The sequence below is a fragment of the Desulfosarcina ovata subsp. ovata genome, from assembly GCF_009689005.1.
Taxonomy (GTDB): Bacteria; Desulfobacterota; Desulfobacteria; order Desulfobacterales; family Desulfosarcinaceae; genus Desulfosarcina; species Desulfosarcina ovata.
In genome coordinates this window covers 345,441-1,268,186 of record NZ_AP021879.1, presented here as the reverse complement: position 1 = coordinate 1,268,186, position 922,746 = coordinate 345,441, and the positions used below count along the sequence as shown (strand labels likewise).

The window sequence follows — 922,746 nt, the reverse complement described above, 5'->3', positions numbered from 1 at the left end:
CACAATCCCCGGGCCAGACTGCGCGCCTTGTCGATTGCTGCGGCGATCAGGCCGACGATCTTGCCGGCCAACGGCAGGCTGGTAGAGGTCTCCTCGCGCAGGTTTTCAACCAGTACCGTACCCAGCCCCTGGATGCCGATCAGATGGGGGGCCAGGTCGTCGTGCAGGTCCTGGCCGATTCGACGGCGCACCCGGTCGCCGATTTCCATCACCTGGTTTTGGAGTTTTTGGGAATGGGTGACGTCCCGCAGAATGATGACGCTGCCGGCCAGTTTCCCGTGGCGGTCCAGGTAGGTGGCCCCGCTGATGCTGACATCCACCACGGCCCGGTTTCGGGTATAGCGGCGGGTGGGAATCGATGAAATGGTTTCACCGGAGAGCACTGCGGCGATCATGCGGTTGGTCTCCTTCCAGTTCTCGGCAGGGACGAAGTGGTCCATCTTTTTGCCCAGGCATTCATCAAGGGACCAGCCGAAGATGCGTGTAAAGGCCGGGTTGAAATAGGTCACCAGACCGACCGGATCATAGATGACGATCGGATCGGGAGCCGCTTCCATTACCGAACGGTAGCGGGCTTCACTTTCCCGCAGGGCCGCCTCCACACTGCGGCGTCGATCCATCTGTTTTTCGAGGTTGTCGCGATAGCGCTCGATCTCATCGGCAAAACGGTTGTAGTAGGTGGCCAGTTGCCCGATTTCGTCCCGGGAGCCGGAAACCATGCGGGCGGAGAAGTCCCCGACGATCATGCGGTCGAAATGGTGCATCAGTTTTTTCAGCGGATCGGTGATCGAGGCGCCGATCCTGAACGAGATGGGCAGCACCAGCATGAAGGTCATGATTGCCGTGGCGATGATCAGGTTGCGGATGGTGCGTAAGGGGTCGTAGAATTCGTCCAGGTAGCTGGACGAGGCCACAATCCAGTCGTACTCCGGGATGTGGTTGAAAATCACCATCTTCATCCGGGCCCTGGATTCGCCCGGGTTTTTCCAGGGGTAAACGATTTTACCGGATTTTCTCCGCTGCATCTCTTTAAGGTACTTGTCGGGCAGGTCCCTGGCCTCGAACAGATTGACGCCCTGGAGCTTGGGGTGGATCAGAATACGGCCGCTGCCGTCGATCACGAAGGCATAACCGGTCTCACCGAAGCGTGGCTCGAGAACACTTTTTTCAAAATCCCGGACATTGACCAGGCTGTTGAACTCGTTGCGGTAGGTGGAGGCCGAGACGATCCAGTCCCAGGGCGCGAAATAGACCATGTACAGCGCCTTGGGCCTCGCTGCCGTCTCACCGGGGTTCTTCCAGTTGTATTCGATGTAACCGATTTTGCGGGCCAGCTGTTCCCGCACAAAGGCAAAGTCGGCCACATTGGTGCCCAAAAGGGCCGGCTGGGGATGGACCTTGACACGGCCGACACTGTCCATACAGTAGATGTAACCCGAATCGCCGATGGTCTGGGCCAAAAGGACATGGGCCGCCATCTGCCGGGCCTTGGTCGGGATGAGCCTGCCGTTTTGGGTCTGGTCGTAAAAATAGCGGATGATCTCCAGGTTTTTTTCCGCCACGGCGCGTAGGTGATTTTTGATGGAGACCGCCGCGGCGGTTTTTACCATGTTGAGGATGGCCGTGGTGTTGTTATTCAACTCCCTTTCCAGTTCGGCGGTGATTTTGTCGCGTACCACCATGTAAATGAACGCGCTGCCGATGGAGATGGAAAGAATCAGCACGACGCTGTAACTGATCAGCAGCTTGTGTCGGATACGGATTTTGTTCAGCATCAGTATTCCCGTTTGCTCCGGCTTGCTGTATGATTTCGAATCGATGGCATTCAATCCAAGGTAGCAGAGACGATGCAAAAAGAACAGCAGGCAGGGCAGATGCTGGAGGGGGTCCGGGTGTTGGATATCTCCAACCTGATTGCCGGGCCCGGCATTTCGACCATCCTGGCCGATTTCGGCGCCGATGTGATCAAGGTGGAACATCCTGACATCGGTGATTACATACGCAACTGGGGACACCGGAAAAACGGCGTGCCGCTGGCCTGGAAGTCCCACGGTCGCGGCAAGCGCCTGCTGGCGGTCAACATCAGCCGTCCCGAGGGGCAGCAGGTCATCCGCCGGATCGCAGCGGATGTGGATGTCATGATCGAAAGTTTCCGACCCGGCAAACTGGAGTCGTGGGGGCTGGATTATAAGACCCTGGCCCAGGACAATCCCGGGCTGATCCTGATCCGCATCACCGGCTGGGGCCAGACCGGTCCCTACCGCAACCGGCCGGGCTTCGGCACCCTGGCCGAAGCCCTCAGCGGCTTTGCCCATATCACCGGTCAGCCGGCCGGGCCGCCCACGCTGCCCTCATTTGCCCTGGGGGACGGTGCCACATCACTGGTGGGGGCCTATTCGGTGATGATGGCCCTTTACCATCGTGATGTGCATGGCGGCAGCGGCCAGACCATCGACCTGAGTCTTTTCGAATCCATGTTCAGCCTGCTCGGCCCCCAGGCCATTGAGTACGATCAACTGGGCATCATCCAGAATCGCGTGGGCAATCGTTCCCCCCGCGGCGTGCCGCGCAATGCATACGAAACTAAGGACGGGCGCTGGGTGGCGATCTCGGCCTCGGCCAGTGACATGGCCTTCCGGCTTTTCAGGGCCATTGGCCGGGACGACATGGTCGACGACCCGCGTTACGCCACCGCAGCCAGCCGGATAGAGAACGGGGATACAGTGGACGGCATTGTTGCCGACTGGATCCGCCGCCGGCCGTTAGCCGACGTGCTGGCCCGGCTGGAATCCTTTGACGTACCGGTCAGTCCGGTTTACGATATCGGCCAGATCATGCAGGATCCCCAATACCGGGCCCGCCAAAGTATTGTCCAATTGCCCGACGAGGATCTGGGGTCGGTGAAAATGGCCAATATCGTACCCCGCTTTTCGCGCACGCCGGGAACGATCCGCCACACCGGACGAACGGAGATGGGGTATGATACGCAGTCGATTTTGCGATCCATCGGTATGACGGATGGAGAGATCAACGCCTTGAGTGAAAAGGGAACCATTCGCATCGCATCGCGAGGACCAAAGAAATAACCATTACATTGAGGGAGGATAGATAACCATGTCAGTTGAACCCATCGAACACATCAAATGGCTGGGGCATGACGGATTTGAGTTCACTGCCGACGGCGTCGTCCTGGTCATCGATCCGTTTCAGGTGGCCGATGCACCCAAGGCCGACATCATCCTGATTACCCACGTTCACCACGATCATTGCTCGCCGGATGATATTGCCCGCCTGGTCAAGCCCGCCACGGTCATCGTCACCGAAGCGGAGTCGGCCGAAAAGCTGGCCGGCCTCTGCGATGACATCCGGGTGGTCACCCCCGGTGATCGCCTGACGGTCGCCGGCATTCCCATCGAAGTCGTTCCCGCTTACAATACGGACAAAAACTTCCATCCCAAAGCCAAAAGCTGGCTGGGGTTTATCGTCACCATTGACGGGACGCGGATCTATCATGCCGGAGACACGGATCTGATCCCGGAGATGAAGTCTTTGAATGTGGATATCGCGCTTCTGCCCGTTTCCGGCACCTACGTCATGACTGCCGACGAGGCGGCGGCCGCCGCCCGGCTGATCGACCCAAAAACCGTCATTCCCATGCATTACGACGCCATTGTCGGCAGCAAGGCGGATGCCCGGGCATTGGAAGCGGCATTGGGCGATCGCATGAGGGTGGTGATTCTCGAGAAAAGTTGACCTGCCGGGGAGGTTAAAAGCGGAGTTCCGGAAAGGAGCGTCATCCAGGCCGGCGCCCAAAGGTGATTGGGTTATGATGTTAATTTTTCCGTAGCCAGTCAACCGCATGCCCGGCGTCGCGAAATACCTTATAGCGGCTGGGCAGACCGGCTATCTGGGCAAAGGCGACAAAAAGCTTGCCCAGTCCGATATTGATTTGACCGGATCCGACCAGGGCGACCTTTCTGGATGGCTGCCCTAAGGAAATATCCCCCAGGCGGTCAACAAGCCCCTTAATATCTGCAGTGGTCATTTTGATCCGGGTGACGCTGGAAAAATCCCACAACGCCTTATCGGTCAACGGCTCACGGAGGTATTGAATCGCGTGCGTGGCGATCTCGCCGGCCGCCACTTCACCGGAGACCCGAAAGAGCGTGCAGCCTGCTTTGGTTTCGACGGAAATCATGTTCCCGGGGCATTCCTTTGAAGATGTCGCTGCTGGATTGGCAAATTCGATACCTATAATTGTATACGAAAATGGTCCGCAATGTCCAGCATCCGATACCTGAAAAAAACGATGGTCCGCAGCACCATGACCATCCAGATGAGAAAAACCGATCTCCACACCTTTCTGAGCAAGAGTGAAGAAAAATGCGGCTCATGCAAAACTAACTGTCCGCTAACATAATCCTAACAATTTCGGTCTACTTTGCCTTCGATCGAGTTGGTTGGGATTGCCTATTAAACAGGCAGGTTAACAAAAACCTAATCCAATCCTAACCAAAATCTAACAATTGGCAGATAGCCTATGCCCCCATTGAACGGAGGAGAAAGACCCATGAAAAAATTGTTTCGCGTGATCGCAACCGTTGGTGCCGCCCTGACCCTTTGTGCCGCCACCGCTTCGGCCGGCAACCTGGTCATCAAGGGATCCACCACGGTGCTGCCCATTTCGCAGCTTGCCGTCGAAGCCTACATGAAGGCCCATCCGGATGTGAACATTTCCCTTTCCGGCGGCGGTTCCAGCAACGGCATCAAGGCCATCATCGACGGCTCCACCGATATTGCCAACGCGTCCCGCTTTATCAAGAACAAAGAAGTGGCCCTGGCCCAGGAAAAAGGCGTCTATCCGGTGCCTTTCGCCGTTGCCTACGACTCGATCATTCCGATCGTGCATCCGAGCAACAACCTGACCAACATTACCCGTGCACAGCTCAAAGACATTTACATGGGCAAGATCACCAATTTCAAGGATATTGGCGGTCCCGATTTGAAAATCGTGGTCTGCTCCCGCGATACTTCCTCCGGTACTTATGAAACCTGGGAGGGCAAGGTCATGAACAAGGAACGCGTCTCTCCCGCTGCTCAGGTGATGGCCTCCAATGGCGCCATCGTTCAGGCGGTCTCCAACAACAAATACGCCCTCGGCTACATCGGCATCGGTTACGTCAACGACAGCATCCGGCCACTGAAGGTCGATGGGGTCGAAGGCACCAAGGAGAGCACCCTCAACGGCACCTTTCCCATCAGCCGCCCCCTGTTCATGTTTACCAACGGATGGCCCAAGGGCGATACGCTGAACTTCGTCAACTACATGCTGCATCCCGAAAAAGGCCAGAAGCATGTAGAGGCGGCCGGATACGTGCCGCTGTATTAAATCGCTTCCATCGAGCGCTTCCTCTGAGAGCCTGTTTGACAAATCCGTCTAAGGCCCGCTAACGGCGTTGGAAAATGTCTCAAAATGCTCACATATTACCTATATGCTCCGCTTTCGAGCCACTTTCCGCCTTGTTATCGAGCCTGATCCAGACTTCTCAAACAGGCTCTGAAACACAGTCCGCCGGCCCGATTTCCGGTGGACTGTGCACGTGTTGCGATGCGAAAACCCTTCAACCAACCCCATACCCAGCAACAGGCAGGCAACCGATGGCCAACCGCCGCCAGACCACTGAACGATCGATGCAGGCGCTTTTTTTCATTATCGCCACGGCATCCATCAGCATTTTGTTTCTGATCATGCTTTTCCTGTTCAAGGAGGGCTTGCCGATTTTCAAAACCGTCTCGGTAACGGATTTTGTCTTCGGCAAATACTGGTACCCCACCTCGGATCCGGCCGATTTTGGCATTTTCCCCCTGATTGTCGCCTCGGTGGCGGTGACCGCCGTATCCGGGGCGATTGCCGTGCCCCTGGGCGTGATGACGGCCATCTACCTTTCCGAAATTGCCACTCCCCGGGTGGGCGAAATCGTCAAACCGGTGGTCGAGCTTTTGGCGGCCCTGCCGTCAGTGGTAATCGGTTTCTTCGGCATGGTGCTGGTGGCGCCGTTTCTGCAGAGGATTTTTGACATCCCCACCGGTCTGAACCTGTTCAATGCCTCCCTGATGCTGGCCTTCATGTCCATTCCGACCATCTGCAGCATTTCCGAGGATGCCATTCACAGCGTACCGGGTGCGCTGCGTGAGGCGTCGGTGGCCTTGGGGGCCACCGAACTGCAGACCATCGTGCGCGTGGTGGTTCCGGCATCGCTGTCCGGCATCAGCACGGCCATTATCCTGGGGCTTTCCCGGGCCGTCGGGGAAACCATGGTGGTACTCATGGTGGCTGGTGGTGCGGCCATGCTGCCCGGTTCGATTTTCGACCCGGTGCGGCCCATGCCGGCCAGCATTGCCGCCGAGATGGCCGAGGCGCCGGTCGGGGGAGAGCACTACTATGCCCTGTTTGCCACCGGCATCGTTCTTTTCATCTTTACCATGCTGTTCAATATTGTGGCTGACCATATCGCCCACCGCTACTCCCAGGTGGGGGAGGCGTCCCTGTAATGAATTCGCTACTGGTTTCCGATGTGACGCGGAAAAAAACAGCCGGCGACCCGATCGCCGTGCCAAGGATACAGGTCAAACCCATGTCGAGCACCCCACACCCCTTTCCCGGCGTCAGCGCGGCATACGACAAACGGCGAAAGCGGATCCAGAATCTATTTTTCGGCCTTTTCCGGGGGGCGGCGGCCATCAACGGCATCGCCCTTCTGGTGATCATCTATTTCATGGTGGCCAACGGGTGGCGGGCCATCAGTTGGGAATTTCTCACCCAGCCGCCCATGGAGTCGATGACCAAGGGGGGCATCCTGCCCTGTATCGTGGGCACCTTCTGCCTCAGTTTCGGCGCCATCATCGTCGCCCTGCCCATCGGGATCGCTTCGGCCATCTACCTGAAGGAATACGCCCGGCCAGGCAGAACCGTGCGTCTGATCCGCCTGGGGATCAACAATCTGGCCGGCGTTCCCTCGGTGGTGTTCGGTCTTTTCGGGCTGGCCTTTTTCGTGGTAATTCTGAAAATGGGCGTGAGTATCGCCGCCGGTGCCCTGACCCTGGGGGCCATGTCCCTGCCGGTGATTATCGGCTCTACCGAGGAGGCGCTCAAATCCGTTCCCGATACCTACCGCGAGGCCTCACTCGGGCTGGGGGCCACCAAGTGGCAGACCATCTGGCGGGTGGTCCTGCCGTCGGCCATGCCGGGGATTCTTACCGGTGCCATCCTGGGCATCAGCCGGGCGGCCGGCGAAACGGCGCCGATCATGTTTACCGGCGCGGTGTTTTTTACCCCCAAATTGCCCAGCTCCATTTTCAACGAAGTCATGGCGCTGCCCTATCACATCTACGTATTGGCCACGGCCGGCACGGAGATCGAGAAAACCCGTCATCTGCAGTATGGGACCGCCATTGTTCTGATCGCGCTGGTACTGGGAATGAATCTTCTGGCCATCATCTGGCGATCCCGGTTGCGCAAGAACCTGCAATGATCGGCGTTGCCGATACCCATTGCCTTAGGATCGGGGATGAAATTAATTGAACGTAATTGCGCCGGGCTTGTGTTCGTCTTCAAGGCGCATCAAGGGTTGCATACCGGGAGTATGTGGCCGTTGATGCAACGCGGAAGACGGGCGCAAGAACAAGCAATTTCATTTAATTAATAAAATTCCCGATCCTTAACACCGATTCCGGTTAGGATGCATACCATGAACCGTCCTGCACAACAGGAAGAACCGAAGACCACCCGCACGGACATCAAGATGACTGCGGAGAATCTTGATTTTTATTATGGCGACTTCAAGGCCCTGCACGGGGTTTCGATGAATTTCAAATCTTGCGAGGTAACCGCCCTGATCGGTCCCTCGGGATGCGGCAAAAGCACGTTTTTGCGTTGCCTCAACCGGATGAACGACCTGATTCCCATCAGCCGGGTGGAAGGGGCCATCACTCTGGACGGGGAAGATATCTATGCCCCGGATGTGGACGTGGTCATGCTGCGTCGTAAGGTGGGCATGGTTTTTCAGAAGCCCAACCCTTTCCCAAAATCGATTTTCGACAACGTGGCTTACGGGCTTTGGGTGAACGGGGTCAAGGACAAGGCGTTTGTCCAGGAGCGGGTCGAAGAGAGCCTCAAACAGGCGGCCATCTGGGACGAGGTCAAGGACCGGTTGCAGGCAACGGCTCTGGGATTGTCCGGCGGTCAGCAGCAGCGTCTGTGCATTGCCCGGGCCCTGGCGGTAAAACCCGAAGTGGTGCTGATGGACGAGCCGGCCTCCGCCCTGGACCCCATCGCCACCCAGAAGATCGAAGAGCTGATTCATCAGCTCAAGGAGACCTATACGATCATCATCGTCACGCACAACATGCAACAGGCCGCCCGGGTCTCCGACGTAACGGCGTTCTTTTACATGGGCAAGCTGATCGAAGTCGGCGAGACCGACACGATTTTCACCCGGCCGAAAAAGAAACAGACCGAGGACTACATTACTGGCCGTTTCGGTTGATCCCCGGCCCATCCCTTGTGCGGCATGCCGCCTTAGACCCAACGGTCCATAATCGCACCACAAAGGAATTTTGATCGTGAAACACTTTCAAAGAGAACTGGATAAAGTCAAGAAGATGATCCTCTCCCTGGGCGCGCTGGTCGAACAGGGGGTGCACCGGATCAAAGCGGCCATCGAGGAACGCAATGTGGTTCTGGCCAGGGATATCATGCGCTTGGATCACGAAATCGATGAAATGGAGGTGGAGATCGAGGAGGAGTGTCTCAAGATCATTGCCCTGCATCAGCCGGTGGCCGCCGATTTGCGCTTTCTGATTGCGGTGGTCAAAATCAACAACGACCTGGAGCGCATCGGCGACCAGGTGGTCAATATCGCCCAGCGGGTGCAGCAGATCGCCAAACAGCCGGTGGCCCCGTACCAGTTCGATTATTCGGTGATGGCCGAAAAAGCCGAAACCATGCTGCGCATGAGCCTGGACAGCCTGGTCAACCAGGACCTCGACATGGCCATCGAGGTTCTCAAACTGGATGATGAGGTGGACAAACTCAAGAACGAGGCCTATGATCGCATCAAACAGGCCATGGCCGACGGCGCCACCAAAGATATCGGCTACATGATCAACCTGTTGCTTATTTCCCGACATATCGAGCGGCTGGGCGACCATGCGACCAACATTGCCGAAGAAGTGATCTACATGATCGAGGGTGAGATCGTGCGGCACGGAAAACTCGATTGATGGCCGTCGAAGTCCTTGCAACCCCCATCCCATCAAATGGTAATCGAATGAAAAAAGAGAAAATATTGGTGGTGGACGACGAGGAGGACATCCTCGAACTGGTCCGCTACAACCTGGCTCGTGAAGGATATACGGTGGTGTGTGCCGCCTCGGGGGAAGAAGCGCTCCAGGCGGCTGAAGCCGAACCGTTGGACCTGATCATTCTGGATCTGATGCTGCCCGGCATCGATGGCCTCGAAGTGGCCCGGCGGTTCAGGCAGAACTCACGCACCAAGGAGACACCGATCGTCATGCTGACCGCCAAGGGGGAAGAGGCCGATGTGGTCGCCGGCCTTGAACTGGGCGCCGATGATTATGTGACCAAACCCTTTTCACCACGGATTCTGATCGCCCGCATGCGCGCGGTGATCCGGCGGCGCAGCGGGCTTTCCGAGATGAACGGCGATGTGCTGAAGGTTCGGGAACTCGCCATCCATCCGGGGCGTCGCCATGTGACGGCCAACGGTCAGTCGCTGGACCTGACGTACACCGAATTCCAGGTGCTTTTTTTCCTGGCCAAAAGGCCGGGATGGGTGTTTACCCGTACCCAGATCGTGGATGCCGTACGTGGTGACGACTATCCGGTTACCGACCGCAGTGTGGATGTTCAGATCGTGGGCCTGAGAAAGAAACTGGGCCGTTTCGGTCACTATATTGAAACGGTCCGCGGTGTGGGCTACCGGTTCATTGAAAGCTGACATGCGAGCCACCAATATTTTACAAATCCGTCAACCCTATCTTCCCTCAAAACCGATTGACTCCGATGAATAAGAAAAAACGCCTCATCTATCAGCTGTTTCCTTCCTACCTGCTGATCACCCTGGTCTCCTTGTTTGCCGTGAGCTGGTATGCGCTCAGTTTTACGCGTCAGTTTTACCTGGACCGTACCCAGGCGGATTTGGAAGTCAGCGGCCAGATGCTGAAAAAACAGGTGATGCGCCTGCTGCGTCCGTTGGATGCGGCGGCGTTGGACCGGCTCTGCAAGGACGCCGCCGGCGAAACCGTGAAGCGGGTGACCGTTATTCTCCCCGACGGGAATGTGGTGGCAGATTCCGAGGAGTTGCCGGCCAACATGGCCAACCACATGGATCGTGAGGAGATTCGCGACGCCTACCAGGGTACGCTGGGGGTCAGTGTGCGATTCAGCGAGACACTGCAGCAAAAGATGATGTATGTGGCCCTACCGTTGGTGGCCGATGAGAAAATGATCGGTGTCATGCGCACGTCCATTCCGGTGACCGCCATTGATGAACGCATTGGTGTGATCCGCTCTCGTATCGCCATCGGCGCCCTGTTGGTGGCCCTGTTGGCCTCGGGGGTCAGCTGGGCCGTGTCCAAACGCATCACCACTCCCATCGAGCGCATGCGCGAAGGTGCCCGGCGATTTGCCGACGGTGACCTTCTCTATCGCCTGCCGATTCCCCGGACGCGCGAGTTTTCAGCCCTGGCGGAGACCATGAACCGCATGGCCGACCAGCTCCGTCACCGTATGGAGGAGATGACCAACCAACGCAAGAAAACCGAATCGGTGCTGGCCAGCATGCGTGAGGGGGTGATCGCCACTGATCTGGATCAACGGGTGATCAGCATCAACCCGGCGGCGGTGATGATGTTCAATGTGTCCACCGAGAAGGTCAGTGGACGCAGCATTTTGGAGATTATCCGGAACCACGATTTCCAGACGCTGATGGATCAGAGTCTCGGGACAGGGGAAAGCCTTGAATCCGATATTGTCCATCTGCAAAATGGCGAACAGATTTTTAATGTGGCCTGCACCCCGCTAATGGATGCCGTTGGCAAGCGGCTCGGCGGGTTGGTGGTGGTCAATGATGTGACCCAGTTGCGCCGGTTGGAGAACATGCGCCGCGATTTTGCCGCTTCGGTTTCCCATGAGATCAAAACCCCCCTGACGGCCATCAAGGGGTTTGTGGAAACGCTTTCCAGCGGCGATCTGGAGAACCGTGAGGAGACCCGCCGTTTTCTTGATATCATCGAAAAGCACGTCAACCGATTGGCGGCCATCATCGAAGAACTGATGCAACTGTCGCGTATCGAACGGGATGACGAGGTCCAGCAGATCGGCACCGAAAACTGCCGTATCGAGTCGGTGCTCAATACGGCCATCCATCTGTGCCACGAGGCCAGCCAGGAGAAGAGCATTGCCGTGAAGCTCGCCTGCAAGGCGGATCTTTGCGGACTCTTTGATGCGACTCTTCTGGAACAGGCAGCCGTCAATCTGCTGGATAACGCCATCAAATACAGTCCCGAAGACAGCGTCATCCGGATCGAGGCGCTGAAAAACGGGGACCAGATTGAGATCCGATTTATCGATCAGGGACCGGGTATCGCCAAAAAGCATCTTTCCCGACTTTTCGAGCGTTTTTACCGGGTGGACAAGGCCCGCAGCCGCAAACTCGGGGGCACCGGCCTGGGATTGGCCATTGTCAAGCACATCGCCCAGGCCCACGGTGGTAGGGTTACCGTTGAAAGTGAATTGGAAAAAGGCAGTACCTTCACCCTGCACCTACCGGTCAGGAACAAAATTTAATCCCGCATACAATCCCACCAGGCTTGAAAAACATGGTCAAGTATTAGTGCATTATGACGATACTGCAACGTAGAGGCGATAATATGTAATTCAGTGCCGCCTGGCGAGGCATTGGACCAAAATTGATCAGGCCGGATTCCATGGGCTACATTGCAGTCGAAAATTTGAAGCAAGGGATGGTCCTGGACGCCGATGTCCATGACTTGAATACCCGCTTGCTGCTGTCCAAAGGACAGAAAATAGCTCAAAACCATATTCGGATATTAAAAATATGGGGAGTCGCGGGTGTCAGCATCGTCGGAAGCACAGACGAAAAGGCCACCGATCTTCCACCTCTGGATGATGAACAGGTCGCGATGGTAAAAGCGTCCATCGACCTCGTCTACAAGAAAGCCGACCTCAATCACCCAATATTGAAAGAAATTTACAAAAACGCGTTGATCCAGCGAATAAAAGGCACATTCGGGGATAGCCATGCATTATCCTGCCAAATTTTACCGGATGGCCAAACGTTGGGTAAACCTGAAAAACTTAAAAAACAGATTGATCAAACCGATATCAAACTGCCGGATGCACCGACGATCATTTCAGAACTGAACCAGGTCATTGCCGACCCATTGGCAACCTCGAACGATGTCGCTCAAGTTGTTTCCAGGAGCCCCAGCCTGGCCGCCATGCTATTGAAAATTGTCAACTCCGCATATTATGGCTTTCCGTCCAAGATTGACCGCATATCCCGTGCCGTGACCATTATTGGAACGAAAGAAATCAGCGGGTTGGCCCTCGGCATCTGTGTTATGCAGGCGTTTCAGGATATTCCCGATGATGTCATGAACATGGAGGCGTTTATCCGTCATAGCCTGGCTTGTGGTATGGTATCGAGAATACTGGCGGCCCAGAACAATATGGCGCAGACCGAACAGTTGTTTGTTTCGGGATTATTGCACGATGTCGGCAAATTGATTTTATATAAATATTATCCGGAGCATGCAAAAGCCTGCCTGGGAGTGGGTTTTTCTTCCGACACATCCATATTTCAGGCCGAGAAAAAGATCCTTGGATTGAGCCATCCCCAAGTTGCAACGGTGTTACTGAAAAAATGGAACCTTCCCGGTGATTTGACTGCCAACATCGTGCACCACCACGCACCCGGCAGCGCACCCGATCCAAAGACGGCAGGGATCGTCCACGTGGCGGATATCATTGCCCATGGACTCGCTATCGGCAGCAGTGGTGAGCGATCCGTCCCCCATTTTGACTGTTCTGTTCTGGGTCAAGTGGTGAAATCCAAGGAGAGCATCAAAATGGTTTTTCGTCAAATTGTTCATCAATTCGGACCGATGGATGCCATTTTCAGTAATCAATAATCGGAGTTCGTTTTATGGTCACGGGCGAAAAAGCGATGTTGAATGGGGACCCTCAAGAAGACCGCCTTCGGTCTATTCACAATGCCCTTGAATATGCCCTGACGTTGGGTGACTTTCAAGAAGAAGTCAGCCGTGAATGCACACCCGAAGCGATCGCAGGGGAAACGATCAAACGCATCAAGCGCATCATTCGCTTCGATTCCTGTGCCATCTGTCTTGTGGATGAGAAGACGTCCGATTTGCAGATTTGCCAATGTATGCCGGTTGATGAAAAAGCTTTTCTGGAAGCGGAACTGGCGTTTATGATCGATAATGGATTCGTTGCCTGGGCGATCCGTGAACGGCGGGGGATCACGTTGAATTCCAAGGACGGTCAACGTAAAGTCCTGCTCCATGTAATGGCAACCTATGCGCGAATCAGGGGGCTGTTTATCGGGATTTTTCCGTCTCAAATGTCGAATCTTAACACTGCTTCATTGGAAATTGTATCCATTATCCTTCGTAATGCATCCAATGGCATCGAAAGCCTAATCTATTCGTCAATGCTGCGAAAACAGCAGCAGGACCTGGAAGATGAGGTCGAGCGGAAAACCCGTCAACTGCTCCAATATGAAAAACAGCTGTTAACGGCCCAGAATATGGAGGCCATCGCTGCATTGGCTGGGGGAGTCGCTCACCAGTTCAACAATGCGCTTCAAGTATTAACAGGTAAGATTGATCTCATATCCATGTTCGCCGATGGAGACGCCAAGGTCATGACCCACATCGAGCGAACCCGTCCGGTCATTGAACGGATGTCAAGTTTGACCAGTCAACTGCTGGCCTACGCACGCGGAGGCACATTTATCGCCAATCAGGTCATGACCATCAACACTCTGTTCACCGAAATCGTACCGGAAATCAAACGCGCCATCAAAGCGACGGTAGACCTGCAGGTTGACCTAGCTGATGAATCCACCACCGTTAACGTTGATCTGATTCAGATGCGGACGGCCATCCTGGCCATCATCGCCAATGCGGATGAAGCGATTCCTGAAAAAGGGCTCATTCGGATCAGCAGCCGGCTGTTTCCATGGAACGATCTACCGGAAGAGATGAAAAACGAACTCGCACCCGGCGAATATATGTCCATTGCCTTCGAGGATAACGGGTCGGGAATGGATGGCGATACTTTGCGCCGGCTGTTCGAGCCTTTCTATTCAACCAAATTTCAGGGTAGGGGATTAAGCATGGCCGCGGTCTCCGGTATCGTCAAACGCCATAAGGGCTGGATCCATGTTGACTCGCAAACGGGAAAAGGAACCCGCATTCAACTCTATCTGCCCAAGTCTGCCTGACAACATATCCGTCCGTTGCAGGTTTCTTCCTTTGTATCCAAATCCAAATTCAAAAAAATAATATCCTTAAGTGGGGCTGCAAGGTGAGACGCAAGCCGGTTTTGACCTTCACTGCATTGCTTGTTTTCGTTCTTCGAGACTTACGACGGCGGTATCGACGTGTTGTTTTCCGGAACAGGCGGGTTGGTGTCGGCTTTTAATGATGAAGGGATGTTTACTGCAAAAGGGAAATTGGCGGTGCCGACGTGCCCGTTCTGATCGAGGACATAGACAAACAACCGGTATTCACCGGATTTGTTCGGCGCATTGAACATAAATTCCGGGAAATGCCCGTCAACCACATCACCCAGCACACCGGGGAGGGGCTCATGGGCGCCGCCGATGCTGAGTTCGGATGGCTCCTCCATTATTTGCCAGACATAGCGCAAACCGTCATCATCCGGATCGGATGCCGCCACCCGGGCGACAAAGGCTTCGCCGGGATTGAGTCGGACATCCCCGCCGGCCACCTTGTCGTTAACGGTCATGGATGCCACCGCCGGTGCCTGATTGGCCGGCCAGTGTCCGGACCAGTTGAAGTGCATCGCATCCACGGTAGGGCATGAGGCCGCTAGCATCTCACCGCCGGGCAGATTTTCGATAAACATACTGTACCAGGTGGGAGTCCGTTCCTGCTTTTGCCCCCAGAGGAACACATAGGAGCCGATGCAGCGGTCACGGTTGTCTAGGATGTTTTCCCGGTAGCGGTCGATGTGGTACCGGACTTTTTCCGCGCTGGTGGGTTCAATGGGACGTCCCCAGACCGTACGGCGAGCTTCCCAATGGCCGTCTACCCCCCACTCGGTGATGATATAGGGGCCGTTATACGCGGTGCTGTCGATCATCTTGCGAACATCGGAGAGCGCACCATAGGCATTGATGCCGACCGCGTCCAGACTTGGGGCGTGAACGGCGATATTCGCCACCGACAGGTGATCGAAGGCAACGACGCTGATGACGGGGTGATAGGGGTCCTGGCTTTTTATGAGCCGGGCCAACTGCTCGACGAACTGCCAGGCTTCCGGGGTATTGGCCCCCTGCAGGTTGATTTCGTTGCCCAGGGCCCAGATCAACAGCGCCGGATGGTTTTTGTGATTGTTCAAAAGACGTTGGACTTCATCCACTTTGCGTTTTCTGTAGGCACCATCCAGATAGTCCGATCGCTTGTGGGAAAGCCAGATGCCCAACATGACGGTCATTTGCTGGCGATCTGCACGGTCCAGGATTCCGCCGGCATCATGGCTGGCCCAGGTACGGACCGAATTGGCTCCGGATTCGGCCGCCATGGTTAAATATTGCCGACCGCCGATGCCTTTAATGAAATAGGGATGGCCGGCGCGGTACAGCCGGTAACCGTTTTCGTCACGTTGGATGGAAACGGGAATCGGCCCGGAATCGTTTTCCGTTGTGACCGGTGACGCGATTTCCGGCGATGGCACCATCGGGGCGTCCGAGGCGCGGCCCGTACCCGCAACGATATCCGATATCAGCAGGCAAAGGCCGATCATCACAAAAAGACGTTGTTTTTTAGAGGCAAGGCGCTTAAACATGATTTCTGGATCTCCTTGCTCCAGGGAATTTCCTCGGCTTATCGATCATTTCCGCGGCCTCGTGAACGTCTCTCAGCCAACCGAGAGGCTCTGTTATTGATGAGCCATTTTTTACGAATTCGTCACATTGTTGTTATCGTTCCCTGGGCAAAAAAACTTGAGGGCGTTGCAAAGCAATGATGGTGGTTTTGAATCGTTTTGCGGCAAGCGAGGAGGCCGTTTCGGCCAGGTGCACGGATTAATCGGGTTGCGGTCTATGCCCGTTAAGATAGACAGATGGGAAGGGATGTAGCAGGTATGAGGATGTCCACTGTGCTTATCGCTCTGGCCATTGCGATTCTGGCCGTCAGTGTATGGGCCCTGGCCAATCGGCCGGAGCAGGAGCCACCCTGGCCCCCGCGCATTCAGGGGTTCTCTTTTTCACCGCTCCACGAGGGGCAGAGTCCGCTTGAAAAGATCTATCCGGACGAAAGCGACATCGAGTCCGACCTGGCGTTGCTGGAGGGGAAAACTCATGCCATCCGTACCTACACGGTGGAGGATAAGCTGTTCCGGATTCCTGAAATGGCCAAAAAATACCACCTCAATGTGGCCTTCGGCGTATGGATCGACGGAAACCACGAACGCAATCGCAAAGATATGCAGATCTTTCTTGAAACCGCAGCCCGAAGCACCAATATCGTGCGGGCGGTGGTGGGCAACGAGGCGATTCTGCGTGGGGAGTTGACCCCAGAGGAACTCGCCGTGTACCTGGACGAGGCGCGGGCCGCCCTGGATGTCCCCGTGAGTACGGCCGAGCCCTGGCATGTGTGGGTCAAGTACCATGAACTGGCCGAGCACGTCGATTATATCGCGGTGCACATGCTGCCCTACTGGGAGGGTGTCCATATCGACCGGGCCGTGGATTTCGTAGTCGAAAAGATAGACCTGCTCAAAGAACTGTTTCCGGGCAAGCCCATCATCATCGCCGAGGTGGGCTGGCCCAGCAACGGCCGCACCCGACAGTCGGCGGTGGCCTCGCCGGCCAACCAGGCGGTGTTTCTCAGGCGGTTCCTCGATCGCGCCCAGCAGGAAAATTACATCTACTACATCATGGAGGCCTTCGACCAACCCTGGAAACGGGACACCGAAGGTGCCGTGGGCGCCTACTGGGGTGTTTATGACGTGGCCCGCCAGGAAAAGTTTCCTTTCACCCGGCCTATTGTGCCGATTCCCAACTGGACCCGGCTGGCCGGTCTGTCGGTCTTCATCGCCTTGATTACGTTTGCCGTTCTGTTGATTGACAGCCATTCCCTGAGTGACCGGGGGCGGGGGTTTCTTGCCGTGCTGGTGTTTGCCGCCGCTTCAGGGGCGGTGTGGGTGGTCTACGATTATATCCATCAGTATCTGACCGTGGGAACGGTCATTGTGGGGCTGGTGATGATCAGCGGGATGATCGGCGTCATCGTGGTACTGCTGACCGAGGCCCATGAGTGGGCCGAGGCGCGCTGGATCATCCGTTTGCGGCGCTCTTTCCGGCCCGTGACCCTCGACGATGACCAATTGCCCATGGTTTCCATCCATGTGCCGGCCTACAACGAGCCGCCGGAGATGGTGATCGATACCTTAAATGCCCTGGCCACCTTGGATTATCCCCGTTTTGAGGTCCTGGTGGTGGACAACAACACCCGGGATTCCGGGGTATGGAAGCCGGTGGCCGAACATTGCCACAGCCTGGGTGCCCGCTTCCGTTTTTTTCATGTCAACCCGCTGGCGGGGTTTAAGGCCGGCGCGTTGAACTTTGCCCTCTCACGGACCAACGCCGCCGCCCAGATCATTGCCGTGATCGACAGTGATTACCAGGTGGCCCCCAACTGGCTCAGGGATCTGGTGCCCCAGTTCAAGGAACCCAAAGTCGGGATCGTACAGGCACCCCAGGATTACCGGGACGGGGAATTAAATGCTTTCAAATCGATGTGCTATGCCGAATACCGGGGATTCTTCTTTATTGGCATGGTGACCCGCAATGAGCGTAACGCCATCATCCAGCATGGCACCATGACCCTGATCCGGCGGTCGGTCCTGGAATCCATTGATGGCTGGAGTGAGTGGTCCATTACCGAAGATGCCGAGTTGGGGCTGAGGATTTTCGAACACGGTTATGAGGCGGCCTACATTCCCCGTTCCTATGGGCGCGGACTGATGCCCGACACCTTTGCCGACTACAAAAAACAGCGCTACCGCTGGGCTTACGGGGCCGTGCAGATCCTGCGCCGGCATGCCAAGTTCCTGTCCGGCAGCAAAAAAAGCCAACTGCGCAACGGACAGCGCTATCATTTCATTGCCGGCTGGCTTCCCTGGCTGGCCGACGGCGCCAACCTTTTTTTTAATGTGGCCGCCCTGTTGTGGTCCCTGGCCATGATTATCGACCCCCTGCATATTGATCCGCCACTGGTGATCTTCTCGATTTTGCCACTGGCCCTATTTACTTTCAAAATCGGTAAAGTCGTCTACCTTTATCGGACCCGCGTAAATGCAACCCTGGCACAGACCGTAGCGGCCGCGGCCGCGGGGCTGGCACTTTCCCACACCATTGCCAATGCGGTGCTGGCGGGCTTCGTTACCCGTGACAAGCCATTTTACCGAACTCCCAAAATGGCCAAAACAGGCAAACTGTCGCTATTGACACAGTCGCTGATGGTTTCCCTGGAGGAGATTTTCCTGCTTGCCGCCATGCTCAGTGCAGCCACTACGATCGGTCTGCTGCAGAAAATGGACACTCTGGATATGAACCTGTGGGTCATTGTGCTGGTGGTTCAAGCCCTGCCTTACGCCGCCACCCTGCTGGTTGCCCTGGTCAGTGGGTTTCCGTGGATGAGAGGCCGCTTTCTGCATTGGCGGCCGCAGCAGCAGGAGACGATTAAAACCGTTGCCAATAGCGAGGGATAAATTTCGTTAATGCCAACCCGGGATGCGGTGGATGCACGGCGTCATGGCGATCGCAAGTAAAATCAAAAACCGGCCGTTCCTGAACACGCACCATTCCCGAAAGTGGAAAAATGCCAAATGCCAAAGCCCAAATGTCAAATGAAGGATGAAATCGATTTCAAAATAGATAGAATACCACCATTTGACATTTTTCATTTGGTCTTTGACATTCATGGACGCTCTAATTTTAGGAAGAAAAGCAACCCGGAAATCTACATGCGATTGCCCTGTGCACGGCGTGATCGGAGCTTGACATGCCTATCAAAGGGGATTAAATTAAAAGATTGATCGGGCGATTGGTTTCAACTTCAAACAGTCGGCCCGGACAATCTCATCACAGATTCAGAAAGGACAGACAGATGCCGGTTTACGAGTTTCAGTGCAAGTGTGGTCACATCACCGAAGAACTGGTCAGAATGGATACACAGACGATTGAGTGCCCCAAGTGCCACCAACAGGCAAAAAAAATCATTTCTGCCTGCAGCTTTGAATTAAAAGGCGGTGGTTGGTACGCAGACGGGTACGCCTCATCGAAGAAATAACCGGCGTGCCCCGATCACCGTTGGGAAGTCTCGGGGCAGAAACCGCTCTTTTCCCGCCGGACATCGTATACAGTCCTGTCACCACTATTTGAAAACACACCTGACATTCAGGCCCGCTCGTATGCAGGCACCATGGTCCAGAAGTCCTCTTCTTCTGACAACGGCGACCCGTGTTCGGGGTATGGCACGCTTTTCCTATAGTTTTTAAGATAATGTTTTTGGCAAGGCCAGAGGGAGGGAGCCGTATTGTAATACTGCGACGACCGATAACGCAGCCCAAAAACATTATCTTGAATGCTGTATATCCTTGCTCGGCCATATCCGTTTGCCATGAAAGCCATCCACCCAATAACCAGGAGATGCTATGACAAAGGAGCCAAGCCATGGGATCGAAGCGTTGACGGCGTTTGCCCTCAACGCCATTCGCGGTGCCGGACAAATTGCGCTGGAGAGTTTTAGCAAGGGCGGCAGCGCGGCCAAGTTTGACGAAGGCCTGATCACCCGGGCTGAGCTTCAGATCAGTCAACGGTTCAGACAGGGCCTGGATCAATCCTATCCTGATCACCAGATGTTTACCAGTCGGACCCCGGATACACAATACACCCACGACAGCCGCCGATACCTTTGGATTTTTGATCCCATTGACGGTGTGGACAATTACCAGGCTGGAATTCCCATATGGGGCATGTCGCTAGCCCTTTTCGAAAATTTTTGGCCCGTATTCGGTGCGTTTTATATGCCCGCCACCGGCGACCTGTTTTATGCCCAGGCCGGGGGCAAGGCGTACTGGGGAGAACGGGAGATCCGGATGGCTGACGACCGCGCCATCGATGACGAAAGCCTGATGTTCACCTTTTCCAGATTTCACCGTTACTATTTATCCGAGTTTCCAGGAAAGATCAGAAACCTGGGCTGTACCGGTGCACATCTATGCTATGTGGCCATGGGCCGGGCGGATATAGCGGTTACGGCCAACGAAACCTTTCAGGATCTGGCAGCCACCCGAGTGATCGTCGAAGCGGCCGGCGGGCGGATCTTCAAAACCAGCGGTGAAAAATTTTATCTCAACGATTACTTGAACGGTGAACGGATTGAAGAACATCTGCTGGTTACCGCGCCCGGAAACTGCCAGGCACTATTGGATTGTCTGCAAAAACGAAGCTGATGCCTGCGGATCTTAATAAACGCTTAGCCGGTATCTTTTTTATTCACCGCACGCACGTTCTCCGCACGGTAGAGAAACACACAGATGCAAAGACCTGCGGCAAACAGGCCGCAGAATAGCAGAAAGCTATCCGCGCCTCTTTTCCAGGCAAGAAAATAAACAAATGCGATGATGATCAGGAGTTTGGTGTTCATGGGACGAAAGGGTTTCCTTTATTTCCACCAGGGTTTCATTTAGTATCGGCTTTTTTTCCCATGCCTTGACCGGCTTTTTTTAGGCGATTTCTTATCCGCCAATCGCCTAAGCGTAGGAGATTGAACCATGCATAAACCGACCCGTGCGGTGATTGACTATTTTGAACAGATTAACCAGCATCCGCGATGCTCAAAACAGGAGCAGCAGATTTCGCGTTGGCTCACGCAGTGGGGGGGGCAGAGAGGATTGACGGTTTTGTCGGATCGGATCGGCAACCTGATCATTCAGGTGCCGGCCAGCCAGGGCTTCGAAAAGGCCCCCACCATTATTCTACAGGGACATATGGACATGGTTTGCGAAAAAGACGCCGGTTCGGCCCACGATTTTTTTAAGGACCCGATCCGCATGGTTGAAGATGGGCCCTGGTTGACCGCTGTCGAGACCACCCTGGGGGCGGATAATGGAGTCGCCATCGCCATGGCACTGGCCCTGGTGGACAACCCGACCATCGCCCACCCATCCCTGGAACTATTTTTTACGGTGGACGAGGAGACCGGTTTGACCGGTGCCCTCGGGATGGACCCGGGATTGCTTTCAGGGAAAATACTGGTCAACCTGGATTCCGAGGATGAGGGACTGTTCGTCGTCGGATGTGCCGGCGGGCGGGATACCACCATCCGGCGACCCCTGGCGTTTCAGCCGGTTGACCGTGGATACGAGCTGCTTTCAGTCTCTGTCGATGGCCTGCAGGGAGGACACAGCGGTCTCGATATTGCCAAACATCGCGCCAATGCCAACAAGCTGATGGCGCGCCTGCTGGACGCCGCCATGGCGACCGTCCCCCTTCGCATCGTATCAATCAGCGGAGGCACCCGAAAAAATGTGATTCCACGAAACTGCAGGGCGCTTTTGGCCTGTCCCGGTGATCAGGCGGCGATGGTGGCGTCCACGGTCAGCTCGCTTGCCGACACGATCCGGAATGAATATTTGGCAACAGATTCCGGGTTGACCATTCAATTGGATCAACAAGGACCGGCCGCTGAACCATGTCGCGGTATCACTGAAAAAGATTCAGCCCTGCTGGTTGAACTGCTCTTGGCCCTGCCCGACGGGCCCATCGAAATGGATGCCCAACTCCCATTACTGGTGCAGACGTCAGCCAATCTGGCCATGGTGTCCATCGAGGACGAAACGCTGTCGGTCATAACCAGCCAGCGAAGTTCAATCCCGTCCCGGCTGGGTGCCATTTGCCGGACCGTCGAGGCGGCCGGTCGACTTGCCGGTGCCCGGGCCACGACCGATGCGGGGTATCCGTCGTGGCCCATGAACCGTGATTCCGCATTGCTCCAGCGTTGTACCACCCTCTACCGGGAATTGTTTGCCACCGACGCAAGGGTCGAGGTGATTCACGCCGGACTGGAGTGCGGGGTTATTGGTGCTCACTGTCCGGGAATGGATATGATTTCCATGGGGCCGACCATTGAAAATCCCCATTCGCCCTCGGAGCGGCTCTATTTGCCGTCAGTCGAAAAAGTGTGGCGTCTGCTGGTTGCCCTGTTGGAATCCTTCGGTAATAACGGCCAATGAAAAGGCAGGGCATGCTTCGATAGACAGGGATGGTCCGGTATTTTTCCGTGGCGCTATCGGTTTCTGCCGATGCCGCGAACCCGGCCCACCGGCTTGATTGGCTCGACCCGCGCCGTTCCATCCACTGCATCGGTATTCGATTGGCGGCCAGGCTGCCGGTATCCGGTGGTGCGGCACCGGTAAGTGGGTGCTGGACGGGGGGAAGGCGATCCCTCTTCCGGAACTTTGCCGCAGGCCATCTCATCAAGAACCTGTTTGAAACTGCGGCGCTGCCGTTTGGCGTCGGTTTCACCCACCGCACTTGGCCCGGCGTCATCATCCCCGCCGGAAAACGAATTCAATGCGTCGAACAAATGATCCATCCAGGAGCGTTTTCTCTTTTTTTCAGGGGCGACGTGGCCGTTTGGAGATTTCTTTGGTGGCCTACAGGCTGGTTCGGCGTCGGATGTCGGCCCTGTATCGGGTCGATGGGTGGCCAGGTGCTGCCGGATTCGGGCATAGGCGACATTGATTCGCTTGAGCTGTTCCTCGGCCTGGATTTTGGAGGCCGAGCCTTCGGGAAACTGATCCGGATGCCAGCGTCGCACCTGGGCTTTGTAGGCGTGTTTTGCCTGGTCGGCGTCTGACAGGGGGGTAATCCCCAGTATTTTGAAGCTGGTCAGTAAATCCATAATGGTATGTCGGCCAATATTGTCCGCTAAGGCGGTATGCCTTATCTATACTTGACCCCCGCAGAAATTAAAAGACGTCAATTGAAATTTCAGATTTGCATTCATCAACCTTGACCGAAGGTAAAAAAGCCATTATTCAAAGCGAATAACGTGACATTGGTTATAAGGAGTGAGTATGCAAAAACGTCCCATCACGGTTTCTTATATTTTCTTTTATCTCCTTTTTTCCGAAGATGCCTGGCGTATCGCTGCCGGTTTTGTTGGTGCGGTCCTATTGGGACCACTGGTCGCTCAGAGTCGGGAACTGACTCAGGCTGCAGAGGTGGTGGTATGGCTGATGATCATGGTGATCGGTTGGTCGGTGACGGCTTGGCCGGCCAGGAAAATCACCGCGGCACTGCGGCGCGCGGTGAAGCAGGCCTCCAGATGATCAAGTTGACTTTTTTTTAAGAAGCAAATAATTAATTTGCATTCTGAAGCAATAACAGGTAATGTAGGCAAATTCAATTCAATCCCACTGCAATAGAGGGCCGTTTCTTTCTGTAGGAACTCACCATTTGTCAAAATGGCATCCTCCAGTCTGCAACATTGAAAATTTTAAGAAAGGAGGAAGTCGACATGGCTGATGGTATTGTAAAATGGTTTAATGACAGCAAGGGGTACGGTTTTATCGAACAGGAAAATGGTCCTGACGTGTTTGTTCATCATTCAGGGATAAACGCCACGGGATTTAAGAGCCTGAACGAGGGTGACCGGGTGACCTTTGATGTTCAGCAAGGTCCGAAAGGCCCCTCAGCGGTAAACGTTACCGCTGTCTAACCCGCACTACCGCTTAAATAAGGGCATGCCTTCCAGTCCGGGGCATGCCCTTTGCTATTCCCGGAGTGAATCCCGGAGAAGACCATCGTCCATTCGTACCACCTTTTTACGACGCTTCGGTCCCTTCACTCTATTATATAGCATTCAAGATAATGTTTTTGGGCTGCGTTATCGGTCGTCGCAGTATGACAATACGGCTTCCTCCCTCTGGCCTTGCCAAAAACATTATCTTAAACACTATACCCATCGCTCATCCAGAACATCAACCCGCCTCATCTGATTCGAACCCGCTTCTTTTTGGCGCAGCCGGGGACGTTGCGACGGGAGAAAGGCATTTGCGCATGAATATCTATATCGGCAATCTGGCCAACAACATCACGGAAGATCGCTTGAAAGCCCTGTTTGCCGAATTCGGCGAAGTTGAACATGTCAAAGTTATTAAAGACCGATTTTCGGGCACGCCCAAGGGATATGGATTTATTGAAATGCCCAGTAATTCGGAAGCGGATCAGGCCATCAAAGCGTTGAATGGGAACCGCATTGATGGCAACGCGATAAAGGTTAGACCTGCCGATCCGGGCGGCAAACGGAAGAAAAAGCGTTCCTTGCGGCGCAAACGGTATTGATCGTCACCCATGTCCGGATTATCGGCTTTACGATGTTGATCTCAATTTTTTACACGACGATCATTTATTTCCATGCGGTGTCTGATTTCGCATATACTGCCCCAATGCCTCACGAATGGTTTCAGCGGCCAGAAAGGCGCAATGGTGGTCTTCATCGGGGAATCGGCCGATTTTTTCCAGAATGGCCTCACCGCTGATGTCGGCTACCTCCTCGGGGGTTTTTCCCACGGTCATCTCGGCGGCAAAAGAGCCGCACACCGTGCTCGATGCGCAGCCATCTGTCCGGTAGGCGGCGTTACAGACGCGGTCATTCTCAAATTTTAAAAATATTTCCATGGTATCACCGCACTCGCCGGTTACCCGGGCGTGGGCATCGGCATCGGCCAGGGGACCGCAGTAGCGCGGATTGCGCCAGCGCTCGAATCCGGCGTCACCAAACGCCTCACGGGCTTCATCAAAAATCTGTTCCTGCAAATTGTTTACAAAGGTGTCAAAATCCTCAGACATGGTTACCATCCCCCATGACATCATATTTGTGATTGAACGCTTGGGATTGCATTTTCAATCAGGGTTTCTCGACTGCTGAAGTGAATCCCAGAATCTGGTTAAGGTGCGTCATCAGGCGCGTTGCATCCACCTGGCGCGGCTGGGGGGGAAGTTGCATCAATACGCCGAGCCCTTCGCTGGCTTCGTGGTAGTCTTCTTTGGAGAGCGAGCTGACAAGGGCACAGTTGATCATGGGGTTAAGTGCCACCAGCCGTTCGGCAAATTCAAGGCCGGTCATATCGCCTAAGTTTTCATCGGCCACGACGAGATCGGCAGATTTTTCTTTTAACATTTCCAGAGCGTTATCGCCGGTCTGCGCCCAAATGACGCTACCGTTTTGTTTTTCAATGGCAGATGACAGTTCGGCAAAGTTTTGCCGGTTCGGGGTGACAAGCAGAACGTTGATCAATGGTTCCTCCTTTAAGTCAATGAACGGGGTTGCCGGTTTCAGGTGCCGTGCGCAGGCATCCGGGCATTACAAAAGTCGGTGTCAGCGGCTCTCCTTTCGCATATGCACCCAGAACCCGCTCCACCTTTCCAGCGATAAAGGGAATCAACACAATTCCGCCGGCGGCGATAACGGTGGCCGGGACACGGGATACCGCACCGCAAATGAGAACCGGTGCACCCAGTTCCGCAAGGGTTTTTACCAAGTTGGATGGCCGTTCAGGATTGAAAATCACCACTGAGCGGTCAACGATGCAACCCTTTTCGATGCTGACGACCAACAGACGCCGGGATGCATCGAACACCGGAGAGATCCGATCCTCCCAAACGGTAACAGCAACTTTCATTGTCTCCCCCTTGCCAATGAATCCTGGCAAGCCTTGTGCCAGTGTTCAGGGAGAGATTGCTGATGACAAAAACGGCTGAATTTAAGGTTTATTTTTTAATTTCGTCAAGGGATTTCAGTAAAATCCGAATTCCATGCATTGCAAAAGCGCATCTCTATGGTGGCACGGCTGCAACAATCGGAGCAGGCCGCCCTGCCTAGGTAGTGCCCATCCAGAAATGACCAATTTGCCCGATATCGGCGTTGGCCGAAAAATTTTATCCTCGGAATATCAACCATATGCCTGTGGTAAAATTTTTCGGGCGCCTTGATCTCAACCCAATTTGCCTATTTCTGGATGGACACTAGGTAGGCGTCTTCTTCCTTTCTGATCGGGAGCGGCCGTCGATTTCAGGCAGGGGGATACCCAGCTTTTTAATTTTTCGAAAAAGTGTGCTTTTGTGCATTCCCAAGGCTTTGGCTGCGGCCATCCGGTTGTAATCATGGCGTTTCAATGCATTGACAATGGCGATGGCCTCTGTGGTGTTGAGGGTGTGACTCAGCGGGGTCCGTTCATGTGAAGGTGGCAGACCACCGGAAAAATTGCCGGGCAGGTGGCTGACCTGAATCGGGCCGGATGCACACAGAACAAATGCATGTTCGATAATATTTTCGAGTTCACGGATATTACCCGGATAATCGTGGCACATGAGAACCTGCAGGACGTCGGCGTCAACACCGGTTATCGCTTTTCCACGCAGCATGTTCATTTTTTCAATGAAATGCTCGACCAAAAGGGGAATATCCTCCTTGCGATTGCGCAGTGGTGGCAGAACCATTCGAACCACGTTGATGCGGTAAAACAGATCTTGCCGGAATTTTCCGTCGGCGACCAGGTCTGAAAGATTCTTGTTGGTCGCAGCGATCACCCTTACATCCGTTTTAATCTTGCGCACCGAACCCAGGGGGGCAACGGCCTGCTCCTCCAGAACACGGAGCAGTTTGACCTGAAACGCGGGACTGGTCTCGCCAATTTCGTCGAGCAGGATCGTACCCCCTTTGGAAATATCGAAATAGCCGGGTTTGTCTCGGGTGGCATTGGTGAAGGCCCCCGCTTTATAGCCGAAGAGCTCGGATTCAAGCAGACTGTCCGGCAGGGCACTGCAATTGATGGCCACAAAGGGCATCTCCTTGCGGGAACTGGCATTGTGAATGGCCCGGGCCAGAAGCTCCTTTCCTGTGCCGGTCTCTCCCTCAAGAAGGACAGTACTGCCACTTTCCGCCACCATGGGCAAAATGGCCAGGATTTCGTGCATGGCATCGTTGCGGCTGACGATGTCGCCGATTTGAAACCGGCCGTACAGGCGCTTGCGCAACGCTTCCACGACGCTGTGGTCCCGGAACGTTTCCACACCGCCCAGAATTTCGCCACTGCTGCTGATCAGCGGTGCTGTGGAGACACTGATGGGAATCCGCTTTTTTTGGCTGTTAACGATATAGGTGCTGGTGTTGGTCAGTGCTGTGCCGTCCTGCATGGTCCGTTTCAGGGCGCAGTTATCTTCGCACATGTTGGCGCGGAACACCTCCCAGCAGTGTCGGCCGATAGCCTCCTCGCGGCGGATACCGGTAATCTCTTCCGCCGCACGGTTAAAGGACATGATCCGCCAGGCATGATCAACGGTGAACACCCCATCGGAGATGCTCTCCAGAATGATCTCGGTGACGTTGTGCGGTATGGGGTCGGGTTTATGCGTTTTCACCGAATCGGACCCTGTGTCGGTGTTGTCTGTTTAATTTGTCCGACAGCGGTGTTGGGCGGCCGTTGCCGGGCGTTGGGCCAAATGAAACTGTTTCGTGTATATACTCTATTTGGGCGGTAAGTTCCAGTGTGATTCTAAGGGTGGGAGTAATGCCGAAGCGAAATGAAAACGGACGGAAGGTTGCCGCACAGGCGGGGTCACGGTCATTGGGTAACCAATTAAAGCGTTACTTTACCCGCCATAACCGGTGCTGATCGCGCCGCCACTGATCGAAGGCGTCAAGATGAGCCAACAAATCTTTGCACTCCATGCGGAGCATACGGACCTGCCAGATGCTGGTGGGGGTGATGCGTTGGCTGAAAATATGGAAGATACTGCCACGGCCGACCGGATCCAGCCGCTTTAAAAGATCCAGAAGATTTTCGACCGTGGGAAAATAGTCGTCGATATCCACAGGATGGGTCACAATGTCTGCGGCCAGGGTCTTGAGCAGACGATAGGTTCCTGGATGGCTGGTGGCGGTGGCACGGGTTGCCGTCATCGCGTTTTCCCAGCGCGACTCCAGTTCTGTTCGGGTCAGCCTTTCATCCATGGTGTTTGTCGATAATATTGTTGACCTTTGATTTTGAACGGCTGCAGGGACAGGGCTCCGGCAGGCCCCTGCAGCCGTTCTGTATTTACATCGCGGTTTCCGGATGAAACACGTTGACTTCTTTCAGGTCGTCCAGCAGGTACTCGCGTTCATTGGGGCCAAGGACGCCCAGTGAAAGGCAGATCAGGGTCCACAGATGGACCACGCCGTAGCCGGCGCCATAGTGCTCGCTCAGTTCATGGATCTGAGCATGGCAGTTGTGGCAGGCGGCAATACAATAATCCGCCCCGGTGGTCTGGATCTGATTGTCCTTGAGCTGGCCGTATTTGAGCCGTTCTTCCTTGAATCCCGACTGCAGGAACCCGCCGCCCCCGCCGCAACAGAAATTGTTGGATCGGTTCGGATACATGTCGACGAAGTTCTCTTCACCGACCACCGACTTGACCACAAAGCGCAGATCCTCGGCAACGGGGTCTCCGTAGCTCTTGCGGATAATCTGGCAGGGGTCCTGAACGGTGAATTTGATTTTCAAGTCTTTGTTCCAGTCCGAATTTACCTTGAGTCGCCCTTCACGGATCCATTTGGCATAATATTCATAGATGCTTTTAATTTCACAGTTATGCGGAATGTTGAATTTGTTCAGTCCGGCCCGGACTGAGAAGGTTACGTGCCCTCACTCCGTATTAAGATAGGTTTTACACCCCAAAGTATCGGCCTGCTTGACCGACATGCCGGTCGTATGTTTCCAAGCCTCGTCATCCGCCAAGAACATGCAATAATTTTCACCGCCCCAGCCTTTGGAACCGTAGGTCCAGTCCACGCCGGCCAGGTGCAAAATTTTCCACAGGGGCACCATTTCGTCGGGCTCGGTGACCGGTTCACGCGAATTCTGGTTGAGGAAAAACTCGGCACCCTCCTTGTCGATGGGGGCCTGCATTTCGGCAAACTCGGGTTGGGCCTCCTGGTACTCTTCAAGCACATCCTCTACCACGAACTGGAAATCGTCGGGCGAGGTTCCCATGGCGCTGCAGCTGTCGTTGCGCAAGGCCATGTCACAGGATCCCAAAATACCCTTGGGCCGCTCTTCGCGGGGGCGCAACTGCCGGGCGTTATAAACCAATTGCGGGATGTCGATCTGCATTGGGCAGACATAGATACAGCGCTGACACATGGAGCACATCCAAGGCCAGTCCGATTTGGCGATTTCATCATCCATTCCCAGCGCCGCCATGCGCAGGAATTTGCGTGGGTCCATGCCGGCCAGCCCGGTTGCCGGGCATCCTGAGGAACATGCCCCGCAGGTCAGGCAGAGGTTCAGATTGCCTCCTTCCGGAAGGACCTCTTTGACCTTGTCAATGAATGTCTGTTTTTTTTTGCCTCCCAACTGAATGGGGTTTTCAACCATTGATAGCGCCTCCTTTGCGAGTTTGAATGAACAGCGAAAAAAACCGACTGGTTATCAGAAAATGGCAAAACTTAGATGCGAACAGTAACCAAATTTACACCAGCATAATATGTGCCCGATGGGAAAAAGGTGAAAAATTAAAAAATATGAATGTTTTCGATGAGATGAAATCTGTCAGGAGTGTTTGGTGGAATTGTTGTGTCGCGTAATTGCGACGAAGAACAGCTATTCGGGTTTCCCATGTGCGACTCTTGGTTGTTTGTTGGCTGAAAAAATGCGGTTTGTTCTTATTTTTAGGCATTTTGGGGTTGCCAAGCCGGAAAAACTGTTATAATGAGGGCGCCAACGGTGATCTTTCGCGAATTGCGGTGGACCCGTTTCCCCTACGTCAAGTGGTGTTTGCCCTCCTCTTAAAAAGCGTAATGCTGACGTAACATCCTCTGAATGTCAGGTGGATTGCCGACAACTACACTTGTGTTGAACGGCCAGAGATCGGTTGATCGACAAGCCATCGCGGATGTGCCGTCTGCCACGGGGGGAAATAACCAATAACCAACACCTAGAGAAATAAAGATGGACGAGAACAAACGCAAACAAATTGAAGCCAAACTGATGCAGCTTTTTACCCAGACCAGCCAGGAACAGGGTGCTGCTGCTTCATCAGGAAAAGCAAACCAGACCGTTGTCAAGGTCATCCGTCGCCGAAAAGGCAAGCCCGATTTCCAGGTTGCCTAAAGACAGTTATTGAACAGGTTGTCTTACCAACCGTATTTTGACCGCAGATAACTGAGATCGGTCGGCGCCCGCATGCTTCTCCCCACCAGAACGGGCGCTCCATCATCCGCAGTGCAATGCATGCAATCCATAATCAGATTCCTTTAAAAGTTGGGTTCAGCCGAATACTGACAGATTCATTGGAAGTGATGAAACCGTTGCATGGCTGCAGAAACAATGGTACTTGAAGGGTATTTGCGCTGACTTGCCGGCTGGCGTTGCTCTTCTCATGTGGAGAGAATTCATGGCATCCGATACCGGCGGGCCGGAATCCTCCTGATTAATGGATTGGTCGGAAAAACTGTGGCGCCCGAAGCGTTGCTTCGTGGCATCGGTTACAGGTTGGCGTTTTCCGGCAATATCGGTAACCCTGTTTTGAAAGTATTCTGTGTTCATGATGCAACCGGTGATTGCCTGCCACGAATGCGACCTGCTGCAACAGGTGAAACCGTTGCCACCCAAAAGCACGGCACGCTGCGTACGTTGCGGTGCACTGCTTTACGTGCATACCCCTGACACCATTGACCGTTCCCTTGCCTTTGCCATTACCGGATTGGTGTTGATGCTGATCGCCAACATCTATCCTTTTCTGTCACTTGAGTCTCAGGGGGCCACCTTGGAGACGACCCTGATTACCGGGACGCTCATCCTTGCCCGCCAGAGTCCCATCGGATTGGCCTTCCTGGTCCTGCTTACCAGCATGCTGGTCCCCTGCATCCTGATGGGGGCGCTGGTGGTCGTTTTGGGATCGATCAAGTGGGGCCAGCGGCTGCCGGCCTGCCGCCGGATTTTCCGTTTGGCGCTGGCCCTGCGTCCCTGGAGCATGACCGAAGTCTTCATGCTCGGCATTCTTGTTTCGGTGGTTAAGCTGGCCAAGATGGCCACCATTATCCCCGGGACGGCATTGTTTGCTTTTCTTGGTCTGGTTTTCGTTTTGGCCGCCATCAACACGGTTCTTGATCCGCACACCGTATGGGAGAAAATGGTACCATGATGCCATCTGTCCCCGGGAGCGCCCAAACTGCAGCGGCCAAGGGCCTGGTCAACTGTCACAGTTGCGGCCTGCTGGTCCGCCGCGCCTTTCCGGACGGTCAGCGCCTGTACTGCCCACGCTGCCACGCCCGGTTGCACACCCGTAAACCCAACAGCCTTTCCCGAACCTGGGCGCTGGTGATCGCGGCCATGATTTTTTACGTTCCCGCCAATCTGTTGCCGGTGACGGTGACCCGTTATTTGGGCAGCACTCAGGCCGACACGATCATGAGTGGAGTGATTTACTTCATGCAGACCGGTTCCTGGGGGATTGCGGTGATCATCTTTGTGGCCAGTATCGTGGTGCCCATCGCCAAACTGGTGGTATTGAGCGGGCTGATGATCTCGGTGCAGCGGCGTTCAAGCTGGCGGCCACGGGAGCGAGCCCAGCTATACCGTCTCACCGAGGCCATCGGCCGCTGGTCCATGCTGGACGTTTTCGTGGTTACGGTACTGGTTGCGCTGGTGCGTCTGGGTTACCTGAGCACGATCGAGGCGGGACCCGGAGTGGTTTATTTCGCTGCCGTGGTGGTGTTGACCATGATTGCCGCCATGACGTTTGATCCGAGACTGATTTGGGATGCGTTGGAGAAGAAATGACGAATCAATCATCAACTGAATCGGATGCCGGCTTTCCAGATTCAATACCGGAACCCGAGATTCGGCGTGGCAAGTGGTTTTCGATCGTCTGGTTGATTCCCCTGATTGCGATTTTGGTTGGCGGATGGCTGGCTGTCAAGGCCATGCGCGAGAGCGGTCCCACGATTACAATTGTCTTCAAATCGGCCGAAGGGCTGGTTCCCGGCAAAACGGAAATCAAGTACAAGGACGTCACCGTCGGCAAGGTAGAAACGATTCAACTCAGCGAGGATCTATCCCAGGTGCTGGTCACGTCCGTTATGAGCCGTGATGTGTCCTCTTATCTCACCCATGACACCCTGTTCTGGGTCGTGCGGGCAAGGGTGGCCGTCGGGGAAGTGAGCGGAATCAATACCCTCTTTTCGGGCGCCTATATCGGGATGGCGCCTGGCAAGAATGGGAAAGTCGTCTACCGCTTCGAAGGGCAGGAGAAGCCACCGGCGGTTTTCCGGGATACGCCGGGGCAGCAGTTTCACCTGCGGGCGGACCAACTGGGGTCGTTGGATATCGGATCACCGGTATATTATCGCCAGGTCAAGGTCGGGCGGGTTACCAACGTGGATATGGCCCAGGACGGTACCGGCGTTTTGCTGGAGATATTCATCCAGGCGCCGTATCACCATCAGGTCAAGTACAACTCGCGGTTTTACAACGCCAGTGGTCTCAATATGGATATCGGCACCAACGGTGTGCGCATCGATACGCCTTCACTGGCCAGTTTGCTGGTGGGAGGAATCTCCTTTTTCACGGCGGAGGCGGTGAAAACCGTACCGCCGGTGGCAGCAGACCAGGTGTTTACCCTTTATGAGAGCCGCGATGCCGCCATTGCCGCCGCATTCAGTTACCGGGAGTACTATCTGCTCTACTTTGATGAAACCGTTCGCGGGTTGACGGCCGGTGCATCGGTTGAATTTTCCGGAATTAAAATCGGAGAGGTGGTCAGTGTCCGGCTGCTATTCGACCAGGATCATCTGACGTTCCGGATTCCGGTGCTGATTGCCATTGAACCCGATCGTTTTGAGTTCTCCGGTGCTCTGGCCATCCCGGAGTACCGCGTGGTAGAGGAACTGGTGAAAAAAGGATTGCGCGCCCAGCAGCGCACCGGCAATCTGCTTACCGGGCAAAGTTACGTGTGCTTGAATATGTATCCGGACGCCGCTCAACAGGATATACTGACCAGTGATACATATCCCATTTTACCGACCGTTCCCAGTGCGATGGGTGAAATCACCACCACCGCCAGAAGGCTGCTGGATCGCTTCAACCGATTGCCGTTGGAAGCGACCCTGAAAGATATCCGCACGGCAGCCAATCAGGTGACAGAGACGGTCGGGGCGGACAACCTGACGCGTGCTATCGACAATATTGATGAGAGTTTTGCCGAATTTAAAAAAGTGACCGCTGATTTCAACAACGGCACCCTGGCAAAATTAGATGAAATGCTGGATCAGGCGCGGCAGACCTTGGCCAAGGGTGAAACGGCACTTGCCGAGGCCGGCAGTGTGCTGGGTGAAAGCGCGCCCATGGTGGTCAATCTCAATCGCCTGCTGATGGAACTGCAGGATGCCGCCCGGACGGTACAGGCGCTGGCTGATTATCTGGAACGTCATCCTGATGCGATCGTATACGGGAAAGGACTTCAGGAATGATGCGACCATGGCTGTGGCTCACGATTTTTGCCTTTCTGCTGGCGGGGTTGGTTTCCGGCTGCCGTTCCATTACCCCACCGGTGACGTACTACACCCTAAACGCCACCACCTTGCCACCGGCCGAATCCAACGACGGCGCGAAGGCCGACCTGACCGTCGGCATCCGTTCCGTCGGATTGCCCGGTTATGTCAACCGCCAGCAGATGGTTGTCCGCAGTGGAGCCAACCGTCTGTTGATTTCAAGCCTGAACCGTTGGGCCGATTACCCCGATCGGATGGTCCAGCAGACCATTGGTGAGAACCTGCAGTGGCTCATGCCCCATATCCGTATGGTCAACGCGCCTTGGCCGGTAGAAATCAAGCCGGACGTGATTCTGTCGTTTCAGTTTTTGGAACTGATCGGCACCGGAAAACGCCGGGTGTCGCTCACTGCCATCTGGACAATTGCCGGCAGCCCGGACAAAGCAACGGATGCAGCGGTCGTCCAAACCCACCGCACCCACCTGATTGAACCCATCACCGGTTCCGGGTTTGGCGAATTGGCTGCTGCCCACAGCCGGGCCATCGGGACGCTGTGCCGGAAAGTGGCCACTGCGCTTGACGCATACACCCGATCCCGGTAGGCGTTACCACTCCCGCCAGGTCATGACTGGTATCCCGCCAACAAAGATTTGCAGATGGTGTACAGGTTCTGCGGATGGTCGAATCAACAGATGCTATCCGTAATCCTTAACGCCGATGAACCGATAAAAAACTTGACAAAAAGTACCGGTGGGGTAATTAGATTGCACTTTGGATCAGGTGCTCATAAGTAATCTTCATCCGGTGGGTTGGGGTGACGGTTGACGAGCTGAAAAGGGAACCCCGTGAGAACCGGGGACGGGCCCGCCGCTGTAATCGGGGACGAACGCCGCAGCAACGCCACTGACAGCCGGAACTGTCGGGAAGGTGCGGTCGTAGGATGATCCGTGAGTCAGAAGACCTGCCCGATCCAAAATGAGTCGTCAACGCGTGGACAGTGTTTGACGCTCGCCAGATCACCGCGGATAAAAAAGGGACATCCCCGGATCGAATTGTTAATCGGTCCGGGGATTTTTTTTTCTCCGAACCGCCACTACTTTTTCCCCAATTCAGGAGAGCGCAAAGCGATGAGAAGAACTGTGAGTTTAAGCACGTTATAGCAGTAAATATTGCAAACAATCTTCTTGACAATTATGTTCGTAAAGAGAAATATGCGAAGCCATTTCAGGTGCTATAGAAGCTTAATAGGGAACCCCGTGAAATTCGGGGATGGGCCCGCCGCTGTGATCGGGGACGACCGCTGCAAGATTGCCACTGGCTTTAAAGTCGGGAAGGCGCAGCCATTAGGAAGAACCGAAAGTCAGAAGACCTGCCTGGATACCATAAATGTTGCTGCCCCGCCCCGTGGACAAGGGAAGGCAGATCAAATCTGTGGAAAAACCAGGGCATCCCAGATCGTTTGTCAATCAAATGGTTCGGGATTTTTTTTATTCAAGCCACGTTGAAGTTTTTATCCCGAACCAAAAGCTGTCAGAGTGGGAGGATAGATGAAACGCTGCTTGTTTTTTTTAATTTTGGGAGGACTTTTATGGCCCGCATTGGGTTTGGCCGAGGATGGGAGAGAAGCTGATCATAAACTGGATGAAATCGTGGTTACTTCGACGCGAAAGTCAAAGGCGGTTGACACACCTGCAAGTCTTTCCATCATCACGGCAGAGGAACTTGAGGATATGGGGGCCAAAAACATTGTTGAAGCCCTGTCAAAAATTCCCGGGGTTGTTGACAGCAGTTCAAAAAGCCAGTCCGTTGTCATCCGCGGAAACAAAAGCGCCATGGCCGGAGGACCGGTCCTTCTGATGGACGGTGTTCCCTTGAAATTGGGGGATTACCGGTACAGTGAGTTTGATTTTATTCCGGTCAACCAGATCGAACGGATCGAGGTTCTGCGTTCTGCCGGGATTGCTTATGGCCCCGGTGCGGCCAGGGGGGTGATCAATGTGATTACCAAAAAAAGCAAATCCGAGGGGGTTCATGGCGATGTCTCTGCCTCTTATGGTTCATGGGACAGTCATGACGAAAATGTGTCATTGTACGGCATGAAAAATAAGTTCGACTTTCTGGTGGATGCCGAAAATTATCATACGGACGGGTATGAAGAAGAAGAGGAAAACCGGCAGTCCGTGTTGGGACGCCTGGGATACAATCTGTCCGACCAATCCAGGATTGGTCTTCGGGTCAACCATGTGGATTATGATAATCAAACGGCAGAAGGGCTAAAAAAATATCAATGGCAGTTGGACAACTATCGCAGGGAGATCCATTTTCCCAAAAGCGAGACCGATTCGGATCTGCTCTGGCATAATGAAAAAGATGAGAAAAATACAACCGTTGCCTTGGAATTTTCCCATAAGGCCGAAAAAAAATTTTTTGATTCCTCTTTTTCCTGGGCAACCTATGAAAAAGACTTCAGACGGACGTATGCGATTTATGACAGTCCGACGAGCGTTTACTATGAAGACAGCGACCAGGACACATATTCACTGACCATGTCGGGCGGATATCATTTTGATTTCGGTTCGGTCAGCTACACCCCCACCATCGGGATAGATTATGAGGATATCGACAATACTGTCGGACGAATTTATCCCTATTATCCCACAAAAAATACCGACACATACAACTTTGACCTCCAAGAGAAAACCTATGGTGTTTTCTGGGACAACAACCTGCGGTTCAATGAAAAATGGGGGCTGGACGCCGGTATCCGTTTTGACAGGACAGAAGTGGAATTCCAGGACAAGGTACCCAATATTGTAGATGAAGACCGCGATATGTTCAGCTACTCCATTGCCCCGTCCTATCATTTCAATGACCAGGCCATGATTTACGCGTCGGTGGGAAGAAATTACTGGTTTCCAACGCCGCGGTATTATGCTTGGGCCGTTGAAAAAGGCGGATCGTTGAATCCGGTTGAAGACCTTGAGCCCGAAGAAGTCCTGACCTATGAACTGGGGTATAAACATTTGTTCAGCAAGGCATTCAACATCAACGCCACCATTTATTATTCGGAATATAAGGATAAATTCGGATCGGTTTATGACGAAAACGATGATTCCTGCGGCCAGGGGAATATCGGGGATGCCGAGGCAAAAGGGATCGAGATTGAGGCAGACGGCAGGCTGTGCCAATATTTCGGATACCGGGTGGCCGCCACCTACCAGGATATCGAATGGACCTCGGGTACGGCTTTCGTTTACATTCATCCCGATAATACCAGGGACTACACGGCAGACATTTCGGGAAAACAAATCTACTGGGTTCCTGAAATCAGTGGGGTCATCGGGCTAGATTTCTACCCCATGGCCGGGCTTAAGATCAGCATGGATATAAACTATATCGGCGAACGGTATGTGGATTACCTGAACCAGATCGAATATCCGGACAAAACCACCTTTGATGCCAGGGCTTCCTATACCTGGAAAGCATGGAAAGTCTGGGTCCTTGGTAAAAATATTTTTGATGAAGATCTTGAATATGCATCTAATTCATCCGGTAAGCTGAATTCCGACGGCGAACCCAATAACGCCTATTATGTCCAAAACGGCGCTTATGTAGAGGCCGGCATCAGCTATCATTTCTAATTGGAAAGTCATATGATCAAACAATTGTGGATGAGCGGAATTCTGGCCGCCTTCCTGGTGTTCGGCATTAAAATCGGCGTGGGCCTTGGTTCACAGATGAACCACCCCGCTATTTCAAAAAGAAAAAAATGGGCCTTTTTTGCAGGGTCTGTCCTGACCTATCTGCTTTTGTTCCTGGGAATACATTTTCTGGTGACCGGCCTGAATCTGCTGGATTACCTGGACAGATTGGCCAATGTCCTCAAATACGGAATGATTCTGCATTTCATTCTGGCCGCAGGGCTTCTGGCATGGGGCATCCGGCTGCTGATTCAAACACCGGCCAGTCACCAACACGCCCAGCTTAAGGCAGTTCTGCTTTTGATCACCCCCTGCCCGGTATGTGCCACCGTGATTCTGCTTAACCTGACCCTGGCGTTCTCTTTATTTCCCCTGGCCCCGGCTATGACGACGGCTGTTCTTTTCGCCTGTTTCCTCGGCTTTATCCTGATCACTTTGTTGGTCATCACCCTGTTTGCCAACTGGATACAGTCCATGGATACCTTTTTAGGGATCTGTATGGTGCTTGTTTCATTATATTTTGTTTTAACGATCCTTGTGGCCCCCATTTATCCTGAAATTAAAGCCGCTTTTGCCATGGCAGGTTCCAACAACCCCATCGGACACATTCAGGGCAAACCCCTGGTGCTGCTGGCCGGCACGGCTTTTGTTTTCGGCTGTGTCGGTTTTTACCGTTCCTATTTTTCGAAAGCAGATCAACCATGACCATTTTCAATATTTTCCAGACCACCTTGTACACGATTTCAACCGCACTGCTTGTCCCTGTGGTGGCGTTGCTCATTTTGCTTTGTCTGTGGCTATTTATCTATACCGGCGGCTTTTTCGGCGAATGGGTCAAAAGAAAAAAAATGAAACTGGACCGGCCCTTATCCGAATTTTTGGAAAATATCCAGAAAATGGGCAGGCTGCCGGATAATGTTTGCGCAGCTCTGCCGGTACACATCGTAACCTATGCATCAAACCTGGAAAACATACTCAAGCGGTCTTCCTGCCTGAAAGAGGAGCAAATTGAGGACCTGAACCAGAAAAAGGAAAACGCTCTTTTAAAAGGGGTTGACCGGATACGGCTGATTGTCCGCATCGGCCCGAGTTTGGGGCTTATGGGTACCCTGATTCCTATGGGGACCGGTCTTGCAGGCTTGGCTCAGGGAAACATGAGCCAGTTGTCGTCCAGCCTGATTCTGGCCTTTACCACTACGGTGGTGGGCATTTTTCTTGGCATCAGCGCGCATTTTTTTACAGTGATCAAGGAGCAGTGGATGCTTGAAGACATGCGAAGAATCAACCTGATCACCGAAGCCATGGTCAAGGCGTCCGATAAAGGCGGCCCAGCCGGGGAGACCCTATGAAATACGTAAAAAAAAGCCGCCAGGCCACCTTGCTTAAATCCAGGCATGAGGAACCTCTCAACGGTGTGGCCAACCTGTTTGACGTCTCCCTTGTTTTTATCGTGGCCCTGCTGCTGACACTGATGTCCACCTTTCAGGTGCTTGATTTTTTTAACCCGGACAGTGAAATCACGGTCATGAAAAAGGTAAAGGACCAGTGGCAGATCATCACCAAAAAAGGAAAGGACATCAAAGTCAAAAAAGTGACCAACAAACGGGTGGGCGGAGACGAAGGGTTCAAGCTCGGCACGGCCTACCAGCTGAAAAACGGCAGGATCGTCTATATTCCCGAGGAAAAGATCAGTGAAATCGATTAAGGTATTCTGCCTGATGATCACTTTTTGTCTTCTGTTCCCGTTCCCCATTGACTGCAAGGAAAATAAGGTCCGCCTGGTTTTTATTATCAGTTCCAGGGACACCATTGCCACGGCAAAAGCCGTCAAGAAATTGTCCGAAAGGCCGGATATCGGTGAGCACTGCCGCTTTGAACTTTTCACGGACTGGGAGCTTCGTACCGGGAGACTCCATAAGGAGGATATCCGTCCGGGGGACATCATCCTGGCAGACTTCATGAAACGGGAAACCGACCAGTTTCTGGCGTCTATCCCGGGAAAAGGAGAAAATGAGATCCACAGCCTGCGGTGCGGGTATCTTGCCCGGGAACTGGAAAAAAAAGGAATCAAACCGGATATCCGGACCGAGGCCTATTTTCAGCCCCCAACCGCAGAAAACCTAAAAAATCTGATTCTCATGGTTCTGTCGGCCAAGGGAATGGATGTCGCTTACGAAAAGCCCTTTGTGCTGCCGGATGCCGGTATTTTTCATCCGGACATCGAAACCGTGTTCAAGGATTTCGCCGCCTATTTTGACTGGTATAAAAAATCAGGAAAATATAAGGAAAACAGCTTCTGGGTAGGCATCCACACCAACCGCTCATCCGCCGTCAAAGAAAGCGGCAAGCTGGAAGGCCAAATCGTTGCTCCTCTTGAACAAAACGGAATCAACGCCCTGCCCGTGTTCGGCAAACCCCCTTACCATGAGTCCCTGAAATCCTTTTTCCTGGATGACACAGGCCATTCCCGGGTGGACGCGGTGTTAGGGTTCTCATTCCGGTTTTTACGGGGATTTCCCGAAGAAACCGGCCGGATCCTTTCCAGCATGAACGCCCCGATTTTCATTCCCCTGGAGGCCCACAGCATCACCATCGGCCAGTGGAAAAAATCCGATACCGGGATCTCCACCCTGCGTACGGCCTGGCAGGTCTGCATCCCGGAACAGAACGGCGGGATTGAACCCACCCTGGTGGGGGGCAAAACCCCTGCCCGGCTCAAGGGGATGACCGAAGTGATTTACGACCGGGTAGCCCTGCCGGACCAAGTGGCATTTCTCATCAAACGGATCCAGGCCTGGCACAATCTGAAGACAACGCCCAACTCCGAGAAAAGAATTGCCCTGCTTTACTGGAACCATCCGCCCGGGAAACAGAATATCGGCGGCAGCTATATGAACTGCTTTAAGTCCATGTCCGAAATTATCATGGAACTGAAAAACCAGGGGTATGGCATTAAAGGAGATGATTTCTCCGAAGGAACGGTCAAAGAGAGAATCCTGCTTGGGGCCAGGAATGTGGGGTCGTGGGCCCCGGGGGAGCTTGACAGGCTGATTGCCGAAAAATCCGTGATCAAACTACCGGTATTCCAATACAGAAAATGGTTTGACGAACTGCCCCAGGAATTTAAAGACAAAGTAATTGCGCAGTGGGGGCAACCGGAAGCATCCGATATCATGATCAAGGACGGCAATATCATTATCCCAAGAATTGACTTGGGAAATCTCATTGTCATGCCCCAGCCCTCCCGGGGATTCGGAGAAGACGCCCAGAAACTGTACCATGATCCCAAGATCTATCCCCATCATCAGTACATTGCCTTTTACCTGTGGCTGAAAAAAGGATTTCAGGCCGACGCCATTATCAGCTTGGGCAAACACGGTACCCATGAATGGCTTCCGGGCAAGCAGACCGGCCTTGCCTTGACAGACCCGCCGGATGTGCTGATCCAGGATATCCCCAATATTTATCCCTATATTGTGGATAATGTGGGGGAAGGCATCCAGGCCAAACGAAGGGGCCGGGGCGTGATCATCGATCATTTGGTTCCGCCGCTGAAAAAGGGCGGGACCTATATGGAATACAGAAAATTGACCGCCCTGATCGACAGTTTCCATGAGGCTGAGAAAATAGATCCGCTTTTAGCAAAGGAGAAATTCAAGGCAGTCGAGGAGCAGACCAAGGCGCTTGGCATCCACAAGGACCTGGGATTCGATGAAATCAACGATCATGTGGTGGAAGCGGTGGAACACTACATTCTTGAACTGTCCGAAACCCTGATCCCTTACGGACTTCATACCTTTGGCGTCTCCCCGGCCGGCCGGCCCCTTGAAGACCTGAACCAGGCCATGTGTGAGGCCAGCCCTGAAATCGATTCCCTTGAGATGAAATCACGGATTCAGGTATGCGGAAAAAGTGAGATGTCCTCCCTTATCAAGGCACTGGCCGGCGGGTATATTGCGCCGGCCGAAGGAAACGACCCGGTCCGGAACCCGGATGCCGTTCCCACGGGGAAAAATTTTTACGGATTCAACATTGACAAGGTTCCTTCCAAAGAAGCCTGGGCCATGGGCAAAAAACTGGCCGATGAGATGATTCAAACTTACCGGGAAGCGCACGATACCTATCCTGAAAAACTGGGCCTGATCCTCTGGAGCACGGAACTGCAAAGAAACGAAGGGGCAAGTGTTGCCGCTGCATTTTATCTTCTGGGGATTACACCGGTATGGGACAATAAAGACCAGGTAGTGGATATTGCCGTGATTCCCGGGAAAATGCTCAAGCGGCCCAGGATCGATGTACTGGTCCAGTCATCCGGGTTGTTCAGGGACTGCTATGCCAAGCTGATCAAGCTCATGGACCGGGCTGTCCGGATGGCTTCGTCCATGAAAGACGTAGAAAATTTTATAGCTGTCCACAATCAGAAAATCGAAGCCGCCCTGATTGAGAACGGGTATACACCGGAGCAGGCCGCTGATTTAAGCAGGGCCAGGGTCTTTGCACCCATGCCCGGGGCCTATTCCCATGCACTGCAGGAACTGATTCCCAACAGCGGGACATGGGAGGATGATACGGAAATCGCCGACGTGTTTATTCACCATTACTCTTATGCCTATGGGAACAATATCTGGGGCAAACCCCTGAAAAGCGGATATAAAGCCAATCTTGACGATGTAAAGATGACCATGCACACCCTGTCTTCCAACGTGTACAACATGCTGGACAACGATGATGTGTTTGCTTTCTTAGGCGGACTGTCCCTGGCAGTCAAACATCAGACCGGCAGTTTTCCTGAGACCGTGGTGGCCAATATGAAGGACGGAAAATCCGTATCCATTGAGGATCTTCCCAAGGCCATCGGAAAGGCATTGAGGACCCGGTACCTGAATCCTGAATGGATCAAGGGGATGAAACAGGACGGCTATTCCGGGGCCAGGGCCATGGATAAGTTTGTGGAATACCTGTGGGGGTTCCAGGTCACCTCTCCCTGGGCGGTGAGCAATACCCAGTGGGAAGAGATTTACCATGTCTATATCCAGGACAAATACGGACAGGATCTCAAAGCGTTCTTTGACAACAACAACCCCTGGGCCCTGCAATCCATATCGGCCCGTATGCTGGAAGCGGACAGGAAAGCGTATTGGAAAGCTCCTGAAGAGATGAAAAAAGAGATTGCCCGCACCTTTGCCCTCAACGTGATCGAAAAAGGCGTGGCCTGCTGCGAGCATACCTGCAACAATCCCATGTTCCAGAATTATGTGACCAATTTCCTGTCCCTGGCAGGGCTGTTAACCCCCAAACAGATGGACCAGTTTAAAACTACCCTGGCCAAGGCCAGCGGGAAAACCCTGGAAGAACAAATTGCCGACCATCAGCAGGTACGCCGGAATCTGGAGACAACCGTCAAAGAGATTCAAAAAAATGAAGATGTCAAGGCCGCTACCCAAGGGGAAAACATTGAAGGATTTGAGATGGTTGAAGAAAAATTGGACCGGACCAGCGTGGCCTCTTCAGGTTCGGCCTGGCAGGTGATGGCGATTGTCTTCGGCATTCTGTTGCTTCTGTTCGCCGGGTATAAACGGATAACAGTTTGATGCATAGCCGCAAACTGTGGAGCGGCAGCCGAGAACTGGGGCAGAGGATGAAGCGAGGCGCCTTCGATTCGTCTTCTTTACCCCAGGGCGCCATTAACGTGCCTATAACTGCAAATTAGGGAAATAATACAATGAGATGGAGATGGCTTCAGTCATGGGGCCGGACGATAGGATGCCTGATTGCCTCAGGTATTCTCATCCTGGTACCGCTGTCCGCCGAGGGCGCGCAGATAACCATCCTGGAAGTGGACATCAACAGCTACCAGGTTTACCAGGCCGTCAAGCAAGTGGATTTGCCGGCATCCCTCCAGGTCCGTTATTTTACCCTCGCCGATTTGACCGGCGACCCTGCGGCGAAATCATTTATTGCCGATTCGAAGGTGGTGCTCGTCAACGTGATGATGACGCAGTTGGCCGACTACATGGTTGATGAGGGGCTCATGGATGGGCGCATGGTATATGCCCTCAACCGTGCCGGGGATCCCGAGGATCTGACCAAAAAGGGCTTTTGTTTCGATGCGACGATCATGGATTACTATCACCATCGCAGCGTGACTAACCTGATTAACATGGTCCGCCTGGCCGTGAACCGGCATGTGGATGCGTCGGTTTCCTTCAGGCCGCTGGAGAAGGTCCCCGACGTCTGCATCCACCATCCGGACGCGCCCAGGCTGTATGAGAATCTGGCCGCGTTCAATCAGTGGGATGCCGCTCGCCAGGATTATGACTCCAGCCATCCGCGTGTCGGTATCCTCTTCTACGGGACCACCCTGAAGGAGGGGCAGGTGGAGGCCGCCGATGATTTGATCCGGCAGTTGGAGAACGCCGGGTTCAATGTGCTGCCCTGTTTCGGACCGGTGCAGCCGATTTTCGATCGCTACCTCAAACCGGTATCCGGCCAATCACCGGTGGATATGATCCTGGCCTTCAGCATGAAGTTCTCATCCGGCATCAACGATGGTATCCGCTCGGCCCTGGCTGCCCTGAACGTGCCCGTCTTCAATGTGATCCGGCCCTATGCGGAAACCATTGAGGCCTGGCGGAAAAGCGATGTGGGGCTGGGGCCCATGGAAACCGTGTGGGCCGTGGCCACGCCCGAGTTTTCGGGTGCCATCGAACCGACCGTCCTGATCGGCAAGAAGGAGATTGTTGACAAGGAGACCGGTCGGCACCTCTTTGTTTACGAAACCATCCAGGAGACCATCGATTTTCTCATCCCGCGCCTGAATAAATGGGCTGCCCTGCAACGCATGCCCAACGAAAAGAAGAAAGTCGCCATCATCTACTACAACCACAGCCAGGGCAAGCAGAACATCGCCGCCGCCTACCTGAATGTGTTCCGCAGCCTGCAGTTCATCCTGACTCGCATGCAAAAAGAGGGCTACGCCATAAAGAGACCGGATGCGCTCACCGAGGAGAAAATCCAGCAATGGATATTAGATGGTGCCCGCAACGTCGGCTCTTGGGCTCCCGGCGAACTGGACGCCTTGCTGGCTGCCGGTGAGGCGGAAACCATCTCCCTGGCCGAATACCAGACCTGGTTCAACCGGCTGCCCGAGGCGTTCCGCAAGCCGGTGCTCGATCAGTGGGGGCGGGCGGAGGATTGTACGATCATGACCAAGGACGGCCGGCTGGTCTTCCCCATGGTCAAACTGGGCAATGTGGTGCTGCTGCCCGAACCGGCCCGCGGCTGGACCGACGACCCCATGAAACTCTACCATGACACCACCCTCTACCCCCACCACCAGTACATTGCCGCCTACCTGTGGCTGTCGGAGAAGTTCCATGCCGACGCCATGATTCACCTGGGCACCCACGCCACCTATGAGTGGCTGCCCGGCAAGCAGGCCGGACTGGCACCCTGGGACCCGCCCGAGATCATGTCCGGCGTGATTCCCAACCTCTACCCCTACATCGTGGATGACATCGGGGAGGGCATTGAGGCCAAGCGCCGGGGGCGCGGCGTGATTCTCGACCATCTGACACCGCCCATGAAGGAGGCCGACCTGCACCATGAATACCGGCAGATCCACGATCTCTTTCACCAGTATGAGATCGCCCATGCCAACGGCAGTGAGACCGCCGAGGAATACATGCGGCAGATCATGCGCCTGGTGGAGCAGACCGGGATTGCCAAGGATCTTTCCATCACCACCATGGATGATGCGGCCATGGAAAAGATTCACCTTTACCTGCACGAGATCGATACCAACTCGCTGCCCTACGGTCTGCACACTTATGGCAAACCCTACGATACGGATGCGGCCGACGAGACGGTTCGCCTGATCCTGCAGCAGAATCCCACGGCCGATCGCTCCCAGGTGACCCGGGATCTCAGCGACTCAGCAATCCACGAGATGGAAAACCTGATGCGTGGCTTAAGCGGCGAGTATGTCCCCGCCGGCGAGGGCAACGATCCATTGCGTAACCTGGCGGCGATCCCGACGGGGAAGGACTTTTACGGCTTCTCGCCTGCCAAGGTGCCTTCCAAGGCGGCCTGGGAGATCGGCAAGCGGGCCGCCGAGCAGATGATCGCCGAGAAATTGAAGAAGGAGGGCCACTATCCGCAGAAGGTGGGGGTGGTGCTCTGGGCCACGGAAACCACGCGCAACGAAGGGGTCAACGAGAGCACGGTTCTCTACCTGATGGGTATGGAGCCAATCTGGGATGCCACCGAGCGGGTGACCGGCAGTCGGGTAATTCCCGGATCGCAACTGGGCCGGCCGCGCATCGACGTGCTGATCAACCCATCGGGCCTTTACCGGGACATGTTTCCCAACAAGCTGATCTTTCTGGACGAAGCCGTCCAGAAAGCCATGCTTCAGACCGATATCGATAATTTTCTCAGCCGCAATCAAGCCACTATCAAGGAGACGCTGATCGCCTCGGGCATGGATGCGGACGAGGCCGAAGTCCAGTCGCGTTTTCGCATCTTTACCGAAAAGCCCGGCTCCTATGGTAACGGGGTCGCGGAGATGATCGGTGCTTCGGGGTTGTGGGAAGCGGATGATGCCGTCAGCAACGTCTACCTCAACCGCACCCAGTTCGCCGTGGGGCAGGGCCGCTGGGCCGTTCCGGTAAAAAGTGCGTTTACCGAGAATTTGCGCGGGGTGGACATCGCCGTGCACTCGCGCTCCACCAATGTCATCGGCATCATCGATACCGATGACTTCTTTATGTACCTGGGCGGTATGTCCCTGGCGGTGAAAAACGTCAAGGGCGAGGCGCCGGACACCATGGTGACCCTGCACCGCCGCAAGGACGAATTGACCGTCGAGGATGTGACCAAGACCATTGGCCGGGAGATGCGCACGCGTTATCTGAATCCCCAATGGATCGAAGGCATGAAGCGCGACAACTACGGCGGTGCCCGCCAGATGGCCGATTTCGCCGAGAACCTGTGGGGCTGGCAGGTGACCGTGCCGACGGCCGTGGATGCGGCCAAATGGCAGCAGGTGTTTGAGGTCTACGTGGAAGACAAATACGGCGAAGATCTGGAATCCTTCTTCAATGCCCACAACCCCTGGGCCTACCAGTCCATGACCGCGCGCATGCTGGAGGCGGTGAGAAAAGGGTACTGGACTCCCGATGAGGCCGTCAAACAGAAACTGGCTGCCGAGTATGCCCTCAATGTGGTGGAGAAGGGCGTGGCCTGCTGCGATCACACCTGCAACAATCCCATGCTCAACCAGATGGTGGTGAACATCATTTCGCTCCCGGGGGTACTGTCACCGGAAATGGTGGAACAGTTCAAACTGGCCATCGAAAAAATGGCAGCCAAGGATCTGGACCAGCAGACCACCGACCGCCAGGAACTTCTGGAACAGCTCAGCGCGGTTCCGGGTCGTCAGCCTCCTGCCGATGCGCCGGAGGCGCGTAACGCCGAGAAAGATACTGCTCCGGCGGACGCTGCGGCAGACACCGAGTCGGTCGAGGGGTATAAAATGGAAGAGATGAATACCCAGGATCAGACCACTGAACTGACTTCGTCCGGTGTCCAGTGGATGGCCTCGCTGTTTGTCCTGATGGTGCTGGGGCTTTTCTTCTGGGGGCTGCGTCGGCGCAGGCGGGAAGACGAATAGGCTGGGGCGATCGATCGCATTTCCAACAGCTTTTCCAATAGTATTTAAGATAATGTTTTTGGCAAGGCCAGAGGAAGAAATCCGTATTGTAATACTGCGACGACCGATAACGCAGCCTAAAAACATTATCTTGAATGCTAAAGATCAACGTGAGGCCTTATGCTTTATAAAAGTCTGATTCTTGGCGTCCTTTTCAGTATCGGCATTTTTGCCGTTAAAAGCGGCGTGGGCATCGCCTATGTGGTGTGGGGACAAAAGAGGAAAGCCCTCGTTGTTCGTGGCATCACGCTGTTTGCGCTCAGCTATGCCCTGGTTTTCGGCGCGGCGGCAATGATTCTGCCCCGCCTGGATCCGGTCAGCCACCTGCCGGCCGTTCAGGCATTTATTCAGTCCGGAATGATCGTTCATCTGATCATGGCCGGCCTGATGATGGGCTGGGGCATCGCTTTGCTCATACATGGCGACCCATCGCATTCATCGAGCCATGGATGGCTGATACTGGTACTGCCCTGCCCGGTGTGCATCACGGTAATTTTGCTTTCCAGCGGATTCCTGATGGCCTGCTTTCCGGACCATCCGTTGGCGTTGAACGTGTTGCTCTATCTCGTCTTCATGATGATCAGCCTGGCCACCTCCGGCGTGGTTCGCCGCTATGGCCGTCTGTCCGGCATGTCCCCCGATATGTTTCTGGGTGGCGTCATGCTTCTGCTGTCACTCTACTTTATCGTTTCGGTAACGGTCATGCCCCAGTTTGCCGACCTGGACAAGGTGTATCGCATGGCCAGCTACGATGCCGGCCGGCCTCCCCGGGAGATCTTCCAAACGGTGAGTCTTGCCATTTGCACTGCGGCCGCTTTTGCAGCCGGTTTTCTTTTTACCACCCGAAAGACAAGGAGTACGCCATGATTGATCTGGGCGCAATGCTCAAGACCTTTATCTATCTGATCTCCTCCAGCTTGCTTTATCCCGTGCTGTTGCTGCTGGTGGGCTTGACCCTGGTGATCATCGTTTATGGCGGATCGTTTTTTGCCGAGTGGCTGGAGCGGATACGCCTGAAACCCTGCGCTCCGCAGTCGCTTCCACAGCTGCTCAAAAGCGGGCAGCCGTCAACGTCGGTGAGCCACCGGGTGAATCGTTATGTCCGCGCCCTGCAGCAGATCCGACGCCAGGACGGCGATGTTGAGGTCAGTGTCGAGAATCTGCTACAAGAGACGAGCCTGAGACTCTGGAAATCCATGGACCGGTTGCGGATCCTGGTGCGGGCGGCCCCCTCCCTGGGGTTGATCGGAACGCTGATTCCCATGGGAACCGGGCTGGCGGCATTGGGGCAGGGTGACATGACCCGGCTGACCACGGATCTGGTGATCGCTTTCACCACCACCGTGGTGGGGCTGGCCATCGGAACCATAGCCTTTTTTCTTTACACGGTCCGGCGACGCTGGATCGAGGAAGATATCAAAAACATGGAACTGGCCACCGACATGCTGATGCCGGACGAGAAACGGGGTGAATATGAGATACTTAAAACCGCGGCGAACCACTAACCGGGGCCGGGCCTTCGGCGACGCGGCGTTCCGCGATGACGATCCCATGACCGGAGTGGCCAACCTGTTCGACATCGGCCTGGTTTTCATTGTGGGACTGCTGTTGACCCTGTTTAGCGCCTACCGCCTCCAGGATCTTTTCGACCAGACGTCGGAGATGACCATCATGAAACAGAAAGCCTCGGGTGAGATGGAGATCATCACCAAAAAGGGCACGACCATCAAGGCCACCCGGGTGACGCGCGAGGCGGCCAAAGGCAGGGGCAACCGTCTGGGCGTGGCCTACCGCCTGGAGGATGGCTCGATGGTGTATGTGCCGGATGGTGAGCAGTGAATGGTGAGGGGTGATGGAAGAGTAATGGGGCGTTGTCTTCTTCCGGTCGGCGAATGGAATGCTTTGCAATAGAAGTATGTGGAGATGCATGGGATGAAAATTGGACGGTATGGTAAGCGACTGTTGCTGCTGGCCCTGATCGGCTGGCTTTTTCTGAATACGTCGGCGTGGGCGAACCCGATCGATTTGACCGATGATGCCGGCAACGTCATCCATTTGGATAAGGCTCCCCAAAGGATCGTCTCCCTGGTACCCTCGGCAACGGAGATCATTTTCGCCATCGGTGGTGGAGCGCGGGTGGCCGGGATCACCCATCACAGCAGCGCGCTTCGCGGTGCTGCCGACAAGCCTGTCGTGGGTGGGTTTTTCTCTCCGTCACGGCAGCGGATCATGGCCTTGAAGCCCGATCTGATCATCGCCTCGTCCCTGAATGCCAAACGGATTGGCGCACCGGATAACGGCATCCCGGTGCTGGTGCTGAATATCCGCAAGATGGCGGATGCCTTTCGACATATCCGGCTGATGGGTGACATCCTGGGCCGAAAGGCGGAAGCAGGGGCGCTGGTTGAGAAAAACCGCCGTCAGCTGGACCTGATCGCACGGAAAGTGGCCGGTATCCCGCCTGACCGGCGCAAGCGGGTGATGCGCCTGATGGGTGGCGGGCCGATCATGACGCCGGGGAACGATTCGTTCCAGAACGAGATGATCCGCGCCGCCGGCGGGATTGCCCCGGACTTCGGCCAGGCCGGCGGTGTCGTACCGGTCTCCCGTGAACAGTGGACCGATTTCAACCCCCAGGTGCTTTACGGCTGTGGCTGGGATTTGAAGGCCGATGACCCGATTTTCGAGCAGGAAGGCTGGAACCAGGTGGATGCGGTTCGGCAACATCGGATCCACGGATTTCCCTGTGCGCTGACCTGCCGGGCCGGCGTTCATCTTGGCGATTTCGTTGCCTGGCTGGCCTCGCTGATCTATTCGGAGGAGTTCGCCGATGCCAACCATGAGGTCCTGCCCCGTCAGGTGCTCGATCGCCGGCCGGTGGCCATTGACCTTAATTGCGTGGCGTCGGCCGTTGTGGCCATCGACGCCATCCACGACTTTCCCAACAAAAGCCTAATCATCGATTTCAAAAGCCCCCGGCGCATTGTTTCGACGCTGGAGGGAGAGCGGGATGGAATTCTGACCGTGGGCAACCACTACACCCCACCGCCTTGCTGGGCCCTGACCCCCATGACCGGACTGGAGGGGCTGCACCAGGAGCTTTACCCGGTGATCGACAGGGAAAAGGCCAGCACGTCGTTTCTCTTCACCGGTGCCGACATGGACAATCTGTCGATCCAAAAAGAGACTTATCGGGAGATGACCGTTTATGCCCTGGTGACCGCCGGCGTGCGCGGCAATGCCTTGCGCATGTCCCGGGATGTGGGCAACTACTACGAGCCGGGCACCATCAACATGATCGTTCTCACCAACCGGCGTCTGACATCACGGGCCATGACCCGGGCGATCATATCGGCTACCGAGGGCAAGACTGCTGCGTTGCAGGACCTGGACATCCGCAGCAGTTATCTGCCACTGACAGCGGCGGCCACCGGCACGGGGACGGACAACATCATCGTCGTCCAAGGCGATGGTGCGGCTGTGGACAATGCCGGCGGGCATTGCAAGATGGGCGAGTTGATTGCCCGGACCGCTTACGCCGGCGTGCGTGAGGCGATATTCAAACAAAACGGAATTGTCGGCCGGCGCAACATTTTCCAGCGGTTGGTTGACCGCCACTTGAGCGTTTTGCAACTGGTCGGCAAGGCCGAGTGCGACTGTATCGACGAAGACCGGGCCTTTGCCGGACGCGTGGAGCAGGCGTTGCTGGATCCAATGGTCGCCGGTTTTCTCGAGGCGGCCTTGGCCATCAGTGATGGGGCGGAAAGGGAAATGGTTGCCGATCTTAAAGCATACCGGGACTGGTGCCTGGATATGGCCGGGCGCATCGCCGGTCAGCCGGTGGACGCACTGATCACCTTTATTGCCGATGAGAAAATTCCCAACGCCCTGGCCATGGCCCTGAATGCGGTCTTCACCGGTGTTGCCCGTGCTCCGCAACTTCAAGCAAACTAAAGATCGGGAATTCTATTAATTGAACAAAATTGCTTGTTCTTGCGTCCGTCTTCCGCGTTGCATCAACGGCCACATACTCCCGGTATGCAACCGTTGATGCGCCTTGAAGACGAACACAAGCCCGGCGCAATTACGTCCAATTAATTTCATCCCCGATCCTAATCTGTCAGCTGTTGACCGCATAATCAACATCAACCCCTGAACGTGACGGAGTCTATGCATGAATGAAAACACCCCCATTGTAATGGCCGCATTCGGCACCACCTCCCGGGCCATGGAGACCTACAGTTTTATCGACACGGCCGTGAAGGCGGCATTCCCGGGCCATCCGGTCAAATGGGCTTATACGTCGCGGATGGTACGGGCGCACATGAAACAGCGTCATCGGGCCAACATGAAGAATCCCCAGCAGGTCCTGGATGCCCTGGCCGAACAGGGGAATCCGTGGGCCGTGGTGCAGTCCCTGCACCTGATCAGCGGCCATGAGTTTTACCGGCTGGTGGATGACGTTCGCCAATGCGGGGTTCGCACCAGCATGGGATTGCCGTTGCTGACGTCGCCGGAAGATTACCAGCGAACGGCGACCGCGATCCTTGGTGGCGTAGCCGCCGGCAATGGTACGGCAACCGTGCTGATTGGCCATGGTACGGATCACCCGGCCTGGACAGCTTACCCGGCCCTGGGACAAATTCTCAGCTCTTCCGGAAGCAATGTTCATGTGGCCACCATCGAAGGCGAGGCGGATATGGACACAACCGTTGCCGCCGTGCTGCGCTGCGGTGCCAAGCGGGTTCATCTGTTGCCGTTGATGCTGGTGGCCGGCGTGCACCTGCAGGAGGATATCGCCGGTGATGAGGACTCTTGGAGAAGTGCTTTTGAAGCGGCCGGTATAGCGGTCAGTGTGGAAACACAGGGGCTTGGGAAAAATGCGGCGATTATCGATATTTTTATCCGGCATATCCGCGACGCGCTGGCGATTGTTCCGGAGTCCGCATCATTGGCGTAATTCGCATCGACAGGGAATTCCCAACAGTTGGTTTTGGGCGCGAAATAGTTGTATCAAGGCGGGTAACGGTAAAAAAGGGGGGGCGTCCACCCCACTGCAACCAGTCGCAGGGTGGACGCAAAAAAGATAAATTATTGTTTGGCTAATGATGACCGCCCTTGATGATGATGGCCTCTGTTGAAGTCATCTGTCTTAATGATCGAGTAGGTATCAACCCTTTCACCGGTATCTACGCGATAGGCAGAAACGGTAAGGGTAGATCGGTTAACTTCAACGTTGAGATAGGTTGGGGTTTCCAGCTGCTCGTAGGCAGCCAGATAAAGATTGGTATAGCCTTCAATATAAGTGAAGTCGTAGTATTTGCTGCCGCTGGCGGAGTTGGCGGTAAAGTACACGGTTCCTTCCGGATTCAGCACTTTTCCCTCCCCGATATACTGCAGATCCTCCTCGGCCACCTCTCCGATCAGATCCACACATGTCGTTTGTTCCTGACCATCCCTTCCTGTGGATGTATAGCACGCTTTGTCCAAAACATCACCGCCAGAGAGTTGATAGCTTCGGGCATAGAAATGGTCATGCCCTGACAGAACGACATCGATATCATATTGATCGATGACAGGGTACATGCTCGTCCTGAGGTCATTCACATCGTCAACATGACGGGCTGAACTGTAAATCGAATGATGGAAGACCACCACTCTCCATTTTGCCGTGGGATTGGCTTCAATGGCTTGTGCCATGAACTCGTCGTGCGACAGGGCGCTGCTGTTATTGGTATTCAACACCATAAACAGAGTGTCGCCGTAAGTAAACCAGTAGTCGCCGCCGCCGTTGGTATAACCTAAGGGGTCTGTTGAACCGTCGGGAACGATCTCGTTGGAAACGTTGAAATGATATGCGTAGAGCTCGCTCGTGTCATGGTTGCCGATGGCAGGGGCAAAGGGGACCGAAGTGAGCTCTTCCGGGCTGAAAAACCCGTCGTACTGAGAATCCGAAGTGGAACTTTCCACCTGGTCGCCGGCGCTTAAAATGAAGCTGGTGTTTTCAAAGTTGGTCAGGGCTGCCGTTACCGTTTCCACCCAACCCGCAGTGTCACTCTCCTCGTCTCTGCTGGCGCCGATCTGGGGGTCGCCCACAAAGATAAAATTGTAATTGTTTTTGTTTTGAGTGTTGAGTTTGTGGATGTCGCCAATACCGTTCGGCATACATATTGCCGTAACATCTTGTTATTAAAATAAAAAATAGCGCTGGACAAAAAGATCGCTTTGTGTTTTAATCATGGTGGGTACAATTAATTAACCAGGAGGTCTCCATGAGCGAACACATCGACAAAAATGTTTTTCAAACAATTCTATCACCGGTGCTACCATTGATTGAGGTTACTCAAAATAGTCTCCATAATGATTTGGACACTTACAAGCTTTCATTATCATCGTTCACCACAAATTTGCTTTTTGGAATAATAACCAGAATTAAAAGCGTTGGACAAATCGTCACTGAGATCAAAACATCACCAACTGCTAAGGCATTAGGATTGGTCGTCGCATCGAAGTCTATGTATAATGAAGCGTTTAATCGTTATCCCCCAGAAATATTTAAAGATATATTCCATCAGTTGGTAAAAGAATTGGATTTGCATAAAATTCCGGAAATCAGTCATCTTGGAAAAATGCTAATTGTAGATGGTTCGCTTTTTCCGGCCATTTCCAATATGGCATGGGCTTGTTACAAGAAAACCGCTAATGCGATCAAAATGCATTTATCTTTTGAACTCAACCGAATGATTCCAACCGAATTTATCAGTACGGAAGGTAACTTTTCCGAAAAAGAATTTGTTAAGCAAATTCTTCGCGAAGGCATTACATATGTCTGTGATCGAGGCTATATCGCTTTCAATCTGTTCAAGCAGATATCCGACAGCAATGCATTTTTTATTATTCGCGGAAAGTCGAATATGACGTACACTGTAAAAGAGTGTCTCACTGCCACCGTACCGGATACATTCTTGAAATTTTTCAGTGACATCACAGATTCAAATATAATATTCAATAGCGATGAAAACAAAGCAAGTTATCGTATTGTTAGCTTTACGGCTATGGGCGAAAACTACATTTTGATCACAAACAGAAATGATTTGACAACTTACGAAATTATAATGCTTTACGCTTACAGGTGGCAAGTGGAACTTTTTTTTCGCTTCATAAAAAGAACCTTCAAGGGAATTCACTTAATGAGCCAATCTCCTCATGGCGTACAGATACAATTCTACTTGTATATGATTGCTTATCTATTGTTATTATCATTCAAACAAGATACGGAAATAATAAGCAGAGAAAATGAAAAAGATGAGCATGAATCTGAAGAAAATAATAAGAACGAAACCTTGCTAACTTCATCTTCATGCTCCAATTCAAATGCAAAAAGACCATATGTTTGCGGGTTAGTAACTCTTCTTGGAGAAAAATTAAAACAGTTTTATAAAATTGGTCTTCACTGGTTATTAGCAGTAAAAAATAATTTGTTAGAAATATTTGATGTGAATATCGCCAAAGTTATTGCTCAATACTCTTATCAATGACTGTGCCGAACAGTATTGGGATGTCGCTGAAAATCTCGCCATTACCCACGACATAGGTATATTTGGTGTTATTCTTCACATTCGTCATAGTGACTTTACAGGCATAGATTTCGGTGTCATCTTCTTCAGTGTCATCAGTATCCGAGGAAGAACCGCCAGGCTCCCCAGGACCGCTTTCTTCCACAACGACGATCTCATATTCGCCTTGATAATAATTCATACATTTAGAGTGGTTCCCATTTTTTAGCGCGCCCTTATAATAGTTAGCGGGATTCGTGCATTTTCCTCCTTTCAGCCCGCCTTCATTGCAAACTACGAGCTGAGGAATATCGGTCGGTGTGGCGGTAAACCAGGTAAAGTTCAGTTCAGTTTCATTGCTTCCTGGCTGGATTGTAAGGTTGTAGGCCTCATACTCGTCATCCGAAGCGACAACGGCACCGGGAATACTCAGTACAAGGACGGCGAATAAGAGCAGTCCAACTCCCATCAGTTTTTTGTTCATTTGTTTCTCCCCTTTTTCTTTTTGTTGATGTCACTTCAGTATGCGTCTGCATATTGAAACGGGTCTACACGCAGCCGCCTGTGCTGCAAGCACTGTGTTTTTCTAAGATTCTGGCCGTTATGGCCGCCGTCAGAGGGATCGTCAGAACCACGGCCATACTTCCGGACAACGCCTGTGCGATCTCAATGGCAACAAAATTTGAATTGATAAGATGGTTGTATTGAACAGAATAAAAATGAAGGACAATGATAGTTGACAAGGCTGCGCCCGCAAAGGCTAATATCAGTGTATTGGACATGGTGCCGATCATGTCCTTGCCGACATTCATCCCCGCCTTGAAAAGCTTCATGGCACCGAAATCGGGCATATTGGCATGCAGTTCGTTGATGGCCGAAACGATGGAGAGCGCCGTATCCATGACGGCTCCCATAGAAGCGATCAGAATGCCTGCAAACAGAATATTTTCAACCCCCAAGCCTGTTTTCTGCCGGATAAACAGCAGGCTTTCGGCCTCTTCCAGGTTGAAGCCCGAAACATGCACCAACTTGCTGAAGATAAGCAGAATAATCCCGGAAAGGATGACGCCGCTGGCGGTTCCCATAATGGCGCAAAAGGTTTTCTTGCTGATGCCGTTGAGAAAGATCATGTTCGCGGAGGTCACAAGGATCACCAGCCCGATAGCCACCCATACCGGAGAATATCCCCGCATGATGAGCGGCAAAAATATGAGCAGAATGCAAACGAAGGTGTAAATCAGGCTCAAGCACGACATCAGCCCCTTTTTTCCACTGACAACAACCATCGTTAACAGAAAGACAAGTGCGAATAGATAAATATATGGGGCTCTGTCATAGTTATAGACACGGATCTTAAACTTGCCGGAATCCAGTTCATCAACAATGACGGTGAGCTTTTGGCCTTTTTGGGCAACGACACTGTTGTAGGTGCTCAAATAATTGCTTGCGGTCAGCGTCTCTCCCTTGTGCTTCCCTGTGAGCATTTTGATCTCGAGTTTCTGATTCCCCACCATAATGTTGCTGGAATAGGTGCTCTTTTTAAGGGATTCGTCAAGAATCGATAAAATCCTGCATTTTTCATAGGTAATAGTGGCCCCGCCCATACCTTTTGAGTACTTGGTGTAATCCATCCGGCTGATGGAAATGATAATTATAGCCGTAAAAAAAATGAGCGCCGCTGAAACAAGAAAACTAAAGCTTTTAAGACTGCTGGCGACAGATTGGATTTTGGCGGACGTGTTCCTGAACATTTTCGGCATCTTTTACATTATCGCTTCGGCAACATGGCTATCTTTTTTTTAAGACTCTTGGTTTTTCGTCCCCCCGGTCCTGCGGTGTTTGGGCTTATTCGAATTGAGGATATATAGAGGGCTTTTGTTAGCATTTGATGAGCATATGGTATATGTGATTTAAAGCGGATGAATGGCCCATGATAAGCGTAAGCCAGACCCGGGATGACAAACCCCGTCAAAAGGAGATATCTTGAACAATCCTGCAGAAAAAGTAATCGACCACCTGCGGTTAATATCGGTTCGAGCCTTCGAATTAATCCATGACCTTGATGCAAGACGCAGGTTGATTGATCAGTATTTTCGAGTCCACCCGTCAACCTCGGAAATACATGGGCAGTGGCATCCGGTAAAAGCAGCTCATATTTCAATGGAATGGGTTATTGCGGACGGTGCCGATCCCAATCGGCGAATCCTCTATCTTCATGGAGGTTCTTGGATCTCTGGTTCTCTTTCCGCTTACCGGGCCCTTCTGTCACGCATTTCCCAAGCAACAGGGGCCGTGGTCCTTTCCGTCGATTATCGTCTGGCCCCTGAGCATCCGTTCCCATCCGGGTTGGATGATTGCATTCAGGCATATCAGTGGATGCGTGAAAACGGCCCGGATAAAAAATCGCCTGCTTTGACGGCGTTTTTGATGGGGGACTCCGCAGGGGGCAATTTGGCTTTGGCCAGCCTTCTAAAAATCAAAGATTTATCGCTACCTCTACCGACAGCCGTTGTTGCCATTTCCCCGGCAACTGATTTTACCGGTAGAAGTCCTTCGCTGGTTACCCGGGCTTCCGTAGACCCGATCATTAATCCGGCCATCCTGCCCGCACTCATCCCTGTTTACCTGGGTAAGAATACGGAACCCACAAATCCGTACGCATCGCCCCTGTTCGGTAATTATGCCGGGATGCCTCCGCTATTGTTGCAGGTCGGTGATTTTGAAGTTTTACTGGATGATTCAACCCGGCTGGCCAAGCATGCTGCCGGGCAGGGGTGCGATGTAGAAATTGAAATATGGGACGGAATGCCACATGTGTTTCAAGGTTTTGCACCCTTTTTGCCTGAAGCCTCTGAGGCGATAAACAAGATTGGTGAGTTTATCCGCAAGTGCGTAACCTGAGCCCGGTTTATAAGTGTAAACGGATTCCAGATAAATTGTGATAGCTTCTTTATTTATTAGATTCCGCCGAGATGTGGCGGAGGTGATAAAACATCCACCACCACCACCACCACCACCGCTTTCGTTACTTTGCGATGAACTGCCGTTGCCGGTATCGTTGCCCTCCCAATATTCATCCAAGGCCGGTTTAGGCGTTCGATCTGAATAAAATAGACCCCAGGATCCACCGACGGTTCCCTCGTCTTCTATTTTCCAGCCTTCGTCGTACGATTCAAAGATAAAATAGGTTATCTGGTAATCACTAGCCAGACGAATAAATTCGTCTAAAAATCTTTTTTGATTAACTTCGCTTGGTACGGCTTCGCCGACGGTGTCTCCGTCGGTCGGCCAGCCTGTCTCCCCGATAATGACCTCTTTCCCCGGATAGGCATCCTGAATCTGGAGGCACCGGTCAATGACATATTGGGCTGCGGATTCAACCGAAATGCCGTCCCAATAAGGATGGATGTGGACAAGGATGAAATCCACGGCCTCTGCAATCGCTTCATGGCTTAAATAGTTGCCATAGGTCCCGGCCGTCGATACGGGAAGTCCGGTTGCCGCCTTAACCGTTGCCATATAAGCCAGCAGTTCGGCTTCGGTTGCATCCCCGCGCAGCAAGACCTCGCTGCCAACGATCAGACCCACTGTGGTTTGGTAGCCCTGGTCGGCAATCTGAATCAGCCGGGAAATGTTCTGATCATTCGCCGCGGCATCACTGGAAATCCAAGCACCGACGTAGGCATCGAGGCCTTTTGCATCGCAGAGCTCGGGAATTTCAAACAGTACATCGTCATTGCCATAGGTCCGAATTCTGGCGGTCAATCCGGAAAGCATGGACAGATCCTCTTCAATTTCGTCAAGACTCGGAAAGGTGCCCCAGTTGGGGCTATCTCCATCCCGGAAAGGCGAATAACAGATTCCATCAAGCGATTGAGACGCAATGTCATCCGCCATGACGATATCAAAAGACCATAGGGCAACCGATGACAGGGCCATCAAAAAACCGATAGCGAGACGAGCTGCTTTTTTTCGATAAAGTCTGAGGCGTTGATTTGGCTTATGAATGAATGCTTTCTTTCCGGTTCTCATGCGTTGCCCCTTTTTAATGTTTTTAACCCTTGTAACCGTCCGCTCTTTTATTGTACTTTTTTTGCCTATCCGAATATTAAGGAAACGAATGGGTCCGGTTGGCGCCGCGGCAATAGAATTTGGTTGTAGGCTTCTCATGGGTAGCTCCAATGCTGTTATGAGTTATTGTGGTCCTGCCTTCTTTCTATGGTATTAATGGGTTGGATGGATGCCCTTGTGACAGTTTTGGTACTATTTTCTGACGAAAAATTTAAAACTCGGACAATCAAAGCGGGAATACTAAAGGGGCAGGCAATAACATCGAGGTGAGAAAATATGCAGTTTTGCTACAATAACCCAAAAAGATGGTTACCGATTTTTTGCCAGGGAACAGATTGTAAAAGCCTTTATCTTGCAGATCTCATCGCTTTGTTTCAGGAAGGCAGCATCAAGGACGGTGACCGTGAAAAACTGCTGCAATGTCTGATTTGCAATTCAGATTTTGTTTGGAAAAAATGGAAATCCATAGTCAGTATATATTCCGAATATGAAAACCATAACCTTAAAAAGAAATCGAAAGACCTCTTGCAAGACGCGTTGCAAGAATTTTTATTTAATTGCCTTCAAGAAGCTAAAAAAACAGTTATTTGGTTTAAATTCGAAGAAATGAAAAGCCATAAAAATGACGATTTTTTTCGGGTTTTTAATAATCAAATGGGCTATCGATTAAGGGGGCGCAGAATAAAATTCGTCAAGGAACAAGTTGTATCTGTATCTGCTTTCATCGATACGGCAAGTGAACTGGATGTATTAAGCACAGATGAAATAGAAGCTATTGAAGCGCTTCCGAGCGAAGAAAAAAAAGCGCTAAACATCATAAAAATATTAAATAATAAAATTTTAAAAGATTTAAAATTCTATAGCCGAACAGAAGGATATCTATCGAAAAAAAATACTGAATTTGACGATTTCACAAAAGATTTATTGATAAAAATAAAAAATATAAAAGAAATAGAATTAGAAACCCGTGTTCAATTTCTAATTGATGAAATTAAAACGCTTTCGGATAAACAAAGAAAGGCGCGACTCATCTTAGAAATATTAAATGAAATAATTATCAACAATGAACTATCGGCAATTGTTACAGAAAATTTTGATTTTACTAAAGATTTGTCGCCACAAACAGAGGAGTGGAAAAACAAAATCTGGGTAGAGGTATACCTATCATTAAAAGATACTGAAATTGACGATTTCACAAAAGATTTATTGATAAAAATAAAAAATATAAAAGAAATAGGAACCCGCGTTCGATTTCTAATAGAAGAAATTAAAGATCTTTCGGGTGAACAAAGAGAGGCGCGACTCATCTTAGAGCGACTCATCTTAGACATATTAAATGAAAAAATTGTAGAAGATGAAAAAAGCTATATCCGAATAAAGGACAAACTATCGGTAATAGATACTGAATTTTACGGTTTCACCAATGATTTATTGGAAAGACTAAAGAATTCAAAAAAAGAAATAGAATTTAAAATCCGTGTTCGATTCCCATCTGTATCATTTTTTATCGATATGGCAAAAGTCCATGATATATTAAGCGCAAACGAAATAGATGAAATTGCAGGGCTTTCTGGCGAGCAAAGAAAGGCGAACCGTATCGTAATTATATTAAATGAAAAAATTTTAAACGATAAAAATTTTTATATCCGAATAAAAGACAAACTCTCTGTAATAGATACTGAATTTGACGATTTCACAGAAGATTTATTGTTGCAAATGGTACAGTGGGAAAACAAATTTCAAACCTTTTTTCGGCCCTTGAATGAAAGACTTATTCTGGAGATTTTCGACAAATCGGTTATCGGGTTAAAGGACCTTTGGGGAATCGATACGGATGCTAATGGAGAAGGCCTTGATCCAAAGATTCCTGAAGCCTCATCTAAGCTATTTACGATTTTATGCCTACTTGAAGATGGTGCTTTTCTCAAGGAAAACCAAGCCGACGTTGAGGTTGAGATATCATTTTTGCGATGCCTTTTGATCGAATACGGACAGCAGTATCGATTCGGGGAATTTGTGCTTGAATCTATCATGGAAGGAAGCGCAAAAACCGCCCGTGCCAGGAGACAAAAGGCTCGTTTTGCAGATCGGATAAAGCAGGATGTAAAAGACGGCGACATCGACAAAAATCATTTTATTTTTAAAAATTGTCACGGCCACCCTTATGCGGACCTATTATGTACGGATGAAGGGCCGGCCTTCATTGTAAACGGCATTGAGAAGGCACTTTATTTTAAACGCATTGAGTTGACGCAACATGACGTCGAACGATTACGGTAATCAATGATCACGGTCCGATACCAGGATAGTTAAAAGGAGTCATGAATGAACTCAAAACCTATGGATGGTATGAATATGTCTCCTGAAGATTTCGTTCTCAGCGGCAATATCCGGCACAAGGCCATGATCATAGAGGACCTCATAGAAGATGGACTCGATTTTTTGCCGCGGATTGGAGACTGGGTAGCAAAAGTGCTGGTGCTTGAAGTCGAAAAAGAAAACGGGCTGTCGGCAGCACCGGTACTGGGCCCGCATGCCGAGTATTTAATCCGCATCGTAAAAGCCGTTGCAAAAGATGTTCATCGACAGGATGTCAGAGAGATGCTCGGCCGGCTGTATCAAGATAGCATTGAACGCAGCGGCCTTCACTATGCGTTGGAAGGGTGTATGATCGCAGGCATCGATGATGAGCTTGACGATGTTCGACAGTGGGCGCTGGCAAATTTGCAGGCAAAGGGACGAATCGACCCCTCAACGGACATGCAGGCATTTCTGGTCGATATTTTAGCCGGTGATGAGATCCCCTATTATCTCAAGCAGGACACGGCGCTGGTGCTCGGCGCCACGGGTACCGAAAAGGCAAAAATCGCATTGGCGCATCTTGCCGCCAAACTGATTCTCGATCCCGGGAAAAGCCCGTACGATCAAATCGTCAACAACGCGCTTAAAGAGAGTGTGGCGCAGGGGCTCGGCCTGACCGGGGATGAGGGCGTGGTCAGACGGCTGACGGCACTCCAAATTTTTTGCGATGACATGGAGGTAAAAAATGCGGCGCGAAATGCAATAAAGAGAATTCGAATGGCGGCCGAAAAAAACCGGCGGTCTTCGGAACCTGAACAAAAAGCAAGCGCATTGTGTCCTTCGGAAACATCGCGCCGATATATGATCGCAGCGTCCGATTTCAAAAAATCCGGCATCATCATGGCGTTGGACGAGACCGGCAGCTATGAGTTCGAGCTTGATGTTGAACAAGCTCCGGCCCGGATCTTTCTTCACAGCACCACCGAGTCATCCGTCCCACGCCAGTTAAGGATCACGCTGATCACCAATCTTGAAGATACCCCTGAAATAGCGTGCACGTTGCAACGGCGAAAAGACGATCTGGAAATGTATGGTTACCTGGATGTGAAGCTGGCAACCGACTCGGTTAAACGCATAACGGTGGATTCGCATTGAAAATTTATGACTCGATTCAGGCGTGGCAAAGACATCTGCACAGTATCCGCGATTTCATAAACGGCGAAAACATCCGGACCCGATATGAAGCACCGCTCTCACCGATTGCCTTTCCGATTATCGTGGGCGAGGCATACGATCGCTTCGGAGCCATGGCTTTTTTTACCCATGGCGTCGATTGTTCTCTGCAGGACGCCGGAACCTTCAAAATGACCGTCGGTGACCGGAAGACGAAATTTACAAGCTCGAACACGGACATCAACATCCATATTGCTTCTTGTGTGGAAAGACTGCTGGGCCAAGCCTATCCTGTTTCGGAAAAATTTCTTTCATTTGAGATAAATCCGTCTGTTAATTCCGGGATTACCGGGCTCGATCTGGAAAGCCCTCAGTACCGTATCGAGGGGGGGTCGTATAACCTTGCCTTTTTGATGCATGCGCTGCTCGATCCCATCCAGAATGCGCTACCATCGGATATTGCCTTGACGGGCAAGCTCGCGCAAAACGATTGCGGAGATTTTATCATCGACCCTATCGAAGACCTGGAGCAAAAAATATATGCCGTTGCCGCTTACAAAGTTGACAAATTCTTTATCCCGCATGGAAATGTGAAAGAGATCGCAGCATATGAAACACCGGATGGGAAATATGCCATCGATAAAGGTGACGCCCGCCTGGAGATTATACCGGTCAACACACCCGACGAGGTGTTAAAAAAACTTTTTGGTAACAACTGGTTTGAGCTACCGGATTTCAGAAGCGTTTATGATATTAAATACATGCTACAGCAGGAAATATTAAGTTCTAATTTTGTTAGAATCAAAAACATCCTGGGTAAGAGAGATGAACGATATGTTGATATGGGCAACTACGTTAAACTCCAAATAATGGCGGATCAAAAAGAGACAAAAACTCCTTGCCAAACGAATTCTAAAAAAAGTGATGAGGATAACAAAAAACCTGATAAAAAGCGGCAAGAAATAAAAAATCAATCAATACTGCCTTCATCGCTCATCGGCCAGTTTGGGCGCGCGAAAGACGGCAAAAAGGTATTGATTGTCGGTGGGGCGGGATCAGGGAAAAGCACCTTGATTCGAAAACTTCTTCTTCAACTTTGCAATGAAGAATTTAAAAATGCGAAACATCTTATTCCTGTTTACGTTGAGATGGGTCACCTTCTGGAAAAAGATATCAATTTTATTGATACCATTATAAAATCATTTTTAAACCACATGGAGACAGAAAAAGGCCCTACCGATTTTTCTCATCCTTCCGTTTATCTCAATTATTTAAAAAAATATAAACAGTTGGGAAATGCTATTTTCCTGCTGGATGGGTATGATGAATTGTTAGAATCGGATGAAATATTTAAAATCGGTTCCTTACATAATGTAATCATTACATCCCGACATTTAGTTTTCGATTTGGAAGACGCAGCAAAATACGTGGTACAACCGCTTGAGGGCAAAGCCATTAACGCCTTAACATATAACTATTTAAAAAATTATGAAAAACGGAAAAAAATTGACCGATATCTTGAATCCCAGGAGAAGACCGGAATCAAAAACTATTTTAATAATCCTCTTATGTTATCTATAATCGTAGACGTCCTGCAGACCGATAATGTCGATATTCCCCGCGAAAAGATGACCCAAACGCAACTTATAGCCAGCGCCGTTAAAATACTCGTAGAAAAAGCTGAACAAGACCAAGGTCACTATTTTCGCATATGGTGCGGTACTAGGACGATGGAACTCGCGAATGTTTTCTTCAGAAAATTGGCTGAAAAATCTTTCTATAGATCAGCAATATATGAAGAACGTCTTGGAGAAGAACTGGACAAACTGATAGACGGTAAAAAAATACATAAACTTGGCCGCAAGGCCACCAATAAAATCTACCGTGAGCTGATTACAATTTTAACCGCGGGGATCGGAATTATAGAGCCTTCCGGGAATAATGAATACCGGTTTTTTCATCAGATTTTTCATGAATATTTTGTGGCAAAGTATGTAGTAGATGAGATATCTGACAATCCTGTTGATTTTAAAAATTGGATAAATGCGCATAAATTCGATCTACGTTATGAGATGGTTTTTCAGTTTATTGCAGGTCTGCTTGATATATCATTCTTTGAACAAAGACGCCAGGAAAAATGATTAGAAAAAAAATACGTTTGTTTCTAAAAACCATTCTCGAACCGCCAATTGATGAATACGGAGCATACAATTCTATCCTTGCTCTTAAATGTGTTAAAGAAATGGATAACTTTGATGACATTGGAGTATTAGAGAAATATCTTATCCAAGAACTGGAATGCAAATTTGATCTTATCGATCTTATTGATATTTTAGTTTACACGGGAATGTCCAAAACGATAGAAAATATATTGGTTAAAATCGGTGATGATTGCTACCCATCTGGATTAGATAGATTAGATAGAATTGGTCGCCCTAAAAATTTCTTGCGTTGGCTGGAAAGAATTAATGAGAAAGAACGAATCCTAAAAGTAGCCCAAATAAATTTGGATTCAAAAAAATATATAGAAACTTCTAAATTTAAGAAACCCGACATCAATTTTGATGTGAATGTCAGAGAAAAATTAACCAAAGCGTTGGCCTGCGTAGGTTCAAATGGAGCGATAGATGTTCTTGGTGAAGCACTTCGGGATCCAGTTAACAGCGTTAGCAGTTTAGCTGTCGAAGCATTGTACAGAATGGGTTCAGATCGGGCTGTGGATGAACTCGTAAAAGGAATGGATTTTTTTAATTTTAATCGATGTCTTTTCAATGAACCCATCGAGGCATTGAGCAAAATAGGATCTAACAGGGTTGCTCACGCCCTTGTTCGCCATATATTGAATCATAATAAAAAAGGAACAGCAGATAATTCGGGGACACCTTTAAAATCTTTAGACTCTTTAGTGCCGACAAATGACCGGGAGAAGCATTTAAGAAAGCTGCCGCCCGAAACAGATTTCGACAGGGCTGTGGATGTGCTCATCCATGGGTTAATGGAAGGGCGGAGTCTATTCGACAGGTACAGTTCTGATATGGTGCTGAGACTGATTGTCTCAAACACATCCATAGATGTTTTGGTTGAAGCCATAAGAATCGGCAACGGTTCTGTGGCTAAAAAAAGTTCCGCAGCGAGAAATTTATTGATATTTTATGATCAATCATTTCCATCTGTTAGAGAGATCTCAGCAAATGCGTTATGTGCGATCGGTTCTGATAAGGCCTTGGATGCTTTAATTAAGCTTCTGGAGGACAGTGATCCGGAAGTTCGACGTGTTTCAGTTAGAACTTTAGGACGCATGGGATCAGAAAAGCCTCTGGAAGTTTTAATAAAACTATTAATGGATGATGAGGATGATTGGGTTCGGGAAACAGCAGTTGAAGCCCTGGGGGAAATAGGCTCCGTTACATCGGAAGATACACTGATAGGTCTCTTACAAGATGATAGTAATCAAATTAGAGCCGAGGCGGCTACGGCTTTAGGTAAAATAGGCTCAAAAAAATCAGAAAAAACACTGATCAATCTTTTACAAAATGGTGAGGACTGGGTTAGAGGGATAGCGGCTGAAGCGCTGGGGAAAATAGGCTCCAATAAGTCTGAAGATGGCTTAATGAAATTATTGAGGAATAAAAATGAAAAGGTTTGTAGTAACGCAGCTGTAGCACTTTGTAGAATAGGATCAAATAAGGCCGTAGATGCCTTAATAAAATTTTTGGGAGATGGGGATGAACAGGTTTGTAGTAACGCAGCCGTAGCACTTATGAAACTTTTGGATGATAGTGAAGGTTTGGTCAGCTGTGAATTTTACGAGAATATTCACAACATAGAATCCGAAAAGGAAATAAATGCATTGATAAAATGTTTTGTCGAACTTGGCGCAAAAGCTCGTCGTAAATCAGCCAGGATCATAGGCAAAACAGATCCGAAAGTAGCAGTCAATGCCCTAGTAAAGATTATTGAGGAGGATCGTGATGATTTCCGGGTTGATGCGGCAGCTGATGCTTTAGGTATCATCGGCACTGATGATGCGGTTAACGCTCTAATCAAGAAGTTAAAAGATGATGATGCAAATTGCTATCATTGCGCATATTCACTTGGAAAAATTGGTACGGACAAGGCAATCGATGCATTATTCACTTCCTGGAAAATGGCTGTAGGCATTAAAAAGGAAATTTTGACCGATGCATTTATACATATGGGAAACCCTTTAAAGATCATATCTTATTTTAATGATAGAGATTTCAATAACTTTTTTCGAAAATATGCTTTGAAAACAAAGACGCCTTTTTATAAGAAACGGGGGAAATGGTTTTATTTCGATCAAAAACTTCACCAGGAAATAGCAATTTTTCAAACCGACGGTAATCTCGATTAATATACATTTCATCCTTCCTGGGGTTTTCCACACGCGCCACACATCCGATCCAAGCCTTTCACAATCATTTCGAGTCTCCTTCTCTTAAATTATTCAAATCCGCATCACGGCCTGCTGGCGGCATGTCGGCCCAGCGAGTATTCATCCGTTTTTACAAGCAAATAAGCGCAACTTGAATACGTCATTTCCCGCCGGCTGATCAATGGTCGCCCGTGAAATCGCATCAAAAAAAATCGAAGAATGTCACATCAGGAAAATTTCGCCCCATTGATATCACCAAGAAATTTTTTTAGGCCCAAGCTTATCTCCCGGGTCTTTCGCAATTCCTGAAAGCACAGGAGGTCAAAAGATGGCCAAGCCGATCGACACGGACGCCATACTTCAAAAGCCCTGGGGCGACGCCGGACCGTCGGAGGCACTCGACCAGTTGGCGAAACTCGCGGCAACATTCATGTCCGCCGCCGTTAAGCGATCCGCGGATCGATCGTCTTTTCGGATCGAGCAGGACCATCCCGATGCCGGACCGGGCATTGAAGCACTGAACGGACGAATCACCGCGGCCAATGCGCTTGAAATAAAGGTGCGGCTGGTGACCCTTCCAGATGGCATTCGGGTCGGTGACAATTTCGTGAAATGCCTGCTGGAGACATCGAAAGAATTTCAGCTTGCCGACCCCCCTCGTCCTGAGGATTCCGCAAACCGTGAAATCTGGTTCGAATTTCAGGGGAAGGCATCCCCGCTGGGTCCGTCAAGAGAAAGCGCTTTTTTGAAAAGATTGGAAACCCTCAACGACAGGGCCAAAAGACTTCAGGCCGATATCCCGATTGCTGTGCTGGAGCCGGATCTGGATAAAATCTACAAAGATCATCTGGAGTACTTAAATCCGGTTTATCCCTGCGGCGCCGATGAGATCAATGGACTTCCGACAATGACTGACTGGGCGCAAGAAAATTACGATTTGCTGGCAGCGCGCTGCTCCGTGGCCATCGTCAGCCCGGATTCCGTGCTGACGGACTTTGGTTTGGCCATCATGGCCTTTGTTTTTTTAAAAAAAGGCTCCAGTCTCGGCCGGTTTGTTCAAACCCAGCTGACAACGCAACTGTTGCTCGAAATGGCAAACAAGGCACCGGGGATAATCGTTGTTCCGGCAGACAGGCTCACCATGGGGACCAACCCCTACAGTATGGGCCGGGACGTTCAATCCTTATTCTCATCCCTTACGTCCATGGGTAGGACCGTTCTTTTTACAGGTACGTTTAACGAGCTGCGAACCGCCCTCGGCCGCGGCCAGGGGGGCAAATCCGACCCTCTTGAACCTGTCGTGCGACACATTCCCGATATTCCCGTGGAGACTCTGGTGCAATTTGCCGTTCAATCCGAGGCAAGACGTTATGGAGGGCTGTCCCGGTCCGATGAACGAAAACTGGCCAAAGAAATCTCTGACGTTTTGGCAAAAGACCGCCGGTCGGCGCAACATCGACTGCTTCCCAATCTCGTATCCTGGACCATGGCGGAACAATCCAAGGGCCGGGCCATCACTTCGGGTTCTTTAAGGACCTTTTTAGGACGGCTGCAAAAGCCAACCGAAACCCTGGGCGGGCTGGGGTATCGTCCCAAAATCGAAAGGGCGCCGCATGTGCAGCGTCATTTTCTCAAGGTACTCGATGACCCCGGACTGATAGCGTTTTTCAGATCAAGAATTCTGGGTCAAGACAGGGCGCTTGAGCAAATGATCGGAAGACTTCTGGAAATGGTAACCGCCGAGCAGAAGCTATACAGACCGCTCTGCTATCTGGCTCAAGGAACCACCGGTACGGGAAAGTCGGAAAGCGCAAGACTTCTGGCCAGGGCCCTGGGGATTCCTTTGCATACGATCAATGTTGCCAGCATGAAAATCCCGGAAATGGCCAATACCAGACTCTACGGTTCCAGTCCGGGTTTCGTAGGCTCCTATGAATCAGGCATCCTGGAGAAGTTGGCGAAGGAACATCTCGGAGTGGTTGTTGAGGTCATGGACCTGGATCACGCGCCACCGGAACACAGGTCAGGTATTGCCGACGAGTTCCTGCAAGTCCTTGATGACGGGGTGGCTGAATCGGGTTCGGGGACTATATTCTCCTGTGCAAACCTTATTTTTGCGTTTACTTCCAATCTTCCCGAAGGCCGTGACGAAAAGCTCAGACGAAGTATGGGTTTCGGTGAAAGCCCGTCACTCGATCAGATCGAATCCGATGTCCGGAAGGAAGTAAAATCATTGTTTTCTCCGGCATTTCTAGGCCGGGTGGGCGATCCGATTTTATTTGGAGAACTGGACCATGAAACCCTGGCCATCATTTTGGAAAAGGCCGTGGCGACCACAATTCGAACAATAGCGGATCGCCACGGCGAAGCCATCGGACAGGTGGTGCTCGAAAATGGCCTGGGCATGGCGGTTGTATCCTCCAGCCGCCTTGCCCGTGCCGTTCTCGGGGCACGTTCGTTCATGGATCTGGGCCGCTCGTTGGGGGCAAAGGCGTATCGGCAATTCCGCCACTCGGGCCCCGGGCCCGATGGCAACAATCTTATCGTTTCCCGGAACAATACGGGAGAACTGTTAATCGAGATGGACCAATAAGAAAGGAGTTAAGTCATGGGTGAAAATGTATACGACGTCAACAGCGCCGAAGATCTGCGCAAGGCCGGCCCTTCGGATCTCATCGTGCTCAATCCGGCGCCCGGAGCGAATCCGCTTTATCTGCCCAAGAAAACGACTGAGATTTTCGCATACGGCGTTAAAAACAAGGAGTTGATGCATATTTCAGGCCCCACGGGTACGGCAAAGAGTTCATTTTTGGAAGCCATGAACATGGAGGAAAATTTTTTTCCGATTTGCAAATCGCTGGGATTTAACGACCACAAACCGATCAAACTGTATACCGCAGAAATGGTCTGCTTCGAGACTCCGGGAGAGCTTTACCAGCGCCGGGCATTAAAAGACGGCACGACCTATGACGAGCCAAGCATTATCGTCAAGGCACTTAAGGATGCGGAGGCCTATCGGGAAACCCACCATGCGGTTTTATGGATCAAGGAGATGGGCAGGGCCCATGCCCCATCCATCCAGGGCGGGCTGCTGGATTTGATGGTCAAGACCCAGATCCGCCTGCCGGACGGAGCGCACATCGACGCTATGGACGTGGCCTGGGTTTGCGACAGCAACTACCAGGCCGAAAACGATTCGGTCCACACCCTGGTCACCTTTGACGATGCGCTGAAAAGGCGTTTTCGACTCAACATTACCCTCGATTACCTGACGGCCGAACAGGAAGAGCAGGTGCTTTATCATCTGATTCGCAGATGGCGGTTACGGCCGGAACTGAGACCGCTGGTACCGAAAATCGTGCGGATGGGGCAAAAGATCCGCTACCAGAAAATCGAGGGCAACCTGCAAAGCGCCACGGTACCGACCATTTACGGATACGAAGGGCTTTTAAAGATGATGGACGCGCTTCCGCACCTGAGTCTGCGGGACGCCGTGTTTCATACCCTTCTGGGAAATACGAATCTGGACGATTCGAAAACGGCCATGGCAACCTTTAATGAGGTTTTCGGCCTTCAGGCCGAGGCCGAAGATGAGGTCAGCCTTTCAAGGAGTATGTTCTGATGAAAAAGGGCTTGAAAAGAAAGTTCAGGAAAAAGAATTTTCAAAAGACAAGATCCTATCAAGGTGAATATTCGTTTCGCAGCGACCGTACCAAGACGTTCTGGAAGGGCGTTTGTTTGGGCGATGCCTTTAGCGTCAACCATGACGTTCAGCAGCGGCTGCGCGCCCAGCGGATGTTTTATACAACTTGTCATCAGGCGCAGAAATTCGCCGCCGGTATCGCACTGGACGGATTGCCCCATGATTATCGACCGGCGATTCAGCCTCAGTTGGGGCCGTGCTACACCAATTCCCCCGCCAACCTGGCGGTGCGGGCCGCCATTGGTCTCACCGCGTTTTTGGAATTCAAGCACTGGGCCGGAGACCGGCTGCTGACGGTTCATTTAAAGGACTACCTGGAAAACCCGGCCGAGCATGACGACCTATGGGTCGATGCGGCATCCTATAAGCAATTGGCGCAAATCGTTACGGAGAAGGTCCAGACGCGGCTTTTGCTCACGGACTTATCACGCTACAAGGATCTTTCCGCAATCGAAATCTATCGGTTGTTCGGGGCGTCGCAGCAGGATTTACGCTTCGCGTCCGTGCCCGAAATCCTCGAGGCGGTTATTCTATACGGCGACGTGCTCCCCGACTGGAAGGCGTTAAGGTTGCATCCGGTCACCGAAATACTGATTGCCAAAGTGGAAGCGGTCTCGGCAGCCTATCTGCTTCGCCTGCCAACGGCAAAAGCGCACCGGCTAGTCGAATTGGGGAGAAACTGGGTTTTTGGAATCTGCAGGGCCCTGGCACCGCACCTGCCGGTTCCCGACGAGCAGGAAAATGACGCCAAACCATCCGAGACGGCCCGGCTGCATGCAGAAGGTACCGGCTGGCTGCCCCGGTATCGCAAAGAAACAAAACCCCTCGATTTGAAAGGTCGCATCCCGCCCATAGACGAACCCAGGGCGCCCACGCTCTTTGCGCCCAAGAGCGCGATTCAACAGATTCTCGCGGAAGTGGCGTCTCCCTTAAGGACGGCAGCCAGCGGTGCGGCCAAAGACGATGGCAGGGAGCCTTCCGAGGAGGTGAAAAAAGCGCTCGATATCATCAAGCAGTTTAACGAGACGCTCAATTTGTCCAACGGGCAGCGGCAGGGCTGGGAAGACATGCGATCGGAGATCGTCGAGCGCTCGCTGAAAAATTCCTCGTTCGCAAAAGGCCCCATCGAGGGCAACCCCACCGAGGGCCATTGTGTCAACGTGCCCCTGGGGATCGGCCATGACGTCTCGGGCGAAATTTTCGACCGTCCGGTAGAGCTGTCGAGCAACGATTTTCTCTACCGGGAACTCATCCACGAGGCCGAGCCGATCACCCAGTCCTTGAAACGGATCCTGTATACCAATGTGGAGCAGATTGCTCAAACGCAGCGAATTTGCCCCAGCGGAACGCTGGACCCGATGCGCATGGCCATGGGGTTGTTCTCGGAGGCTATATTCAAGCGCTATAGGATCGTCGAAAAACCGGATCGCAGAGGCCGTCCGGTCTTGCTGATCGCCTGTGACGGCTCCGGGTCCCTGAACAGGGATCAGATGGCCATGCTGAAAACGATGACCTGCGCTTGGCTCGACGCCACCGCCAAAAGCCGGATCGAAGTGCTGGCGGGTCTGTATCACAGTGGACAAATTCACAAAAACAAATACGGCCCGTTGGTTCAGTGGATGTATCACCCTCACAAGACCCCCGCCGTCAGCCGGCAGGATGCGGCGCGGGCGCTGGTTTCATTGCCCGATAGCGGCACAGGCTCCCAGTCCGACGCGATCTCACTGGCCTATATGCTGGAGGAAGCCAAAAAAATCGCCAAGGGCAGAGTCGTTTATCTGGTCCTGATGACCGATTGCGTCTGGAACAAATCCCTGCGTACCGAAATGAGCGGCATCGAGGAGGTGTATACCTTTTTCCAGGCCACCTACCAGGAGATGGAAGATAAATTGCACACCACGCTGGTAGCCTTGGGTGTGGAGAAGGAAACCGGCTTTGAAGACCTGCTGGACAAGGTCATCCAATTTTCACACCCGGAACTCAGCGACTATATTGCCGCGGCAGATCGGATTACCCGTTTTGTCGCCGGCTGCATCCGGGAGCAACGACGACACACCGCACCCCGCACGGTGGGATAGGAGGACGGCGATGGGAAAGCAAGCATCCGGCACGCATCGGTCATGGCAAACCGCCATTGGACGAGGAAGATACAATTTCGACGATTTCGGCGAGGACCCGGTATTCGGCCGATGGCATAGGGGCGGTTTCAGGAGCAAAACAAGTAGAATCGACCCTTACGAGGCGGTGAAGCCCCTTATCCGGCATTTAGAAATTTATGACCGGTTGCGGCAAAAGATCGAACGGCAGGGGTTCGTCATCGAAGAGTTGGAAACGCTTATCGCCGTTTTAACCCGAGAATTCCGTCTGGAAGGATATTATGGGAAAGCGAGCGTTGCGCTGACTGACCCGACGGCCGTCCGGTCCGCTTTGTATGACATCGACGATACGCTCCGCCTGCAGGCCCGCGAGCTGCGGTCGGGCATGACCGGCTACTATCTTTGCCGCGTCGTCGATATCTACTACGCCGACTTCAACAGCCTGATTGTGGAGGATCTGTATCGCTCCCCGGGCTATCCCATGCCGGACAAGCGCTTTGTCCGGTTGATGCAAGGCGGCCGGGAGACATCCTTTTTACGGCTGTCTCCCTACAGGTCGCAAATTGAAAAAAGAATCGAAGCCCAACAGGATCCGGAACACCCATGGGAAGCCGAGCCCGACCAGCTTCAGTACGATCTCGGACGGTACGTGCTCAATCCGGCCTGGCATGAAGACCAGTACCCCGGCATGCATGCAGCCGATCATTTTGAGCTGAGAAAATTTCCCCAGGCCATTGAGTTGCTCTATATGGAACTTTCGGGTGAACTCTGTGAGTTAAGAGGTCAACTCGATCCAAAAGAAAATGATATTTTACAGTCAACGGTTTCCCATCCATTTCTTTTTGGCTTTTTAAAAATGCTTGAGGAACTAAACGGCACTGAACTGAACGAACTGCCCAAGGAAGGGTTAATTCATTATATAAACCTGCAGAAGGCGTTTTCCGAGTTTCTTGGCATAGAGATCCCTTGGGGGCGGCACAAAACGAAAATGTCGTTAAACACGTTGTTGCTGAGTAATTTTTCCAGACTTGATCTGGTGGGAAAAGCCCTGAAGAAATCCGAAACCGCATTAGAGGCCAAAAGACAACTCGAAGCCACCGCACAGAAGATTATGCGCATGGCCACACAAAAAGGGTAACATTTATTTTAGGGGAAAAACCATGCTGTTAAGAATAATTAAAACCATATTCCGCTGCTTGATTTGGATGACCATCGCTTTCTCTATAATATTTCCCCTGATTTTTTTCTTTGGTGCCAAACCGTTTGGTATCCTGGAAGCCAAATACGATCTTTTCCGCGGCCGTTATGAAATTCACGGCTACGGGCTTATCCATGGGGAACCGCAATATGCCCCGATTCTAAAAAAATATGGGGTCCGATACAGGCACGTCGCCGGTTGCGTGATCACTGATTTTATCATCGATAGTGTTGCCAGCTACAATTTCGCCATGAAGGATGCCATTGAGCGCAACCTCGGATTGAATCTCGACGAAATATGGATGTCGCTTTACGGCACCAAATGTCACTGGCCTACCTCGGAAGAATTACACACCGCGGAAGAATTCGGCAAGACCTCTTCAAAAAAACCAGTGAATGGTTCGCAAGAATTTCAAACGATCATGCAGACACCGATAATGAGGGCCGCTTTGACCTTTGTGCAAATTTGTTTAACATAAAGCCCGACGGCAAGGGCTTGGCAAACGTGATCAAGCGCATGCCGGCTATTGATAACATGATTCCAAACGCATACAAACAAGACGGTGTCGGCTCGCATCCCTGGATCGTGGACCTGGATAATGACGATCGGCCGGAGGTGATTTTGCTGGTTCGTCCGGCCGAATATGGCGAGCCGCATGCTGACAAAGATTATCGCATTTTTTGGGCTGAATTGACCGCAAGCGGGGAGTTTGCCGGTTATCGTCTTCACCAAACGGACCTGGATGGCTGCGCCGCGTTTGTCGATGTTCTGGGATTTCTGCAAACAAGGGATAAGCACACCCATCTGTTCGTCAATTTTGCCTATGGCGGCACCAGCCCGGCCTGTCCGGTGCTGATTCGGTGTTCTTTAGATCGTTTTCAGAAACCCCTGCTCAAGATGCCGTAGAGCGAAGCCTTGGGGGAACGGATTCGGGTTCATTGAATAATCCCGAGTCAGCGGTCTTCTTGACTTGACCGATCGGGTTCTGCAGGGTATATCACACACTCTATATGGAATCATGCCAACGGGCGCAATGAAGGCGCTTTTCTCGAACCCCCTGTAGTCAATCCAACGCACATCAAAAACAGGCCACGAAGGCTACGGCATATCAATTATCCGCCTTGCGTGGTCTTTTTGTTGTTTCCGTGCATGCGTTTTTAGCTGATGAGAACATGAGGAGAATAAAGTGACCGACGAGCATTGTCATTTTTGGGAAGAGCGCTGGCAATCCATCATCGATGCCTCGCCGCTACGCCGTCGGCGTAAAGGTGGGGCCGGTGCCATGGGACGCTGGGACAAGATGGCTGCCGATTTCGCCCAGCGCACGGCGGACCCGACAGCCGCCGAAAAGCGCCGGCGTACCGTTGCCTGGATGAAGGACAGAGTCGCACTGCCCGATGGTGCGCGGGTGCTGGACATCGGCGCCGGACCGGGTAACTGGTCCCTGCTGCTGGCCGAGGCCGGTGCCCGGGTGACCGCCCTGGAGCCCTCGGGCGCCATGGTCGACATCCTGAAAGGCCGTATGGCGGAGCAGGGCATCACGGGTATTTCAACCGATCAGCGCACCTGGCAGGCGGTGGACCTTGCCCGCGATGGCTGGGAAGGCGCCTTCGATCTGGTGTTCGCCTCCATGACCCCGGGCATCGACGGACCGGCCAACTTGCGTAAGATGATGGCCGCATCAAAGGGCCATTGCTACCTGAGCGCCTTCTCTGGTTTGGGGTGGCATCAATGGTACGGCAAGCTTTGGCGGGAACTGTTCGATGAGGCGCTGGACGGTCATCCCGGCGATATCATTCATCCCTTCAATCTGGTTTACGCCATGGGGTACCGGCCTGAACTGCGCTTCGATTTCTGGCAACGGGAAAACCGCATGCCCCGGGACAAGGCCATTGCAGATTTCACCACGCACCTGGAGGGGTTCACCGATCTTACCGATGCGCTCAGAAACAAGGTGGCCGCGTTTGTCGACCAGCGCTGCGAAAATGGCCATTTTGTCGATGAGCGGCGCGCCTGCCAGGGTATGATGCTGTGGTCGGTCAATCAGAAAATTCAAGACCCGACGGAAGACCTGCAATGAAACCAACCCGGACCGGATGGCGGATCCTGCTCCTGCTCATTTTTTTCATACTCCCGATGGCCTGCGGTGATAAGCCCGAGGAAAAGGCGCCGGTGGCATCGGGGGATGCCAAAACGACCGCGCTTTTTGAAGTGGATGTTCTCCGACTGGCGGGCGGCGATTGGGGCTACCCCACGCCGTTCGCCCATTATCCCCGGGGGCCGGGAGGCTTCAAGATGTGCCTGCTTTTCGACAGCCTCCTGGAACGTGATGAGAAAGGCCTGATTCCCTGGCTGGCCGAAAGTTACCGCATCGCCGATGACGGCTTGACCTATTGGTTTGTCGTGCGCCGGAATGTTCTCTGGCAGGATGGCCGCCCGCTGACCGCGGATGATGTGGCCTTCTCCCTGACCTATGCCAACCGGCATGCGGCCACCTGGTCCTATATTTTCGACACGATCGAATCGGTCACCCTGGAGGGCGAACAAACGGTATGTGTGAAGCTAAAACAACCCCATGCCGCCATGCTCGACAACATCGGCCGGACGCGCATCATCCCGCGGCATATCTGGGAAACCGTGGACCGGCCCAAGGAATTCATCGCACCGGAAGCGGTAGTCGGTTGCGGCCCCTACCGCCTGACCGACTATGATAAGGCCCACGGCACGTATCGCTTCGAGGCTTTCGAAAAGTACTGGGGGCCGCGCCAGCGGGTGGGGGCCATCGAGTACGTTCCCGTGGGTGAGGCAACCCTGGCCTACGAAAAAGGCGAAATCGATCTGACCACGCTCAGTCCGGACGTCATGCCCCGTTTCAAGGACGATCCGACCCATAACATCGTGCGCAGTCCGGCCTTCTGGGGATATCGGCTGCTCATGAACATGGAGGCGGTGGCCGGGTTGCGGGAACGTTCCGTGCGGCAGGCCCTGGCCTATGCCATCGATCGCAAGGAACTGGTCGAGAAGATTGCCCGGGGGGCGGCGGTGCCGGGCCGGATGGGAATTCTGCCGCCAGATCATGTCATGGCGGCCCAGGGGATCCATTTCTATTCGTTCGATCCGCAGCAGGCAGAGCTGCTTCTGGAAGGGGCGGGGTTCCGGCGGCCGGACACGACCGGTCTGCGGCAGACCGGCGACGGTCAGCCCCTGGAATTGACCCTATTGTGCAGCAGCCAGGAGGTGCGCATGGCCGAGTTGCTCCGGCAGCGGCTGGGCGAGGTGGGCATTGGCGTCAAGGTGATCAGTGTGGACGGCAAAACCCGGGATTCCCGGGTGCGGGCCGCCGACTACCAACTGGCGATTCTGGGACACGGCGGCTGGGGCGGCGATCCGGATTACCTGCGCGTGCGCTTTGCCGGTGGTTCCATGGGACCGAACGCGGCGCCCTCCCATTCCGGCCTCGTCGGATACAACGCACCGGTGTTGCTGGATCTGTTAAACCGCCAGCAAACCGAAATCGATCCGGCCCGGCGGCGGCAGTTGATCGGCGATATCCAGCGGGAACTGGCCGAGCAGGTGCCCGAGATACCGCTTTTCTACACCACTGCGTACAGTATCTATCGGCCGGCCAGATATGACGGGTGGATGTTCATGTACGACCACCATAGCCTGCCGCATGGCAAACTTTCTTATCTGACGCGCAGCGGCGTGGCCCTGAAACGATAGAAAACGAAATTCTCCATGACCCTTGGCCACGGCAAACGGTTTCTCGAATACCTGTTCACGGTCTGGGTGATCGTGACGCTCAATTTTGCTCTGCCGCGGACCATGCCCGGCGATCCGTTTTTGTACCTATCCGCCGATGAGGGCGACGAGGTGGCCCGCTTCAGCCAGGCCCAGCAGGATTACTACCAGCGGCAATACGGTCTGGACCGGCCGCTGGCGGTGCAGTACGGCACCTATCTATGTTCCCTGGCCAGGGGCGATATGGGATACTCCATCTATTACAATCAGGATGTCAGCCGGATCCTTTTCCAGCGGCTGCCCTGGACCCTGTTGCTGGTCAGCCTGGCCGTGGGCCTGAGCAGCCTGGCCGGTTGCCTGCTGGGAAGTCTCAGCGCCTATCATCGTGGCCGCTTTGTGGACCGGTGGCTCTTCCCGGCGATCGTCGCCTTTTCCGAGATTCCCGCCTTTCTGCTCGGCCTGGTGCTTCTCTTTACCCTGGCGGCGGGCCTGCAGTGGTTTCCGCTTTCCGGAGCAATGACCCATTTTGCCACTTTTGAGGGCATGATGGGCAAGATCCTGGATATCGCCCGGCATGCCGCCCTGCCGGTGCTGACCCTGACCCTGGTACGTACCGGCGGCATGACGCTATTGGCCCGCAACAGCATGACCACCGTGTTGGCCCGGGATTATGTCCGCACCGCCCGGGCCAAGGGATTGCACCCCCTGCGCATTCTGACGCGCCACACCCTGCGCAATGCCATGCTGCCCATTGTCACGCGTATTTTTCTCAGCCTGGGCGGCCTGGTGGGCGGCGCCATTCTGGTGGAGAACGTCTTTGCCTATCCCGGGTTGGGACGGCTAATGCGGGATGCGGTGCTGGTTCACGATTATCCGATGATTCAAGGTATTTTTCTGTTGGTGACGGTCAGTGTCCTGTCGGCCAATTTCGCAGCCGATCTGGTCTATCGGCGCCTCGATCCGCGGATCCAACACCTGGAGTCCCTGCGCTCATGAACGGCGTGCTGACGGCGACGCGCCGGATTTTCCGCCCAAACCACTCCAGCAACCTGTTGAGCGATGGCGGAAGGATCGGCATGGGCCTGTTGGCCCTGGTCATCCTGATGGCGTTGGGAGCCCCCTGGATCTGCCGGCACTCGCCCCGCGTGCCATCCGGCCCGGCCTTGATCGCACCCTGTTGCAGCCATCCCATGGGAACCGACGAACTGGGCGTGGATCTTTTGGCCCAGGTATGCTTCGGCGCACGAATCAGCCTGCTGGTGGGGGTGGGGACCGCGCTTTTGGCCGGCCTGGGCGGCGGCCTGGTCGGCATTCTGGCCGGCTATCGGGGCGGCTGGCTGGACCGCGTGCTGATGCGCCTGATCGACATTCTGCTGGTGCTCCCGGACCTTCCGGTAATGATTGTGCTGGCCGCGTTTCTCGGGCCGCGCGTGGAGACTATCATCTTCGTGCTGGCTGCCTTTTCCTGGGTGTTCACCGCGCGCATCGTGCGCAGTCGCGTGCTCAGTCTCAAACAGCGGCGCTATGTTCACGCAGCGGAAACCTATGGGGCCGGTGTTTTCTATCTGATGCGGCGTCATTTCCTGCCGGAGATATTTCCCCTGGCTGCAGTGAGCATGATCCGGCTGGCCGGTCGGGCGATCGTTGCCGAGGCGGGCCTTTCCTTTCTCGGCCTGGGCGATCCCACCTCGCGTTCATGGGGCATGATTATTCACCATGCTCTGAGTTTCAAGGGCATCTACTATACCGATTTCTGGAAGTGGTGGCTGGTTTTTCCATGGCTGGCCCTGATGATTGTGGTGACCAGCCTGGCCCTGGTGGGCCGCGATCTCGAAAAGGCCGCCGACCCGCGCATGGAGGGGCACTGATGCTTGACGTCGAAAATCTGTCCATCGTCTACGATCGGGTCCGTCCCCCGGTGCCGGCCGTCACGGGGGTGACATTCCACCTCTCCGCCGGCGACCGCATGGGTCTCATTGGCGAATCCGGGTGCGGCAAGACCAGCCTGGGCCTGTCCATCATGGGGCTGCTCGGTGATGCCGCGGTCAGTGGCAGTATCCGCTTTCAGGGGCATGAGCTGACCTCAATGAAGGCATCGCGCCGCCGGTTGCTGCAGTGGCGCGAGATTGCCATGGTCTTTCAGAACCGTCTGGAAGCGTTCAATCCGGTGATTCCCTTGGGCGAACAGCTGAGTGAGCCGCTTCGTACCCACCTGCGGCTTTCGGCCCGCGCCGCACGGGAGCGGGTCGCCGAACTGCTGACCCTGACCGGCCTTGATCCGGATTGGCAAACCGGATATGCCCACCAGCTCTCCGGCGGCATGCGCCAGCGTGCGCTGATCGCCATGGCGCTGGCCTGTAAGCCGACGCTCTTGATCGTGGATGAGCCGACCACGTCGCTGGATCCCGAGTCCCGGGAAGCCATCGTGCAACTGCTGGATTCCCTGCAGCAGCAGATGGGATTCGCCATGATTTTGATTTCCCACAATTTGCCGGCCATCCGGCGGCTTAGCCGCCAATTGTTCACCCTGTATGCCGGCCGGATGGTTGAAACCGGCATGACCGCCGATGTTTTGCGCAATCCCCAACACCCCTACACCCGCGGGTTGATCAATGCCTCAGCCGATTTTTTCCCCTACAAGGATTTATGGGGCATCGCCGGTGCACCGCCCCGACCCGGGGAGACCGGCGGTTGCCCATTTCAGCCACGTTGCTGCCAATCGTCGGAGGCCTGTGCCCAAAAGCGGCCCGAGCTGGTCCATGTGGGCGTGCAGCGCCAGGTGGCCTGCCACAAGGGCGGTATTCAGACGGTGCTGCAGGCCATGGATCTGAGAAAAACCTATCGCCTGGGGAGTAAACGGATTGACGCGCTTCAAGGCGTCAGCCTGACGGTTCGCCGGGGGGAAGTGGTTGCCCTGGTGGGGGCGTCGGGATCGGGAAAGTCTACCCTGGCCCATATTCTTGTGCAGGTGCTGGCGCCCGATGGCGGCGAGGTGAGATTTTTGGGGCAGCCGGTGAGCGATCATGCGGCCACGGCCCGCATGGGCGGCATGCAGATGGTCTTCCAGGACCCGGGGGAAGCCATCAGCCATCGCTTGACGGTGATCGATGCCGTCCGCGAGCCCTTGGATATCATGGGCTGGGAGGATCGTCGCACGCGGGACGAAAAAGCGGTTGCCGCCTTGTCGGCCATGCAGCTGTCCACCACTCCGGATTTTTTGCACCGCACCTGCCATGCCTTGAGTGGCGGCCAGCGGCAGCGCGTGGCCATCGCACGGGCGCTGGTCAGCGATCCGCAGCTGTTGGTGGCCGATGAGATTACCGCCATGCTGGACCCTTCCACCCAGGCCGTGATTCTGCGGGAGCTCAAGGGCCGCCAGAACGAACGTGGTTTTTCCCTGCTGTTCATCTCCCATGACATCGCATTGGGCCGCAAAATTGCCGACCGGGTATATGTCTTGAATCAAGGGCGTCTGGTCGATCAGGGGGCCGCCTTCGAGGTGTTTGGCCAATCGAATGATGAGAATCGCGTATGGCGCGAACCCAGCGCCTTTCAAGCCGGAAAACGAAGTTAAAAAGGAGAAAATGAGATGCGTAAGACGACCCATTGGCTTTTCATCGTATTGGTTTCGGTAATCGTCGGTTTTAGCGGAAATGGTTTCGGGGCGACATTCGAGAAGACCGTCACCCAGGCCATGGACACCCTCAACGTCACCCAGGGCGATAGCGATCTTTTGGTTATGACCGATGCCCCTTTCGTGATGGTGGACGGCGCCAATGCGCTGCCCTGGCTGGACCGGGCCCAGATGGCGACCGGTTGCACGGTGGGCAAGGGCAATCTGCTTTTCTTCCAGCGGCCCCAGAACCATGCCTTTCGCCTGATGCTGTTCAAAAGGAGCGGCGCGGCAGTGATCGTCAGCCGGGAAGGGACGGGCTGGATTTCCGAATCCGTGGATCTGGGACCGACGGTCATTTCCCAGCCGACGTTCTGGAAGAAGACCGATGATTACCGGGCCGGCCGGGATCTCTTCACCCTGGCGGCCGTAGCCAATGCCTGGGCCAAGGGCGCGCCGTATGATTTCCTGAAAAGCGCCGAGCTTCACAACCACATCTGTCCGGGGCTGACCTCGGGCTACCTCATGGCCCACTATATTCTCAACCATTATCCCCTTTCAAAGGGAGAGCGGTATACCGTGGTGTCCTGTCCGGTGTGGTGCAAGGAAGATGCCTTCCAGGTAATTATGGACTGCACGCCGGGGAAAAGAGGGCTTGTTGTCAAGTCCCTTTCCGAAGAACAGAAGGCCAACATTTCCATTGCCCATCCGGCCGGCATGGTGCTGATCTGGGATGCCAAGAAAAAAAGCGGCAAGGGGGTGGCGCTGAGCTTTGACTTTGCTCCGCTCAAGGACCTGTCTCCCAAAGACACGCCCAAGGCTGCCATGGTATTGGCCGCGCTGGAGCATCTGGACCAGCCGGACCGGTTTGTCTCCACCGCCGCTGAATTCCAACTGGATGAGGCGCTTTACAACGGGATTATCCAAGCCGGCACGAATCCCTATGCCTTGGCCGGCCTGGTTAAGCCATAACACCATTTTACCCCGTCGTTTTCAATGGAAAGGAAGTGCTCGGCGACGGGCCTTAACGAAGCGGATATCCACAGAAGGATATCGATCCGACACAAATGAGAAGGTTTATTACACTGATCCTGTCCAGGCCGCAAGACAACGCAACGAAACAGGGAAGGTTTCCACAGGGTGCCGGAGGCACCTGGTGCGGCATAAACGAATGTTGACTACAAAAGGAGATCTTCATGTTTCGTCAAAAGAGAACTGCAGTGAAAACGGTTGTTGTCTCAATTTCGATGATGTTTCTGTTGATTACCGGATTTGCATTTTCCGCATCGGCCCGGGACTGCTCCACGGACAGTGATTATACCTACTGGAAAACCGTCGGCCGACAGGCTGCCACCAAGGCGGTTAAAATGCTGTCCCGCTCATCCCATCGTTTCAATGGCGCCAAGGGATACATTGCCTTGACCAACGCCGGTTATGCAGAGGTCGACGAACAATCCACCATGGCTGCCTTGGACGGCCTGGTTCAGGTGCTGGGCGTCGGCCGGGGTGACAACAGCCTGGTGGAGATCCACAGTGCTGCGGAAAAGGCGCTCTGGTTTGCCGTCTATCAACCGCGCTCCGGGTATTGCGCTTACCTCGAGGTGGACCCCGATGCGGTGTATGCCGGCTGTTGTGGGAAGCATAAGAAAAGCAGCCAGTTTTTCTCGACCACCGCGTGTGAGAAGATTAACGCCGAGCATTTGTATGCAAATGAGGAGATCTATGCCGAAAAATTCGACGCTGAAATTTTTGGCGGCAATGAGTTCAGGATCGTGACTATTGCCAACGCGGTGGCGGAGGGAGCGCCAGTGTATGCCATCCGCGCCTTCGAATTCCATGACCACTACTGCCCGGGCGTAACTTCCGGAATCATCGAGGCCCTTTATGCAAAGTCCTACTTCTCGAACCCTGGGGGGAGCTATTTTGTGCATACCGTGCAGCCCTGGTGCAAGGAGGATGCATTTCTGAGTATGTTGAACGCCACGCCGGGGAAAAGAGGCTATGCCGTGGCCTATGCCACCGATGCGGATATTGATGGTTGGCCGGAATGGGCCGATGGTGATGGTGTTGGTGATGTTGGTGTCTCCGCCGATACGATTGTCTATTACCAGGATCCGGATAGCGGGGTATGGGACGGAATCGTGCTCGGGTTCGACTGGGCCGATCTTTCGGATACATGCGGGAATTATACGAACAGTACGATCAACAAGCTCTGCATGGATCTGTATTATCTGGAAAAAATGGATGAACCCGAAACGTTTGTCAAGGTTTTGGCAGAGTTTGAATTGAATGGTTCCGTTGTTCCCAAATCCCTCGCCCGACCGGGGGTCGATACGATCAATGTGCTCGAAAGCAATGCAGCGTCCTTCGCAACACCTGAAGAGTAAGGAACCCGATAACTTCAAGCCATAGCGCCAACAGGTGCCCAAGCGATGGGTAATTTAATCGTTTGGGCACCTGAATCATGCGATTAATCGGGGATCTTGGCAATGGTGCGGACTGAGGCAATTCCATCCCAATCGTAATAGGTGTTGGTGGTTATGCCTTTCTCGGTTTCGGTAATGCGTACGAACTCTTCGCCCAAAAACAGGGTGGCGTTGGAATAAACTTTCTCATCGTTGACCTGGCAACTGATGTCCTTGCGCAGCTTGCGGGAGAGAGTGCCATGGAGCGGCATGGAGGCGTACTCAAAAATTTTTTCCAGCGTTGATTTTTGCATGAACAATGTCCTTTCAATCGGTTATGGGTTACAGCCGCCGCACCCGCTGGGACAGGCAGCCGGTTCGATGAGTTGGAACAACAAGGTCCACCACATTCTAAATTCCTTGAGTTGGTCTGCTTCCTCCTCCTCCTGGCAAAGGGTCAGTTGATGGTGAAAGGCTTCGTCAAAGTCGTGGGTCGAGAAGGGGATATTTTCCTCGATGAGAATTTCCTCAACGGCCTGGACGCTTGTCGCGGCGTTCAACCGCGCCCGCAGGCCCTTGTCTGTCATTCCTCGTTTGATAAATTTAAGCGCGTTGCCAATGGTCATGGGGCTCCTTTCCTGGCCGGTGAAAATATTGAGGCACCGGTTAATGATCGGACAGTTATCGTTTCATCAAATACCCAGCAAGGTCCATACCAGGGATTCCATGGCGAGGCCATTTTCCCACGCGACGCTATCGGGTCCCCATGAGCATAAAGGTGCGTTTGGCATAAAGGGGTGTTTTACCGGACTAATCCATGGTGATGTCGGCCAAATGGATGTCGGATGGCAAGGAAGGGGAAAGGGGCATGGATAAAGCCGGTTAAGCCTGGAAGACGAAAATCGATATACAAATATGTAAATGTTGTTCATTTTGTCTTCAAAAATGTAATGCTTCTAATGAAAAAGCGCTGGGTGCTGTCAAGACCATCCGATTGTCTTCCGGTGCTTGCGCATACCGGACACCCAGCGCTACACGCATGGAGAGGATGCGTGGGGAAGGCGCATTGGATTTTGCGGTTTAATCCGTCTGAACGGCGACTTTTTACGAGACCATCAAATGTTGAGTAGGCCAAAACGGGGGGGGATTTCCTGCCCGAAATCCTCCCCCGTTTTTTGGATCAGGGTGCGGCATTAACCGGTATAATACAAAAAGCCCTTCATGCCTCTGCTCGCATGAAGGGCTGCACCCAGCTTACTTGACCCTTTACGGTTGCCATTGACCCAGATCGCCGTGGGCATGGCTGATTTGTTAAGGCAGGTCTTCTGACTCTCGGATCATCCTACTCTCCGCGCCTTCCCGTCTTAACCATATAAGACAGTGGCATTTACGGATTTCGTCCCCGAATACAGCGGCGGGACCGTCCCCGGTTCTAACGGGATTCCCTATTAAGCCTTGCGGCACCTTGCAATCCCTTTTAGCAGAACGTGCATTTATGTCAATGGGTTTTTGGCAGAAAAATAACAGGCTCACGATCATTCTCTATCTTACCCTTGACAATTTCGATCAATTGGAGCAGTAAAATACGATTGTAAGGTGCCAAACGGCTCAATAGGGAATCCCGTGCAAATCGGGAGTGGTCCCGCCGCTGTGATCGGGGACGAAATCCGTTGTTGCCACCGTCCAAAAGAATTTAGGCGATTTCTGTCAAAGAATATCCCATCTTGCTTGTCTTTTTTCCCGTCTTCTGCGTTGGTGCCAAGGCCGAATACGTAAAGTATGCAACCTTGGCTCCGCCTTGAAGACGAAAAAAAATCCGGCACAATATGGGACATTCTTTTCCGCCAATCGCCTAAACGGATGGGAAGGTGCGGAGAGTAGGATGATCCGAAAGCCAGAAGACCTGCCTTGCCGACTGCCGACCAGCTGCGGTGTACAGCGACGGGACGGATTTTCACGGGAGACAACCGCATCTTCCTCGCGGTCATCATCCAAAGCCGATGCAATCAGAATGGGTTGCTTCAATCAACAGACCGGCTTCCAGCAACGGAAAACAAACCGTGACGATCACCCCACTGCCTCACTTTGTCCACTTCTACTCACTCAGCTTCTCGGTAAATCAACGCAAACGCGCTGAATAGGATCTCGGATTCTTTTTAAGGCCCCCGGCTTACTGAAGGGGACCGAGACGGACAACGATCAACATCAATCAGCAAAAGGAGAAGTATCATGTTTCTTCATTGTTTCATCAAGGTTTACCGTACGAAATCCGGGATTGACCGGCATCTGATTGCATACTCTTCACCTAACCTCCCGAACACGTATTCAAACGATCGTGCGACAACATAAATACAAGAAGAGAATCGTCACGTGCATTTGCCCCAGATGCGGGGAGTTTCACCAGGTTTACATGTTGTGGACCGGTCGCGGGATTCCCCGCAAGTTCTGCACATCATGCAAAAATCTGATCGGCTTATATGATAGCGCGGAATTATTTGAAACCGCATTGCATTCTCCGACACGCATGAGTAGAAAAGGGCGGCACTTTGATGATGATTGATGCGTCCAGAAGACGGGTACGGTAACTTATGCCGGATAGCCCATGCATTGTCGTCCAGTGCTGGGATGACGGGGTGACCACGGACGCCCGACTGGCGGATCTGCTGCGCCGGATGGGCATACCGGCCACGTTCAACCTGTGCGCCGGCTTGCACGAAAATCAGCGCCGGTTCGGCTGGATGCACGCGGGACAGGAAGTATGGCGCCTGGGATGGAATGAGATGCGGAGCGTCTATGACGGGTTTACCATCGCCAACCACAGCCTGACCCATGCCAATCTGTGCGAGATGCCCACCGAAGCGGCGCGGCAAGAGATCGCCGTCGGTCGTGAACGGCTGCAGCAGTTTTTCGGTCAGCGGGTCGCCGGATTTGCCTACCCCTTTGGTGCGGTCAACCCGGCGGTGATGGCGCTGGTTCGCAAAGCCGGGCACCTGTATGCCCGTACGGTGGACTCGACAGCAGATGCCTTTTCTCCGGCGGACCCCATGGCATTTCACCCCAGTTGTCATTTTTTGGCACCCGATTTCTGGCAGCGCTACGATGAAGCCAAGCGCTGCGGTGTTTTCTATTTCTGGGGCCACTCCTTTGAACTGGCCGACGAGGCCATGTGGCAGGCGCTGGACGCCGTGTTAGCACGAATCAGTGCGGACCCGGATTCACGCTGGGGCAACCTTCCGGACTTGTTCGACAGATAAAACCCTCACCCATGGGGAAACGAAATTTACTGAGATAAGGCCTCCCACTCCTCATCATGATCGGCGTATTCAATGGCGATTTGACGAAATTCTTCATGATATGTTGAATGCGGCATTGGCTGCGATGCGCATCTGAAAAATATGGCAGCCTGATGGAGTCGGTTGGATTCCATCCAGGAGGGAACCGGATTATGCATGTGGATGCGATGGATTTTTTCCGTCAGGTAACCATTCGAATCTGCGGCAGCTCCGATATCGAAAGCGCACTTTTTCAGGATATTTTTTAATCGGTTTTCTTAACGTCGTCCGGGGTTTCCCGGTCACTTCCGTTCAAGATTTCTCGGAGCTTGCCCGCAAAATCTTTCAGATTGAATGGTTTTTGAATGAAATTGGAGGCCTGGTCTATGGCCCCTTTCCCCGTGATGACATCCGCGGCATAGCCGGACATGAACATGTACTTGGTCCCCGGGCGGATGTCCAGCAGGCGGTCGATCAGTTCACGGCCGTTCATTTCCGGCATAATAACATCGGTGAGAAAGAGATGGATGTCGCCGCTGCATTCCTTGACCATTTGAATAGCTTCGCCCGGTGTGGTTGCGGGCAACACCTCGTACCCCAAACGCGCCAGCATTATCTGGCCCATCTCCATGAGAGAGGGCTCGTCTTCTACAATCAAAATGGTTTCTCCCCGGCCAAGCGGGATGTTTTCATAGTGCTGCGCCTGTTCCGGTACAATTTCATCGGCTGCTTTGGGAAGATAAATGTTGAAAACGGTCCCACTGCCCGGCTCGCTGTAAAATTTAATTCCCCCCCCATTTTGCTTGACGATTCCGTAAATAGTGGCAAGCCCCAGTCCGGTACCCCGGCCCACCTCTTTGGTGGTAAAAAACGGTTCAAACACATGCTTCGCCGTTTCCTTGTCGATGCCGCTGCCGTTGTCCTCGATGGATAGGTGAACGTAATCCCCGGGAGTGCAATCCACATAGGCTTTGATCGCCGTCTCGTCGAAAAAGATCCTGTCGGCCTTAATGGTAATCCGGCCGATATCCGAGATGGCATCCCGGGCGTTGATACAGAGATTGAAGAGTATCTGGTCGAGCTGGGATGGGTCTATCTTGACCGGACATGGCTCATCAGGCGGCAGCCAATTCAGTTCGATGTTTTCTCCGATGAGCCGTCGTAACATATTCAGCATGGCATTTATCGCGACGTTCAGATCGATCAACACCGGTTTTACCCTCTGTTTGCGTGAAAAAATCAAAAGCTGGCGTGTCAGGGCGGCTGAGCGCTGGGCCGCATCTATGATTTGCTCGATATTTCCTCGAAACGGATTATTGTCAGCCAGTTCCTTCAGGGTGAGTTCGGCATATCCCGTGATGATTCCCAGCATATTGTTGAAGTCGTGGGCCAGGCCACCGGCAAGGTTGCCGATGGCCTCCAGTTTCTGTGCCTGGAGCAGTTGCCCTTGAAGTTTTTCCCTTTCGGCCTCCGCCCTTTTCTGTTTCGAGATGTCCCGGAAATCCCAGACCCGTCCGATTTCGTTTTCATTCAATATCATCGGCGCTGAATAGCACGTGAAAACCCGACCATCTTTGAAAAGAAACTCGTATTCATCCTGGGTACGGCTCTGATACAGGCGCTCATCCAGGTTTTGAAAACCCGCAGGATCCACCAGTTGGTCCGAAACAAATTCTCTGAGCGCCTGTTCATCGACATTTCCCTGAAGTTCCCTGGGGATGCGCCACATCCGATAGAGCTGCCGGTTGGCCTGGGTCACGTTCAGGTTTTGATCCACCACCATGATCCCGTCTGGGGTGGCGTCGAACGTGGCCCTGAGCAACTCCAGGCTTTCTTGCTGAATGTTCTCTATCTGTTTGCGTTCGGTGATGTCGAAAAAACTGATGAGCATGCTGTTGCCGATTGCGCCGGCGCTGATGACCATGGTGTGGACCGTTCCGTCCTTGGCTGTCACCTGCCATTCCCCACCATACGCATCGGTTTTTTCTTTCCGTGCCCGGTCGACCTCCGCCTGCCACCCTGACTTGACCCGGCTGCGGTATTTTAGGTCCGGGAAGGCCTTTTCCCACCATACATCCTGGGTTGGCAGGTTACCTATGGTATATCCCAGGGTCATGTGGAACCGTTCGTTGATTCCGACGATGCGATCGCCCGCAACCTCGGCCAGGGGCAAAGGCGCCAGCCGGAAGAGCGCCCGGAACCGACTTTCACTCTGGGCCAGTTCGATCTGGGCCGCCTTGATCTTTTCGATATTGATATCCAGTCCGATGATGCGCGCCGGCTCTCCCTTTTCATTACGTTCGATGGCCCGGCTCTTGGACAGAACCCAGCACCAAGACCCGTCCGCCCGGCGAAGCCGAAATTCGATTTCAGACTGCCCCTTCCCGCCGCCGGCGAGAAATTCTTCAATGGTCCGGATCATCGCAGGATAGTCTTCGGGATGGATGAAATCCGCGGTTTTTTTTAAGGAAACGCGGGCACGTTGCGGCTTCCGACCGAGCATGGTGAACCACTGGTCGCTGAAAGTCACAGTTTGGGTCACCGGGTCCGCCTCCCAGGCTCCGGCCTGGGTCGCCTCCATGGCCTGTTCAGGGGCATGGCTAAGATAACTCAACTTCTGTTCTACCGGAACACTGATTTTGCCGGAAAGGACCAGTACTGCCAAGATGGTCAGGAGCGCAAACAACGCACTGATCATCAGGGTGAAGGTTATATTGTCGTGAGCCAAGGACAGAATCTCTTCCCTGTTCTGGCACACACCGATGGTCCACCCGGTCAGTTCAACCGGCGCCAATCCCGCGATCTTTTTTTTTCCGGCGTAGGTATAGGAAACCGTACCGGCCTGGCGGCTTTCTACCTTGCTGATCAGGGCATCAAGACCGGTCATGTCCCTAATGTGCACCTTCAGGACAATATTTTTATCGGGATGGGCAATCACCAGGCCCTCCGGATCAAGCATGAATGCGTATCCGGTTCTTCCGATCTGAATGGTAGAAATGTAATCGATCAGGTGGTCGACTTTGAGCACGCCCACCACTCCGCCGAGAAAATCGCCTTCCGGCGAGAACATCGGTGCGGATACCCCGAAAACCGACGCCCCGGTCGCCCGGGATCGGACCACAGGGAGAACTCCAGGCCTGCCTTTCTTTGCCTCTTTGAAATATTGTCTGTCGCCGATATAAATGCCTTCACGAGCAATATCGATACCGTCGCAGTAAACAATGCCATCGGCGTTAAAGACCCCAACCCCTTCATAATTCGGTGAAAACATTTGATGGACGACGGATAGATCGCTTCGTATGACCGTTTTGTTTTGAGCTATCATCGCCGCTATGATTTTGGGATCCTTGGCGATTTTTTCCAGAACCTTCAGATCTTTATTCAAGGCGAGTTCGAGCATCCCGGACAGACTCTGGGCGATCTGGACGAACTGCAGTTTGGCGATATCCTCTGATGTGCGTGACGAATTGATGAAGGTCACCGAGCCGATGAAAAAGACGGGAACGAAAAGGATGAGGATGCCGCCGAAAATCATCTTCGCTCGCAACGAGGCTTCTTTTTTCACTCGTGCCTTTCTAAATCGCATTGATTCTCCTAATGATATTGGAAAATGAAAGCGCTTTTCGGCTACTATGGCGCCAGATCTGAGTGAATGAGCGGTGTGAAGGTCGCGGGCCGGATGTCGGGTCTCTTCGTCAGCGGGCAGACGGCAAATATCATTAATGTCAATATACCCTGGAATTTTAATGGGGGCAAAACTTTTTCAATGAAGAAACGTTGAATCTGGAATTGGGACAGGGGCATCCTGATGCTGTTTCAAAGCCCATCCAGGGACCTGGATCCATGGGGCCGGATCGGCGTCCAGTTGACCGACGCCGTCAAGGCCGCCGGCAGAAATGAAGATGGGAACCTGCGACAGAAGGCCGGCCATGCCTTGGAAAAAGCCAGATTGGATCCGATATTTGATAATCGTTGTCCTTTTGAACTCAGTGGGTCCCAACGGCAGCGGGAAAAGCACCATTGCGAAAATTATTCTGGGTGTTGAATTACAAATAAGTCGAAGCCACCGTTTTAAATTCTTTTACGATATAGTAGTTAAAGAGGGTTTGGTTGGATTGACGATAAAAGTCGATCAATATTTCTCTCTGTTCATCCGTAAAAAGATCAAATCCATCTTCTTTGGCTTTAGGGAAATTCTCCTGTAGAAAATTCCGCAACAGCGATCTTTCTTTCTGATTCAAAATCGTATTCCCAAATCTTGTAAGTTCAAGACCTTTTTTTGATAGACTGGGATTTGAAACAGGCAATTTACCTTCATAGACGATGGGAGCCCCCATTATATTCAATAACCTGGTTACGACCTCATTCGGGTTATTATGCAGGGCTTCAAATGGTAGAACATACAAATTATCTCTTCCGAAGTTATTTTTGTAAACATCCAATATCCGCGGCCAACGAAATGCACGGGTATCAATCGTAGAAATAAATTCTTGAAATATAGAATGCTTGCCCTTACTACGATTTCACCAAGTTTACCCTCGGCCAGGAACCGCATGGACTGCCATCTACTTTCAGGTGGCAGTCATAGGCCCGGCAAAGAATCTTCTCATCGATCACCTGGGCGGGTGTCCCGCAGGCGGCGATATGGCCTTTGACCAGCAGCAAGATGCGATCGGCATACATGGCCGCCAGATTGATATCGTGGGAGATCATTAGCACTGTGGTGCCGCGTTTTGTTTTCAGGTCGGCCAGAAGCCCCATGACGCGTACCTGATGGGCCAGATCCAGGGCTGCCGTGGGTTCGTCCAGCAGGATCAGTTCCGGCTGCTGACAGATGGCCCGGGCGATCTGGGCGCGCTGCCGTTCGCCGCCGGAGAGGTGTCTGACCGGACGCTCCGCTAAGTGAGAAAGACCGACGAATTCGATGGCCTGCCTGGCGATGTCAAGATCGGCCTGGCCTTCGATCCCCAGCACGCCCAGATAGGGGGCCCGCCCCATGAGGACCAGTTCCCTCACGGTGAACGGGCAGTCATCGTCGCTGGTTTGGGCCACATAGGCCAGTTGGCGCGACAGCTGCCCCCGTTTGATCTGTGCCAGGGGGCGATCGCCCATGAGAATTTCTCCGTTGGATGGAGATTGCAGGCCGGCCAGGGTCTTGAGCAGGGTCGTTTTCCCCGACCCATTGGGACCGATGACCACAAAGAACGCGCTCCGTTCAACCGCAAAGGTCAGATCCTGCAGTACGGGGATGCCTGAATAGGCGTAGCACAATCCATGGATGTCGATTGCCGGACTCATTGTCTGGATCGCCTCAGGAGAATGATAAACAGCGGAGCACCGATCATGGCCGTGATTACTCCGCCGGGCATCTCTCCTTGGGCGGGCAGGACGCGGGCCAGCAAATCACACACCACCATGTATGCGCCGCCGCCCAAGATGCAGCCGGGTGCCAGGACCCGGTGGTCAGGGCCGACAATCAGCCGCAACAGGTGGGGAATCACCAGGCCGACGAAACCGATCAGGCCGCATTGGCTGACCGTGACGCTGACCATCAGCGAAGTGGTGATCAGCAGCACCAGGGTTACCCGTTTTACGGCAACCCCCATGGAGGTGGCCATGTCGCCGCCCAGCAGCAGCAGGTTCATGCGGTTGGAATGCATGAAGATGATAATGAAACAGGGCAGCAACACCGCCGCCAGCATGGCCACATGCTGGATCTGCGAGGCGGACAGGTCACCCATGAGCCAGAAGATAATGTTATGCAGACGGGCGTCCTGGGTGATCGAGAGCAGAAACATAATTACTGCGGAGCAAAAGGCATTGACCATGACACCGGAGAGCAGCAGGGAATCTTTGACGATAATGGCCCGGCCCGATGAAATCAGGATAATCAGCAGCAAGGTCGCCAGACTGCCGAGAAATGCCATGATTCCGACACCGGGAATGCGGGACAACCCCAGGATGATACCGACGATGGCGCCGATCGCCGCACCCCCCGAAATGCCCAGAATGTAGGGCTCGGCCAGCGGGTTTTTCAGAAGGGCCTGGAAGACGAGGCCGCCCAGGGAGAGTGCGGCCCCCACCAGGGCCGCCAAAAGGACCCGGGGCAGACGGATCCGCCAGATGATGGCCGACTGCATGGTATCCCCATTTCCCTGAAAAAGAGACGACCAGACGGCTTTCAGGCCGCTGCCCGACGAACCCATGGAAATCCCGGCCAGCATGGCGCCCAGGAGAAAAAGGAGCAGAAGCATACAGACCATGGCAATCTTCAGCGGCAGGGAGACGGGTCGGCGGATCATGGCTGCGGCTTCCGGGGGGCGGCTTTGAAAACGTCCGGGTGGATCAGACGGGCCAGCTGTTCCAGGCCCTCCACCAGTCGCGGGGTGGGCCGGTCGAGAACATTGGAATCCACGATGTAGATTCGGTCGTTCATGACGGCCGGTATTGCCTGCCATTGCTGCCAGTCCCGTTTGACCTGTTCGAAAACCGCCTGCCGTGCCATGGAAGTGATGACCATGATCTCCGGCCGCAGGCCGATGACCTCTTCTTTGGAGAAACGGGGGTAGGGGACCGGCCCCTGGGCGAGGTTGACTCCGCCGGCCATGGTGATCAGTTCATGAATGAAGGTGTTGGTTCCCGCCGAGACAATCGGGGCGATGCCGATCTGGAAAAAGACGCCGGGTCGCCGATCGGACGTGGCCACCTGTTGCTGTACCCGATCAATGCGCTGCCTCATTCCGGTGACGATTTGCGTGGCCCGCGGGTGCACATCCAGCACGCGGCCCAGTTCCGACAGGGTTTCCATGACCGATGGCAGATCCCGTGGGTCCACGGCGTAAACCGGAATGCCGATGGATTCGAGTTTGTTGACCACTGAAACGGGATTGCCGTCTTTGATGGCAATACACAGGTCGGGGTCAAGGGCGACAATTCTCTCCACGTCCAGGTGAACATAGGAGCCGACTTTGGGCAGGGTCGCGGCTGCCGCTGGAAAGTCGCTGAACTGGGTTACCCCCACCAGTCGTCCGGACAGATCGAGGGCGAAGAGAATCTCGGTGATACTGGGCGCCAGCGAGACAATCCGCCGGGGGTGATCCGGCAACCGGACCTGGCGCCCCAGTCGGTCGGCCACGGTTCCGGCGGCCGACCAGGACGTCAGCAGCGCCGTCAGCAGCAGTGCACTCAATACGCATTGGCCGAACCGGATCAGCCGTCTATAGTGCTGGAGAGTGGGCCTGCGTGGCCGGTCGGGCGTGTCGGGATGTCGGGGAATGCACGGGTTTGTCATGGATCGTCTCAGATAAAAAAAGCCCCACCTCCGAAACGGAATCAAGGCGGGGCAAGATCTGTCTGCCACTCGGTTGAATCCGCCTTGACCGCGAAGGCGCATTGAATTCCATCATCCGTCAAGGTTTCCTGACTCGTGGATCGTCCTACCGGCCGCCTCTTCCCGCCTGACCGGATCAGGCAGTGAGCTGTTGCGGCTTTCGTCCCCACTCACAGTGGCGGGTCCGCAGCGGATTTGCACCGCTTTCCCTCTGAAAGCGCCCTCCGGGTGGATCCGCCCGAGGGGCAACTGGATGAATCATTTTGTTGTCGCGCTAATAAACCCAATCGCCGGATTGATGTCAATGGGTTTTCCGTGTTTTTCGATTGAGTCGGTCTGATCGTAAAATCGAGATTGTAAAATGGAAATATTATGACCTACATTCTTGATTTCGTGAAGACGCTGCTGGAGGATTTCAAGAAAATCCTTCAGCCCGATGCCGCTTCCATATCGGAAAAGGAATTTGCTAAGATGGCGTGACCACCCTGATGTGTGGCTACACCCTCGAGGATATCGCCAAAAACATCGTGGCCGTCATGCCCGATGCCGACTTGAGCCAGGGCATGCCATCACTGTTGACTTCCTTATTGGAGGAGGGCTTATGCGGGGTTGCCTTACTATGGCGCCCCTTGCGAGAGGTACTGCCGAATATCCACCGCATCGATCTGGTGCGGATCCATGAACCGCTGGGCATAGGTCCGGTAAATCCCTTCCGTCAAAAACAGGTCGAACAGGTCGGCGTCAATGTGCTGCTCGTCACGCATCCGCCGCATGATGCCAAGGGCCTGGCTCAGCGTTTTGGGCTCTTTGTAGGGCCGGTCCGTAGCGGTCAGTGCCTCGAAAATATCGGCAATGGCCATGATCCGTGCGGGAATCGAAATCTGCTCTTTTTTCAGCCCCCGCGGATAGCCCGTACCGATCATGGTTTCGTGGTGCGCACCGGCGTAATCGGCAACATTGGCCAGATAGTCGGGGAAGGGCAGACGATCCAGCATGCGGATGGTTTCGATAATGTGGGCCTGGATTTTGAACCGATCTTCGGTGGTAAGGGTTCCCCTGGGGATGCTCAGGTTGTAGAGTTCTCCCAGATTGGTCTCGTTGGCGGGAATTTGCATGACGATTCCCATGGTTTCTTTTTCCTGAGTGTTCGGCAGGGGCCTGGGGATGACATGCTCCGGCTTGTCGGCCAGAATGGGCTCAATGGCCGGCAATCCGGCGGCCGGATGGCGGCGTTTCAGGGCGCTTTCCTTTTGGGAAATGCCGATGCGGTCGTCCAGGTGACGCACCCACGTTTGTGCGCCAATCTGCTGCAAACGCGCAATGTCTTCGTCGGCCATGGATTCGCCACCCATGTTGCAGTCGGCGACAAAGGCGAAATCCTCCATGATCTGCCGGCGGCTTGCCTGCAGCTGTTCTTCAATCTCCGCTTTATTGCCGTTGCCGGCCAGACGCTGCCGGTAGCTGGTAATTTCCGCATCGCGCAGAAGCACCTCGAAACGCATACGGATTTCATGGATGCGGTTGCAGATGGTTTCCAGTTTGGTGGCCTTATCGACGATGTATTCGGGGGTGGTGACCTTGCCACAATCGTGCAGCCAGGCCGCCACGCGAAATTCCCGCCACTGATCCTGCGTCTGCATGCGAAAATCGGCAAACGGACCGGTTGGGGTCTGGTGCGCCGCCCTGGCCAGCATCTCGGCTACTTCGGGTACCCGTGCACAGTGGTTGCCGGTATAAGGCGATTTTGCATCAATGGCGCCGGCAATCATCTGGATGAAGGCATCGAACAGGGCACGTTGTTCTTCCATCAGATGCTTGTTGTGCAGGGCCACGGCGGCCTGGGCCGTCAGGGCCTCGACGAATCCGACGATCTCCTTGTCAAAGGGGACAATCTTTTTGCCCTGATCATCACGGGCATTGAACAACTGCAGTACACCAAGGGTCACCCCTTCTCTTGTACTCAGAGGAACGGTGAGCAGATTGTGGCAATCCGCTTCGGCACGGTCGATTGACTGCTCATTCATTCGGTTGGCCACAATGGTTTTGGCGGTTGCCGCCACCCAACCGGCCGTCTTGCTGGTATCGCCGGGGGGCGGTGCCGGGGCCGCGGGGTCGCTCACATTGATGCCATTGGGGTGTGCCAGGGGACCGGACGCATTTTCCAGAATTCGAAGTTCGAGCTGATTGGACGCATTGCGCAGGTAGAGGATTCCCCCATCGGTCCGGGACAGTTCCCGTGCCCGTTTGAAAGTATGGCGCAGAAGCTGGTCCATGTTTTTTTCAGCGGTCAGGGAGATGCCACTGTCAACCAGGCTTTTCAATTTTCCCTGCGTGGCGATCAGCGCATCGGTGCGTGTCCGGATGGTACTTTTCATGAGTACGAAGGCCTGAATCAGCGAATGGATTTCCTTGATATTGGAATCGAACGGTGCTGAAGGGGTAAAGTCGAACCGTCGTATTTTCATGGACTCCAGCTCCAGCAGGATCAGGGACCCGGAAATCTTGCGCGAAACAAAAAGGACCACGGGTAAAAAGGCCAGCAGGGTCAGGCCCGAGAAAAAAAATATGCGTTGCTGCATTTGCCGGATATGGCCGGTAAAGTCGGCAACCGGGGCGATGACGGCCAGGACCTGATCGAATTTCAGTTTCGCTTTCAGCCGTGTTGTCCGAACCAGGTACATCGACCCGCCAATTTCCGCTTCCCGGGTACGATCTCCCATTTGATCCGGGTCTGACAGATAGCCGGCCACCACAGACCGGACCAGCGGGTCATCCGACTCAGCGCCGGGGAGAAAGCGCAGCGAATCGTCCCGGCTGGTCTGTACCGCGGATTCATGGGAATGGGCGATCAGCCTTCCCCTCCGGTCGAAGAGGAAAAGCATGCCATTTTCCGATACACGCTGGCGGGCAAGGGATTGGGTGAACCGCTCCAGGGTGATATCGGCTCCGAAAACGCCTTTCCCGCTGCCCAGCCGCTCTGCACAGGTGATGCCGGGCAGTCTGGTTGAGCTGAAAATATAGGGGGCGGTATAGAAGGCCGCATCCTCCAGCTGCGCCCGGGTGTACCATGGCCGACCGCGCGGATCGTAGCCCGGGTCCAGATCGTCGCGCACTCCAATGCGATGGTGATGCGGATCCAAAAAATGCCAACGCTGAATCAATGTTCCGTCGGCGTCAGGTGCGATGATCCGCAGAACGTAGGCGGTTTCCGGCGGTGCTCCAAAATAGCGGCGGAATTCCTCCCGCTTGCCGACGCCGACGACCTGGATAAAACTGCCGTCATCATAACCGACATAGGAGGAGAAAAGATAATCGTTCAGGGTGAGCGCCCTGAGCATCATCGCGATTCCAGGATGAGACAACCCGCTGCCGGTGGGTGCGGTGGCCATTGCGGGCATATGGCTTGCCGAACCGACCAATACGGCAACCGACGCGATGACGCTTTCATAGCGCTGCATGGTTTTGGCGTTGATTTCCGAAAAGAGTCGGTCCGCCATCTGCATTGCCGCGGTTTTGCTTTCATGATGGCTGATTCCCAAAAAAAATCCGCTCAAGGTCAGGACAATCACCACAACCAGCGTGGTGATGCCGATATAAAATGGATATTTTTTTTTGCTGAAGGGCATGGGGACCTCCCGTTGAAACAATAACGTCACGATTCCAATGCGGTTTTGGGGCTGTCCGGTCCGGTGCTTTCCCACAGATCTTGCGGCAAAACGTTTTTTGATCTAGTATATGCCGATGCAGGGGGGAGATGTTCGACGACCATCATCCACCATCTGCGATGGTAATGCAAGCCGCCATGCAGTTTCTTTTTGCCATGATTTCCGTTATGCTGCATACAATCTGCTTGACTTTCCAAAGTGTTTTCAACTATAGGCGCTTTTTTTTGCAACGCCGGAACCGGTGACGCGGGCATGGGTTGCCCGCCTGGCCACCGATGGAAGATCATCGACCCATGGCATTGACGAAAAAACCGTATTTCAACGATTCCGACTCCCGGTTCAAGCTGTTCCACGAACTGATGGCCCGCAAGGTGAGCGACATTCTGCTGGTCTCCACGCCATACGATGCCTGGATCATGGAAGACGACTGTCGCCTGTCCGAGCGGGTCGTTAACGAGTATCGCGGCCTCAACCTGAGCCAGCCGCCGCGCATGACATGGGTGTCGACCGCCGAAGAAGCCCTTGCCGCCCTTGACCGCAAACCCTTTGACATGGTCATCACCATGCCGCGCCTGTCGGATATGGGGGCGGCCGCCCTGGGACACAAAATAAAGAAAAAAGCACCGGACCTGCCGGTGATTCTGCTTTCCCACGACACCATTCCCTCCCCGGAGATGATCGAGCCGGACAATGCGCCGGGTATCGACCGGACCTTTGTCTGGTCAGGGAACACCGATATTCTCGTGGCACTGATTAAAAGTGCCGAGGATCGCATGAATGTGGCCAAGGATACTGCGTCGGCTGGAGTACGGGTGATTCTTTTTGTTGAGGACTCGCCCTATTACCTGTCATCCCTGCTGCCCATTTTATACCGTGAACTGGTCTGCCAGACACAAGCGGTAATGGAGGGCACGCTCAACGAAGAGCACCGCCTGGTCACCATGCGCGCCCGGCCCAAGATATTGGTGGCCGGTAACTACGAGGAGGCATTATCCCTCTATGAAGAGTATGAAGCCTTTGTCCTCGGCGTGATATCCGACGTCCGCTTTTCTCGCAATGGCGTCATGGATGATACTGCCGGTGTGGATTTCCTCAGGCATGTCAGGAAGCAGCGTTTTGGTATCCCCTTGCTGCTGGCCAGTTCGGAACCGGCCAATGCCGCGAAGGCCGCGATGCTTTCGGCAGCATTTGTCGACAAGAATTCAGATACGCTGCACCAGGACGTGCGGCTTTTTTTCAAGGTCTACCTGGGATTTGGCGATTTTGTTTTCCGCATGCCCGACGGAACGGAGATCGGCTGCCGGGCGTCCAACCTCAAGGCGCTGGAACAGCATCTGGCCACCATACCGGAGGCCTCTTTCCGGTATCATTGCAATCGCAATGATTTTTCGCGCTGGCTTTTCGCGCGTACCGAAATGGGCCTGGCGGCACAAGTCCGTCCCATCAACGATGATGATTTTACCGATGTGGAGAGTCATCGCCGCCACCTGATCGAAATCATTGCCGACCGGCGCAAACGACGGCAGAAAGGGATCGTTGCCGATTTTGAAACGGCCGGTGCTGATTTTGACACTGAATTTTTTAAAATTGGAAAAGGGTCTCTGGGCGGAAAGGCCAGGGGGTTGGCCTTCATTACCTCCCTTTTGAGGCAAAACAACGATTTCTCGCAGCGCTATGAAGGTATTGATATTGTCGTGCCACAGACACTGGTCATCACCACGGACGGGTTTGAATCGTTTGTGGAGGACAACCAGCTGCGCTATCTCTCCAAGACAGATCTGCCCGATGAGCAGATAGCCGATATTTTTGTCAACAGCCGTTTCCCCGAATGGATCGAAGCCAAACTGCGCGACTATCTGGCGCAGGTGACCTATCCGCTGGCCATCCGTTCCTCCAGCCTGCTGGAAGACGCCCAGTTCAGGGCCTATGCCGGTCTCTACCGTACTTATATGATCACCAACGACTGTCCGGATCTGGAACGTCGCCTCGATCATCTGATCCAAGCCATCAAACTGGTTTATGCGTCCACCTACTATCAAGGCCCGAAAGCATTCTCAAAGCGGGTGGGGCATCGCACGGAAGAAGAGCAGATGGCGGTGATCATTCAGAAACTGATGGGGTCACGCTATGGCGACAGTTTTTATCCGGCCATCTCCGGTGTTGCCCAGTCCCACAACTACTACCCGTTTGCCCGCATGAAATCCGAAGAGGGGATTGTCACCATTGCCATGGGACTCGGCAAGACCGTTGTGGAAGGCGAAAAAACGCTCCGTTTTTCTCCGTGCCACCCACAGCTGCTGCCCCAGCGTTCCACGGTGGAGGATATTCTTGAAAATGCACAGCGCCATTTCTATGCACTGAAGATGGAGGGCTGCTGCCATTCCCTGGCCGCCAATGATGCGGCCAGCCTGTGGCACCGTGACGTGGCCGATGCCGAAGACGAGTTGCCGCTGCAGCTGCTGGCCAGTACCTATGTGCCGGATGAGCATCGGATCCGGGACACGGTCCACATTCCGGGAATGCGGGTGCTGACGTTTGCCCATATCCTCAAATACAATGAATTTCCGTTGGCGGCCATCATCAAAGATCTGCTCAAACTGGGCGAGCAGGGCATGGGCTGCCCGGTTGAGATGGAATTTTCGGTCAATCTGGCAGCCCAGGGCAGCCTGCCACCGCAGTTCGCCTTTCTGCAGATTCGTCCCATGACGGCCCGCGCTGAGCTGGAACAGGTGAATATCTCCACCGAGGAGATTGAAAACGCGCGCTGTTTTTCTGAAATGGCCCTGGGCAATGCCGTCAAACAGGATATGGCGGATATTATTTTCGTCAAACCGGAGGTGTTTGACCCGGGCAAGACCACCCTGATTGCCCGTGAAATTGCCAAGCTGAACGCCACGCTGGTCAATGAGCAACGCAAATATCTGCTGGTGGGGCCGGGCCGCTGGGGGTCGGCCGACCGGTGGCTGGGAATTCCGGTGAACTGGTCCGATATCTCCGGTGTTGGGGCGATGATTGAAACCGAATCGGACAAACTGGTGGCCGAACCCTCTCAAGGTTCGCACTTTTTTCACAACATAACGACCCTGGGGATCAACTACATTACCGTTTCCAAGGCGTCCGGCGGTCGACTGGACTGGGACTGGCTGGTTTCGCTGCCCAGGCAGAGTGATCTGACCTTTGTCGCCCATCTGCGCCTGGAGACCCCGGTCACCCTCAAAGTTGACGGTCGACGGTCCCGGTGCGTGATTATATAAAAATGGACTCAAACGGGAGGAACGAGCATGATGGATATTTTGCAGTTGGTAAAAGATAAGGATCCCGGCCAGCGGGAGTTTCACCAGGCGGTGATGGAGGTGATGGCCTCGATCCAGCCGGTGATGGACAGGAACCCCGAGTACCGGGCGGCCAAAATCCTGGAGCGTCTGGTGGAGCCCGAGCGGGTGATCCTGTTTCGGGTGCCCTGGGTGGACGACCAGGGACAGATCCAGGTCAACCGCGGCTACCGCATCGAGATGAACAGCGCCATCGGACCCTACAAGGGCGGTTTGCGGTTTCACCCCTCGGTGAACCTGGGTATCCTGAAGTTCCTGGCCTTCGAACAGGTGTTCAAGAACGCCCTGACCACGCTTCCCATGGGCGGCGGCAAGGGGGGCAGCGATTTCGACCCCAAGGGCAAGAGCGACATGGAGGTGATGCGTTTTTGCCAGAGCTTCATGGCCGAACTGTTCCGCCATATCGGTCCGGACACGGACGTGCCGGCCGGCGACATCGGCGTTGGGGCGCGTGAGATCGGCTACCTGTTCGGCATGTACAAGAAACTGAAGAACGAGTTCACCGGCGTGCTCACCGGCAAGAGCCTGAACTGGGGCGGCAGCCTGATCCGTCCTGAGGCCACGGGTTACGGCTCGGTTTACTTTGCCGCCGAGATGCTGGCCACAAAAGGCGAGACGCTGGAGGGCAAGACCTGTCTGGTCTCCGGTTCGGGCAATGTGGCTCAATATACCCTTGAGAAGCTGCTCGACCTTGGGGCCAGGCCGGTGACCTGTTCGGATTCCTCGGGCTATATTTTCGATGAGGCGGGCATCGACCGGGAGAAGCTGGCGTTTATCAAAACCCTGAAAAACGTTCGCCGGGGCCGGGTCAAGGAATACGCCGAGAAGTATCCGTCGGCGGTCTACACGGCAGTGGACCTGGATCAGGATGGCAACCCGCTGTGGGCCCACAAGGCCGACTGCGCCTTTCCGTCGGCGACCCAGAACGAGATCAACGCGCGTGACGCCCAGAAACTCGTTGACGGTGGCGTCATCTCCGTGTGCGAGGGGGCCAACATGCCCACGATGCCTGAGGGGATTGACATCTTCCTTGAACACAAAATTCTCTACGGTCCGGGAAAGGCGGCCAATGCCGGCGGGGTGTCCGTGTCGGGGCTGGAGATGACTCAGAACAGCATGCGCCTTTCCTGGACGCGTGAGGAAGTGGACAACCGGCTGCAAATGATCATGAATAGCATTCACCAGACCTGCCTTGCCTCCGCCGAGCAGTACGGCACGCCGGGAAATTACATGAACGGAGCCAACATCGCCGGCTTCGTCAAGGTGGTCGACGCCATGCTCGATCAAGGGGTGGTGTAGACCGCAGCTTTATTGAGTGGCTGGCAAGACAAGTGCCTGAGCAAACAAAAACGGCATCCTTTTCAGGATGCCGTTTTTGTTGATGCGTCAATCTATTGTTTATACTCTTACCACATTGGCAGCAGCGGGACCACGGTCGGTTTGCTCCACATCGAAGGTCACACGATCTCCTTCCGCGAGGGTTTTGAATCCCTCAGCTTTAATAGAAGAAAAATGAACGAAGATATCGCCCTGACCTCCTTCCTGCTCGATGAAACCAAACCCTTTTTTGTCACTGAACCATTTTACAACACCGTTTGCCATTTTCTGCAGCCTCCTTGAAATAAGTAAACATCCCGGTCTCGAACAGTGGCTGTCGCCATAAAGCGGTAATCACCTCTCGTGTACAAGACCTATCCGACCCAAAATCCGGTTATCACACAATAGATAAACGTATCAATAGAAATCGGTTTCCACGCTACCGATCAAAACGGTTGATGGCCTTTAATTTAAACGTCGTATACCGAGTAAACACCACGGCCGATGCGTTTCATTTTACCTTTTTTACACGCGCGGTGGACAATGTTACTGATCTGCTTCTCGTTAAATCCTGATTTCCCACGCAGGGATTCCACGGTGATTCCTTTTTTAAAACGCTTCATAATGGCCAGTACCTGATCCGTGGGTGTCGATCCGGCGGTTTTCTTTTTGGCAACCCGCGTTCGGGAGGTCTTTTTTGTCGGAGCAGTCGCAGCCGAAGGGCTTTTTTCGAATGCCATGGCCATGCTTTCGGTTTTTTTGGAGAGGTTTTCAAGCTGCTTGGCGACGGTTTTCAAATCTCGGGCTAATTTTTTCATGACCTGAGTCCTCCATGTGTAAAGGGGGTGAAAAGTGCCTTTCCTCCTAAAACGGTATATATATGGAGAAAGAACGAATTGCCGTTCAGTCATTCAAATCACTCAGTCAACCGTTGAACGGCAGTTCGATTGATGTTACTTATTTTGAATTATCCAATTGCCGGTTAATCTACGGCCTGTCGGGCGTTGCTGAACTGAGAATGATCGCGCAGGGGATCATCGATCGGCCGAGGAACATCACATGAGAACAATAACAACAGAAGCAGCAACATGCTATGAGAAAGAGCATAAAGGATCACTTGACAAATGTCAAGCTACCAAAATTTAACCGAAAATTGATTTGTTCGGCTGCTTGTGGCATGGTAAAAAAAAATGACCGGTAAGTGACCGATCCGGTTTTTGTCAAAATTGGTGGAGAGGATTGGACCGAAAGTAAGCGGATGAACGAGGATAAAGACAAGCAGGAGCCGGCTTTCGTCTCACGCCGAACGGGGATTGACCGGCGTTGGATCAAGTCGCCGGGTCACTGGCCGGAACGCCGGCGGGGTGGGGATCGGCGCAGAAAACAGCCGCGATCTTTTCTGCAGCCCCTGGACGGGGATGCAGGGGCGGAGCGAAAGCAGAGGTTGCCGCAAACCAGCGGACCATCGGAACCTTTTCATGCGCCTCAATCGGAGGACTCGCCTGACGGGATTGACGCTGCTACCGGTGAAGGGACCGATCCCGATCTCGAAACAGAGGATGAAAAGTAGATTCAGGTTCCATTGGGCCGTTGCGGAAAGCGTTTGCCCACCGGTTTTCGCCAGTTGGTACTCACTCCGGCCAGGCGAAGTATCCGAATGGCCGTCTGCATGTGGACGTCGATCGTTTTCACGCCATGGGAGTCATCTCCGGGAACGACAGCGATGCCCAGGCGTTTTGCCGCCTTTAGGATCGGAGTGGAGAGATAGGGCTCATCAGCGCCCTTGGTCAGTGGGCGGAGGTTGAAATCCAGGATCAGATCCAGTTTTTTAATCAGTTCTAAATTTCGCATGATTTTTTCCCAGATGGCCGGTTTGACCACTCGGGAACGGTAATCCGGATCGAATATCCGGATAATGTCAAGATGGCCCACCACTTCCGGCTGCAATGCCTGGATCATCTCGTACTGCTGATCGAAATAGCGGGCATACAGGCCATCTAGGCCGCCGCACTGAGTGGCGGCGATGTCGTAATCGGTTTGGCTTGAATCAAAGGGGATGTCATCCACATGGTGGACCGACCCGACCACATAATCGGGCGAATGCGTGGCAATCAACTCCCGGACCAGCGCAATGCTGCCACTGGTCGTCTCGGTTTCAAACCCGACGAAGATGCGGATGGCATCCGCATAGCGCTTCTGAAGCAGCCGGCAGGTACCGATATAATCGGCAAAGCGTTCTTTCAGTGCGCGGGCGTCCAGTCCGGCGGCCCGTTCTTCGGGATAGAGGAATCGGTCCGAGGCCGGCGGCATGTGCTCGGTGATCCCCACCCAAGGGTAGCCTTTCCGGATGTATGTGCGGACGATCGCCTCCAGGGTGTCGCTGGCATGTCCGCAGAACTGGCCGCTGTGACCCCCATGAACCGATACCGGCGTTGGGACAATCATGGCAACAATTCCTTTTGCGGCGCCATTTACGCCTTCCTTTTAAGAAACGCCAGCCGGCGGGGCTCGGGCAGGCGCTCGATGGCATAGCGCAGCATGGTCCGCGGCATCTGCAGACAGTGGGTGTCCAGAAAGGCGGTCAGAGCGCGTTCATCGTGTTTTCCCGCTTCACGCAACATCCATCCGGCCGCTTTGTGAATCAGGTCTTCGCGATCCTGAAGCAATCGTGCTGCCAGTTCCATGGTATCGGCAATCTCACCGGCACGGATGAATTGCCAGGTGGCCACCATGGCAATCCGGCGTTCCCACAAATTTTCCGATTGAACGAGACGATAAAGGACCCCGCGCTTCCGGCGGAGCAGAAATGCCCCCAGGATGGTGTGGGCGGAGCAGTCCACCAGGTCCCAGTTGTTGATCCAGCGGGTGTGCGCCAGATAGAAGTCGACAATGGCCGCCTGTCCATCCGGGTCGGCCTTCTGGAAACGGCCGATCAGCAGGAACAGGGCCAGTTGGCGTGCTTCGTGGACCGGTGAGCAGAGCAGCGATTCTATGGCGGCCATGCTGGCGGGGGCATGTTTTTTGGCCAGTTGGCGCAGCCGGGGAACCTTGATTCCCAGAAACCGGTCGCCTTCGGCATACTCTCCCGGGCCGGTCTTGAAGAACCGCTGCAGTTGCGTGGCCTGGTCCGCACTGGCCATGGCGGTCATCTCGGCAGTGATGGCGGCGGCCGGGTCCTCAGCGTCCGCGATGCTGAAATTCTGCTTCAACAGATTGGTGATGGGCAGAAAGTGGGGCGTGGGCATGGCCGACCAGCGGAACCACTCCCAACATTCACATTTGTGCGGCTCCTTGACTTCCGGGTCGCCCTCGGTGCCCTCGGCAATCACGAACAAGGTCACGTAATGTTTCTGCTCTTTTTCAAAGATATCATTGGTAAACGGTCCCATTCGCAAGCGGCTGATCGAAAGGCCGGTCTCCTCATGCAACTCCCGCCGGGCGCATGCCTCAATGGATTCGCCGTACTCCAGATGACCCCCGGGAAATTGCCATGTTCCCGCACCATGGCTGTTTTTGCGTTTGCCGAGAAGCACGCGGCCGTTTCGGATCACGATGACCCCGACCCCGATGCGGGGGCGTTTAGGCGCTGCATTCATGATGGTTGTCCGATCCGGCTGCGCGGGTCAGGAATATCTCATCTTCCCGACCGTGGCGGTCCGCGAAGCGTCCGGCAAGGCGAAAGATTCTCACAGGGTGTAGAGAATGACCAGGCATCGGGTGACCTCGGCGGAGAGACTTTTCAGCTTGTGCGGGATGGTGGAGTGGAAATGGATCGACTCGCCCTGGGTAAGGGTATGGATTTTGTTTCCCAGGGTAAACTGCAACTTGCCGTCCATGACAAAGATGAACTCTTCCCCGTCGTGTTTGTAGGCCACCGGTTTATGGTCGTGGTGCGGTTCGATGGTGACCATGAACGCCCTCAGGTGATCGTGCTCGGCGCCGGATGTCAACGTCTGGTAAGAGTAGTTGCGGGTCCGGTTGACGTAGGCCTGGGTCCGCTGGTCGCGGATCTGGGCCTTCTCCTCGTTCCGCAGAAACATTCCCGGATCGACACCATAGGCCGTGGAAAGGCGCAGGATAAAGGCCACCGGCGGAGAAATCTCACCCGACTCCACACCGGCAATGAATTCCGGCGTCTGGCCGGTGGCCTCGGCCAGTTGCTCGCCGGACCACCCCTGGGCCTCGCGCAGGGTTTTGATCTTTTCACCAAAACCGCCTTTTGACTGCGGGATCGGAGTGTCCGCACAGACGTCGTCAGCCAGTTGGCGCATGACCGCCTGCCGGACCCGGGCGATCAGCAGTGGCAAAAAGGTGGTGGCATCGGCGATGACGCCGATATCGGCAATGCGAAAAATCGGGGCCGCCGGGTCGCGGTTGATGGCCACAATGGTGCCGGAATCCATGATGCCGGCCGTGTACTGGACGGCACCGGAGGTGCCGATGGAGACGAGCAGTTCAGGCCGTACCGTTTTGCCGGTCTGGCCGATGAGCCGGTCTTCGGCCACCCAGTGGTTGAGCACGGGGGGGCGGGTGGCAGCCACCTGGGCGGCCATGGCCGCAGCCAGCTGACGAAGGCTGCCGAAATTTTCCGACGTACCCAGTCCGGCACCGCCGACGACCACGCTGCGGGCACTTTCCAGGTCTTCTGCGGAAATCGAGGCCCGCTGGCTGGAAAGCTGCCGGATCGCTTCTGTTTTTGTCTGGACATTCAACGGCACATGGGTGGTCTGTCCGGATCGCATCGTATCTTTTTCGCCGGCGGCGCCATGGGGCTGAACCGTGGCAAACCCGGTGCCGTGGCCGGCAACATAGGTGATTTCCGCCATCACTTCGCCGCCCCATGCCGGGCAAAGACCGACAACGGTTCCGTCCGCTCCCGGTATCAGGGCGACGCAGTCGGCCATCAGGCCGGCGCGGGCAGCAGCGGCCGTGCGTGCGGCAAGGTCGCGGCCAAAATCGGTGAGCGGGAACAGGACCAGGCGGGGTGATTTTTCACGGATGACCGGTGTCAGGGCGTCGGCAAACCGCTGAACCATCGGGGCGGCAAATTGTTCATTTTCGAAAAACAGCACTGCATCCGCCCCCCAGGCGAAGGCTTCGCCAGCGATACCGCCTTCGAGCACGGCACAGGTCTCATCGTCAGAAGCGGTCAACAGCGTTTCACCGGCCGCCTTGAGGGCGAAAAAGACCACCCGATCATCGGTCTGCCGGGCTAGCTCGGTGGCCTTCACCAGCACTTTCAGGCTCAGATCCAGCAGCTGGCGGCTGCGCAAATCCCCGAATACCCAGATTTCATTGGTTGTGGTGTCGGTCATGATCGTTATTTACGGTTTCCTTTGCGAAGGTGGTATCACTGTCGATTGATTGGGGTGGAACCGCATGGCGGACTGGCATGGTCAGCCGATCAGTCCCGTTTCCACCAGCTTCCGGACCAGGGCGTCGGCCTGTTCCACCGGCGTTCCTTCAATCCATTGGCAGGCGCGCTGCTTTTTTACCGGTTTCATGGAGAGCACCCGGGTGGGGGAACCGGCATCCCCCACCTGTTTCGGATCGAGGCCGACGTGTTCGATGCCGAGCATCTCGACGGGCATGTCATCGAATGCCGTGGCCAATCCACCCAGGGCGGCATCCCGTGGCAGCGCCGCCGTCGGATGAACGGTCAGGGCTGCGGGCGGGGTCAATGCATAGGTCTCCTGAAATCCGTCGATCTGGCGCGAGACAGTGATCGACCCGCCGGCCAGGTCGACATGGGTGGTCCCGGTCACCATGGGAATCCCCAGGAGCACGGATGTCTGGGGGCCTACCTGTCCCGTGTCGCTGTCCGCCGTGCGCGTGCCAAAAAGAAGCAGGTCGTACGGGGCCAGATGGGTGACCGTGGCGGCCAGGGCGGTGGCGGTGGCCAGGGTGTCGGAACCGGCCAGGGCCGCATCGCAGAGCAGGGCGGCTCGATCGGCGCCCATGGCCATGGCCTCACGCAGGGCGGCTGCGGCCGTGGGGGGCCCCATGGAAATGACGGTGACCGAACCGCCGTGGGTTTCCTTGAGATGCAGGGCAATTTCCAGCGCCGGCCGGTCAAAAGGGTTGAAGGCACATTGGTCAGCCGTGCGGACAATTTTCCCTCTGGGGGCGGCGGTGACCACCGATTTGATGCAGACGATGATGTGCAAGGGCTAACTCCTTTGGCTCAGGCGCCGTCCAGGACGCTTTTGGCGATGACCATGCGATGAATTTCCGAGGTGCCTTCATAAATGCGCGTCACCCGCGCGTCCCGGTAGTACCGTTCCACGGGATAGGATTTGCTGTAACCGTACCCACCGTGGATCTGGACCGCCATGTCGGTTACCCGGCTGGCCGTTTCCGCGGCCAGCAGCTTGGCCATGGCCGACTCCTTGGAAAAAGGAAGCTGTTTGTCTTTGAGGGCCGCGGCCCGGTAGACCATCAGGCGGGCGGCATCCACCTGGGTGGCCATGTCGGCAATCATACTCTGAATCGCCTGGTGCTGGGCGATGGGCACCCCGAACTGATGGCGCTGACGGGCGTAGCGGACCGCCTCCTCGAGGCCGGCCTGGGCGATCCCGACGGCCTGGGCGGCGATGCCCATGCGGCCGGTATCCAGGGCGGCCAGGCCAATCTTAAGGCCCATACCCTCCTTGGCCAGCAGGTTCTGCCGGGGCACCGGGCAGTCGTTGAGGCGGATCGAACAGACCGGGTTGGCGCGCATGCCGCACAGATCCTCAAGATCGCCGGTGACGAAGCCGGGGGTGCCGCGTTCGGCGACCACCACGCTGATCCCCCGGCGTCCGGCCGATGGATCGGTGCGGCAGAAGATCAGGCAGACGTCGGCAACGCCGCCGTTGGTGACGAACACCTTGTTGGCATTGACCAGATACCGGTCGCCATTGGCCAGGGCCGTGGCCTCGATTCCGCTGGCATCGGAACCGGCATTGGGTTCGGTGAGACAGAAAGCGCCGATCTTTTCTCCCCGGGCCAGGGGGGGCACCCAGCGTTCGATCTGGTCCGGGCTGCCAAAGGCCAGGATCGGGAAGACCCCCACGGAGTTGTGAACGGTTACACACAGGCCGATGCTGCCGCTGACCCGGGCGATCTCCTCGATGGTAATGGCATAGCTGACCGAGTCGAGGCCGGCGCCGCCAAGGGATTGGGGGACCTGGATGCCGAAGTAGCCCAGGCGACCCATTTTTTCGATCACCTCCCAAGGAAAACGGGCTTCCTGGTCAATCTGGGCGGCGATCGGGCGCAGTTCCCGATCACAGAAGCGGCGTACCGATTGTCGCACCGCGCGATGCTTTTCTTCCAGCAGCATATCCATAATTCGGACGATCCTGATTGATTGGCTAATGGGTTAAATGACCTGTTGCTGCTATCAGAATTTGGTGAAGGCGTCAATGCTGACGGCGCCGCGAACCGCCAGATTGGAATTGAAGCCACCGGCAAACCATGATACCACCATCAGGACGATTGACGATATTCCCTGACTGATTCAATGAACCATCGATCCATGACAACCGGAAAATATCCCGATGGACCGCGCCCGGCGGTGGGGGCCGTGGTGTTCAAGGGCAATGCCGTACTGCTGGTCAAACGCGGCAAGGCCCCGGCCCATGGGATGTGGGCCATTCCCGGGGGCAGTGTCCAGCTGGGAGAAACCCTCGGACAGGCGGCCGAGCGGGAAATCCTTTTCGGAAAATAGATCCGCGTTTTGTATGGGAGAGGTGATGAATTCTATTTCGGACCAACAGGAAGTGCGCATTCGGCAATGGGCCGAGACGGTTGGTGAGACGTTGACACTCCGGTACACCACCTCCGGTCACGTTCAGGATCAGCCGTTTCGATCCTTTGTCGATCAATTGGCCGGGATTGCCGGTTGTATTCGTCCCAAAAAAGAGAGTGACCTGCCGGTGGAACGGCCCACCTTGTTCGTCGGCCCACACGTGGCCTACCAGGCCCTTCCGCTGGATCGCGAACTGGAACCGTTTCTGGCCGTTCTGGCCAATGGTGCGGCCTTTACGGATCAGATCGGTCCGGACGTACGCGCGCAGCTGGAGAGACTTGGGGTGCCGGCGTTGCTGAAGGTCTATGTCACGCCCCATTGCCCGTTTTGTCCAGCAACCGTCACCACGCTTTTGGGGTTGGCCGGTCTCAACGAAAATGTATGGGTGACCGTCATCGACGGCATGCTCTACCCTGAAGCCGCCGATCAGGACCGCATCAGCTCCGCTCCCACGGTGATTCTGGACGATCAGTTCCGTTGGACCGGATCGGTGGATGCCCTGGAGCTGGTTACCCTGATGCTGGATCGGGATCCAGCCGGTCTGAGTGCCGACGCCCTGCGGGGGATGATCGAGGACGCCGATGCCGACGGAGTGGCGCGCCTGATGTCCGATCACAACCAAATTTTCCCGGCATTTATCGAGTTGCTCATCCACCCGCGCTGGTCGGTGCGACTGGGGGCCATGGTTGTCATTGAGACCCTGGTGGAGATGGCACCGGCATTGGCCGGGCAGGTCGTCGAACCGCTGCTGGCCGCTTTTGCCACTATCGACGATACGGTCAAAGGCGACGTTCTGCATGTGCTGGGTGAAGCGGGCAACCGGGACGCCCTGCCATTTTTATCCCGGGTACTCGAAGTGGAAACGGATGAAGAGATCTGCGATGCCGCCAGCGAAGCCATTGAAAAACTGACCTGATTCCGGTTTGAACGTACCGCCCGCCGGCGGCGCGATCAGTCCCGGGGTGGTTCCGGACGCTGGCCGGTCTCTTTCCAGGCGCGATACCGGTAAAGATCTTTTTCCAGATAATAGAGACAGGCCAGAAAAACGGCTGCATCGTCCAATTGGCCCAGGCCGGGAATGAAATCGCTGATCAGGTCGGTGGGAATCAACAGATAGGCGATGGCCAGGATGAAAACCATGCCCGACAGCGGTGAAACCGAGCGGTAGCGCCCTTTGACGAAATCACCGGTCAGCGATATGAGCAGCCGCAAATCCTCGGCAAGGCGTTTGATCAGGTTCATGTTTGCAGGTGTGGCCATGGGGCACCTTTCGTACTGAGTTTATCGAAAAAATGAGGAGATTGGACCAATGAACACCCAAACGCTGATTTTGACCGTTCTGATTTTTTGGCTGATCATGGGCCTGGCTTCCCTGTCCGCCTATTCCGAAGTCAAACGCACCGGCGGAACCCTGGTGGACGCCATGCGCAACAACGAGACGTTCTTTTTTATTATCAGCCTCGTGATCGGACTGGTGGTGGTGGCGTTAAAACTCGGCGCCAAGATTTAGCGGGCTTCCAAAACGCGTGGCTATTTTCCCTCCGACAGCTTTTTCCGCTGCCCCTCGATCCAGTCTATCCGGCTCCAAAGTCCCTGGAGGATGCGTACCTCTCGCTCACTCAGGCCGCTACGGCCGAACAATCGCCGAAACGATCTTAAAATGTGGTCCGGATTCTGCGGGTCCAGATACTCGGCCTCAAGGAGCGTCCGGCGCATATGCTGGAACATGTTCTCGATGTCGCTGGCCTGTGCCGGAAGCTGATTCTCATTGGCCGTCGGTGCGTTTTGGCTGAATTTTTTGTGCAGTTCATAGAGCACCAGGGCGACGGCGTGAGACAGATTCATGGATGGATAATCATCGTCTGTGGGAATGGTGATGAATGCATGGCACAGATCCAGTTCGCTGTTGTGCAGGCCGCGGTCTTCACGACCGAACACAAAAGCCGTTTGTGCATTGGTCGGTTGGGCCAGGGCTTGTTCGGCGGCGTCCTCCGGCGAAAGAAAATCCTCGCGGTACTTGCCGAAGCGGCGGGTGGTCCCAAAAGCGAGGTGGCAATCGGCCAGGGCCGCGTTCAGCGAAGGGAAAATCGTGGCCTGGTGAAGAATGGCTTCAGCCTTGAGGGCCATTCGCCGGGCATCCAAAGACCGAAACCCATCGCAGGGCGTCACCAGCCGAAGCTCACTGAATCCGAAATTCATCATCGCCCGGCAGACCGACCCCACATTGATCGGCCCCTGGGGCTCGACAAGGACGATACTGATCTGTTCCATTAGGAGCGTTTTCCCTGCATGCGTCTGATGACCGTTTCCGTAAGGGGCACTGCCGGCTGGAAAATGACACAATTGCCAGGCCGGGTCAATCTTGGGCGGCGCGGGTCGGCAAACAGGGTCAAATTCCCTTTCCGGACCGGCGATTTTGCGGTAATGAAACGCTGACATGGATGCAAAACCGTAACCCGCAACGCCCTGACGGCATGAGGACAACCTATGAAAACCGCCAAAGACCACATCATCTTTCCCCTGGATGTTCCCGATCCCGATATCGCCCGTTCCCTGGTGACCCGGCTGGCCGATGACGTGGGGATGTTCAAAATCGGCCTCGAACTGTTTATCCGCTCCGGACCTGAACTGGTTCGCTGGATCGTGCGGGCCGGCAACGCCAAGGTATTTCTGGACCTGAAACTTCACGATATCCCGGCCACTGTCAAACGGGCCATGGCCCAGGTGGCAGACCTGGGAGTCTATTTCGCCACGGTGCATTGTGGCGAGAGCCGGTCCATGCTGAAGGCTGCCGTGGAAGGTGCCGGCGGCAGGGTCAACGTGCTTGGTGTGACGGTCCTGACCAGCGTTTCCGCCGCCGATGTGGCCACTGCCGGTTACCGGGACGATTATTCACAGGACGTTCGCCGGCTGGTGTTGAAAAAGGCGGCCATGGCCATGGATGCGGGCTGCTGCGGCGTGGTTTGTTCCGGTGAGGAGGTCCAGTCGATCAAAACGACCTTCGGACCGGAATTCCAGGCGGTAACGCCCGGCATCCGGATGGCCGACCGTTCGGTCAGCGGGGATGACCAGGCCCGCGTCGTGACACCGGCCATGGCCATTCGCCGTGGGGCGGACTACTTGGTCATCGGCAGGCCCATCCGCGATGCCGCCGATCCGCAGGCTGCAGCAAGGGCCGTTGCCGGAGAGATTCAGGGCGCCTTGGACGCCGCTTCCCCAAAAGGGAGGGACGTCGGATAAATCAAAGGCGGATCGATCGTTGCGGTGCTGCAAGACCGATCCGCCTCTGTTTCCGATCGTGTTTCAGTGTGCCTGGATGATTCGCCACAGCGTAACGGCGATCACTGCGGCGCAGACCAGCAGGACAAAGCGAATTTGCTCAGGGGTGAACCCTTTCATCCGGCCAACCCTTCCGGTTTTCCTGGTGGGCACCGCCTGCCTAATCGTCCCGGTCCAGCCCGAAGGCCGTGTGCAGGACCCGGACGGCCAATTCCGTATATTTTTCCTCAATGATGCAGGAGATGCGAATTTCAGAAGTGCTGATCATGATGATGTTGATGTTTTCACGGGCCAGGGCGTTGAACATCAGCGACGCCACACCAGAATGATTTTTCATGCCCACGCCGATTACCGACACCTTGGCGATGTTGGGGTCGGCAAAGACATCCTCGGCATCAATGGTTGCGGCGACTTTTTTCTCGATTTCCAGGGCCTTGGTGCAATCGGCCTTGGGAACGGTGAAGGTCAGGTCCGTCTGACCGCCGCTACGCGTATTCTGGATGATCATGTCCACCAGAATGCCGGCTTCGGCGATGGGAGAGAATATTTTTGCTGCAACACCCGGCTGATCAGGGACTTTTTTCAAAGTGATCCTTGCCTGATTCAAATCGTGAGTGACCCCCGAAACAACCAGTTGCTCCATCCCGGAATCTTCGTTTACCACCATGGTGCCTTCCTCCTCTGAAAATGATGAGCGGACATGAACGGGGATGTTGTATTTTTTGGCGAAACCGACGGAGCGGATCTGCAGCACCTTGGCGCCCAGACTGGCCATGTTGAGCATCTCGTCATAGGAGATGACCTTGATTTTTCTGGCCTTCGGGCAGATGTTGGGGTCCGCTGTGTAAATTCCATCCACGTCGGTGTAGATCTCGCAGACATCGGCATTCAGCGCCGCCGCGATGGCCACCGCCGAGGTGTCCGAACCGCCGCGACCCAGCGTGGTGATGTTGCCCTTGATGTCCATGCCCTGAAAACCGGCCACAACAACGATTTTTCGGTCTTTCAGAAGGCGTTTGATCCGATCGGTACCGATCTCGAGAATGCGCGCGTTGCCGTATTCACAGTCCGTGACCACCTCGGCCTGGTGTCCCAGCAGGGATTGTGCCTGAACCCCCATACCTTTGAGCATCATGGCCAGAATGGCTGCCGTGGTCTGCTCGCCGGTGGCCAGCAGCACGTCCAGTTCGCGCCGGTCCGGGGCGTCGGTGGCTTCATTGGCCAGGCCGAGCAAGCGGTCGGTGACGCCGGCCATGGCCGAGAGAATCACCACCACGTCATTCCCCTGATGATGGGTTTTCAAAACCCGGTTGGCGACATTGCGGATGCGGGTGATGTCGGCGACCGAGGTGCCGCCGAATTTTTGAACGACGATTGCCATACTTTTTCCACTTTCAGTGCTTTTCGAATGGTTCCACGTATCACAGCGATAGGAAATAAAATCAAATGGGGATGTCTTTTAACAGATCCGCCAGGTCAAGTCCATATGCAATTACTCGGATGGATCGGCTATTGTCACCGGTTGGGGAGAAGAAAAAATCCAAACGCCGGGGCGGATGATCCGATGGATGGAGCCGCTCGGGCCACTCGACGGCAACGATGCCGGGCTGGTCGAAAATCTCGATCAAGCCGATTTCATCCGGATCAACCGGTTCGGACAGGCGATACAGGTCCACATGGCAGAAGAGCAGTCGGCCCGGATATTCGTTGACCAGGGTGTAGGTGGGACTGGTGATGGCGATGCTGTCAGGAACGCCCAGGCCACGGGCAAGCCCCTGGGCAAAGGCGGTTTTGCCGCTGCCCAGGTCACCGTACAGGAAAAGAACCAGCCTTTGGTTCAGCCGCCGACCGATGGTACGGCCCAGTTCGATGGTCTGGTCGGCGGTGTGCGTCTCCACTGTCCGCCGGTTCGGGTCAGACGGCAAGGCGGACGACGTGTTCATTGGTCGTCAGGTCCCATGGGGTAGCACAACGCGTCCGTGAACAGCCAGTCCGGCAGGTCTTCGCCGCTACGCAGCGCCTGCATGGCTGCGGGCACGGCATCAAGTACCTCCGTGGCCAGATAACCCGTGGCGGCCTTGCTGCAGGCCAGTTGGTCGGCCGCTGCGCCGTGCAGGTAGACGCCGGCCTGGGCAGCAGCCGAGACGTTTATCCCCTGGGTGATCAGGCCAGCGATGAGTCCGGTGAGAACATCGCCCATGCCACCCGCCGCCATGCCCGGGTTGCCGGTGGGGTTGATGAAAACATGGCCATCCGGCCGGGCAATGACAGTGGCGGCTCCCTTGAGCACCAGATGGACTCCGTGCTGCCGGGCAAAGTCGCGGGCGTGGGAAACGCGATCCCTTTGAATGTCGGCCGTGGACAGACCGCATAGCCGGGCCATTTCCCCGGGGTGGGGGGTAAGTACCATGGGTGCCTGTTTTTTGCTGAGAACCGACAGATTCCCGGCGATCAGGTTCAGTCCGTCCGCATCGACAATCAGCGGCATCGTGGCGGATTCAATCAGATGGCCAAGCAACCGCCCGGTAGATGGATCCGTTCCCAGGCCAGGCCCCACGGCCAGACATCGTTTGTCGGCCATCAGGCCTTGGACGGTCTGAAACGCGGATTCGTCCAGGGTCCCCTGGACGGTTTGGGCCAGGCCGACGGTCATGGCCTCCGTGACCAGGGTTTCCAGTACCGGGTTGAGCGATTGAGGAACGCCCAGGGTCACCAGGCCGGCCCCGGCACGCATGGCGCCCATGGCGGTCATGGCGGCGGCACCGGTTTTTCCGGGGCTGCCGGCCAGCACCAGAAGATGACCGGTATGGCCCTTATGCGCCGTGGCATCGCGGTGGGGCAGGGCAGGCTTCAAGTCCATGGGGGTGATCAGGTGCTGATGGCAGCCCACCTGGGCGGCCATGTGGGGGGGGATGCCGATTTCGATCACCTTCAGCCGGCCGCTAAGCCGGCGGCCCGGGTAGGTGAGGTGGCCGGCCTTGGCAAATCCGAACGTGGCCGTGGCGGCGGCCTCGATGCAGACGCCGCAGGCCTGGCCGGTGTCGGCATTCAGACCCGAGGCGATATCCACGGCAAAAACCGGACGATGCATCTGATTGATAAATTCAATTGCCGACCGGAAATAGCCGCGAACATCTGAAGACAGTCCCGTTCCCAAAATGGCATCGATCCAGATGGCGATATGATGCATTTGTGATTGGTGGGCCTTGAAAGCGGCGATGTCGGCCATTTCAACCACCGTCACGCCCATGCGGTCGATAAGGGCCAGGTTGGTTGCTGCATCGCCCTGAACCCGGCTGCGCTCGGCCAGCAGAAAGACGGTTACCGGAATGCCTTTCTGATGAAGATAGCGGGCCATGACAAATCCATCGCCGCCGTTGTTTCCGCGTCCTGCGGCAACACCCACACTGCCGGGTTGGCGGTGGAAAAGGGTGTCCAGAAAGAACGCCGTTGCTCCCCGGCCGGCGTTCTCCATGAGAACCCGGCCGGGTATACCGAAAGATTCGATGGTTGCACGATCCATGCGCTGCATTTCATCAGCGGTTACCAGATACATACCCTTGCTCCTTGGGTTAAAGGCCGTTAATCAGATTCCGCATATCCCTGACGGCCCGGTCCATACCGACCAGTACGGCCCGGGAAACGATGCTGTGGCCGATACAGTAGGTATTGATTTCCGTTACGCCGGTAAAGGCCTTAATTGTGGTGATATCGAGACCACGGCCGGCGCTGATGTCCAGTTTGAGCTTTTTGGCCAGCTTGACGGCATCGATGATTTTGGCAAACGCCTGCCTTTGTTTCGTGGCACCGGTTGCTTCGCAGAACGTTTTTGTGCTGATCGCAATACCATTGGCCCCCGCCTGGTGGGCCAGCTTGATCTGCTCCGGCTCGGGGTTGATGAGGATATTGACGGGAATCCCATTGTTTTGCAGCGCACCGATGGTTTCCTCCATGGATTTGCTGTGTACGATCAGGTCAAGGCTTCCGTCGGAAGCGACCTCCTGGCGGCTTTCCGGAACCAGCGTTACCCGCTCCGGACGAACATCCAGGGCGATCCCCACCATTTCCGAGGTGGCCGCCATTTCCAGAATCAGTTGGGTCTGAATCACCCTGCGCAGCAGTCGGACATCCCGGTCCTGGATGGTGCGCCGATCCTCTCTCAGGTGGCAGACAATGCCGTCCGCACCGGCCAGTTCGGCAAGCAGGGCCGCGGCGATGGGATCCGGGGTGGCCGCCTGACTGGCTTCCCGCAACGTGGCGACACGATCAATGTTGACAGCCAGACCGGCCATGCTCATTCCTCCTTTTCAATGAGTTCCATTAACGTTTGGCTCTTTTTTTCCATAATGGCCGCTTCCGCCGCGGAATGGACGTGATCATAGCCGATAAGGTGAAGAATTCCATGGATCAACAGTTCATTGAAGCGGCATAGCATCTCCATGCCTGCGTCCAGGGCTTCGCGGTGAGCCGTATCGGCCGAAATGACCACATCACCGAGAAGCTCAGGGGTAATATCGGCGAACGGGCCCTCCTGCATGGGGAAAGAGATCACGTTGGTCGGGCCTTGATGGTTCAGATAGGTCCGATTGAATTCGGCGATTTGCGGATCATCCACAATCAAAATCGAGAGTTGGGCGTCAGGATAGTCCAAGGCGCTTAAAATGCGCCTGGCTGTCCTCATTATTTTTTGCTCTGGCAGCTTGTGACGGTTTTGCCGGTTTTCGATCCATACTTCCATTTTTCGCCTTTCCCGGGGTGATGGCGCTACTGTCCTGGTATTCGATCCGATGGTGATGGATGCCATTTAGGATTTTATTGAAACTCCTGGCGATCAGATGCAGATCTTTCAGGGTTAGTTCACAATGGTCAAGCTGCCCGTCGGAGAAAATTTTGTTGATCAGATTCTGCACCAGTCCCTGAATCCGTGACGGGGTGGGGTTGTCCAGGGTCCGCGAAGCGGCTTCGACCACGTCGGCCAGCATGACCAGGCCTGCTTCCCGTGTTTGCGGGCGCGGACCCGGATACCTGAAATCGTCGATATTGACCCCATCTTCGCCTTTAACGGACTTGGCCTTTTCGAAAAAATAGCTGATCAAACTGGTTCCATGATGCTGCTGGATCGTATCGATAATCACCTGGCCCAGCTTGTGCTCACGGGCGATCTCGACCCCGTTTTTTACATGCGCAATCAGAATCAAGGCCGACATGGAGGGCGCCAGTTTGTCATGTTTGTTTTTGCCATCTGATTGATTTTCAATAAAATAAAGGGGCTTTTTCAGTTTTCCGATGTCGTGATAGTAGCCGCATACTTTGGCCAGAATGGGATTGGCGCCGATTTCGGTGGCCGCCGCTTCAACCAGGGATCCGACAACGACGCTGTGATGGTAGGTGCCCGGTGCTTCCAGCATCAGGCGGCGCAGGATGGGGCGGTCCAGATTGGCCAGTTCCAGCAGGGTGATATCGGTGGTGTAGCCAAACACCATCTCTACGACCGGTGCCACACCCGTGGTAATGATGCCGGCACCGATTCCACCCAAAAATGCAACCGTGACATCAAAAGGCAGATTGGTCAGGGATGCGCTGCCCAGATAGGCATCCGTGATGACGGCCAACCCGGCATTCAGCATGCCCAGCTTGGCCCCGGCCTTGATGATGATCCGCCGCTCCCGGCAATCCTGAAGCCACCAGGCGGCCATGGTGCAGCTCAGAATATAGTAGATCAGGGCTCCCATCCCGCCTTGCAGCAGCATGGCGGCGCACAGGGCCAGGGCCAGAGCAAAGATCAGCGCGGTTTCGCGTCCCATAAAGAGACAGACGATCATGGCTCCGGCGGCCAGTGGAATCCCGTAGCCGACGGGCGATTCCGGACGGGCCAGCGGAAGGCCGAGGAACCAGGTGTCCGGCAAGGTGTCGGCGATTTTTACCACAACGATAAAAACCACCATGACGCACGCAAGAAAGAGCAGGTCCTTGTTGCCGTAATTGGCCTGCTCCATTCTGTTTTTCAGGCGAACGTGGTACTGAATGATCAATATGGCGGCCAACAGCAACACGGCGCCGGACCCGGCCAAGGGGACCTGGTGGGTGTTGTCCCGTCCCTTCATGGCGTTGAGTTTGCGTAAATGCAAAGGGGTGACCCGGTCACCTTCACGCAGCAGCATTTCGCCCTTTTTAATCATGTAGAGGACCGGTTTGATCTGATTTGCCGCCGATTCCTTGCGGGCTTCCGTTTCGAGACTGTTCAGGGTGATGTTGGGCTGAATCAGGCGCTGGGAAATATCAACGATCAGGTTGAGCAGCGCATAGTTCATTCCTTTCAGGAGCGGATCGGCAAATACCCGTACCATGGTTTTGGCCTGGTCCGGCCCGTAGAACTGTTTCAGATTGAGAACCGGGGTTTCCATCATGGTTTCGACGTTGCGCAGGATGATCCCCTTATCCGTTTCCTTCAACAAAATTTCCTTATTGGCGACAACGCCGTTGGATAACACCTGGGTAGTGATGGTGGTCAGCAGCCTGGGAATTTCTTCGGTGAAACCGTGTTGAGTGAGAATGGAAAACGCCTCGGTCCCGATGTCAACGCCGAGGATGTTCTCGAAAAGACCCTTCTTTGCCTGTACCCGCTCATCAATGGAAACGTGAGGCAGGTCCGGCACCTGTGAGGGGTCAAACATCAGGTCCGTGGACATGGCCGAGGTGCTGCCTTGGGCTTCGGTCTGCAGCTGCTCACTCTCCTGGGCGTAAATTGTTCGAAGCCTCGTGAAAGCGTCGTTGAGGCGCTTTACCGTACCTTTAAGGATTTTTGGATTGAGATCATAGACAGGGGGGATATTCTCCACGGCCTGCCGCCGATGGGCGTCTGTGGCCGCCTCATCTTCAATGAAAAAATTATCGCTTGCCTTGATATCGGATTTGACGACATCGCCGATTTCATATCGATGTTGGTGGATTACCAAGCTCGGGTAGAGACCGACGGCGAACCCGCTGAGAATCAGAATAAGCAGCGCCCACTTGATGTATGGACTGGTAATGAAAAAGTGGGTGATGGTTTTCTTTTTCCGGATATGAATCATGTTCATTTATATCCCATTGCGGTATCGGATCGCCCGCTGTTGGGCGGCAAACGAAACTGACGGCAGGTGGGTTCGGTTGGGTTAGGCGATTTCTGTCAAAGAATATACCCGCCTGCTTGTCTTTTCATCCGTCTTCGGAGTTGGGCGTTTCCACACATAGCCCCACTATGCGTAAAAAAGCCCGCCTTGAATACGAATGAAAATCCTGCGCATCCTGGTATATTCTTATCCGCCAATCGCCTTATTGGTTGTTGCGGTTGGCTTCAAGGATTTCATAGGCATTGATGATATCCTGCACCAACCGGTGACGAACCACATCTTGCCTCGTAAAATGGACAAATCGGATGCCCTCTATGGGCGTTAAAATATCTTTGGCCTCAACAAGTCCCGACGATTTGCCTGCCGGAAGGTCGATCTGTGTAATGTCTCCCGTGACCACGGCCTTGGAATTGAAACCGATCCGGGTCAGAAACATTTTCATCTGTTCCGTGGTCGTATTCTGGGCTTCGTCCAGAATGATGAACGCTTCATTGAGCGTTCTTCCCCGCATGAATGCCAGGGGGGCCACTTCAATCACGCCATTTTGCATCAAGGCCGCGACTTTTTCAAATCGCATCATATCATGCAGGGCATCATACAGCGGCCGCAGATAAGGATCCACTTTTTCGGTCAGGTCACCAGGTAAAAAACCCAGGGATTCGCCCGCCTCCACTGCCGGCCGGGTGAGGATAATGCGATTGACCGTTCCTTTGGAAAGGGCGGCAACCGCCATGGCCATGGCCAGGTATGTTTTTCCTGTGCCGGCGGGACCGATGCCAAAGACGATATCATAATTCCGGATGGCTTCGATGTAACTTTTCTGGCTCTGATTTCGGGGAGTGATGGCCCTTTTTTTGGCAGTAATATAGACCGTGTCCAGAAAGATTTTTTTCAGGTCAGCGGTGTGGTTTTCTCTCAAGATACGCAGTGCGTAGTCAATGTCATTGACATAGACAGGATAGTTTTCCTTCAAAAGGCCATAGAGCTGCTCCAGTACCCGGCGTGAAAGATCCACGGACACCTCATCACCGCTGAGATGAACCGAGTTGCCCCGGGTGTGCGCATGGATTCCCAATAGCTCCGCAAGGTGTTTGAGGTTTCTTTCCTGCTCACCAAATAGATGCCGGGCCAGTTCAATGTCGGAGAAGGTCAGCCGGGTCTGCTTGCTCTGCGGGTCTTGTTCCATTAGAAGGTATTTTCGCCCTTACCATCATTGTGTCGAAATCGTACGATTTTCCAAATGCAGGCATATCCGACTTTTAAGCGGAATGCAAACGTCAAATTGGCGATTGCATGGCTTCTGAAAATGCTTGACGACGTTATGTCGCTTTGTTAACGTTACCTACTCAAAATTTATAAAACATTCTGTAATTATTAACTTTTCTTTTTCTTTCAAGTGGGCTCGGAACAAAATTGGCGGACCACTGATTGACGGATAACCGCCTTTGCCGCCAGCCATTGGCTTGATTCAACCAGGAAACGCTCATGAATCCTTTTGATATCCTGATCATCACCATTTTGGCCTACGGGCTGATTCGCGGAATTTTCAGGGGGTTGGTGAGAGAATTGTCTTCTATCGTCGGCGTTTTGGGAGGATTTTATGCCGCCTATACCTATTATCCTCACGTGGCACGTTTGATCGCCCCCTGGATTTCCGACCGGGTCTATCTTAACATTCTGAGTTATCTGTTGATTTTTTCGGCCGTGGTTATCATTGTCGGGGTCTTGGCGGTGGTGATCAAGTACCTGCTCAACATCGCCTACCTGGGGTGGGTAGACCGTATCAGCGGGGCGCTGTTTGGTGTGTTCAAGGGCGCATTGGTGATTTGCGTGCTATTTATCGTATTGACCGCTTTTCTGCCCAAAGGGGCCCCCCTGCTTAAGCAGGCGACCCTTTCGCCATATGTGGCCACGGTTTCTGAAATCATGGCCAAGGTATTGTCCAAGGATATGAAAGAAAATTTTATCATAAAAATAAAGGAGTTGAAAAAATCTTGGCCAACTCCCTGACCCCTCCGCCTTCGTTAACCCCCATCCATCGTATCGTTGAACTGATTCAAACCCTTATGGGTGAGCAGGGTTGCCCATGGGATAAAAAGCAGACACCGGAAACCATCTCGCGATACCTCATCGAAGAGGTCTATGAACTGGTCGATGCAGTTATTTCAAAAGATGTTTCCGCCATTCGAGAAGAGACCGGAGATGTCCTGTTCCAACTCTTTTTTATGATCCATCTGTTCAATGCAACCGGTGCCTTCAGTATTGAGGACGTTGTCCAAACGAACATAGAAAAGATGGTACGCCGGCATCCCCATGTATTCGGCCATGGGAGTGCTGACACGCCGGAGAAGGTCAGTGAAAACTGGGAGCGGATCAAACGGGAAGAAAAAGGCCCGTCACGGTTTCACTCCGTGCTGGAATCCATCCCCCAGGGAATGCCCGCCATACTGCGGGCGGCGATGGTTTCCGAAAGGGCAGCCAAAACCGGTTTTGATTGGGATGATATTCACGGAGTAATGGCCAAAGCCGTGGAAGAGTGGGAGGAGTTTTCCAAAGAGATCAATGTGGATTCCGATAGCTTTGAAAAGGATAATGCGGCTGTAGAGTTCGGGGATATTCTGTTCACACTGGTCAATGTGGCCCGATTTGCCCATATTCATCCGGAAACGGCCCTGGTCCGTTCGATTCAGAAATTTGAGACGCGTTTCAGATATATGGAGATGGAAGCGGCAAAAACCGGGCGGGATATTAATGACCTCACGTTTCAGGAGATGCATCGCCTCTGGGATGAAGCCAAAGCGAAGGTTGGCTGAGAAATCGGACCGGCCACTGTTCCGTGTCCAAAAAAGACGGAGCCGACGAATTTTCAAACACCCATGGCCGGCCATATGGCCGGCCATGGGTGTTCCAAAGGAACCCCCTTTAATCAGGCGAGTTCATCGATTGGTTTCTGCTCCGGTGGCACACGGTAGATTACATTCCCGTCCTTGTCATATTTTTCGAAGTAAACCCCTTCATCGCCCACATCGTAGGCGCCGGATTTTTCGCTGGCGTCCGACTCGGATTTGGCACTTTCTTCCGTGTTTTCAATAGGCCGCTCCTCAACGACCTTTTCAGTTTTCTCCAGAGCGACATCCTGGCCATCCACAGCCTGATGATTGTCCACACGCGTCGTCATTCTGACGGCTGGTTCGCCAATTGGTTCTAACATGGCAATTCCCCCTTGTTTTCTACAACTGTTTTACGGGTGTTGTCTGCGTCTGCTTTGCCCTTCCTGTAAACCGCTGTCCGGCAGAGCTGTTCTTGTTGTTTATTCAGCGTCACGATTGATGGCTGCTTTGGCCAGTTCATCGAGACGATTCAGCAGCACTTGTGAGTTATCAACATCGATAGAGTGCGTCTCTTTTTGGTTGTTGCCAACAATTGTGTTAAATGTAAATGCTTGTTCCATTTGAAGCTTTTGCCAGTTTTGTTCAGATTGTTGCGGCACCCGCGCCTGCGCTTCCGGATCAAATTCGCTGTCCGGGGAGACCTTGGTGATTTTTTTAAAAACACTGGCAGCTACTTTTTCCATAATGGACTTTTTTTTCCCTTCATCCGAAATTTCGTCCCCGTTTGGTTCGACCTTTTTACCGCCTTGATGTTGAGTGAGCGAGGTGTTGCTACGACTTAACTGCCTTCGGTACTCATTCAATACATTATGGATTTGGTAACTTTGGATCTGCATCTATTTCCCTCCGATGCTTTTATCGGCAGGTCTGGCAGAATCCTTTAGGAAAAAGAGACGATCAATATCGACGGTGGGGTGACTGGTGCTGCGGGGTTATTCAGGATTGGATGCAACTGTTAAAAAATACAATCAAATTAAATTCTTGGGGGATCAGTTCGCTAACGGAACATTCAAACCGGCAATCCATTGTTGCCTGTCAGGGTGGCACCAATGGATTGCCGGTGTCTGACGCTGGGTCAAAGGGAAAGGGATGCGAAAAGGGCATCAGTCGTCAAAATCACCCTCAGGACTTTGGTTGCCTTCAATGGATGTTGCCCGTTGCACGATTTTTTCAGGGGTCCAATTCGACGGGTCCTCGGTTCGCCGGGATTTCGGACCCGGATCGAAACCATTGGTTTCGAGAATGGTTTCGATAGCCAGGTCTGCTGTGTCAGCTGCATTGAATACATTGGCAATCAGGTTGTAAATGAATGATTCAACACGATTTACCATTCTTTCACGAATGGTGCTGGGCAGGCCCAGAAGCTTGTTTTCAAAGGGCAGGTTCAGTTTTTTGTAGTTGCCGCCTTTCCATCCTTTGGTGCTGGCAAAGGCAACCATTTTTTCCCACATGGCCTCGGTAACACCTTCATCTTTCACTTTAATAAAATTTCCGTCTGCATCCAGGGCTGCGTTACCATCATCATTGACTTCAAGCCCCCAGGAAATCATCTGCAGGGCGGTAGCAACATTGGCCTTGGTGGTGTGGGTTTGCTGGGCAATTTCCTTCAGGCGCAGTGAGCTGTTACCGGAAGTGCCGTGCTGGGCACCGGAGACATGGTAGGGAACCAGCGCTTCGTGAATGTCACGGGTCAGATCAACCTGAATACCCTGACCGCTGGCTTCGATGCCGTGTACGGTACCATTGTTCAAGGCGATCCAATTGGGAAATATATCGTGGGCATTGAGTCCCTGGATCAAAAAAAGGGCTTCGGATTGGGTTGAAAGCCCCAGCTTCCCTTTGATCTCTCCAATCTCGGTCTCCAATCCGGACCAGTCGGGAATAAGTGGTTTCAGTTCCAGGTTGGTCAATAGATTTTTATCATCCGGAAGGTGAGAGGCGTCAATAGCAATGGAGGTGATACCTGCCTCAAACATGCTGGGAATTTCAATTTTGGCATCGGGGATATCATTTTCACTTTTAATTCCGTAGTGATCCGCATGCAGGGCGACGGGGATGGTGATTCCCATTTCATTGCAAGCTGCGTCCACAATCCGGGCGATATTCCAGTAGTTCACCGCACAATAGGCATCGGCCCCGCCCTCCGAGCGGGCAATCTCGATAATCAGCGCTGCGTTGGCCCGCTGGGCGGCCTTCAATGCGCCCCGGATAACGAAACTGTTACGACCGTTGGCTGCGATGCAAAGGGCGTTTTTTTTCTTGATCATGGCCAGATCGATAAATTTCCCACTGACCAAAAGTGCCTGGGAATGGGGAAACAATTTTTGGATGTTGGGTGGACGCCCAACGCGAACCGCTTTGGCGAAATCGCCGGATGATGTTGTCATCAGTTTTCTCCTTGCGCTGACTCGCTTGGCGTTGATTGCTGCTTTGTTATTATTTTCTGGTTATAGGCATTGATTTTTTGATTGAAGCGATTGAGTTGTGCTTCATATCGCTCGGTTTTATTGTTAAAGTCTTCGATCCGCTTGTTCAAATCGGTCCGTTCAGCGGCATCCAGCGTCTCATTGTTCGTCTTCTCGATTGTTTTTCTTTCCTCAATCAGTTGCTGATAAAAGCTGTCCAGTTCTGCTTTTTCCTTTTCCAGCGCGTCACGGCTGATTTCGGTGGTATCCATCGTTTTTTCCGTATCCGATGCAAAGGCAGCGTTTACAGGCTTGTTTTCAGGCGTTTGGCTCTCTGCGGAATCCGGTTCGGTTTGGGTGCTTTCGATGGTCTCGGCCGTAGCGCGCTGCGATTCGGGAACCAAACTAAGGTCGTCGGTCCACCGTTTTTGACCGTATTCATCAGTATACTTATAGATTTCAGCAGAGACCGGCAGAGTGATCAAAAGGATAAAAATTACCAATCCCAACGTCATTTGTTTTTGCATGCCAATAGACCTTTGTTCTGTGGTAAGGGCGGAAAGAATCCAGATTGAATGGTAACGATTTGAATGACCAATATAATGTTGATGCCTGCAGGATGTCAAGTTCAAGCGTCGTCTTTGAGGGTGCGGCAACTTTCTAAATTCCTTCCGAACTTCGAAAAAATCATTTCGTGCAACCGGAAAATTCTATCCTGGAAAACGCACCCAATGGAATAACCGCCGGGATGACGGTGTGCGGTTGGGCTTTTGGGTTTGGCTCACAACTAATGTTTGACATTAAAACGAGCTTGTGTAGATTTGGCAGTGCCGTTTTCACAATTGTACGTGTATCGTCACCCCATTAATCAATCCCCACCATCGGGATGTTTGCGGGAAGATTCTATTCATGTATTTTTTTTTCAGAATATGGGTTGTTTTTTTCCTTTTGCTGACGGCTGCCTGCTCCACGAAACCGATTTCATTGCCACTTCCCGGAGCCGATTTGAAATCGCCAGGGCAATCCGTTTTTCAGGATGCCGAGCTTGCTTATGATAAGGGGCTTTATAATGAGGCGCTTGTGGGCTACCAACATTTCCTACATCAATCCTACGGTGACCGGCATACTGACACCGCCCTGTTTAAAATCGGAAGGATATACCGTCGGATGGGGAACGATGAGGACTCTCTGGCTGTGTTCGCACGGTTGACCCATGAATTTCCGCAAAGTGTTCTGGTTCCCGATGCGATGCACGAGACGCTGACCCTTTTGTTTGAACGCGGTCAATTCGATGCGGTGATTTCAATGGGACTTGGTTTTACCCAAAAGGCCGGTACCTCGTCTTTATCCCCCCCCTTTTATATGGTAATTGCGGATGCCTATACGGCATTGGGAGCCCGTCTGAACGCCGCGCGTTTCTATTATCGGGCCTGGAACGTGGCATCCGGCAACGATGAACAGATCGCTTGGAATCAGCTAAAAAAGTCCGTCGAAAAACTCGACACCGATGAAATTCAGCAACTGATTGCCCTTGTGGCTGACCGGCCCGTCATGGGTCTGCTGCTCTATCGGCTCGGTATGGCCTATCTCATGGATGAGAGTTATGATGATGCACGGGATGTGCTTGGCGCCTTTGTCGATCAGTTTCCGGAACACGCCGAACGGCAGGATGCGTTGGACATGCTCCAGTCTCTCGCGTTGCGGTCGCAGTATTCCCCTTATGCCGTTGGCTGTCTGCTGCCGCTTTCCGGCGCTTATTCTTTTTTTGGCCAGCGGGCCTTGGACGGTATCGAATTTGCCGTGAACCAGATGGGAACGGTTGGGGACGGGAGTGGCCTGAGCTTGATTATTAAAGATACCCGCTCGGATCCTGCAGTCGCAGAAAACGCAGTGAAGGCGCTGGATCAAGAGAAAGTCGGAGCGATTCTGGGACCCATGGCCACTTCTGAACGTGCCGCTGCCGCGGCACAGCACAGAGGGATACCGATCGTTGTGTTTACCCAGCGCGACGGTCTGCCGGAAACAGGCGCCTATGTGTTCAGGAATTTTATTACGCCCCAGATGCAGGTGCGTGCGCTGGTCAACGTTGCCGTTGAAAAATTGGGCGTCCGGTGTTTTGCGATCCTTTACCCGGATGAAAAATACGGTCGACGATACATGAACCTTTTTTGGGATGAAGTGCTCCGGCAGGGGGGCATCGTCAACGGCGTCGAAGCCTACGATCCGGCCGGAACCGATTTTGCTCAACCCATTAAAAAACTGGCCGGAATTTTTTACGGCAGCCCTAAAAATCTTTCCGATCATCATTTGAGCCGTTGCCCATTGCGGACATTCGTAAACCGGCAACACCAGGATGAAAAGAATAAGGGTGAGCGTCGCAACGGCAACAAGGATGACCATTATGATCCACTTGTTGATTTTAGTGCGATTTTCATTCCCGATGCACCAAAAAAAGCAAGTATGGTCATTCCCCAGTTGGCCTATCATGACATCCGTGACGTCTATTTGCTAGGCACAAATTTGTGGCACTCTCAGGCGCTTGTGGACGCATCCGGCGATTACATGGAAAATGCATTGATCGTTGATGGTTTTTTTGCTGAAAGTCAGTCTCAGAATGTAAAAGATTTTGTAGCGGCCTTCCAGTCCGCCTTTGAAAGAACGCCGGGGATCATTGAGGCCATCGCCTACGATAGTGCGATGATGATGTTTCAGGCCATGCATCGGGCGGCAACGCCGTCGAGGCGCGATTTGAAGGATGCCTTGCTGCGCCTTCAGGATTTCGAGGGGGTTTCCGGCCGGGCCGGGTTTGCCCCAAACGGTGAGGCCGAGAAAAATCTTGAGTTATTGCGGATCGAGCGAGGACGGTTTGTTCAGCTCCCTTTATCTCCAGCTGCCGAAAACACGCCATCAACGGCTGTTTTGACGCCTTAACCGTCCCTGCCACACATGAATTTATTCCATTTGATCTATAATGGTCTGACTTCCGGTGTCGCCCTGGCACTGCTCCCGTTGATCTGGTTGGCCGGAAAGCGTAATCCCCGGTGCCAGGCCGCGTTGGCACAGCGACTGGGGCATGCGCCGGCGGCCTCCCGGTTTTCGTCCGGCGGATGGCCAAAGATTTGGATACACGCCGTTTCGGTTGGTGAAGTCAAGGTGGCCGATGCCATCATCCGTGCGTTGGATGACGGTGGGAGAAAGGCCGCCATTGTGCTCACCACCACTACCGCCACCGGCCAGCGGTACGCTGCCAGAACCCTTGGGCACCGAGCAACCGTTTGTTTTGCGCCGCTGGATTTATGGAGTGTCACCGGGCGTTTTCTCGCTTTTCATCGTCCGGACCTGCTGGTTTGCATGGAAACCGAAATTTGGCCCAATTGGATTGTCCGAACGCATCGCATCGGCGTTCCCACAGTTTTTCTCAACGGCCGCATCTCCGTGCGGTCGATCCGCTCGTATCTGGCCATCCGGCCGCTGTTCAAACCGGTGCTGGAAAAGGTCGCCGCCTTCAGTATGATCTCCGATGCGGATGCCCGGCGGATCATCGCCTTGGGTGCGCCGGCACAAAAGGTCCTGATCAACGGCAATGTAAAAATGGATGCCCGATGGGCCGACCTGGATGTGGCGGCGGTGATAAAACTGAAGCACCTTTTTGCCGTGGATCCGCAAACTCCGGTATTTGTTGCCGGAAGCGTGCGCGGAGCGGAGATTGACGTGCTGTTGGACGTGTATGGCCGATTGGCCGCCCAGATTCCCGGGTTGGTTTTTATCATCGCCCCCCGGCACATTGAAAAAACATCACTCATCGAATCGCTTGCCCGGGAAAGGAAAATTCACTGCCAGCGGCGAACCCTGCTGGATCAGACCGGGGGACAGCGGCAGGCTCCAGTATTGATTCTTGATACCATTGGCGAGTTGCGTCAGGTTTATGGTCTTGCCTCAGTGGTTTTTTGCGGTGCCAGTCTTGTGTCCCTTGGCGGACAGAATGTGTTCGAGCCGGCCATGTGGGCGAAACCGGTTCTCTACGGTCCGTTCATGGACGATTTTACCGAGGCCAGAAAGGTGCTTGAAGAACACGGCGGCGGAATCTGTGTGAACGATGAATCGGAACTCACCGAGCGCGCCTGCCATCTTTTGAGCCATCCCGAAACGGCCCGGCGGATAGGTCGGCTGGCCAGGCAGGCGGTCCTCTCCAGCCATGGAGCGGCGCACCGCCATGCACAGGTTGTCTTGCGCCAGCTGCTGCCTGATGCATGACGGTCAGGTGTGATCGTTTTTCAGGGGCGGCTGGCCGGTGGATTCCAGCACGGTTGTCCACAGTTTCCCCCTGGGCCTGACCTGCTTGCGTTTGCCTGCCGTTGCCTCCATGGGCAGGTGCACGAAATGGTTGTTCCAGTGTCCGATGACCAGTTTGGTTTTGCCCGCCATTCCGGCATGTACCGCATCCCGTCCCAGAAAACCGCAAAACACGCTGTCATTGGCATTGGCCGGAAGGCTACGGATCATGTAGCTGGGATCGATATACTTGATATTGATGGGAATTTTTTTTGCGGTAAAATGGTCCTTGATGGTGTCCCGTAAAAAAGGACCGATATCGTTGAGTCGGATATTCCCCGATGCATCCCGGCTTTCGTTCACGTCGGTGAAAAATTTCTGTCCGGCCCCCTCGGCGGCCACAATTACCGCGTGGCCCCGGCTGGCCAGTCGTGTCTCCAACGCGGCCATCAACCCCTTGGGCCCGTCAAGATCAAAATCAACCTCAGGAATCAAAACGAAATTGGCGTCCTGCTGGGCCAGGGCGGCCGTCGCGGCAATGAAGCCGGAGTGGCGCCCCATCAGTTTGATGAGTCCTACGCCATTCGGATAGGAGATGGCTTCGTTATGGGCCCCCTGGATCGCCATCCGGGAGACATCCACGGCAGTATCAAAACCAAAGGAACGGGAGACCAGATGGATATCATTGTCGATGGTTTTGGGGATACCCACGACACTGATTTTAAGCCCCCGCTGGGAAATGGTATCGGCAATTTTCGAGGCGGCCATCAGTGTCCCGTCACCACCAACCATGAACAGAATGCCGATATTGTTCACTTCCAGGCAGTCCACGACACGGTCGATATCCTGGGCACCCCGTGAAGATCCAAGGATGGTACCGCCCATGTTATTGATGTCGGAAACCCGTTGGGCGGTCAGGTCCAGGAAGTCGTGGTTGTATTCGGGAATAAACCCTTCCAGTCCGTGGCGCACGCCGTAAATGATCTTGACCCCGTAACGGTAGTGCAGTTCCAATACAATGGCCCGGATGATATCGTTCAACCCGGGACACAGACCGCCGCAGGTGGCGATGGCACACCGTAATTTGGCAGCGTCGAAATAGACTTTGCGTCGGGGGCCGGCCAGTTCGAAAGCCGGCGGTGAGATGCCCTTTGTGATCATGGCTTCGATGTTCGTTCGTTTGATGTTGATCAGAATCCGATCGTCATCGGAAACAAACGAATGGTCGATTCCGCCATGATCTTCCCTTAACATGGGTGACGGAATTTTGGCTTCCCCCAAAGACTGAATGGGGGTCTCTATGGCTTCCATATTCATGATTTCTCCTTGCTGTGGTTCATTCAAGCCGTTCTTTCTTTTCGGGTGCAGTACCGTTGAACTTGAATTCACCTTTTCCGAGAATGTCGTGCAGATGCAGGATGCCAATAACCCGGCGGCTCTGGTCGATTATCGGAAGTATGGTGATTTCGTGTTGTTCCATGATGTTGAGCGCATCAAAAGCCGGGGTATGGGCCGATGCATTGAGGGGTGCCGGTGTCATCACTTCAGGCAGGGATTGGTCAAAGATGCTGTCTCCCCGGGCGATCATGCGGCGCAGATCGCCATCGGTCAAGATGCCCGCCAACTCTCCCGCCGGTTCGACAATGATGATCGCCCCCAGGCCGTGGCGATCCATCTCCGCAACCGCCTCACGCATGGTCGCGCTGCTGGTGGTAATGGGGATCGATTTACCGGAAAGCATGATATCGCTGACCTCACGGGAGAGGCGCTGGCCCAGTGCTCCGCCGGGATGAAACCGTTTAAAATCACTCGATTTAAAGTGATTTTTGTTTATCAGTACAACCGCCAACGCATCTCCCATGGCCAGCAGGGCAGTGGTGCTTGCCGTTGGTGCTAGGCCTAACGGGCAGGCTTCTTTTTCGACACCCACATCAATCACGATATCGCTGTGTTTGGCCAGTGTCGACTCCGGATTGCCGGTCATGGCGATAACGGGGCAACCCAGCTTGCGGATGCTGGGCATCAGGATGTTCAATTCACCGGTTTCCCCACTGTAGGACATGGCCAGAAAGACGTCATCGACACAGACGATTCCCAAATCGCCGTGCATGGCTTCTACCGGATGCAGGAACAGGGCGCGTGTTCCGGTGCTGTTGAGGGTGGCAGCGATTTTACGGCCGATGATGCCGGATTTGCCGATGCCGCTTATGATTAACCGGCCGGAGGCTTGCATGATTGTATCGACCATTTGTTCGAAACGATGGTCGAGGCGACCGATTAGCTTCATAATGCCATCGGCTTCAATTTCGAGCACTTGTCGTGCTTCGTCCAAAAGCATGTTGTCTGAGTCCTTGTTGGGTTGAAAATTTATCTGGAAATTACGGATGGTTTGTGGCAAATAAGAACGGAAGTCATGCGGCTCCTTTAAAAGACAATCAATTGAAGCTCAACAATAGCCCATTTGCCTGAAATGTCAATCGGTCTCGGTGCCAGACCTCGGTAACATGTTATGGCGAACACGCAACCGTACGCCGAAAAGCATTGAGCGGATTGAAACAAAAAACGAATTCTCCACCTGATCTCACCTGATCTCACCTGCTGTCTGCCAATCTGGTTTCAATCTACCCCTGTGAAAAAAATTGAATGACTGGATTTTTTCATGAAGGTTGCTTATACTCATTCAAATGACTGATACACGTATGCGCGGGCTGATCCAAAAAAAGCGGTCGGCCTGCAATCCCCCAGTTGTACGTCTGTCGGTTGAGCGTGCCATTGACGGCTATGATGCTTTCGTTTTATCGGTTTCAAGTTTCATTCATTGTTCCATGACAAAGCGTAATTTGTTGTTTCTCAAAACAAAAGGAGAGGAGTTGTTATGAAAAGTCTATTCGCCAAGTTGATTTTTGCGTTCATGGTTGCCGGTCTGTTAAGCGCCTGTGCCACCTTTCAACCGGTTCCCCCATTCTCACCGGTTGATATCGACGCTGGCGGACATGCCCTGAAAAAGCAAAATGCGGTTTTCATTCTCGATGCGTCCGCTTCCATGGAAGAGGGATCCCCGCAGTACAAAAAGTTCGATCAGGCCAAGGCGCTGCTTGAGAACATGGCAAAGACCATGCCGGCAAACATGCCCGTACAGACAGAAGTGCGTAGTTTCGGGCATGATCCGAAGTTCTCATCAGCCATCACCGAACTCCTTGACGATATGGGTGCCTTCAACCGTAAGGACATGACCACAGCCCTGGCGGGCATCTCCAAGGCCGGGGGGACTAGTCCCATGGAAACGGCCATTGATGCCGCCGGCGAGGACCTTGACGGCGCTTCCGGGAATACGGCGATGATCATTGTCAGTGATGGAAAGAACATGGGATCGGCACCCGTTGCTGCTGCCGCGGCGCTGAAAGAAAAGATGGGCGATTCGCTGTGCATCTATACGGTTCTGGTGGGTGATGACGCGGCAGGCCAGAAACTGATGGATGCGGTTGCCGAGGCTGGCGGATGCGGTTTTGCAACAACGGGCGATGCATTGATGGACGGCGCGGCCATGGCTGGCTTTATTACCAAGGTGTTTATTGGTGATGCCATTGACAGCGATGGCGACGGCGTTGGCGATATGATGGACAAATGCCCGGGGACCCCCGCGGGTGTTAAGGTGGATGCGGCCGGCTGCCCGCTGGACAGCGACAAGGATGGCGTGCCGGATTATTTGGACAAATGCCCGGGAACCCCCGCTGGTACGAAGGTCGACTCCACTGGTTGTCCGATTACCGTTTTGGATTCTTCCAAAGACGAATGGTCTTTCCACGACATTCTTTTCGACGTCAATAAAGCCGTTATCAAACCCGTATCGTTTGGTACCCTTGACGCCATTGTCCAAGCCCTTCAGCAGCGTCCCCGCCTGACCGTGCGGATCGAAGGGCATACGGACATTACTGGATCTCACGCATACAACATGGATCTTTCCAAGCGGCGTGCCAAAGCTGTCGTCGATTACCTCGTCAACAAAGGTATCGCCTCGTCCCGACTCACTTCCGAAGGCTACGGCCCGGATCGTCCCATAGCGGATAACAACACCAAGGAAGGGCGGGCGCTCAACCGGCGTGTTAATTTGGTTAAAACCAACTAAACCTACCGCGATCCTTTAAGTGATCTGAACCGACTGGAATGGATGAGAAGGCGGTTGGCCGCCGGATCATCCATTCCAGTCGTTATTTAATCCGCAGGGAGCCCCAATGATCAACAGCATGGTGAATGAATCCAATGGTACGGCCAGGCTTCGGTTTGTTTGGCTGTCGATGGCTTTTGTTCTGCTCACGGTCAGTTGTCAGACCACTTACTACGCGGTCTGGGAGAAATTGGGGAAGGAGAAGCGGCATCTTCTCAAGGACAATGTGGAAAAAGTTCGTGAGGAACAGGCCGAGGCCTCCGACCAGTTTGCCAGTGTCGTTGAACGCATCAAATCCATGTATGGGTTTGACGGCGGTGACCTGGAGGATGTTTATGCAGAACTGAATCAGGACTATCACACCTGTGAGCAGCGTGCTGAGGCGGTCCGCGATCGCATTGACAATGTCGAACAGATCGCCGAGGACCTTTTCAGCGAGTGGGCTGCCGAAATCGATACCATTGAAAATGTGAAACTGAAAACCAAAAGCCGTACTTCCCTGCTGGACACCCGTGACCGATTCGCCCGTTTGCAGCGATCCATGGCCAAAGCGGAAGCTTCCATGGCACCCGTGCTCAACAACTTGCATGACTATGTTCTCTACCTCAAACACAACCTGAACGCCCAGGCCGTGGGTTCCTTGAAAAGAGAGGTGGCGGACATTGAAACGGAGGTCTCTGCCCTGATCGGTGACATGAACCGATCGATCCGGGAAGCGGAGGCATTTGCTCAAACCATTTGATAAAGGGATCAGAAAATGGAAGCGATTATTGACAAAATTTACCAGTTACTGACGGTTTATGGTTTGAAGGTGATTGCCGCACTGGCCATTTTTATTATCGGGCGCTGGGTGGCCAAGGGTGTGCGGAAACTGATCGAACGGATCATGACCAGGAGCAAGGTCGACTCCACGTTGGTTTCCTTTACCGCCAACCTGGCTTATATCGGCCTGCTGGCATTTATTGTTATTGCCGCTTTGGGGCAACTGGGGATTCAGACCACCTCCTTCATTGCCATTCTCGGTGCCGCCGGTCTGGCCATTGGCCTGGCTTTGCAAGGTTCCCTCTCCAACTTCGCGGCCGGCTTTCTGCTGATTATTTTCAGGCCGTTCAAGGTGGGTGACCTCATTGAAGGCGCCGGGGTGTTTGGTGTGGTGGAGGCCATTCAGATTTTTACCACACAGCTGAAAACGGCCGACAACAAAACGGTTATTGTTCCCAATGCAAAACTCACCGACGATAATATCGTTAACTGGACCGTCAAAGGCACCCGGCGGGTGGATATGGTTTTCGGCATCGGATATGAAGATGATATCGACAAGGCACGCTCCCTGATCGCTGATGCGGTGGCCCAGGACAGCCGCATCCTGAAGGATCCCGAAACCCAGATTGCCGTTTCCGAATTGGCTGACAGCAGCGTCAATTTTGTGGTTCGTCCCTGGGTCAAAGTTGCGGACTACTGGGGCGTCTATTTTGACCTGACCGAGAAAATCAAGAAGTCGTTTGATGCGAACGGGGTATGCATTCCATTTCCCCAGCGGGATGTGCATGTGTACCAGCATGCCTCTGCTGAAGACTAAAAAATGCTTGACAATTTTAATTGGCGTTACTATAAATCTCTGGATTTTTAAAAGGCCGAAGGATCCGTTGTCTTTGGCCTTTTTGTTTGCTTAGATCATATTTGGGAGGTGTTAACGATGAAATGCACAACCATTCGTAAAGGCATGGAATGTGGCTTCATGACAGCCAAGGGTTGCGGATATAAAGGCGGCGTTTGCTATGAGATCGTCGAACAGTGCAAGGGGTGTAACCGAACACTGGAGATCGCTTCTGGCTGGTACTGCTCAGCCTGTCCCGAACCGACGATCAAGTGGAAGAACGGAAATTGTAATTTGGCGACCCATGTTTCCACGAGCATGTCAGAAACGGCGCAGAAGATCAACCCGTTGAAGGCCTCCAAGCGTTCCCGAAAATAGGTTTCTCTGGCCGTACGACAAGTTTTTTTTAACCCCGCCATCTTGATGGATGATGCGGGGTTTTTACGCTGGCGCATCGTTTCGGTGCGGATTTGAAAAGCATCACGGAAACATGCATCTTGCTGATTTTTATAGTGCTTTTCCCTTGACTTTTATCCTCGACAACAAGTAAATAGCCAGCTTATTATTTCTAAAAGGTTTATTTTATGAGGACAGGAGCCCATGAATCCTCTCGCTGAGCAACTCAATCAGACCATCAAAGCTGCCGCCCCCCATGTTTACGATATGCTTTCCGACGTGGGGAAAAGACTCTTTTTCCCTAAAGGCATCCTCAGCCAGAGTGCTGAAGCCAAGGAAAAAGCGTACACCATCAACGCTACCATCGGTATCGCCAAAGAGGGCGGTCGGACCATGCGCTTCGACAGCGTCATGGCTTCCATTCCTACCATCCGGCCCAGCCAGTCCCTGACCTATGCCTCTTCCTTCGGAGTTGCGGCTCTTAGAAATGCGTGGCGTGAAGAGATGGTTGAAAAAAATTCATCCCTGGCTGGAAAACCGGTGAGCCTGCCGGTGGTGACTTGCGGAATTACCCACGGCATCGCCACCTTTGCCGATGTCTGGACCAATGCCGACGATGTAATTATTCTGCCCGAGATGATGTGGGGCAATTACAGCATGATCTTTTCCGTTCGGAGGGGTGCCCGCATCCGTCATTACGAACTGTTTACCGACGGGGGGCGATTCAATCTGGCCGCCTTCGAACAGGCGGTGCGCCAAGAGGCGGCTGACAACCGGAAGATTACCGTGGTTCTCAATTTTCCCCACAACCCGACCGGATATACGCTCAGCGAGACGGAAGCCGACGGCGTTGTCAATATTCTGAAAGACGTTGCGGCATCGGGAACCTTTATTGTGGCGGTTACCGACGATGCCTACTTCGGCCTTTTTTATGAGCCCGAAACCATCAAGGAGTCGATCTTTGCACGCCTGTGTGGCGCGCATCCCGGCATCCTGGCCGTCAAGCTGGATGGTGCCACCAAGGAAAATTATGTATGGGGCCTGCGCGTCGGATTCATCACTTACGGTGGAACGTTTGCCGGCGATCCCGCGGCGCTTTTCGATGCGCTGGAACGGAAAACGGCCGGGTGTATCCGGGGGACCATTTCCAATGCGTCCCATCTGAGCCAGACCATTTTGCTCAACTCCATGCAGGATGAGAAAAACCGGGATGAGCGGCAGGAAAAGTTCAACATCCTCATGGACCGGGCCAGGCGGGTCAAAACCGTCTCCAAGGATCCGAAGTACGCCGCGGCCTGGGATGTCTATCCGTTTAATTCAGGCTACTTCATGTGTATCCGGCTGAAAACCGTGGATGCGGAAACGCTTCGGGTCCATCTGCTCGATCGCTATGGGGTCGGATTGATATCCCTGGGGCGTGCCAATTTGCGGATCGCCTTTTCTTGCATGGAGGCGGCGGATGTCGAAAAACTGTTCGATACGATTTATCAGGGGATCAAAGAACTGGAAAACAGCCAGTAGATGATGGGCCCAACAGACCAGAAAAAGGGAACGGCCGGTCGCATCAAGGCGAAACTATCGCATTTGAGGGTTGCCCAGGCGACCCGTTGGTCGGTTTATTTCATCGCGATCGGTTTGATTGCCGGACTCGGATCGGTCGCCTTTCACTATCTGTGCCAGATCGGGATCCATTATTTTCTGGATATGGCGGCCGGCTATCGGCCGCCGCCACCTGCCGGTGAACATCACCTGTTACCCCTCACCGCAACACCGTTCAACCGCTGGATGCTGCTTTTTCTGCCCGCCATCGGCGGAATCTTCAGCGGTTGGTTGGTTTACACCTTCGCTCCCGAGGCCGAGGGGCACGGAACCGATGCGGCCATTCGGGCCTATCACCACAAAGGCGGCTTTATCCGCAACCGCGTGCCGATCATCAAAACCATCGCCTCTGCCATTACCCTGACCACAGGCGGGTCCGGCGGCCGGGAGGGGCCCATCGCTCAGATCGGTGCGGGGTTCGGCTCTTTTCTGGCAACCACCTTGAAGCTTTCCGACCGTGAGCGGCGCATCATGATGGCTGCCGGAATCGGGGCCGGTGTGGGCAGCATTTTCCGGGCGCCCCTGGCCGGAGCGCTGTTCGCCGCCGAGGTGCTCTACCGGGATCCTGACTTCGAGTCGGAAGTGATTATCCCCGCTGGGATCTCATCGGTGGTGGCCTACTGCGTCTTTTGCCTGGTGTTCGGCTGGGGATCCCTGTTCGATTCACCGCCGTTCAAATTCCGTAATCCGATGGAACTGGGGCCCTACCTGGTCCTGGCGCTGGTGCTGGTGGGCACCGGCGTGTTCTACATCAAGGCATTTTACGGCACGATTCACGTTTTCGAATCCATCCGCAAGATTCCCAACCACATCAAGCCGGCCATTGGGGGCCTGCTTACCGGTATTGTCGGTTTTTTTCTGCCCCACACCCTGGCTTTTGGATACGGTTTTGCTCAGATGGCCATCAACAACGAGTTGACCATCCCCTTTCTGCTCAGCCTGGCCCTGGGCAAGGTGCTGACCACTTCGTTTTCCATCGGTTCGGGGGGCAGCGGCGGGGTCTTTGGGCCATCCATCGTGGTCGGTGGTGCCATGGGGGGGGTCGTGGGACAGATTTTTCATGCTATCATGCCCACCGTGGTGACCCAGCCCGGGGCCTTCGTGGTGGTGGGCATGGCCGGATTTTTCACGGCCGTTTCCAACACTCCCATTTCAACGATCATTTTTGTGAGCGAAATGACCAATTCCTACCACCTGCTGCTGCCCAGCCTGCTGGTCTGTTCCGTTGCCTACACGGCTTCGCGACGGTGGACCATTTTCAACTGCCAGGTCCAGAGCAAGGTGGACTCGCCGGCCCACGCCGGTGATTTTTTTGTGGATATTTTGCAGGCCATTCCGGTTGAAGATCTGATGCCGCTGGTTCAGAAAGTAACCCTGATTCCCCAGGAAATGCCGTTCATGGAATTCAAACGCTATTTCTCCGAAACCAAGCAGCACTATTTTCCGGTGGTGGATGGCGATCAGCGGCTGGTGGGAATCTTTTCGGTAAATGATATCCGCGGCGTTCTTTTCGCACCGGAAATCGAACGCCTGGTGGTGATGAAGGATGTGGGGACGTCGGAGATCATCGTCACCACTCCGGAAGAAGATCTCAATGCCGTCCTTAAAAAATTCACCACCCGCAATATCGACAGTCTGCCGGTGGTCCGTGCCGACGATCATGGCATCCTCTTGGGAATGCTCAACCGGCGCGAGGTGATCGCCTTTTACAATCAAAAGGTGGAAGAGATGAAATCCCGGCGCCGGGCGCGGCTGGCGCAATAGGTTCCGGACCCATTTTTCACGTTCATCAGTAGATGACTTGCATTAAAAACAGGCCTTGGGGCGGTGCCGTGGCACCGGCCCGGGACCGGTCCTTTGATGCGAGGATCCTTTCCACCTGTGCCGGCGCAATTTTCCCCAGACCGACTTCGACCAATGTGCCGACAATGTTTCTCACCATAAAACGCAGAAAACCATTGGCTTCGATATCGAAACGCAGATCGCCCTCTCCGGTGGACGTAAGCTCCGCCCGGGTAACGGTGCGAACGGTGTGCGCCCTGGGACTGCCGCTTCCTTCGAAGGCCTTGAAATCGTGGGTACCCGGAAAAACCGCTGCGGCCTGTTGCATGGCGGCAATGTCCAGCCTTTTGCGGATGTGCCAGACAAACTGCCGCCCGATGGCCAGCGCCAGGGGGCGATTAAGGATGTAGTAACGATAGTGTTTGCGCGTGACGTCGAAGCGTGCATGAAAATCCAGCGGCATTGGATCGCAGGCGAGGATGACCACATCATCGGGTAGCAGGCTGTTGAGACCTTTAAAAAAGGTTCCGGCATTCAGGCTCGATGTGGTTTTGAAGCTGGCCACTTGGCCGCAGGCATGAACACCGGCGTCGGTGCGTCCCGATCCGATGACGACGATCTTCTCGCGGGTCATAATGCCGAGCGCCGATTCAAGGGTCTCTTGAACGGTACGGTCGTTTTTTTGCCGCTGCCAACCGTGAAAGTCTGAACCATCGTATTCGATGGTCAGTCTGAATGTCCGTTGGCCACCTTTTGGGGACATGCGCATCTCCTCAATGCAGGAATATCAGGAGCACGGCGCTCATGGAGAAGAAGGAGAGCAGCGTGGAGAGAACGATGGCGGTAGAGGCGAATTGCGTGTCGCTGTTCAGCTGGGAAGAGAGCACAACGATGGCTGGAGAAGTGGGGAGAGAGAAAAAGAGCATGCCCACCTGAACGGAGAGCGGGGAAGCGCTGACTGCCGTCAGGAACGCATAGCCCACCCACGGCAGGATTGCGAGTTTGATCGTGCAACCCAGAAGCGCCGGATTGAAATGCTCTCTGATGTTTTTCAAGGTCAGGGTGCCGCCGATGGAGAGAAGCGCCAGGGGCAGGGTCACCATGGCGGCCAGGCGCAGGGTGTTGTTCAGGAAAACCGGAAGCACCCCGATGAACCGGGCGTAGGCCATGCCGGCCAGGCAACCGATGATCAGCGGATTCGAAACCAGGGCGCGCAGGGTGATGCGCAGCCGCTCGCGAATGGTAATGGCCCGTCCGGCGAACCAGATCAGGGTGGAGACGGCCAGTACATTGATGAAAGGGATAATGAATCCGATGAGAATTCCGAAACGCGATACCCCGGTTTCGCCCAGCACATTCATGATCACGGCCATGCCGACATAGGTGTTGAAACGGTAACAGCTCTGTGAAAAGGAGCCCGCGGCAAAACGGGATACGCGGAACAGTTTCAGGCAGATGGCACTGATCAGGTAAACCGTGGCAACCGCAGCAATGGCAGCGGTGATCAGGTCGACCGCCCCCCGGTCCACGGAGGGCGAGCCGCCGATCTTCCAGAAAAGCAACATGGGAAAGAAAATATAGTAAACCAGCCGATCGGATGTTTTCAGGAATTTTTCGCCGGTCAGATGCATGTGCCGGAGTGCGGCACCGAGACCGATGAGGGCAAAGACCGGAAAAATGTTGTTGAGGATGATCATGCGTGGCTAAATCCTGTCACAGCGGAAACTGGCCAGTTCCCGTTCCATGGCTTCATCCATCAGGTGGATGAATTGGGCCAGGGGATATTCGGCGCCGCAACCCGTGCAGCGAAACGATACCGACTGTCATGTCCGTTTCAGCTGCAGGGGGTGATGGCAGTGTTCACATATGGGGTTGTCCTGGGGCATGCCATTCTTTCCGTTGATTGGGGCAGGGAGGCGAGTCGTCCCGTCACCTGGCCGGTATGAACTTGAAAGCAAAGGCGTTTTATGCCATCTGGCGGCGGTTTGCAAGTCAAGAGGCGCGTTTCCCCGATTGACAACGGCGGGCAATTGGGCCATGAAGATGCTACCGGTACCCACCGGAACGAACAACCCGCAACAATCGGATTAACGCTAAACAGATAGAGGATGGGGGGATGGTCCCATTGAAGTGTAAAGGTTTTCGGGCCGGTGGTGTTGCCGCCGGTATCAAGAAGAACGGCGATCTCGATCTGGGCCTTCTGGTTTCCGACCGACCGGCCCGGGTGGCGGCGGTCTTTACCAAAAACCGGATTCTGGCCGCACCCGTAAAGTTGAATCGGGAGCGGGTCAAGACCGGCATGGCCCGGGCGGTTATCGCCAATGCCGGCAATGCCAACTGCGCCAACGGTTCCGAGGGAATGGCGGCGGCCATTGCCATGACCGCTGCCGCTGCCCACGCGTTGAACGTGCCTGACGAGCAGGTGCTGGCCGCCTCCACCGGGGTGATCGGCGCGCCGTTTCCCAACCAGAAGGTGGCTGCGGCCGTGCCCGTGCTGGTCGGTGCGCTGGATGAAGACGGCATTTTGGATCTGGCCCGTGCGATCATGACCACGGATACGCGTCCAAAAGCGGGTGTCCGTGAAGCGGTCGTGAATGGCGCGCCGTACCGGATCGTTGCCGTGGCCAAGGGCGCCGGCATGATCCGGCCGGACATGGCCACCATGCTCTGCTTCGCCTGTACCGATGCCGACGTGGCCCTTGATGACCTGCAGGCCGCTCTGAAACGATCCGTGGATCTTTCCTTCAACCGCATCACCATCGATGGAGACACCAGTACCAACGATACGGTGATTTTGATGGCCAACGGCGCATCAGACGTTAAAATTGACACGATCGAGGCAAAGGCGAGCTTTCAGCAGCAGCTGGACGATCTGTTGATGGATCTCGCCCGTCAGATGGTCCGGGACGGCGAGGGGGTCACCAAGGTGGTGGATCTCACCGTGCGCGGAGCCCGTTCAAACGATGATGCCTGGCGCATTGCTGATACGATATCTCATTCTCCGTTGGTGAAAACCGCATTTTTCGGCCAGGACGCCAACTGGGGGCGGATTTTCGCCGCCGCCGGGCGTGCCGGCGTGGAACTGGATCCGGATCGCCTGGATCTCTATTTTGATGACGTTCAGATGACCAAAGGCGGCACGGGATGTGGCGACGAGGCCGAGGCAAAGGCCACCGCCGTGCTCAAACAGCCGGAATTTTCCGTGACCCTCGATCTCAACCTGGGGGAGGGGACGGCCGGCATGCTGACCTGCGACTTCTCCCTGGATTACGTGAAGATCAACGCTGACTACCGCTCCTGAAGGGACATGGGAACCCATTATCATGACACGGGTGCGGCTGCAGAAATTTCTTTCCGAGGCCGGTGCCTGCTCCCGGCGCCAGGGGGAGGGCCATATCCTTGCCGGACGGGTGAGCGTCAACGGCAAGGTGGTCACCACACTCGGCACGCGGATCGATCCGGACAACGATGTGGTGCGTCTCGATGGCTCTGCCGTGACCCGGACGCAGCGGCACATCTATGTGATGCTCAACAAGCCCCAAGGGGTGGTGACCAGCTGCAAACACCGGGGCGAACCGGTGGTTACGGACCTGGTGGACCTTCCGGACCGCCTGTTCCCGGTTGGCCGTCTGGACAAGGGGTCCACGGGCCTGCTGCTGTTGACCAACGACGGGCGGATTCATCACCGCCTCTCGCATCCCTCCTTCGATCACGAAAAAGAGTACGATGTGACGGTGCAGCGGCCCATTGGCGACGATGCCCTGCGGTCCATGGCGGAGGGCGTTTTGCTTGGCGCGAGGGTGACGCGGCCGGCCCGGGTGCGGCGTCTGTCCGCCAAACGGTTCCGTATCGTTCTGATGGAGGGAAGGAACCGCCAGATCCGTCGCATGGTACAAACGCTTGGCAACCGGGTCGTGCGCCTTCACCGGATCCGGGTGGCGGCCCTGAAACTGGGCGGACTCAAGCGGGGTGCCTGGCGGCACCTGGACCCGGGAGAGCGGAAACGGCTGTTAGATCAGCTAAACCTGAGGTAACCATTGATGCATTACGAAGGCCCCATCTATCGGCCGCCCAGCGAGGCGGATTCGCTGCTGGTCCAGGCTACCGTCGGTTGCCCGCACAATCGTTGCACTTTCTGTATGGTCTATAAAGGCGGGCCGCGCTATCGGGTGCGGCCGGTGGCCGATATTGTCCGCGACCTGGACGAGGCGGCCGAACGGTCCGGCGGTGAGGTGAGAACTCTATTTTTCCCGGCGGGCAACACCATCGCCATGCCCACCGATGCGCTGTGCCGGATCTGCCGGCACGCGCGCAAGGTTTTCCCGCACCTGGAACGGATCACCGTTTACGGATCCAGCCAGTACATTCATAAGAAAGGGCTGCACGGATTGCAGCAGCTGGCCGATGCCGGTCTGACCCGTATCCATGTGGGTCTCGAATCCGGCAACGACGCCATTTTAAAGGCCATCCGCAAGGGAACGACCGCGGCCGAGCAGATCGAGGCCGGCCAGTGGACCCTGGCCGCCGGCATCGAACTGAGCCTGTACGTGATCCTGGGAATCGGCGGGGTTGCCGGCAGCGTTTCCCACGCTACCTCGACCGCCGATGTGCTGAGCCGCATCGTTCCCGATTTTATCCGCTTGCGCACCTTCGTGCCCAAGATCCATACTCCGCTGCTGCAGATGGTCGAAAACGGCAGGTTCCAGATGCTGGGCCCCCATGGGGTGCTTCGGGAGGCGGCCTTGCTGATCGGGCATCTCGATGCCGACGCGCAACTGACCAGCGATCACTACACCAACTACATTAATCTTGACGGCCGCCTGCCCGAATGCCGCAATCGGCTGCTGGGCGAGATCGACACAGCCCTCAAGCGGCCGGAACGTGACTTCAGACCGTTTTTCGTGGGCCACCAGTGATCCCCTTCATGCTGCCCGCCTAACCGTATTTCGCTTTCATCCCGGATGGATATACGCTATATTGGCACAAACCGGTTTAGCGCTCAAGAGATGCCGCGGCCTGCCGATAGGATGAAGCAGACCATGCGGTATGTGTGCATACCGCATCCGCACGCCGATCCGAATGCTGCCGAAAAATAGAGACGGTGAAAAAACCGCTACAACGGTGAGGAGATATCAGGAATGTTGACGTTTGAGGGACTATCGGAAAAAAAAGAGAAGATCGCCGTGGTGGGACTGGGCTACGTGGGGCTGCCCCTGGCCGTTCACCTCTCCCGGCATTTTAGCGTGGTGGGGTACGACTACAAGGCCAGCCGCATCGATGAACTCAAGGCCGGCAGGGACCGGACCCTGGAGGTGAGCGATGCGGAAATGGCGACTGCCTCGGTCATCTACACCAACGATCCCGAGACCCTGAGTACGTGCCGTCTGATCATCGTGGCCGTGCCCACGCCCATCGACCAGTACCGCATTCCCGATCTGACGCCCCTGCGCAGTGCATCCGAGATCGCCGGACAGCACCTGGCCAAGGGCAGCTGTGTGGTCTTCGAGTCAACGGTTTATCCTGGGGCGACCGAAGAGGTGTGTGTGCCGATTCTGGAAAAAAACTCCGGCCTGGTTTTCGGCCGGGACTTTACCGCGGGCTACTCTCCGGAGCGGATCAACCCCGGAGACAAGGTGCACACCGTGGACAAGATCCTCAAAATCGTTTCCGGATCGGACGACGCCACGGCCCGCCTGCTGGAAAAGGTCTACGGCAGCGTGGTCAAGGCCGGCATCCATGTGGCACCGAGCCTCAAGGTCGCCGAGGCCGCCAAGGTGATCGAAAACACCCAGCGGGATCTGAACATTGCCCTGATGAACGAGTTGGCCATGATTTTTGACATCATGGGCATAGACACCATGGCGGTGCTGGAGGCGGCCGGCACCAAATGGAACTTTCTGCCCTTCCGACCCGGACTGGTGGGGGGGCATTGTATCGGGGTCGATCCTTACTACCTGACCTTCAAGGCCGAATCCATCGGCTATCATCCCGAGATGATTCTGGCCGGCCGACGCATCAACGACGGCATGGGCAAATACGTGGCCGAACGGGTGGTCAAGCTGATGATTCAGGAAGGCAAGCAGATCAATCACACCCGGGTGGGCGTGCTGGGGATCACCTTCAAGGAGGACGTTCCCGACCTGCGCAACACCCGCGTTACGGATATCATCGCCGAGTTGGAGGATTACGGAATCGAGGTGCTGGTCCATGATCCCCTGGCCGACCCGGAAGAGGCTCAGGCCTACTACGGTGTCGACCTGAAGTTGCTGGACGCTTTGAACGGCGTGGATGCCCTGGTGGTGGCCGTTGCCCACCAGACCTACCGGGAGATGGGCCTGGCCGGCCTGGCCGAACTGTGCGGCAATGGGCGGCCGGTGGTGGTGGATGTCAAAAGCGCCTTTGACCCCCGGGCGGCGGGTGACCACAACATTACCTATTGGCGGCTGTAGCCGCCCGCCGGCTCACCTTCGTGGCGGGAACGCCGGTCAGAGCGCCGGATCAACGCCGTATTCATCAATGGCAGGGAAGCGGCGGTCCAGGGCATTGCATGCGCCAATGAGTGCTTGGGGATGCCGATTCAAATGCCTGAACCGCCGGCGGTTTTTCCTTCCATGGGACCGGATTACGCATAATAGCCCACGAATTCACCGCATCGGCTGTTGAAAAAATCCATGGCTTCTTCAACCGTGTCGAAAATGATCCAGTCCCTCCGCAGGGTCCGGCCGGCCCGTTGCCGGATGCGCTGGATCTCGGTGTTTCCGAAATACTCGAAAAAATCATGGTAGCGGCTGGTCAGTTCGTGTTTGCGCATGATCGTCCTCCTGGTTAAGGGGTTTTTGTTGGTATGGTTGACAGATTAGCACCCGGTTGTGACAGATCCGGTCACACGGCCAGCGATTTTTTTTACAGTGGCTTAAAAAAACAGGAGAACTCGCATCCGCCATGGTCCTTACGGGGACTGCACGGGCAGACGCGGTGATGCGGGGTATCTTGAGAGGATAAAATCAAAAAAAGGGAGGAAATCAATGATGTCGAGAACGCTGATGGTGGTGGCTTTTCTAGGTTGGGTGGTGGTGGTCGGCGGCACGCTTGCCCATGCCGGGACTGAGATCGATCTGCAGGATGGCATGTGGGAAATTACATCCCAGGTCAACATGCAGGGCATGACCGTTCCGCCGGTCACTTTTTCCCAGTGTATCACCAAGGAAAATGCCGTGCCCCAAAGCAGTTCGCCCGGCCAGGAGGACTGCACGATCACGGATATGCAGACGGTTGGTAGCACGGTGTCATGGACGATGCAATGTAATACGCAAGGGGGGGCGATGACCGGCAAGGGCAAAATCACTTACCATGGCGACCGTTTTGATGGCGAGATGAAGACGGAGACCATGGGGATGGTAATGATCACCAAAATGAGCGGAAAACGGACCGGCCCCTGCAAGTAGGCATGGTTAGGGCCAGGATTGCGCCGTTTCTTCAACCTGCCTTTGCTTGACGATTCCAGTGAATAACGCCGGCGCGGCTTGAAAATGGCCGTATCGGCGTTATTTTATATTGTTCCCGCCGTTTTAAGGGCAATTTGACAAACGTTCGGGCACCCGATAAAGTTATACCATATTTTCACCTGATTGAATCATATCCGGTGCGGTCTGTGGGGCGAGACCATTTTTTTCCGTTATAAACATGGCGGAAAAAAGACGAATGCTGTGAAAACGGCCATGGTCAATTTCCTTGCCTTAAGATTTGTTCATGCCTTCTGACTGTTTCGTTTGGGTGTAAAGAAATTTTAACCATGGGACAGACGGACACGCAAAGGGGGATGGCCCTTTCATCCCGGGCCTCTGCTGCGCGTGTACGTTGGCCGTTTACCTGCTGCCCGGGAATTATCTGATAAGGAGAACCGTATGACAGAGCATGTCCATTTTGAAGTCGGTGAAAAGTATGAAAACATGAAAGGCGTTTTTGAAGTGATTGCTATCCATAGGGACTCTATGGATATCCGTTGGGAAGACGGGGAAGAAGTCTCTACACCCATCGCCCTGCAGCAGCGTATCATCGAAAGAATGCGCCATGAGCAGGAACTGGAGGATGCACAAAAAGCTGCCCGTACCAAAAAAGCGAAAGGTGGGGGGGCAAGCGCGGCCAAACCGTTTGAGGGGGTTGTGGATGGTGACTTTTCCGATTCAGTGACCCGCACCACCTGGCGGGGAAGGGGGCAACTGGGGGGATCGCTGGCCCGCCAGATGAAGGGGGGCGAATTCAAATTCAACTCATGGGCGGTCATGCGCAAACCCGAGGTCCATTGGTTGGATATGAAAAGACAAAAACAGTCGGATTTGCCGCTTCAGGCGAAATTCTATGCCCGGCTGGAACCCAAACAGCTTTGCTTCGGGTTTCATCTTCCGCGTAGCGTGGATGCGGCAGTGAGCGATAAAGGCGATTGGCAGGCGTTAATGACGTGGCTGGGTAAAACGGAAAATGAAGATTGGCTGAGAGAGCTTTGTACCTCTTTGCAGCTGGTGGTCTGCGACCTGACGGGAAAGGCTTTTACCGGTACAATAGAAGCCTGTGAGGGTGCATGGAGCCATCATCAAGGTGACGGCGATGCGACGGCCATTGATGGCCTTTGTCATTTTTTGTCGTCTGCAGCGGAAAACAGCCCCGTTGATTTGAGAATCGAAAAACGTCTGGAAAAATCGGCAGCAATTGGAAAGGAAAAGGCGATCGTCACGGAACTGGCCAGTTTGTTCGAGAGTCTCATTCCCTTGTATCGTGCAGTGGCCGCCAGTGAATCCATGTCGGCCTGAGCGGAGACGGATGGCGTGGGTTGAAATGGTTTTTATTGTCACGCAAACGATTACGGTTCAACGAACCCGCCGACTGCACCGGGGTCGCAATCGCGGCTGACGATCCCGGTGCCGCCAAATTTAAACAAAAAAAGTGCCCATTTCCGGGTAGACATTTTACAAAATGGCTTGACCCATACCGCCAGTCGATATATTATCATCAATCATGACGGTACCTTTTTGATTTAAACGTTTCCAACGCCGATCTGTTGTTTCATGCTTGCTGAAATCCTTTAATCCTTCTCGAATTGCACGTTTCTGCACCACCGTCCGGGTTCACCAATCGTCATACTTTGTTCGAAAAACAGGGCGTCGTACGCCAACAGGATCAATTCGTATTACCGGCTAGTCCCATTACCCGATTGATGCCTGAATGGGAAGATGGCCCAAAAAATACTTTGCCCATCAGTGACCGAAGAAACGATCCCCCTAATTCCATTTCCCCTGCTGGATGAAAGGCTTACGGATGGAAATGGATGGGGGCTAACCCCGGAAAGGGTATAGAATGCCACAATTGCGGGAAAAACGAAATTTCGTACGTCATCGGGGAGACGGTCAACTCACGTTACTCCACACCCATGCAAATGCCAGACATATCCAAGGCAGCCTGATTAACTTCAGTGAGCAGGGTATCAGTTTCTTCAGTTATCGGCCGGTCACGCCGGGAACAACGGTGATCGTCCGGGCCTCCGGTGAAAACTACCGCCAATTGCCGCCGGGTGGTCAGTGCCTGCTGAGATCAATGGGTTTTTGTACGGTCAAGTGGTGCCAGGAAACAAAAAGGGAGGGGGTACCCATGCATGAAATGGGTGCCGTCTATGTGATGCCATATTGATGGAGAAGATTCTGGCGCTCTCATTTCTGATTACCATCGGCGTGACCATTTTTATGGAGGGGCTACACAAGCATGTGCCCAAGGCCTATATCTATTTGCCCATGGGCTTTGCCCTGATGGTTGAGATTCTGCAGATGCGCTACGAGCACAACCGGCAGCGGCTGAAAGGCTGATCCGCATGCCGGAGGCGATCACGCTGGTGCTGTCACCCGCCGAGGCGGCGGATTTGGACACGATCCGTCGGTCAGCCAGGCGTAAGCTGGGCCATCCGGTCGCAGCAGACCGGATCGTGTTCACGCGGCGATCCATTGACGCCAGAAAGCGTCCCATCCGGGTCAACCTCGGACTCAGTGTATACGATGACAATGAGCCCATGGATGCGCAGTGTCCCGTATTTCAATACCGGAATGTGGCGACCGCTGAACCAGTGCTCATTGTCGGGGCCGGGCCTGCGGGGTTGTTCGCCGCCCTGCGGCTGCTCGAGTTGGGCCTCAAACCGGTGGTCGTCGAGCGGGGCAAACCGGTGGGTCCGCGTCGCCGGGATGTGGCCGCGCTGAACCGACGCGGTATTCTGGACAGCGACTCCAATTACGCCTTTGGCGAGGGCGGCGCGGGAACCTTCTCCGACGGCAAGCTCTACACCCGATCCAAAAAGCGGGGTGATCATAAACGCGTTCTGCAGCGATTTTACCAGCACGGTGCCGATGCCGCGATCCTTTACGAGGCCCATGCCCACATCGGCTCCAACCGGCTGCCCGGCATTGTGCAGGCCATGCGCGAAACGATCCTCCGACATGGCGGCGAGATCCACTTTCAGCAGGCGGTGGTGGGACTGACCATCATAGGTGGGCGGATCGCTGGAGCTGTTCTTAGGGATGGCGGCCGTCTGGCGGCCCGGGCGGTCATTTTGGCCACCGGTCACAGTGCCCGGGATGTTTACGGCATGCTTTTGCGCCAGGGAATTGCGCTGGAAGCCAAGGCCTTTGCCATGGGCGTGCGCGTGGAACACCCCCAGGAGCTCATTGACCGCATCCAGTACCACGGCCAGCCCCGGGGCGATCATCTGCCGGCCGCCGCCTACCGTCTGGTCCAACAGGTGGACGGCCGCGGGGTATACAGCTTCTGCATGTGTCCCGGCGGGTTTATCGTGCCGGCGTCCACCGAACCCGATCGCCTGGTGGTCAATGGCATGTCTTTCGCCAAACGCAATTCGCCGTTTGCCAATGCCGGTATCGTGGTGGAGATCACCCTGGACGACATTCCCGGGCTGACGTCCGGAGGCCCGCTGGCCGGGCTGGATTACCAGGAGACCCTTGAAAGGCTGGCTTTTCAGAATGGCGGTGGCGGAGTAGTGGCGCCGGCCCAGCGCCTGGCCGATTTTGTTGCCGGCAGGCCCTCCAGCACGCTGCCGAAGTGCTCCTACCCGCCAGGGGTGACGGCCTCACCGCTTTCCGCTTGGCTTCCCGCGCCCATTGGCCGTCGTTTGCAGGCCGGATTCAAAGCTTTTGATCGACGGTTGAAAGGTTTTCTCACCAACGACGCGGTGGTCGTGGGGGTGGAATCGCGAACCTCGTCGCCGGTCAGAATTCCGCGACATCCGCAGACATTGCAGCACATCGACCTGGACGGGCTGTTTCCCTGCGGCGAGGGGGCCGGGTATGCCGGCGGTATCGTTTCCTGCGCCGTGGACGGCGAGCGGGCGGCCGAGGCGGTGGTGAGCTATCTGATCTGAATTCCCACATTTTTTTCGTTTCCTTTTCCTTCGAGATCCTTTAGGATTAAAAACTGTTTGTGAATCGGGCTGCCGATGATGATTGGCGGGATACTTTCCGGATTGAGAGAAACTTGCACGATAAAGATATATTGTGATTAACCCATTTTCCATCCTCTTCCGCTATCTGTTTTTGGAGATGCTGCCGCCTTTTTTTATCAATATGGCTTTTTTCTCCTTCATCTTCCTGATGAAACAGATTCTCGACATCACCGACATGATCGTCAATCACAATGTCGGCATCGGGCCGGTGTGCCTCATGCTGATTTATACCATGCCTTACTTTCTGCAGTATGTCATTCCCATGTCCGTCATGATGGCGGTTCTTCTGGCATTATTGCGGATGTCCAGCGATAACGAGATTATGGCTCTCAAGGCCGGCGGGGTGAGTATCTACCGACTGCTGCCGCCGGTTCTGGCTTTCAGCCTGGTGGGTACCCTGTTGACCGGCTGCATGACCATTGCCGGTGTGCCCATGGGGGCCCATCGGTTCAAAACGCTGCTGTTCGAGGTCGCTACGGCAAACCTGAACGTTAGCTTGAAAGAGCGGACATTTAACGATAGTTTCAAGGATGTGATGATTTACGTTAACCGCATTGAGCCGCAGAGCGGCCATTTGCAGCAGGTGCTCATCGAGGACAGCCGTGCAGGCGGTGCCGCGAATACGGTGGTTGCGCGGACCGGCGAACTCTTTGGCGAACCGGAAAAAATGCTCTACCAGTTGCGGCTGTTCGACGGCATGATCAGCCAGGTGGATCCGGTGAAGCAATCATCGTACACCATCCACTTCAAAACCTACGATATCCGGCTGGATCTCAAAGGTGCCATGTCCGCGGTGAATATCTCGAAAAAACGGATTAATGAAATGATGCTCAAAGAACTGCGGGCCTACTTGCAGCGCCAACAAAAGAAAGGCAGCGGCTACAGGCGGGCACTGATCAAATATCACCGCAAGTTCTCCATCCCATTCGCCTGCCTGGCGATGGGACTTTTGGCTGTACCGCTTGGTATCCAGAACCGCCACTCAAAAAAATCCTTTGGCATCGGCCTTGGCCTGTTCTTTTTCTTATTTTACTACATCCTTTTGTCAGTCGGCACCACCATGGGTGAAAACGGGTACTACCCCCCCGTGGTTGGCATGTGGATGCCCAATGCTGTGCTTGGTGGATTTGCTATCTTTCTACTTTCAAGGGCGACCAGAGAGAAATCGGTTGATTTTTTCTGGTTTGGAACACTGATCAGCGGCGTCGCCCGGCGTTTGGCAAAGCAATGACAATACTTTACCGTTATGTAACCCGTGAAATTTTAAAAAGCTTTTTTATCGTATTGGCGGCAGTGCTTAGCATCTATTTGGCCATTGATTTCATTGAAAAGATCGATAATTTCATGGAGGCTGGCATCCCGGCCATAAGGTGCGTTGTCTATTTACTGTACAAGCTGCCATTCATTTTTGTCCAGATCGCTCCCGTCGGGTTTCTGCTCTCTATTCTCATCGCTTTGGGACTGATGAGCAAAAATCATGAGGTGATTGCCCTGAAAAGCTGCGGAATCGGTAAAATGCGGCTCGTGCAGCCTACTTTTACGTTGGGTGTTCTGTTTTGCGGCCTTATGTTCTTGGTGGCCGAATTCGTTATGCCCCACCTGATGGATAAAGCCAACCGCATCTGGCTTCATGAGGTGCGCAAAAAAAATATTTACGCAACGAAAATGAATGATATCTGGATGCGTTCCGCAAAACAGATTATTCACATTTCAAGGTATGCGCCTCAACAAAAGCGGGTCACAGGGATCACGCTTTTCACTTTCGATGAAGCCTTTCGGCTTGTCCAACGGATTGATGCACGGTCAGGCCGCTTTGCAAATCAACACTGGCGGCTTGATAACGTAATGCAGCAGGATTTTCAGGACGGGGACGATGTACAGCGTGTAACGATGCACAAGCAATGGGTTGCCAACATTGAACTCAACCCGGACGACCTGGCCCAGGCCGCCAAACGATCCGATGAAATGGGGCTGGCTGAACTGGGGCGATATATCGACAAGGTCGAGCAGGAAGGGTATAGTGCAACCCGTTATCGGGTCGACTATCAATGCAAAATTGCAACCCCTTTTGTTTGCATTTTTCTCAGCGTGTTAGGCGCTGCACTTGCTCTGCGCGGCAAGTTGCGCGAGGGGTTGCCGGTGAGTATTACATATGGATTGGGAGTTGCCTTTCTCTACTGGATTTTCAATGGTTTTTGTATATCCTTGGGGTATGCTGAAATGGTTCCCCCGCTGGTGGCTGCCTGGGCTGCCAATCTTATTTTTTTGTGCGTATCTGGGTTTCTGCTTCTCAATGCTCACTGAAAAAGAATCTCGAAAGCGGAAAGATTACACGGTGTCAAACCTTTCGCATGTCGATGTCAGCAGTGCCTGATCAATTTTTGCTTTTACCACCCCCGCCTCTATTTGGCGCATGCACCAGCGGTCTGGTATAGGGCATTTTCTTTTATAACAGGGGCTGCATTCGGGTTTGACCTGTACGACGAGGTGTTCGCTTCCATAAGGGGCAGTTAGCGTTGGATCGGTGGGACCAAAGAGCGAGACATAAGGCGTTTTCACCGCACCGGCCAGGTGGCCGGGACCGGAGTCCGGTCCCACGGCTGTCCGAGCGGCTTTTAGAATGGCAGTTAATTCCAGAAGAGAAGTTTTTCCGACCAGATCGACCAGTTTTGGATGTCTGATTATACGTGTTAACTGTTCGGCTGGTTCGGTTTGGGATCGGTCCCCCAAAAGCACAACCCCTATCTCCCCGGACTCCAGGATACTTTCAACCAGTTGGCGATATCCTTCGAAGACCCAGTCCTTGGAGTCCCACGACGATCCCATCACAACCGCTACAAAGGATTCGGTCAACTGCGCCGAGATATGGGGTCGGACCGCAGCTATATCCAAGGATGAGAATCCGAAATCCAGGGATTTCGGTTCGGGAAGACCCAGATGACGGGTAAACCGAATATAGAGATCGAGCTTAGACAACCCGCCTGGCGAGTAATCGATATGCTCATTGTTCATCAGCCAGTTGAACTCCTTGGCATTGCGTCGGTGAAACCCCACACGGCGCTTGGCTCTGGAGAGAATCGAGAAAAATCCACTTTTAAAGTGGCGCTGCAGGTCCAGGGTGATGTCGAAGTTTTCTTCGGACAGTTCTCTGTAGAGGTCCTTGACGGCGGGAAGTCCTCGGGGCCGATTGAACACGATTAACCGATATATTGCAGGATGAAAGCGAACCACTTCGGCCCATTTGGGTTCGACCAGCCAAGAGATTTTGCTTTTGGGACGGTGATTCTTGATGTGGGAGACTATGCAAAGTCCCCGGGCCACATCCCCTAAAGCTCCCATGAGAATAATGAGAATCGATGGGGCTGACGGCAGGTGTTTACGGTACATGATCGGGTTTCCTTGGTTCCGTTGGTTCGATAATTTTTTCAAATTCTTCTGCCAGTCTGTGATAAAGAGACGCAGGCAGGTCGTGCTTAACGACCGCACGCTGCCAGCGACGCAGATACTTTTCCTTTAACCCACGGCTGCTTTTATACAGTCGGGCTTTGTCGAAATCGATGAAATAAACCCGGCCCTCCGGATTCACCAAAATGTTTCCCGGATGCAAATCCACATGCAGGATGCCGTGAACGATGAGTTTGTTTATCTGGACGCAGACTGTGGTCATCAACCTTCCGGCGCCGATTTCATCTGTGAGACAGAGCTGGGCTAGCGTTTTGTGACCCTCGACGGCCCGCGTGACCAGCCAAGCCTGGTAAAAGAGACGACCCTGGTGCGCATAGGCAATGGGCTCTGGTGCACTGATTCCCAAACTTCTAACTTTTTGAAATAGATCAAATTCCCTTTGGGAACGGGTGGGACCCCATCGGATGTATCTCTTTTTGAGAAAATATCGAATGATTCCGCCGCGGGTATAGTACTTGACGGCTATGTTTCCAATCTGATCCAGGTGTGTAAAGCGGACAGAGCACCTTCCTTCAAGTGCGGACGATGACGGCTGGATCGGTTGACGGAAGAGGCGACCCAAAAGTGCCACCTGCTTGTCGGAAAGCGGGCGCGCTGCGCAGATTGCATAGGCGTCGTCGGTAAGGGCTTTGAACATGCTTATGGACCACAGTGGTTGGTTGAAAATAATGAATCGAAGTTTAGGCCTTATAGGAGAACGGAGCAGGGACTGTCAAGCATGCAGCCACTCGATTGTTTTAGGAAGAAGCCAAGCAAAGGGTGGGAATAAAAAGTCCGGGCCGCTTTGCGGCACTGGTTCAGTTGAATAGGTGATTCAATAATATCAACATATTATGGCAGATCTGAAAAACCCGTCCTATTGAGCACAACTATCTGTTATGAAAGGGTAAATTGGCACGCCCCCATCTAAATTACCTATTGAACTGAACCAGTGCCCGCTCTGCAACCTGGTCGGAAAACCACAATATTCCAGCGGTTTTTTTACACTATTGTCTCAAGGTATCTAATCTATTGGGTTGGCAGCCCAATATTGACACCTGGAAGCCTTTGGGATAATCAGAGTAGCGCTTTTTAAATAGCGGTCTTCAAAACGAAATTCCATTGTGCTGAGACGACCCATTTTTTATAATATTCGTAGGAACACAGCACTTCTTAAGATAGAAGGTGCCATCAATAACCAATTGAAACAAAATAGAATCATTATAACACGATGGGATGTTATGAGCCTTTTAAAAAAAATACTTTCAAGGATTCCCACCAGACATGTGATCTGGGTAGGACGATGCTTGGGAATGCTCGCTTACTTTTTAGATGGGCGGCATCGCAGCATCGTTAACACCAATCTGAAATTTACCAACCCCCTGTGGTCCCGGGGGACGATTCGCCAGCTTGCGGGACAGGTATTCCAGAATTTGGGGGCCACCTTTTTCAGCATATTGCAGATCAGCTGTTTCACCCGACGGCAGATCCTGGATGCTGTCAAGGTTCGTGGTGAAGATAACGTACTAAAGGCCTTTGAAAATTCCGGCGGAGCGATTGTGATCTCAGCCCACCTGGGAAACTGGGAAATGGGGCTCCTGTTTTGCTCCTGCTACATGAAGCAGCCGATGGTCCTGGTGGTCCGGCCCATTGAATTTCGTGTGATCGACCGTTGGCTTAATCGATTCCGGACGCGTTTTGGCAATGTGACGATCAATAAGAAAAACGCCCTGCCTCATCTTAAGCAAGCCTTGCGTCAAGGCTCGGTCGTGGGATTGATGATTGACCAGGAACCCAAGCACAAGGATGGGGTGGATGTCGATTTCATGGGGCGCACGGTCTCAACCACGCCTGCAGTGGCATTGATGGCACGCCGTTATGGCGTACCGGTTTTTCCGACCTACTGCATCAGAGAAAAGAACGGTGACTTGACTTTCGTGATGGAACCGCCTTTGAATCTTCAAAAAACGGCTGATATCAAATCCGACTTGCAAGCTAACACCCAGACGATGACCCATGCCATCGAAAAAGCTGTCCGGGCATATCCCGATCAATGGTTTTGGTGTCACAAACGGTGGAAAAAGTATTATCCCCATTTATACAAGGATCTTTTGGTCCGACAAAAACGCCGTGCAAAAAAACGAGCGATGCGGATGGCCAAACCATAATCGCAAATTCTGAAAAAGCCTCATTTATTTAATGGACAACATGTCTTTTTTCCCGGAGTAGCTTAATGGATCGTTTTGTTCAGGGCAGTGTTGCGTTTTTCCGTCGGATGGAAGATGTGCGACTTCTTGCGGCGGTAATTGCCCTGGTGGTTGTGTTTATCGCCGTGAACAAGCCGAATACGTTTAACAAAGATGGCATCCTTTATTTAGAAGCCGCCGAAGCGTTTGCGGACAAGGGGCTGGATGAAGCAATGTCCGTTTATCGGTGGCCGTTTTATCCCATCGCTATCGCACTGGTTGGTAAACTGACCCATCTGCCTATGGAACTCACCGCGCATGCGTTGAATGCACTCCTGTGTGCTGTTGTTGTTACCTCTTTCATCACCATACTCAAGGAAATGGGGGCCAGCAAAAGTGTTCAGGTTCTGGGATCCATTATCGTTCTCAGCCATCCGCGTCTGCAGCACTATCATCATTACATCAGTCGCGACTATGGTTACTGGGCCTTCTTGCTTTTATCCTTGGTCCAAATGATGCGATATTATCACCAGTTGTATTTTCGTCATGCCCTGGGCTGGGGATTCTTCATCACGATGGCGGCGCTTTTTCGACCGGAAGGTTTTGTGCTCATGTTCTTTTCGCCATTGGTTTTGCTTTTCCGGACGGGCACGGGGGCATGGGGCCGATTGGGTGGTCTGTTGAAGCCATATGGTTTGTTCCTGGTTTTTATTCTGCTGGGGGGGATATGGGAGTTGACCCGTGTTGGGGCCCCCCCCTTCCCGCTGAGTCGTTTTGGTGAATTTTTGAAGCAGTTAACCAACGGTCTGGCAATGGTGAACGAGAACCTGAACGCAAAGGCGGCCATTGCCACTGGACAATTGTTGCCTCCTTATTTGACAAAATTTAGCCGTATCATGATTATCAGCGGACTGGCCGGGATCTTTTTTTATCAATTCATTACCGCGCTTTATCCGCTTCACGTCTTGCTATTGGGTTATGGAATTGGCAAAGCAGTATTCCCGGATGCAGGTGGCAGTAAAAAAGTGATTTATGTCTATGTGTTGTTGTCTCTTGTGATTCCGGCTGTGTATCTATATCAGAAGTTTATCCTGTCCCACCGGTTTTTAATGCCCTCCATTTTGCTGCTTCTTCTCTGGGTGCCTTTCAGCGTTCATCACATTTTCCAACTCTGGCAAAACCGGCCAAAAGGGTTTTCACGAATAAAAATTATCTTCCCGCTAATGGCGGCATGGCTGTTGGTCATGTTTGTTTATATCCTTATTCCACCTCGCGGGCTGGATTCCTACATTCTTGATGCTGGGACCTGGTTAAAAACACATATGCCACCTGATGCAAGCCTGTATACCAATGAAGTGAAACTTGCCTATTATGCCAAGCGAAAATACAAGCAATTCGATGTGCTCGAAAAGAGTAAAAAAGGGTTCTGGGGACCAGGCGATTATATTGCCTTGAAGGTATACCCCAAGGATTACGAAAATGTTAGGTCGCGTTTGGCTGCCGCGAACCTGACACCGATAAAGACAATGAAAAACAAGGAGGGGCGCCGTGTCGTTATTGTAAAAATCGCCAATCCCTAATAAATTTTGAGCCCCCCTCTTTAAAAAATATAAATTTGCTTTTCTTACTTCCAATGGATCATATCAATAAACGCGCGATTATTATCCACGGAAAAAAAATCACCACGCCATTTAATTTGGAGTTAAATGGCAGCGATGCGTTGTTAGAGTGCTTAGAGCTTCTTCGACTCGTTCCCGGAAAGCGTGCTGTCTTGCTTTCCCGGTGGCATGGAAAACTCGTGGTAGCCAAGCTGTTCCTCGCATTTTTCAAAGCCGGGATATATGCAAAAAAGGAAATCGCAGGCAAAAAAATGTTGGACTCGGCCAACATAGCGACTGCCGAAATTGTTTATAGCGGATCGACCATTGAAGGTAGGATAAAAGTTGTCATCTTTGAATATATCCATCCTTCAAAAATGCTTTCTGATGTTTTGCTTTCAGACCAAGATTCGAATCGATACCATGAATATTTAAAGAAACTTGTTAAGTTGATTGCCAGATTTCATGAAGCCGGGATTATTCACAGCGATCTCCATCTTGATAATTTTCTTGTTAAGGAGAAAATCCTGTATGCCATCGACGGTTCTTCGATGAAGAAAGGAAACATGGGATTTCCGCTCGGTACAAAGAAGAGCCTGAGAAATTTGGCGGTTATTTTTGCTCAACTAAATATTCAGGACATGGCTTTGCTAAAGGAACTTGTCGATATTTATTTCTCCGTTCGATTTTTGAAAAGTAAAGAAAGATCGGAAATATTCTTGAAAAAGAGTATTGATAAAAGGCGGAGAATTGTATCTAAGGGTTATTTAAAAAAAAATTATAGGGAATCCACAGAAACAGTTTGTAGAAAATCATTCTCGTCATTTGTGCTTTGCAAAAGGGATCATTATACCAAGTCCATGGAATCATTTTTAGGCAACCCGGACATTGCTTTCGATTCACCTGAAATGATCATGCTTAAGAACGGTAATTCAACAACCGTCGTTCGTTTGACTGTTGATGGTATGGACCTTGTTATAAAACGATACAATGCAAAAAATATTTTTCGCGGTTTCAGACATGCATTTAAAAAAAGTTATGCGGATCGTTCATGGGGTGCGGCTCATTACCTAATAAATAATGGTATCAAAACCGCCCGACCGATCGCAATGAAGGAGATGAGAATTGGGCCTTTTAGAGGAAAATCGTATCTGGTTTGTGAGTACATCGATGGAATAAATGCCTTGGATTATTTTATTGATCCCGCTTTCAAAGATAAGAAAATTATGGCCCAAAAGGTTGTCGGAATATTCAATCAGCTGGAATTATTGAGGGTGAGGCATGGGGATATGAAAGCTACGAATATTTTGATTTATTATAACAATCCATATTTAATAGATCTCGACAGCATGGTTATCTATAAAAACAATGTTCTCTCTAACAGAGCACACCGCAAGGATGTAGACCGATTCATGAGAAACTGGTCGGAGCATCCGAAAATAAAAAAAATGTTTTCTCCTTTGTCATAAAGAATGCTTATGTTCAATAAACAACTTTTGTAGAATAATCAACCGAATATATTTCATCTTCATCACAGATAAAACACCATTTTTTAATTAAATGGTAGAAAAAGGATCTACAATTGACATCAATTTCTGTGGTTATACCGACATATAACTATGGTCATTTTATCCGTCGTGCAATCGATTCAATCCTTAACCAAACGGTATTGCCCGGGGAAACCATTATTGTCGATGATGGTTCTACTGATAATACTGAAAAACTATTATTAGATAACTATCTGCTAACTTGTAATGAGCATATAAAATACCTAAAAAAAGAAAACGGCGGCCCTGCATCTGCCAGAAATTTTGGAATTAAATCTGCTACGGGGGAATATATATTGCTGTTGGATGCCGATGACAGTTTGCAGAAAAATGCTGTTGAACTTCTTACGGATAAAATCAAACAATTTCCTGATATTGACATGATTATCGGAGGTTGTTTTTCTGTTACACCTTCACATCACAAAAAATATCGGCCAGCTCCTATTGTGAAAGAGAGTAGGTTCAATAATTTTAAGGCTCTTTTAAACAATAAATTTCCTATATCCTGTGGTCGGTTCATAGTAAAGAAATCCATATTGGAAAATATTAAATTCCCCGAACATTTGCGTCATAGCGAAGACCTCAGCGTTTTTGCCCACCTAATTGCAAACTGCAATATTATCACTGTTGATGCACCGCTTATTAGCATGTATCATCACGATGATAGCCTGCGTCATAATCATCATTTTGCAAAAGAATCTGGGCTGCTCGCTGTCGATGAAATATTTGATAAAACGATACTACCATCCGAATATTTTAGATTGAAGTCTTCTTTTTATGTACATCGATGCTTATCTATTTTTAGAATGCTTTACAAGTCCAGAAGATATGATGAGGCCAAACATTACTACAAAATGGCTTTAAGGCGATCTTTTTGGGTCTTGTTCAAATGGCGTTATTTATCGAAATATATTCGCATGCAATTCTATGCTATATTAAAGTTGAAAAACCGGTTTATTCGAAAATTTCCTTCTTAAAACTTAATAATATTGAAAGGATAAGGATTTCTGTATTGTTCATTAGGGTTGTTTCAAAATAATCATTAATAGGATGCGATTATGAATGATAACGCAGAACCAAAAGTTTCTATTATTATACCCCACTACAAGACAGAATCCTTGGTTAAATTATGCCTTCGTTCTATTAGGTTCTTTACACAACTGCCTTATGAAGTAGTTGTCATTGATAATGGCTCCGGTGACGATCCGTCTCTTGATTATCTAAGGCAGGTTGATTGGATTAAACTCATTGAACGAACTGGGAATATCAACCCTGCCCCTGACGGTGCTCATAAAGAGGCAATGGATATTGGCATTAGTGAAAGTTCAGCCCCTTATATCCTTTCATTTCATACTGATACTATCCCTGTTCATGAAAAATGGCTGGATTGGCTTCTTGAACAGATAAATACCGATCCTAAAGCATCCGCTGTAGGGACATATAAATTGGAGATTAAATCACCGTGGCAACTCCTTTTTAGAAAAATTGAAAGAGCCTTGATGATTAGGCGAAAACCGGAAGCAGGAACTAAAGATAATCCTTACTACATTCGCAGCCACTGTGCTCTTTATAGGCGGAAGATATTGGAAAAATTAAATTTGCATTTTGTATCCAATGAAACAGCCGGACGCAATATTCATTTTGGTTTAATAAATTCAGGATTTGAAGCCAAGTTGCTCTCAGTAGAAGAAATGTTACGCTATGTCGTGCACTTGAATCACGGAACAATGGTACTTCAACCTGATCTCGGTGCCAGAAAGAAAACCATCCGAAAGGGAAAATCAAGAATCGATACCTTCTTTAAATCGGTCTCTATCAAAAATATTTACCAAGATGAGTCGCTGGACAGGTAGCGCTCTCAATACGAACCGTTTGGCGACAGAAAAAACTTGCTTGCGCCGTTATAGCGGCTGATAAAGGCAGCTTGGAAAAAAATTTGATTTAGAAATCAAATCATTTAGCGTCCATGAAATAGTCTACCTAATGTAAAAATCAAGAATGTTACGGATTCGACGTTTATCTTTACTTAACAATTTGTGGCAGCGACGGTAATCCATATAAAAACGCAAGCGCTGGGTGCGCGACAGGCATTTTCGGGCAATTATATCCAAACAGGCCAGGTCTTTGGTGAACCAGCGGTTCGCCAAGGGGCCGCGCCGAATCTGGCCACTGGGACAGTCGATAAGAAATACCCGGGGGGCCGCGTCCAACGTGACCAGAATATTGCGCCATTTAAGGTCGAGGTGGCCGAAACGGTGCTGGTGCAGTCGGCGTGTGTAGTCTGCAATCTGGTGACTGACATCGGCAACCCAATGCCGATCCGACAGCAATCGGTGGTTGATGGCATACAATTGAGCGAGGTCCGCAGTGCCCTGCAATTCTGCGGTGACCATGGCTCCTTTTTGGAAAATACCGTAGCGGATTGCATGCCCGCAAGCGACCAAGGGAGGGATGGGGATGCCGAGACTTTCAAATAAAAGGAGGTTTTCCCATTCGGCGCGGATACGGCTGCGGCCGATCCAACGCCGCAATTTCTTACCGCCGGCAGAGTAGGTTTTGACGTAAAAAGACCGGTTTTCAACAATAACTTTGGTAACCTTACTAATCGAACTGGAGGTGACGGTTTCGCCCTCGGCAGAACATGTTGTCTCCAGGGATTCGAATGCCTGGGCGGCCGGTGTATTGATAAAGGCAGGATTTACGTACCAGAAACTTGGCAAAACGCGCCCCCTTCTTGGAGTCAGCAGCACTCCCTTCTTATCGTTTCCGTTGGGCCTGGTCTCAGACGAACAATTCCGGATGTTTTCGGCGGAATTCACGATATACCGCCTTTCCCCGACGTTCAACCTGCTTCCAGAACCGTTGCTGGCATTGGAGCGTATCGCGCCATTGCAGGCCGCTATAGACGGACATGAAGCGCAACCGATCCCGTTGGGTCAGCCCGATATCCAAGCTGGAAAAATAGAGTCCGGCAACGTCCTTGACCCGCCAGCGCCTTCTTAAGCGCCGGTTTTGGGTGGCCCGGTGGAGATCGATGAGGAAAAGATTTGCCAATTTCCCATTATCATCCAGCGGTGCACACGCGATATCCAAAAGAAAATGACAGATATACAGATCTCTGTGAATAATACCATTGCCATGCAGCGTTTTGGCTACTTCAGCCACCCGTTGCACCAACGCCCGTTTCAAGGCCGCGGAGGGCGGATTGGATGGCCAATACCGGCAATAATCTTCAAGGCTTGTTGTGGGCTTCAATTCTTCAGTGAGGATGAAAGATTCGATCTTTGCCGGATTGCGGCCTCGTCTGCCGTAGCCTACTACACGCATCGTGGGAATACCGAGTTGGTGAAGCCGCTCCACTGCCCGCCATTCGTTTGCAGCGCTGACAAACGGTCGTCGGAATTTCAACAGACAGGCAACTAACGTTTTCCATCCGATACCGGAAAACACCTTGGCAAAATAGCTTTTACCGGAATGCTCGAAGCGAAATGTGCGCCGTCCTTCTTTCTCCCGGTACACATGACCGTCCATGTTTCGGAGCAACTCATAAATATCTTGATCTTTCCAATCGCTGCGAAAGGGTTCTTCAAGCATCAGCATGGAACCGTCGCCTCAATGAAATCCACCGCACGTGCATGCATGCTGAAAACATCGTGCTCCAGAACATATTTCTGGCCATTTGCCGACCAGTTAGACCGTCGTGTGGATGTCAGCATTTCCGCAAGCGTGCGGTTCAGCGTATTTTGGTTGAATGGAGAAGGAACCAGCCGGCCGGCGCCAGCCTGTTGGATGTAGGAACTGTAGCCGCAAACGTCGGTTGCCAGGACCGGTAACCCGGCTGCCATGGACTCGATCAGAACGATTCCGGCGGTTTCACGATAGGCCGGATGAAGCAAAAGATCTGCGCTGAAAAGAAATCGGGGAACATCATGGCGCCCATTGAAAAAGTGAATTTGGTTGCTAATGCCCAAGCGACGAGCCAGTCTGCCGAAAGGCCGGAAATTGTCCTTGCCTATAATCACCATTACCGCTTTGTCGCGGATCGCGTCCGGAAGCCCGGCAAATGCCCGCATAGCCCGATCAGTCCCCTTGGTCCGAAAACCCGAACCAACCATGAGGACCATATGTGTCTCTTCGGTTATCCCCAGTTCCATTTTTACTTGGCGGCGGATATCTTCAGTGTTGTGAGGCGCCAGGCGGTCTCGTTCAATGCCCGGCGGTAATAGGTGAAAACGTTCTGAAGGGGTCGCGTAGTAGCGCTGATAGGTTGTCCGGTCTTTCTCAACGAGTAAAAGAATACGACTTTGCGAATCAGGTTTAAACACTGCCCGTTCCAATGCAAGATAGTTTCTACAGCGGCCGGTGAAGCGATACCAGAATGGCTTTCCCGCCGCCCATTCGGCAAAACAGCTGTCGCCGGCAAAATAGTAGTCCAAACCGGGCATTTTACTGAAGCCCACAACGGCATCATAGTTTTGGTCCTGCGTATGCCGGAGTACTTCGCTGGCCAGAGCTATCCGTCTGCTATGGTTGCTCAAGGCTCTTGAGGGTATTGCTCGGACGTTCAGACCGGAAGGGATGTCTCCCTGCCAGGAGCGGGTAAATACGTCCACTTGATGGCCTCTTTCCAGACAGATGCCAGCGATTTTAATAAAATCTCGCTGAAGCCCGCCGAACGGGAAGTATTTGATCAAGGCGAAAGCTATTTTCATCTTTGTTTGCTGAACGTGTAAACAACAGTGATGTTGAATTCAAGCAGCGTGCGAATCCAGTAATTCATCACACGCATTCATTACCTGTTCCACGGAAAGCTGCTGCATACAGTTCGCATGGCTGCACTTTTTGAGATAGCAAGGCGCGCAGTCCAAATCGTTTCGACGTACCACGCGGCTCTGATGGTTTTGGGGGCCTACATAATACGGATCGGTCGGGCCGAACAACCCCACTACCGGTATATTTACCGCCGATGCCAGATGCATCACACCCGAATCGATTCCCACAAAGAGGGCGGCCTTGGTTAACAAGGCGCAGAGGGCCCGCAGTCCGATTTTCCCGGATAGATCCAGTGGCAAAAAGGTATCGTCGGATTTTTGTTTTAGCGCCAATTGGATGATGCGAGCGTTTGCCTTTCCGTTTTCGGCCGATCCGACAAGAACCGGTGTAAAACCATGTAGTTCCCAAAGCCGGCCCATCAGCCGGGCAAAGTTTTTTTCGAGCCAAGTTTTGGTCTGCCTTCTTCCGGATGCCCCCGGAGAGATGACCACAAATCGTTGGGGCAGTTCAAGTTCGTGAATGTCCGCATCTGTGGGGATCAGTCCCACGTAATTGTCCTGAAAAATTTGAATATTCAAACGCTTTAGCAGTTTTGCATTGTTGCGCCAGCAGTTGTGGCCTTGGACCGTTTCTTTGATATCCAGACCAAAATCCCAAGGAAAATGGGAAAATCCGACTTTGACATCGGCGTTGCTGAAGGTGGTCATGATCAGGCTTTCTTCGGAGCGAGGCAGACAGAAGAGTAAATCGTACCTTTCGTTGCGCAGGGCTACCAGCAAGCCTTTTTTATCGCTGATTGCATCTGGACGCGGGATAATTTTGTCCACATAAGGGGACCCTTCCAGCAATTCCATCAAGTACGGTTTAACCACCGAGTGGATGACTGCATCGGGAAAATTGGTCCGCAAGGCTTTCAAAAGCGGCATTGAAAAGACCAAGTCCCCGATCTGATTCAGATGTATGACGCAGATTTTCTCAGGATTCATCGGATGCCGTTACAAGAAAAAATTGTCATCCAAAATGGTTTCGATTTCGTCAATACTTTCCACGGAGCGGATGAAATTCTCCAACCACCAGTTGACGTGGTGGTAGAAACAGCCGATATCACAACATTCGGATGCGGCATCAAAGGTGTTGATGGATTCCGACAGCCTTTGTTGGGTTTCCAAGAAGGCTGCTTCAGAACTGTAGCCGGCCTTTGTCCCGATTTTGGCCTTTTCCACGCCGCGGAAAGCAGGGCAGTGAAAGATGCCTGCGGGTGAAAGAACGGTCCTGAAAAATTGCATATGGCACATGTTCGGTTGGTGTTTCAATGCATCGATCCGGTTTTCCAGTAGAGCCCGCAAGTTGACGCTTTCCAGGACCTTGACCGTATCGCCGCCAGCTTTTTTGGCCTCTTCCAAATTGCGTTCAATGATTTGTCGGATGCGGTTTTCAGCCTCCTTTTTAACGCCATGCAACAGGGTCTCCTTTTCCGATTCAGGCAGTCGCAACAGGCACGGTTTGAAAGAGACATAGTCAAAGTCGTATGCGGCCGCCAATTGGACCGCTTCGGCCATCTCGTCGAGATTGGAGGTGAGCGGGTGACCGTTCACCGAGATTCCGTCCCATACAATTACGAAGGAGTAGCCTAAAGATATGGATGGATTGACGCCTTTGAGCCGGGCTGCAGGCTCCAGCACATCTTTCAGGGTTAGCCCGCTTTTCGGCCGATGCATGCTCTCGAACGTATCCTGGCGGGCAGCATCAATCGAAAGCCGCACCCAGTCGTGTTTTTCCAAGATTTCGGCCACCCGGTAAACCCTTTCCAAACAAGATCCGTTGGTGACGATACCAAGTTGTAGCCCCTTCTGTTTGATGAGGGTGACCACTTTTTCAAAATCTTTGTGCAATGTCGGTTCTCCACCTCCGAGGATGATAATGGAGAGAAGGCCTTCGGGAATGAGTGTGTTCAGGATGCCGTCGATCGTATCCAGCGTTAACGCCTCGCCGGAATTTAATATTGCCGCATCCACACAGTGGGGACAAGCAAAATTGCAGGCGGATGTCAAATCCAAATTGATGGAGACTGGCGAAAATAACGGTAGTTCCGTTGGCTCTTGTCCCTCGACCTGCTTGCGCCGATGGTCGATATAGGCCTTGAGCCGTTCGATGACTGAAGCCTGCTTCAATTTGGCCGCAAAATCGTGTTCCCGTTGTTTCAGTTGCTTGGTTTCTTTCATTCACTTGATTCCCAATGGTCGAAAATGCGTTTGATGAGCAAAGTGGTGTCTACGATATGGGTCCGGCCGATTTTTGGCTGCTCCTGTTTTTGGACGGACGCGATAAAGTTCTGGACCGACAGTTCCAGCGGGTCGGCAACTTTGCGGATGGTGTCTTCGTATTGAAAAGATATTTCGTAGGGTTTCAGCGTTACCCGGCGATGAATCGTGCAGTGATTCCAACCAAAGGAGAAGGGCCGAGGCTGCTGCAGGTGCCGATTTAAGCAGATCTTGAAATTGCAATCGGTTGTATGCGCCCGATAGATTCCAAGAATAGTTATCTGTCCTTCCCTTTTCTCGATCCGGAGGTCCCCGATTTCTCCATTTCCAAGTAAATTGTAGATCAGACTCAAGGCATGTGGAACCGAGTCGGGGATCATGTCCTGCCCGTCCACCATGGGGGACAGGGCAATCGAAAAATCGACCGCTGCTTCCGGGCGAATTTGGCCGCAGAATCGTTCGTACACGGGCTGCAGGAAGGGGCATTGGGAGTTCATGGCGATTGTGAGCCGACGGTGTTCGCCATCCTGGAAAATTTTGTCGAGGCAACCCAAGATATCTGGTGTGGCGGGATCAATGAACGGCTTTTCACAGAAAATATGGAGCCCGGCGTCGATGCATGCCTTCAGGTATGGCAAATGGGTATTTGTGGGGGAAGCAATGACTGCGATGTCCGGACATTCCTTATTTGTCAAGGTGTCGATTTTGGTATAGCTGCGGGGGACGCGGCCGTCATGTTCCAGCGCTTCGGCAGCCTTGCGGGCAGATTCATCGGTGGATCCCAAAACAGCAGAAACATTGGCACCGTGTTTCTGGAAGAATTTGCCGATGAAACGACCGATGCCGTTATTGGTTCTACCCGCACCTATGACAGCGACGTTCATGCTTGTTGCACCATTTCACTTAGAATTGCTCGGCCTGCCGGCCGGCGATTTTTTCCTGCTATGCGTAACCCTGAATAAACAGCCTAGATAAGTAAAGGCAATTGGCTGATTATGCAATAGGCATTGATTTAATTTTTTTAAAAAAAAGTAAAATATGGTAGGGGAAACCAAATCTCTTATCATGCTCGAAAGAGGGCAAAGAAGGAATTTTTTTGTATGCAATCAGCCTTTTCCAGACATTTTTGTGGAAAAGGTGAAGTTTGAGCGCATGAAAATCGGAATCCTTGCCCTGAAAATTTATGGCTGTATCGAAAAAAAAAATTGAAAAAATTCGCCACCGCATCAAGGCCGTGATGCAAAACCCGGCACGGTCTCCCCGGTTTTCACTTGAGACATTTCTGCTGGTTCTTTCCATGGTATACGGTGCTGGCATGCGATTGCGTGCACGGTTGTATGAAATTGGTTGGCTACCGTCGCGGACCCTACCCTGCCGTGTCATATCCATCGGCAATATCTGCGTTGGCGGAACCGGAAAAACACCCATGACGATATTCGTGGCCCGGACGATCCGTAATCTGGGGTACCGGGTTGTGGTGGTCAGCCGGGGGTACCATGGTCGCATGGAAACGACGGGCGGTATCGTCAGTGACGGGCAATCTCTGTTGGCAACGGTCGACGATGCCGGCGATGAGCCTTATCTGATGGCCCGGGTTCTGAAAGGGGTTCCGGTGATCGTGGGCAGCCGGCGATACCAAGCCGGTTTGCTGGCCGTCCGGCGTTTCGATCCGGAGGTCATTGTTTTGGACGATGCCTTCCAGCATCTGGCGCTTAAGAGAGACCTTGACCTGGTGCTGCTGGACCACCAGTTGCCATTGGGCAACGGCCGGATGTTACCGCGGGGAACGCTGCGGGAGCCACCGACCGCGCTTCGACGGGCCCATGCCTTGGTTTTTACCCGCAGCCGTGAACATGGTCCCCGGAAACGGTCTATTTTTCCGTGGACCCCGCGCCGGCCGGTTTTTTACACTACCCACACCCCGGTAATCCGGACGGATGGTGCATCGCGGGCGCGGGAGCCTTTTTTGACGCGGGTCACCGATCTTTCTCTCCTGAAGGGAAGAAAGGTGTTCGCCTTTGCCGGACTGGCCGACAACGAGCAGTTTTTTGCAACACTGGAGGCCCATGGCTGCGAGATGATCTGCCGGCGCAGCTTCAATGATCATCACTATTATGGGGACCAGGAGATCGACGCATTGTTAGAAACGGCACAGGCATCGGGTGCGGACAGCGTGGTGACGACGTTGAAAGACTACGTCAAGCTTGCCCATCGTGGTCCCTGGCCGGTTGCTTGGATTGCCGTGGATGTGGAAATCAATTTTCTCGGGAAAGGGGCGGATTTTCGACAGCTTCTCAGGGAGACATTGCGTTTGCCTGAGTAAGCGGAAGCAAGGCATTTCGGTTGATGATCGATCGCCGCTCATTTGAATGCCAGGGCCAGGATCGTGGCGGCCTCGTTATAGATGGTCGGGTCACCGCTGGCCCGGGGGCCGGCCACGTTGAGGGTCTCGATGCGATTCATTTCGATCCAGGAAGAGATCAGGGCGCCTGCCGCCGACGGCTGCTGGCCCATGGCCAGATCGATGTGCAACAATTGCTTGCCATGCTTGAGGACCATTTCGCGGGTATAGTCTGTGCCGCCCGTGGGCGTGCCGCGGGAGATGATCAGGGTGCCGTCCGAATCCTGCACGTTTTTCTCCGTGCGGGCCGCGTACTCGTCCGTGGGCATCTCCTGTAGCTGGTAGTAAGAGGGCAGGGGGCCATCTTCGGCCAGGCGGCCCTTGGGTACCCAGCCACCGTGGGCGATGCCCAGGCGCATGGCCACATCCAGGGCTGCGCGATCAACACCGGTCTGGCCCCCGGAGACGATTTTTTTTAGCATGATTGACCTTCCTTTGTGGACGATTTTATTATCTCAGCATACCCCAAATGGTCACCGGCGGCAAGCGGTGGTCAACCTGCGCTCAGGGCAATCGCAAGTAAAATTAAAAACCGGCCGTTCCTGAACACGCACCATTCCCGAAAGTGGGAAATTGCCAAATGCCAAAGCCCAAATGTCAAATGAAGGATGAAATCGATTTTAAAATAGATAGAATACCACCGTTTGACATTTTTCATTTGGTCTTTGACATTCATGAACGCTCTAATTTTGGCAAGAAAAGCAACCCGGAAATCTACGTGCGATTGCCCTGAACCTGCGCCCGGGACTCTGGCGAACGGGTAGTGTCCAGGCGGGTTTGACGTTTTCATCCGTCCACGCTTGTGCTAAGGGAAAGCCAAAGAAAGCATGGACGCTTTGCCGGCCCATGGACATGGCGGCAGCGTTGCGGGCCGTTTCAACCAAGCATGCGGCGTACATCAGACGCAGCCGACAGAACAAATCCTTACCGGGTGAATGCCTATGAAAACGTTACTGGTCAACGGCGCTGCCGGAACTTCCAAAATTCTCGTCGGCGAGTCCATCGATAACCTGAAGGCATATATCGATGCCGCGCATACGGTCGTCATTACCGACAGCACCGTGGAAGGGCTGTATCGCGGGCGCCTGCCGGACTGCCCGGTGATTACCATTGGCCAGGGAGAGCGGATCAAGACCCTTGAGACCGTCACCGAAATTTACCGCCAGTTGGTGGCTCTGGAAGCCGACCGGTCCACTTTTATTTTAGGCGTGGGGGGGGGGATCGTCTGTGATATCGCCGGATTCGTGGCCTCCACGTATATGCGCGGTACTCGGTTCGGCTTTGTTTCCACTACCTTGCTCAGCCAGGTGGATGCCAGCGTGGGCGGTAAAAACGGCGTTAATTTCAGTGGCTACAAAAACATGGTGGGCACCTTTAACCAGCCCGAATTTGTGATCTGCGACATGGCCCTTCTGAAAAGCCTGCCGCCTCGTGAGGTGCTGTGCGGTTTTGCCGAAATTATCAAACACGGGGCCATTGCCAGTGCCCCGATGGTTGAATTTCTCGAAGCCCACCGTGACGGGGCATTGGACCTGAATTCCGACATCATTGCCCACCTGGTCTACCGGTCGGTGGAGATCAAGGCCGGTGTGGTCTCGCGGGATGAACGGGAACATGGCGAACGGCGTAAGCTGAATTTCGGCCACACGTTCGGCCATGCCCTTGAAAAACTGACCGGCATCCCCCATGGTGAGGCGGTGGGCATCGGCATGGTGCTGGCGGCCAAGCTCTCGGTGGAAAAAGGGTTTCTGCCGCGTGAGGATGCCGCGCGTCTGGAACAGCTCATCGACCGCTTCGGACTGCCGGTGAGCCCGCCCGTTGATCTGGCGGCCATGCTGGGAGCCATGAAGAAGGACAAAAAGCGCGAAGGCAAGCGGATCCATTTCGTGTTTCTGGACGCCATGGGCAGTGCCCGGGTGGAAGAGCTCGGCTTTGACGATCTCTTCCATCTGGCCAGCGCGGCACGCATCGCGTAAGCAGGCCGCCAACCATGCGGTTTCTCTTTTTGGAGGCATTCTGCGGCGGTTCTCACCGGGATTTTGCCGAGGGGCTGGCGGCGCATTCACGGCATGATATTCAGGTCGTTTCCCTGCCGGCCCGTTTCTGGAAATGGCGCATGCGTGGGGCGGCCCTGTATTTCCTGCACACCATTGGGGACCTGTCCGGCGTTGACGGCATTATTACCTCCGGCATGATGAGCCTGGCCGATTTTACCGCTTTGTGCGGTGGCCACCGGCCGCCGGCACTGGTTTACTTCCATGAGAACCAGCTGACCTATCCGGTGGCTCCCGGAGAGCAGGTGGATTTGCAATTCGGTTTTACCGATATTACCACGGCCCTTTCCGCCGACCGGATTCTGTTCAACTCCCGGTTCCACAAGGATCAGTTCTTCGAGGTGTTGCCCGGATTCATCGGGCGAATGCCGGAATTCAAGCCATTTTGGGTCATGGATGCCATTCGCGAGAAGTGTGGCGTGCTGTATCCCGGGTGCCATTTTACCGAAACCGTTGCCGATCCGCCCCCATTACCGCCGGGGCCGCCGTTGATCATCTGGAACCACCGCTGGGAGTTCGATAAAAATCCACACGCGTTTTTCGACGCCCTCGACCAGGTGGCCAGGCAGGGCATCGACTTTCGGCTGGCGATAATGGGGGAGAACTTTGCCGCGGCACCCCGGATTTTCGACGATGCGCGCTCCCGATTTGCCGACCGGATCGTGCAGTTCGGTTATGCTGCCAGTCGCGTCGATTATACCGACTGGCTCCGGCGCGGATTCGTTGTCGTGAGCTGTGCGATTCAGGAGAACTTCGGCATCGCCGTGGTGGAAGCCATGCGCCATGGGTGCCTGCCGTTGCTGCCCCGCCGGCTGGCCTACCCGGAAATTCTTCCCAAGGAGTTCCATGCCGATTTCCTGTACCGCGATGACGACGATCTGGTCTATAAGCTGGCTGCCATGCTGCGCAGCCCCGCGGATGTCATGCAGCACCGGCCGGTGCTTTCTGCCATGATGGCGCGCCACGCCTGGCCGGCGGTCATCGACCGCTACGACCGGGAACTGGAGCGGCTGACGGAAGATGGGTGATGACGATGGACGACTGGAATCGGCAAGGGCTTGAGGGCCTCGGTACGATTCGGTCATATCCCGCTGTCATTGACACCAAGGGCGGATACTTCTATATTAAATAAATCGCGTTACCCTTTTCCACGCCGGTCTGCGGCGTGGTTTTTTTCATTCCAATTCCAAGGAGAAAATAATGTCGAACCAGAAGGAGAGTTATAAGGAAAAGATCGATCGCGCTACGGCTGTATTTCAGACTAACCTGGGAACCTTCGAGGCCGAACTCTATGCTAAGGAGTGCCCGGAAACCGTATGGAATTTCATCAATCTGGCCGAAGGCCGCCAGGAGACTCCTCGCGGCGGCAACTATTACGACGGGCTGGGGTTTCATCGGGTCATCCAGGGGTTCGTTATCCAGGGCGGTTGCCCCTTTGGCAACGGTACCGGCGGACCGGGGTACCAGTTCAAGGATGAATTTCATCCCGATCTCAAACACGATGGTGCTGGTGTGCTTTCCATGGCCAATGCCGGCCCGGGAACCAACGGCAGTCAGTTTTTCGTGACCCTGGACGCTACCCCGCATCTGGACAACCGCCACACCGTTTTTGGCAAGGTGACCAAGGGCCTTGACGTGGTCATGAAAATCGGCAGTGTGGCCACCGGCCCCATGGACAAGCCCAAGGAAGCGGTGATCATGGAGAAGGTGACCATCCAGCGCTGATTTTTTTTTCCGCAACCCTTAACTGCTGCCCATTGCCCATTGCCAGTTTCCGTTAACCGCTGCACCGGTCTGATTGGTGACCGGCAGCGTTAAAGAGAGGTCGTTAATGCTCGAAATCAAAACCATCAACTTGAAACGATCATCGGTGGACACCCTGGTGGTGCCCGTTTGTGAAGATCAGGATGTCCACACCGACCCGACGGTGAAATCGCTGGTCGATGCGGCAAAAAAACTCGAGGAGTTCAGTGGCAAAAAAGGCGACACCGTGACCCTGTTTGGGCCGGCGGACAGCCGGATTGGCCGGGCCGTTTTTTTCGGCCTTGGCAAGGTGGATGGGCTGACGGCCGAATCGTTTCGGGCGATGGCCGGCAAGGCGGTCAAACGTTGCATCGGATCGGGCCTGTCGGCCATGACCATCGCCACGCCGGCCGTTTCGGCCCTGAGCCTGGATGCCGAAACGATCTTTAAGGCACTCATGGAAGGCGCCTGCCTGGGCAACCACATTTTCGACCGCTATAAGAAGGAAAACGAGAAAAAGCCGCTCAAACGCGTGGTTCTTACGGGAACGGCAGCCCAGAAGAAGGCCTACACCGATCTTGCCAAAAAAGTGGCCATTGTCTGTGACGGCGCGATCATGGCCCGGGAATGGGTGACCACGCCCTCCAATGATAAACGGCCCGAGGTGTTTGCAGAAACCATCAAGGCGGTTACCGAACCGGCGGGATTGAAGGTCAGGGTCATGGATGAACGCTGGCTGGAAAAACAGAAGTTCGGTGCCATGCTGGCGGTGGGGCAGGGCAGCACGGCCAAACCACGCCTGGTCACGGCGGATTATCATCCCAAAGGGGCCAAAAAGACCCTGGTGCTGGTCGGTAAGGGGGTGACCTTTGATTCGGGCGGTATCAACCTGAAGCCTGCCAGCGGCCTCGAGACCATGAAAATGGATATGTCCGGTGCCGCCACCGTGGCCGGGACCATGCTGGCGGTTGCCCGGCTCAAACCGGAGATACGGGTGGTGGGGGTGATGCCCCTGGTGGAAAACATGCCCTCGGGCGCCGCTATCCGGCCGGGCGATATCGTTCGTTCCTATACCGGCAAGATGATCGAGATCGGCAATACCGATGCCGAAGGCCGGTTGATTCTTGTGGATGCCATGGCCTGGGCCATTGATCAGTACCAACCCGATAGCCTGATCGACCTGGCCACCTTGACCGGTGCCTGCGTGATTGCCCTGGGAGAAAAAATCGCCGGTGTGTTTTCCAGGGATGCGCAGCTGGCCGAGTCCATCCTCACCTCGGGAGCGGCAACCCACGAACGCTGCTGGCAGCTGCCACTGCCCGACGATTACAAGGATCTGCTTAAAAATGAATTTGCCGACCTGAACAACATGAGCAGCAGCCGTTATGGTGGCGCCATTACCGCCGCCCTGTTTCTTTCCGAATTTGTCGGTGACACCCCCTGGGCCCATATCGATATCGCAGGGCCAGCCTGGATTAAAAAAGGGACCGATTACTGCGGTGCCGGCGGTACCGGTTTCGGGGTACGGCTGCTATGCGATCTGATCGGCAAGATGACGCGCTGATTCCGGTGGGAGTGCAACAACAAGCTACGGCGTCACTTCGGAAAAGTTTTTCTCGAATTGGCAAGAGAAAAAGAAAGCGAGATCGAACAAATGGATGCTCTCTGCCGGGTGCACAATAAAAAAAGCCGTCCGGTTTTTTAGACCAGACGGCTTTTTTACAGTAATGATCTTAATTTTTCTTGAAAATCTTTTTCCGGGATACACCTGCAAATCCGATCAATCCACTACCAAGCAGCAGCATTGTAGCAGGTTCAGGAACGGGGGTAGTTCCAGACACTGAGAAATCGACATCAGAATCAAACGTCAATTGGTACTCTCCAGTGCCGACATAATTATTATCATTATAACCGGATCTGGCTTCGCTTTCAGAAAGGTAATAATCTCCAATTGCCAAAAGATAAGTGCCAGCAGAAAGACTGTCGAACTGCAAATATGAATCATAAACACTAATCGATCCATCATCGGTCCCAACAGAATTTATATAAAAATCCCAGTACGAAACATCGTCGTTATACGCAACTAGTGTCCCGTTAGAATCGTTCTCAAAAAGGTAGATTTGGCTATCAACAATATTATCAAATTCCCACTCATACCAAATAGCATATACATCAATTGATAAAGTTCCATCAGCAGACAAGGTAATTTCCCAATAGTCTACATCAGTTGAAGGGTCGATCTCTCCGTATCCAATTACCGTTGCGCTTGCAGTAGCGGCAAATAATAAGGCAGTTATTCCGATTAACAAAAAAACTATTCTGTTCATAAATATCCCTTCGCGGTTCAAAAAAATAGAAATTGTTTTTTCTATGATCTCCTACAGTCCATTTCTGAGACAGTACCCTCCTTTCATTTTAACAATACTAATTTTAAAGGAGATCAAAACAGTTCAAAATTATTATTAATAATACTGACAGAAGCAAAACTGTTAGTTTGTTATACAACAATCACACCAATGATCCCAAAAAATGTGAAATTTAAGTATTATGGATTAATTACAATGTGTTAATAAACTTGTAGATTAGGTGCTTTGATTAATGCCATCTATAACTATGTAATTTATGTAATACTTTATAAGTAAGACAGGTATTACTGTGGCGGCGTTTTTCAGAAATTGAGCTGGTTGCTATCTGAGTTGAAACTCAAAGATCGGAATGCCAAGGGGGTGGGAAAACAGGAATCGCGTCGCTAACCTGGACCAGAAACATCTTCCGCGGAATCTCCCGGGCCCCGAAACGCATCAGGTGCTCGGTTTTCACCTGGCAGTCGATAAGGGAGAATTTGTGTTTCTTGAGATTTTCGACGAGGGTGACGAAGGCGACCTTGGAGGCGTTGCTGACCCGGCTGAACATGGATTCGCCGAAGAAGATGCGCCCGAGAGCCACGCCGTACAGGCCGCCGGCCAGGCGGTCGTCCTGCCAGGCCTCCACGGAGTGAGCGTACCCCTGCCGGTGGAGTTCGCAATAGGCATCTCTCATCTCATCAGTGATCCAGGTGCCTTCTCCGTAGGCGCGCTTGGTTTCGGCGCAGCCGGTAATTACCGCTTCGAAATCCTGATCGAAGGTGATGTGAAAACTTTTTCTCTTGATCACTTTACGCAGAGAACGAGAAATTCTCAACTCATCCGGATACAGGACCAACCGCGGATCGGGACACCACCACAAGATCGGTTCGCCTTCCGAGTACCAGGGAAAGATACCACTGCGATAGGCCAGCAGCAGGCGCTGAACACTGAGATCTCCGCCAACGGCCAGGAGACCCTCTTTAATGGCCAAATGGGGGGGAGGAAAAGAGAGTCGTTCGGAAAGGGTGAAAACAGGCATGGGGCCTATCGATAGCATTCAAGATAATGTTTTTGGGCTCCGTTATCGGTCATAGCGGTATGGTTTATACCGCTTTCTTCCTCTGACCTTGCCGAAACCATTATCTTAAATGCTATATCAGCTATACTCAAACACCAACTTCTCATCGTCCATATCCAGTTTGACGCGACCGCCCTTTTCCAGCCGGCCAAAGAGGATTTCATCGGCCAGCAGATCCTTGATCTCACTTTGGATAATGCGGGCCAGGGGCCGGGCTCCATACTGGGGATCGTAGCCTTTTTGAGCCAGCCATTTTCTGACGTTGTCCGAGTAGTCCAGGCTGACGCGTTTGGCAGACAGCTGATCGGCAAACTCCTGCATGAATTTGTCGACGATCATGGCCATGATGTCACGATCCAGGGCATTGAAGTTGATGATGCCGTCCAGCCGGTTTCTGAACTCCGGGCTGAACAGTTTCTCGATCGCTTTCCTGCCTTTTCCCGCGGACCCGCTTTTGGGATCGCCGAAACCGATGGTGGCGCTGCTCATCTCACGGGAGCCGGCATTGGATGTCATCATGATGATGACATTACGAAAATCGGCCTTCTTGCCGTTGTTGTCGGTCAGCGTGGCGTGGTCCAGCACCTGGAGCAGAATGTTGAACAGATCTTCATGGGCTTTTTCGATTTCGTCCAGCAGCAGTACGCAATAGGGGTGTTTGCGCACACCGTCAGTAAGCAGGCCGCCCTGATCGAATCCGATATATCCGGGAGGCGCACCGATCAGGCGGGCGACGGCATGCTTTTCCATGTACTCGCTCATGTCGTAGCGCATGAATTCCACATCCAGAAGCCGGGCTACCTGACGGGCCACCTCGGTCTTTCCCACACCGGTGGGGCCGGTGAAAAGAAAGGATCCCACCGGTTTTTCGGGCAGTCCCAGTCCGGCCCGGGCGCGCTTGATGGCGGTCACCAGGGCATTGATGGCGTCGTCCTGGCCATAGACCACCTGGCGCAGGCTTGATCCCAGGTTCTCCAGTTTGGCCTTGTCCGGCGTGGAGACATTGACTGCTGGGATGCGGGCGATTTTGGCGACGATCTTCTCGATGTCCGACGGACGGATCCAGCGACGGTTGGCGGCACCGGAGAGCCGCACGGCTGCGCCGGCCTCATCGATGACATCGATGGCCTTGTCCGGAAGATAGCGATCATTGATGTATTTGGCCGATAGTTCACAGGCCGCCTTGAGGGCCCCGTCGGTATACTCAATCTCGTGGTGGGCTTCGTAACGCGAACGCAGCCCCTTCAGGATTTTAATCGACTCACCGATGGGTGGTTCCAGGATGTCGATTTTTTCAAACCGTCTGGAAAGGGCGCGATCCTTTTCGAAGTGATTCTTATACTCCTCATAGGTGGTCGATCCGATGCAGCGCAGTTCACCGGTGGATAAAAACGGCTTCAGGATATTGCTGGCGTCCATGGATCCGCTGGAGGTGGCACCGGCACCCACGATGGTGTGAATCTCATCAATGAAAAGGATGGCATTTCTTCGTTTCTTCAGTTCGGCAACGACCCCTTTGAGGCGCTGCTCAAAATCGCCTCTGAACTTGGACCCGGCCAGCATGCCGCCCAGATCCAGGGAGTAAATCCTTACATCCTTTAGCAGGTCAGGGACCTCACCTTCCCAGATTTTCTGGGCCAAGCCTTCGGCCATGGCTGTTTTGCCCACCCCGGGATCGCCCACGAAAATGGGGTTGTTTTTGCGGCGCCGGCAAAGCACCTGCATCGTGCGCTCCATTTCCGATTCACGCCCGATCAACGGATCCAGTTTGCCTTCGGCCGCCTGATCGATGAGGTTGATCGTGTACATATCCAGTGGATTGGACTTTTTCTTGGCGTCCTTCTGAAACTCTTCGGGTCCGGCGGGATCGGGCCCGCTGGCCGGCGGTGCCATGGGCAGGTCATGGGAGATCACCTTCAGCACATCCAACCGTGAAATCCCCTCTTCATTGAGGAAATAGACAGCATGGGAATCCTTCTCCATAAAAATCGACGCCAGGATATCGCTGACCGCGACCTCTTTTTTTTCAGCGGAGCGCACATGGTTGACGGCCCGCTGGATGACCCGCTGGAAACCAATGGTCTGTTGCAGGACGTACTCGCTCTCTTCCGGAATCATCTCCATGCCTTCGTTGAAGAATGTCTCCAGGCTGGCCTTGAGGTGGTCAATGTTGCCGCCGCATTTTTCAACAATTTCAAGTCCGGATTGATCGTGCAGGATGGCAAACAGCACATGTTCGACACTGACGTATTCGTGTCGCCGTTTTTTTGCTTCGCGGACCGCAAATCCCAATGTGGCACTGAGTTCCTTACTAATCATATTTTTTATTCCTGTTCCATACTGCAGCGTAACGGAAAGCCGCTCTCACGGGCAAGATTGTGAACCGTGTCAACTTTGGTCTCGGCGATTTCATAAGAAAACACCCCACATACCCCGACACCCCTGCGGTGAACATTCATCATGATCGCCGTCGCTGCTTCAGGCGATTTATTGAACACATACATCAATATTTCAACCACAAATTCCATGGTGGTGTAATCATCATTATGCAACAACACCCGGTAAAGCGGCGGTTCCCGGGTTTCATCCCGGGTCTTGGAGCTGACTTGCTCCTCTGTCTGATATCGGGCCATGGTTAGATTACTTTATGTGAATCTGACAAGCTGACGCTTTCAAATGGGAGGCCGGTAACAGAAGCATTTTTATGACCAAACCTGCTCCCGGCTTGCGTTTTCCCTTTTGTTTACCGTAATCATCTGTGCCTTAATGGCAACAAACAATATACGGACCAAGACCGACGGTACCGATGATTATAATCACCGCCATCACGGGTTGTAAAGTGCGTTTCTGGCCAGGACAAGGTTCATAACGACCGGTCCGATCAGGTCAAAAAGTTTTCAGTGGCGGCTTTCAATCAGATCCATTATCAAATGATTACAGATTATAGCTGTATTTCGACAATTTTAGGGGTCACCGTGCCGTTTTCGATACGAACGATGGCCACGGATACCGGATAGTCGTAGCGCCGGTGGCCGGCACTGCCCGGGTTCAGGTAGACTACGCCATTTTTTTCCACCAGCTCGGGCTGATGGGTATGTCCGCTGACCACCACATGGATGCCGGCGGCCGAGGGTTCAAGATCAAGGCGGCATCGATCATGCAGAATGTAAAAGAATACCCCTTCGATTTCGACCATCTCCTGGGCCGGCAGCGCCTCGGCCCACGATCCGTGGTCCGTGTTTCCCCGTACGGCCACGACAGGGGCGATTCTTTCCAGTCGTTTGAGGACGTCTGCATCACCCACATCGCCGGCATGCAGGAGGCGATCGCATCCGGCGAGCGCTTTTTCAACCTCCGGCCGGACCAGGCCGTGGGTATCGGAAAGGACGCCAATCGTAGTTGTTGCATTGGTTGTGTTCATTGGGTCCTACCTTCCGCAGCACTTTTTATACTTTTTCCCGCTTCCGCACGGGCAGGGATCGTTGCGGCCGACTTTTTCAGATTCCCGTTTGACCGGTTTTTTGGCTGCCGGCGCATCTCCACCACCGGAAAAGATCAGCTTTTGTTCTTTGGGTTTCTGCAGATCTTCAATGTGATCGGGTTCCGCCAACTGGATGCGGAAAAGGATGTTCAGGGTCTCCGACTTGATCCGGTCGATGGTTTCCTGAAACATATCGAAGCCCTCTTTCTTATAGACCAGCAGCGGATTCTGCTGGGCGTAACCGCGCAGCCCGATCCCCTCTTTGAGGTGGTCCATGGAGAGCAGATGATCTTTCCACAGGTTGTCAACGGTCTGGAGCATTACCACCCGCTCGAGCTGCCTGAAATCGGCCTCGCCCAACAGGGCGACCTTCTCTTCGTACAGCTTCTGGGCCTGATCGAAGATCTCTTCGGCCAAGCCATCGGCATTGAGTCCGTCCAAAGTATCTTCATCCAATGACTCCATGCGGAAACTGAACTGCTGGAACACGGCATCGGAAATGGCCGGCCAGTCCCAGTCTTCGGGCAGATCGCGTTCGTCGGCAAACTGGGTGGCGATCTGCTCGGCCGACTCCATCATGATATCCTCGATGGTGGACTTGAGATCCACACCGGTCAATAGATCGCGGCGCTGTTTGTAGATCACCTCGCGCTGCTGGTTCATCACGTCGTCGTATTCGAGAAGATGCTTGCGGATATCGAAGTTGTGCCCTTCCACCTTGGATTGGGCGTTTTCGATGGCCCGGCTGATCAGGTTGTGTTCGATGGGCTCGCCCTCCTCCATGCCCAGTCGCTCCATGATTCCGGTAATGCGTTCCCCGCCGAAGATCCGCAGCAGGTCGTCTTCCAGGGCCAGGTAAAACCGTGACGAGCCCGGATCTCCCTGGCGCCCGGAGCGGCCGCGCAACTGGTTGTCGATCCGCCGGCTCTCGTGGCGCTCGGTGCCCAGGATATGCAGTCCGCCCAGTTCGGTCACCCCCTCGCCAAGGACAATGTCCGTTCCGCGGCCGGCCATGTTGGTGGAGATGGTCACCGCCCCCTTCTGTCCGGCCATGGAGATGATCTCGGCCTCTTTTTCGTGGTTCTTGGCATTGAGCACCTCGTGGGGGACGCCATGTTTTTTCAACTGCTTGGCAAGCTGCTCGGAAATGTCGATGGACACCGTGCCCACCAGCACCGGCTGCCCTTTTTTGTGCAGTTCCGTGATCTCTTCGATGGCCGCATTGAACTTTTCCCGGCGGGTTTTGTAGATCACGTCGGGAAAATCCTTGCGGACCATGGGTTTGTTGGTGGGGATGACCATCACGCTCAGGTTGTAGATTTTTTTGAACTCCGCCGCCTCGGTGTCCGCCGTACCGGTCATGCCCGACAATTTGTCGTACATACGGAAATAGTTCTGGAAGGTGATGGTTGCCAGGGTCTGGTTCTCGTTTTCGATTTTTACGCTTTCCTTGGCTTCCAGGGCCTGGTGCAGGCCTTCGCTGTAACGGCGGCCGGGCATGAGTCGTCCGGTAAATTCGTCGACGATGATCACCTCACCGTCCTTGACGATGTAGTCCACATCACGTTTGAAAAGGGTGTGGGCTTTCAAGGCCTGATTGGTATGGTGGAGCAGTTCGATATTGCCGGGATCGTACAGGTTCTCGACACTCAGCAGCGTTTCGGCGTGGGCCACCCCCTCTTCGGTAAGCGTAGCGCTGCGGGCCTTCTCATCAATTTTATAGTCGGCCTCGGCCTTCAGTTTGGGAATGATGCCGTTGACCTGGTAGTAAAGCTGGGTCGATTTTTCGGCCGGGCCGGAAATGATCAGCGGGGTTCGCGCCTCGTCCACCAGGATACTGTCCACCTCGTCCACAATGGCAAAGTGAAGATCCCGCTGGACCAGGGATTGGGAATCGAACTTCATGTTGTCGCGCAGGTAGTCGAAACCGAACTCGTTGTTGGTGCCATAGGTGATATCCGCACCATAGGATTCCTTGCGCTGCCGGTCGTCCAGGCCGTGCTGGATGGTGCCCACGGTCAGGCCCAGAAACGTGTAGAGTTTTCCCATCCACTCGGTATCGCGCCTGGCCAGGTAGTCGTTGACCGTGATGACGTGCACGCCGCGTTCGGTCAAGGCATTGAGATAGGCGGGTAAGGTCGCTACCAGGGTTTTGCCTTCACCGGTTTTCATCTCGGCGATCTTGCCGCCGTGCAGCACCATGCCGCCGATCAATTGAACGTCGTAATGACGCATGCCCAGCGCTCTCACGGAGGCCTCCCGAACCGTGGCAAAAGCTTCCGGCAGGATATCATCCAGGGTCTCGCCACCCGCCAGCCGTTGTTTCAATTTGGCTGTCTGCCCCTTTAGCCCGTCATCGCTCAGGGACTGCATATCCGGCTCCAGGGCATTGATGGCCTCTACGATGGGCTGCAGCTTTTTCAGCTCACGCTCATTTTGGCTTCCAAAAATCTGGGTTAACCATTTCCCGATCATTATTGTCGTTTCTCCACATTCGTCAGTCTGGATGCACGTTCGGATCGTGCCCAGCCATGGATGACCCATCTGCCTGTTTCCGATCGGTCAATTGTCAGGCTGGCAGCGGTCTGCGGTTGTCGCTGTCATATTGGTGCGCGAGCATCCTAAACCATTTTAGCGGGTCACTCAAGCGCAAAGGCAAATTCATTCAAGGCGTTAGGAATACTAACAAGTAAACCTCACGGAGGGATGGCTTGCCGTGGATGGACGTGAAGGTCAGTTAAGGATATATTTTGCGGGATTGACAGGAACACCGTTGAGTTGAACCTCATAGTGCAGGTGAGGCCCGGTACTGCGTCCGCTACTCCCCATCTGGGCAATGATATCACCGCGTTTGACCCGCTCACCGGATTTTTTCAGTGTCTTGCTCAAATGGGCATAACGGGTGACCATGCCATGGCCATGGTCGATGACGACCATCTTGCCCATACTGCTTTTATTGCCGACAAAAGAGACCACCCCGTCGGCGGTAGCCATGATGGCCGTGCCTTTGCGATTGGCGATATCCATCCCCTTGTGCAGCTCCTTGCGACCGGTAAACGGTGACGTGCGGTAACCGAAGCGTGAGGTCACCCACCCGCTGGTGGGGCGGATGGCCGGCGTCGAGGCCAGCAGATTGTTACGCCCCTCCAGTTTTTTCAGCAACAGGCCAAAGCTGCTTTGCTGGCGGTGTGATGCCGAATCCAACTCGTTGATCTGCGCATGCATGTCACGCATCAAATCCTCGTGCCCCTGGCTCAATTCGAGCTGAGGGTCCAGATCCTCGGGCGTTGCGCCGCCGACACCGAAAAGGTTGTCATCCTCCGCCATGGGATCCAGGTTGGCGATGACGCGGATTTTTTCCTCAAACCGGTTCAAGCGGACCAGGCTTTCCTTGAGGGTGTCGATCTCCCGGGCAAAGGATTGAATCTGCAGCCGCTGCTGGGTGATTTCATTCTGCTGGTCGACCATCCGTTGCGCCATCCGGCCCGTTTCCGCCACCTGTTGACGAAGACCGTGGTAATCCAACAGAACAAATCCCAGAATGGTTACACTGCAGATGGACACGAGCGCCAGAAGGAGAAACATGGAAACGGGAACGGACAGCTGTTTGATCCGGTTCCCGCCGTGACTCAGAATAATGAAGGATATTTTCTTCCCGATAGTCATCGCGCACAGAAAAAGACGCTGAAAATAGGTTGCCAAAGCAGTAAATTCAGTCAGTTACAAGGCAATTGCGTCTAAACGCAGAAAAGCTACCATGATATGTCGGACGTGTCAATACCATGGCAGCTTTTCGGTTTTAACCCCCTATATTGATTCGATAATACTTATCTATCAGGGGAAGTGGGATATCGATTCGACTAGGCGATGCCCAGTTTGAACTTGAGTGACTTCAGGGTGTTGAGCATCAGCATGGTGATGGTCATGGGGCCGACGCCACCGGGAACCGGGGTGATGTAACCGGCGATCTCCTTGGCGGCGTCGAAGTCCACATCGCCTTTGAGGATGGCAATTTTCTTGCCGGTCTTTTCGCTGATTTTTTCGCCGACCCGGTTAACACCGACGTCAATGACACAAGCGCCCGGTTTGATCCACTCCGGCTTCACCAGGTCGGGTACGCCGGCGGCAACGATCAGAATGTCGGCCCGTTTGCAGTGGGCGGCCAGGTCCTTGGTGCGGGTGTGCACGATGGTCACGGTGCTGTTGGCACCGGGGCCTTTCTGGACCATCATGTTGGCGATGGGCTTGCCAACGATGTTGGAGCGACCCACAACAACCACCTCGGCGCCGCTGGTTTCGACACCGGCACGGACGATCATCTCCTGAATACCGAAAGGCGTACACGGCGGGAACTTGACTTCCTTGCCGCCGATCATCAACCGGCCCACGTTGACCGGATGAAAGCCGTCGACATCCTTGTCCGGATCGATGGCATTGAGCACTTTTTTCTCATCAATATGCTTGGGCAGCGGCAACTGGACCAGAATACCGTTGATGCTGTCATCCTTGTTGTATTTGTCGATCAGTGCCAGCAGGTCCTCCTCGGAAATATCCACTGGCTGGCTGTCCTGTACCTCTTTAAAGCCAACGCGATGAGCGGTCTTGATCTTGAGGGTCACGTAGGAAATGGACGCGGGGTTCTCGCCCACGAGGATGGTGACCAGCCCGGGAACCACGCCATGCTTTTCCTTGATCTGGTTAACCTCTGTGGTAATTTCTTCGAGGATCTGCTCGCGGATCTCGGTACCCTTGATAAGCGTTGCTGTCATCTCCTGTCTCCTTTCACATTGATGGTTGCGGTGCGTGTGTTGCGCAGCACTAAGCCTGCGGCGATTGGCAATGGGTGCTGAATGGTGACAACAAATTGTAAAAAATGCGGATTTTCCTCTGCGGGGGCAGATAGTTAAACGTCCTTTGTTTAGTGCAAATCCGCCGGGATGTCAACACACGGATCGGGTTACAATGGAAAAGGAACCGCATCCAGGCCAACGGTTTCGGTCAGACCAACCATCAGGTTCATGTTTTGTACCGCCTGCCCGGCGGCTCCCTTGACCAGGTTGTCGATGGCCGAAAGCAGGATCAGCCGGCCGGTACCCGGATCCACCGCCCAGCCGATATCACAGAAATTGGTTCCCTTGACATTCAAGGTGTCGGGCCAGCGGCCGTCGGGCAACAGTCGCACAAAGGGCCTGCCGGCATAGGCGGCCTCCAGGCAGGACCTCACCTGTGCCGCATCCACCCCAGGCGCAAGCGTCGCATAAATAGAGCTTTGCATGCCGCGGGTCATGGGGACCAGGTGGGGGGTGAAGGTGATCCGAACCGGCTTACCGGCACAGTCGGACAGTTTTTCCTCTATCTCCGGCGTATGGCGGTGGCCGCCCACCTTATAGGGTTTAAAGGACTCGTTGACATGGCAGAAGTGGGTCGTGGCGGTAGCCCCCCGGCCGGCACCGCTGACGCCGGATTTGCAGTCGGCAATGATCGTAGCCGGATCGATCAACCCGGCCTTGACCACGGGCAGGAGCGGCAGCAGCACGCTGGTGGGATAGCAGCCCGGGTTGCCGATCAGGTCCGCACCGGCCACCTGCTGCCCGTACACCTCACACAACCCGTAAACCGCCTGTGGCAATCGGTCGGCGCAGCTGTGGGGCTGGTAGTGGGCCTCGTAGGCCGCCTGATTATGGAAGCGAAAATCGGCGGACAGATCCACCACCCGGAGCCCGGCGTCCAGCAGGGCGGGGGCCATGCCCATGGACGCCTTATGCGGCAGGGCCAGGAAGACCACATCCGCTGCCTTTGAGATCGTTTCGGTATCGTTATCGATGAAATTCAGATCGATAACGGTGCTCAGGGCGGGATAGATGCTGTCAAACGCGTTTCCGGCATATTGACGTGAGGTAATCGCGGTCAACTCAACATCCGGGTGACCGGACAGAATGCGGACCAGTTCGGCCCCGGCGTAACCGTTGGCACCGACGACGGCGGCTCGGATCATTGGTAAGATTCCTTATCTGGGTTCAGGTGAAGGAAATTGGTTATCGCTGAATGGATACGGTTATTCAGGGAGGATTTCAAGTTCGAAGTGCAAAAAAAAGACGGTCGCACGCGTCCCTCGTTTACCACTTATCCCCCCAAATACGCCTTCCTGACTTCCGGATCGTTGATCAACGTTTCCGAGTTTCCCTCCAGTACCAGGTTGCCGTTTTCCAGCACGTAGCCTTTCTGGGAGAATTTCAAGGCCAGCCTGGCGTTCTGCTCCACCAGCAGGATGGCCGTGCCCTCCTGGCGGTTGATCTCCTTCAGGGCCTGGAAGACATTCATCATCAAAAGCGGTGAAAGGCCCATGGAAGGCTCGTCGAGCAGCATCAGCCGGCGACCGCTCATGAAGGCCCGGCCGATGGCCAGCATCTGTTGTTCCCCGCCGCTCATGGTTCCCGAAGGCTGGGACCGGCGCTCTTCCAGCCGGGGAAAGATTTCAAAGACCCGGCGGATGTCCTTTTTGATATTATCGCGGTCCTTGCGGGCGAAGGTGGCCAGTTGCAGGTTCTCCATCACCGTCAGGTTGCCGAACAGGCGCCGGCCTTCGGGCACATGGGTGATGCCCAGCTGGCTGACCACCTTGTCGGCCGGAAGTTTGAGCAGGTCCTGGTCCATGCAGGTCATTACGCTGCCCGCCTCCACCGGCACCATGCGGGAGACCGCCCGCAGGGTCGTGCTTTTGCCGGCTCCGTTGGCGCCGATAATGGTGACGATTTCACCGGCATCAATTTTAAAACTGATTCCATGCAGGGCCTTGATTTTTCCATAGGACACCCGGAGGTTTTCCACATTGAGCAGCATCAGAATTCCACCTCCTGTTCGCCGATGTATGCCTCGATAACCTTGGGATGGTTTTGGACGTCCGCCGGGGTGCCCTCCACGAGCACCCGGCCGAACACCAGGGCCTGAACGTGCTGGCACAGCTCGTGGACCACCTTGAGGCGGTGTTCGATCAGAAAAATGGCCAGGTTGAACCGTTCGTGAGCCTTTCTGACCACCTCGATCATGGCCATCATCTCGTCCGGGGTCATGCCCACGGTGGGCTCGTCCAGAAGCAACACCTTGGGTTCGATGACCATGGCGCGGGCCATCTCCACCCGGCGCTGGGCCCCATAGGGCAGATTGACCACCAGCTGATCGGCGAACTGGTCCACGGCAAACATCTTGAGGTACTCCATGGACAGTTCCGTGGCCTCGCGCTCTTCGCGCCGGCGCCGGGGCGTGTCCAGAAACGCGCCCAGAAGGCCATAGGAAAGCTTTGAGTAGCGAGCCATCTTGATATGCTCGAGCACGGTCATGTGGCGCCACAGCTTCATCTCCTGGAAGGTACGGGCCAGCCCCATGGCAGCGGTCTCGTTGGGTTTCTTGCCGGTGATCTCCTGCCCGTCGAATTGCACGGAGCCTTTTGTGGGCCGGTAGATGCCGGTGATCAGGTTGAAAATTGTGGTTTTGCCGGCACCGTTGGGGCCGATCAGCCCGGTGATCTGGCCGGGATCGAGGCTGAGGTGGTAGTCGGCCACCGCCTGCAGCCCGCCGAAATTGATACTCATGTCGGTAACGTGAAGCAGTGGCATATCAGTCCACCTCCTTGGGCCCGAACACCTGGCGGACATCGAATTCCTTGAACGCGATGAGACCGGTGGGCCGGTAGACCATCACCAGAATGAGCAGCAGCGGAATGACGATCCACTTGAGGATTTCCAGGGGCCGCAGGGCCTCGCCCAGCAGACTGATCGAGACCGCCCCCACAATGGATCCGTAAACCGAATTGAGGCCGCCGAAATAGACCATGGCCAGCACCTCGGCCAGTTTCTGTACGCTGAACATGGCCGGGTTGACGTAGCGCAGCACATGGGCCAGCAGGCCGCCGGCCACGCCGGCCCAGAAGGCGCCGAACAGAAAGGCCGCCATCTTGGTCTTGCGCGTGTCCACGGTCATGGCCTCGGCGGCGGTTTCGTCGTCGCGTACCGCGTTGAGGGCCTTGCCCATGGTGGAGGTGACAAAATTGTTGATCGTCCAGACGCCGAAAGCCACGGTGATAAAAATGACCGGCAAGGTGGCCCAGTTCGGCTGGCCGCCGATTCCGCGGGATCCGCCCAGGGACTGCATGTTCTCGAAGAAACTCTTCACGATGAAGAGAAAAGCCAGGCTGATGATGGCCAGGTAGTCTCCCCGGGTTTTGAACGAAGGAATGGCGACGATCAGGGCGCCCAGGGCGGCCATGATGCCGCCGAAAATCAAGGCCAGCGGAAACGACAGATAGGCGGCACCCACGCTGAAGACCGCATCGCCCAGCACCTTGTCACTGGTAAACAGGCCCACGGTGAAGAGGCTGGTCATGTAGGCGCCAATGGCCATGAAACCCGGGTGGGAGCAGGAGAATTCGCCCATGTATCCGTTGATGATATTCAGGCTCAGGGTAAACAGTACGGCGATCAGGGTCAGTTTGAGGGTGATCAGCCGGTAGTCGCTCACCCCGGCCCAGATGTGCAGCACCGCGTACATCAGGCCCAGCTGGACCAGCGCGGTGACAATCAGCGGAAACCCCTGGAGGAAACGCGCCAGGGCGTTGGCCGGTTTGACCGACAGCCGGCAGACCAGCGTCAGCGGTACCAGGTAGATGACCGTCAGATAAACGAGCGCAGTGGGAATCTGCACGAGGGTGGCCCAGTCAAAGGCATCCCCCTTGATGAGCAGATTGACGACGCCGGCCACCACCTTGAAGATCGTCAGAATGCCGAAGAGCACCGGCATTTTGGGCAGGCCCAGGATGGCGGAGAGCCCGTCACCGGCCATCTGTTCCCAGAGGACGCAGACCAGGAAACCGGCCAGGTAGCCCATGAGCGGCACGGGTTTGAAAAAATGACCGATGCGCAAAAACATGCCTTCGGTCGGATGCAGGGTAGCTGTTTGATCCATGGGAAAACGTCCTTGTCCGCAATTAGAGTCGTAGCTTGGCGCTGTACGCCTGTCCAAACAGCCCGTGGGGCCGGAAAATCAGGATCACCAGAACGATGGAGTAGGCGATCAGATCCCTCAGGTTGGAGCCGATGTTGAGCGAGAAGAGCCGGTTCATGATCTGGATCGCCGGCACGGTCATGATTTCGATGAACCCGAGCATGAACCCGGCGATACAGGCGCCCATGATCGATCCCCGTCCACCCAAAATCGCCGCCACGAATGCTTTCCAGCCGAAGCTGACGCCCATATAGGGATCCAGAACCGGATAGGCCAGGCCGAAAAGGATCCCGGCCGCCGCGGCCAGGGCCGATCCGATGGCAAAGGTCATGGCCGCGATGGTGTTCATGGGCACCCCCACCAGGGGCACGACCACGTAGTCGTAGGCCATGGCGCGCATGGCCATGCCCCACTTGGTGTGCGAGATCAACTGGTGCAGGGCCAGCATCAGGCCGATGGAGACCAGCACGATCATGATCTTCTTGTTGGTCACATAGACCCCGCCGATGTTGTAGGTGACCGATTGAATCAGTTGCGGAAACTTGAGGCGCGACCCGCCGAGAAAGAGAATATTGGACGTCTCCAGAATGATGCCGATCATCAGGCCGGTAATGGCCGCCGAGGCCCGCGGGGCCTCGCGCAGGGGGCGGTACCCGACCCGTTCGACGATGATTCCCACGAAAGCGGTCAGGAACATGGAAATCAGAATGGTCAACACCAGCAGTAGCCAGCCGGGCAGAATGGCCGCCGCACCCGTGCCGAAGAGGGAGAGCAGCCCCAGGGCCACACCCAGGCCGATGTAAGCGCCCACCATGAAGATATCCCCATGGGCGAAGTTGAAGAGCATCAGGATGCTGTACACCATAGAGTACCCCAGGGCGATCAGGGCGTAGAAACTGCCCCACTGCAGGGCATTGATCAGGTTCTGCATCAGAAAGTTAAGGGTCATGGAAAAAGACTCCCATTCGGGTCGTGGGACAACACTTTTTTTCCCGCGACCCCGTAAAAGGAAAGGGAAACAGGCATGCCCGTTCCCTTTTCCGTTTGGCCGGCGGCCCGATTCATGATCGCAACGGACCGCCGGGGTGTCACAATAATGGTTGGCGCGATTGATTTATTTGGGACAGACCGACTTGAAGAATTCAAACTGGCCCGCGTCGTTGATCTTGACCACCACGGCACATTTTTTGGGGTCACCGTCGGCGGTGAAGGTCATGCCGCCGGTAATCCCCGGAAAATTCTGGATGGAAGCCAGGGCATCCTTGACTTTGGTGCGGTCGGCTTTGATGTCGCCCGAAAGGCCGCCGGTGTTTTTGATGGCCTGGATCATCAGTCCCAGGGCGTCCCAGGTGAGGGCGGCGACATCGTCGGGGGTTTTGCCGTAGGTGGCGGTGTACTCGTCGATAAATGCCTTGGTCTCACCTTTTGCGCCGGCCGCAGCGTAGTGGGTCGAGAAGTAGTAGCCCTTGCAGTCATCCCCGCACAGGCCCATCAGATCGCCGCTGCCCCAGCTGTCGGAGCCGAGGATCGGTTTGGTCCAGCCCATCTCCTTGGCTGCGCGAACGATCAGGGGAACTTCGCTGTAATACTGGGGAACGAAGACCACATCGGCGCCGGACATCATGATATTGGTCATTTGGGCGGAGAAGTCCTTGTCGCCGGTGGTAAAACTCTCAAAGGCCACGACCGAACCGGGGCCGTGGATCCCTTCAAACGCTGCCTTGAAGAATTCGGCCAGCCCTTTGGGATAGTCGGCGGCGATATCGTAGATCACGGCCGCCTTTTTTGCGCTGAGTTCATCGGTGGCGAAATTGGCCGACACCGGTCCCTGGAAAGGATCCAGGAAACAGCCGCGAAAGACATAGGGGCGATCCAGGGTGGTGTTGGGGTTGGTGGACCAGGGGCTGATCATGGGCGTGGCATAGTTGTTGGCCACATCGCCGGCCGGCACGGCCTGGCTTGAGGACTGCGGCCCGATAATGCCCAGCACCCCTTCTTCGGTAATCAGTTTGGTACTCACCTTGACGGCGGATTCGGCCTTGTATTCGTTATCATCGAAAATGAACGTTAAGTCGTAGGATTTCCCACCCACCTCGATTTTGGGTTTTTTTTTCAGATACATTTCCGCAGAGTTCTTGGATGAGGCCCCCACGTCGGGATTGTCGCCGGTCAGGGGGATGTTGAATCCGATCTTGATGGTGTCCGCTGCGTCGGCATCGATCGCCGCAAAGGTGAACACCATTGCCGCCGCCAGAAATAACACGAGACCAACTGAAAATTTACGCATAGAACTCCTCCTTTTGTGTGCCGATTGGGTGGGTTGGCTTGGGGGTTGGGCCCCGAAGTGGATTGAGTGACGTGTTAGCACGGGCCCCCTGCTTTTTCAACGCCATTTTCCCATCATGTCATGCGGGAACGCGACAATGGGTGGACGGTGCGTGCAGAGTCACCGCCGGCGGGCATCGGTAACCATTTCCTTTAAAATAGCCAGCACGTTACCGCCCCGTTGCCGGGCAATGCGATGGGCCTCATCCACCAGATGGCGGGCCTGCCGCTCCAATTGCGTGTTGTCCGGAGGGGGGCTGTCGGCTTTGGTGTACTGCCAGGCCAACAGGCGCATGGCCATTTTGATCTGCTGATTTTTCAGGAACCCCATGGGTCACCTCACTGTGGTGATTGACATGGATCAACGACAAAAGCGGAGCAGAAACGCCTCCAACAGGGTGCGTGGGTTCTGTCCAGTGGATTTCATGCGCCGGTCGGTCACGCTCAAATCGACCATGGCGGCCTTGAGGGCCGGCAGCGAAAATCGGCTCGCTTTTTTCAGGGTTTGAAAAACAGGGAACGGGCTTTTGGGGTTTTTCGCCAGCACCAGGTCGCTGGTGGCGGTGCTTTTGCGTTTTTTGCCTTCTGCCGGGGGATTGAGCGTTGCCGCCCATCCGTCGATCAGTGACGCAAAAGCCGCATCATCGGCCTGAACCGCCTTGAACGCGGCCCCTTTGAATTGCGGAAAAGACATCTTGTCGTTCCAGGTGCGTCCCTGGTCGCGTTCGACAAAATCCCTGGCCAGCAGCAGCCGGCGGATCTGGTTGGCCGCCGCGGCCAGCAGTTGCAGGGGATGCATGCCCTCTTCCAGCAGGCTGTGCAGGTAGAAGAGGCTGGCCGACAGATCCTTGTCGGCAATGGCGCTGGTGAATTCGAAGATGGGGTCTTTGCGCGTGCGCTGGAGCACGGCGGTCACGTCGGCATCCGTGATGGTCTGGCGGTCGCCGACAAAATTGATCAGTTTTTCCAGGTTTCCGGAAAGGGTGCGCAGGTCAAACCCGGTCCATTGGATCAGGCGTTGACGGGCATCGCCGGCCATCCGCTTTTCCGCCGGATGGAGGGCCTCGGCGATGGCCGTCTGCATCACCTGGTCCTGGGCCATACGGTCGGCGCGCGTTTCTCCTTTGGGGACCGCACAGTCCACCACCAGGCCGGTTTCGTCGATGGCTTTGAACAACGCCTTGCGGCGATCCACGAAATCGGTGGTGATCACCAGCCGGTGGCCGTCGGGAAACCCTTTCTGCATGGCCGTTTTAAGCAAATCGGCATCATCCTTTTTGTCCGGGATGCGCAGACTGTTTTCACGGCAGTAGTCGATCAGCTGAACCAGCCAGGGTGGCGCCTCGCCGGCCTCATCGTCGACCACTTTCCTGCGGGCGGTGGCGGTTTTTAGGTCGTCGAAAGTCAGCCCGCAAAGGGCCAGGAGGTTCAGAAAAGGCCGCGACGCCTTTTTCATTTCGCCGCTGCGGGCCGCCTGGGTCATCTTCTCGCGCAGTGCCTGCTGGGCCTTGGCCGAGTAAAACAGCCGGGCGTCTTGCAGCACCACCACCTTGCTGCTGGTCAGCAGGGCGTAGGTATTCAGGCTGGAAAGGACACCGGCAAGGTTATCCTCACCACCGTCGAAGCGTTCCAGGGCCATGGTGCGCTGCGCTTCGGGAAGCAGCCGGTCCAGCACCCCGTCAAAGGCCTTTTTGCACAGCATCTCCTCACCGCAGACCAGCGTTACCGCCGGCCACTCGGCAGCCGTGGCCCGGTTCAGGTAATCGGCAAAATCATGGTAGGCGATGGTGGGCATAACTTAGAAACGAACAGCCTGAAGGCTGAAAGATGTTAGGATAAAATCGGTACTGCCGTTTTTCGGCATCTATTCCGGCATCTTCCCCAGCACCACATGGGCGATGAAGATGGTAATCCCGATGGTGATGGCGCTGTCGGCCACGTTGAACGCCGGCCAGTGGTAGGCGCCCACGTAGAGGTCGAGAAAATCGATCACTTCGCCGAACCGCAGACGGTCGATGAGGTTGCCCACGGCACCGCCGAAAATCATGGCCAGGGCCGATGCCAGCCAGGCATGGGTTCTGGGGGTCATGCGGTAGAAGTAGACGATCATCCCCATGGCGATGGCCGAGACCCCGATAAAAAGCAGGTTGCGAAGCCCCGGGCTGCCGGCGGCCATGAAGCCGAAAGCGCCGCCGGGATTGCGGATATGGGTCAGGTCGAAGAATCCGGGGATCACGCGGATGCGGTGATACAACGGCACCCCGCCGAGCACCAGCAGCTTGGTGATCTGATCCAGGATCACCACCAGAGCGGCAGTCATGACGAACGCCCGCGCCCCCAGGGAAGGCAAACGGGGCCGGCCGTCGCTCTGCTTTGTCGAGCGGCCCGACGCGTTACCGGATCGGGCCGCCATTTTTGCGCTGTTATTGTTCATCGAAGGCCCATTAGGCTCCCGTACCGGCAAGGTCGATCTGCGTCAGGGCATCCCTGCAGCGACAGCAGATGGTCGGATGGTCGGCGATGGTGCCCACACTGTCGTCATGGACCCAGCAGCGCTGGCACTTCTCTCCACCGGCCGAGGCCACCTGTACCCAGACGCCTTCGGTCTCCTGGCCCTTGTAGGCACCGGCCAGTTCCGCCTGGACCATCTCAGCCCCGGAAACGATCAGGATGGTGCGCAGGTCGGGTGCAAAGTCGGCCATGACCGTGTAAAGGTCGTCCGAGAGCCCGACGGTGACCGCGGCATCCAGGCTGTGGCCGATCACCTTTTCGGCACGGGCCTTCTCAAGGGCCTTGGTCACTTCGGCGCGCACATTGATCAGGGTCTCCCATTTGGCGGCCAGTGCATCGTCTGTGAGCCCGGCGTCCACCTTGGGAAATTCCACCAGATGGATACTTTCGGCCTTGCCCGGCATGGCCGGCATGTGCTTCCAGATCTCTTCCGCCGTGAACGGCATGATCGGTGCCATGATGCGGGCCATGGCATCCAGGATGGCGTACATGGCCGTCTGGGCGCTGCGCCGCTCCCGGGATGCCGGCGGACTGGTGTAGAGCCGGTCCTTGAGGATATCCAGGTAAAAGGAGGAGAGATCCACGGTACAGTAGTTGTACAGCCGGTGGTAGATCACGTGGAACTCGTAGGTGTCGTAGGCCTTGAGGGCGCGATCGATCAGCCCCTGGAGCTTGTGCAGGGCGAAGCGGTCGATCTCCAGCATCTGATCGACGGGCAGCGCATCGTCCCGGGGGGCAAAATCGCTCAGGTTGCCTAGGATGAACCGGCTGGTGTTGCGGATCCGGCGATAGGCGTCGCTGAGTTGTTTGAGGATGGTGTCGGAGATGCGCACATCGTCACGGTAATCCGAGGCCGACACCCACATGCGCAGGATCTCGGCACCGTACTTGTCGATGACCGCCTTGGGGGCCACCACGTTGCCCAGGGATTTGGACATCTTTTTGCCCTCGGCATCGACCACGAATCCGTGGGTCAGTACGGCCTTGTAAGGCGCTTTGCCGCGGGTGCCAACGGCAGTGAGCAGGGCGCTGTGGAACCAGCCGCGGTGCTGGTCACTGCCCTCCAGGTAGAGATCGGCCGGCCAGCGCAGGTAATCGCGCGCCTCGACAACGGCGGCCTGGCTGACGCCCGAATCGAACCACACGTCCAGGATGTCGTCTTCCTTGGTAAACCCGGTGTGGCCGCAGTGCTTGCACACCGCGCCTTCGGGCATCAGTTCGTGAACATCCTTTTCGAACCACACGTCGGCCCCATGGGCGGCGAACTGATCGTGGATGTGGTTCATGGTCGCCTCGTCCATGTGCACCGTATCGCATTTCTCGCAGATGAAAACGGTGATCGGCACACCCCAGGCGCGTTGGCGGGAGACGCACCAGTCCGGCCGGTTTTCGATCATGCCGAAGATGCGTTCACGGCCCCAATGGGGAATCCACTGCACCTGGTCGATCTCTTCGAGGGCCTTCTTGCGCAGCCCGGTCTTCTCCATGGAGATGAACCACTGGGGCGTGGCCCGGAAAATCACCGGCCGTTTGCAGCGCCAGCAGTGCGGGTAGCTGTGGGCGATGTCGGTCTTGGCCAGCAGCACACCCCTGTCGGCCAGGGTCTGGTTGATGGCGTCATTGGCCTTGAAGACGAACTGGCCGGCGAACAGCTTGACGTCATCGGTGAAGACGCCGTTGTCGTTGACCGGCGAGTAGGCGTCCAGGCCATACTGCAGTCCCACGTCGTAGTCCTCCCGGCCGTGACCGGGGGCGGTGTGAACGCATCCGGTGCCCGCCTCGAGGGTCACGTGATCGCCCAGGATGATCAGCGAATCACGGTCGTAGAAGGGGTGTTGGCAGCGTTTGTTTTCCAGGGCGCCGGCCTTGAATTCGGCCAGGATGCGGTAGTCGGCGAAACCGAAAATTTTCATGCAGTCGTCGACCAGTTCCCGGGCCAGGATCAGCACCTGACCACCGTCGACCTCCACGGCCGCGTAGTCGAAATCGGGATGCAGGGCCACGGCCAGGTTGGCCGGCAGGGTCCAGGGGGTGGTGGTCCAGATCACCACGGCCACGTTCCGCCCGGCCAGCCGGTCATCGATCTGGGCCGGGTCGTCCTTTAGGGCGAACTTGACATAGACCGACGGCGAGGTTTCGTCGTGATATTCGATCTCGGCTTCGGCCAGCGCCGTTTTGCAGCTGCAGCACCAGTGGATCGGCTTCTTGCTGCGAAAAAGGCTGCCGTCCAGGGCGAACTTGCAGCACTCCTTGGCGATGGTCGCCTCGTACGGGTAGTTCATGGTCAGGTAGGGATTGTCCCACTCGCCCATCACGCCCAGGCGCTTGAATTCGTTTCGCTGGATATCGATGAACTTCTCAGCGTAGACCCGGCACTGGCGGCGCACCTGGGCCTGGGTCATCTCCTTTTTCTTGGAACCCAGCTCCTTGTCCACATTGTGCTCGATGGGCAGGCCGTGGCAGTCCCAGCCCGGAACATAGGGGGCGTCGAAGCCGGCCATCTGCCGTGAGCGGATGATGATGTCTTTGAGGATTTTGTTCAGGGCCGTACCGATGTGGATGTGGCCGTTGGCGTATGGCGGGCCATCGTGCAGGATAAACTGGGGCCGGCCCTTGGACATTTCGCGGATGCGCGGGTAAAGCCCTTCGCTTTCCCAGGCGCTCAGCTGGTTGGGTTCTTTTGCGGCCAGGTTGGCTTTCATGGGAAAGCCGGTATTTGGAAGATTCAAGGTCTTCTTGTAATCCATGGATGCCTCCGTAGCGGAATTTTCATGATAAACAGAAACTTCTACTTTGAAACCTGATTGATGTCAAGGCCATAGAATCGTCGGTTTATTGATTTTGCACCTTGAAAACCGGTCGGTTTTGCGCAATTATGAACCCTTTCTTTTTGCCGTTTTGAAACAGAAAGCGAAGTCACTATGGACCTTAAACGGTTAGCGCAGCAAATCCGGTTTGTCCGCGAGGTCGACAAGCTCAAGACCATCGAGCGACAGACCCTGATTACCGACGCCACCCGCCAGGAAAACGATGCCGAGCACTCCTGGCACCTGGCCCTGATGGCCCTGGTGCTGGGTGAATACGCAAGGGACGGGGCCATTGACCTGTTGCATGTGGTGCGTATGGTGCTGATCCACGATCTGGTAGAGATCGATGCCGGTGATACCTATTGTTATGATACGGCCGGTTATGCGGACAAGGCCGAACGCGAAACCGCGGCTGCCGAACGCATCTTCAACCTGTTGCCAGCGGATCAGGCCGATGACTTCAGGGCCCTGTGGGATGAGTTCGAAGCGGCAGACACCCCCGAGGCGCGTTTCGCCAATGCGTTGGACCGCCTGCAACCGCTGATGCACAATGTTTTTACCGACGGAAAAATGTGGCAGCGCCACGGCATCGTCAAATCCCAGGTCGTTGAGCGCAACCAGCGCATTGACGCCGGCGCCCCGGACCTGTGGCGTTTTGCGCGGGAACTGATTGAGAGCGCCGTTGACCGCGGCCACCTGGCCCCCTGATACTATTAGCGTACCAACGGTTCCGCACCGCCTCGTATCCAAGGAGATTCCATGACCTCAACCCCCATCCAGAAAATTCTCATCATCGGCGCCGGACCCATCCGAATCGGACAGACAGGCGCGTATGACGACGCTGCCTGCCGGGCATGCGAGGTGTTCAAGTCGGCCGGCATTCAAACCGTGATGGCCCACTGCGACCCTTCCGCCCTGGCTGCCGATGCCGACATGGCTGATCGCACCTACCTGGTACCGCTTTCCGTAGAGGCTATGACGGAAATCCTTTTAAGAGAAAAACCAACCGCCATTTTTCCCTCTGTCGGTGGAAAGACAGCCTTGCGTCTGGCCGCGGACCTGACCCAATCGGGCTTTTTGAAGGAAAACAACATCGGGCTCTTGGGGGTTACCGAAAACAGCCTGGCACTGGCCCATGACCCGTCGGCGTTTTTTGCCGCGGCAGAGGATCAGGGCCTTTCTGTTCCCCAAGGGGAGATCGCTGACAGCATCGCCGATGCGGCCTCCCTGGCTGAAAAAACCGGTTATCCGGTTTTTGTGCGCTGCATTGAGCCCGACTTGACCGTGCGCAACGGGGTTGCCTTCAACGTGGAAGAGTTGCGTCAGCTGTCATCGAGCGGTCGCCTGCCCTCCGATGCCACCGGCCGGGTACGCATTGAATCGGCCCTTTCGGGCTACCTTGAAGTGGAAGTGGAATTGCTGCGCGACGCGGAAAATGGCGTGCAGATGGTTGCCATGGCCGAAAACCTGGATCCGGTGGGGATTCACAGCGGCGACTCGCTAGCGGTGGTTCCTCCCATGACGATCGATGAACCAACCCGCCACCGGATTGAGGCGGCTGCCGTAAAACTGGCCGAAACCACAGGCGTTACCGGTGCTCTGCATTTGAAATTCGCCGTTTCATCAACTTCCGGCGAGATTCTGGTGATTGCCGTAGACAGCGGCTATTCGCGCATGACCGGTTTTCTGGCCAAGGCCTTTGACCTTCCCCTGGCCGCCATTCACGCCAGACTCAGCCTGGGGATATCCATGGCGCATGCCCTGAACGGCGACAGCCGGCGCATTGCCACAGCCATGACCGGCAGTACCGTGGCGGTCCGTCTGCCGCGCTGGGAGTTTGAGCGCTTCCCCGGAGAGTCCGCCAAACTGGACAGCCGTATGAAATCCACGGGCGCCGTGATGGGGCTGGGCGATACGTTTCTGCAGGCCCTTTCCAGCGCCGAACGCGCCGGCTCCCCGTACCCGTCCAAAGGGAAACCGCTCCCTGACCTGAACGAACTCGATGCCGACATGCTGCTGCACCGGCTGGTATCGCCGTCACCGCAGCGGCTGCCCCTGATCCATGCGGCCCTGAAAAAGGGGGCCGCGGCCGATGCCATTGCCGAAGTCACCGGCATTGCGGTGGGGTGGATCCGGTTGCTGGCCGAGCGCGCTGATCTGGAGCGCGAAGTGACCTCTGCCGGAGTGGGATCCTTTTCATCCGAGATTGCCCAGAGGGCGGCCGGAGGCGGGATTTGTCCGGTGAGACTGGCAAATCTGCTGGGCATCACCGTCGACGAGGCCACCAATCTTTTTGCCCGGGCCAATGTCACCTTTGCGGCCCGACCCACAGCTGCCGGTGAACCGGCCCATATCTGGACCCACACGCCGATCGTGGGCAACCATTCCCACGGCGCACCGCTGGGCAAAAGCGTGCTCGTCGTTGCACCGGCTTCGGGCCGTATCGGCCAGAGCATCGAGCTGGATCACTGCTGCGTTCACGCGGCCAGGGCGCTCAAAGCCGTCGGCCGCAAGGTGGTCATGACCAGCGCCAACCCCGCATCGGCCTGCGGACCGGGAGATGCCGACCGTACCCACGTGGTGCCCCTGACGGTGGCGGACCTCAAGGCGGTCTGCCAAACGGAGATTCCCGACGGGGTGGTTCTGCAGTTCGGCGGTTACAAGGCCATGACCATGGCCGAAGAGCTGAACGCGGTCGGTTTTCCCGTACTGGGCACGGCTCCGGAAAGTACCGCTCTGTGTCAGGACCGCATGCGCTTCAGCAAGCTGTTGACCGATCTGGGCATTCCGCATCGCCAGATCGGCACGGCCAACAGCCCGGATAAAGCCATGGACCTGGCCGAGGCGATCGGATACCCGCTTATGGTCACGGCAAGGACCGATCTCCAGGGCCGGCGTCAGACCCTGATCATGGATGCCCGGATGCTGGAACAGCATGTCATGGAGGTTGAGGTTTCCACCGACCGGCCCCTGCTGTTGGAACAATTTCTGGAGTATGCCATCGAGGTGGAGGCCGACGCCCTTTGCGACGGCCAGGCGGTTTACGTACCCACGGTCATGGAGCACATCGAACTGGCCGGTGTGCACCCGGGTGATGCCGCCGTGGTGGTGCCCCCTTACAGCACACCGCCGCGCCACATCGACACGATCACGGCCATGATCGAGAAAATCGCCCTGCAACTGAATGTCAAGGGATTGCTCAATACCCGCTTTGCCGTCCTAAACGATACGGTCTATTTGCTCGAGGTGCGGCCCTGGGCCTGCCGGACCCTGCCCCTGGTCTCCAAAATCTGCAACGTGCCCATGGCCCAGCGCGCCGTTGAGATCATGCTGGGCATGACCCTGGACGAAATGGACCTGCCGCGCCGGATCCTGCCCCACTACGGCATCCGTGCCTCGGTGTTTCCCTTCGACACCTTCACCGAGACCGATCCCATGCTGGGCCCACGCATGCGCTCCACCGGCCAGGTGATGGCCATGGCCGACGTTTTCGGGATGGCCTACTTCACCTCCCAGGAGGCGGCCGGTCCGGCCCTGCCCCTGGGTGGCAATGTGCTGATCACGGTCACCGATGCGGACAAGCCCAGCATCCTGGAACCGGCGCGGCTGTTCAATGAGATGGGTTTCGGTATCCAGGCCACCCGGGGAACCCACGCCTTCCTGAAAAAGAACGGCATCGAGGCCCAACTGGTCAAGAAGCTCGGATTCGGTCGGCCCGATCTGGTAGACGGCATCAAGACCGGCGACGTCTCGCTGGTGGTCAATACCCCCAGCGGCAGCCAGAGCCAGCAGGACGACGCTTACATCCGCAAAACCGCCATCCGCTACCGGATCCCCGACGTCACCACCCCGGCCGCCGCCCTGGCCGCAGCCAAAGGCATCGCCGCCCGCAAACGGGGGCAGGATGCGTTGTGTACGCTGCAGTCCTATGTGCGGGCGATAAAATAAGACGGACGGATTCGTAAAGATATGCTTTTTGCGAATCCGTCATCCCCAATTCCACAGGGCAACCGCATGTAACTCAGGTTTATCGAAATCGAAATCGGGGTCGGGATCGAAATCGACGATGTATATTGGAATTACGGGTTGACAAAAGGGAGCTATACGGTTCCCGTTTTTCCAGTTTTCCATGGCGCCGATGACCATTGACCGCAAGTCGCTAAGGATCGGGGATGAAATTAATTGACCGTAATTGCGCCGGGCTTGTGTTCGTCTTCAAGGCGCATCAAGGGTTGCATACCGGGAGTATGTGGCCGTTGATGCAACGCGGAAGACGGGCGCAAGAACAAGCAATTTCGTTTAATTAATAAAATTCCCGATCCTAAACATCCAGTCTGTATGTCTACGTCCCACTTCTTTTCGATTTCGATAGCGATTTGGATCATAGAGCGGGATGCTTTTGTTTTAGATAACGCAACAAATTGAAATAACAGAGTTGTTAATTCAAAAAGTGAAATAAGGGCATGAACCGCTAGTTTTTCCTGGACGCGCAGTTACGGCGTTAGAGTTTTATTGAAATTGGTCTGCCCAAGCAGGGATTTTTCGTAACTCTGGTTTTTGATCTGGTGGATCGTTTATCTAATCAATCAATTTGCTTTAGCGTCACCGACAACAATTCCACATCCCCATCAATTTCAACTCAATTATGCCATCAATCATTGTTACCTATTTTACCCAGTGTGAAATCTTTGTTTCACAATGTTGTGAAATTAATTACAGGATTATTCAATCATATAATTAATATAAATTAGCAACTCATCAAAATAATACGGTAATTTGCTAAGGACCATTTGTGCACATTTTGTGCATCTTTATATTATTTCCAAGATAATATTGAACTTAAGGCCAACCTCTTTTAGGGGGCGGAAAGCTACGGATCTAAAGGTGTGTGCTCAATTGTTCATTATTTAGAAACGTACTAGCGGCCAGTGATTTCGGGACTAGATAGCCGAGCTGCCGAGTGTGACATCGTTAAGGTCACATGCGGATCAGTTCGGTTTTTTTGTTTAAAAATAATGTAGTTTTTATTGCACTTATATCTGGAAACACCAAAAAAGCCTTAATAATCATTTTGAGCATGGTTCCAAGCGCTATCTGTTGCCTAAAGAGCTCCCTGCATCTATCGTAAGCGTCTACTCAACCACACCTTGGTTGTTTTGGTGCCTTTCCAGAAATCACGATGGAGAGGGGGTGATACAGTTCTCTGAATTCTGTCTGTGTTTCTCTAACCTATAAACGTAGTAGAAGGCTTTTTTCATTGCAGCCGATTATTTTTTTCGACTCGATTGTAAGACCGTCTAAGCTGAAACCTTAGGGGGTGATATTATGAATTGTTCAATTGCCAGGCTAATTATTGGATCAATGGTTTTACTATTGCTATTAGGGTGTTCAATGAAAAGTGTAACAGCAGAAACTTCGTCTGTCTCCATGGCCACAGACAAGACACGGTACATCCGAGATGAAATTATAAAGATAGTGTTGACAAACAGCCTTGATACTCCTGTTTGGTATATAGGCTATCCTCAGCCCGAATTGGTATTCTGGACCATCGAAAGGGCTAAAGACGGTGGTTGGCTAAAACTGGGGTTTCGTCTGCCACTGATTGAGGATGGTAGAGAGGTTTGCCGATTCGCAATGTATGAGCGACCCATTGGTGCTGTAATGGAACTTAGGTCCAACTCGAACCTTCATTATGAATGGAACCAGAAAATTTGCATGCCCAAGATAGTAAACAATTCAACCGAACCTGAGATGATTGAACGCGGCAGATACAGATTTGTACTGCACTATAGTTTGGATACAGTGAAGTCAGAGAACATCAAGAATGAACCCTGGAAAAGACCGATTGAGTTAGGTGAAATAAAAGTAGTTTATTCCAATGAATTTATTTTGGAGTAATGGTATCAATTCACAACGATTTTAAAAATATTCTCAAAGGGAGGGCGACACAATGAGACGCATATCTTTTGGAATATCATCGTTAGTGCTTATTACCGTATTATCCTTGGCCACTGGATTCCAAGTCGCTCAAGCAACGGTTGTGCCAGGTTGGCCAGCTGGAGCCCCGAACACTTGCAGAAATTCAGATGATTTTTTCCTGAACTTTGAATCTGGAATCGACGAGATCGAAATAGAAAGCACCATCCCCAGTATGCAGTTTACCAATACCGGCGGTCTGAATTGGCAATATGGTGATATTCGGACTGGGAAGTATAACGTTTATCCTTATCAGGATGGGCAGTATGAAACTAACGGCAATTTTTTCGCGTGGCTGGGTCCATCGGGTGACCAAGGGCGAATTGATTTCCTCGGAGGAGGAGCCAGTTATTGTTCCGTTCTTGTCAGCACGTCGTCCGGTGTGACGTTGGATGCTTATGACAGCGATGACTCACTAATAGCCACCAGTGGTTGGGCTGCTAACAACCTTGAAACAGGAACCCTTACTCAATTGACTGTTGAAGCTCCCACAGGACAAACTATTGCTTATGTCATAGTTCATGACACCGGCAACTACTGGCTGATGGATGATCTATGTACAGATGCCAATAAGGCCGTTATCCCTGTGCCCACGAGAGATATCGGAAGCCACAGCGACAGGATTGATGTGATATTCGTACCGGAGGAAGACTATGGAGCTCCAGCAGATATCGACACCTGGTTACCAAATTTTATCCAGGACGTTCAAGATCAGATTGATCAAAGACTGAATGCAGCGGCGCCGGTAACCGGCAATCTCGACAGCTTCAACTTCTACTACACTAGAACGCAGGGAGAGATAACTACCGTTCACAATCTTCCGGCGGACATAACACGCGTTGCCCCATGGGCGGATGCATACGCTATCTTACATATCGCCACGTTCGGTGATTGGACACAGTGGGGCCCACCGACCACGCTGAGCGCTGAAGGGGCAGTAGGCAGGTCATTTATTCATGAAGCAGGCCACGGGTTATTTGGGCTGGCAGATGAATATGATGACGCTCCTGGTTGTCGAACAGCTCGTTTCGAACCAAATCCAAATCCAAATGTTTGGGATGCTGAAGCCGATTGTCGGGCTGATGTAACCAGTGAAGGCTGGGGAGACCCTGATGATTGCTGGCTGTTCTCAACCTGTACTAGTGGTTGGTGGAAATTCACCACTACCCGCTTCATTATGGATGACGGGACTCAATTTGCCAACGGATGGGGACAACCGGCCACAAGAAGGATCCAATGGATCATAGATAATAACCCAGGCACCGCACCGGCAGAAGCAGGATCTTCTGGCGAAACGGACAAATCGATATGGATGAATATTCGGGTATCTGGGGGAGTATTCACGCTTGAGGAAGAAAGTTATGTAGTGGCTGGTCCTCCTAGCAATCGTTCAAACGGTGGCGCATTTAGGGTAAAAGTTTTTTCGAACGGCAACGCACAGCTGGAAGAGTTTGGAATCCACGATCCGAGAATTTTACAAGCTGAAGAGGGGTATGCAGGACCCACATGGCGAGATGAAGCGAATTTTCAATTGGTAGTGCCTTATTTCCCATATTGCGGAAGAGTTGACTTAATTGAACCTGCAACTGGCAACGTTTTGTTATCGGTAGGCATATCCCAATACGCAACAGTCACACCACCCGTGGCTATTTGTCAGGATATCGTCGTTAAGCTGGATGAAAACGGGGAAGCCACTATTACCGCAGGGGATGTTGACAATGGATCCTACGATCCTGAAGGTCGTGGCTTCGAACTTAGCATCGATAAAACATATTTTACCTGTGACGATTTGGGAGCGAATAGCGTCACGCTGACCGTAACAAATGAGGATGGCGCTCCTGCTGCCTGTACTGCCACAGTGACAGTGGTGGATGATATCCCCCCCGAAGTCAGTCTTTCAGTCAGCCCCGACACTTTATGGCCGCCTAACCACAAGATGGTGCCGGTTACAGTGACCGCGGAAACCTTGGACAACTGCGATCCGAACCCGGCTTGTCAAATCGTTCAGGTGCAAAGCAACGAACCCATTGATGGGTTGGGTGACGGTGACACGTCACCGGATTGGCAAATCACCGGCGACTTAAGCGTAGATTTGAGAGCTGAACGTTCCGGCACGGGTACTGGCCGCATTTACACCGTCACTGTCGAGTGCGCAGATAATTCTGGCAATACCACTGAAGCCGACGCCAGTGTAACTGTTCCTCATGAAAAGTAAGAGCGGGTAACTAAAACTGCAGATCGGGCAGTGAGTGGGGTAAACCCTCTCTCTGCCCATACAATCTTATCAATCCTGTCAAATATTGTGATAGACGGAATTATGTAAAATCGTTTTTATATGGGCGAGGGTACAGATAAGTACAGGCTCTCTGTAAGATAATGTTTATTCAAATAGAGTTGTGATATTTGAGCGTATCACCAGCACCATCCGAACCAATAAGATTTTTACAGGGAAAATCGGGGACAGCCATAAAAATATAAGTTTCTCATAATGCAGACCGACAAACGGCGGTAGAGGAACTCATTTTCTCCTTTATCATTCGTAATGATATCGGTAACTGATGACGGTGATGGCGTCTTTTTCGATTTGGTAGATCAGGCGGTGTTCTTTGTTGATGCGGCGAGACCAGCAACCGGCCAACTGGAACCTTAACCGTTCCGGTTTTCCGATGCCTTCTTCTGGGTGTCGCAGGATGTCTTTCAGCAATTCGCGGATACGCTTGACCATTCGCTTGTCTTTATCCAGAAACCATTCAAAATCCTTTCAGGCTTCCTGCGTAAACTGAATCTTCATAAATTCTCGGTGGGGAATGTGACCAATTTACCGCTTTGCGCCTCTTTTAAAGATCTTTCCAGGTGCTCCCGGTTTGCCGGCGATCTCAACAGATAGGCCGTTTCCTCCATGGCCTGATAATCTTCAAGGGAAATCAGAACCGCCTGGTCCTTTGAGCGACTGCTGACGATGACGGCCGATTCCGAGTTTTTGCATACCTCCTGAATCAACGCCTTGAGGTTCTTTCTGGCGTCAGTGTAGGTTACCGCTTTCATGGTCTCTTTCCTCTTTCTTTAATAATCTTGCAAGTTACCATTTTGGGACTGATCCTTCAATGCTGTGCTTCGGAGCCGCTACAGGTATAGCAGAAATCGCCTTAAAACCCATAGATTATCGGCGTCAACAGAATCGTCATCACCGCCACGATCAGCGTCATCACCGATCCGATTTTAACGAAGTCGGTGAATCGATATTCGCCCGGTCCCCACACCATCAGGTTGGTCTGATACCCGGTGGGGGTGATGAAGGCACACGAGGCGGCGATCATCAGGGTGATGGCGAAGGGCATGAAGCTGACCCCCAGTTGGCCGGCGGTGGACAGGGCGATGGGAAACATGAATGCGGCAGCGGCGTTGTTGGTGATCACGTTGGTCATGACGCTGCAGCCGAGAAAGATCACTGCCAGGGCGAGCTGGGGATGGTGACCGCCCATGGCCGCCAAAAGGGCGGCGATCTGACCGGCCAGGCCGCTTTGGGTAACGGCCGATTCCAGGCCGATGGCGCAGGCAATCACCACCAGCGTCCCCCAGTCGATGCTGCGGGCGGCGGTGTGTAAGGGCAGACAGCCGGTCAGGAGCATGGCTCCGCTGGCCAGCAGGCTGGCGTTGAGCATGCTCATCCACCCCAGGGCGACAGCGACGATCATTGCCAAGGTGATCAGGCTAGCTTCCACCGCCCGGTCGGTGCGCTGCAGCTGAAACCCCTTCAGGGCCTTGGTCAGGGCAAAATCCTGATCGATCTGACACTCGTAGAAGAAATTGTCGTTGACTTCCAGCACCGCGTTGTCGCCGGCTTCGATGGTGGTTTCCTCCAATGGGCCGTCGACCGGTTGCCCGTCACGGGAAAGGGCCACGAATTTGTACTGGCAGGTGTTCGCATCCCGGATCAGGTCGGCAATCCGGCGACCCACGGTTTTGCTCTGCCGGGAGACCACGGCTTTAACCAGGTGGTGGGTATGGCGTTCGGTCTGCATGGGATTGAGGGTGAGGTGGGGCACCAGGGCGTTGGTGCGCCAGAGGGTTACCATGCCATCCACGTCGGCCGAAAACGAGATCAGATCCCCGGCGGTCAATTTCTCGTTCATCAGATCGTTGGTGAGAATTCCCGTCCCCCTGCGGATATAGAGTACCTGCACATCTTCACCGGAGACGATACCGGTGTCGTCGAGGGTACGACTGACGATCCGCGATCCTTCGCGGACCTCGAACTCGGCCGTGTAGCGCCGCAGGGTGGCATCGCTTTGGCGGCCGTTTTTCCTGGCCGGCAGGAAGAAACGGCCGACCAGAATCATGAAGACAATGGCCACCAGGGCGATGGGAACCCCCACCAGGGCCGGATCGAACATGCGGATGGCCTGCACGGCGGGCAGTCCGGGACCCTCTCTGCCGATGGCATCCATGACCATGCCGGCGATGACCAGGTTGGTGGATGTGCCGATGACCGTGCACATGCCGCCCAGGATGGATGCAAAACTCATCGGCAGATAAAGCTGCTGGGCGGGCAGGCGGGCTGCCCGGGAGAGATCCCGGATGACCGGAATCATCATGGCCACCAGAGGGGTGTTGTTGAGAAAGGCGCTGCCAAAGGCGATGGGCGGCAGGGTGCGGATCTGGGTGCCGACCACACTCCGGGGCACGCCGATGACCATGTCCATAATCATGGTGATGGCGCCGGTGGCGTACATGCCGGCGGCAACCATGAACAGGACGGCAACGGTGAGCATGCCCGGATTGCTGAATCCCTTGAGCAGCTGGGCTGTGGGGGCCAGTTTGAGGGTCATGGCCACCGCCAGGGCTCCGAGAAAAATGGCCGGTGCCGGGATCTTCGTTTTAATCAGTAGAACGAAAAGGGCCAACAGCAGGGTTAAGGTGAGATACGCATCTGTGGGCATTGGACACCTCCACCGCGGATTCCGCAATTGGTTCTGGGGGAAGGACACCTTCGTGTGGACAGCGTTTAAAATAGAACGCGCTGCAGAGATGTCAATTGGCTCGCCGATTCTTGGCGTTGTGGGGGAACGGACGGCATCGGCGAGTTTCTATCGAAATCGGCATCGAAATCGTCTTTTTGGGCCAAGGTCCACGGTTTTTCGATTTGGATTTCGATTTCGATCCCGACCCAGAATTCGATTTGGATTTAGGATTTGAGCCTATCCACCTCCACAATAAAAAAAAGGCAGGGTCTGCTGAGCCTTGCCTTTTTTATTCCATTTGTCGGTGAGAAAGGGATTTATCGCAATCGCAATCGAAATCGAAATCGTCTTTTTGGACCAAGGTCCACAGTTTTTCGATTTCGATTTCGATCCCGATTGCCGATTTCAATTTTGATTAAAGCCGGGCCGCCTCAGCCCCGACTTTTTCAGCTTTCGTAGGTAACAACATCCTCTTTGACACAGTAACCTCGGCCGCCCAATCGGCTAAGCATTAGGGCAATCCGGTCGATTTCAACCTTTCGTTCCTGGCTTTCTTTGCTGCCAAGTGCCTTGCCAACGACCAGAACATCCTGAATGGCTGCACATTCGAGGGCTGATCCGCGTGCAATTTCGAAATATCGCCTTCGATCTGCTTCCGAAGCCTTGCCGTTGCCCTCGGCAATATTTAGCGGGATCGATTGACTGGCGCGCAGCCACTGGTCTCTTGCAGGGCGATGGATTCCAGTTAGAGCCTCCGCCTTTTCAAAAACCCAAGCCACATATCCTATTGCAAGGCGGTAGACATCCAATTTCTCATGTCCAAGGCTCATGGGTTTTGATTCCGATTTCGATTCCGATTCCGATTTCGATGGCGATTTCGATATAGCGATTCCAACTGAATGGACGAAACGGAAACGATCCAATTACGACCCCATCAATAATTGGCGTCCGCATAATCCACCCACCCGCCGGCGTTGACCAGGTCGGCATCAAAACCGGAGATGGCAAATGGGACGGTCCGGGATGCGCCATCGGCCGAAAAGGTGATCGCGCCCCCCTTGAAATCGGTTTCGGCGGTGGTTTCACGGCCGGCAAAAGTGGTGAACAGTTCGTCGATGGTGTCGGCGGGCAGTTCCACGGCCATCATGCCGCAGTTGAACATGTTCTGGCGGAAGATGCGGGCAAAGCTCTCTCCCACCACCAGGTGGATGCCGTTGACTTCCAGGGCCCAGGGAGCGTGCTCCCGCGAGGATCCGCAGCCGAAGTTGGCCCGGGTGACGACCACGGCCTTGCCTTGGATATCGGTTGCCGGATCGAATCCGTCCAGTTTGAGGTCTTCCAAAAGGTTGGGTGCCAGGGCCTCGCGGGAGATCTCGGTGAGGTATTTGGCGGGAATGATTTCATCGGTATTGATATCCGAGCGGTCCAGAAACAGGACCTTGCCGTTGAATGATTTCATGGGGGTCTCCTTTTCTACCCGTTGAACAGCGGGGAGTTGGCGATACTTCCGGCGATGGCGCTGGCAGCAGCGGTGGCCGGGCTCATCAGATGAACCATGCCCCCTTTGCCCATGCGTCCGTTGAAGTTGCGATTGGTGGTGGACGCGCACACTTCGCCTTCGGCCAGCACGCCGTTGCTCATGCCCAGGCAGGCGCCGCAGGTGGGATTGGTGACGCACACCCCGGCATCCATGAAGGTTTTGATCAGCCCCTCTTCCAGGGCCTGGGCGTAGACCTTGGGGGTGGCCGGAGAAACAATCGCCCGCACGCCGGCATTGACCTGTTTTCCTTCCAGGACCTTGGCGGCCACACGCAGATCGCTGATGCGGCCGTTGGTGCATGAGCCGATGTAGACCTGATCCACGGGGGTGCCGGTCATTTCACTCACCGGTTTGACGTTGTCCGGCTTGTAGCCGTAAGTGACCATGGGTGTCAGGGCGGAGACGTCGTGATCGATGGTGTTGGCGTAGACGGCATCAGCATCGGGCAGGTAGCGCGAAAAGTCGGCCAGGGCCGCCTCGGGCGTGTCGTACTGATCCTTGATGAACGGCCACAGGTAATCCACGGTGACCCGGTCCGGTTCGCAGATGCCGCAGGTGCCGCCGGCTTCGATGGCCATGTTGCACAGGGTCATGCGCGACTCCATGTCCATGGCGGCCACCACGGGACCGGCGAATTCGATTACCTTGTTGGTGGCGCCGCCCACGCCGATACGGCCGATCACCGAGAGGATTACGTCCTTGGCAAAGACGCCCGCGGGCAGGCTGCCGGTAATGTTGATGCGGATGGTTTCGGGCGATTTGAAGGCGCAGACCCCCTTAAGGATGCCCACCTCCAGGTCGGTGGTGCCAACACCGGCGGCAAAGGCACCGAAGGCGCCGTGGGTACAGGTGTGGGAGTCGCCCATGATCACCGTGTAGCCGGGGCGCACGAAGCCTTTTTCCGGAAAGATGGCGTGGCAGACGCCATTGGCGCCGATATCGAAGAAATCCTTGATCGCGTGGCGCCGGGCCCACTCGCGCAGGATTTTTCCCTGCAGGGCGGTTTTGGAGTCCTTGGCCGGTGAGACATGATCGATGACCACCTTGATGCGCGATGCGTCGAAGACGCGATCCTTACCGCGTCGCTCCAGGTCCACGATGGCCGGCGGGGTGGTGATTTCGTGGCAGAAGACGGCGTCCAGGCGGATCACCTGGACGTCCGCGTCAGGCGTGCCGACACGGTGGTCGTCGAATATTTTCTGTGCAATGGTTTTTCCCATGGTTCCTCCGCTTTCAGTCGGTCAGTCAGTGTCGGTTTTGAGAACGGCAAGGAAGGCGGACTGGGGCAGCATCACCTGTCCCACCATTTTCATCCGCTTCTTCCCTTTTTTCTGCTTCTCCAGCAGCTTGCGTTTTCTGGAGATGTCCCCGCCGTAGCACTTGGCGGTGACGTCCTTTCGAAATGCCGATACGGTGGAGCGGCTGATGATTTTGCCGCCGATGGCGCCCTGGATGGCGATCTTGAACATCTGGCGGGGGATCTCGTCCTTGAGCTTGTCACAGGCGATGCGGGCCCGGGCCACGGCGTTGTCCCGATGGGTCAGCATGGAGAGAGCATCCACCCGCTCACCGTTAATCAGAAAATCCAGCTTTACCAGGTCGGTCTGGCGGTAATCGATCAGTTCGTAATCGAAGGAGCCGTAGCCCTGGGTAATGGATTTCAGCCGGTCGTAAAAATCGTAGATCACCTCCGCCAGGGGCAGGTCAAAAATCATTTCCAGGCGGTTGTTGGTCAGGTATTGGTAATTCTTGTTGATTCCCCGGCGCTCCATGCACAGTTTCATCACCGCGCCCATGTATCGGTCCGGGATGATGATGGCCGCTTTGATAAACGGCTCCAGGGCGTGGTCGATCAGCGTGGGGTCGGGGTACAGGGCCGGGTTGTCGATGACCGTCTCCTCGCCGTCGTTCATGATCAGGCGATAGCGTACCGACGGGGCAGTAAGGATCAGGGACAGGTCGTACTCGCGCTCCAGGCGCTCCTGCACCACCTCCAGGTGCAACAGCCCCAGGAACCCACAACGGAAACCGAAGCCCAGGGCGGCGCTGCTGTCTTTTTCGTAGATCAGCGAGGCGTCGTTGAGCTTGAGTTTTTCCATGGCCACGACCAGGTCTTCATAGTCGTCGGACGCCACCGGGTAAATGGACGAGAACACCACCGGCTTGGCTTCCTTGAAGCCGGGCAGGGGATTTTCGCAAGGGGCCCGATCCAGGGTGACCGTATCGCCGCAGCGGGTGTCGCTGACCGTCTTGATTCCGGCGATCATATAACCCACTTCACCGGCAACCAGCTCTTTTTGGGGCACGCGGACAATCTGGAAAAAGCCTACCTCCTCCACTTTATAGGTGGCGTTGTTGGACATGAAGCGGATCCGGTCGCCGGCGCGGATGGTCCCCTCCTTGACGCGGAAATGAACAACGGTGCCCCGGAACGGGTCGTAATGCGAGTCGAAAATCAGTGCCTGCAGGGGGGCTTCGGGGTCACCCTCGGGCGGCGGCAGCTGTTTGACCACCGCTTCCATGATATCTTCGATCCCCAGCCCCTCTTTGGCCGAAGCGAGAATGGCCGATTCCGGATCCAGTCCCAGGTCCTCCTCGATCTGGGCCTTGACCCGCTCGATGTCCGCCGAGGGCAGGTCGATTTTGTTGATCACCGGAATGATTTCGAGATTGTGCTCCAGGGCCAGGTAGAGGTTGGCCAGGGTCTGGGCCTCGACCCCCTGGCTGGCGTCAACAAGCAGCAGAGCCCCTTCGCAGGAGGCCAGGGCGCGGGAGACCTCGTAGGTGAAATCCACATGCCCCGGCGTATCAATCAAATTGAGATGGTAGGCCTTGCCATCTCTGGCTTTGTATGGCAGACAGACAGTCTGGCTCTTGATGGTGATGCCGCGTTCCCGTTCGATCTCCATGGTGTCCAGAATCTGGTCCTTGAAATCTCGGTCGGCGATGATTTTGCTCGACTGGATCAGGCGGTCGGATAGTGTCGACTTGCCATGATCGATGTGGGCAATGATGCTGAAGTTTCGTATGTTTCTCATATTATTGAACGTTTCATTAAAACGGATCGCTTCGTTGGTTGACACCGCTTTTCAACATGGTTATAATCCTTTCGCTTACTAAAAATCTATATTAATATCAAATCGTTTTCGAACGTGTCAACGGGTAAGCGCAAACGATCTGAGATTTAGAATCGGTTTTTATGACAGCACACATTCTCATTGTCGATGACGAACCTTCCATCCGGGAAACGATGCGCGAGTACCTTCGGCTTTCCGGCTACGAGACATCCGTGGCCTCCAGCGCCGAGGAGGCATTGGCCGCCATTACGGCATGTCCCATGGAAGTGGTGATTACCGACATCATGCTGCCCGGCATAGATGGGCTGGCGCTTACCGACCAGATCAAGGCATCCTGGGATGTGGACGTGATTGTCATGACCGGTTACAGCCAGGAATACTCTTACGAGGAGGCGATCAGCAAGGGGGCCAGCGATTTCGTATTCAAGCCGGTGCGTTTCGAGGAGCTTGACTTACGCCTCAAGCGCGTTCTCAGGGAACGGCTGCTCAATCAGGAGCGGTTGCAGATGCTCGATGAACTCAAGAAGCTCTCGATTACCGACGGCCTTACCCAACTCTACAACTCGCGCTATTTTTATTCCCAGCTCAAGGGAGAGATCGAGCGTTTTAACCGATACGGCCACAAACTGAGTCTGCTCCTGCTGGATATCGATAATTTCAAGATTTACAACGACACTTTCGGTCATCTTGAAGGCGACAAGATTCTGGTGCGCATCGGTCAGATCATCCGCGCCTGTTTGCGTAAAATGGACACCGCCTACCGTTACGGGGGGGAGGAGTTTACCATCATTCTTCCGGGAACGCCCGGTGAAGAGGCCAGAACGGTTGCCGAGCGACTGCGTACCGCCGTGGCCTCGGAAACGTTCTCCAGCGCCGGCAACGCCACTGTTCAGATTACCATCAGCGTGGGCGTGACCCAATATTGCCGCGAAGAACCGGTCTCCGGTTTTGTTCAGCGTGCCGACCAGGCCATGTATGAGTCAAAACAGGCCGGCCGTAACCGGGTATCCTGCATTTTCAAACCCCCTGCCGAGTGAGATTGCGTTTATCGCCCTTTACCCGAACCGTGCCGTTCGACGACGGCGGCATCATGACCGTGCAGGAACCGGTTTTTGCCGAAGGACGCGGCATTCGGCGGATCGTTTGTTGTTATGATTGAATATATATTTATTGTTAATCCGACCCAGAACGAGATTGCCAGGCTGACCGAACTCTACCGGCTGGCCGGCTGGTGGAAGGATGCGGCGGACAATCCGTCGGCCGTCGCCGGCATCGTTCAGGGCAGCCACTGTTTTCTGGTGGCCCGCTACGACCAGACCATCATCGGAATGGGACGCGCCATCAGTGACCGTGTCAGTGACGCCTATATCCAGGATGTCACCGTGGATCCGGCATTTCGCCGGCAGGGCATCGGCTCCCGTCTGGTGGCCCGTCTGGTGGCCCGCCTCGAAAGCGATGGCATCGGCTGGATCGGACTGATTGCAGAAAGGAAGACGCATCCATTTTATCGGCCGCTGGGATTTTCCCCCATGGCCGATTCCGTGCCCATGCTTAAAACGTTATGATGAATTTCTCTCAATTAACACCCCCGGATTATGTCAAGTACCGCCATTATTTTGAAAACCAGCGCTATGAGATCTGTGCCTATTCGCTCTCTTCGGCGATTTGCTGGAGCAACCAGGAGTACCAGCCCTTTGGTGCCGAGTATGAAGACGCGTTTATCGTGGCTGCCGAATTCAAGACCCTGAAGCGGAACCGGCACCTGCTGCTGCCCGTCGCTCCACGGCGTGAGGTGCCACCCGATGAACTGGTGCGCGTGGCCAAATTCGCCGGCCACACGGAGTTCTGGTTCGTTCCCGAAGACTACGTAACCCGATTCGGCCAAGCCGAGGTGGCGCACTATTTCGACGTCAAACACCAGGCCGCCTATGACGACTATGTTTATCTGGCCGAGGACCTGGCCGGGTTGAAGGGCAACCGCTATTCAAAGAAACGCAACCTGATCAACCAGTTCAACCGGGATTACGTGGACCGGGGCAGGGTGACCATCGATCCGATTACCGCTGACAATACCGAGGAATGCCTGATTTTTCTCGAGGAGTGGTGCCGGGAGCGGGACTGCGATGCCGATGAGCAGACGGATCTGGCCTGCGAGAAGCAGGCGGCGATCAATACGCTGGTTAACTATGACGCCTTTGACCTCAAGGGCATTCTTTTGCGTATTGACGGGGAGGTCCGTGCTTTCGGCATCTCGGCTCCCTTGACGCCGGACATGGCGACCTTACAGTACGAAAAGGCGCTTGGCAGCATCAAGGGGCTGTATCAGTATTTTGACAACGCCTGCGCCCGCATGCTCTTTAACGGGTATACCTATCTCAACAAGGAGAGCGATATGGGCATTCCCGGGCTGACCAAAGCGAAGAAATCCTATCACCCGCACAAGATGGTGCGGGCGGTAAGATTAATTCTCAAAGATTGACGGATTCCCGGAACGCTTGCTCAGGCGATGGCGTAACAATTGCTCGCCACATCGTAGCGGACGAATCCATATCGTGATGAACTGCCCATGTGGCGGGATACTTCAGAAGGGTTGAGGTTCAACCGCTCGGCGATCTCGCTGGTGGGCAGCGGCTTTTCCTGCAGCAGGGAGACGATCTGACTCATGGTGTATTTCTCGAGGATGATTTCGTCGAAGAGCCGGTCCAGGTCGCCGCTGGCGAAGAACTTCTCATATTCGACCTCCGTGCGGATCGGCACCCTGAGCCGCTCGCGCTCGACGAGCTTGATGAACGGGACGAGTTTTAACGCCGCTTCGAGCTTGAAGGCCAACTCCTGTTTGTCGATCCCCTCGCTGCTGCCCAGGGGCCCCAGCTGCCGGGTGCTTTTGCTGAACTGGTTCATGATTTCGGCAAAGCGGATCCCTTCACCGGCGGAGACCCACTCGAGCCTGAAACGATCGGGGTTGATGCCGATATGCCCCAACAGTTTTTTGCAGATTTTCGACATGACCAGGGCGTCGTAGTTGCCTTCCGGGTTGTAGTGGCAGTCGTTGAGGTGACAACCACCCACAAACACGGCATCGGCGCCGTTCAAAAAGGCCTTCAGGACGAATTTTAGGTCGATCCGGCCCGAGCACATCACCCGGATGACCCGCAGGTAGGGGGGGTATTGAAAGCGGGAAACGCCGCAAAGATCCGCCCCGCCATAACAGCACCAATTGCATAGAAAACCGATGATTCTGGGTCTGAAGGTGCTTCCTGTCGCCATTTTTCTCTTCTCCTTGTTGGAAATCAAATCGATAAGCTGGGCATCGGGGATGGCTGCCAGGCACGGTCGGCCATCCCGGATGCCATTGGTTCGCCGGGTTGGTGATCAGGCGGTGGTTTCAACTGGCATCCGGTTTTCACAAAGCTCGGGAAAGGCCGCATCCAGTTGATACAGAATCTCTTCATCCGTGTAGTGCTTCAGCTGGATCGCCTCCGTGGGACACTTGGCATTGCACAGGCCGTCGCCCTTGCACAGCACCGGGATCACCTTGGCCTTGCGGCCGCGCGGGGTCATCTCGAATTCAATGGCGCCGTAACTGCAGGCCGTAATGCAGGCACCGCAGGAGATGCAGCGTTCCTCGTCCACTTCGCATACCGATCCGGACGCGGTGACCGTATCCTGTGAGAGCAGCACCGCGGCCCGGCCGGCGGCGCCGTAGGCCTGGCTGATGGATTCGGATATGTGTTTGGGATAATGGGCCGTTCCGCAAAGAAATACGCCTTCGGCGGCAAAATCGACCGGCCTCAGCTTGACATGGGCCTCCTGAAAGAAGCCTTCCGGACTCAAGGCCACCTTGAACTGCTTGGATATCTCTTCGATTCCGGCGGAGGGGACGATGGCGGCGGAGAGGGTCAGAAGATCGGCGTCCAGTTCCAGGCCGTGGCCCAGGACCGGATCGGCAACGGTGACCCGCAGCACCTTGCGGCCGTCCTCGGCCTCGGCGGCTTCCACCTGGGGGGCGGTTTCCGGATCGAAGCGGATGAATTTGACCCCTTTATCGGCCGCCATGCGGTAGTAATCCTCGTTGAACCCGTAGGTGCGCATGTCCCTGAACAGGATATGGATATCCATGGCCGGGTTGATCGCCTTCAGCCGGATGGCATTTTTGATCGCATGGGTGCAGCAGATCCGCGAGCAGTAGTTTCGCTCTTCGTTGCGGCAGCCGACACACTGGATCATGACCAGGTTTTCGGCGCCGGCCAGGCGCTCGTCATTGCCGCTGATGCATTCTTCCAGCTCCAGCTGGGTCAGTACGCGGTCATCCTGGCCGTACAGATACTCGGTGGGAGTGTACTCGTCGGCACCGGTGGCGAGAATGGCGGCTCCATGGCGTATGGTTCGCATCCCGGTCTCGGACTTGACCGTGGTGGTGAAATTGCCCACATAACCGGCAACGTCCATAATGGTGGCCGAATGGGCGACATGCACGCGGGGGTGCTGGTAAATTTTCCTGATTGTTTCCTTCAGATGGGCCTGAACATCCATGCCCTCGATGGTGGTCTGAATTCTGCGGGCCATGCCGCCGAGTTCCTTCTCCTTTTCCAGCAGGTGGACCTCGAATCCCTGCTTGGCCAGACTCAGCGCACTGGTCATGCCGGAAATCCCGCCGCCGACCACCACGGCGGTTTTGTCCACCGGCAGATCGAATTCTTTCAGGGGTTCAAGCAGGTGCGTGCGGGACACCGACATGCGGATCAGGTCCTTTGCCTTTTCGGTGGCCTCTTCTTTCTCCTTGGAGTGGACCCAGGAGCAGTGCTCGCGGATATTGGCCATTTCGTAAAAATACTGATTGATGCCGCCTTCGCGCAGGGTGTCGCGGAAGACCGGCTCATGGGTGCGCGGCGTGCAGGCCGCCACGACCACGCGGTTGAGTCCTTTCTCCTTGATCGTGTCGGTGATCTCCTTGGCCGAGTTGGTTGCGCAGGAGAAGAGCTGTTCCTGGGCGTGGACCACCCCGGGCAGGCTCAGGGCATATTCCACGGCCTCGGGCACGTTGACCACGCGGCCGATGTTGGCCCCGCAATGGCACACGAATACGCCGATTTTGGGCTCCTCGCCTGAGACATCCCGTTCCGGTGGATAAACCCGTTCCTTGGAAAGATCGCCGCGCCGCCGGGAGAGGACTTCACCGCACTGGGAACCGGCGCCGCTGGCGCTGAAGACCGCTTCGGGAATATCCATGGGACCCTGAAAGGCGCCGCTGATGAAAATTCCCGGCCGCGAGGTTTCCAGCGGTCGGGTCGGGTCGGTCTTGCAGAACCCGTGTTCATTGAGTTCGATGCCGAACTTCTCGGCCAGGCGACCGTACTCGGCCGGAGGCCGTAACCCGACGGACAGCACCACCATGTCGAACTCTTCCTCTTTTACGCCCTCATCGGTTGTCGAATATCTCAGGGTGACGTTTTGGGTCTCCGGAATTTCCCGTCCGATGGAGACATAGCTGCGCACGAAGCGGATGCCGGGCAGGGCCTCGGCACGCTGGTAGAAACGCTCGAATCCCTTGCTGTAGGAGCGGATGTCGTTGTGGAAAATGGTGCACTCGGCATCGGCGTCATGGTCCTTGGTCAGAATAACCTGCTTCTGGGTGTAGGTGCAGCAGACGCCGGAACAATAGCTGTTGTAGCCCTGGTTCACCCCCCTCGACCCCACACAGTGGACCCAGGCGATCTTGTGGGGGTGTTTCTTGTCGGAGGCGCGCAGGATTTCGCCTTCGTAGGGGCCGGTGGCGCAGAGCAGCCGTTCATAATCGAGGCTGGTGACCACGTTGGCAAACTTGCCGTAGCCGTAGTCGTTGTTGACGGAAGGATCGAAGGGCTCGATGCCCGGGGCCAGGATGATCGTCCCCACATTGACCTGTTGCTGACGGGCGGTCTGGTTGAGGTCGATGGCATCGTTCTTACAGATGCCCATGCAGATTGTGCACTTCTTGCCGTCCAGAAAGATGCATTGCTCGCTGACGTAAGGGGTCAGCGGAATTGCCTGGGCAAAATACATGTGCACCGCTTTATTATCGGATATATCCTGGTTGAAGGGGTCCGATACCAGCACCGGGCAGTACTCCGAACAGCTGGTGCAGCCGGTGCATTTGTCTTCATCGATGTAGCGTGGCCGGGTGGTCAGGGTGACCCTGAAATCGCCGGCTTCGCCCTGCACCTGATCCACCTCGGTCATGGTCAGGATTTCGATGTTGGGATGCCGCTTGCACTCGAGAAATTTGGGCGATTCAATGCACATGGAGCAGTCATTGGTGGGAAAGGTTTTGTCCAGCTGGGCCATCTTGCCGCCAATGGTCGGCGCTTTTTCGACCAGATAGACCCGGTATCCGGCGGTGGCCAGATCGAGAGAGGCCTGGATGCCGCTGATTCCTCCACCGACGACCATCACATCGCCGAAATCGTTGCCCGCAAAATGGGTGGTAAACGTTTCTGCAACGGGTAAATTTTTCACAGCTTCCTGTCCCTTTCACATGGTTTCGTGTCCATCCACAATGGCAAACGGGGAGCTTATGGATGGGCACGCGTTGTGGGTTTCCGATTATCCCTTGATGGTCTCGTAAAGAGTCGCCGTCCAGACGGATTCGTAAAAAGCCCGAGATCAAGGCTTGCGAATCCTGAGGAATGAGGCGTACTGATCGTACTCCGCAGTGACGAAGGATGAAGCGTAACGCCGATATCGGACTTTTTACGAATCCGTCATCCCTTTGTTCTCGCATGCGCGTCCCGCCACTGCGGCGATGGCGCATCAAGGGGCAAGGGAACCTGTCCATGCACCGGTTACGGTGAGAATCACCTTGAACCGGAGTGGTTTGATTGTTTTGGTGGGGAATCGGGACGTGAAAATAGGGCTGTTACGAGCGTATCCATATTGATTCCATCACCATCGGACATCCGTGAACGTGTCACCCGGACACGTTATTGCCGGACCCCTCAGGTAAAACCGATATGACGGAAAAATGATGGCATGAGTGAAGTCGGTGTTATGTGACTATTAAATAGCTCCAATATAGCTTCTTTATAGCTTTACTAACGGTGATTGTATGAAATGTCAATTATAAAATAGTGTGCCGGAAGGGTAACCGCATTTGGATGTATTCTTGTTGATGGTGTGATCAGAAAACCACCGCTCCGATTCAATCAATGCCAAATGGTAAAATCCAAATGCCAATTAAAGGATCCGATCGATTATAAATGGACAGAATACCATCGGGGTACGGCCCGATCGGAAACATTCTAGATATGCTGGATCTTTATTTTGAGCAGCATGTCGCCGCGGGTGCCGTCGGGCCTTGGCCGGCCGACGCCCTTGAGCCGCAGCACCTGACCATCGCCGATGCCCTGAGGCACGATCACATTATAAAGCCGGTTCTGCAGGCCCCAGGGGACGGTGACCAGCTTGCGGGCGCCGACCATGGCCTCGTACTGGGTGATGGTCAGGGCACCGTAGAGATCGGAGGCCGTTTCACCGTGGGTGGGCTTGATCACCTGGAATCGGTGGGACTGCTTTTTGCGGGTGGCGCTTTGCAGACGGCTGGAGAAACCGGTGGCCGGGATGCGGTCAAAGAGCTTGAGGAAAAGGATACCGAAAACGAATCCACCGATGTGCGCCCACCAGGCGATGCCGCCGGCGCTGCCCGAACTGCCAGCCGCATTGAATACTTGCAGCACGAACCAGATGCCGATGAAAAAGAAGGCCGGGATCTCCACGAACCAGGGGATGAAGATGATCGGAATCAGGGTCAGGATGCGGGAGCGGGGATAGAGGATGAAATAGGCGCCCATGACGCCGGCGATGGCTCCGCTGGCCCCGATGGTGGGAACGCGGGAGCCGGCATTGAAGATCAGGTGGGTCATGCCCGAAGCCAGGCCGCAGAGCAGGTAGAAGAAAGCATAGCGCGCCGGACCCAGCCGGTCTTCGACATTGTCGCCGAAGATGTGGAGGAACCACATGTTGCCGATCAGGTGCATGAACCCGCCATGCAGGAACATGAAGGTGAAAAGCGAAATCAGCTTCTGGCCGAGGGAAAAATAGGCGGAAATCTGCGGATCGGTGAATTTTGCCGGCACCAGTCCGTAGAGCAACAGGTAATGATCGCCGCCGCTGCCCTGGGTCAGCTGCAGCAGAAAGAACACGATATTGATGCCGATGATGGTGTTGTTGACCACCGGCACCCGCCGGGACGGGACGGTATCGCGAATGGGAATCATGGCGCGGTGTCCGGTTCGATACGCATGCTCAGGTCCACGGCCACGGCCGAATGGGTCAGGGCGCCGATGGAAATAAGGTCCACCCCGGTGGCGGCAAGTTCCTTCAACCGGTCGCGGGTGACGCCGCCGGAAACCTCCACCGGGGCTTTTTTGTCGATGTGTTTTACCGACCGGCGGATCTGGTCGAGGTCCATGTTATCCAGCATGATGATGTCCGCTCCGGCGGCCAGGGCTTCGTCTACCTCTTCGATGGTGCTGGCCTCCACTTCCACCTTGACCAGGTGGGAGATGGCCCGGCGCGCCTTATCCACCGCGGCGGTGATGCCGCCAGCCACGGCGATGTGGTTGTCCTTGATCAGCACCCCGTCATACAGGCCCATGCGGTGGTTGTGGGCCCCGCCGACGCGAACGGCGTATTTTTCCAGCACGCGCCAGCCCGGCGTGGTCTTACGGGTGTCCACCAGCTTGACACCGCTGCCGGACACGGTCTGCACATACTCGCGGGCCTGGGTGGCGATGCCGGAGAGCCGCTGCAGGAAGTTGAGCGCCGTGCGCTCGCCTTTCAAAAGGGTGTCCAGGCCGCCGGCGACGCGCACCACCGTGCTGCCGGCCGCCACCCGGTCGCCATCGGCGCAAAGGGCTTCGAAAACGATTTGCGGTTCCAGGGCCTTGAAAACTTTTTCCGCCACGGCCAGGCCGGCGAGCACCAACGGCTGTTTGGCAACAATGCGGCCCCGGCCCGGGGTGCCCGGTGCCACCAGGTTGTCGGTGGTGATATCGCCGGGGCCGATATCCTCTTTCAGGGCCAGCTGGATGAATTCCTCGATGGTATGCATGGTCTATTCCATCATCGCCTGGACACGATCGCGGGTCGCCTCCAGGGCATGTTGTTTTTCGAGCATGGCAGCATGCTTTTCGCGAACGCCGGCCACCACCTCGGGGGGTGCTTTTTTGAGAAAATCTTCATTGCCCAGTTTTCGGTTCATACCGGACAGCTCCTTGGAGAGTTTGCCGATCTCTTTGTCCAGGCGCGCCTGCTCCTGGGCAAAGTCGATGATGCCCTCCAGCATCACGAAAACCGTGGCGCCGTCGATCAACACCGTGGCGGCCGCCTTGGGCCGCTGCACGGACGCATCGACACGGATGTCGGACAGGCGGGCCAGGTTCACGATCAGATCCCGATTTTTCTCGACGGCGTCACCGATCTGCGGATCCTCGGGCTGAACCACGGCTTCGAGGGCCGTAGATGGGGCGATGTTCATTTCCCCGCGCACGTTGCGGATGCCGGTAATGGTGGCCATCACGGTTTGCATTTGCGCCTCGGCGTCGGGGTCGTCACCCGGCGTCAGGGTTTCCGGCCAACTGGCCCGCATGATCGATCCCTCGGTGCCGGGCAGCGAGTGCCAGATCTCCTCGGTGACAAAGGGGGCGAAGGGGTGCAGGATCACCAGGGCTTCCCGGAACACACGCCACAGCACCGACAGGGTGGCCGATTTGGCGGCGCCGCCGGCCTCATCGTACAGGGTCGGCTTGATGGCTTCCAGGTACCAGTCGCACAGCTCATGCCAGACAAACTGGTAGACGGCACCGGCGGCTTCGTTGAATTTGTAGGCGTCAAGGGCCTCTTCGGTCTGGCGAGCCACCCGATTGAGGCGCGATAGAATCCAGCGATCCTGCAGGGAGATGTTGGCCGCATCGATGGCATCAAAGCCGCGCTCCAGATGCATGAGCGAGAAGCGGGCCGCGTTCCACAATTTGTTGATGAAGTGGCGGTAGCCCTCGACCCGTTTTTCACTCATCTTCACATCGCGGCCCTGGGCGGCAAAGGCAGCCAGGGTGAAACGGAAGGCGTCGGTGCCGTATTGATCGATGACATTGAGCGGATCGATGACATTGCCCTTGGATTTGCTCATCTTCTTGCCCTCCTCGTCACGCACCAGGGCATGCACGTAAACATCCTTGAAGGGGATTTCGTCCATGAAGTGGATGCCCATCATCATCATGCGCGCCACCCAGAAGAAGAGAATGTCAAACCCGGTGACCAGCACCGAGGTGGGGTAGTAGGTCTTGAGCAGGTCTGTCTGGTCCGGCCAGCCCATGGTGGAGAAGGGCCACAGGGCCGAGCTGAACCAGGTGTCGAGCACGTCGGTCTCCTGGACCAGATCAGTGGAACCGCAATCCGGGCAGACGTCCGGTGCCTCCAGGGCCACGACCATGCGCCGGCATCCCTGGCAGGTCCAGGCCGGAATCTGATGACCCCACCAAATCTGGCGCGAAATGCACCAGTCGCGGATGTTGTACATCCAATCAAAGTAGGTCTTGGTCCACGATTCCGGGATGATGTGGGTCTTGCCCGTTTTCACCGCTTCGATGGCTTTCTCGGCCAGGGGCTTGGCCTTGACGAACCACTGGCGTGAGAGGTTGGGTTCGACCACGGTTTTGCAGCGGTAGCAGTGGCCCACGCTGTGGCGGTGAGGCTCGATACGTTCCAGCAGGCCTTCGGCCTTGAGGGCCTCGACCACGGCCTTGCGGCAGGCGAACCGGTCCATGCTGGCAAACCGGCCGGCCTCCTCGGTCATGCTGCCGTCGTCGGCGATCACTTTGATGCTGGGCAGGTCGTGGCGCTTTCCGATTTCGAAGTCGTTGGGATCGTGGGCCGGGGTCACCTTGAGGGCGCCCGTACCGGTGGACAGATCCACGTAAGTGTCGCGGATGATGGGGATCTCACGGTTCATCAGCGGCAGGGTTACCGTGGTTGCCGTCAGGCCCGCGTAGCGCTCGTCATCCGGGTGAAGGGCCACCGCCGTATCGCCGAGCATGGTTTCCGGCCGGGTAGTGGCCACGGTGAGCCCGCCGGAACCGTCGGCAAAGGGGTAGCGGATGTGGTAGAAGGCGCCGTCGATATCCTCGTGCTCCACTTCCAGGTCGGAGAGGGCCGTGTGGCAGCGGCAGCACCAGTTGATAATATAGTCCCCCTGGTAGATCAGGCCCTCGTCGTAGAGCTGGACAAATACTTTTCTCACCGCCCGGGAGAGGCCCTCGTCCATGGTGAAGCGTTCCCGGTCCCAGTCGCAGGATGCCCCCAGGCGTTTGAGCTGGTTGATGATGGCACTGCCGTACTGCTTGCGCCATTCCCATACCGATTCGATGAACTGCTCGCGGCCCAGCTGATGGCGGTCGGTGCCTTCGGCGGCCAGTTTTTTCTCCACGACGTTCTGGGTGGCGATGCCGGCATGGTCGGTGCCGGGCATCCACAGGACGCTGTCACCTTTCAGGCGCCGGTAGCGGCACATGATATCCTGCATGGTGTTGTTCAGGGCATGACCCATGTGCAGCACACCGGTGACGTTGGGGGGCGGAATGACGATGGAATAGGGCTTCTTGGTGGTGGTTTCGTCGGCGGCGAACAGTTTTTCCTGCTCCCAGTAGGCATACCAGTGTTTTTCAACGTCTTCGGGGGAATAGCTCTTGTCCAGCAATTCACGACTCATGGGGCAACGCTCCTTGTGACAACGGCCCGGTTGCAATGAACCGGGCCGCTAAAAAAAATGGAAAAGGGGATTAATGTTTAATCCCCGTTCAGGTGGTACCAACTGATCGACACTGACGTCGGGCTCAGCCGGATCCGGGGTCATCATCGTTCAGCAGCGACTTCTTTATCGATTCAATTTCCTGACGGATCGTCCTCTCGATGGTTTCGACCAACAGCCGTTCGATTTTTTCTCCGTACACCTTTTCGACCACCCGTTCAAGGGCTGCTTCCAGCTGTGCCTCGGAAAGGGGCGGGGAGGGGGGGACGTCCTCCGATACGGCGCTTACCGGTTCAGCCTCTTCAACGACCGGTGGCGGCGTTTCCGGTTGGGTGGCGGCCTCGGGTGCAGGTGCCGTCATTTCGGGACCGGGCTCCGCATCGGTGGTATCGGGCATGACCTCCTCCGTGAGGCTCCCGGGTTCGGGGCCGTTTTCTTCCGGGGCGGTAAACACGTCGGCCAGTTCGATGACATCGTCGTCCGCGTCCGCCTCGGCAGACTCATCCGGTCCGGTATCCGCAAGATCCACCAGGGGGATGACATCTCCATCCGCCAGATCGGCAGCCTCCGCCGTATTGCCAAGCGGTTCCATTTTATCGGCCAGTTCGATGACATCGTCTTCCGCATCCGCCTCGGCAGACTCATCCGGTCCGGTATCCGCAAGATCCACCAGGGGGATGACATCTTCATCCGCCAGATCGGCAGCCTCCGCCGTTTTTTCAAGCGGCGCCATGATATCGGTCAGTTCAATAACATCGTCGTCCGCATCCGCCGGAGCAATCTGGGTCAGGTCGATGATCTCTTCATCATTCAGGTCGTTTTCAGCCTGCGGATCGGGTTTCTGGTCACCATCCATCGTTTTCCCCCGTTAACCGTGACAGTTTTTTATGAAGTCGCCTGAAATGCGGCTTCCCACGCGTGCCGGTTATAGTGCCTGTAAAAAACAAAATAATAACGAAATGAAGCTATCATACGCTTGAAAAGCTGTCAACGTATTTGGATTCTTAACAAAAAACACAATTTCGCATGTTGCCGGGCCAGTACGGACGGCATCGACCGTTCAACGCAGGCGGTGCCGGCTGCGGTGAACCCGCAGGGCATCCCACGAATAGATGGCCAGGGCCGTCCAGATCAGGCCGAAGGTAATTGCCTGAACCGGGGTGAACGGTTCTCCGAACAGGGTAATGCCGAGAATCAGCATGCCCGTCGGTGCCATGTACTGGATAAACCCCAGTGTGGACAGGGTGATACGCTTGGCACCGAGATTGAACAGCAGAAGTGGTGTGGCCGTCAGGATTCCGGTACCCATCAGCAGCAGGTCGGTATGCAGGCCGGCATGCAAGAAAGCGCCCCCGCCGGTGCGGTGAAGATAAAGGACCCAGATGGCCGCGGGGATGGCCAGCAGCAGGGTCTCGATGGTCAGTCCCACCAGCGCGCCCACGGCTGCCACCTTGCGGACCAGTCCGTAAAATCCGAAAGTGAACGCCAGCGTGAGGGAAACCCAGGGAAACTCACCGTAGCGAACAGTCAGGTGGAGCACCCCCAGGCCGGCCAGGATGACTGCCACCGTCTGGGCCCGCCGCAAGCGTTCACGCAGAAACAGCGTTCCCAGGAAAACGTTGACCAGCGGGTTGATGTAGTATCCCAGGCTGGCCTGGAGCACCCTGCCGTTATTGACCGACCAGATGTAAAGCAACCAGTTGGTGCCCACGAGAATCGATGTGACCAGCAGGATGACGAGGGTGCGGGGGGAGCGGATGGCGCGGGTGAACGCGTGCCACTGTCGTCCGATCCCCACCAGGGGCATGAGAACGACAAAAGACCACAGGACGCGGTGCAGGATGATCTCGAAGGCGCCCACCGCGTGCAGGGCTTTCCAGTAGACCGGGCTAAGTCCCCAGATGAGAAATGCCGTAAATGCCAGAAGGGTGCCGACGGCAGGCTGGTGGTCCGGAGCGGCGGAGGATGGTGTGTTGGTCATCAGAGTGGCTCGATTCGGTCGCTAAAATGTATACAATACGTCTGAACCGCTTTCGGGTCAACAATGATGCTCCCATAAAAAGCAGGAGGGGGTGATGGGCCTCGTGCGGATGGATCCGATAAGCCGGCCGGCCCGCTCACGGATCCGGATAAGCCCCTTTCCTTTTAACGGGATTTCCGTTAAACGCGGTATGGGTGGTACGCTGCCCGGGGGGGGGTAAGGGGCTCCCGGGTGTATTGACGACGTTGAAAAAATGGGCCTTCCGTGAAAGCGTTGGTGGCGTGCCTGAAGGATGGGCCCGGGAAGCGACAGGGATGGTTCGGCATGGGACTGTTTTCCAGTATCCGTTCCAAATTTATCGGCGTTCTGGTTCTGTTCGGTAGCCTGCCCATGCTGATTGTCGGCTACCTGGCTTATGAAAGCGCCTCCCGTGCATTGTTGTCCCAAACCCAGGATCAACTGGGCAATGTCGCCGCAAAAACAGCCCAGCAGATCGATGATTTTTTCAAAAACGCCCGGAAGGACATCACGTTTCTTTCCGACTCGCCGTTTTTGCAGCTCTCTTTTTTGCAGCACGAATTCGGTCAACGCCTGGATGACGTTCAGGGCTTGCTGCATGAATACCTGAAGACGCACAACTATCTCCAGCGCATCCATCTGGTCGATATCAACGGCAGTGCCATCCTGACGGTCCAGGAACCGGAGGCCGGCGATCACCCGATCGATTTCGTAGATCAAGCCTGGTTTGGCAAGACCCTGGAAAAGGGGTTTGCGCGTTTTGATCCGACCGTTGATTCGGGGCGGCTTGTGCCCGGCATCCTCCTGGCCAAGCGGGTTCATGACTTCAAGGTCAGTAAGCGGCCGGTCGGCGTGCTGGTGTTTGAGATCCGCTCCGAGGCGTTTGTCGGGTATGTGCGATCACTCCGCATCGGCGACAATGGCTACGCTTTCCTGATCAATCATGGCGGGGATTTGATTTATCATCCGGATGGTGAACACCTATCCGAAAAAGGGATCCTGGAAAACGGAGACGTCCGCCTGCAGGGGCATGTGGACCGTATCAGAGAGGGGATAACCGGGTTTGGCGAATACCGGTTCATGGGACTGGAGAAGTTTCTGGTATACACGCCCTGCCGGATGCTGGACTGGAGCGTCTGCATCAGCTTAGACCGGTCCGAGCTGCTTTCCGAAATCCTGAAGCTCCGACAGCGGGTGATCACCGTCCTGTTCGTCGTTCTGGGGTTGATGATCCCGGTGGCGTACTTTTTCATCCGGGGCGTCACCCGACCCATCGGACGGCTGATCCAGGGTGCGGCCGCCCTGGGGCGGGGCGACCTGGCGCACAAGATCCCGGTTAACACCAGCGAGGAACTCAGTGCCCTGGCCAATGAATTCAACCGTATGGCCGAGCGGATCAAAATCAGCCACGACCAGCTCACGGAACTGAAAACCTTCAACGAAAATATCCTCAGAAGTGTTTCCAACGGGATTTTGACCGTGGACGACCGGAATTGTCCCACGTCCTTCAACGCCAGTGCCGCCAGCATTTTAAACCTGGAGACGCTGGACGGTGGCGGTTGTGGTCCGTTGGGCAGCGGCGAAGGGTTTTCCAAGGTTCTGGATCTTTTGAAGTGCACCCTTAAGGGGCGCAAAAAAAGGCTGCATCGGCAACTGCTGATGGAAAATGGCGATGATGGTGCCAAATACCTGGAGGTCCACACGACACTCCTGCGCGACCCGGAAAACCGGGTGCTGGGCGCCATTGCCGACATCCGTGACATCACCCATCGAAAGCGTATGGAAGCCCGTATGGTCAGGGTCGACAAACTGGCCTCCCTGGGCGAATTGTCGGCCGGTATGGCCAACGAAATCCGCAACCCCCTGGCCGGCATCAAAACCAGCGTTCAGGTGCTGGCCAACCGCAATCAGGGCGAGCGCGAGACAGCAATTGTAATTATGCGGTTCAGGTTTGTACCAGCATGGCAATTCGATCAGTTCTTCGAAAAATTTAGTTCAGGTTATGATCAAAAAGTGAAACAAAACTGTACGCAATTAGCCAGCCGATGAATTTTTTCATTTTTGGCTCTCTGTATCAGAAATTTTGATCAAACCTATCCATTGGTTAATAAAGGAACTCGTACGGTTTGATGTGAAAATCTGCCAAGGATTTTAACTGGTGTCTACGTATTCGATCTCCAGGCCTCGCATCATAAAAGTTAACATCGCCTCCCAACTGGGAAAATACATATATCGCGTCAAAGCGCGCACATCGTCAAAAAAGGTTTTGCGCGTTGGTAACTCAGCACGAACCAAGCTGTACTTCTCATCCATCAGTTCAAGAACGGTATGGAACAGAAAGGCTGATATGGTTGAACACTTGTCAAGAGAAAAACCTATCCATACCCAAAAAACTTGGGCCAATAATTTTCATCGAGCGTTTGGATAGAGGCGGGGTCTGCAATAACGACGGTAGAGCACTCTGATATTCGCGGGTTGGATACCGCCTGACTAGGCTTCGTCGTGGAGCTGCCTCGGTCTAAAGACGGGAGTTTCGGCCTGAAGGCCTATTCCGATAGCTTTTTCGAGGGTTCTCCAAACCGCGACCGCGCCCCTATCCAAAAGCTCGATGGCTATATTTGTTCTTTGATAAAGCCGATCCTTTCTTGAGCATTTTTAAAATCAATAAGTTCTTTTTCTATTTGCATCATCGATTATAGAGAAGTACTTATCCAGCTTCTTGAGCCGGAGCAACAGTCGCGCTTCTCTCGCCGTCGCTAATTCCCACCCAGCGTGGAAAGTCAGGGCTGTCAAGGCTGCGACCTTAGGGAGCACCCTTTAGGGCTTGGCCTTGATAGGCCTGGGTTTCCACGCTATAACAAATCATCTTTCAGCGGCCACGATTGGAACAGCCCGGGCAATGGCCCAGATGAAACCGGCCAACTCGCGTGCAATCGCGGTGATGACCACGTTATGGTTTTTGCCCTTTGCAATCAACCTGCGGTAGCGGTGGCATAGTCGTAGCTGTGCATTCCAGGCAATATCCAAAACATCGTCCGGCAAGCCTTCCTGGCGTTTACGGATCGCCTTACTTTTCCGGGCCGGCATACGATAGGCCTGAGCCGATTCGATCAACGTCCTGCGGGCATGGGTATTGCCGGTTTTGGTAATGGGGCCTTTTTTGATGGTGCCACCGCTTGAATGCTCCGATGGGATCAGACCCAAATAGGCCATCAGCTGTGCCGGCGTATCGAAACGGCTCAGATCCCCCAGTTCAGCGACGACGGTCACCGCGCTGAGCAAAGAAATCCCCCTGAGCGCTTGCAGAGCCTCGATAACCGGAAGCAGTCGACTGGTTTGGCAACATTGCTCAATCGCTTTTTCGATGCGCTTAACGCGGGCCTCATGGTCTTCCATGGCGTCCAGGTATTCGGTAAGGGCAATATGCTGGGCAGGATGCTGCATTTTCAGCTCCGCCAGCCAATTTAAATGAGCTTTACCCCATTTGCTTTTACCTGGATAACTGATTCCTTGTCGCAATAAAAAGGCATTGATCTGTTGTTTGACTTTGCGGAGCGATATTTGGATGTCTTTTCGTGCACGTACCAGGTCACGAAGCGCTTCATCGGCCTGATCGGGGACATACACCGGCGTCAGTTCTCCGGAACGGTGGAGCGTCGCCAGGTGGGTTGCATCACGGCGATCATTCTTAACCCGATCACCTGTTTTTTTGGGGATCAACGCTGGAGCAACGACAACGCAATCGATCCCCTTGCTTGTTAAATGCCTATAGATCGGATATCCGCACGGACCTGCTTCGTAAACACAATGCAATTCGGCGTTTTGTGAAATCAGTTTTCGCATGACGTTATCAATCTGCCCCAGGTCGTTGCTGATTTTTCCATACACTCGAACGTTTCCGTCACGTCCTTCATCGGCGATAGCAATGGTAATCGAATCTTTGTGGACATCTAAACCAACATACTTTACTATCTTGTTCATGGCCTGCCTCCTTGATTTTGGCTCTGTAGTTAGGTTTTTTACGGACCGCTCACTATAACCCACGTTTTCAAGGTTTGGCAGGCCTTTTTATTGCCGTCTTGGTTAACGTTCAACCATATTGTCTAACAAGTTGTGAAGGTCAGCAATAATGATGAAAGGTGCTTGTTCCCGTGACCGAAGTTGTGTTCAATATTATAGCCTCTGTTTTTCAAAACATTATTATTTTCGTTCTCGACTTTCCAGCGTGCTCGGCCATCTTTGACAATTTGCTTGACGTTGCTCTTTGAAACTTCAAAATTGGTTGCAAATGCGTTTTTGTACACGATTTTTCCATCGGGCAGGGTTGTTGTCAGTTCGCACCAATTAACATCAATGGCGTTTTCACTATCACGTAGCGGCAGTTTGTTGGCAAAGCGATACGTATCGATTTCATGGGTTTTGCCGGTCCAGCGCTTCTCCACCACGGTTTCGATGGTCTGCATGGCGTCCAATTCATCCAGCCACTGGTAAAGGGTTTTATGAGAATCGGGTTTACAGACCAAAATGAAATCAAGTTCTTGATCTAATAGTTTTTTGCAAATCGGTTGTTTACAGTATAGATCATCGCCCAATACAGTGATGCCAAAAGGTTGATACTCCGCCGCATATTGATCGATCCAGCGTTTTGCTGCCGCGTTTTCGCAATCTTGTTTATCATGGCCATCCTGGGGGGTAATAAATTCCGGTTGCAAAGCAATCACCTTATTGTTTTCCGGTGCCACAATCACCGGGGTCACGACTGAATGCGAATAGGTTACGGTTCCATTTTTATGGTGCTTGCGACTACAATTATCACAATGAATTGTATTTGAAGCAAAATACTGCGTTCCGTCAAAGGCAACCAATAAATTGTTGTCGTATGAGCGAAACCCGTCCAGATGACCGGATTTTTCCAATCCGTCGAAAAGATATTTGAACACGGGCGTGACATAAGAGGGATGGACCTCGTCCATTAAACTTTTGATGTGGTTGGTACAGGGAATTTGAGTGAGGCCGAAAAGTGATTGCGCATTGTTTTTGCCTTTTGTTTGCTGCATAGCGGATTGAAAGGCTAAAAAGGATGGGCTTTGGGTAAAAAAAACAGAAAAAGCTCCCAGGGCTGCGTCTTCTATGCTGTAGCTGGTATTAGTGCCGATGCGCCGGTCAGGAAATGCAGAAATAGTTTGGCGAAAAAATTGGATCACTTTGTCAAATGTGAATTCTGCATGTTTCCTTTCAAGTAGGATGCGGTTTTCTTCTTGTTCTGGCAATCGCATGGCCCTGGCTCGCTTTTGGTAAAAGTGGATGAGTATTCACCCTCTTATATCCATTACAAGCTTCTGTGTCCAGAACATTTTGAAATAATAAAGAAAATAAATGCATCGAACTTTGATTGAAAAAAACTTCTGTTTGGGTAGCAAAGAGAGCCATTTCAAAATTACAATTGCTGAGCGCGAGATGATTCTGATTGGCGGCATTATCGATGAAATCGACCGGCTGAATAAGATCGTCACCAAACTCTTGCATTTTTCGCGGCCTTCGCCACCGGTGTTCAAACCCGAAGATCCCATGCTGATCCTTGAAAAGATGCTCGACCTGACCACTGAGAAGGTGCGTGCCAATGGGATTGAGGTCAAGTATGCATGGTCGGGCCGCCCCTGCCGGACCATGGTCGACCGGGAGCAGATCCAGCAGGTATTTTTGAACCTTTTGCTCAACGCCGTCAAGGCGATGCCCCGGGGCGGCCGCCTGGACGTTGAAATGCGCCGCACCCGCGGCATTTTTGAGGCGGGCCTGGGTCCCTCTTTGATCAGCGGCGGCGATTTTGATTTTCAGGACTGGTTTGTCCGTGTTCGCTTCCGGGATACCGGCTGCGGCATCGGTTCCGAAGCCCTACCCAAGGTGTTCGATCCGTTTTTTACCACCGATCCACGGGGTACCGGCCTGGGGCTCTCCATTGCCCACAAACTGATCGAAGAGAACAAGGGGGCGGTTTACATCGAAAGCACACCGGTAAAAGGAACCGATGTGATCGTTGTCCTGCCGGCCGCGGAAGTGTCCTAACCATGCCAACCGCGGCTCTGGAATAAAAAGGAGAGAATATGGCGTATGCCCGAATACTGATCGTGGACGATGAAACCGTACTGAGCCGGTCGCTGCAGATCGACCTGCAGGACGATGGGTTTGCCGTGGATACGGCCGATAGCGGCGAGGCGGCACTGGCCCTGATCGAAACCTCGCGGCCCGATCTGGTTCTCCTGGATCTGCGGCTCCCGGGCATCAACGGCATCCATGTGCTTGAGAAAATCAGAACCTACACGGAGAATCCGGCGGTGATCATCATGACCGCATACGGGGATACGCAGACCACCGTGGAGGCGATCAAGTGCGGGGCGGACGACTTCATCAACAAGCCTTTTGAACTTCGCGAACTCAAACGCTTGATCCACAAGGCCCTCGACGTTCAGAAGGAGAAACGTGAATTCGAGTACCTCAAGTACCAGCAGCGCCGGTTTCGCCGGTTTTCCAATCTGGTGGGCGAAAGCGAGGCCATGCAATCGGTTTTCGAAAAAATTGAGCTGCTGGCCGAGGCCGACGACTGCAACGTACTGATTCTGGGGGAGAGTGGCACCGGAAAAGATCTGGTGGCCAGCGCCATCCATTACAAGAGCCGGCGCAGCAAAAGCCCTTTCGTGGAAATCAACTGCACCGCTTTTCCGGAGTCGCTTTTGGAAAGTGAACTGTTCGGATACGAGAAGGGGGCTTTTACCGACGCCAAGGCCAGGAAGGTCGGGCTCCTGGAGTTGGGGGAGGGCGGCAGCATTTTTTTAGACGAAATCGGTGAAATGGCACTTGCCTCCCAGGCCAAACTGCTCATGTTCCTGGAGAAGAAAAAGTTCAAACGCCTGGGCAGCGGGAAGGATCTGGAGGTGGATGCCCGTATCATTGCCGCCACCAACCGGGATCTCGAAAAGGCCATGCGCGACCGGCGTTTCCGCCAGGATCTGTACTACCGTCTCAATGTCGCCTCGCTGCATTTGCCGCCGCTTCGGCAGCGCAAGTCGGACATCCCCCTGCTGGTGGACTATTTTCTCAAATCGTTCTGCGAGGAGATGGGCAAGGAGGCCATGACGCCATCGGCGAAAGTGATGGACCTTTTTCTTTCATACCCCTGGCACGGCAACGTCAGGGAACTGCGCAACGTCATCGAACGGGCGGTGATTTTCTCCCGCGGCCATGTAATCGAGATTGAACATCTGCCCCAGGAGATGCTCGGCAGCACCGGGAAAACGATCCGCGATTTTTTCAAGGCAACCGATCAGATCGATTCCCTGCCCATCGACGAAGTTCTGGCCGAAGTGGAAAAGGAACTGATAGAAAATGCCCTCAAGGCGTCGGGGGGCAACAAATCGTCAGCGGCGGAGAATCTGGGTATCAGCCGGTTTTCCCTGAAGCGTCGTCTGGATCGCCTGAAACTGGATCGCTGAAATCCGCGGACGCGGACGAAAGGAGCGGGCTGCCAATGGCGCGGCTTGAGAAAACGGTCGCATGGTTGCTGATCGGATCGCTGGTGCTTGCCGGCCAGGCATCGTTTTGCCCGGCATCGGATGAGCCGGTCAGGCCCCGGACCATTGCCATGATCACCTGGCGGGGCGAAACCGATGCCGAAAGGGGTTTTCTCGCCGGTTTGGACCGAAAGACCCGTGCCATTGCCATCCAGGTCCATCATGCCGGCCAATCCGTGGCTCGGCTCGACGAAATTATCGAACAGATCCAGGCCAGCCCGGTGGACCTGATCTATGTTTTCGGCACCACGGCCACCCGGATCGTCCTCTCCCGGGTGAAAACGACACCGGTGGTGTTTAACGTGGTCAGCCTGCCGGTGGCTACCGGAATCATCGCCTCCTGGTCGCATTCGGGCAACAACGCCGTGGGGGTGAGCAATCAGGTGCCCGTTCGGCAGCAGTTGAAGGCGTTCATGAAAACCTGCGAATTCAATCGCCTGGGCATTATTTTCAACCCCGGCGAACAGAATTCCCTGGTTTTGAAACGCCAGGTCGAACATCTCTCCCGCGAGTTCGGGTTCAGCCTGCATGCTTTCCCCATTTCCGAAGGGACCGATATCCCGGTGCGGTTGGCCGGACTGGCGGAGACGGTCGATGCGGTATACATCCCGGCGGATTCGCTGATCAAGAGCCTGGGACGCAAGATCGTCAGCGTTCTCAACGCGCAGAAGATTCCCTCCATGGCTGCCGTTGAAAGCATGGTCCCCGATGACGGCATCCTGCTGGGGTTGGTGCCCAGTTACCATGCGCTGGGCCTGACCGCGGCGGAGAAGGCCAACCACATTCTCGCCGGTGCCGCACCGGACAGCATCGCTTCGGCCACCCTCGATCATTTTCAGTTCTGGATCAATATGAAAACCGCCCAGCGCATCGGCGTCCAGATTCCTCTCTCTACACTGATCATGGCCGATCGCATCGTGCGTTGATTGCGTTTCCGGAAAGGGTACTTCGTGTGTGCCATTTGGCTGCAGAATTGTTTAACCCGTCTATAGCGATTGTCAAAAATATTTTGCGGTTCGGCATTGTTCGGAAAAAATCCAACACCAGTTTGGCTATTCCATGTCTTCAGTTGAGATACTGAATTCGACAACGTCACTTTGCGAAAAGCCGACGGATCTGAAAAGGCTGGTCATCTGTTCATCGTTAAAATTGACAAGGGTAATGAGTCTTTCGGCTTTTCGTTCCTTGCAGGTTTTCATGAAACCTTTAATCAGATTAGATGCGATTCCCTTACGCTGTTGCTCGGGTAGGACCCCTATCAAATTGAGGAATCCCACGTCTTCGATGGTATAGGGATGGGCAATAATACCTCCGATGGCAAAGCCAACGATTTCACCATTGATCTCCGCAACCTTACTCAACCCCATTTCGCCGCCCAGGTACGAGGTTCTGGGGTCTTCATAGGTCAGGACCCGGTCTGTCCCCACGATGCCTTTGTCGACAGCTAAAACACCGGCAAGATCTTCTTCAGTCATATCCCGAATGGTAACTTTTTCATTATCCATGTTTACCTCCTTTTGATGAAGGTTGGCGGTGGGACATCATTGAAAAAGGAACTATCTACAAAATCATATTCCGTAAGGCCAAGAATCGCAGTCGATTATTGTTCGAATTGACACCTCCACCGCTACAAGGTATATCTCAACATCTCAAACCTGCTCCAATAAGCTTTTTTCAGTATAACATTACAAATTTGGTGATATACAGTTAACATTGGATCTGAAGCTAAAGACAGCTGCTCAGAGAATAAAAATTGAAACATTGGAGGTTTAAGATGCAAGTTTACACATATTCGGAAGCCAGGCAAAATCTTGCATTTATGTTAGAGCAAGCTGAAAATACTGGCAAGGTGTTAATTCGAAGAAAAGATGGTCGGACTTTTGCTTTGGTTCCAGAAAGAAATATTTATTCGCTATTAGATATACCTTCGATAAAAGCAAAAATAACGACACAAGAAATTGTGGATATCGTAAGAGAAGGAAGAGAAAGGTAGAACCTTAGCGTTCACTGGACGGCGAGGATCATGCCGCCAGTGAAGCAGACGTTCGCTTCAAATCGTTCAAACATAAAGGGATAGAGGATTTCTTTTATGATGGTAGCAAAAAAGGAATCCGCCCTGAACATGCTAATAAAATAGCAAGAATATTAGATCGATTGAATGGCGCCAATGATATTATAGACATGAATTATCCTGGGTCATATTTACATAAACTAACTGGAAGCCTGAAAGGACAATATTCGGTGAGAGTGTCTGGGAATTGGCGTATCTTTTTTAAATTCATAGATGGTGATGCATATGTCGTTAATTACGACGATTATCACTAAAAGGCGCAATGTCATGAGACGAATGAAACGACAACCAACACATCCTGGATACATCCTTAAATCAGACTATCTTGAGCCCTTGGCGATTTCAGTAACAGAAATGGCTTCAAATTTAAATGTATCCAGAAAAACCTTGTCAAAAATTTTAAACCAAAAGGGGGCTGTTACTCCTGATATGGCCTTGCGGCTTTCAAGAGCTTTTAATACGACTCCTGAATTGTGGCTGAATTTGCAAAAGAATTATGATCTGTGGCAAGCAGAACATTCTTCTAACGACTGGAAGCGTGTCCGTCCACTACCCGAAAAACTGCTTCATTCTAACCTATAAAAAAACGAACAACCAGTTCCACCAGAGCGCAGGGGCCGTGGCATTCCTGAAGTACGACGTCTTTCTAAAGGTTTTTTTCTTTTGGGGGACTTTGCATTCCGCCCTGCGCCTTGTTGAATTGCACGTTCGCGTGCGACACGAAGTCGCACAATTGGCTGATTGGCAGAGCCTTCACGGTGCCTTGACCAATCCCAGCATGCCCCTGCTGGTACCCTAAGAGGCATGCTTGCTGCGCGCTGTGCAGTTGGTATGGAGCCCTTCTGACTACAATTGCTGGAATGCCATTTATGCTTTTGACAGCGGACGCTGGCTTATCTATAATACGCGGCCAATTCATCCGGGAAGCCATCGCACAACCAGCGGCGACTTTCTTTCACCTTGTGTCTGTTGAAGGAGAACTCAACCGGTCATGACCATTTTTAAAGCCATCCCGATCCTATTGGCCTCTTTTTTGTTGGGAAACTGGTTTCTTAAAGAAGCCCGTAAGGCCAAAGCCTTAGGAAAACCCTGGTACGCCCCCTATCTCACCATTCCCGGGATTCTGATCATCATCGTGTTTTTGATTCCCGTTTATCTCCGATTTTTTCATTAGCCAGCGACGAGCCTGTTTTGCCTGACGAACGGATCGAAAAAAAAGAACTGCGAATCACCATCGATCGCACGATCAAAATCAACGCCGTTCCCCCCGTGCTGTTGGAGACCTTGACCAAGCGCTTTCAGATCCTCAATCCCAAATGGCTGGAAAATGAGCGCATGGGGCGCTGGAACCGGGGAACCAAGAAAACACTGCGCTTTTATCGGCGATACGGCAAAAGCGGCATCCGCATTCCCCGGGGATATGCGCGCCAGTTGATCCTGCTGCTCAAACGGGAGGGGCTTGCCTTCCGGATCGATGACCGCAGGCGCTCGCTGCCAGTGGTTGATTTTGATTTCAGCGCAACGCTGAAGCCTTTTCAGACCGAGGCGGTGGACGCGATGCTGAAAAAGGAGTTCGGTACCCTGAGTGCACCGACGGGAAGCGGCAAGACGGTAATGGGGCTCTGGCTGATCGCCCGGCGGAAGCAGCCTGCGGTGGTGGTGGTGCATACCAAGGACCTGGCCTTTCAATGGATTGAACGCATCGAACAATTTCTTGGCATTCCGGCCGACCAGGTGGGCCTGATCGGAGCCGGAAAGAAAAAGATCGGTGAGCGCATTACCGTTGCCCTGGTCCAAACCCTTTACCGCTGTACCGATGACATCGTTCCCCTGGCCGGACACATTGTCGTGGACGAGTGCCACCGGGCGCCCAGCCGGACATTTACCGAAGCGGTGACGGCGTTCGACTGCCGCTACATGCTGGGCCTCTCCGCCACCCCCTGGCGGCGTGACAAGCTTTCCAAACTGATCTTCTGGCACCTGGGCGATGTGCACCACGAAGTGGACAAGGCCCGGCTTGAAAAAAGCGGCCACATCCTCAAGGCCGATGTGGTGTTTCGGCCAACCCCCTTCGAGCCCTATTTTGATCCGGTCAATGAATACACCCGCATGCTTTCCGAACTGACTGCCGATGACACGCGCAACCGGCTGATTGCCGCTGACGTGGAAAAGGAAGTGCGCACCGGAAAAGGAATCTGCCTGGTGCTCTCCGACCGCAAAAAACACTGTGAAATCCTGCAGGGGATTTTGCGTTTCAAGTTCGGCGTGCAGGCCGAACTCTTGACCGGTGATCTCTCCAATGAGGCGCGACGGCTGGTGCTGGACCGGTTGCAAAAAGGTGCGGTCAAGGTGCTGATCGCCACCGGCCAACTGGTCGGGGAAGGATTTGATTGTCCGGACCTGTCGACCCTGTTTATGGCGACCCCCATTCGGTTCAGCGGGCGGGTCATGCAATATCTGGGGCGCATTCTGAGGCCGGCCCAAGGCAAGGCGCGAGCCCGGGTGTACGATTATGTGGACGAACGGGTAGCACCGCTGGCGGCGGCGGCCAGGGCCAGGCAGCGGGTGTATGGTGGCGGCGGTGAAGTGCGGTTCAGCGGTCCCGAGGAGGAATGAGCGGCGGTGAATCTGCCGGGTCGACCGAGCCGCATAGCGTGAAACGGTGGCGATTTACGCGCTCCTTCAGGTTGATGAAACAAGCGTGGGATGCAGGTGCCGTCGGATTCCACAGCGATGAATGCAAAGTGTTTCCTCCGCGACCCCGAAAATAAGGAGGAAAAGTTCGCTGTCGCTCACTGGTTGCTGCCCATTAATGGGCATGCGATCGGACAGCGAAATGGGGATGTTGCCAAACCCTGCAATCCCACGCCTGTTTGCCAAAAGAGCAGTAGAAGCTGAGGGTGAGCGGTCCGGATAGTCAGGTGCGCCTTGCACGAGGAGGTATATTCCAGGCTAAGCCGGATGATTCGTCGTTGTCAAGACGATTTTCCATATCCCACCAACAATTTGGTCATCGATCGGTGATTGGCGGTTTTAATCCGTAGCGGCCGAAACGATGGCGACTTTCTCGATCACCACCGGCGCTTCCGGAACATCACGCATGCCCGAACGGACCGTGGTGGCAACATGCTCGATGGCCTGCACCACATTCATGCCGGCCACCACTTTGCCGAATACACAGTAGCCCCAGCCTTTCCGGTTTTTTGCCCGATGGTCGAGGAAATCGTTATCTTTGACGTTGATAAAAAACTGGGCGCTGGCCGAGTGGGGGTCGGACGTTCTCGCCATGGCGATGCTGCCGGACCGGTTGGAAAGCCCGTTGTCCGCCTCGTTGACCACAGGCGGGCGGGTCGCCTTGCGCTGCATCTGCGCGTCAAACCCACCGCCCTGGATCATGAATCCGGCGATCACCCGGTGAAAAATTGTACCGTCATAAAATCCGGCATTCACGTAGGCCAGAAAATTATCCACGGTTTTCGGGGCCGCGGCCGGGTCCAGTTCAATCACGATGTCCCCCATGCTGGTGGTCATTTTTACGCGTGGCAGGGGCGCTGCGGCAACCAGAGGGGAAGGCAGAAAGATAGACAGGATTATCAGAATGGATAATAAATTTTTCATGTTAGCCTCGCTTTTATAATGTTTGACTTGACGTTTTTATCTCTCTGCCGCTACCATAGTTGAAATACTCGGCGTGGCCGGTCCAGACGCGTGATACCGGCACAGGTCGCCTCACGGACGGCAGTTTCATACTCGGATGGGGACAGGGGCGCGTCCAGCGGTTTCATCCGCCGGGCCGTGCCGCACGGGCGGTATTGGGCCATGACGTTGACATAGGTGTCGCGGGAGACGCGGTCAGCAAGAAAATTCATCACCGCCGATGTCCCGGCCAGCCCGCCGGGAAGCACCAGATGCCGGACCAGCAGCCCCCTCGTGGCCAGCCCGCTCGCCTTGTCGAAGCAAAGGTCACCCACCTGGCGGTGCATTTCCAGGATCGCTTTTCTGGTCACCGCCGGGTAGTCGGGCGCGTTGCAGGTATCCCGGGCAACCCCTTCGTCCCAGAACTTGAAATCGGGCATATAGATGTCTACGATGCCATCGAGCCGTTTCAGGGTGTCGACGCAGTCGTATCCGCCGCTGTTGAAAACCAGGGGCACGATCAGACCACGTTGCGCGGCAATGCCGACGGCACCGATAATCTGCGGCACCACATGGGAGGGGGTCACCAGATTGATGTTGTGACACCCGGCGCCCTGCAACTGGAGCATGATATCGGCCAGTTCGTCATCGGTTACCTCATCGCCCTCACCCAGATGGCTGATCGCGTAGTTCTGGCAGAAGTTGCACAGCAGGTTGCAGTGGCTGAAAAAAATGGTTCCCGATCCGTTTTCCCCCACCAGCGGCGCCTCTTCGCCGAAATGGGCGTTAAACGAGGCGACGCGGGCCAGCTCACCGGTGCGGCAGAACCCCGTTTTTTCCTGCGTGCGATCCACCTTGCAGCGACGCGGACACAGGGTGCATTGTTTCAGGGCGGCACGGGCCAGGCGGGCCTGTTTCTCCAGGGTTCCCCGTTCCAGAGCGCCTATGTATGCGGGGAGCGGAATCGTTGCCATGGTCCCTCCTTCATGCGATCAGCTGCGCAGCATGCGCTCCAGCCCCTTGAGGCTCTTGGCGCGGCCCACCACCACAAGGGTGTCGTCAACCTCGATGCGGGTGTCGGCCTTGGGGTTGAAAATCAGGGTGTCGTCGGCCTTCTTAATGGTCAGGATAATCAGGTCCAGTTGTTGGCGGATACCGGAATTTTTCAACTCCACGTTGAGCAGGCTCGACGTTGATTTCACCCGAATCTCCTCCACCTGGATGTCGGTGCTGTCGTCGGTGAAAGCCAGTTCCAGGAAGCGAATCACCGTTGGTCGCAAGATTGCGTGGGCCATGCGCCTGGCGCCGAGATCATAGGGTGAGATGACCTTGTTGGCTCCGGCGGCATGCAGGGTCCGCTTGGCCGTGTTCTGGATGCAGCGGGCGACGATGAACAGGTTCGGATTGAGCTGTTTGGCAATCAGGGTCAGAAAGACGTTGTCAGCATCCGTGCCAACGACCGTGATCAATCCCCTGGCCTGTTCGATCCCGGCCTTGAGCAGCAGGTTTTCATCGGTGGCCTCGCCAATCAGGTACAACACGCCGTCTTCATCCATGGCCGGTTGGCGTTCGGTTCTTTTTTCAATGACGACCACATCGAGGTAGCGCTCGGTCAGGTAACGGGCGAGTACCCGTCCGATCCGCCCATACCCACAGATAATATAGTGTCCGCTTAGCTTGGCGATCTGTTTGTCCAATTTTCGTCTCCCGAGGATGACACGGATGCGGTCTTCGACCAGGAATTGCACGATGTTGCCGCCCACATACATGAAATAGCCGACGCCCATCAGGATGAGAACAACCGTAAACATACGGCCGGTGGAACTGACCTGATGAACTTCGCCGTACCCCACCGTGGCCAGGGTGATGACGGTCATGTACATGGCGTCGCCGAAGCCCCACCCTTCGATGACCATATAGCCGACCGATCCGGCGCCAAGCAGGACGAAGGATAGCAGAATGGAGATGACCAAATGAGCGTTACGTTCCAATTTGATGGTTCCCATTTGCCAGGGGGTGAGCACCCGCCGTCAGAATCGCTGATCCGGACGCGTGAAAAAGCGCCTGTACATTCCAGCTTGATTTGCCACTGGCTAAGGACTATAAAAAATGGTTTTGTCAGTGTCAACCGACAAGGAGATGCAACTCCTTTTTTTTAAATAAGATTTCACCAATTCAACTGGTTTTCAATTCTTTCCGGCAGACGGAGCCCATGACGCAGCCCCTTCTTGAAATCACCGATGTCCGAAAACAGTACAAATCCCTTTGCGCCGTCGATGGGGTCAGCCTTTCCATTGATCCGGGAACCTGTTTCGGACTTCTGGGGCCCAACGGGGCAGGCAAAACCACCCTGATCGAGATTGTTGAGGATATCATCCGGCCGACTTCCGGAACCGTACGTTACAAAGGGCATCCACGGGGATCTAATTTTCGACAGGAAGTGGGCATCATGTTCCAGCAGACGGCGCTGTTTTCCTACATGACCGTTTTCGAAACGTTGAAGACATTTGCCCGGCTGTACGACCACTGCGACGATATCGACCGGTTGATTCGTCTCTGCTATCTCAACGAGGTGGGTCAGCAACTCAACGACAGAATTTCCGGCGGGCAGAAACAGCGCCTGCTGTTGGCGCTGGCCTTGCTCAACCGTCCTGATTTGATTTTTCTGGATGAACCGTCGACCGGCCTGGATCCCCAGGCGCGGCGCAATATGTGGGATATTATCACGACGATCAAGGCCCAGGGACGCACCATCGTGCTCACGACCCACTATATGGAAGAGGCGGAGAAGCTCTGTGACGATGTCGCCATCATGGACAAAGGCCAGATCATTGCCCGCGGCGAACCCCAGGCGTTGATCAAAACCCATTGCCCCCAGGCTACCGTGACGGTCCCCACATCCGAATTTCCCGAAGGCGGAGATGGCATCGAAGGCTTTATCCGCCAGCACGGCGAGCGGATCGTTATCCGCACCCAGAATGTCAACGGTGTGGTCGGTCAACTGCTGGCCAGAGGCGTGGATATGCGTGTGGTCGACGTTAAAACCCCCAATCTGGAAGATGTTTTTTTAAAACTGACCGGCAGAAGTCTGCGGGAATAATCGGGAGCGGACATGCGATTGAAACGGCTGTGGGCCATTTTTCAAACCAGAAATCTCGAGTATTTCAGGGACCGTGAGGCCTTTGGCTGGAATTTCCTGTTTCCTTTTCTGATAATCATCGGCTTCGGTCTTATTTTTAAAGGCGATTACCGGGCGCAATTCAAGGTGGGGCTTTTTCCGGTCCCGACCGGCGTTTCCGTTGAACAATCCATCGATTTCCTACCGGAATCCTTTGCCACCTTTGCATCTTTATCCTTTGTGGGCTTTGAATCCGGTGAGATCGGGCTGCAGAAACTCAAACACCACAAAATCGATCTGCTGATTCAGGCGCACACCCGGCCGGTACGATACTGGGTGGCCGATTCCTCACCTTCCGGTGCCATTGTCGAGCGCCTGCTCAAAGAAGCCATGGTGCCGGATCAGGCAGCTGATCCCCGGTTTGAAAAAGAGGATATCAAGGGGCTTCAGATCCGTTATGTCGACTGGCTCTTCCCCGGCATCCTGGGCATGAACATGATGTTCAGCGCCCTTTACGGGGTGGGCTGGGTGGTGGTGCGCTACCGCAAGAACGGGGTGCTCAAGCGGCTCAAGGCGACCCCGCTGACCGCTTTCGAATACCTTGCCGCCCAGTTGCTGTCGCGGATTTTTCTGTTGATGGTCACCTTGACGATCGTCTGGGTGGGCTGCGATTTGATTCTCGATTTCAGGGTCTACGGCAGCCTGCTGAACCTTTTCATCGTTTTCCTGGCAGGCTCGAGTTGCATGACCGCCCTGGGATTGGTGATCGCCTGCCGGGGGACCAGCGAGGAGTTCGCCAATGGCATCCTCAACCTGATCAGCTGGCCGATGATGTTCCTTTCCGAGGTGTGGTTTTCCATCGAAGGCGCGCCGGACTGGCTCAGGACCGCCGCCAAAATTTTCCCCCTGACCCACCTGCTCACGGCGGCCCGCAAAATCATGAACGAAGGCCAGGGGCTCATAGCAGTGATGCCGGAGGTGGGCATCCTGTGCGCCATGACCCTGGCGTTTTTGTTGATCGGTGCGGCTTTTTTTTCCTGGAATAAATGAGTTGGGTCAGTTGACCAGACTGTGAATTGGCGATGGAATCAACCCGCCGCGACGCAAGAACCGGTTTTCACCGGCGGCATTGTTCACCGGCATGATAATCGATTCACCCAGCAGCCCCCCGAAAAAGGCGTGCTCACCGGCCTTTTTCCCGGGGACCGGGATCAGCCGGGTGGCGGTGGTCTTCTTGTTGATCATGCCGATGGCCATCTCGTCGGCGATGATCGCCGCCAGGGTCTCCTCGCTGGTGTCGCCGGGGATGGCCACCATGTCCAGCCCCACCGAACAGACACAGGTCATGGCTTCGAGCTTTTCGATGGAAAGATAGCCTTTGGCGGCCGCCTGGGAAATGTTCAGGTCCTCACTGACCGGGATAAAGGCGCCGCTCAGGCCGCCTACCGTTGAACTGGCAAAGGCGCCGCCTTTTTTCACCGCATCGTTCAAAAGCGCCAGGGCCACGGTGCTGCCCGGAACGCCGATGCTGGTCAGTCCCAGGCTCTGGAAAATCTCGCCGACGCTGTCGCCCACATTGGGCGTGGGGGCCAGGGAGAGGTCCACCACACCGAAACGGATGCCTAAGCGCTGGGCCACTTCACGGCCGATGAGTTCACCGATGCGGGTTACCTTGTAGGCGGTACGCTTGACGATCTCGCTGATCTGCCCCAGATTGAGGTCCGGATTGGCGGCCACCGCACGGTCGATGGCTTTTTTGACCACGCCCGGGCCGCTGACCCCCACATTGATCACTGCATCGGCCTCACCGATACCCAGGTAGGCACCGGCCATGAAAGGAATATCCTGGGGGATGTTGGCGAAGACGCACAGTTTGGCGCAGGCCAGCCCGTCGCTGTCGGCGGTGAGACGGGCGGCCTGCTTGATGGTTTTGCCCATCTGCAGCACCGCATCCATGTTGATGCCGGCGCGGGTAGAGGCCACATTGACCGACGCGCAGACCCGCTGGGTAACGGTCAGGGCCTCGGGAATGGCGTCGATCAGCGCGCGGTCGCCGCGGGCCATGCCTTTTTCCACCAGGGCGGAAAAACCGCCGATGAAATCCACACGGGCGGCAGTGGCGGCGTCGTTGAGCGTGCTGGCCACACGCAGCATCCCCTTGGCATCGAAGGGGGCCGCGGCCACGGCAATGGGGCTTACCGATATGCGTTTGTTAACCACCGGGATGCCGTATTTGTCGCCCACCTCGTCGCAGATACGCACCAGATCCCTGGCCGCACCGGTAATGCGGGCGTAAATGTTGTCGGTGAAGCGGCCGATATCATCCGAGGCACAATCCAACAGATTCAGCCCCAGGGTGACGGTGCGGACATCCAGGTTTTCATTTTTGAGCATCTCCACGACGGAGAGGATTTCACTTTCACTGAACATGGTTGATATCCTTAAATAAACCCGTAGGCAACGTCTCCACTTGCGGACCCACATGACGGGTTGCGTAAACGGTACGGCTCAAACGCGGTTGATCGCCTCGAAAATCAGTTTATGCTGGATAGATATGTCCAGATCAAGCGCATTCGCCTTTTCATGCAGTTGCTGGCGCAGGACCTGCTGATCGGCATCAGCGGGAATATCGACCTCATAGATCATGATGTTGGCATTGGGATCGTCGCCGCCCTTGAACACCGCCTGCAGGTTGCTGACATTGACCTGGTGGGCCGCCAGAACGCCTGTGATGGCGGCCACCAGCCCCTTGCGGTCCGGACCTTTGGTGGTGACCACAAACGGTTCGCTGTTGACGCTGGTAACGGTATCGTCCGTGTCCGTGATCCGTTTTTCGTATACGTGCAGGCTCATGGGGGAGAGTCCCTGGTCCAACTGCCGGTGCAAGTCCGCATCCGTCAATGCATCAGAGACGCTGACAATGAAAATACCGGAAAATTCGTTCTGCAGAATGGTCTGACTGACATTTTCAATATTGCAGTCCAACTCGAAAAGAATCCGGGTGACGGCGGCAATGATGCCCGGCCGGTCTTTTCCCAGGACGGATATAATCATTTTTTGCATGTTTGGCTCCTGATCCCATCTTGCCTATCGATATTGGCTCCTTATGGAACAATTGCCATGCGGTGTCAACCGCAGCTCTTACAGCAAAGATTTGAAAAAAGATTGTGCTGTAAAGCGGCGCTATGCTAACCTTCCCGATGCTTGCTAAAACCGCAACCGGTGCCGATTCCATCCCGGTGCTGACCGATCAATCCCATTTTCGCCGTTTCCACGCGGCATGAAACAAGGTGGGCAGGGGAGCTTGTGAAATCGTCACGTATCAGCAATCTGATTCAGGAACATAAAACCCTGTTTATCATTATTATTGTCGGGCTTTTTCTGTTGGAGCTGGAGATTTTCGCCCTGGCGGCCATGAAGTCGGGACGAAAGTCGTGGCTCCAGGTGATTGACCACAACGGCAATGTCATTCATGAAACCAGCGGTAAGAACCTCAGCGAATTCAATAAGTATTACTTTGAAAAAACATTCGGACCGTTTGAAAACTACCAGGTTCGCCTGAAAACCAAAGACGAACCGTTTCCGTTTCGTGCCTGGTTTGTGGCCGCCATCGGCATTCCGGTGGGAGCCATGCTGCTCTTTGGTTTCGTGGTCAAGGCCTATGTGGCCATTTTCCATGGTAGTGAGCTGTCCGGAGATGAATCGAGGCCGGCCTGCGAACCCGGTTATGAAACCCGCCTGGAATCGATTCTCTACAGGATCAGCCGCATGAACATTTTCATCATCGGATTTCTGATCTTTGTCGGGGTAATTTCCTATTGGATCATTCCCAACATGATTACCTACCTCGGGCACACCGGAATCGAAATCGTCATCCGTTTCAAATGGGTGTTTATCGGCCTGGGAGCGGTGGTGGTGGGAATCGGGCTGTGGATCGTCTATCTGCGCTACCTACTGGCCAAAAAAAGCATCGAAAGCCGCACCGAGATCGAGAAGCATCGCCTTTCGCTGGAATATAAGGGCCAGCACGGCGCGCCATTGCAACTGGAATCGCCATCCTCAGAAAACGGCGGCAGCCAGGGGACCCTGGGTTGGGATCAGGGTGACCCGGGGCAGCCATCCCCATCTGCCGATTCCCACTGACGCCAACGCTTTCCGGTTTGCTCTAAAATCAATGGTGAAAAATATCTACAATTTCGATCACGGGAAAAATTCATACTAATCCGCGATGAGCCGATAATGTTTTGGCAAGGCCAGAGGGAGGAAGCTGGACAAACCATACCGCGACGACCGATAACACAGCCTAAAAACATTATCTCGAATGCTAAATGACACAGATCATCACGACCCACAGAAACACGGACTTTGATGCCTTTGCCTCATTGGTGGCTGCCAACCTGATCTATTCCGAAGCGGTGGTCGCTATTCCCAAAAACATCAACCCCAATGTGCGGGCGTTCATCTCCATCCACAAGGACGTTTTCACCCATGTGGACCGCTGGAATATCGAGACCGGCCGGGTCAGTCGTCTGATTGTGGTGGACACCGACGACTGGAGCCGGCTGGGGCCCATCGCCAAACTGCAGGAGCAGCCATCCCTGGAAGTGCTGCTATGGGACCACCACAGCGGTGGCAACATCCAGGCGAGCTGGAAATGCCAGGAACCGGTGGGTGCCACCATTACCCTGCTGGTGCGGCGGCTCAAGGAGCTGCGCAAGCTGATTACCCCCATCCAGGCCACCCTTTTCCTGGCCGGACTTTACGAAGATACCGGCAACCTCTCGTTTCCCTCGACGACCGCCGAAGATGCCTACGCTGCCGGATGGCTGCTGGACCGCAAGGCCGATCTTTCCCTGATCAACAAGTTCCTGCGGCCGGCTTACGGTGAAAAACAGAAAAACGTGCTCTTCGACATGCTGAAGAACACCAACCGGTTGAAAATCAACGGCTACTCGGTCAGCCTCAGCCAGATCACACTAAATGGCCATGTGGGCAACCTGGCCCTGGTGGTGCGCATGTTCCGGGATATCGTCAATGTGGATGCGGCTTTCGGCCTTTTTGTCAGCCAGGAAAAAAACGGCAAACCCAAATGCATGGTCATCGGCCGCAGCGACAACGAAGGACTTGATGTGGGTACATTAATGAAGAGCCTGGGGGGCGGTGGGCATCCCGGTGCCGGCAGTGCCATGCTCAAGGGGGTCAACCCGGAAGCGGCCCAGCAGATGATCATCGATCTTATCGAAGGTAACCAGCAATCCTCGGTACAGATCAGCGACCTCATGTCGTTCCCCGTTTTCAGCGTTCCATCGGACACCTCCATGGACGAGGTGGCCAAAATCCTGCGCCAGCGGGGGTGCACCGGATTGCTGGTGATTGACGAGGGGCAGCTGACAGGAGTGATCTCAAGGCGGGATTTCAGGAAGATCCGCAAGGAGGATCAACTCCAGGCGCCGGTCAAAGCCTTCATGAGCACCAAGGTGATCTCCATCGAGCCGGGGAAAAGTCCCATCCAGGCGGCCAAAATCATGGTGCGCCACGACATCGGCCGGCTTCCCGTGGTGGAGGATGGCCAACTGATCGGCATCATCACCCGTTCCGATGCCATGACCTACTTCTACGATTTGCTTCCCGATTAAGTCCGGATGAAATCTGTTCCGATCGATTGTCACCTGAACCGGTATGTATTGTGGGAGGATGGGGCAGTCATACGGTAAGGATCGGGGATGAAATTAATTGAACGTAATTGCGCCGGGCTTGTGTTCGTCTTCAAGGCGCAGCAAGGGTTGCATACCGGGAGTATGTGGCCGTTGATGCAACGCGGAAGACGGGCGCAAGAACAAGCAATTTCGTTTAATTAATAAAATTCCCGATCCTAAAGGAAAGACGCCAATGAAAATCAATTTTTGGATTATCGTCGGGGGCATGCTACTGATGATCGTGATATTGTCCCCGCATTCCCTGAGTGCCGAACGAGGCTATAACGAACGGGACAAGATGACCGATGAGCGCATCAAGGTCCAAGGTTTTCGGCCGGTGCCGTTCAATGGTTTCACCATCAGTGCCGACGATCCCAAGTGGGATGAACGGGTCTCTTACTTGATGAGCAAGCACAGTGCCTTGCTGGTAGAGATTGCTCCCATGAATGAACCCATCAGCGTCATCATGTTCGTCAGCAGCCCGGCTTCATGTCGTGGCATGCAAGCGGCCTGGGCGTATGATCATTTGACCTTTCCAATGCGATTTTGGACAAATCGCTACTGGGTTTCAAACAAAACATGTGATACCACGGGGTGTCCACGCATCATGTTTAAAGCCACAAAAGGCACTTTGGAAGTAACCATTTTGGACACGCGGCCCTAATCCCTGCCAAATTCAAAGGTTCACGATGAACCGAATTTGCTGCCCAGATAGCAACGCAGCACATAGACCACAAATAAAGGATTACCCCATAAATAGCGCACCATGCCGCGCCGTGGCGCTTCAATGAGCAACCAGAGCCATTCCAAAGAGCAGCGTCGCATCCATTGTGGGCATCGATTGAGTTTTCCGGCCATGAATTTGAATGCACCGCCGCAGATCATAAACAATTTGGCATTTAGTCTCTTGTAGTTGCACAACAGCCACTGTTCCTGAATCGGCATCCCCATGCCAATCCAGATGATGTCCGGCTGGGTGGCGTTGATGGCATCTATGATCCTGTCGTTTTCATGGTTTTGCCTATTAAAATAACCGTGATGGGTGCCCACCACTCGAAGATCCGGTGCAGTTTTATGTAAGCCCTTGGCGGCTTCGGCCGCCAGGCCCTGGGGACCGCCTATTAAAAACAGCCGGTACTTTTTGGCAGCCAAATGGTTGGCCAGCGACCAGGCCCAATCCGCCCAGGTGATCCGTTCGGGAATCCGACGTCCCCAGAGACGTGCGGCCAGCACGATGCTGCCGCCGTCCACATGCACCACATCGGCCTTTCTGAACAATTGGGTCAGCCAATACCGCTTGCGCGCCAAGTTGACGGCATGGGCATTGGCCGAAAGGATGATGCCGGGTCCACCTTCGGCGATAATCGTATCTATGCATTCATGGATTTCCGCCGTTGTGGCCGAGGTGATTTTAATGCTCAGTAGATCCAGTTGTTCCATCGTTCCCCTGCTTTATTTATTTTTAGGTATAGTGTTTAAGATAATGTTTTTGGCAAGGCCAGAGGGAGGAAGCTGTATAAGTCATACCGCGACGACCGATAACGCAGCCCAAAAACATTATCTTGAATACTATAGTGACTTGATGCGTAGAGACTCCTCCTTTAGCTTTCTGCCCATCAGACGACTGAGTTGTTCCTTGCGCAGGTAATGTACCAATGCGCGGTCCTGAAGTTGGGGTTCGCCGCGGCGCCGGGCAATCACGTATCCAAGGATAATGAACAGTCCGGTCAGATAAGGGGGCTCCAGGGACCGATATAGGGCGCGACCAAGCACAAACAGGGGATGGGCGTTGGTGGCCCACATCCCACGGCCATGGCCGATATGGCCTTTCGGCATACCGCCCTTTGAGCCCATCATTCTTAAATGCCGGATGGCAAGTTTACTAAAAGAAGCGGTGGTCCATCCCAGCATGCGAGCTTTGGTGCAGTCCAGGATATCCCAGCCGTAAAGCGAATAGAGGCCGCCGATTTGATCGAAACAAGCTTTACGATACGTTTTACACAGCCCAGGGACATGAAAATCAGGATAGCGCTCCATGATCCATCGTCTTCTGTATTGGGTGTACATCTTCCCGGCAGCAATGCCCAAACGTGAATCGTCTTGGAACAATTTAAAAATTTGTTCAAAATAATCTTCGGGCAGAACGAGATCCGCATCCATCTTAACGATATAGTCCATTTGAGGAGGCACATAATGTAACCCTTCTTTGACTACCTCTGAGACATGGGACCCCAACACGTGGTCACCTTTCCCACTGCGATGGACAACCTTGATAAAGCCTTTTTTCCTGGCCTCCCGATCCAGGATCTCTGCCGTATGATCGGTGGAGCGATCGTTTACGATAACCCATGCGGTGGGAGGAATCGTTTGTGCTGTCAGAGAGGCGATCACCGCGGGTAAAAAATGGGCTTCATTATGTGCCGGCGTAACGATTGCGTAGGTAACGGGCTGCTTAGTCATGCATTCGCTCCTGTTGGAATATGGTGATCAGGTTGCGGGTGTGGCGGTTAATGTCGAATTGCCCTCTGGCCCGCCAATGCCCTTGATTTCCCATATGGCGGATGAGGTTGGGGTTATCGGCCAATTTCTGCAAGCAGGCGATCAGGCGGTCCTGATCATTGCAGGGATAGAGCAGGCCGGTCTCTTCATGAACGACCAACTCGGGGATGCCGGTGATATCCGGTGCCACCACCGCTCGTTTTTTGGCCATGGCTTCGATCAATGTCATGGGGGTGCCCTCGCTAAATGAGGAGAGCACGACCACATGGGCCCAATCCATTTGCTGGGCTACCGCGGTCTCGGTCAACGGACCTAAGAAAGTGACCTGTCGATCTAATTTCAGGGATGTTGCCAGGGCCATCATTTTACTTCGAGTCGGGCCTTCACCAACCAATCGGCATCTAAAAAAGATCTGATTGGCTTTAAGCTGCGCCAGGGCGTTGAGGAGGAGGGCATGATTTTTAATCGGATTAAAGCGTGCCACTGAAAGGATGCGAAGAGGAGGCGGGGAAGCGACTTCGCATACCGAGGACCAGGGAGGGTGGCTCAGATCAATGCCAAGGGGCAGATGGTAAAATCGCTGATCACCCAACTCAGGGAATTCTTTTCTCAAATGCTCGATATGAAAGCGGCAATTGGAAATAATGAAGCGGGCCTGGCCGAGTTTTTGACGAATCAGGGGCTGGGGAATCAGCACATCACTGCCGTGAATGCTAATGCTGTAAGTAATCCCCAGCAAGGTTTTCAGCAAGAGGGCCACTCCGGCGGCACCAAAGGCAAAATGCACGTGCAGGTGATTGATCTTCAATGCCGAGAGTCGTTCGGCGATCACTGCCGCGCCGAACAAACGGGCCAGATTACGCAAGCGTTGTAAATTGAAACCATCATGTAAACGCAGGGCTTGGTGCAGGGCGTTTTTGTAGGCGCCGGGGCGAGTGACAATCAGCTTCAAATTGGCTTTCAATAGCCGTATGGGGCGGATTGGATAAAGATAGAAGGTGTCCGCATACAGATTCATGTCCTGGGGATCGAAATCGCCTAACTTGGGCCGGCGGTTGGCAAACAATGCCACGTTTTGCCTTTGAGCCCTTAGATCGCGCACCTCGCGCTGTAAAAACGTCATGCTCAGAGAGGGAAACGATGAAAAAAAGTATGCCAGGGCAGATGAGGTGCTCATGGGGCCTTTCTTAAATTAACAGGATCGACCAAATAGGCCTGTTTGTAAGCGGTGTAACTGTCGTAGGTTTTATTTTTAAAATAAAACCCACCGGTGGATTCGATGTGACTGTCATGTTCTTCATACCCAACCAAGGAGGCCTCGTCCACATAAAGGACTGCCTTGCTGAAGGCGCCTTGGAATGTGTTTTCCATCACACGTACCTGGCAGCAGCCCTCCATCACCCGAATGCCGTATTCACCATTTTGATTGACAATGATATTGCCGCTGAGGAGTACATTGCGGGGCTTTTCACCATCACCCTGCCCATAGACCGATATGCCGCCACGCTGGTTGTCGCGCAAGAGATTGTTGCGGATCACCAGGTCTTCGCCTTTCATGGGGGCGTCCACCCAAATGGTGATACCAAAGTCCAGGTTGTCTTCAATAACATTGTCCTCAAAACGGTTGCGTTCACCCTCGAGGCGAATGCCGACACCGGCGTTAGCCCGAACGATGTTGCCACCAACCTGATTGTCATTTCCCAGTACATAGATGCCGTGGCCGATATTGGCCGATTCATCCGTTTTGAATGCATTGCCGATGACTTGGTTGCTGAAAACCTGGTTGCTGTGGCCGCCGACATAAATACCGTTGAACCCTTCGGTGCCGCATCGGCGAATCGTATTGCCTTCGATGCAGTTGAAATTTGCCCCATACCCGCCGTTCTGGTGATCATGAATGTGAATGCCGGACCGAAGGGAATTTTCAATGGTCAGGCCCCTAACGATAATATAATCGGCATCGTAAATGATGACACCGTGGCGTAGACCGGTGGCATCGATACGAACCGTTGCGCCGGCCACGGGCTCAACCGTAATCGGTTGATCGGCTGTTCCGGAGCGGGTGACATCCAACATTTCAGCGTATATGCCCTCATGGATGAGCATTCGATCGCCGGGCTGAATTTTGGCAACCGCAGCGACCAGGGTTTTCAATGGTTGGTCAATACTGCCGTCAGCCTCATCATTGCCCATGCTGCTCACGTAATAGGTCTCACCCCATGCGGTTGTCCAAGAGGCCAAGAACAACACAAAGAGCACCATTCCATAAGACCGATATGCCGTAAGGCGGGAGTCTGTTATTTTCCTCATACTGCTGCACCTCCTTGCATGACTATTCCCTGCCATAGCACCTATGGGCTGGAAAAATGAGCCAGAAAATCGATCTCCGGAGCATTGGGGCAATCCAGCTCCACCGATGGTTGCCCACTGGTATCGGCTGGTTGCGCCCTTGCTGGTAACACTCTATCATCTAAATAAATAATGGTATCATGGGGTCGGGGTGAATAAAAGGTAATCCCTGCCAGTTCATTTGCCGAAGGAATCCGTGGCCCTGTCACCGGATCATTAATGGCAATGATCCGGATGACGACCTTCTCACCTTCAGCAACGGCGGACCACCGTAGATGGTGAACCGCCAACCAATAGTTCAACAATACCGATGTGGTTGCCACCCAAATACGGCCTTGATGATAATGGTCTGCCAGGGATTCCAGGGCCTTGGCATCTTCTTCAGGAAAGAGGGGCAAGCTGCCGTCATGAGGCATTCCCAGATGGGTATAGACAATCTGGTAGCCTTGCCGGGCAATCAATTCCCGCAATGCGGTGGAATCCAGGGCGTAACGAAGGGTGTGACGGGTCGGATGACCCCAAACCCCGGACGGATGTCTATTATAGCGCGTAAACTGCAAAAGAGAGTGGTTGTCGCGTAAGGTGGTGGGATAGCAAAGATGCAATACCATCCGCGGATTTCGTTGAGTGGCCGAACGTTCCAGGAGACGCTTGATAAAATTTTTCACTATAGTTTCAAGTTGGTGTCGTCTTTCCATGAAAACAGTCGAGAAGGTTCGTCGGTTGGACAGAGGCAGAGCAACAAGCTCACCCCCCCAGTAAAACTTGATACCGAGATTATCCAAAAGGTCGGCAGTGTAATAGTCACTGCCGGGATCGTCGCCCATAAATTCAGGCCGGGTGCGGACGTAGAGGTTCTGGAAGTTGATGGGGGCACCGTGGTTGCTCCAGACGCTCACCCTGAGACCCCGTGCAGACAAGGTTTCCATGAGGCGTTGCGCCATGGGCCGCAAAAATTCTTCCCTGGGTGGCTGAAAATCAAAGGCTCCCCAAGAGTGAAGGGTGTCAATCAGGCCGCTTTCCAGACAACATCGGATCAATTCGGCGTCCTCGGAAGGTGTACGGCCATCTTCTAAAAAATAGGCCATATGATGCGGTTTGCCGGTGCCGAAAAAGGAGTCTGAAATGGGTAGACCCAAACCGCTTCGGGTCCCATTGAGATACCGATGCACCTGCACAAACGTACTTCGGTCGCAACGGTCGATATCCGAAGCAATGGCCAGGGCCGCCTGAAATGGATAGGGAAAGGGGCGCAGGCTGACTTCGGGTTTCAATACCGGTTGTATTTTTGCCGGATCAATCGGTTGCATACTTCCAAGACTCGCTTTGCGTTGATGTGCCAGGTGAAATTCTTTTCGATAATGTGCCGGGCATTGGCGCCCAGTGCCGACCTCAATTCTCCGTCTTCGATCAGGCGCTGCAGCTGGTTGAGGAATCCCCACTGATCGCCGGCCGGATAGAGGATGCCATTGTACCCATGGGTGATCAATTCGCTGATTTGTCCCTGGTCGGAGGCAATGACGGGCTTTCCCATGGCCATCCCTTCCAGGACCTTCAACGGAGAAAAATAGAACGGTTCGATGGGTGGATACGGCGCCGTGATGATGTCCATGGCCGCCATAAAATCAGGGACTTGTTCGAAAGGCACTTTGCCGATCATCACCGTTGGCACTCCTGGAACATCTGGTAGTCTGAATTGCCGGGTTTGATGCCCTACCAGCAACAAGGCCATCCGATCTTTTTGATCGGGGTTATCCACAGCCCAACGATCGAGGCTGCGAAGCAAAAAGTCAAGGCCATGCCAAGGAGCAAAACTGCCGATAAAACCGATGACGATTTTATCTTCCAGATTGAACCGGGTCCGTACGGCCGATCCGCTGCGAGTGGGAGAAAAAGAGCAGATATCGACACCGTTGGCTACGACTGTCAAACGATTCGGTGCAAGACCATAACGATAGTAATAGTCATTTAAGGGCTGGGACACGACGTTTACACGATCGGCCAAAGCAAATAGCCGAGCTTCAAGCCAACACCAAAAGGTCATGGGTCTGAATCTTTCGCCCGTGGGATGCAAATTGCGCTCCCACATGGGGGCGTTGACCTCCAGAACAATGGGTATCCTTAGCAATCGGCAGAGCCAGACCAAGGAAAGGTAACGGCAGGAGCGCATGATGACCACGTCGGGCTGTTCCCGACGCAATACGATCCACTGTTCACGGACCCGTTTTAAGAGCACGCCACCAATATAGCGTAATTCCCGCAGGGGATCGGCTCCGCCATGCGCTTTGGTTCCCCGGCGTTGCTTAAGCGCGTGGATATTTTCAGCCAGCCGGGGAGTATGAAACACCACCCGGGGATGCAACGCCTCCAGAGCCGCCATGAACTGCCGGGTGTGCACTTCATCCCCTCGACCGGACCGGGTATAGCTGACATATAAGATTTTGTAATCCTGAATCATGGTTTGTGGACTTTTTCAAAGGGTTCCGACAATATCGTTCAAACTCGGCACTGGGCCTGCTTTTCGGCAGCAACCGGCTGCACTGCGGCCATGTCGAATGTCGCTTCGATGTGATGGTCCCGGATTCTAAGGATCGGGAATTTTATTAATTAAAATTAATTTCATCCCCGATTCTAAGCATCATGAAGGGGCCTTTCGTTGCATAATCTTTTTCAGCTCCTTGGTTTTAAAAATACCGCTGGCAATGAGAAAAGGAAAGAACAGCACGACAGCAGCGCCAACCTGGGCTACGACACCCAGCGGCCGTGTGGCTGTCATCGCCGTCATCCACAACAGACCGATCAGGACCAGCCGTAAAAGAAAAGTAAAGGAAAACAGCGGTCCGACCCATCGCCAGACCAAAAAAAAATAAACTACCAGAACGAATCCTTCGGTGGCCACCGTTGCCCAGGCAGCGCCAAGGGCTTCGAATTGCGGCACTACCGCGAGATTCAAACCGATATTCAAAAATGCGCCCAAACCGGTGACCACGGCACTGATGTTCTGGTGATCCGTTGCCCGCAATGTCGTACCGCAAATCGTGTTGGGCATGATGATCGCTGCACTGATGATCAGAACCGCCAACAAAGGACCGGAGGCGCTATAAGCCGAGCCGTAGAGCAGATAGACCAGCTCATCGGCCACATAGGCGGTGACGATGGCCACCGAAATACCAAAGGCAGCGGCTTTTTGTACGAAATGGGCGGTTAGATGTCGCAATTCGGAGCGATCATGGTTGTAAAAAGACGATGCAGCCGGGAAAAGCGCCGTGGTTACCGCCTGAACGATAAACTGGGGGGCTTCCAATAGCCGGTAGGCCGCGTTGTAATGCCCCACGACTTCGGCAGAACTAAAGGCCGTCAAAATCAGGGTGTCGATGTAGTAGTAGATGGTCACAAAGATAGTGACCAGTGCAAAGGGGAACGCCTTGGCAAGCATCTCCGTGGCAAAGCGATCGTCACTTCGTTTTTCAGGCAACTCAATTTTGCGGCGAACTATCATGGCAGCAAGGATGCAGCGCAACACCGCACCCAGAGCAAAGATCCCACACAACAGGCCCACCACCGGATAGAAAAAAAGCAATGCCAGGCCCACCAGGGACATGATTCCGTTACTGGTCGCAATGACCAGGGCGGAATACTGCATTTGTTGACGGGAGTGAAAGACGGCGTAGAATAAAGAAGTAATACTGTCTACGGCGGCGGCGATGCCCAACAGGATCAAGGGCCACCATGTGGCCGTGTGCGTTGCAAGCAACGACCCGCTTATCAGGATAATCGCCAATCCCAGGGGAATTAAAATTGCCTTGAGCCACATGGCCTGAAACAGCAGCGTGGTAAGGCGTTGTTGCTTGCGGCTGAGTTGCTGTACCAGATAGGAAGACAATCCCAAATCCATGGTAATGGCAAAAAGATTCACCGTGGCATAGGCAAAGGAAAAAAGGCCGAAGGTGGCAACGCCCAATTGACGGGCGGCATAAACAAAAAGAACGAACTGCATGGCCCGACTAAATAGACGTCCGGCAATCAAGAACATGCTGTTCTGCAGTATTTTTTTCAAAATAGCGACTGCCACGATACAAACCGACTCCATTGCACGGGTTAAGAATCGGAATCGATCCAGACAACCATCGCCTGGAACATGCCGAACAATACCCAGGTGAATTCGGGAAAAAAGACATATTCATATTCGAATTGATGGTGCAAGCACCAGCCCAGCCAGCCGCTGAAAAAACCGATGGCTGCATAGGATAAATATCTTGAAGGACTGTGGTTCGCCACCCAAAACAAGTAGATGAACATCTGCGCCAGGATGGATAGAAATAGGATCAGGGCGATCACGCCCTGTTCGGCGCCGATGAGCAAAAATTCGTTATGCACCGGTCTGGGGAAGGTATAACTCACGCCGCTGTCGCTGATGTCATAGCGTTTGCTTTCGGCCGTATAGTTGTTCAGTCCGACGCCCAGTAAGGGATTATGAACGATGGTGTTGGCCGCCACCAGGCTCATGGGAACACGCAGGGCGGCTGTGCCGTAATCGTTTTCGAACAGCCGTTTGCGAACCGAGGGGATACCGATCACCAGGGAAAGAAAGATCATGGCAGAGATGGTCCCGACGGCGATCATCGCCAGGGTCCGCTTGCCGATGATGCGGTACAGACACCAGAACAACGTGACCCCGCCGCCGAAAATCAGCCCGAGCCACCCGCCGCGGGAATAGGTCAAAACCATGGCGATGCCCATGATGCCCAGGGTCAGCCAAAGCCATAGGCGCTGGCGCGCGGTGCGTACGCCGAACAACAGGGCGATGTTGAGCTGGAGCAAAAGGTTGAGAAATACAGCCAGTTTGTTGGGGTGCCCGAGGGTGCCGGCAACGCGGCTGACGTATTCGGCACCGGTTCGCATTTCAAAATACGACCGCTCGGCTTCACCGAACATTGTTAACCCGAGTTTGCCGCCGGTGATAAATTGCGAGCTGTGCGGACCATGCCCAGGATGGATATTGCACAAAGGGCTAACCAAAAATTAAGATATGAAAATAGGTTCGGAATTGACTGGACATCATTAAAGATAAATGCGATGTTTTGGTAGATCACTATCTCAAACCCCGAGACGGAGGCTACCAATGAGCAAATACAAAATCGAAGTCATGGTGAACCTGGTTGAATGTGATGAGGAAACGGACGATAAGCCCATTGAACTGGAAGATGGATGTTATCAATACACTGTAAACGCTGATGCCGGTGAAAATATAGACGACTGCGAAATAGCAATTTTAAATACGGCATACCCTGCAATAAGAGCCGCCATAGCACGACACATGGAAAAGGTGTCTAAAAAAAAGTCCTGACTTTCAGTGGGGCTAATCAAATTGAGGTAAATGAAAGCCCATATCTGGTGGATGGCGCCGTGGGGCGTTTTGCGTTTGAAACCCACTTCGCATTTGATGAAAATGGCGTTCGGTTTGACAGTAGTCAATCGATATTTGCCCCATTAGGAACGAATCAGTTTTATTTGACCACGGGCTTTAAGGAACGGGCCATGATTATGGGTAATACGGAAGGATCCTTCCGGAAAACATCAAAATGGCTCAACTTCATACGGCACCAAATAGAAGGCGGTACGCCACATCGCACATTGCATGATCAGACCCAGAAAGAAGGTCGGGAATTGATCGACCATTTAAAGCAAAAGGCCGATGATTTGAATCATGGCAACTTCAGCGCTGACGGATGTTGTATCAACCCAGATATTCCCAGGGGCGGAGAACCGATATCAATTCCCATGGATGAAGTTCACAAGGCCCTTTCTAAAGGATCTTTCGACTATAATCCGATTGAACTGTTGAATAATCCCGTCATTTACGAAGAACCCAGTCAAACGGTCAACATAAGCATAGACGACGTAACCCCCAAAAGGCAGAAGGGTACACGAGAAAGCCCAAAAATCACTGAGCATACGCGAAAATATGTACATGATACCGTATGCCACATTGAACATGGAGGCCCAAAATACGTATTGGCAGCTGATGGCACCAAATCATGCTTGTGGTTGCTAATCGCGTTTCTTTTGTCAAATTTTCTATTCGGCAAACGTCTTCAGATTTTTACCGACGGCCATAAGGCGCTAAATGCTGCCATCGTCAAGCAATTTGGTTGGTACAATAATATGCAGATTGTTCTTGATTGGTTTCATCTATGCAAGAAGTTCAAAGAAGAATTGAGCATGGGGATGAAAGGCAGAAAGTTGAGAAATGAAACGCTTCGCGCGGTTATGCCGTTGTTGTGGCACGGCCTTACAAACAAGGCCATATCATATCTTGAAAACATCCCGGCATCCGAAATCAAGGATGAGAATCATATTCAAAAGCTCATTGACTATTTGGGTCGGAATAAATCCTCGATTCCCAACTATGATATGCGCAAACGGTTAAATCTTCGGAACTCGAGTAATGTGGGTGAAAAGATGAACGACCTCGTCGTTTCAAATCGCCAAAAGAAGAATGGAATGAGTTGGGCGAAGAAAGGCTCTCTCAATCTGGCTATCATCACAACTTTGAAAATCAACGATGAGTATCACAATTGGTTCAGCAATAAGGAAGTAAAATTTAGCTTAGCTGCTTGACCATTTAAGATATCTTCGTCCGCACAGATCGATAAATTGTGCCAGTCCGAGAAACGATTGCACCAGTCCCATGATTAATAACAGTATCAAGATATGCCTGAACCGGCCCAGTCGGTGCAGGTTGTTGGCCACGTATAGAAAGACCAGTAAATTTTTCAACACCTGCCACAACACGGCAATGGCAATGGGGCCGTCAACGGAATTGTGGATCAACCCAGCCAGGCTGATCAGCCAGATAATGAGAAAGGGGATGCTGATCCGCGGAAAAAGCCGAACGGCCGTCAGGCGATCGTTTGCAATCCGAAACAGCCAGATCCCAAGGCCCATAAAGAAAAAAACATCAAACGCGCTGACGGCCAGCCCGTTGATGTCACGTGCGAAGTAGTCCGGGAGAAAATAGAAGTGATAATCGACGCGTATGGGCAAAAAAAAAGGGCACAATAAAAGAAAAACGTTTCCTTTTGCGGTACGATCAGGGTAACCGCCAGAAAAATGATGGCGGCCATCGATAGAACAAACCACTTGGCCTCCATGCCTGAAGTGATGATCAGTGAAAGCGGCACCCATGTGCCTAAAAACAAAACCACGGCCGCGTCGCCGGCCAATGGACGGAGTGCTGGAAAACTGCTTTTCAACGGCTTTTTGCTATACATAATGATATAACCATGCTGGAATCACGTACTTGCGTTTGTTTAAAAAGCTGCCCAAAAGCGTCGCTCCGCTATTGTTCAATTGATTGACGGCGGCACCGACAACTTCCGACCGCGTTCGGCTGGCCTGTACCACAAGGATGGTGCCATCACTGTGGGAGGCGATCATATCGGCCTGGCCGGATTGAAGGACCGGCGCCGTATCGATGATTACAACGTCATAGGCGGCCTTTACCTCCTGAATAAACGCGACAAAGGCATTGGTTGGAAAAACAGGCGCCCGTTTAGCGGTGGTATCACCGGCGGCAATCAATGTCAGACCGGGCAATGATGGGTAATCACAGGCAACATCCTGGAGCGTGGCGGTATTCAGCAGCAATTCCTGGAGCCCGGGACATTGGGCAATGGCGAACATCTGATGGAGAACAGGACGCCGGAAATTGGCATCGACGACAAGAATTTTTTCTTGAGCCATCTCCAAGGCAAAGCTCAATCCCAGGTTAAATGCTACCGTTGAGGTGCCCACCCGTTTCTGGGCACCGGTCAGAGTTAACACTTTTTTTGACTCGCCGGATGTCTGGCTTAGCAGCTTATTGCGAAACGTCCGAAATTTTTCCAATACGTTGCTGAACCCCTCGGGATGTTGCAGCCAAAGTTTCGGTGGATCCCTCTCTTCTGAAAAAACGTCGCATAAGGAACGATTGGTTTTTGGGGTTGTGTTGCGACTGCTGACTTCGTGATTTGTCATTGATCTGTCCTTGCACGTACCTGTTGCACCACCCGTTACGTCAAGTTACCGTTGATTCCAGTTCCGATCCATATTCGGGACCCCGTCGAGTTCGCCAAGGTCGCCAAGCACCGGGAGTTGAAACGCTTTTTCGATATCCTCAGGCCGTTTGATACTGTGATCCAGAAAAAAGGCGGCAAAAGCGCCGCCGATTCCGGCGAAGATGCCGGCGATCAGAGCCATTAAGGTCATAAAGACCTTTTTAGGGTAAATCGGTATCGACGATTCAATGGCCCAATCGGTTACGGAGACATTGGCCACCCGGGATCGTTCACGTTGGGCCTGGATGATGGCATCTTCCCGGATATCCAGATAGAGTTGGTAGTTGCGCTGGCGTTGCTCCACTTCCCATTTCAATCGATTGAGCTGGATTTCATTGAGCGTCAACCGCGTTGATTGCCGCTCGACGTTGGACATTTCCACTTCAATGGTTGTTTTCCGCCGGTTCAGGGCTTCGAGATCAAGGGCGACGCCGTTCAAGACCTGGGTGCGTAACACCCGGATCTGTTTTTCGATGCGGTTGACTTGGTTTTGCGCATCGGTATACTCCACCGATCCCACTGGATACATTAACGCAATGCGCTCTTTTTCGACCAGTAAGGGGATCAACGCTTTTTGCAGGTCAACCAGGATTTCGTGGGTGCGCAATTCTTCCGGAATGGCATCCAACGGCTTACCATGCTTTAAAAAAGGCCGCAATTTGTCCAGAATGGTCTCGGTCTGAGAGATCTGGGCCTTCAGTAAACTGGCCTCCTGACTGAGAGCGCGCATCAAAGTGACATTATTGATTTTTTGCTCGGGAATGTCGATCACCGATTCTTTTTTCTCAAAGTCCTTGAGCGCCTCTTCAGCCTGCCGAAGCATTTGCTTGGCGTTTTCGGTCTGCTGACTGTAAAAATCAACACCGCCACCGGGCCGGTGGACATTGATGTGATAGTCGATATAGGCATTTAAGAACGTATTGATGATTTTTGTGATTTGTTTTGAATCGTCGCCTTTCAGGCTGACATTGATGATGCTGGATATGGGCACGGGTTTGATTTCTATCGCTTTACGCAGCCTTAGAACGGCATTCTCCAAAGTTTTTGAAGAATCTTCACTATGCTTTGAAAAGAGAGCGGCAACGCCGGTGCTTGTTTTTTTATGCAGGTCAAGGGTTTCCACCACCTGACGCAACAGGGCATCGGAACGCATGATATTGATCTCGGAATTGATATCCTGCTCGGAGACGGGCAGCACATCGAAACGTTCCTGGGTATGCAGGCGCTGACTGGAGTCAAAAAGAGGTTTCAGTAAAACGCTGCCGCTGGCCTTATACAGCGGTGTTGTAAAAAGGGAATAGACAATGACCACGGCTGCAATCACAATAACGGTGCTCACAAAAACCTTGGCCTTGTAGAACAGGATGAAAAAGACATCTCTCAGCGAAGTTCGTACCGGTTTGGCCTGATAACTGGGCATAGCCTTTGCCATTTCCATTTCTAATCGAGACGTTAATTCAGGTTGTAGTCCACCGTAAAACGCAACGGGACAATCCGCCACAGAAAATCCGCTGTCAAGGCCGCTCTGGCCATGGCGCTGCGTGGCACATAGATCACATCATATTGTTGAAGCATCGGATCCAGAAGTGAAGCCTCACCTATGATCTGATTCATATACACAATATGGGCATCGGGCTGCCCGTTTTTTCCCCGCCTGACGATAATGACCTGATCGGTTTTGGCCTCCCTGGTCAATCCGCCCGCAGTGGCCAGCAATTGGGTCAGGGTCGTTGGGCCGAGCAGTTCATAGAAGTCGGGTCGTTCGACTTCACCCAAAACATAGATTCGGTTGGAGCGGGCATTGAGTACCACCACGGTGGTGCTCAAGTTGTAGAGAATGTGGGCGTAGCGCCGATGCAATTGTTCCTGCAATTGGTGGGTCGTCAAACCGGCCGCTTTGACATCCCCGATATAGGGTAGCGAAATGACGCCGTCGGGCCTGACCACGGCCAGGCGGGACATGCCTCTTTCTTGATTGTAGATGGCCCGTTTGAGCTCCTCGATTTTGGTATTGAAGGCGATGACTTCCACTGTTACCACCGGCTTGGCCAGGATAGGGGTGTACAGTTCGGAGATTTCTCGGGCCAGATCGGTTGGTTTCTTGTTGCGGGCCTTTACATCACCAATGGGTGGCAGGGTGATATAGCCATCCGGTCTGACGGATAAGGTTTTGCTCATTACCGGGTAGTAATAAAAATCGACCCGCAACGTATCTTCACTGTCGACGCGGTATTCCGGCAGGTCAACATCGGGATCGATGTAGTAAAGGACTTCCAGTTCATCTCCGGCACCGATTAAATAAGCGGCCGGAATGGCGGAGGGAGAAGCAACACTAAGATTCGTCACCCCTTTTCCATATCCACTTGGGCCGCCGCATCCCGCCGCACCCAAGGCCGTCACGATTAAGATCAGCAACCCAAGGATGGCGGTGCCCCACTTTTTGTTTGTCCTGATCGTGTTTCCGACACCAGGCACAACTTCGGGATGTCGGCAAATCATTCGAATTCTTCGATTCATTCGTGGATCCTTATTTCGACTCTGCGGTTATGATCCCAGCTCATTTGATGACCCTGGCCATTTAGGGTCTGAATCTCGCCGCGGCCTTCCACATGCATTCTATTGGCGGACAGCCCCAGGGAATGCAGCGTCTCAAAAACCGCCCGGGCCCTTTCAAGGGATAATTTAAGATTGTAGGGGGCCCAATGGCGTTCGTCGGCGAATCCGACAATTTCCATATGGTAGGCATTATTTTTCATGATATCGTAAAAGGCCCGCAGGGTTTCCTGTGCCGGTGAGGATATGTCACTTTTGTCGGTATTGAAAAAGATGACGGGGGTAAAAATGGGTTCAGGCAGGCACTCGGAAGCCCCACCTTTTGATGAGTCATCCGTCCCTTGCGCCGATACCGTGGCTTGAGATGATTCTGCGGATACCACTGGTGCTGAGGTGTGCAAGGCTAACACCACAATTTTTCTGGGCAACGGCGGTATAGAGAAGACCAATTCCTGGCGAAAGGTCTCGTCTTCCAATGCAACTGCGGTAATCTTCAACTCCCGTTGATGAATTGTTGAATAATCAATCACCAACGGTGTCGTTCCAACGACTTTGCCATCGACACTGATTTCAGTGGGAAAATACGGCGATTCCACATAGATCCCCTGTTCAGAGAATGAATTTCCACCGTTGTGGGCACAGGCCGTTAAAGCGGTAAAAAAGAACAGAATCAAAGTTATTTTATTCATTTTCTCATCTTTAAAAAAATCACATCGATTAATCATGCTTCAGTCGGCACCCATCACTTATCGGTTTCCTTTGGCCGTGGTTGGCGTGTCAATATGCTTCCAAGCAATCGGAAAACCCCTTTTGCCGCCTGAACCACGGAGAGCAGCAGAATTTTAAAATCAAGCAATACCGAACACTCGCGAACATAACGGAAGTCGTTATGGATCCAATCTGCAAAGGCAAGGTTTTGGTGGGACTTGAGCTGCCACAGGCCGATCAGCCCCGGCGGCACCGTAATGCGCTGATCGCGCCAGCGGGGATTATAGCGCATCTCGTCCCAGGAGAGCGGCCGCGGACCGACCAGCGCCATCTCGCCAATCAAGATATTGAAAAACTGCGGCACCTCGTCCAGGTTGGTGGCCCTCAAAAAACGGCCGACGCGGGTCACCCGCGGATCGCCGACGATTTTGAACATGGGGCCATCTACCTGGTTCAGGTGATGAATCTTGCGTTTGACCGCTTCGGCGTTTTGCACCATGGTTCGAAATTTGTACATGTCGAAATCGACACCGTACCATCCGCAGCGCCGTTGATGGAAGAATACCGTTCCCGGTGAATCCAGCTTGATGGCGATGGCGATCAGCAGCATCAAAGGGCTCAGCAGAGTCAATGCCAGCAGCGAAAAAGCGATATCGAAACCTCTTTTCCAGAGCAGGTAGCCGCACCGGTGGATGATCCGGCCTTTTTTGTTGATGCCGGTCTCACCGGGAATGTTGTCCAGAACCGGCGACAGCCGGCCGGTTGCGTCATCGGCCGTGTCGATTTTATCCAGCAAAACACTGTCGCGGAGAATGGCGCCGTTTTCGATCACGGCATTTTCGCCGATGATGCAATTGGTCAGCTGGGCATGGGCGCCGATGCGGGCCCCCGGAAATACCAGGCAGCCGTTTACCACCACATGGCTGCCGATGTCACATCCGTGCCCCACGGCCGAGGGGCCGATCAGTACGGCATCCGTGCCGACACGAATGTCTTTACCAAGAAAGAGCGGCGCAATCATTTTGCCGTTTGGATCGGCGGCATCCGGATCGAACGCTGTGTCGTGTTGCTGGAGAAAGGGAAATTCCGTTCTGCGTAGCAGCACATCGCGATTGGCGGCCATATAGTTGTCCAAGCTGGATATGGTACGCCAGTACCGCATGACTTCGTAAGCCATGGCCGCCGTGCCGGTGTCGTAAAGCAACTGGAAAAGCTGCTCTTTCAGATCGAAAAAGCCTTGGTCGGGAATACGGTCCAGAATCTTGCGTTTGAAAAGATACAGCCCCAGCGGCCTGAAGCGGCTGCGCCGGTTCTGGGAAGGATGATAGCGATGGATCGTTTTAACATTTCCGTGATCATCGCACTGAACCCTTTCGTAACCCCATGGTGGGATCCCCTCGCAGACTGCGGCCACCGTGGCGACGGCGTTCCGCTTACGGTGAAAGTCGATCATCGGCTTCAAATCGGTATCCAAAAACAGATCTGCTCCGAATACCCAGAAATCATCCCCTGAAATATAAGAAGCCACATCTTTCAGACAGCCGCCAGTTCCCCGGGGGGCAGTCTGGGTAATGCAGCGCATCTGAACCCGATAGTCCGGCATGTTCTCCATGAGATGGTCAAATGCAACCTGGCACTCACAGCTGACGCAGATGATGATTTTTTTTACGCCGGCGGCAGCGAGAACCGACACCTGATATTCCAATAACGGACGATCGGCGATGGGCAGCATGAACTTAGGGGTGGCGGCAATGGGCACGGCGTCGATGACCGTGGGGCCGTTGGCGAGCAGGACAGCGGTGGAGGCGATTGAGGGCATCGTTACAGCTTCAACGGGTTTATGGATAAGTGATTGCCCTGTATTTATGCCGTACTCAGGGAAAACAATTCAGCCGCTTATCCGTCATACGACTGTGCATCAGAAACGCTTTATTACGGTTTTGCTTATTCATATCGACCGGTTGTGTCAAAGCTTGACCTTTTTAAAATCGATTTCATCCTTCATTTGACATTTGGGCTTTGGCATTTGGCATTTTTCCACTTTCGGGAATGGTGCGTGTTCAGGAACGGCCGGTTTTTGATTTTACTTGCGATTGCCCTGCCTGAAGGTGTTTAGCGGGTTGCACGCCAGGGCGGGGCAGGGTATAGGAGAACACAGCCATTGCTGCTTAAGGAATATGGTGATCGATCGTTAATCAACAGGAGGGTGGCAGGTGACGGCCCCGGCCGGTTTGCCGGTTACCCATGGAGATCATGATTTCAAGAAAAAGTGCTTACCGTGTGGGCTGGCTCATTGACGGCAGCGGGCAACCGGCCCTTGAAGACCGGGTGATCATTGTTGAGGAGGGGCGGTTCCAGTCGATTCTGGATGTCCGTGCGCCGCTGCCTCCGGACATCGCCGTCGTCGACCTGTCCGATTGTACGGTTTTCCCTGCCCTGGTCGACAGCCATGTGCATCTGGTCATGTCCGGCAGTACCGATCCGGTGGTGCGCAAAACCCAGTTGGAGAGCAGCCATAGCGACCTCGATCAGCGCAGTGTCATTGCAAGGCATCTGGATCAGCATTTGGCCTGTGGCGTGCTGGCGGTTCGTGACGGCGGGGACCAAAATGGCGACAGCCTGAAATACAAGTGCCGCCGGCCATCCACGGTTACGATTGCCGCTCCGGGCCGGGCGCGCAATGCTCCCGGCCGTTATGGCAAACTGATCGGCATTCCGGTGCCCCCTGGAACGAGCCTGGCAGAGAGCCTGTTTTCGGCGGCCCATCAACGGGACCACGTCAAACTGGTCAACTCCGGACTGAACAGCCTTACCCAGTTCGGCGTGGAAACGCCGCCGCAGTTTACTACCGAGGAATTGAAAGCCACGGTTGTTGCGGCTCGTACCCATGGGCTGCCCACTATGGTGCATGCCAACGGTCACCTGCCGGTTCAACTGGCCGTGGAAGCCGGATGTACCAGTATTGAGCACGGCTTTTTCATGGGGCACGAAAACATGCAGCGCATGGCTGACCGGGGCGTCGTGTGGGTGCCGACGGCCGTGACGATGAAGGCCTACCAGGACTACCTGCAAACTCAGGGGCACCGCAGTGATGCTTCCTTTGCCGATGTGTCCCGCAAGAACCTGGAGCACCAACTGGAGCAAATCCGTGCCGCCCGGCAGCTTGGCGTGATCCTGGCCGTGGGCACGGATGCCGGCAGTCCCGGTGTACACCATGGGCTGGCGATGAAAACGGAAATTCAGCTGTTCATTGACGCGGGCCTGAATGTGGAAGAGGCGATTCAATGCGCCACGCTCAACGGCGCGCGACTGATGGGGCTTTCGGATCGGGGTGCCATCGCAACCGGCATGCGGGCCGATTTTCTGACCGTTCGCACGCCTCCCCAGACGGTACCGGAAGCACTCCATCAGCTGGTCTATCGGGTGGTTGGCGGCCGGCCCCTCGACTCCTGCACGGGCGGCAACAATTAAAGCTACAGTGTTTAAGATAATGTTTTTGGCAAGACCAGAGGGAGGAAGCTGTATCAGCCATACCGCGACGACCGATAACGCAGCCCAAAAACATTATCTTAAACACTGATACCCTATTTGATCTGCAATTGCTTTATCCACGCCAGATGCTCTCCTGTATTCTCGCGGGCCTCGCGCAATGCCGGCGTATTCAGGGCGAGAATGTGGATCCCGTCCAGTTGAAGGCTTACATTCCCGTTCAATGCATCCATTTCTTTTTTCAGGCGATTGGGAAAAATCAGGATGTATTTTCGATCGGATTTCAGGGCCTTGAGGTGCTCGACCGCCAGTAGGAGGGCTCCGGCGATATCGGCATCCCCGGCGGCGGATGAGGCAAGGACAGATTCGCGCATCGCCCGGTAGATGGCCCGTTTTTGGGAATTGGCCACCAGTGGCCGTGGGTCAAAGGTCGCTTTTACCATCACATCCTTTTCGCCCCCTCCAGCCGAATCCATCCGTGCCACAGCCAGGCTGTCGCCAGGTTCGAGGGCTCCCAGAAGCGCGGCCACAATGGATTGGGAGGTGGCTAAGTTATCAGGTTGTGTATTGGATGGGCCCATCAGTAGATAAACGGCTCTCGTGGCATGGGGCGGGCTGGTGCATCCAGTTGGTAACAGGATCCACAGAATCAGATTGGTGATACCGACGACAAAGCCTAATCGATGGACTTTTTGCATGCCATCCGCCCTTCCGTCATGGGTACGGTCTGGTTTTTTAAGGTCGGGATCAGATGCGGTCGCCGTCGAAGCCGGGTTTTGTCAGCAATTTTCCTGACGATCAGGGCTTCTGCCCACAAAGCCGGGAAAATGAACAGATCGTAGGTTTTGACAAGGACAGTGGTCAGGAGGCGTCCCACGCTGCCGCCAAGGTGCAGAAGGGTGGCAACAGCACGCAAGAGAAACTCTCCAAGGAGACCGAGAAGAATCCGGGATGTGGCGATAAAGGCCTCTAAGGGGATGGCTGCTGTTGCCAAAATGAACGGCAGAACAAATCCCAGGGCCATCCGGCCAACTGTGGGAAGCGTCTGTGTGACCGCCTGATCCGGGTCCAGGCCGGCCAGACTTTGTTTCAGGATTTCCATATCCATGATCATGCGATCACGAATCAACACCAGCGCGGCGTCGATACCGGCCAGAACGATCAGCGAGGCCAGGAGTGACCAGAAAAACCAGGTGCGTTGACGCTCATCCAAGCCGCCAAGCATGGGAAACAGCCGGGTTATGCACAACGTGTCCATGAGAAAGATTCCAACCACTACCTGAACACCAACCAGAAAAAAGCCGGCCACATCAGCGGTGTTGAAGGACCCAATGTAACTGTTTGCACCAACCATTTCAGACATGGGCAGGGCAATCAAGTTGAAGTTGACGATGACACCGATGGCAAAAATGCCCAGCACCAATGCCGCGGCAAAGAATCGCGTCAGTGCTGAGGCCGAGAGGCTGCGCTCGGATGAATCCGTGTTTGTGCGAATGGCCTCATAATCGGCCATGCAGCGATCGACCCGCTCGGCGCGGCTGCTGAGTACCAACGTGGCTGTTTCGATTCCTTTGAGGCGCTTCTCCGTTTTGCGCCATTGGGGCAGCATGCCGGCGAGGACACGGTGGCGTTGGGAAACCGCTTGGCGATGACCGTTCAAGGCAACGTGATGCTGCTTTTTTAAGGTGCTGTGGATATTCTCGAGGATTGTGGCCGCCATGGGGTCAACCGGAGGCCGGATGCCGGCAATGGCATCGATTACCCGCACCCAGTCTGACAGCCCCTGGGGAATGTCAGCGCTTTTTTGGTAATCGTTCTTTAATTTATCCAGCTGTCCGTTAATGTTGCGTTGCAAAGACGGGACGGTGATCTGGCTTCGTTCAACTGCCGCGCCGATGCGTTCAAATTCACGTTCCACCTGCCGTTCGGCACGGGTTAGATCAGCAGCAAGGCGAATCTGCCGGTTTCTCGCCTTCAGCTGCTTTTCCGCCAATCTGACGGCTGTGGCAGCGATGCGGCCGGACTGATAGATGGAACGTCCCAGGGATGCCATGACCTCCTTAAAAGGATGGCGGGCCAGCAGTAGGGCCGTTAACACCAGCACTATCCATACCAGCACCGATAACAACGGTATGGGAGTGATGTTGAACAACAGGGTTGCATCGATCATGATCGCTCTCCATTTGCATGACAGATCCGGCCACGGTTGGCCAGCGGCGCTATCTGATTCAGCAATTCATGTGCCGTCTGATGCGGTATGGTAAACGCCCCGGGGCCCATTCAGCGGCAGATCCATACAACCTGCTGGAATCATATGCCTCAGTATTTGTTGGAGTTGCCTGTGACTCGGATGTCGTGCTCGAGTGGGCGGCAGCCGCCGCCCACACCATGACAGGGGCACTGCAACCAAACGGATCATCGGCTGTCTATTTTTGTGTACTCCGATTTCTCACGGGGCGCTTTGATCCGTGAGACGATCAGTGAACCAATCCTGGTCCGGCGCCCCCTTGCGGTGATATAAGTATTCTGAGAATGAGGCGTGTCAAAAACAGATTGCATCCCTGGTATGATTGGTGTAATCAACGATCCTTTTTGTCCATCGAGCGGGCTGCTGGCCCGTTTGTACCCATGCCCCTGGCGGCAGTGCTATTTAAAAATGAGTTGAAGGACCTCCCATGACACTGAGCAAACTGGAAATTCAGCAAATGCTGCGTGAGATGAATGTCAAGTTTGATGCGGACGAAACCCATGAAGAATTGAAACAGCGTTTGCAAAAAGAGAATCACAGTTTGTGGCTTAAATCCGTATCCGGCAGCCAGGCGGCTGACGGAAGGGATGGCAGAATTCGGGTTCGAAAGCGAAAACGGTCCGTCGACCCGCCGGAACCGCTGGAAAAACGTTTCCCTGATCGGATCGCAACGGCTGAAAAAGCCGCCCGCTTGCCTGTCCCACCCCGTAATAATACCGGCGCTGCGCTAAGGGCCCGGACAGTTGAAAAACCGCAGCCCGGAAAGCCATGGAAAACCGTGGCCGACGGAACCCAGCCCTTTAACCGCAAAAAGAATGTTTTCAAATCGGTGCTGCGGCGCTGCGGCATGTGCTGCGAAGCCTGCGGCAAACCGGCCGATAAAGCGGACCCGTCAACCGAACTGAGGCCGTTTTATATCGATCCGCTTTCCCAGGGGGGCGAGCACTCCGTTAAAAATATGGTGGCGCTGTGTTCGGCCTGCTGCGAGCGTCTTGAAAATGACCCGTCGCCCAAACTCATCAAGGAGTTGAGGCGAAAAACCCGTTCCAAGCTCTACGACTCCCTGCAGGTGATCCGAAAAACCACTGTGCGCAGCCGGGGCCCTTTTCCCGGTCGCCGGAAATAGTCCCAGCGTCACTTTATCTTGAAGGCTATAGGCGTTTGGTTATCGGGCAATCAGGCTCTGGTAATGGGCCAGGGTTTTGTTCCACCCCCGGATGGTTTCTTCGTCTTCAGACCCCCTGATACCGTTTTTTGCAAAAAAATTGGCCGCATTGTCGTAATTTGCCTTGGAGATGGACTCCTTTAAGCGAATTTCTCCCTGCTTTAACATGCGGTTGCCAATGCCCAGCATCCTTTTCAACATTTTGTTCCGGTCATGCCGGTTTCGTCGGTTCTTGGTCAGATAGACCAGCGCAGTTTGGTATGCGGCGATAAACGGTTCAATGTATCCGGCAAAGAAAACCAGCTTACGATACCCTTCCGAGGAGAGGTTGTACGTGTCCGGCATGGTGGGATGCGGAACCAGAATGGCCATGTCGATAAAGGCTTTCATGGTTTTGCGCACGGTAAAGGCTGGCGGATTTGTCGGATCGGGGTTGAACTCCTCGGAGAAAAGCTCCTGGAGGCGGCGGTAAGTATCGTGCAGGTCTGTAGTCGAAAACTGGAAAGCGTCTTTTTCCAGGATGGCCAGGGAGGTAAAGGCCGCCGGGATGAAATGACAGATACTGATATTTTTGTAATAGTCCAAGGCGTTACGCCGATTTTCAATAATCCGCCAGGCATCCGGCCGGCCTCCTCCCTTGCCCTGCTCGTCGCTGCCCTGAATGAATTTGCGTCCCTGATAATGCTTCAGGGTGGTTTCCAGAGCGCCCTCGTGCCCCTGGGTCAGGGTTTCGGCCAGGGGGGTTTTTTGGGCGTAGAGCAGACTCATGGATGCCTCTACGCGGAAATCCAGCTCCTTGCGCGAGATGATCTCCCTGCCCGATGACAGCAGGGCGCCGGCTACCATGGACTGGGGGGTGACCACCGTCTGCCGGTCGATGGCGTTCATGATATGGGCGCCGATGCTGCGACAAAGACCGTTTTGCTGCTTGGACGAGAGGCTTGCACCAATCAGGTTCTGCTCGGCCAGTACGTCGGCAAGAGCCAGCGGGTGGCCGAAATTGAGATAAACGCTGCCATAGCGCTTTTTCAGGATCGATTTGGCCTTGAGCATCTGGCGGAAGTTCTCCGGTGATTTTTTCCCGCCACTGATTTCATGCAGGTAGGATCCTTCATCGGGAATGCGGTCATAGGCGATAAAGACCGGAACGAAGATCAGGTTCTGGCAGGCGCCTTTGAAAAAGGCGTGCAGCAGGATGGAAAGCATGCCCAACTGGGGCTGGAGCAGTTTGCCGCTGCGGCTGCGGGTGCCTTCGATATAGACGGCGATGTTGAAGCCTTCCTTTAACAACTGGAAGATATAGGCCGAAAAAACCTTGGCATAGAAAACCGCACCTTTGAAACTGCGGCGAACGAAAAACGCACCCACACGGCGGAAGATTGGCGCCATGGGCCAGAAGGATAGGTTTTTGCCGGCGAAGATATGCGGGCAGGGCATATGGTTGTCGTAAAGGGTAAAAGAAAGCAGGATCGAGTCCATATGGCTTTTGTGAGCAGGCATGAAGATGACCGGCCCTTTGCGCGAGACCCGTTTGATGTCCGCCAGCGCATCGGGGTTGGCGGTAACCGATTCGAAAACCACTTTCAAAAAGCGCCCGATGATGCGATGGGCAATATTGATAAACGATGGGCTGTAATGGGCGGCAATTTCGTCAACATATTGTACGGCTTCGCGATGGGCCTCAAAAATTGTGGTCTCCCGACGCTTGGCATGGCTGGTCATGAACTGGCGCAGTTCCTCGCTGGTGAGGATCTCCTGTTTGATCTCCTCTGGCATTTTGATGGTGGGACCGGTAATGCTTTTGCGATGGGCATTGATCTGGCTGAGCAGGTCCCGGCGCAATTTCAGAGCCAGATAAGCGGTACTGCGGCCGCGGTTGTCCGCTGCCTCGAGAAATGCTTTGACATTGACCGGATCGGAGACCTCAATGAAAATTCGTTCCGGTTTGTTGAACAGGGTGGTCAGACGCCTCAGTTTTCCCGGTTTCTGAGGGGAACCAAAAACGATGTCACTCAATGTGGGCCAGGTGGAGGCCGGCCGTTTGCTGAAGAACATCAGATGGGAAATCAAGCAGATGGGTCGCTTCAGGTCACGCTGGATCTTGATCAGGTGACGGATGGGATCGTCCTTGGATTTAATGAAACTGAGGTAAAATTCACGTTTGCCCACCAGCGGCAGATAGGCGGTGGTCCCCCTGGCAATCTCTTCCCGGATAAATCCCTCGCGATACGGATCCCGCATAGAAAAATGGCGCAAAAAGTGGCGGATCTGAGCCCCGGCGATGTGGATCAGTCGTCCAATTGGCTGTAGCATCCTGATTTTACAATCAAAACAGAGTTGCGGAAAAGGAATCCGGGCCTGCATATAACGCGTGTAATAGCATAAAAATTCAAAGTAGCTTCTGTTTTTGGAGACGTAGACGATAACTGCGTCGTCGGGAAGGCCATCGACAGTCGTCCGGATGTCGGGGGCCATGGTGACGCCGGAGAACAGGCGGCGCAGAATGAACATGGTAAAAAAACCGATGCGTTCGGGCAGCCAGCAGGTAAATCGTTTTTCCGCCGGGCCGGTCATGCGCAGGAACAGTCGTTTGAGCATGGATACGGGTTTCATGGTCGAGTTTATACCAGAATTTAAAAAAAAGACCACCGTGGATCCATGGATGAAAAACAGTTTCTTTTGTGAACAGGGATCACATCTATGAGAAGTGGTTTTGTCTCTCTCGGTTATTGGTCGGAATAGGGCTCCAGGGGCAGTGCCAGTGCGGTGTTGTCCCGCACCGCACCAGTCGTGTTCGGATGGGCGCCGTAAAGATAGCGCACCCTGAAATCTGCTGGCAGCCCGGATGCCACTTCGATGCGAATGGTTGTGGCGTCGCGTCGTGTGATTGCGGTGATCGGCAGATGCGTTTCCCCGGAAAGGACCTCGAAGCCGGTAATCCCTTCCGCAGGGGTGACGTCCGTGCCGCCGCGGTGCCGGATGGTGACGTCGATGGCGTGATTGGAGACCTGGGCCACGGACGTAATGATCGGGCCACGGTGGTACTCGGTTTTGCCCAGCAGGTATAAAACCGTTTGCGCTGTGCGAAGCCCCAGCGTGGTGTAGGCTTCGGGCTGCAGATGCTGGCGGCCGCGGTTTTCAAGGTCCATGCTCAAGGCAGCCAGATGGCACTCGTCAATTATGCTCAGAGCATCCATCTGAGCCTGGCGAATCCACTGGCAGGAGCGGTCTTTTCCCGTCGGCCGTCTGACCAGCGGGATCATCAGAAAGGGCAGTTGCGGCCGGGACGAACCGTTGCGGATGTCGATACGGATATGGTCACCGACCAATCGTTCGAGGGCCTTGCGGTATGCTTCGCGGGAGATGGTTCCCCGGGCGGCGTCGGCCTCGCCCTGCATCCAGACCACCGCTTCCACCGATCCGCCGGCGCGGTTGACGCCATTCACAAATCGTCGGTAGATGCCATCCGTTGCCGTATCCAGCCAGAACCCGGTCCCCCAGTCGGCCCTGGCGGTCAGCCCGGTGCCGTTGACCGAGTAATTCAAGAGGCCGATGGGAATTTTCAGGCGCTCGGCCAGGCGGTTGCCCAGCGCCAGGGCGCCGTTGCCCGTTGACGTGGGCCGATGCCAGTGGCCGTCCCGATGGATCATCAGCCGGGGGGATGGCTGATGATCGGTTCCGGTGGCAAACCACTCGTGCATATTGGACTGGCCGATGCATGCCACCAGCATGCCCACCCCCCAGCGGTGCCGACCCTTTTTAACTACCCATGGCGTCAGGGCACTGCGTACCTCCAGCCGGTACCATCCCCCCTGGGGAACATGGGCCAGGATGCCGGTAAAAACACCATTTTGCGGCGCGTCATCCACCACTGTCCAGGGAACACGGACGGACTCATCGTCTGCAGCGAGCACCCGGGCCTCCACCGGGCCTTTGATACCGGTGTAACTGCCGCTGACCACAATGCTGGCCGCGTTGTGCTTGCGCTGAAAGATGCATCCCTCCTCGATGTCGGTCAGGGCCAGTTCCGGCATTGTCTGGGTGGGATGTGCCACGGGCGGCGCGGGCGCGGGTTTGACGACCGGCAGCACCGGCGGGGGTTCAAGATCGGCGATGGGCAGCCCGCTGTAAATATCTCCGATGGTTTTGGCGGGTTCGGGTAACGGTGGCAAGGGGATTGGCTGATCCCCATAAAAACTGATCAGTTCCGCTTTTTGCAGGGTGAACACTCCAGGCTTTTGGCTGGGGGTGATGATCAGGTCAACGCTTTCGTCAAATGGGAGCGGTACCAGCATGAAACCGGTACCTTGGCCGAACTGCTTTTGGATGGGGCCGCTACGGTCAGGCAGCGTTTTTACACTGACCGGTCCATGGTGGCCCGCCGCAAAAGTCAGCTTGGCCATCCGGAAAATACGGGAGGTCGATCCGGTAATCGCTGGTAGGGAAAAGGCCGCCGCATCCCCCGATGCCCTGATTTTGAGTCCGTTATCGGTGATATCCAGGGCGCACAGGCCAACCGGATCGGCCGCCTGCAGGGCGATGGGGCGGGTGACGACCCCCTGCAGCCGGTCTTGCGCTGCCGTATAAAAGGCTTCCAGCTCCAGATGCAACCGTCCCAGCGTTTCCTGGCCGCATTCCAGCAGGATCATCTCACTCTGGTGGGCCAACAGATCCTGTCCGAGGGTGGAGACCTGGGTGGCATCGATGATGGTTGCGGCGCTGAAAGCGCGGGTAAGGGAAGGAAGCAGTCCGATCAGGTAGTCGTCGCCATAGATGGTGGCCACCGGCCCGTCAACGGCAAAAGGACCGGCACGATAACCGGTATGCGCCATGCCTGCATGTTTCTTTCTGCCCAGCAGGAGGCGGTAGAGATCATCGTCACCGGGCGGGCAGGCATCGTTTGTCGCTATATTGGATCTATGACCGGCCAACCGGGCAGCCGTGAGAATCTGTCCGGCGGCCGCCGCAGCCGCCGGACGGCACCACAGGCGGGAGCGCTTGCCGTAGACGGCCTGGCCGCTGAGTTTGGCTTTTTTCAATACCGGCTCGAGCTTGACGAGTCCGTTTATGGGGAAGCGCCGATTGGCCTCCATAAGGCTGCCGTAAAGGGAGGTGCGGTCGGCCCTGGCGGAAACCCCGGTGTATTCCGGATAGATGGCGGCCTTGCCGGGGATCAGGGCCACGAGAAAGCGGCTTTCGGTGGCATTGACGATGGATTCTGTCGCATGGAGCGCCAGGCACAAGCGATGACCGGCCTGCCTGACGGCCTCCGTATTTTCCGGTTCCGCCTGCTTGGTTTCCCAGAACAGCCAGCCGCGACGTCCCACATGGACGGCCTTGATCGAACTGGCTGAAAAGATGTGATAATCCAGCCAATGATTTGCCACCTTCAGCGTTTCGGCCATGGGAAGGGTCTCCCGAAACCATCCCTCGATGGCGCGGTAGTAGTCCCGATCGAACCACAGGCCGGGTTCAGGGCGTGGAAATCCCGGATTCACGGTATTGTCTGAATTGCTCTGCAGGGTACCTGTAATCCACCCTGTGGCCGGCAGGCTCAGCATGGCAACGAAAATGATGACGAAAAATTTTTTCACGGATGCCATTTAAAATCGGTAATAGATAAACGGGTTCTGGCTGCCGGCGGCCATGACGGTGATGCACCAGGGCAAAATGATCATGAACAGGACAACTGCCGCCGCACCAGCCAGAACATGCCGTTTTTCCATCTGATTTTCGGTATCCATGCTGCCGGCGGGCAGGATCAGGGCTGTTGCCGACAGGATCAGGCAAAGCGTGTTTTCAAGGGTCAGGATGTCCAGCAATGCAGGCGGCAGTGGGTTGGCGCTGAATGTGAACATGGCCGTGAAAAAATGTCCGCTCTGGGAGAGGGTATCACAACGAAAAATTACCCAGCCGCAGATCACCACGGTCAGGGTGAACACGCGGCGCAACGCCCGCAGCCGCTCATCGGGGATCCGACGCAGGCCGGTGATGCGTTCGGCAACCAGGAAAAATCCGTGGTAGGCCCCCCAGACCACAAACGTCCAGTTGGCACCGTGCCAGAACCCGCAGAGCAGGAAGACCAGCGTCAGGTTGAAGGCGGTCCTGAAGTGGCCTTTTCGGTTGCCGCCCAGCGGGATGTAAAGGTAATCCCGGAACCAGCGGCTCAGTGAGATGTGCCAGCGACGCCAGAAATCGGTCAGGCTCACCGCACTGTAAGGCCGGTTGAAATTTTCCAGAAAGCGGAACCCGAAAAGCAGTCCGAGACCGATGGCCATGTCCGAATAGGCGGAAAAATCCAGATAGATCTGCAGGGTGTAGGCCAGGGCACCGAGCCAAGCCACCATGGTGTCCAGATCCGCTGCCGGTAAGCTGAAAATCAAATCGGCGAACCGTCCGCAGGTGTCGGCGAGGATCACTTTTTTGCACAACCCCCAGGCAAAGCGCATGGTTCCGGCATGGCACTTGTCCCACGACTCAACGCGGTTTCGGATCTGGTCGTGAATGTCGCGGAAGCGCACGATGGGGCCGGCCACCAGCTGCGGGAAAAGGGCCACGTACATGGCGAAATCGATGACATTGGCAATCGGGCGGCAGCGTCCGCGATAGACATCGATGGTGTAGCTCAGTTTCTGAAACGTAAAAAAAGAGATGCCCACCGGCAGAACCACGGCCTCCCAGCCGGACAGGTCCAGTCCCAGACGGGTCATGGTGGCGGCGGTCTGCGCCACCATGAAATTGGCGTACTTGAACCAGGCCAGCAGCCCCAGGTTGATCCCGAGGGACAATGTCAGCCACAACCGTTTGTGGCCTGTGAAACGTGCCATGAGCCGGCCCATGGCATAGTCGAAAAGGGTGGAGCCGGCCAGAAACAAGATGAAATCCGGAGCACCGAAAAGGTAAAAAAGGTAAGAAAAAATCAGCAGCGTGAGATTGCGCAGCTGCTTCTGCAACAACAGGGCCCTGCCATAGTAGGCAAGAATTACGGCCGGCAGAAATGCAAACAGGAAAAAAAGGCTTGAGAAAACCATATCAGTCGGATTGGCCGTCTACTGGGGGTGTTGCCGGCAGTGGCGCCTGGATCGGGGCCTCGCTCTCCAGCCGGTCCACATTCTGGAAACCGCGGGGTAGTTTCTTTCCCCTACGTCCCCGCTCACCCAGGTACTGGGAAAGATTGCCATGGGTCAGCTTGAAAAACCGCTTACCGGCATGAATCGTCAGCGTGCCCTCGGGTGGCACGAGATGCAGATGAACCAGCAGTTCTTCGCGGTCCCGGGCACGTTTGGCCGGAATCTGGATGATTTTGTTGCCTTTTCCTTTGGCGATGGCGGGCAGCTTGTCCAGGGGAAAGACCAGCATGCGACCCTCGCTGGTGACCGCGGCCAGCAGGTGGCCTTTGATGTCATCCAGCAGCAGCGGTGGCAGGGGGAGGGCCCCCCTGGGCAGGGTCAGTACGGCCTTGCCCTTGGTGTTGCGGGTTACCAGATCTTCGAAACTGGTGATGAACCCGTATCCGGCGTCGCTGGCCATGAGCAATTGCTGGTCGGGCGGAGCCATGATCACGCTGGTGAAGGTCGCCCCGCTGGGCAGCACGAAACGGCCGGTGAGGGGTTCCCCGTATCCCCTGGCCGAAGGCAGGGTGTGGGCGGAGAGGCTGAAGGAGCGACCGGTGGTGTCGAGAAAGACCACCGGCTGGTTGCTCCGGCCGCGGGCGGCATCCAGGTAGCGGTCGCCCGGTCGGTAGGTGGCTTCGCCGGGATCGATGTCGTGGCCCTTGGCCGCACGAACCCATCCGTTGGTTGACAGGATCACCGTCACCGGTTCCACCGGCGCCAGCTGCTCTTCGGTGATCGCCTGGGCCTCCTCCCGTTCCACAATGGCCGTGCGCCGCTCATCCCCGTGGGCCTTGGCATCGGCGCGCAGCTCTTTTTTTATCAGGGTTTTCATGCGGGCCGGCGATCCCAGGGTGGTCTCCAGAAATTGCCGCTCCTTGTTCAGATCCTCTTGCTCACCGCGGATTTTCATCTCCTCCAGGCGGGCCAGGTGGCGCAGCCTGAGCTGCAAGATCGCCTCGGCCTGGGCATCCGAGAGGCTGAAGCGTTCCATCAATACCGGTTTGGGGACGTCTTCGGTACGGATAATGCGGATCACTTCGTCAATATTCAGGTAGGCGATCAGCAACCCATCCAGGATGTGCAGCCGGTCTTTGACCTTGTCAAGACGGTATTGCAAACGATTCCGTACGGTTTCGGTTCGAAACGTGATCCATTCGGTGAGCATCTCGGCAAGATCTTTGACCCCGGGTTTGCGGTCCAGGCCGATCACGTTCAGGTTGATCCGGAAAGTTTTTTCCAACTCGGTGGTGGCGAACAGGTGGGCCATGAGGGCGTCTTTGTCCACCCGGTTGGAGCGGGGCACGATGACGAGGCGAATGGGGTCGTCCTGGTCGGATTCATCCCGCAGGTCGGCCACCATGGGCAGCTTCTTTTTGTTCATCTGGCCGGCGATCTGCTCCAGCACCTTGGCTGGCGAGACTTGGTGGGGCAGGGCGGTGATGACGATATCGCCGTTTTCCTGCTCGAAGGTGGCGCGCATGCGGATCACCCCCTTGCCGGTCCGGTAAATATTGGCGATTTCCGATTTCGGAGTGATGATCTCCGCGCCGCAGGGAAAGTCCGGCCCCTGGATATGCTCGCAAAGGTCGTCGACGGTGGCCTTGGGGGAGTCGATCAGATGGATGCAGGCAGCGACCACTTCACGCAGGTTATGGGGCGGAATGTCCGTGGCCATGCCCACGGCGATGCCGGTGGTGCCGTTGAGCAGGATGTTGGGCAGCCGTGCCGGCAGCACCCGTGGCTCCTTGAGGGTTCCGTCGAAATTGGGCACCCACTGGACCGTGCCCATGGCCACCTCGCTTAAAAGGACGTCGGCATAGGCCGACAGGCGCGCCTCGGTGTAGCGCATGGCGGCAAAGGATTTGGGGTCGTCCGGGGCGCCCCAGTTGCCCTGGCCGTCGACCAGAGGGTAGCGGTAGGAAAACGGCTGGGCCATGAGCACCATGGCTTCGTAACAGGCCGAATCCCCATGGGGATGGAATTTACCCAGCACGTCACCCACGGTGCGGGCGGATTTTTTGTATTTCGCGGCGGCTTTGAGGCCCAGTTCACTCATGGCGTAAACGATGCGCCGCTGAACCGGCTTGAGGCCATCCCCCACGTGGGGCAAGGCGCGGTCCATGATCACGTACATGGCGTAGTCGAGGTAGGCCTGCCGGGTAAACTGCTGCAGGGGCATGCGTTCGCTGCCCTCAATGCGGACGGGTGCATTGGTGCTCATATTTTTATCTACTTTCGACTTCTAATAAAATTCCCGATCCTTAGTGTTGAATGCGGATGGTTCGCGGGCATGGCCCGCTACGGAACACCAACGGGGGTAGAAGCGGGCCATGCCCGCGAAAGCCGATCACCAAAGTTATTTACATGCGATCATCATATTCTATTCAATTTCCGCCAGATCGCCGCTCTCCTCGATCCACTGGCGGCGGTCGGCGGCACGCTTTTTACCCAGCAGCATGTCCATGGTGGCGTAAGTCGCTTCGTCCTCCTCCATGGTCAGTCGCACCAGCCGGCGGGTATCCGGAGCCATGGTGGTTTCGCGCAGCTGCGCCGGGTTCATCTCCCCCAGTCCCTTGAAGCGCTGGACATTGATTTTGGTGTTGGGTTTCTTTTTTTGCATACGCCGCACAATAGCTGTTTTTTCCGCTTCGTCCAGGGCATAGTGAACCTCCCTGGCCATGTCGATACGATAGAGCGGGGGCATGGCCACGAAAACATGGCCGGCTTTCACCAGTGGGGGGAAGTGCTGCAAAAAGAGGGCACAGAGCAGGGTGGCAATGTGCAAACCGTCGGAATCGGCATCGGCGAGGATGCAGATTTTCCCGTAGCGCAGGCCGCTAAGCTGCTGTGCACCGGGGTCCACACCGATGGCCACGGCAATGTCGTGGACCTCCTTGGATCCTAGAATCTGGGTCGAATCCACTTCCCAGGTGTTGAGGATCTTGCCGCGCAGGGGCATGATCGCCTGGGTCTGGCGATCGCGGGCCTGTTTGGCCGACCCGCCGGCGGAATCGCCTTCCACCAGAAACAGTTCGGTCTGGTCGGGGTCCTGGCTGACGCAATCGGCCAGTTTTCCGGGCAGTGCGGGGCCGGCGGTGACTTTCTTGCGTTCAATTTTTTTCCCGGCCCTCAGGCGGTTACGGGCACTCTCCACGGCCATCTCGGCCAGCCGTTCGCCGGCCTCGGTGTGGTGGTTGAGCCAGAGGGCAAAGGCGTCTTTGACAACGCCGTTGACAAAGGCGGCGCACTGCCGCGAGGAGAGACGCTCCTTGGTCTGACCGGAAAACTGGGGCTCAGTCATCTTGGCCGACAGCACGTAAGAACATCGTTCCCAGATGTCGTCCGGGGCCAGCTTGATGCCCCGGGGAATCAGCTTGTGGAACTCGCAGAATTCGCGGATAGCGGCCAGCAGACCGGAACGGAAACCATTGACATGGGTGCCGCCCTGGGCGGTGGGAATCAGGTTGACGTAGCTTTCGGTGACCGACTCGCCGCCTTCGGGCTGCCACACCACGGCCCAGGCAACGGCCTCGCCTTCACCGTCCAGCCGGCCGACAAAGGGTTCCTCCGGGATCAGCTCACTTCCGGCCAGACTGCCGGCCAGGTATTCCTTGAGGCCGTCCTCATAGTACCAGGATTCCTTTTCACCACTGTTTTCATCAAGGAAAGTGACCGTCAGGCCCGGACAGAGCACCGCTTTGGCCCGCAGGGTGTGGCGCAGGCGGCGGGCGGAAAAACGCACCGAGTCGAAATATTTGGCATCCGGCCAGAAGCGGATAAACGTGCCGGTGTTACGCTGCCCCACCGTACCGATGACGGCCAGATCCTGCTGTTTGTGCCCGTCGGCAAACCAGATGAAGTTTTTTTTCCCGTCGCGCTTGATCTCCACTTCCAGTCGCGTTGACAGGGCATTGACCACCGATACCCCGACACCGTGCAGGCCACCGGAAAACTGGTAGTCTTTATCGGAGAATTTGGCTCCGGCATGAAGTTTCAGAAGGATCACCTCCACACCGGAGATGCCCTCCTCCGGGTGGATGTCCGTGGGCATGCCGCGACCGTCATCGGTCACGCTGAGCGAACCATCGGCGTGCAGAGTAACGTCGATGCGTTTGGCAAAGCCGGCGATGGCCTCGTCCACGCTATTGTCGATCACCTCCTGAGCCAGATGGTTGGGCCGTTGGGTGTCGGTATACATACCTGGCCGGCGCCTGACCGGGTCCAGGCCCTTGAGCACCTCCAGCGAGGCGGCATTGTAATCATGTTTGGACAAATCGTTATTGAAAAGCTGATCGGGTTTAATGGGACTGCCTCCGGATAAATCAAGATGGCATTATTGTTTTGACGGATCCATCATTCGTCGGGGTATGGCCGCGCTTGCGAAGCCCTAACGCGTTGGTCCATATGTAAAAGCCGACCATGCCCGCGATTGCCATGTTGACAGGGTCCGATTTTTACACGGTCTCTTTATGATGGATATCGGCTAAAAAATCAATGTGGTTGTCGATCATCAATCGCTTGGGATTCTATGGGACCGGACGTTTTTAGACGGTAAAATTGACCTGATGATAGGGCAAAATTTTCCTCGCCTGAAGTGTATATGGGACCGGCTGGATCGGGTAGCGGCAACAAAAACATTTTGCAGGGCATGGGATGTGTATTTTTTTGTTGGTGTAAATTGTATCTGCAAATGAACCAGATGAATTAAAATATGTATAGAATATAAGTAGTTGTAGATTTTTATGGCGAAACATCGGTAAGGTGTGCGGCTTTATCGTTGAATGTTTCCGTAAAGAATGTAACGATTCGGTTAAACAAATTGCATGAGTTAGCATGATGTTTGCTTAAGTGCTTTTCATCAGGCGTATCGCTTTTTGCCGGAAGTCCTTTGAGCAACAACGAACAGGAGTTTGTTATGGTAACCATTGATCCCGACAAGACCGTTATGAACATCGCGGATTTAAAAAAACGGGAAAATCAGACGGTACACGGGGAAAAAGAGTTTGGTTCGGTTTTTCAGGATGTGATCACGACCAGTGATGCCCAACCGCTTGTTTCGGAATCGGTTTCATCCCTTTCCGAGATTCGTCCAGCCCAGTTCAACGTTCAAACCGAAGCAGCTGAAACAGGAATCGTTGACCATGTTCAGCAATTGCTCGATACTATGGAAATTTATCAGCAACAATTGGGTTCACGATCAACCTCACTAAAAGAAATTGAACCGGTATTGGAAAAGATGGACTCTCAAAATGAGTCCCTTGCTGAAATGGCTGATGCGACTGGCGTTGACGATGATTTGAAAACAATCATCAATCAGTCCCTGACCCTTTCATCGATTGAGATCGCCAGATACAGAAGTGGCCAATATAATGACGAATAGGATAAATCCCGGTCAGAAATTGGCGATATTTTTTGCAAAGTCCGGATCGTTAAACAGCCTTTTGGCGAATTTTAAATATTTTTCGGCAATGGCACGAACGGCCAGTTGCAGCGCATAGGGTTTCACCGGTTTTTCCAGAAGATGATTGACATCCGAAGCCACACACATATTTACGATGTCGTCACTGGCATTTCCGGTGACGATGATGGCGTCGGAGTGAGCTGTGGGGAATTTTTCCTCGATGGTGTCGAGAAAATAGAACCCGCTGGCTCCCCTCAGGAAAACATCGACGACAAAAATGGCTACACCGATATCTCTATCCAAACAATAGGAGATTGCTTTCTCGGAGTCGGTAAACGAAATAACCCGTCCCCATGTATAGAAGCGCTCAATTGTAGCCGAAATCAGATCACATACATCCGGATCGTCATCAACAACGATGACGTCTAAACCATCATTCATTTTTATGCCTCTTCCATTAAAATAATTTATGAACAGTTAAAGACTCATCAATTCTGAACGTCGGCAATGTTGTACTTGGCCATTTTACGATAAACGGTCGTCGCGTTGATGCCCAATAGCTTTGCCGCTTCGACCTTGTTACCGCCAACCTTTCCCAGTGCCTGCAAAATCACTTTTTTCTCGATTTCTCTCAAATTGAAATTTTTATCGGTTGAAAGGTTACCTGGAGCCTGATTGACAATCTCGTTGGGTAGGTCCTCGACATTGAGCGTTTCCCTGACGCCCAGGGCAAAAGCTCTTTGGATGACATTTTCAAGTTGGCGCACATTTCCGGGCCAGTGGTATCCCATGAGTTTGCCCATCGCTGCCGGGCTGACTTTTGGTCCTGAGGCCTGAGAGGTACTGTATTTGGCAATGAAATGGTTGACCAGAAGCGGTATGTCCTCGCGGATGTCCCTTAAGGGCGGCATGGTGATGGATATTACATTCAGCCGGTAATATAGGTCTTCTCTGAATGTTTGTTTCTTTAACGCTTCGTCAAGTTTTTTATTTGTCGCAGCAATGACGCGGACATCGATGTCCGTTTCCCGGGTATCACCAAGGCGCCTTACCTTTTTTTCCTGCAGCACCCGCAGCAGGGTGACTTGAACCGCCTGTGACACTTCTGCTATTTCGTCCAAAAAAATGGTTCCCCCGTCAGCGGCCTGAAAGAGACCGACGGTATCTTTTAATGCGCCGGTAAACGCACCTTTGACATGGCCGAAAAGCTCTCTTTCCAGCAGACTTTCGGCAATGGCGCCACAGTTGACGGGAATAAATGGGCCTTGATGTCGATCGCTGTTGTTGTGAATAATGTTGGCGGTCAGTCCTTTGCCGGTACCACTTTCTCCCTCGATCAGCACAGTTGGACTGCCGGTACTGATTTTATCTATGATTTCATATATATCCTGCATCTTTGGTGACATGCCCACCAGTTCGTCATATTTGTATCGTTCTTTGAGGTGATTGCGAATTCGTTGGTTCTCTTCTTTCAGATCCTGTTTCTCGATGATCCTTTCGATGAGAATCCGAAACCGGTCAAAATTAATCGGTTTTTGAAGAAAGTCGTAACTTCCGAGTTTCATGGCTTCAATGGCAGATTCGATGGTGCCATAGCCGGAAACCACAATCACTTCCGTATCTGGAGAGATGGCTTTGATCCGTTTGAGGAGGTCCATGCCGCTGATCTCGGGCATGATCAAATCGGTAAAAACGACACTGAAATGATGCTCACGAACCATTTCAATCGCCTTGAGTCCGTTTGATTCCGTTGTTACATCGAAACCACTGCGACTCAAAAACTGTTGGACGATGGAGAGAATTTGCTCATCATCATCGACAAAAAGGACTTTGTAATTTTTCATACGGTTGTTTGATGAATCGCTCACGATTGTATACGGCCACTAAACGCAAAACGGGGCGTTTCGAAAAAAAACGGGTCATTCAAATGATGGAAAAAGCAGGTAATTATATTAAAATTCGCACTTTTATATATGTCATAAACTTCAAAAAAAAGTCAAGCAAGAGCTCGGTTGGGGCTGAATATTTTTTGTTAATGGTTTGGCATCAAACCTGCTTTATGCACTTTCCAAAATTTCAGCGGAATCAGACTGCATTGATATTCATCTCCGGCAACACCTTGTTATCGATCTGAACAGACCTCCTGATCCAACAATTGTCACCACAAATGATTTGCCATGAGAGGCATGGCAAATTTGTTCAACCCAAATCCATGGAGGTCTTATGAAAAAGAACCCGACCCAGAAAAAACTTTTTCAAGCGGTGTGTATTGCTCTGCTGATCGTTTTCACCGGCGCATATTGTGCGGTGGCGATGGAACGTATCAACATCAATACCGCCACGACGGAACAATTGATTCAGCTGGATCGCGTGGGCGCCAAATATGCTCAGCGGATTGTTGAATATCGCGACAAAAACGGTCCTTTTGAGAAACCCGAAGATATCATGAATGTCAAGGGGATCGGCATGAAAACTTGGGAAGCCAACAAAGATCGTATTACCGTCTGATTGATGCCAGACTGCCCCGGTGTCTGAAATATTGTAACAGAACCGGGGCAGCCTACAAAATACCAATCGATTCAGCCACATCAATGCCTCCACGGCACCGTAACCCCTTCCAATTTAAGGCTTGACCTTCAGGTCGTTTTATGTTCAATAGCTGAACGCCTGCTTTCCTGAATTCAATCTGCACTGTTTTTCTCCAGGCAGCCCCATCGGTTCCACGCTTTTTCTTAAAAAAATTGTAACCTACCCGGCGGAGCTATACCCAAACGACGTCGAAATGGAAATAAACCGGTTAAAGACACTGTCCATGCTGGAGATGATCGCTGAGGATGAGCCACGCTCCCAGCGAGAATTTTCTGATTCGCTCAATGTTTCGCTCGGATTGGTCAACGCGGTGATCAAGCGATTGGTGAACAAGGGGTATTGCAAGGTCAAAACCCTTTCCAGGAATCGACTCAAGTATATCTTGACACCTGCTGGCGCCACTGAAAAAACGAGACTCGTTTACGAATACATCACCAGCTCTTATCAGTCCTATAAAGCGGCCTGCACACGCCTGCAGAGCGTTTACGACAACCTTGAAGCCGAAGGCATCCGTCGTGTTCTTTTTTATGGCGCCGGGGAGTTCTGTGACATTGCATTCATGGCATTGAACGTCACCCGTCTTGAGATTGTCGGGGTGGTCGATCCGTTAAAGGCGGGAGAACAATATGCCAATCAGATCGTCAAGCCGGTTTCGAAGCTTCCTCATCTCGATTTTGATGTTCTGCTGGTTACCATGCCGGAAGATCCCGAACGTGTGAGAGTGTCGATAGAGAAGATGGGGTTGCCTTCGGATAAAATCCGATTTTTTGATTAATTCGTATTGAACGAGCATATGATCAATCGGAATGAAAAGATGGAAAAACAAAGAACAATTATTGTTACCGGAGGCGCCGGCTTTATCGGCTCCAATTTCGTTCACTTCTGGCTCGAAAAAACAAATCAGACAGTCGTCAATCTTGACAAGCTGACCTATGCCGGAAATCTGGACAACCTGAAGCGATGGGCCAATCATCCCCGGCATATTTTCGTAAACGGAGATATCGCTGATCGGCAAGTCGTTTCAAATCTGCTCAAGGACCATCACCCATGGGCCATCGTCAACTTTGCTGCCGAGAGCCACGTGGACCGGTCCATTTCAGCGCCCGACGATTTTATTCAAACCAACGTGGTGGGCACCTTCAACCTGCTCCGGGAATCCTACGCATATTGGAATGCTTTGGAACCGGACGCAAAAGAAGCTTTTCGTTTTTTGCACGTTTCCACGGACGAAGTATACGGATCGCTCGAAAAAGATGACCCGGCGTTCAGCGAAACCACCCCTTATGCGCCCAACAGTCCCTATTCGGCATCCAAAGCATCTTCCGATCATCTGGTACGCGCCTACCACCACACCTATGGGCTGCCCACCCTGACCACCAACTGCTCCAATAATTACGGGCCTTATCAATTTCCAGAAAAACTGATTCCGCTGGTCATCCACAACGCACTGCAGCGCAAGCCCATTCCGATTTATGGCGACGGCATGAACGTTCGTGACTGGCTTTATGTGGAAGACCATTGCGCAGCCATCGGGGTTGTTCTGGATAGTGGGCGTGTCGGCCAAGTTTATAACATCGGCGGGAACAACGAGATTACCAACCGCGACATCGTCAACACCATCTGTCGCATCCTGGATGATTGGCTGCCAGGGCAAAAGGACTTTACCCATGCATCGCTGATCGAGTTTGTTACTGATCGTCCCGGACACGATCGCCGATATGCCATTGATGCCTCGAAAATTAAAAATGAACTTGGCTGGGATCCCCAGGAGAGCTTTGCAACCGGCATTGCAAGAACCATCCGCTGGTACCTGGACAACGCCGCGTGGGTGGAAAATGTCACCAGCGGGGCCTATCAGAGGTGGGTCAAACTGAACTACGAGGAGAGGGGATGAACCGAAAGGGAATTGTTCTTGCCGGCGGCAGCGGTACGCGCTTGTACCCCATTACCATCGCCATTTCCAAACAACTGCTGCCGATCTACGACAAACCGATGATCTACTATCCGCTGACCACGCTCATGCTGGCCGGGATCAAGGATATCCTGATTATATCGACGCCTCAGGATACCCCCCGGTTTGAGCAGCTGTTGGGCGATGGCGGCCAGTGGGGGATCAATATCAGCTATGCGGTTCAGCCCAGCCCGGATGGACTTGCCCAGGCCTTTATTATAGGCAGTGATTTTATCGGTACCGATCCCAGTGCATTGGTGCTGGGGGACAATATCTTCCACGGGCATGACCTGGCGATAAAACTTGCTACCGCCAATCGGAAAACGGAAATCTCAACGGTTTTTGCCTATCAGGTGACCGACCCACAGCGATACGGTGTGGTGCAGTTTGATAAAAACGGCAAAGTGGTTGGAATCGAAGAAAAGCCAGAACAGCCCAAATCTGATTTTGCCGTTACCGGGCTCTATTTTTATGATGATCAGGTTGTTGAGATTGCGCGCGATATCAAGCCATCGGCCAGAGGAGAACTGGAAATCACCGATGTCAATCGGCGTTACCTGGAGATGGAAAAACTGGAAGTGGCGCTGATGGGACGGGGGTATGCTTGGCTGGATACCGGGACCCACTCATCCCTTCTGGAAGCGTCACGGTTTGTCGAAATCTTAGAGCGACGGCAGGGGCTCAAGGTTGCCTGCCCTGAAGAGATCGCCTGGCGGCTGGGATACATTACCGATGAAAAGCTCGAAACCATCGGTTTTTCCATGGCAAAAAATGGCTATGGTCAGTACCTGCTCAAACTGTTAAGCAAAAAAACGGATTAGAAACTTGACTTAGTCGACGACTTAGTTCATTATATATTCACTAATTATAGTGGCTTTAGACGGTAAGGAAAAAGACATGCTAACAATAAATACCCATGAGGCAAAAACGCAGCTATCGCGTTTATTGGTCCGGGTAAGCAATGGCGAGGAGATCATCATTGCCAAATCTGGCAAAGCGGTTGCAAAGTTAGTCCCGATTAAGCGCCACACGATTAAACGTAAATCCGGTATCGATAAGGGCAAGGGCTGGATCGCCGATGATTTTGACTCCCCACTGCCCGAAGAACTGCAAGCCTATTTTGAATAGTCTGGAGGGTATTCAAATAAAGGTGCGTCATGGCAAGTAAAAGGGGCTATCTGATCGATACGCATTGCTGGCTGTGGTGGCATATTGAACCAAGCAAACTTAGCCGCAAGGTCATCGAGCTCGTCGAGGACGGGAGCACAACCATTTTTTTTTCAGTGGTCAGTGCATGGGAAATTGTCATCAAATATAGGTTGCAAAAGTTGAGACTCCCCTTGAATCCCTACGAATACATCCCAAAGCGTTTGGAGATAAGTTACATGGATGTGCTGCCAGTCCAACTCGAACATACGTTGCAGGTTGAAAACCTGCCGGACCATCATAAGGATCCTTTTGACCGGCTGCTGATTGCCCAAGCAATTTCAGAAAAATTGAACCTTATTTCCAGCGATTGTCAAATGTCATCTTACGATGTTGAGATCGTCTGGTGATCGATTGTTTGCGATGAAAATTATCCGAACCCGTATTCCTGATGTCTTTACCCTTGAACCGAAAGTGTTTGGTGACAATCGCGGCTTTTTTTTTGAAAGCTACAATGAGAAAGTATTTAAATCATTGACTGGCAACGATCCAGCGTTTGTTCAGGACAATCATTCCAAATCAAAAAAAAATGTCTTACGCGGCCTTCACTATCAGATCAGGCAACCCCAGGGGAAACTGGTCCGCGTGATTTGTGGGGATGTATTTGATGTGGCGGTGGACATCCGCCGGTCGTCACCGACTTTCGGGAAATGGGTCGGAGAATATCTCACTGCTGAAAACAAAAAACAATTATGGGTCCCGCCAGGATTCGCCCATGGTTTTCTGGTCCTGAGCGATGTGGCCGAATTTTTGTACAAAACAACTGATTATTACGCTCCTGAATTCGAACGCTGTATCCGCTGGAACGACCCCGACTTGAGCATTCAATGGCCAATCAACGACGCCCCCCTGGTTTCCGAAAAGGATGCAGGCGGGGTTTTATTCAGGGACGCCGAGGTGTTCACATACATTCAAAATTTATAATTCATCATTAAGAATTGGTTTTGGGCGAAGCCCACACAATTTGTTGTCCCTCTCTGTGCGCTCTGCGACTTTGCGAGAGATTATCTCTTCATCTGGAATGCGGGGTGCCAGCTAATAGATGCAGGCATCCAGTATGGACAGCACCTCGGACAGCAATTCATCATTGCCATGCTCGATTCGTTTAGCTCGACGAGCGCGGAAATCAACAGATTTAACCTGCTCAACCATAATAAAACCTGTCAGCTTGCTGTTTCGCGGAATAGCGACATGAAAGGGGAAACCACAATCCGTGTTCGTAACCGGGCAGACTATGGCCAAACCAGTGCTTCGATTAAACAGGTCTTTGCTGACAACCAAGGCCGGGCGACGACCCTTCTGCTCATGACCGGATGGGGGATCAAATGAGATTGCGATGATGTCCCCTTGTTTCGGGACATAAGCAGTCATTTACCAGGCCTCCTTACCCATCGGCTCACCCCAGTTGGCTTCACCGGGCTGGTAATTTTCAGGAATCCGTGCGACAAGATCTTCAAGCCTGTGCTTACCACGAATCTTTTGGGTCGGTGTAACGATCATAATACCGTCTTTGACACGGATATCCACCTCGTCACCAACGCCTAGTTTTGCATCTGCAAGTAGATTCTTAGCAAGGCGAAGGCCTTGGCTATTGCCCCATTTCTGAATTTTTGCAAGCATTTGATCATCTCCTTGTGTATCCGAAGTATATACATCATATGCAAAGCAGTAAAGAGTTGTTTTAAGGCAAGGACAGATATATGTCGAATATCGAAAATAGAATTCCGCTTCAGCGGCAGCAACAATGAGAACCAGTTTTCTTTGTTGTCCCTCTCTGAGGACTCTGCGACTCTGCGAGAGATTATCTTTTCATCAAACGCAGGAAATGAAATAGCATGAACATTCTTATTATCGGCGGAAACGGACAGTTGGGCCAAACGCTTTCCCGGACCGCTCCGGATCATATCGACTTCAAATCACTCGATTTGCCTGAATTCGACATTACGAATTCGGAAAACGTTGCAACGGTGGTTGGTAAAGAAAAACCGGATGTGATCATCAATGCGTCCGCATATACCGCCGTGGATAAGGCGGAGGAAGAGCCCGAACTTGCTTTCGCAGTCAACGCCACCGGTCCGGGAAACCTGGCTGTGGCGGCAAAAAACACCGGCAGCCGCCTGATTCACATATCCACGGATTATGTGTTCGACGGCACGGCCTGCACCCCCTACCAACCCGACGCACCTTGTACTCCGCTTGGCGTGTATGGGCGTACCAAGCGGCAGGGTGAAATCAATGTTCAGGAAGCCCTCGATGATTATGTAATCATCCGGACCTCATGGCTTTACAGCCAGTATGGCAATAATTTCGTTCTGACGATGCTTCGATTAATGCAGGAGCGGGAAGAACTCAAGGTCGTCTGTGACCAGGTCGGGAGTCCCACATGGGCGTCCACCCTGGCCATGGCAATCTGGGCCGTTATAGAAAAACCAAACTTGAACGGTATTTATCATTGGTCGGATGCGGGTGTGGCCAGTTGGTATGATTTTACGGTGGCCATTCAGGAAGAAGCATACCATCTCGGTCTTTTGAACAAGCCAATCCCCATCTCGCCGATAAGAAGCGATGCCTTTCCAACACCTGCCAAACGCCCGTCTTATAGTGTTCTTGATTGCATGCAATCTTGGCATGAATTTGAAGCCAACCCGATGCATTGGCGAACAGCTTTGAAGGAAATGTTATCCTCCATTAGCCGTCGTTAGGATTGGCTTTTAACGAGACGCATGAAAGCATCCGTATCCACGCATTCCCCTTCATTGCAGGCTACAAGACATTGAAAAATGGCTTTTTTCGTTCCACTCTGTGGGCGCTGCGGCTCCGTGTAAGACTGTTTCTCGCAATTTCGCAAGAAATGTCCTTGTGCCAGGTAAAAAACTGCATGATATTTTCCTTGGTATGGGTAAAAAAGAAAGAAGGTTTTTCTCTACGATAACGGATTTGCCACGGCCTTGCACTATTCCTTTTCCGAGGATCGAGGCAAGCACTTGGAGAACCTTGTGTTCAGGCATATTCGTGAGAAAACCGAGGAAATCTATTTTGCCCGCAACGGTTGGGAATGCGACTTTACCGTTTTCCAGGCGGGTCGTCCAGCAACATTGGTCCAGGTCACCCAACATCTGGGTCGTGATAACCTTGACCGGGAACTCAAGGGGCTAACCTCCGGCAAGCAATTCATCGGCAACGCCGATGGACTGCTGTTGGTTGATACCGCTGATCGGGATTTGAACATCCCTGGGTGGATTCAGCTTCGAACCGTCAAACAGTGGTTGCTGGGGTGGGAATGAAGATTGTGAAGGTCGATGAAAAAAAAGATATCCGCTGGATTCAGCGATTGGCGAATTTCCAGAAGGCTTTCGCTCAATTGACCAAGTTCATTGAGAAGGGGCAATTGTCCGAACTCGAAGAGCAAGGCCTCATCAAGGCGTTTGAATATACATTTGAACTGGCCTGGACGACGATGAAGGATTTTCTCGAATATCGCGGGCAAACCGATATCTACGGCTCAAGAGATGCCATACGGAAAGCGTTTCAACTGAATTTGATCGAGGATGGGGAAACCTGGATGGACATGCTTGCCAGCCGAAACCGGACATCGCATACCTATAACCGGGAAACCGCCGAAGAGATATGTGAAGCGATCAAAAAAAATTACTTTGTACTTTTTAAGAAGCTGGAAAAAAAATTAAACCGATTAAAAGCGGAGCCCGATCAAACTTGACTCACATTCAAACCGGGCTCAGCACGGCATGCGTCGATAAGATCATCCGAATATTTGAGCGATATGACGATATTGAAACGGTCGTCCTGTATGGTTCCCGTGCCAAAGGGAATTACAAACTGGGATCCGATATCGATCTGACGTTAAAAGGAAAGGGCCTCAATCTATCCATCCTCAATAAAATCAGTCTTGAACTGGATGATCTGCTGCTGCCTTACACCTTTGACCTTTCTTTATACGACCATATCAAGCAACCGGACTTGATCGATCATATCCAGCGGGTGGGTAAGGTGTTCTATACAAAGGCATGATCCGATTTCAGGCATCTGGATGCCGGACTCCTTGCGATAAAAAGAATTTTGGCGGCACTCTGCCGCGTCAGGTCGACAACGCACTTGCAGCTATTAAAGCAAACATCCCCGTCCCCATGTCCCTCAGCGGATATCTCAGGATAATCGTATGTCGCTGAATGTGTTGTTGAATTCACAATTGCAGAAGGAACTTATTGAAGAGATCTGCTCCACTGTCCACAGTTGTGTGGCGATTTATCGCTTTGGCTCATGGGGCACGGCTGCTCAGAGAAAAGGGAGCGATATAGACATTGCCGTCTTGGCTGCATCGCCGCTTGATCCGGTTGGTCGTTGGGATCTTGCCCAGAAGTTGGCATCAATAGCTGGTCGGGATGTTGACCTGGTCGATTTGCTGAGGGCTTCAACGGTTTTACGTATGCAGGTGGTGGCGTATGGTGAGCGGCTTCATTGTGTTGATGCCGAAGCGGCTGAACGTTTTGAAGATAACGTATTTTCCAGCTATGCCAAGCTCAATGAGGAGCGCCGCTTGATTCTTGAGGATGTGAATAGGCGAGGGAGTGTGTATGACCAGTGATGTTTTACTGAATAAAGTTGCCATCATTGAGCGGTGCCTGTCTCGCATCGAGGAGGAATACCGTGGACACGAGCAGGAGTTGGATAACAACTATACTCGACAGGATTCCATTATTCTCAATTTGCAACGGGCCTGTGAAGCATCGATTGACGCTGCCATGCATCTCGTCCGGGTGCGTAAATTGGGGGTGCCGCAGGAATCCAGAGACGCTTTCGATATGCTTGGCGAAGCTGACCTGTTGAAACCGGTATTGCGTGATCGCCTCAAGTCGATGGTCGGATTCCGCAATGTTGCTGTACACGGCTATCGCAAACTGAACATTGAAATTGTTCGTACCATTGTTGAAACACGCCTTGGTGATTTCCGCGAGTTGGCCAAAGTGGTATTGCAGGAAGGGCATGAGTGACAGCCATTGTGGAAATTGTGCTTCCAGACTGCTCATGTATGTTTGACATAGGCACCGTTTAGACGTACGATATGAAGAATGTGAACTACACCAAGTCCGCTGAAAGACCTGAATATGGACACGATAGCATCCGATAAAAAAGAACGTATCAACCTTCGTCTGAAAAGCAATGCAAAACACCTCATTGAACGTGCAGCGGGTCTCGAGGGGGTGACAATCAGCCATTTCATACTGTCCAGCGCATTGGAACGTGCAGGGAAAACCGTCCGGTCCCATGAAAAAATGATATTAAACGCAAAAAATTCCAAAGCATTTTTGGATGCCCTGGACGCTCCGATCCATTTTAACAGCAGGTTGTCAATAGCGTTGGAAGAACATGACAAACGCGTTGTCAGCAAGTGACGGGTTTACCAAACCTCGTTGTTGAACCGCTCAACACCGTCCATGACAGGTCTGGCTTTTGCTGCAATGTCGAGTCGCTGGATAGGTACTTCAAAAGGCAGGCAAATCAGGATGTCAAACGTCGCATCAGTCGCGTATTTGTAGCGACGCTGCCGGATGAACCAATAAAAGTCGTGGGGTATTACACGCTAAGTTCCTTATCCCTTGAGTTGCAGTACCTACCCGAAAAACTTGCCCGAAAGTTGCCGAACTATTCGGCTCCCGCAGCATTGATCGGCAGGCTGGCGGTCAGCGAACCCTTCCAAGGCCATGGAATCGGCGCCATGCTGCTCGCCGACGCAATCAAGCGAACGTTGTCCGTCAGTGATCAAATTGCAATTTATGCCCTGGTTGCCGATGCTATCGATGATGATGTCGTCCGCTTTTATCAAAAATTCGGATTCATGCGGTTAAGCAACAGCAGCCGAAGACTGTTTTTGCCATTGAAGTCCCTATAATAATCAATGTCATTAGACGATTGGCGGAAAAGAATATACCCGGATGCGCAGGATTTTCATTCGTATTCAAGGCGGGCTTTTTTACGCATAGTGGGGCTATGTGTGGAAAAGCCCAACGCAGAAGACGGATGAAAAGACAAGCAGGCGGGTATATTCTTTGACAGAAATCGCCTAAGTCCAGGTCGCCTGCCCAACACGGTGAGTTGTGTATGACCAGTGATGTTTTACTGAATAAAATTGCCATCATTGAGCGGTGCCTGTCTCGAATCGAGGAGGAATACTGTGGACATGAGCAGGAGCTGGATAGCAACTATACTCGGCAGGATTCCATTATTCTCAATTTGCAACGGGCCTGTGAAGCATCGATTGACGCTGCCATGCATCTTGTCCGGGTGTGTAAATTGGGGGTGCCGCAGGAATCCAGAGACGCTTTCGATATGCTTGGCAAAGATAGCCTGTTGAAACCGCAATATTCCGAGATGAACAACTGGATGCAGACGTTGAATTGATGTGGCAGCAGGAGGTTCAAAAGCGAATCACCGATTCCGGTAACGCCCGTTTCATTCCATGGAAAGAGGCTAAGTCGAGACTGAAAAACCACACAATTTGTTGTTCCTCTCTGTGGGCGCTGAGGCTCCCCGAGAGATTATCTTTTCTTTTACAAGAAAAAATGACATGGACGTCACATCGATATCGTTAAATCATCAACAAGTCATCGATGCCTTGGTTCAAGTGCTTGATAAAGATAAGCGGGTGACCTTCGCCTATCTTTACGGATCTATTGCTATCGAAGGCAGCGGCCATGATGTAGATGTTGCCGTTTATCCAAGAAGCGGGATTGATGACGCATCACTGTGTATCGATCTGAGAATCGAACTGCACAAAAAGATAGGTATCGCTCCAGAATCATTCGACATTCAAAACATTTCCGGGATCATTGAAAAAGGTGACATACTCGCCTTGCTGTATTTGAGAAATGTATTGGAAAAAGGTATGATCCTGGTCAACAAGGAAAAAGTGGTTCACGCGGATTTTCTGGAACGCTACGGCAGGAAGTTTCGGGCCTGTGAAAGCTTGATGAAGGAGTTGCTGACATGAAGATCGACCCGATCCGCATCACCGGTTACCTGACTGAGATCCGGCGTAACAGCACTGCGTTGCAGGAATTAATAGAGAAGAATGAATTGTATCCAGATTCGATTCCTTTAAAAGCGGCAAAATATATTCTGATTGAACTTGCCGAAGCAATTTCCAACACTATTCAGCATATTCTTGCTAAGCAAAAAGGAATTCCAGTTTCTGGATATATCGATACGATTGTCAAAGCACACGATCATGCTTTGATTTCAGAAGATTTGTTTCAAAAGCTAAAACCTTTTTTCGATTTTAGAAACAGCTTGATTCACCGTTACTGGATCATCGATGACCAGAAGCTGATCGAAAACATTAAAAAAGGGAAAAAGGATTTTGATCAATTTATTGATGAAATCGAATCATACACAAATCCAAAGTGATCGGCAGCCGAGTGAAAGCGGAACATATCAAAAACAAAATCATCGCAATGGCACCGGAAATATTTTCAGAATTTAAGGTGCTCTTTGCGTATCTATACGGAAGTGTTGCTTTGGGACAGCACCATCGTTTCAGCGATCTTGATATCGGAGTGTATACCCAGAAACGTTCTCTTTCAGCGTCTCGAAAACTGGAATTGGATCTTTCGTTGGCGATAGACGATAAGCTGGTTAACGCCCTCGAAAGCGATGTCCGGATTATGAATGCGTTGCCGCTTGCCATCGCCGGAGAAATCGTCACCGAAGGCATCCTGATCTACTGCCAGGATGAAGATCAGCGGATTGCATATGAAACGAAAATTCGGATGGCCTACTTTGATTTCTATCCGATGATTCGATCTTACCAAAAGACCTATATGGAACAAATCCAAATGTATTAAAAGAGAAGAAAATAAATGCATTTTTGAATGGACTCATACAATGGTATCTACCGAGAAAATATCCCGTAAATTCATTCAACTCGAAGAATATTTGGAATTGTTGAAGGAGATCGGGCAGCGACCTGCCAACGTCTTTGTCGCCGATAAGATCCTGATTGGCAGTGCGAAATACTATCGACAGGATTGGATTTTAACGAAACGAACGAAAGCATCTCCTTCCACGCATTTCCCTTCATTACAGACTATAAGCCATTGAAAAATGCCTGAACATCATGGAAATACCACAATCAGAAAATCAATACATTGAATTTAAATCCGAAAAAGTATCCGCAAAAAATCTTGCAGAAGAGATTGTTGCTTTCGCCAATGCCGAAGGTGGAGAGATATGGATAGGCGTAGAAGACGACCTTCAAATTACAGGAATATCCCGTTCTTATGAAGAAGATATTATGAACATATGTCGCAGCTCGGTAATCCCGCCTCTGCAGCCGACATACGAGGAGATGGATAGCAAAATAGAAGGAATTAAAATTGCGCGAATTTCTATTCCCAAAGGTGTCGACAGGCCCTATTACACGTCAAAAAACCAATATTATATTCGAGTTGGATCGACAAAGCGCATCGCTTCCAGAGAGGAACTGATTCGACTTTTTCAGGCTTCCGGTCTGTTCCATTATGATCGGATCGAACTCGATGGGACAGGTGTTTCCCATTTGGATTTTTCTGCAATTAGCGATTATTTCTCCAATTATCAGATCAGTTTCGCTACTGAGTCTGACGATGAAAAAATACGATTATTGACTGCCAGCGATGTTTTGGGACCCAACGGGAAATCGACCTTGGGCGGAATATTGGTCTTTGGGATCAGTCCTGAAAAAATATTACCGCAGGCCGGAATCGCTTTCGCTCATTTTTCAGGTAACCATCTGGATGCCGAACTCCTCGATAAAAAGGATTTTGGCGGCAGTCTGCCGCGTCAGGTCGACAACGCACTTGCAGCCATTAAAGCGAACAGGCCTGTCCCCTCGACAATTCAGGGAGCCAAGCGTGTGGAGAGTCCCCATTATCCGGATAAGGTGTTTCGAGAATTATTGGTTAATGCCACGGTACATCGAAATTACAGCGTGGTTGGGTCTCAGATACGAATTTTTATGTTCAATGACCGTATTGAATTTATCAGTCCCGGTCGCCTGCCCAACACGGTGAGTATTGAAAAGCTTTCCGTCGGCACCAGTTTTGCTCGCAATCCGCTATTGGTTCGACTGATGGAAAATCTTGGGTATATGGATAAACTTGGTCGGGGATTGCCAATGGTTTGCCAAGAGGCAAAAAAGCTAAATACGGATGTCATTTTTGAGGATTCCGGAGAAACATTCAGGGTAACGCTACCATTTTTCTGATTATCGAACATCAAATCAAGGTGTTTTGCAAATTGTAAAAGGTTTTGACAATTTGCAATAATAAGGACATTTCATCTGCTGATGTTCCAGATGAATATGGTGCGATTTTTCTAAAAACGAACAACTATAATTGACTTAGTCTACAACTTAGTTTGGCATGCCAAATATATGGTAGGCGTTTATCATTTTAAGGGAATTATATATGTTAACAGTCAATACGCATGAGTATATTCCAAAACGACTTGAGACAAATTATATGAACGTAATACCGGTCTAACTCGAACATGCTTTGTACGTTGAAAAGCTTCCCGACATTCATAAGGATCCTTTTGATAGACTGCTGATCGCTCAAGCGTTGGTTGAGAAGTGTGCTATTATTTCCCATGACAGCCAAATCCGATCATATAATGTCGATGTCGTTTTTTAATTTTAAGAGGAGCACTTTAAATATTATACCCAGACAAAATTTCCTCGATCATCGTTTCGGTCGGAGAAACCGCGCTGGTTCCCATGCTCTGCATGGGAACCTACATTACGCTCCCACGCAGCATGGGAGCGAGGTACACATCTACTGTGGGCCGAAATGATGATCAAGACCCGATTTTTTTATCGGCCTCAAACGTTGGACGGCCTTGGCCGGTAACCAGGCGCTTACCCCCACCCTGGTTTACAGCGGCGCTGAAACCGTGAGTCACAAAGGGGGATAGGGGCTTCAATTGGCGAAACGCCGACCAGATTTTCATCAAACGCGGGAAATAAAATAGCATGAACGTTCTTATTATCGGTGGAAAAGGGCAGTTGGGCCAAACGCTTTCCAGGACCGCTCCGGATCATATTGACGTCAAATCACTCGATTTGCCTGAATTCGACATTACGAATTTGGAAAACGTTGCAGCGGTGTTTGGCGAAGAAAAACCGGATGTGATCATCAACGCGTCTGCATATACCGCTGTGGATAAGGCGGAGGAGGAGCCCGAACTTGCTTTCGCAGTCAACACTACCGGTCCGGAAAACCTGGCTGTGGCGGCAAAAAATACAGGCAGCCGCCTGATTCACATTTCCACGGATTATGTGTTCGATGGCACCGCCTGCACTCCTTACCAACCCGACGCACCTTGTAATCCGCCTGGCGTGTATGGGCGCACCAAGCGCCAAGGCGAAATCAATGTTCAGTCATCCCTCGATGATTATGTAATCATCCGGACCTCGTGGCTTTACAGCCAGTATGGCAATAATTTCGTTCTGACGATGATTCGATTGATGCAGGAGCGGGAGGAACTCAAGGTCGTCTGCGACCAGGTCGGTGGTCCCACATGGGCGTCCACCTTGGCCACGGCAATCTGGGCCGTTATAGAAAAACCAAACTTGAACGGTATTTATCATTGGTCGGATGCGGGTGTGGCCAGTTGGTATGATTTTACGGTGGCCATTCAGGAAGAAGCATACCATCTCGGTCTTTTGAGCAAGACAATTCCCATCTCGCCGATAAGAAGCGATGCCTTTCCAACACCTGCCAAACGCCCGTCTTATAGTGTCCTTGATTGCATACAATCATGGCATGAATTTGAAGCCAAACCGATGCATTGGCGAACAGCTTTGAAGAAAATGTTATCTTCCATTAACCGTTGATAGGATTGGATTTTAACGAAACGAATGAAAGCATCCCTGTTCACGTACTTCCCTTCATTGCAGGCTACAACATTGCCATGCTCGATTCGTTTAGCTCGACGAGCGCGGAAATCAACAGATTTCACCTGCTCAACCATAATAAAACCTGTCAGCTTGCTGTTTCGCGGAATAGCGACATGAAAGGGGAAACCACGATCCGTATTCGTAACCGGGCAGACTATGGCCAAACCAGTGCTTCGATTAAACAGGTCTTTGCTGACAACCAATGCCGGACGACGACCCATCTGCTCATGACCGGATTGGGGATCAAATGAGATCGCGATGATGTCCCCTTGTTTCGGGACATAAGCAGTCATTTACCAGGCCTCCTTACCCATCGGCTCACCCCAGTTGGCTTCACCGGGCTGGTAATTTTCAGGAATACGTGCGACAAGATCTTCAAGCCTGTGCTTACCACGAATCTTTTGGGTCGGTGTGACGATCATAATACCGTCTTTGACACGGATATCCACCTCGTCACCAACGCCCAATTTTGCATCTGCAAGTAGATTCTTAGCAATGCGAAGGCCTTGGCTATTGCCCCATTTCTGAATTTTTGCAAGCATTTAATCACCTCCTATGAGTATTCGAAGTATATACATCATATGCAAAGCAGTAAAGAGTTATTTTAGGGCAAAGACAGATGTGGATAAGGCGGAGGAGGAGCCCGAACTTGCTTTCGCAGTCAACGCCACCGGTCCGGAAAACCTGGCTGTGGCGGCAAAAAATACCGGCAGCCGCCTGATTCACATTTCTACGGATTATATTTTCGATGGCACCGCCTGCACCCCTACCAACCCGACGCACTTTGAAGAATCGAAAAATAAATGAGAAAAGGAGACTGCTCGAAATGAAAGAGTCGCAGCAAGCAACTTTATACGAAGATCTAAATGAGGATGAGATCTCAATTACCGATATCATCAGTAAACTTTGGCATCGTCGCGGTTTGCTGGTGATTATACCGATTATTTTTTTGCTGTTGGCAGTGAGTTTTCTCTTTGCTTCTGCCATTCGGACATCCACTCCAATCGTTTATTTTGTTCAACTTAAGGGAATCGAAAAATCAACCTATCCAAATGGTTCTGAATTTTCCCCGCAGGACCTGTTGCTTCCAGAGGTAGTTACCAGGGCAGCAGAAACACTCGGACTCACAGTTGATGATAAACTCCGTAAGTCGATAAGTGTCGAATTCGGTTCTCCGATTAGTGCCGGTTTGCATAAAAAGTATCAAGGAAAGCTGGCCAATAAAAAATTATCAGCAACCGAAATAGACAGGATAAACGATGAATATAAGCAAAAATTGCAAAGCACATCACAAATGGGTCTCAGAATTACAATTGATCATACTGCCTTGGGGCTGACAGCTGATCAGGGAATTGTTTTGGCTAATGCCCTGCCTATATCCTGGAGTAAGGTTTTTACCGAGAAATACCGGGTGTTTGTAGATACAGACCTGGATAACGTGACGGTTGTATCAGATGAAATGAAAAATCCTTTGAAGACGACTGCTGATATCCTTTCTGCGCGCAAAACGTTACAACGCCTTGCGCGTGGTGTTGATATTTTAAATAAAGACCAGAGGCTAAAGGCGATTACCAGTGAGGCCGGATTAAATGGAGCGGATCTGTCGAGCAGGTTAGGACAGTATGATGAAATTTATTTTCGCCCGATTTTTTCTGAATTGTTTTCCACTCATGACGCATCTTCAGAAAGCTTTTTGATCGAAACACATTTGAAGATCGCGGAGTTGGATCGGAATATCGGCGAATATGATCGTATCCTTATTGATATCAAAGAATTACGTGGTGTCTCTCCTGAGAATATTCAAACTAACGGGCGCACCGAAAACCTGCAATTGACGGATAACTCCTTTAATCAACTTATTGAACTGGCCAACCAGGCGTCATTGTCTGAGTTCCTTCAAACAATGTTTAAAGAACGCCGCAACTTGGTGAGTCAAAAAGCGGCGTTGCAAACTGATCTTGACAGGGCTCAGATAAATTTTAAAATGACGCATCAAGATGAGTTTATCAATAAGGCCAAGACAGAATATGTCTTTTTGATCAAAGAGTATACTTCGTTGCTGACCTCTGCCCGTGAAGCCTGCCGGCAACTCTATGGTGATTTTTTTAAACCATTTGGATCCCCGGAAAAGATAAAAACGAGTTTGCTGCCTCCCAAAGCGGAGATGATTCTTGTATTGTCCGTTGTTCTGGGTATCTTTCTGGCGATGACTGTTGCGCTTGTCTGGCCCAATCGAAGGTAGACACCTCTCAAGTCTTTTTGGGCGATGAAGTATATATAGAGTTGTCCCGATATACCGAAACTTTGAAATAGATTTATTGCGGAGCAGAAAACCATGCACTTTGGGCATGGTCAGAGTTCAACGGCTTTGCCATTTGAACGGCTCACTGCTACCCCAGAGCTGAGAGTTGTCCCCACAACATCAGCCAAAGGAGATAGCAATGAGCCGCTTCAGAAAATTATCACATACCATTTGGCACTGCCAATACCATATTGTATGGGTTCCCAAGTATCGTCATCGCATCTTGACGGGAAATGTTGGCCATGAAGTGGGCAACTGCATCAGGGTATTTTCCCAGCAAAAGGAAATAGAGATCGTGGAGATGAATATCCAACCGGATCATATTCATCTGCTGGCGATGATTCCACCCAAGGTGTCAGTCTCGGACTACTGCGGTATGGTGAAAGGTCGATCAGCGATCAGGGTTTTCAACAAGTTCAAAGAACTGAAGCAACGCCCCTATTGGGGCAATCATTTTTGGACCGAAGGGTATTGCGTGGATACCGTCGGATTAGATTCCGAGATGATTCGTAAGTATGTCAAATACCAAGAGACCCAAGAAAGACGGATGGAACAGAGAAGCCTGTTTTAAATGATCCAAGGGGACAACTCTACATTCCTTGTCCCCTTTGGGGGCAAGGCAAACTTACCCCCTTTTAGGGGTTAACCCAATACCACCCTTTCTAACACTACAGCGCAAGATAGCTGTAGACAATTAAATCAAAAGCATGTATGCTTCCAATTAACAGGGCGATCAATCGAAGCTACGGCGTTGCACATTGTTCGTTCGTCGGCTTGAAAGCGGTTCTTTCCGCTGCCGTGGAGTCGCGTTTTACCGTTAACAACACCATTGCCGCTATGCAAATAGCTCAAAAACAAAATGATATTTTGCCGCCGGTTCCGCCTACGTTCAACACCGATGCAATAGCCGGAACCATAAAGGATTTTGGCCCGGCCAAAGTTGTACCCGTCAGTGGTTCGGACTGGGAACCATTGTGGGATCGATGGGTCCGTCAGCACCACTATTTAGGATATCGGCGGCTTCTGGGACATCGGCTCAAGTACTTGGCTTTTTTAAAAGACCGTCCTGTCGCTGGTTTGTCGTGGAGCGCGCCGGCATTGAAACTGTCCGCAAGAGATCGTTTTATCGGTTGGTCTCCGGAGCAACGAAAACAGCATCTGCACCAACTGGCAGCCAACAGCCGTTTTTTGATCCTGCCCTGGGTTCAGTTACATAATCTGGCATCGCATGTTTTGGCCCTCAATATCGCGCGGTTGCCTGCGGATTGGCTACGCCATTTCAGTCATCGACTCCTGCTTCTGGAAACGTTTGTCGACAACCGCTACTTTGCAGGCACCTGCTATAAAGCCGCCAACTGGCAGCACATTGGGCCTACGCAGGGCAGTACCAAACAAGGCAAAGGATATCGCTATCATGGCAACCCAAAGGAGGTTTACCTTTATGTTTTAGACCCGAACTTCAGACAAATTATCGATTGCCGACAACAGCCCGCCCTTTCGTGTGATCGCCCTTCCACCCAAACCAAAGTGGAGGCGTTGGTCATGCTTTTAGAACATTGTCGATGGCATCCGCAACTTACTGCCGATTTGAATCTCGATCCCTTTGATCTCGAAACGATTGCAAAAGAGCTCGTCGATTTTCATCAATGCTTTCATGATGCTTACGGACGCTCCGAACATCACCGTCTGGGATTAGCCTATTTTTCCGGACTCATGAGCAATGCCGAAGCCAAATCCGTGGAACCGATCGCGCTTGAATTTCTCGATCAAAAATCTGTCCGCTCCCTGCAGATGTTCATGAAGAACGGTCGTTGGGACCATGACACCATGCTGCGAGTTCATCAGGAAATGTTGGCGCCGTTGATCGCCGCCCCCGATGGAATGATTACCGTCGATCCCAGCGATTTTCCCAAAAAAGGCAAAGAATCGGTCGGTGTGGCTCGGCAGTATTGTGGTCCGTTGGGAAAAACAGAGAACTGCCAATCCGGTGTCTTTATTGGCTACTCAAGCGATAAGGGATATGGCCTGCTCAATTGCCAGTTGTATATGCCGGAAAGCTGGTTTTCTCCCGAGCAGGAAAAGCGACGCCGGTTCAACATGGTCCCCGAAGATCTCGTTTTTGAAACCAAGCAGCAGATTGCCTTAAGACTAATCAATGAGATTGTCGCAGCGAAATACTACCCTGCAAAGTGGGTCGGCGCCGATGCCGCCTTTGGCAGTGACATAGAATTTTTAAACGCCTTGCCCAAGGATCTGCTTTACTTTGCCGCAATCAAGTCCAATACCCAGGTTTTCACAAAAAAGCCAAAAGTGGGCATCCCGCCATATAAAGGGCATGGCCGTCATCCCACCAAAGAGAAAGTATTACCAGGTCAACCCAAGCCGAGAACCGTATCCGAAATCGCTAAGTCCGGTCGCCTGTCCTGGAAGACGGTCGTTGTTGCCGAGGGTGCCAAGGGACCCATCATCGCCAAGGTGGCTCGCATTCGCGTTTATATGTCTCGCGACGGATTGCCGGCAGGTGATCAACAATGGCTTTTCTTTCGACAAAACGACGATGGTAAAATCAGATACGCCATTTCCAATGCTCCCAAAAAAATTTCTCGTTCCGAAATGGTGAAAGCTTCTACTATGCGCTGGCCAATTGAACAGTGCTTTCAGGAAGGCAAAAGTCAGGTTGGCATGGATTGCTACGAACACCGTTCCTGGCCCGCCTGGCATCGGCACATGACCTTCGTATTCTTGGCCTTGCACTTTATGCTGCGGATGAGATTGCGCTTTAAAAAAAACTCCGTTGTTGACGGTTCCCTTGGTTCGCAAAATACTATCTGTAGTACTTCCTCTCAGGTCGCTGAGTTCCGAGGGGATGTATGAAATTGTTCAATATCACCTGCGCCGTAATTTGATTGCGTATACGTCACACAGGAAAAAACGGATCATGTTGGCCAACTCTCATAACATCAATGTTTCGCTGTAGTGCTAAGGGTGGATTCTTTATTAATAAGCTACTCATTACTAAAAGGGGCTTTCAATTGCCGAACAATTTAAACGGTAAGCGTGTATTTGTTACTGGTGCATGTGGAACAATAGGGAGTGAACTGGTTCGCCAATTATTGAAACATTACGAGATCGCCGAATTAACAGGAATTGATAATAATGAAAGTGAGCTGTTTTTTTTGGAACAGCGATTTTTGAAGCATAATAACGCTGCATTTTACCTATCGGATATCCGTGATGTGAATAAACTGACTCGTGTTATGCGTGGCGCCGATGTTGTATTTCACACGGCTGCATTAAAGCATGTCATTTTATGTGAAAGATCTCCGTTTGAAGCGGTTCAAACAAACATTAACGGAGTTAAAAACTTGATTGATGCCGCTATTGCAAACAACGTGGAACGCTTTATTTTTACAAGCTCGGACAAAGCCGTTAATCCGACCAATGTGATGGGGACCTCAAAGCTAATGGGCGAACGGATTATTACGGCTGCTAACAGCAATAATAAAGGCCGTACGTCATTGTTCGCTTCCACCCGGTTTGGAAATGTTTTGGGCTCGAGAGGGTCCGTTATCCCCATTTTTAAAAAACAGATTCAAAACGGTGGTCCGGTAACCTTGACGGATAATGACATGACCCGATTTATCATGAGTATTAAGGAAGCTGTCCAGTTGGTTATCGATTCTGCAAGACACATCAAGGGAGGAGAGGTTTTTATTACAAAAATGCCTGTTATACGAATACGGGATCTTGCTGAAGTGATGATCGAGCAATTTGCCCCGCGGTACGGGTATCGTCCTGAGGAAATAAACATAACCATTATAGGTACCAAGCCGGGTGAAAAAATGTATGAAGAACTGATGAACCATGAAGAGACTCGCAGGTCCGTAGAGCTTGAAAAATATTTTGCCGTGGTTCCCGCATTTAAGGGAATCTATCAGGATATTGATTACACATATCCGAATATTGTTTCGACCAGCTTAACCAATCCCTATCATTCAGGTAACGAAACACCACTGACAAAAAAAGAACTTAAAACGTTCTTGGATAAAAATGGTTTGCTGGTGGATGATGACGAATACAAGAAAGATCCTGCGGAACGCTATTGGCCTTAACATTTAATGAGTTGGCCGTCAGATTAAAAGTAGTCATATTAGGAGGATGACGGAATGCACATTTTAATATTAGGTGGTGATGGTTATCTGGGTTGGCCCACGGCCATGTATTTCTCCAATCGTGGGTATGACGTGACTGTTGTTGACAATTACATGCGGAGAAACACCTGTACGGAACTTGATGTGGGAATGCTTTACCCTGTACCAACGCTTATCGAAAGAGCTAAAATTTGGCATGAACTTACAGGAAAAGAAATCAAAGTCGTCATTGGTGATTTGACCCAACCTGAAGTTATGAGGTCTTTTTTTAAAGGCGGTGTAGAGTATTCGTGGGCCATAGAAAACTCCTTTACCGGTATCCCCGATACAATGATTCACTATGCAGAACAACCTTCTGCTCCGTTTTCCCTAATTAATTATAAATATGCCAACCTGACATTGGGCAACAATCTTCTTGTTACCAACAATCTCATGTTTGCTCTTAAGGATTTTGCCCGTGATACACACGTGATTCATGTGGGAACCATGGGGGAGTATGGCACGCCTAATATCGATATCGAAGAAGGGTGGCTTGAAATCGAACATAAAGGAAGAAAAGACAAATTTTTATTTCCTCGTCAGGCCAGTTCTCTTTATCACACAACGAAAATCATGGATACAGACTTGATGTGGTTTGCTGTCCGCATGTGGGACCTTCGGATCACGGATTTAATGCAAGGTCCTGTGTATGGTATGGAGACTGAGGATTCGAAAATTGATGACAGGTTGATGACCTTGTTCAATTACGATGAAATATTCGGAACAATCGTCAACCGCTTCATTACCCAGGCTGTGGTGGGCTATCCACTAACAGTGTACGGTAAAGGAGGTCAGACTCGTGGATATCTGAATATCAACGATACATTGCAGTGTGTTCACATGTCTGAAAAGACACCGCCTAAGAAAGGGGAACTGCGTATATTCAACCAGATTATGGAAACCTTCTCTGTAAACCAACTGGCGGAAATAGCCTGCCGAGTTGGTAAATCTTTGGGTTATGATGTTGAGGTTAAAAGTATTGTAAATCCACGTAGAGAGGCGGAAGAGCACTACTACAATCCGGTATATCAAGGTTTGATCGATATAGGCGTCAATCCCCATTACCTGACTGATGACGTGATGGCCGGTATGTTTAAGGTGGTGGAGAGATACAAGGCGAACATCAGAAAAGATGTAATTTTCAGGGGCATAAAATGGTAAAAAACTGGCTTATCACAGGCGGTTGCGGTTTTATCGGCACAAGCCTGATAAGACAACTGGTTGAGGGCGGGCACAGGATCCGTGTATTGGATAATCTCTCTATCGGATCCCGTGAAGACCTTGCCTCGGTTTGCAGATTTATTGAAGTATCATCCTCGCTCCCAATGCCGAAGTTTACGCAGGATAAAGTCGAGCTGGTTGTCGGTGATATCCTTGATGAGACATTAGCTGTAAAGGTTGCCGTTGGGAGTGATGTTATCGTTCATCTGGCAGCGAATACCGGAGTTGGTCCTTCGGTTGAGAACCCCCGTAAAGATTGTATGATGAATGTGATTGGAACATTCAACTATCTGGAAGCTGCAAGACAAAATAAAGTTGAGCGATTTGTTTTTGCTTCGTCCGGAGCTCCGGCGGGCGAAGTGGAACCGCCGATACATGAGGAACTGGCGCCGCATCCGGTTTCTCCCTATGGTGCCAGTAAACTGGCGGGGGAAGGATACTGTTCGGCTTATTACAAAACCTATGGGACCAAGACTGTAACATTGAGATTCGGAAACGTCTATGGCCCCGGATCAGGCCATAAAACGAGTGTTGTGGCAAAATTTATACGGCAGGCTATGAAAGAAAAGCCTCTTGAGATATATGGGGACGGGAATCAGACTCGAGACTTTATTTTTATTGATGATCTGGTACATGCTATCCGTCTTGCAGTAAAAGCAGAAAATGCCTGTGGAGAGACCTTTCAGATAGCTACAAATAAAGAGACTACGGTTGGAGAGATGGTACAAATTCTCCTTCCGATACTGGAAAAACATGGGATAGATAATATAAATATATACCATAGTGGAAAACGCCAAGGCGATGTAACACGTAATTTTTCCGATACATCAAAAGCTGACGCACTCCTTGGCTGGCGCTGTGAATATGACTTAAAGCAGGGACTTGAAAAAACCGTTCAATGGTTTTTGCGCCAGAATATTTAACCGGTGCTCCACTCTTCCTCTCTGGGAAGCCCGGTTCTAAGAAGAGAAAAATATAAAGTAACAGCACCTCTCCGGTTCCCAACACCATTAGAAACTATAGCAAGCATGTTTAAATTCAACATCAGGAACAGTGAAATAGGCGAAACCATAAAAAGGGCAGCTCTTGCATTTGTTATAAAAGTTATGGGGGCAGGGTTGGCCTTTATTTTTAATTTAATGCTGGCACGTATTATTGGTGCGGATGGTTCCGGGATTTACTTCTTGGCACTGACAATCACTACAATTACCACCGTTTTAGGAAGAATGGGGCTTGATAATTCATTACTGCGTTTTGTTGCCGCCGGCGCGGCTACAAAAGATTGGAGCAGTGTAAAGGGCGTATACAATAAGAGCATTTCTCTTTCATTTCTGGTTTCCCTTCTCGCGGCTTCGATCGTTTTTATATTTGCTGACTTTTTAACAAACAATTTGTTTTCCAAACCGGAATTATTGCAACCACTACGGTTAATGATATTTGCCGCAGTTCCGATGTCATTGCTTCTTTTAAACGCTCAGGCGATCCTAGGCCTGAAGAAAATCAGTGAGTCACAGTTAATAAACAGTGTTGGTGTTCAGACGATAATAATTATCGGTGTAATCACTATAGGTAGAAAGATGGGAATAAACGGGGTCATGTATTCCTATCTCGCCGGAGCCATATTTATAGCTTTTATAAGCCATTTATTATGGAAATATAATACGCCCCAGCTAAAAAATATTACAGGTGAATTCGACACCAGAAAGTTACTTGATAGCTGTCTCCCCCTTTTCTGGGTGAGTTCGATGAATATCATGATGAACTGGACGGGGACGTTTCTTCTCGGGATATGGGGATCAAGTTCAGATGTGGGCATCTTCTCTATTGCAGTAAGAAACGCAATGCTGATAAGTTTTATCTTACATGCAGTTAATGCGGCTTCTTCAGCAAAATATTCAGAGTTGTATCATCTCGGTGATATTTCCGGGTTCGCCTACTACGCAAAAAAAACAACTATAATACTTATTCTGATAAGTACACCCATCTGCCTGTTCTTTGTTATATGCTCAAAATGGATCATGGGCCTGTTTGGAGCTTCATTCATACAGGGATGGGACCTTCTGACAATATTGGCAATTGCCCAGTTTTTAAATGTCGCCGCAGGATCCGTAGGGCCAATATTAATGATGTCAGGTAATGAAGTCGCTGTAAGAAACAGCATTTTTTTCAGTGCGGTATTGAATCTCATATTATGCATGTTGTTAATTCCTGATTATGGGACCTTAGGAGCTGCATGTGCAAACAGCATATCTCTTGTCTCTGCTAACCTTTACTGCATATTTGAGATAAAACGACGCCTTGGATTTTCATTGTATATGTTCACTCCTTCAAAAGAGAGGCAAATATAAATTTGCTTGAGGATAATATAAAAGTACTGAGGGTAATAGGCAAGGTATACAGGCTTATTGTTTTTAAAATGCTGGGCGTTAATATGCCCTCCCTGTGGAATTTTAATGAAAGACCGGTAATCGATTTCGGGGTTAGAATAGCAAAACCGAAAAATATTTTTTGGGGGGGTAAAATACACTTATATCCCTACTGTTATTTAAAATCATGTCCCGGAACCATTCATATTGGGGATAAATCTTCTGTGGGAGAATTCAGTTACATAAATTCAATGGAATCGGTTTGGATCGGAAATAATGTTCTCATCGCGCCTTCATGCCATATAACAGATGCAAACCACGACATATCGGGGGTTTCACCTATAAGTGAAAATAAAAGGATATCGAAACCGGTGATAATTAAGAGCAATAGCTGGATCGGTGCCAATGTTAAGATTCTCTCAGGTGTAACAGTAGGAAAGGGGGCCGTAGTCGGTGCAGGCAGCGTCATAAACAAGGATTTGCCTGATTATAGCATTGCAGTGGGTATTCCCGGTAGAGTAATAGGCTACAGGAAAAATAAAGATATCAACCGTTCATTTTGTGAAATGGTAAAAACGTCTAAATAGGGTAACTTTTTGTGATGTTTATAAATTCGGAAATTACGCCACCGACCATTCTTGTTGGAATGCATAGATCTGGGACCTCAATGATCGCTAGGTTATTGAAGGAAATGGGACTTTTCATCGGCTGGGAACTTGAAAACCATGATGAAGCAGTATTTTTTTTAAAACGGAATGACAAAATATTGAAATCATCCAACGCAGGATGGGATAATCCTTTACCAATAAGAAATTTACTTGAACATAAAAAAATGAGAAAGCGAGTCGCTCTGCAGCTTAGGAAAGATATGGCCTCTATACAGGCTCTCAGTTTTTTGGGCCCCAAAAAATACCTAAAATACAGATCGATCTGCAAACTGGATATTCCTTGGGGCTGGAAAGATCCGAGGAACTCGGTGCTGTTACCCATATGGCTTGACATTTTTCCGGACGCAAAAATAGTAAACGTTTACAGAAACGGAGTGGATTCTGCTGAAAGCCTTTATGTACGGGAGAATCAGCGTATCCGGCAGATACTGGAAGGTAAGGATCCCACGTCGGTTAGAACAGGGAGGCAGTTCTCAATTCTTAAAGATACAGGTCTTCTTCTCTATTCTATTCAGGTAATACGACAGCACCTGAAAAAATTTAGAACCTTGAATAAATATGATCGCTTGAGGGTCCATGCTTGTATAAGCAGAGAAGGAGCCTTTAAAATATGGGAAAAATATATCGAGCTTCTTTCTGCCTTTATTAGAAATAAAAATAATGTATTGAATATAAAATACGAAGGCTTTTTAAATGATCCGGATAGCAACCTTCAAGCATTATCTGTTTTTTGTGGTTTGCAAACTGATTTAGAGACAATAAACAAGCTTGCAGCAACTGTTAGTAAAAATAGAGCTTATGCATTCATAAAGAATGATGAATTGTCACTTTTTTATCACAAAAACAAAGAAACAGAACATATGAAAAACTTGGGTTACGATAATATCTTGTAAAAGAATAAATTTTTTTTTGCCCGTATTGTAAATTAAACTAAAACATGTTTTAATTATTTAGGTGTAGTATTTGATAGAATCAAAAGTAAATTTTACTTATAATTTTCAATTGTTTCTTCTTATTCTAACGGCTCCATTGAGCGTTATTACATTTCATGTAGGTGGAATAGGGGTCACGTTAACTTTATTCCGAATTTCATTTTTAACTGTATTTATAACATCTCTCGTATTTTATTTAAATAAACGAAATAAGTCTATAAATAGAAAAACATTAACAGCTGGTTATTTGATCGGTTTTTTAATTATTTTATATCTAATTTCATTATCACGTAATGACACAAAATACGCTCAACAAGCAAACTTTCGTTTTTTGCAAGTGATATTATTTTTAAGTACTATTCTTTTAACGAATTCACTAATCACTAATAAAGATACATTTCTAAATTGTTTGAGATATATAGTCTATACATCCTTGATAATTTCATTTATTGGTTATCTGTCTCTTCTCGCAAGAATCATTATGAATATCAATATATGGAATTATATTAGTGACTATGAAGGCGCCTCGATCACTTTTTTAAATCAAGATTATAATATTTTTTTAGCTCAGAGAATGGCAGGTACATTTTTTGACAGTAATTTATTCGCATACTATCTGTTATTCCCTTTAATAATTACTGTTTATTACGGGATTTACAGAAAAATTGAAAATCGCATTTTTAGCAGTAAAACATCAATCATAATTGCATGTATTATTTCAACTACAATCATGCTTACCTTATCTCGATCTGGAATTTTTTTAATGTTTTCTATAGGGGCCTTCACTTTACTTAAAGGGAAATTTAAGCTAAAGATAATTTTATTTTTGGCAATTATATATATACCTATTTTCATTTGGATAAATTCCTATGTCGCCCAAGTTTCAGGCAGTAGTGTTGTTCAAACTATTATAGAAAGATTTAAACCAGCAGAATCAAGTATGATCGATAAGGAATTTAATAGAATTATTAGAATGAAATCCGGAATTAATGCTATAAGTTCAAATTGTATATTTGGAGTTGGTCTTGGTAATTTGGGGCACTTTATTCCCTCTGACATCAGAAAGTCGTATATAATAACATCACATTCGTTGTATATTGATATTATGTCGGAAGTTGGTATTCTTGGGTTTATAGTCTATGCTTTATTTATTTTATTTTTAATCATAAATATTTATAGAAAAAGGGTTTTGGGAGCATATAATTTAAACAGTATGCTTAATTTGTTTTTAGTCTCTCTATTGGCTTCCCAAGTCATATATTCGAATTTAATAAATCCTGTTTTTGCTATTTATTTTGGAGTTCTTCTTGCATTTATAAAATTGTTTCCTAATACAAATAAACTTAAGCGTCAGTCTACGGTTGGCCCTCAACACGCGACGCGCGGCTTCTGGCTGCCTTGATGATGCGTTGATTCATATTTTCCGTTCTTACAACATGGCGATCAGCGGAAGATAAAGCTGAAAAGGTGCCCGCTGTTAGTTTAGGAGTACTCGAATGCGAGATCACTCCAGAAGCACTTTTCAGTGCACAACATATTTAACTATTCAAAATTATGACTAATTAATTGCCTATTCAACTGAACCAGTGCCCAAACTTGCTTTCAGGTATTTGGGGAATGATATTCCGCGAAGCTTGCAAGTGACATAAATTGACAGAAGTATCGCATATGACTCCGCTCCCTCAGCCGATACGCTTCCTCCTGATATTTTACGTTTGAGAACACCGATGCGAATCAGATATTCAGCATAGTTATTATGGAAAGGAACGTTCGGATGTTCCACAAAGGTCAAGATCCGCGGTTGCTGTCTTTTAACCTTTTTAATGATCTCTTCGAGAACCGGTCCAGGGTTTGACCATAGCACTAAATCCGCCAGGCGCTTTTTGAGTCGTTCCAGGCGTCGTTGAAATACCAACGCTCCCAACTGATCGCGGTTTTGTTGCAGACGTTCACCATCTCGGATGATGCGCCTGAACTTGAGATAGAACTTCACGATCTCAGTCAGGTGGGGAAAAGCATCGCGAAATTTACGGACCTTGCGCAACAAGTGAGCTATAGTAGTCCAACTAAGGTTTTTATTGGCATACTTTATGCTGTCACCTTGACGATTTGAAACTTCTCCACCATTAATGTTTTTAGTTCATCAGTATGTTCGTCAATATGATTGAGAAATTGAAAAACCTTTGCACGAAATGTTTTGTACTTTTCATAATATCTGTTTCTTACAAGATGCTCTTTGACAAATCGCCAGAAGCGCTCAATAAGGTTTAAGTTTGGTGAATACGGTGGAAGAAATTCCAGCTTGAGTTTTGGATGTTCCATGAGCCATGTTGTTACAATTTCAGCTTTAAAATAGGTTGCATTATCCAAAAACAAGACGATTGCAGGGGAATGCCGGTATGCATTTAGGACGACGTCTAAATATTCTATGACCCGCTCCGCATTGCAGTTTTCTTCCCCGGTTAAATGAACAAACTCGAGCGAATCAGGGTTGTAGGCACCTAGTATATTTAGTCGCTTACGTCCAGTATTTGTTTTCAATATTGGTGGCGCCTTGGGATCTGCCCAGCATAGCCCCGGAATATTTTGATGGACCAAATGCATGCCGTCGCCAAACAAGAAAACCGTTCCAGGTTCGCAAGTACGCTTCATTTCGAAATATTTTTCGATGTTTTTTTTCAATACTGTTCGGCATATATATTGCCATAACATCCTGTTATTAAAATAAAAAATAGCACTGGACAAAAAGATCGCTTTGTGTTTTAATCATGGTGGGTACAATTAATTAATCAGGAGGTCTCCATGAGCGAACACATCGACAAAAATGTTTTTCAAACAATTCTATCACCGGTGCTACCATTGATTGAGGTTAATCAAAATAGTCTCCATAATGATTTGGACACTTACAAGCTTTCATTATCATCGTTCACCACAAATTTGCTTTTTGGAATAATAACCAGAATTAAAAGCGTTGGACAAATCGTCACTGAGATCAAAACATCACCAACTGCTAAGGCATTAGGATTGGTCGTCGCATCGAAGTCTATGTATAATGAAGCGTTTAATCGTTATCCCCCAGAAATATTTAAAGATATATTCCATCAGTTGGTAAAAGAATTGGATTTGCATAAAATTCCGGAAATCAGTCATCTTGGAAAAATGCTAATTGTAGATGGTTCGCTTTTTCCGGCCATTTCCAATATGGCATGGGCTTGTTACAAGAAAACCGCTAATGCGATCAAAATGCATTTATCTTTTGAACTCAACCGAATGATTCCAACCGAATTTATCAGTACGGAAGGTAACTTTTCCGAAAAAGAATTTGTTAAGCAAATTCTTCGCGAAGGCATTACATATGTCTGTGATCGAGGCTATATCGCTTTCAATCTGTTCAAGCAGATATCCGACAGCAATGCATTTTTTATTATTCGCGGAAAGTCGAATATGACGTACACTGTAAAAGAGTGTCTCACTGCCACCGTACCGGATACATTCTTGAAATTTTTCAGTGACATCACAGATTCAAATATAATATTCAATAGCGATGAAAACAAAGCAAGTTATCGTATTGTTAGCTTTACGGCTATGGGCGAAAACTACATTTTGATCACAAACAGAAATGATTTGACAACTTACGAAATTATAATGCTTTACGCTTACAGGTGGCAAGTGGAACTTTTTTTTCGCTTCATAAAAAGAACCTTCAAGGGAATTCACTTAATGAGCCAATCTCCTCATGGCGTACAGATACAATTCTACTTGTATATGATTGCTTATCTATTGTTATTATCATTCAAACAAGATACGGAAATAATAAGCAGAGAAAATGAAAAAGATGAGCATGAATCTGAAGAAAATAATAAGAACGAAACCTTGCTAACTTCATCTTCATGCTCCAATTCAAATGCAAAAAGACCATATGTTTGCGGGTTAGTAACTCTTCTTGGAGAAAAATTAAAACAGTTTTATAAAATTGGTCTTCACTGGTTATTAGCAGTAAAAAATAATTTGTTAGAAATATTTGATGTGAATATCGCCAAAGTTATTGCTCAATACTCTTATCAATGAATGTGCCGAACAGTATTGGTTTTTTTTTGATCCTCTTCGCTGGGTGGGTTGCCAGGTACGACCCTTGGCCGGATAACTTTAAGTCCTCTTTTTTTTATAATTTTCCTTACCGCTTCGTTGCTGTAGGAAACCTGAAAGTTCTTTTTTATATATTCTCTGACTTCCTTGGTTTTCCCTGGGTTCGTTTCTTTTACCCACTTCACGACCTGATCAATCTGCTCGGATCTCAAATAGGATTGTTTGGGTTTGTATTGAAAAGAATTTAAACTGTCGATGCCTTTTGTCGTATATTGCTTATGCCAGTTTTCAATGGTCTTTGGTGATTTTCCTATGATTGATGCAATTACTGGCAGTTCAAAACCCTCAGCCAGCATTAAGAGTGCTATGAATCGGACCTTTAATCGCACATCTGGTTGGTTGTCTCTACGTTCATGTAATTTTGCAATTTCATCATCGTCAAACTGGTATTCTGATAAATTCATGATTAACTCCTCGTATGGGTAGGTGTGTACATCATGAAAGTATCAGGAAACGTTGGTGCTGTCCAGTTATTTGATTTAATAGATATTTTCTAAATGCAAACAAAAAATGTGCCAGAAAAAACCTAAGTTGGAGTACTATAAACAGCTTTGCTGTTCACATATCAAGGATAAATATGCGCCCCAACCATCTACCACCAGGACTCCGAAGAATATTTCCCCGAGCACTCGGCGGACAACTTTTGACCCCCCTTGTTTTGTCGACTGTAAAATAGGCCGTATCCGGGGTGCCAAATACCCATAGCCACCAGTTTTTTCCCCTGACCCGCCAGCCAGTTTCATCGGCGTGCAAAATGGTCCCGTGCTTAATGCCATTTAAAATCTCATCATGCACGTTGTGCATAATCCTGGCCACTTTGATGACATGGCGGCTAAGTCCAGAGGTCGATACGCTTAACTTGTAAAAGGTCTTCAGATATTCCTTTATTTTGGGGTATGGCAGGCATAGGGCTACCCATAGGTAACAGATCAATACCGTCGCATTCAAACCGATATCGGCACCGGGCAAGGCCAAGTCCAATTTGGCGGTTATTACCGCTTGGCAGTCAGCACAATATTTCTTTTGTTGAGTCACCAGTGTCACGATCGTTTCTTCAGGTGGAGCAACGATGTCTTCAACGATTCGTTCATTGGTGCTTTCAAGAGGTGCTTGACCACTTAAATCTTTGCCGCATAAATCACATTTATCAACAGTAGCCGTTTCTTCGCGGTTCGGCGTTTTATTCTTAGGTCGGTTCCCGGCGCCCTTACGGGGTTTGCGTTTGCGGCCCCTTGGCTTTTTTTTCCCTTTATCTTTGCCCGCTTCACTGCCTTTTTCCCATTCAGCTTGCTTTGATGAAGGTTTATTGACCTCTTTGTTCGTGTTCTTTATTTTTTCCTGCTCAAGTTCTCTCTTAAGTTGAGCGTTTTCTTTCTCTAACTGGTTGATTCGATCTTGTGCTTGAAGGTATTTATCTCGCAGTTCGACAATTGCTTTGACCAAAATGACTTTAGGCCATTTGAGAAACATGTCGAAACTTGTTTTAAATATTTCCTTTAAATTCACTTGGCACCTACAAGCTATATTATTATAGCTTGCAGTAGCATACTCTTAATGATTTGTCCTGCATTTTTTAATTTTTTTGAAATTTTTTCTGAATCCAGTCAGAGCTTACAATTTATTTTTTATTTACTTAAATGAATTAGGCTGCAATATAATGTCTAAAGCTATGGATTATATATCAAATACTATTATGGTTTAAATATCATGCGAATAGCTTTTATATTTCCTAATACAAGGCGTAATTCTGGTTGTAGATTTAGAGTATTACAATATTTACCATACCTAAAAGAATGTGGAATTGAATACAAATTGTTTTTTCCACGGACTTATCGGATGGAAGGCCTTAAAGGGATAGAGAGATCGGAATTATTTCTTTTCTTACCTTTGCATTTTTTAAAACTGTTCATATCAATTTTATTTGGAAAATATGATGTTGTTTTTATACAAAGGTATGTCTTTACGGCAGCACTTCCTGTTGAAATCTTCTTTCGGATTTTTCACAGAAAAAAGATAATAATTGATTTTGATGATTTGATCTATTTAAATCACCCCAAATTTTATTCTGTTGTTTTAAAGTCTGTTCATAAAGTAATCGTTGGAAATTCTTTTTTGGCTCAATTTGCAAGGCAATATAATCCAGACGTCTCCATTATTCCAACGCCTGTGGAAACCGGGCAATACCATCCTGTTAAACTGGAAGAGAAAAAGACTTTTACTCTGGGCTGGATCGGCGGCCCCAGCGGGCTTTACTTGTTGGAACCGCTTTACAGTTCTTTTCAAAAGCTGGCTGGAAAAATCGACTATCACTTGGTAATTGTTTCAGATTTCAATAGAGGTACAAAACTGTCTATTCGCGGTGTAAATGTCATAAACCGGCAATGGTCAGAGGAGACCGAACTTACAGATTTAAACAGCTTTGATGTCGGCTTGATGCCTCTCCTTAAGAATGACTATATTTCGAAGGGTAAATGTTCATACAAGGCATTACAATATATGGCTGTTGGAATTCCTGCCCTCATATATGCCGAAGGTAACAATTTGGAGATCGTTAAAGACGGCATTGACGGTTTTTTATATGAAACAGAGGATGAGTTCATTACCAAAGTACTCTCTTTATATAACAACGGCATTTTCTCACAGGAAATGGGGCGTCAGGCCAAGGACAAGATAGAAAAGGAGTATGCAACATCAACGGTATTCAGAGATTTATTTAAGGTCGTTTCTCAATAATACAACCGACAATATTCTAATGCCATGTTCTACTCCTCAACATATTTTACTACCTGTTTTTCAGAATGTAAAAAATGTCAAACAGCTGAGTAACTGGTAAACATCTTTGAACAATTTACGCTGTCATGCCATGAACAGCATGGCCATGTGATTGTGCCAGCTTTGCCACTTGCGTGCATGTTATTCACCAAATACTTTTAAAATAATCCAATTTTAAAAATCAGTTAGAGGTTTCTGGTCTTGGATATGATTTATCAAAAAAACAATGTTTACTGGCATAAATTCAATGCGCTTTCTCGTTATTTCTTGAGCTACACCTTTTCAGGCATAATGCCTTATTACATTGTAAACGAATATCCTAAATCAGGTGGAAGCTGGATTGGCCAAATGCTTGCTGCTGCCTTGGACGTGCCTTTTCCTCGCAATCGTCTTCCAATGTTACGACCGTGTATAATGCATGGACATTTCTTATGGCCTTCAACACTTAAAAATGTAGTAATTGTTTGGCGGGACGGGAGAGATGTGATTGTCTCTCAATATTTCCATTCACTTTTTCAAAATGAAAAGGGGAATAAGATATTAGTTGAGAAAATCTCGGCGGACCTGAAATATGCGGATGTCAAAGATACCCGATCTAATCTACCGTCGTTTATAGAATACATATTTAAAGGCAAGAAATACCCAAAATTCTCATGGTTAGATTTTGCAAAAAAATGGCAGGGGAATTCAGGTGCTGTTCATGTAAAATACGAAGACTTCAGGCATAATTGCTCTACTCAATTGCAGCAATTAGTCGGTGCACTTAAAAATAGACCCTTGTCGAAGGCCAGAGCAGAGAAAATAGAAAAAATATTTTCTTTTGAAAGCCAGTCAGGGAGAGCGCCGGGACAGGAGAATTCCAACAGTTTTATGCGAAAAGGAATTGTCGGGGACTGGAAAAGTCATTTTACAAATGAGAGTAAAGAGATGTTTGACCACTATGCGGGGGATGCTTTAATTTCGCTCGGTTATGAAAAAGACAAATCGTGGGTTAACGGATAGTGACTTGACATTGTTTAGTTCTTTAAGAACCCTGTTTTCTATAGAACTCCAGTGACAACAAAGGACTGAGAAATTGGATACAAGTCAAGCGGGATATCGCACCAAGCAATCGGAATCGACTTTAGCGCCTGTTGAACGATGCTCATGAACTTCTTCCCGATGTTCATCGATTTCCGGCGATTGAACCGAAAAAGATACTCCTCCAGATGGTTCTGAATGAGTTCAAAGTTATTTAGTCTAATATAGATTTATAGGTGCCTGCAAAAGCTGGATAATTAGGCAAAATAAATAAAATTTACAGTATCTTACGGTAAACATAGGAATTCATGATCGGAAATTGTTTCTTCTCACCTTCTCTTACAAGTTTTGCATGGGGATAGTGATACTCAACACCTAAATCGCTAAATTTAGGTGTGTTTATAATATCTGATGAAATAGTATTAGACAATGACAATAGAGAAACAGTTAATACACATATGCAATGTTATTGAAGAAGGCCGTTTTGGAGGCCCTGCACGTCGAATCGTACAAGTAGCCAAGGCCTTGAAACAACATGGTGTTGAGACAATTGTTGTTTACCCGAGATATGACTCTAAGATTTTATCCCAGGAAGTGTTCAAGGCCGATATATCAAGCAATGCTCTTGTGATCACGCGGCTGAGCAAGGAAAAGCAAATCCTCGCCAAGTATATATTTTGTTTTTTTATTGAAATCTATTGTCTCTGGAGATTTTTCAGAAAGAATACTTTTGACTTGATTCATGTTAACGGATCATACCAGTTTAAAGCGGCAATTGCAGCAAGGTTATCCGGGAACCCGGTTGTTTGGCATCTGAATGATACCTATGCGCCATCAATTTTAAAAAAAGTGTTTCATTGTGTCGCTCCTATATGTGCAGACGGATTTATCATAGCCGGGAAAAGAGTGTTTTCTTACTATATCAAAGGGAGGTCACTGGCTGAAAAGCCTGTCCAGGAGGTTCATGCGCCTGTTGATATGACCCTTTTCGATCCTTCCAATTATTCAGAGCATGTAAGAGGGAAAAATGAAGATGTTGTCATTGGAACGGTTTCAAGCGTGAATCCTGCAAAGGGGCTGGAGTATTTTGTCGATACGGCTATTGAGGTGATCAACCGGTGCCCAAATGTAAGATTTCTTATCGCTGGAGCTATTTTAAATAGCCAGAAACAATATTTTGAAATGATTCAGAGAAAACTAAACAACTTTTCCGAGGCCGGAAAAATAACATTTTGCGGCCTTATAGAAGATGTTCCCGAGTTTATTTCAAAGCTTGATATTTGTCTGTTTTCTTCTGTTACCGAGGCCAGTCCCACATCAATATGGGAGGCAATGGCCATGGCCAAACCTATCGTGACGACTGACGTGGGTTCCGTCAATCAACACCTGAAAAACGGCGTATCCGGATTTGTTGTCCCTGTTAGGGATTCAAACGCCCTGGCAAACAGGACACTGGACTTGATAAACCAGCCTGATTTGAGAAAAAAATTCGGTAAAAATGCCAGAAGATATGCTGTCAAATATTTAGGCATTGACGCCGCTGCCCAAAAGCATAAAGAAATTTATAAAATCATTCTTGAAAAGAATATTTAGCTTTTTGAGTTAATAAAGCAATAAGATAACAATCAAATTTATACGAAACTGGTCATAGATACAAGTGGCCTCGACATCACGTTTGATATGGAAAGAATATATGTTTGATAATAAGGTGTTATTAATTACCGGTGGGACAGGTACGTTTGGGAATGCCGTGCTTCGTCGTTTTCTCGATACAAATATCGGCGAAATCAGAATTTTTTCACGAGACGAAAAAAAACAGGATGATATGCGCCATCAATATCCAAACCCAAATCTTCGATTTTACATCGGGAATGTTCGGAACGAAAGCAGCTTAAAAGATGCGCTAAGGGGAGTTGATTTTGTTTTTCACGCTGCAGCACTCAAGCAGGTTCCGTCTTGCGAGTTTTTTCCCGTTGAGGCTTTGAAAACGAACGCAATGGGTACGGAATATATGCTTAGAGCCGCAATGGAAGCTTACGTTAAACGTGTAATTGTATTGAGCACTGATAAGGCTGTTTATCCGATTAATGCCATGGGAATATCAAAAGCCATGATGGAAAAAATTGCTGTCGCCAAATCCAGAGTGGCAAATGGAGATACCGTAATCAGCTGCACACGTTATGGGAATGTCATGGCTAGTCGTGGGTCGGTTATCCCCTTGTTTATCCGGCAAATTCAAAATAGTGAGCCACTAACATTAACCGATCCCAATATGACACGTTTTATGATGACAATTGAAGATGCTGTAGAGCTGGTTATTTATGCGTTTCAGCATGGAAATCCAGGCGACATTTTCGTTCAAAAATCACCTTCATGCACAATCGGTGTTTTGGCTGAAGCTATCAAACGTTTATTAAATGCAGACAATCCAATAAAAGTAATTGGAACACGGCATGGTGAAAAACTTTACGAGACATTGTTAAATAGAGAAGAAATGTCGGTTGCAGAAGATTTAGGAGGATATTATCGTGTCCCAGCTGATAACCGTAATTTGAATTATTCCGTATATTTTGATGAAGGAAGGGAAGAAATCGCTTTGAAACAAGATTATAACTCCCATAATACGGTCCTACTCAATGTTGATGAGATGTGTGATTTGTTATTGAAATTGGAATGTATTAAAAAAGCCATACGTGGTGAAAAAATTGATGACTGATAATAATATTATTCATTAACAGGAGTTCCTATTGAATATTTTAGTAACTGGTGCAAACGGGTTTATCGGAAGAAACCTGATTATTAACCTCAAACGTTTAAATGATTGCGAGATATCAGAGTATGATATTGATTCAAATTATGATGATTTAAAAGCCTTCCTCATTAAAGCTGACGTAATCGTTCATCTTGCTGGTGTAAACCGTCCTGAACGCGATAATGAATTTCGAAAAGGTAATTCCTTGTTTTCTCAGCATATATGTAATATATTATGCGAAATTAAAAGGCAGCCTCTAATCATTTTTGCTTCATCGATCCAAGCTGAACTTGACAACCCGTATGGTATTTCCAAGAGGATTGCAGAGCAGGAATTCTTTAGGCTGAAAGAAAATTACAATGTTCCCGTGGCTGTTTTCAGACTCCCCGGGGTATTTGGTAAATGGTGCCGACCGAACTACAACTCTGTTGTGGCCACTTTCTGTTATAATATTGCGCGAGGCCTCCCAATAACCATTTTTGATCCAAATCATAAGATAGATCTCGTATACATTGACGATGTTATTAGAAGTTTTATTGACGTTATTAATCATGAATATACTGAAACAGGGAATAATTTCTATTCGGTCAAGCCTGTATATAACATTTCCCTTAAGGATTTAGCTGATACGATTCAGTCTTTCCGGGATTCTCGTACTTCCCTAAAGCTTCCAGACTTTAATGATAGAATAGAAAAGTGCCTGTATGCAACTTATTTGTCCTATATGCAGGAAGATGACTTTGCCTATTCATTGGAACAGCGAATCGATCAGCGTGGAGAACTGGCAGAATTGCTTAAATCCGACTTTGCCGGTCAGATATTTGTTTCAAGAACCCGTCCCGGTATTACCCGCGGAGATCATTATCATGATACAAAAGTGGAAAAATTTGCAGTATTAGACGGGGAAGCGGTAATTCGTTTTCGGCAAATTTATACGAATGAAATAATTGAATACCCAGTATCAGGTAAAGATTTTAAAGTGGTTGATATACCTCCTGGATATACACACGCTATAGAAAATATAGGGAATAAAGACCTGATTGTACTTTTTTGGGCTGATGAAATTTTTAATCCTTCCACACCGGACACATTTTTTGAACCTGTTATTAAGGGAAACAAATCATGAAAGTCATGACAGTTATCGGTACAAGGCCCGAAATAATAAGACTTTCTCGAGTAATGGCAGTATTGGACCGAGATATGGACCAAATTTTAGTTCACACCGGTCAAAATTATGATTATGAATTAAATCAGGTTTTTTTCGATGATCTCGAAATTCGAAAGCCGGATTATTTTCTAAATGCCGCCGGACAAACTGCTTGTGAGACCGTTGGACAGGTAATAAATAAAGTCGATAAAGTTATAGAAAAGGAAAAACCAGATGCTCTTTTAGTACTTGGTGATACAAATAGTTGTCTGGCAGCCTATCCAGCTAAACGTCGCAAGGTACCGGTTTTTCATATGGAAGCAGGAAACCGATGTTTCGATCAAAGGGTTCCTGAAGAAATAAACCGAAAAATAGTCGATCACATAAGTGATATTAACATGCCATATAGTACAATATCACGTGAATATCTTCTAAGAGAGGGTATACCTCCTGATCGCATAATAAAGACCGGAAGTCCCATGTATGAAGTTATTCATTATTATATGACCAAAATAAAAGCCTCGGAAATTATTGACCAACTTAGTCTCAAAAAAAATGATTTCATATTGGTCAGCTGTCACAGAGAAGAAAATATTGATTCAGATCTTAATTTTTTTAAATTTGTGAATCTGCTGAATAGGTTGGTTGATAAATACAATCAAAGAATAATTGTCACAACGCATCCACGCACACGCAAGCGGATAGAAGAAAACAATGTTGATCTAAACCATAAGGTCGAGTTGCATAAACCTTTTGGTTTTTCAGACTACGTAAAGCTGGAAACAAGTGCTAATTTTGTGTTGTCAGATAGCGGAACGATTACTGAAGAAGCCTCTATCCTTAATCTGTCCGCTTTGAATATCAGAGAAGCACATGAACGGCCTGAAGGTATGGAGGAGGCGTCTGTGATGATGGTGGGATTAAACATCGATACGATTTTAAGTGCTTTAAGTATTTTGGAATATAGGAAAATTAATGAAGAGGCCTATAATAAAATAGTTGCAGACTATGAAATACTGAATGTTTCAGAAAAGGTTACACGCATCATTTTAAGTTACACCGACTATATAAATAAGGTAATATGGCGAAAATAACATTCTTAAGCTTAGTATTCCCACCTGATAGTGTTTCAACAGCTCAAATAATGGGAGAGTTGGCGATTGAGTTGAAGAAATATGGTCATGACGTAAACGTAATAACAACAACCCCTCATTATAACAGAGACCTGAAAGCAGAGACAAAACAACCAATAAGCAACTTTTTTGGCAAGTTAATACAGAAAAGTGATTATCATGGAATTCCAGTTTATCATATATTGATGCTGAAAAAAGGGCCTAATGTGTTGGTTAGACTCTTGGCATGGTTAAATTTTCATTTTTTAAACACGATTGCCAGCATAAAATTATTAAAGAATCCTGATATGTTAATTGTCCCCTCACCCCCCCTTACAATGGGGATAAATGCCTATTTATTTTCTCTTATTCATAAATGTAATTTTATATACAACGTGCAGGAGATTTATCCTGATTATGCTATCAAGCTAGGCGTGATCAAAAATCAGCCTATTATCGCTATCCTTTATGCACTGGAAAAGTTTGTGTATAAAAAATCAAAGGCCCTGACTGTGATTGCACCGAACATGGCTAAAGTAATTTTAAAAAAGGGTGTGAGTGCTTCTAAAGTGCATCTCATATCAAACTTTGTTGATACCGGTGAATTGTTTCCTCAACCTAAAAAAAATGATTTCAGCAAAAAAAACAATTTAACTGATAAATTCGTTGTCAGTTATGCCGGTAACATGGGTACAGGGCAGGATCTTGAGACTTTTATTGAATGCGCTGATATTTTGCGACAAAATCAAAATATTCATTTTTTGATGTTAGGTGATGGAGTTTTAAGTGGCCGCCTGAAAAATAAAGTAAAAGAATTATCTTTAAATAACTTTACATTTCTTGATTATCAACCGTATTCCTTAATGCCTCAAATATATGCGTCTTCCGATCTTTCGCTCGTTCCTCAATTGAAGGAGATAACCGATGCAGCAATACCATCCAAGGTTTACCGTATTATGGCTTGTGGTCGCACAGTTCTGGCATTAACCAAACCGGAATCAGATCTGGCCAATTTAATTAAAGAAGCTCATTGTGGCTATATTGTTAACGCCGGATCACCCGATGATTTATCTAAAACAATTTTAGCTGCCGAAAAAAATCGTGGCCAAGTAAATAGTATGGGTTTATCAGGCCGTAAATATGTTGAAGAGAGATATTCCCGTGATCACATAGCCGAACAATATCACCATCTCATCCTTTCTTTAACTATAAAATAGAAAATAATAAATGAATAATAACGAAATCCTGATAACCGGGGCCGCAGGGTTTATTGGGTCTGCTTTAGTAGAGAGATTATCCAGTACATATCGGATGATTTGTTTGGATCAGTGCAAACCACCTTTAAAGAACGAAAACAGTGTTTGGGAGAGTATTGATATTACAAACATGGAAGCCATCTCTTTGTTATTTAAAATATACACCCCTGATATTGTTATTCATTGTGCTGGAATTGCCCATCAAAAAGTTGGTTCAGTTGATAAAACTGCGTATATGCACGTCAACAGCGAAGCCACCAAGAAGATAGCATCACTTGCTGCCGTTAATAATAATCTTCACTTCATTTTTTTATCTACAATTTCCGTTTATGGTGAAACAGACTTGATACAGCCTGTTTGTGAGGATTCCAAATATAATCCCTCAAGTGATTATGCTTTAAGCAAGTTGGATGCAGAGTATCGTCTTATAGATTTATATGAAAAAGGATTGATTCATAAACTTACAATTCTACGCCTATCACCCGTATATGACAAAAATTTTCGATTAAATCTGGAAAGACGTATATTCGGACCAAAAAAAATTTTCTATGTTATGTTTGGAAACGGACAGCAGACGATGTCTGCACTTGCAAAGCCTAACATTTTAGATTTTATAGAATATACACTTCAGATACGAGACGATGATCGCAGCCTAGATATAATAAACATGAGTGATGATTGTCCTTACTCCTTTTATGATATTATTCAAGTTTTTAAAAAGAATAAGATTTACAGCTATAAACCTGTAATTCCTATGCCCTTATCTATGGTTTGGTTACTAACTCGTTTAGCAGGAATATTTTTTAGGAAACAAAAATTATGGTTTCACTCGTGCTATTCAAAAGTTGCCAATAGTTTAGTTTTTGATAATACCCGGATGCTGCAAACGGGATTTAAACATAAACACAATTTAAGTTCAGTTCTATCGAACAATAGTTGATCGAAGATTTCAATGATATTATTTTTGCTTCTTATATATATTTTTTTAGGAAGTTTGGGGGCATGGTTAATATTGCGGTATGCAGGCACCATTGATCTCTTAGACCATTCAAATGATAGGAGTTCGCATAAAGGAGTTATTCCAAAAGGTGGTGGAATTGGTATATTGGCTGCAATTGTTATTTCCTCCATATCTGCCAAGATAACTCCTGCTTTTTGGGGAGCGGCAACCGCCCTTTCTTTTATAAGCCTTTTGGGTGATCGAAAAGAGATATCCCCAAAACTTCGCCTGACTGTTCAGTTTATTTCGGCAATCATTTTTTTAGTTTTTTCTCACCAATATACTCATACCTCTTACCCTATACCTGCCATTCTTTTTTTTGTTTTGTTTATTGTCGCTACTACCAACTGGTATAACTTTATGGATGGCATTAACGGTATTGCTGCCATTACAGCTATAGTAGGATTTAGTCTGCTTACATATTATAATCTTGATTCTCATAGTAATAACAAATTAACAATATTGTCGGTAAGTATTATTTTTTCATGCCTTGGTTTTATGCCTTTCAATTTTCCAAAAGCTAAAGTATTTATGGGGGATGTCGGTAGTATTTTGATTGGATTTGTTTTTTCCTCGTTTGTAGTTATGCTTTCTGACAATTTTCTTGATTTTGTATGTCTTACCGGTTTTTTGTTTCCGTTTTATGCAGATGAATTTGTTACAATGGCAATCCGCCTGAAGGACGGAGAAAATTTTTTTAAAGCCCACAGGAGACACTTTTATCAGTTGTTGGCAAATGAGATGAGTATTGAACATTGGAAGGTTTCCATAGGCTATGGATTGTTGCAGTTGATTGTAGGGCTTTCTATATTGTTTACCAGACCTTTCGGTGTTTCTTATGTGATCCTAATACTAAGTTGTTTTTTGGCTGTATTTATCATCGCAAACTATATCATTCGGAAGAAATTGGGCGTGAGATATGAAGAAATAAAAGCCAAAAGTCATAAAAAAATAAGAAATTAGGAATAACAAACAATATGAACAGGTTAGCTTCCAGTAAGAATTTTTATGTGCTGGTCTTGTCGGATATTGTACTGCTTACACTTTCCTATCTTATCGCCTATGCAATCCGGTTCGAAGGGCAAATTGGGATAGAAGAGATAACAATCATTAAACAAACGATATTTCCAATTTTAATTTTTAAGTTGATTGTATTTTATTTTTTCAATCTATATAGGGGGATGTGGCGATACACAAGTATTGTGGATCTTCTGAACGTTACAAAGGCAATATTAATCAGTTCGGCTGTAATCATAATAACACTACTCATGCTCAGTCGATTTGAAGGGTTCTCCCGAAGTGTTTTTGTTATTGATGCAATTTTTTCTTTGATTTTTATTGGTGGAAGTCGTCTGGCCATTAGAATTCTTTTGATCGGTTCAACGGGAACAGTTCAATTGTTAAGAGATGGAAAAAGCAAACAGAAAAGAATATTGATCATCGGCGCTGGTGATGCGGCTGAGAGAATTATCAGAGAAATCAAAGATAATCCATCGCTAAATTATAAAATTGTCGGATTATTGGATGACGATCAAAAGAAAAATGGAATGATTCTCCATGGTGTAAAGATTGTCGGGAAAATAAATGCGTTACCGGAAGTTATCGATACACTGAAGGTTGATGAGATAATAATTGCCATTCACCAAGTAACCGCCGAGGCTATGCGGAAAATCGTCCAGATGTGCGAGAGCACAAATGTTAAATACAGAACATTGCCCAGTTTGAGTGAAATCATCGACGGCAAGGTTAGCATCAAGTCGGTTCGTGATATATCTTACAAGGATCTTCTTGGAAGGCCGGTTGTCGAACTTGAAAATGATAAAATCTCTGAACTGCTAACCGAGAAAGTAATCATAGTCACCGGTGCCGGCGGATCGATTGGATCCGAATTATGCCGGCAGGTCTGCAAGTATAAGCCAGCATTGGTTGTGCTTTTTGATGCAAGCGAGTCGAATCTGTATGCCATTCAGATGGAATTGAAGCATGTTATTACTTATGTAAAGTATCGTGCCGTGCTTGGACGGGTTCAGGACAAAAAATTAGTAGATGCTATACTTAAAAAATACTCACCTGATGTCATTTTTCATGCAGCAGCGTATAAACACGTTCCCCTCGTGGAAAGAAATCCTTGGGAGGGTGTATTCTCAAACATAATCGGTACGAATACAATGGTTGGGGCGGCAATAAAACATAAAGTGAAACGATTCGTTCTTGTTTCGACAGACAAGGCGGTCAGGCCTACCAACATTATGGGGGCCTCAAAACGTGTGGCAGAAAAGATCGTTCAATTCCAAAATTGCGGCGAGACAAAATTCATGGCGGTTCGCTTTGGCAATGTCATCGGAAGCTCTGGATCGGTAATTCCCCTATTTCTTAAACAAATAAGAAAAGGGGGGCCGGTCACCATCACCCATCCGGAAATCACACGTTACTTTATGACCATCGAAGAGGCTGCGCAATTAATTTTACAGGCTTTCACCATGGGGGATAAATGTGAAATCTTCATCCTTGAGATGGGAACGCCTATTAAAATTGTAGACATGGCTCGGGATCTAATCAAGTTGTCTGGGAAAATTCCAGATAAGGAAATAGAAATCAAATTTACAGGCCTTCGTCCAGGTGAAAAGCTATATGAAGAATTGATTACTGAGGGGGAAGGAATTGTCAAAACCGATCATAAAAAAATTCTTGTGTTAAGAAACGGATCGAATGTTTTTGATATCAAATGGTTTGATGAAAAGCTTCAAGAACTCTGCTTACAGGCAGGCAGTCACAATGCCCAAGGGATAAAAAACATCCTAAAAGAAATTGTTCCCGAATATAAGATGTCGGATGATGAAGCTGTCTGTTGATTTCATGATCTATTCAAAGTGAGCTGGCGTTTTGTAGCCAAATGCCACCTATTGCGACGCAGCACGGGTTTGTCGTGACAATGGATTGTTTTTGAAATCATTTTTAATTCGTCTGAAGGACGTCGATCTGGAGCGGCAAAAAATTCCCATGGTTTAAACGAAAACGGATGATGCCAACGTAAATAAACATGCGATTGTCTTCGGAGGAAAAAAAAATCATCGTCGGTGCGGTGCTCAACCTGGATGCAAAGGCACGGATTTATCTGTTCGGATCCAGAGTTGATGACCGGCAAAAGGGTGGGGATATTGACATCCTGATTTTATCCGATTGTCTGACGTTCAAGGACAAGCTGAAAATTAAAGCCAATTTATTCGAAACCATGGAAGATCAAAAAATCGATTTGCTCATTGCAAGGGACGAGAGCGATCCCTTTGTCAAAATCGCCTTGGATACGGGGGTTCGGCTGAATTGAAAAATGTAAAAGCAGCCATGCAGGAAGAATTAAAGGAGTTAAACAACGCTTGTGAAGTGTTGGCATATTCCTATGAAAAGTGTGCCCGGATCGGTGTACAGTCGGGGCTGTCCAATGAAGCGTTGGAAAGCTTCGAGGCACTGACCGGAAGATTCGCCAGGCTCAGTGATATCGTCATCCAAAAAATTTTCAGATATTTCGATGTACTGGAGCTGGAAGCACCCGGAACCGTCCGCGATCGCATCAACCGGGCTGAAAAAAAAGGGCTGATTGATAACGCGGAGGATTTCATTCAAATTCGGTTGCTTCGAAACGAAATTGCCCACGAGTATAAATCCGAAACAATCTACCGAATCTTTGAAAGTGTTTTGGAATTGGCACCGGTGCTGCTGAAAAGCGTTGATCAAATCATTTCCTATTCCAAACGTTACGTCGATTGTAAATAGAGTGAGGAGAAAACGGGCCGCGATGATTGACCGTTTGATCAAAAAGGGCGTACAGATCACCAACCCGGAAAGTGTGCGGATCGGAGACGATGTCGAATTTGATCGTATCAAAGCCAAAGGCGTTGCCATTCACACCGGCTGCAAAATTTTCGGCGAAAAAACCCTGATCTGCGAGGGCGTCCAACTGGGATACGAAGCTCCCGTCACCATCAAAAACTGCTACGTCGGTCCCCATGTCAAACTGAAAGGCGGTTATTTCGAAAACGCCGTTTTTCTGGAAGGTGCCGAGGCCGGTTTTGGTGCCCATGTGCGCGCCGGGACCATTTTTGAGGAGCAGGCCAGCATTGCCCATACCGTCGGTCTGAAACAGACGATCCTCTTTCCCTTCGTCACCCTGGGCAGCCTAATCAATTTCTGCGACTGCTTTATGGCGGGCGGCACCAGCCGGAAAAATCACAGCGAGGTGGGCAGCTCCTACATCCACTTCAACTATACCCCTAACCAGGACAAGGCCACGGCATCGCTGATTGGCGACGTACCGGGTGGCGTCATGCTGAATCAGGCACCCATTTTCCTGGGCGGGCAGGGCGGTCTGGTCGGTCCTTGCCGCATCGCCTATGGCACGGTCATCGCTGCTGGATCGATTTATCGCAAGGATCAGCTCAAACCGGATCGGCTGGTATTCGAAGGCGGGGGCAGGGGCGGGAGCGTGCCTTACACCACCGGTATCTACCGGAGTGTCAAGCGCCAGGCGATGAACAATTTTATCTACCTGGGCAACCTGGTGGCGCTGATGGCCTGGTACAAACATGTCCGCAAACAGTTTGTCGGGAATCGTTTCCCGGATGCACTGTTCCACGGCCTCGTCGATATACTCAAGATGGCTATTTTTGAACGGGTAAGGCGATTTTATGCTTTCTGCGAAAAATTGAAAGCTTCCGCCGGTCTGTATCGCCGTCATGCAGGGGAGGGCGCATCCGCCGCCCTACTGGCTCAAAAAGATGATCTTTATGCCAAACGAAATGAAATCGACAGCGTCATCGAAACGGTTTTGCGTGAAATCGACGAGCAGGGCAGTAACGATTTCATCGCTCTGATCGAACAAAAACGCCTATCGACAAACGGTTCCTATCTTGATGTAATCCTGGATCTCGATGGACGGGAACAGAATATTGGCTCAGCCTGGCTCCAGAGTATTGTCGATCATCTTGTGGATGAAATGCGATCACTTTTTCCGTCACTTGGATAGCGGGGCCGGTACTACTCAATGGGAAAGAATGCTTGACACCGCGATTAGATCGCTTTACTTTCTGGTAAGGCGATTGGCGGAAAAGAATATACCAGGCTGCGCCAGGATTTTCATTCGTATTCAAGGCGGGCTTTTTTACGCATAGTGGGGCTATGTGTGGAAAAGCCCAACGCAGAAGACCGATGAAAAGACAAGCAGGCGGGTATATTCTTTGACAGAAATCGCCTAAGACAAAATGGAGGTCGAGCACATGCCACTTGCCAGAGTCAGCAGCAAATCCCAGATCGTTTTACCGGCAGCAATAAGAAAAAAGCTTCAAATAAAGCCGGGCGACGAATTGGAAATATCCATCCGGGACAATGAAATCGTGATCGTCAAAGCTGCCGTTTCAGCGACCGAGGCCCTCGATGCATGCGGATCGGAAATTTGGCGCGGATACGAAGAGGAACTCAATAAATCCCGGGATCAATGGAATTAAGACCGGAAAGACTTCCGCGTGGCCTAAGGAACAGCCTATAAATAACTTCGTCTATTAAGGTGATATGCTAACATTTTAAATTTATCCAAATATCTATTAAAAATATTGTTTGCGACAATAAACTATTAAAATATGGTGCGTTACAGGACTTTGATTGTTTGACGCTCTGCGGTTTAAATGTTATAGTGTCAACTATATAACAATTTAAAGTTGACACTATAACATTATGAACATTCAAAAATATCAATCAAAAGACCTGGAGCAGTTTTTAATACGTCAAAAAATCAGCACGTTAAAAGAGATTAAGACAGTGCTCGGCACCGATGTCGATATGACGGCTTTTAGAAAACTTAAACAATTGTCGTATCGATCAAGTTACTCACATGGGGGCAGATACTACACCCTGGATAAAGTCGCCAAGTTCGACGACAACGGCCTATGGTGTCACTTGTCTGTATGCTTTTCACAGCATGGCAACCTGCTTTCAACTCTTGAGCACTTGATAGCAGGATCGGAAGCAGGTTTTTTTGCCAAAGAACTTGAAGCGCTGTTGGCCGTTAGTGTTAAGGAATCGCTTTTACGTCTGATAAAAAAAGGCAAAATCGATAGGAAAAAAGTCTCCGGCGTTTACCTGTACTGCGCAGCCGATGCTTCTATGCGCAGGCAACAATTGCTGGCTCGTCGGGTCAAGCTTTCGGATACCGAAGACTTTTCGGACGAAGTCAAAGCAGCGATTATCTTATTCGTCAGCATTCTTGATGAACAGCAGCGGCGACTTTTCGCCGGACTTGAATCGTTAAAACTGGGTCATGGAGGTGATCTGCGCATTGCGGATCTGCTGGGGCTGCATCCTCAAACCGTTGCCAAGGGCCGCCGGGAACTCATTGACCAAGACATTGTTGTCGATCGCACCCGCAAGAAAGGGGCCGGTAGAAAACCTGTGGAAAAAAAACACCGGAAGTGATCGAGGAGATCAGAAATCTTTTGGAATACGACACCGCCGGAGACCCGATCACGGGGAGAAAATGGACCCGTCAAACCCCGGCAAAGATAGCCCGCTTGCTTGAAAGACGTCTCGATATCCGCGTGTCGGCGGCAACCGTTCGGCGACTATTAGACGAGCTCGATTATTCATTGAAGGCCAACAACAAAGCCCTTTCGGCCGGATCGCATCCAGACAGAGACAAGCAGTTCGACATCATCAAGCGCCTTCGGGAAAACTTCAGCGCGACAGGAGATCCGATCATCAGCGTGGACACGAAAAAGAAGGAATTGATCGGCTTGTTCAAAAATAATGGTCGCGTGTGGTGCGACGAAGCCACCAAGGTCAAAGATCACGACTTCCGATCCGAGGCATTGGGTATAGCTTCCCCCTATGGCATCTATGACGTCGGGCTCAACAAAGGTGTGGTGGTGATCGGAAAGTCGGCAGATACACCTGAATTTGCGGTCAACGCCATCACTACTTGGTGGCAGAGTTCTGGCAAGCATCAATATCCAAGGTCCAAACGCGTTCTAATTTTAGCCGACAGCGGCGGAAGCAATGGAGCCAGGCCACGTGCATTTAAAAAGTTTCTTCAGCACCGGCTTGCCGACGGGCATGGTCTTGAAATTTCGGTTTCGCACTATCCGACAGGAGCAAGCAAATGGAACCCGGTGGAGCATCGAATGTTTAGCGAAATCAGTAAAAATTGGGCCGGGATACCTTTAGAAAGTTTTGATATCATGCTCAATTTTATTAATGATACCGATACCGAAACAGGGCTTCAAATCAAGGCATATTTTGACGAGCGAGAATATGCCAAAGGGATAAAAGTCCCAGACAAGGAATTCAAAAGCCTCAATATTTCAAAGAACAAGGAATTGGGCAATTGGAACTATACGATCAAGCCCTCATGTCCAACAGCAAAAGCAGAAGCTATGAGATGGGAAGAACTTTTAAAATGTGAACTTATTTCTGACTGAACCCTAAGTTACGGAATCGATACCGTAACACTGATCTATTTTCTTGAACGTCACCCAACGTTCTACCACCCGGCAAAGAGATTCTTTCAGTTGGTTGAAAGGGGTGAAATATCGGCGATTGTCTCGTCGCTCGTCTTTTCCGAACTCCTCGTCCCGGCTTTTCGTGCGAACGAACAACGGCGTGCGAATACCATTGTTCGGGTGCTAAGCAATTTCCCGAATCTGACGGTTTTGCCCATGACAACACCAATTTCAATTGCAGCCGCACGCTTGCGTGCGCTTCACGGTCTTCGCACACCGGATGCCATACATGCGGCGACGGCTGTGGAAGGCGGTGCAACGGGTATGATAACAAATGACAAGCACTTCCTAAAATTGGTGGAGTCCGATTTCGATGTTTGGCTGTTTAAAAAAGGGGGGCCATAATGGGCAAACTGTTCGGGACCGACGGTATCCGGGGCGTGGCCAATCAATACCCCCTGGACTGTGAAACCGCATTAAAGGCGGGACGGGCCATCGCTGCATTTTTTGGTGATCAAAAAAATAACACCGGACGATTTCTGATCGGACGCGATACGCGCATCTCCGGAAGCATGCTGGCCTCTTCGCTGGCAGCCGGCATCTGCTCCATGGGGGGCTCGGTGTGGCTGGCCGGTGTCATGCCCACCCCCGGTGTGGCCTACCTGACAGCAAACGGCGGGTATGATGCCGGCATCGTGATTTCCGCCTCACACAACCCTTTTGGCGACAACGGCATCAAGCTGTTTCAAGCCGATGGATTCAAACTCTCCGATACGGATGAGCGCGCCATCGAAGCATTGATTCTGGAAAGTGGGGCACTTTGCGAGAAAAGTGCAGCGATCCGCCAAACAGGAACCATCCATGATCTTGAATTGGCCCGGCAACACTACACCCAATTTTTGCGTGGCAAATTTACATCTGACGGTTCATTAATCGGCCTGAAACTGGTCATCGACTGCTCCAACGGGGCGGCAAGTGGCATCGCCACTAAACTTTTCGAAGAACTGGGCGCTGATGTCATCGCTCTTTTTTGTGAGCCGGATGGGACCAACATTAACGATAACTGCGGATCCCAGCATCCGGAGATCCTGGCCCAGCGGGTTGTCGCCGAACATGCGAACCTGGGACTGGCTTTTGATGGCGATGCCGACCGGCTGATCGTGGTCGATGAAAACGGCTATGTGCTTGCCGGGGATCAGATCATGGCCATCTGCGCCCGCTGGATGAAGGGAAGGGGTGCGCTTTCAAATTCGTTAGTGGTGTCGACGGTGATGAGCAACCTGGGTTTCGGTGTGGCTCTGAAAAAGATGGGTATCCGGCATATCAAAGCCGGCGTCGGCGACCGTTATGTTATGGAAGAAATGGTCAAGGCGGGAGCGGTTCTGGGCGGTGAAGACTCCGGGCATCTGATTTTTTTGAATCAACATACCACCGGTGACGGCATGCTGGCGGCATTGAACCTGTTGGCGGTCATCCAATCTTCAAAACAGACCCTATCCGAGTTGGCCACGGTTATGACAACCTTTCCCCAATGTCTGATCAATGTGGACGTCCGCTCCAAACCGCCACTGGATTCGCTTAACCCAGTAGTCCGGGAAATTGAAGCTGCTGAAAAACAGTTGGGGGAGCATGGACGGGTCCTGGTAAGATATTCCGGCACCCAGCCGCAGTGCCGGGTGATGGTCGAGGGGCCCACTCAGGAGGAAACCAGATCTCTGTGCCAAGGCATCGCCGATGTTGTGGCACAGCAGTTGGGATAATCAAAAAAGCATATACTCAAAACTTTGAAATAAAAAAAAGCCCCTGAATCCGGCATTGCCGGATTCAGGGGCTTTTTTTTATTTAGTCGCGATTGCCGCCGAAAATCATCAGCAGATACTGGAACATCAGGATAAAATCCAGATACAGGGTCAGCGCACCGATGATGGCGCCTTTTCTGACCACGGCGGCATCGAGCCCGGCCGGCTGGGAATTGGCCATGGCTTTCAGTTTCTGGGTGTCGTAGGCGGTCAGGCCGGTGAAAACCAGCACACCGATATAGCTGATTACCATCTGCATGCCTGGGCTTTTTAGAAAGATGTTGACCACTGACGCGATAAGAATGCCGATCAGCCCCATGAACATGAAATTACCAAGACCGGTCAGATCCCGCTTGGTGGCCCAGCCGAAGACACTGCAGGCGGCAAAGGTTCCCGCACAGATGAAAAACGTCGAGGCAATGGACGACATGGTGTAGACGAGAAAAATGAATGCCATTGTCGCGCCGTTCAAGGCCGCATAAAACATGAACATTCCGGTTGCCGTGGATGCCTTCATTTTGTGAACACGGCCGGCAAGCATAAAGACCAGAGCGATTTCACCAATAAAGAACAGCCAACGCGCCTGGTAGACAAAACGCAAAATGGGTTCATTGTGGGCCACAAACCACGCCACGCCCCCGGTTAGCGCCAAGCCAATGGCCATCCAGTTGTAAACACTTTGAACAAAGGCGTTGACTCTTACTTGAGCCTGGGTTCCCTGCATTGGAATCGACTGCATCGAAATCCTCCGTATCGTTTTAATTTTAATGGGTTCGATCCATATTTAAGCTATCGGGAATATAACACAGGCTTCTTTATTTTCAAGCGTAAAGCTGATAATAAGCGTTCGGAAAAGATGACATTCGGGATATAATTTAAGCCTTGCCATGAAACCGGAACAGATTTATCAGGAACTCAAAGATCTGGCTGAAAAACTGGGCGTAACGGTTTCCGAACAAAGTTTCCGCAGCACCGGAATCCCGGTGAAAAGCGGATTCTGTATTATTAAAGGAAACATGCACTGCATCATTGATAAAAATATTACGCTTAACAGAAAAACCCGAGTGCTCGCACAAGCGTTGTCCCAACTGCCGCACGAGAATCTTTACATTGTTCCGGCGGTGCGGGAAATGATCAGCAAATATGCAAAAAAGCGGCCGGCCGGAACAGACACGATTTAATTCTCGATTTACTATTTAACATAATATATCTTATCGGACGTTGTAAATATGGTAAACATTTTATCCGAGGCCACGTCAGCACCATTGCGGCACATCCATGAATAACACCACTGATTCTCGGGGCCAGGCACAGCGCCACGTGTTCGAGGTTTCCGAACTGAATCAAAACATTAAGCGAATACTTGAAGATAATTTTCCTTTCATATGGATATCAGGGGAAATATCCAACTTTAGAATCCCATCTTCCGGACACGCTTATTTTACGCTCAAGGATGACCGTTCCCAGATCAGCGGGGTGCTTTTCCGCAACCAGGCAAAGGCGCTGAAGTTCAGGCCCGAAGACGGACTTTCCGTCATCGGGCTGGGGCGGCTCAGCGTCTACGAACCGCGCGGTGCCTATCAGGTTATTTTCGAATACATGGAACCCAAAGGTGTTGGCGCGCTGCAGATCGCCTTTGAACGACTGAAACAAAAATTGGCTGACGAAGGATTGTTCGACGCCAAACACAAACTGGCGTTACCGGTGGTGCCCAAAAAAGTCAGCATCGTGACTTCGCCAACCGGTGCAGCCGTGCGGGATTTTATCCAGGTTGCCCAAAGGCGTTTCGACAATCTGCCACTGGAGGTGGTGCCGGTCAGCGTTCAGGGGGAACGATCGCCGGCTGAAGTGGTCCGGGCCATTCACCTGCTGAACGATTTGGCCACAACCGATGTGATCGTGCTGGCGCGGGGCGGCGGATCCATTGAGGATCTCCGGGCCTTTAACGACGAGGCCGTGGGCCGGGCCATTTTCGCTTCGCACATTCCGGTGGTATCCGCCATTGGGCATGAAACCGATTTTACGATTGCCGATTTTGTTGCCGATCTCAGGGCGCCGACACCATCGGCTGCTGCTGAGATCGTTGTGCCTGCCAAAGCGGAACTCAAAATACAAATTTCAACAATTAAAGAAAAACTTTATCAAACAATAAATAACAAACTTAAAATACTTATTAAACAAATAGACTCGCTAAATGATCGAATTGTTCATCCCAAGCGTCGGCTACAGGACATGCGCATGCGACTCGACGATTATTGTCTGCGGATGGCCGGTTCCATTCGCGAGACCATTCGTCGGCGGAAAGAGCATGCCGAATTCCGTCACGACATGCTGGTCCGCATCAGCCCCCTGTTTGCCGTGCAGGCATTCAGGGAGCGGGTCCATCATTCGGCGGAAGCTTTGATAGTCCATCTGCAGTCCATGTTGGATACGCGAAAATCCGCCATTTCTGCAAACCGTGACATGCTGAACGCCTTGAATCCCATGGCGATCTTGAAACGGGGGTACAGCATTACGCGCACCCTTCCCCAAAAAAAGATCGTCCGCCAGGCAACCGCCGTCAAACTTGATCAGCAATTGGACATCTTGCTGGGCAGCGGCAGTTTGACGGTTACGGTAAAAGAGAAGAAATCAACCGGTTAACCAATCAGGCGGGGCTGCCTGAATAGAGGAAAGGCGGTATCCATGGCGCCAAAAGCAAAACCCAGCTTTGAAAAAGCACTCAATGACCTGGAAAAAATTGTACGGGCATTGGAAAGCGGCGACCTGCCGCTGGAAAAGGCTCTGGAAAAATTTGAAGCCGGCATCAAGCTGTCACGCTATTGCACGGAAACATTGGACGAAGCTGAAAAACGGGTCAATCTCCTGATGGCCGACGCGGACGGCGAAATTGTTGAGAAACCGTTTGATGATCTGGAAAGCTGACAGAAATGGGAACGCGCATTTTCGATCTGAAAAAGTATCTGTCAACGTTGCGGCAGTTGGTGGATGAAGCGTTGCAAGGTTACCTGGAGGACGGTTCGACAAGCACACGGATCGGTCAGGCCATGCATTATTCGGTGATGGCCGGCGGAAAGCGGCTGCGCCCGATCCTGTGTATCGCTGCGGCCGAAACGCTTGGCGGTGATCGGCAGGCGGTATTACCCCTGTCCTGCGCTCTGGAATGCATTCATACCTACTCGCTGATCCATGATGATTTGCCGGCAATGGACAATGATGTTTTGCGGCGCGGGAATCCCACCTGCCATGTCAAATTCGATGAAGCCACCGCCATCTTGGCCGGTGATGCGCTGCTGACTCTGGCCTTCGAAATTCTGGCGGATACGGCCAGCCGCAGCAGTAACGGCGATCCCGTACGCTGGACGACGGTTATCGCCCAGATGGCTGCCGCGGCGGGTTACCGGGGAATGATCGAAGGGCAGATGCGTGACATAGCCTTTGAAGGCATCGCCATCGACACCGACTCGCTGAAAACCCTTCACCGTCTGAAAACAGGCAGAATGATCGAAGTGTCGGTCGCATCGGCCGCCACGGTATGCTGCGCGTCCCAGGATGTCCAACAGGCCCTTCAGACCTACAGCCGGAATATCGGCCTGGCGTTTCAGGTGGCCGACGACATCCTTAATGTCAAGGGTGACCCGCTCCTGCTGGGAAAATCAACCGGTACGGATCAAATGCGCGGGAAAAACACCTATGCAGCGCTCCTCGGGCTTGCCGGGGCGGAACAATTTGCCGACCAGTTGATCAACAAGGCCTTGAATGCGCTTGATATTTTTGATAGTAAGGCTGATTCCCTACGTGCCATCGCACGGTATGTGATCGAACGGAAACGATAAAATCCGGGAGTTGGGACCTTGTCTCCATCCACCATGATTCTCGATACCATTAATTCACCCGATGATCTGAAAAAGCTGAAGCGGGTGGTGCTGCCCGATCTGGCCGAAGAGATCCGCAATACCATTGTCAACGTGGTCTCCGATTCCGGCGGTCACCTGGCGTCCAGTCTGGGTGCCGTCGAACTGGGGATTGCACTGCACTATGTTTTCGATACCCCCCGGGACAAGATCCTCTGGGATGTGGGCCATCAGACATATGCGCACAAACTGCTGACCGGACGCCGTCAACTGTTCCCTACCCTGCGCCGACATGGAGGCCTGTCCGGATTCACCAAACGCAGTGAAAGCCCCTACGATCCTTTTACGACCGGACACAGCAGCACCTCCATCTCAGCCGGTTTGGGGATCGCCTGCGCAAAGCGGCTCAAAGAGGATTCGGCAAAGGTGGTGGCGGTGATCGGCGATGGTTCCATGACGGCCGGTCTGGCTTACGAAGGCCTGAACCAGACCGGAGATACCCATAAGGACAAAGACCTGATCGTCATCCTCAACGACAACGAGATGTCCATTTCCCACAACGTGGGCGCCATCTCTTCACTGCTCAGCCGTACTTTTTCGGCATCCAAGCTTCAGTCGCTGCGTAAGGAGTTCGGCGAATTTTTAAAGTCCCTGCCCCGCATCGGTGAAAATGTTTACCAGTTCGCCAAGCGCAGTGAAGAGTCCTTTAAAACCTTCGTTACCCCGGGAATGCTTTTCGAGGCCTTTAATTTCGAATACTTCGGGCCCATTGATGGCCACAATCTGGATCATTTGATCGATATTTTAAAAAATATCAAAACGATGGATGAGCCGGTACTGCTCCATGTGATTACCAAAAAGGGCAAGGGGTACCGGCAGGCGGAAGATAATCCGGTCTATTTTCATGGGGTCGGTTCCTTTGATGTGGACACGGGGATTTGCCGGAAGAAAACGACCAATGTGCCCACTTACACAGAGGTTTTTGGCAACACCATGGTGGCCCTGGCAGAAACCAATCCGCACATCATCGCGGTGACCGCGGCCATGCCCGAAGGCACCGGTCTGGTGCCTTTTGCCAAGGCCTATCCGGAACGGTTCTTCGACGTCGGCATTGCCGAGCAGCATGGGGTCACTTTTGCTGCCGGCATGGCCACCGAAGGCTTCCGTCCGGTGGTGGCCATCTATTCCACATTTCTGCAGCGGGCTTACGATCAGATCCTTCACGATGTCTGTATCGAACGTCTGCCGGTGGTTTTCGCCCTGGATCGCGGCGGCATCGTCGGTGAGGATGGACCGACCCACCACGGCCTGTTTGACGTCTCTTTTTTGCGCACCATCCCCAACATGGTGGTGATGGCCCCCAGGGATGAAAACGAACTTCGCCACATGCTGGCAACGGCGGTTCAGCACGACGGACCGATTGCCATCCGGTATCCCCGCGGGCGGGGGACCGGTGTGGATCTGGACGACGGCTTCCGGATCTTGCCCATCGGTAAAGGGGAGATCATGGAACATGGAGATGACCTGCTGATTCTGGCCATCGGCAGCAGTGTCGATGAGGCGGTGTGCGCCGCTGCCCTGCTCCGGCAGAACCACCACATCCGGGCAACGGTGGTTAATGCCCGCTTTGTCAAGCCCCTTGACGATGAGCTGATTCTTCCTCTGGCCCGATCCATCCGTAAGATCATTACCGTCGAAGAGAACACCATCCAGGGTGGATTCGGCAGCGCGATCCTGGAATTGATCAGTGACCACGGCATCCAGGATGCAGAGATCAGACGCCTGGGGATTCAAGATTTATTTGTCGAACACGGCCCCCAGGATTTGCTGCGCAGGAAATACAAACTGGATGCCACGGCCATTGTACAGGCCGCCCTTGGTCTGACGGCTGATAGAGAGGCTGCGCTTCACAGTGACCTCCAAAAAGCGAATCGATACGCTACTGGTCGATAGAAAACTCTGCCAGAGCAGAGAGAGGGCCAAAGCGCTGATCATGGCCGGCCGGGTGCAGGTCAACGGGGTGCTTTGCGACAAAGCCGGCGCACAGTTTCCCGTGGCCTGTGAGGTTGCCATCAAAGGCGACGACCTGCCTTATGTCAGCCGTGGCGGGCTCAAACTGGAAGCGGCCCTTCGCGAAACCCACCTGGACTGCGGGGGAATAATCTGCCTCGATGTGGGGGCGTCAACGGGTGGATTTACCGACTGCCTGCTGCAACATGGCGCGGCCCGCGTTTTTGCCGTGGATGTGGGCTATGGTCAACTGGCCTGGTCGCTCAGAAACGATTCACGGGTGGTGGTGATCGAAAGAACCAACATCCGAAAGATCGATCCCGCCTTGATCACGGCTCCCATTGATCTGATCACCATCGATACCTCGTTTATATCGCTGAAGATCGTCGTCCCTGCCATCGTGCCGTTCCTGAAACCCGATGGGTCGATTCTGGCTCTGATCAAGCCTCAGTTCGAAGCCGGTAAGGGAAAGGTCGGCAAAGGCGGTGTGGTCAAAGACCCGGCGCTACACCAGGAGATCATCGATGATCTGCGCTGCTTCTTTTCCGAACGGTCGCTTTACTGCGGTCCGGTTGTGCCCTCCCCTATTCTTGGCCCCAAAGGCAACCAGGAATTTATCATCCTGCTGAAGCGAATGAATTCCGATTTATAATCAGGTTTTATGCTTGATTTTTTTGGGCTTCCAATTTAATAATAGCGGCTTTAACACCACTTCTGCCAGAGGTGCAGAAAATTCCATGGAGAGAGGAGCTTGAGTGGGCCATATGAACGAAACCTTAAGAAATGTTGCACTGGTTGCCCATGGGGGGGCAGGTAAGACATCACTTGCGGAGATCATGATCAACAAGGCCGGCTTGACCACGCGCATCGGCCGTGTGGAAGACGGCAATACGATGATGGATTTTGAACCGGAAGAACTCAAGCGGCAGGCCAGCCTTTCCAGTGGTTTTTTTCAACTGCCTTGGAAAAAGCATACCATCAGCCTGATCGACACCCCTGGTGACCAAAATTTCATCTCCGATGCCAAGCTCTGTATGCAGGCCGCAGAAACCGCTCTCATCGTCGTCGATGCCGTTGATGGCGTCAAGGTCCAGACCGAACAGGTGGCCGAATTTGCATCTGATTACAACCTTCCCTGCGCCATCTTCATCAACAAACTGGATCGGGAGCGGGCCGATTTTACCCGTGCGCTGGAAGACGCGGTGCAGTGCCTTTCTCCCAAGCCGATAATTCTCCAACTGCCCATTGGCGCCGAAGACGAATTCAACGGGATTGTCGATCTGATTGGCATGAAGGCCTACCAATACGATGACAGTGGCAATGCCACGGAAATCGAGATTCCCGCAGACATGCAGGATGCCGTGGAGACCGAACGTGAAACGCTGATCGAAAACGTGGCCGAGGCCGACGACGCGATCATCGAACGTTACCTGGAAGGGGAAACCATCTCCAACCAGGAACTTCGCGACACCCTGAAAAAGGGGATCCTGTCACGTACCTTCGCGCCGGTTCTGTGCGGATCAGCAACCCACAACATCGGCGTGGACCTGCTCATGGATTTCATGGCCACCTGTCTGCCATCCCCCTTGGAGATGCCGCCCAAGCAAGGCGTCAATCCGGCCAACGATGACGCCATCGAACGTGAGCGCGATCCTGAGGCACCCTTTTCCGGATTTGTCTTTAAAACCGTGGCCGATCCCTACGCCGGTCGACTGACCATTTTCAAGGTGATTTCCGGAAAACTGGGCGGTGACGGCAACTTCTACAATTCAACCAAAGAGACACGCGAGCGTTTCAACCAGCTGCTCACCATCGCCGGCAAGGAACAGAAGCCAGCCACCGAAGCCGGACCAGGGTCGATCGTGGCCGTGGCCAAGCTCAAAGAGACGAAAACCGGTGATACGCTATGCGACGAAGGCAATAAGATCCGCTATACCTGTGCCGAGCCCATGCCGACCTTGATTTCATTTGCTCTGGAGTCCAAAGCGACCGGTGACGAGGACAAGATTTATATCTCCCTGACCAAGCTTCTCGAAGAGGACATATCCTTGAAACTCGAGCGCAATGCCGAAACCAAGGAGATCCTGCTTTCCGGTCTGGGACAAGTGCACATTGAAAGCACCATCGAAAAGCTCAAACGCAAGTTCAATGTCGAGGTCCTGTTGAAGACCCCGAAAATTCCCTACCGCGAAACCATCAAGAAAAAAGTCCGCGTTCAGGGCAAACACAAAAAACAGTCCGGTGGACATGGCCAGTACGGGGACTGCTGGATCGTTATGGAGCCCCTTCCCCGGGGTGCCGGTTTTGAATTCGTGGATGCCATCGTGGGTGGCGTGATTCCGAAACAGTATATCCCGGCGGTTGAAAAAGGCATCGTGGAAGCATGCCAGAAGGGACCGCTGATTGGATTCCCCTGTGTCGATTTCCGGGCCACCGTGGATTTCGGCAGTTACCACGCCGTGGATTCGTCGGAAATGGCTTTCAAGGTGGCTGGTTCCCTGGCATATAAAAAAGCCTGTGAGGAGGCCAGCCCGGTGTTGCTCGAACCGGTGATGAAAGTTACCGTGGTCACCCCGGACGAATATATGGGCGATATCATGGGTGACATGAACAGCCGCCGCGGTCGTGTGCTGGGCATGGATTCAGCCGGAAAAAATCAGGTCATTAACGCGGAGGTGCCGCTGGCCGAGTTCCAGACCTACGCACCGGATTTGCGGTCCATGACCGGTGGTCGCGGCATGTACAGCATGGAATTTCTGCGCTACGACGAAGTTCCGGCTCAGATTGCAACCAAAGTAATTGAACAGATCAAGGCCGAGCAGGAAGAGTAACGCGGACGCGTGTCAACCGATCGTTAAATATTCGAAGCTGAAAAAATAGAAAGGCTGCAATCGATCCCGGTTGCAGCCTTTCCTTTTTACCCACTTTTGGATCCCTGCCCCCTATCCGTATCATAACGGGATCCTGGGATCTTCTTGCATCCGGTATCCGCTACCAGGCTTCGGCAAATAGCTCGAAATAGCCCATCGGCCGGACACAGGCAGGGCATTTTTCAGGGGCACCGGCCCCCTTATGGATGTAGCCGCAGTTGCTGCAGCGCCAAACCCGGTCTTTGCTCCTTTTGAATGTCCGACCGGTTTCAAGGTTGTCTGCAAGGGCCAGAAAAGTTTTTTCATGCTGCGCTTCCGCCACTGAAATGGCATCCCAAAAATCAGCGGCCCGGTTAAACCCTTCCTCGCGACCCATTTTTGCGAATCCCGGATACAATTCGGTGTGGACGTGTTTTTCCAGATCGGCTGCAGCAATGAGGTTCTCGTAGGTGGATTTCACCACACCGGTTAAAAAACGGGCGGTGACTTCCAGATCGCCCCCATTAAAGAACTTGAAAAACCGTAAAGCGTGTTCCAGTTCCTGGTCCGAGACCTCCTTAAAAATGTTGGCGATCTGAATAAAGCCGTCTTCTTTCGCTTTGTTGGAGAAAAAGATATACCGCGTCGTTGCCTGTGATTCAAAGGCATAGGAAACTAGTAAATTCTTTGCCGTTTGGCTTTCTCTGAATTTTCCCACTCAGGTAATCTCTCCTCTATGCGGTTATGCTGTTATTTGCCGGTCATCACTCAACGATTTCGATGGCGTCAGCACCGCACTCAGCTGCGGCACGGCGGCAAACCTCCTTGTATTGCTCTGGTATTTCCTCAAACTTGACCGTGGATTTCAACTCATCCTCATTGTATTCGAACACCTCAGGACAAAGATTATTGCAATTCCGGTCTCCCATACACTGCGACGTTACGATGACTTTCATTTGTTGCCTCCTTTTTAGAACAGTTTAATGATTACTAATCGACATCCTGAATTCCTCGTCATACATGGCAGCCATTTGGCCTGAAAACGATTACTCAACCGCGGCTTTTTGCATAACGACTACCGGCAAATGCACCAACCATGCCGTAAAATCCCAACGGCACTGACGTCGAGAGGGTTTTCATGCATCCTTTGGCTCACAATTCTTCGAAAGGCCATGTTCTCAAGCTGTTACGGCAAGTCTGCCTTTGCTATAACTGACGCGTTAACACAAAAGCGTATCATCATGTCGCTTTTGCGATGACCGACACATATGTCTCAATGAGTGTCTCAATGAGTGTCTCAATCGATTGGACACACCTTTTGGCCGCGTTTCAAGCCGCATGACAATTTTAAATCTTAGATAAGATAGCGGTTTGGGTGGTAGGGTGGGAAGTCGATGGCTGTCAGTTGTTTTGCCTCACCCAACTGAATACATCCTGCGTTCAAACAAAATTGTGTTCAGGCGAAAGAACGCGCTATAAACCCAATAACAGGGTCGCCAAGGCGGCAGATAACACGCATCCGGCCATTGCCAGACATTCCACAGCCGCCCTGCAAACGATCTTTAGGAAGCGATGCACATCCCAGCGCCGAAATAAAAGCGCTCGCCGCAGTTGAAAATCGTCCATCAAAGGCAAGGATCGAGTGTATCTGTCCACACAGGAAAGACTATGATTCAATTTTGCCACAGAGGATTGAAATCCCATGACCATCTGCTCGGTTTCATTCATGTCTTCACCTCAACTCTCTGCAGATCCATAAAACCTTTCCGATGATGCGAACGCGATCCATCTCCTCATCGGACAAAAAAATCGGTGCATATTCTTTGTTGTCACTTAAAAGAACGAGTTTTCGTGGATGTTTTTCGATCCGTTTGACCATGATCGTATCCTCGACACCCACGGCATAGATGGAGCCGGCAAAAACGTCTGTCTGGGACTGGTCGATGAGTACGGTATCCCCGTCTTTAATCTCAGGCGCCATGCTGTTGCCAAACACATCCATTAAAACCATGCGGTCTTTGGGCCCCTTGCTTTGCAGCCACGCCGTTTTAAATGAATAATGGTCTTCAATTTGATTTCCCACATCGAAGGATCCGGCACCGGCACAGAGTCGTGCCTGAACCTTCGGCACCGGGAAAAAGTCGCCGCTGACGGCATCGCCGGGTTTAAGCCATTTCGGTCCATGACTGCCTTCCAACCAGTCGGGATTCAACCCATGGCTGCGAAAAAGGGCCAGCAGCCAATTGGCAGGAACGGAATTGTTCTTACGCGCCTGGGTGATGGAAGACCGGTTGACCCGTAAAATGGTAGCCAACTCGGAAAGGTTTTTGATGCCCAAGGCACTGGAGACACGTTCGAAAAATGTCTGAAATTGGTTTTCCATTTTTTCTTCCTTTGGCTGCTTGATTTGTATTTGATCTATACAACTATTAGTTAAGATAATGCAACAAAAATTATTATAAACAAATTTTAGCGGGATTGTAGTTGTAATGAGTGAACTTTAATAACAACGATAGTTTTGTGCGGGGCGCGATGGTCGGTTGCGGCGGACCAGCGATGTCGGCTTTTATCGGTGTTGAGACGGGAAAACGGTTTCAGGTATCCGGCTGCATCAGGGATGGATCAAGCTCAGACTTGGGAAATAGGATATTGACAACCCCAGCCAAAGTATATATCAGTATATATCAAAAGAAAGAAAAGAGAGGTGACGGTTATGGAATCTGTAGCCAAGATTTTCATGAATGGAAGATCCCAGGCGGTTCGGCTGCCAAAAGCGTTTCGATTCGAAGGCTCTGAGGTCAGAATCCGAAAACAGGGGGAGAAAGTCATTCTGGAGCCAATTAAAAAAACAAAGTGGCCGGATGGATTCTGGGACATTTTTACGCCAGACCCCCAGTTTGAAACGCCGGCCCCATTGCCCCCCAAAGACTTCTCCCTGGATTAATCAAACACACATGTATCTATTGGATACCAATATCGTCAGCTATTGGATGCGTGGTGACTCCGCCATCATTCAGAAAATACAAACCTTCAGTCCATCCGATCTATCGCTCTCGACGGTTACGCTGGCCGAAATCTATTATGGTATCGAAAAATCGCCCACCAGGAAAAAAGAACGACAGCTGAAAATCGAGCGCATAAAGTCCCAGTTGGAGATATATCCGTTCAATGAATCGGCTGCGCTTAAATACGGCAGTATCCGGGCATCACTCGAAAAGCAGGGGCAGCCGATCAGTGAAAGAGATCTGCAAATTGCCGCCATCGCGCTTGCCAACAAGTTTTGTGTTGTAACGCACAACGTTAAAGAATTTCGCCGAATTACCGATTTAAAGGTCGAAGACTGGGCGCAGGATTGATCAATTCTGCCCACCCAACCCTCAAACCTACACTCCTCTTTTATTCGGATCCCAAATAAACTTATGCAATTGCAATTGCAGCCGGACATTGAGACGATCAGCCAATATCCACTGGGCCAGCAGATCCGGACGTATTTTCCCGTAAACCGGCGAAAAATGGATTTTACTATTCTTCGGGCAAACCAGCTTGTAAGTTTTTAGAATGTTACGTGCAAATTCATAGTCAGTCTGGTTTCCGATGACAAATTTCAGTTCATCATTTTCTGTTAACCGATTTAAATTTTCCAAATCATTTTTTTCATGCTCACCGCTTGAAGGACATTTGACATCGACGATTCTGGCACATGCAGAGTCAATCTTGTCGATATCAAGGCTTCCGTTGGTCTCCATCAGTACCTGAAAGCCTTTCGCAATCAATGCATGGATTAAATCCGGGGTTTCCGCCTGGATCAGCGGTTCGCCGCCGGTGATTTCAACCAGACGACACCCGTAAGAACGAACCTTGTCTATAATGGTGCTGATGTCATAAGCGCTGCCCTCACTATAGGCATATTGCGTGTCGCAATAGGAGCACCGCAGATTGCATCCGGTTAACCTGACGAAGACACAGGGACGTTCCCGCAAAACTGGACTCCCCCTGGATACTGTGGAAAATTTCGTTAACAATCAGGGACATCTACTCTTCCTAATAGAAGGATCTGGCGCCCGGTGTTTCGCTCACTTTAATTCTTAATAATGGAATATTGAGATGAATGGCTACCACCGGAGTGTACCACACGACCGGTTGAAGGGATAGGAAGGGCATCAAAAGAAAAACCCGCTGATTTCTCAGCGGGTTGTCTTCTTTTTGGTGCCGAAGGGGAGACTCGAACTCCCACTTCTATTTTTAACACACTGTTTTATTTATATTTTTTAACTGTAATTTTGGCGCTAATAACGTATTAATAACGAAATTGTTCGAAGATGCCCTTCCAGGCGGTCGATTTCAGATTTTTTTCAGAAATTTTCATTTTTTTTCCTACCCATTTTCACCGCCAGATTTTCAGCTGACTTCGCAGGGATCAGTCGACCGTTTAAAGGACCACTTTATTAAGGTCACGCGCCATTTTGTAATGCATGTGTCTTGATGCCACCGGGGTCAACTGCCTTGAACGGCGGCGGGATCCTCCGCCAGCAGACAATTTTCAAACTTCGAATTGCATCAATATCAGTTGAGCCCCCCACTTCGTCATCATTCTTTAAAAGTCATCGATTCCATGAAACCATCCTGCTGTCTCTGCCACTAATTTCATATACAAAGTCGGCATCTGCAACGGTCGCGGTAGAGAACGCCCTTTCGGGCGCCCCCCCGCACAGATCCCGGCGTGCGGAACTACCGCACCGGGCTCCTATCTTGGATGTCGTGTGCCACGCTTTTTGAGACTGTCATCCCACGTTTCATGAGATCATTCGGATGACATCCGATATCGCCGCGTTAACCTATATCATATCGTTCATAATCGAGACGCGTTCAAATGAACAAATGATAAAGCTTACCGCGTGGATGACGTTTCGCCAACAACCGGAAAGAACCGACTTACAACAAGAAACCAGTATATCTATCCGCTACACGTCAGCAACGCAGAACCGCAACTCACCCCATGAGCCTCTGTTAACAACGACGATCTTGGTATTGATTGAACGAATTTCAAGTTTTTTTTCAACGAGTTTACCGGTGTAAATCAGGAAGTTTTTAGCGGAAGTGTAGGCGAGCAGGAGCCTGTAAGGGGTGTTGTCGAACAGCAGGTCCAAGCGCACCTGACCGGTGCATTGATCTCTGTCGAGACATTTCTGGCAGCGTTTTTCCGTATCACCGATGGGGTTGACGGCATCCAGAGATCGGCAGACAGGGCGTCGGTTCCGGTAGAGCGTTCGGGCGGCGCCGTAATCAAGGATCCGGCTGTCAAGCGCTGGGATCGGTTTTCTTTTGTTACCCAGATCGATGCCCTGAGGTCTGACGGTGATGTAGCGCGCCATCATACGCTGTACGATGTCACGCAGGATTTCGGCTTGCTGCGGGTTCATGGCATATCCCCTTTCATGTCAGTTCCCAGCGTTGGAGCATGTCGTCGAGAAACAAAGGATCGATGGGGCCGCCGGATTTGTTTTCGGCCAGGATTTTTTTGAACCTGGGGACAACCAGGCCCGGGATACCTCTGGCGCGTTCAAACAGGATATGCAGCCCCTGCTGACAGATGCGCTGCAGATTTTCGGCACCGAAGTGATGTTCGATAAAAGGGGGCAGTTCATCGAATGTCAGACCGGTCAACTCTTCGCGCACCACGATACGCCGCCACAAAGGGGCAATGGCCTGAACTCTGTCCCGCAGCAAAGGCATGCCGATTAAAAGGATGCGTACCGGGCAACTGCCGTCAAGGTCGCTTTCGGCCAGCGCCTTTGCCTCCAGCAGGGTTTCATCGGCCAGTTCGTGTGCTTCGTCGAACCATAACAGCAACTGGTGGGGGTGTTCGCCAAGGGCGGATATCAGGCCTTGGAGCGTTTCGCTGTGAGAGCGTCGGGTGGGCAGTCTCATCCAGGTTGCCAGCACGCGGATCAGGGCGGTTGCACTCAGGTGACGTGCGTGAGAAAAATAGAACACGCGATGCCGGCAGCGGTCTAGGACGGTGTTCAACTGCCGGCACAGCCATGTTTTACCGACACCGGTCTCGCCGGTTAACATCAGATAACGGTCGTTTTCGTTTCGAAAGGCGTTTTCAAGGTTTTCAAGCGCCCGTGCAAAATCGTCAAAGGCAAAGTAGGACGATGGGTTCATAGTGGTTCCTCCTGCGGGTCGGGTTTCTTTATCTGTGCCTTTACAAGCCTTTCCAGGTATTGCAGATAGGCTTTCAGGGCACGGTTGGGTCCAAGGGCGTCAGCGGTTTTGTCGATCGCCCGGCGAAACGGCTGTGCGGGCAACGGGCCGTTTTGTCGATAAAAGGCTTCGATGGCCGCGGCTTCTCGTTGGTCGATGGGAACGGGGCGCTGCAGCAGCCGGCTGAACTCACGAAACACTTCCGGCAAACCGAAGCCGGGCTGGGCATTGGGCCGGCAGCGACCCTGCCAGACATCCAGAAGTTTTTGCAGCTGGCCGGTGCCCCGTTTTTCCTCTGTCTTTTGAAAATCGAAGGGATGCTTTTTGGTGAAGGGTTCAAGCGGGATCTGGTGCGCGTCATCGATGATCAGCAAGGCTTGGTCTGTGTTTACCGGATCATAGCGAAAATGACATTTTTTTCCTGCAAAGCGGGCCGGCACACGGAAAAGGCCGTTGGGTAGATTCACCTGGCCGGTCTTCGGGTGGCTTTTGGCCTGGGCGGCAATTTGAAATGCCTGGGCAAGTTGGTCGGCACCGACGCGCCGTGTTGAGATGCGTCGGGCCAGGGCTTGTTCCGGGGTCATCTTGATTTCACGATGGTGGTGCCGGTTGTAGACCAAAGCGATCGTCGCCTGAAGCAGGGCCTCCAGATGATGGATATCGACCACCTCCTGGTTTGGCAGCTCTTTGACGAACCATTTTTTCAGGGATCGGTGATAAGCCTCGATTTTCCCCTGTGCCTCTGGGTTGCGGGATTTTACCCAGTTTCGATGAACCCCCAAAAAGGCAAGGCCGGTGCGGAAGACTTCGGAGTCATAAGCCGAGGCGCGATCGAACTGCATGCGAAGGGCAATCCCCCACTTGGACGCGGCCAGGCGAAAGACCCTGACGGCGGCTTGGATATTTTCAGCCTGTGCGATAATGGCGGCCAGAATGTAACGGCTAAAATCATCGAGAATCGACAGCACATGGACCCGGATCGTTTGGCTGTTGGTCAACATTACTGAAAACGGGCCTTTGGCGTCCAACTGCCAAATTTCGTGCGGCTGGTCGGTCTCGTACAGGTCCCGCAGTTTTTTGCCTGCTGTCTTTCGGCGTCGCAAAATGCCCATAAACGCCGGGTGTGCGTGAAGATCCCGGCTAAGGGTCGAGCGACTCATGGACAGCTCACCGAACTCCAATTCGAGGTAAATCATCAGCTGGGTCAAAGAACGTCCGGGCTCTTCGTACAAAAGCCCCAGGGCGTAGTTCACCTGTTCACAGCGGTCGGTGCGGGCCATCCCTTTGTCTTTTCTGACCTTGGGCATCAGCCCCAAAAAGCCTTTTTCGCGGTAGTCTTTCAGCCATCGGAACAGTGTGCTTCTGCCGATCGGCCTTTTTTGGGACGAACACGGCCATTGAACAGACTTCCGCGTACGATCGCTAAGAATGTGCCGTTTTTTTGCTTCGGTCAGTTTGTCATCCAAAAGTGGACTGATCATTTCGAACCGCCAGGCGGCGATCTCCCATGAATCGGACATGACAAGGGCTCCTTTGGAAGAATGTGGCCCCATGTTCGCATATTTTTAAAATTGATGTGTTCAGCCGCCGTGCAGCTAATGCCGGTTTTAAAGCCAAGGCCGAACGAATTGCCCCAACTGACGATGAGACAGTTGAGTTCAGCGAAGTTTGGCGGGTTTTCGGACGCGATCAGCGTACTGACAAATTCAAATTGTTTGCAGGCTTCAAGACGTTCCCGGCGCCCCTGGCTGCGGTAACGATCCGGGTTGATCCAAACCGGTTGACCATGCAATGAACACATCTGTGGGTAACGGATTTCCAACTCCGCCTGGATCCGGGTGGCCGGTATTGAAAAGGCCGTTTCCCCCATCGGCCTGCCCAGCCACCAGGCACCCAACCCTTCTGTCCATGCGTGAAGTGTCGCGTGCTCAGGGGTGTGATCACCGTAAAGATGATCCCATACCACTTGGCGCAATGCCATGTCTCCTCGGTTGTATAGGCTTACCGAGAGCTCAATCACCGAAAGTGAGTAAAGTTTGTAGGGAAGAATATCCGCCGGGAGCAACCGGAACCGGCTTTTACATATGGGACATCTGACCAGAACAATCTGGGCCATATCCTTGACCACCGTATCGATCCCCTCGTGATCCTTTTCAAGCTTGTACAAAGTGCGACAAACGGTAGAGTTGGTCAATTCAAGCGATGGCAGTGGCTGCTGGCAAGCGCAATCAACAGAACATTTTGGACAGATCGTCTCTGCCAGATAATCGGCAAGAAGTCCTTGCGAATAAAGGCAAATGTAGGTAGCATTGGTAATTGCTATGGTGATCGGGATGGGTGCCTCCATCTTGGTTGCCGAAGGGGGCAGGCCAATGCCCCCTTCATCCTTATCGACGAATTCTGTAGCCCGCCTCCTAATCGGTTTGTAACTCCCTGTATAATACCCTTTTTCTACGGGTGAACAAATGAACTGGTGCTTCAGTGAAAAATGCTGAGCACCGGATTTTGTTTTTGATAACTCTCTGAATGAAAATTGAAGGGGGCGGACATGCGATTGCCAAGGTATGTGATGGGAGGTTCGGAGTGAGTGAGGTGAGGAGGACTGAGCCGTGATTATTTGTTCTATATTTTTTTCTACAATTGAAAATGAGTCAGTGGGTTAGTGGGCTTTGAGTCTCTGAGTCCGTGAGATGCGAGTCTCTGAGTTCGTGAGCTACGACAATCTTGGGTGTTTGGCGTAAAAGCGCACATTCGGGTATGGATGCTGGACTGTGGGTGATGGAATCCATCGCTTCACGATAGGTTTGAATCGTTCCCAATTCATGCGCCGCTTTTGACCTCGACGCCTCAGCGTTTTAAACCAATAGCGGATAACTTCGGTCCGGAACGTATTCATTGCATACAGATTACCGGAGACTGCGTGGTAGCGGTAATATCCACTTATTACTGTCTGTAGCCATGCGCCAACCTCACCTATCGGATCATGCATTCGGGCACGTATCGCCGCCTTGACTCTGCTCAGGGCTGCCCTCAGCCGCTTCTTCACCGTCTTTCGGTAAATATGGAACCATCCTTTCTTCTTGGTCACTGTGCAGATGTGTGTGAATGAGAGTGATCACGATAATTGATGGATTTTCAATCAAGAAAAATAAAGGTGCGAACAGGAATAAAAAAAAGGGCCGCCGGAGCGGCCCAATCAATTTTTCTATCGTTTAGATTTAAAAAGGGATTTTATCGCGCCCATGGCAATCGGATCTATAGCAAACAGGAGTGCGTATATTTTTTTTATTTTCAAGCATTCGATTCAAAAAATCGAAAGCTGTTTCAAGGAGCAGCCTTTCAATTAGTTCTTCGATTCGTTCAGTCAATTGAGCCTCAAGGGCCATATTTTCGTCATGTTCTATTTTATTGAGAGTTTTCATTTCAGATTTCCTTTCTTTAGTTTTTACGATTTGGTGTACGCGCGTATAATTCAAGGAAAAGTTTTTCATCCAGTTGGGCTATTTCCCTTTGCGCTCCTTCAACCAACAAGTCGTTTGACATGCTGTTGAGCACTCTCAGGTAGCCACCGGCATGCTCGGCAAGAGTTTGCATAAGCTCTTTTGTCATCAAAGCCGGGGCGCCTGCAGATTCGACAGCGTGTCTCAAATAGTCCAAAAGGTCATTTTTGGTGTAGGGTTCAAGCTGTCTTCTGACCTGGATGCGACTTCCCAAGGAAACCAGAGGAAGAGCGCGGAACCTTTCCGGCAGGCGGTTATCACCACACAGGATTGTTGTCAGCAAGCATTCCGAGTCGAAGTTGGCGCTTCCCAGGAGTCTGAGTTCATTAAGGCAGGGGGTTGCCATTTCTTGGGCTTCGTCAACCAGCAGGACGGGCTTTAATAGGGTATTCTTAAAATGTTCATGCCATCGGATGCGTAACGATTTAAAACCGCCATAGCGATTGGCCGGTGAAAGGTTGATCTCAAAAAGATCGCCCATTTCACGATAAAAATCAGTCAGGCTGCTTTGAGGGCGCTCCATAACAGCGACAATCACATCTCCCATAGGCGCCAGGCGATTTACCAGAAGCTGTAGGTTTTTAGATTTCCCCAAGCCGGGTTCACCACATATCAAGGCAAACCCACCCTCTTTGACCAGGTTCTCAATTCTGAAAAAGAAAGAATCAATTGCAGGCGGTCGCCAGAGCGCTTCAGCCGGTATATTCGGTGAGAAAGGATTCCACTTCAGGCCGAAGAGGTTCAATAATGTTTTGTTGTTCATACGTCCTCCTTGGGCAAATACGCCGGTGGCAATCCTGTTACGGCGTATTCTGCCATGTATTTATTCAGTAAAGGGGGAATCGGTTCAAAGACATCTTTCGAGATGTCAACGTTGACAGCGGGGTTGGTCAAACGCCGCCTGCGCCCGTCGGCATTTTTGGACTTGTCTTGCGGGTAAAGCGTAGCAAGTAAATTATCGTTGCGTTTGTCCACCATAAAAATCCGGCTGAGATCCCAGCTCTGGTAACGTACATAAATTTCCTTGATAAAGCGAAAGCGAGAGGGGATTTCAAAGCGGACGCCCTTGACCGTGATGCTTCCGTCACTTTTGCGCTGGATGCGTCTTTCCCGAACTGTGAAGGCCAATTGGATCGCCTGATGATCCGGCGACGGTCGATCTACCGCTTTTACCTGCAATGCTTTCTCGCGGGGAGCCATTCTGATCTCGCGATGTTGGGAACGATTGTATTCCTGTTCGACCCACGCCTGTGTCGCCTGGTTCAGCATCTCAAGGGTCAATGCCTCTACATGTGAAAGCATGGCCAGTAAACGGCCTTCCACCTGCGCCCAGAAGACTTCCTGTTTGCCGTTCTGATAGGGGCTATAAGCAAGGGTGGTATCGTGGTGAACGCCCAGACGAGAGAACCCGTTTTGGGTTTCTCCGGCTAGCATGGCCGAGCCATTATCGCTTAGTGTGCTACGCGGTAAGCCGCGCTTGTGAAAGGCTTGCATCAACCCATGATACAATGTTTCGGCGCTTTCTGAGAGGTACCATTGAGCGTGACAGCATAGACGGGAACAATCATCCAGAATGCCCAAAAGATAGACGCGATGCCAAATTCCGTTCGCATCAACCGCTTTTCGGTGACACTCATGATAATCAAAATGCCACAACGCGTGGACAAAATCAGATTCGTAGCTGCGCACTTCATGTTTTTCGAGCCGTTCGGCAGCTTTTTGGCGTCCTTCGGTGGGGCTTGGACCGGTGGATGGTTTGCGGATCCATCCCCGTTCAAGCATGCGGCGTCTTACGGTAGGGTACGATGGACACTCTCCTAATTCAGGGTGATCCTCGGAGAGCGCTTTGAGGTTGTCGGCATGCAGTTGGAAACTCCAGTGCTGATAACGCCTGTACTGTTTTTCCAGTTCTGCCAGCAATAACGCCGGCATGGCGCGGTTTTCTCCGGCATCGGATCGAACGCGGCGCGTTAAAGCTTCGATCGGATCATCCGTGCCAAGGGCTCGGTAATACCATCTTTCAATTGTTGAAAAGCTGAACTGAACCAACTGATCCGTGGTCGGATGGTGGTAACGCTTAAGCGCCAAATACTCAAGCTCTTCCTTTAATTTCCCCGCGGCCGGCGGACGGCGCCAGATGGGACCGATTACGGTAAAGCGAAATAAGGCCCAGATTCGAGTTGTTTTGTCTTTCATAGGCAGCTCCTTTCATAATTAAAAGTCACCGCCCACTGTAGACAATTCTAAAATCCGCTGCGTAGACCCATTTTCTGCGTGATCCCTTTTCGCCCCTGATAATGTTGAAAAAATTGCCCCTTGCTGAACAACTTCAGGCAATTTGTCAAGCCCGCTTCAGAATCGCCGGCATGGGCAATGAATGCATCCAGTGCGTCGCCAGGCAGACAACTGTTTGAAACCGTTGCGGAGAAGCAGCCGCGCATGCCACGCCAGCAGACACTCGATGGAAAAGCATCACGATAATAGATAACCCAGCGGAAGAAGGTCTTGCGATCGATGCCGAACTGATCAATCAAACGCTTGGTATTTTTGCCTTCAGGGCGGTTTTGACGAATCGTCATGATCAATAATATGACAAGACCCCAATAAACTCGACGCCCCATGAATAAACAGGATGGGGGCAACAGCCGATGCCGGCAATCTCGATTCCCGCAACACAAACTCTTTCGTATGCATAGCTCTTCTGGAAGATCAGGGCCGCCTCGGGGTTTTCGATCATAATAGGCTTTGTGCAACGGACCATCGCAGTCCGGACAACCCATCTCTTGGTATTGCTCAGATAAATTCGTATCGATTTGGTTCAGTAAGAAATAAAAACTGGATTTTTGATGTAGCTCTGATAGCATTCCTCCCACCTTTCTGCGGGCAGGAGGCTTTTTTTACGCTAAATGAGGGGGCTTCCTGTCCGTCCCTCATTTATCTTGCACAAACCATCCATTGTTCCCATCATTTATTTTGATTACTCTCAGAATCCCAGAAAATCGAATGTCTCCGGCTTTCCCCGACCTTCCTTCTTCCTGTTTTGTACAGCAAACCGCCCAAATTCAATCAAGCGTGTCTTTTCAGGGTGAAGGGATAGAGCGAACTTTGCCAACCGTTGTTGCAAGTCCACAATAAAAGTCTCGGCTTCATGGCGGTGCTGGAACCCTATGACAAAATCGTCAGCGTAACGCACTATCATCACATCGCCACTGGCTTTTGTATCCCTCCAGTGGTTAACCCACAGGTCCAAGACATAATGCAAGTAGATATTGGCAAGCAGCGGCGAGATCACGGCCCCTTATGCAAAGAAAGTAATTATGCAAAGTAAGCCATAAAATTCGTCTTAATTCAAGGGTTTCTTTTTGATTTAATAAGCATAATCTCCGCCAATGAGACTGAGCAAAAGCTCAAAAAATCATTATAAGGAGATACTTTTTATGCAAAAGAAACCATTGGAAGAGCTTTTACAGGATTTGGAGCAGGAGCTACTTCGGCTCGGTTACACCGAAGGCTCCATGAAGTTTTACCGCAACCGTTGGAAGAAAATTATTCAGTTCGCTGAAGGGCGGGATGAGATTTTCTATTCCGAGCAACTTGGAATCGACTATGTCGAACACCACTACCAGATCCTTGAAAAGGATTTTGATAAAACCCTATCCCAGAAGGATACGCAAGAACTCCGCATCATCCGTATGATTGGAGACTTCCAACTCCACCACACTGTTCTTAGACGGTACTATAAACATAGGAAACTGCTTACAGATTCCTATTACATAGGTGTCATCAAGGATTTTAAAAGATACTGTGAGCACAAGGATTATTCCAAAGTAACCGTAAATCATTACGTGAAGCAATCGGAGCGTTTCATGGATTATCTTGTTTCCCAGGGAATCCGTGTGCTAAGGCAAAAATAGTGTAACGCTTCCCGTTCTGTTTATTCAGGCCCCGTTTAAAAAATATCCCAAATATATTAATGCGTTAGTGATCATTGGCTGCCTTTAGGACGTTGCAAAATAATGTAACTTTTTCATCGTATTTCAGGCCTTGAAGCATCTTATGCCGCTGCGCGTTAGCGGTTAATAGAGAAACGATGCAATAACAATCGACTTTACGAGAGTTAAAAAAAGTTACGATGTGGGATTTAGATTAACAGGTCTTGGGAGAAAGCTGATTCGCCGCAGAGTGAGGGAAGAGATTGTTTTTTGGAGCCTACATGGGATGAAGATTGGCGAGAAAGTCGACCGCCAGATTTAAATCGACGAAGCTATGGCCCAGTTCTTTGGCCTTGTCGCGGCAATCCGTGCAAATTTCCTTGAATTTTCTCATATCGCCCCTGGTGGCCACATAAATCTGTTCGATGGCTTCAGATTCAAAATCCTTGTATTCCAGGATGAAATCCTCGACTACGATGGGATACAGAATCAAGGTTTTCAATCGGCTGAGGATATCCGGATGCTGGCTGGTCAAATATGTCCTCACCTTTGGCAGTCCGGCCAAAACGATGGGCACGTGCGCGTCCATGATTCGTTTCAGGTAGGGCCAAACCCTTTTTTCGATGTCATTGGCCTCGTCGATGATGATGTAATAATCGGTCAGATTGCGGATCAGCTTCAAATGATGGGGCGTGCGCCGATAAGTGGCCACCGCCTCGTAGTTCAACCCTTGAAGGATGGAGGCCAACATTTCATGCACATTGAAAAGCGACTCCACCCATACGCCTTGAAGTTTTTTGGGTTTGAGCAGTTCGAGGAAACGAGTTTTTCCGACACCATATTCGCCCTCGATCAATACGCTCTGTCCCCGGTAGATCCGGTTGTATACCGCGGATAGATAGGAGACCCGGCGCTTATCGTTTATAAAACTTTGTTTTCGCTGCATGAGGCATACGGGGCCAAAGGGTTGTTTGACAATTGTCTTTCGCAATCCAAAATGAACGCATTGAAAAGCGCCTTGCCGGTGATGGTTTCAGGCTGGCGTAGTTTGATCGCGTAAGCGATATATCGTTTCCGGTGTTGCCGATAGATTGTTTGGGCGGCATCGAGGGTCAAACCCCGAAGATGGATGTCAATCAGTCGTGGCCTGTCCACCGCCATCTTTTTCTCCTGCAGAAAAGCGCTGATCAATTCAACCGCGTTGGGTTCGGTGCCTGCCTTTTTGACCGGCTTTTCGTAAGGTTCCCGGCGCAGCGCTTCACCCAGCAGGATACCGTTTTCCTTATGCTCGAAGATAAACAGCTTGTCGCCAAGATCGGAGATATACACCTTGGTGCTCTTGTGGCGGCTGAAGTGTTGCGCGCCAACGGCCACATAGTAGGTCTGCTTTTTGAAAGTAATGATGCCTTTCGCCCCCACGGTGGCGTTGATCTTGTCATAGCCGTATTTGACGAAATGGCGTACGTCATCCGCACTGAACGTTATCCACTCGTATTGGGCAAGACCGTCGTCAAACTTCTCCTTGGGCACCCAGGCCGATGTTTTACCGTTCACAGAATAATAGTGCTTTTGCTCATTGTGCTGCCGGCGATAGGCTTCGAGTAAACCACTCTGGCGCAGCGTTGCAAGATCGATGTCGAGATAGGTGATGGTAATTTTTCCTTTTTTGCCCTTTTTGTAGATATAGCCCGGTTCTGTCTTAACGATGCGGTCTTCAAAGTGCTTGATGATCCGCATTTCAAAATGATGGATGCTGCGATGGGATGATTCCAGATGTGCTTTGTCCTTGGGCGCATGGATGCGTGAGAAGTTTGGTTGCAGATAAAATCCGCCTGGCAATGAAAATTTGATGTTCAGTTCGTTGATGGGGCGTTTCAGGTTGACAAAACCCTTTGCATTGTCCGGTCTCAGCCGTATCTTTTTTTGCGGAAAGGGGGTGCTCACCAAAAATTTCTCGAACAGGTCCACCGAATTTAGACTGCTTTCGGAAAAATAGGCGTCAAGCACAAGCATGTTGCGCGATCCGGTGTCAAAAAACTCGATCACCTGGGGCTTGGCCCAAACGCCGTCGTCCGATCGAATCTTGAAATAGCGAAACCTGCATCCGTCCATTTGAATCAAATCGAAGACCGGTTCGTCCTTAAAGCAGACGCTGGGATCGTTCTTTTCCTCGAAGTCTGGTTTTTCCAAATAGACCTTGAGGTTGGCTTGCCTGGCAAAACGCCTTAAAGCGCTAAGTGAGATGCTACGTTCGAACTCTTGTTCGAGCCAGGCGTGGTAATTTTTGATGGTTCGTCCATGGCGGGTGATAAATACAAAACGATCGTCCGATGGATCGCTGGAAGCCTTGACCATCTCGATGAAGCGGTTTTGGATTTTTTCGGTCAAGACCCGGCGCCGGCCGCTGCACTTTCTGCCTTCCATGATGCCTTGGCCGGCAAGCAGCAGCGGTTTGGGAATGACGCCGGTCTTACGGTATTGATCCATGTAATATTTTTTGGCCCTGCGTTTGGCGCTGCCGGTTTTGTCCATGATCTTTTTGTGCAGCAAGATCAGGAAACGGTCGTCCATGGGCAGTTGTTCAAAGTCTTTGTCTTTCATTGAGTGCGGCCACGAAAAATGATGGAAAAACAGCTTAAAATGTACAAGAACCGTGAGGGAAGAAAGATGGAGCCCCCTCGCGTTCCTTGGCCAGGGTCGTAGTAGGAGGCTCCTGCCACAATAACCATAAATGGCAGAGCCGATGATACCACCAGATATCCTCAATCACAAATCGTTATTTTCCCTTCTTCACCAGATAGATTTTGAGATAGCAGAGCAGACACGAATCCGCCGTTGCCCTATTGCGGGGGGCCGTTGCACTACGCCAATTATCCACGAAAGCCTCGGGGCGGCCCTTCTGATCTGGATGAGGTGTTTGGCCTTCGATATAGCCTGTGCTGTGGTCGTGAAGGCTGCAGGCGCCGTGTCCTGCCCCCATCGGTTCGGTTTTGGGGGCGCCGGGTATACTGGGCACCGGTGCTTTTTATCGTCGCCGCCCTTCGACAAGAACGAAATCCGGACCGTACCCTGGAGCAAATTAAAGGCCTTTTCGGACCGTGGCGTTCCACCGTCAACCGCTGGAAACACTATTTCCAAGAATTGTTTCCCCAGACCATCAACTACCGGCGTCTGGCCGGGCACCTGATTCCACCGATCCTTTCCAGTCATCTTCCCAAAGCGTTACTGGACCGATTTGAACGTGCCGCCAAAGCCCCCGGGACAGCACTGGTGAACTGCTTGCAAACCCTTGCCCTGGGGCCATGACGGTCTCGATCGCTGAGGCACCAAAAATCAGGTTCTGCTTCACGCAGAAGATCGGCCGATGTCAAAACCGAGGTAATCCGCTACAAGGATCGAACCCTCGATTCGACCCTGTTTGTCTCCATGGGGGAGGCCAGAGGAAGCGAATCGAAAGGAGTGATCCCATGAGCGAGCCTCAATTGCCCATGTGGCAGCGCTGGGCACAGTTTCGATTTTCTGTCATCGGTGAGCTGTTGTCCTGCCCGCCATCAAGAGGGCAGCTGCAACAGGCGATCAGTCAGTTAGCCCAAAAACGTTACCGGCACCCTATCGATCCCAACCGATGGATCAGCTTCGGACCGTCGACCATTGAAAGATGGTATTACAAGGCCAAGGACGCTTCAGACCCGATCGCCGTTTTGGGGCGTAAAATCCGTTCGGGCACGGGTGTCCGGTGGGCGATGCCGGATGCGCTGTTGCAAGAATTGAAAGCCCAGTACGAAACATACCCCCGTTGGAACGTTCAACTGCATTATGACAACCTGAAGGTGACGGCCAAAGAGCAACCCCGCCTGGGAGAGGTGCCCAGTTACAAAACCGTGCTGCGGTGCATGCGCGAAAATGGTTGGCTGAAAACGAATGAACCGGCACAACCCACCGATGGACAACTGATAGCGGCAAAGCGGCGCCAAAACCGTGAGGTCCGCGGTTTCGAAGTGTCCCATGTCCATGGCCTCTGGCACCTGGATTTTCACCAGGCAAAAATTAGAATCCTCGACAATAAAGGCACATGGCACCGTCCCGTGGCGCTGGCCATCATCGACGATCACTCGCGGCTTTGCTGTCATTTGCAATTGTATCTGGCCGAAACGGCGGAGTGCCTGATCCATGGCTTATCCCAGGCATTCATGAAACGAGGATTGCCACGGGCATTGATGACCGATAACGGGGCGGCCATGCTCGCCGAAGAAACCCGCCGGGGCTTGGAACGGTTGGGCATCGGCCATCAAACGACCTTGGCGTATTCGCCCTATCATTATGTGGCGTCCAAATTTATGTGGCGCTTCATAGGAAGAACGCTACCATCAGCTGACATCAAACAGAATTGCACCACATAATTTTCTGTCCCATGATGGGCCTCCGTCTACCCCCTAAAAGGAGGCTATCATGTTTGAAACCTTGTTTACCCGCCCCACTATCTTGGCCCGTTACCGCGAGGGTCCTCTGTTAAAAGCCCGAAAGCTATTCCTCAAGCAATGTGAAAGAAGTGGATATTCACGCAGCATGCTGCAAAAAATTGCCTGGGTGCTATTGTCGATAGCGCACCGTATCGACATCGACCATGGTACAGTGACAACACGTGATATTGAACTGGCCATAGATACTCGAATGCGCTTTAAGCGTTCTTCAGAGCGTGAGCAAAATTCTCAGGGATCTCGACAACTGTTTATCCATATCGCCACAGCGTGGGTGCGTAGTCTCGGATGCTTTGAAGCGCCCCGGGAGGTGGAGCGTCCCTTTACGGCCCAGATTGCCGCTTTCGCTCAGCATTTATACGAGGAAAGAGGGTTGTCACCCGTAACCGTCTCGACTCGTTGTGAGCGTATGGCTTGGTTTTTCGATAGCTTGCCTCCCAACAAAAACTCGCTACACATGATTTCAATCGCTGACTTGGATGCCTTCATTGAGGCAAAAGGGAACACCGGCTGGACACGCTCGTCATTATCCAGTTTGGCCAGCAGTTTACGTAGCTTCTTTCGCTATGCCGAAAGCCAGGGCTGGTGTAATCCGGGGATTGCCACAGCCATTGAATCGCCTCGGCTCTATACTCGAGAAGGGCTTCCTAAAGGGCCAAACTGGGAGGACGTGCAGCGTCTGCTGATCAACAGCCGAGGGGATAGCTCCGTCGATATCCGGGATCATGCCATTTTGATGTTATTGTCTGTTTATGGACTTCGGCGAGGCGAGATTGCACGGCTGCGGTTGGACGACCTTGATTGGGTCAGCGAGCGACTTATTGTATCCCGCCCTAAGCAGCGTCACATCCAAAGTTATCCCTTATTGAATACAGTCGGAGAAGCGGTCCTGCGCTACCTGCGCGAAGTACGTCCAAGCTGTGCGCATCGGAGTCTGTTTCTGACGTTGTCCGCTCCAATTCGCCCCCTTTCCGCTATGAGCATCAGCCCTATTGTACGTATACGTCTGGGCGCTCTCGGAGTAACCTTGCCACATCGCGGAGCCCACTGTTTACGACACGCCTGCGCCGGTCATCTCCTCGATTCAGGCTTTACACTGAAACAAATTGGAGACCATCTCGGTCATCGTAGTGCCAACGCCACACTAAGCTACACTAAAATCGATCTTGCTGGACTGCGTCAGGTGGCCGAACTCGATCTGAGGAGGCTGCTATGAATTTATCGCAAGTCACTTTCCTTTACCTTTCTCACAAGCGCGCCTTGGGGCGTAAGTTTCGAGCCGAAGAGGACATTCTGCGCGCATTCTGCAAAGCGATTGGCGATCGTCCTATCACCGCCATTGAGAGGGAGGTCGTATTAACATTTATAAACGGTAAAGGGCCGATTACTGAGTACTGGACAAAGAAATATCGTGTACTGTCCGGGCTATATCGGTACGCCATAGCTCGCGGTTTGGCAAAGGCCTCTCCGCTGCCTCGTACCATTCCAAAGCCAACTGTTCCTGTTTTTGTGCCATACATTTATTCCCATGAAGAGCTCAAACGCTTGCTCGACACTGTCTCAACCGCCTGTGCAGGCCGTGCATCCATTGAGGAAGATGTTTTTAGGAACTTGCTTCTTCTGCTTTATGGCGCAGGATTACGTCTTAGCGAAGCTCTGGCGCTCACTTTAGGCGCAGTGGATCTAACCCAAGCATACCTCCACGTCCATGAGACAAAATTTTTCAAAAGCCGATTGGTCCCCTTGGGAAAAGATCTAACCACAATCCTTTCAGATTACATTTCCAATCGTCATAAACGCACCACTCAATTGGAAAGCCCTCTCTTCTGCTTCCGCGACGGATCACCGTTGAGCCAATCTGCCGTTCGCAGCACCTTTCGACGACTGCGTTCATACGCGGGCGTCCTGCGTGATGGCGGGAGTCGTCATCAGCCACGGCTTCACGATCTACGCCATACGTCCGCTGTTCATCGGGTCATCGCATGGTATCGTAACGGGGCAGATTTGCAGGAACTGCTGCCCAAGCTTGCAACTTATATGGGGCACGTGGATCTTTCAGCGACACAACGCTATTTGACCATGACTCCGGAACTGCTGCGACTGGCAAGCTTACGATTCGAAAATTATGCCATAGGAGATCAATCATGAATAACACTTCGTTGCTTGGCCCCTGGGTTCGACGCTTTCTGCTTGAATATATAGTAAAAGAGCGCAATCTTACAATAAATACCCGCAGCAGCTACCGGGATATGCTGGTGCTGCTTCTGCCCTACGCAGCGGTGCATCTCAAGAAGCCTGTCGACCGCCTTGCTGTTGTCGACCTGTCAGCGGAATTGATCCGTAAATTCCTCACCAATTTGGAGCAAAACCGCCGCTGTTGTATCGCTACGCGCAATCAACGCCTCAGCGGTCTGCATGCGTTGGCGAGATTTATAGGCGAGAATAGTCCTGAGCACGTCGCGTGGTGCGCACAAATAAGGCTAATTCCGTTCAAGAAGACCACTCAGCCGGGAATAACCTACCTGGAAAAAGAAGAAATGAATGCACTTTTGGCCACGCCAGATCGCCGTACACCTCAGGGTCAACGCGACTATGCCTTGCTGCTTTTTCTCTATAACTCGGGAGCGCGGTCAAGCGAAGCGGCCAAGCTCAGAATCACGGATATTGATTGGCATATCCAATGCGTTAGGCTCATAGGTAAAGGTAACAAGCAACGCACTTGTCCGTTGTGGCCTACTACGATGGAACAACTGCGTTGGGTCGCTGCCAAACGCGATCCGGGACAACGTGTGTTTGTTAACCGCAATGGAAAACCCTATACTCGTTTTGGCATTCACACTATGGTTGAACGGCATGCCTTGAAAGCCGCAGCGAAAGCGCCCTCGCTTGGTACAAAGCGGCTCAGTCCGCATGTGATCCGGCACACCACCGCAACCCATCTTTTACGTGCGGGTGTTGACATCAATACCATCCGCGTCTGGCTGGGCCACGTCTCGCTCAGCACGACCAACATTTACGCAGAAACGGATCTCGAAACTAAAGCGCGAGCCCTGGCTACTTGTTTACCGACCATAAAGGATTCTAAGACGAAACCATGGAGACAACAACCCGACCTGATGGAGTTTTTACGGGGACTGTAGCCGGCAATATTATGTGGTGCCCAAATTGCTTTTAGCAGCGACTAATCCGCGTCTTAAGATCAGGCGCCACATAAATTTGGACGCCACATAATGATATTTATGGGGTCGACCCCATAACTATCAAAACGGCAAGCAAGAGACCTTCTGGGGTCAACTGGAAAGCCGCCTGATGGAACTTTTACGCCCGGTCAAGGATCTGGCGTTATCCTTCGTCAATCAAGCGGCTCAAGCCTGGGTCGAACAGGATTATCATCGCCGGCAACACCGCGAAATCAACACCACTCCATTGCAGCGGATGCTAAACGGAAACAATGTTTGTCGGCCGACACCCGACAGCGAAACACTCCGCCTGGCCTTCACGCGGAGGATCGCAAGAACGCCACGGCGTAGCGATGCAACCGTTGTGGTCGACGGTATCCGCTACGAACTGCCGGTTCGTTTTGCTCACATGAAACCGGTGGTCTTACGGGCACCCGGATGGGACAAAAGTCAGATGACGTTGGTGGACCCGAATACCGACGCGCCTTTGGCACGCCTTTTTCCCCAGGACAAGACCAAAAACGCTTCTGGCAAACGCCGCCTCATCCAACCGGACGAAAATACGACATCGTCAATTCCGTCAATCGACAGACCGCTGCCGGCGCTGCTTCGAAAATTGTTAGCCGATCACGCAGCAACGGGTTTGCCCCCGGCTTATATTCCCAAGGAGGAAATCGAAGAATGAACAATACCGATATCAGAAGCTTGTACGGACTCAAATACAACCCGTTTCTGCCCGATTTGCCACCGGAAGCGTTGTATGCCATCCCAGGCACCGAGTCTTTTGGATTGCGGGTGCGATCCATGGCCGAGAACGGCGGCTTTGCATTGATTACCGGAGAGCCGGGATTGGGGAAAAGCAAGACGCTACAAAAGATTGCCCATCAACTCGAACAGATACCCGACCTGACCGTCGGTGTGATGCAGCGCCCCCAAAGCAAGCTGGGGGACTTTTACCGCGAAATGGGTGAGTTGTTCAATGTCAACCTGTCCCCCTCCAACCGCTATGGCGGCTTCAAGGCCCTGCGGGACCGTTGGGAACGCCATTGCCAGTCGACGTTGCTAAAACCGGTGCTTTTGATTGACGAGGCCCAGCAGGTGTCGACCGAGTGCCTGACCGAACTGCGTATTTTACAGAGCCATCGGTTCGACTCGCAGAGCCTTTTGTTTACTATTCTGTGTGGCGACAACCGGCTGCCCGACAGGTTCCGGTCCGCCGACTTGTTGCCCCTGGGCAGCCGTATCGGACCACGGTTATTGCTCGAACCGCTTTCTCCCGAGCAACTCCAGGATTATTTGTATTTCGCTCTCGAGACGGCCGGGAACCGTCAACTGATGACCGACGAATTGATTCTTACATTGTCCGCTCACGCGGCCAACAATCTGCGGGTGCTCAACCAAATGGCCGCGGAATTGCTCGCCACGGCGGCCCAAGAGAATCTGCCTCGTCTCGATGAGGCTTTGTTTTTTAAGTTGTTCTCACCGCCAATGACGAAATCCCAACATAGGAGAAGAAAATGATCATCGGTTTTTCATAACGGTGAAATACCAGTTGCCCGGTGAAACGGAGGCAGGCTCTGCTGGGGAGCAACCTGTCGAGGGATAGCCGGGTGCAGGAGGCATTGAATGATGCCACTGAGGGGAGCAGCAGACCACACTTGCTGTTCCCCTCGCTTTTTGGGCTTTATTCAAGCCTTTCTGCCCATGCCTTAAAAAACCCAATCAAATCAGATGGCGCGTAGCGCATCCATATCGAACCATATCATATCGAATGATGTCACCATTTGGAGTGGCCGCGTTTCCATCAGTTACCGAGTCCACGCTCACATGACGAATGATTTTCTCTTTCATCACTTTCAGCCAGAATAAGGCCGCTTGTCTGGATGTCGTTTGCCAATCATCGTTTTGCGCCGACCGAATCTGTTCCAGCATGGCCATCACGGCCGTTTTATAGTCTGCGCTGATGATATCGACCACAGACGCATTCTTTTTTTTGACATGCTTGGCCTTTAGGGTTTGATGGGCGTACTTTCTAATATTCTTAGCCGTGAGCGCCATGCCGGATGCGATAAATGCACGCCAGATCTTGCGTTGATCCTCTTTTGTAAAACGCGTTAGAATCCTGGCCTGGTATTCATTCTCCGGAAGGATGCCGTCGCCAATTGGAGACAAATTGTCGATGACATTGGCGGCCTTAATCAGACGATATGCCTGGGATCGGGCCATATCCCACCGGTCCTTGACATAGCCTTCAAACGAATCGAACAGCAAATCTCGAAACAATTGATCGTCTCGAATCTGCTTTAATGCCTTACCGGTTTGGTGAAAATGGTGTTGATTGGCAGCGATGATCTCCTCCAATTGGGTGAGTCGGTTGTTGGCCATCTGTTCACCCGATGCTCATCCGTTTCCCGATATCGCCAAGCAGTTGATTCAATTCCAACCGTTGGTCCGTTAAAGGATCCGGTCTGTTTGGTACAAGGGTTTGCAAATATTTGACACTGTCAACGAATCCAAGGCCTTTCACGGTCATGACCAAATCAATCGGGTTGAAGTTTTTCTCGCAAAGAAAGCACCTGGCGAGATTGGTCTTGGGGTTGGTCGCGGTTTGAAATTCATTGCATAGCGGGCATAGAAAACGAAAAATGCCTTCGATCACTTTAGATGGGATATGAAGCTGTTCTTTGATCAGCCAGTCAACCGGGATCCGATTGCGCAGTTGAAACAGTTCTCCCCCTGTAAACCGTCGTCTCATGATATTGGCCTCCTTATCTGCGTAAAAAATCCTGAAAAAGATTTCATCCATAACCACGGCGTGGAAAATGGCTCACAATTTCACCCGGCCGACCGCAAAAATGGCAGCGGCATCGAAAACCGAGGCGAAAAGGTACCGAAATTTCGATCTGTGGTGGCAACATAACCCGTTTAAAAGGGCTTGTTGAAGTATGATCATCCATGTTTTTTCTACGTGGATCGATTTCACGATGCCGACGACGGTTTTCGGCAAGACGGTGGGCTTTTTTACCTTTATCGGTTTTACGGTAGCGTCGCTGCGCTTTTCGACGGGACTGGAGACGACCGGCGATGCGGCATGCATCGCAACAATAAGCATGCCCACGAAAGCAGCACCGGCACACACAAAAAACGGTGTTGCACCAACGACAGGATATTTGGATCAGCTTTACCATCCGGCCTTGAAAGTGGCCGGAGTTTAAAGTAATTTACTTAATGAACATCCGGCCTTGATACGGAGTTCACCCTGAAAGCCCGGAAGTGATGGTTCCGGGCTTTCTCCTCATTTTCTTGGACCATGACAATACCCACTTTACAACCTACAAAAACTTTTTGGTAAAAACGATTGCCGGCGGGAGCTATTGCGGCGGGGTAGCGTGGTAGGTTTATTGATTTTTGGGGCGGGGTCTCGCTGCGGGATAGTAGAACCAACCGTTACACTTTTGCCGCATAGGCGGGGTAGGCCGTTACACTATTTTTGCCTTAGCATCCGTGATTGTCACGATGTCGAGCTTCCTGTTATCAACGGGTATATACGAACACTGGCCGGTTACACCTATAAGACTGTGGAACAAAACATCTGCTCCATACGTTCTTTTTTAAGGTATTTGCAGGAACAGAACATCCTACAAACGGATCTGGCTTCTAAAACACCAATGATTCAGGCTCGTAAACAGACACGCATCCCATCCGTTTGGACGAAAGAAGAGTTGGATGCACTGATAGGCGCCATTGATCGAGAAAATCCAAAGGGAAAACGGGACTATGCCATTATCCTCCTTGCCTGCGTGTTGGGTCTTAGAGTCACTGATATCAAAAACCTCACTTTTGGTTGTTTCGACTGGGGAACGAAGAAACTGACATTTATCCAATCAAAAACAAGGGAAACAGTAACCCTGCCGATTCCTTCCGAAGTTGGATGGGCTGTCATTGATTATCTGAAATACGGCAGGCCAAAAGTGGATTTGCCTGTTCTTTTTGTAAGGCACGTGGCGCCATTTCTTCCCTTTTCGGAAAATGATCATCTGTATCAGATAATCCGTGATTATATGCGGATTGCACATCTGCCTACTTTGAAGAAGCACCGTGGTATGCACTCTCTTCGTCATACGGCAGCTTCAAGAATGCTTGAGCATGACACACCGCTTGCTGTCATCTCGGATATTCTGGGTCATACGGACACGGACGCTACAGCAGTCTATTTGAAGGTGGGCATCAATAAGCTTAAAGAATGCTGTCTGCATACTCCGGAGGTGGGCTCATGAGAAACTACCCGTTCAGAGGTCCATTTGCAGAGCATATCAAAAACCATGTCGGCTTGAAGCAAGCGGTCGGGTATAAATATGAGGCAGAAACGGCGCATCTATCAAGATTTTCCTCCTTTACCGCTGAAAAATATCCCGAAGCATCGATCCTTTCAAAGGAAATAGTATTGGAGTGGTGCTCAAAAAGGAACTATGAGGCACAGGCCAATCAGTGTGCAAGAGCCTCTATCTTGCGGCAGCTTGCCGTGTATATGGAAAATATTGGAATTGGCGCATACGTCCTCCCAAAAGGATATTACCCGGCGGGACAGCAGTATGTTTCTCACATCTATACGGAAAATGAACTGAAACGATTCTTCCATCAGACGGATCAATGCTGCTACGTCGGTGAATGTCCATATCGCCATCTCATCATGCCGGTATTTTTCCGGCTAGTTTACGCCTGCGGCCTTCGGTCTTCCGAAGCAAGACTTCTGAAGGTCGAAAATGTGGATACGGATGCAGGCATACTGAGCATTCATCATTCAAAAAAAGACAATAGCCGTTTGGTTGCCATGTCAGACGAGCTTACCGGTCGATGCCGGAACTACTCTGAAAATGTGCATAACCTTTCAAAGGGGTCTGATTGGTTTCTAAAGTTTCCCCTTTTTGAAAGCAGCCCGGCGGGGTGAGTACTACTGAAGAATATTAATATTTCCTGTAATAACAGATGGTTAGCAAAATGGCGGTCGCCTGTAACCTATTGAAATCATTACAGATATCGGGACCGATTTTTGGCAATATGATCAAATATTTAGTTAATACAGTATGTTAATGTTGATTGCGAGGCTCGGTTGTGGTATGTTTCTTCTTCCACAAACAAACAACCCAACCGGAGGCCTCGCATGCTTATCCTACACGACATCCTTGAAAAACTCAAAAACGAATTTGCTCAGTCCAGTAAAGGTCAGGAACGGGGAATATGGTTCGTATACACGATCGTGGCGATCATTGTTCCTTTCGCCTCATCGAGGACCTCAAACATTCTACGGTGCTTGAAGACGGTGTTCGGCTTTTCCGGGATCAGTCGTAAAAAGTTCTATACCTTCATGGCATCCCCACGGATTCCATGGCAACGGTTATGGCCCACGCTGTGGAAATTGATTCCGCTGCCAACGACCGGTGGGCGGTTAATGCTGGCTCTGGATGACAGTATCAACGCCAAGACAGGCAAGAAGATTTTCGCCTGCGACAAGGTTTTCGATCATGCTGCCAAGCAAAACCAGTCCAGGTATCCGTGGGCCCAGAACATCGTTGCTGTGGGGTTGTTGAAGATGATCAAGGGACGTTGGGCCTGTCTGCCGCTGAGTTATCGTTTCTACCTCCTGAAGAAAACCATCGAACGAATGAACCGTGACAGCAATGGACCGGAAGTGACATTCAAGAGCAAGCTTGCCATGGCGGTCGACATGATCGGTGAGATTGCCGCGGTGTTTCCCAGAAAACGGATTGTCATCATCACCGACTCATGGTTCGGCAATGGCGGCCTGTGGAAGCCATTGAAAAAACAGTTGGGCATATGGGTGGATATGATTTCCAGGCTTCGATCCAACAGCACAATATTTGAACTGCCGCCACCTCCGACCGGACGACAAGGCCGCCCGCGTAAATATGGCCGCAAGCTGGGGAATGCGGCAGCGTTGGCCGTTCGATTCAAATCGCTGGCAAAAGAATACATCGTCAACCTGTATGGCCGCAACCGGAACATCGTAGCCTATGAACGCGTGGTGATGCTCAAGACCATCCGATGTGCGGTCAAGGTGGTCTGGGTCTATCGTAAGACACAGTGGGTGGCACTTTATTCCACCGACCTGTCCCTTTCGGCTGAGCAGATTATCGAATACTATGGGGCCCGCTGGAAGATCGAAGCCTTATTCAAGGAATTGAAAAACGACATCGGCAGCGCTGACACGCAAAGCCGTCATCCGCAGGCCGTCAGCAACCATCTGCACTTTTGCATGCTGGCGACCACCGTCGCCTGGATTTACGCCAGCCGGGTCGAGAAAACGCCATCTCGCCGGCATGCCGTCGGCGGCCGCCGTCATTTTGCCTTTTCGGATGTCCGCCGATCCGTTACAAAGGCCGCGATGGACAAGGATTTTGGTAGGCTCTTCCCGGTGCCACGCAAATCCGTCTTTAATTCTCTCGTGGACGTACTGCTGCGCATGGCGGCTTGATTGAATTTAGGAAACTTTAGATTGGTTTTTCCCAGGACTTAAAGGAAAGCCAATGACTGTAGGAAATGTTTACCACAATTTCAGGCGATTCCTGTGGAGAGCCGGCATCTCTCATGGCGGAAGAGGAAAAGGTCCGAGAGTACACGATTTTCGTCATACATATGCCTGCCAGTGTCTGAAAAAATGGGTGATGGAAGGGAAAGACATTGCCGCATATCTTCCTGTACTGAAAACATATATGGGACACGATTCCTTTGAGGAAACAACCTATTACCTCAGACTTACAGCTGATATCTTTCCAGATATATCCATCAAACTCGAAGGGTGTTATCCTGATATCATTCCTCGACTGGAGGGTAATGGCTATGAAACCTACTGATTTTGCAACTCACCTTACTGGATTTCTTTCCGTGTATCTGCCTCGACAGAAAAATGCCAGTAACAATACGATAGCATCCTACCGTGATACCTTTAAATTGCTACTCCGTTACTGTCAGGAAGAGAAGGATATACCTGCCGAAAAGCTGAACATGGGCATGCTGACCCATGTAATGATTGCTGATTTTCTCGAATGGCTTGAAAAGAAACGTAAATGTAGCACTGCAACCCGTAACCAAAGGCTTGCAGCCATACATTCCTTTTTCAGGTATGCTCAATACGAGGAACCATCAGGAATCCTTCATTTCCAAAAGGTCATTGCCATACCGGTCAAGAAGGCCTCCAAGCCGTCGGCGCCACATCTGACACCGGAGGCGATGAAATTTTTGCTGTCACAGCCGGATAAAATGACCGTGAAAGGCCGACGAAACCTGTCGCTTTTGAGCTTAAGCGTCATTTTGCGGTTGGATTTTCCATTATTTTCAACACGCGACGCGCGGAGCGCGGCTTCTGGCTGCCTTGATGATGCGTTGATTCATATTTTCCGTTCTTACAACATGGCGATCAGCGGAAGATAAAGATGAAGTGGAAAGTTGAAGTATTTTATCCAGATTTGACATCTTTTGGGACGGTAACCCTTTTTCTTTTCTCCGCGCTTCTTCTTTATCGAGTTGTGCAAAAGCAAGAGGAAGACGATCAATGGATCCGCAAACGGCACTGACATAATCGGGTTGGTTCAGATTGTACACCAGCGCTGCCTCAGCCGGTAATCGTTCAAAATCATGTGTGAGGTTTTTCCGCCCACTCCTGCGTCGTTCGCCATGTTTTATGGTGCCGAAAAAATTTTCTATAATTTCGTTTGTACGACTCACAAGTCGCATTCGAGAAGGGGCGTTCTCCGGTAACGTAATAACGTGGCCCCAAAGGTGTTCGCCATGAACATCGATATGTTTCAAGATGATATCAATGGCATCACGCATATCTTGGGCCGGGCCTCTTTTGGGACGACGTTCTTTGAGCGATGCCGTCCAATCGTAAAATCGTTTCCGCATCAAATCAATGTCTGCCACTGTTTCATTTTCGGGCAGTTTTTTCGCGGTCCGCAGTTGATCCCGCAATTCATCGAATAGCTCAGCACGGCGTTGAAGACGCTTGATGATGTGACGAAAAGGAACTTCACATGCAACTTTGGTCAAAATCCGGCCAAGCCGTTTGAGTGCACCCGTTACTTTTCGATCATCGGATGGGATACGAAGAAACGCATCAATCGCTTTTGATCCGATCATGCAGCGGTTAAAAAAATCGAAATAGGGTCGGTCAAATGGAAAATCCAGCCCGGAGGCGTCGGCATGATAGTCGATCACCCATTGGCTTAGCGCACGGACAACCGCTATCCCATTTTTTCCCGGCGGCAATTGATATGTATGGTCTTCCATCTCTTGCCATGCAATAACCGTTTGCCGAGCATCATCGATCTGTAAACCAATCTTTCCGCCGAACTCGCGAATCAGGCGCTTAATGTCGGCCTGAACCTTGGTTCTGCGAAAAAGGTCGCGAAGGGCACAATGGTCAGAATTTAAAAGATCTTTGCCGATATCCGCCAGAAAATGCTGATGGCAGGCCAAAACAGGGATCTCCAATCCCAATTCGGAAACCAAATCGTTCAGCGCCGGTGTGACCGCTCGCCCTAAATCTCGCATCCCCGCACAAGGCGGGCCGAATCTTTCAACGGTGTCGCGCAGACATGGCAAAATAAGTTCAGCTTTCTCAGTGGCTATCTTCCATGCGCCAAGCACCCATTTTCGCCAACCGGCCATCACAACAAAAAGCGTGCCTCGGCCGTTTTCTCCGCTTGCATCGATGTGCATCGGCCATCCACCGTCATTTTCCAATATTTTTCTTATGCGGTCGGCTTTTGCATAATGAAGCCGTAGAAAATATTGTGAAAACCGCATGGCCAAGTCACTGACTTCACCAGCTGAGATACGAATGCCATAGTCGTCATTGAGCGCTGCCATGATCTCTTCTCGCTGCCGATGTTCAAGCAACCGCTGGCGTCCGACAAAAACCATCAAATCATAGCCGGCATTGCAGTTTGGCATAATAGTTTGCGACACGGATAAAGATCTTTGGGTCACCAAGGTGCCGACGGGATGATGGCATCGGCCGGCACAAACATACACTGTTTCACATACTTCGAATACTCCATGTCGAAGGGTCCTGCCTTCATGGCGGTATGTTTTCTGAACTTTCATTGGGCCATGACAGATTTCACAGCGTCCACGCTCCTCTTTGGCCGAAACAACAACATCGGTCAGTCCGAAAGCCTGTTTACAACAACGGTCATTCAAACGACGCGCCTCATCTCTCAAATCGCTCAGGACGTTTAAGGGAGGCTTGCCGTTTTTTTTTCTGTCGGGATCCCGTGTCGAGTAAAAATCTGTTTGACTTGCTCGACTGTAACCGACATCCCTCGTACGTCCAGGCGCTCAGCAACCAACGTTGGAGACACCCTGATCTTTACGGTTTTAAACGCTTCAATCAGCACGGCGATGGTTAATTCTGCTGATGGTGGTTCAACAACCGGTGCTGTCTTTTGCAAAAGAAAACGGCGCGTATTTAACTGCAGTTGTGCTTTTTCAGGATTTGCATCTGTATATAGAAAGAAACGTTCCAGCCGACGGCGACCGATCTGATTGTTTTTAACCAGCCCATGCAGTGCATTATGCAACGTGTTGGGAATTCTTATTTTCAACAAATTCAGCATTTCTTTGGGCATCATGCCGGCATCTGAAGAATGGACGATTTTGATGATGGTGTTTTTCAGCGTGCCATATTGTGAAAAACCAATCCCCTTATGAAACCACAATCCCCACTCATCAAAAATCGGTACATCCTGAAGCGTATAATAACGACCGGCATCCGTAAAACTCGTTAAATATCCCATGCGTTTGAGTCTTCGAAAAACACTCATTCGCGACGTCGTTTGAAGTAAATGATATAACTGGCCAATATCTGCGATATACTTCTTATTGAAAAAGTTCCGAAGTACTGTCTTGGATTCTTCAGGTGAGAGCATATGGCCTCATGATACAATTATTTGTTTGAATGTAAATTATTCAAATAATCGTATCAATTTAGCTCTCCCATGTCAATCCTCGGGTTTAATAATATCAAATGGTTACATTTTTTAGTGCCGCCATAATCATCGAACAGCGATACAATTATGAATGAATACAACGATATATTTGCTTACATTTCAGTGGGTTAAAAAATCCAACTGCATTCTGACCCTGTAGCTTTTGAGTGTTCTTTATGATTCAGGATGCAGAGTGCAGGAATTAGCCGATCTCAGGGTACGGGATGTTGTAGTGGACAATCCGGCACTGCTTATCCTCACTGGAAAAGGCAATAAGATGCGCAGAGTTCCTCTAATGAAAAATACTCTGACCTTGCTTCAACATTACCTTCAGGAGCATTCCCTTGATAAAGATTGGAAAAAGGACTATCCGCTTTTTGTCAACAAGCATCGTAGCAAACTCACTAAGGAAGGCATTGCCTACATCATCTCTCAGTATGTTGTTTCGGCGAAAAAGATATCTGCAAGCATGCCGGAAAAAGTGACGCCACATATGTTTCGCCACAGCAAAGCAATGCACCTGCTGCAGGCTGGCGTTAGCCTTATCTATATCAGGGATTTTCTCGGACATGAGGATATCAAAACCACCGAAATTTACGCAAAGTGTGATACCGAATTGAAACGTCAGGCCATCGAAAACGCCTATCCAACTCTGGTAGATAGCAATCTTCCCGATTGGAATAAAGACGCTGCATTGTTGGAATGGCTTTCAAATCTGAAGTAGTCGTGATATTATGCAAAGTAAATTCAGTGCATGTGTTGGAAATATTGTACATTAAGCGATTTACTTTGCATAATCGCGAACTTCGCATAAGGCGGGTTATGCAAAGCTTTGCATAAACCACCTTGCGGTGTTCCCACTGTAGTCTTGGCCCATTGCCCCTTCTCCGATACCCCAGCTCGTAGCCATTTGCGCACTAGGCGGAGTACCCGAGGATCGGCTATCCGGTGCTCTACAAAACGCTGCATCCATTTGTGGCCGATGGCGTCGAAAAAGCCCTTGATGTCTGCATCGAGCACCCAATTCACCTTCTTACGGGTCAGTCCGACAAACAGTGCGTCCAGCGCGTCGTGCTGGCCGCGACCAGGCCTGAACCCGTAAGAAAAACCAAGAAAATCTTCCTCGTAGATGGCAGACAGCACCTTTCCTACCGCGTGCTGTACAATCTTGTCTTCCAGAGCCGCGATTCCTATAGGCCTTTTGCGACCGTCTGGTTTGGGAATGTACACGCGCCGGGAGGGCAGTGCACGATAGGTTCCTTCATGCACTCTGCTGTGTAGGCTTGCCAATCTTTGATCCAGATTCTCTCTGTACGCTAACCATGTAACGCCGTCCACGCCGGCAGCGGCCTGTCTCTTCAAGGCAAGATAGCTGTCCTTTAGCTGGGTGACGGTCACATGGTGTAGAAGCGAGGTGAACTGTACATCCTTGTCTTTTCGTGCTGCTTCTCGCACGCGCCGCAACCCGGGCAACATACTTTTCCGGCTCTGGGTCCGGGGCATGGCCGGTTGCACCACGTTTCCCTTGATTGCCCGCCTTTCCTCCACCGTCTCCGCAACCAAGTCTTCCCTGGCATTGTTCGGCGGCCTCTTAGGTACTATGCAGGCATCCGACTTCCCACAGGCGTGCATGACCAGCGTATGGCTTTTGGCCTTCCAGGTCCGTCCATCCCTGCCATCCTGGGAAGGAACCTGTGGGATCTCCCGGTTCCCGTGCATGGAGTTTCCGCACGTGCGCAGGGTCTCCGACGGCGCAGGACCCAGGAGCGGCTCGCGCATACCGCCGCCCTCGGTGTGGCCTTCCGCTTCGCTTAACAGCGTCGGCGTCCTGGATAAATATATTTCGCCGCTCAATGGCTGGCCCGTGCGTACCCCTGTCAACGCTTCGCCTTTAACCTTACGGTCACCGGCGCATGACTCGGGGCCGGTGTGGTGCGCTACTCCTTCACCGTAAGACTCTCTCATTCTCAACTCCATGCCGGTCTCCCGGCGCACTAAACGTCCTATAAACCCCATCTTCACAGATCCGGCGATTCGTGGCAATATGCTCCTCAAAAACAAGAGGAGGCCTCATGCCGGAAGAAATCGATCAGATCAATACTCATCGCAAGCGCAGCTTCTGGGAGCATCATCTTGGGCGGTGGCAACAAAGCGGCCTGAGCCAGCGGGCATATTGCAGGCAGAACGATCTCAAACCCCACCAGTTTTATTACTGGCGACGGCGTATCCTGAAGCCGCGGCCGGATGTTTCGTTTTTACCGGTGACGCTGCCTGCGGATTCGGTTCGACAACGTCACGGCGTCCGCATCCTCATGGCCAATGGGTGTGCTATTGAACTGGAAGGATGGGACCAGCATGCGGAACTGAGGCAGTTGGTCGCCATGGTGGCGGCTTTATGATACTGCCCCGCAAGCCCAAACGGGTCTTTCTGGCAGTAGGCCATACGGACATGCGCAAGTCCATCAACGGGTTGTCCGTTTTGGTTGAACGGGCCATGGACCTCGATCCGTTTGCCGGCGATCTTTTCGTTTTTTGCAACCGGCGCCGCAACATGGTCAAAATTCTTTACTGGGATAAAAACGGTTTCGCCTTATGGCACAAACGGCTTGAGAAGCATCGATTCCACTGGCCCACAACCACGGACGGAGTCGTTTCCCTGAGAACGAAAGAACTGGAATGGCTGCTCGCCGGGTTGGATTTTACGCGTGCTCATGCGCAATTAAGATACCGTTTCGCAAGCTGAAAAAGGCCCTTCAAAAACATAATAAGTATATACAAATTCAATTGGTTATGCTATAAAACGGGCATGTTTTCAGAATCGACCAGCCTGCCCGATGACGCGCAGTCACTCAAGCAGATCATCTCTTCTCAACAGCAGCAGATCGACTATTTGCAGGAGATGGTACGACTGCTGAAAAACGAGCTGTTCGGCCGTAAAAGCGAATCCCTTCCCGCAGTCAATGCCAATCAGTTGCCGTTATTCGAATCGAATGCGCCGGTCGAACCGGTTTCAAATGACGATGACATTGTGGTCCCGGCGCACACCCGCAAAAAGCGCGGTCGTAAACCGCTGCCCGCGGATCTGCCCCGGGTCGAGATTGTCCACGATTTGCCCGAAGCGGAGAAACGCTGCGCATGCGGCGCCGAACTGAGCCGCATCGGTGAAGATACCTGTGAAAAGATCGATTATATTCCTGCCAAGATGCAAGTGATTCGCCACATTCGCCCCAAATACGCCTGTAAACACTGTGAAGGCGTTGAAGACGATGGCCCGACGGTCAGGATCGCGCCGCCGCCGGTACAACTGATCCCCAAGAGCATCGCCACCGAGGGCTTGCTGGCCCACATCGCCGTCTCCAAGTTTGCCGATGCGCTTCCCCTGCACCGCCAGCAAAAGATATTTGGCCGGATGGGTATTGGCCTGTCGCGGGCAACCCTGGCCAACTGGATGATCCAGGCCGCCGGTTGCTGTCAACCGATCATCGAATTGCTTACGCAGGAAGTTCGAAGCGGGCCATTGATCAATGTTGACGAAAGTCCGTTTCAGGTGCTGCGGGAACCGGGCCGAAGCGATACCACAAAATCATATATGTGGGTGTTTTGCGGCGGCCCGTTGGATGCACCGGCAATACTATATCAGTACCACCCCACGCGCAGCGCAAAAGTGGTGCAGGATATGCTCGACGGCTATCTGGGTTATGTTCAAAGCGACGGCTACAGCGGCTATGACCAACTGTCCCGGAAGCCGGGCATTATCCATCTCGGATGCCTGACGCATGCCAGACGCAAATTTATCGAGGTGAACAAGGGGCGTAAAGCGCGCGGCAGACAAAAATCTTGCCGATGAAGCGTTGGATTTTATTGGCGCATTGTACGGCATCGAAAAGGTTGCCCGTGAAAACGACTTGACGGATGAAAAGATCCACGACCTGCGACAGGAGAAGGCCAAGCCGATACTGGACCGGTTCAAAACCTGGTTGGACACCTATCATCCACAAGTTCCCCCAAAGAGCCTTTTGGGCAAAGCGATCCAATACTGCCTGAACCAATGGGATAAATTGGTGGTTTATATCGACGCCGGGTTTCTGAAACCCGACAACAATGTTGCCGAAAACGCCATTCGTCCATTTGTGCTGGGCAGAAAGAACTGGTTGTTTTCGGGAGCCCCAAGGGGAGCGGAGGCCAGCGCAACCTTCTTCAGCCTGATCGAAACCGCCAAGGCCAACGGACTTGAGCCCTATGCCTATCTTCGCTACCTGTTTGCGAAACTGCCCTTTGCCAAGACGACGGACGACTATCGGGCGCTTTTACCGAAAAATATCGACAGGGACGCTCTGGCCGCCATGCGCCACTGATTTTTACTTCTTCCCCTCGATGATCGCTTACCCTGGACTGTTCAAGATGCCCCCCATGTTCTACCCCACCATGCCAGATTTTTTAGGACTTGAGAAGATGGGGTTTATAGGACGCTTACTCTGCAACATCATTGGTGGTGCTGGAAAAACCACAATTGTTTGAACTTGCCCGGTACGTTTCACGAAAATGAACCACATGGATCAGCAGTGTTCTCTAAGTTCATCCTTTCTTCAGCGCATCCATCGTATATCCCAAGTATGAACAGACATCCTGCGTGACGACCAAGTGCTAACGTAGACCCGCATTCAAACGGCGAAATATCCAGAGATCGACCTCCTCCCCGCCGGTTTTAGCCTCGCCGACATGGAAACCAAATTGGTTGCAACAAGGGATTTCCATTATTACCGTACCGACAAGCTGGGCGAAGTCCATAATCAATATGATGCCGTTCTGATCGATTCACCACCCCATCTAAGATAGCCAAAAATACAACTTAATTTAGCATTTATGCATTACATTTTAATAGCAGCTATCTTAACCTATCCATTATTGAAGATTTGTAATGATAAACACCGATTTTCGCATACCCCCATTTCATTACTATTTTTTAGTTTAGCAACAATCCCTTTTTTTGACAATTGGTTGATATTTAAGGCGGTTACAAATTATTTCAAATCAATTTAACCATATTGATGTTATATTTTATGACGTAATAACGACAATAAATATATCATTAAACTTCTCATTATGTTTCATATTGTAAATACGTAAATCTTCCAAATAGCATTTAACATACTTAAAAATATAATAAATTGTGAGTTTTAATTTTCTCGTTTTGACAACAGTAGAGCGGGAAGTAAATGTTTTATGAAAATTTTGATTGACATCTATAACGTCATTTGGAATAACATAAAACATGCGTGATGAAAAATTTTTCATGTATCCCAAATTCGAATGGCAGCGACGATATGAGGCTTTGAGGTCGCTATTTGTTGATCGACTTCCGCACAAGGTTGTCGCGGATAGGTTCGGTTACTCTCCAGGATATATACGGCTGCTAAAGCATCAATTTGTGCATGGGAAAATCGATCTTGCTGAACCGGTTACATTAGGCAAGGTACAAAGAAGACGTGTTTCGGCTGAGACCAGAGGCAAAATAGTCCAATGGCGGAAAATGGGGCTTTCTTCTGGTCAAATCACCGAACTTCTAAGCGATGACGGAGTGGAAATCTCCGTTAGGACTGTCGAGCGGGTCATCGCCGAGGAAGGGTTTCCCAAATTGTCCCGGCGCACGCGTATCAGAACCGGTAAGACGGTCAAAGGCGCAGAAATTCCAGAAAAATCCGAAAGTTTGACCTTATCCGATCTCGATGGCCAGCGTCTAACTTCCGAAACCGCCGGCGTTTTTCTTTTTGCGCCCTTTCTATGTCAGCTTGACCTTGCAGGTATCGTGAATTCTGCCAGACTTCCCGGCAGCAAGGTGATTCCAGCGGTAAACTACTTGCTTTCATTTCTTGGTCTGAAACTGATCGGCACGGAACGATATGCCCACGTCACAGATCATGCCTTTGATCCTGTTCTAGGGCTTTTCGCTGGACTCAACAGATTGCCTAAATGTACGGCCATGTCCACCTACTCATACTCACTTGATAAAGGGCATATCCAGCGGATACAAACGGCATTTATAAAAAATGCCACAAAATTGGGCCTTTACGACGGTCAATTTGTCAATCTTGATTTTCATACAGTACCCCATTTCGGCGATGAATCAGTCCTGGAAAAACATTGGGCCGGGGCGCGGGGCAAACGCATGAAGGGTGCGTTAACCCTTTTTGCCCAAGACAGCAAATCAAAGCTCATCCTTTACACTGATGCCGATATAAAAAGCAGCGAATCGGATAACCAGGTTCTTGAGTTTTTGTCTTTTTGGAAATCAATTAAGCGAGGCGTCAAACCAACACTCGTCTTCGATTCGAAATTTACGTCATACTCCAAGCTTTCCGAACTCAATTCGAATCACGATGTGAAATTTATCACGCTTCGTCGTCGAGGCGGAAAAATGATTCACAATATTGACAAGTTGGAAGGATGGAAAAAAATACACATCCCTCATGAGAAAAGGAAATATCCCAACCCACTGGTACACGAATCGTCCATAACGCTCAGACATTACACCGGAAAATTACGACAAATCATTGTCCGTGGTAATGGCCGCGAGAAGCCCACCTTTCTTATCACCAATGATTTTGACATGTCTTTGGAGTTGTTGATCGGAAACTACGCCAGAAGATGGCGAGTCGAAAATGGCATAGCAGAGGCCGTCAAATTCTTTCACTTGAATGCTCTATCATCGCCCATCCTTACAAAGGTACAATTCGACATCGCTTTGACAATGGTCGCTGACACCCTTTACACCATGCTCGCAAAAAAACTTCGAGGGTTCGAAGATTGCGATGCTCCAAAAATCTATCGGCATTTCGTACGGGGCAAGGGCGATATCACTATTGATGGGCAAACCGTAACCGTCAAATATCCCAAACGCGCCCACAATCCGATCCTTCGTCAGGTGCCTTGGAATAAATTACCGCTACGCTTGCCTGGTGTGAGTGGTACAAAGCTAACCTTAAATTTTGGCTAATGCCTGGGGATGAATGATGTTATATTTCTATGACGTTTAACGCTACGCGAAAATCGGTGATAAACAAAAATCGAAACAGCCATAATAATCACATCTTTGATTGACATGAATAGTCACATTGCGCGGATGGGTTGAAGGTATTTCCTTGATCCCCAACCATCTACAAAAATCAATGCGCCAAGCTGGGACCCCCCCTGAAACGGTTCTCGCCGGAACGGATGGAGGCCTTTGCGTCCCGCCGGTGGGAATATTATCTTTGCAAAATTGAGAGCATTTTCATTAGGCCGAGAGTGCCAGGCCATGCTGTTGATCATGCGCCAAGTCGGCATCTCGGGGAAGACGTATCGGAATCAGAAATAGAAAATTGGAGATATTCGGACAAGAATGTTTTTGCCGACCTTGCCGTTTCGACGGCCTGATGACTGTGGCGGCTCAATTCCACACACACCGGACCGCTGTAGTTGATCTCCTGCAGCGCTTGAAAAACAGATAGGAAATCGACCTCGCCATCTCCGAAGAACAGATGGTTGTGCCGGTCTTTTTTCATGTCCTCGAGGTGGATATTGATGATATCAGCCCTGTATTGCCTGATGCATTCGGCAACACTGATAGGTTCGGTAATCAAGGCGTGGCCCACGTCCAGGGTGAGTTGGAAAACAGAGTTGCCCACTCGAGTTTTTAATCGTTTAAAATCCGTTAGCGTTTCAATGAACATCCCGGGCTCAGGTTCGAATCCCAGAGGCATCCCCTTATCGGATGCATAATTCGACAATTGTCGGCATCCGTCCACCAACCACTTCCATGCAAGATCTTTTTCGACGTTTTCTGGCTTAGCACCGGACCAGAAGGATACCGCCGCGGCATCCAGTTCCACCGCGATATCAACCACCCGTTTCAGGAATTCCATCCGTTGAAAGCGCTTCCCATCACCATCTGACAGAAGCGTGGGTTCGTGCTTCTCCCACGGGTTGAGGAGAAAACGGGCCCCTGTCTCGATGACACATGAAAGTCCAAGATGATCGAGCTGGCGCTTTACATCCCGGAGCTGTTGATCCAAGGATGGGTCCCATGGATCTAACGCCCCATGATCCAGGGTGATGGCCACACAGTCATATTCCAACTGGCCGATAATCGCTATAGCATCGGCCAGCCGATGGTGGGCGAACCCGTTGGTATTGTAGCCCAAGCGAAACATCAGGAGATGAGCACCTGTTCAAGGATCGCGGATACATCGACCATCGGGACGGGTTCGGTCAATTCCATTCGCTCCCCGGCGTCTCCGCCGATCATCAGCATGGCCATCTGGTCTCGATCCCGAGCGGGAAGACCGTGACTGCCTTTGATCAGCGTCGTGTCCGAGAAGATCTTGAACGTTTTCTCGTCAATGAACAGTTCCAGCGGATCGTAGCCCGGCTTGCGGTGAATATCCACATGATCGGCGAAATCCGGGGCTTTCCCGGAATCCAACCACCAATAATAGGCCAACCATCGATCCGGGTCGGCCAGGACGATCAATTCGCCGGACCTCCGATGATTGACATGGGCGCGGTGCTTTCTTTCCCCGTCCCATAAGGCTTGAATGCCCGGTGTGCCTTGCAAGAGAGAGGCAACCGCATCACAATCGTTCTCATCGTGCACATAGACATGGGCGATCTGGTGATCCACCATGGCAAACGCCCGGCTGAATTCAATGTCCAGGTATTCTCGGCCTTGGATTTCCCGGACGGCCAACAGTCCCGCATCCCTGAGAATACGATTGGGTGAAACGGCATCGGAAACGGGCGAGAGGGCGTATTCCGAAACCACGGCCAGCGTCGTGCGATCATCAAGTCCCATATCGCCAAGGGCGTCCCTGAAATTGCCGATCAGCGTATCGGCGATTTTAAGATCTTCGACCACCCGGGAGTCATCGGGACCGTATTTCTGGCAGGAGTAGTCCAGATGGGGCAGATAGACCATCATCAGATGCGGTCGGTGGCGACGCATGGTGGCAACGGCACTGTCGATGATCCAGCGAGAGGCGTTTGGAGATGCAAAAGGTCCCCAGTAATCGAACAAGTTGAACGGCCCGATCTCTTCGACCAGTGATTCATAATACCCGACGGGTTTGGAATAGCACCACTGGATCAGTTCATGCTCGGCGTGCATGGGCTTGGGGGTGACGATGATGTCGGCTTGCCCGTGCAGGGTGTTCTGCCAGAAGAGGACCGCAGTGGTCATGTCCGGCCGCCGCCGCTTGATACGCTCCCACAGCGGCCGGCCCTGAACCAGAAATCGGTGCTGGTCCCAAAAACTCACTTCCATCCGATTCCGGTCATAAAACCCGTTGGCGACGATGCCATGCTGTTCCGGCCAGCTTCCGGTTACGAGGGAAGCCTGGGCCGGCAGGGTCAAGGCAGGAAAGACAGGGTCCACAGGGACTGCCAGACCGTTGCTCATCAGATCCGAAAAGTTGGGCAGTTCCCTCAACAGGTTGAGATATTTTGGGGAAAGCCCCACGACATTGAATACTACCAGATGTTCGGTCACATTTTCTCCTTACGGCCACGGCGGCGAGAATTTTTCAGGTAATGTAAAATTTTTTGGAAATGACGACCGCCGGAATCAACATGGCCCCGACCAGCGCCCCCCATGGCCAGGGACAGACGCCCGCCACCAGGATACCGTCCAAAACGACCAGCGCCATCAGCAGCCATTTGACGGTCCATTGCATGTTACCGGGAGACGGCCGAACGGACAGACGGGCCAGAAGCGCCATCAGCAGGACGGCCCAGAGGCTGCACAAACGCAATCCCAACCGGTTGGGGAGGACGCCGCCAAGCTGCAAGGCACAGTACAGGATCGGAACCAGGGTGAGGGATATGCCGCAAACCACGATCCCCCGGCTGTCATTGCCCTGTGTTTCCGAGCGGCTCAGCGCGGTCACGCCGAAGATATGAACCCCGGACAGCAAGGGAATCGTGAAGCTTGCCACAGATAGCGAGGCGGTGGAAAGTCCCAGAAGAAGATTCAGGTACCGGCAGGCCCCCATGTTTGCGGGCCCCAGCCAGTCATGCTGTTTCATGGCCCCGTCATAAGAGCAGATGGCAACGGCCAGCAGCAGGCCGACCAAAAAACTGGGCCACCCCGCCGATAGGGAAAACAACAGACCGACGCACAGCAATCCAAATCCGATGGAAAACGCCGTACGGCGTTCGATGCGTCCCGAGGGGATCGGTCGTCCAGGCCGCTCCCGGGCATCGATCGTTGCGTCGAAAGCATCGTTGAGGGCCATTCCGGCCGCGTAAAAACAAGAGGAGGCCACGATCAGCAGAAGAAGCGCCGGCATATTCGAAGCGGCTGCCCCGGCAATGAAAAAACCGGCAAGGATATCTGCCTGGGCGGTGAAAATTCCCGGGATCCGCACCAGTTCCAGAAGATCTCTGGGGTTAGGCACAGCCTTCCAATCGGCGTAGGAATCGCCTGGACCGCTTGGCGATTTCCGGGGCCGTTTCCTGATAGGGATAGAGTTCGACAGTGACATATCCATTATACCCGATGGTGTTGATCTGATCGAGGACCTTGGAAATATCGATGCCCCCTTCACCCAGCATGATGTGGCGATGCTCCCGGGTCAGGGGAATATCTTCCAAGTGGAAGTGGCGGATGTAGCCTTGCAGTTCCGCGATCTTGAGGCAGGGGTCCTCGTTGACACAGTAAAAATGGCCCACATCGAAGTTTAGGCCGATTCCATCCGAGCCAAAGCCATGAATCAGCTTGACAAATTCATCCGCCGTCTCGATTAAGAGCCCGGGTTCCGGCTCAATTAAAACGGTGACTCCGCAATTCACAGCGTGGGGGGTCACTTGCGCCAATCCGTCCATGAAAATTTCCATTGCCAGTTCGCGTCTCATCCCATTGACCGGCCCGCCAGGCTCAGTGGAAATAGTAGGAACGCCCAGTTTCTCTGCCAAACGAATGCAGCGAATGGTATATTCGATTCGCTGCCGCCGGAAGTCACGATCCGCTTCGATCCAGGAAGGATGATGGAAGTCTTGCACAGCACACATCATGAAGGCATTCAAATTGGCGATCTCCAAATCCTGTTTGGCCATAAATCGTTTGATATCTGCCACATCGGCCTTGCTGAGATGGTAAGGCCAGGCGTGGGGCGTATCGCACATGATTTCCAAACCGGCATAACCGGCAATAGAGATATGTTCGGCTGCTTCTTGCAGACTGAAGTTCCGAAATGCATTCGAACTGAACGAGAACTGCATGATATGCGCCTCTATTATCGGAATCGTCGTGAGTCGTCTTAAAAAAGCGCAACTGGGCATTGGGCGGTTCCACTGAAAAAAGAAACCGCGGCGAACGAAACTACAGGCGGTTGCTATCGAGCTATGTGACGATCATGTTCAATGCAATCAACGAATAGGCGGTCACCAGAACCGGATCGTTCTCCCACCAGCGTCCGCTGTCATTGATCCAGGAGCCGTCCCCTTTCTGCTTTTCGACCAGTTTTTGGGTCAGCTCTTTTCGCCAGTCGATCCACTGCCCGTTTTCGGCGGTCAAATGATCGACCTGCAGGACCGTCAGCGCTTTGGCCATGGTGTGGTAGTAGTAGAAAAGGCCCTGCTGGCCTAAACCGGGGTTTTCTTCCAGGGTATAATTGTTTTGAATCCAATCATAGGCCGCCGTCACCCGCGGGTCATCCTTTTTGAGATCGGCGTAAATCAGGCTCAGCAATCCGGCATAGGTCATGGACCCGTAGGATCGAAGGGCCACCTTCCCATTGGGGAGCTTCTGTTCACCGGCTTTGCTGTTGCCCGGAAAGTAAACGAAGCCGCCCTTGTTGTCTGGATCGCCGCTGGCCCACGCCTGGTCATTATGGGTGGGAAGATTCTGACACCGTTGGATGAATTTGAGGGCGGCGTCCCAGTCCAGGGACTTCTTTTCGAACCCTTTGAGATCCTCGAAGATTTGAATGTGCTGGTCCGATTCGAGGAACTCGCTCATGCGAAGCGCCTCCAGGGCCAAGTAAGTGTTGGACATATCCGAATGGTCCTTGGTTCCGTAGCCGATCCCGCCGTCGTAGGGGTCGTCGGTCTGGCCTTTCTTGCCGCGGTCTTCCTGCAGGGAGGCCACATAACTGCGGGCTTTAGCGATGATCGGGTAGTAGGCCGGATCACCGGCGGCGATTAACGCCAGCATGCTGATGGCCGTGTTGTAATTCGGGAGTTTTTCTTTGTATATCGACCCGTTTGCCTGGGCATTGCCGACGATAAAATCCAGGCCTTTTTGGATGAAGGCCGGCCGGGGGGCCGATGGGTCAAAGTCCGGCGCGGTGAAGAAAGCATAGAGCACCAGTCCGGTCAGGGCCGGGAAATCGGGATTCGACCAGGACCCATCCGGATTCTGCATCTTTTTCAGGAAGGCGAACCCATTGGTTTGGGTCCGGTCGACCTCCTTGCTCAGCGATATGTCACTGTGGGTGGAAGGCAGCGTTCCGGAGATGGCCGGCAATGGCAAGCCCCAGAAAAAAACGATCAGAAGGCAAGCCATTCCCGTGGTGATCATTTTATTACGGTATCGAATCATCGTGTTTCGTCCTTTCTTTTCCAAATTCAGTTGAGCGAGTCGCATCGCGTAGAAGCGGTCAGCAGATCAATTGAGCGCCTCAAGAAGTCCATCCCGAGATCCCTGTTTGATCTTCTGTTCGGCATAGTCCTGGAGTCGCTGGAACTGGCGGTGGAGGTCATGCTCTTCGACGCCCACCGGCGATTTGAAAAAACAGGCCAAATGCTGCATCAAACCGGACTCCCCCTGCTGTTTGGCAAACAAGCCCAGCCGAATCAGATCCAACACCAGCGGCGCGGCCAGGGCGCTGTCGCAGCCCTGCCAAGTGAACTGGAGGGTCATCCGGGTATTCAAAAAGCCTTCAAAATGGATGAAATCCCAAGCGGTCTTGCGGTCTCCCAAAGAGGGCACATAATCGATGGAAACCTGGGAGTGGGGTCGGTAGCCCAAAATGCGGGCCAGGGCCTTGTCCTTGGAACGAATTTTCGATTCTTTGTTTTCGGCGTGGGCCAGCACGGCACCATCCATGTTTCCGAGAATGTTGTATCCCTGCCAGCTGAGCACATTCAGGTTGCGGCAGGCAAACATGGGGGCCAGGGCGGTTTTCACCAAGGTCTCGCCGGTCTTGCCGTCGCTGCCCATCAGGGGCACACGCTTTTTTTGCGCCAGGTCAACCAACCCTGAAAACATGGCGCACTGTGACGGCGTGAAATTGATATAAACGGCGCCGGCATCGATGGCCGCGTAGGCATAAAGGGTGCTGGCCCGGACCGCCGTGCGGTCATCCGTTTGAATGGCCCGTTCCAGGCCCGCCAGGGACATATCGGCGGCTGGACCATCGATGGGCGGTTCGGTGGAGGCGAGGTTGACCACCACCAGGTTTTCTAAATCGTTGTCAGCCTTGAATCGTTCAATGTCGGACGCCAGACCGGCAATGAGGTCCACAAGACTTCTGCCGTTGAGCATCGACCGATCCGCGGCCAGTTCCTGAATCGCCGAACCGCTGTTGAAAGCGGATCCGGGGAAAATATTTCTGGCGATGGCATCCAGATCATTCTGGATGATCGGAATTTGGGTCGCGTCAAACGGGCCGATGTCGCCGAGGATGCGGCCGATGGCCGCATGGAGATCCATTTTACGGATATCCCACCCGCCAAAGATCAGATCCCCTGGATCCTCGAGGTCCAGTCGCGAAAAGGGATCCATGGCGGTCACCATACCGGTCTGCCCGCACAGCCCGTGTTTCATCGCCGAAACGCCCACCATGGCGGTCGTGGCCAAATGGCCCATCGCGCCTACGATCATGACTCCTGATTTTCCATTCAAAACGGCACCTATGAAGGTTCTCCCGCCAAGGCAAGGTTTCCGCCCAAGCGGTTACGGTTGAAATCAATGGTGAAGAAATAGGGAAAACCCCTGTCGACGTGTCGACCCGGGTTTCTGAAAAGAAACGCACTTTGAAAGGGGAATGGGGCAACCCGTAATTGGGGGCGGGCTGCCCCGGGAACAAAAAGGGGATTATTCTGTTCGCTACAAATTTCAGAGAACTTGATCTACTGCACCTAGTCATTTGCACATATTTCAATAATATTTAGTTGGTTATGGCAATTTCCCATTTTCATTTATCGGAAAATATTGGCGGCATCAGCTTCGTTGCGGTGTCAGGAAATAATTTTTTAAAAATTTATGAAATCGAAAATAATCAATTGGTTATAAACTTTGTATCAGTTTTTTCCTGACACCAAACGGAAAAATCGTGCCAATTCTGATAACAGTTGTAATGGTTGGTGCCACATTATTTTCCCAGAGGTAAAGTGCTCTGAATTTAGAAGCAAAAAGTGGACCAGCTTGATGTTTTGGCTGTAGGATCGCTATCGATCGTGCAGCAGCAATCCGAATATCATACCAACAATTTGTATTCACTTATTTTTTTGGATCTACAGGAAAAATCGAGGGGCCGTCGAGAGGTTGAGCTGGGAACGGGTCACGCTGTTTTCCTCCGGTCAATCTGTACAAAAAATGTCAGTGGCTGTGTAATTTGTATCATATTTGCGGACCATGACCACCGCAGCGATCGAGGAAGACTGCGGCGCCTGCGCGCCTCAAAGGGCATATTCGGCCACCTTCTTTCTCAACGTCGACCGGTTCATGCCGAGCAGCGCCGAAGCCTGCACCTGATTGTTGCCGCAGGCGGCCAGGGCTTGTTGGATCAATGTTTTTTCCACACGGGCCATGATGTCGCCATGCAGTCGGCCGGGCGAAAATCCATCCGGATGGTTCCGGGCGGCAAACCACGCCGCCGCAGCCGCTTCCACGGACAGCGGCACGCTCTGAGGGCCGACCGTCTTTTCCGGGGAATCCATGATCTCCAGGCGGTGGATGCCGATGGTATCTCCCCGGGTGAGGATGGCCGCGCGCTTGATCACGTTTTCCAGCTCCCGGACATTTCCGGGCCAGCTGTGAGCCAACAGCCGGTCCATGGCCGCGGCCGCAATGCCGCTGATGGTCTTGCCCAGCTCCTGATTGGCCTTGGCGATAAAGTGGTCGGTCAAGCGGCCGATGTCCTCCCGCCGCTCGCGAAGCGGCGGAAGTTTGAGGGTAATGAGTTGCAGCCGATAGTAAAGGTCGCTCCGAAACCGGCCGGCCTCCACCTCCCGGGAAAGGTCCTTGTTGGTGGCGGCGATCACCCGGGCCTGAATGGCGATGGCATCCAGTCCGCCCACCCGCACGATTTGACGCTCCTGAAGCACCCGCAGCAATTTGATCTGCAGGGGCAGCTGCAGTTCGCCGATTTCATCCAAAAAAATGGTCCCCTGTTCGGCGAATTCGAACTTGCCGATCTTGCGGTCGGCCGCGCCGGTAAAAGCGCCTTTTTCATGCCCGAACAACTCGGTTTCCAGGAGGTTCTCGGGCATGGCGCCGCAGTTGATGGCCACGAACGGGTGGTCCTTGCGGCGGCTCTTGAAATGGATCGCACGGGCCACCAGTTCCTTGCCCACGCCGCTTTCGCCTTCGATGAGCACCGGAACATCATTGGTGGTCAGCAGGCCGATCATTTTATAGATGTCCTGGATGGACTGGCTTTTGCCGATGATCGTGTTCGAGTCGTCCGGCCCGGTCAGCCGATCGTTTTCCGGGACCTCGATCCGTTCCGCTGTCCGGGTCTGGAGGATGCGATCCACCAGATCACCCACGGCATCCAGATCCATGGGCTTGGTGAGGTAGTCATAGGCGCCCTGCTGCATGGCGGTAATGGCCGTGTCCATGGTGCCGTGGGCGGTCATGACCACCACCTGGGTGTCCGGGGCGGCCGAATGGATATCGCCGATCACCGCCAGGCCGTCGCGACCCGGCAGGCGCACATCCAGAAACACGATGTCCGGCCGTTGGGACCGCACCGTCGTGAGGGCATCTTCCGCCGTGGCAGCCGTCGCGGTGGCATGACCGCGATCCCTTAAAAAGGTCGCCAGGGCGAAACAGATGTTTTCTTCGTCATCAACGATCAGTATCGTCGCCATCGGTAGCGCTCTCGTCGGGTTGAAGGGGCAGCCGCAAGGTGGCCCGCGTAACGCCCGTTGCCAGATTCTCAAGGGTCAGGGTGCCGCCGTGGGCCGCTGCGATCTCACGGCTGGTGGACAACCCCAATCCCAGCCCTTCCGGCTTGGTGGTCACGAACGGATCGAACAACCGATCCCGCTGGTCCTCGGCAATGCCTTCCCCTTGATCGTCCACGCAGATGCAGATCGAATCGCCGGCCAGGCGGGTTCGGAGGGTGGCGACCCCGCCGGCGGGCATACTGTCCATGGCGTTGAGCAGCAGGTTCCAGAGCACCTGCTTGACTTTGTCCGGATCCAGGGTAACCCGGGGGAGGCCGGGTTGGCAATCCTTTTGCAGTTGAATTTTTCGATGGGCCAGCTTGGGCTGGATCAAGGGCAGGAGCTGGTCGACCAGCGGGTTGATCTGCGTCGACACCAGGGCCAGGGCGGTGGGTTTCATGCGGTTGGCCAGGTCCCCGACAATGCGTTCCAGCCGGGTGATCTCTTCCAGGATCGAGCGAATCATGGCCTGGTTTTCCGGTACGTCCTGCAGCCGGTCGCGCAGCAGCTGGCTCAGCATCTTGATGCTGGAAAGGGGGTTTTTGATTTCGTGGGCCATGGCTGCGGTAATCTTACCGGCAGCGGCCAAACGGCTGCTCTGGGCCACCTTGTCCCGGTATTCGCTCAGCCTGCGGCTCATGGTGTTGACCGCTTCCGCCAGGACCCGCAATTCGGCCACCGCCGGCAGGCCCGCCTGGCGTTCGAAGCGGCCATCGGCGATCGCTTCGGTCACCGTGACCAGCTCATCCACCGGGCGGCTCACCGAGCGGGCGATCCAGTACCCCATAATCACGACCAGCAGCACACCGCCGGCGCCGACCAGGACAATCCGGGCGGTAAAGGCGGACAGCAGAGCAGCGGCGTCGCCCATGTCGGCCAGCACCCAGAGCATCGTGGGCTGTTCGCCGGCGGCAGGGTCGGGCATGGTCCGGACGGTGACCAGAAACGGGCGCCGGTCCAGGAAAACCTTCCGCTGCAGCGTTTGCTGGTTGGAAACGGAAATCGTCTCGTAGAGCCGGGCTGGATCGAGCTGCCCCAGTAAGGTTTCCACCGTTTCCGGCACAACCGTGGTGGCCTTGACGCTGCCGTCCCCGGCAAACACGACGATGTCGCTGTCGATGGCGTCCCTGAGCTTTGCCAGATAAACGGGATTGAACACGAACTGGGCATTGGCCAGCACCCGGCTGATGCGTTGGGACTGGGCCTCCAGCCGCCGGTCCATCAACCGGTCGAGGGTGTGCCGGCTGAGCAGCAGGGATACGATCCCCACCACCACGATCAAGCCGACAAAGGGCAGCATGATCCGCAGGTGCAGCCGGTTGAACGCCGTCATCAAACGGCCCAGGCCTCTTGACGGGGAACGGTGGGTTTCTGTTTGAACTTGTCGCTCTGTCCCAGAAAAAAGCAGGGGTTGTTGTAGAACACCGTCTCCACGTTACGGATATCGTGACCCCGCCGGCGCATCTCGAAGATGGCGTCGTGCAGGGTGCCGGGATCCGACGGCCCCCAGTCTCCCGAGGCATCCACCATCATCTTCTCCAGGCCGTAGATCTCGATGGCGTCCACTACCCTCCCGGGGGAATTCTTGGTGATGGGGTAGATGGTCATGGAGGCCCAGAATCCGGCGTCCCGAACCATCTTCAGGGTGTGCTCCTCGCAGTGGTCGAAGCAGACCTTCTCGGGGTCGATTCCACCGTGGCCCGTGAGGTAGTCCACCATCATGCGGGTGCCCTTGAGCTTGTCCTTGAGATGCGGGGTGTGGATCCAGATCAGCACGTCGTGCTTCAGGGCCACCTCCACCTGCTCCTCGAAAACGGTCATCTCGTTGGGGGTGTTCAGGTTCAGGCCGATCTCGCCCACCCCCAAAGCATTGGGTTTTTCCAAAAACTCGGGAATGAAGGCGATCACCTCCCGGGAAAAGGCCACGTCCTCGGCCTCTTTGGGATTCATGCAGATCCAGCAGTAGTGGTCGATGTTGTACTGGGCGGCCCGGGTCGGTTCGAAGGTGGTGATATGGGTGAAGTAGTCGTAAAACGCCTCGGGCGAGGTGCGGTCGTAGCCGGCCCAGAAAGAGGGTTCGCAGCAGGCCACGGTGTGCATGCGGGCCATGCGTTCGTAGTCGGCGGTGGTGCGGGCGATCATGTGGATATGGGGTTCGATGACAAACATGGTTCTTCTCCTTGGATCGGTGTCCTCGAAAAAGGATTGATTGGCTGATATCCGGATGTACCCGAACCGGCTATTTTTCCGGATCAGAAAACAAAAGCTGGAACCGCTCTCCGCGGTAGCCGGCAGTATCCTTGATGATGTCGCAGGCGGCGATCAGCTGCCCGATCCGGGGATCGGCAAAGGCCTTGTCGCCATCCGGCGCCCGCTGGATGCGGTCCAGAATGGAGGCCGTCTCCAGCAGGTGGGAACGGGCGTAAAGAAAGTACATGTCCAGCAGTTCCGGGCCCGTTTTGGGCGACCGGAGTTTGGGGATTGGATGTTGATCGGCCATGGTTCGCTCCTTATTTATATAGTAGAAGAACACAAGGGAACTTTGGTTTGCCTATTTAGCCTGCATGCTAAAATTGTGTCAATAATTCTCCTTAATACAGCTGCAGCACCTAAGAATCGACACAAAATGTAAACAACTGAATCAAAAACATATTCGGATTAAAATAATAAAAACACCAACACGTGGATTCATTCAATCACCACTAAATATTTAAACGATTATTGACTAATTTTATCGAGATATTACTCATATTACTCAAATTCAATCAAATCTGATAATAAAATCGTAATCATTCCTATAACACATTCTTAATTATTTAAAATTGTTACAAGTGTAACCCCACACACACCGCAAGCAGATAGGAAAATTTTTTCTCAACGATATAACTAATTTTTCATATTTTAGAGGTTCAATGATTACTGAACAACACCCATCATTTCTTAAAAGCATTTGATTCTAATGCTTTACAGAGAAAAAAAAACGGTGCCAACGGCCGGCATTAAATTTGCTTTATCTTGCCTGAGATCCACGTGCACAATTAAAATGAACATTCTGTTTGGTTGCTTGCAACTGAAACGGTGCCCTGCGGTACGTCTGCTGAACTCAAGTGACTCCTCACATAGTCCCTATTAGCCAGACACAGATGGCCTTTGGACGGACAGATTTAGTTTGTTGGTATTTAGTGGTGTGCCACACGATGCACGGTGAGATCATGCTCTTTCATAGGCGTACAATTGCAACGCATCGGATTCATTCAACTCACAGCGGAACCAATGAAAGGAGGTGGAAAAAGAATATTGTGTAGAATTTTTCCGGAACCGTGATTTTAACAAATGCTCCAAGGAGGTTATGACTAAATGAAACGAAAATGTTTATTAAGCCTGTCAGCGGTGTTGATAGGGCTATTACTGGCTATGCCCGTTTCGGCTACGATTATGTTTGATGAAGTACTGCTTGGAACTTCTAACCCAACCATCACAGACTCAGACACCGGCCTTGCCGTTTCTTTCTTCGCCGGAGACCCTCTTTATTTGGAAGATGCCTATACCGACGATGGGTGGAGTCCCGGCGATGCTTATCTTGCCAGCGGAATTGGCAGCGACTACGGCTACGACACATTCATCGGCGCCACGGTTGCAGATGCCTTTGAGTTCGAAAGCGTCTCTTTTGATATTCTTGCAGAAAGCTTCTTACCGGATTCAACCACATTGAACGTTGCGGCTGTATCGGGAGGGTCTATCGTCGCCAGTAATTCTCTCACTGTCTACGACGAAAATTACTACAACATCTCCGTCTCCTTTGCCACCGGTTTTGACACCCTTTATATCTGGGATGATCCGGACGATTTGGGGTTCGGTGAGTTTTTCCATATCGACAACTTCTATTTTACTGAATATGACGGGGGTGCGCCCGTTCCCGAACCGGCTACCCTACTTTTACTGGGCACTGGGCTGTGCGGTCTGGTCGCGGCCACGCGGCGTAAAAAAAGGAGTGTTTAATCCGGAAGGAAAAAAAACGAGCTTTGAAAGGGATTAGAGAGGATATTGCCGGATCGGGATCGATTGGGGGATCGGCCCGGCCTGGACAACAAAAGATTCATCGACATGGAAAGGGGATTTTCATGAAAAAGATTTTTCTGTTTTTTGGATTGATAGCAACGCTATGCCTGACCACCAATGCCATGGCTGCTGTCATGGTGCGGGTCCAGCCCAGTGGTGCCACGATTCCATCGGCATACACATTGGTAGGGGAGGAACGCACCCTGTTCGGCAATGCGGAAGGCGCTGTATCGGGCACCTACCAATACATGTGGGACTTCAGCGACGGCACTAGTACCGCCTGGGCCGCAGTGGCCGATCCCCGCTACATCAGCACTACCAAAACCTTCGGCTCATCGGGCCTCAACTGGGCCCGGCTAAGCGTGCGGGATGCGGCCGACAGCACGGATATGGACAGTGCGGTCATCGAAATGCAGACCCTGTCCGTAGACACGCTTAACCGCCAGAAGAACTCTGCCGTGGACCGGGGACTACGGGCTCTATATTTGGCAGAAGAGCCCGGAGCAAACGGAAGTGTCTGGGCAAGTTCGAACTATCCTGTAGCCACGACAAGCATGGCATTGATTGCCTTCGAAAACCACAAACACAACCTTGAGGCCGACGACGATGACATTTACAAAAAATCGGTTCAAGAGGGATTGCGGTGGCTGTTTAATGATGCCTATGAAGTGGAACTTTCCGAACAATCATGTATCGGCGATCCCGAAGGTGTGCCCGGCGATCCGGAATCGGATGATCTGGACACGGATAACGACGGGTACGGTATTGCATTTGGCAGCAGTTGGACAGAGGGCTATGAGGTCGGGCTGGCCCTGCTGGCCATTGCCAATAGTTGTAGCGAAGAGGTAGCTCGGACCACAACGGTAAGTTCTTTCAATGCCTTTGTAAACGGCATGAATATGCATGATGTAGCCATCGATCTCAAAGATTTTCTTGCCTTTGCTCAGTCTGATAGCTCGTCCAGCGGATATCAAGAATATTCTTGTTCGGCATCGGACCTTGGTCCAACCGCTGACGACTTTGGACAATTTTATGGTTGGAGTTATGATGGCGGCAGTACATTTCTTTACCAAGATTACTATGTATACACATATAATTATAATCGGACCGTCGATTGTAGCCAAGTAATGTATCGCATTAACTGGGGCGACGGTACCGAGGACGTCTTTGCCCCCGATTATTGCGATGTAAATTATTTTTACGCCTATGGCTACGGCCCGGAACACACTTATGCGCCAGGCATCTATGATACAGAGGTCAGTTACTCTGATAATGGCGGAGAGTCTTGGTATACGATCTGTGCCGCTCAAATAGAAATTGCGGATCAGGGAGACTGTAACCCCAACGGTGACGGTTGGCGGTACAGTAGAAACTATGGATCGTCAGATAACTCGGTATCCCAATGGCCAGTGCTGGGGTTGGAAGAGGCCGAAACCCGGTGGAACATCCATATTAACCCCAAGGTCAAAGCAAGGTTGCGAGACTGGCTGGCCTACACCCAGGGCGATACCACCGGGGGATTTGGCTATGACTACCCTGGCAGTTGGGAAAACTTCGGCAAAACTGGCGCCGGTTTGGCAATGCTTAAATATACGGGTTATACGCCGACGGACACTAATGTTCAATCTGCTCTGACTTTTTTAGACAACAATTGGAACGTAGCAGGGGATGACGGCAACTTGGGGGCATACTACCATATGTACGCCTTCTATAAAGGAATGAAATATCTAAACCTAAGCGATTTGGCAGGTCGAGATTGGGAAACCCTTTACACCGAATACCTTGTTGGAGATCAAAATGCCAATGATCGCTGGTACGATCACCATACATGGCTGCCGATTCCGGATCCAATGTCCACTGGTGCAGCACTAGCCATGCTGGCACCTGCCGTTGGCGGCCTGCCTCCAGTGGCTGAAGCTGGTGGTCCATACGGGCCGGTCAATGCCGGTCAGGATGTTATGCTCGACGGGTCTGGCTCTTACCACCAGGATCCGGCGCAAAACATCGTTACCTACCAGTGGGATTTCAATGCCGCTGACGGCCTGTGGTGGGAAAGTGCCGGGTCCCCGGGTGCCGGTGAGGGCGCAACCGGGTTGACGGCCAATGTCAACTACCCGGATACCGGCGCGGATGAAACCTATACGGTGACTTTGCGGGTCATTGACGACAGCGACCCGGTGCAGGACGATACGGATACGGCCACCGTCGAAGTGACCAGCGGCAATGTGCCGCCGGTAGCCCAGACCGATGGCCCCTGGGCCGGCCTGCCGGGCGACACCATCGTATTCGACGGCAGCAGTTCTTACGATCCCAACGCCTGTACCGATGCTGGCAACCCCTCCTGCCTGGGTGACAGCATCGTTTCCTTCGAGTGGGATCTGGATGGCGACGGTAACTACAATGAGGCTAACGGTGACGATGGAACGCCGGTCACACCCGGCGATTACAGCGTTGTCCAGAAGCTGTTCCCGAATCCGGTGTCCCAGTCAATCACCTTGAGGGTTACCGACAGCCACGGACTTACGGATCAGACCTCTCCGCAGGTCAACATCGTGTCGATTGCCCTGGTCTATGCTCAGGATTATAATTACTGTTTCCGCGAAGCAATCTCCAGGACCCTTTACCGGTATGGCATTGTGGTGGATTTTTCCAACCTGGGAACTGGCGTTGCCGAGAATGTTGTGGTGACCCTAACCCAGGCGCCCACCAATTTGACCATTCTGAACGACACTGCGGTCTTGGGCAGCATGGCTCCGGGAGACGTGGTAACGACGGCATGCGATCCGGGTGCGATGAGTGCTGAAATCGAAGTTCAACTTAACCGGCGCATCGCTCCCACGGGAGATTGGCGCTGGAAAGCGGAGTTCGACTTCAATGGGCAACACTATATCGTTGACAACCTGCCGGCCCTGGCACCGTAATCGAAAGGGCTAAACGGCCGGATGAAACCAAACGCCGCCGGAAATATCCGGCGGCGTTTCTATGTACCAAGAGGTGAGCATTCCGAGAATTCGGAAAACCAAAGAAACCAGATCGTTTATGCCATTGAAGGGTTCAATTAAATGCTTGCTAATTCATGAAGGGAACCATTTCATTTTCAATAGCGAGTTGCTGACCGTATCTCCCCCCCTTATGGAAAATGGTGCCGACCAGGCTTTTGGTAACGTCGGAGGAAATACCGGGCTGCCGTACCATGGCAAATAACGCGTCCACCACATCCCTGGCCAGCGTGCCGTCGACTTTGGGCAGATAGGAGCTGATGCGAACGACTTCCGTTGGATTGTCGAGGTTGCTTTGCAGTATTTCCAAAAGTACAGGGGACGCTTTCTCACTTCCGGAGCGACCCAGCATCTGCATTAACATGTGCCGCTCCTGATTGTCAGCGACACCCATTGTCAGTGACGCCAACGCATCACCAGCCCAAGGATCCCCATCACGGGCCATTTGAGAGAGACGGTTTGCCAGTTGTACGAATTCCTCGGGAGAGAGGTCGAAAAGAGCTTGGCCACTGTCGACCAGTTCGTATAACTGATCAGGCAGCATGTTCCTGATATCTTCCCTAACGGGTATACTGGTGCCATCAACTTCGGGTAGAGACTGTTCGGGCAAACGGTGTTGAACCTTTTTTGTATACTCAGGCTGCTGGATGGATTCTTTTTTTGAATCTTTGCTTTCCAGCGTCTTATCTTCCTGGGAGGGAAGTGGTTTTGTTGTTACTGTCGATGCTGGTGTCAATTGCCTATCTTCTGGTCCCTTTTCGAAAACAAACAGATAAACAAGGGTAACCAAAGAAACTGCTGAGATTGCAATAAAAAACTTTTTCACGATATTCCTCCAAGCGTTTGAATGATTTTCAATGCGTTGGTATTCAATTGAGATATTAGTTCAACGCCAGCCTGTCAACAACATAAAAGGAGAGGTGAATGAGAACATCCGGACCTTTATTTTCGATTATTACAACAATGATTCTCGCTGTTTTTATGGCAGTTGGTTACCCTTTCGAATGTGTTATGGCTTCAGATGGTGTTAAAAAGGACCAGGTCCAACAAAACGCGCCCAAACCGGCGCCCGGGCGTGATGCCCCCCTGTGGGAAAAAGGCAAGCCACTCAGAATGGATCAAATGCCCCCAATCCGAAAAATGGGAGAAGGCAGGCTGCTCATCGGCAATATCGTCATCGATAAACACATTCCGATGATTACCGTAAGAGGAGAGGTCAATATGGATAAAGGATTGGTTGAATATCTGGCCTGCGGATATCGGGGAAAGCTCCATGAAAGTGTATTGAAGATTGATGCCGAGCCTTTTTATTTGAATATAGCGCTGCTTTTGGTTGGACTGGAACCTGGTGACAGGAAACTGGAAAGTCAGGGTGAAGATTCCATCCCTGAAGGCGACCCTGTTGAAATATCCGTTCAGTGGGTCGACGAAGCCAAGAAACGCCACACTCGCCGTGCGGAAGATCTCATATTTAATCAACAAACCGGCAAATCCATGCAACATACCGATTGGGTATATACCGGCTCGAAAATAGTTAATGGCAGGTTCATGGCACAAATCGAGCATTCTATCGCATCAACCTATCATGACCCGTATGCGCTGCTTGACCACAGACTGCCAACCGGCAGTGATGACCGTCTCTATTTTGTCAACGAAGAAATTGTGCCGCCAAAAGGGACCAAGGTGGTTATGATCATCAAACCTGCAGGCGCTGAACAAAAATAACCTCATGGGATAAATCGTGAAACTCGCCGCCAAACTATTTTTTATTGCCGTCCTTTTGGGCGTCATCTTTGCCGCCTCCTTTGAATTGTGGGGCGCGAAGCTCGAACTGCTGTTCAGCCAGGAGGCCTGCGCCCAATGGTTCGACCAGATCCGGACGTGGGCCTGGCTCGTCGGCATCGGTCTCCTGATCGGCGACATTCTCCTACCGATCCCCGCCACCGGCATCATGGCCGCATTGGGCAGCGTCTACGGGGTATGGATGGGAGGACTGATTGCGGTCGTGGGATCGGCCGGGGCCGGATTCACAGGATACGGCCTGGCCCGGCTGGCCGGAGAGAAAGGCGCCCGTCTGCTGGCCAGCGAAGGGGAATTGATGCGCTTCAAAACCGTATTCGACCGCTGGGGCGGCTGGGGGATCATCGTCAGCCGGATCCTGCCCATCCTGCCGGAAGTGATGACCATCCTGGCCGGCCTGGCGCGCATGGATCTCAGACGATTCAGTGCCGCCCTGTTGCTGGGCACCCTGCCCACCTGTCTGTTGTTCGCTTTTCTCGGGCATGCATCCAAAGGCGATCCGGGATACGGCGTTTTTTTGGCGGTGGTCCTGCCCTTGCTACTGTGGCCCATTTTCCTCTTAATTACAAAAAAACAGCGGGTTGAATCGGGTGATTTGACAAAACCGATCGCGGAAGGAGGCCGCGCCTGCGATTGAGGCGATGGCGGCTTTTAAAAAACGTCGGCTCATGGACCGGTCTTGGTATTACCCCCCTCACCCTGTCCCTCTCCCCAAAGGGGCGAGGGAAGGTTTGCTGCACCCGCCTTTACTCATGAAAGGCATGGGAACGCTTGCACGCCATTTTCTTAACTCAGGGGGCCGGTGAATGCTTACCGCGACCGTTGGTAATGAATGGATAAGTGTTGCTCGCCGCAGCTCCCTCTCCCATCGAGGCGAGAGGGCCGGGGTGAGGGGTGGCAAATAAATCCTTTCAGAAAAAGAGGGTGAATCACATGAAGAAAGAGCCCGTGGTCCGCTACCGCGCCCAAACCGATGAACTTTCCTGCCCCTACGGCAATGTGCAGCGCATCGTCACCGGCGGCGAGAGCGGTATCGCCAACGTGCACGTGGTAAAGGTCACCCAGGGCGACCCCCATCTGCATGACGCCTACGAGGAGGTGTACTATGTCCTGTCGGGCAGCGGTAGGATCGTCATCGGCGGAACCGAATACCGCCTGGATCCCGGGGCAGTGGTTACCATTCCTGCAGGCGTGCCCCACTCCCTGGCATCGGATGATGACACCCCCCTGGAATTCATCATTTTCGGTACGCCTCCCATGGACATGAATGACAAACGTGCAATACCTACCACACCATGATTGTTTATGTGGTTCAGAGAATACCGATAAGCTGTCACTGTTTTAAACAAGAGCTTTGTATTTCAAACCTACCCAAGTTTGTTTTGGTTATCCCACAAAAACGGCTTTCACAAGAATTTGGTATAGCTTGCCAGCCCTCATAAGTATCAAGGAAGACATCGAATTTGCATTTAGCAACTGGATATCATAGGCTTACCTTGGGTACCAACCGTATCGTTGCCTTGCATGTCGTTTCTTCTTTGATGTAGTTTGTCGGCAATGCCATTGTGAAGGATCAATTAAAGTTGAACCCTTACTCGGACTATGCCCCAATTCAGCGAAGGGTCGACCAATGACTGAATCCCTTTTCCGTTCGATGGGTGAAGGCACCCGACTGCGCCTCCGGCGCTTTGCCTGGGTCATGGGTGCTGGCATTTTCGTGGGCGTCGTCTACGGGAGCCTGATCGGCTTCGCCGGCTGGGGCGAGCTGCTGGTTGGTGGCATGATCGGCGCCGTCCACGGGTTTATCATCACTTCCGTAATCGCGCTGATGGAAATATTTGGCGTGCGAACGGCGTGGGGGCAACACATCGAGCAAGCCCCCCTGATCATCACCATTTTGATAAAGGGGGTGGTATACAGCACGGTCATTTTGTGCGTCGAGCTGTTCAGTGTGGGCGAGATGGTGGTGATCGGCGGCGTGGACGATCCCCAGACTACGCGGGCCTTCGCGCCCATGTCGATCATCTTCTCCTTTATCATCATGTTCATCATCATCTTTTTCCTGCAGATCAGCCGCCTGGTAGGTGGCCGCACGCTGCGCAACCTACTGTTGGGCCGTTATCACCAACCGCGCATGGAGGAACGCTTCTTTCTCTTTGTGGATATCGTCGGATCCACGCGCATCGCCGAGGAGATCGGAGAGCTTTCCATTCATCGTTTTCTCAACCGCATCTTTGCCCTGATCGCCGATCCGGTCACCGACCAGCACGGCGAGATCTACCAGTACGTAGGCGACGAGATCGTCATCACCTGGCAGATCGCTCAAGGCCGCCCCGAAGCCCGTCCGTTGGCCTGTTACTTCCAGATCCAGAGCGCACTGGCCGAGGCCTCTCCGTGGTTCGAGGCGACCTTCGGGGTCACCCCGGCCGTGCGCGGCGCCCTGCACGCCGGGCCCGTGGTGCTCGGCGAGGTGGGCGTTTACCGGCGAAGCATCGTGTTCCACGGCGACGTGATGAACGTTACCAGCCGCATCGAGCAGGCCACGAGGGAATTGGATAGCCGCTTTCTCGCATCAGGTACGGCCCTGGACCTTCTTGACGGCCGGGATGCCTATGCCATCCAGGACCGCGGTCGGCGACAATTGCGCGGTCGGCATGCGCCCCTGCAGATCTTTGCGGTGTCATCGAAGAATGGGAATCAAACGACCGATGCGTCGGCCTGACGGCCCTCCTTCGCGAGACCATTTTGTATACTTTGGAAAGAAAAAACCCGATCGGCCCGCTATGCATATAGCTTACAAGGTCTTTAATTTGGGTACAGGATAGATCACAAAAGTTGAATCTATTTGTCATTCCTTGAATTGCAGGTATCTTGCCATAAAATGGAAATTACAAACAATAGCGGTATTTTACATATATGAAATGGAAAGCTGAAATGCCTGCCAAACAGAGTGGACCGCACTTTTGGTCCATCCCTTAAAAACGCTGAACCATTAAGAGCTGAGACCTTCTATCAAAGCGGCGGCATTCAGGCCGATGATCTTGTGGTTATACCCCCCTTCCAGGATGGCGAAACAGCCAGCGTTGTTTTTACGAGCGGAGTTGATCACCATTCGTCCCATGGTGTGGTAGTCTTGGGTGAGTAGCAGTCCACCCCAATCATTGATGTGATGGTCGAAACCCGCTGATATGCCGATGATGTCTGCCGGGTTCGCCTCAATGAAAGTCTCCACCTCTTGGAGATATCTGTCGCGGGTACGGCCTGCTGGATTGGAAATTGACATCCAGCTGCGATGATCCAGAATATTCACATTGCCGTCGCCGTAATGGAGGTCAAAGTCCAGGATGGTGGCGGTTTCGATCAGTCCCTCATCCTTGAGGGTCAGCAACGCCACCGCCATGTTGTTGAAATAGCAAAAACCCCAGCAGCTATCACCAGAGGCATGATGACCGGGTGGCCGAATGGCACCAAAGGTAGGTGCCTCAAGGCCCAGCCGAGCCGCCTGCATGGCCCCGCCTGCTGCAAGTGCGGCAATGTCGTAAAGCCCCTCCTGGCGAACGAATCTGATATGTTCCATCGTATGCGCCAGTGCGATTTGCGCCTCGGTGGCCGGTTCTGCCTCAATCAGTTTTGTGCCTGCCGGAAGCGCATTCATCACCGCCTCAATCCTTCCGGCCACCGCGGCCGGGTCAGATGTGTACACCGGATAAAAGCTGTGACTATAAATGACTTTCAACGATCCACCCGTTCCTTCAATTCCTTCCCCGCCTTGAAAAATGGCAACTTCTTCGGTTTGATCTTCACCTTTTCTCCAGATTTGGGATTACGTCCGGTGTAGGCACCGTATCCCTTCACGAAAAAGCTGCATAGTCCACGGATTTCGACGCGGTCACCATTCGCAAGGGTATCGGCCATTGTTTCAAAGAACAGTTCAACCGCCTTGCGGGCCTCAGCTTTTGAAATTCCGCTGATTTCCTTCAGAGCTTCGATCAGTCCAATCTTATTCATTTGCAAAACCTGCGATTCGATGGTTTCAAATAGCGGCCGCCCCTTTTGCCATCAACTTCCAGCGGCTCCGTCTCCGAACGACTGTCGCCGTTGGCAAAAAAGCCTGCGACTTCTTGGCAATCCCGGATACGATGGTAAGTTCGTGACTCACGGGTAGATCAAGCCATCCTAACGGGCCGGATTAGATGCGTCAACGCGGAATTGCATAAAACGTGGATGCCTGTACTTCATATATATTTGCACAAATGATCTCGGATACGATTCTGCAAGATCATGACAAGGTTCAGCCGTTCAAGTAGATCCTTTGCCAATGCCGTATCGATATCATAATTCCTGAGATATCGTTTTAGATCTTCAAAATGGGCGCTTATTTGATTCAAGCGGGAAAGGGTGTCGTCGGGCAATTCCGACAAATGGCAATGTTGATCCTGATCGCTGTTCATCCCCTGGGCATCCTCGCTGTCATTGTGCCAGTGCAGGTGTTCGAGACGGATCAATTGGCTCATCCGGTCGTCACGGTATCGGGGAAGGTTGGACAATATCCATTGAAACAGGGAGTGTCGTTCCGGCAGAATGCTCGGCCAATGGATAAAGAACCAGTGGATGGATTGTATTCTGTCGATATTCACGGAGAGAGCGTCGGAGATGTCTTGCAGTTGATCGGAACGGTTTTCATCATTCTGATAGAAAAGCAATAGAACACTCGCGGTGTTGCGAACCCAGCCCGGACCCCTGTTGATATGGTCGGATATGACTTGAACCGGAATATTGTTTTTGATTCCATCGAATACATAGAGGGTTTCTTTCTGATCGGGTTCCCATTCGTGGTCATACCGATCAAAATTCCGGACGACGTTTTCGGCATCTTGAAAGGACGGCTCTGTTTGGGGCGGAGTTTCAGTTGACGCCACACGGGGCTTTTGTTTCGATGACCGCCCTGAATCCGCCGGGTTATTTTCCGGGCCGTTTTCGGCCTTGGAATCTTCGCTTAACAGGCGGTGGGTTTTGGTTTTGCTCCAGCCGATCCTTTCGGCGATGTCACGAACGGGAAGATTTTCTTCATCCTTTAGCTTTCTGGCCAGGGCCAATTTCTCGCTCTCTTCCTTTTGCGCCAGGCCCTTTACCACTTTACGCACCCATTGGACGCTGCATCCGACCATGTCGGCGATCTGCCGCTTGTTCCTGACATTGTCCTTGCACCAGGCGTCATGAATGGCCCTTTTGATCTCGCCGGGCTTAAGGGGCTGCGAGGAATCGGAATTGAAACCCACCGAAAGCAGGCGCCACAATTGCGGGGCGGCATCGATAAGATCGCAGGCAATCTCAGTTCGCTTGAGTTTGATGAAGGCGCTGTACCTGTGGAATCCGTCGATAAGAATGTACCTGCCGGATGTGTCTTCGACGATTTTGATGGGGGGAAATTTGGTGCCCTCCCCTATCAGGTCACTGAAGAAATCGATGCGTTTGTCGTCTATCTTTTCCCTTGGATAAATGCTGTCATCTTTGAATATTTCATCGATTCTGATGACTTTTTCTTGGGTTTCAAATTTCATCATCGGCACGGGATCTCTCCTTATGTCCTGAGGCAGCGGTTGGCAGTATTTGCTGCAGATGAAATATCGGATATGGTTACAGCGGGTTGCCTACATGCCTGTGATGCTGATCTCCGGGTCTTCCGGTATCTTGTTGTCGGCACCCTTGGGTTCGAGAAACCGGTGATAATAATCTCTTTCAAAGATTATGCCTGCCAGGCGGTGGATGGTTTTCGGATTGCCGGGATCGATCCAGCCGGCTCGGAACCATCTCTGGATCATCTTTTCCGGCACACCCAATGTGCTGGCCCATTGCGCCCGGTGACGGAGCCATCGTTTGTGGCGTTTGTAAATGCGGGATCGGATTTTGCCGATTTCGGCTTCCAGCTGTTTTTGCGAACCCGGTGAGAGGCTGATGCCGAACAGGCTGGTCAGTTCGGATACGATCTGCCGGATTGTGATGGTGCCGTTATCGATTTTCAGATGCCACAAACGGCTTTCTATCCATTGTTCCATTTTGCCGGTGAGTTTCATTTTCTTTTTTCCGATGCCATGCCGTTAAAATATTGCCGGATTATCATTGCCACCATCGGACGTGTCCGATGGTGCTAATATATTATATAGGGACGTGGGAAAATCGGGCCTTTGAAAAACAGCGGCAGATGATCGAATGATTTATTTGACTGTATTTATTGCATTATTTTCCCGGTATGCGTCGGACAGCCTGGTTTTTCATCGGACATCACGGTTAAGGTCGTCGGACAATGGACGATTTATTGCGGTAAAACACGGATACCGCTCGAGTACTCCTGTTCCAATGTCCGGGTTGAGAATTACACATGAGTTCACCGACTTCGCGGATTCCATTGCATGCGGCTGAACCAATTTCGAGGGCATTTCACGGGAATCTTCCGATTGTTTCATGGGAACATCGGGCCGCTATCATGGGAAAATGCGTATCGGCAACAAATGAAGGGGAAAGCGAGCACCGGAACAGCCCGATCCGTTATGACGGAATCGGTCAGCGCCTCAACATGGTCTTTTGATAGCCACTGCGCGGCCCTCATGCAGCCGCGTCATGGTTTCAATGGGGCGCAATATGATGACATTCTATCCAGCGGAGGGCTTGCAAAAACCGGCAGCCGGACAGCGTACATCCTATGATTGGCTTCAAGGTGTCAGGTTGGTGCGGTTATATCGCCGAAGATTGGCCTGAAGATGCATCTATTTCAGCAATGCGACTGGAAAGCAATGAGATGTTTCGTTGGGCAATCATCTGTCACATCTCTAAAATGGTTTTAATTTCATCCGGTGTGACATTGAGCCGAAGTCTCCAGCGGGCCATTAATTTTCCTTCGTCCGGCAGCATCGGATCAAGCAGGGGATAAGATACCGTGAGTTTTTGCTGCAGCGAATCGATCTCTTCTGGAGCGTTGATATCAAATATCTCCATCAAAACTTATATTTAAATTGCAATACACCTCAATTTACAGAGCGGAATGCATTCAAAATATAACCATTCCCATCCTTGCCTGTCCCGCCAGATAAAATCCCATTGAGCGGAGATTTATATCTTACATTCGGCACCCCTAGCCAGCGCTCTTTGACAATTTTTTCTTCTTGTAAATACAGCCAGATATACTCGTTAACCTATTGAATATAATGACAATATAAAAGTCTAGACATTTCAACTAGTTACTGCTACACTCCCGGGCAGGTTCAAACTCAACCCCGGGAGGATACATGCCGCCGATCAACACCGAGCAGATGGTCATCACCGATGTCAAGCATATGCCGATTGTCAAAGCCTATGCAAAAAAGATTGGACTGGTAGAAACCATTGACCGGATGGTCGACACCCAAATGGAACTGAGCCCCGGTTACGCAGTATTGGGCATGGTCCTGGACACCTTGTCGGGACGAACCCCGCTGTACCGATTGGCCGAGTTCTTCGAGGAAAAGGATACAGAACTGCTTTTGGGGGCGCCCATCGAACCCGAACGATTTTGCGACACCAACCTGGGGCGCTCCATGGATAAGGTTTTCGAAACCGGTACCCAGAAGATCTTCTCTCAACTGGCCCAAAACGCCCTGACCGCTTTCGAAGTCGATCCCCGGCGGCTGCATTTCGACACCACCTCGGTGAGTGTCTTCGGTGATTACGATCTGGTCGATCCGCCGTTTGATATCACCTATGGCTACAGCAAAGACAAGCGTCCCGATCTGAAACAGTTTCTGATATCCATGCTGTGTGTCGACCGCAACATTCCCATTTTAGGCACCACCACCGACGGCAACGCATCGGACAAGACCCTGAACAACGAACTGCTTACCAATATTTCCAAACACATGGCCCGGCATGGCCTGGAGCCGGGGCCTATGTCTATGTGGCCGACTCGGCGTTTGTCACCGAAGACAATCTGAAGAAAGCAGATGACCGCCAGACCTGGTTTCTGACCCGGCTGCCGGCAACGTATAACGAATGCGGTCGCATCATCACCGACGCCGTCGCCAGCGATCGCTGGATCGATATCGGCGCCTTGGCTGAGGAACCGGATCGCCCCAAACGGCCGATCGCCCGTTATCGGGCCTATGATGGCCGTGTCGAACTGTATGGCAAAACGTACCGGGCGATCGTGGTGCATTCCAGTGCCCACGACAAGCGGCGGCACAAGCGCATCGACCGGATGCTGAAGCAGGATCGCAGGCAGCTCGACGCCGACGTAAAGGCAGCCACCGCCACGGCCTACTACTGCCGGGAAGATGCCCTGGCGGCTGGCGAAAAACTGATCCGCAAAGCCACGTCCAGTTACCATCGGCTGCAAATTAGTGTGGAAAAGATCCCCAAGTATGGCCGCGGCAGGCCCACTGTCGGTAAACCCCGAAAGGTCTTGCGTTACGAATATCGGTTAACCGCAGCCGTCCAGGAATCTGCGGAAAAAGTGGATCCATTGAGGCAGGGGGCCGGCTGTTTCGTGCTGTTGACCAACCTGTTGGATCAACAAGCGGATTGGTCTGCCTACGAACTGCTCTCTTTGTATAAAAGCCAGATCGGCATCGAGAAAAACTTCAGCTTCCTGAAAGACCCGGCGATCGTCAACAGCATCTTCCTCAAAAAGGCCGAACGCATTGAGGTGCTGGGTCTGGTACTGCTGATCTCCCTGTTGATCTGGCGTTTAATGGAACGCTCCATGCGCCAGTATGTTGAAACCCATGGCTGCACCCTGCCAGGTTGGGTGCGCCGAAAGACAAAGAAACCGACTGCCTTCATGATGGCAACCAAGTTTGCTTCCATAATGGTCATTACCATAGACCAGCATCGGCAGTTGACCAAGCCGTTGAAACCGTTTCAACGGGAGTATTTGACCGCATTGGGCGTCCCCGAAACCACTTTTACAGTTCCTTAAACGGAAGAAAAAATTGATTCAAATGGTTTACACAAGGGTGCCGAATGTACGTTATATAGCCTCCGGGAAAACAAAAAAGCCCCGATTCCGAAAGGGATGCGGAGCCGGGGCTTTTTTCAATTATGCAGCAATATCGGTATTCGATTCCGTTTCATCATCCGAGTCGACAGCGGCGACCAGATGGTTCAGCACTTGATTTGCCAGGGGCTGCGACATATTGAAGGCTTTCATGAATTTTTCTTCTCTCTTTGCGTCACTCGCATCCCGGCTCCAGTCGAACAGGTAGGCCGCCTGCGGCTGGATATCGAGGCCCAGACCGCTTTTGACCAGTCCCACGGTAAGCTCAGCCTCCAGTTCAACGTCGCTTCGGTTATCATTGCCGTCGGTGTGTCCGAGCATGATGTGGGCATATTCGTGGATCAGGACATCCAGGTCCTCGCCCGTATCGAGTGCACTGTCTACGAATATGGTCTTTTTCCTGGCCATTCCGCCGGCTGAACCGAGATCCTGGTGGGCGATTTCGATACCGCTGTCGGCAACCAAACCGGTCATGGCGGCCGAGAGTTTTACAAGGTTTTCGCCTTGGGCGGAATAGACCTTTTTCTTGGTTTCGTTGCGTTTTTCAAGCATCCGTTCGATCCTTGCCACCCGGTCGCCTCTGGTCTGGGAGTAATCCCACACATAGACCGGTCTGAACAACACGAAAGACGATTCTTCATTTTGGTCCGCATGGTCGATTCGCGCATCCGTCTTTTTTCGGGGCTCGCTTTTTTCGGCCTTTACCGGAATCGGTGCGAATATCAAAATACCTTTCTCGCCTTTTTGAACAAACCGCCGGTATTTGGTTTTCCATGCACAAAAACCTTCGGTCCAAATGGCCTCCCTTTTCTGGGCATGGACCAGAAGAAGGTTGTTGGATGAGTAGTTCCTGCCGAAAAGCATCAGGTTCGCGATGCCATTGAACCAGTTCCGGATCTCGTCGATGTGTTGAAGATCCAGTATGGTTTGCAGGGTTTGCTTCATCTTCTCTTTGTAGTCGATCTTTTTCGCATGTTTTCTGGCTTTTTTTGCTGCCATGGCAGCTCTCCTTTAAAGAGCGGGCATGGCAGATCCCGCAAAGGGGAAAGGTCATGCCTGCTCCCCTGTTGCGGGTTGATGTGGATGTCCGGGCTGTTTTTAGAGTTGATCCAGCAAGCGCCTGGCTTCATTTTTCAGATTGGTCATCATGCCCCTGTCACTGAAACTGTAGTAATTGGTGCTGGCCATATCGACGATCACATGATCGTGCACGATGATATCCAGCAGTTTGGCGACGGCAATGATTTTTTTGGTTATGAGCATGTCATCGGCGGACGGGTCCAGTGTGCCCGAGGGGTGATTGTGTCCGATGATCACCGCCGAAGCGCTGGCCGCGATGGCCGGCTTGAACACCTCCCTCAGGAAGGTCGGCGAGGAAGTGATCGAACCCACGGAGATAACATTGGTACCCACCACCTTGTTTCGAGCATTGAGCATGACGATGATCAGTTGCTCCCGGTCATCCTGACCGCACGAGGAGATGGTTTTGTACACCAGATCAGCACCCAGTACGGCATTTGATATCGTCCCTTCGTATTGAATGGCCTTGTCCCGTATCATCGAGATTCTGTAGGCATAGGTAACGTGATTTTTGACCGGGTCGCTTGCATCTTTCTTTTTCACTGGCTTGCCTCCTTTTTACTTCATGAAAGGAGGGATCTTCCCAATGAGGGGAGATGGCCTCCCTTCATCGGGGTTTGTTTTTTTTGTTAGGGTCGCAGCTTCTGTCGGGACAGGCGATGCGGTTTCAGGGCCTTTGCGGCAACGCACCTTGCATCGGGATTAAAAGGGGGTGTCCCCCATACTGCCGGTTTCCATGGATGCGTTCGGGATCATATGATTTTCCAAAGCGCCGGCATCGGCCTTTTTCGAGTCGAGCATCTCCATGTGCGAGGCGATCACTTCGGTGGTGTAGCGGGTGATGCCGTCCTTTTTCCATGATCGTGTCTGGAACCGACCCTCGATACAGATCTGCCTGCCTTTTTCCAGGTAGCGCTGACAACTTTCGGCCAATTTGCCAAGGGCGACGATGCGGTGCCATTGGGTCTCAAAGCCGTCTCCTTTTCTCTCATTGGTTGCCAGGGAAAAATTGGCGACCGCCAGACCATCCTTAGTGTAACGGATTTCAGGATCGATACCCAGGCGGCCGATATAAATGGCCCTGTTCACACCGAGATTGGCTCCCGATCCCAGTGCGACGACCCGGTATGCGATGATTTCCGTGGAGTGCCTTGATGCGCCGTCTTGTTCCCATGTTCTTTTCCTTGTCTTGCCCTCGACATAGACCAGCCCGCCTTTTTTCAGAAGGGAGCCGCAGATTTCGGCAAGCTTGCCGAAGGCGATGATGCGGTGCCATTCGGTTTGGGAGTTGTCCTTGATTTTTTCTGTCGTTGCCAGATCGAGATTGGTGATGGCAAGATCCTCGGTGGTGTAACGAACCTCGATATCTTTGCCCAGATTTCCGATCAGGATTGCCTTGTTCATGTTTTTCTCCTTTTGTTTGTTGGTTTAGTGCAAAGGCCGGGTCCACTGTTTGGTCTCGCCGTTGAACCGAAAGCCGGAGGCTTTTAAAACCCCGCGGTGCCTGTAGATCACGCCCTTTTCTCCTTCGGCCACCACAAGATGTCCGTCGTCGATTTTGATACCGATTCCGATCTCTTCCAAATAACCGAAATCATCGATCTTGGAGGGATCGGACGATTTCCGGTTGCCGGGGGATGGTTTCCGATTCCTTGGGGCAGGGTTTCCGTTGGTCTTTGCGGACGCTTTGTTTTCGGCTTTTTCGATCTCCCGGCCGTTTGTCAGTGCCGCGTAGAGCTCATCTGCGGAACAGAACTCGCCGCCGCCGAATCCGGCTGAGAAAAGGGCTCGCCCGATCGCCGAGGTCTCGCAGTTTTCAACCGCCGATGTCCGGTTGACAAAGCCGGCGGATCTGACCTCTTCAGCCGTGCCCTTTGCGACGACGACCCCTTCGGGGTTGATGATGGCCGCATTGCACAGCACCGTATCCTCTTTTGGAAACGAGATCTCGGGAACGATTTGCCATCCTGAATCCACCGGGAACTTGTCGCGAAATTTGCGGACGCGTTCGGCCACGGTTTCGTAATGTTTTCCATTACCCTGTTTGTCTTTGATAACGACTGCCATGATGGTCTCCTTTCGGTTTTTCCCAAAGGGAGACAACTTGCCCATAAAGGGAGCGTGTCTCCCTTATGGGATGGTTGTTGTTAAACGGTCGGCCGAAGCTCAAGGCGGCAAAAGTGCGCTAGGGCTCGGCGGTTTGACTGGATTGATTCCGGTTGATGTTCTCAACGGGATGGGATGAATGGGAAGGGTGTCCTATAAAAACAGCCGGCTGACGACACCTTCCAATTGTATGAAATGGTACTATGAAACCGTGAGGACGGTGTATGGTGTGGTTTTTTTGAATTTTTCGAACAGATCCGGATGGGCCGATTTGAACGCCTTGGAATCAAGGGTTTCCTTTTGCCGTTCCGATACCTCGATAAGGGTTTTTCCGGCCCTGCCTGTCCTGAATTGTCCCAAAAACCGCTGGATCCTTGCCTTTGCTTGAAATGACAGCGATTTCCCCTCCCTTTCCAGAAGTTTGGCGTCCATGTACCGATCGACATCCTTCTGAATGGGACTCAGATCCACCACCGTTGAACCGTCCACGAAAAATGCCGGACAATTTTCACGATATTGGCAGTACGAGCAGAGAGCGGACCTGTTGGTTTTCAGGTTTTGGATATCTTTGTTCTGTAATGATTGCCAGATGCGGTCAGCCGAGGCTTCCAGCTCCCTGAATATCAAGGGGTTATGCTTGTATCCGTTAAAAATACGGACGTCACCGGTTTGAAGATCCAGAGCGATTACCGCACCCTTGATTTTCTTTTTGCGGTGATTCAGCGCCAGTAGCCCCATCTGGTAGTAGATCTGTTTTTCCCAACCGTCGTAGGGTTCTTTCGGAATAAACGATACGCTCTTGCATTCAAGAACCCCGATTTCGTTTCTATTGGTGAATGTAAAATCCAGATGGGCTCTTACGTGCGGTTTTTCCGGATGAATCGATTCAAGCTGGGACACGTGGCTGATGTTGCAGTTTTCCAAAGCCTCTTTAACGATGCTTTCAGCGAGATCACCGCGCTTGAACCGGACCAGGGTCTCGAACGATTTTTGCGAAGGGGCCAGTTTTTCAAGACACCCTTTGCGTTCGCACCCAAGATCAGAAGCACCGACATAGGTTGACCGGTCTCCGAGTTCATCCTTGGGCTGCAGAAGACTTTTTTGAATGATTGATTTCAGATCCATGGTTTCCTCCTTGCGTCGTTGATGGACAGAAAGAGAAAACCTTTCCCCGTCAGGAAAAAAAGGGCCTCTCCCTGTCCGGGTTGGTATGATGTTTCTGGTATTCACAAATTCCCGTTTCACCGATAAAACGACTTCCCGAGCAAAAGCTGGCAAACACCGCATATGAGGCACCCAAAATAATCCGGGAAGGAAAATTTCGGATAATCGTTTTATCTGACCGCTGTCGGGCGCCACAAAGGTGTTTTTGTGTGTCCGTTGTCCCGAATAATCGGGCTGCATCAATAGAATTAAAATATTCTATGAGCAAATAAATCGATGAACCCGCCTTTGCCGGCGGGATATGGACCTAGGGTGTCCCGTTTCGAAACTTGTCTGAAATCAGGACAGGACAATGGCTTATATGTTAATAATGAGGAGGTAGTAAAATTCCCCACCTCTTTTCCACAGAATGTTGCTATGTCATTGAAGTTTAAATCATAATAGTCCCGTTTTCTTATTGGCGTTTTTTCAACCCAAAATCATTCCAACCTGATCCAAAGCACAGACAGTGCAAAACCATAACCTCCACCCATCACCACCCAGTCGGATGCGATTGGCGCCGCTTGCGGTATCGCCCAAAAACAAGCGAGCGAGGTCGTCATTCATCGTCCTGACGGCTGCACCCTGGACAAGGACAGCTACGGCAACGACACCTATCCACACCAGGACACCAGGCACTGTGATCCAAAACCATCGCGTAAAATAAAGGCAAGGTGTTGGTCCCCTGTCTTTAAATTTTCATTAATTCAGGTGACCGAAATGAGATCTGTGTCATTTCCTCGTTAGTCCTGTGAAATGTGGTGACGGATTATTGCTCACAGGCTTTTAATCCTGTATCCTTCCATAAAGATGGATCTGCTTGAGACTACTATTATTCACGCCTTTCAAATGGATAAAAATGGCGAGCCATGGGCAAAAAACACCAAAAATTTATTTCGATTTCTGAAGCCTTGAATAAGCTGAAAAATACCCTGGCGATGCAATCTGAATTGAAAAATCAGGAAGAGATCGAACCGATTTTAGCTCGAATCGACGATTTTGAGATGCGAGAGGATGTTAGAAAGGTGCATCCGTTGGATTTTTCTGACCGATATGGGCTGTGGATAAAATCAGATGGCAGCGATAAATTCTACTATGGCACTGATCTGGTGGATTTGTTTTTGAATCGGTTAGGTTCGAAACCGCCGGAAACAATTGCAAAGGTGTATTCCAAAATCGAGTGGGTCAAAGCAAGCATAGCGAAACATCCGGAAACTGGGGTTACCGGGATCTTGATTGAAACCGAAATGGAAAAATTCGAGTGCGTCCAATGCGGACATTGTTGTCTTGAGTTATCAGACGCCTATCAGGCCTCTGTTCCTGATTCTGATGTGTTACGCTGGCAACGCGAAAACCGATATGACATCCTGGAGTGGGTCGATACCTTTGTAGGCCTCAACGATATCTGGATCAGCCCCAAGACCGGCGAACCAGTGAACCGCTGTCCTTGGCTGCGGAAACTTCCCAATAAAGATAAATACATCTGCAGAATTCATGAAACCAAACCCGAACATTGCCGAAATTTCCCGAAATCTAAACGGCATGCGTTAGAGAGTGGCTGCAAAGGATTTACCGCCGAGTAAGTTTAACAAAGCTGGAGTGACTGATTCTGCGGTACCGTGAGGTAATCACCACTTGTAAAGTGTTCACCCCAGCCACAAGATGTTGGGGTGCAGCTTGCATTAACCAAATTTCATAATGGCAAGGTATATCAAGTTCTGGTGGCATCCATTTTTATGGGATAGCCAGAACATAAATACTTGGCTATGAAAATCTATCAACCCCTTGGAGCACACCACAACGTTTTGCAAGATGCGGGGGTGATAGTGCAATGCGAGGTTGAATATGATCTGCTGATAGGCCAGAGGGTGCGGAAAGAAATCTGCCAGAATGGCATCCCTTATATTGGTGCGCAATGGAGCAGCAAGGCAGCGGAACTTGCCTAAACCGAAGGTGAGTATGGTGCTGCAAAATCATCTGTGTGCTGCAGCAATTTTTGATTCGAAAATAAACCTTCACTTGATCAAAAGCCCTTTCCTATAGAGCATTTCTCTATTCAGGCAGAGGGCTGAAATGCCGGTGGCGCTCAACTAGACCAAGGGAGACAGTCCAATCCCAAAAATTGTGGGCATGGCTTTTCTATACAGCCAACGGTGGGTGTAAAAAACCGCCCGATACTCGATAATAAATGCGACCACAATACCGAGAAATGAACTACCACGCAGGAGAGCTGTCGGGGTATCAAAGCAGCTATAACTGTATTTGTCGACTATTCGAAGCAAAGCTTCGGGGAATTAACCCCAAGTGATTAAATGGTATCTGAAATGTGTTCAATATAGGTTTATTAGTTCTCCACCGTAGTAAAATACCCATAGTATAAAGAAGCGATATTGCCGGACGTATCCACAACATTATTAATCTGCAGTCGATACTGGGTATCAGCGTCCAAAAGCACGGAAGGCGTCATGATCGCAATGGTTCGGCTTTCGTCCATCGTTACCTGGCCATTCACGTACTGCCCGGTCGTCTGATTTCTCAATTGCACCGCGGTTTCATCTACCGTGTTGGGGTTCACCGGCTCGCTGAACATTACCGTCACCACTACATTGCGCACCACTCCCGTCGCATCGTCAGAGGGATTGGTACTCACCACCTGCGGGGACACCAGATCCGCACCCGTCTTCGTAGTGAAGTGAATCTCTACAGGTGCCGTCATGAGATTGCCCGCCACGTCCTTTAGGCCGGAAACAACCAAAGTATGATCGGTTAGCGGCGCCAGGGGAACAGTCGGTACAAACTGAATCCGCCGGTTGCCGTCCAGAAGGCTCAGCGTGCCAGAAACCACCGTGTCTCCCTGCTTGAGAACCACCGTGGTTGACGTCACACTGATCGGATCCACCGATTCGCTCATCTGCACCGTGATTCTTGCGTTGATCGCAACCCCTTGATCCCCATCCCCAGGATCCACCGCCAGCAACTCGGGCGGCGTTGTATCCGACTCAAAGGAGGTCGTAAAATTCTGGTAATAATAATATGGATAGGCCTCATCCAGCGGATTGCCGGCCACGTCTTCCACGCCTTCTCTTATGTAAATCCTGTGCTGGGTGCCCACCGCAAACGGTTCGGCAGGGATAAAGTAAAATACACGGTCCGTATACATGGCACGGCTGCCCGCTAAGTACTCGCCGGTTGTATAGTTCCAAACCTGAAACGTATCCTCGTTGATCGACGCAGGATCGATTGCTTCGTTGAATTCGATCACAACGATGCTGTTCACCGCGACGCCGTCTCCTTCTGGAGATGCATCCAATACGACCGGACCTTCTACGTCAGCCTGATCACTTGTTATAAAGGCGCTCGCCATCGAAACATCCATGATATTTCCGGACTGATCCTGAATATCGGAGATTTTTATCGTGTAATTGGTTAATGTCTGCAGATTCTCGGTCGGCCGCAATACGATACCCGTATCACCGAGAACCAATTGAATGGTCGCATCAACCGGCCCATTCAGGTCTTCAATATAGACGTTATTGGTCGTAATAGACTCGGGGCTTACAGGTTCGGAGAAGCGAACCGTGATGGTAGTATTGATCGGTACATCTGTTGCACCTTGGTTCGGAGTGATTTCCACAACCACAGGAGGTGTTAAATCCGAATCGAAATCCAGTTGCACTGGATCACTGGTCCCTCCCGTCGTTATCACGGTTACAGATCCCGGAATGATTCCTTGGGGTATCGTCACCAATAATTGTTGGCCATTATTAAATACGTCTTTGGCAACAACCCGGCCGGCCCCAGGGAAATCGATCTCTGTTTGTCCTTCGACCAATCCGCTACCCACAAGGGTGATATCTTCTCCGGGGACAATTTCAGACCCTGGATCCAATTGGATATCTGAAAGCGTCGGAACCACTTGCAACAGGACGTTGGATTGCGTCGGTACACCATCAGAATGTTTCAGATAAACCGTACCCGTGGAAGCACCTAATGGTAGCGTCACCGAAGCACTCAGCCCGTCGGTAGCAATATTGGTAAGCGGCGACTCTAACGCTGTCGAAGTTCCGTCATCATCAACACCCTGAAACACCACAACCAGATTTTCGTCTATATTTTCGCCTGTTATCGTCAATATCTGACCGGTATTCGCCGAGGGTTCCGCTGTGTTCGCCGGAACACCTTCCGCAGCTGCTGCAACGATCCCGAAGGTTCCGGGAAGTGCAAGCGCACGGCTGACGCCACCATCTGTTTGAACACTTACATGTCCTGACACAAAATCATCCGGCACTATAACGGTCAATGCGTTTCGCACTAAAAGGTCTGGGGTGACCGGTGCAGTGTTTGAGAAGATCACTTCCGTCTCACCGATTCGGAACCCTTCACCGAGCAGTGTTACCGAAGTTCCGGGGCCTAATACTTCACCCGAGTGTATTGAAATACTGGTAAGTTTCGGCACGATCTGAATAAAGGTCTCACCAACAAACGGTTCCCCTCCTGTCGGACGGATCTTCACCGTACCGGTAACAGCGTTCGCAGGCACCACGACGGATGCTTGCGTTCCGTCTGTAGTAACATCGGTGAGGGGTGCCTCTGCTATTGTTAACGTTCCCGCATCATCTGTCGAAGAAAAGACCACGAGCATGGATGTGGAAAGGGTTTCACCGGTTACAGTGACAGACTGCCCCGGATTGGCAGAGGCAATTACCGGATCAATTGCACTTCCTTCAGCGGCGCTGCCAACCACTCCGAAGGTTCCAAGAATTGGGAAACCATTGCTCATTCCGCCATCGGTTACGATAAACAGCTCCCCTGCCGAAGTGCCGTCTGGGATCGTGACCGTCAGCTTCGTGTTTGTGTCAAAAACATCAGATGCGGCAACCAATAGATCATTCGGAAATTCGACGCTTGTACCACCATCGCAGAAACCGCTGCCACCGATGGTGGCGACGACACCGGATTCGATCTGCTCACCGTCCGGTATTGAGAATGAATCAAGGGTTGGAACGATCTGCAGTACTACTTCACCGGGCAAAAGATCCCCGAGACCGGTTTCAAGATGAACGGGGCCAGTGTCTGCCGTAGCAGGAACCATAACCGATCCTTCCAGACCATCAGGCCCCACACCAAAAAGAGGTGCTGTTTCTGTTCCCAGGTTGCCCCCATCATCCCGTGTTGTAAACCGCGCACGCAATGAGTCGTTCAAACCTTTACCGGAAACGACAATGGTCTGACCTGTGTTTGCTGAAGATAGGCTGGGATCCGTCGAGAGCCCGCGTAATGCTGTTGCGTCAATTTCAAAGTTCCATACCGCCATCGTTAGCTGGTCGACACCCTGACGACCGAATCGATCCGTTGCACGGGCGACCAGCGTCAACTCAGTTGCTTCGAGCAGATCCGGCAAAGGTATAGTAAATGTTTGCGACGAGGATGTTTCAGGAGGCGATACGGTGAAATTCTCCATAAAACCGATTTCCGGAACCTCAATGGATAACTCGGCCACACCGGATGAATCCGAGGCCTCGACGACCACGTCTAGTGGAATTCCAGGAAATACCGTTTCCCCGATAGCAGGGGATATGATCGTTGTTACTGGATCAATTTGATCCTGTATTGCGATCTGAATCGTTGCCAGCGCTCCGGCCTGCCCCTTGTTGTCCGTTCCATAGACAGAGAACGTAAGCGTTCCCTCGGATGCCGTTGAAGGGATGTCGAAACTGAAAGATGCCATAGCCGACATGACAGGCGGAGTAATCTCTTGGGTCTGTACTGCTGTCACGGCTCCGCTCACTGTACCTGTTATTTGCGCAACAGCCACGTCGTCCGTTGCTTCCACGGTAAACGAGACGGATGAACCCGGGGAGAAAATTTCATCAGGGTTGGGTGATGCAATGATCACGGAAGGCGGCTCGTCCCCCAGTAGAGAAACGGAAACGGAAGGACTCAGGGCCCCCACGTTGCCTGCCTGGTCCACGGCCCGCGCTGCAACCTGAATTGACCTTTCCGGCATCACCAGTGTGGTGGAGAATTCTCCGGGTGAAGATGGTGTAGCGGATATGGCCGTGAGAACACCGTCCACAAAAAATTCAACGGATTTTACATCAAGGCTGGATGTCAGGGCGATAACAACGATAGACTCGCTTGACCGGGCACCCGAAGGTGCGCTCACGGATGTAATAACAGGAGGAATCGTGTCCACCGTGCCAAACACCGTATGGATCTCATCTTCCAGAAGCAGGACGTTTCCCGCCGGATCTGTTATTCCGGTTACGTCCATCGTATAAACGGCATTTGCTTCCAGAAATACACGGGTGCCAGATTCATCCGTGGGAGTAAATACGACAACCGTATTTCCCAGGGTCAGATCCAGCTGGCCGGTGATAGGCCCCGAAGGTCCCTGGACGAGAACCGATGTCTCGTTCACGCTGGCTGGATTTATAGGTTCGTTGAATGTAATGCGAAAGACGCTATCCTTGGACACTTCGATGGCATTATTTTCCGGGCTGAAGATTACCACGCTCGGTGGAATGTTATCCCTTGTCGTAAATTGCCATACATAGTCTTTTTCGAGAGGAAGCCCCACGAGGTCCCGAAGACCGCCGCTAAGATTGCCCTGTCCATCAATAGTTCCACGGTTGATGATCACCGTGTGCATTGTGTCGCCTTTTAGTTCTGCCAAAGGGAAAAGCGTTACCGATGTTCCGTCCTCAGATACTATAAGATCTACGGGGACCACGTTGGAATCATCGCATAAATTGTTCGGATCATTGGTATCCGCTGTCGTCCCGGATGACTCGAGAAGTCGAAATGTTGGTAGGTTTGAAGAAGTTGCCGACGAGCAGGTTGTCAGGCTGTTAATGTCAAGGGATTCGGAGAAATGAATCACGATGGATGTATCCGTTGGAACGGCACCTTCACCGGGCAATGGCATTACTTCAAGTACAACGGGCGGTTCCACATCCAAAATCATGTTGATTGTCTCAACCGTGGTTCCAGCCGAATCCAATACCACACCTGTTTCGTCAATCCTCCCGGAGAACTTTGCAAGACCTCCACTACTTCCTTCTGCCTCCAGTGAAAATGTCTGATCCAGGGGAATGCCGACAAATTCGAATGTCCCACTCTCATCGGTCAGCATAGCGGCGTTCAAGCTACCAGCGGATATCGCGACGCTGGCGGCTGAAACAGGAGCGCCATCCGTATCGGTTACTATGCCTTGAATTGTTGCCACCTGACTCAAAACCAGTTCTATGTCGGGAAGCAATCTGGTACCGGCCGCTGGAAGGTCTTCTTCAGTTATGGAACGGGTTGCGGATACCACCGTTCCAACCGGAGATACTTGCCTGGCAGAGACCGTGAATGGTGCTCTGGGGATGCCCTCGAATATTGTAACATCGTCTATGACTTCGGTCGGATAAGCACGGCCTCCGAACACTCCTCCACTATCAAGGGTGATCTCAACCGGGTCTTCTACCACTTTACCGGTTACTACGACGCCAACTGATATTGTGCCTTGAAAATTTACATCGGCAGTTACGGTTTGGTCGTTCCATTCCACTTTGCCCTGTGCGACCCCGCCGTCCCCGGGAGTCAATGCCCCGGGTGGCCTCGCCTCGATGGTGAAAGACCCCATGGGCACGGATTCAAATACAAATACGCCGATACTCTCTCCATCTGTTTCAGCCTGGGTGTTTTTCATAATACCGGAAGAAGTCTTCAACGTTACTTCCGCAGCAGAAACAGGCGCACCCGTATCATCGAATACAGAACCAGTGACGCGGCCATTGCCCTCGAGCACGACTTCGCGCTCCACGACCTCTCCCTCAAACCCGATGGAACCCTCGGCCTGCCCCGATAGGCCTTCCAAAGAGACGGCCTTCAGGGTAAAGTCTCCGCTTGGGACACTCTCAAAGGTAACGGTTCCGTCAACGCCTGATGTCTCAACCCGGATATCACCAGATCCGCTTCCAATGCGCAGACGAACCTCGGCACCGGTGACGGGATCGGTTCGGGTTGCATCGACCACCACGCCTTTTACCGTCCCAATGGGCCCCAGTTGCAATTCAGTTACGACATCTTGCCCGTCGTAGGCTATCTGGCCCGCGGCATTTCCCCTGCGGCCCGTTGACGGATCAAAACCTTCCATGGTGAATGGTCCTACGGGTATGCCGACAAACTCAAAATAGCCGTCTTCGTCGGTCACATCAAAGGCCGTGGGCTGGTATTTCACATAAAGTTCCACTTGCGCATTGGGAACCGGTGTAACGCCGTCTGTCTTTACAAAACGCCCGGACACCGTACCGGCGGCCCGGATGGAGACACGAACAACCCGAAGCGCGTCTCGCAACACAACACCGCTCGCACTGCCGCCATACCCCCTCAAATCATCCCGGCCGCCCACATCTACTTCAGGATCCGTGGAGACAAACGCGGATACCATGACGGATCCCTCGGTCAGATCTTGAAAAACCGCTGGGCTCACATCCGTGGGAGCGGTTAAAAACCGCTGACTTGCATCACAGGGGTAAGAGGTGCGGCGCACCGTAACTTCCACGCCTTGAAGCGTCTGACCGGTTGCATCCACCACTTCCACGGCCAGAGAGCCGAGCCCTAGAAGCCGGATGTCCTGAACCGCATCATCGCCTTTTGCGATTTGAAGTTTTGCCTGGCCGGTATGACCAAACCAGGGAGATCCCGGTCTGTCATCCGTCACCTGAACCGTATAGTAGTCCGGAGGCAGTGGGATCGATGAAACATAACACCCGTCACTTGCATCCACGCGAATGCCTTCCGGCTCAGGATTCTGGGTGTCCCGTTCCAGCTCATCCCTGAGCATTTTGGATGTGATAAAGACAGAAAGCGGCAGTGCAATCCCGTCATCGTCGTAAATCGGTTCAATCACCGTGCCGTCGGGGTCAAGCACACATCCGCTCAACGTAGCGGTGTTCTTTTCAAGGATCAGTGTAATATTTTCAACCACGGGATTGCCTTCCGGCAGGTAGCCGGACACGGTCGTGTCCTGGGGGCTGAAGAAGGATGATGCGGTCACGGTAAACGGACCGGGGAACAGACCCTCAAACACAAATCCCTGATCTGGATCGCTAATGGTGGTTCCGGCATTCTTGAATTCCAATATTCCTGCGGCATTTGGCATGCGTGCCTTCAAGGTTACGCCGGCGGCCACTTGAAGACCGGATTCATCCATGACAATACCGGAGACAGCGCCTGTAGGCCGTATCAATGTCAGATCCACAACGTCATGTGAAACAAGTGAGGAAAGGCGGGCGGTCCCGTTTGCCACCGCACTGCCCCGGACGGCAACCAGAGGATATTCTTTACGTGTGAGATTATCAAACCGGTAAGTTCCATCCGCAGCCGTCTGCGTCTTGCGCACCCAGTAAGTTCCCATGGATATAGCAACAACGATCCGTACCTCCTGATTCGGCAGAATCTCGCCACTGGTGTCAAAGACCCGTCCGGTCACAGTGCCCAGCGGTTCAACCACGATATCCATTCCTGTGGATACCTGGCCGGCAGCCAAAATTGTAACGGTTCGAGATCCTTCGGCACCGGTCTCAGGGTTCATCGCCGCCACGGTTCGTTGGCCGACGGGAACCGTTGGAATCAGGTAGTGTCCTTCTGCATCTGCGGTCACAATTTGCGTCCCCCCGGAAACAACAGCACCGGGAACCGCTACAAGGGTTGTCCCATCTCGCTCAAAAACCGTTCCGGAAACAGTTCCCGTGCCCCCCAATATAACCCGTACAAATGCCGGATTTTCAGGGTCGTTGTATAGGGTAACGGAAATGCTGGCTTCTCCGATAAGGCCGGCAGCCGCTTCCATGGCAACGATTCGGTAGCTTTCGACCGGAACGTTTTCAAAGCGGAAGGTACCCGAGGAATCGGTAGTGGAAGCATCGAGAAGATCGTCCCCTTTTGCCAGAATCACACGAAAATCACTTGCCTTGGTGTTGTCTGGAAATAAGACTTCGCCGGTAATCACGCCCTCGGAGAATTGAGAAAACAGAGTCACATCCACCGTAGCGGTTGCGCCGCTGGCTGCAATGGTCCCGGAAACCCGCGAGCTGCCGGCCTCGGCAACGACCTCCATCCCAAATGGGCCTACCGGTATCCCGTTTATACGAAAAAAACCATTCTGGTCTGTTCGCACCCCGTAACGAGAAAAATCGGTCATGCTTTTGACGGATACCGTCGCGTCGGCCACAGGAGTGCCGGTCTCATCGCGGACCGTACCTTCCACCGCGCCCCTGCCCACCAACACGATATCGAGCCGCAACCGTTCCCCGTCATTTCGGACCCGGGTAATCAGGGAACCTTCCTCGCCCGTGACCGGATCCCGGCCTCGAACCCGAAAGGGTCCGCAGGCTTGCTGTTCCACAAAATCGAGCTCATAACCGCCATTTTCATCCGCAGCCTTTTGAGTGAGAATTCTCTCTTCGCAGAGTCCCAGCAAATTCTCCATAGACTTGAAATAGGTGATCTCGGCGTCGGAAACCGGGCTGCCGTCCGCACGCATCACCCTACCGGAAACTTGTGCCCCCGGTCCGATGTCCGGATCCGGCATGATCCATCGGTCGGACACCGGGGCCATCGCCTGCCCGTTGAGATCTTGGACACCGGAGATATTGATTGTCCGCCGGACAAAAGGCCCAATGGGGTCGCGAAGCCCCACGAAGACGATCCTTTCCCCAAACTGGACCATGGTCTTCGTCACGTCGTTTCCGTCCACCAGATCCGGTGACGGTATCATGGGAATGACAACGGGATTGATGCCATAAGCGGACGGATTTTGGGCCGTAAGCGGGTCAATATCCTCGCTAAACAAAACGGCGACTACCCGTCCTGCACTGTCCACCTCGTATCCGGCGTCCTGGACCACACCCAACACGTGGGGGGGATTATCCGGGATGATTGTTTCAGCGTCCGGAGGAATAGTGGTCCCGCTTTGCAAAAGCACCACCGGGGACTCCGATCCGGGACGGATGGTCAGAGGGAGTTCTTCGTTCTCAAGAACGGAAATACCTTGAAATACGACGTGCCGGAGCAGACCGTCACTGGCGGCCACGACGATTCCAAGATCGAAAGTGCCCGACTCGAACGCCTTGAGCGTCCCGGTGTAAGGAGATGCATCAGGATTGGTAATTACGGCGAATTGACCGGTAATGGCATCTGCCTCGTAAAAGCCCAGAAGATCCGCACCCGGGATCTCACGGTTTCCCTCCATGGGATCGAGCGAACCACCCAGATGCCGCTCGTTTCCATCCATGATATCGAGGATAACAGGCACTTCGTACCCGGGAGATTGGATCATTACTGTCACATGAGAGCCGCGGTATTCTTCCGTTCCCGCCCAGTGGCTCTGAAGTCCAAGAAGGTCGGCAATGCCCAGGCCCTCGCACTCCTGTTTGACCACATCGGCAAGGGCGGCGCCCAGCAGTCGTGCCTGCCTGGACTTTCTGTACAGCACGTCCCAACCCTCGTCGTAGGTTCCCTCACCGAGAAAATCGAAGAAGAAATCCTCTAACGTCAATAGCAACCCTTGGGACAGTGGTTCCGCATTCCCGTCCGGTCCGGCCAGATAACTCAGTTCCAGCCGCACCCCGGCCTCGGTCAGCTCAAGGGCGCGTTGGATCACCATATCCGAACCGATGGTGTGAACGTCCGGAGGCAGGCTCCCCCGCGGCGCCGTGGCAATGGAATGGGCCTCCCCCAGAAGCGCAACAGCACGAAAGGTGAGATCATCGCTTCCGGTCGCTTCACGAAGAGCGCTCACGGCAGGGGGCAGCAACAATGTGTCCGGTGAAAGGGGAACCCCTTGTTCACTCACACCGGCTTTGAGATAAAAATGCCGGCCCGTTACGATACCGTCCTCTCCGCTCAACTCCAGCGTGGTAGCAGTCACCTGCCCTGTCCGCAGGGCTTCCAAGGGAAATGTGGCGGTTCCGGACTCACCTGCCGGAATCGTCTCGATCAACTGCACGGCATCTTCCGAATCCATCAGCCGAGCTCCGGAGAGGTTCCTGGGGTCAAGGCTGACCGTCACCAGGTTAGCTGCCACCTGGGAGGTGTTTTGGATATGGACCGTCAGCTCATAGCGCTCTCCGGCACGCACCGTATCCGGGTGGATAAAGGTCAAAGAGAAATCAGGGTCCCGGACCACGACCGCGCCGCTGGTACGGCCGGCCACCTCGACAGGACCACTGGGAAGCCCCATTAGTGTGCCCCGCATTTCGATTTCGATAATATGCCCGCCCTCTCGCACACCTTCGACCAGAAACTCGGTGGTGCCGGACGCCTGCGGAGCGAGTACATCCACATCGTCCTCCGTGCCCGGTTTATCGTCCGCACCCGGGGCAAGAACTGCTTTGATATTTTCTCGCCCGGCATCTGTCTTGGCGATTCGAAGGGGATTGTCATACTCCGGTTCTCCGGGCTCGAACGGCGGGTCCCTCAATATATCCCCTGAAACATTGTCGTCGCCCGACGGCAGAAAAATTTCCGCCTGCACATTCTCCACCACCAGAGGGGTTCCATCCGGGGCCTCATTAGATACGACCAGAAGGACGCTGAAAAACTGATTCAGAAAGGCAATGTTTCCGGGAATCACCAGTATTCCCGGAATAGGCGGAATTTCCTCCTCTGGAAAATCCTCCGTGATCGGCTCTAACATGATGGGTTCAATGGTGAAGTAGGGTAATTTAAAATCTGGAAGTTGCAGAGCACCTCCTAAGCTGGCACCTCCAACAATGATCGGTTTCTCTAATTTCGAGCCTACGGGTACGAGCACTGGCAGCTCGATTTCCAAGACCTCGCTTTCGGTCATCAATCCAAGGGTAAATGAAAAGGCCTTGTAACTGTTCTCATCAAATTCAATGCCCTTCTCCTGAATTTCCTGCAGAGAAAGTGGCCGGGATGTAACGTCCCCTACAAGCAGTTCTTCCAGAACATTGATCGTGACTTCATTGGGAGATGCGGCCAGGGAAACATCGGAATCCACCTCGAGGCGGATGTCTTCGAGAAAATGGGGGCCGGGCTGAGATAATGGCGGCAGTTGAATGGCGCCGCCGGGAGCGGCCTGGATCTCAATGGTACCCGGAAAACTGGGACCGCGAAGTGTTGCGTAGACAACCGCATCGGATGGGAGTGCGTCTATACCAACCACCGATGTGTTCACCTGGGTGGTGATTCCACGCGGAACGGTTAGTTCGCCTGGGGATACTTCGAGGGATAGGCCGTATAAGTGGTATTGGAGTTCGGCTAGGGGTTGGGCGTGTGCCAAAGAGCTCATGCCGGTCAGTACTAAAAGAAGACAGAATATCTTATCTATAATACTCATCTTTTTCAGTACGTTCTCTCGATTTGAAAGCGCTCTCACAATCAGTCCTCCTCTGCCGGTCTAAGTTCCCGAGCGATAACCCCATTCCAAAATGGCCATACATTAGAGAATGGCTTCATTACAAATGCGCTATGAACCTCTCCCGGTGCATCAATACCAAGGCCTCTTACATCAACACTTCTTATTCCGGTTATTCCGGGGAATTCCGTAACTCCGGCCGGAAGAGATAATGACTGAAAGTAATATGAAAGCTCATCCGAAATTCTGCTAAATTCAGTTGTCGGCAATGGAGGAGATTCTGGAAGATCATCCCAGGACCATTGGGGGCCATTCACCTCGATGTCCCTGAGATATGATATATAACCTGCCAATCTGGGATCAGATCCAATTAAGGCAATTAACACATCGTCAATATAATTCTCATGAGTTGCCAAGTCGGGTTTGTTTATTATTTCGTTAACTATCCATCCCCATAAAACAGGATCGGATGAAGAGAAAGTATTAACCATTTCGACCCTATCTGGAACGACACTGAAATAGTTAGCCCATGGGTCGTCGTTAGCCCACCCTCTTTCGTCCGCTTTTGATCGAAGTCCTTTGATCGATGCAGTTTGTAGAAGCAATTGATAACCGGCTACCCCATAACCGTCATAATCTGCATCATAAGAATTTGCCGGAACGGCTGCCTCATGCAAAATGTATTTATCTGCACCTATTCCTGAGACTCTCTTTATGGCACTGCTTACGAGCATATTGCCAAGACTATGGGCCATGATATTCATTTTCTGTTTACTGCCTGCCATGGTCTTAAGGAATTCGCCTACGGACAAGCTTGCCTGCAATGCATTACTCACATTTCTGTTAAAATGAACAACATTATTCAAATCTATTTCATTATCATCAATTTCAATGTTAATTTCAAAAAAGCCCTGTTCATCACCTTCCCATGTAAGACCAATGAAATCCGACCCTTTTTGTTTGATATTCCCAGATTCATCCCTTTCGATCTCAGGATTCGTAACACCAGTCCAATAAAGTCTTTTGAAAACTTCATCAAAAGTCTGAAATGCCCCACATATAGGTACGTTATACCCATGAACAAATACAGTCAGATTAGGCTTATTGAAGTTTATGTCATCGCCAAATGTATATCCATAATCATCATTAGAGCCCTGAGTTCCTGACGGCCAATCCACGTGCTTGCCATCGCATTCTGCACAACTACAAGCTCTGGCATTTGCCATAGTGTATAAATGTCTTAATGGCTTAATATTTATATAGACTTTGTCCTTCGAAACTATTCGATCATTTGAATCCTTCAAGACAAGAGCAAGATAACCTCTACCTGCAAGTCTTCCCTCAAATAAGAAATCAACTCTTCCATTATCATCAAGGTCACTAATTTTTATTTTGTATTTGGATTCTTCCCCATCATTGTAAGATACAAGCACACCTGGATAATGGGCGTCTTTTTGTTTTTCAGCAGCAGTTTTGTCACTCAAGTACTCGAGACCTTTATCCTCTTTCTTGAATATCCTGATAGCTGGAGGCGAAATTTCAGAATCAGGAAACGGTTCCATCCTTAGATAGCATGTATAATCATCCGGCAACCATGAGGAAGAATCTTGACCTAAAAGAATCGGAACAAGACTCATATCGATAGATAGAGTAGCAAAATCTTCAAGGTCTTTTTCGCCATTTACTATATAGTCATCAGAATCCAATGCCATTGAACAATCATCCTTCTTGTCCACATTGACCCAAAAGATAAAGCCAGGATATTCAGTCTCATACTCATCTTCTTTCGCCTCAATCTTGAGGTTGTTATCCGAGTCAACATCAAGATCGATCCCTACAACGGTTAGTATTATAGATTTACATGCCCCACACTCATTTTCACCAAATTGGATACTTATTTTAGTGTCGTCTTTAGACATACTATGGCTTTTTCCAAAAACATAAATTGTCTGAGATCCGGGTGATAAGTTTAGATCAAGTGATTCCAATTCTTCTTCATCTGAAAGATCAGCTTTAAAAATCACTTTACCGACACCACTTTGTTTTATAGTAACATTCGTTCCTTGTGAAATTGTTTCATCGAGACTGATCTCAATTTCGATGTAATCCCGTTCTTGATCTGAAGGATCAGAAATGCCAACAATTCGTTTATCGTCTTTAACACTAATTTTTATATCATTTGGGCCGACACATTCCTCACACGCTGATTTACTTGAAGGCTTAGCAATCACTGCCGGATTACTTCCATTTTTTATCTGAATAATTCTAACTCCAGGCCGATTACCCAAATATACAATTCCGTCTTGGTTTTTATTTCCATTGATCGGAACACCTGAGCCAAGTCCTTCCACTTTGAACGGCATCCCATTACCCGGATTATTCAATTCCCTTGGGTTTTCCGGGTCGTTGAAATCAACAATATGAAACTCACCTCCTCTGCCATGAATGTACGCTAATCCAAGACATGAATCAAAAGACATGTTTCCGTATGTATCCGGCAAATCACTTAATCTCCTCGGGTGAGTTGGATCCGTTACGTCTAATATGGTCAACGTATTATTTGTTTGACCCACAACAAATAATAATGATTTTAGTTCAATGCTACCGGAAGAAGAGATAACCTCGAAGTCGGAAACACCTCCGATTCTACCTACAAAAGTACCAGGCAAAGGAAAAAGACCAAGTGTTCTCTCACCGAATCTTGGGTCACCTGCCTTATCAAGGGTTACCATTCGAACCATATCCTTCTCCAGCACCACTGCAAAACTCTTAAATAAAGCCACATCCAAAAATTCAGTAGTTCCCGAGCAAGGATATCCTTTGCATTCCGAATACGCACTGCTAAGGCATGAACAGTCGGCGTTCGGCCCTCCGTCGCATCGTCCCATCCATTTACCCGGAATATCCAGCCTGCCGAAAATACCTTGGGACACCGGTTTTGGAGTAGCAGTAAATAATTCAAAATTATCCATGAAATTCAGGACACCGATGCCTTGGTCAGTCACTGCGATTTTATTAGTTAGACAGCTGGGATTATGAAAGAGTCCTGAAACACGATTGCTAAGTCCAGCCCCTAAAAATTCTGGATTTTCCGGATCTTTTAGGTCGTAAACAGCTAAATTGGATGGTAGGGGAGAATTGCTCAAGGTTACCGAGTTAAGGCAAAGTGCTACTGATGGACTGACGAGGGCTTCCATCATACTTAATGGTGCTGTTATAGACATAGCATCGCCCACGGCGCTTAATCCATTATACAAATTCTTTAATACGTAACTGTCAGGATACAATGCGCTTAGAATTCCAGCAGTGTCTGTACCAACCCCAATCCAATCAGGATTAAAAGGCCCAAGAATATAATCAGCTGCTAAACCAGTAGGCAAACATCCAGCCAATGCTCCCTGGACAGAATTCTCAACTATTGTAGGTGCGAAAAAGAACTCCGTTTCCGGAAGCTTACTCAACCCGATAAAACGGTTCCCCACATATAAAAGCCCGCAGTCCACAGCAAGACTCACAGGTTTTCCATTCACCTGTTTGGATGAAAATAAATCCGGGTTTGATAGCAATTGACCATCTTCTTTTTTAATCTTGTAGGTATGAATTGCACCAAAATCCTTCATGGTTGACGTATCCGGATGATTGGCGACAACCAAAAAATTCCCGAAGAGAGCTACATCTTCCGTATTTTTCAAATCAATGGTTGCCTTCTGAACCGGCGGAGGAACCTTGTATTCAAGCGTCTCTTCTTCAATGGAATTTCCTTCAGAGTCCTGAATTAACCCTGTAAGAGTAACCGTATATGAAGCCCCCAGGCGGAGATAGCGGTTCGGGGCGATGCGAATGACCGCATTATTATTCTCCTTCAAGATTTCGCATTCCACGAGATTACCCTCCGGATCCTTCAATTGAACGCTATCTTTATTGACCGTGTCTGGATCTAAAGGCTCGGAATAGGTAAGAACGATATCTCCATCAAATGATATCTCGCGGTCCCCGGAACCATCGGGCGATGCATCCGAAGAGCCATCGGAATCCGACGGGGGTGCGGAAGGCGGATCTATGCGAACGGCTGCCTGTCCGGAAATCGGTTGCGGAATCAATGGCTCTCCGGCTTCGGCTTCGACCGCTCGGACGTTGGCTTCGGAAGAACTCGTATTTCCGCTCGCATCCCGTGCGGTCGCCCGGAAAGTCAGCAGCGCATCCGAAAGCGGTGTCATGGTATAGGTGCCGGCCGGTGAGAGAGACACGCTCTTGAAACCGCTTCCCTGATTCACTTCCAGCGCTACAAATGCCACTTCATCATTGTCGTCCGTGACCACCGTCACCGTCAGCGAATCACCTGCGCGGGAGTATCCGCCTTGCAAAGAATCGCCTTGGACGTAGATTTTCACCTTCGGTGGTTCCAGGTCCCCCAGGATATCGATGATCGCACCGGGCAATTTTGCAGGCAGAATAAAAGGCTCTTCAAGGTAGGCCACAACTGTTTCCGGCGGTGCGGGCAGACCTACTACACCCCTGACATCGCGGCGTATGGTCCGTAAGAAATCCGGATCAAAGACTTCCAGTCTGCCTGCTACGACGGCACCTTCTTCATATGGACCGCCGGCGCTGGAATCTGTAACCACGAATTCTCCATCCGCGTCGGTGATGGATACAAATGCAGCAGTTTCCGCTGCATCGGGTATGGATTGCACCACTGCATCGGAAACAGGCTGGCCGTCGATGGAATCGCGCCTGACCTCGCCCGCAAAAAAGGTGAGTTGGCCGTTGACCTTCAAAACCGTCAGGGTTCCAGGGCCTGTTACGCCCTGGAACGGGGGAGAATCCGTTGAGAGAACCAGCTCTCCGCCCTCATTTTTCACGGTTGCCGTATCCAGAATCGCCAATCGCTCAACATCCCGCAGCGGATTTTCAACGGCGGTCAGTCCGGAGATCAGGTCAAGGTCCGCCATAGCGCCTCCGATAGTGACGGTGCGGTCGCGCACAACCAGAAATAGATCTCCTTCCACCGCATCCTGGGGCGGTGGAAGGGAAATCTCCACCGGCCCGATAAATTGCCGAACATCCCCGTCGATTCGTATGCGGTCCACAACATCGAAAAAGGACTCGAATGCGGAAACAAGAGTTGGCTTCGAAGCGATATCCGAAGGCAGGGAAAAGGGGTCCTTATCACGGGACAGACGCAGCTCCGTGGCATCGATTAACGAACCGGCAGGCACGATCATCTGGATTCCATCAGGTCCGGGTACGGTTCCTCCGCGACGCCCCACCATTGTAGAGAGGACTTCTCCGGTAATCGGATCTCGCTGAACAAACGGCCCGGGATCGATGATGATTTCATTTCCATTGCGGTCCTGGACCCGCAAGGTGATTTGGTCGGTTAACTCCGCATAAACGCGTGCATTGAAGCTTCCGTCAGCCGAAACGATTGCAAGGGCAGTAAAACCCGTGGTCTCATTCAGCACGATGACCGTATCGTCAGGATTGACAGAGCCAATGGAGCCTGAAATACTCACAAATCCTTCTTCATCGGGAAAGCCGACCTCTATGGAACCCGGATCGATGGGACCCGGCGGTGTCAGGTCCACTGTCTTGAAACGCTCCACGACAGGCGCCTCGGCCAGCGGGTAATTATCCGTATCCACGATGGCCTGGGAGAGGGTTATCCGGTAAACCGTATCGTCTTCCAATGTTTCGATGGGCCGGAGTTTTGCGATTTCACCCTCCCCGGCAACAACCAGTTTGGTAGCAATGGGGGTAAGGCTGGAACCGTTCTCCTTCTCGAGGGTGAGTGCGTTTGGAAGGGATTGTGCATCTACCGCTTCGGAAAAGTAAACGAGAACCTCGCTGCCGATGGGCACGTCGATATGTTCCACTTCAAGGGGCAGGTGGAAGGCTGTCCTGTTGGCAATTCCCTGGTCTGATAGAGAAGACAGGGTAAAGCGCAGCTCAGAGCCGTCCATGTTCGCCGGGACATCAAAGACAAAGGGACCGATATCCAGCGCCTCATCCGGTGGAAGGCTGTCGATAGTAACGATCTCGGGAAGAACCGCTATGTCTCCGTCGAGCGTGTCAATCCGGAGGGCAAAGGAGATGTTTTCAACGGCAATGGTACCCTCGTTTCGGACAGATAGATACAGTTCGATGCGTTCTCCCCCATCCATCCAGCCATTGCCGTTTCCGCTGCTTTCACCGGTTGTATCGTCGTCCACCAACGGGGCGGGCTTGCCCAGCAGTACGACAGGGCCGGCATAGTTTCCCGCCACCAGCGGGGAACGCACGACAATCCGCTCGACAGATGGTGGGTTCGGATGGATAATGACCTCCGAAAGGGGCACACCGGTTTCGCCTTGAACCCGGGCCTTATCGTGTGTGGACACGGCCTCGGCCACCAGCACGTAGGATCCTGGCTGAGAAACCAGGGAGAACCTGCCGTTTGTATCGGTTACGGAAACAAAGGGCATGGCCTCCACATGGGTTACCAGGCCATCCCTGCGCCCGGCTTCCTCCCGTGCCGTTCCCGAGAAAACCGCAAGCTCCCCGTCATATCGGTAAAAACAGTAAACACCACCTTCTCGCACCCCGGGAAAGACAGTACCATCCGCCTGGGTTACCATGGTGAGGTCATTTCCTTCGATGCGGGCCAACCCGACCAGAACCAGACGCTCACGCCCCTGAACGGTTCGAACTTGTGCTACCACCACTTGCGACCCGGTTGGTACGCGCCATGCGGTATCGCCCAAGGTAAGGGAAAGAGGGACTGCAGCGGTTTGGCCAGCAAGGTCGAGTCCCAGCCCACCGAGATAGGTGAACCCCTCGGGAGTGAGTGCGCCATAGATTTCTTCATCCAATCGCTTCAGATCAACGGGGACATCAACCGTAAACGCCCCTGATGGGACGACCACGCGGCTTCCGTCTTCCGTTTGAAGCCCGCCGCCGTCCGATCCAACCAGACTGCGTGAGACCTGGGAACTTCTATTGAGGCTTACCGTGATCGTTCCTTCCGAGATTTCTCCTAAGGCAAAGGTCTCAGACGGCACCATGGGAAAGCCTGCCGTCAGGGTTTGTCCCTCTGCATCCTCGAGAGCCCGGTATGCAAAGAGATCCTGAGCGTTGTCCATGGGAGATATCCGATCCCCGTCCCTGAGAACGAACAATTCCAGAAAATCTCCGCGTAGGGGTGTGCCGCTTCGAAGCGGTATGTCAGAATGAATCGTAACCAATGCATTGGCCGGTGTGGGATCGTCCGCACGGCCCGCAGGTGGGGTCACAATTCCTGTTGCTTCCGCATCCAGCGGGATTTCAATGGGCTCTCCCGAAGCAAGCGCTTCATTCAATACGACCGCAGAAGGCCCACCTTCCCCTGCGTCAGACAGAAGCAGGGCAAACTGGCCCGGCCTGATCACGGCCTGGAATGTTGCTGGGCCATCAGCCGGTATAACCACGGTCTCCAGCGCAATCCATTGTCTCGTTGCTTCATCGTAATAGGCAAAAACGGCATCTTTTCCTGCGGCAGCCCCGGTCTGATCGGTCACTTCCAAAACGGCGGGTGGATCGAAGACCGCTGGGGAATCGATCTGGACGATCGCCACTGGAGACCATCCGTAAGGAAACGGTACCTGGGGGCCTTGAGGACTGATGACGGTAAAGGTAATCTCCCCGTCCGCATCAAAGGCGCCGGGTTGGATGGTGAGAACATCTCCCGCGAGATTCCGGGCCTCCGCGCCGACCGTGGCAATTACGGGAACGGCTTGACTTACTGGTGTAAGCCTGGCGTCTAACGCCTCCGCGTAGGAATTTTGCGTTGAACCGATCTGCCGGTCGACGACTGTAAAACCGGGCTTGCTTACGCGTACCCAAATCTCGCTCGTCCCGGTCTCAAGAAGGTAGCGTCCCAATTCATCCGTCTGGGTTTGCGTAATCACATCTCCAGTTTCGGATGAAATGGCCGCGACAGAGGCCTCCGATAGGGGGAGGCTTTTTGTATCGTCATAGACTTCACCTATTACGACCCCCGGACCAATTACCTCACCGGCTGTTACGAATACGCTGGTAAACGGCGCGGAAAGAGGATTTCCGGCAACATCGGTAACCCCGGTTGTAAGGGATACATTGATGCTTGTACCGGCGGGTAGCGCAGCTGTCGGGGTAAGCGTCGCGCTCGATGCATCAGATGAAACGATCACTTCGGCGGGCAGGATACTGCCGGACCCGTCGCTAATGAAAATCGCACTGGAACGTAGACTTTCCGGGTTTACCGGTTCTGAGAAAGTCAGGGTAATTGCCGTGGTTGTGGGTACGTCTGGGGTACCATATGGCGGATCGACTGCAATTACAGACAAGGGCGCCGTATCGAGAAAAAGCGTCAGTTGTTTTTTTGTGGTATTTCCCGCTGCATCCTGACAAATAATACTTACCACATTACGGCCGGGTGATAGGGCCTTGTTTGCGGTAAGGTTTCCTTCTTCAACCGTGGCCGGATTACCATCAATGGTTGCCGTCACGTTTGTTGCATCCGAAACAATACCGTAAATCGTGACCAGGGGATTCGTATACAAGCTGCGCTCTGATGGAGAAGTGATGATAAAACTCGGAGGCGTAGTATCGAGAATAACGGAGCTGGTTACAACGACATTTTCATCCGCGTCATTGTGGGCGCTTGCCTCTATCGTGTTCAAACCCTCAACAAGGGGGATTCTTTCTGCTTGAAATGTTGTGCCGACAACATCGGCAACCACATTTTGAACGACGACAAGCGCATTTGTATCGCTTACCGTCCCCTGAACCGTTATCGGAGAAGCATTCGTGATATGTCCTTCCGCCGGGGAGGTAATGGATAGTGCTAATGGGCCCTGGGTACCGGAGGCCACGGCTATGGTGAACGACTGAACAGCCGAGCCACCACTGGAATCGGCGGCCTGGATCTCGACAGTGACGTCGCCAGTCTCTGCAGGCGTCCATGCGATAGCACCGGTGTTTGGATCGATGGTCATGCCCATGGGCGCCTGGACGAAGGTGAAGGTCACCGCGTCGCCGTCGGCATCGGTGGCGGTGGCCGTGTAAGCGTAGGGTTCGCTCTGAGTAGCGTCGGTGATCGGCGAGGATGTAAAGGCCGGTGACCGGTTGGTATCAGTGACCGTAATGGGCACATCCATGGACGCTGTTAGGCCGCCCGCGTCCTCGGCTGTGAAGGTAACGGTATACGTGCCGGCCTGGTCGAAATTCGGGGTCCAAAAAAATGAACCGGTTGACGCATCAAATTCAGCACCGATGGGCAGGTTCTGTCCGTCGAGAGTGATGGTATCCCCCTCATCGGGATCAATAGCAGTCACAAGGAAAGAGAGGGGTTGGCCCTCGGCCACAGCCTGAAGATCTATGGGGGAAAATCCCGGGGCCTGATTTACGACTGGGATTACGCCATATACTGTGACATTGTAAGTGAAGGTTGTCCTGCTGACCATCTTGATGCCGAAGGTGATGCTTGCCGACGGAGCCAGGCCTTCGGCGGGGATCTTTGTGCTTAGGTCGTAATAGTAAGTGTTGTAAGGCACCACGCCGATGCCGCCTTCGGCTTCGGGCATGGAGACGCCGGTTCCGGTAATATGGATCACGGCATGAAAGGGAGCCAAATATGCCTGGTCACCGGTGTTGACCATGGTGATGTCGGCGGTAAAGATGCGCTCCCGGGTACGGCGGTCCAACGTTGTCCGTTCGTTGGCCGATGAGATTTGAAATGAATTTGTGATATCAACGGGATCGGCAGCGTTTGATATGGCGGCCGGCCCAAAAACAGAGATGAGTAAAGCTAACCAAAGGAAAACGAATCGTTTGGCAAGGTTGCGCAGTGTGTTCATCATTTCTTCTACCCTTGATATCAGTTCAATTTTTCTTTTAACTGGGATCAGCATCTCTGATACTGATTAAAACAATCACCGACCACCCGCAGAGCGGGTGGTTTGATTCACTCTCTTTATTCACGGGTATGCCCAGCTTTTACAAAGAACAACAGTAGCATTGATAAAGACTATTGCCGTCCCTATCCATGCCTTCGATTGAAGATCTGAAAAATGCGATTAACCCTTGGAAAGTCTGAGGAAAACCACAAAAAAAGCCCGAATCGACGTATCTATACAAGCATCGATTCGGGCTTTTCGGTACCACCTTTGTGAACCGCAAAGTATCCCCACATTAGTAATAACAAGGCTTCAAATAAACGCCCTAATCGTTTGGCGTTTTTCAACTCACAATACCTTCTCAGCTATTCGCATCCATTTTCAAGAAATCAAGATCTGTACCCCCATGGATGTTAACCGCTATTTATTTACGTAGCGGTTCACGGTGGGTTCCATACCCCTTCAATTAAAGCTTAATCTATTTCAATTATAAAAAAGGTTCAAACTATTTATATGAACTAAGGTGCTTTTTTCTCTTCATCGCCGCGCCCAACCCGGTTAGTCCGGTAAGCATAAGCAACATTGTTCCGGGTTCGGGAACAGGGGCCGGCGATGAATCTAAAACCACATTGACATTTTCTATCTCCACCCAGCTGTCGCCGGTGATAAAATTTCCGTCGTATAGCTCGAAGGTGGGGATGATAAAGTTGTATTCGTTGTCCAAGGTGGCGGTAAAATGATACCAGTCACCCCCCAAGGCACTTGCGGTAATGGAGCCATAGTTGTCGTATGGTCCTAAATATTCTAAACTAAACAATTCATCCCAATCGTCATAAGAAGAAGATTCGAGATCGAACTGACTGAGGCCGTCCACGTAATATACCGTGGCAAAGAAGGCATCCGGCCAAGTAAAATTCGGAACGTCGGCACTCATCTCGCTCCTGAAGTCAAAATTGATGGTGTATGATCCCGGTGTGGCATCGACAGCGGTATAACTATAATCCCACCATGAAGAAGCATCCGAAAGCATAACCGCATGAAGGGGTGTATGAAAGAAAACCAGTAACAATCCGAGGACAATGGTGCGAGTGGCGATTCTAATCATCATTCAACTCCCTATTCCGCAAGAATAAAGGCACGATGGACTCTAAACACACCTCTTCAACCTTGCGATAACATGGTTCTTCGAAAAAGAGTACTCGATACGACCGAATCTTCAATAATAATTTTTAACAGCCAATTGATGTTGCGTACAGGAATGAGAAGATACACAAATTCTTCATCATTCTCTATAGCACGGAAACCATAGAATCATTAGCAGGCTCTGCAATTAACATGCTATAGTTACAGAATAATAGAAATATTCAATCTCAGCAGATAGTTATGGAATTAACAGATAACTTGTAAGGTAGGTGTTGGGAAATGAATGTTACAAAAACTATATAAACAAGAAACAAATTACACAATATGTTTTGACTGTTCTCCATAAAATTTTTATCTGTTTTTTTACGGAATTGATCTGCTTCGAAACCGCTTTGTTGAATTCTTTTTCACCTCCGTCCTCCAAATCATTTACAATTGATTGGTGAGATAGATCCGACATACAACAATGATTGCGTATCTTTTGGTTACTGCTATCTCATTGTAATATATCATAAAAATAATCGAACACTACATCATGTGGTTTGCCTCATACCCAATACCTGCGTTTAAATTCCATGTTTGTTCTGGCTAAAACAGCTTCAATGAATTTATGTTCGATAAGGAACGTAATTCCTGCATCATCTTGGATAAATTACTTTAATCATTGACAGATTTATTCTTCAGAGTTTATTCTTCAAAAAAATTTCCATCCTACCATTCCCAAAAGTAAGATAATCTGGAGTGCTGAACACATGAACAAGCTCGAACTGATCCAGGCATTGAAGGAAGCAGCCAATCTTTCCAAATCTGAAGCTACCGCCATAGTGGACATCTTTTTCAATGAAATGACCAACGCCCTGTCAAACGGCAGCAATTGTAATTATGCGGTTCAGGTTTGTACCAGCATGGCAATTCGATCAGTTCTTCGAAAAATTTAGTTCAGGTTATGATCAAAAAGTGAAACAAAACTGTACGCAATTAGCCAGCCGATGAATTTTTTCATTTTTGGCTCTCTGTATCAGAAATTTTGATCAAACCTATCCATTGGTTAATAAAGGAACTCGTACGGTTTGATGTGAAAATCTGCCAAGGATTTTAACTGGTGTCTACGTATTCGATCTCCAGGCCTCGCATCATAAAAGTTAACATCGCCTCCCAACTGGGAAAATACATATATCGCGTCAAAGCGCGCACATCGTCAAAAAAGGTTTTGCGCGTTGGTAACTCAGCACGAACCAAGCTGTACTTCTCATCCATCAGTTCAAGAACGGTATGGAACAGAAAGGCTAACAAGTTGAAGGTCAGCAATAATGATGAAAGGTGCTTGTTCCCGTGACCGAAGTTGTGTTCAATATTATAGCCTCTGTTTTTCAAAACATTATTATTTTCGTTCTCGACTTTCCAGCGTGCTCGGCCATCTTTGACAATTTGCTTGACGTTGCTCTTTGAAACTTCAAAATTGGTTGCAAATGCGTTTTTGTACACGATTTTTCCATCGGGCAGGGTTGTTGTCAGTTCGCACCAATTAACATCAATGGCGTTTTCACTATCACGTAGCGGCAGTTTGTTGGCAAAGCGATACGTATCGATTTCATGGGTTTTGCCGGTCCAGCGCTTCTCCACCACGGTTTCGATGGTCTGCATGGCGTCCAATTCATCCAGCCACTGGTAAAGGGTTTTATGAGAATCGGGTTTACAGACCAAAATGAAATCAAGTTCTTGATCTAATAGTTTTTTGCAAATCGGTTGTTTACAGTATAGATCATCGCCCAATACAGTGATGCCAAAAGGTTGATACTCCGCCGCATATTGATCGATCCAGCGTTTTGCTGCCGCGTTTTCGCAATCTTGTTTATCATGGCCATCCTGGGGGGTAATAAATTCCGGTTGCAAAGCAATCACCTTATTGTTTTCCGGTGCCACAATCACCGGGGTCACGACTGAATGCGAATAGGTTACGGTTCCATTTTTATGGTGCTTGCGACTACAATTATCACAATGAATTGTATTTGAAGCAAAATACTGCGTTCCGTCAAAGGCAACCAATAAATTGTTGTCGTATGAGCGAAACCCGTCCAGATGACCGGATTTTTCCAATCCGTCGAAAAGATATTTGAACACGGGCGTGACATAAGAGGGATGGACCTCGTCCATTAAACTTTTGATGTGGTTGGTACAGGGAATTTGAGTGAGGCCGAAAAGTGATTGCGCATTGTTTTTGCCTTTTGTTTGCTGCATAGCGGATTGAAAGGCTAAAAAGGATGGGCTTTGGGTAAAAAAAACAGAAAAAGCTCCCAGGGCTGCGTCTTCTATGCTGTAGCTGGTATTAGTGCCGATGCGCCGGTCAGGAAATGCAGAAATAGTTTGGCGAAAAAATTGGATCACTTTGTCAAATGTGAATTCTGCATGTTTCCTTTCAAGTAGGATGCGGTTTTCTTCTTGTTCTGGCAATCGCATGGCCCTGGCTCGCTTTTGGTAAAAGTGGATGAGTATTCACCCTCTTATATCCATTACAAGCTTCTGTGTCCAGAACATTTTGAAATAATAAAGAAAATAAATGCATCGAACTTTGATTGAAAAAAACTTCTGTTTGGGTAGCAAAGAGAGCCATTTCAAAATTACAATTGCTGGTCAAACGGTGACCGGGTTGAAATTCGTGGATTGTGCTCGTTTTTCGTGAAGGATTATGGTGCCTACATCGGGCGGAATCCCAAAACCGGGGAGCGGGTCGAAATCGCCCCGAAGAAGCTGCCTTTCTTCAAACCAGGAAAGGAATTGAAGGAAAGGGTTGATCGCTGAAATCGATGATCTTGCTGCCGTCTGCTATACACCGATGCCTCGAGCGATAGGACATCTGATAACCACCAACCCAACTATGATCAAGGAGGCCGCATGACCAAAGCTGAACTTATCGAGAAAATTGCCAAGGATGCCGACATTCCGAAAGCCACAGCAAAAGCAGCATTTGATTCCGCTCTCGATGGCATCAAGAAAGGACTCAAAAAAAGGAACAGCAAGGTAACCCTGGTGGGATTTGGCACCTTTCGAAACGTTTATCGTAAAACTCGGATGGGCCGTAATCCCCAGACCGGTGAAAAGATCAAGATTAAGGGAAAAAGCGTGGTGACGTTCAAGCCGAGTAAGAACCTTCCATAGCCAGCCGCCATTTTGTCATTCAGTGTGGGCCATGAGTGTGGTCCATTCTGTTTGGCAATCTCTTCATATTTCGATTTCATATCTGTAACATACTGCCATTGTACGCTATTTTTATCATTGGCAAGCTATCTGCTGTTAGGGGTTCTTTGAAGTATCGTAATATAATAACAATACAGAATGCAACCCAGCTGACTACAAGATGTTGTATTTAAACATTTTCACCCATGTTCATTTAGAGACTTAAAAGTTACTTCTATTTTCGGTTTTGTTGTTCCGTATCATATAGTGAAATCGTACGTCCCCTCCATTCAAATTGTGAAAATAAGTATATAATTACATATTTTTTATTTACTAATTTACATAATTTAGGCTCATGATCATTTTCAGTTATAGCACAAACTCTCATAACCCAATGATATTATATTCGATCATAGTTTTTTGATGCCTATTCATTCATTGGGCTCACATTTTGCAGAGACAACTGCGGGGGTAGAGATATCTTTCATAGATCCATTTTCTGATTTGGTCTTTCTGAAGAACGGTGAGTTGTCGTCGTTGCGCAGTTGGACTTCTTTATGCAACTCTCGCCTTTCCTTAGGTGAGAAAAGGGGTGTGCCACATGAAAAAATTTGGTTGTTTTTTCTCTGTGATGGTTTTTATTATATGTTTTTCTGCTGTTCCTGCCCTTTGCGTACCGCTCGATTTATCCGGTTTCATGGGTGATGCGACTGAATCCGGAGGCACAATTTCATTTGTGGATGATAATTTCCAACAATATTATGCGTATTCCAATTCATCTTTTACCGTTGCTGGTGATGCCGGTATTTTGTCATTTAATTACAGCTTGGATTTAGAGCCTGATGACACCTGGGATTACCTGACATTAGAAATCGATTTTTCGCCAGTGATTACGATGTCAACACAAGGTAGTGGGTATCAAGAGTTTGACCTGTCAGCCTATCAAGGGCAAACAATTGATTTGGCCTGGGTACTTTGGTGGGGTGGAGATATGGGGGCTCTTGGATCTTCGGCTACCGTCTCCAATATTGATTTAGCCGCGGCAAATGTTGCTCCTGTGCCCGAACCTGCTACTATTTTGCTGATCGCTACAGGGATGTGTGGGTTGCCCTTCATAAAAAGAAAAAAAAGCTGATTCTTTTAATCCTGAATTTCTGAAAAGCCACGTCAGCGTTTTGCTCCTCTAACCGGTTCCCGAAACGGTGCGCAGGCACGGAAAGCCACGGATCCGTCTCCTCCAAGGAATAGCCGGGTTGCCAGAAGTTCCTAATGAACTTTTTTGTATCCCGGTTTTTTACAGCCGGAACAGGGGGGGGACGATGGGAAAAAGAGGGTTTGTCTGGCTGCGCTTGTTTTTAACCTGCCTCGTTTTATCACTTTTCTTAATCAGCTCTGTCTCATTGGCCGTTGCCAGAACCGATGTAACCAGCTCCATAGTTCTGGTTAAAAGTCGCCTTTTAGGAAACCGGGCCACTGGGATGGCATACTTGGATGTCGGACTCAGAAACATTGGTAGTGAGTCTATCCAGGGGCCGGTCTTAGCTGTGATCGACAGCGTATCGACGGATCAGGTGACAGTTGAGAATGCCGATGGCACAACGGATGATGGAAAGCCATATTACCTTTATGACGGCGAACTGGGTGATGGCAGTTTAGATGTCCAGGAAACGTCATCGACTATACGGTGGTATTTCCACAACCCGAACAATCTGAGATTTTCCTACACCGTCATCCTTCTCGCAGGCCCAGATGATGAAACCCCACCTGCCCTCACCGTTACCAACCCCCTGACTGGCTCTGTAACCAGCAACAGCACTCCGCTGATCACCGTTGAGTATTCAGACGACGGATCTGGGATAGATGTCGGATCTTTTTCAGCCGAAATCGACGGACAGGATGCAACTGCCGGCTTCACGGTTTCTGCATCGGGTGCCGACAGCCAAATTGCATCCCCGCTGGCAGTAGGGACGCATCAGCTGATGGTCAGCATCAGTGACCTGAGCGGAAACGCCTCCAGTCAAACGCTGGATTTCGAGGTTCGGGCCAGTTCACAACCGCTGCGATATCTGTTTTCGATAGCTGATAATGACTGGATTTTTGCTTCACCGGGTGACGGTACTTATGTGGACTACTATCGGCGAAGTGAATTGGGAGTTTCTTCATTCTCCGACCTGACAGGACTTAGCCAGGTTCTGCCGGATGGCGGCGATCTATATTTTGTGCTTAAGGATCAGGTTGGAATCCTGCAGTCAGCTGCCGACGGCAACAACGGCGTCTACCGCAGCAACGCCCAGTTGGGATTGGCCGATACCGATCAGCTTGCCTCACTGCATGTAGGCATCGATGGGGAAAGCATCTTTTCAGTCCAAGACGTTTCCGACCTGCTGCAATCCGAAGGGGCCAACACGAACACCTTTTATATGAGCAATGCCCAACTCGGCTTGAACGAGACGGCCCTGGTAAACTGCCTGCACGTCGGCTATGACGGTACGATCTATCTGTGCAATCCAGATGGTACTATAGTCCTCCGTTCAGTCGGAGACGGCACCAATAGCACATTTCTGACCGATACCGCATTGGGTGCGCCAGGATCGATTTTAAACGCATTTGCAATTTTGCCTGAAACCACTCCACCGCAACTCTCTATCACCCATCCCGTCGATGGTGCTTTTGTCAACACCACCACTCCTAACTTCACCGTGGCCTTCAATGACACGGAATCGGGAATCGCCACCGATTCATTCCAGGCGGCGCTGGATGGTGCTGACGTGTCGGGCTTGTTTACGGTGACTGAATCCGGGGCAAGTTATCAGGTGGCCGCTGGGAATGAACTGTCAGTGGATTCTCATACGCTGAATGTGAGCATACAGGACCGCGTCGGTAACCAAAGCGATGCTACATCCAATTTCAATGTAGGTGTTTTAAGGGCCATTCCTGGGGCTACGCCTACTTCCGGGACTGCGCCGCTGACCGTTCATTTCACCGCCGATGGTGAAGATCCGGCGGGAACCATTCAGCGATTTCGCTGGGATTTTGACGGCAACGGCAGCTACGAGACTTATGACGAAATCGCTCGGGACTACAATCATACCTACAACACACCTGGAACCTATAATGCCACGCTGCATATATGGAGCAGCACGGGCGCGACAACCTCGGCAAGCATTCCCATTACGGTGCAAAACAATCCACCGACGGCAACTGCAGATATCGTTCCTTCCAACGGCGAAGTGCCCCTGACCGCTCAACTGATCGGTTCAGGTAGCGATCCAGACGGCAGTATCGTATTGTATGAATGGGATTTTGAAGGTGACGGTACCTTTGATTGGTCTTCCGCAACCTCTGGGAACACCTCGCATACCTACACAGCTGTCGGCAGCTACCAGGCGGTTTTCCGGGTAACCGACAACGATGGCCAGACGGCCACCGCGTTGGCAGCAACCACGGTGGTCAACACCGGACCTCCGGGATCGCCCACGGCAACGGCTGCAGCGACGCCAACCACTGGCAATGCCCCGCTCAATGTCAACTTTAATGGAACCGCAACAGATCCAAACAATGATGTTGTGCTTTACGAGTGGGATTTTAACAATGATGGAACATTCGACTGGTCTTCGGCCACTTCAGGATCCACCTCCTACACATATACCCAGGCTGGTACCCATGTAGCCAAATTGAGAGTGACCGACAGCACAGGGCTAACCGGAGTCGATCAGATTCCGATTACCGTCAATATCCAAACCAGCCTATCGATCCAAAGCGATACCGTGGGCTTTTTTGACGATATCGGCATGTCCGCCAGTGCAAGCAGTCAGTACAGTTCATCATATGCTCCCAGTCGCGCAATAGACGGAAACACATCAACAAGATGGCAGACACGCCGCTATTACACCCCTTACTATGGGCGAGATACGTGGTTCGAAGTCGCTTTTAACCTTAAGCAGCGACTGAATGGATTTACCGCCAGATGGTACAGCTCTTCTTACCGAATGTCGCGAGTCAGAGTCGATGTTTTTGGTGAGAATGATTCACTTTTGTACTCTCAGGAAATGGATTTAACGACCTCACCCTCGTCTGTTTCCTTGCCTGGCATTGATAATGCGCTCAGGCTGCGGTTGACGGCGTTAACAACAGCCCATACCCAATATGTCATCTTAAATGAGTTTTACGTTGACAGCACAACGATGCCAGATGCCGAATTGATCCCTACTGGGACAAATATTAACAGTTCAATTAGTGCTGATTCTCAAGTTTCCATTCTAGTTAAAAATACGAATGGAGATGTTGTCAGGACCTTGGTAAACAACGAACAACGCAGCCTTGGAGGCTACAGCGACTATTGGGATTGCCGGGATGACTACGGCGCCGTGGTCAATGACGGAGCCTACTACGCAGTGATGCAGTACATCGTTGACGGGCAAGTTAGGACACTTGATTTGACCAACACCACCGGAGGTGGACGCTACAACCCGCCGCGGTCAAACACGGGAGGATCTACATCTAACCCTCTGGTTTTCGAACCCTTCAAGGATGAATTTTTACCGGTTAATTTCACCTTGAGCAGGGCATCGGAAGTCACCCTTTTTGTGGGAATCCTGCGTTATACGGATACACGTATAAAAACCGTGACCAACCGGATGCCAATGCCGGCTGGAGCCCATACCATTTACTGGGATGGAACCGATGACAACGGCAATATTGCCGAACCACCGCCAGGAAACGTTTTTGTTCTTGGAATCTGGGGGTATTACCTGCCGGATAATGCCATGTTTATGACCGGCGGCAAACCGGTTATCACCAATGTTTCTGCCGATCCAAATTATTACAGCCCGTTTAGTGAAAAATGTGACTCCTATGGAAATGGGGAGGGAATTGTCTTGACATATGACCTTTCTGAAGCGGCTGACAATGTAGAGTTGAGGGTATACAGCCTGGAAACGGGGAACCTGCTCAGGACGGCTATCCAAAACAATATTTCCGCAGGAGAAAACACCTTTTTCTGGGACGGTAAAAACAATAACGGCGAATATGTCGATATCGGAGACTATCAGCTTGGACTGATTGCCACGGACCAGCAGGGCAACGCGTCCATGTTGAAATATGCTTTGACTAGGATTGATTACTAAGGGAGGGGAACAATGAAGATGAAAGTTAAAACCTGTTCCACGATCAATATGCGGCTTATTGCAATAGCAGCAATCTCGATGATCATTGTTGCCCTTTTTTCCGGCACAGCTGTTTCCCGAAACTGGGATTGGGATCAGAATCATGATTGTGTGGAAGGTGGAGGTGGTGATGAGGGCTGGGGCAAATATGGATATGATGGGGTATTTCGAGGTGGGTACACATCCAAAGAGTGTTGTGAATTATATTGCAAGGTCTGCCCTGTTTATGCCAATACTGGACGCTATCAAAAAACATATTCCGATTTAACTATTCCCGGAATTGGCCCCACCCTTCAAATTCAAAGAACCTATAATAGCCAAGAATGGTCCTCCAGCCTGTTAGGATACGGCTGGACTTTTAACTTCGGTAGGAAACTTATAATTTCCAGAGATAAGACCGGTGAAAGGCGAATTGGTGTTCTTCTCGATACAGGTGAAAAAAATTATTACCGGGAAGATCTGGATGGAACTCTAACGCGCCTCACAGAATATGGTGCAAATTATGAGCTGATTAAAAGCGGATCAGATACTTATACTATCGGATTTAGCAACGGAACTTGGTATGACATTCGATCTGATGGAAAGATAGAAAAAATTACCGATAAAAACCAGAATGAAATGGTCTTCGAATATAATTCGGTTGGCTGCCTAAGCCGGATAACTAATGCTTCAGGCAATTATATCGATTTCACTATAGGCGCAAACGGTAAAATTGCAAATATCTCAGACAATTTTGGACGCACAATAGCCTATGCCTACGATGAAAATGGCAATTTAGTTTCAGTAACGGACCCGATGGGTCACGCTACTCAGTATGTTTACAATAATAAGAATTATTTGGTTCAAATAATCGATGCTCGAGGAAACACCGTTGAGGCGATTTCTTACGACAACAATCAACCGCCACGGGTTACATCGTTAGTAGAAAAAGGTGAAACTTATACTATTACATATTTCGATGATAGGACAGAAAAACGCGATTCCCAGGGCCATCGTTGGGCTTATTACTATAACGATATCGGTGTGATAGAAAGAATCATAGATCCTCTTAATAATGTCAAAAGAAATCAACTAAACAAAATTACCGCTACAAGTATAGACTGGCAAGAGGATTTAAACGGAAAACGTACAACCTATATTTATGATGATTTTGGCAACATCATTAGCGAGACTGATGCTTTAGGAAATACATGGACGTATACTTATAGAGCTGGAACAGATTTATTAGAGTCAGAGACTAATCCTCTAAATGTTGTTACGCTATACGAATATGATAGTAGAGGTAATCAGACAGCAATGGTCTTGGATAGTGGAGGGGCAAATGAAAGCCGCTGGACTTTCACATACGATGCCAAGGGAAATAGGTTAAGCACAAGTGGCCCTTCAGGGCAGACGACAACATTTACCTATGATAGCAATGGAATGTTACTCCAAGTGACCGATCCATTGGGTGCAATAACCACTTTCAATTACGACACTTTTGGTAATTTGACACAACAGATAGACGCAAATGGAAACATTACAATTTCTACCTATGATCTTAATGGTCGATTATTAAGTGCTACCGATGCTTTAGGATATACGATCTCCCATACCTATGATGAGACAGGAAACAGAGTTTCATCGGTTGACGCATTAGGCAACATTACTAACTTTGCCTATGACATACACGGAAATATTACGCAACAAACCGATGCTATGGGAAATACGACAACGTTTAACTACAACCAACAGGGAAAGCTTATAAAAATTATAGACCCTTTGGGAAACGAGACAGCCTATTCCTACGATGCAATTGGCAACCAATTATCTATGACTGACTCACTGGGCCATGTGACAGCCTATCAGTATGATGCCAAAGGACAATTAATAAGAGAAACAGACCCAAACGGCAATATTACACAATATAATTATGATGCCATCGGTCGTAAGTTGTCCTTTAACGACTCTCAAGGAGGATTAACTTCATTTAGCTACGATGCTATCGGGAATCTAATTGAGTTGACTGATCCGAAGGGAAATATAACCAGTTTCGAATACGACTCACAGGGTCACTTGATACGAAAAATCCGTCCAATGCTTGAGGAGGAGAGCTTTCAGTACGATGTTTCAGGTAGGCTAATCCAGAAAATAGATGCGAAGGGTCAAAGATGCGACTATGTTTATGATATTGCGGATCGTGTTATAGAAATACGTTATTATGCTGATTCAAGTGGCGATAACCTTATCAAGACGGTCATTTTTTCCTATGATAATTATGGCAATCTGTTGAGCTATGACAATGGCAATGTTAATGCCAACTATACATATGATGCGATTAATCGAAAGATAAGCGAAACAATAAATTATGGCAATTTTAGTTTGACTAATCGGTACTCATACAATGGAAATGGATTGTTAATAAACTATACTGGCCCTAATGAAATACCGTACCAATACTCCTACAATGATATTAATCAGATAGTCGCAGTCAGCATACCTGGTTTGGGGGATGTGGTAAAAAGCAGTTTTCAGTGGAACCACCCTCAAAAAATAGTATTTCCAGGAGGGGTGAGTAGACAATTATATTATGATACCATGCAGAGTATTGAAAACATTGTTGCTTACAACCCTTTAAATAACATAATAATGAATTATAGCTATGAATATGATAATGCCAGAAATGTTATAGTAAAAAATACAGAGCATGGTGCATATGGATATAGCTATGATTCTCTATACCATCTTATTCAAAGTAGTAATCCAGATTTAACGTATGATACATTTGCTTATGATCTTGCAGGGAACCGTATTTCTTCTGGAATAGGGAGTAATACTTGGACATACAATGCTAATAATCAACTTACTGCATATGAGGACATTGCCTTTTTTTACGATTCCAACGGTAGTGCAACAATTAAAAATACTTCTGGATCAATAGAGACATTTACATATAATGTCGAAAATCGATTATCGAATTTTGCCAGAGACAACTCAAATATGTCAGTTGAATACAGCTATGATATATTTGGTCGGCGAATATGGAAAGAGGTTGAGGGTATTCGCACCTATTTTCATTACGCTGAACAAGGGCTGGTCGGTGAATATGATTCTTTCGGAAATGAGTTGAAAACCTATGGTTATGCACCAGATAGCAACTGGACTTCTGACCCGTTGTTTATGAAACAAGGAAATGATTACTACTGGTATCAAAATGACCATTTAGGTACGCCACAGATCATGACAAACAGCAATGGAGACTTAGTATGGTCAGCTAAATATAGCTCGTTTGGTTTTGCAATTACTGATGGCAATTCAACCGTTGAGAATAATTTAAGGTTTGGTGGACAATACTTTGATCATGAAACAGGATTGCATTACAATTTTCACAGGTATTATGATCCAAAAATTGGGAGATACTTGAAGGAAGACCCGATTGGCACTGATGGCGGAATTAATGTCTATTCGTATGCCAATTCCAACCCTGTTAACTTTATCGATCCATTCGGATTAATCGCCAAAGCATGCGTCAGACGTTTTGCATTTGGCCCCGTGGCATATTTGTTTCCACCAAGACATTGTTATGTTTCGTTTAGTGATGGATCAACGATTTCTTATGACAATAAAAATGTTGGTCCGGATCCTGCCCCAAATACATGGTTTAAAGCATGTTTTAAGATTAAAGACCAAAAAGGAAAGTGCACTTGTACTGACAAATGCATAAAAGACGCAATGTTTAAATGTGATCCAAGTAAATATAAATTTTTCAGTAATAATTGCTGTGATTGCGTGCGTAGATCTCTAAAATCATGCGGATGTAAGGTCCCATTGGGAATTTCTACCGCGAATTTAGGTTTCTAGCGTAAATTACTATAATAAAAAATTTTGCGACTGAAAATGAATGCTACGTTTTATTCCATAAATCTAACGTTGTTCTTGATTAATTTTTATGTATACTAACAAAATATTTCTAATACACTTAATAATAACGCTAATTTTATCCGTATCGGACGACACTCTAAGTGATGTTAAATCAATGAATCAACACAAATATAAACCTTTTCAAATCCTCATAGTAAGTCGAAATGGTGTTAAACAATGGACCTCTGAATCTAAAAAATTAGAAGATTTAAATTTACAAAAAAATAATGACGAGTTTATAGTTAATCCTAGCTTTTCAAAAACAAGTAATAAAATCATATATGCAAAAAATATAATTGCAGAAAATATAGGATCGATAGTCATTGCAGATAAATTAAATGGCAAGACCAAAACAATATTTTCCGGCAAAGGGATAAGTTCTCCTGTCGTTTCTCGTGACAAAAGAAAGATTGCTTTCTTGTCAAATAGAAATTCAAAAGGCTGTCTCACTCTATTTGTGCTTAACCTGCTTACAATGAAATGCGAAAAATATGACGATAGTTGTGTTTTAGGTGAAGGGTACAATTCAAATTTGTCTTGGCTTCCAAGCAATGATTCTCTGCTATATACTGATACGAATGGCTACATTGTTACATTTGACATTAAAACTCGCCAAAAAAAAAGTATAATTAAAGGTTTTGATCCAACGCTTTCGCCTAACGGAAAAATGATATTATACAAAAAAACAATTAACAAACCCTATTATCCATATATATTCAGTTTTAAAACAAATGAAAGTAAAAAAATTTGTATAAAGAAAGTCATGAATGCCACATGGTCATTGTCTGACCTAAATTTATTGATCGTAAAAAATATTTCAAGCATTTTTAATTGGAACGAGTGGGAAAGAGAAGTTGTTACTTATAATCTCGAAAATGATGATGTTGAAGTACTATTTAGATATGAAGGCTTTGAATACATAAACATTGGTAGAATATATAACGATTAATACCGTTAAATTATAAAAAGTAAATTTTACAGTAATTTAAATGCGTTTTTAGCTAACTATTGATCTGTAAAATTTGGTTTAAGATAGATTATATTAGTTTCTCAATTATTATGGCTATTTTAATGAAAAACAGATCAACACTCCAATATTCATGAAAGGAATTTTGAGATGAATGTTGTATACAAGTCCGTGCAAGAAATCATGATTTCATTTAAGATTATTTTTGGTGTATTTATATTTTTGATGATTCCATTAATTGTATCTGCAAATATCACAGTAGACGCCTATTGCCAACTTTCCATCCAATGCATGCAGCAAGAAGTTATAAATTTTCAGGAATTGATCGCCCTTGTCAATCAATACCAGGATGATCGTGAAACCTTAAACCAGCAAGAAGAGCTTAAAAAAGTCGAATTCGCTCAAGCGAGAGATACTCTTTTTTCTTCGTACGGAATAACAAACACCGAATACGGAACCTACATGGGATATAATAGTCAGGCCGTTATTAAATATTTGGAGGACAACCCTGAAATCAAGCAACAAATCGATGAGCTATCCGCCCAAGCGAACAGCTTGATGGAACAGTATGAGACGCTCAAGGGGGTGGAGGAAGAAATCCCGGCTGAACCGTCAATGGATTAAAAAAACCATCAGTGGCTATTTGAACTTACCTGCGAAGGGCACGAAGAAAAACTACGGTCTTCCTTTCTTCGAGCCCTTTTTGATCTTCGATGAAATGTAACTTTGGAAATTGATGTTGAAACATTCCTTAATCATTATTTGTATCAGCGTCTTAGCTTTTGCGGCAAGTAACCTATTCGCCGACATGGCGTTTGTGGCTAATGTCGATGGTAATTGGGAGCTTTTTAGAGCAACTGATGATGGCCGGAATCCTATACGGATTACCACCACCGTTCACGATGAAAGAGACCCCTGCTGGTTTCCGGATCGCAATAAAATTGCATATTCTGCGAGTGACGGTGGAATTTACGTGGCAAATCTGGATAGCGGCAAAACCAATCTGATTCTTCAACATGACCCCAAAAGACCGCAAATAACACCCAGCGTTTCTCCTGATTCAAAAAAGATTGCCTTCTCTCAGTTCCGGCTTCCCGATGAAAAAGATGATACGGATCTGATGATCCACTATCTGGATTCAGAAAGAACATCACGCCTGCTCGACCAACCGGCAATTCAGATCTGGCCGTCCTGGTCGCCTGATGGTACGCGAATCGCCTATGCCAGTGTGCATTGTTCTGCTGAGTGTGGAAGGATCATCCAAGAGTTGTGGGTGGCCGAATCCCGAGGAAGCTGGTCCCGCCAACTTCTTTTGACTCATGGATTCTGCCAACAGCCGGATTGGTCACCGGACGGTCGCAGAATTGCCTTTTCCTCTGATCATGGCGGAAATTATGATATATGGATCGTGGACTTGGACGATTGGAAGCTGCAACAATTGACCGTTGACAAGGCGTTGGATGTCAAACCGGCCTGGTCTCCGGATGGTAAGGAGATCGCCTTTGTTTCCACGCGAAGCGGTTTGATGGAAATTTGGGTTAAAAATCTGGGGCGTGGAAATTTGCAAAAGTTGAGTCCATTTGGAGATAGGAAGGTTGAATGCAAGGATGTTGCTTGGTGATTTTTCACACACATACAACAATTTCAGACCAAGAATAACATAATTGAACGTCGAAAGTGAAACTATGAAAAAAATTCTTTTTGTATTTGCTCTACTTGCGCTGATCTGCTCATGTGCCACATCACCACAATCGACAACCTCATCGCCGGCATCATCTGCACCTGTTAAACCACCTGATCAACCAGTGATCGTCGATCAAAAGGATTCTGAACCGACCTTTGGCGAACTATTGAGCAATATTTCCGTTTCCAAAACTTCCTTCAATCCTTCTCAAAATGACACCATCTCTGTCTCTTACAACCTTTCCAAGCCGGGCAAAACATCGCTGCGTGTTTATGACGCTGACCTCGGACTGGTCAAAATTATAGATTCGGATGGCTTTTTGGAATCAGGACCTCAATCATTCGCCTGGGATGGGAAAGATCTCGACGGCAGGATCGTTCCTGATGAAGCCTACTTTTTCATCATCTACGTCGAGGGTAAATCCGGGGACAAGGAAGTCTACGATCCGACGCTGTTTTCCGGTGGCGTAGAAAACGACATCACCACCGCACAGGTCGATCCGCAAACCTTCACCATCAACTATATCATGCCAGAGATAGGCCGGGTGATGATCCGCATGGGCATTCAAGGCGGCCCGTTGATGAATCAATTGGTCGACTGGAAACCCAGAGTGAAGGGTGCAATCACCGAGTATTGGGACGGGAAAGACAAAGATCGTCTAATTAACATCTATCAGAACCCAAAATTCAAGATGATTATCACATATTTCACACTGCCTGAAAACTCGGTAATCACTATTGGCAACCGGTCTGTCGACTTTCGAACCTACAAAACGATGGTGGCTGAAAGACCCCAAAAAGACTCACCCCCGCAGTGGCGACAGGGGTTATCGCCGCATTACCCCCTACCAAGAACAATGGACTACTCGCCAAGTGTCTCACTGTCATTTAGCAATTCCAAGGGCCAGGACGAAAACGGGCTGCCGGTCCTTAACGAAAAAACCGTAGTCAAGGTTTCTTTGGATGATAAAGACAAATCGATCTTTCAGAACAGTCAGTTTGAAATCTGTTTTTACCTGAACCAGGATTTCTACGCTGAAGATGAAAGCGGTTACACCCCCTTTAACTGGGTTTGGGACCTCAGCGATGTTGAGGAAGGAGAACACTTGCTGACAGTCAATATTTCCAGTTTCAAAGATCAGATCGGTGTGGTCAGCCGGAAAGTGAAGGTTGTCAAATGAGGTGTCGAACCAGCTGGAAGCTGACGGCTCAGATCGTGCTTGCCTGTGCGCTACTCTGGGGGTGCGCCACAGCGCCCTTTGGTACCAAAACGCCAAGTCCAGCGATGACAGTGGGCAGCCCTGTCTACGACTTCGAGTATGCCGGCCCGACCCAGGCCATTACCCACGAATTCAAATTCACCAATTCTGGAAATGCTTCCGTTTCAGTTACCGGTGTCTCAGTTTGCTGCGGCTGCCAGGCGCAAACCGCCGGGTTGTTGAACACCCCTATCGCGCCAGGCCAAGAAGATGGGATCCTGATCACATGCACGATGCCGCGCTACGAGGGGCCGGTAAAAAAAGTTGTCAGTCTGCATACCGATGCGGAGGGTGGTGAATCGATTCCTCTGACCATCAAAGGAATGATTAAACGGGATCTCGTTGTCACTCCAACCGCATTGTCTTTCGGCACCATAAAAAAAGGAGCGACGGTACAAAAACGATTGCGTGTGCTTGAATTGTCCGGTCAGCAGCTTGACATACCAAAAGTGATGGCAGACCCGGATTTGTATACCATTGAAACGGAACGATTCGATGAATTGAACCACCGCGGGGTTGACTTGACCGTGGCGTTTTCGGCCAATGTCGCCTTAGGGACACTCACCGATGTGATCACCCTGTTCACCAATAACCAGCGAAGATCGAAAATCGATGTGCCTGTTGTTGCCAGGATTGTTGAGTGAAAAGCCTCCTGAAACACATTTTTGTATATGATCACCATGGTTGGGAGGAAATAATGGCAAAGATTGCCCTTAGATGGCTGGTTGTATCGTTGATTCTCATGTGTTCTGCCGCCGTTGGAGCGGCTGCTGAAGTGGTGGTCTACACTTCCGTAGACCAAATCTTTTCCCAGTCAATCCTTCAGGATTACGAAAAACAGACCGGAGTAGAGGTCAAGGCGGTCTACGACGTGGAAGCGGCCAAGACCACCGGCCTGGTCAACCGCTTGATCGCCGAAAAGAACCGGCCGCAATGCGATGTGTTCTGGAACTCAGAGATCGGTAAAACGATTGTCCTGCGCGAAAAGGGTGTGCTGGCACCCTATGCCTCACCGGCTGCTAAGGAAATACCCGCTTTTCTTGTGGACAAAGACAAGTGCTGGACCGGATTTGCCGCCAGGGCGCGAGTCCTGGTTTACAACACCGACATGATTAAAGAGGGCGATCTGCCTGAATCGATCTTTGGACTGACCGAACCCCAATGGCGGGGCAAGGTGGCCATGGCCTACCCGCTCTTCGGTACCACGGCGACTCATACGGCGGCCATGTTCACGACCTTCGGTGAGGAGAAGGCCAAGAACTATCTGCAAGCGCTAAAAGCCAATGAAGTGGTGATTGTGGACGGCAACTCGGTGGTTCGTGATCTGGTGGTGGAAGGTCGGCTGCCCATCGGATTCACCGATACCGACGATGTGAATGTGGCCATCCAGGCAGGCAAGCCGGTCAAGATGCTCTATCCTGACAAAAAAGGTGTGGGCACCCTGCTCATTCCCAACACGGTTGCCTTGATTAAAAATGCACCCCATCCGGAAGAAGGCAAGAAGTTCATTGATTACCTGTTGAGCAAAGAGATCGAAAGCAAACTCTCTTTCAGCGAATCGGCCAACATGCCGGTACGTGACGGAGTCAAGACACCTGACCACGTTCCGGCCTATTCGTCCATCAAGGCCATGGAGGTGGACTACTACCAGGTGGCGGAAACCATGCCCGAAGCGGCCCGTTTCTGCCAGACCGTATTCGTCCGTTAAACGTTGATGGCACCGCCACGACTTTTTACCTGGGCAGTGATTGGCACCTTCGTGGGGATTGCCTTATTACCCTTGCTATACATGGTGCTCACGCCCTTTCTGGGGGGTGATGCACCTGTCCCCCTTGGTGATACGTTCGAGCTTCGGCATCTCACACTGGCCGGCAAGAGTCTGCTGATTTCCTTCGGTACGGCACTGGCAGCGTTGGTGATCGGTGCGGGCCTGGCCTTTCTGATCACCAAAACCGATATGCCGGGGCGCCGTTGGCTGGGTCATGCATTCATCCTTCCCTTGCTTATCCCGCCATACATCCATGCCATCGTCTGGGCTCATTTAAGCCCCTGGTTCCTTTCCAACCTGAAAGTTGATCTGCATAGTATCGTCGGTGTTATGATCGTCCTGACCCTGGCCTATTTTCCTTTCGTGACCCTGACCACCATGGCAGGCTTGAAGTCCATCGACCGAAGCAAGGAGGAGGCAGCCCTGATGGTCCACAAGCCTATCCAGATGCTCGGCCGGGTTACCGTGCCTTTGTGCTTGCCGAACATGCTCAGTGGGGCAGTCTTTGTTTTCGTGTTTGCCATCATTAACGTGGGCGTACCGGACATTCTGCGTGTACGAGTCTATCCGCTGGAAATCTTCATTCAGTTCAGCGCCTTTTTCGACACCTGGAAAGCCACCTTGCTCTCCCTGCCTATGATTTTTCTGACCGTGGCCTTGATTGTGGCCCAACGCTGGACCATGGGGGACCGATCTTATGTGCATCTCGGCGCTGGGGAAAACGCACCTGTTGTGTTTCGGTTGGGACGCACAGGCGGTTTACTCCTGCTGGTCTGTGGGCTTCTTGTCGGGTGTGCCTTTTTTGTCCCCGTCATTACCCTATTGATCAAATCCGGTGGGTTTGATGCCTATACACGGGTGCTGAGCACTTCCGCCAAACCGATTTTTTTGAGCTTTTTCATTGCAGCCGGTGCGGCCGTATTGATAACCTTGCTGGGTGGCAGTTTGGGGTATCTGCAGCAGCGTTTGGCAAAGCCTTCGAGGCGTTTCCTTTCCCTGTTGGTGTTCATTCCCTTTGCCGTTCCGGCCACCACCATGGGAATCGGCTTGATCGGCGTTTGGAATCGCAGTTGCATTGGCTGGATCTACGGCAGCCTGACCATCTTGATCATCGCTCACATGGCCCGTTTCATCCCTTATGCCGCGGCAGTCGCCCATGCCGGTGTTGGTCAGGTGGGCACACGACTGGAGGAGGCGGCATGGTTGTCAGGAGCCGGCTTTTTGTCGGTTCTATCCGCAATTGTGGCCCGTTTGACTCGACGCCATCTGGTAGTAGCGGCCTTCATCGTTTTCATCCTGGCATTCGGCGAACTGGGGACCACCCTGCTGGTCAGTCCCCCCGGGGTTGAAACCGTTCCGGTAAAAATTTACAACCTGATGCATTACGGCGCCGAAGAGATGGTCGCCGCGTTGTGCATTATCATGATGACTATTATTTTCCTTATCTCATCGGCCTTTTTATGGGTACTGAGAAAATAGATACGACAAGTTGACGTCATGATCGAGATAAAACACGTCTACAAAAAGATTCAAGGACAACCTGTGCTGGAAGATGTTTCGCTGAAAATAGATAAACAGCGAATCCTGGCGCTGATCGGGCCGTCCGGATGCGGCAAAACCACGTTGCTGCGCTTGTTGGCCGGTCTGGATAGACCGGATGCAGGCACCATCACCATCAACGGTGTCCGAGTGAGTGATTCAAAGCACTTGACACCGCCTCACCAGCGACGATTGGGAATGATCTTTCAGGACTTGGCCCTTTGGCCGCACATGACGGCGCGCCAGCAATTGGAATACGTCATCCAAAAACAGAAAAAAAGAAATCTTGAACTTACCAAAAAAATCGGAAGACTATTGGATGCCGTCAATCTAAACGGCCATTCTGATCGTTACCCACACCAGCTTTCCGGAGGCGAACAACAGCGGTTGGCAATCGTCAGGTCATTGGCCCAGGAACCCGAATACCTGTTGATGGATGAACCCTTCAGCAACCTCGATCCGATTCTAAAAACAGAGTTGCAGGCATTCATTTCAAGTGTTCAGGCAGAGACCAAGATCGGAATCGTTTATGTAACGCACAATATCAAAGACCTCGAACGCATTACCGATCGGGTAGCGATCATGCAGAAAGGCCGATTGATTCAAGTTGGTGATAAAAGGGAGGTCGTCAAAAGCCCAGTTAATCAGTTCGTGGAGCGAATGCTGCAAGGTTAGGTCATGGACAATTATAAGAACATCGGATTGTTATTACTGCTCATTTTGGTCTGCTTGGGTACTATGGCCATGAATCCTGCTTATGGTCGATGTGAGTCATCCAATGCGGTTTATTCCACCTGGGATATCTTCGAAGTGGATAAGCTGGGCTCCATTTGGCTGATCAAGCGATTCGTTAACCCTAAAGCCCAAATCAAAATCTATCCCAAAGGGGAGGCCATTACGGAAGGCATCCCCTTCGATACGCCGGATGCCAAATTTCGGCGCTACCATAACATATCGACATATGAAATGTTCAGGCGACATTACAAAGTTGAGGACCCGCGCTGTAAGTATATTTCGAGAATCGTACACGACATTGAAATCAATACCTGGGAGAAAAAAGTGATGAGCGAGTCACGCCCCGTGATCAACGCCATTCAAAAAATCATTAGCGAAGCGTCAACATCTGAAGAAATTATCCATAAAGGAATTATTTTTTTCGATAAGCTTTACGCTAATTGATATTAAACCGTGAGACACTGGTTTTTCAGCTACATCCAAATTTTGGACCAGAAGGCACCTACTACATATTGTGCATAGTCCATTTTCAGGAATTGTAAAGAATAGATCTGGAAAGCTGCTATTTTTCGCTCCCTCTGGATTTTCATGTACCTGCTATATCTCTGTCGCGATAACTCGACTTATAACATTATGATTATAATGACTAATATTGAATTCAAAAAATGTCACGGCGCACAAATCATATCATTTGCCGCAGCCTCCATCACCTGCATATGAGATACAGCATTTGGAAACTCATTCAAGCAGGTGCAATCCTGAACAATGGTTTCTCCTGATTCAATTGGGCATGCCTGGTTTGCGCCGCAAGATTTATAAACCACCTGGACGCTATCAACCGAATTCTGATAGTCCCAAGTATTCGCATCGGTACCCGCCTGGGTGTTGGCGGATTGTTTTCGGACCTTGCAGGCCATCTCACAGTCTGAATAGGAGGGGATTTCCGGCAGGCCGGCGCTTTGCGGCGTTGTCGCACCGGTTGCTGGATCATACTCATCATAGGAGATGAGGTTGCCTGTCTTTTCCACCGAACCGGAAACAACGTTTGCGGCATCAATTGGCTCATCCGTAGGAAATACAACACCCGTATCGCAAAGGTATTCTCGCCGGATGCTCCACCACAGATCCGGGCCGGAGGCCAACAGGAAGTTCATGCCGTCTGTCTCGTATGAGATGGCATTGCCGGTTGCCGTCGCAGCAAAGGAAAGCCCGGCATCGCTGTCCGTTACATATACCGGCGGGAAGATCGGGGACAACCCGGATGCATGGCCGTCTTTTACCGTGAGCACACAATTTTTATTTTCGTAGTCGCACAATTGTTCCCGATCCAGGACACAACCGGACAGATCCAACGCACTGCAGGTATCATGGGTTGAAAGGACCAACGTTTCGGGGGATGCAATCGATACCGCATGCAAGATACTGCAGGTTTTTTCCTGCCTGGGATTCAACCGTGCGTCATAGGCCCTGCCGAGCTGGCTGTAGGGGCTCGATGGATCGGCCTGTTGAGCCAGGACCTGTTCGGTGACGGGCAGCGCTCCGCCTTGCGGGTCGTAATATTGCTCGGGGTGTTGCGAGCCGGAAAAATAGATTTGTGCACTGCCCTGATTGATGCCGGCGTCGGATGCGCGTTGGCCGTAGTACCTGATCGATTCCGCATCGGAGGATACCTTTGTAACCACAACGTCCGGATTGCTTTTTTGGATGGTGCCGACAATGCCGCCGCCGAGGTCTTTGAGCATATTGGCCGCATTGGCCCACACCAGATCACCGCCGCAGCCGGCGTTGACACAATAGCAGCCGGCCAGATCGGCGATGCCATCGACTTCACTCAAATAGACGGATGAATCCGGGTTGGCCTGCCACCGATAAAATCGGCAGTTGTACCAGGTGCCGGGAGAGCAGGATATAATGCCGTTGGCACAAACGCCGGACGCAATAACCGGGGACGTGTAGGATGCATCCATGGCATCGTCAAAATCCGTATCCTGTCTGACGGTCAAGGTTCCGATATCGCCGGCCGGTCCCGGCTGGATCAGGACCTCGAGAAACGCATCGGATGATGTCTCTGTCAGCTGCGCTTTAAAATCCCGCGGTCCCGGGTCATCCGGGTCCGCATATGTGGATTGGAAGGTGGTCAACGAGCCGGTGTCCGATGTCATGGGAACCTGAATGCGGCTGTTGATCCGGTCGGCACCGCCGATTTCCGACAAAATGGATCGGGCTGAAGACGTTCCGGCGGAATAGCCCTCATCGTATTCGGCTGCCGATGCATAAACGGCGATCAACAAGGCCAGCATGGTGATGACGATTGGATGCATATCAAGAGTTCCTATTTGGTTTGTTCAGACGATATGAATCTCAGCGGATCATGGCCGCTCTGCCTTTCGAACTCGTACAATGCCCATTGCTCCGGAGAAGTTTTGCCCTGCATGTATCGGATGGAGCGGTACAGTCGTTTTTTCAGATCGCTCATGGAGATGACCCCCGAGGAGATGGGCAGATGATCCCGGCTCCTTTTGTTTACCAGGATAATCGATGGGGTTTGCCCGATGCCGAATTGGGCCGCAAAATTCGGATGGTCCGCCACGTCAACCGATCGCACCGGCCAACGGTACTGATTTTCAAAAAAGGAGAGGATTGAAAGCTGGGCATCGCAAAACCCGCAATCCTTCCGGCTGAACATGATCAAGCCGAACTCGTTCTGCGCCTCAAGAAAGACCTGGTCGTATTCCTTTTCCTGCATATCGGTGAGGGCAACACGTCCCGGAGCGGTGACCGGATAGACATCTTCGGTGGAAAATTGCGGATTTTTCTGTCCCACAAAATTGACCACCGATGCAAAGGCCACCGATTTCCTGCGGGCCACATCCTGAATTTTCAAATATTGCCCAACATTTTTTTCCGTCGGAAATTGAACGGCGGCCTTGGTGACCCGGCTCAAATGCTTCTGAAATTCATCCGGGTGCATGTTCCACAATCGATCATACGAATACTCGGGAATCGTCGGTCCGCGCGTTGTCTCCTCATCCGGCGGCTGCCTCTCTTCGGGAAACGCTTCGTACCAATACCAGCCGCGTTTTTGATCCCTGTAGGATAGGTCGGCCGCAACCGCACAGGCAACTGAAAGCACCATTGCGACGAACCATATGCCCATTTTGATAGTGATAACCGGCCGGATCATTCTCACCTCTTCTTGAACCATGAGCGTTTAAAACAGGGGAATGGCAATTGCCTTGACATCCGCCTTATCCAAAAATCCGATATACCTCGAATCGAAACTGTCCGGACACGAACCGATGGCAAAGAACTTTCCCTGGGGAACGATTCCGTCATACCGGAAATTCTTAACGGGCTCTCCTTTTCTGGAGTGGGTTTTGGCATGGCCGAGGTAATTGTCGCCGCAGTAGTAATATCCATGATCCGTGACTGAAAGATGTTCTCCTTCGTTGCATCCGATCTGCTTGACCACGGTGCAGGGTTTGCAATTGTCCACAATTGTCGAGTATATCGAAATGATGACATGGCGCCCGGTCGTAAGGTCCTTTATTCGGAAACGATCCTTGTAAAAAAAGAAACGGTGCGCCAGCGAACGGGTCTTCGAAAATGCTATATGCCGGGGAACGGCCATACCCACATAGGTCAACACCAAAATTCCGACCCACAGACAGATGAAAAATACGGTTACCTGCTTCGATCCCTGTGGCGGTTTCGCCTGCCCGAACAGTCTATGGCGCAATGATTGTAACATTTTTTGAAAGCACCACATCGGAAGTCAACACAACGCTGTTGGCCGGCTGCTGCCGGATCAGCCCCATCGCCTGCTCGATCTGCTGCTCCAATTGCTTGGGGGTGATTTTCCGGTTCAGATAATCTGCACGCGCCTGCCGCATGAAGCCGGCGGTATCGGCGGCGACAATCCTGACGGCAAACCAATGGTGATAAATTGCCACGGCGGCAGCGGAACTGCAGATGGAAACCATGGCGCAGACAGCTATCAACAACAATCTATTGCGCATAAAAATCCCCTCGAAGTGTCTGCACGGCCTTTTTGATCCGAGGGCTTCCGGTCTCGTCGAATATCCGTTCCAGGGAATATTCCAGGGAGGCGTCGCCATAGACCACAACGGCATCGATTTCTTGAGAAAGATTGCCTTCCAGCGCCATGCTTTGCCGGGCATCGATCATTTTAACGTTTCTGACATACGCAACTGCCGGGACCTGCTGGATGCCGAATTGGCTGAAGAGCAACGGATCGATTTGGATGTTGGCATCATACACATCGCACGGTTTGCCTTCGCTTAGGCGGCAGTTCCTTTCCCTGACCATCAGCTGTTCCAGAAAATCAAGGGTGGGGCGGACAGTTTGCATGCCGCTCACAAATCCCTTTAACACCATCACCACATTCGGATCGTCCAAAGTATCGATATTCTTCACATAGGTTCTCAGGACAGACAGCGGCATGGATGAGGAGATAAAAAGAATCAGTCTTTCTGTGGCCGGCCATCCATCCGGACAGATTTTCCCGTCGGTCGCCGCTGCCGACGGCTGGGAAGAAAACGGCCTGAAAAGCGTATTCTCGATGCGTTCTTTTTCAGCAGCGATCTTGTCTTGAAACGCCTGGGATTGAAACTTCTCAAAAGCCTTTCCGGCGGCGCTTTCCCCCTCCCGGTTGGTTTGTTCGGGCAACGCTATCTGTTCCTGGTATTGTTTCGCCCGGTCGATGGCGCTGTTCACGAGATCCACGGCGCTATCCGTTGCGACTGTCGTTTCCGGCAGACAGATGAACGCGCAAAAAACCATGCTCAGCAGTGCGTTCGACAGTTTCATGGCCTTAATATGCACAACACACCCGCTTTCTGAAGTTGACAAACAAGAAATTATCGCCGCCGGGCACAAAAGGCGGATTTTTCATGGTGCTCCACAAAAGCCCGGTCCGGCCGATGGGCATGCATCCGGAAGCCCTGACCGGCTTGGCCAATTGCAGGCGGTAGTTCCATTTTACCCAGATCGGGGTGGGGACCGCCGCGCAAATGTAGACGCCGGGATCGAGTATAAGCCCCTGTCTGGCCAGTTTGTAGATCATCCGGGCGGCCAGTGCGGCCTGGGACTGAATATAGTTGGATTGATTGATCAGGCCGGCCAGGGGATAAACCGATCCATAGGATCCGATACACCAGAACAGCGCCGGTTGCGGCAATCCCATATTGCTGCTGACACTGTCGGCCACGCATGAGAACTGGGCCACGGTATTGGCGAACAGCAAGGCTTCGGGCTGGATGAAAAACGCCAGTTCATCGTCGTTCCATAACGGATCGAACTCGGTCATATAGGCGATGTCGAACCCGCCCTTTTCCACGCAGGTCAAATCGGTGAGAAGCTCCATGATGGACCATGCGGGAAATATCATGTAGTGGGCCTGGGCAAAGGTATTGGCCGACTCCTGGTTACCGCCCTCTTCGTCGTTAGCCCCGGAGAGCAAGCCGGCAGTGCCCGTCTCACCGTAGATGCTCTGGCCGATGGATGGGAAACAGAACGGGTCCTTGACCGTCTCGATCAGCCGGGCCGGTTCCCAGAAGGAAAGGGAGATCCCGACCCTTTGGAAAACCGGCGGCGGAAAGGGGCAGACGCATATGGGCGTCGACGCCGCATCCGGCGGATCGGCCAATCCGCTGGTCATCCCCGTTCCAATGGACATCCCGGCAATCTTGATGGGGAAAATACATTCCCAGCACACATCGGAGATCGGGTTCATGAAGCTTCCGCCGCATAGTGCGTGGGCCGTGCATGGCATGGTCAAAACAATCAAAAGCAGGCCAATGCATCTATTTCTTCTTTGGTGCAATCGCAATTTCCCTCACCTCCATCTTGCCGCCCTTTTGCCGGATCACCGCAGGCACGGCCTGAAGCTGCAACCGTTTCGCGATGGCGGGCATGACAAAAAACACATGCCGGTCGATCCGGGAGCTGACATCGAGATAGATCCCGTCGGTGATGAGCAGTCTTGTGTTCGGATCGGCGGCATGGCCCGAGCTTTCCAGCCAGTCGACCTGCTCGGGATCACTGGCGTCCACCACGACGATGGTTCTGGGGTAGTCGATGTAATCCAGGGGATTGAACGTGTAGCCTGCCGGATACAGGATGCCGCCTCTGCCGTTGGGGATATCGAAATCGAGGGTGTAGGTCATATCGACCAGGAAAGTCCGGTCAACGCGTGCTCTGGCAAGCCTGGGAAGCCCCTCGGGTCTGTAGTTTCTCAATTTTCTCAGGTTCTCCGGCGACTGCAGGATGCCTTGCCAGTCGATGCCGGCAGCTTTGTTCCGGATTTCGACAAGGGCGTCCAACTCCACGACGGGGTAGGTTTTTCCCATGATGCCAAGATTCCTGATTCCGGCGGTTGCCTGGGAAGCGGCGCATGCGACGATGACTGCGGCGATTGCGATTTTGGCACGCATGCCCATGGCGACGCTTCGATAGGATAATGGTTTGGCTGCCTTCAATTGCCGATCCTGTCATAGAAATCCGTAACGCCCTGCTGCAGGTTCTCTTGGATTTCTGTCTGGGATTTGGTTTCGATATCGCCGTGCCATTCGGACAGATCGATTTGAGAAAAATCCAGCACCTGGAACTCTTCGGGGGTGAGCCCCCTGCAGTCGGGTCTGGACGCTCTTCCCCAGCCATTAAAGGTTGACAGCTGCGCCCGCCCCTGCTCCTGGACGATTCTGGCCAGCTTGCTGTTGAAACAGCAGTACGATTTGGATTCTTCCACACAAATGTCGGTAAACCCCAGGCTGATCTCTTTTGAGCAGTATTGCCCCACATAATGGCACAGGCCATCGCCTTTCAGCCGGGCAAGGGTTATTTCCTTTTCCTTGCACTGCGCCAGGCCGAACAGGTAATCCTCACTCCGGCAGCAATCGTCGAATGCGATGGTGGCACCCCAAGTCCGGCATCTTCGATCCTTGCCGGTGAAAATATAGATCTGCCCCATACAACTGTTTTCGTCGCTGACGGGGCCGTTGTCCTGAATGTCGTCTTCACCCTGGGCCGAACCCAGATTGGTGATGATATCCCATGAAATCGCGCATGACATTTCACTGCAGAACGTTTCTCCATTGAACTGCTTACACGCAAACGCGTTGCCGTACGGGCAGGTTTCTTCGATACAGGTATCGGTGTCTTGGTTGTAGGCGCCGTACGTGCACGCCGGATCGGCGCTGCAGACGTTGTTCCGGATGGTCAGGTTTCCGGGGCAATAGACCGCGCAATTAGCGTTTGAGGAACAATCGCCGCTGCATTCGGCAAGGGTATGATAGATGGCGCCGGACCCGGCGCACCGATACCGGACCGGATGCTCGCATTGGTCGGACACGGCGTTCAGCACACTTTCCCCCGGGCAGACCGCGGCGGTCACCGTTTCCGTGCACGGGATGTTGTCCAGCATGCAAAGATCGCCCTGGGGGGTTGTCACGCATTGCCCGAATTCTCCGGAATCGAGGGCGCCGTTACCGTTGTAGTCATGAAAGCATCCCAAGACGGGCAATAGTCCGTCACCAAACGCGGCGGATATCAGGACGGCCGATGCAATTCCGATGGACAGCAGAATCATGATGGGTTTGCGATTCATGGGGCAGCTTCTCGTTTTCCCTTGGATTGGAATGCCGTGGCAATGGTGCGCTCAATTGGTTTGCCTGTTTTGATAATGGCGGGCCGGTAAAGCCGGGAGCGGTTTACAGACAACGGGGAAAGGAAGGAAGGTAGGTGTTTAGGACCTCAGGAATCGGGATAATAAATGGATACACTCTGGATGGATTGAAGCAGGGAAACACCTTGTTTGCGTTTTTCGATTTCCGAGGGACTCGCCGGTGTAAATGCCGAAATTTTCAACGGCAGGTAAAAACCGGGGTTCATGCAGTCGCCGTTTCCGGATGCAATCTGAAATTTCCGTCCGATGTACCCGGCTCCGATCAGTTTGTCCGGAACGTGTTCCTCCAGGGCCTTTCGAATGGCGTACATCAAGGCTTCCATCTTCTCTTCCGTGGCCATGTGGGCGACGACCTCCATACGGCCGGCCTGCATGGCCAGATGGCAGGCGCACTGCGCCAGTAGACGCGGATAGACATAAACCATGCCGGCATGCGAGAAGGCCTCATATTTTCCCTTTTCCACCACATTGATTCTGGCGGCTACAAGCTGCAGTAGCTGCGAAAGCTCAAGCCAGGAAAGATCGACGGAAGCGTAGCGGGGTTTTTGAGAGGCCCGATCGGGTTTTGTTGGATGACTCGCTGCGGTTTTAAAGAACGACGGAGCGATGGTTGCCTCGCAGCCGTATTTTTTCAGCTCCATTTGTCTGGCTTTATGATCCGCCGTTTTCAGATGGTTCAGCAAAGCGCCGCCCGATGCGGAAGAAAAATGATGGTCCCGCACAGCTGCCAGAATTTCGTCCCGGGACGGGTAGTCGGCCGGCAACATCCCGTCGAGGACATCCCGGGAAGCCATGCAGTGGTCCTTGGCCGCATGGCCTTTCGATTTTCCGGGAATCTTGCCGATATCATGCCCCAACGAGACGATGAGAAGACGCCCCAGCTCCATCTGGAAATCCCTGCCCCCTTTTTTTCGCTGTTCAACGACCATCGAGGCCACATTGAGGCTGTGTTCGCGAAGGGACACATTTTCGTGCAGGATGGCATAGGCATTATGCCGGACGGATTGCCACCGTGACGCTTCCAGATCGGCTGGTTTGTCGGCCGGGCCGTGTTGATGGCCGCGTCCGGCGATGGAAGGGCAATGGCCTTCAGCGTCCAGCAAGGCGAGAAGGTCGACGACCGTATCAAGCGCATCGATCCGCCGGAGCAATTGTGTGTACGGCTCGACATATCCCTTGTAAAACATCCCGATGTCGGGATGCTTCCATTTCAAGCACTGGGAATCATGATCCATGGCGCACGGATGGTTGTCCGATTGGCCCGTCATGCGGGTGTCCATAAACCGATCGATGCGTATGAGTGCATCCTTCTCCTTTCTGGCAAGTTTGAAATGAAACCGGATCAACAGCAGCAATAGACCGGCCAGCCCCAGAGCCATCCATATTTTGTCCCAAAAGGAAAGAGTTGCCAAAAAGCCCATGGCCGAGTCCTAGTTGGCGGCGGTTTTGATATCCGGATAGATCACCTCCAGCACGGGCGGTTTGACGGCAACGGTTTTTCCTTTGTAGGCGCCGGAAAGGCCGAACATGAAAAAGTCCTGCAGTCCGAGGTTCATGGCGTCTTCGGTCAGCACGGCCTGCTCTTCGGTTTCCCGGATCATGATGCCGCCGCCCAGCTGCAGAATCGGGCTGAACCTTTTCACCGTGCCGGAGTACTCGGAGATATAACGGGCCGTCTGGGGGTCGTTGACCCGCATGAAGACTTTGGTGTTGGTGTTGTCCAGGATTTTCCTGGCGTGATCCCGGCCGATCTCGGCATCCAGGTCGGCAACGGATTGGGAAAAGGCGTGGATCCAGATGCCGGCGCCGCCGGCTTTGTTAAACAGGTCGGCGATGTCGAAATAGGCGATGTTGGAGAATTCATCGAGATAGAGGGACAGGAGCGGATCGACGGTTTTTCCCGATGCGAATCTGCGGCCCGCAAAACTTTGCAGCATGGATATCATCACCCGGGCCACGATATGGCTGGTCCGGCGGGTGAGCAGACTCCCCGTCTGAATGACCAGTATGACCCTTTTTCCCTCTTCAAGTCGTTTAATGAACCGGTTGGCGTTGGCCTTGCCGATGATCCGGCCGACGCTCCCCGTGGAAAGGGAGGTCAGCACCGTTCTGAGGGATGAGGATATCTTGGCAAAATAGTCGGCCGGGGATTCGAGCAGCTGTAAGAGGGCCGCCCGAACCTCATCGGCGTCGTTGCCGGTCACATCGCTGAGGCTTTCCTTGAGTTTTTCAAGCCCGGAATAGGAGCATCGCTTTTTAATCTCGTCAAAATTGATGCGGGCCGCATTGGAGCGGCCGATGCGCTGGAATATGATCAAAGAGAGCACGATGACCAGGGTGGTTTCGTAGGCCACGTTGACGAAGAACTCCTCCTTGGCCTTGATCCCGGATACCACATGGGAGACGATCTCTTCGGGCATATAGTAGTAGGCCAGCGGATCGATGCTGGCCGAGCTGTCCGGATAGACGGGGGTGATCAGGCACAGCTCCTCCTGCCGGCCGGCGGCGAATGCGGCCTGCGCAATTTTGGAAAACAGGGCGATATCGCCCTTCGGATCCACCAACATGACGCTGTACCCTTTTTCAATGTCCTGGCAGATCATGGATTCCGCCAGTTTGGTCTTTCCGATGCGCGTGGTCCCGAAGCAGAACAGATGCCCTTTGCGCTCGGCGTCCTTGAGCCAGATGTTCCGGATGCGGTTTCTGGGATCGCCCAGGACAATGCCCTTGCCGATCAGGGTGTGCGTCTTGCGTTTTCTGCCCAATGCCATACCTGCCTTTCAATGCCAGAACAGATCCGCTTTCTTCTGTCTGCTTTTTCGATAAATGGATACCAGCCATATGGAAAAAAACGGCGTCATGGTGGCGATAAAAAACACCAGGAGCGTCCGGTAGGCGGTGGGAACGAGATGGGGGTGCACATTCCAAATGATCCGATAAATGGTTGCGGCAAGCGGCTCCTTTTGGAGCGCCAGGAAGTATGCGGCCTTCCAGGCCAGCTCGGGCGTCAGGTGATTGGAGGCAAAGATCAGCGCGACGAAAATAAGGATCCCTTTGACGGCCAGGGAAAACAGCCGGCCGATCAGCAGGGAATCCACCGCGTTTTTGGACAGGATGCCGATCCGGTATTTGCTTAAAAAGCAGCACAGGCCGCCTGCGATAATGATCGGCGAACAGGTTAAAGACCACAAAAACAGCTTCGATCGTACCAGCGGGAAATAGCGCTCCACCCAATCTTTCAAGCCGTCGTCGGACATGATCGGCAGGGTGAATGCGGTCAGCAGCGCAAAGATGATCCCTTCGATGAAACCGTTTCCAAAGCCCATGTTGAAAAAGTTGAGTTTCCCCCGGATGGTGAGAAAATCGTCCGGTATGTCCTGGCCGGAGCGTTCGATCACGGCGAACTGCTGGATCTGGGATATGGCGTCGATGATGTTGCCGAAGATGGACTGGGTGCTGGACCGGCTCTGGCCTACCGGGACGATGTCGCCGCCGATCCCCGGATTTCCCGTGGTCTCTTTGTTTGCCATGATTCCGAATCCTCATTTTCCAAGGAAGGTGAGCTTTGGGGCGATAAACGGCCAATAGTTCGTGAACCAGGCAACCAGCCAGGGAACGGCTGCCGCCCCGCAGACGGTCAACAGCGCAATCAACAGGTTGCGCATGATCAGGGCATGGATCAGTCCGGCGAAGCAGATGACGGCGCTTGCGAAAAGGACCGCCGAATATTCCGGAAAATACGTCCGGATAACCGATTCATAATACAGACCGGCGATAACGCCCGTGATCAGAATAAAGGCCGCTGCGATTTTGATGATTTGCCTCCCTGCATCGACCCCTGGAACGACGGTGAACGGGGAAAGGCCTATGGCTGCTTTGCCGCGGCGAGTCTCTTTTTCACTTTCCGGATATAGGCCAATCCACGTTTGCGTTTTGCGCGACTCTTGGCATCCGCAACCCCGCAACCGGTATGGTAGCAGGCCACGGCATCCCAATCGTAGCCGTATCGGGCGATGCATTGCTTTAAAATCCAGGCGCCGACCATGGTGCAGTAGCAGGCGTCGAACAACGTCGCATAATGGGCGCCCAGGTGTTTCTTCCAGAAGCTGTTGATCTGCATGTGGCCGATATCCACCGTGCCGGAGGCGGCATTATAATTTACCGCATGAATGTCGCCGTTGCTTTCCACGTCCGAGATCGCTTTCAGCAAAAGGGGCGATATGCCATAGCGAGCGCCGGCTTTTTTAAAACAATAGCCGTGCACATTCGGGGCGAGAGCGGTCAATACGATCAGTGCGGCAGCAACCCTAAGGCCCATCTCTTCAGTCCATGCTCTGCAGAATCTTCTCAACGGCCGTCATATTGGCGCCGTTTACAAACCGGCCGTCATCGAAAATAAATACCGGCACACCGCCGATACCCGCTTTGCCGATCACATTCTTGGCGGCCTTGACCCGTTCTTCTCCCCGTTTGCATCGATGCCTTTCGTCAAAGGGCCGGCTTTTCCACTTATGTTCCGTATACTGATCCAGGGAAAAATCCCGGCATACCGCCTCGATTGATTTATGGTCCCCTTCCTGTCCGTGAACCGAATACAAAACCGCCTTCACCGAAACACCGTAGGTTTCTGCCAATGGAATGATTTTCTCGGCGGCCGTGTTGCAATGACCGCACAAGGGATCGGTGATCAAATAGATCGTCCGGCCGTTGTTTTCCGCGGGCAGATAAACAATGGCAGCGACCGCGTCGAGCCGGGGAATCAGCTTCGCAAAGTTGTCGGCTTTCAGCGCATCGATCCTTTTCCTGGTCACCTGGGTTCTGTGCTTGAGCATTTCGCCGGCGATAATGAAGTCGTTGCCCGCAAACAGCGGTACATATTCGTTGCCGATCTTCAGGACAATCTCGCACAGCGAATCCATATTCTGCTTTGATACGATCTGCCCGGCGGGTATGGGAGAATGCGTCCGCAACCAGTCAAGATCGATATTTCGGCAGGGATCGTTTTCCCGGGCAAAGCCGGTGGCGTGGATGAATGCAATCACCACGGCCACTATCATCATTCTCATTTTCATTTGATTGTCCTTTCTTTTCTAACGGATGGGTATTCAGTCAAATTCCAATGCGGTTTTCATCAGTTTTTCCGTGTCGGAGACTTGCGTGTTTACCGCATCAGAAGCCTCATGGCCGTTGTCCGCAGAATTGAGGCAGCCGGGCGTCGGTTGAATGCCAACCGGTGCCTGCCGCATGTCTTTGGCGGAAAATAGTGCGTGCATCTTTCTGCCGATTTTCGACGCCAGCCAGTTGATTATGGCCATCTGGACAACCAGTGAGCGGTGTCTTGAAGCGATGGCCCGCAACCGGCGCACGATATCCTCATTTGCAAGGGAAAGCCGGAATCGGGTCGGACGGGACGGTTTCTTTTGGCTGGATGGAAAAACGGCCGAGGTAAATCGGTTGCGGCCATTTGCCTGCTCATTGGCAAACCAGGCATCGAGGGCCAGTTCGACAAAAAGCGACCGGTGGCCGGCCGGGATCGCCCGGAGCTGTTTGGCAGTATCGTCGTCTGCAAGGGAGAATTGGAACCGCACCGGCTCAGCCATTTTTGACGCCCTTCAAATATTTGTAAAACCCTCCGGCATTGCTGTATTCCGCATCAACCGGCACCAGCAGAAAGCCCCCTGAGTATTTTCGTTTGAATGTATCGGCCACATAATAGGCGCCGCCGCCGGCAACGATGAGTTTGCGGGTGGTTTTCAATACATCGGAAAGCTTGGACTGGATCTGCCGGTGCAAAAAGTCGGCGTAATCGGAGGTCAGCCGGGCAATGGTTGCGGAAAGATCGATTGGCTTGCCATACTTTGTGGCCCGGCGCTCGACCAATACGTTTTTTATCGTCTGTTCGCCAAGTTCCAGGCCCATCCTTTTCAGCTCAATATCAAGGTCTCTACAGATCCGGCAGATCCCGGCACCCTCAAGCATATTGGACCATTCGGAGCTGGATCTTCCCTTCTGGACACAGAGAATGTCGATGGTATTGAAACCGATGTCCAGGATGAGCAGATCGCTTCCCAGCCATTTTCTGTCCGGCCTGCAATGGTCGTCGAATAGAAAATCCAGCAATATGCCCTGGCCCTGGGCCTGGATCACCAGCCGGCTGATGTCGACCCTGCAGCCCGACACTTCGAAACTGGCCAGCCGCCCGGCCAGTTCATTTTTTTTCTCTTTGTAGTAAGCCAGCGGCAACCCAAGACAGACTTCCGCGGAGGTGCAAACCGATTTTATCGGCAGATGATAATGCCGGGCCGCATGCTCGAATGCCTTGAAAATCAACAGCGGACCGAATTCCATGATGAAATCGATATCCCGTGTGGGCAGTATATTGATGCTGCCGAGGGCATCGTTTCCCAACAAGTATTTCGAATTCCCAAAAACATACTCCACCTGAGCATCGTCCAGTCCCGCAATCGCTTTGTTTTTTACCCGGGCAACTGCGGTCGGGAACTTGAATTTTTCGATATCCGCTTTTTTATTGCCGCCGATCTTTGCCGAGACGACTTTCACGTCACCGAACCCGATATCGATGCCCATTCTGACAACTGGTGTATTTATCATCATCCATCGACCCCATTGCAGCCTTGGTGCAGGTAATTCAAACCATGATCTTTTAAGGACGAGCCCTGTGGTTTGTCCGTATTCTTATAGTGGGAACAGGGTAAAGTCAGGCGGGCGTACTTAATCCATCGTGCTTCTTAAGAATGGTTTGATTGAATCGCCAGTATCTGCTGAACGGCTTTAAGATCCCTGCCAGTCCGGTAAGACAACTCTATTAATGTGTAGGTTATAATACTTTGTCACCAGACTATACCGAACATGGTTTAATGGAAATTGGGACGAAAAGATTATCGTTTTGCATGTAAAGGAGATCCGGAAACCAGGATGGCCTAGATACAGGACGCCATTCAAGAAGGTCTATTACGGAACGGTCAGATATTTCGAAGGTTATCTGATCGGGTATCTGGAAAGGAGAAAGAGGTGAGACTGCGACTCTAATTATGTGCTTATGCTTGATTTGTATGGCAATTTGCTACGTCTAAGTTTAGTTGACCCTATTTGTCTCGAATTATCTGACCCTTCTTCATTCCCACAATAATTGAATCGCATTACAATTACCTTGCTGCAGATTAATCGGTTAATCAACCCATCCAATGGGATCTTTTTTTCAACCGTTCCACCGCGTCGACGAAGCTGCAGTGGGTAACGGCGATGACCAGATCAATTGGATTGAAGTTTTTCTCACAATCAAAACACCGGGCCAGATTGGTTTTGGAGTTTGTTGCTGTGTGAAAGTGACCGCATAAAGGGCAACGAAAACGCAGTTGAGTTTCATCAGGGCGGATATCCATCCGTAACATGTCGACAATCACGGCATCGATGAGGATGCGATTTCTTAAGTTCCGCAAGAGACTTGCTGCGTAATGGTTAGGCATGGTTTCTCCTATGGCAGATTAAATTCACTCATGGTTTCGTTGACCAAGGCGTCATCGATTTTTTTCAGGCTGCGAGACGCGGCATTTATCAGGCAGGCCATGGCGACATTGTTGATTTGGCGGGGGACGCCGCCGGTGTATTCATGAATCAGGTTTTTGGCCTCGCTTTCGAAGGTTTTGGCTGTTCCGCCGGCCTGGATCATGCGGTTGTCGATATAGGCGCCGGATTGCTCTTTCGAAAGTGCATGCAAGGCAAACCGCAGGGCGATTCGCTGAACCAGATCGGCATGCGAGGCACGCTTGAGGACCTCTTTCAGATTATCCTGACCGCACAAGACAATTTTCAACGATACCTCTTCGTCGATGGAGGATATCAACAGACGCAGGTCGGTAAGGGTGTCGGGATCGATCAGATGGGCCTCGTCGACAATTAAAAGGGTGCACTTTTCGTTTTGTTTGACCCGTTCGAGGATCTGCAGCAGCAACCGGTCTTTTCCCATCCTGGGTTTTTCGCCGAGTTTGGTGACCATGAGCCGTAGAAAGGCGTTGGCCCGCAGGGGCGTGAGATGCAGGTAAAGGGGACGATATCGGTTGTGAGGCAACTCATGGATGAAGAGCCTGAGCAGTGAAGATTTGCCAAGTCCGGTCTGGCCGAGGATCAAGGCCAGGGCGCCTTGTTGTTCGAAGAATTTAAGCCGTGCCAGGGCTTGTTCGATCCGGGGATCTCGCTGCAGCCATTCGATGGGCGGTTTTTCTGCAAACGGGTGGGCATTTAAAGCAAAATGGGCTAAAAACATTATCGGTCTCCTTTGATGAGCTGTTTGAGTTCGGCGACAATATACAAAACGCTTGGCTGTCGAGCATTTTCGAAGGCCGTCTTGACCATTTGCCGGTCGATGGTGGCGCATTGATTGTAGACCTTTTTAAGCGCTTCCAGATCGCCGGAACAAAGGTCGGTCAACCCGGCTTTAAACCCTAGAAGTTGAGCTACGGTGCTGGCAAACTGGTGAAAAGGCCACCGGCGGCGTTCGACGATTTTGCGATAGTCGATACCGCCGGTTTTTTCCGCCAGTTCCTGTTTGTGCTGCTGGATTAACAAATTGGTGTAGCTGTGTTCGGGCCTTTTGCGTTGCGGATCAGGGACAGCCGGCAACCCGGTTTGGCGTTGATGCAGCAATCCGGCGCCCAGATACTGCCCGCCCAGGGAATGGATCTGGACCTTGTCCCAGGTGGAAAAAGGATCGAAGCGGACCGCTACCTTGTCTCCGCGGAGTTTGGGATCCACCCGGTAGAAGCGTTTGTTGACTTGAACGTCGGAGAAAGTACGGTTGACGGTACGGGGGACGGCTTGCATGAACGATTCGATCGCGCGGCTCATATCGACCTGACGGATAATGGTCAGCCCCTGTCGATAGCGGTCTTCAGGAGACTGTCCGGTCTCGCTGTGGATGTCTTTGTGATAACCGACAGCCAGCCAGGCGGACAGCGCGCGATTGAGCTGCTCCAGGCTGAGCAAGTCGCCGGCGCGGACCTCGGCCTCGAACTGATGTTGGGCGGTCTGAAAGAAGCGTTCGATCAGGCCACCGGGTGCCGGGTCGCGGGGCGGTCGGTGGAGCAGTCGGGTGTTCAGACGATAACAGGCAGCCTTGAGACCGTTGGCATGATACACCTTGGCATTGTCCAGATACAGTTCGAGCGATGCGCCATGGTTGGACCATGCACGAATCAGCGAATCGATGAGCACATCCAGGTTTTGCCTGAAGTAATAGCGTGCCTCGACAACAAAGCGGCTGTGGCAGTCGATGAAGGCGGACAGGCAGGTGGGCACGACATCGTTTTTCTCGATGACGTAGGGCCCTTCCTCGAAGTCGCCGACCCACAGATCGTTGGTGTGCTCCCGGGTCCATCGTTTGCGGACCTTCATCTTGGAAACGCCCAGTTTGATCCGGGTGGCGCCGGCGGCTTTCAGGTGACGGTAAAGCGTAGCGCGGGGCACACTTGTCGCATATGTGCTTTGCAAAAAGCGGTTGATGGCCTTGTGACTGCGGTAGGGCTGCTCTTTTTTTAGTTCGATGGCCGTTGCGATGATCTCGGGACCGACACCACGGGGTTTTCCCCGATCGCTGCGCTTTTGTCGTTCAAGACCGTCGAATCCGTCTTTCCGGTAACGGTTCAGCTTGCGCCGCAACGTGGACAACGATGGCTTCTTGATGTGCCCGTCAGGAAAACGGATCGGTTCTTGAGCCAGCGTTTTGAGAAACCGGTTCGTCGCTTGCTCGTCGATCTCCCCGAAGATCAGCGGCTTCAGGAGATCGCACCAGAAGATGGCCCATTTTTCTTGTTCTTTGTCCATTGCATCACCCCCTTCGATGGTTCCTGGAGGTGACTCTACCTCAGGTGAACGCGCAGCGTATTGCCAGGTTGGTGAAAACCGACAGCTTGAAGGTGGCATTGAAAAAAGCCTCGACAACGATCAACCGCAGGCAGCCGAGCAGTTGCTTTTTGCGGAACAGACTTTTGAATTTGCCGGCCGCAATCTTCAATTGGGCCAAATCGCGGTATACCCTTGTGGCCGGGTCTTCCTGGCCGATCAGGTTCAATGCCGACTGCGTAGTGTGGACCATTTTTGACAGCGTCGTCACCCACCGGTGCACTGTTGATGGTGCAAGGCTTTTTTCTCCGCCGGGATATCCCGCGACACTGAACTGCTCCATATCCATGACCGCCTGTTGATAGGTGATGGTATCGGATGCAAAATAGTTCCCGGTAAATCCCATGATCGATTGACGGGTATAGTGTTTATGCGGAAGGGCAAAATCTGGATAAAAGGATACCGTTTTCCCGCAGGCCGGGCAGCGAAAACGCACCAGAGGTGCATATTCGGGTTGTACGGTCATGTCGACGACGATCAGGAAACGGCGTTCCCGATAGGCGTGGAGCTTAAAGTAGCAGGCGGCAAGACCGCATTGTGTACAGTCGGGCAAACGATGGGGTTTGATTTGGTTCTTTTCGACGAGCTCCAGATATGCTGTAATGTCCTCACGTGTCGCTGTTGGCGGCATAGGGGTATCCTTTTTTGGCGTTTGGGGGTTGTGGTGACCTTCCCATTTACCAAAGGGGATACCCCATTTCAATTGGCGGGGTAGTCTGGACTATCGTCCTGGATCATAAAACCGAACTGAACTGGCGGGGTATCAAGACCTTGCGGGATAGCTGTGGGGCGGGGTTGCGGGGTCGCTCATTCTTAGACTCTTTACTCCAATTATTCAGAGAGTTAGCAGCAATTCGTTGGTATTGTAGCTGGTGCTCATCATGAACCTGACAGTTTATAGAATCAACCCTTAATGCCCGGATTCAGCACCTGGTTACGCCACTCAAATATTATAAAGTTCGAGAGCTAAAAATATATTGAACATTGCGGTGAATCAAAAATCGGACAAGGCAAAAAAATGAAAAGCAGACTGAAAAATCTTTACAAATACTTGATTGAAAACAGGATACACGAAGTTAAAGAATGGCATGATGCTTATCGTGAGTTTTACGATCAGGTAGGGCAGATCCGTGAACGAATCAAATCCGGTGAAGGCTTGTCCCAAGCTGATGAGGAATTCTTGAGGCAGCTCCTCTATGATAAGAGCAATGGGATTGCTTCCCGTGGCCAATCTGTTCTGAGTTACGATAACTTCCAATCATTCATCAAAAGCGAAGAATTCATATCCTCTCTTGAACAGTTCATACTTACTCCCAAGAGGGAGACTTTCAAAAAGTTTGACGATGCATGGGCTGCCCAAGGCAAATCCAACAATCCCGTTCTTGTCAATCGTGTAGCTGCGGCCTGCACTCTTGAAGTTTCCACGACAGTCGATTCCGGGAAATTCAATCAGGTCTTCAGCTGGTTAACCCGAGAAGGGATCATCACGTCATACCCCGAAAAAGAGGAACAGGACTGGTTCTCAAAGAACCTGTTCTTATTGGAAATCATCAAAAATGAATTCGGTGATGAGCTTAAGGACAAGAAAACAGATGAATTCTACCTGAGCCAGTTTGTCTGGCTGCTGTATGAAAACCTGTTCAATCCATTCAGCCTGAAGAAGCAGATCGTTAAATACGGAGCTCCCGGAACCGGGAAAACTTATCAAGCCCGACAACAGACATCTCTCTTGTTTGATATCTGGAAAGAGGAATTTGCTCCGAAAAGCAGCTTCACCCATGGAAGCCAGATTGAACTGGTACAATTTCATCCGTCTTACAGCTATGAAGATTTCATTGAGGGCTTACGCCCCGTTTTAGATAAAAAGGGAGCTGCCCAGCTGACGCTGCAGAACGGTGTTTTTAAGAAGTTTTGTAGAAATGCCGGGAAATGGGAAGTTGATGTTTCTGGTCTTGGACTCGACAAGAAATGGGGGGCACTCACGATAAAGGATCTTCATCCGCACAAGGAAAGATTAGAAGGCGAACACTGGCAATATATTTTAGACATTACTGATATGTCCAAGCTGGTATCGGATGCTGTGCCACCATTCTTCTTCATTATCGATGAAATAAACAGAGCTGAACTGTCTCGGGTTTTCGGTGAACTCATGTATTGCCTGGAATATCGTGGCGTCGAAGGTAGTGTCAAAACCCAGTATGCCAATCTGAACGACGAGCAGACTGGTATGTTTAAAACCGCTCAAGGTTATCAATTTTTCATTCCGTCAAATATCTATCTGATCGGGACTATGAACACCATCGACCGAAGTGTGGAAAGTTTCGATTTTGCGCTGCGCCGTAGATTCCGCTGGGAAGAAGTGACACCAGATATGGGGCTCCTGAGATACCATCTGAATTCGTTCTGTAAAATATGGGCTCCTCTTGCGGACAATCTCGAACGTCTGAACAACCAGATAGCCGATGAACCCTTGCTGGGACATGATTATCAGATCGGGCATGCTTATTTGATGAATCTGAAATATTCGACCAACCTCACTGTTACGGAAGTAAGAGAACGTGTCTGGGATGACTGCATCCTGCCTTTGTTGCAGGAATACCTACGAGGTACCGGTAAAGAGGCTGAGCTGATCGGTTCCTTCGGTAAGGCATTCGGGGTTTAGGCCGTGTGGCTGTTCGACATCATAAAAGATGGGACTCTGGTCGATAACCAGTCTTATTTTGTCAATGAAGGCGTATTGACCAATAGACGTTTGAGTGAACCGGTCAATCTCAGCTCGAAATCAAAAGGCCAGTGGACATATCCTTATAATGATGAATCCGCCATATGGCATTTCCTGAACTCGGTTTCTCGTGATGTAGAAAAAATACTTAAAGATAATATCGCCGATGCTCTCATCCTTTTCAATGATGAAGATTACGAACACAATACTGATGGTGGGTTCATAGATTTAGCCGGTACTGATGCCAGAAATCTCACCCTCAACACCGGAAACCTGATCGGGTTTGTTAAACGTGGTGATTATTCCCTGAAGATCAGTTCGAGGTTCGGAAATGCCTTCCTTCAGTACATCATAGCAGATGCCGATGGATTCCTTGAACTGGAAGATATTGGCGGCGAGAGTCATACCGATGGCTATGAATGGCTTCTTGCATATCTCTGGAATATCAAATTCAAACGAGCTTATCGGCTAGGGTTGCCCAAGACCTACATAACAAAGAATGATCGAATTTCTCGTGTTCGTGGGACGATTGACGCAATCGCCTACTTCCGGAATACAACGTCTGGGAAATATTTATGCTCCTACCGTGAACACAGCTACGACAGTCCTGCGACATCGCTTTTCATCAATGCTTATGAGACGGTTGAGCGCTATTCTTTCTGCCAACGGACAAGGACTGTCTACAATGCGTTTCTAACAGCGAATCATGGTGTTAAAAGGTCACGCCAGGAAATACTGAAAACCCCATATTTTACCAATCCGTTCTACAACGATTATAATGTCCTGATAGATCTATCGAAGCATGTCATCAGGCAACAAGGTTCTGATTTCGATTCCAAGCATGAATCCAGCGCATTCTTTTTCGATATCTCGATGCTTTTTGAATATTTCATCCGTAAGCTTATAAAAAGGAACGGAGTACGTCTGCTCAGTAAGTTTGAGCAGCGCTATGAAATACCTGCCGGAGCTCTCGGGAGCTACATGCGTAAGCTGGAACCAGACCTTGTTTTTGAGAGCGATGGTGGTCTTTACGTCTTTGATGTGAAGTATAAAGCCTTTGATCCTCGGTTCGGGGTTAAACGTGAAGATCTTTTTCAACTGCATACCTACATAGGCCAGTATGCCAACGGGGCTTTGATAAAAGGGTGTGGCTTTATTTACCCGATATCAGAGGAAAGGTGGAGCTCACTCAATCTTGATAGATCAAAAGGGTTGATATCGGATGCAATCCGACAGCAAGGTAATGATATCCCTTTCCATGTCCTTTTTCTGAAAATCCCTGACAATGCATCACCTGATTTTAACCGGCTTATGAAAGAACAGTGTCGTAACTTCATGGCTACCATTCAATCAAAGATTCTGGCCAAGGAGATGGTAGCTGAATGGGTGTAGGTAACCTTTATAAGACATGAATTGATTCCGAAAACCGTATCGAGCTATCAATAGGACAATCCGGGGGACCATGACCTGATGTTCGATGACATAATATGAAGGTGGGTGCGAATTGCGAATAGATTTTGTTGAAATCAGGAATTTTCGGAGACTGGCTAAGATCAGGATTGATCTTTCAGATAAGACGACACTTTTTGTCGGCGCAAATAACAGCGGGAAGACCACTGCCATTACAGTACTGCGGTATTTCCTGACACATCAGAAAGCCTTTTCCGCCTATGATATCCCTCTCGACCTGTGGCTCCGCATTGAAGAGTTGGGCCGTGCATTCGAGGAGGACCAGGAAGGTGAACTGCCATACAGCTGGCATGATCTCCTGCCATCACTCGATGTCTGGCTCACTGTCTCGGAGGATGAAATCCATCATGTCGCACATCTGATCCCGACCTTGGACTGGACTCCTGATCAAGGGGTAGGTGTCCGGCTGCAACTGGAACCGAAAGACCCAGACGAGCTGCTTCAGTCATACCTCATCACAAAGACAGCGGTGTGCGACACACTGAGTGCGAAAACAGACAGTACTGACGATGGAAAATCCGGCAAGGCTGAGACGGATGATAAGGATAAGAGCGATAAGACCTGCAATGGATTCTCGCTATGGCCGGAAAATCTGATGGATTATCTCAAGAAACGCATAGCTGGCTCACTCACTGTGAATGCGTACCTGCTTGATCCGAGCAAGAAGACCGGACCTAAGAATGGTGTAGCACAGCCACAGAAATTGCCGGATACAGCGGAGCCTCTTGATGACAATCCATTCAAGGGCCTGATCAGGATCGATGAGGTCCCGGCTCATAGGGGCTTGAGCGATTATTCTGGTGGCGGGGATGAGGAACTACAGGAGCAAGGGGATAGAGGGCGGAAACAGCTGCTGACCAGCCAGCTGAGGACATACTATGGCAAGCACCTTGATCCTTTGAAAGCACCGGAACCCTCCGACATAAAGGCTCTTGAAGCGATGCATGAGGCGCAGACAGCTTTCGATGAACGACTGAAGGCCTGCTTCAAAGACCCTTTCTTCGAACTGGAAGGGCTTGGATATCCAGGAGTCGCAAACCCTCGCTTGACGATCTCAACAAATATCAAGCCTGTGGAAGGGCTGAACCATCAATCTGCTGTGCAATATGATCTGACACCAGACCAGGATACAGCGAAGTATCGGCTTCCAGAACAATGCAATGGATTAGGATACCAGAACCTCATCTCGATGGTATTCAGGCTGATCAGCTATCGTGATGGTTGGATGAAGGTCGGGAAGGCTGCACGGGAAGAGGAGGACGGTACCCATCAGGCATCTCCGCCGCCATTGCACTTGGTCCTTATGGAGGAGCCCGAAGCTCATCTGCATGTGCAGGTCCAGCAGGTATTTATCAGGAAGGCCTATGAGGTATTACGCAATCATAAGGCATTGAAGGATAATACCGTCCTGTCAACCCAGCTGGTTGTAAGCACGCATTCCAGTCACATCGCACATGAGGTCGATTTTGCGAATATGCGATATTTCAGGAGGCATCCAGCACGCAAATCGGGACAGACGCCCTGCTCGACTGTTGTCAATCTTTCAGAGGTATTCGGGGAACCGGACGATACGGCAAGGTTCGTCTCCCGCTATCTACAGGCCACACATGCCGACCTTTTCTTCGCAGATGGGGCGATAATAGTGGAGGGAGCTGCGGAAAGGATGCTCATCCCTCATTTCATCCGGAACCATTATCCGGCCCTGCACAGCTGTTACATAACCCTGCTTGAGGTCGGCGGAAGTCATGCACATCGGCTCAAGCCATTCATTGAACACCTGGGACTGAACACCCTCATCATCACTGACATCGATGCTGTTGAAAAGGAGACCCGTTCGAAAGCTACACCGAAAATAGGTAGCGACCTGATTACATCAAACAACGTGCTGAAGAGCTGGCATCCCAAGAGAGAGGGATTTGATGGCCTGGTGGCGCTAACTGAAGACGGCAAAGAGCTTTCCTATGATGATTTCTTCTCTATACGGGTCGCTTATCAGACACCACTGAAGGTCAAGATTGGCGGCAAAAACGTTGACGCCTGCCCATCGACTTTTGAGGATGCGTTGGTTTTCGAGAATATTGACCATTTCAGAAAGGCTACCGGGGGCGGTCTTATAAAGAAATTCAAGAAAGCTATAGAGGACAACGATGATATCGACAGCTTGCAGGAAAGCCTGCTGGCGGCACTCTCAAAAGGCAGCAAAGCTCAATTCGCTCTGGATATGCTTTTTTCACAAGACCCGGCCTCGATCAATGTGCCGACTTATATACATGACGGCCTCAAATGGATAGAAGAGCGGTTGTTGAAGCGGCAGCAGGAGGTCGCATTGCCGAAGAAAGAACAGGCAGATGAAGCAGCAGGTGAATGAAGATGTCGAAGAAAGATGATCTGTTTGACAGCAAGGCCGATGAAGTGATCGCCAAGTGTGTAACTGATGTACCACCGACAAGCTTCTTTCTGTTCGCAGGGGCGGGGTCTGGAAAGACACGGTCACTTGTGGAATGTCTGGAAGTGATCAGAGATAAATCAGGTCCGAAGTTCAGCCTGAATGGCCGGAGGGTCGGGGTCATAACATTCACGAACAAAGCATGTGATGAGATAAGGAGCCGACTGAAATATGACGAGCTCTTCGAAGTATCGACGATACATAGCTTTGCGTGGTCACTAATCAAAAGCCTGAACCATGATATAAAAGGCTGGCTGGAAGAGAACCTGAAAAAAGAGATCGCTGAGTTAGAGGAGAAGGAACGGAAAGGCAGGGCCGGCACACAAGCCTCGAAAGACAGAATCAATGCGATTACATCAAAGAGAGAGCGTATTGCCAATCTCGGCCAGGTCAGGAAGTTCATATACAATCCTGATGGAGATAATCCAGAGCGTAATGCCCTGAACCATGCGGAAGTCATCAAGATAACAGCAAGCTTCCTTACAGAAAGACCTCTGATGCAGAGCCTGCTCGTCAACCGGTTCCCCATCCTGCTAATCGACGAGAGCCAGGATACGAGCAGGGAGCTTATCGAGGCGTTCTTCCTTGTACAGTCAAAGCTCAAGGACCGCTTCGTTCTTGGTATCATCGGGGACATGATGCAGAGGATATACACGGCAGGAAAGATGGATCTCGGTACGAACCTGCCGGAAGATTGGGAAACACCTGCCAAGAGGATGAACCACAGGTCTTGTCATCGGATAATAAAATTAGTCAACCGGATAAGGAAGCCTGTCGATGGGCAGGAGCAGAGGCCTCGGTCTGACAAAGGGGAAGGATATGTACGGTTCTTCATCCTTCCGGCTGATATAGAGGATAAACCTGCGCAGGAGCATGAGTGTTGCAGACTGATGGCAGAGGTGGAAGGTGATGATGGATGGCTCGATCCTGGTACAAATGTCAAGACACTGACCCTTGAACATCGGATGGCGGCAAGACGGCTCGGTTTCCTTGATATGTGGGATGCGCTGAAGGATGTAAATCGTCTTAAGACAGGGCTAAGGGATGGAAGCCTGCCCGGTCTGAGGTTCTTCTCCCATCTCATCCTGCCATTGATAAAGGCCAATGAGAAGAAGGACAGTTTTGCGCTCACCTCGATCGTCCGGAAGAATTCGCCGCTGCTTGAAAAGGACACACTCATATCATGCAAGTCAGGGCAGAAATGCCAGGTGGAAAGCGCAAAGGCAGCGGTTGATTCCCTGGTCGAACTCTGGAAAGATGGGAAATCCCCTACTTTCATGCAGGTCCTTGATTCAGTGTACCAGACCGGATTGTTCAGGATACCCGGAGTGCTCATTCCATTCGCAAAACCTGCTGAAGAAGGCGCAGAGGAATCACAGGAAGAAGATAAGCGAGACAACCTTGTCGCATGGCGGAAATTCCTTGAGACACAGTTCGACCAGATCGAAAGGTACAGCCAATATGTCCAGGGGGAGGCCCGGTATGATACCCATCAAGGCGTCAAGGGGCTGGAATTCCCTCGTGTCTGCGTCGTGATGGATGATTCAGAGTCTGGCGGATTCACGTTTTCATACGAACAACTGTTCGGTGCCAAACAGAGCAAGACAAAACCGAAGCCAGGCAAGGAAACATCAATCGACCGGACAAGACGTCTGTTCTATGTCACATGCAGCCGTGCTGAAGAGAGCCTTGCACTTGTAGCATATACCGAAGATCCTGAAGCTGTGAAAAAGCATGTGCTCGATGAGGGATGGTTCAAAGAGCATGAGGTTGTGGTGATCTCACGTAATGCGGCATAATTATCAATCTGGTCCAAATGGCTGACCGGATATACCAAATATAAATTTTGTGTAGATAAGAATTCTATATGACTTTATACGGGCAACTCTCACCGAAACAAAAAAGGTCTATCAGGAATGATATTGCTCAAATAATATCATTGAAGGGGCTAACCTTTCCAAAAGATATCGATGAGATGAGGGTAAGGTTCTCATCACCAGAGAAATTTTTTTCACCAAGAATCAAGATCAATGGCCGAGATGTTTACCTGACTGATGATGGAGCAAAATCTGCACGGCGGATCTGTAATTTCATAACCCAGACTGAAAAATATAGGAGGCTGCTGACCTACAACGACATATTCCATAAGATTCTGTCTGAGTTTGAACGCTGGATAAATGACAATCTTGTTCCTGATGACAAGGAATTCATAGAACCATTGGGTGAATTGCTTTCAAATGAGATCAAAAAACATACCTTTCTGTGCAGAGTAGATGGGATTTCCCTTAAAGGCATAGACTGCCTCTCTTTGAGATGCTCCACTCCATTGGGACCATAGAGATCAAGAAGTATGATGACTCGATAACTTCGGGATGCACAGATGTAAATGACCTACTCGACACAATAAAAAAGGAATATGCCAACAGCCTGGTTATAATGGGAACAGAAATGGGCAGCAGAGCCGCAGCAAAGGAGCGGTTATATCACAATGCAGAGCTATCGCTTTCTGTATTAAGGCTTTATACCTGCGCACTCTATCGCCAAGCCATCCAAGGAGTCAATATCCGGCTGTTGGACGACTGCTTCACAACCTATAAACCTGTGACTACCTTCGGATGGACAGAACCTGGCAAGAGCCTGAGCTTCACAAAGCATTTCGGTTCCATCCAGAATTTCAAGATAGATCCGAATATACTTAATCATCTTAAAAATGATCTATTCTTCAATAAGATATCTACGCTGATAGGAAAACAGGACCGGAATGAGCTTGAAGAGGCGGTGGTCAAGTCGCTACACTGGATCGGTGAGGCACAGAAGGACAAATCACGATCCTCCGCCTGGATCAAGTTGTGGTCCTGTTTGGAGTGTTTCTTTACTATTGGAAGGAAAAAGATATCAGAACGGAATGCGCGGGGGATTGCCGCAATATTGGTTTTTGGTGGATATAGGCATGAACAGTATGACGACTATAACGGACTCAAGAAAAAGATAAAGGAATATTATGGATTGAGATCAAAAATCGTCCATCGTGCAGAGTATACCCACATCGGGAGCATACAGCTTTCTGAGCTAGCATATATTGTCGCATGGGTGATTATCACAATGGCATCCCTGCTGGATAAGGGGTACCAGACCCTATCAAAGGTTCGGGAGCAGAGTGACAGGCTGGATAGGATAAGTACAAGAAAGGCAGCTGCCGAATCAAACTGACTGGCAACTCAATCTGATTTTTCTATTGCAATGTGTGCGAAAGTGATTCTGCTATCGCTTCACCTAAAATGGTCAGGCCTCATAATATTAACTTTCCCCTACAAGATGGAAGCAGACTGCCGAGCCTGAATCCTCAGAGTAACGTTTCATCACCCATTCCCGGAATTTTTTCTTTCCCTTGATCGTGGCGATCTGCTTGCCGGGGGAGTCGTTTTCCAGATTGTGAATATAATGGATGTATGGTCACTCGGTTTGCCTCTCAGTCTAAAATAGCCTTTAAAAGCGCATCCCGTGCATCAGAGAAGAATTGGATATCGACCTTGGTGGCCATATCATCGGACAAATCGAAAAGTTGCCGTCGGCATGCAACCGGCATCAAAAGGGCGGTAGCACCCTTTTCAATGGCTATCTCAGCAATGGTTACTGAATTGTGGACTGGTTCAATGGAGCCGCCAAGGTTGATTTCACCCACGATGATCAACCCGCCACGGACGCTTTTTTTCAATATTGATGTGCATAGCGCTATCAAAGCGGCAACTCCGACTTTTGCCCCTGTTTTGGCAGCGTCAAAAGCCCGCAACTGAACGGTGAATTCATGATTTCGCGGATTCTTGTCCCCTACGAGGTTCACAGACCGTGAATAGAGGTTTTGTTCCGCGTAACTGATGCTCTCTTTGAACGGGGCAGGTACCGGTTTGTTGAGAACTTTAACCCCTGAGCCGGGTCCTTCATTTGCCTCAATCCTGAAAAGCCCCGCATGCTCATCGATTCCGCCTGGGCTGATCGTCCATACCTGGCCAGGCTCCAATGGATCATCACCAATGCTATTTTCACTCTGCAATTCAGGTGTGGAAACGAATTTTTCGACTCCCTCTTCATTAAAAACGTAGGAAAAATGGGTATTTCGAAACTCGGCCGCCCCGATCCGCTTTTGTTGTTCTTTGACCCGTCTTCGGGCTTCGAGCGCTATCCGCACCGCCCATTCCAAATCTTCATCCGGGATTTCGTCGGTTTGGCCGGGGTACAGCAACTTAATCAACCCGCTTGTGGTCATATTGACTGCGTTGGTGTCCCGGCCACTCAGGGCGCCACCATACAAAACCCGGTTGTGTAGGACCGATACACGACTTTCACGCCGGAGGCGGCTCATACATTCAGACAGAAAGTCTGATACGAGCCCGAAATGATTCGTCAGCAGCTCCTTATTAATCTTTGGCACATCCCAGCCTGGCAGGTAGGCGTGGATGCGGTCCATAAATGCCGTGTCATCACGCATTTCTTGAGGCATCGGGCCAAAAAGGTGCCCGATTCGCTGTTGATGTTCAACGTCAACATCGAAATTGCCGACAAGAACTATACAGCCATCTGCACGGATTGACTCTTTGCCCCGGCTAAACTCCCCGGATTCCATGTATCCCTTCATGATGTTGACGCCGTCTTTCTGATCGAAAGAGATACCTGATACCTCATCGAAACAAACCACGTCATACTGGCAAACAAGGCCCCGTCGGCCATTGGCATTATTGACGAACATTTTCGCCACTGTTGCCTTGCCCCCGGATATCAGATGCGCGTAGGGAGAAACTTGCTGGAACAAATGACTTTTCCCGGTACCCCTTGGCCCAAGTTCAACCATATTGTAGTTGCGTTCAACAAACGGCACCATGCGCAGAAAAAAAGCGTTTTGGGTTCTCTCGGATAGCTTTTCAGTATTAATGCCGATACTGCGCAAAAGAAACTGTTTCCACTCCGCCGTTGTAAACTGCTGGCGAGCCTCCGTGAGGATATCCAAAATATCGTGTTTTGAGAGCTGTATCTCGCGCAACCCCTCTATCCCAAACGGTCGGCCGTTTTTTTCCTGTGCAATAGCGGCGTCATAGCCTAATGTAATTTCGGCATAAAATCCGCCTGTCAGCATCCGCTCATGAGTATTTACCAATGCTCCGCTGATTCGAACATCCTTAATCTGCAGGCTTGGCAATGTTGCAAGATAGGAGTCTGTTTTGGCATCCAGCCTGGCGCTGATCAGATCAATTATTTTAACCGCACCCTTTTCCCTTGCACGGGCTTTAAAAAGCTCCTCCTCTCCGGCCTTTACGGTTCGAGCCCGTAGTTGGCGTTGTACGATTTCAAGACCTTCCTCGATTTCTTCAGGATCGATACTTGCGCAATATCTTCCTAAAAGGAATTCGACGACATACGTCGGGACCGGAAACTGTCGGCTAAAGGTTCTAACGAGGTCCTTGCGTACCAGATATCCATCCAGTACCGAAGCGGCCAGATTATCCAGGTGGTCCATTTCCATTAATCCGTACCTCCGCCAATGATCGTCTTTCCCTGTGAGATCAGTTCGCCTGCTTTATCGATGAGCACAATTGATGCTTCGGTTCCCTCAAGCTCTTCGTTTTCAACGACAACCGAACCGATCCCTTTTTCATTGATGGGTTTCACGGTCATCACCACACTATGTTCAGGACTGCCTGCCTTGATTCGGATATCAAAGAGCAGGTCACTAAATTTGCCGTCCACGGCGATTTTGCACCGGAGTCCCTTCCAAACAATATCGGTGATTTCCACTGACGGTGATTGAGAAACAGATGCTCCGGCGGTTACCATTAATTCCATTGTGAGGCATTCCTGCAGGCTCAGCCCTCCATGGGCATATTCCTCACCGGCTTTATAACAACTGATCCCATTGGCAAGCGCGATGCTCTGGTTCTGATTCCAATACCAAGGGTACAATCTTTCTTCCGTAACGGCTCCCGGCTTGATGACCGCGCAACGCCCCCACTTGTTTTCAACGAGGGCAGCAGGCAATTCGATTTTGGGCAAACCGCCTGGTAGCAGCAGCCAGCCATGATCAGTGACAATCCTTACAGTTTTCCACCCGGCTTTCAGTAGCTGCGCCACTCGCTCTGCTATTTCCGTTAGCAATCCATCGATAAATCTGGACAGTTTCCAGCCCCTATCATGTCCCTCATGATCAATATTGCCAAATTCGCACCAACCGAGTCCAGTACCGTCGCCGGAATCCGATTTCTCCAGTACCGACCAGCCGTTTAAGGCTAAAAGTTTTTTTAAATGATAACCGCCCTTGAGTGACTGCTTTGTTTCCTTTACCATCGGCTCGAAATCTGAATTGGCTTCGCCCCCTTCAATGAATTCCCAAACTGGTGAGACAGCGGGTTTACCTGTGGCGGTAACGCTGGGCAGGGCGCTCCAAGAAATCTCTCCCGATACCGTAAGGCCTTTTCTCGATAGTATCTCGGTAAGTTGTTGAGCCAAATCGTACCGCAAACCATCAACAAACAGGATGCATTCAGCCTTTTCAATGGGTCGCTTTTTGCGGTTCGGTAAAGAAGCACCCGGGTACCCGGATTTTTCAACCACCTCTTGTAAATAGCGCGAAGAGTCTTCAATCCATGGTAAATATACGGATTGAATTGCTGTTGCTATAGCCTGAAAATCATCCTCGGAATCAACGAATGAAAGTGAATGCAGTACGGCGGCATCCGCCTTCCATCCAGTGGTGGCATAGGCGGAGGCCAGATCCTTGGAAGTGCCTGCGGTCAGAGGATTGGACGTAATGTCTGAAAGAATCGAGAGGTGCCTCAAGGCAAGGGCCAAAGGCGATTCACCAAGCTCTACCCATACCAGCTTCCGTCTCTCACGATGAGATTTATCAAGTTCAACAATTAGCTCACGCGCCTTGTGGGGGGGGATGGCGTTCAGGCCCTGTAATGCTCTTCTAAGATCCTTTTCCTGATTTTCGTTCCACTGCGGCCAGCCACCATGTGTCTGCGCATTGGAAAATAATTCCAATGGCATCTTGCATTTCCGAATCTGATTCGGGATATTCGAATAGCGGGCAGGGGCTTCACAAAACCGTTCCCAGACCGCTTTCCAAGGTCCTTCATGGATGGCAAGCTTTTCTGCACCAAACAGGACACCTTCTTCCTGAGGATTAAATCCAAGCTGAGATTTACACACCTCAACAAAAGCAACCCACTCGTTTTCATCTCTTCCCGCCCGGAAGGCATCTCCATTATCAAGCCACTGGAGCAGATCCCGTATCGGATCGCCACCGGTCAAAAGGGTGTTGAAATAGTTTTTGTCCAGTCGCTTACCCTCTAAAAGGCTGGTATCCTCATCCATCAAGCGAGAAAGAGCCAGTTGCATGGCATTTTTTGCGTCGTTGTCCTTGGCCACATCAAGCCCGAGTCCGCCCTGATCTGATTTCAAAAAGGCGAGAATGGTCCAATCCTTGCCGTTGATTTGGGACCAGATAACTCCCCTGTATTGCAGCTCCGCCAATGGTTTCAAGTTGTCAGGGCAGCTTTCAACAGCCCTGAGGTCCTGCCGACTGACACCGGGAAGGTAGAATATGGGAACATCTTTGGCGGTTTGATAGCGAACCTGTCTCTCTTTAACACCCTCATCCGATGCGCCATCCACCTGAAGTGTAATCTCCCCTGCCAATACACAACGAAGCCAAATGGCAGGCCCGGTTCGGGCATTCACATGGTAATCGCCAAGTATGTATAAATTCGGAATTTCAACCTGAAGTCTCGGAATGATGGCTTCCCATTGGCGGTCACGATCTGTCCAGAGCGTACATGCAGGGGCAACCTGGATGTCCGGATTGTAGACGGCAGCAGAACAGATCGATTTCAGGAGATGCTCAACTACTTTCATTACCCAGTAACCTCCCAATATCCATGTTTTCTGCGGCCGATGCGATTCAACAGCCCAGTATGTTGTAGCTTTTCCAAGTAGTGTTCAACAGTTCTCGAGGTAATACCGACCAGATTCACCAATTCCAAAGGTACCGATTCAATCATGCCCCACCTTCACCTTGTGCCAGCGCCTCCAGAAGATCGCCTCGCCTGAAAGTTGCTGCTAAACGCTGTAAAGACACATGCTGATTACCATACAAGCGGGGGATCGCATCGCCAATCATTTGGACAGCTCTTTGATAATAAACCTCATTGTTTTGATCGACTATAGATTTGGCATTGTTGAACTTGCGGTGGTCCAGCTGATAAAGAGAGATTCCAAGGTCGCTGAGTAAAAATCGTCCCATCAGCATTGCCAAAAAACAAGAAGCATAGGCTACAAAATCCGGTGTTCCATCGGGTGGGCGGCGCCGTTTATTTTCAGCAAAGCGAAACAGGAGAGTTGCAATAATCGCCTGCGCTCCGTTGAGATTGTCTGTGAAAATCGTATCGTAGAGTTTTCCAAAATGCTCACGGCCATAGAATTTTGCCTGATGCGGGCGTTCTCTCCAAACAGACAATACCGCTACGGCTGCTATGGCGCTACTAATATCACGAGTCCCCAGAGAGGCTTCGCTTCGGTGCCGGTGATAAACAAACCCTAGATCGTCGATAGCCGTCTCCAAATTTTTCTGTTTGTAGTCGTTTGAGCGCAAATCTCGCAGATCGATCGGGTTCTGGCTGTTGGTAGCAAAAGTTATACTGCGAATAAGATCTGCCGATTCGCTTGGAAGCTGGTATAGACGTATGAGCACAAATGCTTTTTCCATGTTGGCGTCGGCACCGGCGAGTTCAGCGAGTGTTCTCTGGATGGTCTTGCAGGTTTGTCCCCCATTAATGATCTGAAGCCCCTCGGCGCGCACTTGGTAATTTTCGCCTTGAAGTGCATTGTATGTGAACTTTCGGCAGAGTAGTGTAATGCCGTTGTTGTAAAAATAAAAGTTTTCGCGCTCCGCTGCGGCTCTTAAAGTATGATTGATTCCCTGGTTCACTCGGTTACCCTGTAGCCCAAGGAAGCGGCGGACATTTCGCTCCAATAAAAGATCGCCATGCCGGTTGAAAAGCACTTCGATCTCTCGTACAGGTATTTTACCAATGAGGACCCGACAATAATCCAAATCCTCGATTATGGCTTTGCCAGCCAGTCGAAGCGTATCATCAACTTGTTTGGCCGCCTGCAGTAAACGAACAAGTTCATCGTGATTTACATGTTCCCACCCTATCTGGTCGTCAGGCAGTCCGGTGCCCTCAATGAGTTGTTGTGCAGCATCAGACCATTTCAGACCATTGTTACACAATACAACCCGCACGCGGGGTATATATCCATCCCTCACCAGGGAACGAATTTCTTCTATGAGCAAAGTGAGTTGGGGGTTTGTTGTGAAACCGGAATCAGGGTCGAACAGGAATTTTATTGCCTGGATGACTTTTTCCACACCGGACTGAGGGAAGTTCGAATCACCTGTCAACTTTTTCTTGTATTTTCCCTGGAACAATGTCACCACAAACTCGCCGTCTTCGACATCGCCCACATGTAGCGCATCGATACCAAAATCATTTCCCCCTTCGGTAATGCAATCCAAGGCTTCCTCGGCAGGAAGATCTAATACGGTCTTGACCGAGAGAAACACAAAAGCCGTAGAGCGCTGTCTGACCTCATCACCTTTGATGTTCAGCCTTTCCTCGAACTCGGCAGCGAGGTCCTCAGCCAGCTTTCTAACACGTTGATCGATAATGCTGACATTGATACTCATGCGGTTATCTCCTTCTGAGGGGTTTTCACAATTTCTGCAGGTTCATCCCCTCGCAACATTGCAGCCATTTTTTCAGCTTTTTTTACTTTCGATAGATCAATTCTAGCCATTACATGTCCGTCAATGGGTGGGATTGCGGAGAGCAGCAATAAAGCCACTCTTCCTATATGACCAGAAATAGTTTCGAAACCGCCAGTACCCAATCTCGCCATCACATTCCAAGATCTGTTTTCAAGAATCATCTGGCGCATTTTTTTATAAGCTTTTTGATTTAGCCAGTTTTGAGGTGTAACCAAAGCTGTAGTCCCGCCCTTTGTACAGAACTCTAAACATCTCAAAACACAGGCAGCCGAGAGGTCAGCCCTTCCGAGAGGGTAGTAGGTGTCAAGGTGATCCTTGAGAACTTCGTCCTGCTTATCCCGTCCAAGATAGGGGACATTTGTCGCAACAAGGGTGTAGCGGTCTGCCAGTAAATCAGCAGCTTTGGCTATGCCCAATGCGATATTATCAGTTTCGTAACGATCGGCTACAGATTCAAATTCCTCCTCCATAGCGGACGCAAGGGTGCGTTTCAGGTGTGCCATGCCCTTTTTATCCGGAAGAGCGCTTCCCAGAAACCGATGGGGATTTATCAGGCTTCCCAAATAGGGAGCTTTGCCGAAAAGATCATAAAGCTGATCGAAAAAGTATCCCAGGTTTCTGTTTGACCCCTGACCCTCTATTATATTTATCCATTGTTCACGAGTTCCGCCGGTGGCAAGCCCAGTACAGGCGATTTGAGGCGTTGGCATGGAGCGATAGCCAGCAAGCCGCCAGGACGTTAATGCAAGATTGAAGGCAGCTATTTCTGTGCAACGCCGGTCGATCTCCAACCCGTGAAGGTTGTCGCGAAGCACAGCATCCGCTGCTTCTTGATTCGACAAGCCTTCCAAATCCATTCGTATTGGAACAAGCATCGAAAAGGCTGCAACCAAAAAGTGCCCCGAACCACAGCATGGGTCGAGCATTTTAAACTCGGACAGGTTATCTGGCCAGCTTTCGAATGATCCGCCAAGAGGTTTCCAAGGGCCGTCTTTCTGCCTAACAAAGCGCAGGTAATCCAATGATACGCCAGGGATGGCTGCCTTGGACCGTAGTTCATCTTCTGTTCTCGCGTTTTCAAGATCAGCAATCTTAAGGCGTCTGGCGGCAAACCAGGCCCCGAGGGTATTGTCAAGCAGGAAACTGACCATATAAGGTTCAGTGAAAAACTGGGTGACTACAGGCAGGTCACGGGTGCTGATCTTCACTTCAGAAATATTGACGTCATCCTTCTTTTTAGCCTGCCAGAATTGATATACCCAACCGAGAGAATCCGAAGCAGCAAAAACGTCGACCGGCAGATTGGCCACTAAATGCTCAAGCTTTTGTTGTTGCTCCGGTGGTAGCACGAGCTGAAAAACGGGTGAATTCGGCCGGAAGATCTGCGGAAGCATGCGGGCGGTAAAACGGGCGGCAAGCTCCCAGCCGTTGGCAGTTCCTTCAGCGGTTGCCAAGTCTTCGCACTCTTCCAGTGTTACAGCCACCGGATTATCAGGATCGGGATACATGAGAAGGTTGTTTTCGGCCAAAAACCTGGAAAAAAGCATGCGGTGCCAGTGCTCATAGGCAACTTCTTCTATCAACCCATCAAGTGCCAGCCGCCCCTCGGGGTTGCAACCATCACCGAGTTGATGGACATGCGATCGAAGCTTGCGTCGCAATTTGCAATCAGCTTCTGTCAGGTGGGGATAAGCCTCTGATTCTCCCACACCCAATTGCTCAAGTGCAACCATGGCGGCATTTTCAGCGATATCGCGAGCATCCTGTACCGTCTTCTCAAGTGTGGTTCGTAGCGACCTTTTTAAATATAGAATCATGGAATATTTACTTCCTGTTTTTCTGAGCTTCCTGCTTTTCCTTCAGGGTTAAATGGTGGTCATTGATGCGATCTCCCTTGAAAAGGTGATACCAGGGCGCGGAGCTCGCGTCCTTACCCCGGTCTTTCCCCCATTTGATGTTTGGCTTATCCCTGAGTACGCCGGCCCCTTTCTTTTTAACATCGCCAACAGTCATAAACGGTCGAATATTCCGGCGCACCCCATCATTAAGGTCTGGATTCCAACCGATGGGCTGATTTTCAAGAGGTTTCCAGCGGACATAAACATCATGAGGGGCTTCGCCATCTAAAATTAATTCCAGTTTCTTTTTTAAAGATTCTGCAGCTGCAAGTTTTTCGTGGGCACCGTCCACACCGTTTTCTATATCCCGTTTTTGGCGACTAATCCAATCTCCCAGATATGTATAAATTAGTGTTTCCAGCAGCTTAAAATTAAGCTTATGATAATTTATCAAGGCAGCAAAACCATCGCTTAGACCATCCCATATGTGCCAGATAAAAGGACGTTGGTGAAAAAGTCTGCAATGTTGAATAAAAAATTTGTCTCGAATCCATGTTTCCAAACTTTTGCCGGAGTGCTCTGCTTTTGAAAGAAGTTCAGCCCTCATAATTGCCGACCATTTACTTCCATAGGCAGCGGCTAACATTTCTTCCAGTCTATCTACAACTTTCATTTCACCTCGTACTGGTGGAATGCAGACAATGCCGTCACCGTCAGCCTTTGCAGTTAGTAGTTTCGATTCTTCAACTAAAAGCTTCGCTTTATCGGAAAGTCTGATCTTAGGGTTAAACTCCGCAGGCCAGCGATAACCTAACAGGCGAGCTACTGCTACATGTAATGGTTCACCGCTTATAGCAGGATGGCCATGAAAAATCCATTGAGTTGGGTCATCAGAATAGGGTTCAGGGAGACCATTCGGAAATTTCTCTTGCGAAATTTTTTCCCAATAATCATAATTGAATTGGACTTTCGCAAGTGTTGCAGGCGTGACACCAACTTTACTATCAAGCTTCCTTACTTCAGTATAATAGTCATCAGAGGAAAGATAGCACCAAAGAGGCAAAAAATATTCCTTTTTTTTGGGGATAATTACCGCTCCGTTCTGATCAAAAATTTCACCAGAATATAGAGTTACTGGTAATCTATTCATTCTATGAACCAGAACCCCACTTCTCCCGCAGCAATCTAAACCCCTTAGTGCAGAGCCCTTTTGATCCCTCAATTCTTTCCCATCACCGTTCCATCTTAATACTTGATACATTCCTTTAAAGAAATCAGTTTCATCTGCAGTTCGTTGGAACGACACCCAAGGATTATCAATCTTCATAAATTCCCAAAAAAGGAAGGAAAATCTATCATTATCTCCCGTTTGAAGGCCCGTTCTTGACGAAGCATAATACTCAACAAGTTTTCCAGTATTTTCAATATCAAGCATGACCCTGGCATCGGGATTATTTAGCTGATTGGCTTGACCAACGCATTTAATTGGTTCAGTTCGTAAATAGTGAGCCTTTGTTTCACACTGCCTTGATTCTGAAGCATCGATCCCAATAATTTTTGAGTCGTTGTTCGCCTTGCGCTTACTTTTAATAATTAAACTTGTATCAAAGGCCCACCAGTCCATAATTTCAAATGCGGCGAAACCGAGTCTACCAATGATATTCCAAGTACAACGACGAAGTAATTTTTTTCTGAGATTCTTATAACTTGTAAGAAACATCCAATTGTGAGGAATGACAATGGCAATAGTGCCATTGTCATTCGCGTATTCTATGCAACGCTCAAGAAAAACAGTTGAGAGATCATTTTTTGCGTCTTTGTAATTCCTTTCACAATATTTTCTTAGTGTTTCATCTTGTTTATTTCTTGATAGATAAGGAACATTCGTGATGACCAAGTGATATTGTCCGTTTAAAAGTCGTGTAGCCGATGATATTCCTCTTGCTACAACACTCAATTCCTTTTTTTCATCATCTTTGTTCCCAGCGGAAGTATGAGCCAATAACGGTTCTAAATGTTCCCAATCCATATCAAAAAGCGACTCATTTAAAACTTCAGACTTCGGATTTATAAGGCTACCCAATACTGGGGCATTTTTAAACAGCTCATAGGTTTTTTCCATTGTTAATCGAATGTTTGTATTATCGCCTACTAAATTAAGCCATTCCTCTCTTTTTGCACTGATTGACAAGCCAGAACAGGCAACATTCAGCTTTGGAAGAGGTCTGAAGTTAGATGCTCCTAAATAGGTCCAGGCGGAAAGAGCCAAAGAGAATGCAGCCAGTTCAACGCAGCGGCTATCCACTTCTAAACCAATTAAATTATGCTTGAGGACAGAATCGATTGCGTCGTGTGCTGAAAGGTTTTCCAACTCCATTCTCATCGGTACTAACATATGGAAGGCTGCAACGAGGAAATGTCCTGAACCACAGCAGGGGTCTATAATTTTTAGCTCACTTAAATTCTCTGGCCAGCGTTCGAAGGTATCTGTTGCAGGCGACCAAGTACTGTCTTTTTGCCTAATAAAGCGCAGATAGTCCAATGGTACACCTTGGATGGCAACTTTCCTTCGAAGATCTTCTTCAGTTTTGGCATTTCGAAGATCTTCTTCAGATAGTTTGTGTTTCGCCCACCATGCTCCTAATGAGTTGTCGAGTAAGAAGCTGACCATGTAGGGCTCGGTAAAAAGTTGAGTCACTGCATGCAGTTCCCGTGCTCCAATCTTGACCTCGGAGGCGTTGACCTCATCCTTTTTCTTGACCTGCCAGAACTGATAGACCCAGCCGAGACTGTCTGATGCGATGAATACCTCCAAAGCCAGATCGGCAACCAACCGCTCCAGTTTTTGCTGATGCTCCGGCGGCAACTCCAGTTGGAACACCGGGGAGTCCAGCCGGAAAATCTGCGGAAGCATTCGGGCGGCAAAACGGGCGGCCAGTTCCCAGCCGTTAGCAGCGTCTTCATCGGCGGCGAGGTCTTCACACTCTTCGAGGGTGATCGCCACGGGATCATCCGGGTCCGGATACATGAGCAGGTTGTTTTCAGCCAAGAAACGGGCAAAAAGCATACGGTGCCAATGCTCATAGGCCACCTCTTCAATGAGCCTATCGATGCCCTGTTCACCTTTGGCATTGCGTCCATCTCCAAGCTGACGTCCATGTGCGCGAAGCCTGCGACGCAACTTTCGGTCATCATCCGATAGATGGGGATAGGCTTTCGATTCCCCCACGCCAAGCTGCTCAAGCGCCACACGTGCTGCTTCTTCGGCAAAGTCGCGGGCCTCCCTGATCGTTTTTTCCAGATTATTTCTAAGCGATTTTTCAAGGGGCTGCATCAGCATTGGCCTCCTTCACGCGAAACCGGAGCATACCCGTTGTTAGCGTCAAAACAAGCGTTGCAGGTCCCAGGAAAGCCTTCAATCAACCGCCGCCGCATATCGGCATCATCTTCGAAAACAGTCATCCAGATGCTCCAGTACCCTCTCGCTGTTGCGGACCGAATGATTTGCCTTCTCATTTCCGGGGTATCGTTGTTTACAAGGTCACTCTTGGATTCCACAGCGATATCCCATGCTTCCCGCCGGTTGATCCATCGCCGGTCTGAAGCTGCAGGGGCGTTGACGGGCTGTTTGTCCAATCCCGTCAACGTGATTGTATCTTGCGCTTTTTGTTTCAGTGCGGGGTTGCCGTTCAGTCTGTCCGATGGCGAAACCAACCCACCCTCCTCGTATTGCAGAGCGTAGAACGTGTTATCCGTATCCGGCCATAGATACTCATTTAAATCTACGTCTTCCTGGCCCTTGGTAGAGTTGCAGTTGGTACAGGAAAGAAGGAAATTGTCCCAATGCAATTCTTCTTCGGGATTGTGCTTTTTCGGTTTTACATGCTCTACCGCCAGGGACGAATCAAGATGCATCTCGCAATAGGAGCAATACTCGCCAATACGCCCGATGAGGGGGCCACGGGATTTGGAATAATGATTGAAAACAATATCATTTCCCTGGCCGTCTGTGGGGTGGTTGCCGCGAATCACCGGGCGCATTATTCATCCCCCTCAGCCGGAGCATCCCCTAAACCGGCGGCAATTTTCTTCATTTCCAGAAAGGCATGGTAGGCCACATTGTCGCTGAAAGGCGCGGAGAGTGCATCCAGCCGGCCCTTCAATTCCTGTTTCCGGTCGGCATCGGCATCCACTGCCTCTTGTAGCAGACTGTAATATTGTTTCGCGGCCTCATACATATCCTGATAACGTTGGCTTCTTTGAGGTATCGGCAGCCCCATTACGTCTTCGACGATGTCCTCAATGGACCGGTCGCTGAACGGATTGGCAGGGCCGGGAGCGGCGATGCCGTCTGGAGAACCGGCTACCGTCTCAATATCGTGCGATTGGTTGAGGTCGATCACCTCGCCGGCCTCAAGCGATTGCAGGATGAAGGGTGAGTGGGTTGTAGAAACAAATTGCATCGCGGGAAAGGTGGCCTTCAAGTCATGAACAACTCTGCGTTGCCATTTGGGGTGCAAGTGAAGATCAATCTCATCAATCAGCACAATTCCGGTAGTTTCCCGGGCAACGTTCAGCCCATAATGCGGATTAAGCAATGACGCCCTATAGGCGATATCTGCCGCCATGGCCACCATATTACGAAATCCATCACTTAGGCAGTTAAAAGGCATCAACCCCTCACGTTCCAGGTCAATCATGATCTGATCTTCATCGGTATCATGGTAAAAGTCTCTCGCATTCGGAACAATGCCGAGCACCGCCTCTTTCACCGTTTGCAGTGCCGGTATGGTCTTTTTTTTCTGTAATTCGGTATAGGACAGCTTTTTCAGCCATTTCTCAAAAGCTTTCTGATCGGATTTTGGATCAAGACAGAATCGGTAGGCATCCAATTGAGAACCGGGTTTACCCGTTTTGACGGCACGGTGGACATCCCATAATCTTCCTGCGCCATAATACAGAAGTACCGGAAGATTGGGACTTTCTCCCTCGCTGATACGTTTTCTTTGATCAGCGCCTTCTCTGACGAGTTCCTTTGCTTTGCCGCCACGGTCCCCCATATCCCTTCGCCAGGTAATAGGGCGGCCATTGAGCAATCCTTCCGCAGTTAAATAGACTTCCTTTTGGGGTTCAAGAAATACCTGCTCGGCTTTTTTTATGACAACAAGCCGCGCATCATCCTTTTTTATACCACTGCGTCCAATTTGGATTTTAGACCCTTGAAAATAGGTGCTGATCATCGTGGACAACGCATCGAGAATCGTTGTCTTTCCAGTACCATTGTCTCCAATCAATACTGTAAAACGGCTATTGAAATTGAATCGTTCATGATCGTATTTTCGAAAATTGCGGAGAACGACATTGGATATTTTCATCTCGATCCTCCTATTGAACCACGATTGGCCCCTTTGATAAGGCTGATTTTAGTTTGTTCTGTATCTCATGAATCCAGGCTTCAATTTCATCCTCTGTCTTAAGCATTCGTCCTGGCAATTTGATAAATTGAACCTTCGGCTCCATCAACTCCGCTGCGGCGACCAAAACCGCATCGAACCTTGAAGACATGGCCGCTACACGATCACTAAATGCTGAAAGCGATATCCTTTGTAGCGTAGAAACGACCTCTTCGGTGCTGGCCAACTGTACTTCAGGAGCATCTGCCAATGTGAGTTTCTGATTGGATAGCAGGCTGTTCTTTTGCTCCGGGGATAGCTGTTGCCAGTTGGCATCATTTTTCAGCCGCTCCATGCCTTCTGTATGCTTTGCCTGGTATTCAGCATTGAGGCTGTTCAAATTGTCGCGGAGAAGCTGAGTCAGATTGGTTACCAGGGGAGATACAAGGTTCGGCTCCTCCAATAACTGACGCTGTTTCTCAATTGATCCAGCCTGTGAAAGGAATACTTCCGCATCCTGAATGCCTTTGGCATGACCAATCAGGCGCTTCAAAGTGGTCCATTTCGGCCATCTCTTTTCTATTCGGTCCGCAAGATCCGTCCATGCATCAATCGAATTAGTGAGTTCATCACGTTTGTTATAGAGTGCAAGCAATTGTTCGTTTCCAGCCGTGAGACGGATTTCTTCAAGTCCGGATGTGTCAGGTAATTCAGGTTTAGGCGCCTCCCCACCTGCCCGTTCCGCAAACTCTATAAGTTTCTGGAGAAATTGGGGAATGTAGGATAATTCTTCCCCCTGTTTGGAGGACAACCCTGCCTTTTGAAGCAATTTCCGGACCTGAATACGTTGGGCAGTAGTCACGGTGGTGGATTCCACCTTGAACATTGTTTTGCCGATGGCTTTGCGTTCTAATGATTTAAAATCGATGGTTTTCCCATGGTCATCCTGGGCTCTGATCAAACCGGCCACCAAAAGCACCTGCAGAGCACCATCAACGGCGTCTCTTGACCAACCAAAAGGGGATGATTCGAAATGATTGCGGATATCCGTGCCCTTCTTGCCTCCTGCAATAAAGCCGAGAACTGCCTTGCAGACAGGATTCTTTCCAGGCTCCCCATCGTCTCCCACGGCTTTGAGGGCATCCGGGGCTCCCTTACAGGCTTTGTCGTATGCTTTCGACCAACCGGCGTGGTCGGCAACAGGGAATTGCGGGTACAACCGTTTCAACGCGTTGTCAGCTGCATCTAACACAATTTCCTGCAAATCGTTTCCGGCAATCTCATTGCCACCCCCCTGGTATACACGGGCACCTGAGAAAGCCTCATCCAGCAATTCATTGATTTTTCCCTCTGCGGTTTGCCTGGTAGTTTCCATGGCCGCACGGGCTTCCGTACCTTCAGGGGTGTTCGGTACACCTCGTTTATCCAAGGTAGCGCTGGCAGCTTTGTAATCCATAAGGTAGTGGCGAAGATCATCAGCAGAGCGTTTTGGGATAAAGGCATAGACGGTCGGAGATTGATTTCCAGCTTGAAGCGCATCTGCGCGTACCGAATTTTCATCGATGCTCCAGCCATCGCGTATCCAAATACAGACTTTCTTATCGGCATCGGCAGGGAGTTGGGAATTGAAAATAGGATTGAAATCGCGTACCACCTTGGCGTTTCCTTGTGTCAGTGTGAGCTTTTTAACAATGCTGCCGAACTTATGGCGTATCCGGTCATCGCGTTCCGCTTCGACACGATGAGCCTCATTGGCCAGTTGGCTTCTTTGGCTTAAAAATTCATCATTCCATGCAGCGCTCTCTTCGGTCTGGATGCGGTACTCATCCCCGACCTTCATCAACAGTTCGCATTTATCCATTAGGGCAGGAAGCTTTCCCCGTAAGGTACTACTGCCGTCTGGAAGGTTCTGTACCATCAGATCCGCCACAGTATCGATGGTCGCTTTGATACCGATCTCCTCATTGCTGCCGGCCAGTTTGTTGATCAAGAACACCAAACCGCACGCTCTTGCAGTCAAACACTGATCTTCAGATCCATTCATCCAACTCATTGTTTTTTCATGAACTTTACGTGGAAGGATGCGTGTTTGGAGCAATTTGTCTGCGGAATCGAAATAGATGTAGTCGCCTTCGATCACAGTTCCCAAATCCTCATCCAAATTGGTTTGGATGGCTTTATGGATCATACTGAGCTGGTTGCGAAGTTGGCTGTCTGTGCCGGTAGGGTCCAAGACCCGCAAAGTGTTTTCCCAGAAACGGCGCCGGACGGGAAGGATCGGATAGTCTTGAGCGAAATGCTGAACATCGTCTTGGCTATGTCCAATGGTAGTGCCGGAAAGATGCCTGGAGATCTCTCCGATATTTACCTGCATGTCTTGTTCAAGCGGTTTGATGGCTTCCGAGTTCTTTGCAAGGATGACTTTCCGAATAACGGCGTCAACATCAGCATCGGAGAGCTCGACGCGAATCGTAAATCTTCCCTCAAGTTTTTTTAGGTTCGAAGTTCCCGTGACCGCCGTCTGCCCTGTGCCAATGAATAACAATTTGCCACCGAAATTCTTGCAGCATGCCTCAACGGCTTCCTGGACATCCATTGAGCGCTGGCTATCCATTCCGATATATTGCTGGACCTCATCAAGCACGATAACCGTCAAAGGAAATTTCCCATTCTGTACGAGTGCCTGCTTGATAGTCTTCAGCATTTCATCACTACTGATATCCTGGACGTAAGGATATAGGTTGTTAAGCGTCTCCGTGCAGACGGATGGCGATGAAAAAAGCTTGGGTTTGGCATTTACCAGCGCATCGTGAAGCCCTTCGGCCACATAAAAATTATCCAGCTCTTCTTCCCAATCATCCCCCTTTTGCTCGACATGCGTTTTTACATCATCATAAATACCTTCGTTTTTCAGCCACATCACAAACCGGGCAACAGGGTATTGCTCGGGAAGGCCAATGGACTTGAAAATAATTCGTAGCAAGGCCAACCGGACACTGCCACTTGCACCCGAACCCAAGGTGCCTGAAGCGGCATGCAGCCCTCCATAGCGTTTTCCACTGCTGTTAAGCTCTTTGAGTAAATCACCGATATTCTGCGGAAGGGAGGCGATACCACGAGCGGTTGCGCCATCGTCAAAGGTCGTATCGACCCAAAGCGCCCTGAGCATTTTCACCAAGTGGGATTTTCCTGATCCGTAGAAACCACTGATCCAGACCGCCGGTTGCTGGGCTTGCTCGATGTTTTTCAGATACGTTTCAAGAATATGCTCCATACCTTTTTCATATTGACCATCGCATACGAAGGTTTCGAGTTCGTAGCGCAACACTTCCAGGGCCTCACTGGTCATATCGTCATTAACATTTGCTACGCCTTCATTGACCAGTTTTTGAATGGATGGATCTTTGAGATAGATGTCCCTGTTTTTCATTTGCATCCCCTTGATTAAAAAACTTTGTCCGCTGTAATGGGGACGGCCAGATACCCCCAGCCATCATAACTATCCAACAAGCGATAGTTGTTATCTTCATAGCTTCCCGGAAAGAATACCAGCAATCTTCCCGATATCGTTGGTGCTAGTTTTTCCACCACCTCTTTCACTTTTAAGAATCCGAACAGCGCCCCCACACCTTTTATTGCAACCACATAGGAATCGTCCACATGGTTATCACCTAAAAACCGGGCAAATTCTGCGAGGATATAATCAAGATACTTATGATATACAGTGGCAAGCAGGTTCGGTTTTTTGAAATAGCTCTCAGCATATTTTTGACTGCATAGCCATTGTGCAAAGGTATTGGTTAAATCAAAAAGCGCCCAATTGTGGCCACACTGCTTGGTGACAATTTCAAACTCATCTATTCTGGCCCGAAGACGGAGCTCATCGGACTCATTATAAACGCAAAATATGACCCTCTGGGCGGCAGCGGCATCAGACCGCCATGGGATGGCGATATATGTTCCATAGGAAGCGACCAAACGCTTAACTTTGCTCACGGACCCACTCCATTTCCTGTTTAGACAGCAGATTTGGAAACATAACCTCGATTACCGATCCCAGACGCTTCAACACGATCCAACCTTTTCTGGACGCTTCAACGGATAATTCAATCGATTCCTCCAACGAGCAGTCCAACAGTTTTGCGTATTCTGTTTTATAGAGTGATTCACCCCTGAATCCCAATAGATAACCCAACAATACTGCAAAAGAGACTGAGCCTGGCGTCGCTTTGGCTGCTTTGCGGATTTTTTTCACTTTCCCTTGGAGGTGCCCGGATTGTGTCCAACTCGACCTGATATTTTGGGCGGTTGATTTCAGGGTAGCGGGGCTGAAGCGGCCCGTCTCCAGATTATCGATAAAATCCTCAAGGGCTTCCCGAGTCACACTTTGGCCGGTTGCGTAACTTTGAATGAATGGCCCAGTTGATTTTAATATTGAGTCTCTTGCAGTGGCGAAAAGCAGCGCCAAAAGAGGCTGTCCGTCATTGTCACGGCTCCAAAAATAACTGAAACATCTAAATAAAGTGATTTCAGGATCTAATCCATAGAGATGCGCAAGATGGCGTGCCGATATTTTCCGAGTTCTGTCTGAGCGTTTATTAAGGCAGTTATCTTCAGTAATTGCCTTCATATACAGTCTTTTATCAACATCGGGAGCATCCACTGCTGACAACAGCAGCGTTAGTTCCTTCAGCATAATTGTTCTGGCCAGATGGGGGCCTCCTCGGTCTTGGCGAAAGCCAAAACGATTAATCGATTCATTCCTCAACTGGCGCACCTCCGCTCCTGTCCTCACTCGCCCCGCCTTTCCGGACCCATTCATCAACTTCATCTCTCTTAAATTTCCATAGGCGCCCCATCCGGTGCGCGGGCATCTGTTTATCGGTGATCCAACGATAAACGGTGTCCCGTTTGATGCCGAGGTATGTTCCAATTTCTTCAACTGACAACCATCGATCTTCCATAGCCACTCCAAGTGCAAAGGGACGCTTTCAAGCGATAGCGACACCTATAGCGAATAACAACGGATTGTTGGAAAGTCAGGGACATCTGGCGTACAAACCATAGCCAGAGTAACCAGTAGAAACTGGCAATGAATAGACTTAACATGATTTAAATGTCAAACTATTATGGACGATTTCTTGGGATGATATTGAGATTTAAAGTTGTTAGCAGGGCAATGCATCGAAATTCTTTTGTGTTATCACAGGCCCCCTTCATTTATATTAACGTTTTCCCCACTATTTACATAATATTAATGAGGCAGAACAATAAATTATAGCAATTCATGGAGGTTGTGGATGATATGGGTTAGTCTTGAACACTCGAAGTGATGATGCTATGCTTTAAAAAAATTAATGCGCTTAGCCTGGATAGGCGTTTAGAGGATATAAAGACATGGGAACGATACTGACCACTTTGATCGTCATCTACTGTATCGTGGCGGTTTTCATTATGATTGAGAAGAAAAGCCATGCCGAACCGGCCTCCGAGAAGAAAGGGCCGGATCAGGATGACAATACGTGGATCGATTCATACGAAGATGGGCATAAATGGCTGAATTTCGCATCCGGATTATCGGATACCCCATCGTCAGAAATTCCATGCCGCCCTCTGGACAAATAACCCGCATGGTTCATCTAAAGCACGCAATTCATGCATCGGCAGGCTTTCCGCTTTTTCTCGTTGACTGCGGCAAAATCTGCTCCATTAATTGATCAAATTTTTCCTGATGGTGCTCCCTTGCCGCTTGCCCGTCGTGAGCATTTTTTGTCAAACCGATTCGGCCGGACTTATACCCCCGTTTTGTAAGGCCATCGCATTCGTTTCTCAACAATGCATCGGCTTTTTCATAATCCACATACCCGGATTGATCCTCGGACTCCTCGATTGCATGGAGCAACGATGCGCCGATCTGATTGATTTGCTGGCGGTTGGAGTGCGACAGCTCCATTCCGCCGGATAGGCCAAACCCCTTTTTGCCTCCGGGTTTACCGATAGAGGCCCCGAGGCCTCCTCTACCACCAATAGCTTTTATTTCATCAACGCCGATAATATTGCCTACCGTTCGGGCCATGTTGTTGACAAATGCCAGCCGGGTGGCCTCATCGTTCAGGTCATAGAATTTAAGCATGTTGCCATGGGATTTATCGTACAAATTCCGGTAGGCTTCATCGGGCTTGAAGTTCACATTCTGGCTGATGTCTCTGTCGGTGATCTCACCGGTGACCGTATTGTACCGAAAGCTCACGGCACGGCCATTGTCCAGTGTGCCGGAGATATCCTGCATGACCCCTTTGGACCGGATCTCACCGGATACCAGGTTCAGGGTTCCGTTTGCATCTTGAAAGGCCATCGTCTCGCCGTTTTTCAAATGGCGGACATGGGAAGCCACGTCTCTGGTTTCCGACCCCTTGCTGAGTAGAACGTATCCGGTCTTTCCCGTGTCCGGGTCCTTATAGACCACCTGGTATCCATCGGCGGAGTCTTTTTCCACATGCATATTGGATTGAGTAAAGGCCCGGCCCGATTCGCCATGAACGAACAGAGCGGTTTCGCCGTTGGCCGAGCTTTTGATGGAATAAAACCCTTCCCGGGAAAGCCCCAGGTCGCGGGCCTGATCCCTGGTCAGGGCGCCTTTGTGCTCCCGATAATCCTGGCTGGTAATCACCGTTCCTTTGTTAACGGCCACAAAGCCGGTCTTAAGATTGCCGTCGTTGTCCAGATACATATTCATCCGGGCCTTGGCGCCGATGATATCCCTGCCTTGCACATCCACGCCCTGACTTTTCAGAAACTGTCCAAAATGACTGGCCTCTTTTTCGCCCCGGATGGTGGTTTCCAGGCCCCCTTGGGCGCGAAGCTGGGCGCTGCCCATGTCGGTGGCCAGCATGGCTTTGATATTGGATCGGGTTTGCTTGGAAAGATACCCGTCGGAAGCGATCTCCTCCATGGCGGTGCGTTTGAGATGCTTTGCCGCCGCATCGTACAGCTGGGCCGACTGGGTTCGAAAATAGGTGTTGTCGCCCGCGGCAAACAGATGGTCCTGCTTGGCAATGGCTTCAAAGGAACGGGCCCTTCCCAGGGCCTCCCCCACTTCCTGGGGTGTGACCCGGTGCTGTCTCAGGCTGTGCAGCATGCCGGCGGTCTGGCTCTGGCTGTACTGGGCTTCATGGCGCAGGAGCCGGTTGGTGTTGCCGCCAAAGTAGCTGCCGGCCATTTTTTCAACGGTCTCGGCGGTTAAAAACCCCTTGCGGCTGTCGATATCGGCCCGCATGGACTGATAATCGGCCATGGTGCCGTCAAATCCGTCCGTCTGTGCCGACCGGAAGGCTTTTTCCACCCCCAGGGCATTGCCGTATCCGGTTTCCGCCTGAACATGCTTGCCGAAATCGAGCGCTTCCATGGCAGAGATATTGTACCCCTGGGCGATCTTGTTCATGGCAAGGGCGGACGATGCCGTCGAATGCTGCATATAGTCCTGGGTCATCTGGATGGTGTCGTCATTGCTGAGGCCGTGGGCGTTGCCCCATTTCAAGACGGCGTCGGAGTGGGACACCTTTTCCTTGAGATGGGTCAGGTTGGCCGCCGACATCCGGGTGGCGGCAGCGCCGGCATTGGCCATCTGGCCGCCGAAGGCTTTTACCGCGGCATCCTTTGTCCGGTATTCGGTCTGCTTGCCGTATAGGGCCGCCCTTGCCTGGTTGGCCATCCCATAGCTGTTGTGCAGCACCTGGGTGGGAACCGATTCGGTAAGGTTGCTTTTTCTTCCCGCGCTTTTGGACGGATCGATGGCCTCCATGGCGGCACCGGCGCCGGCACTTGCCATCTGGCCGCCCGGTGATGTCAGGGTTCGTGCCCACATGCTGCCGCCGATGCGGGTCAACACGCCGGCAAATATGCTGGCGAACATGATGCTCATGACCTTGTACTGGGCAAAACAGGCATAGGCCTTCATGGCGTCGGACTGGAACAGCAAAAAAGATTTCAGCCCCAGCTGGCCGTCCTTGATCTCGGTCATGATATCAATGGCCTTGTCCATGGCAAATTCATGCAACAGGGCATCGCAAACCCCCCAGGCGATGAAAAAGACAAAGGCCCCCATGATAAAGGAAAGCATCCGGGCATAAAACGGTGTTGCCGCAAGGATCAGGAAAAAGGGCATGATCCCCACAAAGATGGCAAACAACATGGCCTGCATGTGGGGCATCCAATCTCCGGCGGCGATGCCGGCGCCCACCAGGCGGTTGCCCATATTCATGGAACTGGTGACCTTGATGGCGTTGTCCGGGTTGGCCTCCTGAAGGGCACCGTACAGTTCGCTGGCCATTAAATGCTGTCGCATCAATTGGGATGAGGTGACGACCACGCCCAACATCCTGGCGTTGGATAGCAGGTCGGCCGCTTTGGTCCGGCACAGGGTCACCATGTCCGGACCCGCGGCACCGGTAACATTGTGATTATAGCCGGCCCGAAGACACCGCTCGGTCCAGTACTTCTGGTTGGCGGTGCTAACATCGGTCATGGCGGCCAGTTCCGCCTGGATCTGCGACCAGGCGGAAAAACAGGAGCTGGTTGCCCCGGTGGGGTTGGCATTGTCCCTGTAAATCGTAAACACGGCCGGGTTGGAGGCCTGGGAGAAGATGGGGATGAAATCGGTGTTCACGTTAATCTGATCCAGGGTGAGGGTGGTGCCAGGCCGGGATATCTCGAAAAAAAGACAGTCGTTTACATAATTTCTCAAATTGGTGTTCAGGTAGCTTCCGGTGGTGCCGGTGCCGGACATGTCCACCCCTTGGGCAAATGCCTTGGCAAAGATGTTGAAAGTGACGCCGCCGGGGTTGTCGATGAACGAATCGGGACTGCCGCTGGTTTCGATGATGTGGATCAGGCCGTTTTCGATCTTTTTGGCAAGGCCGGCGATAAAGATGACCCCGTCGGGCACGCCGCCGATGGTAATGGACTGATTGTTGGTTTCATCGAAGATGACCAAATCGGATCTTGGCTCGATAAAGGTCTTGAAGATGATCAGTCCGAATATGATGGTGCCGATCCACGACACCCAGGAGGTCGCCCGGGCGCGGCCCTCAAACACCGACCGGCTGATGACAATACAGCCGGCGATGAAGATGCCGATCACGATAAAGGTGAAAAACAGATTGTTGTAGCCGGCATCGCTCATGATCAGGGCCAGCCGCCTGAAGGTATGGGCATAGACATCGAATCCGCCCTGGACGGTGATGACCTGCAGGCTGGCCGGCACCGCGGCAAAGGCGCCGGAAGGGATTACGGCAAACAGGATGATATAGACTATTCTTCTCATCGACGCATGGTTCCTAATCGAGCATATGCAGCATGGCCGCCTGGCCCACCCGCTGCGACAGCATCTGCTTGAAGGTTTCGTCCCGGTCCCGGATGGCCTGGGCGAAATTGATGGTGTTGTTCAACTCTTCCAGCTTGGTCTGGTACACGTTGTAGACGCCGTGCATGAAGGGCACCAGGTCCTTTTTCATCTCTTTCAGGTCCGCCATGACGGGCTCGGCCAGTTCAATCTTGCAATTTCGTTGGCCGCCGCCGGAATCGGTCCCTCTTTTGGCCCGGCTCACCGTATCGGCCACCATGATGGTATTGTCCATCAGGTTGTACAGATCTCCCAGCATGTAATAGGCGTAGAGAATGGCCACGTAATCGGTGTACTTGGAGGCAATCAGCGCCGGCGCGCCGACGGTGCCGTCGATGGATATCTCGGTGATCATGGCCTTGTAGATCGATGAGGGAATAACGTTGAGGAAATTCTCCTCATCGGCGGTCAAGGGCTGCTTGGCCATCACCTTGCCGCCGATGGCGCTGAGGGTGGTGAACACCCAGTTCTTCAGGTTCGGATAGGTGGTGCCGTCGATAACGATATCTCCCGCCGGATTGCAGGTATCGGTCAGTTCATCGCGCAGATAGACGGTCCCGTCGGCGATGGCGTCCAGGATGGTGGCCGGTGCGTTTTGCGGACACCGGTCGATCCGGGTGCTGCTCATGCCATCGGCGCTGATCTTGACATCTCCGATCAGGCCGCGCACCAGGTCGATATAGGCGGCAACATACCCCCGCCGTGCCCCCAGATGGGACAGGACATATCCCTGGGTGAAAAAGATCTGTCTCAATGCCAGGGGACAGCCCGTGACAAGCTGGGATATGTCTCCCACACCGGAAGCGATGGCGGTGTCTTGCACCGAGCTTTCCCGGCCGAAGTTTTTCAGCTCCTGCCAGAGGCTGGATACCCCGGACTGCTGGGCGAACTCGGTCATGGCCTGCGTTTTGTCCTTGGCCTCGATCTTCGGGTTGGCGGCATCCACCAGGGTTGCGGCAATGGCCTGGCCGGCCTTGCAGTCATCGAACTGAAGCTGGTTGAGCCGATCCACGATGGCCATGATGGATTTCATGCTGGTGGCCACTTTTTCGGACAATACGCTCATGGCGATGTCAAAAGCGAATGCCGCGGACGCCGATCCCATGGTGCGCTGGAGTTTATCCACCAGGTAATCGAACTGCATCAGGTCCATGCCGCCCAGAAACAAGTCGATCCCGCCGCATCCGGCCTTGAACTGCGGCTTGTTGACGGTGACCAGATAATCGTTTCCGGTCTGCCAGCGGGCCGAAAAGTTGCCGAAGGAGGTAAACCCGCGTTTCTGGGTCTCGAAGTGGTTGGGGCCGGATACCGATTTTTGCTGCATCCAGTCATCGATCCATCCGGCAAAGGACGGGGGCGCTGTCAGCAGGAGCGACATGCAGGCCGCCATGCGAAGTATAATGGGTTTCATGTTCAAAGCCTTTCGTTGTTTTGCTCCGGACTGTTTTGCGCAAAAGTCAAAACCCGCTTGTGTCGGCATCCTTTTCCAGGGCCATCATTTTCCCGAATGCCTCCGGATAGGAAAGCCCCTTTTGGACCAGCTTTTCAATCATCGCGTTTTCTTCCGCCGCTGAGGTGTACAGATAATAGGAGAACGGGTCCACCAGCAGCCGGGCAATGCCCATGCCCACCGGGCTGTCGATAAAGATCTCCGAGTACCTGGGTTTGGGACTGCGGATGCTTTTGAGCAGTTTCATGACGAAGTCGGAATAGTCGATGAGCTTTTTCGACCGCGCCTTTTCAAAATCCGCCGACTGCAGCAGGAATTTATAGGCCGAGTTGGACAGGATCACCTGGCCCACGTCGCCGAACATGGCAAGGTCCAGCAGCGACTGGGTGATGGTGATGAAACTGCCGCCATATTTTCTGGCGCGCCGGTAGCCTTCCACGATGATCCGGGCCAGAAGGCTGGTCTCGCCGGTATTGCTGCCGTTTCCGGAGAAAAACTGCCAGGCCTCGTCGAATATCACCAGCCGCCGCTGGGACCGGTCGGAAAGGTAGAGGTTTTCGGTGACATAGTTCAGGAGCTGGAGGGTCACCACGTTGAACAGCTCCGTCTGGGATTTGAGCTCCTCGAGTTCCAGCACCACGAAATCGTCATGGGCGATATCCAGGTTGGCCGGTCCGTTGAACCATACCCCCAGATTGCCCAGGGAGGTAAAATTTCTCAGGTTAAAGGCCAGCTGGGCCGACAGGGTCTTGATATCCTTGATGCAGGAGTTGTCCTCGCCGCACTCGAGATCCAGCAGCTCTTCGGATGTTTTGGAGGGCTCTTTCAGGTACTCGTATACCCGGTCGATATCGGCGTCGTTGCCGTGTTCGTGGAAAGAATTCAAGGCGGCGTTTTTAATCAGGGTGATCTCGGTCTCGGTGGGCACCTGCCGGCTGGTGGAATAGATCATCTGGGCGATGATGGCGCTGACCGCCTGGATGCTCTCGTCGATATCGATGATGTTGGTAAAGGGGTTGAGCCGGATGTCGGACTGCTTGGAAAAGTTGACGAACTTGCCGCCGACGATGTTGCACAGCTTTTTATAGCTGCCGCCGATATCGACGATCCGGATCAGCGAACCGGCCGTGTAGTAGTTGTAACAGATCGAATTGGTCAGAAAGCTTTTTCCGGAACCGCTGGTGGCGGTAATCAGGGCGTTGAAATTCTCGGAAACCGGCGCGAACAGGTCAAAACTGATCAACTGGCCCTTGCGGCCCACAAACAGATTGTACGGCGCACAGCCCCCGCTGAAGTCCGCCTGGATGGGCAGGCACCGGGCGGCCACCTTGGGCTGGCAGATAAAATCCCGGTCGATATAGTCCACCGCCCGGTCATGGGTGTACAGGCCAAAGGGCAAGGCGGCCAGCCACATGATTTTCAAAATTCCGCGGTCTTCCTGGATCACGAACCCCCGGGACTGCCAGATGCGTTTGACCCGGGCGGCCGCCTCCCGGGATTGCTGCTCCGAATCGGCAAAATGCCAGAGCATGGGCATGATGCGAACGAAGCTGACCCCCTGCTCGATCTGGCCCGTGGCCCACATGTATTCGTCCTTTTTGCGCTGCAGGGAGGGCGCGAAACTGCCCACGCCCTGCTGCTGGAGCACGAAATTGCACTTGGCGTGCAGCTTGGCGGCCAGGGGGGAGAAGATGACATTGACGGTGAACAGGTACGGCACGTTGATCTGGTTGTTGTCCCCTTGAACGCCCCAGATATCTCCGGTCAGATAATTGAAGGTCAGATCGTCCACCTGGTCCACCATCTTTTTTACGGTCATGCAGCGCAGGTGTTTGTCGCCCAGAAGAATCCGGTCCCATTTGGACCTGACCGGCGTTTCGCTCAGGATGATCTGCCTGTTGATCTCGCGGTTGGTGTCATAGCCGCGGGTTTCGTGTGCGGTGCCGTTGAACACCTTGGAAAGCATGGATATGAGCACGTCCGGTGCGATCAGCCGGGGGGACAGGTAGATGCCCTTCAAGGTTTCATGGACGCTGTCTCTGATGTCCAGGTAGTTAATCCTGTCCTTTTTATCTTTGGGAAGCTTCAGCGCCACGAACAGCCTGAAGTTTCTTACCGGAGTTCCCCGCAGCTTATCGACCCCCTTGGATCCGGATATGAAAAAGTCCGCGGTGTTGCCGGTGGTCTTTTCCGACAATTCGTTGCTCCTGATCTTGATGCGCCGGTATTCATCCATGGCCGGCTTGATATGTGGGTCGGCGTACAGGATGAACTGCAGGACCGTGCCTTCGGGAAACACCGAGTTCAGCAGGCCGCTAAGGATATCGAAGATCTGGTCATCGGCGTGCACCAGGGGCACGCATTCCCATAGGAAACCGATGGATTCGTCCATGTTATGGTAGCACCGGCTTTCAGGATCATAGGCCCTGTAGGGCAAAAACTCGGAAAACTGCGTCCTGAAGGTCATCTTGGAAATATCGTCATGGGTCATGCCGTGGGTGCCGAATATCATTTTTCTCAATCCCATCAATCGTCTCCCGGATTCTCTTCAATGGTGGTGGACAACAGCCAGGCAGGCTCGGTTGCGAAAAAGTAGATGTACCGGAATCCGAACATCTCGTTTTCGTTGCCCGTATAGGACAGCACCAGGACCCTGACCACTTCCGGAGGCACCACAATGGGCGGGTGGTCGTCTGCGATCAGGGCGCGGAGCTTTTCGAATCGTTTTTGCAGATAGATGCGCCTGGCATCGGCGGGCGTTGCCTGCCCGGATTCGTCCGGCATGTCATTTTCCACGGCAGCCGTGCAGTCATCGCATGGGAGATCCGCCGGCGGGTTTTCATCGAGACTCCGGCGATAGGCATCGGGTATGCCGGTGCAGGTGCCTTCATCCACGTCAGGGCATTGAAACGCGTCATCGTACGGGTTGAACACCGATTGGCATGCGCATAAAAGGCAGCCCAGCAAAAGGATGCACAGGGGCATCGTCATTTTTGGCAGCATCGTTTTGTCCTTTTTCCATGATGTTAAGGCCGGCGCCTTCGCTGACGACTAGGGTCACATCCTTGGTGGAGCCGATCTCGATGACCGGCAGGGTCTGTTCGGCCAGTTGCAGGTAAAATTTCTGCAGTTCTTTGGTGGCCGACGATATGCCTTCTCCGAGGCCGGCTTTGGCGATGTTTTCCGCATCCGTGCTGGTAAACGTGGACTGGGTTTGTCCCAGGGCGCTGAGGGTGTTTGTCCGAGTCGAATCGCCCAGGGCCTCTCCCATGCCGCCGATAAACCCGGCCAGGGCCGTGCGGGCGATATGGACCCCCATCTTGGCCACCACCCGGCCCTTGAGCCCCACTTTGCCGTCCTCGTCCACCACAAAGCCTTTGACCTCCTGATCGATGACCGCGTCGCCGTTTTTGGCCACGCACGACAAGGTGGTCAGTCGGATGTGGACCCGCTCGTCGGCCAGGTTGCCGATGCCCGATCCGATGACGAAACACCCTTTCAGGTTGGCCTTGACCTTATTGGGAAGCACGGCCAGGTCCTTTACCCGGAATAGAAGCGGCAGGGGATTGGCCTTGGCGGCGTTGGTCGTGGGCGCGGCCACTCCCGAAAGCAGCGTCGCCGCCATGAAAGAAGGGGGCAAATAGATCTGTTTTTTTTTATTGCCAGCCGTCGTCTTCTCATCCGGCCGGGCCAGATCGACCTGAATCATCTCGATGCCCCCGACAAACCGGGCCGCACCGGCATCCCGGGGCACAGGCGGGGCAATGGTGTTAAAAAGATTTTTCGGGACCCCATCGCCGGCGGCCTTGTTTTCCATGGGCGGCGGTTCGGGTATGGCAATGTCGTTTTCTTTGGGCGTCGGCTCTTTGGGGACCTCTTTTTCCGGGACCGGTACCTGGACAATCTGGGGGTTTTGCTCAAGGGTATACCGGATGGCCTTGATGGCCTTTTTCAGCGCTTCGGTCTCTTTCTTCTGGGCCACCAGAAGCTTTTCGGTCTTGGCATAAAGGGACTTTTCGAGCACGTTTTGATCCATGCGGACCTCTTCGACGGGCGCTTCGGCGCTTTCCTCAACCGGTTCCTGCCGCTTAAGGTAGTAGCCGACGACAAACAGGCTCATCAGTCCGGCAATGATGACGCCGGTGGCGGCCTTTCTTTTGGTGTCCGGATGCAAGGCGGCAAATCTGGCTTTCAGGGTGCCTGCTCTGCCGGGATCTTTGATCTGGTCTGCATTGTTGAATTCTTTCATGAGAAATTGCCTCTACTTGGTGGTCGGCCTGCCGATGCCGATGCGCGGCTCTTGTTCCGATCGTTCAACGATAAACAGGCGGGTTGGCGTTTCTTTCCGGACAATCAGGCCGTCGAGGGTGATGGCCAAAGGATGTTCGGACAACCGGGGCAGCACAAACTGCTTTTCACGGATGCCGTAATGCGCTTCAGCCGCGTTATCGCTTACAAGCAGCGCATACTCCTTGATGCGAAACCCCTCGCCATCGACATCCACCGTCCGGCGTAGGGTGATGTCGAGCCACGCCAGGCCCTCTATCGTCAGGCGGCGGTCAATATCTTCGATGGCGTATGAATCGGGATATTCTCCCGTCCAGGCCTGCTTGACGAGGGTAACGACCTTTTTTTCAAAGTCTTTGCCCTCGAACAGAGACAGGTTCCTTTTGACATCCCCGGTTTTCGAAACCAGCTGGATCCATTGGGCCGGTATCTTTTTGGGGACTCCGATAACGGTGTACACATCGCCGGCGCTTCCGCACACCACGTACAGCTCCACCGGATCCTCGACGGCTTGGGGTTTTACGGACGGATTGTCCCGGTGCATCTGAAGCTTGATAAACGCGTTGCTGCCGTTGATTTTTGCGGTGACGCCCTTTTCAGCGGAGAAGACCACATCCTTGACCGGCCGGTTGCCCATGCAGGTGACCCTGTTGATATCCAGATTGCTCAGATAAACCTGGGTGGAAAGTTCGGGCAGGACCTGGACCATGGATTTGGACAGCACCGTCGCATGGTCGGTGGTCTCGAGTCTGCCGCCCTTTTTTCGGGTGTGTCCGGCGATGTCCGGATAGATATGAACCGATGGACGGGATTTGGGGGCCTTTTGCTGTTTTGCGGCCGTCGTCGGCATGGGCGGGGGTGTTTTCCCGGCCGCCTTTTTCAAAAAGTGGGCGGTGGCAAAGCACTGGGCCGGATCATAATGGACGATGGCCGTATGAACCTTGGCGCCCAGATGCTGGGAAACTTTCTCCCTGATCAAAAAGGCCGCATCCGGATCCGCGGCGCCGGTATGAACCAGCACATATTCACTGTTGTCCATACAGATGCGAAGTTCGTCTTTTTCGATTTCATCGGACAGGCCGGCCATAAGATCATGGACAGCGGCCAGGTTGTCCTGTTTGTCGGCAATCCGGATCCAATACCGGGTCTGCCCGCTCTGCGGACTGGCAACCGCATAAACCGGTGCCAACAGCGCCAGCAGAAACCAGATAAGCCGGGGTTTACTTTTTTTCGATCTCCTGGATGCCATCGACATAGAATCTCCCGTTGATCATTTGATAGTTGAGCATGTAGATTTTTTCCTCGCGCTCGATCTCCTGGCTTCGGGCGGTCTGAATCCGCAGCCCCAGGATTTTGATCTCCTGTTTTTCCTGATTGATGCGAAGGATGTGCGGATAGAACATGCTGGTGATGGCAAGCCGTTTCACATTCTCCTTCATCTCGATCAGTTTGCGGTTCAGGGCCGGATAGTACCCGGGCGAGGTGAGTTTGAGCAGGTCATTGATCTGGTCGTCGTAAATCCTGGGGGTGTAGTTCAGCAGCAGCCCCATGGCATATTTTGAGAACAGCTCGATATATTCCGCGTTCACGCTGCTGCCCCGGATAACAATGCGTTTGTCCACCGCCGGCGGCAGGATGATCACCTTCTGGTACTTTACGGCCTGCAGCGACAGGATCGAGGAGACGACGCATCCGATGCCGATGACGATGATCACGAATTTGAGCAGTCTGTTTTCTGCCTTCAGGTTGTCGAATTTGTTTATGAATTTTTTAATGTGCATGGCCGTCATTCGGAAAAAGTGTTGGCAAAGGAAGTGGGATAATTTTTCAAGCGCTTGATTCCAGAAAAATAGAGCATGTGCATAAGAAAGCTGGACGGATACCTGTTCTTGAGGCTTGAATAGGCAAAGGGTCCCGCAATGCACAATATCCACAAAACACCGTGAAAGATGGAGGCCAGCAGGAAAAACAGGATGATGATGGCCAGCTCGTCGGTTTCGAACCAGAGCACCTGCACGGGTGCGGACAAGTATTGCGGGAACCTTTCTGCCATTTCGCGCTCCTTTAAAAAACCATTCCGAGACTGGTGATCATCGAATCGGCATTGAGCAGCACCGCCCCGCCGAGAATCGCGAGTGCAGCCATGGCGATCTTCTGCTGAATGGCGGCCACGGCCCCGGCCACCATGGCGCCGGCGCCGGCGACAAAACCGATGGGACCGTTCAGGATTCTGTTGACGCCGATGTCATACACATCCCAGGCAAAGTCCGTGGGACCGGTCGGCGCGGTGATGGCCGCCGCCGATGCGGCGCTGCCCAGGACAATGCCCGCCGTGATGATCAGATTCTTTTTTGCGCTGGCCTTTTTCATCGTTTCTGTGAATCGGGACATGAATGGGGACCTCCTTTTCGGGTTGGTTGATTGTAGTTAAAAGACGATTTCCACTCTTCGGTTTTCGGCCGGCCGGGTATCGGAGACATAGCAGCATTCGGGTCTGCCCGCGGCCTGCCGCACCTCGATGCCGTGCTCTTTGAGCCAGGTTGCGACCGTTTGCGCCCGTTCCCGGGCCAATCGTCGGTTGGCTTCAAACGGCCCCGTCGGGCAGGTATATCCGGTTACGCTGACTGCCGGCCGGTTACCGATAATAGTGGCAAGCCGGTAAAGCTTTTGCTTCTGGGATCGCTCAAGTTCGCTGGAACCGAAATCGAAATAGATGACAAAAGTCTTCTTGACGGGACGATCAGGCCTGTTTTGCCGTATGCGGGACGTGGCGGCCTTGGCGGCAGCAGCCGTTGGTGTAATCACATAGGCAGGCCTTTCCATCCCCCTTGCTGGCCCGTATTCATGCTGACGGTTCTTCTGCCCGATGATGTGCGTGGCCGCAGCCGTGTCCCTGGCAAGCGCATGCGAATAAGAAACGGCGGTCGACAAAAACAGAACGATCGACAGGACGGTTTTCATTTTCTCACCTTGTTTGTCCCGGAACCGCAGGGATTTCGTTTCGGGACATTGGTTGGGTTGTGCCTGAATCCGGTCGATGCCCTTTAACCATCGGCCTTTCCGGTCCCTGGGGATGTCCGGGTCGGTCTTCTCCGATGCGCCTAACAATGATGCCGGGAAAATATAGAACCACCTTTTCATGGGTTTGAAATTCTGCTTGAACCGCAGCCGGCATTTTTCATTGGCGACCTCCGGCACATGCATTGATAGGATCTTCCGGATCTGGGCTCCCGAACGGATATCGGAAAGGCCGCGCTGCCGCCTGAGGCGATTGAGCGCGCCTTTTATGATAGATGGCGAGAAGTAGGCACGACCTTTATGGCGGAATGCGTCAAACCCCATGACGCTGATCTGTGAGTGCAGATCCTCCAGGAACATCTCTTTGGAGAACCAATGCGCCTCTTTTTCCTCACCATGGTCCGAATCGCTTCTCATCCTGTTCTCCGGTAAATGCTGCCGCTCCTGATTGCCGGAATGTTGCCTTTGCTTTTCGAAAGCCAGATTGGCCAGCTCTTTTTGCCGGGCAATCCGGTCGGCCTGCATCAGGATGGACAGGATGGGATTGGCAGGTGCGGTTTTGCATGAACCGCCGCCGGCATGGTGAAGTCGAACCGCTTCGATGATCTGTTCTCTGTCTTTTAAATGCCCGATGCGTTGCTGAAGCCACATGGCGCTGTTATAGGAATGGGGCATATGGGCAATCCGTGCGGACGGGTGTTTGCCCACATCGTGGGTCAGAGCCGCGATCAGGAGTTTGCCCACACGCATCTGAAAATCGTTTTCCTTGGCCTTCAACAGATCGACCGCCTCCCGGCTGACATTCAAGGCGTGGTCCATCAAAGCGATGCCCGACAATGCCAGGTATTGTCGGGGGATCTCATCGTCTGCTTGCGATACCGACGGACAGGGCGCCATGGTTTCCAGTTCCATCAACAGGTTCTGGATGGTCTTCAATACCGGTGCTGTTATGGTTTTTTTGAAGGGCCGGATGTATTGGAGCCAGAAATCCCGGACCGCATCGGTTTTCCAGTCCGGTGCCGTTGATGGATGGCCATGATCGGGTTCTTCAAAGAAGGCTTTATCGATGGGTGAATCCTGCCAGAAGGCGCGCGCCAGATCGTCAAGCTCGATTTTTCGGGGAATTTGCTTTCTTTTAAACAGATGGAATTTCATGGGACACCGTCAATTTGTCATTTTTCCATCGGGCCGGTTGGATGGTTCGCTGCCGCTTTTGCCTTGTCCGCCGCCTCGGGTGTCTGTTCGCCAAGGATCTGTGCTAATGCCCGGGGAGTCCGGTACCTTACGTTGGTAACCGCACAGATTTTCGATACGACCGTGTGGAGTTGGACGAGCGCATCGTTGTATTCGTCCAGAAGCGGCAGGGCCTCTTTGGGCGCCAGGGATATCATGATGCGGTTTCTCAACCGCCGGATGCCCTGGTCCGCATAACGGGCCATGTCCGTGAGCGGGTAGGTGTCCGGGGTGTTGTGCAAAATCACCCGGGCGTTTCTCTCTTTGGCAAGCTCCACATAGTCTGTTTTGGTTCGCTGTCTGGTGGGCCGTTTTTCATTTGCGGCCGGTTTTGCTTCTTTTTCTCCCTGGGTATCGGGTGGGGTCTCCTGTTTTGTCATTGTTTCTCTCCTGTCAATGCGTGCCGGTTTTACTGTGGGCCTATGTTCTGTTTAAAGGCGATCGCTTGGTTAGCTGTGGCTTTATATTGAAGGGGCGGTAAAATCAGCCTTGGAATAAAACGATAATGAGAGGAATGATGAATATCGAAGCCATTGATGGCTATGAAGAGCTTGTGGATGCGCTGGGCGTGCTGCCGGAGACGGCCAAAAGAGCGCTGGCATTGTCCATGGAAACCGCGATGCGCAATTTCTATAAGGCCTCCGATTGTCTTGTGGATCTGGATTCAATGACAGCCAATATCGTTTTTCGCATGCCTCAACATAAAAGGGTTATCGAGAAAATGGGCCTTGAATCCGAGGTCCTCGAACATGACATCCTGCCGGTCACCTTTTCATTGGCGTCGTTGCCCGAACCTGTGCAAAAGACAGTCCGTCCGCTTTTCATTCGTATATTGGAAAGGATGAAAGCCGAAGATGAGTATTCGATCTGGAAAAACCAGGTCGGGCAGGTCATCGAAGGCGTGATTCGAAAACGCTATGCCGATTGTGTTCAGGTGGATCTTAACGGCGCAACGGGAACCTTGAAAAGATGCGCCTGGGTTTTTTCCGAAGAATCAATCTATCGGACGGGACGGGTGATGCATTTTTATATTTCATCCGTCAAACACCATCTTTCCGGGATTACGATAGCCCTGTCCAGATCGTCAAAGAAACTGCCGGCCCTGCTGCTCAAATCTCATCTGCCCATGCACCGTTTTGTCTGTTCCCGGCGGTTCATCGGACAAAAGAGCACCATTTACACCGATGCACCTTGCAGGGACAGGGATATTGTCAGGATCAGAGAGAAGGTGCGACTGGAATTAAACGGTGAAATTTTGGAGATGAGATCCTTCCCCTGAACTCCTTTTTCAACATTCCCCCGATTTTGGTTTGACAACTCTGAAAAACCACCGCTATAAAAAATTTAGGCTGATTTCTGATTTTTTCATACAAATCCACCTATTTTTTCGTCAAATTGGTATCAATTACCCATGCCCCAAACTCCTTTATTTCGTGATGGCGGCAACTTATCCGCTTGGCACACAATATGAACCATATCATTGCCATACACCGGAAATAATTGCCGGCATTTTTTCTTCATTCAACCTGCTAAGCAAAAGAAAGGAGGGGGGCGATGACTTTGATTTCCAATGAAAAAATCGCAAGCTTTGAACCCGTTTGGGCACCGTATCACGGATTTTCCCTGTTGTTCGACAGTCCGGGAAACGCTTTGGAACCCATGGGAAATCTGAAAAAGGTAGCCTGTGATGTCTATGGTGACCCCGACCTGTCCCTTTACAGGGCCCTGGCGGAAGCCATGGAAACGATGAGGCCGGCAGTGCTGATGAACACCTGCTTGTTCTGCACGCTTCCCTATGAATCCTATCACGTCACCATTTGGGACGGGATAAACGATGGCAATATCATCGGCGTCACCGCCTCGCACCGCAAGGAGTTGGAAACCTACCTGCAAGGGTTCCCGGAATCGTTTGCAACGGCTGCCAAGGTGACGGAAACGGTCAATGCATCCAAGCTTGCCGCCAAGAACGATTGGAATATCGGTTTTCGATTTGAAAAACTGGCCATCTGGTCCAACAGGGCGCTGGTAGCCCGCTTATCGCCCGCCGACAACGCCTCGGCGGCCGTGTTGGATCGGATGCTCGATGAGAGAAAAAAATTAAACGACAAGGTCGGGGTTTTACTGGATATGAATCTGCATAGGGCATTCAATCCCCATGTTTCTTTGGGATATTTTGCAGACCCCGATCTTGCAGACGTGTGCAGAAAGGATCTTGGTGGGCTAGAGGAAATTTTCACAAAAAAAACCACCGGCCAGTCCATTGCCTTCCATTCGGTTGCACTTTACGGGTTTACGGACATGGCGACCTTTTTCAAATGACGGCACCTGCACGTTGTCAGGCCGGCTTGCGCAATCATTGCGCGACAGCAATGCTCGGGGAAAGGAGACAAAGAAGATGATTGATAGTGCACTGGTCTTGAATTGTCCGTCCACCATGGGTGCATATCAACACCGTCACATAGAGAATATCGAGTGCTGGCTCGATTTTTTCGTCAATGAGGAAAGGATTCATGTGGTTGCCACGCCATCCTCCGAACGCTGGCAGGATTTGGTTCACCTTGAATATGATAAGGAATTGTATGCGTTGTTGCCGGTGTTAAGTTTTGACACCTGCAGCAGATGGCAAGCCGGTCTTTCTGAGGCGCTCACGCTTTATCAACCACGCAGCCATGTGTTTTTGTGGGCAGCCGACTTCTTTTATTCGGATGAGGCCAAAAGGGCTGCGGAAAAAATGCTCGATTACTCCGGTAAAGAAGATCTTGTCGTTGGAACCATTGAAGCGGGCGGTAAAAAAGAGGATATCGACAGGTGCGCAACCCATCCATTCATTGAAATCTGGTTTCCGGAAGAGTTTGAGATCATTCAATCAAAAGGCTTTTCAAAACCACGGTCCGAGTTGTTGCGGTTTTCGGTTCCGTTTCTCGAATATTCCCTTCGCAAGCGCTGGTTCCCCACCGAACAGACCATCCATCTAATTTTTCAATGTCTTTGGAATGACGGGGATTTTGAGGTCGAACCCATTCTTCTTCCCAAAATCGAAGATGACGGTGAAGCCAGGAATCAGCCCAACGTGATCCAACAGGTGGAAAGAATGGAGGTGTGGCTGAAATACATGTGGCGCGAAAGACAATGCGAACTGGACTGCAGTTGGTGGGAAATGGATGAATACAAGAATAAATGCATCCAATCTTTCGAAACGGCCATGCGTGCTTATGACATTTTGGTCGAAGACTGTGCCACTGTAGCTTGATTAAGGAAAGGAGGCGGTACCTTGCAATACGACGCAGCTTCAAAAGATCCCTTAAAACAGTTGATCGGCGCAAGCCGGGTGATCAAGGACGTAAAAGAGATGGTCCAGCTAGTGGCACCCACCGATGCCAGGGTCATGATCACCGGCGAGACCGGCACCGGAAAAACGATGGTCGCCAATATCATCCACGACCTTCACCCTCAGCGTAAAAAACATCACTTTCGAAGAACCAACATCGGCGCCCTTGTGCCGACTCTTGCCCAAAGTCAGCTTTACGGTCATGTGGCGCATGCGTTCACCGGAGCAACCAAGAATAACGATGGCATTGTTCTGGAGTCTGACAACGGCACCCTATTTCTTGATGAGGTCGCGACAGCCCACCCGGCAGTCCAAATCATGCTGTTGAACCTGCTGGAAATACCGGTTGTCAATCCGGTGGGTGGCGGTGTCCAGGACAGGAAAGAGGTGAATATCCGCATTATCTCGGCTACCACCCAATCGCCCCATGAGCTTTTGAACCTTGAATCCTTTCGAACCGAGCTTTTTTTCCGCATCTCGGAATATATCATAGAACTCAAGCCCTTGCGGCGGAGAAAAGAAGATATCAAACTGCTGGCTAACCATTTCATCCGGGAAAACAATTCGGGGATCCGTTGCCCGGCCATGTTGACAGAGGATGGAAAAACATCGAGACGATTTTCGAAAATAAAAGATATCGCACCGGATGCACTTGAATTGCTCGAAAATTACAACTGGCCCGGAAACGTTCGTGAACTTGAACATGTGATCCGTACCGCCATGGTCGAATCACGCAAAGACCACGAAGCAACAACGCTGAAAAAAGAATGGATCCGGTTTTCCAACTACACCCTGGAGCCGGCGGACAGCGCTGCAAATGCAGCCGGAGGCGTCTTTCCTGACAGCCTGAAAAGCAAAGTCCTCTTTTCCTGGGATATCAACAGCGTCAACGCAGAGGGTCACAAAAAGATCGAGCTAAAGCAGCATGTCAACCGTTTCAGGAGCGAAATCTGCAATCATGTCCTGTCCGAAACACATAACAATCAGTCCCGGACGGCAAAAATATTGGGAATCGATACCGGCTCATTGGCAAAATACAGACAATTCGATGCCTCGCAAGAATATAGATACAACGCCAACGACGGCGACCGGATTTGCCGTGTCTATGTCGTGAAGTGAATCGGCAAAAGTGTTTTCGGTTCGCCCATCAGGGATGGCAGGACAATTTTTAATACTGCTATCCCTTGAGGTCATTGCAGCTCAACAGAAAAAATCAGCCCGCCATCGTTTTTTTCCTGCAACGCTTCCGATACAAGCCCGGAATTAAACCCCTTTCACTTCCATAAATTCTCATTTAGCTGCCATTACAAAGCGTTACCACCATGGCACGCATCGTGCGATACCATCGTTATCCGCGCGCTCGTTCTTGTTCGCAGCTACTATCTTCTCAGCAAATGAACCACCTGCTTTTAGCAGTCGCAAATGGATAAGGTCCATTGCCTGTCCATCCATCCAGAGCCGGCGCGGTGTGCTTTTACGATACGTCACCGATTGAGAAGTTCTGCCGGATCGGCAATGCCATCCGGAAATTTACCCTGCCGCCTATTACTATACAGAGAGGGAACCGGTACTCCTGGAGCGTAGACTCAAGAAACCGTCAGGCATCATGGAAAAATTTTTGAAACAGATCGAGCCCATCATCAAATCGAAGATCCGGAAATACCGGCCCTACATCAAAAATTACGAATGGGAAGACCTCATGCAGGAAGGCTACCTGGCGGCGCTAAAAGCGGCGAACCGCTGGAAGATCGATACTGACAAGGCCGGCCTGATCGCCTGGACCTGGATACACATTGACTCGAAATTCAAAGAACTGTCCATGAAATCCAACGGCAGGGAGGTTTACTTCGAGGAACTCAATTTTGAAATAACCCAAGAGGATGTCCATCTGGTTTGGGGGCAATCCCAAAGCTCGCCGGAACAGGATGAGGCCCGGGAAAAGATTGTAGAACTGCTGATAAAATCCATCCCGAAATTCGAATGCTTTCTGGAGCGCGCCCTCGATGAAAACTTGACCGGCACCGCCACGGCAAAGGGCCTGGGGCTTACCAAGCAACGCATATCTCAATTGAAAAATGAGGTCACGAAGGCCGTTAATAGCATTGCGATGTAGTGTCATCGCCAGTCAGGACCGAAAGCCGTTCTATTGCAGTGAAACCATCTTGCCATGAAATCTGTTGGCCCCAGAGAAAACAGCAACAAAAGGATCACTCTGGCACAGACCGATAAGCGAGCAAACCTTGACCCGCCGCCCATCAATGATGTATTCTGCCATGACAACCTCACCAGGAGGGGTGTCCATGCGCGGCGGAATCTACACGAACCAGCATTGTGCACTTTGCGGCGAGCAACTCCGGCATTTCGAGCCCAATGGTATCTGGTGCCCCAACCACCCGCAAATCCATGCGACACGGATGGTGGTCCGATTTGGCAACCTCACCCGCAACTTTTCAGACTACAGGATAGCCTACCGCAGGTTGACCGGATACCGGTACGAAGAGGACCGGGGTACCTTCGATATTCGCGACCATAGGGTTGAAGAACCCCTCGGCTTCGAAAACTTGGTCGCGCGTTTTCTCAAAGCGAAAAAACACCTCAAGGCGATCAAGAAATACGAACAGCGCTTGCGCTTCGGCGTGGATGCCTGGAAGTGTCGGAATGTCAAACAGATTGGCTACGCTGAAATCGAAGACCTCCAAAACGACCTTCTCGACTCCGGCAAATCCCCTTATTACGTCAAGCGAATCATTGACACATACGTCACATTCTGGCGCTGGTTGCTGAAGCGCCGGGAGATCACACAAGACCAGATGCCGGAATTTCCTGAAATCAAGGCAGAACCGAGATTACGCCAGGTGTTGCGGAAGGAGCGCCAGCAAGAGGTTCTCGAAAAAATCTACGAGGACACGTGGGAAAAAAACCCGCGGATCTATATCGCCGTCTCCATTCTGGCCACTTATCCCAAGGTGCGCCCAGGGGAGTTGATACGATGCAAGGAACGCTATTTCGACGCCGAAATGGCAAGGCTCCACATCGAGGATCCGAAGGAGGGGCATCCGAAATACCTGCCACTGGTCGGGTACCACGTGGACCTGTTGAAGGGGCTTCCTAAATCTTTTCCAGAGATGCCGCTTTTCAGGCACGCCGCCGGTAACGGCGCAGCAAAGCCCAGCAGCCCGTTCGGAAGGGATTACCTTGCAAACGTCTGGCGCCGATCCTGTAAGGTCTTGGGAATCAGCAGCGTTTCCCTTTACCCGGGCACCAAACACAGCACTGTCGTCCACTGGCGCAACGAGTGCGGGCGGTCCAAGTCAGAATGTATGGAAGGAACGGGCCATAAAACCAACAAAGCCTTTGAGAGGTATTACGATATCCGCGATGACACGTTGCGGGGTTTGTACGAAGATGGGCTGGGAAAGGTAATCCAAGTGAAGAGAGTGTCAGGGAAGAAATAGCTCTACGACTCTGAGACCGACAAAATTGGAGATGTCAACAGGGGATCGGTGCGTTAATGACGTACCGATCTCCTCGTTTTTGGCATGTATATTGCCCAATAACGCGTTAATAACGCGCCAATTTTCGACAAAAAAATGATAAGATTTTGTTTTTATTATATTTATCTATAAAAAACAAAGATGCCGCCTTATTTGTGCTTTATGCAAATAAAAACGGCATCTTATGGTGATTTTTGTTGGTGCCGAAGGGGAGACTCGAACTCCCACTGGGGAACCCCAACTAGACCCTGAACCTAGCGCGTCTACCAATTCCGCCACTTCGGCACGTTTCAGAATGAATTCAAAAAGGTTGATTTCAAACTGAAGATGCACTAACTATAGTCTTTTGTTTTTCGTGTCAAGCTCATTTTTACAGAAAACTGAAAGATCATGAAAATTATCCAAGACATCAATTCCATCACTGAACCATTTAAATCCGCGGTAATTACAATAGGTAATTTCGACGGTGTTCACATTGGCCACCAGGCCCTGTTCCATGAGGTGATCGAAAGGGCCGACGCCATGGACGGTACTGCCGTGGCCATTACCTTTGACCCCCACCCGATCCGGGTGATCACCAACAACGGCCATCCCCCGCTGATCACACTGAACGAACAGAAAACCGAACTGATCGAAAAAGCCGGCATCGACGTCCTGATCTGCATTCCCTTTACCATGGGATTCGCCGCCCTGTCCGCACGAACCTTTGTTGAGGAGGTACTGATTCGGCGGATCGGTATGAAAGCCATTGTGGTGGGTGAAGACTACACCTTCGGCAACAACCGTGAAGGCAATGTGGAACTTCTCAAACGATTTGGCGAAGAGATGGGCTTTTCCGTGGTCGTTGCCGACTGGATCCAGTCGGTCCGCGAAAAAAATGCCCGGATCAGCAGTACGAGTATCCGCCAGCTGGTCATGGAGGGCGACGTTATCTCCGCCTCGCGCATGCTGGGGCGCAATTACCAGATCCGCGGGACCGTGGCCCACGGCCGTGACCGGGGGGGTAGGCTGTTGGGTATCCCCACCGCCAATATTGTCCTGCAGGATGAGTTGTGTCCCAAACTGGGTGTCTACGCTGTCATTGTCGAATGCGACGGCAAGCGCTATCAGGGGGTGGCCAATATCGGCTTCAGTCCCACCTTCGGCGATCACATATTCACAGTTGAGGTCCATATTCTCGACTTCAATCAGAATATCTACGACCAGCGCATCATGGTCGATTTCGTGCAGCGATTGAGGAATGAGAAAAAATTCTCCGGAATCGACGAACTGATCGAACAGATCCAGCAGGATATTGTTGATGCCCGGAAAATCCTGGCGCTCCATTTCGAGTGAGCTCCCAGCGAATTTTTCATAAAAACACTCGCACGCTATCCAAAAGGTTGAACACCGTGACCGTGTTAGACATACTGACATTTCCAGACAAATTCCTCAAACAGCAGACCGTTCCGGTTGAAAATGTCGACGGAGCTCTGCAGACCATTATCGAAAACATGGCAACAACCATGTACGCCGCCCCGGGGATCGGACTGGCCGCGCCGCAGGTGGGCATTGGACAGAGTTTTCTGGTCTACGACATCGCTACCCGGGAGGATGGCCATGACCTGCAAGTGCTGATCAATCCGCGCATCATCGAGCAGGCGGGAGAGATCATTTCCGAAAACGAAGGCTGCCTGAGCGTGCCCGACTTTCGGGCCAACGTCAAACGGGCGGAACAGATTCTGGTGGAAGGAGTGGACCGCGACGGCAACCCCTTGCGCTTCGAAGCGGCGGGCATGCTGGCCATCGTCATCCAGCACGAGATGGATCATCTGACCGGAACCCTTTTCATTGACCGCATCAGCGCCTTGAAGCGTCAGATGTACAAACGCCGGGTCATGAAAGAAATGAAGCAACGGTGAGCCGCCCATTGACCATTGTCTACATGGGGACTCCTGATTTTGCCGTTCCCCCGATGGCCGCCCTTCACGAAAGAGGCTACCGGATACTGGCCGTGGTGACGCAGCCGGATCGTCCCAAAGGCCGGGGGCGCAAGCTCACTCCACCACCGGTCAAGCAGGCGGCACTCAAATTTGGCTGCTCGGTGCTGCAACCCGAAACGGTCCGCACCGAGGAGTTTCACCGCAAAATGGCCGATCTGGCTCCCGATCTGTACGTCGTGGCCGCTTTCGGCCAGATTTTGCCCCAGTCGCTTCTGGACATCCCCAAGCAGGGCGCAATTAACATCCACGCCTCACTGCTGCCGCGTCACCGTGGGGCGGCGCCCATTCATCGGGCCATTATCGAGGGGGACGCGGAGACCGGCATCACCACTATGATGATGGATAAGGGCATGGACACCGGCGATATTCTGCTCATGGACCGCACGCCCATCGGCCCCACCGAGACCGCCGCCGAACTGCATGACCGTTTGAGCCGCATGGGGGCCGAGACGATCCTGAGAACTTTTGAGATGCTCCGGTCCGGCACCCTGCCCCGTATGCCCCAGGATCATTCCCGGGCCACTTACGCTCCCATGCTCAGAAAAAAAGATGGTCAGGTGGACTGGTCCCAGCCGGCTGAAACGATCGACCGCCTGATCCGGGGCGTGACGCCCTGGCCCGGTGCCTTTACGTTCAGTGACGGCATGCGCCTGAAAATCTTCCGCGCCAGTGTCCTGCACCGTGACATCAGCGTCCCGCCCGGCACGATTCTGGAGTGTATCCCCGGAGAATTGCGCGTGGCCACCGGCAAAGACGCCCTGGCCATCAAGGAGATTCAGGGCGAGTCGGGAAAGCGCCTGCCGATTGACGATTTTCTGTGTGGCTGCCGCCTGCCCGACGGTTCCTGTCTGGGTTGATCCGCAATGACCCATCCTCCCCGTATGCATTCGGGCAGGCCCTCGGCACGCCACTTCCGGCCGGCGCCTGACGCCCGTAGCGCCGCCCTGACGGTGCTCAATCGCCTGGAATCCGGCCGTTCCACCCTGGACGCCATCCTGGAAGCGGAAGATTCCTGTCGCAGGCGGCTTTCCCCCCGCGACCGCGCCCTGTTCAATCAGCTGGTATATGGCGTGCTGCGCTGGCGACTGCGGCTGGACAGCGTGATCGCGGCATACGCCGACCGCTCGATAGAGAAAATGGCCCCCACGGTTCTCAATATTCTGCGGCTGGCCCTTTTCCAGATTCTTTTCATGGATCGCATACCGCCATCAGCAGCGGTCAATACGGCGGTCAACCTGGCCCGGGCCCATAAAGTGGCCCAGGCCGCCGGCTTTATCAACGCCCTGCTGCGCACTGCGCTGCGCGAGCCCGACCGCTTCCGACTGCCCGATGCAGCCGTTTCAACGGTGGACCATCTGGCGGTGGCCACATCCACCCCGCACTGGCTGATGGCGCGCTGGATCGACCGTCTTGGCCTTGAGGCGGCCCGACAACTGGCCGATTCGACCAACGAAATTCCTCCCATTACCATACGCTGCAACCGCCTGAAAAACGACCTACCCGACCTGATCGCCGCCCTTGCCGGTGATGTCGAAAGGCTGGCTCCCATCGAGAGGCTGCCCGGCGCGGTCCACATGGACGGGCTCAAGAAACCGATTTTTCGGATGAAGGCCTTTATCGACGGCCGGTTTGCCGTTCAGGATGCCGCGGCCCAGCTGGTCTCCCTGCTTCTCTCCCCCCAACCGGATGAAACCGTTCTGGATGCCTGCGCCGGACTGGGCGGCAAAACCGGTCACCTGGCACAGCTGATGGACAACCGCGGACGCATCGTGGCCCTGGAGCATGTTGCCGCCAAGCTGGCCCGCCTGGCCGACGAGGCCCGGCGTCTGGGGGCAACAATCATCGAAACCCGCCAGGCAGACCTGAACCGGGCCCTTCCGACGGACGAGCACGCCCTATATGACAGGATTCTCATCGACGCCCCCTGCTCCGGACTGGGTGTATTGCGCCGCAACCCCGATGCCAAATGGGTGGCTCGCAAACAGGATATCCGTCGCTTTGCCGACCGGCAGCATCGGTTTCTCGGGCACCTGGCGCCGCTGCTCAGGGTCGGTGGCGTCATGGTGTTTTCGGTCTGCAGCATGGAACCTGAAGAAAATGAAGCGGTGGTCGATCGTTTTTTGAAAAACCACCCGAATTTTGCTATAGATCATAGAAAATCGGCAGCGGAAACCGTGTTGCGTCCGTTCCTGGACAAACGCGGTTTTCTAAGGACATTTCCCCATCTTCATCACATGGACGGATTTTTCGCAGCCCGGCTGACACGCACCGGCTGACAGGACATCGCCATGCCCGTTTACGAGTATCAGGCTCTCGACACCAAAGGAAAAACCATTACCGGCATTATCGACGCCGATGGTGCCCAGGCCGCCCGGCAGAAGATCCGCGGCATGGGCGGTTTTCCCGTCAGTGTCAAAGAGGTGACCGAAGGCACCAGCGCCAAAGAGAGCCGCATGGATGCCTTGCATGGGCTGTTCAGCCGCGTCAAACCGGCCCAGGTCAGCCTCTGGACCCGCCAACTGGCCACCCTCACCGGCGCCGGTTTCCCACTGGTCTCGGCCCTGACCACCCTGGTTTCCCAGACCAAAACCCAGGGATTCACCAAGGTCGTCGCCCGGATCAAAGACGCCATCGTCGAGGGCAACAGCTTTGCCTCGGCGTTGACACACTTCCCATCGGTGTTTTCTCAGATCTATGTCAACATGGTCCGCGCCGGTGAGACGTCCGGGACCCTGGAGATCGTTCTACAGCGCCTGGCCGACATCATGGAAAAACAGCAGGAGCTGAAATCCCGCATTCAAACCGCTCTGGCCTACCCGATTCTGATGACCGTCATCGGCACCATAGTGCTCTTTTTCCTGATGACCTTCGTGGTGCCCAACATCACCACCATTTTCGAAGACATGAACCAGGCACTGCCTGCACCAACCCGATTTCTGCTTGCTGCCAGCGACCTGTTCAAAAGCTACTGGTGGTTGCTGCTCATCGTGATGGCCGCCGGACTGGTGGCAATGCGCATGTTTCGAAAAACCGAACACGGACTGGTGGTGACCGACCGGTTCCTGCTGCGCCTGCCCGTGGCAGGATCCCTGCTCAGACGAATCGCCGTGGCCCGCTTTGCCCGCACCCTCGCCTCACTGCTCGAAAACGGCGTGACCATGCTGCCGGCATTGGAAATCGTGCGTAACATCACCGGTAATGTTATCATCTCCGATCTGATCGAAAATGCGTCCGCTGAGGTGGAGCGGGGCCAGGGACTGGGGGTATCCCTTGCGACCGATACCGTTTTCCCAGATCTGGCCGTCCAGATGATCCAGGTGGGTGAGCAGAGCGGGGAACTGGAACCCATGCTCTACAAGATTGCCGACGTTTATGAAAACGAAGTTCAGGCATCGATCATGAGCATGATGGCCATGCTGGAACCGGTCATCATTCTGGTCATGGCGGTGGTGGTCCTGTTCATCGTGCTGTCCATCTGCCTGCCGATTTTCGAGATGAACCAGTTGGTGGGATAAGGATGGAAAAACAGTTAAATGCGATTGCCCTGGCGGATCCATACTGTCGCCTTGATTGTTGAGACACATTGGGATAGTATCCATCCCGTTGATTTGAAACACCAACGACAGCACCCGATGACGGAGGAGATATGAAGCGTTCCCTGGCGCCCATGACGGATAACAAGCGCGGTTTCACCCTGATCGAACTGATGGTGGTCATCGTCATTCTCGGCATTCTGGCCGGCCTGATCGTTCCACGCATCATGAGCCGCCCGGAGCAGGCCAAACGACTCAAGGCCCGCATGCAGATCGAAAGCATCGGCACGGCGCTCAAGCTCTATAAACTGGACAACGGCATGTACCCGTCCACCGAACAGGGGTTGCAGGCCCTTGTGGAGCAACCCTCTTCCGGCAATGTCCCCAAAAAGTGGCGCAAGGGGGGCTACCTTGAAAAGGGCAAGGTTCCGAACGATCCCTGGGGAAACGATTTTGTTTACCTGAGCCCGGGCATCCACGACGACTTTGACATTATCTCATACGGCGCCGACGGGGCAGCCGGCGGTGAAGACAACGATGCGGACATCAACAGCTGGGAGAGTGAGTAATCCGCCGGAAGCGATGCCTCAGCACGCCCATGCGTATTGGATTCAGGCCGGGGCCGATTCCGCCCCCGGTATCAACAGGCAACCGCATGCACACGCGTTTCAGGCCCTCCATCTGCCCCATGAACGACCACGCGTTCACCCTCGTCGAAATGGTGGTGGTTACCGCCCTGATCAGTATCATGCTGGTGGTGGCCATACCGCGTCTGGAAACCGGTCTGTTCTCCGACGGCAGCGACGAAACCGCACGCTGGATTATCGCCAATGTTCAGCACCTCAAGGAAAAAGCGGTGATCGATCAGAAGACCTATCTGCTCAATGTCTCTCCCGATACCCGTCAGTTGTGGGTCAGTGCAGCCGATCTGCCCGAAACCGAAACAGCTGCCGCCCGTGAGGACGGATATCGCCTGCCCAGCGGGATGACCGTGGATCATGTGGCGTTTTCCAGCAACGAGCGCGTGTCCAGCGGCACTATCTCCATCGCCTTTTATCCCAAGGGCTATTCGGACCGGGCCATCATCCGCATGCGCGCCGGTGACGGCGAGCGGCTGGCCTTTTCCATCGAACCGTTCCTCTCCCGCATCCAGCTGGTCCGGGGCAGTCAGGCGTGGTAACCGTGCACCGGGGACGTATCTTTATGTCGGCCGCCGTCATTTTGCCTCTCACGATACCCGGGCCGGATGACAAGCGTGCGCCCATGCAAGGCGCGCAAAACGGATTCACCCTCATGGAGGTGATGGTTGCCCTGGCCGTGGTGGCCATTGCCCTGACGGCCGTTTACCGCATGCACAGCCAGACCTTGTTCATGGATCAGCGCGGCCGGTTCGATACCGTGGCGACCCTTCTGGCCCGCCAGAAACTGGCCGAAATCGACACTCAGGACCTTGCCGACCTGACCATCGACGAAGGCGACTTCGGTGACGACTATCCCGGCTACCGCTGGCAGATGGAAAGTGAAACCGTCGTCTCCGATCTGATCCTGGAAGGCGGTCCGACCCTCAAACGGATTACCCTGACCGTCGATTACGGGGACGGTGAAACGACCTTTGCGATCACCACCTACAGGCACCTGTATGAGTAATCCGCGTCCGCAACGATTTTGCAAAAAAGCGCCCAACGGCGGTTTCACCCTGCTGGAAATCATGGTGGCGATCTTTATTTTCGCCGTGGTGATCACCACGGTTTTCGGCTCGTTCCGTGCGGTTTTTTCCAGCACCGATGCCGTTGGCGGTGACGTGGATGTCTTTGCATCGGCCCGGACCTGTCTGTCGCGCATGGCCACCGACCTGGAGGCACTGACCATCAGCGATTACCCGCGCTATGCCAAACCGGAGTTCAACGATCCACCGGATCCCTACCAGCTGCTTGGGGAAACCACCGATATCCGCGGAACCCGTTTCGGCCGGCTGCAGTTTGCCTCCCTGGCCCACCTGGCCTTGCATGGCGATCCGCGCCAGGGGGTGTGCCGGATCGTTTACTATGTGGATCAGCTGGACGACGACTCCCTGGTGCTGCGCCGTGCCGACGATCTTTATCCCTTCCCCGAGTTCGAGGAGAGCGAGGATGACCCCATATTGTGCGCGAATCTTCTCGATCTGAAATTCGAGTACACGGATGCCGAGGACGAAACCAGCGAAAACTGGGACTCGGAATCGGCCGACAATGACTATGCCACACCGCGCGCCATTCAGGTCCATTTGAAGGTCGGCACAGAAACGCGGCCCATCTTGTTCACAACACGGATCCCATTGCATGTTTACCGCAAAGCCAGTGAATAAAGCGCCATCGGTCGGTGTGATCGACAACCAGCGCGGCGTGGCCATCCTCGTGGCCATCGGGGTGGTCGCCGTGCTGCTCAGCGCCGGCCTGGCGCTCAATCAGCGCATCCGCAGTTCGGTCAGCGACGCCATCCGGGTTCGGGACGACCTGGTGCTTTCGGAGATGGCCACCTCCGGGGTCCACGCCGCCATGGTCATGCTGATCAACGACCGCAAGACCAACAACACCGATACCCTGCAGGAGGATTGGGCCAATCCCGAAAAAGTGGCCGAAATGATGGGATTGATGCCTTTTGATGACGGCGAGCTGGACGTGCGCATCGAGGATGAGCGCGGTAAAATTCAGGTCAACGCCCTGGTCAAGTTTCCCGAGGGCCGCCAGTTCGTCGCCAGTCAGCGCAGTTTGTGGGAGCGGCTTCTCGACCGGCTCTTTTCATTATTTGAAGATCCTCCGGACAGTGAGCCCAATATGATCATTAATTCACTCAAGGATTGGATCGATGATGGCGATAATGAAGCCATTACCGGGCTTACCGGCGCGGAGTCCGACTATTATGAAGGTTTGGAACCGCCCTACAGTTGCAAAAACGGACCTTTTGATCATCTGGGCGAAGTGGCTCTGGTGCAGGGGATCCTTCCTGAACTCTATTACGGAGTCGGCGGTGCCGCCGGCCTTTCGGCCATGCTCACCGTTTACGGTGCCACCGCTTCGGGGGAGAGTCAGTTTGCCTTTGACGGCAAAATCAACATATCCACCGCCGACGTGAACGTTTTGGCCGCGCTGCTGCCGTCGGAAGATGATGACCTGGCCCAGGCGCTGGCCGACTACCGGATTGCCATGGCCGACGAGACCTTTGTCAACACCATCACCAGCGCCAATTGGTACAAACAGGTTCCTGGTGCCGGCGGTCTCACCATCGATGCCGATTTGATCACCGTATCGTCGGACCTGTTCCGCATTGTCGCAACGGCCAAGCGCAACCGGCGAACCCACATCCTGAATGTGGTGGTTCAGCGTCAAAAAGCGCAGGGCACGGGCCAATGGGAGTGTAAAACCTTGAATTGGCAGGCAGAATAATGTATATCAAAATCATTCCTGAATCGATTGCAAGCACGGATATACCGTTTTCGGAGCGTCCAATGATGGCAGTCAACGTCGGAGCAGATGATCAATCATGAGCCGCAGGGTCCTCGGTCTGGAAATTCGGGCGTCATCCGTTGGCGCCGTCCTGCTGGAAAGCAGTTTCAAGGGCAGCGTGCTCCAGGCGCAGGCATTCGTTACCCTCGCCGAAACGGACACGGCCGAGGATGATGAGGCGAATCTTCTCAATGCGCTGATCTCCGTAGTGGACACGCTCAACCCCGCCGGAGCCACCTGTGTGCTGGGAATTCCCACCACGATGGTCTCCTTCCGTAATCTCAGCCTGCCATTCAGCGACCTGAAAAAGATCCGTCAGATCCTGCCGTTTGAATTGGAGCCCAGCCTGCCGCTGCCCGTGGACGAACTGCTCTTCGATGTTGAAACGGTCAAACGCGACGGGCAACAGCACGATCTGCTCGCTTTCAGCGTCCAGAAAAACCATATCCAGCGATACCTGGATCTGCTCCAGAAGGTCAACCTGCGGCCGGTGGCCATCATGCCCAGCGCCTATGCCGCCGCCCATTCCATGGCCCTGGACGCATCATCAACCGGTGACTTCGTATTTATCGATACCGGTGACGGCCATCACTCCGCCTATATGGTCTGCAGCGGTCATGTGCGCATGGTCCGTTCCCTGCCCGTGATCCGTGAGGCCACCCAGCTGCTCCGCAATCTGGAGACCACCCTGGAGCGGACCTTTACCGCCACCCGGGACAGCCTGGATATCGATTTCAACCCCACGTCGGTGGTCCTCGGCGGACCGGATGCCGGTTTGCTGCCCCCTGAGGGAAACGACCCGGGAATGCTGGGCCTCCCGGTGCGAAGCCTTTCCGAAGTACGCAGTTTTTCAAGGCTCAAAGGCGAGTTCAACGACCCCGCCTGGCAAACCGGGCAATTGGACGGCGCCCTAGCCCTGGCCCTGGTTGAGACCGAGGGGATGGCCGGAATCAATTTTTCCACTGAGCGCACGTCGGTACAGCATTACTGGAGCGAATACCGGGGGCAGATCATTCTGACCGCCACCCTGCTGCTGCTGACCATCATCGCGGCACTCGGCGCGCAAATGCTCTCGGTAACGGCCAGGCAGCGACAGGTGGCCGCACTGGACAGCCAGATCGAAGCGGTTTTCAGAGAAACGTTTCCCGAGATCACCCGCGTGGTGAATCCGTTGCAGCAGATGCAGATCAAGATCCGCGAGGCCGGTGATGCGGGCCTGGGTCCGGAGATGCCCGGGGCCGGGGTGCGGGTGATCGATATCCTCAACGGTCTGAGCCAGCAGATTCCTGATACGGTGGATGTAAAGGTCAACCGCATGGTCATGGGCGCTGACAACGTGGTACTGTCGGGCAATACCGACACGTTCAACACTGTTGACGATATCAAGATGCGTCTGGAAAAGGCTGACATTTTCAAAAGTGTCATGATCAGTTCGGCAGACCTGGAAAAATCGGGGCAGCGGGTTCGCTTCAAATTGAAACTGGATTTTTAAACCCATGGCCGTCAAACTCAACAAACGTGAAAAAATCAGTGTTGCCGCCGCTGCGGGGTGCCTCGTGGTTTTTGTGCTGCTGCAGTTTCTGGTTTTTCCCCTGCTCGATAAAAACGACCGGATGGGGCGAACCCTTCTTGCCCGGCAGCATGAATTGGAAGAAATCAAGGTTCTCCAGACCGAATATCGCCAGACAGCCGATAAGGCACAACAGATGCAGCGACACCTCAAATCGCGCCAACGGGGCTTCACCCTGTTCTCTTTTCTGGAATCCCTGGCCAGGCAGACCGGCGTAAAGAGCCAGATCGCCTATATGAAGCCATCCAGCACCCTTTTGAAGGATCGTGGTTACCGGATCTCCATGGTGGAGATGAAACTGCAGGACGTGACCATGGGCCAACTTCTGGCCTACCTGCACGGTATTGAAACATCCCGGGATATGATCGCCATCAAACGGCTTTCCGTTTCCAAGGGAGAGCAGAAGGCCGACCTGATCAACACGGTATTTCAGGTCGAAACATTGGAGATGTAACCGCTGACATGCTTTCCATGAAGGCCATTTTCGGCTATCTGGCATATGCCCTCGGGGCAGTGGTGCTTTTTGTTTACCTGCTTTTTCCCGATCAGACGGTCACGGCGTACCTGCAAAGTCGCCTGGCGTCCGTCGATCCGGCTCTGAAAATTACAGCGGCGGACATCCGTCCGACGCTGCCCCCGGGGCTGAAAATGAATGCCGCGGACATCGATAAGGCAGGCCACCGGGTCGTTCACATCGATAAGGCCCGCATCACGCCTGAACTGCGCAGCCTGCTGCAGCCTGACAAACAGTTGCGTTTTGCGGCATCCCTGGCCGATGGCAGCATCATCGGCCGAACGACGATTACGGATCGTACATCATCGGGAGTCCAGAAGATAGACGCTGATCTGGATCGGATCCAATTGGAGAAGATTGATGCCGTCAAACAAATCGAAAGCTTTTCACTGGTTGGAGAATTGAGAGGCCACGTTACATATGACGGGGCTCGTGAACCCGACGGCATGACAAACGGCCGTTTGACCGTGGCAAGGCTTCGGATCAACTTGAAAACCCCTTTTTTTGGAATTGCCGATCTGCTGATGGAAAAAACCGAGGCCGAGTTTTCGATGAACCGGAACAACCTGCGACTCAGTGCCCTGACCTTTGAAGGCCCCATGGCCGAGGGTCGGATCAGCGGAATCATCGAAGTTCGCCATCCCCTTTCAAGCAGCCGTCTGAACCTGACCGGTACGGCCAAACCTATGCCCGAACTGCTGGCCCGGCTTCAGGAATCCCTGGCACCGGATCTCATCAATACCCGAACCCTCGGCACCCGCGGGATTTCATTTCGGATCCGCGGCACCATCGACAACCCCGATCTGTCCATGAGATAGGCGGATGATACCCAAAGCCATATTTATCGCAATCAATCTGATCTGCATCACCGTGTCGTCCTATTTTGTCGTTGACGGCGTCTACGGAAATCTCGCCACACGCCTGACCCGCACACCGCCTTCGCAAGCCGAGCCGGTTTTTCGGGGAGGGAAAAACGATACCGCCGCCGTTCCCCTGTCGGCTTATCAGGCCGTGCTCGACCGGAACCTGTTTGAGACCCGCATACAAAGCGTCTCCCAGCCGTCCGCCGAGAGCACCCAGCCCCTGGAAGAGACCCAACTGAACCTCAAATTGTGGGGCACCGTGTCGGGCGATGTGGACGGTGACTACGCGGTGATCGAAGATGTCAAGGCCCGTGAGCAGAATCTCTACCGCGTCGGTGACGCCATTCAGACCGCAACCGTCAAAGCGATTCACCGGGAAAAAGTGATCCTGTCCGTCAACGGGAAGGATGAGATGCTCCAGATGCAGGAACTGGAAACCGACCGCGCCGCCGCCAGCCCCGGTCGCTTGCCGGGTCGTACCGGATTATCGTCCCCGTCGTCCGGCGCGGTACGGACACAGCGCATTTCCCTGAGGCGCGCTTACATTGACCAGGCCATGACGGACATGGCCTCACTGATGACCCAGGTTCAGATCCAGCCCCACATGGAAAATGGTATGCCCGCCGGCCTGGCGCTTTCCAGCATCAAACCCAACTCCATCTTTCGCCGCATGGGGCTTCGCAATGGCGATGTTATCACCGGCGTGGACGGCCGGGAAATATCGGCGGTGGACGATGCGCTGCGGCTGGTCGACAATCTAAAATCCGCATCCCAGGTCTCCCTGCAGCTCAAACGCCGGGGACGGGAAAAAAACATCGAGTACAGAATCAGATAGCCGGTCAAGGACTCCATGGGACGCCCTTTTGCCGGTGGAAACGGGAAACAGACACATGACCATTCAAACCCAAATGATCCCAAAACCCAAACGAACGTTGGCTGCGTTGGTTGCCGGGATGATATTTTTTCTCTTTGCCACCGGCCTGTCTGCCCAGGAAGCGCCATCTTCCGATGCCGCTTCGCCGAATGGCGCCCGTCGCTTCGTATCCATCGACTTCAACAATGTGGACATCAGTGTCTTCATCAAGTTCATCAGCGAATTGACCGGCAAGAATTTTATTATCGATCAGCGCGTCAAGGGTAAGGTCACGATCATCTCCCCTTCCAAAATTTCCGTTGACGAAGCCTTCAAGGTCTTTGAATCGGTCCTCGAAGTGCATGGGTTTGCCACTGTCGAAACCGGTCAGCTGATCAAGATCATCCCCTCACCGGATGCACGCACCAAAAACATCGAAACCCGTATCCACACCCGGGGTGACCAGGACAATGACCAAGTTGTCACTCAGCTGATCCCACTGCGTTTCGCCGATCCGGACGAGGTCAAACGCCTCTTCACGCCGATGGTCTCCAAGAGCAGCGTGATCCTTTCCTACGCACCGACCAACACCCTGATCGTCACCGACAACTATTCCAATATTGCCCGCTTGATGAAAATATTGAAAACCATCGACATCCCCGGCGTGGGCCGTGAAATCACCATCTTTCCCATCCACAACGCCGATGCCGCCAAACTGGTCAGCCTGCTGGAGACGGTGTTCAAGACCAGTGCCCAGGGTCAGAGCAAAAAAAGAACCGCTGCGTCATCGGACCGCAATGCCGCCTTCGTGGCCGACGAACGCACCAACAGCATCATCACCGTGGCCAGCGAGGATGACACCAACCGGATCCGCAGCCTGGTCGACACCCTGGACCAGGCAACGCCCAAGGGAAAAGAGAAAATCCACGTCTACTACCTGGAGTATGCCGTGGCCGAAGAGATCGTTGCCGTGCTTAAAGACCTGCCCACCGAAGAGCAGAAGAAATCCGAGGGAGGCGCGAGAAAAGCCCCGGTGGTCTCCGAAAATGTAAAGATCACTGCCGACAAAGCCACCAACAGCCTGATCATCACTGCCAGCCGGGATGACTACGACACCCTGCTGGAGATCATCCGCCAGATCGATATTCCCCGGCGCATGGTTTACATCGAGGCGCTGATCATGGAGGTCAACGCTGAGAAGGGCTTTGAGCTGGGTACGGAGTGGGCCGTGGGCGATGACTTTTCAATTGACGGTGACAAGTACGAGGGCGGTTATGGGGGTGGATTCAGCACCGACGACAGTAACCTGAACACAATAAGCAGTGGCGTACTTCCGTCGGGATTTTCACTTGGGATGTTGAGTGATGGCATCTCCATCGGTGATGTGACGTTTCCCGGCATCAGCGCCGTGGTCAACGCCTATAAAAAAGACGACGACGTCAACATTCTTTCCACCCCGCAACTGCTCACCACCGACAATGAAGAAGCCAGCATTACGGTGGGCAAGAATGTGCCCTATCAGACCACGACATCGACCACCGACAACGACACCTACAACTCCTACGAATACCGCGACGTGGGCAAAACCCTCAAGATCACGCCGCAGATCAACAAGGACCGCATGGTGAGGCTGAATCTGTCGCTGGAAGTCTCGTCGCTGGAGGGCACCACCGACTATCGCCCGACCACCCTCAAGCGTACCGTGGAAACCACCGTGATGGTCAATGACGGCAGTACGGTGGTCATCGGCGGGCTGATCGACGACACCTTTTCCCAGACCGAATACAAAGTCCCCTGCCTGGGGGACGTTCCGGGCCTGGGATGGCTTTTCAAAACGCGCGCCAAGGGGAACGAGAAGACCAACCTGTTTATCTTCATCACCCCGAAGGTGATTGAAAACCCGAGGGAGGCCGCCGCCGTTTCCGATGCCAAAAAATCGACCATGGATGAAATGCGCGAACTGAAAATCAAGCTCTATCAGGGTGACGACGATGACCATGCGCCGCCACCTTTGGCGGGAACGCCTCCGTCTGACCCGGAAGTCCGTCCTGTTCCTGATGCCGAACCGCCGGCCGGTCATCTGCAGGAAGAGGAATACCGGCTTCAGGTTCAGTCCGTGGCCGATGAACAATCGGCCCTGGAATCCATGGAAAGGCTGATTCGGATGGGATATCCAGCCCACGTTACCCAAATCGAGCTGGCCAACAAGATCTGGTATCGGGTCCAGATCGGTGGATTTGCAGACCGCATCAGTGCCGAAGAGGCGAGGGATGCCTTGTCTGCCAAAGGCTTTGCCGACACGTTGATCATAAAAAGCAACCCATGAAAAAATCCCTGGAAGAAATCATAAAACAAAAATACGGTGTTTCGGATGAGGATTTCGCCGAGGCGCTTCGTATTCGCAGCGAAAAGGGCGAAGCTCTGGCCGACATTCTGCTGCGCCGCAAGATCATTACCGAGACCCAGCTGCTGGATGCCTTGAGCGAACAGTACGACATCCCCTTCTGGCCCGAACTGCCACTGGAAAGTTTCGGTGAAGATCGCACCTGCAGCGCCCCCATCGGTTTTCTGAAGCGACATGCGATGGTGCCGTTGGTCCTCAAGAATGTACCCTCCGGTGCCCACAGTCCCCTGCCGGAAGAGATGGTCAACATCATCGCGGTCAACGACCCGACCGCATTCCAGCCCCTCGACGATCTGGCGCGCATGATCGGATTTTCGGGTTACAACCTGGTCATCTCCACCAAGAGCGCCATTTTTGCCGCCATCAACCTGCTTTTCGACATGAGCCAGGGGACTGCCGAGCAGCTGGTCCAGAACATGGAAGAAGACGGCAGCACCATCATCAGTGAAATCGAGGATACCGCGGATCTGCTCGAAGATACCAGCGATGCGCCCATCATCAAACTGGTCAACCATATTATTTCTCAATCGGTCAAGGCGCGCGCCAGTGATATTCACATCGAACCTTACCAGGACAGTTTCAAGGTGCGCTATCGGGTGGACGGCATCCTTTACGATCTGCTCACCCCGCCCAAATGGATTCAGGCAGCCCTGATTTCGCGCATCAAGGTCATGGCCAAGCTCAACATCGCCGAAAAGCGACTGCCCCAGGACGGACGCATTGAAGTTAAACTGGGCTCCCAGAGTGTGGATGTGCGGGTTTCCACGCTGCCGACCACCTTTGGTGAACGAGTGGTCATGCGCCTGCTCAACAAGTCCGAAGAGGTGCTCAATCTCCAAGAGGTGGGGCTGCCGCCCGACGATCTCGACCTGATCAACAAACTGGTCCATCTGCCCAACGGCATCATCCTGGTCACCGGCCCCACGGGGAGCGGTAAGACAACGACGCTCTATTCGGTGCTCTCCTCGATCAACAAGCCGGACATCAACATCATCACCATCGAGGATCCGGTGGAATACCAGCTCAAGGGCATCAGCCAGATCCAGGTCAATTCGAAAATCGACCTCACCTTCGCCCGTGGTCTGCGCTCCATTGTCCGGCAGGATCCGGATGTCATCCTGATCGGTGAAATCCGTGACCAGGAAACCGCCGGCATTGCCGTTCAGTCGGCCCTGACCGGCCACCTGGTCTTCTCCACCCTGCACACCAACGACTCGGCCAGCGCCATCACCCGACTGGTGGACATCGGCGTCGAGCCTTTTCTTATCTCCTCTTCGGTGGTCGCCGTTGTTGCCCAGCGACTGGTTCGCGTGTTGTGCGACCACTGCAAGGCGGCGTACACACCGGGCGTGATCCTGGACAGTATCGGTATTTCCCGGGAGCAGTTGAAAAACAACACGCTTTACCAGGCCAGGGGGTGTGAGAAGTGTTTCAACACCGGCTACCGGGGGCGGATCGGTATCTTTGAAATCATGCATCTGGATGAAGGGCTGAAAAACCTGATTCTGAAAACCTACGATGCCACCCAGATCAAGCAGGCGGCCCAGCAGCAGCACATGAAGACATTGCGTCAAAGCGGTATTGAAAAAGTGCTGGCCGGTGCGACGACCATTGAAGAGGTGTTGCGGGTGACCCAGTAGTAACCCCGCAAACTCAAACCGCACCTTGAAGCCCACGGAAACGGAAAATGAAACGACGGTTTTCTGCCATCATTATCGCCATGGTGCTGGTGGGCTGCGCCTCGGCCGGCCCGGCCCGGCCCGTGCTTTCGGAAAATCCGCCGCCTCTGCCGGCGGCAGCCGCACCGATTCTTTTTTTTCAGCGTTTCCTTTCCCGTGCCGACGGGCATCGCTGCCCCATGACGCCATCGTGCTCCAGCTACGCCATGGAATCCATCCGTCGTCACGGGGCTGTGATGGGCTGGATCATGGCCTGTGACCGGTTGATGCGCTGTGGCCGTGACGAGCTGAAGCACCGCCCGGCGGTAAAGACCCGCAACGGATGGCGCTGTAGCGATCCAGTGGCCAACAACGATTTCTGGATGCATTGATCGGAATGAACTTATCCATGAACCTGACACGCTTTCTGTACTTTTCGGCGATTGTGGCCATGATCTTTTCCGGGCCGAGTGCCCCGGCCCACGGCAGCGAGCCCTTGACCATCGACGCCGACGCGCAATACCGCTATGCCCGGTCGCGTTTCGATGCCGGGGCCCATGACGAAGCGATTGCCGAGTTTAGCCGCTTCATCCACTTCTTTCCCTCCGACCGTCGCGTTGTCGAGGCCCAGCATCAAATCGGAATGGCTCACTTCAACGCCGGCCGGTATGCCGCGGCCGCAACGGTTTTCCAGGCCCGTACGCAAGACGTTACCGATTCGCCGTGGAAGCATGAGGCATTTTTTATGCTCAGCCGTTGCCATGCTCGCCAGGGAATGATCGAGCAGGCCATTTTGGACCTGCACAACCTCATTGCCCTGAGCCCCCCGGCGGATGTGGTCGATCGGGCGCACTATGAACTGGGCTGGCTGCATGTGGACCAGGGCCGCTGGCGGCTTGCCGGGGAGGCCTTCGACCGGATCCGGCCGGTCAGTCAGGACCGTTTCGGGGTGCCGGGGCTGGAATCGACGTTGGCAGAGAGTGATCGTATCGCCTTTCGGGATCCGACCACCGCCGGGATGCTCTCCATCGTTCCCGGCGGGGGCCAGTTGTACTGCGGCCGAGCCCAGGACGCCCTCATCGCCTTTTTGCTCAATACCGGTCTGATCTGGGCCGCCTGGGAAGCGTTCGACAACGATCAGGTGGCTCTGGGCGGTGTCATCAGTTTTGTGGAATTCGGTTTTTACGCCGGCAACATTTTTGGTGCCGTCTCCGGTGCGCACAAGTTCAACCGCGACCGGGCAATCGAATTTCGTCAACACATATACCAGCAACAGCGGCCGTTGCTTTCCGTGGCACCGACATCCGGTGGGGCGCGGATCTGCCTGCATGTTGATTTTTAAGCCATGCCTCCACCCACCTCTCGTCTGCATGCATTCGTCCGCAAGGCCGGGCGGATATCAGGGCAATCGCATTTAGAGCCCGGATTAGAAAAATCTGATCGCAGGCATAGCCAGCTCCTACAGAAAACGGTGTAGAACCAAACGATTGGCACGCGTAGGAGTGGACCATGGCCCCAAAAAAACAAAAATCAATCCAAATGCGATCGCCCTGGGGCGGATATCAAGAGATCTGGCTTTTGCTACCAAAAAATGATACCCCCACGGTGTTTATTTATATCGATGTCCGGCTGGTGGAATCCGGAAATGGTGGATGGGCACTGTAACGGGCTGCGACTGGCGAGAAGGAGCGTACCATGAAAGCAATTGCACCGTCGATTCTGTCGGCGGATTTTTCCAGACTGGGGGATGAGATTCGTGCGGTGGAAGCGGCCGGTGCGGACTGGATTCATGTGGATGTCATGGACGGGCGCTATGTGCCCAACATTACCATGGGCCCCCTGGTGGTCGAAGCCGTCAGGCGAACCACGGCCCTGACCGTTGATGTGCATCTGATGATCGAATCGCCGGAACGGTATGTGGCCGATTTTGCCGCGGCCGGAGCCGATACCATCGCCGTTCATCAGGAGGCCTGCACCCACCTGCACCGGACGATCCAGCTGATCCGGGAAAAAGGGGTCCGGCCCGGTGTGGCCCTCAACCCGGCGACTCCTGTGGAATCGCTGAAATGGATTCTGACCGATTTGGATTTCGTCGTGATCATGAGCGTCAACCCCGGTTTCGGCGGCCAGACCTTCATTCCCTCATCCCTGGAAAAGGTGGCCCAGCTCAAAGCCATGATCCAGCAGCAGGAACTCCAAACCCTGATCCAGATCGACGGTGGCGTCAATGTCGACACGATCGCTCGCATTGCCCGGGCCGGGGTGGATGTCTTTGTGGCCGGCAGCGCCATCTTTGGCAGCGACGACTACCGTCAGACCATTACCCGCCTCAAGGCCAACTGGTGAGACTGTGACTCCTGAAAACCATGGAACCTGAATGCGCGCCCGCTTAAAAAAATCACCCGGAAAAGCTTACCTCGCCGCCGGACAGGCAGATCCGGCACTGCAGACTGCTTTTGAACGACAGGTCCTGCGGGGTCTTGCCGCGGAATGGGAAAACGCCCGTTGGCTGGTGCCGGCCGAATTCAGGGAGTCGGTCCGCCGCCCACTTTTCGGCATTCGGGAAATGCCGAACAAGTTGGGCAGCTGGCATGCGGCCAGACGAGAGATTGCCCTGAGCCAGGAACTGGTCAGCCGGCACCGCTGGGATGATGTCAAAGCGGTATTGCTGCACGAAATGGCCCATCAGGTGGCCCACGAAGGTCTCCGGGCCACCGCCGAGACCGACCATGGCGCCGCGTTCCAGAGGGCCTGCGGGTGGCTCAGGGCCGACCCGGCGGCGGCGGCTAATTATCGGCCCTTGAGCGAACGCCTGCGCCAGGGGGACCCCCTGGACACGCGCGACCGCATCGTCGTCAAGGTCAGAAAACTCATGGCCCTGGCCGAGAGCAGCAACGCCAACGAGGCCACGGCCGCCATGCGCAAGGCGTACGAACTGATTGCCCGACACAATCTGGAACTGATCCAAAAGGGCGCTGCGCAGACATATGTGAGCATCTTCATCGGTACGCCATGCCTGCGCCATTTCCGTGAGGCCTATCACCTGGCCCTGCTGCTGCAGGACTTCTATTTTGTCCAGGGCGTATGGATTCAGGCCTGGGTACTGGACAAGGGCAAAATGGGACGCGTGCTGGAGATCAGCGGTACCCGCAAGAACGTCCAGATTGCCGAATATGTGCATGGGGCGGTCAGCCGCTATATCGACTCGGCCTGGACGGATTACCGCCGCCAGAAGGGGCTCAACCGGTATCGCAAAACCGACTTTGCCGTGGGCATTATCGAGGGGTTCAAAAGCACCCTGCATATGGCCGCCCAATGCATTCGCACGAATTTACCCAGTGACCTGCCTGTCGCCACGGCCGACCCGGCCCTGAAGGGATATGTGGACAGGCGCTATCGTCGCGTGCGCGCATTTTCCCGCCAGGGGCCCGGCCATGATCCCCGGGTATTCGCCGATGGGACGGAAACCGGCAAGAAACTGGTCATTGCCAAGGGCATCACCCAAAAAGGATGTGCCGGCGACCTGCGGCTGGAATTCAAACCAACGGCGGGGGAGAATTGACGCTCGTTATTTTGCGCAGGGGGGAATGAGGTGTGACCAAAAACGATAACCGCAGGCGAAAGCCCCCTTTCCACGTGGTCACCATCGGCGGCGGCAGCGGTCAGTATGCGCTTTTGTCCGGTCTGCGCAAAATCGACGACATCCGCATCAGTGCCGTGGTATCCATGATGGACAGCGGCGGCAGCACGGGCCGCTTGCGCGACGAACTGGGCACGCTGCCCCCGGGGGACATCCTGAAATGCATCCTGGCCCTGTCGCCCCACCAGGAGACGGCCCGCTCGATCTTTCAAAAACGTTTCAGCAAGGATCGGCGTCTGAAAGGCCATAACGCCGGAAACATGCTGCTGACCATGCTCTCCCGGTATACGGGCAGTTTTCCTGCCGGCGTTCAGGCCCTGGCCGAAATTCTGGATGTGCGTGGCACGATTTTACCGGTGACCATCGACCGGGCCACCCTGGTAGCTGAACTGAGCGACGGCAGCCGCATCTTCGGCGAGAGCGCCATTGACATGCCCCGCGGACACCAGCGCGAAACCATCCGGGATGTCTATCTGGTCCCCCACCACAGCGATGCCATCACCGTCTATCCGCCGGTGCTGAAAGCCATTGAAAATGCGGACATCATCATTCTCGGGCCGGGGGACCTGTTCACCAGCATCGTCCCCAACCTTATCGTTCCCGGCATGCGCGAAAAATTGATCCAGGTGACCGCGCCCATGTACCATGTGGTCAATATCATGACCAAATACGGGGAGACCAACCATTTTCAGGCCTGTGACTTCATCGCTACAATAGAGGGCTTTACCGGCCGTAAAATTACGGCTGCGATTGTCAATGCCAAGCGCCCGGACGACCGTCTGCTCGACCTTTACCGCAAACAGAAATCCGATTTTGTGGACATCGGCTTTCCCGAAGCCGGATGCGCGATGATTCTGGAGGATCTTCTGGAGACCTCGGGTGATATTATCCGCCACGATTCCACCAAACTGGCCGGAGTGATTCTACGGATTATCGCCGGAATGGAAGTCGTGGATCAGGATTGAATGATGTCATCCCTGAACGGACTCGGCAGACCCACCGTTTTCATTCCAACCGGCCAGAATGGCCCGGGCGAGGATCAGGTCGTCGGGCGTCGTGATTTTGATATTGTCGCGATCGCCGGGAACAACGCGCACCCGCTCACCGGCAAATTCGGCCACAGACGCGTCATCGGTGGCGACAAAGCCTTTGTCGACGGCGATGCGGTGAGCGTTGCGAATCAGCACCAGTGAAAACATCTGGGGGGTCTGGGCGAGCTGGATCGTCCGGCGGTCCAAGGTGCCGACGATCATTCCGTTTCCGCCAACCTGTTTCAGGGTGTCCGTGGCGGGAATGGCCGGGATGCAGGCCCCGGTGGGAGAAACGCCCGCCATCACGGCCCGGATGAGGCGCTGGCGCACAAACGGCCGCACGCCATCATGAATCATGACGATCCCCTCATCGGCTGCCAGGGCCGCCAGACCGTTGGCGACCGATTCCTGACGGGACAGGCCACCTTTGACCAGGCAGACGTCGTGAGCGAGGTCAAGCGGAGCAAGGATGTGACCGCGGCACCAGCCAAGATCATCTTCCGGCACCACCAGCACCAGGGTATCCAGGGTGGTGCAGCGATCAAAGGCTGCCAAGGTATGGGCCAGAATGGGCTGTTCATCCAGCTCAAGGTACTGTTTTCTCACCGTCGCCTGCATGCGCCGTCCGCTTCCCCCGGCAACGATCACGGCGGCAATCATCGCAGGTAGCTCAGCTCCGACGGAAGGGGCACACCTTTTCCCATGGTGTCTTCACCGTAATTGACACCGGCCAGGATTTCGATGTGGTCCAGGGCGCGGGTATCGCCATCGAAAACGACATCGCTGATGTTTTCCTTCTGGATTTTTCCACCGGCCCATTGGATGTCCAGCACGCTGCTGGCATCGAAGCGGTCTTCTCCCACCACCAGTTCCACCTGCCCCCCAAAATGCTGAACAATTTTGGCCACCATCAGGCTGGGCCGGCTGTGAAATCCCAGCTTGACAGGAATGCCGACGGTGATGGTGGATCGTTCGATGTTTTCGTTGAGGATCTCCTTGGCCAGCTTTTTGCCCGTGTGAAGATAGTGGCAGGCGTAATACAGGCCGTAGTTGATGGTCCGATCCAAAAGGACTGTTGGGTCCACCAGGGAGGCCAGTTTCTCCTGGACCCGTTTGTAGGTGTTTTTATAACCGGCATCACACAGATGACGCTCGTAAAAATGGAGCAGACGACCCATCATCTGCAGGAGATGAAATACCACCGAAAAATAACTTCTCAGCGATTTGAGCTTGCGGTCGCCAAAACGGAAACCACCATGGATCACGTAGGTGTCGAAGGACGACTGCAGGTTGTGCACCAGCATCTCGAAACGGCGGATCTCGACTTCGTCCACTTTTCCCGGCACCATGGCGGTCATCTCTTCGTAATTGTAGGGCTCATAAAATCCCATGGGATCGAAGCTTTTGGCGATGGAGAGAAATTCACTGGCGATCTTGACGATATTGCGTTTTTGAACCTCCTTGGCATCGTCGTCAATGTCGTATTTCAGCATTTCTCCAGTCGTGATGCCCGGAAAATCCTCGGCGCCGAAGCCATCGACCGGCATGGCAATGTTCAGCCGGGCCGCCTCGTCAATGATCACCGGCGCCAGGTTGCGCAGGACGTCGTTGAGAAAAATCATGGTCTTGTCACCCTGCTCGCGGAAAGCATCCGTGTCAGGGATGTCGTAGAATACCATTCGATTCAGAATGTGTTTCTGACAATAGGCCCCCAGGCTGAGGTGCCTGACCGTGGCGCACACTTCCCGGTACAGGTACCAGTCCTCGCTGTTTTTGGCACCGTGAAAATCGAGAAAATCTTCCAGCACCTGGGAGGTGCTGATCAGCTTGGAATAGAGCTTTTTGGTGAACACATGTTCCGGCGTATTGGATTTTGAAATGTAGATGCAGCATTTAAGATAGTCCGATGAGAAGATGCGGACTTTTTCGGAAAAGGAAATGTCACAATAGGGATCGTTCACGATGGGCTCCATTCGTCAATCGGGATGAGTCAACTGAGTATGGTTGAATATGGATGGATGCGAAATAGCGGCCGGAGCAGCCCGTAAGCCGAATTCTGTTCCTCCGGCCGGTTACCCGACACCGGAGGCGACGATCATTCCTCTGGGATGCCGGTTGCCCGGCACCTCTAGCGACCTACCCGGGAGCTCGGACGGGCCGCCCTCAAGCACTCCCCTATTTGGTCTTGCACCGGGTGGGGTTTACCTAGCTTCCCCGGTCGCCCGGAGAACTGGTGCGCTCTTACCGCACCGTTTCACCCTTACCCCGCCAGGAAGCGAGGCGGTCTGCTTTCTGTTGCACTTGCCTTCACGTCGCCGTGACTCCACGTTATGGAGCACCCTGCCCTGTGGTGTTCGGACTTTCCTCCAGCCCCGCCAAGGCGGAACCAGCGATCGTCTGTTCTACTCCGACCGCTATTCGATCTCCTTTTCTTTCCAGTAAATAATTCGGTGGCAATGGGGACAGAAACGCAGTTCGTCAAAGCGCAAAAGCTCGTTAAACAACTGCGCGGGAATGTTCATGTGACACCCCGTGCAGATCTCACGCTCCGCTGCCACCACCGCCATGCCACGAACTTTTTTCTTGACCGCATCCAAAACGGCGATACATTTCGGATCAGCGGCCGTCTTCACCTGGACTATTTTTTCATTCAGGTCGGCAACCGTCTGACGGATCTGTTGAATCCGCGTTTCGGCATCCTCTCTTTTTTCCCGGCAGCTGACAAGAAAACTGTCCAGTTGCGCCTGGCTCTCCTTGACCGCGATCTCCTGGGATTCGATGGCATCCAGTTGCTCAATCATACGATCTTCAATGGCGGAGTTCTTTTTCTCGATTTCTTCGATCTCTTTGAGGGTCGACTGGTATTCCTTGTTGGTTTTGACCGCTCCAAGCTTTACGTTGCTTTTCTCCACCATCCCGGCATTGACCTTGAACTCGGCCTCAAGCTCCCGATAGCTCTTTTGAAGGGTCAAGAGACGCTCCTTTTCACCCGCAACCAGAGACTCCCGTTCAACGGCCGCCCGGTCCAGGGCTGCAGCCGCATCCCTGAGGGACTGGATCTGACGGTCTGCCGCGTTTACCTCCAGTTCCAGTGCCTGCAATACAACGAGCGTTTCAATCTGTTCCTGAATGGTCGCCATGCCTGTTTTCCCTTATCTCCGCCGCTTACAGGTATTCAAATGGATCGGTTTCCAGATCGGCCGGAGCAACAGTGGCACTTACCCCGGCGTCGGCAATCGCCGTTTCAATGGCCTTTGCCAGCACATCGACAATCAGCCGTTCGGAAGCAAAGTGCCCCACATCGATCAATGCGATGCCGGCTTGCTGGGCATCCCTGGCCGTATGATAGCCCAAGTCTCCGCTGACGTAGGCCTGGGCACCAGCGGCAACCGCCGCTGCCAGAAGACTGCCCCCACTGCCCGAGCATACCGCGACGCGCCGGATGGCCGGGCTCGCCGACCCCACCACTTTAGCGGTCGTCAAATTCAATGTCGTTTTGAGCCGGGAGGTCAACGCTTCCAGGGACATGGACCGGGAAAGCTCCCCCACCCGCCCCAACCCGGTTTGTGTGTCGTACCGGGAAACGGGATAGAGATCGTAGGCCATGGTTTCGTATGGGTGAACTTTTTCCAGTGCAGAAACCACCCGTTTCTCGTCGGCACGGGCAAGCAGAATCTCAATGCGACTTTCCTCAACCTGGTTCAACGCATCCACTTTGCCAAACGCAGGAGATGTATCCTGGCCGGGCAGAAAGGTACCGACCCCGTCGCAGCGGAAGGAACAGCAGGTGTAGTTGCCCAGATGCCCTGCTTCCATCGCGAAAAGCGTATCCAGTATCTCCTTGACGTGGGTGCCCGGTACGAAGACCACCAGCTTGCAAATGCCGTCTGACGGCCCCCCGGACAGCACGCAAAGGTTCGTTAACCCGACGCGCTCGGCCAGCACATCGTTCACCCCGCCGGCGACACTGTCCAGATTGGTGTGGGCACTGTAGATGGCCAGTTTCCGGCCCAGTGCCATCTGGGCCACCCGTCCGGCAGGGGAATCGGCATCGATGCGTTTGATCGCCTTGAAGAAGAGGGGGTGATGCGTCACCAGAAGATCGACATCGTTTTGGCAGGCCTTTTCGACCACTTCCGGCAATGGATCCAGGGCCGTCCAGATCCGTTTTACCGGCCAGTTCAGGCTGCCGATCTGAAGGCCGACATTGTCCCACGACTCGGCCAGTCGGGAAGGTGCCAGACGTTCGAGAATCGGTAGGATATGGGCGACGGTAGCGGTCATGGTCAACCCTTTTGGCGATAAAAAAATGGTTACCCGCAGGCACAAAAAAGGCGCGGCCGCCGAAACTCGCCACGCCATATCGTCTCTGCCCCGATGCCGGCCATCAAGGCCGCCGGACGTCAGGGAGGGGGGACGAACGGCGCCGGAACGGTTGTTTAGTGGGCCCACCTGGGATCGAACCAGGGACCGACCGGTTATGAGCCGGTGGCTCTGCCAGCTGAGCTATGGGCCCGTATCCAATTGCAACGCTCGTTTACCTACCCCTGTCCCTATCGTTTGTCAAGCAAATGACGGATTTGCATAGGGCTTGATATCCGTTAATTGTCGATAAAACTCTTCAGCTTACGGCTACGGGTGGGATGGCGCAGTTTTCTTAGGGCTTTGGCCTCGATCTGACGGATCCGTTCCCGGGTGACGGTAAAATCCTGCCCCACCTCTTCCAGGGTATGATCGGCCTTTTCACCGATCCCAAAACGCATGCGCAGCACTTTCTCCTCGCGTGGGGTAAGGGTCGCCAGTACCTTACGGGTCTGTTCGGCCAGGTTCATGCTGACTGCCGCTTCGGAAGGCAACATAAATTTTTTGTCTTCGATGAAATCACCCAGATGGCTGTCCTCTTCTTCCCCGATGGGAGTTTCCAGACTGATGGGTTCTCTGGCGATTTTGAGCACCTTACGGACCTTGTCGATGGGGATTTCCATCTTCTCGGCAATCTCTTCGGGGCGCGGTTCGCGGCCGAACTCCTGTACCAGATAGCGCGAGGTACGAATCAGCTTGTTGATGGTCTCGATCATATGTACCGGAATGCGGATCGTTCGGGCCTGGTCGGCTATGGCCCGGGTAATGGCCTGCCGGATCCACCATGTGGCATAGGTGGAAAATTTATACCCGCGGCGGTATTCGAATTTATCCACGGCCTTCATCAAACCGATGTTGCCCTCCTGGATCAGATCAAGGAACTGCAATCCCCGGTTGGTGTATTTTTTGGCGATGCTGACCACCAGTCTGAGGTTGGCCCGGATTAACTCGCTTTTGGCGAACTTGGCCCGCAAGCGGCCTTCATCGACACTGGCCATGACCCGTTTCAAATTGCGGTTGTTGGCTTTGAAATCGTTCTCCTTTTCCACCAGAAGGTCGCTCACCGATCTGAGATGATCGTAAATGCGTCCAAGGGCGGTATCGTCCAGGGAGGATTTTACGCGTGCCCAGGCCAGAAACCCCGATTTCTCCTCGATGTTTTCGCGCAGTTCACGAATGGTGGTCCCCATGGCCTCGGCCGTTGTGGCCACCAGGCGGTTCTGGGCATCGAACCAGTCGATCAGCCGTCTGATATGTACTTCGATGCGGTCGATCACGCCACCTTCCAGCCGCCATCCCTTGAGAAGATCGAAAATCTTGTTGTTGCGCCGCATGATACAGCGCCGGACCCGTCGGGCCTCATCGGGATCCAGCTGTTCGGTGAACATGCGTTCCCGATACTGCTGGTTTTCCTCATCGACTTTGCGGATTTCGGTAATGGTATTCAGGAAGTTGTCGATCTGGACCATTTCGTCCACATACGCGTCCCCCTCATCCACATCGCGCAGGACGTGTTTGGGGCGAAGCGCCCCCTTTTCGATCAGATCGCCGAACTCCAGGATGTATTTAACGCCCAATGAGGTTTCCAGAAGGGCTTTGAGCACATCCTGCTCACCCTCTTCGATTTTCTTGGCAATCTCCACTTCGCCTTCACGGCTGAGCAGGGTCACCATACCCATTTCACGGAGGTACATTTTTACCGGATCGGTAACCGATCCAAAATCCGATACCGAGACCGCCTTGTTCAAGGCCTCTTTTTTTTCAGGCGTGCTGTCCTTACCGGGAATCCCGTCTTCATTTTCGATGATTTCGATGTCCATGTCGTCGAACATCATCAAGGTGTCATCGATCATCTCCGATGACATCATTTCATTGGGCAGGGCCTCGTTGATTTCGTCATAGGTCAATGAGCCCTGTTCCTTGCCTTTCTCAATCAGGGCTTTAAGCGCTTTCTGGTTGCTCTTTTTGCTCAAGGGTTTTGATTTTTCCGATTTTACGTCCTGGACCGCGGCATCACCGGCAGCTTCGACTGGTTTTTGAGCTGTCTTTTTCTCCTCCCGGCTGGATGCTGCTTTGCGCTTATCATCGGATTGTTTGGTCATTCCATTTGCCTCCTGAAACAAAAACAGGATCGATTGCCGTCCACAAGTGGGTCAAGGTATCCTGATTGTCGATTGCTCTGGGTTTTCCGTCAGCGGCGGTGGACAGCCGTTATGGGGATGGGCCGCTTCGCCTTTGCATCGTTTTTCGGGCCTGATGCTGCTTTTTCTGCAACAGTTCGGCCAGTAGATTAATATCACCACTTTTTTCAGCGGCTTCAATCCGTTTTACCAATTCCTTGTCATGGCGCCGAATGCTGCTTTCGAACTGGTTGATCAGATTCGTGCAACCACTGCGATCCCAATGCTCGTCGCTCAAGGCGAGCCGCGCGATCAACGCTTTTTTTTCTGCATCCTCCCAACGGGAGACCAGTCCGGCAACATCGCCGCCCGTTTGGTTATAATACTCGATAATACCGCGTCCGATATCCGCCAGAAGGGGGTCGCTGAAATGATCCAGCAGTCGCCGCTCGCTTATATCGGCAATCATTTCCGGGAACTGAAGCATCATGGTCACCACCTGCCGCTCAAGTCTCCATCCGTTTCCGCGGGCCGGGTGGGCCGGAGTCGCAACGGAAGCACGGTCCGGGCGTCCGCTTGGCCGGCGATCGTTCCTTGCCGGTGAACCGCCAGCCTGGCGGACCTTCTGCAGAATCACCGTTTCGTCCACGCCAATCCGCTCGGCCAGATGTTTGACCTGCAGGGATCGGGCCACCGGATCGGCAACCGCCCGGATGGCCACCCGCAGATCGTTGACGATACGGACTTTTCCGTCAATACTCAGCCCATATTTTTCGACGGCGGATTCGACCATAAAGGCGATCATTCCCATGGCATTTTCTGCGACCTTTCGGAATTCATCGGGGCCGTGGGCCATGAGAAACGAATCCGGGTCATATCCCTCGGGCAACACCAGGATTCGAGCCTCCAGAAGGCCTTTCTGAAAAACCGCCACGCTGCGCTGGGCCGCTTTGATTCCCGCCTGGTCCGAATCGTAAACCAGAATCGCGCGCCCTCCCTCACCGACAAAGCCTTTGAGAATCCGAACATGATCGGCCGTCAGCGATGTGCCCAGGGTGGCCACCGTATTTTCGAATCCGAACTGATGCATGGCCAGACGGTCGAAATAGCCCTCGACCACGTAGATCGTCTCCGTCTCACGGCTTTTCGTGCGGGCACGATCCAGACCGTATAGTGAACGGCTCTTGTTGTATACCGGCGTTTCCGGGCTGTTCAGATATTTGGGCAAAGCATCATCCATTACCCGTCCGCCGAATCCGATGGTCTGGGCCTGGGCGTTGGAAATAGGAAAAACGATCCGGTTGCGAAAACGGTCGTAGTAGCCATCCCCTTTTTTCCGGGGGATAATCAGGCCGGCAGCAAGCGCCGTCTGAACCGGTTTACGACTGGATCGAAATTGGCGCAACAGGTGATCCCAACCATCGAGTGCATACCCCAGGTTAAAGTCCTCGATTGTTTTGCGGGTCATCCCCCTTTTCAACAGGTACTCCATGGCTTCCCGGCCTTTTTCCGAAAAAAGGCAACTGCGGAAAAACGCCATGGCCTCGCCGTTAAGCGTTAGTATCATTTCCCGTTCCGTCAACTTTTTTTTCTCGAATGGAGAAAGTTTACGGCTGGGAAGGTCGATCCCACAACGCCGGGCCAGTGTTCGGGCAGCCTCGGGGAAGGTCAGCCCATCCTGTTTCATCAGGAAACTGAACACATTGCCGCCGGCACCACAGCCAAAACAGTAAAAGATCTGTTTTTCCGGACTGACGGTAAAAGAGGGGGTCTTTTCGGCGTGAAAAGGGCATAGTCCTAAATAGTTGCGTCCCGCCCGACGCAGAGAGACCGATTCCGATATGACTTCCACAATATCACAGGTACTTTTAATCGCTTCAATTTTATCGTCGGGAATGTATGCCGCCAAGAAAAGCCGCCCCCATGGTGATGGATTCGGGTTCAGTCGTATTCCGGTAGGACCCAGACCGTTTCAAATCCAAAAGAGAAGGTCATGGGCCGGATCGATGGTGACAAATTTGCCTGAACAACTGGGCCGCACTTTTGTCTATCGGAACCATAAGGATACCTTTTTTTAAATTTTCTAATCTAAACGGTGGTCGGCAGTTTGTCAAGTTATTGAGGGTGGTTTTATAAAATAAGGATCGAAATAAGCAATCCGCTTTCGTATCGAAATGGGTACAGGGCAAAAAGTGAGCATCCGATCTGTCAACGAAAGCAATCCGCCAACGCGTGTTGCGCCTCAAAGCACGCCCTTGGAGGAACGCACCCCCTGTTGACCCGTATCGATAAATACGGCCTGGTTGAGGGCCCGGCCTAGGGATTTATAGACCGATTCGAGAATGTGGTGCTCATTTTCACCATACCTGACGGTGACGTGAAGGTTCATGCCTCCTCTTACTGAGAATGCCCGCAAAAATTCTTTGGCCAGTCCCCGGTCAAAGGCCCCTTGTGGTTCTATTGCCGGCGGCAGATGACAGACCAGAAAAGGGCGGTTGGAAAGATCGATGGCCACTTCGCCAAGGGTCTCGTCCATGGGGGTCACGGCAAACCCGTAACGGCGAATGCCGGCGCGATCTCCCAAGGCCTTGGATACGGCATCGCCCAGGACCAGACCGACGTCCTCCACGGTGTGATGAAAATCAACATCGAGATCACCTCTGGCCTTAATCTCCAGATCAAAGCGGCCGTGGACGCAAAACAGGGTCAGCATGTGATCGAAGAAACCGATCCCGGTTTGGATTGAGGCGACCCCCTGACCGTCAAGGTTCAGTTTGGCTTCAATCCGGGTTTCTGCGGTTTTCCGTTCAATGCGACACGTCCGGGCCATGGGGCTGTCTCCTTCTGGGACCAGATGGCGTAGGTGAATTTGGGATTTTGCGGTAATCCGGATGACATTTCAAATGACTTTTATTATCCTGAAATTCAAATAAAAGCAAGCGCTTCTAAAATTTCTGATCATAAAAAGAGCTTGCAATTGAAGTGCCCCAATGGATAGATGGCAAGGCTGCGGGCATTCGCGCCGCTGTGCCATTTACAATCGGTATTCACAACGAACCCAACCGAAGGAATCGGACCCGATGAAACGTACAGGCCCCATCACACTGACCGACGCCATCAAAGAGGCGACCGACGATCAGGATAAGATCTGGCTGCCCGAAAAAACCGTGGCCATGGTCAAAGCCAGAATGAAACAACTGGACTTGAATATTCTTGAAAGCACATCCCGCATCGACAACGGCCGGCTTGACATTCCCGTCTTCTTCAGCACCTGCGGTCACGATGCCCGGAAGATCATCGGCACCAGGAAACAGATGGGCAAAGGCGCCACCCCGTCGCAGGCGGAGGCCAGCGCCGTCATGGAACTGGCCGAACGGTTCAGTTTCTTCAGTTTCTATAAAAATGAATCCCATACCCGCCTGGGTACCGTCGAGCAGTTTGGCGATGACGCCATCGGCTTCGACCAGATCGCCAAATCGGTCCATGACGAGTCGGCGGATCTGGACGCGGCCCAAACGATCTTCAAGTCCCTGCCCCTGCGCTGGACCGGTGCCTGGAGTCTGACCCGCGAGCGCGAAGTGCTGATCCCATTGGACTGGTTTTATGCGATCAATGCCTTTAACGGCCCGTCGGCCGGCAATTGCATCCCCGAGGCGCTGAGCCAGGGGATCTGCGAAATCGTGGAGCGCCACGTCTCCTCGGTGATCAGCCGCCAGCGCCTCGCGACCCCGCGGATCGACCCGGATTCGGCTTCGGACCGGTGCGTCCGGGAGATGCTGGACAAATACGCCAAAGCCGGTATTCAGCTCCATATCACCGACTTCAGCCTTGAGATGGGCATTCCATCGGTCGGTGTGCTGGCCGTCGATCCGGCCACGTTTCCAGAAAAAAGCGAAATCGTCTGGACGGCCGGCACCACCCCCAGCCCGGAAAAGGCATTGAGCCGGGCGCTCACCGAAGTGGCCCAGTTGGCCGGTGATTTTAATTCCGGATCCAACTATGTGGCCTCGGGCCTACCCAAGTTCACCCGTCTGGCCGATGCCGATTACGTCATCAACGCCCCCGGTCCGATTCCCCTTTCCGATCTGCCGGATATTTCCCATGATAATATCAGAAGGGAAGTCGAATCGTGTATCCAGGCCCTGGCCCAGCGTGATTTTGAGGTATTGGTCGTAGACACGACCCACCCGCAATTGGCCGTGCCCGCCTTCTACACGATCGTACCCGGCGCCCATTTCCGGGAACGCGCTACAGGTACGAGCGTGGCCATGTTCGCCGCCAAGCTCACCATGGAACGGTTTGCGCCGGACACCGCCATCAAGCGCCTGACCGAGATGGAACAATGCCTTCCGGGCAAATATTTCATTCAGTTCTACCTGGGCAACTGTCATCTGGAACGTAACGACCCGACGCTGGCCCTGAAACATTTTTCCCAGGCCCTTGACCGGTCACCGACCGATCAGGATCGTCCCAGCATCTATTCCTACATGGGTGTCTGCCACAAGGAAATGGGCCAGTACGACCAGGCCCTGGCCGTGCTGGCCCAGGGTGAGGCTCTGGATCCGGAGCGGACCGACATTTACAATCTGATGGGCTTTTGCCATTTCATGAAGAAGGAACACCAGGCGGCCATCGACTGTTTTGAAAAAGTTCTCCGCCTGGATCCCGGATCGGCCATCGATTATGCCAACATCGCCTCCAACTACCGTGAAATGGGACGTAAAGACGAGGCCGTGCGCTACTACCGGATGGCCCTGGAACTGGACCCGGGAATCGAGTTTGCCCGGGACAACCTGGAACGGCTGACCGGTCATCGGCCGGATTAGCGCAGACCGGCCACAAGACCCTTTCTTGCCAGGCCCGCTGCCCACAGCCGCGGGCCATTTTTCGTCCCCGTCCCTTGAAAGCCGGCATGTCCCCCTTACCTTAAAGAAAAATTCAAAGGTTACGTGAACCCAAAGGAGGCCCCCTATGACACAAGCAACACTGAATGTTCCCAATATATCCTGCGGCCATTGCGTCTCGGCCATCGAGTCCGAACTTTCCGAAGCGGAAGGCGTGACCTCTGTGACGGCCGATGCGGCAACCAAAACAGTGACCGTCCAGTGGGACGCCCCGGCGTCCATCGAAGGCGTCCGGGCAATCCTGTCCGAAATCAACTATCCGGCGGAATCATGACCCAAAACACCCTGACCCTGCCCATCACGGGAATGACCTGCGCCAACTGCGCCATGAACATTACCCGCGGGCTGAAAAAACTCTCCGGTGTGGATGAGGCCAACGTCAATTTCGCCACGGAGCAGGCGTCGGTAACCTTCGATCCGAAATCCGTATCGTCGGCCGATCTGATCCGGCAGGTGGAAAAGATCGGCTTCAAGGTTGCCACGGCGCACATCGACTTTGCCGTTACCGGGATGAGCTGCGCCAACTGCGCCATGAATGTGGAGCGCGCACTGGGCAAGAAAGTGCCCGGCGTGGTCGATGCTGCGGTGAATTTTGCTGCGGAGCGCGCCAGTGTGGAATTCCTGCCCGCCATGGTCACGCCGGACGATCTGGCAGCGGCCGTGGAAAAAGCCGGATTCGGCGCCCTGATTCAGCAGCAGGGCGATCCCGCCGATGCCGAGGCCGAGGCCCGACGCGAGGAAATTGCCAATCAGACCCGCAAGTTCATGGTCGGTGCAGGCTTTGCTCTGCCTCTGTTCCTGCTCAGCATGGCCAGGGATTTCGGCCTCATCGGCACATGGAGTCACCAGTTGTGGGTCAACTGGCTGTTCCTGCTGCTGGCCACACCGGTACAGTTTTACACCGGCTGGGATTATTATGTCAGCGGGCTGAAAAGCCTGCGCAACAAAAGCGCCAACATGGACGTGCTGGTAGCCCTGGGATCGTCCACGGCCTATTTCTACTCCCTGGCCGTCCTGCTGCTGTCGTCCGTCGGCGGACACGTCTATTTTGAAACCTCGGCGGTGATTATCACCCTGATCAAGATGGGCAAACTGCTTGAAGCCCGTTCCAAGGGCAAGACGGGGAATGCCATCCGCAAGCTGATGGGACTGCGCCCGAAAACGGCCACGGTGATCCGGGATGATCAAGAACTGGAAATTCCCATTGAACAGGTGCGCAAGGGGGATCGGGTACGGGTTCGTCCCGGCGAACGCATTCCTGTGGACGGCCTGGTCGACCAGGGCGCATCGGCCGTCGATGAATCCATGCTTACCGGAGAGTCCATTCCGGTGGACAAGAAGATGGGTGACACGGTGGCCGCCGGAACGATCAACGGTCAGGGAACGCTGATCTTCACGGCCACCCGGGTGGGCCGTGAAACCGCATTGGCCCAGATCATCCGCTTGGTGCAGGAGGCCCAGGGCAGCAAGGCCCCGATCCAGGCACTGGCCGACCGGGTGGCCGCCGTGTTCGTGCCGGCCATCATTTTGATTGCCGTTCTGGTATTCGCCATCTGGTGGTGGGCCGTCGGCGATTTTGTCACTGCCATGATCCGCATGGTCGCCGTGCTGGTCATCGCCTGCCCCTGCGCCCTGGGCTTGGCCACACCCACCGCCATCATGGCCGGCACCGGCAAAGGCGCCGAGGGAGGCATGCTCTTCAAGAACAGCCGCGCCCTGGAAGGCGCCACCCACCTGACCACCGTGGTACTGGACAAAACCGGCACCATTACGCAAGGCAAGCCCATGGTTATCGACCTGATTCCCAACAGATCCGAAGGGGTGACCGAAGAAGACCTGTTGCGGCTTTCTGCTTCGGTGGAGCAGGGATCCGAGCATCCCCTGGGCCGGGCGGTGATCGAAAAGGCGAAGCTATCGGGGGTAACGCTTTTCTCTGCCGAGGCGTTTGTGGCCCATGGGGGAGACGGGGTCAGCGCCGAGGTGAACGGGAGGGATATCCGGGTCGGTAAACCGGGCTGGTTTGGCGACCAGGTCGGATTGATTTCCGAACAGACGATCGATCGGATATCCGGCCTTCAGGCCCAGGGAAAAACCGTCATGGTGGCTGCCGATGCGAACACCCTTTTGGGCCTGATCGGTGTGGCCGATCAAATCAAGCCCGACTCTCCCCCGGCCGTTGAACGACTGAAGAAGATGGGCCTGGAGACGGTCATGCTCACCGGTGACAACCGGCAGGCAGCCGAGACGATCGGTCGTGAGGCCGGGGTGGATCTGGTGGAAGCCGAGGTGCGGCCGGAGGAGAAGGCGGCCCGTGTCAAGGCGTTGCAGACGGCCGGTAAACGGGTGGCCATGGTGGGCGACGGCATCAACGATGCGCCGGCCCTGGCCCAGGCCGATGTGGGTTTTGCCATCGGCAGCGGCACAGACGTGGCCATTGAAACGGCCGATGTGATTCTGGCGGCCGGCTCTCTCAACGGCGTTCCCCGGTCGATCACCCTCAGTCGGGCCACCATGGCAACGATTCGGCAAAATCTGTTCTGGGCCTTTTTCTACAATGCCGTTCTGATTCCGGTAGCGGCGGGCGCACTCTATCCGTTCGAGACCCTCCCCATGGTGCTGCGCCAGTTGCATCCCATTCTGGCCGCCCTGGCCATGGCCTTTTCCAGCATCTCGGTCGTCTCCAACAGCCTGAGATTGTACCGGACGAAAATCTCTGATCGCTGATCGCGAAAAATACCTGGCGAAGCCAAATGCCAAGGTGAAAAAGACCCATGCCGGAATTCCAGCATGGGTCTTTTTTTTATTTTAAACCGTTGACATTGACATAATCTCTTCCGCCAGAGCGGTGTAGTCCTTTGCACCATAGCTGCTTCGGCGATAAAAAACCACCGGTCTGCCCACATCGGCGCTCTCGGCAATGGTGGCATTGCTGCGAATGGCGGTCTTGAACACAAGGTCGCAGTAACGGTCATCTGTGCTCAACTGTTCCATGACCGTTTTGGCCACCCGTGTGCGCAGGTCCACCAGGGTGGGGACGATGCCACAAATGGTCAGATCCGGATTGATCTCTTCACGCACCGCGTCGATGGTATCAAACAATTCGGCAAGGGCGCCAAAGGCGTAGGGATGGGTTTGACAGGGAACCAGCACTTCCGATGCGCAGGTGAACACATTGACCGTCAACAGGGAGAGGCTGGGCGGTGTATCCAAAAGAATGAAGTCGTACCCGCTTTGAAGCGGGGCCAGGGCCTCCTTCAGCCGGTTTTCGCGGCCTTCGGCATCCACCAGTTCCACTTCGGCGCCGGACAGATCCACATGGGAAGGAATCAGGTGGAGCCCGTCCCAGGCGGTGCGAACAACCGTTTCGGCGGCCGAGCGCCCGTTGTTGTTCATCAGCAGGTCGTATACCGAAGGGGCATCATCGCCGGGTGTAATGCCGAGTCCCTTTGTGGCATTGGCCTGGGGATCCATATCCACCACCAGAACGGATTGGTTGGCCAGGCTCAGGGCGGCTGCCAGATTGATTACGGTTACGGTTTTGCCGACGCCTCCTTTTTCATTTGCCACGGCAATGGCTCTGGCCTTGTGTTGGACCATGGTTCCTCCCTTTTCTTTGCATCCTTGCCAAATCGCCGACAACGCATCCCCCAGGATTGCCGGTCCGGTTCAGGAATCGCTGAAAAATAAGTGATCCGGCGCAACATCTGATCCGCATACGGTCATCAGGCGCTCAACTGCTGCAACTTTGCCTTGATATCACTGATCCGCGTCTTTACCGAACCGGCGGTGGCTTCCATCTGCTCGAGTGACGCCGTGATCTTCTCTTTGTCCAGCTGGGTCTCGCCAATGCGCTGCACCAGTTGTGACAAATCGGCACCATGGTGCTGGAAGCGTTCCAGCATCTGGCGCTGCAGCGCGGCCGCGGCGGCGTCGGCCAGTTTCAGAAGATATTGAAACTTGATATTCTCCTTGTGATCTTTAAGGTGAAACAGAATCGACCGTTCCGTCTCGCGCTTCATCCGTTTGACGGCAGCGTCCATGGCCAGGAAAGGTTCCTGCCGGGCTTTCTCCGCCGGCCGCTTGAACGCCTGCCGCACCAGATTGACCAACTTGTAGAATCCGAGGCGCATCACGGCCTCGGTCTTGATCTGGGCGGAGTAATGCATGGTCGCCGCGGCGGTGGGGCGTGACAGGGCGGCCATTTTACGGATGGCCTCCATCTCGCTTCCAATGCGAAGCGCCGGTGCATCCTCCCGCCGGGTCATTTTGACATCATCCAGGGCACCGGCATACCGGGCCAGGGCATCATCGATCATGCTCCCGTAAGGTCCGGCGATATCGTCCAGATAATCCACAAGATAGCGTTCCTGGGATTGAAGGAAGCGGATCACTTCGGGGTTAACGCTTTCGGCCATGTGTCGGTCGACCACCTGTTTGAATTCCTGGAAAACCAGATACAGGGTCCGGGCGAAGCCGGCGCTTTGCAGGCTGTCCGCATAGCGCTGCATCTCTACCGGATAGCCGTGGACGAAATGGATCAACCGGGCGACGGCACCGTCCCCGTGGGCGTCGAAAAACTGGTCGACCGCCCGTTTCATGTCGTTCTTAACCTGGTGAACCGCGCCGTCCAGGGTGTTCTTTACGGTCAGTTTCAGGCGATCGAGCCGGCCTCTCTGGTCATGCAGGCGATCGGCCAGAGCCTTGGCGCCCCCACTGTCACGGGTCAGCAGGGCGTGCTGGAAACCGATCCAGTTGCTAATTCCGGAGGAAACGATCTCCAGACGCTCCAGATGGTTTTTTAAAAGCAGGGCGCTGCGCTCCCGGCGAATCTTATGATCCAAAAACGCCTGGAAGCGCGCCCACTCGGCTGAGCAGAAATCGACCATGGCGGTTTCGCGGCGCCAATGCGACAAACGGTCCCGATCCCTTGGGGACAGCTGATCTTCGATCTGGTCCATAAGCAGAAACAGGGACGAAAAGGAGAAGATCTCCGGCTCGGGGCAGATCAGGGAGAGATCCGCCTGAATGCGTTTGAGACTTTCATGCAGGCTGTCCAGGGATTCATGCTCGCTCAGATCGCAATTGACCACGAACACCACGCTGTCCATAATCCCCATGTTGCGGATCATCGACAGGAAACGGATATCCGCCTGCCGGACACCGGTACGACTGCTGATGGCATAAACGGTGAGGTGCGCCATGCTCAGATAATCCTGAATCATGGCCATATGCAGTGGGTTGGGCGAATCACTCCCCTGGCAGTCGGCGATTTCCACCCCCTCACCGGGCCCGGGGCGGTCAATCTCAAGCAGGACATCCTTCAGGTAGACGGCCATGGTATCATCGCCAACAAAATCCCGATGCTGACTGAAACGACCATTTTCGAACACAGCGTTGGAGTCATCGTCTCCGATATATGGTTGCACCCGATCGAAGCCGGTAAGGTATGAGGAGAGCAGCACACTTCCGGCGCTGCGCGTGTCGTTGGTGATCAGCTGATCGGCGGCCAGTTCACTCAAGGCCCGTTCGAGGATTCGGCGATCCGGTTCACGGCGCAGATCAAATCCGGCGGATCCCTCATCAGCCCGGTGTTGCGCAGGAAGCAGCAGTGACGCTTGTCCGATGTCTTCATTGACGGCGGCCCAATTTTTCAAGAACAATGTGGCGCGCAGTTTTTCGCTACACCTGACGCGGGTCACAATGGAGGTCACCACGCCGGCGCCCCGCTTGAGAAAATCGCCGCCGAAAAGGGTATTGACAAGAGTGCTTTTCCCGGACTTGATGGCCCCGACAACAGCCACCCGCATCGTCTCTTCGTGCATCTGCCGGGCGATGGTCCGGCAGGTGATTTTCCACCGCGAAAGACCTTCATCACCGGTTTCGGTGATCTTCTCGGCATCGTCAAGAAGGGTTGCCGTATCATCGCTGAGTTGGACAAGCTGGTGCTTGAGTGTTTCGTATAAAGACATGTCGATCGATTCTCATCCCGCGCAGCAGGCCTATTTTGCCGTGACTGGCGATCCTGCGTGCAACGTGGAATCAGGGTTGCAATGGCACGGGAGTCGGTTGCCGGCGCCACAAGGATCGGTATCGGTCCATGCATGGGCGTCCCGTCTGCCCATATCCGGCTCTTACCGTTTAATGCTGAGATTGTCAAAGCCTTCCCGGCAGGCATCCATGATGCCGAAGCATGTCGCCGAACAAACACAATGGCTTGTAAATCTTATGCTTTAATGATATAGAACAGTGCGGAAGGAAAGGAGATGGGCGACGCATAGGCGCTAAATCACCCATAAGGAATAGCAGACATATGTCAGAAAAACATCCGGAATGCCCATTGTACAATCCGTTGAACTGTAAGGAGTACTACAATCCTAAGCTGTGTGCATTCGTCAGAAAAGACAAGATTTGCCTGAAAAAGAAAAAACCCAAACAGAAACCGAAAAAAGACGACACGGAATAAAAGGGTGAAGAATCACCTATTCCAGTTAATTTTTTTCACACTCGCATCCGCCCCGCCACCAAATATCCGACTGCTCCCCATCGCCATCCACGCCCAATTCTTTTTTGGAAAACCGGTCAGGCACGCCCGGCCGTGTCGGAAAGCAGCGCCGGATCGATGCCAATGCCTTTCATGGCCTCCTCCCAGCGTCGTTCCACGCCCGTTTGGAAGGCAATCGTTGCTGAATAAGGGCCGGTGATCCATGAATTGCTACGAATCTCCCCTTCCAGCTGTCCGGGTCCCCATCCGGCGCACCCCAGGGCAATGATATATTCTTGCGGCGGATAGCCGGCGGCAATGGCTTCGAGGATATCGCGGGAGTTGCTCAGCCCCACCTCCTCTGTTATCATCATACCGCCTTCCCAGCCAAACGGCGCCGCGTGGAGAACAAATATTTCATTCATATGAACCGGCCCGCCAATGTGAACGGGAATCCTCTCGGAACCGGCCACGCAACTGATCTGCAGTTCGTCAAAGATCATTTTCGCATTGATCTCCGGATGGATCCGATTGATAACAATTCCCATGGCTCCCCTGGCGTTGTGTTCAGACAGGCATGTCACGGACTGGTAGAAATTAGGATCATTCAAACCTGGCATGGCCATGAGAAACTGCCCTTTCAGCGATTGCCCTCCTTGATCCATCTTTGATTTCTCCTTTTGCTCTGGCGGGTTACCGATATCCCCCAGCTTATCGGGATGGCCTGTTAAAGGCAAGAAAAAGCTTGACTTAAAAGAAACAGACTGTTAGGGATGACCAAAATTAACTGGTATGTGAAATCCATGAATTATCGTCTCGTTCTTCTTAGCATTATTGGTCTCATTCTTATCCTCGTAGTGGGTGTACTTATCCACGACGAGGAGACCGGGGCGATAATGGCCTGAAACAGCCAAAACAGGAAAATATAAAATCCGTTATCCCCCCGAGGCGATAACGGATTTTTTTTTGGACATTTTTCAGAAAGGACAACAAAGGGGATGAAAAGCAACGCAGCCAAACAGGGAATCGAACGGGCACCGCACCGGGCCCTTTTCAAGGCCATCGGGTATACCGACGAAGAAATCAAGCGCCCGCTGATTGGTATCGCCAATGCCGTGAATACCGCCATCCCCGGACATGTTCACCTGAACACCATCGCCGAGGCGGTCAAGGCCGGAATCTATATGGCCGGTGGCACACCGGTGGAATTCGGCACCATCGGCGTATGCGACGGCATTGCCATGAATCACATGGGCATGAAGTATTCCCTGGCCAGCCGCGAACTCATCGCCGACTCCATCGAGGTGATGGCCACGGGTCATGCCTTGGATGCCCTGGTCTTGATTCCCAACTGCGATAAAATCGTTCCCGGCATGCTGATGGCGGCCGCCCGCCTGGATCTGCCGGCAATTTTCGTCAGCGGTGGCCCCATGCTGGCCGGTGAACACCCGGAGATTCCGGGACGCCGCATCGATCTGATTACTATTTTTGAGGCGGTCGGCGCCGTAAAAGCCGGAAAAATGAGTACCGAACAGCTGACCGCTTTCGAAGACGCCGCCTGCCCCACCTGCGGTTCCTGTGCAGGCATGTTCACGGCCAACTCCATGAACTGCCTGACCGAGGTGATCGGCATGGGGCTACCGGGCAACGGCACCATTCCGGCGGTTTACTCCGCCAGGGTACGCCTGGCCAAACAGGCCGGAATGCAGATCATGGATCTTTGGCAGCGGCAGATCACCGCCCGTTCCATCATGACCCCCGATGCGTTTGAAAATGCCCTGACCGTGGACATGGCGTTGGGCTGCTCGACCAATACGGTTCTGCATCTGCCGGCCATCGCCAATGAGGCCGGTGTTTCCCTGGACCTTGCAATGATCAATCAGATCAGTGAAAAGACCCCGCACATCTGTTCCTTGAGCCCTGGTGGGACCCACCACATCCAGGACCTCAACCGGGCCGGTGGCATCCCCGCCGTGATCAAGGAGCTGTCGGACGCCGGACTGATCCATACCGGCTGCATGACCGCGACCGGCAAGAGTGTTGCCGAAAACACAGAAGGGACGACGACCCTCGACCCGGAAGTGATCCGGCCCCTTGACCGCCCTTACCATCGAAAGGGCGGCCTGGCCGTACTCTACGGCAACCTCGCGCCGGACGGTTGTGTGGTCAAGCAGTCGGCGGTGCTCGACGAGATGCTGTGCCACGAGGGCCCGGCGCGGGTATTCGATTCCGAGGATGCCGCCAGCGAAGCCATTATGGAAGGACGCATCAACAAAGGGGATGTCATCGTCGTCCGCTACGAAGGCCCTATGGGCGGGCCGGGCATGCGTGAAATGCTCACCCCCACCTCGGCCATTGCCGGCATGGGCCTGGACGATTCCGTGGCCCTGATTACCGACGGGCGTTTCTCAGGGGGGTCCCGGGGAGCGGCCATCGGCCACATCTCGCCCGAGGCCGCCCAGGGCGGGCCCATCGCCATCGTCAACGAGGGTGACCGGATTGCCATCGATATCCCCGGTAAAACGGTCACCCTGAAGGTGGCCGAGGAGGAGATCGAACGTCGTCTGGGCGCGTGGCAGGCACCGGAACCGAAGATCCAATCCGGTTACATGGCGCGCTATGCCCGGCAGGTCTCCTCGGCCAGCCAGGGAGCGGTGGTGAAATAAGGGGCATCCGGGTAGCCCGCCCAAATCGTCAATCGCAAGACAGCATGATTCATGTGCCACAAGCAAAGGAGCACAAGCAATGAAACTCACCGGAGCGCAGATACTGATGGAGGTCCTGAAGGAAGAAGGCGTGGACTCCATTTTCGGGTTTCCCGGCGGCGCCACCATCGATATTCACGATAACGTCGTAAAAACCGATATGCACCACTACCTGGTGCGCCACGAGCAGGCTGCGGTCCATGCGGCCGACGGGTATGCCCGGGTCTCTGGAAAGGTCGGCGTCTGCATCGTCACCTCCGGACCGGGGGCCACCAATGCCGTCACCGGTATTGCCACCGCCTACATGGATTCCATTCCGCTGGTAATTATCTGCGGCCAGGTACCGACGCACCTGATCGGAAACGACGCCTTCCAAGAGGTCGATATCGTCGGCATCACCCGCCCCTGCACCAAACACAACTACCTGGTCCCCTCGGTCGAAGATCTGCCGCGGATACTCAAGGAGGCGTTTCACATCGCCCGTTCGGGGCGGCCTGGACCGGTGCTGGTGGATATTCCAAAAAACGTACAGCAGGGCGTTACCAACTATAAACCCAATCAGAAGGTGCGCCTCAAATCATACAACCCCACTTACAAGCCCAATGCCAAGCAGTTGCAAAAGGTGGTGGACCTGATCAAATCTTCAAAACGCCCGTTGATTTTCGCCGGCGGCGGAGTACTGCTGTCCAAGGGTGCCGACGAGCTGACCCGACTGGCGCGCAGTACCGAAATTCCAGTGACCATGTCGCTCATGGGGCTGGGCGCCTTTCCGGGCACCGATCCCCTTTCCCTGGGGATGATCGGTATGCACGGCACCTACCGGGCGAACATGAGCAGCGGAGAGTGCGACCTGCTCATCGGCATCGGGGTTCGCTTCGACGATCGGGTCACCGGCAAGACCGACTGTTTTGCGTCCCAGGCCAAAATCGTGCATATCGATATCGACCCGACCTCCATTCGCAAGAATGTCCCGGTCAGCGTGCCGGTAGTGGGAGATTGCAAGAGCTGCCTCGAAATTCTCAACACGCTCCTGGAAGACGAGGACCTCGAAGCGATGAAAGCCCGGCGGCGTCCATGGATGGAGAAAGTCGAGACGTGGAAGCAGCAGTACAAACTGGCCTACGCCCAGGAAGATGAAATCAAGCCGCAGTTTGTGGTGGAAAAGCTTTACGAACTGACCCATGGTGAGGCGATCATCACCACGGAGGTGGGCCAGAACCAGATGTGGACGGCCCAGTACTACCATTTCGACCGTCCCAGGCAATTTGTCACCTCCGGCGGACTGGGCACCATGGGTTTCGGGCTGCCCGCCGCCATCGGTGCGCAGGTGGCCTTTCCCGACGCCCTGGTGGTGGATGTGGCCGGCGACGGCAGCATCCAGATGAACATTCAGGAGATGGCCACGGCCATGCAGTACAAACTGCCGGTCAAGGTGGTCATCCTCAACAACTGCTACCTGGGTATGGTCCGTCAGTGGCAGGAGTTGTTCTACGACAAGCGATACGCCTGTACGGGGCTGGAACACGCGCCTGACTTCGTCAAGCTGGCCGAGGCCTACGGCGCCGTCGGTTTCAAAGCCACCCGTCCGGACGAGGTTGAAGCTGTATTGCGCCAGGGGCTTGAGACGCCCGGCCCGGTGATTATGGATTTCAGGGTATCCAGGGAGGAGTGCGTCTATCCCATGGTCCCGGCCGGCGCCCCGATTACTGAAATGCTGCTGGTGTAACCGCCTTCGCGGCGCTTTACGTTTTGATAAAAGGACGGACAATGACTGAAGAGAAGCATATTTTAACCATGCTGGTGGACAACGAACCCGGGGTGCTTTCGCGCATCGTGGGATTGTTCAGCGGCCGTGGATTCAATATTGAAAGCCTTTGCGTGGCTGAAACCATCGATCCCAAGGTTTCCCGGATAACGATTGTTACCAAAGCCAATGAACCGCTGGTTGAACAGATCGAAAAACAGCTTCGAAAACTCATCAATGTGATCAAGCTGAGGGACCTTACCGGGTCCGGATCGGTTCAGCGGGAAATGGCACTGATCTGTGTGCGGGCCAAACCGGAAAACCGCGACGAAATCCTGCGGATCGTTGATATTTTCAGATGCAAAGTCGTCGATGTCGGGGTGGAGTATTACATCATCGAGGCCACCGGATCGGTTGAGAAAATGAAAGCACTGGTGAACCTGCTCAAGCCCATGGGCATTAAAAAAATTGCCCGCACGGGTACCATCGCCCTGTTCAGGGAACCCCACTGAACCGTCGGCGCCATACCGCTGGGGCATGGCCATCCGACACCGTAACCCCTTTCCGGCAGAGCGTCTCAACCCACCTGCCGGAACAAAAATGATCATTCAAGGAGACATAGATGGCAAATATCGATTTTGGCGGAACCGTTGAAGAGGTGGTCACATCCGAAGAATTTACCCTCCAGCAGGCCCGCGAAGCGTTGGAAAAAGAGGTTGTCGCCGTTTTGGGATACGGCGTTCAGGGGCCGGGCCAGGCACTGAACATGCGTGACAACGGCATCGAGGTAATCATCGGGCAGCGCCAGGGCACCGCTTCCTGGGATAAAGCCGTGGCCGACGGATTCGTTCCCGGAAAAACCCTCTTTCCCGTGGAGGAAGCCGCCCGCAAGGCGACCGTGATCCAGTATCTGCTTTCCGATGCCGGCCAGGTGGCCATGTGGCCGGCGATCAAGGAGTGCCTGAACGAAGGCGATGCGCTTTATTTTTCCCACGGATTCGGAATCGTCTACCGTGAGCAGACCGGCATCGTTCCTCCGGAAAATGTGGATGTGATCCTGGTGGCGCCCAAAGGCTCCGGCACCACCGTGCGCACCAACTTTCTGGACGGCAGCGGCATCAACTCCAGTTTCGCCATCCATCAGGATTTTACCGGCCGTGCCCGCACGCGCACCATCGCCCTGGGCATCGTTATCGGTTCCGGTTACCTGTTTCCGACCACCTTCGAAAAAGAGGTCTACAGCGATCTGACCGGTGAACGCGGCGTACTCATGGGCTGCCTGGCCGGTGTCATGGAAGCCCAATACACCGTTCTGCGCAAAAACGGCCACAGCCCCAGCGAGGCCTTCAACGAAACCGTGGAGGAACTGACCCAAAGCCTGATCCGACTCGTGGCCCAGAACGGTATGGATTGGATGTACGCCAACTGCAGTACCACGGCCCAGCGGGGGGCCCTGGACTGGGCGCCGCGCTTCCGCGACGCCGTGGCACCGGTGTTTGAACAGCTGTACAAAAGCGTGATCACCGGCGAAGAGACCCGACGCACCCTGGATTGCAACAGCGCCCCTGATTACCGCGAGAAATTGAATGAAGAGCTGGCGGTGATCCACAATTCAGAGATGTGGCAGGCCGGCGCGGCGGTACGTGCCCTTCGACCGGAAAACCGGCGCAAATAAGGGGTTCGGGGGCCATTCCCGCCTGCCGGGACGGCCCCCGACGCCACAAATCGCGTCAGGAGAAAGATTAAGCATGCAACCGATCCTTATCTACGACACCACACTGAGAGACGGCACCCAGGGCGAGAACATCACCTTCACCGCAGACGAGAAGCTGAAAATCGCCAAACGTCTGGATGAAATGGGAATCCAGTACATCGAAGGCGGCTGGCCCGGATCCAATCCCCGGGATATGCGCTTTTTCGAACTGGCCAAGCGGGAAACGTTTGCCAATGCCCGGATTACCGCCTTCGGCTCTACCCGCAAGCCGGGTATCCGCGCAGCCGATGATCCCAACCTGAATGCCATCCTTGACAGCGAAACACCGGCCGCAGCCATTTTCGGCAAAACCTGGCCCCTGCATGTCACGGCCGTCATGGAAAACACCCTGACGGAAAACCTGGCCATGATTGCCGACAGTGTGGCGTTTCTGAAAGAGCGTGGACGGGAAGTGATCTACGATGCCGAGCATTTCTTCGACGGGTACAAGGACGATCCGGATTACGCGCTGAAGACGTTGATGGCCGCCTTTGACGCCGGTGCCGACTTTATTGTTTTGTGTGACACCAACGGCGGCACCCTGCCCCATGAACTGGAATCGATCATGCAATCGGTCAGACAGGCGTTGAAACCGCAAACCGGAGGATCGCGTCCGCTGAAGCTGGGCATTCATTCCCACAATGACTGCGGCATGGCTGCGGCCAACTCTATTTCAGCGGTGAATTGCGGTGCGGTGATGGTTCACGGAACCATCAATGGTTATGGCGAGCGCTGCGGCAACGCCGATCTGACGACAATTATTCCGATCCTGTGTGCCAAAATGAACCGGCCCTGTATTCCTGCCGAAAAACTCAGCGGCCTGAAAAGTATCTCCCGCTATGTCAGCGAGACCGCCAACATCGTTCCCATCAACAGTCGTCCGTTTGTGGGCCGCAGTGCCTTCGCGCACAAGGGCGGCATTCACGTCAGTGCCATCATCAAGGAGCCCCGCGCTTACGAGCACATGGATCCTGAACAGGTGGGTAATCAGCGACGGGTCCTGATGTCCGACCTGGCCGGCAAAAGCAATGTGGAGTACAAAGCCAAGGAGATGGGGGTCGACTTGTGTGCCAACGGCTGCGACAGCAAGGCCATTGTTGCCGCCATCAAACAGATGGAAGAGGAAGGCTACCAGTTCGACGTGGCCGACGGATCGTTTCAGATCATGCTGGAAAAATTCACCGAGCAGTTCAAACCCCTCTTCGACCTGGAGTCGTTTCGGGTAACCATTGAAAAAGACAAGGATTTTCCCTGTTCGGCCCACGCCACCATCAAAATCTCGGTGGGCGACAGTCATGAGATCACCGCCGCCGAAGGCCTGGGTCCGGTCAGTGCCCTGGACAATGCCCTGAGAAAAGCCCTGGGCAACTTCTATCCCGATCTGGACACCATGAAACTGGTCGACTTCAAGGTCCGTGTGGTCGACGGTCGCGATGGAACCGAGGCCAAGGTGCGGGTTTTCATCGAGTCCCGCGACCAGGATCAGATCTGGAGTACCATCGGCGTTTCCGAAGATATCATCGAGGCCAGTTGGCAGGCCCTGGCCGACAGCTTTCAGTTCAAACTGGCCAAGGAAGCGGCCCGGAAGAATCAGGAATCGCCGGGTGTGCATGCCGGCAATGAGCAACCGCCGGCTCCTGTATCGTGCAATCTATAAATTCAAACGCATCCGCGGCGGTCGCCAAATCGGCAACCGCCGACTCACCTGCAACCCGATTCGATCAAGGACTCAACATACAATGCAATTTATCAAGGAAGGTACCAACGCCGCGGGATTCGCCAGCATGCATATCCCGCGGCCCATGCTCGGCATTGTCTGACAAACTTTTATGATCGGCAGAATAGGTTGTCAGTAATCAACCACGCAAACAGACATGCCCCATGAAGGAGAAAAGCAATGCCCGAGCGAGTAAAAATATTTGACACCACTTTGCGGGACGGTGAGCAGAGCCCCGGCGCCAGCATGAACACCAATGAGAAGATGCGGCTAGCCGTGCAGTTGGAAAAACTGGGTGTGGACATTATCGAAGCGGGTTTTCCCGCAGCGTCCGAAGGCGACTTTGAAGCGGTTTCGGAAATTGCCAAACGAGTAAAAAACAGTGAAATCGCCGGCCTGGCGCGAACCAGCAAGCAAGACATCGACCTGGCATGGGGCGCCGTCCGGCATGCTGCAAAACCGCGCATCCACACGTTCATCGCGACCTCGGACCTGCACTTGAAATACAAACTCAAAATGAACCGTGAAGAAGTGCTGAACGCGGCCGTTGATGCCGTTAAATACGCCAAATCCCTCACCGACAACGTGGAGTTCTCGGCCGAGGACGGTTCGCGTAGCGACCGCGATTACCTGTGCCAGGTGTTCGGGGCGGCCATCGAGGCCGGCGCCACCACGGTCAACCTGCCCGACACGGTGGGATACGCCATTCCCGACGAGTTTGCCGAACTGGTGAAATACGTGATGGCCAACACGCCCAATATGCACAAGGCGACACTCAGCGTTCACTGCCACAACGACCTGGGACTGGCCACGGCCAATACGATCGCCGCCATCCAGGTCGGTGCCCGGCAGGCCGAGGTGACCATCAACGGCATCGGCGAGCGGGCCGGCAACACCAGCATGGAAGAGGTGGTCATGGCGCTGCAGACGCGCCAGAATCTCATGCCCTTCGAAACCGGCATTCAAACGGCGCACCTATACCCGACCAGCCGCCTGGTGAGCATGATCACCGGTATCATGGTCCAGCCCAATAAGGCCATCGTGGGCGCCAACGCTTTTGCCCACGAGGCCGGCATTCATCAGGACGGGGTATTGAAGAACCCCATGACCTACGAAATCATGAAACCTGAAACCATCGGTCTGAGCCGCAACCAGTTGGTTCTGGGCAAGCATTCCGGCCGCCATGCCCTGCACACCCATCTGAAGGGGCTGGGATACGATCTGTCCGAAGAAGAACTGAAGATCGTCTTCAAGCAGTTCAAGAATTTGGCCGACAAGAAAAAACATGTTATGGACGAGGACCTGGAAGCCCTGGTTACCGAAGGCGTGCTGCGAACGGCGGAAGTCTTCTCCCTGGAATACCTGCATGTGACCTGCGGCACCACCGTCATGCCCATGGCCAGTGTCAAACTGGCCATCAACGGCCGCTCCGTAAAGGGCGCCAACTACGGCAACGGTCCCATTGATTCGGCTTTCAACACGATTGCCCAGTTGACGGGTGCCAGCGCCGAACTGCTGCGCTTCACGGTCAGTGCCCTGACCGGCGGTACCGATGCCCAGGGCGAGGTGACCGTGCGCCTGCGGGAAAACGGCCTGGTAGCCCTGGGCCGCGGTTCCGATCCGGACATCATCACGGCCAGCGCCAAAGCCTATATCAACGGGTTGAATCGGCTGGAATACCTGAAGGCGCATCCGTTGAAGGCGTCGCAGACCTTGTAGTTTCTGGATCATCACGGGAATGAAAAAGGCGGGCATCGTTTGCACGATGTCCGCCTTTTTTTAGACAAACCGTTTCAGGAGGGTTTTGTCTATTTCTTGAATTTCTTCCGGCTGGCTCCGGCCAGGCCGACGAGCCCGGTGCCCAGGAGCAGCATGGTGGCGGGTTCGGGAACGGGGGCCGTTGCGCGGATAAGGTAGTCCTGTTCCCCGCCCAATGTTGCCAGAAACCAATTGTTTGTATAATCATTGGATGGATCAAGGGCAGCATATTCAGCAGCAGCTAAAATATCATATATGTCTTCCACCAAAAGCATATCATCAACGTTTTCGATTACCTCTAAATACCACCAGATGGCCAATTGGGCTAACGTCTTCTGTTCACTCTCCCAATACTCTTCCGCGATCCAAGCAACCACTTTGTTGGTATAATCATCAGAGGCCAGTGTGTATAAAGAGTATTCAATCTTCGGACCCAAATGGGCGGCTTCATCTTCAACGCAGAAGATTTCCACGGGGGTATCACTTCCATTAGCAAACGCTTCGTAATCTGTATAGTAGTTGTGAACAGAATCATCGTCGAGAACAACCTTTTCAGTTTCAGCAGCGTTTACCGAAAGAACCAAGGTCACCGTTCCTAAACATTGGTCAGTAGTGATCGAATTAGCGGACGCAACAACAGGGCATAATAAAAAAATAGATATAAGTACAGCTACGCCTAATTTTCTCATTTGTTCCTCCCAATTTATGAATTTTTATCTTAAAATCGCTCTATTCCTCTATATCAGCGATAGATACAGCAAATTGCACACCAACAATAATAAAAATTCATATTTATCTCTTTGCCAATAAAAAACAAAATGTTGCGCAAGCACAGCGACTTTATTTGGAAAGTTTAACGAAGAGGACTTACCCGATACGGACAGAAAGATGAGGAATAAAAAGGATACTTATTGGGAAAGTATGTAAGATTTTTCACATTCAGGATCGCCGAATTATACTGCCACTGCACGACCGCTTTGAGATTTCAACAGTTTTGGAGAGAAAGGAGAGTCTGATGGGCTTGCATCTATACTGCTTTAGCCCAACACCCCGGTAACCAGGCTGCCAATCAGCTTTTTGACGTCATCAATGCCTTCCTGCCTCAGCCAGGCGGCCATGCCGTAAATGATTTCCATGGTACTCGTGGGATTGACGAAATTGGCCGTACCCACCTGAACCGCCGTGGCGCCGACCATCAGGAACTCCAGCGCATCGGTGGCGTTCATGATACCGCCCACGCCGACGATGGGTATCTTTACTGCCTGGGCCACCTGCCAGACCATGCGCAAGGCAATGGGCTTGATCGCCGGCCCGGAAAGCCCGCCGGTAATGTTGGCCAGTTTCGGTCGTCGGGTGGAAAGATCCACGGCCATGCCGGTGATGGTGTTGATCACCGAGAGGGAATCGGCACCCGCGTCTTCGGCCGCCCGCGCCATCACGGCGATGTCGGTGACATTGGGGGAGAGCTTGACCATCAGGTGTTTGCTGGTTTTCCGGCGAACCGCGGCGACCACCTCGGCAGCGATCCTGGGATCCGAACCGAAAACCACCCCACCCTCCTTCACGTTGGGACAGGAGATGTTGACTTCCACCCCTTTCACGGCTGTTGCCGACTCGAGGCGTTCGGCCAGACGGGCGTATTCATCAATGGTCTTGCCATAGATATTGGCGATAACGGGCGGCCGCAGGCTCTGCAGAAAGGGCAGCTTGTCACGCACAAACGCATCGATTCCCACATTTTCAAGGCCGATGGCGTTGAGCATGCCGCACTCCGTCTCCACAATCCGCGGCGGCGGATTGCCCTTGGCGGGCGTCAGGGAGAGCCCTTTGACAATGATTCCGCCAAGGCGGTTCAGGTCAATGTAGGGCTCGAATTCGCGGGCATAGCCAAAGGTTCCCGAAGCGGTCATGACCGGATTTTCGAGCACGAGGTTGCCGATGTCGACAGTCAGATCGGGTGTGTTCATGGGCGTTAATGGACTTTCTGGTTAGCTGTATCGGGTTCGGTTTTCAATGTGCGCAGATTGGTGTTGATCCGCGCCTTGAAAACTATAGACGAGTCCGGATGTTTGATCAACCCGCAGTTGCGCTAACGCCAGGGTAACCGCATTTGGCAACCTCTATGGAAAACCGTTGTCGCAGGCATGGCCAGCTCTTACAACGCAACCCATTAAACAGCCATATCGTAAGAACGTGTAGGAGCGGTCCTTGGCCGCGAAAAACAGAAAACCGTCCAAATGCGGTTACCCTGGCGCTAACAACCGAATGGGGCTGCTTCCAGCGTCTGCGGTTTTGTGCTAATGATTCAAAATTGCCCCACCTGCCCCACCAAATTGGAAATTTTGCTTTTTCTCTGCCAAAAACTACCGATATGCTGTTGAAGCCAAGGAGAATGATATGCATGTAAACGTTGAATACTGGCACTGGCTGGTGTTCGGAATGATTTTGATCATGGTGGAGATCTTCATCCCCAGCTTCACCATTTTCTGGTTCGGCCTGGGTGCCATCCTGGTTTCCGGTTTGATGCTGATGGCCAAGGGACTGAGCTTTTCCTCGCAACTGTTTGTCTGGGCCATCGCATCCTGTGGCTTTACCTTTCTATGGTTCAAACTAAAGTTTCCCCTTTTTGAAAGCAGCCCGGCGGGGTGAGTACTACTGAAGAATATTAATATTTCCTGTAATAACAGATGGTTAGCAAAATGGCGGTCGCCTGTAACCTATTGAAATCATTACAGATATCGGGACCGATTTTTGGCAATATGATCAAATATTTAGTTAATACAGTATGTTAATGTTGATTGCGAGGCTCGGTTGTGGTATGTTTCTTCTTCCACAAACAAACAACCCAACCGGAGGCCTCGCATGCTTATCCTACACGACATCCTTGAAAAACTCAAAAACGAATTTGCTCAGTCCAGTAAAGGTCAGGAACGGGGAATATGGTTCGTATACACGATCGTGGCGATCATTGTTCCTTTCGCCTCATCGAGGACCTCAAACATTCTACGGTGCTTGAAGACGGTGTTCGGCTTTTCCGGGATCAGTCGTAAAAAGTTCTATACCTTCATGGCATCCCCACGGATTCCATGGCAACGGTTATGGCCCACGCTGTGGAAATTGATTCCGCTGCCAACGACCGGTGGGCGGTTAATGCTGGCTCTGGATGACAGTATCAACGCCAAGACAGGCAAGAAGATTTTCGCCTGCGACAAGGTTTTCGATCATGCTGCCAAGCAAAACCAGTCCAGGTATCCGTGGGCCCAGAACATCGTTGCTGTGGGGTTGTTGAAGATGATCAAGGGACGTTGGGCCTGTCTGCCGCTGAGTTATCGTTTCTACCTCCTGAAGAAAACCATCGAACGAATGAACCGTGACAGCAATGGACCGGAAGTGACATTCAAGAGCAAGCTTGCCATGGCGGTCGACATGATCGGTGAGATTGCCGCGGTGTTTCCCAGAAAACGGATTGTCATCATCACCGACTCATGGTTCGGCAATGGCGGCCTGTGGAAGCCATTGAAAAAACAGTTGGGCATATGGGTGGATATGATTTCCAGGCTTCGATCCAACAGCACAATATTTGAACTGCCGCCACCTCCGACCGGACGACAAGGCCGCCCGCGTAAATATGGCCGCAAGCTGGGGAATGCGGCAGCGTTGGCCGTTCGATTCAAATCGCTGGCAAAAGAATACATCGTCAACCTGTATGGCCGCAACCGGAACATCGTAGCCTATGAACGCGTGGTGATGCTCAAGACCATCCGATGTGCGGTCAAGGTGGTCTGGGTCTATCGTAAGACACAGTGGGTGGCACTTTATTCCACCGACCTGTCCCTTTCGGCTGAGCAGATTATCGAATACTATGGGGCCCGCTGGAAGATCGAAGCCTTATTCAAGGAATTGAAAAACGACATCGGCAGCGCTGACACGCAAAGCCGTCATCCGCAGGCCGTCAGCAACCATCTGCACTTTTGCATGCTGGCGACCACCGTCGCCTGGATTTACGCCAGCCGGGTCGAGAAAACGCCATCTCGCCGGCATGCCGTCGGCGGCCGCCGTCATTTTGCCTTTTCGGATGTCCGCCGATCCGTTACAAAGGCCGCGATGGACAAGGATTTTGGTAGGCTCTTCCCGGTGCCACGCAAATCCGTCTTTAATTCTCTCGTGGACGTACTGCTGCGCATGGCGGCTTGATTGAATTTAGGAAACTTTAGGTTCAAATACATCCGGCCGAAAATGACCGACCGGACAAAAGCCGGGATTTCCCGTGAAGCCGCGATCGGTGAAACCGGCCAGGTGATTCGCCAGCCGGGACAGGGAAGCCGGGGCATGGTCCGTTTTACCACGCCGCTGCTCGGCGCCGAAGAGTGGCCGTTTATTTGCGATACGACGGTCGGCGTGGGCGACCGGGTCAGTGTTGTCGATATTTCCGGCAATACACTGGTGGTCCGGAAGCGATAGCCCGTGCCCATCCGTCGATGGGCATTGAAAAACGATTCTCCGTCAACCAATATCTTATATCATGGAGGAAATATGGAAACCCTGATCATCGCTCTTATCTTTGTCGTGCTTGTCATCGTTACCCTCGTACTGGGGGTCCGCATCGTTCCCCAGGGCAGCAAGCATGTGGTTCAGCGGCTGGGCAAATTTCACAAAACCCTTGGTCCGGGCCTCAACATCATCATCCCGTATATCGATACGGTAGCCCATAAGGTGACCACCAAGGATATTGTTCTGGACATTCCATCCCAGGAGGTGATCACCCGCGACAATGCGGTGATCATTGCCAACGCCGTGGCCTACATCAATATCATCTCGCCGGAAAAAGCCGTTTACGGCGTGGAAAATTACCAGATCGCCATCCAGAATCTGGTGCAGACATCACTGCGCTCCATTGTCGGTGAAATGGACCTTGACGACGCGCTCTCCTCTCGGGATCAGATCAAGGCCAAACTCAAAACCGCCATTTCCGATGATATCGCCGACTGGGGCATTACCATGAAGACCGTTGAAATCCAGGACATCAACCCTTCCCCAACCATGCAGGCGGCCATGGAGGAACAGGCGGCCGCCGAGCGTCAACGGCGGGCAACGGTCACCCGGGCGGATGGGGAAAAGGCCGCCGCCATTCTTGAGGCCGAAGGTCGCCTGGAAGCATCCAAACGGGACGGTCAGGCCAAGGTTGTTCTGGCCGAAGCGAGCCAGCGGGCCATTCAGAAAGTCACCGAAGCCATCGGGGAAAACGAAATCCCGGTCATGTATTTGATCGGTGAAAAATATGTGGAGTCACTCAAAGCCCTGGCCACCTCCCAAAATGCCAAAGTGGTCATGATGCCGGCAGAGATTCCCGCGGCCATTCGTGGGATTCTGGGCGGAAGCAAATAAGGGTCTGGAATGATGATACGCCTTGGCAAACCATCCGCCACCGATCCGGATCCAGTTGAACTAAACAGGACGATCGACGCTGCCCGGAAGCGAATGGATCTCTTCTTGGACAGCATCCAGATTCTCTTTTTCTGTTTGCGCGAATATACCCTGGATATCACCGAAATCGATGCCGAAGCGTTCAAACACGTTTTGCAACGGCTTCAGGCACGCTTTCAGTCAGAGGAAAAAACCCGGACCATCGCCACCCACCTCGAGCGAGATAAAACCAAAATCCTGGATCATATCCAGCGGCAGAAAACATATCTGGCAGAGCGCGAAACCGAATTTAGAGAGATCATCGACCTGATGACGGCGGCCATGACCGGACTGGACGATGGAAACCGCGATTTTTATACCTCCATTCGTTCCCAGGGTGAGCGGTTCGACGCAATCACCCGACTGGACGATATCAAACGCATAAAAAACGAAATGATCCGCGAAGTCGACAAACTGCGGGAAATGGTCAGACAAAAGGAAAACCAGGATCAAAAAGCCTTGGAGGCGCTTTCCAGTCAGGTGGAAGTCCTGAAACAAGAACTCAGTCGCGCCCGGCATTCGGCCAATACCGACGCTTTGACCGGCGTCAACAACCGCAAGGCATTGGACCATTATTTGGCGGGACTGGTCGATCGCAATTGTGTTAGCCGGACGCCCTTCTCCCTGCTGATGATGGATCTGGACGATTTCAAGCAGTTGAACGATACCTATGGTCATACCGTCGGTGACCGGATGCTGCTTGCCTTTGCCGAGAAATGCAAAAGTGTTATCCGAAAAGACGATTTCCTCGGCCGTTACGGCGGAGAAGAGTTCACCCTGGTTCTTCCGGGTGCATCCCTGCGCCATGCCACCAAAAAAGCAAAACAGCTGTGCCAAACCATCGCCGCGGGCAGATACGCCGCCGATGACACGCCGTCCACTGATGTGCTGTCGGTTACCGTCAGCATTGGCGTCGGTTGCTACCGGAAAGGGGATACCGTAACAAGCCTTATCGACCGCACCGACCAATGTCTCTACGAGGCGAAAACCAATGGCAAGAACCGGGTTGTCTCTGAGTAAAAAATTGTTTTTTGTTGATTGCACTGTTATTATTTGACATACGGATTTCCCTCCGATAAATTTCATTGCCATGAAATTATTGGTTCGAATCGTACTCTTTTTTAGTATTTTCAGTATATTTTCAAATTTGGCAGCCGCCCATGACATTACCGTGCTCACTACCATCTGGGCGCCTTATGCATATGAGGAGAACGGCAAGCTTACCGGGTTGAGTACGGAAATTGTCACGGCTGTTTTGGACCGGGCCGGACTTTCAGCGAAATTTTATCTCTACCCGTGGAAACGGGCAATCGTGACAGCCGCGGATCAGAAGGACGTTTTGATCTACCCCCTTATGAGAATCAAAGAGCGGGAAAATAATTTCATATGGGTGGCGCCGGTATTCAATGCCGAAATATCCCTGTACAAACTAAAGAAACGAACAGATATCACCATCACCTCACTGGATGATGCCAGAAAATATACCATCGGGGTTCTCCGGGGCGCGGCAATGCATCAGCACTTGTTATCTCACGGCTTCGTGGACAATCAACAACTCAGGATATTTGGTTCAAATCGGAAAAGTGTCGAACTGCTGTTTAAGGAACGGATTGATCTGATAGCGGATAATCCCATGGTCGTCAGTTATGAAGCCCAAAAAGTGGGGTTCTCCATGACCGAAACGCAAAAGGTGCTTCATTTATTCGAAAACGAAGCTTATATGGCTTTCGGTAAGGGAAGTTCGGAAAAATATGTTGAACGCCTAAAAAAGGCACTCGAGCACCTCAGATCAGAAGGCACAATCGAAACCATCTGTGAAAAATACAGATAGCTTTGCAAAGGTTGTTGATCTATTCCATTCATCGCTTATTTTAACCTCCACAACCGCCATTGAATCGACACGCATACCAAGAGTCCCTGGCTGCCCCGGTTCGGACCATCGCCACAGCGGTTGACAGGACGACGTCATTAAATAGCAACGAAAAGGAGGATCGCATATGCAAAGCACACCCGTCAGAATTGAGAACCTGATGAAAGTCCGTCTGAATATAAAAACCGCCGATGCGGAACACCACGATGTTGTCGGTACACCGTTCACGTTTATCTACGGCGTGGGTTTGGAAGGCATTACACCCTTTGAGAAGGCCCTTTTCGGAAAATCCATTGGCGACCGGATCCACATGGAAATCCCCGCTACGGCGCATTGCGAAACCCTCGGTCACCTGGAACTGCCGATCGGTGAGCAGACCGGCATTCTGGCACCACGCACTCTTGAAATTACCGTTACCGATATTTCACGGCCTGCTGATCGGGAAGTGGTCAAGGCCATGGCCGGCGGCAGCAGTTGCAGTGACTGCGGGTGCGGATGTGGGGCCCATTAGGCATACCAGGCTCTGGCGGAACTGGATCGAAGTGATGTCCGTGCAGCGTTATAAGCTTGATTTGTTTACAGGAAACCCTTATACCTACTTGCGTTTCTGATAAAGCTAATTCACGACACCCATTGCACCGGCCGGCCGGAGACCTTCATGTATCGCGAAAACTATATCACCGCGCTTCGTACCGAACTGCTGGAGATCGTCTCCGAGCAGCTCACGCCGGTGGCCATGCGTTATGGCTACAGCGAAGTTCCCCTCGAGACCAATATCAAATGGCGCCCGCAGGTTCTGGTTCTGGGCAACTATTCCTCGGGAAAGTCCACACTGATCAATGAATTTCTGGGGGTAGAAATCCAGGGCACCGGCCAGGCGCCCACCGATGACTCCTTTACCATTATCACTTTTGATGAAAACGAACCGGCCGACTCTCCGATTCAGGTTACCGATCAGCGCGATGGCAAGTTTCTGCTCAACGATCCTGAATATCCGTTCGAAACCCTAAAAAGACACGGGCTCCGGTTTGCTTCCCATTTCAAACTGAAAAAAGTCAATTCACCCTTTCTGAAGAATCTGGCCATCATCGATACCCCCGGCATGCTCGACAGCATCACCGAACGGGATCGGGGCTACAATTACCAGGATGTCATCGGTGACCTGGCTCAAATAGCCGATCTGGTTCTGGTGCTGTTCGATCCCCACAAGGCCGGAACGGTTCGCGAAGCACACACCAGTCTTCGTGATACCTTGCCGGCCAAAACCTTTGAAGATCGGGTGTTGTACGTTCTCAACCGCATCGATGAATGCGCGTCGATGACGGATCTTCTGCGGGTCTACGGAACCTTGTGCTGGAACCTCTCACAGATTACCGGCCGCAAGGACATCCCCATGATCCACCTGACCTATTCCACCGCAGCGGCACAAAAAAGCGGACGATCCGATGATCCCCAGACGGGTTACCTGCAATACCTGGAAAACCAGCGCGAAGAGTTAAAAAAAGCGGTTCTCCAGGCCCCCTGCCACCGGTTGGACAACCTGGCCTCATTCGTGGAAACCCATGGCGAACGATTATGCCATTTTCTTGAAGGCATGATCAGCTTCCGTAAAAAAATACGCCAATTCCGGGCAAAATCCTTTTTCAGTGCGCTGGCCGGGTCCTTGGTCGGCGGTGCGGCGGCCTGGGTCGCTCTGATCAGCTTCACGCCATTTGGCGGACTCGATCCGGTGCTCCAGATCACCGGTGCCGGGCTGCTCAGTACGTTGCTTTTAATTGGCTGGCTCGCAGTGGTTCAGAAATACCTTTCCGCACGATTTCTAAAAAGATGGCTGCGGCAACTCGACCTGCTGACCCCCCTGCCGAACCAGACCCGCCGGGACAGTTGGGCATCGATCCGTGACCTGCTCTATGTCAATCTGAAAAACAGCGGTGGCAACTATAGTCTGACTCAGGTCGTGGGCGAATACGCAATGGTCAAAGAGATCCATGATAAAGGCTCCCGCGAAATCCGTGAGGCTCTGAAGGAACTCAACGGAATGACGCTTGACGACGATACCGATCCAAACGCCGCGTTTCCATACTGGGCCGCACCGGCAACACCTCCGGGTACCGACATCGAGGATTGATCCCGAACGCCATCGATCATATCTGTGTTGACGCCCCCCAAAAAGGGTGAGTCCGGCCACATATCCGCATTTTCTTGAAATTCCCCAGGTGGTCCACTTGTCTCCCGCCGCTGCCTGCGGTATAGTCTTTTTATTGAGCATATGATTAGGAGGTAATGAATGGTAAAAAAGTCTTGTCTGGGGCCCGAAGCCCTGCTTTTTCCTACCCCGTCCGTTCTCGTCGGCACTGTGGTTGACGGCCGTCCAAACTTCATGACGGCCGCCTGGTGCGGTATCGCTTCATCCAAACCGCCGGCCATTTCCGTCGCCGTTCGCGGGGAACGCCATACCTTAAAAGGGATTTTGGCTAACGGTGAGTTTTCCATTAACGTACCTGCCGCCGGTATGGCGGCTGATGTTGATTTTTGTGGCATCTACTCCGGGCGCAAGGTGGACAAATCAACGGTATTCGAGCTTTTCAACGGCGATCTGGCCAATGCGCCCCTGGTGGCGGACTGTCCGGTCAACCTCGAGTGCCGCCTTCGCCATACACTGAATCTGGGCGCCCACACCCTTGTTGTGGGTGAAGTGATCCAGACCCATGTCACGGAGTCCTGCCTGACCGACGGCAAACCCGATGCGGTCAAAATCGATCCGCTGGTTTACTCACCGGGCAGTGGCTATTATCAACGCCTGGGAGAAATTGTGGGCAAAGCGTTCTCCATCGGCAAAAAGAAAGATAAAGGTGCATAATGAACAACTTCAACCCCGAGCAGGCGCTGAGTGAAACGCGGCGTGAGTTCGGCGAGCATGGTGGGGTAACCCCTTCCATTTCCCGCTCGTCGACGTTCACTGTCATGGATCCGGAGACCATGCCGGAAATTTTTGGCGGTGTTCGGGGTCCTGAAGAAGGCGGCTGCTTTCTTTACAGCCGCCATTTCAATCCCACGGTGGATATCCTGGCCCGCTATCTGTCGGCCATGGAAGATACGGAGTTTGCTGTTTGCACCGCCAGTGGCATGTCCGCCATCTCATGCAGCCTGCTTCAGCTTTGCCGAAGCGGGGATCACATCGTTGCCAGTGACACGATATATGGCGGCACCCATGCGCTGATGGAGGACCTGCTGCCACAACTGGGGATTAGCACCACGTTCGTGGATTCGGCTGACCCGAAAAATTTCGAAACGGCGATTACTCCGAAAACACGGGTCCTGTTTACGGAAACCATGGGCAACCCCACTTTAAAATTCTGTAACATCCCGGGATTGTCCAAACTGGCCAGGCACAGGGGAATCACCTTGGTGGTGGACAATACCTTCACTCCCATGATGATCTCTCCAGCCCGGCTGGGCGCCGATGTGGTGGTCTATTCCATGACCAAATTCATCAACGGTGCCAGCGATCTGGTGGCCGGCGCCATATGCACCACCAAAGCCATGATTCATCAGCTCATGGACCTGCACACCGGACGGGTCATGCTGCTGGGACCGACCATGGATCCGCGGATGGCCTATGACATCATTCAGCGCCTGCCCCATCTGGCCATGCGCATGCGCGAACATTCCCGTCGCGCCCTGGCCATCAGCCGCCGGCTGGAGACCCTGGGCGTGCCGGTCGTTTATCCCGGACTTGAATCCTTTGCTCAGCATCAGCTGGCCACGGACCTGATCAACAAGGGGTTTGGCTACGGCGGCATGTTCACCATCGATTGTGGAACCCGTGAGCGCGCCGACGATCTGCTCGACGGGCTGCAAAACAAAGAGGACTTCGGTTACATCGCCGTCTCCTTGGGCTACTTCGATACGCTGATGTCCTGCTCGGGATCCAGCACCTCATCCGAAATCAGCGAAGCGGACCAGCGCAAAATGGGTCTTTCACCCGGACTGGTCCGTTTTTCCGTGGGATACACGGGCAGCCTTGATCAGCGCATCCAGCAAATTGAACGCGTTGTCCGGGCCGTGGGTCTGGCAAGCAAATAGAAGACTTGGGCTCGGCAGAGCTATTTTATAGTATTTAAGATAATGTTTTTGGCAAGGCCAGAGGGAGGAAGCCGTATTGTAATACTGCGACGATCGATAACGCAGCCCAAAAACATTATCTTGAATGCTATACATTGACACTGCTGCGGGTTTGGTGCCCGCCGGCGGATTCACTGGAATGTAAAAATGAAAAGGAGAAGAAGATGGGAAGTTTTCTGTTCGTACTGAGCAAAGATGACAACGAAGCGTTCACCCGATGCTGCCAGTTCGCTAAAATCGCCCATTCAAAAGGCCACCACGTGGACATGTTCTTTATCGATAGCGGTGTCAGCTGGGCCGATAAAAATCGGGATCTGAACAATAAAACCGTCACCGGTGACTGCCCTGCCGACTACCTGCCCTACCTGGTGGAAAATGAAGTCAAGGTCGGCATCTGCACCCCGTGTGCGAAAAACCGCAACATGGATGAGGCCAATTTCTATTCTAACATGCAACTTGACGGTGGACCGCATCTTATTGATATGGCGGCGGAGGCCAAGGTGTTTAACTTTTAAGGCAGACACAAATCGCCCCACGATTGAAAACACGCATGGGCAAGCCGGGAGGATCACCGATTGTCGGTCCCCCTCCCGGCTTGTCAAATACCCTCACAAGGCGGTTTTTACTCCGACACGCCAGAATTCGGCTGCTTTTTCTTCAGACTTTCAATCACCTTCACTTCAATTGCATTTTGAATTTTCATATCTGAGACGTCATAAGTGACTGTGGCGCGGCAAGGCAGATCAATTAAGCCAAGCACCGGTATCACTTTTCCTTTGGAATTGACCAGTTTTGTTTTTTCCGTAATACGAAACTGACCTTGATCACAGGTAAAATCATCCTCGGTCGTATGGGTGATCGTAACGGTGACCGTTTTTGTCACCCCGGTACCGGCGATCAGCCTCTGCGGGCTTAAGGCCAGCAGCGCGATTGTGAGAAAAAGGCCCACGATTTGGTATCGATTGAATGTTATCTTGTTCTTGCGCATGAAAAGTCCCTTGTTTCATTTGTTGGTTAACATGGGGAACGCTTTAAGAAATCCACCCGGCCCAAGTATTAATCATGGATTCGCAATCCAATTGGTCAGCCCGCTTTTAATGGGCAAGGCCGTTTGGATGTCAATGGTGAGAATTTCACCGGTACTCAACTGCAGGTACGCTTTCGCACCCGTGGTCCCGCCTTCCCTGCCCACATGAATACCGGCGCTCGGAGGCGGAGCGCCAACGCTGTCGCTGGTCAATTTTACATTGACGGAAGAATATGTCTTTCCATCATAGGTAATGGATTCACCAGTCGAATCAAACACATTCGAGGTGTAGGCCGTTCCGGTTTCATAATAGACGCCATAATAACCGGTCGTTCCGCCAAATCCGCAAACATCCGCGTTGGGCACGAAAGTCGGGGTGAGTACGATCCCGCCCAATACCGAGCTTTTGGATACGACCCGCTCGGAAGGATCGGCCGAGACTTCCAATTCCCTCAACCAACCATCCATCCCCCGCACATCGTCAAGCAGCGTGCTGAAACTGGAAGTGGCGAGTGACCCGCCATAGGGAGTTCCGCTGCTGGTAAAAACGTACCCGGCGGTAGTCACCGAATAGTCGGTGGCATCGAAAAGGTCGCTGCTGGTCAGGGATTTTGACGAAGCGAAATTGTGGTAATAGTTCCCATCATAGTCTTCGTTATAAAACGGATCCTTGATGCCGATTATGTATTCCTGGTGCTGCGTGGTCTTGTCCGCCTCTCTCAAGTAACGCCCGGTACCGATGAACACCCAGGCATTGTCGTAATCATCCACACTGAGTGCTGCCGGTGCCGTAAATGGTGCATCCGACGTGTAAAGCGTTGTTGGTGTATACCATGTGGTCGGATCCTCGTCATAGACCGCATCTGGATCTTCCGTAGTTGTATTCCAATCACAGGGATTGCATGGGACGGCCACCTTGTACAGCTTTCCGGTGAACGTCTTCGGGTCTTCACAGGTGGCGCTGGCGCAGTAGGTTTCGCCGAAATAGATGGCATCGACACTGTAATTTAGGTTTTTGTCCAGAGAGACCGGCGAGTTGACGAAGGCGTAATCCTCGCCCAGCTCAAAGAGCCAGTCATCGGTGCCACTGGTAATTGGCTCGCCGGTGGCCAGATCCACGACGAACAACTTCCCTGTTTCGGTGCTCGTGCCATCATAGGTCGTGGGGCCGGATCCGAATACGGCAAACCATGAGTCTCCAACCTTGACGATGGCCGGCGAAGACTGGCTCAGATTGAGCCCGTCGTAACTTCGCTCCCACATGAGCACGGGGCTTCTGGGCTCGGTGATGTCCATGCAGATGTAGGTGGGATTGAAATAGCGGATATCATCGACACCGTCGTCGTCCGTATCGAATTCATTGGTCCAGATCTGCTTGCCCCCCAGGTTGAGGCCGACGATCAGGAACGTACCCCAGTTGTCATCCAAGTCACCATCTGAATAATGTGTATTATCGTCGAGAATCTTGGCATCGAATACCTTGGGTTTCATATCCACATAATAGACATGGGTATAATCCGGATCTGCCAAGAATTTCAGGTGGGGTAATAGGGCATTGGGGATGTAAGCCCACAGTTCCGATCCCAGCGCGGTGCCATCGACCTCGCTATAGGTCTTCGCCGAACTGTCATAAATACCGGAAGTGAATGCGTGCAGCATGCCGTCATTGGCACCCACATAGATCGCCGTCTCCCTTCCTTTGAAATTGTCGTAGTAATCCTGATACGAACTGTCCGAATAGATCGTATGGTAGTTATCCGGCGGTTTGGCCACGCTGACCGGGGTGGAGTGGACGATGTCGCCCAGTTTCCACACATAATTATTATATTCCGAATCGTTATCGCTGGGATCTTCGCGGTATTCGTCACCGGTAAAAAACTGCCCCGTTCGATTGCGCAGGGAAGGCGCACCGTCACTATCGAAATAATCGGTTCCACGAATATATTCGATCAAGGTGTCCACACGTGTGGCATGGTCGCTGCCCAGATAGGCAAATCCATAATCCTCCGACCCGTTGATTACCCCCAGGTAGGGCGTCAGCGCCGTGGCGTTGGCCGTGTCCGTGGTGAAGGCGATCACCTCACCGGCTCCGTCAAAATTGTCGTAGCTGGTTTCGTCCACCACGCCATCGTCATCGTCATCGATATAGGTAAAGATATTACGATCCACGGTATCCGTCATCGCAAGCTGCTTGCCTGCCTCAAAGAGCGGGATGATTTCGCCCAGGTCCGCGGTTTCATAACTGCTCGCTAAATCGATCCCCTCATCCGTGCAATATTCTTCGACAGTGGTATCACAATCATCGGGGTCGTCATAAGTGGGGTGCTCCAGATAACGGATAATCCGTGTTTCATTGGTTTCATCATCAAATTCGTATTCAACGATTTTGTCCAGATTTGTCACGACGTCGGGATCCGTGTCAAGCGTCAGGTCATCATCCGAATCTTCTCTCAGGTTGCCACAGGCATCCACCCAAAGGGACTGCATAAACCCCATCCAGGTAGAATCGACCGGAATGTCATTACCCTTGAGTGTGGTTGCAAATGTGGGTTTGAAGTAGGCCTGAACCAGATTACCTTCACCCTCACTGTTGGTGGCCAGCACGGAGGCAGCGGTTCCCGATGCGGAACGGGCCAATATCCCACGAATAGCTTTGCCAAGGGCAGATTGGAGCTTCGCACCGTCCGAGGCTTCGAAATAGGTATCGGGAAGCCCGTCGCCATCCTCGTCCCATTCCAGTCGGTCCGCTGCGTCGTCAGTGTATAGTCCGTCTGGGGCGTTATCGCTGTCCCGGTCCTTGAATCCCCCGTTCTTGGCCGCCTGCTTGATCAATTCACGGGCGTCCTCGTCCTGACCAAAGGCGTAAACCGCATAAAGGATCACATTCTGGGTGTCTTCAATGTCTGTACGAATGTCGTGGGTACGGGCCCATAGGGCCACGTCCTTGAGGTAGTCTGTCCCGCCTGAAGCGTATTCACACCCGGAATAGGGATATGCCTCGTTACAGTCACCGGAAACTTCAGGCCCGACAAAATCGTTGGCCGCCGCAATGCCGTCGGCATAGTCGCGAACATCGTCGACTCTGGAATCCTTGGTGGAAGCACCATCGGTAATCAGGAGAACAAAATTCTTGGCGCAATACGCCGAACCGTCAAACGGGTCGTCCCCCACCGTTTTGGGGTTATTGTAATAGTTGAGGGATTCGTCGATCGCTTCCTGTTTGAAGTACTTGACTGCCGTGTAATAGGCTTCGGCCAATGGAGTCCAGGTGTCCGCGGCGGTGTTCTGAAAATCGTTGATAAAGTTTTCGGTGACGCCATCGGCAATCGGATTGGAGATCACGCCGCCGTTACCGTTGTTCTGGGCGTCATCGCCGTTGTTGTTGAACCAGAGGTTGCCCCAGCGAGCGGAATTGCCATATCGTTGCAAAACACCCACTGTGGTGAGGCCGTTACCATCCAGATCAGCAAAGTCGTTGGGCTCTTCTTCCGCGATTTTTTCGACCACAATGGAAAAAGTTCCCTGTGAAACATTGGAGCTGTTGTAAACAGTAAAATTCCCACCGTCGACGTAATACGTATAGTCCCCGGCAAACTGTGTTATGCCGCTGGTACCGGTGCCGTCGTACTCTTTTTTATAGGACCTGCTCGATCCGGAATTCTCACCGGTCAGCTTCTGTGTACCGGTCGTGGTGCGCGGGTTGGCAAGCCCGCCCATCAGCACCTTACGGGCCACGTCGATCCGGCGCATGGTGATCCAGTTGAGGAAGTTGCCATCCCAGGGGCCGCTGTCATCCCTCGAAAAAATACTATTGGCGTAGGAGTAGTTTGAATCGGGATCAAAATAGCCGTAATACTCCTTGCAGCCATCGAACACCACATGCAACACAGGGGCATTGCTGGAGCCGGAATCGTATGCCCTTGCATCGCGTTTTCCCGTACCGGTAATTTTAAAGCCGATGGAGGATCCTGCCACCCATCCATTCCGGTCGACGATTGCCTGGATGAGAGAGGTCAGGTCCTCGGTCTGGTAGGTGCTACCCGACGTCCAAGCCTCCACGTCATTCCATTCCACAGTGGTGGAAAGGTATGATCGGGATGAGATATCGATGGTTCCTGTGGTGTAAGTCCCGGCATCGTCGGTGTCTTCAACGCTGATGATCAGATCTGTATCCGCCTGTGGTGTCGAACTGTTAGCATAAGCCGTAAATTCAATGTAGGCTTCGGTGACTACTGCGTTTTTCGGAATCTGTACATTGTAAAAGCGCAATCCAACTACCGACGGGCCATAACCAACGTTGGAAGCATCGACGTAAAAATTTCCCAAGTCCAAATCACTGTCATTATAGTAGGTATTATCACTGGAGTTGTCCGCTTCCTCTTCCGCATCGTCCGAAGACTGATAAACCGACATATCGGCGCTGCCGCAGGCATACCCGTCAGCGCTGGTAAGCGACCCAGCGCTGGTGAACACGCCGTATGCGGGGTAGTTCATACTCCCCGAGTTGTCCATCATGATCATAATGTTGGGAGGAATTTCACTGGACATGAACAGCGGATAGGACGTGTAATCGGCAATGGCCGGCTCGGCGGCAGATGCGGCCGTGAACCCTGCGATGCTAACCATTAATGCCGCCAGGATAGCAACAATAATATTTTTTACGCTATTCATTATAACCCCCCTGCTACGCCAATGACTTTGCGATAAGTGGCCGCCACATTGGACTGGCTGTTCCGCGGCCCGGAACCAACGGAATCCAGTGCGTAGAGAATGCGGACACCGCCGGTCGAGCCCACCCCGATGCCCTCGGCGCCGCTACCGAATTCAACGCCGCCGCCGGCAACGTTCTGCTGCCCGGTACGCTCGATGTCGACTTCAACGGTGTCATCATAGCTCCCGGCGCTGAAACTGATATCCGCATCATCGTCAGAGCTATCGTATCCCATGATTTCATTGAACAGATCGGTTGTATCATCATCATTGGTTGAATCACCATCTGCATCATCAAATAAGCTGAATCCAAAAGAATCAAGTTCCGTAGAGGTTTGTTCCGTGCTCTCATTGATGGTTCTGGAAATCAGCTTAGGAACCACGTAAACCCCGCTGTCCGCATTGGTGAAAGCGATCTTGTGGAGCTGGTCGTTGGTGGCAATCTCGTACTCCACGGTGGTGGTGTTCATGGCCCATATGCCCATAATGGTCAGGGTGACCAGAATCAACAGGGCGGCAATGATCACCGACCCGCTTTCGTCGGACGCCATTCTTTTTATTGAATCGTGCATGGTCTTCTCCTTAAACGATATTGGGTACCCTGTTCTCCAAAACGATAGTACGCGTCTCGCTGCCTACGGTCTTGGTTACTGTAACGGTGACAATCTTGTAGTTGTAAATATCCGTGGTACTATCAGGACTCACTTCTTCGATATTCAAGGAGACCGAAAGTGGTCCATCTTCACCATTTTCGTCGATTTGACCGTTATAGTTATTATCCACCCCATCGGCGTCTTTATTTAATACCCAAAGTGATCCGTTTTCACCGCCCTCGTCAATTTCACCGTCATTGTCATTGTCCATACCATCCACATCCTGAGACAACGAAGATGACGGAGCAAGTTTATTGTAGGCGGTAGTCCCTCCCATCCCCTGAACCAACAGCCGTTCAACCTGACCCAGCGCCCATTCGCTGCTATAGGTAACGCTCTGGGCCCTGGTGTTGCCCTTGGCGGCGTTGAGCTGCATGCTCCAGACGGCCAGGATGCCGATACTGAAAATGGCCATGGCGATCATCACTTCAACAATGCTGAATCCGGCCTGTTCCAATTTTGGGTTTAGGTGTTGTTTGCGTTTTTCCATGGATTGTCTCCTGCCCTGTTGATCACATTCCCATGTTGCGGCACCAGACACTCGTGCTCAACAGCGTGCGCCGGGCGGTGTCGTTTTGTGCGCTAAGAATTGTATCCCCCAATGAATTTTTATACGTGGTCGTATCGGTCTTTTTGTAGGCCATCACGGGATCGTCGGCCCGGGCGACGATGGAGACCTGCACCAGGCGGATCGAAGCCAGATCTTTTTCGGTCAACGTACCGGCGGCCGGATCGACCCGATTCATATCGCTATCAAAGTATACAAAATCAACTGCGTCGATGTTTTCGGCCATCGGCTGTAATGTGCCTGCCGTACCTGTCGCTCGTCCGAGGTCACTTCCGTTTAACGCATATCGGATAACCTCGTTGCCGTCATTACAATCGCCGTTTCCATTAGCATCGATCTCAAATTGAAAGCTGGTGTCGGTGGCCACCAACACCGTCGAGTCGGCCCGCGATGTCGGGTCGTAACCAGCCATCTGGATTTCCGCTTTCATTACGTACATCGCCGCTCTGGCGTTCTGGTGCATATCGACCACACTTTGCTGGGTCAGATGCGAACGCAGCTGGGTCTGGTAGGTCGAAAAGATACCCGCCATCACGATGCTGCTGATTACCAAAGCCACCATGAGTTCGATCAAGGTAAAGCCGTTATTATTTTTCAGGCTCATTCTCATCGCCGTCACCTCTATAATCGACTAGTTAATATGCTATTCTGACCCTGCCGGCCGAACTCACCACTACTTCTCTTTCCTCGCCCGACGTGCTCAAAACCTTCACGGTTAGGCCGAATCCAGTTTTAAGCAGCCCATTGCTGCTAAAGGTCACTTTTTTGATGGAAAGCGCCGTGTAGTCGATGGTCACGCCGCTGGGAAGCTTGCCTATCTTAAAAATTGTCTCGGTGTCGGGATCCGCCTGTCCATTGTCCGCATCATCAATAACGCCATCGTCGTCAGCATCGATTCCACCACCATCATCGATGAAAACGATGAAGTCACCTCCCTGAGTAACAGAGGTATCGAAAGAAACTATGACGTCAGCGTTTTCTTTTGCCGCACCGGATCGCGCCAACTGGAATGCGGAGTAGATGTCCCGGGCGCCTTCCCCAAGCTTCGCCCGGTTTCGCCAGGCAATCATGTTTGGCACAGCGATGGCAGCCACAACGGCAATGATCGCAATCACGGTAAGCACTTCAAAAAGGCTGAAGCCTGAGTTTCCACGCATTTTCTTCTCCCACATTGGATTATCCATGGGTAATCGAATTAATTTAACAAACTATCTACAATAATCGTGCCCCTTTTCTATCTTTGGAAGGTAACGCACTTCTCTTACCCATCACATTTGATTCAATAAGTTATTATTTCAATACCATACTGGTTGTTGGAGAGTTATCTCTATATTCAGGTGGTCAAATGGTAAGCAGTTAATCTTTTTTATACTTAACCTTCCCATTTCCTTCCGAACACCCAAATTAGTAGCAACCTATACCTAAGCTTTTATATTTTATTTAAGTTGGTTAGCTTATGTTTGAATCGGATTTGACACCAATCGATGCTTTTGAAAACGAAACACACAAACCATTAAATTTTTTAATAGTAAAAATGGACAATCCATCCGAGTCATGGATTCAGCCCGCAAACCCTGATGGCACTGTCATCCAGCAACCGCCCCAGTCCCCCATCAGCCGAAGGAACAAATCCCATGGTCTGTTGCCATACGGCATCGTCCTCCATGCAGTAATATACCCGCACCTGAGGGGCCGCTTCCCGTATCCAGTCTGCCATGCGTCGGTACAAGGCGATACGAAGGGGCTTGAAATAGCGCATCTTGTTGTCCAGGCCGGTAATAAATTCCCCGTATGGAATTTTGGATCGGGGAAACCGTTGGGCAATCACCGGTTTCAAGGCCGGCATGAACCGGAACGTCCCCAGGCTGATCCAGACGATATTCTCCGGTGAAATCCGCTGAAAAAGCTGTTTCACCACCTGTCGGTATTCCTCTTCGCATCCCTTATAAATAATCATCGGATCAAAGTGAAACGCCAGCGGGTAACCCCACTGCTGGCATTGGGCGGCCGCGGAAAGACGGGCATCCAGTGAGGCCGTGCGACGCTCTTCGCTTTTCATCACCGTGGGAGTATTCAGGGACCAGGAGACGATGGTTTTGCGCTGGTGATCGAGTTTCTCCAGACGTTGAATATTTACCGTTTTGGTCTTGAGCTCAAGCACCGCCCGCTGTTGCTGGGAAAAGCGGAATACCAGGTGATCGGTCAAATCGGTCCACGATTCCCATATCAGGCTGTCGGAAAACTCACCGGTGCCCACCCGGCTAACCTGCGTTCTGGCGAACAGCGTATCCAAATCCCGGTCAAGATCTTCACGGTTGATGAAAAACTGGAGCATCGGAGGGTGAAAATAGCTTTGCAGAATACAATAGGAGCAATCCATGGTGCAGAAGGAGGCCACATGCAGGATCTGATAGTCGCAACAGGTGTACTCGCGGGTGCCCGGGCACGGTTTCAGGAAGCCTCCCCGGTTGCGGGTTAGGTAAAGCACTGATTTGCCGCGGCTTACCGGATCATCCGCGGCACTGATCCATTGATAGAGCGATATGGGGTCGTCAACCCATTCGGGGGCAAGACCGATATTCGCGACGATCCTACGGGCTTCGGGATGCGTGCGAACATTGGCATCGACAAACAGTTTTTTTATGATCACGGTTTCGTTTTCCTGGAAGATCCTCAAGAATGGTCAATATTTTAGTTGGGCATAGTAGGTTCGTTGGGAGGCCAGGCGTGCATCCTTCTGGGTGAAAATCCCCTTTTCATTGAGCAGTGGAATCATTTTGAGGAATACCTCACCGGTGGCGATGGCATCCCCCAGCGCATCGTGCCGCCGGGTCACGGTGACGCCCAGACGCTGACTGATCGCATCCAGCGTGTGATCACTGTGTGACGGATGAAGGATGGCGGAAAGATGCATGGTATCCAAAACCGGATTGATGAATCGGATACCTGTTTTTTTCTCATTCATTTGCAGCATCAACATATCAAAGGCGGCGTTGTGAGCCACAAGAACGGTATTCTGGACGAAGCGCTGAAAAAAAGGAAGCACTTTTTCAATGGTCGGCTTGCCTTGCAGCATTTTGTCGGTGATGCCGTGGAATTTTATCGATTCCGGTGGCACCCGACGCCGGGGATTGACCAATTGATTGATGGTTTCCGTGTGCAGCAATCGACCGTTCACCACCCGGATGGCGCCGATGGATATGATTTCATCCCCTCCCCTGGGGTCAAGGCCGGTGGTTTCCGTATCGAACACCGTATAAACCAGTTCGCCCAATAGCCGTTTCTCGATCTCCGGTGTCTGACCGGCTTGATGAAAGAGATCGAAATCGTAAAATTCAGGTCGGCCCTTGGGCAGTTGGGGAATTTTGCGGACATCCTCAGGCGGGTTTTCCGATTGAATCATGGGAATAAAAATCCGCAGGCAGGCCTCGCCACTTTTGTCACGATGAGCATGGGGCCATATTTCCGCATGGTTGTGTGCCAGCACCTCTCTTAACGTCAACGGATAGCCTTTGCGTTCGGCGGCCACAGGCAACTCGTTCCAGCGCCGCAGGGTTTCAATCTTCACCGGCGGCCCCTGCCAGATGAGATCCAATTGGACCAAATTGCCGGGAACGGTCAGGCGGATTCGTTTGCACTGCGCCTGGCACTCGGTTTTAAGATGCTCAAGAACAAAAACGATGGCCAGAAGCATGGCGTAACTATCTACCCGGATCATGCAGCGGGCGTCACATTCGGCCACTTCAACGTCAAGATCGGTGATTCCCGCCGCTTCATTTTTCACCGTGGCGATAAAATCCGTAGCCCGGATCGGTGAGCGTGGCCAGCGTGATCGCGGGTAACTGCCCTCCCCCAAACCGCTGCGCGAGAGCCGACTCAGGACCTCGGTCTCATCGGCGATGATGCCGAGAAATGCGTTCTTGCGATCCGTCTCCATTTCGGGAAACTGGATCATCAGATCTACCGTGGAGCGGATGGCCGCTATGGCCGAACGCAGGTTTTTGTCCATGGCTTTAAACTGCCGATCCATCCGCCCGGAGCGTTCAAGTTGCTGGGTGATATCGCTCAGAATCAACGCAAATCCGGCAAACCCCTTGTCTGCATCAAGGATTGGCAGTGTCTCCACACCGATCTGGCGGCGATCGTGGGTCACAACCACAAAATGAGAGGCGACACTTTCACTGTGTTGATCGATTTTCTGGTTGATCTCTTTAAGCGCATATTGAATCAGGTGCTCATCGATCAGCGAATAGATGGAACGTCTTAAACCGATGAAGCCATCTGGCACCGACTGCTGTCCGCTCTCACCGCTTCCATTGGTCGATTCGTCGCTCCTCACCTTGCTCAACACGCGTTTGGCCTGGCGGTTATACAACAAGATCCGTCCTTCCGGATCACAAATCAGCACCCCCTGGGTCAATTCAGCCATGATGGTGGCAAGAATGTTTTTTTCCGCCTCGGTTTCCGCCCTGGCCGAGGCGACGGTCTGATCGATGATGTGCCTGGCGGACTGGTACTGATCGCCCAGCGAATTGACCAAGTCGGACAGCACCCTGATCTCCCGGCTGCCATCGATATTCATCCGGTGGGCGGGATTGACCGTGTTCATGATCCGGGTCTCTTCGATGAGTTGATTCAGGGGAATAATGTAAAACCGGAAAAACCAGTCCAGGGTAAAACCGAATGCCGCGAACAGAAAGACACCGGTACTAAAGAAATACCAGAACTGTTTCTTGAAAATCCAAATCAACAACGCCTGGCCGGCGGGATCGATTTGACGCCAGAAGATGACGGCGAGGATGGCCGTGATGGATGCGGTAAACGCCATGCAGACAACGGCGAAAAGCCAGAATTTATTGTTCAGTCTCATCAGGAGAGCAGATCTTTAACCTGTTTGACAACGTCGGCATTTGAAAACGGCTTGGTGATATAGGCATCCGCGCCCAGTGTATTTCCTTTGGCAATATCGATATCCCGCGTCATTGCAGACAGAAAAATAACCTTGAGGTTCTTTTTCCTGGGGTTATCCTTGAAATGTTGACAGACCTGGAACCCATCGACGGTTGGTAACATCACATCCAAGAGAACCAGATCGGGATCGAATTGATCGATAGCAGTCAGGGCATCCTCTCCAGTATGGACAACCATTACCTCGAACTGGTTCTGCTCCATTAGAAATTTTAATGGTACGGTGATGCTGGGCTCGTCATCCACAATCAGAATCTTTTTGGCCATAATAATCCCTGCCCCCGCTTGAACGGCGTATCAAAAAACTAACTGAAACAATATTGACATTGGAAGGTCAGGACGCAACGCCCCCCAATCGAACCCGGGATGGCGTTATCGGGAGTCTCAATCACGCGCCCCAACGAAAGAGAACAGGCTAACAGGCGTGAAGGCACGGTATGGACGGCATGGTCCAACAGCGGTTGATGGTCACCTATTGAAAATCGGTCGAATCAGGCAGACAATAGCGGTGAAGCGATCAATTCCATGAAAACATAGGTCAGAAAAGTAACCACTGCCAAAATAATGCCGACGACATAGATGCTGTTGACGCGATGCCGATTCCTGTCCTTTTCGTGGTAGTATACCGCCTCACAGCATTTTTCGCACCAGTTTCGATGACGGGTTGCGGTAAATGTGTGACCACAGCGGCAGGTGACGGTTTTGGGGGCAAGTGCCATGGAATCCTTCCCTTGTGTCCTGTTGGTTGAGGCGCCAATGGGTTAGCCATGCGGCAACCCACAGGCGCCCGAATTTATTTATCCCAAATCAAGCGGTTTTTGTGTTCCTGCCGGTCATCCGGCAGAAACACAAAAATCACGTTTTATCCGAACAGCCCCCAGCCAAATGATGCCGTCCAGAGAATGGAAAACGCTACCAGTGCGATCATCCATACATCTTCTTTTTTCATGGGGATACCTCCTTAGTTGGCTCTTACGCCTCTTTGACCACGATATTGGTTTCTTTTTCGGCCCGGTCGATCTGGACCTCGTTGGTGGTTGCCATTTCCGCCTTGAAACAGAGCGCCCACATCATGATGATACCCAATATCCACCAGGTAATCTGCCAGGACCACAGCGGCGTAAACCCGGAAAAGGAGAATGCCTTATTGCCGAGAATACATGCTGGCCCGATGGCGAAAAAGTACCAAATGGGGACACCGATTTTCATCACACTACGCCACTGGCGACCGGATTCGCTGGGCGCATCGATGTCGTCAAGGAAAGTTCTCACCTCGGCTTGCCGTTTCATGGTCTCTTCGTCATCCTTGACCCCCAGTCCACGGCAGATGTAGGCGACGACCAGACCGCTGAAGGTACCCCAGAAGGCACAGTGCATGGAGAGGGGGTTGGGCCAGATTTTATAGGTGAGAAAAACGGCCAGCATGCCGACCAGGACGCCGAGTACCGCACCGACCCGCGGGAACTTGAATCCCCAGATCACGCCCAAGAGCAGAACATACATGACGAAGCCAAACGCCGTTGCCAGTGCGCCGAGGATAACCAGCGCCGCTTTGCTGGTCATGCCGACAACCAGGGCCAGGATGGTCAGCACGGTTGCAAAAACCCGGTTCATCCAGATCTGCTCAGCGTGGCTGGCTTCCTGTTTGCGGATGTAGCGCCAGTAGACGTCACGCAGCAAAATAGAGCCGCCGGTACCGATATATGGCGCCGCCGTTGAATGGATGGCCGCGATGGCGCCCATGAAGACGACGCCCAGCATGAAGGGTGGCAGGAACTCGTTCATCAGGGTCGGCACAACGGTGGCGTTATTTATCCCCTGGAAGGCTGCAATTCCTTTCAGTTCCAGTATCTTAGCGCCCATTCCCTGAAAAGCGGTGAAGAAGAACAGAGCAAAGCCGACCACAAAGGTAGACATGAACGCCTGCTGCCAGGCCAGCGGCTTGGGTGATTTGATGCCGAAGGTCCACATGGTGAACGCCGGTGAGCTCTGAATACCCATCAGGGCAAACATGTAGGTGAGCACCATGACCGCCGTCCAGGCAGATTCACCCGGGGCACCGCCCAGGTAGTCCACCGTATTGATTACCCGGGGCACTTCGAGGAATTTGGCGTCCAGATTGTGGACTGCCGCCGAAAAGCCGGACCATCCGCCGAACTGCGGTGCGGTGATGACAAAGAATCCGAGAATGATGATGCCGCCCACCAGCAACAGGAACTGGATGACGCCGACCCAGGTACTGGCCTTCAGGCCGCCGGTGCAGACGTAGAACCAGACGATGAAGGCCATGAAGATGGCCCCGAAGGTGACCGGCACGCCGGCGATGATATGGAACAGGGCTGCCGAGGCCATCAGCTGGACGGCCGAGTAAAATACCGAATACAGTACGGCGGTCAGAACCACCAGCCAGCGGAGCGCCTCGCTGTTGAAATAGTAGGCGTACATGTCGCCCGGGGTGATGAAGCCATAACGTTTTCCCATCAGCCAGGTCCGTTTCGAGAAGAAGGTCCCGGTGATGGGAATGGTCAGTACATAAAAGGATGCGAACGCGTACGCCAGACCGTCCCGCCAGATCAGTCCGGGATGGCCGATGAAGGTCCACCCGGAAAACGATGCCGCCGTTGCCGCCAGCAGGAAGGCAAAAAATGGGATCGACCGCCCGGCAATGGCGTACCCGGACGATGTCTTTTCCGTGAAGTACCCTTTAAGCCCCCAATAAAAACAGTAGATGATATAAAGCCCCAACATGATATAAACCCACGTGGTTCCGCCCATAACGTTTCCTCCTGTGCCTTTTTGTCAATCCATTGACCGGCCGCCAAAAGATATCGTTATCCCTGAATATTCAGGCCGTTGATCACCTCCTTTCAGGGCCCCTGGTTTGCGGCCGGATCGGCATGAGGATTTCGATCCGGCCGGTTTTCAGTAAATCTATTTCTGGACCATGGCCTTGATCTCTTCGACAATCTCGGGGTTGGCCAGGGTCATCACATTCCCGACGTCCGCCTTGTTGGAAATGGCGCCCAGCACCCGGCGCATGATCTTGCCCGAGCGGGTCTTGGGCATATCCTTGACGATCCACACTTTGCGCGGCTTGGCGATTTTACCGATCTCGTCACAGACGGCGTCGGAGATTCTTTTGGCCATATCGTCGCTGGCCTCGCACCCGGGTTTGAGGGCGATGTAAAGATCGGGCTCCTTGCCTTTGATGTCGTGGGCCACCGGTACGACGGCGGCTTCGGCCACTTCGGGAACCACAAGGGCCGCCGATTCGATCTCCTTGGTTCCCAGGCGATGACCGGAAACATTGATGACGTCGTCAATGCGGCCGAGGATGCGGAAATAGCCGTCTTCGGCCTCCACTGCGGCGTCGCCGGTCAGATATGGCCAATCCCGCCAGTCTTTGCTGCTCGGGTCTTTGCAGTATCGGGCAAAATAGGTATCGACGAAGCGGTCGCGATCACCCCAGATGGTCTGGAACATGCCGGGCCATGGATTCTGGATGCAGATGTTGCCGGCTTTTCCGGCACCCCGGGGAACCACATTGCCCTCGTCATCGTAAATGATCGGATGGATGCCGGGCATTCCCGGACCGGCGCTGCCGGGTTTCATGGGGGTGATGGCCGGCAGGGTACTGCAGAGGAACCCACCGGTTTCGGTCTGCCACCAGGTATCGACGATGATGGCTTCGCCTTTGCCCACTTCCTTGTGGTACCACTTCCACACTTCCGGTTCGATGGGTTCACCAACTGTGGTCATGTGTTTGAAATGGTAGTTGTACTTGGCCGGCTCGTCGGGTCCGATTTTCCTCAGGGCCCGGATGGCCGTTGGCGCGGTGTGGAAGATGTTGACACCCAGATCCTGGGCGATGCGCCAGGACCGTCCGGCATCCGGGTAGGTGGGAACGCCTTCGTAGATAACGGTGGAAGCGCAGTTGGCCAGCGGACCATAGACAATGTAGGAGTGGCCGGTAATCCAGCCGATATCGGCCATGCACCAGTAGACATCTTCGGGATGAATATCCTGAACAAACTTAGAAGTACCGGTAACATAGGCCAGATATCCGCCCGTACCATGCTGGCAGCCTTTGGGTTTCCCGGTGGTGCCGCTGGTGTACATGAGAAAGAGCGGATCCTCGGAATTCATCCGTTCAGGCTCCACTCGGGCGCCGTAGTAGTTTTTCAGCAGATCGTTGACGAAATAGTCGCGGCCGTCGACCATGGGTGTTTTGGCCGAGTACTTACCGGGATAGCGTTGCCAGACCAGCACTTTGTCAACCTTCTGGCCATCTTTCTCGGCATGTTCGACCGCCACATCGGCATTTTGTTTGTGGTCGATGAGCGAACCGCTGCGATAATAGGCATCCATGGTGATCAGGACGTTGCTGCCGGAGTCGATAATTCTATCGGCGCAGGCCGTTCCGCTGAATCCGCCGAATACCTGGGAATGAATCACGCCCAGTCGGGCACAGGCCAGCATGGCAATGGGCAGTTCAGGAACCATGGGCATGTGCAGGGTCACCCGGTCTCCGCGCTTCAGGCCGGCGAAATCCCTGAGCAGGGCGGCAAATTCGTTTACCCGGACGTAGAGTTCCTGGTAGGTAATGTGCTCGTATCGGGCGTCAATGGGTTCCGGGACAAAGTGGATGGCGGTCTTGTTTTTATTATCTTTCAGATGACGATCGATGCAGTTGTAACTGGCGTTGATTTTCCCGCCTTTAAACCATTTGAAACAGGGTGCGTCACTGGTATCCAGAATCGTTTCCCAATATTCATACCAGTCCAAAAGATCTGCATATTCCTTAAAACAGTTGGGAAAATTTTCCAGGCGGAAGCGTTCATAGATGCCTTTGTCGCTCATGTTGGCCTGGGCAATAAATTCCGTGGACGGGTAGTAATAACCTTCTTCCTGCCAGTGAACGGCAATTTGTGCCTCTGATGTTTCGACGACTTCTTTTTCTGCCATGGGTGACTTTCCTCCGATTAAGGTTGTCCGTTCGGTTTAACTGACGTGTTTTGGCTGCTTTGTCGTTCGGCTTTCACCGATCCTTCCGGCACGGTGATCGACGATGCCGTCGCATGGGTGATGCTGATCCCAAAGAAGCCTCCCCTCCCCTTTGTTATCCCCCCTTTCGTTTTTTGTGTTAACCGTTGTTGAATTTACAAAAAGTACGGCACCATTTACGGGTGCGTGATCCTTATTGGCGCATGATCCCTCGGGAAAAGATCTCGAAAGCCGTATCAAAGGTTTCCCTCAGGTAATCTTTTTGATTATCGATGGTTTTTTTGCTGGTCTCCCAGAGAACGATTCCTGAAAAGAGTGACCAGAGGGTGTCGGCAACCGCATTGGGGTGATGGGCCACAAACATTTTCTGGCGGACACCGTCTTCAAAGATTCTGGCCATCACTTGCAGGGAGCTTCGGCTCAGGGACTCAATCTGGTTGAGCAGGTCGGAGGACAGGTTCTTGAGCGTTTCACTGGACTGCATATGGAACATATTAATCAGGATAAGCGGATCGAATTCGTACACGTCGTACATGGCGCTCTTCAGTGCTTTGAGGCGCTGCGCCGCATCGGTTAACGGCTCTGCGTTGACATGCTCCAGTCGAATCATCAGATATTGAAGGATTCGCAAAGAGAGTGAGGCATACAGTTCATCTTTATTTTTAAAATAGAGATAAAGGGTGCCAGGGCTGAGTTCGGCCTCTTTGGCGATATCTTCCATGGTGGCTTTATTGAAGCCGCGGTTGGAAAATACCCGTTTGGCGGCAACCAGGATCTGTTGTCTGCGTCGTTCGCGTTCGCGTTCTCTTCGTTCTTGAATCCCCATATTTTATGAATTCCATTTAGTTCCTAAAAAAGCCTACACTTCATTTTTAAAATTTGTCAAGTAAAATAACTTCAGTAAATATTGTGTTGAATAGAACTTTGAGGTGGCTTTACTTGAGGCCCTCTGGCCCTATGACGGAGTGACTTTCAATCGGGAGCATAAAAATGGGGGAAGCTGCCGACAGCGTTGTGTCCGACTATAAATAAATATGCTGGCAAGGAGTGAACGGGTACCTATTCAGGGAGCAGGTCGGCCGCCTTCAGAATTTTTTCAATTTCCCTTTGAAGGGCTTCAAGCTGTCTTCGGGACTCAACGGTCAGCGTCAAACGGTAGGATTTGCCTTCAAAATCTTTGGGGGGCAGCAGTTGAACCCGCGGATCGAGCTTCAAGGACCGCAGTGCCTGATGATAGCGGTCTTCCACACGGCTGCGTTCAGGATAACGCAGGATTTTCATCCGTTGCCGAACCTGCCGGACCTTTTGCGGTGTTGGCGCTAACGGGTTTTCCATGATCGCACTCACACCGGATTGACGAAGCAGTTGGGAGATTGAAATATCATCCCGGAGGGCAATTTCCCCCATCAGGTCCAGGAGTTCACGTTGTACATTCAGGCCGGTATGGATTTGTCTGAAAAACGAAACCAGGACGGCCGCGGAATCCACGTCGAACCGGCTGATCTGCAAGGCAACCGGAAGGGCGATGCTGCCCTCCAGAATGCCGCGCTGAAGCGGGTCCGGCATACCGGCCACTGGCATGATCCGTTTTCTAGCCTGATCGCTGTCCGGCAAACCAACGGACCGGGCAACGCGCTGCCAATCGGATGAGAGGGTTCGGTCCTGAAGCAGGCGATATGCCCGGGATTGTTCGATAACGTTCAGCGGACGCTGGGAACTGTTGTCGGAAATGGCCAGACAAGCCGTATCCAGGGGCGGATGATCCGCTGGAAGGGCCTGTACCGTGACGTTTTCCCGTCCCAGCGTTGCCAATGCGGCGATGCGCCGGAATCCGCAGACCGGGATATAGCCATCTTGATTGACGATGACGGTGGGCGGTTGTAAAAGGCCGATGGCGCTGACGGACAGCGCCAATTCGGTAAGGTCGTCGTTTGTGGTGATTCTGAACGTATCGTCGGACAAGTCGATTCGATCCAGTGAAACCGGGCTGCGCTTAAAGTCCATGACTGTCGCCGGAGAGCAGCGTCAAGGCCTCAACGTATTTGGCGCGTGTATTGTCGATCACCGTTTGCGGCAGTGTGGGACCGGGAGGCGTCTGGTCCCAGTCCAGCGAAAGCAGGTAGTCGCGCAGGTACTGCTTGTCGAAACTTTGCTGCGCGCCACCCGGGACATAGCTGGCTTTTGGCCAGAAGCGTGAGGAGTCCGGGGTCAGCACTTCGTCGATCAGAATGACCTCATCGTCCACCAGGCCAAACTCGAATTTCGTATCGGCAATCAGGATTCCCTTTTCTTCGGCGATCTGGGCACCCTTTGTATATATGGCAAGGGAAAGATCCTTGAGCTTCCGGGCCAGTGGGGCACCGATCCGGTTGACCATTTCGTCAAAGTCGATGTTGATGTCGTGTTTGCCCAACTCCTCTTTGGTGGAGGGGGTAAAAATCGGTTCGGGCAATCGATCGGATTCAACGAGCCCATCCGGCAGGCGGATACCGCAAACGGACCCGTCTTTACGATAGGATTTCCAACCCGATCCGGTAATGTATCCACGGACCACACACTCAATGGGAAGCGGACGGGCTTTTTTTACCAGAATGCTGCGCCCTGCCAGGTCAGCGGCGTAGGGCCGGCAGGATTCGGGATACCGGGACACATCGGCGGTGATCACATGGTTGTCGATCAGCGACGCCATGATGTCGAACCAGTACAGCGAAATCTGGGTCAATACGGTTCCCTTGTCCGGAATGGGATCGGGCATGATCACGTCAAAAGCTGACATGCGGTCGGTTGCGACCATCAGGTAGGCATCCTTGAGGTCGTACATGTCGCGAACCTTGCCCCGCTGGAGCAAGGTCAAGGTGGGAAAATCAGTCTCACGAACAACTCGGCTCATCGTATTGTTCCTAAACAAATCAATCATCGGTTTCAGAGGGTACTGGACAGCGCATTGAATGCGTCAATATAGCGTCGCAGGATCTCGAGGGCGGCGGCTTCGATGGTTAGAAATTCGATTCCGGCTTGATACTGACCGGTCGGGGTCGCCCGGGAAAAGACCACTTTCCCGCGAATCGGGACCATATCCTCTTTCAGGCCGACGACCACATCTATCTTGTCATCTTGGCTGAACGGAACATGGGTCTCCAACATAATGCCAGATTCGGAAACATTAATCGTCCGCCCCATGCCCTGCAGCAATTCTTTATCGTCTTCATCGAGATGCACATAATTAAGCAGATAGATGGAGTCTACTCTGGAATGTTTTCTTTTCTCGATCATAGTGGATCACCTTTTTCCAACGGGTAAGGGTTGTCGGAGATGGAAACAGCGCGTTCAGTCATCCTGACGGGCGACGGATTCCGTGTCTGCAGATTTGGGCGAGCGTGCGTTGCAAACCATTTCTGTGCTAATGGAGATGCAGGTCGCCAAATTGTCTACGATATTCTTGAATGTTGTTGAAAGCTTGTGGTACTCCCGTTGCAAACCTGCCTTGTCAATCTTGACAATTTTTATATTGTCCGATGCATAGACAGACGCGCCATCCGGCTCGTGCCCCAGATGTAAAAAAGGAATACTGCCAAAAAAATCGCCCTTATACAAATCGCAAAGCGCCACCGGACCATTCGGGGTCTCCCGCGCAATTATCGCCCTCCCCTGCTTGATCATAAACAACTGCTTTTCTTCGTTTTTTCCTTGTCTCACCAGGATCTTTTTGTCTTTGAAGGGGTCATTATTCTCACCAGCCGTGCCCATGTGGTCAGCTATGATCCGATCGGTCAGCTGTTTAATCCGCTTGTCCAGACTGGTCAGGAAAACTTTAAATTCGAGTGGCATCCCGGCATATTCCTGAGACAGTCTCTGGGAATCGAGAACCCCCAACTGGACATTCCCCACCGCAATCGCAGTGGCGGTGCGGATATGTCCCTGCAGCAGAAAAGAGGCCATGCTTCCGATAAAACCGCCGTCACCGATACGAAGAATGGGAACGATTTCGGAGTCCACCGTTTTGACGATATCGACGACCCCTTCCAGAATCACCCACATCCAGCTACCGTGCTTGCCCTCTTCCACGATATGCTCGCCGTCAAAGAAATCTTCCTCGTCAACCACGTACATGTAGTCAACCAGGGGGCCTTTTACAATGGTGGTGGTTCCCAAGGGCCGCTTCAACTCGACGCTTTTATCGCCAGATGCCGTCGACCCGACTTTTTTGGTAACACCGTCGTCAAGGCGCTTGATGCCTTCCAGAATAATCCCCATCCGGCTTTTTGTGATGCATTTGTCGGCAGCAACGGATTCACGAGTGAATTCAAAGGATCCGCTAACCCAACCGAACAGCGCATAAAGGGCATCCAGCCCTTCCATGTTCCCGTTCTGGGCATTAATCGGATTGCCTTCCATGAAATAGACAAACCCGGGGTCGGGGGCATATCGGTTGATCAGACGCAACACCCCCGTACTGCCGCTCGACCCCAAAAGCTGAAGGATATCTCCCAGCGACAGGAAGCTCAAGCTTCCCGATAGCACCATGCTGTCATTCATTGGAAAAAACGGTTCCTACTCCGCCCATTTGAATTCTCTTTGCAAGGACTTAAGGGTTTCCATCAAACACGTCTTCAAGGTAACGCCGACACCGGTTCCCTTTACGGCACTGCCGGAAAAGGACGGAACTTTCAATTGACGGTTCAAATCGCGATCCATCTGTTCGATGCTCATCAGCGGAATGCCCTCGTCAGCGAGATCCCTTTTGTTGTACTGGAGAATTAGCGGAACCTTGAAAATACTTTTTCCGTATTCCTTGAGATTGGTCTGCAGGTCTTTCAGGGAAATCATATTTTTTTCACGCCGTACCTCCAGGGAGTCGGCCACGAAAACGATGCCGTCCACCCCGCGCAGAACCAGCTTGCGTGTCGAACTGTATTTGACCTGACCGGGAACCGTATAGAGTTGCACCCGGATTTCGCAGCCTTTGATTTTTCCTATTCCCATGGGCAGAAAGTCAAAAAACAGGGTCCGGTCCCCTTCGGTGTTGATGGAAACCATCTCCCCGGTGACCTGCTTTTTATAGGATTTGAAAATATGCTCAAGATTTGTGGTTTTGCCACACCGACCTGGCCCGTAATAGACAATTTTGCATTCAATTTCCCTCTTCTTCAGGTTGAATATGGCCATAACCCCTTATCCTTAAATGATAAAATAATAAGTGCGCCGAAAAAACACGAATTGATCCGGTGCCTGGATCCCAGATTGTCTCAAAACCCTGGCACTATGTATTTAAAATTTTCAAATCCAGGCAGAAGTCACCCTGTTTCGGCCCCGACTGGATTTGTGTTTTATTGGCGACCACCGCAGATCCATTGAAGATGGCGATCGGAGAGTAAAACTGAACATCGTCCAGCGTTTCTCCGTCCTTAAGGTCCTCGATCAGTCCCTTGTCCTTTTTGGCCACCATCAGGCTCAACATCTCTCCGGACTGAAAGTTGACATCAAACTCAACCATCTTCCCTTTATGCGGACCGCTGTTAAGTGTAATGCCGATGGAGGTGATGTCCAGAATTTCTTCCTCGGGTTCGGGCATACTGAATTCAATGCCCGTACTGTCGTCATTACGATCTTCTTTTTCACCCACCGGAACAGGCAGGAGGCTGTCAACTCCTTTTTTTTCAAGGATGGGTTGCAGGTAGGCGCGAATGGATTCCAGCTGTGCGGACGAGAAAAGATCCTGTGAAAACCATTGCTGATACTGGGCAACGGCATCATCCAATGATGCCGTTGCCAGTTTGCAGCGAATGATGTTTTTCCCCGCTTCGAGCCGGAATTCTTCATTTTTAAGCAGCGCTTCCAATTCAACCACCGCGCGTTCGAACTGACCGAATTTGGCCAGGGCGACCGCTTTCTCCAGATCATTTTCACCGAAGAGGTTTTTAATCAGGTTCTGTCCTTTTTCGGACAATTCGGGAGAGGATGGACCGGTTTCCACTTTAGCGGTTTTTTGTTCAATGGATTGAATTTTGCCGGCAATGGCCTTGAGCAGGCTCTCTTTATTCTTCAGTTTGTCGATTTTCACGATCATCGCTGATGCTGTCTGGTATTTATCCCTGGCTTCGGTAAACAACCCCTGGGATCGATACAACTCGGCCTCATTGAGCAGGGATTTGATTTGCAAGCTGATATTCATTCACGATCCTATTTTTCACGGACCATCTTTCGTGGCCTTTGCCGTCAGCCTCTCTTGAAAGGGAACCGGCATTCGGTTGTCAGCCATGTCGATCGGTTCAGGTGGCTTGTCATGGCAACAACAGGGAATGATTCTTAATGAACCTAATATTTTGTCATAGTTCGTGTTTTATCCTGTTTGGCCTTTTATTGTCAATATTTGAGAAGTATCTTCTGGTAAAACAAACATATTGACATTGCCGGGGGGTATGTTATCAAGTTTTTTTACTCTTTCAGCCATTCCCAATAATCGGCTTAATAACCCATTACCCCCCAAAAAGGAGCATGTTATGGATAAAAAAGTTACGGTTGTCGGTGCCGGCAATGTCGGTGCCACGGCTGCCCAGCGGCTGGCTGAAAAGGAACTTTGTGATGTGGTGCTCGTCGATATCGTCGAAGGGGTTCCCCAAGGAAAGTCCCTTGATCTGATGGAAGCCGCACCCATTGAAAAACACGATGCCAAAGTGGCCGGCAGTAATACCTATGAGGCCACCGCCGGTTCGGATATTGTCATTATTACCGCCGGAATTCCCCGCAAACCCGGTATGAGCCGCGATGATCTGATCAGTACCAATGCCGGCATTATCAAAAGTGTGACCCAGCAGATCGTCAAGCATTCCCCCAACGCCATCCTGATTATCGTCAGCAACCCGCTGGACGCCATGTGCCATGTGGCCTATGAAGCCTCCGGTTTTCCGAAAAACCGTGTCATGGGCATGGCGGGCGTACTGGATTCAGCCCGCTTCCGTGCGTTTATCGCCATGGAACTGAATGTTTCGATTGAAAACACGCATGCTTTCGTTTTGGGCGGCCATGGCGACACCATGGTCCCCCTGCCCCGCTACTCAACGGTGGCCGGAATTCCCATCACCGAACTGATGTCCAAGGAACGCATTGATGCCCTGGTCGACCGCACCGCCAATGGCGGGGCCGAAATCGTAGGGCTATTGAAGACGGGCAGCGCCTATTACGCCCCGGCATCGGCTGCCGTGGAGATGGCTGAATCCATTTTGAAAGATAAGAAAAAAATCCTGCCCTGCGCGGCGTATCTGCAGGGCGAGTACGGCATCAACGACCTTTATATCGGCGTTCCGGTCAAACTGGGCAAAGACGGAATCGAACAGGTCATCGAAATCACCCTGACCGACGCTGAAAAAGCGGCGCTCGACAAATCCGCCGCTGCCGTTCAGGGCCTCAAAGAGGACCTGGCCAAACTGGCATAGTCAATTCGTCCTATCAGACCAGGGTCTGTTTAATGGCCCTGGCCAGGGAAAGGGTAACGCCAGGCAGTTCACTGAGCTCATCCACAGTGGCTGCCCGGATTTTTTTGATGCTGCCAAAGTGTTTCAAGAGCATGGCCTTGCGTTTGGGACCGACCCCGGGGACACGGTCCAATGCCGAGGTGACCATGGATTGGTTGCGCCGTTTGCGCTGGTAGGTGACCGCAAAGCGATGGGCTTCGTCGCGAATCTGCTGCAGCAGAAGCAGTAACCGGCCATCGTTCCCCATGTTGACGGGGTTGTTCCGATTGGGCAGGTAAATTTTGTCCTCGGTTTCACCTTTCAAGGGATCCTTCTTGGCGATGCCGGCGACCGCAAATCGACCGGCCACGCCCAGTTGTTCCAAAACGCGGACGGCGATATTCAATTGCCCCTTGCCCCCGTCCACCATCAAAAGATCCGGTTCGGGGTTCTTTTCGTTGATCTTGCCGTAACGACGGCCGAGGACTTCGGCCATGCTGGCGTAATCGTCGGGGATGGCCACATCGCGAATGGCATAGCGACGATAGCCGGCCTTATGGGGACGACCGTCGACAAACACCACCATGGCGGATACCGGATTGGTGCCACCCAAATGGGAATTGTCGAAACACTCGATGCGCGACGGCAGGTGCGACATTTGCAGTCGCCGTTGAAGGCCCTCCAGCACCGCTGTTTCCCGGGAGGCCCGCTGCAGTCGCTCACGCAGGGTATTTTCGGCATTGGTGGCGGCCATTTCGAGCAGCCGCCGCTTTTCTCCGCGTCTGGGGGTACGGATACGCACCCGGCGCGCCTTCCACTCCGACAGGGTCTCTTCAAGAACGGCAACGTTTCCCGGCATTTCCGGAACCAATACCTCAATTGGAATCGTGTGCACCGATTGATAATACTGCCCCAGAAACTGTCCGACCAGCTCCCCTTTTTCCGGCGCGGCGTGGGTCAATTCAAAATGCCGGATGCCCTGCAGAAAACCCCGCCGCAGGGTCATCACGGAGACTATCCTGAAATCGCTGTTGCCGCTGATACCGATGACATCCCGGTCGAGGAAATCGGTGGTTACACTGACCTGGCGTTCGAGGGTCTTTTCCAGGGCAAACATGCGATCACGCAGGGCGGCCGCCGCTTCAAAGTTCTCACTGTCAGCAGCCTTGCACATATGCCGACGGACCCGTTTGATCAATTCGGGTGTGCGTCCCTTTAAAAAAAGAACCACCTCCTTGACAATGCCTTTGTACACCTTGGGATCGACGGTCAGACAGCAGGGGGCCAGGCACTGGCCCATCTGGTGATGGAGACACGGACGCGTGCGATGACGCATGGTGCGGTCGCTGCATTTGCGCAGGGGAAAGGTTTTGTTGATCAGCTTGAGGGTCTGGCGCACGGCATGGGCCGAGGAAAAGGGTCCGAAATAGGCGGCACCATCCTTTGGCGTCTTGCGCACGATTTCGATCTTGGGATAAACGGCGGTGACGTCGATGCGGATGGAAGGATAGCGTTTGTCATCCTTGAGCACCACATTAAAGCGTGGCCGATACCGTTTGATCAGGGTGGATTCGAGGATCAGGGCCTCTTTCTCCGATGCCGTCACCACGGTTTCGATATCCGCCACCCGGCTGACCATCAAGGCGGTTTTGGCACTGTGGGTATCCTGGCGCTGAAAATAGGAACTCACCCGTTTTTTCAGGTTGATGGCCTTGCCCACATAAATGATCTTGCCGCCGGCCGCTTTCATCAGGTAGACACCCGGATTTTCAGATATTCCCTGAATTACCGACATGATATGGCGTGAAGAAGCGGATAGTTCCGGCAAGGCGTCCATGGAATCACCAGTCATCGGTTCAGGCTTCAAAGAGCAGCCGTTTTCTCAGCACCTTGATGCGATCGCGAATCTGCGCCGCTTTTTCAAAGGCCAGTTCCTTGGCCGCCGCCTGCATCTGTGTTTCAAGGGCCTCGATGGTTGCTTCGATGGTTTCCATATCTTCAAAATCAACCGGCGCTTCGGCCACCTGAACCTTCTCCTGCTCCGGTTTCGCATAGGCCATGTCGAAAATGTCGGTAATGTTTTTATGAATGGTGCGCGGGGTAATTTGATGGGTCCGGTTGTAGGTTTCCTGAATGCTTCGCCTTCGGTCGGTCTCTTCAATGGCCTGCTGCATGGAGGCGGTCATGCGGTCCGCATAGAGCAGTACGGTGCCATGGGCGTTTCTGGCGGCCCGGCCAAAAGTCTGGATCAACGATCGCGTCGAACGCAGGAATCCCTCCTTGTCGGCATCCAGGATGGCCACCAGGGAAACTTCGGGGATATCCAGCCCCTCGCGGAGGAGGTTAATCCCGATCAGGGCGTCGAATTTTCCCATCCGCAAATCACGGATGATATCCATGCGCTCCATGGTGGTGATGTCCGAATGCAGGTAGCGCACGGAGAGCCCCAGGTCGGTATAGTATTCGGACAGATCCTCGGCCATGCGCTTGGTCAGGGTGGTGACCAGAATCCGCTCTCCGCGTTCCTGCCGCTGGCGGATCTCCTGATAGAGATCGTCCACCTGGTTGCGGGCACTGCGCACATGGATGACCGGGTCGATCAGGCCGGTGGGGCGTACGATCTGCTCGACCACCTGCCCGGCGGCAGCGTCCTTTTCATAATCCGCCGGAGTGGCTGACACATAGACGATCTGATGAACCCGCGCCGACCATTCGTCAAATTTGAGAGGACGGTTGTCCAGGGCCGAAGGTAGGCGGAAACCGTACTTGACCAGGGTCTCCTTACGCGACCGATCGCCTTTGTACATGGCCTGAATCTGGGGAATGGCGATATGGCTCTCATCGACAAAAATGAGAAAGTCCTTGGGAAAATAATCCAGCAGGGTTGGCGGCGGCTGGCCCACTGTGCGGCCGGTCAGGTGCCGGGAATAATTTTCGATTCCGTTGCAATAACCGATCTCCTGAATCATCTCCAGATCGAAGCGAGTCCGCTCTTCGATGCGCTGGGCTTCGATAAGACAATTCTCCTGGCGGAAAAACTCGACCCGTTCCTTCATTTCCTGAACGATCGTGTGGGCGGCCCGCTCAAGGGTTGCCTTGCGGGTCACATAGTGGCTGGCAGGAAAGATGGCCACACTTTCCAATGACCGCTGTGTGGTGCCCGTGAGGGGGTCGAACTCCTGGATGGTTTCGATCTCGTCACCGAAAAAATCGATGCGCACGGCCTTGTCTTCTTCGTAGGCCGGGAATATCTCCACCCGGTCGCCCCGCACCCGGAATACGCCGCGATGAAAATCCATGTCGTTGCGTTGGTAATGAATCGATACCAGCTGGTACAGCAGGCGCTCCCGGGGTAGATCCATACCGGCTGCCAGATCGATGCGCATGGAAAGGTAATCTTCCGGCGCCCCCAGCCCGTAAATGCAGGAAACGCTGGCCACCACGATCACATCGCTGCGCGACAGCACATTGCGCGTGGCCGAGTGGCGCATTTTGTCGATCATCTCGTTGATCGACGAATCCTTCTGAATGTAGGTGTCCGTGGTGGGAAGGTAGGCTTCCGGCTGGTAATAGTCGTAGTAGCTGACAAAATACTCGACGGCATTTTCCGGGAAAATGTGGCGAAATTCGTTAAACAGCTGGGCTGCCAGGGTTTTGTTGGGTGCCAGAATCAGGGCCGGCCGGTTGACCCGGGCGATGATATTGGCCACGGTAAAGGTTTTTCCCGAGCCGGTGACCCCCAAAAGGACCTGGCTTTTAACGCCCTGCATTAGTTTTCGGGACAGGATATCGATGGCCTGGGGCTGATCCCCACAGGGGGTGAAGTCCGATACAAGTTTAAAGGATGACATGACAAAAAGTCGTTATCCAGTTGGAATCAAAATGTATATTGACATTGTTTCAGGTGCCCACTTTCCAATGGGTTCCGTCGGCTTTGTCTTCGAGAACAATCCCGGCCGCCTGCAGTTGATCCCTGATTTCGTCGGCCCGTTTCCAGTCCTTGTTCTTGCGGGCGGCGGTTCGTTCGGCAATCAAGGCATCGATGGCTTCCGGTGAGATGGTCATCTCCTGCAACTGGCTCTGGGTGCGTGTTTCAAAAAACGTCTGCCATGGCTGCTGAAGAATGCCCAGGATGCCGCCCATGCGTTTCAGATCAGAGAAAATCTGCCGGACGTCAGCTTTCGTCGATGTCGCCGCGCCATCCAGCAGGCGGTTGGCCTCCTTGATCAGATTGAAGAGAATCCCGACGCCTTTGGCCGTGTTGAAGTCGTCATCCATGGCCTCGCAGAAGGCCTGCCAGAAAGGGCCGGCGGCAGATTGGGCCACATCGTCAATGCGGATTTGGTGCTCTTCGTCGAACCGCTTGACCAGGGCATAGATTTTGTTCAGCGCCTTTTCCGATTCGTTGAGGTTCTGATCGGAAAAATCGATGGGGCTGCGGTAATGGCTGGAGAGCAGAAACAGACGCACCGTTTCAGGATGGTAGGTTTTCAAGATGTCCTTGATCATTAAAAAATTGTTCAAGGATTTGGACATCTTTTCGTTATTGATGTTGACGAATCCGTTGTGCATCCAGTAGCGGGCAAAGGTTTTGCCGTGAGCGGCCTCCGACTGGGCGATTTCGTTTTCGTGGTGGGGGAAGATCAGGTCTTTCCCGCCGCCATGAATATCGAACGTTTCACCAAGGAAGCGGTTGCTCATGGCCGAACATTCGATATGCCAGCCAGGGCGCCCGTCCCCCCACGGACTGGGCCATGATGGCTCACCCGGTTTGGCCGCCTTCCAGAGCACAAAGTCATAGGGGTTGCGTTTGCTGGCATTGACCTCGATGCGGCTGCCGGCAACCATGTCATCCAGTTTGCGGCCGGAGAGTTTGCCGTAGTCCGCAAAGGCTTCCACGGCGAAAAAGACATCACCGTCGGCAAGATAGGCAACTTTCTTCTCGATCAGGGTGTTGACGATATCAATGATGTCATCAATGTGTTCGGTCACCCGCGGTTCGACATCTGCGCGTATCACGTTCAGGGCATCCATGTCGCGATGGAATTCAGCGATAAACTTCTCAGCCAGTTGGCTGGCCGGCATACCGACCTCGTTGGCCCGTTTTATGATCTTGTCATCCACGTCGGTGAAGTTACGCACATAGGTGACTGCCTGGCCCATGGCCCGTAAGTACCGGACCACCACATCAAAAACCACTACCGACCGGGCGTGACCGACATGGCAGAAGTCGTAAACCGTGGGACCGCAAACGTAAATTTTAACCTGCCCGGCGACTTCCGGCGTGAAGGTTTCTTTTGATTTAGTCAGGGTATTGTAAATTCGCATTGCCATAGAAATTAGATCTCGTTTGACGGGTTATTCGCCGGCTGTCGGCGCTGTTGATTTCAGGAGGACCACGCACATGGCGGCAATACCGGCACCCCTGCCGATCGCACCGAGCCCTTCGGTCGTGGTCGCCTTGATATTGATCCGCTGATGATCCACCGCCATGCTCCCGGCCATGCGCACCGCCATTTTTGTTTTGAAGGCGAAGAGCTTCGGCGCCTCGGCAAAAATGGTGGCATCCATATTGACCAGAGCGAGTCCGCGGCTCTGGATGCGCCGATATACCTCACTGAGCAGGTCGATACTGTACTTATCCCGATACGCCGGATCCGTATCGGGAAAATGCTCACCGATATCGCCCATACCGGCCGCACCCAGAAGGGCGTCACAGGCGGCATGCACCAGAACGTCAGCGTCCGAGTGGCCCAACAGCCCTTTTTCAAAGGGAATCGTTTCCCCGCCCAGAACCAGTTTCCTGCCCGGCACCAAGCGGTGCACATCATATCCCAAACCGATGCGTGTCATGGACAATCATCTCCAACCGTGCTGTCAGAAAATCGAGTTATTAGCACACTTGGATTTAGGCGTAAAGACGCTGCTGGCGCTCACTTAAGCTAACCCGAAATCACCGTATTTGGGGCGGTATGAGTGGAATCCTTTGCTCCATGAACGGAAAAGGCGCTGATCGGCCTACCTTTGCCACGGGTTTCGATGGTGCCGAGCGGTGTTCCATGGAAGCGGTCGGCTACCCGGTGCCAGGTATTCTCGGAAACCAGAATCTGATCGGGCGTTGCCGTATCGCACAGTCGGGATGCCATATTGACGGTATCGCCGATGACCGAATAGCTCATTGTGTGGGAAGATCCAATGTATCCGGCCATGAGACTGCCGGTATTGATGCCAATGCCGACCTTGATTTCAGGCTGACCCATGAGCAGACGCCGGTGGTTGAATTCGACTAGCGCCGCCTGGATATCGATGGCCGCCATCACGGCGCGGCACGGATCATCGGCATGAGCCACCGGAGCCCCCCAGATGACCATCATCGCATCCCCGATGAACTTATCCACGGTGCCTTCATAACGGAACACCACATCGACCAGCACTTCGTAATATTCGTTAAGTAGCCGCAGGACGTCGGCAGCCGGGATGTTTTCACTCAACGTGGTGAAACCGCGGATATCCACAAACAGGACCGTGGCCACCTGATCGATACCTCCCTTCTCCACCCGAAGTTCACCGGAGACCACCCGATCGGCCAGGTCCGGCGAAAGCAGCCGCTGAAACCGTTCTCGGGTAACGGCGTCGCGTTCGAGACGGGCTTCGGCTTTTTTGCGTTCATTGATCGTGTACTGAGCATGGGAACCGAAAATGGCAAACAGACACAAAACGATCACGCGGGCCCAGACTTCATCCAGGTTGACGCCCAGAAGCTGTTCGAACAAATTGTCATAATGGGTAAAAAGGGACAGAAAGGAATCCAGCAGCCAATAGACCAGCGCCAGACAAAATCCGATCAGCATCATATGGTCGGTGAGACGGACAGAAGGTGTTGGTTTTTTCAAAAGGATTTTACTCCGGAGAAAACAAAAGGCGCGTCAGCCTCCGGACAGTGATGCTGCGTATCGTCCGACAGGCGCCTGTAAAATAAAAGCCCAACCGATTTTTTTCAAGAATGAATCCCTGTCGGCAGTCACTTTTCCTGGTCGAACGGGTAATACACCGTCATCCGACAACCATCCTCATCGATGTTTCGACTTGGTCACGAATCTCTAAAATATCCAATAATAAAAAACTGATAAGTCATTTTCGGCCGGTGATTAACTCTTGACAAACGGCTGTCGAATAGGCCAACATCCAAGGGTATCGAGGCGGGTCGAAAAGGGGCTTTTGTTTCTGTCCGTAAGCTACGCCCGATCCCGTTGAACATGCTGTTGAAACGAATTATTGCCCAACCGAATCATCGCACAATTGCTCCGGAGTGTCGGCATTGGCAAAAAAAGACGAGATTTCTTCCACCGAAAAACTCCTGGCGTTAATTCGTGACAAGGACAATGGCCAGACCATCTCTTGTGCCAATCCTATCGAGCCTGCCGCAACGGTGCAACAACCCTTTTTTTTCAGGGGGCTTTCATTCAACAAACCCGTCGGCATTGGTATCGAAATCGGTGTCGACCACATCCGAATTGCCAAAATCAGTCGTATTTCCGACAAATCCTTTAAATTGCTGGATGCTGCCCAGGAGCCCATCGACCCGGATGACAGCGATGACACCGCTCGCCTGGTGGGCAAACTGTCGAGCCTGCTCTCCCGATTTTGTGGCGGACTGAAACGGTATGACATCTGGTGCTGTGTTCGTTCAACCCGTGTCGACACCCGCAGCATCCGGATCCCCAAACTGCCCAAAAAGCAGATTGCCAATGCGGTGTTCTGGACATTTTCAAAAGAGGTCCCCTTCAATGAAAAGGAATTGACGCTCGATTTTAGAATCCTGGGGGATATCAATGAAAACGGAATGATCAAAACACAGGTCATGGCCTACACCATCCCGATTGCCGAGACCGAAACCCTGAAACGGCTTTTCCAACGGGCCGGCTACCCGTTGACCGGCATTACCATCGTTCCCTTTACCATTCAAAATCTGCTTCGGACGGGCATCGTCCACGCGTCTCATGCCGACACCTGCGGATTGTTTATCGGGTGGAACTGGTCGCGCATTACCATTTATGCCAATGGCAATCTTATCCTGTCGCGAAGCATCAAATCCGGCATGCACTCCATGATCGACGCCATTGCCGAACATTACCGCCGCTCAGATTCAAAACCCGATGAACCGCAAGACGATAAAAAGAATGACGGTTTCAATGCCACGGAAACGGAAACCGACCGCTACCATACGATGGCCCGGAACCATTTTGATCGCTTTTTAAAAACCAACCCCCCAAAAGCAGGCGGCGGCCCCCATGGCAACGATCAAACGCCCGATCTGCTGTCGATTTTTTCCCCTGCCCTCGAACGGATGGTCAAACAACTGGAACGGACCATTGCCCACTACGGCATGCATTTCAAACGTCCGGGGGTTGACAAAATTTTCGTCTCTGGAAAAGTGGCGGTTCATCCGAAGATTGTCAAATATTTTGCGTCTCAGCTGGCTGTCCCTGTTGCCTTGCTGGATCCGTTTCCCACGGCCCATCCGTTTACCCGCCAGGCAGATATCCCGGATGATCCGGCAGTCAGGGAAGGATTCATTCCCGCCATCGGTGCCGGGCTCTCGTCCAATGAACTGACGCCCAATTTTCTTTTTACCCACCGCCATCGCCAACGACAGGACCGGGCACGCCAGTTTCGCATCGCCATCTCGGCAGCCAGTCTTGGGGTGCTGCTTTTTCTGCTGGGCGTTTTTATCTGGCAGGAAGAGACGATTGCCGTTAGAACCAACGAAATTGAAAAACTGACGGCCAAACTCAACACATTGAGTCTGCCATTGACCCAGAACCTGGTCATGGCCCTTTATGGGCGGGTTAATCAGAACCGCCACCAGATCAGGCGATTGGGGCAGCGCTATTACCCGTCTGCCATATTGTCCGAAATCAGTCAGCTCACCCCGGCGAATATCCAACTGGAGGCCATTCGGGCCAGTTTGGGTGCCGATCCGTCCCCGTCCAAAACCAAAACCGATCATCAGCATCTGGTGATCGATGGTGTCATTACCGGTGACCCGCTGCAGTTCGATACGGTTCTGGCCACCTATATGCTAATCATGGAGGCCTCGCCGCTGTTCGACCGACCTGTGGTAAAAAGCAAACGACTTCAATCTCTTAAAAAACAGCAGGTGCTCCGTTTTTCAATTCAGTTCGTACTGGCATAATCAACTGCTGAATTCAGCCGAGAGGATGAAACCGATATTCCAATGACCGTTTCCAAAAACCAAAACAGTCCCATTCTGGTCGTCCTCTGCGCTTTTGGCCTGGCTGCGTTCCTGGTGCTGGTGATCTATCCCAACTATCGAACTTTGAAGGAGGTCGACCGGAAGATTACTGCCCTGAACGAAGAAATCGTTTCCCGGCAGACGTTGGTGCCGATTTATGCCAGGCTCATGCAAAAAGCCGGAAATGTCATCTCATCCCATTTAAAAGCCCCTGAACAGAGCAGCCTGGCGCTCGCTGAAACCGCCCGCCTGGCCGAATTGTTCCAGGAGATTGCCGATCCCACCGGAATGACGCTGGAAAGCGTTGTTCCCGACGCCGAGGCGGTTACTCCGCGAGCGGAACGACTTAGGGTTGACGTGGCTTTTGGTGGCAATTTCCTGCCCATGCAGGCCCTGATCGATGCCATTGCCGCCCAACCGTTTGTGGATCGCATCGATGCCATTTCGATAACCAACGAAAACACAAAAAAAAGGATCAGCTTGGCGCTTACGCTGTTTCTGCGTCCATCCGAATCGAACAACAAAGGGGCTTGATCGGCGTTTATGTCCAAACGGGAAAAAATCATTGTCGCGGTCATGATTGTCACCCTTCTTTTGGGCGGTTATGCCCTTTTGTATCCCCGGTCGTCCGAAAACCAGGCGGCCAGCCAACCATCCGCTGCTGCCCCGGCCCTTGACTATGCCAATCAGTTAATCAGCAAACTGGATGATGAAGGGGATTTATCCAAAGCGCGCTATGCGATTCAGCTGGCTGAAAAAAAGTGGGTCAAAGACCCTTTTGCAGACAACGATCTGCTGCTGTCCGATTCGCCCGCGGCCGGATCGAACCCTCAGCCTGCAGAAGGAATCGGGGCGCCCGTTGAACTCAGCTACACGGGTTATGTCGCCGTCGGCACCATGCGCTTGGCAATCATCAACAAAATGGAATACAAAATCGGTGACCGCATTGAACAAACTGCATTTTATGTCCGCCGCATCAAGGCGAACCAGGTTGAAATCGGCCGTCAAGACACTGAAGACCGCGTTGTTCTTAAATTGATGGAGCAGGATGCGATTGCCGGTAACTAGAACTCCAGGGAGCGCCATGTTATCCAAAAACCGTCTTTGTCGGATCGTTTCAGGGCTGGCAACACTGTTGCTCATGGCCACGCTTTGCGGCTGTGCCGGGCAGGAAACGCCGCCCGTCAAGAGCGATTTCGAACGTTGGCAGGCGCGGGCGGAGGAGGCGAAGGGGTATTCGCCGGCTGAACAGCACCGCGTCATCGATATGCCGGAAACCCCCTCTCCGGCGAACCGCCCGCTGCTCTCCCAGGCACAACCGGAACGGCCGCTGCCGGAAAGTCCCGTGACCCTGAAAATTTATCAGACCGATACCGCCGTACTGCTTCGCGCCCTGACTCGATCCGTGGGCATCAGCGCCATTATCAGCGATACGGTCAAGGGAACCAGCAGCCTCAATGTGGAAAACATCCCCTGGAATCAGGTTTTCAATGGTATCGTCAAAACCCACGGTCTCTCCTACACTTGGGAGGGCCAACTGCTGCGCATCGTCACCCTCGAGGACAAGGCCAATCTTCTGAAACAGTTGGAGGCCGACCAGAAGATCCTGTCCAGGCAGCGGGAACTGGCGCTTGCCGAGCCGCTGCTGACCAAGATTATTCATGTGGATTACGCCGATGCCGGCAAGCTGAAAGGCAATCTGGAAAAATTTCTCAGCGCCACAGATGGCGGAAAAATTCTGGGCTCGGTGCTGCTTGACGAACACAACAATGCCCTGATCATCCAGGCCACGCGCAATGATCTCGAGCGCATGATCGCCTTGGTCAGCGAACTGGACCAGCCCACCGCCCAGGTGCTCATCGAGGCCCATATTGTCGAGGCCACCAAAACGGTGGGCCGTGAACTGGGCATCCAGTGGGGCGGCTACTACCATTGGAATAGAGGTAGTGATTCGTACGGGATCGCTCCTAGTGCTGATGCAGCCAGTGATTTGGATACATCAAACATGTGGACGAGTAATTTCCCAGCAGATGTATCGGATTCAGGTTTCTCATTGGGTTTTTTTGCAGACACGGCCAATGCAACGCTGGCAATCCAATTAAGTGCTTTGGAGGAGGAAGACAAACTCAACATCCTCTCCAATCCATCGATCACCACCCTGGACAACCAGACGGCCATCATCGAAAGCGGGGCCGAGATTCCCTTCCAGACCGTCGAGGACAGCAGCACCCAGATCGAGTACAAAAAGGCCGTACTGCGCCTGGAGGTCACCCCCCATGTCATCCAGGGCGATACCCTGAAGCTCTCGATCAAAACCAACAAGGACGAGCCCAGTGACGTCAGTGACAGCAACGGTTATCCGCGGATCAACACCAAAAAAGCCGAAACCACGGTGGTTCTTTACGATGGCCAGACCACGGTCATCGGCGGCCTCAACAAGCAGTCCGATAACGACGGCGAGTCCGGGGTGCCTGGGTTACGCAAAATTCCCGTGCTGGGCTATCTTTTCAAAGGGGAATCCAAAAGCCGTGAAAAAGAGGATCTGCTGATTTTCATTACTCCCCATATTTTAAAAAGACGGCCGGCGGTTCAATAGGTTTTCCACCGGCGGTGGGTTTGGCATAAAAGCGTATGGACTATTTCAGCATCCTCAACCTGGATCGGGAACCGTTCTCCAACACCCCTGATCCGCAGTTCCTGTTCGAGTCCCGGCAGCATGTGTGCTGCCTGCAGAAAATCGAACTGGCCCTGCGGCTCAAACGGGGCCTGAACGTCGTGATCGGTTCCGTTGGAGCGGGTAAGACCACCTTGTGCCGGGCTCTGCTGCAGCAGTTCGCCAGCGATACCACCATCGAATCGCATCTGATTCTGGATCCAGGGTTCGACTCGCCATCGGCTTTCCTGAGGCGCATCGGCCGCATGATCACCGGCCGCCCCCTGCCTGAGCACGATGGTCATGGGGCCAAAGAGCAGATCAAAAACAGCCTGTTTCAAAAAGGCGTCAAGCAGAACAAAACCGTCATCCTAATCGTTGACGAGGGCCAGAAACTCTCCCTGGACTGTCTTGAAATCCTGCGTGAACTGCTCAACTACGAAACCAATACCCAAAAATTGCTGCAGATCGTTGTTTTTGCTCAGGATGAGTTCCAGCAGGCGCTGGCAGCCACAGCCAACCTGGCCGATAGGGTCAACCTGATTCATTTTCTCGGCCCCATGGATTTTGGTGATACGTGCCGGATGATCCGTTTCAGGATCGGTCGGGCCAGCAGCGACGCCCAAGGCCCCAATCTGTTCACCCCCTTGTCCCTGTTCGCCATTTATCGTGCTACCGGAGGGTATCCGCGAAAAATTATCCATCTGTGCCATCAATGCATGCTGGCAATGATCATCCAAAATCGGCGCCGCATCGGCTGGCCGCTGGTGCACGCCTGTGCAAACCGCCTAAAAAATCGTCCACGCCGGCGACGGCGAGTGGCTGCTGTCACTGCCGTGGTTTTTATGATGAGCGTCTGCCTGGTTGCCGCACTCACCCCGGAACTGGCGGTCTCGATCTTTCGCCCTTTCAGGCATTCGGATCGCGCTACGGACCTGTCCGGGGTAACCCACGGTGCGGTGCCGACAGCCGAAACCGCTTCTTCACTTGCCGTTAAAACCCGTTTTGCCATCCTCCCACCGGCGAACGACGGCACCCTTTCTGTGGATGATCCGCCTTTGGACCGATCCATTGCCGGGGGCCCCCTTTTGGCCGGAAAGACCGTGGAAACGCTACCTGAAACCGCTGTTTCCCAGCCACCGACGATGCTCGGCGGCTTGAACGTGAAACCAAAAGACAATCTGACACGAATGATAACGCTTGTTTATGGCAATTTTCACCGGCGTTATCTCGATGCGGTGTTAGCGGCCAACCCGTCCATCGCCAATGCCGATACGATCCGCATGGGATCAACGATTACCTTTCCGGCCATCGCAGCAGAACCTGTTGCGGCTACGGGCGCTTCATATTGGATCAAACTGGACGAGGCCCCATTCCTGGAAAATGCATTTCGACGGATCCAGCAACTGGCGGAGACCGATGCCGCGCCGCCGATCCGTTTGATCATTGACTGCGAACCGATCAAAGGGATGACTTTCGGGATTTACCTCGCCGGGTACTTTGCGGATAGGGAATCGGCCCGTCGACAATTGGCCGGCCTGCCCGCTGACCTTGCCCGGCACGCCGAAATCATTTCCGGTTGGCCGCCCCGGGCTATCTTTTTTTCTGACCCATACGCGGACCATCCGGTACCGGTAACAGCAAAACAATACGGGTGAACCTGTGAAAGCGAAAAAGAAACTCGGCGAAATGCTGGTGGAAGGCGGACTGTTGACCGAGGCACAGCTCGACCAGGCCATTGCCGAGCATCAGCGCAACAATATCAAACTGGGCGAATATCTGGTTCGGGAGGGGATGGTCAGCAGTTCCGACATCGTGAACCTGGTCTCCCGTCAAATGGGGATCGAAAAATACCAGCCCGAAACCTATCCCATCAATGTGCAGCTGGCCAACACGATTCCCCTGGACATGTGCCAGAAGCATCAGCTGGTGCCCATCAAGCGATCCGACCACCTGCTGAAAATTGCCATGACCGATCCCATGGATATCCATGCGCTGGACAGCGTTGAGGTTCATACCAATACGGAAGTTGAGGCGGTGATCTGCACCTACCAGGACCTCAACCTGATGATTTCCAGCCTCTACGGAACCTATAGCGGCATCGGCGGGGTGCTTGACGGCATGAGCGAAATGCAGATCGAAAGCGCCCATGACTCGGATCCGGTCGCCATGAACGAAGATGTGGAGGTTCGTTCGCTTCACGACATGGCCGAGGAGGCACCGGTCATTCGTTTGGTCAACTCAATCCTGTCCCAGGCCGTGCGCGAAGGCGCCAGCGATATCCATATTTCACCGGAAAAGGACTATGTTCAGGTCCGGTTCCGGGTCGATGGTAAGCTGCACGAAGTCCCGGCGCCACCCAAGTCGCTAATTTTATTAATAATATCAAGGGTCAAGATCCTGGCGAATATGGATATTTCCCTTTCGCGGGTTCCCCAGGACGGACGTTTTACCGTTCGCATGGACAATAAGGAGATCAATATCCGGGCGTCGACCATTCCCACCATTTATGGAGAGAATCTGGTGTTGCGCCTTCTGGACACCAGCAGCGGTGTCTATTCGTTGGATCACCTGGGCATGAGTGAGGCCGATATCCGCAAGCTGGAACCCATTATCCACAAACCTTACGGAATGATTCTGAGCACGGGCCCCACGGGAAGCGGCAAAAGCACCACGCTTTATTCGATCCTTAAAAAAATCAATCAGCCGGACATCAATATCATTACCATCGAGGATCCGGTCGAATACCGGGTCAACAAGATCCGCCAGATTCAACTGAACCGCAAGGCCGGGATGACCTTTGCCAGTGGGTTGCGGGCCATCATGCGCCAGGACCCGGATGTGATCATGGTCGGCGAGATCCGGGACTCGGAAACGGCCGGCATCGCCGTGCAGAGTGCGCTCACCGGTCATCGGGTACTGAGTACGGTACATACCAACGATGCCGCCGGTGCCATTACCCGGTTCATTGACATGGGCGTCGAGCCGTTTCTGGTTTCATCGGTGGTGTTGGTCTGCATTGCCCAGCGTCTGGTGCGGAAAGTCTGCCCATATTGCAAAACCGCCTGGAAACCGCCCCGCTCAGCCCTCTCTTACTGGGGGCTGGACAAGGTCCAGGGCGCCAATTTTGTTAAAGGCAAAGGATGTTTCAACTGCATGGACAAGGGATACAAGGGCCGTACCGGTATCTTCGAGATTTTGGCGATCGACGAAATGGTCCAGGATATGATCCTGCGCCGCGTCTCTTCCCAGGATATCATGCGCGCCGCCCGGGATGCCGGCAACCTGCGAACCCTCAAAGACGACGCCATACGCAAGGTGGTTGAAGGGGAAACCACCCTTGATGAAGCCATGTCGGCCGTGATGACCTAAAGAAAAAAAGAGCCCTCCAATACCATGGCCAAATATTACTACCGGGCGATTTCAGAAAACGGCACTCCCATTACCGGGTTGATTGATGCCGATACCGTGGAAAGCGTTGCCAGCATCCTCGTGGGGCGTGGCTACATTCCCCAGAAAATAACCGATGCGGCACGGTCCGGGGTCGGATTCCGGCTGACTCGGCTCAAGGAAAAGCTGGCACCGGTCAGGACGCCGGAACTGATCCTGTTCACCAAGCAGCTCAGAACCCTGATCCGCGCCGGCGTTCCCATGCTCAAACTGCTTCAGGTACTGGAAAATCAAACAGAAAACATAAAGCTGAAAAGTATTATCGTCTCCATTGCCCAGGACATCCGTGAAGGCGGAACTCTGTACGATGGCTTTCGAAAATACCCGGGTGTTTTTTCGTCACTCTACTGCAGCATGCTGCTTGCCGGTGAAACCAGCGGGGCACTGCCTGAGATTCTGGATCGGTTGATTTACATTTTGGACCATGACCATAAAATCCGTTCCGAAATCAGTTCGGCCTTGCAATATCCGATTATTGTGATGGTGGCCCTTTTTGCGGCCTTCGTGATTCTGCTGACCCTGGTGATTCCCCGATTTACCGGAATTTTTTTGAGATCGGGACTGAAACTGCCTCTGCCAACGGTCATCTGTATGAAATTGTACACAGTATTGGCCGCATATTGGCCCCTGTTGCTGTTGCTGGCCCTTGTAACGGTGGTTTTGCTGCAACTCTATCTGAAAACCGATCGTGGCCGGTTCAGGCGTGACAAACTCATATTGCATCTGCCACTGGTGGGCGAACTGGTCCTCAAAGCCGCCATGGCGAGATTTGCCAGCATTTTTTCAATCCTCCAGGCCAGTGGAATCTCTGTTCTCGAAACCATGTCTATTTTGAAAGAAACCATCAACAATTCCGCCCTTGCCAGAGCTTTTGAACGCATTGGCGAACGGCTTGAGGAGGGACGCGGAATTGCCGGACCGCTGGCGGCTTCTCCCTATTTCACCCCGATTATCATCAATATGGTGGCCATTGGCGAAGAGTCCGGCAACCTGGATGAAATGCTCCATGAGGCCGCCGACCATTACGATTCGGAACTGGAATATGCGATGAAACGGATTTCCGATTCGATAGGGCCAATCTTAACGGTGTGCCTGGCCGCCGTTGTGCTGTTCTTTGCACTGGCCATTTATCTTCCCATGTGGGATCTCGTAAAAATGGTTAAATAATGAAAGATATTCGCATTAATATCAGCCTGTATGTGATTATTCCGGTGATTTTTGCCGGCATTGCCATTTTGTCCATCATCGTGACTTACAATACCACCGTATCCTACCTGTCCAAATCGATGGATCCACAGCGGCCGGTTTTTTTGTGGGGCACGCTGCTGATCGCTTTCACCCTGGTCTGTGGCGTCCTCATCGTCAAATTCCTGATTGATCCGGTAAAACAGTTTGTTCGTAAAACCAAAAATCTGGGTGTTGTCAAATCCGCAGCGGCACCCACCGATCCTCCGAAGGCCAACGATGATATGGGGCGCTTCACCCTGTTTTTCGATCAGGTCACCGAAATTTTAAGCAAAGTCGAGGCTCGCCAGCTTTTTCCGGACATTATCGGGCAGAGCAAGACCATGCGGGGTGTCTTCAACCAGATCGTCAAGGTCGCACCCAGGGAATCCACCGTGCTGATTACCGGTGAAACCGGTACGGGAAAGGAATTGATCGCACGCAGCATCCACCAACACAGCAAACGGCAGGATAAACCGTTTATTGCCATTAATTGTGCCGCCATTCCCGAAGGGCTGCTGGAAAGTGAACTGTTCGGCCATGAAAAAGGGGCGTTTACCGGCGCCAACCGCAAAAAACCGGGAAAATTCGAAATGGCCGACGGAGGAACGCTTTTTTTGGATGAAATTGGTGACATGCCGTTGGACACCCAGGCCAAGGTTTTGCGCGCCATCGAAGAAAACGCGGTCCAGCGGGTGGGTGGGCTTCACCCCAAGCCCGTGAATGTCCGCTTTATCACGGCAACCAACCATGATCTTGAAAAAATGGTAGAAGCCGGACGATTTCGTAAGGATCTATTTTACCGGTTGAACGTTTTTTCGATCATGCTGCCCCCACTTAGGCATCGACGCGAAGATATTCCCCTGCTGGCCGAACGGTTTTTACATCAGATGGGCCGGGAGATTGTGATTTCATCGGAGGCCCTGCAAATGCTGATGGCCAATGACTGGCCGGGAAACGTTCGCGAACTGAAAAATGCACTTGAATCAGCAGCCGTTCTGGCTGTGGACGACACCATCTCACCGGCGACACTACCAATTTCCGTAGGCCGCGATAGGAACAGCAGGCATCTTTCCAACGGGCGGGAAGGGCCATTGCTGTCGACAATCGATGAACCAGATGATGGGGCGGACCTGGATACGCGGATTAAAAATTACGAACGCAGGGCGATTGTAAATGCACTGCTCGAAACCGGTGGCGTTCAGATCAAGGCTGCGGCCCATTTGGGCATCAAGGAACGCAGCTTATGGCACCGGATAAAGAAACATTCGATAAACATATCGGATTTCAAGCAATAACAATGGGCTCTGAAACCTACAAAATTTGAAGGAAATACCAACATAATTTGAAGGAGTTGCTTTTTCCAAGAAAATATACTACTTGGGTTACGTTGATGGAATAAAATCGAGAATACCGCTTTTGCCTATCATCTGCGGGTCTTATTGTTTTTACAAATGAGAAATATTTTCTTGGTATTATTATTGCTTTCCACTTTTTATTTTAAATAATGTGGCTACCCCAAACAAGCAGCAGAGGCGACATGATGAATAAGCGAAAAGTCGAAGCGCATCTTAAAAACCAGAAGGGTTTTACCCTGGTCGAGATCATTGCCGTTCTGGTCATTCTGGGTATTCTGGCGGCCGTTGCCATTCCGAAATACTTTGATCTGCAATCGGAGGCGAGGCTCAAGGCGCTTGACGCGGCTCTCGCCGAGGGTGTCGGCCGGGTTAATCAACATTTTGCGAAACAACTGCTTCTCGGAGATACCCCCGGACAAATTGTCTATGATAACATAACGCTGGGTACTAACTTGGGAGATTTTACCTTGAATACGACGTTGTTCGGCAATACGAACATCTACCTGATGGTTACTGGCAACAGCAACACCCTAATGCCTGGCCAAACTAAAGGCAGACTAATCCCCCGGCCTGGGTCACCTTAACCAAAGCTAGCCTTTTTCATCAGGGATGTTGGTCAATTGTCTCCAATTCTTTCCGTAAGGAGTTGGAGATGATGGATAGGATCTGCTCTCGATTCACGGCGTAAAACAGTGCATCGGCAAACATGAATGGAGAATGGTAACTTCGAAGCAAACTATCCCAAGATTGGGAACCCTTTTTTATTGCCAAATCTGCAATAAGACGACAAAGGGCACTGTTATCCCCGGCCTGATAAAAAATATCCAATAAAGCAAGAGCTGCACTGAAGCTATTGGGGCATTCCCGATGATATGCCTGCCAAAAAAACCTCGCTTTTCCAAACGCCCCCTTTAATCGGTACGCTTCACCGTAAACCGCCAGGGCCTCAACGGCATCCGGCTTGGCCCTGCGAGCAAACCGGGCATATACCAGTGCCTTGTCGGGATCGCCCGCCATCAATCGAATATTTCCCATTAATAAAAGGAAATCCGGCTCATCGGGCCATTTTTTTAGGAGGTCATCAAGCGTGGATCGAGCCTTTTCAACGTTTCCATTAAGCAAGTAACTCATGCACAGGGCAAATCCCATCTTTTTGGAATGTGCCGTAATGGACATCGCTTTCTCAAAATAGGTTAACGCCAGTGCAAAATCGTGCTCGACCGTCTCATGGTAGATGCCAAGATTGTGATAGGTTACGCCCTGTTGGGACAGATTGAAATAGCGGTTCAGCTGTTCTGCCCGTTGAAGATACGCCAGCGCCTTATGGTTGAAACCGTGCTGCAACAGTTCAATGCCGTAATTATTCTGCACGATGCTCAGGCGGGGAGACTTTTCAGCGTTGTCCTTCCAGAAAATCAATCCATTGCGGAACAAATGGCTGTACGCGAAGCTGGAGTGGCCAATGGTTGCCAGTACGATCGCCCCGCTGATTACTACAAACAGTTGGAATTTTCGGCTGTAGGAAAAGTAAGCCAAAACGTTGATCAGCAGCAAAGCCGGAATGACAAAAATAAACATGGACGGGATATAGTTGCGGTGCTCATAAATCAGTTCCAGACTGATGAAGGAGCCTTCAATCAGATGGTTGATGAAAAAGAAAACCACGGCAAAAGCGACAAGGGGTTGTTTTTTGGAAAGCCAGAACAAGGCACCGAAAAAAAGCGCACCGATGGTAAGGATTGACGGCAGCGTGGACCAGGGAGACCATAGCGAAGTGGACACCTCGATATCATGCACCAGGGTCATTTCGGAAAGCAGTGGATAGAACAATACCTTGAGATAATAGAGCACCACCCGGGGTTCGGTCAGGATCCGTTCCATGGGGGTAAAGGGACGATTGGCGTATCCCCCGATAAGGTCAAGCGGATTGACATAAAACAGCCCGATCAAAACGACGGCAGCCAGCGCCGGCAATACCCGGCAAGCCGTTTTTTTCAGATTCATTGATTGTGGTCCCTGAATCAGCAGGACCTCAAGAAAAAACAGCGAGAGGGGCAGCATGGCGCTATTCTCTTTGGTTCCCAATGCGCAAAGGCCGCATATTGCGCAAGCGGCCAGGCCGAACGCTTTGCCTTTGAGTGTCGGGGACATTCGAAATCTCAAATAGGCATACATGCTCATAATCGTGAACATCCCCGCCATGGACGCCATGCGCTGCACGATGTACGTCACCGCGCTCACCTGAATCGGATGGATCGCCCAAATAAAAGCGGATAAAAGGGCTATGGGATGCGCCATGCTGCGATAGCGTGCAGCGGGTTTGGTGATTAATAGGGCACGGGTGATAAACAGATAAAGAAATGCCGCGGAGATAAAATGGATGCAGAAATTGACCAGATGGTAGCCGAACACCCGGTTTTTCCCGAAATACCAGTTGATCGCGAAACTCATATAGGCCAGTGGCCTTTTGATGCGTTCGGCGCTACCGGGATCCTGCGGCTGCAGATGGATTGACCGGCTCAGATCTTTGAACGTGAGGCGGCCTATATGGATGTTTTTGTTGCTCAGGATATTGGCCTCATCGTCATAGATCCAGGCCCCTGAAAAACTGGCCGCGTAGACAACAATCAGTCCGATAAAAAGGAGCAGCAGCGCCAGGGCCGTTTGTCCCGTGGTTCGATCAAGGTTCAGATTCAATAGGCTATCGCTATCGGATAATGGTTGTTGCATTGCATTTCCAGTTTGAGGAGAAAATCAGGGATTCAAGCACGGTTGATTTGCTGTTTAATTCGGTCTTAACATCTGATAATCAGGGACTATGCATCGATTTCGGCAATTACGCAACCATGCGGGGGTTTCTGCGCTGGAAGTCATGGTGGTGCTGATTATCATCGGGATTATCAGTGTTCTCCTTATCGGGCGCAGCCGCATGGGAGAGGCAAACCTCTATTCCCAGACCGAGGTGATCAAATCCCACATCCGTTATGCGCAGGCCCGGTCCATGGATACCGATATCCGCTGGGGCATCCGTTGCGACGATTCGGGGAAACAGTACTGGCTGTTTTCAGGCGACGACCCCACCGCCAAAAAACACAAACTACCTGGCGAAGAATCAGATACGGTCGACATCGGCCAATACGGGCTCACCCTGACACCGACCACCTTGTCATTTGACGACAAGGGCCGCCCGTACGTAACTATTAACAATGTCCTGCAAAATGATCTGCAATTGACGTTAACCTCGGATGGGGGCACATCAACGATAATTACCATTACCGGCAACACGGGATTCGTCCCATGAAAAAAAAGCGGGTGACCCATTCCGGCTTTACCCTGATCGAAATTATCGTCACCTTGACGGTTGCCGCGATTCTTTCGGTTATCCTGGTGCAGTTCATGGGAACCAGCATCTCAAGGAGTGTGGCTCCCACGCTCTCCATGCAGGAAGGCATGACCCTGCAGGGCATTTTTGAAAACATGAATGCGGACTACAAACGGCTGTTGCTTGTGGACAGCACCCCCCTGGCCACGTTCAAATCCCGTGTGGAGAGCGGCTATTACGGAAGCTACACGGTCAGCCAGAGTGAATACATTGAGTTTGATACGAGCCAGAGTGAAGTGGCCTGCACGTCCAGTCCGTCGGAATGCCGGGTTTTAAAAGTGGCCATCAGCCTGGGGGACCACAGCCTGGTCGAGCTGTTCACCCGTTGAGGATCGGTCATTTCCATTGAAACCGGATATCCAAATGATCACGCCGCCTACCGGAAAACCGGGCGCCGGCTTTACCCTGCTTGAGGTCATCACGGCACTGGTCGTGGTTGCCATCCTCGCGTCCATCGCCTCCATGGGGGTTGTCGCCGCCCTCAACAGCTATGCCGTGGTTCGGGAAAACACGGCCCTGGCGCAGAAAATTCAACTGGCGGCCGCCCGCATCAACCGGGAACTTCTGGAACTGCGGTCTGTGGATAAGATCGGTTCCGCGCCCACCTATCTGGTCTACCGTGATGCCGATGACGAGCCACGCATGATTGCCGAAATCGATGAAACCATCCGGATCTACGACAACCCCGCCGAGAATATCGATGAGGCCTATCTTGAGAATAACGGCGACATCCTCAGCGACCGGGTGGCATCCCTCTCCTTCAGCTATTTCAAGGGCGACAGCGGCTGGACGATCAGCGATGATCGCCGCGAACTGTCCGCGATTCAGTTTTCCATCGATTTGTACCGTAAGGATGTTGCCGGTGACACCGTGGGCCTGAACACGTTGGTTCACCCCAGAAATAACGACAATTACGGCGGCATCAGCCCGACCAGCCTGGCCAGTGGGCCGCCCACCAGCGAACAATACAGCTGTTTTATCTCCACTGCCCTGCCCGTTTCCACGCGCATCGCCGAAGGATCGAAGGCACATTGGATTGGCCTGTTCACCGGCATCGTTTTCATCATCGGCACAGCGCTCGTACGACGGCACCTCAAGGCCAGCGGCGGGCCGTTCAACCGCGGCAGCACCCTGGTGGGCATGATCATCACCCTCCTGCTGTTCACTGCCTTGGGGGCGGCCATCATCCCCATGATCAGCTCGTCGGAGCTTCAGCGCACCGTCGCCAGCCAATCCGAGCAGGCCTATTACCTGGCCGAATCCGGTCTGCGATACGCGGCCAGCCAGTATCTGGCGGCAGATACCGAAAACGATCGCTTCACGGTGCTAAACACCCTTCACGGAACCAGCTATCAACTGGCCAACGACCAGGGGCAATTCGAGGTCCAGTTCACCCCCTATTACCTGTTGGCGGATGCGGACCAGACCAATATTAGCCAACTGACCACCAAGTTTTTTGGAGAACTGGCCGATGGCTATTCGATCCCGGAAAACGGAACGCTAAGCGTCGACAATAACGAAATTTCCTTTACATCGGAATCGATCAGCGGCAACCAAATTACGTTCACACTTGACTCTGCCTTTATGGGAACGGTGGCCAAGGATACGCCGGTCTATCCGGTGGCCCAGGCCAGTACAACCAGCAGCCAGACGTTTTCCACAGGTGGGGACCTGACCCTCGAAGACGGCAGCGGGGGGATGTTTCCCGAGCGAAATGGTGCGGTGGTGATCAATGACATCACTTACACGTACAGTACCTATGATGACGCAACCGATACCCTGACCGGACTCCGGCGAACCGACGGCACGGATTTCACCAATGTGACGGTCAATGCCGGAGAATCCCTGCGCCTGAAAAAATGCATCCGCGTTACGGCCACCGGTTCGGTGGGCAGCGGTGAAATGGCGGCATCGCGCCAGATCGTCTACCATGTCCAGATTCCCGAAGCCAAGGGGACCCAGCGGGTGACGGTCCATGACCGATTCGACAGCCTGGCCGGGTGGAATGCATCCACGCTGGGGACCCATGACATCGCCCAAAGTGAAGAAAACAATGTGCTCAAGGTTACCGGCCTGACCGACACAGGCGGCTCCGATGAAAGTCTGATCACACTGAATGCCGGCCTGGTGAATTTCGATGCGGACCAGTTCGACGTCCAGGTCAAGGTAGGCTTCGATCCGCAGGTGCCGGATTATTTCACCGCCGGGATCAACTTCCGGCTGACCGATGATGGCAACAATACCTATGGGTTGTCGTTTCAACGCACGACCCCGAAAAACGATCCTTCTGACGGCATCGACGCTGCGCTGAAACCCTTTGAAGAAGATGATAAGGTATTGTCTCTGGTACTCTGGCAATCCAAGTCTGGATCAAAGCAATGGCTGGCCTACAAGAAGATCGCGGACACGGTCACCCTTGGGTCCATTACCCCGCCAATATACTGGAGGCCGATTGTCGACGAAGAAAGAGAATCCGTTGAAATCGTCGATCTTTCCCCGGTTCCGGCCATTCCGTGCGACTACACTGCCCGAAAACTGATCTGGGAGAGCACATGCCAATCGCTTGATATTTTAATCAACAATCTTGTTGTCGCAGAGAATATGGGAAATGGCGAGCTTGATATTACCGATGCCTATTCCACCGGTTCTGAATTCAGCCTCCGTTTACGTATCGGTGGTACAGACATAGCCGATCCTTGTACGGTCAGCCGAATTGACGTTGTCGCCGATTCTTTCAACCTTGATAACGCCACCCTCCTGGTACGCTTCAAGTCCGCCCAATGGCTCAAATTCGAGTACACCCCCACCGTCACCGACATCGTAGCGCCGGGCGACCGCATCGACCAGTCCAGCGGTGAATCCAGTGCATCGGCGACGGTCTACGGCTATCCGCTGATGACCGGCGAGACAACCGGGACGCTGCTGCTGGAGAACGTGGTGGGCACGTTTGAACCCGGCGCCTTTTCGGTGGCCGGCAAGACCGATCTGGCCACGGTTACCAGATATGACGGTAAAACCGCCCATTTCATCAAGGCCTACTACGGCCTGCCGGATGACTGCGGGACCGCCGATGACACTCCCACACAGCTGGATGCGGACAAGCTGGGCAACCCGCTCGATCCGGAATCATTGAACTGGCCGCCGGATGAAGATACAGAAATAAAAGTCGATGACGATCACTTTACTCTGATCGATTGGGATGCGGTCAACAGTGACATCACTACGATTTCCCTTATGGCACTCACCGGCGACGCCCCCAGCATATCGGCATCCGTTTTGACCGACACCTGGAACGTCGTCATCCGCAGCGCCGAAACCGACCTGACCGGCACCGATTCCACCTTCGGCCTGCACGCCTTTGGCGATGGCGCACTCAACGTCTATTTTGACGATTTCGGTTACCAGTCCTTTGTCAACCTGCCGGTAACGGTCAGCCAGCCGCTGCAATACTAAAGCGCCATCAAGCCTTCAATACCATATTATCCCTTGACCCAAACGCATGGCCTCAAGTAGATAGAGGCCTGTTTTTTAAAATTGAAAGCGGCTTTTTTTGGATACCTGGCCGACAACCCGGCATTGCATCAGGAGAAAATAAACGTGGAAACGCATGAGTGGGTGAGAAAAGCGCTCGCGTCCGGCAGGCGTGCCCTGACCGAAACCGAATCGAAAACCATTTTGGGTGGCTATGGTGTGCCCGTCGTAACTGAAACCATTGTCTCCACCGCCGACGAGGCGGTGGCCACGGCCCGGCAAATCGGTTTTCCCGTGGTGATCAAAGGCATCGGCGAGAACCTGCTCCACAAAACCGAAAGCGGCGTGGTGCATCTGAACCTGAACGATGCGGCAGCCGTATCCCGGGCGGCGGGTCAGATTCTCAATACTCTCCCGGAAATTAAAATTCTCGTTCAGCCGCAGGTCGTTGGCCAGCGGGAACTTGTGGCCGGGATTTTCCGTGACCCGCATTTTGGTCCGGCCGTTCTTTTCGGCCTGGGGGGCATCTTTACCGAAGCGCTGTCCGACGTTGTCTTGCGCCTGGCGCCGCTGACCCGCGAGGATGCGCTGGATATGATCGAATCGGTCCGTTCCCGCCGGTTGCTGGATGCTTTTCGCGGAGAGGCGGCTGTCGACCGGGAGTCGCTGGTGGGCACGCTGATGGGGTTGTCGGCCATCGCCACTGATATTCCCGAAATTGCCGAAATCGACATCAACCCGCTTATCGCTGCTGCCGACGGGACGCTCGCGGCCGTGGATGCCCTGATCACCCTGGCGGATCCGGACAATGTCTCCGCCGTATCGCCGCCGGTGCCCCCACCGGCCATCCACGCCTTTTTCCACCCCCGATCGGTGGCGTTCATCGGCGCCTCGTCCCAAATGGGCAAATGGGGGCACACACTGCTCTGCAACACCATCAGTTGCGGTTACCAGGGAGAAATCTACACCGTCAACCCCAAGGGCGGCGTGATTGCCGGGAAACCGGCATTCAAACAGGTGGGCGATATTCCCGGTCCTGTGGACCTGGCGGTGGTAACCGTTCCGGCGGCCGGGGTCATGGATCTGATCCCTCAACTGGAAGCCAAAGGGGTCAGGAACATGCTGCTGGTCACCTCCGGATTCGGCGAAATCGGGAGCGAGGGCAAACGGCTCGAACGGCAACTGGTCGACGCTGCCCGTGACGCGGGTATCCTTGTGCTGGGACCCAATACCATGGGGATCGGCAATCCGCATATCCACTTTTCTTGTATGGCCACCGGGGGCTGCTCAATGGCGGGGACCACTGCGGTTGTATCCCAATCCGGTAATATGGGGGCCCAGCTTTTGGCCTTTGCCGAAAAACAGGGAATCGGCATCCGTGCCTTTTCCGGTTCCGGCAATGAAGCCATGCTGACCATCGAAGATTATATGGAAGGATTCGAAGTGGACCCGTTGACCGAGACAGTGATGCTTTACATCGAAAGCGTCAAGAACGGTCGTCGGTTTTTCGAAAGTGCCCGCCGGGTCAGCCGCAAGAAGCCCATTGTTTTGCTCAAGGGCGGTCAGACCGATGCCGGCCGCCGGGCCGCTGCCAGCCATACCGGCGCCATGGCCTCTGACGTGCGCCTGTTCGATGCCATGTGCCGCCAGGCAGGCATTGTCAAGGTGGATCAGTCCATGGAACTGCTGGATCTTTCGGCAGGCTTCGCGTCACTGCCCCTGATCCGGGGCAACCGCATCGCCATCATGACCCTTGGCGGCGGCTGGGGGGTCATCACCTCCGATATGTGCAACCGATTCAATCTGGAGGTCCCCGAATTGCCGGCAGCACTGATTGCCCGGATCGACAAAATTCTGCCGACGTATTGGAGTCGTACCAATCCCGTCGATCTGGTCGGTGAAAATGACCTCGACATTCCCCTTTCCGTGTTGGAGGCATTGCTGGAGTGGGATGGGTGCGACGGGGTGATCAACTTGGGCATTTTCGGTAGGCGTTTCCTTGTTCGGCGCCTGGCGGATTCGGTGGCCCGTGCGGACGACAGTTATACTCGGAAAATGCTTGAAGAAACCGTCAGGACATCCAGCGATTTTGAGAAACGATACATCCGGGAAATTGTCCGCTTGATGGAGAAATTCCAGAAACCGATTTTCGGTGTCAGTATCTTGACCGAAGAGAACGATTCGACGGTCTACCCGGTCGACGGACATGATTTGAAGGCAATATTTTTTGAAACGCCTGAGCGGGCGGTAAAAACGGCCGCCCGGATGGCCGAGTATCGGCGCTATCTCTCACGCGGTTACTGAAATTTTGGTGAATGGATGCTTTTCTCTCTGGATTCGTCACTTCTGATTGCCGCCGGGGCCAGTTTCGTGGCCGGTGTGCTGGGATATATCATCGCCAGATTCTGGATCAAGCCGATTGTCCGGTACAACATCGCCAAGCGGAAGTTGGACCATCATCTCGGTGTTTACCTGAACATGATAGATGACCTTGCTCAGACCCCAAAAAAACAGGCCGGCATTATTCAGGAAACATTGCGCACGGCCCGCAAACATGGCATGGACCTGGTATCCTGTTACAGCTCGGACCTGCCCTACTGGTACCGATTGCTACTGGAGAGTCGCCAGGAATCACCCACGGAGGCATCCGGTCTGCTCACCAACCTGTCCAAAATGCGCGATCGGCAGCAAATTGAAACCCGTATCGCCGAAGCCCGCAATAAGCTGAATTTGAAATCCGATCATGGAAAAAAAACAACCTGACCATCTTTCCCGACCCATTTTGGCATTGGGTGAAGACCGGCTGCACACGTTCCTTCTGGTCGACGATTCCATCCGTGGGGCGGTGATCGGCGGCAGCCGAATGATCAACCAGATGCGCTGGAACCACGAACTGGGTATCCTGGAAACCCTGGTGCTGGGACACGCCTATCTGGGGGCCTGCCTGATGAGCGCAACGCTCAAGGGCAGGGACCGGTTGCGGTTGCAGGTGGACTGCTCCGGCCCCATCAAGGGGCTGGTGGTGGAAGCCAGTGCAGCCGGCGACATCCGCGGGTTTTTAAAAAATGTACCCATTCCGGTCGAAAAACCCCTCGAAGACAGCAACCTGTCGCCATTTTTCGGTGCCGGCTTTCTCTCGGTAACCCGCATGCTGGAAGATGCCAAACAGCCGTTTACCGGACAGGTGATGATCGCCCACGGCAATCTGGCCAAGGATCTGGCCCACTATTATCTCACCTCCGAGCAGATCCCCACCGCGTTCAGTCTGAGCGTTAAATTCGATCGGCAGGGCCAGGTGACCGCAGCCGGCGGCATGGTGCTTCAGGCCCTGCCCGAAGCCGACGATGCGGTGGTCGGTCAGCTCGAGGATCGGGTGGTGTCCCTGCCCTCCATCGGCACAGCCCTGACCGAAGGAAAAACGCCACAAGAATGGGTTTCCACCCACTTGCGTGCCTTCTCTCCCCGTTTTATCGACCGGCGACCGGTTGGTTTCAACTGCCACTGCAATCGGGATCAGATTCGCAACCTGCTCACCCTGATGCCGGTTGACGAATTGAAAGACATCCAGGAAAAAGGCCCCTTCCCGGTGATCATCCGCTGCCATCACTGCAACACGGCATACGCCTTTGATCGGGAGCAGATCGACCGGATCGTAGCCATGCGCTTTTCCGACTGACCCGACCGGTGCGCCTTGATCCTTAGCCCCGCAGGATTCGCCGCCTGTCCTGTCCGAGGGAGGCTTGCGATCCACCGCGCGTGTAAACAGAACCAAACAAACCGGAAGACCCCCTTGAATGGTTGACCGCATACCCCCCACGCTCATTGTGCCCATTGCCGGGACCACCTTTTTCAAACTGGTGATCAATGTCGCCCGTCGTTTCGCCTACCCTTTTGCTCCGGCCCTGAGCCGCGGGATGGGGGTATCCCTGTCGGCCGTCACATCGCTGATTGCCATCAATCAGGTGACCTCTCTGCTTGGCGCACTGATCGGCCCCCTTTCCGACCGGCTGGGCTATCGACGCATGATGATCGTTGGCATGGCCATGTTGGGCCTGGGAATGCTGGCCGCGGCAATCTTCCCATTTTATGCCGTGGTCCTAACGGCCCTGCTTCTGGCCGGACTGGGCAAAAGCATCCTCGATCCGGCCGCCCAGGCCTGGGCCGGCAGCCGGGTGCCTTACCGGCGACGGGCCATGGTGATCGGTATCATGGAAATTTCCTGGTCGGGCAGCACATTGGTGGGCATTCCCCTGATTGCTGTGCTGATGGAGCGATACGGCTGGCGGTCGCCGTTTCTGCTGATCGGCGTACTGGGCCTTACCGGGATGATCGTACTCTTTTTCATCATCCCGCCGGAACCGCAACAGGGCCGCAAAGCGGCATCCACGAGTCCGTATCTGGGTGTGTATGCCGAACTGTTGACGAACCGGCCCGCTCTGGGGGCCATGGGGTATGCTTTTTTCGTCAGTGCGGCCAACGACAACCTGTTTGTCGTCTACGGCGCCTGGCTGGAGAGAAGCTTCGGGTTGGGGCTGGTGGCTCTGGGTTTGGGAACCAGTCTCATCGGAATGGCCGAATTGGTGGGTGAAGGGCTTACAGCCATGGCCGCCGACCGCATCGGTGTCAAGAGATCGGTTTTTACCGGCGTGAGCCTGTCGATGGCCGGATACTTTCTCCTGCCTTGGCTGGATGCGTCGTTGCCCGCGGCCATGACCGGTCTGGCGCTGCTCTTTTTAACCTTCGAATTTGCTATGGTATCCAGCTTTTCCCTGTGCACCGAACTGCTGCCGGGCTTCCGGGCCACCATGATGGCCGGATTTTATGCCATGGCCGGACTGGGCCGGGCGTTTGGCGCTCTGACCGGCGGGGCCGTGTGGCTGGACGGCGGTATTTTGGCCACCGGCTGTCTGTCCGGGGCGCTGACCCTGATCGCCATCGTCTGTCTGGTGGCCGGGTTGAAAGGATGGCGGCAAACCATCACCTGATCGGGATTCATCTACCGCTGAACATTTTCGGGTTTGACCAGTCGGGCGGCGGCCAAATGTAAGCCGGCGATGGTCTTGGCGTCCTGAATGGTTCCGTCGGCGACCATCCCCAAGGCGTCGCTCAACGCCACCGGGTGAACAAAAAGCAGTTCGTCTTCATCCAGGTTCTGTTCCGCAAGGCTCAACCCGGTGGCCAGATAGAGATAAATGCGTTCATCCGAATAGGCCGGCAGGGGGAGGATTTCAGCCAGCTTTTCGATCTGCCCTGCCGTGTAGCCGGTCTCTTCGGTCAGCTCACGCGCCGCACACGTGTCCACATCCTCACCGGGATCCAGCGTGCCGGCCGGGATCTCCCAGATAAATCCGCCCACGGCATGGCGGTACTGCTTGAGCAGCAGAATGCGTCCGTCATCCAACACCGCTACGATGGCGGCGGCGCCGGGATGGCGGATCACCTCCATATCCATGGTAACACCATTGGGCAGGGTGACGTTCTCCGCATAAAAGTCAAACACGCGCCCCTTTCGGATCAGGGCGGTGTGGTTTACGATGGCTTTGTTCATTTTTTGTCCTGATGATTGTTTTTGATGTGCGCGACCAGTTCGCTAACGGTCTGCCCCCCGGGCGTGGTCGCCTGGGGATTGCTAGCCAGCAGCGCCTCCCAGGCCGCCAGGGCGCCCTTCTCATCCTTGAGGTCGTGAAAAAGAACGATCCCCTTGTTGAATCTTGAAATTTCATGGCCGGGGTCGACCTGCATCGCCCGGTCAAAAGCGTCCACCGCTTTTTGCGGATTGCCCGCCCTGCGGTACATCACCCCCAGATCGGTCCACACATTGGCGTCATGGTCGTTGATCGCCAGGGCCTTTTCGTAGGCTGCAATCGCCTCTTCGGCCAAGCCGAGATCAAAGTACTGGTGGCCCAGTTGAATCCACGCTTCCGGATCATCGGGATGAGTCTGGGCGCGCGCCTTCAGGTCGTCGATAACCTTCTGGCGGGCCTCATTCATGATCGGAGCAGCAATTGCCCCTTGTTGCGGATCGGCAATGCCACCGACCTTATAGATACCAAAGGCCACTCCACTGACAAAACCGACCAGTAGTGAGACCACCACCAACCAGATGACATTTTCCGATTTGATGTATCCGGATATCTTTTTTGAACCCATTTATTTTCTCCTGAGAACGACGGTAACAAACGGTATGGCATAGTTATTTGCAAGCGCATGGAGTTACCATGCCGGCGAGAAGATGTCCATGGCCATGATAATCACCCGGCACAGGATCTGCCATTGGAGAAAAGTGTCACCATTATGGGAGGCGAACGGTTGTGGTGCGGGCGGATGAAGAAGGGCCTACATCTTATCCTCCATTCCGAATTTTTCCCGGTACTCAGGAATTTCGATGATCGGCGGGCGTTCATGCTGCTCGAGGGTGTGGATTTCGGATTCAAGCTGGTCACGGACCAAATGGAATTGGATCATCTCGTTGAAGATATCCTGTTTGAGGTTCATCCGGTCAAGATCCTGCAGCCGCTTGAGGAAAGTCTTGATGATCACAAAGGCCATGCGGCCCAGTGCCTTGGTGTCCTGATTCTTATGGACCCGCCGGTCCAGGTCGACCTGGGCCATCACGTCGAGTCCCCACTTTTCGAAGATATCGATCAGCATGCCGGTCTCCACCCCGTAGCCGATATGGAAGGGAATTTTTTCGAAAATGCTGCGAAATCCGGCATACTCCCCGGAAAGCGGCTGGACGAATTGGGTCAGATCCGGCATGAACAGAGAAAAAAGCGGCCGGGTCACCAGTTCCGTCACCCGGCCACCACCGGTGGGCCGTAATTTGTTGTCCCCAATGGCGATGGGCCGATCGTAAAAAGCCTTGGTAAAACGGATGGTATCCGAGAGCAGCAACGGGCCGATGAGGCCGTAGGCGAACCGGTGGTGAATGTTTTTGATATCCGCATCGATGTAGACGATGATATCGCCCCGGGTGACATAGAGCGCTTTCCACAGGTTTTCCCCCTTTCCCATGAAACGGGAGAGGGCAGGCAGAATGTCATCGGCCTGGTAAACCATCACCTCGTAGGCACGGGCGATCTCGCGGGTCTGGTCCGTCGATCCGGAATCAATGACCACAATCTCATCCAGAAGCGGGTGGCGGATCATCAGCTCCGACTTCATGATCACAATCTCCTTGGCAATAGTCCGCTCTTCGTTGAGCGTGGGCAGGCACAGGGAGATGGACAGGTTTTTGCGCTGTTTGGCCGCCACCAGGCGATCGAGGTCTTTGAATTTACTGTGATGGAAGGTATTGGTTTCGATCCAGGATTTATTCATGGCTGCACATCCCGCTGTCCATGGCCGCCACCAGGGCCGGTATTTGGGCGATCCCCTTGAACAAAGGCTCGATTTCCACCATGGCGCCATCCTGATGAAAATGGTTGCCCCGGGTCAGGCCGAGGGTGATTGCCGGAATCTGTTTCTGCAGGAAGATGGACAGTGCCGTCTCGCTGGGCTCACTGACCGCTTCCACACCCAACCGGTATAAAATACGTGCGGCACATTTGACCAGGGGATGGTTGTAGGCCAGTTGTGTGGCATTGAGGTGGCTGATGATAGACAGCTTCAAATCAACTGCAAAAGATTTGTTGATGCCGTTGACGATATCTTTGATGTCGCCGTACAATTCCCTGACCATCCGGTCGGAATCACTGCGGATTTCAAAACCGATACTGGCATCGAAGGCTTCCTGGCCGTGATTGAACCCGCCGGCAATTTTTCCGATGACGATCTGGGTGCGCGGCTTTTGCGGCAATCTGAGCTTCAGGATCGCGTGGATCACTTCGTGAATGATCAGGATGGCGTTGGGCTGATGGTGGCGGCCCATTTTTTTTTCGGATGCGATGCTGCAGCTGATCTCCCCCCGGATCATGCCATCGGAATAATAGTTCAGCCGACCCAGTTCAACGCTTTCCAGGCAGATCGCGCCTCGAACCGGTGTCGGCCAGGTTTTCAGCAACTGGCGGATACCCTTCAGGTTGCCCGGTCCCAAGGAGTGAACCGGCGCGACCAGAACGATGTCCGACTCAAAGACCATTCCCAGGCGGCGGAAGACTTCCGGTAGCGAGGCCATGACCCCCACGGCAGCGGAATTGTCCGACACCCCCATCCCGCTGATGGCTTTATCGGTCACCGTGTAAAGGGTATCCGAGGTTGTTTCGCAAAAGGTGTCCAGATGGGCCACGATAAAAATAGCGCTTTTGCTGGAGGCCCGGCCACGGATGATCCCGACCGGATTGCCGAAATCGTCGACGGCGCAGTCGTCCACCTGGAAATCGGCCAGCCGTTCGACCAGGCGCTCAGCCCGACGCTGTTCCCGGAAGGTGGGTGCCGGGATCTGGCCGATCAGCACGATATTACTGATAATGATCTCCCGGATGTCGCTGATCTGCTCCACGAAAGCAGGCAACTGGTTCAGGATTTCTTCCATGGCATCCTCATGGTCAATGATTGCCGATGGCCGGGATGAGCTGGCGCAGATCGGTGACGATCAGGTCCGGTGCCAGATCTTTCACGCGGTCATCGGTGGTGCGCATGCGCAGGGAGCGCCGATCGCCGGCAAAAAGGGCCGTGGTAAACCCCGCGGCGTCGGCCGGCAGAATGTCGTTGCGCATGTCATTGCCGACATACAGAACGTCATGGGGGGGGAGGCCCATTTCTTCAAGTATTTTGCCGGCCCGTTCGAACATGATGCCACAGGGTTTTGCATGGCCTTCCCGGTAAGAGAAAAAACAGTACCGGGCATCGAAAGTCAATTTTTCAGGCTGCGGACCAAAAACCCATTCCAGCACAATCGGTGTATAAAACTGGGCGTTGGAAATGATCCCCATGGGAATCCTGGCACGGCGGACGGCGGAAAGCAGTTCGCCGGCACCGGGCATGGGATAGATCGGGTTGACGATCAGTTCATGGGCCAGAGCAAAGGCTTTCAGTGAATCCATGTTGTCGATTCCCAGCACCTCCCGCCAGATCTGCAATATATCCACTTCGGGGGTGTCGACGCCCATCTCCCGGGCCTTGGCGTGGGACGACCGGATGGCTTGCGCCAGCGATAGAGATAACTTTTCCGGCGGCTGCTCAATCCCAAATTGTTTCAAAAGAGCCAAGATGGCCGTTTCCTGTGGCGCGGGGTTCTGATCGATGCCAATCTCACCTGCCCCGCTGATCAGCAGCGTACCATAGACATCGAAAAAAAGGGCTGAAAACGGTCTCAGCTTGTCCAGCACCGGTTCGACGCCCGTTGGAACCGGTGCCATCGGGTGGATATACTGTCTCAAAATCGTTTTCAGGTTATGCACTGGCATTCCATTTAAGCAGTGAAAACCGCTCCAGATCAAAAAACGCGGATAGCAGGGCCGTCTTGTCGATCCGATGGCAGACCGGTTTACTGACGACCAGCCGGTAGATTTCCATGAGCCGTTCGCCGCAGGCATGAATGGCGTAATGCCGGGCCACGGCACGACGGTTGTGAGTGATGATGGCTGCCGGGTTCGACGGGACACCAATTGCCGCCAGCCATGGGTTCAGGGATCTCAGGGTCCGCTTGCATGAAGGATCATGCAGCACTTTTTCAAGAACCTGGCGCTGAAACGGTTCGTTCAGTATGCCGAAATCGACCTGCCCCCGCACGGTCAACCAGTCATAGGCGGTACGGACACCTGTTTTGTCCAAGGGAAATCCGAACGTCATGGCCGCTCGCAAAACAGTCGCCTGCCATTGGTCCGCAAACGTCTCCGCATCGATCCAGGCCAACGGAACATCAAGACGGTCGTAGAGTCCTTCCAGATGAATCCCCTGTTTTTCAAAATCCCTGCAAATGGCTTTCAGTCTACGACCCCACACGAATTTACCGGCGGTCCAGGGTTCGAGATAGGCGAATCCGAATCCCTCGGCAATGCTGGTGGTGATCATCGACTGCGCCGCCCCCACCAAAACGGCAAAATCCGTTTTTTGGCCGGCGGCGAAATCCACGGGCAATGGGTGCCCCTTTGCCCAATCGACCCATTCCCGATACCGGTAAATATCCGCCGGGCTGTTGGGCGGCTGGGTGATGGCGAGCCGAAGCCCATTCTCTAAAAACAGGGAGAGCAGAATCGCCTCTCCGATGTTTTTGCGCCGGATGGCCCTGACCGGGTAAAGAATCAGCTCTTTTTTCCCCTGGCCTGGCGATACGGGCAGGGGCGTAACGGCGTTGGGAAGAAGGTGCAGTCCCTGGGCCTTCAGCCCAGCCTTTATAAGAATATCTGCATCGCGGCGGTTGATCACACCATAATGGCAGTCCGCCGGGTAGCTTTCATCAAAGTAGGCATCGGGACGGCCATCTTCGGCAAAATCATGAATCTGCAGAAAGAACTTGACCCCTAATTGTTGCAGCCGTTTAATGATCCGCAGAAATCGACGGTTTTTGGCCAGCGTTGGATTATGAACATGGATGAGGTCACAGCCTTCCGGCCAGACCTCGCAAATGGCCTGTTGGACCATTTCGGCAACGGCTTCCGGCGGCACGGTATCCATGTCCGGCCGGTCGTACCCCAAGCCAGGGATTTCCACCACCGGGCAGGCCATTCGGGTTCCGGCCCGATCGCCCGTCAGCACAAGGGTTTCACAGCGCCCCTGAAGAGCGGAGACTTGGTTTTTCAGAACGGTGGTCACACCGCCGGTCTTCAGGTGATAGTGAACGAAGGCGATCTTCATGGCGTTTCGGCCGGTCGAGAAAAATCCGCCGTGATGTATTGAACGGGCAGGCTGAACGTCTCAAGTATTGAAAAAATGTTTCCTTTTGTCAACTGCTGCCAACCATCAACAAGGCTGTCCGTCATTTCTGTGGGACGATTCAGCCCTATAACTGTCCAGCCAGACCGTGGCATAGGCGGGCATAACAAGTTGACCGGCCTGCATCGGCTTGCCGCTCAGCCGATCAATCAGCCTGCTTTCGCCATTCTCGCCGGGCAGGGCAACGGTTACGGTATCACCCGAGAAATTGGTCAATGCAGATATGGTCTGGGCCTTACAGCGCCGCCTTACCCCAAAAATCCGTGGATCCAGATCGAGAACCTCCATGTCCGCCTGGGGGTGAAACGCCGGCTGATCCGCGCGGACGCGCAGCATTTTCAGGTAGGGATGAAAAATACGGGCCCGTGGATGGCTCGGATCGGCCAGTTCGCCAAGCACCGCATCCATCTCCAGGTGAGCCCGGTTGATAGATCTCGCCCGCCCGCTCATGCGCACCCCTTCCAGCCAGTTGGGGCTTCCCAATAAACTGTGCACGTAAATCCCGGGCACCCCGGGAAAGGCCAGGGCAACGGCCTGGGATGCCAGAAAGCGGGGAATGTGCAGGGGATCGGTGGATCGTGAAGGATCTTTCAGGGCGCTCAGATAGGTAATATTGAGTTCATAGGGGCTGGTCGACCCGTCGGGATTGGTCTTTTCGGAAACCTTGCCGCCATTTTGGCGGACCCGGTCTGCCAGCCAGCTGATTTCCGATGGCGGCAGAATCCCCTCCAGCGGGCGCACGCCGATGCCGTCATGGGAAGCCGTGAAATTGAAAAATGTCGTACGCACGGAAGGGGTTTTAAGTGTTTTGACCCACTGGCAAAACCGTTTCGCGCTTCCCGTGCACAGGGCGTGGAGCAGCAGCGGTGGCAGGGTAAAGTTGTAAACCATCTGGGCTTCGTCGCTTCCATTGCCGAAATAGCTGACGTTTTCTGCGTGGGGAACGTTGGTTTCCGTAACCAGGGCCACCTCGGGGGCCTGGAGGTCCAGTATCTTTCTAAACAACCGCACCATGTCGTGGGTCTGGGGCAGATGGATGCATGTGGTCCCGATGGTTTTCCACAAGTAGGCGATGGCGTCCAGGCGGATGAGGCGGGCCCCTTTGGAGACGTACAGAAGCAATGTTCGAACCATCATTTCGAGTACATCCAGACTTGCATAGTTCAGATCCACCTGGTCGGGACTGAAGGTGGTCCAGACCGATACCCGGCAGCCGGATCGCTTCTCGAAAACCGTCAACAGCGGTAAGGTCCGGGGCCTGGTGACAGCGGACAGGTCGGTCGCCGGATCGACCTCAATGGCCAGTTGGGCGAACCCTTGACGCTCGGCCAGATAGGATTCAAACCAGTGGCTTCGAGCCGAGACATGGTTGGCCACCAGATCGACCATCAGTTTGAAATCGCGGCCGATGGCCTCGATGTCGGACCAACTGCCCAAATCGGATCGCACCGCCATAAAGTCGGTCACCGAAAAACCGTCGTCAGAAGAAAATGGGAAAAACGGCAGGATATGGATGCCCGATACGGCGCCCTTGAGAGTGTCACAGAAGCTGTGGAGGACCTTCAGCGGACGCTCGGCTGGCCGGCGCAGGGTATCCGCGTAAGTGATCAGGATCGCATCGGCCTGAGTGAATATTGAATCCACGGGCGGGGGCGGCACGTTCCGGGAGCGATCCAAAATGGCGGTCAACCTGGCGAACGCGGCATCGCCTTTGAGAGGCCCGTAAATCCGCTGCAGAATCGATTTCATTTTATCCTCCTTCAGCGTTGACACCCGTCGCGTTTTGATGTCTTCTAAAAAGAGGGACGAAAATTGGCTTCCTTCTCAATCCAATGAGGCGAAAATATGTACATTCCCTTTGACACGGTTCATCATATTGGCTTTATTTCCACCCGCTTTGCCGGAACTGACGGCGTTTCGCTGGAAACGGAGAAATGGGCGCGCGTCTTCGAAAAAGAGAGGTTTAAATGCTTCTATTTTGCCGGTGAGTTGGACCGGGACCCGAGCTGTTCGTTCCTGTCACCCAAAGCCCATTTCATGGAACCGGAAATCAGGACAATCTTCAACACGGCGTTCGGGGTCGACACATACGGGGTGCGTGATCGTGCGTTAACCACCCAAATCCACACCATCAAGGACTTGCTTAAAGATCAATTATACGATTTCATCGCCAAGTTCAATATTGATCTGCTTGTTCCCGAAAATGCCCTGACCATTCCGCTCAATATTCCTCTGGGGCTTGCCATTACCGAACTGATTGCCGAAACCGGATTGCCCTGCATTGCCCACCACCACGATTTTTTCTGGGAACGCCAGCAGTTCAAAGCCAATTCGGTCTGGGACTATCTCAATATGGCGTTTCCACCCCACTTGCCCACCATTCGGCATGTGGTCATCAGCTCTTCCGCCAGCAACCAGCTCTCGCTGAGGACCGGTATTTCATCCACCATTATCCCCAACGTGATGGATTTTGAGAACCCGCCGGCGCCGCCCGATGAGTATACCGATGATGTGCGTCAGGCCCTGGGACTGGCGGCGGATGAAAAACTGATTCTCCAACCCACACGGGTCGTCAAACGCAAAGGTATCGAAAATGCCATCGAACTGGTCAGCCGTCTGGGTATCAAATCCCGTCTGGTGATTTCCCACGCATCCGGTGACGAGGGGCATGATTACGAACAGCGGGTCATCGATTATTCCCGGCGGATGGGGGTTGACACGCTGTTCGTTTCGGACATCATCAACGACCAGCGCGGAACCACTGCGGACGGCCGTAAAATTTACACCCTGAACGACATCTATCATCACGCCGATTTCATTACCTACCCCTCCACCGTCGAGGGGTTTGGCAATGCCTTTCTGGAGGCGGTCTATTTCCGCAAACCGATCATGGTCAATCGCTATTCCATCTATACCTTCGATATCAAGCCCAAAGGCTTTCAGGCAGTTGAAATTGACGGGTATGTGACCGAGGATGCGGTTGCGCAAACCCAGGCGCTGCTGCAAACAGCGTCCATGCGGCAGAAAATGGTGGAGAACAATTACCGCCTTGCGAAACAATTCTATTCTTACAGCGTACTTCACAAAAAGCTGATGAATCTGATGATCTAAGCGCCTTCTGGAACAACTGATCGGTCTGTTGGTATGCAACGATCCGGAGCAACTACTGTTCAAGCTGCAAAACAGCGGCATTGTCTGCCTAGATCGCATTTCCGAAAGGCCGCACCCGGTGATTCGTTGGGCCTTGATACCCACGATTGGTTGACACGCAACGCGCTGACCGGCCGGGTTTGGTGGCCTATCGGTCCGCTTTGAAACTTGCCCAGATCTTTTCCGGCGGGTCGATTTCGAGGGTATCGGTTTTAATGATCAGGGTCTGGGCATCGGCAAGGTAGCCGTCGAGGACTTTTTCCACCTGGCCGATCAAGGCTTCGATCTTCAGGTCCGAGAGGGTGTGGATGATTTTCAGATCGTCGTCCGCCTGCTGATAGAGGTATCCCAGACGGTCACAAGCCACCCGGTAATATCCGATCTTTTGTGTGTAACGACCAATGTAAGCACGCAGTTCGGCCATCAGGATCAGGTCATAAAAGACCCTTGGATTTTCCAGGGCTTCCGATTGACTGTCAATTCCTTTTGCCTGGATTTCCTGATGGATCTCCTCTTCGATCGCTTTTCGCCGGAGGCCCAACCGATCGCGGATGTCAGTCGCATCGGCCTTTCGCTGGGCCATCTGACGGTTCAGCAAGGCGATATCCGCCATGGTCTGGCGTAGTTGTTCGTCCTTGTCGCTGGCCGAAACCATTTGCGGAGCGAAAAACAGGAGCAGTAAAATGACGATGTTGCCGATCCAATGGATGACTACCGGTCGCTTCACGATTTATTTCCTTGTGGATTCATGCCTGCGCTGCAGATCTTCTGAAAAAAAGAGTCGAATACGGGGCGTATCCCAGTTCGGCATGTGTTTGACATTGATCAGTTCGATCTGCTCTCCCCGCCACTCGGACAGGATTGCCACCACTTGGGGAGAAAGTCGTGAAAGTCCGTTCAGGGAAATGATCCTGCCTTTCCACCGGGCCAGGTGGCTGGCGACTTCGGGCGTCAATTCGGTAAGTCCGTTGAGTCCCAGCCAGTCGCCCTCCCACTTGACCAGTTCACGGGCAATATCGGGAGGAAGATCCGTGAGCGCATTGAGGAACAGATCCTTTCCCTTCCATGCTGAAAGACAGCGCGCGGCCTCAATGGACAACATACTCAGCTGGTCATTTCGGGAGAAATCGCCTTCACAGATCGCTTTCCAGATAACTGCGTTGTCGGCCCGGACAGCCGCCGGCGGTTGCTTGTCCGAGGCCGGTTTTACCGGCAGCCGCCGGGAAATATCCTGCCAAAGGGATTCCATGGGGAGCGGGATAACGTCAACAGCATCGATATTGAGCTGGTTGAGGCGCTGGCGGTGGACATCCATAACCTCACCAGACTCCTGAACGAATCCGTCGACATCGATTCCACTCGATTTTTCAGCCATAGAGGCGAGCAGTTCCGCTTTGCGGGTCAGATAAAGCAGTTCTTCACTGTCTCTGGTAAGGGCATTGGCTGGAATTTTCAGTCGACGGATGTATGCATTCCGGCGCTGAATGGCAGAGAGCCCCAAACTGATATGGGCATCCGCCATTGCCGTTTTCAGAGAGATGGTCCTTTTCCCGGACTTGCGGATTGAATCGAGGATCCCGGCGATTTCCGCATCGATTCCGGATTGATAATAGCCCCGCAGTTCTTCTATTTCGACCTGTTTTGCGAGTAGTTCATTGCGCAGTTGGTCAAGGGCTGTAGCGATTGCTTTCAACTGTGCCACCGCAGGCAGTTCTGCCGGTTCCTCCTTTTCGGGTGGGGGGGCGGCCGCCGTCGGGGATGGCGTAGTCGCTTCCACCGAAGCCGATGGTTGCGCAACCAGTGGCTTGGAATCGGTCGGTTCAGATTGGCGATGGGGCCAGAGAACGTATCCAGTCAATGGCAGGATGATCGAAAAAATAACGGCGGCCGCCCAAAACCATTTTTTTCTGTTTCGGGAGATGGGTTTCTTCTCCTGGGGGGCTTGCGTTGCCTTTTTCTCGGGAACTGGAACAGCTGCAGAAGAGGATGGCTTCGCATCCTCATCAACCGGCTGAACCGAGTTGGTTGCCTCATTGGATGGCAGTGCGGGCTGCCCGTCATTTTCATCACCGCTTGATGCGATGGGGGCATCGGCTTCCTTTTTGATGGGTGTGGGCTCTGGCCCCGCTTTGCGTTCGACAGCTTCGGCTGTAACGTCTTGCTTTGTGGTCGCTGATGGACGGCTATTTTTTTTCTTGTCGGCCACTACGGTTGCGTCTGTGACGTCGGGCACTTTAACTTCAGCCGGGTTCACAATCGCTTCAGAGGTTTTTGGTGACTCTTCCTCAACGCCCTCACCGCTTTCAATCTGAGCCATGATACTGTCAAAGGCGGCCTGCTGATCTTCGTCAAGATTATCGGCATCGTCGGCATCTGCGTCTTCGGCCGGCTCATCATCGTCAGAGTCGGCCGCCCGGGCAACCTTTTCCAGTTCGGCGGCAAAATCGTCGTCATTGTCCGGTCCGTCGGGAGTTTCTTCCGGTTTCTTTTCCTCCGGTTCTTTTTCCTCGGCTACGGCATCAGCGCCCTCACCGCTTTCAATCTGGGCCATGATACTGTCAAAGGCGGCCTGCTGATCTTCGTCAAGATCATCGGTTTTGTCGACATCTGCGTCTTCGGCCGGATTATCATCGTCCGGGTCAGCCGCCCGGGCTACTTTTTCCAGTTCGGCGGCAAAATCGTCGTCATTGTCCGGTTCGTCGGGAGTTTCTTCCGGTTTCTTCTCCTCCGGTTCTTTTTCCTCGGCTACGGCATCAGCGCCCTCACCGCTTTCAATCTGAGCCATGATACTGTCAAAGGCCTTCTGCTGATCTTCGTCAAGATCATCGGCCTTGTCTGTATCTGTGTCTTCGGCCGGCTCATCGCCAATTGAATCGATTACCGCTTCGATTTCACGCTGCTCATTTTCGCTCAGTATCGGGTTCCCGTCCGCAGACGAGGAAGCATCATCCGATGGTTTGGCCTCCCCGTCTTCCTCCCCCTCAATCTCTCCCATGATTTTTTTAAATACTTCCAGTTCATCGTCGCTCAAGGTATCCGAGTCATTTTCCTCGTGCATGTTGGTGCTCGCAGGGGTGTTTCCCTCATCGCTGTTACTGGCAGATGAACTGTTCTTTTCAAAAGATTTTTCTGTTTTTTCCTTCATTCGCGGCGACTCGATGTCATCTTCATTATTTTTCCAACGAACCCAATGGACAACACTATTTCCCCATACGGGGATGCAGGATCGGTTTTACGGCTACATTCCAGATATCGACGGGTAGGTTGCAAACTTTATGATTATTGTCGCCACCTTAATATTCAGTGGGACGGTATGTTCCTGGGGTTCGGTAGGGGGAGGCGAATGGGTGCCCAACCATAAATGACCCATTTGTTTATTTATGGATGGGCACAATTTATGATTGGGCGTCGACAGATTAATCGATCAGCTTGCCACTGGATAACATCTGCAGATAGCGCCGGTTGATCGGATCCAGCCCACTGAAATTGTCAGCCGGGTTATCATTGTGGACGGCCATGGCTTTTCGCAGGGTGCCGGCCGTTACCTTGCCCAGTTCGACACCAAACTGGTCAAAGGGGTTGATACCCCAGATGAAGGCTTCATAAACGGTCTTGGCCTCGTAAAAAGCCAATAGCCGGCCGACACTCTCCGGCTCCAGATCCTCTATAACAAGGATCGATGAGGGGCGGTTGCCGGAAAAATACTTGGCCGGATCGTCATTTTCCCGTCCCATGGCCAAAGCGGTGGCCTGGGCAAGCAGATTGGCCCACAACTCCTGCTGATGCCCCACGCCCTTACAGCACCCTTCATCCATCCGGTATTGCGGATTCAGCACGCCGATAAATTCAACGGGAAACGGTTTCCCCTGGTGGGCCAATTGAAAAAAGGAGTGCTGGGCATTGGTGCCGGGTTCACCGAAGATGACTGTTCCGGCGGGCTCAGCCAGAAATCGTCCCGTGGCATCCACGGACTTTCCGTTGCTCTCCATATTCAGTTGCTGCACATGCGGCGCCAGTTTGCTTAAGGGCGAAGCATAAGGGATGATCGCACCCTGCGGGTACCCCAGGAAGCTGGTGTTCCAGACGGTCAGCAGGGCGGCGATGAGCGGCAGGTTTTGCTCGGCCGGAGCATTGATGGCATGTCGATCCATCATTTCGGCCCCTTTGAGAAAACGTTCGAAGCGATCGTAACCTAGGTAGAGACTTAAAGGGACGCCACCCACAGCCGAGGTGACACTGTATCGGCCGCCAATAAAATCAAACATATGAAACGCGGCGATCTCCCGTCCGCCCCCCTGATCACCGGGACTGCCTTTGCTGGTGACCGTCACGATGTGTTTGGCCGGGTCCAGGCCGCAATCGATCATATAGCGGCGAATCAGGTCTTCGTTGGCCATGGTCTCGGCGGTGGTGTAGCTTTTTGATATGATAATCCATAATGTCCGCTGGGGATCGATACGTGTCCAGATCGCGCCAAAATTGTGTATATCCACATTGGCTAAAAAATCCAGTTGGATGTCTCGGTCGGCAAATGCTTCGAGGGCTCTGGCGACAAACTCGGTGCCCAGGTAACTTCCGCCGATACCCACCACGACGACATGCTTGAATTTTTGTCCGTCGCTGCCGTTGACCTCTCCGCTATGAACCGCATTGGTAAACGTCCGTATTTTATCCAGTACGGCCATAAGCTCGGCTCTGGCATCCCGGCCATCCAGCATGATCGGAACATCTGCAAAACTTCGCGCAGCCATATGCAGCACCGCCCGATTTTCAGTGATATTGACTTTCTCGCCGGCGGCCATCCTGGCAAAACGATTCCTTGCGCCGGATGCCTCGGCCAGTTCAAAAAGCAGTTGCATGCCCGCCTTGTCCATCCGCTGACGGGAGTAATCAAAAAAAAGACCACCACCATTGACGCTGAAAGAGGCCAAACGGCTTTCATCGGCAATCAGGTTTTTAAGATGGGTCGAATTGTCAGACATTTTACGGGCCTGAATGACCAGTTGCCCGTGCAATTCATGTTCATCAAAACGATATTCTGCCATACTCGCCTCCTCCTCTGCCCGGCCTTTACTTGCTAATTGGACCGGTACATTGAAGTGGTTCACTAGGTTAATAGAAAAATCGCTGCGGTGGGTAAAACTGAAAGTCAGGTGCGGTTATTTTTTTTCCCCGGATTCCTGAAAGATGGCGTGGGATTCCATGGAGCCGTGGGAACGTGAACAAGAAACACTATTGGCCAACACCGTCCGAATCCGGTCCAGTGGCATGCAGGTATCCATGCAATTGGGGAAAAGGTCACGGTCGAGGCACTCCCGGCAGGGGCTTTTCACCAGGTAACCGATATCAAAATCGAAACGGTGTCTGTATTTGTTTGTCATGGGGAATCAGTAAAAGCTTCCTATTCATCTGCCAATGGCGCCCCTGTTGGTTAAATCAATCCGGATCGCATGCTCTGTGATTATTGTGTAATCTTGATTATCATAACCCGTTGTCCGGTACAAGGCAAATCCGGAACAACGGCAGGGTAACCGCACTTAACTTTCAGTCAATTGGCATTTGGATTTTTAAATTTGGCATTTTAATATCGTTATCGGCACTCCTTACTTTCTTATGGATGATGCCAAATGTCAATTGCTTGAAGCGGTTCTCCTGCCCGGGGCCATCGACCCTCTTGACACGACTACCGGTTTGCCTTTAGATTGCCGACGAATTCCATGCCATCAACACCAACCAAACGGGTAAAAACAGAGATGAACGTTTCTTCGGTACTGAAATCGTATTATCGACGGTCTTTTCTGCTGTCACTTGTTTTTTCGTTGCTTTTATCGGTGGTGGGTGCCTGTTTTCTGTGGCAATACCAGAAGCTGGGAACGTCCATCGACATTCAAGATTACGCTTATGTATTTGTCTTCATCATTTTTTTCGGCGTTCTGCAATGGTTGTTTCAGAAGAACATCCTTGCCCGCCTCGTCTCCACTAAATTGGAACCGGTAACCCGGAAAAAACCTGAAAAATCCGCAGATTCCGCCCCCAAAGAGAGCGAGGCGGATCGCAACAAACGCAAAAGTCATGAAAAACGGCTTTTTGTGCACCTGTTCTCCGTGCTTCAGCGTGAAGGCCGGTTGATGGATTTTTTCCAGGAAGATCTCTCCCTGTATGAAGATGGGCAGATCGGGGCTGCCGTACGTGGCATCCATGAGAATTGTCGGAAAACCGTGGAGCGTTATCTGAAACCCGAACCGGTCATGTCGCAGGCCGAAGGCGAGACTGTTGAAATTGACGCCGGGTTCGACGCCCATGCCATCAAACTGGTGGGCAATGTGGTGGGTGAACCGCCCTTCAAGGGGGTATTGCGACATCGGGGGTGGCAGCTGCGGACATTTGCATTACCCGATCTGTCTGAAGTGGAAAACCCGAATATCATTGCCCCGGCAGAAGTTGAAGTGCAATAACACCGATGACTCGTGAGAAGATCAACGGAAGACGGCTGGTCGGACTTTTTTTACTGGGATTTCTGTTGTTCAATTTTCCCCTGCTCTGCCTTTTCAATCAGCATTCACTAATCATGGGGCTGCCTGCCCTCTATCTTTACCTGTTTGGCGTCTGGGCGCTGCTGATTCTGCTGATGATGGTCATCAGCAGGTCAACGCCTGGCCGACCGATTGCCGATGACCACGACTGAAAGGGATCAAGGGTGCTGGCCACGGAAACGATCATTTTCGTCTCCTTGTGTTACATCGGCGTGTTGTTCGGTATCGCTTATTATGGCGACATGCGCGCCGATGCCGGTCGCAGTATCATCAGCAATCCATATACCTATGCCCTCTCCCTGGCGGTGTATTGCACGGCCTGGACGTTTTACGGCAGCGTTGGCCGCGCGACATCTGCCGGCCCCTCCTTTCTGACCATTTATCTCGGCCCGACCTTGATGACGACCCTGGGCTGGCTGGTTCTGAAAAAAATCATCCGTATATCCAAAACCCATCGAATCACCTCCATTGCCGATTTTATCGGATCCCGCTATGGAAAAAGCATGACCCTCGGCGGTTTGGTGACCGTAATTGCCGTTTTGGGCATCGTTCCTTACATCTCGCTTCAGCTTAAAGCCATATCCACTTCCTTTCTGCTGATTCACCAGTACCCGTCACTGAAACCTTATACCCACCCGGTCAGCATCAGCGTTTTGAGCGACACCACTTTTTATGTCGCCCTCCTGTTGGCGATTTTTGCCACCCTCTTCGGGACCCGCAATCTCGAGGCCGCTGAGCGTCATGAAGGCCTGGTGGCAGCCATTGCCTTTGAATCCATCGTTAAGCTGGTGGCATTTCTGGCGGTGGGGATTTTCATCACCTACTTTATTTTCGACGGATTCAGGGATATCGCCACCAGGGCCATGGCTTTTCCCGAGCTTCGTTTGTTGATGACCCTGCCGGAAAACGTGGGTGCGTTTTCGAGCTGGCTGGCGCACATCTTTCTCTCCATGATGGCGATTGTCTTTCTTCCCCGCCAGTTCCAGGTAATGGTGGTGGAAAACGTCAACGAAACCCATCTGACCAAGGCCATCTGGATGTTCCCCCTCTACCTCCTGGCCATCAACCTCTTTGTTCTGCCCGTCGCCTTTGCCGGGCTTCTGACCTTTGGTGCGTTACAACATGATCCGGACATGTTCGTCCTGGCCCTGCCCATGGCCAACGGCCAGCTATCGCTGGGGCTGCTGGTTTTCATTGGCGGCATGTCGGCGGCCACGGGGATGGTGATCCTGGAAACCGTGGCCCTTTCCACCATGATCTGCAACGATCTGGTCATGCCGGCACTGCTTCATCTGCCGTTTCTGAAACTGGCCCAGCGTAAGGATTTAAGTTCCATTTTGCTCTCCATCCGCCGTCTGAGCATTGTTCTGGTCCTGCTCATGGGGTACGCCTACTTTCACTTTGCCGGAGAATATTACACCCTGGTTTCCATCGGTCTGGTCTCCTTTGCCGCAGTGGCCCAGTTCGCTCCGGCCATGCTGATCGGCATTTTCTGGAAAGGGGGCACAAAAACCGGCGCCCTGTTGGGTCTGGTTGCCGGGTTCTCGGTATGGGCATACACCCTGTTTCTGCCCACGCTGGCCAGTGCCGGATTGATCCCCAAGGACTTTCTGGCCAACGGTCCTTATGGCATTGCCATGCTCAAGCCCTTTGAACTTTTCGGGCTGAATGTATTCGATCGCATTACCCACGCCGTATTCTGGAGTATGCTGGCCAATATCGGATGCTATCTGTCGGGCTCGTTATTCAGCCGACCGTCGGCCATTGAACATACCCAGGCGGCCATGTTCGTGGATGTCTACCGTTATGTGGGCCGGGTGCACGACTCTTCGTTCTGGCGGGGAACCGCCTATCTGCCTGACCTAGTCCTCATGCTGGAGCGGTTTCTGGGACGTGAGCGAACCGAAGCGTCACTGGACAGTTATGCCATGTCCCATGGGATTGATCGGGAGCAGGCCCTGACCCGGGACCCGGGACTGGTCAATCACATTGAACGTATGTTGGCCGGCGCCATCGGTTCGGCCGCGGCGCGGGTAATGGTTGCTTCATTGGTGAAGGAAGAACCCTTGGGGCTCGAAGAGGTGATGGATATCCTGGATGAAACCCGTCAGACAATCATCTATAGTCAGGAACTGGAGCGTACCACGGCGGAACTGCGGGCCGCCAACCAGCGTCTGCAGGAGCTGGATCGAATGAAGGACGACTTCATTTCGACCGTTTCCCATGAATTGCGAACGCCCTTGACCGCTATCCAGTCGCTGGCGGAGATCTTACGCGACTATCCGGAAACACCGCCCGACCGACAACATGAATTCTCCGGAATCATCATCAGCGAAACCCAAAGGCTCACCCGTCTGATCACCCAGGTGCTCGATTTCCAGAAGCTGGAATCCGGTCGCTCCCGCTGGCAGATCACCCGTGTGGATTTAAAGGAGGTTGTGGAAGATGCTGTCAGCGCCACGGGTCAGTTGGTGGCCGACAAAAAAATCGACCTCAGGCTTCACCTGCCCCACGCCTCGCGACCGGTCGACGGAGACCGGGACAAACTGATCCAGGCCCTGATCAATCTGATCTCCAATGCGGTCAAATTCTGCGACCCTGATCAGGGTCGCATCGACATCAGCTTGAAATATGGCGATCAGCAGCTGACTCTGGCGGTCACCGACAATGGGATCGGCATCCGTGAGAGTGACCAAAAACAGATATTTGATAAATTTCAGCAGGTCGTTGATCCGTCGCGCGGCCGGCCGGCCGGCACCGGTCTGGGCCTGGCCATTACCCGCCAGATCATCGAATATCACCATGGTGAGCTGAATGTGAAAAGTGAGCCGGGAAAAGGCGCCACTTTCTATTTCACCCTGCCGCTCGATCGTTCCCCAATCAGTTCTTCACCAAAACGGGACTGACGGGGCGCTAAACGTCACCATTTCCCTTTTCCCCGGTGTCAGGCGCCGTTTTTTCTGGTGGCGACGCCAACCCGTCGGATTTGTTGGCGGTAAGCGATTCCCGGTCCCAGGCACGGGTGTTGTTGAAGGGTTTTTTGCGCTGTTCACAACGGTACTTGCGGCATACCGGACAGTCGTCCTCCTGACAGGGGTCGATGTGGACCAGGACACCGGCATTGCCGTCAAAATGGTCGATCAGCATCTGTTCCAATACCTTGGCATCGGCATGGGCGTCATCGATCTGGTACTGACGGGGAAGAACAAGGTGCAAGTCGATATGCACAAAATTACCGCTGCGCCATGCTCGCAATTGATGAATATCGATCCAGTGTGGATGGCGGTGGGTTATAATCAACTGGGTTATCCTGTCAAGCAGCATCGGATCGGAAGCATCCATCAGGGCCGAGAAGCTCTGTCCCACCAGACGGGTGCCGGTCAGCAGAATATTGACGCCCACCAGACAGGCGATCGATCCGTCCAGCCACATCCACCCCGTCCACTGGACCAGAATCAGACCGGCGACAACGCCCCCGGAGGTATAGACATCGGTAAGGACATGCTTCCCGTCGGCCACCAGGGTCAGGGACTGGACCCGGTTTCCAATCCGTATCAAGATGATACCAAGTCCCAAGTTGGCTGCCGACGCGGCAACCAAAACCAGCAACCCGGCATTCAGATTGGCCAGTGGATGGGGAAACATGAGTTGATCGATACCGGTTTTAAAAATACCGATGGCCGCCAGAATAATCAACGCCCCTTCAAATCCGGCCGAAAAATATTCGATTTTGCCATGGCCATAAGGATGCTCAGGATCGGGGGGCTGGGCGGCCATCCAGATGCTCACCATGGCAAAGGCCGCCGCCACCACATTGATAATGGACTCCAATGCATCGGAAAGAACCGCTGAAGAGTGGGTCAGATGATAGCTGTAAAATTTCGCGGCCATGAGCCCGGTGGCAACAATCAAGGAACTGGTGATGGCCCGCATGCGCCGTTTGAACTGGATGCTGATGAAAGGCTTCGGATCGGATTGGGTTCTCATGGTGAAGTGATTATATGCCCGATATCTAAAAACTTCAACCATCTGTGATCGCTTGGAGTGCCGGCAAATCCGATAAAATTCGTGACACCGGGACGCAAATCAGGTAGGTAATTGCCTGATTCAATTTTCCACACCAATCATCCAAAACGAATGGAGCGCTTTCATGCCAGGACAAGAACAGATTGATTTTACAGTCGATACAAATAACCTCTACCGTGAGGATGCCATCACCGACCTGAAAGTGGCCTCCATTCGACGCATGATTCCGATCACTGCCGACGGAGCGGATGATTCCAGTCGGTCACCGATTTTTTACGGTCATACCCAAATTATGACTCCCCAGGGGGCGCTGCCACTGCAGGCCCGGTTAATGGCCAACAACCTGACGGAAGCCATTGCGGCCTTTCCCCAGGCCATGGAACAGGAAATGGTGCAGGTCATCGAACAGATCAAACGAATGCAGGCCGAAGAGCAACAAAAGAAACAGAACGATTCACGAATTATTGTTCCCGGCCGGTAGGGATCTCACATGCATGTTACGACTTTTTATTGACTCCATACCCCCTTCAGGATGGGACATGGACGAACGGACCGAGGCCGCTGCCTTGCCGCTTGTCCATGCACTCATCCGGGACGGCCAGGTCGATTTTAGCCGTCCGCTTCATGTCCGCATCCACGCGGTGCCCACCGGGAATGCGATACTGATCGAGGGATCACTGGATACCTGCGCCCGCCTGATCTGCAGTCGCTGCCTGGAACCGTTTGAGTTTGAGATGGAGACCGATTTTAGCGCCACCGCGGTTCCAAGCCATTCAATTTCATTGGATTCGGAATCCCGGGAAGAGATCGAATTGCGCGCGGATGACATGGATGTGATCCCCTACACCGGTGAAAGTATCGATCTTGGCGAGGAAATCGCCCAGCAGATGATTATGGCCCTGCCCTTCAAGCCAATCTGTGACGACAATTGCAGGGGATTGTGCAACCAGTGTGGCGTCAACCTCAACAAGGAGACCTGCAGTTGCCGGTCGGGTATGCAAAACAGTCCCTTTGCCGTGCTTAAATCCCTCAACCTGCCCGCTAAAAAGGAGTAGCCATGTCCCTGCGAATGATCGCAAAGGATCTGTACCGACTTCAGCAGGTGGTTGACCGGTTGGATAAAGCCCTTTCAGACTGTCCGCCAAATAGAAGTGACGCGCTCAAATTGAAACTGGCCCAGGCAAAAAATGAACGTGACCAGGTCAAGCGCATCCTTGATGGACAACTGGACCGCTGAACTGACAGCAGAGGCGACCCGTTATGGGCGGTTTGCGAATCTGTCAAGGTTGACAACCTCCGTTTAAACCGGCTATATCCCAGCATCTGTTCCACGGCAAACAATCTCCCATCAAGCGGCATGAGTTAAATTCGGCTAAGGATCGGGGATGAAATTAATTGAACGTAATTGCGCCGGGCTTGTGTTCGTCTTCAAGGCGCATCAACGGTTGCATACTGGGAGTATGTGGCCGTTGATGCAACGCGGAAGACGGGCGCAAGAACAAGCAATTTTGTTCAATTAATAAAATTCCCGATCCTAAGGGCGTTTGGATCGATCTTATGATTAACCTTTACCCTTTCAGGAGACCCCATGGATTTTAAGCGTCATATTGAAACCGCCTGGAATCTGACCCTTGGAAACATTGTATCACTGATCCTGTTAACCCTGGTCTTTGTGGGCATCAGTGCACTGACGCTGGGCATTTTGGCACCGGTAACCCTGGCCGGTTACACCCAAAGCCTGCTTCTGTTGGTTCGTAACGGCCGGGAGCCAAAAATGCAGGATCTTTTCACCCACATGAAGCTGTTTCTTCCTTTGCTCGGATTCGGCGTTGCCGTTTTTGTGCTCAGTTCCATCGGCTTCATGCTTTTCTTTATACCCGGTCTCATTTTCGTCGTTGCGGTGACCTTTTGCTGTATCTACATGCTGCCGCTGATGACCGACCGGAATCTGGGAATCATGGATGCCATCAAAGAGAGTTACGCCATGAGCCGGCAGGGTGAACTGGTGGATCATATAGTTATCGTCATCATTTACCTGGCCATCACGACTATCGGTGGAACGGTTTTTATCGGTGTGCTTTTCACCCAACCGCTGGCCACCCTCTTTCTGCTCTCCACCTATGAGGAACGGACCCGGGTGGCCCCACCCGCCGCCCCGCCGCAGTCCTGATCCTGTCAATCAAGCGGGATTGCCCAGGCGTCGGTCCATCAACCGACGCCTTTTTTACGCCCTTTTCAGATCAGCTTCTCGATTTCCGGTTCAACAGTTTGTGGTAAGCGGCATTAAGCCTTACAAAATGATCCTGATCGCCCCCTTTGTCCGGATGATGCTGCATGGCCAGCTTGCGGTATTGACGGGTCAGCGTGCGGCAGTCCATCTTTTTTAGCATGTCCACGCTCACATCCAAAAGCTTGGCGGATTCGGCCAGACTGATTTGGACACTTTGCGGTGGACGATAAACCCGGTGGCGATTCATGAAGTCACGCAGGTAATCGTGAAACGGATCACGGGTGGGAAAGGCATTGTCAAAATACATCACCGCGTACCGGATCAAATGATATCTGAGCCCGGATTCCGACGGGCATCCTGCCCAAAAGGAGGTGTCGCGGTTCAGCCGGCAGAGGCGATCGACAAAAAAGCGGTCCATCTGCGTCTGGTCAAGGCCTTCTGGATGACTGCGCGCAAATGACTCGCTGAAGCAAACCTGAAGGTCAAAGATCTGATAGGTGTAGCGGGCCAGTTCATGGGGCTTTAGTATCTGTTCCGCGTCAATGAAGTCATATTCGATCTCATCTCTCGATTTCTCTTGGAGACCACGATAAAAATGCCGTGGCATGCATCCCATGCTGCGGCGTTCGATGCGCCCCAGTTTCAGGTAGTGCAGCCGGTAGCGGTCAAAAAGGTGAACCTCAGCACTGGAGCCACATTCGGTCCGGGCGTTGCCATTGCTTGCCCGCCGGTCAAACCCGTCGATGACCCGCCGGATATGCGGATCCAGAAACGGCATGAAAATGGGTTCGAGGTCATCCTGTGAAACAGTGAGGCCTTTGGCGGCAATGCCCTCCTCGACCCGAGAATCAATGTAAAACCCATTGCCGCCGGGGTAGTGAATAAATCGGGCGGGATCCGTTCCCAGATCGAAAAGGTCGCGACTGCGATAGCAATCCCCATCGTCAAAGGAGTGGCGGATCAGAAAGCGGCGGCCATGGCGGTTGTCCATCAGACAGGCAAGATACATGGGTGCGATTCCTCGTCTTCGATTAAATGGTGGGGCATCTGTCTGCTGCGCATCCAAGTTCGAGTACGACGCGCATACGCAACCGTTAACATAACCGCTTTGCCGAAAAAAACAATCGTATGGGGAGTGACAACCACCTTCTCTCGCCTTGACCCGAGCGGAACGGGCAGGTATAAGGGGCTCCCGCTCAGGAACCGGTACGTCCCCTGAAAACAGGTTGGAGCAACAATATTGTCCGTTCCGTCATTGTCCAACGGCCAAGCGTTGGATATTCGTGAAAAAGGGCAACCGATTCAGAAACCCTCAACCCCAGTATAGGTCATTTCGACACCGTGAAATCCGATCCTGCCTCCACCAAAACTGAAATGCCGATCAATCGCTTCAACCTGCCGGGTGTTCTGGCCGTCTCCATCGGCCATTTTATTCACGACATCTATTCGGCTTTTCTGGCACCGCTGCTTCCGCTGCTCATCGAGAAGCTCTCCCTGAGCCTCACCCAGGCCGGGCTGCTTTCGACGGTGATGCAGCTGCCCGCCCTGTTCAACCCCTGGATCGGATCATTGGCCGACCGGATCAGTGTGCGCTGGTTTCTTGTTCTGGCCCCGTCGCTTACCGCCGTTCCCATGAGCCTGATCGGTGTTGCCCCGTCCTTCGGGATGTTGCTGATCCTTATGGTCTTTGCCGGAATCAGTGTCTCCATTTTCCATGTGCCCGCGCCAGTGGTGGTGGCCCGCATGGCCGGCAACCGCAAAGGGATGGGAATGTCCTTTTTCATGGTGGGAGGGGAAGCGGCCCGGGCGGCAGGCCCCATGGCGGCGGTCAGTGCGGTCGCCCTGATGGGGCTGGACGGTTTCTATCCGGTCATGGGCATCAGTTTTATCTGTTCGTTCATCCTGTACCTCAATACGCGGGATCTGCCGGTAACCACCGCATCCAGAACTCCGGTGCCGCTCCTGCAAACCTGGCGCGACATGGCCCCCGTGCTCAAACCGATAACCGGCATCCTGGTCGCCCGGGGCTTCATGCACGGTTGCATGGCCTCTTTTCTGCCGACATTTATCGTGATGCATACCGGCAACCTGTGGCTGGCCGGTGCCGGCCTGACCATTTACGAAATTGCCGGTGTTGTGGGAGTCATGGTGGCCGGAACCCTCAGCGACCGTATGGGGCGGCGGCGCATGTTGACGTTTTCCCTTCTGGGGGCACCCATATCCCTGCTGACATTTGTCTGGGTGGACGGGTGGATCGCCTATGTCATGCTGGTGTTGACCGGTTTCACCCTGCTCTCCACAACACCGGTAATGCTGGCTCTGATTCAGGAGAGTGCCGTGGAAAGCCCCTCGGCGGCCAACGGGCTGTTCATGATGATTTCATTTCTGGCCCGCTCGGCGGTGGTGGTCATCGTGGGCATCGCCGCCGATCTGATCGGTTTGGAAAAGACCTTCGTCATTTTCGCTGTCATCGGTTTCAGTGGGTTGCCTTTTGTCTTCCGGTTGCCCGATGATCGGCAGCTGGCCAGCGGAGCGGACCGGGCCTATAATTCCTTTAAGTCAGAATGAACAATACCGGCCGGTTAGCGATCTGTTTTTGCAGCCGACAAATGGATGGGGAAAGGGTTTTCCATCAGCTGATAACATAATTTCAGGGAAATCTATAAGGGGCAAACGGACAGGACCGGACAGGCCACACCGCGGATGACCCGGTCGGTCGTGGAGCCCAGGAGCATGGTCTCGACCAGGCTGTGGCCCCGCACACCAAGGACGATCAGGTCAATCTGATGGGTGTCGGCATAGGCCTTCAATGCCATGAACGGTTTTCCCGATTCACTGGCAATATGGACCTCGCACCAGTTGTGAGCATCCTCGGGAACCAGTGTTTCCAGACGCTTCTGGGATCCCGCACTGACTGCATCCAGCGTTTCAATTTCCGTGTTGTCCGGCAGCATGGTATCCCGATAGACAAACGGTTCCACCACATGCACCAAGTGGATGGCTGCTTCGAACTCTTGGGCCAGGCTGAATCCATAATCCACCGCATTTTGCGAATCATTGGAAAAATCACAGCCCACCAGGATCTGTTTAAAGCCAAATCCTTTGAATGGCTGCTCTCCACCGCTGGCTTTTTCCGGTGGCGTGACCACCAACAACGGACAGGCGACGGTGCGCAGCAACCGTTCGGTGACCGACCCCAGGAACAACCGCTTGATTCCGGTTCGTCCGTGGGTGGAAACAATGGCCAGATCGGCATGCCTGTCTGCGGCCAGCCGGCAGAGGGTCGTGGATACCGGGCCGGTTTCGACAATCGCCTCCCATGACAAGTCGTTATCGCCCACCAGTCTTTTAATTTGCTCCATGGCGCCGGTTTTCATCTCTTCGATCTGATTGTCCGGATAGACAAAGGCGGCACCATGCATACTGACCATGGGCAGATCGATGACGTGACAGATATAAAGCCGCGCACCAAATTCCTTGGCCATTTCAATGGCCTGGGCCACCGCCAGATTCGAAAAATCGGAAAGATCGGTGGCACAAAGAATGCGTTTGAAATGAATTTTCATGCTTACCCTCCTTTTTCAGGTATCATATTGAGAATATCGCCAGCCGGTGTGGCTGTCAAAGTAAATCCAGTGGAGCCGGTCCGGTCGGTGAACGATACCATTCGATCGCATATCCCGCTGTAAAAATTGGTATTCGTTATTGCGTTAAGTCCGGGAAGCGGGTATGTAATTATGTTTTTGGCCAGTGATCGTTTACCAACAACCCCCAAGGTCATATAACCGCCTTTGGGAAACGCCTTAAGTTGCTTTGTATATGGATCGCACGTCCTTGATTGCCGTGGTCGGGATGGACGGAATTTTTCCGGGCGCCCTGAACCTGGACATATTTTGGCAGAACATCATCGGTGGTGTCGACCAGTCTCGTCCGGCCCCACCGTCACGCTGGATCGCTCCGGTTGAAGATCGCCTCAGATCAACAACCACCCCGGATCGTCCCTACTCCCGCCACGCCTGCCTGATTGATGATTTTCATTTCGAGCCCGATGGGTTTTCTCTTGATCCGGATCTGACGCGACATCTGGATCCGGTTCATCAGCTGACCCTGACGGCCGGAAAGCGGGCGGTAGGCGGATGCCAGACCGGCAAGGTTGATTTCAGCCGGGTCGATACAATTCTGGCCGCCATCGCCCTGCCCACGGATGGAGCGTCCGCTTACTCCCGGCAATTGCTGGGCAGGGCCATTGAGCGGCGGCTGTTTCCTCAGACCACAGCCAAACCGTTCCATTTCTCCCGTGCCGAAACGCTGGCCAGTCGCGTGGACGGCCTGCCGGCGGCTCTACTGGCTGCTGAAATGGGGTTCGGCGGTGACAGCTTCACCCTCGATGCGGCCTGTGCGTCGTCCATTTACGCCGTCAAGCTGGCCTGTGATGCACTGGTTGCCGGACGCACGGACATGGTCGTCACCGGTGGGGTCTCCCGTCCCGAATGCCTCTATACCCAGACCGGCTTCAGTCAGCTCCAGGCCCTGTCCGCATCGGGCCGCTGTGCCCCCTTTGATCACCGGGCGGACGGATTGGTGGTCGGCGAGGGAGTCGGTATTTTGGTGTTGAAGCGCCTGACCGACGCACTGACCCATGGTGACACCATTTTAGGGGTGATCCACGGCATTGGCCTGTCCAATGACATGCGTGGCAACCTGCTGGCACCCGAACGCCAGGGCCAGCTCCGTGCCATGCAGGCGGCCTATGCTGCCGCCGGATGGCAACCATCGGACGTGAACCTGATCGAATGCCACGGCACCGGCACCCGCGCCGGCGACACCACTGAGATAGAAAGCCTGATGGCCCTGTGGAAGGGGCAGTCGGCAACTGCCGGCACCTGCGCCATCGGTTCGGTCAAATCGATGATCGGGCATCTGCTTACCGCTGCCGGCGCTGCCGGGATGATCAAAATCCTTCTGGCCATCAGGCATCGCATGCTGCCGCCCTCGATCCATTTCGAAGCGGCCCCGCCGGACAGCCCGCTGGCCGGCAGTCCGTTCCGGGTGCAGAGCGAAGCAGCCGCCTGGGAAACACCGAAGAACGGAATTCCACGCCGGGCTGCGGTGAGTGCCTTTGGTTTCGGCGGTATCAATGCCCATATTCTTTTCGAGGAATGGCCGGAAAACCGTCAACCGCAGGATCAGGTCAGGGATCAATCCAGCGTGGAGCATGCCCGGATGGCGCCAAAACCACTTGAGCCGGTGGCCATCGTGGGAATGGGGGTGCATGCCGGTTCGCTGGACAGGGTAAGCGCATTCGAAGCAGCCATTTTCAATGGCCTCAGCGCCATCGGCCAGCGACCCGCCGGACGCTGGAAAGGGGCCGATGCGGTCTATGCCGCCGCATTGAACGACTTCGATCCCCATGGGGCGTATCTTGGGCAGGTTGATGTCGGCATCGGCGAGTTCCAGATTCCCCCCAACGAGATCGATGCCATCCTGCCCCAGCAACTTCTGGCCCTGAAAACCGGGGCGGCCGCGTTGGGCGATGCCGGCCTCCCCTTACGCGAATCGCGAACGCGCATGGGGGTGGTGGTTGGAATCAACTTTGATTTCGAATCCACCAATTTCCACCTGCGCTGGCAGCTTTTCTCGGCCCTGCAGCGCTGGCGTACCCAATTTGGGATCGCGATCGACGATCAAGATATGGATTCGTATCTCTCCGCGCTGCGTGACGGGTGCGGCCCGCCCCTGACCGCACCGCGCGTGATGGGCGCTCTGGGTGGTATCGTGGCCAGCCGCATGGCCCGCGAATTCCGCTTCGGTGGTCCCAGTTTTGTGGTTTCCGCCGATACCGCCTCGGGCATCAAGGCCCTCCGGGTGGCTGTCGACCGGCTGCAGCAGGGGGAAGCCGATGCCATGCTGGTGGGGGCTGTGGATCTGTTTGCCGAAGGACGCAGTGTGGTGCGCATGGATTCTGTGCTGCCGCTCTCGCGCAGCAATCGTATCCGACCTTTTGATGCGGATGCCGACGGCACCCTGCCCGGCGACGGCGGTGTGGCCCTGGTGCTCAAACCGCTCTCCCTGGCCCGTGCCCAAAAAGACCGCATCTACGCGGTCATCCGTGGCATTGGCAGCGCCGCTGGAAATAATCCGGCCACCGGCCGGGTTGACGGGAAGGTTTACTCCCGTAGCCTTGAACACTGTTTCGCCAACAGTCCGGTTCGGCCCGAGCAGCTCTCCTATGTGGAGGCCCACGGCGCCGGCCTTCCCGATCAGGACCAGATCGAGCTCAACGCCCTGAGCCGTTTTTTTAACGGCCACGTCGCCGCCGGGCCTGAAAACGCCATCGCCCTTGGCGCCACAAAACCGGTCTGCGGGCATACTGGTGCGGCCGACGGCCTCCTGGCCCTGGCCAAGACCGCCCTTTGCCTGTACCGCCGCACCCTGCCGCCTTTGCCCGGATTTACCCGCCTGCCGGATTCAATCGACCCGGCGATCCCGTTTCATATTCCCCGGCATTGCCAGCCCTGGTATCGGAACCGGGATCAGGGACCGCGGACTGCGATCAGCTGCACCATGACCGTGGACGGCACTTGCAGCCATGTGCTTCTGCAGGAAGAGGAAAGCATCCTTCCGGAAATGCATCGCAGCCATCCCATACCCATGGGCAACGCACTGCCGGGGTTGTTTGTGGTCACCGGAGATGCGCCGAACAAACTGATCGCCGGTCTTTCCGATCTGAACACGCATCTTGAAACCGCCAGCCAGGGGCGCCTTGAAATTGCCGCTGCCCGCTGGCTGGACACCCACCCACCGGACAGCGACCACAAACTGGCCATTGCGCTGATCATCGGTCCTGACGGCAACGGTCCCGAAATCATTGCCCAGGCCCGCCAGGCCGTTGACAACGGAGCATCCGATCCACGCTCAAAAAGGGTCTTTTACCGCAGCCAGCCCATGGGAAAGCAGACCCCCATCGCCATGATCTATCCGGGATCGGGCAACCATTACCTGGAAATGGGCCGCGACCTAGCCCTGCGCTTCCCCGACATCCTGGATGGAATGGATCGCGATACAAAGCGCTTGAAAACCCAGATGCGTCCCTGGCACCTGATGCCATGGGGTCAAGACTGGTCCGCAGGCTGGCAGCAGGAAGCAAATCTTAGGCTCAAGGCCGATATCCTGAACATGATCTTTGCCCAGGTGGTTTACGGTGGTCTGATGACCCGCATCCTCAAACGATTTGCCGTGCCCACCGACGCCCTTATCGGCTACAGCCTGGGAGAATCCGCGGCCCTGTTCGCCCATGATGTGTGGGCCGATCGTGGGGATATGCTGGCCCGCATGCAGGCCACCGATCTTTTTTCCACCCAACTGGCCGGCCCCTGCCGCGCCCTGCGCCAGGCCTGGAAGATACCCGACGAGACCCCGGTGGACTGGCAGGTGGCCGTGGTCAACCGCCCGGCTGACCAGGTCCGTGCCACAATCGACGCCATGGCCAACGTGCGCCTCTTGATCGTCAACTCGCCTGACGAATGCGTGATCGGAGGTCTTCGTCCGGCGATTGAAACGGCCATCGGGGCCCTGGGCTGCCAGGCGATTTTTCTGGATGGCGTGGTGACCGTTCATTGCGATGCGGCCCTTCCCGTGGCCAGGGAGTATCGGGACCTGCATCATTTCCCCACCACACCCCGTTCCGGCCTGTCGGTTTACAGTTGCAGCTGGGCCGCACCCTATGCGGTAACGGCTGACAAAATTGCTGATTCAATAGAAAAACAAGCCGTTGACGGTTTTGACTTCACGCGTACGATTAAGCGGGCCTATGGGGATGGAATTCGTATTTTTGTTGAAGCCGGACCCCGGGCCTCGTGTACGCGCATGATCGACCGTATCCTGGATGGCCAGGATCATCTGGCGGTGGCCGCCAACCACAGCGGTGAAAGCGAAATCGCGGCCCTGCTTCGCTGTCTGGGCCGACTGGTGGTGGAACGTATCCCCCTGGACCTGAACCCCCTTTATGAAGGCATCGTTGAATCCGGGGAGGATCAGATGACACCGGTAAAAAAATCCACGGTAACGGTAAACGTCGGCGGTCAGATGCTCAACCCCAGACTGCCGGCCCCGACAAAACCGCCAAAAAGGAAAATGATGCCTGCCGCGTCGCCTGAATCCGCGGAAGCATCCGAGGTTACCCCTGTTCAGAATCCGGCACCGCCACCACCGGCGTCGGCAGAAGCCCCTTCTCCCGAACAATCAGGCAACCCCTGGACCGCATTGATGGATACCGCCCAGCAAACCATGGCCTCCACGGCCGCTGCCCACGAACAGTTTCTGCAGTTGTCAGAGCAGTTGACGCAAAGTTTTGCCGACGCCTTTGATCTGCAGAATCGATTGTTAGGGATGGGTGCTCGTGTGCAGAACGATAACACCGTCGACCCATCGCCAGCGAGCCCCCGGGTACCGGTTGAGGCAAAGGGCGACAGGCCAGCCACGCCGGATCAATCCGTGGTGGCCTTCGATCGCGACATGTGCATGGAGTTTGCCATCGGCAGCGTGGGCCGTATGCTGGGGCCGGCCTTTGACGTTGTGGATACTCACCGGGTCCGGGTGCGTTTGCCCGACGAGCCGCTGATGCTGGTCGACCGCATCCTCAGCGTGGAGGGCGAGATGCTCTCCATGGGTGCTGGCCGGGTGGTGACCGAGCACGATGTGCGGCCCGGTGCCTGGTATCTGGACGGTGAGCGTGCACCGGTATGCATCAGCGTCGAGGCCGGGCAGGCCGATCTTTTCTTGGGCGCCTATCTGGGCATCGACCACCAGGTCAAAGGCCAGCGCGCTTACCGCCTGCTGGATGCGGTGATCACCTTTCACCGGGGGCTGCCCCGGCCCGGAGATACGATTCGCTACGAGATCGCCATTGACCGTTTCGTGCGCCAGGGCGAAACGTGGATGTTTTTTTTCCGTTTCGAAGGCTATATCGGAAACGACCATCTGATCACCATGCGGGATGGCTGTGCCGGTTTTTTTACCGAGGCCGAGGTGGAAAATTCCGGCGGCATCATCCTCACCGAGCGGGAACGACAACCGACAGCGGGAAAATGTCCGCCGGGCTGGCAATCCCCCGTGCCCATGGAGCGTGAATCCTTTACCGACGCCCAGGTGGAGGCGTTGCGGCGCGGTGATCTGGCCGGCTGTTTCGGCGAGCGCTTTGCCGGCGTCCAACTGGCGCAATCCCTGTGGCTGCCCGACGGCCGCATGCGCCTGATCCACCGCATTATCGATCTGGATCCCGCCGGCGGGCGCTACGGTCTGGGACTGATCCGGGCCGAGGCCGACGTCCATCCGGACGACTGGTTCCTGACCTGCCACTTTGTGGATGACATGGTCATGCCGGGAACGCTCATGTACGAATGCTGTGCCCATGCCCTGCGGGTATTTCTCCAACGCATGGGCTGGATCACGGACAAGCCGGGTGTGTGCTACGAACCGGTCGTCGGCAACGCGGCGCAGCTGAAATGCCGCGGACCGGTAACGCCGAAAACGGCCCACGTGCACTATGAAATCCAGATCAGCGAGATCGGCTATGGACCGGAACCGTATGTGATTGCCGATGCTCACATGTTTGCCGATGGTCGTCCGATCGTCTTTTTCAAAGATATGTCCATGAAAATGACCGGGGTGACCGGCCAGGAGATCGAGGACGCCTGGCGGCAACGGGGTGCGCTTGAGCAAAAAACGCACACGCCGCTTTACGACCGCGCGTCCATCCTCTCCTTTGCCGTGGGCAAGCCATCCGAGGCCTTTGGTGAGCCTTACCGCGTGTTCGACAGCCAGCGCACCATTGCCCGCCTGCCCGGCCCGCCGTACTGTTTCATGGATCGCGTGGTTCGGGTGGAGCCGCCTGCCTGGGAACTCAAGGCGGACGGCTGGGTGACGGCCGAGTATGACATCCCGACGGCCGCGTGGTACTTTGCTGCCGACCGCAGCGGCGTGATGCCTTTTTGCGTGCTGCTGGAAATCGCCCTGCAGCCCTGCGGCTGGCTGGCCGCCTATGCCGGCTCGGCCCTGCACAGTCAGCAGGACCTGAAATTCCGCAACCTGGGCGGAAGCGCCGTCTGGCACCGCCAGGTCACCCCTGACAGCGGCACCCTGACCATGCGTTGCCGCATGACCAAAGTGAGTGAAGCGGCCGAGATGATCATCGAGAATTTCGATTTTGAAGTGCTGGGCGGGGGGCAGCCCGTGTATACTGGCGACACCTATTTCGGCTTTTTTTCGGCCCCGGCCCTGACCCAGCAAAAGGGCCTGGGAATGGCCGATCCATTGGTCAAAACACTGTCCCCTTTTGCCGGCCATGATCAGGAGACCGAACGGCTGCCGGTTGACTTTCCCCTGACACCGGCGGACGCCGAGGGTATGCCGCCGCACATCGACCACCTGGCGCTGCCGGGCAAGGCGCTGTTGATGATCGACCGGATTGATTGCTATCTGCCCGATGGCGGCCATGCGGGCCTGGGGTATATTCGCGGCAGCAAACGGGTCGACCCGGACGAATGGTTTTTTAAGGCCCACTTTTACCAGGATCCGGTCTGCCCCGGATCGCTTGGGCTGGAATCGTTCCTTCAGCTCCTGAAAACATTTGCTATCCGACGATGGCCGGAATTGACCAACAGCCATCGATTTCGTCTGCTGGACGGCAGTCGCCACAGCTGGAGCTATCGCGGCCAGATTATCCCCAAAAACAAAACCGTTGTGGTCGAAGCCAGCGTCACCCAAATCAAGGACGGCCCCGCACCGGTGATTCGCGCCGATGGTCTGCTCTGGGTAGACGGCCTGGCCATTTACAAAATGGAAAACTTCGATTTGGCGCTGGTTCCGGCGACTGGGGCAACAACGTCATGAACATCTCTGGAAAACCGGTCGATCCGCGTGATTATCAGGATCTTTATCCGTTTCAGTCCCGTTTTATCGATCGCGGCGGCCTGCGTTATCACTATGTGGACCAGGGGCAAGGCGACCCGGTGGTCATGGTGCACGGCAACCCCACCTGGTCTTTCTATTTTCGACACATCATCCAGGCCCTGTCGGGAACCCATCGAACCATTGCCCCGGATCACATGGGATGCGGCCTGTCTGACAAGCCCGATGATCGGCAGTACAATTTTTCTCTGGAAAGCCGTGTGGCGGATTTTGGCGCCCTGATGGATCACCTGGGGCTGGACCGGGTGACCCTGATGGTCCACGACTGGGGCGGCATGATTGGCATGGCCTGGGCCGTGGCCCATCCCCAGCGGGTAGCCCGTTTGATTGTCACCAACACAGCCGCTTTTTTCCCGCCGGGCAGCAAAGGCATCCCGCTACGTCTCTGGCTTATCCGCAATTTGAAACACCTGTCGACACCGGCCGTACTGTATGGCAACCTGTTCGCCCGCGGGGCGCTGTATATGGCGCCCCACAAAAGGCTGTCCGCTGATGTCAAACGGGGGCTGCTGGCGCCTTACAACAGCCCGCAGAACCGGCTGGCCACGCTTCGCTTTGTGCAGGACATCCCCCTGCTGCCGGGCGATCCCGGGTTTGACATCGTTGACCGGACCCAGCGGCAATTGTCCGGTCTGCGTCAGAGGCCCATGCTGATTTTGTGGGGACGCCACGATTTTGTTTTTGATCTGGATTACTACCAGGCCTGGTGCCGGCGGTTTCCCGATGCCGAAAACCATCTTTTCGATGACGCCGGTCACTATCTGCTGGAAGATGTGCCCGAACGGATCGCTTCGCTGATCAAGGATTTTCTGGTGCGGCACCCCGTGTGATCCATAGGAAAAGGCAACGCGTAACCATAATTTTAAACCATTTTATTAATTTTATAAACACAACCCATTTAATTAACTATGTATTCAGCAACGGAAAATACCGATCGCCGCGTTGTCAACGTGGCCACCTATCTGCGCAAGATGGCCCGCAGCCAGCCTTATCAACGCGCGGTCGTCTATCCGTATGCCAAGGACCGCCAGGGACGGATCGCCTATACCCACCTCACTTTTCGCCAGCTGGACATCGAATCGGACTGCATGGCCCAGGGACTGGACGGTATCGGCATCAGTCGCGGGGTGCGCACCATTTTGATGGTCAAACCCAGCCTTGATTTTTTCGCCCTGGTTTTCGCCCTGTTTAAAGTCGGCGCCGTTCCGGTGGTGGTCGATCCGGGCATGGGGGTAATGCGGATGCTGGGCTGCCTTAAGGAGAGCCGGGCCCAGGCATTGATCGGCATCCCCCGGGCGCATCTGCTGCGCACATTGGCACCGAAATATTTTACTACCATAACGACCGCCGTCACCGTGGGTCCCCGCTGGTTCTGGAGTGGCCCCACCCTCCGTCAGGTGCGCAAAAAACAGTGGGATCCCTACCCCATGGCCCAGACAACGGCAGATGAGATCGCCGCCATTCTGTTTACCACCGGGAGCACCGGTCCGGCCAAAGGCGTCTTTTACACCCACGGTGTTTTCGATGCCCAAGTCCGCAATATCCGTGATCAGTTCGGCATCGGCCCTGGCGAGATCGATCTGCCCACCTTTCCCCTTTTCGCCCTGTTCGACCCGGCGTTGGGCATGACCGCCATTATACCAGATATGGATCCCACCAAACCGGCCCGGGTCAACCCTGAAAAAATTATCGAGGCCATCGTCAATCACGGTGTGACCAACATGTTTGCCTCACCGGCACTGCTCAATCGGGTAGGCCTTTACGGTACGGATAAAGGTATCAAGCTGCCGCCCCTGAAACGGATCATCACCGCCGGTGCACCGGCCACGCCGGCCAATATCGAACAATTCTCCGGCCTGCTCGTGGAAGACGCCCGGATCCATACCGGCTATGGCGCCACCGAAGCCATGCCGGTCAGCGCCTTTGGCAGTGATGAGATCCTGAATAAAACCCGTAAACTCAGCGAACAGGGGTTCGGCATGTGTGTGGGTCGCCCCATCACCGGTGTGGATGTGCGCATTATCCAGATCAGCGATGGACCGATCGCGATCTGGACCGATGATCTGGTCATGCCGGAGGGAGAAACCGGGGAAATCGTCGTTCGTGGTGAGCAGGTCACGCGCGGCTATTACGAACGCCCCAGGGATGACCGCCTGGCCAAAATCCATGACGGCGACACCGTCTGGCACCGCATGGGCGATCTGGGCTGGATGGACAAAAAGGGCCGCATCTGGTTTTGCGGACGCAAAAGCCACCGGGTGACGACCGAAAAAGGCACCCTTTTCACGATTCCCTGCGAAGCCATTTTCAACAATCATCCCCGGGTGTTCCGCAGTGCCCTGGTCGGCGTCGGCCCCAAGGGACACAAGCATGCCGTGATTTGTATTGAACTGGAATCCGGTGATCGCGGCAAGGATAAAGCGGGATTGAAAACTGAGCTCTTGGAACTGGCCCGGACCAGTCCCATTACCGAGGATATCGATACTATCCTTTTTCACCGTGCGTTTCCGGTGGACATCCGTCACAACTCGAAAATTTTCAGGGAAAAACTTGCCGTCTGGGCGGCAAAACAGTTGAAAATGGAGTCTTCCCAATGAGATCCCCGCAAACCAACACGTCTGCCGGAAACCATCCCGGCAAAAACATCCTGGTTACCGGCGGCGGTGGCTTTTTGGGCAGTGCCATTGTGCGCCTACTGGTCGCCAAAGGACACCGGGTAACCAGCTTTTCTCGCCAGCGCTATCCCCATCTGGATACCCTTGGAGTGAAACAGCTGCGCGGCGATATCGGCAATGCCGGTGCGGTAAAAGATGCGGTTCGCGGTCAGGACGCTGTTTTTCATGTGGCCGCCAAGGCTGGTGTCTGGGGCGCTGCTAAGGAATATTTTCGTATCAATGTAACCGGTACCCGCCATGTGATTACCGGCTGCAGTTCCTGCCGGGTGCCCATGCTGATCTACACCAGCAGCCCCAGCGTGGTGTTTGACGGCGGCGACATGCAGGGAGTGGATGAGTCGGTCCCCTACCCGCCCCGATACCACGCGCCGTATCCGTGGACCAAAGCCAAGGCCGAGCGGGCGGTGCGGGCGGCCGCCGATGAAAATCTTCGGACCATCACCCTGCGCCCCCATCTTATCTGGGGGCCGGGGGACAACCACCTGGTTCCGCGAATCACCGCCCGGGCCGACCGTCTGCGTCAGGTGGGTGATGGTCGTAACCGGGTGGATACCATTTACATTGACAACGCAGCAAAGGCCCACGTTCTGGCCATGGAGGCGCTGGAAAACAATCCGGCGCTGTCCGGTCAGGTCTATTTTATCAGTGATGACGCCCCCATCCGGTTGTGGGATATGATTAACCGCATTCTGGTGGCGGGCGGTAAACCTGCGGTCAAGCGCAGGGTTTCATCCAAAATGGCCTACGTCATGGCAACGCTCTTAGAGTGGGGGTATCGTTTTTTCGGCATCAAAAATGAACCACCCATGACCCGCTTCGTGGCCCGTGAACTGGCCACCGCCCACTGGTTTGATATATCCGCGGCCAAACGGGATTTGGGCTACTCGGCCGACATCTCCATTGACACCGGCATGCAGCGCCTGAAAGCGTGGCTGGCGGAAAGCGCTTTTCCTGCCCAATGAAAAAATGTTGCTACAGCGGACGCGAAGCATGTCCGACAAAATCAAACAAGGAGTCAAATGGTGCAACTGACCGATTTGCTGCCCCTGGAAAAATGGGTTGAACTGGAAAATGAGATCCACGCCCGTTCGGGCCTGGAATCCAATGTTTTCAATACCGACGGAATCCGCATTACCGACAATAAGGTGTGGGTCAACCGCCTCTGCCCGGCAATCAAAGCCACGGACAAGGGTCAGGCGTTTATTTGTGCCGTGGCACACATGAATCTGGCCAATCAGGCCAGGGAAGAGGGCAGGCCGGTTATCGAGGAATGCGATGCCGGGCTAATGAAAATCGTGGTGCCAATTTCTGTGGACGGGCAGTTCATTGGTGCCATCGGGGCCTGCGGCCTGCTTCCCGCCGGCGGTGAGGTGGATAATTTCCTGATCAATAGAATCACCGAAATCGATGAGGAAACCGTTTCCGAACTCTGCGAAGACCTGGCGGTGATCGAAACCAATTCGGCCGAAGAAGTGGCCCAGTTCATTTGGGAAAAAATCGAGGCCATCGTTGCCGAAACATAGTCGACCATAATTGGCGGACGGTAGCCGATCATAATCATTATACCCCCAACGGTGGCGCCACGGGCAATTGCCGGCTGGTGACGCCACTACCTCCCCTTGCCTCAAGAGATTTCGCGGTTCTGCCGATAGTGATCAAAACAGGAAAATTGCCAGAAGCGGGCCGTCAAATGAGTTCCAGAAAAAAAATCATCGCCGCTACCATAATCCTGATCAGCATCGTTTTGGGTGGCACGTTTGGCTATATGCAACTGGAAAGATACACGTTCTTCCAGGGACTCTACATGTCCGTGATCACCATTTCAACGGTCGGATATGGTGAAATCATACCGCTTTCACCCAAGGGGCAGGGATTTTCCATTGCATTGATATTTTCAAGCATTATTGGCCTTGCATTTGCCGGCCGGGCTCTTGGAGAATCACTACTGGAAAATACGTGGAGCGGCCGGGCGGAGAAACGAAAAATGCATCGACGGATTCAGAGCCTCAAAGGGCATCAGATCATTTGCGGTTTTGGCCGGGTTGGCCACGCAGCGGCTTCTCAGTTTGTTGCCGCAAGGTCCGATTTTGTAATTGTGGATCAGGCGCCGGGAGCGGAAGTGGGCGTTGATGGTCAATTGTATCTTGAAGGGGATGCTACCCGGGAACAAATATTGTTGGACGCCGGTATTAAGGAGGCCCGCGGACTGCTGGCGTTATTGGGCTCTGATCCGGAAAACGTTTTTCTGGTGCTGACGGCCCGGGAACTGAACCCCACCCTGCGCATTATCGCCAGAGCCAACGATCCCAATGTGGAAAACAAACTCCTTAAAGCCGGTGCCGACAAGGTGATCTCGCCGTTTACCACAGCCGGCACTCAGATTGCCCATGAAATGCTCCTGGCCACCGGTCAACACGACGATGTGTGCGCTTTCGCTGACGTTGTCCATACCCCCCGCTGGATCTCCCTGGGAACTGACAACCCACTTATCGATACATCCATTTCCCACGCGGCTCACCAACTGGGAGGGGCCGTTCTCGGGTTGCGTCGAGGGAATCGAGACTGCCTTTTACCCGGGGAAAACGAGGTCTTAAAGGATGGCGATGTGCTGCTGGTGATACAAGCGGACCAAGAGCCGGGCAACAAGCCGTCGAAGGAACCTGCGCCAATCCGCAATGTGGTAATCGTCGATGACAATCCGGTTATCGTCAAACTCTACACACGTCTGTTCCAAAAGGCCGGCTTTGTTCCCCACACCGCGGCCAACGGTACTGCCGGCCTTAAGTTGATCCTTCGTCTGCGGCCTGCTGCCGCCGTGATCGATTTTATGTTGCCGGTTTTTTCCGGAATAGAAATCTGTGAGAAAGTGCGTCAAACGCCTGAACTGAACAGGACGCGGCTGATCCTGTTTACTGCAGACGATAATGCAGCAACCCGTCAGCGAGCGCTTTCTGCCGGTGCCGATGCTGTGGTGGTTAAAAGTGCAGATGCTCAAGAAGTAATCAACACAGTGGTTCAAACCATTTCGGAAAATTTACCGCCAGTTGATGAAGGCAATTAAAATAGAATTTAAAATGAAAACAAACCTGATCACCCTGATACTCAGTTCGGCAGTGGCCGTAGCGGTGCTGGTCGCCCGTGAATCATCTTTTCTTACCACCTCCGTGCATGGTCGCTATTATTTTGCAGCCATCATGCTGATCAGCGTCATCCTTGCACTGATCACCCTTTCACGGTTGATCCGGTCCCTGTGGCGACGGCCCGGTGAAGCGGTTAACGGCACCAAAGCAGCGCACATAAAGGAAAAGCGTAGCGAGTATCGCATTCAGTTTGACCATCCACCGCATCCGGTCTTCATCGAGAACAGTGGGGGACCTCAATCGGCACCGGCGTTCACCTGCCCGGTACTGGATGTTTCGGAAACCGGTGTCAGCCTGGGCTACGTGGGTGTGTATTCCCCGGGGCAGACCGTGCAGGGCGAAATTATTTTTGCCAGCGGCCGCAGTACGCCGATCAACGGTGTTGTGGCCCGGCAAACCAATCGGAAAACGGTTCTGCGGCTTCACTGCACCATTGCCCCCCCGCTCCTGATGGCCGAGCAGCGCGAACGGATCGCCTTTCAGAAAGATGACGGGCCCCGACCGGCTGTGAGTCCGTCCCTGAAGGACAATTTGGACGTCAGGCTTCCCAGCCACCAGCCCAAGGGTGTTTGCCGTTTGAAACGACCCTGACCCGATCCGGTCAACAGCACCTTCTTCCCATCCAATCATCTGTTTCCATCCGAACGCAGCCAGAAAGATTTCCCATGGTCCGGTAAAATATCATGCGGGCGATATCTTGTATTCTGTCCGCGAATGGATATATTGCCCATTTAACCAAAAACCGGCGGCTTGCTGCCAATCTCATGAAACGAGCACGCATGTCTTTTTCTACCAACGACAAGATTCGCAATATTGCCATTATTGCTCACGTCGACCACGGCAAAACCACTCTGGTGGATGCCATGTTCCGCCAAAGTGGCCTTTTCCGACAGGGCCAGCAGATGGATGAACGCGTCATGGATCGCATGGACCTGGAGCGTGAACGGGGCATCACCATTGCTGCCAAAAACTGTTCCGTGGTTTACCAGGGGATTAAAATCAACATTGTGGATACACCGGGCCATGCCGATTTCGGCGGTGAGGTCGAGCGCGCCCTTTCCATGGTGGATGGGGCCATCCTGCTGGTGGACGCATCCGAAGGACCGTTGCCGCAAACCCGCTTCGTGCTGCAAAAGGCGCTTCAGGCAAAATTGAAAATCATTGTGGTGATCAATAAGATCGACCGCAAGGATGCCCGTGCGGCGGCGGTACTGGACCAGGTGTATGACCTCCTTATCGATCTGGGCGCCGACGAAGACCAACTGGAATTCCCTTTGTATTACGCCATTGGACGTGATGGGGTGGCCGGCACCGCCCCCGATCGGCTGGCCGATGATCTGCATCTTCTGTTCGACGCCATTCTCGCTGAGGTCCCCCCACCCCGGTTCAAAACCGACGCACCGTTTCAAATGCTCGTCTCCGATCTTGGTTATTCCGATTACCTGGGACGCCTGGCCGTCGGCCGGGTGGTCGGCGGGAAGGCCGAATCCAGACACCGTCTGATCTGCATCGATGCCGACGGCAGCCATCGCCCCCTGAAAGTGACCCGCCTGCAAGTATACGAAGGAATGGACATTACCCCCGTCGAAACGGTAACCGCCGGAGAAATCGCCATCCTCTCCGGGATTGACGAAGTGACCATCGGGGATACCATCTGTACCGATGACGCCCCATTTTCACTGCCTCGGATCACCGTGGATCCGCCGACGGTCTCCATGCTCTTTACCATTAATGACGGACCGCTGTCCGGCAGGGAGGGTCGCTATGTCCAATCCGCCAAAATCCGCGAACGGTTGAAAAAGGAGACGTTGCTCAATGTGGCCATTCAGGTGGAAACGGTTAGTGACCGGGACTCCATACTGGTCAAAGGCCGCGGTGAGTTTCAGCTGGCCATCCTCATCGAGACCATGCGCCGGGAAGATTTTGAATTCTGCGTGGGACGGCCCGAGGTGATTCTAAAAAAAGAAGACGGAGTGGTCAAGGAGCCCATCGAACGGCTTTTCGTGGATTGTGATGAGGCGTTCATGGGGGTGGTAACGGAGAAACTATCCGTGCGCAAAGGCAAGATGATGAACCTTTCCAACACCGGTACCGGACGGGTGCGCATCGAATTTTCGATTCCTTCGCGGGCATTGATCGGATACCGTGACGAATTTCTGACCGACACGCGGGGAACCGGGATCATGAGTTCCTATTTCCTGGGATACGAAACCTACCGGGGGGATTTTCCCAGCCGCTTTACCGGATCCATTGTATCGGACCGGTCAGGCAATGCCGTTCCCTATGCCCTGTACAACCTTGAACCGCGGGGCCGCCTTTTCCTCCAGCCCGGAGATCCGGTTTACGAAGGCATGATCATTGGCGAGCACAACCGCGAATCGGATATCAACGTCAATCCCACAAAAGAGAAAAAGCTCACCAATATGCGTGCATCGGGAAAAGATGAAAACGTCATCCTGGCGCCGATTCGTCCCATGACTCTGGAACAGGCCATCAATTTCATCCGTGACGATGAGCGCGTGGAAGTCACCCCCAAATCGGTCCGCTTGAGAAAAGTAACCTTGGGGGCCAAGGCTCGCTACGTGCAACGGGGATCAAAAAAATAGGACCGCAGCGCTCAACGTGCCCCGCCATGGATCATTGAATCCATCGGGGCACGTTGATACCCGCCTAAAACGGCTCCTGGCCGCCGGAAACAGCAAAAATGTCCGTCACCTGCCGGCAAAGGATATCGAACTGGTCCGGATAGAGGCTTTGGGCGCCGTCACTGAGCGCTTTTTCCGGCTGGTGGTGGACCTCGACCATGAGGCCATGGGCATTGGCCGCCACCGCCGCCCGGGACAACGGCAGCACCTGATCCCGCCGGCCGGCTGCATGACTGGGGTCGACGATGATGGGCAGGTGGCTCTCTTTCCTGACCACCGGCACGGCGGAAAGGTCCAGGGTGTTGCGGCTGTGGTGAACAAAGGTTCGCACGCCGCGCTCGCACAGGATCACCTGATGGTTACCCTGGGCCATGATATATTCGGCGGCCATGAGCCACTCCTCAATGGTGGCGGCCATACCCCGTTTAAGCAGGATCGGTCGGTAGGACTCGCCGGCCCGTTTGAGCAGGCTGAAATTCTGCATGTTGCGGGTTCCGATCTGAAGCACATCAGAATAATGCTCCACCTGATCAAAGGTCGGAAAATCCATCACTTCCGTGACCACCGGCATTCCGGTCCGTTCGCGAACCTTGGCCAGAATCTTGAGTCCCTCCTCACCAAGCCCTTGAAAAGAGTACGGCGATGTACGCGGTTTGAAGGCCCCGCCACGGAACAGGTGTGCGCCGGCCTTTTTCACATATCCGGCGATCGTGATGGCCTGTGTCTCGCTCTCGATGGCACACGGTCCGGCGATGATGGTTAAATGACCATTTCCGATGGTCACCTCGCCCACCTGAATCAATGTGTCGCCTGCCTTGGTTTCACGGCTGACCAGTTTGTAGGGTTTGGTGATGGGCACCGCATCCTTGACGCCGGGCAGACCGATGAACATGGACGCATCCACAGGTCCCCTGTTGTTCAATACGCCAATGGAGACCCGGTCACCGCCCGGAATGGGCCGCGCCGTACATCCTCTTGATTCAATGACCTTGACCACCTGTTCGATTTGCTGCGGTGTAGCGGAAACATCCATGACGACCAGCATTGTTTGCCTCCTTTAAGGGGGTTGGACCTTAAAATGGCGTGGCACTTTTTACGGCCCTATGAAAATAAAAACGGACCGCGGGGCGCTTGCCCGAAGGTCCGTTTGTTTGTTTTTGAAACCGGTTTGGTTTCACGCAAAGGGGATCCAGCAGGCACACCCATTAAGGGAGCACCACCACCAGAACCGAATTTTCCCGTTTGCTGAAACCATCATCTGTAAATCCGTCTTCAATCATTTCCTGTTTTGCATGAACTGTTGTTCATATCATACTCATCCCGGATATTGTCAACTGCTTTTTAGCATGCTACAGACGGGTGGCAAATGAACCCACGCTTGCTTTCTTATTTGTGTTGATGCATATCGAAACACTTGACTTGGGGCTGGCGACGATTATGTTTTGGAAAAATTTTTAAGGAGCCTGAATAATGCCCATTTTCGAGTACCAGTGCAAAGCCTGCTGCCATCAATTTGAACAATTGGTTTTCTCTTCAGACGAAGAAATGCCGGTCTGCCCGGTATGCCAGTGCGCGGATGTCCAGAAGCTGATGTCGGTCGGATCGGTCCGGCCCAATGGAATCCCTACCGGATCGGGGGGGTTCGCCCCACCGGCCTGTAAACCGTCTGCCGGTGGTTGAGGCATCTGATTTTGCATCGTCCGGTCCGGACGAAAAAACGGTGACCGGGCCTGGTATGATGGGTACGGTTTACCTATTCAGATAACCAGTCGACCCCCATGGCTGAGAGTTCCGTTTCCACCAAATTGGCCCACCCCTTGTTGGCCCGGGGATTTGCCGGGCTGGGGTGGCTGATTCGGCCGATACGAATCTCCATATCCACTAGGGCCGCCACTGCCCGCTTTTCTGCGAAGCCGCCAATACCGATCACCCATTGCGGTCGATATATTTCAATGGCCTGCTGCAGTGCGTGATCACAAATGGCGAACAGTCCCTTCTTTTCTGATGCCGGGAGTTTGTCCGGAGTACGATTCCGTCCGCTCTCTTCCATGAACACCAAGGGGCAGTAATTCAGCACAAAAAAACGGCTGAAAAAATTATCGGCTGTCCCGAATCGTTGCCTGGCCCAGCCCCATAGACGCCGGCCGCTGACCTCACTGCGCCTACAGGCAAAGCCCAAAACGGGTCGTTTGGGATGGGGGGCCCGCGGCTGTTCAACCGACGCATGAATGCCCATCCATCCGGTAACCATCTCGACATCGCCAAACGGCACCCCTGTCTGGGCCATACCAAATGGGCCTGGATTCATGCCCACCAGCACCACCGCTTTGGTGGTGCTGCCAAAGCGGCGGAGATAGCGCTCATACCCGTCGCGGGCATAGACCAGCGGGTTGTAAATGTGCGTCACCGGAGCGGAAAACCGCAGGTGACGAAGTGATCCGATCAATTGGTCGGTTAGCTCTGAGATTTTTTTGACCCGGGGAAGATGCCGGGAAGCCGCCACGTTACTGACCCGTTTTGGCCATGGCCTGGGCCTGGGCGGTCATGGCTTGCTGAACTGCGGGGTCCATCATATACTGCATGGTTTTCATCATGCTTGACTGCAATTTCCCGGCCACGGTTTCCATCCGCTTGGCAACACTTTCCAGCTCTTCAGGAAAATCCTTACCCGATTTAAGTTCAGGGAGGGTTTCGTAAACGTTCTGTAATCGCGGTGTCAGCGCAGTCAGTTTTTCGGTGTATGCGGTCATCGCTTTGGCCACATCGTCGGCACTGCCAACATTTTCCATCTCTGCCACATAAGCCTCCATGGCATCTGCATAGTCGCTCAGCACCGCCTCGGCGTCGTCATATTTTCCGCCACAGGATACCAACAGGAAAACGCCAGCGATTGCCATCAGCAGCCAAACCGTCTTTTTCATCAAATTTGAACTCCTTTTTCGATTAGGTGTCAGTACCATTGGGGCAAGATGCCAAGTATCCACTATTAGTGATTAAATCAAATAGAAATAATTTTACCGCAAATGAATTGTAAAGACAATCGATACATGAGCGAGAAGCAAAGACATTTTAATTGACTTTTGCCCTGGATGGTGGCCTATTCTGGCATTCAGGCATCATAATGATCTCCATTACTCAAGTGGACACATGCAGCAGACGCACAGGCCCTGATAATGCCTAAAGCCCAACCCCCATCTTCATCCCCGAAAGTTGCCACGAAAACACTTACTGCCAAGCGGCTGCAGACTGAAAACCGTGCGCTGAAACAAAAAAACGAAATGCTTACGCGCCGGAACCATGAATTGGAGTTAATCTGTCAGTCCTTTCTGTCCATCAATTCCAGTCTTGATTTGGACCGTGTATTGGCCACCATTCTGGAAGTGATCCGGGCCTTGTTTGGCGCTGTCGGCAGTTCCATCTGGCTGAAAGATCCAAAAAGTGGAGAAGTGGTCTGCCAGCAGGCGGCCGGTTTCCAGCGCAATGTCGTCAAGGGTTGGCGCCTGTCCCCCGGAGAAGGCATTGCCGGTTGGGTCAGCTCCTATGGCGAACGGGTGATCCTGCCCGATACCCGGAAGGACATGCGTCATTTTCGTCAAGTGGCCGACACCATGCAGGTGGAACTGCGTTCACTGATCAGCGTCCCCATGCGCGTCAAAGGCGCTGTGATTGGCGCCCTGCAGGTGGTTGACAAACAGGTGGGCCGTTTCGATGAATCCCATGTCGACGTTCTCGAGGCCTTATCCGACGCATCCGCCACGGCAATCGAAAATGCGCAACTGTTTAAGCGAGCCAATCGTGAAATTGCCGAGCGCAAAAGGGCTGAAAAAAAGCTTAAGGCAAGTGAAAAGGAACTTAAAGAAAAGGGCAACGCCCTTGAAGAGGTCAATACGGCGCTGAATGTGCTGCTTAAGAGCAGGGAGGAGGACCAACTCCAGATGGAGGCGGTTATCGTGGCCAATGTCAAGGATCTGGTCAATCCCTTTCTTGAGAAGCTGAGCCGCAGCCAGCTGGACGAAAAGCAGGCGGTTTATGTGGAAATCATTCAGACCAATATCAGCAACATCGTGTCACCGTTCATGCGCCAGATTCCCATGAAATTTTTCGATCTGACCCCCGCAGAAATCCAGATTGCCGACCTGGTTCGCAAAAACAAAACCACCAAAGAAATTGCCGCCCTTTTAAATACGTCAGCAAAAACCATTGAGGCCCACCGCAACCGCCTGCGTAAAAAACTGGGCTTGACCAATCAGCCAATTCAGCTGCGGGATTACCTGATGACACTCGTATAAAATGACTGGTCGGCAGTCAGGCAATCGATCCAGAAAACTTGCAGTGGTTCCGGACGGTCAAGGCGTCGCTGCCGGTCCGATGAGCGCATGGATTTTTTCCATCAACTGATGATTGGAAAACGGTTTGGTAATATAGTCATCGGCGCCCATGGCAAGACCTTTGGCGATGTCGGCATCGCGATTCTTGGCCGTAAGAAAAATAATCCGGATGGTATTCCATTTCGGCTGCTGGCGAATGATCTGATAGATTTCATAGCCATCCAGATCCGGCAGCATGATATCCAGCAGGATCAGTGCCGGATGAAATTCGGCTATCTTTTCGATGGCTTCTTTGCCGCTTTGGGCCAGTTTGGGAATGTAGCCCTCTTTTTCCATCAGATACTGTAGTGGCACCAGGATGCTTAATTCGTCGTCCACGATCAAAATGGTTTTTTGTTGCATGGGTGGGCTCCCGAAAATGAAACGGTTCTTGCAGCCACAAGCGCAAAACACGAAGCACAGGTGATGTCCGATTCCGTCAGGACGGCGATGTAGCCATCAGTATAGTGTATTTCAAAGCCGCTCACAATCGGTTTTGCCTTGCGATACCCGCGGGTCGAGCAACCCGTCCACAAACACCCGGTAATTTTCCAGCCGGGTTGTTTTGCGGATCTTTTTTAATATCCGCCGCCCATCGACAAATTCATCGGCAAAATACCCCCAGAAACCTTTCATGCGGGCCAGGACATGACCGGGACCTGAAAAACGCCGGGTATATCCGTCGATCAGGGCGTCATGAAAATCGGCGAACCGCTGCCAGCGGTTTTCGATTTGCGGACTACCGATCCGGATCGTCTCCGCCAAAAAAGGATTGGCCACAAGTCCCCGCCCCAGCATCCATGTGGAGACGGAGGGGAATCTGTCCGAGAGTGACCGGAGGGTCTCCAGCCGATTGATGTCGCCGTTGTACACCACCGGATGAACCAGTTTTGGCAGACATCGTCCAAATGCCGCCAGATCAACGCTGCCCGTATACATCTGTACCCCGGTACGTGGGTGGATGATGATCCGCTTTACGGGATAACGGTTAAATACCGGAACAAGCGCATTGATTTCATCAGCCGAATAACGCCCCAGACGGGTTTTGATGGAAAGCTGGCCGGCAAAATCACGCAGCACCCGTTCAAGCAGCCGGTCGATCTCGTCAGGAAAAGGGAGCAGCCCGGAACCCCGTTTTTTTTTGGCCACCATGGGATATGGGCAGCCTAAATTCCAGTTGATCTCGCCGTATCCCAGATCGACCAGCGTGTTGGCCAGGCAGAGGAACTCGGCGCTGTTGTTACTGAGAATTTGAGGTACCACCGGCAAATGACTGTTTTCCGCCTGGACCAGGTCCGCCAAATGGGACGGTTTGATGCGTCGCCCTTTGGTTGAGGTGACAAAGGGCGCCACGGCCTCGTCAATGCCGTTGAAATGGCGCGCGAATGCATTTCGGAAAACCACGTCGGTGAAACCGCGCAAGGGGGCAAGAATCAGGTGCATGGTCAGGATCGCCAGGAAACCGGTACGGCCAGACTCAGATAATGATCGTTCTCAGCGAACATCAGACGTTTGGCCACCAGGGATTGGAGAAACCGCTCGATGGTTTCCCGGCCATGCGAAGGAAACGCCTCGACTATTTGGTCGAGGCTGTGGGGGACCTGACAATGACGGTAGATCCCGGCCGAAACGCCGGTGAGGCGGTGTTTGTCCGTAGGCCGATCCGGCCAGTGCTGGTCAATTATCAGGAATTGTCCCCCTTCACGGCTGAGGATCGCCGGTCCCCCACCGGTTTGTTGCTGCAACTGGGCGTATGCCTTAACCCACTGGCGCACTTTGATTTCTACCGGTCGCCACAATCGACGCTGCCGTTGACGGTCGCCTCGATACCCCTGGATCATGAAGCGCATGCCGTCAGCCACCGCAGCTGGAAACAATTTTCTCAAATTGGGGTGATTGAACACGGCCCGGACGTTGAATTGTCTTGCAAAACGGTGGATCGGGCTGTCTAACCCCAACCAGAACCGGACAATTTTAAGGGGACGATACCAAATCACAAAGTCGAGCACACGAAGGGTTTCGCCGACATCCTTTTCGTCACTGGACGGGAAATGCACGATCAGATTGGACAGGTTGATGATTCCGCGTCCCTCGCACTGTTTCATCATGTTCAGGTTGTCAATGGCGCGGGTTCCCTTGTTCATTTTTTTTAGCAGCCGGCTGGACAGGGCTTCGATGCCGACCTGTACCGCATCCACACCCGTCATCCGCATTTTATGGAGCGTGGCCGGCGGCGTCTTGGCCCGCAATTCGGCAAAAATGGAAAGCTCATGACCCAAATTGCCCAAGACATCCATCATTGCCTCCGCCTTTTTGGGAGGCAGGGCGTTGTCGGCAAACGCCAGGGAGAGCACCTGATAGCGCTGCACCAAAAGGTCCACCTCCCTGGCCAGTTGCGTCGGCGATTTCGTCCGATAACCGCGCCATTGCAGATTGAGGTTGCAGAAGGCACAGCCGTTGAAATGCCCGCCACTCTCCTTTTGATTCCACCAGCACCCACGTGATGCCTCGATCGGCAGGGTGGCGAAAAACCGCTCTCCGGGTGGCAGTTGACCTAACCGATTGAAATAGTCGTCATAGTCCGGCACGGGCAGTCGATCCATCCGATCCAACTGGTTGAAAGGCGGCAATGGAGCGTGTGGGTTCCCGGCATGCAAAATGCCCGGGGGAAGCGATGGGGATCGTCCCTTACGGACGGCCTGCAGATGATTCACCAGGCCAGCCATCGGCTTTTCCCCCTCGCCCACGACCACGTAATCGATCTGGGGAAAGACCGGCAGCAGAGAGGATGCCGCCTGGCCTGAAAAAGAAGATCCGCCGACGACCACAGGAAGATCCGGACGGATGGATTTTATCCTTGAAATGAGATAAAGAGAGGCCGTTGTCTGACAAAAAGAGATTGAAAACCCGACCAGATCCAGGGCGTGCCAATCAATTTTCCCCAACCACTGCGCCGACGCTGTTTTGACCGTGCGGACAATATCGGCAAAATCCCTGGGAGCATCGTCGTTCCGTTTGAGCGTACCGCGGTAAAGCGATTCGGCGCGGGAAGCCTGCCTTGGGTAGAGCAGTGCCGAAAAAACCGATTCGGCCCGCCAGACGCGACTGGAGATCGCCTGGTAACGCGCGTATCCCAGCGCCTGGGCCACATCCAGAAAGAGGTGGCTGGCAACGACCTCCAAATGGGGGATCTGTTCGCCAAGATAGGCCTTCAAGGCCCCTACTGGCAGTGACGGCCGGTTGAACAGCGGCCATGGTGCCGACACCAGAAGGATGCGCAATTTTTCATTCTGAACAGCGTTGGTTGCCACGGTCATCAACGGTCCCTTCATATGGGATGAGAAAAATGAATGGTCAACTTCGGAGCATATAGCCTTAATGGTCGGATCGATCAAGGGGACAGCACAGCCAGATCAGGCAATCGTATTTGGATGTATTCTGGTCGGTGGCGTGATCGCAAACCCAGCGCCCTGATTCAATCAATGCCAAATGGTAAAATCCAATGAAGAATCCTATCGATTATAAATTCCAATGCGAAAAAGCGGCCTGACACGGGCATTTTTTTTCTTGAAACCTGGAAGTCGGCTGTATAAACCAGGTGGTCCTTCAAGCTTGACGGATTCGCCATCGCATCGATAGAGGTTATACCGATATGCAGATCAAAATATCCATTCGCTGGGCCCTGATCGCCGGTTTTTTGGGTTTGATATGGGGCACCCATCTGATTACCACGACTTCATCCTACCTTACATCTCAGGAGGTGCTTCGCCAGCACGCCGGAGATATCATGAAAAACATCGCCGAACTGGCCATGGAACAGTCCCAGCGTCATTTGCTGCATGCCCACGGAGCAGCCGCCTTGACCCGGCGGCTGTTGGCTGCCAACGTGGTCAGCAGCCAGGCCAATCAGGTTGCCGGCCTTGAACGTTACCTGTACGACCAGCTTTCGGTGAACCCGCATTTTGCCGGGATTTACGTGGGCACCCCAAATGGCGATTTTTATGATGTCCGTCATTTTGAAGTCCTCGGCAAGGAGGGATTCCGAACCAAAGTGATCCTGAATGCAGACAAGGGGCGACAGGTGCAACTATCCTATCGGGACGCCCGTTTTCGCCTCCAGTCCATGTCCCAGAGCGATTCGGACCCCTATGACCCCCGGTTGCGGCCGTGGTATCAGAAGGCAGTGGCCGAAAACCGCATTGTCTGGACCGATCCATACATTTTTTACACATCCCAGAAACCGGGCATCACCATCGCCGGCCCTTTTTTTGATCCAGACGGCCGTTTGATGGGTGTGGTCGGCGTGGATATTGAAATCGATCAGCTCTCGATTTTCATCGGCAACCTGAAAATCGGCAAGCACGGCAAAGCCTTCATGATTAACCGCAACGCCGATGTGGTGGCCTTTGGTGACCTCGACAAATTGAAGATTGAAGATCAGGCCCAAGCCGGTAGCACGCGTCTGGTAAAAATCCAGGAACTGGACGATCCACACTGTCGTAAAGCCTTTGCCGCTGCCAGGATTGAAACCGACACTGCCGGCATGCTGGTCATGGATACGCCTCGCTTTTCGCGCTTTGAAAACGACGGTCAGACGTATCTGGCCATGTTCACACCGTTTTCAAATTCCCAATGGCCCTGGATCATCGGTGTCTACTTGCCCGAGGCGGATTACCTCGGCGCCATCAAGGCCAATCGCCAGTACAACATTTGGGTCACTATGGTAATCTCCCTGTTTGCCGCCGGTATCGGCTTGCTTCTGGCCCGGGGGGTGATTCGCCCCATCGCCCTACTCGAAAAAAGCTCCCGCAAAATGAAACTGGGCCAGGCCGTGCCACTCCCACCGATCCGTTCCGTGTATACCGAAATCCAGGAGACGGCCAACGCATTTGGAGAGATGAAAACCGCCGTTGAACGCAGCCATAAAAAATATCTGGGCATCTTCAACAACATTCAGGATGTCTATTGGGAATCTTCGCTCAACGGTACCCTGGTCGAAATCAGCCCTTCCATCGCGAAAATATCCCAATACCGGCGTGAGGACTTGATCGGCGCCACCACATTGAAAATATATGCCAATCCCAACCAGAGAAGCGGAATTGTTGACGTCCTCAAGAAGAAGGGGCAGATTCACGACCATGAAGTGGTTTTCAAAGACAAGGATGGCCGCCTGGTTCACTGTGCGCTAAATTCCAGTATTCTGCACACCCGATCGGGGAAACCCTATCGTATCATTGGCTCGCTGCGTGACATCAACGACCGCAAAGCGGCCGAAGAGCAACTGCTCACCTACAAGAAAAAACTGGAGGCGTTGGTTCAGGCCAGGACCATTGAACTGCAGAAAGCCAATGACGGTCTGGTTGGCCAGATCGAACGCCGTCGGGACACCGAAAAACAGCTGCGCGCCAGTGAAGAGAAATACCGGACGATCCTGGAAACCATCGAAGAGGCCTATTTTGAGATGGATCTGCGTGGCACCCTCACCTTTATCAACGATGCCGCCGGACACATCATGGGTTACTCTAGAGAGGAGTTGCTCGGCATGCACTTCAGACACTTTTCCGACCATCGGCCCACACGGGAAATCATGCTGTCCTTTGATCGAATGGTTCGGTCGGGCGAGCCCGTTCGCGTGATCACCTATCCGGTGACCACGAAAAACGGGGAAAGCAAAATTCTGGACCTGAGCGCAGCCCTGATTCACGACACTTCGGGAAAGACGATTGGATTTCGCGGACTGGCCCGTGACATGACGTCCCAAATTATCGCCCAGCGGGAAAAGGAGAAGCTCCAGGGGCAGCTCAATCAAGCGCAACGAATGGAGTCGGTCGGTACCCTGGCCGGGGGCATCGCCCATGATTTTAACAATCTCTTAATGGGCATCATGGGTAACGTCTCTCTCTTGGAAACAAAATTGGACCCGGACCGTTCATTGTCCGAACACTTGAAGGCCATCGAACAGTGTGTGGAAAGCGGGGCCAACCTGACCCGCCAGCTTCTCGGTTATGCCCGTGGAGGCAAATATCGGGTAACACCGGTCAATTTGAACGAAACGATTCAACGTACCGCAGACATGTTCGGGCGCACGAAAAAGGAAGTGCATATTCTCTATGATTTCGATGAAGAGGTCCATCTGGTGGAAGCCGACCAGGGGCAGATCGACCAGGTGCTGCTCAACCTGTATGTCAACGCCTGGCACGCCATGACAACGGACATGACCCTGCAGCTTTCGACAGCCAACGTTGTTCTGGATGCCGGTTTCACGACCCCTTTTGGTGCCAAACCAGGACCGTATGCGGCCATTCGCGTCAAAGACCGGGGAAAAGGGATCGAGCCGGAAATTAGAAAACGTATTTTCGAGCCTTTTTTTACCACCAAAAAGATGGGCCGCGGAACAGGTCTGGGGTTGGCATCCGCCTTTGGCATCATAAAAAACCATGGTGGGATCATTGATGTCCAAAGCCAGGTGAACCAGGGGACAACTTTCACCATCTATCTGCCCGCCGCATTTCCTCTAAAACCGGAAAACGCCCCGTCGTCCGACTCGGTGACCGTTCCCATCGAGCCGGGTTCCGAGACGTTGCTGCTGGTGGACGATGAACCCTATGTTCTGAAGGCGTTGGGTTTTATCTTGCAGGATTTGGGATATGAGGTAATCACCGCCGGTAGTGGCAAGGAGGCCATCGATCTGTTTCAGAAAGAGCAGCACTGCATCGACGGCGTGCTGCTGGATATGATCATGCCCGATCTGAACGGCAGGCAGGTGCTCGATGCATTGAAAGCCATCCGCCCGTCGATAAAAGTCATTCTTTCCAGCGGGTACAGCCTAGATGGCTTGAGTGAAGAAGAACCTAACGCCGCGGGAGACGGTTTTATCCAGAAGCCTTACCAGATTCAGGAGTTGGCAACAATTCTGAACGACGTCCTGCACACGGCTGCGCCGCGGTGATTGCTTATTTCTGGAACTGAAGCAGAGCAGTGGCCGGGCTTACCCACAGTCCCACCCATGCGGAAGACCATCCGCCAGCCTTAGTTGTCACCAGACGGCGTAGCGGGCACCAGGCTGATTTGAAGAGGCATCACATGCACTTGGGTCGACACTTCCCGGGTTCGTCCCAGCTGCCATTTGCCGCAACGCATCCCGTTGGTCATGCGGGAACCGATCTGCGCGACCACACCGTTAATATCGATCACCGGGTGGCGCATGAACACGTTCGGAAGCCCATGGGTCAGATTGCAGGCCAGGCAGCGTCCGGGCCTCTGGATCAGCTGGAATTCAAATTCGATCCGATCCTCCGACTCGCGGCGGTAAGCCAGCCGAATATCGTAAGCCCCCTCATTCACATCGCCAAACAGGGCCTCAAAAAAACGGTCGGCGCGCTGTGGAGAGAAAATTTCATCCAGCACATGTTGCGGAAAAAGCTTTGCGTATGTGGAAACAGACATGCCTGCAGTCCTTGTATGATCGAATTTTTCGGTGGGCGAAAGCATTTCGTTATGCGGCCCCTCTGAAAATGGGATTTGGATGATCGACAAGCGCATGCCGTCTATTAGAACGGCTCGGCCTCCTCTACCACACAAATCGCCCATACGGTCTCGTCATAGCTTTCCCTGAGTCGCTTTTCCGCAGCCTGCCGGGTCTCCACCCGCCATGGCATCGGTAAAGGGCCACTGGGTAAATCCTGAACTTCGTAGCTCCACCCATCGGCGTATTTCTTTAGAACCAGTGATACGGGTGCCTGGGTGTCGCTACGGCCGATGGTTTGAATGCTGACTTTTTTTGCGACCATGGCATGGGTTCCGTCAGATATGGGTGATCAATCAATGGGTGTAAAATCAATGGAGCCGCTTTTGTACACCACCGGACGGTGAAAATCAACCATCCGGCGATTACATCAGCAAACAGTTACGGCAATATTGATCCCTGAAGGTAGGTCCGATCCAATCGCCTGTTGATGACCGGCAGCCTCGAAATGGGCGGTGGCGTAAAACCAAAAGTGGTTTTAAGGAAATGTTCGGTAATCCGGTAGGTCGCGCCCCAGAGCAGCTCTTCCCCCTGATTCCCGTGATGGACAAAACAGGGCATTTCCCGGCCGCTCAGTTGGTCCGCACCGGGGGCGGTTGGTTTGTATGAGATGCGGTAACGGGCATAATTGGCGGGATTGAACAAATTAGGGATTGGAATCCGTACGATCTTTTCGACTTCCCAGTTGGGGGTAAAGCGCTGCTGGCGATTGACCCAGGCGACCATCGGATAGATGGAGCGTTTGAACATCACCAGATCCTGAGCCGGCATGGGACCCAAAAAGGTTACCCCAAAGGGGTTGAGTCGCATCTCCTCGAAACCTTCCCGCAGGGCGGTGGCCAGGAGCAGGGAAAGTTTTGAATAATCTGCGGGGCGGCTGTGGCGCCACCAGCGCATGTGCGGCCAGCGGGCCAGCGGGGTAACCGGTAAACTCAGCCCGTGGGTCAGCAGAAAATCAAAAGGTGGCGAGATCCCCCCACCGGGACAGCACAGGTCTCCTGGCTGACGTACGTGTTGCGAGCGTTTGTTAAGGATAATAAAGGGCTCACCGCCCCGGCTCGCTTTTCCCAACAGGAAAAGCACCGCGGAAATCCGCCGCAGGTCCCCGTTGGTATTGAAATTAAATTTTTCCGGGGGGTGCTGGAAAAGTCGGCTTCGTATCAGACGAAGGAAAGAATCGGTATCGTCGGGCAATGATGGCATGGCAGAATCCATTGGTATACCAGAACTCACTTGATAATCCGGATGCGGTAATTTTCCCGGAAACGTTCCCACAGAAAACGGACAATCACGGCAACGGCATCTTCAGGCGCAAGCGTCCACCGGCCGGACCGCCGTTGGCAATCGGTCAGCAGTTCACTATCACCAGAATAGAGACCAAAATGGCGATTGATATAATCCCCAAGGGTAAAATGCAGGGATACCAACTCACTGGCAACCATATTGGCGATTGTGGTTTTGTCCTTCAGGGACAGTGTTCGTTCAAGGTGATCCAAGGCCGCGTCCAGGGTTCGTGGTGGTACGATCGGCATTGGTATGCGTTCATTTTCGATCATTGATGCAAGCGGCGACGAGATGCCGGTTCCCATCATGGCCAGAAAAAAAGCGGCTTCCAGGATACCGCCCACTTTGGCGCAAAAATCAGCCGATCGCCCATCACCATCCACATGCAGGGTCTTGATCCGTTGTTCGACCACCCACTCGGCGATTTCCCGGGATGCGGTAAAGGCACTGATATGGCCATGGGGCAACGCAACAACAAAATGGGGCTTTCCAAGCCGGTGGGCGGCTTTGCGGATGGCTTCTGCCGCAATCGTGTTTTTCAACCCTGTCGTGAAATAGAGTGAACCATCCGCCGCGTCCACGGCCTTTTCAAGGATCAAGGCGGCCGTGCCGTCAACCAGGGGGGTAAGTGCGAATCTGGCATCAATGGCATCGCTTTCCAGACACCAGCCGCCATGTGCCAGTCCCACTTTGATGGCAATGTCCAGTGCTGCCGCACCGGCACCCGGCTGTCCATCGGCGATAATTTTCTCAATCATTCCTTCTCCTCGGCGTCAGCACCACCGGAGGCGGGCCTGGAGACGTCTGTCGGGGGAGAAATGACCAGGTGCTGCCCGGGATGGATGACATCGCGCAGACCGATGCGGTTCCAGATCAGCAAGGCCGCCAAAGGGACGTCGAACTTTTCGGCGATCCCCGAAAGACTGTCACCTTTGCGGACCATGTAAATGCGCTGGTCGTAAACCTTTTTATCCGCTTCGATCAAACGGGCCAGCCGGTCGTTAAACCCGGCTTTCCCGTTTTCGGGAACATGAAACCGGCGTGTCCCGGCGGCCAGATAATATCCCCTCAACTCCGGATTCAGGTCTTTGATGGTTTTAAAATCCGTTTGGGCGGCCTTGGCGATAAGACGTACGGGCAGATCCCCCATGGCCTGCACCGTTACCACCGAAAAAATCTCCGGCGGGTAATAATCGTTTGCCGACAGGTGAAAACCGTATTTTTCCGGCGCCTCGACGATATGTTTGATGGCCAGGAGACGAAACACAAAACGCTGGGTTTCCAACGGCAGGTAGAGCCGGTAATAGTCACTCGTACCCTGCTCCAGAATCTGGGCCTCCAACCCTTCCTCCCCCATGTTGTAAGCCGCCAGGGAGAGACTCCAGGAGCCAAACCGTTCGTAAAGCGCCTTCAGGTAGTCCAGGGCCGCCTCCGTGCTCCGGTAGAAATTTCTGCGCTCATCGAACCGCGAATTGACCGTCAATCCGTATTTCCTGGCGGTCTGTGGCATCAACTGCCAGACGCCCATGGCCCCTTTGCTCGACCCGGCATGCACCCGCAGGGCACTTTCCACAATGGCCAGATACTTGATGTCATCGGGAAGTCCTTTTTCTTTGAGAACCGTCTCGATGTGGGGGAAGTACCGCCCGGTGCGTTTCAGCCAAAGGATCACCTGAGCGCGGTCCCCCACCGAAAGGAGCTTCTCTTTTTCGTAGCGCTCGACCACCTGCGGGTCCTCCACCGGAACCGGTTCGCCGCAAAGCATGACCGGCGTTTCCAGTAACAGCGCACTCAGCAGTGGCTCCGATTCCTCCTGTGCCGCCACGCCGGCGGATAAAAAAGGCAACCCGATCAGGGTCAGGGCACACAAAATAAAAAGACGATGCATCGTTGTTTTCCCATTCTTCAGGTTTGCACCACCATGATGTGGTAAAACTATTCGGCAAAAAAACAGGTGGCAAGCGGCACATTTCAAATATAATCAGTGTGCACCATTTGCCGCTTGTCAATCCAGGATGGAATTTTTATAGTTTCCCAATTCGTTACCCCCTTGTTCTTTTGCGGAGATTTCCTTTTGAATCCGTCTTGCAAACTGAATCTGCTTTTTCAGGATCGTGTCGGTGTCGTGGCCGATATCTCCAGTCGTCTCGCCGATCGAGCGATGAACATCGTTTCCATGGAGGTGGAACGGAAAAACGAGCTGGCCGATATTTACCTGGAGGTGGATCCGGGTTCTTGTGCCATCTCCAGTCAGGATATCCTGGAAACCCTTTCCGGTCTGGACGGTCTGCAATCCATTCGAGCCATTCAGACCCTGCCCAACGAAAACCGCCAGAACACTTTCCATACGGTACTGGACAACATCAGTGACGGCATCGTTTCCATTGACGAGCACGGCAGAATCACCACCATCAATCAATTGGCCCGCACCATATTAAACTGTGGAGACAAAGATTTGATCGGCCGGCGATTCGATGCCGCGGTGGGTACAGAAACGGCACTGCTGCAATGCCTGGACGGAAAACCGTATACCCGCCTCAGGCGAAGCGTCTCCACAGATAAAGGGAAATTCGAATTTTTCACCAGTGCCCGCCCGATCGTCGATTCCAGCGGCCGAATTATTGGTGCGGTGGAAATCATGAAAGACCTCAAAGCGATCAAGGCCATGGTGGAAGAGGTCGTCCAACCGGAAAAGATATCCTTTGACGCCTTCGTGGGCAACACCGTTTCGGTCAAGCAGGTCATCGCCTTTGCCCGGAAAATCGCTTCCACCGATTCCATCGTATCCATCCGTGGCGAAAGTGGTACCGGCAAGGAACTGTTCGCCCGGGCAATCCATACCGAAAGCATGCGTAGCGGCCCTTTTATCCCCGTCAACTGCGCGGCCATTCCCGACACACTGCTGGAAAGCGAGTTGTTCGGTTATGAAAGCGGTGCCTTTACCGGTGCGGAAAAAAACGGCCGAACCGGTCTGTTCGAACAGGCCAGCGGCGGCACCCTGTTTCTCGATGAGATCGGTGAACTTCCGCCAGGCCCGCAAGCCAAAATCCTGCGTGCCATTCAGGAAAAGCAGATCCGCCGGATCGGGGGGACAAACCAGATCGATGTCGATGCTCGCATCATCACCGCCACCAACCGCAACCTTGAGCAACTGGTGGAAAAGGGGGCATTCCGGCAGGATCTTTACTATCGCATCAACGTTTTGCCCATCCATTTGCCGCCACTGAAAAACCGGCCTGACGATATTCCGATTCTGGCCGAACACTTTCTCTTTCAAATCAACTGCAAACTGGGCGGCGCCCTCCAGCGACTATCTGAAGATGCGATACAGAAACTGGTCCATCACCACTGGCCGGGCAATGTCAGAGAACTGAAAAACGTGATCGAACGGGCCGCCATTTTGTGCGACCAGTCGGTGATCGGTACGGAATCGATTCTTTTCGGATTTGAGTTGGCGGTGCATCCGGCCGCTACCGTCGATGGTATGGCATCCTCTGTCGGCAGCGGCCATCTGTCCCGTCAGCTGGCGGACCTGGAACGACGGATCATCAAAAACGCCCTGGCTTCGGCAAAAAGTATTCGTCAAGCTGCGATCCGGCTGGGAATCTCCCACACCGCCCTGCGTAACAAGATCAGAAAACACGGCCTCTGAAGTTGGGCGGCGGTCACAGGTCACGCCACGGGCCGGAGCGCCTATTGTTCAAGCCCAAGCCAGTGGCAGACCCGTTTTTTCATCTCGGTATGATCCAGTTTATTGCCCGATATTGACATCAGTCCCAATCGTAGCGAAATCCTCTCTTCGTCACCCCATGGCCACCACGCCACATAGAGAACTATCCCGTCGATCGGATCGGTGGTGAACACTTTTTGTCCTGGAATGATACCGAAACCGGCCTGGAAAAAATCGCGAAGGGGCGCCTCGGCCTCATAAATGGTGGAAAAATCCCACTTATTGGCAAACTCCAACGCCAAGGGCAATTCGACCATGATTTCATCTTTGCTGTCAATAACGGTCAAGGCCAGATTGAACTCTTTGTCCCAGCGCCAGGGGCAATTTTGCGGGATATTGAGACTGACACGTCGGCTGATGGTTTTGAATTCGTCCAGATCGGCTGGTGACATGCGTTTCCTTTTCGTTGTGCAAAGGACCAAAATCCAATATGAGGTTCCAACGGGTAACCGGGCGGTGTGGCGTTCACTGCTTTTTCGGCAACTCAAGCATTATCTTGAATGCTATAGACTTTAAGATAATATTTTTGGCAAGGCCAGAGGGAGGAAGCCGTATGGTAATACTGCGACGACCGATAACGCAGTCCAAAAACATTATCTTAAAGTCTGTCTATAAAGCAAAGGGGACGTCATTGACAATAGTCGGTATCAACGAAGCTTTTACTTTGCCAGCAAAAACAGTTGACAGCAAGTACCATTTTATATCAAGTTGCGAACGTTTTGCGATCAACAAAATCCGGATGGTTTTGCCGATCCGGTTTTTCTCTATAGTATTTAAGATAATGTTTTTGGCAAGGCCAGAGGGAGGAAGTCGTATTGTAATACTGCGACGACCGATAACGCAGCCCAAAAACATTATCTTGAATGCTATATAATCAGTTATCAGTGCATCGTTGATTCCAAGTTGGCACCTGAATTTGCAGTTCAACAGTAGCCCAAAAGGAGCATCCATGAATCCCTTTCGCCTGTTCGTCCTGAGCCTGATGTTGTCTTTCCTTGCCTCCCTCGGCATGCTTTCGGCTGCCAATGCGGCAAAATCGATCCATTTGACGTACAGTATTTTCTTTCCGTCTACCCATGGTCAATGTCTGGCTGGAATGGCGTGGGCCGAAGAGATCGAACGCCTTACCGGCGGTAAGGTCAAAATCACCGTTTTTCCGGGAGGCACGCTCACCAAGGCCAATCAATGTTATGATGGTGTGGTCAAGGGGATTTCCGATATCGGCATGTCCTGTTTCGCCTATACCCGCGGACGATTCCTGGTAATGGAAGCGCTGGACCTGCCGTTGGGATATCCAGACGGCATGACCGCCACACGTGTGGCCAATACGTTTTACAACCAGTTCAAACCAAACGAAATGGATGACGTCAAGGTCCTTTATCTTCACGCCCACGGTCCCGGCTTGCTGCATACCCGCAAGCCGGTCAGCACCCTGGCCGATCTGTCCAGTTTGAAAATTCGCTCCACAGGCCTCAGCGCGAAAGTCGTTGAAGCCCTTGGCGGCGTTCCCGTGGCCATGCCCCAGGGCGCCACCTATGAATCCCTTCAGAAAGGCGTGGTTGAAGGAACATTCGGCCCCATCGAGGTTCTCAAGGGCTGGCGCCAGGCCGAAGTGATCAAGTATACCACCGACTGCCATAACGTGGGCTATACCACCGCCATGTTTGTCGTCATGAACCGATCCAAATGGGATTCCCTGGATCCGGAAATTCAGAATATTTTCGACACTACCAGCCGGAAATGGATCGATGTGCATGGAAAACGCTGGGACCAGAATGATCAGGAAGGCCGTGATTATTCGGTCAGCCTGGGCAACGCGGTCCTGCCCCTAAGCAAGGAAGAGAGCCATGCCTGGAAAGAAAAAGTACGCCCCATTATCGATGATTACATCGTTGCTGCAACGGACAAAGGCCTGGATGGTCGCATGTATGTCGAGATGCTGACAAAGGCGGTCGGGGGTCAGAACTGATATCGAGGAAAAAATCGGTGAAGGATGGTTTCGTGAACCGGATTGAACAGGTGGTAGAACGGCTGGCCGCTTTTTTCAATGGCATCGCCATGATCGCCGTGGTGGCGATGATGACACTGACCTGTCTGGATGTGCTGTTGCGCCTTTTCCGTCACCCCATTCCGGGGGCCTACGAAGTGGTGGGCATGCTGGGGGCGATTTTTATCTCCTTCTCCCTGGCGCGGACTTCTGTGGATCAGGGGCATATCGCGGTTGATTTTCTCGTCCAACGGCTCTCCCGCAGACTACGTTATGCGGTTGAAGCCCTCAACGCCGGTATCTGCGCCCTGCTTTTTTCGGTGATCTGCCGCCAATGCATCCTTTTCGCCCGGGACCTGAAGGCCAGCGGGGAAGTCTCCATGACCCTGCAGATGCCGGTTCATCCGTTTGTTTATGGGATCGCCGCGGGATGTGCCATGCTGGCGATCGTCCTTTACGTGAATTGTGCGGTCTGGTCCCTTAAAGCGATAAATCCTGTTACGGCAAGGAATCCTGAGTGCACCTAACCGCAGCCCCGCCCTGCTTGTTGGCAGCCCCGCTGTGACCCACAAAAGGAGCGCATGATGAGCCCCACCATGGCCGGCATTGCCGGCCTCGTTTTGTTGTTCGTCCTGATTTTCACAAAAATGCCCGTCGGTTTTCTGATGGCCCTTCTGGGCGTCAGCGGTTTTGGTTATCTGGTATCCGCTGACGCGGCGCTCAGTCTCGCGGCCAAGGACCTGCTCGATGTTTTCGGATCCTACAACCTGACGGTGATTCCGCTTTTTATCCTCATGGGCCAAATCGCCTTCCATTCCGGGATCAGCAGCCGGCTGTTCAAGGTGGCTTACACCTTCATCGGTCATTGGCCCGGTGGGATGGCCGTTGCCACTCTGGGTGCCTGCACCGGTTTTTCGGCCATCTGCGGTTCCACCAATGCCACGGCGGCAACCATGGCGGCGGTAACCCTGCCGGAAATGAAAAAATATCACTACCACGACAGCCTGGCCACGGGTGTGGTGGCGGCCGGTGGCAGCCTGGGCATCCTCATTCCGCCCAGCGTGGTGTTCATTATTTATGGGATCATGACCGAACAATCCATCGGGGAGCTGTTCATGGCCGGTATTGTTCCGGGGATCCTGCTGACGGTGCTGTTTGTTCTGGCGGTGGTGATCTGGTCCAGCCTGAAACCGGAACTGGCCCCCAGGGGCCCCCGGACCACCCTCAAAGAGAAAATGGCCTCCCTTTCCGGACTCCTGGAAACCCTGCTGCTCTTCGCCATGGTCATGGGCGGACTTTTTTTCGGGATTTTTACGCCGACCGAAGCCGGTGCCATCGGTGCCATGGGTACCCTTATCATCGCCGCTGTCAGGCGCAACATTACCTTTCGGGGGCTTATCCAGGCCCTTTCCGAAACCACACGGATCTCATGCATGGTGCTGGTCATTGTGGCCGGTGCCACAATCTTCGGCCATTTTCTGGCCATTACGCGAATCCCTTTCGACGTGGCCAACTGGGTTACCGGTTTCAACCTGCCCGCCTCTGTCGTGATGGCTTTGATCATTGTCGTCTACCTGCTGGGCGGGTGCTTTATCGATTCCCTGGCCCTTATCATGCTGACCGTTCCTATTTTCTATCCGGTGATCGTTTCCATGGGATTCGATCCCATGTGGTTTGGCGTAATTATTGTTCTGGTCACTCAGATCGGTGTCATTACCCCGCCGGTCGGCGTCAATGTATACGTGGTCAGCGGGGTGGCGCGCACAGTCCCCCTGGAAACCATTTTTAAAGGCGTTATCCCCATGCTGGTGGCCCTGATCCTTGGTGTGGGGATCATGATCCCCTTCCCCCAGATTGCGCTTTTCCTGCCGGGATTGATGAAATAAAAAAGCGTTCGGTTGATCCATCAACCGGTCGCTTTGTATGTGCTCGGTAAAAAACGAATCATCCGTCAAATGATTTGGCGACGCGTCCCGACTCGCCGTTTTCGAAAATCAGTGTCTTGGGTACCCGCTTTTGATCGTATTCGATTTTGCCATGGGAGATACTTCCCGGTTCCAGCACACTGTCCAGGGTTTCGCTGCTGTGGCAGGGGATCCGCTGGCCCGACCGGTCAATCAGCGTGAAATGGTCGGGATGGGTGGTAATAATCTGCTGGCTGATGTTTTTTACCCAGACATATAGTGCGCCGCCGCCCATATCATGCACGGCCATCTCCGCAATGCCGTTACCGGTGTATTGCCGAAGCATTTTATTTCGCTTCTCGCGGGATTTCTCCCAGGCGATGCGTTGTTTTTCCTTTGCGGATAGTCGGGCACGCACATGCCTGGTTTTTGCCTGTCTGGCCATTCGATTATTGTAGTAGGCCACTTTTTTCTGGTAACGGGCATTCTGCGGGTCCAAATCAAGCAATTGGCGGTACAGTTTCAAGTTCAGCGCGGCATTTGCGGCGGGAACCGGTTTTACCGCTTTCTCGAGCGCAATGATTTTTTCTCTTCTCTCAGCCTCCGCCTTTTGCGCGGCAGCGGCGGTCCGCTCCTTTTCAAGCCGGTCCCGCTCGGCCTCCTCGGACAGGCGTTTGCGCTCGTTTTCCTCGCTTGTCCAGCGTGCGCTCGGGTCCTCGCCAACGGCCACGACCCGTCCATTTTCTAATGCCACGGCCGTACAAAGGGCTTCCGTCAATGGCGCACCGGACAATCCGGACGATTGGGTCTGGTAATATACCACTTTGCGCTCATTGCTGATATCATGGCTGAAATCCGGCGGCCCCAACCGTTTCAAAATCGATTCAAGTGTATCCCCGGCTTGGATGGTGTTGAGCCCGTCCACATTTTTCTTGATTTCCAGATGGGCGCATCCCATCAGAATGACGACGATAGCACAAGTCATTACCCCGATTCGCATGGCACGACCCTCCTTCATTTCTCCCGTCGGAGTATTTCTTAAAATTATGTATTGTTCCGTTCAACAATGGGTTGTACAAACTGAATTTCCGAATCCCAGGGAAACAGAATCCAGGTGTCCTGACTCACCTCGGTCATGAAGGTGTCCACCAGTGGACGACCGGCCGGTTTGGCGTAAATCGTGGCGAAATGGGCCTTGGGAACCATTTTGCGAACCAGTCGGGCGGTTTTGCCCGTATCCACCAGATCATCGACCAATAGCCAGCCTGTACCATCACCGGAAGTGGGTTTGAGCACCTGGATTTCTCCCTGATCGCGACCAGCGTAGCTCGCGATACAGATCGTGTCAACCAGTCGGATTTCCAGTTCTCGGGCGATGATGGCGGCCGGGACGAGCCCTCCCCGGGTAATGGCGATGATTCCCTGCCAGGGGCCCATTTCATGCAGACGCCAGGACAGTGCGCGGGCGTCACGGTGCAGCTGTTCCCAAGAGATGGGATAGGTGCGGTGGTAAACATTTTTTGTCGCGTCGGTCATGGTATGGTTCAATTTCCTTTGATGACTCGGTTTTGATCCAAAGGGGTACCCTCCCAGGCGTGAGACATGACCATCAGCAGATCTTCACGGTCCAGTTCTTCGGGATTGTAAAAAATGGAGCCATCGTTCAATGCGTTGTCGGCGATATCCGATAGCCGTTCGATCGGTACCTGGGCACTGCCGTCCGGACCGGTCACTTCCTTGAAACAGCGGGCGTGACGGCCACCGGTTTTCCGGTGCAGCCGCTGGTTCAACTGCCGGATGGCCGCCACCACCTGCCTTTCCCGAAGATGCACCGGTGTCCGGGCCACCACCTGCGCGCCGGCCAGTGGAAAAAGGAGTTCAGCGATCCAGTGAGCGCATTTGTGCATGTTGTATTCCAGCCCATAGGGAAGCAGGATCGCCATACAGGTGCCGTGGGGTACCCCGCAGACAGCGCCGACCGCATGGCCCAGGGTGTGCACCATCCCCACCATGGAATTGGAGAAGGCCATACCGGCCAGGTGGGCGCCCAGGGCCAGGGCCAGGCGACCGTCCGCATTGTCCGGCTGGTCTACCACGGGCAGAAGATTCTGGCCAATCAATTCAATGGCCATCAATGCATGGGCGTCGCTAAGGGGGTTTTTGGCCAGGCAGATATAGGCCTCCACGGCATGGCTCAGGGCATCCATGGCCGTGGCCGCCGTGATTGCCGGCGGCAGGCTCAGGGTCATCCGCGGATCAAGAATCGCCACATCCGGCAGCAAAAACGGTGAATTGAAGATGATTTCCCGTTTCTGCACATGATCTTTGATCATGGTCACCCGCGTCGCTTCGGAGCCGGTTCCGGCGGTGGTGGGGATGGCGATCAGGGGGCGCAGTGGCCGGGTCAGTTTCCCGGCGCCTTCAAAGGCTTTCAGATTATCGCCATTTTCGGAAACGAGGATATTGACCCCTTTGGCCGTGTCCATTACCGATCCCCCGCCCACGGCCAGAATGGCATCACACCGGTTTTCCCGGTAGACGCCGGCCAGATGCCCAACCACCGCCAAATCGGAATCCGGCGGGACCGTATCATCCATGGCCCCGATCTCCACCGCCGGTCCCATGGCGGATTTTAGCACATCCACAATACCGGCTCCGGTAACGCCCTTATCGGTGATGATCATCGGACGCCTGACATTCAGATCGCCAAGCAGTTGCGGGATCTGCTCCAAGACTTGATGACCGGCCGCGGTTCTTACCGGACAGAAAAATTCGTAGTACCCCGGTATCGTCATGCATCAATCCTTGCGGGGTCATCCACCAGACAAATCCCTTTTTGGGCACGAGCAACCATCTGTTTCACGGCATCGTCCTGAAGTGCGGCGCTATCGGTGGACAGTATCCGATTGAGTTGGGCCTCGCTGATTCCGGCATCCGCCAATGAAGTGGGAACCGGCAGGGCCATCTCGGCATTAAGGGATTCGAAAAATTCCCAGATCCGGGCGGTTGCCCGGGCCGCCTTCAATTCATCGGCTGTCAGCGCGTGGACTTCACTGCCGGCAATGGGATCGAGCAGACGGCCAACCGCCTGCGGTTTCACGCTCGCTGCGATTTCGAGCAGATGGGGCAGCAGGGTTGCCATCAGAAAACCTTCGGGAAGTGATGTCGCCGCTTTTAAACGCAGACTCAGGCCGTGGCAAATCCCCGGTTCAGCCGCATAAAACGCAATGCCGGCCGCCACCTGACCGTTGACCAGCCCTTGCAGGCAACGCCGTCGCTCAGCCCCGTTGCTGTGCAGCACCACCGGCAGGTTTTCCACGATCAAGCCAATGGCGGCAATGGCGTAGGCATGGCCGGGCGGTCCGATGGAATCTTCCAGGAAGGCCTCGACAGCATGCACCAGCGCCACCAGCGCAGCATTGACGATCGCGCGTTCATCGGACAGATGCATCATTTCCGGATCGATAAAAACAACCGATGGAACCAGTTCCGCAGAGGCCAGGCGCTGCTTCCCGTCGCTGGCGTAGCCGGTCGCCTCGTCCCCGTTACCGCCCGGTACGGCCACCAGCATCAATGGACGCAGACGGTCACGGTCCCTTTTTCCGTTAAACGGATCCGCCGGTACGACCAGGTTGAGGCATTTGGCCGCATCCACGACGGCTCCGCTGCCCACGGCAACCAGGCTGTCACAGTTCCCGTCACGGAACATTTGGGTGAGAAGCGGAATCAGATCCGCTTCCGGACGATCAGCAAGTCGATCATAGATACCCAGGGTCAGGCCGGACGTCTTGAACGCATTGACCACCTTGGCCAGACGAGGCCGATCGATCTGCTCCGGGCTCGCCAGGATCAACGGTGCCCGGGCACCATGGACGGACAGTTCAAAGGGCAGATGGTCCAAGGCATGACTGCCGCAATTGATTTTAAGGGGAGAGAAAAAAGAAAACGCTTCAGCCAATGCGTCCCCTCCTTGCTGGTAAAGTCACGCTTCCGATCAGGCCTACACCCCCAGAACGGCACGCAAATAAATCAGGATGCGCCCGCCGTATTTGCGAAGAGGCGACCAATTCGGATAGCGCCGAACCGCCAGGCGGGCCAGTGCCTTGGGGAGCAGGAAGGTCTCCACCACGTCCAGTATACGTACGACGCTGCAGGCAATACCAATATCGCCGTCAACGATCAAGCGGTTTCGGGCCACGGCAGTGGTGGTGGCTTCCCGGAATGTGAAGAGCAGCATGGCCGCTTCGATATTCTTGATGGTCAGTTTGACGTCGATGAGGCGGTCGGTGGTGTCACCTCCCCAGTAGCGAATTTTACCCCGCCGGTCCTTGCCCACGATCATGGCCGGGCCGTCCGGCGCGACTCCCAGGGAAAAAGTCAATCCCTCGGGAAGGGCGGCACAGATCTGGCGGACGTCACGGTCCACCCTTGGCCCCGCCTCAACGGCCCGGCCGACAAACCAGAACAACACGCTCAGATAGAGCCGCTTCAGCCGTTTGCCCTTGGGACGGGTCAGTTTGAAATGCGCGATCCGGGAATCGGTGTGGCGTTCCCATTTGGGCTCGATGCCCAGTCGTGAGAGGATTTTCTTCGTCGGGATTCCCAGCAGGTCGTATCCGCGCAACCGGTAGTAGTCGTCCAGCATGGACTGCAGCGGAACCGTGCGGCCTTCGGGATCGTCGCCGCGCGCCTGGGTCAGCATCCGTTGCGGAAGGGTGTCGTCCTTGCGCGAAATGCCATCACCGGTATTCATCAGACGTTCCAGCACATGGATGCGGGCACCGGCGGAAAGAAGCTGCCACTGGTTCAGTTTTTCACCGGTGACCGACCGCCAGAGCGCCGAATAGACACTGACATCGGTGAGTCCGATGGCGAGCCACGGCAGGTACCGCATGATCCAGCGAAGGAGCCAGGCAGGGGTGTATTTCACCACCGGCGGCTCCAGCGTGTAAGCGAAGGCGGTAAACTGGCAGGTGACCAGGGAGTTGACCGCGGCATAGAGGTTTTCGAAAAATCGGACAAATCGGGCCTTGCCGCGGGGAGTATACGGATCGAGCAGGCCAAAGGTCACCTCCAGGGCAAACATGCCCGCAGAGAGGTGGCAGGCACCGCGATTGGCCACGGCATAGGCCAATCCCTGTCCCCACGAGCCCCGGGGATCATAGGCCGGCACTTCCAGTCCCTTGACATGGATGGCAAAATCGCTGCCGCCGTACCTTTCGGCAAGGCACCGGGTGCCATCGGCCATCTGATCGCCCCAGCCGTTACGGTGGGCCATGTCGTCCAGGGCCTGGTGGAGGCCGTCAACACTGCCGAACTTCAGTTCGGTTTGGATCAGCCCCTTTTCACCGGCCTCCATACACCAGGCCAGGACCGCTCCCGCTGAAATGGTATCCAGGCCCAGCAGGCCGCATCGCTCGTTGAGCCGAGCAATGGCATCCGGCTCGAAGATTCCCAGGTTGGGCCCCAGAAGGCCGAGGCTTTCATATTCCGGAACCTGGCAGGTGGTCCCGTCGGGCAGGGTCCCTTTGTGGCCACACATAATCGAGCAGGGTTTGCAAGTCCGCGGGCGACTGTTGTAGCGCTGGCGCATGGTTTCACCGGAGACCTGATCCGCCTGCGGGTGGCTTCCCCGGCTGAAATTGCGTACCGGCAGAATACCGGCGGCGTTACACCACTTGACGTGGCTGGCCGTCCCGAAATGGCGGTAGTCATCGGCTGTCGTTGGGTTCCTGGCAATGTAGGCGGACGCCCGTTTTTTGGCTTTGACAAAACGTTTCGGATCGGCGGGAACGATCTTGCAATGTTTGCCCCGGGCAACGATGGCCTTGAGATTTTTGGCGCCCATCACCGCGCCCACGCCACCACGCCCCACAAACCGGTGACCGGAGGCAACGTTGGCAAATCGCACACCGTTCTCACCGGCCGGTCCGATGGCCAGGACGCCGGCCTTTCCTTCCGGGTTGACCCGCTGCTGGGTGTCTTGGGTATTCAGTCCCCACAAATGGCTGCCGTTCGAGATTCTGGCCCCGTCTTCATCCACTACCACAACCACCGGCGAGGTCGCCTTGCCGGTAATCAGCAGGCCGTCGTAACCGGCGGTTTTGTAAGCCATGCCGAAAGGGCCGCCACAGGAGGCGCTGAGCATGATGCCGGTAAGCGGCGATTTGGTGACCACGCTAAAGCGCCCGCTGCACGGCGCACCCGTGCCCATGAGCACGCCCATCATGAAAGCCAGCCAGTTCTCCTCACCCAGCGGCTCGGCCCCTTGCTGAATCCGCTCGTAGAGCAGTTTCAGCCCAAGGCCCTTACCGCCCAGGTACTGTCTGCGATCGTTCTCGGTCACCTCGAATTCGTCAATCTCCGACGTCGACAGATTGATTTCGATGATGCGATTGCTGGTTCCGACAATGGTGCTCATCGGATAACATCCATCTTCAGCATAGGGAGAGCACTTTTTCGACCAGCTTTTCGATACCGATGGCCACATCCTTAATGCCGGGCCCAAGCATGTAGGCCGGTGTGGTCACCAGCCGGTTGGCTTCATCCACACAGATCTGGTCAACCCGGCATTCCTTGTGCGTGCCGCCCATGGCCTGGATCGCCGCTGCCGTGCCCACATCATTGCCGATGGTGACCTGGGGCGAATGGCTTCCCAGGGCACGGGTCAGGGTGGCCGGGGCAATGCAGATCGCCCCAATGGGTTTGGATTTGGCAACCATCTCATCGAGCAGGCGCTGTACGTCGGGATGAACCGTTGCCTCCGGTCCGTTTACAGCGAAGTCGCTGAGGTTTTTTGCCGCACCGAACCCACCGGGAATGATCAGAGCATCGATATCATCCGCACCAACGGCGGCCACACCCTTGATTTCGCCCCTGGCGATACGCGCCGATTCGACCAGGACATTCCGCGATTCTTCACTGGGCGTCTGGGTCAGGTGATCGATCACATGCAACTGCTCTGCATCCGGTGCCATGCACTGAACCGTCGCACCGGCCCGGTCCAAAAAAAGCAGGGTCAACACCGCTTCATGGATTTCCGAACCGTCGAACACCCCGCAACCGGAAAGCAGCACTCCAACGTTATGGGTCATGTCACAATCCTTTCAACTAAGTACATGTTTATCTAAAACAAAAAAGGGGTTTCCCGTACAAAACCTGATCAATCTGACGATGGGTATGAACATTACAAAAAACATTATCTTAAACACTATAGAAAGCGTGAAGGTGGATGAATTATACGGGCGTGGCTTGAAAAGTCGCTTTGATCATAATAAAGAGGAACAGGCCTGTCAATGGATTGCGTAAAAGCAGGCCAGCCAATGCAAAGGAGAAAAAGGTGACCCCCATTATTTCCAATCGTATCGAGAAAACCAGAGCCGCACTGGCGAAAAACGATTTGGATGGCCTGATGGTTTCCGTTCAGGAAAACCGCTTTTACCTGAGTGGTTTTACCGGTGAGGATACCCAGTTTGACGAATCCGCCGGTGTGCTGATCATCACCCCTACCCGTCTGGTGCTGGCCACGGACAGCCGTTACGACCTGCAGGCCAAAAGCGAAGCCGCCGGGTATGAGGTTGTCATTTATAAAAAAGGCCTTGAGCAGGAACTGCCCGGAATTGCCGATTCGCTGGGCATCCGTCGGATGGGGTTTGAAAGCGCGCGCTTGTCCCACAAGCAGTACGCCGCGTTTGCCAAGGCCCTCAACACCGTGAGTCCGCCGATGGAACTGGTGCCGACGGAAAACCTGATTGAAAATCTGCGCAAAATCAAAAGCGACGATGAGGTGGCGCGCACGGTGAGCGCCCTGCGGTTGGCCGAGAAGGCATTCGTGCAGGTACTGGACGGTCTTCGACCGGGATTGACCGAAAAGCAGGTGGCCTGGTCCATGGAAAAGGCCATGCGCGAAGCCGGTGCCCAGGGCCTATCCTTCCCGGTAATCGTCGCCTCGGGTCCCAACAGCGCCCTGCCCCACGCCATTCCCACGGATCGGCCACTGAGCACCGGTGAGCCGATCCTTTTCGACTGGGGGGCCCGCCTTAACGAATATTGTTCCGACACCACCCGTACCGTGGTCATGGGTCAGCCGGATGACCGGTTCAGAAAAGTGTTCGATACCGTGGTCACCGCCCGTGACAAGGCCACTGCCGCCATCCGTGCCGGCGCCAGCGGCATGGATGTAGACCGGGTCGCCAGGGATTATATCCACAGCAGCGGATTCGTCGACCGATTCGGACACAGTTTGGGGCATGGCACCGGCCTGGCCGTCCATGAATCACCGCGCTTGAGTCCCATCAAGGATGAACGCCTGGAGACCGGCATGATCGTCACCGTGGAACCGGGAATCTACCTGCCCGGATGGGGAGGCATCCGCATGGAAAACCAGGTCGTGGTCGCTGAGGACGGTGCCCGGGTACTCAACGACCCGGCCCCCTTTGATCCGATCCTGAAGATTTAATCCATGGTGGCGGGTGGCGATTACGACCAGCGGGTGGAACAGTACCTGGCCTTTCTGACCGTTGAAAAAGGGCTCAGCAAAAAAACCATTTCCGCATACACGACGGATTTGGTGCGTTTCGGCCGGTTTATTGAGCAGCAACAAATCGCTTCGGTTGGCCGCATCGACACCGCCATGGTTCTGAAATACCTGATCGAGCTTCGCCAAGCTGGGTTGGGTGCCCGTTCCCGGGCCCGGCACCTGGTCAGCCTGCGGGGTTTTTTCAAGTTTCTGACCCAAGAAAAAATCATCGATCAAAATCCGGCCCAGCGGATCGATCTACCCAAGACCGGCCTGCAGCTTCCCGATGTGCTGACGGTGGCCGACGTGGAGGCCCTGTTGAGCGCGCCGGACTCCGCCAAACCCGAGGGGCTGCGCGACACCGCCATGCTCGAGATGCTTTACGGCGCCGGGTTGCGGGTTTCCGAGCTGATCGGGATGGAAATCAACGCCGTCAACCTGGACGCCGGTTTCGTGCGCGTGTTCGGCAAGGGGTCCAGAGAACGGATCGTTCCGGTCGGCCGGGTGGCCCTGGCGGCAATCCGCAACTATCTGGCGCATGCCAGGCCGGTATTGCTCAAAGCGCGAACCTGCAGCGCGCTGTTTGTCACCCGGCGGGGCAGTGCCATGACCCGCCAGGGATTCTGGTATCTGATCGGCCGCTATGGGCGCCAATGCGGGTTAAAGCAAAAGATTACCCCTCACAGCCTAAGGCACTCTTTTGCTACCCATTTACTGGAAGGCGGCGCTGATCTGCGGGCGGTTCAGATGATGCTGGGCCACGCCGATATCGCCACCACCCAGATTTATACACATGTGGCTCAAAGGCAGCTGCTGGCCGCCCATAAAAAATATCATCCACGAGGATAGATCACACCCATGTTGAACGATCAACTGATTCATCTGAAAAGTTGGTTTCACACTTACAGTCACGATTTTCTGACCGGTGACGCGGAGGCGGACGGACCGCATACGCTTAAAATCGACCATACGGCACGGGTCTGTGAAAACATCTGCCATTTGGCCCGGTCCATCGGCATGACCGAGCGGCAGCAGCGCATGGCCGAGGCCGTGGGGCTTTTTCACGATGTGGGCCGTTTTGAGCAATACCAACGATTTGGCACCTTCAATGATCATAAGTCCGTAAACCACGCGGCATTGGGCGTAAAGGTACTGGAAACCGCCAACGTTCTTGACCGGCTGGACGGCGATCGTCGGGCACTGCTCCTGGATGCCATCCGCTTCCACAACGCCCCGGCCCTGCCCGGCAACAAACCGGCGGAAACCACGCTGTTCATGCGCCTGATCCGGGATGCCGACAAGCTGGACATCTGGAAGGTTTTTGCCGACTATTATCGGCACGACCAGGTTCCCGAACCGGCCATCGTCCAGTACCTGGCCGATACCCCGGCTTGCTCGGACGCCATCATCGATGCCATCGGCCAGCACCGCATGGCCAAGTTTCAGCATATGCGGAGCATCAACGATTTTAAATTGCTGCAACTCAGCTGGGTGTTCGACATTCAGTTTATAGAGACCCTGGTTCAGGCGGGAAAGCGTGGTGACCTGCGTGTGATTGCCGATTCACTACCGGATAATGCGGCCGTGCAAGGCGCGGTGTCAGTGGTGATGGCGAAGGTGGCCTCGGCAACCCCATGAACTGGGGGCAAACCGTCTGCCGTCGTCGCCTTTTAGCAGACTGTTCGGGCATCGGCTTGACAGGGGCGCCCAGGTTGGCTAATGAGCGGACCACAGCGTAAAGAATGACGGATTCGTAAGAAGCCCGTTAAAAAATGATTCCCATAGGACGCGCAAATGATCAATTACGGCTGCTGGAAAGCGGAGCGTCAACTGCCGGGGACCGGAAACGCCGCATGGCGTCAGGCCCTTCGTGATCTTTCCAGACCGCTTTTTGTGGTTGACGTCGGCGGCATGCCAGGTGTGGTGCAGGATGGTATCGCCACGCTGTCAGCGCAATCCACCGGTGACCCGGACACCTATCCCTTGTTGGGCTGGTTGCCGGTCTTTTCACCGGCGTCGCTCGGTGACCCGGGCTTCAAAGCCGATCATGGACTCAAATTCGCCTACATCTGCGGTGCCATGGCCAACGGCATCACCTCCACGGCCATGGTGGAGGCTGCCGGACGGGCCGGTATGATCGGTTTTTTCGGTGCCGGCGGACTCTCCATCGACCAAATCGAGGCGGCCATTGACACCCTGCAGGCGCATCTCGGCAATATTCCCCATGGTTTCAACCTGATCCACAGCCCGAACGACATGGCCCTGGAACAGAAAACCGTGGACCTTTACATCGCCAAAGGCGTTCGCCTGGTTTCGGCCTCCGCCTATCTGGACCTGACCACCCCCCTGGTGCAATTTCGCCTGCATGGCATTCATCGTGATGCAGAGGGACGGATTGTCTGCCCCAACCGAATCATTGCCAAGGTTTCCCGCGAAGAGGTGGCCCGCAAGTTTTTTTCGCCACCTGCGGAAAAGCACCTGCAGCGCCTGCTCGAAAACGGCAACATCACCGCTGAACAGGCGGAACTGGCGCGAAAGATCCCCATGGCCCAGGACCTGACTGCCGAAGCCGACTCGGGCGGACACACCGACAATCGCCCGGCGCTTTGTCTTTTCCCCACCCTCACGGCCCTGCGGGATGAAATCGCCGCGCAGCATGCCTTTGATGTCCCTCTCCGGGTCGGGCTTGCCGGTGGCATCGCCACCCCCGAATCGGCAGCTGCGGCCTTTGCCATGGGGGCAGCCTGGATTTTGACCGGTTCGATCAACCAGTCCTGCGTCGAAGCGGACACTTCGCCATTGGTTAAAAAAATGCTGGCCGAAGCCCGTCAGGCCGATATCACCATGGCCCCGGCAGCGGACATGTTCGAGATGGGCGTCAAGGTCCAGGTGCTCAAACGGGGAACCATGTTTTCCATGCGGGGAGCCAAATTATATGAGATCTATCGGACTTACGACCGTTTTGACGAAGTGCCGCAGGACCAGCGCAAACTGGTCGAGGGCTCGTTTTTGAAATGCACGTTTGAACAGGAATGGGCCAACACGCGCACCTTTTTCATGCAGCGCGATCAAAGCCAGGTCGAACGGGCGGAAAAAGATCCCAAGCATCAAATGGCGCTGGTGTTCAGGTCCTATCTGGGGCGGGCCTCCCTGTGGGCCAAGCATGGTGCCGCCGACCGGGCCATCGATTACCAGATCTGGTGCGGACCGGCCATGGGTGCTTTCAATGAGTGGGTCAATGGCAGTTACCTGGAAGCGCCGGAAAAGCGCACCACTGTCGGTGTGGCCATAAACCTGCTTTACGGTGCCGCGGTGATGACCCGCCTGGCCGGTTTAAAAAACCAGGGCATCCGTATCCCGTCGATTTACCGGCTTCTCGATCCTGTCAACGAGGAAGACATTCAACGCTTGACGGTCTCGTAAAAAGCGGCTTGCCTCGTTTTTCCGGGAAATCCCCATGTTCAAGAAGTCTTCATTCAGACGGCTATCCACGCAACCGCTGAACCAACCGGCCGGCGAGGGCGGAAAGGTTGAGCATGTGGACGCCCGGATGCGCATAAAAAGAATTTGTTTCTGCCGCATCCCCATGGATGAGGGTTTCTTCGATTCTCTGGGTCAGATACCGCCGATTTTCCACGGTCTCTTGCTGTACGTCCACAATTTGCTGAACCAGGTATCGAAAACCGATGACTGCCTTCGGGCCACTTTCCGGCAATGCATGAAAAAAGACCCGTATGTAATCCATGGCAGCCCGATACTGCTCCGTCGCCCCTTTGGATCCATTGGTCTTCAGATCTAAAAATCCCCATCTTTTCAGCCATGGGGTTAAATCCTCAATCACCTGCTGGCTTTCGGCAACGCTCAGTTTCAGGTGGGAAAGCAGATGCCCACCCAGAAAAACCTTGAACAAATCCTTGTAAACATACTGGCGCGCATAGCCCGACTGCATGCCACCCAGCGGATCCGGTGGCAGAAACGATCTTGACCAACGCTTCCAGCGGGCCAGGTTGATTTCAAGTTTTTCGGAGATTTCCCGATTGGTATAGTAATGAATCATGGAGATTAGCCTGTCATGTTGTTATATCGATCTAACAAGTAAAATCATCCATGTCAATCTCTTGTAATTTAACGGTCAATGATCTATATTTGGCCCCTGATTCATCATCCGGGTGGCTGCCATGCAACAAAAAACGTTTTGAAAGGGGCGTCCCCCTGCCCAACCCCATTACCCTAACCCGATCTTAATATTTTGAAATGAAAAAAGAAAAAAAGCCTGCGCATCCGTTGATCGCTATTATTGGCATGGGTGGCATGTTTGCCCAATCGGAAAATCTGAAGGCCTATTGGCGGACCCTTGTCAACGGGATTGACTGTATCAGCGATCCGCCGGCCAGCCACGGTCAACTGAACGCCTGCTTCGATCCAGACCCCAAACGGCAGGACCATATCTACTGCAAGCGAGGTGGGTTTCTGCCGACCCTGCCGTTTGACCCGACCGAATTCGGAATCCCCCCGGCGGCCATCGAGGCCACCGACACCTCCCAGTTGTTAGGACTCGTCGGTGCCAAAATGGCCCTTCAGGATGCGGGGTATGGGGACAATCGCGAATTCGATCGACAGGGCACATCGGTCATTCTCGGCGTCACTGGCACCCAGGAACTCGTCATTTCGCTGGGATCGCGGCTGGGACACCCCTTCTGGCGCAGGGCCCTTGACAACAAAGGCCTCAGCGACCAGCAGAAATTCGATATTATCAGTGAAATTTCAGATAGTTACGTCCCCTGGCAGGAAAGCTCCTTTCCCGGACTGCTGGGCAATGTGGTCGCGGGCCGGATCTGCAATCGACTGAACCTTGGCGGCACCAACTGCGTCGTGGATGCGGCTTGCGCCAGCAGCCTCAGCGCCATCCATCTATCCCTGATGGAGCTGCATACCGGCAAAAGCAACATGGCGGTAACCGGCGGTGTCGATACACTCAACGATATTTTCATGCACATGTGTTTTTCCAAAACCGGGGTGCTTTCCCACAGTGGGGATGCACGGCCGTTTTCCAGCCAGGCCGATGGCACCGTGCTTGGCGAGGGGATCGGCATCCTGGTGCTCAAACGCCTCGCCGATGCCGAACGGGATGGAGACCGCATTTACGCCGTGATTCGCGGGATCGGTTCCGCCAGCGACGGAAAATCCCAAAGCATTTACGCCCCCCTGTCCGATGGTCAGGCACGGGCCCTGACGGAGGCGTACCACAATGCCGGCATTGGGCCCGAGACCGTCGATCTCATCGAAGCCCATGGCACCGGCACCCGGGTGGGCGACGGGGTGGAGTTCAGTGCCTTAAGGGACGTGTTCAGCAAAATTTCCAATGGGCATCGCTGTGCCCTGGGATCGGTCAAATCGATGATCGGGCACGCCAAGGCGGCGGCGGGTGCTGCCGGAATGATCAAAGCCACCCTGGCCCTCTACCATAAAGTGATGCCGCCAACACTGAAAGTCGGCACACCTGATCCGAAGCTGGATATCGAGAACAGCCCGTTTTACCTCAACACCACCGCCCGTCCCTGGTTCAAAGCCAACGGCCATCCGCGACGCAGCGGCGTCAGCGCCTTCGGGTTCGGCGGCAGCAACTTTCACGTGGTGCTCGAAGAGTACCAGCCTGAAAAATGCGAAGTCGCCTGGGACGGCTCCGTCGAACTACTGGCTTTTTCCGGCGCCGATCATCGCTCGATTGCCGACCATCTGACCGAGTTTGCCAACCAATTTGCCGATGCCACCGACCCGGTGTGGCCCAGCCGGGCGGCAAGGCGGTTGCGCGCCGATTTCAACCCCGATCACCCGTACCGGCTGGTGCTGGTTGTGGACTGCCGCCAGGACCATAAAACCATTGTGGATCAATTAAAATCGGCCGTGGATACGGTCGGCATTGGTCGTACCGTCCTATCCCCCCCTCAAGGTCTCTATTATGTGGCCGGCGACAGGACTGCCGGAAAACTCGCTTTCCTGTTTCCCGGCCAGGGGAGCCAGTATCCCGATATGGGCAGGGATCTGACCAACCGTTTCCCGGAAGCCATGACGGCTGTCCAGGCAGCCAGCGACGCGTTCGACCACGACCCTCCGCTCTGGGCGATGATCTTTCCGCAGCCGGCCCTTTCCGATGCCCGGCACCAGCAGCAGGCCGACGCCCTGCGCCGCACGGACGTGGCCCAACCGGCCATTGGGGCGATCAGTCTGGCCATGCTGTCCGTTCTGGATACTTTCGGGGTTAAACCGGATGTCACTTGCGGCCACAGTTACGGGGAACTGCCGGCCCTGCACGCCGCGGGATGGATCGACCGGGAAACCCTCTTACGCCTCAGCACACTTCGAGGGCGATTGATGGCCGAGGCCGGCAGTAACAAGGATGCGGGAACCATGCTGGCCGTACGGGCACCCATCAATGCCCTCGAGAAACTGGCGGCAAGCCTTCCCGGTGTGGTCCTGGCCAACCTCAACAGTCCTGAGCAGGGGGTGCTTTCCGGCTCGAAAAAAGCCATTGAAGCAGCAGCAGAAGCCTGTAAGCAAAAAGGCTACAAAAGCATTTTGCTGCCCGTGGCCGCCGCTTTTCACAGCCCCTTGGTCCAGGGGGCCCAGGCGCCGTTTTCTGAAGCGGTGGCAAAAGCCTCGTTTTCACCAACAGCGATACCCGTGTATGCCAACCTGACGGCGTCACCCTACCCTGAGGATCCGTCCCAGGCGGCCGATTTGCTTGGGCGGCAGCTCACCTCGCCGGTCCGTTTCCAACAGACGATTGAAAACCTGTATGCCGCCGGCGTGCGTTCATTCATCGAGGTCGGCCCCAAAGCCGTGCTCTCCGGACTGGTACGTGCAACCCTAAAAACAGACGACATATCGGTCATTGCTCTGGACCGTCTGGCCGGAAAAGATACGGGCATGCTTGACCTTGCCCACACCATCGGACAACTGGCCGCGCTTGGCGGCAAACCGGAACTGACTCGTTGGGAACGCGCGCTTCCTGAACAGCGCCCGCACAAGATGGTCATCCCCTTGTCAGGCGCCAACTACCGATCTTCCCGGCCGTCACCACCAGTATCGCCAGCGCCAAAACCCGCTGACCCGATTGAAACCAAACCGCTCGTTCGGGCGAACGTGGCCCCTGTCCAGGCCCGCTCAAACACCCCCATCAACAGCCCTACTTCAACGAAAAACGCCATGCCACAAAAAACACCCAACGACCATCCGTCCACCACGCCGGCGACCCCTCGTCAGCCCGCCGCCGCCGGAATGGACGACGCCCTGGCCATTGTCCGCAAGGGACTGGAATCGATCCAGTCCCTCCATCAGCAGACCGCTCAGACCCATCAGAAATTTCTCGAGACCCAGGCCCAGGCCGGTCGCACCCTTGAAGCGATGATGAACAGCACGCGCATCTTCGTTGAATCCGCCATGGGAGGGGGAATTCCGGCAACACCGGATCAACCGATGTTTCCTCAAGCCGATCGCCAGCCGGTTGCCGCCTTAACACCGGCTACGCCCAATCCGGCGACGCCAGTACCGCAACAGGCAGCGCCTGCCAGGGCGGTCGCATCACCGGTGGTGTCCAGTCCTCCCGTTGCCGCTTCACCGTCTGGAGAAAAAGAGACTCCCCCTGAAACCGGTGACGGACCTGCAGATGCCATTGCATCCACGCTCATCAAAATCGTTGCTGAACTGACCGGCTATCCCGAAGAGATGCTGGGGCTGGAGATGGATATCGAGGCCGACCTGGGCATCGACTCCATCAAGCGCGTGGAAATCCTTTCGGCCATGGAAGAACGCATGCCCCACCTCCCCCAGGTCACCCCGGACATGGTCGGAACCCTGAAAACCCTCGGACAGATCGGTGACTTTCTGGCCGCCGGAGGGAAATTGGATAAAACGGGCCCGGTGCCGGCGGCGGTGCGAAACGATGCCCTGAATCCGTCTTCTGCAGCTGACGAAGCCGCTATTCAATCCACGCTCATCAAAATCGTTGCTGAACTGACCGGCTATCCCGAAGAGATGCTGGGGCTGGAGATGGATATCGAGGCCGACCTGGGCATCGACTCCATCAAGCGCGTGGAGATCCTTTCGGCCATGGAAGAACGCATGCCCCACCTCCCCCAAGTCACCCCGGACATGGTCGGAACCCTGAAAACCCTCGGACAGATCGGTGACTTTCTGGCCGCCGGAGGGCCATCGGATCAAGCGGGCCCGCCGGCGGCGGTGCGAAACGATACCCTGAATCCGTCTTCTGCAGTTGACGAAGCCGCTATTCAATCCACGCTCATCAAAATCGTTGCCGAGTTGACCGGTTATCCCGAAGAGATGCTGGGGCTGGAGATGGATATCGAGGCCGACCTGGGCATCGACTCCATCAAGCGCGTGGAGATCCTTTCGGCCATGGAAGAGCGCATGCCCCACCTCCCCCAGGTCACCCCGGACATGGTCGGAACCCTGAAAACCCTCGGACAGATCGGTGATTTTCTGGCCGGCACACCTGCCGAATCTGAAACTTCCTGCAAGCCCCCTGAAACGGTCCCGCCGGCCGTATCCAAGGCACCTCCCGCGGAGACGGTCATCTCCCGTCAGATCGTCGATATCGTCAGTGCACCCAAGATGCCGGGACGTCCGTTTAGCATGGATAGCGATCGCACGGTGGTGGTGGTTCATGGCGGCACGGATCTGGCCGCCGCACTGGTCGAACAGTTCCATGGCAAAGGTATCCCGGCACGCGCGATCATGGCCGAAACAGTCACCGGACCGGAACCGTTCGACGAGGCGGGCGGGGTCATCCTCTGCCCGGATGTGCCCCCGGAGGCCGCTTTTATGGCCGCAAAAAACAGCGCCCAGGCACTGCTCTCCGCATCCCAGACAGGCGATGCGCTCTTTGCGGCCATCACCGCCATGGACGGGGCCTTTGGATTTACCGGCAATGCCTTCCCCCGTCCCGAGCAGGGCGCCCTTCCGGGTCTGGCCAAGACAGCCGGATTGGAATGGGAGGCCGTTCACTGCCGGGCCATTGATCTTTCTGCAACAATCGCCGCCGACACCAGCGCCGCCGCCTGTCTGGTGGTCGACGAATTGACGACGCTTTCGGCAACGGACCCCATAGAGATCGGGCTGTGGCAGGACCGCCGGATCACGCTGACGACAGTGCCTGCAGAAATACCCGAAGGATCCATAACCCTGAACAATCAGGATGTCGTGGTGGTCACCGGTGGTGCCCGCGGGGTGACGGCGGCCTGCGCCCTGGCCCTGGCCCGTTCCACAGGTGCCTGCATGGCGCTTGTCGGCCGGTCCGCAGCCCCGGCTCAGATTCCCGACTGGCTCAAGGGCATCGAGGATGAAGCGGGCATGAAAAAGGCCATTTCCGTTCACGGATTTGCCGGATTACGTCCCACCCCCAAGGAACTGGAAACAGCCTACCGCAGTTACGCGGCCAGCCGTGCCATCACGGGCACCCTTGAGGCGATGCAGCAAGCCGGCGTCAAAACGGCCTATTTCAGTGCCGATGTCACCCATCCGGCAAGCCTTCAAAATGCCCTTGATGCGATTCGCAGTCAGATGGGCCCCATCACCGCGATCATCCACGGTGCCGGTGTGCTTCACGACCGTTTGATCGGGGATAAAACCCTGAATCAGTTCCGTGACGTGTACAACACCAAGGTGGCGGGATTACAAAACCTGTTGTCCGCCACAAAAAACGATGATCTCAAGTATCTGACTCTCTTTTCATCGGTCAGTGCCCGTACAGGCAATACCGGCCAGTGTGACTATGCCATGGCCAACGAGGTGCTCAACAAAATGGCCCGCCTGGAAGCCCAGCAGCGCAGCGACTGTCGGGTCACGGCCATCAACTGGGGACCGTGGGATGGCGGGATGGTCACGACGTCGCTGAAAAAAGCCTTTGGCGACATGCAGATTGCCCTGATCCCTGTGGAAACCGGCGCCCGGATGATGGTGGCTGAGATGAAAAATGCCGAAGCCAGTCCCGTGGAAGTGATCATCGGCAGCATGCTGACCACTGAAATGGAAAATACCGAGTTGGCCTCACCGTCGCCGCTGGCACTTTTAGAACGGCGTGAACTGAATATTGAACGCTACCCGGTACTGGCGTCCCATGTCATTGGCGGCCGACCGGTGGTTCCTTTTGCCCTGATCTCCGAGTGGATCGGCCATGGCGCGCTCAAGGAAAACCCTGGGTACGCCCTCCACGGAATCGATGATTTCCGCCTGCTCAGCGGCATTCGCATCGAACAGGGTGATAAACTGGTACGCCTGATGGCCGGCAAAGCCACAAAGAACGGTGATGCCTGGCAGGTTGACGTGGAACTGCGCAACGGTGTGAAAAACGGTAAGGATGTGATCCATTCCAGGGCCAAGGCACTTCTGGTTGACCATTTTCCCGAGGCGCCGACGTTCAGTGGCAACGGTAAAAATGGAAGCCATCCCTACCCTCGTGACCTGAAACAGATTTACGGTGACATCCTGTTCCACGGTGAGCGTCTGCGGGCGATTCAGTCCATCGACGACTATTCCGATCACGGGATGACCGCCCGTCTGGTGGCGGCACCCAAGCCTGAAGCGTGGATGCAAGATCCCATTCACGAGCGCTGGACCGCCGATCCCATGGTGCTGGACGGCGCGTTTCAGATGGCCATTGTGTGGTGTTTCGAGCAGACCGGCAAGGTCTGCCTGCCCAGTTATGCCCGAGCCTACCGCCAGTATCGGTCGGTATTCCCATCTTCCGGGGTCAGTACGGTGATGCAGGTCACCGCCCACCATTCCCGTAAAATGGTGGCCGATTTCACCTTCCTGGACGAGGACAACCAAGTGGTCGCCACCCTGAGCGGTTATGAAGCCACCATCGACCAGGCCCTCATGCATGCCTTTAAGAATAACGGGTTACCATCCGTTATCAACGGAGATCACTCATGATCCAGCTTCCCATTAAAAACCGTTCAGAGACCTACCCCGTTCAGCCGACCAAGCTGATCGCGCTGGGCCTGAACTATCGCGCCCACATTGCTGAAAGCGTTTCGATGAAGGTCAAGGGCTTTACCGACGAGGTTCCGTCCGAGCCCCTGCTTTTCCCCAAAACCCCCAACGTGCTAATCGGGCCTGGCGAATCCATCGTTATCCCGAAATTCTTAAAATCATACGGATTCAGAACCCCGCGTACCGATTACGAGGCGGAACTGGCGCTGATCATTGGCACACGCTGCAAGGATGCCTCGGTGGATCAGGCCCTGGAGCATGTTTTCGGATATACCTGCATGAACGATGTCAGCCAGCGCAATCTCCAAAATGGGGACCGTACCGGCTGGTACCGGGGAAAATCGTTGGATACCTTTGGTCCCATCGGCCCGCAGGTGGTGCTGGCCGAGGATGTGCCCGACCCGCAGAACCTTGATATCCGCTGCCGGCTCAACGGCAAAACCGTGCAGGAAAGCAACACCAGCCAGATGATTTTCACAATTCCCGAAATCATCGCCTTTGTTTCCAAAAATTTCACCCTGATGCCCGGAGACATCATCCTTACCGGCACCCCCGCCGGGGTGGGTCCGCTATCTCAAGGGGATGTTGTGGAAGTGGAAATTGAGGGGATTGGTGTGCTGAGAAACAGTGTTATCGACGAAACCAATTAAGACGGATTCGTAAGAAACCCGATATCGGCGTTACGCGTATCCTTCGTCACTGCGGAGTACGCTCAGTACGCCTCATTCCTCAGGATTCGCAAGCCTTGATCTCGGGCTTCTTACGAATCCGTCGGAAATGCGACTTTTTACGAGTTCATCAAATTAAGCTGGGCGGGAAAACCCCGCCCAGTTTAGCATCACTATAACTCCAGCGGTGTCACCGAGTTGACCATCTGCGCCGTACGCAAGGTTTCGATCACTTCCGCAGGGACCGGCGTATCGGTCTGCAGAAAAATGATATTGTGCTCACCATCCTTATCCTGTCCCACCTGCATGCGGCCGATGTTGATATCGTGATTTCCCAACGTGGTGCCGATACCGCCGATGGCCCCCGGTTGATCCTGGTTGAAGATCAGCAGGATGTGGCCTTCGGGGACCAGTTCCAGGCGAAAATCGTTGATCTTGACCACTTTCAGGTCGCTGCGGCCGATAATCGTACCGGCCACCAGGTTTTCGCCGGCGTCGGTAATCACGCGCAACGTGATCAGATGGGTGTAGTCTTCGGCTTCCGAGGTGGTGGATTCCGTGACCTTGATCCCCATCTCTTTGGCCACAATGGGGGCATTGACGAAATTAACCGCATATTTGACCATCGGAGTGAGCAGCCCCTTCAGGATCGCCGTTGATACCGGTGCCATGTCCATGCCCTTGAAGTCACCGGTATACTCGATGATCACCGCTTTGACCGGGCCGCTGGCCAGTTGCGCCTGCAGGCAACCCATTCGATCGCCCACTTCCATGTAAGGACCGATTTTTTTAAGCAGGTCACCGGCCACCGAAGGAACGTTGACGGCATTGACCACGGTGCCATCGACGATATAGTCGATAATCTGATGGGCCACGGCCACGGCCACATTGGTCTGGGCCTCCCGGGTGGAGGCACCCAGATGGGGAGTACAGATCAAGCGGTCCATTTCCAGTAGCCGGCACTCACCCGGCGGTTCGGTTTCAAACACATCCAGGGCCGCCCCGGCCACCTTCCCCGACTGGATAGCATCCTGAAGGTCGTCCTCATCAACAATACCGCCCCTGGCGCAATTGACGATCATCACACCATCTTTCATCTTATCAAAAGCAGCCTTGTTCAGAAGCCCCGTGGTCTCTTTGAGCTTGGGGACATGAACCGAAATATAGTCCGCCCGGGCATAGAGTTCATCCAAGGAAACACTCTCGAAACCGGATTTTTGAATCTGTTCGGGGGTAACAAAGGGGTCATAAATCACCACCTTCATCCGCAGGCCCTTGGCCCGGTCGGCGACAATGGAACCGATTTTACCGAAACCGACCACGCCCAGGGTTTTGTTGAACACCTCACGGCCCTGCAGTTTCTTCTTGTCCCAGCGTCCTTCCTTCAGCGACAGGGTGCCCTGGGGAATATTGCGGGTCAGAGCCATCATCATGGCGATGGCATGCTCGGCCGTGGTCACGACGTTACCGGTGGGGGTGTTCATCACCACGACGCCCCGTTTGGTGGCAGCGGGGATGTCGACATTGTCCAGTCCGATGCCGGCCCGGCCAACCACTTTCAGTTTTTTTCCGGCCTCAAGGACCGCTTCGGTCACCCTGGTGGCACTGCGAATTACCAGGGCGTCGTATTCACCAATGATCGCTATCAGTTCCTCGGGAGCAAGCCCCGTTTTAACATCAACCTCGATTTCCGCATGATCGCGGAATATCTGAATTCCCGCATCACCGAGGACGTCGCTGACCAGCACCTTGAGCATTTCCTTCTCCTCCTTCCCCTGCAGGTTCGCTGAAATGCGCCACAAAATACAGACGCGTTTTTAAAATTGACGGATTCGTTAAAACGCAAACCGAGTATGTTTCTTTGATTTTGTTTGTAAAGTCAAGCCGGAAGAGAATCCCTTATAAGGATCCAGTCGATTATAAGTGGACGGAATACCACCATTTGGCATTTCTCATTGAACAGATGATATTATTTAATCCCCCGGGCCGCCTTAATCTGATCCCACGCGTCCTGAATTTCACGGAATTTATCCTGAGCAAAACGGGTGAACTCATCGGGCAATCCTTTGGCGGCAATTTTATCCGGATGATACTCCTGAACCCGCTGGCGATAACACCGTTTCACCTGGTCGTCCGAATCGTCCGGATGACACCCCAGCACCGCGTATGCCTTATCGGCCGTTTGCACATATTGGGATTTCAACTGTTCGTATCGCACTTGGCTGAAATTGAAAATCTTCACTGCAGAGAGAATCAAATTTTCTTCGGATGTGGTCATGCTGCCATCGGAAACTGCCACACGCAGCAGAATATCGATCATCACCTCCTGCATCTGGGGCTGATTGTGGAACCGGTTGTGAAACTGGTGGGCAAAATCATCAAATGTTCCCGGCGCGTTCAACGCGGTACGAAAAATATTAACGGCCACATTGCGGCTTTGCGGTGTCAGCCGCAGGTCTCTTTCCATGAAACCTTCAATCGAGTCAATTTCTTCCGGTGACACCTTTCCATCGGTCTGGACCAGTTTGGCCAACATTGAAAAAGCCGCCACAAAAAACGTCAACTGATGTTGTTCGTTCGTCGACAACCGCTGCCGGCCGCTTTTTTCATCAAGTTCCGCACCGCTATCAAAAGCATGACCAAAAGCCGCGCCAAAAATGGCGCCCAACGGTCCGCCAATTGCGAAACCAATGGTTCCGCCAACCAGTTTTCCCATCCATCCCATGGGGATTTTCTCCTGTTTGTTATGATTTCCAGCACCTCTTGCACGAACCAGGTGATTTTCCCGTAGCACAAAATCAGGTGGGTTGCCAACTGCCTGAGTTCGTCGAAATCACTAAAATGGCTTGAACATTCTTGATTGCCTTTGTATTATCAAAAGTTGCATTCATATACGGATTATCCGAATCCCCCACCTTTTGAAAGGTTGCCAATGATGCTGTCCTGGTGGACCAACTTTGAATCGATTGTTGCGCTGCAAGGGTTTATGCTGATGGCGACAGTGTTTTTTTCCACTCTGACAGGGACCCTGATTTTTTTAAACGCCAAAAAAAGCAGCCAGAGTACCACCCAACTGTCGAAGAAATTATCGGATGCGCAGAAACAAATCAAAAGCCTAGAAAAAATGGCTGAGGCCATTCGCAAGGAACTGCTTGAAGCAAAGCAGCATCAGGATATCGATCAACTCAAATTGAAAACCAGCAAGTCATCAGCCGAAGAACTGCGGCAGGCGCTGCTGGATGCCCGCAAACGGCTGGAGATCGCCGAGACCGCCGTCAAGGCCCGTGAGGCAGCTGAAAAAGCGGCATCTTCCGAAGCCACCGAGATGTCTGAAAAAGCGGCACCGGCCGTTGCGACAACGAACGCCAATAAGCTTGTGCAAACACCAGAACCTGAGATCGACCCTTTTGAAAATGAGCCAGAATCAGCCGCCGATGGCGTCACGCTTGATCTGGAACTGGAATTTGAAGCCGGTCTATCGGAAAACCAGCGAGAACATCTCATCGACCTTTTGGATCCAGGTCCCAAGGGCAATCTGGATATCTTTTGTGTGATGGGCAACGAAAACTCCGAACTGACCGCCAAACAGATTGAAGCGGTTCTGGCTGCGGACGGGTGGAAGACCAATGGTGTTGCCAAAAGTGCGTTTGCCAATCCGCACAAAGGGCTTCTTCTGGTGGTGAACAGCAAAGAGACCGCACCCTCCTATGCCTCGTTCCTGCAACGGGTATTTTCAACCATCGGCCTGACGGTATCCGCAAAAATCGATAAAAAATACCGGGAATGGTCACTGTCCGTCATTGTCGGCCTTGTTGATGATTGAGTGTCCTCCTTTCGTTCATCAAGTCCATCAACCGGATTCACAACCTCCCGATCGGCATGCGATTGGGAATATGCCTGGAAACTAAGCCATGACACCAGATCCGACACTTCAGCGAAACGCGCCTGCGTCCCGACCATTATTACCAAAGGTGGCTATTTTATGCGCCATTGCGACCCTGATCTTCGCGCTCTGCTCACTTTTTGCCGGCAACCGGGCATCCACCCTCCACACACAGTCCCTAGAGACGGTCAGGGCCAAAACATCATCGAAAACGGATGCCATCGCTACACTGCAGACCCAGCTGAACGCGGCCGGCACGGAAATCGAAACCCTTCAGAAAAACCTGAATGCCGAGAAAGCCGGTTCTGACGACCTTCGCAAGCAGCTTTCCGCCACCCGCAAGTCACTTGAGCAAACCCAAAAGGAACTGGCCGCCTCAAGGCTGGAGCTTAATCGAATGAAAACGGTGCACACCGACAATCCTGCGTTGCCGGAGGTTTCGCCCACACCACCAGCACCACAGACGCCCTCCACGCCATTGCCGGAACCGGCCACCCCACCGGAGCCTTCCGAACCGGATGTTTCAGCCGCCGAATAAAATTTTGGGCGCCCATCCAGCAGAAATGTCCGGCGTTTCCCCGTCCAGGGATCCTATTTAAGGGATTTCCCGTACCCCCGACTGCTTTTTCCAGATCTGCCCATAAGGAAAAGGGACCCATGAGGAAATCCTCAGGTTTTTCATGCCACAACCGATATTGGGGTAACACGATATCGATGAAGGAGGAAATATTCCATGCAAGGTGACAACCGTGTCTTTCTTGAAAATCTGGAGTGGTTTGACGAAAGTGGCCGTGAACTGGTTCACCGACTTCCTGAAAAAGGTTCCGGAGAAATCAAATGGGGCGCCCAACTCACCGTAAGAGAGAGTCAGGCCGGTGTCTTCTTTTACAAAGGCAGGGCGGTGGAGGCCTTCGGTCCGGGCCGCCACACACTGAAAACCGGTAACATTCCCATCCTCACCAAGATTGCCAGCCTTCCCTGGGGAATGAACAGCCCCTTACGGGCCGAGATGTACCTTGTCAACATGAAGGTGTTCACCAACCTGAAGTGGGGCACCCGGGACCCGGTGGCGTTCAAGGACAGTGAACTGGGGCTGGTCCGGCTAAGGGCCTTCGGGGTTTTCAATCTGCAGGTGGTTCAGCCGGTGCTGTTCATCAACACCATGGTGGGGACCCAGGGCATGTTCACTACCCAAGAGATCGAGGAGTACCTGAATCGGGTAATCGTTTCCCGGTTCAACGATTTCATGGGCGAGACCATCGATTCTATTTTAAACTTGCCGGCCCGGTACGATGAACTTTCCTCCGGCCTGACCGAGCGCCTGCGGGAAGATTTCAAGCATTTCGGATTGGGGCTCACCCACCTCTACACCAATGCCATCACCCCACCGCCGGAGGTGCAGAAAGCCATTGATGACCGCAGCCGCATGGGGGTTTTCGATGACATGAACAAACTCATGCAGATGAAAGCGGCCATGGCCATGGAAAAGGCATCCGAAACCGATGGCGAAGGCGCCATGGGCATGGGGACCAGCCTGGGCCTGATGATGCCGGCCATGTTCGCCCAGTATTTCAACCAGGCGGGAAACCAGTCCCAGGGAGGCCCGCCACCGCCACCGGATACCCAGCAAACCACCTGCGCCGAATGCCAGGCCAGTATCCCCATAACGGCCAAATTCTGTCCCATGTGCGGTCACCAGCAGCTGATTTTCAGCCAGTGTAGCCACTGCGGCAAAAACCTGGCCCCCAACGCCCGGTTCTGTTCCCGTTGCGGTCATCCGGCCGAGGAGAAACCCAGGGCCATCCATTGCCCCAAATGCGGTGCTGAAAACCTTGCCGGTGCACGCTTCTGCAACCAGTGCGGAGAAAAATATTAACCTTACGATTGACCATCAATGCCCGCAATGCGGTGCTCCGGCAACGCTCAGCGAAACGGACCGATTGGTCGAGTGCGCCTATTGCAAGGTCAAATCCTACCTGATGGCGGATCACTTTTTTCGCTATCTGCTGCCCAATCGTGCCCCCCAAGGCAAAGAACTGGTTTATTTCCCCTACTGGCGTTTCAAGGGCATGCTCTTCTCCTGCCTGCCATCTGGCATCCGGGATCGGTTTCTGGATGCCAGTCAGCAGGCCGCTGCTGCCCCCGACTTCCCAATATCGGTGGGCTTGCGCAGCCAGGCCATGGCGCTGAAGTTTGTCAGTCCGGAAACCGAGGGGTGGTTCATCAAACCGACCCTGCCGTTTCGAAATGTCATGCAAACCTTTCTGGACCGCTTCAACGGCAGCATGCGTGGGCCGATTCTCCATCAGGCCCATATCGGCGAGTCCCTGAGCCTGATCTACGCGCCATTTTATGCCGATAAAAACAAAATCATGGACGCAGTGCTCAACCAGCCGGTCTCTACGGAACAGGATGAGCCCATCGACGCCAATCGCTATCCCGGAGGGCCGGCCCGCTGGAAAATCCGGTTCATCCCGACTTTATGCCCCAACTGCGGCTGGGACCTGGTCGGCCGCAGGGACACGCTGGTTCTGCACTGCGCCAATTGCGCATCCATGTGGCAGGCGGGCAAGCAGGGGCTGGCAAAGGTCAATGTGGCCCACATGCCCGCGTCCGACGACGTCGAGATTCTATACCTGCCCTTCTGGCGGATTCGCGCCCATGTATCCGGTATCGAACTTAACAGTTATGCCGATCTGGTTAAAACGGCCAACCTGCCGCGAGTCCCCCAACCGGGTTGGACGCGGATTCCCTTTCATTTCTGGGGACCGGCATTCAAGGTCCGGCCCCAGAGTTTTTTGCGCCTCACCCACCAGGTGACCCTCTCCCAGCCACGCGATACCCTGGTGCCCCGGATTCCCGACGGCGCCATGCATCCGGTCAACCTGCCGGTTTCCGAATCGGCGGAAACCCTGAAACTGAATCTGGCCGGTTTCATCCGACCCCGGAAAATCGTCGAGGAACGCATTGACCAGATTCAGGCCAAGGCCGCACGCTATCTGCTGGTCTACCTGCCTTTCGAGGTGCGCCATCACGACCTGGTCCAGCCTGATTTTAAAATTGCCGTCAACCGCAACCAGTTGGCCCTGGCCGGAAATCTTTAAATAAGTGGTGTCCATCCAGAAATAGGCAAATTTGGTTGAGATCAAGGCGCCCGAAAAATTTTACCACAGGCATATGGTTGATATTCCGAGGATAAAATTTTTCGCGCAACAAAGATATCGGGCAAATTGGTCATTTCTGGATGGGCATTAAATAAAAGCGGTTACCCCATCTTCGCCCAGACGATTTACCCTTGAAAGGGTCCTTTTTTCATGGTTGAATAAACTCAACCATCAACCCCATGCGCACTGAACATCGGCCTTGTGCCGGACGATATCAATTTCAGGCCGAACGGGGCAGATTCTACCGCGCATAACAGCTTTTCCGGTTGGCTCCGTTCATCACAAACCCGTTGTTATCCGTTTCGCCAACGTCCCAAGTTTCACTTTTGCCTGCCGCTGTTGGTTGGCTGCATTTCCATTGACATGGCAGGTGTTGCCACAAACGGCATGCCCGGCAAAACGATGCCACGGCGGGCATCTTTTTCGAACCCCAAAAGGAGCTGAACATGGCCACCCCCTTACCCAATCAAATGTTGCGGCGTTCTTTTGTCAAAACCGTTTTGCGTCGGCTGATCGCCCTGCTCACGGTCATCGGATTGATCTACGGGCTGATCGCCATCGTCTATGCCACAAAAACCATCTTCAAGGTCAAGATGAATTATGCCGTGGTCCTGGAACGTTTCGGCGGGGTTCGCCAGGCCGTGACCGATGTCGGCTGGCATGCCCGGCTGCCCTACTTCACCCGCATTGAGCAGGAAGTCCCGTTGATGAATCAGACCATGCAGTTGGGCGGCACGCCGGCACCCATGCGAATCATCTCCAAAGGCAACGTGGCCCTGTGGACCTCCGGCGTACTGACCTACCGGATCCGTGACCTGCACCGTTGGGCCATCGAAAACCTCAATCCCCTTGATCTGCTGCAGGGAGACTACGATGGCATCGTCAAGGATATCCTCCAGGCCCAGGTGGTGGATCGCCTGATCAGCGACCGCGAAACCATCAAGGAAGCGATCTTCACAGCACTGAAATCCCGCCCCATCAATGTGGGCGGTCCGACCATCGAAAAAAAATACGGTGTCGAAGTGGTCAGTTTCGTTCTCAAGGAGACCCGTTTCGGCGACAAGCTGGCGGCGGCCTCAGAAGAAAAGAAACGCCGGGAATTGATTGCCGAGGCCGAAAACTACGCCGCCGATCAGGAAGCCAGCCGAATCCGCAAACTCTATGCCGCCTATTTGCATGGGATCAGAGACCTCCAGCAGGCCCTCGGCCATGCTGACGGATCATCCGATACGGCCCTGCTCGAATTCCTGACCCAGCAGAAATGGGCCACGGCCTACGAAAAACAACAACAGGGCCAGAACACCGTTGTCATCCAGAATACCCAGGGAAACACGCCGGCAATCGCCCTTCCCGCATTCAATGCCGCCAAGGAACCGGAGGGAGGCAAAGATGGCCAAACGGCTGACTAGAAAAATTACCTACGTCCAACTGCCGGAAAACCGGATTCGTGAAATCAACGAATTGGTTACGGCCTGGCCTCAGGAAACCAAGGCGTTCATGCGTGCCCGCCTGAACCAGTACCGTCCGCCCCGCGGGATTTTCAACACTATCCTGGAAACCGTCCTCTCCTTTTTCATGGATGCGCCGGAAAAGCATTTCAACGTCCTCAAGGATCCCGACATCCTCACCGACTGGCAGAAACGCTTCGAGATTTCCGGCCATACCAATCCCCAGGAGGCGTGGAACAAAATTCTGGAAAAAGAGGTCTCGGCCAGGGACTACCGTTACCTGCTCTCCCTGTTGGAAAAAGAACTGGTCGACGTCCACATTCCGGTGGAACTCCATGAACTGTTTGAAAAAGTTTACCGCGCCCACCTTCGTAAGGAATACGTATCGGATGCCAGCGTGCCCAAAGCCGCCCTGCTGCTTTTTGTGGGTCCCTCGGGCAGCGGAAAAACGTCCACCGTCAACCATGCCATCGAGCGGATCATTTTCGGAAACGATGTCCGGCCCGAAGTCGATCTTCAGCGCAAGAAAGAGGACGCCCTGGCAAATGAGCCCTTTTGGAAAACCATCGAAGAGATCGACCCGACCCTGGCGGTGGAAATCTCCCGGCGCAATAAGGTCCGGTTCTACAAACGCCTTTCACGCATCCCGCTGGTGAAGCTGATCCTGAAAAGAAAGATCGGACAGGGGCTGGCCAAGCTGGAGGAACAGGGCATCTGGGTGGACTATGCCATGGTTACGCCCAACGATTTCCAAACCGCCCTGGCCGGTGAGCCGGGCAACTATTTCAAAAAGGCCCTGGGCGACCCCCGCCGAACCTCCATCCGGCATATCGAGGAGGCCCACAGTGCTTTCGGCAAAGCCACCGGTCGGGATTCCGGCGTTACCCGCCAGCAGCGGACCCTGGTGGACACATCGAATATCGTGCTGGACGAAATCATCAGCGGCAAACGGGACTGCCTGCTCATCGCCACCACCGATCAGCCCGAACGGTTCGATGGGGCGGTTTACCGACGGTTTGTTGAAAAAGGCCGCATCATCAACATCTCCGACTACTGGACCAACCCGGAAAACCTGCGCGAAGTCGTCCGCCTCGAGCTCTTGCGCAACGACATCCTGGTGCTTTCCCGGTATAACGGGGATGTCTGCCAGACGGCCCGTTGCCTCTCGCCCGAGGATGTGTCCAAGACCGTGGACAAATTGTACGCCATCTTCCGGGAGCGGACTCTCAAGGTGATACCCTCCTATGTGCGCAAGCTGATCCACTCGATCATTGAGATCAAGGGCGATTTTTCCGCGGCCTATCTGGACGATTCCATGCTCGTCAGAAATGCCTTCGAGCTGGTGGCACAGAATTCCTACGGCGATCTTTACAAAAAAGTGGTCGGCCGCATGGATCGTGACGTCAAGTGGGAAGCCTATGTGGGTAGCGTCAAGGATGTCTTCTCGGAGATGACCAACAACTGCCTCTACTACAATGTCAGCGAGGAGAAAGGCGTGGTGCTCAACGGCCCGCCGGGAAGCGGCAAGACCTTTCTGGTGCGCACCTGGCTCAGCGAAAACACCGATGTCCACGACATTGCCACCAGCGCCAGCGCCCTTCAGGACCCGTCCAACCCCGTGGATGGCGCGGTGGACAATATGGAAAAGGTCTACGACATCGCCAAAATGATCGCACCGACCGTGGTGTTTTTTGACGAAGGCGATGCCCTGGCGCCCAAACGCAGCGGCACCGGCGGTAACCCGTCGGACAAACTGACCAACAAATTCCTCAACCTCATCGACGGCGAAACGCCCCTGCACAAGGTATTCACCGTGCTCACCACCAACCGGCTGGACATCCTCGACCCCGCCCTGATTCGATCCAAACGCCTCAAAGTGATGGAAATCAAGGGACTCTTGAACAAAGACGACATTACCCGCATCGTTGACAACGCCCTTGAGGGCATTCCCCTGTCCGATGAACTGAATACCGGCCGCATCGTCGAGTCGGCCAAGGGGGTTTGCAACACCCCGGCCGATTATGCCGCCTTTGTGGAAAAAGCCCGCGCACTGAGAAATACGGAGTACGAGGTGATCCAGCGGCTGCGCCAGATCCGCCATGATCCCCTGAAAGCCCGCGAGAATTTCATCAAATTCAACTTTAAAACGCTTCTGGGAATTCTGGAGGCCGTTGATACCGGCAATCAGCTGAAAAGCATGGTACGCAATACGCCGGAGCTGTTCATCGACCATTATGAAACCCTGCTCGGCCTGCTGGAACCGATCGAATCACCAGATGACTATCCGATGGTTCCCAGCCATCTCAAGTCGGCCCGCCATGAAATTTCGGAAAGCCCCACGAAAAAAGGCAAGGTGGTGCTGGACGAATTTCTCGAGGCCGAATTGAGCCAGGAGCCCCAAGTGGGATTTATCATCGGTGTGGGCGCCAATGATGTCACCGGCGTACTGCTGCCCATCGCCACCAGCCTGACCTACAGCCTATCCTCGGAAAAAGTGATGGTCACCGGTGCGGTGTCATCATCCTCGTCGGCCGGCGCGCAGATGGAGATGGCCGTCCAGATGACCCAGCAAAGTGCCCATGAGGCCCTGACCATGGTCAAGAACTACCTTCAGGACATGGACCCAAAAGTCAGCACGGCACGCCTTTTGGGCGAATTCCTGGAAAACTACACCATCCATCACCAGCTCCTTTCGGCGTCATACAATGTGGGCGGCCCCTCTGCCGGGTACGCCCTGGCCATCAACACGCTGTCGGCCCTGATGCACATTCCGGTCTACAACGACTTCGGCATCACCGGCGCCCCGTGGACCAAGGGCGTCAAACGCGGCGAGGTGGGCGGCTCCGTGATCATCGGCGGCCAACGCAAAAAGACCGAAAAGGTACTCATGTATCTGCGCCGCATGTACATGCCGCTGAAAAATTATATGGACTTGGAGCCGGAATTTCTGGTCAACTACTGGAATCAGGACAAGGACATCCTGGGCGTGACCCATTTCGGCGACCTGGTACCGGAGGTGATCTGCCTGGATCCGGAATACGAACAGCAGCTGCAGGAACTCATTTCCGTCCGCATCCGCTACAAACTGGACAAGCACCAGGGCCATCGTCCTGATGAGGCAGTCAAAGAGACAATTCTAAGAAAGAAGGAGATTCTCAAAATCCGGGCGGAAAAGGAGATCAAGAACCGATTGTCTGCCCTCAGGCGTTACCTGAGAAGCCCGGCCAGGGATCCGCATCTCTCCCTGGAGGAAATTTTCCGCCACAGGGAATCGTTGACCGCGAACAGGGTGACCATCCCCCTCAAGCGGCTTTTCATCAAAATCCGTCGGCAAATAGAAAGGATCGGCAATCGCAGGAAGCCAGTCGATGAGTAGCAGAATCCTCCTACCCGAAAACGATAACTGCGGTTGAAGACCCGGATGATACAAATCCGCTTTTCTCTCCTGAGGAATCGCATCCCATAAAAAAGAGTTGACAGCATGATATTTTGTATATTATATGTATATACATTGCATATGCATAATATTTTACCGTTTAACTATGGGCATTAGCCTGGGCAACACGTCAAATGGCCAAGAAAAATAGTAAAAAAGTCAAAAAGGACAGTCAGTTATTGATTCGTATCAATGGTGAGCAGCGTGATCGTTTTGTCTTGCGGTGTGAAGAGCTTGACACCAGCGCCGCCAGGGAAATACGAAAGTTCATCGGACGTTTTTTAAAAGAGCACGAAAGCACTGAACAGTCGTGATCCAATTAATCCCGTGGCCACAAAGGCGCCTTTTGTAACGGGGTGCCGTCCATGGCCGATGCGTGTGGGTTCACACAACCCGATATCAGAAAAGGAGAATAAAAATGGCTAAAGTAAGCAAAAAAGTAAAAGCGATTAAAAAAGAGATGAAAGCCAGAAAAGCCAAGGTCGCCAAACAGCAAGGCAAACTTAAGAACCTGAAAAAAGCACTCAAAAAAGCGGCTTAGGATCGGGAATGAAATGAATTGAACGTAATTGCGCCGGGCTTGTGTTCGTCTTCAAGGCGCATCAACGGTTGCATACCGGGAGTATGTGGCCGTTGATGCAACGCGGAAGACGGGCGCAAGAACAAGCAATTTCGTTTAATTAATAAAATTCCCGATCCTTAATCTGTTTTGTAACAGGTTTGACGAGAATCAACCGCGTTATTTAAAAAGGGGCGTTGCCGGCATCCGGTTAACGCCCCTTTTGCTTTCCAGTTATGCCCTGTACGTCCCAACACAGGGGCATGGCCCATGGGCATATGACAATGCTCAAGACCTTTCGCTGTCGTTCTCCGACCCGGCCACCAGGACCCGATTGATTCCGATGTTGTGGGTTTTGCCAAATGCCATCACCGCCTCGGGCCGATACTCACCGGCGAGGTAGACGTTTAAAAAAGCCGGTGTATCTAACATGTGCAAAATGAAGGCAAGGTGGCCGCTGTAACCGGTATCGTCGAGCCGCTGTAACGCCCGGATGGCCTCGGCCCCCAGATCCATCACCTGGCGACTGAGCAGGGGGTGCTGATCGTGGCTGCAGACCTTGAGCGAGTAAATGCGCCGGCAGGCGAAGGGACGCGCCGCATAAATCATGCAGGCCCGGTTTTTCATCAGAAACGGACAGGCCGAGGCCAGTTTCCGTTCGCGTCGCTTCATGTCTGCCGCCAGTGCCTTTTTTATGGACACCTGACGCTGCCGGGGCATAATGGCAATGCGGTCACGAATCACCAGCCCTTCCAGGGTGGTGATATCGATGCGGCCCGCATCGCTGCAGCAAAATGCGCAGCCTTTGCCGCAGGCCGCTTCGGTCTTGTATGGTGCGGCCGCTTTTTCGAAATCGTCGTAAATCCGTTGCAATTGGTCCTTTTTGGTTTCCATGGCACCTTACGTGTTACGCTGCTGCCGCTCAATTGGCAGACTGATCGTTATGGAACAGCCGGCCCCTTTGTTGTTGGCCGCCCGGACCCGGCCGCCCATGGCCAGGACGAACTTTTTCACCAGCGCCAGGCCGATCCCGGTTCCGCCGGTGGTGCGGGTCAGGTCGTTTTCCACCCGATAGAAGTCATCAAACACACGTCCCAGGGATCGCCGGGGAACCCCCGGACCGGTATCGCTGACGGTCAGTTCAACCGATCCATCCACCGACCTGGCCATAATGGCAATCCGTTTTTCGGGCAGATGACGGCCGAATTTGATGCTGTTTTCCATAAGGTTGATCAGGACCTGAACCAGAACTTCACGATCATAGGCAAACCGCGGCAGATCCTCGGTGTGGATCGTCAGATCGAACCCTTCCCGGGCCAGGCTTTCGGCCATAACGGCCTGAACATCGGTCAGGACATCGCTCAGATCCCCCTCCATAAGCCGGAACTGGCGGGTTTTCTTCTCCAGTCTTGACAACTCCAGAACGTTGTTGATCAATCCGGACAGCCGGGCACTTTCCGAGGAAAGAACCCCCAGGTACGCCTGCTCCCGTTCAGGCGTGGCGGCGATCCCCTGCTCGAGCATTTCGACGTACATGCGGATGTTGGTCAGCGGCGTCTTGAGTTCATGGGTCACCGCAGACACAAAACGCGAACGCCGCTCGGAAAGATCCAGCACCGACCGGGTGCCGTAATAAATACTGACCAGCCCGGCGATCATCACCCCACCCACGATGATCAGCGCCAGGGTCAGGGTCTGCCGTGCCGGCGATACCGGTAACCGCACGCCATGCATGTCGGCAAGCATGAAACCAAAGGGCGCCGGAAAGGCCCTTGCGGCCAGCAAAGCTCCGCCTGCAAAATCCTGCACGTTGTCATCGGGCAAGCGCACGGCGCTGACTCCGCTCGCCCGCAAGCGGATGCGGGTGTAGCGGGCAATGGGCTGCGGATCGTAGTGGCGTGCCAGCAGGTGGTCCAGAAAAGGTTGAACGTCCAAAACAAATCCCTGCCGGTAAATCTGGCCGTCGATCCCGACCCGCCGGAAGACAAACACACGGCCGTTATTGATGGTCACGGCCTGCAGGGGGGCCACTTCCACCTGGAAGCGATCTGTCGCATGGTTCGGTGGCATGGATGACAGGGCCTGCTGCCCCAAGCCCGGGGTTATTCTCTGAGCTGCACCGAACGAAGCGATACCATCGATAGGTTGGGCCGGTGGCGCAGCTGCATCGGAAGCGGTCCGATTGGATCCAATACCGTCAGGGGAGCCGTCGGTCCAGGCAGGGGCCGGCGGAGCCGCCTCCGACTGGACCATCTGCCTGGCCTGGCCCGCAGTAATCTCCTCCACCCTGGTTTTGGTCTGGCCGAGCACGCGTTTGCTTTTCTTGCGCTCAGAGGTATTGAGGTAGCGGTCGGCAAAGGCGGCCTGCTCCTTTTTGGCCACGGTAACCGGCTTTTCGCCTGTCTTTGTTGCTTTTTTGGCCGGCGGGCTGGCCACCCGCCATTTGCGTTGGTTGAAAATGGCGTTGATGGCTTCGAGCTGCCGTACCCGGTCGGCAATCCCGTCCGGCGCATGGGCCGCATCGGCAACCAGGGGCGTCTGAAAGGAACCGTCCGGGTTGTTCTGAAAATAGCCCAGGATAAACGGCTGTTGCGCTTGCCGGGCCAGGGGGGAGATGACCGGTCGCCCCTTTTGGATCATGGTATGGCGATACTCGTCAACAGCGCGGCGCTCTTCCTGCTGAACCAGGTCAGCCATCTCGGCCTCCATATCGTCCAGAAGCCGATCGGCGAAAAACCGTACCTGGGCCTCGGCCTCCCGATCCAGGGCGCCATAGGTGCGCCAGGCCACGAACGCCAGGGGCAGCGTGAGCAGCACGCCAAAGAGGATCATATACCCGCGCAGCCGTTTCACCGATCGGCCTCCAGGCGATAGCCCTGACCACGGACCGTATGGATCAATTCCGCGCCGCCGGTCAGGGTGACGATCTTTTTCCTCAGTTTGAGAATGTGGATATCCACGGTCCGCGTCTCCACCGCCGGGTCGGTGTAATGCCACACATCGGTGAGCAGTTCCGCCTTGGAAACGATGCGATCCTGGTGGCGAAACAGGTAAACGATGATGTCCATCTCCCGCCGCGTCAGGGGTTCACTGCGGTCTCCGGCAAACGCCTGCAGGTTGGCGCCGTCAAAGCGGATGCCACCGATGTGGATCTGCTCGTCGCCCACCGGCTTGCCGCTGCGCCGCAGCACCGCCTCCACCCGCACCATCAGTTCCCGCAAGGAAAAGGGCTTGCTCACATAATCGTCGGCGCCGGCGCCAAAGCCGGTCACCACATCGTCCTCGGAACCCTTGGCCGTAAGAATGATCACCGGCTGGGTCGGCCGCTGCCGGCGGACCTCGCGGCAGATGGCAAAGCCGTCCATCCCGGGCAGCATCACATCTAGGAGCACCAGGTCATACGCGCCGCTCAAGGCCATCCGGCATCCGTCGGTTCCGTCGGCAACCCCATGGGCCGCGTAGCCGTTGAACACCAGCACATCACATAGGCCCCGGGAAATGGCCGGGTCGTCTTCCACCACCAACACCGTGGCTTTTGGCTGCGCCATGCACGCTCCTTTTGTTAGCAAAGTCCGTTCTGTCTTACACCATGACTGCGTCCCGGAAAAGTAAAAGTTATGCAAAAAAAGCGGTCTAACCTTTTGCATTTGTTTGAATTGTATTTTTTCCCGGTTCCCATACAATCCGAGTCATGACCGATCGCGATCAAAAATAATCAACCACCCCATCCCAAAGGAGGCACCGCATGTCCCCCACCAAAAAAAGTCTTTTGACCATTATCGGCCTGATCATCGGTACCACGGCGGCATTGACCGCCATGGCGGCAAGGGAGACCGACACCCCACCAACGCCGACCCAAGGCACAGCCGCCAGTGGCGCCGGCCTTTCGGTTTCCGGAGAAGTGGTTCAGGAAAAGGTGCTCAAGGGGGGTGATGGTCGCGTCACCGTGGCCCTCAGCCTTGCCGCGGACCGCCTTGCCCAGGAGGGGCAATCGCCGGCGCCAGCCGCCGACCTGGTTATCGTCCTGGACCGCAGCGGTTCCATGGATGGCCGGAAACTCGACGACGCGCGCCAGGCAGTGATCCAACTGCTGGACCGGCTCGGTCCCGACGATCGCCTGGCCCTGGTGACCTATTCCGATGGCGTTCAGACGCCCTCTCCCCTGATTCCCATCACGGCCGCCAACCACCGGCAGTTGCGCGCACTGGTCAACACCGTCATGGCTGGCGGCGGAACCAACCTGGGCGGCGGGATGAAGCAGGGCATCCATCTCCTGCTGCAGACACCGGGTGCTGAACGGCAACGCAAGGTGATCCTTATCTCCGACGGGCTGGCCAACCAAGGAATTACCGATCCGACCGCACTGGGGCGCATGGCATCGGCTGCCGTGGAGAACCGGTTTTCCATCAGCACCGTGGGTGTCGGCCTCGACTTCAATGAAATGCTGATGACGGCCATCGCCGACCATGGTGCCGGCAGTTATCATTTTCTGGAGAATCCCCAGGCCTTTGCCAAGGTGTTCGAGGCCGAGCTGTCGGCCAGCCGTCAGGTGGCCGCCGCCGATGTCAAAATCCGCATTCCCCTGGAACCGGGTGTCCAATTGATCGGTGCCGGAGGCTACCCGATCCGTCATGAAAATGGGGCGGCCGTGGTCCACCCCGGCGACCTTCTTTCCGGCCAGCAGCGGACCCTTTTCCTCACCTTTCAAGTCCCCACGACCAGTGAACAGAAAATCAACCTGGGCCGACTCCAGACCGAATATACGGTGGAAGGCCAGCCGCATAAGATCACCCTGCCCCGACCGCTCACGATCGCCTGTGTGGCCGACGAGGCAGCGGTCATGGCCAGCATCAAAAAAGAGACCTGGGCCGATCAGGTGGTCCAGGAGGAGTTCAACCAGCTCAAGGAAGCCGTGGCCGCTGATATCCGCGATGGCAAAAAGGCCCGCGCCGAGCAGCGCATTCAAGCTTACACCACCAAACAGGCCTCCATCAACCGTGTCGTCGGCTCCGGCAAAGTGTCCGAAAACCTGGACAGCGATGTAAGCGCCTTACGCAAAAGCGTTGCCGACACCTTCGCCGGACCGCCGGCGGCCGTTGCCGAGAAAAAGAAACAGGTCTCCAAATCCCTGCAGTACGAAAGCTATCAGAAACGAAGAGACAAAAAATAAAGGAGATTTCCCATGAGCATCATGACCCGCCTGTTGAGGCTTTGCAAAGCCGACGTCCATGGCGTCATGGACCAGCTTGAGGACAAGGGGCTGCTTCTCCGGCAGTACCTGAGAGAGATGGAAGCCAGCCTCGATCATAAGTCCCGGCAACTGGCCGGCCTAACCGAGCGTAAAGAGCGCCTGCAATCACAAATGGCCTGCCACGCCGAGGAGATCCAGAACATCGAGCCGGACCTGAATCTGGCCCTGGAGAAGGCCAAGGACGACATCGCCCGCATGCTGATCCGCCGGCGCCGCACCCTTGAAGCCACCGTGCGACATCTGGACGAACAGTTGGCCACCCTGACCCGCGAGAAAACCGGGCTGAACGAAATCCTGTCTCAGCAGCAGCTTCAGTTCGAAGCCCTCAAAACCAAGGCCGACCGCTATTGCCAACGGTCAGAAGACGGCTGCTTCGAGCAGTCGGCCCGGGATTTTCCCATTGCCGTCTATCCTGCCGAGGCCAGCGATGAAGCCATTGAGCTGGAACTCTTGCGGCGCAAAACGGCCATGCAGAAGGGAGACACCCCATGAAACCACCGGTTCGCACCACCCTGGTATTCGGATTGATCAGCGCACTGGCCGCCATGCCTGCCGTGGGATGGCTGGCCGGTCCCATTGGCGGATCCACGGCGTTTAAGCTCATCGTGTGGCTGGACCTGCTCTTTTACGCCCTGCTGCTGACCCGGTGGGGCGGCCGGCACCCGGCCGCCGTTCTTTTCCCCATGGTTCTGCTGTTGGGGGCGGCCCTTTGGCCCGGTGTGTATACGGGGTTCTTCTTTCTGAGCGTCGGCGTGCTGGCCTGGATCCGCAGCGGGATCTGCTTTGGGTCCACGCCCCTGCGGTCGATAGCGGCCGAAACGATCTGCCTGGCCGGCGGAATCGGGCTGGTGGCCCTTTTCAAACCGTCATCGGCCATGGTCTGGGCCATCTGCATTTGGCTTTTTTTCCTGATCCAGTGCCTCTATTTCTTTATCGTTCCGGCTGCCAAGCGCAGCAAGAAGCAGGAACCGGACGCCGATCCTTTCGAGCAGGCCTGCCGGGATGCTCATCGGATCCTGGCGGAATAGATCGCCTGGGCCTTTTGCAGGGCATCCACATCGTCGATTCCCATGGTCTCGACCTCGTCGTCGACCACATGATAGCTCACCGGCCGGCCGTCCTGAACCATATATTCGATCAGGTCGGTGAAAAAGAACTCCTCGATGTCGGTCAGGCGCCCGTCAACCTCTTTTTGAACGATCTGCGGACGTGACGCCAGAATGGGCAGGTAATGGGCCAGGGACTCACGACGGACCGCATAGATACCCGAATTGCAGACGGTCAGTTCCGCCTGGCGTCCGGCGGGATACTCCCGCCAGTATTTCCACTCGGTGATTTTCCTGACCTGACCGTCGGCAATCTCCAGCACACCGTACTGTTTTTTGTCGGCCGGCGAGAAACCGAGGATCATCAGGTCGTTGGTGGCCAAACCCGCCACCAGGGTCGCGTAGCTCGAACCGTTGACAAACGGAACGTCGCCCATGGTGATCACCACCTGCTCGGCGGGGGCGGCATCCACGAAACCGGCGGCCGCCAGGATGGCACCGCCGGTGCCGTTGAGCACCGGCTGATCGATATAGACGGCACCGGTCTCTGCGGTCAGGCGCACCACATCATCCTTGCGGTGGTTGACGATCAGGGCCTTGGGGCCTTGGGGAAGCTGTTCGAAAAGATGCAGGATGATGGGCTGCCGTCCCTCAAACAGGCTGGCTTCGGGAACCAGCGGCAGGAGGGTTTTGTTACCGTCATATCCTTTCATCCGGCTGCCCCGGCCGGCAGCCATGATGATGGAAGCCACTTTACGGTCATTGTCCGTCTGCGTCATTCTGCCTCGCTTTTAGTTGGCGATAGGGGATTGGATTGATTTTTAATACTTTTTAAACATTTTTCAATCGTCGCCCAACAAAAATTTCTCATTGATCATGCTCCGTAAAGGGACGCCACTCTCAATAACATTTTAACATATTGATTTAATTATTATTATTTTTTTTCAGTCCCCCTCTCTTTTTTCTTGCATTTATGTCGAAAATACATATATTCGCGCCAAACGGCCACCGAAAATATCCGAGCAGCCCCCCGCCAAATACGGGTTTGGGGCAATTCAGAGACAACCATCTTGATAAAGGAAAACAGACGCCATGCACGTCACCATTAAAAAGAACGAACAGCAGATTTCCGTTCCGTCAGCGGCCGCCCAGGAAGGGGATGACGAACCTCCCGACCCCGGCTCTTGCCTGGCGGGAACGCCCGCCCTATCCATCCCCAAACGTGCCGGACGCATTGTCCGGTTTCCCACCCATCGCGCCGGAATTCTCAACCCGGCAGTCAGATCGTTCCGCAAGAAGCATTTTCCCGGCATCACCACCAAACTCTGGAACGACTGGCAGTGGCAGACCAGCCACCGTATCCGCAGCCTGAACCAGTTGGAGAAGATGATCGTGCTCTCTGACGTGGAGCGGGCAGCCTTTGAGCAGTCCGGGACCACCCTGCCGCTGGGAATTACGCCCTATTACATGAGTCTGGTTTCACCGGACAATCCGGATCAGCCCATCCGGCGCACGGTGATTCCAACCATACACGAGACCGTGCATACCACCGGTGAAGCCGACGATCCGCTGGGCGAGGATGCCATGAGCCCGGTGCCGGGCCTGGTGCATCGCTACCCGGACCGTGTGCTCTTGCTCTTGTCTGACTTCTGCTCCACCTATTGCCGTTACTGCACGCGCTCACGGGTGGTCGGCCATGGCGCCATCCACCCCAGCCGTAACCGGCTGGAGCGTGCCTTCGCCTACATCGAGCAGACGCCTGCCGTGAGGGATGTGCTGATCTCCGGCGGTGACCCGCTGATGCTCGGTGAGGAGAAACTCGCCTGGGTACTTTCACGGCTGCGTCAGATCCCCCATGTGGAGATCGTGCGCATCGGAACCAAGGTGCCGGCCGTACTGCCCCAGCGTATCACGGCGCGCCTGGTGCGCATGCTGCGTCAGTTTCACCCGTTGTGGATGAGCCTGCACTTCACCCACCCGGACGAGTGTACGCCCGAGGCCTCGCGCGCCTGCGCCATGCTGGCCGATGCGGGAATCCCCCTGGGTTCCCAGACCGTGCTGCTCAAAGGCGTCAACGACAACCTGGAGACCATGCGCGAGCTCGTGCACAAACTGCTCAAGATGCGCGTGCGCCCCTACTATCTGTATCAGTGCGATCCGATCACCGGTTCCGCCCATTTTCGTACGCCCGTTGAGACCGGCCTTTCGATCATCCGCGGCCTGCGCGGATTCACCAGCGGGTACGCCTTGCCCACCTATGTGATCGACGCTCCCGGCGGTGGCGGCAAGATTCCGCTGATGCCCGACTATGTGGTCGGCCGCGAAGACGATGCCCTGATATTGAGAAATTACGAGAACAAGCACTACCGCTACCCCGAACCCTGCAACCGCTGAATGGGTTGCATGTCCCTTACACCTGTGAGGAGATGGTATCCATGTCCCTGACCATCGGACTGACCTATGACCTGCGCTCGGCCTATCTGGCCGAGGGTTTCACCGAAGAAGCGACCGCCGAATTCGATCGTGACGATACGGTGGCGGCCATCGAATCGACCCTCCAGTCACTGGGCCACCGTACCGAACGCATCGGCCACGGCCGCCAACTGGCTGAGGCCCTGGTGGCCGGCCGGCGCTGGGACCTGGTCTTCAACATCGCCGAAGGCATGTACGGGATCGGCCGGGAAGCCCAGGTGCCGGCGCTTCTGGATATGTACCGGATTCCCTACACCTTTTCGGACCCGCTGGTGATGAGCCTGACCCTGCATAAGGGTATGACCAAACACGTCATCCGCGACGCCGGTGTGCCGACCAGCGAATTTCTGGTGGCCGAAACCGCATCCGATGCCCGTGCGGTCGGCTTCGCAGCGCCCTATTTCGTCAAACCGGTGGCCGAGGGAACCGGCAAGGGGGTCACGCCGGACTCCATCGTGCGCAACCGCAGCGACCTCGAAGCGGTTTGCCTGCGCCTGATCGAGACCTTCCGGCAACCGGTGATCGTCGAGCCCTATCTTCCCGGCCGCGAGTTCACCACCGGCATCGTCGGTACGGGTCCAAACGCCCGGGCGATCGGTACCATCGAGGTGCATCTTCTGGAAACGGCCGAGGCCGGAGTCTATTCCTACGTCAACAAGGAGGAGTGCGAATCGCGCGTTCTTTACCGACTGGTGCGGCCGTCTGACGACCCGGTGGTGGCGGCGGCCGAGTCCGTGGCCCTGGCTGCCTGGCGCGCCCTGGGCTGCCGGGATGCCGGGCGCATCGATCTGCGCTGCAACCACGACGGCCATCCCCAGTTCATCGAGGTAAATCCCTTGGCCGGCATTCATCCGGAACATTCGGACCTGCCGATCATCTGCAACCACCTGGGCATCGCCTACCGCGACCTGATCGGCTGGATCGTCGATTCGGCGGCCACCCGCATCTGACAAAATGCCACGCTGCACGGAGCCGCCTGATGAAAGTCGCCATCGTTCACGATATCGTCGTCGGCAGCGAACGATGACGACGAAAACAGGAGGTGTTTGGTCATGGCGACGCAAAAAAACATGAAGCTTTGGGTCGTGGACGTTGTTTCGTTCGTTGTTCTGTCGCTGCTGGCCAGTACGGTCAATCCTTTGATTAGAATGCTCATCTTATAAAGTAAAACATCACTGTGGTTTTTTACAACCTGTTAAAAAAACTGACAAACTGTTATCTGTCCGAATGGTTCGGTCTATTCAGGATATCTAATTAATTTATAAAGATACAAACAGATAGAATTATGCCTGCCATATTCCATAGGAACTGGCATATCCCTTGCTGCCTTTTGTTAGAAGCATCTTTTGTTCTAAACAAACCCTATCTTTGGAAGCTTCCAAGCATAACGTGGTTGAAACTCGTTCTATTGAGTAGCCCTATCGCACAATGAAGGCGGAAAAACAAATGATCGCCTCCCACCACCCGACCGACAAATTCGACAGGCTGCGCCGCCAGGCGGTGGAACTCATCCGGCAACACAGGCCAGCGGATGTCCCTCCCCCTGACGATATCCTCGAACTGATCCACGAGCTTCAGATCCACCAGGCCGAGCTGGAAATCCAATCAGCAGCAAGCCGCCTATGTTAAAATGGAGCTTAACCGGCTGACCCGTCAGGCAGACACCGACATGAGGCAACAGCTTATGCGACTGGCGGCGTTCACGGGTGACTATATTGAGAAAATGCGCAATCTCGCCTATACACTCAACCCGCCCGCCCTGCATCGCGGCGGCCTGCTGCCGGCTCTCAATGTACTGGCCAAGGATATGCAGACCCAGCATGGGTTGACGGTGGTCCTGCGCAACCAAGCCGGGGCCGAACCGGCATCGTCTGTACTCTCTTCGATTGTGTACCGTTCGATCAGAGAGTTGCTGTTAAATGTGATCAAACATGCCGGTGTGAACGAAGCGCTGGTTGAAGTCCGCAGCCAAGACAATCGAATTCGGATTAGCGTGACAGATAAAGGCAAAGGATTTGATTACCCTGCGATCAGGAACTGCAAGGGCTGTAAACCGGGGTTTGGGCTGTATAGCATCGAGGACCGCATGATGTTTATCGGCGGCACCATGCAGATCACGACCAAACCCGGCAAAGGCAGTAGTATTGTTCTGACGGTGCCCAGAGATATCATCCGATTCAGCCGCCAACCTAAAAAGCCGACCCGGTCTGTCATCGGGAAGCAATCAATTGCGTCTGAACCATTCGGGTTATGAAAGCCTAACCGCCCACGTCGTAATCAGTTCAGCGGCCCAGGCGGAGCTGGCTCTGCGAACGGGGTGTTCAAGGGATTCGTTGAGCTTTTGGAGTTTCTTCTCCGCCTCTTTCTCCCGACTGATGTCCATCAGTACCATACGCCACTGAACCACGGCCTCCCCTTCATCCCGATCGGCCGTGATATAGGCCCGCACCCACATTGGTAGGCCGTTTTTCCCTATCCGGCACTGGACCTGAAAAAGCAGGAAAAAAAACGGTAAAAATCGTTCCCTGGTCCACGTTGCTTTCCACAGCGATCTCGCCGTTGTGTTGCTCCACAATGCCATGGACCACCGCCAACCCGATGCCCGTGCCCTTGCCGAATGGTTTGGTGGTGTAATAGGGATCAAAAATGCGTTCGCGTGTATTGGCGTCCATGCCGCAGCCGGTGTCGGCCACCACCAGCTTGACATATGAGCCGGGTTGCAGACGGGCATGGCGTCCGGCAGCGGCTTTATCGAGAGTGATGTTTCCCACCTTGACGATAATCTGCCCGCCCATGGGCAGCATGGCATCGGCCGCGTTGGTGCAAAGGTTGATTATTATCTGATGGATCTGGGTGCTGTTGCCGAAAATGGGCGCGATATCTGATGCCAGGTGCTCCTGGATCGTGATGTTGGCGGGTAAAATGGACCGAATCAGGGGCAACGTTTCCCGAACCACATCGGCGATGTTCAAAACCGCCTGCCGGATGTCGTCCTTTCGGGCAAAGGTCAGCAATTGGCGAACCACTTCCTTGGCCCGCGTGGCAGCCAATCGGATTCTCTCCAGTTTGTTTTTCAGCGGGCTCTCTTCGGAAATTTTAGCGTTTATCAGCTCGTAGTTGCCAAGGATGATGGCAAGGATGTTATTGAAATCATGGGCTACACCGCCTGCAAGGGTGCCGAGGGTCTCCATCTTTTGGATTTGGTGCAGATTCTCCGCCATCTGTTGTTTTTCTTCTTCAATTTCTTTTTCGCGGCTGATGTCTGTCAGTACCACACGCCACTGGACGGCCACCCCGTTCTCGTCCCGGTCGGCCGTGATATCGGCCCGCGCCCAGAACGGTGGGTCCGATCTGCTTTTCAGTTGCATTTCCAGACGCTGTTTCTCACCGGTTCGAGCGGCGGTGTGGCAAGTGTCCCAAAAGGTATCTTGCCAGCCGGTGGCGATGTAATGGCTCATGGCCGACCCTAATAAAGACGGCTTTGGCGCGCTCAGCAGAATGACGCCGGTCAGGTTGACGCGGGTGATGATACCCAACGGATTGAGGGTGACATAACCGCATGGCGCGAACTCGTAAAGCCGTTCGTATGCTTGGTGTAAGTCGGAAAGTTCCTGTTGCGCCCGCTTGAGCTCTTCGTTTTGAATTTCCAGTTCGACCTGGTGAATTCGAAGTTCGTGGATCAGTTCAAGGAGATCCTCAGGGGAGTGAATATCCTGCTGTTGGTTGCGCTGGATGAGTTTTTCCGCCTGCCGGCGCAGTCTGTCGAATTTGTTGCCCGGGTTGTGAGAAGGATGCATTCGTTCACCGACCTTATGGAATGGTTTCAGCATCCGGCAAGATGCTTTTTATTTCTCTTTGACAAATTGCAATAAAATCCGGTAGGCCTCCTCCTCTCCGTCGTCGGTGCGGATGATCCGTCCGTTGATGAAATACTTATTGGCCCTGTCGGCCTGGGTGATCTCGCTGGCGGTGATGGTGAAATCCCTCTTTTTTTCAGCCGCGTCCATCAGGCGGGTCTTCAAATCGGTTGCGGCCAGCAAACCGTTTTTGATGTCAAGGACGTCAAGGCCGGCGATTTTTTCATCGGGCAGTTTCATCAAATCGGAAAAGGCCGCATTGGCCAAAACGATCCTGCCTTTGGCGTCCAGCACGGCCATGGGTTCTTCGTTCATGTCAAAAATATCGCGCACCAGTTGCCAGGCCTGTTCCAGCTCTGTTTTTGACGTGGTCAGGACCTCCTGGGCCTGCTTTTCCTCATTGATGGTGGTGAAGGTGAGTACGGCGCCGTCGATGCGGTTGTCCGTGGTGCGATAGGGGATGATGCGCATTTTGAACCAGTCCCCACTGTTGGTTTGCACCTCGGCTCTTTGTGGGGCCAGGTTCTTCAGGACCGTTTCCAGGTCGCTGATCATGCCTGCGTAGGTCAGGTTGGTGGCCACATGCTGCAGGGGACGCCCGATGTCGGTCTGGATCAGGTTGATGATGGCGGTCGCCTGGGGAGTGAACCGCTTGACCCGCAGGCTGTTGTCCACGAAAACAGTTGCTATCTCGGTGCTGTTGAGCAGGTTGCGCATATCGTCATGGGCCGCGGACAACTCTTCCACCTTGCTCTGGAGTTCGGCGTTGACCGTCTGCAGCTCCTCGTTGAGCGATTGCAGCTCCTCCTTGGAAGATTCCAACTCCTCGTTGGTGGATTGCAGTTCCTCGTTGGAGGATTGCAGTTCTTCGTTGGTGGATTTGAGTTCCTCGTTGGAAGATTCCAGTTCCTCGATGGTGGTCTGGTGGCTTTCCCGGGTGTTTTGCAGCTCCTGCTCCAGGGCGATGATACGTGCGGCCTCGTGTTTCTGAATGGCCTGGTCACCGCTCTGGGGCCCGGGTACTGGCGGGTTTTCCACGTCCTCGAAAACCACCAGGAAGCGGCCGGCCAGTTCCTTGGGGACATACTGGGGGCTGACATGCAGAGTGATCATTTGTGTGTCGCCATTGGTTTTGACACCGATTCTCTTGCGGATCACGGTTTGATGGGAGGTCCTGGCCGCCCGCAGGGCCGAGGAGAGCTCGATGCGCAGCCCCTGCCGGGCCATGTCCAGGATGTTGTGGGTGGGCGGGCCGCTGGGGGTCTCGAGATATTTGCCGGTGCGGCCCTGAACGTACAAAATATGGCCTCTGGGGTCCACCAAAAGGGCGGTGGGCGCAAACTGGTCGAGAATGGCCTTTTGGGTGAGCAGGGAAAAGTTGACCTTGGGCTCCTCTCCCGGCGCCAGCTTGTTGGTGGCCAGGGCCATGTCGGTGGTGGACGGGCCGCTGGGAAATTCGATCTGCTGGCGCAGCTCCTGGGGCACCTCGACCCGCCGGAAGATCTTCCACTTCTTGTCCATGACGTCGAACAGGTTGGCGAAACTGCCGATGGTTTCGGAAGAACCCAGCATCAGGACGCCGTCGGGGCGCAGGGTATAGTGGAACAGGGGCAGCAGCTTTTTCTGGGCCTCGGTGTCTAGGTAGATCAGCAGATTGCGGCAGCAGAGCAGGTGCAGCCGGGAAAAGGGCGGATCCTTGATCAGGTCCTGGGCCGAGAAAACGGCGAAATCCCGGATCTCCCGACGGATATGAAACGAATCTCCCTCCTTGATGAAAAACCGTTTCAGGCGCTCTTCGCTCACGTCGGCGGCGATGCTGGCCGGGTAGAGGCCGGCCCTGGCTTTGTCGATGGCGAAACCGTCGATATCCGTGCCGAACAATTGCACGCTGATGCGCTTGGGGTTCTTGTCCAGCACCTCCCGGATGATCATGGCCAGGGAGTAGACCTCCTCGCCCGTGGAGCAGCCCGGAACCCAGGCCCGGAAGGTGCCGTCTTCCGGAATTTTATCGAACAGCTCGGGCAGAACCGTATATTTAAGGGCGTCGAAGGACTCCGGGTCGCGGAAAAAATTGGTCACCCCGATGAGCAACTCGCGGAACAGGGCTTCGACTTCCTCGGGATTTTTACGCAGCAGGCTGATGTATTGTTCGTGGCCCTGGATCTGGTTGAGGCCCATGCGGCGGTTGATTCTGCGCAGCAGAGTGTTGAGCTTGTACTGGGAAAAATCGTGTCCGATCTGGGCGCGCAAGATGGCAAAAATTTATACAGCCAGGCCTGCTGGCCGCTCCGGGCAAGGGCGGTTCCCCTGGCCGTAACCGGATGCAGGGAAAAATACTGGCTGAGCCGGCGCGGCATCTCTTCGGGCGGCAGGATGATGTCGGCCATGCCGGTGGCAATGGCGCTGCGGGGCATGCCGTCATAATCGGCCGAGGTCTCCGATTGAACCAGCACCAGCCCGTCGTTGGCCTTGATCTCTTTGATGCCCAGGGTTCCGTCCGTGCCGGTGCCGGACAACACCACGGCCACGGCCCGGGGTCCCTGGTCCTGGGCCAGGGACCTCAAGAACGCATCGATGGGCAATATGGAGTGCCGTTCCACCACATCCAGGAGTTGGATCTTGCCCCGGAAGACACTGATCTCCTTGTCCGGCGGAATCACGTAGATGTGATCGGCCTCAATGCAATGGCCGTCCCGGGCGGTCTCCACCGGCAGGGAAGTCACTTTCTGCAGCAGGCCGGGCATCATGCTGGGCTGCTTGGGGGTCATGTGGACCAGCACGATAAAGGCCATGCCGCAGTTTTCGGGCACGTGGCTGAAAAAGGTTTTCAGGGCCTGCAATCCGCCGGCCGAGGCGCCCAGACCGACGATAGGGAAAAGTGGAGCTGACCTTTTTAAAGGCTTTGCCTTTTTGGTCCGGCTGGCCGGTGCCCTGGCCTTTCCCGGGGAGGATTGCTTGGTGTTCTTTTTATCAATCATCTTATCAATCATCGTGGAACTTTCTTATACTGGCGCTTGCGGATTGTTTTTATTTGTTGTCAGGCGGGGTAGATAATGAACGTTTCAGATCTATCTGCAATGGAGAAATAATAGAAATTCTTATTTTTATCAAGTAGTTTTTAATGAAGGAGGAGGTAAACGCATGCATTGGTATAAATGCTCATGTCTTCTTTAAAAAAGTGCATAATAATGCGAATTGTCAATCAACTTTTGTTCTCTTTTGTTACCCGGACGCTCAGCCGGGGTGTACAAAAGGACTTGCCAATAGAGGCAACCCAAAGACGGCAGCCGGATCGATCGGCTATTTCTCAACAAGCTACTTAATGGAGGAAAAAATGAAGACAAAGATCAGTATGACCAAAATTCTGGCGTTAACCTTGGCATTGGGACTGCTACTCGCCACCGGCGCCATGGCGGCGGACGAGACCATCACCGGTACGGTCGATAAGGACGACAACGGCATAATCGTCATTTGCATAGGCAGTTTTGCCTATCGATGCATTCAAAAGCAGATCATGCCGGATGAACAACGCTGCCGGTATTTATGACTGGTTGTTCACATATCCCTGGGAGATGGCATAACGCACCAGATCGGCGGTGCATTTGAGATTGAGTTTGAATCGGATGTTGGCGTGATGGCGATTTACGGTGCGCACGCTGATGCATAGCTTATCACTGATCTGGCGGTCAGTGTGGCCGTCGACGATCAGTTGGAGCACCTGCCGTTCCCTGGGGGTAAGGGGGGTCTGGGTGGCCTGTGGATCGCCCCGACAAATAGAGAGGATGGCCGATGGGAACTCGTTGGCCAGTTTTTTGGACAGGTAGGTCTGGCCGGAGCGGATGCAGTCGATGGCTTCGATCAGTTCCTCTCCTGAATCCTCCTTGAGCAGGTACCCCTTGGCGCCGGCCTCCAAGGCCATGATGAGGAAGTCCTCGCGCTTGTGCATGCTCAACATGAGTACATGGGTATCGGGATGCTGGGTGAGGATTTCCCGGGCCGCTTCAATGCCCCGCATACCAGGCATGGTGATGTCCAGAATCACCATGTGGGGAGGATTCTTCCGCACCAGTTTGAGCAGCTTGAGGCCATCTCCGGTCTCGCCGATAACCTTGAGCCCATCCACCGCCTCGATCAGGTTACGAACGCCCTCGCGTATCATGGCGTGATCGTCGGCCAGAATGATCGTGTATTCGTCGTTCATGGGGGAGCCTGTCGGCGTACAAGGCACACGAATGGTCAGATGCGTGCCTTTACCGGTTTGATTGTCAATGGAAAAGGTTGCATGGATCAGCCCGTGGATGGCGTTGTTAACGCCGACGCCCGTTGCATGGAAATGACGGAGGTCTCCGAAGACGTTCCGGTACACTTCTGGCAGTGGGTAACAACGCGTTTATCGCCGACTTCAGATAGATCGCGATGGGCCGGCAATGGGATCTAATCGGATCGTTGTTCGAATTTCGCCGGCGCTTTGAATCGTTAGGCGATTTCTGTCAAAGAATATACCCGCCTGCTTGTCTTTTCATCCGTCTTCTACGTTGGGCGTTTCCACACATAGCCCCACTATGCGTAAAAAAGCCCGCCTTGAATACGAATGAAAATCCGGCGCATCCTGGTATATTCTTTTCCGCCAATCGCCTGACCTCAGGCGGCGATGACCGTTTGATAGATATCAATCAAGTTGTCGGTGCTGACATTGATCGAAAAATGCAGGGCCGTCATGGCGATAGCATGCTTCATGGCGAAACGCCGGCTGTCCGACAAAGAGGCAATCCACCCCGATCCTTACATCATCTCCACTTCCGAGGCGGCAACCACACGATCGATTTCGGTTTATGGTCATGCATCCGTTGCCTGATTTTGAAATGCTTTTTTTGCTGTTCACGTGCGTTATCGTTGTTGGGTCGATCGGCCAAGTATATTTTTTCGCACCGGCGCAGAAAGCATCAGGGGGAGCACTCGCCACGACTATTAATATGACATGAAGATGACACATAACAATTGGTAAAACTGCTCAAAGATCGATCAGTGCCAGGTACTCGCTCGAGGCCGAAACAATGTGCGCATAGGTCTGCAGGGTATTTTCAGCTTGTTTCTCGACCGTGATATCGGTGAGGCTGCCGATCAGGGCATGGGGCAGGTCGTTTTCGTTGAAGATGACAACAAAACGGTCCCTCAACCATCGGTATCCATCCTCTTTGATTCACAGGCAATAGACCAGCGCGCCGTCGTGAACCTGATCGGGCCTGAGATGGGTGACGTCGCTGAAATGCTTCAGCACGCGATCACGGTCATCCGGATGGATCCACGCCAGACGTTTCTCATCTCCGATTTGCAGCCATTTGTGGAGAAACATCCAGCTGATTTCTTTCTGGACCGGTGAATGAAATGCTCACACCGACCGCGCTGGGGCAGCTGCGGCCAGTGGGGAATTTCAGGCAGATATTCGGCGATCAGGGAGAGTGCCGTTTGGGTATCCGTAAAAGGCAGACTTCCAATGCCGGTGGCTGCCCCACGGGGCTGAAATGGAGTGCTTAGTGGGTTCTGCAACATAACCGTTTACCCGTTCCTGCCACGCCCCATCATCAACGAACGATTGAATCATAAATAGGAGGACTCAAAAACGATGCCGGCATTTTTAAGCCGCGCATAATCCATATCCAACCGCTGATTGGCAATGTGGCGGATGGTTTTGTCATTGACTTCGCTTTCGTTGATCGAACACAGGGCATAGACCTTGGTAATCTTCTCCGGGTATCCCGGGATCAGTGGCGTCGGGATGAAATCGGCCATGAACAGGCACATGTCTGTTTCAATGGGAATGTCATCCGTTGATTCGGACTGGCTTACTTGTTTCACCAGGTTGCGATAAAGGTTGATTTTGAGCGAAACCTTCCGGCCACCCATCGCCAACCGGATGAAATCCTCCAGGCGCTCATTTTGTCCATTGTCTATGGCTTCAATTGTCATGACGGTTTATCCTTTCCCAAATGGTTTGGTGGTTTGGTACCCCCGGCGGCCGGATGCCCAATGGGACGAAAGGGCCCTTGGCCACATCACAGAATCCGGGGAGGCCGCCCTACTCGATCAATTTGTTCAATTTTTTCTTTCAGCACATTCAAACGGACAGGTATTTGTTGCCAGCTTTTATATAAGATATGAAGATGAGAGATAACAATTGGTAGAAATACTCAAATTTTCAATGCGCCATAGGCATATTTAAGCACAACACCATCAGGGAGACGGGAAGGCGATTTATTGTAAGCCGCTGGTTTAGAGACCTCAGGCCATCCTGAGGAGCGCTGCCGACCGGGCATTGCAACAACAGAAAAATGGGCGAAGCGATCATCGGTGTTGCACTCCCGTTTTGTGAAGTCATACCAATTCCTTGACAAGCAAATCGATCTTTGCGAACGTGTATGCGTCTTACCCGAACATTCAGGACAACCAAACCGGAGAAAAAGCCCCATGGCATTGACCAAACAGGATATTGCGGAACGAATCTGTTCTCAACTTGGCTTTCCCAAAAAACAATCCACGGAAATCACGGAAAACTTGCTTGAGCTTATAAAATCGACCCTATCGGCCGGCGACGATGTCCTGGTCTCCGGCTTCGGCAAGTTTTGTGTAAGAGAAAAAAACGAACGAAAAGGCCGCAACCCCGCCACCGGTAAAGATTTGATGCTGAGGCCAAGGCGGGTGGTAACGTTCAAATGCTCAGGACAGTTAAGAAACAAGGTAAACGGGAAATGAATGCGGTACCTCATCGACGCCAGTTCAGCCGTTACACCGCGGTATTCAGTACCAAATATACCGTCAAAGAGGGAACGTTCCGCGATCTCATTCAAAACATCGGTGCCGGGGGTGCATTTATCAGATCCCGGAGGAAAATCATACAAGGACGAACCATCAACATCCAAATTCCGGTATTTGCCTTCGGAAGACGGCTCAGCATCATGGGCACGGTCGTACGAAGCCATCCGGAGGGTTTCGCCGTGATGTTCAAGGAAGCGATGGAAATGAGGCTGTTAAAGGACGGCCGATTTCCGGCGAATCTTCAGGATGTGACCCAATCCACCATAAAAATAGATAAAAACAGCATTTCTTGACGAAATTTCACGGGCACCAACTCAGCCACTGTCGCCGATTCCCGACAAAAAGGAATTTCAATCCGCGCCCCCGTGCTGCCCTTTAATGGGTGCCCCCCTACCCCCGATAGTCCCGCTTTTTCTTAGGAGTGGGGATGAAATTAATTTACTGCAATTAATAAAATTCCCGATCCTTAGTGAGGATGGCGACGGTCTCGGCGATTTCCGCTGCGCTCACGGACTGGCGCAGGGATTCCATGCGGATCATCACCTCGGCAAACCGTACCCCCTCGGCGGCGCTGATCCACTCCAGCTGGAGCCGCTCGGGCCGGATGCCGCGTTTTTCCATTTTTGCACGAACCTTCTGGATGCGTTTTTCCGTCCAGTGGTTGGCATCGATGTAGTGGCAGTCGCCGATGTGACAGCCGCTGACCAGGATCACCGGTGCGCCCTTTTTGAACGCGTGCCAGATGAACGCGTCGTCCACGCGCCCCGAACACATGGTGCGGATCAGCCTCGCGTTTGGCGGATACTGCAGCCGGGACACCCCGGCATAGTCGGCCCCGGCATAGGAGCACCAGTTGCAGGCAAAGGTGAGAATCTTATCCTCGGGCCGTTCTTCCAGCAGGGCGTCGATCTGGTCTATGATCTGGGGATCGGTAAAATGGTGGGTGACGATGGCACCAAAGGGGCACTCGGCCGCACAGGTGCCGCAGCCGTTGCAGGCGGCAGCGGTGATCCGGGCCGGCTGCTTCGCTTTGACATCCACGCTGATGGCATTATAAGGGCACACTTCGGCACACTTGCCGCAAGCCTTGCACAACTCGGGAACCACTTCGGCGGTGATGGCCTCGGCAGTGATGTGCCCGGCATGCATCAGGCGGATGGCGCGCACCGCGGCGGCCGAGGCCTGGGTGACGCTCTCCTTGATATCCTTGGGGCCTTCGGCGCAGCCGGCGTAGAATACCCCCCGAGTGGCGGCATCCACGGGCTGCAGCTTGGGATGGGCCTCCAGGAAGAATCCGTCCGACGTCAGCTGCAACCCCAGCATCTCCTGCAGGCGCTGGGTGCCGGGGGCCGGTTCCATTCCCACGGCCAGTACCAGCAACTCCAGATCGTAATAATCCAGGCGGCCGGTGGCGGTGTTCTCCACGGCCACCCGCAGGCTGCCATCGGGAAGCGGTTCGACATTGCCCGGCAGGCCGCGAACATAATGCGTGCCCTTACGCCGGCTGCGGGTGAAAAGATCCTCGAAGCCTTTGCCGAAGGCGCGGATGTCAATGTAAAAGACCGTGATCGCCATGTCCGGGTAGTGCTCCTTGAGCACCAGCGTGCTTTTGACCGTATTCATGCAGCAGGTGTTGGAGCAGTATGATTTTCCCCGCCGGGCCGACCGGGACCCTACGCATTGCACGAAACCGACGCTTTTGGGCCGTCGCCGGTCGGTGGGGCGCACCAGTTCCCCCTGGGTGGGGCCACCGGCATTGACCATACGTTCGAATTCCAGGCTGGTAAGCACGTTCTCAAAGCGCGTGTAGCCGTATTCATCCAGTTTGCGCGGATCAAAGGGCGACAGGCCGGTGGCCACCACGATCGTGCCGACCCGCTCGGTAAGGGTCTGATCGGACATGTGGAAGTCGATGCACTTCTTCTCACAGGCCTCCAGGCACTTGGTGCATACCGTGGGATTGTTGCCCAGGCACTCGTGGGGGTTGAGCACGTAGGCCGATGGCACGGCCTGGGGAAAGGGAGAGTAGATCGCCCGGCGCGAGGAAAGCCCCATGTTGAATTCATCCGGCCGGACCACCGGGCACACCGTGGCGCAGTCGCCGCAGGCGGTGCACGCGGTTTCATCCACATAGCGGGCTTTCTTGACGATTCGCACGTCAAAACTGCCCACGTGTCCGTTGACATCCACCACTTCGCTCAAGGTGTGGATGGTGATGCGGGGATGCCGACCGGCATCCGTCATTTTGGGCCCCAGAATTCAGATGGAGCAGTCCATGGTGGGAAAGGTCTTGTCCAACTGGGCCATGACCCCGCCGATGGAGGGCTGCTTTTCTATCATGACCACATCATAGCCGTTGTCGGCCAGGTCCAGTGCCGACTGGATGCCGGCCACGCCGCCGCCGATCACCAGCGCCCGCTGGGTCATGGGCAACCGGGTTTCGCTCAAAGCACTCAGTCGGCGTACCCGCGCCACGGCCATCTTGATCAGGTCCCAGGCCTTGTCCGTGGCCGCCCCCTTGTCGTGCATGTGGACCCAACTGCATTGCTCACGCAGGTTGGCCATCTCCAGCAGGTAGGGGTTGAGCCCGGCGTCTTTCAGCATCTGGCGGAAGGTAGGCTCGTGCAGGCGCGGTGAGCATGAGGCCACCACAATGCGGTTCAAGCCGTGCTCGGCAATGTCGTCCCGGATCTCCCGCTGGCCCGGTTCGCTGCAGGCATAGCCGATGCCCTTGGCCACGGTCACATCGGCCAGACCGGTCGCTCTCTCGGCAATCCCGTCACAATCCACGGTCTGGGCAATGTTCAGACCGCAGTGGCACACATAAACGCCCACGCGCAGGGCATCATGAGCGCTGTCTGCGGAAGGGACCGAAGCTGTCAAGGTCGTTTGCGTCGTCATAGAAATACCTATACATTTCTGATAGTAAAAATCAGTTTCTCAACTCCCTTCCCAATAAATCGTCCGGGCGATGGCGCTGGTCAGATCCATGGTCTCCAGCTGCAGATCCTCGGCCCGCATGGCATCCTCCATGGCGCAGCGCAGGTGGATCTGACACTTGGGGCAGGCAGTGAGGATCACCTCGCTGCCCGTCTGCCGGGCGCTGGTAATCCGTTTGACCTGCAGGGACTTGGAATAGGCATCGCAGCCGGTCCAGGCGCTGTTGCCGCAGCACACGGCGCCACTGCCCGACTCCGGCATTTCGAGCAGCTCGGTGCCGGTCATGCGTGCCAGCAGTTTGCGGGGCAGGTCGGACCGTCCGTCGAAACGGCTCTGGCGGCACGCGTCCTGGAAGGTCACCGTGGCCCCGAGGGGCTTGAATCCCACCGCCCCCTTGTCGATCTCACGCTCCAGAAATTCGTGAATGTGGGTCACGGTCAAAGGCAGCGGGACACCATTTTCCGGATAGTCGTGGGCCAGGGTGTGATAGCACTCCGGGCAGGCGGTAACCAGCTCACCGGCACCGGAATCGGCAAAGGCCCGGGCATTGCGCCGGGCCAGGCGCAGGAAGTTTTCCCGGTCACCGGTCCAGAGCAGATCATGGCCGCAGCAGGTCTCGTTTTCCAGCACCGCCGGCTCCACATCGAAAAAATTGAGCAACCGCAGGCTGTCCTCCAGGATCCGGGCGGTCTGTACGCCGAGAAACCGGTTGAAAAAGATGTCGAAATACGGGGCGCACCCCCCGAAAAAAAGCACCGGAGCGCCAGCCCGGGTGCGGATCTCCGCGGGCAGATCGCGCCAGCGCCGCGGCAACAGGTTCTCGGCGGTCATGGCGCGCATCATGCTCTGGAAAAAACCGCCGTGGGTTGGCGCTTCGACCAGCCGGTGGTGATGGTAATAGGCACGCATGGAGCGGATGAACGCCGGGAAATTGACCGCCGAGGGACAGCGCTCGTAACAGAGCCCACAGGTCAGGCAGGCATTGACCGCCTGGCGTACGTCCGGATCATCGGCCCGGCCGGCGATGATGCGATTGGCGATCTCGCGGGGCGAGTACGGTTTGCCGGCCAGGGCCAGGGAACAGGCCGAGGTGCATTTGCCGCAGTCCTGGCAGGCAAAGACGTCGTGGGCCGCCACAATGGCCTCGGGCGTCAATGCGGCCGGCGCCTCGCCCCTGACCGACGCGTGCGGCAAAATCGGGCTGTGGCCCATTTCATAAATCTGCCGGACAAATGCCTGCAGGCGAGCGAGCAGGACCTGGGGCCGGTCCGGCAAAAAATTGTCCAGTTGCAGACGATCGGCACCGATCCCCATCAGGTCGAGAATCCGGCAGGTTTCGGAGGTGTTGCCGTGGGCACTGCGGGTCCCGCTGCCATAACGGCAGGTGCCGGACTGGCATCCCAGCAGCATTACACCGTCGGCGCCCATCTCGAAGGACCGCAGCAACAGAGCCTTGGTGATCCGGCCACTGCAGGGAATGCGAATCATTTTGATTTCGCTCGGGATGTCCGCGCCCTGATCCTGGAGGTGCTGAAACGCGGCATGGGGTCCCCAGTTGCAGAGAAAGACAATAATTTTATAGTCAGGCATTGTTTCAATTCCTATGGCCTATCACCTATGGTCTATCGCCCATAGCCTAATATGGCCGCTCACCCTACCTTCCTAACTCACCAGCAGTTTCTCCACGGTCTGTTCCAGATACACATGGTCGCGGTAGGGACTGTCGGCCGCATCCGACGGGCAGACGGAGATACAATTGCCGCACCCCTTGCACAGGGCATCGTCCACCTCGGCATAGTACCCGCCAACGGCATTGGGCCTGAAGGCAATAGCCTGGTACGGGCACACCGCCAGGCAGCGGCCACAGCCCCGACACTGGTTTTCCTTGATCTTGACGGAAAAGCCCCGGCTGTGTCGCGGCCCAATAGGCATGGCGGCGGCGGCCAGAACAGCGGCAGCAGCCCCCTTGATCCGCTTGGAAATCGGCACTCCGGACGGATCGGCCAGAAACAGACCGGAGATGGAGGTCATCCCCGGATAAAGGAAGGGGGTGCCATTATCCCTCCCATCCTGGGCGGTGGTGTGCAGAAAGTGATTCGGGTGGCCCTCGTGACGGTGGTAAAACGACAGATCACGCGTCTTTTCCCCCAGAATAATCCCCCCGACGGTAAAGGTCCGATCCATTGATTGCCCGTGGGTGCGGACCTCGAAATTGCCGAGGGTTCCGCTGATGCCGGTCACCCGGGTATCGGCCAGGGCGTAAATATTGGGATGCTGTCGGTTTTGGGGATCGGCACCGATCAGGATGACATCCTGCCCGGCCTCGGCCAGAGTCGTTGCGGCCGTCAGGGCCGCTTCGTTGCCGCCGATCACCGCGGTAGTGAAATTATAGTTGCGGACCGGCGCGGGAAAGGGCAGCAGATGGGCCGAATGGCTGATGGCCCGATCCATGAACCCGGTAAACCGCTCCAGGGCCAGTTCCGGCCGCTGCTTGATCAGTCGCAGCACTTCACCGCGCAAGTTGACGGTCTGCACCATGGCGCGGCTGATACCGGTGCCGTTGAAGAGTCCGACCTTGAGCCGGCTGCGCTGGTCGGTGCAGGCGCTGCAGATGAAATCGAGCGGGCAGCAGACGCACGACGCCAGCACGACCCGCGTCAGGCCCAGTTCCCGAACGGTGGCCAGGATATGGGCGATTCCCTCGGGGGTGCAGGCCGCGTTCACGGCCTCGGCATGGGCAATTTCCGGCCGGTCGTAAAGCCACTGCAGATAGGCGTCCATACCTTCCGACCAACCAAGCGAGTCGTTACAGCGGCAGGCAAATACGCCCATCCGGATGTCCGGGTTCAGCCCCGGATCGGGTGGTACGAAGGCAATGCCGTGTCCTTTGGGGCCGGCGGCGGCGCCTTTGAGCAGTACCAGGGCTTTGGCCGCAGCGGCCTGGCCGCGCAGGATCATGGCAAACACATCGGGTTTGGCGGCCGCCGGACCGTAGGCACGGATCACGTCTTCCCCACGGATCGACGGGATCAGTTCCGGATCGGCGACAATCATCACCCCGACGTTCTCGGTGGTTGACAACACAGGTTCATCGTGCCGGATGGCCTGGACCTCACCGCAGGCACTCACACACTCCAGGCATTCGGCACAGGCCGCGCACTGCAGGCAGCGGGCCGCTTCCAGCTGCACCTGCTTTTCAGCATACCCGCAGGCCACTTCGGCAAAGCTCGCTTGGCGAGCCGCCAGCGGTATTTCCGCCATGGGAGTGCGCTCACAGGTCGGCGTGGCCGGATCGATGGGCACAAAATCCCGCGCCGGAGGACGCGCGGTAGCCACCCTGCCCACACCGCAATCAGCACCCGTCAGGTCGTTGGCGATGATCCCGGCGGCCAGCCGTCCACCGGCCATGGCCTGAACCACCGAACTGGCACCGGAAACCGCATCCCCGGCAGCGTATACTCCCGGCAGGCGGGTTCGTCCGTCACCATCCACCCCCAGATAACCGCCGGGCGTCGATGCGATCGCGGTCAGCCCTTCGGTGTAGGCGCCGGTCTGGCCGATAGCCACAACGGCGCGGTCCACGGCCATCCACTCGGCCGCACCGCCATCGACGACGACCGGCCAGGCAATGCCCTGGGCATCCGCTTCACCCGGCCGGGTGGGCATCAGGGTGAGATCTTTAAGCCGCCCCTCGATACCGTTGAACGCGGTGACCTGTCGGCTGTGAACGATGGGGATTCCCTCGGCCAGGGCCGCCTCGACCTCCTCGGCGTCGGCGGGGATCTTCTCCATGGGGAACCAGGAGATCAGGGTCACCCGGGCCCCCAGGCGGTGCAGTACCCGCGCCAGGTCAAAGGCGGCATTGCCGTCACCGATGACCGCGACCGTTTCATCCAGGGCTTGGATCGTACCGCGGTAAAATTGCCGCAGAAGTGCGAGACAGCCGTCCACCCCATCCAGCGATTCGCCCGTGATCCCGAGCCGCCGGTCGGCCCATGACCCCACAGTGAGAAGTACGGCATCGAAACGGTTCTTCAGATCGGAGAAATCACCGCCCAGGTCGATCGGCTGGCCGGTTTGGATTTCAACCCCCAGCCGCCGGATATAGTCAAGCTCCCGGTCCAGGATCGCTCTGGGCAAGCGGTGGGGGCCGATGCCGTAGCGCAGCAATCCGCCGGCCTGGGATTCTTTTTCAAAAATAGTTACTGCAAAGCCTTGCCGGGCCAGGTCGGCGGCAGCGGCCAATCCGGCCGGTCCCGAGCCGACAACGGCGATTTTTTCCGCCCGGGTGGGAGACGGCACCGATGGCGTGGCATCGTCCGGCTGCGGTTGCCGGGCCTCGACATCGGCCAGGAACCGTTTGATGTCCCGGATGGCCAGGGGTCCATCCACCTCGCCGCGCCGGCAGGCCTCTTCGCAGGGATGGTGGCAGACCCGCCCGCAGATGCCGGGCAGGACGTTGTCGCGCCGGATCAGCGCCAGGGCCTTATCGTAGCGGCCGGCTCTGGCCAGGGCGATATACCCCTGGGCATTGACACCCAACGGGCAACTGTTCTGGCAAAGCGGTTCCCGGCGTTTGTCGATCACCGCCCTTCCCGGCAGCGCCATGCGGCTTTCAAAGGCGATCGGCCGGCATCCCGCTTCGGCTTCTCCGGGACAGACCGCCACGCAGCGGCCGCACAGGGTGCAGCGGCTGGAGTCCACGAAGGTCTGCGTGGTTTCGATTTTGACGGCGAACCCCTGGGGGTTGTGCCGCACACCGGTAACGCTGACCGGCATGATACAGCGAATCCCAGGATTGCGCAGGATACGGATCAGGCCGGGTCGATGGGCAAAATTCAGCGGAATCCCGGATGGCAGGCGATAGGCGTCGTCGGACAGTCGCCGGTTGATATCGGCGTCCGCGTCCACCAGGATGACAGGAATGCCCAGTTCTCCCAGTTTGTTGGTCGCCGCCACGCCCGCGGGGGTGGCACCCACCACCATCACGCTGTGCAGCCGGTTCTTGGGACTTTTCATGCAAAGGCTCCAATCTGGCCGGCCGCCTTCTTGGCACGGGCTTTCAGGCTGGAGCGACCATAGGCCCAGCCCTTCTCAAAGGCCTTCAGGTTTTTCTCTTCGGTCCCCTTGGGAACCGATTCGCGCACTGTCTGCCGCGCCGCCTCCAGGGTAATGGCATCGGTGATGGCGGTAAAAAAACCGACCATGATGATGTTGGCGATCATTTTCAGCCCCATCTCCTCGGCAAACCGTGTACTGGGAACACTGAAGCCACCGGCCCCCGCTTCCGGCGTTACCAGATCCTGATCCACAATCAGGATGCCTTCCGGGATCAGCAGCGCCTTGTATTTCTCATACCCGGCCTGGGACATGGCCACCAGGATGTCGGGATGCTGGATGTAGGGGTAGTTAATCTGTCTGTCGGCGATGGTGACCTGGGCGCTGCAGGCCCCTCCCCGGGATTCGGGCCCGTAGGACTGCACCAGGGTCGATTCCAGCCCGTCACGGATGGCCGCCGCCTTGCCCACAATACGACCGGCCAGGACAACTCCCTGGCCGCCGAATCCGGTGATCACGATTTTCTTTTGCATGTTTTTTTGCCTCACCCATTTCAGCCTACAGCCTACAGCCTATCCACCTATCCACCTAAACCATCCGACACGTCCGGTCGTAATCCTCGATACAGGTCGGCCGCTGTTTGTCCACGAATTCACCCAGGGTCACTCGCTTTTGGAAATCGATATCCAGATCGGTGATATCCGGGTGGTTGGCGATGATGGTACGCTCCTGATAGAGCCGCAACGTATCCATGGCCTTTTCCCGATTGCGGCGGCCGTAATTGATCGGACACGGCCCCAGCACCTCGATGAAAGAGAAGCCCGGCTTGAGCAGGGCCTTTTCAATGGACTGGGTCAGCTCCCGGGTGTGCAGGATGGTCCAGCGGGCAACAAAGGTCGCCCCCGCCGCGAAGGCCAGCAGCGGCAGGTTGAAGGGCGCCTCGGGATTGCCGTTCTGGGTCGTGGTGGTTTTGGCCTGGTGCGGGGTCGTGGCCGCCACCTGGCCACCGGTCATGCCGTAATTCAAATTGTTCAGGCAGATCACGGTCAGGTCCATATTGCGGCGGGCGGCATGGATAAAATGGTTGCCGCCGATGGCGAAGAGATCGCCGTCACCGGAGAAGACCACCACATTGAGTTCGGGATTGCCCAGTTTGAGTCCGGTGGCAAACGGGATCGCCCGGCCGTGGGTGGTGTGGAACGAATCCAGGTTGATGTACCCCGCGGCCCGTCCGGAGCAACCGATGCCCGATACCATACAGGTCTTGGAAAGGTCGATCCCGCTGTTCCGCATGCTCCGCAGGCAGGCCGAAAAGGCCGTGCCGATCCCACACCCCGGGCACCAGATGTGCGGAATACGGTCGGTACGGATCAGATCATCCAGGGGATGCGTGTCAATGTCGAGTGTCTGTTTTTCATGGGCCGTGGCACCTGCCATCAGAACGCCTCCTCGATTTTGGCGATGACCTGTTCCGGCGTGATCACCGTGCCGCCGGCGTGCCCCACCAAATGGCAGGCCGCCCTGGCACCGGCACACCGCTGCACCTCCAGGTGAACCTGCCCCAGGTTGATTTCAACGGTGACAAATCCCCGGACCCGTTCGGACAACTCCCGGATCTGGTTTTCGCAAAACGGCCAGACCGTAATCAGGCGCAACAGGCCCACTTTCATCCCCCTGGCCCGGGCCTGGACCATGGCGGCCCGGCTGGTGCGGGCCGAAATGCCGTAGGAGACCAGCACGATCTCGGCATCGTCCAGCTGCTGGCCCTCGGTCCGGATAATATCCGCACGGTTGTCCAGGATCTTGCGGGTCAGGCGCGCCATCATCTGTTCCTGGGCCTCGACAGCCATGACCGGGTACCCTTTTTCGTCGTGGGTCAGCCCGGTGACGTGCACATGGTAGCCCTGTCCGGCGGCTGGCATGGGCGCCACGCCGTTTTTATCCGGCTTGTAGAGCAGGAAGCGGTCCTTGCGCCCTTTGGGTTTGGGACGCGTGCGCGGCTTGATGGCAGCCGCCTCCGGGATCACCACCTTTTCGCTCATGTGACCGATGACTTCGTCGGTCATGATGAAAACCGGTGTGCGGTAGGTCTCGCTCAGGTCAAACGCCGTGATGGTCAGATAAAAAATTTCCTGGGCCGAGGCCGGGGCCAGGGCGATGATCTCGTAATCGCCGTGGGACCCCCAGCGCACCTGCATCATGTCGGCCTGGCCGGTCATGGTGGGCAGGCCCGTGGAGGGGCCGCCGCGCTGCACATTGACCACCACGCAGGGGGTTTCGGTGACCACGCCCAGTCCGATGTTTTCCATCATCAGGCTGAACCCGGGGCCCGAGGTGGCGGTCATGCTCTTCCGGCCCGACCAGGCGGCCCCCAGAATGGATGCCATGGCTCCGATCTCGTCTTCCATCTGGATGAATGTGCCGCCGACTTCGGGCAGCCGGATGGACATGTGCTCGGCAATCTCGGTTGCCGGCGTGATCGGATAGGCACCGAAGAACCGGCATCCGGCGGCCAGGGCCCCTTCGGCACAGGCCTCGTCACCGGTCATGTAGTACGTTCCGGTTAAAACAGCGGGTCGGTGGTTCATTGAATGTCGTCCCCGTAATCTAAATGGGCGTTGAATCGGAAACCGAATAGATGGCGAATTCGGGGCAAATAATTTCGCAATAGTGGCAATTGACACAGCCTTCCGGATCCGTGACTTCGGGCGGATGATATCCTTTTTTATTGAACCGCTTGGATGAAGCCAAAATATTGCGTGGACAGAATTCGATGCAATAGCCGCATCCCTTGCACCGGTCTTCAATGATATGAACGATGCCTTTGGTGATGTCGATAATCTGGGCATCCAGAGGGGCTCGCCAGAATTCCATGGTCGTGGTCCTTGATTTGCGTACCTGCCGGGCACGGCCGGCACCGCCGTTGTGGAAGATCCGCCGTACTGTTCCATGTCAATCATCAGGTCAGTCAAAAAGAGACATCGAACGGCCCGTGCCCCCGTTGACCATTACGAACAATGGAACACGGACCATTATCCATTTACCTTATCTATTTGGTGCTATCAAGTCGATATTCGGATTCTCTCCGAGACAAAAGGAGAGACCCTCACGGTTTTTAATACGGTGTCTGCATCACGATTTGAAACACGGCAAAAAACAGACATTATAAAAAAATTTCGAGCTGTGCGGACCATGCCCAGGATGGATATTGCACAAAGGGCTCACCAAAAATTAAGATATGAAAATAGGTTCGGAATTGACTGGACATCATTAAAGATAAATGCGATGTTTTGGTAGATCACTATCTCAAACCCCGAGACGGAGGCTACCAATGAGCAAATACAAAATCGAAGTCATGGTGAACCTGGTTGAATGTGATGAGGAAACGGACGATAAGCCCATTGAACTGGAAGATGGATGTTATCAATACACTGTAAACGCTGATGCCGGTGAAAATATAGACGACTGCGAAATAGCAATTTTAAATACGGCATACCCTGCAATAAGAGCCGCCATAGCACGACACATGGAAAAGGTGTCTAAAAAAAAGTCCTGACTTTCAGTGGGGCTAATCAAATTGAGGTAAATGAAAGCCCATATCTGGTGGATGGCGCCGTGGGGCGTTTTGCGTTTGAAACCCACTTCGCATTTGATGAAAATGGCGTTCGGTTTGACAGTAGTCAATCGATATTTGCCCCATTAGGAACGAATCAGTTTTATTTGACCACGGGCTTTAAGGAACGGGCCATGATTATGGGTAATACGGAAGGATCCTTCCGGAAAACATCAAAATGGCTCAACTTCATACGGCACCAAATAGAAGGCGGTACGCCACATCGCACATTGCATGATCAGACCCAGAAAGAAGGTCGGGAATTGATCGACCATTTAAAGCAAAAGGCCGATGATTTGAATCATGGCAACTTCAGCGCTGACGGATGTTGTATCAACCCAGATATTCCCAGGGGCGGAGAACCGATATCAATTCCCATGGATGAAGTTCACAAGGCCCTTTCTAAAGGATCTTTCGACTATAATCCGATTGAACTGTTGAATAATCCCGTCATTTACGAAGAACCCAGTCAAACGGTCAACATAAGCATAGACGACGTAACCCCCAAAAGGCAGAAGGGTACACGAGAAAGCCCAAAAATCACTGAGCATACGCGAAAATATGTACATGATACCGTATGCCACATTGAACATGGAGGCCCAAAATACGTATTGGCAGCTGATGGCACCAAATCATGCTTGTGGTTGCTAATCGCGTTTCTTTTGTCAAATTTTCTATTCGGCAAACGTCTTCAGATTTTTACCGACGGCCATAAGGCGCTAAATGCTGCCATCGTCAAGCAATTTGGTTGGTACAATAATATGCAGATTGTTCTTGATTGGTTTCATCTATGCAAGAAGTTCAAAGAAGAATTGAGCATGGGGATGAAAGGCAGAAAGTTGAGAAATGAAACGCTTCGCGCGGTTATGCCGTTGTTGTGGCACGGCCTTACAAACAAGGCCATATCATATCTTGAAAACATCCCGGCATCCGAAATCAAGGATGAGAATCATATTCAAAAGCTCATTGACTATTTGGGTCGGAATAAATCCTCGATTCCCAACTATGATATGCGCAAACGGTTAAATCTTCGGAACTCAAGTAATGTGGGTGAAAAGATGAACGACCTCGTCGTTTCAAATCGCCAAAAGAAGAACGGAATGAGTTGGGCGAAGAAAGGTTCCCTCAATCTGGCTATTATCACAACTTTGAAAATCAACGATGAATATCACAATTGGTTCAGCAATAAGGAAGTAAAATTTAGCTTAGCTGCTTGACCATTTAAGATATCTTCGTCCGCACAGCTCGAAATGAATGAGTTTCCTTCTGGATACCTGCGCTTTTCTCTGGGTAATCTTGAAAAAGGATCCATTTGACCGCATGTTGGTATGCCAGGCTATTGAACGTTCGTTAACTATCCTGACACCCGACTCCCTCATCCGGCAGTATCCGATCCGCACGCTTTGGTAGACCCGGCGTTGTGGCCAACACAACGCGTAAACGTCCGCCATTCAAGTTTCAATCCACGCCCTCGTGAGGGGAGCGACTTCGTAACCTTCCTGCTGTCCGCCGCCGGCGACCTGATTCAATCCACACTCCCGTGATGGGGGGCCGTAGGGGCGAAAAATTTTTCGCCCGTACAAAAACGCCCTCGTGATGAGGGCCGACAGCCTGGCCCGCACATAAATCATTGTCGTATCAATGTTTCAGTCCACGCCCCCGTGAAGGGAGCGACGTAATTCGGCCGGTCTTAAGGTGATATGGACGTAGTTTCAATCCACGCTCCCGTGAAGGGAGCGACTTAGACCCAGACTGCGTTATAGTCCCGGTAGCGGTTTCAATCCACGCTCCCGTGAAGGGAGCGACGTCCCACTGGCGTTCTGGTGGGTGGACAATATCGTTTCAATCCACGCTCCCGTGAAGGGAGCGACGATTGCCGTCATCAACGGCTTGGACACCATCCGGTTTCAATCCACGCTCCCGTGAAGGGAGCGACACCAGACATCGTCCTTGCCGGTCATAAGATCGTAGTTTCAATCCACGCTCCCGTGAAGGGAGCGACCTCTCAAGCGTCCCGATTGATTCAATCTTGCAGCGTTTCAATCCACGCTCCCGTGAAGGGAGCGACTGGATTCGAGCACAGATACATCATAGCTACCCTGGTTTCAATCCACGCTCCCGTGAAGGGAGCGACCTACATCAAGATCATCCTCGAAGGTAAGAAATCAGTTTCAATCCACGCTCCCGTGAAGTGAGCGACGACCTATAGCACCCGAGATCCGGTGCCTTATGAGGGGTTTCAATCCACGCTCCCGTGAAGGGAGCGACTTTCGCTTATGTTGCTGAATTCCCTGATAAATTTGTTTCAATCCACGCTCCCGTGAAGGGAGCGACTTGGCAAGGGCGAAACGAAATCCAAAGCCAATCAGTTTCAATCCACGCTCCCGTGAAGGGAGCGACTCTCCTTTGTCGGATTGATTGATTGATAACCACTGTTTCAATCCACGCTCCCGTGAAGGGAGCGACGTTTACCGATGTTCTTGTAACCGTTCTCAATCATTGTTTCAATCCACGCTCCCGTGAAGGGAGCGACGTTTCAAGTTTGAAAGAGAGGGATAAAAAAAAATGTTTCAATCCACGCTCCCGTGAAGGGAGCGACTCTCCTTTGTTTTTGCTGTTAGGTTGGCTCATCAGTTTCAATCCACGCTCCCGTGAAGGGAGCGACGATCCTATAAGGGGTTCGCTGTAAAGCGTTCAATGTTTCAATCCACGCTCCCGTGAAGGGAGCGACCCATTCCTGCACCATGGAGACGATGTCTTCTGGGTTTCAATCCACGCTCCCGTGAAGGGAGCGACCGCCTTCCGCGTCCTTAAAAAGCACCGGGTAGGGTTTCAATCCACGCTCCCGTGAAGGGAGCGACGAACATGCTTGACGGGATCAAGAGCGGATTTCCGTTTCAATCCACGCTCCCGTGAAGGGAGCGACGCGGCTCATAATGGCCATCGATTACCAGTCGACTGTTTCAATCCACGCTCCCGTGAAGGGAGCGACCTTACAGGGTCAACAGACCTCAGTGGCGATGTTACGGTTTCAATCCACGCTCCCGTGAAGGGAGCGACTGAGCGCAAACTCTATGCTCGATTTTTCGATGCTGTTTCAATCCACGCTCCCGTGAAGGGAGCGACGCACGTCGATGATTGCTATCTTGCGGTAGGATCGTTTCAATCCACGCTCCCGTGAAGGGAGCGACCCGGGAGATGGGGTTACCGATGCAATCCTACGCGAGTTTCAATCCACGCTCCCGTGAAGGGAGCGACGGGATGGGATTCCACGGCTATCGAAACAATGACCGTTTCAATCCACGCTCCCGTGAAGGGAGCGACACGGCAACCGCAGAGAAAAAGCTCCAGACGCTTGTTTCAATCCACGCTCCCGTGAAGGGAGCGACAGACCCAGTTGGGATCGGGAGGAGCTCACGATTTGTTTCAATCCACGCTCCCGTGAAGGGAGCGACGAGCTGATCGAGTGTGTCTTCAACGCCGTCAAGAGTTTCAATCCACGCTCCCGTGAAGGGAGCGACACGACATCGACGACGTTTTAGACGCCATCGCGGAAGTTTCAATCCACGCTCCCGTGAAGGGAGCGACGCGTATGGGATACGCGGGAGGATTCACAAAAGTTGTTTCAATCCACGCTCCCGTGAAGGGAGCGACTGACGCGTTCATGCAGATAAAAATGGATTATTTGAGTTTCAATCCACGCTCCCGTGAAGGGAGCGACACCATTGGGTGACTTTGCGCGAAGTATCTCAATTCGTTTCAATCCACGCTCCCGTGAAGGGAGCGACGGGACTCTTTACACGGTTGCTGCCGGCAGCCAGGTTTCAATCCACGCTCCCGTGAAGGGAGCGACCTTTGTGACCGTGTTTTCGGTGTTTCCGGTTCTGTTTCAATCCACGCTCCCGTGAAGGGAGCGACGAGTTTTTCCAACGAACTATTCGACGGGCTCAAGTTTCAATCCACGCTCCCGTGAAGGGAGCGACCTGGATCACGGGGCGTGAACACAATGGTTAGGTGGTTTCAATCCACGCTCCCGTGAAGGGAGCGACGGTTGGTGAGGCGCTTGAATCAATAGGTGTATCTCAGTTTCAATCCACGCTCCCGTGAAGGGAGCGACGAATCCCATCAATCGGCCCCATCGGTATTACCGGTTTCAATCCACGCTCCCGTGAAGGGAGCGACCCTCTTTCCATCAGTTCTGGCCGTTTGAAACCCGGTTTCAATCCACGCTCCCGTGAAGGGAGCGACGTTGATTGCAACAGTAGGTCGCGCGTAATGTCTGTTTCAATCCACGCTCCCGTGAAGGGAGCGACCACTCGCGCCACGTCAGATCATCATAGTTGAACTGTTTCAATCCACGCTCCCGTGAAGGGAGCGACAATCTACGTCTACAAATTCTACTGGTCCGGGAATGTTTCAATCCACGCTCCCGTGAAGGGAGCGACTGGTCATTTTTTACACCTCATGCGCTATGATTGAGTTTCAATCCACGCTCCCGTGAAGGGAGCGACGAAGGGGTTGCACCTATTCCAGGTGATCGAGCCAGTTTCAATCCACGCTCCCGTGAAGGGAGCGACGGTTGGTACACATGTGACCGATGCCACGGTACAGGTTTCAATCCACGCTCCCGTGAAGGGAGCGACTCGAACTTGCTCAACTACTTGATGAAATATCTGTGCCGTTTCAATCCACGCTCCCGTGAAGGGAGCGACTGCTGCACTTTAACGTCCTGTTTCTATAGGTACAATCTTGCGGTCATCCGCGATATGACGTTTCAAGGCCGTTAAAGTTCTCACTGAAAAAATCCCTCATTTTTCTATTTGCATTTAAATCAGTCAGATAAACGACAACGCGAACATCCCGGTAAAATCTTGTCCGTTTGGGGTTCGCATCGGGTGTTATTGGAGCTCAAATTGCGTTTACACGATCAAGGGACCTTCCTGGTCGAAGCTTTTCTCCAGGCCCACATGCTCGATGCGATTTTTCCAATTGGCCCCGAGAAAGTAAAACCGGAGGCTATCGGTGCCTGTTTCGATCTGGTCAGTCAGTTTCTGTTTGAGAACCGTCCATTGCGCCGGGTCGACAATGCATTCGAAAACCGAATACTGCACACGCTGACCGTAGTTCTTGCAGATTTTGGCCACCCGCCTCAGACGACCCGGTCCTTCCTCATCAATCGTCGACACGTCATAACTGACAAGCACCATCATAACATTTACCTCCAGACAAAGGGTGGATAGGCATCCAGATCGCCGCGCAGATGACGCGCCAGCAAAAGCGCCTGGGTGCTGAACAGCAGCCCCACGGTAACCTTTTCCTCCAAAAACGGGTGAAAGATCTCATCCTGTTTGCGTTTCTGATAGGTGACCAGCACGGTTTTGCGCAATTCATCGCTCATGGTCACGGCACCGGTTTCCTGGGTTGAGAAATCCTTTTTCGCGGCCTGTCCACGATTGATCAATGACAGGACAAGCCGATCGGCAATGACCGGCCGGAATTCTTCCATCATGTCCAGTGCCAGGCTGGGCCGCCCGGGCCGGTCACGGTGCAGGAAGCCCACAGCCGAATCCAGCCCGACCGACTCAAGTGCGGAACGCACGTCGTGGAGCAACAGGGTATAAACAAAAGAGAGGAGGCAGTTGACCGGATCAAGCGGCGGCCGGCGATTGCGCCCGTTGAAAGAAAATCCATTGGCCTTATTGACGATGAGGTGGTCAAAAGCCCCAAAATACACTCGGGCCGCATCCCCTTCCATGCCCCTCAAGGAATCTAGGGGAACATCCGATCCGGTACTCTTAAGCAACGCTGAAATATGGTTCGCCGCCGAATTAATTCCGGCCGCATCGACCTTGTCGCCGTGATCCCTGACCACCCGCTGCAGCACGGTGCGCGAATTGGCCAGTTTGCCGACAAGAACCCCATGGGCGATCTGAGCTGAAGCGTCCATGTTGTCCGCCCGTCGATACTGCTCCCTCCGTAACAACACATTTCCCGACACCGGCCCCTGGACCCGGGCAAGAAAACGGCCGTGTTCGCTCAAGAAACTGATGGCCACATCCCGATCCGCACAAAATCCCATCAGATAAGGGCTGCACAGCACGCGCCCGAAGCAGACGATCCCATCCAGGGTATGGATGGGAAGCTGAAGCTTCTTCTCACGATCCACGGAAACGACCACCGTCTCCCCTTCCTTATTCAGATAGGCGCCCTGGGTGGTGACAAACAAGGTATTGAGGTGTTTTTTCATTTCCCCTCTCTGATCGATTCGAGATATCGCGAGACACGCTTTTTTCCATCCAGTTTCTCCGGCATGCAATAAGAGATGAAAGAGCAGTTCGGGCAGCGTTTATCGAATACCGGCGGCGGCGTCTTGCGTGCATCGAACATCGCATGAAGCCGTTCCGCCATCTGCATCGTCTCGGTGCGCAGGGCATCATCGAAAGCCACATCCTGTCGACGCCGGGTCTTGCCATAAAACAAGGCTCCATGCTCAATATGACAATCCAGCATCTCCTCCAGGCAGAGTGCCTGGGCGCATAGCTGGATTTTGTCGCAGTTGTCCTTTTTCGGCCGGCCCCGTTTGTATTCCACCGGGAAAGGCTGCCAGATGGTCTTCCCACCCGGCGACTGCTGACGGTGGAATTCGACAACATCGGCCTTACCGATCAGTCCCAGGCGCAACGAACGCAATGCGACAGCCGAGGAAATGCGCACATCGCGGCGCTTTTCACTTTTACCCGTGTCCACCCGCTCATGCATGATGCGCCCCTCGGCGGTAAAGCGGTTCTCCAACCACACCTGCTCAATATGAATCAGGGCGCACTGTCGCTCACAGAAGCAAATATGTTGAAGGGCGGAAAGGGCCAATAGATCTAATTCGGCAAACAAAACTTATATTTCCATTTGATTAACTCATATAATTAGTCTATATTACAAAAATGAGAATTATCCAGTGGCGAAATAAAGCGCTCCGGCAACTACGCAAAATCAAATCAAAGGCCGAGCGTGTCAAAATCACAAATGCCGTTCGCAAACTGGAAGGCTTTCCTGACTGTCAGGATGTAAAAAAGCTCAAGAACCGTGACGACTATCGCCTGCGAGTCGGTCGTTGGCGAATTATTTTTACAGAACAGCTTGAAATCATCCTCATCGAGGAGATTAAAAAACGGAATGAACGCACCTACACTTCATAATGTCCAAGTAATCAGCCGAAATGGAAAACCCGAATACGCTGTTGTACCGTATATGGATTATCTTCGTCTTCTCGAAAAAGCCGAAGACAGCGAGGCCATCATCCCCCATGAAGTCGTCGAGCTTGTCATCGAAAAAGAGTTCAACCTTTTAAAAGCCTGGCGCAAACATCTTGGTCTGACCCAGAAAGAGGTTGCCCGACGCGCCGATATCACCCAGTCGGCCCTGTCTCAGATGGAACGTACAGCAAGCAACAACCGAACGGCCACCCTGGAAAAACTGGCCAAGGCCCTGGGGATTGAAACCAATCAGTTGGTAGACTGAGTTGTTTTCTCTCTGGCCTGTTGTTTCTTACTGGCTTCATCAACCAATTCCATCGATGCTTGCCAGGCTGTTTTGCAGAAATCGGCAAGCGGTTTCATCTGTCTGTACCGCCTTACGCGAGGCGAACAAATCCGCTTCGGCAAAGGCTCGCCCCTGTTCCAGGCATTCATAAACCAGGTCGATGGCCCTGGCATGGCCGACTACTTCCTGATGGTCTTTCAGCGGCTTGCCGGCGATGGTCAACCCCTCTTCCAGCACAAATGCGGTTTCACCTATGGTAAGGGTATTCCCCTCGATGGCCGTGGAGGTATGCGTCCACAAGTTCCTGAGTTGGGCTATCAGGGCTTTTTTGAGGTCGGGGTCTAAGTTTGTCAGAAAGTATAGCATGCCTTTAACTCTTTATATTTGTGCGTTTTACAACATTTCCAAAATTTCAACCTTCTCCGGTGCATTGTCGATGGATACGGTGTAGTCGTCGAACGAGCGAGGTGGACGCTCACCGCAATTTTTCTCCACATTAACGAGGCCAAACAGTTTCTGAGCAGGCGCATTCCCCAATTCGGATTCATGCTTGAAGACGATTAGCTTTTGGGGAGCCATTTCACCACGAGCGGCAGACCTATCATGATCGAACATATTGATGAGTGCTTTCCAGAATAGTTCCAAATCATCTTCGGTAAAACCGGTTTGCTTTGCCAACGGTGCTGATATAAAACCGTGAACTTTGTATAATCCGTAAGGAATGGTAAATTTGCGCCCCATGGTGCGCTCCTTTTCCAAATCTTCTTCTTTGGTCACGGCCATTCGTGTAATGGTGTGTTCTCCGGTAAAGATACGGTCAACACTGCGCCCAAAACCAAATTGCACCGGTCCTCGAACCTGGCCGGCATTTATTTCGGTGCTCATTACAGCTCCGAATGTCCGGATGTCGAAAAAGTTCTGGCACATCCATCCAGTCACTCTTTTAGCGTCCTCTTCTTTTTTAGGGAGCTTTTTTGCCTCGGGCTTCAAATCATATGCTTTATAAGCACGTTCGTGAGCGCGATTGAGCACAGCCTTTTCTTTTACATAGATCTCATAAGGGGGTTGTTCGCCTTTTACCAAACCGACATAATTACGCACTTTTCGTTTAAGACAAACATCGGTCACCAGCCCGTTGCCTGTTTCGGGATCAATGCGTGGTAGATTTCCGGCATCGGGGTCTCCATTGGGGTTGCCGTCCTTGACATCGAACAACAGTATAAATTCATAGCGGTTTTTAATGGCTTCACCCATTAGTATTCTCCTTTATTTCTTCAGTTTTTTTACTGGTAAAAAAATCCTGGCGCTGGTGATAGTACCCAACAGAAAATCGTCCCTGGTCTTCAAGATCGAGAATGGAAGGTATTCCTTTGGCGGGAATATGCCCGAAGACTTCCTGTTTCAGTTGTTCCAACCAGACGATACCCTTACCGGAATTCCTTATTTTTGCCAGATGGTGCACGGAGAGTTCGTCCAACCGTTTGAAAGTAATCAACGGTGAACTAGTCGCGGCGCCGAAATATGTATCGCGGATAGTTTTATTTAGGTTCTGCCGTTTTTTTCCTTCGGGTGTGTGCGCCAGTTCCTGAATCCATTCAAGAACAGCAAAAAGCCGGCCGAGCACGTAACCGATGTTGTCGTAGCTCTTATCCAGTGCCACGGACACCTCCTTATCTTTTAAGTTAGAAGTACGCGACATACGCGTTAGGACGCCTTTTATGATCGAAGCGCGCGCAAAGGTCACTTTCTGTTCCGCTTTGCAGCGGCGTATGGCATTTGCAAACAAGGTGCGCGGGTAGGCGGTTCCGGTAAAAACCGAACGGGCAACCTCGCCACCGAGATTAGGTGGAATGTTATCGGCTTTTCGTTCCGTTGCCGTTGAAACCAATAACTGGAACAAGGATAAAAATTCGGGATCATGGGGCGCGCGAACCATCTCTATATCAAGGAAATGTTCCGCCACACGCTCTTTTATCTTTTTTACATTGCCCTCGCACCAAAAACGAACGGCAATACGAGAGGCATTCGGCGCCAATCCAAGGACGTAAAATGGCAGATCTTCTTCACCAAGCGGGAGACCTGTTTTTACAGCGCTTAGCAGGCCTCTGATTTTATTGTAGCTTACGGCTTCTTCTCCTTTTTTCGGAGCTAAAATGGGATGGAGATCCTTTTCAAAATCACACGGGTCCCTGGCCCAAAAAACAGTGCTGGCATCGCCGACCTGCATTCGCTGATTGGCCGAAGCGAGCAGATAATTCAGGGCGGTGGTGTATGCGAATTCAATGGATGATCCGACCGGAGCATTGAAACCTTGTTTCTTTCCAAAAGAGCGAAATGCATCGAGATTGAAAGAAACAATGTTCGCTCCAGAGGATTGCGCGCCCCAAACCCCTTTAATGGCCGTATGCAGAATAGCAGGAACATTTTTTTTACCGCTAACCGAACAGGCCTGGAGCTCACCTTCGGGCTTCAATTTTTCCGAAATGGCGGCAACTACTTCGGGGTGTTGACAAACCAGCTGTGTATCCCCGGCAAGGGAAAAAGTGATGTTTCCCCCACTCTGTTCCACCTCATCCCAAAGCGTATGTTCAAAAATAGGATTGAACTCGCCGCAGCGTAAAAATGACAGGACAGCCATAGCTCCCCTATCGGAACACCCGCTCAAGGTTTGTTCGACTTTTTCGACAAACGCTTTATGTTGTTCCACCGCTCGGGCTGAACTTTTTTCTATATTTTTGCCTTTTTCAGGCAATGCCCTCCCCAAAACATACGGAACCGTGTCCCAGAGAAGGTTAGCGGCGATACCCGACGAACGCTTGATTCCCTTAGGCACTAGCGATAGTCGCCCTTTGCGCTTCTTTCCGGTACCTTCGCGAAGATCGTGAAAGTTAACGAATTTACCGGCGTCATCAAGCTTAATCAAAAAATCAATTGCCTTGTGTTCAAATCCGAGGGGGGCAACATCTACGCCTGGGTCATCGGCAAGCCGCTGGTAATAAGCTGACAAGGCGTTCAGAATCATGAGCGCACCTCCACATTACGAAGGTCGATTTTGCCGTTGACCATTTTAGCGTTGAAAAATTGGGGCATGGGCTCCTTGCCGGAATAATCGATATCGTGGAGCATCCATCCGAAATCGTGTGTCTTGGCGATGGCTGGTAGATCTGACGCATCTTTTGGTATGAATTCAAAATCAACGGGGAATTCACGACATCCAAAATATGGGCGGTGAAAGCACTGTCCCTGGGATGCCCGGCGGATAAACATCTGTTCGAATTTAACAACATTGTCCTCGGGACCGGCCCTGGCGGTTAATTCAAATTCAGCGTGAATGACATAAGCCACATCGCGAAGAAAAAGTCCTGCCCGCTGTTGACGCTCTTTCTCTATATAAAGTCCAAGAAAGCCGGAACCTTCACGCATCGCGGTCTTGGCATTTCTCGCGGATACCACCGCCCCCACTTCATTACGCCGGACAGATTCCCATTTAATTGGATTCATCACATCAATTTGTAGAATTTTCCAGAAGATGGCCGGTTTCCAGAGGATCGCCTCCAAAATTCCCCGGGCGGCGGAAGGCGTCATCACATCATAGGACACCCGCTCAACTTTCATTTCCGGCCGGGTAAAACAGGCATTTGGACCGCTTACCTTAAGCCTAAATGGACTGCTTTTATTCATTTTATGTCCTTTTTATATGTGTTATTTGTTTAAGCTGAGCTTGGCGAGAGTGTTGATTTGATATAAGTTGTTCAAAGCGAAATTTTTTTAATTCTAAGGTGATCGATTCATTAAATATTTCCGTATTGGTTGCATCATGTGTAACTATTGTTTTCGTTTTTTGAGCTTGGATTAAATTAATAGATAATTCCTGTAACTTGAAAAACATTCTGAAATTGTTTGACATTTTTATTCTCCACAAGATTAAAGGATTGAGATTGGTTAAGCTTATAGTTTCTTAAACAAGAAACTTATTGCCGCAACCTTAGCTTGTCAAGGGCATCCAAAAAAATTAAAGGTTGCGCTATCACCATTTTTGTTTAAATTAACCTCATGCCTTCCCTTTGTGGAAGTGGATTGAAACAAGAAGCTGTAGGCTTATATAAGCAGGGAGGTCCCCCCCCCTGCTTGCCTACTTTCTTAGCATATTAATTCCTCAGGATTGATATTAATACTGCCTTCTGCGATCACACCATATTTCAGATCATAAAAATGAGCATTTAATTGGAAGATTTCTGGAAGTGAAATCAACTCCAAGGCCCCCTCACGTTCTAGCAGTATACGCTCTTTGCATGAAATATTCACAAGATAGCGTTGAAGTTTACGTATAATTTTTCGGTTGAGATGGGGTGCACACTTTAATTCATCTACAAAAAATATAGCTTCCTCGTAAGGCGCAATAACAGGCAACTGCCAATCATCATCAATAAGTCGGAATCGTTCCGCCACTGTGCGGAAATAGAAATCCAAATTACCTCCCAACAACCTAAGAATCTGCTTTTCATCCAAGGCATGATCGCCCAATTGAAAAAAGCGCTGTTTAAAATAGCTTTCAATTGTTTTGGGCAGGAATATTGTTTTTAGTTGATCTGGTTTTAGAAGATATTCCAGGGCAAGTGAAGCCGGAGCCTGCACGTAACCCGGTTGTTTCTCGGGAAGAAAAATAACGGTTTTTCCGTAATTGGGAAGTCTTCCTTCGCGGTTACAGCGACCGGCAGCCTGTGCAATAGAATCGAGACCGGACAGCGCCCGATAGACTACCGGGAAGTCAAGGTCCACACCGGCTTCGACCAATGAGGTACTTACCACATAAAGCGGTTTTGCCTCTGTCTTTAATCTCTTCCGTATATTTTCAATGGTTTGCAAACGATGAGCCGCACACATATTGGTAGATAGATGAAGCGTATATTCTTCCGGTAAAAGCTTGGCCAACGTTCTGCAATCATCTTTCTTATTAACGATGCAAAGAACAGACTGGTTTTCTGCTTGAATCGCACCTACCAGCTCATCATAGCTTACCGGGCGCAAATCGGCGTGGTTTGTCAATTCCACCCGTTTTAAGTTGTCAGTCAATGTTTCGGGGTTGGAGATGATGGGAACCACTTCCGCAGGATCAAACCCCTCCTTGAATTTAAAATCAAACTGTTTTGTTTGGGTCAGAACCGGTTGGGTTGCGGTGCAAAGAACAGGCGTAACGCCATAGTGGCGATAAAGTTCGCGTATCGCAAATACCACCGGACGCAAATAGGAGGGGGGCAGGCATTGGGCCTCATCAAAAATAATAACACTATGGGTAATATTGTGGAGTTTGCGGCAGCGACTGGTTTTGCAAGCAAATAGAGATTCAAAAAACTGTACGGCAGTGGTAACGATAATTGGCGCATCCCAGTTCTCCGATGCCAGCCGACTACGGATGCTCTCTTTAGACTCATCATTGCTAACGACATTGCAATGATGTTCCAAAACAGCGTTTTCAAATCCTGGAATTTTCCGAAACACTTGCGCGGTCTGCTCAATGATGCTGGTATACGGAATCACATAGATGATTCTTCCTTTGGATTGCTTTTTTGCATGCCGCAATGCAAACGCAAGCGAGGAGAGGGTTTTCCCACCACCTGTAGGGACTGTCAATGTGAAAACCGCCGGGTTTAAATCAGCGGACTGGCGACATTGTTCCAGTACTTCAGCCCGAATTCGATTCACATCTGTTGGTTCTGCAGATTGGCACAAATCATCCAAGTGTTTATCTAAGGCTATGAGTAAATCATCCAATGCAGGATACACTTCGGCCCTAAGCGCTGCTTTTTCCGAATTCATAAACGCTTCTGTATCAAGGAAGTCGGCGTCCACGACACAGGAAAACAAGATACGGATAAAAAAGGAGATATCGGCGCCGTCCTTTAACAATTGCGGAAAATCCGGTGACAGCTTGTTTTTTATTTTATCGGGGACGTTCTCCAAAATGGATTCTGATCTTTCAGGATTTCGCATTTTGGGCTCCAGTGCTTTTGCACCGGTTTTATCCGAACTGAAATCCGCCAATCCGGCGTGATGTCCCATAATCAGCCAACAGAAAATGCGCTCCATTCCGTTTGACATGCATTGTTGGGCTAAATGGCCACCGGCCTGTGAATGGATCACCTTGCCGGGCTTGGTTTCAAGATAGCATTCAATGCCGTTAGCATCATACAATTTTTTCTGAAACTCCCTGGAGTACTTTCCTATATCGTGCCAAAGGCCTGCAAGCTCTGCCCAATAATCACTTCCAAATGATGATGCAAACTCTCCTGCTAATCTTGCAACATTACGTAAATGATCTTCGAGAAGCTGCCATTCTTCTGGTGGCTTGTCTTCTAAGCTATGCGCATAGTATTTCGGTTTGCTTTTTTTCATATTGCACCACCTTCCCAACTGATTGACACATCTGAAAGCGGAATCATTTTCTCGCGGCCATGGACCGCTCCTACAAAAAACCGTATGCTGCGCTTACCGGATATCACAACCGGTCGGTCAAAACGCGACCAAGGTCCGAAAAAAATGTTGCATTGATTCTATTGGTTGATTGGTTTCATTGGTTCGATGGGTTCGCCCACGCCTTGAAACGGTTTTCCAACCAACCCAACCAATCAAACAAACAAATCATCGATTTTCCCTTGAAACCACAGACCACTGACATTAGAATCGACGTAGCAATTCATACGACTCTCTGGAGCATGTAATGCAAACGAAATACAAAGTCGTGTTAAATAAAACGGATGAGGGATACAGTGTTCATTGCCCGGGATTGCCCGGATGCTGGTCCCAGGGCGAAACCGAGGCCGAAGCCATCGAAAACATAAAAGATGCGGTCACAGAATACCTCGCTGCCCTATACGAATCCATCAAAAACGCGGATATACGCGAAATTGATGTGGCCATCTGAACATGCCCAAAGTTCCTGGCATCCCCCATTTACATGCCATCAGAGCCTTGGAAAAAGCAGGCTTTGCTGTTGTACGCCAAGGGAAAAAGCACATCGTTATGTCCAATGGACAACGTTTCCTTACCGTTCCACGCAACAATCCCATCAATGCATTCACCATGGGGGTATTGTCAAAGACGCCGGTTTGACGGTTACTGAATTTCGCAAACTGCTCTAAAGGATCCCGATATTTTTTCGATATCGAACGTCTACCGCCAAAATCTGTTGGTTCGGTTTGTTTTCACCTTTCTCCCATGCTCCACATGAGAACATCAATTGGGTGGGCTTCACCTGACCGGATATGGATCCCCACGCAGGAGCGTGGGAACCAAGACTGCTTTCAACTACCGGCCATGTACCATTTCCTTCTCGCGGCTATGGACCGCTCCTACAAAAAACCGTATGCTGCGCTTACCGGATATCACAACCGGTCGGTCAAAATGCAACCAAGGTCCGAACAAAATAAGGAGTCGTCGAGGTAGTGATACCCTCTTTTCGAAGGGTGGTATTCCAGCGGAGCGCCAAACCGGTCGCGCATGGCATCGACGCAGCGCTGGGCGGTTTTGGTTGAGAGTTCGAACCTTCGGGCCAGTTTGGACGCGTTGGGATAGCGTTTGCGGCGGGCCTGGTCGTCGAACCAGAAAATTCTCTCCAGCGTGGCAATGGTTCCCATGGCAGATTCCTTTTGGCCGCTTCAAACGACAAACCGATTGTGCGAGATCGATTTACCTCAACGGGGATTGTGAGAAAAATATGGAACGGGATGGAATGAATCTTTATTAGCCAATGTTTGAAGCAAGATCAAGTAGGAACTACAGGCTCCACAGGGCAATCGCATGTAGCTTGATTTCTTTTTTCGCGGTCATGGACCGCTCCTACAGCTTCCTGTAAATGCGCCAATTCACTGCTTTTGCTGCAGGAGCTGACCTTGCCTGCGACAACGATTCCCGATATTTGGTTTACATGCGATTGCCCTGACAGACTCCAGCCGTGACACAGATCACAGACAACGTATGAACAATAGGCGATGCTGGAGCTATCATTCACCCTGTTCATTGCTCTTAGCGCCCCGCTTTCGTTGCACCCTTCGCCATTACGATTCGATTCCCCCGTGAATTCTGCTGATGCTCACCCGAGAATGCCGACCGTTCTTCGAGAAGGCTGTTGCGACAAACGCGACGTCCACCATCTGTGAAGCCGAATAACCGTATGAGTTGTTGTGTCGTCGACGTGAAATGTCGGGAACCGGGTGTTTTAAATAGAAGTGGTATCCACGTCGGTCGGTGATGCTTCGGGATGCATCGCCGCGAAGCGACGCCCCCTCCCCCAAAATCCCGAAGGAGGCTTTGATGAAGCAACTGAAATCCAAAAAATCGGTAACCCGGAACGGTCTTTTTCGTGTTGTCGGCACAATCAAAACCGCCGATCAGACCGCTCTGCCAGCCGGCGTCGAGCTGTCCGCCTACGCCTTTGATATCCGCGGTCAGCTTCTCGGCCATGGTCCCATCGACGCCAAAGGCAGTTATGACATCACGCTGAATCTATCGAGCCCGGCGGACGTGCAGGTCGTCGTCGGCCCCACGGCAGACCCGCAGGCAGCGAGGCGATCCGATGGGGCGGCGCTGAAATTCAGCGCCCGGCAATGGGAAGAAAAAGACAAAGGGTTTTATCTGCAAGCGGATTTGACCCTGACACCGGGCATCCTCCAAACGCTGTTTCCCTGGCGCATCTGTATTTCCGGGCATGTGCGCAAACGTCTGTCGGAGGAAAGCGACAGCGCCTGTCCGGTTCCGTTCGTCAAGGTGGAGATTTTTGATGTCGACCGCGAGTGGTGCCTGTGGCCGCTCATCAAAAAGTGGTGGTGGCATCTTCTGGACCGGCGGGTTTTCGAGATTCCCGAACTGCTCAGGGATCCCCCGTTTCCACTGGACCCGTTTCCCGGTCCGGATCCTGTCGGTCCTGTTTTCGAAAAAGAGACAGTGGCAGTGGTGCGGCAGACCGTTGCCGGCATGAGCCCGATACCAGAGCCCCCGCAAACCGTTGCCATGCTCGGCCCCCAGCCGGAGCCGCCGGATCAGCCCCAGCTCGCGAAAACGCTGACGGTGGCCCAGGCGGCGTTCGAACGAGTGGGCGAGTTCCGCATGCTCGATGCAACCCTGGCCTCCCGCCTGGACAATCTGACCCTGACTGCCAAGCTGCCGCCATGGGTTCTGCTGCCCCACTGCTTTTACAGCCGGGAACTGATCTGCGACACCATGACGGATGAAACCGGCTACTTCCGATGTTGCTTCGACTGGTGGCCGATGCACTTCAGACGTGGACGGCTGCGCTTCGATCGGCGGCCCGACATCATCCTCAAGATCACCCAGGTGATCGATGGGGTGGAGACGATTCTCTACCTGGATCCATACAGCAGCACCCGCTGGAACACGACTACCGCGCATGTCGATCTGTGGATCGACGATGAGGAAGTTGAATGCGGCAGCGGGGAGTCCCAGGAACGCCCGGAGGGCGCGCAGGCCTTCATCACCAGCATCGGCGACACCGAGGTCTACAAAATCAACCAGACGGACGGGCTCTTTGCCCAGGCCCCCATCAGTAATCTGGCCTTCGGCGGTAGTCTGCTCATCTATGGTCAGTTCGGTGAGGATATCAGTGACGGTTCCCCCATACGCTACTATCGGCTTTCTCAGGCCAAACACGGTAGCCCGGATGAGGATTTCGTACCCCTGACCACCCCGCTGAGCGATACCCGAGTGAACAAGGTGACCAACGTCAGCGAAAGCCATGCCCTGGGACCGATGCCGGTCAACGGCGAACCGGCCCTGTTCGAAGTCCGCAACTTCGACGACTATCTGTGGTATCATCCGGACCGGCTGGGGACCTGGTATTCCTGGCGGACGGAACCCGACACGGGAAAATACGTGCTGCGGCTCGAAGTGTTCGACGAAAATGGGGTGAAGCTGGATTCCACGGATATCGACTATCGCGACGGCACCGTTCCGCCGGGCAGTGTCCTGCCGGCCATGTTGAATCGATGCGATGTGGTGGTCACCCTGGACAACCTGGCGCCGACCGTCGATTTTGATATCCCGGCGGTGATCAATTCGTGCGGAGTAATCCCATGGGAGGCCGTTCCGCCCCTCGATATCGACATCCGGGTTGTTCAGGAAAACGGCCGACTGCGCCGCTGGGGGCTGCAATACACCAAGGGGACGGTCGCCACCGTCCACGGCCTCGACAGCGGCGTATCCAACAACGGCACCCCGGCAAGCGTCACGCAAACGGTTCCCGGCGCCCCCATGCTCACCGGTTTGACCAGCACCTGCGCCTTCGCCCTGAAACTGTGGGCCCGGTCCCACATCACGGACGGGCGGATTACCGGTACCAGCGGTCTCCCACGGACCATTTACTACCGTGAAACCATCAAGGCCATTGTCATCGAAAAATGCGATCCCTGTCCACCCTGCGAATAGGCGTTTAAGGGAATGAAACAAAGATGCAGTTTATAGGCGTGTATCAGATCATTTCCAGCGCACAGGCCATGGACACCCCACCGCCGCCACACAGGGTGGCCAGGCCCAGTTGATTGCCCCGTTTCTGCATGGCGTGCAGCAGGGTGACCATGATCCGGCAGCCGGTGGCGCCCACTGGATGGCCGAGGCCGATGCCAGAACCGTTGACGTTGGTGATCTCTCGGTTGAGCCCCAGCTCGCGCTCGCAACCGATGTACTGGGCGGCAAAGGCCTCGTTGAGCTCAACCAGATCGAAATCGGCGAGTTTCAGGCCGCTGCGCTGCATCAGATCCTTTACCGCCGGTACCGGCGAGAGTCCCATCAGCGCCGGATGGCAGGCCCCCCGGCCCATGGCCCGAATGCGCGCCATGGGCTTCAGGCCCAGGGCCGCAGCCTTTTCGGCCGACATGATCAGCATGGCGGCGGCGCCGTCGTTGATGCCGCTGGCGTTTCCGGCGGTCACCGTTCCGGTTTTGGGAACGAAAGCCGGCGGCAGTTTCTGCAGCTCTTCCATGGTCAGGCCGGGACGGAAGTGCTCGTCCCGGTCGAACATCAGCGGATCCTGCTTGCGTCGCGGCACGGGTACGGGCACGATCTCCTCGGCAAAGGAGCCGTCGTTGTTGGCCCGCTCGGCGCTGTTCTGGCTGCGCAGGGCCACTTCGTCCATCTCCTGGCGGGTGATGCCCAGTTTCTGGGCGATGAATTCGGCCGTGTGCCCCATGATATAAGGTTTACCGAGAAAATGGCTGGCCGGCGCCTTGGACGTATCCATGGGGGCGTTTTCGTCGAGGGGCATAATATAGGAACCGCAGTGCAGGGCGTGGATCATGGCGTCCACGAACACCTGATCCTGCAGGCGGGCTCCCCAGCGGGCGCTGGGCACGACAAACGGTATCCCGGACATGTGCTCCACACCGCCGGCCAGGATCACATCGGCCATTTCCGCCTGAATCATGGCCGTCCCGGAGATCACCGCCTCCATGCCGGAGATGCATACGCGGTTGATCGTTACCGCGGTCACCGAATCGGGGATACCGGCCAGCAGGGCGGCCACCCGAGTGGTATTGAGGCTATCGTGGTGCTCCAGGCAGCAGCCGAAGCGCACATCGTCGATCATGGCGGGGTCGATGCCCGCCCGCTGGATGGCCGCCTTCATCACGATGCTGGCCAAGGTGGCGCCGTTCAGGCTTTTCAGGGTGCCGCCAAAGGCACCGATGGCGGTTCGGCAGGCACTGACGATGACAACATCTTTCATGGGGATCCCCCTGTTGGGTTGAGGTTGGGATATAGTATGGCTTCATCCAGTAGCCTACCAGATCTGAAGCGTCTGTGGTCCCCAAAACGAAAAGCCACCGCCGGTGGTTGCCGGCGGCGGCTGGGAAAAATCGGATATAGTATTCAAGATAATGTTTTTGGGCTGCGTTATCGGTCGTCGCGGTATGACTTATACAGCTTCCTCCCTCTGGCCTTGCCAAAAACATTATCTTAAACACTATAGAACCGTGAAAAGGGCTGGTTAAGCGGACTGTTTCATCTGCTGGAGGTCAATGGCTTTATGCAGGGTTTTGACGGCCAGCTGGATACAGTGGTGCTTTTTTACAGGTATCTCCTGGAGCACCTTGAAAACCGCGCCATCGTTAATGGAGCGGGCATAGTCCAGATCCTTGCCCTTGATCAGGTCCACCACGGCCATGGCCGCGGAGACGGCACCGGCACACCCCATGACCTGGTATTTGGCGTCACTGACCAGCCCATTTTCCATTTTGATGGTGATCCCCATGGTATCGCCACAGCTGCCGGTCATTTCTGAAGAGATGTCCGCATCGGATACCTGGCCCATATGCGGTTTATTGATGTAGTAGTCGATGGCTTTTTCGGAGTAGCCGGATGCTCGGAGCATCTCCCGAACACCCTGAGTGTTATCCGGCACTGCGCTTTGGATCTGAGTCATATCCCGTTCCTTCGTAATCCTTTGGTTTCCAATGAAAGGAGAACGAATAAACCTTTCTGCAACCGGTGTCAAGATGCGGCGAACAAAATCCCGGGGGAACCGCATTTGAACTGCTTCCTATTTTTCGCGGTCAAGGACCGCTCCTACACGTTCTTACGATATGGCTGTTTAATGGGTTGCGTTGTAAGAGCTGGCCATGCCTGCGACAACGGCTTTCCATAGAGGTTGCCAAATGCGGTTACCATGAACAAAATGCCGTCAGGCACTCAGGCGAAGGCGTTCCTTATCCAGAATATGGTTGCCGATACGGGTTACCAGCCGCAGGCCGGCCGAACGATCGTCTTCCCGGACAACTTTGCCGGTCACTTTTACCGGTTGACGACCGGTGAACCGGATCTCTCCGCGTAAAATCCGCGGGCAGCTGAACCCATCGCCGGTTTCAAGGCGCATACCGGTTACACTGAGGTCCAAGATCGGCAGGGTACGGCCCTCAACGGACAATCCGGGGCGCTGGTGAGGGGGATAGACAATCCGCGCCTGCCGCCGTCTTTCGGGGATATGCGATTGAACGGGTGCAAGACTGCTGTTGGTGGCAGGCAACATGTTTTCCCCTCCATCGCCGTTTTGAAGGGAGGCTTCGATCTCCAAAAGGTCGCTGATCAATTTATTCCGGTCGTCGCTGGCACCACTGTCCACATCGGTCCGGATCAATTGGTCGGCCAGCACCGCATCGAGGGAGTCACCGTTAATTTTTCCTCCGGGGCCAAGGGTCAGCATGCCGCCACTGTCACGGGAGATCCTCATCCGCTGGCGGGTTTCCACCAGCCGGTTGGTCAGGGTTTTCAAACGCGCCTTGGCCTGCTCCAGTTGGGACTCGGCGTTGACGGCATCGGCGGCGGCCGCCTCCTCCGACTCCTTGAGCGTGCCCACCTCCTGCTGGGCCTTCTCCGCCTCGGCCATGGCCGCCTTGGCCATCCGCTTGGCCACCGTAACCCGTTCGCGGGCCTTCTCCGCCACGGCCATGGCCTTTTCCACGGCCCGTTTGGACTCGATCTCCAGCAGAAGTGCCCGTATTTTTGCCGATTTGGCCACAACGATGGCGTTGATGCTCTCCTGCCTTACTCGTTCATGCCGCCGGTTGGCCGCATCCACCGCCGCGGTAGCCTGGTCGACCACCTGCTGGGCCTCGGGCAGCGCGGCCTCGGCCTCGTGCAGGCGCCTTGAAATAATCGCCAGCGCCGCCTCCACGGTCTGGATATCCGATTCCGGAAGCACCGGCAGGCTGTCGGAGCCACGTTCCGGAACTTGTTCATCGCTGAAGTCCATGGACTCGTCCAAGTCTTCCAGTTCAGGCAAATCGCTGACGATTTTAAGCATCGGCCTGGAATCCGTTCTCGGCACCTGTACGGATTCCGTTTTCGGCGCCGGCTTGGAATCCGCCGCAAAGTCCCGTTCTGAAATATGGACCAGCGCTTTCTCGTACGCCAGGCTGAGCAGTTCAAGGTCCGCCTGGCGCGACGGGGACACGTCACCGTCCGCATCCTGGTAATATTGCTCGATCAGATTCTGCATGTGGGTAAATGCCTTCTCGGCATCATCAATCGTGGCGTCCGGGGGCAGATCCAACAGTTTGAGGCTTTCGTCCAGTCCCATCTCCTCTTTTCCTTTTGCAATCAACATGGCGCGATCCAACAAAGGTTTTAATAAGAATGCTTGTGGCATGAAGCATATACAAGTTCCATGCCACCCACATGGTATGTTCTCCCCGTCGTCAAATCGACGCGTCGTCCGGATTGCGTTGCCGTGGTGATCCCGCAAGGTGTCAAATCAATGGCGGAACCGGTCAAAATTCAGTCTTCGGCCGCACCGGTCGGAAATCGCCTTCCGGGTAAGACTGGCGGAAAAGGGGGATATACTTTCATTCAGGAGGACATGCTGTGCTTTCCCTATGCGATGGCGCCTTGAGGCCGGCGGTCAAAAATGCCATCAGGATGCGGACCACCGTATCGACATCGCTCTTTGGGGGAAACAGTTCCGAGGACGGCATTGCCGCACCGTGAACGCGCATGGCGTGGCCAAGGGCGCTGGCCACAAAATGAAGCCGCCAGAACAGTTCATTTTTGGGAAGACCGGGAAGGCTTTTTCTCATCAGTGAGAAAAACAGCATAAAACTCGGTTTGAAACTGCGGATAAAAATATTGCGGATGGATTCATCGGATTCGGCCATGACCCGGCCGATGATCAGGAGAAAACGTTGCCCCCCGTCACCCCCGCGGGTCAGGCTGAACGACGGCTCGACGAAGGCGCGCAGCAGTTCGGCCACATCGGGCCGGAGTCCCTGCGCCGTGCACGTTTCCCGGACCGCCTCCAGCCGCTGCACGCGCAGCCGGTGAACCGGCAGCAGGCGACGTTCGATCACCTGCCGGATCAACGCATCTTTGGACCCGAAATGATAATTGACCGCTGCCAGGTTGACTCCCGCCGCACGGGCCAGTCGGCTGATCGAGGTCTGCCTGAATCCGTTGCTGGCAAACAGGGCTTCAGCCACATCGAGGATGCGGGTTTTCGTATCGGACGGTTTGGATGCGTGAGAATCGGTCATGGGCGGACACCGTGATCAGCGGCCTTTGACGTTACCCGGCGATTGCCGATCTCCCCGGCATCCGGCTGGATATTAAGGTTTGCTTGCATGGCCACGGCCTACCGGGCCCCGCCGCCCAGGGCGGCATAAAGCTGTACCTGATTGGTTAGCTTGACCAGGTTCATGGCCACCAGGGCCTGCTGGGCCGTATACAGGGAACGCTGGGCGTCCAGAACCCCCAGGTAGCTGTCGATCCCCTTGGTATACCGCGCATCGGAAAGGCGGTAGGTTTCGGCGGCCGATCGCACCAACGCCTTTTGGGCGCTCAATTGCTGATCCACCGTGCCCTCCACGGCAAGGGCATCGGCGACTTCACGAAAGGCGGTCTGGATGGCCTTCTGGTATTGGGTAATGGCGATTTCCCGTTCCGCCTTGGTCGCGTCCAGGGCGGCCCACAGCCGCGCATCGAAAATCGGCATGCTGACCTGCGGAGCAAACAGCCAGGTATCCTGCCCGGCGGTAAAAAGATTGTGCAGGTCGGCACTGGCCGTTCCAATGGTCGTAGTCAGCGATATGCGCGGAAACAGGGCGGCCCGGGCCGCACCGATATTGGCGTTGGCCGCTTTGAGCAGACGCTCGGCCTGTAGAATATCCGGCCGGTTCAGCAGCACCATGGATGAAAGCCCGGCACCGATGCCCCCCAGGGGGGCGACACTGGCCAGATCCGCCGGCAGGTGCGCTTCGGTCAGCGGCTGGAGCGTGCCGGCAAGCAAGTTTAACGCATTGCGGTCCTGGGCCACCAGGCGGGTGTAGCGGGCAATGTCGACCCGGGCGATATCCACCTGGGTCCGGGCGCGATTGAGGTCCAGTTCGGATCCCAGCCCCACCTCCTGGCGTCGTTTGATCAAATCATGGGCCGACTTCTGGTTCTCAAAGGTGGTTTGCGCCAGCCGTAGGTTCTCCTGGTCGGCGGCCAGAGTCAGATAGGCCCGGGCCACCGAGGCGATGAGCAGGATCCGGGCGCTGCGGCGGGCCTCTTCGGTAGCCAGGTAGCTTTGCAGGGCCTGCTCCTTGAGGCTGCGGATACGCCCGAAGAAATCGATTTCCCAGGAAAGAATGCCCAGGTTCACATCGTACTGCTTGGCCGTATAACTCTCCCCCGAAGAGGAAATATCGGCGGGGATCCGCTTTTTACTGCCGTTGGCCGTGGCATCCAGGGCCGGATAGAGGGCCGAACGTTGAATCCCGTAAATGGCCTGCGCCCGGGCGACATTCAGGGCCGCCAGCCGCAGATCGCGATTGTTGGCCAGGGCCGTTTCGATGACGGCCCTTAGCCGCGCATCGGTATAGAATTCGGGCCACGGCAGGTCGGCGGCGACCGGCTCATCCGTCAGGCTGCCGTCACGGTAAGCCGGCCCGGTCGGCCAGGCATCCGGTACCAGAGTTTCGGGTGGTGTGTATGGCGGTATGACGGCGCAACCGCTGAAAAGGGTCAGGCTGCAAAGCAGAATCAACAGGATTCGATTCATGGGATTATTTCTCCGCAGGGCTCACGGCGGCGGGCTGCACGCGTTCCCGCTTGCGATGCCGGCCGAGCAGCTTGTATATGATCACGTAGAACAGCGGGGCGAACAGGGTCACCAGGAAGGTGGAGGTGACCACGCCGCCCAGCACACCAATGCCGATGGCTTGCTGCGCACCGGCACCGGCACCACTGGCCAGGGCCAGGGGCAGCACGCCGAAACCAAAGGCCAGCGACGTCATCACGATGGGCCTCAAGCGCAGCTTGGCCCCCTCCAGGGTGGCGTCGATCAGCCTCATGCCCTCGTCCACCCGGGCCCGGGCGAACTGTACGATCAGGATGGCGTTCTTGGTGGTCAATCCCAGGATGGTGAGCAGCCCGATCTGAAAGTAGACGTCGTTGGGCAGGTCCATCATCGTCGAGGCGATCACCCCGCCGATGACGCCCAGGGGCAGGGTCATCAGGATCGAGATGGGAATGGGCCAGCTTTCGTACAGGGCCGCCAGGCAGAGAAAGATCACCAGAATCGAAAAGGCGTAAAGCAGCGGTGCCTGGGAGCCGGCCATGCGCTCCTGGTAGGAGAGGCCGGTCCAGTCATAGCCGAAGGCCCGGGGCAGTTTGGCCACCGCCTCCTCCATGGCCTGCATGGCCTCACCGGAACTCTTCCCGTGAACCGCCTCGCCCCAGATATTGATGGACGGAAACCCGTTGAAGCGCTCGAGCTTGGGCGAACCGGAGGTCCAGTGACCCGAGGCGAAAGAGGCAAAGGGGACCATCTCGCCCGACATATTGCGCACGTAAAGTTTTTCCAGATCGCCGGGCAGACGGCGGAAAGGGGCATCGGCCTGGATGTAAACCCGCTTGACCCGGCCGGCCTGGATGAAGTCATTGACGTAGGCACTGCCGAAGGCCGCCGAGATGGTGCGGTGGATCAGGGCAATGGGTACGCCCAGGGCGCCGGCCTTTTCCCAGTCCACGTCGATGCGGTACTGGGGCACATCCTCGAGGCCATTGGGCCGCACCCGGGTCAACCGCGTGTCCTGGCCCGCGATGCCCAGCAGCTGGTTGCGGGCCGCCACCAGCTCGGCATGCCCGGCGCCACCGCGATCGAGCAGTTGGAAATCGAAGCCGTTGGCCTGGCCCAGTTCGATCACCGCCGGCGGTGGAAAGGCGAACACCATGGCGTTCTTGATCTGCGAGAAAGTACCCATGGCCTTTCCGGCCACCGCGTTAACCTTCAGGTCCGGCCGGTTGCGCAGTTCCCAGTCCCTAAGGCGCACGAAGGCCATTCCCACATTCTGACCCCGGCCGGAAAAACTGTAACCCGACACGGTCATCAACGACTCCACTGCCTCGGACTGTTCCTCAAGGAAGTGCGTTTTCACCCGTTCCAAAACCGCCTTGGTCTGCTCCAGGGTCGAGTTGGCCGGCAGCATGGCCTGGACAAAAAGGATTCCCTGATCTTCTTCCGGCAGATACGCCGTGGGCATCTGCCGGAACAGGACCACCATGGCCACCACAATGAGCAGAAACACAAACACGTAACGCAGCCGCCGCCGCAGGGAGTGCTCCACCAGTTTCAGGTACAGGGTCCGTGAGCGGAAAAAAAACCGGTCGAACCAGCGAAAAAATGGACGCATGAAAAAGATGGCATGGTCGGCCGGTTCGTGTCCGGCCGGCACCGGTTTGAGCAGGGAGGCACACAGCACCGGAGTCAGGATCAGGGCCACCAGCACCGAAAGAAGCATGGAGGCGATGATGGTGATGGAAAACTGGCGGTAGATCACGCCCGTGGAACCGGGAAAAAAGGCCATGGGACCGAAAACCGCCGAAAGCACCAGGCCGATGCCGATCAGGGCGCTGGTGATCTGGTCCATGGACTTGGCCGTGGCGTCCAGCGGGGAGAGCCCCTCATCGCTCATGATGCGCTCCACGTTTTCCACCACCACGATGGCGTCATCCACCAGAAGGCCGATAGCCAAAACCATGGCGAACATGGTCAGCATGTTGATGGAGAAGCCGAAAAGGCCCAGCACGGCAAAGGTTCCCAGGATCACCACGGGCACGGCGATGGTTGGAATCAGCGTCGCGCGGATGTTGCCCATAAACAGGTACATCACCAGAAAAACCAAGATAATCGCCTCGAAAAGGGTCTTGAACACCTCCTTGATGGCCACGGCCACGAATGGCGTGGTGTCGTAAGGGTAGACCACCTTCATCCCCTCCGGAAAATAGCGGCTCATTTCGTCGAGTTTTTCCCGGATCGCCCTGGCCGTGGCCAGGGCATTGGCTCCGGCCGACTGACGAATGGCCAACCCGCCGGCGGGCTGGCCGTTGTGGTGAGCCTGAACGTCGTACTGCTCGGTGCCCAGTTCGGTACGCCCCACGTCCCGGACCCGGATCACCGATCCGTCTGGATTGATCCGCAGGGGGATGGCGGCGAACTCGTCCGGTGTCTTGAGCAGGTTCTGGACGATGATGGAGGCGTTGAGCCGCTGCCCCTCAACAGCCGGCGCGCCGCCGAACTGGCCGGCGGAAATCTCGACGTTGTATGCCCGGAGGGCCGTGATCACATCCTGAATGGTCAGGCGGTAGTCGGTGAGACGGTCCGGATCGAGCCAGATCCGCATGGCGTATTGGGAGCCGAAGGTAGTTACCTCCCCCACTCCCGGCACCCGGGCAAGTACTTTTTCCAGGTTGGACTGGGCATAGTCGCGCAGATCGTTGCCGTCCATGCTGCCGTCTTCGGAGACCAAGCCGACGATGAGAAGATAGTTGCGTGTCGATTTGCTCACCGTGACGCCCTGGCTCTGTACCGCCTCGGGCAGGCTGGCCATGGCCAGTTGGAGCTTGTTTTGCACCTTGGCCCAGGCCAGGTCCGGATCGGTACCCGGCGTAAAGGTCAGTTCGATGCGCGAGGCACCGGAGGAGTCACTGGTGGCCGACAGGTAGAGCATGTCGTCGAAACCGGTCATCTTCTGCTCGATGATCTGGGTCACGCTGTTCTCCACCGTTTCCGCCGATGCGCCCGCATAGAAGGATTCGATGGCGATGGAGGGCGGCGCAATGGGCGGATATTGGGATATGGGCAGGTTGTAAATCGCCAGCCCGCCGGCAACCATCATCACAATGGCAATCACCCAGGCGAAAACGGGGCGGGCCAGGAAAAATTTCGATAGCATCGGGCGCCTCCGTCAGTTGGTTGTTCCGGCGGTCGCGGCCGCGGGCGTTGTACCCTTCGTTTCCTCGCCATCGTCATAGGGCACCGCCGCCACCACCGTCCCCGGACGGACCTTCTGGATCCCTTCAACAATCAGGCGATCACCCGCCGCCAGTCCGTCAGACACCAGCCATTGATCGTCGATGGCCCGATCCAGGGTGAGCATGCGCCGTTCCACCGTGTCGCCGGCGCCGGCGACCAGGGCCACGGGATGGCCTTTGGGGTCGCGGGAGATGGATTGCTGGGGAATCAGGATGGCCTTTTCGGCAACCCCCTCCCGCATCACCGCCCGCACGAACATGCCGGGCAGCAGCAACCCGTTGGGGTTGGGAAAAACGACCCGCTGGATTACCGAGCCGGTGGTCGGGTCCACGGTCACATCGCGAAACTGAAGCGTGCCTTCGTGGGCATACGAGGAGCCGTTATCCAGAATCAGGGTAACCGCCTCCATGGTCTTGCCGGTCCCGCGCAGCCGGCCGTTTTTCAGGCTCCGTTTCATGCGCATCAGGTCGGTGGTGGAAAGCGGCACATCCACATAAATGGGATCCAACTGCTGGATGATGGCCAGAGCCACGGGCTGGTAAGCCGTGACGATGGCCCCCTCGGTGACGCTGGAACGGCCGATGCGGCCGGAAATCGGCGCCGTGATGCGGGTATAGGCCAGGTTGATACGTGCCGTCTCCAGTGCGGCTTTCCAGTACTGGACATCGGCCTCGGCCTTTTTGAGGGCAGCGGCGGCGTCATCGTAATCCTGCTGGCTGACCGCTTTTTCGACCAACAGCTCGCGGTAGCGCTCAGCCCTTGAACGGGCCGCCGGCAGGTTGGCTTCCGAGCGGCCCAGAGCGGCCTCGGCATTATTCAGGGCGGCTTGAAACGAGGCCGGGTCGATCTGATAGAGCACATCGCCGGCCTTGACATTGGCCCCTTCCACAAACATCCGCTTCTGGATCAGCCCATTGACCTGGGGCCTGATTTCAGCCACTCGGTAGGCCGATGACCGCCCCGGCAGCTGGGTGGTCAGAAGTACCCGCTGGGGTTGCACGGCGATCACAGAGATCTGCGGCGGAGGAGGCGGGGCGGCGGCCCCTGGGGATTGTTTCTGCTCCTGGCATCCCGCCAGCAACAGGCCGCTTACCACGGCCAGAAGGGTTGTACGCATGGTCACAAGGAACGGCTGCATGGTTTTTCTCCCCACGGGGGTTGATGAACTCGCTGGAATATCGCTTCCCAAGCGACTATCAAATTCAAACGCCTATTTCAATCGTATATTTAAAACACTTTTTTTAATCCAATATTGCAACATTGGGGTTTATTCAGACTTTCGGCACCAGCGCGGCCATGCGCATCACCAGATCGGGCGACATTCCGCTGTGCAAACCGCCGGAAGTTCCCAGAATCAACCCTCCGCTGCGTCCGAAGGCAGCGGTCAGGTCGTTGACGGCCCGGTCCAGCCCAAGGATCCCCCCGTTTGGAACAGCGGGTTCGACGGCGGGGCAAAGCAGCACCGAATCGATGTTTCCCATCAGGCATAACCGGTCGCCGTAAGTTTGACCGATCTTGAAGATGTCCATGCCGGCGGAGGACTCGATACACTGCAGGCCATCGAATCCCGCAGCCACAATGAACGGCAGGAAATGGTTGAGGTTGCCGTCGGAATGGAAAAAAACCGGCAGCCCGACCGCCTTGGCCGCAGCCACCTGCTGTTTCCAGAGCGGCAGGAGGTAACGCTTGCCAAAGGCCGGTGACATGTAGGTACTTTTTTGGTAGGCAATATCGTCGGCAAGGATAATCCCATGGGCCCCATGCCGGGCACCCAGTTCAATGGTCGCGATCACCTGTTTGGAAACGGCGGCCATCTCCCCGGCAATGGCATCGGGCGAAACGGCAATGGCCGTCATGAAGGTGACAAAATCGCTACTGTACATAACCTGTTGGAAGGCGCCGTTGACAATCCAGAAGACAAAGAAATTCTCATCGGCGACCCGGGCGATTTCACCGGCCCGCGCCGCCGGGTCACCATCACCACCGCCGGGCGGCTGCGACTGGAGACAGATCACATCGTGGGACAACAGGCGGGCGCATTCGATAATCAGCCGGGTTTCGGACAATGTCGCCGGCGCCGGAAAATCTCCATTCCAGGCCAGCAGCGACTCCATGAAGGCGCGCTCCATGGTCAGTTCTCCCGTGGGAATCCTGGCTCCGGGCCGGCGCCGGATCACCTGCATGACACGCTGGGCAGCGTCCATCAAATCACCTGTCGACTTTCAGGAAAAGACCTCACCGCTGACCTTCCGGGTCTCAATAGGGCTATGGCGGAGCACTCGGTCGCGATAGGTGTCTGCGCTGGCCGGCGCCAGCCCGCAACCGCGCAAGGTACAGGCAATTCCCTCCATAGTCCGTTGCTCGCTCCGGACCATTGGCAGTTCGCCGGCATCACTGCCGGGCGTAACCAGGCCGGCCACCACGTTGGCACCGGCATTCAGGTGATCGCGCAGATCGGCCATGCCCCCCCAATCCAGTGGTGCCGCGATGAGTAGATCAGGATAAGTAATTCTCAGGAGCGCGATGGCGATGGACGTTCTCAGTGATGATGATGGCGCCTCGTCATGCATGGGCGTTCCAACCAGAGGCACGAAAGTGGTTGCACGGACCTGGCTGGCGCCCAACCGGGCCATGGCCGTAAAAGCGTCCAGCAGATCCCGGGACGTTTCTCCTGCTCCGCAAAGCACACCATCTTCCACAAGCAACCCGTTTTGCCTGGCGGTCATCTTGCTCTGGTAGCGCTGATCGAAATCCTGTCCGACCCGCAGCTGCCCGAAACGCTGCCGGTTGTATGTTTCCTGGTAGCACGCGTACCATACGGCTCCCGCCGCGTGCAGACGTGGCATGACCGCGCCCGGCAGCACGCCCATGGAAATCATCACCGGCAGGCCGGTGTCAGTGGATACCGCTCGCACCATCTCGACCAGCGGGTCGAAACCATGCAGACCGTCATCGAAAAAAAACGGATCTTCACCGCCGGTCAGATTAATCAGGTGTACGCCGGAGGCGGCCAGACACCGTGCCTGATCGACAACCTGAGGCAGAGGTTGACGATAGCGTCTGGCCAGACGATTGGTTTTGCGGAAATAACAGAAACTGCAACGCTGGCGGCAATGGGTGCTGATGTTCAACGTACCGTATAGATAGACACGCGTGCCGAAATGCCGCTCACGCTGACTTCGCGCGGCGGTGAACAGCCGGTTGAGCAATTCCGGTGTCGGGGAGTCCAACAGGCGGATCATGGCGGATGGGGGGATCCCGGCCGTCACGGCTGCCTGGTCAAGCATGGCGTACAGAGCTTCGCGTCCCTGCCTCAATCCCGATCCCGATTGGACACCAGCCCACAGGTCTCTTTTCACAACGTTCTCTACCCGATTACATCATTCGTCTGTTTATAGATCAAAATCCAAATAAGCTCGCACATATTATCGTTCATTTCAAGCGATAACTTAAAATAAATCATCCCGCTAATTGGCTTGACACGCTCCCCCCGGGCTGGTAGACGTCGCCCTGAACAGGGAACCATCATCCAAACAATCCGGTAAGATGATAAATGAAAACACTGCTCATACGCGCCGAGGACAAAAACCGATGGGAACGCCGTGCGCCGCTGGTTCCGGATGATCTGGCCAAAATCGTGACCGCTACCGGTGTCAAGGCGCTGGTGGAACAATCGGAAAAACGCTTTTTCAGCAGAGAGCAGTATACTGCCGCCGGGGCCGAGTCCTGCCAGGGCATGGGAAAAGGCGAAGTGGTTCTGGGGGTCAAGGAGATCCCCATTGAAAAGATCCTTGACCGCAAGACCTATGTGTTCTTCTCTCACACCATCAAGGGGCAGAAAGCCAACATGCCGCTGCTTCGGCGCATCATCGACGGCAGCTGCACCCTGATCGATTATGAGAAGATTACCGACGCGGGTGACCGCCGCCTGATCTATTTCGGACCCTACGCCGGCGATGCCGGTGCGATCGACATCCTGTCGCTCATGGGCGAGCACTGGGCTGCCAAGGGGATCGACACCCCCTTTGCCGCCTTCCGGCGGGCGCACCAGTACGATTCAGTGGCCGATGCCCGGGCGCATCTGACCGAAATCGGACGCCAGATCGGCAAAGATGGCCTTCCCGAGGCCATCTGCCCGTTCAGCGTGGGAATTCTGGGCTACGGCAACGTCTCCAAAGGTGCCCAGCAGATCTTCGACTGCCTGCCCACCGAACGCGTCGAACCGGATGCCGTCGGCGCGCAGCTGCGCCCTGACCGCGCCAACCGTCACACCGTCTACATAACAATCTTCAAGGAGTCCGACCTGGTGCAGCCCAAGGCGCACGGGGCCGGATTTGACCTGGCCGAGTACTACCACCATCCGGAACGCTACGAGAGCCGTTTCGAGCCGTATCTGCCCTTTTTCACCCTGCTGGTCAACGCCGTGTACTGGGAATCGCGCTATCCCCGGTTCGTCACCTGGGCCGGTCTGAAACGCCTGGCCGGGACCCGGACGCCGCCGAAACTGTGCGGCATTGCCGACATCACCTGCGACACCAACGGATCGATCGAGTGCAACGTCAAATCCACCGACAGCGACATGCCCGCCTATCTGGTCGACCCGCTCACCGGCACCACCCGCGACGGCCACCTGGGAGACGGGATCGTGCTCCTGGCCGTGGACAACCTGCCCTGTGAGTTGCCCAACGACTCCTCCACTTTTTTCAGCAACCAGCTCAGACCATTCATCCCCGGCCTGCTGGGCGCGGATTTCAGCAAACCGCTGGAGGAATCCGGGTTACCCGAAGCACTTCAAAAAGCGGTGATCGTCTACAACGGCCGACTGACCCCACGCTTTGCGTACCTTCAGGAACATTTATCGTCTTCTATAATATCTGACTGAGAAACAGCTTGGTCCGGTCATGGGTCGGGTTGGTGAAAAAATGTTCCGGTGTCCCCTCTTCCACGATCGCACCGGCATCCATGAAGATCACCCGGTCGGCCACTTCACGGGCAAACCCCATTTCGTGGGTGACGACCACCATGGTCATGCCCTCGCGGGCCAATGTTTTCATGACGTCCAGCACCTCGCCGATCATCTCCGGATCCAGGGCCGAGGTGGGCTCGTCAAAAAGCATCACCTTAGGTTCCATGGCCAGTGCCCGGGCGATGGCCACGCGCTGCTGCTGGCCGCCGGAAAGCTGGTCGGGAAAAACGTTGATCTTGTCGCTGATGCCCACTTTCTCAAGCAGGGTCATGGCCTTTTGCCTGGCCGCATTGCCCGAGCGTTTGCGCACCACCTTCTGGGCTAAGGTCACATTTTCCAGGACCGTCTTATGGGGAAAGAGGTTGAAGGACTGAAACACCATGCCCACCTCGGCACGCACCTTGTTGATATCGGTACGCCGGTCGAGGACGTCGAGCCCATCGATATAAATGTGGCCGCTGGTCGCATGTTCCAGGCGGTTGAGACAACGCAGGAAAGTACTCTTTCCGGATCCGGAGGGACCGATCACCACCACCACCTCGCCGGCCGCGATATTGGCCGACACATCCACCAGGGCGTTGATCGCATGGGGGGCATAAAAGGTTTTGAATACGTTTTTTGCCTGTATCACGACGTTGCCATCCTCCTCTCGAGATATTGCACGTACATGGAAAGACTGAAGGTCAGCACCAGGTAGAGCAGACCCAACAGGATGTAAACTTCAAACGGCTGCAGGGTGGCCGTGACCGCTTCCCGGGCCGCCTTGGTCAACTCGCGGATGGCGATAATGCCGAGCAGCGAAGAATCCTTGATCAGACTGATAAACTGCCCGGCCAGGGGAGGCAGAATCCGGCGCAGGGCCTGGGGGAGGATGATGTAGCGCATGGACTGGGCGTAATTCATGCCCAGGGAACGGGCGGCCTCGGTCTGTCCGCGGTGAATCGACTGGATGCCGCCCCGCACGATTTCGGAAACATAGGCCCCGGCAAAACAGGCCAGGGAGGCGACGCCGTACCAGAGTGCCGGGATCTGTCCCCAGCCATTGGCGGACAGAAGGTCATTGATCAGGGTTCCCAGAACAAAATACCAAACCAGAATCTGTACCATCAGCGGCGAGCCGCGGATCAGTTCCACATAAACGATGGAGGTCCATCGCAGGGCCGGGTTGTCGGAAATACGCATCAGGCCGCTGATGATACCGATGATCACCCCGACGATCGTGGCCAGGACGCTGATCTTAAGAGTGATCCACAATCCGACGACCAGAAGGCCCGGCTTCCATTTTTTATAACTGGCCAGGGTGTCCCCCGGCGAGATAAAATCCCCCTGGTCGACACGCAATCCCTTGGCCGGCACCTCGTACGTCTCCTCCTCGCCGATTCCCAATACGGTGATGCGGGCCTTACTGCCGTCGATGGCAATGGCAGAGACTTCACCGTCAATGGTCGATGTGATGTCGATGTCGTCCTGGTAGGCAAAGTAGATGGGGGTCCGGTTCCAGCGCCAGACATATTGAATTTTCTGGGTGGCGTAGTAAAAAAGTCCCAGAAAAACCAGCACACCAAGGCAGAAAATCACGACCCATCGGTTGTAGTTCGCCGGCTTTGCGGTGATCCGCTGTTGGGTTGTTTCATTCATGGTCAGGTCTTCTTCCTGCTGGGTGGTAAGGCACATGAAAAAAATAAATGGCTCCGCGTGCCCGATGAAAATCGCTGCGGCCGAAAGGTGTCGCTTCGATCGAACGCCACGGGCCGGTCGTTGATCACCGGCCGGCCCGTGGATGGTTCATGAACATCTGACAAACAGTGCTCGCCTGTCTATTGAAGTTCTTTTTTCCAGTCCGAACTCAAAATCCATTTGTTGTAAACTTTTTCGTAAAAACCGTCCCCCTTGCTCTGGCTGAGGAAATTGTTCAGGAAATTGAGAAAATCCGGGTCGCCCGGGTTGATGGCCCAGGCCAGCGGCTCGTAAGTGAAAGGCTTATCCAGAAACACGGTCCTGCCCTGGCCCTGGCTGGCGTAAAGGATGCCGATGAAGGGCAGGTCGTAGACCAGAGCGTCGGCCTTGCCGTTGATCACTTCCAGACCGGCCTCGGCTTCAGATTCGAACCCCTTGTAAGTGGCCTTGGGGATCATGCGCTTGATCGACTGCTCACCGGTGGTGCCCATACGGGAAGTCAGCGTGTATTTGGGGTCGTTGAGGTCCTTGTAGGATTTGACGGTGCCCGCATGCTTGTTGTTGAGCAGGATGGTCTGGCCGACAACAATGTAGGGATCGGCAAAGGTGACCTTCAGGTTTCTCTCCTGGGTAATGGTCATGCCGCTCATGATGATGTCGAACTTGTCGGTGACCAGGGCCGGGATGATGCCGTCATAGGACGTGTTGACCGGTACGAATTTGACCCCCATGGCCTTGGCCATGCGTTTGGCGAAATCGATGTCGAAACCGATGAAATCACCCTTTTTGTTGGTCATCTCAAAAGGCATGTAACCGGATTCAAAGCCGACCCGCAGCTCGCCGCGCGATAGGATTTTCTGGATATGGGACTTTTTGGCCAGTTCGATGTCTGCGCCGAATGCGGGCCCCAGGCAGAAGGCCAGTGCAGCAAGGATCGCCAACGGGGTAAACAAACCTCTTTTCATAGGTACTCCTCCTCATCTTGGTTAGGAATCAGGCCGCGCCCCTTACGACAGGATCCATTGCCAGTCCTTCAACGCAATGGCTTGCCTGCCTTCCGGAAGCGTGGCCGGCGGCTATGTAAATCCGGTTCATCAATAAGAACATGAAATACTTTTAGCTATTTCTATAATAAGATCCAAACAATGTAAAGCTCAGAATGGCGGGGGAAACCGGCCTATCCTGGCCGGCGGCAAAGCGGTTGAAAGCGATGCGGCACGGGTCACGGCCTTCTCCGATTGGCGTGCCGGCAAGGGCGCACTTCAGGTTGAGACACGTTTCAGCACCGGTTTCGGGGCTGGGACAGACCATGGGCGGTTGTAAGAGCGGGCCATGCCCGCGAAAAACAGGAAATCGATCCAAATGTGGTTACCCTGAGCCTTGACTTGACCGACTGCCGGGGGCTATTACAACAGGCAGACGCGCTATTTCTGAATGGGCACGAATTCGCCAACAATCGCAACCAACCTGACTGGAGGGCCTTGATGCCGGAAAATACCACCGTCCGTCTGGACAAGCTGTTTGACCACCCCGCCGTTATCGACGCCGTGGCGGATGAGAATCTCGAATTGAAAGAGAGAGTGGCTTACCGGCCACCGGTCTGTGAGGTATTCAATCGCACCTGCACAACCCTTCAAACCGAGCCCCAATACCAGTTCGAGATCGACAAGGAGGCGCGTCGGCAGCTCTCCCATATCATCGGCAATACCGTTCAGCGCGTGGCGGGCACCGACGATCCCGACGAGGCCGTCCGGGCCGGTTACACCAAGGCGCGCAATATCGGCATCGTTTTCTCAGGCGGTCCGGCACCCGGCGGCCACAACGTGATTGCCGGCCTTTTCGATGCCGCCAAAAAGGCCAATCCGGCGACCCGTGTTTTCGGTTTTCTCATGGGCCCCGACGGCATCATCGACGCCGATTACATGGAACTGACCGCACCGCTCGTGGACCGGTATCGCAATGTGGGCGGCTTTACCATGATCCGCACGGGCCGTACCAAGATCGACAACCAGAAGAAAATGTCGCTTTCCCGCGAGACCTGCAAACGGCTCGACCTCGATGCCCTGGTGGTGGTGGGCGGTGACGACTCCAACACCAACGCCGCGTTCCTCGCCCAGGAAATGTTTAATGACGATATCCAGGTAATCGGCGTACCCAAAACCATCGATGGCGACATTCAGGTGCGCGATGCCTGCGGTCAGGTGCTGTGCGCCATGTCCTTTGGCTTCCACACCGCCGCGCGGGCCTTCTCCCAGGCCATTGCCAACCTGTGCACCGATTCTTCCTCGGACGTCAAATACTGGCATGTGTGCAAAGTGATGGGCCGGGTGGCCAGTCACCTGGCCCTGGAAGTGGCCTTGCAGACCCACGCCAACATGACCCTCGTCGGTGAGGACCTGGCCGATTACGTGGATTACGACCGCCTGGAAAAAGCCGAGAAAGAGGGGCAGGTGGACTACACGGCCTACGGCATGACCTTGCGTCATCTCTCCCGGGTCATCTGTGACGCGATCATGGATCGTGCCGCGGTGGGGAAAAACTACGGGGTTCTGGTGGTTCCCGAGGGCGTTCTTGAGTTCATCAACGAAATCCAGGTATTCATCATCAAACTCAACACCATCATCGGCAATTACAACAAGGTGCACGACCGCGATTTTCACACCGCCTTTCCCGCCTTGGACGACAAGCTGGAATACCTGCGTCGCCTGGTGCGCGGCATCCGCAAGGACGTCTCCTACAACGTTTGGAATGCCCGCGATGATGAACTGTTCAACGACATCCCCGAGTTCTTCCAGGAAGGCCTGCTCACCGAGCGTGACAGCCACGGGAACTTCCAGTTCTCCCAGGTCGAAACTGAAAAAGTACTGCTCGATCTGGTCAAGGACTATCTGGGCATACTGAAAGAGAAAGGCCGCTACAAGATCGGCATCGAAGAAGGCCAGTATGCCAAGATCATGCAAACGGGCGGGCTTGATCCCGAAATGTACGGACCGATTCTGTTCGACAACTGGAAGCAGGCGCGCTATCTGATGATCAAGAAAATGATCATCTCCAAAAAGACGCTCAAGGCCGCGCTGGTCAAGGATGGTTTTTTAGGTGAGGAGGATGCCATTCCGGCACCCATTGAGAAGATCTATGAGCTGTCCGTGCCCAAGTTCAAAACCCAGACCCATTTTTACGGTTACGATGGCCGCGGCAGTGATCCCACCCGTTTCGACTGCATCTACACCTACAACCTGGGGCGCACCGTTTTCAGCCTGATCGCCAACGGAGCCACCGGACAGATGGCTGCCATCCTCAATCTGGAGCAGGATTTTCACAACTGGCGTCCCATCGGCATTCCCATCGCCCCGCTGATGCACCTGGAAGAGCGTAAGGGCAGACTCGAACTGGTTCTGGAGAAGAGTATTGTGGACGTCAACGCCCCGGCTTTCCGGGTGGTCAAGGCCTTTCGTGAGAAATGGCTGGCCGCCTCCCCTGACGGCGACCACTACCGCCATCCCGGTCCGATCCGTTTCACCGGCACCAGCGAGGAGGATCGCCCCATCACCCTGCTGCTCAACGCGTTGGGCGGGCATATGTGCGCGCCGGAGGAATCGGAATCGGCCTGACGCGTTGGGCTGTTACGACGAAAGGCAAGACACTGGCTGATCAATTTGCACAGCTTGTTGTTCCTCTCTGTGAGCTCTGCGGCTCTGCGAGAGATTGGTTTGTATCAAACGGCGGAGCGCAGCGATCTCATTATCCGCCTGCCCTAACAGCCTATAGCTTGAAACGCAGCGACAAGCAAATCCTTGGGATTATTGAGACGTCTATTTCTTCGCAAGTTTTTTTCTCTCGCCCGCTTCGCTCAAGACGCAAAGACGCAAAGGCAGTTGATTTCCGAATGGGGAATCAAATAACGAGGTCTGGATGAAACACAATTTTGAATTTTTAGTTTTGAATTTTGAATTAAAATCGGATTAGAAACCTTCATTCAAAATTTATAATTCATCATTAAAAATTGGTTTTGGGCGAAGCCCATACAATTTGTTGTTCCTCTCTGTGGACTCTGCGACTCTGCGAGAGATTGGTTTTCATCTGGTTCCCTCGCTCCGCGTGGGAACCCCGATTGACCAGGCACACAAAAATTGCGCTCCCACGCAGAGCATGGGAGCGAGGGGGAACTCACTGAAGCTTCATCGAAAACCGGACAGGATAGGGTCGCAGGCATGGCCAGCTCCTACGAACCAGCCGCTGATGACTGCCGTCCCTCACCCCCTGTCCTCGAACCGGGAATTCCGACTTTTTTTCTCTCGCCCGCTTCGCTCAAGACGCAGAGACGCAAAGGCGGTTGATTTCCGAATGGGGAATCAAATAACGAGGTCTGGATGAAACACAATTTTGAATTTTGAATTAAAATCGAATTAGAAACCTTCATTCAAAATTTATAATTCATCATTAAAAATTGGTTTTGGGCGAAGCCCATACAATTTGTTGTTCCTCTCTGTGGGCTCTGCGACTCTGCGAGAGATTGGTTTGTATCAAACGACGGAGCGCAGCGATCTCATCATCCGCCTGCCCTAACAGCCTATAGCCTGAAACGCAGCGACAAGCAAATCCTTGGGATTATTGAGACGCAATTTCGTCATTCCGGCGAATGCCGGAATCCAGAAGCCTTCCAGATGGAGGCAATTGAGCCAAATCCCAGAACTTGATTAATCCGCGTTACAATGCTACGGTTTAAGTCACATAATTTCTGACCGTTTCAATTGATCCAATAACGTCACCCCATATAAACCGACTATATCGGAATCGGGCCATGAGCACACTTGCATCTGGTCTATCGTTTTCGCTTGTTCATGAAACATTGCGGTTCCGGCTGCGCATGCGCACCCTGGCTGTATTGCCGCCGTACAAGGGTGCCCTGTTGCTCAACGCGTTGGGCGGGCATTTGTGCGCGCCGGGGGAAACGGGACCGGCCTGAGTCGATAATATACAGGGTGCTACAATTAATGAAACATCCGTGAGGTGCTATGCTCTATGGTCGATACGAATTTCGCTGTCGTTTCCAAAGTGATGCACGCCTGCCTCTCTACAAAGGTTCCACTATCCGGGGGGCTTTCGGCCACGCCTTTAAATCCGTGGTATGCATCCTGAAGCACCAAACTTGCGAAACCTGTCTGTTAAAAACCCAATGTATTTACACCAAGGTGTTTGAGACCCCTCTGGCAGATTCTCCACCCGCCGGCATGAGGATCGCAGACGTACCGCACCCCTTTGTGATCCGGCCACCACTTACCACCAGGATGGCTTTCAAGAAGGGAGACATTTTCGTTTTTTCTCTTTTGCTGTTTGGCGATGTGAACCATCAACTTCCCTACTTTTTTATTCGCATCCTTGAACGCATGGGGTATTCGGGTATCGGTAAAAAGATTAATGATCAAATGGGACGCTTTACAATGGAAACGGTGTCCCATAATGGCCGGATTGTCTATTCGCAAGAAGATCAAAAACTGCAGATGGATGAAGACCTGCCCCGACTCACCCTTTCTACCCCGCCGGAGAAAGCGGATTCGGGAAACCGGGTAATGATTCAGTTGAAAACACCGTTGCGACTGAAATTTCAAAACAGACATGCCACCAAGCTTCCTTTTCATATTCTCACAAGAGCTATGCTTCGCCGGGTCTCCACCATATTGAAATCATACAATGGTAGTGAGCCGCCGCTGGATTATCGAGGGCTGACGCAAAGAGCCGAGGTGGTCAGGACGGTTGACAGCACACTTCACTGGAATAATTTGAAGCGCTACTCCAACCGCCAAAAACAGAAAACGCCCCTTGACGGTATGATGGGAACGATCACCTACGAGGGGGCTTTAGGAGAATTTTGGCCGTTGATCGAATTTTGTGAAAAAACCAACGTTGGCGCGAAGACGGCCTTCGGGCTTGGGGAAATAACCGTGGTGAAATTGAATTGAGGTTGGGACCTACAATGTATGGACATGTGTCCTAGGGAGAAATTGAACCGAACTTTTCGGCAAGTTTGCCAGTTTCGCGCATAGCGAAACCGGTGCCTATTATGTATTCAAACACAAACCCTTTCGTCGTTTGGAGGCATAAATGAAAGAACCGCATCAATTCTCCCGCCGTATTCTGTTGGTGATTATCGGAAAAACCCCGCAGATTTTCACCGAGACCCTCTATAAACTCTCGGTGAAAAACACGCCACTGTTTATTCCTACGGAAACCCATATTATCACTACAAAAGAAGGTGCAAGGTCGGCCAACCTGGCTTTATTGGGTGTTGGAAAAAGACACGGAGAGTTTCATCGGTTTTGTGCCGATTTTGGTTTCACGGATATTCGATTTGATTCTGAACACATTCATATCATAGCCGATACCGAAGGTCAGTTTATCGATGACAACCAATCTACGGCCCATAACAAGGTTGCCTCGGATTTCATCACGGACAAAGTACGTGAATTCACTCTCGACGATAACAGCGCCCTGCATCTCTCACTGGCCGGAGGCCGCAAAACTATGTCTTTCTATGCTGGATACGCCCTCAGTCTCTACGGCAGGATGCAGGATCGCCTGTCCCATGTACTGGTCAACGAGCCATTTCAAAACAATCCCGATTTTTTCTATCCCCGACCGAAGCCCAAGCGCATAGAGATAGGCAACACCTATTATTCCACCGATGAAGCACAGATCATCCTGTCCGACATCCCCTATGTCCGCATGCGTTACCAGGTGCCCGAAGGCCTGTTGAATGGAAATGCCGGTTTTCAGGCGACGGTTGACATTATTCAGCGTTTTGCCCAGCCGGAAACCATCGAAATCGATATTGTCCAAAAGAGGCTGATGCTCAACGGTATGGAAGTCCCCATGCCCAATGCCGACCTGGCCTTTTACCTTTGGATGTGTGAACGCAAAAAATCAGGCGAGCCGCCCTTGATCCCCGATGAAGATGCGTTTGTACCTGATTACCTCAAGGTCTACGGTAAAATCGTTTCCGATTGGAGCGGAATGTATGAACGGGCCGAAGAAATTGCAAAGAATAGGGATGTTGACGAACAAAAAAATTGGTTCCAGCAACGAAAATCGAAGGTCAAAAAACGCATCGAGACCGTTTTGGGCGAAAGGGCTGCAAAGCCGTTTTTGATCCAGACAATCGAGCGGGATGGCGAGGCGGCATATGAGGTCGGAGTACCAGCACTGGCGATGAACATTCAAACCGATGAGTAACCCCTATGTCGGAGGAGGTGAAAGGCATGACCTGCTGCTTATACCTATTTGAAGCGCACACAATTCAGCCGTTTATTTTTGATAGTGGCCGTCTGGCGGAAATGGTTGGCGCCAGTGAATTGATTGAAGATTTGTTCGATGAACCTTTGAAAAAGACACTCAAAGAATTGAATATTGATTTCAACGACGACGCTTTCATTCGCAAAGGTGGCGGAGCATGGACACTCAAGTTGGAGTCAATGGATGATGCCATGAAATTGCAAGCTGTCTGGGGCCTTGTCGTAGCGGAAAAAGCGCCGGGCCTGTCCTTCAGCCATACGGTGGCCGAGGGATGCTCCATTTCCGATGCCCTGGAAGATGGCCGGAAAAAACTTCTGAGGATGCGAAACCGTGCCATGCCAAGGTTGCCCGTACCGGGACCGTTGATCAAACGGGCACCCCGGACGGGAAATCCTGCTGTCGAGTGGGCAAACGTGAAGAAGGATCGATATGAATGGATTGACGAGGCAACAAGGGAAAAGAGAAAATTTCGTAAGGGAACCGCTCTGAATCGTAAATTTTTATCCAGAGATACGCTTGAGAAATTTACCTTCCCGTTAAATTTGGATCCAGATGAAAAAGATGCGTTCCCTTTTGATTCGGACAATCATTATGTGGCCATCGTTCACGCCGACGGAAATGGATTGGGACAGGAACTGATCACACTGGGCGAAAAATTAAAAAATGACGGTAAGACTGACAGCAAGGCAATTTTTCGGGAGGTTTCCAACAGCATCAAAAACGCTACGGAAGCTGCTGCAAAAGAAGCACTGTCAAGCGAGGTTAGGAATTCCCGTTCATTTACCACCAGGCGTATTCTCCCATTCCGGCCGCTTGTCCTTGGCGGCGACGATCTTACCGTGATCATTCGTGCCGAATACGCGCTTTCATTCACCCAAACATTTATTGAAGCTTTTGAAAAAGAGACACAATCCGAACTATCCAAAATTGAATCCGATCATGTTCCGAAAGGGCTGACCGCCTGTGCCGGCGTCTGCTTTGTGAAAGTCAACCAACCCTTTTATCTCGGTTACCAATTGGCGGAATCATTGTGCAAACATTCCAAAGACACCGCCCGCCGGATGAGCAAACAAAACGGGGATAAAATCCCCTCGGCCGTTACCTTCCATCGGGTGACGACCAGTTTTACGACCAGCTATGAAGCCATTCAAGATGAAGAGATGAAAGCCGGCGATCATCATCAACTGACCATGGGAGCGTACGGCGTGGGCGCTCACAGCCACGGTTTGCCGCCATTGGCGGATATTATCGAGATGAAATCTCTTTTTCAGAAACCGGTAATGGCCAAGGGGCCGATCCGTAATTTCCTGACCCTTTTGCATGCCGATCCTGTCGAAGCCCGCAAGGCATATCGGAGATGGATTGAGAACATGGAAAAAAATGCGGAACTTCAACCTTGCCTGGAAGATTTTTATACACTTTCCGAAAACATTTTTGGTCACATCTCAAACAAAGACGACCTTCCCTTCCAGAAAATGGATGAAGCCGACAACTATCGGACGTTTATTGGGGACTTAACGCAGCTCATTGCCGTCGAAGGAGAAGCCCATGACCACTAACTACCAATTAGTGCTTGATATCCAAAGCTACTGGCATCCGGGAACCGGGAAAGGGAGTGGCAGTCATGTGGATGCGGTTGTTGAAAAAGATCGTTTCGGCTGCCCATTTGTCTCCGGCCGCATGCTGAAAGGCCTTTTACGGGATGCGGTTTTTCGCGGCGCCCATTGGGGAATCTTCGGAGATATGGCGAAATGTTCCCCGGATCGATTGGTTGAGGCGTTATTCGGGTCAATCGGTTTTATCGACAATCGATCAAGGGATGAGACAATTCCCGGATTAGTCCGCGTCGGGGATGCGCTTTTAAGGCAAGACACCCGCGAATGGCTTGGCCGGGAAGAAAACCAGAAATATCGATCAGCCCTATATACTGACATTTATTCAACGGCGATAGAATTTGGAACCGGCGTGGCGAAAGCGAGAAGCCTCAGAGGGCAGGAGGTGGTTATCCCCCTTACACTGACGTCGGCAATGGAGATAATGCCGCCGGAAGTCTACCTGGGCCAAAGCGGTGAAATAACCGGTTGGGCTTACAAAAACGCCGAACAATGGATCGAACAGGCCTTGCCGCTGATTCGTGCTGTCGGCTCGAATCGAACGCGTGGATTGGGAAGGGTGAAAATAGCACTGAAAAAAGAGGAGGCGTGCCGATGAAACGCTTTCAACTGACATTAGAATTGCTTGAAGATGCGATTTTCAGCGCTCGTGCGGCGACCTTGGGCGGGCATCGATCCCTGGATTACATACCCGGTGCCGTGCTTTATGGCGTTTCCGCATCAAAACTTTATCGTTCATTGGGCAAGGACGCCTTTCTGGCGTTTCATAGTGACAAGGTTCGTTTTGGCAATGGGTATCCGGTGGCACCGAATGGAGAGACCGGGTATCCTATGCCCTTTGCATGGCATGTGGTAAAGGGTAAGACCTTTTTAAAGGAAAGCGATCCAAGGCTGGTGGATGGAACGAAAATCTATTCGGATCTTTTCAAAAAAATCAAGAAAGACAAACAGTCAAAGCAACTTAGGGATGGCTACGTAACCGCCAGCGGGCTCTTCCTGCAACCGCAAACAACCTTTCGAATGAAAACCGCCATCAACCCAATCGATGGTACCGCTGCCGAGGCGCAATTGTTCGGATATGAGGCCATCGAGGCCGGACAGAAGTTTCATGCTTATCTGGATTTCGATGACGACATCGGCGAAGCCCTGATCGACGATGTATGTTCCAGCCTCAAGGGAACGATCCTTATCGGCCGTTCCCGATCTGCACAATACGGTAAAGCCGGATGCAAAATAGGGGGAATGTCCTCCCCTCAACAACCGTCATTTACCGGAAACAGCATGACTTTATTCCTGCTGTCGGATTTATGCCTGGAAGATAGCCATGGAATGCCGGCGCTTTGGCCATCGGCAGAATTGTTCGGCCTCAAATCAGGCAGTTTTAACACCGATAAATCCTTTTTGCGGTTCAGGCATTACAGCCCATACAACACGGCCAGAAGACACCATGACAATGAACGCCATGTTATCCAACAGGGTAGCGTGGTCACCTTTGACCATGTTTCTGATGGCGATGATTTTTCCCACTTTTCATGCGGTATGGGAAGCCATCGAGGCAACGGGCTGGGACAAGTTTTGGTTCAACCCGATTGGCTGTTTAACCCAGGGTCTTCAGCCGAGGCACCCGAGGCATGTTCGCGGGATATTGAAGAACCGAAAAACGATCCGTTGGTTTTATGGCTGAAATCAAGGGTAGAGACGGGCAGTGCAAAACGGGCGGATCAAAAACTGGCGGAAAAAATGAACAAAGAACTTGGAGAAATGTACGGATCGGCCCGGAAGTATTTGTGCGAGCCGGAAGGAACGCTGGTCGGACCGGGGAAAACCCAATGGGGGCTTGTCCTGGATGCCGGCAAACGCTTTTCCAACGATATGGACAGATTTTTTAAGGAACTGGAAAAAATTTGCCGTTCGAAAGAGGATAAAGGGCCAACAGAAGAAGGGCGGGATGCTAAAACACAGGCGGACGAGGCATGGTCGGTTGAAACCGGCAGCGCACCAAATATCACCTTCGGGAAATGGTTGATAGACTATTTTCGACCCGAAAATAAACAGGACATGCGAAATCCCTGTCGTGTCGCAGCAACTTTAGCGCGACTCGCCATCGATACGGCGGCCCTTCAGACAAAAAGGGAATCGGTTCCAAAGCCGGAGGAGAAAAAATGACCCAAATAATGAAATCGCGGTTGGACGCGCATTTTTTCCATATCGCCAGGTTTGTGTTGGAGGCCGATTCCGCTTTTTCAATCGGCAGCGGTTTGAGTGACAGTGCCTTCGACAACCTTGTTGTTCGGGATGCCAATGGCCTGCCCACAATACCGGGGACAACCATCGCCGGTGTTTTACGCCACCTTTACCGGCAAGAATCCGGTGGCAAAGAAGGGGAAAAGGCTGCTGACCAATTGTTCGGCAACATTGAAAAAGAATCCTCTGCAATGTCCAGGGTAACTTTCTCATGGGGGATCATTCACGATGAGGAAGACCGGCCTGTCGAAAAACTGCAACCCAAAATAGAAGGTCTGTTTCTCGATACGCTGATTCAGGACCACCCCTTGTACCGGGATCGTGTCAGGATCAACGAGAAAGGGGTCGCGTCGGATAAGGGAAAGTTTGACGTAACGGTCATCCCCAAGGGGTGCCGTTTTAGCTTTGAGATAACACTTTGGGCCGATCGAAAGGAACCTCCGGAGTGGAATAATTTGTTATCCCTGTTACAAAATCCCATGTTGCGCCTTGGTGGATCGGTTCGTTCCGGCCTGGGCAGGTTCAAATGTATCCGGCTCTATCATGCGGCGTTTAATCTTAAAGATTCCTCTGCCTATGAAAAGTATTGCGATATCGGGATGGGATTGGACGACTATCAGCATCTTGAGGAAAAAACGCCCGCCGAAACCGGCTACCGGGGGCTTCGTTTGACGATCCGTCTTGAGCCGGAGGACTTCTGGCGTTTCGGCCAGGGCAGTTCACCTATTATGAAAAGCGAGCATCCACCCGATGCGCTGCCGCTTGTGGAGCCATTCATTCAGTGGACAGATAATAAGGCATCCATCAATGTTCGACATGTGGCGATACCCGGATCTTCGATAAAAGGCGCCATTCGCCACCGATTCACTTTTCACTATGGACGTCTGCTGATGGACCTGCCCGATGGAGAAAAAAGACAAAAAGTGGACAAGGCGGTCCATGAACTCTTTGGACAGTCTCACGAAACTTCCGAAAAAGGTCACCCTTCAGGGCAAGCCGGGCAAATATGGTTCGATGACGGCTATATTGCCATCGGTAACGACTTCAATCGGTGCGCGGCACATATGAACCACAGCAGCATCGATCGTTTTACCGGTGGCGTAAGAAGCGGTGCGTTGTTCGGGGAAGAGCTGATTTGGAACCAGCCGTTGAAAATTAAGGTGTTTCTGAACTTCAAAGACCTCGATGAGTTGGGCGAAAACACCAAACAGGCACTGGCGTGGACATTGGAAGATCTTGTCAACGGAAGACTCGCATTGGGTGCAGGCAGCGCCAAGGGCCATGGTTTTTTTTCAGGAACGGTTGAATGGTCGGATGGCGGGAAGCGCTTACCCATCATGGCGGAGGAGGCGGCGTAGTGGACATTATCGATGTATATGAAAAAGTCACGGAAAAAAGCAACCTTGCAAGATGCCAGATACGCATCACCTCGAAAACAATTGACGACCATCAAACGCTTTTGGAGGAACTGAATCGGTTTAATGCCGCAGAAGGTTGGCTCTGCTACCAGTCGAAAGTGGTAAAGCTATCGGAAGGAACTTTGCCGGACGACCGGGAAGATAACGTTCTTTTTGGGGAGCTGGCAAAGGAAAATAGAAGCCTGCATATACGCCAACGGAAGGCCGGCTGGCTGATCAGTGAAATCGTTTCATCGCCTGCTAGGGAATCGACGGTTGAAAGGGAACAGTGTATCGCCAAAATCGTATCTTACAGTCTGGATCAAAACGAGTTTGCCGATTATGAGGTCTTCTGGGAAAAAGAGAAACGGGATGCAAACAACGATCATGGATTTAATGGCGAGTATTTTCCCAAAAGCTATCGCTTTGTCGGTTTTAGAAGCGGAAAGGAATCCTCATGAGTCAAGTAATGCATCGGCGACAAGGTGGCCGCTATGGTGGAAACCGATTGGAAAAAATTACCGCGCCCTATAACTTCGTTCCGCTCGCCAGAGAAGTTTTCAAGCCGGATTGGCATGAAACTGTCTGTCAGGATATTCCGTTACCGGACGGATATTGCGGAGCCCTCCAAATGACCATTAAATCTCGCACCCCCATTTTGCCGGGACAAAAAAACAAAGCCAATGGTCGGATTGAACATTTCACACTGCCTGACGGTCGGCTGGCCATTCCTGGCTCCACCCTACGGGGAATGATACGCAATGTGGTGGAGATTGCTTCATTTGGCAAGATGAATCTTGTTCAGGACAGCCGATATGGGGTCCGTGATCTTACGCCAGGCGCAAGATCGATTTACGGTGATAAATTGAGCAAGGTTCACGAGAATAAAAACCCTAATAGTATGGGGCCTTTTGAGCCCCGAACAAAAGCGGGATGGCTTTCCTATAATGTGAAGAAACGTCAATGGGAAATTTCTCCCTGTGAATTTGCCCGGGTGGACAAGAGGGACCTTGCAAAATTGCCGACGAGCGGACAATGGGAAAAACTCGTTGCCGGTTATATTGACAAGTCCGGTAATTCACTTCCGAAAAAACAGTATCCATCCACAATTGACAAATACGAATGGTGGCTGGCGCGATCAACATTGAAAATCCAATTTGACGCCGGGAGTCTTAAAGACCACGGCCCCGGTGCACATGGTACGATAAGAGGAAAACAAAAGTACCTGCGATATAAAAAAGCATCAAATCTGGGGCATGGAAAACAGGCCGGGCATCTGGTGTTCACCGGGCAGCCAGGTCCCAATAAGCACCTCGAATTTATTTTTTTTGGCGGATCATCACCGGCAATCCCTGTAAGCGAAGCGATCTACAAGGGATTCCGCCAGATTTACCAGGATGATCCGAAGTCCATGGCGGGTAAAACTTATGCATATTTAAAGGAAAAGAATTTTGATGGAAAAGGTGTTCCCGTATTTTACCTAGCCCCTTCAAGCGAAATTGAATCCCTTGGATTGGCTCTGATGTACCGTTTGCCCTACGAAAACAGCGTCGGAGAGTTGATTAAAAAGTTTTCATCGGATCATCAGGCCAATTCCTTTGACTTGGCAGAACTGATTTTCGGTACGGTCGATGAAGAAAACGGGGAGAACAGCCTGAAAGGTAGAATCAGTTTTTCTCATGCCCGATCCGAAATCAATCAAGGGGAAAGCGCCACTCAGGCATGTAAAACAATTTTAAATGGTCCCAAGCCGACCTATTACCCGAATTATATTCATCAAAACGAGACGGATGGCGGCCTGAAGGGTAATTTTTACAAAACCTGTATGGATGCCGATGCCCGTATCCGGGGCTGGAAGCGGTACCCGGTTCGGCCGTCTGGTGATGTGCGTGTTCAGAGAACCGAAGCCAACCAAAGCGAAGATGTCATGGTGAATTTAAATCCGGTAACGGATTCGGTCTCATACAAAGGGAAGATGCGGTTTCATAACTTGAAGAAGGAGGAGTTGGGAGCGCTGATTTGGGCGCTGACCTGGGGCGGAGACCCTGCTTTGCGTCATGCAGTGGGCATGGGAAAACCCTTTGGGTTTGGGCAAGTAGCCATTCATATTGATTGGGAACATTCTGACATTATACCCAATCTTCCAGGTGGCGATCCGCCGACCGAGCATGACTGTATGAATGCTTTTACCACCTTGATGGAAAACTGGTTTTCGGGCGTATTGCAAGGGGACTGGTCCTATAGCGAACAGATCGTCCAACTGAAAGCCATGGCCGACCCGAAAAAAGCACCTGGACTACCGGGAGAGCTTAAGCACATGTCATTAAACGGTGGCGGACCCAAAAATGAATTTGTTCTGGCAAAAGGGGCACAGGGGAATAAAAAACTTGTGCTAATGGCTTATGTTGAAGCAGGTCGGGAGCAATCACGAACAGATGTTACGCAGACTGAATCGGATAGCATGCCGACTAAAACACCAGCAGAAAATTGGCTGAAGCAGGCTGTTGAAGAACTATGCGCTCAACACAACACGAAAGAAAAAACAATTCTACTGGGAAAGCTGTTGGCAACAAAGTGGGATGAAATCGACGATACCTCTCTGAAAGCAGATGTTCTGGCACTGATAAAGTCGTGCTGGAAACAATATGGTGGATGGGAAGGGCCGCATTCTGGGAAATCCAAAATAATTGCCTACACCATTTATAACAATAGAGACCGATTATCATGACAATTTAATCAACTTTAAATAAAAATCACTATTTCAGAGGCAGACTATGGGAAAGACAGAATCAATCGATGATGTTGAAGTACTGTCTGATTCGGGAGCCTTGATTGAATTGAAAAAAAGTAGGCGGCAGATTGTTTTTCTTTTAGGAGCGGGTGCATCTGTTTCATCTGGAATTCCAGGAGCAAAACAATTTGTTGTCGAATGGCTGGAACATCATTATCAGGTGCGAACTGCGGATGAGCCTGACCCCCCAGATATTTCACAATGGGCTACAGCTGATAAGTTGGGTATTCCCGATTTTTTCTTTCCCGATGCAGTCCAATGGTATCCAAAGATTTTCGAGTTGCGTTATAAAAAAGATATTGCAGAAGGGTATTTATATTTGGAAGATAAGATGAGAGAAAAAGAGCCTGGACCCGGATATGCTGCACTATCCCAGATTCTGTCAGAAACTGACAACAAAATTGTTATCACTACTAACTTTGATAATCTTGTGGCGGACGCATTGTCAATATACTCAAGAGGGCAGCAGCCATTGGTGATTGGTCACGAATCTCTGGCCGGTTTTTTAGAAAGAAGGTTAAGAGGGTTCTGGCTTCCGAGGCCCTTCATTGCAAAGGTTCATCGCGATTTGATGCTTTCCCCGAAAAACATGCCTAATGAGGTTAACAATCTTTCTGAAGAATGGAAAGAATCATTGAAGACCATTTTTTCAAACTGTACACCTCTTGTTATCGGCTATGGCGGCAATGACGGAAGTCTAATGAACTTTCTCACAGAAGAATTAACAAAGATTAACGGAGGTTTTTACTGGTGCCTTCACAATGATGAAAAACCAAGCAGTCGCGTGAAACAGGTGATGAACCTCCACGGAGGGTATTATATCCGAATTAAAGGATTTGACGAATTTATGATTTCTCTGGCAGTTGCTTTATTAGGCGATCATTTCAGAATCCACAGTCTGGCAAAAGATATTCGTCAACGAACCGAAGAACGGATACAAACCTTCTGGACCCAGTGCAATAGATTAAGATCTGAATACCCGGAGACAATGCCTGAAAGCATGTCTCAGGCATTTGAATATATAGCAGAGAAAGAAGCATATATCACCTGGAGAGAGTTTATAGATGGTTATAATTGCCCTGACGAATTGGAAGCAGTTTATCAGAATGCAATCGACGATCTCGAAGCAACTTGCCAGAAAGCAAAAGAATCTTTTCAGGAACTCTATGAAATTAAATGGGATTACGCTAGGTTTTTAGCTGACCATGACGACTATGAGGAGGCTGAAATACTATTTGATAAGGCATTGAGTGCTGATCCCGACAATAGTCATAACGTTGGGAACTACGCAAAATTCATGCTGATTGATCGAGATGCGCCTAAAGATGCAAAAAATATTTTTGAAAAGGCGGTAGAACTTGATAACGAAGAAGGCCATTTTTTAGCTGAAATGTTGCTTTATCTTTTATTGATTGAAAAACGGTTGAATGATGATAAAAATCATTGGGCTGGAAGATTGAAATTCTTGCTGAGAAAAGGATTTGAACGTTTTCATCTAAACCTTGATCCATTATTCGCATATGCAAAAACCAATTTAAGCTCTTCAGATGCGAGTTTGATATGCCAGATCGGTTGTGCTATTATGAATGAAAATAAGATTGAAAGTTTAGAAGAAAATGAAATTTGGAAATGGATCACCCCTATGTCATGATAGCATCATTATGAAAAATTTGGTGTATTGTTACTACGGCGATTAACTGATTCAAATTTCTACATTCCGGACATCAATTTTTCTAATAGCTAAAATTGTATGAAAAAATGTAACGTATTGAAATAAAAGATGTTTTCGTGTTTTATTTAACTTCCCCATAATGAATTGATTTTATTCTGAAAAAATATGATTTTCACGCTAACTCGAAAAAGCCGGTTTCATGTCCAAAATGGCATAGTCTATCATGCCGATATTATTGTTGTATTTGATTTGGCCAGAGGTTGGATGGTTTCCCTGAACTGAAGGGATTAAGACGTAAAGCTTTGTACCCTTTTGTTGCCGGATCCGGGTTGGATGGTTTCCCTGAACTGAAGGGATTAAGACCAGAACCGCGACCCAGAGCCACCAAGTCGCCTTGGTTGGATGGTTTCCCTGAACTGAAGGGATTAAGACCTGGCAACTTTCTCTTCTGTGTAGAGATAATTTTGGTTGGATGGTTTCCCTGAACTGAAGGGATTAAGACGGTTTTGTCTTCGCCCATATAGCGAATTCTAATGGTTGGATGGTTTCCCTGAACTGAAGGGATTAAGACTAAATTAACTAAGCTTATGTAAAGACTTATGGAGGGTTGGATGGTTTCCCTGAACTGAAGGGATTAAGACAAGGATGTTCTGGTCACAGTATCTGAGAAAGTCGGTTGGATGGTTTCCCTGAACTGAAGGGATTAAGACAAACAGCACCGATGCTTCTCCGTTAAAACCAGGGGTTGGATGGTTTCCCTGAACTGAAGGGATTAAGACGATCATCGGCACGCACACCGTAGAAATCTCTGTAGGTTGGATGGTTTCCCTGAACTGAAGGGATTAAGACTGAAAAAGCTCGCCGTTAGGCTTATACCAACGGGTTGGATGGTTTCCCTGAACTGAAGGGATTAAGACTCAGTTCTTTGATGCGGCTTGTGAGCCGTTTTTGGTTGGATGGTTTCCCTGAACTGAAGGGATTAAGACTATTGGGTTGGGCCCGTTGAAGATCCTTCTCGGGTTGGATGGTTTCCCTGAACTGAAGGGATTAAGACAAACTTCAATTCGGCCGTCGGCAGTTATTCGAGCGGTTGGATGGTTTCCCTGAACTGAAGGGATTAAGACTCAAAGAGATGTCCGATGAAACCGCCACCGTGGGTTGGATGGTTTCCCTGAACTGAAGGGATTAAGACAAAACGTTGGTTACCATTGCCCCAAGAAGTCCCGGGTTGGATGGTTTCCCTGAACTGAAGGGATTAAGACGTTTTTCCGCCGGTTACTTTACCAGATAATCTGGTTGGATGGTTTCCCTGAACTGAAGGGATTAAGACTTCGTACCGGTTACCGGTTTACCACAATCAGGAGGTTGGATGGTTTCCCTGAACTGAAGGGATTAAGACTAACCCATATAGCACTCTCCTTATAAATTTTGGCCGGTTGGATGGTTTCCCTGAACTGAAGGGATTAAGACTATGAAGAGGGAGCCGTGATAAAACTGGCTCCGGGTTGGATGGTTTCCCTGAACTGAAGGGATTAAGACTTTCAAGAGGTTTTCCCCTCCGCAGTTACGGCGGTTGGATGGTTTCCCTGAACTGAAGGGATTAAGACCTAGTAGTATCTCCTGTCAACGAACCGGTATTAGGTTGGATGGTTTCCCTGAACTGAAGGGATTAAGACGTAGGATCTTTGATTTCATTGACATTTCCTTTTGGTTGGATGGTTTCCCTGAACTGAAGGGATTAAGACGGAGAGGAAATCGTCAATCGTTTCGAATCCCGGGTTGGATGGTTTCCCTGAACTGAAGGGATTAAGACTGACATGACCACCCTGATGGGGCAGGTCTACGGGTTGGATGGTTTCCCTGAACTGAAGGGATTAAGACAATCACTTTGGTCTGGGGCGACTCCGGCAAAAGGTTGGATGGTTTCCCTGAACTGAAGGGATTAAGACAAAGCTCCAATGCCTGTACATCGTCGATGCCGTGGTTGGATGGTTTCCCTGAACTGAAGGGATTAAGACTGAACAGACAGATGCACCAGGGAATGCAGGTGGGTTGGATGGTTTCCCTGAACTGAAGGGATTAAGACGTCAGGTTGCTGTTCGCAAGGTCCAGGGTATGGGTTGGATGGTTTCCCTGAACTGAAGGGATTAAGACAAAGACTCCTGCTTCTTTTTTGGCTCAATAAGGGTTGGATGGTTTCCCTGAACTGAAGGGATTAAGACGTCATTTCCTTGTCTGTTATAATTTTTTATTGGGGGTTGGATGGTTTCCCTGAACTGAAGGGATTAAGACCATATCCGATGGCTTGCCAAGATGTTTTCAAGCGGGTTGGATGGTTTCCCTGAACTGAAGGGATTAAGACGTGGATTAACCACTTCTCCGACAACAACGATTGGTTGGATGGTTTCCCTGAACTGAAGGGATTAAGACGTCGGGATCCATCCATATTACTTCGTTCAAGGGTTGGATGGTTTCCCTGAACTGAAGGGATTAAGACTTTTTTACCGATCTCATCAGCAGGCAACTTTTGGTTGGATGGTTTCCCTGAACTGAAGGGATTAAGACATTAGCTCGGATTCCATATGTTCCTATTTCCGGTTGGATGGTTTCCCTGAACCGAAGGGATTAAGACTTCGGAGAACGTCCAGCTTACTTCGGGTCCGGGGTTGGATGGTTTCCCTGAACTGAAGGGATTAAGACTTTATCCGGAAGGGGGGTTAACAAAAATTCCTCCGGTTGTATGGCTTCCCTGAACCGAAGGGATTAAGACCTTCAAGCAGGAACTATGTGTCACAAATTCAGGGGTTGAATGGTAAGACAGGTTTATAGTGAAATGGAAAGATGTCATTCAAATAAAAATACCACCTGGTTCGTCACCCGGCATGCCGGAGCGCAGGAGTGGGCCTTTGATGAAGGCTTGAAAGTCGATCAGGTAGTGGATCATCTTGATACGGACGAGGTGAAGAAGGGTGATATTGTTATTGGCTCCCTGCCGGTGAACATGGTCGCATCATTAAATGAGAAAGGAGTCCGTTATTTCCACCTTATATTGCAGATCCCCAGGGAAATGCGGGGAAAACATCTGTCTGCTGATAGAATGCGCTCTTTTGGGGCTAGAATTGAGGAATATGTTGTCGTAAAACGGACAAAAAAAATAGTGGACAATGACATCAATGAAAACTTCGCACGCTAAAGGACCATCAAAAAAGGCATTTAGACAGCAACATATGAAGGCCGTTTTTTTGCATATGTTCGGCTCGCGTAGTATTTTTTCTTTGTTTCTTGTTTGTGTCACCCTGATCTCTTTGAACTGGTTTGGAGATACCATTTGGGATATTTTATTTGATATAGATACCTTTAAGTCAATAAAAGCCTGGATTGGTTTTTTATTTTTCCCTTTGATTATAGTTAGTTGGTATTGTTACCTAATAAAGACATTTAAAGACACCGGAAATCTTTCCATTCATGAATATTCCCCTTTGCCCGGTTGCAGAGCGTTGATCGTTTTTCTTAGCCCTCCAACCGTGGATATAGCCTTGGTGGATAAGTATCTTTCCTCCTCCGACACAAAAAAGGAATCCGAGAATATCCTTTCAATACGGAGCGAGTTCAAGAGGGGATGGCGCATGCCCCTGGAAGCCATTGCATATCACGTTGAGAAAAATACCCTTGAAACAGTTATCGTCATCCCTTCTGCAGATACCCCTTCCACAGAAAAGAAAGAAGATGGGACCTTCAGAATGGTCGGTAAATTTACACGGCTATTTGAAAAGTCGCATAAATTTGAAGTGTTGAATGCCGGTGAAATACACCAACGGTGGATGGAAGGCGTCAACTACGAAAGTGCCAGGGATTTGCGGGATTGCTTACACGATCTTTACACTTGGCTGCGCCAAAAACAGTATGCCGATGATGACATCATTGTTGATATTACGTCAGGACAAAAAGTATGTGCCAGTGTAGCAAGCGTTATGAGTTTGTCCATCGGAAGACAGGTGCAATATGTAAGCACGCAAGATTACACGGTCCGGGCATACAATATCAGCTATGAGGCCAGCGCATAACCCATATGATTGTTATCCCCTTGATTATAAAGATATTTTAAGCGCCCCACAAACGAATTAGACACCCGCAAGTTTGCCACCCCGCCATCTTTTCTGAAAAAGGCATACATTCTCCTCAAACAACTCAAAGGAGGATGTCATGCATATTTCCTGGTTTTTCAAAAGCAGTTGGATACTTCAGCTTCTGGTGGGGGTCGGCCTTTTTCTCTGTTCTTTTTACATCGAATACAAAATCCTGCAGGCATTCATAGCGCCACCCTCAATGGCGTTCTTTTTGTCCCTTACCCTGGAAATCGGCAAAGTCACCGCAATTGTCTGGCACTACCACATGAGCCATCTCTCCGTTTCGGCCTATCCCGGCTCCGTCCGGCTTATATCGCTGCTTTTCCGTCTGGGACTTGTGTTTCTCTCCCTTATCTGTTCCCAACTGTTTCTGAATGACCGGCTGGATCGCCCCAACCTGAAAAATGTCAAGGCAGTGGAAACAGCAGCCATTGAAAAACGTTTGAATGACGATCTCAAAATCCTGGACGACCAGCACCTCAGCCAAAAAGAAACCATGATCGCTCGCCATCAAGCCGAATATGCGGATCTGAAAGCAGCAACCGACCGGACGATCACCAAGCTGGAAGCCTTGCTCCTGGCGGAAATGGATAATGTTGTGGGCGGTGTTTTCAAAGGCCCCCGTTATGAAGAGTTCAAGCAGCGACTGGACGATGAAAAAATTGCCGGGCAGGCGGCCCTGGAAAAGCTCCAACAGCGGCAGGCCAGGGAGATCGGGCAGTTGTCTTTGAATTCCCGTCGATTGCGTCAGGAAACACTGTCAATGGCGGATAAAAAGCAAAGACAAATTATCGCGGATGACTTTTCCAATGACGAACGGGTCAATGACCCTTATATCGTCGCCCTTTTGAAGGTGACCGAATCGCTGTTCGCCGCAACGCTGGAGCCGTTGCAGTTCGTTTTTCTTTTTTCCCTGCTGATGTCATTTCTCATGGAGGTAGGGATTGTTCTCGCATTTTCCACCATTACCGTATCCATCGCTCCTGTCTTAAAGGCGCAACATGAGTCCGCCCTTGAAGAAGAGGTCCTCATGACACAAATGGGCGGAGAAGCAAGACGTGACGATATGGCCCACAACGCTGCCATGGATAAAATTTCCAAGGCCGGAAAACGGACGATGGAAAAGGCGGAGCAAAGCCTTCACGCGCTTTAATCCGCTCTTTTTCGCAACTTTGCCAAACCGTCCAAATGGCAAGATAGGGTTTATTGTTCGGTTAAACCCGAAACCGAAAGAAAAGGAAGGAGAAGATCGATGACCACACAATACACAGCGGATAGCAGCACGAATCACGTACCAGATGAAGCGGAAGAGCGCGTCAGCGAAAACGAATGCATGGTGCAAAAGGCGGTCAGCAGACACCAGGAGGCCTTCATCCCGACGGTGTTCAATCGCAAGGAACGGAAATTGGTTCGAAATCAATTGATGGCAGAACTGGAACAGGGGTTCGAGCATCGCCGGAAGGCTCTCGATCTTGTTCTGGAAACCCGGTTGCACTCAATCCGCGAGGCGTGCAACCACTTGCTGGTGAGAGGCAAAACCCAGTTGCGCCAGCAGCGAACGGCCTATTTCAGCAGGGTATACGAACAGGTCGCCCAGGATATCGATCAGCTCTCTACCCGGTTTCTGTCCGATATCGATTTGCGTTTTCAAAAACTTGAACAGTACAAAACGGATTATGTCCGCGAACGGGAGAAAAAAAGATTGGAGAAGTCTGTGGATGATTTCCTGGATACGCTGGATCAGTTGATGGACGAATTCCGCCATATTGCTCAGGAAAATGTGGACTATCAGCAGGTTTAACCGTCATAGGAGGCAGCGCCCTTGTACAAAAGGGCGCAACCAATCCCATCATGAAACGAAAACCGATTATTATCGCCTACGATATTACATCGAACAAGCGCCGTCGGAAGCTTTTTCGATGCCTGCGCAGTTGGAAACTGGACGCGCAGTATTCGGTGTTCGAATGCCTGTTGACCGATGACGAAGCCAAAGAGCTGTTTTTGCAATTGACCAACCTGATGGATCTTGAAGAAGATTCGCTGCTGTTTACCCGGCTGGACCCTCATCGTGAAGCAGCGGCGCTGACCCGATGCAAGGAGATCGGCTTCAAGGTGCCGGTCCTTTATGAAGCATAGTTGAGTTTGGGGGGCAGAAAACATGAGCAGACCCGGAAAAAAATGGTATTTGATTGCCTACGACATACGCAACGAAAAACGGCTGCGCCGGCTGCACTACTACCTTAAAAAAAGAGCCGTGGCGTTGCAAAAATCCGTATTTTTACTTCGCGCCAACACGGCACAGTTAAAAGAGGTTGAGGGGCAAATAAAAATTCGGATTGATGACCGTGAAGATGATGTCCGCCGCTATCCGATTTATGGCCCCAATGCCATTTGGGGCGCCGGAATGCAAGCGGCAGCCTTGGAAAGCCTCTACACACGCTCATCCGGGAAATCATCCAAGTCCGGTGGTTTGGAAGGGTTATTCCGCAAAATCTTCAAAAGGAAAAGGCCATGATGCTTGTGATCGACAGACGCGAAAGTATATTGCTCTACAAGGGGGGATGCCTGGTGCTCCAACGCAAAGGCAAAAAAGATCGGCAAATCCCTGTCAAACCGCTTGAGCAGGTGGTGATTTATGGCAATCCCCAAGTTGAGGCGGCGGTGTTGAGGGTGTTGGGTGAAGCGGGTATACCGGTCGCCATCCTTCCGGCCAGGGGAAATCAGCCTCCCGCCTTTTCAGGAGGCGGTCTTGCCGTGCAATTGCCATTGAGAAGGCGACAGCACCGTCTGGCGGAACACCCCGGGCGTTCTCTGAAAATGGCCAAGTGGTTTGTTCAAAATAAAATGAACAGTTACGATTTGGCGCTGGCGACCCTCAGGAAATTGTATCCGGAGAAAGCGGAGGGCCTGGTTGATTTCTGCCGCATGCGCGACCGGACGACCGAAAGTCTCCAATCGGCCCCTTCGCATGCCTCGATCATGGGACTTGAGGGCCAATTGGCCCACGCCTGGTTTTCTCTATTGTCAAAACAGTTGCCGGACAAATGGAAATTCATCGGGCGCAACCGCAGACCGCCCAGAGACCCCGTTAACGCCCTTCTCTCCTTGGGATATACCCTGCTTTTGTCTGAAGTCACCCGATGCGTCCAGTATGCGGGTCTGGATCCCTCCCTTGGGTTTTTACACCGGGATTATCCTGGTCGTGAATCGTGCGCCCTCGATTTTACCGAAGTCTTCCGTTCCGGAGTCGACTGTTTTGTTCTGACCTGGCTTGCGTCGGACCAAATCGATAGCGAAGGTTTCTATTACCGCGAAAAGACAGGATGTCGGTTGAGCAAAACGGCAAGGCCTATATTCTATCAGGCCTGGGCCTACTATCGTGAAGAGTGGCCGAGACCGGGAGGGTTGATCACTGAAAACGCTGAAGTTCACTTCGGCTCTCTTCGGGAATGTGTGAACGGTCACATTGCAAAAGCTCGAAAATATATGAAACAACTGGAGGAACAGAATGAAGGCATCCCTGCTTGATCAGGCGATGGCTCCGGAAACGCTGGATGCGGCATGGCGCAAACTTCGCCGGGAACACACACCATGGTCCATTCATGTCAGCCGTGAACAATTGCAGCAGCACTTGCTGAAGCATATTTTGGAATGTCGTAGCCAAGTGCTGTCCGGTCGTTACAGGCCGCAGCCTCTGCGGCAGTTCCCGTTGCAGAAGCCGGACGGAAAACAGCGGGTGCTGTCGGCGCAATATTTGAAAGACAAGTTTGTTCAGCGTGCGCTCTTGACCGTGTTGGAGCCCAGGAGCGAAGCGATATTTCACGACGATTCTTTCGCCTACCGGCCCGGAAGAAGCGTTGCCATGGCCCTTGCGAAGGTTCGTGAACGCGTTCGCATCGGGCAGGCCTGGCTGGTGGATGCGGACATTTCCAAATTTTTCGATACAATTCCACACCGCCAATTGGTAAAGTTGCTGAAAGGGTTCATCAACGATTCCCAGGCAATGCAGCTGATTGAAAAATGGCTTTCCCAGGGTGCTCACTATCGCAGTCTGTTGCGCAGTCCTCGCGGAATTTCCCAAGGGGCGATTCTTTCGCCCCTTTTTTGCAATCTCTATCTGCATACCTTTGATATGGCGTTGACCAAAGCCAATATTCCGTTTGTCCGTTTCGCGGACGATTTTTTACTTTTCTCAAGAGTGAAAAAAGACGCCATCAAAGCGATGCACTTTGCAAAAGAGGTCCTTGAGGAATTGGGGCTGGAGCTGCACCCTGGAAAAACGCGCATTGTCCGAAGCGGTAAATCGGTTGTCTTTTTAGGCGAACGCCTGCCCGACCCCTGACAAGTCAATATTTGGATTGCTTTTTGTTTTTCGCAGGCATGGCCAGCTCCTACGCGCCAGCCGTTGATGACCACCGGACACTCAACCCAGATCCTCGAACCAGGAATTCCGACCTTTTTTCTCTCGCCCGCTTCGCTCAAGACGCAGAGACGCAAAGGCGGTTGGTTTCCCAACTGGAAGTCAAAAGTCGCCCCTCTCTGTGGGCTCTGCGAGAGATTGTTTTTCCTCTGGTTCCCTCGCTCCGCGTGGGAACCCTGATCGACCAGGCACACAAAACTTGCGCTCCCACGCAGAGCATGGGAGCGAGGCGCTACTCACTGAAGCTCTATCGAAAACCGGATAGGAGAGGATCGCAGGCATGGCCAGCTCCTACGAACCAGCCTCTGATTACTACCGGACACTCAACCCCGATCCTCGAACCGGGAATTTCGACCTTTTTCTCTCGCCCGCTTCGCTCAAGACGCAGAGACGCAAAGGCGGTTGGTTTCCCAACTGGAAGTCAAAAGTCGCCCCTCTCTGTGGGCTCTGCGAGAGATTGTTTTTTATCTGGTTCCCTCGCTCCTGCGTGGGAACCCCGCTCGACCAGGCACACAAAACTTGCGCTCCCACGCAGAGCATGGGAGCGAGGGGGAACTCACTGAAGCTTCATCGAATACCGGACAGCACAGGATCGCAGGCATGGCCAGCTCCTACGAACCAGCAGTTGATACCCAGGCATTGGCGGCTGATGGTAAAATCAATCCATCGCAACTACCCCTAACAGCCTTCAGCCTATGGCCTATAGCCCTGAAGCGAAGCGCCATTCAGAGCCTTCGGGCGATTGAGACGGGAGAGGGCGTGAACGGTGGTTAAGGTTTGTAAAAGAGATAGCGGCCTTCAGAAATATTATGTCAAATAGATTTGTTCTGGAAGCATTCGTTCAATGAAGGCGCTTTTGCGGGTAAATGTCAGTTTTATGCGGCTTCGCGTGGTTTGATTGCTTCAAGATCTGAGCCGATTTCCTGCTTTGCCAAATCCAGTTCGTACGACTGCTGCAGATTGAGCCAGATTTTAGGACCGGTTCCAAACCATTTGCCGAGACGCAAAGCCGTGTCGGCTGTTATGTTCCGTTTGCCTGAAAGTATCTGTGAGATCCTGTTTGCCGGTACGTTGATCTGTCTTGCTAATTCAGCGGCAGAAATACCGATCTCGGATAGCTCATCTGCCAGGATTTCGCCAGGATGTATTGGATTTCGTGCCATGCAATATTTTCCTTCCTTTAGTGGTAATCTACGATTTCAACATTTTCTGGGCCAGTATCGCCCCAATTAAAGCATATTCGCCATTGGTCATTGATGCGGATGCTGTATTGCCCTTTACGATTTCCGCTAAGAGCCTTGAACCTGTTGCTTGGCATCATTTGTAATGCCTCAATGGCATCGGCTGCATCCAGTACCAGCAGTCGTTTTTCGGCCTGCCGTGCAAAGGACTGAAATGCTGGAATCCTTTCACCCTCAAAAAGCAGTTTGGTTTTCTTATCCTTAAAGCTCTTTATCATTAAATTAGACTAATCAATAATACGCTGTACGTCAAGGGTATCACGACTAACCGCTTGATTTTTATTTCGAATAAAGTGCTGCGGTCACAACGACAAGCAGAGCCTTCGGGCGATTGGGATATCTATCTTCGTAAGTTTATTTCTCTCGCCCGCTTCGCTCGAGGGCACAGAGCCGAACACAATTTTGAATTTTTAGTTTTGAATTTTGAATTAAAATCGGATTAGAAACCTTCATTCAAAATTTATAATTCATCATTAAAAATTGGTTTTGGGCGAAGCCCATACAATTTGTTGTTCCTCTCTGTGGACTCTGCGACTCTGCGAGAGATTGGTTTTCATCTGGTTCCCTCGCTCCGCGTGGGAACCCCGCTCGACCAGGCACACAAAAATTGCGCTTCCACGCAGAGCATGGGAGCGAGGCGCTACTCACTGAAGCTCTATCGAAAACCGGATAGGACAGGGTCGCAGGCATGGCCAGCTCCTACGCGCCAGCCGTTGATTACTGCCGGACACTCAACCCCTATCCTCGAACCGGGAATTCCGACCTTTTTCTTTCGCCCGCTTCACTCGAGGGCACAGAGCCGAACACAATTTTGAATTTTTAGTTTTGAATTTTGAATTAAAATCGGATTAGAAACCTTCATTCAAAATTTATAATTCATCATTAAAAATTGGTTTTTGGCGAAGCCCAAACAATTTGTTGTTCCTCTCTGTGGTCTCAGCGGCTCTGCGAGAGATTGGTTTTCCTCTGGTTCCCTCGCTCCGCGTGGGATCACAACGGTGGTGGATACGTCTTTATTTTCTACCACGAGATACCAAAAAATTCTTGCGAAATATAAATATTGTACGGTATTATGTACAAAACTTATCAAGATTGGTGAAGGGGGGCTTTATGCAAAGATTAAAAATCAGTCATGATATCAAACCCTTGTCCGAATTTAGGACTGGTATAGCGAATTTTATTAAACAAGTTCATGATACAAAACGACCAGTTATCATTACTCAGCATGGAAAGGGAGTTGCGGTTTTATTGGATGTTCATGAATATGAAACAATGCAGGAGAAACTCGAACTTCTGTCAGACGTCCAAATATCACTAAACCAACTCGAAAATGGTGAAGGGGTTCTTCATGAAGATGCAAAGCAAAGCATCCTCAGAAGGATTCAAAAATGAAAATAGTTTGGTCTCCGTTAGCCATTGAACGGGCATCAGAAATTGCCGAATATATTGCTCAAGATAAACCATCAGCTGCAGAAAAATGGCTTGACACAATCTTTACCAAGGTAGAGACGCTAAAATCCGCACCCGAAATTGGAAGAGTTGTTCCTGAAATTCGAAATAGTCAATTTCGGGATCTAATTTATGGTAATTACAGAATTATATACCGTATTGAAGAGAAGCAGATATCTATTCTTACGATTCGCCACGGCATGCAGATACTACCGATCGATGAGATTCTGGTATAACTGTAACCGCCGATTTAATTCCCTCCAAAAATTATCTGAGCCCACCCGCCATATTTTGTTGGATTCCCTCAAGTCCTTATACGACAGGGTCGCAGGCATGGCCAGCTCCTACGAACACACCAAAATACAAAAGCCCCTGTCCAGGGAACAGGGGCGAACAATGACGGGTGGGAATTCTTTTTTGGCGATGCAAACGAACCCAGCGCTCAGGTCAACAGGGAGAAGATGAACAAGGGCAAAAGGTTGTAGTTGATTTTGAAAAACGTCAGCCCGGCCACCACGTAAAACGCCTTTTTCAGATGTCTGTCATTGACCCGCTGCCAGATTTTCTCGGCAGTTTTACGGGTGCGGAAACGAATTACGCTTTTGCCATAGCGGATGTTTTTTTCCACCAGATCCGGGTAGTTGTTGATGCTGACCTTGAGTTTGGCACTGTTGGAGCGGATTTTTCCGAGCAGTTTCGATTCTATGCCCACCACCTTGGCCGATCGACACCGGACCGCATCCAGGAACGCCTTGCGGTTCGGTTTACAGTCGGCATAGGTAACCGACGCGCCCATCTGCTGGATACTGTGACCGTCACTGCCACCGGTGATGGCCCGGTTCAGGTTGAATCCCAAAAGAGCGCTTTTGAGATTCCAGCGTTTCAGGTTTTCGGAATTGATGACCTCAACCCCGTCGGCCTGCCGCAGGAACCGATGCAACTGCCCCTCGGTAAAGCTGTGGTTGCAAACGCCGGTAAAGGCGGCTGAGTATGGGTGGGGAAAGATAACGATACCGTTGTATTTTCTGGCCCGTTCAAGCACGGCGGCCACGTTCAGGCGGATCGAAGACATCACCGTGGGGCCCAGATGGGGCTCGATATCGTTGGCGTAAAAGGCCTTGAGATCTTTGATGCGGTAGAAGTAGACCAGGATGTGGGTCCCTTCACTGGCGGTGACTTCTATCCCAGGGATGGTCAACAGATCTTTGCATCGGTCCAGTTTCACGGCCCCGGCAATGGCATTATGATCGGTAATGGCAATACCGATTCCCAATTTACGGGCATGCGCGGCAATTTCCGCAACCGAATCGGCACCATCGGAAAAGCGGGAATGAAAATGGAGATCGACCACGGTGTGGGTACGCGTCAATTTATCCAGGTCCGGAGTTTCGAACTGAATACGGTTGAAATTGTCCATGGATTTTTTTTGTCACCTTGAAGGATTTTATCTATCGTTGTCCAATCTAATCGACCCAGATCCTATGTCAACAGTTAATTTACCGATCGCGCCGGAATCGTCCGGAATCTGTCCCCTGGCGGTTCACCGGAACAACCCCTATCCACCGCTACCGGGTGCCCCGTCCCTGGGCCGTCAGACCCCATTATCGGCCGCCCGAAAAAATTCTTGACCCACGCGGCTGTTTTCTCCGATTTCGGGTCTGACCGGCGGCCACCAAAGGGCCTTGAACTTGCCGGGTCCGGTGCTTATAGTCACAAGCATACAAGCAGGCTGAACATTGACGGATTCGTAAAAAGCCCGATATCGGCGTTACGCGTATCCTTCGTCACTGCGGAGTACGCTAATAAGTACGCCTCATTCCTCAGGATTCGCAAGCCTTGATCTCGGTTTTTTTACGAATCCGTCGGAAATGCGACTTATTACGAGTTTATCAACATTAATTTTTGGACAGGATGGCGGTTCGACCGCTCCTCGAAATCAAAAACCCCCATGGTCCGATAATGAAAGAAAAAAACGAAAAGATACCCGATCCCAAAGAACTGGAAAAAGAACTGGGCGATTTCCTGGCAAAAAAATTCGGCGGCAGCGTGAAGCTGGCCACGCCCATCGTCATGCCCCAGCCCGCCAAAAGCGACGAGGGCGAGACACCGCCGAAAAAAAAGAAAACGCTCCAATTCGATCTCAAGCCCCAGGATTTGGTCACTTATCTGGACCAGTACATTGTCAAGCAGACGGCCGCCAAGGATATCCTGGCTACCAAAATCTGTACTCACTTCAACCGTATCAAGCACGTTCAAAGCGCACCGGACGATTTCAATGACATGGTCGGCGTCATCAAGAACAACGTCCTGATGCTCGGCCCCACGGGCGTGGGCAAAACGTATATGGTGCGCCTGATCGCCAAGAAAATCGGCGTTCCGTTCGTCAAGGGGGACGCCACCAAATTCAGCGAGACGGGATATGTGGGCGGCGATGTGGAAGATCTGGTCCGCGACCTGGTCAGGGAGGCCAACGGCGATATCGAACTGGCCCAATACGGCATTGTCTATATCGACGAGATCGACAAGATCGCCTCCAGCCAGAATCTGATCGGTGCCGATGTGTCCCGCACCGGCGTCCAAAGGGCCCTGCTTAAGCCCATGGAAGAGACCGAAGTGGATCTCAAGGTTCCCCACGACCCGGTATCCATGCTTCAGGAAATCGACCGCTTCAGGAAAACCGGTAAAAAGGAAAATAACAGTGTCAACACCCGGCATATCCTGTTCATCATGAGCGGCGCCTTTTCCGGCCTTGAAAAAATCATTTCAAGGCGTGTGGCCGAGCAGAAAATCGGCTTCGGTGCATCCATTTCCAACCCGTCCCAGGACCAGGAGTTGCTCCCCCGGGTCAAATCCGAGGATCTGGTGCAGTTCGGTTTCGAGTCCGAGTTTGTCGGCCGGCTGCCGGTCCGCACGATCTTCGAGCACCTGACCGAATCGGATCTGTGCGACATTTTGAAAAATCCCAACAATCCCATCATTCTCGGTAAAAAACTCGATTTTGCCGCCTACGGCATCGATGTCAAATTTCAAACCGACGCCCTGGAGGAGTTGGCCCGCCGGGCCTTTGACGAAAATACCGGCGCCCGCGGACTGGTCAGCGCCGTCGAAGGGGCCCTGCTGCCCTTTGAAAAGGCCCTGCCTTCATCAAGCGTCAAGCGGTTTGCCGTTACCCGTGAGGTGATCGATCACCCCCAACGGAACCTCAGCCGGATGCTCTCCCGGCCCGACGATGAAGCGTCCGTCCGGGCCTTCGAACAGCTGGCGGCCGATGAGCGTCAGCGCATCGAAGCGTATCTGATTGAAAACCGCAAGACCTTCAGCGACAAATACGGTATCCAGTTGACCGATTCGCGGGTGACGCTGGTGGCTCAGGCCTATTGCCAAAAGATCACCGACATCGAAAAAGTGCTGAAAAAGGTCAAATCCTATTACGAAGAGACCAAAACCATAGAGCTTTACTTTATCAAAAATCATGGTATTAACATTGTTCTTGAAGAAGAGGCCATTGACGCCATCATCGAAAAATGTTTCCAGACCCAGGGCACGCCGGAAGCGTATTACCAGAACCTGACCGCTGGTTTTGAACATGGCCTCAAGCTGGTCCGCGAAAAAACCGGCCGTTCCCGCTTTTTCATCACCCGTGAGGCTCTTGAAAAGCCGGAAGGATTCATTGCCGACCTGCTCAAACCAACGGAAGCGCTTCCCCAACTGCCCCCTAAACCCGATAACCTGCTGGAAGGCTAAACCCAAATGATCGGAATATCGAAGCTGTACTGCGGAACTGTCGAGCCCTCGGACGCCCTGCGCTACGGACGCCACTCATCCACCCTGCCCTCCCACCTGCTGCAGTTTTCCAAGGACAAGCGGCCCGTGGTGGTGTGGAACGTGACCCGCAAATGCAATCTCAAGTGCGTTCACTGTTACGCCCACGCCACCGAGGAGGCAGTGGCCGACGAACTGTCCACTGAAGAGGGCAAGGCGCTGATCGATGATCTGGCCAGCTTCGGTGCGCCGGTCATGCTTTTTTCCGGCGGCGAGCCGCTCGTCCGCCAGGATCTGCCGGAATTGGCCGACTATGCCGTTCAGCGCGGCATGCGAGCGGTGATCTCCACCAACGGCACGCTGATCACACCTGATCTGGCCCGCACGCTCAAGTCCATCGGTCTTTCCTATGTGGGCATCAGCCTCGACGGCATGCAGGATATCAACGACAAGTTCAGGGGGGTTCCCGGGGCTTACGAAAAAGCCCTTAACGGTATCCGCAACTGCCAGGCGGCCGGCATCAAGGTGGGGCTGCGGTTTACCATCAACCGCTTCAACGTGGACGACATCCCGGCCATTTTCGATCTGCTGGAAGAGATGAACATCCCCCGGGTGTGCTTTTACCATCTGGTCTACGCCGGCCGGGGTTCGAATATGGTCAAGGAAGACCTTAGCCTGGACGGCACCCGCAAGGCGGTGGACCTGATCATCGACCGCACCCAGGCCCTGCACGCCAAAGGCCTTTCCAAGGAGGTCCTCACCGTGGACAACCACGCCGACGGCCCCTATCTCTACCTGCGTCTGCTGAAAGAAAACCCCGAGCGGGCCGGGGAAGTCCTCGAACTGCTTAAAATGAACGAAGGCAATAACTCAGGCCGCGGCATCGGTTGCGTCAGTTGGGATGGAGAGGTCTATGCCGACCAGTTCTGGCGCCATCATAGCTTCGGCAACGTGCGCCAGCGCCCTTTTTCGCAAATCTGGACCGAACCGGAAGATGATCTGCTGCTCAAACTCAAAGATAAAAAGCAGTACGTTACGGGCCGTTGCGCCACCTGCAACTGGCTGGACGTGTGCGGCGGCAATTTCCGGGTGCGTGCCGAGGCGGTCCACGGCGATGTATGGGCGCCGGACCCGGCCTGCTATCTTACCGACGATGAGATTGCCCAGACCATCTGAGGCGATTTCCGTCAATCGCCTCAGATCCTAAGAGAAGGAGCGAGCATGTCCGCAGCGCAGGAACCCCGCGAAGGGGAAATTCATCCGTTCAGCAGCACCATCGCCGAAATGCTGGCCGACTGGATAGAGGGCTGCCTCAACGATCATATCGACTACCCCGAGGACGGGCTGGACGAGGATGATTATATGGCCCAACGCAAATACGCGTTGGATGAAATCGACTTCGAGGAAACCGATGTCGAGGTTTTTGAGAAAGACGACAGCAAGCTCAACGGCCTGCCCGAACGCCTGGCAGGTACCCTGACCCTCAACGAATCAAAATCGGGCCAACCCATTGGAAGCGTAACGGTCAAAATGGAGTTCGCCTACCATCTCGATGACGCGGTGACCCGGCCGGAAAAATAGCCTGCAAAATCATTCCCGAGGATGCATGATGATTTTTATCGATTCCCGCCGGTAGGCGATGTTCAGCGCTTCTCCCATCTCCGTTAACGGGAATTCATGGCTGATCATCGGCGCCAGATCCACTTTTCCGGCAGCCACCAGATCGATGCACGCCTGGAAGTCCAGCCAAGTATAGCAAATGCTGCCGCTAATCCTCAACTCGCGCCTGACAACATCGCCCAAGGCCACCGGCACGGCCTCGTGGAAAATACCGGCCAACGAGAGCCTGCCGTTCTTTTTAAGACTGTTGATGCACGGTTCGACCACCGCGGGAACGCCGGTGGCCTCGATCACCACATCCGCCATCTTTCCCGATGTCAATTCACGAATACGTTCCACCGGATCGTGATCCTGGCCGTTCACCGTAAAATCGGCTCCCAGGCGTTTTGCCAGGCCCAGGCGGTGGGTGTCGCCGGCGGCACCGACCACCAAGATCCTGCCCGCCCCTTCCGCCCGGGCCACCTGCAGGGCAAACAGTCCGATGGGTCCGGGACCGTAGATGACGACAAAATCGGAGCTGGAAATCCGCGCCTTGCGAACCGGCCGGTAGGCCGACGCAAGGGGATCGATCAGGGCACCCTGGTTGAAATGTAGCCCCTCGGGCAGGCGATGGAGGGTCTTTTCCGGAGCGACCACATATTCGGCAAAGGCGCCGTTGACGTGAATGCCGATCTCGTAAATGGCATCACACAGGGATTCGAGCCCCTGGCGGCAATAGCGGCAGGTTCCGCAGTGAACCACCAGCCCGGGAACCACCCGGTCGCCTTCGGCAAACCGGCTGACCGCGTCTCCGGCCCGGACGATCACGCCGGCGAATTCGTGGCCGGGGATCAATGGATAGTCCACCGGCCGGATCCCCTTGAAAATGGGGATATCGGTTCCGCAAATGCCCACCGACTCAACCCGGATCAATACTTCATCCGCCTTGGGTTCCGGGATATCGACATCCCTGAGTATAAAATCGGCTTCTCTATTTTCTTTAACAATGGCCAGCATTGAAAGACCTCATTTATTTCCGTTAATCTGCAACCATTCGCAGTTTTTTTGTTTCTTCATAGTCGACATGGCGCAAACCATTTTCATCAATATCGGTCAGGACGACTTTATATATGCTTTTCGCTGTCTCAATGGAGAGTTGGCCACTATTAACCGTTTTAGCAACCGTCGCCGGATCTCTATTTATCGGATTGCCATACCCACCACCGCCACATGAAAGAAAGTGCATTTTCTCACCTTCTTTACAGACCTCTTGATTGAATGCCGGCAGGTCAACAATTCTGCCATCCTTCAGCTGTTTTTTACTAAGTGTCGGCATTGCGTCATCACCACCATTAACACCACGAGGAGGGAACGTGCTTGCATCTGCAGCGTACATCACGGTCAGATCATGATTGAGAGGGTAAAAAACGCCGGCAACGCCTGGTGCCCCCTCAAATTCACCGAAACCTTGCGAATCTTTCCTGACTTCCCGGGATTCAATGATGAATGGATACATCGATTCGTCAATTTCAACCGAATCCAAGGTAATCAATCCCCCATTTGCCGGTCCGCAATAGGTCAGCCATCCGTCATACCCATAGTTTGCACCCCCTCCGGCGTAACCGACAAAAATCTGGTTAACGTACACCTGACCGTCTTTAAAAGGGTCATGGCCTGAAATCACGGCCATCCCTACGGGAAGATGCGGCCCCCCTTCTGCTTGTCCATATGGTTTTCCCATCTTTGAGAAAACGGAATTGCCTGCTGTGATTAACCGATCGTTGACATTTGTTGTAGCAACAGAAGTTCCTACAGGATATTTCGGTTCGCCAACCACCGATCCTTTTCTCATTAAAACCTTGATGTGTTTTGCACTTCCATGACAATGGGGTATGGAATCATCTAGATTATTGTACACACCGATACGGCAGGAGCCCGTGCAAGTATTCTTCGACAGGTTTAACCCGCCGTCTATACAATCAATATTATCTCGAACATCAACGATTATTTCCCCTTTATCAGAATCCACAAGAAGCTTGAGCTTTATCGGTATCCCATCGTCGGCTACGCCAGGAACCGGGTCATGCTTGATTTCATATGAATATTCTCCTGAGGGTAGTTTCTGTATTTCTGCCTTGATGCGTCTTGATGCATAATCAAACCACTCTTCGACAAAGTCCCTAAGCGTCTGCACCCCATATTTCTGACAAAGTTCTATTGTACGTTTCTCGCCGGTTATGCAGGCACCTATTTGTGCGCGAACATCACCGTGCCATAAATCAGGCACACGGTTTTTCAAACGTCCCATTCGTATGATATCATCTTTTTCTTTATAATTTTCAGCGATTCGGACACATGGATAGTGCATGCCTTCTTCGTAAATTGTCTTTGCATAAGGCAAATAAGTTGAAGGCTGAGGAGCCCCCGTATCGGCGTGATGGGAGAGGGCGACCACCCAGAAAAGGGGTTCATTTTGAAAAAATACGGGCATCGCCAGGATTAGATCGGCATGGTGAGTTGCTCCGGTATAGGGTGAATTGTTAGCAAATATATCACCTGGCTTTATATCACTGAAAAATTTGGTGATGGGCGTTGTCGCCAAGTTCATGGAGCTAACATGAATCGGCAACGCATCTTCGGTGGTAACCAAACGGTGATCATATGTAAGAATAGCACAACTCAAATCCTTGGCATTCTTTATCACTGCCGATCGGCTGGCCTTCATCACAACCAACGTCATTTCACGAACAATGGCTTCAAATCTGCTTTTGAGAACAGACATTAAAAAAGGGTCTATAATATGTTTCTTATCTATATTTTTATCAGACGTGGACTGTACCATTGGAAACTCCTCTTATTTAGTGAACTTCGACAAGCAGATTGCCATGCTGGTCGACCTCTGCATGGTGTCCTGGGCGTAAATATGCGGTGTAGGTTTCCGATTCAATAATGCTGGGATGCGTAATTTTTGCTCCGGATCCGAATGAAGATATTTCGTAAACAGGAAGTGACACCATATTCCCTGATTTCCCTTGATGAACATATACTGGCCTATGTGATTTTGGTACCAGTTCTCCGGCATGGGGTTTCAGGTAAAAGCTTCTCCAATCATCCTGGTTTTTACGTTTTCCAATGGCGCGAACCCGCCAGCGGGTAAATTCGACGAGATCGTCAGGGTTACGAATGCTGTAGATACGTTCATGCATTTCATGAAAGCGATCGACAAGATTTTCTAGATCGTCAGTATTTATGCCCTCTACCGGAGTCTCAAAAGCGACTTCTATTTCCCAGGATTGATATTCATATCTTCCGAAAAAAGCATATTCATATTGTCTCATTTCAGGTTCTACTCTTGCTCCGGCAAGAAAAGCATCCGCTTCTTTATGAAGGAGCGTTAAAAGTTCGTTGACCTGATCATATTTAAAATGTCGATGATCTGTCTGCAAAGCTCGGCTTGTTTCCCAACGGAGATCAGAGATTAACCCTCCAAATGCTGAAAGGCCGGCCATAAAACAGGGTATCATGTACTTTGTGAGACCTAAAATTTCTACCATTTCAGCTATATGGCATGCCGTTCCGCCACCACCACAGACAAAATAACTCTCTCGTGGGTTGATACCTTCCCTTATGGTAATGTCTTCAATAGCGGCGACCATATTGTGATTAGACGTTGTATATATTGCATATGCTGCTTCGATAGTGCTGATATTCAAACGATCAGCAATTTTCTTTATAGCCTGTTCCGCAAGTTCTTTTCTGAGTTTGAACTGGCCTCCAAGAAAGTAGTCAGGATCGATTAATCCGAGAACGACGTTGGCGTCAGTTACTGTTGGCTCTTCATTTCCTTTATCAAAACAGGCCGGACCAGGAACAGCTCCAGCACTTTGCGGCCCCACGATGAGCAACCCCCCATCATCGACCGAGGCCAATGAGCCGCCACCAGCTCCTATGGATCTCACATCAACTTTAGGAATTCCTAAAGAATCGTCATGGATCTTGGAATCCGGCGTAACGATCAATTGATGATCTCGCAGTGCGGAAACATCGAAAGTGGTTCCGCCCATGTCCCCGACAATCACGTCAGGTTCATTGGTAAGGGATAATGCAGCCATTGGTGCAAGCGTCGGGCCGGACATTACACTATAAATTGGCCGTCTGATCATTTCCTGGGTCGGCATCATACCACCAACACAATTCGCCATAAGTAAGTCACCTTGAAATCCGACTTCCTTTAGCTTGCTGACAATTTTTGCGATATATCGACTGATGATGGGGTTTATTGAAGCATCAATAGTTGCGGCGATTATTCGTTTATATTCACTTGGAAGTGGATTGATTTCGTGACTTAAAGTAACATTAATATCAGGCCATTCTTCGTTAATAATTTCACGCACACGAAGCTCGTGTTTAGGGTTGACCACAGACCATAATAGGCCGACTGCAATCGACTCTACCCTGCGACGCTGCAAAGAAAAAATGGCGTTTCGAACATCGGTTTCGTTGAGGTTAACCAATTCATTACCTCTGGCATCAATTCTTCCATCAACTGTGAATGTCAGCCACTCCGGTATATATGGGTCAGGATAGTTCAGCTTCCATTCAAAGGCTCCTTTACGAGGTCCTTCCCTTAAAACGAGGATATGGCGGTGACCGGAATTTAAGATCAATCCAGTTTTTGCAACTTTTCTCTCAACAAGAGCGTTCGTTGAAACCGTTGATCCATGTATTATTAGTTTAATCTGTCTTATGAATTCTATAAAGTTTTGATGGTAACTTTCTGCAGCAACTTTTAAGACGTTTATGAATCCCTCTTCAAAATTTCCCGGAGTTGTTGGTGATTTAAAAATAGATATCCTTCCACTATTTTCGGTTTCGGACACAAGACAATCGGTGAAAGTGCCTCCAATATCAATACAGACCTGATAATTCATATAGAAATCTCCTAATACCTTATGTAATGTGATTATCTTCTATTGCGAAACCGATCAAATCCAAGTATCGAAATAATAAGAACGCCCAAACTGATTTCCTGCATATAACCATCTATTCTGGTCAGGTTCATGCCATTGGATAAAACGTAAACGGTCACGGGGCTATTAGCTGAAGAGAGGCTTAGATCCAACTCACATCAACAGAGATGCCTGCAAAGTAACATTCCAGGCATTCGACTATAAACGGAAATGTGGCTTTATCTCTCAGTCGGCAGGTTTCTTTTACAGACAAGATTCGTTCGACCCAGCGGTTGCCTTTGTCGCTTTGCGTTCCCAGACTACATTTGCGCCATAGCACGCCAAAGCGCAGAGAGCGTTCGGCACGGTTGTTGGTGGGTTCGACGCCATCATGTTCGAGAAAGGTCCACAATGCGTCAATTTCTCGTATTATTTGCCTGGCCAGGCGACCGGCACCGTCGGTGTCGTCTTCAAAAAGGCTGAGGATGAGCAACAAGGAGTTATAAAAACGCTCCCATTTTAAAGGTGGCGGTTTGTTTTTTGAAAATTCGATCAGGGTATTCAAATGTGCCAAGATTAACTTGCCGCCTCGCCTTTCGTTGAGTTTTCTACTCTCGATTAACGCCTTGGCCTTTCGGATCAAATGGGCCAGGCAGGTTTGCCGGCCATGGACCCATTTGCAATAAAGGCGATAACCATCGCTGATCAAGATGCCTTTCCAGTCGGCGATCAGTTCGAGAAAGGCCTGTTTGGATCTTTTCGGATCGATGCGGAAAAAGGCCACCATCGTATTGACCATTACCCAGAGCCATTGCAGATTGTGCTTTTTAAACCAACTGGTTTCATCGATGAAGTTGCACTCACTGCTGCGGGCCACCTGGCCGATACGCTCATAGGTGGAGGCAATGGCCTCGGAAGCGCGGTCGATAACCTTTTGGATCGTGCCGGTGGCGATTTTGATATCAAACACGGAGTGGACCAGTTGCTGCACATTTCTCCGACTCATGGCCTTGATACCACTCAGTTCGGCGATAAACGCACAAAACCGCGGGCCGTAGCCGGTGCTAAACGCCTCCGGAACCTGTGCTTTGACAATCTTGCCGCACCCAGGGCATTGACCTTGGTGCAGAACAAAATGGGTGATGTCCATCTCGATTTCAGGCAATTCGATATGTTGGTGAGTATGAAAGGGTCGCAGATTATCCCAATCCGATGAATGGAGACCGCAACCGCAGCACTCGGGCATCACATTTTGAGTATTGTTGGGCGTTAGCAGCATTTGCCCATGCCCCGGGTGTCCTTTTTGTCCGCCCGGCTTGCGTTCGCCTTTGGGCTTTTCGCGTTTGGGTTTGTTATAGGGCGGATCGGATGAGGGCGGTTTGCTGGAGTTGGTCGAGTTTTGGCGTTTTTGCTTTTCAAGCTTCTCGTTGTTTTTCTCCAGCTTGTCGTTTTGAGTTTTAATCGCCCGCAGCTCATCTTCCAAAGAAACGATGTACTGGCGTACCGGTTCAGCAGTAGCTTGCCAATCGGCATCTGAAATGGGTCTATCGGGCTTCATGAAAAGCACGATAGCATACTAGAAATGGAAAGTCTAGATATTTTTAATTATTTCAATAAGTTATTGATTTTGTATAAAAATATTGAAATTACGAGAGGTTAGCGGAGCGAAAAAAGTGCGCCGGATTGAGCGCCCAATATACCCCGTGAACGCTTACAGGCTCCCAAAACAGGTGCCATCATACTGCCTTCTCCTCCACGAAGACTCATGCCGCCAATAACTGCAGCTGCAATTGTCTGCAAGGTTAATTGACTACCCAAATTGGGTTCTCCAGACCCTGTGCGAGCGGTTAATAATATTGCACCAATTGCAATTAAAAATGAACATAGAATATAAGCAACAATAGAATTAAATTTATAACTTATTCCAGCAATATGTGCTGCTCGCGGATTCGATCCGATTAGATAAAGATTCCTTCCGAAGACCGTATTAAGAAGCAAATATTCTAAGGTAACTATGATTAAAACTGCAATAATAACGGCAATGGGTATTCCTATAATAGAAATCTCGGAAAATAATTTTGGAAATATAGTTGGAAGACCTGTAACCGGGAACCCACCGGTTATAGTTGAGCTTACCGCTAACAATATATTGTAAGTACCCAAGGTAACGATAAATGGGTTAATCTCCAGAATCGCGACACAATAACCATTAAAAAAGCCTATGATACTACCGGCAAGGAGGCCTGCTGCTATCCCCATTGGGATAGAAAATGCGCCTAAGGAAACCATTACCAGAGCCGTAAAGAGACTGACTACGGAGACCGTAGTTCCCAATGACAGGTCAAATCCTCGCACAAGTATAACAATTGACTGAGCACAGGCGAAAATTGCCAGGTAGCTTGTCTGCGACAAAACATTGAGAATATTGGTAGTGGACAGAACCGTGGGTTCCTTCATCGCAAATCCGATTAGTAATAATGCTATTCCCATAAACATAGCAATTTCGAATCGTCGTGAATTATGAATAATTTTATATAGAGCACTATTCATCCTTTACCTCCGAACAAAGCACGTACAAACAAAGCACTTATCCAACGCTCGATGGCAATAGCAAAAATCAAGAAAAATCCTAGCACCATTGTCTGATATTTACTGTCTATATGTGCCAGATTGAGCGTGTTTGAAATGATAGCTAAAAAGAGTGCTCCCAAAGCAACTTTAGGAATGCTGCCTATTCCACCTCGCAATGAAACCCCGCCAATAACCGCGGCTGCAATAGACTCAATTGCAGCATTGCTTCCTATACCTGATTGTCCAGATCCAATTCTAGCAGTGATAATTAATCCGGCCACTGCTGATAAAACACCTGATAGTGTATATATTGTCAGTATAATGGTGGTAGGTTTGATTCCTGACTCATATGCCGCGCGCGGGTTCGACCCAACAGCATATGTGTGACGACCAAAAGGTGTCTTTACCATGATGAACCAAAGTATCAATACGGCCAGCAATGCCACAAAGAATAATATAGGCAAATTTAAAATCCTGCCACGACCAATTTCCACAATAAGTAGTTTAGGCAATCCATATATTGGTGCTCCTTTCGTATATAAATAGACGCTGCCAGAAATTATGGACATCGTGCCCATAGTAATAATAAAAGGTGATACTTTTAGTTGGGATACTAAAGTACCGTTTAACAATCCGGCTAAAGCACCAGCGATAATCCCAGCTCCGACACCACATAAAATATGCAAACCTACCATGCCAGGTACAATGGATTGAATTGAAATCATGGTTGTTGCACTAACAACGGATGCCATAGCCATTATCGAACCAACGGAAAGGTCGAATCCTCCAACAATCATCACCAATCCCTGGCAAAGTGCGGTGAAGGATAACGCTGAAAAATATCGCAATACGTTTGAAATATTGAGACGTGAAAAAAATCTTGGTTCAATAAAAACCATTAGCAAAACAATTAGAAATATAACAAAAGGAAGAAAGAAAAGATCTATACGAACTTTCATTATCCATGATAAAGCTTTATTATTAATATTTAATTTCATTATGTTCCTACTTCATTGCATCTATTTATTTTCCAAAGAAGCAAGACAAAATATTTTCTTCTGATTTATTATTATCCATTAGCTCTGCCACAATCGATCCATTATGCATTGTGTAAATACGATTGCTTAGTTTAATAATCTCTTCAAGATCAGAAGAAATAAGTAAAATACCAGCACCGTGTTCAACCAAACTTTTCATAAGTAAATAGATTTCTGATTTAGCATTGATATCGACACCTACTGTCGGCTCATCAAATATAAACAATTCGATATCTCGAATAAAACCTCGTGCTAACAGGACCTTTTGTCTATTACCGCCCGATAAATTTTCAACGGATGTTTCTAATTTAGACAAATCAACTTTAAGGTGTTCGGCACAAACCATAGAAGAGTTACTCTCATTGTTCAATCTAATAAAACCCCTTTCAACAAAGGCTGCCGAATCGAGAGTAGCCATTGTGATATTCTCTCGAACCGGCCTATTCATGCATAGTCCTTCAGACACCCTATCAGAAGGGAAATAACAGGCTCCGAGACGCATAATACGCCTTGGGGAAAATTGAGTGACCGTTTCCCCATTAATTTCAATTTTTCCCGATTTAATCGGTTCCAATCCAAATACAGCTCTACCGATCCGACCTTTTCCGCATCCTACCAGACCAGCTATCCCTACGATCTCACCGGAATGAACGCTTAAAGAAATGTTGTATCCCCCTCCATTCGAAAAATTCATATCGGAGATTTTAAGTCGCAAACTTCCTGGGCGAATTGAAATGTCAGGAAATAATGATCCAGCCTTCTTTCCTGTCATCATTTCTACTAATGTATTTTCGGTTATTTCTTCGGATTCAATGGTACCGACAGACTCTCCATTCCTAAGTACTGTCACACGATTCGCCAAGGCTCTTATCTCTCGCATTCTATGAGAAATATAAATTATGGCGACACATTTTTGGCGTAAATCTTTGACTAATTGGATGACACGTTTTGCTTCAATATCAGTCAAAGAGGCAGTTGGCTCATCCAATATTAGTACTTTTGCATCAAGCATCAGGGCCTTTGCAATTTCAGCTTGCTGTTTTTGAGCACGGGATAGAGAATTAACAGGAGCAAAAAGAGGCAATTTGACTTTCATATCATTTAGAACTTTATATGCCCGTTGGACCATTACCTTTTTATTAGTGATGCCCCATCGAGTGGGCTCCCTTCCAAGGAAAAGATTATCTAACACACTTAATGAAGGTGCCAGGCTGAATTCTTGGGAGACAGCAGAAATACCTAGAAGTCTGGCAACTTTAGGAGATAAGCAATCGATTTTTTGACCATTAATTTGATACGTACCTGAGTCAGGCGCGAGATTCCCAACGATGATATTAACCAATGTCGACTTTCCAGCTCCATTTTCACCAAAAAGGACATGTATTTCACCCGGGTTCACCTCGAAGTCAACATCGTTTAAAGCTTTTACACCCGGAAATGTTTTCGTTATGTTCTTTAATTTTATCATGAGTCAGGTATTCTTTGGTTATCTTGGCCGTCATTGCAAACTATATCTAACCACACCAAAAATCAGTCTGATAATAATGGTAAAGTAAGCTACCCCGCCGACAGCCGACAGCGGCGGGATAGTTACTAAGGCAAATCCGATTCTATTGTCGTAAGTGACACAGGTAATCAGTGCCAAAGGGGGCTACATTCGAAGCCTATTTCAACTGAAAGCTGCAGGTGCTCGGTTGCTTTGAAAATCACATTTGCTTGCATTTGTGACACTATTCAACGGTATTCAATCCACCGAAAATACCGGCCTATATCCTGGTGGAGCTAAAACAGTCGTCAAATCAATATCCTCTATATTATCCATGGTGGCCATCTGTGGGATAATTTCCATATATGCTGGGATCTTCTTTTTCTCCAAGGCCTTAACAGCCATACTGACCGCTATTCTTCCTTGCATAACGGGAAACTCTGTAGCAAATGCTGTGATTTTATCTTCTTTTAAAAAGTCCACCATTGTTTGATTTTCATAAGATGAAATGATAACCATATCTTTTTCTTTACCCGCTTCCTCCACCGCGCCAATAGCGGCTTCTGCCGCTGGCGCTCCACCCCAAATTGCATTCATCTGTGGGTATGCTTGTAACGAATCTTCTACAAGTATCAATGATTCCGCTACACCAGCCGGGCCGAATTTATCTGCCAAAATGTCCACCGTACTGCCTTCAAGCGCTTCATGGAACCCGTTTAAATACGCCTCGGCCCATCCTGAACCCTGAGGGCCAGGAAATGCGACAACTTTCCCTTTTCTTTCAACAAAAAGCTTGGCTAAATATTCACCTGTCTGTCGGCCTTTGGTAGCATAATCAACAAATATTTTAGAGGTCACTGGCGCTGTTTTTATCGGATTCACAAAACCTATCTGTACCAATCCAGTCTTTGCTGTTTTTTCTATTTTAGCTGCAAGTCCAGACTCCGCGATCGGAGCGATAAGAATTGCATCTGGGTTAGTAGACAAACAATCATCATATTGATTTACTTGCTTTGCCATTTCGCTATAGCCGCCGGCTTGAAGTATCGTCAATTTTACACCCAGACGTTTTGCTTCCTCAACCAGTCCGTAATTGACAGAAACCCAATAGCCATCCTTCATGTGGGGAAGTAACGCATATAATTTCCACGGCTTGCTTGCTTTTTCAGCTGGACTGATATCAACCTTTACGGGCTTGCCGCTATCGAAATTATAAACTTTGAAATTTGACCAAGCCTCCGCTGTAACAGTTGTTAAATTGGTCACCATAAAACTGATCGACAGAATAACAATACAATACACAAAACTTAGTCTTCTCATCTTTCTCTCCTTTGCTTTGCTTTGCTTTGCTTTGCTTTGCTTTGGGTTGTAAATCTGTTGTGTTCACTCCAGCGTTTCTCCCAGACCGGGCGCGTTAATCTTTTTCTTAACCACTCGCTTTTCAGGAAGCAATCAACAGGCAGGCTACCGGAGCCCGATGCAAACCGTCTTCATGCACCCACTGTCATCGTTTCCGGCAGGGTACTGCCGCCGTCAATGACAATCTGGGTCCCGGTAATATAGCTGGCTTCGTCACTGGCAAGAAACGCGGCCAGTTCTCCGATTTCGGCCGGTGTACCCAGACGCCCCAGGGGAACGCCGGCGGCAATGCCCGCAATCACGCGTTGCGGATCGGAAGGATTGGATTCACGGGCCGTATGTTCCACCATGGGGGTAAGAATATATCCCGGGCAGATGGCGTTGACATTAATACCGTATTTCGCCATGTCTCGGGCCAGGGCCTTGGTAAATCCGATAATCGCCGCCTTGGAGGTCGCATAGGCGCTCATCCCTTCATCGACGACCATGGGTCCGGTTACCGAAGACATATTGACAATCTTTCCGTAGCGGCGCGCCTTCATGGATGGCAACACGGCCTTGGTGGCGTTCCAGCCCCCGATGATATTGACGCTGAAATGAAAGTCCCGCAGATTGTCGTCCATTTCTAGAAAATTGGCCAGCCGGGCCACACCGGCATTGTTGCAGAGGATGTCGATCCGCCCGTTGGCCTGGAGGATCGCATCGGTCGCCTCACAACAGGCCTCAAACCGGGTGACATCCACCTTGTATGGTTTTGCCGACAGGCCTTCATCCTGCATGGCCCGGGCCGTGGCAAACACGCTGTCTGACCGGTCCCATAAGGCGACATGGGCGCCGTGCCGGGCCATCACCCGGGCCATGCCCTCGCCGTTGCCCATTGCCGCGCCGGTAACAATGGCCACTTTCCCAGATAATTTTCCCATCGTCTCTCCCGTTTAGGATCGGGGATGAAATTAATTTCATCCCCGATCCTAAGTCGTTTGTCGGACAAGGTTGCGTCCGTCAGCAAAATAGATGTAAACACGGATCGTGTCTGTCAAGAAACAGGATCATCGACCACTTGTGGATGGACGGCAGATAGTACTTTCAAGCCCCCAGGTAAGCCTTTTTAATATCCTTGTTCCTGAGCAGTTCCTCGCCGCTGCCCTGGATGACCATCCTGCCGTTTTCCAGCACGTACCCCCGGTCGCAAAGTGCCAGGGACTGCTTGACGTTCTGCTCGACCAGAAGCACCGGAATCTTCTGCTCACGCACCTTGGGGATGATGTTGAAGACTTCCTTGACCAGAAGGGGCGCCAGGCCCAGGGAAGGCTCGTCGAACATCAGCAGTTTCGGTTTGGCCATCAACCCCCGGGCAATGGCCACCATCTGCTGTTCCCCGCCGCTCATCGTCCGGGCAAGTTGATGCCGTCTTTCGGCAAGCCGGGGGAACAGCTCCAGGACCTCTTGCAGGGTCTGTTTCAGTTCCGGCATGGCCCTGGAGTTGTAGGCGCCGAGCATGAGGTTCTCTTCCACGGTCATGAACGGGAAGAGGCGTCGTCCCTCGGGAATCTGGACGATTCCGGCTTCCACGATCTCGTGCGACGGCCGGTTTTCGATGGCCTGACCGCCAAAGCGGATATGACCGGCAGCCACCGGGTTCTGGCCGGACAAGGTTCTAATCAGCGTGCTCTTGCCGGCACTGTTGGCCCCGATGATCACGACGATTTCATCGTCATCGATGCTGAGGGACAAGTCGTGCAGGACCTGGACCTGCCCGTAAAACACATCGATGTTGTTGATCTCAAGCAGCGACATATTCATCTCCCAAGTAAGCTTCGATGACCTTGGGATCCCTGGCCACCTGGTCGGGCGTCCCTTCGGCGATCTTCTGTCCGTGATGCAGCACCGCGATGCGATCCGAAAGCGACATGATCACCTCCATGACGTGCTCGATGATCAAAATGGCGATCTTCTTCTCTTCCAGCATCCGGTGGACCAGCTCGATGGCCTCCCGGGTCTCGGTGTCATTGAGACCGGCCATCACTTCATCGAGCAAAAGCAGCTTCGGACGGGTCGCCAGCGCCCGGGCGATCTCCAGGCGTTTGCGGTCCGGAATGGTCAGCCCTTTGGCCGGCATATCCTTTTTTGCCAGCATGCCGGTGAAGGCCAGCACGTCGAGAGCCTCCGCTTTTGCCCGGGCCTTCGACTCGCACCGGGAAAAGGCACCGACCATGACGTTGTAAAGCACCGAACGGTTCAAAAATGGCCGCACCACCTGGAACGTTCGTCCGATCCCCTTGAGGCAGATATCCCATGGTTTCAGACCGCTGATTTCCTGGCCCTCGAAGCGGATGGTTCCCTCACTCGGCGTATAGGCACCGGTGATCAGGTTAAAAATGGTCGTCTTTCCGGCGCCATTGGGTCCGATCAGCCCGATGGTCTGCCCCGCCTCAATGGTCAGATCGAACTTGCTGACCGCCATCAGGCCACCAAACGATTTTGATAAGGATTGAATTTCCAACACGCTCATAGGGGTTCCTCGTTATCCGGCGTTAGGGCTTTTGCCGCCCAGTTTGTCGACCAGCATCCAGTACCACTTTTCGAAACTGCCCATCATTCCCTGGGGTTTATAGAGCATGGCAACAACGATGATGGCACCGTACATCATGAGGTGGATGCCCAGAAAGCGGCTTCCCGAAAGATAAATCCGGGAAATTTCACCGATCGGCACCAGGATCATGGCACCGATCACCGGTCCGAGCAGGGTCCCCCGCCCGCCGATAATGGCAATAAATGCGATCTCGAAGGAGAGATTGAGGGCCATGATGCCCTGAGGAAAAATATACAGCACCAACTGGGCGTAAAAGGTGCCCGCAATGGCCGTGAAAAAGGCACTCAGCGAAAGTGCGATTAATTTGCAGCGCGTGACGTTAATGCCCAGTGATTCGGCCGCTTCCTGATCCTCGCCGCCGGCCACCAGATAGTAGCCCAGCTTGGAATTGTTGATTTTATAGGCAATGGTGACAATCAGGATCAGGATGGCCAGGATGATGTAGTAAAAGTAGATTTTTTCACCGAACTGGAAATAAAGGGGTGCATGCCCTTTGAGCGGAACCAGAAGGCCCTGGGTGCCGTTGACCTGGATGCCGAAAATCGACTGAGTGTTCTCCGTGATGATCCTGATGATCTCCACCACGGCGATGGAACTGAGCGCATAGTAGGCGCCATGCAGCTTGAAGGTGGGTATACCGATGACCAGTGCGGCCAGAACGGCCAGCACCCCGCCGACCAGCATGCCGATCCAGGGCGTGATTCCCCAGTTCATGAACAGGAGGGTCGAGGTATAGGCGCCGATGCCGGCAAATGCGGCATGCCCCAAGGGCAGCACCCCGGCGAATCCACCGACAAAATTCCAACTGGCGGTGAGGCAGGCGTACCAGAGCACCAGGATGGACACCTGGATGTAGGTGGTGCTGTCAAGGACCAGGGGGTTGCCGATCAATAGGACCAGCATCAGAATGGGAAGATACCAGTTGGGGCTCTTCAGCCGGGAAAGCCCGACGCCGGGTTCGTCTTTCATGGTTTTAGGACTCCTTCTCCTTTTCACGAGTCTTTCTCGAAGCCGAATATTCCCTGGGGACGCAAAAACAGGGTCAGCAGGAAGATGATATAGATAATCCCCGCCGCCCAGGACATATTCAGATACTCACCGGCAAAGGACTCCACCACACCGACAATAATGCCGCCGAGAAGCGCGCCCGGAACGCTGCCCAGCCCCCCCAGGACAACAATCACAAAATCACGCATGTCATACACATCGCCGGCAAAGGGATGCACATAAAACATCGGAATGATGATGGCACCGGCCACACCGAGGGTGGCGATACCGATGCCGAAGGCCACATTGTAAACCTTGAAGATGTTGATCCCCATCAGTCCGGCGGCTTCGCGGTCCTGGCCCACAGCACGGATCGCCCGCCCCATATTGGTTTTTTTCAGGAAAACGGTTAGCAGGGCCGTGGTCAGGACGCTGAAACAGAACGCATACAACAGCGTCCGGCTGATCATCATATTGCCGATTTCAAACACGGCGCCGCTGTACGGGGTCTGAAGCGAGCGGAAATTCGCACCGAACAGCATCAGGAAAAGATTGTTGACGAAGATCCACAGACCGGCGGTCAGAAGCAGCACGCTGACCGGCTCGCGCACATCCTTTTCGGCTTTGAGACAGGGGGTCACGAAAACCACCTGGGAGACGTAACCGACCGCAAAAGAAAATGGAACAATAAGGATCATCGACAGATAGGGATCCATGCCGAACCCGACACAGACGCCGTAGGCGGCATACATGGCGATCATCAGGTAGGTGCCATGGGCGAAATTGATCACCTTGATCACGCCAAAAATCAGGGTCAAGCCAATGGCGGTCACTCCGTACAACCCACCGGTCAGGACTCCGTTGATGAGAACTTCCAAAAAATATTCCATTGAAGCGCAACCTTTCATCCAAGGGGCCGGGCCTTAAACCCGGCGGGCCGGGCCCCTTTTATGGCAATTCATCCCCGATCCTTACCGCTCCTGCCACGTGGGCGTCGGCCATACGATATTGGCTCCCGGCAGGGCAAGCTCGGAGGGGTAAACCACCACCCGCTTCTGGTTCAGGGTCTGCACAAACACACCCCGGGCGTGTTTATTCTGCCCCTTCTCATCGAACTCGACCCCATAGGGCGTAATAATGCCTTTTTGCCCGGGGATCATTTTGATGTTGGCCAGCACCCGGCGGATATCCTTGGGATTCGTGGTTCCGGCGATCTCAATGGCCTTGGCCAAAACATAGGTGGCGGTATAGCATTTGATACAGTCGTCGCTCATGTCCTCGCCGTAGAGCTTTTTATACTTGGCGTTGGTCTCACGGGCGATGGGCAGGTCAATATCCGGGGAGGTTTCAGCCATGTCGAAGTAGTAATTGGAGGCATCCTTGACGTTCTGGATGAATACCGGATCGGCATGACCGCCGGCAGTGCCCATGTATACCATGGGGTTGATTTTCTGCTGGGCGACGCCCTTGGCCAGCAAAATGGCGTCCGAGGTGTACGAGGCGAACAGCAGGGCATCGGGTTTGTGGCGCTTGATCTTGCGGACCACCGGGTCGAGGGTGGCGGAGTTGGCCGGATAGGCTTCGTCCATGACGACCTCAAACCCGTACTTCTCGGCATATTTTTTCCACAAGGCCGCAGAGGAAACCCCCCAGTCGGAATTTTCATACAGCAGGCCGAGGGTTTTGACCGTTTTCCCGGACAGCTTGCCCATGCGATCAATAAACTCGATCTGTTCCCGGCCGGCAAGGTCGGTGGTAAGGCAAAGCCGAAAGGTGTACTTGAAGCCCCTTTCGGTAATCTCAGGCTTATAGGAGGAGGGAACGATGTAAGGGATTTCGTACTTCTCGGCAACCTGAGTGCTCGGATAGGTAACACTGCTCTGGAACGCTCCCATGATGGTGACCACGTTATCCTGAGTAATCAGGCGTTCGGCCTGGGTCAGCCCGTTTTTGGGATCTCCGCCGCTATCGGCGACGACCAGTTTGATGGTGGCACCGTCAAGGGTGGGTATCCCGCCGCTGGCGTTGATCTCCTCAACCGCCATCTTATGCCCGTTGAGAGAATTGACGCCGATAGGCGCGGCCGGTCCGCTCAAGGGCAGCAGGATGCCGACGTTGATTTCGCCGGTCTGGGCGGAACCGATGGAGAAAGCAGCCATTACCATTGCCGCTGCCAATAATAGTGTTGACGAAAATTTCATAACTTTTTGCATTTGAAAGTGCCTCCATTGGATGTTGAATGATCTTTTTGAACTATGGCTTGATGATTTTATCACCATCGCGGTTCGCCATTTTATGGACGGAAACCGTTCGGCCAAGCGTGCCGGATAAATGAAACTCACGGAAGCGGTTGATCACCTCCTTCCCCATATGCCAGGCCGACCCGGTAGATGGTAGTATTGTCGATTCCCGTGACCACCCGCACATAGCCTTCCAGTTCCCGATCCAGAGCGGCATCGCCGGTGTCCACCAGCAAGGGTTTCCCCTTCAGGCCGAGCAGTTTCTCCGGGGTGCCGACGATGATGATATTTTGCTTGCCCACCGTGCGGATGACTGCCGGGCTGATCTGCTGATTTCCACGCCCGAAGAGATGCCCCTGCCCGCCGATCATCGTCACCACGATTTTTGCCGGTTTTGTTTTCACCAGCTCAACCAGGCGGTCTTCCCCCACATCTTTGGCAATCAGGCGTCGATGCTGAACGACATCCACACCCAAAAGGGTATTGTCTAGTCCCAGCATCTCCATGATGGATCGGGTTGTGGTCCCCGGACCGATAATGAAGTAGCTGTCCGACCGGTCCATGGTGTCAATCACGCATTGGGATATTTGCCGCAGGACGGCCTTTTCGGATCGAATCCCGCCGGTCTTAACGCTCTGGATATGAACTCCGGATTGCGGCACGCAAAGGGTCCCGTATAGCTTGGCCACCACCCGGCCCAACCGGAACGCGTCTTCGTCTATATCCATCACTTCGGCACTGCGGCACCCCATTGCCGGTTTTTCCAGGAATTCCCCTGCCACGTAGCCGGCACTTCTGGGCGTTACGGCAAATACGCCGGAATGAATCTTGACGCCTGCCGGCACCCCGATCACCGGTACCCGTTCCCCGACCGCCTTGCAGATATCGCGGGCAGTACCATCGCCACCGGCAAACATGAGCAGATCGACGCCCATTGACAGCATCTGCCGGGCTGCGGCCTGCGTATCGGCGGCCCTTGTCCGGCCTGCCTGTATCGTGCCGGTGACGGTCGCCGGGATGCCTGCATCATGGCATGCATCGGCGCCCATTTCACCGGCGCAGGCGATCACCCGGATCGTCGTTTTGAGAGAACCGATGGCTTTCAAGGCCTGCGTTGCCCGGCGTGAAGCATCCGGCCGCGCACCGCGTGCCCGGGCACGACGCAACGTCTCTTCGCCATCACTGCCTTTCAGCCCGACCCGACCGCCCATCCCGGCAATCGGATTTACGATAACACCCAATTTGCGCATGCGTTCACGGCTTTCCCCATACCCGGGCCGTTTCAATGTCGTGTGCAGAGGCATTGCGATTATTCGTCGCCTTCATGCGGCACCCGGTTCAGTCCCTTTTTCAGGTATTGTCGCCAGGTAATGGCGATACGATCCGCCTCGTCGATGTACTGGTCCGGAATCTTGTGCACGGTTGAACGATAGGGGGCATTTTTCACAAATTCGGGGTCGTTGTAAGCCTCTTGGGCAATTTTCGCGAGAACCGCCGCATACTCGTCAATATCGGCTTTTGAATAGGATTCACAGGGCTCCAGCGTAAACGGTTCCGGAACCACCCATGGGTGATGACTGGTCCAGTAATGCTGCAGACCGAAATCGGCGATCCGGCGTTTGATGTCTTCCGTGCCCACACCGGTCTCTTCCTTGAGCGTCTCCCAACTGAACCGGACCTGCTCCAGACGTCGCCGGCCTTCCGCATAGTGAACCGTCACGCCCGGAATCCGGCGAACTTCCTTTTCAAGGTAGTTGCTGTTCAGGACCGAACATCTGGCGACCTCGCGCAGCCCCTCTCCCCCCAGTTGCCTGATCCAGGCGTAGGCCTTGAGCGCCACCGGCACGTTCCCGATAAACGACCGTACCCGGCCGATGCTGTGGGGCCGGTCATCGTCCAGGTGATATGTCTTCCCATCGTAAGTTACCCTGGGCACCGGCAGGAACTTCTCCAACGCTTCGGTCACGCCGGCCGCCCCCAGTGCCGGTCCCATACAGCCATGGGGAGCTGAAAATGTCTTGTGCAGGTTGAAGTGGCACAAATCGAACCCGCATTCCCTGGCCCTGGCAATGCCCAGAACAGCGTTGGCATTGGCCTGGTCGTAGGCACACAGGGCGCCGGCATCGTGGGCGGCCTGGACATATTTATCGATATTGAAATTGTAGATCCCGGTGTCTTCCGGGTTGGTGATCAAAAACCCGGCTGTCCGTTCGGACAAAGCGGCCCGCATCGCTTCCAGACTGGGCAGCCCCCGTTCGTCCGGCATCAATGTCACAACCTTGTACCCGGCGGTTGCCGCAGCGGCCGGGTTGGCCGGATGAGAAAAAATGGTTGTAATCACCTCGTCACGCTGAGACTCTCCCCGTGAGGCATGGTAGGCCCGCATGACCGACGCATTGGTAAAGATTGCCTGGGCGCCGCCCCCGGGCTGAAAAGAGAAATGGTCCATCCCGGAAATCGCCTTCAGAAACTGCTCCAGCTGGTAGTATATTTCCAGGATGCCCTGTAGCGTATCTTCATCCTGCAGGGGATGAACCTGGGTGATTCCGGGATGGCGCGACACCACGTGCTCCTGAACTTTGGGGCTGTACTTCATTGTACAGGTCGCCAGGCTGATATCCGGTGTCACGTCCACGCCCAGTGTCTCCTGGGATAAGCGGGTATAGTGCCTCACGATTCGCGGCTGATTGACTTCGGGCAGGGCCGGCGGTGTCTTGCGTCTCAAGTGGGCCGGAATCGTTGAGATTCCATCGCCTGCAACCCTCCGGATCTTCTCTTCGGCCTCAGGCACAAGGACGCCGCGCTCCCCGGGGACGCTGAGCTCAAAAATAAGTTCCTCATCCCAACGCGCTTGGTGGAAATCTCGCAGCCGTCTCTTGTGTCCGACTTGCATGTTGTTCGTACTCCTATCTGCTGAACAATGGTTGACCGGTTCCATAATTGCTTCTAACCGTCTTAAGCCAGGATCGCCGTCAGCGCGTCGACCAGACAATCGATCGACGCCTGTGAAATCACCTCGGTGACACAGAAAAGCGCACTTTCGCCCATCATCCCGAATTCGGAAGAGAGATCCTTGCCACCGAAAATCTGGTGGTCGAGCAATTTGCGATTGATATCGGCGACCCGCTTTCCGGTACCGTCAAAATTAACGATGAATTCTTTGAAAAAAGGGCCGCTCAAACCGAGGCGGACCCCGTTGATCCGGGAAATTCCGGCGGCGGCATACTGCGCTTTCTGCATGATGGTCTGTCCCACCTCGGCCATGCCTTTGGGTCCCATCAGCGCCAGGTAGGCGCCCGCGGTAATGGCCCACAGGGCGTTGGAGGTCCCGGTGAATTCCCTGGCCTTTTCCCGTGAACCAAATGAGGTGCGCTCAAAAAGGATGTTGGCAAACCCATGTTCTCCTGCAACGGAGGTGGGAGTCAGGCCATACATCTTGTCCTTGTATTCCATCACATACCGCATTTCACCGCTGGTGCCGATAAAACCGCTCTGGCCACCGCCGCATTGCATGTGCAAGCCCAGCGGATGATAATCGCCGCAAGTAATTGTCGCCCCATATTGGGCCGGCGGTGCAAGCACCCCCAGGCTGATCGGATCCGTCGAAACAACAAATTCAGATCCATGACGGCGGGCGATCTCTCCGATCGCCTCGACCTGAGGCTCAATGAACCCGAGATAGGATGGATTTTCGACAAACACGGCGGCGGTTTTTTTCGATATCCGCGCGCTGAGGTCCGCCAAATCCATCTGTCCGCTTTCCCTGTCGAATCCTATGGTGCGAATATGGAATTGAGGGCCCTGAATACCGGCCATGTAGTTATCCAACACCCTGCGGGCATCCCTGGAAACAGTCCCCGGAATCAAAATTTCGTTGCGCCCGGTCATCCGGCAGGCCATCCGCAACGACGTGGCCACGGCCTGCAACCCGTCATAAAGAAAGCCGCTGGTCACGTCCACATCGAGCAACTCCGCCAGCAGACTGCAAAACTCGAAAAGCGCCTGCCATTTTCCATGATCGGCATAGAACTCGGCTGCATAGGCGGTGAGAAATTCTCCTCTTCCGCTAACCTCGTCGCAAACGGCAGGAACGAAATGCTGGGCACAACCGGCCCCCAAAAAGTTGATAAAATCCTGGCAGTTTCGATTCCGATTCAACAGGGTTTCAAGATGCCTGCGGATGGAGTACTCATCCCGAATCGGCTCCGGCAGGTCCAGCGGTGCCGTATATTTGAGATGGTCCGGAATCGCTTCAAAAAGGTCCATGATTTCCGTGACCCCAAGGGCATTCATCATCCGTTCCTTGGTCTTGGGGGCTGAGTTCGGGATATACGGATAAACCGTATTATTGCTTCGCATGGCAGTTTCTCTCGCGCCAGTTCAATAGGGTCGCTTTCACCCATAGGCTTCTGAAAAAAAGAAGGGTAAAAATTTCTCTTTGGGTCATTTTCCTATCGTTTGTTTCAATTTCCTTTTATTTCCGCGTTAACGGATCAAAAAAACGCCTTGATTTATATTTAACGTTTAAGCTAATTAAATCCAATCCTGAACAGTGTCAAGACAAAATCCGATGGATTTTTTTAAATTCTTCCTTGTTTGTAGCCAACAAATCGATTTTTTACATTTATGTCGGCCAAATTATCGAGAATAAGCTTGACCCGCATCTATAATTTGAATATTTTTAGAGAGTCAACGCGTATTGTATTGCGAATTCGAGTTTAACGTTTAATCTTTCAGTGGTCGCATCTGAAATGCAGGAATCCAAACCAACGAAAACAACCATCAAGGACATCGCCCAGGCAGCCGGCGTAACCCCGACGACCGTCTCCCTGGCGCTAAACAACCGGCCAGGCGTCAGTAAAAAGACCCGCGAAAAAATCTTCCGGCTTGCGGAAACGCTTAACTACGAACCGAACTTCACCGCCAGAAGCCTGCGGAGCAAAAGAAGCTACACATTGGGCCTCTTCATGAAGAATATTGCCGACCCGTTTTACCCGCAACTGGCCAAAAGTATCAGCGAAACGGCAAACGACTGTGGATATAACGTCATTCTCTGCAATGTGGGTGACGATGTGGATTTAAAAGTCAAGCACCTGAAAATCCTGCGGGGCAAAGGGGTGGACGGTATTATCTTCACAACCATGCTTGACGACGATCCCTATGTCATCCAGCTGATCGAGGAGTCGTTCCCATTTGTAACTGCGGTCCGGCATATCCATATCAATGGCATGAACGATCAAATTGTTTCCGTTACGGTGGATAATTTTTCAGGGGCCTACCAGGCCATCCAGCACCTTTATCGATTAGGCCATGACCGCATCGGAATCATTGCCGGTGATGAGCGGACATCGACCATGGTGGATCGCACGGCTGGGGCCGGCCAGGCACTGCTCGATTGCGGAATCGAGCCTGATGGCAAAATGATCGCAAAATGCAATTACTCCAGAAAATTGGCCATGGCGGCGACGCGTGACTTCCTGGCCATGAAATACCGGCCAAGCGCGTTTTTTGCCGAGGATGACACGATGGCCATCGGGGTACGGGAGGCGGTCCTGAAGGCCGGTCTGCGGATCCCGGAAGATATCGCCCTGGTCGGTTTCGACGATATCGATGTTGCCGGGATTACGGGCATCGAACTGACCACCATCAATCAGCAGATTATTGAAATCGGAAGGCTGAGTGTCAATCTGCTTGTTGACCGGATTGAAAAGAAAAGCGCACCACTGGTCAGTAAAATTGTCCTGCAGCCGGAACTGGTTATCCGGAAGTCATGTGGTTTTCACCTGAAGGGATATCGCACGGATCGAGTACGTGTGAAATGAGGCGCGGCACAGCCAGCCTCAACGGTATCATGGAAATTCGATTGGGAGTGTCCCATCCACACATTCCGTCAAATTCATTCGCTCAACGGATGAGACCGGTTCGTTTTTTCTATCCCAATTCGGCAGGCTTCCCGCAATAGCCATTATTCATCATCTGGTGTGCCAGCACTTTCGCCGCGTCTATGGCAAAATAGGTAATGATCATGTCCGCGCCGGCCCGTTTGATCGAAGTCAGACTCTCCATCATATTGCTGATCTCATCAACCAGCCCGATGGCCGCAGCACCCTTGATCTGGGCGTATTCACCGGAAACCTGGTATCCGGCAACCGGAACGGAAAACGTGTCGCGGGTAATTTTGATGATATCAAGATAGGGCAACGCCGGTTTGACGATTACGATATCAGCACCCTCCTCAATGTCCAGGGCCACTTCGCGGATGGCTTCGCGGGCATTTCCCGGGTCCATCTGGTACCCTCTTCGATCCCCGAAGCTAGGCGCACATTCAGCTGCCTCCCTGAACGGGCCATAGAAGGAAGACGCATATTTGGCGGCATAGGACATGATCGGCTTATTGATGAAACCGTTTTCATCAAGAGCCCGACGAATCGCCGCCACGCGACCGTCCATCATGTCCGATGGGGCAACCATATCTGCACCGGCACGCGCCTGACTGACAGCGGTCTTGGCTAAAAGTTCCAGAGTCGCATCATTGTCGACAGTACAATCTTTCAGCACACCGCAATGCCCGTGATCGGTATATTCACACAGACAGGTGTCGCAAATGACGCAAATTTCCGGCTGCGCCGCCTTGATTTCACGCGCCGCCCGCTGGACCGCTCCGTCATCCGCCCATGCTCTTGATCCGTAAGGGTCCTTGCGAACCGGCAAACCAAACAGAATGATCCCCGGAATACCAACGGAATGGGCTTCCTGGGCCATCTGGGCGGCAACATCGGGACTCACGTGATAACAGCCGGGCATGCTTTTGATTGGCTTTTTGGTACCCGCGTCCGAACCTCCCACGACAAACAGGGGCAGAATAAAATCGTGAGGGGTCAGAGCCGTTTCCCGAACCATGTGCCGGATCGTGGGAGACATGCGCAACCGTCGCGCACGATGAATTGGAAATGCCATTGTTCCTTTTTTCCTTTATTGACGTAATTTGTGCCGCCTGGGAGATGCCGTTTTGTTCATCCGCCTTAAAGCGGCCAGCGGTAAGCATTTGTTTTTGGATCTGTCTGATCGATAGTCACGGATCGCCGGTCTCCTCCCCTTGGCCAAGCCGAACTATAAAGCAACCCATTCGATTTTTGTCAAGACCCTTTGACGGCCGATTTCCAACTCTCCCAATGCCGTCGGCGGTCCTGTATCGCCCCCACCGTTGCATGGGGTTAGGCGATTTCTGTCAAAGAATATACCCGCCAATCGCCTAAAGCCGGTTTTTTCGCCAGGTACATTGACAAATCGCATTTGCGGACCACTATTAAAATGGCTGTCATTTCAAAAAAAAGATCTTCATCCGGCTGGCATGGCATGATAAACAAGGTGAAAACGGACACTGAAGCGCTAAAGTGTTCAAGATAATGTTTTTGGCAAGGCCTTAAGGGAGGAAGCTGTATAATGATTACCGCGACGACCGATAACGCAGCCTAAAAACATTAGGCTTGAATGCTATATCAACAGACAATAGAAAGAATCCAGCATGACGCCACCCAATCATCGGAATCACCCCCACAAAAACGGAAAAAAAGATGGCCACACCCTTCGCCTGGTGGCTTGGGAAACGACCCGCAACTGCAACCTTTCGTGTGTGCATTGCCGAGCGGCGGCCACCAACGGCCCCTATGCCGGAGAGCTCGATACCCGGCAGGCCTTCCAGCTTCTCGATCAAATCGCCGCGGTGGGACAGCCCATCATTATTCTCACCGGGGGGGAACCCCTTCTGCGCAACGATATTTTCGACATTGCCAAATATGGAGACAATCTGGGCCTGCGGATGGTCATGGCGCCCAACGGAACGTTGATCACTCCAGAGGTGGCGCAAAAGATGGCCGATTCAGGCATCCAGCGGATCAGTGCCAGTATCGACGGGGCCAGCAAGGAGTTCCACGATAAATTCCGGGGGGTCGAGGGGGCATTCGACGCCGCCATCCAGGGCATCGAATACGTCAAGGCGGCGGGAATAGAATTTCAGATCAATACCACGGTGACCAAGAGCAACCTCGACCAAATCCCCAGAATCCTCGAACTGGCGGAACGGCTGGGCGCCGCAGCCCATCATATTTTCCTGCTGGTACCCACCGGAAGGGGAAAATACATTGTGGACCAGGCCATCGATGCCCAGGAGTACGAAGCCACACTGAACTGGTTTTACGATCAGCGCGAAAAAACCCCCCTGCAGCTCAAGGCGACCTGTGCGCCCCACTACTACCGCATCCTGCGCCAGCGGGCCAGAGCGGAAGGCAAAACCATCACCTTCGCCACCCATGGGCTCGATGCCGTTACCCGGGGCTGCCTGGCCGGCACCGGATTTTGTTTTATTTCTCATACCGGGATTGTGCAACCGTGCGGGTACACCGATGTCCCCTGCGGCGACATCACCCAAAGCACGTTTGGAGAGGTTTGGAATCATTCGCCGGTCTTCCTGAAGCTCCGTGATTTCAACCAGCTGGAAGGGAAATGCGGGATCTGCGAGTATCACGCCGTCTGTGGCGGTTGCCGGGCAAGGGCTTATGAGGCCACCGGCAACTACATGGCCGAAGAGCCCCTTTGCGCGTATCGGCCGGAAAAGGCGGGGCCGATCTGAAAGGCTGTTTGGGGGAGTTCGTTTAAGCCACAATACCAACTATAGCATTCAAGATAATGTTTTTGGACTACGTTATCGGTCGTCGCGGTATGGCTTTATACAGCTTCCTCCCTTAAGGCCTTGCCAAAAACATTATCTTAAACACTGATATAAAAAGCGCCCTGGCAATCGCGTTGGACGTTCAACCAATGGGCAGGGTATCCTTGAAGGTATCAAAGCAGTTTCGAATGGCCTCGAAGTTTCTCGTAGAGAGATCAAGAAATTGACAGCCGACACCCCGTTTGTTTACATTGACGATTTTTGCCTTTAACAGAACGGCCTGCCTTTCGGTGGGGAACTTAATGGCCATCCGAACCTCCTGCCCCGGTTCAAGGCCGGTTTTATCGGCAACTTCCACAAAGATTCCGTTCAGGCTCAAATCGGTCACAATGAGCCCTTCTTTCAGGTGGCTGAAATGGGCCGTGCAACGGAACTCCAGCCGGGGGTATTGTCGGCGGTCCTGACTGACTTCGATATGCTGGCTGCGGACATCGATCATGGATGGTTCAACTCCTTAAAGTTAACACCGAAACAGCATCAAGATATAACACCCGGGTACCGATTTCAACGGCCCCCCGCCAATTCCTCCCCCGAATCGTCCGGGTCGTCGAGTCGATTTATTAAATCCCTCATAATTTCAAGCTGGTAACTGCTAATCGACTCATACTTGATGCCGACCCCTCCATGTTCCATACGGACAACACGCCCTTTGAGCTTCAGTGCCAGGCGACTCTCTTCCAGGGAAAAACAGAGCGATACCGGCTGCCCGATGGTAAAGGCTTCACATGTTTCCAGATAGACGCCACTGGCACTGATGTCCCTGGCATAACAATTGATGGCGCGATCATCAGTGGCAAGGTCAAGGGTAAAATTACAGTTAATGCGCGGGTATTCACGAAGCATGGCAAATCGCTTTTGCTCATAACTTTTCATGAATTTTAGCAGATCGGCTTCGCTCAGTTGATTGATCAGCAGAAAAAAATGGGCGATGAGCAATTGCCGGTTCTTATTGCCGTCACTGTCCTTGGTGAAAAGACCAGACCCGTCAAAACGTTTATTGTTATCCGCCAAGTCCAGGTCGTTGAACAGATGCAAAAGCGAAATCAGCTGTTGATCGCTCATCTTGTAGATGGCGATGGAGAGGCGGGCCAGGATTTTCTTGCGTTCTGCCTGCCAGTTGGATCCATGCATCGGTCTCGTCTCCAAAATTTTTCACCGGGTTCCGATCAGTCGGATTTCATCTCAGATGAAAACTATAGCATTCAAGATAATGTTTTTGGGCTGCGTTATCGGTCGTCGCAGTATGAATTATACAGCTTCCTCCCTCTGGCCTTGCCAAAAACATTATCTTAAAAACTATATCCACGTCATCTGAAATACACCTGTTCATGAATTCCTATCGACCCACCGTATTCGTATGGCCATCGGCCCCCTTCAAACGAAGGCACCGCTGCCCCGTCTCCCCATGGTACAAGGCTTTTGATAATTTATCGGGCATGGCCAAAAAAAAATCAAGTTTCTTATCATTTGACCGATTAAAAAAAGTAATCAACATTTCCAATGTTATTAAACCAATACCCGAAACCCGGTTGCGTCATTTCATCCCGATAGGCGCAATCAGAAACAGATATCCTCATGGCTCGCCATTCTTAAAGCCAGAAGCGTTGCCATCAAAAAAAGGTACTTAAAATCATAGAAAAAACTTGATCATCAAAAGCAAAAAAGTGTATCTGAGAGGGGTATTGGGAACACTCGACTGGCAAACCGCATTCAAATCGTTTGGCCTGCGGCGTTCGCCAGAACGGATTTTGTTGGCTGCCTGTTCGTTATCATGCTCGCCACGGTTGGGGAAATACCCGATCTGGCATCACCGCTGTGTCGCTGCCGCTATAGCAGACAGCCACGGAAAGATCTGATTGCTGCAAGGAGGAGAAGACATTGTCTTATATCCTGGACCAGGAACAACTAGATGGTTTGGAGGAAGCCTTGACCACCGATCTCATGACGTTGGGGATACAATCGGTTATCCTCATCGACATGGCCGGGAATGTCATTGTCAACCTCGATAACGGCAAGGTTCGCCACGATGTTTACTCGTTGGCGGCATTGGCGGCCGGCAATTTCGGTGCGGTAAGTGCCATGGCGTCCATTATTGGTGAAGAAGAATTTTCGCTTCTTTTCCACAAAGGCAAAAGCGAAAATATCAATTTCACCAAAATTCTGGATGATTTTCTTCTCGTTTCCATATTTGGCAACGACGTATCGTTGGGTTACCTGAGGTTGAAAATTGATGAAGTGATCAAAAAAATCAAGCTCCTGATCGGACAGACACCGTCATCATAATCCAAAAACTGCTTCGATCACGGCAGGCTCATTGAATTCAGCGACAAGCGGAATACAAACATGGCGTTTATCAACACCAAAACCAAAGAAGTCCAGGTCAAGCTTGTTTATGTCGGCCCCGGCAGAGGCGGAAAAACGACCAATCTGGAATATATCTTCAGCCGGATCCGGCACCGTATCCAATCCGACATGGTCAGCATCAAAACTCAGGGGGATCGCACCCTGTTTTTTGATTTTCTGCCATTCGAATTGGGAGCCATCAAAGGATACAACGTCAAGACGCAGCTTTACACAGTGCCCGGACAGGTCAAATACAACGCCACCCGAAAGCTGGTATTGAAGGGCGTGGATGGCATTGTTTTTGTGGCCGATTCCATGGTCGATCGACGCGAAAACAACATCCATTCACTTGAGAATCTGAAAGAGAACCTTCGCTTTTACGACATTGATATTTGCGATTTCCCGTTCATTCTTCAATATAACAAACGGGACCTGGGGGCACAGGGCGTCCCCATCCTTGACTTGGAAACCATGGAGCAGGACCTTAACGCAGAACTCAAGGCGCCCAGTTTTACTGCCAGTGCGGTTACGGGAGAGAATGTCATTGCGACCGTGAAAAGGGCCATCTCAACCACAATGGTGGCTATTCGGGAAAAGCTCTTATAGGAGGGACCAGCGTGGATAAAAAAGCGAATGATACGTTCGCCTTTGATTTGGAAAACCGTCTTGATGATTTTTTCAGTGATGAACTGCCGCCCCAGGAAAATCCAGCGGCGGAACCCGCTGCGGCAAAAGTCTCCGAGCTTCCGTTGGAGGATCTGAAATCGACAATCCTGGCCATCGACTGGGAAATTACCGATGACGCCCTGGATGCATTTATCCACCAGGTCGACAAACTGGCGGATCGCTATTCAGCGGACAAGGTGATCCAATCGCTGCTTAAAATTCTGAAGTCACTGGGCAAGTATATTCGCCAAAAAAAGTCCAATGCCCATCCGGATACCATCAAACGGATTATGGCCGTCTACTCCACGCTTGAAGCCGTGGTGGGCAATGATGACCTGAGTCAGACGGAAAAAAAGCAGTTGCTGCAAGAAGAAGTCAATCAGTTTAAAATGCTCAAGGCAAAAATTGTTGAGCGCAAGCCCGCGTCTAGTGCTGCCCCCCAGGCACCCAAAGCCAATGCCGCCACAGGCATTGAGGCGGTAATTCAAGCCATTGATGACCTGAAGTCCCTGATGGTAACGGAATTAGACGCCATCCGCAAGGAGATCGGTCAGTTGCGTAAAAAATAAAATGATCGACGACTGACGGGCCTAACATTCACCCCACGGCAAAACTTTCTATTGGATTTTTATTCCCGACCGGGTAACCGCTCAGGGATAAAGAATAGTTCCAAGCTCACCAATGCCCGTCATCGACGCCGACCGTGCGAAACGATCCTCCACCAAACCCGTGATATCCGTATGTTTGATCAGGTGGTAACGGGCCATGAGATCGGCAATCTCACGCAACTCTTCCGCCTTGGGAACAAATCGATCATAGATCACGCGCCCCTTGGGAATCGTCAGGGCATACTCGACCAAACCGACATCCTGTTTCCAGTAATCAGCGGCAATTCGGGCCGCATCCAAAGGATGAGCCTTGGCCCACATGCCCGCCCGAGCCGATGTGTGGACCAGCTTTTGGACAGATGACGGATTGGCCGCTATCCAATCTGATTTTACAACCAGCAGGTTGCAAATAAAATTGGGCCACAACGCCTCCGCACGGGCCACTACATCCGCATCGCCGCTTCTCACGGTCTGGGCGGCAAAGGGTTCGCCGACAAAATAGGCGTCCAGCGCGCCGGTTGTCAGGGCTGAAGCCATATCCGGGGGATTCATCTCCACAAGACGGATGCGCCCGCCAAGCCCCTTTTCCTCAAAAGCCTTTAACAGGCACAAGTTGTGTCCGGAGTACCGCATGGGCACGGCAATCGTCCGTCCTGTCAGGTCTTCGATCCGTGTGACTCGAAGTTCTTTTCTGGCCACCAGGGTGCTCTCATGCCGGTTACCGATCAGCACCACTTTAATGTCGACCCCTTGCTGGTGAAGCACAACGGCCAGGGGGGCAATGATAAACGCGGCCTGGATATGATCATTGCGCAGGGCTTCGGCCATTTCGGCAAAAGAAGAGAACTTTACTGCCTCGAAGAAGATATCGGGACTGCTTTGTGAGACATGATCCAGAAGTGGTGCCGCCAAGTTCGTAACCACCGGCATATACCCCATGCGAACCACCCTTCGATCGTCCCCGTGGCAGTTCAATCGATAATGAAAAGCAGTAATAAAAATCAGCCAAGCGAAGAAAAGGATACCGATTTTGACCGGCAGCGGCCATTGACCGAAAACGGGATGGAAATTGGGTTTAAACCGCATAATTAATCCCCAGCATCAAAAACAGTTCACTTCTCAAACGGCCCAGTTCCGGAGATTTTTCAAAATTACGGGGACGCGGGAAATCGAGGATGCGGTCCATGGTCACCGCCGTGGGGCTGGATCCCAGGATGACGATATGATCTCCCATGATCAGGGCATCATCAATGTTATGCGTCACCAGAAGCATCGTCTTCCGGATAAACGCATGCATATTGACAACCTCCTCGCGCATCTTCATGTGGGTAAGAAAATCAAGACCGCTGAATGGCTCATCCATGATCATGATGTCCGGGTTAACGGCCAGTGCCCGGGCAAGTTCGGCGCGCCGCTGCATGCCGCCGGAGAGTTGCCGGGGATAGTGGTGTTCAAAGCCCTCCAACTCGACCATCTCGATAAATTCCGTCACCTGGGCCTGCCGCGAATGGTGGTTTTTTAAATGGCGCAGCCCCAGCCCGACATTTTCGGCCACGGTCATCCAGGGAAACAGACCACTGTGCTGAAAGACGAAAATATGATCGGCAGAAGGCCCCGTCACCGGTTGGCCATTAACCTGAACCACACCGCCACAGGCCGGTTCAAAACCGGCAATAATTCTCAGGAGGGTCGATTTGCCGCAACCCGACGGGCCGAGAAAACAGACCATTTCACCGTTTTCAATTTCAAGATTGATATCCTTGAGAACGGTGATCCGTTCACCTTGACGCACCTGCGGGTCATCGTCACCACGGGGAAAGCGTCTTCGGTTGATGTATGTTTTGCTCAAATTTTGAATCGTAATGCGGCCCACCCTGATTCTCCTCAATGGCTCATTTTATGCCAGCTGACCTCCTCCAGGCGACCCAACTTGCGCATCAGTCGATCCAGTGCCAACCCCACCAGCCCGATAACCACCATCCCATCCATGACATAATCCATGCGCAGAGCATTGCGTGCGTCAAGGATCAGAAATCCCAGCCCGGACTGAACCGCAATCATCTCCGCAGCCACCACCACCAGCCAGGAAATGGTCACGGTCATCCGCAGGGCCGTGATCACCTCGGGAACGATCGCCGGGATGATCAGGCGCGTAACCGTTTCAAACAAAGAGAAATTGAAATTGGCCGCAACATGGAAATAGGTCGGGTTGATCCCATCCACGGCAATGGTGGTGGAAACCACCAAGGGGAAAAAACTGGAGAGGAAAATCAGGAAAATCGCCGGGGGATCGCCAATACCAAACCACAGCATGGCAAGGGGGATCCATGCCAGTGGCGATATTGGCCGCAAAAACTGAATCAGTGGATTGACCAGGGCCCTGAGTCCTTTTGTCATCCCCAAGGCAATACCCAGAGGAATCCCCAGCCCGGCCGCCAGATAAAATCCGATGGTGACCCGGTAAAGACTGGCCACCGTATGCCGGATCAGGGTCCCGTCGGCCACAAGCTCCGCCATGCTGATTAACACGGTCAGCGGCCCCGGAAATACCTGCCGACTCCAGCCGCTGAATCGCGACAAAAGCGCCCAGGCCAGTACCAGGAGCGCAAAACCGGCAAATGGAATCAACCAGGTATACGGCGAGTTGCCTTTTTTATTTCCTTGCAGAACGCCCAAGACAGCGTCTCCTTCCTTCGCGCTGCAATTCAATAACTGTTATAGATCAGATGGATTCCGATTAGGGTCAGCAAAAAGACAAACAGCTCCTTCAGGACCCTTTCGTTAATCGTCTCGGTCACCCGCGGTCCAATCTGGCCGCCAATAAGGACCCCCGGCACCGCCCAGGCCAATATTTTCAAATCCGTCGGTGCCCCCATCAGAAGATGCAAGGCCGAACCGGCCACACAGGTTCCGAAAATCGTGACAATACTGGTTGCCACGGCAACTCGCATACGCAGTTTCAGGCGGCTGCGCATGAGTGGGACCAGCCATTCACCAATACTGACGCTGAGCATTCCGCTGGCAGTGGCCAGGCAGGAGACAACTGCGCCATACTGACGGACATGCTTTAGCGGCACGCGGTCCTGCCCTCGCTCAGCGTATCGCTGGCTTGCCGATACAAACAGAAAAGCCGTGGTCAACGTGAGGATACCCAGCGCCAGCTCCAGGTTTGCCGATGACAAACGCCGGGTTAACAGCGCCCCCAAGGCCAGCCCGGGAAGTGTCAGCAACAGAAGAAAACCGGCCAGGGGGAGATCCGCCGCACCTTTGCGAATAAAGGCCATGCTGCCTGATCCCATGCCCGCCGTCTGTACGAGAAGCGACGTAACCACCGCGGTCTCCGGCGGAAGTTGTAGGAACAGGAGAAAAAACGGCATCCACAGAATCCCCCCGCCAATCCCCACGGCCGACACCAGGGTTGCAATCACGACGCCTGCCGGCAGGGCCAGAACCGCCATTGTGCTCATGGTTGGTCGTCCACCGAATAGAGTTTGAAACACTCAATCGCCTGACTGAGGGTCAGCATTTCAGATTCCAGACGAACCAGTTGCCGCTTCATTGGCTGCACGGCTTCAGGGGTAAAGTCCTCCTTGTCGAAAAGCGCCAACGTGCTGCCCGTCACATGGCCGGCCGAATCGCAAACCGATCGGGAAAGCATGACAATTTCTTGCAAGTTGGTGGCCATGTCATCAATTGCGGCCGACAACTGGGAGAGTTCGTTGCGGGTATCGATACCGGCAGTGCCACTCAGGTCTCCGGTATTGATCGCCTTGGACACCTCGATCAGATGCTGCAGGGGTTCTGTGATGGTTTTGATGAACATGGTCAAAACAATGACGACCACTGCCAGAATGACACCCACCATCATCATGGCCTTGTTGCGGATTCGCACCAGCGGGTCGTAGACGTCATCTTGGGACAACTGGCCGCTGGCATAGCGCTGAAAATTCTGCCCAAGGGCTTTTTTCAAGGCCGATGAATGCGTATCGACGACAAATTCCGCAGCCACCAGAAGCGCTGCAAACCCGATCAGCAGGATATAGATAATCATGGTGCGCTGAAGGGAATACTCACTGCGAAAAGTCATGGCGCAGACACGGCTGCCCGATCGGTAGCGACCAAAATCTCCCGGGCCAGCTGGATGTACTGTTTGGCGGCAGGGCTTTTACGGCTGTAATGGATGGCCGGCATGCTCAAAATCTGGGCTTCCTTGAGTTGCCCATCCATTTCAATCAATGTCTCGAAGGTCTGCCCCTGGTACAGACGCTTGATTTTGGAAAGAATCATCTGCGACACCGATGTATCCCGATCCAGCATGGTCAGCAAGACCCGGGATTCGATGAGCGGGTTGGACTTTTTGCGAATCAGTGCGATGAGCCGCAACACCTGATCCACACCATGGGTGGAGAGATAATCACACTGACAGGGGATCAACACCCGTCTAGCGGCGGTAAGGGCATTCAGGGTTGAGAATTCGATGGACGGCGGCGTATCGATCAAAATAAAATCGAATTCTGCTTCGAGAGTCTCCAGCCGGTCTTTGAGCAGGAACTCAAAATCCCGGGAACCGAAATAGTTCTTGTTGAGCAGTACCATATTGCGCCCGGAAGGAAGCAGCCAGACATTTGGATAGGCGGTGGCGACGATAAATTCATCAAGCGGCCGGCTAACTGCTTTCTGGGCATCATAGAATGTCGGCAACTCCCTTTTGCCCAGGCAGAGGCTCAAATTGGCCTGGGCGTCGAAGTCCACCAGAAGCACTTTTTTCCCATACAGGGCCAGGGAAGCGCCAAGGTTGAGGCAGGTCGTCGTCTTGGCAACCCCTCCCTTGCGGTTGCTGATCGCCATTACCGTGTCGTCGGCTTCAGCCTGACGGACCTTTTCCAGATCGATGAAAGTAATCGCCTGGGTCCGCACCGGCCGGTATGCCGAAAAAAGATGACCGCAGACCGAGCAACGGGCGACGAACGTGGATTTTCGGGTGGCATCGTCATCAAGATGAAAACGGGTTTGGCATTGCTGGCACACGATGATCATGGCGCGGTTCCTATCCTTGGCAAAGCAAAATCAGGCATCGTATCAGGCTCAGGGGGCAAACCCGTTCAGTACGGTGGTTACCAGGTCAGCAGGATCGACCTCCGTATCGGCCAGCCCGGCGTCGGCCACTTGATCGAGGGGACCGGCGACCATGGCGGAGGCCCGTGCCGTGAGAATCACCCGGCCACCGGCGTTGCGTACGGCCTCCAATCCGGCATGGCTGCCTGAATCCGCGCCGGACAGCAAAATCACCGCCAGGCGGTTGCCGAAAATTTTTGCAGCAGACACAAGGAGGCTGTCGACAGACATACCGCCATCTGCGCCGGCCGGCGTCATTGGATCGATAACCATCTGATCGTCAACCCTTTTCACGGCAACGGGGCCCGCCTGTCCGCCAACATAACAATTCCCGATGCGAAGAACGGTTTGGCGATGGATGCATGCCGCGGTAAACCCACAACGCTGGGTTAAATACTGGGCCAACGGTTCGTCAAACAGCGGTGGAAGCCCCTGAAGCGCCACCACCGCGCCGCCCACAGCGGCCATGGCCGGAACCAATTCAGGCAAAAGGCGCATCTGGTCCGGGTGTCCGCCTGGACCGGTAACAACAACGGCCAGCCATTGGCAGGCCGCCTCCGCACCTTGACCGCTTACTATCGTGGGAGATGCAGGCTTGTTTAAACGTAAGATCCTGAAATTATCAACCTTTGCCGTGGCGGCAATCGACAGGCGCTTTACCAGCTTCTTCTGTTGAACCAGAATATCCTGATTTCTCTTCGGCTTTCCAATAAAATCGATTGCGCCCAGTTCCAGAAAATTGAAAATCGTCCTTGCCGATCCATCCCCCGGATTGGACATAATCACCACCGGGCATGGTTTTCGGATCATGATATGCTTGATCGTGCTGGAGCCGTCCATCACCGGCATATTGATGTCCAGCATGACCAGATCGGGAGACAATTCTTCAATCAATTGGATGGCTTCGCGCCCGTTTCCGGCCATACCCACGACCTCTAGCCGATTGCTTGAGGTCAGCATTCCGGAAATAATTTTACGCATCATGGGGGAGTCGTCGACAATCAGCACCCGAGTCTTTCCATCGGGGTTCTCGATCCGTTCGCCGCTGGTACGCCCCGCAGGCTCGGATGGGGCCTCGGGTTCTTTTTCATCCTCCCTTCTAGCCGCCTCCATGATCAGGAACTGATAATTTTGTTTGATGGTTCGTGGTGGATGGTCGGAGACCTCAAAGGATTCAAAACTCCCGGTCTGCCAACCCAAAATCTGATAAAAGGCGTCCTCTCCCGTTATCTCCCCGCAGTCGGCGTGGACAATTTCTCCATCAATAATGAAAATGGTTCCCTGGCGGCCACCTTTGTTTACCCGCATACATAAACTGGAGGCAGACAGGCAGCACATCTGGATCAGGTCGTTGAGCTGGATATTCTTCAACGTCCCGGCAAATCCGCTGTCCGCGTCCACGGGCATATTGGTGAACAAAGGCGTTTTGGTTCCCATATCGTAAGGTGTTAATTCATCTCATGTTACAGCACAGCAGCAGCCAATCGTTTTTCCGTCTCCCGCTCTCTGGCCATGACCACCAGTTCATCCACGTTGAGGATCAACGAAATCTTTCCGTCACCCAAAATGGTGGCGCCGGAAAAGCCGCTGCTTTCCTGCAGGTAGTCCTCCAGCGGCTTAATCACCACTTCCTGACGTCCCAGTAGGGCGTCAACGATCAAACCGGTCTGGCCGGTGGTCGCCTTGACGACAACCACAAACAGCCTCTCCTCGTCGTCACCGGCCGACGGGACCGGTATCTTAAGCAGGTCCGTCAGCCTGACCAGCGGCAAGGGCTCCTCATGCAGGTGCATCATCTGGCTGCCATCCACGGTAAAAATCTCACCGCGGTCAATGCGCAAGGTCTCCTCAACCGCACCCAGGGGAAGAGTAAAGTGGCTGTCGCCACAACGGAGCATCAATGCGGGAATGATCGCCAGTGTCAGAGGGATCTTAATTCGGATACGGGTGCCCACATCCTGGCGGGTATCAATGCTCAGCACGCCGTTGATTTTTTCAAGGCTTTGCTTGACCACATCCATGCCCACCCCGCGCCCGGAAGTGTGCGTAATCTGATCGGCCGTAGAAAAACCGGGCAGCATGATCATGTTGATCAATGCCCGCTGGTCCATCTGCTCCAGTGTCTCACGATCAGCCAATTGTTTTTCAATCGCCTTCTGCCGGATCCGCGACAGGTCGATGCCATTACCATCATCCGTAATTTCGACAATCACATTGCTGCCCTCATGGTACGCATTCAGCAACAATGTGCCTTTTCCCGGTTTGCCTTTACGCTTGCGCTCCTCACAAGGCTCGATTCCATGATCGACAGCATTGCGGATAACATGGATCAGGGGGTCTGCCAGCTGTTCGATGACCATGCGGTCCAGTTCTGTCTCCTCACCCTGGAACTGAAGCTGAACTTTTTTATCCGATGCTTTGATAAGGTCATGAACCAATCGCGGATAGCGATTGAAAAGCCGCGATATGGGCAGCATGCGGACTTTCATGACCTGCTCCTGCAGTTCACCGGTAACCCGCCCGAGCACCGTCGTCGCGTCCATGAGACGCGTGTTCAGGCCGGTCAGCAAGCGATGGTCCCCCTTGTCCATGGGAAAACGCTGACCCAGGTAGTGAACCAGGTCGCGCATCTCCTGAAAAATCTGGGTAAAGGAAGACCGGTTGACGACCAGCTCACCGACCTGGTTCATGAGGTCGTCGACCTTTTGGGCATCCACACGGATACTTTTTCTGACCGTGCTGCGGGCAACGAAACCGTCGGTAGCGGGCGCCTCTTCGGAAACTTCCTGCGCTTGGGGCTCCGAAAAATCATTATCCGTCAGCGCAGGAGCATCGGGAGCCGTGGGTGCCTCGGGCAAGGTGGCCTCTTCCGGTGCCCGGGGCCACAATTCCGCTCCGGCATCTACAGCCGCAGACAAGGACGGCATGTCGGCAGACCGGGAGGATTTCTCGACAGGCGTCGCCTGCTCCGCGCCAAACGCGTCCATGATCCCCAAAGGCGCTGCGTCCGAGTCATCGGTACCGGGCCCCGGCATCGGTTCCGCTTCGTTATTCTCACAGGTGAGGAAATTCAGGCCGATGGGGTCATCATCATCCTGCGCATCCACCGGGTCCGGATCAGCGGCGCCATCGTTGCCCATGGCATCAAACGTTTCATCCAGCGTTTTAGAAAGCAGCTCCTCACGGTCATGTTCATTGATGGCGGGTAGCGCCGCCAGCACATCATCAATATCCGCAGATGACCTTGTTTCCAAGTCTGCATGGGCTTCCGCGGGAAGGGGGTCTTCGCAAGGGAGAGAGCGTGCGCGGGTATCAACGGCGGCCAGCGCATCGGCCTTGGGGAAAAGCTGCCGGATACGCTCAATGCTTTCGGTTACACTCGTTGCCAGCGAAAATCCGTCGCCCGTATTGGCGTTTCCGGGCAATGCCGGAACACACCGTTCCACTGCCAGGCGAAGGTCAGCATACACCGCATTCAGCGCATCGTAGCCCATGTAGTTGGCGGTCGACGCCAAGCGTTCCACCTGGTCCCGCAGGGCTGCCTTGGTTTCGGTGTCCGTTCCACCATCCGCCCACCGATCGGCCGTGGCCACCAGTTCATCTAGGCCCGCCACCAGTTGTTCGATAAAGATGTCAAACAGCTCCGTGTCCGCCTCATCGTCATAAACCGGCGTGGCGTCTTGTTCCACCCCCGGCATGGGGTCTTCCATCATCGCCGAGACCCGTTCCAGCAGATCGTCGATCTGTGCCGTTTCCCGGCCGCCGGTCTCCACCTGCTTCACCAGTTCGTCCATCCGGTCCCGGGCATCGATCAGAAGATCAACCGCCACCTTGTCCACCTCAAGCCGGCCCTCCCGAAAACAATCCAGAAGCGTTTCCAGCCGATGGGTCAGCTCGGCAATCCGCTCGAACCCCAGGTACTCGGACGCCCCTTTGATCGTGTGGATCGACCGAAAAATCGCACCCAGCAATTCGCTGTCCGAAGGCGCGGACTCCAGACGCAGCAGGCACCCCTCCAGATCCTCCAGATGCTCGCGGGACTCATCGGCAAAATCCTTGAGCAGAAGCGGATCCCCGGCCGCAAAGTACAGGGACGATGAAGATGCGTCCCGGGCCGGCGGTGCATCGGTATCGTCCATATCCATTTCTAAGGAAAAATCGAGTTCATCATCAATGGATCCCGTCAGGAAGGTACCTGCGGCCTCATTATTTAATGGAGGCGCCTCAATGGTCCTGTCGGGCATCTCGGCATCACCCGGCCATGCCGAGCGTGCACGGGTGTCGATGGCGGCCAGCGCATCGGCCTTGGGGAAAAGCCTTCGGATACGCTCAATGCTTTGGGTCACACTCGATCCCAGAGAAGATTCGTCGTCCGCATTGGCGTTTCCGGGCAATGCCGGATCACACCGTTCCACTGCCAGACCAAGGTCAGCATACACCGCATTCAGCGCATCGTAGCCCATGTAGTTGGCGGTCGACGCCAAGCGTTCCACCTGGTCCCGCAAGGCTGCCTTGGTTTCGGTGTCCGTTCCACCATCCGCCCACCGACCGGCCGTGGCCACCAGTTCATATAGGCCCGCCACCAGTTGTTCGATAAAGATGTCAAACAGCTCCGTGTCCGCCTCATCTTCATAAACCGGCGTGGCGTCTTGTTCCGCCCCCGGCATGGGGTCTTCCATCATCGCCGAGACCCGTTCCAGCAGATCGCCGATCTGTGCCGTTTCCCGGCCGCCGGTCTCCACCTGCCCCACCAGTTCGTCCATCCGGTCCCGGGCATCGATCAGAAGATCCACCGCCACCTTGTCCACCTCAAGCCGGCCCTCCCGAAAACGGTCCAGAAGATTTTCCAGCCGGTGGGTCAGTTCGGCAATCCGCTCGAACCCCAGATACTCGGAAGCGCCTTTGATCGTGTGGATCGACCGAAAAATCGCACCCAGCAATTCGCTGTCCGAAGGCGAGGACTCCAGACGCAGCAGGCACCCCTCCAGCTCCTCTAAATGCTCGCGGGACTCATCGGCAAAATCCTCAGTCAAGGAATGGTCGGTCATGGAACGCTCCCTCTTCATCTATCGTAACCGTCGATCGATACCGGCCCATCACAACTGGGAAATAAGCTCCAGAATCGCTTCGGTTTTATGCTTGTTAAGGTATCCTTTGGCACCGATCTGCTCGGCTTCATGGCTGAATTTATCCTCATCCAGGTTGGAGAGGATAATGATGCGCGCACCGGCATCCTGTTCCAGGATCATTTTGGCGGCGGCAATACCGTCCATGCCGCGCATGGTAATGTCCATGGTGACGATATCCGGCTTCAATGCCGCGTACTGGGCAATGGCATCGTCACCGCTCTTGGCCTCCCCGACAATGGTGTGTCCGGCAGAGCTGAGTGTCTGCTTGATCATTTTGCGCATAATGGAGGAATCATCCACCACCAAGACCGTTTTTCCCATCTGCCCATCCCTTTCACCCGGACCGCACGGCACCCATGCCATGGTGTCAGCCCGGATCGGCATCGGTTCCCCGCCGGACGGTTTCAATGCCGGCTATGCCTCCAGCGGTAATTTCGCCCGTTTCATCGATTTCAGTTTCTTGATCTCATCCGCCATCAGCACACGATTGAAATCCAGAAGAATCAAGAGTTGCTGATCCAATTTGCAAACCCCTTTGATATATCGGCTTCTCAGGCCGGCCACGACGATGTCGGGCGGTGGTTTGATGCTTGCGGCAGGCACGTTCAACACCTTGGTCACCCGGTCCACCACAAACCCGGTGATTCGACCTTCGACAATGAGGATAATAATCCACAACGCCTGGCCATCGACCTTGGGCTTGACCATCAGCTTAAGCCGTTTGCGCAAATCGATTACCGGGATGATGCTGCCCCGGAGATTGATGACCCCTTCCAGGAAATCCGGTGAATCCGGTATGGCTGTGATGGTGACGTCACGAATAATTTCCTGAACGGTGAGAATATCCACACCGAAGCGTTCCTCGCCGATAACGAAACCAACGAGCTGCCGGTTGGCTCCGCTCTCAACGGGCACTTGTTCAGGCTGCGCAAAACGTTCATTCATTGGCGCGTTCTCCTTTTATTCACACATTTCCTGGCAACGCGAATGGATGGCTTGGGCCATCCTTGCACCGGGAAGTACGGTTGGCAGACCATAGCGTTTGACAGCCGATGCGGTGATGTCGCTGCAAAGGCAGGTGTTCGGATCCTGCAGGATGACACACCCGCCGGCCTCCATGATCCGGCCGCTGCCCCTGACCCCATCGTCACCGATTCCGGAGAGCAATACCCCTGCGGCCCGGTCCTTTAGCGTGCCGGCCATGGATGTCATCAGGTGATCCGTGGCATGTTCCGGATCCATTGACGCGTTTTGCCGCAACCGAATGCTCAAATGCTCCGGACCGTCCTGAAGGGTGACCGTTTCAAAAACGGAAACCAGATAACAAGTCCCGGACCGAATGGCCTGTCCATCCGTGGCACGGCTGACGGTCATGGGGCTGTGGGCGTCAAGATACCGGGCAAACGCCTCCACATGCGTGGGCGTTGCGTACAAAACGGAAAGGTAGGCCGCCGGAAGGGCCGGGTTGAGTTTGGGAATCAGTCCCAGCAGCGCCCCATAACTGCCGTAGGTGCTGCCAATGGCAAACACATGCCGACAGGGTGTCCCGTTAACTGATGGTGACGGGTCGTTTTGTTGGGCCAGCCGAAGGTAACGGATGGTATCGACGCCGGCACGGGCGGCATTTTTTACCCGGCTGACAATCAATTCATGTTGGCTTTTCAAATCCTCCTTCAGCAGACTGGATGGCTTTTGGAGGAAATCAACCGCGCCATACCGCAAGGCTTCAAAAGTCGCTTGGGATCCCTGCCCGGTAAGTGTACTGAACATGACCACCGGCGTGGGGCACTTGATCATAATGTGTTTGATGGTGCTCAGCCCGTCCATCACGGGCATATTGACATCAAGGGTGACCACATCCGGCCTGAGCTGCGGTATCAGCTCAAGCGCCTTCAATCCATTCTCCGCCTCTCCCACGACTTTCAACTGATGATCGGCGGCAAAAATTTCTTTGACAATCTTTCGCAACACCGTTGAATCATCGACAATCAGAATGGAAATCGGCGAACCGGTCTCAGGGGCTTCGCTTTCCCCGGGCACCATTCCGGCAAATGCATTGAGTCCGCCATCCAAAGTCGGCCTGGAAATCATGAGCATTTCGCTGCATTGACGGCAAGCAAATGTATGCCGGCCATCGCTCAAGGCATCTCCGTTCAAATCATTCCGGGCTCCGCACTCTTCACAAAAAATGATCATGAGCCTTCTCTTCTCCGCCGCCGCAAACCAATATGGGACAAGTTAGCCGGCCTTCTCTGCATCAATCCGGAAAATGGCAATCTGCCGGGTCAGCTTCAAGGAAAGCTGCCGCAATTCATCGGTAATGCCCACGACCTCACCAGCACCGGCAGCCGTCTGGGTTGCCTGCTCCGCCGATGCATGGGCGATTTCAACGAGGGTCTTTGAGCGCGTTGCCTGAAGGTCGGTGAGTTTTCTCATCTCCTCACTTCGCTCAACCACGCTGCGCATTTCGGCACCCACATCCTCGGCCCCTTTTTCAGCCTTTTTAACCAGATCGGAAATTGTTTTTGATTTGGCAGTCAGCGCTTCAAGCGCTGTCTGGGCGGCTTGACGACGTTCTCCCTGCCGACCGGCCATCCCCGCAATCTCCTCGGCCAGGGCATTTAGACCCTCCATCAGGCTTGCCACATCCCGCGTCTGCTGGTTCAAGGTTTGGGTCATCTCGGAAATATGATCAATGGCCTCGCGGTTAATCTCCCCCCCCTTGGCGATTTTTTCCAGGGCCTCTTCCGAACGCGCGGTCAACCGGGTTCCCTCCTGGACACGGCTGCTCGACTCCTTGATCAGTTGACCGATCTCTTTGGCCGCTTCGGATGAACGCTGGGCCAATTTGCCGACTTCGTCGGCGACAACGGCAAACCCCTTTCCATGAACACCGGCACGGGCAGCCTCAATGGCGGCGTTGAGTGCCAAAAGGTTGGTCTGTTCGGCAATATCGGTGATGACCGAAATAATATCGGTAATTTTGTCTGACGATTCGGCAATGGCCTGCATACCCAGAACGGTTTCCTTTACCGAACCGGCACCTTCCCGGGCGGCCGCCAAAACCTCCTGGCCATGCTGGGTGGCCCGACCGGCCGCCTGGGTCATCTCCGCCACAATGGTATCGATCTGCCCGACGGCCTGGGTGACCTTTACCACCTGCTCGCCCTGGCGCCCTGCCGTGGCCACAACCATGGCACCGGTTTCCCCCATCACATTCACACGTTCACTGGCGATATTGGCTTCCTGAATCTGTTCCGAAGAGGACTGCCCCATCTGGCGCATACCCTCAATCAGGTTCTCGACCCGCCGGTAGGAGAGGTTGGCGGCGTCCCGCTGGGAGTGGGAAAACTGGGCCACTTCACCGGCGGTCCCGCCCATCTGGGTAACGGTTTCCTGGATGATGCCCATCTGACGTTCTTCCTCGGCGGCACGTTCCCTATTGGCCGTTGCCCGCTTGGACACCTCCGCAGAGAAGCTATCGACTTCCGTCGCAGAAACATCCGCAACCTTCAGGGAATCCCGAAGCTCGACAATCATGTTATTGAATTCCTTGGCCATCATTCCGACCTCATCACCGCTGGTGACCGGCACCTGAAGCGTCAAATCACGGTCGGTGGCGACCTTGTTGACGACGCCGGCAATCTCGACGACCGGGCGAGAGATTCCACCGGAAATCAGATAGACGACGGCCAAGAGCCCCAGCAAAGAAATGTTACCAACGATAAGGGTGGCGTAAAGTACCTGGCGGGGCCGCTCGAGCACCTCATACATGGGAATGTTTACCCCCATGCTCCACTGGTTTTCCGCGTCGCCGATTTGGATGGGAACGAAGATATAATCGGTTCTCTGCCCGGTGACTTTTGATACCGAGAAAAAGTTGGCTTCACGCCCTTCCTTGACGCTGTCGATGACCGTTTGGCTGAACCCGTATGCATTCATGGGCTGGCCGACAATGCTGGAATCGGTTCCATGGACAGCAAGGGTGGCGTCATTGGCGACCAAAAACCCATAGCCACTATTGAAAATTTTTATCTGCTCAACAACGGACGTAAATGAGGCAAGCGGAATGTCGATCCCGACAGCGGCAACGATCTTACCGGCAAAACGGACCGGAACGGACAAGATTGTTTTCAGTTCGGTCGCGTCCCCTCTTTTAAACGAAACCGGGTTGGCAACCACGTCCCGACCGGATTGCAACGCGTCCAGATAGTAATCGCCCTTACCGGCAACCGTATAGTTCTCCAACGGTTCGACGTCGATATCACCGGTCAACCGGTTCCAGTAAGGGATATAGCGCCCGCTGGCATCGTGGCCAAAGGCATCCGAAAAGTCGGAATCCTTGCCGTCAAGGGCATTGGGTTCCCAGCAGGTCCATACGGCGAGGAATCCGGGGTTGTCCTGAAGAACCTGCTTGAGGACGCCATCCATCATATCCCGGGGTGGCACGCCCTGCTGTTTCATTCCCTCGAACGCCTGGGCGATGGTATGGGCCGTATCCATGGCACCGCCCAATTGCGCCTGAATCAGGTTGGCATAGCGATAGGCCGACTCACGCGCTTTGTCGAAGGCTTCTTCCTCGGCGATATTTCTCGCATGGAAACCAATGTAGGCAATGGTCACCGCAAAGGCGATCCAGGCGACCGAACAAATGGAAAGCAACAGTTTTGTTCTCAGCTTAAGGTTACGAAACTTTTGAAACATTGAAATTGCCTCCTGACTGGATTAGGATCGGGGATTTTATTAATTAAACGAAATTGCTTGTTCTTGCGCCCGTCTTCCGCGTTGCATCAACGGCCACATACTCCCGGTATGCAACCCTTGATGCGCCTTGAAGACGAACACAAGCCCGGCGCAATTACGGTCAATTCATTTCATCCCCGATCCTTAGCAAAAATGGACGCCTTCCCCAGCGTCATTCTATTCTTTTGATCCGACGACCTTGGATGAATGTGTTTATTTTACCGGACAAGATTGCTATGAATGCCTCTTCGATAACAATTCGATATGTAGCGAGTTGAATATCGGCAAACCGCGAAAATTCATTAGGATAAAAAGTTTATGGTTTTTACCCAAGCCATTACCAGACGGCCAGGCCCGGACATGGCTGCCGGAATCACCACAGCGGACCTGGGCCTTCCCGACCTTGAAGCGGCGCAGATCCAGTTCGACGCCTATGTAAAAACGCTGAGCGACTGCGGTATGTCGGTCATCGTACTCGATCCCCTCAAGGGGCAGCCGGATGCCCATTTTGTCGAAGACACGGCAGTGATCACCCCCGAGGTGGCCGTAATGACCCATCCGGGGGCGTCGGCACGTCAGGGTGAGGTGGATTCCGTTGAACAGGTCCTGGCCGATTTTCGTAAAACCATCCGTATCCAGGCGCCGGGAACCATTGACGGCGGGGATGTTCTGATGATGGGAAATCATTTTCTGATCGGTCTGTCCGACAGGACCAACCCGGAGGGTGCCCGACAGTTGGGCGAAATTGTGGCCGCCTACGGCTACACGTGGACCACGGTTACCGTGGCGGCCGGTCTGCATTTCAAGTCCAGTGTCAACGCAGTGGGTGAGAAGACGGTACTAACCACCACCACCTTTGCCGACCATCCCGCCCTGGCCGGTTTGCGGCGAATCATCGTTTCAGCAGCAGAAGCGTATGCCGGCAATACCCTGTTGATCAACGGCCATCTGATCATGCCGGCCGGTTTTCCCGACACCCGCCACAAACTGGAATCCCTGCAAATGCCGGTTGTCGAGTTAGACACCAGCGAGTTCAGAAAAATGGACGGTGGCCTGACCTGCCTGTCGCTACGGTTCTGAGCCGATGCCCGAGGGTCAGGAAACCGTTGCGCCCTCCCCTGTCCCGGACCGCTGTGGTGGTTCAGGCATACGGATATCGGAAAACAATCAATTCCGGAGGCGTGAACTTTAAGGTTGGTTTTGTACGCCCTTCCCGCCACTCGCGCGATACATGCGCACGCGCGCCTTTTCTACGGTCACAATCCCCTCGGTGATAGCATGGTCGATGGCCTGCAGGAACGTCTCGATCTGCTCCGGCGAATCGATAATTTCGACAACCACGGGCAAATCTTCGGAGAGGCGCAGAATCTTGGTGGTGTGAATCAGGCTGTTGGCACCGAACCCCTGAATACCCCGCAGCACGGTAGCCCCCGCCATCCCGCGGGACCGGGCCTGGCGGACAATCCATTCGTACAGGGGCATGCGGTCATGTTTGTTGGCTTCGCCGATGAATATCCGCAGCAGTTGGCCGTCCTCTTGAATCATGTTCATATTTCCTCCTATTCAGGATCAGATCAGTCGGGAGAGCATGTGGCCGGCGAGAACGGCCACCAACCCCAAAGCCAGGCTGATGCCCACATTCCCGCAAGAGGAAAGCCATTGCCCGTCTTTGGCCAGGTTGAAGGTTTCCAGACCGAAAGTGGAAAAGGTGGTAAAGCTCCCCAATCCACCAACAAAAAGAAACGCCCGCCATTCCGGGGAAAAAAGCTGCCGGCTCTCCATCAGCCCGCCGCCGATACCGATCAGCAGGCAGCCGACAACGTTGACCGTCAAGGTTCCCACCGGGAAAGCGGATGCCTGGGCCAACTGGTGGACCATACCGGCAACAAGGTACCGGAGGATGGCGCCGACACATCCGCCGGCACCGATGATGACCAATTTCAACATGTTCAACTCCTGTAGAAGAGATAGTTGCCTGGAATCTAGACAAAAGTTGGGCGCACTGCAATGCTTTTCTCTTTTCCTCACAAAGGATCGTTCGATATTTTTAAAGAAATTACGAATTATATTCTTGACAAATGTTATTTGTAAGAATATTTTCTCGATCAAAAGGAAATTGACGAATGATTGACGATATCAGTTTAAATATCCTGAAGATCCTGCAACAAAAGGCCCGCATCCCCAATGTGGAGGTCGCCCGGCAGGTGGGCATGGCGCCATCAGCCGTGCTGGAGCGCATCCGCAAGCTGGAAAAGATGGGGTATATCGATGGCTACGAGGTGCGCCTCAATCCCGAACGTTTCGGCAAGAGCCAGGTCGCCTTCATCCAGGTGCACACCAGCGGAAAGACCGAGGGCCAAGGCTTGGTAAAAACCCTGTCAGGGCTGCCCCAGGTCCAGGAAATTCACTATGTTGCCGGCAAGGACAGTTACCTGTTAAAAGTACGCGAAACCGATACCCAGGCGCTGGGACGCCTGATCAGGGAACGCATCGCCCCGATTAAGGGGGTGACCGGCACAACCACCACCATCGTCATGAATACCTTTAAAGAAACGGCCCGGATCCCCATTGACGATCAGGACCTGATTCGCTGACCCATTATCCGCCCCGGCGGGGCACCCAAAGAGGTATCCAATGATTCAAATCAATGCCCATTACCTGAAGCTCAAAGCATCCTATCTTTTTTCCGAAATCGCCAAACGTGTGGAAGCCTATCAGCAGCAGCACCCGGATGCGCCGGTCATTCGCCTGGGTATCGGCGATGTCACCCGCGCCCTGCCCGATGCCTGCATCCATGCGTTTCACCAAGCCATCGACGAGATGGCCGAGGACCGCAGCTTCCGCGGGTACGGCCCCGAAGAGGGGTATGCATTTTTAAGGGAGGCCATTGCCGAAAACGATTTCAAGGCCCGCGGCGCCGACATCGGTGCCGACGAAATTTTTGTCAGCGACGGGGCCAAGTGCGACACCGGCAACATTCAGGAAATTTTCGACATCAACACCCGGATTGCCATTCCCGACCCAGTCTACCCCGCCTATCTGGATACCAATGTCATGGCCGGCCGCACCGGCGCCTACCATGACGGCCGATACGAAGGCATTGTCTATCTGAACGGCAACGCGGAAAACGGATTCATTCCCGATCTGCCGGCAGAACCGGTGGATCTGATCTATCTCTGCTTCCCCAACAATCCCACCGGCGCCACCATCACCAAAGACCAGCTCAAGCAATGGGTCGATTACGCGGCGGCCAACAAGGCGATCATCCTCTTCGATGCCGCCTACGAAGCCTTTATCCGGGACGACTCACTGCCCCACTCCATCTACGAAATCGACGGCGCCCGTGACGTAGCCATCGAATTTCGCAGTTTCTCCAAAACCGCCGGCTTTACCGGCACCCGCTGCGCTTATACGGTGGTGCCCAAGTCGCTGATGGCCTACACTGCCACGGGTGAGGCCCACTCGGTTCACGGACTGTGGAACCGTCGCCACAGCACCAAATTCAACGGGGTTTCCTACCCGGTTCAACGGGCCGCGGAAGCCGTTTACAGCACTGCCGGGAAAGCCCAGATGCAGGAACTGGTCAATTACTACATGGAAAATGCGGCGCTGATCCGCAAGGAGATGCAGGCCCTGGGCCATACCTTGATCGGGGGGGAGAACTCGCCTTATATTTGGGTGGCGACCGGGGCGGACTCCTGGTCCTTTTTCGACATGCTGCTGGAAAACGCCGGTGTGGTGTGCACGCCCGGCGCCGGCTTCGGCACCTGTGGTGAAGGCTACATCCGCATCAGCGCGTTCAACAGTCATGAAAACGTCACCGCCGCCATGTCCAGAATTCGTCAGGCACTGAAATCGTAAGGAGACACACCATGCCCATGTCAGTCGCATTTGAAAACCGGCTCTATCCCCGTCTGGATGAAATCGTCGCCCATTTCGGTACCCCGTTCCATATTTATGATGAAACCGGAATCCGGGAAACCGGCCAGCAGTTGAAGACCGCTTTTGCCGGCATTCCGGGCTTTCGGGAGTATTTTGCGGTCAAGGCACTGCCCAACCCGGCCGTTCTGGCCATCATGGCCGACATGGGCTTTGGATTCGACTGCAGTTCGGTGGCCGAACTGGATCTGAGCCGCCGGGTGGGGGCACTTGGCGAAGATCTGATGTTCACCTCCAACAACACCACCCGCCAGGAATTCTCCTCTGCCATGGCCGGCGGCGGCAGCATCCTGAACCTGGACGACATCTCACTGATCGACAAATTGCCGGCCATGCCCGAGTTGATCTGTTTTCGCTACAACCCTGGTGAGCGTCGCACCGGAAACGCGATCATCGGCACACCGGTAGAGGCCAAATACGGGGTCAGCCACGATCAACTGGTACGGGCCTATGAGATCGCCCGCGATCGCGGGGCCAAGCGGTTCGGCCTGCACACCATGCTCGCCTCCAACGAACGCGACTGTACTTATATGGTGCAGACCGCGGCCATGCTCCTCGAGCAGGTCGAGCGCTTATCCAGCCACCTGAATATCCGTTTTGAATTCATCAATATCGGCGGCGGTCTGGGAATTCCCTATCAACCCGGCGATGCACCGCTTGATTTAATGCGTATGTCACGGGAAATCACCGCCCTTTTCAAATCCTTTGCAGATCGCAACGGAAGCATGCCGCGTCTTTTTATGGAAAGCGGGCGTTACATGACCGGCCCTCACGGCGTGTTGGTCACCCGCGCCATCAACCGCAAGGAGATCTATCGCACTTATGTCGGCGTGGACGCCTGCATGTCGTCGCTCATGCGCCCGGGCATGTACAACGCCTATCACCACATCACCGTGCCCGGCAAAACAGACCGCTCTACCCAGGTGGTCGATGTGGTCGGCTCCCTTTGCGAAAACAACGACAAATTCGCCATTCAACGCCCACTGCCGGCCATCGCCGAAGAAGACCAGCTGGTCATCCACGATACCGGCGCGCATGGCCATGCCATGGGATTCAACTACAATGGAAAATTACGCCCCAAAGAACTGCTTTTGGGGTCCGACGGCACAATCAGTCTGATCCGCCGGGAAGAACGCCTGGAAGATTATTTTGCCACCCTTTTATTCACACCGGATACACTGGCGCTGGGTCCGGATTCCATTCATACGCGTGATCAGCCGGCCAATTAAGGAACGGGAATTTTATAAATTGACCGTGGGGTGCTGTACGAAACGTGCAGCACCCGTTTTTTTCTTGTACTCGATCTCTTCTCAGGCTATGAAAGAAACCATGGAAGATCGTTGAAAATCGCAAACTTTTTCCAAACCGGGCTAAAGTCACTCCTGGCACTACCGATAATCCCGGTCAAAAGCGTGAGCCAACCGTCTTGCCCATTTTGCCCTGCATTTGATTGATTTTCCATTCTTCGTGATTAAGAACGGCAAGCGAATACAGCCTGGCGCAATTCAGCATGAGGCACCATGCCGGACTGAAAAGGAAAACATCCTTTAGCACCAGCTCGATGCAGTGCCTGTCAGTATCACGGTCATCGTATTTTCTCTTCATGAAACCGTGTCGATAGGAATTTTCACCGTTCCGGTAAAACATCGTTGACTAATTTAAACAGTGCTGATTTATAGGCCCCAGCACAACAAAGGAGACTCCATGGATGATTTTTTGCACAATCTGAGAAGCGGAAAGCTGAAGCAGCCGGACCGGGGGCGTCGAGATTACACGGACTATAAAGGTCCCCAGCGCCGTACCACGGGAAACGACCGCCGGCGAACCGATTATTACGCCAAAGTTACCAACGAGAACTTCGCACTGATCAAAGAAACCCTGGATGTTTTGTCGGAAAACCAAAAGCGTATTGCCGATACGATCACCGCTCAAACCAAAATGGAAGAACGGATTGCCAATGCCATCGAGGCGCTCGTCACGATGATGGGCCGCCAGTGGGACCATGAAGGTCCCCTTCCCCAGGGTGTTGAAACGGTGGGCAGGCCTCCTCAGGGGGATACCGCCGAGCCGCTCCCCGTATCCGCCCCAGCGGCAGCGAAACCCCAGGCCAGTGACACCGATGACAGCGATGCGAATGAGGATGAGCCACCCAGCCTGATAGACATGATTGCAAATATGCGCACCGAAGGCGACAGTTGGGAGAAAATCGCCCGCCATTTTGATAACCAGCAGATTCCCACCGTATCCGGTAAAGGCAAGTGGCGCGGACCTGCGGTAAAAAAATTCTGGGACGCCAATAGCCCCAAATAGATCAACGGCACAATTGCGTTGTCGATCAGTCAAAATAATTTATTGGGGCTGCGTTATCGGTCGAAAACGGTATGGATTACACCGCTTCCTCTCTCCGTTCTTGCCAAGAACTTTATCTTAAAAATTTTCATGAACAGGCGCCTGGATTTTCGGCATGGCCAAGACATGGGTTCCCTGGGGCAGTCCAACGTGTGAGGCGATGACGCTGCATTTGACCTTGAAAAGAAAGAAAATGTTTCTTTTTGCACTGCTCAGGCTCTCGAAGTTGCCCTGCCCTTTGGCAATGATCAAATCTGCGGAATCGAAACGGCGCCGGAAGGTCTCGCTGCAATCGTCCAGTAAGGTGCCCGGCGCATCGGATCCGTTGTCAACGACGGGGACAAGATCATCAAGCCCGGCTTCCGTCGCATCCTCAAGCGTGGCATCGTTGATGACCGGTGCACCGCGCACTGCCACGGTCACCCGTTCGGGGCCCAATTGCTCGATGAGCAGGCGATCAAAGATGATCTCCCCGGCATTGTCGGCAAGGTAAAGGATGTTGTGCGCTTCATGAAGTGCCATCCGGAATGTGGCCAGCGGCCCAACCAGCGGTTCGGTCAAGGCAGTGTCGACGGCACCCTGGATATCGGCGGAGGAGATAGTACTGCTGACCCCCATATCGATTACATTGCCGGCCAGGGCCAGACGCAGCGCCATGATCAAGGAGGCCGGAGCCGCCTCAACCGCTTTTTTAAGATCGGGCATCAGTTCCAGCGCCATGCGATTGCTTTGTGCCTTGATCGCACGGTAAGGATCCCGGTTGCCGGAAATTTTTCTCAATCGCCGGTGGATACGTTGCCCCAAAACCGGCGGCGGCATTCTCAGGTCCATTGCGGCGGTCCACTGGAGTACTTCACGAACGATTTCTTCGTGAACGGATGAATCCGCAGAAACCATCCTGGCTGCATCCAGCGCCTGGCGAACGAAGCAGACAATACAGTCGAGTGTGCTTTCCATTTAAGATCGCCCTCCAGAAGATGACGCTTATCCCGATCGTTGCCACGTTGGGAATCACCTTGCAGTCCTGCAAGCGGCGGCTCCCAGGGCAATCGCATTTGGATGTATTCTGGTCGGTGGCGTGATCGCAAACCCATCGCCCTGATTCAATCAAGGCCAAATGGTAAAATCCAAATGTCATGCTAGCCAGGAGCAACCGTCTCCGGTTGGTAAGCTTTGGGAAGATGGGCCGATCCCTTGACGCAGGGAATTTCGGCCTGGCTTGCGACTTGCGCCATAAGGCCATCCAGATGGTCGCAAAACCCTTCGCCCATGACCCACTCGTTCGACTCTTTGTGAGCGAAGGCACACGTGCAGAAATGAATGGCTTCCGCCCCTTTTGATTTTAATATTTTTGCCTTTTCAACCAACCCGTCGCCCGGACAACGGCAGGTAAAAATACCGGCAATCTCGGCCGCATCATAGCCGGCAAAGCCCTGAACACCCCCTTTCAAACTGGTTAGGCAGCCGGTTAACGGGCAGCGATCTTCATTTTTCTCGCAACGGATCAGGCCAATTTTAGTCATTCGTGCCTCCCTTAGAAAAGTATTGAACGGTCTGGAGCATGCTTTTCGCTACCCGCCTTACAGCACAAGTTATGCCAATCCATAAGGCTGGATTGGTAAGAACCGGTGTTGTCCCTTTTCAATTGTCGCCTGACTCCGACGGCATCAGGTTTGAGTCTTTGCCAACAGAGTCGCATAAAAGAAACGCATTCGTTTTTAGCGTCGCATGGCTGCGATACATCACCCCGATGCTTTCAAGAAAATGGTTTACGCTTTTTCTTCTCCATTCAACTCATGGAACAACGATCTGAATTGAATGGAAACCTTGTGATTGGGCGCATAATTGACCAGAGGGGTGGCCTTTTGGTGAGATTCACGGATGATCACCGAATGCGATAGACGGTTTTCCAGAATAGGCAGCCCTTCCCCGGTTAGCTCTGCCACCAATGCTTTGGGTAGTTTTGCACGCTCCTGAAAGTGATTGACGACGATCCCCTCTACATTCAAGTTTCGATTGTGGTCTTGCTGAACCTCACGAACCCGATCAAGGAGCCGATACAGGGCGCGTCGCGAAAAATCGTCACAATCAAAGGGGATCAGACAGCGGTCGGCGGCGATGAGGGCTGAAAGGGTGTAGAAATTGAAGGCAGGGGGAGTGTCGATATAGACAGCATCGTATTCGCCCAATTGGTCGAGGACATCCTTCAGTTTTCCGATTTTATATCGCGATTCCAGACGCGCCATTAATTCGCCGAGCGTTTCATGAGCAGGCAAAATGGCCAATCGATCGATCGGCGTGGCATGGACATAGGCGTTGGCTTCTTTGGGAAACCAGATAAAATTAAGGGTTTCCTCGTAATAATCAGCCAGTGTCAGCTCAAGCGAATTTGCTTTATCACCGAGCATATATTGCGTTGAGTTCGCCTGAGGATCCAAATCGACCAACAGGGTCCTCTTCCCGGCTGCGGCACTCAGCGCCGCCAGATTACATGCAATCGTCGTTTTGCCAACACCACCTTTCTGGTTGAAAATCACCCTGCGCATAGGCCTTCCCCATGGATTTGGTTGAATTTCGTGTCAGGCTATCTAAAGATACAGACTGGTAATTGATAATATTTCATTATCGCAAACCCGTATATGATACAATCAGATAATGCCGCACCAGGGGGGCACGAATGCGGTATAGGAATCGAATCAATGATGGTCGGTAGGAGAAAATTTTGACGAGAAACGGCTCCAGCTGGCCTTCGGCATCAACGGTTTTGACGCCAATGTAATCTGCACCTTTCCACAGAAGATTTATAGCCGAATGGTGGTAAGGTTCAAATGTTCTGGAAAGCTTCGGGACAAAGTGAACGGCGAATATCCAAGAGGAGGCGATTAGTATGAATCAAGAATTAGGTATAAAAGATAAATCTTAGTGCATTACCTTCCAATTGAAAAAAAGAAACAAGCCCCGCCGACAGGTTCGCAGAATCTGAACATTAAATGGGCATTATCACGGTAATATTGTCCATGTTTGTATATTTCGGGATGTCTTCTCGCATACCGGTCCCACTCGTCCCATGAACGCCAATGGCCGTAATATTCAAATCTGTTTCCTTTATGCTTGTAGTGACCATAATGGCGGCCTCTATCATAAGGGCGTTCTCTGTAACCGCGATAGTCGTGATAATCTCGATGCGCTCTATAGCGTTCAGGTTTACGTTTTGGGTCTTTCCCCCGATTACGATCGTCTCGGCGATCTTCGAAGCGTTGCGGTCCGCGGTCACGGGTGTCCATTCTATAGTTAGGGTCGTCATGCTGGTAGCCAGGTTGCCCCGGAAAGCCTTTACCCGATTCGTTTTTCCGCCCATCGGCCATCGACAAACATGGGGATAAGAAAATGAGTACGATAGCGATTATTGTGATGTTGAGCGTTTTCATCGTTTTTCTCCTTGGGAATCTTGGGCAGGTTAAAGATTAGATTTCTGAAATGGCACTCTCCAGAATTTGTGATTAATCCGATGTTGGCTTGTTTTTTACAATTCTTGTAGACTCTGACACCAAATTCAATGAAAAGTTCAATAGTAATAACAATTGCAAACGCGAACAGAACCGTTGAGGTTCCTACCTTCCTTATTTTTCAATAAATTACTGAAAAAAATCCGATAAACCCGAGGCGCGGTACGTACGTTGTTGCACCGCTTCGGACAGCAGATCCGATGCCGGCCCCACCAACGTGAAATAGCGGCGTGCTCGCGTTACAGCGGTGTAGATCAACTCTCGGGTCAATACCGGCGTCATGGACTCCGGCAGCACCATGGCGGCATGGTCAAATTCAGACCCCTGGGATTTGTGCACCGTCATGGCATACACGGTCTCGACATCGCTTAATCGAGACGGCAATACTTTTTTGAAAGACCCGTCGGCCATGGGAAACACCACTCGTAACGTCACGTGATCGGAGGCGTTTCTCTCCGCAAAAGGCAGAACGATTCCGATATCGCCATTCATCAACCCCAGGGTGTAGTTGTTGCGGGTGATCATTACGGGGCGGCCCGCATACCAACCATCCTGCCGGTTGATGAGGTCTGCGTTGAAAAAAATTTGAGCTACCTTTTGATTCAGCCCCTCCACGCCCCAGGGACCTTTGCGCAATGGGGAGAGCAGTTGAAAACGGCCGAAAGCGTCCAGGATTGCCTGAAGCCAGGCATCTTCGGATGCATGGCTCTGGGGGCCGGATTGAACGTATTGCAGGTAGCCGCGATATCCCCCATGGGAATCGGATGGCACGCCGTCCAGCACCAGACGGGCAAACCCATGTTCATCGGTGGAGGTTACCGCCAACCGGTCAATGTCATCGAAATCCTGCTGCCATACCGCAGCGACCCGGCCCGAATCGCCGGCATTGACCGCGCGGGCCAGCGCACCGATGCCGCTGTTCTGATCGAAGCGGTAGCTTTTGCGCAGGATGGCGATATGCTGATCGAGCGGCGTCCCGCTGCCGGCGTATGGATTCAGGTCGTAGCCGGTATTGTCCGCTATCCATTGAATGGTGGGCTGTTGATAGGCGGCCCGCTCCGCATTGCGGCACAGATCGCCCAGCACGGACCCGGCCTCCACCGATGCAAGCTGGTCTTTATCGCCGATCAAGATCAGGCGCGCAGTTTCGGGCAAAGCCCTTAAAAGGGCCGCCATCATTTCCAGATCGATCATGGAGGCCTCATCCACCACCAAAAGATCGACATGCAGGGGATTTTGCGCGTTATGGACAAAGTGGCGCGTATGGGACCGGCTACCCAGCAACCGGTGCAAGGTGGTGACCTCGGCAGGAATGCTATCCCGCAGCGCTTCCGGCAGCTTTGCCACCGCAGCGCCGATGGACTCGGTCAGCCGGGCCGCGGCTTTGCCGGTAGGTGCGGCCAAAGAGATGCGCAGCGGATTCCCCTGGGCCAGGGCGATGTCCTGCAAGAGCGCCAGGAGCTGAACCACCGTGGTGGTTTTGCCGGTCCCGGGCCCGCCGGATATGACACTGAAGGCACTTTGCGCCGCAATGGCCGCCGCCACGCTTTGCCAGTGCACATCGCTTTTGGCCTGCTCCTCGGCGTTGCGCAAGGGCCCGAACAATTGATCGATCCGACGTGCCAGATCCGTTGGTGCGGCCGGCGGCATCCGAAGGCGTTTTAAAATGCCCTGCGCCACTTCGGTCTCGTACTGCCAGTACCTGCGCAGATAGAGCCGCCCATTGCTGAACACCAGCGGTGTCGTGCCCTCCCCGGTGGATACCAGATCTGAAGCCTGCATACTTTCGGCCCACTTCTTTACCGTCAGTCCCGCCAGCAGGATCTTGGGCGGACGGAGACCGGCCGTTGGCGCGTCCCCTTCCGGCGGCCATGACAACACGCCGTCCGGGTCATCCAAAACCGCCTTCAGATCCAGACAAATGTGCCCTCGGCCCAACTGATAGCTGGCAAGACCGGCGGCGAGCAATAACGGTTCCGGGCTTTCCGGCTGCTGTGCCTGTAGAAATCGAACAAATGCACGATCCAGCGGCGTGGCCCAGCCCTGTTCGACCCAGACGTCAAAAAGGTCCATCAAATTCTCATCCGTGCGCATGCAACGTCTCCTTGCCGGCAAAGTGCTCATCCAACGTCTCGATCAATGCCTGTGAGGGTTTGTCGCTGAAGACGCCTTGTCCGTCGGCACCGACGCCCCTCAGGAACAGATACAGCACACCGCCCATATGGTGCTGGTAGCTGTAATCGGGCAACCGGGCTTTGAGCAGTCGGTGCAGCGCCAGAGTATAGAGCACATATTGCAGATCATAACGGTGTTCCAGCATGGCGGTCGCCATGGCTTCAGCGCGGTAGGCCTGCTGATTCTCCCCCAGATAGTTGGACTTGTAGTCCAACACATAGTAGCGGTCCTGGTGGCAGAACACCAGATCGATAAAGCCTTTGACCATGCCGTTGAGGCGATCCCGGTTCAGCTCGGGGCGTATCGCCCCGGAAAAAACATCGCAGGCGATGGTTTGATCAAGAAATCGTGTGTCCACCCGATGGGCAGCCAGCATAAATTCCAGCTCCGCTTGATAGCCATCGCCGGCAAGGGCACTCATTGCGACCGTCCCCTGCCCATCGGGTAACAAGAGCGGGGTCTGCAATAAATGCTTCAGCCACTTCTGCATCACAGGCGCCCATTTGCCCCAATTGTGGCGCTGGCAATAGACGGCAAGTTGTTCTTCACGCCGGCGGGAATCTTGCGTCAGATTGGCAAACCCCTGATCGGCGGCCCACTCCAGCACGCCATGGAGAAAGGTCCCCGGATCAGGCCCGCGGGGAAATCCATGAATCGACGGGTCGGCACCCATGGCGCCTCGCGCCGTTGCTGCTTCGGCCGCAGCTTCCTGCAACTGTTCTTCGGCCGCCGATTCAGGGGCTGAAGGCGCGCCATCGCCCACGGGCGATGGCGGTGCCGCGGCAGGTTCCAATGGTGCCCGGGCCTTCATCTGGGCGCCGGCCAGCATGCTGCTGTAACTGCTGATCCGCCAGTCGCGGGACACATTGCCGCCGAACCCCAACGCCGGGTCCAATTGTGGGGTTTCATCTTCGAAGCGATAAACGGCATCCGTGGCACCGGGCAGCGGAGACAAGGTAATGGCATTGCAATCGCCTTTCAGTGCCTGCAGCCGTTGCGGCAACTCCCCGGTGAGGATCATCTGCCCGGCCGACAGCAGGTAGCCCAGTCCGGTCTGGTGCAGTTTGGTCTGCTCCCCGTCTTTCTGGGTGACTTTACCCACAACCCCCACGCCCAACCAGCAGGCAAATCGCGCACGGGTCACCGCCACATAGAGCAGGCGCACATCTTCGGCCAGACGCTCGTTGTCGATGGCCTCAATGGCGTCCGGTCCCGGATTGAGCGCCGTCACCAGACGCCCCTGATCATCATGATACCTGGCGACCGACAGGATTCGACGCGTCGGGTCCTGAAAGCTGCAGATAAACGGCAAAAAAACCAAAGGATACTCCAGCCCCTTGGACTTGTGGACCGTTATGACCCGGACCAGATCGTCATCGCTTTCCAGCCGCAGAATCTGCTCCTCCGCGCCGCTGCCGGGTTGCTCGATCTGTTCGGCCAGCCACCGGATCAGGGCGTGCTCGCCATCCAGGTCGGCTGCGGCAGTCTGCAGCATTTCCGCAAGGTGAAGCAAATTGGTGATGGCGCGCTCACCATCGGTCAGGGAGAGCAAACGGGCCGGCACATCAAAATCCCCCAGGAGCATCCGCAGCATGGGCAGTATTCCCTGGCGCTGCCAGACACGCTGATACCGGCGAAATCGCTCCACTTCAGCCTCCCAGGCCAGCTCATCCCGATTGAACTGCTCCAGGCGTGTCAGCGGCAGGTTCAACACCGGTGTCGCCAGTGCGGCTCTTAACAGGCGCTCCTGCTCCGGTTCGGCACAGGCCCTGAGCCAGTACAGCAGAGAGGTGGCTTCATCGCAGGCAAAGACGGAGTCCTTGTCGGAAAGATAAACGCTGCGCACGTGCCGCGCCTCCAACGCGCGGCGAATGGCGCGGGCTTCGTTTTGATTGCGGACCAGAATGGCGATATCCGCCGGCCGCAAGGGCTGCAACGCACCGCCATCGGGTGGCTCGAAGCCGGCTCGGGGGGGCTGCTGCTGCGCCAGATTCAACAAGCGCACAATTTCACTGGCGGCAGACGAGGCCATCTGCCCGATGTAGCCGTCTTCGCCGGTCTTTTTCACCGGTTCGCTTTGGGGAAGCTGCCAGATGTGCAGCCCGTTGAGGGTCTTGCCGTCCACGACAAACTGTCCTTTGCCCCCCTGGGCCTTTACCGGGTGAAACGGGATCTGATCGTTGAATAAAAAGGCCCCCTGGGCGTGCTGCTCCGCAAATGAGAATATCTGGTTGACAGCGTCGATCAGAGCATTGGTGGAGCGGTAGTTTTTCTCCAGGGTGTAATGGCGATTCCCGGTATCCCTGCGCGCTCTCAGGTAGGTATAAATATCCGCGCCGCGAAAGGCATAGATGGCCTGCTTGGGATCACCGATCATCAGCAGGCCGGTGTCGGGCTGATCCAGGTAGACGTTGCTGAAAATGTCGTACTGTACCGGGTCCGTATCCTGAAATTCGTCGATCAACACCACAGGAAACTGGGAGCGGATGATGGTGGCCAATTGCTGACCGCCGGGTGCCTGCAAGGCCTTTTGAAGCATGCTGAGCAGGTCATCAAACCCCATCTGGGCCTGACGGTGCTTGGCCTGCCGGAACCGGCAGCCAATGTCCCGGGCGGCATGGATCAACAGCGCCTCATCCATTACCAGTTCGGCCAGTTGAACGATAAGCCGGTCAAAAGCTGAATAGGCGGCATGTTCGGGGGCGGTCTTATTCTTATTGACCCCTTCCCGCAGCCCCGTCTGCGACAGTTTGCCCAGCACATCCGCATCGGGCAACGGGCCATTCCCGTCCACCCAGGCGGACAATCGATCAATCCAATTTTCCAGGGAAGCCGCTCGGTATTTAACGCCGCTGAGGACTTTCCTGGCCTGTGCGTCGCGCAATGCTGCCACGGCGGCATCGAAATCGTTCTGCCAGCAGAGGCGCGCGGTTTCAATGGCGGCCTGGCGACGGGTCAGGATGTCGAAAGGATCTTCGGGCGATGGCAGCGGCACATTGAGCAGGGGGTGCACCTGATCGAGCAAGGCCTGGGGCGTGTCGCAGTGTATCGATTCCAACAGCTCACCCAGAAGCGCAGCCGGCAGAGGATAGAAGTATTTACGCCAGTAATCGCAAGCCGCCTCTTCCAGCAACGGCTGTTCATTGGTTTCGAGCTCCAGATCAAACAGGCTGCCGCTGTCAAACGCGTGTTGGCGAAGCATGCGCTGGCACCATGAGTGAATGGTGAAGATGGCCGATTCGTCCATCCATTGGGCCGCCTGTTCCAACTGTCTTGCCTTGGCGGGCCACTGGGACGCCGGAAACGCTTCGCGCAAGGAGAGCAGGTAATCATCACCGCTGCCTTGCCTGCGGAAAAAGGCGGCCGCCTCGGTCAGCCGGGAACGGATCCGGTCGCGCAGCTCTTCCGTGGCAGCATTGGTAAAGGTCACCACCAAAATCTCCGGTGGCGTCAACGGCCGGACAAAGCCGTTCTCACCGCCATGCCCCAGCACCAGACGCAGGTACAGGGCCGCAATGGTATAGGTCTTGCCGGTACCGGCACTGGCTTCAATCAATCGATTGCCGTGCAGGGGAAAGGTCAGCGTATTGAGTGGGTAAGCCATGCTTAGTGCTCCTGCACATAAGATTGGACCATGGGCGCATAGAGCGCCTCGGCCAAAACAGTAAAACGGTTATTCTCGGCTTGCCAGATCGCTTCGAAATCAGGGTAGACGCGCTTCAGGTAAGGACTGTAGCCCAGCTCGCCGGAAAAGTTATAGGCATTGCCCTGATAAGCATTGCGGGCGGTGCGGACGGCTTTTTCCGGATCGGCATCCGGCTCGGCCAGCAGATAGGCCAGTGCGGTTTTGGCTGCCACGGGAAGGGGATCCTGCAGACCGGACCACCAGTTGGCGATGATGGTTTGGATCATTTGGCGCGCTGGCTCCCGGTCCAGGGGTGGCAGTCTGACCAGACCATCCGGCGCCACCAGATAGCTGGTCAGGTGAAGGCCCTGGGCGCATCCGGCCAGATGGTGCACCCACGGGGGAATCAGGCTGTCCAGGCGAAAAAATTGGCCCTTTTTGTCCAACGTCGTATGAGGGTAAAAATGCCAGCGGGCATAGCTTTCAGACGGCGATGGGGCAGCGGCCGAGTCGACCTGGTAAAGATCGGTCAGCCAGTCCTGAAGGCTGGTGTCGCCACAATTGTCCAGATCAACGGCCAGATCGATTTCCACTGTTCTGGCCTTATGGGGGAACTGTTCGCGCAAGCGAAGATAGTGGGCCAGCATCTGCTCAACGGGCCGGACCAATTCGGCGGCGGCCCTCTCCCCAAAGCCGTGCATCGGCAGTTCACCGGTCAGGCGCATGTGCTGCACCGCCTGTTCAACGGCGGCCGACCTCTCCTTTGGATCGGCGGCCAGACCGGCCTCCAGCAGTTTAACGCCCAGGCCGAAAGGGGCCAGATGGTCCAGGACAAAGGGCTCCTGATCCAAGGTAGTCACCGGGATATCCTCAAAATGGACATTCAGGCGCTGGTTGAAAAAGCTCTGGACCGGTTTTTTTAAAAAACGGATCAACTGCTCCAGTGTCAAACGGGACTCAAACTGCGGCGGACCCAGCGACTGGACTGTCTGCGGTTCTTTTGCGGTATCAAAAATTTTTCGCCATTCATGGGCATACGTAAAAAGGCCCGGCGCCCTTGCCGGTTGAAAATAGGTTCTGCTGAACGGCTGCAGCGGGTGCTGGCAAGTCAATTGGGCCAGCAACCGGTCCCCGCTTTCCGGGTCCCCGGCCGCCGCCCATCCGGACTCAAGATAGTCCCGCAACTGGCCCACCAGCACCGAGGGCACGCAGGGGCTGTTGTCGCGCACGCTTTTGCCGATGTAGCTGATGTAAAGCTTTTCCCGGGCGGAAAGAAGGGCTTCCAGAAACAGGTAGCGGTCATCTTCGCGGCGGGAGCGATCCCCGGGGCGGTAGTGTCCGGGGGCGGCCATCAAGTCAAAATCAGGGGCCAGACGGCTGCGCGGGTACTCCCCGTCATTCATTCCCAGCAGGCAAACCACTTTAAAGGGAATGGCCCGCATGGGCATCAAGGTACCGAAATTGACCATGCCTGCCAAAAACCGCTGGGAAATGCTGGCATCGGTGAGCGCGCTTAAAATGGCGCTACGTACGACCGGAAGGGTTAACGGACCGTCAAGCTCCGCATCCGTGCAGGCATTCAGCCATTGGTCCAACACCTCTTCCAGGCGTCTCAGGGTAAGCTGGTCCCGGCTGCCGGCCGGACGGAAAAAGTCTTTGGACAGATCCAATATCCGCTGGCACCATTCATCGGCCGTGGCCGGATTGAGCAAAAGTTGCCAGTACTTCTCCAACTGCTCCAGCATGGCGGCCAACGGGCCGACCAGTGTCGCTTCCAAACCGCCGATTTCATCATAGGGGGCAATCTGCCGCCAGGGCACGCTGGTGCCGACCGCATACCCCAGCAGCATGCGGCGCAACCCGAACAGCCATGTGTTTTGCTCCAGCCCGGAAGGCAGGTCGAAGCTCTGACGATGGTCGCTGTTAAGGCCCCACCGGATACCGGCCCCCTCGATCCAGCTGTGCAGTCTGGGCAGATCCGCCTCCGCCAGTGCAAAACGGTCCCGCAAGGCGGGGACTTCCAATAGATCCATGATGTCGCCGACGGTGATGCGCAGATCCGGCAAATGGAGCAATTTTTCAAGCGCCGCCAGTACCGGCAGACTGGCACGTTCCGGTTGGTCTGCGATGGTGAAGGGGATATAGCGCTCATCTTCGGGCGGAAGATTGCCGAATACCGCCTCGATGTGGGGGGCATAGGCACGGATATCCGGCATCATGACAATGATGTCGCGGGGTTTCAGATCAGGAAACTGTTTAAAGCAAGCAAGCAACTGGTCCTGCAGAATTTCCACTTCCCGTTGGCGGCTGTGGGCCAACTGAAAGCTGATGGACCGGTCGTCCGGTGCAACCGATGGTTTTTCCTGGTCGGCCGCCGGCAATGGTTGCAGGTCCAGAATCGCCTGCTGTACCTGCTGCAGCAGATGGCCCGCCTGGTCTGGCGCTACGAAGTCTTGGAACAGATCGATTTCAGCAAAGTTTTGCCGGTAGGCATTAGGACGGTCATATCCATAGAGCAGACCGATATAATCGCGCCCCTGTTTGCCCCAAGCGGCCAGCAATGGATTGACATGCTGATGCAGAAGCTCGGGGTCCAGATCCGCCGGCACATGGGCTTTGCGCCGATGGCGGGAATACTCGATGCGCAACAGCTCCCGGTCCTCGATAATGTCCGCCCAGTAGTGGCGGCAGGGATTATGTACGAACATCAGCACCTGGCAGCAGCGGGACAGGGCCTGCAGGGCCTCCAGGGCCTGTTTGGGCATGGAGCAGATACCAAAAACGATGATGCGGCGCGGCAGGCCGGCAGGACGCGTCGACAAAGCGGCCAGCGTCTGTAAAAAGCGTTGATGCAGCTCGGCCCGGCTGGTACCGCGCTGCGGCTGGCGCATGTCCGCCTGAATCCGGCGCCAGAGCTCAGCCTGCCAAGACTGGCCGGCTGGCAGGGGGGCTACCCGCCCCGTGGCGTTTCGCCACTGATCCTGCCCCATGGCCCAGTCTTCCAGCCAATCGGCGCGGTACACCTGATACTGGTCGTAAAGATCGGCCAGGTAGCAGGCGAGCTGGTAGCGCTTGCGCAGATCGTCATCATCGGCCAGAAACTGCTTTAACGGTGCAAAACCGTCGTCTTCCAGCAGGCACGGAAGCAGTTTCAGCAGTCGCCATGTCAACCGCTCCCGGTCATAGGCCGATTCGTAAGGGGTTTCTTCTTCACCCAGCACCGTGCGGTAGGCGCTCCATAAAAAACGGGCCGGCAGCTGAAAATCGATGGCCGCGCTGATGCCGCAGCCGTCATTGGCAGCCATGGCCAGTTTGAGCCACTGGGCCATGCCGTTGCTCTGGACAAGGAAAATCTCATTTTCCAGCGGCTTCAGCGGGTGGCTGCAAATCCATCGCACCGCCACCTGCCGAAGGTCTTCCAGATGGTTTGAATGGATAATCGAAAGACCGGCCGTCAGTTCCGGCTCACCACTTCCCGCCCCAATGTTCATTAGTGTCTCCTGTATCAGGCCTCGTTTTCAGATGGGGTCACACAACCATATTGTCTTTTAACTCTTTAGACAAAACAGACCGCGCCAACATCCGGTGATTATTTTAACCGATTGACGGAGCGAAGCGATCTCCGCATTTGGCGTTGGATATTCGATGTTCACTGTTCGACTTTCAAAAAACCATTTGCCGATTGAATGCCTTGAGGTGGACCCCAAAGGTTGGGCAGCCGGACGGAGTGAATAAGCTATAAGCAAAAATAAAAATGAAAAGTGTGACAGCGTCATGCCGCCTCAGCAAATGGACGAGGTAATCCGAAGTAAACCTCATCCGGGGTCTTGTCGTCAAGAGAAGAATGGCCTCTGACGAGATTATAGTATTGAATCCACTTGGCCAGCCCCAACCGGAGGGACTTGCCATCCTCGAATGAATGGAGATAAATGAACTGGTGCTTAAGGGTCCACCATAGCCGCTCCACAAAGATGTTGTCATGGCAGCGGCCCCGGCCATCCATGCTGATGGCCACCTGGTTGTCTTTGAGTACCTGTGTAAATGCATTGCTGGTGAACTGGGCGCCTTGGTCCGAGTTGAAGATTTCGGGCGCCTCAAGACGGCTCAGCGCCTCTTCCAGGGCATTGATACAGAAGTCTGTATCCAACGTATTGGAAAGCCGCCAGGATAGAATTTTGCGGCTGTACCAGTCCATGATCGCCACAAGATACATGTATCCATGTTCCATGGGAATGAAGGTTATATCGGTTGCCCACACTTGGTTCGGACGGTCGATGGTCAGCCCCCGGAGCAAGTAGGGATAGACACGGTGCCGGGAATGAGGCCGACTGGTTTTGGGTTTTGGATATACCGCCTCAATTCCCATTAGCCGCATTAGGCGTTGTGTTTTTTTCCGGCTGACGATGATACCCTGGCGCTTTAGTTGACGACGGATCGTTCGACTTCCGGAGGATGGATTTTCAAGGTATAATTCGTCGATTTTCCGCATCAAGTCCAGGTCTTCTTGTTTTACAGGCTTGGGCCGGTAATAGTAGGATGATCGGCTAACTTTCAATATCTCGCATTGCCGGCAAATGCTCAGCGTCTGATCCGTCGGGTCAATTATTGCCTTGCGTTGTTTTGACGTCATCTGCTGAGCTTTCGCGATAAAAAATCGTTTTCCACTTTCAGTTGGCCGATCTGCCTGTAAAGCTCGTCTGTTTGATCTTCTGCCTGCTTTCTGGATTTGTGGTTTTTGTCGAAAATGTCGGCGACACCTTCTAACATCTGCCGTTTCCAACTAGATACCATGGTCGGGTGGATTCCGAACCGACTGGCCAGCTGTGCGGTAGTTTCATCGTTTTGAATAGCCGCCAGAGCGACCTTTGCTTTGAACTGTGGACTGTGTGTCTTGCGTTTGTTACCCATTGTCAGATCCTCCTGATTTTGGTCTGACTTATAGCTTAGCACACTGTCCAGTTTTTGGGGTCCACCGCACCTTGCCGGACCGGTCCGAACCTCTTCGGGTCACTCGGGCATAGCCCGAGGTTTTATCAAGTGCAATAAATATCCGTCTGATTGCAACAAATCAATACGGATAGAGGGGCATTCCCGAACAAATCAAAAACAGACTTTACCCCCTTTTTCTTTCATTTCTATTGGTTGGTGCGCTGTCACGATTAAGCAATTAGGCGATTGGCGGATAAGAATATACCAGGATGCGCAGGATTTTCATTCGTATTCAAGGCGGGTTTTTTTACGCATAGTGGGGCTATGTGTGGAAACGCCCAACGCAGAAGACGGATGAAAAGACAAGCAGGCGGGTATATTCTTTGACAGAAATCGCCTTAGAAGTAGGAAGCGTTCGGGCTGCTGGGGTCGCAGGTTCAAATCCTGCGGCCCCGACCAATAGAAATCAAAGGGGTTACAGAGACAAAAATCTGTAACCCCTTTTGCTTTGATACCCTTAACGGCCAACCATTATGGACAGTGAAAACTACGGGTGGTTTCACAGGGTTTTAATAGTATGGATGTGTTTTATGTAACCACTTTCCTATGGTCAACACCCATTGGTTGACTGCCTGATGGTAGTTAATCAGTTCAGGTGTTGTTTCGTAATATTTTACGAACTCAAAACCGAGCTTATTTAATATTTTGTTAGGCATTTGGTTTAACGCGTAGGGCTCGCAAAACAATTTTTTAAGATTAAACATTTTAAAAAATAAAGTAATAGACGCTTTGATGAATAACGTCCCGTTTCCGTTATACCTTCTTTCCGGATTCCATATATGCAAATGCAAGTATGCTTCGTTACCATAAACGATCTTGTTGATGCTTGAATGGCCAATGGGTGTTCCGTTTATCTCCCATATGATATGACAACTTTGCTTTTGTCTTGACGAACTGTCTATTTCTTTCATCAGGAATCCGTAAAATTCTTCTTTAAATGGAAGCTTCTTATGGTCAATCCCGATATTGAATAAAAATTTAGGATCTGATCTTAAGAAATAGTCTGATATCTTTGGAATATCGGATACCAAGAGTTTTCGGACACTCAATTTTAAAAAACCAGCGTCTTCATTATAGATATGAATACTACTATATGCCGGGTCGTCATGCATAAGAAGTTGGTATATCTATTGCGATAAAAACCATGAGCCCCAAGTGCTAGGCTAAAACCATGAGCGATGGCTCCAGATGTCTTCTTCCAGGCTTTTTTTATCTTCCTGCAACTTCAGATACATGGATGCATTCTGGATGGCCAGGCCGCCCTGATGGGCCAGGGATTCCACCATCACCATGAAATCCGATGGAAATTCCCGCTCTACCTCGCTATATAAACGCATCACGCCGATCACCTGGTCACGGGCCAGGATCGGGGTGACAATCATCGAGACGACACCTTCGGATTTCATCAGTTCCTTGAATTTAATGCGTTCGTCGGTGGTGGAATCGCTGATCACAATGGTCTCGCCCTTCAGGGCGCGTTGGGCGGTTTCCGTCGTGGTGGTTGCGCCCATTTCGAGAAATTCATCGCTGAGGCCATAGCTGGCCACCAGTTTCAGCAAACCGGTCTCTTCGTCCAACAGGCGGATATGCGCCGCCTTCATACCCAATGTTTTGCAGATGTTGGACGTCAGATTGCTGAGTATCAGCTTGATGTCCAGTGACGAGTTGATGTCGGATGCCAGTTCCAGAAACAGCATGGCGTTTTTCTGCATCCGCCGCCGCAGACGGTTGTTCTCGATGGCAATGCCACCCTGATCCGCCAATGCCTGCAAAAATTCAATTTCATCGGATATGAACTGCCGCTGAGATGCCGTGTATAAGCTGAGTACGCCGATGATACGATCTTTTACCCTCACGGGAACGGTCAGAATGGAAGCAATCCCTTCCGCTTTTTTGGCTTCGTGATGCTCCAGACGCGGATCGGAAGTGGCATCCGCGAAGTAAAGATGCCCTTCTTTTTCCAAAGCCGATACAATTTTACGGGCTTTAAGCGGGTTGGCATGCAGGTAGTTGTGTGAGAGCCCGGATTGGGCCGTTGGGACAAAGTAGTCCTCATGCTCATCCGCAAGGAACAAGCAGGCCGCTTTGCCCGCCATGGATTCAATCGCACTATTGACAATCAGGTTGAGCAGGTCCGTTTTCTTTATGGTTGTACCAAATGCTTTGCTAACCTTACAAAACGATTTGAAGTAGTCCATTTCTTTGGTCATTGACAACCTCCCCGAGATGGAATCGATGGCGCGTTATGGTTTGGTGGGTTCTGACGGGGCTTTTGACTTTGCCGGCCTCGGCTTTGCCACGGGTTTTGATTTATTGGCGATGGGCTTTTTCTTTGACGTGTCAGCGTTGACCCCTGTAGCCTTCCGGGGCGCTGCACTCTTCTTGCGAGGAGCTTTCTTCTTAGGGATTTTATCTCTTTCTTTTAGCCAATTGGCAATCTCGGGGGCAAACGCTTCCTGGTATTTGGAACTGACATAGATGCCGATGTGTCCGGTATCCAAACATATATTCTTTTTATCCCCACTTCCCACATGATTGATCAGTGTTTCACACGCCTCCGGGGGAACGAGATGGTCGTATTTCCCGTAAATATTAAGCAGCGGCATCGTCAGCTTTTTCAGATCAACCTGCCTGCCACCAATTTCCAGCTTGTTATTCAGCAGCATGTTTCCCTGGTAGCAGTACTTTACAAATTCGCGAAATACTTCACCCGGAAGATCAGGGCTGTCAAATATCCACTTGTCCATCCGAACAAAGTTCTCGACGAATTGCTGGTTATCCAGATTTTCCATAAATCCAACATACTTGTCTATCATCAGGCGGGCCGGATTGAGCAGCAGAAAACCGAAATTCATTACATCTGCCGGCAGATTTCCAAAGGTGTCGACCACGCGATCGACATCAATATGTTCCATCCAGACGTGCAGCAGCCCTTTTTTGGTATCGAAATTGGTGGGCGTGACCGTGGTGACCAGGTTTTTGATTTTCTCCGGATGCAGGGCAGAGTAAATAACACTGAACGTTCCACCCATACAGATGCCCATAAGATTGATTTTGTCGATCTCATGCTGCCCGCGAATAAAATCGATGACGTTATCCATGTATCCATTGATGTGGTCATCCAATCCAAAAAAGCGGTCTTTCCGGGTGGGATACCCCCAGTCGATCATATACAGATCGATACCGGCATCCAGAAACCGTTCAACCACACTACGTCCCGGCTGAAGATCCAGCATCGTTTCACGGTTGATCAAGGCATATACCACCAGCAAGGGGGTGTGATAGCGGGTTTCGGTTCTGGGCCGGTAATGTTTCAGCTTGACCCGGTCCTCCTGGTAGACCACATCATACGGGGTCTTGGCCAATTCGGTATCAAGTTCTCCTAGAAGTACTTCGGATCCTTTTTTTGCACGAGATTGCACCTTTTCCGATTCTTCTACCAGTTTTGATAGAATCAGGTCCACAGGAATTTTAGATTGCGTCATACACTGCCCTCATAAAAAATGGATTGTGGCGCCTTGGCACTTTTGCTTCGAGAGTTGTGGATACTATTCGCTTGAACGAATCGGCGCACTCGAAAAAGAAATTGCCGGACGAACGAAACAAAAATTGAGAAAAACTATCTGTCAGACTGCTGTTCGAGTCTGCGAAGACGCTTTTTTAATTCATACAATTCACGACCCATTTCATCCACCTCAGTCTTTTTGGCCACCGGGAACGCCATCAGCATATCTTCGAATACCGCGTCTTTGGCTGCAGAGAAGTCTGCAAGCGAATTTATTGTGCGTGCCAATACTTCAACATATTCGGGTGTCTGAAACAGTGTCATGAAATGACCTTCCAGCACCTTTATCCACATCCGGTAATGTGCTTGAATATCCTCGGAAAGCTTTCCTTCCTCGGCCATTTTGGACATTTTTTCTTGCATGACCTGCAACGAGTGATTGAAGGGCAGTCCCAGCATGCGTAAGAATTCAGAGAGGTTTGCCTGAAACAGGTTGAACTTGTCTATTGTTTGACATATCTTTTCCTGGTAGCCACGCAGCAATCCCAGTTGCGGAACCTGTAAAAATTGACGAAACTCTTTTTCGTAAATATCCGTCCACATGCGAAAAATGTTTTCGTCAATGTCCTGGAATTCGTAGGCCTTCACCGAGTCTCCGATCCGGCCGAGGCGCTGAAAAATATTTTGCTGCATTTCAGCGAAACTGCCAACGGAGGTCTGGGCCAGCTTGAGTAATACCTCGGGAAACGCACTGCTCCCTTTAAACAACGCATCAGCAGATTCAGGGGTTGACATGGCTGTGGTGATGGACTGCCAGTTCTTAAGCAGCGCGGCCATACCGGATTGCATTGTGGAAATATTTACATGGCCCTTCTTTTCAGCCGGCGATTGACCCAGGATGGTCTCCCACTGATTCGCCATGTTGCCCCATAGATCGTTGTAGGATTTCATCCATGTGTCGAGCGCCGATGTTATATCAAACGCGCCTTCTGTGTTGTCATTCATTTGTTATCTTTCTTTTCCGGCTTTTGTTGTAACCGATTTGGACGATTTTGTGTTTGCGCCAAGGCTGCTTTTTTTCGTCAGGGCATCATCCAGATCCATGTGGAATCGTACCGGCCCGCGGTATTTGCCGTTTTCAAAGCGCGTATGCAGGGCACAGGCGGAATCCGGCGCGGACCAGGAGGTGGCGATGGCAACATGACCTTTGGGAAACGGTGTCACCTCGGCTTCGATAAAGTCGAGGGGTGCCAGTGCGGTCTCCTTTTCCACAAGATCATCGTGAGTTCCATAGCAGATCAGCCAGGGTATTTTTTTCTCCTTGATGCGATTCAAATCAAGCTTCCCACCGAACAGGCCGAGCGGCAGGCAACCATCTGAGGTGATCGGGGTGTTGTAGGCGATATAACTGATCCGTGTGATTTCCATGGGGAGATCGCTGCGGTCATTCTGCAGCCAGTAGTTTAGTGCGGCAGCAGTTTTGTTGACTTTCTGGGCCCCTGGTTTAGATCGGGCAAACATCAACACGTCACGAAAAAACATCGCGGCGGGGATCTCCTGATCGATGCTTTTGAGTTTATAAACCCATCCCATGAGTTGCCCGTCAGCCACTTCATTTCCATTGGGGAGAATCTTGGTTCCGTATGCCAGGTCATTGAATCGTTTGGGAAGGCGCGACAAAAAATGTGCCAGCCCTTTGCTGCGTGTGCCGTCCATCGGTGAAACACAGGTAATGAAGGCATCCACCAGACCATCCAACCGCCCGCTGAGCAAAGTACACAACGCATTATAGCCGCCCTGGCAATACCCGTTCAGGGTAACCGGTTTTCCGTGGCTTTTTAAAATGGTTTCACAAAAACGTTGGGTGTCCAGGGCATCTTCCTCGCCGGTCATCACTTGCAAGGCCGGTGTGGCGTCGAAGGGTTTCAGGATACGGATATATGTCGGGATCCCCTGGTTTGCGAAGCAATGGGCGTAGCTTCGCTGCTCACCGGGAAGGAATCCGAGGATGTTGGCGCCAAGTACGTAGGGCGGTATGATTAAAACCGGTTTGGCGTCCTGCCGTGTTTCCACATTTGGCAATGATGGTGCGATCCGATACAGCAGGAAGCGATCGGTTTCGTCGACTTTGGCATGCTCACCGCGCTCGAAATGAAACCCATACTCCGGTTCAATGGCGGCAATGGCCTCTGGATAACCGTTGACCACCGAATTCATCAGGTCGGCCTGGCGGGCCGTGAATGTTTTCATCTTGGAAAAATTGAAGTCAAACAATAACTGTTTGGCGGCCTCGGCGAACCCGTCCACCTCATTTTGCAGATAGGCCAACATCATTTGCGTGCTGCCATCCAAACTGCGCGTCATCAGTTCAAGGTTGTTTTCCAGCAACCCCATGTACGCATCCTTGCTGTCCTGTGGATTTTCTTTATACAGCCTGGTGCTTTCAACCCGCTGGAAATAGTTTACGGCCAGAACGTAAGGGATAAAAAAATCGGTGGTGTATTTTGTTATGCCGGCCATATGGGTCTGAAACGCGGATAGCAGGTTCCCCAGGGTGGCAGCACCGTCGCCAATAACTTCGGATAGATCGCCCGTTTTGTTACCTGTCTGTTTTTCATCTGTCATGATACATCACTTTCCGGCGCAACCCTCAACCAGCTGTTGAGCCACGATAAATAAGCTTATAGTTAGCGTATTAAGGCTTAATAATGCTTCACGATTAGGAGTTGTCGTCTGTCTCAAACAATTTCGTTACGATGTCCATGGCATTTCGAATTTGGTTTTCCTGAAATTTGGTCAGCCCTTGTATTCCATCCCATACCTTATCCGCGCCGATTTGTTTGGTAGCCAATAGCAGTTGCAGCTTTTCGATGGTTTTGGTCTGTTCTTCGTTCTTTTTCTTGAGCGTATTATATTTTTCTATAAGTGCATCATGCTCTGTTTTGGGCACTGCTCCCATAGCAATGATGGCATCGGAATAGTTTTTTACAAACAGTTTCTGTATTTCCTGAAACGTATTATTGATATTCTCCTTCGGTTTCTCCGAGACATCAATACCGTATAATTGACAGAACGCCGCCGGCAATGACCATAAGGATTTGCTGTCTTTGTTTACCCAACTCGAAAGTGCCTCCAAGGATTCGCTCCCCTTTGCCGCAGCGATCAGATAATTTCCCCAGGCTTCGAGAAATCTTGCATCCATAAACCGTTTCCTTTTGCTGGATTTTTGGGCTTATCGCGGATCAGTGTGAATTTCCCCCTTGATCAACGTCTTTTGGTTCACACATCAAACAAATCATCGAAAAAGCGGAATAACCCGTGGCAGTTGTGCCGGCCCATTGCTCTTGCATAAAACCTCCTTCATGAAATTGTTCGTTTACTGGTTTGCGGTGATCCTCTTTCAAACAGTTTAACAGCAGACGGGATTTGGAGGCAAAGTCTATTTTTTCATTACTTTTTTGGTTTCTTCTGGCTCGTTCCAGTACCCATTCATCACCGCAAGGCGATTGGCGGATAAGAATATACCAGGATGCGCATGATTTTCATTCGTATTCAAGGCGGGCTTTTTTACACATAGTGGGGCTATGTGTGAAAAAGCGTAGTAAAACGAATGTGGTTTTTCAAATCGAAGTTTTCATCATCAACCCAGTATGAGTAGTCGACATTGAAGGGAACGGGAAAACGCTTCCTGCGCATCGGCAAGCTATTTACCCCTTTGGCAAACCAACAAAAACGCCTTTCCCTTTATCCTTAAATTTGAATTAAGAGATCGAAATATATTTAAAAATTTTATCGAGAATTAAAAAGCGTGCGTGGTGTTATTGGTCTTACATTTATGGTCCTACATATAATGTACTCTTGGTCTTGTCAAGAAATAATTTTTCTGATAGATGGAATTGTAATGATTTTATGAATGCTTAAATTTATCCGCGATTAATTGTTAAGGTGGTACCAGATGGGCTGTTGGCTTGGCGACCTTAAAGTCAGTTTGCAATAGCTTTGATTCAAGATCCGGGGCTTGCGATTTGAAATGCATTTTTTTGAACCGATAAAACAGTCCAGGGCGAGCGAAGAGGTGTTGGCCCAACTTAAAGGCGCCATTCTTCAAGGCGCCTATAAAGAAGGAGACAAACTTCCATCGGAAAGAGAATTGACAAACTTGTTCAATGTCAGCCGAGGAGTCGTGCGGGAAGCCATCCGGGGCCTTCAGGTGAGCGGATACGTTAAAATAAAACAGGGGCCGCTGGGAGGCGCGTTTGTCAAAGAAAATTCCGCGGGTCTGCTGGAGATGGGTGTTTCCGATTTATATTCCTCAAAAAAGCTTTCTATTAATGAGGTGGGCCGTGTTCGTCAATACATTGAACCGGAAATCGCGCGACTGGCTGCGTTGAATGTCACCGATGGATATAGAAAAAAGCTTGAAATTGCATTGGAGCAAGAAAAGCAAGGTTTCGAATCAAACGAAGACCTCATGAATAAACTGACAGCCGTTCATTTCATTCTCGCTGAAATGTCCGGCAATATTATTTTGAAAAACATACTGATCTCATTGATATCCTTAACCCACCAAATTATCAATGAACTTCTGACAGAGAGCCTGCTGACAATTCATCGCATCGGGGAGCATGACGATGTTTTTATGTCGGTTATAACAGGGGACCCCGAAGCGGCCAGAAAATCCATGGCTTTCCACAGCGCTTGTTTTTGCGATGAATTTGTTCAATTGGAAAAGGCAACCGTAGAAAAAGCAACCGCGGCGAATTCAGTTCAGGCATCATCATTTCCATCATCTCCCTGCCCTTTCAATGGACCCGGCAAGAAATAACTTTTTTGATGTCTCATCCCTCCCGAATCAATGCCATCAGTTCCTCGGCGTTCATTTTCCCGCTCATATCGGTACCGTCAAGCAGACTGTCGGCAAGGTCCCGTTTGGCGCGGTGCAGGGCGACGATTTTCTCCTCGATCGTATGCCGGGCGATCAGGCTGTAAACGGTCACCGGCCGGGTTTGGCCGATACGGTGCGCCCGGTCGGCGGCCTGGTCTTCAACGGCCGGATTCCACCAGGGATCCATATGGATGACGTAGTCGGCAGCGGTAAGGTTCAGGCCAACGCCACCGGCCTTGAGGCTGATCAGAAACAGATCTCCGTCGCCATTCTGAAATGACGCCACCCGGCGCTGACGCTCTTTCTGCGGAGTACTTCCGTCCAGATACTGGTAGCGGATCGATTTGCTCTCCACCACCTCGCGGATGATTCCCAGATGCCCGGTAAACTGGCTGAAGACCAGGGCCTTGTGCCCGCCCGCGAGGAGTTCATCGACAATTTCAGCAAAAAAGCCCAGATACGCTGTCAAAATACACTTTTCGTTTGCGGGTGCCTTTTTTCAATTGCTTCAAATCGGCTGCAAATTGGGTGATGGCCTCGGAATTGGCAACGTCTACGGGTTGCCCTTTCCCGATCAACGGTCAGTTTTCCGGGAAGCCAGCAGCCATGCCCCCTGGATGGCCACGCCGATGACAAAAAGAACCATCAGCATGGCCGGATGAACAAAGGTGACCCGGCCCATGCCATCGCCGAGCAAAACGGCGCCCACAATGGACGAAAGCAGGATCAGGGCCCAGTCGAAAACAAGAAAGAGAGCAACTGCGCCGACAATTCCCCCCACAAGGATTATCCACCCGCTGGGATACCGGCCCAGAAGGGCCATCAATTGAAAAGCCAGCGCACTGCCCGCCAGAAACCCGCCCACACCGATGGCGATATGCTGAAAAAACAGGGCCAGCACCGCGCCGATGACACCACCGATCAATCCGACGGACCAGAGCAGCCAGAACGGTTGCGGACCGAAAATCATGGGCGCCGCCTGCAGGCCGGCGGCGAATCCGGCCACAGCGACAAACAGCCAGAATAGCCGGCGTCCCGCTACCAGCAACATCATTCCCATGAGGACAGAGATGATCATCTGTATTATCATTATTTTTATCACCTCCCAAGAATACGAATTTCATACCATTAATCAGAAATATTTCAATAATCCATTGACATGCATCGCGGTTTGGCTTAATAAGCTGTCCAACTTTTCCGCGCCCGTAGCTCAGCTGGATAGAGTGCCGGACTACGAATCCGTAGGTCGCAGGTTCGAATCCTGCCGGGCGCGCCAGCAAACTCAGGGGGTTACAGCAAACAAGCTGTAGCCCCTTTCTAATTTTCCAGGGCCGTGTAAGCGCTGGTGTAAGCAAATTTGATCAATAGGGCAGGTATGGGGAGGCACGCTATCTCAAAAAAGTGGAATTGGGCGGGAATTGATGGGATTTGGCGGGATTTGGTGGGATATTGGACGTGATTCTGGTGCGTTGTGTTTGTACGAGGATTCTTTGGGGATGGTTTGAGGAGGATTTTTAAAAACCAGTGTTGATTTGCATATGACCTCAGAAAAATGGAATTGGGCGGGAATTGGTGGGATTTGGCGGGATTTGGCGGGATTTGGTGGTGATACTGGGGGCTTGTGGATGGCGTGGGGCGGATTCTGGTGTGAAAATCTATGTCGAGAAAATTTAGCCGATTCCGGCCTTGTCCGGGTGTTTTTTGCATTTAAAACGAGAAAATTGAGCCTACAGATTTGCACGCTAAATCAGAAATTTGGCGGCTGGTACTTTTTGCATATAAAATAAGAAAAATCAGATTTCCTTTCACAGCTCCATTCCGCATAGCTACCGAGCTCCCATCTTTAATGGTACTGACTTTCCGGCTGATGATCAGAAACCTACCTACCACAACAATTGACACTCCAACCGATGCAAGCTATATCTCAATAGTTCAGCCCTGTTCCAATTAGAGTCTTTCAGTATAACATCAATGCCGTTTCCTTAAGCCAGCCAAATATAAAATATTGTAAATTAACAATTAGTTATGCTATATATGAGTTGTTTTCTGTCTTAAGAATAATACTTCAACAAAGGAAAAAATTATGCTTGAAAACGAAAAACTTGGCATGGAACCTGACTTTCCATAATTGTGCCACAACTTGTTGATTATATAAAAAATACAATTTTCTCCGAAGGGTTCCGCAACAAAAACAAAGAAAGTCCAAATGATTTTGTTAGAACAAGGCACTTACCGTTTCATGAGCTCATTTTCTTTTTGATGAACATGAATAACCAATCCTACCAAGAAGAGTTGGATCGGTATTTCCAGGTCCTTCATTTCATTGGGAGCTAATTTTTGCGCCAGAATTTCGTATAATCAGTGGAAAGAGGCTAAAAAGTTCTATTTATCAGGAAAGAAAGAGCAAATTGCTAAAATTATTCCCACGCCTCAATCTTTTCGCAAATGCCACCAAATGGGCATTGATAACAAACCGATAAAGGTTCGCTTTATTCGGGTTGAGTTGGAATCTGGTGAAACGAAAATACTCGTTACCTCCCTGAAGGATATGGCAAAGTATCCGCATGAATACTTTTCGGATCTGTACCACCTGCGCTGGCCGGTAGAAGAGGATTATAAGACTTTGAAATATCGCATTCAGATCGAAAACTTCTCCGGCAAGACATACCGTTCCGTTTATCAAGATTTCCATGCTAAAGTTTTTTCAAAGAACTTCACAGCAGTCGTCGCAAGTACGACTAAAAAACAGATTCAAGCTAAATCTGAAAACCTGAAGCATTTACACCAAATAAACTTCACACAGGCATTGGTGAAAATGAAGCATACGATTGTACACGTTTTTCATCAAACCGATAATAAACTTATTGAAATTATTTGTAAACTACGAAAAATATTTATCCAAACGACTGAAAGCGTAAGACCCAATAGAAAATTTCCAAGGAGGCACAGGGTCAAACAACAACGCTTTTTCTATGAATACAAAACGAACCGTTAAGGAAACGGCATTGGGTAGTAACTTACTGTAAATACTGGTCTTGAAAGAATTAATGTCCGAATGGAAAATTATAAATTTTATGTATAATAACAGCATTTTTAACCTTTTATGGGCAACATCCGGACAGGCATGGATATTTCTTCTCCAACAAGGGGTATCTGTAGCGGCTCGGAATAAGATCGGCCCGGACGGAATAACGCACCGCTCTCGGCTCAGATTAAGTGCCACTGGGCTCGGAATAACGGCGTCCGGCTCACATTATTTGCAACTAATGAATGTCCCATTCATTCGCATCGGTTACGGCCAGGTGGGATTACCGAATATGCACGATTGTGTTTAATTGATGTATCTGTATTAATGCTGAAGTTGCGCTTTGGTATTGTTAGCTGTAGATTTTGGCAAGTTGAAAATCGACAGATTAGTCTTGGTAATCTGTCGATTTTAACGTGCCTATTTCTTTGGGATAAACCTTGAGAATCTGTAGGATCAGGCGTTTCTTTAAAATTGGTGGAGGGCGTTTATCACAACATTTTCAATTTCCCTGGTTGATTCTATTTTCGTTCGACTTGAAGTCCATCCATCATAAAGCGTTGGTATTGGTATTTGCCGATTTTGCCAGATTGAAAACCTGCATGGTAGTTCGGTAAGCTGCAGGTTATCAGATGATTATTCCTTTGGCATAAACTCTACAAACCGTCACGGTCGATCAATCTAATGGAGAGCGTTAATCACAACTTTTTAGATTTGACCTGGCGATACCATTTACGGTGGACTTGAAACAATGAAGGTCAGAGTGCGAGCGTACAGGTTCCGTGATATTGTTCTGCGTATAACCCTTACTGATTTTCAGTAACGTCTACCAGCGCAACCTGACCTGCCTGCTAAGCCGTCCTTTTTGGTATCAAAAACATCATTTAAGATAAAAAACATCCCTTTTTTGGCCTAAAGGCTCATCATACCAGTCTCCAGCTTTGTCCGACCACAGTTTTAACACTTAGCACACTGTCCAGTTTTTGGGCCGACCGCATATATCTGTAATCGGGACCAACGTGTTAGCTGTTATTTAGGATTAATTTATTCAACCATTCCAATCTTCTAATTGCATATGGTGCGTAAATAGATATCCCCGTTTGGGATTGTTTATATAGATTCCTAAAATACAAAGATATTGAAAATATATTTACTTTTGGAAAATTTTCATTTTTTGTATTAATAGAAAAAAATGGGTTCTGATCTCCATGTGGGCTCATTGCTCTCCAAAATATTACTAAAGGTTCTACACTTTCTTCCTCTGGAGCTTTCATAGGCGTGAGAACTTTTTTGACAGTATCATTTTTAAAATTTCCATTTTCTTCAGACCATTGGTTTTCCCAATTTATCATTATTCTTTTTTTTAAGTCACTGTTTGAAATATTAATTGGTAAAACTGAGCCTCCAATTGCATGGGCTGACCAGTTTTTAATTTCTGTTTGGTATAAAATGGTACTATTTTTATTTACGACTTTAATCCATCTATCTAATCTTGAACCTTTTTTTGTGCCCTGCGTACAAGGATTGTCATATATTTTTACTGAACTACCTGTCGCTTGGGCACTGGTTCAGTTGAATAGGCAATTAATTAGTCATAATTTTGAATAGTTAAATATGTTGTGCACTGAAAAGTGCTTCTGGAGTGATCTCGCATTCGAGTACTCCTAAACTAACAGCGGGCACCTTTTTGGTCGTAAAGTGAACTCTGAGGAAGTTATGGATAACCCAATAAACGTTCAACACGCGTTGAAGACCGGTTTCTGATTTTGCATATGTGTTTGTTTTTCTTCTATACGCGGAACATTTTCGGCGCATTGCAGCATTGTTGGCTTCAACGTGGTTGGCGTGTGTTTCCTTATCTGTAATATGGTTTGTGGTCTCAGGGTGTTGAGGACATGTTGTCTGGTATTTTGGTCTTTTGCGTCCTTTCTTATGGGATTGGGATCCTTTGTTTTTTACCCTGACGGTGACTCCTTTTTTCAACACTTTTCGAGGACGACCACGCATACCAGTTTGAAAAAGCTCGTGGCATATTTCAAATAGAATTTTTCCATATCGACGTTCACCATCTGTCAGAAGGGTTATGTCTTCAGTTTGGTTGACAAGTTCCGCCAAGGTTTTGATTGCTTTTTCAAAAAGGGACCTGTCCTTTTTACCGCAGCTCATTTCCCAAATGAAACGGCTGGCTCTATCCATGAGGACAATAGTCCATCCGGAAGATTCTTCAGGAGGAACATTTTTTTTGACTTTTGTATAAAATTCATCACCTTCGATGACTGACTGGATGAACGTATGCGCCATTGAATAGATCAATAACGTACTATAAAGATAGGAAAATTTTCTTTCCCAGGCAAGAAGGGTGTTTTTAGCGATCTTAAAGATCCGGCAGGTGGCATTGAGTGACGTTCCCTCAGTTCGGGCGTTTAAGACCTCCCAAATTTTACTGACAGGCTTTCTGATATCTTTCAGGAATGTGTTTTTTGTTTCTGAGAATGAATATTTGCAGTCTTGACAAAGAAACATTTCCCTATCACCGTTAGAAATTGTGCGATATACATAGTCATGTCGGATATTTTCAGACGAACAATTGGGACATTTGCATGTAAATAACAGCATAATCTACTCCTTCTCATCATGGTTGGGGTAGATTACCGTACATTTTTTATCTTCTATTGTCCAGCTATTTTATGTATATTCTGGCACTTACAACACCTATTCAACTGAACCAGTGCCGTCGCTTGGATATAGTGAGCAAAAGAACCTGCTGCAAGATCTTCACCACAGATACCTACTATTGAAGTTGCATGGCCAGAACTTCCTGTAGGTTTTTCATCAAAAAAAGATAGAGTTTCATAAATATCTATTGAAATCGAATCATTCATAAAATACTCCCGTTTTTTGTTTATAATGTTGCGCAACTCTTCTAACCGTTGTTTGTTGAATCTTTCAAACAAATGGATCTAATTCATGGAAAATTTGTCTTTCCAAAACCAATTATTCCTGATAATTAATGTTTGTTTTCATAAAACATATTACTATTTTTGAATTTAAATCATATCGATTTAACCGCAAAAGTTTTCATTAACAATACCTATCTTTTCCAGTCATTTTATGATATTTCATCACGCTTCATTTTATTACAAAATGGAAAAATGAAATATCCAATCTATAGGAAAATTACTACTCAAAAGGGAGCATCTTCATCTTCTGTAAATTCGATAGGAACAACCTTAGCCTGGTCTTGAAAATTAATGATCCCGTTTGCAATTGCATCGCTCATAAGAGACGTGGGTGCTTCAGTGCCAACCATAAACAATTGCTCTTTTGCCCGTGTGATAACTGTATAAAAATTTTTCATTCCTTGATTATCATTGGGATAATTTTCCTCTGATGGATCAAGGATAATTAAATTATCAAACTCGAGGCCTTTTATCTGGCGCATGTTGGTAACAGTTATTCCGGGTGAAAACTCAAATTCCTTGTTATGGCCCAATCGAATCTGAATATTCGGAAGTGCTTTGCTCAACATATCCGCAAAGGGTCTCGCATCTTTTGCATGTCGGCAAATGATGCATGTATGCTGATTTTCTGATGTGAGGCTAAGTTGCTTTAAGATATCAACAATATATTTTATTTTATCTTCTTCACTGCTTAGTACGGTTATTGCTGGCGAAATGCCGTTTCTTCCCCTTGTTGATCGTGCTGATTTTAAGACACTACATGCAAGGTCCATGATAGGCTTTGTAGAACGGTGGGCCACTTCAAGCGTTGAAACGGTTGCGCCTTCAATGCCAAGTTCTTCGGCCAATTTTTCCCAACCCATAAAATCGGCTTCGGGAATGATTTTTTGATTGATATCGCCAACGATTGTAACACCGGCTCGTGTTTTGACGGAGGAGAGCAGCACTGTCATTTCTATAGCACCGAAATCCTGGGCTTCGTCAATGATTAAATGATCGAAAAGGTTGACATTTTCATTGTTTTTATCTGTTAATCCACCATTTTTTAATTCAATGAGGTACAAGATGAGGGATAGGTCATCAAACCCGACAAAAGGACCGGGACGCCGTGGCGAACTGTCTTTTCCCTGAAGGGACTTCTGGTATCGAACCAATGTGTCAATTTCGTTTTCAGATATATGTTTAAGGTGTTTTTTGAGCAGAACCTTGTCGGTAAGAAATTTCAGTAGTTCTTCCTTATACTGGGTCATCCGTTTAACCGCTTGGCTGAAAAGCAGATGAATTTGCTCCAATTCTTCTTTTTCTCGCCCTTGGGCATTATTCCGCTCGATCAACGCTTTTGTTCTTAATCTTATAAGGCGCTGAACGATGGGCTGTTCTGACTGGGTTAGATCGTCAATCCATCTTTGCCCACGGTAAGGGCTGAGTTTCTGCTCCACCCATTTATAAAGCCTTTGGATCTGCCCATTCACAAAAACCTCTATCGCTCTTAGAATACCAATTTGCTTTTTTATGCTTTTCGCTGTCTGCTCGCCTTCAAAAGGATCAATGCAGATCTTGATCTTGCCTTTATATGCTTTTTTTACCTCACTCAATGCCCAGGCATGAAAGGTAAAGAGGTTAGCTGATTCAATTCCCAATGGCTCAAGGAGATTTGATATAAAGCTTTGCAATGCTTTATTGAACATTACGATTAAAATATTTTTTGGGTCAACCGGATGACGGGCAGACTCGGCGTATGTCAGCCATGAAGCGCGATATAAAGCCACTGTTGTTTTCCCGGAACCGGCACTTCCCTGAATGATTAGGGGTTGCAAATGGTTTGCTGTAATTAATTCATACTGATCTTTCGTCAGCATCGACCGGATATCGGGCAACCCTTCTATACTTGTAAAATAAGCAGAGACGTCATCTAAAAACACATAGGTATCATCTTTGATTTCGACTAGGTGATCATTGTCCTTGGTCTGGATGGTTGCCTGGAAAATGGTTCTGTTTCTATCAACGATTTTTGTTTGCTGCAGTACCTCTCCGGATATGGAATGATATCGTTCTTTACGTTGTTTTTCGACCTGCCACTCATCCATATCAAAATAGTCGCCAGGCACCATATTATAAAAACCCTTTGAAAGCGGATTCCTCCAGTCTATGATTTGCAGCTCTGCATTTTTCTTATCTCCGATTTTGTATGACAGCCGACATTCATCTGTCTCAAGAATGAAATGGCCGAACCACGGTCGCTCCGCTGTACAGATAACACAATCTTTTTTAAATTCTTCATTTAATTTTTGCGTGAAATCTAACAGGTCCATAGATCCCCTTTTTTTGTTTTCCAAAAATATTTCCAATCTCATCCGGTGTAATAGATCGGTAGCTCATGCAAAAAAATTAGATAATTTAAATACAACCGATTATGGCAAGGACACTCACCAGAATAACCAATTGGAATTAAGGTAAAAAACCACACCGACATGGTGAATCAACACAATATGCCACGATAGGAGCTACAGTTTTGAATCAGGTGCCTGAGAATAATTAACCTTGGCGAGGTGATCAAGGGGATAAAAGCCGTAGGGCAATTCTCTAATTAACTCTTTTTGCCTTAAAAAAAGCTCTCTTTATCGACGAGGTATGGCGCTCTTAGTAATTATTGGGCAACCATGTACGATAGGGAATAGAAATGCAAGAAAAATTTGGAAAGTCTGGTTATCAATGTTCTATCGCGGACCTGTTTGATGTCAAGAATTGGGATGCACTGGCTTGGGAATATTTTACCAGAAACCCAACTGACACTTTATTTAAAACTGAACTCAGGAGCAGAGTGGCTAACGGGGAGGACTATGCTGATGTTGTTGACGATCTCGTCAAACGTGATCTTGTCGAACGTATCGGCGTTGGGTCAATAAGAATTTTATAAGATAGAAGACTTAGCGGTCTGGGTCATAGATCATGAATCAAATTTTTAAAGGATGGAATGGCGTTGACCCTTTTTCACGGTTAAAAAAGCTATAGATGTAGGAAGGAATAAATCAGTTTTCCTCAAGTGTAAAGCGACGGATGAAAATCCTTATAACTAACATTTATTACAAAAGATTTTATAGGAAGAATATAGTTGTTCATTATACCAAAATAATTTTTAATTATTTTTTAGGTTCATCCGACTAAAGCGTACTTTGAATGGTGAAGCGCCATGATTTTGAGTTTGAAGAATTCATCATCTCTGAAGCCGTATGCTTGCCTTTTCATCGTTTTGATTTTGTTATTGGTTCCTTCCAGAGTCATGACTGGAAAAGAGCTCCAAGAGTACTTTAAAGGTGCTAAGATGCTCGACAGAATTGACCGGGAATTCGATGAATGGTGCAAGAAGACCAAAGTTGAAGACATGCCAAGCGTCGATGAAAAGCTCGCTGCTCAGCTGTAAATCGTAATACGAGGAGAAACTATGGAAATTTACGAGGTAATGGACACCCGTTAAGCTAACAACTTAACGGGAGGTCCAAAAATGAAATATGGTGATGTCTATTATTCTCAGATTTACTATCTCGGAGCTGAATGCTTTGCTAAACATTCTTATCGTTTCCGGATGGAACCTGTTCCTGGCTTCAAAAACTTTAATCGTTGCGGACATGTTTGTCGTCGTATGAAAACCACCTACGAACGTCGTTGGAACCATGCTCATTCCGACTATGTTCGTCCCACCCGTCGTCACCTTCCCCATGTCTGGGATGACATTTGGGTCAATCGTGACGACCGTAGCTGGAAACGTGCTACCAAGCGTCGTTGTCAGTGGGATCGTTAATCAATATGGATGGGTGCGCCGAATGGTTTGAAGGCAGCGGACTGTAGGACTGTAAATCCGTGACACTATAAATGCTGGAGGTTCAAATCCTCCCAGGACTACAATTATTTTAGACCCCTTTGATTTCTGAAAAAGCTTCAACATTGGGAGGTATTCCATAAGTGAATTTAAAAATGGTAATACGCTGTATGATCAATTATTTATCGGCTTCTAAGTTAGCAATTTATCCAACTACGCTGACGTAGCTGCCTCAATGGCCTATAGGCTCTTTGAAGTTTTCTTAGAGATCCATATGAGAGTGAACGACAACGGTGAAAACGAAGACGACGTGATCAAAGATTTGATTTGACGTGGAAAACTCGTCGAAAAGAGATCCAACGGTGTCAAATACTATAGAGAAGTCTTAATTATAGGAGGTAACGATGTTCAAGCTGTGAGCGGCGGTCTGAAGATGCTGTATTTTCGGCGGTTTGAATTTGCTTAACCATGAGTTGGCAATTTTAGCTGCCGGATCTCTGTATAATGAGCATCCGGCAGCCTTTTTACGCGACATTAATCAATCTATTTGCTCTTTCATGCGATAGCTTTTTCCTTGGATAAGAATCGTGTCGGCATGATGAAGCAGTCGATCAAGAATGGCTGAGGTCAGCGTGCTGTCGTTGTTGAAGATTTCCGGCCAGTCCTTGAAGGCACGATTTGATGTGATAACAATCGGTCCCTGCTCGTAGCGCTGGCTGATGACCTGGAATAGCAGATCCGCGCCGGTTTTATCGATGGGCAAAAATCCAAGCTCGTCAAGGATCAGCAACGAGGGGCGGATGTATTTTTTCAACTCCTGTTTCATGCGTCCTGCGGCTTGAGCCGCGGAGAGCGTATTGATCACGTCGATGGCGGTGGCGAACAGGACAGTATATCCCTTAAGGCAGGCCTCGTACCCCAAAGCGGAAGCCAAATGGGTTTTTCCAAGGCCCACGCCACCGAGAAAAATGACATTGGCCGGCACTGGTTCAGTTGAATAGGCAATTAATTAGTCATAATTTTGAATAGTTAAATATGTTGTGCACTGAAAAGTGCTTCTGGAGTGATCTCGCATTCGAGTACTCCTAAACTAACAGCGGGCACCTTTTTGGTCGTAAAGTGAACTCTGAGGAAGTTATGGATAACCCAATAAACGTTCAACACGCGTTGAAGACCGGTTTCTGATTTTGCATATGTGTTTGTTTTTCTTCTATACGCGGAACATTTTCGGCGCATTGCAGCATTGTTGGCTTCAACGTGGTTGGCGTGTGTTTCCTTATCTGTAATATGGTTTGTGGTCTCAGGGTGTTGAGGACATGTTGTCTGGTATTTTGGCCTTTTGCGTCCTTTCTTATGGGCTTGGGATCCTTTGTTTTTTACCCTGACGGTGACTCCCTTTTTCAACACTTTTCGAGGACGACCACGCATGCCAGTTTGAAAAAGCTCGTGGCATATTTCAAATAGAATTTTTCCATATCGACGTTCACCATCTGTCAGAAGGGTTATGTCTTCAGTTTGGTTGACAAGTTCCGCCAGGGTTTTGATTGCTTTTTCAAAAAGGGACCTGTCCTTTTTACCGCAGCTCATTTCCCAAATGAAACGGCTGGCTCTATCCATGAGGACAATAGTCCATCCGGAAGATTCTTCAGCAGGAACATTTTTTTTGACTTTTGTATAAAATTCATCACCTTCAATGACTGACTGGATGAACGTATGCGCCATTGAATAGATAAATAAAGTACTATAAAGATAGGAAAATTTTCTTTCCCAGGCAAGAAGGGTGTTTTTAGCGATTTTAAAGATCCGGCAGGTGGCATTGAGTGACGTTCCCTCAGTTCGGGCGTTTAAGACCTCCCAAATTTTACTGACAGGCTTTCTGATATCTTGCAGGAAGGTGTTTTTTGTTTCTGAGAATGAATATTTGCAGTCTTGACAAAGAAACATTTCCCTATCACCGTTAGAAATTGTGCGATATACATAGTCATGTCGGATATTTTCAGACGAACAATTGGGACATTTGCATGTAAATAACAGCATAATCTACTCCTTCTCATCATGGTTGGGGTAGATTACCGTACATTTTTTATTTTCTATTGTCCAGCTATTTTATGTATATTCTGCCACTTACAACACCTATTCAACTGAACCAGTGCCCTTTTTTGCGCCACAGCAAAAGTTGTTTGGGATGATCCGGGTCTTCGATATCCTCGCGGCGATCATAGCTGCGGATATGGCGGGCAATCAGTTTATTGTCATCGTAAAGGCAAATCCGGTCGGGGTAGGTTTTCAAGGTCAGTTGCCGACCGGCATACTCGGCCGGCACCGAGTAATGGTTGCCATCAACCGGTACGCGGAACTGGCTCGACGCCCGGACCTGACAGACCGTAGCGATGTCGAAGCGGTTTGCCGGCAACGGGTTTAAGCAGGAGCGCTCTTTTTCAAAACGTGCAATGGGCTGTTCATTGGTTTTGCCGTGGGTACGTACGTTCGCCACCGTGTCGAGCCAGTGCCGGGTCGCTGGGTGGATGGCCGAAAAATCGGAGATATCCAATCCGGCCAGAAGGTTCTTTTTTACATAGCCGACACCGTTCTCCACGCGCCCCTTTTCATTTCCCTTGCCCACGTTGCAAGCTGTGATCGTAAAGCCGTAATGGTTTGCAAAGTCCAGGTATTTGGGATTGAACACCGGCGCCTTTCCCACAATGCGCTTGAGCACGGCGCTCTTGAGATTGTCGACCATGATTCGTTGGGGAACCTTGCCGAAAAACTCAAAGGCACTTTGATGGCAGCCCAAAAAATGTTCCATGGTTTGCGAGACGGTGAACTGCACATACATCAAGCGGCTATAGCAAAGCACCATGACAAAAAAGCTGAGCCGTCTTCGGGTATTGCCGACATTGACGGAACCATAGGATCCCCAATCGACCTGGGCGCATTCTCCCGGCGCGAATGATAGCGTGAGAAAGGCGTTTGGTTTGGGCGGCCTTACTTTGCGGACGTAGTCCTTGACGATGGAATATTGGCCGGTAAAGCCCTGTTCCCGGATGCGTTGAAAGATCTGTGTCGCGGTATAGGGATGGGTTTCGAGCAGGCGGACAATATCCCTTTTGAAGGGGTCGAGCTTGCTGGGGCGCGGGGTGCCCTGGCGTGGCTTATACTGGGTTTCATTCAGCCATTTTCGGATGGTTCTGACGTCCATGGACAGTTCACGGGCGATTTGTGGGGCCGTCAATCCGTCGTTTGCGCTCAGATGGTTGATTTTGCAGTAAAGGGCATAATCGATCATGACCGACCCTCCGCGATGCGCTTGAAAATCTGTTCAACCGACTGAAGGCCACCGCTGGTTCTTACCGGCTCGGGGTCGATGGCTAAAACCTGATATAACGGCTTTCGATAGGCAATCAGGCCGATATCAACCAGTTCGCTGCGAACCCGTATGACCTCCGGTTCGTCCATCCCCAGGCGCTGGGCCAGGGTTCGGTCGGAGTAATAGCTCATACCTTTTGCATCGGAGACGGTGACCAGGAACAGATACAATGCCGCCGCTTTGTGAGTGCAGCGATCGATATAGTGTTCACTGACCAGGCGGTGATCGAGCCAACTGAACTGTTTTGGGACTTTTCGGATACGATCGGGGCAAATTGGGTGCTTGGTTACCATGATGGCCTCCTTTATATTGAGGGTTAAGGATATCGTCGCCAAATTGTTGCATACGACGGGCGGCCATTGCGATGTCATCTTGTAACGCATACCCGGTTAATTGAGCGATAATTCCAATTAATACAGAGGATTGGCATGTTAAGAGATCTTGTAACGCATGGTTTGTAAAATCGGTATTATTGTCTGTATTTTCTGCATGTTGTCGATTTAAGGGATCTTGTAACGCATCGACGCAGGTTTTGGGCTTTCGGCGCGAGTATCCTGGATTGGTCTCGCGCCACCGCTGAACCCGTTCGACATTATCCGCCCCGCGGAAGTAATCAACGTTCTCTGGTTTTTGGCACCACCGTTTCTGGCTATCGGCTTTGCTGGCCTTACGGCACGCGGGTCTGCGACAGTACCTTTGACGTTTTCTGTTTCGCGGGTCAGGAACGAATAACCGAT

780 protein-coding genes, 5 tRNA genes, 1 other RNA gene, 10 pseudogenes, 2 CRISPR repeat arrays and 6 riboswitches (1 of these 804 cut by a window edge) are annotated in these 922,746 nt (G+C 52.8%); of the genes and pseudogenes, 394 read left to right on the top strand and 402 right to left on the bottom strand.

Translation table 11 applies throughout. The features are described 5' to 3' along the window. On the bottom strand, nt 1–1,775 hold the 5' portion of the coding sequence (locus GN112_RS05585; protein ID WP_162458794.1) for a cache domain-containing protein. Its footprint begins 472 nt before the window's first position; only the first 1,775 of its 2,247 coding nucleotides appear in the window; its start codon is at nt 1,773–1,775; its stop codon lies off the left edge, out of view. Nucleotides 1,776–1,847: 72 nt separating this feature from the next. Here GN112_RS05585 and GN112_RS05580 point away from each other — a divergent pair, with 72 nt between their 5' ends. Together GN112_RS05580 and GN112_RS05575 are read left to right on the top strand one after the other, a co-directional pair. Then, the gene (locus tag GN112_RS05580; protein WP_155309327.1) at nt 1,848–3,086 is read left to right on the top strand and encodes a CaiB/BaiF CoA transferase family protein; all 1,239 of its coding nucleotides are present in this window, start codon (nt 1,848–1,850) and stop codon (nt 3,084–3,086) included. 28 nt (nt 3,087–3,114) lie between these two features. Then, entirely contained in the window at nt 3,115–3,753 is a 639-nt protein-coding gene (locus tag GN112_RS05575; RefSeq protein WP_155309326.1) for an MBL fold metallo-hydrolase, read from the top strand. A 79-nt stretch (nt 3,754–3,832) separates the two neighbouring features. Here GN112_RS05575 and GN112_RS05570 read toward each other — a convergent pair whose 3' ends face one another. Next, on the bottom strand, nt 3,833–4,357 hold the full coding sequence (locus GN112_RS05570) for a hypothetical protein (RefSeq protein ID WP_155309325.1): 525 nt from the start codon (nt 4,355–4,357) through the stop codon (nt 3,833–3,835). Nucleotides 4,358–4,570: 213 nt separating this feature from the next. Between GN112_RS05570 and GN112_RS05565 the strand changes: the two genes are divergently transcribed. The 9 genes from GN112_RS05565 (at nt 4,571) to GN112_RS05525 (ending at nt 14,573) form a co-directional block, all read left to right on the top strand. Next, nucleotides 4,571–5,389, top strand: coding sequence for a phosphate ABC transporter substrate-binding protein (locus GN112_RS05565; protein WP_155309324.1), 819 nt, complete (start codon nt 4,571–4,573; stop codon nt 5,387–5,389). Nucleotides 5,390–5,658: 269 nt separating this feature from the next. After that, nucleotides 5,659–6,552: a phosphate ABC transporter permease subunit PstC gene (gene pstC / locus GN112_RS05560; RefSeq protein ID WP_155309323.1), complete on the top strand. Its 894-nt coding sequence runs from the start codon at nt 5,659–5,661 to the stop codon at nt 6,550–6,552. Further along, on the top strand, nt 6,552–7,532 hold the full coding sequence (pstA, locus tag GN112_RS05555; RefSeq protein ID WP_231716943.1) for a phosphate ABC transporter permease PstA: 981 nt from the start codon (nt 6,552–6,554) through the stop codon (nt 7,530–7,532). The genes pstC and pstA overlap by 1 nt, the downstream gene beginning before the upstream one ends. Nucleotides 7,533–7,748: 216 nt before the next feature. Continuing rightward, nucleotides 7,749–8,546, top strand: coding sequence for a phosphate ABC transporter ATP-binding protein PstB (gene pstB, locus GN112_RS05550; protein WP_155309322.1), 798 nt, complete (start codon nt 7,749–7,751; stop codon nt 8,544–8,546). A gap of 76 nt (nt 8,547–8,622) precedes the next feature. Beyond that, complete coding sequence (gene phoU / locus GN112_RS05545; RefSeq protein WP_331457512.1) at nt 8,623–9,282, top strand: phosphate signaling complex protein PhoU; 660 nt, start codon at nt 8,623–8,625, stop codon at nt 9,280–9,282. A gap of 47 nt (nt 9,283–9,329) precedes the next feature. Beyond that, complete coding sequence (locus GN112_RS05540; protein WP_155314147.1) at nt 9,330–10,019, top strand: response regulator; 690 nt, start codon at nt 9,330–9,332, stop codon at nt 10,017–10,019. 65 nt (nt 10,020–10,084) lie between these two features. Continuing rightward, nucleotides 10,085–11,869, top strand: a complete 1,785-nt coding sequence (locus GN112_RS05535; RefSeq protein WP_155309321.1) for a sensor histidine kinase — start codon at nt 10,085–10,087, stop codon at nt 11,867–11,869. Between the two features lie 140 nt (nt 11,870–12,009). Next, on the top strand, nt 12,010–13,236 hold the full coding sequence (locus GN112_RS05530) for an HDOD domain-containing protein (RefSeq protein WP_155309320.1): 1,227 nt from the start codon (nt 12,010–12,012) through the stop codon (nt 13,234–13,236). 14 nt (nt 13,237–13,250) lie between these two features. Further along, on the top strand, nt 13,251–14,573 hold the full coding sequence (locus GN112_RS05525; RefSeq protein ID WP_155309319.1) for a sensor histidine kinase: 1,323 nt from the start codon (nt 13,251–13,253) through the stop codon (nt 14,571–14,573). Nucleotides 14,574–14,713: 140 nt separating this feature from the next. On the opposite strand, the gene GN112_RS05520 is transcribed toward GN112_RS05525, so the two are convergent. Beyond that, nucleotides 14,714–16,162, bottom strand: coding sequence for a glycoside hydrolase family 2 TIM barrel-domain containing protein (locus tag GN112_RS05520; protein ID WP_155309318.1), 1,449 nt, complete (start codon nt 16,160–16,162; stop codon nt 14,714–14,716). 303 nt (nt 16,163–16,465) lie between these two features. On the opposite strand from GN112_RS05520, the gene GN112_RS05515 reads away from it, so the two are divergent. From GN112_RS05515 to GN112_RS05505, 3 genes are all read left to right on the top strand, one after another. Next, entirely contained in the window at nt 16,466–19,090 is a 2,625-nt protein-coding gene (locus GN112_RS05515; protein ID WP_231716942.1) for a glycosyltransferase, read from the top strand. A 398-nt stretch (nt 19,091–19,488) separates the two neighbouring features. Further along, nucleotides 19,489–19,671 (top strand): FmdB family zinc ribbon protein, encoded by a 183-nt coding sequence (locus tag GN112_RS35120; protein ID WP_155309316.1) that lies wholly within the window; start codon nt 19,489–19,491, stop codon nt 19,669–19,671. Nucleotides 19,672–20,035: 364 nt separating this feature from the next. Then, nucleotides 20,036–20,836, top strand: coding sequence for an inositol monophosphatase family protein (locus GN112_RS05505; RefSeq protein ID WP_155309315.1), 801 nt, complete (start codon nt 20,036–20,038; stop codon nt 20,834–20,836). Nucleotides 20,837–20,859: 23 nt separating this feature from the next. Here the strand turns inward: GN112_RS05505 and GN112_RS05500 are convergent, their stop codons facing one another. After that, nucleotides 20,860–21,030 carry a hypothetical protein gene (locus GN112_RS05500; protein ID WP_155309314.1) on the bottom strand — a complete coding sequence of 57 codons (171 nt, stop codon included), beginning with the start codon at nt 21,028–21,030 and terminating at the stop codon, nt 20,860–20,862. A gap of 127 nt (nt 21,031–21,157) precedes the next feature. On the opposite strand from GN112_RS05500, the gene GN112_RS05495 reads away from it, so the two are divergent. Then, the gene (locus tag GN112_RS05495) at nt 21,158–22,618 is read left to right on the top strand and encodes an aminoacyl-histidine dipeptidase (RefSeq protein ID WP_155309313.1); all 1,461 of its coding nucleotides are present in this window, start codon (nt 21,158–21,160) and stop codon (nt 22,616–22,618) included. Between the two features lie 53 nt (nt 22,619–22,671). On the opposite strand, the gene GN112_RS05490 is transcribed toward GN112_RS05495, so the two are convergent. Next, a complete protein-coding gene (locus GN112_RS05490; RefSeq protein WP_155309312.1) occupies nt 22,672–23,289 on the bottom strand; it encodes a J domain-containing protein in 618 nt (205 codons plus the stop codon). A 175-nt stretch (nt 23,290–23,464) separates the two neighbouring features. Between GN112_RS05490 and GN112_RS05485 the strand changes: the two genes are divergently transcribed. The 3 genes from GN112_RS05485 (at nt 23,465) to GN112_RS34210 (ending at nt 24,734) form a co-directional block, all read left to right on the top strand. Continuing rightward, nucleotides 23,465–23,719, top strand: coding sequence for a hypothetical protein (locus GN112_RS05485; protein ID WP_155309311.1), 255 nt, complete (start codon nt 23,465–23,467; stop codon nt 23,717–23,719). 188 nt (nt 23,720–23,907) lie between these two features. Beyond that, the gene (locus GN112_RS05480) at nt 23,908–24,108 is read left to right on the top strand and encodes a cold-shock protein (protein ID WP_155309310.1); all 201 of its coding nucleotides are present in this window, start codon (nt 23,908–23,910) and stop codon (nt 24,106–24,108) included. 185 nt (nt 24,109–24,293) lie between these two features. Further along, nucleotides 24,294–24,734, top strand: a complete 441-nt coding sequence (locus GN112_RS34210) for an RNA recognition motif domain-containing protein (RefSeq protein WP_231714077.1) — start codon at nt 24,294–24,296, stop codon at nt 24,732–24,734. 60 nt (nt 24,735–24,794) lie between these two features. Here the strand turns inward: GN112_RS34210 and GN112_RS05470 are convergent, their stop codons facing one another. The 6 genes from GN112_RS05470 to GN112_RS05445 form a co-directional block, all read right to left on the bottom strand. Beyond that, nucleotides 24,795–25,241, bottom strand: coding sequence for an iron-sulfur cluster assembly scaffold protein (locus tag GN112_RS05470; protein WP_155309309.1), 447 nt, complete (start codon nt 25,239–25,241; stop codon nt 24,795–24,797). 58 nt (nt 25,242–25,299) lie between these two features. Then, nucleotides 25,300–25,689: a response regulator transcription factor gene (locus GN112_RS05465; RefSeq protein WP_162458793.1), complete on the bottom strand. Its 390-nt coding sequence runs from the start codon at nt 25,687–25,689 to the stop codon at nt 25,300–25,302. A 16-nt stretch (nt 25,690–25,705) separates the two neighbouring features. Next, complete coding sequence (locus GN112_RS05460; protein WP_155309307.1) at nt 25,706–26,074, bottom strand: NifB/NifX family molybdenum-iron cluster-binding protein; 369 nt, start codon at nt 26,072–26,074, stop codon at nt 25,706–25,708. A 343-nt stretch (nt 26,075–26,417) separates the two neighbouring features. Beyond that, the gene (locus GN112_RS05455; protein WP_155309306.1) at nt 26,418–27,812 is read right to left on the bottom strand and encodes a sigma-54 interaction domain-containing protein; all 1,395 of its coding nucleotides are present in this window, start codon (nt 27,810–27,812) and stop codon (nt 26,418–26,420) included. Nucleotides 27,813–28,038: 226 nt separating this feature from the next. After that, the gene (locus GN112_RS05450) at nt 28,039–28,404 is read right to left on the bottom strand and encodes a hypothetical protein (RefSeq protein WP_155309305.1); all 366 of its coding nucleotides are present in this window, start codon (nt 28,402–28,404) and stop codon (nt 28,039–28,041) included. 85 nt (nt 28,405–28,489) lie between these two features. After that, nucleotides 28,490–29,809 carry a (Fe-S)-binding protein gene (locus GN112_RS05445; protein WP_155309304.1) on the bottom strand — a complete coding sequence of 440 codons (1,320 nt, stop codon included), beginning with the start codon at nt 29,807–29,809 and terminating at the stop codon, nt 28,490–28,492. A gap of 573 nt (nt 29,810–30,382) precedes the next feature. On the opposite strand from GN112_RS05445, the gene GN112_RS05440 reads away from it, so the two are divergent. The 16 genes from GN112_RS05440 (at nt 30,383) to GN112_RS05365 (ending at nt 52,297) form a co-directional block, all read left to right on the top strand. Then, nucleotides 30,383–30,544 carry a hypothetical protein gene (locus tag GN112_RS05440; protein WP_155309303.1) on the top strand — a complete coding sequence of 54 codons (162 nt, stop codon included), beginning with the start codon at nt 30,383–30,385 and terminating at the stop codon, nt 30,542–30,544. A gap of 433 nt (nt 30,545–30,977) precedes the next feature. Then, entirely contained in the window at nt 30,978–31,577 is a 600-nt protein-coding gene (locus tag GN112_RS05435) for a paraquat-inducible protein A (RefSeq protein ID WP_155309302.1), read from the top strand. Beyond that, nucleotides 31,574–32,215, top strand: coding sequence for a paraquat-inducible protein A (locus GN112_RS05430; protein ID WP_231716941.1), 642 nt, complete (start codon nt 31,574–31,576; stop codon nt 32,213–32,215). The genes GN112_RS05435 and GN112_RS05430 overlap by 4 nt, the downstream gene beginning before the upstream one ends. Beyond that, the gene (locus tag GN112_RS05425) at nt 32,212–33,903 is read left to right on the top strand and encodes a PqiB family protein (RefSeq protein ID WP_155309301.1); all 1,692 of its coding nucleotides are present in this window, start codon (nt 32,212–32,214) and stop codon (nt 33,901–33,903) included. Before GN112_RS05430 ends, GN112_RS05425 begins: the two co-directional genes overlap by 4 nt. Then, a complete protein-coding gene (locus GN112_RS05420) occupies nt 33,900–34,526 on the top strand; it encodes a PqiC family protein (protein ID WP_155309300.1) in 627 nt (208 codons plus the stop codon). Before GN112_RS05425 ends, GN112_RS05420 begins: the two co-directional genes overlap by 4 nt. A 183-nt stretch (nt 34,527–34,709) precedes the next feature. Further along, nucleotides 34,710–34,907, top strand: a riboswitch (cobalamin riboswitch). 226 nt (nt 34,908–35,133) lie between these two features. After that, a riboswitch (cobalamin riboswitch) is annotated at nt 35,134–35,315 on the top strand. A gap of 156 nt (nt 35,316–35,471) precedes the next feature. After that, a complete protein-coding gene (locus tag GN112_RS05415; RefSeq protein WP_155309299.1) occupies nt 35,472–37,565 on the top strand; it encodes a TonB-dependent receptor in 2,094 nt (697 codons plus the stop codon). 12 nt (nt 37,566–37,577) lie between these two features. After that, nucleotides 37,578–38,330: a DUF2162 family putative transporter gene (locus tag GN112_RS05410; RefSeq protein ID WP_155309298.1), complete on the top strand. Its 753-nt coding sequence runs from the start codon at nt 37,578–37,580 to the stop codon at nt 38,328–38,330. After that, nucleotides 38,327–38,974, top strand: a complete 648-nt coding sequence (locus GN112_RS05405; protein WP_155309297.1) for a MotA/TolQ/ExbB proton channel family protein — start codon at nt 38,327–38,329, stop codon at nt 38,972–38,974. The genes GN112_RS05410 and GN112_RS05405 overlap by 4 nt, the downstream gene beginning before the upstream one ends. Next, nucleotides 38,971–39,330, top strand: a complete 360-nt coding sequence (locus tag GN112_RS05400) for a DUF2149 domain-containing protein (RefSeq protein WP_155309296.1) — start codon at nt 38,971–38,973, stop codon at nt 39,328–39,330. Before GN112_RS05405 ends, GN112_RS05400 begins: the two co-directional genes overlap by 4 nt. Then, nucleotides 39,317–43,216 carry a cobaltochelatase subunit CobN gene (locus GN112_RS05395; protein WP_155309295.1) on the top strand — a complete coding sequence of 1,300 codons (3,900 nt, stop codon included), beginning with the start codon at nt 39,317–39,319 and terminating at the stop codon, nt 43,214–43,216. Before GN112_RS05400 ends, GN112_RS05395 begins: the two co-directional genes overlap by 14 nt. Nucleotides 43,217–43,347: 131 nt before the next feature. Continuing rightward, nucleotides 43,348–47,298, top strand: a complete 3,951-nt coding sequence (locus GN112_RS05390) for a cobaltochelatase subunit CobN (protein ID WP_155309294.1) — start codon at nt 43,348–43,350, stop codon at nt 47,296–47,298. A 159-nt stretch (nt 47,299–47,457) separates the two neighbouring features. Beyond that, nucleotides 47,458–48,204, top strand: a complete 747-nt coding sequence (locus GN112_RS05385; protein WP_155309293.1) for a DUF2162 domain-containing protein — start codon at nt 47,458–47,460, stop codon at nt 48,202–48,204. Beyond that, the gene (locus GN112_RS05380; protein ID WP_231716940.1) at nt 48,201–48,842 is read left to right on the top strand and encodes a MotA/TolQ/ExbB proton channel family protein; all 642 of its coding nucleotides are present in this window, start codon (nt 48,201–48,203) and stop codon (nt 48,840–48,842) included. The genes GN112_RS05385 and GN112_RS05380 overlap by 4 nt, the downstream gene beginning before the upstream one ends. Further along, the gene (locus GN112_RS05375; RefSeq protein WP_155309292.1) at nt 48,811–49,176 is read left to right on the top strand and encodes a DUF2149 domain-containing protein; all 366 of its coding nucleotides are present in this window, start codon (nt 48,811–48,813) and stop codon (nt 49,174–49,176) included. Before GN112_RS05380 ends, GN112_RS05375 begins: the two co-directional genes overlap by 32 nt. Before the next feature lie 93 nt (nt 49,177–49,269). Next, nucleotides 49,270–51,291, top strand: a complete 2,022-nt coding sequence (locus GN112_RS05370; RefSeq protein WP_162458792.1) for a helical backbone metal receptor — start codon at nt 49,270–49,272, stop codon at nt 51,289–51,291. 220 nt (nt 51,292–51,511) lie between these two features. Next, the gene (locus GN112_RS05365; RefSeq protein ID WP_155309290.1) at nt 51,512–52,297 is read left to right on the top strand and encodes a sirohydrochlorin cobaltochelatase; all 786 of its coding nucleotides are present in this window, start codon (nt 51,512–51,514) and stop codon (nt 52,295–52,297) included. A 131-nt stretch (nt 52,298–52,428) separates the two neighbouring features. Here GN112_RS05365 and GN112_RS05360 read toward each other — a convergent pair whose 3' ends face one another. Continuing rightward, a complete protein-coding gene (locus tag GN112_RS05360) occupies nt 52,429–53,502 on the bottom strand; it encodes a metallophosphoesterase family protein (protein ID WP_155309289.1) in 1,074 nt (357 codons plus the stop codon). 107 nt (nt 53,503–53,609) lie between these two features. Between GN112_RS05360 and GN112_RS05355 the strand changes: the two genes are divergently transcribed. Further along, nucleotides 53,610–54,875, top strand: a complete 1,266-nt coding sequence (locus tag GN112_RS05355; RefSeq protein ID WP_155309288.1) for an IS4 family transposase — start codon at nt 53,610–53,612, stop codon at nt 54,873–54,875. Here GN112_RS05355 and GN112_RS05350 read toward each other — a convergent pair. Continuing rightward, nucleotides 54,850–55,377: a hypothetical protein gene (locus GN112_RS05350; RefSeq protein WP_155309287.1), complete on the bottom strand. Its 528-nt coding sequence runs from the start codon at nt 55,375–55,377 to the stop codon at nt 54,850–54,852. The two genes, GN112_RS05355 and GN112_RS05350, sit on opposite strands and share 26 nt — an antisense overlap. Before the next feature lie 64 nt (nt 55,378–55,441). Beyond that, nucleotides 55,442–56,644 carry a YibE/F family protein gene (locus GN112_RS05345; RefSeq protein ID WP_162458791.1) on the bottom strand — a complete coding sequence of 401 codons (1,203 nt, stop codon included), beginning with the start codon at nt 56,642–56,644 and terminating at the stop codon, nt 55,442–55,444. Nucleotides 56,645–56,876: 232 nt separating this feature from the next. On the opposite strand from GN112_RS05345, the gene GN112_RS34205 reads away from it, so the two are divergent. Beyond that, a complete protein-coding gene (locus GN112_RS34205; RefSeq protein ID WP_155309285.1) occupies nt 56,877–57,794 on the top strand; it encodes an alpha/beta hydrolase in 918 nt (305 codons plus the stop codon). Nucleotides 57,795–57,980: 186 nt separating this feature from the next. Here the strand turns inward: GN112_RS34205 and GN112_RS34200 are convergent. After that, nucleotides 57,981–58,412: pseudogene (locus GN112_RS34200) on the bottom strand (glycosyl hydrolase family 17 protein); the annotation flags it as partial. 828 nt (nt 58,413–59,240) lie between these two features. On the opposite strand from GN112_RS34200, the gene GN112_RS05330 reads away from it, so the two are divergent. The 17 genes from GN112_RS05330 to GN112_RS05250 all read left to right on the top strand — a co-directional run bounded on the left by GN112_RS05330 (nt 59,241) and on the right by GN112_RS05250 (nt 83,572). After that, complete coding sequence (locus tag GN112_RS05330) at nt 59,241–61,244, top strand: hypothetical protein (protein ID WP_155309283.1); 2,004 nt, start codon at nt 59,241–59,243, stop codon at nt 61,242–61,244. A gap of 45 nt (nt 61,245–61,289) precedes the next feature. After that, nucleotides 61,290–62,420 carry a hypothetical protein gene (locus GN112_RS05325; protein ID WP_155309282.1) on the top strand — a complete coding sequence of 377 codons (1,131 nt, stop codon included), beginning with the start codon at nt 61,290–61,292 and terminating at the stop codon, nt 62,418–62,420. Next, nucleotides 62,417–64,579, top strand: coding sequence for an NACHT domain-containing protein (locus GN112_RS05320; protein WP_155309281.1), 2,163 nt, complete (start codon nt 62,417–62,419; stop codon nt 64,577–64,579). The genes GN112_RS05325 and GN112_RS05320 overlap by 4 nt, the downstream gene beginning before the upstream one ends. Beyond that, a complete protein-coding gene (locus GN112_RS05315; protein WP_155309280.1) occupies nt 64,576–66,813 on the top strand; it encodes a HEAT repeat domain-containing protein in 2,238 nt (745 codons plus the stop codon). Before GN112_RS05320 ends, GN112_RS05315 begins: the two co-directional genes overlap by 4 nt. Before the next feature lie 349 nt (nt 66,814–67,162). Then, nucleotides 67,163–69,427 (top strand): AAA family ATPase, encoded by a 2,265-nt coding sequence (locus tag GN112_RS05310; RefSeq protein WP_155309279.1) that lies wholly within the window; start codon nt 67,163–67,165, stop codon nt 69,425–69,427. A gap of 15 nt (nt 69,428–69,442) precedes the next feature. Continuing rightward, complete coding sequence (locus GN112_RS05305) at nt 69,443–70,456, top strand: P-loop NTPase family protein (RefSeq protein WP_155309278.1); 1,014 nt, start codon at nt 69,443–69,445, stop codon at nt 70,454–70,456. Next, nucleotides 70,456–72,615: a hypothetical protein gene (locus tag GN112_RS05300; RefSeq protein WP_155309277.1), complete on the top strand. Its 2,160-nt coding sequence runs from the start codon at nt 70,456–70,458 to the stop codon at nt 72,613–72,615. The genes GN112_RS05305 and GN112_RS05300 overlap by 1 nt, the downstream gene beginning before the upstream one ends. A gap of 10 nt (nt 72,616–72,625) precedes the next feature. Further along, nucleotides 72,626–73,771, top strand: a complete 1,146-nt coding sequence (locus tag GN112_RS05295; protein ID WP_155309276.1) for a hypothetical protein — start codon at nt 72,626–72,628, stop codon at nt 73,769–73,771. A 67-nt stretch (nt 73,772–73,838) separates the two neighbouring features. Next, nucleotides 73,839–74,309, top strand: coding sequence for a hypothetical protein (locus GN112_RS05290; RefSeq protein ID WP_155309275.1), 471 nt, complete (start codon nt 73,839–73,841; stop codon nt 74,307–74,309). A 38-nt stretch (nt 74,310–74,347) separates the two neighbouring features. Continuing rightward, entirely contained in the window at nt 74,348–74,737 is a 390-nt protein-coding gene (locus GN112_RS05285; protein WP_155309274.1) for a hypothetical protein, read from the top strand. A 280-nt stretch (nt 74,738–75,017) separates the two neighbouring features. Then, the gene (locus GN112_RS05280) at nt 75,018–75,911 is read left to right on the top strand and encodes a class I SAM-dependent methyltransferase (RefSeq protein WP_155309273.1); all 894 of its coding nucleotides are present in this window, start codon (nt 75,018–75,020) and stop codon (nt 75,909–75,911) included. Then, nucleotides 75,908–77,554, top strand: coding sequence for an ABC transporter substrate-binding protein (locus GN112_RS05275; protein WP_197743266.1), 1,647 nt, complete (start codon nt 75,908–75,910; stop codon nt 77,552–77,554). Before GN112_RS05280 ends, GN112_RS05275 begins: the two co-directional genes overlap by 4 nt. Nucleotides 77,555–77,569: 15 nt before the next feature. Beyond that, nucleotides 77,570–78,568: an ABC transporter permease gene (locus tag GN112_RS05270; RefSeq protein ID WP_155309272.1), complete on the top strand. Its 999-nt coding sequence runs from the start codon at nt 77,570–77,572 to the stop codon at nt 78,566–78,568. Beyond that, nucleotides 78,565–79,440, top strand: coding sequence for an ABC transporter permease (locus GN112_RS05265; RefSeq protein WP_155309271.1), 876 nt, complete (start codon nt 78,565–78,567; stop codon nt 79,438–79,440). Before GN112_RS05270 ends, GN112_RS05265 begins: the two co-directional genes overlap by 4 nt. Beyond that, the gene (locus tag GN112_RS05260; RefSeq protein WP_155309270.1) at nt 79,440–81,146 is read left to right on the top strand and encodes an oligopeptide/dipeptide ABC transporter ATP-binding protein; all 1,707 of its coding nucleotides are present in this window, start codon (nt 79,440–79,442) and stop codon (nt 81,144–81,146) included. Before GN112_RS05265 ends, GN112_RS05260 begins: the two co-directional genes overlap by 1 nt. Before the next feature lie 15 nt (nt 81,147–81,161). Beyond that, entirely contained in the window at nt 81,162–82,157 is a 996-nt protein-coding gene (locus tag GN112_RS05255) for an FmdE family protein (RefSeq protein ID WP_155309269.1), read from the top strand. Between the two features lie 248 nt (nt 82,158–82,405). Then, entirely contained in the window at nt 82,406–83,572 is a 1,167-nt protein-coding gene (locus tag GN112_RS05250; protein WP_162458790.1) for an FmdE family protein, read from the top strand. 83 nt (nt 83,573–83,655) lie between these two features. On the opposite strand, the gene GN112_RS05245 is transcribed toward GN112_RS05250, so the two are convergent. Beyond that, the gene (locus GN112_RS05245; RefSeq protein WP_155309267.1) at nt 83,656–83,904 is read right to left on the bottom strand and encodes a hypothetical protein; all 249 of its coding nucleotides are present in this window, start codon (nt 83,902–83,904) and stop codon (nt 83,656–83,658) included. A 21-nt stretch (nt 83,905–83,925) separates the two neighbouring features. Then, nucleotides 83,926–84,216, bottom strand: a complete 291-nt coding sequence (locus tag GN112_RS05240; RefSeq protein ID WP_155309266.1) for a Nif11-like leader peptide family natural product precursor — start codon at nt 84,214–84,216, stop codon at nt 83,926–83,928. A gap of 672 nt (nt 84,217–84,888) precedes the next feature. After that, nucleotides 84,889–85,071, bottom strand: a riboswitch (cobalamin riboswitch). A 96-nt stretch (nt 85,072–85,167) separates the two neighbouring features. Next, nucleotides 85,168–85,331: riboswitch (cobalamin riboswitch) on the top strand. 847 nt (nt 85,332–86,178) lie between these two features. Here GN112_RS05240 and GN112_RS05235 point away from each other — a divergent pair. Next, a complete protein-coding gene (locus tag GN112_RS05235) occupies nt 86,179–86,844 on the top strand; it encodes a polysaccharide deacetylase family protein (protein WP_155309265.1) in 666 nt (221 codons plus the stop codon). A 283-nt stretch (nt 86,845–87,127) separates the two neighbouring features. Here the strand turns inward: GN112_RS05235 and GN112_RS05230 are convergent, their stop codons facing one another. Next, on the bottom strand, nt 87,128–90,448 hold the full coding sequence (locus tag GN112_RS05230) for a cache domain-containing protein (protein ID WP_155309264.1): 3,321 nt from the start codon (nt 90,446–90,448) through the stop codon (nt 87,128–87,130). Between the two features lie 222 nt (nt 90,449–90,670). Between GN112_RS05230 and GN112_RS05225 the strand changes: the two genes are divergently transcribed. After that, nucleotides 90,671–90,907, top strand: coding sequence for a hypothetical protein (locus GN112_RS05225; RefSeq protein WP_155309263.1), 237 nt, complete (start codon nt 90,671–90,673; stop codon nt 90,905–90,907). A gap of 1 nt (nt 90,908) precedes the next feature. Here GN112_RS05225 and GN112_RS05220 read toward each other — a convergent pair whose 3' ends face one another. The 6 genes from GN112_RS05220 to GN112_RS05195 all read right to left on the bottom strand — a co-directional run bounded on the left by GN112_RS05220 (nt 90,909) and on the right by GN112_RS05195 (nt 98,111). Next, nucleotides 90,909–91,304: a hypothetical protein gene (locus tag GN112_RS05220; RefSeq protein ID WP_155309262.1), complete on the bottom strand. Its 396-nt coding sequence runs from the start codon at nt 91,302–91,304 to the stop codon at nt 90,909–90,911. Between the two features lie 73 nt (nt 91,305–91,377). Beyond that, nucleotides 91,378–92,160 (bottom strand): ABC transporter ATP-binding protein, encoded by a 783-nt coding sequence (locus tag GN112_RS05215; RefSeq protein ID WP_155309261.1) that lies wholly within the window; start codon nt 92,158–92,160, stop codon nt 91,378–91,380. Continuing rightward, nucleotides 92,157–93,164 carry a FecCD family ABC transporter permease gene (locus tag GN112_RS05210; RefSeq protein WP_197743264.1) on the bottom strand — a complete coding sequence of 336 codons (1,008 nt, stop codon included), beginning with the start codon at nt 93,162–93,164 and terminating at the stop codon, nt 92,157–92,159. The genes GN112_RS05215 and GN112_RS05210 overlap by 4 nt, the downstream gene beginning before the upstream one ends. Next, the gene (locus GN112_RS05205) at nt 93,161–94,153 is read right to left on the bottom strand and encodes an ABC transporter substrate-binding protein (protein ID WP_155309260.1); all 993 of its coding nucleotides are present in this window, start codon (nt 94,151–94,153) and stop codon (nt 93,161–93,163) included. The genes GN112_RS05210 and GN112_RS05205 overlap by 4 nt, the downstream gene beginning before the upstream one ends. Nucleotides 94,154–94,253: 100 nt before the next feature. Then, nucleotides 94,254–94,461, bottom strand: a riboswitch (cobalamin riboswitch). Between the two features lie 348 nt (nt 94,462–94,809). Continuing rightward, entirely contained in the window at nt 94,810–97,818 is a 3,009-nt protein-coding gene (locus GN112_RS05200) for an HD domain-containing phosphohydrolase (RefSeq protein WP_155309259.1), read from the bottom strand. Nucleotides 97,819–97,844: 26 nt separating this feature from the next. After that, the gene (locus GN112_RS05195) at nt 97,845–98,111 is read right to left on the bottom strand and encodes a hypothetical protein (protein ID WP_155309258.1); all 267 of its coding nucleotides are present in this window, start codon (nt 98,109–98,111) and stop codon (nt 97,845–97,847) included. 39 nt (nt 98,112–98,150) lie between these two features. Here GN112_RS05195 and GN112_RS05190 point away from each other — a divergent pair, with 39 nt between their 5' ends. Both GN112_RS05190 and gdhA read left to right on the top strand, forming a co-directional pair. Further along, the gene (locus GN112_RS05190; protein ID WP_155309257.1) at nt 98,151–101,111 is read left to right on the top strand and encodes a DUF5752 family protein; all 2,961 of its coding nucleotides are present in this window, start codon (nt 98,151–98,153) and stop codon (nt 101,109–101,111) included. A 27-nt stretch (nt 101,112–101,138) separates the two neighbouring features. Continuing rightward, entirely contained in the window at nt 101,139–102,488 is a 1,350-nt protein-coding gene (gdhA, locus tag GN112_RS05185; protein ID WP_197743263.1) for an NADP-specific glutamate dehydrogenase, read from the top strand. Between the two features lie 99 nt (nt 102,489–102,587). Here gdhA and GN112_RS05180 read toward each other — a convergent pair whose 3' ends face one another. Together GN112_RS05180 and GN112_RS05175 are read right to left on the bottom strand one after the other, a co-directional pair. Then, entirely contained in the window at nt 102,588–102,791 is a 204-nt protein-coding gene (locus tag GN112_RS05180; protein ID WP_155309256.1) for a cold-shock protein, read from the bottom strand. A gap of 185 nt (nt 102,792–102,976) precedes the next feature. Continuing rightward, nucleotides 102,977–103,324, bottom strand: coding sequence for a hypothetical protein (locus tag GN112_RS05175; protein WP_155309255.1), 348 nt, complete (start codon nt 103,322–103,324; stop codon nt 102,977–102,979). 440 nt (nt 103,325–103,764) lie between these two features. On the opposite strand from GN112_RS05175, the gene GN112_RS05170 reads away from it, so the two are divergent. Continuing rightward, the gene (locus tag GN112_RS05170) at nt 103,765–104,076 is read left to right on the top strand and encodes a hypothetical protein (RefSeq protein ID WP_155309254.1); all 312 of its coding nucleotides are present in this window, start codon (nt 103,765–103,767) and stop codon (nt 104,074–104,076) included. Nucleotides 104,077–104,078: 2 nt separating this feature from the next. Here GN112_RS05170 and GN112_RS05165 read toward each other — a convergent pair whose 3' ends face one another. The 5 genes from GN112_RS05165 to GN112_RS05145 all read right to left on the bottom strand — a co-directional run bounded on the left by GN112_RS05165 (nt 104,079) and on the right by GN112_RS05145 (nt 109,836). Then, a complete protein-coding gene (locus tag GN112_RS05165; protein ID WP_155309253.1) occupies nt 104,079–104,951 on the bottom strand; it encodes a histidinol-phosphatase in 873 nt (290 codons plus the stop codon). Between the two features lie 26 nt (nt 104,952–104,977). Next, a complete protein-coding gene (locus tag GN112_RS33900) occupies nt 104,978–106,102 on the bottom strand; it encodes a DNA alkylation repair protein (RefSeq protein ID WP_155309252.1) in 1,125 nt (374 codons plus the stop codon). 90 nt (nt 106,103–106,192) lie between these two features. Continuing rightward, on the bottom strand, nt 106,193–107,821 hold the full coding sequence (locus GN112_RS05155; protein WP_155309251.1) for an FAD-binding protein: 1,629 nt from the start codon (nt 107,819–107,821) through the stop codon (nt 106,193–106,195). A gap of 81 nt (nt 107,822–107,902) precedes the next feature. Continuing rightward, entirely contained in the window at nt 107,903–108,673 is a 771-nt protein-coding gene (locus GN112_RS05150; RefSeq protein ID WP_155309250.1) for an electron transfer flavoprotein subunit beta/FixA family protein, read from the bottom strand. A gap of 17 nt (nt 108,674–108,690) precedes the next feature. Next, the gene (locus GN112_RS05145; protein ID WP_155309249.1) at nt 108,691–109,836 is read right to left on the bottom strand and encodes an acyl-CoA dehydrogenase family protein; all 1,146 of its coding nucleotides are present in this window, start codon (nt 109,834–109,836) and stop codon (nt 108,691–108,693) included. Nucleotides 109,837–110,025: 189 nt separating this feature from the next. Here GN112_RS05145 and GN112_RS05140 point away from each other — a divergent pair, with 189 nt between their 5' ends. Continuing rightward, nucleotides 110,026–110,217: an NUDIX domain-containing protein gene (locus tag GN112_RS05140; RefSeq protein ID WP_231716939.1), complete on the top strand. Its 192-nt coding sequence runs from the start codon at nt 110,026–110,028 to the stop codon at nt 110,215–110,217. A 25-nt stretch (nt 110,218–110,242) separates the two neighbouring features. Beyond that, complete coding sequence (locus tag GN112_RS05135) at nt 110,243–111,214, top strand: thioredoxin family protein (protein ID WP_162458789.1); 972 nt, start codon at nt 110,243–110,245, stop codon at nt 111,212–111,214. Between the two features lie 35 nt (nt 111,215–111,249). On the opposite strand, the gene GN112_RS05130 is transcribed toward GN112_RS05135, so the two are convergent. Continuing rightward, on the bottom strand, nt 111,250–111,558 hold the full coding sequence (locus GN112_RS05130) for a YkvA family protein (protein ID WP_155309246.1): 309 nt from the start codon (nt 111,556–111,558) through the stop codon (nt 111,250–111,252). A gap of 49 nt (nt 111,559–111,607) precedes the next feature. Between GN112_RS05130 and GN112_RS05125 the strand changes: the two genes are divergently transcribed. Then, entirely contained in the window at nt 111,608–111,808 is a 201-nt protein-coding gene (locus GN112_RS05125; RefSeq protein ID WP_155309245.1) for a hypothetical protein, read from the top strand. Nucleotides 111,809–111,828: 20 nt separating this feature from the next. Here the strand turns inward: GN112_RS05125 and GN112_RS05120 are convergent, their stop codons facing one another. Beyond that, complete coding sequence (locus GN112_RS05120) at nt 111,829–112,569, bottom strand: RNA methyltransferase (protein WP_155309244.1); 741 nt, start codon at nt 112,567–112,569, stop codon at nt 111,829–111,831. Between the two features lie 216 nt (nt 112,570–112,785). Here GN112_RS05120 and pyrF point away from each other — a divergent pair, with 216 nt between their 5' ends. Continuing rightward, nucleotides 112,786–113,538 (top strand): orotidine-5'-phosphate decarboxylase, encoded by a 753-nt coding sequence (gene pyrF / locus GN112_RS05115; RefSeq protein ID WP_155309243.1) that lies wholly within the window; start codon nt 112,786–112,788, stop codon nt 113,536–113,538. A 199-nt stretch (nt 113,539–113,737) separates the two neighbouring features. On the opposite strand, the gene GN112_RS05110 is transcribed toward pyrF, so the two are convergent. The 7 genes from GN112_RS05110 to GN112_RS05080 form a co-directional block, all read right to left on the bottom strand. Beyond that, the gene (locus tag GN112_RS05110) at nt 113,738–114,958 is read right to left on the bottom strand and encodes an aspartate kinase (RefSeq protein WP_155309242.1); all 1,221 of its coding nucleotides are present in this window, start codon (nt 114,956–114,958) and stop codon (nt 113,738–113,740) included. A 61-nt stretch (nt 114,959–115,019) separates the two neighbouring features. Continuing rightward, on the bottom strand, nt 115,020–115,520 hold the full coding sequence (gene tsaE / locus GN112_RS05105; RefSeq protein WP_155309241.1) for a tRNA (adenosine(37)-N6)-threonylcarbamoyltransferase complex ATPase subunit type 1 TsaE: 501 nt from the start codon (nt 115,518–115,520) through the stop codon (nt 115,020–115,022). Next, the gene (locus GN112_RS05100) at nt 115,517–117,133 is read right to left on the bottom strand and encodes an NAD(P)H-hydrate dehydratase (protein WP_155309240.1); all 1,617 of its coding nucleotides are present in this window, start codon (nt 117,131–117,133) and stop codon (nt 115,517–115,519) included. The genes tsaE and GN112_RS05100 overlap by 4 nt, the downstream gene beginning before the upstream one ends. Nucleotides 117,134–117,149: 16 nt before the next feature. Further along, nucleotides 117,150–117,869: a pyridoxine 5'-phosphate synthase gene (locus GN112_RS05095; RefSeq protein ID WP_155309239.1), complete on the bottom strand. Its 720-nt coding sequence runs from the start codon at nt 117,867–117,869 to the stop codon at nt 117,150–117,152. 2 nt (nt 117,870–117,871) lie between these two features. Next, nucleotides 117,872–118,258 carry an rRNA maturation RNase YbeY gene (gene ybeY, locus GN112_RS05090; protein WP_197743261.1) on the bottom strand — a complete coding sequence of 129 codons (387 nt, stop codon included), beginning with the start codon at nt 118,256–118,258 and terminating at the stop codon, nt 117,872–117,874. Next, nucleotides 118,215–120,656: an HD family phosphohydrolase gene (locus GN112_RS05085; protein ID WP_155309237.1), complete on the bottom strand. Its 2,442-nt coding sequence runs from the start codon at nt 120,654–120,656 to the stop codon at nt 118,215–118,217. The genes ybeY and GN112_RS05085 overlap by 44 nt, the downstream gene beginning before the upstream one ends. Nucleotides 120,657–120,891: 235 nt before the next feature. After that, entirely contained in the window at nt 120,892–121,875 is a 984-nt protein-coding gene (locus GN112_RS05080; RefSeq protein ID WP_155309236.1) for a PhoH family protein, read from the bottom strand. Between the two features lie 299 nt (nt 121,876–122,174). Between GN112_RS05080 and GN112_RS05075 the strand changes: the two genes are divergently transcribed. Both GN112_RS05075 and mazG read left to right on the top strand, forming a co-directional pair. After that, on the top strand, nt 122,175–122,699 hold the full coding sequence (locus GN112_RS05075) for a CvpA family protein (RefSeq protein WP_155309235.1): 525 nt from the start codon (nt 122,175–122,177) through the stop codon (nt 122,697–122,699). Next, the gene (gene mazG / locus GN112_RS05070) at nt 122,684–123,502 is read left to right on the top strand and encodes a nucleoside triphosphate pyrophosphohydrolase (RefSeq protein WP_231716938.1); all 819 of its coding nucleotides are present in this window, start codon (nt 122,684–122,686) and stop codon (nt 123,500–123,502) included. Before GN112_RS05075 ends, mazG begins: the two co-directional genes overlap by 16 nt. Nucleotides 123,503–123,615: 113 nt before the next feature. On the opposite strand, the gene GN112_RS05065 is transcribed toward mazG, so the two are convergent. The 4 genes from GN112_RS05065 to GN112_RS05050 all read right to left on the bottom strand — a co-directional run bounded on the left by GN112_RS05065 (nt 123,616) and on the right by GN112_RS05050 (nt 126,512). Next, nucleotides 123,616–123,900 (bottom strand): hypothetical protein, encoded by a 285-nt coding sequence (locus GN112_RS05065; protein ID WP_155309234.1) that lies wholly within the window; start codon nt 123,898–123,900, stop codon nt 123,616–123,618. A gap of 99 nt (nt 123,901–123,999) precedes the next feature. Beyond that, on the bottom strand, nt 124,000–124,416 hold the full coding sequence (locus GN112_RS05060) for a DVU0524 family FlgM-associated protein (protein WP_155309233.1): 417 nt from the start codon (nt 124,414–124,416) through the stop codon (nt 124,000–124,002). Nucleotides 124,417–124,683: 267 nt separating this feature from the next. Then, nucleotides 124,684–125,967: a class II fructose-bisphosphate aldolase gene (locus GN112_RS05055; RefSeq protein WP_155309232.1), complete on the bottom strand. Its 1,284-nt coding sequence runs from the start codon at nt 125,965–125,967 to the stop codon at nt 124,684–124,686. Beyond that, nucleotides 125,967–126,512, bottom strand: a complete 546-nt coding sequence (locus tag GN112_RS05050) for a DUF4124 domain-containing protein (protein ID WP_155309231.1) — start codon at nt 126,510–126,512, stop codon at nt 125,967–125,969. The genes GN112_RS05055 and GN112_RS05050 overlap by 1 nt, the downstream gene beginning before the upstream one ends. A gap of 382 nt (nt 126,513–126,894) precedes the next feature. On the opposite strand from GN112_RS05050, the gene GN112_RS05045 reads away from it, so the two are divergent. Next, nucleotides 126,895–128,916 (top strand): penicillin-binding protein activator, encoded by a 2,022-nt coding sequence (locus GN112_RS05045; protein WP_155309230.1) that lies wholly within the window; start codon nt 126,895–126,897, stop codon nt 128,914–128,916. A 30-nt stretch (nt 128,917–128,946) separates the two neighbouring features. Continuing rightward, nucleotides 128,947–130,239 (top strand): 3-deoxy-D-manno-octulosonic acid transferase, encoded by a 1,293-nt coding sequence (locus GN112_RS05040; RefSeq protein WP_162458788.1) that lies wholly within the window; start codon nt 128,947–128,949, stop codon nt 130,237–130,239. A 3-nt stretch (nt 130,240–130,242) separates the two neighbouring features. Here GN112_RS05040 and GN112_RS05035 read toward each other — a convergent pair whose 3' ends face one another. Together GN112_RS05035 and GN112_RS05030 are read right to left on the bottom strand one after the other, a co-directional pair. Beyond that, the gene (locus GN112_RS05035) at nt 130,243–131,574 is read right to left on the bottom strand and encodes an ATP-dependent 6-phosphofructokinase (protein WP_155309228.1); all 1,332 of its coding nucleotides are present in this window, start codon (nt 131,572–131,574) and stop codon (nt 130,243–130,245) included. A gap of 19 nt (nt 131,575–131,593) precedes the next feature. Then, entirely contained in the window at nt 131,594–132,595 is a 1,002-nt protein-coding gene (locus GN112_RS05030) for a KpsF/GutQ family sugar-phosphate isomerase (RefSeq protein WP_155309227.1), read from the bottom strand. A gap of 537 nt (nt 132,596–133,132) precedes the next feature. On the opposite strand from GN112_RS05030, the gene GN112_RS05025 reads away from it, so the two are divergent. From GN112_RS05025 to GN112_RS05000, 6 genes are all read left to right on the top strand, one after another. After that, nucleotides 133,133–134,383, top strand: coding sequence for an OmpA family protein (locus GN112_RS05025; RefSeq protein WP_155309226.1), 1,251 nt, complete (start codon nt 133,133–133,135; stop codon nt 134,381–134,383). A 106-nt stretch (nt 134,384–134,489) separates the two neighbouring features. After that, nucleotides 134,490–135,164, top strand: coding sequence for a DUF2959 family protein (locus GN112_RS05020; protein WP_155309225.1), 675 nt, complete (start codon nt 134,490–134,492; stop codon nt 135,162–135,164). Nucleotides 135,165–135,179: 15 nt separating this feature from the next. After that, a complete protein-coding gene (locus GN112_RS05015; protein ID WP_155309224.1) occupies nt 135,180–136,001 on the top strand; it encodes a mechanosensitive ion channel family protein in 822 nt (273 codons plus the stop codon). A gap of 117 nt (nt 136,002–136,118) precedes the next feature. Further along, nucleotides 136,119–136,397, top strand: coding sequence for a PxxKW family cysteine-rich protein (locus GN112_RS05010; protein ID WP_155309223.1), 279 nt, complete (start codon nt 136,119–136,121; stop codon nt 136,395–136,397). A 222-nt stretch (nt 136,398–136,619) separates the two neighbouring features. Continuing rightward, the gene (locus GN112_RS05005; RefSeq protein WP_155309222.1) at nt 136,620–137,936 is read left to right on the top strand and encodes an aminotransferase class I/II-fold pyridoxal phosphate-dependent enzyme; all 1,317 of its coding nucleotides are present in this window, start codon (nt 136,620–136,622) and stop codon (nt 137,934–137,936) included. Next, entirely contained in the window at nt 137,937–139,778 is a 1,842-nt protein-coding gene (locus tag GN112_RS05000; RefSeq protein WP_231716937.1) for a chloride channel protein, read from the top strand. Between the two features lie 25 nt (nt 139,779–139,803). Here GN112_RS05000 and truA read toward each other — a convergent pair whose 3' ends face one another. Genes truA through GN112_RS35540 form a run of 3 tightly spaced genes read right to left on the bottom strand, consistent with a single transcriptional unit; the run spans nt 139,804 to nt 141,682 of the window. Then, a complete protein-coding gene (truA, locus tag GN112_RS04995) occupies nt 139,804–140,559 on the bottom strand; it encodes a tRNA pseudouridine(38-40) synthase TruA (protein WP_155309221.1) in 756 nt (251 codons plus the stop codon). A 10-nt stretch (nt 140,560–140,569) separates the two neighbouring features. After that, nucleotides 140,570–141,493 carry an AEC family transporter gene (locus GN112_RS04990; protein ID WP_155309220.1) on the bottom strand — a complete coding sequence of 308 codons (924 nt, stop codon included), beginning with the start codon at nt 141,491–141,493 and terminating at the stop codon, nt 140,570–140,572. Nucleotides 141,494–141,499: 6 nt separating this feature from the next. After that, on the bottom strand, nt 141,500–141,682 hold the full coding sequence (locus GN112_RS35540) for a dual CXXC motif small (seleno)protein (protein ID WP_462477453.1): 183 nt from the start codon (nt 141,680–141,682) through the stop codon (nt 141,500–141,502). A 230-nt stretch (nt 141,683–141,912) separates the two neighbouring features. Here GN112_RS35540 and argJ point away from each other — a divergent pair, with 230 nt between their 5' ends. The 4 genes from argJ (at nt 141,913) to GN112_RS04970 (ending at nt 146,245) form a co-directional block, all read left to right on the top strand. After that, nucleotides 141,913–143,097, top strand: coding sequence for a bifunctional glutamate N-acetyltransferase/amino-acid acetyltransferase ArgJ (gene argJ, locus GN112_RS04985; protein ID WP_197743258.1), 1,185 nt, complete (start codon nt 141,913–141,915; stop codon nt 143,095–143,097). Between the two features lie 22 nt (nt 143,098–143,119). After that, a complete protein-coding gene (locus tag GN112_RS04980; RefSeq protein WP_155309219.1) occupies nt 143,120–143,830 on the top strand; it encodes a pseudouridine synthase in 711 nt (236 codons plus the stop codon). 6 nt (nt 143,831–143,836) lie between these two features. Then, on the top strand, nt 143,837–144,712 hold the full coding sequence (locus GN112_RS04975; RefSeq protein ID WP_155309218.1) for a radical SAM protein: 876 nt from the start codon (nt 143,837–143,839) through the stop codon (nt 144,710–144,712). 222 nt (nt 144,713–144,934) lie between these two features. Beyond that, a complete protein-coding gene (locus tag GN112_RS04970; protein ID WP_155309217.1) occupies nt 144,935–146,245 on the top strand; it encodes a nucleotide sugar dehydrogenase in 1,311 nt (436 codons plus the stop codon). 173 nt (nt 146,246–146,418) lie between these two features. Here GN112_RS04970 and GN112_RS04965 read toward each other — a convergent pair whose 3' ends face one another. Continuing rightward, the gene (locus GN112_RS04965; protein WP_155309216.1) at nt 146,419–146,607 is read right to left on the bottom strand and encodes a hypothetical protein; all 189 of its coding nucleotides are present in this window, start codon (nt 146,605–146,607) and stop codon (nt 146,419–146,421) included. Nucleotides 146,608–146,821: 214 nt separating this feature from the next. On the opposite strand from GN112_RS04965, the gene GN112_RS04960 reads away from it, so the two are divergent. The 7 genes from GN112_RS04960 (at nt 146,822) to lptG (ending at nt 153,594) form a co-directional block, all read left to right on the top strand. Next, entirely contained in the window at nt 146,822–147,241 is a 420-nt protein-coding gene (locus GN112_RS04960) for a DUF3617 domain-containing protein (RefSeq protein WP_155309215.1), read from the top strand. A 459-nt stretch (nt 147,242–147,700) separates the two neighbouring features. After that, entirely contained in the window at nt 147,701–148,603 is a 903-nt protein-coding gene (locus GN112_RS04955) for a hypothetical protein (RefSeq protein ID WP_155309214.1), read from the top strand. 544 nt (nt 148,604–149,147) lie between these two features. Further along, nucleotides 149,148–149,477, top strand: a complete 330-nt coding sequence (locus GN112_RS04950) for a hypothetical protein (protein WP_155309213.1) — start codon at nt 149,148–149,150, stop codon at nt 149,475–149,477. Beyond that, complete coding sequence (locus GN112_RS04945; protein ID WP_231716936.1) at nt 149,477–149,650, top strand: molecular chaperone DnaJ; 174 nt, start codon at nt 149,477–149,479, stop codon at nt 149,648–149,650. The genes GN112_RS04950 and GN112_RS04945 overlap by 1 nt, the downstream gene beginning before the upstream one ends. A 5-nt stretch (nt 149,651–149,655) precedes the next feature. Continuing rightward, nucleotides 149,656–151,209 (top strand): NAD(P)/FAD-dependent oxidoreductase, encoded by a 1,554-nt coding sequence (locus GN112_RS04940; protein ID WP_155309212.1) that lies wholly within the window; start codon nt 149,656–149,658, stop codon nt 151,207–151,209. A 133-nt stretch (nt 151,210–151,342) separates the two neighbouring features. Further along, the gene (lptF, locus tag GN112_RS04935) at nt 151,343–152,521 is read left to right on the top strand and encodes an LPS export ABC transporter permease LptF (RefSeq protein WP_155309211.1); all 1,179 of its coding nucleotides are present in this window, start codon (nt 151,343–151,345) and stop codon (nt 152,519–152,521) included. Beyond that, complete coding sequence (gene lptG / locus GN112_RS04930; protein WP_155309210.1) at nt 152,518–153,594, top strand: LPS export ABC transporter permease LptG; 1,077 nt, start codon at nt 152,518–152,520, stop codon at nt 153,592–153,594. The genes lptF and lptG overlap by 4 nt, the downstream gene beginning before the upstream one ends. Nucleotides 153,595–153,618: 24 nt before the next feature. Here lptG and GN112_RS04925 read toward each other — a convergent pair whose 3' ends face one another. Together GN112_RS04925 and GN112_RS04920 are read right to left on the bottom strand one after the other, a co-directional pair. Next, nucleotides 153,619–154,677 (bottom strand): glycosyltransferase family 9 protein, encoded by a 1,059-nt coding sequence (locus GN112_RS04925; protein ID WP_155309209.1) that lies wholly within the window; start codon nt 154,675–154,677, stop codon nt 153,619–153,621. Then, nucleotides 154,667–155,392, bottom strand: a complete 726-nt coding sequence (locus GN112_RS04920; RefSeq protein WP_155309208.1) for a lipopolysaccharide kinase InaA family protein — start codon at nt 155,390–155,392, stop codon at nt 154,667–154,669. The genes GN112_RS04925 and GN112_RS04920 overlap by 11 nt, the downstream gene beginning before the upstream one ends. Before the next feature lie 583 nt (nt 155,393–155,975). Here GN112_RS04920 and GN112_RS04915 point away from each other — a divergent pair. The 5 genes from GN112_RS04915 (at nt 155,976) to GN112_RS04895 (ending at nt 161,918) form a co-directional block, all read left to right on the top strand. Continuing rightward, complete coding sequence (locus GN112_RS04915) at nt 155,976–156,902, top strand: lysophospholipid acyltransferase family protein (RefSeq protein ID WP_155309207.1); 927 nt, start codon at nt 155,976–155,978, stop codon at nt 156,900–156,902. Between the two features lie 65 nt (nt 156,903–156,967). Further along, the gene (locus GN112_RS04910) at nt 156,968–158,500 is read left to right on the top strand and encodes a hypothetical protein (RefSeq protein WP_155309206.1); all 1,533 of its coding nucleotides are present in this window, start codon (nt 156,968–156,970) and stop codon (nt 158,498–158,500) included. A gap of 35 nt (nt 158,501–158,535) precedes the next feature. After that, nucleotides 158,536–159,987 (top strand): lipopolysaccharide kinase InaA family protein, encoded by a 1,452-nt coding sequence (locus GN112_RS04905; protein ID WP_155309205.1) that lies wholly within the window; start codon nt 158,536–158,538, stop codon nt 159,985–159,987. A 113-nt stretch (nt 159,988–160,100) separates the two neighbouring features. Then, nucleotides 160,101–161,042 (top strand): glycosyltransferase family 2 protein, encoded by a 942-nt coding sequence (locus tag GN112_RS04900; protein WP_155309204.1) that lies wholly within the window; start codon nt 160,101–160,103, stop codon nt 161,040–161,042. An 81-nt stretch (nt 161,043–161,123) separates the two neighbouring features. Beyond that, nucleotides 161,124–161,918 (top strand): glycosyltransferase family 2 protein, encoded by a 795-nt coding sequence (locus GN112_RS04895; RefSeq protein WP_155309203.1) that lies wholly within the window; start codon nt 161,124–161,126, stop codon nt 161,916–161,918. A gap of 123 nt (nt 161,919–162,041) precedes the next feature. Here the strand turns inward: GN112_RS04895 and GN112_RS04890 are convergent, their stop codons facing one another. The 7 genes from GN112_RS04890 to GN112_RS34195 form a co-directional block, all read right to left on the bottom strand. Next, nucleotides 162,042–162,785 (bottom strand): lipopolysaccharide kinase InaA family protein, encoded by a 744-nt coding sequence (locus GN112_RS04890; RefSeq protein WP_197743257.1) that lies wholly within the window; start codon nt 162,783–162,785, stop codon nt 162,042–162,044. A gap of 61 nt (nt 162,786–162,846) precedes the next feature. Beyond that, a complete protein-coding gene (gene rfaP, locus GN112_RS04885; protein WP_155309202.1) occupies nt 162,847–163,665 on the bottom strand; it encodes a lipopolysaccharide core heptose(I) kinase RfaP in 819 nt (272 codons plus the stop codon). Beyond that, a complete protein-coding gene (locus GN112_RS04880; RefSeq protein WP_162458787.1) occupies nt 163,659–164,501 on the bottom strand; it encodes a glycosyltransferase in 843 nt (280 codons plus the stop codon). Before GN112_RS04880 ends, rfaP begins: the two co-directional genes overlap by 7 nt. A gap of 315 nt (nt 164,502–164,816) precedes the next feature. Continuing rightward, nucleotides 164,817–165,764: a glycosyltransferase family 9 protein gene (locus GN112_RS04875; RefSeq protein ID WP_162458786.1), complete on the bottom strand. Its 948-nt coding sequence runs from the start codon at nt 165,762–165,764 to the stop codon at nt 164,817–164,819. Nucleotides 165,765–165,833: 69 nt separating this feature from the next. Beyond that, on the bottom strand, nt 165,834–167,060 hold the full coding sequence (locus GN112_RS04870; protein ID WP_155309199.1) for a radical SAM protein: 1,227 nt from the start codon (nt 167,058–167,060) through the stop codon (nt 165,834–165,836). Continuing rightward, nucleotides 167,057–167,983, bottom strand: coding sequence for a Gfo/Idh/MocA family protein (locus GN112_RS04865; RefSeq protein ID WP_155309198.1), 927 nt, complete (start codon nt 167,981–167,983; stop codon nt 167,057–167,059). Before GN112_RS04865 ends, GN112_RS04870 begins: the two co-directional genes overlap by 4 nt. A 109-nt stretch (nt 167,984–168,092) precedes the next feature. Further along, nucleotides 168,093–168,527, bottom strand: a complete 435-nt coding sequence (locus tag GN112_RS34195; RefSeq protein ID WP_231717273.1) for a hypothetical protein — start codon at nt 168,525–168,527, stop codon at nt 168,093–168,095. Between GN112_RS34195 and lpxK the strand changes: the two genes are divergently transcribed. Beyond that, the gene (lpxK, locus tag GN112_RS04860) at nt 168,415–169,422 is read left to right on the top strand and encodes a tetraacyldisaccharide 4'-kinase (RefSeq protein WP_231717225.1); all 1,008 of its coding nucleotides are present in this window, start codon (nt 168,415–168,417) and stop codon (nt 169,420–169,422) included. The genes GN112_RS34195 and lpxK overlap by 113 nt on opposite strands. Nucleotides 169,423–169,460: 38 nt before the next feature. Here the strand turns inward: lpxK and GN112_RS04855 are convergent, their stop codons facing one another. After that, a complete protein-coding gene (locus GN112_RS04855; RefSeq protein WP_155309196.1) occupies nt 169,461–169,922 on the bottom strand; it encodes a putative molybdenum carrier protein in 462 nt (153 codons plus the stop codon). Nucleotides 169,923–170,441: 519 nt separating this feature from the next. Here GN112_RS04855 and aroB point away from each other — a divergent pair. The 4 genes from aroB to GN112_RS04835 all read left to right on the top strand — a co-directional run bounded on the left by aroB (nt 170,442) and on the right by GN112_RS04835 (nt 174,861). Beyond that, on the top strand, nt 170,442–171,476 hold the full coding sequence (aroB, locus tag GN112_RS04850; protein ID WP_155309195.1) for a 3-dehydroquinate synthase: 1,035 nt from the start codon (nt 170,442–170,444) through the stop codon (nt 171,474–171,476). 14 nt (nt 171,477–171,490) lie between these two features. Continuing rightward, nucleotides 171,491–172,582 (top strand): tRNA-queuosine alpha-mannosyltransferase domain-containing protein, encoded by a 1,092-nt coding sequence (locus GN112_RS04845; protein ID WP_155309194.1) that lies wholly within the window; start codon nt 171,491–171,493, stop codon nt 172,580–172,582. A 172-nt stretch (nt 172,583–172,754) separates the two neighbouring features. Then, nucleotides 172,755–173,279 (top strand): peptidylprolyl isomerase, encoded by a 525-nt coding sequence (locus GN112_RS04840; RefSeq protein ID WP_155309193.1) that lies wholly within the window; start codon nt 172,755–172,757, stop codon nt 173,277–173,279. A 106-nt stretch (nt 173,280–173,385) separates the two neighbouring features. Continuing rightward, complete coding sequence (locus GN112_RS04835; RefSeq protein WP_155309192.1) at nt 173,386–174,861, top strand: leucyl aminopeptidase; 1,476 nt, start codon at nt 173,386–173,388, stop codon at nt 174,859–174,861. A gap of 169 nt (nt 174,862–175,030) precedes the next feature. Here GN112_RS04835 and GN112_RS04830 read toward each other — a convergent pair whose 3' ends face one another. The 18 genes from GN112_RS04830 to ileS form a co-directional block, all read right to left on the bottom strand. Next, nucleotides 175,031–175,624 carry a DVUA0089 family protein gene (locus tag GN112_RS04830; RefSeq protein ID WP_155309191.1) on the bottom strand — a complete coding sequence of 198 codons (594 nt, stop codon included), beginning with the start codon at nt 175,622–175,624 and terminating at the stop codon, nt 175,031–175,033. Between the two features lie 376 nt (nt 175,625–176,000). Then, complete coding sequence (gene aat, locus GN112_RS04825) at nt 176,001–176,681, bottom strand: leucyl/phenylalanyl-tRNA--protein transferase (protein WP_155309190.1); 681 nt, start codon at nt 176,679–176,681, stop codon at nt 176,001–176,003. Between the two features lie 117 nt (nt 176,682–176,798). Further along, entirely contained in the window at nt 176,799–179,039 is a 2,241-nt protein-coding gene (gene clpA, locus GN112_RS04820; protein WP_155309189.1) for an ATP-dependent Clp protease ATP-binding subunit ClpA, read from the bottom strand. Between the two features lie 5 nt (nt 179,040–179,044). Next, nucleotides 179,045–179,353, bottom strand: coding sequence for an ATP-dependent Clp protease adapter ClpS (clpS, locus tag GN112_RS04815; RefSeq protein ID WP_155309188.1), 309 nt, complete (start codon nt 179,351–179,353; stop codon nt 179,045–179,047). A gap of 308 nt (nt 179,354–179,661) precedes the next feature. Then, nucleotides 179,662–180,141 carry a metallophosphoesterase family protein gene (locus tag GN112_RS04810; RefSeq protein ID WP_155309187.1) on the bottom strand — a complete coding sequence of 160 codons (480 nt, stop codon included), beginning with the start codon at nt 180,139–180,141 and terminating at the stop codon, nt 179,662–179,664. Between the two features lie 6 nt (nt 180,142–180,147). Beyond that, nucleotides 180,148–182,676 (bottom strand): preprotein translocase subunit SecA, encoded by a 2,529-nt coding sequence (secA, locus tag GN112_RS04805; protein WP_155314136.1) that lies wholly within the window; start codon nt 182,674–182,676, stop codon nt 180,148–180,150. Between the two features lie 258 nt (nt 182,677–182,934). Beyond that, entirely contained in the window at nt 182,935–183,903 is a 969-nt protein-coding gene (locus GN112_RS04800) for a M23 family metallopeptidase (protein ID WP_155309186.1), read from the bottom strand. A gap of 158 nt (nt 183,904–184,061) precedes the next feature. Then, nucleotides 184,062–184,970 (bottom strand): bifunctional methylenetetrahydrofolate dehydrogenase/methenyltetrahydrofolate cyclohydrolase FolD, encoded by a 909-nt coding sequence (gene folD / locus GN112_RS04795; RefSeq protein WP_155309185.1) that lies wholly within the window; start codon nt 184,968–184,970, stop codon nt 184,062–184,064. Nucleotides 184,971–185,158: 188 nt separating this feature from the next. After that, nucleotides 185,159–186,196: an N-acetyl-gamma-glutamyl-phosphate reductase gene (gene argC / locus GN112_RS04790; protein ID WP_155309184.1), complete on the bottom strand. Its 1,038-nt coding sequence runs from the start codon at nt 186,194–186,196 to the stop codon at nt 185,159–185,161. Between the two features lie 128 nt (nt 186,197–186,324). Beyond that, complete coding sequence (locus tag GN112_RS04785; RefSeq protein ID WP_155309183.1) at nt 186,325–187,041, bottom strand: ABC transporter ATP-binding protein; 717 nt, start codon at nt 187,039–187,041, stop codon at nt 186,325–186,327. Beyond that, complete coding sequence (locus GN112_RS04780; protein WP_155309182.1) at nt 187,041–187,814, bottom strand: ABC transporter ATP-binding protein; 774 nt, start codon at nt 187,812–187,814, stop codon at nt 187,041–187,043. Before GN112_RS04780 ends, GN112_RS04785 begins: the two co-directional genes overlap by 1 nt. A gap of 1 nt (nt 187,815) precedes the next feature. Continuing rightward, nucleotides 187,816–189,159 carry a branched-chain amino acid ABC transporter permease gene (locus GN112_RS04775; protein WP_231716935.1) on the bottom strand — a complete coding sequence of 448 codons (1,344 nt, stop codon included), beginning with the start codon at nt 189,157–189,159 and terminating at the stop codon, nt 187,816–187,818. Between the two features lie 22 nt (nt 189,160–189,181). Beyond that, nucleotides 189,182–190,147 (bottom strand): branched-chain amino acid ABC transporter permease, encoded by a 966-nt coding sequence (locus GN112_RS04770; RefSeq protein WP_155309181.1) that lies wholly within the window; start codon nt 190,145–190,147, stop codon nt 189,182–189,184. Between the two features lie 165 nt (nt 190,148–190,312). After that, on the bottom strand, nt 190,313–191,485 hold the full coding sequence (locus GN112_RS04765) for an ABC transporter substrate-binding protein (RefSeq protein ID WP_155309180.1): 1,173 nt from the start codon (nt 191,483–191,485) through the stop codon (nt 190,313–190,315). A gap of 159 nt (nt 191,486–191,644) precedes the next feature. Beyond that, nucleotides 191,645–191,854, bottom strand: a complete 210-nt coding sequence (locus GN112_RS04760; RefSeq protein ID WP_155309179.1) for a hypothetical protein — start codon at nt 191,852–191,854, stop codon at nt 191,645–191,647. Nucleotides 191,855–191,884: 30 nt separating this feature from the next. Next, nucleotides 191,885–193,318, bottom strand: a complete 1,434-nt coding sequence (holA, locus tag GN112_RS04755) for a DNA polymerase III subunit delta (RefSeq protein ID WP_155309178.1) — start codon at nt 193,316–193,318, stop codon at nt 191,885–191,887. Between the two features lie 69 nt (nt 193,319–193,387). Then, nucleotides 193,388–193,957 carry a signal peptidase II gene (lspA, locus tag GN112_RS04750; RefSeq protein ID WP_231716934.1) on the bottom strand — a complete coding sequence of 190 codons (570 nt, stop codon included), beginning with the start codon at nt 193,955–193,957 and terminating at the stop codon, nt 193,388–193,390. Nucleotides 193,958–193,967: 10 nt separating this feature from the next. Continuing rightward, entirely contained in the window at nt 193,968–196,781 is a 2,814-nt protein-coding gene (gene ileS, locus GN112_RS04745) for an isoleucine--tRNA ligase (RefSeq protein ID WP_155309177.1), read from the bottom strand. A 174-nt stretch (nt 196,782–196,955) separates the two neighbouring features. On the opposite strand from ileS, the gene GN112_RS04740 reads away from it, so the two are divergent. From GN112_RS04740 to GN112_RS04725, 4 genes are all read left to right on the top strand, one after another. Next, nucleotides 196,956–197,549, top strand: coding sequence for an HD domain-containing protein (locus tag GN112_RS04740; RefSeq protein WP_155309176.1), 594 nt, complete (start codon nt 196,956–196,958; stop codon nt 197,547–197,549). Nucleotides 197,550–197,600: 51 nt separating this feature from the next. Then, nucleotides 197,601–200,789, top strand: coding sequence for a carbamoyl-phosphate synthase large subunit (gene carB / locus GN112_RS04735; protein ID WP_155309175.1), 3,189 nt, complete (start codon nt 197,601–197,603; stop codon nt 200,787–200,789). Nucleotides 200,790–201,675: 886 nt separating this feature from the next. Next, a riboswitch (cyclic di-GMP riboswitch) is annotated at nt 201,676–201,802 on the top strand. Nucleotides 201,803–202,232: 430 nt separating this feature from the next. Further along, nucleotides 202,233–202,739, top strand: coding sequence for a hypothetical protein (locus GN112_RS04730; protein ID WP_155309174.1), 507 nt, complete (start codon nt 202,233–202,235; stop codon nt 202,737–202,739). Nucleotides 202,740–202,791: 52 nt separating this feature from the next. After that, nucleotides 202,792–205,032 carry a M64 family metallopeptidase gene (locus GN112_RS04725; protein WP_155309173.1) on the top strand — a complete coding sequence of 747 codons (2,241 nt, stop codon included), beginning with the start codon at nt 202,792–202,794 and terminating at the stop codon, nt 205,030–205,032. Between the two features lie 318 nt (nt 205,033–205,350). Here the strand turns inward: GN112_RS04725 and GN112_RS04720 are convergent. The 7 genes and pseudogenes from GN112_RS04720 to lepA form a co-directional block, all read right to left on the bottom strand. Further along, nucleotides 205,351–205,566 (bottom strand): annotated as a pseudogene (locus GN112_RS04720) (Txe/YoeB family addiction module toxin); the annotation flags it as partial. A gap of 38 nt (nt 205,567–205,604) precedes the next feature. Continuing rightward, nucleotides 205,605–205,862 (bottom strand): type II toxin-antitoxin system Phd/YefM family antitoxin, encoded by a 258-nt coding sequence (locus GN112_RS04715; RefSeq protein WP_155309172.1) that lies wholly within the window; start codon nt 205,860–205,862, stop codon nt 205,605–205,607. A gap of 101 nt (nt 205,863–205,963) precedes the next feature. Further along, complete coding sequence (locus GN112_RS04710) at nt 205,964–207,757, bottom strand: SLC13 family permease (protein WP_155309171.1); 1,794 nt, start codon at nt 207,755–207,757, stop codon at nt 205,964–205,966. Between the two features lie 467 nt (nt 207,758–208,224). Next, on the bottom strand, nt 208,225–208,608 hold the full coding sequence (locus GN112_RS04705; RefSeq protein ID WP_155309170.1) for a four helix bundle protein: 384 nt from the start codon (nt 208,606–208,608) through the stop codon (nt 208,225–208,227). A gap of 104 nt (nt 208,609–208,712) precedes the next feature. After that, complete coding sequence (locus GN112_RS04700; protein ID WP_155309169.1) at nt 208,713–209,237, bottom strand: 3-isopropylmalate dehydratase small subunit; 525 nt, start codon at nt 209,235–209,237, stop codon at nt 208,713–208,715. Between the two features lie 14 nt (nt 209,238–209,251). Continuing rightward, on the bottom strand, nt 209,252–210,538 hold the full coding sequence (locus tag GN112_RS04695) for a 3-isopropylmalate dehydratase large subunit (RefSeq protein WP_155309168.1): 1,287 nt from the start codon (nt 210,536–210,538) through the stop codon (nt 209,252–209,254). A 21-nt stretch (nt 210,539–210,559) separates the two neighbouring features. Then, nucleotides 210,560–212,356 (bottom strand): translation elongation factor 4, encoded by a 1,797-nt coding sequence (gene lepA, locus GN112_RS04690; RefSeq protein WP_155309167.1) that lies wholly within the window; start codon nt 212,354–212,356, stop codon nt 210,560–210,562. A 161-nt stretch (nt 212,357–212,517) separates the two neighbouring features. Here lepA and GN112_RS04685 point away from each other — a divergent pair, with 161 nt between their 5' ends. From GN112_RS04685 to GN112_RS04675, 3 genes are all read left to right on the top strand, one after another. Then, nucleotides 212,518–213,432: a GGDEF domain-containing response regulator gene (locus tag GN112_RS04685; RefSeq protein WP_155309166.1), complete on the top strand. Its 915-nt coding sequence runs from the start codon at nt 212,518–212,520 to the stop codon at nt 213,430–213,432. A gap of 114 nt (nt 213,433–213,546) precedes the next feature. Continuing rightward, nucleotides 213,547–213,960, top strand: a complete 414-nt coding sequence (locus GN112_RS04680) for a GNAT family N-acetyltransferase (RefSeq protein ID WP_155309165.1) — start codon at nt 213,547–213,549, stop codon at nt 213,958–213,960. Further along, nucleotides 213,957–214,874, top strand: coding sequence for a DUF2156 domain-containing protein (locus tag GN112_RS04675; RefSeq protein ID WP_155309164.1), 918 nt, complete (start codon nt 213,957–213,959; stop codon nt 214,872–214,874). Before GN112_RS04680 ends, GN112_RS04675 begins: the two co-directional genes overlap by 4 nt. A gap of 20 nt (nt 214,875–214,894) precedes the next feature. Here the strand turns inward: GN112_RS04675 and GN112_RS04670 are convergent, their stop codons facing one another. The 7 genes from GN112_RS04670 to rarD form a co-directional block, all read right to left on the bottom strand. Continuing rightward, complete coding sequence (locus GN112_RS04670) at nt 214,895–215,662, bottom strand: hydrogenase iron-sulfur subunit (RefSeq protein ID WP_155309163.1); 768 nt, start codon at nt 215,660–215,662, stop codon at nt 214,895–214,897. A gap of 105 nt (nt 215,663–215,767) precedes the next feature. After that, the gene (locus tag GN112_RS04665) at nt 215,768–218,824 is read right to left on the bottom strand and encodes a CoB--CoM heterodisulfide reductase iron-sulfur subunit A family protein (RefSeq protein ID WP_155314133.1); all 3,057 of its coding nucleotides are present in this window, start codon (nt 218,822–218,824) and stop codon (nt 215,768–215,770) included. A gap of 848 nt (nt 218,825–219,672) precedes the next feature. Beyond that, nucleotides 219,673–220,647 carry a rhomboid family intramembrane serine protease gene (locus GN112_RS04660; RefSeq protein WP_155309162.1) on the bottom strand — a complete coding sequence of 325 codons (975 nt, stop codon included), beginning with the start codon at nt 220,645–220,647 and terminating at the stop codon, nt 219,673–219,675. Continuing rightward, nucleotides 220,644–221,483, bottom strand: a complete 840-nt coding sequence (gene nadC / locus GN112_RS04655) for a carboxylating nicotinate-nucleotide diphosphorylase (RefSeq protein WP_155309161.1) — start codon at nt 221,481–221,483, stop codon at nt 220,644–220,646. Before nadC ends, GN112_RS04660 begins: the two co-directional genes overlap by 4 nt. Before the next feature lie 3 nt (nt 221,484–221,486). After that, nucleotides 221,487–224,138, bottom strand: coding sequence for a valine--tRNA ligase (locus tag GN112_RS04650; protein ID WP_155309160.1), 2,652 nt, complete (start codon nt 224,136–224,138; stop codon nt 221,487–221,489). Nucleotides 224,139–224,262: 124 nt separating this feature from the next. Continuing rightward, nucleotides 224,263–225,033 carry a prolipoprotein diacylglyceryl transferase gene (locus GN112_RS04645; RefSeq protein WP_155309159.1) on the bottom strand — a complete coding sequence of 257 codons (771 nt, stop codon included), beginning with the start codon at nt 225,031–225,033 and terminating at the stop codon, nt 224,263–224,265. A gap of 204 nt (nt 225,034–225,237) precedes the next feature. Then, complete coding sequence (gene rarD / locus GN112_RS04640; RefSeq protein ID WP_155309158.1) at nt 225,238–226,158, bottom strand: EamA family transporter RarD; 921 nt, start codon at nt 226,156–226,158, stop codon at nt 225,238–225,240. Between the two features lie 324 nt (nt 226,159–226,482). Here rarD and GN112_RS04635 point away from each other — a divergent pair, with 324 nt between their 5' ends. Further along, the gene (locus tag GN112_RS04635) at nt 226,483–228,225 is read left to right on the top strand and encodes a PAS domain-containing sensor histidine kinase (RefSeq protein WP_155309157.1); all 1,743 of its coding nucleotides are present in this window, start codon (nt 226,483–226,485) and stop codon (nt 228,223–228,225) included. Between the two features lie 813 nt (nt 228,226–229,038). On the opposite strand, the gene GN112_RS04630 is transcribed toward GN112_RS04635, so the two are convergent. Both GN112_RS04630 and GN112_RS04625 read right to left on the bottom strand, forming a co-directional pair. Next, entirely contained in the window at nt 229,039–230,157 is a 1,119-nt protein-coding gene (locus GN112_RS04630; protein WP_155309156.1) for an IS110 family RNA-guided transposase, read from the bottom strand. Between the two features lie 122 nt (nt 230,158–230,279). After that, entirely contained in the window at nt 230,280–231,452 is a 1,173-nt protein-coding gene (locus tag GN112_RS04625) for an ISNCY family transposase (RefSeq protein WP_155309155.1), read from the bottom strand. A gap of 100 nt (nt 231,453–231,552) precedes the next feature. Here GN112_RS04625 and GN112_RS04620 point away from each other — a divergent pair, with 100 nt between their 5' ends. From GN112_RS04620 to GN112_RS04610, 3 genes are read left to right on the top strand one after another with little or no spacing between them, the layout of a single operon-like run. Next, nucleotides 231,553–232,239 (top strand): two-component system sensor histidine kinase NtrB, encoded by a 687-nt coding sequence (locus GN112_RS04620; protein WP_155309154.1) that lies wholly within the window; start codon nt 231,553–231,555, stop codon nt 232,237–232,239. Between the two features lie 38 nt (nt 232,240–232,277). Further along, nucleotides 232,278–233,663: a sigma-54-dependent transcriptional regulator gene (locus GN112_RS04615; protein WP_155309153.1), complete on the top strand. Its 1,386-nt coding sequence runs from the start codon at nt 232,278–232,280 to the stop codon at nt 233,661–233,663. Nucleotides 233,664–233,698: 35 nt separating this feature from the next. Next, entirely contained in the window at nt 233,699–234,667 is a 969-nt protein-coding gene (locus GN112_RS04610; RefSeq protein ID WP_155309152.1) for an ABC transporter substrate-binding protein, read from the top strand. 126 nt (nt 234,668–234,793) lie between these two features. Here GN112_RS04610 and GN112_RS04605 read toward each other — a convergent pair whose 3' ends face one another. After that, entirely contained in the window at nt 234,794–235,246 is a 453-nt protein-coding gene (locus tag GN112_RS04605; RefSeq protein WP_155309151.1) for a GNAT family N-acetyltransferase, read from the bottom strand. A 269-nt stretch (nt 235,247–235,515) separates the two neighbouring features. On the opposite strand from GN112_RS04605, the gene GN112_RS04600 reads away from it, so the two are divergent. From GN112_RS04600 to GN112_RS04580, 5 genes are all read left to right on the top strand, one after another. Next, complete coding sequence (locus GN112_RS04600; protein WP_155309150.1) at nt 235,516–235,734, top strand: type II toxin-antitoxin system Phd/YefM family antitoxin; 219 nt, start codon at nt 235,516–235,518, stop codon at nt 235,732–235,734. A 14-nt stretch (nt 235,735–235,748) separates the two neighbouring features. Then, entirely contained in the window at nt 235,749–236,066 is a 318-nt protein-coding gene (locus tag GN112_RS04595; protein ID WP_155314132.1) for a type II toxin-antitoxin system RelE/ParE family toxin, read from the top strand. Between the two features lie 13 nt (nt 236,067–236,079). Continuing rightward, on the top strand, nt 236,080–236,394 hold the full coding sequence (locus GN112_RS04590; RefSeq protein WP_155309149.1) for a HigA family addiction module antitoxin: 315 nt from the start codon (nt 236,080–236,082) through the stop codon (nt 236,392–236,394). Between the two features lie 409 nt (nt 236,395–236,803). Then, nucleotides 236,804–236,986: a hypothetical protein gene (locus GN112_RS04585; protein WP_155309148.1), complete on the top strand. Its 183-nt coding sequence runs from the start codon at nt 236,804–236,806 to the stop codon at nt 236,984–236,986. A gap of 17 nt (nt 236,987–237,003) precedes the next feature. After that, complete coding sequence (locus GN112_RS04580; RefSeq protein WP_231716932.1) at nt 237,004–238,428, top strand: DEAD/DEAH box helicase; 1,425 nt, start codon at nt 237,004–237,006, stop codon at nt 238,426–238,428. A 417-nt stretch (nt 238,429–238,845) separates the two neighbouring features. Here GN112_RS04580 and GN112_RS04575 read toward each other — a convergent pair whose 3' ends face one another. Genes GN112_RS04575 through GN112_RS04565 form a run of 3 tightly spaced genes read right to left on the bottom strand, consistent with a single transcriptional unit; the run spans nt 238,846 to nt 241,454 of the window. After that, on the bottom strand, nt 238,846–239,430 hold the full coding sequence (locus tag GN112_RS04575; RefSeq protein WP_155309147.1) for a peptidylprolyl isomerase: 585 nt from the start codon (nt 239,428–239,430) through the stop codon (nt 238,846–238,848). A 50-nt stretch (nt 239,431–239,480) separates the two neighbouring features. Next, nucleotides 239,481–240,422 carry a radical SAM protein gene (locus tag GN112_RS04570; RefSeq protein WP_155309146.1) on the bottom strand — a complete coding sequence of 314 codons (942 nt, stop codon included), beginning with the start codon at nt 240,420–240,422 and terminating at the stop codon, nt 239,481–239,483. A gap of 18 nt (nt 240,423–240,440) precedes the next feature. Then, nucleotides 240,441–241,454, bottom strand: a complete 1,014-nt coding sequence (locus GN112_RS04565) for a potassium channel family protein (protein WP_155309145.1) — start codon at nt 241,452–241,454, stop codon at nt 240,441–240,443. A gap of 206 nt (nt 241,455–241,660) precedes the next feature. Between GN112_RS04565 and GN112_RS04560 the strand changes: the two genes are divergently transcribed. Both GN112_RS04560 and GN112_RS04555 read left to right on the top strand, forming a co-directional pair. Then, on the top strand, nt 241,661–242,548 hold the full coding sequence (locus GN112_RS04560) for an ABC transporter ATP-binding protein (RefSeq protein WP_155309144.1): 888 nt from the start codon (nt 241,661–241,663) through the stop codon (nt 242,546–242,548). A gap of 12 nt (nt 242,549–242,560) precedes the next feature. Continuing rightward, a complete protein-coding gene (locus GN112_RS04555; protein WP_155309143.1) occupies nt 242,561–243,616 on the top strand; it encodes an ABC transporter permease in 1,056 nt (351 codons plus the stop codon). Between the two features lie 6 nt (nt 243,617–243,622). Here the strand turns inward: GN112_RS04555 and GN112_RS04550 are convergent, their stop codons facing one another. Both GN112_RS04550 and GN112_RS04545 read right to left on the bottom strand, forming a co-directional pair. Then, nucleotides 243,623–244,996 (bottom strand): PFL family protein, encoded by a 1,374-nt coding sequence (locus tag GN112_RS04550; protein WP_155309142.1) that lies wholly within the window; start codon nt 244,994–244,996, stop codon nt 243,623–243,625. Between the two features lie 78 nt (nt 244,997–245,074). Further along, nucleotides 245,075–245,629: a glycine cleavage system transcriptional repressor gene (locus GN112_RS04545; protein WP_155309141.1), complete on the bottom strand. Its 555-nt coding sequence runs from the start codon at nt 245,627–245,629 to the stop codon at nt 245,075–245,077. 243 nt (nt 245,630–245,872) lie between these two features. Here GN112_RS04545 and GN112_RS04540 point away from each other — a divergent pair, with 243 nt between their 5' ends. From GN112_RS04540 to GN112_RS04530, 3 genes are all read left to right on the top strand, one after another. Then, complete coding sequence (locus GN112_RS04540; RefSeq protein ID WP_176603537.1) at nt 245,873–246,709, top strand: hypothetical protein; 837 nt, start codon at nt 245,873–245,875, stop codon at nt 246,707–246,709. A gap of 185 nt (nt 246,710–246,894) precedes the next feature. After that, a complete protein-coding gene (locus GN112_RS04535) occupies nt 246,895–248,202 on the top strand; it encodes a CBS domain-containing protein (RefSeq protein ID WP_155309140.1) in 1,308 nt (435 codons plus the stop codon). A gap of 253 nt (nt 248,203–248,455) precedes the next feature. Beyond that, complete coding sequence (locus GN112_RS04530; protein ID WP_155309139.1) at nt 248,456–248,926, top strand: hypothetical protein; 471 nt, start codon at nt 248,456–248,458, stop codon at nt 248,924–248,926. A 20-nt stretch (nt 248,927–248,946) separates the two neighbouring features. Here the strand turns inward: GN112_RS04530 and GN112_RS04525 are convergent, their stop codons facing one another. The 8 genes from GN112_RS04525 to GN112_RS04490 all read right to left on the bottom strand — a co-directional run bounded on the left by GN112_RS04525 (nt 248,947) and on the right by GN112_RS04490 (nt 258,045). Continuing rightward, nucleotides 248,947–249,702 (bottom strand): WecB/TagA/CpsF family glycosyltransferase, encoded by a 756-nt coding sequence (locus GN112_RS04525; protein ID WP_155309138.1) that lies wholly within the window; start codon nt 249,700–249,702, stop codon nt 248,947–248,949. A gap of 129 nt (nt 249,703–249,831) precedes the next feature. Beyond that, nucleotides 249,832–250,722, bottom strand: coding sequence for a glycosyltransferase family 2 protein (locus GN112_RS04520; RefSeq protein WP_155309137.1), 891 nt, complete (start codon nt 250,720–250,722; stop codon nt 249,832–249,834). Next, nucleotides 250,715–251,938 carry a glycosyltransferase family 4 protein gene (locus GN112_RS04515; RefSeq protein WP_155309136.1) on the bottom strand — a complete coding sequence of 408 codons (1,224 nt, stop codon included), beginning with the start codon at nt 251,936–251,938 and terminating at the stop codon, nt 250,715–250,717. Before GN112_RS04515 ends, GN112_RS04520 begins: the two co-directional genes overlap by 8 nt. Next, nucleotides 251,935–252,954: a right-handed parallel beta-helix repeat-containing protein gene (locus GN112_RS04510; protein ID WP_162458785.1), complete on the bottom strand. Its 1,020-nt coding sequence runs from the start codon at nt 252,952–252,954 to the stop codon at nt 251,935–251,937. The genes GN112_RS04515 and GN112_RS04510 overlap by 4 nt, the downstream gene beginning before the upstream one ends. Before the next feature lie 158 nt (nt 252,955–253,112). Further along, complete coding sequence (locus tag GN112_RS04505; RefSeq protein WP_155309134.1) at nt 253,113–254,420, bottom strand: hypothetical protein; 1,308 nt, start codon at nt 254,418–254,420, stop codon at nt 253,113–253,115. Continuing rightward, a complete protein-coding gene (locus GN112_RS04500; protein WP_162458784.1) occupies nt 254,381–255,508 on the bottom strand; it encodes a glycosyltransferase family 4 protein in 1,128 nt (375 codons plus the stop codon). Before GN112_RS04500 ends, GN112_RS04505 begins: the two co-directional genes overlap by 40 nt. A 240-nt stretch (nt 255,509–255,748) precedes the next feature. After that, nucleotides 255,749–257,182: a flippase gene (locus GN112_RS04495; protein ID WP_162458783.1), complete on the bottom strand. Its 1,434-nt coding sequence runs from the start codon at nt 257,180–257,182 to the stop codon at nt 255,749–255,751. A gap of 26 nt (nt 257,183–257,208) precedes the next feature. After that, nucleotides 257,209–258,045, bottom strand: a complete 837-nt coding sequence (locus tag GN112_RS04490; RefSeq protein ID WP_155309131.1) for an O-antigen ligase family protein — start codon at nt 258,043–258,045, stop codon at nt 257,209–257,211. 187 nt (nt 258,046–258,232) lie between these two features. Here GN112_RS04490 and GN112_RS04485 point away from each other — a divergent pair, with 187 nt between their 5' ends. Next, nucleotides 258,233–258,457: a hypothetical protein gene (locus tag GN112_RS04485; protein ID WP_155308746.1), complete on the top strand. Its 225-nt coding sequence runs from the start codon at nt 258,233–258,235 to the stop codon at nt 258,455–258,457. Nucleotides 258,458–258,504: 47 nt separating this feature from the next. Beyond that, nucleotides 258,505–259,731: a hypothetical protein gene (locus GN112_RS34190; protein ID WP_231716912.1), complete on the top strand. Its 1,227-nt coding sequence runs from the start codon at nt 258,505–258,507 to the stop codon at nt 259,729–259,731. Here the strand turns inward: GN112_RS34190 and GN112_RS04475 are convergent. The 6 genes from GN112_RS04475 to GN112_RS04450 all read right to left on the bottom strand — a co-directional run bounded on the left by GN112_RS04475 (nt 259,720) and on the right by GN112_RS04450 (nt 266,289). Further along, a complete protein-coding gene (locus GN112_RS04475; protein ID WP_155309130.1) occupies nt 259,720–260,172 on the bottom strand; it encodes a hypothetical protein in 453 nt (150 codons plus the stop codon). The two genes, GN112_RS34190 and GN112_RS04475, sit on opposite strands and share 12 nt — an antisense overlap. Before the next feature lie 204 nt (nt 260,173–260,376). Further along, entirely contained in the window at nt 260,377–261,129 is a 753-nt protein-coding gene (locus GN112_RS04470; RefSeq protein ID WP_155309129.1) for a CpsD/CapB family tyrosine-protein kinase, read from the bottom strand. A gap of 45 nt (nt 261,130–261,174) precedes the next feature. Next, complete coding sequence (locus GN112_RS04465) at nt 261,175–262,629, bottom strand: GumC family protein (RefSeq protein WP_162458782.1); 1,455 nt, start codon at nt 262,627–262,629, stop codon at nt 261,175–261,177. Nucleotides 262,630–262,661: 32 nt separating this feature from the next. After that, nucleotides 262,662–263,726: a polysaccharide biosynthesis/export family protein gene (locus GN112_RS04460; RefSeq protein WP_155309127.1), complete on the bottom strand. Its 1,065-nt coding sequence runs from the start codon at nt 263,724–263,726 to the stop codon at nt 262,662–262,664. Then, complete coding sequence (locus GN112_RS04455) at nt 263,723–264,451, bottom strand: OmpA family protein (protein WP_162458781.1); 729 nt, start codon at nt 264,449–264,451, stop codon at nt 263,723–263,725. The genes GN112_RS04460 and GN112_RS04455 overlap by 4 nt, the downstream gene beginning before the upstream one ends. A 53-nt stretch (nt 264,452–264,504) precedes the next feature. Next, on the bottom strand, nt 264,505–266,289 hold the full coding sequence (locus GN112_RS04450; RefSeq protein ID WP_155309125.1) for a sugar transferase: 1,785 nt from the start codon (nt 266,287–266,289) through the stop codon (nt 264,505–264,507). Nucleotides 266,290–266,723: 434 nt separating this feature from the next. On the opposite strand from GN112_RS04450, the gene GN112_RS04445 reads away from it, so the two are divergent. Further along, nucleotides 266,724–267,941, top strand: a complete 1,218-nt coding sequence (locus tag GN112_RS04445; protein WP_162458780.1) for an amidohydrolase family protein — start codon at nt 266,724–266,726, stop codon at nt 267,939–267,941. A 113-nt stretch (nt 267,942–268,054) separates the two neighbouring features. Here GN112_RS04445 and GN112_RS04440 read toward each other — a convergent pair whose 3' ends face one another. Beyond that, nucleotides 268,055–268,657 carry a VWA domain-containing protein gene (locus tag GN112_RS04440; RefSeq protein WP_155309123.1) on the bottom strand — a complete coding sequence of 201 codons (603 nt, stop codon included), beginning with the start codon at nt 268,655–268,657 and terminating at the stop codon, nt 268,055–268,057. Next, complete coding sequence (locus tag GN112_RS04435) at nt 268,636–270,129, bottom strand: hypothetical protein (protein WP_155309122.1); 1,494 nt, start codon at nt 270,127–270,129, stop codon at nt 268,636–268,638. Before GN112_RS04435 ends, GN112_RS04440 begins: the two co-directional genes overlap by 22 nt. A gap of 505 nt (nt 270,130–270,634) precedes the next feature. Between GN112_RS04435 and GN112_RS04430 the strand changes: the two genes are divergently transcribed. Then, nucleotides 270,635–271,333 (top strand): HNH endonuclease, encoded by a 699-nt coding sequence (locus tag GN112_RS04430; RefSeq protein ID WP_155309121.1) that lies wholly within the window; start codon nt 270,635–270,637, stop codon nt 271,331–271,333. Nucleotides 271,334–271,372: 39 nt separating this feature from the next. Here the strand turns inward: GN112_RS04430 and GN112_RS04425 are convergent, their stop codons facing one another. The 5 genes from GN112_RS04425 to parE form a co-directional block, all read right to left on the bottom strand. After that, nucleotides 271,373–273,985 (bottom strand): 1-acyl-sn-glycerol-3-phosphate acyltransferase, encoded by a 2,613-nt coding sequence (locus GN112_RS04425; protein WP_155309120.1) that lies wholly within the window; start codon nt 273,983–273,985, stop codon nt 271,373–271,375. Between the two features lie 113 nt (nt 273,986–274,098). After that, entirely contained in the window at nt 274,099–276,975 is a 2,877-nt protein-coding gene (locus tag GN112_RS04420) for a sialate O-acetylesterase (protein ID WP_155309119.1), read from the bottom strand. Beyond that, nucleotides 276,976–278,403, bottom strand: a complete 1,428-nt coding sequence (locus tag GN112_RS04415) for an MBOAT family O-acyltransferase (RefSeq protein WP_155309118.1) — start codon at nt 278,401–278,403, stop codon at nt 276,976–276,978. It abuts the gene before it with no gap. Nucleotide 278,404: 1 nt separating this feature from the next. After that, nucleotides 278,405–280,708, bottom strand: coding sequence for a DNA topoisomerase IV subunit A (gene parC / locus GN112_RS04410; RefSeq protein ID WP_155309117.1), 2,304 nt, complete (start codon nt 280,706–280,708; stop codon nt 278,405–278,407). Between the two features lie 159 nt (nt 280,709–280,867). Continuing rightward, nucleotides 280,868–282,760: a DNA topoisomerase IV subunit B gene (gene parE / locus GN112_RS04405; RefSeq protein ID WP_155309116.1), complete on the bottom strand. Its 1,893-nt coding sequence runs from the start codon at nt 282,758–282,760 to the stop codon at nt 280,868–280,870. A gap of 642 nt (nt 282,761–283,402) precedes the next feature. On the opposite strand from parE, the gene GN112_RS04400 reads away from it, so the two are divergent. Further along, on the top strand, nt 283,403–283,867 hold the full coding sequence (locus GN112_RS04400) for a hypothetical protein (protein WP_155309115.1): 465 nt from the start codon (nt 283,403–283,405) through the stop codon (nt 283,865–283,867). Nucleotides 283,868–283,879: 12 nt separating this feature from the next. Here GN112_RS04400 and GN112_RS04395 read toward each other — a convergent pair whose 3' ends face one another. Then, complete coding sequence (locus GN112_RS04395) at nt 283,880–284,329, bottom strand: response regulator (RefSeq protein WP_155309114.1); 450 nt, start codon at nt 284,327–284,329, stop codon at nt 283,880–283,882. Nucleotides 284,330–284,376: 47 nt separating this feature from the next. Then, nucleotides 284,377–285,732, bottom strand: coding sequence for a sigma-54-dependent transcriptional regulator (locus GN112_RS04390; protein ID WP_155309113.1), 1,356 nt, complete (start codon nt 285,730–285,732; stop codon nt 284,377–284,379). A gap of 379 nt (nt 285,733–286,111) precedes the next feature. On the opposite strand from GN112_RS04390, the gene GN112_RS04385 reads away from it, so the two are divergent. The 7 genes from GN112_RS04385 (at nt 286,112) to rfbC (ending at nt 290,558) form a co-directional block, all read left to right on the top strand. Beyond that, nucleotides 286,112–286,396 (top strand): ComEA family DNA-binding protein, encoded by a 285-nt coding sequence (locus GN112_RS04385; RefSeq protein ID WP_155309112.1) that lies wholly within the window; start codon nt 286,112–286,114, stop codon nt 286,394–286,396. A gap of 274 nt (nt 286,397–286,670) precedes the next feature. Further along, entirely contained in the window at nt 286,671–287,252 is a 582-nt protein-coding gene (locus GN112_RS04380; RefSeq protein WP_155309111.1) for a winged helix-turn-helix transcriptional regulator, read from the top strand. Between the two features lie 39 nt (nt 287,253–287,291). Beyond that, on the top strand, nt 287,292–288,371 hold the full coding sequence (rfbB, locus tag GN112_RS04375) for a dTDP-glucose 4,6-dehydratase (protein ID WP_155309110.1): 1,080 nt from the start codon (nt 287,292–287,294) through the stop codon (nt 288,369–288,371). Then, nucleotides 288,368–289,249, top strand: a complete 882-nt coding sequence (rfbA, locus tag GN112_RS04370) for a glucose-1-phosphate thymidylyltransferase RfbA (RefSeq protein WP_155309109.1) — start codon at nt 288,368–288,370, stop codon at nt 289,247–289,249. The genes rfbB and rfbA overlap by 4 nt, the downstream gene beginning before the upstream one ends. Nucleotides 289,250–289,325: 76 nt before the next feature. Continuing rightward, nucleotides 289,326–289,556, top strand: a complete 231-nt coding sequence (locus GN112_RS04365; protein WP_155309108.1) for a type II toxin-antitoxin system Phd/YefM family antitoxin — start codon at nt 289,326–289,328, stop codon at nt 289,554–289,556. Between the two features lie 29 nt (nt 289,557–289,585). Next, on the top strand, nt 289,586–289,984 hold the full coding sequence (locus GN112_RS04360) for a type II toxin-antitoxin system VapC family toxin (protein WP_155309107.1): 399 nt from the start codon (nt 289,586–289,588) through the stop codon (nt 289,982–289,984). A 13-nt stretch (nt 289,985–289,997) separates the two neighbouring features. After that, the gene (gene rfbC, locus GN112_RS04355; RefSeq protein ID WP_155309106.1) at nt 289,998–290,558 is read left to right on the top strand and encodes a dTDP-4-dehydrorhamnose 3,5-epimerase; all 561 of its coding nucleotides are present in this window, start codon (nt 289,998–290,000) and stop codon (nt 290,556–290,558) included. Between the two features lie 111 nt (nt 290,559–290,669). Here rfbC and GN112_RS04350 read toward each other — a convergent pair whose 3' ends face one another. Both GN112_RS04350 and GN112_RS04345 read right to left on the bottom strand, forming a co-directional pair. Next, nucleotides 290,670–291,005, bottom strand: coding sequence for a type II toxin-antitoxin system PemK/MazF family toxin (locus GN112_RS04350; RefSeq protein WP_155309105.1), 336 nt, complete (start codon nt 291,003–291,005; stop codon nt 290,670–290,672). After that, nucleotides 291,006–291,254, bottom strand: coding sequence for an AbrB/MazE/SpoVT family DNA-binding domain-containing protein (locus GN112_RS04345; protein WP_155309104.1), 249 nt, complete (start codon nt 291,252–291,254; stop codon nt 291,006–291,008). A gap of 215 nt (nt 291,255–291,469) precedes the next feature. Here GN112_RS04345 and rfbD (GN112_RS04340) point away from each other — a divergent pair, with 215 nt between their 5' ends. The 14 genes from rfbD (GN112_RS04340) (at nt 291,470) to rfbD (GN112_RS04275) (ending at nt 300,522) form a co-directional block, all read left to right on the top strand. Further along, the gene (gene rfbD, locus GN112_RS04340) at nt 291,470–292,336 is read left to right on the top strand and encodes a dTDP-4-dehydrorhamnose reductase (RefSeq protein WP_155309103.1); all 867 of its coding nucleotides are present in this window, start codon (nt 291,470–291,472) and stop codon (nt 292,334–292,336) included. Nucleotides 292,337–292,630: 294 nt separating this feature from the next. Beyond that, complete coding sequence (locus GN112_RS04335; protein WP_155309102.1) at nt 292,631–292,918, top strand: hypothetical protein; 288 nt, start codon at nt 292,631–292,633, stop codon at nt 292,916–292,918. After that, nucleotides 292,915–293,352: a nucleotidyltransferase substrate binding protein gene (locus tag GN112_RS04330; RefSeq protein ID WP_155309101.1), complete on the top strand. Its 438-nt coding sequence runs from the start codon at nt 292,915–292,917 to the stop codon at nt 293,350–293,352. The genes GN112_RS04335 and GN112_RS04330 overlap by 4 nt, the downstream gene beginning before the upstream one ends. After that, nucleotides 293,349–293,663: a nucleotidyltransferase domain-containing protein gene (locus tag GN112_RS04325; protein WP_231714057.1), complete on the top strand. Its 315-nt coding sequence runs from the start codon at nt 293,349–293,351 to the stop codon at nt 293,661–293,663. Before GN112_RS04330 ends, GN112_RS04325 begins: the two co-directional genes overlap by 4 nt. A gap of 148 nt (nt 293,664–293,811) precedes the next feature. Then, nucleotides 293,812–294,237: a type VII toxin-antitoxin system MntA family adenylyltransferase antitoxin gene (gene mntA / locus GN112_RS34785; RefSeq protein WP_155309100.1), complete on the top strand. Its 426-nt coding sequence runs from the start codon at nt 293,812–293,814 to the stop codon at nt 294,235–294,237. Next, nucleotides 294,227–294,643, top strand: a complete 417-nt coding sequence (hepT, locus tag GN112_RS04315; protein WP_155309099.1) for a type VII toxin-antitoxin system HepT family RNase toxin — start codon at nt 294,227–294,229, stop codon at nt 294,641–294,643. Before mntA (GN112_RS34785) ends, hepT (GN112_RS04315) begins: the two co-directional genes overlap by 11 nt. Nucleotides 294,644–294,757: 114 nt before the next feature. Next, nucleotides 294,758–295,045 carry a type II toxin-antitoxin system TacA family antitoxin gene (locus tag GN112_RS04310; RefSeq protein ID WP_155309098.1) on the top strand — a complete coding sequence of 96 codons (288 nt, stop codon included), beginning with the start codon at nt 294,758–294,760 and terminating at the stop codon, nt 295,043–295,045. Continuing rightward, nucleotides 295,042–295,542, top strand: a complete 501-nt coding sequence (locus tag GN112_RS04305) for a GNAT family N-acetyltransferase (RefSeq protein ID WP_155309097.1) — start codon at nt 295,042–295,044, stop codon at nt 295,540–295,542. Before GN112_RS04310 ends, GN112_RS04305 begins: the two co-directional genes overlap by 4 nt. 209 nt (nt 295,543–295,751) lie before the next feature. Next, nucleotides 295,752–296,051 (top strand): type VII toxin-antitoxin system HepT family RNase toxin, encoded by a 300-nt coding sequence (gene hepT, locus GN112_RS04300; protein WP_155309096.1) that lies wholly within the window; start codon nt 295,752–295,754, stop codon nt 296,049–296,051. Between the two features lie 166 nt (nt 296,052–296,217). Continuing rightward, nucleotides 296,218–296,640, top strand: coding sequence for a nucleotidyltransferase domain-containing protein (locus GN112_RS04295; protein WP_155309095.1), 423 nt, complete (start codon nt 296,218–296,220; stop codon nt 296,638–296,640). Further along, nucleotides 296,637–297,056, top strand: a complete 420-nt coding sequence (locus GN112_RS04290; protein WP_155309094.1) for a DUF86 domain-containing protein — start codon at nt 296,637–296,639, stop codon at nt 297,054–297,056. Before GN112_RS04295 ends, GN112_RS04290 begins: the two co-directional genes overlap by 4 nt. 11 nt (nt 297,057–297,067) lie before the next feature. Further along, nucleotides 297,068–297,493 carry a type VII toxin-antitoxin system MntA family adenylyltransferase antitoxin gene (gene mntA, locus GN112_RS04285; protein ID WP_155309093.1) on the top strand — a complete coding sequence of 142 codons (426 nt, stop codon included), beginning with the start codon at nt 297,068–297,070 and terminating at the stop codon, nt 297,491–297,493. A 272-nt stretch (nt 297,494–297,765) separates the two neighbouring features. After that, nucleotides 297,766–298,893 carry an RNA-binding domain-containing protein gene (locus tag GN112_RS04280; RefSeq protein WP_155309092.1) on the top strand — a complete coding sequence of 376 codons (1,128 nt, stop codon included), beginning with the start codon at nt 297,766–297,768 and terminating at the stop codon, nt 298,891–298,893. Between the two features lie 765 nt (nt 298,894–299,658). Further along, entirely contained in the window at nt 299,659–300,522 is an 864-nt protein-coding gene (gene rfbD, locus GN112_RS04275; protein ID WP_155309091.1) for a dTDP-4-dehydrorhamnose reductase, read from the top strand. On the opposite strand, the gene GN112_RS35110 is transcribed toward rfbD (GN112_RS04275), so the two are convergent. Then, a complete protein-coding gene (locus tag GN112_RS35110; protein ID WP_231717222.1) occupies nt 300,420–300,806 on the bottom strand; it encodes a type II toxin-antitoxin system PemK/MazF family toxin in 387 nt (128 codons plus the stop codon). The two genes, rfbD (GN112_RS04275) and GN112_RS35110, sit on opposite strands and share 103 nt — an antisense overlap. Nucleotides 300,807–300,878: 72 nt before the next feature. After that, entirely contained in the window at nt 300,879–301,127 is a 249-nt protein-coding gene (locus GN112_RS04265; protein ID WP_155309089.1) for an AbrB/MazE/SpoVT family DNA-binding domain-containing protein, read from the bottom strand. A 79-nt stretch (nt 301,128–301,206) separates the two neighbouring features. Between GN112_RS04265 and GN112_RS04260 the strand changes: the two genes are divergently transcribed. The 11 genes from GN112_RS04260 (at nt 301,207) to GN112_RS04210 (ending at nt 313,666) form a co-directional block, all read left to right on the top strand. After that, a complete protein-coding gene (locus tag GN112_RS04260) occupies nt 301,207–301,392 on the top strand; it encodes a sugar nucleotide-binding protein (protein ID WP_231716931.1) in 186 nt (61 codons plus the stop codon). 19 nt (nt 301,393–301,411) lie between these two features. Beyond that, a complete protein-coding gene (locus tag GN112_RS04255) occupies nt 301,412–302,827 on the top strand; it encodes a hypothetical protein (protein WP_155309087.1) in 1,416 nt (471 codons plus the stop codon). Nucleotides 302,828–303,026: 199 nt separating this feature from the next. Further along, nucleotides 303,027–303,458, top strand: a complete 432-nt coding sequence (gene tnpA / locus GN112_RS04250) for an IS200/IS605 family transposase (RefSeq protein ID WP_155309086.1) — start codon at nt 303,027–303,029, stop codon at nt 303,456–303,458. 140 nt (nt 303,459–303,598) lie between these two features. After that, nucleotides 303,599–305,761, top strand: a complete 2,163-nt coding sequence (locus tag GN112_RS04245) for an IS701 family transposase (RefSeq protein WP_155309085.1) — start codon at nt 303,599–303,601, stop codon at nt 305,759–305,761. A gap of 158 nt (nt 305,762–305,919) precedes the next feature. Next, a complete protein-coding gene (locus GN112_RS04240) occupies nt 305,920–306,999 on the top strand; it encodes a polysaccharide biosynthesis protein (RefSeq protein ID WP_231716930.1) in 1,080 nt (359 codons plus the stop codon). Nucleotides 307,000–307,053: 54 nt separating this feature from the next. Beyond that, nucleotides 307,054–308,238, top strand: a complete 1,185-nt coding sequence (locus GN112_RS04235) for an NAD-dependent epimerase/dehydratase family protein (RefSeq protein WP_155309083.1) — start codon at nt 307,054–307,056, stop codon at nt 308,236–308,238. After that, nucleotides 308,232–309,221 (top strand): NAD-dependent epimerase/dehydratase family protein, encoded by a 990-nt coding sequence (locus GN112_RS04230; protein WP_155309082.1) that lies wholly within the window; start codon nt 308,232–308,234, stop codon nt 309,219–309,221. Before GN112_RS04235 ends, GN112_RS04230 begins: the two co-directional genes overlap by 7 nt. A 3-nt stretch (nt 309,222–309,224) precedes the next feature. Further along, nucleotides 309,225–310,646 carry a flippase gene (locus tag GN112_RS04225; RefSeq protein WP_155309081.1) on the top strand — a complete coding sequence of 474 codons (1,422 nt, stop codon included), beginning with the start codon at nt 309,225–309,227 and terminating at the stop codon, nt 310,644–310,646. Between the two features lie 2 nt (nt 310,647–310,648). After that, the gene (locus GN112_RS33530) at nt 310,649–311,251 is read left to right on the top strand and encodes an acyltransferase (RefSeq protein ID WP_197743255.1); all 603 of its coding nucleotides are present in this window, start codon (nt 310,649–310,651) and stop codon (nt 311,249–311,251) included. Between the two features lie 14 nt (nt 311,252–311,265). Continuing rightward, nucleotides 311,266–312,225 (top strand): sulfotransferase, encoded by a 960-nt coding sequence (locus GN112_RS04215; protein WP_231717221.1) that lies wholly within the window; start codon nt 311,266–311,268, stop codon nt 312,223–312,225. Nucleotides 312,226–312,745: 520 nt separating this feature from the next. Further along, a complete protein-coding gene (locus GN112_RS04210; protein WP_155309079.1) occupies nt 312,746–313,666 on the top strand; it encodes an O-antigen ligase family protein in 921 nt (306 codons plus the stop codon). Between the two features lie 168 nt (nt 313,667–313,834). Here GN112_RS04210 and GN112_RS04205 read toward each other — a convergent pair whose 3' ends face one another. Next, nucleotides 313,835–314,308: an IS66 family transposase gene (locus GN112_RS04205; RefSeq protein WP_231717220.1), complete on the bottom strand. Its 474-nt coding sequence runs from the start codon at nt 314,306–314,308 to the stop codon at nt 313,835–313,837. Between the two features lie 44 nt (nt 314,309–314,352). Next, nucleotides 314,353–314,946, bottom strand: coding sequence for an IS630 family transposase (locus tag GN112_RS04200; RefSeq protein ID WP_162458778.1), 594 nt, complete (start codon nt 314,944–314,946; stop codon nt 314,353–314,355). Nucleotides 314,947–315,066: 120 nt separating this feature from the next. Here GN112_RS04200 and GN112_RS04195 point away from each other — a divergent pair, with 120 nt between their 5' ends. After that, nucleotides 315,067–316,332 carry an IS4 family transposase gene (locus tag GN112_RS04195; RefSeq protein ID WP_155308364.1) on the top strand — a complete coding sequence of 422 codons (1,266 nt, stop codon included), beginning with the start codon at nt 315,067–315,069 and terminating at the stop codon, nt 316,330–316,332. On the opposite strand, the gene GN112_RS04190 is transcribed toward GN112_RS04195, so the two are convergent. Together GN112_RS04190 and GN112_RS04185 are read right to left on the bottom strand one after the other, a co-directional pair. After that, the gene (locus GN112_RS04190) at nt 316,326–316,814 is read right to left on the bottom strand and encodes a helix-turn-helix domain-containing protein (protein ID WP_155309076.1); all 489 of its coding nucleotides are present in this window, start codon (nt 316,812–316,814) and stop codon (nt 316,326–316,328) included. The genes GN112_RS04195 and GN112_RS04190 overlap by 7 nt on opposite strands. Before the next feature lie 154 nt (nt 316,815–316,968). Then, complete coding sequence (locus tag GN112_RS04185) at nt 316,969–317,916, bottom strand: IS66 family transposase (protein WP_155309075.1); 948 nt, start codon at nt 317,914–317,916, stop codon at nt 316,969–316,971. A 330-nt stretch (nt 317,917–318,246) separates the two neighbouring features. On the opposite strand from GN112_RS04185, the gene GN112_RS04180 reads away from it, so the two are divergent. The 18 genes from GN112_RS04180 (at nt 318,247) to glmM (ending at nt 336,713) form a co-directional block, all read left to right on the top strand. Next, nucleotides 318,247–319,143 carry a glycosyltransferase gene (locus GN112_RS04180; protein WP_162458777.1) on the top strand — a complete coding sequence of 299 codons (897 nt, stop codon included), beginning with the start codon at nt 318,247–318,249 and terminating at the stop codon, nt 319,141–319,143. A 246-nt stretch (nt 319,144–319,389) separates the two neighbouring features. Then, on the top strand, nt 319,390–320,184 hold the full coding sequence (locus tag GN112_RS04175; RefSeq protein ID WP_231717219.1) for a sulfotransferase domain-containing protein: 795 nt from the start codon (nt 319,390–319,392) through the stop codon (nt 320,182–320,184). A 447-nt stretch (nt 320,185–320,631) separates the two neighbouring features. Next, nucleotides 320,632–321,795, top strand: coding sequence for a glycosyltransferase family 4 protein (locus tag GN112_RS04170; protein WP_155309072.1), 1,164 nt, complete (start codon nt 320,632–320,634; stop codon nt 321,793–321,795). 100 nt (nt 321,796–321,895) lie between these two features. After that, a complete protein-coding gene (locus tag GN112_RS04165) occupies nt 321,896–322,918 on the top strand; it encodes a polysaccharide biosynthesis protein (RefSeq protein ID WP_155309071.1) in 1,023 nt (340 codons plus the stop codon). Between the two features lie 31 nt (nt 322,919–322,949). After that, nucleotides 322,950–324,080: a polysaccharide biosynthesis C-terminal domain-containing protein gene (locus tag GN112_RS04160; protein WP_155309070.1), complete on the top strand. Its 1,131-nt coding sequence runs from the start codon at nt 322,950–322,952 to the stop codon at nt 324,078–324,080. Then, nucleotides 324,077–325,195: a non-hydrolyzing UDP-N-acetylglucosamine 2-epimerase gene (gene wecB / locus GN112_RS04155; RefSeq protein ID WP_197743254.1), complete on the top strand. Its 1,119-nt coding sequence runs from the start codon at nt 324,077–324,079 to the stop codon at nt 325,193–325,195. Before GN112_RS04160 ends, wecB begins: the two co-directional genes overlap by 4 nt. Beyond that, nucleotides 325,183–326,430, top strand: coding sequence for a glycosyltransferase family 4 protein (locus GN112_RS04150; protein ID WP_155309069.1), 1,248 nt, complete (start codon nt 325,183–325,185; stop codon nt 326,428–326,430). The genes wecB and GN112_RS04150 overlap by 13 nt, the downstream gene beginning before the upstream one ends. 10 nt (nt 326,431–326,440) lie before the next feature. Beyond that, complete coding sequence (locus GN112_RS04145) at nt 326,441–327,409, top strand: NAD-dependent epimerase/dehydratase family protein (RefSeq protein WP_155309068.1); 969 nt, start codon at nt 326,441–326,443, stop codon at nt 327,407–327,409. A 12-nt stretch (nt 327,410–327,421) separates the two neighbouring features. Beyond that, nucleotides 327,422–328,432 carry an MraY family glycosyltransferase gene (locus GN112_RS04140; RefSeq protein WP_155309067.1) on the top strand — a complete coding sequence of 337 codons (1,011 nt, stop codon included), beginning with the start codon at nt 327,422–327,424 and terminating at the stop codon, nt 328,430–328,432. A 14-nt stretch (nt 328,433–328,446) separates the two neighbouring features. Further along, the gene (locus tag GN112_RS04135; RefSeq protein ID WP_155309066.1) at nt 328,447–330,321 is read left to right on the top strand and encodes a polysaccharide biosynthesis protein; all 1,875 of its coding nucleotides are present in this window, start codon (nt 328,447–328,449) and stop codon (nt 330,319–330,321) included. Nucleotides 330,322–330,509: 188 nt separating this feature from the next. After that, nucleotides 330,510–330,794, top strand: a complete 285-nt coding sequence (locus GN112_RS04130) for a nucleotidyltransferase domain-containing protein (RefSeq protein ID WP_155309065.1) — start codon at nt 330,510–330,512, stop codon at nt 330,792–330,794. Continuing rightward, nucleotides 330,791–331,240, top strand: coding sequence for a hypothetical protein (locus tag GN112_RS04125; RefSeq protein WP_197743253.1), 450 nt, complete (start codon nt 330,791–330,793; stop codon nt 331,238–331,240). The genes GN112_RS04130 and GN112_RS04125 overlap by 4 nt, the downstream gene beginning before the upstream one ends. 22 nt (nt 331,241–331,262) lie before the next feature. Beyond that, nucleotides 331,263–332,489, top strand: a complete 1,227-nt coding sequence (locus tag GN112_RS04120; protein WP_155309064.1) for a protein GlmU — start codon at nt 331,263–331,265, stop codon at nt 332,487–332,489. A gap of 250 nt (nt 332,490–332,739) precedes the next feature. Continuing rightward, complete coding sequence (locus GN112_RS04115) at nt 332,740–332,967, top strand: AbrB/MazE/SpoVT family DNA-binding domain-containing protein (protein ID WP_155309063.1); 228 nt, start codon at nt 332,740–332,742, stop codon at nt 332,965–332,967. Nucleotides 332,968–333,193: 226 nt separating this feature from the next. After that, nucleotides 333,194–333,931 (top strand): hypothetical protein, encoded by a 738-nt coding sequence (locus GN112_RS04110; protein WP_155309062.1) that lies wholly within the window; start codon nt 333,194–333,196, stop codon nt 333,929–333,931. A 20-nt stretch (nt 333,932–333,951) separates the two neighbouring features. Continuing rightward, a complete protein-coding gene (locus tag GN112_RS04105) occupies nt 333,952–334,932 on the top strand; it encodes an ISAzo13 family transposase (RefSeq protein WP_162458776.1) in 981 nt (326 codons plus the stop codon). A gap of 15 nt (nt 334,933–334,947) precedes the next feature. Continuing rightward, nucleotides 334,948–335,358, top strand: coding sequence for a type II toxin-antitoxin system VapC family toxin (locus GN112_RS04100; RefSeq protein WP_155309060.1), 411 nt, complete (start codon nt 334,948–334,950; stop codon nt 335,356–335,358). After that, a complete protein-coding gene (gene glmM / locus GN112_RS04095) occupies nt 335,358–336,713 on the top strand; it encodes a phosphoglucosamine mutase (protein WP_155309059.1) in 1,356 nt (451 codons plus the stop codon). The genes GN112_RS04100 and glmM overlap by 1 nt, the downstream gene beginning before the upstream one ends. 82 nt (nt 336,714–336,795) lie before the next feature. Here glmM and GN112_RS04090 read toward each other — a convergent pair whose 3' ends face one another. Further along, on the bottom strand, nt 336,796–337,491 hold the full coding sequence (locus tag GN112_RS04090) for a Bax inhibitor-1/YccA family protein (protein WP_155309058.1): 696 nt from the start codon (nt 337,489–337,491) through the stop codon (nt 336,796–336,798). A 148-nt stretch (nt 337,492–337,639) separates the two neighbouring features. On the opposite strand from GN112_RS04090, the gene GN112_RS04085 reads away from it, so the two are divergent. From GN112_RS04085 to fusA, 7 genes are all read left to right on the top strand, one after another. Next, a complete protein-coding gene (locus GN112_RS04085; protein ID WP_155309057.1) occupies nt 337,640–337,933 on the top strand; it encodes a hypothetical protein in 294 nt (97 codons plus the stop codon). 97 nt (nt 337,934–338,030) lie between these two features. Then, a complete protein-coding gene (gene xseA / locus GN112_RS04080) occupies nt 338,031–339,395 on the top strand; it encodes an exodeoxyribonuclease VII large subunit (protein ID WP_155309056.1) in 1,365 nt (454 codons plus the stop codon). A gap of 42 nt (nt 339,396–339,437) precedes the next feature. Continuing rightward, complete coding sequence (gene xseB / locus GN112_RS04075) at nt 339,438–339,677, top strand: exodeoxyribonuclease VII small subunit (RefSeq protein WP_155309055.1); 240 nt, start codon at nt 339,438–339,440, stop codon at nt 339,675–339,677. Between the two features lie 5 nt (nt 339,678–339,682). Beyond that, complete coding sequence (locus GN112_RS04070; RefSeq protein ID WP_155309054.1) at nt 339,683–340,588, top strand: polyprenyl synthetase family protein; 906 nt, start codon at nt 339,683–339,685, stop codon at nt 340,586–340,588. A gap of 33 nt (nt 340,589–340,621) precedes the next feature. Then, nucleotides 340,622–342,559, top strand: a complete 1,938-nt coding sequence (dxs, locus tag GN112_RS04065) for a 1-deoxy-D-xylulose-5-phosphate synthase (protein ID WP_155314126.1) — start codon at nt 340,622–340,624, stop codon at nt 342,557–342,559. Beyond that, nucleotides 342,519–343,268 carry a TlyA family RNA methyltransferase gene (locus tag GN112_RS04060; RefSeq protein ID WP_155309053.1) on the top strand — a complete coding sequence of 250 codons (750 nt, stop codon included), beginning with the start codon at nt 342,519–342,521 and terminating at the stop codon, nt 343,266–343,268. Before dxs ends, GN112_RS04060 begins: the two co-directional genes overlap by 41 nt. Nucleotides 343,269–343,380: 112 nt before the next feature. Beyond that, complete coding sequence (gene fusA, locus GN112_RS04055) at nt 343,381–345,447, top strand: elongation factor G (protein ID WP_155309052.1); 2,067 nt, start codon at nt 343,381–343,383, stop codon at nt 345,445–345,447. A 160-nt stretch (nt 345,448–345,607) separates the two neighbouring features. Here the strand turns inward: fusA and rbr are convergent, their stop codons facing one another. From rbr to GN112_RS04035, 4 genes are all read right to left on the bottom strand, one after another. Beyond that, entirely contained in the window at nt 345,608–346,183 is a 576-nt protein-coding gene (rbr, locus tag GN112_RS04050; protein WP_155309051.1) for a rubrerythrin, read from the bottom strand. A gap of 46 nt (nt 346,184–346,229) precedes the next feature. Beyond that, nucleotides 346,230–346,421 carry a ferredoxin gene (locus GN112_RS04045; RefSeq protein WP_155309050.1) on the bottom strand — a complete coding sequence of 64 codons (192 nt, stop codon included), beginning with the start codon at nt 346,419–346,421 and terminating at the stop codon, nt 346,230–346,232. 517 nt (nt 346,422–346,938) lie between these two features. Next, nucleotides 346,939–347,193, bottom strand: a complete 255-nt coding sequence (locus tag GN112_RS04040) for a hypothetical protein (protein ID WP_155309049.1) — start codon at nt 347,191–347,193, stop codon at nt 346,939–346,941. Nucleotides 347,194–347,197: 4 nt separating this feature from the next. Further along, entirely contained in the window at nt 347,198–347,848 is a 651-nt protein-coding gene (locus GN112_RS04035) for a LexA family transcriptional regulator (RefSeq protein ID WP_155309048.1), read from the bottom strand. 330 nt (nt 347,849–348,178) lie between these two features. Here GN112_RS04035 and GN112_RS04030 point away from each other — a divergent pair, with 330 nt between their 5' ends. Then, nucleotides 348,179–348,409 carry an antitoxin gene (locus GN112_RS04030; RefSeq protein ID WP_155309047.1) on the top strand — a complete coding sequence of 77 codons (231 nt, stop codon included), beginning with the start codon at nt 348,179–348,181 and terminating at the stop codon, nt 348,407–348,409. 19 nt (nt 348,410–348,428) lie between these two features. Further along, on the top strand, nt 348,429–348,821 hold the full coding sequence (locus GN112_RS04025) for a type II toxin-antitoxin system VapC family toxin (RefSeq protein WP_162458775.1): 393 nt from the start codon (nt 348,429–348,431) through the stop codon (nt 348,819–348,821). 27 nt (nt 348,822–348,848) lie between these two features. On the opposite strand, the gene GN112_RS04020 is transcribed toward GN112_RS04025, so the two are convergent. The 11 genes from GN112_RS04020 to GN112_RS03970 all read right to left on the bottom strand — a co-directional run bounded on the left by GN112_RS04020 (nt 348,849) and on the right by GN112_RS03970 (nt 358,464). Beyond that, the gene (locus GN112_RS04020) at nt 348,849–349,445 is read right to left on the bottom strand and encodes a radical SAM protein (protein WP_231716929.1); all 597 of its coding nucleotides are present in this window, start codon (nt 349,443–349,445) and stop codon (nt 348,849–348,851) included. Nucleotides 349,446–349,669: 224 nt separating this feature from the next. Then, nucleotides 349,670–349,750 (bottom strand) — tRNA-OTHER (locus GN112_RS04015). Between the two features lie 676 nt (nt 349,751–350,426). Next, a complete protein-coding gene (locus GN112_RS04010; protein ID WP_155309045.1) occupies nt 350,427–350,885 on the bottom strand; it encodes a hypothetical protein in 459 nt (152 codons plus the stop codon). Nucleotides 350,886–350,898: 13 nt separating this feature from the next. Beyond that, entirely contained in the window at nt 350,899–351,633 is a 735-nt protein-coding gene (locus GN112_RS04005) for an AAA family ATPase (protein ID WP_155309044.1), read from the bottom strand. Further along, nucleotides 351,630–353,192 (bottom strand): DDE-type integrase/transposase/recombinase, encoded by a 1,563-nt coding sequence (locus tag GN112_RS04000; RefSeq protein WP_162458774.1) that lies wholly within the window; start codon nt 353,190–353,192, stop codon nt 351,630–351,632. The genes GN112_RS04005 and GN112_RS04000 overlap by 4 nt, the downstream gene beginning before the upstream one ends. Beyond that, nucleotides 353,150–354,019, bottom strand: a complete 870-nt coding sequence (locus tag GN112_RS03995) for a hypothetical protein (RefSeq protein WP_155309042.1) — start codon at nt 354,017–354,019, stop codon at nt 353,150–353,152. Before GN112_RS03995 ends, GN112_RS04000 begins: the two co-directional genes overlap by 43 nt. Nucleotides 354,020–354,890: 871 nt before the next feature. Continuing rightward, nucleotides 354,891–355,094: a hypothetical protein gene (locus tag GN112_RS03990; protein WP_155309041.1), complete on the bottom strand. Its 204-nt coding sequence runs from the start codon at nt 355,092–355,094 to the stop codon at nt 354,891–354,893. Between the two features lie 16 nt (nt 355,095–355,110). Continuing rightward, nucleotides 355,111–355,935 (bottom strand): ExeA family protein, encoded by an 825-nt coding sequence (locus GN112_RS03985; protein WP_155309040.1) that lies wholly within the window; start codon nt 355,933–355,935, stop codon nt 355,111–355,113. Continuing rightward, the gene (locus tag GN112_RS03980) at nt 355,932–357,368 is read right to left on the bottom strand and encodes a DDE-type integrase/transposase/recombinase (RefSeq protein WP_155309039.1); all 1,437 of its coding nucleotides are present in this window, start codon (nt 357,366–357,368) and stop codon (nt 355,932–355,934) included. Before GN112_RS03980 ends, GN112_RS03985 begins: the two co-directional genes overlap by 4 nt. Before the next feature lie 47 nt (nt 357,369–357,415). Continuing rightward, the gene (locus GN112_RS03975; protein ID WP_155309038.1) at nt 357,416–358,036 is read right to left on the bottom strand and encodes a hypothetical protein; all 621 of its coding nucleotides are present in this window, start codon (nt 358,034–358,036) and stop codon (nt 357,416–357,418) included. A 119-nt stretch (nt 358,037–358,155) separates the two neighbouring features. Beyond that, the gene (locus GN112_RS03970) at nt 358,156–358,464 is read right to left on the bottom strand and encodes a reverse transcriptase domain-containing protein (RefSeq protein ID WP_155309037.1); all 309 of its coding nucleotides are present in this window, start codon (nt 358,462–358,464) and stop codon (nt 358,156–358,158) included. A gap of 145 nt (nt 358,465–358,609) precedes the next feature. On the opposite strand from GN112_RS03970, the gene GN112_RS03965 reads away from it, so the two are divergent. Further along, nucleotides 358,610–359,086, top strand: coding sequence for a hypothetical protein (locus tag GN112_RS03965; RefSeq protein WP_197743252.1), 477 nt, complete (start codon nt 358,610–358,612; stop codon nt 359,084–359,086). A gap of 295 nt (nt 359,087–359,381) precedes the next feature. On the opposite strand, the gene GN112_RS03960 is transcribed toward GN112_RS03965, so the two are convergent. After that, nucleotides 359,382–360,050: an AAA family ATPase gene (locus GN112_RS03960; protein WP_155309036.1), complete on the bottom strand. Its 669-nt coding sequence runs from the start codon at nt 360,048–360,050 to the stop codon at nt 359,382–359,384. Continuing rightward, nucleotides 360,026–361,705, bottom strand: a complete 1,680-nt coding sequence (locus GN112_RS03955) for an integrase (RefSeq protein ID WP_155309035.1) — start codon at nt 361,703–361,705, stop codon at nt 360,026–360,028. The genes GN112_RS03960 and GN112_RS03955 overlap by 25 nt, the downstream gene beginning before the upstream one ends. 312 nt (nt 361,706–362,017) lie before the next feature. On the opposite strand from GN112_RS03955, the gene GN112_RS03950 reads away from it, so the two are divergent. The 7 genes and pseudogenes from GN112_RS03950 to GN112_RS03920 all read left to right on the top strand — a co-directional run bounded on the left by GN112_RS03950 (nt 362,018) and on the right by GN112_RS03920 (nt 368,282). Then, complete coding sequence (locus GN112_RS03950) at nt 362,018–362,410, top strand: hypothetical protein (protein WP_231716928.1); 393 nt, start codon at nt 362,018–362,020, stop codon at nt 362,408–362,410. Nucleotides 362,411–362,571: 161 nt separating this feature from the next. Beyond that, nucleotides 362,572–363,424, top strand: a pseudogene (locus tag GN112_RS03945) (DDE-type integrase/transposase/recombinase); the annotation flags it as partial. Nucleotides 363,425–363,553: 129 nt separating this feature from the next. Then, the gene (locus tag GN112_RS03940; protein WP_155309033.1) at nt 363,554–364,798 is read left to right on the top strand and encodes a tyrosine-type recombinase/integrase; all 1,245 of its coding nucleotides are present in this window, start codon (nt 363,554–363,556) and stop codon (nt 364,796–364,798) included. Then, nucleotides 364,795–365,730, top strand: coding sequence for a tyrosine-type recombinase/integrase (locus tag GN112_RS03935; RefSeq protein ID WP_155309032.1), 936 nt, complete (start codon nt 364,795–364,797; stop codon nt 365,728–365,730). The genes GN112_RS03940 and GN112_RS03935 overlap by 4 nt, the downstream gene beginning before the upstream one ends. Continuing rightward, nucleotides 365,727–366,722, top strand: coding sequence for a tyrosine-type recombinase/integrase (locus GN112_RS03930; protein ID WP_155309031.1), 996 nt, complete (start codon nt 365,727–365,729; stop codon nt 366,720–366,722). The genes GN112_RS03935 and GN112_RS03930 overlap by 4 nt, the downstream gene beginning before the upstream one ends. Nucleotides 366,723–366,840: 118 nt before the next feature. After that, nucleotides 366,841–367,446 (top strand): annotated as a pseudogene (locus GN112_RS03925) (IS481 family transposase); the annotation flags it as partial. Beyond that, complete coding sequence (locus GN112_RS03920) at nt 367,443–368,282, top strand: ExeA family protein (RefSeq protein WP_155309030.1); 840 nt, start codon at nt 367,443–367,445, stop codon at nt 368,280–368,282. The pseudogene GN112_RS03925 and the gene GN112_RS03920, both read left to right, overlap by 4 nt. Before the next feature lie 201 nt (nt 368,283–368,483). Here the strand turns inward: GN112_RS03920 and GN112_RS03915 are convergent, their stop codons facing one another. Next, nucleotides 368,484–369,146, bottom strand: a complete 663-nt coding sequence (locus GN112_RS03915; protein WP_176603536.1) for a plasmid partition family protein — start codon at nt 369,144–369,146, stop codon at nt 368,484–368,486. A 4-nt stretch (nt 369,147–369,150) separates the two neighbouring features. Continuing rightward, nucleotides 369,151–369,516 (bottom strand): hypothetical protein, encoded by a 366-nt coding sequence (locus GN112_RS03910; RefSeq protein WP_197743251.1) that lies wholly within the window; start codon nt 369,514–369,516, stop codon nt 369,151–369,153. 229 nt (nt 369,517–369,745) lie between these two features. On the opposite strand from GN112_RS03910, the gene GN112_RS03905 reads away from it, so the two are divergent. The 6 genes and pseudogenes from GN112_RS03905 to GN112_RS03880 all read left to right on the top strand — a co-directional run bounded on the left by GN112_RS03905 (nt 369,746) and on the right by GN112_RS03880 (nt 374,210). Continuing rightward, nucleotides 369,746–369,976: a hypothetical protein gene (locus GN112_RS03905; protein WP_155309029.1), complete on the top strand. Its 231-nt coding sequence runs from the start codon at nt 369,746–369,748 to the stop codon at nt 369,974–369,976. Between the two features lie 363 nt (nt 369,977–370,339). Then, nucleotides 370,340–371,038: a site-specific integrase gene (locus GN112_RS03900; RefSeq protein ID WP_231716925.1), complete on the top strand. Its 699-nt coding sequence runs from the start codon at nt 370,340–370,342 to the stop codon at nt 371,036–371,038. After that, the gene (locus GN112_RS03895; protein ID WP_231716924.1) at nt 371,035–371,709 is read left to right on the top strand and encodes a tyrosine-type recombinase/integrase; all 675 of its coding nucleotides are present in this window, start codon (nt 371,035–371,037) and stop codon (nt 371,707–371,709) included. Before GN112_RS03900 ends, GN112_RS03895 begins: the two co-directional genes overlap by 4 nt. Nucleotides 371,710–371,922: 213 nt before the next feature. Beyond that, the gene (locus GN112_RS03890; RefSeq protein WP_155308529.1) at nt 371,923–373,254 is read left to right on the top strand and encodes an IS701 family transposase; all 1,332 of its coding nucleotides are present in this window, start codon (nt 371,923–371,925) and stop codon (nt 373,252–373,254) included. 31 nt (nt 373,255–373,285) lie between these two features. Then, nucleotides 373,286–373,633: pseudogene (locus GN112_RS03885) on the top strand (site-specific integrase); the annotation flags it as partial. Next, entirely contained in the window at nt 373,620–374,210 is a 591-nt protein-coding gene (locus GN112_RS03880; protein ID WP_231716922.1) for a tyrosine-type recombinase/integrase, read from the top strand. The pseudogene GN112_RS03885 and the gene GN112_RS03880, both read left to right, overlap by 14 nt. On the opposite strand, the gene GN112_RS03875 is transcribed toward GN112_RS03880, so the two are convergent. Both GN112_RS03875 and GN112_RS03870 read right to left on the bottom strand, forming a co-directional pair. Next, the gene (locus tag GN112_RS03875; protein WP_155309028.1) at nt 374,115–375,983 is read right to left on the bottom strand and encodes a hypothetical protein; all 1,869 of its coding nucleotides are present in this window, start codon (nt 375,981–375,983) and stop codon (nt 374,115–374,117) included. The genes GN112_RS03880 and GN112_RS03875 overlap by 96 nt on opposite strands. A gap of 35 nt (nt 375,984–376,018) precedes the next feature. Then, nucleotides 376,019–376,711 carry a hypothetical protein gene (locus tag GN112_RS03870; protein ID WP_155309027.1) on the bottom strand — a complete coding sequence of 231 codons (693 nt, stop codon included), beginning with the start codon at nt 376,709–376,711 and terminating at the stop codon, nt 376,019–376,021. Between the two features lie 223 nt (nt 376,712–376,934). On the opposite strand from GN112_RS03870, the gene GN112_RS03865 reads away from it, so the two are divergent. Then, nucleotides 376,935–377,495 (top strand): tyrosine-type recombinase/integrase, encoded by a 561-nt coding sequence (locus GN112_RS03865; RefSeq protein ID WP_269434891.1) that lies wholly within the window; start codon nt 376,935–376,937, stop codon nt 377,493–377,495. A gap of 23 nt (nt 377,496–377,518) precedes the next feature. On the opposite strand, the gene GN112_RS03860 is transcribed toward GN112_RS03865, so the two are convergent. After that, a complete protein-coding gene (locus GN112_RS03860) occupies nt 377,519–378,748 on the bottom strand; it encodes a reverse transcriptase domain-containing protein (protein WP_197743249.1) in 1,230 nt (409 codons plus the stop codon). Nucleotides 378,749–378,843: 95 nt separating this feature from the next. Between GN112_RS03860 and tnpA (GN112_RS03855) the strand changes: the two genes are divergently transcribed. The 5 genes and pseudogenes from tnpA (GN112_RS03855) (at nt 378,844) to GN112_RS03835 (ending at nt 383,765) form a co-directional block, all read left to right on the top strand. Further along, the gene (gene tnpA / locus GN112_RS03855; RefSeq protein WP_155309026.1) at nt 378,844–379,170 is read left to right on the top strand and encodes an IS66 family insertion sequence element accessory protein TnpA; all 327 of its coding nucleotides are present in this window, start codon (nt 378,844–378,846) and stop codon (nt 379,168–379,170) included. Beyond that, entirely contained in the window at nt 379,167–379,514 is a 348-nt protein-coding gene (gene tnpB / locus GN112_RS03850; RefSeq protein WP_155309025.1) for an IS66 family insertion sequence element accessory protein TnpB, read from the top strand. The genes tnpA (GN112_RS03855) and tnpB overlap by 4 nt, the downstream gene beginning before the upstream one ends. Before the next feature lie 63 nt (nt 379,515–379,577). Continuing rightward, nucleotides 379,578–381,126: pseudogene (gene tnpC / locus GN112_RS03845) on the top strand (IS66 family transposase). 304 nt (nt 381,127–381,430) lie between these two features. Beyond that, the gene (locus GN112_RS35105) at nt 381,431–381,607 is read left to right on the top strand and encodes a ParA family protein (RefSeq protein WP_155314123.1); all 177 of its coding nucleotides are present in this window, start codon (nt 381,431–381,433) and stop codon (nt 381,605–381,607) included. 436 nt (nt 381,608–382,043) lie between these two features. Then, nucleotides 382,044–383,765, top strand: a complete 1,722-nt coding sequence (locus GN112_RS03835) for a transposase (RefSeq protein ID WP_197743248.1) — start codon at nt 382,044–382,046, stop codon at nt 383,763–383,765. 310 nt (nt 383,766–384,075) lie between these two features. Here GN112_RS03835 and GN112_RS03830 read toward each other — a convergent pair whose 3' ends face one another. From GN112_RS03830 to GN112_RS03785, 10 genes are all read right to left on the bottom strand, one after another. Continuing rightward, a complete protein-coding gene (locus tag GN112_RS03830; RefSeq protein ID WP_155309024.1) occupies nt 384,076–384,960 on the bottom strand; it encodes a sugar phosphate isomerase/epimerase family protein in 885 nt (294 codons plus the stop codon). After that, the gene (locus tag GN112_RS03825) at nt 384,960–386,294 is read right to left on the bottom strand and encodes an alkaline phosphatase family protein (protein WP_155309023.1); all 1,335 of its coding nucleotides are present in this window, start codon (nt 386,292–386,294) and stop codon (nt 384,960–384,962) included. The genes GN112_RS03830 and GN112_RS03825 overlap by 1 nt, the downstream gene beginning before the upstream one ends. A 34-nt stretch (nt 386,295–386,328) precedes the next feature. Further along, on the bottom strand, nt 386,329–387,201 hold the full coding sequence (locus GN112_RS03820) for a UbiA family prenyltransferase (RefSeq protein WP_162458773.1): 873 nt from the start codon (nt 387,199–387,201) through the stop codon (nt 386,329–386,331). Next, on the bottom strand, nt 387,194–388,024 hold the full coding sequence (locus GN112_RS03815) for a sugar phosphate isomerase/epimerase family protein (RefSeq protein WP_155309021.1): 831 nt from the start codon (nt 388,022–388,024) through the stop codon (nt 387,194–387,196). The genes GN112_RS03820 and GN112_RS03815 overlap by 8 nt, the downstream gene beginning before the upstream one ends. A 121-nt stretch (nt 388,025–388,145) precedes the next feature. Then, entirely contained in the window at nt 388,146–389,345 is a 1,200-nt protein-coding gene (locus GN112_RS03810; protein WP_162458772.1) for a prenyltransferase/squalene oxidase repeat-containing protein, read from the bottom strand. Nucleotides 389,346–389,411: 66 nt separating this feature from the next. After that, nucleotides 389,412–390,629: an inositol-3-phosphate synthase gene (locus GN112_RS03805; RefSeq protein ID WP_155309020.1), complete on the bottom strand. Its 1,218-nt coding sequence runs from the start codon at nt 390,627–390,629 to the stop codon at nt 389,412–389,414. A gap of 797 nt (nt 390,630–391,426) precedes the next feature. Beyond that, nucleotides 391,427–392,842 (bottom strand): sigma-54-dependent transcriptional regulator, encoded by a 1,416-nt coding sequence (locus GN112_RS03800; protein WP_155309019.1) that lies wholly within the window; start codon nt 392,840–392,842, stop codon nt 391,427–391,429. Continuing rightward, on the bottom strand, nt 392,820–394,253 hold the full coding sequence (locus GN112_RS03795; protein WP_155309018.1) for a sensor histidine kinase: 1,434 nt from the start codon (nt 394,251–394,253) through the stop codon (nt 392,820–392,822). Before GN112_RS03795 ends, GN112_RS03800 begins: the two co-directional genes overlap by 23 nt. Beyond that, nucleotides 394,253–395,089, bottom strand: a complete 837-nt coding sequence (locus GN112_RS03790; protein WP_155309017.1) for a TatD family hydrolase — start codon at nt 395,087–395,089, stop codon at nt 394,253–394,255. The genes GN112_RS03795 and GN112_RS03790 overlap by 1 nt, the downstream gene beginning before the upstream one ends. A gap of 70 nt (nt 395,090–395,159) precedes the next feature. After that, the gene (locus GN112_RS03785) at nt 395,160–395,420 is read right to left on the bottom strand and encodes a hypothetical protein (RefSeq protein WP_155309016.1); all 261 of its coding nucleotides are present in this window, start codon (nt 395,418–395,420) and stop codon (nt 395,160–395,162) included. Nucleotides 395,421–396,277: 857 nt separating this feature from the next. Between GN112_RS03785 and GN112_RS03780 the strand changes: the two genes are divergently transcribed. Both GN112_RS03780 and GN112_RS03775 read left to right on the top strand, forming a co-directional pair. Continuing rightward, nucleotides 396,278–396,919 carry a PEP-CTERM sorting domain-containing protein gene (locus GN112_RS03780; RefSeq protein WP_155309015.1) on the top strand — a complete coding sequence of 214 codons (642 nt, stop codon included), beginning with the start codon at nt 396,278–396,280 and terminating at the stop codon, nt 396,917–396,919. A gap of 122 nt (nt 396,920–397,041) precedes the next feature. Next, a complete protein-coding gene (locus GN112_RS03775; RefSeq protein WP_155309014.1) occupies nt 397,042–399,900 on the top strand; it encodes a hypothetical protein in 2,859 nt (952 codons plus the stop codon). Nucleotides 399,901–400,048: 148 nt separating this feature from the next. Here GN112_RS03775 and GN112_RS03770 read toward each other — a convergent pair whose 3' ends face one another. After that, on the bottom strand, nt 400,049–400,804 hold the full coding sequence (locus tag GN112_RS03770; RefSeq protein WP_155309013.1) for a hypothetical protein: 756 nt from the start codon (nt 400,802–400,804) through the stop codon (nt 400,049–400,051). Between the two features lie 98 nt (nt 400,805–400,902). Between GN112_RS03770 and GN112_RS03765 the strand changes: the two genes are divergently transcribed. The 3 genes from GN112_RS03765 (at nt 400,903) to GN112_RS03755 (ending at nt 403,077) form a co-directional block, all read left to right on the top strand. Further along, nucleotides 400,903–401,703, top strand: a complete 801-nt coding sequence (locus GN112_RS03765) for a YdjY domain-containing protein (RefSeq protein WP_155309012.1) — start codon at nt 400,903–400,905, stop codon at nt 401,701–401,703. A gap of 16 nt (nt 401,704–401,719) precedes the next feature. Then, nucleotides 401,720–402,415, top strand: coding sequence for a TVP38/TMEM64 family protein (locus GN112_RS03760; protein WP_155309011.1), 696 nt, complete (start codon nt 401,720–401,722; stop codon nt 402,413–402,415). A gap of 296 nt (nt 402,416–402,711) precedes the next feature. After that, nucleotides 402,712–403,077: a cupin domain-containing protein gene (locus GN112_RS03755; RefSeq protein ID WP_155309010.1), complete on the top strand. Its 366-nt coding sequence runs from the start codon at nt 402,712–402,714 to the stop codon at nt 403,075–403,077. A gap of 313 nt (nt 403,078–403,390) precedes the next feature. Here the strand turns inward: GN112_RS03755 and GN112_RS33525 are convergent, their stop codons facing one another. Beyond that, a complete protein-coding gene (locus GN112_RS33525; protein WP_162458771.1) occupies nt 403,391–403,645 on the bottom strand; it encodes a hypothetical protein in 255 nt (84 codons plus the stop codon). Here GN112_RS33525 and GN112_RS03750 point away from each other — a divergent pair. Then, entirely contained in the window at nt 403,622–404,500 is an 879-nt protein-coding gene (locus tag GN112_RS03750) for an adenylate/guanylate cyclase domain-containing protein (RefSeq protein ID WP_162458770.1), read from the top strand. The genes GN112_RS33525 and GN112_RS03750 overlap by 24 nt on opposite strands. Before the next feature lie 270 nt (nt 404,501–404,770). On the opposite strand, the gene GN112_RS03745 is transcribed toward GN112_RS03750, so the two are convergent. The 5 genes from GN112_RS03745 to GN112_RS03725 form a co-directional block, all read right to left on the bottom strand. Further along, nucleotides 404,771–405,514, bottom strand: a complete 744-nt coding sequence (locus GN112_RS03745) for a histone deacetylase family protein (protein WP_155309008.1) — start codon at nt 405,512–405,514, stop codon at nt 404,771–404,773. Further along, nucleotides 405,511–405,786, bottom strand: coding sequence for an HU family DNA-binding protein (locus GN112_RS03740; protein ID WP_155309007.1), 276 nt, complete (start codon nt 405,784–405,786; stop codon nt 405,511–405,513). Before GN112_RS03740 ends, GN112_RS03745 begins: the two co-directional genes overlap by 4 nt. Nucleotides 405,787–406,013: 227 nt before the next feature. Then, nucleotides 406,014–407,348, bottom strand: coding sequence for a hypothetical protein (locus GN112_RS03735; protein ID WP_162458769.1), 1,335 nt, complete (start codon nt 407,346–407,348; stop codon nt 406,014–406,016). An 81-nt stretch (nt 407,349–407,429) separates the two neighbouring features. Next, entirely contained in the window at nt 407,430–407,852 is a 423-nt protein-coding gene (locus GN112_RS03730; protein WP_155309005.1) for a hypothetical protein, read from the bottom strand. Nucleotides 407,853–408,597: 745 nt separating this feature from the next. Further along, nucleotides 408,598–408,771 (bottom strand): hypothetical protein, encoded by a 174-nt coding sequence (locus GN112_RS03725; protein ID WP_155309004.1) that lies wholly within the window; start codon nt 408,769–408,771, stop codon nt 408,598–408,600. 290 nt (nt 408,772–409,061) lie between these two features. On the opposite strand from GN112_RS03725, the pseudogene GN112_RS35535 reads away from it, so the two are divergent. Continuing rightward, nucleotides 409,062–410,725 (top strand): annotated as a pseudogene (locus GN112_RS35535) (IS1634 family transposase). A gap of 120 nt (nt 410,726–410,845) precedes the next feature. Here GN112_RS35535 and GN112_RS03710 read toward each other — a convergent pair. The 5 genes from GN112_RS03710 to GN112_RS03685 all read right to left on the bottom strand — a co-directional run bounded on the left by GN112_RS03710 (nt 410,846) and on the right by GN112_RS03685 (nt 415,114). Continuing rightward, nucleotides 410,846–411,802, bottom strand: a complete 957-nt coding sequence (locus GN112_RS03710; RefSeq protein ID WP_155309001.1) for an ArdC-like ssDNA-binding domain-containing protein — start codon at nt 411,800–411,802, stop codon at nt 410,846–410,848. A 99-nt stretch (nt 411,803–411,901) separates the two neighbouring features. After that, complete coding sequence (locus GN112_RS03705) at nt 411,902–412,426, bottom strand: JAB domain-containing protein (protein WP_155309000.1); 525 nt, start codon at nt 412,424–412,426, stop codon at nt 411,902–411,904. A gap of 159 nt (nt 412,427–412,585) precedes the next feature. Further along, complete coding sequence (locus tag GN112_RS33920; RefSeq protein ID WP_197743247.1) at nt 412,586–413,287, bottom strand: single-stranded DNA-binding protein; 702 nt, start codon at nt 413,285–413,287, stop codon at nt 412,586–412,588. Between the two features lie 24 nt (nt 413,288–413,311). Further along, complete coding sequence (locus tag GN112_RS03690) at nt 413,312–413,950, bottom strand: hypothetical protein (RefSeq protein WP_155308999.1); 639 nt, start codon at nt 413,948–413,950, stop codon at nt 413,312–413,314. Nucleotides 413,951–414,190: 240 nt separating this feature from the next. Next, complete coding sequence (locus GN112_RS03685; RefSeq protein WP_155308998.1) at nt 414,191–415,114, bottom strand: hypothetical protein; 924 nt, start codon at nt 415,112–415,114, stop codon at nt 414,191–414,193. A 570-nt stretch (nt 415,115–415,684) separates the two neighbouring features. Here GN112_RS03685 and GN112_RS35100 point away from each other — a divergent pair. Continuing rightward, nucleotides 415,685–415,939, top strand: a complete 255-nt coding sequence (locus tag GN112_RS35100) for a DUF2188 domain-containing protein (RefSeq protein ID WP_155314120.1) — start codon at nt 415,685–415,687, stop codon at nt 415,937–415,939. Between the two features lie 122 nt (nt 415,940–416,061). After that, nucleotides 416,062–416,775 carry a YkgJ family cysteine cluster protein gene (locus GN112_RS03675; RefSeq protein ID WP_155308997.1) on the top strand — a complete coding sequence of 238 codons (714 nt, stop codon included), beginning with the start codon at nt 416,062–416,064 and terminating at the stop codon, nt 416,773–416,775. Nucleotides 416,776–417,536: 761 nt separating this feature from the next. On the opposite strand, the gene GN112_RS03670 is transcribed toward GN112_RS03675, so the two are convergent. From GN112_RS03670 to GN112_RS03660, 3 genes are all read right to left on the bottom strand, one after another. Next, entirely contained in the window at nt 417,537–428,585 is an 11,049-nt protein-coding gene (locus tag GN112_RS03670) for an Ig-like domain-containing protein (protein ID WP_155308996.1), read from the bottom strand. A gap of 2 nt (nt 428,586–428,587) precedes the next feature. Beyond that, nucleotides 428,588–438,421 (bottom strand): Ig-like domain-containing protein, encoded by a 9,834-nt coding sequence (locus tag GN112_RS03665; RefSeq protein ID WP_162458768.1) that lies wholly within the window; start codon nt 438,419–438,421, stop codon nt 428,588–428,590. 541 nt (nt 438,422–438,962) lie between these two features. Continuing rightward, on the bottom strand, nt 438,963–439,565 hold the full coding sequence (locus tag GN112_RS03660) for a PEP-CTERM sorting domain-containing protein (RefSeq protein ID WP_155308994.1): 603 nt from the start codon (nt 439,563–439,565) through the stop codon (nt 438,963–438,965). Nucleotides 439,566–440,352: 787 nt separating this feature from the next. Between GN112_RS03660 and GN112_RS03655 the strand changes: the two genes are divergently transcribed. Beyond that, on the top strand, nt 440,353–440,538 hold the full coding sequence (locus GN112_RS03655; protein WP_155308993.1) for an HU family DNA-binding protein: 186 nt from the start codon (nt 440,353–440,355) through the stop codon (nt 440,536–440,538). Nucleotides 440,539–440,695: 157 nt separating this feature from the next. On the opposite strand, the gene GN112_RS03650 is transcribed toward GN112_RS03655, so the two are convergent. Beyond that, a complete protein-coding gene (locus GN112_RS03650) occupies nt 440,696–442,057 on the bottom strand; it encodes an ISNCY family transposase (RefSeq protein WP_414736118.1) in 1,362 nt (453 codons plus the stop codon). Nucleotides 442,058–442,234: 177 nt separating this feature from the next. Between GN112_RS03650 and GN112_RS03645 the strand changes: the two are divergent. From GN112_RS03645 to GN112_RS03580, 14 genes and pseudogenes are all read left to right on the top strand, one after another. Further along, nucleotides 442,235–442,399: pseudogene (locus tag GN112_RS03645) on the top strand (HU family DNA-binding protein); the annotation flags it as partial. 93 nt (nt 442,400–442,492) lie between these two features. After that, nucleotides 442,493–442,756, top strand: coding sequence for an HU family DNA-binding protein (locus GN112_RS03640; RefSeq protein ID WP_155308992.1), 264 nt, complete (start codon nt 442,493–442,495; stop codon nt 442,754–442,756). Between the two features lie 619 nt (nt 442,757–443,375). Next, nucleotides 443,376–443,909 carry a PEP-CTERM sorting domain-containing protein gene (locus tag GN112_RS03635; protein ID WP_155308991.1) on the top strand — a complete coding sequence of 178 codons (534 nt, stop codon included), beginning with the start codon at nt 443,376–443,378 and terminating at the stop codon, nt 443,907–443,909. A 184-nt stretch (nt 443,910–444,093) separates the two neighbouring features. Beyond that, nucleotides 444,094–447,900: a PKD domain-containing protein gene (locus GN112_RS03630; protein WP_155308990.1), complete on the top strand. Its 3,807-nt coding sequence runs from the start codon at nt 444,094–444,096 to the stop codon at nt 447,898–447,900. Nucleotides 447,901–447,912: 12 nt separating this feature from the next. After that, nucleotides 447,913–451,779, top strand: a complete 3,867-nt coding sequence (locus tag GN112_RS03625) for an RHS repeat-associated core domain-containing protein (protein WP_155308989.1) — start codon at nt 447,913–447,915, stop codon at nt 451,777–451,779. A gap of 175 nt (nt 451,780–451,954) precedes the next feature. Further along, the gene (locus GN112_RS03620) at nt 451,955–452,788 is read left to right on the top strand and encodes a TolB-like translocation protein (RefSeq protein ID WP_155308988.1); all 834 of its coding nucleotides are present in this window, start codon (nt 451,955–451,957) and stop codon (nt 452,786–452,788) included. Between the two features lie 168 nt (nt 452,789–452,956). Then, nucleotides 452,957–453,430, top strand: a complete 474-nt coding sequence (locus tag GN112_RS03615; RefSeq protein ID WP_155308987.1) for a hypothetical protein — start codon at nt 452,957–452,959, stop codon at nt 453,428–453,430. A gap of 112 nt (nt 453,431–453,542) precedes the next feature. Further along, nucleotides 453,543–454,427: a TolB family protein gene (locus tag GN112_RS03610; RefSeq protein WP_155308986.1), complete on the top strand. Its 885-nt coding sequence runs from the start codon at nt 453,543–453,545 to the stop codon at nt 454,425–454,427. Between the two features lie 43 nt (nt 454,428–454,470). Next, nucleotides 454,471–455,670: a flagellar hook assembly protein FlgD gene (locus tag GN112_RS03605; RefSeq protein ID WP_155308985.1), complete on the top strand. Its 1,200-nt coding sequence runs from the start codon at nt 454,471–454,473 to the stop codon at nt 455,668–455,670. A 35-nt stretch (nt 455,671–455,705) separates the two neighbouring features. Further along, a complete protein-coding gene (locus tag GN112_RS03600) occupies nt 455,706–456,392 on the top strand; it encodes a DUF1573 domain-containing protein (protein ID WP_162458767.1) in 687 nt (228 codons plus the stop codon). Nucleotides 456,393–456,445: 53 nt separating this feature from the next. Continuing rightward, nucleotides 456,446–457,456: an extracellular solute-binding protein gene (locus GN112_RS03595; protein WP_155308983.1), complete on the top strand. Its 1,011-nt coding sequence runs from the start codon at nt 456,446–456,448 to the stop codon at nt 457,454–457,456. 6 nt (nt 457,457–457,462) lie between these two features. Continuing rightward, nucleotides 457,463–458,995 carry an ABC transporter permease gene (locus GN112_RS03590; RefSeq protein WP_155308982.1) on the top strand — a complete coding sequence of 511 codons (1,533 nt, stop codon included), beginning with the start codon at nt 457,463–457,465 and terminating at the stop codon, nt 458,993–458,995. 18 nt (nt 458,996–459,013) lie between these two features. Next, nucleotides 459,014–459,730 carry an ABC transporter ATP-binding protein gene (locus GN112_RS03585; RefSeq protein ID WP_155308981.1) on the top strand — a complete coding sequence of 239 codons (717 nt, stop codon included), beginning with the start codon at nt 459,014–459,016 and terminating at the stop codon, nt 459,728–459,730. A 3-nt stretch (nt 459,731–459,733) separates the two neighbouring features. Further along, complete coding sequence (locus GN112_RS03580) at nt 459,734–460,234, top strand: chromate resistance protein ChrB domain-containing protein (protein WP_155308980.1); 501 nt, start codon at nt 459,734–459,736, stop codon at nt 460,232–460,234. 224 nt (nt 460,235–460,458) lie between these two features. Here GN112_RS03580 and GN112_RS03575 read toward each other — a convergent pair whose 3' ends face one another. From GN112_RS03575 to GN112_RS03485, 19 genes are all read right to left on the bottom strand, one after another. Then, complete coding sequence (locus GN112_RS03575) at nt 460,459–462,111, bottom strand: hypothetical protein (RefSeq protein ID WP_155308979.1); 1,653 nt, start codon at nt 462,109–462,111, stop codon at nt 460,459–460,461. A gap of 11 nt (nt 462,112–462,122) precedes the next feature. Next, nucleotides 462,123–462,974 (bottom strand): conjugal transfer protein TraF, encoded by an 852-nt coding sequence (locus GN112_RS03570; RefSeq protein ID WP_162458766.1) that lies wholly within the window; start codon nt 462,972–462,974, stop codon nt 462,123–462,125. Nucleotides 462,975–463,001: 27 nt separating this feature from the next. Beyond that, nucleotides 463,002–463,541, bottom strand: a complete 540-nt coding sequence (locus GN112_RS03565) for a S26 family signal peptidase (protein WP_231716920.1) — start codon at nt 463,539–463,541, stop codon at nt 463,002–463,004. Continuing rightward, nucleotides 463,519–463,809, bottom strand: a complete 291-nt coding sequence (locus tag GN112_RS03560) for a hypothetical protein (RefSeq protein ID WP_155308976.1) — start codon at nt 463,807–463,809, stop codon at nt 463,519–463,521. Before GN112_RS03560 ends, GN112_RS03565 begins: the two co-directional genes overlap by 23 nt. Next, nucleotides 463,799–464,620 (bottom strand): type-F conjugative transfer system pilin assembly protein TrbC, encoded by an 822-nt coding sequence (locus tag GN112_RS03555; RefSeq protein ID WP_155308975.1) that lies wholly within the window; start codon nt 464,618–464,620, stop codon nt 463,799–463,801. The genes GN112_RS03560 and GN112_RS03555 overlap by 11 nt, the downstream gene beginning before the upstream one ends. Nucleotides 464,621–464,624: 4 nt before the next feature. Beyond that, the gene (locus GN112_RS03550; RefSeq protein WP_162458764.1) at nt 464,625–465,545 is read right to left on the bottom strand and encodes a TraU family protein; all 921 of its coding nucleotides are present in this window, start codon (nt 465,543–465,545) and stop codon (nt 464,625–464,627) included. A gap of 70 nt (nt 465,546–465,615) precedes the next feature. After that, nucleotides 465,616–466,290 (bottom strand): hypothetical protein, encoded by a 675-nt coding sequence (locus tag GN112_RS03545; RefSeq protein ID WP_197743246.1) that lies wholly within the window; start codon nt 466,288–466,290, stop codon nt 465,616–465,618. Then, nucleotides 466,287–467,417, bottom strand: a complete 1,131-nt coding sequence (gene traN / locus GN112_RS03540) for a conjugal transfer protein TraN (protein ID WP_155308973.1) — start codon at nt 467,415–467,417, stop codon at nt 466,287–466,289. The genes GN112_RS03545 and traN overlap by 4 nt, the downstream gene beginning before the upstream one ends. Before the next feature lie 146 nt (nt 467,418–467,563). After that, nucleotides 467,564–468,916 carry an HD domain-containing protein gene (locus GN112_RS03535; RefSeq protein WP_155308972.1) on the bottom strand — a complete coding sequence of 451 codons (1,353 nt, stop codon included), beginning with the start codon at nt 468,914–468,916 and terminating at the stop codon, nt 467,564–467,566. Nucleotides 468,917–468,925: 9 nt separating this feature from the next. Then, complete coding sequence (locus GN112_RS03530; RefSeq protein WP_155308971.1) at nt 468,926–470,266, bottom strand: type IV secretory system conjugative DNA transfer family protein; 1,341 nt, start codon at nt 470,264–470,266, stop codon at nt 468,926–468,928. A 9-nt stretch (nt 470,267–470,275) separates the two neighbouring features. Beyond that, the gene (locus GN112_RS03525; protein WP_155308970.1) at nt 470,276–471,025 is read right to left on the bottom strand and encodes a hypothetical protein; all 750 of its coding nucleotides are present in this window, start codon (nt 471,023–471,025) and stop codon (nt 470,276–470,278) included. A 335-nt stretch (nt 471,026–471,360) separates the two neighbouring features. Beyond that, nucleotides 471,361–471,813 carry a lytic transglycosylase domain-containing protein gene (locus GN112_RS03520; RefSeq protein WP_155308969.1) on the bottom strand — a complete coding sequence of 151 codons (453 nt, stop codon included), beginning with the start codon at nt 471,811–471,813 and terminating at the stop codon, nt 471,361–471,363. A 4-nt stretch (nt 471,814–471,817) separates the two neighbouring features. Further along, entirely contained in the window at nt 471,818–472,567 is a 750-nt protein-coding gene (locus GN112_RS03515) for a thioredoxin domain-containing protein (RefSeq protein WP_155308968.1), read from the bottom strand. A 33-nt stretch (nt 472,568–472,600) separates the two neighbouring features. Then, nucleotides 472,601–473,095: a hypothetical protein gene (locus GN112_RS03510; RefSeq protein ID WP_155308967.1), complete on the bottom strand. Its 495-nt coding sequence runs from the start codon at nt 473,093–473,095 to the stop codon at nt 472,601–472,603. Continuing rightward, complete coding sequence (locus GN112_RS03505; RefSeq protein ID WP_155308966.1) at nt 473,088–474,110, bottom strand: ParM/StbA family protein; 1,023 nt, start codon at nt 474,108–474,110, stop codon at nt 473,088–473,090. Before GN112_RS03505 ends, GN112_RS03510 begins: the two co-directional genes overlap by 8 nt. 578 nt (nt 474,111–474,688) lie before the next feature. After that, complete coding sequence (locus GN112_RS03500; protein WP_155308965.1) at nt 474,689–474,982, bottom strand: CHC2 zinc finger domain-containing protein; 294 nt, start codon at nt 474,980–474,982, stop codon at nt 474,689–474,691. 8 nt (nt 474,983–474,990) lie between these two features. Next, entirely contained in the window at nt 474,991–475,779 is a 789-nt protein-coding gene (locus GN112_RS03495; protein ID WP_162458763.1) for an ExeA family protein, read from the bottom strand. After that, on the bottom strand, nt 475,779–477,335 hold the full coding sequence (locus GN112_RS03490) for a Mu transposase C-terminal domain-containing protein (RefSeq protein ID WP_162458762.1): 1,557 nt from the start codon (nt 477,333–477,335) through the stop codon (nt 475,779–475,781). The genes GN112_RS03495 and GN112_RS03490 overlap by 1 nt, the downstream gene beginning before the upstream one ends. Nucleotides 477,336–477,375: 40 nt before the next feature. Continuing rightward, the gene (locus GN112_RS03485; RefSeq protein ID WP_155308962.1) at nt 477,376–478,044 is read right to left on the bottom strand and encodes a DUF6431 domain-containing protein; all 669 of its coding nucleotides are present in this window, start codon (nt 478,042–478,044) and stop codon (nt 477,376–477,378) included. 387 nt (nt 478,045–478,431) lie between these two features. Here GN112_RS03485 and GN112_RS03480 point away from each other — a divergent pair, with 387 nt between their 5' ends. From GN112_RS03480 to GN112_RS03455, 6 genes are all read left to right on the top strand, one after another. Continuing rightward, nucleotides 478,432–480,075: an McrB family protein gene (locus GN112_RS03480; protein ID WP_155308961.1), complete on the top strand. Its 1,644-nt coding sequence runs from the start codon at nt 478,432–478,434 to the stop codon at nt 480,073–480,075. A 3-nt stretch (nt 480,076–480,078) separates the two neighbouring features. After that, a complete protein-coding gene (locus GN112_RS03475; RefSeq protein ID WP_155308960.1) occupies nt 480,079–481,527 on the top strand; it encodes a 5-methylcytosine restriction system specificity protein McrC in 1,449 nt (482 codons plus the stop codon). A 112-nt stretch (nt 481,528–481,639) separates the two neighbouring features. Next, on the top strand, nt 481,640–483,973 hold the full coding sequence (locus tag GN112_RS03470) for an AAA family ATPase (RefSeq protein WP_155308959.1): 2,334 nt from the start codon (nt 481,640–481,642) through the stop codon (nt 483,971–483,973). A 2-nt stretch (nt 483,974–483,975) separates the two neighbouring features. Then, nucleotides 483,976–485,850, top strand: a complete 1,875-nt coding sequence (locus tag GN112_RS03465) for a UvrD-helicase domain-containing protein (RefSeq protein ID WP_155308958.1) — start codon at nt 483,976–483,978, stop codon at nt 485,848–485,850. Between the two features lie 68 nt (nt 485,851–485,918). Next, the gene (locus tag GN112_RS03460; protein ID WP_155308957.1) at nt 485,919–486,389 is read left to right on the top strand and encodes a hypothetical protein; all 471 of its coding nucleotides are present in this window, start codon (nt 485,919–485,921) and stop codon (nt 486,387–486,389) included. Then, complete coding sequence (locus GN112_RS03455; protein ID WP_155308956.1) at nt 486,365–487,261, top strand: HEPN domain-containing protein; 897 nt, start codon at nt 486,365–486,367, stop codon at nt 487,259–487,261. The genes GN112_RS03460 and GN112_RS03455 overlap by 25 nt, the downstream gene beginning before the upstream one ends. Nucleotides 487,262–487,520: 259 nt before the next feature. Here the strand turns inward: GN112_RS03455 and brxL are convergent, their stop codons facing one another. The 11 genes from brxL to GN112_RS03400 form a co-directional block, all read right to left on the bottom strand. Further along, on the bottom strand, nt 487,521–489,566 hold the full coding sequence (gene brxL / locus GN112_RS03450; RefSeq protein ID WP_155308955.1) for a protease Lon-related BREX system protein BrxL: 2,046 nt from the start codon (nt 489,564–489,566) through the stop codon (nt 487,521–487,523). After that, a complete protein-coding gene (gene pglZ / locus GN112_RS03445; protein WP_155308954.1) occupies nt 489,566–491,956 on the bottom strand; it encodes a BREX-1 system phosphatase PglZ type B in 2,391 nt (796 codons plus the stop codon). Before pglZ ends, brxL begins: the two co-directional genes overlap by 1 nt. A 142-nt stretch (nt 491,957–492,098) precedes the next feature. After that, nucleotides 492,099–493,790 carry an AIPR family protein gene (locus GN112_RS03440; protein ID WP_155308953.1) on the bottom strand — a complete coding sequence of 564 codons (1,692 nt, stop codon included), beginning with the start codon at nt 493,788–493,790 and terminating at the stop codon, nt 492,099–492,101. Beyond that, the gene (locus GN112_RS03435) at nt 493,787–495,688 is read right to left on the bottom strand and encodes an Eco57I restriction-modification methylase domain-containing protein (protein ID WP_155308952.1); all 1,902 of its coding nucleotides are present in this window, start codon (nt 495,686–495,688) and stop codon (nt 493,787–493,789) included. The genes GN112_RS03440 and GN112_RS03435 overlap by 4 nt, the downstream gene beginning before the upstream one ends. A 7-nt stretch (nt 495,689–495,695) precedes the next feature. Next, a complete protein-coding gene (locus GN112_RS03430) occupies nt 495,696–499,049 on the bottom strand; it encodes an Eco57I restriction-modification methylase domain-containing protein (protein WP_231716919.1) in 3,354 nt (1,117 codons plus the stop codon). Further along, nucleotides 499,043–499,750 carry an HNH endonuclease gene (locus GN112_RS03425; RefSeq protein ID WP_155308950.1) on the bottom strand — a complete coding sequence of 236 codons (708 nt, stop codon included), beginning with the start codon at nt 499,748–499,750 and terminating at the stop codon, nt 499,043–499,045. The genes GN112_RS03430 and GN112_RS03425 overlap by 7 nt, the downstream gene beginning before the upstream one ends. Further along, a complete protein-coding gene (locus GN112_RS03420; RefSeq protein WP_155308949.1) occupies nt 499,750–501,084 on the bottom strand; it encodes an AAA family ATPase in 1,335 nt (444 codons plus the stop codon). The genes GN112_RS03425 and GN112_RS03420 overlap by 1 nt, the downstream gene beginning before the upstream one ends. A 10-nt stretch (nt 501,085–501,094) precedes the next feature. Further along, complete coding sequence (gene brxC, locus GN112_RS03415; protein WP_155308948.1) at nt 501,095–504,532, bottom strand: BREX system P-loop protein BrxC; 3,438 nt, start codon at nt 504,530–504,532, stop codon at nt 501,095–501,097. A gap of 14 nt (nt 504,533–504,546) precedes the next feature. Then, entirely contained in the window at nt 504,547–505,098 is a 552-nt protein-coding gene (locus tag GN112_RS03410) for a BREX protein BrxB domain-containing protein (protein ID WP_155308947.1), read from the bottom strand. Then, on the bottom strand, nt 505,085–505,870 hold the full coding sequence (locus GN112_RS03405) for a hypothetical protein (RefSeq protein ID WP_331457508.1): 786 nt from the start codon (nt 505,868–505,870) through the stop codon (nt 505,085–505,087). Before GN112_RS03405 ends, GN112_RS03410 begins: the two co-directional genes overlap by 14 nt. Then, nucleotides 505,860–506,066, bottom strand: a complete 207-nt coding sequence (locus GN112_RS03400) for a helix-turn-helix domain-containing protein (RefSeq protein WP_155308946.1) — start codon at nt 506,064–506,066, stop codon at nt 505,860–505,862. Before GN112_RS03400 ends, GN112_RS03405 begins: the two co-directional genes overlap by 11 nt. A 433-nt stretch (nt 506,067–506,499) precedes the next feature. On the opposite strand from GN112_RS03400, the gene GN112_RS03395 reads away from it, so the two are divergent. Then, nucleotides 506,500–506,727 carry a hypothetical protein gene (locus GN112_RS03395; protein ID WP_155308945.1) on the top strand — a complete coding sequence of 76 codons (228 nt, stop codon included), beginning with the start codon at nt 506,500–506,502 and terminating at the stop codon, nt 506,725–506,727. Nucleotides 506,728–506,755: 28 nt separating this feature from the next. On the opposite strand, the gene GN112_RS03390 is transcribed toward GN112_RS03395, so the two are convergent. From GN112_RS03390 to GN112_RS03340, 11 genes are read right to left on the bottom strand one after another with little or no spacing between them, the layout of a single operon-like run. Then, a complete protein-coding gene (locus GN112_RS03390) occupies nt 506,756–510,424 on the bottom strand; it encodes a conjugal transfer protein TraG N-terminal domain-containing protein (RefSeq protein WP_155308944.1) in 3,669 nt (1,222 codons plus the stop codon). Between the two features lie 13 nt (nt 510,425–510,437). Next, nucleotides 510,438–511,913, bottom strand: coding sequence for a conjugal transfer protein TraH (locus GN112_RS03385; protein WP_162458761.1), 1,476 nt, complete (start codon nt 511,911–511,913; stop codon nt 510,438–510,440). A 46-nt stretch (nt 511,914–511,959) separates the two neighbouring features. Further along, nucleotides 511,960–514,479 (bottom strand): TraC family protein, encoded by a 2,520-nt coding sequence (locus GN112_RS03380; RefSeq protein ID WP_155308942.1) that lies wholly within the window; start codon nt 514,477–514,479, stop codon nt 511,960–511,962. Next, entirely contained in the window at nt 514,479–514,886 is a 408-nt protein-coding gene (locus GN112_RS03375) for a TraV family lipoprotein (protein ID WP_162458760.1), read from the bottom strand. The genes GN112_RS03380 and GN112_RS03375 overlap by 1 nt, the downstream gene beginning before the upstream one ends. Beyond that, entirely contained in the window at nt 514,867–516,201 is a 1,335-nt protein-coding gene (locus GN112_RS03370; protein ID WP_155308940.1) for a TraB/VirB10 family protein, read from the bottom strand. The genes GN112_RS03375 and GN112_RS03370 overlap by 20 nt, the downstream gene beginning before the upstream one ends. A gap of 12 nt (nt 516,202–516,213) precedes the next feature. Beyond that, nucleotides 516,214–517,488 (bottom strand): TraK domain-containing protein, encoded by a 1,275-nt coding sequence (locus GN112_RS03365; RefSeq protein ID WP_162458759.1) that lies wholly within the window; start codon nt 517,486–517,488, stop codon nt 516,214–516,216. Continuing rightward, a complete protein-coding gene (locus GN112_RS03360) occupies nt 517,460–518,020 on the bottom strand; it encodes a TraE/TraK family type IV conjugative transfer system protein (protein WP_162458758.1) in 561 nt (186 codons plus the stop codon). The genes GN112_RS03365 and GN112_RS03360 overlap by 29 nt, the downstream gene beginning before the upstream one ends. Before the next feature lie 5 nt (nt 518,021–518,025). After that, on the bottom strand, nt 518,026–518,292 hold the full coding sequence (gene traL, locus GN112_RS03355) for a type IV conjugative transfer system protein TraL (protein ID WP_155308937.1): 267 nt from the start codon (nt 518,290–518,292) through the stop codon (nt 518,026–518,028). An 11-nt stretch (nt 518,293–518,303) separates the two neighbouring features. Further along, nucleotides 518,304–518,630, bottom strand: a complete 327-nt coding sequence (locus GN112_RS03350; RefSeq protein ID WP_155308936.1) for a hypothetical protein — start codon at nt 518,628–518,630, stop codon at nt 518,304–518,306. A 36-nt stretch (nt 518,631–518,666) separates the two neighbouring features. Beyond that, nucleotides 518,667–520,412, bottom strand: a complete 1,746-nt coding sequence (locus GN112_RS03345) for an OmpA family protein (protein ID WP_155308935.1) — start codon at nt 520,410–520,412, stop codon at nt 518,667–518,669. Between the two features lie 17 nt (nt 520,413–520,429). Continuing rightward, the gene (locus GN112_RS03340) at nt 520,430–520,870 is read right to left on the bottom strand and encodes a hypothetical protein (RefSeq protein ID WP_155308934.1); all 441 of its coding nucleotides are present in this window, start codon (nt 520,868–520,870) and stop codon (nt 520,430–520,432) included. Between the two features lie 134 nt (nt 520,871–521,004). Between GN112_RS03340 and GN112_RS03335 the strand changes: the two genes are divergently transcribed. The 5 genes from GN112_RS03335 (at nt 521,005) to GN112_RS03315 (ending at nt 525,931) form a co-directional block, all read left to right on the top strand. Further along, nucleotides 521,005–521,769: a S1 domain-containing protein gene (locus GN112_RS03335; protein ID WP_155308933.1), complete on the top strand. Its 765-nt coding sequence runs from the start codon at nt 521,005–521,007 to the stop codon at nt 521,767–521,769. Between the two features lie 275 nt (nt 521,770–522,044). Beyond that, complete coding sequence (locus GN112_RS03330; protein ID WP_155308932.1) at nt 522,045–522,809, top strand: hypothetical protein; 765 nt, start codon at nt 522,045–522,047, stop codon at nt 522,807–522,809. Nucleotides 522,810–522,885: 76 nt separating this feature from the next. Beyond that, complete coding sequence (locus GN112_RS03325) at nt 522,886–523,740, top strand: hypothetical protein (RefSeq protein ID WP_155308931.1); 855 nt, start codon at nt 522,886–522,888, stop codon at nt 523,738–523,740. A gap of 21 nt (nt 523,741–523,761) precedes the next feature. Next, nucleotides 523,762–524,937 (top strand): sigma 54-interacting transcriptional regulator, encoded by a 1,176-nt coding sequence (locus GN112_RS03320; RefSeq protein ID WP_155308930.1) that lies wholly within the window; start codon nt 523,762–523,764, stop codon nt 524,935–524,937. A gap of 499 nt (nt 524,938–525,436) precedes the next feature. Next, on the top strand, nt 525,437–525,931 hold the full coding sequence (locus tag GN112_RS03315; RefSeq protein WP_162458757.1) for a sigma-70 RNA polymerase sigma factor region 4 domain-containing protein: 495 nt from the start codon (nt 525,437–525,439) through the stop codon (nt 525,929–525,931). Between the two features lie 30 nt (nt 525,932–525,961). On the opposite strand, the gene GN112_RS34780 is transcribed toward GN112_RS03315, so the two are convergent. Then, on the bottom strand, nt 525,962–526,093 hold the full coding sequence (locus GN112_RS34780; protein WP_269434890.1) for a hypothetical protein: 132 nt from the start codon (nt 526,091–526,093) through the stop codon (nt 525,962–525,964). Between the two features lie 25 nt (nt 526,094–526,118). On the opposite strand from GN112_RS34780, the gene GN112_RS03310 reads away from it, so the two are divergent. Further along, complete coding sequence (locus tag GN112_RS03310; RefSeq protein ID WP_155308928.1) at nt 526,119–527,273, top strand: tyrosine-type recombinase/integrase; 1,155 nt, start codon at nt 526,119–526,121, stop codon at nt 527,271–527,273. Nucleotides 527,274–527,510: 237 nt separating this feature from the next. Here GN112_RS03310 and GN112_RS03305 read toward each other — a convergent pair. Then, nucleotides 527,511–527,597 (bottom strand) — tRNA-Leu (locus tag GN112_RS03305). 105 nt (nt 527,598–527,702) lie between these two features. On the opposite strand from GN112_RS03305, the gene GN112_RS03300 reads away from it, so the two are divergent. The 22 genes from GN112_RS03300 to GN112_RS03195 all read left to right on the top strand — a co-directional run bounded on the left by GN112_RS03300 (nt 527,703) and on the right by GN112_RS03195 (nt 548,776). Beyond that, nucleotides 527,703–528,647, top strand: coding sequence for a bifunctional riboflavin kinase/FAD synthetase (locus GN112_RS03300; protein ID WP_155308927.1), 945 nt, complete (start codon nt 527,703–527,705; stop codon nt 528,645–528,647). A gap of 56 nt (nt 528,648–528,703) precedes the next feature. Next, on the top strand, nt 528,704–529,213 hold the full coding sequence (gene def / locus GN112_RS03295; protein ID WP_155321233.1) for a peptide deformylase: 510 nt from the start codon (nt 528,704–528,706) through the stop codon (nt 529,211–529,213). After that, nucleotides 529,210–530,151 (top strand): methionyl-tRNA formyltransferase, encoded by a 942-nt coding sequence (gene fmt, locus GN112_RS03290; protein WP_231716918.1) that lies wholly within the window; start codon nt 529,210–529,212, stop codon nt 530,149–530,151. Before def ends, fmt begins: the two co-directional genes overlap by 4 nt. Nucleotides 530,152–530,157: 6 nt before the next feature. Beyond that, complete coding sequence (rsmB, locus tag GN112_RS03285) at nt 530,158–531,570, top strand: 16S rRNA (cytosine(967)-C(5))-methyltransferase RsmB (RefSeq protein WP_155308926.1); 1,413 nt, start codon at nt 530,158–530,160, stop codon at nt 531,568–531,570. Nucleotides 531,571–531,582: 12 nt separating this feature from the next. Further along, nucleotides 531,583–532,809, top strand: a complete 1,227-nt coding sequence (gene gspF / locus GN112_RS03280) for a type II secretion system inner membrane protein GspF (protein ID WP_155308925.1) — start codon at nt 531,583–531,585, stop codon at nt 532,807–532,809. Between the two features lie 131 nt (nt 532,810–532,940). Then, nucleotides 532,941–533,396, top strand: a complete 456-nt coding sequence (gene gspG, locus GN112_RS03275; RefSeq protein WP_155308924.1) for a type II secretion system major pseudopilin GspG — start codon at nt 532,941–532,943, stop codon at nt 533,394–533,396. A gap of 86 nt (nt 533,397–533,482) precedes the next feature. Then, entirely contained in the window at nt 533,483–534,007 is a 525-nt protein-coding gene (locus tag GN112_RS03270; protein ID WP_162458756.1) for a pilus assembly FimT family protein, read from the top strand. Between the two features lie 23 nt (nt 534,008–534,030). Further along, the gene (locus GN112_RS03265) at nt 534,031–534,474 is read left to right on the top strand and encodes a type IV pilus modification PilV family protein (protein WP_155308922.1); all 444 of its coding nucleotides are present in this window, start codon (nt 534,031–534,033) and stop codon (nt 534,472–534,474) included. Further along, entirely contained in the window at nt 534,467–535,171 is a 705-nt protein-coding gene (locus tag GN112_RS03260) for a PulJ/GspJ family protein (protein ID WP_155308921.1), read from the top strand. The genes GN112_RS03265 and GN112_RS03260 overlap by 8 nt, the downstream gene beginning before the upstream one ends. Next, nucleotides 535,146–536,249: a type II secretion system minor pseudopilin gene (locus tag GN112_RS03255; RefSeq protein ID WP_155308920.1), complete on the top strand. Its 1,104-nt coding sequence runs from the start codon at nt 535,146–535,148 to the stop codon at nt 536,247–536,249. Before GN112_RS03260 ends, GN112_RS03255 begins: the two co-directional genes overlap by 26 nt. 97 nt (nt 536,250–536,346) lie before the next feature. After that, nucleotides 536,347–537,801 carry a type II secretion system protein GspL gene (gspL, locus tag GN112_RS03250; protein WP_155308919.1) on the top strand — a complete coding sequence of 485 codons (1,455 nt, stop codon included), beginning with the start codon at nt 536,347–536,349 and terminating at the stop codon, nt 537,799–537,801. A gap of 4 nt (nt 537,802–537,805) precedes the next feature. Beyond that, entirely contained in the window at nt 537,806–538,333 is a 528-nt protein-coding gene (gene gspM, locus GN112_RS03245; protein ID WP_155308918.1) for a type II secretion system protein M, read from the top strand. A gap of 8 nt (nt 538,334–538,341) precedes the next feature. Next, nucleotides 538,342–539,211: a type II secretion system protein GspN gene (gene gspN, locus GN112_RS03240; RefSeq protein ID WP_155308917.1), complete on the top strand. Its 870-nt coding sequence runs from the start codon at nt 538,342–538,344 to the stop codon at nt 539,209–539,211. A gap of 4 nt (nt 539,212–539,215) precedes the next feature. Continuing rightward, nucleotides 539,216–540,091: a type II secretion system protein GspC gene (gene gspC / locus GN112_RS03235; protein WP_155308916.1), complete on the top strand. Its 876-nt coding sequence runs from the start codon at nt 539,216–539,218 to the stop codon at nt 540,089–540,091. Between the two features lie 55 nt (nt 540,092–540,146). Then, complete coding sequence (gspD, locus tag GN112_RS03230) at nt 540,147–542,435, top strand: type II secretion system secretin GspD (protein WP_155308915.1); 2,289 nt, start codon at nt 540,147–540,149, stop codon at nt 542,433–542,435. After that, entirely contained in the window at nt 542,432–544,153 is a 1,722-nt protein-coding gene (gspE, locus tag GN112_RS03225; protein ID WP_155308914.1) for a type II secretion system ATPase GspE, read from the top strand. Before gspD ends, gspE begins: the two co-directional genes overlap by 4 nt. A 47-nt stretch (nt 544,154–544,200) precedes the next feature. Beyond that, nucleotides 544,201–544,563: a membrane protein insertion efficiency factor YidD gene (gene yidD / locus GN112_RS03220; RefSeq protein WP_155308913.1), complete on the top strand. Its 363-nt coding sequence runs from the start codon at nt 544,201–544,203 to the stop codon at nt 544,561–544,563. A gap of 17 nt (nt 544,564–544,580) precedes the next feature. Next, nucleotides 544,581–545,513 (top strand): tetratricopeptide repeat protein, encoded by a 933-nt coding sequence (locus tag GN112_RS03215; protein ID WP_162458755.1) that lies wholly within the window; start codon nt 544,581–544,583, stop codon nt 545,511–545,513. Between the two features lie 167 nt (nt 545,514–545,680). Beyond that, on the top strand, nt 545,681–545,836 hold the full coding sequence (locus GN112_RS03210; protein ID WP_155308911.1) for a hypothetical protein: 156 nt from the start codon (nt 545,681–545,683) through the stop codon (nt 545,834–545,836). A gap of 30 nt (nt 545,837–545,866) precedes the next feature. Further along, nucleotides 545,867–546,517, top strand: a complete 651-nt coding sequence (rpe, locus tag GN112_RS03205; protein ID WP_155308910.1) for a ribulose-phosphate 3-epimerase — start codon at nt 545,867–545,869, stop codon at nt 546,515–546,517. A 31-nt stretch (nt 546,518–546,548) separates the two neighbouring features. Continuing rightward, the gene (locus GN112_RS03200; RefSeq protein WP_155308909.1) at nt 546,549–547,733 is read left to right on the top strand and encodes a DUF2786 domain-containing protein; all 1,185 of its coding nucleotides are present in this window, start codon (nt 546,549–546,551) and stop codon (nt 547,731–547,733) included. Nucleotides 547,734–547,765: 32 nt separating this feature from the next. After that, the gene (locus GN112_RS03195; protein ID WP_155308908.1) at nt 547,766–548,776 is read left to right on the top strand and encodes a gluconeogenesis factor YvcK family protein; all 1,011 of its coding nucleotides are present in this window, start codon (nt 547,766–547,768) and stop codon (nt 548,774–548,776) included. Nucleotides 548,777–548,782: 6 nt separating this feature from the next. Here GN112_RS03195 and ispD read toward each other — a convergent pair whose 3' ends face one another. From ispD to hisB, 9 genes are all read right to left on the bottom strand, one after another. Beyond that, nucleotides 548,783–549,502: a 2-C-methyl-D-erythritol 4-phosphate cytidylyltransferase gene (gene ispD, locus GN112_RS03190; protein WP_155308907.1), complete on the bottom strand. Its 720-nt coding sequence runs from the start codon at nt 549,500–549,502 to the stop codon at nt 548,783–548,785. Then, nucleotides 549,499–550,803: an HPr family phosphocarrier protein gene (locus GN112_RS03185; protein ID WP_155308906.1), complete on the bottom strand. Its 1,305-nt coding sequence runs from the start codon at nt 550,801–550,803 to the stop codon at nt 549,499–549,501. Before GN112_RS03185 ends, ispD begins: the two co-directional genes overlap by 4 nt. Before the next feature lie 69 nt (nt 550,804–550,872). Next, an RNA gene (rnpB, locus tag GN112_RS03180) (RNase P RNA component class A) lies at nt 550,873–551,251 on the bottom strand. 5 nt (nt 551,252–551,256) lie between these two features. Continuing rightward, entirely contained in the window at nt 551,257–551,982 is a 726-nt protein-coding gene (locus tag GN112_RS03175; protein WP_155308905.1) for a zinc ribbon domain-containing protein, read from the bottom strand. Nucleotides 551,983–552,007: 25 nt separating this feature from the next. Further along, on the bottom strand, nt 552,008–553,294 hold the full coding sequence (locus GN112_RS03170) for a Nif3-like dinuclear metal center hexameric protein (protein WP_155308904.1): 1,287 nt from the start codon (nt 553,292–553,294) through the stop codon (nt 552,008–552,010). Next, nucleotides 553,286–553,358, bottom strand: a tRNA-Ile gene (locus tag GN112_RS03165). Before GN112_RS03165 ends, GN112_RS03170 begins: the two co-directional genes overlap by 9 nt. Nucleotides 553,359–553,443: 85 nt before the next feature. Further along, the gene (rpoD, locus tag GN112_RS03160) at nt 553,444–555,306 is read right to left on the bottom strand and encodes an RNA polymerase sigma factor RpoD (RefSeq protein WP_155308903.1); all 1,863 of its coding nucleotides are present in this window, start codon (nt 555,304–555,306) and stop codon (nt 553,444–553,446) included. Between the two features lie 109 nt (nt 555,307–555,415). Next, nucleotides 555,416–557,233, bottom strand: a complete 1,818-nt coding sequence (gene dnaG / locus GN112_RS03155) for a DNA primase (RefSeq protein WP_162458754.1) — start codon at nt 557,231–557,233, stop codon at nt 555,416–555,418. A 333-nt stretch (nt 557,234–557,566) separates the two neighbouring features. After that, on the bottom strand, nt 557,567–558,154 hold the full coding sequence (hisB, locus tag GN112_RS03150; protein ID WP_155308901.1) for an imidazoleglycerol-phosphate dehydratase HisB: 588 nt from the start codon (nt 558,152–558,154) through the stop codon (nt 557,567–557,569). 250 nt (nt 558,155–558,404) lie between these two features. Between hisB and GN112_RS03145 the strand changes: the two genes are divergently transcribed. The 3 genes from GN112_RS03145 to GN112_RS03135 all read left to right on the top strand — a co-directional run bounded on the left by GN112_RS03145 (nt 558,405) and on the right by GN112_RS03135 (nt 562,952). Further along, entirely contained in the window at nt 558,405–560,150 is a 1,746-nt protein-coding gene (locus tag GN112_RS03145; protein WP_155308900.1) for a YcaO-like family protein, read from the top strand. A 145-nt stretch (nt 560,151–560,295) separates the two neighbouring features. Beyond that, entirely contained in the window at nt 560,296–560,502 is a 207-nt protein-coding gene (locus tag GN112_RS03140; protein ID WP_155308899.1) for a heavy-metal-associated domain-containing protein, read from the top strand. After that, entirely contained in the window at nt 560,499–562,952 is a 2,454-nt protein-coding gene (locus GN112_RS03135) for a heavy metal translocating P-type ATPase (protein ID WP_155308898.1), read from the top strand. Before GN112_RS03140 ends, GN112_RS03135 begins: the two co-directional genes overlap by 4 nt. Nucleotides 562,953–563,033: 81 nt before the next feature. Here GN112_RS03135 and GN112_RS03130 read toward each other — a convergent pair whose 3' ends face one another. Together GN112_RS03130 and GN112_RS03125 are read right to left on the bottom strand one after the other, a co-directional pair. Then, a complete protein-coding gene (locus GN112_RS03130) occupies nt 563,034–563,825 on the bottom strand; it encodes a ParA family protein (RefSeq protein WP_155308897.1) in 792 nt (263 codons plus the stop codon). Nucleotides 563,826–563,950: 125 nt separating this feature from the next. Further along, nucleotides 563,951–566,197: a dynamin family protein gene (locus GN112_RS03125; RefSeq protein ID WP_155308896.1), complete on the bottom strand. Its 2,247-nt coding sequence runs from the start codon at nt 566,195–566,197 to the stop codon at nt 563,951–563,953. A 341-nt stretch (nt 566,198–566,538) separates the two neighbouring features. Here GN112_RS03125 and GN112_RS33760 point away from each other — a divergent pair, with 341 nt between their 5' ends. Further along, the gene (locus GN112_RS33760) at nt 566,539–566,691 is read left to right on the top strand and encodes a hypothetical protein (protein WP_173179041.1); all 153 of its coding nucleotides are present in this window, start codon (nt 566,539–566,541) and stop codon (nt 566,689–566,691) included. A gap of 116 nt (nt 566,692–566,807) precedes the next feature. Here the strand turns inward: GN112_RS33760 and GN112_RS03120 are convergent, their stop codons facing one another. Then, on the bottom strand, nt 566,808–567,374 hold the full coding sequence (locus GN112_RS03120) for a YqgE/AlgH family protein (protein ID WP_155308895.1): 567 nt from the start codon (nt 567,372–567,374) through the stop codon (nt 566,808–566,810). A gap of 333 nt (nt 567,375–567,707) precedes the next feature. On the opposite strand from GN112_RS03120, the gene ilvD reads away from it, so the two are divergent. The 6 genes from ilvD (at nt 567,708) to GN112_RS03090 (ending at nt 576,347) form a co-directional block, all read left to right on the top strand. Continuing rightward, complete coding sequence (ilvD, locus tag GN112_RS03115) at nt 567,708–569,375, top strand: dihydroxy-acid dehydratase (RefSeq protein ID WP_155308894.1); 1,668 nt, start codon at nt 567,708–567,710, stop codon at nt 569,373–569,375. A 79-nt stretch (nt 569,376–569,454) separates the two neighbouring features. Further along, nucleotides 569,455–571,140 (top strand): biosynthetic-type acetolactate synthase large subunit, encoded by a 1,686-nt coding sequence (ilvB, locus tag GN112_RS03110; protein WP_155308893.1) that lies wholly within the window; start codon nt 569,455–569,457, stop codon nt 571,138–571,140. Nucleotides 571,141–571,181: 41 nt separating this feature from the next. Beyond that, entirely contained in the window at nt 571,182–571,670 is a 489-nt protein-coding gene (gene ilvN, locus GN112_RS03105) for an acetolactate synthase small subunit (RefSeq protein WP_155308892.1), read from the top strand. Between the two features lie 110 nt (nt 571,671–571,780). Further along, nucleotides 571,781–572,833 carry a ketol-acid reductoisomerase gene (gene ilvC, locus GN112_RS03100; protein ID WP_155308891.1) on the top strand — a complete coding sequence of 351 codons (1,053 nt, stop codon included), beginning with the start codon at nt 571,781–571,783 and terminating at the stop codon, nt 572,831–572,833. A 73-nt stretch (nt 572,834–572,906) separates the two neighbouring features. Next, nucleotides 572,907–574,568 carry a citramalate synthase gene (gene cimA / locus GN112_RS03095; protein WP_155308890.1) on the top strand — a complete coding sequence of 554 codons (1,662 nt, stop codon included), beginning with the start codon at nt 572,907–572,909 and terminating at the stop codon, nt 574,566–574,568. A 240-nt stretch (nt 574,569–574,808) separates the two neighbouring features. Continuing rightward, nucleotides 574,809–576,347: a 2-isopropylmalate synthase gene (locus GN112_RS03090; protein ID WP_155308889.1), complete on the top strand. Its 1,539-nt coding sequence runs from the start codon at nt 574,809–574,811 to the stop codon at nt 576,345–576,347. A gap of 89 nt (nt 576,348–576,436) precedes the next feature. On the opposite strand, the gene GN112_RS03085 is transcribed toward GN112_RS03090, so the two are convergent. Both GN112_RS03085 and GN112_RS03080 read right to left on the bottom strand, forming a co-directional pair. After that, nucleotides 576,437–577,075 carry a PEP-CTERM sorting domain-containing protein gene (locus tag GN112_RS03085; protein WP_155308888.1) on the bottom strand — a complete coding sequence of 213 codons (639 nt, stop codon included), beginning with the start codon at nt 577,073–577,075 and terminating at the stop codon, nt 576,437–576,439. A 348-nt stretch (nt 577,076–577,423) separates the two neighbouring features. Beyond that, the gene (locus GN112_RS03080; protein ID WP_155308887.1) at nt 577,424–578,353 is read right to left on the bottom strand and encodes a dihydroorotate dehydrogenase; all 930 of its coding nucleotides are present in this window, start codon (nt 578,351–578,353) and stop codon (nt 577,424–577,426) included. 430 nt (nt 578,354–578,783) lie between these two features. Between GN112_RS03080 and GN112_RS03075 the strand changes: the two genes are divergently transcribed. From GN112_RS03075 to GN112_RS03025, 11 genes are all read left to right on the top strand, one after another. Then, on the top strand, nt 578,784–579,035 hold the full coding sequence (locus GN112_RS03075; protein ID WP_155308886.1) for an NfeD family protein: 252 nt from the start codon (nt 578,784–578,786) through the stop codon (nt 579,033–579,035). 213 nt (nt 579,036–579,248) lie between these two features. Further along, a complete protein-coding gene (locus GN112_RS03070) occupies nt 579,249–580,580 on the top strand; it encodes an IS701 family transposase (RefSeq protein ID WP_155308529.1) in 1,332 nt (443 codons plus the stop codon). Between the two features lie 42 nt (nt 580,581–580,622). Further along, nucleotides 580,623–580,847, top strand: coding sequence for an NfeD family protein (locus GN112_RS03065; RefSeq protein WP_155314114.1), 225 nt, complete (start codon nt 580,623–580,625; stop codon nt 580,845–580,847). A 72-nt stretch (nt 580,848–580,919) separates the two neighbouring features. After that, complete coding sequence (locus tag GN112_RS03060; RefSeq protein ID WP_155308885.1) at nt 580,920–581,771, top strand: SPFH domain-containing protein; 852 nt, start codon at nt 580,920–580,922, stop codon at nt 581,769–581,771. 9 nt (nt 581,772–581,780) lie between these two features. Then, nucleotides 581,781–582,869 carry a diguanylate cyclase gene (locus GN112_RS03055; RefSeq protein WP_155308884.1) on the top strand — a complete coding sequence of 363 codons (1,089 nt, stop codon included), beginning with the start codon at nt 581,781–581,783 and terminating at the stop codon, nt 582,867–582,869. 70 nt (nt 582,870–582,939) lie between these two features. Next, complete coding sequence (locus tag GN112_RS03050; protein ID WP_155308883.1) at nt 582,940–583,680, top strand: substrate-binding periplasmic protein; 741 nt, start codon at nt 582,940–582,942, stop codon at nt 583,678–583,680. A 166-nt stretch (nt 583,681–583,846) separates the two neighbouring features. Beyond that, complete coding sequence (locus GN112_RS03045) at nt 583,847–584,230, top strand: peptidylprolyl isomerase (protein ID WP_155308882.1); 384 nt, start codon at nt 583,847–583,849, stop codon at nt 584,228–584,230. Between the two features lie 147 nt (nt 584,231–584,377). Next, nucleotides 584,378–585,847: a dynamin family protein gene (locus GN112_RS03040; protein ID WP_155308881.1), complete on the top strand. Its 1,470-nt coding sequence runs from the start codon at nt 584,378–584,380 to the stop codon at nt 585,845–585,847. 159 nt (nt 585,848–586,006) lie between these two features. Continuing rightward, nucleotides 586,007–586,579 carry a flavin reductase family protein gene (locus tag GN112_RS03035; RefSeq protein ID WP_155308880.1) on the top strand — a complete coding sequence of 191 codons (573 nt, stop codon included), beginning with the start codon at nt 586,007–586,009 and terminating at the stop codon, nt 586,577–586,579. Next, nucleotides 586,579–587,805 (top strand): aminotransferase class I/II-fold pyridoxal phosphate-dependent enzyme, encoded by a 1,227-nt coding sequence (locus tag GN112_RS03030; protein WP_155308879.1) that lies wholly within the window; start codon nt 586,579–586,581, stop codon nt 587,803–587,805. The genes GN112_RS03035 and GN112_RS03030 overlap by 1 nt, the downstream gene beginning before the upstream one ends. A gap of 203 nt (nt 587,806–588,008) precedes the next feature. After that, nucleotides 588,009–588,359: a DsrE family protein gene (locus tag GN112_RS03025; protein WP_155308878.1), complete on the top strand. Its 351-nt coding sequence runs from the start codon at nt 588,009–588,011 to the stop codon at nt 588,357–588,359. 107 nt (nt 588,360–588,466) lie between these two features. Here GN112_RS03025 and GN112_RS03020 read toward each other — a convergent pair whose 3' ends face one another. From GN112_RS03020 to GN112_RS02930, 19 genes are all read right to left on the bottom strand, one after another. Further along, complete coding sequence (locus GN112_RS03020; protein WP_155308877.1) at nt 588,467–588,832, bottom strand: hypothetical protein; 366 nt, start codon at nt 588,830–588,832, stop codon at nt 588,467–588,469. A gap of 72 nt (nt 588,833–588,904) precedes the next feature. Beyond that, nucleotides 588,905–593,542, bottom strand: coding sequence for a pilus assembly protein (locus tag GN112_RS03015; protein ID WP_155308876.1), 4,638 nt, complete (start codon nt 593,540–593,542; stop codon nt 588,905–588,907). Further along, entirely contained in the window at nt 593,542–594,153 is a 612-nt protein-coding gene (locus GN112_RS03010) for a pilus assembly PilX family protein (protein ID WP_155308875.1), read from the bottom strand. The genes GN112_RS03015 and GN112_RS03010 overlap by 1 nt, the downstream gene beginning before the upstream one ends. Nucleotides 594,154–594,163: 10 nt before the next feature. Continuing rightward, nucleotides 594,164–594,724, bottom strand: a complete 561-nt coding sequence (locus GN112_RS03005) for a prepilin-type N-terminal cleavage/methylation domain-containing protein (protein ID WP_155308874.1) — start codon at nt 594,722–594,724, stop codon at nt 594,164–594,166. A 22-nt stretch (nt 594,725–594,746) separates the two neighbouring features. Next, nucleotides 594,747–595,406, bottom strand: coding sequence for a prepilin-type N-terminal cleavage/methylation domain-containing protein (locus GN112_RS03000; protein ID WP_162458752.1), 660 nt, complete (start codon nt 595,404–595,406; stop codon nt 594,747–594,749). 31 nt (nt 595,407–595,437) lie between these two features. Next, the gene (locus GN112_RS02995) at nt 595,438–595,974 is read right to left on the bottom strand and encodes a pilus assembly FimT family protein (RefSeq protein WP_162458751.1); all 537 of its coding nucleotides are present in this window, start codon (nt 595,972–595,974) and stop codon (nt 595,438–595,440) included. A 380-nt stretch (nt 595,975–596,354) separates the two neighbouring features. After that, nucleotides 596,355–597,452: an SPL family radical SAM protein gene (locus GN112_RS02990; RefSeq protein WP_155308873.1), complete on the bottom strand. Its 1,098-nt coding sequence runs from the start codon at nt 597,450–597,452 to the stop codon at nt 596,355–596,357. Nucleotides 597,453–597,485: 33 nt separating this feature from the next. Beyond that, nucleotides 597,486–599,672 carry a 3'-5' exonuclease gene (locus GN112_RS02985; RefSeq protein ID WP_155308872.1) on the bottom strand — a complete coding sequence of 729 codons (2,187 nt, stop codon included), beginning with the start codon at nt 599,670–599,672 and terminating at the stop codon, nt 597,486–597,488. After that, a complete protein-coding gene (locus GN112_RS02980) occupies nt 599,672–600,037 on the bottom strand; it encodes a response regulator transcription factor (RefSeq protein ID WP_155308871.1) in 366 nt (121 codons plus the stop codon). The genes GN112_RS02985 and GN112_RS02980 overlap by 1 nt, the downstream gene beginning before the upstream one ends. A gap of 224 nt (nt 600,038–600,261) precedes the next feature. Beyond that, nucleotides 600,262–600,489, bottom strand: coding sequence for a hypothetical protein (locus GN112_RS02975; RefSeq protein ID WP_155308870.1), 228 nt, complete (start codon nt 600,487–600,489; stop codon nt 600,262–600,264). Between the two features lie 253 nt (nt 600,490–600,742). Beyond that, nucleotides 600,743–602,545, bottom strand: coding sequence for a sodium:solute symporter family protein (locus GN112_RS02970; RefSeq protein WP_155308869.1), 1,803 nt, complete (start codon nt 602,543–602,545; stop codon nt 600,743–600,745). Nucleotides 602,546–602,701: 156 nt separating this feature from the next. Next, nucleotides 602,702–604,735: an acetate--CoA ligase gene (acs, locus tag GN112_RS02965; protein ID WP_155308868.1), complete on the bottom strand. Its 2,034-nt coding sequence runs from the start codon at nt 604,733–604,735 to the stop codon at nt 602,702–602,704. Nucleotides 604,736–604,967: 232 nt separating this feature from the next. Then, nucleotides 604,968–605,600 carry a TetR/AcrR family transcriptional regulator gene (locus tag GN112_RS02960; protein ID WP_155308867.1) on the bottom strand — a complete coding sequence of 211 codons (633 nt, stop codon included), beginning with the start codon at nt 605,598–605,600 and terminating at the stop codon, nt 604,968–604,970. 233 nt (nt 605,601–605,833) lie between these two features. Next, nucleotides 605,834–606,778, bottom strand: coding sequence for a ParB/RepB/Spo0J family partition protein (locus tag GN112_RS02955; RefSeq protein WP_155308866.1), 945 nt, complete (start codon nt 606,776–606,778; stop codon nt 605,834–605,836). Continuing rightward, nucleotides 606,768–607,664 (bottom strand): phosphoribosylaminoimidazolesuccinocarboxamide synthase, encoded by an 897-nt coding sequence (locus GN112_RS02950; RefSeq protein ID WP_155308865.1) that lies wholly within the window; start codon nt 607,662–607,664, stop codon nt 606,768–606,770. Before GN112_RS02950 ends, GN112_RS02955 begins: the two co-directional genes overlap by 11 nt. A gap of 32 nt (nt 607,665–607,696) precedes the next feature. Continuing rightward, nucleotides 607,697–608,047 (bottom strand): PilZ domain-containing protein, encoded by a 351-nt coding sequence (locus GN112_RS02945; protein ID WP_155308864.1) that lies wholly within the window; start codon nt 608,045–608,047, stop codon nt 607,697–607,699. A 54-nt stretch (nt 608,048–608,101) separates the two neighbouring features. Then, complete coding sequence (locus tag GN112_RS02940; protein WP_155308863.1) at nt 608,102–609,310, bottom strand: cyclic nucleotide-binding domain-containing protein; 1,209 nt, start codon at nt 609,308–609,310, stop codon at nt 608,102–608,104. 15 nt (nt 609,311–609,325) lie between these two features. After that, a complete protein-coding gene (locus GN112_RS02935) occupies nt 609,326–609,940 on the bottom strand; it encodes a GTP-binding protein (protein WP_155308862.1) in 615 nt (204 codons plus the stop codon). Nucleotides 609,941–610,034: 94 nt separating this feature from the next. Further along, nucleotides 610,035–610,946, bottom strand: coding sequence for a hypothetical protein (locus tag GN112_RS02930; protein WP_155308861.1), 912 nt, complete (start codon nt 610,944–610,946; stop codon nt 610,035–610,037). Nucleotides 610,947–611,274: 328 nt separating this feature from the next. Between GN112_RS02930 and mdh the strand changes: the two genes are divergently transcribed. Continuing rightward, nucleotides 611,275–612,207: a malate dehydrogenase gene (gene mdh / locus GN112_RS02925; protein WP_155308860.1), complete on the top strand. Its 933-nt coding sequence runs from the start codon at nt 611,275–611,277 to the stop codon at nt 612,205–612,207. A gap of 13 nt (nt 612,208–612,220) precedes the next feature. On the opposite strand, the gene uvrC is transcribed toward mdh, so the two are convergent. The 5 genes from uvrC to GN112_RS02900 form a co-directional block, all read right to left on the bottom strand. Beyond that, entirely contained in the window at nt 612,221–614,077 is a 1,857-nt protein-coding gene (gene uvrC / locus GN112_RS02920; protein WP_231716917.1) for an excinuclease ABC subunit UvrC, read from the bottom strand. 4 nt (nt 614,078–614,081) lie between these two features. Beyond that, on the bottom strand, nt 614,082–616,076 hold the full coding sequence (gene uvrB, locus GN112_RS02915; RefSeq protein WP_155308859.1) for an excinuclease ABC subunit UvrB: 1,995 nt from the start codon (nt 616,074–616,076) through the stop codon (nt 614,082–614,084). Nucleotides 616,077–616,125: 49 nt separating this feature from the next. Continuing rightward, the gene (cysS, locus tag GN112_RS02910) at nt 616,126–617,559 is read right to left on the bottom strand and encodes a cysteine--tRNA ligase (protein ID WP_155308858.1); all 1,434 of its coding nucleotides are present in this window, start codon (nt 617,557–617,559) and stop codon (nt 616,126–616,128) included. Between the two features lie 24 nt (nt 617,560–617,583). Beyond that, the gene (gene ispF, locus GN112_RS02905) at nt 617,584–618,078 is read right to left on the bottom strand and encodes a 2-C-methyl-D-erythritol 2,4-cyclodiphosphate synthase (protein ID WP_155308857.1); all 495 of its coding nucleotides are present in this window, start codon (nt 618,076–618,078) and stop codon (nt 617,584–617,586) included. An 89-nt stretch (nt 618,079–618,167) separates the two neighbouring features. Next, a complete protein-coding gene (locus tag GN112_RS02900; protein ID WP_155308856.1) occupies nt 618,168–619,118 on the bottom strand; it encodes an adenylate/guanylate cyclase domain-containing protein in 951 nt (316 codons plus the stop codon). Between the two features lie 425 nt (nt 619,119–619,543). Here GN112_RS02900 and pilM point away from each other — a divergent pair, with 425 nt between their 5' ends. The 9 genes from pilM (at nt 619,544) to GN112_RS02855 (ending at nt 630,750) form a co-directional block, all read left to right on the top strand. Continuing rightward, nucleotides 619,544–621,421, top strand: coding sequence for a pilus assembly protein PilM (gene pilM / locus GN112_RS02895; protein WP_162458750.1), 1,878 nt, complete (start codon nt 619,544–619,546; stop codon nt 621,419–621,421). 42 nt (nt 621,422–621,463) lie between these two features. Further along, a complete protein-coding gene (locus tag GN112_RS02890) occupies nt 621,464–622,015 on the top strand; it encodes a hypothetical protein (protein ID WP_155308854.1) in 552 nt (183 codons plus the stop codon). A gap of 60 nt (nt 622,016–622,075) precedes the next feature. Further along, nucleotides 622,076–622,549 (top strand): hypothetical protein, encoded by a 474-nt coding sequence (locus tag GN112_RS02885; RefSeq protein ID WP_155308853.1) that lies wholly within the window; start codon nt 622,076–622,078, stop codon nt 622,547–622,549. Between the two features lie 16 nt (nt 622,550–622,565). Beyond that, complete coding sequence (gene pilQ / locus GN112_RS02880; protein ID WP_162458749.1) at nt 622,566–624,077, top strand: type IV pilus secretin PilQ; 1,512 nt, start codon at nt 622,566–622,568, stop codon at nt 624,075–624,077. Between the two features lie 35 nt (nt 624,078–624,112). Continuing rightward, a complete protein-coding gene (locus GN112_RS02875) occupies nt 624,113–625,792 on the top strand; it encodes an AAA family ATPase (RefSeq protein ID WP_155308851.1) in 1,680 nt (559 codons plus the stop codon). A 4-nt stretch (nt 625,793–625,796) separates the two neighbouring features. After that, nucleotides 625,797–627,506 (top strand): GspE/PulE family protein, encoded by a 1,710-nt coding sequence (locus GN112_RS02870; protein ID WP_155308850.1) that lies wholly within the window; start codon nt 625,797–625,799, stop codon nt 627,504–627,506. Between the two features lie 24 nt (nt 627,507–627,530). Continuing rightward, nucleotides 627,531–628,751, top strand: coding sequence for a type II secretion system F family protein (locus GN112_RS02865; RefSeq protein WP_155308849.1), 1,221 nt, complete (start codon nt 627,531–627,533; stop codon nt 628,749–628,751). Continuing rightward, the gene (locus GN112_RS02860; RefSeq protein WP_155308848.1) at nt 628,751–630,106 is read left to right on the top strand and encodes a sigma-54 interaction domain-containing protein; all 1,356 of its coding nucleotides are present in this window, start codon (nt 628,751–628,753) and stop codon (nt 630,104–630,106) included. Before GN112_RS02865 ends, GN112_RS02860 begins: the two co-directional genes overlap by 1 nt. Nucleotides 630,107–630,348: 242 nt before the next feature. Continuing rightward, a complete protein-coding gene (locus GN112_RS02855) occupies nt 630,349–630,750 on the top strand; it encodes a type IV pilin protein (protein WP_197743244.1) in 402 nt (133 codons plus the stop codon). A 19-nt stretch (nt 630,751–630,769) separates the two neighbouring features. On the opposite strand, the gene GN112_RS02850 is transcribed toward GN112_RS02855, so the two are convergent. Beyond that, nucleotides 630,770–632,896, bottom strand: a complete 2,127-nt coding sequence (locus GN112_RS02850) for a tetratricopeptide repeat protein (protein WP_155308847.1) — start codon at nt 632,894–632,896, stop codon at nt 630,770–630,772. Between the two features lie 88 nt (nt 632,897–632,984). Here GN112_RS02850 and GN112_RS02845 point away from each other — a divergent pair, with 88 nt between their 5' ends. The 7 genes from GN112_RS02845 to GN112_RS02815 all read left to right on the top strand — a co-directional run bounded on the left by GN112_RS02845 (nt 632,985) and on the right by GN112_RS02815 (nt 642,004). Further along, nucleotides 632,985–633,467, top strand: coding sequence for a prepilin-type N-terminal cleavage/methylation domain-containing protein (locus GN112_RS02845; protein ID WP_155308846.1), 483 nt, complete (start codon nt 632,985–632,987; stop codon nt 633,465–633,467). Continuing rightward, the gene (locus tag GN112_RS02840) at nt 633,464–633,877 is read left to right on the top strand and encodes a PulJ/GspJ family protein (RefSeq protein WP_155308845.1); all 414 of its coding nucleotides are present in this window, start codon (nt 633,464–633,466) and stop codon (nt 633,875–633,877) included. Before GN112_RS02845 ends, GN112_RS02840 begins: the two co-directional genes overlap by 4 nt. Before the next feature lie 34 nt (nt 633,878–633,911). Continuing rightward, complete coding sequence (locus tag GN112_RS02835; protein ID WP_155308844.1) at nt 633,912–637,001, top strand: prepilin-type N-terminal cleavage/methylation domain-containing protein; 3,090 nt, start codon at nt 633,912–633,914, stop codon at nt 636,999–637,001. Between the two features lie 144 nt (nt 637,002–637,145). Continuing rightward, nucleotides 637,146–639,323 carry an acetate--CoA ligase family protein gene (locus tag GN112_RS02830; RefSeq protein WP_155308843.1) on the top strand — a complete coding sequence of 726 codons (2,178 nt, stop codon included), beginning with the start codon at nt 637,146–637,148 and terminating at the stop codon, nt 639,321–639,323. Nucleotides 639,324–639,338: 15 nt separating this feature from the next. Then, on the top strand, nt 639,339–639,782 hold the full coding sequence (locus GN112_RS02825) for a hypothetical protein (protein ID WP_155308842.1): 444 nt from the start codon (nt 639,339–639,341) through the stop codon (nt 639,780–639,782). After that, nucleotides 639,763–640,695: an Hsp33 family molecular chaperone HslO gene (locus tag GN112_RS02820; RefSeq protein WP_155308841.1), complete on the top strand. Its 933-nt coding sequence runs from the start codon at nt 639,763–639,765 to the stop codon at nt 640,693–640,695. The genes GN112_RS02825 and GN112_RS02820 overlap by 20 nt, the downstream gene beginning before the upstream one ends. A 118-nt stretch (nt 640,696–640,813) precedes the next feature. Continuing rightward, nucleotides 640,814–642,004 (top strand): MFS transporter, encoded by a 1,191-nt coding sequence (locus tag GN112_RS02815; protein WP_155308840.1) that lies wholly within the window; start codon nt 640,814–640,816, stop codon nt 642,002–642,004. 11 nt (nt 642,005–642,015) lie between these two features. On the opposite strand, the gene GN112_RS02810 is transcribed toward GN112_RS02815, so the two are convergent. The 7 genes from GN112_RS02810 to GN112_RS02785 form a co-directional block, all read right to left on the bottom strand. Next, the gene (locus GN112_RS02810) at nt 642,016–642,567 is read right to left on the bottom strand and encodes an NUDIX hydrolase (RefSeq protein ID WP_155308839.1); all 552 of its coding nucleotides are present in this window, start codon (nt 642,565–642,567) and stop codon (nt 642,016–642,018) included. Continuing rightward, nucleotides 642,564–643,169, bottom strand: a complete 606-nt coding sequence (locus GN112_RS02805) for a tetratricopeptide repeat protein (protein WP_155308838.1) — start codon at nt 643,167–643,169, stop codon at nt 642,564–642,566. The genes GN112_RS02810 and GN112_RS02805 overlap by 4 nt, the downstream gene beginning before the upstream one ends. Nucleotides 643,170–643,355: 186 nt before the next feature. Next, nucleotides 643,356–644,339 (bottom strand): glucosyl-3-phosphoglycerate synthase, encoded by a 984-nt coding sequence (locus tag GN112_RS02800; RefSeq protein WP_155308837.1) that lies wholly within the window; start codon nt 644,337–644,339, stop codon nt 643,356–643,358. Continuing rightward, nucleotides 644,332–645,492 (bottom strand): zinc-binding metallopeptidase family protein, encoded by a 1,161-nt coding sequence (locus GN112_RS02795; RefSeq protein WP_155308836.1) that lies wholly within the window; start codon nt 645,490–645,492, stop codon nt 644,332–644,334. Before GN112_RS02795 ends, GN112_RS02800 begins: the two co-directional genes overlap by 8 nt. A gap of 13 nt (nt 645,493–645,505) precedes the next feature. Further along, a complete protein-coding gene (locus GN112_RS02790) occupies nt 645,506–646,360 on the bottom strand; it encodes an HAD family hydrolase (RefSeq protein ID WP_162458748.1) in 855 nt (284 codons plus the stop codon). After that, entirely contained in the window at nt 646,353–647,756 is a 1,404-nt protein-coding gene (locus GN112_RS33520; protein ID WP_162458747.1) for a glycosyltransferase family protein, read from the bottom strand. The genes GN112_RS02790 and GN112_RS33520 overlap by 8 nt, the downstream gene beginning before the upstream one ends. Nucleotides 647,757–647,861: 105 nt before the next feature. Then, nucleotides 647,862–649,583: a sugar phosphorylase gene (locus GN112_RS02785; RefSeq protein ID WP_155308834.1), complete on the bottom strand. Its 1,722-nt coding sequence runs from the start codon at nt 649,581–649,583 to the stop codon at nt 647,862–647,864. A gap of 96 nt (nt 649,584–649,679) precedes the next feature. Between GN112_RS02785 and GN112_RS33755 the strand changes: the two genes are divergently transcribed. Continuing rightward, entirely contained in the window at nt 649,680–650,945 is a 1,266-nt protein-coding gene (locus tag GN112_RS33755) for a glycosyltransferase family 4 protein (RefSeq protein WP_174247655.1), read from the top strand. 187 nt (nt 650,946–651,132) lie between these two features. Here GN112_RS33755 and GN112_RS02775 read toward each other — a convergent pair whose 3' ends face one another. The 4 genes from GN112_RS02775 to GN112_RS02760 all read right to left on the bottom strand — a co-directional run bounded on the left by GN112_RS02775 (nt 651,133) and on the right by GN112_RS02760 (nt 656,365). Beyond that, on the bottom strand, nt 651,133–651,711 hold the full coding sequence (locus GN112_RS02775) for a hypothetical protein (protein WP_155308833.1): 579 nt from the start codon (nt 651,709–651,711) through the stop codon (nt 651,133–651,135). A gap of 3 nt (nt 651,712–651,714) precedes the next feature. Beyond that, nucleotides 651,715–654,129, bottom strand: coding sequence for a hypothetical protein (locus GN112_RS02770; RefSeq protein WP_155308832.1), 2,415 nt, complete (start codon nt 654,127–654,129; stop codon nt 651,715–651,717). A gap of 271 nt (nt 654,130–654,400) precedes the next feature. Then, nucleotides 654,401–656,029 (bottom strand): glucose-6-phosphate isomerase, encoded by a 1,629-nt coding sequence (gene pgi, locus GN112_RS02765; RefSeq protein ID WP_155308831.1) that lies wholly within the window; start codon nt 656,027–656,029, stop codon nt 654,401–654,403. A 114-nt stretch (nt 656,030–656,143) separates the two neighbouring features. Next, the gene (locus GN112_RS02760) at nt 656,144–656,365 is read right to left on the bottom strand and encodes a hypothetical protein (RefSeq protein ID WP_155308830.1); all 222 of its coding nucleotides are present in this window, start codon (nt 656,363–656,365) and stop codon (nt 656,144–656,146) included. 336 nt (nt 656,366–656,701) lie between these two features. Here GN112_RS02760 and GN112_RS02755 point away from each other — a divergent pair, with 336 nt between their 5' ends. Genes GN112_RS02755 through GN112_RS02745 form a run of 3 tightly spaced genes read left to right on the top strand, consistent with a single transcriptional unit; the run spans nt 656,702 to nt 660,423 of the window. Further along, nucleotides 656,702–657,439, top strand: coding sequence for a DUF2760 domain-containing protein (locus GN112_RS02755; protein WP_231716916.1), 738 nt, complete (start codon nt 656,702–656,704; stop codon nt 657,437–657,439). Between the two features lie 5 nt (nt 657,440–657,444). Beyond that, nucleotides 657,445–657,669 carry a hypothetical protein gene (locus GN112_RS02750; protein ID WP_155308829.1) on the top strand — a complete coding sequence of 75 codons (225 nt, stop codon included), beginning with the start codon at nt 657,445–657,447 and terminating at the stop codon, nt 657,667–657,669. A gap of 12 nt (nt 657,670–657,681) precedes the next feature. Then, nucleotides 657,682–660,423, top strand: coding sequence for a sensor histidine kinase (locus tag GN112_RS02745; RefSeq protein ID WP_231716915.1), 2,742 nt, complete (start codon nt 657,682–657,684; stop codon nt 660,421–660,423). Between the two features lie 7 nt (nt 660,424–660,430). Here GN112_RS02745 and GN112_RS02740 read toward each other — a convergent pair whose 3' ends face one another. Beyond that, nucleotides 660,431–661,504 carry a cation diffusion facilitator family transporter gene (locus tag GN112_RS02740; RefSeq protein WP_162458746.1) on the bottom strand — a complete coding sequence of 358 codons (1,074 nt, stop codon included), beginning with the start codon at nt 661,502–661,504 and terminating at the stop codon, nt 660,431–660,433. Nucleotides 661,505–661,667: 163 nt separating this feature from the next. Between GN112_RS02740 and GN112_RS02735 the strand changes: the two genes are divergently transcribed. The 4 genes from GN112_RS02735 to GN112_RS02720 all read left to right on the top strand — a co-directional run bounded on the left by GN112_RS02735 (nt 661,668) and on the right by GN112_RS02720 (nt 663,713). After that, nucleotides 661,668–662,024, top strand: a complete 357-nt coding sequence (locus GN112_RS02735; RefSeq protein ID WP_155308827.1) for a cytoplasmic protein — start codon at nt 661,668–661,670, stop codon at nt 662,022–662,024. A gap of 58 nt (nt 662,025–662,082) precedes the next feature. After that, the gene (locus GN112_RS02730; RefSeq protein WP_162458745.1) at nt 662,083–662,598 is read left to right on the top strand and encodes a YceD family protein; all 516 of its coding nucleotides are present in this window, start codon (nt 662,083–662,085) and stop codon (nt 662,596–662,598) included. A 2-nt stretch (nt 662,599–662,600) separates the two neighbouring features. Next, a complete protein-coding gene (locus GN112_RS02725; RefSeq protein WP_155308825.1) occupies nt 662,601–662,780 on the top strand; it encodes a hypothetical protein in 180 nt (59 codons plus the stop codon). A gap of 351 nt (nt 662,781–663,131) precedes the next feature. Next, the gene (locus GN112_RS02720; protein ID WP_155308824.1) at nt 663,132–663,713 is read left to right on the top strand and encodes a hypothetical protein; all 582 of its coding nucleotides are present in this window, start codon (nt 663,132–663,134) and stop codon (nt 663,711–663,713) included. 70 nt (nt 663,714–663,783) lie between these two features. On the opposite strand, the gene GN112_RS02715 is transcribed toward GN112_RS02720, so the two are convergent. Beyond that, a complete protein-coding gene (locus GN112_RS02715) occupies nt 663,784–664,782 on the bottom strand; it encodes a J domain-containing protein (protein WP_155308823.1) in 999 nt (332 codons plus the stop codon). A 332-nt stretch (nt 664,783–665,114) separates the two neighbouring features. On the opposite strand from GN112_RS02715, the gene GN112_RS02710 reads away from it, so the two are divergent. After that, on the top strand, nt 665,115–666,341 hold the full coding sequence (locus GN112_RS02710) for an MFS transporter (protein WP_231716914.1): 1,227 nt from the start codon (nt 665,115–665,117) through the stop codon (nt 666,339–666,341). 92 nt (nt 666,342–666,433) lie between these two features. Here the strand turns inward: GN112_RS02710 and GN112_RS02705 are convergent, their stop codons facing one another. Beyond that, nucleotides 666,434–667,339, bottom strand: a complete 906-nt coding sequence (locus GN112_RS02705) for a universal stress protein (protein ID WP_155308822.1) — start codon at nt 667,337–667,339, stop codon at nt 666,434–666,436. Between the two features lie 253 nt (nt 667,340–667,592). On the opposite strand from GN112_RS02705, the gene GN112_RS02700 reads away from it, so the two are divergent. The 8 genes from GN112_RS02700 (at nt 667,593) to typA (ending at nt 683,162) form a co-directional block, all read left to right on the top strand. Then, nucleotides 667,593–674,663, top strand: coding sequence for a beta-ketoacyl synthase N-terminal-like domain-containing protein (locus tag GN112_RS02700; protein ID WP_155308821.1), 7,071 nt, complete (start codon nt 667,593–667,595; stop codon nt 674,661–674,663). Then, entirely contained in the window at nt 674,660–675,571 is a 912-nt protein-coding gene (locus GN112_RS02695; protein WP_155308820.1) for an alpha/beta fold hydrolase, read from the top strand. Before GN112_RS02700 ends, GN112_RS02695 begins: the two co-directional genes overlap by 4 nt. Before the next feature lie 78 nt (nt 675,572–675,649). Continuing rightward, nucleotides 675,650–677,338, top strand: a complete 1,689-nt coding sequence (locus GN112_RS02690) for a fatty acid CoA ligase family protein (RefSeq protein ID WP_155308819.1) — start codon at nt 675,650–675,652, stop codon at nt 677,336–677,338. Further along, nucleotides 677,335–678,378, top strand: a complete 1,044-nt coding sequence (locus GN112_RS02685; protein ID WP_155308818.1) for an NAD-dependent epimerase/dehydratase family protein — start codon at nt 677,335–677,337, stop codon at nt 678,376–678,378. Before GN112_RS02690 ends, GN112_RS02685 begins: the two co-directional genes overlap by 4 nt. 57 nt (nt 678,379–678,435) lie before the next feature. Next, entirely contained in the window at nt 678,436–678,939 is a 504-nt protein-coding gene (locus GN112_RS02680; RefSeq protein WP_155308817.1) for a PocR ligand-binding domain-containing protein, read from the top strand. Between the two features lie 167 nt (nt 678,940–679,106). Continuing rightward, nucleotides 679,107–680,477 (top strand): NAD-binding protein, encoded by a 1,371-nt coding sequence (locus tag GN112_RS02675; RefSeq protein ID WP_155308816.1) that lies wholly within the window; start codon nt 679,107–679,109, stop codon nt 680,475–680,477. Between the two features lie 13 nt (nt 680,478–680,490). After that, nucleotides 680,491–681,147 carry a PilZ domain-containing protein gene (locus GN112_RS02670; RefSeq protein WP_155308815.1) on the top strand — a complete coding sequence of 219 codons (657 nt, stop codon included), beginning with the start codon at nt 680,491–680,493 and terminating at the stop codon, nt 681,145–681,147. 188 nt (nt 681,148–681,335) lie between these two features. Then, a complete protein-coding gene (typA, locus tag GN112_RS02665) occupies nt 681,336–683,162 on the top strand; it encodes a translational GTPase TypA (protein ID WP_155308814.1) in 1,827 nt (608 codons plus the stop codon). 64 nt (nt 683,163–683,226) lie between these two features. On the opposite strand, the gene aroF is transcribed toward typA, so the two are convergent. Next, nucleotides 683,227–684,246: a 3-deoxy-7-phosphoheptulonate synthase gene (gene aroF, locus GN112_RS02660; RefSeq protein WP_155308813.1), complete on the bottom strand. Its 1,020-nt coding sequence runs from the start codon at nt 684,244–684,246 to the stop codon at nt 683,227–683,229. A gap of 425 nt (nt 684,247–684,671) precedes the next feature. On the opposite strand from aroF, the gene GN112_RS02655 reads away from it, so the two are divergent. Then, a complete protein-coding gene (locus GN112_RS02655; protein ID WP_155308812.1) occupies nt 684,672–684,881 on the top strand; it encodes an FmdB family zinc ribbon protein in 210 nt (69 codons plus the stop codon). 73 nt (nt 684,882–684,954) lie between these two features. On the opposite strand, the gene GN112_RS02650 is transcribed toward GN112_RS02655, so the two are convergent. Both GN112_RS02650 and GN112_RS02645 read right to left on the bottom strand, forming a co-directional pair. After that, a complete protein-coding gene (locus GN112_RS02650) occupies nt 684,955–685,647 on the bottom strand; it encodes a uracil-DNA glycosylase family protein (RefSeq protein WP_231716913.1) in 693 nt (230 codons plus the stop codon). Between the two features lie 58 nt (nt 685,648–685,705). Further along, a complete protein-coding gene (locus GN112_RS02645) occupies nt 685,706–686,122 on the bottom strand; it encodes a hypothetical protein (RefSeq protein ID WP_155308810.1) in 417 nt (138 codons plus the stop codon). Between the two features lie 252 nt (nt 686,123–686,374). Here GN112_RS02645 and GN112_RS02640 point away from each other — a divergent pair, with 252 nt between their 5' ends. Next, nucleotides 686,375–687,490, top strand: coding sequence for a GAF domain-containing protein (locus GN112_RS02640; protein WP_155308809.1), 1,116 nt, complete (start codon nt 686,375–686,377; stop codon nt 687,488–687,490). Between the two features lie 57 nt (nt 687,491–687,547). Here GN112_RS02640 and GN112_RS02635 read toward each other — a convergent pair whose 3' ends face one another. The 3 genes from GN112_RS02635 to GN112_RS02625 all read right to left on the bottom strand — a co-directional run bounded on the left by GN112_RS02635 (nt 687,548) and on the right by GN112_RS02625 (nt 690,885). Then, nucleotides 687,548–687,931, bottom strand: coding sequence for a response regulator transcription factor (locus GN112_RS02635; RefSeq protein WP_155308808.1), 384 nt, complete (start codon nt 687,929–687,931; stop codon nt 687,548–687,550). A gap of 111 nt (nt 687,932–688,042) precedes the next feature. Next, nucleotides 688,043–689,011 (bottom strand): tRNA dihydrouridine synthase, encoded by a 969-nt coding sequence (locus GN112_RS02630; protein ID WP_155308807.1) that lies wholly within the window; start codon nt 689,009–689,011, stop codon nt 688,043–688,045. 2 nt (nt 689,012–689,013) lie between these two features. Continuing rightward, nucleotides 689,014–690,885, bottom strand: coding sequence for a RiPP maturation radical SAM C-methyltransferase (locus GN112_RS02625; protein ID WP_162458744.1), 1,872 nt, complete (start codon nt 690,883–690,885; stop codon nt 689,014–689,016). A 335-nt stretch (nt 690,886–691,220) separates the two neighbouring features. Between GN112_RS02625 and GN112_RS02620 the strand changes: the two genes are divergently transcribed. Next, nucleotides 691,221–694,517, top strand: coding sequence for a PAS domain S-box protein (locus GN112_RS02620; protein ID WP_155308805.1), 3,297 nt, complete (start codon nt 691,221–691,223; stop codon nt 694,515–694,517). An 80-nt stretch (nt 694,518–694,597) separates the two neighbouring features. On the opposite strand, the gene GN112_RS02615 is transcribed toward GN112_RS02620, so the two are convergent. The 5 genes from GN112_RS02615 to GN112_RS02595 form a co-directional block, all read right to left on the bottom strand. Continuing rightward, entirely contained in the window at nt 694,598–695,014 is a 417-nt protein-coding gene (locus GN112_RS02615) for a pancreas/duodenum homeobox protein 1 (RefSeq protein ID WP_155308804.1), read from the bottom strand. 104 nt (nt 695,015–695,118) lie between these two features. Further along, the gene (locus tag GN112_RS02610; protein ID WP_155308803.1) at nt 695,119–695,358 is read right to left on the bottom strand and encodes a hypothetical protein; all 240 of its coding nucleotides are present in this window, start codon (nt 695,356–695,358) and stop codon (nt 695,119–695,121) included. Nucleotides 695,359–695,474: 116 nt separating this feature from the next. Continuing rightward, nucleotides 695,475–696,296, bottom strand: a complete 822-nt coding sequence (locus GN112_RS02605) for an NUDIX hydrolase (RefSeq protein ID WP_155308802.1) — start codon at nt 696,294–696,296, stop codon at nt 695,475–695,477. Nucleotides 696,297–696,322: 26 nt separating this feature from the next. Continuing rightward, the gene (locus GN112_RS02600) at nt 696,323–697,135 is read right to left on the bottom strand and encodes a YpsA SLOG family protein (RefSeq protein WP_155308801.1); all 813 of its coding nucleotides are present in this window, start codon (nt 697,133–697,135) and stop codon (nt 696,323–696,325) included. After that, nucleotides 697,132–698,265, bottom strand: coding sequence for a lytic transglycosylase domain-containing protein (locus GN112_RS02595; RefSeq protein WP_155308800.1), 1,134 nt, complete (start codon nt 698,263–698,265; stop codon nt 697,132–697,134). The genes GN112_RS02600 and GN112_RS02595 overlap by 4 nt, the downstream gene beginning before the upstream one ends. Nucleotides 698,266–698,451: 186 nt before the next feature. Here GN112_RS02595 and GN112_RS02590 point away from each other — a divergent pair, with 186 nt between their 5' ends. After that, entirely contained in the window at nt 698,452–700,029 is a 1,578-nt protein-coding gene (locus GN112_RS02590) for a sigma 54-interacting transcriptional regulator (protein WP_197743243.1), read from the top strand. 41 nt (nt 700,030–700,070) lie between these two features. Here GN112_RS02590 and GN112_RS02585 read toward each other — a convergent pair whose 3' ends face one another. Beyond that, a complete protein-coding gene (locus GN112_RS02585; protein WP_155308799.1) occupies nt 700,071–700,499 on the bottom strand; it encodes a hypothetical protein in 429 nt (142 codons plus the stop codon). Between the two features lie 217 nt (nt 700,500–700,716). Next, a complete protein-coding gene (locus tag GN112_RS02580; protein WP_155308798.1) occupies nt 700,717–701,058 on the bottom strand; it encodes a hypothetical protein in 342 nt (113 codons plus the stop codon). On the opposite strand from GN112_RS02580, the gene GN112_RS02575 reads away from it, so the two are divergent. The 3 genes from GN112_RS02575 to GN112_RS02565 are packed head-to-tail and all read left to right on the top strand — an operon-like array spanning nt 701,057 to nt 703,980. Continuing rightward, entirely contained in the window at nt 701,057–702,076 is a 1,020-nt protein-coding gene (locus tag GN112_RS02575; protein WP_155308797.1) for a TRAP transporter substrate-binding protein, read from the top strand. The genes GN112_RS02580 and GN112_RS02575 overlap by 2 nt on opposite strands. A gap of 32 nt (nt 702,077–702,108) precedes the next feature. Beyond that, a complete protein-coding gene (locus GN112_RS02570) occupies nt 702,109–702,621 on the top strand; it encodes a TRAP transporter small permease (protein ID WP_155308796.1) in 513 nt (170 codons plus the stop codon). A gap of 57 nt (nt 702,622–702,678) precedes the next feature. Next, nucleotides 702,679–703,980 carry a TRAP transporter large permease gene (locus GN112_RS02565; RefSeq protein WP_155314105.1) on the top strand — a complete coding sequence of 434 codons (1,302 nt, stop codon included), beginning with the start codon at nt 702,679–702,681 and terminating at the stop codon, nt 703,978–703,980. 58 nt (nt 703,981–704,038) lie between these two features. Here the strand turns inward: GN112_RS02565 and GN112_RS02560 are convergent, their stop codons facing one another. From GN112_RS02560 to elbB, 6 genes are read right to left on the bottom strand one after another with little or no spacing between them, the layout of a single operon-like run. Then, on the bottom strand, nt 704,039–704,998 hold the full coding sequence (locus GN112_RS02560) for a DUF3192 domain-containing protein (protein WP_162458743.1): 960 nt from the start codon (nt 704,996–704,998) through the stop codon (nt 704,039–704,041). Between the two features lie 44 nt (nt 704,999–705,042). Continuing rightward, entirely contained in the window at nt 705,043–705,534 is a 492-nt protein-coding gene (gene gpt / locus GN112_RS02555; protein ID WP_155308794.1) for a xanthine phosphoribosyltransferase, read from the bottom strand. An 8-nt stretch (nt 705,535–705,542) separates the two neighbouring features. Continuing rightward, nucleotides 705,543–706,793: an iron-containing alcohol dehydrogenase gene (locus GN112_RS02550; protein WP_155308793.1), complete on the bottom strand. Its 1,251-nt coding sequence runs from the start codon at nt 706,791–706,793 to the stop codon at nt 705,543–705,545. Next, nucleotides 706,790–707,956 (bottom strand): iron-containing alcohol dehydrogenase, encoded by a 1,167-nt coding sequence (locus tag GN112_RS02545; protein ID WP_155308792.1) that lies wholly within the window; start codon nt 707,954–707,956, stop codon nt 706,790–706,792. The genes GN112_RS02550 and GN112_RS02545 overlap by 4 nt, the downstream gene beginning before the upstream one ends. 42 nt (nt 707,957–707,998) lie before the next feature. After that, the gene (locus GN112_RS02540) at nt 707,999–710,419 is read right to left on the bottom strand and encodes an aldehyde ferredoxin oxidoreductase family protein (RefSeq protein WP_155308791.1); all 2,421 of its coding nucleotides are present in this window, start codon (nt 710,417–710,419) and stop codon (nt 707,999–708,001) included. A 16-nt stretch (nt 710,420–710,435) separates the two neighbouring features. Beyond that, nucleotides 710,436–711,092, bottom strand: coding sequence for an isoprenoid biosynthesis glyoxalase ElbB (gene elbB / locus GN112_RS02535; RefSeq protein WP_155308790.1), 657 nt, complete (start codon nt 711,090–711,092; stop codon nt 710,436–710,438). Nucleotides 711,093–711,337: 245 nt separating this feature from the next. On the opposite strand from elbB, the gene GN112_RS02530 reads away from it, so the two are divergent. The 4 genes from GN112_RS02530 to GN112_RS02515 all read left to right on the top strand — a co-directional run bounded on the left by GN112_RS02530 (nt 711,338) and on the right by GN112_RS02515 (nt 715,939). Continuing rightward, nucleotides 711,338–712,456 carry a M24 family metallopeptidase gene (locus GN112_RS02530; protein ID WP_162458742.1) on the top strand — a complete coding sequence of 373 codons (1,119 nt, stop codon included), beginning with the start codon at nt 711,338–711,340 and terminating at the stop codon, nt 712,454–712,456. 3 nt (nt 712,457–712,459) lie between these two features. Beyond that, entirely contained in the window at nt 712,460–713,365 is a 906-nt protein-coding gene (gene xerD / locus GN112_RS02525; protein WP_155308788.1) for a site-specific tyrosine recombinase XerD, read from the top strand. A 9-nt stretch (nt 713,366–713,374) separates the two neighbouring features. After that, nucleotides 713,375–714,154 (top strand): HD domain-containing protein, encoded by a 780-nt coding sequence (locus GN112_RS02520; protein WP_155308787.1) that lies wholly within the window; start codon nt 713,375–713,377, stop codon nt 714,152–714,154. A 156-nt stretch (nt 714,155–714,310) separates the two neighbouring features. Next, nucleotides 714,311–715,939, top strand: coding sequence for a PfaD family polyunsaturated fatty acid/polyketide biosynthesis protein (locus GN112_RS02515; protein ID WP_155308786.1), 1,629 nt, complete (start codon nt 714,311–714,313; stop codon nt 715,937–715,939). Nucleotides 715,940–716,000: 61 nt separating this feature from the next. Here the strand turns inward: GN112_RS02515 and GN112_RS02510 are convergent, their stop codons facing one another. Then, the gene (locus GN112_RS02510) at nt 716,001–716,573 is read right to left on the bottom strand and encodes a hypothetical protein (protein WP_155308785.1); all 573 of its coding nucleotides are present in this window, start codon (nt 716,571–716,573) and stop codon (nt 716,001–716,003) included. A 197-nt stretch (nt 716,574–716,770) separates the two neighbouring features. On the opposite strand from GN112_RS02510, the gene GN112_RS02505 reads away from it, so the two are divergent. Both GN112_RS02505 and GN112_RS02500 read left to right on the top strand, forming a co-directional pair. Further along, on the top strand, nt 716,771–723,469 hold the full coding sequence (locus GN112_RS02505) for a type I polyketide synthase (RefSeq protein WP_155308784.1): 6,699 nt from the start codon (nt 716,771–716,773) through the stop codon (nt 723,467–723,469). Further along, on the top strand, nt 723,466–724,179 hold the full coding sequence (locus GN112_RS02500) for a fumarylacetoacetate hydrolase family protein (protein ID WP_155308783.1): 714 nt from the start codon (nt 723,466–723,468) through the stop codon (nt 724,177–724,179). The genes GN112_RS02505 and GN112_RS02500 overlap by 4 nt, the downstream gene beginning before the upstream one ends. A 191-nt stretch (nt 724,180–724,370) precedes the next feature. On the opposite strand, the gene serA is transcribed toward GN112_RS02500, so the two are convergent. After that, nucleotides 724,371–725,954 carry a phosphoglycerate dehydrogenase gene (serA, locus tag GN112_RS02495; RefSeq protein WP_155308782.1) on the bottom strand — a complete coding sequence of 528 codons (1,584 nt, stop codon included), beginning with the start codon at nt 725,952–725,954 and terminating at the stop codon, nt 724,371–724,373. Between the two features lie 212 nt (nt 725,955–726,166). After that, nucleotides 726,167–726,922, bottom strand: a complete 756-nt coding sequence (gene djlA / locus GN112_RS02490; RefSeq protein WP_155308781.1) for a co-chaperone DjlA — start codon at nt 726,920–726,922, stop codon at nt 726,167–726,169. A gap of 207 nt (nt 726,923–727,129) precedes the next feature. Between djlA and GN112_RS02485 the strand changes: the two genes are divergently transcribed. The 8 genes from GN112_RS02485 (at nt 727,130) to GN112_RS34775 (ending at nt 736,669) form a co-directional block, all read left to right on the top strand. Further along, on the top strand, nt 727,130–728,020 hold the full coding sequence (locus GN112_RS02485) for a hypothetical protein (RefSeq protein ID WP_155308780.1): 891 nt from the start codon (nt 727,130–727,132) through the stop codon (nt 728,018–728,020). 88 nt (nt 728,021–728,108) lie between these two features. Beyond that, complete coding sequence (locus GN112_RS02480; protein ID WP_155308779.1) at nt 728,109–728,618, top strand: hypothetical protein; 510 nt, start codon at nt 728,109–728,111, stop codon at nt 728,616–728,618. A gap of 195 nt (nt 728,619–728,813) precedes the next feature. Beyond that, nucleotides 728,814–729,956 (top strand): SPFH domain-containing protein, encoded by a 1,143-nt coding sequence (locus tag GN112_RS02475; protein WP_155308778.1) that lies wholly within the window; start codon nt 728,814–728,816, stop codon nt 729,954–729,956. Beyond that, complete coding sequence (locus GN112_RS02470) at nt 729,919–731,184, top strand: hypothetical protein (RefSeq protein WP_155308777.1); 1,266 nt, start codon at nt 729,919–729,921, stop codon at nt 731,182–731,184. Before GN112_RS02475 ends, GN112_RS02470 begins: the two co-directional genes overlap by 38 nt. A gap of 506 nt (nt 731,185–731,690) precedes the next feature. Continuing rightward, nucleotides 731,691–732,653, top strand: a complete 963-nt coding sequence (locus GN112_RS02465; RefSeq protein WP_155308776.1) for an SPFH domain-containing protein — start codon at nt 731,691–731,693, stop codon at nt 732,651–732,653. Continuing rightward, complete coding sequence (locus tag GN112_RS02460; RefSeq protein WP_155308775.1) at nt 732,634–736,068, top strand: AAA family ATPase; 3,435 nt, start codon at nt 732,634–732,636, stop codon at nt 736,066–736,068. Before GN112_RS02465 ends, GN112_RS02460 begins: the two co-directional genes overlap by 20 nt. Before the next feature lie 194 nt (nt 736,069–736,262). Beyond that, nucleotides 736,263–736,442 carry a hypothetical protein gene (locus GN112_RS02455; RefSeq protein WP_155308774.1) on the top strand — a complete coding sequence of 60 codons (180 nt, stop codon included), beginning with the start codon at nt 736,263–736,265 and terminating at the stop codon, nt 736,440–736,442. A 104-nt stretch (nt 736,443–736,546) separates the two neighbouring features. After that, nucleotides 736,547–736,669 carry a hypothetical protein gene (locus GN112_RS34775; protein ID WP_269434889.1) on the top strand — a complete coding sequence of 41 codons (123 nt, stop codon included), beginning with the start codon at nt 736,547–736,549 and terminating at the stop codon, nt 736,667–736,669. A 306-nt stretch (nt 736,670–736,975) separates the two neighbouring features. On the opposite strand, the gene GN112_RS02450 is transcribed toward GN112_RS34775, so the two are convergent. The 3 genes from GN112_RS02450 to GN112_RS02440 are packed head-to-tail and all read right to left on the bottom strand — an operon-like array spanning nt 736,976 to nt 740,235. Next, nucleotides 736,976–737,581, bottom strand: a complete 606-nt coding sequence (locus tag GN112_RS02450; RefSeq protein WP_155308773.1) for a YkgJ family cysteine cluster protein — start codon at nt 737,579–737,581, stop codon at nt 736,976–736,978. Between the two features lie 6 nt (nt 737,582–737,587). Continuing rightward, on the bottom strand, nt 737,588–739,540 hold the full coding sequence (locus GN112_RS02445) for a sensor histidine kinase (RefSeq protein ID WP_155308772.1): 1,953 nt from the start codon (nt 739,538–739,540) through the stop codon (nt 737,588–737,590). Beyond that, the gene (locus GN112_RS02440; RefSeq protein WP_155308771.1) at nt 739,537–740,235 is read right to left on the bottom strand and encodes a response regulator transcription factor; all 699 of its coding nucleotides are present in this window, start codon (nt 740,233–740,235) and stop codon (nt 739,537–739,539) included. The genes GN112_RS02445 and GN112_RS02440 overlap by 4 nt, the downstream gene beginning before the upstream one ends. A gap of 197 nt (nt 740,236–740,432) precedes the next feature. Between GN112_RS02440 and GN112_RS02435 the strand changes: the two genes are divergently transcribed. The 3 genes from GN112_RS02435 to GN112_RS02425 are packed head-to-tail and all read left to right on the top strand — an operon-like array spanning nt 740,433 to nt 742,966. Then, complete coding sequence (locus GN112_RS02435; protein ID WP_155308770.1) at nt 740,433–741,857, top strand: vWA domain-containing protein; 1,425 nt, start codon at nt 740,433–740,435, stop codon at nt 741,855–741,857. Between the two features lie 12 nt (nt 741,858–741,869). Then, on the top strand, nt 741,870–742,430 hold the full coding sequence (locus GN112_RS02430) for a PspA/IM30 family protein (protein WP_155308769.1): 561 nt from the start codon (nt 741,870–741,872) through the stop codon (nt 742,428–742,430). Then, nucleotides 742,427–742,966 carry a hypothetical protein gene (locus GN112_RS02425; RefSeq protein ID WP_155308768.1) on the top strand — a complete coding sequence of 180 codons (540 nt, stop codon included), beginning with the start codon at nt 742,427–742,429 and terminating at the stop codon, nt 742,964–742,966. The genes GN112_RS02430 and GN112_RS02425 overlap by 4 nt, the downstream gene beginning before the upstream one ends. On the opposite strand, the gene GN112_RS02420 is transcribed toward GN112_RS02425, so the two are convergent. Next, nucleotides 742,945–743,763 (bottom strand): NTP transferase domain-containing protein, encoded by an 819-nt coding sequence (locus GN112_RS02420; RefSeq protein WP_155308767.1) that lies wholly within the window; start codon nt 743,761–743,763, stop codon nt 742,945–742,947. The genes GN112_RS02425 and GN112_RS02420 overlap by 22 nt on opposite strands. 313 nt (nt 743,764–744,076) lie before the next feature. Here GN112_RS02420 and GN112_RS02415 point away from each other — a divergent pair, with 313 nt between their 5' ends. From GN112_RS02415 to GN112_RS02400, 4 genes are all read left to right on the top strand, one after another. Beyond that, nucleotides 744,077–745,378, top strand: a complete 1,302-nt coding sequence (locus GN112_RS02415; RefSeq protein WP_155308766.1) for a KamA family radical SAM protein — start codon at nt 744,077–744,079, stop codon at nt 745,376–745,378. A gap of 41 nt (nt 745,379–745,419) precedes the next feature. Next, complete coding sequence (locus tag GN112_RS02410) at nt 745,420–746,406, top strand: D-alanine--D-alanine ligase family protein (RefSeq protein WP_155308765.1); 987 nt, start codon at nt 745,420–745,422, stop codon at nt 746,404–746,406. A gap of 496 nt (nt 746,407–746,902) precedes the next feature. Next, nucleotides 746,903–747,085 carry a hypothetical protein gene (locus GN112_RS02405; protein ID WP_155308764.1) on the top strand — a complete coding sequence of 61 codons (183 nt, stop codon included), beginning with the start codon at nt 746,903–746,905 and terminating at the stop codon, nt 747,083–747,085. A gap of 1 nt (nt 747,086) precedes the next feature. Then, a complete protein-coding gene (locus GN112_RS02400; RefSeq protein WP_155308763.1) occupies nt 747,087–747,710 on the top strand; it encodes a sensor histidine kinase in 624 nt (207 codons plus the stop codon). A 163-nt stretch (nt 747,711–747,873) separates the two neighbouring features. Here GN112_RS02400 and GN112_RS02395 read toward each other — a convergent pair whose 3' ends face one another. From GN112_RS02395 to GN112_RS34170, 4 genes and pseudogenes are all read right to left on the bottom strand, one after another. Then, nucleotides 747,874–749,286 carry a two-component system sensor histidine kinase NtrB gene (locus GN112_RS02395; RefSeq protein WP_155308762.1) on the bottom strand — a complete coding sequence of 471 codons (1,413 nt, stop codon included), beginning with the start codon at nt 749,284–749,286 and terminating at the stop codon, nt 747,874–747,876. A 15-nt stretch (nt 749,287–749,301) separates the two neighbouring features. Further along, the gene (locus GN112_RS02390) at nt 749,302–751,491 is read right to left on the bottom strand and encodes a CheR family methyltransferase (protein WP_197743242.1); all 2,190 of its coding nucleotides are present in this window, start codon (nt 751,489–751,491) and stop codon (nt 749,302–749,304) included. Then, nucleotides 751,492–751,563: pseudogene (locus GN112_RS34175) on the bottom strand (hypothetical protein); the annotation flags it as partial. A gap of 152 nt (nt 751,564–751,715) precedes the next feature. Continuing rightward, a pseudogene (locus tag GN112_RS34170) lies at nt 751,716–752,291 on the bottom strand (chemotaxis protein CheB); the annotation flags it as partial. 356 nt (nt 752,292–752,647) lie between these two features. Here GN112_RS34170 and GN112_RS02385 point away from each other — a divergent pair. After that, nucleotides 752,648–752,860, top strand: coding sequence for a hypothetical protein (locus tag GN112_RS02385; RefSeq protein WP_155308761.1), 213 nt, complete (start codon nt 752,648–752,650; stop codon nt 752,858–752,860). Here the strand turns inward: GN112_RS02385 and GN112_RS02380 are convergent. The 3 genes from GN112_RS02380 to GN112_RS02370 form a co-directional block, all read right to left on the bottom strand. Further along, entirely contained in the window at nt 752,855–753,514 is a 660-nt protein-coding gene (locus GN112_RS02380; RefSeq protein ID WP_155308760.1) for a response regulator, read from the bottom strand. The two genes, GN112_RS02385 and GN112_RS02380, sit on opposite strands and share 6 nt — an antisense overlap. A gap of 810 nt (nt 753,515–754,324) precedes the next feature. Then, on the bottom strand, nt 754,325–754,489 hold the full coding sequence (locus tag GN112_RS02375) for a hypothetical protein (RefSeq protein ID WP_155308759.1): 165 nt from the start codon (nt 754,487–754,489) through the stop codon (nt 754,325–754,327). 24 nt (nt 754,490–754,513) lie between these two features. Further along, the gene (locus tag GN112_RS02370; RefSeq protein WP_155308758.1) at nt 754,514–754,666 is read right to left on the bottom strand and encodes a hypothetical protein; all 153 of its coding nucleotides are present in this window, start codon (nt 754,664–754,666) and stop codon (nt 754,514–754,516) included. Between the two features lie 32 nt (nt 754,667–754,698). Here GN112_RS02370 and GN112_RS02365 point away from each other — a divergent pair, with 32 nt between their 5' ends. Beyond that, a complete protein-coding gene (locus GN112_RS02365; protein ID WP_155308757.1) occupies nt 754,699–754,848 on the top strand; it encodes a hypothetical protein in 150 nt (49 codons plus the stop codon). A 63-nt stretch (nt 754,849–754,911) separates the two neighbouring features. Here the strand turns inward: GN112_RS02365 and GN112_RS02360 are convergent, their stop codons facing one another. Continuing rightward, on the bottom strand, nt 754,912–755,280 hold the full coding sequence (locus GN112_RS02360) for a hypothetical protein (protein ID WP_155308756.1): 369 nt from the start codon (nt 755,278–755,280) through the stop codon (nt 754,912–754,914). A 498-nt stretch (nt 755,281–755,778) separates the two neighbouring features. Here GN112_RS02360 and GN112_RS02355 point away from each other — a divergent pair, with 498 nt between their 5' ends. After that, the gene (locus GN112_RS02355; RefSeq protein ID WP_155308755.1) at nt 755,779–756,063 is read left to right on the top strand and encodes an integration host factor subunit alpha; all 285 of its coding nucleotides are present in this window, start codon (nt 755,779–755,781) and stop codon (nt 756,061–756,063) included. Then, nucleotides 756,024–756,419, top strand: a complete 396-nt coding sequence (locus GN112_RS02350) for a PilZ domain-containing protein (RefSeq protein ID WP_155308754.1) — start codon at nt 756,024–756,026, stop codon at nt 756,417–756,419. The genes GN112_RS02355 and GN112_RS02350 overlap by 40 nt, the downstream gene beginning before the upstream one ends. Nucleotides 756,420–756,573: 154 nt before the next feature. Here GN112_RS02350 and hdrA2 read toward each other — a convergent pair whose 3' ends face one another. The 7 genes from hdrA2 to GN112_RS02315 all read right to left on the bottom strand — a co-directional run bounded on the left by hdrA2 (nt 756,574) and on the right by GN112_RS02315 (nt 766,998). Beyond that, a complete protein-coding gene (hdrA2, locus tag GN112_RS02345) occupies nt 756,574–759,027 on the bottom strand; it encodes a CoB-CoM heterodisulfide reductase HdrA2 (RefSeq protein ID WP_155308753.1) in 2,454 nt (817 codons plus the stop codon). A 39-nt stretch (nt 759,028–759,066) separates the two neighbouring features. After that, nucleotides 759,067–760,656, bottom strand: a complete 1,590-nt coding sequence (locus tag GN112_RS02340; protein ID WP_155308752.1) for a hydrogenase iron-sulfur subunit — start codon at nt 760,654–760,656, stop codon at nt 759,067–759,069. Nucleotides 760,657–760,728: 72 nt separating this feature from the next. After that, entirely contained in the window at nt 760,729–764,085 is a 3,357-nt protein-coding gene (locus tag GN112_RS02335) for an FAD-dependent oxidoreductase (RefSeq protein WP_155308751.1), read from the bottom strand. Beyond that, a complete protein-coding gene (locus GN112_RS02330) occupies nt 764,082–764,657 on the bottom strand; it encodes a 2-oxoacid:acceptor oxidoreductase family protein (protein ID WP_155308750.1) in 576 nt (191 codons plus the stop codon). The genes GN112_RS02335 and GN112_RS02330 overlap by 4 nt, the downstream gene beginning before the upstream one ends. A gap of 55 nt (nt 764,658–764,712) precedes the next feature. After that, the gene (locus GN112_RS02325) at nt 764,713–765,561 is read right to left on the bottom strand and encodes a 2-oxoacid:ferredoxin oxidoreductase subunit beta (RefSeq protein ID WP_155308749.1); all 849 of its coding nucleotides are present in this window, start codon (nt 765,559–765,561) and stop codon (nt 764,713–764,715) included. Beyond that, complete coding sequence (locus tag GN112_RS02320) at nt 765,561–766,712, bottom strand: 2-oxoacid:acceptor oxidoreductase subunit alpha (protein ID WP_155308748.1); 1,152 nt, start codon at nt 766,710–766,712, stop codon at nt 765,561–765,563. The genes GN112_RS02325 and GN112_RS02320 overlap by 1 nt, the downstream gene beginning before the upstream one ends. 19 nt (nt 766,713–766,731) lie before the next feature. Next, on the bottom strand, nt 766,732–766,998 hold the full coding sequence (locus tag GN112_RS02315; RefSeq protein ID WP_155308747.1) for a 4Fe-4S dicluster domain-containing protein: 267 nt from the start codon (nt 766,996–766,998) through the stop codon (nt 766,732–766,734). A 457-nt stretch (nt 766,999–767,455) separates the two neighbouring features. Here GN112_RS02315 and GN112_RS02310 point away from each other — a divergent pair, with 457 nt between their 5' ends. Both GN112_RS02310 and GN112_RS34165 read left to right on the top strand, forming a co-directional pair. Then, the gene (locus GN112_RS02310; protein ID WP_155308746.1) at nt 767,456–767,680 is read left to right on the top strand and encodes a hypothetical protein; all 225 of its coding nucleotides are present in this window, start codon (nt 767,456–767,458) and stop codon (nt 767,678–767,680) included. A 47-nt stretch (nt 767,681–767,727) separates the two neighbouring features. Then, the gene (locus GN112_RS34165) at nt 767,728–768,954 is read left to right on the top strand and encodes a hypothetical protein (RefSeq protein ID WP_231716912.1); all 1,227 of its coding nucleotides are present in this window, start codon (nt 767,728–767,730) and stop codon (nt 768,952–768,954) included. Nucleotides 768,955–769,380: 426 nt separating this feature from the next. Further along, a CRISPR array of direct repeats spans nt 769,381–772,449; the repeat unit is 32 nt; unit sequence GTTTCAATCCACGCTCCCGTGAAGGGAGCGAC. Between the two features lie 207 nt (nt 772,450–772,656). Here GN112_RS34165 and cas2 (GN112_RS02300) read toward each other — a convergent pair. The 3 genes from cas2 (GN112_RS02300) to cas4 are packed head-to-tail and all read right to left on the bottom strand — an operon-like array spanning nt 772,657 to nt 774,625. Further along, a complete protein-coding gene (cas2, locus tag GN112_RS02300) occupies nt 772,657–772,947 on the bottom strand; it encodes a CRISPR-associated endonuclease Cas2 (RefSeq protein ID WP_155308745.1) in 291 nt (96 codons plus the stop codon). Nucleotides 772,948–772,952: 5 nt separating this feature from the next. Beyond that, a complete protein-coding gene (gene cas1c, locus GN112_RS02295; protein ID WP_155308744.1) occupies nt 772,953–773,984 on the bottom strand; it encodes a type I-C CRISPR-associated endonuclease Cas1c in 1,032 nt (343 codons plus the stop codon). Continuing rightward, nucleotides 773,981–774,625: a CRISPR-associated protein Cas4 gene (gene cas4 / locus GN112_RS02290; protein ID WP_155308743.1), complete on the bottom strand. Its 645-nt coding sequence runs from the start codon at nt 774,623–774,625 to the stop codon at nt 773,981–773,983. The genes cas1c and cas4 overlap by 4 nt, the downstream gene beginning before the upstream one ends. Before the next feature lie 50 nt (nt 774,626–774,675). Between cas4 and GN112_RS35095 the strand changes: the two genes are divergently transcribed. Together GN112_RS35095 and GN112_RS02280 are read left to right on the top strand one after the other, a co-directional pair. Next, the gene (locus GN112_RS35095; RefSeq protein WP_155308742.1) at nt 774,676–774,930 is read left to right on the top strand and encodes a type II toxin-antitoxin system RelE family toxin; all 255 of its coding nucleotides are present in this window, start codon (nt 774,676–774,678) and stop codon (nt 774,928–774,930) included. Next, nucleotides 774,908–775,252, top strand: a complete 345-nt coding sequence (locus GN112_RS02280) for a helix-turn-helix domain-containing protein (RefSeq protein WP_155308741.1) — start codon at nt 774,908–774,910, stop codon at nt 775,250–775,252. The genes GN112_RS35095 and GN112_RS02280 overlap by 23 nt, the downstream gene beginning before the upstream one ends. Before the next feature lie 39 nt (nt 775,253–775,291). On the opposite strand, the gene GN112_RS02275 is transcribed toward GN112_RS02280, so the two are convergent. The 5 genes from GN112_RS02275 to cas3 all read right to left on the bottom strand — a co-directional run bounded on the left by GN112_RS02275 (nt 775,292) and on the right by cas3 (nt 781,666). Beyond that, on the bottom strand, nt 775,292–775,639 hold the full coding sequence (locus GN112_RS02275; protein ID WP_197743240.1) for a Fic family protein: 348 nt from the start codon (nt 775,637–775,639) through the stop codon (nt 775,292–775,294). Between the two features lie 27 nt (nt 775,640–775,666). After that, the gene (cas7c, locus tag GN112_RS02270) at nt 775,667–776,527 is read right to left on the bottom strand and encodes a type I-C CRISPR-associated protein Cas7/Csd2 (RefSeq protein WP_155308740.1); all 861 of its coding nucleotides are present in this window, start codon (nt 776,525–776,527) and stop codon (nt 775,667–775,669) included. Continuing rightward, a complete protein-coding gene (cas8c, locus tag GN112_RS02265) occupies nt 776,520–778,295 on the bottom strand; it encodes a type I-C CRISPR-associated protein Cas8c/Csd1 (protein ID WP_155308739.1) in 1,776 nt (591 codons plus the stop codon). Before cas8c ends, cas7c begins: the two co-directional genes overlap by 8 nt. Beyond that, nucleotides 778,292–778,954, bottom strand: coding sequence for a type I-C CRISPR-associated protein Cas5c (gene cas5c, locus GN112_RS02260; protein WP_155308738.1), 663 nt, complete (start codon nt 778,952–778,954; stop codon nt 778,292–778,294). The genes cas8c and cas5c overlap by 4 nt, the downstream gene beginning before the upstream one ends. Nucleotides 778,955–779,413: 459 nt before the next feature. Then, nucleotides 779,414–781,666, bottom strand: a complete 2,253-nt coding sequence (gene cas3 / locus GN112_RS02250) for a CRISPR-associated helicase Cas3' (RefSeq protein WP_155308736.1) — start codon at nt 781,664–781,666, stop codon at nt 779,414–779,416. 325 nt (nt 781,667–781,991) lie between these two features. On the opposite strand from cas3, the gene GN112_RS02245 reads away from it, so the two are divergent. Then, nucleotides 781,992–782,195, top strand: coding sequence for a type II toxin-antitoxin system HicB family antitoxin (locus tag GN112_RS02245; protein ID WP_155308735.1), 204 nt, complete (start codon nt 781,992–781,994; stop codon nt 782,193–782,195). Between the two features lie 2 nt (nt 782,196–782,197). After that, nucleotides 782,198–782,383: a type II toxin-antitoxin system HicA family toxin gene (locus tag GN112_RS02240; RefSeq protein WP_197743239.1), complete on the top strand. Its 186-nt coding sequence runs from the start codon at nt 782,198–782,200 to the stop codon at nt 782,381–782,383. A 272-nt stretch (nt 782,384–782,655) separates the two neighbouring features. Here GN112_RS02240 and GN112_RS02235 read toward each other — a convergent pair whose 3' ends face one another. Continuing rightward, nucleotides 782,656–782,907: a hypothetical protein gene (locus GN112_RS02235; RefSeq protein WP_155308734.1), complete on the bottom strand. Its 252-nt coding sequence runs from the start codon at nt 782,905–782,907 to the stop codon at nt 782,656–782,658. A 676-nt stretch (nt 782,908–783,583) separates the two neighbouring features. Here GN112_RS02235 and GN112_RS02230 point away from each other — a divergent pair. Next, complete coding sequence (locus GN112_RS02230) at nt 783,584–785,710, top strand: hypothetical protein (RefSeq protein ID WP_155308733.1); 2,127 nt, start codon at nt 783,584–783,586, stop codon at nt 785,708–785,710. A 43-nt stretch (nt 785,711–785,753) separates the two neighbouring features. Here the strand turns inward: GN112_RS02230 and GN112_RS02225 are convergent, their stop codons facing one another. From GN112_RS02225 to GN112_RS02185, 9 genes are all read right to left on the bottom strand, one after another. Continuing rightward, the gene (locus GN112_RS02225; protein WP_155308732.1) at nt 785,754–787,004 is read right to left on the bottom strand and encodes a thiolase family protein; all 1,251 of its coding nucleotides are present in this window, start codon (nt 787,002–787,004) and stop codon (nt 785,754–785,756) included. 261 nt (nt 787,005–787,265) lie between these two features. Next, on the bottom strand, nt 787,266–787,700 hold the full coding sequence (locus GN112_RS02220; protein WP_155308731.1) for an iron-sulfur cluster assembly scaffold protein: 435 nt from the start codon (nt 787,698–787,700) through the stop codon (nt 787,266–787,268). A 258-nt stretch (nt 787,701–787,958) separates the two neighbouring features. Further along, nucleotides 787,959–789,380, bottom strand: coding sequence for a PilZ domain-containing protein (locus GN112_RS02215; RefSeq protein WP_155308730.1), 1,422 nt, complete (start codon nt 789,378–789,380; stop codon nt 787,959–787,961). A 238-nt stretch (nt 789,381–789,618) separates the two neighbouring features. Next, complete coding sequence (locus GN112_RS02210) at nt 789,619–790,302, bottom strand: TetR/AcrR family transcriptional regulator (RefSeq protein WP_155308729.1); 684 nt, start codon at nt 790,300–790,302, stop codon at nt 789,619–789,621. 98 nt (nt 790,303–790,400) lie between these two features. Beyond that, nucleotides 790,401–791,810 carry an efflux transporter outer membrane subunit gene (locus tag GN112_RS02205; protein ID WP_155308728.1) on the bottom strand — a complete coding sequence of 470 codons (1,410 nt, stop codon included), beginning with the start codon at nt 791,808–791,810 and terminating at the stop codon, nt 790,401–790,403. A 4-nt stretch (nt 791,811–791,814) separates the two neighbouring features. After that, complete coding sequence (locus GN112_RS02200) at nt 791,815–794,985, bottom strand: efflux RND transporter permease subunit (protein ID WP_155308727.1); 3,171 nt, start codon at nt 794,983–794,985, stop codon at nt 791,815–791,817. A 12-nt stretch (nt 794,986–794,997) separates the two neighbouring features. Further along, nucleotides 794,998–796,203, bottom strand: coding sequence for an efflux RND transporter periplasmic adaptor subunit (locus tag GN112_RS02195; RefSeq protein WP_155308726.1), 1,206 nt, complete (start codon nt 796,201–796,203; stop codon nt 794,998–795,000). Nucleotides 796,204–796,336: 133 nt separating this feature from the next. After that, a complete protein-coding gene (locus GN112_RS02190; protein WP_155308725.1) occupies nt 796,337–797,269 on the bottom strand; it encodes a uroporphyrinogen decarboxylase family protein in 933 nt (310 codons plus the stop codon). An 18-nt stretch (nt 797,270–797,287) separates the two neighbouring features. After that, the gene (locus GN112_RS02185) at nt 797,288–798,424 is read right to left on the bottom strand and encodes a radical SAM protein (protein ID WP_155308724.1); all 1,137 of its coding nucleotides are present in this window, start codon (nt 798,422–798,424) and stop codon (nt 797,288–797,290) included. Between the two features lie 194 nt (nt 798,425–798,618). Between GN112_RS02185 and GN112_RS02180 the strand changes: the two genes are divergently transcribed. Then, complete coding sequence (locus GN112_RS02180) at nt 798,619–799,947, top strand: bifunctional lysine ketoglutarate reductase /saccharopine dehydrogenase family protein (protein WP_155308723.1); 1,329 nt, start codon at nt 798,619–798,621, stop codon at nt 799,945–799,947. On the opposite strand, the gene GN112_RS02175 is transcribed toward GN112_RS02180, so the two are convergent. The 3 genes from GN112_RS02175 to GN112_RS02165 form a co-directional block, all read right to left on the bottom strand. After that, nucleotides 799,931–800,662, bottom strand: coding sequence for an amino acid ABC transporter ATP-binding protein (locus tag GN112_RS02175; protein WP_155308722.1), 732 nt, complete (start codon nt 800,660–800,662; stop codon nt 799,931–799,933). The genes GN112_RS02180 and GN112_RS02175 overlap by 17 nt on opposite strands. Then, nucleotides 800,659–801,669: an amino acid ABC transporter permease gene (locus GN112_RS02170; protein WP_155308721.1), complete on the bottom strand. Its 1,011-nt coding sequence runs from the start codon at nt 801,667–801,669 to the stop codon at nt 800,659–800,661. Before GN112_RS02170 ends, GN112_RS02175 begins: the two co-directional genes overlap by 4 nt. A gap of 179 nt (nt 801,670–801,848) precedes the next feature. Next, nucleotides 801,849–802,673, bottom strand: coding sequence for a transporter substrate-binding domain-containing protein (locus tag GN112_RS02165; RefSeq protein WP_155308720.1), 825 nt, complete (start codon nt 802,671–802,673; stop codon nt 801,849–801,851). Between the two features lie 519 nt (nt 802,674–803,192). Here GN112_RS02165 and GN112_RS02160 point away from each other — a divergent pair. The 19 genes from GN112_RS02160 to GN112_RS02070 all read left to right on the top strand — a co-directional run bounded on the left by GN112_RS02160 (nt 803,193) and on the right by GN112_RS02070 (nt 827,184). Next, complete coding sequence (locus GN112_RS02160) at nt 803,193–805,319, top strand: 6-phosphofructokinase (RefSeq protein WP_155308719.1); 2,127 nt, start codon at nt 803,193–803,195, stop codon at nt 805,317–805,319. A gap of 1,190 nt (nt 805,320–806,509) precedes the next feature. Further along, nucleotides 806,510–806,674, top strand: coding sequence for a hypothetical protein (locus tag GN112_RS02155; RefSeq protein WP_155308718.1), 165 nt, complete (start codon nt 806,510–806,512; stop codon nt 806,672–806,674). A gap of 475 nt (nt 806,675–807,149) precedes the next feature. Further along, nucleotides 807,150–807,668 carry a CRISPR system precrRNA processing endoribonuclease RAMP protein Cas6 gene (cas6, locus tag GN112_RS02150; protein WP_231716911.1) on the top strand — a complete coding sequence of 173 codons (519 nt, stop codon included), beginning with the start codon at nt 807,150–807,152 and terminating at the stop codon, nt 807,666–807,668. A gap of 142 nt (nt 807,669–807,810) precedes the next feature. Further along, nucleotides 807,811–808,938 (top strand): CRISPR-associated ring nuclease Csm6, encoded by a 1,128-nt coding sequence (gene csm6 / locus GN112_RS02145; protein ID WP_155308716.1) that lies wholly within the window; start codon nt 807,811–807,813, stop codon nt 808,936–808,938. Nucleotides 808,939–808,964: 26 nt separating this feature from the next. Beyond that, nucleotides 808,965–810,557, top strand: a complete 1,593-nt coding sequence (locus GN112_RS02140; protein WP_155308715.1) for a Cas10/Cmr2 second palm domain-containing protein — start codon at nt 808,965–808,967, stop codon at nt 810,555–810,557. After that, nucleotides 810,547–811,209, top strand: coding sequence for an RAMP superfamily CRISPR-associated protein (locus GN112_RS02135; protein WP_155308714.1), 663 nt, complete (start codon nt 810,547–810,549; stop codon nt 811,207–811,209). Before GN112_RS02140 ends, GN112_RS02135 begins: the two co-directional genes overlap by 11 nt. Further along, the gene (locus GN112_RS02130) at nt 811,206–812,777 is read left to right on the top strand and encodes a hypothetical protein (RefSeq protein WP_155308713.1); all 1,572 of its coding nucleotides are present in this window, start codon (nt 811,206–811,208) and stop codon (nt 812,775–812,777) included. The genes GN112_RS02135 and GN112_RS02130 overlap by 4 nt, the downstream gene beginning before the upstream one ends. Further along, nucleotides 812,774–814,213, top strand: a complete 1,440-nt coding sequence (locus GN112_RS02125) for an RAMP superfamily CRISPR-associated protein (protein WP_155308712.1) — start codon at nt 812,774–812,776, stop codon at nt 814,211–814,213. Before GN112_RS02130 ends, GN112_RS02125 begins: the two co-directional genes overlap by 4 nt. Further along, entirely contained in the window at nt 814,213–814,713 is a 501-nt protein-coding gene (locus GN112_RS02120; protein WP_155308711.1) for a hypothetical protein, read from the top strand. Before GN112_RS02125 ends, GN112_RS02120 begins: the two co-directional genes overlap by 1 nt. Continuing rightward, entirely contained in the window at nt 814,710–816,980 is a 2,271-nt protein-coding gene (locus GN112_RS02115; protein ID WP_155308710.1) for a TIGR03986 family type III CRISPR-associated RAMP protein, read from the top strand. The genes GN112_RS02120 and GN112_RS02115 overlap by 4 nt, the downstream gene beginning before the upstream one ends. A gap of 46 nt (nt 816,981–817,026) precedes the next feature. Further along, a complete protein-coding gene (locus GN112_RS02110) occupies nt 817,027–818,694 on the top strand; it encodes an SIR2 family protein (RefSeq protein WP_155308709.1) in 1,668 nt (555 codons plus the stop codon). Between the two features lie 279 nt (nt 818,695–818,973). Next, nucleotides 818,974–821,485: a CRISPR direct-repeat array (repeat unit 36 nt; unit sequence GGTTGGATGGTTTCCCTGAACTGAAGGGATTAAGAC). A gap of 39 nt (nt 821,486–821,524) precedes the next feature. Continuing rightward, a complete protein-coding gene (csx16, locus tag GN112_RS02105) occupies nt 821,525–821,908 on the top strand; it encodes a CRISPR-associated protein Csx16 (protein ID WP_197743238.1) in 384 nt (127 codons plus the stop codon). After that, on the top strand, nt 821,889–822,779 hold the full coding sequence (locus GN112_RS02100; protein WP_155308708.1) for a hypothetical protein: 891 nt from the start codon (nt 821,889–821,891) through the stop codon (nt 822,777–822,779). The genes csx16 and GN112_RS02100 overlap by 20 nt, the downstream gene beginning before the upstream one ends. A 139-nt stretch (nt 822,780–822,918) precedes the next feature. After that, nucleotides 822,919–823,995 carry a hypothetical protein gene (locus GN112_RS02095; protein ID WP_155308707.1) on the top strand — a complete coding sequence of 359 codons (1,077 nt, stop codon included), beginning with the start codon at nt 822,919–822,921 and terminating at the stop codon, nt 823,993–823,995. Between the two features lie 99 nt (nt 823,996–824,094). Further along, nucleotides 824,095–824,643 (top strand): hypothetical protein, encoded by a 549-nt coding sequence (locus GN112_RS02090; RefSeq protein WP_155308706.1) that lies wholly within the window; start codon nt 824,095–824,097, stop codon nt 824,641–824,643. Nucleotides 824,644–824,693: 50 nt separating this feature from the next. Further along, a complete protein-coding gene (gene cas2 / locus GN112_RS02085) occupies nt 824,694–824,978 on the top strand; it encodes a CRISPR-associated endonuclease Cas2 (RefSeq protein ID WP_155308705.1) in 285 nt (94 codons plus the stop codon). Between the two features lie 49 nt (nt 824,979–825,027). Further along, on the top strand, nt 825,028–825,357 hold the full coding sequence (gene cas2, locus GN112_RS02080; RefSeq protein WP_162458737.1) for a CRISPR-associated endonuclease Cas2: 330 nt from the start codon (nt 825,028–825,030) through the stop codon (nt 825,355–825,357). Beyond that, complete coding sequence (gene cas1, locus GN112_RS02075) at nt 825,354–826,370, top strand: CRISPR-associated endonuclease Cas1 (RefSeq protein ID WP_155308703.1); 1,017 nt, start codon at nt 825,354–825,356, stop codon at nt 826,368–826,370. The genes cas2 (GN112_RS02080) and cas1 overlap by 4 nt, the downstream gene beginning before the upstream one ends. Then, nucleotides 826,351–827,184, top strand: a complete 834-nt coding sequence (locus GN112_RS02070) for a reverse transcriptase domain-containing protein (RefSeq protein ID WP_155308702.1) — start codon at nt 826,351–826,353, stop codon at nt 827,182–827,184. The genes cas1 and GN112_RS02070 overlap by 20 nt, the downstream gene beginning before the upstream one ends. Before the next feature lie 953 nt (nt 827,185–828,137). Here GN112_RS02070 and GN112_RS02065 read toward each other — a convergent pair. Then, on the bottom strand, nt 828,138–828,425 hold the full coding sequence (locus tag GN112_RS02065) for a HigA family addiction module antitoxin (protein WP_155308701.1): 288 nt from the start codon (nt 828,423–828,425) through the stop codon (nt 828,138–828,140). Nucleotides 828,426–828,442: 17 nt separating this feature from the next. Further along, nucleotides 828,443–828,721 (bottom strand): type II toxin-antitoxin system RelE/ParE family toxin, encoded by a 279-nt coding sequence (locus GN112_RS02060; protein WP_155308700.1) that lies wholly within the window; start codon nt 828,719–828,721, stop codon nt 828,443–828,445. A gap of 892 nt (nt 828,722–829,613) precedes the next feature. On the opposite strand from GN112_RS02060, the gene GN112_RS02055 reads away from it, so the two are divergent. Continuing rightward, complete coding sequence (locus GN112_RS02055) at nt 829,614–829,895, top strand: type II toxin-antitoxin system Phd/YefM family antitoxin (RefSeq protein ID WP_155308699.1); 282 nt, start codon at nt 829,614–829,616, stop codon at nt 829,893–829,895. Then, nucleotides 829,892–830,188 (top strand): type II toxin-antitoxin system RelE/ParE family toxin, encoded by a 297-nt coding sequence (locus GN112_RS02050; protein ID WP_155308698.1) that lies wholly within the window; start codon nt 829,892–829,894, stop codon nt 830,186–830,188. Before GN112_RS02055 ends, GN112_RS02050 begins: the two co-directional genes overlap by 4 nt. A gap of 206 nt (nt 830,189–830,394) precedes the next feature. On the opposite strand, the gene GN112_RS02045 is transcribed toward GN112_RS02050, so the two are convergent. Then, complete coding sequence (locus tag GN112_RS02045; protein WP_155308697.1) at nt 830,395–831,369, bottom strand: PHP domain-containing protein; 975 nt, start codon at nt 831,367–831,369, stop codon at nt 830,395–830,397. Nucleotides 831,370–831,911: 542 nt separating this feature from the next. Between GN112_RS02045 and GN112_RS02040 the strand changes: the two genes are divergently transcribed. The 3 genes from GN112_RS02040 to GN112_RS02030 are packed head-to-tail and all read left to right on the top strand — an operon-like array spanning nt 831,912 to nt 835,295. Then, a complete protein-coding gene (locus GN112_RS02040; protein WP_155308696.1) occupies nt 831,912–833,696 on the top strand; it encodes an AAA family ATPase in 1,785 nt (594 codons plus the stop codon). 6 nt (nt 833,697–833,702) lie between these two features. Then, complete coding sequence (gene ahbC, locus GN112_RS02035; RefSeq protein ID WP_155308695.1) at nt 833,703–834,890, top strand: 12,18-didecarboxysiroheme deacetylase; 1,188 nt, start codon at nt 833,703–833,705, stop codon at nt 834,888–834,890. A 45-nt stretch (nt 834,891–834,935) separates the two neighbouring features. Then, nucleotides 834,936–835,295 (top strand): hypothetical protein, encoded by a 360-nt coding sequence (locus tag GN112_RS02030; RefSeq protein ID WP_155308694.1) that lies wholly within the window; start codon nt 834,936–834,938, stop codon nt 835,293–835,295. Between the two features lie 9 nt (nt 835,296–835,304). Here GN112_RS02030 and GN112_RS02025 read toward each other — a convergent pair whose 3' ends face one another. The 17 genes from GN112_RS02025 to gcvPA all read right to left on the bottom strand — a co-directional run bounded on the left by GN112_RS02025 (nt 835,305) and on the right by gcvPA (nt 856,894). Continuing rightward, nucleotides 835,305–836,330, bottom strand: coding sequence for a zinc-dependent alcohol dehydrogenase (locus GN112_RS02025; RefSeq protein ID WP_155308693.1), 1,026 nt, complete (start codon nt 836,328–836,330; stop codon nt 835,305–835,307). 22 nt (nt 836,331–836,352) lie between these two features. Continuing rightward, nucleotides 836,353–838,155 carry a hydantoinase B/oxoprolinase family protein gene (locus GN112_RS02020; RefSeq protein WP_155308692.1) on the bottom strand — a complete coding sequence of 601 codons (1,803 nt, stop codon included), beginning with the start codon at nt 838,153–838,155 and terminating at the stop codon, nt 836,353–836,355. Nucleotides 838,156–838,171: 16 nt separating this feature from the next. Next, on the bottom strand, nt 838,172–840,244 hold the full coding sequence (locus tag GN112_RS02015) for a hydantoinase/oxoprolinase family protein (protein WP_155308691.1): 2,073 nt from the start codon (nt 840,242–840,244) through the stop codon (nt 838,172–838,174). A gap of 181 nt (nt 840,245–840,425) precedes the next feature. Beyond that, nucleotides 840,426–841,820, bottom strand: coding sequence for an IS66 family transposase (gene tnpC, locus GN112_RS02010; RefSeq protein ID WP_155308543.1), 1,395 nt, complete (start codon nt 841,818–841,820; stop codon nt 840,426–840,428). 98 nt (nt 841,821–841,918) lie between these two features. Next, nucleotides 841,919–842,812, bottom strand: coding sequence for an ABC transporter permease (locus tag GN112_RS02005; RefSeq protein ID WP_155308690.1), 894 nt, complete (start codon nt 842,810–842,812; stop codon nt 841,919–841,921). Next, nucleotides 842,809–843,831: an ABC transporter permease gene (locus tag GN112_RS02000; protein WP_155308689.1), complete on the bottom strand. Its 1,023-nt coding sequence runs from the start codon at nt 843,829–843,831 to the stop codon at nt 842,809–842,811. Before GN112_RS02000 ends, GN112_RS02005 begins: the two co-directional genes overlap by 4 nt. A 25-nt stretch (nt 843,832–843,856) precedes the next feature. After that, nucleotides 843,857–845,338 carry a sugar ABC transporter ATP-binding protein gene (locus GN112_RS01995; RefSeq protein ID WP_155308688.1) on the bottom strand — a complete coding sequence of 494 codons (1,482 nt, stop codon included), beginning with the start codon at nt 845,336–845,338 and terminating at the stop codon, nt 843,857–843,859. 276 nt (nt 845,339–845,614) lie between these two features. Continuing rightward, complete coding sequence (gene torT / locus GN112_RS01990) at nt 845,615–846,676, bottom strand: TMAO reductase system periplasmic protein TorT (RefSeq protein WP_155308687.1); 1,062 nt, start codon at nt 846,674–846,676, stop codon at nt 845,615–845,617. Nucleotides 846,677–846,846: 170 nt separating this feature from the next. Continuing rightward, a complete protein-coding gene (ucpA, locus tag GN112_RS01985; protein WP_155308686.1) occupies nt 846,847–847,638 on the bottom strand; it encodes an SDR family oxidoreductase UcpA in 792 nt (263 codons plus the stop codon). A gap of 163 nt (nt 847,639–847,801) precedes the next feature. After that, nucleotides 847,802–848,512, bottom strand: a complete 711-nt coding sequence (locus GN112_RS01980; protein WP_155308685.1) for an ABC transporter ATP-binding protein — start codon at nt 848,510–848,512, stop codon at nt 847,802–847,804. Then, nucleotides 848,499–849,227: an ABC transporter ATP-binding protein gene (locus GN112_RS01975; RefSeq protein WP_155308684.1), complete on the bottom strand. Its 729-nt coding sequence runs from the start codon at nt 849,225–849,227 to the stop codon at nt 848,499–848,501. Before GN112_RS01975 ends, GN112_RS01980 begins: the two co-directional genes overlap by 14 nt. 12 nt (nt 849,228–849,239) lie before the next feature. After that, nucleotides 849,240–850,277, bottom strand: coding sequence for a branched-chain amino acid ABC transporter permease (locus GN112_RS01970; protein WP_197743237.1), 1,038 nt, complete (start codon nt 850,275–850,277; stop codon nt 849,240–849,242). A 23-nt stretch (nt 850,278–850,300) separates the two neighbouring features. Beyond that, nucleotides 850,301–851,185, bottom strand: a complete 885-nt coding sequence (locus GN112_RS01965) for a branched-chain amino acid ABC transporter permease (RefSeq protein WP_162458736.1) — start codon at nt 851,183–851,185, stop codon at nt 850,301–850,303. A gap of 81 nt (nt 851,186–851,266) precedes the next feature. Next, nucleotides 851,267–852,508 (bottom strand): ABC transporter substrate-binding protein, encoded by a 1,242-nt coding sequence (locus GN112_RS01960; RefSeq protein ID WP_162458735.1) that lies wholly within the window; start codon nt 852,506–852,508, stop codon nt 851,267–851,269. 125 nt (nt 852,509–852,633) lie between these two features. Next, nucleotides 852,634–853,839 (bottom strand): ATP-NAD kinase family protein, encoded by a 1,206-nt coding sequence (locus GN112_RS01955; RefSeq protein WP_197743236.1) that lies wholly within the window; start codon nt 853,837–853,839, stop codon nt 852,634–852,636. A 5-nt stretch (nt 853,840–853,844) separates the two neighbouring features. Then, nucleotides 853,845–855,428 (bottom strand): aminomethyl-transferring glycine dehydrogenase subunit GcvPB, encoded by a 1,584-nt coding sequence (gcvPB, locus tag GN112_RS01950; protein WP_155308681.1) that lies wholly within the window; start codon nt 855,426–855,428, stop codon nt 853,845–853,847. A 62-nt stretch (nt 855,429–855,490) separates the two neighbouring features. Beyond that, complete coding sequence (gcvPA, locus tag GN112_RS01945; RefSeq protein ID WP_155308680.1) at nt 855,491–856,894, bottom strand: aminomethyl-transferring glycine dehydrogenase subunit GcvPA; 1,404 nt, start codon at nt 856,892–856,894, stop codon at nt 855,491–855,493. A 392-nt stretch (nt 856,895–857,286) separates the two neighbouring features. On the opposite strand from gcvPA, the gene GN112_RS01940 reads away from it, so the two are divergent. After that, nucleotides 857,287–858,357, top strand: coding sequence for a LacI family DNA-binding transcriptional regulator (locus GN112_RS01940; RefSeq protein ID WP_155308679.1), 1,071 nt, complete (start codon nt 857,287–857,289; stop codon nt 858,355–858,357). A 109-nt stretch (nt 858,358–858,466) separates the two neighbouring features. Here GN112_RS01940 and hemB read toward each other — a convergent pair whose 3' ends face one another. After that, the gene (gene hemB, locus GN112_RS01935; protein WP_155308678.1) at nt 858,467–859,492 is read right to left on the bottom strand and encodes a porphobilinogen synthase; all 1,026 of its coding nucleotides are present in this window, start codon (nt 859,490–859,492) and stop codon (nt 858,467–858,469) included. 568 nt (nt 859,493–860,060) lie between these two features. Between hemB and ahbD the strand changes: the two genes are divergently transcribed. Beyond that, nucleotides 860,061–861,164, top strand: a complete 1,104-nt coding sequence (gene ahbD / locus GN112_RS01930) for a heme b synthase (RefSeq protein ID WP_155308677.1) — start codon at nt 860,061–860,063, stop codon at nt 861,162–861,164. Between the two features lie 181 nt (nt 861,165–861,345). Here ahbD and GN112_RS01925 read toward each other — a convergent pair whose 3' ends face one another. Next, complete coding sequence (locus GN112_RS01925) at nt 861,346–861,702, bottom strand: PilZ domain-containing protein (RefSeq protein WP_155308676.1); 357 nt, start codon at nt 861,700–861,702, stop codon at nt 861,346–861,348. Between the two features lie 65 nt (nt 861,703–861,767). After that, complete coding sequence (locus tag GN112_RS01920) at nt 861,768–862,394, bottom strand: PilZ domain-containing protein (RefSeq protein ID WP_155308675.1); 627 nt, start codon at nt 862,392–862,394, stop codon at nt 861,768–861,770. A 747-nt stretch (nt 862,395–863,141) separates the two neighbouring features. Here GN112_RS01920 and GN112_RS01915 point away from each other — a divergent pair. The 3 genes from GN112_RS01915 to GN112_RS01905 are packed head-to-tail and all read left to right on the top strand — an operon-like array spanning nt 863,142 to nt 864,841. Next, nucleotides 863,142–863,546: a roadblock/LC7 domain-containing protein gene (locus tag GN112_RS01915; RefSeq protein WP_231714045.1), complete on the top strand. Its 405-nt coding sequence runs from the start codon at nt 863,142–863,144 to the stop codon at nt 863,544–863,546. Nucleotides 863,547–863,606: 60 nt separating this feature from the next. After that, nucleotides 863,607–864,212, top strand: a complete 606-nt coding sequence (locus GN112_RS01910; protein ID WP_155308674.1) for a GTP-binding protein — start codon at nt 863,607–863,609, stop codon at nt 864,210–864,212. Between the two features lie 11 nt (nt 864,213–864,223). Next, nucleotides 864,224–864,841, top strand: coding sequence for a hypothetical protein (locus GN112_RS01905; RefSeq protein WP_155308673.1), 618 nt, complete (start codon nt 864,224–864,226; stop codon nt 864,839–864,841). 81 nt (nt 864,842–864,922) lie between these two features. Here GN112_RS01905 and GN112_RS01900 read toward each other — a convergent pair whose 3' ends face one another. The 12 genes from GN112_RS01900 to GN112_RS01845 all read right to left on the bottom strand — a co-directional run bounded on the left by GN112_RS01900 (nt 864,923) and on the right by GN112_RS01845 (nt 879,828). Then, complete coding sequence (locus tag GN112_RS01900; RefSeq protein WP_155308672.1) at nt 864,923–865,966, bottom strand: ABC transporter substrate-binding protein; 1,044 nt, start codon at nt 865,964–865,966, stop codon at nt 864,923–864,925. Continuing rightward, a complete protein-coding gene (locus tag GN112_RS01895; protein ID WP_155308671.1) occupies nt 865,956–866,753 on the bottom strand; it encodes an ABC transporter ATP-binding protein in 798 nt (265 codons plus the stop codon). The genes GN112_RS01900 and GN112_RS01895 overlap by 11 nt, the downstream gene beginning before the upstream one ends. Nucleotides 866,754–866,764: 11 nt before the next feature. After that, the gene (locus GN112_RS01890) at nt 866,765–867,556 is read right to left on the bottom strand and encodes an ABC transporter permease (RefSeq protein ID WP_197743235.1); all 792 of its coding nucleotides are present in this window, start codon (nt 867,554–867,556) and stop codon (nt 866,765–866,767) included. A 29-nt stretch (nt 867,557–867,585) separates the two neighbouring features. Next, a complete protein-coding gene (locus GN112_RS01885; protein WP_155308670.1) occupies nt 867,586–868,347 on the bottom strand; it encodes a sulfite exporter TauE/SafE family protein in 762 nt (253 codons plus the stop codon). After that, on the bottom strand, nt 868,344–868,967 hold the full coding sequence (locus GN112_RS01880) for a HAMP domain-containing protein (RefSeq protein WP_155308669.1): 624 nt from the start codon (nt 868,965–868,967) through the stop codon (nt 868,344–868,346). Before GN112_RS01880 ends, GN112_RS01885 begins: the two co-directional genes overlap by 4 nt. After that, complete coding sequence (locus GN112_RS01875; protein ID WP_155314098.1) at nt 868,964–869,917, bottom strand: AAA family ATPase; 954 nt, start codon at nt 869,915–869,917, stop codon at nt 868,964–868,966. Before GN112_RS01875 ends, GN112_RS01880 begins: the two co-directional genes overlap by 4 nt. Before the next feature lie 48 nt (nt 869,918–869,965). Next, a complete protein-coding gene (locus GN112_RS01870; RefSeq protein ID WP_155308668.1) occupies nt 869,966–871,432 on the bottom strand; it encodes a response regulator in 1,467 nt (488 codons plus the stop codon). 26 nt (nt 871,433–871,458) lie between these two features. Beyond that, a complete protein-coding gene (locus GN112_RS01865; protein ID WP_162458734.1) occupies nt 871,459–875,043 on the bottom strand; it encodes a chemotaxis protein CheA in 3,585 nt (1,194 codons plus the stop codon). 48 nt (nt 875,044–875,091) lie between these two features. Continuing rightward, complete coding sequence (locus tag GN112_RS01860; RefSeq protein ID WP_155308666.1) at nt 875,092–875,445, bottom strand: response regulator; 354 nt, start codon at nt 875,443–875,445, stop codon at nt 875,092–875,094. 93 nt (nt 875,446–875,538) lie between these two features. Next, entirely contained in the window at nt 875,539–876,069 is a 531-nt protein-coding gene (locus GN112_RS01855) for a chemotaxis protein CheW (protein WP_155308665.1), read from the bottom strand. Between the two features lie 15 nt (nt 876,070–876,084). Further along, complete coding sequence (locus GN112_RS01850; protein ID WP_155308664.1) at nt 876,085–877,320, bottom strand: chemotaxis protein CheB; 1,236 nt, start codon at nt 877,318–877,320, stop codon at nt 876,085–876,087. Between the two features lie 42 nt (nt 877,321–877,362). Continuing rightward, on the bottom strand, nt 877,363–879,828 hold the full coding sequence (locus GN112_RS01845; RefSeq protein ID WP_155308663.1) for a methyl-accepting chemotaxis protein: 2,466 nt from the start codon (nt 879,826–879,828) through the stop codon (nt 877,363–877,365). Nucleotides 879,829–880,185: 357 nt separating this feature from the next. On the opposite strand from GN112_RS01845, the gene GN112_RS01840 reads away from it, so the two are divergent. Then, on the top strand, nt 880,186–880,947 hold the full coding sequence (locus GN112_RS01840; protein ID WP_155308662.1) for a dimethylarginine dimethylaminohydrolase family protein: 762 nt from the start codon (nt 880,186–880,188) through the stop codon (nt 880,945–880,947). Nucleotides 880,948–881,055: 108 nt separating this feature from the next. On the opposite strand, the gene GN112_RS01835 is transcribed toward GN112_RS01840, so the two are convergent. Together GN112_RS01835 and crcB are read right to left on the bottom strand one after the other, a co-directional pair. Beyond that, entirely contained in the window at nt 881,056–881,418 is a 363-nt protein-coding gene (locus tag GN112_RS01835) for a DUF190 domain-containing protein (protein WP_155308661.1), read from the bottom strand. Between the two features lie 18 nt (nt 881,419–881,436). Further along, nucleotides 881,437–881,814, bottom strand: coding sequence for a fluoride efflux transporter CrcB (gene crcB, locus GN112_RS01830; RefSeq protein WP_155308660.1), 378 nt, complete (start codon nt 881,812–881,814; stop codon nt 881,437–881,439). Between the two features lie 176 nt (nt 881,815–881,990). Here crcB and GN112_RS01825 point away from each other — a divergent pair, with 176 nt between their 5' ends. The 3 genes from GN112_RS01825 to GN112_RS01815 are packed head-to-tail and all read left to right on the top strand — an operon-like array spanning nt 881,991 to nt 885,035. Continuing rightward, the gene (locus tag GN112_RS01825; protein WP_155308659.1) at nt 881,991–882,461 is read left to right on the top strand and encodes an Lrp/AsnC family transcriptional regulator; all 471 of its coding nucleotides are present in this window, start codon (nt 881,991–881,993) and stop codon (nt 882,459–882,461) included. A 40-nt stretch (nt 882,462–882,501) separates the two neighbouring features. Continuing rightward, nucleotides 882,502–883,728, top strand: a complete 1,227-nt coding sequence (locus GN112_RS01820; RefSeq protein WP_155308658.1) for an LL-diaminopimelate aminotransferase — start codon at nt 882,502–882,504, stop codon at nt 883,726–883,728. Nucleotides 883,729–883,739: 11 nt separating this feature from the next. Then, a complete protein-coding gene (locus GN112_RS01815; RefSeq protein WP_155308657.1) occupies nt 883,740–885,035 on the top strand; it encodes a diaminopimelate decarboxylase in 1,296 nt (431 codons plus the stop codon). Between the two features lie 175 nt (nt 885,036–885,210). Here GN112_RS01815 and GN112_RS01810 read toward each other — a convergent pair whose 3' ends face one another. Then, on the bottom strand, nt 885,211–885,411 hold the full coding sequence (locus tag GN112_RS01810; RefSeq protein WP_155308656.1) for a hypothetical protein: 201 nt from the start codon (nt 885,409–885,411) through the stop codon (nt 885,211–885,213). A gap of 99 nt (nt 885,412–885,510) precedes the next feature. On the opposite strand from GN112_RS01810, the gene GN112_RS01805 reads away from it, so the two are divergent. After that, nucleotides 885,511–886,116 carry a hypothetical protein gene (locus GN112_RS01805; protein WP_155308655.1) on the top strand — a complete coding sequence of 202 codons (606 nt, stop codon included), beginning with the start codon at nt 885,511–885,513 and terminating at the stop codon, nt 886,114–886,116. 117 nt (nt 886,117–886,233) lie between these two features. On the opposite strand, the gene GN112_RS01800 is transcribed toward GN112_RS01805, so the two are convergent. The 15 genes from GN112_RS01800 to GN112_RS35090 all read right to left on the bottom strand — a co-directional run bounded on the left by GN112_RS01800 (nt 886,234) and on the right by GN112_RS35090 (nt 907,651). Continuing rightward, a complete protein-coding gene (locus tag GN112_RS01800) occupies nt 886,234–887,112 on the bottom strand; it encodes a damage-control phosphatase ARMT1 family protein (RefSeq protein WP_155308654.1) in 879 nt (292 codons plus the stop codon). 182 nt (nt 887,113–887,294) lie between these two features. Continuing rightward, nucleotides 887,295–887,678 carry a CGGC domain-containing protein gene (locus GN112_RS01795; protein ID WP_155308653.1) on the bottom strand — a complete coding sequence of 128 codons (384 nt, stop codon included), beginning with the start codon at nt 887,676–887,678 and terminating at the stop codon, nt 887,295–887,297. Nucleotides 887,679–887,924: 246 nt separating this feature from the next. Then, complete coding sequence (locus GN112_RS01790) at nt 887,925–888,701, bottom strand: ParA family protein (protein WP_155308652.1); 777 nt, start codon at nt 888,699–888,701, stop codon at nt 887,925–887,927. 440 nt (nt 888,702–889,141) lie between these two features. Then, on the bottom strand, nt 889,142–889,513 hold the full coding sequence (locus GN112_RS01785) for a hypothetical protein (protein ID WP_162458733.1): 372 nt from the start codon (nt 889,511–889,513) through the stop codon (nt 889,142–889,144). 277 nt (nt 889,514–889,790) lie between these two features. Further along, entirely contained in the window at nt 889,791–891,755 is a 1,965-nt protein-coding gene (recD, locus tag GN112_RS01780; RefSeq protein WP_155308650.1) for an exodeoxyribonuclease V subunit alpha, read from the bottom strand. Next, on the bottom strand, nt 891,742–895,440 hold the full coding sequence (gene recB / locus GN112_RS01775) for an exodeoxyribonuclease V subunit beta (protein ID WP_155308649.1): 3,699 nt from the start codon (nt 895,438–895,440) through the stop codon (nt 891,742–891,744). Before recB ends, recD begins: the two co-directional genes overlap by 14 nt. A gap of 2 nt (nt 895,441–895,442) precedes the next feature. Continuing rightward, nucleotides 895,443–898,952 carry an exodeoxyribonuclease V subunit gamma gene (recC, locus tag GN112_RS01770; protein ID WP_155308648.1) on the bottom strand — a complete coding sequence of 1,170 codons (3,510 nt, stop codon included), beginning with the start codon at nt 898,950–898,952 and terminating at the stop codon, nt 895,443–895,445. A 281-nt stretch (nt 898,953–899,233) separates the two neighbouring features. Further along, nucleotides 899,234–900,369, bottom strand: a protein-coding gene (locus tag GN112_RS01765) for an IS3 family transposase (RefSeq protein ID WP_231716910.1) whose coding sequence is annotated in 2 segments (ribosomal slippage) — nt 899,234–900,096 and nt 900,096–900,369 — 1,137 coding nt in all. Because the reading frame shifts where the segments join, the coding sequence is not laid out codon by codon here. 590 nt (nt 900,370–900,959) lie between these two features. Beyond that, nucleotides 900,960–901,562, bottom strand: a complete 603-nt coding sequence (locus tag GN112_RS01760; RefSeq protein ID WP_155308646.1) for a GNAT family N-acetyltransferase — start codon at nt 901,560–901,562, stop codon at nt 900,960–900,962. Between the two features lie 51 nt (nt 901,563–901,613). Further along, entirely contained in the window at nt 901,614–902,660 is a 1,047-nt protein-coding gene (locus GN112_RS01755; protein ID WP_155308645.1) for a GAF domain-containing protein, read from the bottom strand. Between the two features lie 33 nt (nt 902,661–902,693). After that, nucleotides 902,694–903,935 carry a class III poly(R)-hydroxyalkanoic acid synthase subunit PhaC gene (phaC, locus tag GN112_RS01750; RefSeq protein ID WP_155308644.1) on the bottom strand — a complete coding sequence of 414 codons (1,242 nt, stop codon included), beginning with the start codon at nt 903,933–903,935 and terminating at the stop codon, nt 902,694–902,696. A gap of 134 nt (nt 903,936–904,069) precedes the next feature. Beyond that, a complete protein-coding gene (locus GN112_RS01745; protein ID WP_155308643.1) occupies nt 904,070–904,960 on the bottom strand; it encodes a poly(R)-hydroxyalkanoic acid synthase subunit PhaE in 891 nt (296 codons plus the stop codon). Between the two features lie 3 nt (nt 904,961–904,963). After that, the gene (locus GN112_RS01740; RefSeq protein ID WP_155308642.1) at nt 904,964–906,580 is read right to left on the bottom strand and encodes a metal transporter; all 1,617 of its coding nucleotides are present in this window, start codon (nt 906,578–906,580) and stop codon (nt 904,964–904,966) included. A gap of 94 nt (nt 906,581–906,674) precedes the next feature. Continuing rightward, on the bottom strand, nt 906,675–907,157 hold the full coding sequence (locus GN112_RS01735; RefSeq protein WP_155308641.1) for a hypothetical protein: 483 nt from the start codon (nt 907,155–907,157) through the stop codon (nt 906,675–906,677). A gap of 380 nt (nt 907,158–907,537) precedes the next feature. Beyond that, the gene (locus tag GN112_RS35090) at nt 907,538–907,651 is read right to left on the bottom strand and encodes a hypothetical protein (protein WP_155314097.1); all 114 of its coding nucleotides are present in this window, start codon (nt 907,649–907,651) and stop codon (nt 907,538–907,540) included. Nucleotides 907,652–907,985: 334 nt separating this feature from the next. Between GN112_RS35090 and GN112_RS01725 the strand changes: the two genes are divergently transcribed. Continuing rightward, a complete protein-coding gene (locus GN112_RS01725) occupies nt 907,986–908,780 on the top strand; it encodes a FadR/GntR family transcriptional regulator (protein WP_155308640.1) in 795 nt (264 codons plus the stop codon). 13 nt (nt 908,781–908,793) lie between these two features. Here the strand turns inward: GN112_RS01725 and GN112_RS01720 are convergent, their stop codons facing one another. Next, entirely contained in the window at nt 908,794–909,309 is a 516-nt protein-coding gene (locus tag GN112_RS01720) for a DEAD/DEAH box helicase (RefSeq protein ID WP_231716909.1), read from the bottom strand. A 105-nt stretch (nt 909,310–909,414) separates the two neighbouring features. Beyond that, nucleotides 909,415–909,930, bottom strand: a complete 516-nt coding sequence (locus GN112_RS01715) for a TM7S3/TM198-like domain-containing protein (protein WP_155308638.1) — start codon at nt 909,928–909,930, stop codon at nt 909,415–909,417. A gap of 109 nt (nt 909,931–910,039) precedes the next feature. Between GN112_RS01715 and GN112_RS01710 the strand changes: the two genes are divergently transcribed. The 3 genes from GN112_RS01710 to GN112_RS01700 all read left to right on the top strand — a co-directional run bounded on the left by GN112_RS01710 (nt 910,040) and on the right by GN112_RS01700 (nt 911,835). After that, nucleotides 910,040–910,116: transfer RNA gene (locus GN112_RS01710), tRNA-Arg, on the top strand. A 262-nt stretch (nt 910,117–910,378) separates the two neighbouring features. Further along, on the top strand, nt 910,379–910,627 hold the full coding sequence (locus GN112_RS01705) for a hypothetical protein (RefSeq protein WP_155308637.1): 249 nt from the start codon (nt 910,379–910,381) through the stop codon (nt 910,625–910,627). Between the two features lie 536 nt (nt 910,628–911,163). After that, on the top strand, nt 911,164–911,835 hold the full coding sequence (locus GN112_RS01700) for a transposase (protein ID WP_231716908.1): 672 nt from the start codon (nt 911,164–911,166) through the stop codon (nt 911,833–911,835). A gap of 1,052 nt (nt 911,836–912,887) precedes the next feature. On the opposite strand, the gene GN112_RS01695 is transcribed toward GN112_RS01700, so the two are convergent. The 4 genes from GN112_RS01695 to GN112_RS01680 all read right to left on the bottom strand — a co-directional run bounded on the left by GN112_RS01695 (nt 912,888) and on the right by GN112_RS01680 (nt 917,161). Continuing rightward, nucleotides 912,888–913,217: a hypothetical protein gene (locus GN112_RS01695; protein WP_155308636.1), complete on the bottom strand. Its 330-nt coding sequence runs from the start codon at nt 913,215–913,217 to the stop codon at nt 912,888–912,890. 256 nt (nt 913,218–913,473) lie between these two features. Then, entirely contained in the window at nt 913,474–914,481 is a 1,008-nt protein-coding gene (locus GN112_RS01690; RefSeq protein ID WP_155308635.1) for an IS1 family transposase, read from the bottom strand. A 53-nt stretch (nt 914,482–914,534) separates the two neighbouring features. Beyond that, nucleotides 914,535–914,747, bottom strand: coding sequence for a hypothetical protein (locus GN112_RS01685; protein ID WP_155308634.1), 213 nt, complete (start codon nt 914,745–914,747; stop codon nt 914,535–914,537). Between the two features lie 302 nt (nt 914,748–915,049). Next, nucleotides 915,050–917,161 carry a UvrD-helicase domain-containing protein gene (locus tag GN112_RS01680; protein WP_162458732.1) on the bottom strand — a complete coding sequence of 704 codons (2,112 nt, stop codon included), beginning with the start codon at nt 917,159–917,161 and terminating at the stop codon, nt 915,050–915,052. A gap of 344 nt (nt 917,162–917,505) precedes the next feature. Here GN112_RS01680 and GN112_RS01675 point away from each other — a divergent pair, with 344 nt between their 5' ends. Then, entirely contained in the window at nt 917,506–917,742 is a 237-nt protein-coding gene (locus tag GN112_RS01675; protein ID WP_155308632.1) for a hypothetical protein, read from the top strand. 236 nt (nt 917,743–917,978) lie between these two features. On the opposite strand, the gene GN112_RS01670 is transcribed toward GN112_RS01675, so the two are convergent. Next, on the bottom strand, nt 917,979–918,071 hold the full coding sequence (locus tag GN112_RS01670) for a hypothetical protein (RefSeq protein ID WP_414736135.1): 93 nt from the start codon (nt 918,069–918,071) through the stop codon (nt 917,979–917,981). A 256-nt stretch (nt 918,072–918,327) separates the two neighbouring features. On the opposite strand from GN112_RS01670, the gene GN112_RS01665 reads away from it, so the two are divergent. Both GN112_RS01665 and GN112_RS01660 read left to right on the top strand, forming a co-directional pair. After that, nucleotides 918,328–918,624: a hypothetical protein gene (locus tag GN112_RS01665; protein ID WP_155308630.1), complete on the top strand. Its 297-nt coding sequence runs from the start codon at nt 918,328–918,330 to the stop codon at nt 918,622–918,624. A 16-nt stretch (nt 918,625–918,640) separates the two neighbouring features. Then, a tRNA-OTHER gene (locus GN112_RS01660) sits at nt 918,641–918,722 on the top strand. A gap of 458 nt (nt 918,723–919,180) precedes the next feature. Here GN112_RS01660 and GN112_RS01655 read toward each other — a convergent pair. The 4 genes from GN112_RS01655 to GN112_RS01640 form a co-directional block, all read right to left on the bottom strand. Then, nucleotides 919,181–919,627 (bottom strand): ATP-binding protein, encoded by a 447-nt coding sequence (locus GN112_RS01655; RefSeq protein ID WP_269434883.1) that lies wholly within the window; start codon nt 919,625–919,627, stop codon nt 919,181–919,183. 44 nt (nt 919,628–919,671) lie between these two features. Beyond that, complete coding sequence (locus GN112_RS01650; protein ID WP_155308629.1) at nt 919,672–920,679, bottom strand: IS1 family transposase; 1,008 nt, start codon at nt 920,677–920,679, stop codon at nt 919,672–919,674. A 100-nt stretch (nt 920,680–920,779) separates the two neighbouring features. Next, nucleotides 920,780–921,928: an IS21 family transposase gene (gene istA / locus GN112_RS01645; RefSeq protein ID WP_197743233.1), complete on the bottom strand. Its 1,149-nt coding sequence runs from the start codon at nt 921,926–921,928 to the stop codon at nt 920,780–920,782. Next, nucleotides 921,925–922,302 (bottom strand): helix-turn-helix domain-containing protein, encoded by a 378-nt coding sequence (locus GN112_RS01640; RefSeq protein WP_155308628.1) that lies wholly within the window; start codon nt 922,300–922,302, stop codon nt 921,925–921,927. The genes istA and GN112_RS01640 overlap by 4 nt, the downstream gene beginning before the upstream one ends. Nucleotides 922,303–922,746 lie beyond the last annotated feature (444 nt).

Bases quoted from the DNA above. Each gene is read 5' to 3' on its own strand.
- GN112_RS05580 (WP_155309327.1), top strand. From the start codon at position 1,848: ATGCAAAAAGAACAGCAGGCAGGGCAGATGCTGGAGGGGGTCCGGGTG.
- GN112_RS05575 (WP_155309326.1), top strand. From the start codon at position 3,115: ATGTCAGTTGAACCCATCGAACACATCAAATGGCTGGGGCATGACGGA.
- GN112_RS05565 (WP_155309324.1), top strand. From the start codon at position 4,571: ATGAAAAAATTGTTTCGCGTGATCGCAACCGTTGGTGCCGCCCTGACC.
- pstC (WP_155309323.1), top strand. From the start codon at position 5,659: ATGGCCAACCGCCGCCAGACCACTGAACGATCGATGCAGGCGCTTTTT.
- pstA (WP_231716943.1), top strand. From the start codon at position 6,552: ATGAATTCGCTACTGGTTTCCGATGTGACGCGGAAAAAAACAGCCGGC.
- pstB (WP_155309322.1), top strand. From the start codon at position 7,749: ATGAACCGTCCTGCACAACAGGAAGAACCGAAGACCACCCGCACGGAC.
- GN112_RS05540 (WP_155314147.1), top strand. From the start codon at position 9,330: ATGAAAAAAGAGAAAATATTGGTGGTGGACGACGAGGAGGACATCCTC.
- GN112_RS05535 (WP_155309321.1), top strand. From the start codon at position 10,085: ATGAATAAGAAAAAACGCCTCATCTATCAGCTGTTTCCTTCCTACCTG.
- GN112_RS05530 (WP_155309320.1), top strand. From the start codon at position 12,010: ATGGGCTACATTGCAGTCGAAAATTTGAAGCAAGGGATGGTCCTGGAC.
- GN112_RS05525 (WP_155309319.1), top strand. From the start codon at position 13,251: ATGGTCACGGGCGAAAAAGCGATGTTGAATGGGGACCCTCAAGAAGAC.
- GN112_RS05520 (WP_155309318.1), bottom strand. From the start codon at position 16,162: ATGTTTAAGCGCCTTGCCTCTAAAAAACAACGTCTTTTTGTGATGATC.
- GN112_RS05515 (WP_231716942.1), top strand. From the start codon at position 16,466: ATGTCCACTGTGCTTATCGCTCTGGCCATTGCGATTCTGGCCGTCAGT.
- GN112_RS35120 (WP_155309316.1), top strand. From the start codon at position 19,489: ATGCCGGTTTACGAGTTTCAGTGCAAGTGTGGTCACATCACCGAAGAA.
- GN112_RS05505 (WP_155309315.1), top strand. From the start codon at position 20,036: ATGACAAAGGAGCCAAGCCATGGGATCGAAGCGTTGACGGCGTTTGCC.
- GN112_RS05500 (WP_155309314.1), bottom strand. From the start codon at position 21,030: ATGAACACCAAACTCCTGATCATCATCGCATTTGTTTATTTTCTTGCC.
- GN112_RS05495 (WP_155309313.1), top strand. From the start codon at position 21,158: ATGCATAAACCGACCCGTGCGGTGATTGACTATTTTGAACAGATTAAC.
- GN112_RS05490 (WP_155309312.1), bottom strand. From the start codon at position 23,289: ATGGATTTACTGACCAGCTTCAAAATACTGGGGATTACCCCCCTGTCA.
- GN112_RS05485 (WP_155309311.1), top strand. From the start codon at position 23,465: ATGCAAAAACGTCCCATCACGGTTTCTTATATTTTCTTTTATCTCCTT.
- GN112_RS05480 (WP_155309310.1), top strand. From the start codon at position 23,908: ATGGCTGATGGTATTGTAAAATGGTTTAATGACAGCAAGGGGTACGGT.
- GN112_RS34210 (WP_231714077.1), top strand. From the start codon at position 24,294: ATGACAATACGGCTTCCTCCCTCTGGCCTTGCCAAAAACATTATCTTA.
- GN112_RS05470 (WP_155309309.1), bottom strand. From the start codon at position 25,241: ATGTCTGAGGATTTTGACACCTTTGTAAACAATTTGCAGGAACAGATT.
- GN112_RS05460 (WP_155309307.1), bottom strand. From the start codon at position 26,074: ATGAAAGTTGCTGTTACCGTTTGGGAGGATCGGATCTCTCCGGTGTTC.
- GN112_RS05450 (WP_155309305.1), bottom strand. From the start codon at position 28,404: ATGGATGAAAGGCTGACCCGAACAGAACTGGAGTCGCGCTGGGAAAAC.
- GN112_RS05440 (WP_155309303.1), top strand. From the start codon at position 30,383: ATGGACGAGAACAAACGCAAACAAATTGAAGCCAAACTGATGCAGCTT.
- GN112_RS05435 (WP_155309302.1), top strand. From the start codon at position 30,978: ATGATGCAACCGGTGATTGCCTGCCACGAATGCGACCTGCTGCAACAG.
- GN112_RS05430 (WP_231716941.1), top strand. From the start codon at position 31,574: ATGATGCCATCTGTCCCCGGGAGCGCCCAAACTGCAGCGGCCAAGGGC.
- GN112_RS05425 (WP_155309301.1), top strand. From the start codon at position 32,212: ATGACGAATCAATCATCAACTGAATCGGATGCCGGCTTTCCAGATTCA.
- GN112_RS05420 (WP_155309300.1), top strand. From the start codon at position 33,900: ATGATGCGACCATGGCTGTGGCTCACGATTTTTGCCTTTCTGCTGGCG.
- GN112_RS05415 (WP_155309299.1), top strand. From the start codon at position 35,472: ATGAAACGCTGCTTGTTTTTTTTAATTTTGGGAGGACTTTTATGGCCC.
- GN112_RS05410 (WP_155309298.1), top strand. From the start codon at position 37,578: ATGATCAAACAATTGTGGATGAGCGGAATTCTGGCCGCCTTCCTGGTG.
- GN112_RS05405 (WP_155309297.1), top strand. From the start codon at position 38,327: ATGACCATTTTCAATATTTTCCAGACCACCTTGTACACGATTTCAACC.
- GN112_RS05400 (WP_155309296.1), top strand. From the start codon at position 38,971: ATGAAATACGTAAAAAAAAGCCGCCAGGCCACCTTGCTTAAATCCAGG.
- GN112_RS05390 (WP_155309294.1), top strand. From the start codon at position 43,348: ATGAGATGGAGATGGCTTCAGTCATGGGGCCGGACGATAGGATGCCTG.
- GN112_RS05385 (WP_155309293.1), top strand. From the start codon at position 47,458: ATGCTTTATAAAAGTCTGATTCTTGGCGTCCTTTTCAGTATCGGCATT.
- GN112_RS05380 (WP_231716940.1), top strand. From the start codon at position 48,201: ATGATTGATCTGGGCGCAATGCTCAAGACCTTTATCTATCTGATCTCC.
- GN112_RS05375 (WP_155309292.1), top strand. From the start codon at position 48,811: ATGAGATACTTAAAACCGCGGCGAACCACTAACCGGGGCCGGGCCTTC.
- GN112_RS05370 (WP_162458792.1), top strand. From the start codon at position 49,270: ATGAAAATTGGACGGTATGGTAAGCGACTGTTGCTGCTGGCCCTGATC.
- GN112_RS05365 (WP_155309290.1), top strand. From the start codon at position 51,512: ATGAATGAAAACACCCCCATTGTAATGGCCGCATTCGGCACCACCTCC.
- GN112_RS05360 (WP_155309289.1), bottom strand. From the start codon at position 53,502: ATGCCGAACGGTATTGGCGACATCCACAAACTCAACACTCAAAACAAA.
- GN112_RS05355 (WP_155309288.1), top strand. From the start codon at position 53,610: ATGAGCGAACACATCGACAAAAATGTTTTTCAAACAATTCTATCACCG.
- GN112_RS05350 (WP_155309287.1), bottom strand. From the start codon at position 55,377: ATGAACAAAAAACTGATGGGAGTTGGACTGCTCTTATTCGCCGTCCTT.
- GN112_RS05345 (WP_162458791.1), bottom strand. From the start codon at position 56,644: ATGTTCAGGAACACGTCCGCCAAAATCCAATCTGTCGCCAGCAGTCTT.
- GN112_RS05330 (WP_155309283.1), top strand. From the start codon at position 59,241: ATGCAGTTTTGCTACAATAACCCAAAAAGATGGTTACCGATTTTTTGC.
- GN112_RS05325 (WP_155309282.1), top strand. From the start codon at position 61,290: ATGAACTCAAAACCTATGGATGGTATGAATATGTCTCCTGAAGATTTC.
- GN112_RS05315 (WP_155309280.1), top strand. From the start codon at position 64,576: ATGATTAGAAAAAAAATACGTTTGTTTCTAAAAACCATTCTCGAACCG.
- GN112_RS05310 (WP_155309279.1), top strand. From the start codon at position 67,163: ATGGCCAAGCCGATCGACACGGACGCCATACTTCAAAAGCCCTGGGGC.
- GN112_RS05305 (WP_155309278.1), top strand. From the start codon at position 69,443: ATGGGTGAAAATGTATACGACGTCAACAGCGCCGAAGATCTGCGCAAG.
- GN112_RS05300 (WP_155309277.1), top strand. From the start codon at position 70,456: ATGAAAAAGGGCTTGAAAAGAAAGTTCAGGAAAAAGAATTTTCAAAAG.
- GN112_RS05295 (WP_155309276.1), top strand. From the start codon at position 72,626: ATGGGAAAGCAAGCATCCGGCACGCATCGGTCATGGCAAACCGCCATT.
- GN112_RS05290 (WP_155309275.1), top strand. From the start codon at position 73,839: ATGACCATCGCTTTCTCTATAATATTTCCCCTGATTTTTTTCTTTGGT.
- GN112_RS05285 (WP_155309274.1), top strand. From the start codon at position 74,348: ATGCCGGCTATTGATAACATGATTCCAAACGCATACAAACAAGACGGT.
- GN112_RS05275 (WP_197743266.1), top strand. From the start codon at position 75,908: ATGAAACCAACCCGGACCGGATGGCGGATCCTGCTCCTGCTCATTTTT.
- GN112_RS05270 (WP_155309272.1), top strand. From the start codon at position 77,570: ATGACCCTTGGCCACGGCAAACGGTTTCTCGAATACCTGTTCACGGTC.
- GN112_RS05265 (WP_155309271.1), top strand. From the start codon at position 78,565: ATGAACGGCGTGCTGACGGCGACGCGCCGGATTTTCCGCCCAAACCAC.
- GN112_RS05260 (WP_155309270.1), top strand. From the start codon at position 79,440: ATGCTTGACGTCGAAAATCTGTCCATCGTCTACGATCGGGTCCGTCCC.
- GN112_RS05255 (WP_155309269.1), top strand. From the start codon at position 81,162: ATGCGTAAGACGACCCATTGGCTTTTCATCGTATTGGTTTCGGTAATC.
- GN112_RS05245 (WP_155309267.1), bottom strand. From the start codon at position 83,904: ATGCAAAAATCAACGCTGGAAAAAATTTTTGAGTACGCCTCCATGCCG.
- GN112_RS05240 (WP_155309266.1), bottom strand. From the start codon at position 84,216: ATGACCATTGGCAACGCGCTTAAATTTATCAAACGAGGAATGACAGAC.
- GN112_RS05235 (WP_155309265.1), top strand. From the start codon at position 86,179: ATGCCGGATAGCCCATGCATTGTCGTCCAGTGCTGGGATGACGGGGTG.
- GN112_RS05230 (WP_155309264.1), bottom strand. From the start codon at position 90,448: ATGCGATTTAGAAAGGCACGAGTGAAAAAAGAAGCCTCGTTGCGAGCG.
- GN112_RS05225 (WP_155309263.1), top strand. From the start codon at position 90,671: ATGCTGTTTCAAAGCCCATCCAGGGACCTGGATCCATGGGGCCGGATC.
- GN112_RS05215 (WP_155309261.1), bottom strand. From the start codon at position 92,160: ATGAGTCCGGCAATCGACATCCATGGATTGTGCTACGCCTATTCAGGC.
- GN112_RS05210 (WP_197743264.1), bottom strand. From the start codon at position 93,164: ATGATCCGCCGACCCGTCTCCCTGCCGCTGAAGATTGCCATGGTCTGT.
- GN112_RS05205 (WP_155309260.1), bottom strand. From the start codon at position 94,153: ATGACAAACCCGTGCATTCCCCGACATCCCGACACGCCCGACCGGCCA.
- GN112_RS05200 (WP_155309259.1), bottom strand. From the start codon at position 97,818: ATGCCCTTCAGCAAAAAAAAATATCCATTTTATATCGGCATCACCACG.
- GN112_RS05195 (WP_155309258.1), bottom strand. From the start codon at position 98,111: ATGCCCGCGTCACCGGTTCCGGCGTTGCAAAAAAAAGCGCCTATAGTT.
- GN112_RS05190 (WP_155309257.1), top strand. From the start codon at position 98,151: ATGGCATTGACGAAAAAACCGTATTTCAACGATTCCGACTCCCGGTTC.
- gdhA (WP_197743263.1), top strand. From the start codon at position 101,139: ATGATGGATATTTTGCAGTTGGTAAAAGATAAGGATCCCGGCCAGCGG.
- GN112_RS05180 (WP_155309256.1), bottom strand. From the start codon at position 102,791: ATGGCAAACGGTGTTGTAAAATGGTTCAGTGACAAAAAAGGGTTTGGT.
- GN112_RS05175 (WP_155309255.1), bottom strand. From the start codon at position 103,324: ATGAAAAAATTAGCCCGAGATTTGAAAACCGTCGCCAAGCAGCTTGAA.
- GN112_RS05170 (WP_155309254.1), top strand. From the start codon at position 103,765: ATGAACGAGGATAAAGACAAGCAGGAGCCGGCTTTCGTCTCACGCCGA.
- GN112_RS05165 (WP_155309253.1), bottom strand. From the start codon at position 104,951: ATGATTGTCCCAACGCCGGTATCGGTTCATGGGGGTCACAGCGGCCAG.
- GN112_RS33900 (WP_155309252.1), bottom strand. From the start codon at position 106,102: ATGAATGCAGCGCCTAAACGCCCCCGCATCGGGGTCGGGGTCATCGTG.
- GN112_RS05155 (WP_155309251.1), bottom strand. From the start codon at position 107,821: ATGACCGACACCACAACCAATGAAATCTGGGTATTCGGGGATTTGCGC.
- GN112_RS05145 (WP_155309249.1), bottom strand. From the start codon at position 109,836: ATGGATATGCTGCTGGAAGAAAAGCATCGCGCGGTGCGACAATCGGTA.
- GN112_RS05140 (WP_231716939.1), top strand. From the start codon at position 110,026: ATGACAACCGGAAAATATCCCGATGGACCGCGCCCGGCGGTGGGGGCC.
- GN112_RS05135 (WP_162458789.1), top strand. From the start codon at position 110,243: ATGAATTCTATTTCGGACCAACAGGAAGTGCGCATTCGGCAATGGGCC.
- GN112_RS05130 (WP_155309246.1), bottom strand. From the start codon at position 111,558: ATGGCCACACCTGCAAACATGAACCTGATCAAACGCCTTGCCGAGGAT.
- GN112_RS05125 (WP_155309245.1), top strand. From the start codon at position 111,608: ATGAACACCCAAACGCTGATTTTGACCGTTCTGATTTTTTGGCTGATC.
- GN112_RS05120 (WP_155309244.1), bottom strand. From the start codon at position 112,569: ATGGAACAGATCAGTATCGTCCTTGTCGAGCCCCAGGGGCCGATCAAT.
- pyrF (WP_155309243.1), top strand. From the start codon at position 112,786: ATGAAAACCGCCAAAGACCACATCATCTTTCCCCTGGATGTTCCCGAT.
- GN112_RS05110 (WP_155309242.1), bottom strand. From the start codon at position 114,958: ATGGCAATCGTCGTTCAAAAATTCGGCGGCACCTCGGTCGCCGACATC.
- tsaE (WP_155309241.1), bottom strand. From the start codon at position 115,520: ATGAACACGTCGTCCGCCTTGCCGTCTGACCCGAACCGGCGGACAGTG.
- GN112_RS05100 (WP_155309240.1), bottom strand. From the start codon at position 117,133: ATGTATCTGGTAACCGCTGATGAAATGCAGCGCATGGATCGTGCAACC.
- GN112_RS05095 (WP_155309239.1), bottom strand. From the start codon at position 117,869: ATGGCCGGTCTGGCTGTCAACATTGATCGTGTCGCCACGTTGCGGGAA.
- ybeY (WP_197743261.1), bottom strand. From the start codon at position 118,258: ATGAGGACAGCCAGGCGCATTTTAAGCGCCTTGGACTATCCTGACGCC.
- GN112_RS05085 (WP_155309237.1), bottom strand. From the start codon at position 120,656: ATGAACATGATTCATATCCGGAAAAAGAAAACCATCACCCACTTTTTC.
- GN112_RS05080 (WP_155309236.1), bottom strand. From the start codon at position 121,875: ATGGAACAAGACCCGCAGAGCAAGCAGACCCGGCTGACCTTCTCCGAC.
- GN112_RS05075 (WP_155309235.1), top strand. From the start codon at position 122,175: ATGAATCCTTTTGATATCCTGATCATCACCATTTTGGCCTACGGGCTG.
- GN112_RS05065 (WP_155309234.1), bottom strand. From the start codon at position 123,900: ATGTTAGAACCAATTGGCGAACCAGCCGTCAGAATGACGACGCGTGTG.
- GN112_RS05060 (WP_155309233.1), bottom strand. From the start codon at position 124,416: ATGCAGATCCAAAGTTACCAAATCCATAATGTATTGAATGAGTACCGA.
- GN112_RS05055 (WP_155309232.1), bottom strand. From the start codon at position 125,967: ATGACAACATCATCCGGCGATTTCGCCAAAGCGGTTCGCGTTGGGCGT.
- GN112_RS05050 (WP_155309231.1), bottom strand. From the start codon at position 126,512: ATGCAAAAACAAATGACGTTGGGATTGGTAATTTTTATCCTTTTGATC.
- GN112_RS05045 (WP_155309230.1), top strand. From the start codon at position 126,895: ATGTATTTTTTTTTCAGAATATGGGTTGTTTTTTTCCTTTTGCTGACG.
- GN112_RS05035 (WP_155309228.1), bottom strand. From the start codon at position 131,574: ATGAATATGGAAGCCATAGAGACCCCCATTCAGTCTTTGGGGGAAGCC.
- GN112_RS05030 (WP_155309227.1), bottom strand. From the start codon at position 132,595: ATGCTTTTGGACGAAGCACGACAAGTGCTCGAAATTGAAGCCGATGGC.
- GN112_RS05025 (WP_155309226.1), top strand. From the start codon at position 133,133: ATGAAAAGTCTATTCGCCAAGTTGATTTTTGCGTTCATGGTTGCCGGT.
- GN112_RS05020 (WP_155309225.1), top strand. From the start codon at position 134,490: ATGATCAACAGCATGGTGAATGAATCCAATGGTACGGCCAGGCTTCGG.
- GN112_RS05015 (WP_155309224.1), top strand. From the start codon at position 135,180: ATGGAAGCGATTATTGACAAAATTTACCAGTTACTGACGGTTTATGGT.
- GN112_RS05010 (WP_155309223.1), top strand. From the start codon at position 136,119: ATGAAATGCACAACCATTCGTAAAGGCATGGAATGTGGCTTCATGACA.
- GN112_RS05005 (WP_155309222.1), top strand. From the start codon at position 136,620: ATGAATCCTCTCGCTGAGCAACTCAATCAGACCATCAAAGCTGCCGCC.
- GN112_RS05000 (WP_231716937.1), top strand. From the start codon at position 137,937: ATGATGGGCCCAACAGACCAGAAAAAGGGAACGGCCGGTCGCATCAAG.
- truA (WP_155309221.1), bottom strand. From the start codon at position 140,559: ATGTCCCCAAAAGGTGGCCAACGGACATTCAGACTGACCATCGAATAC.
- GN112_RS04990 (WP_155309220.1), bottom strand. From the start codon at position 141,493: ATGATCATCCTCAACAACATTTTTCCGGTCTTTGCCCTCATCGGTCTC.
- argJ (WP_197743258.1), top strand. From the start codon at position 141,913: ATGGTCCCATTGAAGTGTAAAGGTTTTCGGGCCGGTGGTGTTGCCGCC.
- GN112_RS04980 (WP_155309219.1), top strand. From the start codon at position 143,120: ATGACACGGGTGCGGCTGCAGAAATTTCTTTCCGAGGCCGGTGCCTGC.
- GN112_RS04975 (WP_155309218.1), top strand. From the start codon at position 143,837: ATGCATTACGAAGGCCCCATCTATCGGCCGCCCAGCGAGGCGGATTCG.
- GN112_RS04970 (WP_155309217.1), top strand. From the start codon at position 144,935: ATGTTGACGTTTGAGGGACTATCGGAAAAAAAAGAGAAGATCGCCGTG.
- GN112_RS04965 (WP_155309216.1), bottom strand. From the start codon at position 146,607: ATGCGCAAACACGAACTGACCAGCCGCTACCATGATTTTTTCGAGTAT.
- GN112_RS04960 (WP_155309215.1), top strand. From the start codon at position 146,822: ATGATGTCGAGAACGCTGATGGTGGTGGCTTTTCTAGGTTGGGTGGTG.
- GN112_RS04955 (WP_155309214.1), top strand. From the start codon at position 147,701: ATGACAGAGCATGTCCATTTTGAAGTCGGTGAAAAGTATGAAAACATG.
- GN112_RS04950 (WP_155309213.1), top strand. From the start codon at position 149,148: ATGCCACAATTGCGGGAAAAACGAAATTTCGTACGTCATCGGGGAGAC.
- GN112_RS04945 (WP_231716936.1), top strand. From the start codon at position 149,477: ATGGAGAAGATTCTGGCGCTCTCATTTCTGATTACCATCGGCGTGACC.
- GN112_RS04940 (WP_155309212.1), top strand. From the start codon at position 149,656: ATGCCGGAGGCGATCACGCTGGTGCTGTCACCCGCCGAGGCGGCGGAT.
- lptG (WP_155309210.1), top strand. From the start codon at position 152,518: ATGACAATACTTTACCGTTATGTAACCCGTGAAATTTTAAAAAGCTTT.
- GN112_RS04925 (WP_155309209.1), bottom strand. From the start codon at position 154,677: ATGTACCGTAAACACCTGCCGTCAGCCCCATCGATTCTCATTATTCTC.
- GN112_RS04920 (WP_155309208.1), bottom strand. From the start codon at position 155,392: ATGTTCAAAGCCCTTACCGACGACGCCTATGCAATCTGCGCAGCGCGC.
- GN112_RS04915 (WP_155309207.1), top strand. From the start codon at position 155,976: ATGAGCCTTTTAAAAAAAATACTTTCAAGGATTCCCACCAGACATGTG.
- GN112_RS04910 (WP_155309206.1), top strand. From the start codon at position 156,968: ATGGATCGTTTTGTTCAGGGCAGTGTTGCGTTTTTCCGTCGGATGGAA.
- GN112_RS04895 (WP_155309203.1), top strand. From the start codon at position 161,124: ATGAATGATAACGCAGAACCAAAAGTTTCTATTATTATACCCCACTAC.
- rfaP (WP_155309202.1), bottom strand. From the start codon at position 163,665: ATGCTGATGCTTGAAGAACCCTTTCGCAGCGATTGGAAAGATCAAGAT.
- GN112_RS04875 (WP_162458786.1), bottom strand. From the start codon at position 165,764: ATGCCGCTTTTGAAAGCCTTGCGGACCAATTTTCCCGATGCAGTCATC.
- GN112_RS04870 (WP_155309199.1), bottom strand. From the start codon at position 167,060: ATGAAAGAAACCAAGCAACTGAAACAACGGGAACACGATTTTGCGGCC.
- GN112_RS04865 (WP_155309198.1), bottom strand. From the start codon at position 167,983: ATGAACGTCGCTGTCATAGGTGCGGGTAGAACCAATAACGGCATCGGT.
- lpxK (WP_231717225.1), top strand. From the start codon at position 168,415: ATGCGATTGCGTGCACGGTTGTATGAAATTGGTTGGCTACCGTCGCGG.
- GN112_RS34195 (WP_231717273.1), bottom strand. From the start codon at position 168,527: ATGGGTGTTTTTCCGGTTCCGCCAACGCAGATATTGCCGATGGATATG.
- GN112_RS04855 (WP_155309196.1), bottom strand. From the start codon at position 169,922: ATGCTAAAAAAAATCGTCTCCGGGGGCCAGACCGGTGTTGATCGCGCA.
- aroB (WP_155309195.1), top strand. From the start codon at position 170,442: ATGAAAACGTTACTGGTCAACGGCGCTGCCGGAACTTCCAAAATTCTC.
- GN112_RS04845 (WP_155309194.1), top strand. From the start codon at position 171,491: ATGCGGTTTCTCTTTTTGGAGGCATTCTGCGGCGGTTCTCACCGGGAT.
- GN112_RS04840 (WP_155309193.1), top strand. From the start codon at position 172,755: ATGTCGAACCAGAAGGAGAGTTATAAGGAAAAGATCGATCGCGCTACG.
- GN112_RS04835 (WP_155309192.1), top strand. From the start codon at position 173,386: ATGCTCGAAATCAAAACCATCAACTTGAAACGATCATCGGTGGACACC.
- GN112_RS04830 (WP_155309191.1), bottom strand. From the start codon at position 175,624: ATGAACAGAATAGTTTTTTTGTTAATCGGAATAACTGCCTTATTATTT.
- aat (WP_155309190.1), bottom strand. From the start codon at position 176,681: ATGCCTGTTTTCACCCTTTCCGAACGACTCTCTTTTCCTCCCCCCCAT.
- clpA (WP_155309189.1), bottom strand. From the start codon at position 179,039: ATGATTAGTAAGGAACTCAGTGCCACATTGGGATTTGCGGTCCGCGAA.
- clpS (WP_155309188.1), bottom strand. From the start codon at position 179,353: ATGGCCCGATATCAGACAGAGGAGCAAGTCAGCTCCAAGACCCGGGAT.
- GN112_RS04810 (WP_155309187.1), bottom strand. From the start codon at position 180,141: ATGAACACAACCAATGCAACAACTACGATTGGCGTCCTTTCCGATACC.
- secA (WP_155314136.1), bottom strand. From the start codon at position 182,676: ATGATCGGGAAATGGTTAACCCAGATTTTTGGAAGCCAAAATGAGCGT.
- folD (WP_155309185.1), bottom strand. From the start codon at position 184,970: ATGACAGCAACGCTTATCAAGGGTACCGAGATCCGCGAGCAGATCCTC.
- argC (WP_155309184.1), bottom strand. From the start codon at position 186,196: ATGATCCGAGCCGCCGTCGTCGGTGCCAACGGTTACGCCGGGGCCGAA.
- GN112_RS04785 (WP_155309183.1), bottom strand. From the start codon at position 187,041: ATGCTGCTCAATGTGGAAAACCTCCGGGTGTCCTATGGAAAAATCAAG.
- GN112_RS04780 (WP_155309182.1), bottom strand. From the start codon at position 187,814: ATGCCACTGCTTCACGTTACCGACATGAGTATCAATTTCGGCGGGCTG.
- GN112_RS04775 (WP_231716935.1), bottom strand. From the start codon at position 189,159: ATGGATCAAACAGCTACCCTGCATCCGACCGAAGGCATGTTTTTGCGC.
- GN112_RS04770 (WP_155309181.1), bottom strand. From the start codon at position 190,147: ATGACCCTTAACTTTCTGATGCAGAACCTGATCAATGCCCTGCAGTGG.
- GN112_RS04765 (WP_155309180.1), bottom strand. From the start codon at position 191,485: ATGCGTAAATTTTCAGTTGGTCTCGTGTTATTTCTGGCGGCGGCAATG.
- GN112_RS04760 (WP_155309179.1), bottom strand. From the start codon at position 191,854: ATGGGGTTCCTGAAAAATCAGCAGATCAAAATGGCCATGCGCCTGTTG.
- holA (WP_155309178.1), bottom strand. From the start codon at position 193,318: ATGCCCACCATCGCCTACCATGATTTTGCCGATTACCTGAACCGGGCC.
- lspA (WP_231716934.1), bottom strand. From the start codon at position 193,957: ATGAACAATAACAGCGCAAAAATGGCGGCCCGATCCGGTAACGCGTCG.
- ileS (WP_155309177.1), bottom strand. From the start codon at position 196,781: ATGGATTACAAGAAGACCTTGAATCTTCCAAATACCGGCTTTCCCATG.
- GN112_RS04740 (WP_155309176.1), top strand. From the start codon at position 196,956: ATGGACCTTAAACGGTTAGCGCAGCAAATCCGGTTTGTCCGCGAGGTC.
- carB (WP_155309175.1), top strand. From the start codon at position 197,601: ATGACCTCAACCCCCATCCAGAAAATTCTCATCATCGGCGCCGGACCC.
- GN112_RS04730 (WP_155309174.1), top strand. From the start codon at position 202,233: ATGAAAAGTGTAACAGCAGAAACTTCGTCTGTCTCCATGGCCACAGAC.
- GN112_RS04725 (WP_155309173.1), top strand. From the start codon at position 202,792: ATGAGACGCATATCTTTTGGAATATCATCGTTAGTGCTTATTACCGTA.
- GN112_RS04715 (WP_155309172.1), bottom strand. From the start codon at position 205,862: ATGAAAGCGGTAACCTACACTGACGCCAGAAAGAACCTCAAGGCGTTG.
- GN112_RS04710 (WP_155309171.1), bottom strand. From the start codon at position 207,757: ATGCCCACAGATGCGTATCTCACCTTAACCCTGCTGTTGGCCCTTTTC.
- GN112_RS04705 (WP_155309170.1), bottom strand. From the start codon at position 208,608: ATGAGCCTTGGACATGAGAAATTGGATGTCTACCGCCTTGCAATAGGA.
- GN112_RS04700 (WP_155309169.1), bottom strand. From the start codon at position 209,237: ATGAAATCATTCAACGGCAAGGTCCTGTTTCTGGACCGCTCGGATATC.
- GN112_RS04695 (WP_155309168.1), bottom strand. From the start codon at position 210,538: ATGGGAAAAACCATTGCACAGAAAATATTCGACGACCACCGTGTCGGC.
- lepA (WP_155309167.1), bottom strand. From the start codon at position 212,356: ATGAGAAACATACGAAACTTCAGCATCATTGCCCACATCGATCATGGC.
- GN112_RS04685 (WP_155309166.1), top strand. From the start codon at position 212,518: ATGACAGCACACATTCTCATTGTCGATGACGAACCTTCCATCCGGGAA.
- GN112_RS04680 (WP_155309165.1), top strand. From the start codon at position 213,547: ATGATTGAATATATATTTATTGTTAATCCGACCCAGAACGAGATTGCC.
- GN112_RS04675 (WP_155309164.1), top strand. From the start codon at position 213,957: ATGATGAATTTCTCTCAATTAACACCCCCGGATTATGTCAAGTACCGC.
- GN112_RS04670 (WP_155309163.1), bottom strand. From the start codon at position 215,662: ATGGCGACAGGAAGCACCTTCAGACCCAGAATCATCGGTTTTCTATGC.
- GN112_RS04665 (WP_155314133.1), bottom strand. From the start codon at position 218,824: ATGGTCGTCGGTGGAGGAATCAGCGGCATCCAGGCCTCTCTCGATCTG.
- GN112_RS04660 (WP_155309162.1), bottom strand. From the start codon at position 220,647: ATGATTCCCATTCGCGATACCGTCCCGTCCCGGCGGGTGCCGGTGGTC.
- nadC (WP_155309161.1), bottom strand. From the start codon at position 221,483: ATGCATACCATCGAGGAATTCATCCAGCTGGCCCTGAAAGAGGATATC.
- GN112_RS04650 (WP_155309160.1), bottom strand. From the start codon at position 224,138: ATGAGTCGTGAATTGCTGGACAAGAGCTATTCCCCCGAAGACGTTGAA.
- GN112_RS04645 (WP_155309159.1), bottom strand. From the start codon at position 225,033: ATGGATGGTGACCAGAAACCCGATCCGCAGGCTGAAAACGACCTGAAT.
- rarD (WP_155309158.1), bottom strand. From the start codon at position 226,158: ATGACCAACACACCATCCTCCGCCGCTCCGGACCACCAGCCTGCCGTC.
- GN112_RS04635 (WP_155309157.1), top strand. From the start codon at position 226,483: ATGGGACTGTTTTCCAGTATCCGTTCCAAATTTATCGGCGTTCTGGTT.
- GN112_RS04630 (WP_155309156.1), bottom strand. From the start codon at position 230,157: ATGAACAAGATAGTAAAGTATGTTGGTTTAGATGTCCACAAAGATTCG.
- GN112_RS04625 (WP_155309155.1), bottom strand. From the start codon at position 231,452: ATGCGATTGCCAGAACAAGAAGAAAACCGCATCCTACTTGAAAGGAAA.
- GN112_RS04620 (WP_155309154.1), top strand. From the start codon at position 231,553: ATGCATCGAACTTTGATTGAAAAAAACTTCTGTTTGGGTAGCAAAGAG.
- GN112_RS04615 (WP_155309153.1), top strand. From the start codon at position 232,278: ATGGCGTATGCCCGAATACTGATCGTGGACGATGAAACCGTACTGAGC.
- GN112_RS04610 (WP_155309152.1), top strand. From the start codon at position 233,699: ATGGCGCGGCTTGAGAAAACGGTCGCATGGTTGCTGATCGGATCGCTG.
- GN112_RS04605 (WP_155309151.1), bottom strand. From the start codon at position 235,246: ATGGATAATGAAAAAGTTACCATTCGGGATATGACTGAAGAAGATCTT.
- GN112_RS04600 (WP_155309150.1), top strand. From the start codon at position 235,516: ATGCAAGTTTACACATATTCGGAAGCCAGGCAAAATCTTGCATTTATG.
- GN112_RS04590 (WP_155309149.1), top strand. From the start codon at position 236,080: ATGAGACGAATGAAACGACAACCAACACATCCTGGATACATCCTTAAA.
- GN112_RS04585 (WP_155309148.1), top strand. From the start codon at position 236,804: ATGACCATTTTTAAAGCCATCCCGATCCTATTGGCCTCTTTTTTGTTG.
- GN112_RS04575 (WP_155309147.1), bottom strand. From the start codon at position 239,430: ATGAAAAATTTATTATCCATTCTGATAATCCTGTCTATCTTTCTGCCT.
- GN112_RS04570 (WP_155309146.1), bottom strand. From the start codon at position 240,422: ATGGCAACGATTCCGCTCCCCGCATACATAGGCGCTCTGGAACGGGGA.
- GN112_RS04565 (WP_155309145.1), bottom strand. From the start codon at position 241,454: ATGGGAACCATCAAATTGGAACGTAACGCTCATTTGGTCATCTCCATT.
- GN112_RS04560 (WP_155309144.1), top strand. From the start codon at position 241,661: ATGACGCAGCCCCTTCTTGAAATCACCGATGTCCGAAAACAGTACAAA.
- GN112_RS04555 (WP_155309143.1), top strand. From the start codon at position 242,561: ATGCGATTGAAACGGCTGTGGGCCATTTTTCAAACCAGAAATCTCGAG.
- GN112_RS04550 (WP_155309142.1), bottom strand. From the start codon at position 244,996: ATGTTCAGTGAAAGTGAAATCCTCTCCGTCGTGGAGATGCTCAAAAAT.
- GN112_RS04545 (WP_155309141.1), bottom strand. From the start codon at position 245,629: ATGCAAAAAATGATTATATCCGTCCTGGGAAAAGACCGGCCGGGCATC.
- GN112_RS04535 (WP_155309140.1), top strand. From the start codon at position 246,895: ATGACACAGATCATCACGACCCACAGAAACACGGACTTTGATGCCTTT.
- GN112_RS04530 (WP_155309139.1), top strand. From the start codon at position 248,456: ATGAAAATCAATTTTTGGATTATCGTCGGGGGCATGCTACTGATGATC.
- GN112_RS04525 (WP_155309138.1), bottom strand. From the start codon at position 249,702: ATGGAACAACTGGATCTACTGAGCATTAAAATCACCTCGGCCACAACG.
- GN112_RS04520 (WP_155309137.1), bottom strand. From the start codon at position 250,722: ATGACTAAGCAGCCCGTTACCTACGCAATCGTTACGCCGGCACATAAT.
- GN112_RS04515 (WP_155309136.1), bottom strand. From the start codon at position 251,938: ATGAGCACCTCATCTGCCCTGGCATACTTTTTTTCATCGTTTCCCTCT.
- GN112_RS04510 (WP_162458785.1), bottom strand. From the start codon at position 252,954: ATGGGCAATGATGAGGCTGACGGCAGTATTGACCAACCATTGAAAACC.
- GN112_RS04505 (WP_155309134.1), bottom strand. From the start codon at position 254,420: ATGCAACCGATTGATCCGGCAAAAATACAACCGGTATTGAAACCCGAA.
- GN112_RS04490 (WP_155309131.1), bottom strand. From the start codon at position 258,045: ATGTTCGGTGAAGCCGAGCGGTCGTATTTTGAAATGCGAACCGGTGCC.
- GN112_RS04485 (WP_155308746.1), top strand. From the start codon at position 258,233: ATGAGCAAATACAAAATCGAAGTCATGGTGAACCTGGTTGAATGTGAT.
- GN112_RS04470 (WP_155309129.1), bottom strand. From the start codon at position 261,129: ATGACAAATCACGAAGTCAGCAGTCGCAACACAACCCCAAAAACCAAT.
- GN112_RS04465 (WP_162458782.1), bottom strand. From the start codon at position 262,629: ATGCCCAGTTATCAGGCCAAACCGGTACGAACTTCGCTGAGAGATGTC.
- GN112_RS04460 (WP_155309127.1), bottom strand. From the start codon at position 263,726: ATGAATCGAAGAATTCGAATGATTTGCCGACATCCCGAAGTTGTGCCT.
- GN112_RS04455 (WP_162458781.1), bottom strand. From the start codon at position 264,451: ATGAATAAAATAACTTTGATTCTGTTCTTTTTTACCGCTTTAACGGCC.
- GN112_RS04450 (WP_155309125.1), bottom strand. From the start codon at position 266,289: ATGCCCTCAATCGCCTCCACCGCTGTCCTGCTCGCCAACGGCCCCACG.
- GN112_RS04445 (WP_162458780.1), top strand. From the start codon at position 266,724: ATGATTTCAAGAAAAAGTGCTTACCGTGTGGGCTGGCTCATTGACGGC.
- GN112_RS04440 (WP_155309123.1), bottom strand. From the start codon at position 268,657: ATGCAAAAAGTCCATCGATTAGGCTTTGTCGTCGGTATCACCAATCTG.
- GN112_RS04435 (WP_155309122.1), bottom strand. From the start codon at position 270,129: ATGATCGATGCAACCCTGTTGTTCAACATCACTCCCATACCGTTGTTA.
- GN112_RS04430 (WP_155309121.1), top strand. From the start codon at position 270,635: ATGACACTGAGCAAACTGGAAATTCAGCAAATGCTGCGTGAGATGAAT.
- GN112_RS04425 (WP_155309120.1), bottom strand. From the start codon at position 273,985: ATGAAACCCGTATCCATGCTCAAACGACTGTTCCTGCGCATGACCGGC.
- GN112_RS04420 (WP_155309119.1), bottom strand. From the start codon at position 276,975: ATGGCATCCGTGAAAAAATTTTTCGTCATCATTTTCGTTGCCATGCTG.
- GN112_RS04415 (WP_155309118.1), bottom strand. From the start codon at position 278,403: ATGGTTTTCTCAAGCCTTTTTTTCCTGTTTGCATTTCTGCCGGCCGTA.
- parC (WP_155309117.1), bottom strand. From the start codon at position 280,708: ATGAGCACCAATGCACCCGTCCGCATTGAGGGCAGCGAACGCATGCCC.
- GN112_RS04400 (WP_155309115.1), top strand. From the start codon at position 283,403: ATGGTAACCATTGATCCCGACAAGACCGTTATGAACATCGCGGATTTA.
- GN112_RS04395 (WP_155309114.1), bottom strand. From the start codon at position 284,329: ATGAATGATGGTTTAGACGTCATCGTTGTTGATGACGATCCGGATGTA.
- GN112_RS04390 (WP_155309113.1), bottom strand. From the start codon at position 285,732: ATGAAAAATTACAAAGTCCTTTTTGTCGATGATGATGAGCAAATTCTC.
- GN112_RS04385 (WP_155309112.1), top strand. From the start codon at position 286,112: ATGAAAAAGAACCCGACCCAGAAAAAACTTTTTCAAGCGGTGTGTATT.
- GN112_RS04380 (WP_155309111.1), top strand. From the start codon at position 286,671: ATGGAAATAAACCGGTTAAAGACACTGTCCATGCTGGAGATGATCGCT.
- rfbB (WP_155309110.1), top strand. From the start codon at position 287,292: ATGGAAAAACAAAGAACAATTATTGTTACCGGAGGCGCCGGCTTTATC.
- rfbA (WP_155309109.1), top strand. From the start codon at position 288,368: ATGAACCGAAAGGGAATTGTTCTTGCCGGCGGCAGCGGTACGCGCTTG.
- GN112_RS04365 (WP_155309108.1), top strand. From the start codon at position 289,326: ATGCTAACAATAAATACCCATGAGGCAAAAACGCAGCTATCGCGTTTA.
- GN112_RS04360 (WP_155309107.1), top strand. From the start codon at position 289,586: ATGGCAAGTAAAAGGGGCTATCTGATCGATACGCATTGCTGGCTGTGG.
- rfbC (WP_155309106.1), top strand. From the start codon at position 289,998: ATGAAAATTATCCGAACCCGTATTCCTGATGTCTTTACCCTTGAACCG.
- GN112_RS04350 (WP_155309105.1), bottom strand. From the start codon at position 291,005: ATGACTGCTTATGTCCCGAAACAAGGGGACATCATCGCAATCTCATTT.
- GN112_RS04345 (WP_155309104.1), bottom strand. From the start codon at position 291,254: ATGCTTGCAAAAATTCAGAAATGGGGCAATAGCCAAGGCCTTCGCCTT.
- rfbD (WP_155309103.1), top strand. From the start codon at position 291,470: ATGAACATTCTTATTATCGGCGGAAACGGACAGTTGGGCCAAACGCTT.
- GN112_RS04330 (WP_155309101.1), top strand. From the start codon at position 292,915: ATGAAGATTGTGAAGGTCGATGAAAAAAAAGATATCCGCTGGATTCAG.
- mntA (WP_155309100.1), top strand. From the start codon at position 293,812: ATGTCGCTGAATGTGTTGTTGAATTCACAATTGCAGAAGGAACTTATT.
- hepT (WP_155309099.1), top strand. From the start codon at position 294,227: ATGACCAGTGATGTTTTACTGAATAAAGTTGCCATCATTGAGCGGTGC.
- GN112_RS04310 (WP_155309098.1), top strand. From the start codon at position 294,758: ATGGACACGATAGCATCCGATAAAAAAGAACGTATCAACCTTCGTCTG.
- hepT (WP_155309096.1), top strand. From the start codon at position 295,752: ATGACCAGTGATGTTTTACTGAATAAAATTGCCATCATTGAGCGGTGC.
- GN112_RS04295 (WP_155309095.1), top strand. From the start codon at position 296,218: ATGGACGTCACATCGATATCGTTAAATCATCAACAAGTCATCGATGCC.
- GN112_RS04290 (WP_155309094.1), top strand. From the start codon at position 296,637: ATGAAGATCGACCCGATCCGCATCACCGGTTACCTGACTGAGATCCGG.
- GN112_RS04280 (WP_155309092.1), top strand. From the start codon at position 297,766: ATGGAAATACCACAATCAGAAAATCAATACATTGAATTTAAATCCGAA.
- rfbD (WP_155309091.1), top strand. From the start codon at position 299,659: ATGAACGTTCTTATTATCGGTGGAAAAGGGCAGTTGGGCCAAACGCTT.
- GN112_RS35110 (WP_231717222.1), bottom strand. From the start codon at position 300,806: ATGGGTCGTCGTCCGGCATTGGTTGTCAGCAAAGACCTGTTTAATCGA.
- GN112_RS04265 (WP_155309089.1), bottom strand. From the start codon at position 301,127: ATGCTTGCAAAAATTCAGAAATGGGGCAATAGCCAAGGCCTTCGCATT.
- GN112_RS04255 (WP_155309087.1), top strand. From the start codon at position 301,412: ATGAAAGAGTCGCAGCAAGCAACTTTATACGAAGATCTAAATGAGGAT.
- tnpA (WP_155309086.1), top strand. From the start codon at position 303,027: ATGAGCCGCTTCAGAAAATTATCACATACCATTTGGCACTGCCAATAC.
- GN112_RS04245 (WP_155309085.1), top strand. From the start codon at position 303,599: ATGCTTCCAATTAACAGGGCGATCAATCGAAGCTACGGCGTTGCACAT.
- GN112_RS04235 (WP_155309083.1), top strand. From the start codon at position 307,054: ATGCACATTTTAATATTAGGTGGTGATGGTTATCTGGGTTGGCCCACG.
- GN112_RS04230 (WP_155309082.1), top strand. From the start codon at position 308,232: ATGGTAAAAAACTGGCTTATCACAGGCGGTTGCGGTTTTATCGGCACA.
- GN112_RS04215 (WP_231717221.1), top strand. From the start codon at position 311,266: ATGTTTATAAATTCGGAAATTACGCCACCGACCATTCTTGTTGGAATG.
- GN112_RS04210 (WP_155309079.1), top strand. From the start codon at position 312,746: ATGAATATCAATATATGGAATTATATTAGTGACTATGAAGGCGCCTCG.
- GN112_RS04195 (WP_155308364.1), top strand. From the start codon at position 315,067: ATGAGCGAACACATCGACAAAAATGTTTTTCAAACAATTCTATCACCG.
- GN112_RS04190 (WP_155309076.1), bottom strand. From the start codon at position 316,814: ATGAATTTATCAGAATACCAGTTTGACGATGATGAAATTGCAAAATTA.
- GN112_RS04180 (WP_162458777.1), top strand. From the start codon at position 318,247: ATGGAAGGCCTTAAAGGGATAGAGAGATCGGAATTATTTCTTTTCTTA.
- GN112_RS04175 (WP_231717219.1), top strand. From the start codon at position 319,390: ATGATTTATCAAAAAAACAATGTTTACTGGCATAAATTCAATGCGCTT.
- GN112_RS04170 (WP_155309072.1), top strand. From the start codon at position 320,632: ATGACAATAGAGAAACAGTTAATACACATATGCAATGTTATTGAAGAA.
- GN112_RS04165 (WP_155309071.1), top strand. From the start codon at position 321,896: ATGTTTGATAATAAGGTGTTATTAATTACCGGTGGGACAGGTACGTTT.
- wecB (WP_197743254.1), top strand. From the start codon at position 324,077: ATGAAAGTCATGACAGTTATCGGTACAAGGCCCGAAATAATAAGACTT.
- GN112_RS04150 (WP_155309069.1), top strand. From the start codon at position 325,183: ATGGCGAAAATAACATTCTTAAGCTTAGTATTCCCACCTGATAGTGTT.
- GN112_RS04145 (WP_155309068.1), top strand. From the start codon at position 326,441: ATGAATAATAACGAAATCCTGATAACCGGGGCCGCAGGGTTTATTGGG.
- GN112_RS04140 (WP_155309067.1), top strand. From the start codon at position 327,422: ATGATATTATTTTTGCTTCTTATATATATTTTTTTAGGAAGTTTGGGG.
- GN112_RS04135 (WP_155309066.1), top strand. From the start codon at position 328,447: ATGAACAGGTTAGCTTCCAGTAAGAATTTTTATGTGCTGGTCTTGTCG.
- GN112_RS04130 (WP_155309065.1), top strand. From the start codon at position 330,510: ATGCGATTGTCTTCGGAGGAAAAAAAAATCATCGTCGGTGCGGTGCTC.
- GN112_RS04120 (WP_155309064.1), top strand. From the start codon at position 331,263: ATGATTGACCGTTTGATCAAAAAGGGCGTACAGATCACCAACCCGGAA.
- GN112_RS04115 (WP_155309063.1), top strand. From the start codon at position 332,740: ATGCCACTTGCCAGAGTCAGCAGCAAATCCCAGATCGTTTTACCGGCA.
- GN112_RS04110 (WP_155309062.1), top strand. From the start codon at position 333,194: ATGAACATTCAAAAATATCAATCAAAAGACCTGGAGCAGTTTTTAATA.
- glmM (WP_155309059.1), top strand. From the start codon at position 335,358: ATGGGCAAACTGTTCGGGACCGACGGTATCCGGGGCGTGGCCAATCAA.
- GN112_RS04090 (WP_155309058.1), bottom strand. From the start codon at position 337,491: ATGCAGTCGATTCCAATGCAGGGAACCCAGGCTCAAGTAAGAGTCAAC.
- GN112_RS04085 (WP_155309057.1), top strand. From the start codon at position 337,640: ATGAAACCGGAACAGATTTATCAGGAACTCAAAGATCTGGCTGAAAAA.
- xseA (WP_155309056.1), top strand. From the start codon at position 338,031: ATGAATAACACCACTGATTCTCGGGGCCAGGCACAGCGCCACGTGTTC.
- xseB (WP_155309055.1), top strand. From the start codon at position 339,438: ATGGCGCCAAAAGCAAAACCCAGCTTTGAAAAAGCACTCAATGACCTG.
- GN112_RS04070 (WP_155309054.1), top strand. From the start codon at position 339,683: ATGGGAACGCGCATTTTCGATCTGAAAAAGTATCTGTCAACGTTGCGG.
- dxs (WP_155314126.1), top strand. From the start codon at position 340,622: ATGATTCTCGATACCATTAATTCACCCGATGATCTGAAAAAGCTGAAG.
- fusA (WP_155309052.1), top strand. From the start codon at position 343,381: ATGAACGAAACCTTAAGAAATGTTGCACTGGTTGCCCATGGGGGGGCA.
- GN112_RS04045 (WP_155309050.1), bottom strand. From the start codon at position 346,421: ATGAAAGTCATCGTAACGTCGCAGTGTATGGGAGACCGGAATTGCAAT.
- GN112_RS04040 (WP_155309049.1), bottom strand. From the start codon at position 347,193: ATGAATGAAACCGAGCAGATGGTCATGGGATTTCAATCCTCTGTGGCA.
- GN112_RS04035 (WP_155309048.1), bottom strand. From the start codon at position 347,848: ATGGAAAACCAATTTCAGACATTTTTCGAACGTGTCTCCAGTGCCTTG.
- GN112_RS04030 (WP_155309047.1), top strand. From the start codon at position 348,179: ATGGAATCTGTAGCCAAGATTTTCATGAATGGAAGATCCCAGGCGGTT.
- GN112_RS04010 (WP_155309045.1), bottom strand. From the start codon at position 350,885: ATGAACCCGCAGCAAGCCGAAATCCTGCGTGACATCGTACAGCGTATG.
- GN112_RS04005 (WP_155309044.1), bottom strand. From the start codon at position 351,633: ATGAACCCATCGTCCTACTTTGCCTTTGACGATTTTGCACGGGCGCTT.
- GN112_RS04000 (WP_162458774.1), bottom strand. From the start codon at position 353,192: ATGTCCGATTCATGGGAGATCGCCGCCTGGCGGTTCGAAATGATCAGT.
- GN112_RS03995 (WP_155309042.1), bottom strand. From the start codon at position 354,019: ATGGAGGCACCCATCCCGATCACCATAGCAATTACCAATGCTACCTAC.
- GN112_RS03990 (WP_155309041.1), bottom strand. From the start codon at position 355,094: ATGAAAACTCTCAATAAAATAGAACATGACGAAAATATGGCCCTTGAG.
- GN112_RS03985 (WP_155309040.1), bottom strand. From the start codon at position 355,935: ATGAACAACAAAACATTATTGAACCTCTTCGGCCTGAAGTGGAATCCT.
- GN112_RS03980 (WP_155309039.1), bottom strand. From the start codon at position 357,368: ATGAAAGACAAAACAACTCGAATCTGGGCCTTATTTCGCTTTACCGTA.
- GN112_RS03975 (WP_155309038.1), bottom strand. From the start codon at position 358,036: ATGCTATCAGAGCTACATCAAAAATCCAGTTTTTATTTCTTACTGAAC.
- GN112_RS03965 (WP_197743252.1), top strand. From the start codon at position 358,610: ATGCAAAAGAAACCATTGGAAGAGCTTTTACAGGATTTGGAGCAGGAG.
- GN112_RS03960 (WP_155309036.1), bottom strand. From the start codon at position 360,050: ATGCAGCGAAAACAAAGTTTTATAAACGATAAGCGCCGGGTCTCCTAT.
- GN112_RS03955 (WP_155309035.1), bottom strand. From the start codon at position 361,705: ATGAAAGACAAAGACTTTGAACAACTGCCCATGGACGACCGTTTCCTG.
- GN112_RS03940 (WP_155309033.1), top strand. From the start codon at position 363,554: ATGTTTGAAACCTTGTTTACCCGCCCCACTATCTTGGCCCGTTACCGC.
- GN112_RS03935 (WP_155309032.1), top strand. From the start codon at position 364,795: ATGAATTTATCGCAAGTCACTTTCCTTTACCTTTCTCACAAGCGCGCC.
- GN112_RS03930 (WP_155309031.1), top strand. From the start codon at position 365,727: ATGAATAACACTTCGTTGCTTGGCCCCTGGGTTCGACGCTTTCTGCTT.
- GN112_RS03920 (WP_155309030.1), top strand. From the start codon at position 367,443: ATGAACAATACCGATATCAGAAGCTTGTACGGACTCAAATACAACCCG.
- GN112_RS03915 (WP_176603536.1), bottom strand. From the start codon at position 369,146: ATGGCCAACAACCGACTCACCCAATTGGAGGAGATCATCGCTGCCAAT.
- GN112_RS03910 (WP_197743251.1), bottom strand. From the start codon at position 369,516: ATGAGACGACGGTTTACAGGGGGAGAACTGTTTCAACTGCGCAATCGG.
- GN112_RS03905 (WP_155309029.1), top strand. From the start codon at position 369,746: ATGCCGACGACGGTTTTCGGCAAGACGGTGGGCTTTTTTACCTTTATC.
- GN112_RS03895 (WP_231716924.1), top strand. From the start codon at position 371,035: ATGAGAAACTACCCGTTCAGAGGTCCATTTGCAGAGCATATCAAAAAC.
- GN112_RS03890 (WP_155308529.1), top strand. From the start codon at position 371,923: ATGCTTATCCTACACGACATCCTTGAAAAACTCAAAAACGAATTTGCT.
- GN112_RS03880 (WP_231716922.1), top strand. From the start codon at position 373,620: ATGAAACCTACTGATTTTGCAACTCACCTTACTGGATTTCTTTCCGTG.
- GN112_RS03870 (WP_155309027.1), bottom strand. From the start codon at position 376,711: ATGCTCTCACCTGAAGAATCCAAGACAGTACTTCGGAACTTTTTCAAT.
- GN112_RS03860 (WP_197743249.1), bottom strand. From the start codon at position 378,748: ATGGAGTTGAGAATGAGAGAGTCTTACGGTGAAGGAGTAGCGCACCAC.
- tnpA (WP_155309026.1), top strand. From the start codon at position 378,844: ATGCCGGAAGAAATCGATCAGATCAATACTCATCGCAAGCGCAGCTTC.
- tnpB (WP_155309025.1), top strand. From the start codon at position 379,167: ATGATACTGCCCCGCAAGCCCAAACGGGTCTTTCTGGCAGTAGGCCAT.
- GN112_RS03835 (WP_197743248.1), top strand. From the start codon at position 382,044: ATGCGTGATGAAAAATTTTTCATGTATCCCAAATTCGAATGGCAGCGA.
- GN112_RS03830 (WP_155309024.1), bottom strand. From the start codon at position 384,960: ATGTTTCGCTTGGGCTACAATACCAACGGGTTCGCCCACCATCGGCTG.
- GN112_RS03815 (WP_155309021.1), bottom strand. From the start codon at position 388,024: ATGCAGTTCTCGTTCAGTTCGAATGCATTTCGGAACTTCAGTCTGCAA.
- GN112_RS03810 (WP_162458772.1), bottom strand. From the start codon at position 389,345: ATGATTCGATACCGTAATAAAATGATCACCACGGGAATGGCTTGCCTT.
- GN112_RS03805 (WP_155309020.1), bottom strand. From the start codon at position 390,629: ATGATCGTAGGCGCGATGGGCCATTTGGCCACGACCGCCATGGTGGGC.
- GN112_RS03800 (WP_155309019.1), bottom strand. From the start codon at position 392,842: ATGGCGACGATACTGATCGTTGATGACGAAGAAAACATCTGTTTCGCC.
- GN112_RS03795 (WP_155309018.1), bottom strand. From the start codon at position 394,253: ATGACGGCGTTCAACCGGCTGCACCTGCGGATCATGCTGCCCTTTGTC.
- GN112_RS03790 (WP_155309017.1), bottom strand. From the start codon at position 395,089: ATGTTTGTCATCGAACCCCATATCCACATGATCGCCCGCACCACCGCC.
- GN112_RS03785 (WP_155309016.1), bottom strand. From the start codon at position 395,420: ATGGCCGATCAACATCCAATCCCCAAACTCCGGTCGCCCAAAACGGGC.
- GN112_RS03780 (WP_155309015.1), top strand. From the start codon at position 396,278: ATGAAACGAAAATGTTTATTAAGCCTGTCAGCGGTGTTGATAGGGCTA.
- GN112_RS03775 (WP_155309014.1), top strand. From the start codon at position 397,042: ATGAAAAAGATTTTTCTGTTTTTTGGATTGATAGCAACGCTATGCCTG.
- GN112_RS03765 (WP_155309012.1), top strand. From the start codon at position 400,903: ATGAGAACATCCGGACCTTTATTTTCGATTATTACAACAATGATTCTC.
- GN112_RS03755 (WP_155309010.1), top strand. From the start codon at position 402,712: ATGAAGAAAGAGCCCGTGGTCCGCTACCGCGCCCAAACCGATGAACTT.
- GN112_RS03740 (WP_155309007.1), bottom strand. From the start codon at position 405,786: ATGAATAAGATTGGACTGATCGAAGCTCTGAAGGAAATCAGCGGAATT.
- GN112_RS03730 (WP_155309005.1), bottom strand. From the start codon at position 407,852: ATGAAACTCACCGGCAAAATGGAACAATGGATAGAAAGCCGTTTGTGG.
- GN112_RS03725 (WP_155309004.1), bottom strand. From the start codon at position 408,771: ATGGAGATATTTGATATCAACGCTCCAGAAGAGATCGATTCGCTGCAG.
- GN112_RS03710 (WP_155309001.1), bottom strand. From the start codon at position 411,802: ATGGCAGCAAAAAAAGCCAGAAAACATGCGAAAAAGATCGACTACAAA.
- GN112_RS33920 (WP_197743247.1), bottom strand. From the start codon at position 413,287: ATGAACAAGGCAATCCTGATCGGAAATCTGGGCAAAGATATCGAGGTT.
- GN112_RS03690 (WP_155308999.1), bottom strand. From the start codon at position 413,950: ATGGCAGTCGTTATCAAAGACAAACAGGGTAATGGAAAACATTACGAA.
- GN112_RS03685 (WP_155308998.1), bottom strand. From the start codon at position 415,114: ATGGATCTGAAATCAATCATTCAAAAAAGTCTTCTGCAGCCCAAGGAT.
- GN112_RS03675 (WP_155308997.1), top strand. From the start codon at position 416,062: ATGGGCAAAAAACACCAAAAATTTATTTCGATTTCTGAAGCCTTGAAT.
- GN112_RS03665 (WP_162458768.1), bottom strand. From the start codon at position 438,421: ATGATGAACACACTGCGCAACCTTGCCAAACGATTCGTTTTCCTTTGG.
- GN112_RS03660 (WP_155308994.1), bottom strand. From the start codon at position 439,565: ATGATGATTAGAATCGCCACTCGCACCATTGTCCTCGGATTGTTACTG.
- GN112_RS03655 (WP_155308993.1), top strand. From the start codon at position 440,353: ATGAACAAGCTCGAACTGATCCAGGCATTGAAGGAAGCAGCCAATCTT.
- GN112_RS03650 (WP_414736118.1), bottom strand. From the start codon at position 442,057: ATGCGATTGCCAGAACAAGAAGAAAACCGCATCCTACTTGAAAGGAAA.
- GN112_RS03640 (WP_155308992.1), top strand. From the start codon at position 442,493: ATGACCAAAGCTGAACTTATCGAGAAAATTGCCAAGGATGCCGACATT.
- GN112_RS03635 (WP_155308991.1), top strand. From the start codon at position 443,376: ATGAAAAAATTTGGTTGTTTTTTCTCTGTGATGGTTTTTATTATATGT.
- GN112_RS03630 (WP_155308990.1), top strand. From the start codon at position 444,094: ATGGGAAAAAGAGGGTTTGTCTGGCTGCGCTTGTTTTTAACCTGCCTC.
- GN112_RS03625 (WP_155308989.1), top strand. From the start codon at position 447,913: ATGAAGATGAAAGTTAAAACCTGTTCCACGATCAATATGCGGCTTATT.
- GN112_RS03620 (WP_155308988.1), top strand. From the start codon at position 451,955: ATGAATCAACACAAATATAAACCTTTTCAAATCCTCATAGTAAGTCGA.
- GN112_RS03615 (WP_155308987.1), top strand. From the start codon at position 452,957: ATGAATGTTGTATACAAGTCCGTGCAAGAAATCATGATTTCATTTAAG.
- GN112_RS03610 (WP_155308986.1), top strand. From the start codon at position 453,543: ATGTTGAAACATTCCTTAATCATTATTTGTATCAGCGTCTTAGCTTTT.
- GN112_RS03595 (WP_155308983.1), top strand. From the start codon at position 456,446: ATGGCAAAGATTGCCCTTAGATGGCTGGTTGTATCGTTGATTCTCATG.
- GN112_RS03590 (WP_155308982.1), top strand. From the start codon at position 457,463: ATGGCACCGCCACGACTTTTTACCTGGGCAGTGATTGGCACCTTCGTG.
- GN112_RS03585 (WP_155308981.1), top strand. From the start codon at position 459,014: ATGATCGAGATAAAACACGTCTACAAAAAGATTCAAGGACAACCTGTG.
- GN112_RS03580 (WP_155308980.1), top strand. From the start codon at position 459,734: ATGGACAATTATAAGAACATCGGATTGTTATTACTGCTCATTTTGGTC.
- GN112_RS03575 (WP_155308979.1), bottom strand. From the start codon at position 462,111: ATGCATCCAATCGTCATCACCATGCTGGCCTTGTTGATCGCCGTTTAT.
- GN112_RS03570 (WP_162458766.1), bottom strand. From the start codon at position 462,974: ATGATCCGGCCGGTTATCACTATCAAAATGGGCATATGGTTCGTCGCA.
- GN112_RS03565 (WP_231716920.1), bottom strand. From the start codon at position 463,541: ATGTTACAATCATTGCGCCATAGACTGTTCGGGCAGGCGAAACCGCCA.
- GN112_RS03560 (WP_155308976.1), bottom strand. From the start codon at position 463,809: ATGCGCAATAGATTGTTGTTGATAGCTGTCTGCGCCATGGTTTCCATC.
- GN112_RS03555 (WP_155308975.1), bottom strand. From the start codon at position 464,620: ATGAAACTGTCGAACGCACTGCTGAGCATGGTTTTTTGCGCGTTCATC.
- GN112_RS03550 (WP_162458764.1), bottom strand. From the start codon at position 465,545: ATGAACCCGATCTCCGATGTGTGCTGGGAATGTATTTTCCCCATCAAG.
- traN (WP_155308973.1), bottom strand. From the start codon at position 467,417: ATGAATCGCAAACCCATCATGATTCTGCTGTCCATCGGAATTGCATCG.
- GN112_RS03535 (WP_155308972.1), bottom strand. From the start codon at position 468,916: ATGGGCTTTTTGGCAACTCTTTCCTTTTGGGACAAAATATGGATGGCT.
- GN112_RS03530 (WP_155308971.1), bottom strand. From the start codon at position 470,266: ATGGCATTGGGCAGAAAACGCAAGACGCACACCCTGATCGGCAAGGGC.
- GN112_RS03525 (WP_155308970.1), bottom strand. From the start codon at position 471,025: ATGGCAAACAAAGAGACCACGGGAAATCCGGGGATCGGCGGCGACATC.
- GN112_RS03520 (WP_155308969.1), bottom strand. From the start codon at position 471,813: ATGGGCCTTAGGGTTGCTGCCGCACTGATCGTATTGACCGCTCTCGCC.
- GN112_RS03515 (WP_155308968.1), bottom strand. From the start codon at position 472,567: ATGAAAATGAGAATGATGATAGTGGCCGTGGTGATTGCATTCATCCAC.
- GN112_RS03510 (WP_155308967.1), bottom strand. From the start codon at position 473,095: ATGGCTGAGCCGGTGCGGTTCCAATTCTCCCTTGCAGACGACGATACT.
- GN112_RS03505 (WP_155308966.1), bottom strand. From the start codon at position 474,110: ATGATGATAAATACACCAGTTGTCAGAATGGGCATCGATATCGGGTTC.
- GN112_RS03500 (WP_155308965.1), bottom strand. From the start codon at position 474,982: ATGCCTAACCATTACGCAGCAAGTCTCTTGCGGAACTTAAGAAATCGC.
- GN112_RS03495 (WP_162458763.1), bottom strand. From the start codon at position 475,779: ATGTTTTTAGCCCATTTTGCTTTAAATGCCCACCCGTTTGCAGAAAAA.
- GN112_RS03490 (WP_162458762.1), bottom strand. From the start codon at position 477,335: ATGGACAAAGAACAAGAAAAATGGGCCATCTTCTGGTGCGATCTCCTG.
- GN112_RS03485 (WP_155308962.1), bottom strand. From the start codon at position 478,044: ATGCCGCCAACAGCGACACGTGAGGACATTACAGCATATCTGGAGCTC.
- GN112_RS03480 (WP_155308961.1), top strand. From the start codon at position 478,432: ATGAAAAGCAGACTGAAAAATCTTTACAAATACTTGATTGAAAACAGG.
- GN112_RS03465 (WP_155308958.1), top strand. From the start codon at position 483,976: ATGTCGAAGAAAGATGATCTGTTTGACAGCAAGGCCGATGAAGTGATC.
- GN112_RS03460 (WP_155308957.1), top strand. From the start codon at position 485,919: ATGACTTTATACGGGCAACTCTCACCGAAACAAAAAAGGTCTATCAGG.
- GN112_RS03455 (WP_155308956.1), top strand. From the start codon at position 486,365: ATGCTCCACTCCATTGGGACCATAGAGATCAAGAAGTATGATGACTCG.
- brxL (WP_155308955.1), bottom strand. From the start codon at position 489,566: ATGGAAATGGACCACCTGGATAATCTGGCCGCTTCGGTACTGGATGGA.
- pglZ (WP_155308954.1), bottom strand. From the start codon at position 491,956: ATGAAAGTAGTTGAGCATCTCCTGAAATCGATCTGTTCTGCTGCCGTC.
- GN112_RS03440 (WP_155308953.1), bottom strand. From the start codon at position 493,790: ATGAGTATCAATGTCAGCATTATCGATCAACGTGTTAGAAAGCTGGCT.
- GN112_RS03435 (WP_155308952.1), bottom strand. From the start codon at position 495,688: ATGATTCTATATTTAAAAAGGTCGCTACGAACCACACTTGAGAAGACG.
- GN112_RS03430 (WP_231716919.1), bottom strand. From the start codon at position 499,049: ATGCTGATGCAGCCCCTTGAAAAATCGCTTAGAAATAATCTGGAAAAA.
- GN112_RS03425 (WP_155308950.1), bottom strand. From the start codon at position 499,750: ATGCGCCCGGTGATTCGCGGCAACCACCCCACAGACGGCCAGGGAAAT.
- GN112_RS03420 (WP_155308949.1), bottom strand. From the start codon at position 501,084: ATGAAAATATCCAATGTCGTTCTCCGCAATTTTCGAAAATACGATCAT.
- brxC (WP_155308948.1), bottom strand. From the start codon at position 504,532: ATGAAAAACAGGGACATCTATCTCAAAGATCCATCCATTCAAAAACTG.
- GN112_RS03400 (WP_155308946.1), bottom strand. From the start codon at position 506,066: ATGGAAGATCGATGGTTGTCAGTTGAAGAAATTGGAACATACCTCGGC.
- GN112_RS03395 (WP_155308945.1), top strand. From the start codon at position 506,500: ATGGGAACGATACTGACCACTTTGATCGTCATCTACTGTATCGTGGCG.
- GN112_RS03390 (WP_155308944.1), bottom strand. From the start codon at position 510,424: ATGAGAAGAATAGTCTATATCATCCTGTTTGCCGTAATCCCTTCCGGC.
- GN112_RS03385 (WP_162458761.1), bottom strand. From the start codon at position 511,913: ATGAAACCCATTATACTTCGCATGGCGGCCTGCATGTCGCTCCTGCTG.
- GN112_RS03380 (WP_155308942.1), bottom strand. From the start codon at position 514,479: ATGGGATTGAGAAAAATGATATTCGGCACCCACGGCATGACCCATGAC.
- GN112_RS03370 (WP_155308940.1), bottom strand. From the start codon at position 516,201: ATGAAAGAATTCAACAATGCAGACCAGATCAAAGATCCCGGCAGAGCA.
- GN112_RS03365 (WP_162458759.1), bottom strand. From the start codon at position 517,488: ATGGCATCCAGGAGATCGAAAAAAAGTAAACCCCGGCTTATCTGGTTT.
- GN112_RS03360 (WP_162458758.1), bottom strand. From the start codon at position 518,020: ATGCACATTAAAAAATTCATAAACAAATTCGACAACCTGAAGGCAGAA.
- traL (WP_155308937.1), bottom strand. From the start codon at position 518,292: ATGGCAGAAAGGTTCCCGCAATACTTGTCCGCACCCGTGCAGGTGCTC.
- GN112_RS03350 (WP_155308936.1), bottom strand. From the start codon at position 518,630: ATGTCCCGATTCACAGAAACGATGAAAAAGGCCAGCGCAAAAAAGAAT.
- GN112_RS03345 (WP_155308935.1), bottom strand. From the start codon at position 520,412: ATGAAATTCCATCTGTTTAAAAGAAAGCAAATTCCCCGAAAAATCGAG.
- GN112_RS03340 (WP_155308934.1), bottom strand. From the start codon at position 520,870: ATGACAAAACAGGAGACCCCACCCGATACCCAGGGAGAAAAAGAAGCA.
- GN112_RS03335 (WP_155308933.1), top strand. From the start codon at position 521,005: ATGATGAATATCGAAGCCATTGATGGCTATGAAGAGCTTGTGGATGCG.
- GN112_RS03330 (WP_155308932.1), top strand. From the start codon at position 522,045: ATGACTTTGATTTCCAATGAAAAAATCGCAAGCTTTGAACCCGTTTGG.
- GN112_RS03325 (WP_155308931.1), top strand. From the start codon at position 522,886: ATGATTGATAGTGCACTGGTCTTGAATTGTCCGTCCACCATGGGTGCA.
- GN112_RS34780 (WP_269434890.1), bottom strand. From the start codon at position 526,093: ATGGCAGAATACATCATTGATGGGCGGCGGGTCAAGGTTTGCTCGCTT.
- GN112_RS03310 (WP_155308928.1), top strand. From the start codon at position 526,119: ATGCGCGGCGGAATCTACACGAACCAGCATTGTGCACTTTGCGGCGAG.
- GN112_RS03300 (WP_155308927.1), top strand. From the start codon at position 527,703: ATGAAAATTATCCAAGACATCAATTCCATCACTGAACCATTTAAATCC.
- rsmB (WP_155308926.1), top strand. From the start codon at position 530,158: ATGACCCATCCTCCCCGTATGCATTCGGGCAGGCCCTCGGCACGCCAC.
- gspF (WP_155308925.1), top strand. From the start codon at position 531,583: ATGCCCGTTTACGAGTATCAGGCTCTCGACACCAAAGGAAAAACCATT.
- gspG (WP_155308924.1), top strand. From the start codon at position 532,941: ATGAAGCGTTCCCTGGCGCCCATGACGGATAACAAGCGCGGTTTCACC.
- GN112_RS03270 (WP_162458756.1), top strand. From the start codon at position 533,483: ATGCACACGCGTTTCAGGCCCTCCATCTGCCCCATGAACGACCACGCG.
- GN112_RS03265 (WP_155308922.1), top strand. From the start codon at position 534,031: ATGTCGGCCGCCGTCATTTTGCCTCTCACGATACCCGGGCCGGATGAC.
- GN112_RS03260 (WP_155308921.1), top strand. From the start codon at position 534,467: ATGAGTAATCCGCGTCCGCAACGATTTTGCAAAAAAGCGCCCAACGGC.
- GN112_RS03255 (WP_155308920.1), top strand. From the start codon at position 535,146: ATGTTTACCGCAAAGCCAGTGAATAAAGCGCCATCGGTCGGTGTGATC.
- gspL (WP_155308919.1), top strand. From the start codon at position 536,347: ATGAGCCGCAGGGTCCTCGGTCTGGAAATTCGGGCGTCATCCGTTGGC.
- gspM (WP_155308918.1), top strand. From the start codon at position 537,806: ATGGCCGTCAAACTCAACAAACGTGAAAAAATCAGTGTTGCCGCCGCT.
- gspN (WP_155308917.1), top strand. From the start codon at position 538,342: ATGCTTTCCATGAAGGCCATTTTCGGCTATCTGGCATATGCCCTCGGG.
- gspC (WP_155308916.1), top strand. From the start codon at position 539,216: ATGATACCCAAAGCCATATTTATCGCAATCAATCTGATCTGCATCACC.
- gspD (WP_155308915.1), top strand. From the start codon at position 540,147: ATGACCATTCAAACCCAAATGATCCCAAAACCCAAACGAACGTTGGCT.
- gspE (WP_155308914.1), top strand. From the start codon at position 542,432: ATGAAAAAATCCCTGGAAGAAATCATAAAACAAAAATACGGTGTTTCG.
- yidD (WP_155308913.1), top strand. From the start codon at position 544,201: ATGAAACGACGGTTTTCTGCCATCATTATCGCCATGGTGCTGGTGGGC.
- GN112_RS03215 (WP_162458755.1), top strand. From the start codon at position 544,581: ATGAACCTGACACGCTTTCTGTACTTTTCGGCGATTGTGGCCATGATC.
- GN112_RS03210 (WP_155308911.1), top strand. From the start codon at position 545,681: ATGGCCCCAAAAAAACAAAAATCAATCCAAATGCGATCGCCCTGGGGC.
- rpe (WP_155308910.1), top strand. From the start codon at position 545,867: ATGAAAGCAATTGCACCGTCGATTCTGTCGGCGGATTTTTCCAGACTG.
- GN112_RS03200 (WP_155308909.1), top strand. From the start codon at position 546,549: ATGCGCGCCCGCTTAAAAAAATCACCCGGAAAAGCTTACCTCGCCGCC.
- ispD (WP_155308907.1), bottom strand. From the start codon at position 549,502: ATGATTGCCGCCGTGATCGTTGCCGGGGGAAGCGGACGGCGCATGCAG.
- GN112_RS03175 (WP_155308905.1), bottom strand. From the start codon at position 551,982: ATGGCGACCATTCAGGAACAGATTGAAACGCTCGTTGTATTGCAGGCA.
- rpoD (WP_155308903.1), bottom strand. From the start codon at position 555,306: ATGACCAAACAATCCGATGATAAGCGCAAAGCAGCATCCAGCCGGGAG.
- hisB (WP_155308901.1), bottom strand. From the start codon at position 558,154: ATGGCCCGGACGTGTCGCATTGAACGGAAAACCGCAGAAACCCGGATT.
- GN112_RS03145 (WP_155308900.1), top strand. From the start codon at position 558,405: ATGAAACGTACAGGCCCCATCACACTGACCGACGCCATCAAAGAGGCG.
- GN112_RS03140 (WP_155308899.1), top strand. From the start codon at position 560,296: ATGACACAAGCAACACTGAATGTTCCCAATATATCCTGCGGCCATTGC.
- GN112_RS03135 (WP_155308898.1), top strand. From the start codon at position 560,499: ATGACCCAAAACACCCTGACCCTGCCCATCACGGGAATGACCTGCGCC.
- GN112_RS03130 (WP_155308897.1), bottom strand. From the start codon at position 563,825: ATGGTCCAACACAAGGCCAGAGCCATTGCCGTGGCAAATGAAAAAGGA.
- GN112_RS03125 (WP_155308896.1), bottom strand. From the start codon at position 566,197: ATGTCTTTATACGAAACACTCAAGCACCAGCTTGTCCAACTCAGCGAT.
- GN112_RS33760 (WP_173179041.1), top strand. From the start codon at position 566,539: ATGTCAGAAAAACATCCGGAATGCCCATTGTACAATCCGTTGAACTGT.
- GN112_RS03120 (WP_155308895.1), bottom strand. From the start codon at position 567,374: ATGGATCAAGGAGGGCAATCGCTGAAAGGGCAGTTTCTCATGGCCATG.
- ilvD (WP_155308894.1), top strand. From the start codon at position 567,708: ATGAAAAGCAACGCAGCCAAACAGGGAATCGAACGGGCACCGCACCGG.
- ilvB (WP_155308893.1), top strand. From the start codon at position 569,455: ATGAAACTCACCGGAGCGCAGATACTGATGGAGGTCCTGAAGGAAGAA.
- ilvN (WP_155308892.1), top strand. From the start codon at position 571,182: ATGACTGAAGAGAAGCATATTTTAACCATGCTGGTGGACAACGAACCC.
- ilvC (WP_155308891.1), top strand. From the start codon at position 571,781: ATGGCAAATATCGATTTTGGCGGAACCGTTGAAGAGGTGGTCACATCC.
- cimA (WP_155308890.1), top strand. From the start codon at position 572,907: ATGCAACCGATCCTTATCTACGACACCACACTGAGAGACGGCACCCAG.
- GN112_RS03090 (WP_155308889.1), top strand. From the start codon at position 574,809: ATGCCCGAGCGAGTAAAAATATTTGACACCACTTTGCGGGACGGTGAG.
- GN112_RS03085 (WP_155308888.1), bottom strand. From the start codon at position 577,075: ATGAGAAAATTAGGCGTAGCTGTACTTATATCTATTTTTTTATTATGC.
- GN112_RS03080 (WP_155308887.1), bottom strand. From the start codon at position 578,353: ATGAACACACCCGATCTGACTGTCGACATCGGCAACCTCGTGCTCGAA.
- GN112_RS03075 (WP_155308886.1), top strand. From the start codon at position 578,784: ATGCATGTAAACGTTGAATACTGGCACTGGCTGGTGTTCGGAATGATT.
- GN112_RS03070 (WP_155308529.1), top strand. From the start codon at position 579,249: ATGCTTATCCTACACGACATCCTTGAAAAACTCAAAAACGAATTTGCT.
- GN112_RS03065 (WP_155314114.1), top strand. From the start codon at position 580,623: ATGACCGACCGGACAAAAGCCGGGATTTCCCGTGAAGCCGCGATCGGT.
- GN112_RS03060 (WP_155308885.1), top strand. From the start codon at position 580,920: ATGGAAACCCTGATCATCGCTCTTATCTTTGTCGTGCTTGTCATCGTT.
- GN112_RS03055 (WP_155308884.1), top strand. From the start codon at position 581,781: ATGATGATACGCCTTGGCAAACCATCCGCCACCGATCCGGATCCAGTT.
- GN112_RS03050 (WP_155308883.1), top strand. From the start codon at position 582,940: ATGAAATTATTGGTTCGAATCGTACTCTTTTTTAGTATTTTCAGTATA.
- GN112_RS03045 (WP_155308882.1), top strand. From the start codon at position 583,847: ATGCAAAGCACACCCGTCAGAATTGAGAACCTGATGAAAGTCCGTCTG.
- GN112_RS03040 (WP_155308881.1), top strand. From the start codon at position 584,378: ATGTATCGCGAAAACTATATCACCGCGCTTCGTACCGAACTGCTGGAG.
- GN112_RS03035 (WP_155308880.1), top strand. From the start codon at position 586,007: ATGGTAAAAAAGTCTTGTCTGGGGCCCGAAGCCCTGCTTTTTCCTACC.
- GN112_RS03030 (WP_155308879.1), top strand. From the start codon at position 586,579: ATGAACAACTTCAACCCCGAGCAGGCGCTGAGTGAAACGCGGCGTGAG.
- GN112_RS03025 (WP_155308878.1), top strand. From the start codon at position 588,009: ATGGGAAGTTTTCTGTTCGTACTGAGCAAAGATGACAACGAAGCGTTC.
- GN112_RS03020 (WP_155308877.1), bottom strand. From the start codon at position 588,832: ATGCGCAAGAACAAGATAACATTCAATCGATACCAAATCGTGGGCCTT.
- GN112_RS03015 (WP_155308876.1), bottom strand. From the start codon at position 593,542: ATGAATAGCGTAAAAAATATTATTGTTGCTATCCTGGCGGCATTAATG.
- GN112_RS03010 (WP_155308875.1), bottom strand. From the start codon at position 594,153: ATGCACGATTCAATAAAAAGAATGGCGTCCGACGAAAGCGGGTCGGTG.
- GN112_RS03005 (WP_155308874.1), bottom strand. From the start codon at position 594,724: ATGGAAAAACGCAAACAACACCTAAACCCAAAATTGGAACAGGCCGGA.
- GN112_RS03000 (WP_162458752.1), bottom strand. From the start codon at position 595,406: ATGAGCCTGAAAAATAATAACGGCTTTACCTTGATCGAACTCATGGTG.
- GN112_RS02995 (WP_162458751.1), bottom strand. From the start codon at position 595,974: ATGTGGGAGAAGAAAATGCGTGGAAACTCAGGCTTCAGCCTTTTTGAA.
- GN112_RS02985 (WP_155308872.1), bottom strand. From the start codon at position 599,672: ATGAGACTGAACAATAAATTCTGGCTTTTCGCCGTTGTCTGCATGGCG.
- GN112_RS02980 (WP_155308871.1), bottom strand. From the start codon at position 600,037: ATGGCCAAAAAGATTCTGATTGTGGATGACGAGCCCAGCATCACCGTA.
- GN112_RS02975 (WP_155308870.1), bottom strand. From the start codon at position 600,489: ATGGCACTTGCCCCCAAAACCGTCACCTGCCGCTGTGGTCACACATTT.
- GN112_RS02970 (WP_155308869.1), bottom strand. From the start codon at position 602,545: ATGGGCGGAACCACGTGGGTTTATATCATGTTGGGGCTTTATATCATC.
- acs (WP_155308868.1), bottom strand. From the start codon at position 604,735: ATGGCAGAAAAAGAAGTCGTCGAAACATCAGAGGCACAAATTGCCGTT.
- GN112_RS02960 (WP_155308867.1), bottom strand. From the start codon at position 605,600: ATGGGGATTCAAGAACGAAGAGAACGCGAACGCGAACGACGCAGACAA.
- GN112_RS02955 (WP_155308866.1), bottom strand. From the start codon at position 606,778: ATGGACTTTAAGCGCAGCCCGGTTTCACTGGATCGAATCGACTTGTCC.
- GN112_RS02950 (WP_155308865.1), bottom strand. From the start codon at position 607,664: ATGAGCCGAGTTGTTCGTGAGACTGATTTTCCCACCTTGACCTTGCTC.
- GN112_RS02945 (WP_155308864.1), bottom strand. From the start codon at position 608,047: ATGATCGAGAAAAGAAAACATTCCAGAGTAGACTCCATCTATCTGCTT.
- GN112_RS02940 (WP_155308863.1), bottom strand. From the start codon at position 609,310: ATGAATGACAGCATGGTGCTATCGGGAAGCTTGAGCTTCCTGTCGCTG.
- GN112_RS02935 (WP_155308862.1), bottom strand. From the start codon at position 609,940: ATGGCCATATTCAACCTGAAGAAGAGGGAAATTGAATGCAAAATTGTC.
- GN112_RS02930 (WP_155308861.1), bottom strand. From the start codon at position 610,946: ATGAATATCAGCTTGCAAATCAAATCCCTGCTCAATGAGGCCGAGTTG.
- mdh (WP_155308860.1), top strand. From the start codon at position 611,275: ATGGATAAAAAAGTTACGGTTGTCGGTGCCGGCAATGTCGGTGCCACG.
- uvrC (WP_231716917.1), bottom strand. From the start codon at position 614,077: ATGACTGGTGATTCCATGGACGCCTTGCCGGAACTATCCGCTTCTTCA.
- uvrB (WP_155308859.1), bottom strand. From the start codon at position 616,076: ATGTCATCCTTTAAACTTGTATCGGACTTCACCCCCTGTGGGGATCAG.
- cysS (WP_155308858.1), bottom strand. From the start codon at position 617,559: ATGGCAATGCGAATTTACAATACCCTGACTAAATCAAAAGAAACCTTC.
- ispF (WP_155308857.1), bottom strand. From the start codon at position 618,078: ATGACACGCATCGGTTTGGGATATGATGTGCACCGCTTGGTGCCGGGC.
- GN112_RS02890 (WP_155308854.1), top strand. From the start codon at position 621,464: ATGACCGTTTCCAAAAACCAAAACAGTCCCATTCTGGTCGTCCTCTGC.
- pilQ (WP_162458749.1), top strand. From the start codon at position 622,566: ATGTTATCCAAAAACCGTCTTTGTCGGATCGTTTCAGGGCTGGCAACA.
- GN112_RS02875 (WP_155308851.1), top strand. From the start codon at position 624,113: ATGGACTATTTCAGCATCCTCAACCTGGATCGGGAACCGTTCTCCAAC.
- GN112_RS02865 (WP_155308849.1), top strand. From the start codon at position 627,531: ATGGCCAAATATTACTACCGGGCGATTTCAGAAAACGGCACTCCCATT.
- GN112_RS02860 (WP_155308848.1), top strand. From the start codon at position 628,751: ATGAAAGATATTCGCATTAATATCAGCCTGTATGTGATTATTCCGGTG.
- GN112_RS02855 (WP_197743244.1), top strand. From the start codon at position 630,349: ATGATGAATAAGCGAAAAGTCGAAGCGCATCTTAAAAACCAGAAGGGT.
- GN112_RS02850 (WP_155308847.1), bottom strand. From the start codon at position 632,896: ATGCAACAACCATTATCCGATAGCGATAGCCTATTGAATCTGAACCTT.
- GN112_RS02845 (WP_155308846.1), top strand. From the start codon at position 632,985: ATGCATCGATTTCGGCAATTACGCAACCATGCGGGGGTTTCTGCGCTG.
- GN112_RS02840 (WP_155308845.1), top strand. From the start codon at position 633,464: ATGAAAAAAAAGCGGGTGACCCATTCCGGCTTTACCCTGATCGAAATT.
- GN112_RS02835 (WP_155308844.1), top strand. From the start codon at position 633,912: ATGATCACGCCGCCTACCGGAAAACCGGGCGCCGGCTTTACCCTGCTT.
- GN112_RS02825 (WP_155308842.1), top strand. From the start codon at position 639,339: ATGCTTTTCTCTCTGGATTCGTCACTTCTGATTGCCGCCGGGGCCAGT.
- GN112_RS02820 (WP_155308841.1), top strand. From the start codon at position 639,763: ATGGAAAAAAAACAACCTGACCATCTTTCCCGACCCATTTTGGCATTG.
- GN112_RS02815 (WP_155308840.1), top strand. From the start codon at position 640,814: ATGGTTGACCGCATACCCCCCACGCTCATTGTGCCCATTGCCGGGACC.
- GN112_RS02810 (WP_155308839.1), bottom strand. From the start codon at position 642,567: ATGAACAAAGCCATCGTAAACCACACCGCCCTGATCCGAAAGGGGCGC.
- GN112_RS02805 (WP_155308838.1), bottom strand. From the start codon at position 643,169: ATGGGTTCAAAAAAGATATCCGGATACATCAAATCGGAAAATGTCATC.
- GN112_RS02800 (WP_155308837.1), bottom strand. From the start codon at position 644,339: ATGAATAAATCCTGGATCGAAACCAATACCTTCCATCACAGTAAATTC.
- GN112_RS02795 (WP_155308836.1), bottom strand. From the start codon at position 645,492: ATGGAAGAAATCCTGAACCAGTTGCCTGCTTTCGTGGAGCAGATCAGC.
- GN112_RS33520 (WP_162458747.1), bottom strand. From the start codon at position 647,756: ATGAAGATCGCCTTCGTTCACTATCACCTGAAGACCGGCGGTGTGACC.
- GN112_RS02785 (WP_155308834.1), bottom strand. From the start codon at position 649,583: ATGAAATCGATTCTGCAGCGGATTTACGGGCCTCTCAAAGGCGATGCC.
- GN112_RS33755 (WP_174247655.1), top strand. From the start codon at position 649,680: ATGTACATTCCCTTTGACACGGTTCATCATATTGGCTTTATTTCCACC.
- GN112_RS02770 (WP_155308832.1), bottom strand. From the start codon at position 654,129: ATGAAGGAAAAAACAGAAAAATCTTTTGAAAAGAACAGTTCATCTGCC.
- pgi (WP_155308831.1), bottom strand. From the start codon at position 656,029: ATGGCAGAATATCGTTTTGATGAACATGAATTGCACGGGCAACTGGTC.
- GN112_RS02760 (WP_155308830.1), bottom strand. From the start codon at position 656,365: ATGACAAACAAATACAGACACCGTTTCGATTTTGATATCGGTTACCTG.
- GN112_RS02755 (WP_231716916.1), top strand. From the start codon at position 656,702: ATGCCATCAACACCAACCAAACGGGTAAAAACAGAGATGAACGTTTCT.
- GN112_RS02750 (WP_155308829.1), top strand. From the start codon at position 657,445: ATGACTCGTGAGAAGATCAACGGAAGACGGCTGGTCGGACTTTTTTTA.
- GN112_RS02740 (WP_162458746.1), bottom strand. From the start codon at position 661,504: ATGAGAACCCAATCCGATCCGAAGCCTTTCATCAGCATCCAGTTCAAA.
- GN112_RS02735 (WP_155308827.1), top strand. From the start codon at position 661,668: ATGCCAGGACAAGAACAGATTGATTTTACAGTCGATACAAATAACCTC.
- GN112_RS02730 (WP_162458745.1), top strand. From the start codon at position 662,083: ATGGACGAACGGACCGAGGCCGCTGCCTTGCCGCTTGTCCATGCACTC.
- GN112_RS02725 (WP_155308825.1), top strand. From the start codon at position 662,601: ATGTCCCTGCGAATGATCGCAAAGGATCTGTACCGACTTCAGCAGGTG.
- GN112_RS02720 (WP_155308824.1), top strand. From the start codon at position 663,132: ATGGATTTTAAGCGTCATATTGAAACCGCCTGGAATCTGACCCTTGGA.
- GN112_RS02715 (WP_155308823.1), bottom strand. From the start codon at position 664,782: ATGTATCTTGCCTGTCTGATGGACAACCGCCATGGCCGCCGCTTTCTG.
- GN112_RS02705 (WP_155308822.1), bottom strand. From the start codon at position 667,339: ATGAAAATTCATTTCAAACGCATTCTTTGTGCCACCGATCTTTCCGAT.
- GN112_RS02700 (WP_155308821.1), top strand. From the start codon at position 667,593: ATGGATCGCACGTCCTTGATTGCCGTGGTCGGGATGGACGGAATTTTT.
- GN112_RS02695 (WP_155308820.1), top strand. From the start codon at position 674,660: ATGAACATCTCTGGAAAACCGGTCGATCCGCGTGATTATCAGGATCTT.
- GN112_RS02690 (WP_155308819.1), top strand. From the start codon at position 675,650: ATGTATTCAGCAACGGAAAATACCGATCGCCGCGTTGTCAACGTGGCC.
- GN112_RS02685 (WP_155308818.1), top strand. From the start codon at position 677,335: ATGAGATCCCCGCAAACCAACACGTCTGCCGGAAACCATCCCGGCAAA.
- GN112_RS02680 (WP_155308817.1), top strand. From the start codon at position 678,436: ATGGTGCAACTGACCGATTTGCTGCCCCTGGAAAAATGGGTTGAACTG.
- GN112_RS02675 (WP_155308816.1), top strand. From the start codon at position 679,107: ATGAGTTCCAGAAAAAAAATCATCGCCGCTACCATAATCCTGATCAGC.
- GN112_RS02670 (WP_155308815.1), top strand. From the start codon at position 680,491: ATGAAAACAAACCTGATCACCCTGATACTCAGTTCGGCAGTGGCCGTA.
- typA (WP_155308814.1), top strand. From the start codon at position 681,336: ATGTCTTTTTCTACCAACGACAAGATTCGCAATATTGCCATTATTGCT.
- aroF (WP_155308813.1), bottom strand. From the start codon at position 684,246: ATGCTGGTCGTCATGGATGTTTCCGCTACACCGCAGCAAATCGAACAG.
- GN112_RS02655 (WP_155308812.1), top strand. From the start codon at position 684,672: ATGCCCATTTTCGAGTACCAGTGCAAAGCCTGCTGCCATCAATTTGAA.
- GN112_RS02645 (WP_155308810.1), bottom strand. From the start codon at position 686,122: ATGAAAAAGACGGTTTGGCTGCTGATGGCAATCGCTGGCGTTTTCCTG.
- GN112_RS02640 (WP_155308809.1), top strand. From the start codon at position 686,375: ATGCCTAAAGCCCAACCCCCATCTTCATCCCCGAAAGTTGCCACGAAA.
- GN112_RS02635 (WP_155308808.1), bottom strand. From the start codon at position 687,931: ATGCAACAAAAAACCATTTTGATCGTGGACGACGAATTAAGCATCCTG.
- GN112_RS02630 (WP_155308807.1), bottom strand. From the start codon at position 689,011: ATGCACCTGATTCTTGCCCCCTTGCGCGGTTTCACCGACGTGGTTTTC.
- GN112_RS02625 (WP_162458744.1), bottom strand. From the start codon at position 690,885: ATGACCGTGGCAACCAACGCTGTTCAGAATGAAAAATTGCGCATCCTT.
- GN112_RS02620 (WP_155308805.1), top strand. From the start codon at position 691,221: ATGCAGATCAAAATATCCATTCGCTGGGCCCTGATCGCCGGTTTTTTG.
- GN112_RS02615 (WP_155308804.1), bottom strand. From the start codon at position 695,014: ATGTCTGTTTCCACATACGCAAAGCTTTTTCCGCAACATGTGCTGGAT.
- GN112_RS02610 (WP_155308803.1), bottom strand. From the start codon at position 695,358: ATGGTCGCAAAAAAAGTCAGCATTCAAACCATCGGCCGTAGCGACACC.
- GN112_RS02605 (WP_155308802.1), bottom strand. From the start codon at position 696,296: ATGCCATCATTGCCCGACGATACCGATTCTTTCCTTCGTCTGATACGA.
- GN112_RS02600 (WP_155308801.1), bottom strand. From the start codon at position 697,135: ATGATTGAGAAAATTATCGCCGATGGACAGCCGGGTGCCGGTGCGGCA.
- GN112_RS02595 (WP_155308800.1), bottom strand. From the start codon at position 698,265: ATGCATCGTCTTTTTATTTTGTGTGCCCTGACCCTGATCGGGTTGCCT.
- GN112_RS02585 (WP_155308799.1), bottom strand. From the start codon at position 700,499: ATGTCACCAGCCGATCTGGACGAATTCAAAACCATCAGCCGACGTGTC.
- GN112_RS02575 (WP_155308797.1), top strand. From the start codon at position 701,057: ATGAATCCCTTTCGCCTGTTCGTCCTGAGCCTGATGTTGTCTTTCCTT.
- GN112_RS02580 (WP_155308798.1), bottom strand. From the start codon at position 701,058: ATGGATGCTCCTTTTGGGCTACTGTTGAACTGCAAATTCAGGTGCCAA.
- GN112_RS02565 (WP_155314105.1), top strand. From the start codon at position 702,679: ATGAGCCCCACCATGGCCGGCATTGCCGGCCTCGTTTTGTTGTTCGTC.
- GN112_RS02560 (WP_162458743.1), bottom strand. From the start codon at position 704,998: ATGCGAATCGGGGTAATGACTTGTGCTATCGTCGTCATTCTGATGGGA.
- gpt (WP_155308794.1), bottom strand. From the start codon at position 705,534: ATGACCGACGCGACAAAAAATGTTTACCACCGCACCTATCCCATCTCT.
- GN112_RS02550 (WP_155308793.1), bottom strand. From the start codon at position 706,793: ATGACGATACCGGGGTACTACGAATTTTTCTGTCCGGTAAGAACCGCG.
- GN112_RS02540 (WP_155308791.1), bottom strand. From the start codon at position 710,419: ATGAGCACCATTGTCGGAACCAGCAATCGCATCATCGAAATCAATCTG.
- elbB (WP_155308790.1), bottom strand. From the start codon at position 711,092: ATGACCCATAACGTTGGAGTGCTGCTTTCCGGTTGCGGGGTGTTCGAC.
- xerD (WP_155308788.1), top strand. From the start codon at position 712,460: ATGGTGGCGGGTGGCGATTACGACCAGCGGGTGGAACAGTACCTGGCC.
- GN112_RS02520 (WP_155308787.1), top strand. From the start codon at position 713,375: ATGTTGAACGATCAACTGATTCATCTGAAAAGTTGGTTTCACACTTAC.
- GN112_RS02515 (WP_155308786.1), top strand. From the start codon at position 714,311: ATGATCAATTACGGCTGCTGGAAAGCGGAGCGTCAACTGCCGGGGACC.
- GN112_RS02510 (WP_155308785.1), bottom strand. From the start codon at position 716,573: ATGATTCATTACTATACCAATCGGGAAATCTCCGAAAAACTTGAAATC.
- GN112_RS02505 (WP_155308784.1), top strand. From the start codon at position 716,771: ATGAAAAAAGAAAAAAAGCCTGCGCATCCGTTGATCGCTATTATTGGC.
- GN112_RS02500 (WP_155308783.1), top strand. From the start codon at position 723,466: ATGATCCAGCTTCCCATTAAAAACCGTTCAGAGACCTACCCCGTTCAG.
- serA (WP_155308782.1), bottom strand. From the start codon at position 725,954: ATGCTCAAGGTGCTGGTCAGCGACGTCCTCGGTGATGCGGGAATTCAG.
- djlA (WP_155308781.1), bottom strand. From the start codon at position 726,922: ATGGGATGGATGGGAAAACTGGTTGGCGGAACCATTGGTTTCGCAATT.
- GN112_RS02485 (WP_155308780.1), top strand. From the start codon at position 727,130: ATGATGCTGTCCTGGTGGACCAACTTTGAATCGATTGTTGCGCTGCAA.
- GN112_RS02480 (WP_155308779.1), top strand. From the start codon at position 728,109: ATGACACCAGATCCGACACTTCAGCGAAACGCGCCTGCGTCCCGACCA.
- GN112_RS02475 (WP_155308778.1), top strand. From the start codon at position 728,814: ATGCAAGGTGACAACCGTGTCTTTCTTGAAAATCTGGAGTGGTTTGAC.
- GN112_RS02465 (WP_155308776.1), top strand. From the start codon at position 731,691: ATGGCCACCCCCTTACCCAATCAAATGTTGCGGCGTTCTTTTGTCAAA.
- GN112_RS02460 (WP_155308775.1), top strand. From the start codon at position 732,634: ATGGCCAAACGGCTGACTAGAAAAATTACCTACGTCCAACTGCCGGAA.
- GN112_RS02455 (WP_155308774.1), top strand. From the start codon at position 736,263: ATGGCCAAGAAAAATAGTAAAAAAGTCAAAAAGGACAGTCAGTTATTG.
- GN112_RS34775 (WP_269434889.1), top strand. From the start codon at position 736,547: ATGGCTAAAGTAAGCAAAAAAGTAAAAGCGATTAAAAAAGAGATGAAA.
- GN112_RS02450 (WP_155308773.1), bottom strand. From the start codon at position 737,581: ATGGAAACCAAAAAGGACCAATTGCAACGGATTTACGACGATTTCGAA.
- GN112_RS02440 (WP_155308771.1), bottom strand. From the start codon at position 740,235: ATGGCGCAGCCAAAAGCCACGGTGTTGGTGGTGGAAGACGACCCGGCC.
- GN112_RS02435 (WP_155308770.1), top strand. From the start codon at position 740,433: ATGTCCCCCACCAAAAAAAGTCTTTTGACCATTATCGGCCTGATCATC.
- GN112_RS02430 (WP_155308769.1), top strand. From the start codon at position 741,870: ATGAGCATCATGACCCGCCTGTTGAGGCTTTGCAAAGCCGACGTCCAT.
- GN112_RS02425 (WP_155308768.1), top strand. From the start codon at position 742,427: ATGAAACCACCGGTTCGCACCACCCTGGTATTCGGATTGATCAGCGCA.
- GN112_RS02420 (WP_155308767.1), bottom strand. From the start codon at position 743,763: ATGACGCAGACGGACAATGACCGTAAAGTGGCTTCCATCATCATGGCT.
- GN112_RS02415 (WP_155308766.1), top strand. From the start codon at position 744,077: ATGCACGTCACCATTAAAAAGAACGAACAGCAGATTTCCGTTCCGTCA.
- GN112_RS02410 (WP_155308765.1), top strand. From the start codon at position 745,420: ATGTCCCTGACCATCGGACTGACCTATGACCTGCGCTCGGCCTATCTG.
- GN112_RS02405 (WP_155308764.1), top strand. From the start codon at position 746,903: ATGATCGCCTCCCACCACCCGACCGACAAATTCGACAGGCTGCGCCGC.
- GN112_RS02400 (WP_155308763.1), top strand. From the start codon at position 747,087: ATGGAGCTTAACCGGCTGACCCGTCAGGCAGACACCGACATGAGGCAA.
- GN112_RS02395 (WP_155308762.1), bottom strand. From the start codon at position 749,286: ATGCTGAAACCATTCCATAAGGTCGGTGAACGAATGCATCCTTCTCAC.
- GN112_RS02390 (WP_197743242.1), bottom strand. From the start codon at position 751,491: ATGGGCCTCAACCAGATCCAGGGCCACGAACAATACATCAGCCTGCTG.
- GN112_RS02385 (WP_155308761.1), top strand. From the start codon at position 752,648: ATGAAGACAAAGATCAGTATGACCAAAATTCTGGCGTTAACCTTGGCA.
- GN112_RS02380 (WP_155308760.1), bottom strand. From the start codon at position 753,514: ATGAACGACGAATACACGATCATTCTGGCCGACGATCACGCCATGATA.
- GN112_RS02370 (WP_155308758.1), bottom strand. From the start codon at position 754,666: ATGTTTCTCCACAAATGGCTGCAAATCGGAGATGAGAAACGTCTGGCG.
- GN112_RS02365 (WP_155308757.1), top strand. From the start codon at position 754,699: ATGCTCACACCGACCGCGCTGGGGCAGCTGCGGCCAGTGGGGAATTTC.
- GN112_RS02360 (WP_155308756.1), bottom strand. From the start codon at position 755,280: ATGACAATTGAAGCCATAGACAATGGACAAAATGAGCGCCTGGAGGAT.
- GN112_RS02355 (WP_155308755.1), top strand. From the start codon at position 755,779: ATGGCATTGACCAAACAGGATATTGCGGAACGAATCTGTTCTCAACTT.
- GN112_RS02350 (WP_155308754.1), top strand. From the start codon at position 756,024: ATGCTCAGGACAGTTAAGAAACAAGGTAAACGGGAAATGAATGCGGTA.
- GN112_RS02340 (WP_155308752.1), bottom strand. From the start codon at position 760,656: ATGCCTGACTATAAAATTATTGTCTTTCTCTGCAACTGGGGACCCCAT.
- GN112_RS02335 (WP_155308751.1), bottom strand. From the start codon at position 764,085: ATGAAAAGTCCCAAGAACCGGCTGCACAGCGTGATGGTGGTGGGTGCC.
- GN112_RS02330 (WP_155308750.1), bottom strand. From the start codon at position 764,657: ATGCAAAAGAAAATCGTGATCACCGGATTCGGCGGCCAGGGAGTTGTC.
- GN112_RS02325 (WP_155308749.1), bottom strand. From the start codon at position 765,561: ATGGCAGGTGCCACGGCCCATGAAAAACAGACACTCGACATTGACACG.
- GN112_RS02320 (WP_155308748.1), bottom strand. From the start codon at position 766,712: ATGAACCACCGACCCGCTGTTTTAACCGGAACGTACTACATGACCGGT.
- GN112_RS02315 (WP_155308747.1), bottom strand. From the start codon at position 766,998: ATGGAATTCTGGCGAGCCCCTCTGGATGCCCAGATTATCGACATCACC.
- GN112_RS02310 (WP_155308746.1), top strand. From the start codon at position 767,456: ATGAGCAAATACAAAATCGAAGTCATGGTGAACCTGGTTGAATGTGAT.
- cas2 (WP_155308745.1), bottom strand. From the start codon at position 772,947: ATGATGGTGCTTGTCAGTTATGACGTGTCGACGATTGATGAGGAAGGA.
- cas1c (WP_155308744.1), bottom strand. From the start codon at position 773,984: ATGAAAAAACACCTCAATACCTTGTTTGTCACCACCCAGGGCGCCTAT.
- GN112_RS35095 (WP_155308742.1), top strand. From the start codon at position 774,676: ATGAGAATTATCCAGTGGCGAAATAAAGCGCTCCGGCAACTACGCAAA.
- GN112_RS02280 (WP_155308741.1), top strand. From the start codon at position 774,908: ATGAACGCACCTACACTTCATAATGTCCAAGTAATCAGCCGAAATGGA.
- GN112_RS02275 (WP_197743240.1), bottom strand. From the start codon at position 775,639: ATGCTATACTTTCTGACAAACTTAGACCCCGACCTCAAAAAAGCCCTG.
- cas7c (WP_155308740.1), bottom strand. From the start codon at position 776,527: ATGGGTGAAGCCATTAAAAACCGCTATGAATTTATACTGTTGTTCGAT.
- cas8c (WP_155308739.1), bottom strand. From the start codon at position 778,295: ATGATTCTGAACGCCTTGTCAGCTTATTACCAGCGGCTTGCCGATGAC.
- cas5c (WP_155308738.1), bottom strand. From the start codon at position 778,954: ATGAATAAAAGCAGTCCATTTAGGCTTAAGGTAAGCGGTCCAAATGCC.
- cas3 (WP_155308736.1), bottom strand. From the start codon at position 781,666: ATGAAAAAAAGCAAACCGAAATACTATGCGCATAGCTTAGAAGACAAG.
- GN112_RS02245 (WP_155308735.1), top strand. From the start codon at position 781,992: ATGCAAACGAAATACAAAGTCGTGTTAAATAAAACGGATGAGGGATAC.
- GN112_RS02240 (WP_197743239.1), top strand. From the start codon at position 782,198: ATGCCCAAAGTTCCTGGCATCCCCCATTTACATGCCATCAGAGCCTTG.
- GN112_RS02235 (WP_155308734.1), bottom strand. From the start codon at position 782,907: ATGGGAACCATTGCCACGCTGGAGAGAATTTTCTGGTTCGACGACCAG.
- GN112_RS02230 (WP_155308733.1), top strand. From the start codon at position 783,584: ATGAAGCAACTGAAATCCAAAAAATCGGTAACCCGGAACGGTCTTTTT.
- GN112_RS02225 (WP_155308732.1), bottom strand. From the start codon at position 787,004: ATGAAAGATGTTGTCATCGTCAGTGCCTGCCGAACCGCCATCGGTGCC.
- GN112_RS02220 (WP_155308731.1), bottom strand. From the start codon at position 787,700: ATGACTCAGATCCAAAGCGCAGTGCCGGATAACACTCAGGGTGTTCGG.
- GN112_RS02215 (WP_155308730.1), bottom strand. From the start codon at position 789,380: ATGTTGATTGCAAAAGGAAAAGAGGAGATGGGACTGGACGAAAGCCTC.
- GN112_RS02210 (WP_155308729.1), bottom strand. From the start codon at position 790,302: ATGACCGATTCTCACGCATCCAAACCGTCCGATACGAAAACCCGCATC.
- GN112_RS02205 (WP_155308728.1), bottom strand. From the start codon at position 791,810: ATGAATCGAATCCTGTTGATTCTGCTTTGCAGCCTGACCCTTTTCAGC.
- GN112_RS02200 (WP_155308727.1), bottom strand. From the start codon at position 794,985: ATGCTATCGAAATTTTTCCTGGCCCGCCCCGTTTTCGCCTGGGTGATT.
- GN112_RS02195 (WP_155308726.1), bottom strand. From the start codon at position 796,203: ATGCAGCCGTTCCTTGTGACCATGCGTACAACCCTTCTGGCCGTGGTA.
- GN112_RS02190 (WP_155308725.1), bottom strand. From the start codon at position 797,269: ATGGACGCTGCCCAGCGTGTCATGCAGGTGATCCGGCGCCGGCCCGGA.
- GN112_RS02180 (WP_155308723.1), top strand. From the start codon at position 798,619: ATGAAAACACTGCTCATACGCGCCGAGGACAAAAACCGATGGGAACGC.
- GN112_RS02170 (WP_155308721.1), bottom strand. From the start codon at position 801,669: ATGAATGAAACAACCCAACAGCGGATCACCGCAAAGCCGGCGAACTAC.
- GN112_RS02165 (WP_155308720.1), bottom strand. From the start codon at position 802,673: ATGAAAAGAGGTTTGTTTACCCCGTTGGCGATCCTTGCTGCACTGGCC.
- GN112_RS02160 (WP_155308719.1), top strand. From the start codon at position 803,193: ATGCCGGAAAATACCACCGTCCGTCTGGACAAGCTGTTTGACCACCCC.
- GN112_RS02155 (WP_155308718.1), top strand. From the start codon at position 806,510: ATGAGCACACTTGCATCTGGTCTATCGTTTTCGCTTGTTCATGAAACA.
- cas6 (WP_231716911.1), top strand. From the start codon at position 807,150: ATGGAAACGGTGTCCCATAATGGCCGGATTGTCTATTCGCAAGAAGAT.
- csm6 (WP_155308716.1), top strand. From the start codon at position 807,811: ATGAAAGAACCGCATCAATTCTCCCGCCGTATTCTGTTGGTGATTATC.
- GN112_RS02140 (WP_155308715.1), top strand. From the start codon at position 808,965: ATGACCTGCTGCTTATACCTATTTGAAGCGCACACAATTCAGCCGTTT.
- GN112_RS02135 (WP_155308714.1), top strand. From the start codon at position 810,547: ATGACCACTAACTACCAATTAGTGCTTGATATCCAAAGCTACTGGCAT.
- GN112_RS02130 (WP_155308713.1), top strand. From the start codon at position 811,206: ATGAAACGCTTTCAACTGACATTAGAATTGCTTGAAGATGCGATTTTC.
- GN112_RS02125 (WP_155308712.1), top strand. From the start codon at position 812,774: ATGACCCAAATAATGAAATCGCGGTTGGACGCGCATTTTTTCCATATC.
- GN112_RS02115 (WP_155308710.1), top strand. From the start codon at position 814,710: ATGAGTCAAGTAATGCATCGGCGACAAGGTGGCCGCTATGGTGGAAAC.
- GN112_RS02110 (WP_155308709.1), top strand. From the start codon at position 817,027: ATGGGAAAGACAGAATCAATCGATGATGTTGAAGTACTGTCTGATTCG.
- csx16 (WP_197743238.1), top strand. From the start codon at position 821,525: ATGGTAAGACAGGTTTATAGTGAAATGGAAAGATGTCATTCAAATAAA.
- GN112_RS02100 (WP_155308708.1), top strand. From the start codon at position 821,889: ATGAAAACTTCGCACGCTAAAGGACCATCAAAAAAGGCATTTAGACAG.
- GN112_RS02095 (WP_155308707.1), top strand. From the start codon at position 822,919: ATGCATATTTCCTGGTTTTTCAAAAGCAGTTGGATACTTCAGCTTCTG.
- GN112_RS02090 (WP_155308706.1), top strand. From the start codon at position 824,095: ATGACCACACAATACACAGCGGATAGCAGCACGAATCACGTACCAGAT.
- cas2 (WP_155308705.1), top strand. From the start codon at position 824,694: ATGAAACGAAAACCGATTATTATCGCCTACGATATTACATCGAACAAG.
- cas1 (WP_155308703.1), top strand. From the start codon at position 825,354: ATGATGCTTGTGATCGACAGACGCGAAAGTATATTGCTCTACAAGGGG.
- GN112_RS02070 (WP_155308702.1), top strand. From the start codon at position 826,351: ATGAAGGCATCCCTGCTTGATCAGGCGATGGCTCCGGAAACGCTGGAT.
- GN112_RS02065 (WP_155308701.1), bottom strand. From the start codon at position 828,425: ATGGCACGAAATCCAATACATCCTGGCGAAATCCTGGCAGATGAGCTA.
- GN112_RS02060 (WP_155308700.1), bottom strand. From the start codon at position 828,721: ATGATAAAGAGCTTTAAGGATAAGAAAACCAAACTGCTTTTTGAGGGT.
- GN112_RS02055 (WP_155308699.1), top strand. From the start codon at position 829,614: ATGCAAAGATTAAAAATCAGTCATGATATCAAACCCTTGTCCGAATTT.
- GN112_RS02050 (WP_155308698.1), top strand. From the start codon at position 829,892: ATGAAAATAGTTTGGTCTCCGTTAGCCATTGAACGGGCATCAGAAATT.
- GN112_RS02045 (WP_155308697.1), bottom strand. From the start codon at position 831,369: ATGGACAATTTCAACCGTATTCAGTTCGAAACTCCGGACCTGGATAAA.
- GN112_RS02040 (WP_155308696.1), top strand. From the start codon at position 831,912: ATGAAAGAAAAAAACGAAAAGATACCCGATCCCAAAGAACTGGAAAAA.
- ahbC (WP_155308695.1), top strand. From the start codon at position 833,703: ATGATCGGAATATCGAAGCTGTACTGCGGAACTGTCGAGCCCTCGGAC.
- GN112_RS02030 (WP_155308694.1), top strand. From the start codon at position 834,936: ATGTCCGCAGCGCAGGAACCCCGCGAAGGGGAAATTCATCCGTTCAGC.
- GN112_RS02025 (WP_155308693.1), bottom strand. From the start codon at position 836,330: ATGCTGGCCATTGTTAAAGAAAATAGAGAAGCCGATTTTATACTCAGG.
- GN112_RS02020 (WP_155308692.1), bottom strand. From the start codon at position 838,155: ATGGTACAGTCCACGTCTGATAAAAATATAGATAAGAAACATATTATA.
- GN112_RS02015 (WP_155308691.1), bottom strand. From the start codon at position 840,244: ATGAATTATCAGGTCTGTATTGATATTGGAGGCACTTTCACCGATTGT.
- tnpC (WP_155308543.1), bottom strand. From the start codon at position 841,820: ATGAAGCCCGATAGACCCATTTCAGATGCCGATTGGCAAGCTACTGCT.
- GN112_RS02005 (WP_155308690.1), bottom strand. From the start codon at position 842,812: ATGAATAGTGCTCTATATAAAATTATTCATAATTCACGACGATTCGAA.
- GN112_RS02000 (WP_155308689.1), bottom strand. From the start codon at position 843,831: ATGAAATTAAATATTAATAATAAAGCTTTATCATGGATAATGAAAGTT.
- GN112_RS01995 (WP_155308688.1), bottom strand. From the start codon at position 845,338: ATGATAAAATTAAAGAACATAACGAAAACATTTCCGGGTGTAAAAGCT.
- torT (WP_155308687.1), bottom strand. From the start codon at position 846,676: ATGAGAAGACTAAGTTTTGTGTATTGTATTGTTATTCTGTCGATCAGT.
- ucpA (WP_155308686.1), bottom strand. From the start codon at position 847,638: ATGGGAAAATTATCTGGGAAAGTGGCCATTGTTACCGGCGCGGCAATG.
- GN112_RS01980 (WP_155308685.1), bottom strand. From the start codon at position 848,512: ATGTCGCTGCTTGAGATCAACAACATCGATGTGTTTTACGGGCAGGTC.
- GN112_RS01975 (WP_155308684.1), bottom strand. From the start codon at position 849,227: ATGAGCGTGTTGGAAATTCAATCCTTATCAAAATCGTTTGGTGGCCTG.
- GN112_RS01970 (WP_197743237.1), bottom strand. From the start codon at position 850,277: ATGAAAGACGAACCCGGCGTCGGGCTTTCCCGGCTGAAGAGCCCCAAC.
- GN112_RS01965 (WP_162458736.1), bottom strand. From the start codon at position 851,185: ATGGAATATTTTTTGGAAGTTCTCATCAACGGAGTCCTGACCGGTGGG.
- GN112_RS01960 (WP_162458735.1), bottom strand. From the start codon at position 852,508: ATGCAAAAAGTTATGAAATTTTCGTCAACACTATTATTGGCAGCGGCA.
- GN112_RS01955 (WP_197743236.1), bottom strand. From the start codon at position 853,839: ATGCCTCTGCACACGACATTGAAACGGCCCGGGTATGGGGAAAGCCGT.
- gcvPB (WP_155308681.1), bottom strand. From the start codon at position 855,428: ATGCAAGTCGGACACAAGAGACGGCTGCGAGATTTCCACCAAGCGCGT.
- gcvPA (WP_155308680.1), bottom strand. From the start codon at position 856,894: ATGCGAAGCAATAATACGGTTTATCCGTATATCCCGAACTCAGCCCCC.
- GN112_RS01940 (WP_155308679.1), top strand. From the start codon at position 857,287: ATGCAGGAATCCAAACCAACGAAAACAACCATCAAGGACATCGCCCAG.
- hemB (WP_155308678.1), bottom strand. From the start codon at position 859,492: ATGGCATTTCCAATTCATCGTGCGCGACGGTTGCGCATGTCTCCCACG.
- ahbD (WP_155308677.1), top strand. From the start codon at position 860,061: ATGACGCCACCCAATCATCGGAATCACCCCCACAAAAACGGAAAAAAA.
- GN112_RS01925 (WP_155308676.1), bottom strand. From the start codon at position 861,702: ATGATCGATGTCCGCAGCCAGCATATCGAAGTCAGTCAGGACCGCCGA.
- GN112_RS01920 (WP_155308675.1), bottom strand. From the start codon at position 862,394: ATGCATGGATCCAACTGGCAGGCAGAACGCAAGAAAATCCTGGCCCGC.
- GN112_RS01910 (WP_155308674.1), top strand. From the start codon at position 863,607: ATGGCGTTTATCAACACCAAAACCAAAGAAGTCCAGGTCAAGCTTGTT.
- GN112_RS01900 (WP_155308672.1), bottom strand. From the start codon at position 865,966: ATGCGGTTTAAACCCAATTTCCATCCCGTTTTCGGTCAATGGCCGCTG.
- GN112_RS01885 (WP_155308670.1), bottom strand. From the start codon at position 868,347: ATGAGCACAATGGCGGTTCTGGCCCTGCCGGCAGGCGTCGTGATTGCA.
- GN112_RS01880 (WP_155308669.1), bottom strand. From the start codon at position 868,967: ATGACTTTTCGCAGTGAGTATTCCCTTCAGCGCACCATGATTATCTAT.
- GN112_RS01875 (WP_155314098.1), bottom strand. From the start codon at position 869,917: ATGATCATCGTGTGCCAGCAATGCCAAACCCGTTTTCATCTTGATGAC.
- GN112_RS01870 (WP_155308668.1), bottom strand. From the start codon at position 871,432: ATGGGAACCAAAACGCCTTTGTTCACCAATATGCCCGTGGACGCGGAC.
- GN112_RS01865 (WP_162458734.1), bottom strand. From the start codon at position 875,043: ATGACCGACCATTCCTTGACTGAGGATTTTGCCGATGAGTCCCGCGAG.
- GN112_RS01860 (WP_155308666.1), bottom strand. From the start codon at position 875,445: ATGGGAAAAACGGTCTTGGTGGTGGATGATTCCTCCATTATGCGCAAA.
- GN112_RS01855 (WP_155308665.1), bottom strand. From the start codon at position 876,069: ATGAATGAACGTTTTGCGCAGCCTGAACAAGTGCCCGTTGAGAGCGGA.
- GN112_RS01850 (WP_155308664.1), bottom strand. From the start codon at position 877,320: ATGATCATTTTTTGTGAAGAGTGCGGAGCCCGGAATGATTTGAACGGA.
- GN112_RS01845 (WP_155308663.1), bottom strand. From the start codon at position 879,828: ATGTTTCAAAAGTTTCGTAACCTTAAGCTGAGAACAAAACTGTTGCTT.
- GN112_RS01840 (WP_155308662.1), top strand. From the start codon at position 880,186: ATGGTTTTTACCCAAGCCATTACCAGACGGCCAGGCCCGGACATGGCT.
- GN112_RS01835 (WP_155308661.1), bottom strand. From the start codon at position 881,418: ATGAACATGATTCAAGAGGACGGCCAACTGCTGCGGATATTCATCGGC.
- crcB (WP_155308660.1), bottom strand. From the start codon at position 881,814: ATGTTGAAATTGGTCATCATCGGTGCCGGCGGATGTGTCGGCGCCATC.
- GN112_RS01825 (WP_155308659.1), top strand. From the start codon at position 881,991: ATGATTGACGATATCAGTTTAAATATCCTGAAGATCCTGCAACAAAAG.
- GN112_RS01820 (WP_155308658.1), top strand. From the start codon at position 882,502: ATGATTCAAATCAATGCCCATTACCTGAAGCTCAAAGCATCCTATCTT.
- GN112_RS01815 (WP_155308657.1), top strand. From the start codon at position 883,740: ATGCCCATGTCAGTCGCATTTGAAAACCGGCTCTATCCCCGTCTGGAT.
- GN112_RS01810 (WP_155308656.1), bottom strand. From the start codon at position 885,411: ATGAAGAGAAAATACGATGACCGTGATACTGACAGGCACTGCATCGAG.
- GN112_RS01805 (WP_155308655.1), top strand. From the start codon at position 885,511: ATGGATGATTTTTTGCACAATCTGAGAAGCGGAAAGCTGAAGCAGCCG.
- GN112_RS01800 (WP_155308654.1), bottom strand. From the start codon at position 887,112: ATGGAAAGCACACTCGACTGTATTGTCTGCTTCGTTCGCCAGGCGCTG.
- GN112_RS01795 (WP_155308653.1), bottom strand. From the start codon at position 887,678: ATGACTAAAATTGGCCTGATCCGTTGCGAGAAAAATGAAGATCGCTGC.
- GN112_RS01790 (WP_155308652.1), bottom strand. From the start codon at position 888,701: ATGCGCAGGGTGATTTTCAACCAGAAAGGTGGTGTTGGCAAAACGACG.
- GN112_RS01785 (WP_162458733.1), bottom strand. From the start codon at position 889,513: ATGGGCGGAAAAACGAATCGGGTAAAGGCTTTCCGGGGCAACCTGGCT.
- recD (WP_155308650.1), bottom strand. From the start codon at position 891,755: ATGCGCACGGATGAGAATTTGATGGACCTTTTTGACGTCTGGGTCGAA.
- recB (WP_155308649.1), bottom strand. From the start codon at position 895,440: ATGGCTTACCCACTCAATACGCTGACCTTTCCCCTGCACGGCAATCGA.
- recC (WP_155308648.1), bottom strand. From the start codon at position 898,952: ATGAACATTGGGGCGGGAAGTGGTGAGCCGGAACTGACGGCCGGTCTT.
- GN112_RS01760 (WP_155308646.1), bottom strand. From the start codon at position 901,562: ATGCATGACGACCCGGCATATAGTAGTATTCATATCTATAATGAAGAC.
- GN112_RS01755 (WP_155308645.1), bottom strand. From the start codon at position 902,660: ATGACCAAAGAAATGGACTACTTCAAATCGTTTTGTAAGGTTAGCAAA.
- phaC (WP_155308644.1), bottom strand. From the start codon at position 903,935: ATGACGCAATCTAAAATTCCTGTGGACCTGATTCTATCAAAACTGGTA.
- GN112_RS01745 (WP_155308643.1), bottom strand. From the start codon at position 904,960: ATGAATGACAACACAGAAGGCGCGTTTGATATAACATCGGCGCTCGAC.
- GN112_RS01740 (WP_155308642.1), bottom strand. From the start codon at position 906,580: ATGACAGATGAAAAACAGACAGGTAACAAAACGGGCGATCTATCCGAA.
- GN112_RS01735 (WP_155308641.1), bottom strand. From the start codon at position 907,157: ATGGATGCAAGATTTCTCGAAGCCTGGGGAAATTATCTGATCGCTGCG.
- GN112_RS35090 (WP_155314097.1), bottom strand. From the start codon at position 907,651: ATGCGCAGGAAGCGTTTTCCCGTTCCCTTCAATGTCGACTACTCATAC.
- GN112_RS01725 (WP_155308640.1), top strand. From the start codon at position 907,986: ATGCATTTTTTTGAACCGATAAAACAGTCCAGGGCGAGCGAAGAGGTG.
- GN112_RS01715 (WP_155308638.1), bottom strand. From the start codon at position 909,930: ATGATAATACAGATGATCATCTCTGTCCTCATGGGAATGATGTTGCTG.
- GN112_RS01705 (WP_155308637.1), top strand. From the start codon at position 910,379: ATGACCTCAGAAAAATGGAATTGGGCGGGAATTGGTGGGATTTGGCGG.
- GN112_RS01695 (WP_155308636.1), bottom strand. From the start codon at position 913,217: ATGATAAATTGGGAAAACCAATGGTCTGAAGAAAATGGAAATTTTAAA.
- GN112_RS01690 (WP_155308635.1), bottom strand. From the start codon at position 914,481: ATGCTGTTATTTACATGCAAATGTCCCAATTGTTCGTCTGAAAATATC.
- GN112_RS01685 (WP_155308634.1), bottom strand. From the start codon at position 914,747: ATGAATGATTCGATTTCAATAGATATTTATGAAACTCTATCTTTTTTT.
- GN112_RS01675 (WP_155308632.1), top strand. From the start codon at position 917,506: ATGCAAGAAAAATTTGGAAAGTCTGGTTATCAATGTTCTATCGCGGAC.
- GN112_RS01670 (WP_414736135.1), bottom strand. From the start codon at position 918,071: ATGAAAAGGCAAGCATACGGCTTCAGAGATGATGAATTCTTCAAACTC.
- GN112_RS01665 (WP_155308630.1), top strand. From the start codon at position 918,328: ATGAAATATGGTGATGTCTATTATTCTCAGATTTACTATCTCGGAGCT.
- GN112_RS01650 (WP_155308629.1), bottom strand. From the start codon at position 920,679: ATGCTGTTATTTACATGCAAATGTCCCAATTGTTCGTCTGAAAATATC.
- istA (WP_197743233.1), bottom strand. From the start codon at position 921,928: ATGATCGATTATGCCCTTTACTGCAAAATCAACCATCTGAGCGCAAAC.
- GN112_RS01640 (WP_155308628.1), bottom strand. From the start codon at position 922,302: ATGGTAACCAAGCACCCAATTTGCCCCGATCGTATCCGAAAAGTCCCA.